General features: G+C 67.1%; 744 protein-coding genes, 12 tRNA genes and 2 pseudogenes. 330 read left to right on the top strand and 428 right to left on the bottom strand.

Annotated features, from left to right (window positions below; genetic code table 11):
• Nucleotides 1-155 precede the first annotated feature (155 nt).
• The 68 genes from DX03_RS10485 to DX03_RS10150 form a co-directional block, all read right to left on the bottom strand.
• Nucleotides 156-1226 carry a protein-glutamate methylesterase/protein-glutamine glutaminase gene (locus DX03_RS10485; protein WP_038688537.1) on the bottom strand — a complete coding sequence of 357 codons (1071 nt, stop codon included), beginning with the start codon at nucleotides 1224-1226 and terminating at the stop codon, nucleotides 156-158.
• Nucleotides 1223-1819, bottom strand: coding sequence for a chemoreceptor glutamine deamidase CheD (gene cheD / locus DX03_RS10480; protein WP_038688535.1), 597 nt, complete (start codon nucleotides 1817-1819; stop codon nucleotides 1223-1225). The genes DX03_RS10485 and cheD overlap by 4 nt, the downstream gene beginning before the upstream one ends.
• Nucleotides 1816-2679 carry a CheR family methyltransferase gene (locus DX03_RS10475; RefSeq protein WP_038688533.1) on the bottom strand — a complete coding sequence of 288 codons (864 nt, stop codon included), beginning with the start codon at nucleotides 2677-2679 and terminating at the stop codon, nucleotides 1816-1818. The genes cheD and DX03_RS10475 overlap by 4 nt, the downstream gene beginning before the upstream one ends.
• A gap of 54 nt (nucleotides 2680-2733) precedes the next feature.
• A complete protein-coding gene (locus DX03_RS10470; protein ID WP_038688531.1) occupies nucleotides 2734-5004 on the bottom strand; it encodes a methyl-accepting chemotaxis protein in 2271 nt (756 codons plus the stop codon).
• A gap of 366 nt (nucleotides 5005-5370) precedes the next feature.
• Complete coding sequence (locus DX03_RS10465) at nucleotides 5371-7740, bottom strand: methyl-accepting chemotaxis protein (RefSeq protein ID WP_038692235.1); 2370 nt, start codon at nucleotides 7738-7740, stop codon at nucleotides 5371-5373.
• Nucleotides 7741-7836: 96 nt separating this feature from the next.
• Nucleotides 7837-8220 carry a hypothetical protein gene (locus tag DX03_RS10460; RefSeq protein WP_038688529.1) on the bottom strand — a complete coding sequence of 128 codons (384 nt, stop codon included), beginning with the start codon at nucleotides 8218-8220 and terminating at the stop codon, nucleotides 7837-7839.
• Between the two features lie 152 nt (nucleotides 8221-8372).
• Nucleotides 8373-8864 carry a chemotaxis protein CheW gene (locus tag DX03_RS10455; protein ID WP_038688527.1) on the bottom strand — a complete coding sequence of 164 codons (492 nt, stop codon included), beginning with the start codon at nucleotides 8862-8864 and terminating at the stop codon, nucleotides 8373-8375.
• A 624-nt stretch (nucleotides 8865-9488) separates the two neighbouring features.
• Complete coding sequence (locus DX03_RS10450) at nucleotides 9489-10268, bottom strand: flagellar brake protein (protein ID WP_038688526.1); 780 nt, start codon at nucleotides 10266-10268, stop codon at nucleotides 9489-9491.
• Between the two features lie 176 nt (nucleotides 10269-10444).
• Entirely contained in the window at nucleotides 10445-12685 is a 2241-nt protein-coding gene (locus DX03_RS10445; RefSeq protein WP_038688525.1) for a methyl-accepting chemotaxis protein, read from the bottom strand.
• Between the two features lie 735 nt (nucleotides 12686-13420).
• Nucleotides 13421-15397 carry a chemotaxis protein CheA gene (locus DX03_RS10440; RefSeq protein ID WP_038688523.1) on the bottom strand — a complete coding sequence of 659 codons (1977 nt, stop codon included), beginning with the start codon at nucleotides 15395-15397 and terminating at the stop codon, nucleotides 13421-13423.
• Nucleotides 15398-15454: 57 nt separating this feature from the next.
• Complete coding sequence (locus tag DX03_RS10435) at nucleotides 15455-15820, bottom strand: response regulator (protein WP_038688521.1); 366 nt, start codon at nucleotides 15818-15820, stop codon at nucleotides 15455-15457.
• Nucleotides 15817-16125, bottom strand: coding sequence for an STAS domain-containing protein (locus DX03_RS10430; protein WP_038688519.1), 309 nt, complete (start codon nucleotides 16123-16125; stop codon nucleotides 15817-15819). Before DX03_RS10430 ends, DX03_RS10435 begins: the two co-directional genes overlap by 4 nt.
• Before the next feature lie 212 nt (nucleotides 16126-16337).
• Nucleotides 16338-17705 carry a chemotaxis protein CheW gene (locus tag DX03_RS10425; RefSeq protein WP_038688517.1) on the bottom strand — a complete coding sequence of 456 codons (1368 nt, stop codon included), beginning with the start codon at nucleotides 17703-17705 and terminating at the stop codon, nucleotides 16338-16340.
• Nucleotides 17702-18484 carry a ParA family protein gene (locus DX03_RS10420; RefSeq protein ID WP_038688515.1) on the bottom strand — a complete coding sequence of 261 codons (783 nt, stop codon included), beginning with the start codon at nucleotides 18482-18484 and terminating at the stop codon, nucleotides 17702-17704. Before DX03_RS10420 ends, DX03_RS10425 begins: the two co-directional genes overlap by 4 nt.
• A gap of 5 nt (nucleotides 18485-18489) precedes the next feature.
• Complete coding sequence (motD, locus tag DX03_RS10415) at nucleotides 18490-19479, bottom strand: flagellar motor protein MotD (protein ID WP_038688513.1); 990 nt, start codon at nucleotides 19477-19479, stop codon at nucleotides 18490-18492.
• Nucleotide 19480: 1 nt separating this feature from the next.
• Nucleotides 19481-20221 (bottom strand): flagellar motor protein, encoded by a 741-nt coding sequence (locus DX03_RS10410; protein ID WP_038688511.1) that lies wholly within the window; start codon nucleotides 20219-20221, stop codon nucleotides 19481-19483.
• Between the two features lie 114 nt (nucleotides 20222-20335).
• Nucleotides 20336-22135, bottom strand: coding sequence for a chemotaxis protein CheA (locus DX03_RS10405; protein ID WP_038688509.1), 1800 nt, complete (start codon nucleotides 22133-22135; stop codon nucleotides 20336-20338).
• A gap of 4 nt (nucleotides 22136-22139) precedes the next feature.
• Nucleotides 22140-22754 carry a protein phosphatase CheZ gene (locus DX03_RS10400; RefSeq protein ID WP_038688507.1) on the bottom strand — a complete coding sequence of 205 codons (615 nt, stop codon included), beginning with the start codon at nucleotides 22752-22754 and terminating at the stop codon, nucleotides 22140-22142.
• A complete protein-coding gene (gene cheY, locus DX03_RS10395; RefSeq protein ID WP_038688505.1) occupies nucleotides 22754-23146 on the bottom strand; it encodes a chemotaxis response regulator CheY in 393 nt (130 codons plus the stop codon). Before cheY ends, DX03_RS10400 begins: the two co-directional genes overlap by 1 nt.
• A gap of 16 nt (nucleotides 23147-23162) precedes the next feature.
• On the bottom strand, nucleotides 23163-23909 hold the full coding sequence (locus DX03_RS10390) for an RNA polymerase sigma factor FliA (protein WP_038688503.1): 747 nt from the start codon (nucleotides 23907-23909) through the stop codon (nucleotides 23163-23165).
• Complete coding sequence (locus tag DX03_RS10385; protein ID WP_038688502.1) at nucleotides 23906-24793, bottom strand: MinD/ParA family ATP-binding protein; 888 nt, start codon at nucleotides 24791-24793, stop codon at nucleotides 23906-23908. Before DX03_RS10385 ends, DX03_RS10390 begins: the two co-directional genes overlap by 4 nt.
• Entirely contained in the window at nucleotides 24780-26522 is a 1743-nt protein-coding gene (gene flhF, locus DX03_RS10380) for a flagellar biosynthesis GTPase FlhF (protein ID WP_038692233.1), read from the bottom strand. Before flhF ends, DX03_RS10385 begins: the two co-directional genes overlap by 14 nt.
• Nucleotides 26523-26676: 154 nt before the next feature.
• Nucleotides 26677-28785 (bottom strand): flagellar biosynthesis protein FlhA, encoded by a 2109-nt coding sequence (gene flhA, locus DX03_RS10375; protein ID WP_038688501.1) that lies wholly within the window; start codon nucleotides 28783-28785, stop codon nucleotides 26677-26679.
• Entirely contained in the window at nucleotides 28782-29912 is a 1131-nt protein-coding gene (gene flhB, locus DX03_RS10370) for a flagellar biosynthesis protein FlhB (protein WP_038688499.1), read from the bottom strand. The genes flhA and flhB overlap by 4 nt, the downstream gene beginning before the upstream one ends.
• Nucleotides 29913-29967: 55 nt before the next feature.
• Nucleotides 29968-31329: a hypothetical protein gene (locus DX03_RS10365; protein WP_038688497.1), complete on the bottom strand. Its 1362-nt coding sequence runs from the start codon at nucleotides 31327-31329 to the stop codon at nucleotides 29968-29970.
• Nucleotides 31326-37628, bottom strand: coding sequence for an AAA domain-containing protein (locus DX03_RS10360; protein ID WP_038688495.1), 6303 nt, complete (start codon nucleotides 37626-37628; stop codon nucleotides 31326-31328). Before DX03_RS10360 ends, DX03_RS10365 begins: the two co-directional genes overlap by 4 nt.
• Nucleotides 37629-37632: 4 nt before the next feature.
• Complete coding sequence (locus tag DX03_RS10355) at nucleotides 37633-38292, bottom strand: 4Fe-4S cluster-binding domain-containing protein (RefSeq protein WP_038688493.1); 660 nt, start codon at nucleotides 38290-38292, stop codon at nucleotides 37633-37635.
• A complete protein-coding gene (locus tag DX03_RS10350; protein WP_051598827.1) occupies nucleotides 38289-40121 on the bottom strand; it encodes an AAA family ATPase in 1833 nt (610 codons plus the stop codon). The genes DX03_RS10355 and DX03_RS10350 overlap by 4 nt, the downstream gene beginning before the upstream one ends.
• Nucleotides 40122-40190: 69 nt before the next feature.
• Complete coding sequence (locus DX03_RS10345; RefSeq protein WP_038688489.1) at nucleotides 40191-42335, bottom strand: putative bifunctional diguanylate cyclase/phosphodiesterase; 2145 nt, start codon at nucleotides 42333-42335, stop codon at nucleotides 40191-40193.
• Nucleotides 42336-42511: 176 nt separating this feature from the next.
• Nucleotides 42512-43303 carry a flagellar biosynthetic protein FliR gene (fliR, locus tag DX03_RS10340; RefSeq protein ID WP_038688488.1) on the bottom strand — a complete coding sequence of 264 codons (792 nt, stop codon included), beginning with the start codon at nucleotides 43301-43303 and terminating at the stop codon, nucleotides 42512-42514.
• Between the two features lie 6 nt (nucleotides 43304-43309).
• On the bottom strand, nucleotides 43310-43579 hold the full coding sequence (locus tag DX03_RS10335; protein WP_038688486.1) for a flagellar biosynthetic protein FliQ: 270 nt from the start codon (nucleotides 43577-43579) through the stop codon (nucleotides 43310-43312).
• 1 nt (nucleotide 43580) lies between these two features.
• Nucleotides 43581-44366 (bottom strand): flagellar type III secretion system pore protein FliP, encoded by a 786-nt coding sequence (fliP, locus tag DX03_RS10330; RefSeq protein WP_038688484.1) that lies wholly within the window; start codon nucleotides 44364-44366, stop codon nucleotides 43581-43583.
• A 2-nt stretch (nucleotides 44367-44368) separates the two neighbouring features.
• Nucleotides 44369-44785: a flagellar biosynthetic protein FliO gene (gene fliO / locus DX03_RS10325; RefSeq protein WP_038692232.1), complete on the bottom strand. Its 417-nt coding sequence runs from the start codon at nucleotides 44783-44785 to the stop codon at nucleotides 44369-44371.
• Entirely contained in the window at nucleotides 44785-45120 is a 336-nt protein-coding gene (gene fliN / locus DX03_RS10320; RefSeq protein ID WP_038688482.1) for a flagellar motor switch protein FliN, read from the bottom strand. The genes fliO and fliN overlap by 1 nt, the downstream gene beginning before the upstream one ends.
• Nucleotides 45117-46124 carry a flagellar motor switch protein FliM gene (gene fliM / locus DX03_RS10315; protein ID WP_038688480.1) on the bottom strand — a complete coding sequence of 336 codons (1008 nt, stop codon included), beginning with the start codon at nucleotides 46122-46124 and terminating at the stop codon, nucleotides 45117-45119. The genes fliN and fliM overlap by 4 nt, the downstream gene beginning before the upstream one ends.
• A 9-nt stretch (nucleotides 46125-46133) precedes the next feature.
• Nucleotides 46134-46667 (bottom strand): flagellar basal body-associated FliL family protein, encoded by a 534-nt coding sequence (locus tag DX03_RS10310; RefSeq protein ID WP_181393996.1) that lies wholly within the window; start codon nucleotides 46665-46667, stop codon nucleotides 46134-46136.
• Between the two features lie 497 nt (nucleotides 46668-47164).
• Entirely contained in the window at nucleotides 47165-48316 is a 1152-nt protein-coding gene (locus DX03_RS10305; RefSeq protein ID WP_038688478.1) for a flagellar hook-length control protein FliK, read from the bottom strand.
• Nucleotides 48316-48774: a flagellar export protein FliJ gene (gene fliJ, locus DX03_RS10300; RefSeq protein WP_038688476.1), complete on the bottom strand. Its 459-nt coding sequence runs from the start codon at nucleotides 48772-48774 to the stop codon at nucleotides 48316-48318. Before fliJ ends, DX03_RS10305 begins: the two co-directional genes overlap by 1 nt.
• Before the next feature lie 3 nt (nucleotides 48775-48777).
• On the bottom strand, nucleotides 48778-50160 hold the full coding sequence (locus DX03_RS10295) for a FliI/YscN family ATPase (RefSeq protein WP_038688474.1): 1383 nt from the start codon (nucleotides 50158-50160) through the stop codon (nucleotides 48778-48780).
• Complete coding sequence (locus tag DX03_RS10290) at nucleotides 50157-50795, bottom strand: FliH/SctL family protein (RefSeq protein WP_038688472.1); 639 nt, start codon at nucleotides 50793-50795, stop codon at nucleotides 50157-50159. Before DX03_RS10290 ends, DX03_RS10295 begins: the two co-directional genes overlap by 4 nt.
• A complete protein-coding gene (fliG, locus tag DX03_RS10285) occupies nucleotides 50792-51778 on the bottom strand; it encodes a flagellar motor switch protein FliG (protein WP_038692227.1) in 987 nt (328 codons plus the stop codon). The genes DX03_RS10290 and fliG overlap by 4 nt, the downstream gene beginning before the upstream one ends.
• Nucleotides 51779-51794: 16 nt before the next feature.
• A complete protein-coding gene (gene fliF, locus DX03_RS10280; RefSeq protein WP_038688470.1) occupies nucleotides 51795-53438 on the bottom strand; it encodes a flagellar basal-body MS-ring/collar protein FliF in 1644 nt (547 codons plus the stop codon).
• 12 nt (nucleotides 53439-53450) lie between these two features.
• Complete coding sequence (gene fliE, locus DX03_RS10275; RefSeq protein ID WP_038688468.1) at nucleotides 53451-53813, bottom strand: flagellar hook-basal body complex protein FliE; 363 nt, start codon at nucleotides 53811-53813, stop codon at nucleotides 53451-53453.
• 382 nt (nucleotides 53814-54195) lie between these two features.
• Nucleotides 54196-54618: a hypothetical protein gene (locus DX03_RS10270; protein ID WP_038688466.1), complete on the bottom strand. Its 423-nt coding sequence runs from the start codon at nucleotides 54616-54618 to the stop codon at nucleotides 54196-54198.
• 159 nt (nucleotides 54619-54777) lie between these two features.
• The gene (locus DX03_RS10265) at nucleotides 54778-56268 is read right to left on the bottom strand and encodes a sigma-54 dependent transcriptional regulator (RefSeq protein ID WP_038688464.1); all 1491 of its coding nucleotides are present in this window, start codon (nucleotides 56266-56268) and stop codon (nucleotides 54778-54780) included.
• A complete protein-coding gene (locus DX03_RS10260; protein ID WP_038692225.1) occupies nucleotides 56265-56642 on the bottom strand; it encodes a response regulator in 378 nt (125 codons plus the stop codon). The genes DX03_RS10265 and DX03_RS10260 overlap by 4 nt, the downstream gene beginning before the upstream one ends.
• 14 nt (nucleotides 56643-56656) lie before the next feature.
• Nucleotides 56657-58066, bottom strand: coding sequence for an RNA polymerase factor sigma-54 (gene rpoN, locus DX03_RS10255; protein ID WP_038688462.1), 1410 nt, complete (start codon nucleotides 58064-58066; stop codon nucleotides 56657-56659).
• Between the two features lie 262 nt (nucleotides 58067-58328).
• Nucleotides 58329-58961: a response regulator gene (locus DX03_RS10250; RefSeq protein WP_038688461.1), complete on the bottom strand. Its 633-nt coding sequence runs from the start codon at nucleotides 58959-58961 to the stop codon at nucleotides 58329-58331.
• 118 nt (nucleotides 58962-59079) lie between these two features.
• Nucleotides 59080-59670 (bottom strand): PilZ domain-containing protein, encoded by a 591-nt coding sequence (locus DX03_RS10245; RefSeq protein ID WP_038688459.1) that lies wholly within the window; start codon nucleotides 59668-59670, stop codon nucleotides 59080-59082.
• Nucleotides 59667-59975 (bottom strand): hypothetical protein, encoded by a 309-nt coding sequence (locus DX03_RS10240; RefSeq protein WP_038688457.1) that lies wholly within the window; start codon nucleotides 59973-59975, stop codon nucleotides 59667-59669. The genes DX03_RS10245 and DX03_RS10240 overlap by 4 nt, the downstream gene beginning before the upstream one ends.
• A complete protein-coding gene (fliS, locus tag DX03_RS10235) occupies nucleotides 59975-60391 on the bottom strand; it encodes a flagellar export chaperone FliS (protein ID WP_038688455.1) in 417 nt (138 codons plus the stop codon). The genes DX03_RS10240 and fliS overlap by 1 nt, the downstream gene beginning before the upstream one ends.
• Nucleotides 60392-60524: 133 nt before the next feature.
• Nucleotides 60525-61907 (bottom strand): flagellar filament capping protein FliD, encoded by a 1383-nt coding sequence (fliD, locus tag DX03_RS10230; RefSeq protein ID WP_038688453.1) that lies wholly within the window; start codon nucleotides 61905-61907, stop codon nucleotides 60525-60527.
• A 450-nt stretch (nucleotides 61908-62357) separates the two neighbouring features.
• On the bottom strand, nucleotides 62358-63530 hold the full coding sequence (locus DX03_RS10225; RefSeq protein WP_038688452.1) for a flagellin: 1173 nt from the start codon (nucleotides 63528-63530) through the stop codon (nucleotides 62358-62360).
• A 79-nt stretch (nucleotides 63531-63609) separates the two neighbouring features.
• On the bottom strand, nucleotides 63610-64788 hold the full coding sequence (locus tag DX03_RS10220) for a flagellin (protein ID WP_038688449.1): 1179 nt from the start codon (nucleotides 64786-64788) through the stop codon (nucleotides 63610-63612).
• A gap of 87 nt (nucleotides 64789-64875) precedes the next feature.
• Nucleotides 64876-66066, bottom strand: coding sequence for a flagellin (locus DX03_RS10215; RefSeq protein WP_038688447.1), 1191 nt, complete (start codon nucleotides 66064-66066; stop codon nucleotides 64876-64878).
• Between the two features lie 72 nt (nucleotides 66067-66138).
• Nucleotides 66139-67305: a flagellin gene (locus DX03_RS10210; protein ID WP_038688445.1), complete on the bottom strand. Its 1167-nt coding sequence runs from the start codon at nucleotides 67303-67305 to the stop codon at nucleotides 66139-66141.
• An 829-nt stretch (nucleotides 67306-68134) separates the two neighbouring features.
• Nucleotides 68135-69337, bottom strand: coding sequence for a flagellar hook-associated protein FlgL (gene flgL / locus DX03_RS10205; protein ID WP_038688443.1), 1203 nt, complete (start codon nucleotides 69335-69337; stop codon nucleotides 68135-68137).
• Nucleotides 69334-71214, bottom strand: a complete 1881-nt coding sequence (flgK, locus tag DX03_RS10200) for a flagellar hook-associated protein FlgK (RefSeq protein ID WP_038688441.1) — start codon at nucleotides 71212-71214, stop codon at nucleotides 69334-69336. The genes flgL and flgK overlap by 4 nt, the downstream gene beginning before the upstream one ends.
• 8 nt (nucleotides 71215-71222) lie before the next feature.
• Entirely contained in the window at nucleotides 71223-72446 is a 1224-nt protein-coding gene (flgJ, locus tag DX03_RS10195) for a flagellar assembly peptidoglycan hydrolase FlgJ (protein WP_038688439.1), read from the bottom strand.
• Between the two features lies 1 nt (nucleotide 72447).
• Complete coding sequence (locus tag DX03_RS10190) at nucleotides 72448-73545, bottom strand: flagellar basal body P-ring protein FlgI (protein WP_051598989.1); 1098 nt, start codon at nucleotides 73543-73545, stop codon at nucleotides 72448-72450.
• Between the two features lie 94 nt (nucleotides 73546-73639).
• Nucleotides 73640-74332 (bottom strand): flagellar basal body L-ring protein FlgH, encoded by a 693-nt coding sequence (gene flgH, locus DX03_RS10185; protein ID WP_038688437.1) that lies wholly within the window; start codon nucleotides 74330-74332, stop codon nucleotides 73640-73642.
• A gap of 23 nt (nucleotides 74333-74355) precedes the next feature.
• A complete protein-coding gene (flgG, locus tag DX03_RS10180; RefSeq protein ID WP_038688435.1) occupies nucleotides 74356-75141 on the bottom strand; it encodes a flagellar basal-body rod protein FlgG in 786 nt (261 codons plus the stop codon).
• Between the two features lie 105 nt (nucleotides 75142-75246).
• Nucleotides 75247-75999, bottom strand: coding sequence for a flagellar basal body rod protein FlgF (locus DX03_RS10175; RefSeq protein WP_038688434.1), 753 nt, complete (start codon nucleotides 75997-75999; stop codon nucleotides 75247-75249).
• A 32-nt stretch (nucleotides 76000-76031) separates the two neighbouring features.
• Nucleotides 76032-77255, bottom strand: a complete 1224-nt coding sequence (flgE, locus tag DX03_RS10170; RefSeq protein WP_038688432.1) for a flagellar hook protein FlgE — start codon at nucleotides 77253-77255, stop codon at nucleotides 76032-76034.
• Nucleotides 77256-77287: 32 nt separating this feature from the next.
• Nucleotides 77288-77971 carry a flagellar hook assembly protein FlgD gene (locus tag DX03_RS10165; RefSeq protein ID WP_038688431.1) on the bottom strand — a complete coding sequence of 228 codons (684 nt, stop codon included), beginning with the start codon at nucleotides 77969-77971 and terminating at the stop codon, nucleotides 77288-77290.
• Between the two features lie 26 nt (nucleotides 77972-77997).
• Entirely contained in the window at nucleotides 77998-78405 is a 408-nt protein-coding gene (flgC, locus tag DX03_RS10160) for a flagellar basal body rod protein FlgC (RefSeq protein WP_038688429.1), read from the bottom strand.
• Between the two features lie 3 nt (nucleotides 78406-78408).
• Nucleotides 78409-78804 carry a flagellar basal body rod protein FlgB gene (gene flgB, locus DX03_RS10155; RefSeq protein ID WP_038688427.1) on the bottom strand — a complete coding sequence of 132 codons (396 nt, stop codon included), beginning with the start codon at nucleotides 78802-78804 and terminating at the stop codon, nucleotides 78409-78411.
• A 720-nt stretch (nucleotides 78805-79524) separates the two neighbouring features.
• Nucleotides 79525-80475, bottom strand: coding sequence for a chemotaxis protein (locus tag DX03_RS10150; protein WP_038688425.1), 951 nt, complete (start codon nucleotides 80473-80475; stop codon nucleotides 79525-79527).
• A 105-nt stretch (nucleotides 80476-80580) separates the two neighbouring features.
• Here DX03_RS10150 and flgA point away from each other — a divergent pair, with 105 nt between their 5' ends.
• The 4 genes from flgA (at nucleotide 80581) to DX03_RS10130 (ending at nucleotide 83295) form a co-directional block, all read left to right on the top strand.
• Nucleotides 80581-81231 (top strand): flagellar basal body P-ring formation chaperone FlgA, encoded by a 651-nt coding sequence (gene flgA, locus DX03_RS10145; protein WP_038688424.1) that lies wholly within the window; start codon nucleotides 80581-80583, stop codon nucleotides 81229-81231.
• A gap of 109 nt (nucleotides 81232-81340) precedes the next feature.
• Nucleotides 81341-81643 carry a flagellar biosynthesis anti-sigma factor FlgM gene (gene flgM / locus DX03_RS10140; RefSeq protein WP_038688422.1) on the top strand — a complete coding sequence of 101 codons (303 nt, stop codon included), beginning with the start codon at nucleotides 81341-81343 and terminating at the stop codon, nucleotides 81641-81643.
• A gap of 2 nt (nucleotides 81644-81645) precedes the next feature.
• Nucleotides 81646-81978: a flagellar protein FlgN gene (locus DX03_RS10135; RefSeq protein ID WP_463272645.1), complete on the top strand. Its 333-nt coding sequence runs from the start codon at nucleotides 81646-81648 to the stop codon at nucleotides 81976-81978.
• Nucleotides 81979-82155: 177 nt separating this feature from the next.
• Entirely contained in the window at nucleotides 82156-83295 is a 1140-nt protein-coding gene (locus DX03_RS10130; protein ID WP_392732944.1) for an ATP-binding protein, read from the top strand.
• Between the two features lie 246 nt (nucleotides 83296-83541).
• Here the strand turns inward: DX03_RS10130 and DX03_RS10125 are convergent, their stop codons facing one another.
• Nucleotides 83542-85299 carry an EAL domain-containing protein gene (locus DX03_RS10125; RefSeq protein ID WP_038688418.1) on the bottom strand — a complete coding sequence of 586 codons (1758 nt, stop codon included), beginning with the start codon at nucleotides 85297-85299 and terminating at the stop codon, nucleotides 83542-83544.
• 2 nt (nucleotides 85300-85301) lie between these two features.
• Entirely contained in the window at nucleotides 85302-87407 is a 2106-nt protein-coding gene (locus DX03_RS10120) for a sensor histidine kinase (protein ID WP_038688416.1), read from the bottom strand.
• A 153-nt stretch (nucleotides 87408-87560) separates the two neighbouring features.
• Between DX03_RS10120 and DX03_RS10115 the strand changes: the two genes are divergently transcribed.
• Nucleotides 87561-90353 (top strand): bifunctional diguanylate cyclase/phosphodiesterase, encoded by a 2793-nt coding sequence (locus DX03_RS10115; RefSeq protein WP_038688414.1) that lies wholly within the window; start codon nucleotides 87561-87563, stop codon nucleotides 90351-90353.
• A 281-nt stretch (nucleotides 90354-90634) separates the two neighbouring features.
• On the opposite strand, the gene DX03_RS10110 is transcribed toward DX03_RS10115, so the two are convergent.
• The 9 genes from DX03_RS10110 to DX03_RS10070 all read right to left on the bottom strand — a co-directional run bounded on the left by DX03_RS10110 (nucleotide 90635) and on the right by DX03_RS10070 (nucleotide 97754).
• Entirely contained in the window at nucleotides 90635-91084 is a 450-nt protein-coding gene (locus tag DX03_RS10110) for a hypothetical protein (protein WP_038688412.1), read from the bottom strand.
• Nucleotides 91085-91416: 332 nt separating this feature from the next.
• The gene (locus DX03_RS10105; protein WP_038688410.1) at nucleotides 91417-91872 is read right to left on the bottom strand and encodes a hypothetical protein; all 456 of its coding nucleotides are present in this window, start codon (nucleotides 91870-91872) and stop codon (nucleotides 91417-91419) included.
• Between the two features lie 184 nt (nucleotides 91873-92056).
• Entirely contained in the window at nucleotides 92057-93190 is a 1134-nt protein-coding gene (locus DX03_RS10100) for a winged helix-turn-helix domain-containing protein (protein WP_219335229.1), read from the bottom strand.
• 17 nt (nucleotides 93191-93207) lie between these two features.
• A complete protein-coding gene (locus DX03_RS10095; RefSeq protein WP_038688406.1) occupies nucleotides 93208-93531 on the bottom strand; it encodes a hypothetical protein in 324 nt (107 codons plus the stop codon).
• A 98-nt stretch (nucleotides 93532-93629) separates the two neighbouring features.
• Complete coding sequence (locus DX03_RS10090; RefSeq protein WP_038688404.1) at nucleotides 93630-94820, bottom strand: methyl-accepting chemotaxis protein; 1191 nt, start codon at nucleotides 94818-94820, stop codon at nucleotides 93630-93632.
• A gap of 259 nt (nucleotides 94821-95079) precedes the next feature.
• On the bottom strand, nucleotides 95080-95694 hold the full coding sequence (hflD, locus tag DX03_RS10085; protein WP_038688402.1) for a high frequency lysogenization protein HflD: 615 nt from the start codon (nucleotides 95692-95694) through the stop codon (nucleotides 95080-95082).
• On the bottom strand, nucleotides 95691-96830 hold the full coding sequence (gene mnmA / locus DX03_RS10080) for a tRNA 2-thiouridine(34) synthase MnmA (RefSeq protein ID WP_038688400.1): 1140 nt from the start codon (nucleotides 96828-96830) through the stop codon (nucleotides 95691-95693). The genes hflD and mnmA overlap by 4 nt, the downstream gene beginning before the upstream one ends.
• On the bottom strand, nucleotides 96827-97288 hold the full coding sequence (locus DX03_RS10075) for an NUDIX hydrolase (RefSeq protein WP_038688398.1): 462 nt from the start codon (nucleotides 97286-97288) through the stop codon (nucleotides 96827-96829). Before DX03_RS10075 ends, mnmA begins: the two co-directional genes overlap by 4 nt.
• A 1-nt stretch (nucleotide 97289) precedes the next feature.
• Nucleotides 97290-97754, bottom strand: coding sequence for a hypothetical protein (locus tag DX03_RS10070; RefSeq protein WP_038688395.1), 465 nt, complete (start codon nucleotides 97752-97754; stop codon nucleotides 97290-97292).
• A gap of 82 nt (nucleotides 97755-97836) precedes the next feature.
• Between DX03_RS10070 and clpS the strand changes: the two genes are divergently transcribed.
• The gene (clpS, locus tag DX03_RS10065; protein ID WP_038688394.1) at nucleotides 97837-98169 is read left to right on the top strand and encodes an ATP-dependent Clp protease adapter ClpS; all 333 of its coding nucleotides are present in this window, start codon (nucleotides 97837-97839) and stop codon (nucleotides 98167-98169) included.
• On the opposite strand, the gene DX03_RS10060 is transcribed toward clpS, so the two are convergent.
• Nucleotides 98166-98987 carry an APH(6)-I family aminoglycoside O-phosphotransferase gene (locus tag DX03_RS10060; RefSeq protein WP_038692219.1) on the bottom strand — a complete coding sequence of 274 codons (822 nt, stop codon included), beginning with the start codon at nucleotides 98985-98987 and terminating at the stop codon, nucleotides 98166-98168. The two genes, clpS and DX03_RS10060, sit on opposite strands and share 4 nt — an antisense overlap.
• A gap of 139 nt (nucleotides 98988-99126) precedes the next feature.
• On the opposite strand from DX03_RS10060, the gene clpA reads away from it, so the two are divergent.
• Nucleotides 99127-101406 (top strand): ATP-dependent Clp protease ATP-binding subunit ClpA, encoded by a 2280-nt coding sequence (gene clpA, locus DX03_RS10055; RefSeq protein WP_038688391.1) that lies wholly within the window; start codon nucleotides 99127-99129, stop codon nucleotides 101404-101406.
• Nucleotides 101407-101487: 81 nt separating this feature from the next.
• Here clpA and DX03_RS10050 read toward each other — a convergent pair whose 3' ends face one another.
• From DX03_RS10050 to aat, 3 genes are all read right to left on the bottom strand, one after another.
• Nucleotides 101488-101859, bottom strand: coding sequence for a hypothetical protein (locus DX03_RS10050; RefSeq protein ID WP_051598826.1), 372 nt, complete (start codon nucleotides 101857-101859; stop codon nucleotides 101488-101490).
• Nucleotides 101860-102080: 221 nt separating this feature from the next.
• On the bottom strand, nucleotides 102081-102299 hold the full coding sequence (gene infA / locus DX03_RS10045; protein ID WP_005409596.1) for a translation initiation factor IF-1: 219 nt from the start codon (nucleotides 102297-102299) through the stop codon (nucleotides 102081-102083).
• 292 nt (nucleotides 102300-102591) lie between these two features.
• Entirely contained in the window at nucleotides 102592-103338 is a 747-nt protein-coding gene (gene aat, locus DX03_RS10040; protein WP_038688389.1) for a leucyl/phenylalanyl-tRNA--protein transferase, read from the bottom strand.
• 143 nt (nucleotides 103339-103481) lie between these two features.
• Between aat and DX03_RS20915 the strand changes: the two genes are divergently transcribed.
• A complete protein-coding gene (locus tag DX03_RS20915) occupies nucleotides 103482-104747 on the top strand; it encodes a hypothetical protein (protein ID WP_038688387.1) in 1266 nt (421 codons plus the stop codon).
• A 31-nt stretch (nucleotides 104748-104778) separates the two neighbouring features.
• On the opposite strand, the gene DX03_RS10030 is transcribed toward DX03_RS20915, so the two are convergent.
• Complete coding sequence (locus DX03_RS10030; RefSeq protein ID WP_038688385.1) at nucleotides 104779-105903, bottom strand: GNAT family N-acetyltransferase; 1125 nt, start codon at nucleotides 105901-105903, stop codon at nucleotides 104779-104781.
• Between the two features lie 108 nt (nucleotides 105904-106011).
• Entirely contained in the window at nucleotides 106012-106983 is a 972-nt protein-coding gene (gene trxB, locus DX03_RS10025; RefSeq protein WP_038688383.1) for a thioredoxin-disulfide reductase, read from the bottom strand.
• Nucleotides 106984-107250: 267 nt separating this feature from the next.
• On the opposite strand from trxB, the gene DX03_RS10020 reads away from it, so the two are divergent.
• The 6 genes from DX03_RS10020 (at nucleotide 107251) to DX03_RS09995 (ending at nucleotide 114751) form a co-directional block, all read left to right on the top strand.
• The gene (locus DX03_RS10020) at nucleotides 107251-109617 is read left to right on the top strand and encodes a DNA translocase FtsK (RefSeq protein ID WP_038688381.1); all 2367 of its coding nucleotides are present in this window, start codon (nucleotides 107251-107253) and stop codon (nucleotides 109615-109617) included.
• Between the two features lie 120 nt (nucleotides 109618-109737).
• On the top strand, nucleotides 109738-111693 hold the full coding sequence (locus DX03_RS10015; RefSeq protein WP_425598269.1) for a DUF3857 domain-containing protein: 1956 nt from the start codon (nucleotides 109738-109740) through the stop codon (nucleotides 111691-111693).
• A gap of 115 nt (nucleotides 111694-111808) precedes the next feature.
• Nucleotides 111809-112447 carry an outer membrane lipoprotein periplasmic chaperone LolA gene (lolA, locus tag DX03_RS10010; protein WP_038688379.1) on the top strand — a complete coding sequence of 213 codons (639 nt, stop codon included), beginning with the start codon at nucleotides 111809-111811 and terminating at the stop codon, nucleotides 112445-112447.
• Nucleotides 112448-112690: 243 nt separating this feature from the next.
• Nucleotides 112691-113992 (top strand): replication-associated recombination protein A, encoded by a 1302-nt coding sequence (locus tag DX03_RS10005; RefSeq protein ID WP_244880110.1) that lies wholly within the window; start codon nucleotides 112691-112693, stop codon nucleotides 113990-113992.
• Nucleotides 113992-114390, top strand: coding sequence for a fluoride efflux transporter CrcB (gene crcB, locus DX03_RS10000; protein ID WP_038688376.1), 399 nt, complete (start codon nucleotides 113992-113994; stop codon nucleotides 114388-114390). Before DX03_RS10005 ends, crcB begins: the two co-directional genes overlap by 1 nt.
• 88 nt (nucleotides 114391-114478) lie before the next feature.
• The gene (locus tag DX03_RS09995) at nucleotides 114479-114751 is read left to right on the top strand and encodes a hypothetical protein (protein ID WP_038688374.1); all 273 of its coding nucleotides are present in this window, start codon (nucleotides 114479-114481) and stop codon (nucleotides 114749-114751) included.
• On the opposite strand, the gene DX03_RS09990 is transcribed toward DX03_RS09995, so the two are convergent.
• From DX03_RS09990 to DX03_RS09975, 4 genes are all read right to left on the bottom strand, one after another.
• Complete coding sequence (locus DX03_RS09990) at nucleotides 114744-117032, bottom strand: ATP-binding protein (protein WP_051598825.1); 2289 nt, start codon at nucleotides 117030-117032, stop codon at nucleotides 114744-114746. The genes DX03_RS09995 and DX03_RS09990 overlap by 8 nt on opposite strands.
• Nucleotides 117029-117655, bottom strand: coding sequence for a response regulator (locus tag DX03_RS09985; protein WP_038688372.1), 627 nt, complete (start codon nucleotides 117653-117655; stop codon nucleotides 117029-117031). The genes DX03_RS09990 and DX03_RS09985 overlap by 4 nt, the downstream gene beginning before the upstream one ends.
• Nucleotides 117656-117849: 194 nt before the next feature.
• Nucleotides 117850-118770 (bottom strand): LysR substrate-binding domain-containing protein, encoded by a 921-nt coding sequence (locus tag DX03_RS09980; RefSeq protein WP_081797216.1) that lies wholly within the window; start codon nucleotides 118768-118770, stop codon nucleotides 117850-117852.
• A gap of 31 nt (nucleotides 118771-118801) precedes the next feature.
• The gene (locus tag DX03_RS09975; protein WP_038688370.1) at nucleotides 118802-119770 is read right to left on the bottom strand and encodes a helix-turn-helix transcriptional regulator; all 969 of its coding nucleotides are present in this window, start codon (nucleotides 119768-119770) and stop codon (nucleotides 118802-118804) included.
• 121 nt (nucleotides 119771-119891) lie between these two features.
• On the opposite strand from DX03_RS09975, the gene DX03_RS09970 reads away from it, so the two are divergent.
• The 3 genes from DX03_RS09970 (at nucleotide 119892) to DX03_RS09960 (ending at nucleotide 122566) form a co-directional block, all read left to right on the top strand.
• Nucleotides 119892-120497 carry a glutathione S-transferase family protein gene (locus DX03_RS09970; RefSeq protein WP_038688368.1) on the top strand — a complete coding sequence of 202 codons (606 nt, stop codon included), beginning with the start codon at nucleotides 119892-119894 and terminating at the stop codon, nucleotides 120495-120497.
• A 138-nt stretch (nucleotides 120498-120635) separates the two neighbouring features.
• Nucleotides 120636-122084 (top strand): amidohydrolase family protein, encoded by a 1449-nt coding sequence (locus DX03_RS09965; protein ID WP_038688366.1) that lies wholly within the window; start codon nucleotides 120636-120638, stop codon nucleotides 122082-122084.
• A gap of 119 nt (nucleotides 122085-122203) precedes the next feature.
• Entirely contained in the window at nucleotides 122204-122566 is a 363-nt protein-coding gene (locus DX03_RS09960) for a DUF805 domain-containing protein (protein ID WP_244880239.1), read from the top strand.
• A gap of 117 nt (nucleotides 122567-122683) precedes the next feature.
• Here the strand turns inward: DX03_RS09960 and DX03_RS09955 are convergent, their stop codons facing one another.
• Entirely contained in the window at nucleotides 122684-123301 is a 618-nt protein-coding gene (locus tag DX03_RS09955; RefSeq protein WP_038688361.1) for an NAD(P)H-dependent oxidoreductase, read from the bottom strand.
• 76 nt (nucleotides 123302-123377) lie between these two features.
• On the opposite strand from DX03_RS09955, the gene DX03_RS09950 reads away from it, so the two are divergent.
• From DX03_RS09950 to DX03_RS09920, 7 genes are all read left to right on the top strand, one after another.
• Nucleotides 123378-123986: a TetR/AcrR family transcriptional regulator gene (locus DX03_RS09950; protein ID WP_038688359.1), complete on the top strand. Its 609-nt coding sequence runs from the start codon at nucleotides 123378-123380 to the stop codon at nucleotides 123984-123986.
• Nucleotides 123987-124260: 274 nt separating this feature from the next.
• Entirely contained in the window at nucleotides 124261-124449 is a 189-nt protein-coding gene (locus DX03_RS09945; RefSeq protein WP_038692209.1) for a hypothetical protein, read from the top strand.
• Nucleotides 124450-124636: 187 nt separating this feature from the next.
• Complete coding sequence (locus DX03_RS09940; protein WP_038688357.1) at nucleotides 124637-125644, top strand: alpha/beta hydrolase; 1008 nt, start codon at nucleotides 124637-124639, stop codon at nucleotides 125642-125644.
• 127 nt (nucleotides 125645-125771) lie between these two features.
• Nucleotides 125772-127148, top strand: a complete 1377-nt coding sequence (locus DX03_RS09935) for a YncE family protein (RefSeq protein ID WP_038692208.1) — start codon at nucleotides 125772-125774, stop codon at nucleotides 127146-127148.
• Between the two features lie 46 nt (nucleotides 127149-127194).
• The gene (locus DX03_RS09930; protein WP_038688355.1) at nucleotides 127195-128241 is read left to right on the top strand and encodes a heme/hemin ABC transporter substrate-binding protein; all 1047 of its coding nucleotides are present in this window, start codon (nucleotides 127195-127197) and stop codon (nucleotides 128239-128241) included.
• A complete protein-coding gene (locus DX03_RS09925) occupies nucleotides 128238-129281 on the top strand; it encodes a FecCD family ABC transporter permease (protein WP_038688353.1) in 1044 nt (347 codons plus the stop codon). The genes DX03_RS09930 and DX03_RS09925 overlap by 4 nt, the downstream gene beginning before the upstream one ends.
• A complete protein-coding gene (locus tag DX03_RS09920) occupies nucleotides 129278-130048 on the top strand; it encodes a heme ABC transporter ATP-binding protein (RefSeq protein ID WP_038688351.1) in 771 nt (256 codons plus the stop codon). The genes DX03_RS09925 and DX03_RS09920 overlap by 4 nt, the downstream gene beginning before the upstream one ends.
• Before the next feature lie 457 nt (nucleotides 130049-130505).
• Here the strand turns inward: DX03_RS09920 and DX03_RS09915 are convergent, their stop codons facing one another.
• A complete protein-coding gene (locus DX03_RS09915; RefSeq protein ID WP_081797215.1) occupies nucleotides 130506-132707 on the bottom strand; it encodes a TonB-dependent siderophore receptor in 2202 nt (733 codons plus the stop codon).
• A gap of 259 nt (nucleotides 132708-132966) precedes the next feature.
• Here DX03_RS09915 and DX03_RS09910 point away from each other — a divergent pair, with 259 nt between their 5' ends.
• Complete coding sequence (locus tag DX03_RS09910) at nucleotides 132967-133719, top strand: hypothetical protein (RefSeq protein ID WP_038688349.1); 753 nt, start codon at nucleotides 132967-132969, stop codon at nucleotides 133717-133719.
• Nucleotides 133720-134150: 431 nt separating this feature from the next.
• Nucleotides 134151-136193, top strand: coding sequence for an elongation factor G (gene fusA / locus DX03_RS09905; RefSeq protein ID WP_038688347.1), 2043 nt, complete (start codon nucleotides 134151-134153; stop codon nucleotides 136191-136193).
• Nucleotides 136194-136603: 410 nt separating this feature from the next.
• Here the strand turns inward: fusA and DX03_RS09900 are convergent, their stop codons facing one another.
• A complete protein-coding gene (locus tag DX03_RS09900) occupies nucleotides 136604-137032 on the bottom strand; it encodes a GNAT family N-acetyltransferase (protein ID WP_219335254.1) in 429 nt (142 codons plus the stop codon).
• Between the two features lie 158 nt (nucleotides 137033-137190).
• Between DX03_RS09900 and DX03_RS09895 the strand changes: the two genes are divergently transcribed.
• A complete protein-coding gene (locus DX03_RS09895; RefSeq protein WP_038688345.1) occupies nucleotides 137191-138111 on the top strand; it encodes a M14 family metallopeptidase in 921 nt (306 codons plus the stop codon).
• 11 nt (nucleotides 138112-138122) lie between these two features.
• The gene (locus DX03_RS09890) at nucleotides 138123-138875 is read left to right on the top strand and encodes a helix-turn-helix domain-containing protein (protein WP_102100627.1); all 753 of its coding nucleotides are present in this window, start codon (nucleotides 138123-138125) and stop codon (nucleotides 138873-138875) included.
• A 48-nt stretch (nucleotides 138876-138923) separates the two neighbouring features.
• On the opposite strand, the gene DX03_RS09885 is transcribed toward DX03_RS09890, so the two are convergent.
• The 3 genes from DX03_RS09885 to DX03_RS09875 form a co-directional block, all read right to left on the bottom strand.
• The gene (locus DX03_RS09885; protein ID WP_038688344.1) at nucleotides 138924-140465 is read right to left on the bottom strand and encodes a diflavin oxidoreductase; all 1542 of its coding nucleotides are present in this window, start codon (nucleotides 140463-140465) and stop codon (nucleotides 138924-138926) included.
• Nucleotides 140465-140893: a PAS domain-containing protein gene (locus DX03_RS09880; RefSeq protein WP_038688342.1), complete on the bottom strand. Its 429-nt coding sequence runs from the start codon at nucleotides 140891-140893 to the stop codon at nucleotides 140465-140467. The genes DX03_RS09885 and DX03_RS09880 overlap by 1 nt, the downstream gene beginning before the upstream one ends.
• A 210-nt stretch (nucleotides 140894-141103) precedes the next feature.
• Nucleotides 141104-141631, bottom strand: coding sequence for a hypothetical protein (locus DX03_RS09875; protein WP_038688340.1), 528 nt, complete (start codon nucleotides 141629-141631; stop codon nucleotides 141104-141106).
• A 372-nt stretch (nucleotides 141632-142003) separates the two neighbouring features.
• Here DX03_RS09875 and proP point away from each other — a divergent pair, with 372 nt between their 5' ends.
• On the top strand, nucleotides 142004-143491 hold the full coding sequence (gene proP / locus DX03_RS09870; protein WP_038688338.1) for a glycine betaine/L-proline transporter ProP: 1488 nt from the start codon (nucleotides 142004-142006) through the stop codon (nucleotides 143489-143491).
• A gap of 258 nt (nucleotides 143492-143749) precedes the next feature.
• Here proP and DX03_RS09865 read toward each other — a convergent pair whose 3' ends face one another.
• Nucleotides 143750-145582, bottom strand: a complete 1833-nt coding sequence (locus DX03_RS09865; protein WP_244880220.1) for an autotransporter family protein — start codon at nucleotides 145580-145582, stop codon at nucleotides 143750-143752.
• A 924-nt stretch (nucleotides 145583-146506) separates the two neighbouring features.
• Here DX03_RS09865 and DX03_RS09860 point away from each other — a divergent pair.
• From DX03_RS09860 to DX03_RS09840, 5 genes are all read left to right on the top strand, one after another.
• A complete protein-coding gene (locus DX03_RS09860) occupies nucleotides 146507-148858 on the top strand; it encodes a GH92 family glycosyl hydrolase (RefSeq protein WP_038688335.1) in 2352 nt (783 codons plus the stop codon).
• Nucleotides 148859-148997: 139 nt separating this feature from the next.
• Complete coding sequence (locus DX03_RS09855; RefSeq protein WP_038688332.1) at nucleotides 148998-149336, top strand: type II toxin-antitoxin system prevent-host-death family antitoxin; 339 nt, start codon at nucleotides 148998-149000, stop codon at nucleotides 149334-149336.
• A 3-nt stretch (nucleotides 149337-149339) separates the two neighbouring features.
• The gene (locus DX03_RS09850; protein WP_038688330.1) at nucleotides 149340-149969 is read left to right on the top strand and encodes an ATPase; all 630 of its coding nucleotides are present in this window, start codon (nucleotides 149340-149342) and stop codon (nucleotides 149967-149969) included.
• 119 nt (nucleotides 149970-150088) lie between these two features.
• Entirely contained in the window at nucleotides 150089-150511 is a 423-nt protein-coding gene (locus DX03_RS09845) for a baeRF12 domain-containing protein (protein WP_038692204.1), read from the top strand.
• Entirely contained in the window at nucleotides 150508-150837 is a 330-nt protein-coding gene (locus DX03_RS09840; RefSeq protein ID WP_038688328.1) for a thioredoxin family protein, read from the top strand. The genes DX03_RS09845 and DX03_RS09840 overlap by 4 nt, the downstream gene beginning before the upstream one ends.
• 34 nt (nucleotides 150838-150871) lie before the next feature.
• Here DX03_RS09840 and DX03_RS09835 read toward each other — a convergent pair whose 3' ends face one another.
• Together DX03_RS09835 and DX03_RS09830 are read right to left on the bottom strand one after the other, a co-directional pair.
• Entirely contained in the window at nucleotides 150872-151525 is a 654-nt protein-coding gene (locus tag DX03_RS09835) for a YcxB family protein (protein ID WP_038688326.1), read from the bottom strand.
• A complete protein-coding gene (locus DX03_RS09830; RefSeq protein ID WP_051598824.1) occupies nucleotides 151522-152745 on the bottom strand; it encodes an MFS transporter in 1224 nt (407 codons plus the stop codon). Before DX03_RS09830 ends, DX03_RS09835 begins: the two co-directional genes overlap by 4 nt.
• A 212-nt stretch (nucleotides 152746-152957) precedes the next feature.
• Between DX03_RS09830 and DX03_RS09825 the strand changes: the two genes are divergently transcribed.
• On the top strand, nucleotides 152958-154316 hold the full coding sequence (locus tag DX03_RS09825) for an XAC2610-related protein (protein WP_038688324.1): 1359 nt from the start codon (nucleotides 152958-152960) through the stop codon (nucleotides 154314-154316).
• 7 nt (nucleotides 154317-154323) lie between these two features.
• Here DX03_RS09825 and DX03_RS09820 read toward each other — a convergent pair whose 3' ends face one another.
• The 5 genes from DX03_RS09820 to DX03_RS09800 all read right to left on the bottom strand — a co-directional run bounded on the left by DX03_RS09820 (nucleotide 154324) and on the right by DX03_RS09800 (nucleotide 163475).
• Nucleotides 154324-157113: a type 2 lanthipeptide synthetase LanM family protein gene (locus DX03_RS09820; protein WP_244880219.1), complete on the bottom strand. Its 2790-nt coding sequence runs from the start codon at nucleotides 157111-157113 to the stop codon at nucleotides 154324-154326.
• Between the two features lie 188 nt (nucleotides 157114-157301).
• Entirely contained in the window at nucleotides 157302-157508 is a 207-nt protein-coding gene (locus tag DX03_RS09815; protein ID WP_038688320.1) for a DUF6229 family protein, read from the bottom strand.
• Nucleotides 157509-157943: 435 nt separating this feature from the next.
• Nucleotides 157944-159530 (bottom strand): SDR family NAD(P)-dependent oxidoreductase, encoded by a 1587-nt coding sequence (locus DX03_RS09810; RefSeq protein ID WP_038688318.1) that lies wholly within the window; start codon nucleotides 159528-159530, stop codon nucleotides 157944-157946.
• A 411-nt stretch (nucleotides 159531-159941) separates the two neighbouring features.
• Nucleotides 159942-161606, bottom strand: a complete 1665-nt coding sequence (locus DX03_RS09805; protein ID WP_038688316.1) for a fatty acid--CoA ligase — start codon at nucleotides 161604-161606, stop codon at nucleotides 159942-159944.
• A gap of 24 nt (nucleotides 161607-161630) precedes the next feature.
• Nucleotides 161631-163475, bottom strand: a complete 1845-nt coding sequence (locus DX03_RS09800; RefSeq protein WP_081797214.1) for a 3-hydroxybutyrate oligomer hydrolase family protein — start codon at nucleotides 163473-163475, stop codon at nucleotides 161631-161633.
• 88 nt (nucleotides 163476-163563) lie between these two features.
• Here DX03_RS09800 and DX03_RS09795 point away from each other — a divergent pair, with 88 nt between their 5' ends.
• Nucleotides 163564-164238 (top strand): response regulator transcription factor, encoded by a 675-nt coding sequence (locus tag DX03_RS09795; RefSeq protein ID WP_038688314.1) that lies wholly within the window; start codon nucleotides 163564-163566, stop codon nucleotides 164236-164238.
• A gap of 7 nt (nucleotides 164239-164245) precedes the next feature.
• Here the strand turns inward: DX03_RS09795 and DX03_RS09790 are convergent, their stop codons facing one another.
• The 4 genes from DX03_RS09790 to DX03_RS09775 all read right to left on the bottom strand — a co-directional run bounded on the left by DX03_RS09790 (nucleotide 164246) and on the right by DX03_RS09775 (nucleotide 171225).
• The gene (locus DX03_RS09790) at nucleotides 164246-167590 is read right to left on the bottom strand and encodes a hybrid sensor histidine kinase/response regulator (protein WP_038688312.1); all 3345 of its coding nucleotides are present in this window, start codon (nucleotides 167588-167590) and stop codon (nucleotides 164246-164248) included.
• 64 nt (nucleotides 167591-167654) lie between these two features.
• On the bottom strand, nucleotides 167655-168140 hold the full coding sequence (locus DX03_RS09785) for a MaoC family dehydratase (RefSeq protein ID WP_038688310.1): 486 nt from the start codon (nucleotides 168138-168140) through the stop codon (nucleotides 167655-167657).
• Nucleotides 168137-169015, bottom strand: coding sequence for an alpha/beta fold hydrolase (locus tag DX03_RS09780; protein WP_038688308.1), 879 nt, complete (start codon nucleotides 169013-169015; stop codon nucleotides 168137-168139). The genes DX03_RS09785 and DX03_RS09780 overlap by 4 nt, the downstream gene beginning before the upstream one ends.
• 11 nt (nucleotides 169016-169026) lie before the next feature.
• Nucleotides 169027-171225, bottom strand: a complete 2199-nt coding sequence (locus tag DX03_RS09775) for a TonB-dependent receptor (RefSeq protein WP_244880218.1) — start codon at nucleotides 171223-171225, stop codon at nucleotides 169027-169029.
• 157 nt (nucleotides 171226-171382) lie between these two features.
• On the opposite strand from DX03_RS09775, the gene DX03_RS09770 reads away from it, so the two are divergent.
• The 3 genes from DX03_RS09770 to DX03_RS09760 all read left to right on the top strand — a co-directional run bounded on the left by DX03_RS09770 (nucleotide 171383) and on the right by DX03_RS09760 (nucleotide 175265).
• The gene (locus DX03_RS09770) at nucleotides 171383-172789 is read left to right on the top strand and encodes a GntP family permease (RefSeq protein ID WP_038688306.1); all 1407 of its coding nucleotides are present in this window, start codon (nucleotides 171383-171385) and stop codon (nucleotides 172787-172789) included.
• Between the two features lie 87 nt (nucleotides 172790-172876).
• Nucleotides 172877-173881, top strand: a complete 1005-nt coding sequence (locus tag DX03_RS09765) for an extracellular catalytic domain type 1 short-chain-length polyhydroxyalkanoate depolymerase (protein ID WP_038688305.1) — start codon at nucleotides 172877-172879, stop codon at nucleotides 173879-173881.
• Nucleotides 173882-174140: 259 nt separating this feature from the next.
• Complete coding sequence (locus DX03_RS09760) at nucleotides 174141-175265, top strand: serine hydrolase domain-containing protein (protein WP_244880217.1); 1125 nt, start codon at nucleotides 174141-174143, stop codon at nucleotides 175263-175265.
• Between the two features lie 30 nt (nucleotides 175266-175295).
• Here the strand turns inward: DX03_RS09760 and DX03_RS09755 are convergent, their stop codons facing one another.
• Nucleotides 175296-175574 (bottom strand): hypothetical protein, encoded by a 279-nt coding sequence (locus tag DX03_RS09755; protein ID WP_038688301.1) that lies wholly within the window; start codon nucleotides 175572-175574, stop codon nucleotides 175296-175298.
• A gap of 478 nt (nucleotides 175575-176052) precedes the next feature.
• On the opposite strand from DX03_RS09755, the gene DX03_RS09750 reads away from it, so the two are divergent.
• On the top strand, nucleotides 176053-176400 hold the full coding sequence (locus DX03_RS09750) for an RcnB family protein (RefSeq protein WP_038688300.1): 348 nt from the start codon (nucleotides 176053-176055) through the stop codon (nucleotides 176398-176400).
• Nucleotides 176401-176449: 49 nt separating this feature from the next.
• Here the strand turns inward: DX03_RS09750 and DX03_RS09745 are convergent, their stop codons facing one another.
• Nucleotides 176450-177598 carry a LacI family DNA-binding transcriptional regulator gene (locus DX03_RS09745; protein ID WP_081797213.1) on the bottom strand — a complete coding sequence of 383 codons (1149 nt, stop codon included), beginning with the start codon at nucleotides 177596-177598 and terminating at the stop codon, nucleotides 176450-176452.
• A gap of 295 nt (nucleotides 177599-177893) precedes the next feature.
• On the opposite strand from DX03_RS09745, the gene DX03_RS09740 reads away from it, so the two are divergent.
• From DX03_RS09740 to DX03_RS09705, 8 genes are all read left to right on the top strand, one after another.
• Complete coding sequence (locus DX03_RS09740) at nucleotides 177894-181025, top strand: TonB-dependent receptor (protein ID WP_038688298.1); 3132 nt, start codon at nucleotides 177894-177896, stop codon at nucleotides 181023-181025.
• A 65-nt stretch (nucleotides 181026-181090) separates the two neighbouring features.
• On the top strand, nucleotides 181091-181849 hold the full coding sequence (locus tag DX03_RS09735) for a SapC family protein (RefSeq protein WP_038688296.1): 759 nt from the start codon (nucleotides 181091-181093) through the stop codon (nucleotides 181847-181849).
• A 21-nt stretch (nucleotides 181850-181870) separates the two neighbouring features.
• Nucleotides 181871-182872: a cupin-like domain-containing protein gene (locus DX03_RS09730; RefSeq protein ID WP_038692199.1), complete on the top strand. Its 1002-nt coding sequence runs from the start codon at nucleotides 181871-181873 to the stop codon at nucleotides 182870-182872.
• A 13-nt stretch (nucleotides 182873-182885) separates the two neighbouring features.
• Nucleotides 182886-184415, top strand: coding sequence for a tryptophan halogenase family protein (locus DX03_RS09725; RefSeq protein ID WP_051598823.1), 1530 nt, complete (start codon nucleotides 182886-182888; stop codon nucleotides 184413-184415).
• Between the two features lie 65 nt (nucleotides 184416-184480).
• Complete coding sequence (gene xylB, locus DX03_RS09720) at nucleotides 184481-185974, top strand: xylulokinase (RefSeq protein WP_038688294.1); 1494 nt, start codon at nucleotides 184481-184483, stop codon at nucleotides 185972-185974.
• A 46-nt stretch (nucleotides 185975-186020) separates the two neighbouring features.
• Nucleotides 186021-187355, top strand: coding sequence for a xylose isomerase (gene xylA, locus DX03_RS09715; protein WP_038688292.1), 1335 nt, complete (start codon nucleotides 186021-186023; stop codon nucleotides 187353-187355).
• Between the two features lie 47 nt (nucleotides 187356-187402).
• Nucleotides 187403-188812 (top strand): sugar porter family MFS transporter, encoded by a 1410-nt coding sequence (locus DX03_RS09710; protein ID WP_038688290.1) that lies wholly within the window; start codon nucleotides 187403-187405, stop codon nucleotides 188810-188812.
• Nucleotides 188809-191373, top strand: coding sequence for a glycoside hydrolase family 3 protein (locus DX03_RS09705; protein ID WP_038688289.1), 2565 nt, complete (start codon nucleotides 188809-188811; stop codon nucleotides 191371-191373). Before DX03_RS09710 ends, DX03_RS09705 begins: the two co-directional genes overlap by 4 nt.
• 17 nt (nucleotides 191374-191390) lie before the next feature.
• Here DX03_RS09705 and DX03_RS09700 read toward each other — a convergent pair whose 3' ends face one another.
• Complete coding sequence (locus tag DX03_RS09700; RefSeq protein ID WP_038692195.1) at nucleotides 191391-192446, bottom strand: LacI family DNA-binding transcriptional regulator; 1056 nt, start codon at nucleotides 192444-192446, stop codon at nucleotides 191391-191393.
• A 126-nt stretch (nucleotides 192447-192572) separates the two neighbouring features.
• Between DX03_RS09700 and DX03_RS09695 the strand changes: the two genes are divergently transcribed.
• From DX03_RS09695 to DX03_RS09670, 7 genes and pseudogenes are all read left to right on the top strand, one after another.
• Nucleotides 192573-194666 carry an alpha-glucuronidase family glycosyl hydrolase gene (locus DX03_RS09695; RefSeq protein ID WP_038692193.1) on the top strand — a complete coding sequence of 698 codons (2094 nt, stop codon included), beginning with the start codon at nucleotides 192573-192575 and terminating at the stop codon, nucleotides 194664-194666.
• A complete protein-coding gene (locus DX03_RS09690; protein WP_038688287.1) occupies nucleotides 194663-196675 on the top strand; it encodes a sialate O-acetylesterase in 2013 nt (670 codons plus the stop codon). The genes DX03_RS09695 and DX03_RS09690 overlap by 4 nt, the downstream gene beginning before the upstream one ends.
• A complete protein-coding gene (locus DX03_RS09685) occupies nucleotides 196675-198372 on the top strand; it encodes a glycoside hydrolase family 43 protein (protein WP_038688285.1) in 1698 nt (565 codons plus the stop codon). The genes DX03_RS09690 and DX03_RS09685 overlap by 1 nt, the downstream gene beginning before the upstream one ends.
• 8 nt (nucleotides 198373-198380) lie before the next feature.
• Nucleotides 198381-201041, top strand: a complete 2661-nt coding sequence (locus DX03_RS09680) for a glycoside hydrolase family 3 protein (protein WP_244880238.1) — start codon at nucleotides 198381-198383, stop codon at nucleotides 201039-201041.
• A gap of 10 nt (nucleotides 201042-201051) precedes the next feature.
• Nucleotides 201052-202518, top strand: a pseudogene (locus DX03_RS21535) (MFS transporter); the annotation flags it as partial.
• Entirely contained in the window at nucleotides 202498-203514 is a 1017-nt protein-coding gene (locus DX03_RS21530) for a glycoside hydrolase family 43 protein (protein WP_425598314.1), read from the top strand. The pseudogene DX03_RS21535 and the gene DX03_RS21530, both read left to right, overlap by 21 nt.
• Entirely contained in the window at nucleotides 203504-204352 is an 849-nt protein-coding gene (locus DX03_RS09670) for an aldose epimerase family protein (protein WP_038688281.1), read from the top strand. Before DX03_RS21530 ends, DX03_RS09670 begins: the two co-directional genes overlap by 11 nt.
• A 25-nt stretch (nucleotides 204353-204377) precedes the next feature.
• Here the strand turns inward: DX03_RS09670 and gcvA are convergent, their stop codons facing one another.
• Entirely contained in the window at nucleotides 204378-205319 is a 942-nt protein-coding gene (gcvA, locus tag DX03_RS09665) for a transcriptional regulator GcvA (protein WP_038688279.1), read from the bottom strand.
• 101 nt (nucleotides 205320-205420) lie between these two features.
• Here gcvA and DX03_RS09660 point away from each other — a divergent pair, with 101 nt between their 5' ends.
• The 4 genes from DX03_RS09660 (at nucleotide 205421) to DX03_RS09645 (ending at nucleotide 208322) form a co-directional block, all read left to right on the top strand.
• Nucleotides 205421-206275 carry an MBL fold metallo-hydrolase gene (locus DX03_RS09660; RefSeq protein WP_081797212.1) on the top strand — a complete coding sequence of 285 codons (855 nt, stop codon included), beginning with the start codon at nucleotides 205421-205423 and terminating at the stop codon, nucleotides 206273-206275.
• The gene (locus DX03_RS09655) at nucleotides 206272-207132 is read left to right on the top strand and encodes an MBL fold metallo-hydrolase (RefSeq protein ID WP_038688275.1); all 861 of its coding nucleotides are present in this window, start codon (nucleotides 206272-206274) and stop codon (nucleotides 207130-207132) included. The genes DX03_RS09660 and DX03_RS09655 overlap by 4 nt, the downstream gene beginning before the upstream one ends.
• A gap of 412 nt (nucleotides 207133-207544) precedes the next feature.
• A complete protein-coding gene (locus DX03_RS21415) occupies nucleotides 207545-207889 on the top strand; it encodes a hypothetical protein (RefSeq protein WP_244880215.1) in 345 nt (114 codons plus the stop codon).
• Nucleotides 207890-207962: 73 nt separating this feature from the next.
• A complete protein-coding gene (locus DX03_RS09645) occupies nucleotides 207963-208322 on the top strand; it encodes a nuclear transport factor 2 family protein (RefSeq protein WP_038688273.1) in 360 nt (119 codons plus the stop codon).
• 7 nt (nucleotides 208323-208329) lie between these two features.
• Here the strand turns inward: DX03_RS09645 and DX03_RS09640 are convergent, their stop codons facing one another.
• From DX03_RS09640 to DX03_RS09625, 4 genes are all read right to left on the bottom strand, one after another.
• Nucleotides 208330-208590: a hypothetical protein gene (locus DX03_RS09640; protein ID WP_038688271.1), complete on the bottom strand. Its 261-nt coding sequence runs from the start codon at nucleotides 208588-208590 to the stop codon at nucleotides 208330-208332.
• A complete protein-coding gene (locus DX03_RS09635) occupies nucleotides 208587-217298 on the bottom strand; it encodes a glycoside hydrolase family 94 protein (protein WP_051598820.1) in 8712 nt (2903 codons plus the stop codon). Before DX03_RS09635 ends, DX03_RS09640 begins: the two co-directional genes overlap by 4 nt.
• 105 nt (nucleotides 217299-217403) lie before the next feature.
• Nucleotides 217404-218186, bottom strand: coding sequence for an SDR family oxidoreductase (locus DX03_RS09630; protein ID WP_038688270.1), 783 nt, complete (start codon nucleotides 218184-218186; stop codon nucleotides 217404-217406).
• Nucleotides 218183-218512 (bottom strand): hypothetical protein, encoded by a 330-nt coding sequence (locus tag DX03_RS09625; protein WP_038688268.1) that lies wholly within the window; start codon nucleotides 218510-218512, stop codon nucleotides 218183-218185. Before DX03_RS09625 ends, DX03_RS09630 begins: the two co-directional genes overlap by 4 nt.
• Before the next feature lie 99 nt (nucleotides 218513-218611).
• Here DX03_RS09625 and DX03_RS09620 point away from each other — a divergent pair, with 99 nt between their 5' ends.
• The 5 genes from DX03_RS09620 to DX03_RS21175 all read left to right on the top strand — a co-directional run bounded on the left by DX03_RS09620 (nucleotide 218612) and on the right by DX03_RS21175 (nucleotide 224545).
• Nucleotides 218612-219526 (top strand): LysR family transcriptional regulator, encoded by a 915-nt coding sequence (locus tag DX03_RS09620; RefSeq protein WP_038688266.1) that lies wholly within the window; start codon nucleotides 218612-218614, stop codon nucleotides 219524-219526.
• Between the two features lie 221 nt (nucleotides 219527-219747).
• Nucleotides 219748-220686 (top strand): hypothetical protein, encoded by a 939-nt coding sequence (locus DX03_RS09615; RefSeq protein ID WP_038688264.1) that lies wholly within the window; start codon nucleotides 219748-219750, stop codon nucleotides 220684-220686.
• 221 nt (nucleotides 220687-220907) lie between these two features.
• Nucleotides 220908-221117, top strand: coding sequence for a hypothetical protein (locus DX03_RS09610; protein WP_038688262.1), 210 nt, complete (start codon nucleotides 220908-220910; stop codon nucleotides 221115-221117).
• A 48-nt stretch (nucleotides 221118-221165) separates the two neighbouring features.
• Nucleotides 221166-224084 (top strand): class I SAM-dependent DNA methyltransferase, encoded by a 2919-nt coding sequence (locus DX03_RS09605; protein WP_038688259.1) that lies wholly within the window; start codon nucleotides 221166-221168, stop codon nucleotides 224082-224084.
• A gap of 206 nt (nucleotides 224085-224290) precedes the next feature.
• On the top strand, nucleotides 224291-224545 hold the full coding sequence (locus DX03_RS21175) for a hypothetical protein (RefSeq protein WP_185753521.1): 255 nt from the start codon (nucleotides 224291-224293) through the stop codon (nucleotides 224543-224545).
• A 2038-nt stretch (nucleotides 224546-226583) separates the two neighbouring features.
• Here DX03_RS21175 and DX03_RS09590 read toward each other — a convergent pair.
• Both DX03_RS09590 and DX03_RS09585 read right to left on the bottom strand, forming a co-directional pair.
• Nucleotides 226584-228158 (bottom strand): AAA family ATPase, encoded by a 1575-nt coding sequence (locus DX03_RS09590; RefSeq protein ID WP_038688253.1) that lies wholly within the window; start codon nucleotides 228156-228158, stop codon nucleotides 226584-226586.
• Nucleotides 228159-228381: 223 nt separating this feature from the next.
• Nucleotides 228382-229461 (bottom strand): site-specific integrase, encoded by a 1080-nt coding sequence (locus tag DX03_RS09585; RefSeq protein ID WP_051598819.1) that lies wholly within the window; start codon nucleotides 229459-229461, stop codon nucleotides 228382-228384.
• 104 nt (nucleotides 229462-229565) lie between these two features.
• Here DX03_RS09585 and DX03_RS20690 point away from each other — a divergent pair, with 104 nt between their 5' ends.
• Nucleotides 229566-230501 (top strand): DNA-binding protein, encoded by a 936-nt coding sequence (locus DX03_RS20690; RefSeq protein WP_081797211.1) that lies wholly within the window; start codon nucleotides 229566-229568, stop codon nucleotides 230499-230501.
• Between the two features lie 573 nt (nucleotides 230502-231074).
• Here DX03_RS20690 and DX03_RS21170 read toward each other — a convergent pair.
• From DX03_RS21170 to DX03_RS09545, 8 genes are all read right to left on the bottom strand, one after another.
• Complete coding sequence (locus DX03_RS21170; RefSeq protein ID WP_185753520.1) at nucleotides 231075-231518, bottom strand: hypothetical protein; 444 nt, start codon at nucleotides 231516-231518, stop codon at nucleotides 231075-231077.
• A 293-nt stretch (nucleotides 231519-231811) separates the two neighbouring features.
• On the bottom strand, nucleotides 231812-233194 hold the full coding sequence (locus tag DX03_RS09575) for an aldehyde dehydrogenase family protein (RefSeq protein WP_038688249.1): 1383 nt from the start codon (nucleotides 233192-233194) through the stop codon (nucleotides 231812-231814).
• Nucleotides 233195-233229: 35 nt separating this feature from the next.
• On the bottom strand, nucleotides 233230-234885 hold the full coding sequence (locus DX03_RS09570; protein WP_038688248.1) for an acetolactate synthase large subunit: 1656 nt from the start codon (nucleotides 234883-234885) through the stop codon (nucleotides 233230-233232).
• Between the two features lie 288 nt (nucleotides 234886-235173).
• A complete protein-coding gene (locus DX03_RS09565) occupies nucleotides 235174-235455 on the bottom strand; it encodes a hypothetical protein (RefSeq protein WP_038688246.1) in 282 nt (93 codons plus the stop codon).
• 87 nt (nucleotides 235456-235542) lie between these two features.
• Nucleotides 235543-235836 (bottom strand): hypothetical protein, encoded by a 294-nt coding sequence (locus tag DX03_RS09560; RefSeq protein ID WP_038688243.1) that lies wholly within the window; start codon nucleotides 235834-235836, stop codon nucleotides 235543-235545.
• 65 nt (nucleotides 235837-235901) lie between these two features.
• Complete coding sequence (locus DX03_RS09555; protein WP_185753519.1) at nucleotides 235902-239657, bottom strand: hypothetical protein; 3756 nt, start codon at nucleotides 239655-239657, stop codon at nucleotides 235902-235904.
• A gap of 30 nt (nucleotides 239658-239687) precedes the next feature.
• Nucleotides 239688-240500 carry a hypothetical protein gene (locus tag DX03_RS09550; protein WP_219335253.1) on the bottom strand — a complete coding sequence of 271 codons (813 nt, stop codon included), beginning with the start codon at nucleotides 240498-240500 and terminating at the stop codon, nucleotides 239688-239690.
• 110 nt (nucleotides 240501-240610) lie between these two features.
• Complete coding sequence (locus DX03_RS09545; protein ID WP_185753518.1) at nucleotides 240611-241021, bottom strand: hypothetical protein; 411 nt, start codon at nucleotides 241019-241021, stop codon at nucleotides 240611-240613.
• 393 nt (nucleotides 241022-241414) lie between these two features.
• Here DX03_RS09545 and DX03_RS09540 point away from each other — a divergent pair, with 393 nt between their 5' ends.
• On the top strand, nucleotides 241415-246076 hold the full coding sequence (locus DX03_RS09540) for an autotransporter outer membrane beta-barrel domain-containing protein (protein WP_102100625.1): 4662 nt from the start codon (nucleotides 241415-241417) through the stop codon (nucleotides 246074-246076).
• Between the two features lie 6 nt (nucleotides 246077-246082).
• Here DX03_RS09540 and DX03_RS20440 read toward each other — a convergent pair whose 3' ends face one another.
• Nucleotides 246083-246673, bottom strand: a complete 591-nt coding sequence (locus DX03_RS20440) for a hypothetical protein (protein ID WP_051598818.1) — start codon at nucleotides 246671-246673, stop codon at nucleotides 246083-246085.
• A 270-nt stretch (nucleotides 246674-246943) separates the two neighbouring features.
• Here DX03_RS20440 and DX03_RS09530 point away from each other — a divergent pair, with 270 nt between their 5' ends.
• From DX03_RS09530 to DX03_RS09515, 4 genes are all read left to right on the top strand, one after another.
• On the top strand, nucleotides 246944-248092 hold the full coding sequence (locus DX03_RS09530) for an SPFH domain-containing protein (protein WP_038688232.1): 1149 nt from the start codon (nucleotides 246944-246946) through the stop codon (nucleotides 248090-248092).
• A 21-nt stretch (nucleotides 248093-248113) separates the two neighbouring features.
• Nucleotides 248114-249451, top strand: a complete 1338-nt coding sequence (locus DX03_RS09525; RefSeq protein WP_038688231.1) for a hypothetical protein — start codon at nucleotides 248114-248116, stop codon at nucleotides 249449-249451.
• On the top strand, nucleotides 249448-249699 hold the full coding sequence (locus DX03_RS09520; RefSeq protein ID WP_038688229.1) for a hypothetical protein: 252 nt from the start codon (nucleotides 249448-249450) through the stop codon (nucleotides 249697-249699). The genes DX03_RS09525 and DX03_RS09520 overlap by 4 nt, the downstream gene beginning before the upstream one ends.
• A gap of 276 nt (nucleotides 249700-249975) precedes the next feature.
• Nucleotides 249976-251628, top strand: a complete 1653-nt coding sequence (locus tag DX03_RS09515) for a tyrosinase family protein (RefSeq protein ID WP_038688227.1) — start codon at nucleotides 249976-249978, stop codon at nucleotides 251626-251628.
• 78 nt (nucleotides 251629-251706) lie between these two features.
• On the opposite strand, the gene DX03_RS09510 is transcribed toward DX03_RS09515, so the two are convergent.
• Nucleotides 251707-252135: a GFA family protein gene (locus DX03_RS09510; protein ID WP_038688226.1), complete on the bottom strand. Its 429-nt coding sequence runs from the start codon at nucleotides 252133-252135 to the stop codon at nucleotides 251707-251709.
• A 140-nt stretch (nucleotides 252136-252275) separates the two neighbouring features.
• On the opposite strand from DX03_RS09510, the gene pip reads away from it, so the two are divergent.
• From pip to DX03_RS09440, 14 genes are all read left to right on the top strand, one after another.
• Nucleotides 252276-253241 carry a prolyl aminopeptidase gene (gene pip / locus DX03_RS09505; RefSeq protein WP_038688224.1) on the top strand — a complete coding sequence of 322 codons (966 nt, stop codon included), beginning with the start codon at nucleotides 252276-252278 and terminating at the stop codon, nucleotides 253239-253241.
• Nucleotides 253242-253371: 130 nt separating this feature from the next.
• Nucleotides 253372-254055, top strand: a complete 684-nt coding sequence (locus tag DX03_RS09500) for a hypothetical protein (protein ID WP_038688222.1) — start codon at nucleotides 253372-253374, stop codon at nucleotides 254053-254055.
• A gap of 88 nt (nucleotides 254056-254143) precedes the next feature.
• Complete coding sequence (locus DX03_RS09495; protein WP_038688220.1) at nucleotides 254144-254743, top strand: DNA-3-methyladenine glycosylase; 600 nt, start codon at nucleotides 254144-254146, stop codon at nucleotides 254741-254743.
• A 109-nt stretch (nucleotides 254744-254852) separates the two neighbouring features.
• On the top strand, nucleotides 254853-256520 hold the full coding sequence (locus DX03_RS09490; RefSeq protein ID WP_038688218.1) for a hypothetical protein: 1668 nt from the start codon (nucleotides 254853-254855) through the stop codon (nucleotides 256518-256520).
• A 67-nt stretch (nucleotides 256521-256587) separates the two neighbouring features.
• Nucleotides 256588-257286: a DUF3348 domain-containing protein gene (locus DX03_RS09485; RefSeq protein WP_038688216.1), complete on the top strand. Its 699-nt coding sequence runs from the start codon at nucleotides 256588-256590 to the stop codon at nucleotides 257284-257286.
• A 10-nt stretch (nucleotides 257287-257296) separates the two neighbouring features.
• Complete coding sequence (locus DX03_RS09480; protein WP_038688214.1) at nucleotides 257297-259858, top strand: DUF802 domain-containing protein; 2562 nt, start codon at nucleotides 257297-257299, stop codon at nucleotides 259856-259858.
• Nucleotides 259855-260499, top strand: a complete 645-nt coding sequence (locus tag DX03_RS09475; RefSeq protein ID WP_038688212.1) for an OmpA family protein — start codon at nucleotides 259855-259857, stop codon at nucleotides 260497-260499. Before DX03_RS09480 ends, DX03_RS09475 begins: the two co-directional genes overlap by 4 nt.
• A gap of 22 nt (nucleotides 260500-260521) precedes the next feature.
• Entirely contained in the window at nucleotides 260522-261160 is a 639-nt protein-coding gene (locus DX03_RS09470) for a DUF2894 domain-containing protein (RefSeq protein ID WP_185753516.1), read from the top strand.
• 308 nt (nucleotides 261161-261468) lie between these two features.
• Nucleotides 261469-261768 (top strand): hypothetical protein, encoded by a 300-nt coding sequence (locus DX03_RS09465; RefSeq protein WP_038688208.1) that lies wholly within the window; start codon nucleotides 261469-261471, stop codon nucleotides 261766-261768.
• 95 nt (nucleotides 261769-261863) lie between these two features.
• Nucleotides 261864-264614: a magnesium-translocating P-type ATPase gene (mgtA, locus tag DX03_RS09460; RefSeq protein WP_038692186.1), complete on the top strand. Its 2751-nt coding sequence runs from the start codon at nucleotides 261864-261866 to the stop codon at nucleotides 264612-264614.
• The gene (locus tag DX03_RS09455; protein ID WP_038688206.1) at nucleotides 264614-265351 is read left to right on the top strand and encodes an MgtC/SapB family protein; all 738 of its coding nucleotides are present in this window, start codon (nucleotides 264614-264616) and stop codon (nucleotides 265349-265351) included. The genes mgtA and DX03_RS09455 overlap by 1 nt, the downstream gene beginning before the upstream one ends.
• Before the next feature lie 84 nt (nucleotides 265352-265435).
• The gene (locus DX03_RS09450) at nucleotides 265436-266494 is read left to right on the top strand and encodes a sensor histidine kinase (RefSeq protein ID WP_038688204.1); all 1059 of its coding nucleotides are present in this window, start codon (nucleotides 265436-265438) and stop codon (nucleotides 266492-266494) included.
• Complete coding sequence (locus DX03_RS09445) at nucleotides 266487-267122, top strand: response regulator transcription factor (RefSeq protein ID WP_038692184.1); 636 nt, start codon at nucleotides 266487-266489, stop codon at nucleotides 267120-267122. Before DX03_RS09450 ends, DX03_RS09445 begins: the two co-directional genes overlap by 8 nt.
• 143 nt (nucleotides 267123-267265) lie before the next feature.
• Nucleotides 267266-268834, top strand: coding sequence for a thioredoxin family protein (locus DX03_RS09440; protein ID WP_038688202.1), 1569 nt, complete (start codon nucleotides 267266-267268; stop codon nucleotides 268832-268834).
• A gap of 259 nt (nucleotides 268835-269093) precedes the next feature.
• On the opposite strand, the gene DX03_RS09435 is transcribed toward DX03_RS09440, so the two are convergent.
• From DX03_RS09435 to DX03_RS09405, 7 genes are read right to left on the bottom strand one after another with little or no spacing between them, the layout of a single operon-like run.
• On the bottom strand, nucleotides 269094-269855 hold the full coding sequence (locus DX03_RS09435; protein WP_038688200.1) for a 2,3-dihydro-2,3-dihydroxybenzoate dehydrogenase: 762 nt from the start codon (nucleotides 269853-269855) through the stop codon (nucleotides 269094-269096).
• Nucleotides 269852-273799, bottom strand: a complete 3948-nt coding sequence (locus DX03_RS09430; protein WP_051598817.1) for a non-ribosomal peptide synthetase — start codon at nucleotides 273797-273799, stop codon at nucleotides 269852-269854. Before DX03_RS09430 ends, DX03_RS09435 begins: the two co-directional genes overlap by 4 nt.
• Nucleotides 273796-274062: a phosphopantetheine-binding protein gene (locus tag DX03_RS09425; RefSeq protein ID WP_038688198.1), complete on the bottom strand. Its 267-nt coding sequence runs from the start codon at nucleotides 274060-274062 to the stop codon at nucleotides 273796-273798. Before DX03_RS09425 ends, DX03_RS09430 begins: the two co-directional genes overlap by 4 nt.
• The gene (locus tag DX03_RS09420; RefSeq protein WP_038688196.1) at nucleotides 274059-274694 is read right to left on the bottom strand and encodes an isochorismatase family protein; all 636 of its coding nucleotides are present in this window, start codon (nucleotides 274692-274694) and stop codon (nucleotides 274059-274061) included. Before DX03_RS09420 ends, DX03_RS09425 begins: the two co-directional genes overlap by 4 nt.
• Nucleotides 274694-276346: a (2,3-dihydroxybenzoyl)adenylate synthase gene (locus DX03_RS09415; RefSeq protein WP_038688194.1), complete on the bottom strand. Its 1653-nt coding sequence runs from the start codon at nucleotides 276344-276346 to the stop codon at nucleotides 274694-274696. Before DX03_RS09415 ends, DX03_RS09420 begins: the two co-directional genes overlap by 1 nt.
• Nucleotides 276346-277545: an isochorismate synthase gene (locus tag DX03_RS09410; protein WP_038688193.1), complete on the bottom strand. Its 1200-nt coding sequence runs from the start codon at nucleotides 277543-277545 to the stop codon at nucleotides 276346-276348. The genes DX03_RS09415 and DX03_RS09410 overlap by 1 nt, the downstream gene beginning before the upstream one ends.
• Nucleotides 277542-278741, bottom strand: a complete 1200-nt coding sequence (locus DX03_RS09405) for an MFS transporter (RefSeq protein WP_038688191.1) — start codon at nucleotides 278739-278741, stop codon at nucleotides 277542-277544. The genes DX03_RS09410 and DX03_RS09405 overlap by 4 nt, the downstream gene beginning before the upstream one ends.
• A 271-nt stretch (nucleotides 278742-279012) precedes the next feature.
• Here DX03_RS09405 and atpC point away from each other — a divergent pair, with 271 nt between their 5' ends.
• From atpC to DX03_RS09375, 6 genes are all read left to right on the top strand, one after another.
• Entirely contained in the window at nucleotides 279013-279474 is a 462-nt protein-coding gene (gene atpC / locus DX03_RS09400; RefSeq protein ID WP_051598816.1) for an ATP synthase F1 subunit epsilon, read from the top strand.
• Nucleotides 279475-279501: 27 nt separating this feature from the next.
• The gene (locus DX03_RS09395) at nucleotides 279502-281007 is read left to right on the top strand and encodes a DASS family sodium-coupled anion symporter (protein ID WP_038688189.1); all 1506 of its coding nucleotides are present in this window, start codon (nucleotides 279502-279504) and stop codon (nucleotides 281005-281007) included.
• A gap of 402 nt (nucleotides 281008-281409) precedes the next feature.
• Entirely contained in the window at nucleotides 281410-283785 is a 2376-nt protein-coding gene (locus DX03_RS09390) for a ribonucleoside-diphosphate reductase subunit alpha (RefSeq protein ID WP_081797209.1), read from the top strand.
• Between the two features lie 81 nt (nucleotides 283786-283866).
• Nucleotides 283867-284907 carry a ribonucleotide-diphosphate reductase subunit beta gene (locus tag DX03_RS09385; protein WP_038688187.1) on the top strand — a complete coding sequence of 347 codons (1041 nt, stop codon included), beginning with the start codon at nucleotides 283867-283869 and terminating at the stop codon, nucleotides 284905-284907.
• Nucleotides 284908-284914: 7 nt separating this feature from the next.
• Nucleotides 284915-285394, top strand: a complete 480-nt coding sequence (locus DX03_RS09380) for a flavodoxin (RefSeq protein ID WP_038688185.1) — start codon at nucleotides 284915-284917, stop codon at nucleotides 285392-285394.
• The gene (locus tag DX03_RS09375; protein WP_038688183.1) at nucleotides 285366-285698 is read left to right on the top strand and encodes a thioredoxin family protein; all 333 of its coding nucleotides are present in this window, start codon (nucleotides 285366-285368) and stop codon (nucleotides 285696-285698) included. Before DX03_RS09380 ends, DX03_RS09375 begins: the two co-directional genes overlap by 29 nt.
• Nucleotides 285699-286537: 839 nt before the next feature.
• On the opposite strand, the gene DX03_RS09370 is transcribed toward DX03_RS09375, so the two are convergent.
• Nucleotides 286538-286849 carry a DUF3817 domain-containing protein gene (locus DX03_RS09370; RefSeq protein ID WP_038688181.1) on the bottom strand — a complete coding sequence of 104 codons (312 nt, stop codon included), beginning with the start codon at nucleotides 286847-286849 and terminating at the stop codon, nucleotides 286538-286540.
• A gap of 135 nt (nucleotides 286850-286984) precedes the next feature.
• Nucleotides 286985-287746: an SDR family NAD(P)-dependent oxidoreductase gene (locus DX03_RS09365; RefSeq protein WP_038688179.1), complete on the bottom strand. Its 762-nt coding sequence runs from the start codon at nucleotides 287744-287746 to the stop codon at nucleotides 286985-286987.
• A 102-nt stretch (nucleotides 287747-287848) separates the two neighbouring features.
• Between DX03_RS09365 and DX03_RS09360 the strand changes: the two genes are divergently transcribed.
• The 4 genes from DX03_RS09360 (at nucleotide 287849) to DX03_RS09345 (ending at nucleotide 291747) form a co-directional block, all read left to right on the top strand.
• Nucleotides 287849-288760 carry a LysR family transcriptional regulator gene (locus tag DX03_RS09360; RefSeq protein WP_038688177.1) on the top strand — a complete coding sequence of 304 codons (912 nt, stop codon included), beginning with the start codon at nucleotides 287849-287851 and terminating at the stop codon, nucleotides 288758-288760.
• A gap of 157 nt (nucleotides 288761-288917) precedes the next feature.
• Complete coding sequence (locus tag DX03_RS09355; RefSeq protein WP_038688174.1) at nucleotides 288918-289694, top strand: DeoR/GlpR family DNA-binding transcription regulator; 777 nt, start codon at nucleotides 288918-288920, stop codon at nucleotides 289692-289694.
• A gap of 7 nt (nucleotides 289695-289701) precedes the next feature.
• The gene (locus tag DX03_RS09350) at nucleotides 289702-290850 is read left to right on the top strand and encodes an MFS transporter (protein WP_038688172.1); all 1149 of its coding nucleotides are present in this window, start codon (nucleotides 289702-289704) and stop codon (nucleotides 290848-290850) included.
• A 69-nt stretch (nucleotides 290851-290919) separates the two neighbouring features.
• Complete coding sequence (locus tag DX03_RS09345; RefSeq protein WP_038688170.1) at nucleotides 290920-291747, top strand: isocitrate lyase/PEP mutase family protein; 828 nt, start codon at nucleotides 290920-290922, stop codon at nucleotides 291745-291747.
• 6 nt (nucleotides 291748-291753) lie between these two features.
• On the opposite strand, the gene DX03_RS09340 is transcribed toward DX03_RS09345, so the two are convergent.
• Together DX03_RS09340 and DX03_RS09335 are read right to left on the bottom strand one after the other, a co-directional pair.
• Complete coding sequence (locus DX03_RS09340; protein ID WP_038688168.1) at nucleotides 291754-292074, bottom strand: SMR family transporter; 321 nt, start codon at nucleotides 292072-292074, stop codon at nucleotides 291754-291756.
• On the bottom strand, nucleotides 292071-292442 hold the full coding sequence (locus DX03_RS09335) for a DMT family transporter (RefSeq protein ID WP_038688167.1): 372 nt from the start codon (nucleotides 292440-292442) through the stop codon (nucleotides 292071-292073). The genes DX03_RS09340 and DX03_RS09335 overlap by 4 nt, the downstream gene beginning before the upstream one ends.
• 152 nt (nucleotides 292443-292594) lie before the next feature.
• Between DX03_RS09335 and DX03_RS09330 the strand changes: the two genes are divergently transcribed.
• A complete protein-coding gene (locus DX03_RS09330) occupies nucleotides 292595-293458 on the top strand; it encodes a LysR family transcriptional regulator (protein ID WP_038692178.1) in 864 nt (287 codons plus the stop codon).
• 273 nt (nucleotides 293459-293731) lie between these two features.
• Here DX03_RS09330 and DX03_RS09325 read toward each other — a convergent pair whose 3' ends face one another.
• The 4 genes from DX03_RS09325 to DX03_RS09310 form a co-directional block, all read right to left on the bottom strand.
• On the bottom strand, nucleotides 293732-294649 hold the full coding sequence (locus tag DX03_RS09325; protein ID WP_038688165.1) for a M14 family metallopeptidase: 918 nt from the start codon (nucleotides 294647-294649) through the stop codon (nucleotides 293732-293734).
• 69 nt (nucleotides 294650-294718) lie between these two features.
• Nucleotides 294719-295372, bottom strand: coding sequence for an SDR family oxidoreductase (locus DX03_RS09320; protein WP_038688163.1), 654 nt, complete (start codon nucleotides 295370-295372; stop codon nucleotides 294719-294721).
• A gap of 63 nt (nucleotides 295373-295435) precedes the next feature.
• Nucleotides 295436-296107: a class I SAM-dependent methyltransferase gene (locus DX03_RS09315; RefSeq protein ID WP_038688161.1), complete on the bottom strand. Its 672-nt coding sequence runs from the start codon at nucleotides 296105-296107 to the stop codon at nucleotides 295436-295438.
• A 59-nt stretch (nucleotides 296108-296166) separates the two neighbouring features.
• Nucleotides 296167-296631 carry a (R)-mandelonitrile lyase gene (locus tag DX03_RS09310; RefSeq protein ID WP_038688160.1) on the bottom strand — a complete coding sequence of 155 codons (465 nt, stop codon included), beginning with the start codon at nucleotides 296629-296631 and terminating at the stop codon, nucleotides 296167-296169.
• A gap of 188 nt (nucleotides 296632-296819) precedes the next feature.
• On the opposite strand from DX03_RS09310, the gene DX03_RS09305 reads away from it, so the two are divergent.
• Entirely contained in the window at nucleotides 296820-297713 is an 894-nt protein-coding gene (locus DX03_RS09305) for a LysR family transcriptional regulator (RefSeq protein WP_038688158.1), read from the top strand.
• Between the two features lie 75 nt (nucleotides 297714-297788).
• Here DX03_RS09305 and DX03_RS09300 read toward each other — a convergent pair whose 3' ends face one another.
• On the bottom strand, nucleotides 297789-298766 hold the full coding sequence (locus tag DX03_RS09300) for a zinc-binding dehydrogenase (RefSeq protein ID WP_038688156.1): 978 nt from the start codon (nucleotides 298764-298766) through the stop codon (nucleotides 297789-297791).
• 88 nt (nucleotides 298767-298854) lie between these two features.
• On the bottom strand, nucleotides 298855-299628 hold the full coding sequence (locus DX03_RS09295) for a hypothetical protein (protein WP_038688154.1): 774 nt from the start codon (nucleotides 299626-299628) through the stop codon (nucleotides 298855-298857).
• Nucleotides 299629-299957: 329 nt separating this feature from the next.
• Between DX03_RS09295 and DX03_RS09290 the strand changes: the two genes are divergently transcribed.
• Nucleotides 299958-300782 (top strand): alpha/beta fold hydrolase, encoded by an 825-nt coding sequence (locus tag DX03_RS09290; RefSeq protein ID WP_038688152.1) that lies wholly within the window; start codon nucleotides 299958-299960, stop codon nucleotides 300780-300782.
• Between the two features lie 114 nt (nucleotides 300783-300896).
• Nucleotides 300897-302131 (top strand): IS3 family transposase gene (locus tag DX03_RS09280; RefSeq protein ID WP_244880181.1). Its coding sequence is split into 2 segments (ribosomal slippage): nucleotides 300897-301248 and nucleotides 301248-302131, totalling 1236 coding nucleotides; the frame shifts between segments, so codons are not numbered across the junction.
• 512 nt (nucleotides 302132-302643) lie between these two features.
• Here the strand turns inward: DX03_RS09280 and DX03_RS09275 are convergent.
• The 7 genes from DX03_RS09275 to DX03_RS09245 all read right to left on the bottom strand — a co-directional run bounded on the left by DX03_RS09275 (nucleotide 302644) and on the right by DX03_RS09245 (nucleotide 309429).
• Nucleotides 302644-304275, bottom strand: coding sequence for an MFS transporter (locus tag DX03_RS09275; RefSeq protein ID WP_038688151.1), 1632 nt, complete (start codon nucleotides 304273-304275; stop codon nucleotides 302644-302646).
• Complete coding sequence (locus DX03_RS09270) at nucleotides 304269-305564, bottom strand: alginate export family protein (protein WP_038688148.1); 1296 nt, start codon at nucleotides 305562-305564, stop codon at nucleotides 304269-304271. The genes DX03_RS09275 and DX03_RS09270 overlap by 7 nt, the downstream gene beginning before the upstream one ends.
• Nucleotides 305543-307387, bottom strand: coding sequence for an amidohydrolase (locus DX03_RS09265; RefSeq protein WP_185753515.1), 1845 nt, complete (start codon nucleotides 307385-307387; stop codon nucleotides 305543-305545). The genes DX03_RS09270 and DX03_RS09265 overlap by 22 nt, the downstream gene beginning before the upstream one ends.
• A gap of 107 nt (nucleotides 307388-307494) precedes the next feature.
• Nucleotides 307495-307920: a DoxX family protein gene (locus tag DX03_RS09260; protein WP_038688145.1), complete on the bottom strand. Its 426-nt coding sequence runs from the start codon at nucleotides 307918-307920 to the stop codon at nucleotides 307495-307497.
• A 2-nt stretch (nucleotides 307921-307922) separates the two neighbouring features.
• Nucleotides 307923-308579, bottom strand: a complete 657-nt coding sequence (locus DX03_RS09255; RefSeq protein WP_038688143.1) for a hydrolase — start codon at nucleotides 308577-308579, stop codon at nucleotides 307923-307925.
• A gap of 25 nt (nucleotides 308580-308604) precedes the next feature.
• Nucleotides 308605-308991 carry a helix-turn-helix domain-containing protein gene (locus DX03_RS09250; RefSeq protein WP_081797208.1) on the bottom strand — a complete coding sequence of 129 codons (387 nt, stop codon included), beginning with the start codon at nucleotides 308989-308991 and terminating at the stop codon, nucleotides 308605-308607.
• Nucleotides 308992-309069: 78 nt separating this feature from the next.
• Nucleotides 309070-309429, bottom strand: coding sequence for a hypothetical protein (locus tag DX03_RS09245; RefSeq protein ID WP_051598815.1), 360 nt, complete (start codon nucleotides 309427-309429; stop codon nucleotides 309070-309072).
• Between the two features lie 104 nt (nucleotides 309430-309533).
• On the opposite strand from DX03_RS09245, the gene DX03_RS09240 reads away from it, so the two are divergent.
• Entirely contained in the window at nucleotides 309534-312554 is a 3021-nt protein-coding gene (locus DX03_RS09240) for a sensor histidine kinase (protein ID WP_081797207.1), read from the top strand.
• Complete coding sequence (locus DX03_RS09235) at nucleotides 312551-313213, top strand: response regulator (RefSeq protein ID WP_038688138.1); 663 nt, start codon at nucleotides 312551-312553, stop codon at nucleotides 313211-313213. Before DX03_RS09240 ends, DX03_RS09235 begins: the two co-directional genes overlap by 4 nt.
• 12 nt (nucleotides 313214-313225) lie before the next feature.
• On the opposite strand, the gene DX03_RS09230 is transcribed toward DX03_RS09235, so the two are convergent.
• Nucleotides 313226-314350 carry an MFS transporter gene (locus DX03_RS09230; protein ID WP_038692172.1) on the bottom strand — a complete coding sequence of 375 codons (1125 nt, stop codon included), beginning with the start codon at nucleotides 314348-314350 and terminating at the stop codon, nucleotides 313226-313228.
• A gap of 166 nt (nucleotides 314351-314516) precedes the next feature.
• Here DX03_RS09230 and DX03_RS09225 point away from each other — a divergent pair, with 166 nt between their 5' ends.
• The gene (locus tag DX03_RS09225; RefSeq protein ID WP_038688136.1) at nucleotides 314517-315464 is read left to right on the top strand and encodes a LysR family transcriptional regulator; all 948 of its coding nucleotides are present in this window, start codon (nucleotides 314517-314519) and stop codon (nucleotides 315462-315464) included.
• 151 nt (nucleotides 315465-315615) lie between these two features.
• A complete protein-coding gene (locus DX03_RS09220) occupies nucleotides 315616-316887 on the top strand; it encodes an Nramp family divalent metal transporter (RefSeq protein ID WP_244880214.1) in 1272 nt (423 codons plus the stop codon).
• On the opposite strand, the gene DX03_RS09215 is transcribed toward DX03_RS09220, so the two are convergent.
• Nucleotides 316850-317263, bottom strand: coding sequence for a helix-turn-helix domain-containing protein (locus tag DX03_RS09215; protein ID WP_038688133.1), 414 nt, complete (start codon nucleotides 317261-317263; stop codon nucleotides 316850-316852). The two genes, DX03_RS09220 and DX03_RS09215, sit on opposite strands and share 38 nt — an antisense overlap.
• Before the next feature lie 76 nt (nucleotides 317264-317339).
• On the opposite strand from DX03_RS09215, the gene DX03_RS09210 reads away from it, so the two are divergent.
• The gene (locus DX03_RS09210; protein WP_038688131.1) at nucleotides 317340-318173 is read left to right on the top strand and encodes a class I SAM-dependent methyltransferase; all 834 of its coding nucleotides are present in this window, start codon (nucleotides 317340-317342) and stop codon (nucleotides 318171-318173) included.
• 36 nt (nucleotides 318174-318209) lie between these two features.
• Here the strand turns inward: DX03_RS09210 and DX03_RS09205 are convergent, their stop codons facing one another.
• Genes DX03_RS09205 through cyoA form a run of 7 tightly spaced genes read right to left on the bottom strand, consistent with a single transcriptional unit; the run spans nucleotide 318210 to nucleotide 324703 of the window.
• Nucleotides 318210-319700, bottom strand: a complete 1491-nt coding sequence (locus tag DX03_RS09205; RefSeq protein WP_038688129.1) for an MFS transporter — start codon at nucleotides 319698-319700, stop codon at nucleotides 318210-318212.
• A 10-nt stretch (nucleotides 319701-319710) separates the two neighbouring features.
• On the bottom strand, nucleotides 319711-320277 hold the full coding sequence (locus tag DX03_RS09200) for an SCO family protein (RefSeq protein ID WP_051598814.1): 567 nt from the start codon (nucleotides 320275-320277) through the stop codon (nucleotides 319711-319713).
• Complete coding sequence (locus tag DX03_RS09195) at nucleotides 320277-320765, bottom strand: copper chaperone PCu(A)C (protein WP_051598813.1); 489 nt, start codon at nucleotides 320763-320765, stop codon at nucleotides 320277-320279. Before DX03_RS09195 ends, DX03_RS09200 begins: the two co-directional genes overlap by 1 nt.
• A gap of 8 nt (nucleotides 320766-320773) precedes the next feature.
• Complete coding sequence (gene cyoD / locus DX03_RS09190) at nucleotides 320774-321115, bottom strand: cytochrome o ubiquinol oxidase subunit IV (protein ID WP_038688127.1); 342 nt, start codon at nucleotides 321113-321115, stop codon at nucleotides 320774-320776.
• On the bottom strand, nucleotides 321112-321750 hold the full coding sequence (gene cyoC, locus DX03_RS09185; protein WP_038688126.1) for a cytochrome o ubiquinol oxidase subunit III: 639 nt from the start codon (nucleotides 321748-321750) through the stop codon (nucleotides 321112-321114). Before cyoC ends, cyoD begins: the two co-directional genes overlap by 4 nt.
• Complete coding sequence (gene cyoB, locus DX03_RS09180; protein WP_038688124.1) at nucleotides 321747-323726, bottom strand: cytochrome o ubiquinol oxidase subunit I; 1980 nt, start codon at nucleotides 323724-323726, stop codon at nucleotides 321747-321749. Before cyoB ends, cyoC begins: the two co-directional genes overlap by 4 nt.
• A gap of 2 nt (nucleotides 323727-323728) precedes the next feature.
• Nucleotides 323729-324703, bottom strand: a complete 975-nt coding sequence (gene cyoA / locus DX03_RS09175) for a ubiquinol oxidase subunit II (protein WP_244880213.1) — start codon at nucleotides 324701-324703, stop codon at nucleotides 323729-323731.
• A gap of 190 nt (nucleotides 324704-324893) precedes the next feature.
• On the opposite strand from cyoA, the gene DX03_RS09170 reads away from it, so the two are divergent.
• Nucleotides 324894-326261, top strand: a complete 1368-nt coding sequence (locus DX03_RS09170) for an aminotransferase-like domain-containing protein (RefSeq protein WP_038688123.1) — start codon at nucleotides 324894-324896, stop codon at nucleotides 326259-326261.
• A gap of 25 nt (nucleotides 326262-326286) precedes the next feature.
• Here the strand turns inward: DX03_RS09170 and DX03_RS09165 are convergent, their stop codons facing one another.
• Nucleotides 326287-326556 carry a hypothetical protein gene (locus tag DX03_RS09165; RefSeq protein WP_038688121.1) on the bottom strand — a complete coding sequence of 90 codons (270 nt, stop codon included), beginning with the start codon at nucleotides 326554-326556 and terminating at the stop codon, nucleotides 326287-326289.
• A gap of 97 nt (nucleotides 326557-326653) precedes the next feature.
• Complete coding sequence (locus DX03_RS09160; RefSeq protein ID WP_038688119.1) at nucleotides 326654-327034, bottom strand: winged helix-turn-helix transcriptional regulator; 381 nt, start codon at nucleotides 327032-327034, stop codon at nucleotides 326654-326656.
• Between the two features lie 86 nt (nucleotides 327035-327120).
• Between DX03_RS09160 and DX03_RS09155 the strand changes: the two genes are divergently transcribed.
• Nucleotides 327121-328185, top strand: a complete 1065-nt coding sequence (locus tag DX03_RS09155) for an SDR family oxidoreductase (protein ID WP_038688117.1) — start codon at nucleotides 327121-327123, stop codon at nucleotides 328183-328185.
• 168 nt (nucleotides 328186-328353) lie between these two features.
• Here the strand turns inward: DX03_RS09155 and DX03_RS21345 are convergent, their stop codons facing one another.
• Complete coding sequence (locus DX03_RS21345; RefSeq protein WP_219335252.1) at nucleotides 328354-328635, bottom strand: hypothetical protein; 282 nt, start codon at nucleotides 328633-328635, stop codon at nucleotides 328354-328356.
• A gap of 50 nt (nucleotides 328636-328685) precedes the next feature.
• Between DX03_RS21345 and DX03_RS09150 the strand changes: the two genes are divergently transcribed.
• The 3 genes from DX03_RS09150 to DX03_RS09140 all read left to right on the top strand — a co-directional run bounded on the left by DX03_RS09150 (nucleotide 328686) and on the right by DX03_RS09140 (nucleotide 331115).
• A complete protein-coding gene (locus DX03_RS09150) occupies nucleotides 328686-329609 on the top strand; it encodes an acetamidase/formamidase family protein (protein ID WP_219335251.1) in 924 nt (307 codons plus the stop codon).
• A gap of 33 nt (nucleotides 329610-329642) precedes the next feature.
• Nucleotides 329643-330317, top strand: coding sequence for a TetR/AcrR family transcriptional regulator (locus DX03_RS09145; protein WP_244880212.1), 675 nt, complete (start codon nucleotides 329643-329645; stop codon nucleotides 330315-330317).
• 105 nt (nucleotides 330318-330422) lie between these two features.
• On the top strand, nucleotides 330423-331115 hold the full coding sequence (locus DX03_RS09140; protein ID WP_038688113.1) for a type 1 glutamine amidotransferase domain-containing protein: 693 nt from the start codon (nucleotides 330423-330425) through the stop codon (nucleotides 331113-331115).
• Nucleotides 331116-331233: 118 nt separating this feature from the next.
• Here the strand turns inward: DX03_RS09140 and DX03_RS09135 are convergent, their stop codons facing one another.
• The 8 genes from DX03_RS09135 to DX03_RS09100 form a co-directional block, all read right to left on the bottom strand.
• Nucleotides 331234-331788, bottom strand: coding sequence for a hypothetical protein (locus DX03_RS09135; RefSeq protein WP_185753514.1), 555 nt, complete (start codon nucleotides 331786-331788; stop codon nucleotides 331234-331236).
• Nucleotides 331789-331969: 181 nt separating this feature from the next.
• Nucleotides 331970-333283, bottom strand: a complete 1314-nt coding sequence (locus DX03_RS09130; RefSeq protein ID WP_038688109.1) for a PQQ-dependent sugar dehydrogenase — start codon at nucleotides 333281-333283, stop codon at nucleotides 331970-331972.
• Entirely contained in the window at nucleotides 333280-333696 is a 417-nt protein-coding gene (locus DX03_RS09125) for a DUF2231 domain-containing protein (protein WP_038688107.1), read from the bottom strand. Before DX03_RS09125 ends, DX03_RS09130 begins: the two co-directional genes overlap by 4 nt.
• Nucleotides 333697-333810: 114 nt before the next feature.
• Nucleotides 333811-334284, bottom strand: coding sequence for a hypothetical protein (locus DX03_RS09120; protein ID WP_038688105.1), 474 nt, complete (start codon nucleotides 334282-334284; stop codon nucleotides 333811-333813).
• A gap of 87 nt (nucleotides 334285-334371) precedes the next feature.
• Complete coding sequence (locus DX03_RS09115; protein WP_038688103.1) at nucleotides 334372-334566, bottom strand: heavy-metal-associated domain-containing protein; 195 nt, start codon at nucleotides 334564-334566, stop codon at nucleotides 334372-334374.
• Nucleotides 334567-334657: 91 nt separating this feature from the next.
• The gene (gene cueR, locus DX03_RS09110) at nucleotides 334658-335143 is read right to left on the bottom strand and encodes a Cu(I)-responsive transcriptional regulator (protein ID WP_038692163.1); all 486 of its coding nucleotides are present in this window, start codon (nucleotides 335141-335143) and stop codon (nucleotides 334658-334660) included.
• A 223-nt stretch (nucleotides 335144-335366) separates the two neighbouring features.
• Nucleotides 335367-337895: a heavy metal translocating P-type ATPase gene (locus DX03_RS09105; RefSeq protein WP_038688101.1), complete on the bottom strand. Its 2529-nt coding sequence runs from the start codon at nucleotides 337893-337895 to the stop codon at nucleotides 335367-335369.
• Between the two features lie 60 nt (nucleotides 337896-337955).
• Entirely contained in the window at nucleotides 337956-338498 is a 543-nt protein-coding gene (locus DX03_RS09100) for a hypothetical protein (RefSeq protein ID WP_038688099.1), read from the bottom strand.
• A 350-nt stretch (nucleotides 338499-338848) separates the two neighbouring features.
• Here DX03_RS09100 and DX03_RS09095 point away from each other — a divergent pair, with 350 nt between their 5' ends.
• The 4 genes from DX03_RS09095 to DX03_RS09080 all read left to right on the top strand — a co-directional run bounded on the left by DX03_RS09095 (nucleotide 338849) and on the right by DX03_RS09080 (nucleotide 343846).
• Entirely contained in the window at nucleotides 338849-340636 is a 1788-nt protein-coding gene (locus DX03_RS09095; RefSeq protein WP_038688097.1) for an FAD-binding oxidoreductase, read from the top strand.
• Between the two features lie 139 nt (nucleotides 340637-340775).
• The gene (locus DX03_RS09090; RefSeq protein WP_051598811.1) at nucleotides 340776-342689 is read left to right on the top strand and encodes a DUF885 domain-containing protein; all 1914 of its coding nucleotides are present in this window, start codon (nucleotides 340776-340778) and stop codon (nucleotides 342687-342689) included.
• A 59-nt stretch (nucleotides 342690-342748) separates the two neighbouring features.
• Nucleotides 342749-343144: an OsmC family protein gene (locus tag DX03_RS09085; RefSeq protein WP_038688095.1), complete on the top strand. Its 396-nt coding sequence runs from the start codon at nucleotides 342749-342751 to the stop codon at nucleotides 343142-343144.
• Between the two features lie 114 nt (nucleotides 343145-343258).
• On the top strand, nucleotides 343259-343846 hold the full coding sequence (locus DX03_RS09080) for a fasciclin domain-containing protein (protein ID WP_038688093.1): 588 nt from the start codon (nucleotides 343259-343261) through the stop codon (nucleotides 343844-343846).
• Between the two features lie 219 nt (nucleotides 343847-344065).
• On the opposite strand, the gene DX03_RS09075 is transcribed toward DX03_RS09080, so the two are convergent.
• The 3 genes from DX03_RS09075 to DX03_RS09065 all read right to left on the bottom strand — a co-directional run bounded on the left by DX03_RS09075 (nucleotide 344066) and on the right by DX03_RS09065 (nucleotide 350678).
• Nucleotides 344066-344932 (bottom strand): OmpA family protein, encoded by an 867-nt coding sequence (locus tag DX03_RS09075; protein ID WP_051598810.1) that lies wholly within the window; start codon nucleotides 344930-344932, stop codon nucleotides 344066-344068.
• Nucleotides 344933-345029: 97 nt separating this feature from the next.
• Nucleotides 345030-349457: a YadA-like family protein gene (locus tag DX03_RS09070; protein WP_038688091.1), complete on the bottom strand. Its 4428-nt coding sequence runs from the start codon at nucleotides 349455-349457 to the stop codon at nucleotides 345030-345032.
• Nucleotides 349458-349682: 225 nt separating this feature from the next.
• Nucleotides 349683-350678: an AraC family transcriptional regulator gene (locus DX03_RS09065; RefSeq protein WP_038692157.1), complete on the bottom strand. Its 996-nt coding sequence runs from the start codon at nucleotides 350676-350678 to the stop codon at nucleotides 349683-349685.
• Here DX03_RS09065 and DX03_RS21165 point away from each other — a divergent pair.
• The 15 genes from DX03_RS21165 (at nucleotide 350640) to DX03_RS08995 (ending at nucleotide 365638) form a co-directional block, all read left to right on the top strand.
• A complete protein-coding gene (locus tag DX03_RS21165; protein ID WP_185753329.1) occupies nucleotides 350640-351032 on the top strand; it encodes a hypothetical protein in 393 nt (130 codons plus the stop codon). The two genes, DX03_RS09065 and DX03_RS21165, sit on opposite strands and share 39 nt — an antisense overlap.
• Before the next feature lie 432 nt (nucleotides 351033-351464).
• The gene (locus DX03_RS09060; RefSeq protein ID WP_038688089.1) at nucleotides 351465-351671 is read left to right on the top strand and encodes a Flp family type IVb pilin; all 207 of its coding nucleotides are present in this window, start codon (nucleotides 351465-351467) and stop codon (nucleotides 351669-351671) included.
• 104 nt (nucleotides 351672-351775) lie between these two features.
• Nucleotides 351776-352321, top strand: a complete 546-nt coding sequence (locus tag DX03_RS09055; RefSeq protein ID WP_038688087.1) for an A24 family peptidase — start codon at nucleotides 351776-351778, stop codon at nucleotides 352319-352321.
• The gene (locus DX03_RS09050) at nucleotides 352318-352806 is read left to right on the top strand and encodes a TadE/TadG family type IV pilus assembly protein (protein ID WP_038688085.1); all 489 of its coding nucleotides are present in this window, start codon (nucleotides 352318-352320) and stop codon (nucleotides 352804-352806) included. The genes DX03_RS09055 and DX03_RS09050 overlap by 4 nt, the downstream gene beginning before the upstream one ends.
• A 31-nt stretch (nucleotides 352807-352837) precedes the next feature.
• Entirely contained in the window at nucleotides 352838-353857 is a 1020-nt protein-coding gene (gene cpaB, locus DX03_RS09045) for a Flp pilus assembly protein CpaB (RefSeq protein ID WP_038688084.1), read from the top strand.
• An 18-nt stretch (nucleotides 353858-353875) separates the two neighbouring features.
• Nucleotides 353876-355246, top strand: a complete 1371-nt coding sequence (locus DX03_RS09040; protein WP_081797205.1) for a type II and III secretion system protein family protein — start codon at nucleotides 353876-353878, stop codon at nucleotides 355244-355246.
• A 24-nt stretch (nucleotides 355247-355270) separates the two neighbouring features.
• Nucleotides 355271-356557: a fimbrial protein gene (locus DX03_RS09035; protein ID WP_038688080.1), complete on the top strand. Its 1287-nt coding sequence runs from the start codon at nucleotides 355271-355273 to the stop codon at nucleotides 356555-356557.
• Nucleotides 356542-357894: a TadA family conjugal transfer-associated ATPase gene (locus tag DX03_RS09030; protein ID WP_038688078.1), complete on the top strand. Its 1353-nt coding sequence runs from the start codon at nucleotides 356542-356544 to the stop codon at nucleotides 357892-357894. The genes DX03_RS09035 and DX03_RS09030 overlap by 16 nt, the downstream gene beginning before the upstream one ends.
• Nucleotides 357895-357896: 2 nt before the next feature.
• Nucleotides 357897-358847 (top strand): type II secretion system F family protein, encoded by a 951-nt coding sequence (locus tag DX03_RS09025; RefSeq protein ID WP_038688076.1) that lies wholly within the window; start codon nucleotides 357897-357899, stop codon nucleotides 358845-358847.
• Nucleotides 358844-359794: a type II secretion system F family protein gene (locus DX03_RS09020; protein ID WP_038688074.1), complete on the top strand. Its 951-nt coding sequence runs from the start codon at nucleotides 358844-358846 to the stop codon at nucleotides 359792-359794. Before DX03_RS09025 ends, DX03_RS09020 begins: the two co-directional genes overlap by 4 nt.
• A gap of 5 nt (nucleotides 359795-359799) precedes the next feature.
• A complete protein-coding gene (locus DX03_RS09015) occupies nucleotides 359800-360657 on the top strand; it encodes a tetratricopeptide repeat protein (RefSeq protein WP_038692155.1) in 858 nt (285 codons plus the stop codon).
• On the top strand, nucleotides 360654-361088 hold the full coding sequence (locus DX03_RS09010; protein WP_038688072.1) for a DUF3613 domain-containing protein: 435 nt from the start codon (nucleotides 360654-360656) through the stop codon (nucleotides 361086-361088). Before DX03_RS09015 ends, DX03_RS09010 begins: the two co-directional genes overlap by 4 nt.
• Nucleotides 361089-361152: 64 nt before the next feature.
• Nucleotides 361153-363270 carry a TadG family pilus assembly protein gene (locus DX03_RS09005; protein WP_244880210.1) on the top strand — a complete coding sequence of 706 codons (2118 nt, stop codon included), beginning with the start codon at nucleotides 361153-361155 and terminating at the stop codon, nucleotides 363268-363270.
• A gap of 118 nt (nucleotides 363271-363388) precedes the next feature.
• A complete protein-coding gene (locus DX03_RS09000) occupies nucleotides 363389-364105 on the top strand; it encodes a DUF2968 domain-containing protein (RefSeq protein ID WP_051598985.1) in 717 nt (238 codons plus the stop codon).
• Nucleotides 364106-364276: 171 nt separating this feature from the next.
• On the top strand, nucleotides 364277-365638 hold the full coding sequence (locus DX03_RS08995; protein ID WP_081797204.1) for a serine hydrolase domain-containing protein: 1362 nt from the start codon (nucleotides 364277-364279) through the stop codon (nucleotides 365636-365638).
• Between the two features lie 13 nt (nucleotides 365639-365651).
• On the opposite strand, the gene DX03_RS08990 is transcribed toward DX03_RS08995, so the two are convergent.
• On the bottom strand, nucleotides 365652-366167 hold the full coding sequence (locus DX03_RS08990) for a hypothetical protein (protein ID WP_185753513.1): 516 nt from the start codon (nucleotides 366165-366167) through the stop codon (nucleotides 365652-365654).
• A 137-nt stretch (nucleotides 366168-366304) separates the two neighbouring features.
• Nucleotides 366305-366760 (bottom strand): GNAT family N-acetyltransferase, encoded by a 456-nt coding sequence (locus tag DX03_RS08985; protein ID WP_038692147.1) that lies wholly within the window; start codon nucleotides 366758-366760, stop codon nucleotides 366305-366307.
• A 185-nt stretch (nucleotides 366761-366945) separates the two neighbouring features.
• On the opposite strand from DX03_RS08985, the gene DX03_RS08980 reads away from it, so the two are divergent.
• Nucleotides 366946-367725, top strand: a complete 780-nt coding sequence (locus DX03_RS08980; protein ID WP_244880209.1) for a helix-turn-helix transcriptional regulator — start codon at nucleotides 366946-366948, stop codon at nucleotides 367723-367725.
• 75 nt (nucleotides 367726-367800) lie between these two features.
• Nucleotides 367801-368445 carry a LysE family translocator gene (locus tag DX03_RS08975; protein WP_038688066.1) on the top strand — a complete coding sequence of 215 codons (645 nt, stop codon included), beginning with the start codon at nucleotides 367801-367803 and terminating at the stop codon, nucleotides 368443-368445.
• A gap of 48 nt (nucleotides 368446-368493) precedes the next feature.
• On the opposite strand, the gene DX03_RS08970 is transcribed toward DX03_RS08975, so the two are convergent.
• The 17 genes from DX03_RS08970 to DX03_RS08900 form a co-directional block, all read right to left on the bottom strand.
• Complete coding sequence (locus DX03_RS08970; RefSeq protein ID WP_038688064.1) at nucleotides 368494-371223, bottom strand: TonB-dependent receptor; 2730 nt, start codon at nucleotides 371221-371223, stop codon at nucleotides 368494-368496.
• Nucleotides 371224-371905: 682 nt separating this feature from the next.
• Entirely contained in the window at nucleotides 371906-372670 is a 765-nt protein-coding gene (locus tag DX03_RS08965) for a SapC family protein (protein ID WP_038688062.1), read from the bottom strand.
• Between the two features lie 138 nt (nucleotides 372671-372808).
• Nucleotides 372809-373696, bottom strand: coding sequence for a hypothetical protein (locus DX03_RS08960; RefSeq protein ID WP_038688060.1), 888 nt, complete (start codon nucleotides 373694-373696; stop codon nucleotides 372809-372811).
• Nucleotides 373697-373736: 40 nt separating this feature from the next.
• Nucleotides 373737-374519, bottom strand: coding sequence for a CDP-diacylglycerol diphosphatase (locus DX03_RS08955; RefSeq protein WP_038692145.1), 783 nt, complete (start codon nucleotides 374517-374519; stop codon nucleotides 373737-373739).
• A gap of 129 nt (nucleotides 374520-374648) precedes the next feature.
• Nucleotides 374649-376346, bottom strand: a complete 1698-nt coding sequence (locus DX03_RS08950) for a T6SS phospholipase effector Tle1-like catalytic domain-containing protein (RefSeq protein WP_038688058.1) — start codon at nucleotides 376344-376346, stop codon at nucleotides 374649-374651.
• 69 nt (nucleotides 376347-376415) lie between these two features.
• Nucleotides 376416-376922, bottom strand: coding sequence for a DUF3304 domain-containing protein (locus tag DX03_RS08945; RefSeq protein ID WP_038688056.1), 507 nt, complete (start codon nucleotides 376920-376922; stop codon nucleotides 376416-376418).
• Between the two features lie 46 nt (nucleotides 376923-376968).
• The gene (locus DX03_RS08940; RefSeq protein ID WP_038688054.1) at nucleotides 376969-377826 is read right to left on the bottom strand and encodes a DUF4123 domain-containing protein; all 858 of its coding nucleotides are present in this window, start codon (nucleotides 377824-377826) and stop codon (nucleotides 376969-376971) included.
• A 3-nt stretch (nucleotides 377827-377829) separates the two neighbouring features.
• On the bottom strand, nucleotides 377830-380619 hold the full coding sequence (locus DX03_RS08935) for a type VI secretion system Vgr family protein (RefSeq protein ID WP_051598806.1): 2790 nt from the start codon (nucleotides 380617-380619) through the stop codon (nucleotides 377830-377832).
• Nucleotides 380620-380760: 141 nt separating this feature from the next.
• On the bottom strand, nucleotides 380761-381393 hold the full coding sequence (locus DX03_RS08930) for a hypothetical protein (RefSeq protein WP_038688052.1): 633 nt from the start codon (nucleotides 381391-381393) through the stop codon (nucleotides 380761-380763).
• Between the two features lie 55 nt (nucleotides 381394-381448).
• Entirely contained in the window at nucleotides 381449-382051 is a 603-nt protein-coding gene (locus DX03_RS08925) for a hypothetical protein (protein ID WP_185753510.1), read from the bottom strand.
• An 8-nt stretch (nucleotides 382052-382059) separates the two neighbouring features.
• Nucleotides 382060-384243, bottom strand: a complete 2184-nt coding sequence (locus DX03_RS08920) for an SH3 domain-containing protein (protein ID WP_038688047.1) — start codon at nucleotides 384241-384243, stop codon at nucleotides 382060-382062.
• A complete protein-coding gene (locus DX03_RS08915) occupies nucleotides 384236-385645 on the bottom strand; it encodes a hypothetical protein (protein ID WP_038688046.1) in 1410 nt (469 codons plus the stop codon). Before DX03_RS08915 ends, DX03_RS08920 begins: the two co-directional genes overlap by 8 nt.
• A 2-nt stretch (nucleotides 385646-385647) precedes the next feature.
• A complete protein-coding gene (locus tag DX03_RS20435) occupies nucleotides 385648-386247 on the bottom strand; it encodes a hypothetical protein (RefSeq protein ID WP_051598805.1) in 600 nt (199 codons plus the stop codon).
• Between the two features lie 2 nt (nucleotides 386248-386249).
• A complete protein-coding gene (locus DX03_RS08905; RefSeq protein ID WP_081797202.1) occupies nucleotides 386250-389033 on the bottom strand; it encodes a type VI secretion system Vgr family protein in 2784 nt (927 codons plus the stop codon).
• Between the two features lie 351 nt (nucleotides 389034-389384).
• Complete coding sequence (locus DX03_RS20685; RefSeq protein ID WP_081797201.1) at nucleotides 389385-389954, bottom strand: DUF3304 domain-containing protein; 570 nt, start codon at nucleotides 389952-389954, stop codon at nucleotides 389385-389387.
• 281 nt (nucleotides 389955-390235) lie between these two features.
• The gene (locus DX03_RS20680) at nucleotides 390236-390724 is read right to left on the bottom strand and encodes a DUF3304 domain-containing protein (protein ID WP_244880208.1); all 489 of its coding nucleotides are present in this window, start codon (nucleotides 390722-390724) and stop codon (nucleotides 390236-390238) included.
• A gap of 105 nt (nucleotides 390725-390829) precedes the next feature.
• Entirely contained in the window at nucleotides 390830-391258 is a 429-nt protein-coding gene (locus tag DX03_RS08900) for a DUF3304 domain-containing protein (RefSeq protein ID WP_244880207.1), read from the bottom strand.
• Nucleotides 391259-391649: 391 nt separating this feature from the next.
• Here DX03_RS08900 and tssA point away from each other — a divergent pair, with 391 nt between their 5' ends.
• Nucleotides 391650-392714, top strand: coding sequence for a type VI secretion system protein TssA (tssA, locus tag DX03_RS08895; RefSeq protein ID WP_038688043.1), 1065 nt, complete (start codon nucleotides 391650-391652; stop codon nucleotides 392712-392714).
• Between the two features lie 20 nt (nucleotides 392715-392734).
• On the opposite strand, the gene DX03_RS08890 is transcribed toward tssA, so the two are convergent.
• The 6 genes from DX03_RS08890 to DX03_RS08865 form a co-directional block, all read right to left on the bottom strand.
• A complete protein-coding gene (locus DX03_RS08890) occupies nucleotides 392735-393511 on the bottom strand; it encodes an OmpA family protein (protein WP_081797200.1) in 777 nt (258 codons plus the stop codon).
• A 2-nt stretch (nucleotides 393512-393513) separates the two neighbouring features.
• The gene (gene tagF / locus DX03_RS08885) at nucleotides 393514-394497 is read right to left on the bottom strand and encodes a type VI secretion system-associated protein TagF (protein ID WP_038688038.1); all 984 of its coding nucleotides are present in this window, start codon (nucleotides 394495-394497) and stop codon (nucleotides 393514-393516) included.
• A complete protein-coding gene (gene tssM, locus DX03_RS08880) occupies nucleotides 394494-398240 on the bottom strand; it encodes a type VI secretion system membrane subunit TssM (protein ID WP_244880206.1) in 3747 nt (1248 codons plus the stop codon). Before tssM ends, tagF begins: the two co-directional genes overlap by 4 nt.
• A gap of 14 nt (nucleotides 398241-398254) precedes the next feature.
• Complete coding sequence (locus DX03_RS08875) at nucleotides 398255-399679, bottom strand: hypothetical protein (protein WP_185753509.1); 1425 nt, start codon at nucleotides 399677-399679, stop codon at nucleotides 398255-398257.
• 59 nt (nucleotides 399680-399738) lie between these two features.
• Nucleotides 399739-399999, bottom strand: coding sequence for a PAAR domain-containing protein (locus DX03_RS08870; RefSeq protein WP_038688037.1), 261 nt, complete (start codon nucleotides 399997-399999; stop codon nucleotides 399739-399741).
• Between the two features lie 105 nt (nucleotides 400000-400104).
• The gene (locus tag DX03_RS08865; protein WP_038688035.1) at nucleotides 400105-400983 is read right to left on the bottom strand and encodes a M15 family metallopeptidase; all 879 of its coding nucleotides are present in this window, start codon (nucleotides 400981-400983) and stop codon (nucleotides 400105-400107) included.
• Between the two features lie 95 nt (nucleotides 400984-401078).
• Here DX03_RS08865 and DX03_RS08860 point away from each other — a divergent pair, with 95 nt between their 5' ends.
• The 3 genes from DX03_RS08860 (at nucleotide 401079) to DX03_RS08850 (ending at nucleotide 403380) form a co-directional block, all read left to right on the top strand.
• Entirely contained in the window at nucleotides 401079-401939 is an 861-nt protein-coding gene (locus DX03_RS08860; RefSeq protein ID WP_185753508.1) for a hypothetical protein, read from the top strand.
• A gap of 85 nt (nucleotides 401940-402024) precedes the next feature.
• Nucleotides 402025-403080: a hypothetical protein gene (locus tag DX03_RS08855; RefSeq protein WP_185753507.1), complete on the top strand. Its 1056-nt coding sequence runs from the start codon at nucleotides 402025-402027 to the stop codon at nucleotides 403078-403080.
• A 102-nt stretch (nucleotides 403081-403182) separates the two neighbouring features.
• Nucleotides 403183-403380: a hypothetical protein gene (locus tag DX03_RS08850; RefSeq protein WP_038688029.1), complete on the top strand. Its 198-nt coding sequence runs from the start codon at nucleotides 403183-403185 to the stop codon at nucleotides 403378-403380.
• Between the two features lie 573 nt (nucleotides 403381-403953).
• Here the strand turns inward: DX03_RS08850 and DX03_RS08840 are convergent.
• Genes DX03_RS08840 through DX03_RS20430 form a run of 5 tightly spaced genes read right to left on the bottom strand, consistent with a single transcriptional unit; the run spans nucleotide 403954 to nucleotide 409197 of the window.
• Entirely contained in the window at nucleotides 403954-405030 is a 1077-nt protein-coding gene (locus DX03_RS08840) for a DUF6708 domain-containing protein (protein WP_185753506.1), read from the bottom strand.
• A gap of 8 nt (nucleotides 405031-405038) precedes the next feature.
• Nucleotides 405039-405998 (bottom strand): DUF6708 domain-containing protein, encoded by a 960-nt coding sequence (locus DX03_RS08835; RefSeq protein ID WP_038688023.1) that lies wholly within the window; start codon nucleotides 405996-405998, stop codon nucleotides 405039-405041.
• A 17-nt stretch (nucleotides 405999-406015) separates the two neighbouring features.
• Nucleotides 406016-407050 carry a DUF6708 domain-containing protein gene (locus DX03_RS08830; RefSeq protein WP_185753505.1) on the bottom strand — a complete coding sequence of 345 codons (1035 nt, stop codon included), beginning with the start codon at nucleotides 407048-407050 and terminating at the stop codon, nucleotides 406016-406018.
• A gap of 56 nt (nucleotides 407051-407106) precedes the next feature.
• Nucleotides 407107-408210, bottom strand: a complete 1104-nt coding sequence (locus DX03_RS08825; RefSeq protein WP_185753504.1) for a hypothetical protein — start codon at nucleotides 408208-408210, stop codon at nucleotides 407107-407109.
• Nucleotides 408211-408225: 15 nt separating this feature from the next.
• Nucleotides 408226-409197 carry a DUF6708 domain-containing protein gene (locus DX03_RS20430; RefSeq protein ID WP_185753503.1) on the bottom strand — a complete coding sequence of 324 codons (972 nt, stop codon included), beginning with the start codon at nucleotides 409195-409197 and terminating at the stop codon, nucleotides 408226-408228.
• A gap of 31 nt (nucleotides 409198-409228) precedes the next feature.
• Between DX03_RS20430 and DX03_RS08815 the strand changes: the two genes are divergently transcribed.
• Nucleotides 409229-409660, top strand: a complete 432-nt coding sequence (locus DX03_RS08815) for a formylglycine-generating enzyme family protein (protein ID WP_081797199.1) — start codon at nucleotides 409229-409231, stop codon at nucleotides 409658-409660.
• A 38-nt stretch (nucleotides 409661-409698) separates the two neighbouring features.
• Here the strand turns inward: DX03_RS08815 and DX03_RS08810 are convergent, their stop codons facing one another.
• The 19 genes from DX03_RS08810 to DX03_RS08720 all read right to left on the bottom strand — a co-directional run bounded on the left by DX03_RS08810 (nucleotide 409699) and on the right by DX03_RS08720 (nucleotide 437946).
• The gene (locus DX03_RS08810) at nucleotides 409699-410676 is read right to left on the bottom strand and encodes a hypothetical protein (RefSeq protein WP_185753502.1); all 978 of its coding nucleotides are present in this window, start codon (nucleotides 410674-410676) and stop codon (nucleotides 409699-409701) included.
• A gap of 85 nt (nucleotides 410677-410761) precedes the next feature.
• The gene (locus DX03_RS08805; protein ID WP_185753501.1) at nucleotides 410762-414016 is read right to left on the bottom strand and encodes a toxin VasX; all 3255 of its coding nucleotides are present in this window, start codon (nucleotides 414014-414016) and stop codon (nucleotides 410762-410764) included.
• On the bottom strand, nucleotides 414009-414923 hold the full coding sequence (locus tag DX03_RS08800; protein ID WP_185753500.1) for a DUF4123 domain-containing protein: 915 nt from the start codon (nucleotides 414921-414923) through the stop codon (nucleotides 414009-414011). The genes DX03_RS08805 and DX03_RS08800 overlap by 8 nt, the downstream gene beginning before the upstream one ends.
• Nucleotides 414910-417642: a type VI secretion system Vgr family protein gene (locus DX03_RS08795; RefSeq protein ID WP_038688010.1), complete on the bottom strand. Its 2733-nt coding sequence runs from the start codon at nucleotides 417640-417642 to the stop codon at nucleotides 414910-414912. The genes DX03_RS08800 and DX03_RS08795 overlap by 14 nt, the downstream gene beginning before the upstream one ends.
• A 437-nt stretch (nucleotides 417643-418079) precedes the next feature.
• Entirely contained in the window at nucleotides 418080-418925 is an 846-nt protein-coding gene (locus DX03_RS08790; RefSeq protein WP_185753499.1) for a DUF6708 domain-containing protein, read from the bottom strand.
• Between the two features lie 216 nt (nucleotides 418926-419141).
• The gene (locus tag DX03_RS08785; protein WP_038688008.1) at nucleotides 419142-420188 is read right to left on the bottom strand and encodes a DUF6708 domain-containing protein; all 1047 of its coding nucleotides are present in this window, start codon (nucleotides 420186-420188) and stop codon (nucleotides 419142-419144) included.
• A gap of 177 nt (nucleotides 420189-420365) precedes the next feature.
• A complete protein-coding gene (locus DX03_RS08780) occupies nucleotides 420366-421385 on the bottom strand; it encodes a DUF6708 domain-containing protein (RefSeq protein ID WP_038688006.1) in 1020 nt (339 codons plus the stop codon).
• Between the two features lie 9 nt (nucleotides 421386-421394).
• The gene (locus DX03_RS08775; RefSeq protein WP_185753498.1) at nucleotides 421395-424121 is read right to left on the bottom strand and encodes a T6SS effector BTH_I2691 family protein; all 2727 of its coding nucleotides are present in this window, start codon (nucleotides 424119-424121) and stop codon (nucleotides 421395-421397) included.
• The gene (locus tag DX03_RS20425; protein WP_051598799.1) at nucleotides 424108-424953 is read right to left on the bottom strand and encodes a DUF4123 domain-containing protein; all 846 of its coding nucleotides are present in this window, start codon (nucleotides 424951-424953) and stop codon (nucleotides 424108-424110) included. Before DX03_RS20425 ends, DX03_RS08775 begins: the two co-directional genes overlap by 14 nt.
• Before the next feature lie 3 nt (nucleotides 424954-424956).
• The gene (locus DX03_RS08765; protein WP_038688002.1) at nucleotides 424957-427698 is read right to left on the bottom strand and encodes a type VI secretion system Vgr family protein; all 2742 of its coding nucleotides are present in this window, start codon (nucleotides 427696-427698) and stop codon (nucleotides 424957-424959) included.
• 230 nt (nucleotides 427699-427928) lie between these two features.
• Nucleotides 427929-428282 (bottom strand): hypothetical protein, encoded by a 354-nt coding sequence (locus tag DX03_RS08760; RefSeq protein ID WP_038688001.1) that lies wholly within the window; start codon nucleotides 428280-428282, stop codon nucleotides 427929-427931.
• A gap of 26 nt (nucleotides 428283-428308) precedes the next feature.
• Nucleotides 428309-431056 (bottom strand): type VI secretion system ATPase TssH, encoded by a 2748-nt coding sequence (gene tssH, locus DX03_RS08755; protein WP_038687999.1) that lies wholly within the window; start codon nucleotides 431054-431056, stop codon nucleotides 428309-428311.
• A 71-nt stretch (nucleotides 431057-431127) separates the two neighbouring features.
• Nucleotides 431128-432219 carry a type VI secretion system baseplate subunit TssG gene (gene tssG, locus DX03_RS08750; RefSeq protein WP_038687998.1) on the bottom strand — a complete coding sequence of 364 codons (1092 nt, stop codon included), beginning with the start codon at nucleotides 432217-432219 and terminating at the stop codon, nucleotides 431128-431130.
• Nucleotides 432183-434018 (bottom strand): type VI secretion system baseplate subunit TssF, encoded by a 1836-nt coding sequence (gene tssF, locus DX03_RS08745; RefSeq protein ID WP_038687996.1) that lies wholly within the window; start codon nucleotides 434016-434018, stop codon nucleotides 432183-432185. The genes tssG and tssF overlap by 37 nt, the downstream gene beginning before the upstream one ends.
• A 1-nt stretch (nucleotide 434019) precedes the next feature.
• Nucleotides 434020-434511 (bottom strand): type VI secretion system baseplate subunit TssE, encoded by a 492-nt coding sequence (gene tssE, locus DX03_RS08740; protein WP_038687993.1) that lies wholly within the window; start codon nucleotides 434509-434511, stop codon nucleotides 434020-434022.
• Nucleotides 434512-434650: 139 nt separating this feature from the next.
• Complete coding sequence (locus DX03_RS08735) at nucleotides 434651-435148, bottom strand: Hcp family type VI secretion system effector (protein ID WP_038687991.1); 498 nt, start codon at nucleotides 435146-435148, stop codon at nucleotides 434651-434653.
• 140 nt (nucleotides 435149-435288) lie between these two features.
• Nucleotides 435289-436782, bottom strand: coding sequence for a type VI secretion system contractile sheath large subunit (gene tssC, locus DX03_RS08730; protein ID WP_038687990.1), 1494 nt, complete (start codon nucleotides 436780-436782; stop codon nucleotides 435289-435291).
• 3 nt (nucleotides 436783-436785) lie between these two features.
• Nucleotides 436786-437286, bottom strand: coding sequence for a type VI secretion system contractile sheath small subunit (tssB, locus tag DX03_RS08725; RefSeq protein WP_038687988.1), 501 nt, complete (start codon nucleotides 437284-437286; stop codon nucleotides 436786-436788).
• A 36-nt stretch (nucleotides 437287-437322) separates the two neighbouring features.
• Complete coding sequence (locus DX03_RS08720; RefSeq protein ID WP_185753497.1) at nucleotides 437323-437946, bottom strand: tetratricopeptide repeat protein; 624 nt, start codon at nucleotides 437944-437946, stop codon at nucleotides 437323-437325.
• 303 nt (nucleotides 437947-438249) lie between these two features.
• Between DX03_RS08720 and tssJ the strand changes: the two genes are divergently transcribed.
• The 12 genes from tssJ (at nucleotide 438250) to DX03_RS08665 (ending at nucleotide 454516) form a co-directional block, all read left to right on the top strand.
• The gene (tssJ, locus tag DX03_RS08715) at nucleotides 438250-438810 is read left to right on the top strand and encodes a type VI secretion system lipoprotein TssJ (RefSeq protein WP_241658901.1); all 561 of its coding nucleotides are present in this window, start codon (nucleotides 438250-438252) and stop codon (nucleotides 438808-438810) included.
• Nucleotides 438811-438996: 186 nt separating this feature from the next.
• Nucleotides 438997-440331 (top strand): type VI secretion system baseplate subunit TssK, encoded by a 1335-nt coding sequence (tssK, locus tag DX03_RS08710; RefSeq protein ID WP_038687986.1) that lies wholly within the window; start codon nucleotides 438997-438999, stop codon nucleotides 440329-440331.
• Nucleotides 440331-441122: a type IVB secretion system protein IcmH/DotU gene (gene icmH, locus DX03_RS08705; RefSeq protein WP_038687984.1), complete on the top strand. Its 792-nt coding sequence runs from the start codon at nucleotides 440331-440333 to the stop codon at nucleotides 441120-441122. Before tssK ends, icmH begins: the two co-directional genes overlap by 1 nt.
• Before the next feature lie 156 nt (nucleotides 441123-441278).
• Entirely contained in the window at nucleotides 441279-444026 is a 2748-nt protein-coding gene (locus DX03_RS08700; RefSeq protein ID WP_081797198.1) for a type VI secretion system Vgr family protein, read from the top strand.
• Entirely contained in the window at nucleotides 444019-445644 is a 1626-nt protein-coding gene (locus tag DX03_RS08695) for a hypothetical protein (RefSeq protein WP_038687982.1), read from the top strand. Before DX03_RS08700 ends, DX03_RS08695 begins: the two co-directional genes overlap by 8 nt.
• Before the next feature lie 2 nt (nucleotides 445645-445646).
• Nucleotides 445647-446771 carry a hypothetical protein gene (locus DX03_RS08690; RefSeq protein WP_244880203.1) on the top strand — a complete coding sequence of 375 codons (1125 nt, stop codon included), beginning with the start codon at nucleotides 445647-445649 and terminating at the stop codon, nucleotides 446769-446771.
• 108 nt (nucleotides 446772-446879) lie between these two features.
• A complete protein-coding gene (locus tag DX03_RS21160) occupies nucleotides 446880-447209 on the top strand; it encodes a hypothetical protein (protein WP_185753496.1) in 330 nt (109 codons plus the stop codon).
• Between the two features lie 752 nt (nucleotides 447210-447961).
• Nucleotides 447962-450826 (top strand): type VI secretion system Vgr family protein, encoded by a 2865-nt coding sequence (locus tag DX03_RS08685; RefSeq protein WP_081797197.1) that lies wholly within the window; start codon nucleotides 447962-447964, stop codon nucleotides 450824-450826.
• Nucleotides 450823-451332, top strand: coding sequence for a hypothetical protein (locus DX03_RS08680; protein ID WP_038687980.1), 510 nt, complete (start codon nucleotides 450823-450825; stop codon nucleotides 451330-451332). The genes DX03_RS08685 and DX03_RS08680 overlap by 4 nt, the downstream gene beginning before the upstream one ends.
• A gap of 11 nt (nucleotides 451333-451343) precedes the next feature.
• Nucleotides 451344-453248: a TIGR02594 family protein gene (locus DX03_RS08675; RefSeq protein ID WP_038687979.1), complete on the top strand. Its 1905-nt coding sequence runs from the start codon at nucleotides 451344-451346 to the stop codon at nucleotides 453246-453248.
• Nucleotides 453238-453987: a M949_RS01915 family surface polysaccharide biosynthesis protein gene (locus tag DX03_RS08670; RefSeq protein WP_038687977.1), complete on the top strand. Its 750-nt coding sequence runs from the start codon at nucleotides 453238-453240 to the stop codon at nucleotides 453985-453987. The genes DX03_RS08675 and DX03_RS08670 overlap by 11 nt, the downstream gene beginning before the upstream one ends.
• On the top strand, nucleotides 453971-454516 hold the full coding sequence (locus DX03_RS08665; protein WP_185753495.1) for a hypothetical protein: 546 nt from the start codon (nucleotides 453971-453973) through the stop codon (nucleotides 454514-454516). The genes DX03_RS08670 and DX03_RS08665 overlap by 17 nt, the downstream gene beginning before the upstream one ends.
• 13 nt (nucleotides 454517-454529) lie before the next feature.
• On the opposite strand, the gene DX03_RS08660 is transcribed toward DX03_RS08665, so the two are convergent.
• Nucleotides 454530-455024 (bottom strand): DUF1543 domain-containing protein, encoded by a 495-nt coding sequence (locus DX03_RS08660; RefSeq protein ID WP_038687973.1) that lies wholly within the window; start codon nucleotides 455022-455024, stop codon nucleotides 454530-454532.
• 106 nt (nucleotides 455025-455130) lie between these two features.
• On the opposite strand from DX03_RS08660, the gene DX03_RS08655 reads away from it, so the two are divergent.
• Nucleotides 455131-455451, top strand: a complete 321-nt coding sequence (locus tag DX03_RS08655; protein WP_038687971.1) for a hypothetical protein — start codon at nucleotides 455131-455133, stop codon at nucleotides 455449-455451.
• 96 nt (nucleotides 455452-455547) lie between these two features.
• Here DX03_RS08655 and dld read toward each other — a convergent pair whose 3' ends face one another.
• The 7 genes from dld to DX03_RS08620 all read right to left on the bottom strand — a co-directional run bounded on the left by dld (nucleotide 455548) and on the right by DX03_RS08620 (nucleotide 462836).
• Nucleotides 455548-457248 carry a D-lactate dehydrogenase gene (gene dld, locus DX03_RS08650; protein ID WP_038687969.1) on the bottom strand — a complete coding sequence of 567 codons (1701 nt, stop codon included), beginning with the start codon at nucleotides 457246-457248 and terminating at the stop codon, nucleotides 455548-455550.
• Nucleotides 457245-458405 (bottom strand): FMN-dependent L-lactate dehydrogenase LldD, encoded by a 1161-nt coding sequence (gene lldD, locus DX03_RS08645; RefSeq protein ID WP_038687967.1) that lies wholly within the window; start codon nucleotides 458403-458405, stop codon nucleotides 457245-457247. The genes dld and lldD overlap by 4 nt, the downstream gene beginning before the upstream one ends.
• A 5-nt stretch (nucleotides 458406-458410) precedes the next feature.
• A complete protein-coding gene (lldR, locus tag DX03_RS08640) occupies nucleotides 458411-459175 on the bottom strand; it encodes a transcriptional regulator LldR (RefSeq protein WP_038692117.1) in 765 nt (254 codons plus the stop codon).
• Between the two features lie 39 nt (nucleotides 459176-459214).
• Complete coding sequence (gene lldP, locus DX03_RS08635) at nucleotides 459215-460873, bottom strand: L-lactate permease (protein WP_038687964.1); 1659 nt, start codon at nucleotides 460871-460873, stop codon at nucleotides 459215-459217.
• A gap of 187 nt (nucleotides 460874-461060) precedes the next feature.
• Nucleotides 461061-461498 carry a VOC family protein gene (locus DX03_RS08630; RefSeq protein WP_038687962.1) on the bottom strand — a complete coding sequence of 146 codons (438 nt, stop codon included), beginning with the start codon at nucleotides 461496-461498 and terminating at the stop codon, nucleotides 461061-461063.
• Nucleotides 461495-461953 (bottom strand): MgtC/SapB family protein, encoded by a 459-nt coding sequence (locus DX03_RS08625; protein WP_038687960.1) that lies wholly within the window; start codon nucleotides 461951-461953, stop codon nucleotides 461495-461497. Before DX03_RS08625 ends, DX03_RS08630 begins: the two co-directional genes overlap by 4 nt.
• Before the next feature lie 124 nt (nucleotides 461954-462077).
• Nucleotides 462078-462836 carry an SDR family NAD(P)-dependent oxidoreductase gene (locus DX03_RS08620; protein ID WP_038687958.1) on the bottom strand — a complete coding sequence of 253 codons (759 nt, stop codon included), beginning with the start codon at nucleotides 462834-462836 and terminating at the stop codon, nucleotides 462078-462080.
• Nucleotides 462837-463046: 210 nt separating this feature from the next.
• On the opposite strand from DX03_RS08620, the gene DX03_RS08615 reads away from it, so the two are divergent.
• On the top strand, nucleotides 463047-464144 hold the full coding sequence (locus tag DX03_RS08615; protein WP_038687956.1) for an alkene reductase: 1098 nt from the start codon (nucleotides 463047-463049) through the stop codon (nucleotides 464142-464144).
• 56 nt (nucleotides 464145-464200) lie between these two features.
• On the opposite strand, the gene DX03_RS08610 is transcribed toward DX03_RS08615, so the two are convergent.
• Together DX03_RS08610 and DX03_RS08605 are read right to left on the bottom strand one after the other, a co-directional pair.
• Nucleotides 464201-466075, bottom strand: a complete 1875-nt coding sequence (locus tag DX03_RS08610; protein ID WP_185753494.1) for a hypothetical protein — start codon at nucleotides 466073-466075, stop codon at nucleotides 464201-464203.
• A gap of 161 nt (nucleotides 466076-466236) precedes the next feature.
• Nucleotides 466237-468132, bottom strand: a complete 1896-nt coding sequence (locus DX03_RS08605) for a CocE/NonD family hydrolase (protein WP_038687951.1) — start codon at nucleotides 468130-468132, stop codon at nucleotides 466237-466239.
• 197 nt (nucleotides 468133-468329) lie between these two features.
• Between DX03_RS08605 and DX03_RS08600 the strand changes: the two genes are divergently transcribed.
• Nucleotides 468330-468713, top strand: a complete 384-nt coding sequence (locus DX03_RS08600) for a hypothetical protein (protein WP_185753493.1) — start codon at nucleotides 468330-468332, stop codon at nucleotides 468711-468713.
• A gap of 1 nt (nucleotide 468714) precedes the next feature.
• Here DX03_RS08600 and DX03_RS08595 read toward each other — a convergent pair whose 3' ends face one another.
• Together DX03_RS08595 and DX03_RS08590 are read right to left on the bottom strand one after the other, a co-directional pair.
• Nucleotides 468715-469104, bottom strand: a complete 390-nt coding sequence (locus tag DX03_RS08595; RefSeq protein ID WP_038687948.1) for a DUF4440 domain-containing protein — start codon at nucleotides 469102-469104, stop codon at nucleotides 468715-468717.
• Entirely contained in the window at nucleotides 469101-470456 is a 1356-nt protein-coding gene (locus tag DX03_RS08590) for an MFS transporter (RefSeq protein ID WP_038687946.1), read from the bottom strand. The genes DX03_RS08595 and DX03_RS08590 overlap by 4 nt, the downstream gene beginning before the upstream one ends.
• A 107-nt stretch (nucleotides 470457-470563) precedes the next feature.
• Between DX03_RS08590 and DX03_RS08585 the strand changes: the two genes are divergently transcribed.
• Nucleotides 470564-471460 carry a LysR family transcriptional regulator gene (locus tag DX03_RS08585; protein WP_038687945.1) on the top strand — a complete coding sequence of 299 codons (897 nt, stop codon included), beginning with the start codon at nucleotides 470564-470566 and terminating at the stop codon, nucleotides 471458-471460.
• A 114-nt stretch (nucleotides 471461-471574) separates the two neighbouring features.
• Here the strand turns inward: DX03_RS08585 and DX03_RS08580 are convergent, their stop codons facing one another.
• On the bottom strand, nucleotides 471575-474394 hold the full coding sequence (locus DX03_RS08580; RefSeq protein WP_081797196.1) for a beta-glucosidase: 2820 nt from the start codon (nucleotides 474392-474394) through the stop codon (nucleotides 471575-471577).
• Nucleotides 474395-474663: 269 nt separating this feature from the next.
• Nucleotides 474664-475107, bottom strand: coding sequence for a winged helix-turn-helix transcriptional regulator (locus DX03_RS08575; protein WP_038687943.1), 444 nt, complete (start codon nucleotides 475105-475107; stop codon nucleotides 474664-474666).
• Nucleotides 475108-475182: 75 nt separating this feature from the next.
• On the opposite strand from DX03_RS08575, the gene DX03_RS08570 reads away from it, so the two are divergent.
• Together DX03_RS08570 and DX03_RS08565 are read left to right on the top strand one after the other, a co-directional pair.
• Nucleotides 475183-476370, top strand: a complete 1188-nt coding sequence (locus DX03_RS08570) for an MFS transporter (RefSeq protein ID WP_038687941.1) — start codon at nucleotides 475183-475185, stop codon at nucleotides 476368-476370.
• A complete protein-coding gene (locus DX03_RS08565) occupies nucleotides 476367-477086 on the top strand; it encodes a helix-turn-helix transcriptional regulator (protein WP_244880202.1) in 720 nt (239 codons plus the stop codon). The genes DX03_RS08570 and DX03_RS08565 overlap by 4 nt, the downstream gene beginning before the upstream one ends.
• On the opposite strand, the gene DX03_RS08560 is transcribed toward DX03_RS08565, so the two are convergent.
• Nucleotides 477071-477961: a sterol desaturase family protein gene (locus tag DX03_RS08560; protein WP_038687939.1), complete on the bottom strand. Its 891-nt coding sequence runs from the start codon at nucleotides 477959-477961 to the stop codon at nucleotides 477071-477073. The genes DX03_RS08565 and DX03_RS08560 overlap by 16 nt on opposite strands.
• 338 nt (nucleotides 477962-478299) lie before the next feature.
• Here DX03_RS08560 and imuA point away from each other — a divergent pair, with 338 nt between their 5' ends.
• The 4 genes from imuA to DX03_RS08540 all read left to right on the top strand — a co-directional run bounded on the left by imuA (nucleotide 478300) and on the right by DX03_RS08540 (nucleotide 484064).
• Complete coding sequence (gene imuA, locus DX03_RS08555) at nucleotides 478300-478917, top strand: translesion DNA synthesis-associated protein ImuA (protein ID WP_038687937.1); 618 nt, start codon at nucleotides 478300-478302, stop codon at nucleotides 478915-478917.
• Between the two features lie 9 nt (nucleotides 478918-478926).
• Nucleotides 478927-480342, top strand: coding sequence for a Y-family DNA polymerase (locus tag DX03_RS08550; RefSeq protein ID WP_038687935.1), 1416 nt, complete (start codon nucleotides 478927-478929; stop codon nucleotides 480340-480342).
• A complete protein-coding gene (locus tag DX03_RS08545; RefSeq protein ID WP_038687933.1) occupies nucleotides 480339-483440 on the top strand; it encodes an error-prone DNA polymerase in 3102 nt (1033 codons plus the stop codon). The genes DX03_RS08550 and DX03_RS08545 overlap by 4 nt, the downstream gene beginning before the upstream one ends.
• Nucleotides 483441-483557: 117 nt before the next feature.
• Nucleotides 483558-484064: a hypothetical protein gene (locus DX03_RS08540; protein ID WP_038687931.1), complete on the top strand. Its 507-nt coding sequence runs from the start codon at nucleotides 483558-483560 to the stop codon at nucleotides 484062-484064.
• Here DX03_RS08540 and ptsJ read toward each other — a convergent pair.
• Nucleotides 484031-485353 carry a MocR-like B6 salvage transcription factor PtsJ gene (gene ptsJ / locus DX03_RS08535; protein ID WP_038687929.1) on the bottom strand — a complete coding sequence of 441 codons (1323 nt, stop codon included), beginning with the start codon at nucleotides 485351-485353 and terminating at the stop codon, nucleotides 484031-484033. The genes DX03_RS08540 and ptsJ overlap by 34 nt on opposite strands.
• An 89-nt stretch (nucleotides 485354-485442) precedes the next feature.
• On the opposite strand from ptsJ, the gene DX03_RS08530 reads away from it, so the two are divergent.
• From DX03_RS08530 to DX03_RS08515, 4 genes are all read left to right on the top strand, one after another.
• Nucleotides 485443-486222 carry a YggS family pyridoxal phosphate-dependent enzyme gene (locus DX03_RS08530; RefSeq protein WP_038687927.1) on the top strand — a complete coding sequence of 260 codons (780 nt, stop codon included), beginning with the start codon at nucleotides 485443-485445 and terminating at the stop codon, nucleotides 486220-486222.
• Complete coding sequence (locus DX03_RS08525; RefSeq protein ID WP_051598797.1) at nucleotides 486219-486953, top strand: glutamine amidotransferase; 735 nt, start codon at nucleotides 486219-486221, stop codon at nucleotides 486951-486953. The genes DX03_RS08530 and DX03_RS08525 overlap by 4 nt, the downstream gene beginning before the upstream one ends.
• Nucleotides 486950-487192 (top strand): hypothetical protein, encoded by a 243-nt coding sequence (locus DX03_RS08520; RefSeq protein WP_038687926.1) that lies wholly within the window; start codon nucleotides 486950-486952, stop codon nucleotides 487190-487192. Before DX03_RS08525 ends, DX03_RS08520 begins: the two co-directional genes overlap by 4 nt.
• A 96-nt stretch (nucleotides 487193-487288) precedes the next feature.
• A complete protein-coding gene (locus DX03_RS08515) occupies nucleotides 487289-487711 on the top strand; it encodes a hypothetical protein (RefSeq protein ID WP_038687924.1) in 423 nt (140 codons plus the stop codon).
• A gap of 11 nt (nucleotides 487712-487722) precedes the next feature.
• On the opposite strand, the gene DX03_RS08510 is transcribed toward DX03_RS08515, so the two are convergent.
• Nucleotides 487723-488634, bottom strand: a complete 912-nt coding sequence (locus tag DX03_RS08510) for a LysR substrate-binding domain-containing protein (protein WP_038687923.1) — start codon at nucleotides 488632-488634, stop codon at nucleotides 487723-487725.
• Nucleotides 488635-488733: 99 nt separating this feature from the next.
• Here DX03_RS08510 and DX03_RS20905 point away from each other — a divergent pair, with 99 nt between their 5' ends.
• A complete protein-coding gene (locus DX03_RS20905) occupies nucleotides 488734-488934 on the top strand; it encodes a hypothetical protein (protein WP_102100622.1) in 201 nt (66 codons plus the stop codon).
• Nucleotides 488935-488995: 61 nt separating this feature from the next.
• Here DX03_RS20905 and DX03_RS20675 read toward each other — a convergent pair.
• Nucleotides 488996-490341, bottom strand: a protein-coding gene (locus tag DX03_RS20675; RefSeq protein WP_425598280.1) for an IS3 family transposase whose coding sequence is annotated in 2 segments (ribosomal slippage) — nucleotides 488996-489888 and nucleotides 489888-490341 — 1347 coding nt in all. Because the reading frame shifts where the segments join, the coding sequence is not laid out codon by codon here.
• Between the two features lie 59 nt (nucleotides 490342-490400).
• Nucleotides 490401-492575: a hypothetical protein gene (locus DX03_RS08495; RefSeq protein WP_038687921.1), complete on the bottom strand. Its 2175-nt coding sequence runs from the start codon at nucleotides 492573-492575 to the stop codon at nucleotides 490401-490403.
• A 23-nt stretch (nucleotides 492576-492598) separates the two neighbouring features.
• Here DX03_RS08495 and DX03_RS08490 point away from each other — a divergent pair, with 23 nt between their 5' ends.
• Together DX03_RS08490 and DX03_RS08485 are read left to right on the top strand one after the other, a co-directional pair.
• Nucleotides 492599-493192 (top strand): hypothetical protein, encoded by a 594-nt coding sequence (locus DX03_RS08490; protein ID WP_185753492.1) that lies wholly within the window; start codon nucleotides 492599-492601, stop codon nucleotides 493190-493192.
• Nucleotides 493189-493620: a hypothetical protein gene (locus tag DX03_RS08485; RefSeq protein WP_038687918.1), complete on the top strand. Its 432-nt coding sequence runs from the start codon at nucleotides 493189-493191 to the stop codon at nucleotides 493618-493620. Before DX03_RS08490 ends, DX03_RS08485 begins: the two co-directional genes overlap by 4 nt.
• A 14-nt stretch (nucleotides 493621-493634) precedes the next feature.
• On the opposite strand, the gene DX03_RS08480 is transcribed toward DX03_RS08485, so the two are convergent.
• Nucleotides 493635-494039, bottom strand: a complete 405-nt coding sequence (locus tag DX03_RS08480; protein WP_038687916.1) for a RidA family protein — start codon at nucleotides 494037-494039, stop codon at nucleotides 493635-493637.
• A gap of 132 nt (nucleotides 494040-494171) precedes the next feature.
• On the opposite strand from DX03_RS08480, the gene DX03_RS08475 reads away from it, so the two are divergent.
• A complete protein-coding gene (locus DX03_RS08475) occupies nucleotides 494172-495098 on the top strand; it encodes a LysR family transcriptional regulator (protein ID WP_038687914.1) in 927 nt (308 codons plus the stop codon).
• A gap of 35 nt (nucleotides 495099-495133) precedes the next feature.
• Nucleotides 495134-495508 carry a hypothetical protein gene (locus DX03_RS21155; protein WP_185753491.1) on the top strand — a complete coding sequence of 125 codons (375 nt, stop codon included), beginning with the start codon at nucleotides 495134-495136 and terminating at the stop codon, nucleotides 495506-495508.
• Here DX03_RS21155 and DX03_RS08470 read toward each other — a convergent pair.
• Nucleotides 495413-495826, bottom strand: coding sequence for a winged helix-turn-helix transcriptional regulator (locus tag DX03_RS08470; protein ID WP_051598796.1), 414 nt, complete (start codon nucleotides 495824-495826; stop codon nucleotides 495413-495415). The genes DX03_RS21155 and DX03_RS08470 overlap by 96 nt on opposite strands.
• A gap of 141 nt (nucleotides 495827-495967) precedes the next feature.
• On the opposite strand from DX03_RS08470, the gene gstA reads away from it, so the two are divergent.
• Nucleotides 495968-496597 (top strand): glutathione transferase GstA, encoded by a 630-nt coding sequence (gene gstA, locus DX03_RS08465; RefSeq protein ID WP_038687912.1) that lies wholly within the window; start codon nucleotides 495968-495970, stop codon nucleotides 496595-496597.
• A gap of 37 nt (nucleotides 496598-496634) precedes the next feature.
• On the opposite strand, the gene DX03_RS08460 is transcribed toward gstA, so the two are convergent.
• Both DX03_RS08460 and DX03_RS08455 read right to left on the bottom strand, forming a co-directional pair.
• Nucleotides 496635-496955 (bottom strand): hypothetical protein, encoded by a 321-nt coding sequence (locus DX03_RS08460; RefSeq protein WP_038687910.1) that lies wholly within the window; start codon nucleotides 496953-496955, stop codon nucleotides 496635-496637.
• Nucleotides 496956-497041: 86 nt separating this feature from the next.
• Complete coding sequence (locus DX03_RS08455) at nucleotides 497042-497410, bottom strand: hypothetical protein (RefSeq protein WP_038687908.1); 369 nt, start codon at nucleotides 497408-497410, stop codon at nucleotides 497042-497044.
• Between the two features lie 183 nt (nucleotides 497411-497593).
• On the opposite strand from DX03_RS08455, the gene DX03_RS08450 reads away from it, so the two are divergent.
• Complete coding sequence (locus DX03_RS08450) at nucleotides 497594-498718, top strand: sensor histidine kinase (protein ID WP_038692107.1); 1125 nt, start codon at nucleotides 497594-497596, stop codon at nucleotides 498716-498718.
• Nucleotides 498715-499491, top strand: coding sequence for a LytR/AlgR family response regulator transcription factor (locus DX03_RS08445; protein WP_038687906.1), 777 nt, complete (start codon nucleotides 498715-498717; stop codon nucleotides 499489-499491). Before DX03_RS08450 ends, DX03_RS08445 begins: the two co-directional genes overlap by 4 nt.
• A 99-nt stretch (nucleotides 499492-499590) precedes the next feature.
• Here the strand turns inward: DX03_RS08445 and map are convergent, their stop codons facing one another.
• Nucleotides 499591-500361 (bottom strand): type I methionyl aminopeptidase, encoded by a 771-nt coding sequence (map, locus tag DX03_RS08440; RefSeq protein ID WP_038687905.1) that lies wholly within the window; start codon nucleotides 500359-500361, stop codon nucleotides 499591-499593.
• Nucleotides 500358-500570: a ParD-like family protein gene (locus DX03_RS08435; protein ID WP_038687903.1), complete on the bottom strand. Its 213-nt coding sequence runs from the start codon at nucleotides 500568-500570 to the stop codon at nucleotides 500358-500360. The genes map and DX03_RS08435 overlap by 4 nt, the downstream gene beginning before the upstream one ends.
• Before the next feature lie 137 nt (nucleotides 500571-500707).
• Here DX03_RS08435 and DX03_RS08430 point away from each other — a divergent pair, with 137 nt between their 5' ends.
• Nucleotides 500708-501094, top strand: a complete 387-nt coding sequence (locus tag DX03_RS08430; protein ID WP_038687901.1) for a hypothetical protein — start codon at nucleotides 500708-500710, stop codon at nucleotides 501092-501094.
• On the opposite strand, the gene DX03_RS08425 is transcribed toward DX03_RS08430, so the two are convergent.
• From DX03_RS08425 to DX03_RS08390, 8 genes are all read right to left on the bottom strand, one after another.
• The gene (locus tag DX03_RS08425) at nucleotides 501095-501523 is read right to left on the bottom strand and encodes a RidA family protein (RefSeq protein ID WP_038687899.1); all 429 of its coding nucleotides are present in this window, start codon (nucleotides 501521-501523) and stop codon (nucleotides 501095-501097) included.
• A 111-nt stretch (nucleotides 501524-501634) separates the two neighbouring features.
• Nucleotides 501635-502537 carry a cation diffusion facilitator family transporter gene (locus tag DX03_RS08420; protein ID WP_038687898.1) on the bottom strand — a complete coding sequence of 301 codons (903 nt, stop codon included), beginning with the start codon at nucleotides 502535-502537 and terminating at the stop codon, nucleotides 501635-501637.
• 24 nt (nucleotides 502538-502561) lie between these two features.
• A complete protein-coding gene (locus DX03_RS08415; RefSeq protein WP_038687897.1) occupies nucleotides 502562-504850 on the bottom strand; it encodes an Orn/Lys/Arg family decarboxylase in 2289 nt (762 codons plus the stop codon).
• 21 nt (nucleotides 504851-504871) lie between these two features.
• On the bottom strand, nucleotides 504872-506221 hold the full coding sequence (gene adiC / locus DX03_RS08410) for an arginine/agmatine antiporter (RefSeq protein ID WP_038687895.1): 1350 nt from the start codon (nucleotides 506219-506221) through the stop codon (nucleotides 504872-504874).
• Between the two features lie 51 nt (nucleotides 506222-506272).
• Nucleotides 506273-507844, bottom strand: coding sequence for a DcaP family trimeric outer membrane transporter (locus tag DX03_RS08405; protein WP_244880201.1), 1572 nt, complete (start codon nucleotides 507842-507844; stop codon nucleotides 506273-506275).
• A gap of 350 nt (nucleotides 507845-508194) precedes the next feature.
• Complete coding sequence (gene dsbG, locus DX03_RS08400) at nucleotides 508195-509034, bottom strand: thiol:disulfide interchange protein DsbG (protein WP_038687893.1); 840 nt, start codon at nucleotides 509032-509034, stop codon at nucleotides 508195-508197.
• A 40-nt stretch (nucleotides 509035-509074) separates the two neighbouring features.
• Nucleotides 509075-509875, bottom strand: a complete 801-nt coding sequence (locus tag DX03_RS08395; RefSeq protein ID WP_038687891.1) for a TlpA disulfide reductase family protein — start codon at nucleotides 509873-509875, stop codon at nucleotides 509075-509077.
• Between the two features lie 179 nt (nucleotides 509876-510054).
• A complete protein-coding gene (locus DX03_RS08390) occupies nucleotides 510055-511119 on the bottom strand; it encodes a GlxA family transcriptional regulator (protein WP_081797195.1) in 1065 nt (354 codons plus the stop codon).
• Between the two features lie 220 nt (nucleotides 511120-511339).
• Here DX03_RS08390 and DX03_RS08385 point away from each other — a divergent pair, with 220 nt between their 5' ends.
• The 9 genes from DX03_RS08385 to DX03_RS08345 all read left to right on the top strand — a co-directional run bounded on the left by DX03_RS08385 (nucleotide 511340) and on the right by DX03_RS08345 (nucleotide 513298).
• On the top strand, nucleotides 511340-511738 hold the full coding sequence (locus DX03_RS08385; RefSeq protein WP_038687889.1) for a heavy metal-responsive transcriptional regulator: 399 nt from the start codon (nucleotides 511340-511342) through the stop codon (nucleotides 511736-511738).
• 248 nt (nucleotides 511739-511986) lie between these two features.
• Nucleotides 511987-512062, top strand: a tRNA-Ala gene (locus tag DX03_RS08380).
• 53 nt (nucleotides 512063-512115) lie between these two features.
• Nucleotides 512116-512191: transfer RNA gene (locus tag DX03_RS08375), tRNA-Glu, on the top strand.
• Nucleotides 512192-512346: 155 nt separating this feature from the next.
• Nucleotides 512347-512422 (top strand) — tRNA-Ala (locus DX03_RS08370).
• Between the two features lie 51 nt (nucleotides 512423-512473).
• A tRNA-Glu gene (locus DX03_RS08365) sits at nucleotides 512474-512549 on the top strand.
• A 121-nt stretch (nucleotides 512550-512670) separates the two neighbouring features.
• Nucleotides 512671-512746: transfer RNA gene (locus DX03_RS08360), tRNA-Ala, on the top strand.
• 47 nt (nucleotides 512747-512793) lie between these two features.
• Nucleotides 512794-512869: transfer RNA gene (locus DX03_RS08355), tRNA-Glu, on the top strand.
• A gap of 230 nt (nucleotides 512870-513099) precedes the next feature.
• Nucleotides 513100-513175: transfer RNA gene (locus DX03_RS08350), tRNA-Ala, on the top strand.
• A 47-nt stretch (nucleotides 513176-513222) separates the two neighbouring features.
• A tRNA-Glu gene (locus DX03_RS08345) sits at nucleotides 513223-513298 on the top strand.
• A gap of 80 nt (nucleotides 513299-513378) precedes the next feature.
• On the opposite strand, the gene DX03_RS08340 is transcribed toward DX03_RS08345, so the two are convergent.
• Complete coding sequence (locus DX03_RS08340) at nucleotides 513379-513795, bottom strand: GNAT family N-acetyltransferase (RefSeq protein WP_051598794.1); 417 nt, start codon at nucleotides 513793-513795, stop codon at nucleotides 513379-513381.
• A gap of 109 nt (nucleotides 513796-513904) precedes the next feature.
• Here DX03_RS08340 and DX03_RS08335 point away from each other — a divergent pair, with 109 nt between their 5' ends.
• Nucleotides 513905-514861, top strand: a complete 957-nt coding sequence (locus tag DX03_RS08335) for an SOS response-associated peptidase family protein (RefSeq protein WP_038687886.1) — start codon at nucleotides 513905-513907, stop codon at nucleotides 514859-514861.
• 9 nt (nucleotides 514862-514870) lie between these two features.
• Here the strand turns inward: DX03_RS08335 and DX03_RS08330 are convergent, their stop codons facing one another.
• On the bottom strand, nucleotides 514871-515251 hold the full coding sequence (locus tag DX03_RS08330) for a response regulator (protein WP_038687884.1): 381 nt from the start codon (nucleotides 515249-515251) through the stop codon (nucleotides 514871-514873).
• Nucleotides 515252-515375: 124 nt separating this feature from the next.
• Here DX03_RS08330 and DX03_RS08325 point away from each other — a divergent pair.
• Nucleotides 515376-515462, top strand: a tRNA-Leu gene (locus tag DX03_RS08325).
• 77 nt (nucleotides 515463-515539) lie between these two features.
• Here the strand turns inward: DX03_RS08325 and DX03_RS08320 are convergent.
• From DX03_RS08320 to DX03_RS08270, 11 genes are all read right to left on the bottom strand, one after another.
• On the bottom strand, nucleotides 515540-516046 hold the full coding sequence (locus tag DX03_RS08320) for a DUF4189 domain-containing protein (protein ID WP_244880200.1): 507 nt from the start codon (nucleotides 516044-516046) through the stop codon (nucleotides 515540-515542).
• Nucleotides 516047-516147: 101 nt separating this feature from the next.
• Nucleotides 516148-518007 carry a methyl-accepting chemotaxis protein gene (locus DX03_RS08315; RefSeq protein ID WP_051598982.1) on the bottom strand — a complete coding sequence of 620 codons (1860 nt, stop codon included), beginning with the start codon at nucleotides 518005-518007 and terminating at the stop codon, nucleotides 516148-516150.
• A gap of 305 nt (nucleotides 518008-518312) precedes the next feature.
• A complete protein-coding gene (locus tag DX03_RS08310) occupies nucleotides 518313-520514 on the bottom strand; it encodes a PAS domain S-box protein (protein ID WP_081797193.1) in 2202 nt (733 codons plus the stop codon).
• 226 nt (nucleotides 520515-520740) lie between these two features.
• Nucleotides 520741-523116 carry a Tex family protein gene (locus DX03_RS08305; RefSeq protein WP_038687878.1) on the bottom strand — a complete coding sequence of 792 codons (2376 nt, stop codon included), beginning with the start codon at nucleotides 523114-523116 and terminating at the stop codon, nucleotides 520741-520743.
• A 368-nt stretch (nucleotides 523117-523484) separates the two neighbouring features.
• Nucleotides 523485-523700 carry a hypothetical protein gene (locus DX03_RS08300; RefSeq protein WP_038687875.1) on the bottom strand — a complete coding sequence of 72 codons (216 nt, stop codon included), beginning with the start codon at nucleotides 523698-523700 and terminating at the stop codon, nucleotides 523485-523487.
• 176 nt (nucleotides 523701-523876) lie between these two features.
• Nucleotides 523877-524326, bottom strand: a complete 450-nt coding sequence (locus DX03_RS08295; RefSeq protein WP_051598793.1) for a hypothetical protein — start codon at nucleotides 524324-524326, stop codon at nucleotides 523877-523879.
• Nucleotides 524323-524526, bottom strand: coding sequence for a PspC domain-containing protein (locus DX03_RS08290; RefSeq protein ID WP_038687873.1), 204 nt, complete (start codon nucleotides 524524-524526; stop codon nucleotides 524323-524325). The genes DX03_RS08295 and DX03_RS08290 overlap by 4 nt, the downstream gene beginning before the upstream one ends.
• A 47-nt stretch (nucleotides 524527-524573) precedes the next feature.
• Nucleotides 524574-524945 carry a YfeK family protein gene (locus tag DX03_RS08285; RefSeq protein ID WP_038687871.1) on the bottom strand — a complete coding sequence of 124 codons (372 nt, stop codon included), beginning with the start codon at nucleotides 524943-524945 and terminating at the stop codon, nucleotides 524574-524576.
• Nucleotides 524942-526009, bottom strand: a complete 1068-nt coding sequence (gene phaC, locus DX03_RS08280; protein ID WP_038687869.1) for a class III poly(R)-hydroxyalkanoic acid synthase subunit PhaC — start codon at nucleotides 526007-526009, stop codon at nucleotides 524942-524944. Before phaC ends, DX03_RS08285 begins: the two co-directional genes overlap by 4 nt.
• Complete coding sequence (gene phaE / locus DX03_RS08275) at nucleotides 526006-527100, bottom strand: class III poly(R)-hydroxyalkanoic acid synthase subunit PhaE (RefSeq protein WP_038687867.1); 1095 nt, start codon at nucleotides 527098-527100, stop codon at nucleotides 526006-526008. The genes phaC and phaE overlap by 4 nt, the downstream gene beginning before the upstream one ends.
• A gap of 55 nt (nucleotides 527101-527155) precedes the next feature.
• The gene (locus DX03_RS08270; protein ID WP_038687864.1) at nucleotides 527156-527770 is read right to left on the bottom strand and encodes a CDP-alcohol phosphatidyltransferase family protein; all 615 of its coding nucleotides are present in this window, start codon (nucleotides 527768-527770) and stop codon (nucleotides 527156-527158) included.
• A gap of 323 nt (nucleotides 527771-528093) precedes the next feature.
• Here DX03_RS08270 and DX03_RS08265 point away from each other — a divergent pair, with 323 nt between their 5' ends.
• On the top strand, nucleotides 528094-528801 hold the full coding sequence (locus tag DX03_RS08265) for a methyltransferase domain-containing protein (protein WP_081797192.1): 708 nt from the start codon (nucleotides 528094-528096) through the stop codon (nucleotides 528799-528801).
• A 56-nt stretch (nucleotides 528802-528857) separates the two neighbouring features.
• On the opposite strand, the gene DX03_RS08260 is transcribed toward DX03_RS08265, so the two are convergent.
• The 3 genes from DX03_RS08260 to ppsR are packed head-to-tail and all read right to left on the bottom strand — an operon-like array spanning nucleotide 528858 to nucleotide 530801.
• The gene (locus tag DX03_RS08260) at nucleotides 528858-529346 is read right to left on the bottom strand and encodes an NUDIX hydrolase (RefSeq protein ID WP_038687861.1); all 489 of its coding nucleotides are present in this window, start codon (nucleotides 529344-529346) and stop codon (nucleotides 528858-528860) included.
• A 60-nt stretch (nucleotides 529347-529406) separates the two neighbouring features.
• Nucleotides 529407-529919 carry a DUF1249 domain-containing protein gene (locus DX03_RS08255; RefSeq protein WP_038687859.1) on the bottom strand — a complete coding sequence of 171 codons (513 nt, stop codon included), beginning with the start codon at nucleotides 529917-529919 and terminating at the stop codon, nucleotides 529407-529409.
• A 60-nt stretch (nucleotides 529920-529979) separates the two neighbouring features.
• Nucleotides 529980-530801, bottom strand: coding sequence for a posphoenolpyruvate synthetase regulatory kinase/phosphorylase PpsR (gene ppsR / locus DX03_RS08250; protein ID WP_038687857.1), 822 nt, complete (start codon nucleotides 530799-530801; stop codon nucleotides 529980-529982).
• Between the two features lie 144 nt (nucleotides 530802-530945).
• Here ppsR and ppsA point away from each other — a divergent pair, with 144 nt between their 5' ends.
• Nucleotides 530946-533324 (top strand): phosphoenolpyruvate synthase, encoded by a 2379-nt coding sequence (gene ppsA / locus DX03_RS08245; RefSeq protein ID WP_038687855.1) that lies wholly within the window; start codon nucleotides 530946-530948, stop codon nucleotides 533322-533324.
• Between the two features lie 489 nt (nucleotides 533325-533813).
• On the opposite strand, the gene DX03_RS08240 is transcribed toward ppsA, so the two are convergent.
• The 5 genes from DX03_RS08240 to mntR form a co-directional block, all read right to left on the bottom strand.
• On the bottom strand, nucleotides 533814-534926 hold the full coding sequence (locus tag DX03_RS08240; RefSeq protein WP_038687853.1) for an alkene reductase: 1113 nt from the start codon (nucleotides 534924-534926) through the stop codon (nucleotides 533814-533816).
• A gap of 127 nt (nucleotides 534927-535053) precedes the next feature.
• A complete protein-coding gene (locus tag DX03_RS08235) occupies nucleotides 535054-535920 on the bottom strand; it encodes an EcsC family protein (RefSeq protein WP_244880198.1) in 867 nt (288 codons plus the stop codon).
• Between the two features lie 61 nt (nucleotides 535921-535981).
• Nucleotides 535982-536551: an oligoribonuclease gene (gene orn, locus DX03_RS08230; protein ID WP_038687851.1), complete on the bottom strand. Its 570-nt coding sequence runs from the start codon at nucleotides 536549-536551 to the stop codon at nucleotides 535982-535984.
• A 102-nt stretch (nucleotides 536552-536653) separates the two neighbouring features.
• A complete protein-coding gene (gene tadA, locus DX03_RS08225) occupies nucleotides 536654-537178 on the bottom strand; it encodes a tRNA adenosine(34) deaminase TadA (RefSeq protein ID WP_038692092.1) in 525 nt (174 codons plus the stop codon).
• On the bottom strand, nucleotides 537171-537629 hold the full coding sequence (gene mntR / locus DX03_RS08220) for a manganese-binding transcriptional regulator MntR (protein WP_038687850.1): 459 nt from the start codon (nucleotides 537627-537629) through the stop codon (nucleotides 537171-537173). The genes tadA and mntR overlap by 8 nt, the downstream gene beginning before the upstream one ends.
• A 156-nt stretch (nucleotides 537630-537785) precedes the next feature.
• Here mntR and DX03_RS08215 point away from each other — a divergent pair, with 156 nt between their 5' ends.
• A complete protein-coding gene (locus DX03_RS08215; RefSeq protein WP_038687848.1) occupies nucleotides 537786-538025 on the top strand; it encodes a DUF1653 domain-containing protein in 240 nt (79 codons plus the stop codon).
• Nucleotides 538026-538283: 258 nt separating this feature from the next.
• Nucleotides 538284-539144, top strand: a complete 861-nt coding sequence (locus DX03_RS08210; RefSeq protein ID WP_185753490.1) for a hypothetical protein — start codon at nucleotides 538284-538286, stop codon at nucleotides 539142-539144.
• Between the two features lie 50 nt (nucleotides 539145-539194).
• Here the strand turns inward: DX03_RS08210 and DX03_RS20420 are convergent, their stop codons facing one another.
• Entirely contained in the window at nucleotides 539195-540184 is a 990-nt protein-coding gene (locus DX03_RS20420) for a GAF domain-containing protein (protein WP_051598792.1), read from the bottom strand.
• 250 nt (nucleotides 540185-540434) lie between these two features.
• Between DX03_RS20420 and DX03_RS08200 the strand changes: the two genes are divergently transcribed.
• The 3 genes from DX03_RS08200 (at nucleotide 540435) to DX03_RS08190 (ending at nucleotide 544697) form a co-directional block, all read left to right on the top strand.
• On the top strand, nucleotides 540435-541649 hold the full coding sequence (locus tag DX03_RS08200) for an MFS transporter (protein ID WP_038687844.1): 1215 nt from the start codon (nucleotides 540435-540437) through the stop codon (nucleotides 541647-541649).
• Between the two features lie 66 nt (nucleotides 541650-541715).
• Nucleotides 541716-541982 (top strand): CD225/dispanin family protein, encoded by a 267-nt coding sequence (locus tag DX03_RS08195; protein WP_038687842.1) that lies wholly within the window; start codon nucleotides 541716-541718, stop codon nucleotides 541980-541982.
• A gap of 12 nt (nucleotides 541983-541994) precedes the next feature.
• Nucleotides 541995-544697 carry a UvrD-helicase domain-containing protein gene (locus DX03_RS08190; protein ID WP_038687840.1) on the top strand — a complete coding sequence of 901 codons (2703 nt, stop codon included), beginning with the start codon at nucleotides 541995-541997 and terminating at the stop codon, nucleotides 544695-544697.
• Nucleotides 544698-544735: 38 nt separating this feature from the next.
• Here the strand turns inward: DX03_RS08190 and DX03_RS08185 are convergent, their stop codons facing one another.
• Complete coding sequence (locus DX03_RS08185; protein ID WP_051598791.1) at nucleotides 544736-545296, bottom strand: DUF4124 domain-containing protein; 561 nt, start codon at nucleotides 545294-545296, stop codon at nucleotides 544736-544738.
• 372 nt (nucleotides 545297-545668) lie between these two features.
• On the opposite strand from DX03_RS08185, the gene DX03_RS08180 reads away from it, so the two are divergent.
• Nucleotides 545669-546577, top strand: a complete 909-nt coding sequence (locus DX03_RS08180; protein WP_038687839.1) for a hypothetical protein — start codon at nucleotides 545669-545671, stop codon at nucleotides 546575-546577.
• A gap of 12 nt (nucleotides 546578-546589) precedes the next feature.
• Here DX03_RS08180 and DX03_RS08175 read toward each other — a convergent pair whose 3' ends face one another.
• Both DX03_RS08175 and xth read right to left on the bottom strand, forming a co-directional pair.
• Nucleotides 546590-551359 carry an ATP-dependent helicase gene (locus DX03_RS08175; protein ID WP_038687836.1) on the bottom strand — a complete coding sequence of 1590 codons (4770 nt, stop codon included), beginning with the start codon at nucleotides 551357-551359 and terminating at the stop codon, nucleotides 546590-546592.
• Nucleotides 551360-551379: 20 nt separating this feature from the next.
• Nucleotides 551380-552174, bottom strand: coding sequence for an exodeoxyribonuclease III (gene xth / locus DX03_RS08170; protein WP_038687834.1), 795 nt, complete (start codon nucleotides 552172-552174; stop codon nucleotides 551380-551382).
• Nucleotides 552175-552342: 168 nt separating this feature from the next.
• Between xth and DX03_RS20415 the strand changes: the two genes are divergently transcribed.
• The 3 genes from DX03_RS20415 to DX03_RS08155 all read left to right on the top strand — a co-directional run bounded on the left by DX03_RS20415 (nucleotide 552343) and on the right by DX03_RS08155 (nucleotide 554572).
• Complete coding sequence (locus tag DX03_RS20415) at nucleotides 552343-553086, top strand: SOS response-associated peptidase (protein ID WP_051598790.1); 744 nt, start codon at nucleotides 552343-552345, stop codon at nucleotides 553084-553086.
• A gap of 152 nt (nucleotides 553087-553238) precedes the next feature.
• Nucleotides 553239-553601, top strand: coding sequence for a response regulator (locus DX03_RS08160; RefSeq protein ID WP_342342003.1), 363 nt, complete (start codon nucleotides 553239-553241; stop codon nucleotides 553599-553601).
• Between the two features lie 11 nt (nucleotides 553602-553612).
• A complete protein-coding gene (locus tag DX03_RS08155; RefSeq protein ID WP_038687832.1) occupies nucleotides 553613-554572 on the top strand; it encodes a cation diffusion facilitator family transporter in 960 nt (319 codons plus the stop codon).
• A 12-nt stretch (nucleotides 554573-554584) separates the two neighbouring features.
• Here the strand turns inward: DX03_RS08155 and DX03_RS08150 are convergent, their stop codons facing one another.
• From DX03_RS08150 to DX03_RS08125, 6 genes are read right to left on the bottom strand one after another with little or no spacing between them, the layout of a single operon-like run.
• Complete coding sequence (locus tag DX03_RS08150) at nucleotides 554585-556525, bottom strand: response regulator (protein ID WP_038687830.1); 1941 nt, start codon at nucleotides 556523-556525, stop codon at nucleotides 554585-554587.
• A complete protein-coding gene (locus DX03_RS08145; RefSeq protein WP_038687828.1) occupies nucleotides 556512-557369 on the bottom strand; it encodes a sensor histidine kinase in 858 nt (285 codons plus the stop codon). Before DX03_RS08145 ends, DX03_RS08150 begins: the two co-directional genes overlap by 14 nt.
• Nucleotides 557369-558385, bottom strand: coding sequence for an ATP-binding protein (locus DX03_RS08140; RefSeq protein WP_038687826.1), 1017 nt, complete (start codon nucleotides 558383-558385; stop codon nucleotides 557369-557371). The genes DX03_RS08145 and DX03_RS08140 overlap by 1 nt, the downstream gene beginning before the upstream one ends.
• Complete coding sequence (locus DX03_RS08135; protein ID WP_038687824.1) at nucleotides 558376-558777, bottom strand: ATP-binding protein; 402 nt, start codon at nucleotides 558775-558777, stop codon at nucleotides 558376-558378. Before DX03_RS08135 ends, DX03_RS08140 begins: the two co-directional genes overlap by 10 nt.
• Nucleotides 558774-559139: an STAS domain-containing protein gene (locus DX03_RS08130; RefSeq protein ID WP_038687823.1), complete on the bottom strand. Its 366-nt coding sequence runs from the start codon at nucleotides 559137-559139 to the stop codon at nucleotides 558774-558776. Before DX03_RS08130 ends, DX03_RS08135 begins: the two co-directional genes overlap by 4 nt.
• A gap of 1 nt (nucleotide 559140) precedes the next feature.
• The gene (locus DX03_RS08125) at nucleotides 559141-560001 is read right to left on the bottom strand and encodes an STAS domain-containing protein (RefSeq protein WP_038692082.1); all 861 of its coding nucleotides are present in this window, start codon (nucleotides 559999-560001) and stop codon (nucleotides 559141-559143) included.
• Nucleotides 560002-560334: 333 nt separating this feature from the next.
• Here DX03_RS08125 and DX03_RS08120 point away from each other — a divergent pair, with 333 nt between their 5' ends.
• Nucleotides 560335-560694 carry a bleomycin resistance protein gene (locus DX03_RS08120; protein WP_280512942.1) on the top strand — a complete coding sequence of 120 codons (360 nt, stop codon included), beginning with the start codon at nucleotides 560335-560337 and terminating at the stop codon, nucleotides 560692-560694.
• A 960-nt stretch (nucleotides 560695-561654) separates the two neighbouring features.
• Here DX03_RS08120 and DX03_RS08115 read toward each other — a convergent pair.
• Nucleotides 561655-561945: a hypothetical protein gene (locus DX03_RS08115; RefSeq protein WP_038687819.1), complete on the bottom strand. Its 291-nt coding sequence runs from the start codon at nucleotides 561943-561945 to the stop codon at nucleotides 561655-561657.
• A gap of 220 nt (nucleotides 561946-562165) precedes the next feature.
• Here DX03_RS08115 and DX03_RS20670 point away from each other — a divergent pair, with 220 nt between their 5' ends.
• The 4 genes from DX03_RS20670 to DX03_RS08100 all read left to right on the top strand — a co-directional run bounded on the left by DX03_RS20670 (nucleotide 562166) and on the right by DX03_RS08100 (nucleotide 566646).
• On the top strand, nucleotides 562166-562336 hold the full coding sequence (locus tag DX03_RS20670) for a CsbD family protein (RefSeq protein ID WP_081797188.1): 171 nt from the start codon (nucleotides 562166-562168) through the stop codon (nucleotides 562334-562336).
• Nucleotides 562337-562557: 221 nt separating this feature from the next.
• A complete protein-coding gene (locus tag DX03_RS08110; RefSeq protein WP_038687817.1) occupies nucleotides 562558-562989 on the top strand; it encodes a hypothetical protein in 432 nt (143 codons plus the stop codon).
• 185 nt (nucleotides 562990-563174) lie between these two features.
• Nucleotides 563175-565214, top strand: a complete 2040-nt coding sequence (locus tag DX03_RS08105) for a TonB-dependent receptor (RefSeq protein WP_081797187.1) — start codon at nucleotides 563175-563177, stop codon at nucleotides 565212-565214.
• Between the two features lies 1 nt (nucleotide 565215).
• Entirely contained in the window at nucleotides 565216-566646 is a 1431-nt protein-coding gene (locus DX03_RS08100; protein WP_051598788.1) for a PepSY-associated TM helix domain-containing protein, read from the top strand.
• Nucleotides 566647-566880: 234 nt separating this feature from the next.
• Here the strand turns inward: DX03_RS08100 and DX03_RS08095 are convergent, their stop codons facing one another.
• Nucleotides 566881-567654: a hypothetical protein gene (locus DX03_RS08095; protein WP_185753488.1), complete on the bottom strand. Its 774-nt coding sequence runs from the start codon at nucleotides 567652-567654 to the stop codon at nucleotides 566881-566883.
• 238 nt (nucleotides 567655-567892) lie between these two features.
• On the opposite strand from DX03_RS08095, the gene DX03_RS08090 reads away from it, so the two are divergent.
• The 8 genes from DX03_RS08090 (at nucleotide 567893) to DX03_RS08055 (ending at nucleotide 577411) form a co-directional block, all read left to right on the top strand.
• Nucleotides 567893-568588, top strand: coding sequence for a response regulator transcription factor (locus DX03_RS08090; protein WP_038687813.1), 696 nt, complete (start codon nucleotides 567893-567895; stop codon nucleotides 568586-568588).
• Nucleotides 568589-568609: 21 nt separating this feature from the next.
• Nucleotides 568610-569839: a sensor histidine kinase gene (locus DX03_RS08085; protein ID WP_038687811.1), complete on the top strand. Its 1230-nt coding sequence runs from the start codon at nucleotides 568610-568612 to the stop codon at nucleotides 569837-569839.
• Between the two features lie 101 nt (nucleotides 569840-569940).
• Entirely contained in the window at nucleotides 569941-570333 is a 393-nt protein-coding gene (locus DX03_RS08080; RefSeq protein ID WP_038687809.1) for a diacylglycerol kinase, read from the top strand.
• Nucleotides 570334-570520: 187 nt separating this feature from the next.
• Nucleotides 570521-572116, top strand: a complete 1596-nt coding sequence (locus tag DX03_RS08075; protein WP_244880196.1) for a phosphoethanolamine transferase — start codon at nucleotides 570521-570523, stop codon at nucleotides 572114-572116.
• A 183-nt stretch (nucleotides 572117-572299) separates the two neighbouring features.
• A complete protein-coding gene (locus tag DX03_RS08070) occupies nucleotides 572300-573514 on the top strand; it encodes an acyltransferase family protein (RefSeq protein ID WP_038687805.1) in 1215 nt (404 codons plus the stop codon).
• Between the two features lie 56 nt (nucleotides 573515-573570).
• A complete protein-coding gene (locus DX03_RS08065; protein WP_219335249.1) occupies nucleotides 573571-574836 on the top strand; it encodes an MFS transporter in 1266 nt (421 codons plus the stop codon).
• Nucleotides 574837-574853: 17 nt separating this feature from the next.
• Nucleotides 574854-576101, top strand: a complete 1248-nt coding sequence (locus tag DX03_RS08060) for an arsenic transporter (RefSeq protein WP_038687803.1) — start codon at nucleotides 574854-574856, stop codon at nucleotides 576099-576101.
• Nucleotides 576102-576208: 107 nt separating this feature from the next.
• Nucleotides 576209-577411: a hypothetical protein gene (locus DX03_RS08055; protein WP_038692075.1), complete on the top strand. Its 1203-nt coding sequence runs from the start codon at nucleotides 576209-576211 to the stop codon at nucleotides 577409-577411.
• A 103-nt stretch (nucleotides 577412-577514) separates the two neighbouring features.
• On the opposite strand, the gene DX03_RS08050 is transcribed toward DX03_RS08055, so the two are convergent.
• The 8 genes from DX03_RS08050 to DX03_RS08020 form a co-directional block, all read right to left on the bottom strand.
• A complete protein-coding gene (locus DX03_RS08050; protein ID WP_038687801.1) occupies nucleotides 577515-577871 on the bottom strand; it encodes a YkgJ family cysteine cluster protein in 357 nt (118 codons plus the stop codon).
• Nucleotides 577872-577963: 92 nt separating this feature from the next.
• On the bottom strand, nucleotides 577964-578140 hold the full coding sequence (locus DX03_RS21150; protein WP_185753487.1) for a hypothetical protein: 177 nt from the start codon (nucleotides 578138-578140) through the stop codon (nucleotides 577964-577966).
• Nucleotides 578141-578174: 34 nt separating this feature from the next.
• A complete protein-coding gene (locus tag DX03_RS08045) occupies nucleotides 578175-579356 on the bottom strand; it encodes an MFS transporter (RefSeq protein ID WP_038687800.1) in 1182 nt (393 codons plus the stop codon).
• Nucleotides 579357-579457: 101 nt separating this feature from the next.
• Nucleotides 579458-580363: a LysR substrate-binding domain-containing protein gene (locus DX03_RS08040; protein ID WP_038687798.1), complete on the bottom strand. Its 906-nt coding sequence runs from the start codon at nucleotides 580361-580363 to the stop codon at nucleotides 579458-579460.
• Between the two features lie 272 nt (nucleotides 580364-580635).
• Nucleotides 580636-581106: a nuclear transport factor 2 family protein gene (locus tag DX03_RS08035; protein WP_038687796.1), complete on the bottom strand. Its 471-nt coding sequence runs from the start codon at nucleotides 581104-581106 to the stop codon at nucleotides 580636-580638.
• Between the two features lie 12 nt (nucleotides 581107-581118).
• A complete protein-coding gene (locus DX03_RS08030; RefSeq protein ID WP_219335248.1) occupies nucleotides 581119-582498 on the bottom strand; it encodes a saccharopine dehydrogenase family protein in 1380 nt (459 codons plus the stop codon).
• Complete coding sequence (locus tag DX03_RS08025) at nucleotides 582491-582895, bottom strand: VOC family protein (RefSeq protein WP_038687794.1); 405 nt, start codon at nucleotides 582893-582895, stop codon at nucleotides 582491-582493. The genes DX03_RS08030 and DX03_RS08025 overlap by 8 nt, the downstream gene beginning before the upstream one ends.
• Nucleotides 582896-582914: 19 nt before the next feature.
• Nucleotides 582915-583658, bottom strand: coding sequence for an SDR family NAD(P)-dependent oxidoreductase (locus DX03_RS08020; RefSeq protein WP_038687792.1), 744 nt, complete (start codon nucleotides 583656-583658; stop codon nucleotides 582915-582917).
• Between the two features lie 223 nt (nucleotides 583659-583881).
• Between DX03_RS08020 and DX03_RS08015 the strand changes: the two genes are divergently transcribed.
• Nucleotides 583882-584694, top strand: a complete 813-nt coding sequence (locus tag DX03_RS08015; RefSeq protein WP_219335260.1) for an AraC family transcriptional regulator — start codon at nucleotides 583882-583884, stop codon at nucleotides 584692-584694.
• A gap of 164 nt (nucleotides 584695-584858) precedes the next feature.
• Here the strand turns inward: DX03_RS08015 and DX03_RS21145 are convergent, their stop codons facing one another.
• Nucleotides 584859-585032, bottom strand: a complete 174-nt coding sequence (locus tag DX03_RS21145; RefSeq protein WP_185753486.1) for a hypothetical protein — start codon at nucleotides 585030-585032, stop codon at nucleotides 584859-584861.
• Nucleotides 585033-585778: 746 nt separating this feature from the next.
• Nucleotides 585779-586591 (bottom strand): OBAP family protein, encoded by an 813-nt coding sequence (locus tag DX03_RS08005; RefSeq protein WP_081797186.1) that lies wholly within the window; start codon nucleotides 586589-586591, stop codon nucleotides 585779-585781.
• A gap of 442 nt (nucleotides 586592-587033) precedes the next feature.
• On the opposite strand from DX03_RS08005, the gene DX03_RS08000 reads away from it, so the two are divergent.
• Nucleotides 587034-587531: a YciE/YciF ferroxidase family protein gene (locus DX03_RS08000; protein WP_038687788.1), complete on the top strand. Its 498-nt coding sequence runs from the start codon at nucleotides 587034-587036 to the stop codon at nucleotides 587529-587531.
• Between the two features lie 105 nt (nucleotides 587532-587636).
• On the opposite strand, the gene DX03_RS20410 is transcribed toward DX03_RS08000, so the two are convergent.
• The 7 genes from DX03_RS20410 to DX03_RS07965 all read right to left on the bottom strand — a co-directional run bounded on the left by DX03_RS20410 (nucleotide 587637) and on the right by DX03_RS07965 (nucleotide 595626).
• A complete protein-coding gene (locus tag DX03_RS20410; RefSeq protein ID WP_051598786.1) occupies nucleotides 587637-588026 on the bottom strand; it encodes a hypothetical protein in 390 nt (129 codons plus the stop codon).
• 58 nt (nucleotides 588027-588084) lie between these two features.
• The gene (locus tag DX03_RS20405; RefSeq protein WP_051598785.1) at nucleotides 588085-588711 is read right to left on the bottom strand and encodes a TetR/AcrR family transcriptional regulator; all 627 of its coding nucleotides are present in this window, start codon (nucleotides 588709-588711) and stop codon (nucleotides 588085-588087) included.
• Nucleotides 588708-589985, bottom strand: a complete 1278-nt coding sequence (gene fabF, locus DX03_RS07985) for a beta-ketoacyl-ACP synthase II (protein WP_038687786.1) — start codon at nucleotides 589983-589985, stop codon at nucleotides 588708-588710. The genes DX03_RS20405 and fabF overlap by 4 nt, the downstream gene beginning before the upstream one ends.
• Before the next feature lie 36 nt (nucleotides 589986-590021).
• Nucleotides 590022-593087, bottom strand: coding sequence for an efflux RND transporter permease subunit (locus tag DX03_RS07980; RefSeq protein ID WP_038687784.1), 3066 nt, complete (start codon nucleotides 593085-593087; stop codon nucleotides 590022-590024).
• Nucleotides 593084-594196, bottom strand: coding sequence for an efflux RND transporter periplasmic adaptor subunit (locus DX03_RS07975; RefSeq protein WP_038687781.1), 1113 nt, complete (start codon nucleotides 594194-594196; stop codon nucleotides 593084-593086). The genes DX03_RS07980 and DX03_RS07975 overlap by 4 nt, the downstream gene beginning before the upstream one ends.
• Before the next feature lie 62 nt (nucleotides 594197-594258).
• The gene (locus tag DX03_RS07970; RefSeq protein ID WP_038687780.1) at nucleotides 594259-594888 is read right to left on the bottom strand and encodes a TetR/AcrR family transcriptional regulator; all 630 of its coding nucleotides are present in this window, start codon (nucleotides 594886-594888) and stop codon (nucleotides 594259-594261) included.
• A 156-nt stretch (nucleotides 594889-595044) separates the two neighbouring features.
• Nucleotides 595045-595626 (bottom strand): TetR/AcrR family transcriptional regulator, encoded by a 582-nt coding sequence (locus DX03_RS07965; RefSeq protein WP_038687778.1) that lies wholly within the window; start codon nucleotides 595624-595626, stop codon nucleotides 595045-595047.
• A 175-nt stretch (nucleotides 595627-595801) separates the two neighbouring features.
• Between DX03_RS07965 and DX03_RS07960 the strand changes: the two genes are divergently transcribed.
• The 4 genes from DX03_RS07960 (at nucleotide 595802) to DX03_RS20400 (ending at nucleotide 600146) form a co-directional block, all read left to right on the top strand.
• On the top strand, nucleotides 595802-596899 hold the full coding sequence (locus DX03_RS07960; RefSeq protein ID WP_038687776.1) for an alkene reductase: 1098 nt from the start codon (nucleotides 595802-595804) through the stop codon (nucleotides 596897-596899).
• Between the two features lie 61 nt (nucleotides 596900-596960).
• Entirely contained in the window at nucleotides 596961-597743 is a 783-nt protein-coding gene (locus tag DX03_RS07955) for an SDR family NAD(P)-dependent oxidoreductase (protein WP_038687774.1), read from the top strand.
• Nucleotides 597740-598741, top strand: a complete 1002-nt coding sequence (locus DX03_RS07950) for an NADP-dependent oxidoreductase (protein ID WP_038687773.1) — start codon at nucleotides 597740-597742, stop codon at nucleotides 598739-598741. The genes DX03_RS07955 and DX03_RS07950 overlap by 4 nt, the downstream gene beginning before the upstream one ends.
• A gap of 757 nt (nucleotides 598742-599498) precedes the next feature.
• Nucleotides 599499-600146 carry a hypothetical protein gene (locus DX03_RS20400; protein ID WP_185753485.1) on the top strand — a complete coding sequence of 216 codons (648 nt, stop codon included), beginning with the start codon at nucleotides 599499-599501 and terminating at the stop codon, nucleotides 600144-600146.
• Nucleotides 600147-600243: 97 nt separating this feature from the next.
• On the opposite strand, the gene DX03_RS07940 is transcribed toward DX03_RS20400, so the two are convergent.
• The 4 genes from DX03_RS07940 to DX03_RS07925 form a co-directional block, all read right to left on the bottom strand.
• Nucleotides 600244-600483: a hypothetical protein gene (locus tag DX03_RS07940; protein WP_038687772.1), complete on the bottom strand. Its 240-nt coding sequence runs from the start codon at nucleotides 600481-600483 to the stop codon at nucleotides 600244-600246.
• Nucleotides 600484-600570: 87 nt separating this feature from the next.
• A complete protein-coding gene (locus DX03_RS07935; RefSeq protein ID WP_081797185.1) occupies nucleotides 600571-600870 on the bottom strand; it encodes a SymE family type I addiction module toxin in 300 nt (99 codons plus the stop codon).
• Between the two features lie 374 nt (nucleotides 600871-601244).
• Complete coding sequence (locus DX03_RS07930; protein ID WP_038687770.1) at nucleotides 601245-601604, bottom strand: helix-turn-helix domain-containing protein; 360 nt, start codon at nucleotides 601602-601604, stop codon at nucleotides 601245-601247.
• A gap of 1 nt (nucleotide 601605) precedes the next feature.
• The gene (locus DX03_RS07925) at nucleotides 601606-601908 is read right to left on the bottom strand and encodes a type II toxin-antitoxin system HigB family toxin (RefSeq protein WP_038687768.1); all 303 of its coding nucleotides are present in this window, start codon (nucleotides 601906-601908) and stop codon (nucleotides 601606-601608) included.
• A gap of 191 nt (nucleotides 601909-602099) precedes the next feature.
• Between DX03_RS07925 and DX03_RS07920 the strand changes: the two genes are divergently transcribed.
• From DX03_RS07920 to DX03_RS21485, 3 genes are read left to right on the top strand one after another with little or no spacing between them, the layout of a single operon-like run.
• Nucleotides 602100-604238: a TonB-dependent siderophore receptor gene (locus DX03_RS07920; protein WP_038687766.1), complete on the top strand. Its 2139-nt coding sequence runs from the start codon at nucleotides 602100-602102 to the stop codon at nucleotides 604236-604238.
• An 8-nt stretch (nucleotides 604239-604246) separates the two neighbouring features.
• The gene (locus DX03_RS07915; protein ID WP_051598782.1) at nucleotides 604247-605377 is read left to right on the top strand and encodes a PepSY-associated TM helix domain-containing protein; all 1131 of its coding nucleotides are present in this window, start codon (nucleotides 604247-604249) and stop codon (nucleotides 605375-605377) included.
• Nucleotides 605374-605499, top strand: coding sequence for a hypothetical protein (locus DX03_RS21485; RefSeq protein WP_280512940.1), 126 nt, complete (start codon nucleotides 605374-605376; stop codon nucleotides 605497-605499). Before DX03_RS07915 ends, DX03_RS21485 begins: the two co-directional genes overlap by 4 nt.
• A gap of 210 nt (nucleotides 605500-605709) precedes the next feature.
• On the opposite strand, the gene DX03_RS21140 is transcribed toward DX03_RS21485, so the two are convergent.
• Nucleotides 605710-606114, bottom strand: a complete 405-nt coding sequence (locus DX03_RS21140) for a hypothetical protein (RefSeq protein ID WP_185753484.1) — start codon at nucleotides 606112-606114, stop codon at nucleotides 605710-605712.
• A gap of 76 nt (nucleotides 606115-606190) precedes the next feature.
• On the opposite strand from DX03_RS21140, the gene DX03_RS07910 reads away from it, so the two are divergent.
• Both DX03_RS07910 and DX03_RS07905 read left to right on the top strand, forming a co-directional pair.
• Nucleotides 606191-608029, top strand: coding sequence for an EAL domain-containing protein (locus DX03_RS07910; RefSeq protein ID WP_081797184.1), 1839 nt, complete (start codon nucleotides 606191-606193; stop codon nucleotides 608027-608029).
• A gap of 86 nt (nucleotides 608030-608115) precedes the next feature.
• The gene (locus DX03_RS07905; RefSeq protein WP_051598781.1) at nucleotides 608116-610269 is read left to right on the top strand and encodes a methyl-accepting chemotaxis protein; all 2154 of its coding nucleotides are present in this window, start codon (nucleotides 608116-608118) and stop codon (nucleotides 610267-610269) included.
• 138 nt (nucleotides 610270-610407) lie between these two features.
• Here the strand turns inward: DX03_RS07905 and DX03_RS07900 are convergent, their stop codons facing one another.
• The 8 genes from DX03_RS07900 to DX03_RS07865 form a co-directional block, all read right to left on the bottom strand.
• Complete coding sequence (locus tag DX03_RS07900; protein ID WP_038687764.1) at nucleotides 610408-611085, bottom strand: ChrR family anti-sigma-E factor; 678 nt, start codon at nucleotides 611083-611085, stop codon at nucleotides 610408-610410.
• Nucleotides 611082-611657, bottom strand: a complete 576-nt coding sequence (locus tag DX03_RS07895; RefSeq protein ID WP_038687762.1) for a sigma-70 family RNA polymerase sigma factor — start codon at nucleotides 611655-611657, stop codon at nucleotides 611082-611084. The genes DX03_RS07900 and DX03_RS07895 overlap by 4 nt, the downstream gene beginning before the upstream one ends.
• Nucleotides 611658-612071: 414 nt before the next feature.
• Complete coding sequence (locus DX03_RS07890) at nucleotides 612072-612623, bottom strand: CPBP family intramembrane glutamic endopeptidase (protein ID WP_038687760.1); 552 nt, start codon at nucleotides 612621-612623, stop codon at nucleotides 612072-612074.
• A gap of 191 nt (nucleotides 612624-612814) precedes the next feature.
• Nucleotides 612815-613612, bottom strand: coding sequence for a bifunctional hydroxymethylpyrimidine kinase/phosphomethylpyrimidine kinase (gene thiD / locus DX03_RS07885; RefSeq protein WP_038692057.1), 798 nt, complete (start codon nucleotides 613610-613612; stop codon nucleotides 612815-612817).
• A gap of 79 nt (nucleotides 613613-613691) precedes the next feature.
• On the bottom strand, nucleotides 613692-615041 hold the full coding sequence (locus tag DX03_RS07880) for an acyl-CoA thioesterase/BAAT N-terminal domain-containing protein (RefSeq protein ID WP_051598780.1): 1350 nt from the start codon (nucleotides 615039-615041) through the stop codon (nucleotides 613692-613694).
• 105 nt (nucleotides 615042-615146) lie between these two features.
• Nucleotides 615147-615851 (bottom strand): LytR/AlgR family response regulator transcription factor, encoded by a 705-nt coding sequence (locus DX03_RS07875; protein ID WP_038687758.1) that lies wholly within the window; start codon nucleotides 615849-615851, stop codon nucleotides 615147-615149.
• Nucleotides 615848-616852: a sensor histidine kinase gene (locus DX03_RS07870; protein ID WP_038687756.1), complete on the bottom strand. Its 1005-nt coding sequence runs from the start codon at nucleotides 616850-616852 to the stop codon at nucleotides 615848-615850. Before DX03_RS07870 ends, DX03_RS07875 begins: the two co-directional genes overlap by 4 nt.
• Before the next feature lie 497 nt (nucleotides 616853-617349).
• Nucleotides 617350-618594 carry an MFS transporter gene (locus DX03_RS07865; RefSeq protein WP_038687754.1) on the bottom strand — a complete coding sequence of 415 codons (1245 nt, stop codon included), beginning with the start codon at nucleotides 618592-618594 and terminating at the stop codon, nucleotides 617350-617352.
• A gap of 104 nt (nucleotides 618595-618698) precedes the next feature.
• Between DX03_RS07865 and DX03_RS07860 the strand changes: the two genes are divergently transcribed.
• Entirely contained in the window at nucleotides 618699-619664 is a 966-nt protein-coding gene (locus tag DX03_RS07860) for an AraC family transcriptional regulator (protein WP_038687751.1), read from the top strand.
• A gap of 19 nt (nucleotides 619665-619683) precedes the next feature.
• On the opposite strand, the gene DX03_RS07855 is transcribed toward DX03_RS07860, so the two are convergent.
• Complete coding sequence (locus tag DX03_RS07855; protein ID WP_038687749.1) at nucleotides 619684-619896, bottom strand: hypothetical protein; 213 nt, start codon at nucleotides 619894-619896, stop codon at nucleotides 619684-619686.
• A gap of 191 nt (nucleotides 619897-620087) precedes the next feature.
• Here DX03_RS07855 and DX03_RS07850 point away from each other — a divergent pair, with 191 nt between their 5' ends.
• The 5 genes from DX03_RS07850 to DX03_RS07835 all read left to right on the top strand — a co-directional run bounded on the left by DX03_RS07850 (nucleotide 620088) and on the right by DX03_RS07835 (nucleotide 622254).
• Complete coding sequence (locus DX03_RS07850; protein ID WP_081797321.1) at nucleotides 620088-620519, top strand: H-NS family nucleoid-associated regulatory protein; 432 nt, start codon at nucleotides 620088-620090, stop codon at nucleotides 620517-620519.
• A gap of 78 nt (nucleotides 620520-620597) precedes the next feature.
• Nucleotides 620598-620792: a hypothetical protein gene (locus tag DX03_RS07845; RefSeq protein WP_038692051.1), complete on the top strand. Its 195-nt coding sequence runs from the start codon at nucleotides 620598-620600 to the stop codon at nucleotides 620790-620792.
• A gap of 18 nt (nucleotides 620793-620810) precedes the next feature.
• Complete coding sequence (locus DX03_RS07840; RefSeq protein WP_219335247.1) at nucleotides 620811-621149, top strand: hypothetical protein; 339 nt, start codon at nucleotides 620811-620813, stop codon at nucleotides 621147-621149.
• Nucleotides 621150-621245: 96 nt separating this feature from the next.
• Nucleotides 621246-621746 carry a DUF4189 domain-containing protein gene (locus DX03_RS20660; protein WP_081797182.1) on the top strand — a complete coding sequence of 167 codons (501 nt, stop codon included), beginning with the start codon at nucleotides 621246-621248 and terminating at the stop codon, nucleotides 621744-621746.
• Nucleotides 621747-621807: 61 nt separating this feature from the next.
• The gene (locus DX03_RS07835) at nucleotides 621808-622254 is read left to right on the top strand and encodes a lysozyme inhibitor LprI family protein (protein WP_038687747.1); all 447 of its coding nucleotides are present in this window, start codon (nucleotides 621808-621810) and stop codon (nucleotides 622252-622254) included.
• An 81-nt stretch (nucleotides 622255-622335) separates the two neighbouring features.
• Here the strand turns inward: DX03_RS07835 and DX03_RS07830 are convergent.
• Nucleotides 622336-622425: transfer RNA gene (locus DX03_RS07830), tRNA-Ser, on the bottom strand.
• Between the two features lie 155 nt (nucleotides 622426-622580).
• Nucleotides 622581-623573 carry a LysR family transcriptional regulator gene (locus DX03_RS07825; protein ID WP_038692047.1) on the bottom strand — a complete coding sequence of 331 codons (993 nt, stop codon included), beginning with the start codon at nucleotides 623571-623573 and terminating at the stop codon, nucleotides 622581-622583.
• Nucleotides 623574-623698: 125 nt separating this feature from the next.
• Between DX03_RS07825 and DX03_RS07820 the strand changes: the two genes are divergently transcribed.
• The gene (locus tag DX03_RS07820) at nucleotides 623699-624280 is read left to right on the top strand and encodes an FMN-dependent NADH-azoreductase (protein WP_038687745.1); all 582 of its coding nucleotides are present in this window, start codon (nucleotides 623699-623701) and stop codon (nucleotides 624278-624280) included.
• Between the two features lie 196 nt (nucleotides 624281-624476).
• A complete protein-coding gene (locus DX03_RS07815) occupies nucleotides 624477-624827 on the top strand; it encodes an SH3 domain-containing protein (protein ID WP_038687743.1) in 351 nt (116 codons plus the stop codon).
• Nucleotides 624828-624943: 116 nt separating this feature from the next.
• Here DX03_RS07815 and serS read toward each other — a convergent pair whose 3' ends face one another.
• Nucleotides 624944-626224, bottom strand: a complete 1281-nt coding sequence (serS, locus tag DX03_RS07810) for a serine--tRNA ligase (protein WP_038687741.1) — start codon at nucleotides 626222-626224, stop codon at nucleotides 624944-624946.
• 133 nt (nucleotides 626225-626357) lie between these two features.
• On the opposite strand from serS, the gene DX03_RS07805 reads away from it, so the two are divergent.
• Nucleotides 626358-626987: an energy transducer TonB gene (locus DX03_RS07805; RefSeq protein WP_038687740.1), complete on the top strand. Its 630-nt coding sequence runs from the start codon at nucleotides 626358-626360 to the stop codon at nucleotides 626985-626987.
• Nucleotides 626988-627144: 157 nt separating this feature from the next.
• Entirely contained in the window at nucleotides 627145-627723 is a 579-nt protein-coding gene (locus DX03_RS07800) for an energy transducer TonB (RefSeq protein WP_038687738.1), read from the top strand.
• Between the two features lie 192 nt (nucleotides 627724-627915).
• Here DX03_RS07800 and aroA read toward each other — a convergent pair whose 3' ends face one another.
• The 4 genes from aroA to DX03_RS07780 all read right to left on the bottom strand — a co-directional run bounded on the left by aroA (nucleotide 627916) and on the right by DX03_RS07780 (nucleotide 632748).
• Complete coding sequence (aroA, locus tag DX03_RS07795) at nucleotides 627916-629229, bottom strand: 3-phosphoshikimate 1-carboxyvinyltransferase (RefSeq protein ID WP_038687736.1); 1314 nt, start codon at nucleotides 629227-629229, stop codon at nucleotides 627916-627918.
• 113 nt (nucleotides 629230-629342) lie between these two features.
• Entirely contained in the window at nucleotides 629343-630536 is a 1194-nt protein-coding gene (pheA, locus tag DX03_RS07790; RefSeq protein ID WP_038687734.1) for a prephenate dehydratase, read from the bottom strand.
• A 51-nt stretch (nucleotides 630537-630587) separates the two neighbouring features.
• Nucleotides 630588-631673 (bottom strand): 3-phosphoserine/phosphohydroxythreonine transaminase, encoded by a 1086-nt coding sequence (serC, locus tag DX03_RS07785; RefSeq protein ID WP_038687731.1) that lies wholly within the window; start codon nucleotides 631671-631673, stop codon nucleotides 630588-630590.
• Between the two features lie 274 nt (nucleotides 631674-631947).
• On the bottom strand, nucleotides 631948-632748 hold the full coding sequence (locus DX03_RS07780) for an FHA domain-containing protein (RefSeq protein ID WP_038687729.1): 801 nt from the start codon (nucleotides 632746-632748) through the stop codon (nucleotides 631948-631950).
• A 119-nt stretch (nucleotides 632749-632867) separates the two neighbouring features.
• On the opposite strand from DX03_RS07780, the gene DX03_RS07775 reads away from it, so the two are divergent.
• The 3 genes from DX03_RS07775 (at nucleotide 632868) to DX03_RS07765 (ending at nucleotide 635026) form a co-directional block, all read left to right on the top strand.
• Complete coding sequence (locus tag DX03_RS07775) at nucleotides 632868-633143, top strand: polyhydroxyalkanoic acid system family protein (protein WP_038687727.1); 276 nt, start codon at nucleotides 632868-632870, stop codon at nucleotides 633141-633143.
• 87 nt (nucleotides 633144-633230) lie between these two features.
• On the top strand, nucleotides 633231-633731 hold the full coding sequence (locus tag DX03_RS07770) for a phasin family protein (RefSeq protein ID WP_038687726.1): 501 nt from the start codon (nucleotides 633231-633233) through the stop codon (nucleotides 633729-633731).
• Between the two features lie 269 nt (nucleotides 633732-634000).
• Nucleotides 634001-635026 carry a restriction endonuclease gene (locus DX03_RS07765; RefSeq protein WP_038687724.1) on the top strand — a complete coding sequence of 342 codons (1026 nt, stop codon included), beginning with the start codon at nucleotides 634001-634003 and terminating at the stop codon, nucleotides 635024-635026.
• A gap of 123 nt (nucleotides 635027-635149) precedes the next feature.
• Here the strand turns inward: DX03_RS07765 and hutC are convergent, their stop codons facing one another.
• Nucleotides 635150-635878 (bottom strand): histidine utilization transcriptional repressor HutC, encoded by a 729-nt coding sequence (hutC, locus tag DX03_RS07760; protein WP_038687723.1) that lies wholly within the window; start codon nucleotides 635876-635878, stop codon nucleotides 635150-635152.
• 30 nt (nucleotides 635879-635908) lie between these two features.
• Nucleotides 635909-637288 carry a formimidoylglutamate deiminase gene (locus DX03_RS07755; protein ID WP_038687721.1) on the bottom strand — a complete coding sequence of 460 codons (1380 nt, stop codon included), beginning with the start codon at nucleotides 637286-637288 and terminating at the stop codon, nucleotides 635909-635911.
• 63 nt (nucleotides 637289-637351) lie between these two features.
• Here DX03_RS07755 and hutI point away from each other — a divergent pair, with 63 nt between their 5' ends.
• The 4 genes from hutI to hutU are packed head-to-tail and all read left to right on the top strand — an operon-like array spanning nucleotide 637352 to nucleotide 642631.
• Nucleotides 637352-638551, top strand: coding sequence for an imidazolonepropionase (gene hutI, locus DX03_RS07750; protein ID WP_038687719.1), 1200 nt, complete (start codon nucleotides 637352-637354; stop codon nucleotides 638549-638551).
• Nucleotides 638552-638574: 23 nt separating this feature from the next.
• The gene (gene hutH / locus DX03_RS07745) at nucleotides 638575-640116 is read left to right on the top strand and encodes a histidine ammonia-lyase (protein WP_038687717.1); all 1542 of its coding nucleotides are present in this window, start codon (nucleotides 638575-638577) and stop codon (nucleotides 640114-640116) included.
• A complete protein-coding gene (gene hutG / locus DX03_RS07740; protein ID WP_038687715.1) occupies nucleotides 640113-640967 on the top strand; it encodes an N-formylglutamate deformylase in 855 nt (284 codons plus the stop codon). The genes hutH and hutG overlap by 4 nt, the downstream gene beginning before the upstream one ends.
• Nucleotides 640964-642631, top strand: coding sequence for a urocanate hydratase (hutU, locus tag DX03_RS07735; RefSeq protein WP_038687714.1), 1668 nt, complete (start codon nucleotides 640964-640966; stop codon nucleotides 642629-642631). The genes hutG and hutU overlap by 4 nt, the downstream gene beginning before the upstream one ends.
• Nucleotides 642632-642819: 188 nt before the next feature.
• On the opposite strand, the gene DX03_RS07730 is transcribed toward hutU, so the two are convergent.
• On the bottom strand, nucleotides 642820-643233 hold the full coding sequence (locus DX03_RS07730; protein ID WP_219335246.1) for a hypothetical protein: 414 nt from the start codon (nucleotides 643231-643233) through the stop codon (nucleotides 642820-642822).
• Between the two features lie 185 nt (nucleotides 643234-643418).
• Here DX03_RS07730 and DX03_RS07725 point away from each other — a divergent pair, with 185 nt between their 5' ends.
• The 3 genes from DX03_RS07725 (at nucleotide 643419) to DX03_RS07715 (ending at nucleotide 647081) form a co-directional block, all read left to right on the top strand.
• The gene (locus DX03_RS07725; protein ID WP_038687713.1) at nucleotides 643419-643844 is read left to right on the top strand and encodes a hypothetical protein; all 426 of its coding nucleotides are present in this window, start codon (nucleotides 643419-643421) and stop codon (nucleotides 643842-643844) included.
• Nucleotides 643845-643987: 143 nt separating this feature from the next.
• Entirely contained in the window at nucleotides 643988-644788 is an 801-nt protein-coding gene (locus DX03_RS07720) for a restriction endonuclease (protein WP_038687711.1), read from the top strand.
• Between the two features lie 184 nt (nucleotides 644789-644972).
• Nucleotides 644973-647081, top strand: a complete 2109-nt coding sequence (locus DX03_RS07715; protein WP_038687709.1) for a TonB-dependent receptor family protein — start codon at nucleotides 644973-644975, stop codon at nucleotides 647079-647081.
• Nucleotides 647082-647130: 49 nt separating this feature from the next.
• Here DX03_RS07715 and DX03_RS07710 read toward each other — a convergent pair whose 3' ends face one another.
• From DX03_RS07710 to DX03_RS07695, 4 genes are all read right to left on the bottom strand, one after another.
• The gene (locus DX03_RS07710) at nucleotides 647131-647502 is read right to left on the bottom strand and encodes a hypothetical protein (protein WP_038687707.1); all 372 of its coding nucleotides are present in this window, start codon (nucleotides 647500-647502) and stop codon (nucleotides 647131-647133) included.
• A complete protein-coding gene (locus DX03_RS07705) occupies nucleotides 647499-648284 on the bottom strand; it encodes a hypothetical protein (RefSeq protein ID WP_038687705.1) in 786 nt (261 codons plus the stop codon). The genes DX03_RS07710 and DX03_RS07705 overlap by 4 nt, the downstream gene beginning before the upstream one ends.
• On the bottom strand, nucleotides 648281-648661 hold the full coding sequence (locus DX03_RS07700) for a VOC family protein (RefSeq protein ID WP_038687703.1): 381 nt from the start codon (nucleotides 648659-648661) through the stop codon (nucleotides 648281-648283). Before DX03_RS07700 ends, DX03_RS07705 begins: the two co-directional genes overlap by 4 nt.
• 79 nt (nucleotides 648662-648740) lie before the next feature.
• Entirely contained in the window at nucleotides 648741-649325 is a 585-nt protein-coding gene (locus DX03_RS07695) for a TetR/AcrR family transcriptional regulator (RefSeq protein WP_038687701.1), read from the bottom strand.
• Between the two features lie 70 nt (nucleotides 649326-649395).
• On the opposite strand from DX03_RS07695, the gene DX03_RS07690 reads away from it, so the two are divergent.
• The gene (locus DX03_RS07690) at nucleotides 649396-649938 is read left to right on the top strand and encodes a thioesterase family protein (protein ID WP_038687699.1); all 543 of its coding nucleotides are present in this window, start codon (nucleotides 649396-649398) and stop codon (nucleotides 649936-649938) included.
• A gap of 9 nt (nucleotides 649939-649947) precedes the next feature.
• Here DX03_RS07690 and DX03_RS07685 read toward each other — a convergent pair whose 3' ends face one another.
• Together DX03_RS07685 and DX03_RS07680 are read right to left on the bottom strand one after the other, a co-directional pair.
• On the bottom strand, nucleotides 649948-650727 hold the full coding sequence (locus DX03_RS07685) for an SGNH/GDSL hydrolase family protein (RefSeq protein ID WP_038687698.1): 780 nt from the start codon (nucleotides 650725-650727) through the stop codon (nucleotides 649948-649950).
• Nucleotides 650728-650817: 90 nt separating this feature from the next.
• Nucleotides 650818-651495 carry an HAD family hydrolase gene (locus DX03_RS07680; protein ID WP_038687696.1) on the bottom strand — a complete coding sequence of 226 codons (678 nt, stop codon included), beginning with the start codon at nucleotides 651493-651495 and terminating at the stop codon, nucleotides 650818-650820.
• Between the two features lie 132 nt (nucleotides 651496-651627).
• Here DX03_RS07680 and DX03_RS21410 point away from each other — a divergent pair, with 132 nt between their 5' ends.
• The 3 genes from DX03_RS21410 (at nucleotide 651628) to DX03_RS21405 (ending at nucleotide 652591) form a co-directional block, all read left to right on the top strand.
• Nucleotides 651628-651825 (top strand): hypothetical protein, encoded by a 198-nt coding sequence (locus tag DX03_RS21410; RefSeq protein ID WP_244880194.1) that lies wholly within the window; start codon nucleotides 651628-651630, stop codon nucleotides 651823-651825.
• Between the two features lie 173 nt (nucleotides 651826-651998).
• Nucleotides 651999-652133, top strand: a complete 135-nt coding sequence (locus tag DX03_RS21480) for a hypothetical protein (RefSeq protein WP_280512939.1) — start codon at nucleotides 651999-652001, stop codon at nucleotides 652131-652133.
• Between the two features lie 236 nt (nucleotides 652134-652369).
• Complete coding sequence (locus DX03_RS21405) at nucleotides 652370-652591, top strand: hypothetical protein (protein WP_244880193.1); 222 nt, start codon at nucleotides 652370-652372, stop codon at nucleotides 652589-652591.
• A 125-nt stretch (nucleotides 652592-652716) separates the two neighbouring features.
• Here the strand turns inward: DX03_RS21405 and DX03_RS20655 are convergent, their stop codons facing one another.
• The 5 genes from DX03_RS20655 to DX03_RS07650 all read right to left on the bottom strand — a co-directional run bounded on the left by DX03_RS20655 (nucleotide 652717) and on the right by DX03_RS07650 (nucleotide 660922).
• Nucleotides 652717-655002, bottom strand: coding sequence for a GGDEF domain-containing protein (locus DX03_RS20655; protein WP_185753482.1), 2286 nt, complete (start codon nucleotides 655000-655002; stop codon nucleotides 652717-652719).
• 151 nt (nucleotides 655003-655153) lie between these two features.
• On the bottom strand, nucleotides 655154-657436 hold the full coding sequence (locus DX03_RS07665) for a patatin-like phospholipase family protein (RefSeq protein WP_038687693.1): 2283 nt from the start codon (nucleotides 657434-657436) through the stop codon (nucleotides 655154-655156).
• 110 nt (nucleotides 657437-657546) lie between these two features.
• The gene (locus DX03_RS07660) at nucleotides 657547-657870 is read right to left on the bottom strand and encodes a hypothetical protein (protein WP_038687692.1); all 324 of its coding nucleotides are present in this window, start codon (nucleotides 657868-657870) and stop codon (nucleotides 657547-657549) included.
• Nucleotides 657871-657956: 86 nt separating this feature from the next.
• Entirely contained in the window at nucleotides 657957-660419 is a 2463-nt protein-coding gene (locus DX03_RS07655) for a S9 family peptidase (RefSeq protein WP_038687690.1), read from the bottom strand.
• 134 nt (nucleotides 660420-660553) lie between these two features.
• Nucleotides 660554-660922, bottom strand: a complete 369-nt coding sequence (locus DX03_RS07650) for a hypothetical protein (RefSeq protein WP_185753481.1) — start codon at nucleotides 660920-660922, stop codon at nucleotides 660554-660556.
• A gap of 91 nt (nucleotides 660923-661013) precedes the next feature.
• Here DX03_RS07650 and DX03_RS07645 point away from each other — a divergent pair, with 91 nt between their 5' ends.
• Entirely contained in the window at nucleotides 661014-661790 is a 777-nt protein-coding gene (locus DX03_RS07645) for a HipA family kinase (protein WP_038687686.1), read from the top strand.
• The gene (locus tag DX03_RS07640) at nucleotides 661768-662157 is read left to right on the top strand and encodes a DUF3037 domain-containing protein (RefSeq protein WP_038687684.1); all 390 of its coding nucleotides are present in this window, start codon (nucleotides 661768-661770) and stop codon (nucleotides 662155-662157) included. The genes DX03_RS07645 and DX03_RS07640 overlap by 23 nt, the downstream gene beginning before the upstream one ends.
• A 189-nt stretch (nucleotides 662158-662346) precedes the next feature.
• On the opposite strand, the gene DX03_RS07635 is transcribed toward DX03_RS07640, so the two are convergent.
• From DX03_RS07635 to ligA, 11 genes are all read right to left on the bottom strand, one after another.
• Nucleotides 662347-662616, bottom strand: coding sequence for a hypothetical protein (locus DX03_RS07635; RefSeq protein ID WP_038687682.1), 270 nt, complete (start codon nucleotides 662614-662616; stop codon nucleotides 662347-662349).
• A 471-nt stretch (nucleotides 662617-663087) separates the two neighbouring features.
• A complete protein-coding gene (locus DX03_RS07630) occupies nucleotides 663088-663540 on the bottom strand; it encodes an REP-associated tyrosine transposase (protein ID WP_038687679.1) in 453 nt (150 codons plus the stop codon).
• A gap of 217 nt (nucleotides 663541-663757) precedes the next feature.
• Nucleotides 663758-664264: a DUF4952 domain-containing protein gene (locus tag DX03_RS07625; RefSeq protein ID WP_038687677.1), complete on the bottom strand. Its 507-nt coding sequence runs from the start codon at nucleotides 664262-664264 to the stop codon at nucleotides 663758-663760.
• Nucleotides 664265-664284: 20 nt separating this feature from the next.
• Entirely contained in the window at nucleotides 664285-664668 is a 384-nt protein-coding gene (locus DX03_RS07620) for an energy transducer TonB (RefSeq protein WP_185753480.1), read from the bottom strand.
• A 99-nt stretch (nucleotides 664669-664767) separates the two neighbouring features.
• Nucleotides 664768-667287 carry a membrane-bound PQQ-dependent dehydrogenase, glucose/quinate/shikimate family gene (locus tag DX03_RS07615; RefSeq protein WP_038687674.1) on the bottom strand — a complete coding sequence of 840 codons (2520 nt, stop codon included), beginning with the start codon at nucleotides 667285-667287 and terminating at the stop codon, nucleotides 664768-664770.
• Nucleotides 667288-667512: 225 nt separating this feature from the next.
• Nucleotides 667513-670227 carry a DNA gyrase subunit A gene (gene gyrA / locus DX03_RS07610; RefSeq protein WP_038687672.1) on the bottom strand — a complete coding sequence of 905 codons (2715 nt, stop codon included), beginning with the start codon at nucleotides 670225-670227 and terminating at the stop codon, nucleotides 667513-667515.
• A 395-nt stretch (nucleotides 670228-670622) separates the two neighbouring features.
• Nucleotides 670623-671684 carry an S-methyl-5-thioribose-1-phosphate isomerase gene (mtnA, locus tag DX03_RS07605; RefSeq protein WP_038687670.1) on the bottom strand — a complete coding sequence of 354 codons (1062 nt, stop codon included), beginning with the start codon at nucleotides 671682-671684 and terminating at the stop codon, nucleotides 670623-670625.
• Nucleotides 671685-671727: 43 nt separating this feature from the next.
• The gene (locus DX03_RS07600) at nucleotides 671728-672372 is read right to left on the bottom strand and encodes a DUF3011 domain-containing protein (RefSeq protein ID WP_244880236.1); all 645 of its coding nucleotides are present in this window, start codon (nucleotides 672370-672372) and stop codon (nucleotides 671728-671730) included.
• A 225-nt stretch (nucleotides 672373-672597) separates the two neighbouring features.
• Complete coding sequence (gene epmA / locus DX03_RS07595) at nucleotides 672598-673542, bottom strand: EF-P lysine aminoacylase EpmA (protein WP_038687668.1); 945 nt, start codon at nucleotides 673540-673542, stop codon at nucleotides 672598-672600.
• Nucleotides 673539-674024, bottom strand: coding sequence for a GNAT family N-acetyltransferase (locus DX03_RS07590; protein WP_038687666.1), 486 nt, complete (start codon nucleotides 674022-674024; stop codon nucleotides 673539-673541). Before DX03_RS07590 ends, epmA begins: the two co-directional genes overlap by 4 nt.
• A gap of 51 nt (nucleotides 674025-674075) precedes the next feature.
• Nucleotides 674076-676538, bottom strand: coding sequence for an NAD-dependent DNA ligase LigA (ligA, locus tag DX03_RS07585; RefSeq protein WP_038687665.1), 2463 nt, complete (start codon nucleotides 676536-676538; stop codon nucleotides 674076-674078).
• A 137-nt stretch (nucleotides 676539-676675) separates the two neighbouring features.
• Between ligA and DX03_RS07580 the strand changes: the two genes are divergently transcribed.
• Entirely contained in the window at nucleotides 676676-677782 is a 1107-nt protein-coding gene (locus DX03_RS07580) for a pyridoxal phosphate-dependent aminotransferase (protein ID WP_038687663.1), read from the top strand.
• 299 nt (nucleotides 677783-678081) lie between these two features.
• On the opposite strand, the gene zipA is transcribed toward DX03_RS07580, so the two are convergent.
• Both zipA and smc read right to left on the bottom strand, forming a co-directional pair.
• Nucleotides 678082-678813, bottom strand: a complete 732-nt coding sequence (gene zipA, locus DX03_RS07575; protein WP_038687661.1) for a cell division protein ZipA — start codon at nucleotides 678811-678813, stop codon at nucleotides 678082-678084.
• A 48-nt stretch (nucleotides 678814-678861) separates the two neighbouring features.
• Nucleotides 678862-682365: a chromosome segregation protein SMC gene (gene smc, locus DX03_RS07570; RefSeq protein ID WP_038687660.1), complete on the bottom strand. Its 3504-nt coding sequence runs from the start codon at nucleotides 682363-682365 to the stop codon at nucleotides 678862-678864.
• A gap of 597 nt (nucleotides 682366-682962) precedes the next feature.
• Here smc and DX03_RS20650 point away from each other — a divergent pair.
• Nucleotides 682963-684307, top strand: a protein-coding gene (locus DX03_RS20650; RefSeq protein ID WP_102100618.1) for an IS3 family transposase whose coding sequence is annotated in 2 segments (ribosomal slippage) — nucleotides 682963-683411 and nucleotides 683410-684307 — 1347 coding nt in all. Because the reading frame shifts where the segments join, the coding sequence is not laid out codon by codon here.
• A gap of 468 nt (nucleotides 684308-684775) precedes the next feature.
• Here the strand turns inward: DX03_RS20650 and rplI are convergent.
• From rplI to DX03_RS07540, 4 genes are all read right to left on the bottom strand, one after another.
• Entirely contained in the window at nucleotides 684776-685228 is a 453-nt protein-coding gene (rplI, locus tag DX03_RS07555; RefSeq protein WP_038687658.1) for a 50S ribosomal protein L9, read from the bottom strand.
• A gap of 151 nt (nucleotides 685229-685379) precedes the next feature.
• Complete coding sequence (gene rpsR, locus DX03_RS07550) at nucleotides 685380-685610, bottom strand: 30S ribosomal protein S18 (protein ID WP_002804494.1); 231 nt, start codon at nucleotides 685608-685610, stop codon at nucleotides 685380-685382.
• An 11-nt stretch (nucleotides 685611-685621) separates the two neighbouring features.
• Nucleotides 685622-686059, bottom strand: coding sequence for a 30S ribosomal protein S6 (gene rpsF / locus DX03_RS07545; protein WP_038687655.1), 438 nt, complete (start codon nucleotides 686057-686059; stop codon nucleotides 685622-685624).
• Nucleotides 686060-686225: 166 nt separating this feature from the next.
• On the bottom strand, nucleotides 686226-686564 hold the full coding sequence (locus DX03_RS07540) for a HesB/IscA family protein (protein WP_038687654.1): 339 nt from the start codon (nucleotides 686562-686564) through the stop codon (nucleotides 686226-686228).
• 129 nt (nucleotides 686565-686693) lie between these two features.
• Here DX03_RS07540 and asnS point away from each other — a divergent pair, with 129 nt between their 5' ends.
• The 12 genes from asnS to DX03_RS07480 all read left to right on the top strand — a co-directional run bounded on the left by asnS (nucleotide 686694) and on the right by DX03_RS07480 (nucleotide 697783).
• The gene (gene asnS / locus DX03_RS07535; RefSeq protein ID WP_038687652.1) at nucleotides 686694-688088 is read left to right on the top strand and encodes an asparagine--tRNA ligase; all 1395 of its coding nucleotides are present in this window, start codon (nucleotides 686694-686696) and stop codon (nucleotides 688086-688088) included.
• A 23-nt stretch (nucleotides 688089-688111) separates the two neighbouring features.
• Nucleotides 688112-688417: a hypothetical protein gene (locus DX03_RS07530; RefSeq protein WP_038687651.1), complete on the top strand. Its 306-nt coding sequence runs from the start codon at nucleotides 688112-688114 to the stop codon at nucleotides 688415-688417.
• Nucleotides 688414-688728, top strand: coding sequence for a hypothetical protein (locus DX03_RS07525; protein ID WP_038687649.1), 315 nt, complete (start codon nucleotides 688414-688416; stop codon nucleotides 688726-688728). Before DX03_RS07530 ends, DX03_RS07525 begins: the two co-directional genes overlap by 4 nt.
• Before the next feature lie 6 nt (nucleotides 688729-688734).
• Nucleotides 688735-689370 (top strand): FMN-binding negative transcriptional regulator, encoded by a 636-nt coding sequence (locus DX03_RS07520; protein ID WP_038687647.1) that lies wholly within the window; start codon nucleotides 688735-688737, stop codon nucleotides 689368-689370.
• 76 nt (nucleotides 689371-689446) lie between these two features.
• The gene (gene can / locus DX03_RS07515; protein WP_038687645.1) at nucleotides 689447-690109 is read left to right on the top strand and encodes a carbonate dehydratase; all 663 of its coding nucleotides are present in this window, start codon (nucleotides 689447-689449) and stop codon (nucleotides 690107-690109) included.
• Between the two features lie 26 nt (nucleotides 690110-690135).
• Nucleotides 690136-690663: a 3-hydroxyanthranilate 3,4-dioxygenase gene (locus tag DX03_RS07510; RefSeq protein WP_038687644.1), complete on the top strand. Its 528-nt coding sequence runs from the start codon at nucleotides 690136-690138 to the stop codon at nucleotides 690661-690663.
• A gap of 689 nt (nucleotides 690664-691352) precedes the next feature.
• Nucleotides 691353-692630: a kynureninase gene (gene kynU / locus DX03_RS07505; protein WP_038687641.1), complete on the top strand. Its 1278-nt coding sequence runs from the start codon at nucleotides 691353-691355 to the stop codon at nucleotides 692628-692630.
• Nucleotides 692631-692668: 38 nt separating this feature from the next.
• The gene (locus DX03_RS07500) at nucleotides 692669-694033 is read left to right on the top strand and encodes an FAD-dependent oxidoreductase (protein WP_185753533.1); all 1365 of its coding nucleotides are present in this window, start codon (nucleotides 692669-692671) and stop codon (nucleotides 694031-694033) included.
• Nucleotides 694033-695472, top strand: a complete 1440-nt coding sequence (gene sbcB, locus DX03_RS07495; protein WP_038687638.1) for an exodeoxyribonuclease I — start codon at nucleotides 694033-694035, stop codon at nucleotides 695470-695472. The genes DX03_RS07500 and sbcB overlap by 1 nt, the downstream gene beginning before the upstream one ends.
• A complete protein-coding gene (locus tag DX03_RS07490) occupies nucleotides 695469-696155 on the top strand; it encodes a DUF2461 domain-containing protein (RefSeq protein WP_038687637.1) in 687 nt (228 codons plus the stop codon). Before sbcB ends, DX03_RS07490 begins: the two co-directional genes overlap by 4 nt.
• A 5-nt stretch (nucleotides 696156-696160) precedes the next feature.
• A complete protein-coding gene (locus tag DX03_RS07485; RefSeq protein WP_038687635.1) occupies nucleotides 696161-697147 on the top strand; it encodes an aldo/keto reductase in 987 nt (328 codons plus the stop codon).
• Between the two features lie 63 nt (nucleotides 697148-697210).
• Nucleotides 697211-697783, top strand: a complete 573-nt coding sequence (locus DX03_RS07480) for a DUF2939 domain-containing protein (RefSeq protein ID WP_038687633.1) — start codon at nucleotides 697211-697213, stop codon at nucleotides 697781-697783.
• 128 nt (nucleotides 697784-697911) lie between these two features.
• On the opposite strand, the gene DX03_RS07475 is transcribed toward DX03_RS07480, so the two are convergent.
• From DX03_RS07475 to DX03_RS07465, 3 genes and pseudogenes are all read right to left on the bottom strand, one after another.
• Nucleotides 697912-698859, bottom strand: a complete 948-nt coding sequence (locus tag DX03_RS07475; RefSeq protein ID WP_038687632.1) for a 5'-nucleotidase — start codon at nucleotides 698857-698859, stop codon at nucleotides 697912-697914.
• Between the two features lie 79 nt (nucleotides 698860-698938).
• Complete coding sequence (locus DX03_RS07470; RefSeq protein WP_038687630.1) at nucleotides 698939-699709, bottom strand: NAD kinase; 771 nt, start codon at nucleotides 699707-699709, stop codon at nucleotides 698939-698941.
• A 436-nt stretch (nucleotides 699710-700145) separates the two neighbouring features.
• Nucleotides 700146-705041, bottom strand: a pseudogene (locus tag DX03_RS07465) (NAD-glutamate dehydrogenase); the annotation flags it as partial.
• 344 nt (nucleotides 705042-705385) lie between these two features.
• Between DX03_RS07465 and DX03_RS07460 the strand changes: the two are divergent.
• From DX03_RS07460 to DX03_RS07450, 3 genes are read left to right on the top strand one after another with little or no spacing between them, the layout of a single operon-like run.
• A complete protein-coding gene (locus DX03_RS07460; protein WP_038687626.1) occupies nucleotides 705386-706045 on the top strand; it encodes a TetR/AcrR family transcriptional regulator in 660 nt (219 codons plus the stop codon).
• Nucleotides 706045-707316, top strand: coding sequence for an efflux RND transporter periplasmic adaptor subunit (locus DX03_RS07455; protein WP_038687624.1), 1272 nt, complete (start codon nucleotides 706045-706047; stop codon nucleotides 707314-707316). The genes DX03_RS07460 and DX03_RS07455 overlap by 1 nt, the downstream gene beginning before the upstream one ends.
• Before the next feature lie 15 nt (nucleotides 707317-707331).
• The gene (locus DX03_RS07450; RefSeq protein ID WP_038687622.1) at nucleotides 707332-710505 is read left to right on the top strand and encodes a multidrug efflux RND transporter permease subunit; all 3174 of its coding nucleotides are present in this window, start codon (nucleotides 707332-707334) and stop codon (nucleotides 710503-710505) included.
• Between the two features lie 490 nt (nucleotides 710506-710995).
• Here DX03_RS07450 and DX03_RS07445 read toward each other — a convergent pair whose 3' ends face one another.
• On the bottom strand, nucleotides 710996-711289 hold the full coding sequence (locus DX03_RS07445; protein WP_038687620.1) for a hypothetical protein: 294 nt from the start codon (nucleotides 711287-711289) through the stop codon (nucleotides 710996-710998).
• A 106-nt stretch (nucleotides 711290-711395) separates the two neighbouring features.
• Entirely contained in the window at nucleotides 711396-712544 is a 1149-nt protein-coding gene (locus DX03_RS07440) for an acyl-CoA dehydrogenase family protein (protein WP_038687618.1), read from the bottom strand.
• Between the two features lie 148 nt (nucleotides 712545-712692).
• On the opposite strand from DX03_RS07440, the gene DX03_RS07435 reads away from it, so the two are divergent.
• The 5 genes from DX03_RS07435 to DX03_RS07415 all read left to right on the top strand — a co-directional run bounded on the left by DX03_RS07435 (nucleotide 712693) and on the right by DX03_RS07415 (nucleotide 720382).
• Nucleotides 712693-713622: an ArsR/SmtB family transcription factor gene (locus DX03_RS07435; protein WP_038687616.1), complete on the top strand. Its 930-nt coding sequence runs from the start codon at nucleotides 712693-712695 to the stop codon at nucleotides 713620-713622.
• Between the two features lie 8 nt (nucleotides 713623-713630).
• Nucleotides 713631-714740 carry a homocysteine S-methyltransferase family protein gene (locus DX03_RS21130; protein WP_051598779.1) on the top strand — a complete coding sequence of 370 codons (1110 nt, stop codon included), beginning with the start codon at nucleotides 713631-713633 and terminating at the stop codon, nucleotides 714738-714740.
• A gap of 57 nt (nucleotides 714741-714797) precedes the next feature.
• Nucleotides 714798-717482 (top strand): methionine synthase, encoded by a 2685-nt coding sequence (metH, locus tag DX03_RS07425; RefSeq protein WP_038687614.1) that lies wholly within the window; start codon nucleotides 714798-714800, stop codon nucleotides 717480-717482.
• A 142-nt stretch (nucleotides 717483-717624) separates the two neighbouring features.
• The gene (locus DX03_RS07420; protein ID WP_038687612.1) at nucleotides 717625-718818 is read left to right on the top strand and encodes an MFS transporter; all 1194 of its coding nucleotides are present in this window, start codon (nucleotides 717625-717627) and stop codon (nucleotides 718816-718818) included.
• 229 nt (nucleotides 718819-719047) lie between these two features.
• A complete protein-coding gene (locus DX03_RS07415; protein ID WP_038687611.1) occupies nucleotides 719048-720382 on the top strand; it encodes an amidohydrolase family protein in 1335 nt (444 codons plus the stop codon).
• 555 nt (nucleotides 720383-720937) lie between these two features.
• On the opposite strand, the gene DX03_RS07410 is transcribed toward DX03_RS07415, so the two are convergent.
• The 5 genes from DX03_RS07410 to DX03_RS07390 form a co-directional block, all read right to left on the bottom strand.
• Nucleotides 720938-721651, bottom strand: coding sequence for a DUF2058 domain-containing protein (locus DX03_RS07410; protein ID WP_038687609.1), 714 nt, complete (start codon nucleotides 721649-721651; stop codon nucleotides 720938-720940).
• 13 nt (nucleotides 721652-721664) lie between these two features.
• Nucleotides 721665-721904 carry a SlyX family protein gene (locus DX03_RS07405; RefSeq protein ID WP_038687608.1) on the bottom strand — a complete coding sequence of 80 codons (240 nt, stop codon included), beginning with the start codon at nucleotides 721902-721904 and terminating at the stop codon, nucleotides 721665-721667.
• Nucleotides 721897-723246: a UDP-glucose dehydrogenase family protein gene (locus DX03_RS07400; RefSeq protein ID WP_038687605.1), complete on the bottom strand. Its 1350-nt coding sequence runs from the start codon at nucleotides 723244-723246 to the stop codon at nucleotides 721897-721899. Before DX03_RS07400 ends, DX03_RS07405 begins: the two co-directional genes overlap by 8 nt.
• Before the next feature lie 23 nt (nucleotides 723247-723269).
• A complete protein-coding gene (locus DX03_RS07395; protein WP_038687603.1) occupies nucleotides 723270-724250 on the bottom strand; it encodes an FKBP-type peptidyl-prolyl cis-trans isomerase in 981 nt (326 codons plus the stop codon).
• A gap of 84 nt (nucleotides 724251-724334) precedes the next feature.
• On the bottom strand, nucleotides 724335-724871 hold the full coding sequence (locus DX03_RS07390; RefSeq protein WP_425598312.1) for a glutathione peroxidase: 537 nt from the start codon (nucleotides 724869-724871) through the stop codon (nucleotides 724335-724337).
• A 483-nt stretch (nucleotides 724872-725354) separates the two neighbouring features.
• Here DX03_RS07390 and DX03_RS07385 point away from each other — a divergent pair, with 483 nt between their 5' ends.
• From DX03_RS07385 to DX03_RS07355, 7 genes are all read left to right on the top strand, one after another.
• Nucleotides 725355-725609 carry a hypothetical protein gene (locus DX03_RS07385; protein WP_038687600.1) on the top strand — a complete coding sequence of 85 codons (255 nt, stop codon included), beginning with the start codon at nucleotides 725355-725357 and terminating at the stop codon, nucleotides 725607-725609.
• 2 nt (nucleotides 725610-725611) lie between these two features.
• Complete coding sequence (locus DX03_RS07380; RefSeq protein ID WP_019185943.1) at nucleotides 725612-725974, top strand: GntR family transcriptional regulator; 363 nt, start codon at nucleotides 725612-725614, stop codon at nucleotides 725972-725974.
• Nucleotides 725971-726846, top strand: a complete 876-nt coding sequence (locus DX03_RS07375) for an ABC transporter ATP-binding protein (protein WP_038687597.1) — start codon at nucleotides 725971-725973, stop codon at nucleotides 726844-726846. Before DX03_RS07380 ends, DX03_RS07375 begins: the two co-directional genes overlap by 4 nt.
• Nucleotides 726843-727874 carry an ABC-2 transporter permease gene (locus DX03_RS07370; RefSeq protein ID WP_038687595.1) on the top strand — a complete coding sequence of 344 codons (1032 nt, stop codon included), beginning with the start codon at nucleotides 726843-726845 and terminating at the stop codon, nucleotides 727872-727874. The genes DX03_RS07375 and DX03_RS07370 overlap by 4 nt, the downstream gene beginning before the upstream one ends.
• Before the next feature lie 23 nt (nucleotides 727875-727897).
• Nucleotides 727898-728785: a DUF4097 family beta strand repeat-containing protein gene (locus tag DX03_RS07365; RefSeq protein ID WP_038687594.1), complete on the top strand. Its 888-nt coding sequence runs from the start codon at nucleotides 727898-727900 to the stop codon at nucleotides 728783-728785.
• A 26-nt stretch (nucleotides 728786-728811) separates the two neighbouring features.
• Nucleotides 728812-729408: a DUF2884 family protein gene (locus DX03_RS07360; protein ID WP_038687592.1), complete on the top strand. Its 597-nt coding sequence runs from the start codon at nucleotides 728812-728814 to the stop codon at nucleotides 729406-729408.
• 92 nt (nucleotides 729409-729500) lie between these two features.
• Nucleotides 729501-729926 (top strand): hypothetical protein, encoded by a 426-nt coding sequence (locus tag DX03_RS07355; RefSeq protein WP_038687590.1) that lies wholly within the window; start codon nucleotides 729501-729503, stop codon nucleotides 729924-729926.
• A gap of 320 nt (nucleotides 729927-730246) precedes the next feature.
• Here the strand turns inward: DX03_RS07355 and DX03_RS07350 are convergent, their stop codons facing one another.
• On the bottom strand, nucleotides 730247-731662 hold the full coding sequence (locus DX03_RS07350; protein ID WP_038687588.1) for a class II fumarate hydratase: 1416 nt from the start codon (nucleotides 731660-731662) through the stop codon (nucleotides 730247-730249).
• 285 nt (nucleotides 731663-731947) lie between these two features.
• On the opposite strand from DX03_RS07350, the gene DX03_RS07345 reads away from it, so the two are divergent.
• The 7 genes from DX03_RS07345 (at nucleotide 731948) to lpdA (ending at nucleotide 743993) form a co-directional block, all read left to right on the top strand.
• On the top strand, nucleotides 731948-733270 hold the full coding sequence (locus tag DX03_RS07345; protein ID WP_038687587.1) for a hemolysin family protein: 1323 nt from the start codon (nucleotides 731948-731950) through the stop codon (nucleotides 733268-733270).
• A gap of 36 nt (nucleotides 733271-733306) precedes the next feature.
• Nucleotides 733307-734674, top strand: coding sequence for an adenylosuccinate lyase (purB, locus tag DX03_RS07340; protein ID WP_038687585.1), 1368 nt, complete (start codon nucleotides 733307-733309; stop codon nucleotides 734672-734674).
• A 1156-nt stretch (nucleotides 734675-735830) separates the two neighbouring features.
• Entirely contained in the window at nucleotides 735831-737252 is a 1422-nt protein-coding gene (locus DX03_RS07335) for a ribosomal protein uL16 3-hydroxylase (RefSeq protein WP_038687583.1), read from the top strand.
• Between the two features lie 2 nt (nucleotides 737253-737254).
• A complete protein-coding gene (locus DX03_RS07330) occupies nucleotides 737255-738160 on the top strand; it encodes a GNAT family N-acetyltransferase (protein WP_051598778.1) in 906 nt (301 codons plus the stop codon).
• Nucleotides 738161-738345: 185 nt separating this feature from the next.
• On the top strand, nucleotides 738346-741177 hold the full coding sequence (locus tag DX03_RS07325) for a 2-oxoglutarate dehydrogenase E1 component (protein ID WP_038687582.1): 2832 nt from the start codon (nucleotides 738346-738348) through the stop codon (nucleotides 741175-741177).
• A gap of 44 nt (nucleotides 741178-741221) precedes the next feature.
• Nucleotides 741222-742421, top strand: coding sequence for a dihydrolipoyllysine-residue succinyltransferase (sucB, locus tag DX03_RS07320; protein WP_038687581.1), 1200 nt, complete (start codon nucleotides 741222-741224; stop codon nucleotides 742419-742421).
• Nucleotides 742422-742556: 135 nt separating this feature from the next.
• Entirely contained in the window at nucleotides 742557-743993 is a 1437-nt protein-coding gene (gene lpdA / locus DX03_RS07315; RefSeq protein ID WP_038687579.1) for a dihydrolipoyl dehydrogenase, read from the top strand.
• A 462-nt stretch (nucleotides 743994-744455) separates the two neighbouring features.
• On the opposite strand, the gene DX03_RS07310 is transcribed toward lpdA, so the two are convergent.
• The 8 genes from DX03_RS07310 to DX03_RS07275 form a co-directional block, all read right to left on the bottom strand.
• Entirely contained in the window at nucleotides 744456-745331 is an 876-nt protein-coding gene (locus DX03_RS07310) for a YwqG family protein (RefSeq protein WP_051598777.1), read from the bottom strand.
• Nucleotides 745332-745602: 271 nt separating this feature from the next.
• Nucleotides 745603-745821 (bottom strand): hypothetical protein, encoded by a 219-nt coding sequence (locus DX03_RS07305; protein ID WP_038687576.1) that lies wholly within the window; start codon nucleotides 745819-745821, stop codon nucleotides 745603-745605.
• A 554-nt stretch (nucleotides 745822-746375) separates the two neighbouring features.
• Nucleotides 746376-747800 (bottom strand): replicative DNA helicase, encoded by a 1425-nt coding sequence (locus DX03_RS07300; RefSeq protein ID WP_038687575.1) that lies wholly within the window; start codon nucleotides 747798-747800, stop codon nucleotides 746376-746378.
• A 194-nt stretch (nucleotides 747801-747994) separates the two neighbouring features.
• The gene (locus tag DX03_RS07295) at nucleotides 747995-748555 is read right to left on the bottom strand and encodes an NADPH-dependent FMN reductase (RefSeq protein ID WP_038687573.1); all 561 of its coding nucleotides are present in this window, start codon (nucleotides 748553-748555) and stop codon (nucleotides 747995-747997) included.
• Nucleotides 748556-748748: 193 nt separating this feature from the next.
• Complete coding sequence (asnB, locus tag DX03_RS07290) at nucleotides 748749-750692, bottom strand: asparagine synthase (glutamine-hydrolyzing) (RefSeq protein WP_038687571.1); 1944 nt, start codon at nucleotides 750690-750692, stop codon at nucleotides 748749-748751.
• Between the two features lie 3 nt (nucleotides 750693-750695).
• On the bottom strand, nucleotides 750696-752975 hold the full coding sequence (locus DX03_RS07285; RefSeq protein WP_038687569.1) for a transketolase C-terminal domain-containing protein: 2280 nt from the start codon (nucleotides 752973-752975) through the stop codon (nucleotides 750696-750698).
• Nucleotides 752976-753068: 93 nt separating this feature from the next.
• Nucleotides 753069-753614, bottom strand: a complete 546-nt coding sequence (locus tag DX03_RS07280; RefSeq protein ID WP_038687566.1) for a GNAT family N-acetyltransferase — start codon at nucleotides 753612-753614, stop codon at nucleotides 753069-753071.
• A 128-nt stretch (nucleotides 753615-753742) separates the two neighbouring features.
• Nucleotides 753743-754573 carry a glycine zipper 2TM domain-containing protein gene (locus tag DX03_RS07275; protein WP_038687564.1) on the bottom strand — a complete coding sequence of 277 codons (831 nt, stop codon included), beginning with the start codon at nucleotides 754571-754573 and terminating at the stop codon, nucleotides 753743-753745.
• Nucleotides 754574-754734: 161 nt separating this feature from the next.
• Between DX03_RS07275 and DX03_RS07270 the strand changes: the two genes are divergently transcribed.
• Entirely contained in the window at nucleotides 754735-754959 is a 225-nt protein-coding gene (locus DX03_RS07270; protein ID WP_038687562.1) for a DUF6116 family protein, read from the top strand.
• On the top strand, nucleotides 754956-755720 hold the full coding sequence (locus DX03_RS07265; RefSeq protein WP_038687561.1) for a TatD family hydrolase: 765 nt from the start codon (nucleotides 754956-754958) through the stop codon (nucleotides 755718-755720). Before DX03_RS07270 ends, DX03_RS07265 begins: the two co-directional genes overlap by 4 nt.
• A gap of 387 nt (nucleotides 755721-756107) precedes the next feature.
• On the opposite strand, the gene DX03_RS07260 is transcribed toward DX03_RS07265, so the two are convergent.
• Nucleotides 756108-756914: a tRNA threonylcarbamoyladenosine dehydratase gene (locus DX03_RS07260; RefSeq protein WP_038687559.1), complete on the bottom strand. Its 807-nt coding sequence runs from the start codon at nucleotides 756912-756914 to the stop codon at nucleotides 756108-756110.
• Between the two features lie 94 nt (nucleotides 756915-757008).
• On the opposite strand from DX03_RS07260, the gene DX03_RS07255 reads away from it, so the two are divergent.
• Complete coding sequence (locus tag DX03_RS07255; RefSeq protein WP_038687557.1) at nucleotides 757009-757446, top strand: cytochrome c; 438 nt, start codon at nucleotides 757009-757011, stop codon at nucleotides 757444-757446.
• Nucleotides 757447-757563: 117 nt separating this feature from the next.
• Nucleotides 757564-758055 (top strand): glycine zipper 2TM domain-containing protein, encoded by a 492-nt coding sequence (locus DX03_RS07250; RefSeq protein ID WP_038687556.1) that lies wholly within the window; start codon nucleotides 757564-757566, stop codon nucleotides 758053-758055.
• Between the two features lie 86 nt (nucleotides 758056-758141).
• Here DX03_RS07250 and DX03_RS07245 read toward each other — a convergent pair whose 3' ends face one another.
• A complete protein-coding gene (locus DX03_RS07245) occupies nucleotides 758142-758345 on the bottom strand; it encodes a cold-shock protein (RefSeq protein WP_019185917.1) in 204 nt (67 codons plus the stop codon).
• A gap of 235 nt (nucleotides 758346-758580) precedes the next feature.
• Between DX03_RS07245 and DX03_RS07240 the strand changes: the two genes are divergently transcribed.
• The 3 genes from DX03_RS07240 (at nucleotide 758581) to arsC (ending at nucleotide 760728) form a co-directional block, all read left to right on the top strand.
• Nucleotides 758581-759066: a DUF456 domain-containing protein gene (locus tag DX03_RS07240; protein ID WP_038687553.1), complete on the top strand. Its 486-nt coding sequence runs from the start codon at nucleotides 758581-758583 to the stop codon at nucleotides 759064-759066.
• Nucleotides 759067-759208: 142 nt separating this feature from the next.
• Nucleotides 759209-760375 (top strand): phospholipase A, encoded by a 1167-nt coding sequence (locus DX03_RS07235; RefSeq protein ID WP_051598776.1) that lies wholly within the window; start codon nucleotides 759209-759211, stop codon nucleotides 760373-760375.
• On the top strand, nucleotides 760375-760728 hold the full coding sequence (arsC, locus tag DX03_RS07230) for an arsenate reductase (glutaredoxin) (RefSeq protein ID WP_038687550.1): 354 nt from the start codon (nucleotides 760375-760377) through the stop codon (nucleotides 760726-760728). Before DX03_RS07235 ends, arsC begins: the two co-directional genes overlap by 1 nt.
• Nucleotides 760729-760745: 17 nt before the next feature.
• On the opposite strand, the gene DX03_RS07225 is transcribed toward arsC, so the two are convergent.
• Nucleotides 760746-761093 carry a hypothetical protein gene (locus DX03_RS07225; protein ID WP_185753479.1) on the bottom strand — a complete coding sequence of 116 codons (348 nt, stop codon included), beginning with the start codon at nucleotides 761091-761093 and terminating at the stop codon, nucleotides 760746-760748.
• A 69-nt stretch (nucleotides 761094-761162) separates the two neighbouring features.
• A complete protein-coding gene (locus tag DX03_RS07220; protein ID WP_038687548.1) occupies nucleotides 761163-761798 on the bottom strand; it encodes a glutathione S-transferase family protein in 636 nt (211 codons plus the stop codon).
• Nucleotides 761799-761949: 151 nt separating this feature from the next.
• Here DX03_RS07220 and DX03_RS07215 point away from each other — a divergent pair, with 151 nt between their 5' ends.
• Nucleotides 761950-762585, top strand: coding sequence for a LysE family translocator (locus tag DX03_RS07215; protein WP_038687546.1), 636 nt, complete (start codon nucleotides 761950-761952; stop codon nucleotides 762583-762585).
• Nucleotides 762586-762698: 113 nt separating this feature from the next.
• On the opposite strand, the gene DX03_RS07210 is transcribed toward DX03_RS07215, so the two are convergent.
• A complete protein-coding gene (locus tag DX03_RS07210) occupies nucleotides 762699-764216 on the bottom strand; it encodes a fumarate hydratase (protein WP_038687545.1) in 1518 nt (505 codons plus the stop codon).
• Nucleotides 764217-764387: 171 nt separating this feature from the next.
• Here DX03_RS07210 and DX03_RS07205 point away from each other — a divergent pair, with 171 nt between their 5' ends.
• The 5 genes from DX03_RS07205 to DX03_RS07185 all read left to right on the top strand — a co-directional run bounded on the left by DX03_RS07205 (nucleotide 764388) and on the right by DX03_RS07185 (nucleotide 769782).
• On the top strand, nucleotides 764388-765284 hold the full coding sequence (locus DX03_RS07205; RefSeq protein WP_038687543.1) for an RNA polymerase sigma-70 factor: 897 nt from the start codon (nucleotides 764388-764390) through the stop codon (nucleotides 765282-765284).
• A gap of 35 nt (nucleotides 765285-765319) precedes the next feature.
• Nucleotides 765320-765763, top strand: coding sequence for a carboxymuconolactone decarboxylase family protein (locus DX03_RS07200; protein ID WP_038692031.1), 444 nt, complete (start codon nucleotides 765320-765322; stop codon nucleotides 765761-765763).
• A 289-nt stretch (nucleotides 765764-766052) separates the two neighbouring features.
• A complete protein-coding gene (locus tag DX03_RS07195; protein WP_038687541.1) occupies nucleotides 766053-767924 on the top strand; it encodes an ABC transporter ATP-binding protein in 1872 nt (623 codons plus the stop codon).
• 94 nt (nucleotides 767925-768018) lie between these two features.
• A complete protein-coding gene (locus tag DX03_RS07190) occupies nucleotides 768019-768798 on the top strand; it encodes a ferredoxin--NADP reductase (protein WP_038687539.1) in 780 nt (259 codons plus the stop codon).
• Nucleotides 768799-769236: 438 nt separating this feature from the next.
• A complete protein-coding gene (locus DX03_RS07185) occupies nucleotides 769237-769782 on the top strand; it encodes a TlpA disulfide reductase family protein (RefSeq protein ID WP_051598774.1) in 546 nt (181 codons plus the stop codon).
• Between the two features lie 147 nt (nucleotides 769783-769929).
• Here the strand turns inward: DX03_RS07185 and DX03_RS07180 are convergent, their stop codons facing one another.
• Nucleotides 769930-770412, bottom strand: coding sequence for a glutathione peroxidase (locus tag DX03_RS07180; RefSeq protein WP_038687537.1), 483 nt, complete (start codon nucleotides 770410-770412; stop codon nucleotides 769930-769932).
• Between the two features lie 280 nt (nucleotides 770413-770692).
• Here DX03_RS07180 and DX03_RS07175 point away from each other — a divergent pair, with 280 nt between their 5' ends.
• The gene (locus DX03_RS07175; protein ID WP_038687534.1) at nucleotides 770693-772864 is read left to right on the top strand and encodes a M3 family metallopeptidase; all 2172 of its coding nucleotides are present in this window, start codon (nucleotides 770693-770695) and stop codon (nucleotides 772862-772864) included.
• 123 nt (nucleotides 772865-772987) lie between these two features.
• On the opposite strand, the gene DX03_RS07170 is transcribed toward DX03_RS07175, so the two are convergent.
• The 5 genes from DX03_RS07170 to DX03_RS07150 all read right to left on the bottom strand — a co-directional run bounded on the left by DX03_RS07170 (nucleotide 772988) and on the right by DX03_RS07150 (nucleotide 776614).
• Nucleotides 772988-773383 (bottom strand): hypothetical protein, encoded by a 396-nt coding sequence (locus tag DX03_RS07170; RefSeq protein ID WP_038687532.1) that lies wholly within the window; start codon nucleotides 773381-773383, stop codon nucleotides 772988-772990.
• Nucleotides 773384-773476: 93 nt separating this feature from the next.
• Nucleotides 773477-773944, bottom strand: coding sequence for a hypothetical protein (locus tag DX03_RS07165; RefSeq protein ID WP_038687531.1), 468 nt, complete (start codon nucleotides 773942-773944; stop codon nucleotides 773477-773479).
• Nucleotides 773945-774239: 295 nt separating this feature from the next.
• The gene (gene cfa, locus DX03_RS07160) at nucleotides 774240-775358 is read right to left on the bottom strand and encodes a cyclopropane fatty acyl phospholipid synthase (protein ID WP_038687529.1); all 1119 of its coding nucleotides are present in this window, start codon (nucleotides 775356-775358) and stop codon (nucleotides 774240-774242) included.
• A 14-nt stretch (nucleotides 775359-775372) separates the two neighbouring features.
• Entirely contained in the window at nucleotides 775373-776263 is an 891-nt protein-coding gene (locus DX03_RS07155) for a DUF3298 and DUF4163 domain-containing protein (RefSeq protein ID WP_038687528.1), read from the bottom strand.
• Nucleotides 776264-776299: 36 nt separating this feature from the next.
• Complete coding sequence (locus DX03_RS07150) at nucleotides 776300-776614, bottom strand: GNAT family N-acetyltransferase (protein ID WP_038687526.1); 315 nt, start codon at nucleotides 776612-776614, stop codon at nucleotides 776300-776302.
• A gap of 213 nt (nucleotides 776615-776827) precedes the next feature.
• Here DX03_RS07150 and DX03_RS21125 point away from each other — a divergent pair, with 213 nt between their 5' ends.
• Nucleotides 776828-777004, top strand: a complete 177-nt coding sequence (locus tag DX03_RS21125; protein ID WP_181394068.1) for a hypothetical protein — start codon at nucleotides 776828-776830, stop codon at nucleotides 777002-777004.
• Between the two features lie 201 nt (nucleotides 777005-777205).
• Here DX03_RS21125 and DX03_RS07145 read toward each other — a convergent pair whose 3' ends face one another.
• A complete protein-coding gene (locus DX03_RS07145; protein WP_038687525.1) occupies nucleotides 777206-777829 on the bottom strand; it encodes a rhomboid family intramembrane serine protease in 624 nt (207 codons plus the stop codon).
• Nucleotides 777830-777837: 8 nt separating this feature from the next.
• Nucleotides 777838-779400, bottom strand: a complete 1563-nt coding sequence (locus DX03_RS07140; protein ID WP_038687523.1) for a POT-type proton-dependent oligopeptide transporter — start codon at nucleotides 779398-779400, stop codon at nucleotides 777838-777840.
• A 173-nt stretch (nucleotides 779401-779573) separates the two neighbouring features.
• Here DX03_RS07140 and DX03_RS07135 point away from each other — a divergent pair, with 173 nt between their 5' ends.
• Nucleotides 779574-780425, top strand: a complete 852-nt coding sequence (locus DX03_RS07135) for an endonuclease/exonuclease/phosphatase family protein (RefSeq protein WP_425598305.1) — start codon at nucleotides 779574-779576, stop codon at nucleotides 780423-780425.
• Nucleotides 780426-780504: 79 nt separating this feature from the next.
• On the opposite strand, the gene DX03_RS07130 is transcribed toward DX03_RS07135, so the two are convergent.
• On the bottom strand, nucleotides 780505-781116 hold the full coding sequence (locus DX03_RS07130; protein WP_038692027.1) for a superoxide dismutase: 612 nt from the start codon (nucleotides 781114-781116) through the stop codon (nucleotides 780505-780507).
• A gap of 247 nt (nucleotides 781117-781363) precedes the next feature.
• On the opposite strand from DX03_RS07130, the gene DX03_RS07125 reads away from it, so the two are divergent.
• Both DX03_RS07125 and DX03_RS07120 read left to right on the top strand, forming a co-directional pair.
• Nucleotides 781364-781825, top strand: a complete 462-nt coding sequence (locus tag DX03_RS07125) for a guanyl-specific ribonuclease (protein WP_038687518.1) — start codon at nucleotides 781364-781366, stop codon at nucleotides 781823-781825.
• A complete protein-coding gene (locus DX03_RS07120; protein ID WP_038687516.1) occupies nucleotides 781822-782268 on the top strand; it encodes a barstar family protein in 447 nt (148 codons plus the stop codon). The genes DX03_RS07125 and DX03_RS07120 overlap by 4 nt, the downstream gene beginning before the upstream one ends.
• A gap of 58 nt (nucleotides 782269-782326) precedes the next feature.
• Here DX03_RS07120 and DX03_RS20645 read toward each other — a convergent pair.
• The 3 genes from DX03_RS20645 to DX03_RS07100 form a co-directional block, all read right to left on the bottom strand.
• A protein-coding gene (locus DX03_RS20645; RefSeq protein ID WP_102100618.1) for an IS3 family transposase occupies nucleotides 782327-783671 on the bottom strand; the annotation gives its coding sequence in 2 pieces (ribosomal slippage) (nucleotides 782327-783224 and nucleotides 783223-783671; 1347 coding nt in all).
• Nucleotides 783672-783935: 264 nt separating this feature from the next.
• A complete protein-coding gene (locus DX03_RS07105; RefSeq protein ID WP_038687515.1) occupies nucleotides 783936-785687 on the bottom strand; it encodes a hypothetical protein in 1752 nt (583 codons plus the stop codon).
• 9 nt (nucleotides 785688-785696) lie between these two features.
• Complete coding sequence (locus tag DX03_RS07100; protein ID WP_038687513.1) at nucleotides 785697-786296, bottom strand: NfuA family Fe-S biogenesis protein; 600 nt, start codon at nucleotides 786294-786296, stop codon at nucleotides 785697-785699.
• A gap of 102 nt (nucleotides 786297-786398) precedes the next feature.
• On the opposite strand from DX03_RS07100, the gene DX03_RS07095 reads away from it, so the two are divergent.
• From DX03_RS07095 to zupT, 3 genes are all read left to right on the top strand, one after another.
• On the top strand, nucleotides 786399-786740 hold the full coding sequence (locus DX03_RS07095) for a 4a-hydroxytetrahydrobiopterin dehydratase (RefSeq protein ID WP_038687511.1): 342 nt from the start codon (nucleotides 786399-786401) through the stop codon (nucleotides 786738-786740).
• Nucleotides 786741-786744: 4 nt separating this feature from the next.
• Nucleotides 786745-787161 carry an energy transducer TonB gene (locus tag DX03_RS07090; RefSeq protein ID WP_038687508.1) on the top strand — a complete coding sequence of 139 codons (417 nt, stop codon included), beginning with the start codon at nucleotides 786745-786747 and terminating at the stop codon, nucleotides 787159-787161.
• Nucleotides 787162-787261: 100 nt separating this feature from the next.
• On the top strand, nucleotides 787262-788071 hold the full coding sequence (zupT, locus tag DX03_RS07085) for a zinc transporter ZupT (RefSeq protein WP_038687506.1): 810 nt from the start codon (nucleotides 787262-787264) through the stop codon (nucleotides 788069-788071).
• Between the two features lie 287 nt (nucleotides 788072-788358).
• Here zupT and DX03_RS07080 read toward each other — a convergent pair whose 3' ends face one another.
• Nucleotides 788359-789336, bottom strand: coding sequence for an RluA family pseudouridine synthase (locus DX03_RS07080; RefSeq protein ID WP_038687505.1), 978 nt, complete (start codon nucleotides 789334-789336; stop codon nucleotides 788359-788361).
• Between the two features lie 405 nt (nucleotides 789337-789741).
• Here DX03_RS07080 and rne point away from each other — a divergent pair, with 405 nt between their 5' ends.
• Nucleotides 789742-793320, top strand: coding sequence for a ribonuclease E (rne, locus tag DX03_RS07075; protein ID WP_038687503.1), 3579 nt, complete (start codon nucleotides 789742-789744; stop codon nucleotides 793318-793320).
• 91 nt (nucleotides 793321-793411) lie between these two features.
• A complete protein-coding gene (locus DX03_RS07070; RefSeq protein WP_038687501.1) occupies nucleotides 793412-793831 on the top strand; it encodes a hypothetical protein in 420 nt (139 codons plus the stop codon).
• 81 nt (nucleotides 793832-793912) lie between these two features.
• Here DX03_RS07070 and DX03_RS07065 read toward each other — a convergent pair whose 3' ends face one another.
• The 10 genes from DX03_RS07065 to DX03_RS07020 form a co-directional block, all read right to left on the bottom strand.
• Complete coding sequence (locus DX03_RS07065) at nucleotides 793913-794827, bottom strand: endonuclease/exonuclease/phosphatase family protein (protein WP_038692025.1); 915 nt, start codon at nucleotides 794825-794827, stop codon at nucleotides 793913-793915.
• A 5-nt stretch (nucleotides 794828-794832) separates the two neighbouring features.
• On the bottom strand, nucleotides 794833-797967 hold the full coding sequence (locus DX03_RS07060; protein WP_051598975.1) for a discoidin domain-containing protein: 3135 nt from the start codon (nucleotides 797965-797967) through the stop codon (nucleotides 794833-794835).
• A gap of 47 nt (nucleotides 797968-798014) precedes the next feature.
• On the bottom strand, nucleotides 798015-798851 hold the full coding sequence (locus DX03_RS07055) for a carbohydrate ABC transporter permease (RefSeq protein WP_038687499.1): 837 nt from the start codon (nucleotides 798849-798851) through the stop codon (nucleotides 798015-798017).
• Nucleotides 798848-799729, bottom strand: coding sequence for a carbohydrate ABC transporter permease (locus DX03_RS07050; protein WP_038687498.1), 882 nt, complete (start codon nucleotides 799727-799729; stop codon nucleotides 798848-798850). Before DX03_RS07050 ends, DX03_RS07055 begins: the two co-directional genes overlap by 4 nt.
• Nucleotides 799726-801039 (bottom strand): sugar ABC transporter substrate-binding protein, encoded by a 1314-nt coding sequence (locus DX03_RS07045; RefSeq protein WP_038687496.1) that lies wholly within the window; start codon nucleotides 801037-801039, stop codon nucleotides 799726-799728. The genes DX03_RS07050 and DX03_RS07045 overlap by 4 nt, the downstream gene beginning before the upstream one ends.
• Nucleotides 801040-801073: 34 nt before the next feature.
• Nucleotides 801074-802687, bottom strand: a complete 1614-nt coding sequence (locus DX03_RS07040) for a glucoamylase family protein (RefSeq protein WP_051598772.1) — start codon at nucleotides 802685-802687, stop codon at nucleotides 801074-801076.
• Nucleotides 802688-802939: 252 nt separating this feature from the next.
• Nucleotides 802940-805999, bottom strand: coding sequence for a TonB-dependent receptor domain-containing protein (locus tag DX03_RS07035; protein WP_038687494.1), 3060 nt, complete (start codon nucleotides 805997-805999; stop codon nucleotides 802940-802942).
• Between the two features lie 90 nt (nucleotides 806000-806089).
• Nucleotides 806090-807142 carry a LacI family DNA-binding transcriptional regulator gene (locus DX03_RS07030; protein WP_038687492.1) on the bottom strand — a complete coding sequence of 351 codons (1053 nt, stop codon included), beginning with the start codon at nucleotides 807140-807142 and terminating at the stop codon, nucleotides 806090-806092.
• 149 nt (nucleotides 807143-807291) lie between these two features.
• A complete protein-coding gene (locus tag DX03_RS07025) occupies nucleotides 807292-807561 on the bottom strand; it encodes a BolA family protein (RefSeq protein ID WP_038687490.1) in 270 nt (89 codons plus the stop codon).
• The gene (locus tag DX03_RS07020; protein ID WP_038687488.1) at nucleotides 807558-807857 is read right to left on the bottom strand and encodes a YciI family protein; all 300 of its coding nucleotides are present in this window, start codon (nucleotides 807855-807857) and stop codon (nucleotides 807558-807560) included. Before DX03_RS07020 ends, DX03_RS07025 begins: the two co-directional genes overlap by 4 nt.
• A gap of 345 nt (nucleotides 807858-808202) precedes the next feature.
• Between DX03_RS07020 and DX03_RS07015 the strand changes: the two genes are divergently transcribed.
• Genes DX03_RS07015 through DX03_RS07005 form a run of 3 tightly spaced genes read left to right on the top strand, consistent with a single transcriptional unit; the run spans nucleotide 808203 to nucleotide 811881 of the window.
• Complete coding sequence (locus DX03_RS07015; protein WP_038687485.1) at nucleotides 808203-809108, top strand: segregation and condensation protein A; 906 nt, start codon at nucleotides 808203-808205, stop codon at nucleotides 809106-809108.
• A gap of 15 nt (nucleotides 809109-809123) precedes the next feature.
• Nucleotides 809124-810059, top strand: coding sequence for an SMC-Scp complex subunit ScpB (gene scpB, locus DX03_RS07010; protein WP_038687483.1), 936 nt, complete (start codon nucleotides 809124-809126; stop codon nucleotides 810057-810059).
• Nucleotides 810052-811881, top strand: coding sequence for a pseudouridine synthase (locus DX03_RS07005; RefSeq protein ID WP_038687481.1), 1830 nt, complete (start codon nucleotides 810052-810054; stop codon nucleotides 811879-811881). Before scpB ends, DX03_RS07005 begins: the two co-directional genes overlap by 8 nt.
• 204 nt (nucleotides 811882-812085) lie before the next feature.
• On the opposite strand, the gene DX03_RS07000 is transcribed toward DX03_RS07005, so the two are convergent.
• The 3 genes from DX03_RS07000 to DX03_RS06990 all read right to left on the bottom strand — a co-directional run bounded on the left by DX03_RS07000 (nucleotide 812086) and on the right by DX03_RS06990 (nucleotide 814594).
• Nucleotides 812086-812520 (bottom strand): hypothetical protein, encoded by a 435-nt coding sequence (locus DX03_RS07000; protein ID WP_038687479.1) that lies wholly within the window; start codon nucleotides 812518-812520, stop codon nucleotides 812086-812088.
• A gap of 92 nt (nucleotides 812521-812612) precedes the next feature.
• Nucleotides 812613-813446 carry an amidohydrolase gene (locus DX03_RS06995; protein ID WP_038687477.1) on the bottom strand — a complete coding sequence of 278 codons (834 nt, stop codon included), beginning with the start codon at nucleotides 813444-813446 and terminating at the stop codon, nucleotides 812613-812615.
• A complete protein-coding gene (locus DX03_RS06990) occupies nucleotides 813446-814594 on the bottom strand; it encodes a pyridoxal phosphate-dependent aminotransferase (RefSeq protein WP_038687475.1) in 1149 nt (382 codons plus the stop codon). The genes DX03_RS06995 and DX03_RS06990 overlap by 1 nt, the downstream gene beginning before the upstream one ends.
• 86 nt (nucleotides 814595-814680) lie before the next feature.
• On the opposite strand from DX03_RS06990, the gene ccmA reads away from it, so the two are divergent.
• The 11 genes from ccmA to DX03_RS06935 all read left to right on the top strand — a co-directional run bounded on the left by ccmA (nucleotide 814681) and on the right by DX03_RS06935 (nucleotide 823384).
• On the top strand, nucleotides 814681-815382 hold the full coding sequence (gene ccmA / locus DX03_RS06985) for a heme ABC exporter ATP-binding protein CcmA (protein WP_081797177.1): 702 nt from the start codon (nucleotides 814681-814683) through the stop codon (nucleotides 815380-815382).
• On the top strand, nucleotides 815379-816074 hold the full coding sequence (gene ccmB / locus DX03_RS06980; protein WP_038687473.1) for a heme exporter protein CcmB: 696 nt from the start codon (nucleotides 815379-815381) through the stop codon (nucleotides 816072-816074). The genes ccmA and ccmB overlap by 4 nt, the downstream gene beginning before the upstream one ends.
• 96 nt (nucleotides 816075-816170) lie before the next feature.
• Nucleotides 816171-816947 (top strand): heme ABC transporter permease CcmC, encoded by a 777-nt coding sequence (gene ccmC / locus DX03_RS06975; protein ID WP_038687471.1) that lies wholly within the window; start codon nucleotides 816171-816173, stop codon nucleotides 816945-816947.
• The gene (locus tag DX03_RS06970; protein WP_038687470.1) at nucleotides 816944-817129 is read left to right on the top strand and encodes a heme exporter protein CcmD; all 186 of its coding nucleotides are present in this window, start codon (nucleotides 816944-816946) and stop codon (nucleotides 817127-817129) included. Before ccmC ends, DX03_RS06970 begins: the two co-directional genes overlap by 4 nt.
• Complete coding sequence (gene ccmE / locus DX03_RS06965; protein WP_038687467.1) at nucleotides 817126-817587, top strand: cytochrome c maturation protein CcmE; 462 nt, start codon at nucleotides 817126-817128, stop codon at nucleotides 817585-817587. The genes DX03_RS06970 and ccmE overlap by 4 nt, the downstream gene beginning before the upstream one ends.
• Nucleotides 817588-819501: a heme lyase CcmF/NrfE family subunit gene (locus DX03_RS06960; protein WP_038687465.1), complete on the top strand. Its 1914-nt coding sequence runs from the start codon at nucleotides 817588-817590 to the stop codon at nucleotides 819499-819501. It abuts the gene before it with no gap.
• A gap of 16 nt (nucleotides 819502-819517) precedes the next feature.
• Nucleotides 819518-820129 (top strand): DsbE family thiol:disulfide interchange protein, encoded by a 612-nt coding sequence (locus tag DX03_RS06955; RefSeq protein ID WP_038687463.1) that lies wholly within the window; start codon nucleotides 819518-819520, stop codon nucleotides 820127-820129.
• Nucleotides 820098-820577, top strand: a complete 480-nt coding sequence (locus tag DX03_RS06950; protein ID WP_425598311.1) for a cytochrome c-type biogenesis protein — start codon at nucleotides 820098-820100, stop codon at nucleotides 820575-820577. The genes DX03_RS06955 and DX03_RS06950 overlap by 32 nt, the downstream gene beginning before the upstream one ends.
• A 29-nt stretch (nucleotides 820578-820606) precedes the next feature.
• The gene (locus tag DX03_RS06945) at nucleotides 820607-821590 is read left to right on the top strand and encodes a tetratricopeptide repeat protein (protein ID WP_038687462.1); all 984 of its coding nucleotides are present in this window, start codon (nucleotides 820607-820609) and stop codon (nucleotides 821588-821590) included.
• A gap of 70 nt (nucleotides 821591-821660) precedes the next feature.
• Complete coding sequence (gene metX, locus DX03_RS06940) at nucleotides 821661-822773, top strand: homoserine O-acetyltransferase MetX (protein WP_038687460.1); 1113 nt, start codon at nucleotides 821661-821663, stop codon at nucleotides 822771-822773.
• A gap of 8 nt (nucleotides 822774-822781) precedes the next feature.
• Nucleotides 822782-823384, top strand: coding sequence for a DUF1294 domain-containing protein (locus DX03_RS06935; protein ID WP_038687459.1), 603 nt, complete (start codon nucleotides 822782-822784; stop codon nucleotides 823382-823384).
• Between the two features lie 81 nt (nucleotides 823385-823465).
• On the opposite strand, the gene DX03_RS06930 is transcribed toward DX03_RS06935, so the two are convergent.
• The 8 genes from DX03_RS06930 to cydD all read right to left on the bottom strand — a co-directional run bounded on the left by DX03_RS06930 (nucleotide 823466) and on the right by cydD (nucleotide 831086).
• Nucleotides 823466-823678 (bottom strand): hypothetical protein, encoded by a 213-nt coding sequence (locus tag DX03_RS06930; protein ID WP_185753476.1) that lies wholly within the window; start codon nucleotides 823676-823678, stop codon nucleotides 823466-823468.
• An 8-nt stretch (nucleotides 823679-823686) separates the two neighbouring features.
• Nucleotides 823687-824028, bottom strand: a complete 342-nt coding sequence (locus tag DX03_RS06925) for a SymE family type I addiction module toxin (RefSeq protein ID WP_081797175.1) — start codon at nucleotides 824026-824028, stop codon at nucleotides 823687-823689.
• 309 nt (nucleotides 824029-824337) lie between these two features.
• Complete coding sequence (locus DX03_RS06920; protein ID WP_051598771.1) at nucleotides 824338-825081, bottom strand: GNAT family N-acetyltransferase; 744 nt, start codon at nucleotides 825079-825081, stop codon at nucleotides 824338-824340.
• An 82-nt stretch (nucleotides 825082-825163) separates the two neighbouring features.
• On the bottom strand, nucleotides 825164-825688 hold the full coding sequence (locus tag DX03_RS06915) for a hypothetical protein (protein ID WP_051598770.1): 525 nt from the start codon (nucleotides 825686-825688) through the stop codon (nucleotides 825164-825166).
• Between the two features lie 237 nt (nucleotides 825689-825925).
• Entirely contained in the window at nucleotides 825926-826303 is a 378-nt protein-coding gene (locus tag DX03_RS06910; RefSeq protein ID WP_038692013.1) for a hypothetical protein, read from the bottom strand.
• Nucleotides 826304-826436: 133 nt separating this feature from the next.
• Nucleotides 826437-827081, bottom strand: a complete 645-nt coding sequence (locus DX03_RS21120; protein ID WP_185753475.1) for a hypothetical protein — start codon at nucleotides 827079-827081, stop codon at nucleotides 826437-826439.
• Between the two features lie 607 nt (nucleotides 827082-827688).
• Complete coding sequence (gene cydC, locus DX03_RS06900; protein ID WP_038687453.1) at nucleotides 827689-829359, bottom strand: thiol reductant ABC exporter subunit CydC; 1671 nt, start codon at nucleotides 829357-829359, stop codon at nucleotides 827689-827691.
• A complete protein-coding gene (gene cydD, locus DX03_RS06895) occupies nucleotides 829356-831086 on the bottom strand; it encodes a thiol reductant ABC exporter subunit CydD (RefSeq protein ID WP_051598767.1) in 1731 nt (576 codons plus the stop codon). The genes cydC and cydD overlap by 4 nt, the downstream gene beginning before the upstream one ends.
• A gap of 229 nt (nucleotides 831087-831315) precedes the next feature.
• Between cydD and DX03_RS06890 the strand changes: the two genes are divergently transcribed.
• The 10 genes from DX03_RS06890 to pgaD all read left to right on the top strand — a co-directional run bounded on the left by DX03_RS06890 (nucleotide 831316) and on the right by pgaD (nucleotide 842432).
• Entirely contained in the window at nucleotides 831316-832899 is a 1584-nt protein-coding gene (locus tag DX03_RS06890) for a cytochrome ubiquinol oxidase subunit I (protein WP_038687452.1), read from the top strand.
• A 15-nt stretch (nucleotides 832900-832914) separates the two neighbouring features.
• Nucleotides 832915-834069: a cytochrome d ubiquinol oxidase subunit II gene (gene cydB / locus DX03_RS06885; protein WP_038687450.1), complete on the top strand. Its 1155-nt coding sequence runs from the start codon at nucleotides 832915-832917 to the stop codon at nucleotides 834067-834069.
• Between the two features lie 58 nt (nucleotides 834070-834127).
• Nucleotides 834128-834241: a cytochrome bd-I oxidase subunit CydX gene (gene cydX, locus DX03_RS06880; protein WP_038687448.1), complete on the top strand. Its 114-nt coding sequence runs from the start codon at nucleotides 834128-834130 to the stop codon at nucleotides 834239-834241.
• Between the two features lie 56 nt (nucleotides 834242-834297).
• A tRNA-Pro gene (locus DX03_RS06875) sits at nucleotides 834298-834374 on the top strand.
• 138 nt (nucleotides 834375-834512) lie between these two features.
• Nucleotides 834513-834589: transfer RNA gene (locus DX03_RS06870), tRNA-Pro, on the top strand.
• A gap of 633 nt (nucleotides 834590-835222) precedes the next feature.
• On the top strand, nucleotides 835223-836434 hold the full coding sequence (locus DX03_RS06865) for a CynX/NimT family MFS transporter (RefSeq protein WP_038687446.1): 1212 nt from the start codon (nucleotides 835223-835225) through the stop codon (nucleotides 836432-836434).
• Nucleotides 836435-836767: 333 nt separating this feature from the next.
• Entirely contained in the window at nucleotides 836768-838801 is a 2034-nt protein-coding gene (gene pgaA / locus DX03_RS06860) for a poly-beta-1,6 N-acetyl-D-glucosamine export porin PgaA (protein ID WP_038687444.1), read from the top strand.
• A gap of 10 nt (nucleotides 838802-838811) precedes the next feature.
• Entirely contained in the window at nucleotides 838812-840710 is a 1899-nt protein-coding gene (pgaB, locus tag DX03_RS06855; protein WP_038692007.1) for a poly-beta-1,6-N-acetyl-D-glucosamine N-deacetylase PgaB, read from the top strand.
• A gap of 7 nt (nucleotides 840711-840717) precedes the next feature.
• Nucleotides 840718-841965 (top strand): poly-beta-1,6-N-acetyl-D-glucosamine synthase, encoded by a 1248-nt coding sequence (gene pgaC, locus DX03_RS06850; protein WP_038687442.1) that lies wholly within the window; start codon nucleotides 840718-840720, stop codon nucleotides 841963-841965.
• Nucleotides 841962-842432 (top strand): poly-beta-1,6-N-acetyl-D-glucosamine biosynthesis protein PgaD, encoded by a 471-nt coding sequence (gene pgaD / locus DX03_RS06845; RefSeq protein WP_038687440.1) that lies wholly within the window; start codon nucleotides 841962-841964, stop codon nucleotides 842430-842432. Before pgaC ends, pgaD begins: the two co-directional genes overlap by 4 nt.
• Nucleotides 842433-843002: 570 nt before the next feature.
• Here the strand turns inward: pgaD and DX03_RS06840 are convergent.
• The 11 genes from DX03_RS06840 to DX03_RS06790 form a co-directional block, all read right to left on the bottom strand.
• Nucleotides 843003-844301 (bottom strand): glutamate-5-semialdehyde dehydrogenase, encoded by a 1299-nt coding sequence (locus tag DX03_RS06840; RefSeq protein WP_081797319.1) that lies wholly within the window; start codon nucleotides 844299-844301, stop codon nucleotides 843003-843005.
• A 78-nt stretch (nucleotides 844302-844379) separates the two neighbouring features.
• Nucleotides 844380-845528 carry a glutamate 5-kinase gene (proB, locus tag DX03_RS06835; protein WP_038687436.1) on the bottom strand — a complete coding sequence of 383 codons (1149 nt, stop codon included), beginning with the start codon at nucleotides 845526-845528 and terminating at the stop codon, nucleotides 844380-844382.
• A gap of 14 nt (nucleotides 845529-845542) precedes the next feature.
• On the bottom strand, nucleotides 845543-845803 hold the full coding sequence (locus DX03_RS06830; protein WP_038687434.1) for a YciI family protein: 261 nt from the start codon (nucleotides 845801-845803) through the stop codon (nucleotides 845543-845545).
• A 77-nt stretch (nucleotides 845804-845880) separates the two neighbouring features.
• The gene (gene argH, locus DX03_RS06825; protein ID WP_038687431.1) at nucleotides 845881-847176 is read right to left on the bottom strand and encodes an argininosuccinate lyase; all 1296 of its coding nucleotides are present in this window, start codon (nucleotides 847174-847176) and stop codon (nucleotides 845881-845883) included.
• Between the two features lie 70 nt (nucleotides 847177-847246).
• Nucleotides 847247-848209, bottom strand: a complete 963-nt coding sequence (gene argC, locus DX03_RS06820) for an N-acetyl-gamma-glutamyl-phosphate reductase (protein ID WP_038687429.1) — start codon at nucleotides 848207-848209, stop codon at nucleotides 847247-847249.
• Nucleotides 848206-848805, bottom strand: coding sequence for a GNAT family N-acetyltransferase (locus DX03_RS06815; protein ID WP_038687428.1), 600 nt, complete (start codon nucleotides 848803-848805; stop codon nucleotides 848206-848208). Before DX03_RS06815 ends, argC begins: the two co-directional genes overlap by 4 nt.
• Before the next feature lie 5 nt (nucleotides 848806-848810).
• On the bottom strand, nucleotides 848811-850136 hold the full coding sequence (locus tag DX03_RS06810; protein ID WP_038687426.1) for an acetylglutamate kinase: 1326 nt from the start codon (nucleotides 850134-850136) through the stop codon (nucleotides 848811-848813).
• A 73-nt stretch (nucleotides 850137-850209) separates the two neighbouring features.
• Nucleotides 850210-851298 carry an acetylornithine deacetylase gene (locus DX03_RS06805; protein WP_038687424.1) on the bottom strand — a complete coding sequence of 363 codons (1089 nt, stop codon included), beginning with the start codon at nucleotides 851296-851298 and terminating at the stop codon, nucleotides 850210-850212.
• Between the two features lie 155 nt (nucleotides 851299-851453).
• Nucleotides 851454-852647 (bottom strand): argininosuccinate synthase, encoded by a 1194-nt coding sequence (locus DX03_RS06800; RefSeq protein ID WP_038687422.1) that lies wholly within the window; start codon nucleotides 852645-852647, stop codon nucleotides 851454-851456.
• 163 nt (nucleotides 852648-852810) lie between these two features.
• On the bottom strand, nucleotides 852811-853821 hold the full coding sequence (locus DX03_RS06795) for an N-acetylornithine carbamoyltransferase (RefSeq protein ID WP_038687420.1): 1011 nt from the start codon (nucleotides 853819-853821) through the stop codon (nucleotides 852811-852813).
• A 393-nt stretch (nucleotides 853822-854214) separates the two neighbouring features.
• Nucleotides 854215-854778, bottom strand: a complete 564-nt coding sequence (locus DX03_RS06790) for a hypothetical protein (RefSeq protein WP_038687418.1) — start codon at nucleotides 854776-854778, stop codon at nucleotides 854215-854217.
• A 190-nt stretch (nucleotides 854779-854968) separates the two neighbouring features.
• Between DX03_RS06790 and cysS the strand changes: the two genes are divergently transcribed.
• The 3 genes from cysS (at nucleotide 854969) to DX03_RS06775 (ending at nucleotide 858160) form a co-directional block, all read left to right on the top strand.
• Nucleotides 854969-856339 carry a cysteine--tRNA ligase gene (cysS, locus tag DX03_RS06785; RefSeq protein WP_038687416.1) on the top strand — a complete coding sequence of 457 codons (1371 nt, stop codon included), beginning with the start codon at nucleotides 854969-854971 and terminating at the stop codon, nucleotides 856337-856339.
• A gap of 121 nt (nucleotides 856340-856460) precedes the next feature.
• Nucleotides 856461-856910, top strand: a complete 450-nt coding sequence (locus DX03_RS06780; RefSeq protein WP_038687415.1) for a SufE family protein — start codon at nucleotides 856461-856463, stop codon at nucleotides 856908-856910.
• Nucleotides 856907-858160 (top strand): MFS transporter, encoded by a 1254-nt coding sequence (locus tag DX03_RS06775; RefSeq protein ID WP_038687413.1) that lies wholly within the window; start codon nucleotides 856907-856909, stop codon nucleotides 858158-858160. Before DX03_RS06780 ends, DX03_RS06775 begins: the two co-directional genes overlap by 4 nt.
• Before the next feature lie 326 nt (nucleotides 858161-858486).
• Here DX03_RS06775 and dksA read toward each other — a convergent pair whose 3' ends face one another.
• Nucleotides 858487-859725, bottom strand: coding sequence for an RNA polymerase-binding protein DksA (gene dksA, locus DX03_RS20640; protein WP_081797174.1), 1239 nt, complete (start codon nucleotides 859723-859725; stop codon nucleotides 858487-858489).
• Nucleotides 859726-859997: 272 nt separating this feature from the next.
• On the opposite strand from dksA, the gene yidD reads away from it, so the two are divergent.
• Genes yidD through DX03_RS06750 form a run of 3 tightly spaced genes read left to right on the top strand, consistent with a single transcriptional unit; the run spans nucleotide 859998 to nucleotide 862448 of the window.
• Nucleotides 859998-860255 (top strand): membrane protein insertion efficiency factor YidD, encoded by a 258-nt coding sequence (yidD, locus tag DX03_RS06760; protein WP_019182827.1) that lies wholly within the window; start codon nucleotides 859998-860000, stop codon nucleotides 860253-860255.
• A 1-nt stretch (nucleotide 860256) separates the two neighbouring features.
• Nucleotides 860257-861603: a dihydroorotase gene (locus tag DX03_RS06755; protein ID WP_038687411.1), complete on the top strand. Its 1347-nt coding sequence runs from the start codon at nucleotides 860257-860259 to the stop codon at nucleotides 861601-861603.
• Complete coding sequence (locus tag DX03_RS06750; RefSeq protein ID WP_038687408.1) at nucleotides 861603-862448, top strand: M23 family metallopeptidase; 846 nt, start codon at nucleotides 861603-861605, stop codon at nucleotides 862446-862448. Before DX03_RS06755 ends, DX03_RS06750 begins: the two co-directional genes overlap by 1 nt.
• Nucleotides 862449-862498 lie beyond the last annotated feature (50 nt).

The following is an 862498-nucleotide window of genomic DNA, read 5'->3' as shown; positions in this document are numbered from 1 at the left end:
TTTTTTGTTGTGATGCGTAGATTCCGTAGCGCCGGGCTCTGCCCGGCTGCCGTTCGCGCGGACCGCCCCAGCCGGGCAGAGCCCGGCGCTACGTGATTCGGACGGCCGGGCAGAGCCCGGCGCTACGTGGCTGGTGGTGTGCCGCCGGGCATGCGTTATGCGCGGGCCATGGCCATCAGTCGTTCGGCGATGCGTTCCAGCGGCACCATTTCTTCAGTGGCACCGAGCTTGTAGGCCGCGCCGGGCATGCCCCAGACCACGCTGGTGGCTTCGTCCTGCACGAGGGTGGGGGCGCCGGCGTTGCGCAGTTCCAGCAGGCCGCGTGCGCCGTCGTCGCCCATGCCGGTGAGGATCGCGCCGATCGCGTTGGCGCCGGCGCTTTCGGCCACCGAACGGAACAGCACGTCCACCGCCGGCTTGTGCCGGTTCACGGCCGGGCCGTCGTCGACGCGGCAGCGCCAGCGCGCACCGTCGCGGATGATCCGCAAGTGCTTGCCGCCGGGCGGGAGGTAGGCGTGGCCAGGCAGTACCGCTTCACCGTCGCTGGCTTCGCGCACGGACATCGCCGAATGGCGGTCCAGGCGTTCGGCGAACGGGGTGCTGAAGGTGGCGGGCAAGTGCTGGGTCATCACCACTGCCGGCGCGTCGGCCGGCATGCCTTCCAGCACCACGCGCAGGGCTTCGGTGCCACCGGCCGAGGCGCCGATGGCGATCAGGCGGTCGGTGGTGCGGAACTGGATCGCGCGCGGCGTGGCGGCCGGGGCCACCGCGTCCAGGGTGATGCGCGGAGCGCTGGGGCGGGCGAGGGTACGCACGCGGGAGCGCGCGGCCATCTTGACCTTGCCGATGATCTCTTCGGCATAGGCCTGCAGCCCGCGGGCGACGTCAAATTTCGGCTTGGACACGAAATCCACCGCGCCCAGCGCCAGCGCCTGCAGGGTGGTGTCGGCGCCACGCTCGGTCAGCGAGGAGATCATCACCACCGGCAACGGGTGCAGCCGCATCAGGTTTTCCAGGAACGCCAGGCCGTCCATGCGCGGCATTTCGACGTCCAGGGTAATCACGTCCGGGGCCAGGCGCTTGATCTTCTCGCGGGCCAGCAACGGGTCGGCGGCGGTGCCGACCACCTCGATATCGCGGTCGCTGGCGAGGATTTCGCTGAGCATCTGCCGTACCACGGCGGAGTCGTCGACGATCAGCACGCGACAGGGGCCGGTCTGGGTCATTCGAATAGCTCCACGCCACCGGTGACCGGGGCCTTGGACAGGCGGGCGCGCACGGCCGATTCGGTGGCGGCCACTTCGGCTTCATGGGCATGCGGCAGGCGCTGCACGACCACCCGGCCGGTATCGGCGAAGAACCACACCTTGCGCGGATGGATGCCGCACAGGTCCTCGGCCAGCACCGGGATGTGCTCGGCCTGCAGGTACTGGCGCACGAACTCGGCGTTACGCGTGCCCACCGGGTTGCTGGTGAAGCCCTTCAACACGTTGGCGCCGCCGAAGACCTTGGCTTCCAGGCGCTTGCGGTGTGCGCCGCGCTTGAGCAGGTCGTTGATCAGCAGTTCCATGGCATAGCTGCCATAGCGGGCGGGCGCGCCGTCGCCGACGTTTCCCTCGGGCAGCAGGAAGTGGTTCATCCCGCCGATCTTCAGCACCGGGTCGCGCAGGCAGGCGGCCACGCACGAACCTAGCGTGGTGGTCAGTGCGGTGTCGTCGTCCACCACCAGGTACTGGGTGGGCAACAACTTGGCGGCCGTTACCTTGAAGCGGCTGTCGAAGTAGCGCATCACATCGTCATTGCGGATCACGGCGTTCATACCGGGGCTCCGGGGGCGCGTTTGTACAACGTGCGCCCGCACGGCTGGATCAGGTCGGCGGCGTGCAGGTAGTTCTCCGAGTGGCCGGTGTAGAGCAAGCCGTCATCGCCCATGTGCTGGATCAGCCGCGACAGGATGCCGCGCTGGGTGGGCTTGTCGAAATAGATCATCACGTTGCGGCAGAACAACGCATCGAACGGGCCGCCGACGTCGTAGCGGCTGCTGAGCAGGTTGAGCGGGCGGAAGTCGATCAGGTCGCGCAGGGCCGGGTTGACCCGGCAGCTGCCTTCGTTGGGACCGCTGCCGCGCTGGAAATAGCGCTTCTTGATCGCCGGGTCGAGTCCGGACACCCGGTCGATGGCGTACACACCGCGGCTGGCGGTGGCCAGGACCTGGGTGTCCACGTCGGTGGCGAGGATCCGTACCGGCGGCTTGAGCGTGCCGAAGGCTTCGCAGGCGGTGATGGCCATGGAGTAAGGCTCCTCGCCGGTGGAGGCCGCGCACGACCACAGCTGCAGGGTGCCGTGGCCGGACCGCGCGCGCAGTTCGGTGTCGAGCTTTTCGAAGTGGTGCGGTTCGCGGAAGAACGCGGTGAGGTTGGTGGTCAGTGCGTTGGTGAACGCCTGCCATTCGTCGCCACCGTCGCGTTCGAGCTGATCCAGGTAGTCGTGGAAGTTGCGCAGGCCCAGCGCCCGCAGGCGCCGCGACAGGCGGCCGTAGACCATGTCGCGCTTGGCCGGTGCCAGCGAGATGCCGACACGCTGGTAGATCAGGTCGCAGACGCGGCGGAAATCACGATCGGCGAACTCGAATTCGCGGCCGTTCTGGGCGGTGGTGGCAGGGGCAGAAGGCGTGGACACGGGCGGACTCGAAGGAGGGTGGGGAGGCGGCGGCCGGGTGGCCGCCGCGAAGGCTCAGAACTCTTGCCAGTTGCCGTCGTCCGGCGTGGTGCGCGGCGCACGCGGGGCGGGTGCGGCACGTACCGGGCTGGGCGCGGCCGGACGGGCGGCAGGCCGTGCCGGGGCGGGCACCACCACGCGCGCGGTGACCGCGCTGACGGCGGCGGCCACGTGGTTGTCCAGGCGGAAGATGGCCACGGCGTCGGACAGCTGGCCGGCCTGTTCTTCCATCGCACGCGCTGCGGCGGTGGCTTCCTCGACCAGTGCGGCGTTCTGCTGGGTGGTCTCGTCCATCTGCACCACGGTCTGGTTGACCTGGTCGATGCCGGCCGACTGTTCCTGCGAGGCAGCGGAGATCTCGGCCATGATGTCGGTCACGCGCTGCACCGAGGCGACGATCTCGCCCATGGTGGTGCCGGCCTTGCGCACCAGCGCCGAGCCGTCGGCCACGCTGGCCACCGAGTCGTCGATCAGGCCCTTGATCTCCTTGGCCGCACCGGCCGAGCGCTGGGCCAGGGTGCGCACTTCGGAGGCGACCACGGCGAAGCCGCGGCCCTGTTCGCCGGCACGCGCGGCTTCCACGGCCGCGTTCAGTGCCAGGATGTTGGTCTGGAAGGCGATGCCGTCGATGACCGAGATGATCTCGGCGATGCGCTTGGAGCTGGCTTCGATCGCGCTCATCGTGGTGACCACCTGGCCGACCACCTCGCCACCCTGGCTGGCCACGCCGTGCGCGCCGATGGCCAGCTGGTTGGCCTGGCGGGCGTGTTCGGCGTTCTGGCGCACGGTGGAGGTCAGCTCCTCCATCGAGGCCGCGGTTTCTTCCAGGTTGGCGGCCTGCTGTTCGGTACGGCGCGACAGGTCGCTGTTGCCGCTGGCGATCTCGCCAGCGGCTTGGTTGATGCTGCCCGCCGCGGTCTGGATCTGGCCGACGATCTGGGTCAGCTGGGAGACGGTGGCGTTGGCATCGTCGCGCATGCTGGCGAACACGCCCTGGAAGTCGCCGTGCATGCGCACGGTGAGGTCGCCTTCGGCGATGCCCGAGAGCAGCTGCGAGAGCTTGCCCAGGTTGTCGTCGCTGACCTGCATCATCGCGTTGAGGTTGGCGATCATTAGGCGGAAGTCGTGGTCGAAGCGGGCGGTGTCGCCGCGCTGGCTGAAGTCACCGGCCGCCGCCGCCGCGCCCAGTCGCTTGATCTCGGCATTGATGCTGGCCAGGTTCTGCTTGACCGAATCGACGGTGTCGGTGATGGCTGCCTTCTCGCCGGGGTAGCGCGCGATCTCGGCGGACAGGTCGCCCACCGCGTAGCGCTGCACCACCTGCAGGACGTTCTGCATGGTCTGCACGTGCGCGCCGACCAGGGTGTTGGTTTCATGCACCATCAGCCCGTACTCGCCGGGGAAGGCGCTTTCGTCCATGCGGAAGCTGGTCTGGCCGGCGTCGTGGCGGCTGGCCATGTCGCGCTGGCCGCTGATCACCGCGTGCAGCTGCTGCTGCATGCGCGCCATGCTTTCCAGCAGGCGGCCCGGTTCGTCGTGGGCCTGGGCACCGATGCGGCTGTCGAGCTTGCCGGCGGCGATGCTCTCGGCCACCTGGGTGGCCTGGCGCAGCGGCAGGGTGATGCGGTTGCCGATCAGCCAGCTCAGGGCCAGCACGATCAGCACCATGGCGCCGCCGCTGGCGGTCATGATGGCGGTGAACACCAGCGCCTGGCGCTGTACGTCTTCCATGTACACGCCGCTGCTGATGACCCACTGCCAGGGCTTGTACAGGCCAGCGTAGGACGACTTGTCGTACAGGCCTTCGGCACCGGCCTTGGCCCACTTGTAGGAGACCACGCCGCCACCCTGGCGGGCGACCTGCACCAGGTCGTGGAACAGCTGCACGCCGTCCTCGGAGCGGAACGCCTGCATGTCCTTGCCGATCAGGTCCTTGCGGAACGGATGCATGAGCACACGGTACTGGGTGTCGTAGACGCTGTAGTAGTAGGCGTCGCTGTCGGCGCGCATGCGCGCGAGCGCTTCCAGTGCGGCAGCCTTGGCGGCCGGTTCGGTCAGCTCGCCGGTTTCGGCCAGGCGATGGTAGTGGTCCAGGATGCCGTAGGTGAGTTCGACCTGGATCTTCAGGCTGTCCTTGCGGGTATCGGTGAGGTCCAGGTACTGCATGCGCGCGGCGATCACGGCCAGGGCGATGACGCCGACGGCGATCAACGCGGTGAGCAGGTTGAGCTTGCGCCTGACGGACAGGTTGGAGAAGTACTGGTTCCAGCGGCTGATCAGATTCATGGGCAGGGCATCATCTTTGGTCGACGAACGTGTCGCGGCAATGCTGTTATCGGCCAAAGTCAGCGGCTATTGAGGGTGGGTGGCTGAGCGTATTCAGGTTGGGGTGGCTCTACCGTCCGGGGCCTTGTGCAGCCGACCAACGGTCGGCTCTACCCTTCGGGACCGTGTGCAGCCACCCATGGGGTGGCTCTACCGTCCGGGGCCGTGTGCAGCCGACCAACGGTCGGCTCTACCCTTCGGGGCCGCGTGCAGCCACCCATGGGGTGGCTCTACCGTGGTGGGCGCGGTCATGCGCCCTTGCCAACAAAAAGGCCCCGATGGGTATCGGGGCCTTTTGTGATGCGGGATTACAGGCTGCTGGTGCGCTTAGAACTCCTGCCAGTCGCCGTCGGCCAGTTCGGTGGCGACCGGGCGGGCTGCTGCGCGGCGGGCCGGGGCCGGGGCGGCGGCAACCGGGCGTGCGGCACGCGGGGCCGGGGTGGCCACGGCTACCGGCGGCAGCGCCACGTCATGCGCGTCGAGCTTGAAGATCGACACCGCGTCGCTGAGGTGGCCGGCCTGTTCTTCCATCGAGCGGGCGGCGGCGGTGGCTTCTTCCACCAGCGCGGCATTCTGCTGGGTGGTTTCGTCCATCTGCACCACGGTCTGGTTGACCTGCTCGATGCCGGCCGACTGTTCCTGCGAGGCTGCGGAAATCTCGGCCATGATGTCGGTCACGCGCTGCACCGAGGCGACGATCTCGCCCATGGTCGCGCCGGCCTTGTGCACCAGCGCCGAGCCGTCGTTGACCTTGCCGACCGAGTCGTCGATGAGGCCCTTGATTTCCTTGGCCGCACCGGCCGAACGCTGGGCCAGGGTGCGCACTTCGGAGGCGACCACGGCGAAGCCGCGGCCCTGTTCGCCGGCACGCGCCGCTTCCACGGCTGCGTTCAGCGCCAGGATGTTGGTCTGGAAGGCGATGCCGTCGATGACCGAGATGATCTCGGCGATCTTCTTGGACGAGGTCTGGATCGCGCTCATGGTGGTCACCACCTGGCCGACCACATCACCGCCCTGGCTGGCCACGCTGTGCGCGCCGATGGCCAGCTGGTTGGCCTGGCGGGCATGCTCGGCGTTCTGGCGCACGGTGGAGGTCAGTTCCTCCATCGAGGCCGCGGTTTCTTCCAGGTTGGCCGCCTGCTGCTCGGTGCGGCGCGACAGGTCGCTGTTGCCCGTGGCGATCTCGCTGGCCGCGGAGCTGATGGCCTGGCTGGAGTGCTTGATCTTGGTGACGATGCCGCTGAGCTGTTCGGCGGTGGCATTGGCGTCGTCGCGCATGGTGGCGAACACGCCCTGGAAATCACCGTGCATGCGCACCGTGAGATCACCCTGCGACAGCGCGGTGAGCAGGCCGGAGATCTGCTCGATGCTGGCCGCGTTGGCGTCCAGCAGGCCGTTGATCTGCTGGGCCAGCTGCAGGAAGAAGCCTTCCTTGCCGTCGGCGCGGATGCGGCCGGACAGGTCGCCGGCGGCGGCCTGAGCAATCACGCGGGCCACTTCGGCTTCGACCAGCGCTTCCGGCGTACGGTCGCGCCACTCGACCACGTGGCCGACGCTCTCGCCTTCTTCGTTGCGGATGGTGGAGACCACCTGGGCGAACTGCGCATCGCCGAACTGCATGGCGCGACGGGCCACGCCGTTGGCCTTGAGGTTGTTCAGCAGGGTGGCATCCATCTCGCCGCGGTGCTCGAGCACGGTCAGCGGACGGCCCACCAGCGAGGTATTGGCATCGAAATCGGGCAGGTGCTTGCGCAGCTCCTCCTGGTACTGGGACAGGCTCTGCTCGAGTGCGCGGTTGGCGTACACGATGTTGAGCTGGTTGTCGGTCAGGTACACGCCGGTGGAGCTGTAATCCAGCGCGGTGCGGATGCGCAGGTTCTCGCGGGCGATGGCCTGGTCGGTTTCGGTGCGCTCGCGCAGGTCGCGCTGCATGCGCTGCATGGCCTGCATCAGGTCGCCGACTTCATCCTTGCGGGTGACGTCGATATGGCCGTCAAGCTTGCCGCCGGCCACGTCATTGGCGACCGACACGGCGCCGCGCATGCTGCCAACCAGCGAGCGGGCAAACAGGTACACCAGCACCAGACCGAGTGCGGCACCGCCGAGCAGGGCGATGATGGTCAGGGTGGCCGAGGCGGCATAGGTCGATTCGGCCTCATCGCGCGAGGCGCGGGCCAGGCGGTTGTCTTCGGCGATCAGTGCTTCCAGCGCCGAGGAGGCTTTCAGGTGCTTGGTGCGGGTTTCGCCGACGAAGGTGTCCACGGCGTCATCGGGGAGATCCAGTTCCAGCATCTCGGTGACGGCATCGTAGGAGGCCAGCGAGTCTTTCCAATCCTTGGCGAAGGTGTCAAACAGCTTCTTCTGCTGGGGATTGTCGATCAATTCGGGGTATTTCTTGATGGACAGGTCGATCTTGCCGCGCAGTTCGGCGGCGCGCTTCTTGGCGTCGGCCTTGACGTCGTCGCTGGCGCGGATCAGGCCCTGGTAGGCCGAGTTGCGGTATTCGCCGACCATGCCGCGGATTTCACCGGCGGTGCGGATGCTCTCCATCCGGTGGCCAGCCAGTTCGGTGGTGACGTTGTTGAGCGAGTAAAGCCCGCGATACGCCACGATGCCCTGCAGCAGCATCACCAGCAGGAGGACACCGAAAGTCAGCATCAACTTCGGCATCAGTTTGAGGTTGTTGATCCAGGGCATGGGCGGTGCGATCTCCAGTGGCAAACGCGTCCGGGCGTCGTGCCCGGTTGCAGCGACCACGCCGGCCAGTGCCGGCGTGGCATGGCGTACGGCGGATTACTTGATGTTGGCGAGCTTGAGGCCGGCCGGCGAGCTGACTTCGATTTCAGCACGCGATGCGTCACGGGCGATCTTGCCGATCACGCACACGGTCTTGCCTTCCAGGCTTTCCAGCGGGAAGCTGAACTTGCCGCGGTTGGCGCCGGCGATGCGGGCCGAGAAGGTGTGGCGCGGGAACGCGCCGCCCATGTACAGGAAGGTCGGCTGGCCTTCGGAGCCTTCGGCGTAGCGGGCCTTTTCGACCTTGCCGCAGACCATGCCGTCCTTGCCGACCGAGCGCGGCGCCATTTCCGGCGGGATCATCTCGGCCGACTGGGCGAAGGCGGACGAGGCAGAGGAGGCGAGGACGGCAACCGAGAACAGCGCAAGCAGGGACTTCATCGGGAAGAATCTCCGGGGGAAATTGGACGAGTTGGCCCGGCCTTGGGCAGCCCTACACAGCCGGGTCCTGAAGCAGCTATCGGCCGTCGCGCAGGGAACTGAAGAACTTTTTTCACAACCCGGTCGAATCGACCGGGATGGGTGGGGCACGATCAGGCGGCGGCGTCTTCGACCTGGGCCGGCTGGCCCATGTCGGCGCTGTCCAGCAGGGTTTCGATATCCAGCAGGATCAGCATGCGATCGTCCTGGGTGCCGATGCCGGAGATGAAGCGGGTATCGACGGCGGCGCCAAACTCGGGGGTGGGGCGGATCTGGTCGGCGTTGAGCGGAATGACGTCGGAGACGCTGTCGACGACGATGCCGACGACGCGGTCTTCGACGTTGAGCACGATCATGACGGTGAAGGCGTCATACGTGGCCTTTTCCAGGCGCAGCTTGAGGCGCAGGTCGATGACCGGGACGATGGTGCCGCGCAGGTTGATGACACCCTTGATGTAATCGGGGGCATCGGGCACGCGGGTGACCGAGTCGTAGCCACGGATTTCCTGGACCTTGAGGATGTCCACGCCGTAGTGCTCGGCGCCGAGGGTGAAGCTGAGATACTCGCCACCGCTGCTGGCGGCGTTGGGGTTGCTGTCGTTCATGGAAGGAATCCTGGGTCGGGCGTGGCGGTAAGGAAAAACCGGGCGTCACGCTCAATATCGGCCTGGAGTCGGGCGACTTTAGACGGGGTGTGGTTGGCTGTTTTCAGCGATTCGCTGCTGATGGACGGCGGGCGGTGCCAGGCCCTGCCGGGACACGCCGTAAATCCCGCTCCGCGGTCCGGCCCAGCCGCTGGCGGCTGTGCGTTCAGTCGCATGCGAGGCAGTGCCTCGCAAGCAATGCGCCTTCACCCCTGGAGGCTCGTGGGCGCCATCCATGGCGCCCAACGGTCCCGGCAGGGCCTGGCACCGCCCGCCCCACAGGTTCCGTGATCGGTTGGATAAAGCCGCCAGTGGTGTGGAGGGGTAGTGCCGAGCGTTGCTCGGCACCTACACCCACCACTCAAGCGCTGCGTGCTTTTGATCTCAACGCGGCGAAAGGCATCTGTCTTGGGTTGGTACGGGTGGGTTGGCGGGACCGTTGGGCGCCATGGATGGCGCCCACGAGCCTCCAAGGATGGATTCACGGCGTGTCCCGCCAACCCACCCGTACCGACCCACTCCAACAGACCGAACCGCCGCAGTTGCAGTTGAAGATGACGTTGCTCCAACAAAAAAGCAGCCCGCCTAAATTTCCCCATTTTTGCGGGCGCTGCGCTGGCGGTCGATGCGGAAGATGTAGCGCTGGATCGCACTGTCGCCTCCACGCGGCAGCGAATCGAAACGCATCCCCACGCGCTTCATCTCCACCCCGTTGGGCAGCTTCACCGCCAACTGATTGCACACGATCAACGCGATCTGCAGCGGCCCGCCCTCCGGCATGTCCAGCCGTGCGTCATACCGCTTCTGCAGCGCGAACACATTGCAGTCTACCGGCACCGTCACCGCCAGCCCGCCGCCACTGATGTCCACCACCCGCAGACTCAACGCCTCGCTGCGATCCTCGTTGATCGGGAACAGCAACTGCGGAGAATCGGTGATCGGCGTCTCCAGACGGTACAGCTCGCGACGCTGCAGATGCACCAGCTCGCTCGGGAACGCCACCCGGAACGCCACATGGTGCGTACTCCCCACGCGCTCCAGATGGTCCAGCCGGAAACGTACCATCACCTTGTCCAGCTGCGCGAAGCACAACAGGTGCCCGGCCTCTTCCGCCGCCCGGTTCGCCGGCTCGGACGGACTGCCGTCCAGCAGCAGCATGTCCTCGTCTTCGTCCAGCTCCAGGATCGCCGTCGGGAACGACTGGTCCCGCCCGCCCAGATGCGCATTGATCAACGAGCGCTGGTCGATCAATGCCTGCAGCAATTGACGGATCTGCCGGGGATTGCGGACCAGGTAACGATCGTCCGCGCCGTCGTCGTGCGCGGCGTGGTCGTCGTCGTGTGCCTCAAAGCTGCCTTCGGACATGGATGCGTGCTGAATAGAGTGGGCGCCGCCGGCGGTTTTACCGGGGCTCTGTCCGTTTATCGGCAGCGGTTCACATTAATGTAGGGCCAATCCGTGTAGTTCAGCTCGGCCGCCCCAAACGCACGACACCCCGCCGAAGCGGGGTGCCGTGGACACGCATCACAGGGCAGGGCGGATCAGAACTCCTGCCAGTCGCCTTCGTTGGCCAGCACCGGCTCGCGCACCGCGGCACGGCGCACCGGCGCTGCCGCTGCACGCGCACGCGGGGCCGCAATGGCCGGGGCACGGCTGCTGGCCGCCGGCGCGCTCGCCATCGGGGCCGCCTGGCCGTCCAGCTTGAACAGTGCCACGGCGTCGGTCAGGTGGCCGGCCTGCTCTTCCATCGAACGGGCGGCGGCGGTGGCTTCTTCCACCAGCGCGGCGTTCTGCTGGGTCGTTTCGTCCATCTGGGTGATGGTCTGGTTGACCTGCTCGATGCCCGCCGACTGTTCCTGCGAAGCGGCGGAAATCTCGGCCATGATGTCGGTCACGCGCTGCACCGACGCCACGATCTCGCCCATGGTCTCGCCGGCCTGGTTGACCAGCGCCGAGCCTTCGGCAACCTTGCCCACCGACTCGTCGATCAGGCCCTTGATCTCCTTGGCCGCACTGGCCGAGCGCTGGGCCAGGGTGCGTACTTCGGAGGCCACCACGGCGAAGCCGCGGCCCTGTTCGCCCGCACGCGCCGCTTCCACCGCCGCATTCAGCGCCAGGATGTTGGTCTGGAAGGCGATGCCGTCGATCACGGTGATGATGTCGGCGATGCGGCGCGAGGAGGCGTCGATCTCGTGCATGGTGCTGACCACGCGGCCGACCACGTCGCCGCCCTGGCTGGCCACGCCGTGCGCGCCGATCGCCAGCTGGTTGGCCTGGCGGGCGTGTTCGGCGTTCTGACGCACGGTGGAGGTCAGTTCCTCCATCGAGGCGGCGGTTTCTTCCAGGTTGGCGGCCTGCTGCTCGGTACGGCGCGACAGGTCGTTGTTGCCCGAGGCGATTTCGCCGGCGGCGGTGCTGATGCTGGACGACGCGTGCTGGATGCGGCCCACGATCTGGGTCAGCTGGGCGACGGTGGTGTTGGCGTCGTCGCGCATGCTGGCGAACACGCCGTGGAACTGGCCCTGCATGCGTGCGGTGAGGTCGCCGTTGGCGATCGACTGCAGCAGGTGCGACAGCTGCGACAGGTTGCCGTCTGCCACTTCCATCATGGTGTTGAGGTGCTCGATCATCACCCGGAAATCGTGATCGAAGCGCAGCGCATCGCCACGCTGGGTGAAATCACCGGCCGCGGCGGCCTGGGCCAGCGACTGGATCTGGGTGTTGATGGCCAGCAGGCTGGCCTTGGCCGCGTCCATCGATTCGTGCAGGATCGCGCGGCTGCCGGGCAAGCGGCGGGCATTGGGCGACAGGTCACCGGCGGCGTACTGGTTCAGCACGGCGATGGCGTCCTTGATCGCATCCAGGTGGTCGAACACCACCGTGTTGGTGCCCACGGCCAGCTCACCGTACACGCCCGGGAAGTCGGTGGGCATGCGGTGCGAGATATCCGGGCCGGCATGCATCGCGGCCATCTGCCGGGTTTCTTCGGAATAGCGGCGCAGCATGCTGGTCATTTCGCCGGTGGCGGCCAGCATCTGCCCGGCCTCGTCGGCACTCGTGGCGCGGATGGTGACGCTCAGGTCGCCACGGGCCACCGACTTGATGGCATGCACGGCCTGGCCCAGCGGGCGGGTGATGATGCGCGAGATCATGAAGGCCAGGGCGGCGGCGACCAGCGACAGCAGCACCATGCAGCTGATGATGGCGATCACGCTGGTGCGGTGGGTGGCGTTGGCCGCGGCGATCTTGCTTGCCATCAGGCCGTTGCTGAACGCACCGAGCGCCTTGAGGTCGTCGAACAGCTGGCGACGGGCCGGGCGCGACTTCTCGTCGGACACCTGGCGGGCCAGCGCCCCATCACCGGCGGCGACGGCGGCGCGCAGTTCGACGTTGGCGGCGAAGTAGGCATCGGTGTCGGCGGACACCTTGGCGAACAGGGCACGCTCGCGCTCACCGGCCGGCAGTGCCGCGTAGGCAGCCAGTTCGTCGCGGACCACCTTGGCGGTTGTCTCCATGCGCTTGTTGTAGTCGGCCACCTTTTCGGGCTGGTCGAACATGCTCACCTGCGCCATTTCGTAGGTGCGGAATTCACCCAGTTGCGAGCGCACTTCGCCCAGATGCTGCACCGACGGAATATCGTTGCTGGCCATCGCGCCCAGTTCGGCGTTGGCGCCATTGAGGCGAACCAGCGCGAAGGCACCGAGGATGACGGTCATCAGGGTGGTGAGGGTGAAGCCCACGGCCAGTTTGCGGGCGATGGGCAGATCGTGGAACCACTTCATGGCAGGAACTCCGGGCAGGGCAGTGGCGCGCAGCCGTGGGGGCGCTGGGCGTGAGGTCGTGGCGAATGCGGGATGGGGCGAGGGGCGCGTGACGAAGAAGTCAACGCTCTCCCGAAATAGCGGCGACGCAACGCCGCAACTTGAGTGTTCGATGTCACATTTTTTCGCGGCATGCAGCCGCGCCTCACAAACCCGCATTGGTTGCATAAGCAAGCAACCGCAAGGCTTTCGATTCGCGGCTCAAGGAGGCGGCTCAGTACGCCAACGTATCGCCGCCGATCAAGATCACAGTTTCAAAAAGGGGCGCGTAACAGACAGGCCCGGCGGCAGCCGGACCACACACAGCACCCGGTAGTGCCGGCCGCTGGCCGGCAACCAGGAAACCCGCAGCAATCGGTAGTGCCGGCCGCTGGCCGGCAACCCCATGGACCCCAGCCGACAACGCGAGGAGCCGGCCAGCGGCCGGCACTACCGGGGGGGCGGGCGGAATGAGGAGCCGGCCAGCGGCCGGCACTACCGGGGATGGCAGGCGGAATGAGGGGCCGGCCAGCGGCCGGCACTACCGGGGGTGGCAGGCGGAATGATCGGGGATGCAGACGGAGGTCGCGGGCCCCCAAACGAGGAGCCCCCGCTAGTAGCGGGGGCGCGCCGACAGGCGGGGGGTGTTGGGTGCTGATGAGGCGGCGCCCAAGGTTTGCAACGCAAACCTTGGGGATCCTTCGCGATCGCGAATGATCAAGCCGCCTGTGGCATCCGCAACGACCGCACCAGGCCACCGATATCCACGATCAGCGACACCCGGCCATCGCCCAGGATGGTGGCACCGGACACGCCACTGATGCGGCGGTAGTTGTTCTCGATGTTCTTGACCACCACCTGCTGCTGGCCGACCAGTTCGTCCACTTCCAGCGCGATCTTCTGGCCATCGCCTTCGACCACCACCACCAGTGAGTCGTCCTTGGTGCGCCCGCCGAACCCGTAGTACTCGCTGAGCGAGAGGATCGGCAGGTACTCGCCACGGACGCGCAGCACGCGGCCTTCGCCGGCCATGGTGCGTACGTCTTCGGGCTGCGGCTGCAGGGCTTCAAGCACGTAGGCCAGCGGCAGGATCACCGTTTCACCGGCCACCGCCACGGTCATGCCGTCGAGGATGGCCAGGGTCAGCGGCAGCCGGATCAGCACGCGGGTGCCATTGCCGGCCTTGCTTTCCAGCTGCACTTCGCCACCCAGCGCCTGGATGTTGCGGCGGACCACGTCCATGCCCACGCCACGGCCCGAGAGATCGGTGACGGCATCGGCGGTGGAGAAGCCCGGCTGGAAGATGAGGTCCCAGACCTGCGCGTCGGTGGGGTTGTCGGGCACGCTCAAGCCGCGCTCGAGGGCCTTGGACAGGATCTTGTCGCGGTTCAGGCCGCGGCCGTCGTCGCTGACTTCGATCACGATGTGGCCGCCCTGGTGCGAGGCCGCCAGGGTGATCGTGCCGGTCTCGTCCTTGCCGGCGTCGCGGCGGACGTCGGGCATTTCCAGGCCGTGGTCGATCGAGTTGCGGACCAGATGCACGAGCGGATCGGCGATCTTCTCGATCAGGCCCTTGTCCAGTTCGGTGCCTTCGCCGATGGTGCGCAGGCGCACGTGCTTGCCCAACCGCGAGGACAGGTCGCGGACCAGGCGCGGGAAGCGGCGGAACACCGCATCCACGGGCAGCATGCGCACGCCGATGACCGCTTCCTGCAGGTCGCGGGTGTTGCGTTCCAGCAGGTCCAGACCAGCGAACAGCTGTTCGGCATGCACCGGGTCCAGTGCGTGCGAGACCTGCTTGAGCATGGCCTGGGTGATGACCAGTTCGCCGACCAGGTTGATCAGGGCATCGACCTTTTCCACGGCGACGCGGATCGAGGTTTCTGCTTCATGTGCGGCAGCCGCAGGCGCGGCGGCGGCCGGCGTGGCTGCAGCCGGTGCCGGGGCAGTCGCCGGGGCCGCGGGTGCGCTGGTGGCCAGGCTGGGCGGTGCGGCCGGACGGATGTCCAGTTCGCAGTCGTCCACCACCCAGGCGAAGGTGTCTTCGATCTTGCTGCGCGGCACCTTGCCGACCAGGCCCAGGTCCCACGCCAGGTGAGCTTCAAGCGGGTCGAGCTGGTCGAAGCCGGGCAGGCGGTCCAGCCGCGCGGCCACCTGCAGCGAGCCCAGGTGTTCCAGTTCGCGGATGATGCGCAGCGGGTCGTTGCCACTCATGAACAGCGACGGCGAGGGCACGAAGCCGATCTGCCACGCTTCGGGGGTGTCATCCACCTTGGCCGCCGCGACCGGTGCGGCGGCAGCCGCCTGGCCGGACAGTACCGCTTCCAGGCGTGCCTTGATCGCCGCCACAGCCTGCGGGTCCGCCGGCTGGCCGTGCTCGGCTTCGCGCAGCAGGGCGCGCAGCACGTCCACCGAGGACAACATGGCGTCCACCGCGGTGGCTTCCAGGGCGCGCTTGCCGGCGCGCAGTTCGTCCAGCAGGGTTTCCAGCACGTGGGTCAACGCGGCGATCGCGTCGAAGCCGAAGGTGCCGGCGCCGCCCTTGATGGAATGCGCGGCGCGGAACACCGAATTGATGATTTCCGGGTCCTGCTGGCCCGATTCAAGCGCCAGCAGGCCAGCCTCCATTGCATCCAGCCCCTCGCGGCTTTCTTCAAAGAACGTGGCGTGGAAACGTTGCAGATCCATGCTCATGGTGCGTGGGGTCCGGTTGCGAAGTGAGGGAGGGTGGTGCGGTGGGGCGCGCTGGGATCAGCCCAGCACTTTCTGCACGGTGGCGACCAGCTGTTCGGGATTGAACGGCTTGACCAGCCAGCCGGTTGCGCCGGCGGCCTTGCCTTCGGACTTCTTGTCGGCGGCCGATTCGGTGGTCAGCATCAACATCGGGGTGAACTTGTAGTCGGGCAGCTGGCGCAGCTCGCGGATCAGCGAGATGCCGTCCATGTTGGGCATGTTGACGTCGGTCACCACCGCGTTGAAGCGCTGGCCCTTGGCCCGGCCCAGTGCGACGGCACCATCTTCGGCCTCTTCGACCGAGAAGCCGGCCGAGGTGAGGGCGAAAGAGACCATCTGGCGCATCGACGCCGAGTCGTCCACCACCAAGATTCGTGCGCTCATGCAGCGTTCTCCACAGATTTCAGGTTGTCATGGGTTGCGTCCAGGCCGAGGGCCTGGGTGAGGCCGAGCAGTCGCGCGGCATCACGGAAGGTGGCAGTGCAACCGTCGAATCCGGTCGGGTGGCCTGCCTGGCGGCGGGCGTCGACGAATGCGCACAGGACCTGCATTGCTGCGGTGTGGATACGGCTTACCTGGCTGGCATCCAGCGTCAGGTCGCCGGCCTGGTCCACCAACGGGGCCAGGCGGGTTTTCAGCTCGGTGCTGGTCTCGATTCCGAGATCACCACCCAGGGCAACAGTGCTCATGTTTGCTCCGGACAAACGGTTCCGAGAGAGATAACGGCCCAAACCCACAAAGCTTTAGGGGCGCGCCGGGGGATCTTCATCGTTCTGTCGGGTGGCGTGGCGGGTAGCGCCACCCCATGGGTGGCTGCCAGGCAACGGCATGGCAAAAAGCGTTTGCCAGGCCGTCACGGCGTCGGGCCGGACGGCAGCCACCCAGGGGGTGGCTCTACCGCTCAGTTCAGCAGTTGCGTGGCGTCCAGCAGGATCATCGGCTGGGCGCTGATGCGGGCCACGCCGCGGAACAGGTCGTTGGAAATCTGGCAGATGCGGGCGGTATCGGGCGGCTCGATCTGCGAGTCGGTGAGATTGGCCACGTCTTCCACGGCCGACACGCGCAGGCCCATGGTTTCACCATCTTCCTCGAGCACCACGATGCGGGTGTTGGCGTCTTCCTGGGCCGGGCCGGCGCCCAGGTGGATGCCCAGGTCCATCACCGGTACCACCTGGCCGCGCAGGTTCATGATGCCGAGCATGGCGTCGGCGGTACCGCGCAACGGCAGCAGCGGCACCGGCAGCACCACTTCCTGCACCTTGAGCAGTTCCAGTGCGTAGGCCTGGGCGCCGCAACGCAGGCGCAGCCAGCGCGAGGTGCGCTCGCTGGCCCGACGGTTCTCGCGCGGGCTGGAGGCCGGATTGCGCGCCTGAGCCTGCAGTTCCTGCCAGCTGCCTGGGCGAGTGTGAGCCGGCGCGGGCGCGGCGCTGCGGGCGCTCGGGGCACTCATCGGCATCGGTGGGGGCATGGCGCGGGCGGCGGGTGTCGGGGTGGGGGCGGGAACAGGGCGAGCAGGGGCGACCGGGGCTGCCACCGCTGCGACGGCCGGCGCATTGTCGTGCAGCACATCGTCGGGAAGGTCGTCCCAACTGGGCCTGGCCGCGTCCGCGCCTGTCGCTGAAGTGGAGAGAGCGGCGACCGGCGGACCGAGCGCGGGATCGTTCATCAGTTCGTCAAGCAGCGCCAGGTTTGCGGGCGCGCCGGGGGAGGTTGGGGTGTCGTGGACGGTCGCGAGGGTGTCGACCGGGGGGCCGAGCGCGGGATCGTTCATCAGCTCGTCGAGCAGCGCCAGGTTGGCGGGCGCGCCGGGCGAGGTCGGGGTGTCGTGGACGGTCGCGAGGGTCTCGACCGGCGGGCCGAGCGCGGGGTCGTTCATCAGCTCGTCGAGCAGCGCCAGATTGGCCGGCGCACCGGGCGAGGTCGGGGTGTCGTGGACGGTCGCGAGGATGTCGACCGGAGGGCCGAGCGCGGGATCGTTCATCAGCTCGTCGAGCAGGGCCAGGTTGGCCGGCGCGCCCGGGGCGGTGGGGGTGTCGAACTGCGCTGCGGGTGCGGGTGCGTCGCTGTCCGGATCGGCGCCGGCATCGGCCAGCGCGTGGCGGGCGAACTCGGCGCTGATCGCACGGGCCACGCCATCGGCTTCGGCGTCGTCCTGCGCGGCCACCGCGGCGGTCGGCGGGGTCGATACGTCGGCCTGCACCGGTGCCGCCGGCACGGCATCACCCAGCAGTTGTTCCAGGTAGTCGTCGAGCACGCCGGCGGTGTTCATGCCGCGCGCTCCATCTGCAGCGCGTCGTCGGCCATGATCCATTCCAGGGCACGGCGGTACGCCGCCAGGCCACGGCCGGGGTAGTCGTCGGACTGCGCCGGAATGGTCAGGCTGGCGGCATTGCAGATGCGGGTGTCGACCGGAATCGCGTCTTCCCAGACGCGGTGGCCGTGCGTGTCCTGCATCAGCTTGACGGTTTCGTTGCCGGCGCGGGTGCGGCGGTCGAACAGGGTCGGCAGGATCGACATCGGCAGCGGGCGGCGGCGCGAGCGTTCGACCATCTCGCCGGTCCGCACCATGCCGTCCAGGCCGTGCAGGGCCAGCGGTTCGGCCTGGGTCGGAATGATCAGGCGGTCGGCGGCGGCCAGCGCATTGATCATCAGCAGGCCCAGCGTGGGCGCGCAGTCCAGCAGGATGTAGTCGTGCTGGCCCTGGTGGCGGGCAAAGGCGTTCTGCAGGGCCAGGCCGAGCCCGGGCTGGTTGGCGCTGCGCCGTTCCAGGGTGGCCAGCGCGGCCTGCGCGCACACGTAATCCAGGCCGGGAATATCGCTGTGGCGGCTGAGCGAGGACAGCTCGGCCGGCGGCGCGCCGAACAGCTCCAGCACGCCCTGCGGCGGCGGGTCCAGCGGCACGCCGAAGGCGCGGGTCAGCGACGAATGCGGATCAAGATCGATCAGCAGCACACGGTGGCCCAGGGTGGCCAGGCCACGGCCCAGGGCCAGGCTCGTGGTGGTCTTGCCCACGCCGCCCTTCTGATTGGCGATTGCCCAGATGCGCATTCGGTTCACTCCTTCATTGCAGGGGAGACGGCGGCGCCCACACGGCTGCCGGCCGGCACCGGTGGCAACTGCACCGGTGCGATGGGGGTTACGGAGGGGGTCTTGCCGGGCGTGGCCGGGTCCGATTCGGCGGTCAACTGCGGCCCGATCGGATCCACGCCCTGGGCGGTGTCGGCCAGGATTATCACCATCACGCGCCGGTTGCGGTTGCGCCCTTCGGCGCTGGCATTGTCTTCGCGCGGGCGGAACTGACCGTAGCCGACCATCGCCAGCCGCGACGGCTGCAGGCCCTGGTCGGCGAACAGGTGGACCACGCTGGCCGCGCGCCCGGCCGAGAGTTCCCAGTTGGAGGGGAACAACGGGGTGGCGATCGGAATGTTGTCGGTGTGGCCTTCCACGCGGACGCCGTTGGGCGCCTCGCGCAGCACCTGGGCCAGCTTGGACAGGGTGTCGCGTGCGTGCACGTCCAGCGTGGCCGAGCCGGTGGGGAACAGGATGTCGCTGTTGATCTCCACCTCGATCCACAGCTCGGTGCGGCGCACGGTGATCATGCCGCGCTCGATCAGCGGTGCCAGCGTGGCGGTGAGCTTGTCGGCGATGGTGTTGAGCTGGCGCTCGGCGCGCTGCAGCTGTTCCTGGTTGCGCACCGAGACCGGCATGCGCATCTGCGAGGCCATCGCCGGCAGCAGGGTGGGGTCGTTGGACGGGGCCGGTGCGGCCGGGCCGACGCGGTTGCCGGCCTTGATCACCGACGGGCTGTCCCAGCCGCCGCCCTGCACCTGCTGGTTGCCCACCTGCACCGGGTTGATGGTGCGCGGCGCGCCGCCGAAGGCGGTGGTCAGCGCATCGGCCATGACCCGGTACTTGCCTTCATTGAGCGAGGAGATGGCGTACATCACCACGAAGAAGGCGAGCAGCAGCGTCATGAGGTCGGCATAGGGAATGGCCCAGGCCTCATGGTTGGCATGCTCTTCGTGATGCTTGCGACGGGCCATGTCAGTGCAGGAACCCGGAGAGGTTGGTTTCGATGTTGCGCGGGTTTTCGCCCTGCGCGATCGAGATCAGGCCTTCGATGATCATTTCGCGGTCGCGGCTGTTGTGGTGGATCACGCTCTTCAGCTTGGCCGACACCGGCAGGAACAGCAGGTTGGCCGAGGCGATGCCGTAGATGGTGGCGGTGAATGCCGCGGCGATGCCGTGGCCGAGCTTGCTCGGGTCGGCCAGGTTCTTCATCACCGCGATCAGGCCCAGCACCGCGCCGATGATGCCCAGGGTGGGGGCGTAGATGCCCATGCCCTCGAACACCTTGGACGCGGCAAGGTCCTGGTGCTCCTGGCTGCTCAGTTCGATTTCCATCATGTGGCGGATGGTTTCCGGCTCCACGCCGTCCACCAGAAGCTGCAGGCCCTTGCGCAGGAACGGGTCATTCTGTGCGTCCACCTGGGCTTCCAGGCCGAGCAGGCCCTGGCGGCGGGCGATGTTGCTCCATTCCACGATCTGCTTGATCAGCTCGTGGCGGTCGCTGCTCGGCGGCAGGATGACCCAGCGCACAATCTTGAAGGCGTGCTTGAACACCGCCGGCGAGGTGTGCAGCAGGATGGAGGCGATGGTGCCGACGATCACGATCACGAAGGCGGCCGGCGACCACAGTGATGCCAGGCCGGCTCCCTTGAGGATGCTGCCGCCGACCAGTGAGGCCAGGGCGAGGAAAAGTCCGATGAGGCTGAGTCTGTCCATGGGTCCGTTATCGGCGTATGTGAATGGGACTTGAGATGCCGAAGGAATCCGGTGGGGCGGCGGTCACAGTTTTGGCGGGTTAAAGCAGCCGACCAACGGTCGGCTCTACCGGCGTCAGCGGAGGCCGTCCACGTCCAGGATCAGCGACATGCGGCCGTCGCCGATCAGGGTGGCACCGGCGTAGCCGCGCAGGCCGCGCAGTGCCTTGGGCAGCGGTTTGATCACCACTTCCTCGCGGCCCCGCACCTGGTCCACCACCAGCCCGAAGCGGGCTTCGCCGGCCTGCAGCACCACGATGGTGAGCAGCGACGAGGCGGCCGGTGCGACGGCCAGCCAATGGCGCAGGTCCACCAGCGGCAGCGTGTGCGACTTGCGGTCGAGCACGGCGCGGCCGTCGAACCAGCCCAGCGAGGTATTCGGTGCGTGCAGCACTTCCATCACGCGGGCCAGGGGCAGGGCATAGACGTCTTCGCCGGCCTGCACCAGCAGGGTGGGCAGGATCGCCAAGGTGAGCGGGACGCGGATCATGAAGCGGCTGCCACGGCCCAGCTCGGACTGGATCTGGATCTGGCCGCTGAGCTCGCGGATGCGCGACTGCACCACGTCCATGCCGACGCCACGGCCGGAAATGTCGGTGACTTCCTGCTTGGTCGAGAAGCCCGGCAGGAACACCAGGTGCAGGCATTCCTCGCTGGTCAGGCGGGCCGCCGCTTCCGGATCGATCAGGCCCTTTTCGCGCGCCTTCTGGCGCAGCCGTTCGGGATCGATGCCGGCGCCGTCGTCCTGCACTTCAATGCTGACGTAGTCGCCTTCCTGCTGCGCCGACAGCCGCACGTGGCCGCTGCGCGGCTTGCCCTGGGCTTCACGCAGGTCGGGGGTTTCCACGCCGTGGTCGATGGCGTTGCGCACCAGGTGCACCAGCGGGTCGGCCAGGGCCTCGACCAGGTTGCGGTCGAGCTCGGTTTCAGCGCCGACCAGCTCCAGTTCCACTTCCTTCTTCAGGTTGCGCGCCACGTCGCGCGCCACCTTGGGGAAGCGCGAGAACACCTTGCCCACCGGCTGCATGCGGGTGCGCATCACCGCCGACTGCAGGCGCGCGGTGGCGATGTCCAGGGTGGAGACGGCGCGATCGAGTTCTTCGTCGTGCAGGCGCGCACGCAGGGTCTTGAGGCGGTTGCGTGACAGCACCAGTTCGCCGATCAGGTTGACGATGGCGTCCAGGCGCTTGGTGTCCACGCGCACGGTGTGCTCGGCCTCGGCCACCGGCTTGTTGGCGGCCGGCTTGGCCGGCGGTGCGGCTGGTGCGCGCGGCGGCGGGGCGGCCGCGACTGCGGGCTTGGCGCCGGGCACGGCGCCGCCGTGCAGCTGGTCGAGCAGGGCTTCAAATTCGTCTTCGCCGATCAGGCCGTCGTCGGCCTTCCTGGCCACCGCTGCCGGGGCAGCGCCGCCGTGCAGGGTGTCGAGCAGTGCTTCGAACTCGTCTTCGCTGATCAGTTCGCCGGTGGCCGGCGCTGCGGCAGCGGCCGGGGTGGCCGGGCCGTTGACGTCGAACTGTGCGATCAGCTCCGGCGGCGCGTAGCCCGGCTCGGTACCGGCCGAGACCGAATCCAGCATCGACTGCAGGTAATCCAGCGATTGCTGGGCGGCGTCGAAGTGGTGGGCCTGCAGGGTGGCCTTGCCGGAGCGGGCCATGCCCAGGGTTTCCTCGGCGGCATGGCACAACTCGACCATGGCCTGGATGCCGAGGAAGCCGGCACCGCCCTTGAGCGTGTGGAAGCCACGGAACACCGCATTGAGCTGGTCACTGTCCTGGGGCGACTGCTCCAGCGACACCAGCTGTTCGCCAAGGCGGTCCAGGATTTCCTGGGCCTCGAGGATGAAATCGGCGGCAATATCGTCTGGAACAGCGCTCATGGTGTTACAGCCCCAAATCCGAAAGCAGGTCGTCAGCATCCACCTGTGAAACCTGGTGACGGTCCAGGCCACTCACGGCCGGGCCGGCCAGGCCGTTGTCACGCTTGTGCGCGGTGTCGTCCTGCGGCGGCAGGCCGAGTGCGCCAAACCCTTCATGCACGCGACGCACGATCCCCACCACGCGGCGGATGATCTGCCCGGTGAGGTCCTGGTAGCTCTGGGTAAGGGCGATCTCGGTGAGGTTGTGGCGGATCCGGTCCAGCTGCTGGTCCTGGTCGGCGGTGAGGCCGTTGGCACGCAGCTGTTCGGTCAGCGCCCGGCATTCCTCGGCCAGGTCCAGGGTGCGGTGGGTGGCCTGTTCGGTCATCGTCACCACGTGGTCCAGGCGCGCGCAGGCATCGTCCAGCTCGCCGGCTTCGCTGGGCAGGCTGGGCAGTTCGCCCAGGGCCTGGCCAAGTTCGCGGGCGAGCCGGTTCAGGCCGGCCATCATCGGCTGGGTACGCAAGGCAGCCAGCGCGTCGATTTCCCGGCGCCAGCCGGCTTCATCGCCGCTTTCCAGCGCAGCCAGGGCGTCCTGCAGGCGCTGGACCAGCGCGGATTTGTCGCGAAGGGTTTCCATCAGGCGCTCGCTGCCAGGCGTTCGAAGATCTTGCCGAGCTTTTCTTCCAGGGTCTGCGCGGTGAACGGCTTGATGATGTAGCCGTTGACGCCGCACTGGGCCGCTTCGATGATCTGTTCGCGCTTGGCTTCGGCGGTCACCATCAGCACCGGCAGGGTCTTCAGCTTGGCGTCGGCGCGGATCGCCTTGAGCAGGTCGATGCCGGTCATCACCGGCATGTTCCAGTCGGTGACCACGAAATCGAACGGCTGGCTCTGCAGCAGCGACAGCGCGGCATGCCCGTCCTCGGCTTCGGCCGTATTGGTGAAGCCCAGATCGCCCAGCAGGTTCTTGACGATACGACGCATGGTCGAGAAATCGTCGACGATCAGGATACGCATGTTCTTGTTCAAAGCACTTTCCTCGGTATCAAGTGTTCGCGAGGCCGGCGTCGGCCGCCTCGAAGATCTTCAATCGGCCCCGCAGGCGCAGCACGGCCTGGCCGTGGATCTGGCACACGCGTGACTCGCTGACGCCCAGCACGGCGCCGATCTCTTTCAGGTTCAGTTCCTGCTCGTAATACAGCGACAGCACCAGCTGTTCGCGTTCGGGCAGCAGGCCGATCGCATTGCCCAGTTCGCGGCCGAATTCGCCACGCTCCAGCACCTGCTGCGGGGTCGGGCCACCCTGGGCGACGGTGTCCAGCTCGCCCTGGTCCTCGATCCGCGATTCCAGGCTCAGCACCTGGCCGCGTGCGGCGTCTTCCATCAGGCGCAGGTAGTCCGGCAGCGGCATGTCCATGGCGGCGGCCACTTCGGTGGCGCTGGCGGCACGGCCGGTGCTCTGCTCCAGGCGGCGGATGGTGGACGCGGCGTCGCGGGCGCGGCGGTGCACCGAACGCGGTACCCAGTCGCCCCGGCGGATCTCGTCGATCATCGAGCCGCGGATGCGGATCGAGGCATAGGTTTCGAACGAGGCGCCCTGGTCGGCGTCGTAGCTGCGCGAGGCTTCGATCAGGCCCATCATGCCGGCCTGGATCAGGTCATCCACTTCCACGCTGGCCGGCAGGCGCGCGGCCAGGTGGTGGGCGATGCGGCGCACCAGGTCCGAATGCTGGGCAATGCATTCGTTGGCGGCGGTGCGTTGCACCTCTTTGTATTGTGCGGCGCCTTTCATGCGGTCACCCCGCGTTGCTTGAGGATGCGTTCCAGGAAGAATTCGACCCCACCACGCGGCTCGGTCGGGGCCTGCCAGCGGGCGGTGCGGCGGGCGATCTCGGTGATCGCCTGGGCGGCCGGGCTGGACGGGTAGGCCTTGACCACCGGCTGCTGGCGCTGCACCGACAGGCGCAGCCAGTCATCCTGCGGCACGCAGCCGAGGTAGTTCAGCGACACATCGGCCAGGAACTTCTCGCAGACCCGGGTCAGCTTTTCGTACAGCACGCGGCCTTCGTTGGGGTCGCGCACCATGTTGGCCACCACCTGGATGCGGTCCACGCCGCGTTCCCGTGAGAGCACCTTGATCAGGGCGTAGGCGTCGGTGATCGAGGCCGGCTCGTCGCAGACCACCACCACGGTGTCCTGGGCGGCCTGGCAGAAGGTCAGCACGCCGTCGGTGATGCCGGCAGCGGTGTCCACCACCATGAAGTCCAGCTCGCGCTCCAGTTCGGAGAACACGTTGACCAGGCCCACGTGCTCGGCCGGCTGCAGTTCGGCCATGTGCCGGCGACCCGATGCGGCCGGGACCACCAGCACGCCACCGGGGCCTTCCATGATCACTTCATCCAGGGTGCAGCGCCCGGCGACCAGGTCGGCCAGGGTCAGCTTGGGCTGCAGGCCCAGGATCACATCGATGTTGGCCAGGCCCAGGTCGGCGTCCAGCAGCAGCGTGCGCTTGCCCATGTCGGCGAGCGCCACGGCCAGGTTGGCCGACACGTTGGTTTTGCCCACGCCGCCCTTGCCGCCGGTGACGGCGATGGTGCGCACAGGGCCCAGCGGCTGGCTGCGGGTGGCAGACAACGGGAAGGTCTTGGTCAGCTTGGCGTACTCACGCGACGGCATGGTTCAACTCCGGGTTGCAGGGCATATCGGCCGCGCGGCGCAAATCTTCAAGGCGAAGTACAAGATTGGCGGCACTGGCCCGGTGCAGGTCTTCGGGAACGTCCTGGCCATCGGTGACCCAGGTGATCGGCAGGCGGTGGTCCACGGCCACCGACAGGGCGGTGCCGAAGCGGCCGGTTTCGTCCAGCTTGCTCAGCACCACGCCCTGCGGGTTGGCGGCACTGAAGCGGCGGACCACCTCGTCCATGTCGCCGAAACTGGTGTTGGCCGGCAGCACCAGCAGGGTGCGGATCTGCTCGGCGGCGCGCAGCCACTGCAGCTGGGCGGCAAGGGCACGGTCGCGCGGGCCCAGCCCGGCGGTGTCGATCAGCACCAGCTTGTAGTCCTGCAGGCGCTCAAGGAGCTGGTTCAGGTCGCTGCCGCTGTTGGCTTCGTGCACCGCGATGCCGAGCTGGCGGCCGAAGCCGTACAGCTGCTCGCGGGCGCCGATGCGGCCGGTATCGGTGGTGACCAGGGCCACGTCGCGGGCGGCATGCTTCTCGGCGAAGCGCGAGGCCAGCTTGGCGATGGTGGTGGTCTTGCCGGCACCGGTCGGGCCGACCAGGGCGATCACGCCGCCGGACTCCAGCGGGTCAACCGGGGCGATCGGCAGCTTGCGCGACAGCAGGCCCAGCATCAGCCCGCGGCCACGGTGGGCTTCGGTGTCCAGCGGGATCTGCATGGCCACGTCGCGGCTGATGCCGGCGTCGAAGCCGTATTCGTCCATCAGGTCCAGCGCGGCGGCGCGTACCGGCGATCCGCGCAGGCGCTCGTCGGTGAAGCGGTGCATTTCGCGCTCGATGACGTGGCGCATGCCGGCCACTTCATGGCGCAGCTGGCGGATCTCTTCGTCATCGCGCTGCACGACCACCAGTTCGGCGGCGGGCTGCGGCTGGGCCTGCGCCGGTTCCGTGACGGCCACCGGTGCCGGGTTTTCGACGCGGGCTTCGGCGACGGCGACCAGCGCCTGCGGCACGGCGGCGGCGACGGCCTCGGCGACCGGCAGGGCCGGCGGCACGGTGACGCTGACCGGCAGCGGCGGCATCGCCACTGCGGCAGCCGGCATATGCATCTGGAAGTGCGGTTCGTCGTCCAGCGGCGGGTCGATGATGAAGCGGGCGCGGTTGATCGGCGGGGCGACGGTGGCGACGGCCGGTTCGGCGGCAGCCGGCTCGGCCTGGGCCGGTGCCGGCGACGCGGCGGCGGCCTGCTCGACGTTGAACGGGGCGAAGATCTGTTCCGGCAGCGCGCTCATGCCGGCCGCCGGGGCGGTGGCGGCGCGGGCCAGGGTGGCTGCGAAACCGCTGCTGCCCGGCGGCGGCACGATCTCGTTGGCGGTGTCCAGGGTACGGCCGGTGGCACCCACCGCGGCACGGGCCAGCGCGGCCACCGCAGAGGTGGTGGCGGCCACCGGTTCGGCGGCAACCACGGTCGGCTTGCGACGGGTCACCGCGGCGATCACCGCATCGGCGGCATTGCGCGGTCGCGGCGCCGGGGCCGGGGCCACGTCCTTGCGCGCTGCTTCAAGCGCACGCTGCACCGCACCTTCGTCGTAATTCGCCGCGGCCACGATCTCGACGCCTTCCTCGATCCGCCGGTTCGACAGGATCACCGCATCAGGACCATGTTCCTTGCGCACCAGGTTCATGGCCGAGCGCATATCGGGAGCGACGAAGCGTTTGATTTTCATGCTGTGGTACCGGGACTGGGGCGGCGGGGTGGTGGAAGGGAAGCGCTGGTTGTCGGTGGTCTGCACGGTCCGGGTTTCCCTTTATGTCCTGCTGCGTTGATATCGAAATGGGGGTGTGTCTGTTTTCTGGCACATGTCCGTCGGGGTTCCGACGTCAGCTGATCGTGCCGACCAGCTTCAGTCGTTTGTCCTCGGGTACCTCGCTGTAGGCCAGCACCGACAGCGAGGGGACGCTGTGGCGCACCAGCCGTGCCAGCGCGGCACGCACCGGGCCGGGTACCAGCACGACCGCCGGCTCATTCTTCGCTTCCTGCTTGCTGACACATTCGGCCAGGCTTTGGTGCAGTCGCTCAGCGAGTCCGGGTTCCAGTGCGGCGCCGTTGCCCTGTGTGGACTCCTGCAAGACACGTTCCAATTGCGGGTTGAGGGTGAACACCGGCAGCTCGGCCGACATGCCGGCGATCTCCTGCACGATGAAACGGCCCAGTGCGTTGCGCACCGCAGCGGTCAGCGTGGCCGGGTCCTGGCTGATGGGCGCGTTCTCCACCAGCGACTCGACGATCTTGCGCAGCTGGCGGATCGGAATGCGTTCGATCAGCAGGTTCTGCAGCACCCGCACCACCGCCGACAACGGCAGCGACTTCGGGGTGAGGTCTTCGACCAGCTTGGGCGCGCTCTTGGCCAGGTTGGCCAGCAGCTGCTGCACTTCCTCGTGGCCGAGCAGTTCGGGCGCGTGTTCGCGGATCAGGTGCGACAGGTGGGTGGCTACCACGGTGGCCGGGTCGACCACGGTGTAGCCCATGGTTTCGGCGTGGGCACGCTGGTGCGGCTGGATCCAGGTGGCATCCAGGCCGAACGCGGGGTCCTTGCCGGCGATGCCCTCCAGCGCACCGAGCGCGCTGCCCGGGTCCAGGGCCAGTTCGCGGTCGGGGTGGATTTCGGCGGTGGCCACCGGCACGCCGTGGATCAGCAGGCGGTAGGCGGTGGCCGGCAGTTCCAGGTTGTCACGGATGTGCACCGACGGAATCAGGAAGCCGATGTCGTGGGTGAGCTTGCGCCGCACCCCCTTGATCCGCGCCATCAGTTCGCCGCCCTGGTTCTTGTCCACCAGCGGGATCAGCCGGTAGCCGACTTCCAGGCCCAACGGGTCGACCGGGCGCAGTTCGTCCCAGGTCAGTTCGGCGGTGGGCGAGGGCGTGGCACCGGGCAGGCCGAGCGTCTCGCCGCGGCTGGCGGCCGGCGTCTCGGCGGCACGCGCGGCGGCCGTGCTCTTCTTCCAGGCCTTCCAGGCCACGAAGCCGAGGATGGCGGCCAGCGTCAAGAAGGCGACGTTGGGCATGCCCGGCACCAGCCCGACCACGCCCATGATGGCCGCGGCGATGGTGAGCGCGCGGTACTGGCCGAACACCTGGCCCATCATGGCCTGGGCCATGTCCTGCGAGCGCGAGGCGCGGGTGACCAGCATGGCCACCGCCGAGGACACCAGCAGTGCCGGCAGCTGGGCCACCAGGCCGTCACCGATGGACAGCAGGGTGTAGGTGGCGGCGGCGTCGCCGAACGGCATGCCGTGCTGGAGCACGCCGACGGCCAGGCCGCCGAGCAGGTTGATGAACAGGATCAGGATGCCGGCGATCGCGTCGCCGCGGATGAACTTGCTGGCACCGTCCATCGCGCCGTAGAAGTCGGCTTCCTCACGCACTTCCTCGCGGCGGGCCTTGGCCTCCTCGCGCGTCAGCAAACCGGCGTTGAGGTCGGCATCGATGGCCATCTGCTTGCCGGGCATCGCGTCCAGGATGAAGCGGGCGGTCACTTCGGACACGCGCCCGGCACCCTTGGTGATCACCACGAAGTTGATGATGGTCAGGATGGCGAAGACCACGATGCCGACCGCGTAGTTGCCGCCGATCACGAACTCACCGAACGCGGCGATCACCTTGCCCGCCGCCTCGTGGCCGTTCTGGCCGTTGAGCAGGATCACGCGGGTGGAGGCCACGTTCAGCGCCAACCGCAGCATGGTGGTGATCAGCAGCACGATCGGGAAGATGGTGAAGTCCAGCGGACGCTTCACGTACACCACCGCCAGCAGCACCATCAGCGAGATGGCGATGTTGAAGGTGAACAGGGCATCCAGCACCGGCGCGGCCAGGGGCATCACCACCATGGCCAGCAGTGCCAGCACGATCAACGGCGCGCCCAGGCCGTTCCGGATCATGTCCAGGACCTTGCGGGCGTTCATGCCGGCACCGACGGGCTGGGCGCTCATGCGCGGCCTCCCGTGCCGAATTCATCCACGTTGATGCTCGGGGCGGCCGGCATCGGACCGCCGCGCCAGGTGCGCAGCTGGTAAACGTAGGACAGGACCTGGGCTACGGCCGAATACAGTCTCACGGGAATTTCCTTTCCAAGTTGACCTTCCCGATACAAGGCGCGTGCCAAAGGCGGGGCAGAGACGATGGCGACCTTGTTGCCGTCGGCCACTTCACGGATGCGCAGGGCGGTTTCATCCACGCCCAGGGCCACCACGGTGGGGGCGCCCATCTTGCCGCCCTCGTATTTCAGGGCCACCGCGTAGTGGGTGGGGTTGACCACCACCACGTCGGCGGTGGGCACCGCTTCCATCATCCGGCGGTTGGACAGCTGCTGCTGCAGCTGGCGGATGCGGCCCTTCACTTCCGGGCTGCCTTCGCTTTCCTTCATTTCCCGGCGCAGCTCTTCGCGGGTCATCTTCAGCTTGCGCATCCAGTTCCAGCGCTGGTAGGGCGCATCGAAGGCGGCCAGCAGCATCATCGCCCCGCCGGTGGCCAGCATCAGCTTCAGGGTGAAGCCCAGGCCGTGCACCATGGCCGTTTCCAGCGGCTGGTTGAGCAGGTCGCGCAGCGGCCGCACGCCGTGCCAGACCACCAGCCCGGCGGCGGTGCCGACGAAGGCGATGCGCAACAGCGACTTGGTGAACTCGGCGATTGCCTCCGGGCCGTACAGGCGCTTCATGCCGGCCATCGGGCTGAGCCGCTTGAAATCGGGCATCAGCGACTTGTTCGACCAGCGCAGCCCGCCCATCACCACCGGGCCGAGGAAGCTGGCCAGCAGGCAGATCAGCACCAACGGCCACATCGCCCACAGCAGCTGCAGCAGCAGCTCGCCGAAGTGGCCGAACAGGGCCTGCGGGTGCATGCGCAGGCCCGGTTCCGGGCTCAGCGCCGTCTTCATCCAAGCCTTGGCACTGCTGCTGATGCTGCCCGAATAGGCCATCAGCGCCAGCACGCCGGCACCGAATACCGCGGCGGTGGCCAACTCCCGCGAGCGCGGGATGTTGCCCTGCTCGCGGGCATCGCGCAGGCGTTTTTCGGTAGGTTGCTCGGTCTTTTCGCCGGCTTGTTCGTTCTCGGACATGGGCTGCACGACACGGGGGGATTACCCGGGGTCGTGCAAGAACCGTTCCGTGACGTCAGGCCGGGCCGCTGCGTGCGCGCGAGACCTGCACCTGGTCGGACTGCGTCGCGGTGGCGATGGTCTCCTTCAAGGGCACCTCACCCACGCCCAGGGCCCGTTCGATCACCAGCGCGGTACCTTGCCCGTGCAGCAGCGCCTGCAGCCGGCCGAACTCACCGCACCACAGGGTTTCGATGTCGCGGTCGCGAGCGCGGTCGCGGTCGGTCGCCAGGGCCACGGCCCGGACCTGCAGGCGCCCGCCGTCTGCACGGCCGCCCACCTCAACGCCATAGCCAGGGGTGGCAGCTTTCTTTAGAACGACCGCGCCAGTGTCCTGCCATGCGGTGGCCATGCCTTCGCGCACCTCGTAGCCGAGGCTGGCCAGCCCGTCGAGCACGGCCTGGCGCCGGGAAACTGCCGCCAGCGCCTGCTGGTGGCTGGCAAGGGCGGTGTCGCACTGCAGGGTGAGCTCGGTCAGCAGCGGCAGCGCGGTGTCGGTACTGCAGGCGGCCACCCGGGTCAGCAACGGCGCATGCTCGGTAGGGTCCACGGCAGCCAGCCTGCTGGCCACATCCTGCAGCTGTTCCAGCTGCGTGCGGCGCTGGGCGAACGCGGCCGAGGCGGCGGCCAGGTCCAGTACCAGGCTGTCCAGCAGAAGGTTGCGCCGTTGCGGGGCGGTTTCCTGCTCGGCCTTGTGCAGCGCCTCCAGGTAGGGTGCAGCGACTGCCGCGCCCTGCAGCAACTGCAGTTCGGCGATATGGCGGTCCACGCGCAGCAGGCGCGCCTCGCGCTCGGGGTCGGCGGGCTGCCGGGCGGCCCAGTCGGCCAGCGTGGGGGTGGGCGTGGCGGTCTGCAATGCGGCGGCCAACGCGCGCTGGTCATCACTCAGCGTTGCCTGCGCGTCCGGCGGCGACAGGAGCGCGAAGGCACGGGCCAGCACCGCCTCCGCGTCAGTACCGGGGTGACCGTCGGCCAGTGCCTGCAGCGACTGCAGCAGGCCGGCGTCTGCATCAACGGATCGGTCCTGCAGGGTGTTGAGCACGGCGGCGGCGTTGTCGCGCAGCCGCCGCTGCTGCTGGCGGCCTGCGGCAGCGCGGTCGATGGCGCGCGCCTCGCGGTCGCGGGTGTCGGCCTGCAGGAAGGCCGTTTCGGCCTCGATCAGCAGCGCATACCGCGTGTTGTCGCTGTCCGCCAACAGCGCCTGCAGCGCCTGGCGGCGTGCCATTACCGCGGCCACCGCCGATGCGTCGCTCTCGCCCACGCGCTCACACTGGGCCTGCCAGCGCGCCACCGCCTGGTCCAGCCGGTGCAGCATCGCTTCACGCAGGGCCAGCAGTTCTTCGGCAGTCACGATGCGGACGACTTTGGGACCACTCATGGCAGGGTTTCCGGTTGTGCGGGGACAGGCGGGGGCGGCACCGGGGCGGGGGCCATGGCCGCGTCGATGGCCAGCCGCAGCCGTGCCCGTTCGGCCTCGCCGTCGTGGTACCAGGCATGCGAGGACACCCGGTGGATGCCGCCGATGGCGCGGCGCAGGACCGAGGGCCGCCAGATTTCACGGGCGCGGGCATGCGCCAGCAGCGGGTGGCTGGGCGCGTCGCACTCGATGCCGATGGCGAAGTTGCCGGTGTCGGGATGTTCGATGGCGAAGTCCAGCCCGAATGCGTCACCTTCACTGGCGGCCGCGGCGTCCCATCCCAGCGACTGCAGGTAGGCGCCAACGATCTGCGTGAAGCCGTCGGCGGGCGCCGCGTGGGTGCGGTTGGCCACGCTGCGATCGGTCTGCAGGCGATCCAGCAGCCGCGCGCTGCCGTCGAACTCGCCGGCACACAGGGCGCGGGCGTACTCCAGGTACCCCTGCAGGTAGTCACGCGGGCTGGCCGGGGCGCGCTGGGTGTTGAACAGGTCGGAGATGTCGGCGATCGGCATCGAGGTGATCATCACCACCCGTTGCCGGGCGCGGGTGACGGCCACGTTGAGGCGGCGCTCGCCGCCGGTCTGGCCGAGTACGCCGAAGTTGCGCCGGAAGGTGCCCTGCGCGTTGCGGCCGAAGGTGGAGGAGAACACGATGATGTCGCGCTCGTCACCCTGCACGTTTTCCACGTTCTTGACGAAGACCGCCATGTCCTCGCCGTCTTCGCTGCGCTCGCGTTCCTCGGCGAACGCGGCACGGAAGGCGGCATCCTGCCCGGCGCGCTGCTCCAGGTGCTCTTCGATCAGCTCGGCCTGCTTGCGGTTGAAGGTGACCACGCCCACCGAGGGGCGGGCGGCATAGGGGTGCTGCCACAACTGGGCGAGGTACTCCACCACCCGTGCCGCTTCGGCAGGGTTGCTCTGGTGCTGGTACACACCGTCGACCTGGATCAGTTCCAGTGGCTTGATCCGCGCGATGCTGCTGCGCGGATGGCGCACCGGCACGTTGAGCCGGTTGCCGTAGAAGGCTGCGTTGGAGAAGCCGATCAGTTCGCGGTATGCCGAGCGGTAGTGGATCTGCAGCGTGGTGCTGGGCAGGGCATTGCGGGCCAGCTGCAGCAGGTCCGGGCAATCCTTGATCTCGCGCCGGTTCCAGGTTTCCTCGAAGGCGTCGCGCTGCTCGGCATCGACCTCGGCATCGGGCTCGTCGCCATCGAAGACCTCGGCTTCATCGCTTTCCACCCGGCTGGAGAAGAAGGCAGTGGGCGGCATCTGCTTCTCATCCCCGCTGACGACCGTGACCCGGCCACGGAACAGCGTGGGCAGGGCGAACTCGACCGGCATCTGCGAGGCTTCGTCGTAGATCACCGTGTCGAACAGCCCTGCCTGCAGTGGCAGCACGCGGCTGGCCACGTCCGGGTTCATCAGCCAGATCGGGCGCAGGTGCATCAGGCCCAGTTCGCTGCCCAGCTCGATGAACTCGCGCAGGCGGCGCGAACGGCGCCCGGTCAGCCGGGTTACGTCTTCCCACTGCTTGCGGTTGCCCAACTGCTGCAGGTCGATGTGGGTGCCCAGCATCTGACGGTTGAGCCGGCGCATCTGCTGGTCGGCAGCGGCCAGGCTGGCGACCTTGGCCTGGGTTTCATCCTGGCCGAACTGCAGCGCCGGGATCGCCTGCTCCATGCGGTGCTTCCAGCCCAGCCGTGCTTCGCGATGCAGCAGGCGGCGCACGGCCGGCTCCAGCGCGTCGCTGGGAAGGGCATCCAGCTGCGGTTGCAGCTGGCGCAGCAGTGCCAGCAGGTCCAGGTCTGCGGCCGACAGCTGCCCGGCGCGCCCGCGGAAGGCCTGGTAGGCGGCCAGATGGGGCAGGGCATCCTGCAGGTGCTGCAGCACCTGGGCATTGCTCTGGTTGTGGGCGATGGCCGCGGCCAATGCGTCGGTCAGCGTCTGCTCCAGCCAGTCGGCCAGCAAGCCGAGCTGCTGCGCGCTGGCATGGCGGGCGGCATGCCGCGCCAGCGAGGCATCCAGGTCCTGCAGCAGTGCCTCCAGGTGCGCGCGGTCGCCCGCCAGGGCAGCGTCATCGGCCTGCTGGGGACGTGGCGACTGTGCCAGCGCCTGGGCCAGTGCCTGTACGTCCAGCAGTTGGCGCCCGCTGGCGCGTGCCATCGGGCCCAGCGCCATGCCGGTCTGTTGGCCAACCGGGTCCAGCGCCAGCTGCTGGTGCAGGCCGGCCAGTTCGCTGCGCAGCGGGCGCAAGCGTGCTTCCAGCGTCGCGGCGGCCAGCAGTGCTGCGGCGCCGGCTTCGCCCGTCGCGTGGGACTGCTCCTGCAGGACACGGTTCACCCGTCGCCGGCGCAGCAGGTGCAGCGGGTTGAGGCGGGCCAGCAGGCCGCGTGCGCCCAGGACGCGCGCGGCGTCGCGCTGCAGCTGCGCCAGCGTGCGCTCGTCGACGCCGGTGAGGGCCGGCGACAGCGTGCTGGAGAAGGCGTCGAGGTCGAGCGCCGCCACGGCGTGCTCGATCTGGTGCAGCCGGTCCAGCGCGATGTCGCCCTGGCTTGGCTGGCCCGCGCGTGCGGTGCGGAACAGCGGCAGCCAGCGCGCCAGCCGGATCCGTTGTGCGTCGTCCAGGCCGAGCAGGGTCGCCACGTGCGCCGACTTCCACGCCTGGTGCGGAGCGGGATCGTCCAGCTCGAAGCTGGCCGGGTGTGCCAGCAGGATCGCCTGCCGGTGCTGTTCGGCCGCAGTGAAGGCCTGCAGGGCGGCAACGAACGCGGCGAGGGTGTCCGCGTCGGCCGCGAAGGGACGCAACTGCACCAGCGGGCTGCCTTCGTAACGCGCCGGCAGCCACAACCGGATCAACGGCGCACACGCTTCCTCGCGCTGCACCAGGGTGGGCAGGTCCAGTGCCAGCAGCCGTTGGCGCAGGGCCGGCAGAACCAGCGGGGGCGTGCCGGTGTCCAGCGCGATCAGTTCGCCGAGCAGGCGCCGGTAGCTCAGCCCGGTGGCGTCGTCGATCTGGTGCAGGCTGTGCTGGTGGCGGTCCAGTTCGCCTTCCAGCGCCTCGATCCGCGCGGCCACCTGCTGGCGCTGCTGCTGCCAGGCCGATTGCGTGGCGCCGGCGGTGAACAGGGCGTCGAGCTGCTCGCGGATGCTGCGGATGACCGGTTCGCGGTCGCGGTTGACGTCGTTGAGCATCACCACGCGCTGGCCCAGCCCTTCGGCGACCAGGCGCTTGTGCACCACTTCCAATGCAGCGTGCTTCTGGCAGACGATCAGCAGGCTGCGTTGCCGGCCGATCGCGTCGGCCACCATGTTCACGATGGTCTGGCTCTTGCCAGTGCCGGGTGGGCCTTCGATCAACAGGCCCGGCCCCTGCCGTGCCTGCAGCACCGCCGCTTCCTGCGAGGGATCGCTGGCCACGGTGAAGTAGCGCTGCAGCTCTGGCGCGGCAGGCGGCGGGGGGCTGTCGGCGTCGGTCGGCGGCGCCAGCCGCAACGCGGTTTCAAGACCGGTGCCGGACGGTGACAGAACCTTGAGCTGGCGCAGGTCTTCGCCGATGGCCTGGCCCATGAACGTGACATGGAAAAGCACCGCGGCGCAGTCCAGTTCGTCTTGGTAAGGGGCCACCTCCACGCTGCTGGGGGGCAGGCCCACCAGGCTGCGCGAGCGGATCGTGGCCAGCATCCCGAAGGCATCCATCACATCGGCGGCCCGGATCGCCGAGCGCCCCAGCAGTTCGTCGGCGGTGCTGCGCCAGCGCTTGCAGGTTTCGGTGCCCAGCACGCTTTCAAGGGCAGGGTTGAGCCGCACTTCCTCGCGTTCGCCATCGAAGGCCAGCCCGACCTGGCCGCGCGTGCCCGGTTCCAGCAGCAGCGTGACCGGCCACAGCAGCAGCGGAATGATCCGGGTGCGCGACGTGCCGCGCGGATCGCGGCTGAGCAGGAACGGAAAGCCCAGATACAGCCCGTCGATGCCGGTGTCGCGCTTGTACAGCGCGCTCTGCCGTGCCAGCGCCATCAGGCGGGGCTCCAGCTGCGGGGTGCGCTGGAACGATTCGGGGTCCAGCTGGACGGCGCGCGCGTTGCGCTGCAACAGGTGATCGAGCAGTGCGGCGGCGGGGCGCCGGGTGCTGTCTACTTCGTGCATGTCCACGCGTGCGGTGGTCTTGCCGATGCTCATGCGCACCAGCGGCCCGCGCATCACCGCGGTGACGACCTTCTTTTCGAAGAAGTCCAGGATCTGCGAGACGTACTGCTGCTTCTGGGGCTGCAGCCAGCGGCTGGCGGGCACGGCCAGCACCACCAGGGCGCGCGCCAGCGGCATGCGCCGCTCCAGCCGGAACTGTTCGGCCCAGCCATCCACCACGGGCAGGCCGGAACGGGCGAAGCCCAGGATGCGCGCGTCCACGCTGCGATACAGCTCGGTACGCGGGTGCAGCAGCAGGGCCGCGGCTGCGTCGTTGTCGAAGGCCTCGAGACCGGCGCTGGCGGCCAGCGTGGCGGCCTCGGCGAGGATGGCCTCGGCGCTGCGGAACTGGCCGATCTCCGCGCTCAGCAACACGATCAGGTCTTCTTCGGCCACCACCCTGCGCTCGGCCAGCGACAGCAGCCCGGGATGCGCGGTGTCAGGTAGCAGGCGCTGGCGTTCCTGCCATTGCGAGGCCAGCTTGGCCCGCGAGGTGGACAGCAGGTAGACGCGCAGGGATTCTTCGACCAGGGCGATGTGCTGGTGAAGCGCGCGCTGGCGCACGCTTTCCTCGCGCCGCTTGAGCCTGCACAGCCAGTTGTCGGTCTGCAGGTGTTCCAGCAGGTCCGGCACCGACCCGCTGACCAGCCGGTAGCCCTCCAGCGGGTGCTCAAGCAACCAGCCTGGCGTGACGATGTCGCCACGATGGATCAACGGCATTTCCGGGTTGAGCACCTTCAACGCCAGCATCAGCCGGAAATCGTCCTCGATGCCTTCGTGGCGCGCGATCTGGCGCAGCCCGGCGATGCGGGTGGCGGGCAGGCCGACCTGCTCGGCCCAGGTGACGATCCCCCCGCGCAGCAGATGGTCCAGGGCCTGGTCCCAGCCGTCGGCCTGGGCGGCGGCCAGCGCGAACACCGCGGGGCGATGGTAGCGGCGCGTGCCCAGCGGCAGGCTTGCGCCGTCGCCCTCATCCTGCGCGTGTTGCGCCGCCGGCGGCGCTGGTACGGCAATGCCGGCCAGCCAGTCGGCCACCTGCGGCCATTGCCAGCGCTGGTGGCGGTCGCGGGCCAGCAGCCCACGCAGCAGCAGCGCCAGCTCCGGGTCCAGCGTATCCGGGATCGGAACACCATTGGCCAGCACGTGGATCAGGAACGCGTTGGGATGGATGCCGTCGAAGCAGGCGCCGTCGGTGAGCTGTTCGAGGAGGATCATGCCCAGGCTCCACCAGTCCGACGCCGCCGCCACGCCACCGGCGATCGCCTCGGGCGCCATGTAGCGGCTGATCTCCAGGGGCGAGACGATGTCCAGGTCGAACTCGGACAACCGCGCCGAACCGAACCCGCTGATCACCAGATCCAGCGGCGTGCGGGCCCGTACCAGCAGGCTGGCCGGGCGCAGGTCGCGGTGGCGCAGCCCGGCTTCGTTGAACGCATGCAGCGCCTGCCCCAGTTCGCTGACGATATGGCGGACCGCATCGCGGTCGCCGATCACGCTGCCCAGCTCGGCCAGGGTGCCACCGGTGAGCATTTCCACGACTTCAAAGGCCCGGTCATCCCAGCGCCCGGTGGCGATGATCTCCGGCACGTGCGCGCGGGGCAGGCGGCGGATCACATCGTAGATGGCCGGGTCGGGTTCGGCACCGGGGCGGTACAGGGTGAGCACGGCCTGCACCGCCGTGGCGGTGTGTTCGGCCTGGTAGCGGTCACGCACGCCGTCGGTGCTGCTGATCTGGCGCAGCAGGCGCCAGCCATCGATGACCGTTTCGCTGCTGTCGGCGGCCGGGGGCGGCAGCTCTGCCGCCGCCGTCGCGTCCGCTGCGCTGGCGCCACAGTGCAGGCACATCAGGTCGCCGGGCGTCATCGGGTGGCCGTTGTCGCAGACCACGTCCGCTGCGGCGGCGCCGACCGTCGAGGCCTGCACCGCTGCCTGGGTGACCACACTCTGCGGCCGCCAGCCAGCGGGGTGGATCGGCTCGCCGGCCAGATCCCAGCCGCACGCGTGCGCGTCAACAAGGCCTTCGCAGAACATCTCGGCCAACGCGCGTTCGGTGTGGCAATTGGGGCAAAAACGAATCATGGACTTACTCGGCTGGACGACGCGATGAAGTGTGTGCGCTGGTCTGCACCTGGTGGCCCTGCGCGCGCAGCAGCTCGCGCAGGCGCAGCAGGTCGCCGCGGCGGGGGATGCCGGCCATCCAGACGGTGCCGGTGGCGTCGAACATCAGGTCAAGTGCCTTGTCGGCCGGCGTGCTGGTGCGCGCCAGGCCGGCCAGGCGCGACCGACCGAGCGCGGTGAGCAGGGTGAGGCGTTGGTTGTCGCTGCCACGCAGCGCCAGCGACTGGGCTGCATGTTCAAGGTAGGGGTCGCTGATCACCGCGTCGATCAGGTCGCGCGCCTGGTCGAGCATGGGCTGCAGCGTTTCCAGCGGGTGCCCGCTGTACACCAGGATGTCCGCGGCGGTGCGTTGGCGCAGCCCCACCAGCATCTGCAGCAGCGCATCGAACTGGTCGAACGGCTCGCCGCCGGAAATCGTGATGCCGTCGGCTTGGTGCAGCCACGGCGCCACCTGCTCGAGCAGCGTGGCCACGTCGACGACCGTGCGCCCCGGCCCCCAGGTGTCGGCCGAAATGCAGCCGCTGCAGCGGATGCTGCAGCCCTGGAACCAGATGCCCAGGCGCTGCCCCGGCCCCAGCGTGGTCACCGGGAAATGCACGCGTGACAACTGCAGTGGACGGTTCAACCGCGCGCCAGGTCGAGGACGTTGGCGTCCACCGCAACGATGGTGAACTGCTGGCCGGGCTGCGCGTCCTGGTCGAACAGGGCACGCGCCAGCGGGTTGAGCAGGTGCGCCTCGAGCTGGTTGCGGATGCCGCGCCCGCCGTTGGACAGGTCCTTCAGGCAGAGCGACCGCAACGCATCGCGGGCCGACGCGGCCAGGGTCACGTGCAACTGCTGGGCCTGCAGGTCGGCCAGGGTTGCGTCGACCATCTGGTCGAAGATCTGCACGGCGACCTCCTCGCGGATGAAATCGAACACGATGATGTTCTCGCCGATCCGGTTGAGGATCTCCGGCCGGTTCAGGACCAGCTTGAAGTGCCGGTCGATTTCGTCGTGCACCTTGCTCTGCACCTGCTCGAAGGGCTCGCCGGGCAACACGTTCGCTACGCGCTCGCCATGCTCGCCCTGGCGGTAGATGCCCAGGTTGGAGGTGAACACGATCAGCGCTTCGGAGAAATACACGCGGTCGCCACGCCCGGACGTGAGCACGCCGTCGTCGAGGATCTGCAGGAACTTGTCGAGGATGCGCGGATGGGCCTTCTCGATCTCATCGAACAGGACCACGCTGAACGGTTTCTCGCGGATGGCGTTGGTCAGTTCGCCGCCCACGTCGTAGCCGACGTAGCCGGGCGGGGCGCCGATCAGCCGCTGGTCGGCATGCTCGGCGCTGAACTCGGACATGTCGAACCGGATGTAGGCGCTTTCGTCGCCGAACAGCAGGCTGGTGACGGTTTTGGCCAGCTCGGTCTTGCCCACGCCGGTCGGGCCGGCCAGGAATGCCACGCCGCGCGGCCGGTTGCCCTTGCGGCTTGCACCCACGCCGGTCATGGCGCGCTTGACGATGTCCAGCATGTGGGTCACCGCATGGTGCTGGCCCTTGACCCGCTGGTGGACGAACGCATCGCCCAGGCGGATGCGCTGCCGGTCGATGCGCAGCCACGGGTCTTCGGTGACGCCGACCTTGTAGCGGCGCACGGCGTCGCCGATCTGGTCCACCGCCACGCCTTCGACCCGGGCCAGCTGGGCGATGGCACTGAGGTCCAGCAACAGCAGCCCCTCGGTGCTCTGCACGAAGGCGTCCACCGCCTGCGCGGTAGCCTCGGCGCTGGCGTCCTGGGCACCGGCCAGTCCCTTGAGCAGGGCCGGGGCCAGTGCGCGCCGGGTGAGCTGGTCCGGCTTGGCCACCGGAACGTGGCGGATGCGCGGGTTGCCGACCAGCAGCCAGTCGGGCAGGTCACCTTCCTTCTCCACCACCCAGAGCACCGTGTTGAAGAACGGCTTGCGCTGCACGCCGCCCGGTCGGCTGCGTGCCTGGTGGGAGAGCACCAGGGCCTGGGTGAACAGCTGGTGTTCGGCCGCGCTGAGGGCATCGCTGCGCACTGCCAGGCGCGAGGCGAAATCGATGATCAATGCCACCGGCTCGCCCTGGCGGACGACCAACCGTTGGAGCGTGGCACTGAGCAGGTCGATACCGGCAGGCGCGGCCCCGTCCACTGGGGTCAGTCCCAGCGATTGCAGCAGGGCGATGCCGCTGGCGGGATCGGTGCCGGGGCGTTCCAGGGCGCGGAAACCGGCCAACGGGTCCCAGCCCAGCACCTGCGCGTAGCCTTGATCGAGCAGGGTGTTGCACAGGGTCTGGTTGAAGCTCTGCGCGGTTACCGTGCCCGGCGCCACTTCGGCTGCCTGCAGGTCGCGGATGTTCCCGGAGAGCACGAACTGGCTCTTCAAGGGAAGGAAACGAACAAGATCGCGCTGCCAGCGCGGACCTTCAAACACATTCTTCCCTGACATCCTGCTGCCTGTTGTTCCCATGATATGGGCAGGGTATTGCGCGCAGCCGTCAATTTCCAGCGCGTGCCGCTAGCCCGCCGCCGCGCCCGGCCGTGCCTGCGCCTTCCATCCGGCGGCCATCTCCACCCGTGGGCGCGGGTGGTCGTGCAGCTGCATGAAGCGTTCCGGGTCCACCGGGCGCCCCAGCAGGTAGCCCTGCAGGTAGTCGCAGCCCAGCCGCTCCAGGTACGCACGCTGGCCGGTGGTTTCCACGCCTTCGGCCACGATGTCCATGTCCAGCGCGTGGCCCAGCGCGACGATCGCCGACACAATCACCACGTCTTCCGAGCTGGTCTCCAGGTCGCGCACGAAGGCGTGGTCGATCTTGATCTCGGTGGCGGGCAGGCGCTTGAGATACAACAGGCTCGAATAGCCGGTGCCGAAGTCGTCGATGGAAATGCCCACGCCCAGGCTGGCCATGCCCTGCAACAGGGTGAGGCTGGCCTCGGTGTCGCGCATGACGGTGCTTTCGGTGATCTCCAGCACCAGCCGCCGCGGCTCCAGCCGATGGGTACGAAGCGCGTCGCGCACCTCCTGCAGCAGGTGCGGCGAGCTGAACTGGATCGGCGACAGGTTCACCGACACCGTCCAGCTTTCGTGACCGGCGTCCTGCCACTGGCGCAGCTGGCGGCAGGCCTCGCCCAGCGCCCAGCGCCCGATCTCGTTGATGACGCCGCTGCGCTCGGCCAGCCGGATGAACCGGTCCGGTGGAATCAGGCCCTGCTGCGGGTGGCGCCAGCGGATCAAGGCCTCGGCGCCACTGACCCCCTGGCCGGCCACCCGGATCTTGGGCTGGTAGTGCAGGAACAGCTGGTCGGTGCCGATCGCCCGGCGCAGGTCGGCCAGCAGCTGGAATTGTTGCTCGGCGCTGTCGTTCATCCAGTCGGAGAACACCGCGTAGGCGTTGCGGCCGGCTTCCTTGGCCTGGTACATCGCCGCGTCGGCAAAGCCCATCAACTGGCGCTCGCTGGCGGCGTGGTCCGGGCAGATCGCGATGCCGATGCTGGCGGTGACCTGCAGTTCGTGGTCGGGCAGCAGCGGGCCGCCGCCGACCGCCTGCAGGATGCGGCTGGCCAGCGTGGCGATGTCTTCGTCGTTGTCGATCCGCACCACCAGCACGAATTCGTCGCCGCCCAGCCGTGCCAGCACGTCCGAAGGGCGCAGTAGCTGGCGGGTGCGCTCGGCCACGGCCACCAGCAGCGCGTCGCCGGTCTGGTGGCCGTAGGCGTCGTTGACCTGCTTGAACCCGTCCAGGTCCATGAACATCACCGCGAAGCGGCTGCCGCGCTGCTCGGCCTCGGCCAGGGCCTGCTCGATGCGTTGTTGCAGCAGCAGCCGGTTCGGCAGGCGGGTCAGGGGATCATGCAGGGCGGCCTGGGTGAGTTCGGCCTGGGCGACGTCCAGCGAACTGCGCAGCGTGTCGTTGCGCAGCCGCAGCAGCTGCGCCTGCATGCGCTGGTCCAGCCAGGACACGATCAGCACCACGGCCAGGATCGCCGTGGTGAGCACCAGCACCAGTGCGGCCAGCCACTGCGCCTGCAGGCCATCGCCGGCGGCCGCGCCGCAGATGCTGTCGGCCGGGAAGCGTGCGGCGGCCATGCCGGTGTAGTGCATGCCGACGATGGCGCTGCCCAGCAGCACGGCCGGCATCAGCCGGTGGCGCATGCGGCGCTGGCTGTGGCGCAGCCGGAAGGCAACGAACAGCGCGGTCCACGAGGCCGCCAGTGCGATCAGCAGCGACGCGGTGACCCAGCCGGGGTGGTAATCGATGCCGGGCTGCATGCGCATCGCCGCCATGCCCAGGTAGTGCATCGAGGCGATGCCGCTGCCCATCAGCAGGGCGCCCAGCGCCAGTCGCGAGTGCGGCAGGGTGGGGCGCGACACCAGCCACAAAGCGAAGATCGAGGAGGCCATCGCGGCCAGCAGCGACACCGCGGTCCAGCCCAGGTCGTAGCCCAGTGGAATGGGCAGGCGGAAGGCGAGCATGCCGATGAAGTGCATCGACCAGATGCCCAGCCCCATCGCGCAGCCACCGCCGAACAGCCACAAGGTGCTCAACCGCGCGCTGGGCGCGGTGGTGATCCGATTTGCCATGTCCAGCGCGGTGAACGACGCGAGCATGGCGACCAGCAGCGAAACCACGACCAACCACGGTGTGTAGCTGCCGTCGAGCATCGATGACTCTCCTTGGTCCGCGCATCTGCAATGGCGTTGGGCATGCAGGCCGCACGTGCCTTTCCCCGGCGTGTGCGGCTCCCGGCCCCGGACTGCGGGCGGTGACTACAGCCTACCGCCAACGATGGGGGGGATAGCAAGTGTCCGCGCACACTTTTTCGTGAGGACGGAGTGAATCAGCGGGTCACGCCATCGGCGGCCTGGAAGGCAGCATCGAACAGGCGTTGCACGGGCGGCCCCATTTCGCCGGCCAGGACGGTCAGCAGGAACAGGCCCAGCAGCAGGGCCACCGGCAGGCCCAGCTGGATGGGATTCAACGCGGGCGCGGCGCGGGCCAGCACGCCGAAGGCCAGGTTGATCGCCAGCATCGCCACGGTGAGCGGCAGCGCCAGACCAAGCGCACCGCGGAACACCTGCAGGGCAAAGGTCGGTGCGGCGCTGAGGAAGGTGTCGATGTTGGGCAGCGCGGCGCCGATCGGGACCGCCTTGTAACTGTCCATCAGCAGCGAGATCAAGGCCAGGTGGCCGTTGGTGCTGAAGAACAGCAGGCCGAACAGCAGGTAGAACCACTGGCCGATGACGCCGGAACTGCCGCCGCGCAGCGGGTCGCTCATCTGTGCGAAGGCCAGGCCCGTGCCTTGGGCGACCAGCTCGCCAGCCATGGCGCCGGCTTCGAACACCAGCCGCAGCAGGAAGCCGATCGAGACGCCGATAGCCAGCTCGCGGGCGATGCTCAACACAGTGGCGGCGTCGAACCCGGTCCACTGGGGCACCGGCGGCAGCAGCGGCGACAGCGCCACGGCCAGCGCACCGGCCAGCACCACGCGCACCCGCGACGGCACCGCGCGGGTGCCGATCAAGGGCATCGCCATCAGCATGGCGCCGATGCGCAGCATGGTCCACAGGATGGTGCCGATCATGCCGAAGGCCTGCAGGCCGTCGGCAGCCATCTGGGTGGCGGAATCCATGGCCTGCTACCCGATGAGGTGCGGGATGCGCTGGAACAGCAGCGTGGTGTACTCCACCAGCTGGCCGATCAGCAGGCTGCCCAGCGCGAACAGCACCGCGGTGAGCGCCGCGGCCTTGGCCACGAAGGCGATGGTGGGCTCGTTGAGCTGGGTGGCGGCCTGCACCACGCCCACCACCACGCCGACGATCAACACGGTGAGCAGCAGCGGGCCGGCCACCCACAGCACCACGATCAGGCCGCCACGCAGTTCGGTCAACGCAAGTTCGGGCGTCATGTCACTGCACCGCGTTGAAGCTGGCGGCCAGGGTGCCGACCACCAGGACCCAGCCGTCGACCAGCACGAACAGCAGGATCTTGAACGGTGCCGACACCAGCATCGGCGACAGCATCATCATGCCCATCGACATCAGCACGCTGGCCACGACCAGGTCGATGATCACGAACGGGATGAAGATCAGGAAGCCGATTTCGAAGGCGGTCTTCAGTTCGCTGGTGACGAACGAGGCCACCAGCACCGGGAACGGAATCGCATCCGGACCGGAATAGGTGCCGTGCCCGGCCATGCCGGCGAAGGTCATCAGGTCGGTTTCGCGGATCTGCGCCAGCATGAAGGCGCGCAGCGGCTGGGTGGTGAGCGTCCAGGCGGTCTGGAAGTCGATCTCGCCGTTGAGGTAGGGCGCCATGCCGCTGCCCCAGGCCTTCTGCCACACCGGCAGCATCACCATCGCGGTGAGGAACAGGGCCAGGCCCAGCAGCACCTGGTTGGACGGGGTCTGGCCGGTGCCCAGCGCCTGGCGCAGCAGGCCCAGCACGATGATGATGCGGGTGAAGGCGGTCAGTACCAGCAGCATCGACGGGATCAGGGTGATCGCGGTCATCAGCAGCAGGGTCTGCAGCGGCAGGCTGACCGGCTGGCCGCCGATCTTGCCGACATTCACGTCCGGCAGCGCCGGGGTGCCAGGCAGGCCGGGGGCGGCCATCGCCAGCGCCGGCAGCGCACACAACAGCAGGAGCAGCAGCAACGGCAGGTAACGGGTCCAGGAGGCGTTCGGGCCACGCATGATCAGGGTTCCTTGCGCAGCCGCTGTTGCAGCAGCTGGGCGAAATTCGGGAGGTTCTTGAGCGTCGGGAGGTTCTTCAGGTCCGGCAGGCGCGCCGGGGCCGGCGTCGGCAGCGGTTCGGGCAGGTGGTGCAGGGTGTTGATGCCGCCGGCGGTGACGCCCAGCAGCAACTGCTCACCGTTGACCTCCACCACCACCACGCGCTCCTTGGCGCCCACGTTGAGGCTGGCCACCACGCGCATGCCTTCGGCCGGGCGGAAGCCGCTGCCGGGCATGCGCTTGAGCAGCCAGCCCAGGCCGATGATCAGCGCCAGCACCGCCAGCAGCGCCAGCACCGCACCGAACATGCTCGGTGCGGCGGCCGCGTGCTGGCCGACCTTGGCCGCCGGGGTACCGGCGGCGATGAGCAGCGATGCGATCAACGCAGTCTCCGGATCCGTTCGCTGGGGCTGACCACGTCGGTCAGGCGCACGCCGAAACGATCGTTGATGACCACCACTTCGCCATGCGCGATCAGCGTGCCGTTGACGAACACGTCCAGCGATTCGCCGGCACCGCGTTCCAGTTCCACCACCGAGCCCTGGTTGAGCTGCAGCAGGTTCCGGATCGGCAGGCGCGCGCGGCCCACTTCCAGCGACAGCGTCACCGGCACATCGAGGATGACATCCAGGTTCAGTTCGGGCCCCAGGCTGTCATCGGACTGCAGCGTGGTGAACTGTGCCGGTGCCGGTTCGTTGGTTTCGATATCGTTCATTGCGGGTCTTCCTGGATAACGGGAACGCGTGGGCGGGTGCCCGGGGGATGGGTGGCGATGATCTTCACTGCGTTGCTGCCATTGGCGACGCCGAACTCGCCGGTGAACACCGGAATGTTCTCCACGCACACCGGCACCTGCGGCTGCAGGTCGATCGGCAGGATGTCGCCGACCTTCAGCCCGGTCAGTTCGCGCAGCGTCATGCGCTTGCTGGCCAGTACGCTGGACAGGGTGACCTCGGCGATGTTGAGCTGTTCGCGCAGCATCACGCCCCAGCTGGCATCGCGGTCGTTGCGGTCGCTCTGGATGCCGGCATCGAGCAGTTCGCGGATCGGTTCGAGCATCGAGTAGGGCAGGGTGACGTGGATGTCACCGCCACCGCCATCGAGCTCGACGTGCAGGCGGCAGACCACCACGTACTCGCGCGGGGTCACGATGTTGGCGAAGTGCGGGTTGATCTCGGAGTTGATGTACTCCAGCTCCACGTCCATCACCGGGGCCCACGCTTCCTGCAGGTCGGCGAAGGTCTGCTTGAGCAGCAGGTGGATCACGCGCATTTCGGTGGCGGTGAACTCGCGGCCTTCGATGCGGGTGGGGTAGCGCCCGTCACCGCCGAAGAAGTTGTCCACGATCGCGAACACCAGCGTCGGCTCGAACACGATCAGCCCGGTGCCGCGCAGCGGCTTGAAGCGGATCAGGTTGAGGTTGGTGGGCACGTACAGCGAGTGCATGTAGTCGTTGAACTTGATCAGCTCGATGCCGCGCACCGACAGCTCGGCCGAGCGACGGATCAGGTTGAACAAGCCGATCCGCCACAGGCGCGCGAAGCGTTCGTTGACCATCTCCAGGGTCGGCATGCGCCCACGGATGATGCGGTCCTGGCTGGCAAAGTCGTAGCTGCGGGCTTCGCCGGGCGTTGCCGCGTCCACATCGGTTTCGACCGCACCCGAATCCACGCCGTGCAACAGCGCATCGATCTCGTCCTGGGAAAGCAGGTCATTCATGGTGTGCCCTTACTGGGTGACGAAGCTGGTGAACAGCAGTTCGTCGGCGCCCTTGGAGCCGGTTTCGGCCTTGAGCAGCTTCTGCACTTCGGCCAGCGAGTCGGCCTGCAGGCGTTCCTTGCCGGCGCGGTCGGCGATCTGGGTGGGCTCGACCTGCGAGAACAGCATCAGCAGCTTGGCGCGGATGGCCGGGGCGTGCAGCTTGATCGCCTCCAGCGCGGCCGGGTCGCGGGTCATCAGCTGGACTTCCACCTGCAGGTAGCGCGGGCCGTCGAAGCTGCTGTTGAGGTTGACCACGAACGGCGGCTCCAGCCCGAAGTACTGCGCCGGTGCGGGCATGGCCTTGCTGGCGGCCGGCTTGGCGGCCTTGCTGTCGTGCTGGGACGACGTGGCGAAGTACCACGCACCGCCACCGGCGGCGCCAGCGGCGAGCACGGCCACCAGGGCGGTGATCAACAACGGACTACGCGGCTTGGCAGCCTTGTCCTTGTCGGCGGATTTCTTGGTTTTGTCGGCGGCTGCGGCCACGAGGGGAAGCTCCATTGGATTGCTTCCTGGCTACATGCAAAGGCCGTGCCTGAATGCCGGGGCAGGCCGGCGTCGGGTTTCTGGCGGGGGGCGGACGGCAACGCGCTGGCGAGCGGTGACGGTAGTGCCGGCCGCTGGCCGGCTCCACGCACACCCGTCGCCCCCAGGTAGTGCCGGCCGCTGGCCGGCTCCACGCATACCCGTGATCCCCCGGTAGTGCCGGCCGCTGGCCGGCTTCACGCACACCCGGGATCCCCAAGTAGTGCCGGCCGCTGGCCGGCTCCACGCACACCCGTGATCCCCAGGTAGTGCCGGCCGCTGGCCGGCTCCACGCACACCCGTGATTTCCAGGTAGTGCCGGCCGCTGGCCGGCTCCACGCATACCCGTGATTTCCTGAGGAGCCGGCCAGCGGCCGGCACTACCGTGTGCGTGCAGGAGCCGGCCAGCGGCCGGCACTACCGGGTGCGTGCAGTGCGTAAACCGGCCCGTGGCCGGCATTTACAGGGGCTGCCTACGCGTACGCGTCAACCAACCCGCGCTGGCGCATCAACTGCGCCGGCGAGACGGTGATGTCGGCCAGCGTCGGTTCGCCGTCGCCGCCGGTCGCGCCGGGCTGCCCGTTACCGTCCTGGCCGCCCTGCGCGGTGTGCTGCTGGCCCACATCGGCGTTGCCGAGCTGGAAGCCCTGCTCGCCGAGCATCTCGCGCAGGCGGGGCAGGCTGGTTTCGAGCGCGTGGCGGACCTCGGCATGGGCGCTGCTGAAGCTGGCGTGCACCTTGTCACCGTCAATCTGCAGGCGCACTTCGATCTGGCCCAGGTCATGCGGGGTCACCCGGATCACCGCATGGCCGATCTTCTGGTCGGCCAACCAGCCGATGCGGGCGCTCATGGCATCGCCGAAGTCATCGGCGCCCACGTCCGGGGTGGCGGTCGGGCTGCCGGTGAATGCCGCCGTGACGGCACTGGTCTTCAGCTCGGCCGCGGCGTGCAGCGCGTGCAGCAGCGGGGTGGCCGGGGCATCACCGCTGTCGGCGCCGGCCAGGGCGTCGGTGACGGCCTTGAGCAGTGCCGGGTCGTCGGCCACCGTGGCATCGGCGGGCAACACCAGCGCGGCGGCCGGTTCGCTGGCGGTAGCGGCACCTGCCGCGGCGGCAGTCAACGGCAGCGCCGGGGCGGGCAGCGGGGCGGCAGTGGCCAGCAGCGGGTCGGCATCGGTCGCCGCAGGGGCGGCCGGTTGCAGCGCGGGCGGCAGGTGCGGCGGGGTGCCGGCCAGGGCCAGCCCGGCCAGGCCGAGCGGTGGCCACGGCGCGGGCTCGGTGTCGTCCGCGCTGTCCTGGGCCGCCGGTTTGGCGGCGGCGGTGCTTTCGGTAGTGCCCGCGTCGGCCGCGGCCTCGCTGGATGCGTCGCTGCCCGGGCGCTTGGGCGCATCGGCAGTGGCGGGGGTGTTCGGTTCGTTCCCGGGTTTGGCCGACCCGTCGGCAGTGCCCGCGTTGCCGGCCTTGCCGGCGAGGCGTGCGGGCGCCTTGGCGGTGCTGGCGCCGTCGCCGTTGAGCAGGGCGTCAAAGTCCCGGCGGGTATCGCCGGACGACGCGTCGCTGCGCGGGGATGTACCGGTGGCCTTGGCAGCGCCCGTGGACGCAGTGCCCTGAAGTGCGGGAGGCATCACGGCGTGCCTCCGGTGTCGGTGTCTTCGCGCTGCGCCTGGCGGCTGCGGCGCGCGCCGAGGTCGTCCATCTCGCGCTGGTCGCGACGGTCGGTGACCACCTTCTCCTGTGCGCGGTAGCTGGCGGCCAGCTGTTCAAGCACCGCCTTGTCGCGGCTGGCCAAGATCAGGCGGGCGCGTTCGGCCTCGACCTTTTCCCGGTTGTGGTCCACGGTCTGGCGCTGCTGCGCCACCGCACTGTCCAGGCGGTCCAGGAATGCGCGCCGGTTGAGCAGCTGGGCCGGGCTGGTGGCCGCCATCTGCGCGTTGGCGTACTCGTCGGCGTAACGGCGCAGCTCGTCCAGGCGCGACAGGTGGGTGTCGAGCGTGCGCTGGCGTTCGGCCAGGTCACGGGCAACCTCGTCTTCGTGGTCCTGGGCCCGCTTGAGCAGGGGATCGAAACGCTTGGACTGGATCATGGCTTAGCTCTCAGGTTCCACCAGGCGCTTGAGTGCGGCCTGGCTGTGCGGCAGGTCGGCGGCCTTGCCGACGTCCTGGCCGAGGAATTCGGCGATGTCCGACCAGCGCTCCAGCGCTTCGTCGGTGGCCGGATCGTTACCGCGCTGGTAGGCGCCGATCGCGATCAGGTCGCGGTTGGACGAGTACGCCGAGACCAGGCGCTTGAGCTTGCGGATGCGCAGGCGCCAGGGTTCGTCGGCAATTTCGGTGACCACGCGGCTGACCGACGATTCCACGTCGATGGCCGGGTACAGGCCGCTGTCGGCCACCCGGCGCGACAGCAGGATATGGCCGTCGAGAATGGCGCGGGCGGCGTCGGCGATCGGATCCTGCGGATCGTCGCCTTCGGTCAGCACGGTGTAGAAGGCGGTGATCGACCCCCGGCCCTTGGCGCCGTTGCCGGCGCGTTCCACCAGGGCCGGCAGCTTGGCAAACACCGATGGCGGGTAGCCGCGGGTGGTGGGCGGCTCGCCCACCGACAGGCCGATCTCACGCTGGGCCTGCGCGAAGCGGGTCAGCGAGTCCATCAGCAGCAGTACGTTCAGGCCCTGGTCGCGGAACCATTCGGCAATGGCGGTGGCGCGGTAGGCGCCGTGCAGGCGGGCCAGCGGCGGGCGGTCGGCCGGGCTGGCCACTACCACGGCGCGGCGCAGGCCTTCTTCGCCGAGGGTGCTTTCAACGAAATCGCGCACTTCGCGGCCACGTTCACCGATCAGGCCCACCACGATCACGTCGGCGGCGGTGTAGCGGGTCATCATGCCGAGCAGGGTGGATTTACCCACGCCCGAACCGGCAAACAGGCCGACACGCTGGCCACGGCCGATCGGCAGCAGCGCGTTGATCGCGCGCACGCCCACGTCCAGCGGCTGGGTGATCGGCTCGCGGGCAAGCGGGTTGATCGACACCCCGGCCATGCTCACGGTGCCTTCGGCGCGGATCGGGCCTTTGCCGTCCAGCGGCACGCCATCGCTGTCGATGACCCGGCCGAGCAGGCCTTCGCCCACTTCCACGCCGCCGCGGCCCAGGACCGGCACCACCCGCGCGTTGGGCAGCAGGCCATGCAGTTCGGCGCTGGGCATCAGGTAGGTGCGCTCGCCGGCAAAGCCGACCACTTCGGCATCCACCCAGCCGCCGTCGGCGACTTCCACCTTGCAGCTGGCGCCCATCGGCGATTCGCAGCCGACCGCTTCCAATGTAAGCCCGACCGCACGGCGCAGCACGCCTTCGCGGATCAGGCCGCGGCCGTGGTTGCCGTCGGGCTGGATGCTGTCCAGGCGCGCGGCCAGGCGCAGGTTGCGCGCGGGCGCCCACTCGGCGGCCGGGACGGGCAGGGGTTCGGTGTTCATGCACTGGCTCCGGATTTGCGCAGCACCGCATCCAGCGCGCCACGCAGGCGGGCTTCCAGGGTGCCGTCGATGCGCACCGCTTCGGCGTGCACGCGCAGGTCGCCGCGGCTCAGGCTGACGTCGGGGGTGAGGCGCTGGGTGGGCGACAGCTGCAGCAGCGGGGTGAGCGCGGCGATGTCGTCAGGGTGCAGGCGCACCTCAACCTCGCGGTTGGCGCCGCCGACCGCGTCGACGGCCTCGCCCACCAGCTGCGCGAGCAGCGCCGGGTCGGCCTGGTACGCACGGCCGACCAGAGTGCCGGCGATGCGGACGGCCAGTTCGCCCAGCGCGGCCACCACTTCATTCTCCAGACGCACCAGCGGCCGGCTGAAGTTGTCCAGGATGCCTTCGATCTGCGCGACCAGGCGGCGCACCTCGGCCTGGCCCTGGGCCTGGCCGTCGGCATGGCCGCGGTCGAAGCCGTCTTTTTCGGCGGCGTCCTGGATCTGCTGGATTTCCTCCAGCGTGGGCAGCTGCAGCAGCGGTTCCGGTTCGTGCTCCGGATCCGGTTCGGTGAGCTCGAAACTCTCCTCCACCGGTGCCGGTTCGGGCACCGCCAGCAGGTCCGGGGCAAGCCAGCGCACGGCGTTGTTCACAGCATCGCCTCCGCGTTGCCGCCAATGGTGACGGTGCCTTCATCGGCCATGCGCTTGACGATGGCCAGGATCTCGCGCTGCGCCACTTCCACGTCGGACAGGCGCACCGGACCGCGTGCTTCCATGTCTTCGAGCAGGATCTCGGCGGCGCGCTGGGACATGTTGCGGGTGATCTTGTCGCGCACCTTGATGTCGGCGCCGCGCAGGGCCAGGCCCAGGCGCTCGCCGCTGACTTCGCGCAGCACCAGCTGCAGTTCGCGGTCGTCCAGGTCCACCAGGTCGTCGAACACGAACATCAGGTCCTGGATGCGCCCGCTCAGCGGGGCATCGATGCGGGCGATCTCGCCCAGGATCGCCTGGTCCTGGCCGCTGTCCATGAAGTTCAGGATGTTGGCCGCGCACTGCACGCCGCCGATGTTGGACGACTTCAGGTTCTGGTTGCCGGCGAACTGGCGCTCCATGATTTCGTTGAGCTCGTTCAGCGCGTTCGGCGGAATGCCGTCCAGGGTGGCGATGCGCAGCAGCACGTCCACCCGGGTACGTTCGGGCAGCAGCTTGAGCGCGTCGGCGGCCTGGTCGGTTTCCAGGTGGGCCATCACGATGGCGATGATCTGCGGATGCTCGTTGCGGACCAGGTCGGCCACCGCACGCGGGTCCATCCACTTCAGCGCGTCCAGGCCGGTGGTGTTGCGACCGAGCAGGATGCGGTCGATCAGGTTGCCGGCCTTCTCGCTGCCCAGCGCCTGCACCAGCATGTTGCGGATGTAGTCGTCCGAGCCCACGCCCAGCGAGGTCTTGGAGCCCAGTTCGGAACTGAACTGGTCCATCACCCCTTCCACCTGGGCACGGGTGATGTCGGTCATGGTGGCCATGGCGATGCCGATCTTCTGCACCTCCTTGGGTTCCATGTGGCGCAGCACTTCGGCCGCGTCCAGTTCACCCAGCGACAGCAGCAGGACGGCGGCGCGTTGTACGCCGCTCAGCGGCGCAGTGGTGGCGTCAGTCATTGGCCACCCAGCCCTTGACCACCTGGGCCACGCGCTTGGAATCGGTCTTTACAGCTTCACGCGCCATGCGCAGTCGTTCCTCGTAGGAGTCCACCGGCAATGCCAGGGTTTCATGTCCGGCCGCGTTCAGGCGTTCGCTGCCCAGCGCGGGCAGGCCTTCGCCATCGTCGACCAGCTGTACGTCGGCACTGTGCGGTTCCAGTGCCTCGTCGCTGTCTTTCTTGTTCTGGCCGGTGATCGAGCGCAGCGCCGGGCGCAGCACGCCGAACACCAGCGCCAGCACCACGATCGCGCCGAGCAGCAGACGCAATGCGTCCTGCACCTGCGGCAGCTCCCACCACTTGGGCCCTTCGACCGGGGTGACTTCACGCACGAACGGGGCATTCATCACCGACACCGTGTCGCCTCGTTCGGCATCGAAGCCGACCGCCTGCTTGACCAGGGCTTCGACGCGGGTCAGTTCGGCCGCCGACAGTGCCTGCTCGGTGGTCTTGCCGTTGGCGCCGGCACGCGGCACGTTGTCCACCAGCACCGCCACCGACACGCGCTTGATGCGGCCCGCCGGCTGGCGGGTGTGCTGCAGGGTACGGTCCAGCTCGTAGTTGCGGGTGGCGTTCTTCGAGGTTTCGGTCGGGGCGGCGGCGGTGGCCGGCGCGGCGGCCGGGCCGGGCGGGGTGTTGCTGGCTGCACCGGGCACGCCCTGCGGGCCGGGCACGTTGCTGCTGTTCTCGCTCATCTGCTCGCTGCGCAGCTTCTGCGGCTCGCCGTTGTACAGCTCACGGGCTTCCTCGATGACCGAGAAGTCCATGTCCACGCTGGTTTCCGGATTGACCCGGCCCGGGCCGGTCATCGGTTCCAGCAGTTCGCGGATGCGCTGGTTGAACGAAGTTTCCTGGCGGCGCACCTGTTCGAACTGCGCGGCGTTCATCGCCGCATCGCTGTTGGGATCGGACACGCTCAGCATGCGCCCGCTCTGGTCGACCACGGTCACGCGCTCGGGGGCCAGGTCGGGAATGCTGGCGGCCACCATGTGCACGATGGCATCGATCTGGCCGCGTTCCAGCTGCTGGCCACCGCGCAGTTCCAGCACCACCGAGGCACTGGCCACGTCACGCTGGCGGGTGAAGGCGCTGGGCTTGGGAATGGCCAGGTGCACGCGCGAATCGCGCACCGGGCGCAGCGTGTTGATGGTGCGCGACAGCTCGGTTTCCAGCGAATGCTGGTAGCGGGCGTTTTCCATGAACTGGCTGACGCCGAAGCCCGGATCACGCTCCATCAGCTCGAAGCCGAGCCTGCCGCTGTCGGTCAGGCCCGAGCCGGCCAGCTTCAGGCGGGCGTCGTGCAGGTTCTTTTCCGGCACGGTGATGCCACCGGTGGCCGGGTCCAGTTCGAACGGAATCTGCGCGGTGCGCAGCAGGTCGGTGGCTTCGGCGGTGGCCTTCTGGTCCAGGCCGGTGTACAGCGGCACCATGCCCGGCTTCTGCGACCAGAAGAACACGAACAGACCTGCCGCCACGGCCACGGCGATCATCGCCATCAGTCCGAGCCGACGGGTGATCTGCAGGCTTTGCAGCCGGTCGAACCACTGCCCAGCCTTTTCGGTGTTCAGCGATTCTTTGGAGAGCGACAGGGCCATGCGTTTCTATCCTTACAGCGGCATGTTCATCACGTCCTGGTAAGCCTGGACGAGACGGTTACGGACTTCCACGGTGGCGCGGAAGGCGATCTGGGACTGCTGCGAGGCGACCATTACCTTGGCAAGGTCGGCACCGGGTTCACCCAGTTCGAAGGCCTTGGCCAATGCGCCGGACTTCTGCTGGGCATCGTTGACGCCGGCAATGGCGCCGCGCAGGGTTTCGGTGAAGCTCGGACCCTGCACTTCCTGGGGGGAGACAAGGCCCTGGATGGCATTGTTCTTCGGCGCCTCCGTCAGCGGGCTGACGGCGGACTGCCCCATCTGGGTCTGGAAGGAGCGGATCTGGGAAAGGACGGAGGTGACGGAGTGCGACATCTGGAACGTTCCGAAGCTGGGATGGGGTTTCGGGTGAATACGTTGCAAGTGGCGTGCCGAAACCGTTTACCGGTTCAGTTTTGTTGGTGGCACAAGGGCTTGCGCCTTCACGCGGCGAGGGCGGGTGGGGCGGCCGGTCGCGTTGCGCGACGGAATGTTGCTGCGGCGGTTTGACGCGGCGCGCGTGTCGGGGCGCCGGCGTCGGAAAACCGGCGGGGTGTTGTGCAGCCACCCATGGGGTGGCTCTACCGGGTGGGGTATGGGTTGTGCAGCCACCCATGGGGTGGCTCTACCGGGCGGTGTGCCTGCTGTGCGGCCACCCATTGGGCGGTATCGGGGGTAGAGCCACCCCATGGGTGGCTGCTCTTCTGTGGCTGCTCTTCTAGGGCGTCAGCGTCCAGCGGCCGCTGTTCTGGCGGCGGGCCGGGGCGATCGGGCCGGTGTGCTGGGTAAAGACGAACATGCCCTCGCTGTCGGTCAGGCAGGTGAGCAGCAGGGTGTAGGCGGCGGTGCCGCCCGGGAAGGCTTCGCGCATCCGGATTTCACCGAGGTGCGGGGCATGGCGCTGGTATCGGTAGCTACCCTGCACGCGCACCGGGGTGCCAAGGATGTCGAGCACGTACTGGTTGGCCGCGAAGTTCACCTGCACCATTCGCCCAGCGTTGGGGTTGTCGGGGCGATAGAGCGGATCGCTGATATTGATGAACTGGCGCGCGTCGAGCGTGGTCGGCAGGGTGCAGGCCGGGGTGGCCAGGGAGGTGGTGGGCAGCAGGGCCAGGAAGAGCAGCACGGGGAACAGGCGCATCGGAAGACCTCCACGGGGATGTGCCTTTGATGCTAGTCAGTGCATGGCGCGTGTCTGTAGGAAACGTTGCAATCTGTCTGCCGGCCGTTGCCGCGAACGCCACAACGACAAAGCCCGGGACAGGCCCGGGCTTCTGCGTCACTCCAACGTGCGGTCGGCTCAACCGGCCAGTTCAGCCTGGTCGCGCTCGATGCCGTACTTGCGCAGCTTTTCCACCAGCGTGGTGCGGCGCAGGCCAAGCAGCTGGGCGGCGTGGGCGACTACGCCCTGGGTGCGTTCCAGTGCTTCGTTGATCAGGTTCAACTCGATGTTGGCCATGTGGTTGCGCAGGTCCAGGCCGGCGTCGGGCAGGGCCGGGGCGCGGGCGGCCGGACCGGCGTCCGCGGCGGCACCGGTGCCCGGCGTCGGCACGTGGAAGGAAAAGCTGCGCAGGTCCAGACGCTCGTCGGCCACCGGCGCCGGGGCCACCACGGGTGCCGGTACGCTGGCGCTGAAATCACCGCGATAGCGCGCCGGCAGGTCCTGCACGCGCACGGTGCCGCCGGGGTGCAGCACGGCAAGGCGTTCGACCAGGTTGGTCAGTTCGCGCACGTTGCCGGGCCACTCGTAGCTGGCCAGCGCCTGCAGGGCTTCGGCGCTGAAGCGCACTTCGCCGCGACCGGTGCGCGCCAGCTGCGCGGCAATGGTGGTCACCAGCGCCGGCAGGTCTTCGCTGCGCTCGCGCAGCGCCGGCACGTCGATCGGGAACACGTTGAGGCGGTAGAACAGATCCTCGCGGAACTTGCCGTCGGCAATGCGCGATTCCAGGTCGCGGTGGGTAGCGGCAATCACGCGCACGTTGCAGCGGATCGTCTGGTTGCCACCCACGCGCTCGAAGCTGCGCTCCTGCAGCACGCGCAGCAGCTTGACCTGCATCGGCAGGCTCATGTCGCCGATTTCATCCAGCAGCAAGGTGCCGCCTTCGGCCATTTCGAAGCGACCCTTGCGGGCGCTCAGTGCACCGGTGAAGGCACCCTTTTCGTGACCGAACAGCTCGCTCTCCAGCAGCTCGGCCGGGATCGCACCGCAGTTGATCGCCACGAACGGGCCATCACGGCGCGGCGAGCGCTGGTGGATCGAGCGCGATACCACTTCCTTGCCGGTGCCCGATTCGCCCAGCACCAGTACGGTGGTGTCGAACGCGGCCACCTGTTCGATCATCAGGCGCAGGGCGCTTACCGCCGCACCTTCGCCGGTGGGACCCTGTTCCTGCACGGCACCGGCCTGGTGCTCGGCATCCAGCCGCTTCAGGCTGGCGCGGCGCAGCAGGGCTTCCATCTGGGCGTGGCGCAGCGGCGCTTCCAGCGGCCACACGTTGGCTTCATGCAGGCCATGCTGCTGGGCGAAGCGCGGGGCGTCGCCGTCGATCAGCATCACCGGCGGCGGCAGGGCGCCCTGGCCGGCCCAGGCAAACAGCGCATCGCTGCGCGCGCCGGCTTCCAGGCCGCCGATGATCACGGCCATCCAGTCGGTGGAGCGCTGGCGGGTGATGTCGAAATCGGCCGCGTCGGCCACCCAGCGCGGGTTGAAGTCCATGAATTCGAGCAGGGCGACGGTGCGCTCGGCACGCACCGCGTCGCTGTCCAGTACCAGGATGCGCGACTCACTCATGATCCATTCCCCTTCAGACCTTCCAGGATCGGCATGACCTCCTGGATGTAGGACAGCTTGCTGACGAAGTTGTCGGCGCCAGCGCGCAGGGCGTGCTCGCGGTGCTCGACGTCGTCGAAGTGGCTGGCGATGACGATGTACGGGGCGTCGTCCTGCGACTTGATCAGGCGGGTGGCCTGCAGGCCGCCCATTTCGGGCATCGCCAGATCCATCAGCACCACTTGCGGGCGCAGCGTTTCCGAGCGTTCGATGGCTTCCAGGCCGTTGGCGGCGCTGCCGATCACGTCCAGCCAGTCGACCTTGCGGAAGTGGCGCATGGCGGCGTTGATGAAGCCCTCGTGGTCGTCGACCAGCAGGACGGTGAGCTTGTTCATGTCTTCCATTTCCTTCAGCCCACCCGGGCCAGTTGCGGGGTCCTGGCATTGATCCGGCGGCGTTCACGCGCCGGGGCGATGTCCAGTTGTTCGCGGTATTTTGCAACGGTACGGCGGGCGATGTTCACCCCCTGGCGCGACAGCAGGCCGGCGATGGCCTCATCGGCCAGCGGCCGGCCGGCCGGTTCGGCGTCGATCAGGCGGCGCACCATGGCCTTGACGGCCTGGCCGGAGACGCTGGCGCCTTCCAGCCGCACGGCGAAGAAGTGCTTCAGCTCCAGGGTGCCGCGCGGCGTCTGCAGGTACTTGCCGGTGGTGATGCGCGACACGGTCGATTCGTGCATGCCGATCGCATCGGCCACTTCTTTCAGGGTCAGCGGCGCCATGGCCTCTTCACCGCGGGTAAGGAAGCCGGCCTGGCGCTCGATGATCACCCGGGTGGTGCGCAGCAGGGTGTCATAGCGCATCGACAGGCCGCGGGTGAGCCAGCGCGCTTCCTGCAGCATGTCGCGCAGCGGCTGGGCCGCCTCGCCGGCATCGGCCAGCGCATGCTCGTAGCTGGGGTTGATGCTCAGGCGACGGCTGGTGGCCGGGTTCAACGCCACGCGCCACTGGTTGTCGGCGTGCCAGGCGATGACGTCGGGGATGACCACGCCGTTGTCGTCCGGGCGCAGGCTGTCGCCCGGGCGCGGCTGCAGCGACAGGATCAGCCGAACGGCTTCATGGATGTCGGCCACTTCGGCATCAAGCTGGCGGGCCAGGGCGATGTAGTCGTGCGCGGCCAGGCTTTCCAGCCCCTCGTCGAGCACGCGCTGGGCCAGGTGGCGGGCCGGGACGCGGCCGGGCAGGGCGCGCAGCTGCACGCTCAGGCATTCATGCAGGTCGCAGGCGGCCAGGCCGGCCGGGTCGCCGTGCAGGATCTGCTGGCGGACCGCTTCGACGCCGGCGGCGTCCACGTCGTGATGGGCGCTGGCCAGCAGCTGCAGCTGGGCCAGCGGCGCGTCCAGGTAACCGGCGTCGTCGCAGTGCTCCAGCCAGAAGCTGGCGACGGCCAGTTCGCGTGCGTCCAGCTCCAGGGTCAGGCGCTGCAGGGCGCGCAGGTGCGGGTCGCTGGATTCGTCGGCGGCAATCCGCTGCATGCGGTCATCGTCGCCGTCCTGCCAGCTGGCGCCGGGCACATCCCACATCGCACTTTCGGGCAGCTCGTCGAACGCGGCCACTTCCTGCACGGTGGTGGTGTCGCTGGTGTCGGCCGCGGGCGCTTCGGGCGCCTCTTCGATCTCCAGCAGCGGATTGGTCTCCAGGGCGCGGCGGATTTCCAGCTCCAGCTGCATGCCGTCCAGCTGCAGCAGTCGGATCGACTGCAGCAGTTGCGGCGTGAGGTGGAGCTGCTGACCCAGCTGGGTCGACATCGTCGGCTTCATGTGTGTTCCCCATCGCGCCGACTCCCCGGCGCGTTATGGAACACATCTTGCTTGTGTTATCCCGACACCGTAATCAGGGGGTTCCCTAGTGCTGTCGTCAGGTTCCTGACAGTGAGTCAGGAAAATCCCTACACAAGTGCGGAAAATTGACGCCGCCTGCGGCTGGAACCCCTGTATCTGGTGACCCGGGCGGCCCGGTGCCGTTCAAAATTCCGTCGCCACCCCGCCTGAAGGCTTCAGGCTGCCGGAGAACCGGCGCGGCTCATTCCAGTTCGTGCTGGTGGCGCGCGGCGAGCAGCAGCAGATCATTGGCGCGGCGGCAGCCCAGCGACTCCATCATGCGCGCGCGGTGGGTTTCCACGGTCTTGACGCTGATGCCGAGGTCGGCCGCGATTTCCTTGTTGCTCTCGCCGCGGCCGATCTGGCGCAGGATCTCGCGCTGGCGGGGCGACAGCGCGGCCACGCCCACCGGCTTTTCCTTGCCCAGCATGGGCGCCAGCATCTTGGCCGAGATCTGTGGGCTCAGGAACACCTGGCCGGCATGGGCGGCCAGCAGCGCCAGCTCCAGCTCCTGCGGGGCGGCATCCTTGACCACGAAGCCGACCGCGCCACGGTCCAGCGCATCGCGCACGTGCACCGCGTCGTCGTGCATGGTCATCATCACCACCCGGGTGCCGGGGGCGCGCAGCAGAATGTCGCTCAGTGCTTCAAGGCCGGTACGGCCCGGCAGCGACAGGTCCATCAGGATGACATCGGGGCTGTGCTGGATGGCCATCTGCAGCGCCTGTTCGGCATTGCTGGCATCGGCGACCACCTCGACATTGGCAAAGCCCTGGAGCAGGCGGCTGAGGCCGGCGCGGACCAGGGTGTGATCGTCGACGATGAGAACGCGCACAGGCAGGCTTGGGGGGATGTGAAGAAGACGGCCACCTTAACGGAGTGGCGGCCTACCGCCAAGCCGAACCCGTCACGGTGTGGGCTGCCGGCCGCCGGCCGGCACCCGTCAATCCCGGTCAGGGGCGTCGATCGGCCAACCGCGCCTGGGCGATCTGGCGCCGGTGCAGGCGGAACAAATGCCGTTCCAGCGCCATTTCCAGCGCATCGCTCATCGGCTCGAAGCGCAGCCAGAGGAAGTGCGCGCCGGCGCCGGTAGCCGCTTCGGCCAGCACCGCGACCGGCAGGTCGATATGGTCGGGCAGCCAGTCGCAGGGCTGCAGCCGGATCACGCCCAGGCTGCCGGCGGCCGCACCGCTGCGCGCGCCCTGTTCCAGGCGGATGCCCCGGCGCGACCAGCGCAGCGGGCGCAGGTCCAGGTCCTGGGCGCTCTGCCGCACCAGTCGGCCCAGCAGCACCATGGTCAGGTCCAGCTTGGCCTCCAGCCGCTGCATCTGCGCCGTGGATTCGCCGCGGTCGTCGTGGCCGTCGTCGCTGCGTGCATCTTCCACCAGTGCCACGCTGCGCAGCAGGGTTTCGGCACTGCCGGGGCGTATCACCGCACTGCCCAGGCGGAACTCGGCGGGCAGTGCCACCTCGCAGCTCAACGTTTCATCGAACAGCTCGCTTTCGGCCGGATGATGGATGGCCGCGGGGCGCGCGTCGTTCATGCCAGCGACTCCGCAGTGAGGTAGGCGTGCGCCGCCCGGTTGGCGTTGGCGCCGTTGCGCAGGTGGCGGCCGGCCTCGTCGCGCTGGCTCATCATCATCACCATGATGCGCTGCTGGCGGCCTTCCAGGGCACTCAGGCCGGCCACATCGTCAAGCGCACCCGGCTGGGCCAGGAACCGCCCCTGGTTGACGTGCAGCGTGTCCAGGCAGTCGCTGGCGCGCTCGTGGTCGTCGGCCAGCAGCGCGGTTTCCAGCGTGTCCAGCTCGGCGTTGAGGTCGGCCAGGGTGAGCAGGGTGGTGGCCATTACAGCGCGGCCTGTGCGGGCACGCGCTGGTCGCGCGGGATCGCGTTCCAGGCGGCGTCGATCTCGCCCAGCAGCTCCAGCGATTCGCGCAGGGCTTCGGGGTCGTTGTGCAGGTTGGCTTCGGTCAGCCGCTGCATCACATAGTCATACAGCGCCGACAGATTGCCGGCGATCTCGCCGCCGGCCTCGTGGTCGAGCGAGCCGTTGAGGTGGCCCACGATCGCGCAGACTTCGCCGATCGCCTTGCCCTTGCGGGCCTGGTCGCCGCCTTCCAGGCAGGCCTGGGCCAGGCGGACGCGTTCCAGCGCGCCGGCCAGGAGCAGGGCGACCAGCTTGTGCGGATCGGCATCGGTGATCGCGCTCTGTACGCCGACCTGCCGGTACTGCTCGGTGAATTGACGGTTCGAACCGTACATCAATCATGTCTCCTTCGTGCGGGGCCGCGTGCCTCGCGAGGTCTGCGGCACCGGGGGTGGAGCCTGCGTTGGTACTGCGTCGGTACCTGTATCGGCAGCGTGCGCGATTAACTTGAGCACGCTGCCGTATGGATCAACCGGCCAGCTGGCTGAGCTGCGCGCTCAGCGAGGAGGTGGTCTGGCTGAGCTTGCCCATCAACGTATCCAGGGCCAGGAACTGCTTCTTGTAGCGCTCTTCGACACCGGCCATGCGCACGTCCAGGGCCTTGCGGCGCTTGTCGATGTCGGTGAGGGTGGCATTGATGCTCTTGGTGCGCGAAACGAACGCGCCTTCCTTGCCCACGGTGGTGCTGGTGTAGCCGTCCACCATGGCGAACAGTTTGGCGGCCGCGCCGTCGTCACCGGTCAGGGCTTCGCGCACGGCGCCGGCCTTGTTGACCAGGGCCGCTTCGAACTTGGTGCCATCCAGCACCAGGCTGCCATCGGCATTGGGGTAGGCGCGGGTCTGCAGCCCCAGCGTCTTGGGGTCCAGGCCGGCTGCGGCCAGGTCCTTGAGCACGCCGCCCATCATTGCGCGCAGCTGGCTGGACGCGCCACGCATCTGCGCATCGCCGGTCAGCGACGACGGCTCCTTGTTCTCGATGTCGTACTTGGTGGCGGTGTTGATCGCGCTGATCGCGCCGTTGTAGGCGGTCACGAAGTCCTGCATGACCTTGCGTGCGGCGGCCACGTCGGTGCTGACGGTGACGGTGCTCTTGCCCTTGGCCTTCAGGTTCAGGGTCAGGCCGGGCACCACGTCGGTGACGGTGTTCTCGCTGGCCACCACTTCCACGCCATCGATGGTCAGCTTGGCATCGGCCGCCGGGGTGCGCTCGGACATGCTGGCCGCCAGGGCGGTCAGGTCGGCGTTGCCGGCGCCCGCGCTGAGCTTGATGGCGTTGGCGGTGCCGGCCTTTTCCTGCGAGATCGACAGGAACTGGTTGTCGCCCGAGGCGATCAGGGTGGACTGCACGCCCAGGCTGCGGCCGGCCTTCTCGATCTTGGTGCGGATCGAGGAGAGGGTGTCATCGGCCTCGACCTGGATTTCCAACGTCTTTTTCTTGTCGCCCACGCCAACGTCCAGCGTCAGGGTTCCGGCGCCGAAGGTCTTGGTCTTGGGCACCGAGGTGTCGGCGATCCACTTGTTGGCCGTGGCCAGCTGGGTGACGTCGATCTCGTGGCTGCCGGTTGCCGCGGCGTTGGTGCTGCTGACGGTCAGGATCTCCTCGGTGCCGGCCTTGGTCGCACTGACCAGGCGGGCATCGAACGCGGTGGAGGCCTTGAGCGCCTTGAGCGAGGTGGTCAGCAGGTCGAACGCGGACTTGACCGTGCCCACCGCCGACAGCTGCATCTTGGCCTTGGACTGCTGCAGGTTGAGTGCGTTGTCCGCCGGCTTGCGGTCGGCCGCGACCAGGCTGGCCACCATGCCGGAAATATCCAGTCCGGAACCGATGCCACCATAACCAAAGTCAGCCACGTTGTTTCTCCTGTCTGTGAGCCGCCGCGGGGGTGCCGCGTGGCCGTGCTGTCAACGAATGTAGCGGCCGTAGCCGCCGGGTCTTTAGAACCACGTTGATGCAGGAGTTGTGCCACTGGCTCGGCGCGGAAGAATGGCACGCGCTTTGCAGGGGTATCCGGGCGGGACGCAGTACGGTCCGGCCGGGGGTCTGTAAAAAACCCTCCTCCAATGTAGAGGAGGGCTCAGGCTACTGAAAAAGCGGGGGGAGACGAAGCCACCCGGGATGTTCAGTCAAACTAACAGCGCTGATAACGGTTCTGCCGCAGGGGCGGGCCATGGCCACGGGGATGTGGCTGCCGGGAGAGAGAGTCCGGCCCATGGCCATGGCCCGTTCCTGCGTGACGTTTGAACGGATGTTTCGGGGTTTGCCCGCGCCGCCGGCGGTTGCCGGCGGCGTGGACGCGTGGATCAGCGCAGCAGGCTGAGCACGTTCTGCGGCACCTGGTTGGCCTGGGCCAGCATGGCCGTACCGGCCTGCTGCAGGATCTGGGTGCGGGTCAGCTCTGCGGTTTCCTTGGCGAAGTCGGTATCGCGGATGCGGCTACGCGAGGCCGACAGGTTCTCCGTGGAGGTCTGCAGGTTGGCAACGACCGAGGTGAAGCGGTTCTGGATGGCACCGAGGTCGGCGCGGGTGTTGTTGATCGCACCCAGGGCCTTGTCGACGATTTCCAGGGCCTGCTGTGCACCCTTTACGGTGGACACGTCGATCGCATCGGCGAACTGCTTGGTGCCCAGGGTCACGGTGCCAGCGCCAGCGACGTCGGTGGTGAAGACCTTGGCCACGCCGTCCTTGTCGACGCTGTCCTTGACCGAGGTCAGGGTCACGGCGCCGGCCGCATCGGCTTCGGCGTAGATGCCGGTTTCGCCGATCTTGGCATTGATGTGGGTTGCCAGCGCCTTGCCGGCGGCCACTTCGTTCTCCGGGCCGGTGCCGACGCTCTTCACATCCAGCTTGTCGAACTTGACTTCAGTGCCCTTGCTGTCGGTGATGCTGAAGGCAGCGATCGCCACATCGGTGTCGGCCACGCCGGTCACCTTGGCAACCGTGGCGGTGGCGAACTGCGCGCCGCCCAGGGCGTTGGTCTTGGCGTCCACCACCTTGTCGATGGCAATGGCCTGGCCGGCGTTGGCGCCGACCTGGAACAGCTGGCTGGAGAACGAACCGTCCAGCAGCTTGGTGCCGTTGAAGTCGGACTGCTTGGCGACGCGGTCGATTTCGCTGACCAGCTGGGTCACTTCGGCCTGCAGCGCCTTGCGGTCGCTGGCGGAGTTGGTGGCGTTGGAGGCCTGCACCGACAGTTCGCGGACGCGCTGCAGGTTGTTGCCGATTTCGGTCAGCGAGCCTTCGGCGACCTGGGCCAGCGAGATGCCGTCGTTGGCATTGCGGATGGCCACGTCGGTGCCGCGGATCTGGGTGCCAAAGCGCTCGGAGATGGCCAGGCCAGCCGCATCGTCCTTGGCGCTGTTGATGCGCGAACCCGACGACAGGCGCTGGATGGTGGTGGCCAGGGAGCTGCCGCTGGTGCTCAGGTTGCGCTGAGCGTTGAGCGACATCGTATTGGTGTTGATGACTTGTGCCATGGGGTTTCCTTCAGGCGTGCATGGAGCGTGGTGCGGTGGAAGCGGCGCCGGTGGGCCGGCGCCTTCGGATCAAACGGGATCAGCGCAGCAGGCTGAGCACGTTCTGCGGCACCTGGTTGGCCTGGGCCAGCATGGCCGTACCGGCCTGCTGCAGGATCTGGGTGCGGGTCAGCTCTGCGGTTTCCTTGGCGAAGTCGGTATCGCGGATGCGGCTACGCGAGGCCGACAGGTTCTCCGTGGAGGTCTGCAGGTTGGCAACGACCGAGGTGAAGCGGTTCTGGATGGCACCGAGGTCAGCGCGGGTGTTGTTGATCGAACCCAGCGCCTTATCGACGATTTCCAGCGCCTGCTGTGCGCCCAGCACCGAGCTGACATCCAGCTTCTGTGCGTTGGCATCGGTGGCGGTGTCGGCGGTGTACGCGCTGGTGGCCGCCGCGGCGCTCCAATCGGAGGTGGCCGACTGGTAGTTGCTGCGGGTCAGGGCGACGTCAGCGGCAACCACGTCCTTGCCTTCCTTGACCGAGGACAGCTTCAGGGTGCCGTCGTCATTGGCTTCGGCGTAGATGCCGGCTTCGCCGATCTTGCTGTTGATCGCGGTGGCCAGGGCCTTGGCAGCATCGCCGAGGGTGGCACCGTTCTTGACTTCAACCGTGCCGATGTCCACGCCCATCACCTTGCCGCCGAAGCGCACGTCGGTGGCGACTGCGGCAACCGCAGCGGTGTCACCGGTGGCGAAGGTGCTGGTGCCCAGCGAGCCGACGCGGGCGTCGACCACCTTGTCGATGGCAATGGCCTGACCAGCGTTGGCGCCGACCTGGAACAGCTGGCTGGAGAACGAACCGTCCAGCAGCTTGGTGCCGTTGAAATCGGATTGCTTGGCGACGCGGTCGATTTCGCTGACCAGCTGGGTCACTTCGGCCTGCAGCGCCTTGCGGTCGCTGGCGGAGTTGGTGGCGTTGGAGGCCTGCACGGCCAGTTCACGGACGCGCTGCAGGTTGTTGCCGATTTCGGTCAGCGAGCCTTCGGCGACCTGGGCCAGCGAAATGCCGTCGTTGGCATTGCGGATGGCCACGTCGGTGCCGCGGATCTGGGTGCCGAAACGCTCGGAGATGGCCAGGCCAGCCGCATCGTCCTTGGCGCTGTTGATGCGCGAACCCGACGACAAGCGCTGGATGGTGGTGGCCAACGAGCTGCCGGAGGTGCTCAGGTTACGCTGAGCATTCAACGACATCGTGTTGGTGTTGATGACTTGTGCCATGGAAGTTCCTTCAGGCGTGGGTGGAGCGTTGAACGTCGGTGTCGGTGCCGGCGCCGGTCACGCCGGCGCCGACACTGCAGGCGGGGATCAGCGCAGCAGGCTGAGCACGTTCTGCGGCACCTGGTTGGCCTGGGCCAGCATGGCCGTACCGGCCTGCTGCAGGATCTGGGTGCGGGTCAGCTCTGCGGTTTCCTTGGCGAAGTCGGTATCGCGGATGCGGCTACGCGAGGCCGACAGGTTCTCCGTGGAGGTCTGCAGGTTGGCAACGACCGAGGTGAAGCGGTTCTGGATGGCACCGAGGTCAGCGCGGGTGTTGTTGATCGAACCCAGCGCCTTGTCGACGATTTCCAGCGCCTGCTGGGCACCCTTGACGGTGCTGACATCCAGTTCGCTGGCGAACTTGTTGGCCGGGGCGGCGGCGGCCAGCGTGGCGGTGAAGGTCGGTGCGGTGGCGCCGGTCCAGGTACCCGGGGTGGCGGTGATCGCCTTGAAGGTGCCGTCGGTGTTGGTGCTGTCCTTGACCGAGGTCAGGGTGACGCCGGTGGTGCCGTTGACTTCGGCGTAGACGCCGGTTTCACCGATCTTGGCGTTGATCGCGCTGACCAGTGCTTCACGCGAGGCCCTGCCGGTGTCGGCAGCGGTGGCACCCTGCTTGACTTCGACATCGGCGATGTCGACGCCGTTGATCTTCATGCCGGTGGTCTTGAAGTCGGCATTGGTGCCCGGATCGGCCAGCGCCAGTGCATTGGCGTCGAACTTGGCGCCGCCCAGTGCGTTGGCCTTGGCGTCCACCACCTTGTCGATGGCGATGGCCTGGCCGGCGTTGGCGCCGACCTGGAACAGCTGGCTGGAGAACGAGCCGTCCAGCAGCTTGGTGCCGTTGAAGTCGGACTGCTTGGCGACGCGGTCGATTTCGCTGACCAGCTGGGTCACTTCGGCCTGCAGCGCCTTGCGGTCGCTGGCGGAGTTGGTGGCGTTGGAGGCCTGCACAGCCAGTTCACGGACGCGCTGCAGGTTGTTGCCGATTTCGGTCAGCGAACCTTCGGCGACCTGGGCCAGCGAGATGCCGTCGTTGGCATTGCGGATGGCCACGTCGGTGCCGCGGATCTGGGTGCCGAAGCGCTCGGAGATCGCCAGGCCAGCTGCGTCGTCCTTGGCGCTGTTGATGCGCGAACCGGACGACAGGCGCTGGATGGTGGTGGCCAGGGAGCTGCCGCTGGTGCTCAGGTTACGCTGAGCATTCAACGACATCGTGTTGGTATTGATGACTTGTGCCATGGGAAGAGGTCCTTGAGCGGTTGCACGTGATTTGGGTTAGACGCTCATGACGTGCTTCAGGAGCGGCTCATGTCAGCGCTGCAACAGGCTGAGCACGTTCTGCGGCACCTGGTTGGCCTGGGCCAGCATGGCCGTACCGGCCTGCTGCAGGATCTGGGTGCGGGTCAGCTCTGCGGTTTCCTTGGCGAAGTCGGTATCGCGGATGCGGCTGCGCGAGGCGGACAGGTTTTCCGAGGAGGTCTGCAGGTTTGCGACGACGGAAGTGAAGCGGTTCTGGATGGCGCCGAGGTCGGCGCGGACGCTGTTGACCGATTCCAGGGCCTTGTCGACAATTTCCAGGGCCTTCTGTGCGCCGACGTAGGACGAGACGTCCAGGTCCTGCACGAAGCTGGAGGTGGCGGTGGCGGCAACCGAGCTGGGCGCGGCGGCGGTGGAGTCGGCCAGGCCGAGCTGGGCGGCGCCGTCGATGACCAGGTCGCGGTCGGCCTGGACCGAGGTCAGCTTCAGGCGGTGGGTGTCGGGGGTGCCGGCGGTGGTGACCACTTCGGCATAGACACCGGCTTCGCCGATCTTGCTGTTGATCTGGGCAGCGGCGGAGGCGGCAAACTCGGCGGTGGTCTTGCCGGTGATGGTGCCGATGGCGGCGCCGTTGATGGTGACGCCGGCCAGGTCGGTGATGGTGGCGACGTCGGCGGTGCTGTCCACGGGGGCGGCGAACTTGGCGTTGCCCAGCGAGCTGGCCTTGGCGTCGACGACTTTGTTGATGGCAATGGCCTGGCCGGCGTTGGCGCCGACCTGGAACAGCTGGCTGGTGAAGCTGCCGTCGAGGAGCTTGGTGCCGTTGAAGTCGGACTGTTTGGCGACGCGGTCGATTTCGCTGACGAGCTGGGTGACTTCGGCCTGGAGGGCCTTGCGGTCGCTGGCGGAGTTGGTGGCGTTGGAGGCCTGGACGGCCAGTTCGCGGACGCGCTGCAGGTTGTTGCCGATTTCGCTCAGGGAGCCTTCGGCGACCTGGGCCAGCGAGATGCCGTCGTTGGCATTGCGGATGGCGACGTCGGTGCCGCGGATCTGGGTGCCGAAGCGCTCGCTGATGGCCAGGCCGGCGGCGTCGTCTTTCGCGCTGTTGATGCGCAGACCAGACGAGAGGCGCTGGATGGTGGTAGCGAGCGAGCTGCCGCTGGTGCTCAGGTTGCGCTGAGCGTTGAGCGACATCGTATTGGTGTTGATTACCTGTGCCATGGGTCGTCTCCCTTATTGGAATCCCGGTGGTGAATGGAACGAAGCGCCGCCGTTTTTTTTTGTTTGGCTGTGTGCTTCGCTGTTGCCAAATCAATAACGGCGCTTTGTCAACAACCTTTAGGCGGAAATCTCGCTGGGGTTGCTGCTGGTGCCGTCCGGGGCCTTGGCTGTGCTCCCCGATAGAAGGGTTAACGGCGCGGGAGGCGGAAATTGAAGGGGTTTTCACGCGTAACGCCGGGCGCGGCCGGGCTCGCGCCGTAGAGCCGGGCTCTGCCCGGCTTGTACCCACAGCCCCACGTAGAGCCGGGCTCTGCCCGGCTTGCATCCACAGCCACAGCCACAGCCAAGCGCCGCATCGGCCACGTTCTGGGAGGCCCGGCCCGGGTGGGTTGGCGGGACACGCCGTAAACCCATCCATGGGGGCTCGTGGGCGCCATCCATGGCGCCCAACGGTCCCGCCAACCCACCCGGGCCGGCCCTTCCTGAGTAGGTCGGCGCGCAAGGAGAGCAGAAGCGGGCAGAAGCGGGCAGGATCGGCAGGGCAGGGATCCGGCCCCGGCTGGAGCACCGGTCAAGGCGCCCACGCATCGCCACACACACCGGCGCCGCATGACGCCGGTAGGGTCGGTTCCCAAACGACTGCCGATACCCTGCATCGGCGCGACGAACGCATGCTGCGCGTCGAAGAACGCTCGCGTGCTATTACGCGCGCGGAATGCTGCCAGGCGTTCGCTGCGCCGCGGGCGCATTTGACGACGCACAACAAAAAAGGCCGCGATGCTGTTCGCATCGCGGCCTTCAGGCCTTCCCGCTGTTTCGTAACGCGCTGTCAGCGCAGCGTGTTGAACAACGACATCTGCTGCATCTGCGAGAACAGGGTCTGCGCGGCCTGCAGGGCGGTGCTTTCCAGCTGGTACTGGCTGATGGCGTCGGCGTAGTCCAGGTCGCGCATCTGCGACAACGTGCCCTTGAGGGTGACGGTGTTGGATTCGCGCATGTCCGCGGCGTTGTCCAGCGCCTTGAGCTGGGCACCGCCGGCGGCGCGGGAGTCGATCATGCGTTCGGAGGCGCGGGCGACGTCGCGCAGGCCGCTTTGCAGGAGGTTCTGCTGGGCGGCGGACTGGCTGGCGCTGCCGGTGTCCATTTTCAACGAGCCGATCAGGCTGTCCAGGGTGCTGAAGATGTCGCGGCTGGTGGCGGGGCTTACGTTGAAGGTGTCGCCGGCGGCCGGCTTGCCATCCACGTGCAGGCGCACGCCATTGAGGATCAGGTCGTCGCCGGCCTTCATGGTGCCGGTGGACACCACCGTGCCGGTGTCGTCGAGCAGCTCGTACTGGTCGGCGGCCGTGAAGCGGACACTGAAGGCCTTGCCGTCCCAGCTGTTGCTGCCATCGCGGGTGACGTTGGTGAGCACGCCGGTGCCGGTGTTGCCGGTGGCCGCCGCACCATCCACGTGGCCGTCGCCGGTGCCGATGCGCAGGAAGATCTCGCTGCCGGGCAGGGCGTCGAGCACGTAGGTGTCCGGGCCCACTTCCACCTGGCGCTGGTTCTGGTCGCCGTTGTAGACCACCTTGCCGTCAACCTGGCTGAAGGGCGGGCTGCCATCGGCGGTGCCGCCGAACAGGTAGCGGCCGGTGCCGTCGGTGCTGTTGGCCAGCGCCAGCAGGTTGCTGCGGATCGCCTCGATCTCGGTGACCATCGACTGCTTGTCGGACGAGGCCAACGCCGGATTATTGGCGTAGATGGTCAGTTCGGTGATGCGGCCCATCATGTCACCGACCTGGGCCAGGGCGTTTTCCTGCAGGCCCAGCCGGTTCTGCACGTTGCCGGCGTTGAGCTGCATGCGGTCCAGCGAGGCCAGCGTGCGGTCCAGGCCCACGGCGGCGCCGGAGGCGACCGGGTCGTCCTTGGCGGTCACCAGCCGGCGGCCCGTGGCGATCTGCTGTTCCAGGTGGCTCATCTTGGCCTGCTTGGCCATCATCAACGAGACCGACTGGCTGAACATCATGCCGGTGGAGATACGGTTGTTCATCGGCCTACGGCTCCGAGGATGGTCTGGAACATGGTGTCGGCGGTGGAGATCAGCTGCGAGGCGGCCTGGTAGGCCTGTTGCAGCCGCAGCATGTCGGCGGCCTCCTCATCGAGGTTGACCCCGGAAATCGAATCGCGCGCGGACTGCGCCTGGTCGGTGATGACCTGCTGGGCCTGCAGTGAGTAGTCGGCCGAGCGTGCGGCCGCACCCACCTGCGTGGTCAGCCCGCCGAGGGCGCCGCTCAGGGTAACGGTGCCATCGTTGAACGCCTTGGCCTGTTCCACCTTCGCCAGCAGCAACGCGTTGCTGTTGTCCGACGAGCCGGCCGGGGTCGGCCCGATGTTGAAGGTGTCGCCGGTCTTGGGCGCGCCATCGAGCACGAAGCTCCAGCCGTTGGCGCTGATGGTCTGGCCAGCCGTGTAGGTGAACGGGCCGGCGCCATCCAGCGTGTACTGGGTGCCACTGGTGAACACGATCGCGGCCGGGTTGCGCAGCGCAGCGTTGCCGTGGTCGGTCACCTTGACCCCGGTCAGCTTGCCGGTGCCGCTGTTGGACAAGGCCGCGGTGCCCTTGATCGGAGCGGCAGCGGCAATGCGCGAGGTGTCGGTGATGGCCACCGACATCGTGCCGGCCACGCCGGCGGTGGGCTGCAGCAGCATGCGGTCGTTCACCGCCGGGGTGCCGGTCATCACCAGCTCCACGCCATTGAGCACCAGTGGGTCGGTGGCGGTGCCGGTACCGGTCATGGCGATCGCCACGCCGGTGTCGGCGCGGCTGGCCTGCCACTGGGTGCCGTCGAACTTCAGCACCACGTTCTGCCCGTCCAGCTTGGACAGGTCGCCGAAGCTGGCGGTCATGCTGGCGGTACCGGCATTGCCGGCATGGCCGGTGATGCGCGGCGCGCCGATGTTGAAGAAGTCGCCGCCCAGGTTGCCGTACAGGTCCGCGCCCTGGCGGTGCACGTCGTTGAAGCTGCTGGCCATGCCGATCGCCAGCTTGCCCAGTTCGGCCTGGGTGGGGGTCAGCACGGTGTCGCGGAATTCCAGCAGGCCGCCGATCTGGCCGCCGAGCGTCTTCGATTCCAGGGTGATTTTCTGGCCGGCACTTTCCAGCGCCAGCTGCAGGCGCTCGGGCATGTACGGGTCGGATACGGTGGTGACCTTGGACGCGGTGGTGCCCACCACCAGCGCCTGGCCGCCGGCCGTGTAGACGTTCATGATGCCGCCGTCCTGCATCACCGCATTGCCGCCGGTGTAGCCGACCAGATTGGCGATCAGCTGATCGCGACGATCCAGCAGGTCCGGCGCGGCATTGGCCGCGTTGCCGCCGATGGCGCCATTGAGCTGCGCGATTTCCTTGGCCAGCCGGTTGATCTCGCTGGCGCCGGCGATCAGGCCGTTGTTGACCTCGCCGTTGAGCGTATTGAGCTGGCCGTTGAGCTGCTGGAAGCGGCTGGCCAGGGTCTTGCCCCCGTCCAGCATGTTCTGGCGGTCGGCGGTGCCGGAGGCGTTGGAGGACAGGCCGCTGACGGTGTCGAAGAAGCTGGACCAGACCCCGGACACGTTGGTGGCGGTATCGGAGAACATCGCATCGACGCGGTCGGCCATGCTGGACAGCTGCTTCAGCCGCGCCAGTTCGCCGCTGCCATCGAGCAGCCGCGAGATTGCCAGCTGGTCGGCCACGCGGCGGATGTCGCTGATGCGCGTGCCATTGCCCACGTCGCCATAACCGAAGTTCTGCGGGTTGGCGGTGGCGAAGTCGACCTTCTGCCGGCTGTAGCCGGGCGTGTTGATGTTGGCGACGTTATGGCTGGTGGTCGCCAACGCCCGCTGGAAAGCGAGCAGGGCGCTGGTGCCGGTGGAAAGTACGCTGGACATGGGTTACCTCAACGACGGATGACACCCAGCCCGGTCGGGCTGGCGGTGCTGGCAAAGGTGCGGCCCAGCTGCTGGCTGGCGTCGCCCACGGCGGCGATGGCGCGCTCGATGGTCGGGCCGCCGGCAATCGCGGCGATCTTGGCCGCGTAGCTGGGATCGGTGGCGTAGCCGGCCTTCTGCAGGCCCTGGGCAAAGCCGCGGACGTCGCCGCCGGCCTGCAGCGCGTTCTGGTAGCGCGGGCTGTTCTTGAGTAGTTTCACGTAGTCGGCAAAGCTGTCGCCGACCGAGGTGTAGGCACGGAAGCTGGCGGTTTCGTTGCGGCGCACGCCGTCCACATATTCATGCGTGCCGCTGCTGGCGCGTTCGCCGCTCCAACCGGTGGCCTTGATTCCGAACAGGTTGTGCGAGCTGCCGCCGCCGTTGCGCTGCACCAGCTTGCGACCCCAGCCGGTTTCCAGCGCGGCCTGGGCGACCAGCGCCTTGGCGTCCACGCCCAGTTCGCGCGCGGCCTGCTGCGCGTGGCCCCAGATGCTGGCCACGAAGCCTTCCGGCGTGTGCGGCCCAAGCTTCGCGGCGGCGGTGTTGGCCGCCAAGGTATCGACCGCGCCCGGCCCGCGCGCGGTGTCGTTGACCCCGCTCCAGCGGTCGTTGGCCAGCGCCGCCCAGTTTTCCTGGGTGGGCTCGCTCACGCCCGGCGGCGTGGCATACGGATCGCTGCGCCCGATCGCCTCGTGCATCTGGCTGCTTTCGCGGCCGGCGATCAGGTCCAGGGCGCGCTCCATCGGCTGCAGCACCGCCGACGGATCGGCGCCACGCAGCTGCTGCAGCAGGTCCACTTCGCTCGGCGCGCTGGCCGGGGCGGTGCCGGTCGGCAGCGCCATCGGCGTGGCGGCAGGCGCATTGAGCCGGTAGGCACGCAGCGCCGCCGCCGGGTTCAATGCGGTGTCGGTCGGCTTGGCCGCGTCGGCCTCCGCGCCGCCAAGCTGGCGGGTGATCATCGCCGACAGTCCCAGGCCGCGGCCACGGGTCATCGCCTCGGCGATCTTCTTGTCGTACATCTCGCGGAACATGGTGTTTTCGGCGGGGAACAGCGAATCGCCGAAGCTGGCATCGCGCATGCTCTTGACCAGCATCTGCGCGAACTGGCCTTCCAGCTGGCGCGCCACCTTGTCGACCTTGGCCGGGCTGTTGGCCTGGGCCGGATTGAGTTCCAGTGCGGGATTGATGCGCATGTCAGATCACCTCGAGTTCGGCGCTCAACGCGCCGGCCTGCTTGAGGGCTTCCAGGATGGCGATCAGGTCGCCGGGGGCCGCGCCCACCGCGTTGACCGCGTGCACGATCTCGTCCAGCGTGGTGCCGCCGGTGAACTTGAACATGCGGCTGCCATCGTTGGTGGCGGTGATGGTGGACTGCGGCGTGGCCACGGTCTGGCCATTGCCGAACGCGTTGGGCTGGCTGACGTTGGTGTTCTCGTTGATGGTCACGGTCAGCGACCCGTGCGAAATGGCCGCCGCGCCCACCCGCACCTGCGAGCCGATCACCACCGTGCCGGTCCGCGCGTTGACCACCACCTTGGCCGGCGCACTGCCGGGGGTGAGTTCCAGGTTCTCGATGCGGGCCAGCAGACCGATGCGCGCGCCCGGGTCGCTGGGCGACTGCACCGACACCGTCACGCCGTCGATCGCGCGCGCCGCGCCATCGCCAAAGGCGTTGTTGAGCGCGGCGACCATGCGCGACACCGTGGTGAAGTCATTCTTGTGCAGGTTCAGGGTGATGTCGCCGCCGCCGTTGAACACGTCCGGCAGGGCGCGCTCGACGGTGGCACCGTTGGGAATGCGGCCAACGCTGGGCACGTTCACCGACACCCGCGACCCGTCCTTGCCCTGCGCACCGAACCCGCCAACCACCAGGTTGCCCTGGGCGATCGCATAGACCTGGCCGTCGGCACCGCGCAGCGGCGCCATCAGCAGCGAGCCGCCGCGCAGCGACACCGCGTTGCCGATCGACGACACGGTGATGTCGATCGGCTGGCCCGGCTTGGCGAACGGCGGCAGCTCGGCATGGATGGCCACGGCCGCCACATTCTTCAGCTGCGGGTTGACGTTGGCCGGCACATTGACGCCCAACTCGCCCAGCAGGTTCTTCAGGCTCTGCACGGTGAAGGGTGCCTGGCTGGTGCGGTCGCCGCTGCCGTCCAGGCCGACCACCAGGCCATAGCCCACCAGCGCATTGGTACGCACACCGCCCACCTGGGCCAGGTCCTTGATGCGCTCGGCAGACGCCGGGGCAACCACCGCGAACACGGCCAGCAGCGCCAGCACCGCGCGCATCGGGTAGAGCGACGCCGCGCGCCGCTGCTTTGCCGCGTAGAGCGACGCCATGCGTCGCTGCCCGAACAGGGAGAAGAAGGAGGTCATGTCAGGCTCAGAACGGCGTCAACGCCGAGTTGAAGAAGCGGCTCAGCCAGCCCATTGCATTGGACTGGGCAACCGGGCCGCGGCCGCCGTAGACGATGCGGGCATCGGCAACGCGGCTGGACGGAATGGTGTTGTCGGGGAAGATGTCCGCGGCGCGCACGATGCCCTGTACCTGCACCAGCTCGTCACCCTGGTTCAAGCGCAGGTTCTTGGCGCCCTGGACCACCAGGTTGCCGTTGGGCAGGCGCTGCACCACCGTGACGGTCACGCTGCCCTGCAGGCGGTTGCTCTGCGCGCTGGTGCCCTTGCCGGTGAAGTCGCGCGAACCGGCCGCACTGGCGGCCAGGATGTCCTTGCCGCCCAGCGTCACCGGTGCGCCGAACAGGGTCGGGGTGCCGATGCTCAGCTCCGATTCCTTGGCTGTGGTGGTGTTGGCGGTGGTCTGCGCGGTGGTGCTTTCGGTCAGGGTGATAGTCAGCAGGTCACCGACATCACGCGCGCGGCGGTCCGAGTACAGCTGCAGGCCGGGGCCGGCGGCGTAGATCGCACCGGCGGTAGCCTGCGCGTTGGGCGCCACGATCGGGGTGATCGGCGCCATCGCCGGGTAGGGCCGGACATCGCCGGCGATGACGCAGCCGCCGAGCAGGGCGACCACGGAGCTGGCAAGCAACAGGCGAAGGGTAGGGCGCAGGGGCAACATGGCAGTTCTTCCGGTTCGGCCGATCAGACGTTCTGGTTGAGGTAACCGAGCATCGCGTCGGTGGTGGAGATCGCCTTGGCGTTCATTTCGTAGGCGCGCTGGGTTTCGATCATCGACACCAGCTCTTCGACCACGTTGACGTTGCTGCCTTCCAGCGCACCCTGCACCACGCCGCCCAGACCGTTCAGGCCGGGGTTGCCGTTCTGTGCGGGGCCCGAGGCGGTGGTTTCCAGGAACAGGTTTTCACCGCGTGCCTGCAGACCCGCCGGGTTGACGAAGTCGGTCAGGGTCAGCGCGCCGATCTCCACCGAGGCGGCGTCGTCGGCCATCTTCACGCTGATGGTGCCGTCGGTGCCGATGGTGAGCGACTGCGCGCCTTCGGGAATCTGGATGCCCGGCTGCACCGGGTAGCCGCTGTTGGTGACCAGTTCGCCCTGCTGGTTGCGCTGGAACGAGCCGTCACGGGTGTAGGCCGAGGAACCGTCGGGCATCTGCACTTCGAAGAAGCCGCGGCCGTTGACCATCACGTCCAGTGCGCGACCGGTCTGCTGCTGGCTGCCCTGCTCGAAGTTCTTCGAGGTGGCCACCACGCGCACGCCGGTGCCGAGCTGCAGGCCGGTGGGCAGCTGGGTCTGCGCCGAGGACGCGCCACCGGGCTGACGCACCTGCTGGTACAGCAGGTCTTCGAAACTGGCACGGTCCTGCTTGAAACCGGTGGTGTTGGTGTTGGCGAGGTTGTTGGAAACCACCGACATGCGCGTCTGCTGCGCATCCAGTCCGGTCTTGGCGATCCACAATGCCTGGTTCATGGCGATGTTCCTTTGTCTGTTGCGGGTGGCCGCATGGGGCGGCCGTTACAGGAGCGAATGCATGGCGCGTGCCAGAACCGCGCCGGAAAGCCGTCACCGGGGCGATCAGCCACCCAGGCGCAGCAGGCTGTTGGCGCTGCGGGCGTTGTCGTCGCCGTGCTTGATCACCTTCACCTGCATTTCGTACTGGCGCTGCAGCTGGATCATCTGCACCAGCGCACCGGCGGCATCGACGTTGCTGCCTTCCAGCTGGCCGCTTTCCAGCGACTTGCCCTGGGCCTGCACGAACGGCTGCTGCGGGTCGGTGTTGCGCATCAGCCCGTCCAGGCCACGCTCCAGCCGTTCGTCGGCAGCGGCGACCACGCGGACCCGGCCGATGTTGGCCATGGTCTGCGGGCCTTCGCCGAGCGGAATGATCGAGATCGTGCCGTCGTTGCCGATGTCCATTGCCTGGTGCGGCGGAATGGCGATCGGCGCACCGTTCTCGTCCAGCACCGGATGGCCGCCGGCGGTCACCAGCTGGCCATTGGGCGTGATCGAGAGCGCCGCACCGCGGGTGTAGGCTTCACCGCCACCGGCCGGGGCCTGCACCGCCAGCCAGTTGCCTGACTGCAGCGACAGGTCCAGCGGGTTGCCGGTGATCTGCTGCGCGCCCATGCGCCGGTTGAAGCCGGCGTCGACGTGCAGGGCGTCCACGCGCGAGGCATAGCCGGTGCCCTTGATCGGGAAGGCCTCGGTGTTGGCGAGGGCTTCCTTGAAGCCAGGGGTATCGGTGTTGGCCAGGTTGTGCGAGAGCGTGCCCTGTGCCTGCAGCGACGCGCGTGCACCGGTCATCGCTACGTAGAGCGCCTTGTCCATCGTCTTGTTCCCGTGATGCGGTCAGTGGCTCATCAACGGATGTTGATGATGGTCTGGGTGATCTGGTCCATGGTCGAGACCATCTGCGAATTGGCCTGGAAGTTGCGCTGGGCCGTGATCATGTTGACCAGCTGCTCGGTCAGGTCGACCGTGGAGGCTTCCAGCGAACCGGCCTGGACCTTGCCCAGGTTGGAGCTGTCCGGCGAGCCGGTGCGCGGGGTGCCCGAGCTGAAGGTTTCCACCCACAGGTTGTTGCCCTTGGCTTCCAGCCCCTGGGTGTTGTTGAAGGTGGTCAGTGCCACCTGGCCCAGTGCCTTGTCATCGCCGTTGGAGTAACGCGCGTAGACCACGCCGTCTTCGGACACGGTGATCTCGTTGAGCTTGCCGGCCGCGTAGCCATCCTGCTGGGTGTTGCGCAGCGCGAACTTCTCGCCGTACTGGGTGGAGCCGGAGATGTCCAGGGTCAGCGCCAGCTGGCCGGCACCGGTGCTCGGGGTGAACGGGGTCAGGGTGATCTGGCCGTTGGCCGGGGAGGTCAGCGCGCCGGCGTTGTTGAAGGTCAGCGCAGTGGGGGCGCCCGCAGCCTGCCCGTCCACATAGTTGTAGACCTGCCATTCGTTGGGGTTGGCGGTCTTGACGAAGTACGAGGTCTGGGTGTGGCTCACGCCCAGCGAGTCGTACACGGTGATGCCGCCGGTGGACTGGCTGTAGCTGTTGGAGTCGGTCGGGCTGAACGGGTTGACCGTCGGCACCTTGGCGTCGGCCGGCAGGGTGAAGCTGACGTTGACCTTGCTGGTCTGCTTGGGCGGGCTGTCGGTGGTGAGCAGCTGCAAATCGACCAGGCGGCCGGCATCGAAGCTGGTGCCGTCGGCGTTCGGGGCGAACACCTGCAGGCGCGCGCCCTGCGGGTTGGTCACGTAGCCGGCCTGGTCGGTCTGGAAGTTGCCGGCGCGCGAGTACACGCGGGCGCCGTTCATGGACATGGTGAAGAAGCCCTCACCGGAAATGGCCATGTCCAGGCTGCGCCCGGTCTGTTCGTTGTTGCCCTGCGAGAACTGCTGGGCCACGTTGGTCAGGCGCACGCCCTGGCCGATGGCATTCTTGGACAGGCCGTAGCTGGTGGCCGAGAACAGGTCGGCGAATTCGGCGCGCGACTGCTTGAAGCCGGTGGTGTTGACGTTGGCGATGTTGTTCGCGGTGACGTTCAGATCGGCATTGGCAGCGTTGATGCCGGACAACGAGACATTGAAGCCCATGGGATTGCTCCTGGTATGCGGGGTGGGGCGGCTCAGCTGATGCGGAGCACGTAGTCGATCGGGGCCGTGCCCAGGCCCTTGAGGTTGAGGTACAGCCCATCGGAGCCGACGGTGACGCTTTCCACCGGGGCTTCGACGTAGGTGTTGGCCTTGGTCTTGGCGCCGGCGCTGTCGGTGAAGGTGGCCGCGAGGGTGTAGCTGCCGGCCGGCATGCGGTTGCCGTTGGCGTCCTTGCCGTCCCATTCGAAGGTGACTTCGCCGGCGGCCTTGGCTTCCACGCTGAGCGTGTTGACCTTGACCCCGTTGGCATCGGTGATGTCCACGTTGACGAAGCCGGCGCCCGGCGCAGCGACCATGCCGTTGGTGGCCCCTTCGGTTTCCAGCGACCACTTGGTCGAGGGAATCAGCACGTCGTGGCCGACGAGGGCGGCACCGCGCAGGATCTGGTCGCCGGACATCTGGTCCTGGAAGCCCTTCACGGTGGTGTTGAGGTCGGTGATGCCCTGCACCTGCGACAGCTGCGCCATCTGCGCCACCATCTGGGTGTTGTCCATCGGCTTGAGCGGGTCCTGGTGTTGCAGCTGCTCGGTCATCAGGCGCAGGAAGTCGGCCTGGTCCAGGGTGCTTTTCTTCTTGCTGGTGTCGCTGTTGGGTGCGTTGAGGCCGAGCGCGGAATAGATATCGCTGCCCTGGCCGACGCCGCTGGTGCTGCTCATGACGGTATGTCCTGTGGAATGAAGGGTCAGCGACCCATGGTCAAGGTGGCCAGCGCCAGTTCCTTGGCGGTGGTCAGCATTTCCACGCCCGCCTGGTAGTTGCGCGAGGTGGAGATGAGGTTGACCATCTGCGCGACCGGATCGACGTCGGGCTGGTAGATGTAGCCATCGCCGTCGGCGAGGGGGTGGCCAGGCTCGTAGCGCTTGATGGGCGCGGCGTCGCTCTGGCTGATTTCCTTGACCTGGACGGTGGTGATGTTGGGGTCGGTGCGGCTGGTGACCGACTGGAAGATGGGTTCGAGCGGCTTGTAGACGGTCTCGGCCGAGCCGGTCACGGTGTCGGCGTTGGAGAGGTTGGAGGCGATGGTGCTCATGCGCACGGACTGGGCCTGGAGGGCCGAGCCGGCGATGTCGAAAATGGGGAGGTTGCTCATGGCTTATTGGCCTGTGATGGCGGTGAGCATGGAGCGCACCTTGGATTCGACGAAGCTGAGCGAGGCGCGGTATTCCAGCGCGGCGCGGCCATAGGCGGCCCGTTCGGCATCGGGGTCGACGGTGTTGCCGTCGATGCTGGGCTGGACGCCTTCCTTGGCAATCTGGAAGGGGTTGAGGCCGCCGCCGATGGCGTAGTGCTGTTCGTTGGTGGTTTTCATGAGGCCGTTGCTGTCCAGGCCCTGGGCATTGCGCAGGGCGGCATCGAAGTCGAGGTCCTGGGCCTTGTACCCGGGGGTGTCGGCATTGCTCAGGTTGCTGGCGATGAGCTTCATCCGCTGCTCGCGCAACGGCATGGCCTGGGCATGGACCCCCAGATAGTCGGAAATCAGATTGGGCATGGCGCGCTCCCACGGGACGATGGGGGGAGTGGTGCAAGGGCTGTGCCAGTGGGTGGGCGGTGACGGATGTGGCGCTAGTCATTCCCGCGCGCGGCGAGAGGCGGTAGACCCTGCCGGGACACGCCGTAAATCCGTCCCTGGAGGCTCGTGGGCGCCTTGCTCGTTTGTGCAATCCTGCACAAACGGCAAGACCGGGGCTGGGCGTCCTGCCCAACCCGTCCGGCGCATGCGCCGGACCCATGGCGCCCAACGGTCCCGGCGGGCTCTGCCGACCCGCGCCCGGACGTGTCTGCGTCGCCGGAAGGAAGGGCACAGCCGGCTTCGGGGGGAGGTAGTGCCGGCCGCTGGCCGGCAACGCCTGCTGCGCAGGCGCGTAGAGCCGGGCTCTGCCCGGCTGCGGCACCCTGACGCCCACAAAAAAGCCCAGCAGGGGCTGGGCGTGATGATGAAACGATGCCGCGTTGTACCGGGGAACGGAATGCAGGGGCGCCAAGGTAGAGCCGAGCGTTGCTCGGCTGCTCTCTACCTATACCCGCGTTCGCCAAACAGGCGCCGACCCACTGTAAGCAGGCCGGGGCGGATGGGGTTGCGGGACCGTTGGGCGCCATGGATGGCGCTCACGAGCCCCCATGGATGGGTTCACGGCGTGTCCCGCAACCCCATCCGCCCCGGCCTGCCCACGCAAACGTGGCCGCCGCTTTTCGCGTGCGACCGCCGCAATCAAGCCGCCATCGCCACCTTCCGCAAACGATCCAGCACGAAATCGGCCAGTTCGTGCGGCGAGTACTTGGCCACGAACGCGTTGGCGCCCACCCGCTCGACCATCGCGTTGTTGAAGACGCCCGACAGCGAGGTGTGCAGCAGCACATACAACCCGGCCAGGCCGGGGTGGCGACGGATTTCCGTCGTCAGCGTGTAGCCGTCCATCGCCGGCATCTCGATGTCCGAGATCACCATGGCATAGCGCTCGGCCGGGTTCTCGCCCGAGGCGTGGATCTGGATCAGGTGGTCCAGCGCCTGCTTGCCGTCGGACAGCAGCGTCGCGCCCACCCCCAGCTGGTCCAGCACGCTGCGGATCTGCTGGCGCGCCACCCGCGAATCGTCCACCACCAGCACCTGCAGCTGCGGGCCGTCGGAGGGCAGCGACTGGGCCAGCGACGGGTCCAGCACCGCCTCGCCGCGCACCTGGGCGATGTCGGCGAGCACGCTTTCCACGTCGATCACCTGGATCAGCTCGCCCTGGAACCGCGTGACCGCGGTCAGATAGCTCGACTCGGCCCCCAACTCCGGCGGCGGGTGGATGTCTTCCACCGCGATGTTGACGATCCGTTCCACCCCGCTGACCAGGAAGCCCTGGATCGACCGGTTGAACTCGGTCACCACCAGGTAGCCCGGGGCCTTGTCCGCGTCCGGTTCCCGTTCGGGGTGGCCGATGGCCAGGCCCAGGTCCAGCACCGGTACCGAGCGGCCGCGTACATCGGCCACGCCGGCGAACTGGCTGGGCAGCCCGGGCACCTGGAACAGGTCCGGACGGCGCAGGACTTCCTGCACCTTGAACACATTCACGCCAAAAAGCTGGCGTCCGCCGAGCCGGAACAGCAGCAGGGCCAGACGATTGTGGCCGGCCAGGCGCGTACGCTGGTCGATGCGGTTGAGCAGGTCATGTGACATGGAAGGGGTATCGGCGCCAGCGCGGTCGACTTGAGGGTCCGGCATGCCCGCGTCCGGCACGCCGCTTGCAGGACGCTGCCCATGTGCCTTGCCCCTGGAGTCGCCATGCGTTGGATCATCCTTGCCCTGCTTGCCCTTGCCGGCGCGCCTGCGTCTGCCGCCGGTGCCTGGCAGCCGGTGGACAGCATCCGGGCCGCCGCGCTGTCGACCCTGCCGGCCGGCAGCGAAGGCGACACCACCCTCGATTCGGCGTTGCGCCTGCCTATCTGCGGGCAGGGCCTGCGCGCCCAGCCCACCGGCACTACTACAGTAGAAGTGAGCTGCCCCGATGCCGGCGGCTGGCGGCTGTTTGTACCGGTCAAGATCCGCCGCAACCAGACCGTGCTCATTCTCAACCGTGGCATCGCCGCTGGAGAAACCATCGCCCTGGCCGATATCACGACTGCCCAGCGTGACGTAGCCCGGATTGCCGGGGCGGCGCTGGCCGATCCGGCCGCCGCAGTCGGGCGGGTTGCCCGGCGCACCTTGAGTGCCGGCAGCCTGCTCGCCGCCAACGACCTGGTTGCCCAGCGCCTGGTGCGTCGGGGCGACAGCGTGGCGCTGGTCTCGCGCTTTGGCGGGGTGGAAGTCCGCGTGGCCGGCAAGGCCTTGGCCGATGCCGGTGAAAATGAACGTGTTTCAGTGGAGAATCTGTCCTCACGCAAGGTCGTGCAGGGTACGGTGGCCACCAACGGCGACGTTTTTGTGACGCGCTGAGCACATTGCTGAACCTGCGGCGGAAATCGTCAAAAAAACCGCAGAACCCCCTAAAGATGGCGGTCCCCATGCCGTTATCCCTTGTGAACCGCATTCCCAGGACAACTTCATGAGCCAGAAAATCGACGGCAACCTGCAGGCCACCGCCCATCTGCGCAGCGTCGCGCTTGGCAGCAAGCCGGCAGCCAGCACCGATGGCCCGACCCGTCCGGTCGAGGCTGCCGACAGCCTGCGCCTGACCGGCGAGGCCACCAGCCTGCAGGCCATGCAGCGCGAGCTGAGCACCGCCCCGGCCATCGATGCCGGCCGCGTGCAGGCCGTGCGCGAGTCGCTGCAGAACGGCACCTACAAGATCAACCCCGATGCCATTGCCTCGCGCATGCTCGAGCTGGACCAGCAGCTGCAGGGATGAACCTGGCGATGAGCGAGCCATTGCAGCGCCTCAGCGATGCCTTGGACGTCGAACGCCAGGCATTGGTGGAGCATGACGTGCAGGCGTTGATCCGCGCCACCGGGGCCAAGCTCGACGCGCTGCGTGCGCTCGAGGCCACGCTGCCGGTCGGGCAGGGCGAACGCCTGCAGGAGCTGGCCGAGCGCAACCGCGCCAACGGCGTATTGCTCTCGCGCCGTCGCCGCGAGGTCAACTGGGCGTTGCGCCAGTTGGGCCGCAGCGAAGCGTCCTCGGCGTATGACGCCAAGGGCCAGGCCAACATTCTGCATACGCGGCGGCCGCTGGCCGTCGCCTGATCCGGCCCCTCGCGGGCCGCTGCGCGTGCACGGGCTGCCGTCACGCGGGTCAACGCGTATATTGGGCGCCTGTTTAGACTGCCCGATGTGACCGTGACCGCTTCTTCCAACCTTGTCACCGCACCGCTGCCGCCGCAGCCGGTCCTGCTTGCCCTGTTCGAGCGGGTCAACGAAGGCATGCTGTTGTTCCGCGAGGATGGCAGCGTGGCCCTGGCCAATGCCGCGGTCAGCGAAATGCTCGGCCACGCCGAAGACGCCGCCGGCCTGGGCGCGGCGCAATGGCTGCGCCAGCTGCTGCCGCCGGACGCGCTGGAGCACGCCCGCCAGCACGGCCACTGGAACGGCAGCCTGCCGGTCGGCGAGCGCATGGTCATCGCCCACGTCTACCACCACGAAGACGCGGGCCAGCGCCACTACCTGGCGCTGTTCCGCCGCATCGAAGGCCAGGAAGACTACGAGCGCGAACTGCAGCAGCGCCATGCCGAGCTGCGCCAGGCATACCTGCGCCTCAACGGCACCCAGGAAAAGCTGCTGCAGTCGGAGAAGATGGCCTCCATCGGCCAGCTGGCCGCCGGCGTGGCGCACGAGATCAACAACCCGATCGGTTACGTGCACTCCAACCTGGGCAGCCTGCAGGAGTACCTGCGTAGCCTGTTCACCGTGATCGAAGCGTACGAGCGCGCCCTGCGCGCGCCGGACCCGAAGGCGCTAATCCCGGAAATCGACGACATCCGCACCCGCTTCGACATCGACTTCATCAGCCGCGACCTGCCGCAGCTGATGGCCGAGTCGCGCGAGGGCATCGAGCGGGTCACCCGGATCGTGCGCGACCTGAAGGACTTCTCGTATTCCGGCCGCGACGAATCGTGGAAGCTGGTCGACCTGCATGCCGGGCTTGAGTCCACCATCAACATCATCTGGAACGAGCTCAAGTACAAGGTGACCCTGCAGCGCGAATTCGGCCAGTTGCCGCTGGTGGAATGCCTGCCGTCCGAGCTCAACCAGGTGTACATGAACCTGCTGCTCAACGCCGGCCATGCGATCGCCGATCGCGGCACGATTACGGTGCGCACCGGCGTGGACGGCGACCACGTGTGGGTGGAGTTCGAAGACACCGGCGGCGGCATCTCGCCGGACCTGCGCCAGCGCATCTTCGACCCGTTCTTCACCACCAAGCCGGTGGGCAGCGGCACCGGCCTGGGCCTGTCGATCTCCTACAGCATCGTCAACAAGCACCACGGCCGCATCGACCTGGACAGCACCCCGGGCGTAGGCTCCAGGTTCCGCCTGGTCCTGCCGATCAAACAGCCGCGCTGACGCATCCCGCCACGTAGAGCCGGGCTCTGCCCGGCTACCGACGCACGAGCCGACCGTTGATCGGCCACCGACGCACCCCGCCGGGTAGAGCCGACCGTTGGTCGGCTGCCGTCGCACCCACAGGGGGTAGAGCCGACCGTTGGTCGGCTGCATCGCGCGGGGGCGTCCTAAAGCAGCCGACCAACGGTCGGCTCTACCTCGATGAGGGGCGTCCTCGGTCGTCGTCCGGCGCGATGATTGGCGCCCTCAGTCCTCGTCCACCGCCGGCAGTGCCACCGGCGGCGCCGTATTGGCCCGGCGCTGTTCCTCGTGCGTGCGGAACGCCTGGTGGATGTGCTTGCGCAGCTCGTCGTCGTTCCACGGCTTGGTCAGGAACCGGTAGATCGCGCCGCGGTTGATCGCGTCGGTGACCGTATTCAAGTCGGTGTAGCCCGACAGCACCAGCCGGATCGTGTCCGGGTACAGCATTTTCACCCGGCCCAGGAACTCGGTGCCGCTCATGTCGCTCATGCGCTGATCGGACAGGATCACCTGCACGTCGTTGATCGCCAGCAGGTCGAACGCATCGCGTACGTTGCCAGCCGCCAGGATCCGATAGCCATCGCGACGGAACAGCCGCACCAGTGAGCGCAGCACGTTCTCCTCGTCGTCCAGCAACAGCAGCGTGCGATCGGGACGGGTCTCGGCGAAGGCTTCCGGGCGCAGGTAGCGGCGGCGCAGGGTCATGCCGGCCGCATCGGCCGACATCGGCTCGCCGAACAGGTAGCCCTGGAACACGTCGCAGTCGTTGCGCCGCAGGAAGCCCAGTTGCGCCTGCGATTCCACGCCGTTGGCGATCACCGTCATGCCCAGCTGGTGGCCCATGGCAATGATGGCGCGCGCGATCGCCGCCTCGCGGTTGCCGGCCGGTGCGCTCTTGATGAAGCTGCGGTCGATCTTCAGCTTGTCCACCGGGTAGCGCACCAGGGCGCTCAGGCTGGAATCGCCGGTGCCGAAGTTGTCCAGGCTCAGGCTGATCCCTTCGTTGCGCAGGTTGACCAGGGTTTCATGCACGAAATTGACGTTGTTGGTCAGCGCGCTTTCGTTGATCTCCAGGGTCAGCATCTGCGCCGGTACGCCAGCGGCCTGCAGCACCGACATCACTTCGGCGAAGAAGTTCGGGCGCAGCAGCTGCAGCGTGGACACGTTGACGGCGATGGTGAAATCGTCGAAGCCCTGGTCGCGCCATAGCTTGGCCTGCTTCAGCGCGCCTTCCAGCACCCACGTGCCGATCTGCACGATGATGCCCAGCCGTTCGGCGGTGCGCATGAAGCGCTCCGGCACCAGCATGCCCAGCGTGGGCGACTGCCAGCGCAGCAACGCCTCCATGCCCACCACGTGGCCATCGCGCGCGCTTACCAGTGGCTGGTAGCGCAGCTTCAACTCGCCATTGGGAATGGCGTCCACGATCTGGCGCGCAATGATGCTCTCGCTGTGCGCACTGGACGGCGTGTCCACGGCATGGATGCGGACCGCATTGCCGCCTTCGCGGGCGGCTTGGTGCAGGGCGTCCTCGGCGTGGTCAAGCAGGCGCGAGGTGCCGGTGGCATGCTCCGGGCACAGGCTCACGCCCAGCTTGCCGGTCATGAACAGCGTATACGGCAGCACCGACAACGGCAGTTCCAGTTGCTGGCGGATTTCCTCGGCCAGGTCTTCCGGCAACGGAACGCCGGCACTGCGCGGCACCGCGATCAGGAACTCGTCGCTGCCATGCCGCCACAGCTTGCCGCGGCCGCGCAGGTGGTGCTGCAGGCGTTGGGCCACCAGCACCAGCGCCTGGTCACCGACTTCGGCACTCATGTTCTCGTTGACCGACGCGAAATGGTCGATGTCCACGTGCATCAGCATCAGCGGGGTGCCACCGGAGGCGGCCTCGGTGACCATCGCCTGCAGCTCGGGATTGCCCGCACCCAGGCGCGGTGGTGCGTCCTCGATGCTGACCAGGGGCAGGGAAGGGTTCCACATGTTCAGTGTTCCAGAGTATCGGGAGTGGCCGCAGCGCTGCTGCGATACGGCAGGTACAGGTCGATCAGGGTGCCGGCGCCATGCGCCGACTCGATGCGCAGGGTGCCGCCCACGCTCTGCGCGCGTTCGCGCATCACGATCAGCCCCAGCCCGCGCGGGCCTTCCGGGTCGAAGCCTTCGCCATCGTCGCGCACCTGCAGGTGCAGGCCGCTGTCGCCCACGTCATGCAGTTGCAGGCTTACCTGGCTGGCGCGCGCGTGGCGCAGCACGTTGGTCAGGCTCTCCTGGGCGATGCGGAAACAGGCCTGCTCGATATCGCCCTGCGGGCGTCGCGGCAGCGCCTGGATGTCGGCCAGCAGTTCGATGGCCGCCGAGCGGAACAACATGCCGGCCTGCCAGCGCAGCGCGGCTTCCAGCCCCAGCGCGTCCAGCTGTGGCGGGCGCAGCAGCGTGGAAATGTCGCGCAGCTTGCCCACGGTGGCATCGGCCAGCTGGATGATCTGCTCCAGGTCTTCGCCGCGACGCGTGTCATCGGCCTCGTCCTGCGCGGCGTACGCCGACAGCTTCATCGCGGTGATCGCCTGGCCGATGTCGTCATGCAGGTCGCGCGAAATCGCGCGGCGCTCATCTTCCTGCAGCGAGAACAACCGCCCGGCCATCGCCTGCAACTCGCGGTTGCTGGTTTCCAGGGCTTCGCGGATCCGTTCGGGTTCGCTCAGGTCCCGCACGATCAACAGCTTGCAGTTGCGTCCGCCATAGCGCACGTCACCCACGGCCAGCCCGGCCTGGAAGCGCTGCCGGTCCAGCCGGCGCATGCCGATCACTTCACCGGCGCCGGTGCTCGGCAGCGGGATCGGCGCGAACAGCTGCGCCCGCACCCGCGCCAGATCACCGGCGTCCACCAGCGCCGACAGTGGCTCGCCCAGCAGCGTGTGCTGGCCATAGCCGAACTGCGCCGCCGCGCAGGCGTTGGCATACAGCACGTATTCGTCGGACAGGATCACCACGCCATCGGGCAGCACCCGCACCAGCTCGCGGAACTGCTCTTCACGCTCACGCAGCAGGCGGCGCGACTGCTCGCGCTCGGTGACGTCCTGCAAGGTGCCCAGCACGCGGGGCCGGCCGGCATCGTCGTGCCCGCTTTCGGCGCGCAGGTGCACCATCAGCGCACGTCCGTCCATCGCCAGCAGCGGCAGCAGCACGTCGATCTGCACCTGCTCGCCGGTCATGTCCTGCAGCAGCTGCTCACTCAGTGCAGCCGTGGCCGGGTCGGCCGGCACCAGCAGTTCCTCGAAGCGATGCCAGCGGCGCGCTTCCGGCGGACGGCGGCCCAGCAGGTGATAGACCTGGTTGGAATAGCGGCCCAGCCCGGTGGCCGGGTCCACTTCCCATGCGCCGATGCGGGCCATTTCGTGCGCTTCCTCGACCCGCGCCAGGGCCATGTCGCGGCGGCGCAGGGCCTGGGTTTCGCTGGTGCGGTCGATGGCGATCAGCAGCCGGGCAGGGCGTCCGCCGTAATTGATGGCGTTGCTGCGCATTTCCATGCGCCGGCGGCTGCCGTCACGCAACTGCAGGTCGGCGGTCAACACACACAGTTCGCCGGGCTCGGCGCGGAGCTCCGCCAGCTTGGCGGCCAGCTGGGGCTCGTCGCCGGGAGGCCACAGCGCGCTGATCGGCATGGCCATGAATCCCTCGCGGTCCCAGCCGAACAGGCTGCTCGCGGCGGGATTCACATCCAGGATCGCCAGGGATTCCAGGTCGTACACCAGGATCGGCCCGGGGTTGTCCTGGAACATCTGCCGGTGGCGGGCTTCGGAGCTCTCCAGCCGCGAATGGGCGTGCAGCACGTGCTGGGCCAGCGGACGCAGCAGCAGGTAGATCAGCCCGGCGCTGGCCACCACGAAGAAGGTGCCTTTGGCGGTCTGCCACCGCGCCGCAGTGGCCATGTCGCCGGCCATCACCTGCACCGCGGCATCGCTGCACAGGATCCACACCAGGGCCAGCACCAGGTAACCGGCCACCACCCGCCAGCGGTCGCGGCGCAGGGCCTGGGCGAGCGGGCGTTCGGGGGCGGTGGGGTGGGGCAGGCCGGAGGGGGCGACAGGCATGGACGGGTCGGGGACCTTCGGGGCGGGCGAACTGCATCTTAGTGGGTGTCATGCCATTTGGGGGTGCACGCCGCGCACCGCTCAATAATTGGCGAAATCCGCCGCTAACGATTGCGTTCCCGGTCGTCGGGTGCGTTATCGGAGTCTTACCGCGTGGACCAAGGGATTATCGCGAGTCTGCTGCAGCACCCATTGGCGTCGGCCTTGGTCATCCTCGACCGGGCCGGGCGGCCGCTGGCGGCCAACCCGGTCGCGCGCGAGCTTGGGCTGCCGGCAACCGTGGCGGCCTATGGCGAGCTGCTTGAAGACCTGCGCCTGCTGGCGGCTGATGGAGGCCTGGTGCCCTGCCAGCTGCCCGGCGGGCCGCGCGGTCGCCTGGACGGCTGGATGCGGGCCGTGCACGACCCGGACGGCAACCTGCTGGCCTTCACGCTGAGCGTGCCCGAGCCGGTGGCCAGCTATGCCGGCAGCCGCTGGGAGCTGGCCCTGGACCACGCCGGCCATGGCCTGTGGGACTGGGACCTGCCCAGCGACGCGGTGATCCGGTCACGGCGCTGGGACGACCAGCCGGTACCGGCCGAAGAAGTCACCCGGGGCGATGTCACCGCGGCATTGCTCGCTCCGGTCCATCCGGACGATCAGGCGGCCGTGCGCGCCGCCCTGGACGCCCACCTGCGCGGCGACGGCGAGGTGTACACCGCCCAGTACCGGTTGCGTCATCCCGACGGTGACTGGCGCTGGGTGCTCGACCGTGGCCGGGTGGTGGCGCGTACCGCCGACGGCCAACCCCTGCGCATGGTGGGCACGCACACCGAAATCCAGGCCCAGAAGCAGTTGGAGGCGCAGCTGCTGGAGCAGCAGGTGCACCTGCGCGAAGCCCAGCGCATCGCCAGCATGGGCAGCTGGTCGTGGGACCCGGCCGAGCGCCAGTTCTGGTGGTCGCCGGAGTTCCGCGCCCTGCTCGGCGTGGGCGAAGATCCGCTGAGCGGGCGTCGGCGCTGGTTGCGCCAGCTTGAACCGCGCTCGCGCAGCCTGCTGCGCCACGCCTGGCGGCGCATGCTGCGCGATGGCAAGCCGACCACGCTGGAGCTGGAACTGCCGCGCGAGCGCGAAGGTGCGTTGCACCTGCGGCTGTGGATGCAGCCGCTGCTCGGCGCAGACGGGCGCATCCAGCGCCTGCTGGGCCAGGTCCAGAACATCACCGAACAGCACCAGACCGACGCGCTGATCCGGTGGCGCACCGAACTGCTCAACCGCGTGTCGGCGCTGGGCCGCATCGGTGGCTGCGAAATCGAAGTAACCACCCGCCACATACAGTGGACCGAGGAGTGCTACCGCATCCACGGCCTGCGCAAGGAGCCGATCAGCCTGGACCAGGCGCTGGCCCTGTACACCCAGGATTCGCGCGATGCCTTCGAGGCCGCCTTGGAGCGTATCGCCGACGGCGGCCTGCCCGAGCAGCTGGATCTGTGCTTCTACCGCCAGTCCGGGCTGCGTATCTGGGTGCAGGTGCTGATCGAACTGGACCGTCGCGATGGCCTGCCAACCCGCTTCGTGGTGCTGTTCCGTGACATCACCCGCGAACGCGAAGCCAACGAGCGCATCGAACTGCTGGCCCACTACGACCTGCTGACGGGCCTGCCCAACCGCATGCTGCTGCGCGAACAGACCGCCGATGCCATCGAAGAGGCGCGCGACCGTGGCGCGCCGCTGGCCATGCTGTTCATCGACCTGGATGGCTTCAAGACCATCAACGACACTTTCGGCCACGCCACCGGCGATGCGCTGCTGAAGGCGGCGGCCAGCCGCCTGCACCAGAACCTGCGCAACGCCGACCTGTTCGGCCGTTTCAGCGGCGACGAGTTCATCGTGGTGCTGCGTGACCTGGCCGACCCCGAGGACGCCGGCCACGTGGCCCGCAAGCTGATCGCCTCGCTGGCTGAGCCGCTGCAGCGCGGCGAGACCACGCTGAAGGTGGGCGCCAGCGTGGGCATCGCCATGCTTGATCAGAGCCACCACGACTTTGAATCGCTGCTGCGCGCGGCCGACGCGGCGATGTACGCCGCCAAGGAAGCGGGGCGCAACACCTACCAGTATTACAGCCAGGACGCGCTGGCCAAGATCCAGCGCAAGCTGGAGATCGAGCATGCGCTGCTGGGCGCGATCGAGCGCGAAGAGTTCACCCTGGCCTACCAGCCTCTGCTGCACGCCGAGAACGATCAGCCGCCGGCGATCGAAGCCCTGCTGCGCTGGCATCGGCCCGGTATCGGCTACTGCAGCCCGGCCGAGTTCATTCCGATCGCCGAAAAATGCGGTGAGATCGTCCGCATCGGCGACTGGGTCCTGGCCGAGGCGTGCCGCCAGGCGGCCGCCTGGGATGCCGCCGGCCTGGCGTTCGACCGCGTGGCGGTCAACGTCTCGGCGGTGCAGCTGCGCGACCGCGGTTTCGCCGAGCGCGTGATCGACATCTGCCATGCCCATGGCTGGCCGCCGCAGCGGCTGGAGCTGGAGTTGACCGAATCTGCGTTGATCCGGGATACCGACGTCCTGCGCCACTGCTTCGACGTGCTCGAACGCCACGGCGTGCCGTTGGCGGTCGATGACTTCGGCACCGGTTTCTCCAACCTGCATTACCTCAACCGCTTCCCGGTGGGCCGCCTGAAGATCGACCGCAGTTTCGTGCAGGGCATGCTGCACGACACCGGCACGGCCGAAGTCACCCAGGCCATCGTCCACCTGGGCCATGCGCTGGGCATGAAGGTCGTCGCCGAGGGGGTGGAAACCGAGCAGGAAGAAGCCATGCTGCGCCGCCAGGGCTGCGACGAGATCCAGGGTTATCTGTATTCGCGCCCGCTCACCCCGCGTGACCTGGCGCAATGGCTGAAGACCGGCGGCACCCGCATCGCGCCGCGCGAGGCGGTGGTCGCGCTGAGCCACGCGATCTGATCGCGCGCGATCCCCCAACGTTCGCGGGGTTCCGTTGGTCACGCACATTTGGCGGGTAGAGCCGACCGTTGGTCGGCTGCTCCCGGTGCAGCCGACCAACGGTCGGCTCTACGTTCGTAGATGGCCTTACCCCAGCAGCCCCGGCATCTCCGCCACCGCGTCACCGACCCGCGCAATTTGATCGCACGCGACCCCCGGTAGAGCCGACCGTTGGTCGGCTGCTTCCGGTGCAGCCGACCAACGGTCGGCTCTACCAGAGAGGGTGGCTTGACGCGGTCTCATCACGCGCCGGCTTCCGGCCCCGAAACGATCATCAGCAGGTCCAGGAACACCAACATCGTCAGTGCGCGCGTCCGGCCGGGGTCCGTGTCGTCAACGGTCAGCGCGCGTGCACTCTGCCCGGACCTGTGCAGCAACGTGCCAGCGGGTAGTCCACGCCATGGGGCCTCCAGCACGAGATAGTCCTGCACATCCTCGGCCCCGTCATCTTCGATGAGGATCGCAGGGGGGCCGTCATCGAGCTGCACCGAGGAAACCTCAACGTTCGCATCGACACTGCCGGCGTCCGCGTCATCAAGGTCCTCCAGTGCGGCATACGGCTGCTGGAAGTCGCCCGTTTCATCCAGGGTGCGCCGGAGAATGTTCAGTTCCATGGGCTCAAGAAGCCACGGCTCGGCACCGGCGGGTAGTGGCTTCAGGTCAATCGAGAGGTGTGGCGTGAATTCAGCCATGGGGAAGCAACTCGTCTCAGGGGGAGCCGATGGTGGAAAAGTCCCGGGGCTGTGTCGATGCAACTTGTTGTAAAGCGTGTGTTTGCCTGGGGGATTGCCTGCCGGTGCAGCCGACCAACGGTCGGCTCTACGCTTGCGGGGTTCCGTGTGGGTGGTGTCGCCGTGGGCCGCGGCCCATGCCCTCGACCCACGCGATCTGGCCGCGCGCCATCGCTCAACGTTCGCGAGAGTCCGTTGACCGCACACCCCTGGCGGGTAGAGCCGACCGTTGGTCGGCTGCTCCCGGTGCAGCCGACCAACGGTCGGCTCTACCGCGGATCGCGTGGGTGCGCTTACCCCTGCGGGCCCGGAATCTCACCCACCGTGTCGCCTTCGTAGGTCTGCACGGACATGCGGTAGATGTCGGTCCAGCCAGCGTCGGGGCCAGGGCCCAACCGGTGTCGCCCTCCGAACATGTAGAGCGTTTCGCCCAATGACATGTGGCCGATCAGGTGTTGCGCGGCAATGCTGACTTGGAACTGGTGCAGGAACACCATCGGTTGCCCCTGGTGGTACAACCAGGCCGGCTCACCCACCCACTTCGGCTTGGCATCCATGCAGGGAAAGGCGTTTGCCAGCCGGGTGGCCAGCCATTTCTTGCGCGCCTTGGGTGCGCCCTGTTCCAGGTACTCGCGATAGAGCTGCCGGGCGAAATCTTCGGCGCCATCGGCTTCCATCGAGGCGGCATGCCGCTCCGCCGCCGCCATCGCTTCGCCCCAGAAGAGATGGAAATCTGTCACTTCGGACATACTGTTCCTTGTGGATGCCGGCACCCTTGCAGGCCGGCGCAGCAAAACAGGATACCCCCCGTGGCAACTCCGGATCGACGGCGGATGGACCGCGGTGGCTCAGACAATGATGGGGCGGGGCGCACAAACGTCGTCGGCCAACACCCGATGGCACAACTATCGGCCGTCGGCAGGCAGGCAACCACTACCGCAGCGCCATCCCATCCACGGCGCGTGCGTCCAGCTCTGGACATCGATTGAACACCGCGAACCGGTGCAGCGCCTTGCGCAGTTCAGGCAGGAAGTGATCGCGATCCAGATCGTCGCGCTCCACGTGCAGACTTATCACCTCCAGCCGCTGCTCGCTGCGGTGCGCCTTGCAGTCCACCCGGCCCACCACCTGGTCCCCGTACAACACGGGCAGGCAGAAGTAGCCATGCACGCGCTTGCTCGCCGGCACATAGCACTCGACCCGGTAGTCGAAGGCGAACAGGGCGCTCAGGCGGTCCCGGTGGATGACGAGGTTGTCGAACGGCGACAGGATTTTCACCTCGCGACGCAGTCGCATCGGGCGGTCCAGCGCGGCCACATCGACGTAGGCGGTCACCCCATCGTCGCCCTTGCACACGCTCACCTGACCCGCATCGACCCGTTCGTCGACCACCGCGCGCATCGCATCGCGCAGATCCTTTCCGGCCTGCAGGTGCAGCAGCTGTTTCAGGGTGAACACACCGTGTGACCGTCGCGTGGTCTCGAACAGATAGGTCGCGTACTCACCCAGCGTGGGAACGCGCAGGTCGATGTCGTCGGGCAGGCAGCGCTCGGCAAGGTCGTAGGATTTCTCCATGCCATTGCGCTCGCACACCATCAGGTCGCCGCGCATGAACAGCGTCTCGAAGGCGCGCCGGCCGGGCCCCTGGTTCCACCAGCTGCCGGCTTCCTTGGTGCCCGGGTCCAGGTGGCGCATCCGCATCGGGCCATCGGCGCGGATCCGCGCCAGGATCTGCTTCATCAGCTGCGGGTCGCCGCCACGGAAATAGCGGCTTTCGCCCGTCCGTATCGCGTGCATCCGGCGCAGCGCATAGCGGTAATCGCACATCGGAAGATAGGCCGCCGCGTGATACCAGTACTCGAAAATCTGCCGCTCGCCGACCAGGCGGTTCAAGTGCGCCGGGTCGTAATCGGGCACCCGATTCCACAGCACGTGGTGATGCGCGCGCTCCACCACCGACAGCGTATCGATCTGCACATAGCCCAGGTGGGCGATGGCGCGGTGGGTGCCCGCCGGGCCTTCGCCGAACGGCGCCCGTGACGCCAGCCCCTGCGCATGCAGTGCCACGCGCCTCAAGCCGGATGTCATGGACGGTGCGGGGGATGCATCGGGTCCGGGGAAGCGGTCACTACGGCATCGCCACTCAGCCCCAGGTCCCAGGCCAGGCCGATCAATGCCGGGTCCACGGCAGCGGCGCCTGACGATCCGGCAAGCCCGCCCTGTGCCGCCAGCTGCGCCAGTTCCCGCTGCGCCACCTGCTCTAGCTCGGCCAGCAATGCCCGTCCGCGAAGCGGCTCGGGCGTGCGAACAGGCGAGGGCGGGGGGATGCGTTCCTCAGGTGCCGCCACTGCCTCGCGCAGGGGGGCGGAAGAGGTGAGCGCGGCATGGGGGGTGTTCGTCAACAGCATGGGTCGATCATCTGCAGCCAGGACGGATCTTGCAAGCACAACGGCCCCGGGGAAACCGGGGCCGTTGTGGGCGCCGTTGCCGACGCGGAACATCTGGGTCAGAACAGCTCGACCGCGCCAGCGGCCATGCTCTGCTGAGCAACGGCCTTGTGCGGCGGGCGTTCCCACTCGCTGCGCATTTCACGCAGGCGGCTGCCGGTGCGCTGCAGGGCGCTGACGACTTCTTCGTCGAACACGCCGCCATTGCGATGCAGCAGTTCCTGCAGGGCCACCGCTTCGCGGTTGATGGCGGTCAGGCGGTCCAGGTGGGTATGCACGCCGCCCAGCGCCTGGGTGGCGATGTCTTCGAACTGCAGGGCGCGGACCGCTTCGGCCACGCTGCTGTCGATGGCACGGCCACACTCGGAGATCTCGCGCATGCCGTCGCCGAGCGAGGCATTGATCTGGGCCACGTTGTCCAGCATCTGCGCTGCTTCGTGACGCGCTTCGCGGGAGCGGTCCATGTCGCGCGAGGCCATGTGCGAGACCGTCTCGCGGACCTTGGCGATGGCGTCCTTGGAGCTGTGCGCCAACTTGCGGATCTGCTCGTTGAACGTGGTGGAGCGCTCGGAGAGGTTGCGCACCTCGTCGGCGACCACCGCGAAGCCGCGACCGGCCTCACCGGCACGGGCCGCTTCGATGGCCGCGTTCAGCGCCAGCAGGTTGGTCTGGTCGGCAATCGACTTGACGTCTTCCAGCAGGGCGAAGATGCCATCCAGGTGCTGCGCCATCTGGTCGATGTGCTGCACGGTGTTGCTGCTCTGGCCGCTGACCTGCTCCAGGGCTTCCACCAGCTGTTCCATGCGGTGGCTGGCATGCTGGGCGAAGCGGGCCACGTCGACACCGGCGCCGCCGTCTTCACCGGCACGGTCGACGATGCGGGCCAATGCCTGGCTTTGCTGGCGCGACTTGCGGTTCATGGCGTCGAAGCTGCCACCCAGGCCGCTGACCGCATGGCGGATCAGATCACGGGCGCGTTCGACTTCGCCGCGGGAGCCGTCCACTTCGTTGGCAACGAAGCTGCGCAGCTCGGTGAGCAGCTGGTCCTGCTCACGCAGGATGCGGGCATGCTCGGGGGATCGCTGGGTCTGGGCCCGGGCGGTCCACCAGGCAAAGCCCAGCCAGCTGAGCGTCATCGTGGTCAGGATGGCCCAGCGCAGCGCGGCGGGCCATTCGAAACCGATGGCGAAAGGAAGAAGCAGGGTCAGGACCAGGGGGGCGGCCAGACGGATGAAGATGCGTGAGTACATGGACGTTCTCGGGAAGTGCACGGTTGAGGTATCGGCCGTACCCCCATTTGCTTTAGTGCTGCACTGCACATTCCATCGAAAAACCTCCCCGCGGTAGAGCCACCCCATGGGTGGCTGCGGGATCCCCGACCGCCCAACCCAGCCACCCATGGGGTGGCTCTACCCGCATCCATCAACGGTAGAGCCACCCCATGGGTGGCTGCACGCAACCCCTCATCCCGAAGCCACACATGGTGTGGCTCTACCCGCCCGCCGTGACTCAGCGCAGCTGGCGGTCCACCGCTTCGATCATCGCCTTGCGCGAGAACAGGAAGTCCCAGTATTGGCCGCCGGTCTGGCGCCACAGCACCGCCGAACGCACCGCCGCCAGCAGCAGGGCGCGGATCTCGGCCACCACCCCGGCCTGGCCCAGGTAGTGCGGGTTGCCCTGGACCATCACCCGCGGCTTCAGATTGCTGATGGTGTCCGCGTACAGCCCGCCCAGGGCGGCCAGCACGTCCGGGTGGGCGCTGTCGCCGAGCTCGGTGGCCTGGCGCTGGGCGCGCTCGATGCCCTGGCTCACCTTGTCCACCACCGCATGCTCACGCACGAACCGGCGCTCCAGCTGCAGCACGGCCAGCGCCAGCCGGGGCAGGGCATCGTCCTGGCCCTGGTTGCGGAAATAGTTGTGCAGCAGGCGCAGCCCCGAGGCCACGTTGGCCGGGCTGCCGTAGATGGCCTGTGGGGTCTCGGCATCGATGCGGAACACGCTGTCTACGGCGGTGCGCACCACGGCCGCTTCGGAGTGGCCGGTTTCGGCGATGCGGCGCACCTGCTGCAGGGCCTGGGCGATGCCGGCCAGTGCAAGAACGCGGTCGTCGACGGAAAAACTCATGCAGCAGATACCTCGAAGGGGGAAGGGGCAGTCCGCAGCCGCTGTTCCAGCGGCGCGTCGGTGGCGGCGATCACCGCGCCACCCAGGCAGACCTCATCGTCATACAACACCAGCGATTGACCGGGGGTGACGGCGCGTTGCGGGCGCGCAAACAGCACCTCCAGGGTGCCATCGTCGCGCACGGTCACCGTGCAGGGTTCATCGGGCTGGCGGTAGCGGGTCTGCGCGGTGCAGTCGAAACGGCGGGCGGGTGGGGCGCCGGCGATCCAGTGGGCGGCCTCGGAATGCAGCCGGGTCGAGAGCAGCCAGGGGCTGTCACGGTCCTGGTCCACGTAGAGCACGTTGCTGGCCACGTCCTTGCCCACCACATACCAGGGCGCGGCCGGGCGGCCACGTACGCCGCCGATGTTCAGGCCCTCGCGCTGGCCCAGGGTGAAATAGAACACGCCGGGGTGTTCGGCGATCAGGGCGCCGGCCGGGTCGCGGATCTCGCCGGTCCTGGCCGGCAGGTAGCGGCCCAGGAACTCGCGGAAGTCGCGCTCGCCGATGAAGCAGATCCCGGTGGAATCCTTCTTGGCGTGGGTGGGCAGTCGCGCGTCGCGGGCGATCCGGCGCAGGTCGTTCTTCTGCAGGTCGCCGATCGGGAACAGGGTGGCCGCCAGTTGTTCCTGGCCCAGCTGGTGCAGGAAGTAACTCTGGTCCTTGCTGCGGTCGGCGCCGCGCAGCAGCGCCCAGCGCCCACCCACCTGCGCCACGCGGGCGTAGTGGCCGGTGGCGATGCGTTCGGCACCCAGTTCGCGGGCCGCGTCCAGGAAATGCTTGAACTTCACTTCCCGGTTGCACAGCACGTCCGGATTGGGGGTGCGGCCGGCGGCGTATTCGGCCAGGAAGTGCGCGAAGACGCCCTGCCAGTATTCGGAGGAGAAATCGCGGAAGTGGAACGGGATGCCCAGCAGGCCGCACACGGCCACCGCGTCGCGGCGGTCGTCCTCGGCCCGGCAGTCGCCGCTGCCGTCGTCTGCCCAGTTCTGCATGAACAGCCCGGCCACCGGCTCGCCCTGCTGGACCAGCCGCCAGGCCGCCACCGAGGAGTCCACGCCGCCGGACACGCCGACCATCACCCGGGGCGTGCTCATGCGGTTTCCTTCAGGAGCGACAGGGGATGGCGATGGCCGCCCAGGTAGTCGGCCACGACCTCCCAGACCAACGGGCTGCGCAGGCGTGCCGCACTGGCCTGCAGCTCGGCCGGGGTCAGCCACAGCGCGCGCAGGATGCCCGTGTCCAGCGGCCGGGCCGGATCGTGCTCGACCGGCGCGGCAGCGAAGGCGAAGCGCAGGAAGGCGGTGCCGTCGGGCGCGGTCCACTGGTAGACGCCGATGAAGGCGCTCAGGCGCACCGTCCAGCCGGTTTCTTCCAGGGTCTCGCGCACCGCCGCGGCGGCCAGGCTTTCGCCCGCCTCCAGGTGCCCGGCCGGCTGGTTGAGCACGTCACGGCCGTCGATACGCTCTTCCACCAGCAACAGGCGCCCGTCACGCACCACAACGGTGGCGACGGTGACATGGGGCGTCCAGCGCGGGTCCTGCACGGCATTCACCTCAGTATTCGTCCGTCTCGGTCAGCTCGTTTTCCATGGCATCGGCGGTGCGCATGGCCGCATCGATGGCATCGCTCAGCGCGGCCGAACTGGCATTGGCGTCCACCTTGACCACGAACATGGCCAGCTGGTCCTGCTTCACCCAGGCGCCCATCTTGGCGTCCTGCGAGTCTTCCAGCAGGCGGTTGGCCACCGCGGCCGGGAACTGCTTGCCGGGGGAGTTGTAGCCGGGCGACCAGATCTCGCGGATCTTGTGGCTGCCAAACTCTTCCACCGACGAACGTACGAACACCAGCTGGGTACGGTCCTCGCCGGCATCGAAGACCAGCTTGTAGTCGCCGTCCTCGTCGATCTCGTAGGGGTAGTCCAGCTGCTTGAGCACACGGCCGACGGCCTTGTCGGGTTCGGCTGCGTGGGCGCCGAACATCGTGGCGGTCAGCAACAGCGCGGTGACGATCCTTTTCATGAAATCCCTGTGAAAGTGTGGGGTGGGTATGCAGATTGTGAAGGGCGACAGAGGCGGCGTCCAATCCCGCTATAATGTGCGGATGCCCCGCGAGCCCAACCAAGAACCCCACCACGATCACGGCGTCATGCTGGAACCGGCCCGGCCGGAGGTGGCACCGCCGCCGTTCTACCAGGTGATGCTGCTGAACGATGACTACACCCCGATGGATTTCGTGGTGACCGTCCTGCAGAGTTTCTTTGCCATGGACCTGGACAAGGCCACCCAGGTGATGCTCCACGTCCACACCCGCGGTCGCGGCGTGTGCGGGGTGTTCACCCGTGAGGTTGCCGAGTCCAAGGTGGCCCAGGTCAACGAATTCTCGCGCATGAACCAGCACCCGCTGCTGTGCACAATGGAAAAGACCAGCGGCTAGCCGCCGGTGCGTGCCAACTGACGCAGGGCCATGGCCGCCACCGCCAGATCGACGTCGGCGGCGCTGCCATCCTCGAGGAACCACACCGCCGACAGCCCGGCGCTGGCCGCGATCCAGCGCAGCAGGCGCGTGCGCTCCAGTCCGGCCAGCGCGCTGACCTGGTCCACGCGGCGGTCAAAGATGTCCGGGTGGATGGCCACATGGATGCCCGGCCCGCACAGATCCGGGTTGCGGAACAGCACGGTGTAGTCGAAGGCGCGGTCGCCAAGCAGGCGCTTGGGGTCGATGGCCAGCCAGCCGCGCGCACCGCCGTCGAGCACGTTGTCATGGTGCAGGTCGCCATGCAGCGGGCGCACCTCGATCTGCGTGGCCAGCACTGCCGTTGCCAGTGATCTGCACTGTTCCAGCAATGGCGACAGCGCCACGCCGGGCTGTAGCAGCGCCTGGAACCAGCCCCGCAGTGGCACCAGCCCCTCCGGCACCGCGCCGCGCGGGCGGTGCAGGCGTTGGGCGGCCGTGCACAGCAGCGCGGTGGCCTGCGCATCCTGGCCGGCGATGGACATCGGCCGCAGCGATTCGCCCGGTTGGGCGCGCTCCAGCAGCACCGCCTCGTGGTCATGGGCCAGCAGCCGCACCGCGCCGTCGCCGTCCCACCAGCGCAGCAGCCGGTGGCCGTTGCGCTCCTCGGTCTCCGTGCTCACCTTCAACATGGCCGCGGAACCGTCGGGGAGGCGGACCGGCCACAGGCGGGCGTGCGGGGTGGTGATGACGTCGCCATCACGGACAAGCTGCCATTTCGTGAGCTGGAGTTCAGGCATCATGGAGTTGCTGGGAAGCACCTTGGGGAAACCGGGTGGGGTTGGACCGCTAACGCTGTCTGAACGCACCAATCCGCTAGGGTGATGGAAATTGCGCAGCTAGGCCGCATATTGTTCCCACCTGCCGCCGGAGTAGAACATGTTCAGTAAAGACCTCGAACACACCATCGGTCAGTGCTACAAGCGCGCCCGTGAGGCCCGGCATGAATTCATGACGGTGGAACACCTGCTGCTGGCACTGCTCGACAACCCGTCCGCCCAAGCCGTGCTGAAGGCATGCGGGGCCGACGCCGAGCGCCTGCGCCAGGAGCTGGAGCAGGCCATCGAGGCCTCGGTCTCGCGCCTGGCCGAAGATGATGGCCGCGATACCCAGCCCACGCTTGGCTTCCAGCGTGTGCTGCAGCGGGCCGTGTACCACGTGCAGTCCTCGGGCAAGAAGGAAGTGACCGGCGCCAACGTGCTGGTAGCCATCTTCGGCGAGAAGGACTCCCACGCGGTCTATTACCTCAACCAGCAGGATGTGACCCGGCTGGATATCGTCAATTACCTGTCCCACGGCATCGCCAAGCCGGGCGAAGACGGCGAAGTGCCGCCGGCCGCCGATGGTGAAGGCCGCGCCGAGGGCGGTGAGGGCGAAGGCAAGGGCGATGCGCTGGCCGAGTTTGCCAGCAACCTCAACGAGGCCGCCCGCAATGGCCGGATCGACCCGCTGGTGGGCCGTCGCGATGAAATCGAGCGGACCATCCAGGTGCTGTGCCGCCGCCGCAAGAACAACCCGCTCTACGTGGGCGAGGCCGGCGTGGGCAAGACCGCCATCGCCGAAGGCCTGGCCAAGCGCATCGTCGAAGGTTCGGTGCCCGACGTGCTGGCCGATGCGATCATCTACTCGCTCGACCTGGGCGCACTGGTGGCCGGCACCAAGTACCGGGGCGACTTCGAAAAGCGCCTCAAGGGTGTGCTGACCGCGCTGAAGAAGATGCCCAATGCGGTGCTGTTCATCGATGAGATCCACACCATCATCGGTGCCGGGTCGGCGTCGGGCGGCACCATGGATGCCTCCAACCTGATCAAGCCGGCCCTGGCGTCGGGCGAGCTGCGCTGCATCGGCTCGACCACGTTCCAGGAGTATCGCGGCATCTTCGAGAAGGACCGCGCGCTGGCGCGGCGCTTCCAGAAGATCGACATCGTCGAGCCGACCGTGGGCGAAACCTACGAGATCCTGCAGGGCCTCAAGCCGCGTTACGAAGCGCACCACGGCGTGACCTACGCCGACGATGCGCTGCAGGCCGCGGTGGACCTGTCGGTCAAGCACATCGGTGACCGTTTGCTGCCGGACAAGGCGATCGACGTGATCGACGAAGCCGGCGCCCGCCAGCGCCTGCTGCCCGAGGGCGAGCGCAAGGAGCTGATCGACATCGAGGAGATCGAAACGATCGTGGCCAAGATGGCGCGCATCCCGGCAAAGCAGGTCAGTGCCACCGACAAGGACGTGCTGCAGCACCTGGAGCGCAACCTGAAGATGGTGATCTTTGGCCAGGATCCGGCCATCGAGACGCTGTCGTCGGCGATCAAGCTGGCCCGTTCGGGCCTGGCCAACCCGGAGAAGCCGATCGGCAACTTCCTGTTCGCCGGCCCCACCGGTGTGGGCAAGACCGAGGTGACCAAGCAGCTGGCGCTGCAGCTGGGCATCGAGCTGGTCCGCTTCGACATGAGCGAGTACATGGAGCCGCATTCGATCAGTCGCCTGATCGGTGCGCCCCCGGGCTATGTCGGCTTCGACCAGGGCGGCCTGCTCACCGAGAAGATCGTCAAGACCCCGCATTGCGTGCTGCTGCTGGACGAGGTGGAAAAAGCCCACCCGGACATCTTCAACATCCTGCTGCAGGTCATGGACCGTGGCGTGCTCACCGACACCAACGGGCGCGAAGCCAACTTCAAGAACGTGGTGCTGGTGATGACCACCAACGCCGGCGCGGCCCAGGCCTCGCGGCGTTCGATCGGCTTCACCCGCCAGGATCACGCCACCGACGCGATGGAAATCCTGCGCAAGAGCTTCACGCCGGAATTCCGCAACCGCCTCGATGCGGTGGTGCAGTTCCAGCCGCTGGGCTTCGAGCACATCCTGCGCGTGGTCGACAAGTTCCTGATCGAGCTGGAGATGCTGCTGCAGGAGAAGCACGTCAGCCTGTCGGCCACGCCCACCGCGCGCGACTGGCTGGCCCGCCATGGTTTCGACCCGCTGATGGGCGCCCGCCCGATGGCGCGCGTGATCCAGGACAAGGTGAAGCGTCCGCTGGCCGACGAACTGTTGTTCGGCAAGCTGGTCAACGGTGGCCGGGTCAGCATCGACGTGCGCGACGACGAGCTGTTCGTGGAAACGCAGGCCGAACCGGAGCGCCTGCTGCCGGCAACGGTGTAAAACACGACCGTTGGTCGTGACGTGCAGCCGGTACATGAAAAGGCCCCGCAAGGGGCTTTTTCATGTCCGCCGATCCAGTGCTCAGCGCCGCGCGCGCGCCCGCGCACCGAACTGCTGCGGCGTGATCGGCTCCACCTCACTCACGGTGCACTTCTGCGTTTTGGTGCGCAGGCTGCTGACGCCGCCGCCGCACAGCTGCCCATCACGCTCGGGGGTGACAAAGCGCAGGTCCGAGGTCTGTGCGGCGCTGGTGCAGCTGTCCTTGAAGCGCACGACGTAGTGCTGGTCGGCGTTGCGCAGCAGGATGTCGCGGTCGGCGCCGGCGCGCACGATCTGCTGGTCGGCCGACAGCGTGATGCATGCGGTGTCGGCGGCGGGCGCCGGTTCGGCGGCCTGGGCCGCAGTGGCAAGACAGGTGCAGGCCAGCAGGCTGAGCAGGGACAGGGTCTTCATGGCAGGGGCCGGGGGATGGCGATCCGGATTGGATCGGCAACCAGAGTGCGGGGTGCCGCGCCAGTGCGAATCTGCGTCAAGGCAGCCTTACCGATGTCAGGGTGCACAGGGTCAGGGTGTCGCTTGGCAGGGGGGTGGCCGCTTTATCGCGGCCACGCAAAAAGGCCAGCTCCTGGCTGGCCTTCTGGCGGGGCTTCTGTTGGGAAGCCGCCCCGAACCGCTTACTTCATGCGGTACGTGATACGACCCTTGGTCAGGTCGTAGGGCGTCATTTCGACCTTGACACGGTCGCCCGTCAGGATGCGGATGTAGTTCTTGCGCATGCGGCCGGAGATGTGGGCGATGATTTCATGCCCATTTTCCAGTCGTACGCGGAAAGTGGTGTTCGGCAGCGTCTCGCTGACGGTGCCTTCGAACTCGATGGAGTCGTCTTTCGACATGTAGTCCTGTGCAGTTCTGTAAACGGCCGAGCTGGCCTTAAGAGCGGGCATTTTACGCGGGTTCGCCCGTTCATGCAAAGTTTGCGTTAAGCGGCCCGATTTACCAGCGATTCACCCGCCGCGCACCCGCACTTCCGGCCGCAGGCCTTCCCCCCGCAATCCCGACCGATCACCGGTAGTGCCGGCCGCTGGCCGGCTCCTCCTGATCTCGACCGCGCCAGGTACTGCCGGCCGCTGGCCGGCTCCTCCTGATCTCGACCGCGCCGGGTAGTGCCGGCCGCTGGCCGGCTCCTCAGGATTCCTGGCTTGCCAGCACCGCCGCCGCCATCTCACCAAACCCCGTCGTCCAGCTCCCCACCGCCGCATCCATCCGCACCTGCTCCCGCACCAGCGCCAGAAAGCGCTCACGCGGCCAGTGTTCGGCGCCCATGCTCAGCAGATGATCGTTCTCCACCTGGGCATCGATCAGTGGCCAGCCCCACTGTGCCAGGCGGCGGGCCAATGCGGCCAACGCCACTTTGGAGCCACCACTGGCGGCGCTGAACATGCTCTCCCCGAAGAACATCTGCCCGATCGCCACGCCGTAGATGCCGCCCACCAACCGCTCGCCATCGAACACTTCCACCGAATGCGCGTGCCCCATTCGGTGCAGGGCCACATACGCGTCGCGCATCCCATCGGTGATCCACGTCCCGTCCTGGCCCGGGCGGAAACTGCCCGCGCAGGCGGCGATCACCTCGGCAAAGCACGTGTCGGCACGTACCACCCACGGGCTGGCACGCAGGCTGCGGCGGAACCGCGACGACAGGTGCACGCCGTCGGTGCGGAACACCATGCGCGGGTCCGGCGACCACCACAGTAGTGGCTGCCCGTCGGAAAACCACGGGAACACGCCGCCGGCATAGGCATTGAGCAGCCGCACCGGCGTCAGGTCGCCACCGATGGCCAACAAACCATCCGGTTCGCGCAACGCGGTCTCGGCAGGAGGGAAGGGAGCGTTGTGCGCGTCGGCCAGGCGCCAGGGATGCGAGCGGGTCATGTGGGAAGTGTAAGCGCTGGCCACGCGGCCCCGGGCGTCATGCTCACGCCGCTGGCGTCCAGGCTGGCGTGAGCGGCGCTGCATTTCCCAAACGCGCGCGACCGGCTCAGACTTTGCGCCCCGTCCAGCGTGTTGCCCACTGCATGAATCCCCTGATTGACAGCATCCTGTCCCGGCATGCGCGCGATGGTCATCGCGTCGACAGCGTCAGCCCGATGCTGGACCTGGCCGAGCAGGATCCCGCCGCCCTCGAGACGCTGTTGATGCAGTCCATGCGGCGCGATTGCACGCCGGCAACATTCCTGGACCGTGCGCTGGGCCTGTTGACGGACGATCGGTTGATCGCGGTGGCCGACGCCGCATGGCGAACACTCCTGGGCGACCCGGCCCACCGACAGGCGCGCCAGATCGTGGGCTACGCGCTGTACCAGGCCTGCGATGTGCTGATCGACGACTGGGAGGCTCTGCTTGCGGTGGCCGGGCAGCAGGGATGTGCGGCGACCTACCCATGGCGCGGGCTGCCGGCGGACGTGGCTGCGCGTTGGGCGGTTGCGCTGGAGGTGGCGGAAGGGCGGGACGACGTCGACCGGGCCCTGGCGCTGGTCAAAAGCAGGCGCGCAACCGTGCAGGGCCAGGCGCGGGCCTATCTGGAGCGGGCGACGGGGCAGGCGGCGGACACGTGGGCGCACGAGGCGGGAATCGATCGGACCACCGGCACGCCACTGCACACCGACCAACCGCTGCACCTGCGTTTCGCGCCCGCACAGCGGGCGGCCCAGAACGCGGATGCAGCGCCGTGGCGTCGGCGGCTCTGGCGGCTGCATGCCACCTGGAACCAGGGCGAATCACGCGGCCACGCCCACATGGGCGGGCATATGCAGCCTCGCTGCGGCGTGTGTCACGCGCCGTTGCAGCGGTTGCTGTCGCTGGACGCGCGGCACGTGGGCGCAACGGCGGAGGGCGTGCTGACGCTGGGCCTGTGCCTGGACTGCTGCGGCTGGAGTGGCATCGGGCCGCTCTTCTACCGGCATGCCGCCGAGGGGCTTCCGCAGGCGCACCCGAGCCAGTGCCGCGATGTGCCTGCTGCGGATGTCGAGGGGTGCGGGGTGCTGATGGAGGCGGACGTTGAGCTGGTGTCGCTGCCCGGGCAACGCTGGCGGGAACAGGATTGGGGGGTGTCCAACGGTGACGAAAATCTTTCGCGTGTGGGCGGTGCGCCGAGCTGGGTGCAGTCCGCGCAGTACCCCTTGTGCCCCGACTGTGGTGCGGCCATGCCAGTGGTGATGCAGCTCGACTCCGTTCTGCCCGCCGTCGACGGCGGCATCCTGCTGTGGGGCAGCGGGGGCATGCTCTACACATACTGGTGCGATGGGTGCGCGGTCAGTGCGCACCTGTGGCAATGCACCTGAGGCACAACTCCCGGCGTCCGCCCGGCGGGTCTCAGGGGTCCTGCCGGAACGGACTGTGCCCGGCGAGCGTATGCGCATAGCGCGCCACCTCGTCGCGCTCGTGTTCGCACCAGTCGGCCAGCGCTTCGGCAAAGGCGGGCTCGGCCACCCAATGACGGCTGCGTACCGTCTGGGGCAGGAAGCCGCGCGCCAGCTTGTGCTCGCCCTGCGCACCGGGCTCGAAATGCGTCAGGCCTTCGCGCAGGCAGTACTCGATGCCCTGGTAGTAGCAGGTTTCAAAATGCAGGCCGGGCAGGGTGGCCCCGCCCCAGTAACGTCCGTACAGCGTCGTGGTGCCGCGCAGGCAGAGCGCGCCGGCCACGGGCGCGTCGTCGATCAGGGCCAGGAAGATCACCAGCTGGCGCGGCATCCGGGCAGCCAGGTGGCGCAGGAACGGCAAGGTGAGCGCCGGTGCGTTCCCGTACTCGGCAAAGGTCTGCAGGTAGAACCCGTGCATCGCCAGCAGGTCCTCTTCGCTGGCCTCATCGCCATGCACGATCCGGTAGCTCACGCCGGTGCGGGCCAGCTTGGCGCGCTCCTGGCGGATGTTCTTGCGGTGCTTGTGGTTCATCGCCGCAAGGAATGCGCCGAACTCACGCCACTGGCCGGTGTTGTGCCATTGGAACTGGATGTCCTCGCGCAGCATCCAGCCCGGTCCGAACGCGGCGTCCTCTTCGGCCGGATGGAAATTGATGTGTGCCGACGACCAGCCCATGCGCGCCACTTCAGTGCGTAGCCGCTCGGCGAGCACGGCGCGGTCGGCATCGCCACGCGCGAGCAGGCGCGGCCCGGTCACCGGCGAGTACGGCACCGCCCCCAGCCACTTCGGGAAGTAGTCCAGGCCATGGCGCGCATACGCGTTGGCCCAGGCGTGGTCGAACACGAACTCGCCATGCGAGTTGTCCTTCAGGTAGCCCGGGATGGCGGCGACCAGCGTGTCGCCCTCCCACAGCGTGAAGTGGCGGGGTCGCCAGCCCCATTCCGGGCGCAGGCAGCCATGGTCTTCCAGGCCGGCCAGGAACGCGTGGCTGACAAACGGATTGCTGCCGTCATGGAGGGCATCCCAGGCGGTGGCGGGGACATCGGACAGGCGATGCAGGAAGCGTGTGTCGGGCATGTGGGAAGGATAGGGCAGAGCGACGGGATGCGGGTGCGCGACGGCGCGCCACGAAAAAGGCCGACGCTTTCGCGCCGGCCTTTTCCTTTCAAGCGGTTGGGGCCGGAATCAGCTGGCCATGCCCTTTGCATCCAGATACCGCTCGGCGTCCAGCGCGGCCATGCAGCCGAAACCGGCCGAGGTGATCGCCTGGCGGTAGTGCTGGTCGGCCACGTCGCCGGCGGCGAACACGCCCTCCACCGAGGTCTGGGTGGCGTTGCCGCCCAGGCCCGAACGGATGTCCAGGTAGCCGTTGTTCATGGTCAGCTGGCCGTCGAACAAGCTGGTGTTGGGGTGGTGACCGATGGCCACGAAGAAGCCGTGCGCCTCGATGTCGCGGGTGGTGCCGTCCAGGGTCGACTTGACGCGCACGCCGGTGACGCCGGCCTCGTTGCCCAGCACTTCGTCCACCTGGTGGTGCCACACGGTCTCGATCTTGCCGGCGGCCACCTTGGCAAACAGCTTGTCCTGCATGATCTTCTCCGCCTTGAGGGTGTCGCGGCGGTGGACCAGGTAGACCTTGCGGGCGATGTTGGACAGGTACAGGGCCTCTTCCACGGCGGTGTTGCCGCCGCCCACCACGACCACGTCCTGGTCACGGTAGAAGAAGCCGTCGCAGGTGGCGCAGGCGGAGACGCCGCGGCCCTTGAATTCCTCTTCGGTCGGAATGCCCAGGTACTTGGCGGTGGCGCCGGTGGCAATGATCAGCGCGTCGCAGGTGTATTCGGCGCTGTCGCCAATCAGCCTGAACGGACGCTGGGCCAGGTCGGCGGTGTGGATGTGGTCGAAGATCACCTCGGTCTCGAAGCGCTCGGCATGGGCCTGCATGCGCGCCATCAGGTCCGGACCCATCAGGCCATGTGCATCGCCCGGCCAGTTGTCCACTTCGGTGGTGGTCATCAGCTGGCCACCCTGCTGCAGGCCGGTGATGACCACTGGCTTGAGGTTGGCGCGGGCGGCGTAGACGGCGGCGGTCCAGCCGGCCGGGCCGGAGCCGAGGATGACGAGCTTCTGGTGGCGGGAGGGCGTGGAATTGCTCATGTAGACTCGCGTAAAGGTGACGGGATGGGGCGCCGGCGGTGCATTGCGGGACGTCCGTGACAGGTCATAGAGTGGCGGCAGGGGCAGGGCGATTCAAGGTGAACGGTGGAACGGTGGAACCTGCAGGGCGTGTGGCGGGCCCCGTGCCGGAGTTTTGACACGGGCCGGGCCGGGCGGGCATGCCCACCGGCGGTCCAGACCTACCGGGGTGCCTGCCAGTCGTTTATTATCAAGCACTAACAGTGCATTCCCAAGGTGTGGTCTAAGGTGGCGAAGCAGCTCCCGGAACGATCCAAGTCTCCTGACAGCAAACCGTCGCGCAAAGCGGCAGCCGCGCCTGCGCCTGCCGACAATCCGCGTCGCCAACGGCTGTGGCGCGACCTCGGGCTGATCGCGATCGCCCCGGCGCTGCTGTACCTGGTGGCCAGTCTGTTCACCTATTCGGCCGCCGATCCGGGCTGGTCGCATACCGGCAGCGTGGTGGCCCCGGTGCACAACATGGGCGGCCGCGTGGGCGCCTGGATCGCCGATGTGCTGCTGCAGTTGTTCGGCTACATCGCCTTCGTGCTGCCGATCGTGCTCGGCGCGCTGGCCTGGATCGCGATGTTCGGCCTCAAGCGCGAGAGCAAGGGCGAGCATGACCTGGACCCGGCGCTGCGCCTGGTCGGCCTGGTCGGTTTCCTGATTGCCGGCACCGGTTTCCTGCATGTGCGCCTGTTCACCGGCGACGTCGCCCATGCCGGCGGCATTCTCGGGCGGCTGGTCGGCAACTCGCTCAGCGCCGGTTTTGGTGCGCTGGGCGCGAACCTGTTCGTGCTGGTGCTGCTGCTGGCGTCGATCACCCTGGCCACCGGCATCTCCTGGTTCGTGGTGATGGAGAAGATCGGTCGCTGGGTGCTGGCGCTGCCGCCGCTGTTCAACAAGAAGAAAGAGCAGGCCACCGAGTGGCAGCAGACCCGCGCCATGCGCGAAGAGCGCCAGGAAGTGCGCAAGGTCGATGCCGAGGTGCGGGCCAAGCGCGAGCCGGTCAAGATCGAGCCGCGCCCTGAGCCGGTGCTGGAAAAGAGTGATCGTGCCAAGCGCGAGACCCAGATTCCGATGTTCCGCGGCGTCAACGGTGATGGCTCGGACCTGCCGCCGCTGGCGCTGCTGGATGATCCCAAGCCGCAGCCCAAGGGCTACGACGAGGACACCCTGGAGACCCTGTCGCGGCAGATCGAGTTCAAGCTCAAGGACTTCCGCATCGAAGCGCAGGTGGTGGGCGCATACCCCGGCCCGGTGATCACCCGCTTCGAGATCGAGCCGGCACCGGGGATCAAGGTCAGCCAGATCAGCTCGCTGGACAAGGACATCGCCCGCGGCCTGTCGGTCAAATCCGTGCGCGTGGTCGATGTGATCCCCGGCAAGTCGGTGGTCGGCCTGGAGATCCCCAACGTCACCCGCGAAATGATCTACCTGTCCGAACTGCTGCGCTCCAAGGAGTACGACAAGTCGGCCAGCCCGCTGACCCTGGCGCTGGGCAAGGACATCGCCGGGCGCCCGACCGTGGCCGACCTGGCGCGCATGCCGCACCTGCTGGTGGCCGGTACCACCGGTTCGGGCAAGTCGGTGGCGGTCAACGCCATGGTGCTGAGCCTGCTGTACAAGGCCTCGCCGAAAGACCTGCGGATGCTGATGATCGACCCGAAGATGCTCGAGCTGAGCGTCTACCAGGGCATCCCGCACCTGTTGGCGCCGGTGGTGACCGACATGAAGGAAGCCGCCAACGGCCTGCGCTGGTGCGTGGCCGAAATGGAGCGGCGCTACAAGTTGATGAGCGCGGTGGGCGTGCGCAACCTGGCCGGCTTCAACAAGAAGGTCAAGGACGCCGAGGACGCCGGGCAGCCGATGATGGACCCGCTGTTCAAGCCGAACCCGGAGCTGGGCGAAGCCCCGCGCCCGCTGGAGACGCTGCCGTTCATCGTGATCTTCATCGACGAATTCGCCGACATGATGATGATCGTCGGCAAGAAGGTCGAAGAACTGATCGCACGTCTGGCGCAGAAGGCCCGTGCAGCCGGCATCCACCTGATCCTGGCCACCCAGCGCCCGTCGGTGGACGTGATCACCGGCCTGATCAAGGCCAACATTCCCACCCGCATCGGCTTCCAGGTCAGTTCCAAGATCGATTCGCGCACCATCCTGGACCAGTCCGGCGCCGAAACGCTGCTGGGCCACGGCGACATGCTGTACCTGCCGCCCGGCACCGCGCTGCCGGATCGTGTGCACGGCGCGTTCGTGTCCGACGAGGAAGTGCACCGCGTGGTCGAGCACCTCAAGGCCAGCGGCCCGGCCGACTACATCAGCGGCGTGCTGGACGAGGTGCAGATGATGGGCGACGGCGTGGTGGTGGGGGCCGGTGGCCTGCCCGAAGCCAGCAGCAGTGCCGGCGATGAGTCCGACCCGCTGTACGACGAAGCGCTGCGCATCGTCACCGAAACCCGTCGCGCCTCGATCTCCGGCGTGCAGCGCCGGCTCAAGATTGGCTACAACCGCGCCGCGCGCCTCATCGAAGCGATGGAAATGGCCGGCGTGGTCAGCCCGCCCGAACACAACGGCGACCGCAGCGTGCTCGCGCCGCCACCCCCCAAGTAGAGCCGGGCGCTGCCCGGCTGCTCCATCCGCGGGTTCTGTCCGGCTGTTCCATCCCCGCGCTCTGCCCAGTTGCGTCACCGCCGGGCTCCGTCACCGGCACCCTCGTCCCAAGGAAGCGCAATGAAGCCGATGGTCTGGTGGGTGGTGGGCGGGCTGGCGCTGATGGCGACCGCCGCGCATGCCGGTGTGACGCCGGCAGTCCCGGCCGCGTCCCCGGCTGCAGCGGCGCCAGCGGAGCAGGGCGCCGACGCGCAGGCCAGCAACAACTTCAGTTTCGTGCGCTATCGCGCCGACTATGCCGTGCGCCCCGATGCGGGCAACGTGCAGACCGAAGAGTACGAGATCCTGCTCAAGACCAAGGCGGCCGTCGAGCAGTTCAGCCAGGTGCGCCTGAGCTACAGCGAAAAGATGGAGACGCTGGACGTGCTGGCGGCCTATACGCTGACCGCCGACGGCCAGCGCCGCGACGTGCCGGCCGATCGCATCTATACCCAGGAAAGCTACTCCAGCGCGGCGGCGGCCATGTATGCCGACCGCAAGGTGCGGGTGGTGGTGTTTCCGAACCTGGCCCCCGGCACGCGGGTGGTGTACCAGACCCGGCGGACGCAGAACACGCCGTACTTCCCGGGCTATTTCGGTCTGTGGGAAACCTTCAGCGTGTTCACCCAGTACGACGACGCACGGGTCACGCTGTCGGCGCCTGCCGCCATGCCGATGTTCGTGCAGCAACGCGGCGTGCAGGGCAGTGACACCCCCATCATCCGTGACGGGCGGGCGCACTGGGAGTGGCAGTACCAGCGGCCCACGCCGATGCAGGCGCAGAACTGGTCGGCGGCCGCCTGGGAGTTCAGCCCGACCATCATGGCCAGCACCTACCGCGACTGGGCCCAGGTGGCCCGTGCCTACCAGCTCAAGGGCGGCGAGGCGGCGAAGGTGACGCCCGGCATCCAGGCGCTGGCCGACCAGCTCACCGCCGGCATCGCCGACCGTCGGGAGCAGGCCGCCGCGCTGTATCGCTGGGTGTCGCAGAACATCCGCTACGTGGCGGTGTACCTGGGCAACGGCGGGCTGGAGCCGAACCCGGCGCAGAGCATCCTCGACAACCACTACGGCGACTGCAAGGACCACGTGGTGATCCTGGAAGCCCTGCTGGCGGCGCGCGGCATCCAGAGCACGCCGGTGCTGATCGGCGCCGGCGGCGGACCGACCCTGCCGGCGATCCCGCTGCTGGGGCGTTTCAATCACGCCATCACCTACATCCCCGAATTCGACCTGTACCTGGACTCCACCAGCGCCTACGCCCGCTTTGGCCAGTTGCCCGACGGCGACCTTGGCGCTCCGGTACTGCTGACCCGCCAGGCCACCGTGGCGCGCACGCCGGAAAACGATGCGTCGCGCAACGGCAACGGGCTGGAGGTGGGCTTCCGCTTCGATGCGGCGGGCAACCTGAGCGGGCAGACCGTGCAGCAGCCCAGCGAAATCAGCGAGATCGGCATGCGCGGTTCCTTTGCCCGCCTCAACGCACAGAACCGCGCCCGGGTGGAGGAGTCGATCATGGCCTCGTCCGGGTTCGACGGCAGCGGCGCGTTGACCCTGCTGGGGGATCCGCAGGACCTGACCCGACCGTTCAACTACCGCTATGACTTCCATGCCAGTGACTACGTGGATTTCGGTGCGGTCGGTGGCATGCCGCTGCCGGATGCGCCCGGGGGCGAATCGTTCCGCGACATCTACACCACCACCTCGGCACCGACCAACGACACCCCGTTCTACTGCACCGACAGCCTGCGCGAGGAAACCTACCGGCTGCAGTTCCCGGCCGGCGTGCCGATCGTGGCCATCCCGCGCAGCCAGCAGTTCCGCAATGCCGCCGGTGAGTACCGGCTGGACTGGACCCGCGACGGCCAGGTCATCACCGCTCACCATCGTCTGCACCAGCGGGCAGTACGCGGGCCGCAGGCGCTGTGCGAAGCGCAGGATTACCCGGCCTTCCGGGCGCTCTACCAGCAGGTCCGGCGCGGTTTCCGCGGCCAGGTGGTGTATGGCGACCTGAAGACGGTCCAGGTCAGTCCGTAACCCTGCGCCGCCGGTAGGCGGGCGAAGCCGCGCGGCGCATACTATGCCTGATCGCCCATTCAGGTTTGGCTGGGCACACTGCACTCCATCCTTCCCATCTGTTCGGATACCTCGCATGCACACCACTTTCCGTCGCTACCTGGTTGCCGCCACCCTGGTCATGGCCAGTGTGGGCTCAGCGTCTGCCTGGGCCGGTGCCCGTGATGAGCTCAACCGCTTCACCCAGGGCCTGAAGGGCCTGGACGGGCAGTTCAGCCAGCAGGTGTTCGACAGCAAGGGCAAGGTCAAGGAAAACACCAGCGGCCGGGTCGCGCTGTCGGCGCCGCGCCTGTTCCGCTGGGAGTACATCAAGCCGCACGAACAGCTGATCGTGGCCGACGGCAAAAAGGTGTGGGTGTACGAGCCGGACCTGGAGCAGGCCACCGTGCGTGCACAGGGCGCCGAAGAGCAGAACAGCCCGCTGACCGCGCTGATCAACCCGGCGTTGCTGGACAAGCAGTACGACGTCAGTGAAGAGGCGGCGTCCCGCGACGGCCTGCAGTGGCTGGCGCTGAGCCCCAAGCGTGAAACCGACACCGCCTTCCAGTACGCCGCACTGGGCTTCAACGCGCAGGGCCTGGCCCGCATGGAAGTGGTGGACGCCGTTGGCCAGCGCACCGTGATCACCTTCACCGGCTGGAAGCGCAACCCGGGCTTCGCCGCGGGCACCTTCAGCTTCGCGCCGCCCAAGGGCACCGACGTCATCGGCCAGTAGAGCCGGGCTCTGCCCGGCTTGGTGGGCGCGCGCGAAAGGCAGCGACGTAGAGCCGGGCTCTGCCCGGCTGGGCATCCGCACGATCAACGGCAGCCGGGCAGAGCCCGGCTCTACGGGGCTGCGGTCACGGGCATATGCCGATGCGTTGGATCGGCGCACGCCCGGCCACGGTAGAATAGGCGCGTGGCCAGAAATCGAACGACATTCAATGGGCCCGATCTGCTGACCGTGGATCGGGACAACATGCGTCCGCTCGCCGAGCGGATGCGCCCGCAGACGCTGGACGAGATGGTGGGGCAGAAGCGCCTGCTCGCGCCCGGTAGTGCATTGCGCCGCGCGGTCGAGTCCGGGCATGTGCACTCGATGATCCTGTGGGGGCCGCCGGGCTGCGGCAAAACCACCCTGGCGCTGCTGCTGGCGCATTACGCCGATGCCGAATTCCGCGCCATCTCGGCCGTGCTGTCCGGGCTGCCCGACGTGCGTCAGGTGCTGGCCGAAGCGGCGCAGCGGTTCGCCGAGGGGCGTCGCACGGTGCTGTTCGTGGACGAGGTGCACCGCTTCAACAAGGCCCAGCAGGATGCGTTCCTGCCGCATATCGAGCGCGGCACCATCGTGTTCGTCGGCGCCACCACCGAAAACCCGTCGTTCGAACTGAACTCGGCGCTGCTGTCGCGTTGCCGTGTGCATGTGCTTGAAGCGGTGTCGCCGGCCGATATCGTGGAGGCGCTGGAGCGCGCGCTGGACGATGCCGAGCGCGGGCTGGCGGCCGAGCCGGTGCAGGTGGCGGCCGAGTCGCTGCTGGAAATCGCCACCGCCGCCGATGGCGACGTGCGCCGCGCACTGACCCTGCTCGAAATTGCCGCCGAACTGGCCGGCGGTGACGGCGGCAGGATCAGTCCGGAGATGCTGCAGCAGGTGCTGGCCGACCGCACGCGGCGGTTCGACAAGGGCGGCGAGCAGTTCTACGACCAGATCTCGGCGCTGCACAAATCCGTGCGCAGCTCCAACCCCGACGCCGCGCTGTACTGGCTGACGCGGATGCTGGATGGTGGCTGCGACCCGTCCTACCTGGCCAGGCGCCTGACCCGCATGGCGATCGAGGATATCGGCCTGGCCGACCCGCGCGCGCAGTCGATGGCACTGGAAGCTTGGGACATCTACGAACGACTGGGCAGCCCCGAAGGTGAACTGGCCTTCGCCCAGCTGGTCCTGTACCTGGCCAGCACCGCCAAGTCCAACGCCGGCTATGCCGCCTTCAACCAGGCCAAGGCCGACGTCCGCGACAGCGGCACCGAAGAGGTGCCCCTGCACCTGCGCAACGCGCCGACCAAGCTGATGAAGAACCTCGGCTACGGCGCGGCGTACCAGTACGACCACGACGTGGAAGGCGGCATCGCGCTGGACCAGACCGGGTTCCCGGATGCACTGGGTGAGCGCGTGTACTACCAGCCCGTCGCGCGGGGACTGGAAATCAAGCTGAAGGAAAAGCTGGACCGGCTGCGTGCCGCGCGCGAGCAGGCGCGCGCCGACAAGGGCGGGCAGTGATGGACGGCCTTACCCTCTGGTGGCAGCAACTGGGGCTGGTGATGGCCGGGGGAGCGCTGGGCGCTGCGCTGCGCTTCATGATCGGCGACGCCATGCTGCGCCAGTTCGGGCACGGGTTTCCGTGGGGAACATTGACCGCCAACCTGGTCGGCGCGTTCGCCGCCGGCTACCTGATGATGTGGCTGCAGACGCGCGGCAGCCAGGCAGCCTATTGGCGCGCGTTCCTGATCGTGGGGCTGCTGGGCGGGCTCACCACGTTCTCGGCCTTGATGATGGAAACCCTGGTGTTTGCGCGCGGCGGGCGCGGCGCGATGGTGCCGCTGTATCTGGGGGTCACCCTGGTGGGCGGGATGGTGCTGGTGTGGCTGGGTGCGCGCCTTGCCGAAGCGGCGCGCTGAAGGCAAAACGCAGAAAGCCGCGCAAAAGGCTGGATTAAAGTGATGTCTCACGATATCGTGCGCGCCCCCGTTTGCATCTTCGTCCGTCATGCGCGATGAACAAGACCCCGGCACCCTGGAGCTGATGCTGCCGCGCAAGCGCGGCCGTCCGCCCACGTTCGGCTATGCGATGACCGATGCACAGCGCGCGGCACGCTACCGTGCGCGTCGCGCCGGTCAGGCCGATCACGCCGATGTGCGCAGCTGCAGCGACATGGTGCTGCTGGACAAGATCCGCGCGGCGATCAGCAGCAAGGACCCGGAGTTGACCGGGTTTCTGGTGCACGTGCTGTGGCAGCGGTATCCGCTGCAGCTCAAGTAACGCGCGAACGCGGCAGCGCACCGGCGTGTGCACGCAGATGGGCAAGCAGCCGATCAGCGTCGAGCCAGTCGGTGGGCGTTTCCAGTGGCGCCTCGTGCAGGTCCGCAGCGGTATCGGCCAGCGCCTCACGTCCCAGCATGCGCAGCACCCCGGTCAGCCGATGCGCATGCCGGCGCAGGGCGGCGACCTGTCGCTGGTCGCGGGCCTGCTGCAGCGCCAACAATTCCTCCTGCAGTGCGTGCACGTACGGCGCCCACATCGGGTCATTGTTGTCCACGGCCTGGCTGCCGTTTGACCCCGGCGTCACCTCCACATCCAGCACTGCCAGCAGCTGCGCCGGGTCCAGCGGTTTGTACAGCACCGCGTCCATGCCGCTGGCACGGCATCGCTGGACATGCGCGGGTGAGCTGGACCCTGAGAATGCCAGCAGGCGCGCCGGCGGGCCGGGCTGCAGCGCCTCGGCGTCGCGCAGCAGGGTCGCCAGCTGGTAGCCGCTCATGTCCTTCAGGTCGCAGTCGATCAATACCACCATGCTCGGTGCGGCACGCTGCGCGCGCAGGGCGCTTGCAGCATCGGCGCATGTCTGGACGGTGGCACCCAGCGCGCTGAGCTGTCGTGCAACGAACGTCCGGGTCAGCGGGTGGTCTTCGACCAGCAGCAGGGTGCAGCCTGCCAACGGGGCGGCAGGCGCAGCCGGCACCGGAGGCGGGGCCGAGGTGGGAAGACAGACGTCGAATCGACTGCCCTGGCCGGGTGCGCTGTGCAGTGCGATCCGGCCCTGCAGTGCGTTCACCAGGTCCCGACAGATCGACAGCCCCAGCCCTGCGCCGCCGGCGTCGGGCGCGTGGTCCGCATGAGCCTGCGCAAATGGCTTGAACACGCTGGCCTGGCGTTCGGCGGGAATGCCGATGCCGGTGTCGCTGATGGTCAGCTGCAGCTCGGTGCCGCCGGCGCGCCGCTGCACCGACAGGGCGACGTCAATGCGGCCCTGTGCGGTGAACTTCAACGCATTGCCCAGCAGGTTGTTGAGGATCTGGCGGAGTGCGGCGGCATCGATCCACAGCAGAGGCAGCGGATCCGGGTTCAGCGCCAGGTCCAGCTGCAGCCCCTTGGCGTGGACGCTGGGGCGTACGGCGGCGACGCAGTCGTTGGCCAGTTGTTGGACGTCATGCCAGTCCGGCGCCGGCCGGAACTGCCCGGCGGCCATCCGCGAGTAGTCCAGCGCATGGCCCAGCAGGTGGCGCAGGCCGGTACCGGCGGTGCGCGCCGCGTTGACCAGTTGGCGCTGGCCCGGATCCAGGCCGGACTGGCTCAGCAGGTCCACCGACGCCACCAGCGCCTGTGCAGCGTTGCGCACCTCGTGGCTCATCACCCCGATGAAGCGCGCCTGCCGGCGCTCGTTGCGCTGCGCGGACTGCTGGGTGCGCAGCAGCCAGAAGGCGGCCACCAACAGCAGCGACATCAGCGCGCCGGCCGCCAGCACCTGCCACTGGTAGTGCCGGATCAAAATGCCCAGCGGCGGAATGCTGAGGTAGGTGGTGCGGGCCAGGCGCTGCAGCACCTGGGCATGCTGCTGCGGGGTGATCGCCTGCATCGCCGCATCGATCTCGGCGATCATCCCGTCATCGGCGCTGCGCGCCACCAGGTGGATGGTGGCGGGCAGGTCATCCGGGGCGCGATGCAGCAGCAGGGTGTCGAACTCCCGGCGCACCAGCGGCCGCATCAGCACGTCCAGCCCGAGCGCGGCATCGGTCACGCCGGTTTCCACCGCCGACAGGGCATCGGGCAGGTCCGCCACCGCGATCACCTGCAGTTGCGGATAGTGCCGGCTCAGCCAGGTGACATAGCGGCTGCCCCGGACCACCGCGATGCGATGGGGCGCGCCGTCGCCCAGTACCACCTGCGCCCGCTGTGCGTGTCGGCTGGCCAGCAGCGCCTCGCCGCGGTAGTAGGCGGGCGAGGTGGCCAGCGCACACGGCGGGTGCTCGGGCGGCCCGACCATCAGCATCAGGTCGGCGCGGTCTTCGCACAATGCCTGCACGGCTGCCCAGCTGGAGGGCTCCATGTGTTCGTCGAAGCGCAGCCCGGTGTGCGCGGTGACCAGCGCGGCATAGCCGTGCGCCAGACTGGCGTGGCGGGCGGGAATGGCCTCGCGTGAGAGGGTGCGGTACTGCCCCGGGTCAAGCGCCACCCGCACCGTGCGTGGTGCGGCCGCGGCGCTGGCGGGCGCGGGCGCGGCCAACAGCGCGATCACCAGCAGGCAGTGCCAGCGGCCGTTCACAGCGGACCCAGTTGCGGGCGCAGGGTGAACAGGTCGCGATCGCTGCGCAGGCCGAGTTTGCGGAACGCCGCGTGCTTCTGGGTGCTGATGGTCTTGATGCTGCGGTGGCGGTGCAGGGCGATCTCGCTCACGGTCAGGCCGGACAGGCACAGCCGCAACACGTCGCGCTCGCTGCGGGACAGGGTGGCGTCGGGAAGTACCTGGCCGAACTCCGCCGGCACCCTGCGCTGGCCGTTGGCGACCTGGGTGACGGCGTCGGACAGGGCATCCAGGCGCTCGGTCTTGGTCACCATGCCAGCCGCGCCGGCGCGCAGCACCGCCGACAGCAGCACGCGGCTGGCATGTGCGGTGAACAGCAGCAGGCGGACGGCGGGGAAGCGTTCCAGGAGCAATGCCACCAGGTCCTTGCCGGCCAGGTCATCGCTGGCCAGCGTGTAGTCGACTACCGCCACGTCCACCGGCATGCGCCCCAGGGTGGCGATCAGGTCGTTGCTATGTGCGTGGCTGCCGACGACGTCGAAGCGGGGGTCGGAGGAAAGGTGGACGAAGCTGCCGTGCCGGACAACATCGTGGTCGTCGAGCAGGGCGATCTTCAAGGTGCAGGGGGTGGCCTGTCCGCTCATGGGATCTGTTTGCTGTTGGACAAAGGAAAGCACGCGACGGAGAGTGTTTAGGAATTCTCCTCGCTTGGCTGTGCGGCAATACCGCTTCATTGCGCATTTGCGACGATTCCTATGTCCAGTTCGCGAGCGCCGTCACTATCCAGGCGGATCGCCGTCGCCCTGCGGGTGTTCGCCCCGCGCTTCCTGCGGTGTGCTCAGCGACGCTCGCGGTCGAGCAGCCGTGCGAAGCGGGTGGCCAGTTCGGCCACCAGTGGATCGGCGTTGGGCCGATGCAGCAGCGCGATCTCCATGCTTTCAACCGGCGGCAGACCCTGGCGCCGGGTGAGCACGCGATGGTCGGCGGTGGTGGCGCGCGCGGGCAGCAGGCTGATGCCCATGCCATCGGCCACCGCGCCCTGGATGCCGCTGAGGCTGGAGCTGGTGAAGCTGATGCGCCAGCGTCGGCCCATGGCCTCGACGGCGGCGATCAGGTCGTCGCGGTACAGCCCGAGCGGCGGAAAGGTCACCAGCGGGATCGGGTCCAGGCCGATGCAGGGCGCGCGGGCGCTGTCGATCCAGCGCATCGGCTCGGGCCAGCACGCCACCGCCTGCCGGCTGTTGCGGCGTTGTTTGACCAGCACCAGATCCAGTTCGCCATGGTCGTAGCCACTGGCCAGGTCGCGGCTCAGGCCGCTGGTGACCTCCAGCTTCACCTGCGGGTGGCGGCGGTTGAAGCTGGCCAGCAGGCGCGTGGTACGTGCATTGACGAAGTCCTCCGGCACGCCAAGGCGCACGGTGATCGCCACGGTGGCCCCGGCCAGCGCCTCCCGCATCTGCTCATTGAGGGCCAGCATCTGCCGCGCGATACCGAGCAGGGTCTGCCCGGCATCGGTGGGGTGTACTTCGCGGTTGCCGCGGACCAGCAGCGGATGCCCGGCCATGTCTTCCAGGCGGCGGATCTTCTGGCTGATCGTGGACTGGGTGGAATGCAGGCGCGCGGCGGCCGTGGTGAAGCTGCCGCAGTCGGCGACGGTGACAATGGCGCGCAGCAGGTCCAGGTCGAACAGGCTGCGGTGGGGTCTTGCGGGGGAAGCCACGGTGCCATCCACATCTGGCAGGGGGTGGAGTTCTAGCATGCCGTCGTGGGGGCGGCAAACCCGGCGCGGCTCAGCTGCCCGTGCGTGCCAGGCTGCGTGCTACCCGTTGCCCGGCGTCGCGCAGCTTGTCCTGCAGTTCCGGCGGACCCAGCACCTCGAATTCCAGGTCCAGGGCCATCAACCAGTACACGATGGCGCCCGCCGGGTTGGCACTACAGCGCAGCAGGCAGCGGTGCGCGTCGACGTGTTCCAGTTGCCCGGCCGTGTCGGGGATCTGGCGCCGCATGGCCGCCAAGGGCGCGTGCAGGATGATCCGCGCCGGCTCATTGGATTGGGCAAGTGACAGCGACTGGGCCACCCAGGTGCGCAGGTCGCCATCGCCCGGGCCCGCACGCGGGCTGAAGTGCGCGCCGACCACCGGTGCAGCGGTGATGCGGTCGATGCGGAAGGTGCGCCAGTCTTGCCGGGTGGTGCACCAAGCCACCAGATACCAGCGCCGATCGGTATGCACCACGCCGTGCGGTTCCACGCGGCGCTGGCTGGCCTGGTCGTTGCGGTCGGCGTAGGCCAAGTGCAGCTGCAGCTGGTCGCGGCAGGCGCCCGCCAGCACGGCCAGCAGCCCGGCATCCACCACCGGGCCGGACGGCCCCAGCGGCAGGATCGCCGAGCCCAGCGCGTCCAGCCGCCGGCGCAGGCGGGGTGGCATGACCTGTTCCAGTTTGACCAGGGCGGTGATCGCGGTCTGCTCGATGCCGCTGACGGTGCCGGTCACGGCGGTGCGCAGGGCCACGGCCGTGGCCAGGGCTTCGTCGTCGTCCAGCAGGAGTGGGGGCAGGGCGCGCCCGGCCCGGAACGCGTACCCGCCGGCCACGCCGCTGCTGGCCTGGATCGGGTAGCCCAGCTGGCGCAGGCGGTCGATATCGCGGCGCAGCGTGCGCGGATGCACGCCGGTGCGCTCGGCCAAGGCGGTGCCGGCCCAGTGTGGCCGCGATTGCAGCAGGGACAGCAGGCTGAGCAGGCGGGTCGAGGCGGTGAGCATGGCGGCAGTGTGCGCGACGATCGCGGACAGAAGGTGTCCGCAATGGTGGCTAGCCTGTGGGTGTGGTGCAAGGCCCCTGCGGCGGCACCCTCCCTCCCAGTCAAACTACACGGAGTTCCGCATGTCCCTCGTCTTCTATTGGCACCCCATGTCCAGTGCCACCCCGGTTGCCTGCGCCTTGGCCGAACTGGCGGTGCCGCACGAGCGCGTCAAGATCGATATCCGCACCGGCGAGCAGCGCACGGCGGCGTATCTGGCGATCAATCCCAATGGCAAGGTGCCATGCCTGGTTGTCGATGGCACGCCGCTGTTCGAAGGCCTGGCCATCCTGCAATGGCTCGGTGCGCAGCATGGCGTGGCGCAGGGGCTGTGGCCGCAGGACGGCACGCCCGAACGCCTGCAGGCGCTGTCGTGGACCACCTGGGCCTACGTGACCTATGCCGCGTTGTTGAACCGGCTGTGGCTGGCCACCCGCGACGAGGCGTTGCGCAGCCACGAGCAGGCCGCTGCCGCTCTGGCGGGCGTCAACGAGCTGCTGGACCTGTTGGAGGCGCGGCTGGCGGAGCGTCCCTGGATGCTGGGCGAGGCGTACTCGCTGGTCGATCTGGTGGTGGGGTCGGTGGTGGGCTATGGCGTCTACTTCGGGGCCGACGTCGAGGCGCATCCGCAGGTGAAGCAGTGGCTGGGGCGGCTGCAGGCGCGCCCGGCGATGCAGGGCGAGGTCTAAGGGTGCCGGCACTGCCCGGCGCGCATGCTGCCGGGCAGTGCATTTGATTGCTGCATGTTGGCCATGCCGAGATTTAACTGGTGCATGCCGACGCCAGCGCCGTATGGTGGCCCGGTCTTCCCTGATCGTGCCCCGTCCATGAAACCTTCGCTGTGTGCCGTGCTTCCGACCCTGTTGATGCTGGCTGCGCCGGCGTTCTCCGCCGAGCAGGCCGATCTGATCATCCGCCAGGCCACGGTGGTCGACGTGGAGCATGCCAGTACGCAGGCCAATCAGAGCGTGGTGGTGCGCGGCGCTGACATCGTCGCCGTCGGTGCGGACAAGGCGATTGCACGGCAGTGGCGCGCGCCGCGCCAGGTGGATGCCAAGGGCCGGTACCTGATTCCCGGGCTGTGGGACATGCACGTGCATTTCGGCGGCGGCCCGGAGCTGATCGAAGAAAACAAGGCGCTGTTGCCGCTGTATATCGCCCATGGCATCACCACCATCCGGGACGCCTCCGGCGACCTGCCCACGCAGGTACTGCAGTGGCGCGGGCAGATCCATGACGGCAGCCTGATGGGGCCGCAACTGTTCACCTCCGGCGCCAAGATCGAAGGGGTGAAGCCGGTCTGGAAGGGTACGATCGAGGTCGGCAACCAGGCCGATCTGGATGCGGCCTTCGTGCGGTTGAAGGAAGACAAGGTCGACTTCGTCAAGATCACCGACAGCACGTTGACCCCGGACCTGTTCTTGGCAGCGGTGCGCGGTGCGCGTGCCAACGGGCTGCGTGCCTCCGGCCATATTCCGATGGCGCTGACCGTGCAGCAGGCGGTGGACGCCGGTATCAGTTCCATCGAACACCTGGACTATGCCTACAAGGCCGGGGTCAAGAACGAAGCGGCGATCGCGGCGGCCTTCGCGGACAAGCGCATCGATCGCGCCGAAGCCAACCGGCAGCTGGACGCCGGCTTCGACCGGGACACGGCGATGGCGGCCTACCGTGGGTTCGCGGCCAAGGGCGTGTACGTCACGCCCACGCTCAACGGCGGGCGCATCCTGGATTTCCTCGACCAGGATGACCATGCCAACGATCCGTACCTGGCCTATATCGGCCCCAAGCTGCAGGCGACCTATGCCTGGCGCGTCGAGCGTGCCGCCAAGGCGACGCCGGTGCAGATCGAGGCGCGCCATCGCGAGTACCACCAGGTGGCCGCGGTGCTGCCGATGCTGCAGCAGGCCGGGGTCACGATCATGGCCGGCACCGATGCCGGCTTCCTCAACTCGTTCAACTATCCCGGCATCGGCCTGCACGACGAACTGAGCCTGTTCGTCAAGGAAGGTCTGACCCCTGCGCAGGCGCTGTCGGCGGCAACGCGGGCAGGGCCGTCGTGGTTCGGGATGCTGGATCGCTATGGCGGCATCGCGGTGGGCAAGGCCGCCGACATGGTGCTGCTGGACGCGAACCCGCTGCAGGACATCAACGCCACCCGTCGCATCGACACCGTACTGCTGCGTGGCCAGGTGTACGACCGCAAGGCACTGGATGGGTTGCTGGAACAGACCCGGGCCAAGGTGGCGGCGTGGCAGGCTGAAGGCGAGGGTTGAGCGCGGCGTGCTGCTGAGTGCGGCATTGCAAGTTATTGCATGGAGGTGCGCCGGCGTTGGCTTCAAGATGTCGCCGTCCCCTGTGTTCACCCCGAGGATCCATGCTCCCCGTGCGCCACATGCTGCTGGCCTTCCATCGCTACGCCGAATTTGCCGGGCGCTCCAGTCGCCGAGAGTACTGGATGTTCCAGTTGCTGCTCGCGCTGTGCTTTCTGGTTCTGCACGGTATGGTGATGCTGGCGCGTGCGATGGCGAACGCGACGGTGGTGGCGGTGGTCGAGCTTCTGGTGGGGCTGTTGATCATCGGGACGCTGGTGCCGTATCTCTCGGTGACGGTGCGGCGACTGCACGATTTCGATCGTTCGGGCTGGTACGTGATGGTGACGTTGATCCCGATCCTGGGGCCGTTGATGTTGTTTTTGTCCGTGCTGGCGCGAGGCGATGCACAACCGAATCGTTTTGGGGACGTGCCAAAGGAGTGAGCGCCGCCGGGACGCATTGGCAGGGCGACGTCACCATCATCTTCGGTAGTAGTTAGCCCTGAGCGCGGGCGACGCTACTGACGGGCAGGCCAGTGCGCTCGCCGCGTTAACGAGGGCTTACGGCGCGGGTGAGGCGGCCGTGCGTGCCCGGTTCACGGCGATAGACCTGCCCAGCGTGGGAGCGGCCGTCAGCGCGCCATCGGCGCCGGTGGTGTCCACTTCCAGCAGCAACGTGGACGACACCACCGGTGCGCCGCAGTAGTCGAAGATGCCGGTGTCGATCTGGGTCTTCATGGCGGTCTCGTAGCCGCGCTTGGTCCAGGTGCGCTGGTCCGCACCGCCCAGGCCGACCAGATGCACCTGCAGGCGTGACAGCTTCTTCTCCACGCGGCCGCTGCTGTCGTCGTAGGCCCAGCCGTTGGAAAAGACCCGATCGATCCAGCCCTTGAGCTGGGCGGGCATGGCCCACCAGTACACCGGAAACACCAGCACCAGCGTGTCGGCACGGTCCAGCCGGGCCTGCTCGGCCAGCACGTCGTCCGGGAACGGCTGCCGCCGCTGGTGGCCATCCAGGTCGGCCTGGGTGAAGCGCGGGTCGAAGCCTTCGCTGGCCAGGTCGGCCATTTCGACGGTCGCGGTGGGGTGGGCGCTGGTGATCCCGTTGCGGATGCGAGCGGCCACGGCGTGGGTGAGGGAATCCGGGTTGGGGTGCGACGTGACGATCAGGGTGTGCATGGGGGAATCCAGGTGACGGGGGAGGGTGTATACTTTTGGTAAGTTACGTCCAGTAAGTTACGATTGGTATATAGCCATGCCAAGCCGCCTGCCTGAACCTCCGGATGCCGCGCCCCGTCGCCGGCTGAGCCGCGCCGACCGCCAGCAGCAACTGCTGACCGAGGCGTGGCGATTGGTGCGCGAGGAGGGCACCGATGCCCTGACACTGGGGCGGCTGGCCGAGCGGTCCGGCGTGACCAAGCCGGTGGTGTACGACCATTTCGGCACCCGCGCCGGATTGCTGGCCGCCCTGTACCGCGATTTCGACCAGCGCCAGGACGTGGTGCTGCAGACGGCACTGGCCGCCGCCGGCCCCACCCTGCAGGAAAAAGCCGACGTGATTGCGCAGGCCTACGTGGCGTGCGTGCAGACCCAGGGGCGCGAAATTCCCGGTGTGGTGGCGGCGCTGGCCGGCTCGCCGGAGCTGGCGCGCGTCAAACGCGAGTACGAGACGGTGTTCATCGAGCAGTGCCGCGCGCTGCTGGCGCCGTTCGCGCGTAACCAGTCGCTGCCGTCGGTAGGGCTGTGGGGAATGCTGGGTGCGGCGGAAGGGTTGTCGTATGCCGCGGTGAACGGTGACATCACTGCGGCGCAGGCGCAGCGTGAGTTGGCCGAGACGATTGTGTCGATGGTGACGCGCGCCTGAGCGCAGGTCGCGACACGGCGTGGCAGCGTCCGTTGCTTATGAAGAATGCAAGTCTGCATATGCTACGAGGCGCAGTCGCGACCCCGAAAACGCGCGCGTAGTTCCCTGTCTGCTGTGTCACTGCGATGTCAGTCGCAGGCGGCGTCATGAATTGTTTAGTGATATGCGGGCGGCGTCTACGCGCGGCGGTCAACTTCGCACGCGCTGCTAACCCGTGCACGCCTACGGTGCAGTCACCGGCATCATTTCGTTGCCGAACACCGGAGATGCACAGATGGGTACCAATCAGAACCCGCAGCAGAACCAACAGAATCAGCAGGACAAGAACCAGCCGGGCCAGCAGGGCCAGCAACAGCAGCAGCGCGATCCGCAGCGCCAGGGCCAGCAGCAACAGCAGGACCAGGATCAGGACCAGAAGCGCGAGCGCGCCGGTCAGCAGGGCGGGCAGGACGAAGAAGAATAAGTCGGCTGCCGGTTGAACACTGTGCAGGGGCCCGGCCGGTTGGTCGGGCCTTTGCTTGTGTGGCATCCGGCGCGCGGATACACGCTGTTACAGTGATCTATGTGATAAGCATTCGCATTTAGGATACACTGCGTTGTCTCCATGTGAAGAGGGCGGCGTGGCTCCGTGCTGCCGCCCACCAGTGCCCATGACGTTGTCCTTTGCAGCCCGCCGCCGTGTATATGCCTTGCTGCCTGTAGCCGGTCTGATGCTGAGCCTGGCCTGCACCCTGCCCAGCGCATCGGCACAGCAGCGCAATCCACAGCAGCGCGTGAGCAACACCATCTTCGAACAGAAGGCCGAGAGTTATCGCTTCGAGCGCTTCCGTCTGGACAGTCCGGACGGACAGCGCCGCTGGCAGGTCAACGTGGGTATTCCGTTGCGCGGCGGCAAGGCGCCCGCGCCGGTGCTGTACATGCTCGACGGCAACGCCGCCGCCATGGTGATGGACCAGCCGCTGCTTGCCGAGCTGGCCGCGCGCAAGGCCGCGCCGGTGCTGGTGTTCATCGGTTACGACAACGACCTGCGCATCGATTCGCCCGCGCGCACCACCGACTACACCGCCTGGATCGACCGCGCCGACGATGAAGGTGGGCAGCCGACCGTGTTAGGCGGCGGTGCGTTTGCATTCCAGGACCTGATCGAACGGCGGATCAAACCGGAAGTGGAGAAGCGCGCCACCATCGACCGCCAGCAGCAGGCGCTGTGGGGCCACTCGCTGGGCGGCCTGTTCGTGCTGAGTACGCTCTACACCCGGCCGGCGGCGTTCCAGTACTACCTGGCCGCCAGCCCCTCGTTGTGGTGGAGCCAGGGTGCGCCGCTGGGTGACATGGAGCGCCAGTTCCTGGAAAACCAGCATGGCCAGCCCGCCACGGTGTGGGTGATGCTCGGGGGCGCCGAGCGCGTCGGTGATCGCGGCAAGCGCGACATGAGCAACCCGCGCGTGGTAGCGCATCTGCGCCGCATCGGCGGCGCTACGCCGGACGCGGCCATGCAGTTGTCCCAACGCCTGTCCAAGGTGCCGGGGCTGGACGTGCATTACCGCGAATTCGATGGACTGGGCCACGGCCCGATGTTGTCGGCGTCGTTGCAGGCTGCCTTGAGCGCGCTGTATGGCGTGGGCGACCGCAGCCGGGAAGCGCCCGAGCAGCCCTGAGACCCCCATTCTCTGCACGGCCTGGCCGTGCACCCCCGCTACCCAGGCTTTCCGTGCGCCTCTGCACCGGCCCAGGCAACCAATGAACCGCCGCGCGCTGCGCGGTACCCCGTGCAAGGAGCCTGTCATGTCATTCCGTTCTTCCCTCCGTCTCACCACCCTGGCCGCCGGCCTGCTGCTGGCTGTCGTCGGCAACGCGCAGCCCGTGTTCGACCAGCCCGCCAGCGTGTTCAAGGGCGAAGTTGTCTCCCGCGGTGAGAACGTCGTGCCGGGCAGCACGGCTGACGTGATCGGTCGCGGCTTCGTGCCGGGCCAGCAGGTCAGCCTGCTGCGTGGCGATACCGTGCTCAACGGGCAGCCGCTGACCGTGGATGCCGAAGGCAACTTCAAGACCCAGCTGCAGATTCCCGCCGATGCGGTGCCGGGTACCCACCCGGTGGTGGTGCGCGCGAGCAAGCCGGCCGCCGCGGCCGTGCTCAAGCTGCGTGTGTCGCCGCAGCTGCCGCTGTCCGGGCAGGACCAGTTCACCACCCAGTCCAACAAGCTGGTGCAGGGCTTGTATCAGTCGGCCTACAGCGCGGCCAGCAACGCGGTCTTCGTGACTTCGGCGGTGGGCCGCCCGCCGGTGACCCAGTCGCAGCTGCTGAAGGTGGACCCGAAGACGCTCAAGGTGGTCAAGGCGATCACCCCGGCCCAGGTGCCCGACGCCAAGGGCGGCAGCGTGTTTGCCGTGTACGGCGTGGGCGTGGACGATGCCAACGGCACCGTGTGGGTGACCAACACCCGCCAGGACAGCATTGCGGTCTACCGCCAGTCCAATCTGTCGCTGGTGCACCAGTTCCCGGTCGGCACGGTGCCGCATGCGCGCGACGTGGTGGTGGATGCCAAGCACGGCAAGGTGTTCGCGTCGGCAACCGGTGAGGACCATCTGTCGGTGTTCGATGCCAAGACCTTCAAGGCGCTGGAGCCGATCACCCTGGCGTCGGGCGTGGACGATGAGAAGTTCGTTCCGATGAGCCTGGTGCTGGACGAAGCCAGCGGCAAGCTGTTCACCGTCAGCATCGGCACGCCCGAAGCGGCGGTGATCGACGTGGCCAGCGGCAAGGTCGACAAGGTGATCGACCTGGGCAACTCGATCAGCGCCTCCGGCGTGGCTTATGACGCGCAGCAGAACCGGCTGTACGTGGCCTCCCAGGGCACCGACAACCTGCTGATCGTGGATGTCGCCAGCGGCAAGGTGCTGCACGACGTCGCGGTGGGTGCCGGCGCGCTGAACGTTGCCTTCGATCCGAAGGCCGGCCTGGCCTACGTGACCAACCGCGGTGCCGGCACCGTGACCGTGGTGGACCGCAGTGGCAAGGTGGTCGGCAACCTGGACGGCGGTACCTTCCCCAACCACGTGCGTGCCGACGGCAAGGGCAACGTGTTCGCGGTGAACAAGTCGCGCGGCACCGACGATGCCAAGGGCGACCGCATCACCCGCATCGCGCTGCGCCAGCGTTGAGTCAACGGGCAGGGCGGTCATCGGCCGCCCTGTCGAAGGAGTCATGATGAAATCCAGTACGTCCCTGCGGCTGTTGCCGCTCGCCATGGCCGTGGCACTGGCCGCCTGCAGTGGCCCGGCCACCCCGCCTGCCGCCGATGCGCCCGCGGCAACCACCGCGTCGGCCACTGACACGCCAGCCGACGGCGCATTGCCCGCCGGCTGGACGCGGCTTGATGGCGGCGCGCTGCCGAGCCTGGTGGGCCAGGCTGCCGTGCTGCCGGCCAAGGTGCGGTCCGATGACGGGGCCGAGGTGGAGGTGGACGACACCAGCCGGATCATCGTCGGCGGCGACGACGTAATTGCGGTGATCGATGCGCTGGGCCTGGGCAAGCAGGTGTTTGCCGCGCCGAAGAACACCACCACCGCGTCCGGTCGCGCCGCGCCGCACCAGTTCCTGTTCAACCGCACCACCGGTGTGGAGGGCGTGCTCAGCCTGCAGGGTTCGCTGTTCCTGGGCAACAGCCTGCGCCGCCATACCGATCTGGCGCAGAAGCTGCGCGCGGTGGGCGAGCCGGCGGTGGTGGTGGACGACCTGCAGCCGGCACCGGACAAGGTCCGCAAGATCGCTGCCGCGCTGGGCCTGGCCGATGCCGGTCAGACGCTGGCCACCCAGGTGCAGCAGCAGCTGGACGAAGCGGCGGCGATCGGCACCGCCAGTGGGCGCAAACCGCGCGTGATCCACGTGTCGGCCACCGGTGCCGGTGGCGCGCCGACCGTGGCCGGTACCGACAGTGCATCGGCCAAGCTGATCGCGCTGGCCGGTGGGCTCAACATCGGCACCGAAGCAGGCGTAGCCAACTACTCGGCGCTGAGCAATGAAGGCGTGGTGGCCGCGGCACCGGAGGTGATCCTGGTCACCGAGCACGACCTGGCCCTGTTCGGCGGCGCCGACGGCCTGTGGAAGGCCTACCCGACCCTGAAGCAGACCCCGGCCGGACAGGCCAACCGGGTCTGGGTGATGCCCGACGTACAGCTCAAGTACGCCAGCGTCGGTTCGGGCGTGGGCGCACTGGCGTTGGCCAAGGCGCTGGCGGCGCTGCCCAAGGCATGAGTCCGGCCGATCGGCGCCGCCGACGCGGGCGCGGCATGTTGGTGTTGGCCGCCGTGGTGCTGGTGCTGGCGGTGCTGGCCTCGTTCGCGGTGGGGCCCTTGCGGCTGCCACCGCTGGAGGTGCTGCAGGCACTCGGGGTGAAGCTGGGGCTGGTGGACCCGCAGGCCGTGAGCAGCCGTGACCTGGCCGTGGTCTGGCAGCTGCGCATCCCGCGCGCGCTGCTGGGGGCGATGGTCGGCGCTGCGCTGGCGATGGCCGGTGCCAGTCTGCAGGGATTGTTCGGCAATCCGCTGGCCGACCCGGGCATCGTGGGCGTCAGCCAGGGGGCGGCGCTGGGTGCGGTGGCGGCCATCGTGCTGGGCGCGGCCGGTGCGGCCGGCTGGATCGTGCCGGTGGCCGCGTTTGTCGGCGGCGCCGTGGCGATCAGCCTGACCTACCTGCTGGCGCGGCCAGGCAAGGGCAGCGGCAACGCGACGCTGTTGCTGGTGGGCATCGCGATGGCGGCGTTCTGCTCGGCGCTGATCGGTTTCCTGACCTACATCGCCAGCGAAAGCGAGTTGCAGTCGCTGGTGTTCTGGCAGATGGGCTCGCTGGCGCGGGCCAGCTGGAGCGACGTGGTGGCGGTGGTGCCGTTGTTCGCCATCGGCGTGATCGCGCTGCAGCGTCTGTCCACGCCGCTGGACATGCTGGCGCTGGGCGAGCGCCAGGCCCAGCACCTGGGCCTGGACGTGGCCCGTACGCGGCGTCGCCTGGTGGCCTTCAGTGCGCTGCTGGTGGGGGCCGCTGTGGCGTTTGCCGGTTCGGTGGCGTTCGTGGGTCTGGTGGTGCCGCACGTGGCGCGCATGCTGGTTGGCCCGGGCCACCGCTGGTTGCTGCCGGTGTCGGGCGTGCTGGGCGCGCTGTTGATCGTGGTGGCCGATACGGCCGCACGCACACTGGACCCGCCGGCGGAGATTCCGCTGGGCCTGTTCTCGGCCGCGCTGGGCGCGCCGTTCTTCCTGTGGCTGGTGCTGCAACAGCGTCGCAAGGACACCCCATGAGCGCACTGTTGCGCCTGCGCGGGGTGATCGTGCGCCGCCAGCAGCGCGAGATCCTGCATGGGATCGCGCTGGATTTCGTGCCCGGCACGGTGACGGCGCTGGTCGGGCCGAACGGTGCGGGCAAGTCGACCCTGCTGGCGGTGGCCGCAGGCGACCTGCAGGCCGATGCGGGCGAGGTGCTGCTGCAGGGCAGGCCGCTGGCCGACTACAAGGCCGGGCCGCTGGCGCGCGAGCGCGCGGTGATGCCGCAGGAACATGGGGTGCGGTTCGCCTTCAGCGTGGAGGAAGTAGTGGCGATGGGGCGGTTGCCGCATCCGCCGGATCCGGTGGTGGATGATGCGCAGGTGGAAGCCGCCATCGACGCCGCCGAGCTGCAGGCGCTGCGCCTGCGCGAGGTACAGCAGCTGTCCGGCGGCGAATCGGCCCGCACCACGTTTGCCCGGGTGCTGGCCCAGCAGACCGCCTTGCTGCTGCTGGATGAGCCGACCGCGGCGCTGGATCTGCGCCACCAGGAGCGCACCCTGCGCAGCGTGCGCGCGCTGGCCGACGCCGGCGCCTGCGTGATCGTGGTGCTGCACGACCTGAATCTTGCGGCGGGCTACGCCGACCGCATCGTGCTGCTGGAACAGGGCAGGGTGGCGGCCGACGGCACGCCCGCGGAAGTGCTTACCGAAGCCCATCTGGGCCGCGTGTACCAGCAACCGGTGATCGTCTTGCAGCACCCGCAACGCGGCGTGCCGCTGGTGGTGGTGGCCGACGCGGACTGACGCGCGGCGATCTGTGGCGGCGCCCTCCGATCGGAGGGTGCCGACGTTCACCTGTCCGGGGTGTGCCGACCGTGCGTCTGATCGGTAGGTGCCGACCGTTGGTCGGTACGAAAGACCGCGCACCGGTAGTGCCGGCCGCTGGCCGGCTCCAGGCAATCTTGGATCACGAGCAGCCGACCAACGGTCGGCTCTACCGTGTGTTACGAGCCCATCGTCGCAGTGTCCGTCGCCGTGCGGCCATTGCCGAAGGTGCCGAACGTTGGTCGGCACGAAAGACCGCGCACCGGTAGTGCCGGCCGCTGGCCGGCTCCAGGCAATCCCGGATCACGAGCAGCCGACCAACGGTCGGCTCTACCGACGGCGCGATTCCCTGCAGCCGACCAACGGTCGGCTCTACCGGGGGCGCGATTCCTGCAGCCGACCAACGGTCGGCTCTACCGTGCGTTACCGGGCCCCGTTACCACCCCAACGTCGCAGTCGCCGTCACCGTGCGGCCGCTGCCGTAGTAGCACGACGACACGCCGGTGCAGGTGGACACGAAGCGCTTGTCGGCGAGGTTGCTGGCATTGAGCGCGAGCCGCACCGTGGTGCTGCCGATCTGGCCCACGTCGTAGCGGATCGCCGCGTCGAACAACGTGTATGACGGAATGCGGTACAGGTTGGCGCTGTCGCCGTAACTCACCCCGTTGTAGCGCGCCCCCGCTGCGAGGCTCAGACCCTGCAGTGCGCCGCCCTGGAAGGTGTAGTCGGCCCAGAACGAGGCGCTGTAGTCGGGCACCATCGCCAGCTCCTTGCCCTTGTACGGTGCCGAACGGGTCATCTCCGAATCCATCCGCGACGCCGCGCCGATCAGGCTGAAGCCCTCGAACGGGGTGATCCGGCCTTCCAGTTCGATGCCGCGCACGCGGCCTTCGTCGCCCTGGATCGAGCAGGTGGCGGTGCCGGTGGCGCCGCAGGTGCGGTGGCTGGCGATCGGATCGTCGACGATCATGTTCTGCTGGCGCAGGTCATACACTGCCAGCGTTACCAGTCCATCCACGCTGGCCGGCTGGTACTTCAGGCCGGCCTCCCACTGCGAACCGGTGATCGGCTCGAAGGTGGCCTGGGTGAAGCTGTCCAGCGGCGACTTGGTCGAGGGCTGGAACGACTCGGCATAGCTCACATACGGGGTCAGGCCGTTCTCGAACACATACAGCACGCCGGCGCGACCGGTGAACGCTTCGCTCTTGATCACGTTGCGCCCGCCGGGCGTGGAAATGCCGGTGCTGATGTTGCGGTTGGCGCTGCTGCTGTCGTCCTTGGTCCAGTCGTAGCGGCCGCCCAGGGTCAGGCGCCAGTTGCCCAGCGCCAACTGGTCCTGCAGGTACACGCCGCTCTGCCGGTTGACGCCGGCGGTGGGCGTTTCGGTGCTCACCGTGGGCATGTAGTTGGAATACACCGGGCTGAAGATGTCGATCGGGCGCGGGCTGCTCATCGCGCTGCGCACGCCTTCCCAGTCGGCACGCTGCCAGTCCCAGCCCAGCAGCACCGTGTGGTCGACCGCACCGGTGGTGAAGCGGGCCTGCAGGCGGGTGTCGAAGGTGTCGCCATCCGAGTTGCCGGTACCCATCACGCCGCGACGGTTCTGGGTGCGGCCATCGGCGTTGAGCGCGCCGAAGGTCACCACGCCGCGGTACAGCGAATCCACGTGGGTGCGGCGCGCGCTCTGGGTGAGCGTGAGGTGGTCGTTGAACTGGTGCTCGAACAGCCAGCCGGCGGTCCACACGGTGCGGTTGAAGGTGTTCCAGCCGGGTTCGCCGATGAAGGTGCTGTTCTTCATGTGGCCGTAGGCGGTGGGGTTGAGCGTGCCGGCGGCGGGCAGGAACTGGTAGGTGGAGCCGCCGTCGTCCTTCTGGTACATGCCCAGCAGGGTCAGACGGGTGCGTTCGGCGATCTGCCAGGTGTAGCTGGGCGCCAGGAACCAGTGCTTCTGTTCGGTGTGCTGGATCTGGGTGTCGCCATCGCGGTACAGCCCGACCAGTCGCACCAGATGGGCGTTGTCCGGGCTGCCGGTGCCCACGTCGAAGGCGGTGTTGTACTGGCCGTTGGCGTCCACGCCCAGGCGCAGTTGCTGCTGCTGGTCGGGGGTAGGGGTCTTGCTGACCTGGTTGACCATGCCGCCGGGCGCCACCTGGCCGTACATCACGGCCGACGGTCCCTTGAGCACTTCCACGCGGTCCAGGTTCCAGCTGTCGAACATGCTGCGGTTCCACTGGCTGCCCTGCGGTGCGCGCATGCCGTCCAGGGTGACGTTGTTGGCCCAGCTGCCGGCATCGAAGCCGCGGATGCGGAAGTCGTCCACGCGGTTGTCGATGCCGCTGCTTTCCAGACTGACGCCGGCCACGTAGCGCATCGCATCGTTGAGCGACTGCACGCCGCGTGCGTCCAGCTCCGCACGCTCGATCACCGACACCGACTGCGGCGTTTCAGCGATGCTGGTGCTTGTCTTGGTGGCGCCGCTGGTGCTGTTGGCGGTGCGGTAGGCGTTGACCTGGACCGCATCCAGCGCGGTGGCCTGCTGCGCGGTTGCGTCGTAGGCCAGTGTGGTGGCGGCCAGCGTGCAGGCCAGGGACAACAGGGTGCGGCGCAGCCTGAAGGGGAGGGGAGAAGAAGAATGCATGGCGCGGCTCGGGACGGATGGGGGCGACTGCCTGGCCGGCGGCGATCCGCAACGCTGTGGACGTCGATTCCATGCCAGGCAACGGGAATCTGCACGCCATTTTAACTGGTTGGCGTATTGATGCAATTGAAACCCATTCGCATATCGGCCGTTGCGACATCCGGTCGCAGCGGGCCACCGGGCCGACCCGCCCACGTATCATGCGCGACCCTGTTCGACGTCGATGTCCATCGGCGCGCTTCCGCAAAGGACTGATCGCATGACCCACACCCCCACACGCATCGCACTCGCCGCTGCGCTCCTTGCGCTCTCCGGCGCCGCCACGGCCGCCACATTGAGCACCGTGTCGGTGAACAAGGCCGCCTCGGACGCGGCCAGCATCGATGTGCAGCACCTGCCAGGCAAGGGCGCGGAGATCTCGCGCATGCAGACGCAGCATTTCGCCGACGGCGACCAGCTGACCACCTGGGCTGACGGTGGGGTGATGATGCTGTGCCGCAAGGTGGGCTACATCAAGGTGCCCGCCGACAAGCCGGAGGTGGCCACGCTGCCGCCGGAACAGCGGCAGATGCTGGTGTACGCGGCCATGATGGGCAGCGTGGGCGGGGTGGTGCAGGTGATGCAATGGACCGGTGAGAGCGTGGAGGTGGCCGACGACGGCAGCGAAACCACGCGCAGCGCCGAATCCAAATGGGCCTATGGCGTGGAGCGCGCCGAGGTGACCACCCAGCGCATGCCCGACGGTGCGTTGCGGGTGCGGGCGCGCAAGACTGCCACGGAAGAATCCACGCCGCGTTCCGGACCTGACGCCAGTTTCAGCACCGATGCCGACCGTGACGCGCGGATGGCCGAGCTGCCGGCCGTGGGCAGCTGGATGGAGGTGCTGATCGGTACGCAGCCGAAGGCGGCCCGCATCGATCCGGCGTTCTCCCTCACCGGTTGGGTGTCCTCGGGCGAAGGGCACGCCGCAACGGTGGGCGAGGCCCGGGCGGCGGCGGGCTGCAAGGACTGAGGCCCCCGGCGTCATTGTTCTGTTGATGGTCGATCCATCGCTGGATGGATGGCAGTGTTCTGCCGGTGTGGCGTAAAAGCCCTTGCCGCCCGCCTGCACAGGTCTACAATGGCGCCATTCCTTCCGGGACACCCCGATGCGTTCGCAACCGCTCCTGACGTTTTTTACCCAGACCCGCGCAAGCGTGGAACGGGCGCGTCTGCCCTGCGGCTCATCCGGCGGCTGATCGATACCCGATCCCCCTGAACGACCCAGACAGAGCGCCCCACCGGGCGCTCTTTTCGTTTCCGCGTTTCACTTCCTTCCCCGCTCCAGAACACCGCAAAGGAGAACGTGCCATGCACCAGATCGCCGAGCCCCAAACCTGGCCGCACGCCCGTTAGCCAACGGCGGCGTGCGGCTCCCCGATGTTGGCGACACGAGCATTGACCATGAACACTCATACCCACCTTCTTTCCCACTGGCGCAACCTGGGCATCATTGCCCACATCGACGCCGGCAAGACCACGCTCACCGAACGGCTGCTGTGGAAAACCGGCGAGATCCGTCGCGTCGGCGAAGTGCATGACGGCGCGGCCACCACCGACTTCTCGGCGATCGAGCGCGAACGTGGCATCACCATCGGTGCAGCGGCCGTGCAGGCGCACTGGGCGCCCCGCGGTGGCGACGACCATCGCCTGACCCTGATCGACACCCCCGGGCACATCGATTTCGCGATCGAAGTGGAGCGTTCGCTGCGCGTGCTGGACGGCGCGGTGGCGGTGTTCTCCGCGGTCGATGGCGTGCAGCCGCAATCCGAAACGGTCTGGCACCAGGCGCGCCGGCACGGCGTGCCGCTGATCGCCTATGTCAACAAGATGGACCGCGTGGGCGCCTCGTTCGAGCGCGTGCTGGGCCAGTTGCAGGACAAGCTGCAGGCACGGCCCTGGGCGCTCGGCTGGCCGTTGGGCGAAGAAAGCCAGTTCCACGGCTGGGTCGATTTCGTCGGCCGCCAGATCGTGGAGTGGGACGACGCTGGCAACCCGACCCGCCAGGACTGGAACGCGGACCAGCAGGCGCACTGGCAGCCCCATCGCCTGCGCCTGATCGAAGCCGTGGCCGACCATGACGAGGTGCTGGCCGATGCGTGGCTGGCCGGTACAGCGGTCGACGACGCACAGCTGCGCGCTGCGCTGCGCCGGGCCACCCTGGCCGGTGCGGGCGTGCCGGTGCTGGCCGGTGCTGCGTTCAAGAGCAAGGGCATCGACACGTTGCTGGATGCGATCGTGGATTTCCTGCCCTCGCCGCTGGACCGCCCTGCGGTCGTGGCCACCCGTGGCGACGACGAGGTGCTGTTGCCGCCGGACCCGAAGGGACCGCTGGCGGGCCTGCTGTTCAAGATCACCCACCAGAGCCATGCCGCGTTGAGCTTCGTGCGGCTGTACTCGGGCACGTTGAAGGTGGGCGACCAGGTGGCCAGTTCGCAGCACGCACAGGGCCGGCGCATCAGCCGGCTGGTGCGGGTGCAGGCCGACCACACCCACGACATCACCGAGGCGGTCGCCGGTGAGATCGTGGCGGTGATCGGCTGGAAGGATGCGGTGAGCGGTGAAACGCTCAGTGCGCCGTCCGCGCCCCTGCTGCTGGACACCATCCATGCCCAGCACGCGGTGCTGGCCTGGCGGTTGAACGCCGACAAGGCGTCCGACCTGATCCGGATGAGCCAGGCGCTGTCGAGCCTGGCCCAGGAAGATCCCTCGTTCCGCGTCGCGACCGATGCGGTGACCGGGGAGACCCTGATCTGGGGCATGGGCGAGCTGCACCTGGAGGTGATGGTCGAACGCCTGCGCAGCGAGTGGAATGTGCCGGTGCGGGTGGGTGAGCCACGCGTGGCGTACCAGGAAACGCCGGCGCGCGCGGTGCAGGGCGTGGAAGGCAAGGTGGCCAAGCAGACCGGCGGCCAGGGCCAGTTCGCCCGGGTGCTGATCGAGGTGGCGCCCACCGGCGACGATGCGGTGCGCTTTGTCGACCGTACCGTGGGCGGGGTGATCCCGAAGGCGTTCGTGGCGGCGGTGGAGAAGGGCGTGCGTGCGGCGCTGGAAGAGGGGCCGCGGGGGCATCCGGTGGTCGGGATCGAGGTGACCCTGACCGACGGCCAGACCCATGCCAAGGACTCGTCGGAAATGGCGTTCCACCGCGCCGGCAGCGAGGCGGTCAAGGCGGCGCTGGCTACGACAGGTACGCGCCTGCTGGAGCCGGTGATGGAGGTGGCGATTCATGCACCGTCGGGCAACGTGGGCGATGTGGTGGGCGACCTGAATCGCCGGCAAGGGCGGGTGGCGTCGATCGAAGACCAGGGTGCGCAGGTGGAAGTGCTGGGCTATGCGCCGCTGGCGCGGCTGGCCGGTTACACCACGGCGTTGCGCTCGCTCACCCAGGGGCGTGCGTCCAGCGACATGCGCTTCAACGGCTACGAGGAAGTGCAGGCCGCATGACACGCCGGTAGGCACTGACACACGCCGGTAGGCACCGACACACGTCGGTAGGCACCGACCGTTGGTCGGTGCATGCGGGGGCCGGGCAACCGCCCCCCTTTTTTTGGTTCTTCGCCGATCTGCGGGGCGAGCAGAAGCATGCCTTGACGCTTTCGAAGCGCGGTCGTCGACGGGTCGGGCGCTGGGCCCCCATGCCCTTTCCGGCGAATGTCCCCCGGCGTCGGCCTGCGGCCGCCACCTCCTCCTTTATTTCGCCTCCAAGGGCATGGGGGCCCAGCGCCCGACCCGCCGACCACCGTCAAAAAAGCGCGGCGTCATTGCCTACCCTGCAGCCAGGCCGTGGTGGGCGGCGGCCACGGAAAAAGCCAGACGCATCAACACAACGTTGCCGTGGCACTTGAGGGCCAACATCAGCCGCCGCTCACCCGGCAGAAGAACACCCATTCGGGATCCCCTTCATCCAGGTTGTCGATGTACCCGCTGCGCTGGAACCCGGCCTGCAGCAGCAGCGCGTGCATTGCGGTGTTGGAGCGGTTGGCCGAGGTGAACAGTTTGGGGCGCGCGCACTGCGCGCGGAGGTGCTCGACCAGCTGGAGGGCCAGGCCCTGGCGCCGATACCCGGGCCCGACCATCAGCATCTCGATGAATCCGCAGTTGAAGAACTGGTGGTGCAGGACGCCGTAGGCCGCTGCGCGCCCGTCCACGAGAAGCACGTGGCAGGTGCCGGCCTGCACCCATGCCTGGATCTGGGCGGCACGCTCGGGCGCGTGTTGGGCCACGCTGTCGAGGCCTACCAGGGCCTCGATGTGGTGGGGTGCCGCAGGGCAGATCTCGATCACGCGTTACCGTCCTTCCTGATTGCCGGGTGCAAAAGGGTACCTTGCCCATTCTGGCCTGCGCGGACCCCGCCGGGACCGGCCAGGCCTTCTGCATTTACACTACCCGGCTGGGCCACGCGTTTTCGCGCGGGCCTGTTTCCCGACTTCTGGAGCCTCCGATGACCCTTGCGCACTTTTACCCGATCGGCACCCCCGGACAGCCCTGGGGCGACGCCGAGCGCGCGCAATGGCGGGCCCGCCAGCAGCGCCAGCGCAGTTATCACGAAGACGTGGTGGCCGCGCTCAAGCGCCTGGGCGAGCGGTTCGAGGTGGTCCAGTATGGCCAGCTCGACTATGCCCCGGACCACTACCCGCTGTTTGCGGTGGTGAACCAGGCGTGGGACCCGGCGCTGCCGAGCGCGCTGGTGACCGGTGGCGTGCACGGCTATGAAACCAGTGGCGTGCACGGCGCGCTGCAGTTCCTGGACCAGCACGCCGACGCCTACGCCGGGCGCATCAACCTGATCGTGGCCCCGTGCGTCAGCCCGTGGGGCTATGAGCGCATCCAGCGCTGGAACCCCGATGCGATCGATCCCAACCGCAGCTTCCGTGACGGCGGCCAGATCGAAGAGGCGGCCGCGCTGATGCGCTGGGTGGGCACCCGTGCAGACGGCCTGCTGGTGCATCTGGACCTGCATGAAACCACCAACAGCGACCTGGAAGAGTTTGATCCGGCCCGCTGCGCGCGTGACGGCAAGGACCTGGTGCCGGACATCATTCCCGATGGCTTCTACGTGATCGGCAACAGCGAGGACCCGCAGCCGGCGTTCCAGCAGGCGCTGGTGGCCGCGGTGGAGAAGGTCACGCATATCGCACCGGCCGATGCCAAGGGCGAGCTGATCGGCATGCCGTTGCAGTCCAACGGGGTGGTGTGGGGCGAATCCCGTTCGATCGGTGCCTGCGCCGGCTTCACCAACGCACGCTATGCCACCACCACCGAGGTGTATCCGGACAGCCCGCGCACCAATCCGCAGGAATGCAACGATGCGCAGGTGGCGGCCGTGTGCGCCGGCCTGGACTTCGCGCTGGCCCAGCGCTGATCACCGCCGTCATGTCGTCACCGGGCACCCCCAACCCCGCTGCCGCCGATGACGGCGATGCGCTGCATTTCTGCAGCACCTGCGCGTTCTCCGATGCGTGCATGTCGCAGGGCTACGACAAGACCGCGCTGGCCGAGCTGCATGTGCTGGTGGACCACGTGGGGCCGTTCCGCGCGGGCGAGCACATCTTCCGCGCGGGCGATGCGTTCGATTCGATCGCCGCGGTGCGTGGCGGCATGGTCAAGACCTACTTCAACGACAGCCAGGGCAACGAGCAGGTGCTGGGCTTCAGCCTGCCCGGCGAGGTGATCGGGCTCAACGCGATCCACGGTGCGCGTTACCCCTGCAACGCCGTTGCGCTGGATACGGTGTACCTGTGCCGGTTTTCGTTCCCGCGCATGAGCCTGCTGGCCACGCGCATGCCTGGCCTGCAGGCCAAGCTGTTCAGCCTGCTCAGCGCCGAGATCGGCAAGGTGGCGTTGATGGCGGCCAACCATCGCACCGAGGAGCGTATGGCCGCGTTCCTGCTGGATCTGTCCGAGCGCTACGCACGGCGTGGCTTCTCGCCGCTGCGCTTCAACCTGAGCATGAGCCGGGTGGAGATCGCCAATTACCTGCGCATGGCGCCGGAAACCGCCAGCCGCGTGCTGCGCCGTCTCAGCGATGACGGCGTGATTGCGGTCAACCAGCGCGAAATGCAGGTGCTGCAGCCGGACCGGCTGGCTGCGCTGGCCGCGGCAAGTGGGACCGGCGCGACTGGCTGACGAAACGGTTTCGGCCCGGTGGCGCGCAGCACCGCCCTGGCAGAGAATTCAGTACAGTTCCCGGTGCAGCCGGCCCTCGGTCTGCAACGTATCCCATGTACTACCGCCGCCTTCGTGGGCCGGCATGATCGTGTTGATCGCGTCCTGCACGGCAGCGCCCAGATGCTGCTTGTTGCCGCACAGGTACACATGCGCGCCACGCTGCAGCAGGTCGCCAACCGTTTCGGACTGCTCAGCCAGCGCGTGCTGCACGTAATACTTGGCCGTGCCGTCGCGCGAGAATGCCGTGTGCAGCCCCTGCAGGCGTCCGTCGGCGCGCCACGCCTCCAGTTGCTGCCGGTAGAGGAAGTCGTGGTCGCGGTGCTTCTCGCCGAACACCAGGTGCACCTCGCGCTGCTGGCCAGCGGCGTCAAGCTCGCGCAACAGCCCCATCAACGGCGCGATACCGGTGCCGGTGCCGACCATCAGCAGCGGGGCATCCGGGTCGCGGGGCAGGTGGAAGCCCGGGTTGGAGCGGCAGTACACGCGGGCGCTGCCGTCGCCGTCCAGCAGCCAGCCGGTGGCGGTGCCGCGGCGCTCGCGCCCGGTGCGGGTGTAGCGCACCTCGCGCGCACACAGCGCCACCGCCGTGCTGTTGGCAGCCGATGCAATCGAGTAGGCGCGCGGCAGGCACGGCGACAGCAGTGCCACCAGCCGCTCCAGTGGCACACGGTCCGGGCTGGCGTGGTCGTTCAGTACATCCAGCAGGTCGGCCCCATGCAGGTAGGCCTCCAGCGCCTGGCGCTGGCTGCTGCGGAGCAGGTCCTTGAGTGCGTCGCTGCCGGTCAGTCGCGCCAGCTCGCGCAGCAGGGACTTGCCCAGCAGTCGCAGCTCTTTGTGACGGAGCAGCTCGACCGCGTCGCCCTGGCCATACCAGCGCGCCAGTGCCTGCAACAGCGCCGGGTCGTTCGGAGCCACCACGTGCAGGGTGTCGCCCGCGCGGTAGGCGATGCCGCTGCCGCGCAGGTCCAGCTCCAGGTGCCATGCCGCCGGATCGCGTGCGTTGAGGCGGCGCCGCGCGATGATCGGCGCCGCGAACGCATTGTCCTCGGCATACGCGGTCACCTGCAGGCGAAGGTCGCGGCCGGCGGACGGGTTGCCGTCCAGTACGTCGCCGAGTACCGGGGCCCATTGCTCGAAAAAGTGCTCGTAGCCGCCATCGGCGTCGACGCGCTGCATGATCGGCCGCGCCTGACGCGCCCCGAGCAGGCGGTCCAGGGTCTTGCTGAAACCGCAGAACTGCGGGTAGCCCGTGTCGCCCAGCCCGAACACGGCGTAGCGCAGCCCGGGCAGGGCAGGGCACTGGCGCAGCGCCTCGGCGAAGCGCTCGCCGTTGGCGGGCGGCTCGCCATCACCGAATGAGCTGGACAGCGCCAGCAGCACGTCGCCTGCGCCGAGCGAGGCAACGTCGATGTCGTTGAAGGGCAGCACCTGCGGCGCGTGCCGCTGCAGGGCCGGGAACGCGCCCAGGCGGTGGGCCAGGGCGCGTGCGTTGCCGGATTCGGAGCCGTATCCGACCAGGACGCGTTGGATCGGGGCGGCGACGTCCATCAGGCGGCAGCGTAGAAGTCGTCGAACTTTTCCTTGCTGAACTCCACCGCGTCGAAGTTGCCCATCAGGTCATTCACCACGCGGCGGATGCTGATGTAGGCGGTGATCGCACCGTCAGCGTCGAACAGCGGCTGCACGGTGGTGTCCACCACGTACAGCACGCCACCCTTGCCCAGGTTCGGCACGATGCCGGTCCAGCTCTTGCCGGCCTTGATCGTGTCCCACATGTCCTTGTAGACGGCCTTGGGCACGTCCGGGTGGCGCACGATGCTGTGCGGCTGGCCAATCAGCTCATCGCGGGTGAAGCCGGTGAGCGTGCAGAACAGGTCATTGGCATAGGTGATGTTGCCCTGCAGGTCGGTGGTGGAGATCACCATGACGTTCTGCAGTGCGTTCAACAGCTGGGCATTGTCGGGGGCGTAAGACATGGCGGGTTCCTTGGAGCGGTGTGGTGGGTGCGATGCCGGCGTACCGGCAACGCGTTGACGTCGTGTCGCGTACAGGATCGACGTAGCCCCCAGGCACCACCATGACAAAGGTCAAGGTCGCCGTTGCCGCCGCTGCGACATTGCGTCGCATGCGCGCACGCACGCGGCGCGGCATCGGCGCCCGCACCGCCGTGCATGCGCAGCGGGTACTTACAGGATGTCGCTGTACGCGCAGCCCACCGTCACCCAGCCCGGCGAGTAGCTCAGGTCCACCAGCACGCGGGCGGTGCGGTTGCCGCCCAGCGGCTTGCGGTAGTCCATGCCTTTCCAGCCGTAGGTCTCTTCCATGGCCGCCTGGTCCGGGCGCGGCGACATCCCGCCGATGCGGTCCACGATGGTCTTGCCGCGGCTCAGTTCCTGGCCGGGGGCTACCTTGAAGGCCAGCAGCATTTCGGTGGTGCTGGACAGGTGCACCAGGTCGGACGTTTCGCCCCAGGCGGTGATGGGCGCGTCGCTCTTCCAGAGGCTGAGCGCGGCGTCGCCGGACGCTGCCGAACCGGCATGGGCGAAGTCGGTGACTTCTTCGGCGTTGATGCTGTCGGTGAAGGCGGCCACCTGGTCAGCGGTCAGTTTGCATTCCAGCAGGCGGGACAGCGTAGCGGCGCTGTCCTGGGCCATGGCGGCGGTGGGTGCGAGCAGGCCGAGCAGGGCGCACAGGGTGGTGGTCTTGATGGACATCGGGGTGGTATCTCTTCGTGCTGGTGATGGGATGCCGCGCGCACGTTCCGTGTGAGCACGCCGCAGCGGCGCACGGATTCTGCACGATTCCTCATGTCCATCGATAGCGTTGCGTAGTACTCACGTGAAGATGAGGTAAGGATCACATTTTCGATGTGTAGTACCATGTGTCGCTTGATCATTGTCTCGGGCCGTTGCCCGTCTCTCGGTCACCCTTCCTGCAGCGCCGTGGAATTCCACGCGGCCGTCCGGGAACGCCTGTTGCCACCCCTTCTTCGCGCCTCGTGCTGCGTTCTTTCGAAGGCGGTTCTTTCCTGTGCCGTGCGCGGGACCTCGGGCGTGGTGGTGGCCATGCTTCCAGGAGAAAGCAGAATGCAGGACCTGCATGCCGCACACGCCCATTTCGGGTGGTTCAAACGCCGTCGCCACGTCCAGGTGGATGAAGTGACCGTTGTTGATCGCCCGATGCTCAAGAAGGCCGTGGGTGCCGCCGCCCTCGGCAATGCGATGGAGTGGTTCGATTTCGGTGTGTACGGCTACATCGCGGTCACCCTGGGGCAGGTGTTCTTTCCCGCCAGCAATCCGACCGCACAGCTGATCGCCACCTTCGCCACGTTCACCGTGGCCTTCCTGGTGCGTCCATTGGGCGGCCTGGTGTTCGGGCCGCTGGGCGACAAGTACGGCCGCCAGAAAGTGCTGGCCTTCACCATGATTCTGATGGCGCTGGGCACCTTCAGCATCGGTTTGATTCCGTCCTATGAGCGCATCGGGTTGTGGGCCCCGGCGTTGCTGCTGCTGGCGCGGCTGGTGCAGGGCTTCTCCACCGGTGGCGAGTATGGCGGCGCGGCCACCTTCATCGCCGAGTATTCCACCGACCGCAACCGCGGCCTGATGGGCAGCTGGCTGGAGTTCGGCACGCTGGGCGGCTACATCGCCGGCGCGGGCACCGTGACGGCGCTGCATATGGCGTTGAGCAGCGCGCAGATGCTGGACTGGGGCTGGCGCATCCCGTTCCTGGTGGCCGGTCCGCTGGGCCTGCTGGGCCTGTACATGCGCATGAAGCTCGAAGAGACCCCGGCGTTCCGGGCCTATGCCGAAGAGGCCGACAAGCGCGACAACGAGCGCCCCGGCCTGGGTGCGCTGTTCCGCGTGCATTGGCCGCAGCTGCTCAAGTGCGTGGGCCTGGTGCTGGTGTTCAACGTCACCGACTACATGCTGCTCACCTACATGCCCAGCTACCTCAGCGTCACCATGGGCTACGCCGAAAGCAAGGGCCTGCTGCTGATCATCATCGTGATGCTGGTGATGATGCCGCTCAACGTGGTCGGCGGCCTGTTCAGTGACAAGCTTGGCCGCCGCCCGATGATCATCGGCGCGTGCATCGCGTTGTTCGCGCTGGCCATTCCGTGCCTGAAACTGATCGGTACCGGCAACGACTGGTTGATCTTCCTGGGCCTGATGCTGCTGGGCCTGGCCCTGGTGTGCTTCACCAGTTCGATGCCCTCCACGCTGCCGGCGTTGTTCTACACCCCGGTGCGTTACAGCGCGCTGTCGATTGCCTTCAATGTCTCGGTATCGCTGTTCGGTGGCACCACGCCGCTGGTCACCGCGTGGCTGGTCGAGCGCACCGGCGACCCACTGGTGCCGGCGTACTACCTGATGGGTGCAGCGGTCATTGGCATCATCACCATGCTGTTCGTCACCGAAACCGCGCGCCTGCCGCTGCGCGGCTCGCCGCCGGCGGTGGCCAGCGAAGCCGAAGCCCGCGCCTTGCTGCGCAGCGACGCCCTGATGACCGTCGACAACGCCCAGCCAACGCTGCCCGAGGCGGCCATCCCCGACGACGCGCGCCCCGCCTGACCCGGCGCTCCCGTGCGACCCCGGTATTGCCGGCCGCTGGCCGGCTCCGGCACGATGTCGGTAATGCTTGCCGCCGGCCGGCTCCGGCACGATCTCGGTAATGCTGGCCGCTGGCCGGCTCCGGCACGATGTCGGTAATGCTTGCCGCCGGCCGGCTCCGGCACGATCTCGGTAGTGCCGGCCGCTGGCCGGCTCCCCGCACACCAGGATCACCGCGACGCCCAAAAAATGGAGCCGCCCAAGGGCGGCTCCATGCCATCACCAGCTGTAACTCATCCCCAGCTGCGCACTGGTCTGGTGATACCCACTGGCCTGCTGCCGGGCCAACCCGGCCCACGCTCCGAACCCGTTGGCAAACTTCAACGACGCACCGGCGCTCACCTCCGCACGGCTGCGCGGAATGCGCGCATCCACGCGCTCATCGTCCATCCACACCTGGGACTCGGCGCGGGTATGCAGCCAGTTGGCGGCGATATACGGCTGCACATCGGCGGCACCATCGCCCCAGCGGGTCACGCCGGACAAGCGCAGGCCCACGCGGCCATACAGCCCATCGGCATCCTGCGTGGTCACTACCGTGCCATTGGCCTCGGTGTGGCGCAGGTCGTCCCAACGGTTGTAGCCCACCTGCAGCTGCGGCTCCAGGAAGATCCCGCCGGCCTGTGCACCGCCCACACGGAACGCATAGCCGGTTTCAATCGCGCCCTGCCAGCCGCGGCTGTCGTAGCGCTCCGCGTCCAGGCCTACGCCTTCCACGCGGTTGCGGAACTGGGCACGTTGCACCGAACCATCCACGTAGAAGCCGGCATACGGATCAACGGCATTACCCGCCCGCCACGTGCCATACACGCCCAGTGCTTCGCCCTTGACCTTGCCACGCGCGTAGTAGCCGGTAAGTGCATTGGTGGACGTGCTGGTGGCATTGCCACTGGACAGCATCACGCCCACGCCGCTGCCTGCATCGTTGCGCCACACATCGGCACCGACGCTGAGCGACTGGCTGTTGCCCTGCACATCCAGCTGCTGGCTTACCGCATCAAAGCCGGTACGCGAACCATCCACCCGCGCCCAGGCGCGGCCGCCGTTCTGGCCGGCATGGCGGTCGTGATAGCCCAGGCGGAACATGGTCTGCGCCGCCTGCAGGTTGGCCAGGTAGGCACCGCCCTCCGGGCGCAGCACAGGCTCCGGATTCACCGGATTGCACTCGGGCAGGGTGGGGTCGGTATCGCAGGGGTCCGGTGCGGTCGGCAGCTGCGAGCGCAGGTACCAGTTGCCATCGGCGCCAGTGCCCTTGAACAGGAAGTACTCGTACTGGCCACCCACGGCACGGCCGGCCAGGTTGAACTGGCCATTGGAGGCTCCGCCCACCCGGATCAGCTCGATGCCCTTGTCGGTCTGTGCGCCGGCACCGCCCACGTTGTTGACGCGCACGTTGGCGCTGCCGCTGGTGTCGCCGCCGATGATCAGTTTGTCGGTGGCCGCGGTGTCGCCAGCCAGTGCGGTGTTGAAGGCGAGGGTGCCGCCGTTGCCGCTGAAGTTGCCCGCGACGTTGAGGGTGTTGAAGGTTGTGCCGTTGCCCAGCGACACCGTGCCGCTGCCGAGATCGAGCCGGCCAACGGTGGAATTGCCGGTCATGTTCCAGGTGGCCGCGTCCAGCGCCACGCTGGTGACGTTGGTCATGGCGCCGGTGATGCTGGCGTTGTTGGAAAGCGCGGCGTTCAGCTGTGACGTGCCGTCGGCGCGAAGATCGCCGTGCAATGATGACGCAGCAACGTTGAAATTCAGGACGCCTCCATCGACAGCCTCGGCAACAACGCCGTTGCCGCCGGTCACCGTACTACCGTTGGCTACGGTTACCGTGGTGCTGTCGATCAGGCTGGTGCCGTGCACAACAATGCCGCTGCCGCTAAGCCCAGTGACATGAGATCCATTCAGAGAAATGGTGTTGTCGGCGATCGTGCCACCGGGGGCGCCGCCGGCATCTGTGACGACGATACCGTTCTGATCGCCAATGATGGTGGATCCGTTGGTGGCACGGATTGTGGAATTGGCGAACACCGCCAGCCCGGTGGCGAGATCGTTCGGCAGCATGCCCGTTCCCGTACCAGTCGATTCAATGCGGGTATTGGAGACGTCGAGGACACCGCCTTGGGTGTAGGCGCCCACACCGCGACCGCTGAGGATGGAATCAGTGACTACGGCCGTACCGGCTGGACCCCCAGAGGTGTTGCCGTTGGTCACGGCCAGAGCTGCCGCCCCGTCGTTGCTGATCGTGGATCCGGTAACTTTCGCGGAGGCCGAGGTAACAAAGGCGCTGGCGAATGGTTCGCTACCACTGACTACGGCACCTGTCATGTCCAGTGCCGCACCTTCGCGTGTGTTGACGGATGTTGCCGCACTGCTGGGAGTAAACGTAAGTACTGCACCAGCGCCACGCACGGTCCAACTTTCGATGGGATCGCCCGGATTGACCGTGGCGCTCTCGCCGGGATTGAGGGTGGCGGCGTAGATTGGGCCGGCAACGGCAAGGCCGCTGGCAATGGCCAGCGCAAGGGAACAGGGAACAAGGATCTTCATGGCTATCTCCAGTGCTTCACCGTTCAAGCAAGGCACAAATATGTAGGTGTGGAAGCGCGGGGGGCTGGCGGCTCCTACCAATAAGGGTCACCAGCTATCATTACTCCTGTGGGAAAAAAACTCCGAAAAGGACCGCATTCACTTCGCTGGCATGGATCAAAGATATGGCGATGTGACAACGACGTGATTTTTCCGGAAGTTCTCAAGTAGCGAGAGCAGAGTGCAGACCAGCTCTCGCTTGAGGTGGATCGACAGGCTCTTCTCTTGTGCACTGCAGTAAGGAGGGGACAGTCTGTTGAACGGCCATAGATCGATCCATGCAATTTGTTGCATTCGATAGCGCCGGCGATTGACGCTTCGGAGGCCATTCAGCCGCAGCGCAGCATGCGGTGCCGTAAGGGGGGTGCTAGGATCTGACTACCATCTGAATCGATCCAAATGCCGATGCCCACGTTGGACCGTCGTCTCCTGATCGCTGTCGCCGCCACGGCGATGTTCGCCTCCGGCCTGGCTGCGGCCGCCCCGGCCAAGACCGCCGCTGACAAAGCCTATGCCTCGGTCGACCCCTTCATCGGCACCGGCGGGGAAGGGCATACCTATCCCGGCGCCACGGTGCCGTTCGGCATGGTCCAGCTCAGTCCGGACACCCGCATCCAGCCGCGCGAAAAGGCCTACGGCTGGGCTGCCGGGTACCGCTATGACGACAGCAGCATCGTCGGCTTCTCGCATACCCATTTCTCCGGCAGCGGCCATTCGGACCTGGGCGACGTGCTGGTGATGCCGTTCACCGGCGATCCCGGGCTGGAGCGCGGCGACCCGGACAAGCCCAAAAGTGGCTATGCCTCGCGCTTCCATCACGACAACGAGAAGGCCGAGCCGGGTTACTACGCGGTAACGCTGGACGACTACAAGGTGCGTGCCGAGCTCACCGCCAGTGCCCGCACCGGCGTGCACCGCTACACGTATCCACGTGGCCAGCAGGCGCGGGTGCTGCTCGACCTGCGCACCAGCCTGTATGACTATCCGGGCAAGATCCTGTGGTCGCGGCTGCGCCTGCAGCCCGATGGCACGGTCACCGGCTTCCGCGAAACCCGCGGTTGGGCGCCGGGCCGGCAGCTGTATTTCGCGATGCGTTTCTCGCGCCCGCTGACCGGCCACGCATTGCACAACACCGAAACCGACATTGCCTACAAGGGCTTCCCACCGCCGGGCCAGAACGATCCCACCCAGCGGCCGCAGATCGAAGGGCGGCAACTGGTGGGTACGTTCGATTTTGGTGCGCTGGATGCGCCGCTGGTGGTCACCGTGGCCATCTCGTCGGTGAGCGAGCAGGGCGCGATCGCCAACCTGGACGCCGAGGCGAAAGATCAGAACTTCGACCGCGTGCGCGCCGAGGCGAAGCAGCAGTGGACCCAGGCGTTGTCCGCCGTGGACATCGAGGCCCCCGAGCATGATCGCCGCAGCGCCTACACCGCGCTGTACCACAGCATGCTGGGCCCAACCCTCTTCATGGATGCCGATGGCCAGTACCGCGGTTCGGACAATGCCGTGCACCGCGCCGAGGGCTACACCAACTACTCCACGTTCTCGCTGTGGGACACCTACCGTGCGCTGCATCCGTTGCTGACCCTGGTGCAGCCGGAAAAGCGCAACAGCGACTTCATCAATTCGCTGATCGCCCACCAGCAGCACAGTGCGTACGGCATGCTGCCGGTGTGGGCGTTCCACGGCCAGGAAACCTGGTGCATGATCGGCTACCACGCCGTGCCGGTGATCGCCGATGCCTACCTCAAGGGCATCCGCGGTTTCGATGCCGACAAGGCGCTGGATGCGATGGTGGCCACCGCCAACTACGGCCCGTATGACGGCATCGCGCAGTACCGCGAACTGGGCTGGGTGCCGATCGACGAAGAGGGCGAGGCGGCCAGCAAGACGCTGGAGTACGCCTTCGACGACTGGACCATCGCACGCATGGCCGAGGCCATAGGCCGCAAGGACGTGCAGGCCACCTTCGACGGCCGTGCCGGCAACTGGCGCCACGCGTTCGACGCAGAGACCGGCTTCATGCGCGCGCGCAAGCGTGACGGCAGCTTCCGCACCCCGTTCGATCCGTCGGCCAGCGGGTATGGCACCGACTACACCGAAGGCAATGCCTGGCAGTATTCCTGGTACGTGCCGCAGGACGTGGCCGGGCTGGCCGCCGCACACGGGGGCAGCGACAAACTGCTGGCCCGCCTGGACCAGGTGTTCGAGGCCAAGGTCGACCCGTCGATCTTCGAGCATATGGAAGACATCACCGGCCTGATCGGCTGGTATGCGCACGGCAACGAACCCAGCCACCACGTGGCCTACCTGTACGCTCATGCCGGCCAGCCGTGGCGCACCCAGGCGCGCCTGAAGCAGATCATGGACACCCAGTACGCCGACCGTCCCGATGGTCTGGCCGGAAATGACGACCTGGGCCAGATGTCGGCCTGGTACGTGTTCACCGCGCTGGGCTTCTACCCGGTGGCACCGGGCAGTGGCGAGTACATCATCGGCCGCCCGTTCCTGCCCAAGGCAACGTTGAACCTGCCTAACGGCAAGCGCTTCAGCATCGTCACCGAGGGGATGGCCAAGGGCCACCAGTACGTGGGCTCGGTTACCCTCAACGGGCAGCCCCTGCAGCGCACCTTCCTGCGCCATGCCGAGATCCTGGCCGGCGGCGAGCTGCGCTTCACCCTGCAGGCCGAGCCGAACAAGGCCTGGCCGGGGGAGGGCGCCCAGGCGCCGTACTCGATGTCGCGCTGAGCCTTGGGGACGCCCGTGCAGCCCTTGCATGGCAAGGGCTTTCGCGGTTTTGGGGCGTCCGGGGCAGGCCAAAATGGGATTTATGTCCAATTTGGCCAAAAGGCGTATGATGGCCCCATATCCCGCGCTGGAGCCTGCCATGACCCTGCCCCTGGACCTGCCCGGCCTTGAAAAGGCCACGGCATCGTCGGTAAAAACCCGTGGCTGGCCAAGCCTGATGCGCACCGTGCGCGAAAAGCAGGCCCTGGTGATCACCAACCACAACCACCCCGAAGCGGTGATCGTGGACATCAAGGCCTACCAGGAGCTGCTGGCCAAGGCCGCCGAGGCCGACACCGACGAGCGCGGCGGCGAGCTGGAACGGCTGCGCGCGCAGTTCGACGTGCAGCTGGCCAGCCTCAACCGCGACGGCGGGCTGGGCAAGGTGCTGGGCCAGCCGATCCGGCGCGGCAGGATCACCCCCGGCAAGTCGCTCTGACCGATGGGGCGGATACTGGTGCTTGCCGGCGTCAATGGCGCCGGCAAGAGTTCGCTGCTGGGAACCTGGCTGGAGGCCGATGGCCTGACCTGGTTCAACCCGGATTCCTTCACCCGCGCCCTGGTCCAGGCGGGCTGGGCGGCCGAAGAGGCCAACTCCGCCGCCTGGCACGAAGGCGCACGGCGGTTGCGCAGCGCCATGGCCGAGGGCAGCGATTTCGCCTTTGAGACCACCCTGGGCGGCAACACCATCGCGCGGCTGCTGCGCGAGGCGTGCGAAACCCACGACGTGGCGATCTGGTTCTGCGGCCTGGACAGCGTGCAGCTGCATATCGATCGGGTGGCCGCGCGCGTCGCCAAGGGGGGGCACGATATTCCCCAGGACAAGATTCACGCCCGCTACGACGCATCGCGTGAAAACCTGTTGGCGCTGCTGCCCTATCTGGCCGAATTGCAGGTCTACGACAACAGCGCTCCGCTGGATGCACAGGGCTGCGCCAACCCGCTGCCGCTGCTGCATTGGGACCGCCGCGGGCTGCACTACCCGGTGTCGGTGGCCGAGCTGCTGCACACCCCGGACTGGGCCAAGCCGATCGTCATGCGGGCGATGGAGCTGCACGCCAGCGCGCCCTGACCACTGCGCAGAGCGTGCGCTGCACACATGGCGAACACATTCGTATGCGCGGTCCTTACACCTGCCCGCCTACGGTGGAGCTGGGTGCACTGGCACCCGTTTTTCCACAGGAGTTCACCATGCAGCAGCAGATCCCGGAAGGCACCTTGATTGTCGTCGCAGACGGCGGCTCGGCCCGCGTGTTCACCAACATCGGCAGTGGCCATACGCTGCAGCTCAAGCAGCAGGACGCGCTGAAGCTGCAGGACATCAGTGCGCAGGGCGTCTCGGGGCAGGGTCCGTCCGGTTCAATGCCGCAGGACACCAGCATCGCGCAGATGAACGAAGCCACCTTCGCCAAGCAGCTTGCCGGACAGTTGAACGAGGACGCCCTCAACAACCGCTATGCGCACCTGGTGCTGATCGCCGACCCGCAGACCCTGGGGCGCATCCGCCCGCAGTTGCACAAGGAAGTGCAGGCCCGCCTGCTGACCGATATTGCCAAGGACCTCACCAACGCGCCGCTTGAAGACATCCAGCGGGCGCTTGAGTCACCGCGATGAGCTACGCGCGCGCCTATGCCGCGCAGGAACCCGGCCGCGCCGCTGTCGATGCGGCGCCCGGCTGGCAACTGCTGGAATTCGGCGCGCCGTGGTGCCCGCACTGCAGTGCCGCGCAGGCGCCCTTGAAGGACTGGCTGGAGGCGAGGGACAACATCTCCCACCTCAAGATCGAAGACGGCAAAGGGCGACCGCTGGGCCGCTCTTTCCAGGTGCGGCTGTGGCCGACGCTGGTGCTGCTGCATGACGGACAGGAAGTGGCGCGGGTTGTACGCCCGCGTGCGGATGCGGACCTGGCGGCATTGGCGGCGGCCACGCCGACGACCTGACGCGCAGGGCGCGGTGGCTTGGCCCTTCGGTGGGTCAGGCCATCGCCGCGGCTGCTCTGCAATGACCCAGCAAGCCCTGCATGCCCTCGCGGTAGACCTCCGGGTCCATCGCATCGCTGTGCTTCGGGATCCAGTACGCCTGCCCGCGGCGATGAAGTGAGGCGCAGGCCACGACCAGGAACGCATCGGTCTCCTGGACATGCACAACGTCGCTCCAGCGCAGCAACGCAGGTCGCTGTCCTGCCCGCGCCACCTGCATGCCCTGGGCATCGAACTGCACGCGGTAGTCGCCCTGCAGCCGCTTGAAGCGAGTTTCCAGGGTGAGCCGGGCGAGGGCGCGGCTGAGCGGGCGCCCGCCTGCCGTACTGGCCGTCTGCTGTTGCGCCATCGTGCTGCGCAGACGCGCGGCGAACGGGCGAGCAAATCGCCAGGCGGGCACCAGCAGCAGCGCCGCCAGTGCCAGCGTCATCCACGTTTGCGGCGTGGCGCCGCGATGGAACAGCAACCATGCAGCGCCGCACACCGGCAGCAGCACCAGCAACGGTGTGACCGCACGCTGCTGGGCTGCGCCGAGCCGCTCGGCCAGCGCGTCGTCCCGCTGCATCTCGCGCTCCAGTGCCGCATCCACCCAGTGGCGGGTGTGCGCGGCGGTAATCGTGTAGCGCAGCTCGCCGCACGCCTCGCTCACCGGGCGCGGGTCCTGGGCAGGAATGCCGTGGCCAGGCCCAGCAACGGCAGGTACGAGGTGAAGTGGTAGATCCACACGATGCCATGCACGTCGGCCAGTTTGCCCAGCCCGGCGGCGCCGAGGCCGCCGATGCCGAACATCAGGCCAAACATCAGGCCCGACACCATGCCCACGCGGCCCGGCACGGCTTCCTGCGCGTAGACCACCAGCGCGGCGAATGCCGAGGACATCACCAGGCCGATGGCCACGGCCAGCACCGCGGTACCCATCAGGTTGGCGTAGGGCAGGGCAAGCGCGAACGGGGCCACGCCCAGGAAGGAAATCCAGATCACCGCCTTGCGCCCGATCCGGTCGCCCACCGGGCCACCGATGAAAGTGCCCAGCGCGATCGAGGCCAGGAAGATGAAGAGGTACATCTGGCTCTGCTGCACGCTCAGATGGAAGCGCTCGATCAGGTAGAAGGTGAAGTAGTTGGTGAAGGACGCGATGTAGACGAACTTGGCGAACATCAACACCGCGATCACCGCGATGGCCTGGACCACCTTGCCACGTGCCAGGCCGACCCCGGTGTTGCGCGCCAGGCTGCTCATCTTTGCCTGCCCGTGGCGGATGGTCCACCCGGTGAGCAGGAACAGCACGCCAACGGCCAGCGCGGCGGCCAGCATGAACCAGGCAATCGAACGCTGCCCATACGGAATCACCACCGCGGCGGCCAGCAGCGGCCCGATCGCCGAGCCGGTGTTGCCGCCCACCTGGAAGGTGGACTGTGCGGTGCCGAAACGCCCGCCGGAGGCCATCCGCGCCACGCGCGAGGCTTCCGGGTGGAAGGTGGCCGAGCCAACGCCGACCACTGCGGCGGCCACCAGCAGCATCGGGTAACTGCCGGCCAGGGCCATCATCGCGATGCCGATGCACGTGGCGATCATGCCGCACGGCAACAGGTAGGGCAGCGGACGCTTATCGGTGTACATCCCGATCCACGGCTGCAGCAGCGAGGCGGTGATCTGGTAGACCAGCGCGATCACGCCGATCTGCCCGAAGCTGAGCTGGAACTCGCTCTTGAACATCGGGTACACCGCCGGCAGCACCGCCTGGATCATGTCGTTGAGCAGGTGCGCAAAGGCGGCCGCGCCGACGATATGGACCGCAAAGCCCTGGTTGGGCGCGGTGGCGCTGGCGGCGGCGGGAATCGCAGGTTGCGTGGGGGAAGGCGAAGTCATGGACGGTATCGGACGCGAAGTACGGTCAGCGGCACCACGCGCGCGCACCCGGGCGCCGCCTGGTCCCTGGCCCGTAGGGGAGGGGTACCCAAGGATAGGCCGGTTGCAGGGCGCCGTCCTGTGCCGGACCGGGCGAATGGCCGTGATATGGGCAGCACGTGCGCCGGCGCGGTAGCATGCGCCGGCCTTCTGTACTGCCAACGAGATTCCCCATGGCGTTCCTTTTGCCTGCACTGGCCCTGGCCGTGGCGGGCAGCACCCTCGCCGCGCCCGACCTGCTGCAGCCCGGGCTGTACGCGCTGCAGCCCGACGCGCACCTGCTGGCCACCCCGGCGACCCCTGCGGCGGGAGAATCCTACCAGCAGCGCTACGAACATGCCGTTCCCGCGGCAGCCCGGGTGCGCTATGCGTTCGTCTCGCGCGATCCGCAGACGCAGCTCAACAAACTGGTGTTCGTCACCGACGCGGCCTACCGGTACGACATCAACAGCGCCAACCTGCTGTGCCCGGCGTACGCCTTTCCGGATTGGAATGCGCATTCCGACGCGCAGCCCTATTGCCGCACCAACATCGGCGCCAATGACAGGGAAGCGGCACTGGACTGGACCGCCACCGCGTTCTCGGTGCGCTGGGCCGACCGCAAGCAGCTGCAGGGCACGGTGCAGGTGCCGCCGCAGCGCGCACCCACCGCCGAAGAGGCCGGCGCCTGCGCCATCGCCGATGTCTGTGCGGCGGACGCCTACGGGCGCCACATCAACCAGTACGAGGTGGTGCACTACAGCGACCGGTTCACGCTGCAGCAGCCGCGGGAGTATGTGGATGTACTGCACGTGGACCGGGCGCTGCCGTTGCACGCGCAGGCCAGCGACGCGGGCAGCGTTGCGACGATTGCCGCCGGCAGCTACCTGGCCGTGCTGCAGCGTACCCCGGCGTGGTACCGGGTCGAGCAGATCGACCCGGACGGCAATGCGGTGCGTGGCTGGATCGACCGCGATGCCGTGTCCACCGTTACCTGGGTGGCACAGGCGGCCGTCACCCCGGAGGCCACGTTCCGCGTGGGCGTTGAGCGTGACGAAGACGGCGTGAGGCTGACGGCGATCGAAGTGCTGGATGCCCGCACCGGCCAGCGGCGCCAGGTCCTGCGCGATTTCGAGGCCGATCCCGTTGGCGACGCCGATGCGCTGCTGCAGGTGGTGGACGTGAACTTCGATGGCCACCCGGATCTGCTCGCGCCGGGCCTGTCTGGCGGTGCCGGCCCGAACAACACCACCAACGTGTTCCTGTTCGACCCGGCCAGCGGTACGTTCGTGCACGACGCCACGCTGTCGGACCTGCCGCAGTTGTCGATCAATGCGCAGGATCGCAGCATCACCTCCGCATCGCGGGGCGGCTGCTGTTCGCATGCGTCGGAAACCTATCGTTACCGCGACGGCACGCTGCAGATGGTTGGCAGTTGGGAAGAGTCACTGTCTGCCGACGGCGAGCATGTTGAAACCACCCGCGGCACCTGGCGCAACGGGCGGATGCAGTACCGCACCACGCGGGCCCGCGCGACGCCCGACGGGCCGTGACGCCGGCCTAGCCGGCGTATTCGGGAACGCCCTCGCGGGTTGATGGCGCGGCCTGCTGGTTGCGCTGCACCACCCCGGGTGCACGCTCCAGCAACAAGGGCGACGGCATCACGCACGCCGGATGCATCCGGCAGAAACCGTAGATCGCGCCGGCCAGGCCGATCATCAGGCCCGGCGTGAACGCGGCGCGGGTCAAGCCGCCCACCATGCCGTGGTGCTCCTCGATGGAGGAGATGACCTCGATGGCGGCCGCGTCGACATCGTACGGGCAGGCCGGGTCCAGTTCCGCCGCGCGCAGCAGCAGTTCGCGGGTGGACAGGTCGCCATGGCAGAGCGTGTGGCTGAAACCCCATTTTCCGGATGCATCCGCGACCGCCCGGCGCAGTCCGCGCAGGTGCTGCTCGCTGCCGGTGCGCGCATACAGGTCGGCATGGGCCAAGCCGATGCCGACGCTGCCGTGGCACCAGGTCGGGAAGTTCTTCTGGCCGTCCTTCAGGTGGATGTCGCGCCAGCGTCCGGTTGCGGGCTCGAACAGCGCCTCCTGGAAGGCGAATGCCGCCGCGGCCAGCTGCCGCCACCCGTCGCGCTCGGCGGCGGTACCGGCGTCGGTTGCGGCCAGGCGCGCCAGCGACCAGCCGATGCCCATCGCCCCATGGGCGAAGCCGCCGATGGGTTCGTCGAACTGCGGGCTGGGCCATCGCGCCCCGTCATGGTCGACGATGGCGGCCGCCTGTACGACGCGCGCCACACGGGCGGCCAGCGCCAGCCAGCGCGCTTCGCCGGTGGCATCGGCCAGGCCGATCAGGGGCAGGATGGCGCCGCTGACGCCATCCAGTATTTCGAACTTCGGTGACGCATCGAAACTGTGCCGCTCCAGCGACGCCGCGCAGTGCCGTGCGTCGTCGAGCAGCGCAGGGCGGTCCAGCATGTCTGCCAGCGCAAGCAACGCCCAGATCCGCGAGCCGGCACCGACGAAGCCGCCGTCCATTTCCGAGTGGTCCAGCCGCGACATGCTGGCCAGTACCTGGATCGCTCCCTCCAGAGCCGCCTCCAGGCCGGCAACCGCATCGGCACGGCCCGCCTGTACTTCCAGCCGGTAACCGGCCAGCGCGAAGGCAATGCCGCCCAGCCCGAAGTAGGTGTCCGGACGCACGGGCTGTACCGTCCAGCCGTTGGGCGTGATCTCCGGGGTGATCCAGGTCATCGACCCATCGTCGCCACGCACCGACAACCGCAGCAGGCTTTCCACCGCGGCGGCGGCCAGTGCACGCCGGCGCGCGTCCAGGTTGTCCGGACGGGGATCGCGGGCGGCGTAGGAGTAGCCTTCGCGCGCCTCTGCCCGGGCCAGGGCATGTTGGTTCAGATCGGTCGCCACCAGCGTGCTGCGGATCGTGACGTCTTCCAGGTCGATGCGCATGTCGCGCCAGTTGGCGATCACGGTGTTGATCCGCTCCAACGCAACCGGTGCGGCGAAGATCGGGATGTCGCCATGCCGCAGGTCGTCGATCTCGCCCATGATGGCGGCCGGATCCGATGGCGCCGCGCGCACCACCTGCGCATTGCGCACCAGCAGGTCCATCGCGCGTGCGACGGCCTTGGGCTCGTCATGCAGGGACGCCGGGTGCCACAGCATCCGCCCGATTTCGGCATAGGCCATGGTGGGGCGGCGCACGTCACGGACCTGGCAGCCTTCAAAGGGCGCCAGCAACGGCATTAGTGCCCCCGACGCGTCCAGTTCGCGCAGCCGCTGGCTGGCCTGCATGAAGCCTTCGCTGATCTGGTCCCAGTAGCGCGACACGTCCGGATGCGGGGATGGATGATTCTGTGACGCGGCGAAGTCTGCGTCGATCATGCCCAGGCGCGGCCCGTCTGCGGGGTCCTCGACAATCACCGGCACGCGCACGCGCGGCTGCTCGCCCGGCAGGGCGCCCGCGGCGGAGAGGTCCACGCCGGCCATGCCCAGGCCCGCGGTGCGGAACGGCACGATGCCCGTGCGCAGGACCGAATTCATCATCAGCTTTACGGCGATGTCGTACGCCTGCCCGTAGCCGGATGTTTCGATCTCGATCACCGGGGCGAACACGCTCTCGGCATCGACCACCACCGGTACCGGCCCGACCGCGATGAGGTTTTCCAGATGGATGTCGGTACCGCCGATCAGGCGCAGCACTGCCAGCCAGTGGCCCAACCCGCGGTAGTAGGTCTGCAGCTCCTGGTCGCCGTCACAGTAGCGGTGCGCGGCAAATGCCGCCCAGCCGTGGCTGCCCCGATCGATCACGCGTGGCACCCGCACCCGGTCCGGCACGTCACCGAACACGGCGCCAAGGAAGGCGTCCAGCGTGGCGTCGATGCGCAGCGAGCGCGGCTTGTACATCAGGTTGCCGCCTTCGAATGCAAGGCGGGCAACGGTATGCCCCTGCGAGTGCAGGTCGCCCTTGCCCAGCGACACCGACAGCAGCTGGCCGGCCGGGCGGCCGAGCAGGGCAGGGAAGGCGTCGCGGTCGGCGACGATGCGCGTGGCCAGTTCTTCGACGGCAGTGCACTGCGCGGCCAGCATCTGCTGGAACCTTGGGCGCAAGGCGGGGTAGCGCTGGTCCAGGTGGGCGCTGAAATCGGGGTGGGTGGCAAGCTGCACGAACTGCGCGAACTGCCCCGCGTTATCGGTCGCGGTGATGGCGCCGCTGCGGACGGCGGCGTGCAGCTCCAGCAGCAACAGCCGGTTGAGTTTCAGGTGGGCGTTTTCAAGCAGTGCGGCCTGGGCCTGGGCGCTGATCAGCGCGATTTCCGCGGTACTCAAACCGGGCGCCAGGCTGTTCAGCCGCCTGGACAGCGCGTCGCGCTGGTCTGCCGTGATGTGGTTGAGAACAAGAGCAAACGAATCGACTAAGGTTGTGCCCGCCATTGCCTTCCCTGCGATAGTGTCCGGATGCGGCATTGCTGGAGACGGCGCGCAGCACGTTCGGCTGCGCGCCGGTACAGGCTAGATCAGCAACACATGCAGTGGTTGATCACTGACATGGTGGTGGTGCAGTTGCCGGTGCCGCCGGTCACCATGGTGGGCGCCATTGCGGTCAGCGCGGCATCGGTTGCGTCCTGGCCGTAGATGAAGAGCGAACCCGCCGGATTCTCGCAGCCGTCGACGCTGTCTGCGCCATTGAGCCAACCTGCAACGACGTTGTCATTCAATTCCATTCCGCTTTCTCCTGTTGATCAACAATGAAGCGATCAAGGCGCCAGGACGAAGCTGGCGCCTCTGGGATACGGCCATTCCATGGCAAGGCGAGGACGCCTGGCGATACGGAGTGACGATGGTCAGGCCGCATTTCTAGGGTGCACATAATTGTTTGTCAGGTCAAACTGAGAAATGGTGCTCAGAACCATTCCGTATTTGCGCTCATTACCGTGTAGGAAAACACCTACGACCGTTCAGCGATGCGGTGCTGCAGCATCGAGGTGTTAACGGAGGGGCGAGGCGAATATCACCCTGCGGGATTGAATCGACGGCGGAAGATACACGCCTGGGCGGTCTGGTTGCGGTGACGCAGACTGCTGAAACGAGAAACCCGGAACGGGTGCGCATGCCCCCGCAACCCGGTATGCCGGGCTGCGGGGAGTTTCAACGCGTCATTACCAATCGGTAGGCGCGTAGTCTTTCAGGAACTGGCCCCAGACGTGCTCGCCGGTGTTGATGCCATGGATGATCGGGTCCACGATGCGCGCGGCCCCGTCCACGATGTCCAGCGGCGGATGGAAGCGCTCTTCCTGCACTTTCTTGGCCGCAATGTCGGCCGGATCCTCGTCGGTTACCCAGCCGGTATCCACGCTGTTCATGTGGATGCCGTCGTTCTGGTAATCGGCCGCCGAGGTGCGCGTCATCATGTTCAACGCGGCCTTGGCCATGTTGGTATGCGGATGCCGGGTGGTCTTGAAGTTGCGGTAGAACTGCCCCTCCATCGCCGACACGTTGACGATGTGCTTGTCGCGGCCCGGCGTACGCAGCATCAGCGGCTTCAACCGCGCGTTGATGATGAACGGCGCGATGGCATTCACCAGCTGGGTTTCCAGCAGTTCCACCGAGGGCACTTCGGCCATCAGCATGCGCCAGGAATTGCGCCCGCGCAGGTCCACCTGCTGCAGGTCCTGGTCGAGGCGGCCATCGGGGAACAGGTGCTGCTGGGCCACCAGCTCATCCTCCAGCAGCGGCACCTGCGACAGCTCGGCGGCGCGGGTGAGGCCGTTGGCACCGTTGAAGCCCTGGTCCTGCACCACCGGCAGCGCGGCGGTCGACGTTGCGCCCAGCAGCTCGGCGCTGCGCAGGCCTTCGTAGTCGCCGATCAGCTTGCGCAGCGTCTCCGGAACCTCGTGCAGCGCCGCGGTTTCGCCGGCCATCATGTGCGCATAGAACTGCGGCGGGCGACGGACGGTCTGGCAGGCGTTGTTGATGATGAAGTCCAGGCGCGTGCGCGTGGCCAGCAGTTCGTTGCAGAACGCTTCCACGCTCGGCGTGTGGCGCAGGTCCAGACCATAGACCTGCAGGCGGTGGCCCCACTCGGCGAAGTCCGGCTCTTCGGCGTAACGGGCGGCCGAATCGCGCGGGAAGCGCGTGGTGACAATCAACTCGGCACCGGCACGCAGCAGTTTCAGGCCGGCCTGGTAGCCGATCTTGACCCGGCCACCGGTCAGCAGCGCAACGCGGCCGTGCAGGTCGGCAGTTTCGGTCCGTTTGATGAAGTTGAGCTCGGCGCAGGCCGGGCACATCTGGTCGTAGAAGTGATGCAGCTGGGTGAACTTCTGCTTGCACACATAGCAATGGCGCAGCTCCGGCGAGTGCACCGGGTCCGGCGTCTCGGCGGCGTTCTCGCCGTTGTGGGCGTCATGCAGCCCGGCGGCGTGCGGCGGGAAGTAGTTGGGCGTGCTGAACACCGGCTTGCGGCGCAGGGCGCGGATACCGGTCTGCTCCAGCAGCGCCTCGGCCTTGGCCACTTTTTCCTGGTGGCGCTGCTTGGCCTGCTGCTTGAGCTTCTGCCGGCGCGCCTTGGGTTCGGGGTGGTAGACCCTGGCCACCACCTGGTGCAGGCGCACGCGGTCGGCTTCGGGCAGCGTGTCGAGCACGGTGCGGTCGGCCTCGATCGCCTCCAGCAGGTCCAGCGCGGCGCGCAGGCGGTCGGTCAGGGGCAGGTCGTCGGCGTCGACGGGTGGGGCGATGGTGTTCAAATCGGGTCCGGATAGCGCGGTGGATGGCATGGGGCGGGGAGCAGGGCGGGCGCGCAGGGCGCGCAGCTGGGGCGCTATTGTCCCTGATCCTGGGTCTGGTTGCCCAAACGAGGGGTTCAGAAGGGGCGCTCGGGGGCCGCTGCCGGGGTCGATCGGGCCGGGGCGCCGGGCCTGGGGCGTGCTGGTGCGGCCTCGGCAAGGAACGCCCCGGGGGGGCGCTGTGGAGACCGTGTCGCGTCATGGTGGCTGTGTGAAGACGGCGGCGAGGAGGCTGAGCCTACCGTTTCGGGGCTGCACGCCAAGGTGGCCGGATACAGTGCCCACCGCCTGTCTCCACGGCGCTGAGCAGGCGCATGCGGCGCGTCGTTGCTTCCAGCATGCCGAGCTGACGCCCGCCCTGCATGCGCCGCATCATCCCGCGTCGGCGGCGGCGCCCAGGTCATGCAGGCTGCGCAGTTTCTTCTTGTTGATCTTGCCCACGCTGGTGCGTTCGATCGCATCCACGAAGCTCACGCGGTCCGGGATCGCGAAGCGGGAGATATCGCCTGAGCGGCTGCGCGCGGCGACCAGTTCTATGATCTCGGCTTCGGTGACATCGCTGCCGGCATGCCTGACCACCAAGGGCAGCGGTCGCTCGCCCCATTTCGTGTCGGTGATACCGATGACGGCCACTTCGTTGACCGCCGGATGCAGGGCGATGATGTCCTCCAGGGCGAGCGAGGAGATCCACTCGCCGCCGGTCTTGATCACGTCCTTGATGCGATCGGCGACGCGCAGGTAGCCGGCGGCATCGATGTTGCCGATGTCCCCGGTATGCAGGTAACCGCCGGCCCACAAGGCCGCCGACGCGTCCGGGTTGTGCAGGTAGCCCTGGGTAAGCCAGGGCGCGCGCACCACCACTTCGCCGGTAGCCACGCCATCGTGGGCGACATCGTGCATGTCTTCGTCCACGATGCGCAGGTCGACCAGGGGCACCGGAATGCCGGCCTTGGTGCGCAGCGAGAGCGCCTCGTCCGACCCGCCCAGGGCGGTGGCATCGATCTGGGCGAGGGTAAGCAGGGGGCAGGTCTCGGACATGCCGTAGCCGCCGAAGATGTCGATGCCACGGGCCAGCGCCTGCTGCGCCAGTGCGCGGGGCAGGGCCGCGCCGCCGATGACCACTTTCCAGCCGCTCAGATCGGTGTCGGCCGCGCTGGGGTGGCCCAGCAGCATGTGCAGGATGGTGGGCACGCAGTGCGAGAAGGTCACCTTCTCGCGGGCGATCAACGCCAGCAGCTGCCCCGGCAGGTAGCGACCGGGGTAGACCTGCTTGATGCCCATCAGCGTGGCCACGTACGGCAGGCCCCAGGCGTGGACATGGAACATCGGCGTGATCGGCATGTACACATCGTCGCGGTGCAGGCGGCCCTGGCTGGCCGCACTGCCCAGCGCGGCCATCCCCGCCAGCGAGTGCAGCACCAGCTGCCGATGGCTGAAGTACACCCCTTTGGGCAGGCCGGTGGTGCCGGTGGTGTAGAACATCGTGGCGCGGGTGTTCTCGTCGAAGTCCGGGAAGTGGCTGACCGGCGTGGCGGCACGCAGCCCGGCCTCATACTCGGTCACGAAACCCGCCGGCAGCGGCTGATCGGCCTCGTCCTCCAGCAGAATCCGTGTGCGCACATCCGGCAGCTGGTCGTCGATGCCGTCCAGCACCGGCAGGAACGCGCGGTTGGCCAGGATCACGCGCGCACCGCTGTGGTTGAGGGTGTAGGCAATCTGCTCGGGCGCCAGGCGGATGTTCACCATCATCAGCACCGCACCGAGCATCGGCACGGCGAAATAGCTCTCCAGATAGCGGTTGCTGTCCCAGTCCATCACCGCCACGGTATCGCCGTGTTTGACCCCAAGGGACGTCAACAGTCCGGCCAGCTGGCCGATGCGCGCCTGCAGTGTGCGGTAGTCGAAGCGCACGTTGTCGCCGTAGACGATCTCCTGCTCGGGACGCACCGCCAGCGGCGTGAGCAGCAGCTGCTTGATCAGCAGCGGGTAGGCATGGGCGTCGGGGGCGGGCGTGTCTGCGGCGGTGGCAAATGACATGGGGAGTTCCTGGTGGGGCGCGTGTCAGCGGCCGGGCGCGGCGGGAATGGACAGCTGCTCACGCCGCAACGGCGCTTCCGCGCGGGGCGTGGGCTGGATGCGGGCGTCCTGCGGCAGGGCGCGGGCAGAGTCCTCAAGGTGATCCCACACCTGGTCCATCGCCGCGAACATATAGGGCAGCAGTGGCACATAGCGCTTGCGGTAGTCGGGGAAGGCCAGCACCGCGTCGAAGTGCTGTGCGTTGTCCACGCGCCAGTACGCAATCTGCGCCCCCGCCTTGCGTGCGAGGGGCACGTAGCGATCGCTGGTCATGCTGATCGGCACCAGCCCGTCGTCCATGCCGTGAATGACCACGATCGGCAGACCGCGACGCGGCGCCTTGGCGGTAGCCTCGGCGATACCGGCGCGTACCCGTCGGGCATTGGCGCTGTCGCCTCGGCCAAGCGCGCGCAGGCAGTTCAGGCCCTGCAGCGGGTCCTCTGGCGAGCGTGCCGCATTGCCATCCACCAGCACCACGCCGCTGCCCGGCGGGATGCCGCTGCCCTCACTCCACCAGCTGGCACGCAGCGCCGCTGCGGCCGGGCCGGGTGTGCCGTCAGCGGCCGCGGCCGAGAAGCGGTATGCACAGGGATGCTCGTCCGCCCCGTAGCGCCCATAGGCCGACGCATAGGTCACCGCGATGGCACGCCACAGATCGAACCCGGTCGAGAACGCCCCCGCACGAAGCGCACCGTCGCTCAGGCCGGCGTCGGCCAGCTGCTGCCGCGCGGAGCGTGCCTGTGTTGCGGTGTCATCGCCTTGCACCTGCCCGGCGGTTTTCAGCAGGGCGCACCGCTGGCTCCCGGCCGCCGCGGCCTGTGCCTGCAGCGGCGGTTGTGGCAGATCCTCCAGCGCCAGCAGCGCGCAGGGCATCAGCAACGCGGCCTGGGTGACGAAGTCGTACAGCGGCGGTGCGCCGGCCACTGAGACATTGGGTTCGCCGGCCACCATCGCATCGAACCAGTCGCCGTCGATCTCCGCGGCACGCAGCACTGCGCCTCCGCCGTTGGAGACACCCACACCCAGCGTGCGCGTAGTGGACGGTGTGAATGGGGCGGATTCGGGGTAGGCGCGATCCAGTGCCTGCAGGCCGAACTGCAGCGCCTGCAGCAGATGTTGGCCCCAGTCTGCTTCCGGGTTGTCGCCCGAATGGGCGTGCTTGAAGGCGATGCCGTGCGCGGCGGTTGGCGTGACGGGCGCGAATGCCAGCGCGCCCTGCGAGGCGGGCGTGCCGTCAGCCTGGAAGCCAACCTTGGCGTCCAGGTCGTAGTAGTCGCTGCCGGTCCCCTTGTCGGTGTACGCCACGGCACAGCCGTGGGTCAGCCCCCAGCTGCCGGCCACCGAGATGGCACCATAGATGCCGCGCGAGCCGGACGAGGCGGCGACCACCAGGCAGCGTCGCGCGGCATCGAAGGTGTCGGGCACCTGCACCAGTACGCGGTGCGGGTGGCGCGCGCCGGGGACGCGTGCATAGGCGGAGAATTCGCGGCCGGGTACCGCCTGCAGGCGGCCGTAGACATCGCCGAAACCGCCACCGGGGGTCAGGTCGGCGATGCCGCGCCAGCTGCTCCAGATCGCGCGGCGCCGGGCCTCGTCTGCTGTTGGTTGGGCCGGGTTGGCGAACGCTGGCGCGGTGGTCGCGCGCAGGGCGTCCAGTCCCAGCCCGGCGGTCAGCAGTTCATCGTGGCCGCGGTGCGGGGTTTCCCGCCACTGCTCGAACACGGGGGCTGCGGCGGTGGAGCGGGGCGCGGCGGCATCGGCGATGGAGATGCCGCCCGGCAACAGGGCCAGCGCGGCGCACAGCGGAGCAAGGGAGCGATGAATGTTCATTGCGCCACCCTAGCAAGCCCGGCAGCCCGCGCCAGCGTACCTAGGTACCCGTGCCGAGCAGTGGGCGATTTGCTAACCTCGGCTGGACATGCCGACCCTGCTCATCGCCGACGATCACCCCTTGTTCCGCGCGGCGCTGCATCGCGCGGCCGAAGAGGCCGTCGCCGATCTGCAGATCAGCGAGGCCGATTCGCTGCACAGCGTGCTCGAGGCGATCGAGAGCCAGCAGATCGACCTGATGCTGCTGGACCTGCACATGCCCGGCAATCACGGGCTTGCCGGGCTGGCGACCATCCGCGCGTTGCAGCCCGGGCTGGCGATCATCATCGTGTCGGCCAACGAAGAGCCGCACGTGATCCGCCGTGCCATCGACCTGGGTGCTGCCGGCTATCTCCCCAAGAGTTCGGGGCTGACCGACCTGCAGTCGGCGCTGCTGAGCGTGCTGGAGGGCGAGCGCTGGATTCCGGCGCTGCTGCGCGAGCCGGTGGCGCGGGTGGCGCCTTTCAGCAAGGACGCCGACCTTGCCGCACGCCTGTCCAGTTTGTCGGCGCACCAGTACCGCGTACTGAGCCTGGTGGCCGAAGGGCTGCTCAACAAGCAGATCGCCGACCGCCTGGGCGTACAACTGCGCACGGTCAAAGCGCACATGACCCGCATCATGGGCCGGCTGGGCGTACGCAATCGCGCGCAGGCCATCCGCGTGCTGCACGAGATGGGGTTGACCGATCCCGCGCGGCAGATCGAAGAGGCGCAGGACGCCTGATCCTGCGTCAGGCGGTGGCCGGGCGCGGGGTGGCCAGCAGGTGATTGATCGCCCAGCGCAGCGCCAACGGCTTGAACGGCTTGTTCAACAGGGATAGCCCCACCTCGCGCACCGCTTCGCGGGTGTCGCTGCCGGTATCGGCACTGAGAATCACCGTTGGCCGCGCCCCATGCACGGCGGCGAGGCGCGTCCACAGCGAAACCCCGGTATCGCCTTCGTCAAGGTGGTAGTCGAAGAGCCACAGCGCGGCCTCGTGCGCGGCTGCACCCACGTCACGGGCATCCCGCACCGCGACGACCTCGCAGCCCCACGCAAGCAGCATCTGCCGCATGGCCTCCAGTGCGTCCGGATCGTTGTCGACCACCAGCACACGGATGCCCTTTATGGTGCTGTTGCCGGCCGTGGCTTCAATCCGCGGCGCCGCGGGCGCAGTGGCTTGTGCCACGGAGATGGAGAAGGCCGAGCCGCGATCGAGCACGCTGTGCAGTTCCAGCGGTGCGTGCAGCAGGTCGGCAATGCGGTGGGCGATGGTCAGGCCAAGGCCCAGGCCCTGGCCATTGCTGCGGTCGCCGCGATGGAACTCCTCGAACACCACCGCCTGCTGTTCCGCGGCGATGCCGGGACCACTGTCATGCACCCCGATCGACAGCGTATTGCCCCGGCGACGCACGCCCAGCAGCACGCCGCCGTTACGCGTATAGCGGATGGCATTGGCCAGGAAGTTCTGCAGCACGCGGCGCAGCAGCAGCGGGTCGCTGTGCACCCAGGCGCGGGTGCGGACATGGCGGAACTGCAGGCCGCGCGCCGCGGCCAGCACGGCGAACTCCTGCGCCAGCGGGTCCAGCACGGTGGACAGCGCGAACGGGCGCGGATCGGCCACCAGTCCACCGGCCTCCAGCCGCGAAATATCGAGCAGGCCCGACAGCAGGTCGTCGGTGGATTCCAAGGCGCCGCGGATCTGGCGCAGGAAGCTGTCCAGGAACTCGGACTCAATGTGCTGCGACATGGCGTCGGTGAGCAGCTGCGCCGCGTGCAGGGGCTGGATCAGGTCGTGGCCGACGGCGGTGAGGAAGCGGGTCTTGGCCACGTTGGCCCGCTCGGCCTCGTGCACGGCCTGCTCCAGCCTTGCGGTGCGGTCCTGCACGCGGCGTTCCAGGGTTTCGTTACTGCGCTTGAGTGCATCCTCGGCGCGGCGGAAGGCGGTGACGTCGGTGAAGGTGGCCACGTAGCCGCCCCCCGGCATCGGGTTGCCGCGGATTTCCACGATGGTGTTGTCCGGGAATATCCGCTCGGACAGGTGCGGGGTAGCGCGGCGCATGTGGGCAACACGGCGCTGCAACGCCTTGTCGCGCGTGTCGCCGGGGCTGTCGCCGGGGCTGTCGCCGATTTTCAGCTGTCCCAACGCCCACGCCGTGAGGTTGACCACCGGCTGCCCCACCTGCAGCAGTTCCGGGGGGAACTTGAACAGCGCGGCATAGCGGCTGTTCCAGGCCACCAGCTGCAGCTGGGCATCGACCACGCTGATGCCCTGGCTCATGTTCTCCAAGGCCGCTTCCAGCAGGCGCTGGTTGAAGCGCAGTACTTGGGTGGCCTCACCGACGGCGCGGGTGACCGCGTCCAGCGGCGCGGCGCCGCCATCGCGTGCGGCCTCCACCAGCAGCCGCGCCATGCCGGCGCCCACCACGGCGGTGAGCTCGCGCTCGATGGCGGTGACCCGGTCGTCATCCAGCATCTGCCCGGCGTGGCCGTCCATCAGCTGCCGTGCCCGTTCCGGGCCGAGGAAGCGACCGGCGGTCTTGCGCATCGACGCGGCGGCCACCGCGTCCCGCTGCCGTGGCAGCGAGGGGCGCACGGCGCGCGACACCAGCACAACCGTGGCCAGGTTGACCGCCAGGCTGGCACCCATGCTGATCGCGATATGCCCCGGCTGCATGCGCAGCGAGAACATCGCCAGCCAGTGCAGTCCCTCGGGGCTGGCAGACGGCGGCGCAGCCGGGATCACCATCGGCAGCAACACCAGCCACAGCCAGACCAGTGAGCCCAGCACGATGCCGGCAATGATGGCCGGGGAGGGCGTGCGCGGGCGATACACCGCCAACAGGACGGCCGGTGCCAGTTGCGAGAGCGCGGTGAACGACATCAGGCCGAAATCGCTGAGCGCTTCGGTGCCGCTCATCGCGCGGCTGTACAGCCATGACATCAGGAACACCGCAACGATACCGGCGCGCCGGAACGCCAGCACACGCGGACGCAGGTCGGCGCCGGTGTTGAAGGCCGTGACGCCGCTCAGCAGGCGCGACCCCACGCCGTGGTTGCCGAGCATGATCGACAGGGTCAGCCCGGACAGGATCATCATGCCGGTGGCCGCGCTCAGGCTGCCCAGGTACGCCAGCAGCGCCAGTACGTGGTGGCCGCGTGCCTGCGGCAGGGCCAGCACGTACAGGTCGGGCGACATCGACGCCGGCAGCTGCGCGGCACCGGACAGCGCCATCGGCACCGACGGCAGGCCGATCAGCAGCAGATACAGCGGGAACAGCCAGCGCGCCGTTTTCAGGTCGGAGGGTTGGCGCAGTTCGACCACGCCCACATGAAACTGATGGGGCAGGGTGAACGCGGCCATCGCGCCGAGCGCGACCATGGTCAGGAAATCCGGGATGACGGCCGGCGGCGGCAGATGTGCCATCTTCTCCAGCAGGGGCGTGCCGGCCTGGTGCACCGACAGCCCGGCATACAGGCCGATGGCCAGCAGCGCCGTCAGCTTCAACAGCGATTCCAGGCCCAGCGCGACCACGATGCCGCGGTTGTGCTCGGTGGCCGATGCCTTGCGTGCACCAAACAGCAGGGTAAACGCAGCCATGGTCAGCGCGAACCAGAACGAGATGTCCAGCTGCCACCCAACCGGCGCGAACTGATCGCCCAGCAACGCGCCGAGGCCCTGGCTGACCGCTTTGAGCTGCAGCGCGATGTAGGGAATGATGCCGAACAAGGCGACCAGGGTGATGGTGACGCCCAGGCCTTGATCGGTACGCAGCCGCGCGACCACCAGGTCGGCGATGGTGGCGCTGTTGTGCTGTTTGGCCAGGCGCCCGAGGCGCGCCAGGAACGGCAGGCCGAAGGCGAAAATCAGCGCCATGCCGATCAGTGTCGGTGGGATCGGGAAGCCCCATTGCACGCCCTGCGAGGCGGCGCCGTAGTACGTCCATGCGGTGCAGTGCACGCCGAGCGACAGCGCGTAGATGGCCGGCCAGAGCCTGGACAGGCGGTGCCCCTGACGCTCCCCCCACAGGGCAACGCCAAACAGCAGCACGGTCCATGCGATGCAGGCGAACAGGACGATGGTGGGCGTCAACATCGCTCCAGTGTAGAGAGAACCGCCGCCGCCGGGCAGTAGGCCGGCACGGTGCGGTAGGGCAGTGCTAGGCGGTGAGCACGATCAGCGACAGCTGCTCGGCCACCAGCGCCACTTCGCCACCGGGGACAACCTCCACGGCCTTGTGCTGGGTCAGCAGCCATTGCCCCGGGTTGCGTGCTTCCAGTGCCAGCAGGCGCGAGCGCACCCGGACCTCGGAGCCGCTTGGCACCGGCGCCAGAAAGCGGACCTTGTTCAAACCGTAGTTGAGTACGTGGGCGATGCCGGGGAAGCCGGTCAGCGCCGCCACATCGTCTTCGACGGTGAGGGAGAGCAGGAGAAATCCATGGGCGATGGTCTGCCCGCCGGGCAACCCCGCCTGTGCGCGGGTCGGGTCGACGTGAATCCAGTTGTGGTCACCGGTGGCGTCGGCGAACGCGTCGATCCGTGATTGCGTGAGGCGCGTGCTGCCACCCAAACGCTCGGTTGCGGCCCATTTCCCCAGCGGCTGCAGCGTGGCCGGCAGTTCATCAATCCAGGATGCGGCGTTCATCGCACGCGTTCCAGCAAGGCCAGGATCGCCTCACGCGCTTCGGGCTCGGACAAGGTCGGCGCATGCCCCACCTCCGGCACCTCGACCAGACAGGCGGTGGGGGAGGTCGCGGCCATCCTGCGTGCGACATCGGCCGGCAGGATGTCCGACAACGCCCCGCGCACCACCAGCACCGGCACGCGCGCCGTCAGCCCACGCACCGCGCGCCACAGCACCGGGCGCAGCAGCCACAGCACCCACGGCCGCGTGGTGCGGATCACCGCCGGGTCGTAGTCCAGTTCCAGCAGCCCATCGTCGCGCTGGCGGAAGGTGTTGGCGGCCATCACCCGCCAGTCCTCGGCAGTGAAGCGCGGGAACGAGGCCTTGCCGATGGATTCCACATAGGCCGTGGCCTGCGCCAGGTCCATGGGGGGTACGGGCTTGCCGGCGTATTTGCCGATCCGCGCCAGGGCTTCGCGCGGCACCTTGGGGCCGGCATCGTTGAGCACCGCGGCGGCAATGCGCTCGGGCGCGCGGGAGGCGAGGGTAATGGTCACCAGCACGCCCAGCGACGTGCCGATGAACACCGCCTTGTCGATGTTCTGCGACTGCAGCAGCGCCACCATGTCGTCGGCATACGCGCGCGGGTTGTAGCCGGCCGGGTCCGGCGCCCGCGCCGAGCGTGCCCGCCCGCGCAGGTCAACGGCAAGTACGCGCCAGCCGGCGGCGGTCAGCGTGTGTGCAAGGGCATCGAAGTCGGCCGCATTGCGGGTCAACCCCGGAATGCAGACCACCGTGCCGCGAGGCGGTTGCCCCGCGGCCGGTGCATGGTCGCGCGCATGCAGGCGCAACCCGTCGTTGCCGTTCCAGTACAGATCATCGTAAGACGGCGTCATGCACAAGCTTCCTAGAAATCGTAACGAACGCTGAGGCTATATTGGCGCGGCGGGCCATAGAAGCCTATCAGCGTGCCGACCGCCGGAATGTTGTAACCGGTGGTGCGGTATTCCTTGTCGGCCAGGTTGGTGCCCTGCAGCGAGAAGGTCCAGGCATCGTCCAGCTTCCAGATCACACCGGCATTGACCAGCCCGTAGCCGTCCTGGCGGATCACCGGGCTCAGGTCGGTGGTCGGCCACACTTCGCTCTGGTAGCTGTAGCTCACCCGTGCCGAGAGGTTGCCGCCGCTGGCCAGATCGGTGCGGTACTCCACGTTCAACGCGCCGGAGAAATCCGGTGCGTTGGTGAACTTCATCTGGTCGGCCACGTTGACGCCACGGTCCATGTATTCATCGTACTTGGCGTCCAGCCAGGCCAGGTTGCCGGAGATCAACCAGTGCTGGCTGGGCAGGTACTGGTACTCGATTTCCAGCCCGTTGATGGTGCCGGCGCCGGCATTGGTGAAGTCGCCGAAGAAGGCATCATTGGTGCCGTCGCCATTGGTATCAATGCCGGTGAACACCGACAGCTGGATATCCTTGTACTTGTTGTGGAAGGCCGACAGGTTCAGGAATACGCGCTGGTCGAGGAAAGCCATCTTGCTGCCGATCTCAATGCTGTCGACGGTCTCGTCGTCGAACGGCTCGGCCGAGCGCGGCACGGCCACGGCGTTGGCGCGGATGTTGTAGCCGCCCGACTTGAAGCCGCGCGTCGCCAATCCGTAGACCATGATGTCCGGGGTGATCTGGTAGTCCAGCGACACCTTCGGCGAGACGTTCGTGAAGTTGGTCTTCTTGTCGAAATCCGCCGCCACCGCAATCGGCCTGCTGAAGGTCGCATCGGCGTAGAAGCGGTTCAACACGATCGCGCGCTTGTCCTCGTCGGTGTAGCGGGCGCCGACGTCCAGCTTCAGCTTGCTGGTCAGGTCGAAGGTCCAATCGGCATACAGCGCGATGCTGTCGGTCAGCACCTTGCCGCGGGTATCGCCGAACTGAAGGTTGAAGAAGTTGTTGCGGATCTGGCCACCGGCTTCACCGCTGAACTGGTACAAGCCCACCACGCCGCGCACCTTGCCACCGGCATCATAGTTGAGCTGGACCTCGTTGCTGACCTGGTTGTCGGTGTAGGCCCCGCCCACATCGGCCAGCTTGACCGGCGTGCTGTCGAAGTCGATGTTGGCATCGCTGTCCGACTCGCGCTTGGCCACCACGTACTTCAGTGCGAGGTCGTCGTTGGGCCGCCAGTTCACCGTTGCCGACGCGCCCTTGGTCTCGACGCTGTTGAGGTTGCGCATGCCCGACCGGATGTCGTAGCGGTCATCCATCGGCGGGTAGGCCGGGGTGAACGGGTTGGGTGCCAGCATCTTCGACCCGCGCATGCCGGATTGGTCGTCGATCCAGTCCAGGGCGAACTGCACGTCGAAATCGTCGCCCGCGTAGGCACCCACGTTGAGGCGGGCGGCGTTGATCTGCTTGTCACTGACCGGCTGGCCATTGAACGTGTTCTCGCCGAAGCCGTCGCGGTTCATGCTGGCCACCGCCACGCGCGCCCGCAGGCCGCTGTCGGCGCCGCCCACCGGACCGCCGATGGCGGCCTTGGCGTCCAGCTGGCCGTAGTTGCCCACGGTGATCTGGGCGAAGCCTTCGTTCTGGGTGGGCAGGCCGCGCGAGATGTACTTGATCGCCCCGCCGATGGTGTTCTTGCCATACAGCGTGCCCTGCGGACCGCGCAGCACCTCGATGCGCGATACGTCGAACACGTCCAGCAGCGCACCCTGTGGGCGCGCGATGTACACGTCGTCGAGGTAGATGCCCACGCCCGGGTCCGCGCCCCAGGTGGGATCGGACTGGCCAATGCCGCGGATGTAGGCGGTGACCGTACTGCTGGCGCCGCGCGCGGCGTAGATGGTCAGGTTGGGCACCTGGCCATCCAGGTCGCTGATGTCCTGGACATTCATCTTGTCCAGCGCCTCGGAGGTAAAGGCGGTGACGGCCACCGGCACCTCCTGCAGGGTTTCCTCACGCTTGCGCGCGGTTACCGTGATGCTGTCCAGATTGGTGGCCGAAGCGGTCTTGCCTGCCGCCGGTGCGGCGCGTGGCGCCTCCTGTGCCAGTACCGGCCCGGAGGCCAACAGCGCGCCGATCATCAGGCTCAAGCAATTCCGTTTCATGCGGTCCTCCCCCAAGGCATCTACGTGGCGGATGGCCCATTGCCACCCATGGAGCCTAGGCTAGCGGCGCCGCGGTGCACCGGCGAGTGGACCTAGGTCCAGTCGGCAGCGACCGCCAGATCCGGATACTGGGCGCGTCCTCACCTGGAAGCGCCGTATGTCGTTACTGATCGTACTTGCAGCGCTGGGGTTCCTGATCCTGGTGGCCTACCGCGGTTACAGCGTGATCCTGTTCGCGCCCATCGCCGCCCTTGGCGCCGTGCTGTTGACCGACCCCTCGCTGGTGGCCCCGATGTTCACCGGCTTGTTCATGGACAAGATGGTGGGCTTCCTGAAGCTCTACTTCCCGGTGTTCCTGCTGGGCGCCGTGTTCGGCAAGCTGATCGAACTGTCCGGCTTTTCCCGCTCCATCGTAGGCGCCGCGATCCGGCTGTTCGGCCCACAGCGGGCGATGCTGTCGATCGTGCTGGTGTCGGGCCTGCTGACCTATGGTGGCGTGTCGCTGTTCGTGGTGGTGTTTGCGGTCTATCCGTTCGCGGCCGAAATGTTCCGCCAGAGCAACATTCCCAAGCGCTTGATCCCGGCGACGCTGGGGGTGGGCGGTTTCAGCTTCACCATGGATGCGTTGCCCGGCACGCCGCAGATCCAGAACATCATCCCGACCACGTTCTTCGGTACCGATACCTGGGCGGCGCCCGTGCTGGGCACGCTGGGCAGCATCTTCGTGCTTGCAGTGGGGATGGCGTACCTGGAGTGGCGCCGGCGCGTCGCGCAGCGCAACGGCGAGGGCTACGGCGACCCGGCCACCCTGGTGAACGAGCCGACGCCCTTCACCGGCACGCATCTGGCGCACGCGGGCATTGCCGTGCTGCCGCTGGTACTGGTGTTCGTCTCCAACAAGCTGTTTACCCTGGGCATGCCGCACTGGTACGGCGGCGGCGAGCACAGCTTCATGCCTTCGATCATGGGCAACGCCGCGCCGGTCGTGCAGGACGTGGCGAAGATCGGGGCAATCTGGGCGGTGGTGGGGGCGCTGCTGGTGGGCATCCTGTCGGTGCTGGCGCTGGCCTGGCGCCCGGTGGTCGCCCAGTTTGCCGAAGGCACCCGGGCGGCCATCAGCGGTGCGGTGCTGGCGGCCATGAACACCGCATCGGAGTACGGCTTCGGTGCAGTGATCGCTGCATTGCCGGGTTTCATGGTGGTGGCCAACGCGCTGGGCTCCATCAAGGATCCGTTGCTGCATGAGGCGGTCACGGTAACCGGCCTGGCCGGCGTCACCGGTTCGGCATCCGGTGGCATGAGCATCGCCCTGGCCGCGATGTCGGAGACCTTCATCGCCAACGCGCAGGCGGCCGGCATCCCGATGGAGGTACTGCATCGGGTCGCCTCGATGGCGTCCGGTGGCATGGACAGCCTGCCGCACAACGGGGCGGTCATCACCCTGCTGATGGTGACCGGGCTGACCCATCGCCAGGCCTACAAGGACATTTTCGCGGTGACCGTCATCAAGACCCTCGCGGTGTTCGTGGTGATCGGCATCTATTACGCCACCGGCTGGGTTTGACAGCGGCGTCGCAGCACCCTCTGGAAGGCTGGTCCACGAGGATTCCCGGAACCACTTCATCCACGACTCACGCATGAGGATCTGGCAATGAACTCTGGAATCAATTCGATCAAGGCGGCCGCGCTGGTGCTGTGCACCTGGCTGGCAACGGCGGCAAGCGCCTTCGCGGCAGGGCCCGCCGGGCATTGGGATGTGGGCCTGTTCGGCAACATCTTCGGCGCCCGCGAGTACCAGGTGTGGGTGCCCGCGGGCTACGACGCCACGCAGCCGCTGCCCGTGCTGCTGGTGCTGCACGGCTGCGTGACCGGGCCGAACCTGATGGGCGAGGCCTCCGGCTTCAACGACGTGGCCGATACGGAAGGCTTCCTGGTGGTCTATCCCCGGCAGAACGTCACCGCCAACCCCGCACGCTGCTGGAACTGGCAGCTGCCGATCAACCAGGCGCGCGGCAGCGGCGAGGCGTCGATCCTGGCCGGGATCGTGGACCAGGTGAAGGGCAGCTACAGCGTCGATCCGCGCCGGGTCTACGTCACCGGCATTTCGGCCGGTGGTGCGATGACCTCGATCATGCTGGCCTGCTATTCGGATGTATTCGCCGCCGGTGCGATCCATTCTGGCGGCATGTACAAGGGGGCCACCACCGTGTCCGGCAGCGCCTACGCGCTCTTGGCGGGCAGCATCTATTCGCCGGACAGCAACGGTCGGCTGGCCTGGCAGTGCTCGGGCTCGCCGACACCGCGACCGATCCCGGTGCTGGTGTTCCATGGCACCGCCGACAGCACGGTGAACCCGGTGAACGGCCAGCAGGCCGTGCGCCAGTTCCTGCAGACCAATGACCTGGCCGACGATGGCCTGGACAACGACTCGGTGAAGTACGTGCCGACCAGTACCTACAACGGGCAGGTGCCGGGTGGGCGCGCATATCGGGTTGACACCTACACCTACGGCGGCAGGACGCTGGCCCAGCATTACGTGGTGCAGGGGATGGGGCATGCGTGGAGTGGCAGCCAGACGGGATTGCCGTTTACCGATCCCGACGGGCCCGATGCCACGTTGATTACGTGGGTGTTCCTGAAGGATCAGCTGCGCTGAACCGAAGGAATGAAAGGTCGGGGACACGGTAGAGCGGACCGTTGGTCCGCTGCGGCCAGGGCTGGACGATCCATCGTAGAGCGGACCGTTGGTCCGCTACCGCCCGCGGCATGGCCGGTAGCCGCCCAACCTCCAGCGACAGGCGTGCGCGCCGTTCATCCGCTATCTTAAGGTCCCTTTCCGCCTACCCACCAAGCGCCGACGCATGCGAGCTACTTCGATGGTTGTTCGACACAGGCACTGGTTGAGTTGCCTCGTAGTGGTCGCTGCGCTTCTGGCCGCCGGATGCGCCGGCGAAAAAGCCCCGGCGACGGATCTGGCCACGGACATCGATGAGGTCGCCGCAACCCTCATCGAGCAACCCTTGCTGCACTCGACCTCGATCGGCGTGGTGTACCGGGGCCAGGCGTTCATCCGGCACCGCGGCGACATGGAAGCGGGGAAGCCAGGCCCTCCGACCGACGCGACCCTCTACGAAATCGGCTCGTTGAGCAAGACCCTGGCCGGCACCCTGATGGCCAACGCCGTCCTGGAGCACAAGGTGGGTCTGGACGACGACATCCGGATGTACCTGCAGGGGGACTACCCGAACCTGCAGTACAAGGGCGAGCCCCTGCGCGTTCGCAACCTGCTCTCACATACCAGTGGTCTGCCGAACATGTTGCCGGCGCGTGCGAACACGGTGCTGGCCGACTTCACCGATCACCGTACGCCCGGCCAACTCAATGCCGTGTACGCGCGCTACGGCCAGGCGGATTTCTTCAGGGATCTGCACACGGTCGAGATTGCCGGCATGCCCGGAGAGGAATACGCCTATTCAAGTGCGGGAACGGAGCTGGTGGCGCACATCCTGGAAGTGGTCTACAAGCGCGACTACGAAACGCTGTTGCGCGACTTCCTGGGGGACTCTGCAGGCATGACCGGCGTCAGGCTCCGGCTGAGCGATGCCGAGGCGCCCCGTCTTGCGGTTGGGTACCACAGTGACAACCCGATACCGACCACGCCGATGCCGCAGTTGCCCTGGGGCGCTTCCGGAAACGTGAAGGCGACCGTTCCCGAGATGGTGAAGTACCTCAAGTTCCAGCTGGCCGCTGGGCCGGTCGTGGCGGAATCGCATCGCGCCCTGGTGAGATTCGATCCCGAATTCAGCGTCGGCTACTTCTGGAACATCGTCAGCAGCGACGCCTTGAAGGGCGTCTACTTTGCGCATCATGGGGGCGTGCCACGGTCGCAGTGCTACATCTACATCGTGCCCAAGTACGACCTCGGCATATTCGTGATCACCAACCAGAGCGGCGACGATACGGCGCATGCCATGGAGGCGGCGATCGACACGCTGGTCGAGAGAATCGCCGCGCGCGAGAAGGCTGCGGGTTCGGCCTGAAGCACCGGGCTGAGCCCTGACCGGCTGACCTCAGCCCGGCAGCTCGCACTTCATTTTGCCGTCCACGTAGTAAGGCTTGGGCACATTCGGGTTGTCGCTGGTCTTTTCGAAGACCACTTCGAACGAATCGGCGTCGGGCGAGCCCTTGCGTTCGGTGCAGGCCTCTTGCAGCTTCTTCTTCACCGCCGTGATACCGGCATCGCGGTTGGCGCCGTCTGCGCTGTTGGTCAGGTTGACTGTTTCAGCGGATGCCACGGCACTGAAACCCATCAGGCAGCCGGCAATCATCAGCGTGTGCAGTTTGGTCATGGCGCTTTACCTTATGGACGCGAAGGGGGTTCCAGCATAGGGCGATGCGGTGAAGGTGCCGTGGTCGGAAGGCTGGCAGACCAGAAGGGCGGCCGCCGCGCACCTCCGCAGATGCGCGCTACTTCCGGCAGTGGGTTATCGATCTACAATGAACAGCGCCAGACTCCAGCGCTCACAGAAAAGTAGCCCCCACGCATGGCCCCCTCGATGAAAAAACTGGCGTTTGTCGCATTCGCTGTCTCCATCTGCATCCCCCTCGCCGGATGCATTGCCCCCTTCCGAGTGAAGGCGCGCGCCTACGCAACGGCCGACACGGCCTCGCCAGCGAAGCCGGATTCTCCGTCGCCGTCAGCACCCCCGAAGTGATGGGTGGCGGGGCGCCCAACTGGCACCGGCCGGGCGCATCGATTCGTTCACAGACCCTGCTCTATATTCCGGACATGACGCCGCGCACTGCGGCTGGACCAGGAGGTTCTCCATGAAAGCCGGTCGTTTGTTTGGCGTCGCCCTGGGCGTGGTAGTGGCGATGGTTGCGGCCCCGGTCTGGGCCGATCCTCCGCATCATGCACGGGGCAACGGCCCGCCGCCCCATGCAGGCGGCCCCCACAATCGTGACGCACCACCGCCGGGTTGGCAGAAGAAGGCTTGGCATCGTGGTGACCGCTTGCCTTGGGCGGAGGTTGATCGCCGCTACTGGGTGGACGACTACGCGCAGTACCGTCTGCGGGATCCCGGTCGCGGGCAGCGGTGGGTTCGGCAGTCGGATACGGACTACCTGCTGGTAGAGATCGCGACAGGCGTGATCATCGACGCCCTGCGCCGCTAGCGGTCCTTGCACAGAATCGCAGGGATTCGGGCTGTAGGTTCAAGCGGCGTCAGCCACCTTGCTCATCGATGTCCCAGAAGCGGCTTGCCGCTTCTGGCGATGGCAGCCGTCCTGAGGCCAGCCCAGGCCTCGATACCGAATCGCGCATGATCAGCTGGTGCGCAAGCACATGGTTGACCGTGACGCGTCCCGAGGACGGCGTGCGGCGAATCTCCCGCAACAGGATGTCGACCGCACTGTCTGCCATCTCTGCCACCGGCTGATGGACGGTGGTCAGTTCCGGCCACACCATGATCGAGGCGGAGGTGTCATCGAAGCCCACCACCGACAGATCATCCGGCACCTCCAGGCCGCGCCGATGCGCGACGGAAACAACGGCCGATGCCATGTCATCGTTGCTGGCGAAGATTGCGCTGGGAGGCGGCTGCAGGGTCAGCAGCCGTTCGGCCGCGTCCAGTCCGGAGCGGTAGGTGAAGTAGCCGGGTTGGACCAGCGCGGGGTCATAGCCGATGCCCGCGTCAGCCAGCGCATCCCGGTAGCCCTGCGAGCGGTGCGCACTCGCGGTCTGGTTCGGATCGCCCTTGATGTACCCGATGCGGGTATGACCGTGGGCGATCAGATGCGACACCATGTCGTGGCTTGCCTGGCGATCATCGATGCGCACGCAGGAAATCCTGTCGTTGAGATGGCTGGACGCAATGGAGACCACCGGGATGCCGGCGCCGACAAACTGGTCGACGATCGCTTTCGATTCACACAGGGGCGGCGGAAGAATCACGCCCGCTACGCTGCTGGACAGCTGCCGTGCTGCTTCGCAGCGTGCCTCGGTATCCAGTTCATCCCAAGTGGCGATGACCAACTGCGCCGCCGCCCGGGTGGACCCGCGCAGCGCACCGACCAGCAGCTCGCGCAGGTAGCTGGAGCTGGGATTGGTGTAGATCAGCGCGATGCAGGTGTGCTGTGCCGCCGCCAGCGCGCTTGCCGCAAGGTTGGGCCGGTAGTCCAGTTCGCGCACGCTGCGCATGACCCGTTCCCGGTTGGCGTCGCGCACGCTGGCATGGCCGTGGATGACGCGCGACACGGTCATGGCCGACACCCCGGCATGCGCCGCAACGTCGTCGATGGTGATGCCGCTCGCTTTCCGACGGGCCGCTTTGGGGCTGTTCTTCAAGGGCTCGGCTCCTTTGCTGCGCTGCATGATGACAAGCGTTATCCCGGGTGATTAGTCTGCGCCCGTGACGTGATGGTAGCGCTACCACTGTGCCGGGGTAAGGCCAGCGGGTACCCCCCCTTTACCACGCGGCTGTTCTGGCAAGTCTGAAAGCGAGTTGAGTCGCAGCGAGCGCACAGCGCGCTGCGATGTTCGGTGTGGAAGACGGGCATCGCCCGTACGTGCCCCCTGGAGGGGCGGTACATCCATTCGATCGTATGTCAGAGGGGAGAGTCATGAGCGCGTTTTCGATCCGTCGTACCGCAGGCCGGAGGGCTCGTTCATGAGCCGTACGCTGGCGAAGTTCACATCCAGGGCCATGTTCACCTTCGTAGGTGGCGTCCTGGTCATCAATCCCGCATTCGCACAGGACGCGTCGACGCCTGCGCCGGTTACCCAGCCACAGGCCCAGCCCAGCCCGACACAGCTGGACACCGTACAGGTCACCGGCATCCGCAACAGCCTCAGCCAGGCGATGGATATCAAGCGTGACTCGGCCGGTGTGGTGGATGCGATCAGTGCCGAGGACATCGGCAAGTTCCCCGACACCAACCTGGCCGAGTCCCTGCAGCGCATCACCGGCATCTCCATCGAACGCCGTGATGGTGAGGGCGCGCAGGTAACAGCGCGTGGCTTTGGTCCCCAGTTCAACATGGTGACCCTCAACGGCCGCCAGATGCCGGGCGCCGATGCGTTCGGCGCGTCGGGCCAGGTGGCCATCGGCGGCGTGGACGGCGGTACCCGCGCCTTCAACTTCGCCCAGCTGGCCGCTGAAGCCATCAATGGCATCGAGGTCTACAAGACCAGCCAGGCCAACGTGCCCAGCGGGGGTATTGGCGCCACCATCAACATCCTGACCGCGCGGCCGTTCGACCATGAGGGCACCGTCGCCAGTGTCGGCGCCAAAGCCGTCTACGACGAGAGCCAACCGTTCGCTGACGATCTGACACCGGAACTGTCCGGCATTTTCAGCTACAGCAATCCGGACAAGACCTTCGGCGTCGGACTGAGTGCCAGCTACCAGAAGCGCAAGGGTGGTTCGGTGCAGGCCACCAACAACTACTGGAACATCCAGCCGTGGACCGGCACGATGCCGGGCAACCCGACCGTGGTCAATGCACCGGCGGTGGGCGCGCTGTACGGTCGCCCGAACGACCTCCGCTATGCGTTCTCCGAGTTCGAGCGTGAGCGCATCAATGGCCAGGCGGTGCTGCAGTTCGCGCCGACCGACGCGGTGACCTTGACCCTGGACTACACCTATTCGACCAACGAGATCACCGAGAATCGTGGCGAGCAGGGCATGTGGCTGCAGAACAGCAACTACACCGATGTAACCTTCGACACCAGCGGTGCGGTCGCTACGCCGATCTATATCCGCGAAATCGCGGGAACCAAGGATTTCGGGCTTGAACAGCAGCGCAGCATGCAGAAGTACAAGCTGGGATCGCTCGGCTTCAATGCACTGTGGAACGTCACCGACCGGTTCAAGCTGACCTTCGACGCGCACAATTCGAAGAACGAAAGTCGGCCGAACGATCCGCTCACCGGGGGCGGCTCCATCTTCAGCAGCATCGCCGGCACCAACAACTGCACCACCGGGCCGCATTGCGGTGGGTCATGGGTGCAGGAAATGAACTTCAACAACGGCCTGCCGGTGGGCACCCAGGTCTGGTACCCGAGCACGGCAGACGCCATCGCCAAGACCAACGGCGTGGTCAACCCGGGCTTCGTGCCGGGCGAGATTGGTTCGCAGGTGCTGCGCATCAATTCGCAGAGCCAGATCAGCGAGATCAAGCAGGGCCGCGTCGACGGTGAATGGAGCTTCGACAAGGGGCGCTTCCAGTTTGGCGTGGACTCGAGCAAGCAGACCACCCACCGCATCCAGGCCGCGGAGAATTACAACACCCTGGGCGACTGGGGCGTGGCCAACGTTGACGGGGATGTTGCCAACGGGCTGATGGACCTGCTGCAGCCGGTCAACATCGTCGGGTTGTTCAACGACTACAACGCCAACAGCTTCACGGCCTGGCGCGGCGATGCTGGCCGCCTGGCGCAGTGGGCGGCGGACAACTATGGCGCCAATCTGGGCGTTAGCCCGCAGCGCGCCGCCGACAACCTGGTGGAGGAGAAGACCAAATCGGCCTATTTCCAGGTCGAGCTGGACGGCGAACTGGGCGGCCGACGCACCAATACCCGTCTGGGCGTGCGCTATGAAACCACCGATGTGGTCTCCACCTCGGTCATCGCCATCCCGGAAGCCATCGAATGGCAGTCCAACAATGACTTCCGCGTGATCCTGTCCGACGAACAGCAGCCCTTCACCGAGAAAAACACCTACAGCTACATTCTGCCCAACCTCGACTTCAGCATCGACCTCATGGACGACCTGAAGGGGCGTGTCTCGTTCGGAAAGAGCATCGCGCGTGCGCCGATCGGCAACCTCTACGCAGGCCCGACCGCACAGCAACCGTTTGGCTCGGTGCTGATCGATCCGTCCTCGCGGGCCAGTGGCACCGCCCAGAACCCGCAGCTGAAGCCGCTGGAGTCGGACAACCTCGACCTGGCACTGGAGTGGTACTTCGCGGACGCCAGTTACGTGTCGGTGACGTACTGGAACAAGTCGGTCGACAATTTCATCGGCAACACCATCGTGCAGGAGAACCTGTACGGCCTGCGGGATCCCACCGCTGGTCCGGATGCGCAGGCCGCCCTGGCATTCCTCAACAGCGGCGCCTGCATCACCCAGGTGGGCGCAGCCAATGCGGCGGCGTGCTCGGCCAATGACACCGCGCTGTTCACCGCGCTGGCCCTGCTGCGCAACAACCCGGCCGGGTTGGGCGCCTACACCGGTACCGACGCGCAGGTGCTGGCCACCGAAGCGGCCTACGATCTGTATGGCACGGGCGCTGACCCGTTGTACCAGTTCAACGTCAACCGCCCCATCAACCAGAACAAGGCCAAGCTGCACGGCTGGGAGCTGGGCGGGCAGTACTTCTTCGGCGACACCGGCTTTGGCGTCCTGGCCAACTACACCATCGTGGACGGGGATGTCGGCTACAACAATGCGGGTGACCCGGGCATCGACCAGTTCTCGCTCACGGGCCTGAGCGACACGGCCAATGCGATGCTAATGTACGAAAAGTACGGTTGGTCGGTTCGCTTGGCATGGAACTGGCGCGACCAGTACCTGATTCTGGCCAACCAGGGGGCCAGCCGGAATCCGTACTACGTGGAAGCGTACGAACAGTGGGATCTCAGCGTGAACTACACCCTGGATGATCACTGGTCGTTCGGCCTGGAAGCGATCAATCTGACCGGTGAAGACGTCCGCTGGCGTTCCCGCACCTCGGAGATGATCGTGAAGCTCGCAGATCAGAGTCCGCGTTACATGCTCGGCGTTCGTTACAGGTTCTGAACGGTGGGTGCCGCTGCACGCGCAGCGGCACCTGTTCACGGCTCCTGAGGGGATTGGACAGCACCATGCCGCGTTACGAAATGCTCAACAACATCGCCCATCGCGACCTGCGGGTGGCGACCGGCTTCGGGCCCGAATTTGGCGACGCGGTGGGCATGGTCCCGGCCTACCCGAGTGAGTTTGCCGAGCTGCAGCGCGAGTACCCCATCTTCCTTCGCAAGGACGCCGCAACAGGCCAGTGGCAGTCGGTGGTTCTGCTGGGGTTTGAGCAGCACGAGAATCTGTATCTGCAGGACGGTCGCTGGAATGCGTCCTATCTGCCCGGGGCGGCGGCCAAGGGGCCGTTCCTCATCGGATTCCAGGAGCACCAGGTCGACGGTGCGTTCACCCAGGACGCGGTGCTGCACGTGGACCTGGATCATCCGCGCGTCAATGCGATGCAGGGCGAGCCGGTGTTCCTGCCGCAGGGCGGCAATACCCCCTACCTGGACCATATCGCAGGCGTGCTGCGTGGCATACATGATGGTCATGCTTTTGGCGCGGAGATGTATGCCATGTTCGATGCGAAAGGCCTGATTCAGCCCCTTGCCCTGGACGTGCAGATCGATCCGCAGCATCGGATCGGCGTCAATGGCCTGCACGCGATCGACCGTGACCGCCTGGCCCTGCTGGACGGTCCTGCGCTGGCTGAACTCAATCGCGCCGGGTATCTGGAGGGCGCGTATCTGATGCTGGCGTCCCTGCACAACATGCGCCGCCTGATCGCTGAGAAGCAGCGACGCCTGCGCACGCACGATGCCGCCGTTGCGGCCGGGGGACACTGACCCGTGCCGGACGGCGCCGCCATGCAGACCCTGGAAGGCCTGGACCCGGCCGCACTGCCGATGGAGGCGTTGGTGGCCGCGGGGGTGCCGGTGGTACTGCGAGGCATCGCGCGCAACTGGGGGGTGGTGCAGGCCGGGCTGCGCTCCACGCACGAGGCGATGGCCTACCTGCGCGGCTTTGATGCCGGCGTGCCCGTTCCGTATTCCTTTGGCGGCCCCGAGATTGAAGGACGTCCGTTCTACAACGCCGATTTCACCCGGTTGAACGTGGAGGTCCGGCGTGGATTGCTGACGCAGGTGCTCGACGAGATTGCCGACACCTTCGACGACCCGAAGCCACCCACCTATTACGTGGCGTCGCTGCTGATTGATCGGGCGCTTCCCGGGTTTGCGCAGTCCAACGACGCCGGTTTGGCGGGGCAGGGCATCGAGGCGTCGGCCAGCATCTGGATCGGCAACCGCGTGACTGCTTCCTGCCATTTCGACACCCCCGAGAACCTGGCGTGCTGCGTAGTGGGCCGACGCCGGTTCACCCTGTTTCCGCCGGAGCAGATCGACAATCTGTACCCGGGGCCGCTGGAGCCCACGCCGGGTGGCCAGGTGGTCAGCGTGGTGGATATGGACCGCCCGGACTTCGCGCGCCATCCCCGGTTCCGTGACGCGCTCGCAAGCGCGCAGACGGCCGTGCTGGAGCCCGGCGATGCGATCTTCATTCCGAGCATGTGGTGGCACCACGTGCGCAGCCTGATGCCGTTCAACGTGCTGGTGAACTACTGGTGGCGCAGTTCGCCGCACTTTCTTTCCTCGCCGCTGCCGGCGCTCCAGCATGCAATGTGGGCGCTGCGCGATCTGCCGCCCCGCCAGAAACAGGCATGGTCTGAGATCTTCGCGTACTACGTTTTCGGTCCCGGCGAACGCGCAGGTCAGCACCTGCCGGACGTGGCCCGGGGTGAGCTGGCGCCGTTCGACGAGACACAGGCACGGCGCACGCGCGCCCAACTGCTGGCTCGACTCAACCGCTGATGGGAGCATTGCATTGAACGTGGCGGACACAACACAGGCGCGGATCCGCAAGGTGGTCATCGCCGGCGGCGGTACGGCTGGCTGGCTGGCCGGCTGTGCGCTGTCCCATCAGTTCCGCGACCAGCTGGACATCACCCTGGTGGAGTCCGAGCAGATCGGCACCGTGGGTGTCGGCGAGTCGACGGTGCCGCCCATCCGTACCTTCCACCGCTTTCTGCAGATCGACGAGCAGGAGTTCCTGCGCGCCGTCGCCGGCACGTTCAAGCTTTCGATCTCGTTCGAGAACTGGCGTCGCCCCGGGGACCGATTCATCCACCCGTTCGGCACCATCGGGCAGGGCACCTGGGCCACGCCGTTCCACCATTTCTGGCTGGACAGCCTGCGCCGCGGCATGCCGTCGGACCTGGGCGACTTCTGCCTGGAGAGCGTCGCCTCACGCGGCGACCAGTTCTCGCTGGAGACCCAACCCGCGCTCAACTACGCGTATCACTTCGACGCCGGGCTGTATGCCAGGTTCCTGCGACGCAAGGCCGAAGGGCATGGCCTGCGACGGGTGGAGGGAAAGATCCGGGAGGTCCGGCAGCACGCGCATGACGGCTCCGTGGCGGCCTTGGTGCTGGAAGACGGGCAGGTCATCGAGGGCGACCTGTTCATCGACTGCACCGGGTTCCGCGGGTTGTTGACCGAGCAGACCCTGCATACCGGCTATGAGGACTGGCACGAATGGTTGCCCAGTGATCGCGCCGTTGCGGTGCAGACCGAGGCGGTCGCGCCGCCCGTTCCGTACACCCGCGCCATTGCACACGAGGCCGGCTGGCGGTGGCATATCGCGCTTCAGCACCGGGTTGGATGCGGGCTGGTGTTCTCCAGCCGGCACATGTCCGATGACGAGGCGCAGGCCAAGCTGCTGCGTGATGTTGACGGTCCGCCTCTGCGCGATCCCTGGTTGGTGCCGTTCCGCAGCGGGCGCCGGCTGAAGGCGTGGAACAAGAATGTGGTGGCGCTCGGGCTTGCCAGTGGCTTCATCGAGCCGCTGGAATCGACCAGCATCCACCTGACCATCAGTGCCGTGGTCCGCCTGATCCAGCTGTTCCCGATCGACGGCATCAGCCCGGCGCTGGTGGCGCTATACAACGATGTCAGCCGCCAGGAAATGGAGCACGTGCGCGACTTCATCATCCTGCATTACCACGCTACCCAGCGCGACGAACCCATGTGGAAGGCCTGCCGCGAGATGGCCCTGCCGGAGTCGCTCGCGGTCCGGCTGCGCGCGTGGCGCGAACGTGCCCATGCCTGGCAGGACCCCGGTGAGTTGTTCCGCGTGGATTCCTGGACCAGCGTGTTGATGGGGCAGGGGATCCAGCCCGGTCCGCCGCACCCGCTGGCAGCGGCCATCAACGACGCAGACCTGCGGACGCTGTTGGCGCGGATCCGGCAGCCGGTGCAGCAGGCGGTCGCGACGATGCCGTCGCAGGCCGCCTTCATTGAACGCTACTGCAAGGCAGCGGCAGACGTATGGCCACGGCGCTCCGCCGTGGCGTAACAGAGCCGCATGGTGCGGCATGAAAATGGTAGCGCTACCTTCAACTACAGGTGAGGCGGAAGACGATGGATCTGGTGGCTGGAATCGACGCGGGTACGCAAAGTCTGAAGGTCGTGGTCTACGACCCTGCCGGGCGCCGTCTCATTGCCAACACCAGCGCGCCCCTGGACCTGGCGTCGGACGCCGATGGCAGCCGCGAACAGCGCCCGGCCGACTGGATCGCCGCACTGCATGCCTGCTTCCGTGCGGTTGATCCCAAGATACGGTCCCGCATCGCTGCACTGGCGGTATCCGGCCAACAGCACGGGTTCGTTCCCGTCGACGCGGCAGGGGAGGTGCTGGCACCGGCCAAGCTGTGGTGCGACACCAGCACCTCGGCGGAGTGCGTGCAGATCATGGACGCGGTGGGCGGAACAGCGCGCACCATCGCACTGGCGGGCAACCCTGTCCTGACCGGTTACACCGCGTCCAAACTGCCGTGGACGAAGGCCCACCGACCCGAGGCCTACGCGCGTCTTGCCACCATCCTGCTGCCGCACGACTACCTCAATTTCGTGTTGACCGGCCAGCGCTTCTGCGAATACGGGGATGCCTCGGGGACGGGCTGGCTGGACGTGCGGACCCGTACCTGGTCGGCCGAGCTGCTGCGCGCAACCGATCCGGACCGCGACCTGGCCGCGTGCCTGCCGCGCATCGCCGCGCCCGAGGAAGTGTTCGACATCGACCCGTCCACCGCGGCGGCGCTGGGCCTGCCCGCGACAGTGAAGGTGGCCGTTGGCGGTGGCGACAACATGATGGCCGCCATCGGGACCGGCTGCGTCGCACCGGGTCGCCTGACGGTGAGCCTGGGCACCTCGGGCACCCTGTTCGCCTACTCCGACGCCCCGGTGGTCGACCCGGACGGGGCGTGGGCCGCATTCTGTTCGTCCACCGGCGGCTGGCTGCCGCTGATCTGCACGATGAACTGCACCGTGGTGACCGAACAGGTTGCCGACGCCTTCAGCTTCAGCACGCGGTACGGCGACGGACACCTGCGCGCCACATCGCCCGGGGCCGACGGCCTGGTGATGCTGCCGTTCCTCAATGGCGAGCGCACGCCGGACCTGCCGCGTGGCAAAGGGGTATTGGCGGGTCTGGACACGACCAACATGACCCCGGCGCACTTCTACCGCGCGGCCATGGAAGGGGCGACGTACACCCTGAAATATGGCTACGACGCCTTTGTCCGCGCGGGCATGCGGTTCGACCGCATCGTGCTGACCGGTGGCGGCAGCAACAGTGCGCAGTGGCGGCAGATGGTGGCCGATGTGTTCGGCCTGCCGGTGGACGTACCGACCCAGCCCGAGGGCGCGGCGTTCGGTGCGGCATTGCAGGCGCTGTGGGCCTTGGGCCAGGCGCGTGGTGACGCTGCCTCCATCGCCGACATAGCGGACCGGCACGTGGCGGTGGACCCGCTGCAGTCCGCACAGCCCGATCCGGCGCGTACAGCCGCCTACGCCGCGGCGTATGCCCGTTTTCTGCGCCATCTCGATGCCATCACGCCGTTGTATCGCGGCTGATATCCCCTTTTTCGCGACACCTCGCACAACGACAGGAAGACGCACCATGAGCAACCAGCCCTTCATCGGCGGCAAGGAATACTTCCCCGGCATCGGCCGCATCCCCTTCGAAGGCCGGGGCTCGGACAATCCCCTTGCCTTCAAGGTCTATGACGCGAACAAGGTCATCGGGGGCAAAACCATGCAGGACCACCTGCGTTTTGCGGCCTGCTACTGGCACACGTTCTGCAACGCCGGCCATGATCCGTTTGGCCCGGGCACGCGCCACTTCCCGTGGGAGACCGGCACGCCGATGGGCACCGCCGAGGCGAAGGTGGACGCGGCGTTCGAATTCTTCACCAAGCTCGGCGTGCCGTACTGGTGCTTCCACGATATCGACTTGGCGCCGGACGCCGAGGATGTCGGCGCGTACGAAAAGAACCTGAAGCACATGGTGGGATTGGCCAAAGAGCGCCAGGACGCGACCGGCATGAAGCTGCTGTGGGGCACGGCCAACCTGTTCTCGCACCCCCGCTACATGAACGGTGCCTCCACGAATCCGGATTTCGCGGTGGTCGCGCGTGCCGCCGTACAGGTGAAGGCGGCGCTGGACGCCACGGTTGAATTGGGTGGCGAGCACTACGTGTTCTGGGGCGGCCGCGAAGGCTACGGTTCCCTGGCCAACACGCTGATGAAGCGTGAGGTCGACCACTTCGCGCGGTTCCTCACCATGGCGCGCGACTATGGCCGCAGCATCGGGCTGAAGGGCAATTTCCTGATCGAGCCCAAGCCGATGGAACCGATGAAGCACCAGTACGACTTCGACAGCGCCACCGTGGTCGGCTTCCTGAAGGAGCATGGCCTGGACAAGGACTTCAAGCTCAATATCGAGGCCAACCACGCCACGCTGTCCGGTCACACCTTCGAGCACGACCTGCAGGTCGCTTCGGATCATGGCCTGCTGGGCAGTATCGACGCCAACCGCGGCAATGCCCAGAACGGCTGGGATACCGACCAGTTCCCGACCGACCTGTACGACACCGTGGGCGCGATGCTGGTGGTGCTGCGCCAGGGGGGGCTGGAAGGCGGCTTGAACTTTGATGCCAAGGTGCGGCGCGAATCCACCGATCTGGAGGACCTGTTCATTGCCCACATCGGTGGCATGGATGCGTTCGCCCGCGGGCTGGAAGTGGCTCATGCGCTGCTGAACGACTCGCCCCTGGAGCAGTGGCGCAAGGCGCGTTACGCCAGCTTCGACAGTGGGTCCGGCGAGCAGTTCGCGCGCGGCGCGCTCAGCCTTGCCGACTTGGCCGCACTGGGTGCCAAGGGCGGTGAACCCACGCAGATCAGCGGCAAGCAGGAACGTTACGAGAACCTGATCAACCAGTACCTGCTGCGCTGAGCGTTGCAGTTTGCATTGATGACACCGGACCGGAGAAGGGCAGGGTAATGGACCAGGCAATGAAGGGCGGCGAGAACACCCGCCTGATTGTAGTGATCAGCGTGGTGGCGACGATTGGCGGATTCCTGTTCGGGTTCGACAGCGGGGTGATCAACGGCACCCAGGACGGGCTGCACCAGACCTTCAAATCCGGCGAGTGGATGCAGGGGTTCGAGATCGCATCGATGCTGTTGGGCTGCGCGGTCGGTGCCTTCAGCGCCGGCCGTCTGGCCGACCGCCTGGGGCGCCGCAACGTGCTGATCGTCTCGGCAGTGCTGTTCCTGCTGTCGGCGATCGGCGCAGGTGCGGCGTCGTCCTCGGCCATGTTCATCGTCGCGCGGGTGATGGGCGGCTTTGCGGTGGGAGCGGCGAGTGTGATCTCGCCGGCCTACATCGCCGAAGTGGCGCCAGCGCGGTACCGCGGCCGCCTGGCCACGGTGCAGCAGATCGCCATCATCAGCGGGCTCACCGTCGCGTTCCTGTCCAACTATCTGTTGGCAGCCACGGCGGGTGCGTCCACCGAAGCGCTGTGGGGCGGGTACGCAGCGTGGCGCTGGATGTTCTGGATGCAGGCGGTGCCGTCGCTGCTGTTCCTGGCGCTGTTGCTGACCATTCCGGAAAGCCCGCGCTATCTGGCGGTGAAGCGCCGCAAGGACGAGGCGCTGCAGGTGCTGACGCGGCTGTTCGGCGCTGCCGAGGCGCAGGCAAAGCTGGCCGAGATCGACGCCTCGCTGTCGACCGACCATCACCGCCCGCGGCTGTCGGATCTCCTCAGCAAGGCGACCGGCCGGGTCCGCCCGATTGTCTGGGTCGGCATCGGCCTGGCCACCTTCCAGCAGCTGGTCGGTATCAACGTGGTGTTCTACTACGGTGCCGTGCTCTGGCAAGCGGTCGGCTTCTCCGAGAACGACGCGCTGATGATCAACGTGTTGTCCGGCGCACTCAGCATCGGCGCCTGCATCGTCACCGTGCTGCTGATCGATCGCATCGGGCGCAAGCCGTTGCTCTGGGCTGGCTCGGCCGGCATGGCGGTGTCGTTGGCGCTGTTGGTGGTGGCCTTCGCCAGCGGCTCCCTGGTCGATACACACCTGCAGCTGCCGCCGGGCATGGGCACGCTGGCGCTGGTGGCGGCCAATGCCTACGTGGTGTTCTTCAACATCTCCTGGGGGCCGGTGATGTGGGTGATGCTGGGCGAAATGTTCCCCAACCAGATCCGTGGCTCCGGGCTGGCCGTGGCGGGGGCGGCGCAGTGGACCGCGAATTTCGCCGTCACGGTGACCTTCCCCATTCTGCTGGCGGGGACCGGGCTGGCCACGACGTACAGCATTTACCTGGTGGCGGCCGTCATCTCGATCTTCTTCGTGCTCAGGTACGTGCACGAAACCAAGGGCAAGGAACTGGAGCAGATGGAAGGATGAACGCGATGACCCATCAAGGCGCTGCACGCGCCCCGAAGACCGTGCTGCTGACCGCGCTGCTGCTGGTACTGGCCGCCTGCGGGAAGGATGACAAGGCGCCCGCGTCTGCGACGGCGGCCCCCGATCCATGGCCGGAGGTCACCTGGCCGCTGGCCGAGGACGCCGCGCTGGAAAAGCGCATCACCGACCTGATGGCGACCATGACGGTAGAGGAAAAGGTCGGCCAGCTGGTGCAGGGGGATATTGCCAGCATCACGCCGGATGATCTCCGCAAGTACCGGCTTGGCTCGATCCTGGCCGGCGGCAACTCCGACCCGGGCGGCCGTTACGATGCGTCGCCGGCCGAGTGGCTGGCGCTCGCCGACGCCTTCTATGCGGCATCGATGGATACCTCGCAGGGGGGTAAGGCGATTCCGGTGCTGTTCGGCATCGATGCCGTGCACGGGCAGAGCAACATCATCGGTGCGACCCTGTTCCCGCACAACATCGGCCTGGGTGCGACCCGCAATCCGGAACTGCTGCGGCGCATCGGTGAGATCACCGCGCTGGAGACCCGTGCCACCGGCATGGAGTGGGCGTTCGCACCGACCGTGGCCGTCCCGCAGGATGACCGCTGGGGGCGCACCTATGAGGGCTACTCCGAATCACCCGACGTGGTGGCCAGCTATGCCGGTGCGATGGTCGAGGGCCTGCAGGGCAAGGTGGGCACGCCTGCCTTCCTGGACGGTCGCCATGTGATCGCGTCGGTAAAGCACTTCCTCGGCGACGGTGGCACGGCCGATGGCAAGGACCAGGGCGATACCCAGGTCAGCGAGGCCGAGCTGGTACGTATCCACGCGGCCGGGTATCCACCGGCGATTGCCGCGGGCGCACAGACCGTCATGGCGTCCTTCAACAGCGTCAACGGTGAAAAGATGCACGGTCACAAGCCGTACCTGACCGATGCGTTGAAGGGCCGCATGCATTTCGGTGGGTTCGTGGTGGGCGACTGGAACGGCCACGGGCAGGTCAAGGGCTGCACCACCACCGATTGCCCGGCCACCCTCAATGCCGGCCTGGACATGGCCATGGCGTCGGACAGCTGGAAGGGCTTCTATGAGACCACGCTGGCCGCAGTGAAGGCGGGCACCATCGCCCCGCAACGCCTGGACGATGCGGTGCGTCGGATCCTGCGGGTCAAGATGCGGCTGGGTCTGTTCGAGGCGGGCACGCCATCCTCGCGCGCGGTCGGTGGCCAGTTCGCGCTCATCGGCGCCCCGGCGCATCGTGAGGTCGCACGGCAGGCAGTGCGTGAATCGCTGGTGTTGCTGAAGAACCAGGGCGGCGTGCTGCCGTTGTCGCCGAAGCAACGCATCCTCGTCGCCGGTGACGGTGCCAACGACGTCGGCAAGCAGGCGGGCGGATGGACGCTGAACTGGCAGGGCACCGGCACCACCCGCAAGGATTTCCCGAATGCAGACACCATCTTCGAGGGCATTGCGCAGCAGGCCAAGGCCGCTGGCGGTCAGGCGGAGCTGGCGGTGGACGGCAAGTATGCGACCAAGCCGGACGTCGCCGTGGTGGTGTTCGGGGAGAACCCCTATGCAGAGTTCCAGGGAGATCTGCCGACACTGGCCTACAAGCCGGGGGACGACGCCGATCTTGCGTTGATCAAGCGACTGAAGGCCGAGGGCATTCCGGTGGTCGCGGTGTTCCTGAGCGGGCGCCCGCTGTGGGTGAACCGGGAAATCAATGCCGCCGACGCGTTCGTGGCGGCGTGGCTGCCCGGCTCGGAAGGCGCCGGCATTGCCGATGTGCTGATGCGTGGGCCGGGAGGCGATGTGCAGCACGACTTCAAGGGCAAGTTGAGCTTCAGCTGGCCGCGCACGGCAACGCAGTACGTCAACAATGTGGGGCAGAAGGACTACGCCCCGCAGTTCGCCTTCGGTTTCGGCCTGACTTACGCCGATAACGGCGATCTGGCCGCGTTGCCGGAAGTGTCCGGCGTTACCGGCAATGAAGGCGCGGGCGGCGTGTTCTTCGCGCGCGGTGATGCCGGCGCCGGCATGGCGCTGCGGCTGGAAGGCAGCACGGGGCAGGGCGTGACCGTCACCAAGGTGCCGGAGTTCCTCGATGGGGACCTGCTGCAGGTCACCGGCGTGGATCACCTGGCGCAGGAAGACGGTCGTCGGCTTGCGTGGACGGGCAAGGGCGAGGCGATTGCCGCGTTGCAGTCGCACACGGCGCTGGACCTGCAGCGCGAGAGCAACGGCGACCTGATGCTGTTGACCACGTTGCGCGTTGACGCCGCACCCCAGGGCGAGGCGTGGTTGTCGGTAGGCTGCGGTGCGGGCTGCTCGGCACGTGTTGCGCTTGGACCGACGCTGGCCAAGCTGCCCAAGGGTCAATGGACGCGCGTGGGCGTGCCCTTGAAGTGCCTGGCGGCGGCAGGCGCGGATGTCGGCAAGCTGGATCGCCCCTGGTCCATCGGGACGGCGGGCGCGATGACGCTCTCGGTGTCACGCGTCGCCCTGGGTGCCTTGAACGAGGCGGAGGCCACCATCGCATGCCCGGGCGCGTGACGATGCGTCGTGCGGCATCAGCGTTTCGGTGGGCGCGCGACCGAGTCGCGCACCACCAGCCGGTGCGGCATGACGTGGTCGGTCAACACGCGCGTGTCCTCGCCCTTGCGGCGGATGGTGCGCAACAGGATATCGATGGCAGCGTCGGCCATTGCGGCGATGGGTTGGTGGATGGTGGTCAGCTCGGGCCAGACGGTGGTGGCGGCCGAGGTGTCATCGAAGCCCACCACCGACAGGTCGCGGGGCACGTCCAGGCCGCGCCGGTGCGCGACGGAGATCACCGCCGCACCCATATCGTCGTTGCTGGCGAAGATCGCGGTGGGCGGCTGGCGCTGGGCCAGCAGCTTCTCGGCGGCGGCGAGCCCCGAGCGGTAGGTGTAGTCGCCCTGCTGCACCAGGCTGGGATCAACCTCCAGCCCGGCCGCGTGCAAGGCCGTCACAAAGCCGTCGTAGCGCCGTGCACTGGCACTGAGGTCCTTGCGCCCGCAGATGAAACCGATGCGGCTGTGGCCGTGCTGGATCAGGTGTTCGGCCAGTTCCCTGCCGGCCTGGAAGTCGTCGATGCGCACGCAGGAGATGCCGTTGCCCAGGTGGCCCGGTGCGATCGCGACCACCTGGATGCCGGCCTTGATGAGCTCGGTCACCGCCGGCTGCGACTCGCACAGCGGGGGCGGCAGGATGACGCCATCCACACGGCCGGCCAAGGCACGCGCGGCCTTGCGCTCGGCGGCGGGCTCGAAATCCTCCCAGTAGTCGACCACCAGCTGGATGGCAGCGTTGGACGCCACACGCAGCAGGCCGACCAGCAGTTCGCGCAGGTAAGCGCCACTGGGATTGGTGTAGATCAGCGCAATGCGCGTGTGCTGTGCGGCGGCCAGCGTGCTGGCGGCCAGGTTGGGCGTATAGCCCAGTTCGCGCACCGCGCGCATCACGCGTTCGCGGGTGTCATCGCGCACTTTGCCCTGGTTGATCGCCCGCGAGACCGTCATCGGCGACACCCCGGCCAGGGCTGCCACCTCGTCGATCGTCACGCCACTGGTTTTGCGACGGACGGATTTCTTCGGCTTGTCCAATACGCGCTCCCGTTTTTCGTTGCGACGCTGGCGCATCGAAGGCACGTCCGGAGCTTACAAGGTTTGCTGTCCCCACTGCGGTTCCGCTGGGATGTCGAGCGGTGTCATTGCATGGTGGGTGCGGTGATGGCGTTGTTGGCGTGCACCGGCACCGTGCACGCGGAGGATGGCTACGCGCTCTGGATGCGTTACGCGCCCCTCGAACCCGCGCTGGCGGCCGACTACCACACGCGCTTGGCGGAGGTGGTAGCCCCGGACCAGACACCCATCCAGCGTGCCGCGCGCGAGGAGCTGGAACGTGGTCTCACGGGTCTGACAGGCAGCGCGCCGCGGATGCATGTCGCCCCTGCCATCAAGCCGTCACTGGTCATCGGCACACCGCAGTCGTCGACCTTGATCGCGCCGTTACGCCAGGAGCTTGGTGCGCTGGGCGACGAAGGCTATCTGCTCCGGCAGACCCGCATCGACGGGCGCGAGGTAATGCTGGTCGCCGCACGCCGGGACATCGGCGTGCTGTACGGCGTGTTCCATCTGCTGCGACTGCTGCAGACCGGCGCATCACTGGATGCGCTGGAGGTACGCGAATCGCCGCGGATGCGGCTGCGGGTGCTCAACCACTGGGACAACCTGGACGGCCATGTCGAACGCGGCTATGCCGGTCACTCGCTGTGGGACTGGCAGACGCTGCCGGAGTGGCACGACCCGCGCTACACCGACTACGCACGCGCCAACGCCGCGGTGGGTATCAACGGCACCGTGCTCAACAACGTGAACGCCAATGCGCAGAGCCTGGCGCCGGACTACCTCGCCAAAGCGGCGACGCTGGCGGACATGTTCCGGCCCTACGGCATCCGCGTGTACCTCAGCGTGCGTTTCAGCGCGCCCATCGAACTGGGCGGCCTGAAAACCGCCGATCCGCGCGATCCGGACGTACAGCGCTGGTGGCAGCACAAGGCCGACGAGATTTACGCGCGCATTCCGGATTTCGGCGGCTTCCTGGTGAAGGCCAATTCCGAAGGGCAGCCCGGTCCGCAGGACTACGGCCGCTCGCACGCCGACGGCGCCAACCTGTTGGCCGATGCGCTGGCTCCGCATGGCGGCGTGGTGATGTGGCGGGCGTTCGTCTACGCGCACGATGTTCCTGCCGACCGTGCCACACAGGCGTACACCGAATTCGCGGGGCTGGACGGCACCTTCCGCCCGAAGGTGATCCTGCAGGTGAAGAACGGGCCCATCGACTTCCAGCCCCGCGAGCCGTTCCACCCGCTGTTCGGGGCCATGCCGCGTACGCCGCTGATGATGGAAGTGCAGATCACCAAGGAATACCTCGGCTTCGCCACGCATCTGGTGTACCTGGGGCCGCTGTACGAAGAGGTGCTGCAGTCCCACACCCGTGGACCGGGCGCCACGGTGGCGCAGGCGCTGACCGGCATGGCCGGCGTCGCCAACATCGGCGCGGATCGCACCTGGAGTGGCTCGCACTTCGACCCCGCCAACTGGTATGCCTTCGGCAGGCTGGCATGGAATCCGCAGCAGTCGGCCCGCGCCATCGCGACAGACTGGGCGGCGATGACCTTCTCGCCAGACCCCGCGGTCGTGCAGCCCATTGTCGGGATGATGATGGCCTCGCGGGAGGCCGCCGTGAACTACATGACCCCGCTGGGCCTGCACCACCTGATGGCACGCGGACACCACTACGGGCCCGGCCCGTGGGTCGACGGCGGCCCGCGCGCGGACTGGACGTCGGTGTACTACCACCGCGCCGACCGCGATGGCATCGGCTTCGACCGGACCGCCCGTGGCAGCAACGCGGTGGGCCAGTACGCTCCTGACGTGGCCGCGCGGTACGGCGACCTGGCGCGGGTGCCGGAGCCGCTGCTGCTGTGGTTCCATCACGTGCCGTGGGAGCACCGCATGGCGTCGGGCAAGACGTTGTGGGACGAGTTGGTCGGGCGCTATTCGCAGGGCGTGCGCCAGGTCCAGGACATGCAGGCGACCTGGGCGAGCCTGGGGGGCAGGGTGGACCCGCAACGGCATGCACAGGTCACCGCGTTCCTGCGTATCCAGCTGCGCGAAGCACAGTGGTGGCGGGATGCGAGCGTGGCGTATTTCCAGTCGGTGAGCGGCAGGCGCCTGCCTGCCGGCGAGAGCGCCCCGCCACACCCGCTGGGCTGGTACCAGCGCCTGCAGTTTCCTTCCGCGCCGGGAGATGGGAAATGAGCCATAGGACGTGGATTGGTTGGCTGCTGGCAATCGCGTTGGCGTGCTGCGTCTTGCCGTCAACGGCGCAGGAACCGGTGACGACGCTGTTGCATCCGCTGTTCCAGGACCACGCCGTACTGCAGCGTGACCAGCCGATTCCGGTCTGGGGCAGCGCTGCACCGGGCACCACGGTGTCTGTCACATTGGCAGGACGAACCGTCACCACGCGCGCGGAGGCCAGCGGTCGCTGGCAGGCACGGCTCACACCGCTCGCCGCTGGCGGTCCGTATGTACTGTCGGTGCGGGCAGGGAAGGGCAGCCAAGTGGTGCAGGATGTGCAGATGGGCGATGTCTGGTTGTGTTCCGGACAGTCGAACATGGAACTGCCGGTGTGGCGCGCGCTCGACGCGGGCAGCGAGATCGCCTCGGCCACACACCCGATGATTCGCCTGTTCACCGTGCCCAAGGCGGTGGCCACCGTGCCGCAACAGCAGTTCGGCGCGCCGGTTGCGTGGCACCCCGCGTCACCGGAGACGGTGCGCGACTTTTCTGCTGCCTGCTTCTACTTTGCGCGCGAGCTGCAGAAAACCGTCACCGTTCCGATGGGGTTGATCCAGGCAGCGTGGGGCGGTTCGCGGATCGAGGCCTGGACCAGCGCCGATGCGCTGCGCGCACAGGGCGGCATGGACCCGGCACTCGATGTGCTCGCGCTGTATGCCCGCGATCCGGCGGCGGCAAACGCACGCTGGGGCACGCAGTGGCAGCACTGGTGGGCAACGCGCGAGGGGGCGGTCGCGGACGACAGGCCCTGGCAGCCAAGTAAAGACGGCAGGGGATGGCAAACGGCGCCGGCCATGCTTGGGGCATGGGAGCGCTGGGGTGTGCCGGCGCTGTCCACCTACAACGGCATGGTCTGGTACCGCACCCAGGTAACCCTGACCGCCGCGCAGGCGGCGCAGGGCGCACGACTTGCGCTGGGCCCCATCGATGAGACGGACATGACCTGGGTGAATGGCGTGGCCGTGGGCAGCCAGTACGGTCCGGGCGAAGCGCGGTCGTATGTGCTGCCCACCGGTGTGCTGACCGCCGGTGCGAACACGGTGGTGATCAATGTGCTGGACACGTACGGCGACGGTGGCCTGGCAGGCCCTTCGGACGCCCACGCCGTGGCGCTCGACGATGGCACGCGGATCGTCCTGGATGCGCCGTGGCAGTACCGGGTCGCGCCGGGCGCGCAGGCACCGCCGTCCGCGCCGTGGCACGCCGCCACCGGCCTGTCGACGTTGTACAACGCCATGATTGCGCCGCTCGGGCGCTATGGTCTGCGCGGGATGCTGTGGTACCAAGGAGAATCCAACACCGGGGATGGCCTTGCCTACGCCGCACGGCTGCGCGGCCTGCGCGCGGACTGGCGCAGGCAGTTCGGTGCGCAGATGCCGCTGCTGGTGGTGCAGCTGGCCGGCTACGGTCAGCCGCCCGTGGCGCCGGTGGACAGTGGCTGGGCGCAGGTACGCGAGGCGCAGCGGCGGGTCGCGGCCGAAGACCCGCGCACCGGGCTTGCGCTGGCCATCGACATCGGCGATGCCTACGACATCCATCCGCCCAACAAACAGGAACTGGGCCGTCGCCTGGCCCGGGTGGCGCGCCACGTGGTGTACGGCGACCGCACGCTGGCACCCGCCGGCCCGACGGCCCGCACGGCGTCGCTCGCAGAGGGCAAGGTGCGGGTGGTGTTCGACGGTGTCACCGGCAGCCTGGCCACGACCGGTGCGAACGGCCCCATAGGATTCGAGCTCTGCGACGCCGACGCACGGCACTGTGGCTATGCCGACGCGGTGCTGGAGGGGCGTGAGGTTGTGCTGGATTGCAAGGATTGCGTGGAGCCGGCCAGCGGCCGGCACCACCGGGGCGCTGCGTTGCGTGTGCGCTATTGCTGGGCCGACGGTCCGGTCTGCACGCTGCGCGACAGCAGCGGTGCGCCGGCTGGGCCCTTCGAGCTTTCCCTTACCGCTGCTGAGGTTCGCTGATGCGTCTGCTGATGGCCACGGTCGTTCTGCTGTTGTCGGCGACGGTGTCGCCACTGGGCGCTGCGCCTGCGCCTGTGCCGCCGGTGTACTTCGATTGGTTCGAGTATTCGGGTCACGACGCGGCCTTTGAAACGCCCCTGCCAGCCGGTCACTACCGCAACCCGATCCTGGCCGGCTTCCACGCAGACCCGAGCATCGTCAGCGCGAACGGGCGCTTCTACCTGGTCAACTCCAGCTTCACCTACTTCCCGGGCATTCCGGTGTTCGAGAGCGTCGACCTGGTGCACTGGAAGCAGATCGGCAACGTGATCGACCGTCCGGGCCAGCTGGATTTCGATGGCCTGAGCGTGTCGCGCGGCATCTTCGCGCCGGCGATCGCGTACCACGACAGCATGTTCTATGTGGTCACCACCGCGGTGGACAGCGGTGGCAATTTCATCGCCACCGCGCGGGACCCTGCCGGCCCGTGGTCCGACCCGCACTGGCTGCCTGGCGTCGGCGGCATCGATCCGTCGCTGTTTTTCGACGAGGACGGCACCGTTTACCTGCTGAACAATGATGAGCCGCCCGGTCCGCAGCGCTACGAAGGCCACCGCGCCATCTGGATGCAGCAGATCGACCTGGCCACCTTCCAGCCGGTGGGGCCGCGCAAGGTGCTGATCGACGGCGGCGTGGAGCCGGCGAAGAACCCGATCTGGATCGAAGGGCCGCACCTGTACAAGCGCGACGGCTGGTACTACCTCTCCGACGCCGAGGGCGGCACCGGGCCACAGCATTCCCAGGTGGTGCTGCGCAGCCGCGACGTCTGGGGACCCTACGTGCCGTACGCGGACAATCCGATTCTCACCCAGCGCGACCTGCCCAATGACCGGCCGCTGCCAATCACCAATGCCGGGCATGCCGATCTGGTGGAAGGGCCGGACGGCTCCTGGTGGGCGGTGTTCCTTGCCAGTCGCAACTACGACACACGCCACTACAACACGGGAAGGGAGACGTATCTGCTTCCGGTGCAGTGGCGGAACGGCTGGCCGGTGATCCTGCCGGCTGGCCAGGCCATCCCGTATGCGGTCAAGGCGCCGTCGTGGATGCAGGGTGAGGCGTCGCAGGCGCCTTCCACCGGCAACTTCGTCGACCGCGACGCGTTCGATGCCCCGGTGCTGGGCACGGGATGGCTGCGCGTGCGCGTTCCGAAACAAGCCTGGGCAGACCTGCGCGGGCGGCCGGGCAGCTTGGCGGTGCATCCGCTGCCGGAGGATCTGGACACGCTGCGCAACCCAGCCTTCCTTGGGCGCCGCCAGCAGCACCTGCGCTTCGAGGCCAGCACCGCGATGACGCGCCCGGCGGCAGGGGTGGCGGCCGGCCTGGCCGCATTCCAGAGCGAGGCGTACTGGTATTTCCTTGGCGTCCGCAGCCTGGGCGGTGACCGTGTTGCGGTCTTCCTCGAAGCACGCGACGGCGGCGGCGCGACCAGGACGCTGGCCAGCCGGGAGCTGGACGCAACCCCGTCACTGCGCCTGCGGATTGCAGGTGACGAAGGCCACTATGCGTTCGCGTTCGATACCGGCGACGGCCGTGGCTGGCAGACGCTCGCCGACAACGTGGACGGCACTGTATTGAGTACTGATCGTGCCGGCGGTTTTGTCGGCGCCCTGCTGGGACCATTCGCGCGCGATGAGCGCGCCTTGAGGAGCAAATGATGACGCGCATGCCCATCGTCCGCACGCTGGCGCTATGCGCCGCCGCTGCCCTGGCGAACGCCGGTTACGCCGCCGCCTCCCAGCCCTGGCTCGACACCTCGGCCAGCTTCGAAACCCGGGCGGCCGCGCTGGTGGCGCAGATGAGCCTGGAAGAGAAGGCGGCGCAGATGCAGAATGCCGCGCCTGCCATCGAGCGTCTCGGCGTGCCGGCCTACGATTGGTGGAACGAAGGCCTGCACGGCGTCGCGCGGGCAGGGCAGGCCACGGTGTTTCCGCAGGCCATCGGGCTGGCGGCCACGTTCGATGTGCCGTTGATGGGGCAGGTGGCGACCACCATCAGCGACGAAGCGCGCGCCAAGCATCACCAGTTCGTCCGTGAAGGATCGCATGGCCGCTATCAGGGGCTGACCTACTGGTCGCCGAACATCAACATCTTCCGTGACCCACGCTGGGGGCGGGGCCAGGAGACCTACGGTGAGGACCCGTACCTCACCGCGCGGATGGGCGTCGCCTTCGTGCAAGGCCTGCAGGGCGACGACCCGGTGTACCGCAAGCTCGACGCCACGGCCAAGCACCTGGCCGTGCACAGTGGCCCCGAGGCCGACCGTCACCACTTCGACGCCCGCCCGAGCAGACGCGACCTGTATGACACCTACCTGCCGGCCTTCGAGGCGCTGGTGAAAGAGGGGCAGGTAGATGCGGTGATGGGCGCCTACAACCGGGTGTACGGCGAGTCCGCCAGCGCCAGCCAGTTCCTGCTGCGCGACGTACTGCGCCGCGACTGGGGCTTCAAGGGCTATGTGGTGTCTGACTGCTGGGCCATTGTCGATATCTGGAAGCATCACAAGATCGTGCCCACCCGCGAGGCTGCGGCGGCGCTGGCGGTCAAGAACGGCACCGAGCTGGAGTGCGGCCAGGAATACGCGACGCTGCCGGCGGCCGTGCGGCAGGGCCTGATCAGCGAGGCGGAGATCGACGACGCGGTGACGCGCCTGTTCACCGCGCGGATGCGGCTGGGCATGTTCGATCCACCCGAGCGCGTGCGCTGGGCGCGGATTCCCGCGTCGGTGAACCAGGCCCCGGCACACGATGCGCTGGCCTTGAAGGCCGCCCAGGAATCGCTGGTGCTGCTGAAGAACGATGGCGTCCTGCCACTGTCACGCAGCCTCAAGCGCATTGCCGTGGTCGGTCCCACTGCCGATGACACCATGGCACTGCTCGGCAACTACTTCGGCACGCCGGCAGCACCGGTGACGATCCTGCAGGGCATCCGCGATGCGGCCCAGGGCGTGGAGGTGAAGTACGCGCGCGGCGTGGACCTGGTCGAAGGGCGCGACGATCCCGGTGCAACGCCGTTGATTGAAGCGGCCTACCTGCGCCCCTCGGCCGATTCCCCCGAACGCGGCCTGCGCGGTGAGTACTTCCGCACGGCCGATCTTTCCGGGACGCCGGCGCTGGTCCGCACCGATGCACAGATCGGCTTCCGCTGGGACCGGGGTTCACCGACCGACAATCTGTTGGCCCGCGGCGAGGCGGCGCCGGGGCAGGGCATTCCCAGCGACGGGTTCAGCATCCGCTGGCGTGGCCAGCTGCTGCCGCCAGTGTCGGGCCGCTACCGGATCGAGGCCGCTGCCGACGACGGCTTCCGCCTCTACGTGGACGGCAAGCGGGTACTGGACCATTGGGCCAACAGCGACCGCCTGCGCAGCGACGGCGTGGCGCTGGATCTGCAGGCGGGCCGTGCGTACGACCTGAAGCTGGAGTACTACGATGCCGAGCGCGACGCCGGCGTACGCCTGGGCTGGCGCATGCCGGGCGCCAAGCCGCCGTTCGAAGAGGCCGTCGATGCCGCCCGCAGCGCGGATGTGGTGGTGTTCGTCGGCGGCCTGACCGGCGACGTGGAGGGCGAAGAGATGACGGTCAACTACCCCGGCTTTGCCGGTGGCGACCGCACCGACCTGCGCCTGCCCGCGACGCAGCGCGCCCTGCTCGAAGCGCTGCATGCCACCGGCAAACCGGTGGTGATGGTGCTGACGGGGGGTTCGGCGCTGGCGGTGGAATGGGCCCAGGCGAATCTGTCCGCCATCCTGATGAGCTGGTATCCCGGGCAACGCGGCGGCACCGCCGTGGGCAACGCGCTGTTCGGCGACGTCAACCCGGGTGGTCGGCTGCCGGTGACGTTCTACACCGCAGACCAGGCGATGCCGGCGTTCGACGATTACACGATGGAAGGCCGCACCTACCGCTACTTCCGCGGCACGCCGCTGTATCCCTTCGGTTACGGGCTGTCCTATACCCGGTTCGACTACGGCAGGCTCCGCATTGATGCGCCCCGCATTGTCGACAACGGCGCGCTCAAGGTGCAGGTGGACGTGACCAACACCGGCAAGCGCGCGGGCGATGAAGTGGTGCAGCTGTATGTGCGACGCCTGGCCGCCGGAGCAGGGGACGCGCAGCAGACACTGCGTGGCTTCCAGCGCGTTCACCTGGCCCCGGGCGCGCGGCGCACCGTGGCGTTCAACCTGGACGCGCACCAGGCGCTGCGCGAGTACGACGAAGCGCGCGGCGCCTATGGCGTGCCGTCCGGGGCGTACGAGGTGCGGATAGGCGGCTCAAGCGCCGATGCCCGCGTGCAGGCCCGATTCAACGTGGAGGCGAATCGTGACTGATTCGCGCCCCATGGAGACACCCGAGCACACGCTGTCGATCCGGGAGAAGCTGGGCTACAGCCTGGGCGACCTTGCGGCCAACCTGATCTTCCAGACGCTGATCACCTACCTGGCCTTCTTCTATACCGATGTGTACCGGTTGCCGCCCGCCACGGCGGCCACGATCATTTTCGTGATCGGTCTGCTGGGTGCGTTTGTCTTCACGCCGCTGATCGGCATCGCGGCCGACCGCACCGCCACCCGCTGGGGAAAGTTCCGTCCCTGGATCCTGTGGACGGCGATCCCGTTCGGCGTGCTGTCGCTGCTGGCATTCAGTACGCCGGACCTCGGTGAGCACGGCAAGGTCGTCTACGCCCTGACCACCTATGGCCTGCTGATGCTGGTGTATGCGGCCAACAACCTGCCGTATTCCGCGCTCAGCGGCGTGCTGACCGGCAGCATGGCCCAGCGCAACAGCCTGTCGGCCTACCGCTTCGTGGCGGTGATGATCGCGCAGTTCATCATCCAGGTGCTGCTGTTGCCGCTGGTATTGATCCTGGGCGACGGCGATCGCGTGCAGGGCTTCGAGCGGGTGATGACAGTCTTCGCGGTAGTGGGAACGCTGTTCTTCCTGATCACCTTCGCCACCACGCGCGAGCGCATCGTGCCTGCCCAGGAACAGACGGGCGGGGTGCTGCAGGATCTGACCGACCTGCTGCACAACCGGCCGTGGAAAGTGATGCTGGCCCTCACCGTGCTGGTCTTCATCAACCTGGCCCTCAAGGGCGGCACGTACATCTACTACTTCCAGTACTACATGAGCGAAGCCGCATTGGCGGGCTTCCTCGACACCTCCGGCTTCAACCACTTCATCGGGGGATTGAACGCGACGCTCAATGGATGGGGTCTGTCCGGCTTCACCTGGCCGGAGGATCCGGCGACCTCTGCGTTCAGCCTGTTCAACGCCTGCGGCATCCTCTGCATGATCCTGGGCATTGGCGTGTCCCGCCATCTCGCCGATCGCTTCGGCAAGCGCAGCGTCTTTGGCGGCGCGCTGCTGGTATCCACCGTGTTTCTGCTTGCGTTCTACTTCCTTCCGCCCACGGCGGTTGCGGTGGGCTTCGCGGCCTTCATGCTGCACGGGTTCTTCTACGGCATCACCATCCCGTTGCTGTGGGCGATGATCGCCGACGTCGCCGATTACTCCGAATGGAAGAACCACCGACGCGCCACCGCGATCATCTTTTCGGCGATGTTGTGTGGCCTGAAGATCGGCCTGAGCATCGGCGGCGCTCTGGTCGCCGGCATTCTGGCGCACCACGGCTACCTGGCGGGCGCGGAACAGCAACCCCAGACCGTGGTGGACGGCATCCGCCTGACCGTGAGCGTGTACTGCTCCCTTCCGTTCCTGCTGGCGGTCGTGCTGCTCCTGCTCTATGAGATCGACAAGAAGATGGAAGCCCGCATCGAGCAGGACCTGCATGCGCGCCGGCAGGCGGGCAACGTGGATCACCTCACGGCACGCGCCATCTCCCAGCCGCTGGTGACCCACATCTACACGGCCGATCCGTCGGCCCATGTGTTCGAGGGGCGCCTGTACATCTACCCGTCGCACGACATCGACAGCGGCGCGCCCTTCGACGATGAGGGCGGTCACTTTGGCATGGAGGACTACCACGTATTGCGGATGGACACGCCCGACGGCGAGACCACCGACTGCGGCGTGGCGCTGCATGTCCGCGACGTGCCGTGGGCCGCACAGCAGATGTGGGCGCCCGACGCGGCCAGCCGGGACGGACGCTATTACCTGTATTTTCCGGCCAAGGACAGGCAGGGTATGTTCCGCGTCGGCGTAGCCGCGTCACATCGCCCGGAGGGTCCGTTCACCCCCGAACCCGAGCCGATGGAGGGGACGTACTCGATCGATCCTGCGGTGTACGAGGACGACGACGGCACGCATTACCTTTATTTCGGCGGCATCTGGGGCGGTCAGCTGCAGAAGTACCGGGACAACCGTTACGACGCGGCGCACGAAGAGCCGACCGGAGATGCGCCTGCACTCGGCCCGCGGGTCGGCCGACTCGATGTCGGTATGACACGCCTTGCCGAACCCACGCGCGAGATCATCATCCTGGACGAGCACGGGCAGCCGCTGCGCGCCGACGACCACGCGCGCCGGTTCTTCGAGGGACCGTGGCTGCACAAATACCAAGGGCGCTATTACCTGTCGTACTCCACGGGCGACACCCATCTGCTCTGCTATGCCGTGGGCGACAGCCCGTACGGACCGTTCACCTATGGCGGCGTGATCCTCACGCCGGTGGTGGGCTGGACCACGCACCACTCCATCTGCGCCTTCGAAGGGCAGTGGTACCTGTTCTACCATGACGCTGTGTTGTCCGGCGGGGTGACCCACCTGCGCTCGGTCAAGTGCACACCGCTGCACATGAACGCGGACGGCAGCATCCGGACGATCGACCCCTATGGCGCCTGAAACAGCAGTGCCCAAGGACGATGCGCAGGCCCCGATGCCTACCGGCCGCCTGCACTGGTTGCGGTCGGGCAAGTTGGAGATCGCGCTCGCCCCGGAAGCCGGTGGACGTATTGCCCAGCTCCGCTACGACGGCGTGGATTGGCTGGTGGGTCCGGACGAGGTGGGGCAGGCAACCATCGCGTGGGGGTGCTACCCGATGGTGCCCTGGGCCGGACGGATCCGGCAGGGGCGCTTCCGCTTCGATGGTCGGCGTTTCGGGCTGCCGGTGAACTTCGGTGGGCACGCCATCCATGGGGTAGGGTTCTCCCGGCCCTGGCGCATCGACAGCGTTGGTGCGGACAGCGCCACGCTGACGCTCGCGCTTCCAGAGGATGGCTACTGGCCCTTCGGCGGCGTTGCGACGCAGGCCATCCACGTACGCTCCAACCGGCTGGAGTTACAGCTCGCTGTGCAGGCCGGTGACCAGGCCATGCCCGCCGTACTCGGCTGGCACCCATGGTTCCGGAAGCCGGAGCAGCTGCTGTTCGCCCCCAGTGCGATGTATCCGCGGGATGCTGAGGGCATTGCCACGTTACCCTGCGGCAGCCCCGCGTCCGGGCCTTGGGATGACTGCTTCATCAACCAGGGCGACGTGACCCTGGTGTCGGCGGGCCAGCGGCTGCGGCTGCGGGCGGACACCGATCACTGGGTGGTCTACGACGGTGCGCCGCACGCAACGTGTGTCGAGCCGCAGACCGGACCGCCGGATGGTTTTACGCTGGCGCCGAATCGGCTGGAGCCGGGGCAGCGGCTGCAGCTGAGGTTCGAGCTTGAGTGGGAAGGCGACGACCTGGGGTAGCACCGGAACCGTCGCCCCCGATGTCTCAGGGGGGATCGCCGGCATCCAGACCCAGGGCAGGGAAGGTTGAGGCCTCGGCGTGTATCCAGCTGCAGAACGCGTCCGTCGCTGCCTGGCGGTGGCCCTTGGACGGCCGGATGATCCAGAACGCATAGGCATTGGGAAGATGGTTCTCAACGGGCCTCACAAGGCGTCCCCGGTGCAGATCGTCCTCTACCAGGGGCGCCAACCCCAACGCAACGCCGTGCCCGTGGATCGCGGCCTCCTGGGCCAGATAGATGCTGGGAAACACGGGGCCGGCGTCAGCGGATACGCCCTGCAGGGCAGCCGCCTGCAGCCACGCCGCCCAATCGGGAACGCCCGGACGTCCTTCAGCGCTTTGATCGTGGATGAACGCGACATTGGCGAGATCGGCGGGCGATGCAATCGGCTTGCGATCCTTCCGTGACGTGCCCGGGGCGCACACCGGAAACACCGGGGCGTCCATCAACTTCTCGACCTGCACGCCCGGGTATGTCCCCAGGCCGTACCGGATCGCGACATCGACCTGCTCCTGGCCAACGTCGACCAGCTGATCGGTGGTCAGCACCCGCACGTGGATGTCCGGGTGCGCCTCGTGGAACCGGTGAAGCCGGGGCGCCAGCCACTTCGCGGCGAATGACTCCATGGTGCTGACACGCAGATGGCCGGGTTCGGCCGGTGCGGCTCGGTCCAGTGCGAGATCGAGCATTCCGAAAATCTCGGCGAGGGACGCCGCAAGGGTGGCGCCCTGCGCGGTGAGCGTCACGGCCCGGTGGCCGCGCTCGAAGAGCTCGGTGCCCAGGTAGGCTTCGAGTCGTTTGACCTGGTGACTCACCGCCGCCGGTGTGACGAACAGCTGGGTAGCGGCCTTCTGGAAGCTGAGGGAGCGTGCTGCGGCCTCAAACGCTCTCAACGCATTCAAGGGAGGGGCGTGGCGCGGCTTCATCAGGCGTTCCTACCAGCACGGGTGACCGATCTTATCAGCTTAGTTTTAGTAACCTGAAGGTCAAATCTTCTCGTTTGTCGGCGTCTGCGCACCCGTCAATCATGGCGGCCTCCATTCAACGGGAAGCCGCCGTGCATCTGAAACCGCTGGGTCCGGACGTGTTCTTGTGCGTCGGCGAGGACCACCAATCCGTTGCGACCGTGTTCCTCGATGGCAACAACGCGCTGCTGGTGGATGCACTGGGAAGCGCAGCGGACGCGGCTGCGTTGCGCGTGCTGATCTGCGACGAGCTGGGGAAAACGGTGCGCGTCATCGTCGCCACCCATTTCATGAGCGACCACATCGCGGGGCTCTCGGCCTTCCCCGATGCCATGGTCATCGCGCACCGCAATTACCGCCACACCTTCCTGTCACAGAACCACCGCGTCGACGCGTTTTACCGCGAGCCGCAGGTGGTGTTCGACAGCGCGATGCGTATCCGCTGGGGCCGCCATGAGCTTCGCCTGCTGCACAATCCCGGCAAGACGATGGATCACATCAGCGTGGATGTTCCCACCGCCGACCTGGTCTGCGTCGGCGACAACATCGTGGGCAACATCGTCTACCTCTCAAAGGCCGACCCGGTCCAGATTCGAACGGCCATTGGTCGGGTGAAGCAGTTCGGGCGCGGCACTGTCGTCGGCGGACACATGGGGCGCTTTGACGCCGCCGTGCTCGACAACGCAGTGCACTACCTGGACCGGATCCGCCAGAACGTGTTGGCGATACGCGCGCAAGGCGAGGGTGAATCGCTGGCGTCCCGGTTGGCCACCCTTCGGATCGGGGACTGCCTGGCGCCCGGCGTCGAGGCAAGCGCGTTCGAAACGGCGTGGCATCTGCGCAATCTGGAGGCCATTGAAGTCCAGCGCATCTTTGAGCTGGACACCTACCTGGCCCGTTCGGCGGATGTCGCATGAGCGGCGACGTGCCAGAGGGCGCACGCATGGGCCGCCGCGTCTTTCTCTCCGGCCTCGCCGCTGGCGCCACGGCCGCGCTGTTGCCGGTCTCCCGCGCCGTCGCACGGCCAGCGTCGGACGACCTGCGGATTCAGCGGCTTGCGTGGGCGGGCATTCGCCTGCAGCTGCCAGGCGCAACCTTGTTCATCGATCCCCTGACCAACGCCGCGGAGTGGGGCAGGGCACTGCCCGATGTCCTGGTTCCCGTTGAGGGCGGGGTGGGCGACACGACGGTATTGCTGACGCACGTCCACTCGGACCACTTCGACGCCGGGGCGGTGGCCCAGGCGCTGCGGAACGGCGGTAGCTTGATCTACCCCGAGGGGACCCATCCGCTTCCCGTCCCTGCGGGCGCCCGGGCACGGCCCGCAACGCTTTGGGAGCCGCAGTTGCTGGGTGACTTCACCGCCACGGCGGTACCCGCCTCGGACGGATACGGCGACACTCAAGTCTCCTGGGTGGTGTCGGCGGCCGGCCGCCGGATATTCCATGGGGGAGACACAATGTGGCATGGCCACTGGTGGAAGATCGGCCGCCAGCTCGGACCCTTCGACGTGGCGTTCCTGCCGATCAACGGTGCCAGGTTCGGATGGCGCACGCCCGTCAGCGGGCAGCCGGGCGTCCTGACGCCCGAGCAGGCCATCGCCGCCGCCACCGTGCTGGGCGCGCGCACTGTGGTGCCAATTCACTACGGCATCTCGGGCGTTGATGCGTACCAGGAAGTGGACGATCCTTTGGGCGCCCTGATCCGGGTGGCGCGGGGAACGGCCATCGCGGTCCAATCAGTGCAGCCGGGGGCGTCGGTGGCGTGGCGTTGAAGTCCTGCTGCAACGTCGACGCGCCCAGCCAGAAGCCCCTCACCGCCACGGGAACCTGCATGAAGAACCTTGCCCTCGCTGCTTTCATTGCCTCGATCGTTGTCAGTCCCCTGTCCCATGCGACGGAGGATTCAGGGCCGTCGCGACCCTCGTTGGGTGCGCTGCAGCGCATCATCGAGTCCCGCAGTCCGGAGACGACGGTCGCCACGCCTGACCATGATCGGATCACCGCCCAACGCATCGATATCGTCGACGAGAACGGGGTGATCCGCATGACCCTTTCAGGCCGCACCCCGGCCCCGATCATCGACGGTATCCAATACCGCCGGGCGTTCAACGTCGCCGGGCTGGTGCTTTACGATGACAAGGGCAGCGAGCGCGGCGGCTTTGGCACCGCCGATGTGGCCGGGGGATGGCCGTTCTGGCCCTGGATCACCCGGCGATGGATGCCATCGGCTGGCGCGTCTCACCGGACGGCGAGGTGGCGTTCTCGATCAACCAGGCGCCGCCACTGCTGCGCGAACCGGCCCTCGGCAATCGCTTGGTTCCCGGGGTCAAGACGTCCACGCGCATCCGCATGCTGGTGGATGCAGACGGAACCCCTGCGATCGCGTTGAACGACAAGGCCGACAGGACACGCGTGCGGCTGACGGTAACCGAAGAAGGCTACGGCGCCATCGAGTTCCTCAACGCACAAGGGGAGGTGATTCACACCCTGGCGCCAGAGGCGGATGCGAAGCTGGCTAAGGCGCAGTAGATCCAGCGCTGAAGCAGGGTAACGGTGTTACACGGCACTTGGGGTTGAAGCGCTATCTGGAGAACTGACGCACATGCAGATTGAAGAATACGAAGAGCGGCTTCGCGTTGCCATGCTGCACAGCAATGTGGCGGAGCTGGAGGTCCTGATTGATGACGACCTGGTGTTCGTCGGGCCAGGGGGCGGCATTTATACGAAGGCGGATGACCTGCAGCTGCATCGCTCGGGGGCGCAACGCATGTCTCAAGCGGACTGGCATGCGGTGGAAGTGCGTTCGTACGGTACGACATGCGTCACCGTGGTAACTGCTGCGCTGTCTGGCACGCTCATGGGAGAGCCATTCTCTGGCCGGTTCCGTTATCTGCGCACCTGGATGCAGAAAGAGGGTGTGTGGCGCGTGGTTGCCGGTAGCGTGTCGGCGATCAGCGAATAACGGGCCATCACGCTCCCGGCCTCCCCGTCGGCACGCTGTTGTCACGTTCGTGCCAGGGCGGGAGCGCCAGCGCATGGGCTTTGAGCATGGCTTGGATGCGCGCATGCACCGCATCCCTCTCCGTATGCGCGCATTGATCCAGAATCTCTCCAGCCAGCGCCTCAAACTGCGGCCAGAACTGCGCCGGGTGGCGCACCTCTGCCAACCAGTGGACCAGCATTTCGGCCAGCCCATCAAGCTGCGCCTGTATGTCGGGGCGCTTGTTCATCCCGGAGCGGCACCCAGATCCAGCGCGACACGGTAGTAATGGCCGTCGTCGCGGAGCAGGACGGTGAGGTCCGGCTGCAGGATGCCATCCACATGCAGCGTAGGCTGACCTTCCGCGGTGCGGGTCACCACGAACTCATACAGGCTGCGCCCGAAGCGGTAGCTCAGTTCGAACGACGGCCAGTGATCGGGCAGGCAAGGTTCAAGCGAAAGACGATCGCCGTCGCGACGGATGCCGAGCAGGGATTCCACCAGCAGGCGATACATCCACCCGGCCGACCCGGTGTACCACGTCCAGCCGCCTCGCCCGACGTGCGGCGACACGGCGTAGACATCGGCAGCCAACACATAGGGTTCGACGCGGTAGGTCTGGACTGCCTCGGCGTCCAGCGTGTGGTTCAGGGGATTGATCATGCCGGCCAGCTCCCAGGCACGCACCGCATCGCCCTGCTGTGCGAATGCCATCGCCGCCCACACCGCCGCGTGGGTGTACTGGCCGCCATTCTCGCGCACGCCCGGTACGTAACCCCGAATGTAGCCGGGGTCCTCCGTGGTCTGGTCGAAGGGCGGGTCGAGGAGCTGGATCAGCTTGGCGTCCTTTCGCACCAGATGCGTGTACAGCGAATCCAGTGCTTGGCTGGCACGCTCAGGCGCGGCCACGCCTGACAGCACCGACCAGCTCTGGGAGATCGAATCGATGCGGCACTCCTGATTCTGTGACGAGCCCAACATGGCGCCGTTGTCGAACCAGGCGCGGCGATACCACGCGCCGTCCCAGGCATGCTGTTCCAGGTTCTGACGCAGGCGTTCGGCCTGTTCTTCGCACCATTGCGCACGGGAGGCATCGCCACGCGCGTTGGCCAGCGCGATGAAGCGGCGAAGCGTGTCATGCAGGAAGAACCCGAGCCACACACTTTCACCGCGCTGCTGGTCGCCGACGCGGTTCATGCCATCGTTCCAATCGCCGCTGCCCATCAACGGAAGCCCGCGTTCGCCGAGCAACCGGCACCCGCGTTCCAGCGCGACGACGCAGTGCGCATACAACGTGCCGCGCTGTGCCGAAAGGGTAGGCATGTCGTAGTAGCCTTCCTCTTCCGGGGTCACCGCGCGACCCTCGATGTAGCCGACCACTTCGTCCAGCACGCTGGCGTCGCCGGTGACCTCCAGGTAGCGGCATGCGCCCTGGGGCAGCCACAGATAATCGTCCGAGCAGCGGGTGCGCACGCCGCGACCTTGCGGCGGGTGCCACCAGTGCATCACATCGCCTTCGGTGAACTGGTGTGCCGCGCAGAGCAGCAGGTGCTCGCGGGTCAGGTCCGGGCGCGCGTGTACAAGGGCGAGCGCGTCCTGCAGTTGGTCGCGGAAGCCGAACGCGCCGCCGGACTGATAGTAGCCACTGCGTGCCAGGTAGCGGCAGCCCAGGGTCTGGTAGACCAGCCAGCCATTGGCCAGTGCGTCGAACGCCGGGTCCGGCGTGCGGACCTGCACCGTGGCCAGCACATTGCGCCAGTGGATGCGCACGGCGTCCAGCGCATCGATGGCCTCCTGATTGCCCTGGCGGCTTCGTGCCAACGCCAGCGTTTCCTCGCGGTCGCGCCCCGCGCCAAGGCGGAACGTGGTTTCACTGCGGTCGCCCGGCGCCAGCTCCAGCGGCACCTGGATCGCCGCGCAGGGATCCATGCCCGCACCGGCCCGTGCATCCAGACGCTCGCGACGCAACGCGGCCGGTGCGTGCAGGCCGCCGTTGCGGCCGATGAACTCCAGGCGGTCACAGGTCCAGCCGCAGCCCTCGGCATCGGTGTCGAAGAAGGCCATCCGGCCGCCGAACTCGGTGCTGTAGCTGTTGCGCGCCAGCAGCGACCCGGTCTGCGGGTCGCGTTCGGTAACCACGTGCATGCGCGACTTCGGGCGCAGGTCACCCATGACCCACTCCACATAGCCGATGGCCGACAGCCGCCGTGGCCGGCCCGAGAGGTTGTGCAACCGCAGGACCGAGAACTTCAGTGGGGCGGTGACATCGACGAAGACCCACAGCTCGCTGGCGATGCCGTCTTCGATGTGCTCGTAGACCGTGTAGCCAAAGCCGTGGCGGGTACGGTACGCCCCGGTGCCCCGGCATGGCAGCGGCATCGGCGACCAGACACGGCCGGTGTCCTCATCGCGCACGTAGAAGGCTTCGCCGCCGGTATCGGACACCGGATCGTTGAGCCAGGGCGTCAAGCGGAATTCGTGTGCGTTTTCAAACCAGGTATAGCCCGGTGCACTCTCGCTGACGACCGTACCCAGGCGGGCGTTCGCGATCACGTTGGCCCACGGCGCCGGGGTCGGGGCGCCTTCGCGCACGACCACAACGTACTCGCGGCCGTCCTCGCTGAAACTGCCGGTGCCGTTGTCGAATCGGCCGGCGCCGCGGTACGGAAGGAACGGCCACGGGTCGTCCACCTCTTCGTCGTGCTCAACGCCCGGGGGCAGTCCGGGTTCGGGTCCCGGGTCGGCGACGACGGGCAGCCCGGGCGTCGCGTCCATCGCCAGTGCCAGCTCCTGCTGCTCCGCCTGCGGCACCAGGGCCGGAATGCGTCGTACAGGCAGCGGCTGGCGCCCCACCTGGGCGGCCAGCGTGCCGTCCTCGTCGCTGAGCACCACCCGTGCCACGGCCTGCAGCAGAACGCGGTCCTCGTGGCTCATGTTCTGCACCGGCCGCACGAAAATGCCGCCGGGGCGATCCAGCAGGCCCGTCTCCGAACTGGCGGCCACCATCCCAAGGATCTGGTCCTGCAGTTCCTGCCGATAGCCGGCCTTGCTGTCGTTCCAGATCACCAGGTCGGTGTTGAGTCCCTTCTGGCGCCAATACGCGTGCGCCTGCACCAGCTGCCTGACCAGTTCCACGTTCTCCGCGTCGGTGACCTTGAGCAGGACGATGGGCAAGTCGCCCGAGATGGCATGGCCCCACAGCCCGGATTGCCCCCGCTGGTTCTGCTGCAGGACGGCGTCGCCCGCGCGCAGCAGCGGATTGGCATACAGCACGTGGCTGGCCAGGCGCTCGTACAGCGAGGCTTCGGCCTGGCTGGCATTGATCTGCCGGCGTACAACCTGGCTGTGTGTCCAGGACAGGTCGAAGACGCGGTCTGCCAGGCGGCGATCACGGTACTTGTCGACCATCGCCTCGCAACCGGTGCGGTCGGCGCCGATGCCAAACACCATGTCCAGCTGCACGGTCTGCTCGGGCTCCAGCACCACCCGCACGCGGATGGCGACGATCGGGTCGAGCACCGAGCCGTCCGTGCCGGATAGGTCGATATCGGTGGTCAACGCCTGCGGGGTCCGCGGCGTGTTGCCACGGCCCAGGAAGCGCGCACGGTCGGTTTCGTAGGAGATCGACACGACCTCGGCGTCATGCACCGCGACCAGATGGAACATCCACGGTGGCACTTCGTCGTGCGAACGGGGCCGGCGCGTGCAGAGCACGGCCTGCTTGGCGGCCAGGATCTCACTCTGCACGAAGAGGTTGCTGAAGGCCGGATGCGCATCGTCGGACGCTGCGGGTGCCAGCACCACTTCGGCATAGGTGGTGATCTCCACCGTGCGCTGGCGACGGCCGCGGTTGGTCAGGCGCAGGCGCCTGAGCTCGATGTCGTCCTCGGCCGAGATGGCGACCTGCAGATGACTCTCGCAGCCGCGGCGGGCACCCCGGAACTCCGCTTTGGCGTCGGAGAAGATCGCCTCGTAATGGTCCAGCGCCACGCAGGTGGGCTGGTAGGCGGCAGACCAGAACTCGCCGCTGTCCACGTCACGCAGGTAGCAGAACGACCCCCAGGCATCGGTGGTGCCGTCCTCGCGCCAGCGGGTGAGCGACAGATCGCCGTGGCGGCTGTAGCCGCCGCCGGCATGGGTCAGCATGCCGTGGTAGCGCCCGTTGGAGAGCAGCTGCACTTCCGGGCGCGGGCCCGCCGGGTCGCGCAGGACGCGCAGGGAGGTTTCGTGCTCGGCCATGGCCGAGTGCTCGCCCAGGGCTTCGACCTCATGCGGATGGAACACGCCGATGCGCGGGATGCGTTCCTGCAGCAGCAGCAGGGTGGCCTGGAACTCGGTATCGGCAACGAAACGGCGCTGCATTGGCTGGTCGCGCAACAGGTAATCCAGCGACAGCAGGCCCATGCCTTGGTGGTGGGCCATGAACGAACGCAACAGCACGTGATCCTGCCCCGGCGGCACCCGGGCGGGGGTGTAGTCGATTGCTTCGTACATACCGAAGCGCCCGGAGAACCCGAGACCTTCGAGTGCCTGGAGGTTCTGGCACGCCGCCTCCGGCGCCACCATCAGCGCCATCATGCTGGCGTAGGGCGCGATCACCCGATCCTGGCCCAGGCCACGCTTCAGACCCAACCCCGGCACGCCGAACGCACGGTACTGGTAGTTCAGACGGGCATCGACGGCGTTATAGCCGGACTCGGACACGCCCCATGGCAGGTTCAAGCTGCGGCCGTAGACGATCTGCGCCTCGACCGCATGCCGCGCGGTCTGGTCGAGCAGCGTATCCGGATAGCTGGGCATCACCAGCTGCGGCATGAGGTACTCGAACATCGAGCCACTCCATGACAACAGCGTCGGCGTGCCGTTGACCTCGGTGAGCATCCGGCCGAGTGCGAACCAGCTCTCCTGCGCCAACTGCCCCTGGGCGATGGCGACGAAGGCGCACAGCCGCGCTTCGGAAGCGAGCAGGTCGTAGAAGCTGTTGTCGAGACGGTGGTCGTCGACGTTGTAGCCGATCGAGAGCAGGTTGCGGGTACGGTAGAACAGGAACCCGTATTCCATCAGCGAGAACTGCCCGGCGCGGTGCGCCAGCGCCTGCAGCTGCTCGATGCGCACGCGCGCGTCCGCACCGGCGGAACCGGGCAGGGCGGCCAGCTGGCGCAGGCTGGGCACCGGCGCCTCGACGTCCGCGCCGGCATCGGCCGGGAGATCGGCGAGTGTCGCGTGGGCGGCACGGCATTCGGCAGCGAACAGGGCCGGCCAGTGCAGCGCACCTTCCTCGGGCGACTCCGGTGCCGGCCACTGCGCCAGCACGGCGTCGGCCAGACCGGCGAGCTCCTGCAACCGGGCGAGCAGCTGCGCGGTCCCACGGGGGCGGTCAGTACGCGCTGATGCCAGGCGCTGGCGAAGATGGTTGAGCGCATCGCCCAATGGCGCGTCAGCGGGGCGATGGCGTTGCCGTTCCTCTTCCAGCACGCCGAGCGTATCGGCCAGGCCGTCGAACGTGTGCGGCGCCAGCACCGGCGCGTCCACCAGCGCGAGCAGGCCTTGGCGCAGCGTCAGCAGGTGGCCGGCCAGGTTGCCGCTGTCCACGGTGGAGACGTAGCGCGGCTGCAGCGGCGCCAGGGTTTCGGTGTCGTACCAGTTCAGGAAGTGGCCGCGGTGGCGCGGCAGCTGGTCCAGCGTATCGAAGGTGAGGGCGGTACGTTCCGCGACCGCGCCCAGCTGGAGCCAGCCGAAATCCCACGCGGACAGATTGGCCAGCAGGGACAGGCCGATGTTGGTCGGCGAGGTGCGCCGCGCCACCACCAGCGTCGGGTGCTCCTGGATATTGTCCGGCGGCAGCCAATGATCCTGCTCGCGCACCCAGGCCTGGAAGAACGACCAGGTGCGCCGCGCCAGCCGGCCCAGGAACGCCCGCTGGGTCACGGACAGTTCGGCCACGCTCGCGGCCGGCGGCCGGCCCAGCCACGCCATCAACGCGGGCGCGAAGGTCCACGCCAACAGCAGGGGCAGGGCGACAGGCAGGGCGTGCGGAGCCACGCTGGCCACGACCGCCGCCAGCGCAACCGCCAGCACCGACGCCGGCGCCATCACCCGCCATTCCGCGCCGCGGTCGCTACCGAGGCGGCGCTCTACTTCGCTGGAGGGGTTCCATTGCAGCAGATGGCGGCGGGTGACGGTCATGCGCCAGAGCGTGCGCAGCACTGCGCCACCGGCCAGCAACGCTTCGTAGGGCAGACACGCGACCTGGGTGGCGGCGCGCAGCAACGACTGCAGCGTACCGCGCCCGACCATGATGTAGTGCGCTTCCAGCGGGGTGTCGTCCGGAACGCTCAGCGCATCGCGCAGCATGCCGATCAGCGGCGGGGCGAACCACAACGCCAGCACCCACGCCGTCCACGCAACCGGGCTTTCGGCATGCAGCCAGCCCGCCACGAGCAAGGCCAAGGCAGCAATCGGCACCACGCTCCGGCGCAGGTTGTCCAGCAACTTGCCACGCGACAGCAGACTGAGCCGGTTGCGTTCCCATCCCGATCCCGGGCGCGGTGTCCACGGCATCAACCAGGGCAGCAGCTGCCAGTCGCCGCGGATCCAGCGCGCACGGCGCTTTGCATCGGCGACGTAGCGCTCGGGATAGTCCTCGTACAGGCGCACATCGCTGACCAGGCCGGCGCGTGCATAGCAGCCTTCCAGCAGGTCGTGGCTGAGGATGCGGTTCTCGGGCAGGCGGCCTTCCAGCGCATGCTCGAAGGCCTCGACGTCATAGATGCCCTTGCCCACGAAGGAGCCTTCGTCGAACAGGTCCTGGTAGACATCCGAGACCATGCGCGAGTACGGATCGATGCCGGGCTCGCTGCCGAACATCCGGGCAAACCGCGAGGTGCGGCGCGTGCCCAGGCTGGTGCCGACGCTGGGCTGCAGGATGCCGTAGCCCTCCACCACGCGTTTCAGCGCCGGATCGAAGCGCGGGCGGTTGAGCGGGTGTGCCAAGGTGGCGACGAAGGCGCGTGCGGCATCCCGCGGAAGCTGCGTGTCCGAATCCAGGGTGATGACGTAGCGGACGCCGACCAGGGCCGCCGTGTCACCGACGGTGCGCATGAACGCGGCCGCATCGCCTTGGCGGAGCAGGGCATTGAGCGCTGCCAGCTTGCCGCGCTTGCGCTCGTGTCCCATCCACACCCCTTCGCCCGGGTTCCATTGCCTGGGGCGGTGCAGCAGGTAGAAGCGATCGCCGCGCTCGGCCGCGTAGCGGCTGTTCAGTTCTTCGATGCGCTCCACGGCGTGCGCGAGCAGGGTGTCGTCCGTCGGCGTCTCGGCGGACGCGGCGTCGAGGAAGTCCGTCAGCAGCACGAAGCGCAGCTGAGGATCGCGGTTGGCCAGGAAGCGGACCTCCAGCGCTTCGGTCAGCACATCGATGCCGTCGATGCTGGACAGCATCGAGGGGACTGCGACCACGGTGGAGCAGGCGGCCGGGATACCTTCGCTGAAATCGAGCTTGGGAAGCGGCCTGGGGGTGACCAGTACCGTCGCGGTCCAGTTCACCAGGACGATGCCCAGCTCGCTGAACACCAGCAGCGCGAACAACGCGGCCAGCCACACGGGCACCGCGCCACTGCCCGAGGCCAGCAGGCCAGCGGTGGCCACCACCGCCAGCAGGGCGATCGGCAGCAGGTACAGGGCAAGTGGCACGCGATGCGCGCGTAGCCGGGCCTTGCGGTGGCGCGGTGCTGCCTCGGCCACTGCGTCCACGGTGGCGTCCACGCCTTCGCCGACGAGCCAGTAGCCTACGTGCGCACGTGGCCCATCGAGCGGCTCAGCGGCCCGTGCCAGGTCCAGCGCGATGGTCGCAACGCGCTCTTCGGCGACGCGGCTACCGCGCGCAATCTTCTCTACGACATGGCGATAGGCGTCGCGGGTGCCGAAATCCATCTGCGGATAGACGCCCATGGGGTCCTCCTGCAGCCGCTGCTCGACCACGCTCATATCTTCGACAAAGGTACGCCAATCCATGGTGGACAGAAAACGCAGGCTGCCGATGCTGTTGCCGATGGAGACCTGATCGGCCGCTTGCTGCTGCCCCTCGGCGGCGACCAGCTCGTCGATGCGCTGCCCAGCCGCGGCCGCCCACTGTTCCAACCAGGCGACGGGCATGGCCCACGCGCCGCCGCGCCCTTGCAGCGAGCGGGTAAGCTCGGCGATGAACGCGCCGGTCAAGGGCGGCTCGGAGCGTGCCATGTCGGCTACCACCAGGACCACATCGGTCGGGGTGTCGGAGGCGGCGCGATTGAGGTTGTCCGCCCATTGGGCCGCCAGGCCGCGGTCCGTCCCGTCGCGCATCACCCGCGCCGCCATGCGCCGCAGATTCTCCAGCAGCGCCAGCCGCAGCATGATGGGAACGGCCCACAGTTCGCCCAGGCTCAGCGGCGCGAGCGACTGGTACGAGGCGATGAAACGGCCCAGCGTATCGCCGTCAATGCGGCCATCGCCGTGCGCGATGGCCTGCATCGACAGTTCATACACGCGCGGCAACCCGGCCGAGGGGCCGGCGGCAAGGGACGGCAACTGCCGGCTGTAGCCGCGTGGCAGGTGGCGGCGCGCGGTCTGGATCTGTTCCTGGATCAGGTAGTAGTTGTCGAGCAGCCATTCCCCGGCCGGGGTCACCGGCCGCTGTTCGCGAACTACGTTGCTGAGCAGCGTGTTGGCATCTTCCAGGACACGTTCGTTGGCTTGCAGGCGATCGAGCAGGCGCTCTGCGCCGGGTCGCATCCGCACGCGATGCTGGCGCGCAAGCGCGCGGCCGTACACCTCCATCTGTTCAACGCTGTACAGCGCGGCCCGCAGCGGGACCTCGGTGGCTTCAATGGCCGGGACCGAGGCCTGGCGCTCACGCCAGCGCCAACGGACAAGACGACGCAGGCGGAGCCAACGACCAAAAAGACGGCGAAAGTGGGGCATGGTTTACCGAGGGGGGAGGTCGCGTCCTTGCATAGTTGCATTCGGGGTGGCGTGGTTGCTGTGAAGGGCGCGAGCGCGAGCGGCCCGAATGGTCGCGGCGCAACCTCAGGCGGTCGGCACCGTGCCGCCGTCGATCGTGTACTCCGCGCCGGAGATGGACGCCGCCCGCGGCGAGACCAGGAATGCAATCAGATCGGCTACCTCGGCCGGCCGGGCAGGGCGCCCCAGCGGAATGCCTCCCAGCGACTGCATGACCTGCTGTTTGGCACCCTCATAATCTGTGCCTGCATTGGACGCGATCCGCTCGACGAATGCGATCGCAGCGTCTGTCTCGATCCAGCCCGGCGACACGCGGACCACGCGCACCCCCTTTGGGGTGACTTCCTTGGAGAGTGCCTTGCTGTAGGTGGACAATGCTGCCTTCGCCGCAGCATAGGCAATCGTGGCGTCATGCAGCGGCAGTAGCCGTTGGATCGACGTCACATGCAGGATCACCCCTGTGCCCTGGGCGATCATGGCGGGCAAGCAGGTGCGATCCATCCGCACCGCCGACATCAAGTTCAGATCGAGCGCTTTGGTCCACTCCATATCGTCCAGCCGAGCGAACCCGCCGGCCGGCGCCGATGACCCGCCCACCACGTTGATCAGGATGTCGAGGGTGCCGAGATGGCCTAGGGCTGCCTCCGATGTCTGGCGTACGCCTTCGGCGGTAGCGAGATCCGCCGCTACATAATGCACGCCATCGACAGGGCGCTTCGGCGCCGACAGCGCGACCGCCACGACTCGAGCCCCCAGCCTGGACAACAGATCGACGACGGCAGCGCCCACACCGCGGGCACCGCCTGTCACCAGGACACGCTTGCCTGTCAGTTGAAGATCGAAGGTCATGGGGCAATCTCCAGCGAGGCGATCTTGCCGCGTTCCAGAATGAAGATGTAGCGCAGGTCAACCGGGCTGCCCTGGAAGTTGCCCGACACTTCGCTGGTCACGATATAGCTGCCATCCAGCGTCTCCACCGCTCGGGGGAGGGCGACATAGGTGTATTTCGCCGAGGAGGCGTTTTTCCATGCTTCGATCGCAGCTGTACCTGAATGGGTCGTCCTTTCATCCAACACGCGCCCGTTCGGCGTGAAGCAGCGGGCAACCGCCCGGCCGTCGTGCTGGTCGGCGACAAAATAGGCCGCGATCGGTTCGGGAAGATCGAGTCTTTGCATGTCAGGTCTCCGTTGTGGTGGACGGCGCCAGATTGACTCGTTCTTTGTGGTAACAGAATCACCTACTATCTGAGCAGGCTATGTAGAAACGAGTGCACAATGCGCGGCGCTGAATTCGCAGAACTGAAGGCCTTCGTCGCCATCGTGGACAGGTCAAGCTTCGCCAAGGCGGCCGATCACCTGGCACTCTCCCGGTCCGCCCTCAGTCAGACCATCCGCCAGCTGGAGGCGCGACTGGGTGTGCGCCTGTTGAACCGGACCACGCGCAGCGTTTCTCCCACCGAGCCGGGCAGGCGGCTGCACGAACGCATGGCGCCGATGCTGCGGGAAATGGACGCGGCCGTAGCGGAGGCGGTAGACACACGGACACGTGCCTCGGGAACGCTGCGCATCAACACGCTCAGCATGGCTGCCAAGCGACTGATCGCGCCTCGGCTTGGGCGTTTCGCAGGTGCCCATCCCGATGTGGTCTTGGACATCGTGATCAATGACGCCCTGAGCGACATCGCCGGCGAAGGCTTTGATGCCGGCATCCGCGTGGGCAATCGCGTGCAGAAGGACATGGTTGCGGTCCGAATGACGCCGGATGTCGAACTGCTTGCCGTCGCATCGCCGGACTACCTTGCCCGCCACGGTGAACCCAGAACGCCTGAGGACCTGAGCCGACACGCCTGCATCCTTTGGCGCTTCCCCGGCAGCGGCAGGATTGCAGGCTGGGAATTCAGTAAAGCGGGGGAAACGATAGAGTTCTTTGGGGAAGGAAACGTGATCTCCAACCACCAGGACATCATCGTGCCCGCAGCGTTGCAGGGACTTGGAATCCTGTACGCCTATAACGATGATGACATCGCCGAGGCACTGCGCGATGGCCGACTGCGGCGCGTGCTGGCGGACTGGTCGCCCAAGGTCCCTGGCCTTTACCTGTACTACTCGAGCCGACGGCATATGCTGCCGGCGTTGCGGGCCTTCATCGACTGCATGCTGGATCGAGACCTGGGCGGTGAAGCGGGGTGATCGACGCTAGGTGGACGATCAGCGGCGAGCTGGGAGGCTGCCTTCCCCAAATGACCCGCTTTTCATCCGAGTGCGGCCACGGGATAGGGCGGGCGATTAGGGGTCGTTATCGCGGGTAAGGGGCAGGGCGCTCACGACTGAGGGGACATCTGCCCAAGCCAGCTTTGGCACCGGTGGCCCGTGAAGCCATAATTGATTCTTTCCACCCGAGACCAGCACGGATGCAACTGCACGAAATGTGGCGACAGGCCTACGGCGAGAACCGGTTCCTTAGGCACCTGTCTGAGGATGAGCTGCAGCAACGGGTGCGTGATGTAGTGTTGAACATGATCACCCTGACGCCACAGGCGAAGATTGGGTTGGGATCTCCCAAAGATCCTGAGGCTCAACGGTTCATGCTCAAGTGGACCCAAGTTCTTGAGGAGATGAAGCTCCGATACGGCCCATATCCCAATGGGTTTACTAACGGGTTCATCCGCGAGCAGCCGCTGTCGGATTTCGTCGGAGAGCTGGGTCGCAAGGCCGCCAGCGTGTTTGCAGCCTTGGATTTGGACCCAAGAAACAGCTTGGTCAAGTACGGCAAGAGTGAGCATATGGCCGCCTTACTTAGCCAAGGAAATGCACGGATTCAGCCTGCCAGCTTCTTCAAAGCTAGTCACCTCAACGGAGCGGTACGTGACGACGAGCTGAGCCTGGCCTTGTCTATTGTGGTATCTCGCGCTGATCTCGTAGCGCTAGTCAAGAATCCACATGATGTACCGAACAATTCAGGCGACCAAGTCCTGCGCGCCAATCATACGGCAGAGGGTGATTACTGGCTCTACTGTGTGACGCAATCAGTCGAGCCCCGTTTGTTTTGCGACTTCGAAGCCCAAGCATGTCTGATCATTAGAAACAAGAAGGCTTTCGCCGAGCGGCTCCGCCAAGCCGCCGACTATCAGATTCCATCGAGCGAGTACTCGTGCGGGGACGCGATGTACGTCGATCCACACCAGCCCGAGACTGCACGCATCAGCGTTCCCTTTGCCAAGCATTTCCGGTATACGTACCAGCGTGAGTACCGATTCGCGTGGATCCCAAGAGTGCCGGCTCAGGCATTGAGCCCAGTTGATCTCACGATGGGGGCGCTCGACGACATCGCTACGTTGGTTGAGCTATAACAATCTGCCCGGCGCGCCATCGACGTCCCCCCAACACTATTAGCGCACCCCGCCAGGGCGCCAATATATGTGCGCGCCCATGTGAGGCGCGGCCCGTCATCCATTCATCCACAGGACACTCCAACTTCGGTGCAGGCGGCGCTCTTGCCTCGACGCCTACGACTGACCGTTACAGGTCTGCGCAGGGTGAGGATTAGGGATGTTTATCGGGAGTAGGGGGCATGACAGCTTACGACCCAAAGCGGCCCTTCGGGTGGGTGTTGGCACGCGACGCCGACAACCTGCTTCGGCCGGTGGCCCACTTCGAGGCCCACCACAACGTTCGTGATTACGGGATGGGATTGACCCTCAAAAAGCAGGAAGCGCTGGTGGCCAAGATGGCCGCTGACCTAGCGGAAAGGAAGGCAACGCGGGGTCGCAAACGAGCATGACAATATGTGAAGATACGAGTGATACTGGGCGGGGAGGCCCACAGATGGATGACGCCTAACGAGTTCATTGAAAAGTGGCGTGGAGGCGGCGACGAGCGCCGCGACGCCCAGTCGTTCTTTGACGACCTGTGCCGGCTGGCTGGACACCGCACGCCGCGGGAAGCCGACCCGGACCACACCTGGTTCACCTACGAGTACGGCGTGGGCAAGGCGGCCGGCGGGCGAGGGTTCGCCGACGCCTGGAAGAAGGGCTACTTCGGTTGGGAAGCCAAGGGCACGGGGCGTAACCTCCAGGACGCGTACGCCCAGTTGAAGATGTACTCCGATGACCTGCAGAACCCCCCCCTTCTGGTGGTGTCGGATCTGCGAACCATCGAGATCCACACCAACTTCACGAACACCGTCAAGGAGGTCCACCGGTTCACGGTGGAGGACCTGGCGGAGCTTGCGGTGTTGCGCAAGGTCCGGGCCATGTTCAACAACCCCGACGAGTTGAAGCCCGACACCAAGCGCTCCGATATCACCGCCGCGGCGGCCAGGAAGTTCGCTGAACTGGCCTGGGCGCTGCGCCAGCGGGGACATGAAGCCCGCGAGGTGGCCCACTTCCTCAACAGGCTGGTGTTCTGCATGTTTGCCGAGGACATCGGCCTGCTGCCGGATAACCTGTTCACCCGTCTGGTGGAAGGGTCGCAGGACGACCCGGACGCGTTCGTGGACAACGCCCGCCAACTGTTCGCGGCCATGCACGCCAAGGGCGGGCGGGTAGCCTTCGTTCCCATTGCCTGGTTCAACGGCGGGCTGTTCGACAACGACACCGCCCTGCGCCTGGACCGCGACGAGTTGCGGATCCTGCTGGCGGCGTGCCGCCTGAGTTGGGACCAGATCGACCCATCCATTTTCGGCACCTTGTTCGAGCGTGGCCTGGACCCGGCCAAGCGCAAGCAACTGGGCGCCAACTACACCGACCCGGCCACGATCACCAAACTGATCCGGCCCGTGATCATCGAGCCGTGGCTGTCGGACTGGGACGCCGAAAAGGCCATCTTGGGTCCCTTGCTGGAAAAGGCCGACCTCAAGGGCTCCCGCCAGGGCCTGTCGTCAGCCCAGAAGGCAGCCCAGACGCGCGCGTTCGGAGAAGCCCAGGAACGCTATACCCAGTTCCTGGGGCGGCTCCATTCGTTCACCGTCCTGGATCCGGCGTGCGGTTCGGGCAACTTCCTTTTCATGGCCTTGCGCGCCCTGAAAGACATCGAGCGACGGGTCATGCTGGAAGCCGAGGAACTGGGGCTACCACGCCAGATCCTGGGCGTGTCCCCGCGCCAGGTGTTCGGGATCGAAGTCAACGCCTATGCCGCTGAACTGGCCCGGATCACCGTGTGGATCGGCGAGCTGCAGTGGATGATCCAGAACGGGTATGGCGCTCGGATGGATCCCATCCTGCTGCCGCTGGACCAGATCCAGTGCCGGGACGCACTGCTGGAAGGCGAGGTGCCGGCCGCCTGGCCCGTGTGCGACGTGATCGTGGGCAACCCGCCCTTCATCGGCAACAAGAAACTGCGGCGCGAACTGGGAGACGAGTACGTCGAGCGATTGCGTGCTGCATACGACGGCCATGTATCCGAAGGCGCTGATTTCGTCTGCTACTGGTTCGAGCGGTCCATGGACTGCCTGCCGGCGGGAACCGCCCGGGTTGGGCTGGTGTCCACCAACAGCATTCGAGGCGGCGCAAACCGCCGCAGCCTGGAGCGGGTGAGTGACCAGTCCCGGATATTCGAGGCCTGGAGCGACCAGGAATGGTGGGACCGCGGCACGGCCGTGCGCGTGTCCATGGTGGCGTTTGGCCAATCACAGGCCCAGCCGCACCTGGACGGCCGGCCGGTAGAAGTGATCTACCCCGACCTCACCGGGCCCGCCGTGGGCGTGGAGGGGGTCAACCTCACCCTGGCCAAGCGTCTGGACACCAACCGGGGCCGCAGTTTCCAGGGCTCGGTCAAAGTGGGCAAGTTCGACATCCCCGAAGCCACCGCGCTTGCATGGATGGGCCAGCCCAATGCCGTGGGTGGGGAGAACAACGAGGTCTTGCGCCCCCTGTTCAACACCCGCGACCTCACCGCGCGTCCCAGGGGCAAGTGGATTGTCGATTTCAACGCTCGCTCGGAGCGTGAGGCAGCAGGTTATGCCCTGCCGTTTGCGCACGTCGTTGAAAATGTCCGCCCCAAGCGCCTCAAGAACAAGGACGAAGGGCGGCGCACGAAGTGGTGGCTCCACGGGCGGGTGGGTACCGAAATCCGGGCCGCGGTGGCGCCCCTGGAGCGCGTGATCATCACCCCGCGCGTGTCCAAGCACCGGGTGTTCGTATGGGGCCATCCCAGAGCCTACTACGACGATGCGACCGTCTCCATCTCGCGCGAAGACGACACGAGCATGGGCATTCTGCACTCGCGTTTCCACGAGGTGTGGGCGCTGCGCATGGGCACCTGGATGGGGGTGGGCAACGACCCTCGCTACACCCCCGGCACGACGTTCGAGACGTTCCCGTTTCCCGAGGGCCTGACCCCTGATATCCCAGCGCCCGACTACGCCGAAGATCCCAGCGCGCAAAGAATTGCCACCGCCAGTGCGGCATTGCTCAACGCTCGCGAACGCTGGCTCAACCCGCCTGAGTGGATCGAGTACCAGCAGACCGACAAGGAAGCCCAAGCGGGTCTGCCCCGAAGGATCGTCCCGCGTCCGCCGTTTGCCGCCCAGTGGCGCCAGCGGACCCTGACGAAGTTGTACAACGACAACGAGCAGTGGTTGGTCGACCTGCATGCCGACCTGGATCGGGCGGTGGCCGCCGCCTACGGCTGGGCGTGGCCCCTGGAGGAAGACGAGATCCTGCGCCGGCTGTACGCGCTCAATGTGGAGCGGCGGGGTGGGGCGGTGGTGGCAGAGCCTGAGGAAGAAGAGGCGGAAGACGACGATTGATGGCCGGTACCAGGTCGGCTACGCATGTCGGGGATATTATGAGTACCACAGGGGGATGGGTGTTCTACAGGATTTTCGCGGCACTGGCGGCCGCTTGTTTGACTGGGCCTGCCTGGGCTGACGATAGCAGTGCGATAGATCGCGAGTGGCAGTTCGCCACTTTGGTCTTGAAGGACTGCTACTGCATGGGCGAGGTCTGCCTAGGCATGACCCTGGCCGAGGTGGAGCAGATCCACGGCACGTCCGTCCAGGACTGGGAGTCAAACAAGTGGGAGCGCAACTGTTTGGGCTCGTTTGCGAACTCCGCAACTGTAGGGTTTACGGGTAAGGATGGCATCGAGTTCATCCTGAGGCTTCTCGATTTCCCAGGGGGCGAGGACTACAAGCAGCGCTTCCGCGTGCGCAGTGTATCGCCGTACGTCCAGGCCACCCGAACCGAATACGACGCGATGGTGGATTAACTTGTTCAGCGTTGGAACATGGGACTGAAAGGCGACAGCCCCAGTCCGCCCTTTGTGGTGTACCACCACCCCACGGAGTACTTCTCCACGGAACTATTCACCAAATTCGCCTACTTGCCACAGCGCTCCATGATCCCCTTGAGCGCGAAGATGGATCGCTACCCGGACTGGGTGCGTGGACAGCCCGCGTGCGCCGGAACGAACCCTGCGCTGCCGAAGCTGTGAAATCGATTTGGGTATCGGTCAAATCCCATGATCGTCAAATCATTGCCTGGCTTGAACGAACGGAGGGTATAGACGAATGAGCGGTGATCGGGACGAAAAGCACTACATGCGCGTAGGTCAGGACGCGCGCCAACACACCAGCGCCTGCATTCGTCGCTGGGCTATCGATCACCCGTGCAGTTCGAGCAGTGTTGTTGAGCGGGTGTCCACTTTTTCGTAGGAACTGCCCGCCGCTAGATCGATCTATCGAGGGTGGGGAGTAGGCCACTCGAGACCAAGAGCGGGCAATGTATTGATAAGGCGCAATTAAGAGCCGCGCACTCTTCCAATCCAGACGAGGTGCTCTGACGTACCGGACAGTACGTCCGCCGCAATGAGCCCTCTAAGCAATCCGATCCTAGTATGTCCTTCGACAAGATGTAGCCCTGAGGCAGAGGGAGCAAAAGCTCCACTCAGAAGGATAGGAGGCCGAATCCAAGTGCGCTCGCACTCCCAACTAAGGCGAACGTCAGACCGGACATCGATACAGTTCCAGCCCTTGGTGGCAAAGCCATTGACTCGCTCAGCCACACTATCGCACCAGTTCTGAAATTCTCGCCACACTGTACAGGAAATAATCTGCTCGGCAGGCACACGTTTTAGCTGCCACTCGATGCGATTAATGTCGAGGTGTCCGTACTGATTCTGGAAGGCGCAGTTGCGTCCGTGGTCTGCATAAAATTGATTGAGGACGTCCTCAGGAGTGGACGGAAGCGCCTGACGTAGCGCATCGAGCTCAATGATGCCGGACTCTGCATAGCTCAGACTCATGAGTAAGGAGAAGAGCATGTCAAATATATTCCCGAAAATTGGCTTACAAAAGGCGACTACGCCAGCGCTAACTGCGCAGAGCGAGCCGCTTAAAGCTTGAGCCACCTTGCCCTGATTACAGGCAAGGTGGCCAGAGGCTTAAACAACCCGGGCACGCTTCAGGCGCGGAACGTGGTGTATCCCGCCAGCAATACCTTCCTTCCTAGGCGCCCCCCAACGGACAATGTTCGCTGGCGAGATTCCAATCGGGCTCTCCGATGCAACCGCAAAGTGAACATCCCAGTGATACGAAGTCCCTGGAGTGTTCGGATCGGACCAACCGCTACCGGCTGAGTCCGTCCACGCAAACTTTGATTGATGAACGCGAAAGGGCTTTACATACCCTCGGTGCCAGTTAAATGGAGGCTGGAATGCAGCTCCCTCCGACGGGGCTGTGTCCGGCAACGTGTCGTCGAAGCGAGTAGTCCACGAAACATCAGCATTCCGCAATGACGCAACGCATGGCACGGAAACAATTCCATTTAGACTAGGCGCACCAACGTGCATGCGCCAGCGTGTCTTCTCCACGAGTATCGAATGCGCAGCCTTGTGAGTCGTAACGTTCCGACCTTCTAGGTAGCGAGTGAAGAGCACCACTGACTCGTTGGCAGCCTGCAGTTCGGCCGCTACTGATGCATACCCACTTGGCCAATCCTGCCCGTCATTGCGACTAAGCATCTGCTCGAAGCCCCATGCAAGTAGAGGCCGATTCACGTCAGGGACGACCACCCTTAGCCGCCCTCGCAACAGTTGCAACGGAGTTCGCACTGTGGGCTCATTGAAAGCATCAACTACGGGAGCGATGTACAGCTCCTGGAGCATGCGCCATAGATGCTTCGTCGACACAACTTTCGCATCATAGTTGGTGGTGAACCTGGTGAGCTGCTCCAGAGACTCTTTGAGCGCGGCCACATCGGCCTCAGTGCAGTGGCGGGCATTCCGAAAAGGAGCGAGCAGCTCGGGATCAATCAGGACGTTCATAGGGCTCATCCTCTGAAGAATGAGCCACTTCTGGAAGCTGGCCCTCCGCGTCATCGTCCTTCCCGAGGCCAGCGACATATATGACCTCCTCCATCAACTGAGCTTGACCCATAAAATCCTTAGGCCAGGTCTCGAGGTCACCATTCTTCTGCAAGTGAGACACGGCAACCTTGCTAATTCCACCAACCTGCTCCACCTCCACGATCGACACGTGACACCGAAGCCACGATTCCATCGGGGAATCGGGACTGGCTTGAGCGATGAGGGACCGAAGCCTCCTCACCAAGTGATCGCTATGTGTTTCGACTATTACTTGCCTTTTCCCGTTGGCTAATGCTACAAACCAATCCGCTAACATTGCTTGCAGTTTTGGGTGAAGATGCGCCTCGGGTTCCTCAAACGCACATACTGAGAAGTTGGCTCGCTTGAAAGTTAACTGCCGGTCTTTAGCTGAGAAAAGCGTGGGATCTCCAATAAGTCCCATCTCAACGATCGGCAACAGGTATGTAAGGCCACGCCCAACGTGCTGCAGGGTGGCGTTGCCGAACAACAGCCTGAAGCCGAGGTCGCCAATCTTCTGAATGGATAGCGGGGCACTTATGCCCAGCTCGCGCAAGACATTTCCCACAGCCACCTGAAGTGTGGAGATAACGGGCGTCGGAATTTCATGCAACGCGGCAGAGCTCGGAGGGTTGTATAAGACACTCTTATCTTGACTCGCGTGAAGGAGCTGCGCAGCCAGCTCCCCAGACACGCCAACACCTTCCGGTGCGATAGATGCAGACCGGTAAATTGCTGGCTGAATGTCGCGTGTCGAGGAAAGATAGTTGAGGTTTCGCAGAATGCCCTGCAGATCATCGAGCGGTTGCAAGAAGACTGCCTTGAAAGCGTTCACCCACGCACGCTGCCTATCCCTTGGCCCAATGTTCCTCGTATTAATCGAGATGTACGGAATGAAGTGATCGAGATTAACCTTGATACTCTTTCCAGCCTCACCGTTACAGGAGACCTCGTAAGCCCCATCATCTAGGAGCTTGAACTCGAATATCAATCGTGGCGCGACCGCCTGGTTCGCATATGCCGCCAACTCAATGTGAGTAAGCGAGAGCTTTCCAGAAATTTGAGAGAATTGTAGGCTGATACTGGTAGCTGTCGAAAAGATTGACTCAGCAGAAAACTGGCGGAGCCAGTCGCCACCAATCCGTTCAGCAGCAACTGAGAATGGCCCGTCCCCTATCTCCTCTAGAACTGATTCCGTCTCGACGTCTGAAGCCCAATGGATCTGGAATCGCGGCCCTATGAAGTCTTCACCGGTCGGCCAGTCATAAGTCAGCTCTCGCAATGAGTTGGCATCGACCGCCCCCGCGAGATGAAGTGGCACCTCAACGCGCGGGAAGTGCAGGGTCTGCTGCAACAGGAGCAGGGCCTGAACAATAGTGCTCTTGCCGCCATTGTTGGGACCCACAAGAACCGTGAGCGGACTAAGTCCAACTCTCGTTTCTGCTCCATGACTCTTGAACCTTTCGACGGCGATCTCCGTCAGACGCGCATTTGACATTTATTCCTCGTTGGCATCGGCCATTCGACGGGCGGTTCAACCAATTTTTGCAGCTCTAGCAAGGCAATCACCCATTTGCGGACCGGGTCCAGCCATGCTCGCCCGGCTCTCCGCCTGTCGCGCCCCGATTCAGCAGCGTCTGCCCTGACACAACGTGGCGCAGCTAGGTTATCTGACCACAAGAAGGCCGGCGACCGGGGTTGCGCCCGCACTGCATGTGAGTCTACTTAAGGAGCCTTGCGGCAGGGTTGTCCTCGGCCGCACCTGCTTGGAAGTACCCGACCACGCTCGCTACCGACCGGTATTCCGTCATCGCCATCACCGCAGGCAATGGAACGCCTTGCTTCCCCGCCTCGGTGACGAACCCCGACCGCAAGCTGTGCGCTCCAAAGTCTCCCTCCAGCCCTGCCAGCTGCGCGCGGCGCTTCACTATTGTAGCGACCGAACCAGGGAGTAGGGCAGGCCCCACCCGATCCTTCCAGATTCGACGGAAGATCGCTCCCTCCTGGATCGCGGCCGCCTCCAACCAAGCCGCCAATGCCTCAGCGCTTCGCCCTAGAATTGGCTTATCCGGCGTCGAATCCGCCTTCACTCCGGCCTGCTGGGTCTTCGAGTACTCCAGTCGATAAATGTAGCCATCGTCGCCCACCTTGCGCAGGTCGCGCAGATCGGCGGCTGCGATTTCGCTGCGCCGGCGGCCACCGCTGGCGAAACCAAAGCAGAGCAGGGCACGGTCACGCAGGCCTTCTAGAGAGTCATCGCAGGTGGCCAGCATGGCCTCAAGCTCTGGTCGCGTGATGGCGGTCTTCTTGGTTGGCCGCTCACCGCGCTTGACGGAGGCGCGGCGGGCGCGGCTGAGCAAGGTACGCACGCTCGGCGACTCGCAGGGGTTGGCCAGACGCTTGAGCTTGTGCGCGGTGGACAGCACTGCCATGCGCTGAACCACAGTCGACAGCTTCAGCGCCCCGATCCTTGCCTTGAGTCCAGCGGCGACTAAGGCCTGATCCAGCGCTGGCGGCAGTTCGCTGATCAGGCCGTCTTTGCTCTTGCGCTGGATATGGTCGACCAGAAACTGGATCACAACGGCCTCGCCGACCGGCAGCGCCAGCTCGACACCATAACGCCCTTGATGCCATCCGGCCCAATAGCGCAGGGCAGTGGCATAGCTACGGGTGGTGTTCGCCGCGGCTGCCTCTGCTAGCAGTTCGCGCACCGCATCGACGGCTTTCTGGGCTAATTGCTGCGGCAACACCAGCGAACTGGCAGCCGTCGGCAAGGTCGAAGTGGTGGAAGTTCGCTTCATAGTATGTAATGTACATTACACTATTATGCATGTACTAGCGATAATCATCACTTATCGCCAGTACGGAATCAACGGGGCAGGGCGCCCGCACAGGAGATAGTTCAATGGCTCGCGGCATCACGGAACTGGACGTGCACGGCGCCGCTGACGCGCTTGTCGCAAAGGGCGAGCGCCCGACGGTGGAGCGCGTCCGGGCGCACCTAGGCACGGGGTCCCCGAACACCGTTACCCGCTGCCTAGAGACTTGGTGGCAAAGCCTTGGAAGTCGGCTGCAGCCAGAGAGCCCAAAGGTCACAGATGCTCCGGCTGCCTTGGGAAAGCTTGCAGGGCAATGGTGGGCACTAGCGCTAGAGCATGCGCGTGATGCGGTCCTTGAAGAGTTTTCCGAGGCGAGCAAAGACCTTGCGTCCAAACAAGAGAAGTTTCTTGCCCGGTCCCAAGCACTTGCAGATGAGACGCGCGCCGCCCATGCGAGGTCGGAGGCGGCGATGGCCGCAGAGCGCCTCGCCCGCGCCCAAGCCACGGAGCTGAAGCGCCTTGTCGATCAGCTTCAACTGCAGGTTGCGGAACTGACCGGGCAACGAACCGCCGCTACTCAGCGACTTGAGCAAGTTGAGGCCTCACGCCAGGCGCTCTACGACAGGCTCCAAGAAACTGACGCATCGGCGAGATCTGAGCGCGAGAGCCTGGCTGAGCACGTCAGATCTGTCGAAAATCGCGCATTGGCGGATATTGATCGCGCTAGACAAGAGAGCAAGGCATTGCAGACCCAGCTGGCCAGCGCAGTGAAAAGACATGCGTCGTCTGAAGCAGAGATGCGGCGTAGCCTTGAAAAGGCACACTCAGCCACCGCGGTGGCAGTGCAGGCGGCGGATAATCAGCGTGGCCGATGTGCAGCTCTAGAAGAGCAGCTGGCCAAGCTCCAGAACTTGCCGGCGGATCTAGAGGCTGCGTTTAGGCGAAGCCAAGTGACAGCTGGTCCACGGAATATAAGCTCCAAGCAGCGGGCTAAGAAGATCTCATCCAAGGACAAGAACTAGGAACACTAGCTTGGCTAGAGCCCATCCAGGGACATCAATTAGGACCACTATTGACGGCAGTTTGCTCCTAATTGATGTCCCACGGAACGATTTGGCGAGCAAAAAAGCCTTTGCATTCAATAGGGGGCACTATCTAGGAACAAAAGGACGTCAATTAGGAACACCGACACCAGCTTGAGCAGGCCCAAGTAGTACCGGCCAGCATTTAACATAATATACATTATGCGAAATGCAGTATCAGCCACGGTTACGGTTGGGTTCGGATGTATTGGACGCCTGTCGGAAGCTTCTCCTTCGACTTCGAAGCCTCCACGACCTTCCAAGCATCACCACGCCAACAACAAGCGCCAGCACCATCCAGATCGAAGCCGGGCAAGTTCTGGATCTCCTGGATGTAGCGCTCGTCGCACATCGCCGCTAGGCGTGCGGACAGTTCACGCCCTGATGCGTCATCAACTCCAGCGCCGATGTGTCGGCGTTAATCAGGCTGGGGGCGTCTTGACGCTACTTAGGCGCCGACCCAGCTTTGTTGCCCATTCAGAGCTGCAGTTGAGAACACTGGGTGTCTTTAGGTCAGGCGCCTACTACCTTGCTTAGGAGATTAACCATAACGCCCTCGCCCATGCGCTTTCCTGCCCGAACCGTGGGGTGGGCAGGCTTTTTCAGTTGCGGAAGGTAGACATGACAGCCGGTCTTGAAGGTGAAGTGCTGGGCCATGAAGTACAGCTCAGCGGCAATGGCTTCCTCGTCAGCACCGGTGCAGTGCAGCCGAACATAACGTTCTAATGCAAGCGTCGTGATGTCTGCTCCCAGAACCTCGGTCCGTCGCTGGGGATCACCTTGCCAACAGACTCGAATCCAGCCTTCGTCTTCCGTGTCCTCATCCGTACTAAAGGGCGAGATGAGCGTGCCATCGTGCAGGCTGCGGGCGCACCAGAAGTCGCCATGGCGTTCGCCAGAGTAAAGTGGTGCCAGATTGGCGATAAATCCGACGATTGCAGTGCTTCTGTTGCACAAGGGTTCTTCTCCGCTGACTGACGGCCGTCAACTCAAGTGTGTCGCATTAGGCGCGATCCACGAGCGAGTTCGCAAGTGGTTCTGCTGGGCGAGGCATTTTGAACTAGTTGCTGTCATCCTTTGCGTAGCAGTACAGCCCAGGCGACGCCCCTGCCTCACCCACTCTGCCCAGCTCGCGCTCAAGGAAGGGGGCCGTCCTGTTACGGCGTTCCCGCTATACCGTCCCCCCCATCGCATCATCCCACGCCCGCCCACATGCACAGGACCCGCACCTGCCCTCCCCCACACCCCGCTCAACTCCTCCGCATCAGAATCATCTTCTCCTGCGACATATCCCGCATCGTGTAAGGAATACCCCCAGTGCCATAACCGGACTCCCTGCGCCCTGCAAACGGCATCCAGTCAGTGCGGAACGCAGTAGGGTCGTTGATCATCACGGCTGAGGCATCCAGCCGGTTGGCCGCGCGCATCGCGATATCGATATCCTGCGCGAAGACGCTTGCCTGGAATGCGGTAGGCAAAGAGTTCGCCCGCGCAATAGCCTCATCAAGCTCGCCATAACGGTACACCGCCACCACCGGGCCGAAGACTTCCTGCGTGGTCACCCGGGCGTCGCTGGCGGGATCGAGCAGCACGGTGGGCTGCAGCGTCGTCTCGGAAAGGCGTTTGCCGCCGGTTGCACACTGCGCCCCGCCCTTCACTGCCTCCTCGATCCACTCAGCCACCCGGTCGGCCTCGCGGGGCTGGATCAGCGGGCCCACCTCGGTGTCTTTCAACGTAGGGTCGCCGGTACGCAGCGTCTCGACGCGCGCGATGAGCGCCTGGGTGAAGTCGTCGGCGATGGCGTTGTGTACGAAGATGCGCTGGGTGGATACGCAGACCTGGCCGGCGTGGTAATAGCCGCCCTTGACGATGGGTTCGATGATCTTGGCCAGGTCCGCGCTTCGATCCACGATGGCCGGTGCGACGCCGCCATGCTCCAGCGCCGAGCGCGCCCCGTGTGCCAGCTTGGCATGAAGCGACCAACCGACCCGGGCCGAGCCAATGAAACTGAGGAACGCAACGCGCGGGTCGGTGACAAGCGCCTCGGCCAGTTCGTTGCCATCTGGCAGGAAGCTCTGGCACCACGGCTCCGGCAGGCCCGCTTCGTGGACCATAGCCACGAATTCCAGGCAGGACAACGGCGTGGTGGAGGCCGGTTTGATGATGACCGGGCAGCCCACCGCGATGGCCGGTGCCACCTGGTGGACGATCAGATTCAGCGGGTGATTGAACGCCGAGATCGCCGCGACGACGCCGATCGGCTCGCGGGTAGTGAACGCCCAACGATTCTCCGCCGCGGCTGAAAGGCCCATCGGTATTTCGCGACCCGCAAAATTGCGCAGTTCATCGGCGGCGTTGTGGACGCCATCGATCGCACGCGTGGTCTCGACGATGGCGTCGGGCAGCGGCTTGCCGCCCTCGCGCGCGATCTGCAGGGCCAGATGGTCACGTTTGGCCTCCATCAGCGCGGCCAGCTTGCGCAGGATCGCGATGCGCTGGTGCGGCTGCAGCCAGCCGTCGCGGTTCTTGAACGCCCGCTGCGCGGCGCTGAGTTTGCGTTCCAGTGCTGCCGCGTCGTCGAACGGGATGTCGGCGATGGGCGCGCGGTCGAAGGCTTGTACGACGGTCAACATCGGGGATTCCTTGTGTTTGGCGTCAACGCGACCGCTTACGCACAGCCCACGTCGGGCGTGCGGTTGCGCAGTTCGTCGACCAGGACGCGGGTGTTCTCGGAGTAGTCGATGGGCACATCCAGCAGGTGGACGCCACCGCCAGCAAAGGCGGCCTCGATCGTGGGCACCAGCTGCTCCACCGCCGTGATCCGGCTGCCTTTGGCGCCGTAGGCTTCGGCATAGCGCACGAAATCGGGGTTGCCGAAGCGCATGCCGAAATCCTCGAAGCCGTCCACCGCCTGCTTCCAGCGGATCATGCCGTAGGCGCTGTCATTGAGGACGATGACCACCAGGTTCAGGCCCAGCCTGACGGCGGTCTCCATCTCCTGTGAGTTCATCATGAAGCCACCGTCGCCGCACACGGCCAGCACGCGGCGCTTCGGAAACAGCATCGACGCCATCATGGCCGACGGCAGGCCGGCGCCCATCGTGGCCAGCGCGTTGTCGAGCAGCAGCGTGTTGGCCACATGCGTGCGGTAGTTGCGGGCAAACCAGATCTTGTACATGCCGTTGTCGAGGCAGACGATGCCGTCTTCGGGCATCGCCTGCCGCACGTCATGGACCAGGCGCTGGGGCGTCACCGGGAAGCGGTCTTCCTCGGCGCGGTCGTTGAGGCGGGACAGGATCTTCTGGCGCAGCTCGCTGGTGCCCGCGTCTTCGACCACCCTGCCCTCCAGGCGTTCGGCAAGCGCGGTGGCGCTGGCGCCGATGTCGCCGATCACTTCGATATCGGGGTGGTAGACCTGTTCAACCGTGGCGGACTGGAAGCCGACATGGATGACCTTGGGCCCGCCGTTGTCTTTCATCAGGAATGGCGGCTTTTCGATCGTGTCATGGCCGATGGCAATGATCAGGTCGGCACGTGCGACGGCTTCGTGCACGTAGTCGCCTTCGGAGAGCGCGGCCGTGCCCATGTACAGGTTGGAGCCGCCGGTAACGGCCCCTTTGCCCATCTGGGTATTGAAGAATGGCAGGCGCGTGCGGGCCACGAATGAGGAGAGCGCCTCGGTCAACGAGGGCCGGCTGCAGGCCGCACCGATCATCACCAGGGGGCGTTTGGCGGCCAGGATCGCAGCGGCGGCCCGGTCGAGCGCGGCGACCGGGGCAACGGGCCGGTCCAGGGGATGCACCGGAATCACCGGCACCGCGTCCACCTCTTCCCCGGCGATATCCTCCGGAAGCTCCAGATGTACCGGGCCTGGACGCTCCTCCATGGCCACGCGGAAGGCATCGCGCACCATGGCCGGTATGGCCGCGGGGCTGACGATCTGGCGCGTCATTTTCGTGAGCGGCTTCATCGAGGCCACGATGTCCACGATCTGGAAGCGCGCCTGCCTAGCGCTCATCACGGCCTTCTGGCCGGTGATCAGGATCATCGGCCATGCCCCGAGATGGGCATAGGCCGCGCCGGTGGAGAAGTTCAGCGCCCCCGGCCCGAGGGTGGCCAGGCAAACCCCGGGTTTGCCGGTGAGACGGCCGTGGGTGGCAGCCATGAAGGCGGCGGCCTGTTCGTGACGGGTGAGGACCAGTTCGATGCTGGAATTTCGCAGGGATTCCAGGAAATCGAGGTTTTCCTCGCCTGGAACCCCGAAGATGCGGTCAACGCCCTCGTTTTCGAGTGCGGCGACCAGGAGGTCTGAGCCCTTGGGCATTGCTTCGATCCTTGCGGTGATGAACTACAGAGAGTTCTGTGCCATGGGGAAGAGCGTCGTGTGGGACGACTATACCCCCGGTGCTGTGCACACCCGTCGAAGAGACGGCATCCCGCGGCAGGACGGTGAGGTCCATGGGTGCATCGGAGCCTGCTGGTGTTTGTCACGGTCGAAGCTGCCTGCCGCCTCCTTTGGCTGGCTTGCACATACAGGGCGTACTTCCGGGTGGTTTGACGCAGATGGCGGTGCGATGCCGCCCGTTCTGGCTGCGCGCCCTCTCCAAGGCGGCTACTGCCTCCGACAGGAGTTGATGGTGTCGCCGATCCCATCGAAGACCTGTCCGGATGTCACAATCCAGGGCTTGGACAGGATGCAGTACTGGATCGTGCTGGACCCGGGATCGAAGTTGAAGCTGACCACCACCGTGCCAACAACGGGCACCTTTGTGGTGGCCTTGCCCTGGCGTGCCCCCGGCGGGTCGTAGACCGTGCCGTGCTCTTCAAGGCTCTTCTTCTTGACGCAGGTGAAGATCGCCTCGGTGACACCGTTGAACGTCCTGCAGTCCGTCATCACGCTCTCCTTATCTTTCGTGGATGGATGAGGAGCGCCTTCGAGGGAAGGCGCTCCATGCAACGCGCCGAACCAGCCCGCCCCGCGTCAGTTGCACGCCGGAAGTTCGATCTTGGTACACGGGTCGTTGGTCTGCACATAGGCCCGGCACGACTGCTGCAGGCGTGGCCTGAGTTTGTTGGCGGCTTGCGCCTTGGCGGCCGTGCAGCCCGGGTGCGTTTGCGGACCTTTCCCCGTGTTCGCGTAGCCCTTTTCCGCCTGCGTGCACATGGCCGCCGGCGCAGACTGTTTCACTGTTGCCTTGCCCTGGTAACACTGCGCGGCGTGCGCCGCCGGGATTGCGCCCACCAGGAGGGCCGCGACCAGAAGGGTCGTTTTCATGGATACACCTCGCTATGCGTTGATGTCGAGTGTCCGGTGACGCCGCTGCGTGCGGCAACCGGCCTTCATGGACTGCCGGGGGCGACGTCTGCGCCCCGCCCTGCCTCTTTCCCCTGTGTTGGAGTGGAGTTGCTTGCACTGGCGCCGGTGGCGCCGGTAGCGCCGATGCGCCCCGTGGTGATGCCGCCGCGGGGCTCGCCGCGCAATGCACCCGATGCGATCCATGCCTGCACCGATGTCAGCCCCGCCAGGGCATCGGGCGTACCCAGCCGGATGTCCAGCCGATGCTGGCCCGGCCCCAGCCCATACAGCGAACGCGATGCCAGCGCGACGCGCTTGCCGTCGGCATCGACACCGCTGATGATCAATCGGCGTAACGAGCGGTCTGCTGCCGGCATGTCGATCGTGACCGTGACAACACCAGGGGGCTGTGTCGTCGCCTTGCCCACGGGAAGGCGCAACGACAATCCCACCGCCTGCGCAGCGCCCTGCCCGTCGTTACCGGCATTGGCCACGGTGGATCTGCGCGTGTTGAACACCCAGAAACCCCCGCTCCACGGCCAGCGTCCGATGGTCTGTGCCCCGGCTGCCGGGTCCGATCCGTGCAGCTTGTCTGGAATCGCATCGTCCGGATCCACCGTGACCTTGAGGTCGTAGGCAGTGCCCGCGTCACTGCCGCCCAGGTTCGCGGTGTCCCAGAGCACATCGACATCGGCCTGGCCGCGCGGCGCGATGGTGATGGGTTTGGAACGCGCGAACTCGATGAAGGTGTCCTCGCGCGGCCGCGCCCCATCACCGCGAGCCACGCTATCGGCCTCCGGGCCACGTGCGTGATAGGCGAAGGCGACCACGACATTCCGGGCGGCGGTGTCGATCGAGTAGTTGTGCACCGGCACCACCACCCTGACCTTGGTGCCCTCCTCCACCCCGCCCAACAACGGCGCGTATTCGCCCGTCACCTCGTTGGGCACTGCCTCGGTGAGCTTCAGGCCGCGCAGACGGAAGTACGTGTCCTCCGGGGCCAGTGTCCAGGTGCCCTGCATCGCATCGAAGACAATGCGCCACGGCAGGTTGAGCGCCGGGTCGGGCCGACCGCCATACATCTTCTTCCACCACGTGGCGCCGCCGGTGGAGCGCAGGAAGTCGGTGCCGTGCGCGACCTTGATGCCGCCGTTCCCAGTGACATAGACCAGCGTTTCGTAGTGGTAGGCCTTGGATGCGATGCCAGACACATCCGGCTGATCGAGGGTGATGCCGCGCGAGTTGCGCATGGTGCGCTGCGCGACCACGCTGCTTTCCCAGTTGGACGCATCGGACAGGTTGACGGCACCTTCGTAGTTCGCGCTGCCGTTGAACATGCGCACGTCCGCCGAGGCCCGAAAGCCGGCGGTGATGTCCACGCTGTTGCTGAGCGTGTAGGAATAGGACTTCTCGCTGCTGGATCCCGACTCCTTGGTGTATTCCAGGCTGAAGGTCTGGGCGTTGCCATCGAAGGCACGCTCGATCGGGCTGTTGAGCGGTTTGCCCGCCACCTCAACGGTCTTGCCGGCCTCATTCTGATAGCTGAAGGAGCCGATATCCTTGGCAAACACGCCCTGCGCCGGGATCTCGGGATAACTGGTGGCGTTGTAGTTCTGGTGCGAGGGGTTGTACCAGTCGTAGTTCAGCCCGCCGCCGCTGTACTCCATCAGCTGCCCGGGAATGACGATGTCGTAGAACGGAAACCGGCTGGACCGCTCCCGGTTCACCCCGTAGACCGGATAGCGCCAGATATCCACCAGGCGCATGTTGAACACCAGGTGGTCGTCCTGGGTGGTGGTCGCGGCCTTCTGCGTGGTGACCGATTGGTAGGCGTTGTTGAGGCTGCGTTCCATGCTGTTGGTCTCGAACGAGACCGCCGTTCTGACCGAGAGCGATGTCTCGAAGGTGGCGATGTTCATGAAGCCGCCACCGACCGTGCTGCCCACGGTCTGCGTCAAGCCGCCGCCGAAACGGGCGGAGCTGGCATTGGTCGAGGTCTCGGTGAGCGTGCTGTCGGTACTGTCGCGCAGGGTGACGTTGAAGGCGGACGGCCCGGAGACGCCGAGTAGATTGACGATCTCGTAAGGCGGGTCCTGCCCGGGCGTAGGCAGTGCGTCGACGTGGCGCGGCGGCATGCCCACCACGTACTGCGGGTCGATCATGTCCTGGATGGTGATGTGCGCAGGATTGCCCAGATACAAGGACTCGCCGCCGCGATCATAGGCCACGATCGGCACCCCGAACACCAGCCCACCGGCCTCATAGTTGGGCATACGGTGGCGGTACACCGGGTCAAGCGCCAGGGTGTCGCCATTGACGCGGGCAACCACGATCTCCGGCACGGTGCGGCCGGCCTGCTCGCCGCGTCCGGGCAGCGCCACGGCCACCTGGTGACGCGGATCAACGCCGTCATTCTTGAAACCGATGAAGTTCCCCGCGGCCACCGAGGGGCCCAGCGCCGTGGTGACAACCGGCGATCGGTCCGACGAAAGCTGTGCCGCCGGGCCTGCCTGGATGACCGGTGGATCGCCATCGCGCACCTGCAGGACGCGGCCCATCACCCGCGCATCTGGCGAGGTATGAACGATCGCCAGTTGCCGCCGGAAGAACGGATCACTTGGCACGGGGGTTGCCTTCGGATCGAACTTGAACAGGCCGGTGGCCATATCGACGTAGGTGTTTTTCGCCACCGGCCCGATCGTGGTCTTCGCCCTGGGTGGGCCGATCTGCTCCAGTGTTGCCGGGTCGAAGTACGCCAGCGCCATCTGGTCGGCGCCGGCATCCTGCGGCACCAGGTAGCTCATGATGAACTGCTCGTGGCCACGGCCCACGAAATCGGCCGAGGCCAGCGCCAGTGACGTCGACCGGCCATTGGCAACGTCAAGCGCGTAGGACGTGCCCACGCGCTTCAGCGTGTGCGTGGTGCCGTCACTGGCATAGCGATAGGCCGCCAGGCGGATGCGCCCGGCGCCGGTGCCGGCCGCGGCATCGGCGGCACTGATGATCTGCAGCGTGCCATCGCCCATGAAGTCGCCGAGGGTGACGGCGACGTCGCCCGTAGGCGCTTCATCGGCCGGGCCGATATAGGAGGCGGCGACCTTCAGCTCCCCCGCCGCGCCCTCCTTCGACGTGCCCATACCTTCGTTGGGCACCCAGATGATCACGTCGATCTGCAGCCGATGCTGCAGGTTGGCGTAGGCCGCGACGATGGCCTGGTGCGGCTGTTCGTCCTGGCTGGGCCGGCGCAGCAATTCCCCGACGGCAAGATCAAAGTTGCGGCCGACCGTGCTGGTGGACGGGTTGGGGAAGGCCAGCGTTGCACGGCTCCCGTTGTTGATGTTCAGCGGGCTGGTGTACACGGTGATGCCGAAGTTGGTCATGCACACCGCCTGCTCGAAATCCGGCGTCGACACGCGGCCATGGCCAAGACGTCGGCGCTGCGACTGCTGGCAGGAATCCCCGGATTGGAGCTTCTGCGCCGACACCGTCCATTGTGTGAGCTGCGCGTCGGCGGCGGCGTAGTCGAACAGATCGCTGTAGAACGAGGAGTTCTGGCTGGCCAGCAGCCCCAGCGTAGCCACCGGGAACAGCGTCAGCTTCTTCGGGTTGTCGATCGGATCCACTTCACCGGGGCGCACCTCGGCGCTGGCGGTGGCAGCCAGGCAGATCGCGGTGACGGCGCAGACCATGCCATGACAGACGCGGCCGCGCATGCGGCGCCAGAGTGCGCAGCCTGCGGCACGAAGCGCCGGGTCGGGCAGCGCCTCTTCACCGCCTGTGCCTTGGTATCCCCTGGTCATGCTGCTCTCCCTGCGCCTGGTGGATGGGCATCACTGCTTTTTGCACATCAGCGCCGTGTAGTACGGCGCCTGGACGGCGCTGTCGGACGGCTGTGTGGCCACGGGAACGGTCTTGCCGTCCACGATGCTGAAGTCGCCCTTGGACGCATAGCCGCTGGCGCAGCATCCGCTGGCGCCTGTAATGTCGTGACCGCTGAACGCGATTTTTCCCTGCACGCCGTGCACGTGGTTGCGGACTTCGCTGGGCTCCAGCGGCTTGCCGCCGAACTGGTAGTACGGCGTGCCGTTGTCGGGAAGGGCCACGATGTAACGCCCGGCCACCGAGTTCTCCGCTTCCCATGTTGCCGGGCACAGGGTCTGCGCCATGAAGGTCATCACGCCCGAGGGCACCGTTGACCCGTCCGGGTTCGAGGTTTTGATGCAGAGCCCGTACTGCGCGTAGGGCAGATCGCCGCTGGCCGCCTCCGATGCCCCGCTGACCGGGTACTCACCGGAGTCGCCCAGGTTGCCGTTGCAGCAGCCGCCGATCAGCACGAAATTCTTCGATGGCAGCGACACCTTGCCGCTGATGCGCTCGTGCAGGTGCTTGGGCGCGTTCTTGCCGTCCAGCGCATCGCCTGCGAAGCCGCCAACGCCGGCCCCCAGCGGCGCGGGCACCACGAAGCGGCCCTTGGCCCCGTCGACCGATGTCCAGCCTTCCGGACAGGCGCCGGCGAAGTACGCCTCGGTGAAGAATGGCATGGCGTCAGCCGCCGCGGCGATCTGCGGAGCCAGCGCGGACAGGAGAAGCGCGATGGAAAACGGGGCCAGGAGAGGCCGATGGAACCGACGCGTGATAGCCATGTCGCACCTGTGAAGTGAGAGCGAGCCGAATGCAGCCGGAGCCACGCGCATGCCGGGCATGACGCACCCGGGCAACACGTGGATGGTGAAGCGGACGATGACGTTGCCGGTCAGTCGACCTTGCAGGCCAGCAGCTGGACGAAGGGAAGCGCCGAGGCGGATTCATCGGTTTCCACATCCGCCGAATGCGCGCCCTTGCCTGTCGATTGACTGTTGCAGCAACTGCTGGCGGCCGAGATCGAGTGCTCGTTCAGCGTGGCCGACACCTTCGCCTTGTGTTTGTGTTTGCGATCTTCGCGGTCTGCGAGGGCCTTGCCCGAGGTCGAGCCGATCGCACCGGGATCGTTCGCCACCAGCAGCATGCGGCCATTTGCATTGACCAGCCGGCTGCTGCCCGCCGGGCAGGCAGTGCCCGACATGAAGAAGATCATGTTTTTCGGCAACTCCGCCACGGCCGTGCCTGCAGCACCCAGCAAGGCAACCATGCCGATGAGAAGCAACCCAACGGTTCGCGTACGCATCCCCTGCCCCCTTGCATGTGGACGATCGTATGAGCCTGAAAATCACACCCCGTTTCAATCACATTTCCCACATCTGCAGCGTGCCTGATAATCGAATCCGGGCCAGTAGGCGGACGTTGCATCCGCTCCTGCAGTTGGATCGGAGTATGGACGTAACTCTTTGGAATTACGTGCTCAACGTCGCAAAAGTAGAAAGTGCGCATTATCCATCGCAGGGGATGTTTATGCGGCGGCGTGAAGGCCCGCACCGTGCGGTGCCTGGACTTCCGCCACCTGCGCCGTCGCCCAGGCAACTGGTAGAAATACTGGTGCCGTTGCCCAACTAGTACGGTGGCGCGCCCGCGTTGCCGGTGGGTAAATGCCACGGTCGGTCCAGTTGAGCGGGGAAAGACCATGGGCAGGAAAGAACAGACGCCCACGCAACGGGCGGCGCACTTTCCCCGCGTGAAAACCCGCCACCTCCACGGCACGTCACCGTCAGGATTGATCCTGCTCGGCGTGCTGGCGACCGCCCCGGTGACGGCCCTGGCGCAGAGCGTGGACGCGGCCACCTGCATCACGGTGCCGGCCACCGTGCCGCCCCAGCAGGTGCGCGCAGACGGCGGCACCGTGGCCGTCGCCGGTGGCACCTATGCCCCCACGGTGGCGGGCGCACCGGCGTTCTATGCAGCCAACGGCGGCGTGATCAACGCCAGCGGTGCGGTGGCCCTGATCACCAGTGCCGCCAACACCGCCACGGTCTGCTCGACCAATGGCGGCGCGATCAACTTCCTGGCGGCCGGTTCAACGGTCAGCCGGCTCGGGCCCGGCGGCCCGGCGGCGCGCGTTGAAGCGGGCACCACGCTGACCTCCAACGGTACGCGCCTGTATACGTCGCTGGCCAACAGCGAGGGTATCCAAGTGGCCGGCGGCAGTTTCATCGGCACGGGCGATGTCATTGCCACCGGCATCGTGCTTGGCACGCAATCCGGCAATCCCGCCACCTACGGGCTGCCGGTCGACGCGGGTGGCGCGCTGGTCACCGATCCCAGCGCCTACGTCGGCAAGGCCGCCACGGCGGCGCACGGCATCAGCGCCAGCGATGGCACGGTCCGGTTGAACGTGGACGGCGCAGGAAACCCCACCGCCGGCACTACCTCGATCTACATCCTCGGTACCGGCGCGGGCGCGGCCAGCGGCAGCCACGGGTTGAATGGCACCAGCGGGGCCCGCTTCACCGTGCACGGGGTGAATGTCATTACCCGCGGCAATTACAACAGCGGCGGGCGCTTTGCCAGCGGCGCGCAGCTGCAGGCCTCGCAGCTGTCCATCGACACCAGCGGTACCGGTGCGGTCGGGTTGGCCTTTGCGGATGCGCAGGGCACGGTGAGTGGCTTGACCATCAACGCGACCGGTATCGCCGCGCACGGGGTGTCGGCCACAGCCGCGTCACAGCTGCAGATCGATGGGCTGGATGTGCGCGTGGCCGGCCAGAACGCGCATGGCGTGATGGCCAGTGGCGGCAGCACGGTGGTGCTGGGCGGCACGCCCGGCGTGGTCATCGCCGCCGGACAGACCGGCCATGCATTGCGCGCCGAGGGCGCCGGCAGCACGCTCACCGCGGACGGCCTGCGCATCTCCACCCTGCTCAATGGCGCAATCGGGGCGCATGCGCTGGACACGGGCACGCTGAGGCTCCGCGGCAGCCAGGTATTCACGTCCGGCATCGCAGGGGGCAATGCGGCGGTCGGCCTGCAGGTGGCCAGCGGCGGCAGCCTGATCAGCCAAGGCAACGCCATCCTGACCGGCGTCCAGCTCGGCACCGACCCTGCGTCGGCCAGTTATGGTCTGCCGGTGGATGCCGGTGGCAACGTGACCACCGATCCCGCTGCCTACGTCGCCACTGGCACCACCGGCGCGAACGGTGCGCAGGTGTCCGCCAGTGGCGGCACGCTGTGGCTGGACGTGGCGGCCGACGGCACGCCCCTGGCCACGGCAACGCGGATCGAGACGTTTGGCAACAACAGTACCGGCGTGCTGGTGGCGCAGTCGGCGGCGGCCACTTCGCGGCTGCAGGCGGCCAACACCCAGATCGTCACGCACGGCATCAACGCCAATGGCGTGCTGGTGCAGGGCGTAGCCGGTGTCGCCGGGCCGCAGGCCACGCTCACGCAACTGGACGTGCGCACCACCGCCCTTAATTCGAACGGCGTATACGGCCAGGCGGGCGCGCAGGTGAGCATCCGCGACAGTGCGCTCACCACGTCGGGAAGTGGAGGTGGCGTCCGTGCCGATGGCGCAGCCACCCGGATCACCGCGCGCAACCTGTACATCGGCGGCGGCGGGTCGGGCGGCATCGGCTTGAACGCCACGGGCGGCACCATCGACAGTGCCGGCCTGATCATCATCAACGCCGGGCGCCCGGCAATGACACTCAATGCCGGCGGCGGCACCGCCGGCACCCTGATATCCAGCGGCGACACGATCTACACCGGCGTGCTGCTCGGCACCGATCTGGCCCTGCCCACCTTCGGCCGACCGTTGGACACCAGCGGCACCGCCATCACCGATCCCACCGCGTTCGTCGCCTCGGGCATCGCCGGTCACGGCGTGTACGTCGGCACGGCCGGTGGCCGGGTCTGGATGAATGTCGATCCGGCAACCGGCCAGGCCAATGGCGCGCGCAACAGCATCACCACCCTGGGCGACACCAGCGAGGGATTCAACATACAGGGCGTTGGTGCGGTGGCAACGGTTGCCAACGTCACTGTTGCCACACGCGGCTTCGATTCCATCGGTGCGCGTGCCGCCGGGGCCGGTGAAATCCGTGGCACCGGCCTCACCGTCACCACCAGTGGCCTGCATGGCTATGGGCTGGCGGCCTATGCCGACAGCCTGCTGACGGCGCAGGCCAGCGCCATCACCACCAGCGGCGTGCAGGCGCACGGCCTGATCGCCTGGGCCGACAACGGGCGGCTGCTGCTGGGCGGTGGCAGCCGGGTGAGTACCGGCGGCGCGCTGGCGCATGCCGCCGTGGCCTGGAACGGTGGCCGCGTGGAGGTCGACGATTCCGTGCTGGCCACAACCGGCGTCGGCGCGGCGGCGTTGCTGGTGCGGGGCGATCCGGCGGCGGCGTCTGCACTGATCAGCCGATCGTCGCTGGTCAGTGCAGACGGCCCCGGCGTGGGCGCAATCGGCGCAGCGCAGGTCGACCTGCTCGGCAGCACGGTACAAGGCCGCGATCTGTGGTTGAAGGTCGGCGCCATCGCCGATTTCGACGGCCTCGACGCGGTTGTACCCGTGGTGCCGCCCGACCTGCCCCCCGACGACCCGCCGGTACCGCTGCCACAGGCTCTGGCAGCGCCATTGCCCGCCGCAGAAACGCCGACGGTCGCGGCTATCACCGCCACCGGCAGCACACTGACCGGTGCGGCCGTCACCCTGCCCGGCAGCGTGTCCACCGTGGTCCTGCAGGACACCCTCTGGAACCTGACCGGCACCTCGACCCTCACCACGCTGGTCAACGGTGCGAGCCGGATCGTGTTCTCGCCACCGGGCGGCGACCCTGCGCTGGCGGCGAGCTACAAGACGCTCACGGTGTCGCGCTATGGCGGCGACGGCACGCTGGCGATTAACACCTGGCTTGCCGACGATGCGTCTCCGTCGGACCAGCTGGTGGTGGTGGATGGCAGCAGCAGCGGCCCCGGCCTGCTGGACATCCACCGCAGTGGCGGCCTCGGTGACCTCACCGTGTCCGACGGCATCCGCGTGGTACAGACCCTCAACGCCACCAGCACGGCAGACAACTTCAGGCTGGCCGCACCCGTCGTGGCCGGACCCTACGAGTACTTCCTGTATCGCGGCGGTGCCGCCAGCGCTTCCGGCGCTGACGTGGAGAACAGCTGGTACCTGCGCTCGGTGATCGACTGCGCCGCGCCCGGTGCGCCCACGCCGCGCTGCCCTGCACCGCCGCCGGCACCGCCCCCGCCTGATCCCCCGCCACCGGATCCACCGATGCCAGCGCCACCGCCCACCCCGGCCTACCGCCAGGAGGTGTCGCTGGTGGTCGCCCTGCCCGCGATGGCGCAGGCCTACGGTCGCAGCCTGCTCGACACCCTGCACGAGCGCGTCGGCGACGAGCAGCTGCTACGCCAGCGCGACGACCTGGATTCCGCGCGCAGCGGCTTCAATGGCGCCTGGATGCGCTACGTAGGCCACGATGGCGAGCACGATGGCGGCCGCCGTGGCATCTATGGCGATCGCGGCCCGGACTTCGACTACCGTTTCGATGCGCTGCAGATCGGCGCCGATCTCCACCGCCGCATCGACGCCGACGATCTCAGCCGGCGTCACGGCGGTTTCTACCTCGCCTACGGCAAGGGCAAGGGCGAGGTGCGGCACAACTTCCTGGACTACCGGTTCCATGCCGGCACCGATCGCTTCAAGGCCGGGTCGGTGGGCGCCTACTGGACGGCGTTCTCCGCCAAGGGTGCCTACCTGGATGCGGTGGCGCAGTACACCTGGTATGACATGCGCCTGCAGTCGCCGCGCATGCCCGACAGCTTCCTCGACGCCGACGGTCTGGCGCTGTCGTTGGAAGGCGGATGGCCGTTCATCCTCAACGAGGGCGATGGCGCCCGCAGTGAGGACGGGCGTTGGCGGCTGGAACCGCAGGCACAGGTGATCTGGCAGCAGGTCGACGTGGACAGCCTGCATGACGCCACGGCGCAGGTGCGCTTCAGCGACGGCGATTGGCTGGTGGGCCGCGTCGGAGCACGCTTGAGCCGCAACGACCTGCGCGTCACGGAACAAGGCGAAGCGCGGAGCAGTACGGGGTGGCTGCGTGGCAACGTGTGGCACGAATTCCGCGGCACGCCCCGGGCCACCTTCGCCAGCAACAGCGGCACCGTGCCGTTCGCCGTCGACATGGGCGGCTCCTGGGCAGAGATCGGCATCGGCGGGACATGGCAACTGACCCAGACCGGGTACCTGTACGCCGACGTCGACTACAGCTGGAGCTTCGATGGCGATGAAACCGCGTGGAACGGCAAGGTGGGCATGCGCTGGAACTGGTAGCTGCGCTCAGCAGCGCTGGCTGACGGTATGGAACCGCTGCTGCTGCGCGTCGAAGAACAGATAGGCCTGGCCGATATCGTGGCCCAGCCCGCGGATGTCCAGTTGCCCGACGAACACCATCGGCACGTCGTCGGCCAGCGGCCATTCCGGCCCCTGCAGCCACTTGGGCGGCGCTTTCAGGTAGCGGAAGTCACGCGTGATCGCCGCTTTCAACGCCGTCTGCAGGGCCTTCGGATCCAGCCCATCGTGATCGGCCATGAAGCGGGCGATGTACGCCGGGGGCAGTGACAGCCATTTCGGCTGGGCATTGAGGGCCAGCGTGAAGCGGCGCTCGTGGGTGTCGTCCACGGCATGCGCAATGCCCTGGCTGTCGAGCCGTTCGGACAGCAGGGTCTGGACGTTGTAGATGCACGCCAGGCTCTGGTAGTCCTGGCTGATCAGGTACAGGTACAGATCGGGCTCTGCCACGTAGGCCGGCAGGTCCCGTTCACCCTCAAGCAGCGTCTGCAGCGCCGCGTCGGTGTGGAGGCACTGCTCGAATGCGCGCGGTGCGAGCCGGCCTTCGACGAACTGCTTGATGATGTCCACGCCACTCATTCGGTGCTGCCTCCGTGCCGCAGATGCGCCGCGCCGTGCGCCGCCCCTGCCCTGCTGATGGCCGGCCATCGTGGCATCAGCGGCGTCGGCTTCGCAATGCCGTGCATGCCGGGTGCGCCTGTCGCGCCCGAACCGATCGGCGCCGGCCGATGCCGAAGCCTCCCCCCTGGCCTGCCCTTGCCCGCTCCTGTGGCCCTCTTCCCGGTGCCTGATATAGTCCTGCAGGTACGGCGGGCACCCTGCCCGTCCACGAACGACACGGAGTTGGCCATGGGTCTGGTACAGGCGGTGAAGGGTGCAGTTGGCGGCGTTCTGGCGGACCAGTGGAAGGATTTCTTCACCGTGCCCGCCGGCCTGCCGTCCACGGCGGCGCTGTTCGCGGCGGTCCCGCGCGGCACCAATGCCGGGCGCGGGTCCAACACCAGCGCCTCGTCCAACATCATCAGCAACGGGTCGAAGATCGTCGTCCCCGAAGGCTACGGCCTGCTGCTGTTCCAGGACGGGGCCATCACCGGCTTCGTTGCCGAGCCGGGTGGCTACGAATGGCGCTCCGATGACCTGAATTCGCAGTCGATCTTCGCCGGCGATGGCGTGGTTACCCCGCTGATCAAGCAGAGCTGGGAGCGCTTCAAGTTCGGCGGCCAGCCCGGCGCGCAGCAGGCGGCGTACTTCGTCTCGCTCAAGGAGCTGCCCGACAACCGCTTCGGCACCCAGTCCGAGATCTACTGGGACGACGGTTTCCTGGGCACGCAGGTGGGCGCGGTCACGCGCGGCTCGTACACGCTGAAGATCGTCGATCCCATCCTGTTCGTGAAGAACTTCGTGCCGGCCAGCTACCTGCAGCCGGGCCAGGTGTTCGACTTCACCGACCTGGACAACGCCGCGGCCAGCCAGCTGTTCAACGAAGTGGTGGGCTCCCTGGCGCCGGCCTTCAGCCTGTATACCAACGATCCGGGCAAGGGCAACCGCATCACCAAGCTGCAGCAGGACTCGCTGGGCTTCGCCAAGAGCCTGTCCGACGCCGTCGAGCAGGCCTACCAGTGGAAGTCCGACCGCGGCCTGGCCATCGTCAAGACCGCCATTGTCTCCATCGAGTACGACGCCAACACCCGCGAACTGCTCAAGACCGTGCAGCGCGCTGACGCGCTGGCCGGTGCGCGGGGCAATTCCAACCTGCAGGCCAGCGTTGCCCAGGGCATCCAGTCGGCCGGTGAGAACGGCGGCGCGGCCGGCCTGGTGGGCGTGGGCATGGCCTCGGGCATGTTCGGTGCCGGCAGCCTGCAGCAACCGGTCGCCCCGGCAGCGCCGGCCGCCGATGACCCGGTGGCCAAGCTGAAGAAGGCCAAGGAAATGCTCGATCTGGGGCTGATCACCCAGGACGACTATGACGCCCTGAAGGCCAAGGCGCTGGGCCTGTAACAGGCAAGGCGCCCAACCACCATGTCCGACTCCCGCACTCCCCCGCCCCTGCCGTCGGGACCGCCACCGCTGCCCGCGCAGCCGGTGACCGGCCCCGGTTCGCCGCAGGACGTCCCGCCCCTGCCCGGTAGCTTTCCGGTCGATCCAGCCACCCTGCCCCAGCCCATCCGCGACGAGATCGAGGCACCGGATCCGGTGGCCCTGGACACCCGCGCCGCCGAGCTGAAGGACGGCCTCAACCGCTGCCCCAAATGCGGCAGCACCGACGTCCGGCTCAAGCTCGGCACCGACGTCCTGGTCTGCCAGTTCTGCCGCAACGAATGGCACGGCACCCGCGCCGAGGAGGCCTTCGGGCTGGGTGACGGCCTGGACCAGTTGCGCGGCACCGTCGTCGCCTCCGGCGCACAGGACATCCAGGCCGACACCGCCAGCCTGATGAGTTTCAAATGCACCGGCTGCGGTGCCGAGGTCACGATCAATACCGAAAGCACGATGACGGCCCGCTGCCACTGGTGCCGTCACGTATTCGGGGTCAATGAGCAGGTGGCCAACGGCGCCGTGCCCGATGCGGTGCTGCCGTTCCGCATTACCAAGGACGATGCGGTCGCGCGTATCCGCCAGTTCGTGGACAAGCGCCGGCTGTTTGCGTTGAAGGCGTTCAAGGACCAGTTCACGCCCGAGAACGTCGTCGGCGTGTACCTGCCCTACATGATCGTGGACAGCAATGTCAGCGCGAGCGTCGCCGGCAGGGGTGAAATCAAGACGCGCGAGTACACCCGCGGCACCGGCGACAAGAAGCAGACCTACTATGATGCCGACGTCTACCAGGTGGAGCGGCATGTCGACTTCACCGTGGATGACCTGACGCTCGAATCCTCGGCCGAGCGTGGCAACCTGGATGCTCGGGCCAACACCAACAACATCATCAATACCATCCTGCCGTTCGACACCAAGAATGCGCTGAAGTGGAACGCCTCGTTCCTGACCGGCTTTACCTCGGAAAAGCGCAACCTCGACGTCGAGAAGCTGCGCCCACGGCTTGAAGACCAGCTGTTGTCGATCGCCCGCGCCGAGGTCGAAGACTCCGTGCGCCGTTACACCCGCGGCGTCCGCTGGGAGCAGGAGCGCCTGGACGTGCATGGCACGCGCTGGGTATCGATGTACCTGCCGGTGTGGCTGTATTCGTACCACCAGCCCGGAAAGAACGGCGGCATGCTGCATTACATCGCGGTCAATGGCCGCACCGGCGAAACCATGGGCAGCGTGCCGGTGCAGCAGTGGAAAATGCTGCTGGCGGCGCTGACCACCGGCACTATTATCGAAGCCCTCGTGCTTCTCTTCCTGGTAGCGTCCTCATGAGCGATGACAGTGGACTGTGGTTGCTGGCCGCCGGCCCCGCCGGTGCGTCGGCGTTGTACTGGGCGTTGTACCGGTACTACCGGAATACCGACAAGTCGCATGCGTTCGAGCGTGAAACCACCATCGAGGCCAAGCCGGTGACCGGCTCGGACCGCAAGATCGACACAATCACCGGCACCCAGACCACCAGCATCGCCGGCAACAACGTCGGGGCGTACCGGTCACGGGTGCAGCGCGACACGGGCTGAGCGAGTCGCGCCGAAGCGCCGCCGTTCCCCATGGATATGTGCGGCGCTTCTCATAACCGAAGATTGATCCCTGCACCGGGCGGCCATTTCCCAGCGCCCGGTGCGCGCGGCGTGCTACTACTGCCCCGCCACCCCGCGCCGGGGGCGGGGATTTCGACCGTAGACGCGTGTTGGCACGGGGCCTGGAGGCCCCGTCGGGCATGGCTTTGTGTAGTGGCATGTCCGCGCAGTGATTCGTAACCCATGCGGTTCCATCGATCACCAGGGAGTACCACCATGCGCTACACACGCCGTGATTTCCTTGCCACCGCCGCCAGTGCCTCGGTCGCCTCGTGGGCAGCGAGTACTGCATTCGCCGGGGGCGCTACCGGCACCGACGCGGCCGCCGCGGCCACCTTCCATCGCTACAACGTCAACACGCCGCAGGGCCAGCGCATGCTGGCCAGCTACGCGCGCGGCATCCAGAAGATGTTGGCGCTGCCGGCGGATCACCCGCACAACTGGTTCCGCAACGCCTTCGTGCACCTGATGGACTGCCCGCACGGCAACTGGTGGTTCTACGTCTGGCATCGCGGCTATGTGGGCTACTTCGAGCAGACCATCCGGATGCTCAGTGGCGATCCGCAGTTCGCCATGCCGTACTGGGACTGGACATCGCAGCCGGAGATTCCGGCCACCATGTTCGACGGCGTGCTCTCACCCACCGACCCGGCGTACGCGCCGTTCACTGGCAACCTCGCACGGTTCACGAGTTTCATCCAGCCTGCGTTGGAAGAGTACTGGGACAGCCTGGACACCCAACAACGCCAGCAACTGGCCGCGCGCGGCTATGCGGACTTCGGTGCCTTGTGGAACGATGTCACCGGCTACAACGCCGACGCGAAAACCGGCATTTCCGGCAACGCGGGCTATGCCATCACCTGCGGGGCGCGCTACCTGTGGCGCCAGAATGCGCGCCTCGATGCCAAGACCGCCGCTGCGGTATCACCCGACACCATCCACGCCGGCTTGTCGCCGGTGGAGTTCTACAACAGCGACGTCAGCCGCAGCTTCACCAGTTCGCGTACGGCTTCGCACGTGGACTCACCGGACAAGAACACCCAGTTCTCGGTACTGGAGGGCTTCCCGCACAACAAGGTGCACAACTGCATCGGAGGCGTCGGTGCGATCGATCCGGGCCCCTACGGCAACATGACCAACTTCCTGTCGCCGCTGGACCCGATCTTCTACCTGCACCACGCCAACATGGACCGGCTGTGGGACGTATGGACACGCAAGCAGTTGAATCAGGGGCTGCAGATCATGCCGCCGCCGGGGGAAGCCCGTGACGCGTTCATGACCGAGCCGTTCCGGTTCTTCGTCCAGGCCGACGGGGAGTTCGCCGGGACCAAGCGCGCCGCGGACTTCTTCAACACCCAGGCCTTCGACTATGACTACGTGGGCGAAGGGGCTGGCGCGCTGCAGAGTGCGGCGCTGGCGGTGAAGGCTGCCGGACCGGCCACACTGGTGCGCGGCAAGCGCCGCGGTGCCGCCGTGTCCGTGTCGCTACCGGGCACGGTCCGGGGTCAGCTGGGCGCCACTGTGCCACCCGCGCTGATCGCCGAAGTTACCGTGGAGCGTCCGCGCGGCCTGCACAACACGCGCGAGTTCGACGTGCTGGTGAACGCGCCGGCAGGGGTTGAGACGGTGGATGCGAACAGCCCCTACTACGTGGGCACGGTGTCGTTCTTCGGTCCGCCGATGACCGGGATGGACCATACGCACCCCACCACGTTCGCCGTACCGCTGCCGCAACGGCTCAACCTGCTCAAGGCTGGCGCGGCCGACGCCAGCGGCAGCACGGCGCTGGAGTTCAGGCTCGTGGCCTCCACCGGACAGGCCGCCGAAGCGTTCCCGGTCTTGGACGCGGCGGCATTGGTGGTGCCCTGAGGGAGGCGCCAGGCGCCGTAGTAGGTAACGCAGACAGGGCCGCCACGCGGTCCTGTCTGTGTTGGCCGGTGGCGTGCGTCAGGCCGATGCGGCGTCGTAGGTAGGGCCGTCCCACCCGTCCAGGAACTTGGGCAGGGCGTCGGTGACGTCGACAATGCGGTCACGGTAGAACAGGTGCATGGTGGGCGCGAAGGACTCGCTCAGCATGCCGCCCAAGGCGCGGGCCACCAGCGCATTGGGCACCACGCGCATGCCCAGCCGATTGGTGCCGAACAGCACGTCTCCACAGCCGCTGCAGAACGTTTTTGACAGCTGCTTGTGCGGATGCTGGAACACCGTTGTCGTGGTCTGTTCCACCTCGACCGCGTCTGCGTTCCAGGCCGTGGCCGAGAGCATGGCCGTGGCGTAGAAATCCCGGCAGGTACTGCAGTGGCAGATGGCGCGCGCAACCGGCGCGCCCTTCAGGGTGAGGGTGGTGCATCCACACAGGCAGTTGGCGCGAAGCATCGTGCGTGTCTCGGCGTTCAGTAGGCCGGCATGTTACCGGCAATGGCGGCCCGCCAGCACAGCACTGCCTTGCACGCGGCAATACTGCGGATTCAGACCAAGCTGGCTATGCTTGTGTTCTCCGTCCACGAGCAGCCGCCATGCGCACGTTGTATCCCACCATCGAACCTTACCGCGAGCATCGTCTGGCGGTGGATGCCGTGCACACGCTGCATGTCGAGGAATGTGGCGCAGCGGACGGCATTCCCGTGGTATTCCTGCACGGCGGGCCTGGCGCGGGCGTGTCACCCACGCACCGTCGTTTCTTCGATCCCGCACGCTACCGCATCGTTTTGATCGACCAGCGCGGCAGCGGTCGCTCTACCCCGTTCGGCGAGTTGCGTGACAACACCACCGCGCACCTGGTGGCCGACATCGAGGCCGTGCGCGAGCACCTGGGTATCGAGCGCTGGCTGGTCTTCGGCGGTTCGTGGGGCTCCACGCTGGCGCTGGCCTACGCGCAGGCACACCCGGAGCGCGCCACCGGCGTGATCGTGCGCGGCGTCTACCTGGGCCGTGCCGAAGAGAACCGCTGGTTCAACGAGGCCGACGGCGGCGGCCGCTGGATTTTCCCCGAGCGGTGGGCGCGCTACGAAGCGCACATTCCCGAGGCCGAACGCGGCGAACTGATCGCCGCTTACTGGCAGCGCCTCGACAGTCCCGACCAGGGCGTGGCCATCGCCGCGGCGCAGGCATGGCTGGGCTGGGAAGATCATGCGGCCACGCTGGTGCATGACGTGGAGGCGCGTTCGCACGCCGATCCCCTGGCTACGCTGGCCAAGGCGCGCATCGAAGCCCATTACTTCCGCCATCACGCGTTCCTCGAGCACAGCCAGCTGCTGCAGGGCGTCGATCGCATCCGCCACCTGCCGGCGGTGATCGTGCAGGGCCGCTACGACATCATCTGCCCCGCGCGCAGCGCCTGGGATCTCGCGTCTGCCTGGCCGGAGGCGCAGCTGGAGATGGTGTTGTCGGGCCATGGCGCAACCGAACCGGCCACCGCTGACGCACTGGTACGGGCCACCGACACCTTCGCCGACCGCATCGCCGGCCCTGCCCGCGCCTGACGCGGTCGGATGCAGCGGCAACGCCCAGGCACCGCGCGACGCGGCGCTGCGCTGCATCGCCGGTCCATGGCACGGCGTTAACGGGGTGCGGTGCACGCTCGCAACCACGTTGAGCGAAGCAGGACCACCAATGCACCCCACCCTTCGAACCGTTCTGGCCGGCGCTGCCCTGGTGGCGTTGGCCACGGCCTGCACCGCGTCCGATACCGATCCGGCACGCCAGGCGCCAGCAGCCTCGGTGCCGGCCACGGCACCGGACACGGTCGCACCGGCGGCGGCCCCCGCCGCACCGCCCGCGCAGGCAGCGGATGCCTTCGCCGAATCTGCGCCCGGCATCGCGGTCCGGCCGGTGGCAGGCACCACCGTGCACCGGGACTTCAAGCGCAGCTACCTGGCGATGGATGCGTGGACGCTGTACCCCGCCGAGGGCAGCACCGGCCGGCCGCTCGTGGCGCTGGTGCTGGATGACTCCAACGCAGTGACGTCGGCGGAAATGCGGATCGGACGCAGCGACAGCGCCGCAGACGTGAAGGCGTGCACCACGCCCCCGGCCGACGCGGCAGGCAAGGCCGATACGGTGGATGTTGGCGGCGTACGTACCACCCACTTCAGCAGCAGCGACGCGGCGATGAGTCACTATCTTTCGGCCGACAGCTATCGCGTCGTCCAGGGCGGCGCCTGTTATGCCATCGACCTGATCATCGCCGGCACCCGCCCGGAGGTGTACGACCCGCCGCGCACGCCACCGTTCACCGCACAGCAGGCCAAGGCGGCGCTGGCGTCCATGCTCGCTGCGGTGCACTGGACGCACTAGCGGCGCGTTGATGTCGCCACCACGCATCAAGGCTCACCATCCAAGGCGACGGCGTGCGCCACGGGCGCCCCTTTGATGAGGTCTCTGCATGCACGACTGGGCAACACTGCCGCGATCGTTCTACCAACGCCACCCCACCGAGGTGGCACCGGCGCTGCTCAACAAGCTGCTGGTGCGCGACGATGGCCGTGCGGGCCGCATCGTCGAGGTGGAAGCCTATGCGGGCAGCGAAGATCCGGCGGCGCATTCGTTCCGCGGCCAGACGCCGCGTACCGCCACCATGTTCGGTGAAGCCGGCCACCTGTATGTGTACTTCAGTTACGGCATGCATTGGGGATCGAACGCGGTCTGCGGCGAAGTAGGTCAAGGCTGGGGTGTCTTGCTGCGGGCGCTGGAGCCGGTGCAGGGCCTGGAGCTGATACGCGAGGCGCGTCCGGCCATCCGCCACGACCGCGATCTGGCCAGTGGACCGGGCCGGCTGTCGCAGGCGATGGGCATCACCAAGGCGCTGGACGGCGCGGACCTGGTGCGCAACGACCGCGGCGTGCGGATCGTGTCCGACGGGATGGCGCCGCCCACCGAACCGGCAGTGGGCCCACGTATCGGCATCAGCAAGGCGGTGGATTTCCCGTGGCGCTGGCACGTGCCTGGGCATGCGCACGTGTCAGGCCGGTCCGCGCGGCGCTGATCCTGCCGCAGCCTGCACTGGTATCCTGTTCGGCTGCCTGGCACCGGTTGACGCGCGCGTCGTGATCGCGCGCCGTCACCCGGTGTAGCACCACGAAAAGGATGTCCCGATGAAACCCCTCCCCACCCTGCTGCTGGGCGCTGCCTTGCTGTGCGGCGCCGCGCCGCTGCTGGCAGCCGAGAACGTGTACTACGTCGGCCTGGATATCCGCCTGGCCGGTCAGGACCGCGGCACCTTCCGGCAGCGCAGCCTCAGCAGCCTGGCGATCGACACCGCAGGCGATGGCAGCACTCGGCTGCGCACGCGCATCCTGTGGTCCGAGCAGCAGGCCCCCGGCGACAGACAGACGGTGCTGGATCTGGATCCGGAGGTGGGCGACGAGCGCGCGATGCTGGCACTGCTGGACGGCGGCTTCGAGCTCACCGTGGCCGCTGACGGCACCAGCACGGGCATGCGCGCCGTCGACCAGGAGGCTTGGCACGACACCGTGACCCTGCAGCCGCAGGCCGCGCGCCTGATCAACGCCGAGCAGCAGCTGGGCGGCCTGCAGCCATTGGCCCTGCCTGCCCAGCTGGACGTTGGCCAGCGCATCACGCGTCGCGCCCAGACTCGTGACTTCGGCGAACTGACCTCGCAGATGCAGGTGCAGTCGCTGACCCCGGCCGAAGTAGTGGTCAGCGTGGAGCTGGCCGGTACCGGCGTGCAGGGCCACGGCCGGCAGGTGCTGCAGCGTGCCGACGGCATGCCGATCGAAGCGCGGATGCACCTGACGCTGGCACCCCGAGACGACCTGCCTGCCACCGAGCAGCGGATGTACCTGGCGCGGATGGACCTGGACCCGCTGCAGCGCCTGGAAACCGAGAGCATCGTGGAGACGTACCCGACGATGATCCAGGCGCACCTCGACGCACCGCCGTTCTCGGCGCTGTCGTCCAATGCCGACGACTACCCGGCGGCGCCGCCGGAGGAGCGCGTGCCCGGGCTGTTGGACATGGCGGCACTGAAGCAGACCGAAGCCAGCCTGATGTTCGCGGTGAACCGCGACTACCGCGACGGCCGCCCCTTGATCCGCATCGCCGGTCGCGTCGGCACCAGTGTCCCCACCCGCGACGCCCCGGCCGCGCCCGCCATCGCCGCGGCCACCCCGCGTGCCGTGCACTTCTTCGATGCCAAGGGCAAACGCCTGTCGAACCTCGCCGCGCAACCGGTGCAGGATCCCTGGGTGTTGGTGGGCGACTTCCATGCGGACGAAAAGGACATCGCGTTCCCGTTCCGCCTGCCGCTGAACACGCGCGGCAGCCAGGTGGACGCCATCCGCCGGATCCGCCTGGATGTCGATGTGGACACTTACCTGGGCACCGAGGTGGAAACACTGGCCCCGGGCACCCTCTCGCGGCGCAACCCGAACGCGCAGGTGCAGTGGACCTCGCCCACCCGGGTGACCGTGCAGCAGCCGCTGCCCTGGCGCGAAGGTACCGGGGGCTACTGGACCACCGCGGTACCGCTGGATGCGCAGGGCCGTGAGATGCCGGCGGCGATGGTCGATGTGCAAGGCGCGCTGGCACTGGCCGATGCCCACCCGGGCGACCCGGCGCAGTCGCCGCTGCACTGGGAACGCATGCGCCAGCCCCACCGCCTGGAGATCGCCACGGCGGCGCCGATCGCCGCCCTGCGGCTGCGCCACCAGCGCTGGCAGCGCCAGCCGCGGCAATGGACCTTCCGCTACCTTGCGCCGGACGACGCCGACGCAGGCAAGGCGGAGGGTGGCGCCGACTAACCCGGCGGCCTCGTTCAGACAGCCGCGTTGTCTTTCCGGTGTAAAATTCAGCGTTTTAACCGGAACAATGGCGAAAACGCAGCACCGCCCGCCCCTGCCCGGCCCCGCGTTCATCCGTCTGTTGGCCGGATTGGCCGACGGCCAGGCAACGCCGACCAGCCCGGACCTGTCCGACCGCCTGAGCCAGTGGGTCGACTGGAACCGTGCGGTGGCGCTGTCGCGGGCGCTGGACGGCCGGGTGCCGCCCCCGCCTGCCGAGGCGGTCGCGTTCGATGCCGCCGAGGCGGCCGAATGCGCGCGGGTACGTGCGGTACTGGAAGCGGCCATTGTTCAGCAACCTGACCCGCCGAAGCCGGGCGCCAGCGACGATGTGGCGGCGATCCGCCAGCGCGTCGTTGCCCTGCAGCGCTCGATGCAGGCCAACACCGGGCGGCTGCGTGGGCGCCTGCGCGACATGCTCAGCCTGGCCGGCCCCGAACTGGGGCGGCTGGCCGAGGTGGATGCGGTGATGGAGCACACCTTGAGCCCGCGCGAGCAGGCCTTGCTGGCCACGGTGCCGACGCTGCTTGCCCAGCACTTCGAGCGGCTGCGCAACGCGGCGCTGCCACCCCCGGTCGAAGGCGAGCCTACCGACGCCGACGCGGTGCCGGCCGACGACGGCTGGCGGCAGCGGTTCAACCACGCGATGCAGAGCGTGTTGCTGGCCGAACTGGATGTTCGTTTTCACCCCATCGAAGGCCTGCTTGCAGCGCTTCGCCCCCGATAACTGGGACGTCATGTTCAGAACTAGTCTTTATCTCGTTGTTTTCCTTGCAGGTCTGTTTGCCGCGTGCTGGATCGGCGTGGGGTACCTGGGGTCGAACCCGGTAGGTTTCGCAGTCGCCCTCGTGATCGCGGCCTGCTACACCGCCGGTGGCCTCGAGCTGTTCCGCTACCGCCAGGCCACCGCGGGGCTGGGCCAGGCCCTGGCCGATGTGTCGGCGGCCGAGCAGGATCTGGGCGCCTGGTTGCAGCGCGTGCCGGCGAGCCTGCGCAATGCGGTGCGCCTGCGCGTGGACGGCGAGCGCGTTGCCCTGCCCGCCCCGGTGCTGACGCCCTACCTGGTGGGGCTGCTGGTGCTGCTGGGCATGCTTGGCACCCTGCTGGGCATGATGGCCACGCTGCGCGGCACCGGGCTGGCGCTGGAGAGCGCCACCGACCTGCAGGCCATCCGCGGCTCGCTCGGGGCGCCGGTGGAAGGCCTGGCCGTGGCCTTTGGCACCTCCATCGCCGGCGTGGCGACCTCGGCGATGCTCGGGCTGCTGTCGGCGCTGTGCCGCCGCGAGCGCCTGCAGACCGTGCAGGTACTTGATGCACGCGTGGCCACCGACCTGCACCCGCATTCCCAGGCGTGGCAGCGCAGCGAGGCGTTCCGCCTTGCACAGGCGCAGGCCGCGCTGATGCCGGCGCTGGTCGACCGCCTGCAGGCGATGACCGCTGCCATCGAGCAGCAGAGCCTGCAGGCCAACCAGCAGCTGCTGTCCAGCCAGGAGAGCTTCCATGCCAAGGCCGACGCCGAACACGCCCGGCTGGCGAGTGCGGTCGAGCTGGCGCTGAAAGACAGCATCGCCGCCAGCGCTCGCGCCGTGGGCGAGGCGCTGCAGCCGATCATGGACAGCACCCTGCGCGGCATCGCCACCGAAACGATCGCCCTGCAGCGCGATGTGGGGCAGGCCGTGCAGCGCCAGCTGGACGGTCTCAACGCCGGCTTCGAGGCCAGTCGCGCGGCCAGCGCGGACAGCTGGAACAGCGCGATCGCCGCCCACCAGCAGACCAACCTGGCGCTCACCACGGATTTGCGTGCAGCGCTGGAGCATCTCACCGCGCAGCACGACCAACGCGCGCTCGGCCTGCTGGATGCGCTGTCGTCGCGCCTGGCGGCCAACGTGGACCACTGGGCCACCGCGCAGGAGGCGCAGCAGCAGACCCATCAGGCGCTCACCGCCGACCTGCGCCAGACCCTGCAGCAGTTCAGCGACAGCCATGACCAGCACGCCCTGCGCCTGCTGGACGGGGTCGCGCAGCGCCTGGACACCAGTGCCGGCAACTGGACCACCGCGCAGGCTGCACAGCAGCGCAGCAATGAAACACTGGTGGTGGAACTGCGCGACGCACTGGCGCGCTTCACCGACCAGCACCAGCAGCAGGCCGGCAGCCTGGCCGACGCCCTGGCCAGCCGCCTGGACGCCACCGCCGAGCGGTGGAACAGCAGCCAGCAGAGCCAGCAGCAGGCCCATGCCGCGCTGATCGGCGGGCTGGACAGCACGCTGCAGGGCTTCACCCAGACCCACGACGCACGGGCCGGTGCCCTGCTGGAGGCGTTGTCCGATCGTCTGGATGCCAGCACCCGCAACCACGCCGACGCATGGCGCGATGCCTTGGCGCAGCAGGCCGCCACCCACGCCAGCAGCGCCGCGCGCAACGAGCAGGCACTGACCGCCGTCGCCGGTAGTTTCGATACGCACGCCCGCACGCTCGCCGACACGATGCAGCAGGCACACGCCACCTTGCAGGACGCTTTGGAAGCGCGCGATGGGCAGCGCTTGGCCGCGTGGAGCGATGCGTTCGGCACACTGTCCACCTCGCTGGCCCAGCAATGGGCGCAGACCGGCGAACAGGTCGCGCGCCGCCAGCAGGACATCTGCGAGACGCTGTCGCGGACCGCGCAGGAGATCACCACCCAGACCCAGGCCCACGCCAGCGACACCATCGCCGAGATCTCGCGGCTGGTGCAGGTCGCCTCCGAAGCGCCGAAGGCCGCCGCCGACGTGGTGGCCCAGCTGCGCCAGAAGCTGTCTGACAGCATGGTCCGCGACACCGCCATGCTGGAAGAACGCAGCCGCCTGCTGGCCACGCTGGAAACGCTGCTGGATGCGGTCAACCATGCCTCCACTGAACAACGCACCGCCGTTGACGCACTGGTGACCACCTCGGCCGACCTGCTCGACCGGGTGGGGACGCGCTTCACCGACCACCTCGCTACCGAAACCGGCAAGCTGGGCGACGTTGCCGCGCAGGTCACCGGCAGCGCGGTGGAAGTGGCCGCACTGGCCGACGCGTTCGGCGGTGCCATGCAGGTGTTCGGCAGCGCCAGCAGCGGGCTGGGCGAGCGCCTCGAGCAGATCAGTGGCGCGCTGGACGCGTCGCTGGCGCGCAGCGATGAACAGCTGGCCTATTACGTGGCCCAGGCGCGCGAGGTCATCGACCTGAGCGTGCTGTCGCAGAAGCAGATCATCGAAGAACTGCAGCAGCTGGGCGCGCGCCGCAGCGCCGACCCGGCCGGGGCCGCCACCGCATGAGCGACGAGATCGAGGTCGACGGCGAATCCGGCGCACCGATCTGGGCTGCCTTCGGTGACCTGATGTCGGTGCTGCTGGGCGCCTTCGTGTTGATCCTGGTCGGCGTGGTGGCGCTGCAGCTGGAACTGTCCAACCGGCTGGACCACGAGGTCAAGCAGCGCCAGGCCGAAGCCCAGCGCCGCAAGACCTTGGAGCAGGCGCTGGCCGTGCCGCTGGCGGCCGGGCGGGTGACGATCGTGGATGGCCGCATCGGCATCCGCGGCAGCGTGCTGTTCGCCTTGAATTCCGACCAGTTGCAGCCGGAAGGCCGCGAGCTGCTCAAGAGCCTGGCCGGCCCGTTGGCCGAGTACCTGTCCTCGCGCGAAGAGATCCTGATGGTCAGCGGCTTCACCGATGATCGCCAGGTGCGTGAAGGCAACCGCCAGTTCGCCGACAACTGGGCGCTGTCGGCCGAGCGCGCGCTCACCGTCACCCGCGCCCTGATTGCCGAAGGCGTGCCCGCCTCGGCGGTGTTTGCCGCCGCTTTTGGTGCCGAGCAACCGGTGGACTCCAACGCCGAAGAGGCCGGGCGCGCACGCAATCGCCGCGTTGAAATGGCGCCCATTCCGCGGCCGAAAGCCACGGCCGCCGATGCCCCCTAAGGCCAAATCGACGCCGATGCCGGTGAGTGCGCAGCTCGATGCGTGGCGCCAGCAGCAGCTGGACCGCCACGACCCGCTGGGCTTTGCGGTGATCGAGGCGTTGCAGACCCGTGCGCAGGCACAGCAGGGCGCGGTGCGAAAGCTGCTGGATGCGCGGCTGGTCATGATGGTGGCAGCGTATGCGGCGCGCATTGCCGAACAGACCGCGCGCGCGCCGCGTCGAGGGCGGGGCGCGCCAGCCCCGGGTGCCGAACGCGCCAGTCCGCTGTCGGGCCTGCTGGCAACGCTGGCCGCGCATGCACAGACGCAGGCACCGCCGGTGCCGCGTGATGCCCCCCTCGACACCGCCCCGGCCCCGGCATTCCCCGCGCTGCCGGCCATCAGCGAATTCCGTGATCTGTGGGCCACGGTGCGCAATGAAAGCCAGAAGCGCATCTCGCTGGCGCAGGGCCCCGGCGATGGCGGCCCGTTGAACTCGGCGGTGCTGGTGCACCGCTCGCTCACCTTGATGAGCGAGCTGTCGCCGGGCTACCTGCAGCACTTCCTGATGTACCTGGACAACCTGGCCTGGCTGGAACAGCTGCAACCGCGCACAGCCACGCCTGCGCGTGACGTGGGCCGTATCCCCAAGCCGCGCCGCGCCCGCACCCCCAAGGCCTGATCGCGCCACCGGCACGGCGCACACTGTGCCGGACTGGATATACCAAGGTATATCGTCGCTAACCCACGGGCATCTAGGCGGGCGCGCAACCGGCGCGGACAATACGCGCACCGGCCAGGCGCACTGCGTCACGCCGCCAACACCCCTTCCACTACCGGACATTCCCATGGATCCCGACCCCGATCCTGCCGGGTGCCGCGCGCCCCTGCTTTCGCCCCTGCCCTGTTCCACCCCGGCGTCCGGCCGGCGGCGTCCGCACCTCTGAGTGCCGGGTGGCCGGCGGGCGCTGCCTGCCCGGAGGCCTTCCGATGCACTACAAGATTCTCTACATCACCCTGCGTCGCCTGATCCTTGATCGCGACGTGGCCGGCCTGCGCAGCCAGCTGCTGCAGCACGGCGCCCCGCTGTTCGCGCGCGCCCTGGCCCTGGGCTCCGAGCGCGTCATCGCCGACGCCCTGAGCCTGCTGCCGATCTCCGAACGCCTGCACGTGCTGCGCCACCTGCCCGCCGCCCTGCGCACCGCGCTGCTGCCGCTGTGTTCGCGCGGCAGCCCGCACCCGGCGCGCCCGCGCTGGTCGTTCCCCATCGCCAGCGTCCAGCACGCCTGATCCCCGCGCGGCCACGTCCTGACGGGCCGCGCGCAGCCCTGCATCCCGACCCGTGCCGTGCTGCCCGGTGTCGCATGACTTTCAAGGAGTTCCCCATGACCCTGCTCAATGCATGGTTCGATGCCTTCCTGCGCAGCCGCCGTGCCGCCAGCCTGTTCCGTCGCCGCGTCCTGCCCGACGCCGGCATGGGGCGCGGTGCGGCCGGCGCGGTACCGACCGATTTCAGCGATGCGTTGCGGCGGCTGGCACAGGTGCCGGTGGCGGCCGCGTTGGCGGCGGTAGCGTCGCACCCCGATGGCCTGGCCAGCGATGAGGCCGATGCCCGGTTGGCCCGCGTAGGCCCCAATGAGATCGATCACGAAAAGCCGCTGCCGTGGTGGCGTCACCTGTGGCAGTGCTACCGCAATCCGTTCAACCTGCTGCTCACCCTGTTGGCGGTGGTGTCCTGGCTGACCGAAGACGTCAAGGCCACGGTGGTGATCGGCACCATGGTGGTGTTGTCCACGCTGATCCGGTTCATCCAGGAAGGGCGTTCGAACCGTGCGGCGGAACGGCTCAAGGCGCTGGTGGGCAACAACGCCCGCGTGCTGCGCCGTCCAGACGGCGATGCTGCACCCTTGCAGGACACCGGCGCTGAACCCTGCACGCCGCGGTACGCGCAGCAGCGCTCGCTGCCGATTCGGGCCCTGGTACCTGGCGACCACATCGTGCTGTCGGCCGGCGACATGATCCCCGCCGACTGCCGCGTGCTGAACGCCAAGGACCTGTTCGTGGCGCAGGCGGCGATGACCGGCGAATCGCTGCCGGTGGAGAAGTTCGCCGCCCCCGACCCGGCCCAGCCCAACCTGCTCGAGCAGCCCAACCTGCTGTTCATGGGCACCAACGTGGTGTCCGGCTCGGCCACGGCCGTGGTGCTGGCCACCGGCAACCGCACCTGCTTCGGCACCATTGCCCAGCGCAGCACCGCCACCGAACGCGCGCCCACCGCGTTCCAGGCCGGGGTCAACAGTGTCAGCTGGCTGTTGATCCGGTTCGCCCTGGTGATGGTGCCGTTCGTGCTGCTGGTCAACGGCGTGACCAAGGGCGACTGGACCGAAGCCTTCCTGTTCGCGTTGTCGGTGGCGGTCGGGCTTACCCCGGAAATGCTGCCGATGATCGTCACCTCCACCCTGGCCAAGGGCGCGGTGCTGCTGTCGCGGCGCAAAGTGATCGTCAAGCGCCTGGATGCAATCCAGAACTTCGGCGCGATGGACGTGCTGTGCACCGACAAGACCGGCACGCTCACCCAGGACCGCATCGCGCTGGAGCGGCACACCGATGTGTACGGCAACGACTCGCAGGATGTGCTGGCATTTGCCTACCTCAACAGCCATTTCCAGACCGGGCTGACCAACCTGCTCGACCGCGCCGTGCTGGAGCACGTGGAACTGCAGACCGAGCTTCGCCTGGCCCAGGACTACCGCAAGGTGGACGAGATTCCGTTCGACTTCGAACGCCGCCGCATGTCGGTGGTGGTGTCCGAGCGCGACGACCACCATGAGCTGGTGTGCAAGGGCGCGGTGGAAGAGATGCTGGCCGTGTGCAGCCGCGTGCGCGAAAACGGCCAAGACCTGCCGCTGGATACACAGCGGCTGGCACGGGTGCGCCAAACCACCGAGGAGCTCAACGAACAGGGCCTGCGCGTGGTCGCGGTGGCCATGAAGGAAGTCCCCGCCACGCGCGAAGTGTACTCGCAGGCCGATGAGCAGGACCTCACCCTGCTCGGCTACGTGGCGTTCCTCGATCCGCCGAAGGAATCGACCGCGCAGGCGCTGCAGGCGCTGGCCGGGCTGGGCGTGGAGGTGAAGGTGTTCACCGGCGACAACGAACTGGTCACCGCGCGGGTGTGTGCCCAGGTGGGGCTGCACGCCGACGGCATCGTGACCGGTCCGCAGATCGACCGCATGGACGAAGCCGCGGTGGCCGACGCGCTGGGCCGGCATCGCGTGTTTGCCCGGCTCACGCCCCTGCACAAGGAACGCCTGGTACGTGCCCTGCGTGCACAGGGCAAGGTGGTGGGGTTCCTGGGTGACGGCATCAACGATGCCCCGGCACTGCGGGCGGCCGACATCGGCATCAGCGTGGACAGCGCGGTGGATATCGCCAAGGAAGCGGCCGACATCATCCTGCTCGAGAAGAACCTGATGGTGCTCGAGGAAGGCGTGGTGCAGGGCCGGCGCACCTTCAGCAACATGCTCAAGTACATCCGCATGACCGCCAGCTCCAACTTCGGCAACGTGTTCTCGGTGCTGGTGGCCTCGGCGTTCCTGCCGTTCCTGCCGATGCTGCCGCTGCAGCTGCTGGTGCAGAACCTGCTGTATGACATCTCGCAGATCGCCATTCCGTTCGACAACGTCGACGAGGAACTGGTGCGCAAGCCGTTGAAGTGGAACCCGGCCGACATCGGGCGCTTCATGGTGTTCTTCGGCCCGATCAGTTCGATCTTCGACCTGAGCTGCTTTGCGCTGATGTGGTACGTGTTCGATGCGCGCACGGCGGCCGACCAGAGCCTGTTCCAGTCCGGCTGGTTCGTGGTGGGCCTGCTCACCCAGACCCTGATCGTGCACATGATCCGCACGCCCAAGGTGCCGTTCGTGCAGAGCATCGCTGCCCCGCCGCTGCTGCTGATGACCGGGTTGATCATGGCCATCGGCGTGCTGCTGCCGATGAGCCCGTTGGCCGGTTACTTCAAGCTGCAGGCGCTGCCGCCCGGCTACTGGCCGTTCCTGGTGGCGATCCTGTTCGGCTATGCGGTGCTGACCACGCTGCTCAAGAAGGTCTACATCCGCCGTTACGGGTGGCAGTGATGGACTTCAACCCGCACCTGCCGGCGTTCAACGCCGGGGCCACGATCAGCACCCTGATCAGCCTGGGCACGGCCTTCGTGCTCGGCGCGGCGATCGGCCTGGAGCGTCAGCTGCGCCAGCGCACCGCCGGCCTGCGGACCAACACACTGGTGGCGGTGGGCGCGGCGGTGTTCGTGGACCTGGCCGTGCGCTTCCACGACCTGTACGGCGGTCCGCCCTCGCCGCTGCATGTGGTGGCGTACGTCATCTCCGGGGTGGGCTTCCTGGGCGCCGGCGCGATCATGAAGGACGGTGCGCAGGTGTCCGGGCTGAACACCGCGGCGACGCTGTGGGGCTCGGCGGCGGTCGGCGCCTGCGCCGGCGTCAAGCTGCTGCCCGAAGCGCTGCTGGCCGCGCTGTTCGTGCTGGCCGCCAATACGCTGCTGCGGCCGGTGGTCAACCGCATCCAGCGCCAGCCGGTGGAGGCGTCCTTCAGCGAGGCCACGTACGCGGTCACGGTGGTCTGCCAACGCGAGCACCAGGCCGACGTCCTGGACCGGCTGCTGGTGCTGCTGGAACAGGCGCACTACCCGGTGCGCGCGGTCGATCCGCGCCCGTTCGGCGACCGCGACGTGGAGATCGAAGCGGTGCTGTACGCGACAGCCGTGGACGCCGCCGAACTGGATGCGGTGCTGGCCACGCTGATGGCCCTGCCGGGGGTGCTGCAGGCGTTCTGGAATGCCACGCTGGAGGACTGACACCGGCCGGCCACGGCGCCGATGCTATGCTCGGCCGCGTCGAACCACGCGGCGTTTGTCCACGTTTTCCACGGAGCCGTCCCGATGCTGTCTTCCTCGTCGCGCCGTACCGTTGCCCTGCTCGTGCTGGGCGTGGTGATGGCCGCGATCTTCGCCGCCGACACGCTCACCGACTATGCGGTGGCGGCCGCCTGCTTCTACGCGGCGGTGATCCTGGCCGCCTCGCGCGTGCTGTCGGGTCGGGGGCTGGTGCGGTTGGCCGCCCTGTGCATCGGCCTGACCGGGCTCAGTTTCTTCCTGACCCGCTTCGGCACCTACCGCATCGGCCTGGTGAATTCGGCGATTGGCATGCTGGTGATCGGCATCACGACTTGGCTTGCGCTGAAGATGGAAGCCGCCAAGGCCGCCGTGCAGGACGCGCAGGCCCGCCTGCTGCGGGTGGCCCGCGCCTCCACCGTGGGCGAGCTCACCACCTCCATCGCGCATGAAGTGAACCAGCCGCTGGCGGCGATCGCCAGCAGCGCCGAAGCCAGCCAGCGCTGGCTGGCCCAGGACCCGCCCAACGTGGACAAGGCGCGGCAGACACTGGCGCGGATCCTGGCCGATGCGCACCGCGCCAGCGACGTGATTGCCCGCGTGCGCGGGTTGACCCGTGGCGCGGTGCCGGAACGCCAGGGATTCGACCTCAACCAGGCGCTGCTGGAAATGCTGGCGCTCTCGCACAGCGAACTGGAACAGCATGCGGTCACGCTCAGTACCCAGCTGGACGACGCACTGCCACCGGTGTTCGGCGACCGCGTGCAGGTGCAGCAGGTGATCGGCAACCTGATTCTCAACGCGGTCGATGCGATGGCCGAGGTGCCCGCAGGCAGCCGGCGGCTGGTGCTGCGCAGCTGGCGCGCAAGCCCGACGCGGGTGGCCATGAGCGTGCGCGACCACGGCAGCGGGCTGCCGCTGGACGCGCCGGAGCGGGTGTTCGACGCCTTCTGGACCACCAAATCCGGTGGGCTCGGCCTGGGTTTGAGCCTGAGCCGCAGCATCCTGGAGGCCCACGATGGCCAGATCCGCGCCGAGCCGGTGGCCGACGGGGGCGCCTGCTTCGTGTTCGAAATGCCCATCGATGGCGGCGGTCCGCATGGTTAGGTCGACGCCGCCTGAAGGTGCGCCCGGGCCCATCGTGTACGTGGTGGACGACGATCATTCGGTACGGGCCGCACTCGAAGATCTGTTGGCCTCGATGGGCATGCAGGTGCGTGCCTTCGACTCGGTGGCGGCGTTCCTGCAGCATCCGCGCGCGGACGCGCCGGCCTGCCTGGTGCTGGACGTGCGCATGCCGGGCCAGAGTGGGCTGGAGTTCCACCGGCAGATGGCCAGCCACGGCCTGTACCTGCCGGTGGTGTTCATCACCGGCCACGGCGACATCGCCATGGGCGTGGCGGCCATGAAGGAAGGCGCCATCGAGTTCCTGACCAAGCCGTTCCGTGACCAGGAGCTGTTGGACGCGATTCACCTGGGCATCGAGCGCGACCGCGAGCGGCGCCGCGATGACGCCGCCGTGGACGTGCTGCGGCAACGTTGGGCCTCGCTCAACGATGGCGAGCGCGACGTGGTCGGCGGCGTGGTGCGCGGCCGGCTCAACAAGCAGATCGCCGCCGAGCTGGGGGTCAGCGAAATCACGGTGAAGGTGCGCCGCGCCAACGTGATGCGCAAGATGCAGGCGCGCACGCTGGTGGACCTGGTGCGTTTGTACGACCGCCTGGGCATCGGCTGAGGCCCGCCCGGCCCCGCGCGGCGGCCGTCATCACCCGCGCGACTGGACAGATGAGTAATCGGCATCAGGGCCGATGCGATGCGGGCACCGTCCCTTCCTAGAATGCGCCATGGCCGCTGCTGCGGCACCTCTCCCTGCCGTGGATGCTGACCATGCGTGCTGCCCTGCCCTTCACCCTGCTTGCCCTGTGCACCGCGCTTGCCGCCTGCCAGCAGGCTCCGTCCGCCAGCCCGGTGGCCAGTGCGCAGGCCGCGCCGGTTGCCGAGGAGATCGCGTGGCGGCACGGCGATGTCGAAGACGCCTTCGCCGATGCGCAGCAGAGCGGCAAGCCGGTGCTGCTGTACTGGGGCGCGGTGTGGTGCCCGCCGTGCAACAAGCTCAAGGCCACCCTGTTCCGTGACCCGGCGTTCATCGCGCTCACCCGGCAGTACGTGCCGGTGTACCTGGATGGCGACTCGGAAGGTGCGCAGGCACTGGGCGAGCAGTTCGGCGTGCGCGGCTATCCGACGCTCATCGTGCTGGACCCGCAGCGCCACGAAATCACCCGGCTGGCCGGCGGCAACGACAGCGCCGAGCTGACCCGGGCGCTGCGCCTGGCGGTGAACCGGCGCACCGCCGTGGCCGACGTGCTGCGGGTGGCGGTGGTGTCGCCGCAGCGCGTGTCCGAGGACGACTGGCGGGTACTGGGCGATTACGGCTGGGAGGTGGACGCCAGCCGCCTGGCGGGCCAGCGCGATCCGGTGGCGCTGTTGCGGCAGCTGGCCGCGTCCGCGCCGGACCCGGCCCTGCAGCGTCGTTTCGGGTTGCTCGCGCTGGGCGCCGGCAGTACCGGCAAGGACGCACCTGCACCCGACGCTGCGGAACGTGAGGCCACCCGCACCCTGCTGACCACGGTCCTGGCCGCGCCGGCAGAGGTGCGTGCCAACCGCGATCTGCTGGGCTACCAGGGCCCCGCGCTGGTGGCGCGGGCCGCCGCCACGCCGGTGGAGGCGCAGCAGCTGGGCACCCAGTTGCTGGCGGCGCTGGAGCGCGCCGATGCCAGCCAGGACAACGCCGCCGATGCGCGCCTGTCCAGCGTGATCACCGAATTGACGTTGTTCAAGCAGCAGCATCCGGACACCCCGGTGCCGCCGGCGCTGCGGGAGAAGTCGCATGAGCGCGTGGCTGCGGCCGATGCCGCGGCAAAGACGCCGCACGAACGCCAGGCCACCATCAGCAGCGCGGTGTATGTGCTGCGCGAGGCCGGCGATGATGCCGCGGCCGAGACGCTGTTGCGGGCAGAACTGGACCGCAGCCAGACGCCGTACTACTACATGCCCGAGCTGGCCGAACTGGCCGAGGCGCGCGGCGACAAGACGGCTGCGGTGGACTGGCTGCGCAAGGCCTACGAAGGTGCGCAGGGACCGGCCACGCGGGTGCAATGGGGCGTGTTGTACGTGGAAGGCCTGGTGCGGCTGACGCCGGACGATGGCCAGGCCATCGAGCAGGCCACGGCTCAGGTGATTGCCGAACTGGACGCGCAACCGGCGGGCTACCACCAGCGCACCCGGCAGCGCTTCGAGCGCCTGGCGACCACGCTGCAGGCGTGGGGGCGTGCGCACCACGGCGCGCAAACGCTGGTCCGCCTGCAGGCGCGCATGGGCGAATCCTGCGCCAAGGCCGCACCGGGCGCCGATGCCGGCGCGGCGTGCAGCCGGTGGTTGAAGAGCTGACGGGTAGAGCCGACCGTTGGTCGGCTGCAGATCATCCGAAGCCGTGCGCGAAGAGCAGCCGGGCAGAGCCCGGCTCTACGTGGTGTCGTGCCACCGCGGTGTCGTGCGACCGTCGGGACGTCGCACGACACCGGGCATATCGGACATATCGGGCCACCCCGGCATATCGCTCGACCCGGGCCCGGTAGAGCCGACCGTTGGTCGGCTGCAGATCATCCGGAGCCGCGCGTGACCAACAGCCGGGCATAACCCGGCGCCTTCAACCACGCAACGTGGCACCACCGTCCACATACAGATCGCTCATCGCGATATGGCCGGCCTGGTCGGACAACAGGAACATCACCGCCTGGGCGATGTCGTCGGGGCGGGCCAGCTTGCGCAGCGGAATGCCGGCCTTGTAGGTTGCCGGGTTGCCCTCGATCACCCGCTGCGCGCCGTCGGCGTCCTCCCACATGCCGGTCTGCATCGGGGTCAGGGTCGAGCCCGGGGCGACGATGTTGCAGCGGATGCCGTGGGGAGCCAGTTCCAGCCCGAGGCACCGCGTGAACATGGTGGCGGCCGCTTTCGATGCGGCATAGGCGGCCATGCCATGCCGCGGAACACCGGCAGCATTGGAACTGACGGTAACGATGGCCCCCTTGCCGCGCGGGGTCATCACCCGCGCCAGGGCGCGCGACAGGTGGAACACGCCGTCGGCGTTGACCGCGAATACCCGGCGCCATTGCGCGTCGTCGATCTGGTCGACCGTACCCACCTGCAGCACGCCGGCCACGTTGATGCCGAAGCCCACCGGCCCCAGCGTGGTCTCGGCCCAGCCGACCAGCGCATCCACTGCACCGGCATCGCTGACGTCCAGCGCCCTGGCATGCAGGTTCGGGTGCGCCGGCAGCGCGGGCGCAGCCAGGTCGGTGGCGACCACCACGCATCCGCTGTCCAGCAGGTGCTGCACCAGCGCCGCGCCGATGCCGCCGGCAGCGCCAGTGACCACGGCCAGCGTGCCGTCAAATCCAGTGAGTTTCATGAAGGCTGTTCCTGTGGGGAGGTACGGATATCGAGGGCGTCACTGCGCTGCAGCCGCGCCGACAGCCAAGGGGCGATCTGTGCGACAGCATCACGGCCGGTCAGCTCGGCATGCACGAACGGGAGCTCGATTGCCTCGATCGTTGCCGCGTACGGCGCCCAGAGGGATGCCTGCAGATACGGGCGCGCGGCGTGGTCGCGACCGGCACGCACGTGGCTGAGCACGCCGCGGTACGGTGCGTGGTGGTGCGCGCGGATCAACCGGTTGGTGCCGGTGACCGCGCGGACCACGCCGTCCAGCACCGGTTCGGGCAGGTTGCCCAGCGCGCTGTCGCCACGGCGCAGGAACGCCATGATGCGCGCGCGGCTGTCCAGTTCGGGGTGGGCGTCGGGGTCATGCCCGGCGATGGCCAGCAGCGCACGCAGCGCCGCGATCGGGTCCGGCTCGGGTTCGGCCCGCCAGCATTCGCTGGGATAGGCATCCAGCAGCACCAGCTCGCCGACGCTGCGACACAGCGCCTGCAGGCGCACGGCCATGGCCTGGGCGATGATGCCGCCCACCGACCAGCCCAGCAGGTGCACCGGCCCGTTCGGCTGCAGTGCCAGCACGCGCGCCACATAGTCCGCGGCCAGGGCATCGATGCTGTCGGGCAGCGGCTGCGCGGCATCCAGTGCGGGCGACTGCAGACCATGAACGTCGCGTGCCGGCTGCAGCGCACGGGCCAGGTCGCGGTAGTTCCAGGCGATGCCGCCAGCGGGATGGACCACGAACAGCGGTGCCCTGCCCGGCTCACCGCGCGCCAGCCCGATCAGCGGCGACAGGCCGTGGTCGGTGCCGTGTTCCGGCGCGTCCAGCACGCGGGCCAGTGCCGCCACGGTGGGGTGGGCGAACACCGCGCCCAGGCCCGGATCACGCTGCCAGTGTTGCTGGATCGCCAGCAGCAGGTGCACCGCCGACAGCGAATCACCGCCCAGGCTGAAGAAGTCCGCATCGGCGGCGGGCGCGTCATCCAAGCCCAACGCCTGCGCAAACAACGCGGCCAGCTGGCGCTCGCTGTCCGTGCTGGGCGCGCGGCCCGGCACCGCGGCCAGCGTTGGCACGGGCAACGCGGCGCGGTCCAGCTTGCCGTTTGCCGTCACCGGCCACTGCGCCACCACCACCAGCGCGGCGGGCACCATGTAGTCCGGCACGCGCGCGGCCAGGCCGGCGCGCAGCGCCACCGGGTCCAGCGCCACGCCAGAGACATAGGAAACCAACCGCCGCTCGCCGGGCCGGTCTTCGCGCAGCAGCGTTTCAGCGCGTTCCACGCCGGGCTGCAGGCGCAGTGCGGCATCAATCTCGCCGAGCTCGATGCGCAGTCCGCGCAGCTTCACCTGGTGGTCGCTGCGCCCGAGATACTCCACGGCACCGTCGACGCGCCAGCGCGCCACGTCACCGCTGCGATAGATCCGCTCACCGGGCAGGTGCGGGTCGGCGAGGAAGCGCTCGGCGGTCAGGTCGTCGCGGCCCAGGTAGCCCCGGGCCAGCTGCACGCCGCCCAGGTACAGGTCACCGGGCACGCCCGGCGGCACCGCCCGCATGCGCGCGTCCAGCACGTACAGGCGGGTGTTCCAGACCGGATAGCCGATCGGCACCGGCCTGCTGCGGTCGTCGCGGTCCGCCGGCCACCAACTCACATCGACGGCCGCTTCGGTGGGACCATAAAGATTGTGCAGTTCGGCATCGACGGTGGCATGGAAGCGATCGCGCAATGCCGGTTCCAGTGCTTCGCCGCTGGTGAATACCTGGCGTAGCGGCAGGCCGCGCGCCGCTGGCACGGCCAGGAACGCATCCAGCATCGACGGAACGAAATGCACGATGCTGATCCGGGCGCGGCGGATGAGGTCGGCCAGCGCCACCGGGTCACGGTGCAGGTCGGGCGCCGCGATCACCAGCGTGGCCCCGCACAGCAGCGGCAGGAAGAATTCCCAGACCGAGACATCGAAGGTGGCCGGCGTCTTCTGCAGGATCCGCGCATCGGCGTCGATGCCGTAATGGCTGCGCATCCACTGCAACCGGTTGACGATGGCGCGATGCTCCACGAGCACGCCCTTGGGCTCGCCGGTGGAGCCGGAGGTGTAGATGACGTAGGCGGCGTCCTGCGGCTGCACGGTGTCGGGCAGTTCGCGGGCATCGTCTGCGCTCCACTGCGCCGGTGCCAGCACGCGATAGCCGGCAAACCGCGCCGCCGCCGTGTCGTCGGCCAGCACGCAGCTGGGCTGGGCCGAGGCCAGGATGCGGGCGAGTCGCTGGTCCGGATGGGTCAGGTCCACCGGCAGGTAGGCCGCACCGGCGCGCAGGATGGCCACCAGCCCCACCACCAGTTCCAGCGAGCGCGGCAATGCCACCACCACGCGGGATTCGCGGCCCACGCCCATCGCCTGCAACTGCAGCGCCACTGCCCGGCTGCGCTGCTCCAGCTGGGCATGGGTGAGGCGCTGCCCGTCGAACTCCAGCGCGGTGGCGTCGGGGTTGGCATGCATGCCGTCCAACAGCAGCGCCACCAGTGACACGTCGGGCAGCGGCATGGCCGTGGCATTGACCTCGAACAGGTAGCGCTGCGCTTCGGCCGGCGTGGCCAGCGCGATGTCGTCCATGCGCAAGCCACGGTCATGCGCGTCCAGTGCGGCGTCGATGAAGTGCAGCAGCCGCGCGGCATGCGCCTGCACCTGTGCGGGCGCGTACACGGCAGGATTCGCTTCGATCTCCAGGTCGAGGTGGTGCGTGCCATCGCCACGGAAACCGAAGGTGATGTCGTCCACCGGGCCGGTGCCCAGCACGTCCAGCCGCACCTGCACGCCCGCCAGCGGCAGCGCCCGGTAGAACGGCTGCACGTTGATCATCGGACCGTGCAGACGGTGCTGGCTGCCAACCAGGCCCAGGTCGCGGCGCAGCTGTTCGCCGCGGTAGCGGCCGTGGCGGCGGGCACGCAGCAGGTCGCGCGCGGTGGCCTGCACGGTCTCGGCCAGACTGGCGTCGCGGGCGGCCACGCGCAGGGGCAACACGTTCATCACCATCGCCGGAACACGCGCGGACGCATTGCCGAGCCGGCCCATGAACGGGATGCCCAGCACCACTTCATCGAGTGCACTGAAGCGACGGCAGTACGCGGCGCCCAGCGTGGTCAGCAGGTCCGGCCAGGGCTGGGCGATCTGCGTGGCCACCGCCAGCAGCCGGCTACGCAGCGCCGCAGGCAGGTCGCAGACGTGGCGCAGGGCATCGGCGGCCGCCGGGGCACTGGCGCCCGCGAGGCCTTCCGCCGCCGGGGCGCCGGCCATGTACTGCTGCCAGTAGGCCGCATCGGCGGCGCGGCGTTCGCCGTGGCGGTAGTCCCGATCATCGGCCAGCACCGGGGCCAACGGGGCAAGCGCTGCCGCCTCGGCATCCGCGTCCGCATACAACGCGCAGACCCGCTCGGTGAACAGCGCCATGCCGTAGCCGTCGGTGGCCAGGTGATGCACGCGCAGGTACCAGAGATGCCGCGCGCCACCCAGCACGAACAGACGCTGCTGCGCGAGCCGGTCGCGCGCCGGATCCACCGCGCGCAGGCGGTCCTGGTCCATGGCGCTGCGTGCAGCGGCCACCGGGTCCGGCAGCGCGGACAGGTCCACCACCTCCAGCAGTGGCACATGCGCGGGCACGTGCCATTGCTGCGGTACACCGTCGGCACCGTCGGCAATACGCAGCGCCAGCGCCTCGGCTTCATGCGCGGCGGCGTTGGCGGCGGCCGCAAAGCGCGGCACGTCCAGTGCGCCGTCGATCCACAGCGCATGCGCGGTGTTGAACGCCGCCGGTGCCGCCGCCAGTCGCTGCGCATACCACAGCCCGGTCTGCGCTTCGCTCAAGCCTTGGGGGCGCGGCTGTGCCTGCGCTCCGGTTGCGTCCGCGCCCTGCCCTGCCTTCATGCGCGCGCAGCGCTGCCCTGCAGCCGCTGCACCACGCCCCACCAGCCGGCCAGCGTGGCGTGCTCGGCCAGGTGGCTGAACTCCAGTGCGATCCCGGTATTGCCCCAGGCCAGTACCAGGCCCAGCACCCGCATCGAGTCCAGGCCCAGGTCGATCAGGTTGTCGTCGTCGCCGATGGTCTCGGGCGCTTCGCCCAGCATGCCAGCCACGTCGGCACGCATGCGCGCCAGGTCAAGCGGGAGGTCGTGTGCGGGGGTGTTCATGCCAGGGCCTTCAACAGCTGGTCGGTGGTCAGGGGCACGCCACAGGTGCGCGCGATCAGGTGCAGGGCCAGGTCATGGTCGGCGCGCGAGAAGTCGGCCACTGCATCGGCGGCGATGAACGCCTCGATGTCGCGCTGGAAGGCCTCGGTCGCGGTCGCCGCGCAGCCGATGTGCGCATACACGCCGGTCACCAGCAGCTGATCGCGGCCACGGGCGCGCAGCATCGTGTCCAGGTTGCTGCGCTGGAACGCGCTGTAGCGGTGCTTGACCAGCACATGATCGCCGGGGGCCGGTGCCAGTGCGGCAAGGATGGTTTCGTGCTCGGCGGTGGCGCTCATGCCCGGACCCCACAGGTCGGCCTGCAGGCCGCGGTCACGGCGGTCCTGGTTGCCACGCTGGGCGGTGTAGAACACCGGGATGTCGCGCGCACGGCAGTGCGCCAGCAGGCGGGCGATATTGGCCACCGCCGGCGCAAGCGGCGCGGCGTCGGCGGCAAACGCGGCCAGGAAATACTGCTGCATGTCATGCACCAGCAGCGCCATGCGCTCGGTGCGCGGCACCCAGGGGCCGCGCGGCGGCGGCAGTTCACCGGCCAGCGGCAACGGATACGGGGCAATCTTGGGCAGCGCCATCAGCGCGGTTCTCCTGTCTGTTCAAGGTAACGTTCGCGCAGCTGCGCGCGCAGTTCACGGCGGCTGATCTTGCCCACCGCCGTGGTGCCGAAGGCCTCCACGAACACCACCTGGTCGGGCACCTTGAACGCGGCCAGGCCACGCCCGCGTACCCAGGCCTTGAGGCTGGCGGCGGTGGGCGGGGTGCCGTGCGCAATGACGAACGCACAGCTGCGTTCCCCCAGGAAGGCATCGGGCATCGAGACCACCGCGGCATCGAACACCTCGGCATGGGCCAGCAGATGGTCTTCGATCTCCTCGGCGGAGATCTTCTCGCCGGCCCGGTTGATATGGTCGCCGGCCCTGCCCTGCACCACCAGGTAGCCACCGGGCAACTGCTGCACCATGTCGCCGGTGCGGTAGTAGCCATCCTCGGTGAACGAACGCGCGTTGGCGGCCGGGTCGTTGTGGTACGCGCGAATGGTGTACGGGCCCCGCGTGAGCAGGTGGCCGATGCCGCCTTCCGCGACCGGGTGGCCGTGGTCGTCCACCACCAGCACCTCGTCGTCGGGCGAGATCGGCCGACCCTGGGTGCCCACCACCACGTCCAGCGGATCGTGCAGGCGGGTGTAGTTGACCAGGCCTTCGGCCATGCCGAACACCTGCTGCAGACGGCAGCCCAGGCTGTCGATCACCCGGTGCGCCGCTTCCGGCACCAGCTTGGCGCCTCCCACCTGCAGCACCTGCAGGCTGCCCAGGTCGTGCGCAGTGGTGGCCGCGGCCTGCGCCCACAGCAAGGCCAGCGGCGGCACCAGCCCCACGCAGGTCACGCGCTCGCGCGCGATCAGCGGGAAGGCCGCGTCAGGCCCGGGGCCCGGGCTCATCACCACGCGCGCGCCGGCATACAACGCACCCAGGAAACCGGGCGAGCTCATCGGGAAGTTGTGCGCCGCGGGCAGCGCGACCATGTACACGCTGTCGCGCGTGATGCCGCAGATGTCGTTGCTGGCGCGGAACGAATAGATGTAGTCGTCATGGGTGCGCGGTATCAGCTTGGACAAGCCGGTGCTGCCGCCCGACAACTGCAGGAATGCCACCGACTGCGGGTCCGGGTCGGGCGGCAACAGCGCTGCGTCGCCCTGCAGGCTGTCCACCGCGCCGAACTCGGCCGCGTCGCCGACGATCAGCACGTGCTGCAGCGCTGGCAGCAACGCCTGCAGTTCGCGCGCCAGCACGCGGTAATCGAAGCCGTCCTGCCTGTCCGCCGCGATGTACCCGCGTGCCTGCGCCTTGTCCAGCACATGGCGCACCTCGGTGAATCGGTGCGCCGGCAATGCGTACACCGGAATCAATCCGGCCCGGAACAGCCCGCAGACCACCGTCACGAATGCTGGCGTATTGCCCAGCTGCACCACCACCCGGTCGCCCGGCACCAGACCGCGCGCCAGCAAGCCCGCACCGATCCGGCCAGCCTCCTGCCAGAGCGCCGCGTAGCTCAGCCGCACCTCGCGGCCGACCACGGCAATGTCATCGGCAAACAGGGTGGCCCGCTCGCGCAGCACGCCCGGCAGGGTTTCGCCACGCCAGTGGCCGGCGGCGCGATAGCGCGCCACCAGGGCCGGCGGCCAGCTCTGGCGCAACGGCACCAGCGCGGGGGAAGCACTTTCGTTCATCAGGAACCAACTCCGTTAACGCGTATGGAAGGCAGCGCATCGACGCCCAGAGCGTTCAACACGGCGCCGAATTTGGCGTCTGTTTCGGCCACTTCCAGCGCGGGCAGTGAGCCGGCAACAATGCCTGCGCCGGCGTACACACGCACCTGCGGGCCCTGCACACGGGCGCAGCGGATCGCCACGTACCAGTCGCCATCGCCGTCGGCATCGGTCCAGCCAACCGCGCCGGCATAGAAGCCGCGCGGCACCGGTTCCAGCTGGCGAATGGTGCGCAGCGCAAGCGCGCGCGGCGTACCGCACACGGCCGGGGTGGGATGCAGCGCGGCCACCAGCGCGGCAACCGGCGTGCGCGCGTCGGCCAGCGTGGCCTCGATCCGCGTGCCCAGGTGCCACATGGTGGCGGTGGCATGCAGCGAGGGCCGCGGCTCGGCCTCGATGTGGCTGCACCACGGCGCCAGTGCCGCCACGATGGCCTCCACTACATGGCGGTGTTCGTCGTGGTCCTTGGCCGAGGCCAGCAGTGCCTGCGCCACCCGTGCATCTTCGGCCGGGTCGGGATGGCGCCGGGCCGAACCGGCCAGTGGATGCGACAGCACCCGCGCGCCGCGACGCGACACCAGCAGTTCGGGGGTTGCGCCCACCAGCCACGCCGGGGGTTCCTGCGTTCCGCCGGGCAGCGTCACCAGATAGGTGGCCACGCTGGGGTCGTGGCCCAGGCGCGCGGCCAGGGCGTGCGGATCGACGTCCTGCGCGCCGTCCAGCAGCAGGCTGCGGGCCAGCACCACCTTGTGCAGCGCCGGTGCCGGCTGCTGCAGGTCATGCAACGCCGCGCCCACCGCGTCTGCGTACTGCGCGGCACTGGGTTCTGCGGCGATACGACCGTTGAAGGTCGCTGCCGGCGGCGCGGATGGCAGCGCCGCGGTCGAGAGTGCCTGCGGCTGGTGCAGCGCGTCGTCACCGTCAGGATCGAACGGCAGCGCGCCAACCAGCAGCGGCAGGCCGGCGCGCGGCGTAGCGAAAAAGGCAGCTACGCGCGCGGCCAGGGTGGCGGTGCCACCGGCCGGCAGCCGCGCTCGGCACCCCTGCGTGTGCAGCGAGCGCAACGGCGCACGCAGCAGAAACGGCGTGGTGACGGCGGCATCGCCCACCACGGCATTGTCGTCGTCGCGCACCGTGCGTGCCTGCGTGCTGTCGTTCATGCCGGCACTCCGGCGCGGTGGCGTGCCGCGGCCACCGACAACACCAGCAGTAGCGCGCCCACCAACAGATAGGGCGCGCTGGGCCGCCACTGGTACAGCAGTGTGCCGAGCATCGGCCCGATCACCATGCCCAGGCCCTGCACCGAGGCCACGGTGCCTGCGGCAGCGCCCTGCTCATGCGCCTGCACCGAATCGGCCGCCAGCGCCTGGAACGACGGAAACACGAAGCCCATCCCGAACGCCGCCACCGCGTAGGCCAGCAGCAGTTCCCAGCGTGCGTCCACCAGCGCCACCGAGGCGAACCCAATGCCCGACACCAGGGCGCCCAGGGCGATCCAGCGCCGCGGCGGCACGCCGACCAGTTTCATCACCAGTACCTGCGCCAGAATCAGCCCGACACCCACCGCGGTGAGCGCCAGGCCGGCCGCACGCGCGCCGTCGGCGGGCGACAGGTGCAGGCGGTCGATCGCGAAGAAGCCAACGGTGACCTGCGCGATGGTCACCGACACCATGGCGGCAAACACCGCCAGGATCGGCAGGCGCAGCCGTGCATCGGTCCAGCCCAGCCGCGCGCGCGGCCCCGGGGTGGCCGTGCGCAGCGGCGCGTCCGGTGGCAGGCGCCAGGCAATGGCGGCCAGCGACAGCAACGGCAGGAACGCCGCGATGTAGAGGGTGAGCGACAACTGGTGGAAGGCGATCCACCCGGCGGCGGCCGGCCCGACCACCATGCCCAGGGCGTTGGCGGTGCCGAGCTTGGCCATGGCCGAGGCGCGTTGCCCCGGCGCGGCACCGTCGGCTACCAGCGCGGCAGCGGTGGGCGGCACGGCGGCATAGAACAGCCCCACCAACGCCCGCGTGCCGACCAGCACCAGCACCGACACCCACAGCGCCGGCGGGCGCGCCAACGCAGCATCGACGAAGATTGCCATCGCCACGTAGATCAGCACGTAGGCCGCCAGTGCGATCAGCAGCACGCGCTTGCGCCCGATGCGGTCGCTGAGGCTGCCCCAGCGGCGCGCGGACAGCATCCACAGCACCCCGGCAGCGGTGACCGACAGGCCGGCATGCCACTCGGCCAGGCCCAGCAGGCGCACCACCGGCCCCACCACCGCCACGAAGGCCATCATCGCCATGGTGCCGGTCAAGGCCGCGAACACCAGGGCCGGCAAGCCGGGTACTACCGAACGCTCATGCATGGAACACCACTGCCAATCAGGGAATAGGGCGCGCAACGCTGCAAGGCGGCGCGTCGGATCGATCGGCTTCGACGATTGCGAGGATCGCCGTGGCTATCCCGTCAAATGATAACAGGTCGCATTCGCAGATTCCCGGTCGCGGTGGCGTGGCATTCATCCGCGCGCGATGGACATGGCGCACGGCTCAACTGCACGCGGGTCATTGATGTCGATCAACCCGTGCACACACCGACCCGACTAAGCTGGGTCCACTCCCACCGCGGCCTTTGCAATGGCGTCACTTCCTCCCGCAGCAGCCCTTCCCGGCATCGTCGCCGACATCGCGCACGGCCTGCCGGTGCAGATCATCAGCCTGACCGGCGAGATCTGGAGCGGCGACGTGCGCGAGATCAGCCTGCCGGGCAGCGAAGGGCGTTTCGGCGTGTTGGCGCAGCATGCGCCGCTGCTGGCGACCTTGCGCGAGGGCATGGTGTCGGTATTTCCGGTCGGGGCGGAGCCGCCGCTGCATGTGTATGTATCGGGCGGGCATGTGGAAGTGCAGCCGGGCAAGGTGATCGTGCTGGCCGACCTGGGCCTGCGCAGCGAGAACCTGGACGACGCCCGCGCCCGTGCCGCGCGTGAGGCGGCTGCATCGCCGATGGCCACCGAACTGACCAACCCCGACAACGCCAAGGTGCACGCCGAACTGGCGCTGCAGCGCCTGCAGCAGCTGCGCTCGCTGCCCTTCAAGTAATCCCGCACCCGCCGCAAGGACCCCGCGATGCTCAAGCGACTGCAGGACCTGTTCCGCTACTTCAACGGGGCGGTACCGTTCCGGCTGGTGCCGGCTTTGATCGCCACGGCGGTGCTGGTCACCCTGTTGCTGCTGCCCTGCCCGGCCGGGCTCACGCCCAAGGCCTGGGGGCTGGTGGCGATCTTCCTGACCACCATCGTGGCGATCATCCTCAAGGTGATGCCGATCGGGGTGATGGCGATGATGGCGATCGTCATCGTGTCGCTGTCGCAGGTCACCTCGACCTCGTCCAAGGGCGCCATCACCGACGCCCTCAGCAGTTTTGCCAGCCCGCTGATCTGGCTGATCGTGGTGGCGATCCTGATCTCGCGCGGCCTGAAGAAGACCGGGTTGGGCAGCCGCATCGGGCTGATGTTCATCGCCCTGCTCGGCAAACGCACGCTGGGCGTTGGCTATGGCCTGGCGGTGTGCGAGCTGGTGCTGGCGCCTTTCACGCCCAGCAACACCGCCCGCGGCGGCGGCATCGTGCACCCGGTGATGCGCTCGATCGCCAACGCGTTCGATTCGGACCCGGCCAAGGGCACCGAAGGCAAGGTGGGCACCTACCTGGCCCTGGTGAACTACCACGCCAACCCGATCACCTCGGCGATGTTCCTCACCGCCACCGCGCCCAACCCGCTGGTGGTGGACTACGTGGCCAAGGCGACCGGCCAGCAGTTCCACCTGACCTGGACCACCTGGGCGCTGTGCATGCTGGTGCCGGGGCTGGTCTGCCTGCTGCTGATGCCGCTGGTGATCTACCTGTTGTCGCCACCGCAACTGAAGGCCACGCCGAACGCGGTGGACTACGCGCGCGCCGAACTGGCACGGATGGGCCCACTGGCGCCGAAGGAGAAGGTGATGATGGGCACCTTCGGCCTGCTGCTGGTGCTGTGGGCGAACGTGCCGGCCATGCTGTTCGGGCCGGCGTGGACGCTGGATCCCACCGTGGTCGCCTTCCTGGGCCTGTTCGTGCTGATCATCACCGGCACCATCGACTGGGACGATGTGCTCTCGGAAAAGAGTGCGTGGGACACGCTGGTGTGGTTTGGCGCACTGGTGATGATGGCCGAGCAGCTCAACAAACTCGGCGTGATCGGCTGGTTCTCCGAGGGCATGAAGGGCGCCATCGTGGCCAGCGGCATGGGCTGGGAAGCCATCGCCGCGGTGCTGGTGCTGGCGTTCGTGTTCTCGCACTACCTGTTCGCCAGCACCACCGCGCACATCAGCGCGATGCTGCTGGCCTTCCTCGGCGTGGGCGCCCTGCTGATTCCGGCCGAGTACGTGGTGCCCTTCATGCTGATGATGACCGCCGGCTCGGCCATCATGATGACGCTCACCCATTACGCCACCGGCACCTCGCCGATCATCTTCGGCAGCGGCTACGTCAGCCTGGGGACGTGGTGGCGCGTCGGGTTCGTGATGTGCGTGTTCGAGCTGGTGGTGTTTGCCGTGGTCGGCGGTGCGTGGTGGAAGGTGCTGGGATACTGGTAGAGCCGACCGTTGGTCGGCTGCCGTCGGTGTGCGGCGTGTTGCCGCCGTGTGTCTATCAACGATCAGGCGAACTGCAGCCGACCAACGGTCGGCTCTACCGGGGAGCGATCGGCTGCGGCGTTTGGTCACGCTGGTGACCGCCTCAACCCAACATATGATGTTGACGATGAGGCAGACCCACACTATGTTGTGTTCATCGGCTCCCCGCTTCCGCCAGGCCCGGTTCCCCGTCATGCCCCTGCAGGCCACCCCGGCCGCCCGGCATGACCGCCCGAACAGCGCCTGGAAGCGAGCGTATTACCCGGACCCTTCCGGGGATGATCCCCCTGCCTCCATGACGCCCGCCCGTTCGTCGCGATGCCCGCATCGCGACGCGACTCCTGCGTACCGCATGGACTGACAATGATCACCGAAGACAGCACCCTTACCCACGCCGCCGCCGCACTGGAATCCACCGTTGCCAGCAGTGGCGATGGCCTGTGGATCAGCAAGGAAGGCGGCAACCGGCGCATGCCGTTCGAGCAGGCCCGCCTGCTGCGCTCGATCCAGGCCGTGCACGCCGAGTTTCCGCAGCTGGACCTGGCCGATTACCAACGCGCCGTGTTGGCGCTGGTGCATCGGCGCGAACAGCTGAGCGCCGACGAACTGGTGGACCTGCTGATCCGCGAAGCCGAATCGCGTATCGACCTGGTGGCGCCGGACTGGGAGCACTTCGCCGCGCGGCTGTACCTGCGCCGCCTGTACAAGCGCGCCAGCAAGAACCGCTTCTACGACGCCAGCCTCAAGTACGGCTCGTACGTGGGGCTGCAGGAAAGCCTGGCCGATCGCAACGTCTACTCGATCGACATCCTGAAGGCGTATTCCAAGGAAGAACTGGAGGAGGCCGGGGCGATGATCGACCCCGAGCGCGACCTGCTGTTCGCCTACAACGGCCTGTACCTGCTGGCCACCCGCTACCTGGCCACCGACCCGTCGCGGGCGGTGTACGAACTGCCGCAGGAGCGCTGGCTCACCATCGCGCTGTACCTGATGCAGAACGAACACCTCAGTGGCGACCGCACCCGCGCGCGGCGCATGCGGCTGGTGCGCGAGGCCTACTGGGCCCTGTCCAACCTGTACATGACCGTGGCCACGCCCACCCTGGCCAATGCCGGCAAGACCGGCGGGCAGCTGTCGTCCTGCTTCATCGACACCGTGGACGACAGCCTGCAGGGCATCTACGACTCCAACACCGACGTGGCCCGCGTGTCCAAGCACGGGGGCGGTGTGGGCGCATACCTGGGCTACGTGCGCTCGGCCGGGGCGGCGATCCGCGGCGTGGCCAATTCGTCCGGCGGCGTGGTGCCGTGGATCAAGCAGCTCAACAACACCGCCGTCAGCGTGGACCAGCTTGGCCAGCGCAAGGGCGCCATCGCGGTATACCTGGATGTATGGCACCGCGACATCGAGAGCTTCCTGGACCTGCGCCTGAACAATGGCGACCAGCGCCTGCGCGCGCACGATGTGTTCACCTCGGTGTGCCTGCCCGACCTGTTCATGGAGGCGGTGGAGCGGCGCGGTGACTGGTACCTGTTCGATCCGTACGAAGTGAAGCGGATCAAGGGCTGGTACCTGCAGGAATTCCATGACGAACAACGCGGCCAGGGCAGCTTCCGCGACCGCTACGCCGAGGTGGTGGCCGACGAACGCATCAGCCGCCGCACGATCAAGGCCATCGACCTGTTCAAGCGGATCATGGTCAGCCAGCTGGAGACCGGCAATCCCTTCATGTTCTACCGGGACGAAGTGAACCGGATGAACCCGAACAAGCACGCCGGCAAGGTGTACTCCAGCAACCTGTGCACCGAGATCCTGCAGAACATGAGCCCCACCCGGCTGATGCAGGAGATGATCAGTGGCGACCAGATCGTCACCACCCGCCAGGCCGGCGATTTCGTGGTGTGCAACCTGTCCTCGATCAACCTGGGGCGTGCGGTCACTGCGGCGCCGGACCTGCTGTCCAGCGATGTTCTGGAGCGGCTGGTGCCGATCCAGGTGCGAATGCTCGACAACGTGATCGACCTCAACCAGCTGCCGGTGCCGCAGGCCACCATCACCAACCGCAAGTACCGCGCGATCGGGCTGGGCACCTTCGGCTGGCACCACCTGCTGGCGCTGAAACAGATCGACTGGAACGACACCCAGGCCGAAGACTATGCCGACAGCCTGTACGAGCGCATCAACTACCTGGCCATCCAGGCCAGCATGCGCCTGGCCGAGGAAAAGGGCCGCTACAGCACCTTCGTGGGCAGCGACTGGCAGACCGGCGAGTACTTCCGCGCGCGCCACTACGACAGCCCGGCCTGGCAGGAACTGGCCGCGCAGGTCAGCGTGCACGGGCTGCGCAACGGCTGGCTGCTGGCGGTAGCGCCGAACATGAGCACCGCGCAGATCGCCGGCTCCAGCGCCTCCATCGACCCGGTGTACGGGGCGTTCTACTACGAGGAAAAGAAGGACTTCCGCCGCCCCGTGGCCGCGCCCGGGCTGTCGCTGGACACTTACCCGTACTACGAAAAAGGCGCCTACCGGCTGGACCAGTTCGCCAGCATCCGCCAGAACGCGCGCCGCCAGCGCCACGTGGACCAGTCGATCAGCTTCAACCTGTACGTGCCCAGCACCATCCGCGCCAGCACCCTGCTCGCCCTGCACATGAGCGCGTGGCGCGAAGGCCTGAAAACCACCTACTACGTGCGCTCCAACGACATCGACATCGACGAATGCGAATGGTGCGGTAGTTGACGACCGCAGGTCGTCAGCGGTAGTGCCGGCCGCTGGCCGGCAACCAGGCAAACGCACGTAACCGACAACCAGGACACCCGCATGGCAACACCGCTGGAACGCATCAAGATCCTCGAACCGCGCCACCCCAACCGCTCCACCGGCATCATCAACGGCCGCACCAGCGGCATCCTGAACTGGAATGACATCCCCTACCCGTCCTTCTACCGGGCCTACAAGGAGCTGTCGACCAACTTCTGGATCCCCGACGAAGTGGACATGAAGGGCGACGCGCGCGGCTACGGCGAGCTCAATGCGCGCGAAAAGAACGCCTACGATTCGATCATCGGCCTGCTGGCCACGCTCGATTCCCCGCAGACCCGCTTCATCTACAACGTGGCCGAGTACATCACCGACCCGGCCGCGCACGCCAACGCCGCGATCATCGGCCAGCAGGAGGTGATCCACAACGAGAGCTACAGCTACGTACTGGCCTCCATCGCCGGGCTGGCCGACCAGAACCGCGTGTTCGAAATCGCCCGCACGCATCCCACCATTCTGGCGCGCAACCAGCCGATCATGCAGTCCTACGACGACTTCATGCGCGAGAAGACCGCCGAGACCCTGATCCGGTCGCTGATCCAGTCCTCGATCCTGGAAGGCATCAACTTCTATTCCGGCTTCGCGTTTTTCTACAACCTGGTCCGCCAGAACCGCATGACCGGCACCGGCAAGATCATCAGCTTCATCAACCGCGACGAACTGGCCCACACCAAGTTCATCAGCGAACTGATCCGCGCCATCATCGGCGAGAACCAGCAGCTTCAGGGCGACCAGCTCACCGCTTACGTGCACGATGCATTCGAGCATGCCATCGCGCTGGAAACGCGCTGGACCGGCGAGGTGCTGGACGGTATCGATGGCATCGACGTGGACGAGATGATCCGTTACGTGAAGTACCGCGCCAACAAGATGGCCGGCATGCTCGGCATCGAGAAGCTGTACAGCGACACCAACGTCAACGTGATGCCGTGGATCAAGGCCTACGCCGACAATTTCACCGAGACCAAGACCGACTTCTTCGAGATGCGCAACGCCAGTTACAAGAAGACCAATTCGGACAACGGCTTCGACGACCTGTGAACCGCCCATGCGCATCCTGCTTGCCTATGCATCGCTGAGCGGCAACACGCGCGAGGTGGCGCGGCTGGTCGCGGCACGCTGCCAGGCCCTGGGCCACCCGCTGCAGCTGCTGGACGTGGACGGCGATACCGCTGCCGCGCTGGCACAGCCACGCGATGCGCTGCTGCTGGGCTGCTGGACCGACAACGCCGGCCGGACCCCGGCGGAGATGAAAGCCTTCGTGGCCACGCTGCGCGACACCGCCGGGCTGCCGCCCGGCCTTGGCGTGGCCGTGTTCGGCACCGGCGAAACGCAATGGGGCCCGGAGTACTACTGCGGCGCCGCGCATCGCCTGGCACGCTTCTTCGGCTCGCCGCACCCGGTGCTGGAAATCGAGCAGATGCCGCACGGGCAGGCCGATACCCACGCCATCCACCAGTGGACCGACACCGTGTTGGCCCGCATCGAGACCGCTACCCATGCAGATCCTGCACGCCGCCACGCCTGACGCCTACCACACCGCCCTTCGCGACCATCCCACCGTGCTGGTGGATTTCCACAAGGACAACTGCCCTGGCTGCCGCATGCTGGACATGTCGCTGACCAGCATCGCCGATTCACCGCGCGCCGCCGGCATCGTGCTGCTCAAGGTCCACCTGGAAACCATCGGCGAAGTGTTCTTCCGCAGTTTGGGCCTGCGCCAGACACCCACCCTGCTGCTGGTCCGTGACGGACACGAAGTAGCGCGGCTGGCCGGTTACCAGTCGCCGAAGCAGATCGGCGACGCCCTCGCGGCCGCCATGGCAACGTAACCCCTGGTCATGCCGAAAAACCAGCCTGCGTTCGATGGTCATGTCTCCACCGAACGGTGAGCCGTTACGTGCAGTCGACCAAGGTTCGACCCTACCAGCCACCGGGTTCAAGCATCTCTCCGGTAGGGTCGGTTCCCAAACGACCGCCGATAACCGCGCCGCGCGCGTTGCACGCATGACCCGGAAACGATGCCGCGCCTGCAATCATGCAACCGAACCGCATGCCGAAAAACCAGCCTGCGTTCGATGGTCATGTCGCCACCGAACGGTGAGCCGTTACGTGCAGTCGACCAAGGTTCGACCCTACCAGCCACCGGGTTCAAGCATCTCTCCGGTAGGGTCGGTTCCCAAACGACCGCCGATAACCGTGCCACTCGCGTTGCACGCATGACCCCGGAACGAAGCCGCGCCTGCAATCACGCAACCGAACCGCACAACAAAAACCGGTCTGCGTTCGAACGTCATGTCGCCACCGAATGGTGAAGCACCACGGGCAGTCGACCAAGGTTCGACCCTACCAGCCACCGGGTTCAAGCATCTCTCCGGTAGGGTCGGTTCCCAAACGACCGCCGATAACCGTGCCACGCGCGTTGCACGCATGACCCCGGAACGAAGCCGCGCCTGCAATCACGCAACCGAACCGCACAACAAAACCGGTCTGCGTTCGAACGTCATGTCGCCACCGAATGGTGAAGCACCACGGGCAGTCGACCAAGGTTCGACCCTACCAGCCACCGGGTTCAAGCATCTCTCCGGTAGGGTCGGTTCCCAAACGACCGCCGATAGCCGTGGCACGCACATTGCGCGCATGACCCAAAAACGGAGCCAGCGCCCGCAAATCACCCCACCCGACGGCCCAGCAACCCCCGCCGCTTGAACCACCACTCCAACGGCAACGTCACCAGCGGCGGAACCGCAGCCAGCAGCGCCAGCCCTGCCGCCCACCACGGCCAGCGCAGCCGCACCGCGGCCAGCACCGTCACCACCACGTAGGCCATGAAGGCGAACCCGTGCAGCGGCCCGAACACGCGTACGCCGATCGGGGTGGGATCGGCGGCGTGGTACTTGAAGTACATGCCGACCAGCAGGCCGGCCCAGGTGAGCGCTTCAATGAAGGCAACGGTGGCGAAGACTCGACCCATGGGGGTCATCGGTGGAGTGGCGTTCAAATCTGGCTCGGCACGCAGGCATCAGGAACGCCATGATAGCCGCGAACTGCGAATGCGACCCGTTTGCAGCCGTTGACCCTGCAAAAGGCGTGCGCACGTTCGCGCACGCCCCGTCACTCAGACGAACATGCCGCCCGACGCCTCCACCCGCTGCGCATTGATCCAGGCCGTCGACGGCGACAACAGTGCCGCCGCCACCGGTCCGATGTCGTCGGGCTGGCCGGCGCGCCCCAGTGCGGTGATCGAGGCCACCATGCCGTTGACGTGCTCGTCGTCGCGCACGCGGCCGCCGCCGAAATCGGTGGCGATCGCGCCCGGTGCCAGCGTGTTGGCGCTGATCCCGCGCGCGCCCAGCTCCTTGGCCAGGTACCGGGTGAACACTTCGATGCCGCCCTTCATCATCGCGTAGGCCGAACTGCCCGGCAGCGAGAAGCGCGCCAGCCCGCTGGACACGTTGAGGATGCGCCCGCCATCGGCGATCAGCGGCAGCAGCGCCTGGGTGAGGAAGTACGGCCCCTTCAGATGTACAGCCACGGCGTGGTCGAACTGTTCGTGCGTGGTCTCGGCGATGCTCGCGTACAAGCCTTCGCCGGCGTTGTTGAGCAGGCCCTGCAACTGCGTGGCGCCCCACCCCTGCAGGGTGTCACGCAGCTGGTCGGCGAACGCGGCGAAGCTGCCGCTGTCGGCGACATCCAGCGGCAAGGCCGTGGCACGGCGGCCGAGCGCTTCGATCTGGGCGACCACCTGCCGGGCGGCGTCGGCCTGGCTGCGGTAGGTGATCACGATATCGGCGCCATCGGCGGCCAGCGCGAGCGCGGCGTTGCGGCCCAGCCCGCGGCTGCCGCCAGTGACCAGAACGATACGGGGGGAGCTGCTCATGTCGTTTCTCCAGCGGTAGGGTGTGGGTACAGACTATTGATCTTGCGAGAGCGCATAAACCGCGCGATCCTGATTTGACTGTTCACCAATGACGAACAATCCATGGATCGCCTGGACCAACTACGCAGCTTCCTGCGCGTCGCCGAACTGGGCTCGTTCACCGGCGCTGCCGACAGCCTGGGCCTGCCCAAGGCCAGCGTCTCGCTGGCCGTGCAGCGGTTGGAGGCGGAGGTGGGCGTGCAGCTGCTGCACCGGACCACCCGCCGGGTGCGACTGAGTGCCGACGGCCTGCAGTTCCAGCAGCGCGCCCGCGACCTGCTGGATGACATGGAAGAGCTGCAGGGCATGTTCCGCCGCGACACCAGCCAGCTCAAGGGCCGGCTGCGGGTGGACATGTCCAGCGGCCTGGCCCGGCAGCTGGTGATCCCGCACCTGCCCGGCTTTCTTGCGCGGCACCCGGGGCTGGAGATGGAGCTGAGCGGCACCGATCGCCGCGTGGATCTGGTGCGCGAAGGCTTCGACTGCGTGCTGCGGGTGGGCAGCCTGGACGACAACACGCTGGTGGCACGCCCACTGGGCGCCATGCAGATCGTCAACTGCGCCAGCCCGGCCTACCTGGCCACGCGCGGCACGCCGCGTACGCTGGCCGACCTGCACGCGCATGCCTTGATCCACTACGTGGGCACGCTCGGCCAGCGTTCGCCGGGCTTCGAGTACCCCGATGACGAGGGCGGCTATCGCAGCCTGCCGATGCGCGGCGCGATCACCGTCAACAGTGGCGAGGGGTACAACGCGGCCGCCCTGGCCGGGCTGGGCATCATCCAGGTGCCGCGGCTGGGGGTGCGCCAGGCACTGGCCGCCGGCACCCTGGTGGAAGTGCTGCCCCAGCTGGCCGCCGAACCGATGCCGGTGACGCTGCTGTACGCGCAACGCCGCCACCTGCCCCATCGGGTCACCGCGTTCATGGACTGGGTGGCCGGGGTGATCCAGCCGGAGCTGCTGCGGGCGGACTGAAGCCACCGCCAACACCGTGCACAATCACGCCGCCAGATGTGCATGCTTCTGCACCCTATGTGCACGGTAGTGTATATTCACCCCTCTTATTGGGGTGATCCTCTGCGTGTTCATGCATGGTTGCTCCGATTTTTTCCGAACGCCAGAGCATCCCGCCATGCATCCCGAAGCCCTTCCCGGCGAACGCCAACAGACCATCCTGCACCTGCTGCGCGAACAGGGGCGCGTGTTCTCGGCCCAGCTTGCGCTGCAGATGGGCGTCTCCGAAGACTCGATCCGCCGCGACCTGCGCGATCTGGCCAGCCAGGGCTTGTGCCGCAAGGTGTATGGCGGCGCGCTGCCGGCGGCCCCGGAATTTCCGCCACTGGCCGACCGTCATGCCCTGCAGCGCGATCAGAAGCAGGCGCTCGCACGCGCAGCGGCCCTGCATGTGCGCCCGGGTGAGCAGGTGCTGCTGGATGCCGGCTCCACCAACAGTGCCATCGCCGCCTGCCTGCCCGACACCCAGGGCCTGCGGGTGATCACCAATGCTCCGGACATCGCGCTGCTGCTGATGGCGCGCAGCGGGTTCGAGGTCACGCTGATCGGTGGCCGCCTGGATCCGAGGATCGGCGCGGCAGTTGGCGCGCAGGCGCTGGAAGCCATCGCCGCGTTGCGCGTGGACGTCTGCTTCATCGGCACCTGCGCGGTGGATGCCGAGGCCGGGCTGTGGGCCGTGGATGGCGAGGAAGCCGCGCTGAAGCGGGCGATGCTCGCCGCCAGCAGCCGCTGCGTGGTCGTGGCCAGCAACGAAAAGCTGGGCGCGCAGGCATCGCACCGGATCGGCACGGTCGAACGGATCGACGTGCTGGTGCTGGAGGCCGATGCCCCGCCGGCGCAGGCCGAGGCGTTCGCGCGCCGCGGCGTCGACATTCACCACGCCGATGCGGAGTGAGCCCGATATGTCCACGCTGACCCACGCATCCCTGGCCGGTACCCGCGTCGAACAACACGCCACCCGCGCCGCCTTCTTCCTGCCCGGCTTCGCCACCGCCGCCTGGGCGCCGCTGGTGCCCTTCGCCAAGACCCGCACCGGGCTGGATGAGGGCTCGCTGGGCCTGGTGCTGCTGTGCCTGGGTGCCGGTTCCCTGCTGGCGATGCCGCTGGCCGGCATCTTCGCCGCCCGCCACGGGTGCCGAGCGGTGATGATCGGCACGCTGTTGATGGTGATCGCCAGCCTGCCCCTGCTGGCCATCGCGCCATCGCCGTGGACGCTGGGCCTGGCGCTGTTCGTGTTCGGCGCCGGGGTGGGCGCATGCGACTGCACGATGAACATCCAGGCGGTCATGGTCGAGCGTGACAGCGGGCGGCCGATGATGTCCGGCTTCCACGCCTTCTACAGCATCGGTGGCGCCGTTGGCGCCGCGGCGATGACCGGGCTGCTCGCGCTGCACCTCCCGCCGTGGCTGGTGTGCCTGCTGGCTGTCGCGGTGATGGCCGCGCTGCTGGCCCTCTCGCTGCCGTACTGGCGGCGCGACAAGGCGCCCACCGGCGCGCCGGTATTTGCGGTGCCACATGGGGTGGTGCTGGGCATCGGCGTGCTGTGTTTCGTGGCCTTCCTGGCCGAGGGCGCCATGCTGGACTGGAGCGCGGTATTCCTGCACGAGGTTCAACAGGTGCCGCCGTCGCACGCCGGGCTGGGTTTCATGACGTTTGCCATCGCCATGACGGTGACCCGCCTGGTCGGCGACGGCGTGGTGGCCGCGTTGGGGCGGCACCGCGCCATCCTGCTCGGCAGCCTGGTGGCGGCCGGTGGTTTCGCGCTGGTCACCTTCGCCACGGTGCTGCCCCTGGCCTTGCTGGGCTACGCGCTGATCGGGCTGGGCTGCGCAAACATCGTGCCGGCGTTGTTCTCGATGGCCGGCAACCAGAAGGCGATGCCGGAGAGCCTGGCAATTCCGGCGATCACCACGCTGGGCTACGCCGGCGTGCTGGCCGGCCCGGCGTTCATCGGGCTCGTGGCACAGGCCAGCAGCCTGGTGTTCGCCTTCTGCCTGGTGGCCGTTGCACTGGCCGGCATTGGCGTGGCGGCACGCTGGGTGCGGGCCTGAGTCGCGCCTGCAGCACGACCGGCGCAACGTGGGCGGTACCATCGTGGTACTGCCTACCGGGTCCGCGCCATGACCACCCTGCCCTTCGATCCCCGCCCACGCCGCGCCGCCTTCCGCGCCCTGCATGCGGACGGCTGTTTCGTGTTGCCCAACCCGTGGGACGTGGGCAGTGCGCGCTACCTGCATGGGCTGGGGTTTGCCGCGCTGGCCAGCACCAGTTCCGGCGTGGCCTGGAGCCAGGGCAAGCCGGACGGCCAGCTCTCACTGGATGAGACGCTGGCCCACCTGCGTGACCTGGCCGCTGCCACGCCGCTGCCGGTGAATGCCGATTTCGGCGATGGCTTCGGCGCGGATCCCACCGCGGTGGAGCACGCCGTGGAACAGGCCATCGCCACCGGCGTGGCCGGCCTGTCCATTGAAGACGCCCGTGGCGACGCCGACGCGCCACTGCGACCGCTCGACGAGGCAGTGGCGCGGGTGCGCGCCGCACGGGCCGCCATCGACCGCAGTGGCGAGGACGTGCTGCTGATTGGCCGGGCCGAGAACTTCTTTGTCGGCCGCCCGGACCTGGACGATGCCATTGCCCGGCTGCGCGCCTACGCCGCAGCCGGCGCCGACTGCCTGTACGCGCCGGGCATCAGCACCCGCGCGCAGATCGAGGCGGTGGTTGCCGCCGTGGCCCCCAAACCGGTGAACCTGCTGGTGGGCAGCGCCGTGCCGTTCACCCTGCAGGACATCGCCGCCATGGGCGTGCGCCGGGTCAGCGTGGGCGGCGCGATGGCGCGTACCGCCTGGGGTGGGATGATGCGCGCCTCGCAGCTGCTCAGGGACGAAGGCCGCTTCGACGGCTTCGCCGATGCGGCCTCCGGGGCGGTATTGAATCACCTGTTCCGCTGACCGGGGTCAGTGGCTGGACAGCACCACCACCGCACCGGTGACCAGCGCGATGCCGACCCAGCCGATGGGACGCAGGCGGTTGCCGAACAGCACCCGCCCGCAGACGGCAGTGCCGATCACTCCGATCGCGCCCCACATCGCATAGGCGGTGGCCAGATCCAGGGTCTTGACCGCTTGGCCGAGAAGCGCGAAGGCGAGCCAGACCAGCACGATCGCGGCAACCCCCCAGGCCGGCTTACGGAACCCATCGGATTTGGCGACCATCATGTTGGCCGCGATGTCGATCAGGGCCGAGCAGACCACGAACAGGAAGGCGGTGAGACTCATGCCGTGTGCTCCTCGCCGAGCGTGACGCAGACGATGCCGACCGCCGCCATCACCAGGCCGATCATCTGCTGCACGGACAGGCTGTCCTTGAACACGAAAATGCCGACCAGCGTGAGCAGGGTCAGGCCGAGGCCTTCCCACACCGCGTAGGCGACCCCGACCGCGATGGCGCGCACCGACAGCGCCAGGAAGTAGTACGAAATGGCCAGGGCCACGGCCATCACGACATAGCCCAGATAGCCGCCATGACGGGCGGCATCGGCCATGAACGAGGTGCCGACCACTTCGGCGACGATCGCCACAGTCAGGCAGGCCCAGGCGATCAGGCCGCCACGGGCACGGGGTTGGGAATGCACGTGTGTGTGCATGGGAAACTCCTTGAGGGTGATCCGGCGGGGCGTAGGTACCGACCGTTGGTCGGTACGGGCACTCGCGACACTCGCACTCCGCCGATGCCTTCATTATCATCGACGTTTCCATCACACCAAAGATGGAATCCATCGACAAAGGCGATACATCCATGCGCTACGGCCCGGAATCCTTGCACGCCTTCGTTGAAGCGGCCGCGCTCGGCTCCTTCTCCGCCGCGGCTCGCCGACTGAAGAAGACCCAATCGACCATCAGCACGGCGGTTGCCACGCTGGAGGCCGATCTGGGCCTCACCCTGTTCGATCGCCGCGGCCGCTACCCGGTGCTCACCGACGACGGGCGCAAGGTGCTCGGCCACGTGCAGGAGATTCTTGCCGCCGCTGAACGCCTGGAACAGCTGAGCATCCGCCTGGGCGACGCGGTGGAGCCGCGGTTGACCGTGGTGTTTTCCGACATCTACCAACTCAACCCCGACCACCCTCTGTTGCAGCGCTTCGAACAGCGTTTTCCGGACATTGAACTGGAATGGCTGGATGCCGAAGGCAGCGACGTGCTCGATGTGGTGCAGCGGGGGCGCGCGCATCTGGGACTGGTGCCGCAGCAGGCGCAGTACCCGTCCGACCTGACGGTGCGTGCGCTGCCGTTGCGCGCGGAAATGGCGGTGTTCGTGGCGCGGCAGCACCCGTTGGCGCAGATCGATGCCGCGGACGAATCCCACCTGGCGGGCCATCGCCGGATCTGCCTGAGCGGTGACGATCAGCGCAGCGGCCCGGCGCGTGGGCGCAGCTGGTCGGCGTCGGATTACCTGATGGTGCTGGAGATGGCCGAAGACGGCTTCGGTTGGGCCGAACTGCCGCGCACCCTGGTAGCGCGATACGGGCGCGGGCAGCTGGTGGAACTGGCCCTGCCCGGCTGGCCGAAGCTGGTGGCGTGCGACGCGGTGTGGCGCAAGGGCGAGACACTGGGCCCGGCCGCGCTGTGGCTGCTCGACGAATTCCTGCACCGCACCCCGTAGAGCGGGGCTCTGCCCCGCTGCGCTTTGCGCTGAAAGACAGCCGGGCAGAGCCCGGCGCTACGTGGCCATTCTTCAACGCATCCCGCGTAGAGCGGGGCTCTGCCCCGCTGCACTTCGCGCTGAAAGGCAGCCGGGCAGAGCCCGGCGCTACGTTGCGCTGGTTGGGATCGCCTGGAGCCGGCCAGCGGCCGGCACTACAAGGCAGCCGGGCAGAGCCCGGCGCTGCGTTGCGCTGGTTGGGATCGCCTGGAGCCGGCCAGCGGCCGGCACTACCTAGTGGGCTAGTGCGTAGTCGATGGCGGCGCAGATCGCGGCTACCTGCGCATCGTTGCACTGCTGCGGGGTGGCGCGGGGGCTGTCCGGGTAGACCTCGGTGGTGGTGGTGTAGGTCGCGCCGGTGATGCTGGCGCACAAGCCCAGCTTCTTCAGCGGGTACTCGATCACGCCCGGGGCCACCACCGGCGAGCCGATGATCTCGCCCTTGTCATCGGCCGGGGCGATGTGGGTCACCTGCTCCACCGCTGCGTTCACCGCCGTCTGGAACGCGGGCTGCGGATTCTCGCTGTCGTCCACCAGGTAGAAGCCATCGGGAATCAGGCCCGGTTCGAACGGCTTGCCATCGCGCGCGGCAAGCGCGGGACGGAACTCGGTTTCGTCGCTGTCGGTGGTTTCATGCAGGTCAATGTGCATCACCATGCCGGCGCGCAGCGGTTCCACCAGCGCCATCAGCGCCGCCGATTCCTGCGCCGGGCTGTTGGCCACGAACGAGCGGTTCGGGTCGATCGCATCGGCGTTCCAGCGCTGCACGCGCTCGTAGCCCCAGGGGCTCACACACGGCGCCACCAGCACGTTCGCGCGACCGGCATAGTCCTTGGCACGCGTGGCCAGGAACTGCAGCGCGCCCTGCACGCCACTGGTTTCGTAGCCGTGCACGCCGCCGGTCACCAGCACGCTGGGAAGCGCCGGGTTCCAGTTGCGGCTGCGTACGGCAAACAACGGGTACGCGTCCGGGGCGTAGTCCAGCGTGCCGTACTGCTCCACGTCGAAGTCCGCGCGCAAGGCGTCCACCGCCGGCACCACGTCGTTGGCATAGCGACGCTGCGGCTGCTGCAGGGCACGCCACTGCGCCTTTTCCGCCGCGCCCCAGGGCTGGCCAGGGGTGCCGATGGGATGGAAGCGGGCGTCGGTCATGGCGTACTCGTCTGTGCAGTGGATCGGGACGCCGATTTTACCATTGCCGCCCGGGCCGCCTGTGCCACATCAAGCGGGCAGCTGCTGCAGCGCCGCGTCGATCGGTTGGTCGCCTTCGGTGAGTTCGATGATGCGGTGCGTAAGCTGCGGGCGTTCGACCAACGCCACCAGCGTCGCGGCGACATCCGCACGCGGCACCTCGCCGTAGGCAATGGCCAGCCCGGCCTGCACGCATCCACGGCCGGCCGCATCGGTGAGCGTACCGGGGCGCAGGATCACCCAATCCAGGTCGCTGGCGGCCAGGTACACATCGGCGCGCTTCTTGACCGCCATGTAGTTCTCGAAGCCATCGCCCATCGCCTTGCCTCGCCCGGCCTCGGGAAATGCCGAGACCAGCAGGAAGCGTTTGATGCCGGCGTGCCGGGCGGCCTGCACGGCCAGCTCCAGCCCGGCACCGTCGATGGCGTTGGTCAGTTCGATGCCTGCCCCGCCCGCCCCGGCACTGAACACCACCACCTCGCTGCCGGCCATCTGTGCCGCCAGCGCCTGCGCATCGGTGTGGGTCAGATCGCCCTGCATCGGTGTGCCGCCCAGTGCGGCCAACGCGTCCGCCTGCTCCGGGCGACGATGCAGCGCCACCGCGCGGTGGCCGCGCGTGGCCAGTTGTTCGACCAGGTGGCGGCCGACCTTGCCGGCGGCGCCGATGATGAAAACCTGGGCCATGCTGTTCTCCTGATACGTACCAGCACCCAGCGTAGCCACCGCGGCGTGACCATGCCGTGGCGCTTACGCCAGCGCGAGCCAGCCGCGGAATCCCAGGCCCTGGTAGAAGCTCTCGACGCGGCTGAAACCGGCCTCGCGCAGCAGCGCCTCGTCCTGCGCCGGCGACAGGATATGCACGTGCTCGGCGACGGCGGCGCGACCGTGCTCGGCCTGCTCCGGCGTGATCCCGGAGGACATCGCAAAGTCGGCGTAGCGTTGCAGCCAGAGCGCACGCGCGCCGTCGTGCTGGTCGAAGCTCATGTGCGCCACCACCAGCGGCGCGCCCGCGCGCAACCGCCGATGCAGCGCCGCCAGGGTCGGCACGCGTTCGTGCAGCGGCACGAAATGCAGGGTGAGCAGGCAGGCCGCCGCGTCGAACGGCCCGTCAGGCGCTATGTCGATGTACCCGTGATGCAGCTGGGCACGGTGGGCGTGTGCGCCCAGAGTGCGGGTTGCCAGCGCCAACATCGCGTCCGACGGATCCACACCGTCGAAACGCCAGTGCGGCTGCGCCTGCGCGAAGGTGCGCAGCTCCAGGCCGCCGCCGGCGCCCAACACCAGCACGCGGGCATCGGTCGGCGCGGATTCGGCCAGCAGCTGCGTGCACATCCGCTGCAGATCGGCGAACCCCGGCACCAGCCGGGGTGGGCGTTCTGCGTAGCGGGCCACGGCATCGGGGTCGGCGTAGGCATCCATCGGGCGCACCTTATTTCATGTAACTGGTATAGTTACATTAACGCCCGTGGCGCGCGATGTCACCCGCCGTTGTACTGGGCCTCGCTGACCTGCTCCAGCCAGGTCACCGGTGAGCCATCGACCGCTTCGGCGATGGCGATATGGGTCATGGCCACCGTCGCCTTGGCGCCGTGCCAGTGCTTCACCCCCGGCGCGATCCAGACAATGTCGCCGGGGCGCATCTCCTGCACCGGCTTGCCCCACTCCTGCACGCTGCCCACCCCGGCGGTCACGATCAGGGTCTGGCCGAGCGGATGGGTGTGCCAAGCCGTGCGCGCGCCGGGCTCGAAGGTCACAGTGGCACCGCCCACCCGGGCCGGTGCGGCGCGCTGGAACGGCGCATCGATGCGCACCGTGCCGGTGAAATAGTCGGCTGGGCCTGCCGCCGATGGGGTGCTGCCGGCGCGGGCGATCTGGATCGGGGCCGGGTCGGCCGGTGCGGTGGCGGCCACCATCGACAGCAGCGTGCTGCTCAACAGGTTCATGCGGAACTCCTCGACGTGGAAAACGGACCGTCCCACTGTAGTCCCTGCCAACCTCGCCACTGCCTGCCGCAGCGCGCATGCAGAGATGAACATCACTCATCAATCATCAGCGCTTGGCGCCTTGTGCTCACCAGTGACCCGGACTCATCATGGCCAGGCATGAATCACATGCGTGCCGGACGCCGCCGATGGCCCGCGAGAATTTCAACGACCTGCAGGTCTTCGTCGCCGTGGCCCGCGAGCGCAGCTTCACCCGCGCCGCCGCGCAGCTCGGCGTCTCGCAGTCCGCGCTGAGCCACACCGTGCGAGGCCTGGAAGAGCGTCTCGGGGTGCGCCTGCTCACCCGCACCACCCGCAGCGTGTCGATGACCGAGGCCGGCGAACGCCTGTACGACACCGTGGCCCCGCGCATGCAGGAGATCGAGGCCGAGCTGGTGGCCATCAGCGACTACCGCGACCATCCTGCCGGCACCATCCGCATCACCACCGCCGAACACGCGGCCAACAGCATTGTCTGGCCACGCCTGAGCGCGATACTGCCGGCCTACCCCGACCTGCGCGTGGAGCTTACCGTCGACTACGGCCTGGCCGACATCGTGGCGCAGCGGTACGACATCGGCATCCGCCTAGGCGGACGCGTGGCCAACGACATGATCGCCGTGCCGATCAGCGGCCCGCAGCGCATGGCGATCGTGGCCAGCCCGGCCTATTTCGTCCATCACGTCGCGCCCCAAGCACCGGCGGATCTGGCCGCGCACAACTGCATCGGGCTGCGCCTGCCTACCCACGGCGGACTGATGGTGTGGGACCTGCAGAAAGACGGCCAGGAGGCCAACGTGCGCGTGGACGGGCAATGGACGTTCAACGGCAGCAGCGCCATGTTGCGCGCGACCCTGGCCGGCGCCGGCCTGGCCTACCTGCCCGAAGACATGGTGCTGGAACACGTCCAGGCGGGTCGCCTGCGCCGCGTCATGGACGACTGGTGCGACGTGTTCGACGGTTATTACGCCTACTACCCCAGCCGCCGCCAATCCTCCAGCGCGATGCGCGTAGTAATAGAAGCGTTACGCGCAGCCCGGTAGAGCCGACCGTTGGTCGGCTGTCGCGGTGCCCGACCCGGAACAGCCGACCAACGGTCGGCTCTACCCAGCCGGCCCTCACGGGCGCAGCAGCACCTTGCCGTTGCGGCCCGGTTCCAGACTCGCAGCGGCAGCAGCCGCCACCTCGTCCAGTCCGAACACACCATCCACCGGCAGGCTCAGCCCACCGCGTGCAGCCAGCTGCAGCAGCTCACCCACCAGCCGGCGCTTGTCGTCCGGGGCCATCGCCTGGCTCACCTTGCTGCCCCAGAACCCCTTCACCGTGGCCTGCTTGAAGATCACGTCGCCCGAGTTGAGCTGCATCGGTTCGCCGGTCATCGAGCCGAACGACACCAGCGTGCCGCCATCCCCCAGCAACGTCATCAGCTCGCTGCTGGCACGCCCGCCCACCGAGTCGACCGCCGCAGCGATCGAGCCGCCGGCCAGCCGCGTCTGCACCTGCGCCATCCAATCCGACTGGGCGGTGGAAATCGTGTTGTCGATGCCCAGCGCCTCCATTTCCGCCACGCCGGCATCGCGCCGCACCAGGTTCACGCAGTGCACGCCGCGCGCCTTGGACAGCATCGCCAGCGCCTTGCCGACCGCGCCATTGGCGGCGTTCTGCAGGATCCACTGACCCTCGTGGACCTGCAGGAACTCCAGCAGCATCAGCGCGCTCAGCGGCATCGCGATCAGCTGCGCCGCGGTTTCATCGTCGATCGCATCCGGCATCGGAATGACCATCTTCGCCGGTGCGATGAAGTGCTCGGCCCAGGTGCCATGCACCGACGCGGCGCTCACCCGCTGACCCACCGCCAGGCCTTCAACGCCCTCGCCCAGCGCGTCGATCACGCCGGTTGCTTCACTGCCACCAACCGCCGGCAGCGTGGGCTTGTAGCCGTACTTGCCGCGTACGGTCCACAGGTCATGGTTGTGGATGGGGGCCAGCACGGTGCGGATACGCACCTCGCCCGCGCCCGGCTGCGGGGTGGGTACGTCACCCCCGTGCAGCACGATGGTGGGATCGCCAAAGGTGTCATGCAATGCAGCGCGCATGGAAGTCTCCTGTTGCCAGTTCAATGGGGGATTGCCGGGCAGCGCCCGGCCTTGCACGGGCACACACGGTGCCCGGAGACGCGTGACCTCAACGTCGGTGGCGGTGCGCGGCCACGACCGGCACGGTCGGATGGCGCCACGCCCGCGTGCGCAGCAGCAACGTCTGCAGCACCAGCAGCGCGGCAACCGCCAGCGCCAGCACCGACACGGTATCGGCACCGGGCAGGCGCCAGCCCGACTGCTTCACGTACACACCGACCAGCGCCCAGACCACGGCCGCCGGGTACGCGAAATGCCCGCGCAGGCGCTGGTTCATCGCCCAGGCCAGCACCGTGGCAAGGGCCAGCAGCACCACGCTCCAGCCGAACATGTCGGCGGTGGGCAGCCACTGGTAGGCCACGATCACCTGGGCCGTGTTGAGGAAGGCGGCCATCGTCAGCCAGCCGGCATGCAGCGCCAGCGGATATGCCGCCCAGGCGCGCTGGCCGCCGGTGGCGTCGGTGGGGGCGGCGCGCACGGCGGCCATCAACAGGCACACCAGCGCAGCCCAGATGATCGCCAGCGCGGGCAGGAACCACTGGTTGGAAAACACCGGCATCCACGCGGCCGTCAGCGCGAAGCCCGCCGCCGCCCAGCCACGCACGCCGGGCAGGTCCGGGCGGCGCCGGCGCAGCTGCCACAGCCCGAAGACCACGTCCCACAGGAAGATCACGCCCCAGATCGCGAACGCGTAGCCCGCAGCGACCAACAGGGTCGGATAGCGGTCGGAAATCGCGCCATTGGTCGGGCCGAATGCGCCGGATTGCGAGAACCACGACACCACCGGCATGGCCAATGCGGCCAACAACACGATCCAACGCATGCATCCACTCCAACTCAAAGAGCGATGACGATACGCGGTTACCGGTTAAGGCGGTGGCATGGCCCCGATGATCGGGCACACCGGTGCAATCGCGAGGGGGTGCGCCAGCGCTTTACTGGCGCCGCCCGGCCTTTCGCCGCGGCCCCCACTGGACCGATCCGATGTCGTCATTTCTTCCCGATCGCCCTGGCGATCCCACCCGGCGGCAGTTCCTGGCCACCGGCATGGCCGTGTCGGCAGCGTTGATGCTGCCTGCGTTGCCAGGCCAGGCGTTTGCCTCGGGGCCTGCTGTTTCCCACCCCTACCCCCACCCCACCGGAGATACCCAGATGAGCAGCTACCACACCGTCAAAGACGGCACCCGCATCTTCTACAAGGACTGGGGCCACGGCCAGCCGGTCGTGTTCGCCCATGGCTGGCCGCTCAGCAGCGACGCCTGGGACCCGCAGATGCTGTTCATGGGCCAGCACGGTTACCGCGTGATCGCGCATGACCGCCGCAGCCATGGTCGTTCCACGCAGACCTGGGACGGCAACACCATGGACACCTACGCCGACGACCTGGCCTCGCTGATCGAAGCGCTGGACCTGAAGGACGCCATCCTGGTGGGCCACTCCACCGGCGGCGGCGAGATCGCCCATTACATCGGCCGCCACGGCAGCAAGCGCGTGGCGAAGGCCGTGCTGGTGGGTGCCGTGCCGCCGCAGATGGTGGTGAGCGCCACCAATCCGGGCGGCCTGCCGATGAGCGTGTTCGACGGCATCCGCGCCGGGGTGGCGGCCGACCGCTCGCAGTTCTACCAGGACCTGACCACGCCGTTCTTCGGTGCCAACCGTGACGGTCACAAGGTCAGCCAGGGCATGCGCGACGCATTCTGGCTGCAGGGCATGCAGGGCGGTCACAAGGGGCAGTACGACTGCATCCGCGAGTTCTCCGAGGTGGACTACACGCAGGATCTGAAGAAGATCGACGTGCCGACGTTGGTGGTGCATGGCGATGACGACCAGATCGTGCCGATCGATGCGTCGGGCCGGCTGTCGGCGAAGATCGTGGCCAATGCCACGTTGAAGGTGTACCCGGGCGCGCCGCATGGCCTGACCGTGACCCACGCCGATCAGTTCAACCAGGACCTGCTGGCCTTCGCCAAGGCCTGACCCAACGCCGCGATCGCCACGCGGGGCGCCGGGTTCTGCCCGGCGCCTTTTTTTGTTTTCCTGACCCGTCCTGAATTGAGTTGACACCTTTTCCCACAGGAAGAGGAATGTTCAATGGATTCAACACTCAGGCGCAGCCAGCGGGATTACTCGCTGGCCTTCAAATTGGCGGTGGTCGACCAGATCGAGCGTGGGGAGCTGACCTATCGTCAGGCCCAGGATCGATACGGCATCCAAGGCAGCAGTACCGTGCTGAAGTGGCTTCGCCGACATGGTCGGCAGGACTGGTCGGGTGGTGCATCATCTGCCCCCATGACCACTTCACCCAAAAGCGGGGCGGGCAAGCCGCTGACGCCGGAACAACAGATCAAGGCCTTGCAGGTGCAACTGCGGGAAGCCAACGAGAAAGCGCAGCTTTTCGAAGCCATCGTCGATGTCCTCAAAGAGGACTACGGGGTACGCATCGTAAAAAAGCCTTCCGGCAAGTCCTCACGCAAGGGCGCCTCCAAGGCCTAAGCGTGGCAAGGGCTTGCCGACATTTCGGCATTAGTCGGCAGGCGTACTACAAAGCCGGCCATCGCCAACAACAGCAGCTGGTCGAGGGCGCGCGGGCGATCGCCTTGGTGGGTGGCTATCGGGCCCGTCAGCCACGCATCGGCACCCGCAAGCTCCACGGTCTGATCAGGCCGGCACTGCAGGCATCGGGGATAGCGATGGGGCGGGACCGCCTGTTTGGTGTCCTTCGTGATGCCCGGCTCCTGGTGCCCATGCGGCGCGCATATCACAAGACAACCAACAGCCATCACCGCTTCCGGCGGCACCCCAACCTGCTCAAAGCTGGCGAGGGGCGCGTGGTACCCACCGGCTGCGAGCAGGTGTGGGTCGCCGACATCACCTACCTGCCAACGCAAGGGAAATTCGTCTATCTGAGCCTGATTACGGATGCTTGGTCACGCAAGATCGTTGGCTGGAGTGTGCACGACACGCTGCAGACCGAGCAGGTTGCCCAGGCGTTGCAGATGGCGCTGAAAGGACGAAAAACGCGTCAACAACTGGTCCACCACTCCGATCGAGGTATCCAATACTGCTCGGATTACTACCAGAAGATCCACGCCGCGCACGGCGTAACCTGCTCGATGACCGACGGCTACGACTGCTACCAGAATGCGTTGGCAGAACGGGTAAATGGGATCTTGAAAGGCGAATTCCTGCTGCATCGCCCTCGGGACCTGGCGCAGGCACGGCAGATGGTGGCCGAGTCGGTGGCGATCTATAACGCCGAGCGGCCGCACCTGTCCCTTAAAATGCAGACGCCCGATGCAGTGCATCGGGCGTCCTTGGCCGCCTGACGGCGGCCGATTCATCCGCCACAGGTGTCAACCTATGGCAGGACGGGTCATCCTCCCAAGCAGAAACGTGCCACGACGCTTTCCAGGCGCAGCCGGCGGCGGGTCGAGCGCTGGGTCCCCATGCCCTTTCCGGCGAATGTCCCCCGGCGTCGGCCTGCGGCCGCCACCTCCTCCTTTATTTCGCCTCCAAGGGCATGGGGACCCAGCGCCCGACCCACCGACAGCGCCAGAAAAGCCTGGCTTCCCCTGCTTACCGCAAGCTGAGCCCCGTAGCGGCCGGTAGGCTCCTGGGCAAAATAAAGGAGGAGGCCGCCACGCGGCCGGGGGACATTTGCACCAGGGGCCTACCGGGTGCTACGGGGCCCTCACGCTCGCGACCGGCCCGATCGGAGACGCCAGCCGCGGCGCCCGCACACCCGAGCACCCGCGTACCGTCGTGCGCACTCTGTGACGGCCCTTGCAACAAGGCTCTCCCCTCAGAGGTGGGAAGAACCTTTTTTTGTATCCGCCCGTCAGCCCAGTTCGTGCGAGTGCTTCAACGGCGGCAGCGCGCCATGACCACCCACAAAATGCCTGACGATCGGCGCGTGCTCGCCGCGGTGCAGCGCCCGCACCTTCTGCTGGTGATCGCGGTCTTCAGCGGTCACGCGCTCATGCTGGCGCAGATGTTCCACCCAGGAGCTGGTCACGAAATACTCCAGGTGAATGCCCGGCGTAGCCACGTCCTCGGCCACGCCCCACAGCACCGCGCCGTCGCGGCGCCGGGTGCGACCCAGCTCCCCCATCAACACGTGGAACGCCGCGCGGTCGGCATCGGCGATGCGGTACTCCACCGTGACCAGCACCGGACCGCGATCATGCGACACCGGCACCGCCAGCTCGGGCGCTGGCCAGTAGCCGGCGGGACGCAGGTCCAGCTCCTCGCTGCCCGCGATGCGCACCCGCCACACCAGCAGCCCGGCGATTACCGCGCCAACCGAGGCGATCGTCAACGCCAGCGGGATCGACGTGCGCTGGGCAATGCTGCCCCAGCTCAGGCCGCCGGCCGCCATGCCCAACGAGAACACCATGATGTACAGCGACAACGCACGCGCCCGCACCCACGGCGGCACCGCGGTCTGCGCGGCGATCTGCAGCGAGGACAGCACCGTGATCCAGGCAAAGCCATTGATCAGCATCGCCACCGGCAACAGCGCCATGTGCCGCAGCCAGGCCAGCCCGAACAGGCTCAGCGCGCAGGCCAGCGTGGCCAGCAGTACCAACAGGTCGCGGTCCATGCGCGCACGCAGCGTCGGCAGCACCAGCGCGCCGGTCACCGCACCGATGCCGATACAGCCCAGCAGGATCCCGTAGAGGCCCGCGCCGCCGTGCATCTCCCCACGCACCACCAGCGGCAGCAGCGCGGTCACCGCACTGGCGAAGAAGAAGAACCCGGCCGACTTCACCAGCACCGCCTGCAGGCGGCCGGCGCGCAGTGCATAACGCAGGCCCGCGCGCAGTCCCGCACCGAAGCCTTCCGGCGGCAGCGTGGAGGCCGCTGCGTCCGGCGTCCAGCGGGTCAATACGATCAGCATTGCGGCAAAGCTCAGCGCATTCAGACCAAACGCCCAGCTTGGCCCCAACTGCGCCACGATCAACCCGCCAATGGCCGGGCCCAGCGAGCGCGCAATGTTGATCCCGATCGAATTCAACGCCACCGCCGAAGCCAGCATCGGCCGTGGCACCAGCTCGGACACGATCGCCGCCTGCGCCGGCATCGCCATCGCCGCGCCGCAGCCCATCGCGAAGGTCAGCGCCACCAGCAACCCGGGGGTCAGCATCGACAGCCCCGTCAACGTGGCCAGCGTGGCCGCCACCAGCAGCATCCAGCCCTGGGTGAACAGCAGGTAGCGGCGTCGGTCGACGATGTCGGCCAGGGTGCCGGCCACCAGCGCCAGCAGCACCACCGGCACCGTGGTCGCCGACTGCACCAGCGCCACCATCAACGGCGACCCGGTGCGCTCGGCCATCACCCAGGCGGCAGCCACGTCATTGATCCAGGTGCCCACGTTGCTGCCCAGGATGGCCAGCCACATCGCGCGGAACAGGCCGATCTTCAGCGGCGACCATGCGCCGGGTGCGGCGCCCTCGTTGTTGCTTACCATTGCCACGCTCCTACCATCGATGCAAACAAAGTGTCGCGGCCACCGGCCGCGCGCAGGCCGGGACCGGCCTCGAACCAGGCCAACTGCGCCTGCCATTGCCACTGCGGGCTTGCCCGCCACGTGGTTTCCCACTTGAACTGCTGCCCAATCCGGCGCGGTGTGCCGGCACTGCCCGGCAGCGCGGCCAGTGGCGCGGGGGTGGTGTAGATCGCATCGGCGCGGCGATGCTTCCACGCCAGCTGCCAGCCGAATTCGGTGGTGATCGCCGGATGCGGGGTCAGGGTCAGGGTCGGCTGCACGTCCATCAGGTTGGCCGGTGCCAACAGGCTGGCCTCGCTGAAGTACGCCGCCTTGGGATACAGCGCATTGAACGTCTGCAGGCGGCCATCACCGGGCGTGCGGTCGCCACTGGCGATGTCCACTTTCACGCCCAGGCGCGGTTGCCAGGTCCGTTGCGACCAGCGCACGCCGGTATCGCTGGCCAGCGTCCACGCGCGGATGGACAGGTCACCCTGCGCCCCGGACAGGGTGCCGCGTTGCCCCACCAGTTCGACGTTGGCATCCCAGCGTGGCTGCCGGGCGAACCAGCGTGCCCCAAGGGTCGTGCGCCGCTCGTCGCCCTGGGCACCGGCAAAGCGGGCATCGTCGCGACCATAGCCCAGCAGGTACAGGTCCAGACCGTTGCCCGCGCTGCGTCCCTGCAGCGTTGCATACCCGCCCAGCAGGTACTGGCCGTGGTCGCTGCGGTCATCGAATGCACCGGGCCGGTTGTCGACCGGGCGCAGCGCCATCAGGTCCAGCTGCCAGCGCGGCGCGCGCCAGCGGCCGCGCACGCCGTCGAACGCCAGCCGGATGTTCGGCCCGTCGCGCACCGACAGCAGCCGCGAGCTGCCGTAGCCGGCCTCCTGGCGGCCCAGCTGCCAGCCAACGTGTTCGCCCTGCCAGTGCACGTAGCCCTGCTGCACATCCAGCGCACCCCGGTCGGTGCCACCGGCACCCCCGCGGCGTCCCTGCTCGGCATGCACGCCCAGTTGCGCCACGGCCTGCCAGCCGTCGCGTTGGGCGCGGATCGACGCCAGCGCCCGCAGCAGCCCGTAACCGTCCTCCTGCCCGCCCTGCACGCCGAAGCGGGTCGGGTCGTAATACATGCTGCGCAGACGCAGCGAGGCATCCATCTGCAGCTCACCACCGCCGTCCAGCGCCATGCACTGGCCGCGGCCGTCCGCCTCGCAGGCCAGCGCCGGCGACGCAGCGGCCAGGCCCAGGGTCAGAAGGCGAAGCACGAACATCCCAATGCACCCCAGAACGCATTCGGCGCATCGGTGGGCACGGCGTGTGCGGCGGCATGGCCGTGCGCGCCATGGGTGCGGCAGCCGCCTGCCGCGTGGGCATGCGCGTGCGCGGTCAGCCCGGTCGCCGCGCCGCCTACGTGGTAGCCGCCAAAGCGGTTGACCGGCGACCAATCGGGCATGGCCGGCGGCAGCACCGGGGCCAGCGGCGCGAAGTCGCCGTCGCCGTACACCACCCGCCCGCCCACCACGGTCAGCAGGCTGGTGATATCGGCAATGGCGGCATCGTCCACCGCGAAGAAGTCCGAGGACAACACGCAGAAGTCGGCCAGCTGTCCGACTCCCAGCGTGCCCTTGTGGGCTTCGTCGCCCGAGAACCACGCGCTGCCCTGCGTCCACAGCCGCAGCGCTTCCTCGCGCTCCAGCAGATTCTCCTCGCCATACAGCGCCAACCCGCCCACGGTGCGCCCGGTGACCAGCCACGACAGCGCCACCCACGGGTTGTAGCTCGCCACGCGGGTGGCGTCGGTACCTGCGCCCACCGGCACGCCGGCCTGCAGCATGCGCCGCACCGGCGGGGTGTGGCGTGCCGCTTCGCTGCCATAACGCTGCACGAACGCCTCGCCCTGGTAGGCCATGCGGTGCTGGATGGCCAGCCCGCCACCGAGCGCGCGGATGCGGTCGATGTTGCGCGGGGTGATGGTCTCGGCGTGGTCGATGAACCAGTGCAGGCCGTCGAACGGAATCTCGCGGTTGACCTGCTCGTACACATCCAGGATGCGGTCGATGCTTTCGTCGTAGGTGGCATGGATGCGGAACGGCCACCGCTTCTCGACCAGCAGCCGCACCACCTCTTCCAGCTCCGGCTCCATGCCGGGCGGCAGTTCCGGGCGCGGCTCGTTGAACAGTTCGAAGTCGGCTGCGGAGAACACCAGCATCTCGCCGGCACCGTTGTGACGCAGCAGGTCATCGCCCTGGCGCGGGGCGACGATCTCGCTCCAGTGCTGGAAGTCCTGCTTTTCCTTGCCCTTGTTCTGGGTGAACAGGTTGTAGGCGATGCGCACGGTGAGCTCGCCGTCGCGGTGCAGCTGCTCGATGACCTGGTAGTCCTCCGGATAGTTCTGGAAGCCACCCCCGGCGTCGATCACCGAGGTGATGCCCAACCGGTTCAGTTCGTGCATGAAATGCCGGGTGGAATTGGCCTGGTACTCCATCGGCAGGCGCGGTCCCTTGGCCAGCGTGGCGTACAGGATCAGCGCGTTGGGCTTGGCCAGCAGCAGGCCGGTGGGAGTGCCCAGGCTGTCGCGCGCGATCTGACCGCCCGGCGGGTCCGGCGTGTTGCGGTCATAGCCACAGGCCCGCAGCGCGGCGCCGTTGAGCAGCGCCCGGTCGTACAGGTGCAGCAGGAAGACCGGCGTGTCCGGCGCGATGGCGTTGAGCTCGGCCAGGGTGGGCAACCGCTTTTCCACGAACTGCTCGGCGGTGAACCCGCCCACCACACGCACCCATTGCGGGGCCGGCGTGTTGTCCACCTGCGCCTTCAGCATGGCCATCGCATCGCTGAGCGAGCGCAGCCCGTCCCAGCGCAGTTCCAGGTTGTAGTTGAGGCCACCGCGGATCAGATGGGTATGGCTGTCGTTCAAGCCCGGTACTACGCGACGGCCGCCAGCATCGATGACGGTGCCCACGTCCAGCCCGGCACGCACCTGCGCTTCGGTGCCGACGGCGGCGATGCGCCCGTCCACCACCGCGAGCGCGTCGGCCTGCGGGCAGCGTGGGTCAAGGGTGGTGATGCGGGCATTGCGGATGAGCAGCGAAGACATGCGTTTCTCCGGGGATGAGGCAAAGGTGCCGGCGCCTGCGGCGAGTGCCAGGCCTGCGCCGACGCCCAGCAGCAGGTCGCGGCGACCGGGATGGTGCGGATAGGCGGTCATGGCCACCCTGCCCCGGCCAGTGACGGCTGCAGTGCAAACGCGCCAGGACCGGCCAGGGCGATGGCCAGCAGCGTCAGCGTCCAGAACAGGGAATACTCGGCACCGCCGCGCATCCAGAACCAGCCATGGGGCAGCGCCAGCAGCGCGGTGGACAGCAGGAACACCGCCGCGATCACCGCGCCGGGCCGGGTCTGCCAGCCCAGTAGCACCGCCAGCCCGCACAGCACCTGCACCGCCGCCAGCAGCAGCGGCATCGGCCGCGGCGCCGGCAGGCCGAAGCCGCGCAGCTCGTCGGCGAACCCGGCCAGGCCGGGCCCACCGAACCAGCCGAACAGCTTGCCCAGCGCATGCGGCAGCAGGAACCCGCCCGCCGCCATGCGCAGCAGCAACAGCGCCAGGTCCAGGCCGGTGGCGCCGGCCATGCTCAGTGGCCGCCTTCCTGCGCGCCGAACATCATCTTGGCGTACTGGATGCCGATGCCGTAGCCGCCGGCATGGTCACGGGCGATGCCGGTGGTGAGGTCGTAGGTTGCGCTGCGTGCCCAGTCGCGCTGCAGTTCCAGCAGGTACTGCACCGCCGTGATCGGCACTGCACCGGCCTGCACCATGCGGGTCACGGCGCGCTCGTGTGCTTCCACGCTGACGTCGCCGCACGCATCGGTCACCACGTAGACCTCGAAGCCCTGGTCGATCGCCGACAACGCCGGGCCGACGATGCACACGCTGGTCCACAGGCCGGCGAGCACCAGGCGACGCTTGCCGATGCGGTTGATCTCGTCGATCACCGGCTGGTCTTCCCAGGTGTTCATCGAGGTACGGTCGAACACGGTCTGGCCCGGGAAGATCGCGGGCAGCTCGGGGAACATCGGACCGGAGAACGACTTCTCGGCAACCGTGGTGAGCACCACCGGCACGTTGAAGCCGGCCGCGCCCTTGGCGATCAGCGCGGCATTGTTGCGCAACGCGGAGATGTCGATGGTGTGGGTAGCAAATGCCATCTGCGACTGGAAGTCGATCAGCACCAGGGCGTGATCGGTGGGCGACAGCAGCGAGGTGCCGGCGACGGCGGTGGCCTTGTTCATGGGCATTCCTTGGGATCGAGGGGATTCAGGCACCCGGGCGCAGGCTGCGCCGGGCGAAATGACGGGGGGTGCAGCCGGTCACGGCGCGGAAGCTGCGCACGAAATGGCTCTGGTCGAAGAAGCACAGGCTGCTGGCGATCTGGCTGACCTTCAGCCCGCCGGCGTGCAGCAGATGCTGGGCGTGTTCGATGCGGCGCTGGCGCAGGTACGCGGTCGGGCTCATCCCGGTACCGGCACGAAACAGGCGTGCCAGGTGGAAACGGCTGACGCAGGCCGCGGCGGCCATCTGTTCGACCAGCACCGGTTGCTGCAGGTTGGCATCGATGTAGGCCAAGGCACGCCGCAGCGCCGCCACCTGGGTGGGCGGCAAGGCGACAGGCGTGGGCGGCGTCGGGGGGGACGAAGCGGCCATCAGCGGGCTCCACGACGGGGTGTGCCATGGTCGCCGCGACATGCGTATGGCCCTACCCTCCATCGGAGGGAGCGGCGATTACTCTTTCGGGTGATCACGCCCGTTGCCGCCGCCGGGCGACTGCCGCAGCACGCGTCGACCGAAACGACGTGCATCCAGCGAATAGGCGCCGGGGCCCAGCAGCAGCAACGCGACCGGCAGCGGCAGCCAGGCCCAGTGCGATGCCGCGTGTAGGCCCATCATCAGCAGCAGCGCAACCGCTGCCAGCGGGGTCCACACGCCCACCAGCAGCAGGCACGCCGCCGCCAGCGACGCCAGCTGCAGCCAGCCTGTCGGCGCCATCGGCAGCGTAAGCACGGCCGCGCACAGGCCGAGCCGCAGCAGCACCAGACCGACGCCGGGCGCACGGTCGGGGAACATCACGAACAGTCGTTGCATGGGGGCGGTCCAGAACGGGCCCGGCAGGGGTACCGCACTGCCGGGCGCGGCGCCTGCCCCGAAAGAGTAAGCAGCTGCTGCCCCCATCCCTGAGAGAATGTGGCATGCCCGTTGCCGTTTCCGCCCCCGTCCCCGCCCGCACGCGCCGCCGCGTGGCCGGCGGCTGGCTGCTGCTGTGCCTCCTGCTGGCTGCATGGCCGGCGCTGGCGGCACCGCTGTCGGCGTACGAACACACCGCCTGGGTGGTGGGCCAGGGCGCGCCCGGGGATGTCTGGGATATCGTCCAGCCCGCCGACGGCAGCCTGCTGCTGGCCACCGGCACCGGGTTGTACCGGTTCGATGGGCGCCAGTTCGAACGCCCGGCGCCGCCCAACGGGAGCACGTTCCCGTCCTCGAACATGACCACGCTGGCGCTGGATCCAGACGGCACGCTCTGGATTGCCTACTACAACGCGGGGATCAGCCGGCTCGACCGCCACGGTCTCACCCACTACGCGCAGGCACAGGGCCTGCCGCCCGGGCTGGTGCCGCGGATCGAGCGCGATGGCAGCGGCCGGTTGTGGGCCGCCGCCGATGGTGGGCTGCGCTGGTTCGACGGTGAACGCTGGCAGGTACCCACCGCCGCAATGGGCATCGGCGATGTACCGGCCCAGTGGCTGCTGCGCGATCGGGCCGGGACGCTGTGGGTGATTGCTGCGCAGCGGTTGTGGCGACTGCCGGCGAACGGCGCGCGCTTCGAACCGCTGGCGCTGCCGGTTGCGCCGTTCTCATCGCTGGCCCTGCGCGACAACGGCCAGGTGTGGCTGGCCGATCGCCAGCGCGGGCTCATGCCGGTGGCCGATGCCCGCGGCCTGCTGCCCGCCGCCGAACGCGAGGCGCTGCGTCGGCCCGCGTTGCTGGCCAAACGCATCCGGTTCGCCGCCGATGGCAGCCTGTGGGGCAGCCTGGTGGACAGCGGCGGCATCTTCCGCCTGGATGTCACCGCGTCGGCCGCCGCCCCGGTCGAGTACTTCGATGCTGCCCAGGGGCTGGCGTCGACCACGGCGGTGCCGGTGCTGGCTGATCGTGAAGGCACCTTGTGGGTCGGCACCAACCTGGGCCTCAACCGGTTCCGCGCCCATCAGGTCCGCAGCCTGACACTGCCGGGCCCGGCCGATCCACTGCGCACGCTGTACCACGCACCCGACGGACAGGTGTTCGCCTACGGCGCCGACCTGCGCCCGATGGCATTGCGCCGCACGCTGCTGCAGGTGCCGTCGGCCGACCTGCACCGCGCCGCGCTCGCCAGCGACCAACCCCTGTGGGTAGTCGATTGGGAGGCGCTGCGGCTGATGCGCGATGGCCAGTCGCACGAACTGCACCCGCCCGGGCTGCCCGCGCCACGCGAACTGCGCGCAGTGCTGCCACTGGGTCGCGACGAAGCCTGGTTCTGCTTCGGCGACCAGCGCGTGATGCACTATCTTCGCGGCCGTTGGGACAGCGACCCGGCGCTGCCCGGGCACGCCTGCACCACCCTGGCGGCCGGCCCGGCCGGTGCCGTGTTGATGGGCTATCCCGACGGCGAGCTGCGCGTACGCCGCCAGCACGCGTGGCGGCATTACACCCGTGCCGATGGCCTGCAGGTGGGGCCGATCACCGCCACCGCCATGATCGGCACGCGGATCTGGGTAGCCGGCGAGAACGGGCTGGCCCTGCTCGGCGACGACGACCGCTTCCATGCGGCACAGACCGACACCCCCGGCCTGCTGGAAGGCATCACCGGCATCGTCCGCGACCACACCGCCTACTACTGGTTCAACGGCAGCCGCGGCCTGCTGCGGATCGACGCATCGACCCTGGAGCAGTCGGTGCTGCACGGCAGGCCGGTGGAACCGCGGCTGTTCGACCGTGGCGACGGCATGCCCGGCATCGCCGTGCAGACCACCCCGATGCCCAGCGCGATGCTGGCGGCCGATGGCCTGCTCTGGTTGTCCACCAACCAGGGCCTGGCGTGGATCGACACCGGCGTGGCACAACGCGCCGGCCCCGCACTGCAGCCGCGTATCGGCGACGTCTCCCATGGGCAGACGCAGCAGCCACTGCGCGACGGCATGGTATTGCCCGCGGGCACCGCCCAGCTGCAGATCGACTACCTGGCACTGGCGTTGAGCCGACCCGAACGCACCCGCTACCGTTACCGGCTGATCGGGCTGGACGCGCATTGGCAGGATGCCGGCACACTGACCCGTGCGTTCTATACCAACCTGCCGCCGGGTCGCTATCAGTTCGAGGTGGTGGCGGCCAACCAGGACATGGTGTGGAGCCCGGTAGCGGCGACCCGCAGTTTCCGCATCGCGCCGATGTGGTACCAGACGCTGTGGTTCAACGCCGCCTGCGTGCTGCTGCTGCTGGCCCTGATCCTGCTGGCCATGCGCCTGCGCAGTCGCCGCCTGACCCAGCTGGTTCGTGCGCGGCTGCAGGAGCGTCACGCCGAACGCGAGCGTATCGCACGTGAACTGCACGACACGTTGTTGCAGGGCACCCAGGGCTTGATCCTGCGCCTGCATGCGGTCAGCCAGGCCAGCCACACCCCGCCGCCGGTCAGGGCCGCATTGGAAGCGGCCATGCAGCAGGCAGAAACCGCACTGGCCGAAGGCCGCGACCGGGTCAGCGCGCTGCGCGACGACAGTGACGGCTACCAGGACCTCGGTGCGGCGCTGGTGCAGGTGTACGGCGAGCGCGCCAGCGATGCCAGCAGCCCGGCGCTGCGCCTCAACGTGGAAGGCACGCCACTGCCGTTGCGCCGCGCAGCGGCCGAAGAGGTGTATCTGATCGGCCGCGAAGCGCTGTTGAACGCCCTGCAGCATGCACACGCCGGCGCCATCGAGATCGAACTGGGCTACGGCCTGCGTGGGTTGCGCCTGCATGTACGCGACGATGGACGCGGCCTGCCCGAATCGATGGCCGAAGGCCATTGGGGACTGGTGGGCATGCGCGAACGTGCCGAACGCCTGGGCGCGCGCCTGCGCCTGTGGTCACGCCCGGGGCTGGGTACCGAAGTGGAGCTGTTCCTGCCGCGCCACCGCATCTACCGCCGTTCGCCGCGCCGCTGGCGTTGGCCGCGTTTCACTGGAGAGTCTGCATGACCCTGTCGCCCGCCCCCATCGGCGTGCTCGTTGTTGATGACCATCCCCTGCTGCGCGATGGCCTGGCGGCACTGCTTGGCATGCAGGCCGACATGCGGCTGGTGGGCGAAGCAGCCGATGGCGAAGAAGCGGTTGCCCAGTACCTGGCCCTGCGCCCGGACGTGGTGCTGATGGACCTGCAGCTGCCACGCGTGGACGGCGTGGAGGCCATCACCCGGATCCGCCACCACGACCCGCGCGCACGCATCATCGTGCTCACCACCTACCGTGGCGACGTGCGGGCAGTGCGCGCCCTGCAGGCGGGCGCCAGCGGGTACCTGCTCAAGGACATGCTGCGCCACGAGCTGATCGACACCATCCGCACCGTGCATGGCGGTCGCCGTGCCGGCATTCCCGCCACGCTGGCGGCCAGCATCGCCGCGCACGTGGTCGAAGACAGCCTGTCCCCGCGCGAAACCGAAGTACTGGGACACGTGGCCGCCGGGCGCTCGAACAAGGCGATCGGCGAGCAGATGCGCATCTCCGAGCAGACGGTGAAGGCGCACATGAAGAACATCATGGAGAAGCTGGGCGCACGCGACCGTACCCACGCGGTGACCCAGGCACTCAAGCGCGGCATCATCAGCCTGGACGATGCCCAGGCCGATGGCGACGGCTGACCGCCGCGTCACTCAGCGGCGGCGCACCACCAGGCTCAGTGCCGCCGCACCGGTGGCCAGCAACGCCACGCCGGTCCAGCCCCAGTGCGCGAGTGCCAGGCTGCCGAGCGCACCGCCGCTGGCCATGCCCAGGAACACCCCGGTGAACAGCAGCGCGTTGAGCCGGCTGCGCGCCTCCGGCACCAGGCCGTAGACCAGCGTCTGGTGCGACACCAGCGCCGACTGGAAACCGAAATCGAACACCACCGCGCTGACCGCCAGCAGCGGCAGGATCGCCGCACGTGGCAGCCATGCCTCCAGCAACAGCATCGCAAAGCCCGCCAGCGCCACCAGGATCGCAATACGTGCCACCGCATGGCTGCCGAGACGGTCAGCCCAGCGCCCGGCCAGCGGCGCGGCCAGCGCACCGGCGGCGCCGGCGATGCCGAATGCGCCGGCCACGGCGCTGCCCACCTGGTAGCGGCTGTGCAGCATCAGCGCCAGGGTCGACCAGAACGCGCTGAACCCCACCGCCAGCAGCCCCTGCGCGAACACCGCCCGACGCAGCGCCGGTTGCCCGCGCCACAAGGCCACCAGCGAGCCCAGCAGTGCCGGGTAGCCCAACGTGGTGGTGGGCGCGAACCGCGGCAACGCGCGCGCCAGTGCCAGGGCGATGAGCACCACCGAGACCGCCGCCAGGGCGAACATGCTGCGCCACCCCAGCCACTGCGCGACCAGACCGCTGGCCACACGTGAGAGCAGGATGCCCAGCAGCAACCCGGTCATTACCTTGCCGACCACGCTGCCGCGCTCGGCCGCCGGTGCGAGGCTGGCCGCAGCGGGCACCACGTCCTGGGCCATGGTCGCGGTCACGCCGATCAGCAGGCTGGCCAGCAGCAGGGTTGGCAGGCTGCCGGCGAGCGCGGCCCCGGCCAGCATCAGCGCCAGCAACACGGCCTTGGCCAGGATCAGCTGGCGCCGGTCGAAGCGGTCGCCCAGCGGGGCCAGCAGCAGGATCCCCAGCGCGTAGCCGAGCTGGGTCAGCGTGGGCACCATGCCGGTGGCCGCGGGCGCGGCGCCGAGGTCTGGGCCGATCACCCCGAGCATCGGCTGGCTGTAGTAGATCGAGGCGACCGAGAAGCCGGCCCCGGCCGCCATGGCCAGGATCAGGCGTGGCGCAACGGCGTGCGTGGCGGGTGCCACGGCAGGGCTATGCGTACTGGACATGAGCAGTTCCAAGCGGGGAAGACGATGGCGCCAGCATCGGCCCTGAAGATCCGCCCGTGTAGTAGGCTGGCGCACATATCGCCTATACGCACCCCGCATGACCATCCCAACCAGCGCCGCCGGTGCCGATCGGATCGACCTGCTGCGCACCTTCGTGCGCATCGTTGAAAGTGGCAGCCTGTCGGCGGCTGCCGTGCAGCTGGGCACCACCCAGCCCACCGTGAGCCGCCGCCTGCAGGCGCTGGAGCGGCTGTTCGGCCTGCAGCTGCTCAAACGGTCCACTCACCGCATGACGCTCACCGACGACGGCGAACGCTGCTTTGTGCATGCGCAGTCGCTGGTAGCTGACTGGGAGGCGATCCAGGCCGACCTGCGCGGCGAAGTGGACGTGCCGCGCGGGCGCCTGCGCGTGGTGGTGCCGCATGCCTTCGGGCAGGCCCAGCTGCTGGAGCCGATGCTGCAGTTCCTGGCGCGCTACCCGCAGGTCACCCTGGAGTGGATGCTGGAAGACCGCCATCCCGACTTCATCGCCGAGGGCATCGACTGCGCGATCCGGGTGGGGGCGGTGGACGCCCCGCACCTGGTCGCGGTGCCGCTGGCCGAAGTGCCGCGTATCGCGGTGGCCGCGCCGGCCCTGGTCGGCACGGCCGATGTGCGCGACCCGGCGTTGCCGGGCACGCTGCCATGGATCGCGCTGACCACGTACTACCGCGAGCGCGTCACCCTGCTGGCGGCCGATGGGGGTCCGGCGCTGCAGGTCGACATCCAGCCGCGGCTGCTCACCGACAACCTGTTCGTGGTGCGCCAGGCGGCGCTGGCCGGGTTGGGCGCGGCGGTGGTGTCGGCGTGGCTGGTCAGCGATGAGCTGCGCGCGGGCCGGTTGCTGCGCCTGCTGCCCGAGCGCGAAGCACCGCCGCTGCCCGTGCACCTGGTGTACCCGTCTGCCCGGCAGATTCCGAGCCGGCTGCGGGCCTTCATCGATGCGATGAAAGCCTGCCTGCCACACACCCACGGCATGCGCGTCCCGCCCCCTCCCCCGCGTTGAAGCGTGGCCGGCGGCCGCCATGGCATGACCGGAAATTGCAAAGCCTTACTAACATAGCCTCTGCTATATTGCGGCCGTGGACATCCAACGCCGCCCCGACACCGCGTCTGCCTGGCCGTCTTCAGACGGCCACAGCCCCAGCCTTGGCGACATGAACGCCAGCGTCGCCGTCCCCCACGGCGGGCACTGGTGGTTCCGGCTGTTGGCGTTCCTGGGCCCGGGTTACATGGTGTCGGTGGGCTACATGGACCCGGGCAACTGGGCCACCGACATCGCCGGCGGCGCCCAGTTCGGCTACCTGCTGCTGTCGGTGATCCTGCTGTCCAACCTGATGGCCATCGTGCTGCAGGGGCTGTCGGCCCGGCTCGGCATCGCCACCGGGCGCGACCTGGCCCAGGCCTGCCGCGACCACTACTCGCGCCCAGTCACCCTGGGCCTGTGGCTGCTCTGCGAAATCGCGATCATCGCCTGCGATCTGGCCGAGGTGATCGGCACGGCCATCGCACTCAAGCTGCTGTTCGGCATTCCGCTGCTGGCCGGGGCGATCATCACCGCCATCGACGTGGTGCTGGTGCTGTGGCTGATGAACCGCGGGTTCCGTGCGCTGGAAGCGTTCGTGATCGCGCTGCTGCTGGTGATCTTTGCCTGCTTCGCGATCCAGATCGCCTTCGCCGCGCCGCCGCTGCAGGCCGTGCTCGGCGGCTTCATTCCCCGCGCCGAGGTGGTCACCAACCCGCATGCGCTGTACCTGGCCATCGGGATCATCGGCGCCACGGTGATGCCGCACAACCTGTATCTGCATTCGTCCATCGTGCAGACCCGCGCCTACCCGCGCACCGACCCCGGCCGTCGCAGCGCGCTGCGCTGGGCAGTGACCGACAGCACCATCGCCTTGATGCTGGCGTTGTTCATCAATGCTTCGATTCTGATCCTGGCCGCAGCGGTCTTCCACGCGCACGGTCGCACCGATGTGCAGGAGATCGAGCAGGCCTACGAACTGCTGGCGCCCATGCTCGGCGTGGGACTGGCCTCGACCTTGTTCGCGGTCGCCCTGCTCGCCTCGGGCATCAACTCCACCGTGACCGCCACGCTGGCCGGGCAGATCGTGATGGAGGGCTTCCTGCGCCTGCGCATCGCCCCGTGGGCACGCCGCCTGATCACCCGCGGCATCGCGATCGTGCCGGTGGTGATCGTCACCGCGATCTATGGCGAACAGGGCACCGCGCGGCTGCTGGTGCTCAGCCAGGTGCTGCTGTCGATGCAGTTGCCCTTCGCGGTGATTCCGCTGGTGCGGTTCGTGTCGGACAAGGCGAAGATGGGCGCGTTGGTCGCGCCACGCTGGCTGATCGCGCTGGCGTGGGTGATCGCCGCGATCATCCTGGTGCTCAACGTGAAGCTGCTGGTGGATACGGTGGCCGGTTGAGCCGCATCAGTGCGCGAAAGCGCGGGCACTCCAGATGACTGGGGGCACGGCACGCCGCCGCGTGCCTCAAACCGTCACGCATCACGGTCATGCGCGCGATACGCAGGTCCAGCGCATCGGCCTTGGCCGCCAGCCGCGTGCGATCTATACCGGTGCCGTCTCCGACCGCCAGCATCGTCCCGATCTCCTGCAGCGACAGTCCCGCTGCGCGCCCCAGCGTGATCAACGCCAACTGCTCCAGCACCGCATCGGCATACACGCGGCGCAGGCCATGCCGACCCATCGGCCGGATCAGGCCCTTCGCTTCGTAGTAGCGCAGTGCCGATGCGGCCAGGCCTGAGCGGCGGGCCACCTCGGCGATATCCAGCTCGCGCATCGCTTGACCTCAAGTGCACTTGAAGTGCCAGAGTGCGGGCTCCCTTCCCTGCTGGCAAGCCCAGATCGAGACCGTCATGACCGATACCCCTCAACACGCCCTCTGGAACGGCCCCTCCGGCGAGGTATGGGTGGAGGCACAAGCGCTGCTGGACGGCATGTTCGCGCCGCTGGCCGAACAGCTTGCGGGGGCTGTTCCGGCAGGCCAGCCCGCACATGTACTGGACGTGGGCTGCGGCACCGGTGCGGTGTGCCTGGCCATCGCCGCCCGGCTCGGCGAAGGCGGCCACTGCAGTGGCGTGGACATCTCCGCGCCGATGATCGCCCGTGCGGTGGAACGCGCCGCCGCGGCGGGTCTGCAGATCGACTTCGCGGTGGGCGATGCGCAGCGGCACCGCTTTGCGCCGGCCCGCCTGGATCGCATCGTCTCGCGCTTCGGGGTGATGTTCTTCGACGACCCGGTGCAGGCTTTCGCCAACCTGCTTCAGGCCACGCGCAGCGGCGGCACGTTGCATGCGCTGGCCTGGCGCAGTGCCGCCGAGAACCCGTTCCTGACCACCGCCGAACGCGCCGCCGCGCCCTTGCTGGCGCTGCCCCCGCGCACGGCCGACGGCCCGGGGCAGTTCGCCTTCGCCGATCGTCAGCATGTGCTCGACATCCTGGCCGACGGTGGCTGGCGCGATATCGAGGTGACGGCGGTGGACCAGGTCTGCAGCATCCGCACCGCCGACCTGCACCGGTACGTGTCGTTGCTGGGGCCGGTGGGTGGGATGCTGCGCGATCCGCAGATCGACGCGGCGCTGCGTACGCGGGTGCTGCAGGTGGTGGAGCAGGCCTTTGCCCCGTTCGTGCAGGGCGACCGCGTTGAATTCGTCGCCGCCTGCTGGGCGCTGCGCGCGGTGGCACCCTGATCGCAGGGGCAGTGGTTGCCGTCCTGTGGGCGACACTCAGCGGGGCGGCAGGCGCATCAACCACCGCGTCACCAGCATCGCCAGCAGGGCCATCAGTGCGGCGGCGACGAACGCGTAGCCGGCGCCCTGCGCATAGGCCGCGCGTGCCAGCACACCCAGCGCATCCGTCGACGTCGACAACTCGCCCACCACCACCCGTTCCAGCAACGCCGGCGAGACCGGGTGGCCGGCCGCGGCCAAGCGGGCTTCGGCGGCGGCCCGCACATGGCTGGACAGCACCGCCCCCAACGTCGCAAACCCGATCAGGATGCCGGAGAAGCGCGCGGTGGTGCTGATGCCCGAGGCCATGCCGGCGCGGTCCGGGGGAATCACGCTCATGATCGCCTTCTGCGTTTCACCGTTGAGCAGGCCGCCGCCACTGCCCAGCACCGCCATGGCCACCAACAGCCCCGGCCCGCTGTGCTGCCACAACGACAGCGCGATGCCCAGGTTGCCGAGCACGGCCACGCCCAACCCCAGCGCGAGGATCTTTCCCGTATCCCAGTGCGCGCCCAGACGCCGGCCAAGGAACGGCAGCAGCAGCATCGCCAGCGCGAACGGCAGCATGTGCAGGCCGGCCAGCAGCACGCTGTCGCCGCGCACGTTCTGCAGCAGCAACGGCAGCAGCGACGCCATCACCTGCACCGCGGCGGCGTAGGCGAACATCGCGATCACCGCGCCCACCAGCGCCGGTATCCGGAACAGGCGCAGGTCCAGCATCGGCTGGGCGCGGCGCTGCTCAACGCGGATGAAGGCGGCTCCCAGCACCACGCCGGACACCAGCCACGGCAGTACGGCGATGCTGGTCCAGCCTTGCACCGGGCCGCGGATCAGTGCCCACGTCCACGACAGCATGCTGCCGGCGAACAGCACCACGCCGGCCACATCGATGCGACGGCGCACGGGGTCGCGCGATTCGGGCACGAAACGCCCGCTCATCGCCGCCAGCAGCAGGCACAACGGCAGATTGATGTGGAAGGCCCACCGCCAGCCCAACCAGGTGGCAATCGCCCCACCGATCAACGGGGCCAGCACCATGGTCAGGCCCATGATCGCGCCCCATATCGCCCAGGCCCGTGCGCGTCGCGCAGGGTCCTGGTGGGCATGGCCGATCAGCGACAGCGCCGGGGCCAGCATGAACGCCGCCGCCGCACCCTGCCCGGCCCGCGCCAGGTACAGCGCACCCGCCTGCGCTGCCAACCCGCAGGCCACCGAGGTGAGCGCGAACAGCACCAGGCCGATCAGATACAGGCGCCGCCGACCGATGCGGTCGGCCAGGGTGCCGGCGGGCAGCAGCAGCGAGGCAAAGCACAGCACGTAGGCGCTGACCACCCACTCGATGTCCGCGAACGACGCCGACAGGTCGCGTGCGATGGTGGGCAGCACCACCCCGACCACATTGGTGTCCAGCACCGTCAGCGCGCAGCCGGCCGATGCCAGCAGCAGCACGGCATCGCTGCGTGGCGCTGTAGCTCCGGCAGTGCTCATTCCCGGCGGCTCACGCGCCGGGCACCGTCAGTTTCGCGCGCAGCCGGGCGTCCATCTCCGCATCGGTGAGCGCATAGCCCAGCACGTCCTGCAACGTGCCATCGGCGCCCAGCAGGAACCACGACGCGGTATGTTCGAAGGTCGCCGCATCGCCCTCGCCGACCTGCCGGTAGCTGACCCGCAGGCTTTCGGCGATGGCACGGGTGCCTGCCTCATCGCCGCTCAACCCGATGAACGTCGGATCGAAGGCGGCCAGGTACTCGCGCAGGTGGGCAGGCGTATCGCGCCGTGGATCGATGGTCACGAATACCACCTGCAGCGACTCCCCCAGCGGCCCGAGACGGCGCTTGAGCTGCACCGCCTTTAGCAGGCTCAACGGACACACTTCCGGGCAGTGGGTGAAGCCGAAGAACAGCAACGTCGGCTTGCCACGCAGGTCCCGGATTGAAAGGGTGCGCCCATCACTGGCCTGCAATGCCACCGCATCCAAGGCGGCCTGGCCCATGATCGGCGCGTCCGCGCTGCCGCAGCCGGCCAGCAGCAGGCCGCCCAGCAACGCCGCCAGCGCGCCGCGCATCACCGGTTGGCTCCGTGTTGGCTGGCGGGCCCACCCATGCCATCGCGCACCACGAACTCCACGGGCAGCGCGTCGCCATGGGCGAACTGCAGGCGCACCCGCACGTGCTGGCCCTCCTGCAGCGGGCGCTTGGGCATCATCAGCATCAGGTGGTAGCCGCCGGGCCGCAGCGAAGTGATCTTCCCTGCCGGCAGCGGCAGGCCTTCGGGCAGTGCCTGCATGCGCATGACCTCGCCGTCCATGCGCATCGCATGGATCTGCACCTGGCCGAAGCCCGCCGCGCTGGCCGCCACCAGGCGGTTGGCGGCGCCGCCATTGTCCAGCTCCACGTAGCCGGCTGCCACGGCCGCGGCGGGCGGCGGCAATCGCACCCAGGTTTCACTGGCCACCACCGACGCGCTGTCGCGCCCGGCGGCGGCGGTAGCCGGCGGCGACGCCGCCAGCCCCATCACGGCGGCCAGGCCAAGGCAGCACGCGCGTTGGATCATGACCCTGCTCATACCTGCATCGGCATCATGTTCTGGGTGGCGTTGTGCATGACCCACAACGAACCGGCGACGACAATGGCGATCAGGAACGCCGTGCACAGGAAGATGCCGGTGTTCTCGCGCTGGCTGCGGCCAGCGCCGATGTGCAGGAACAGCACCAGCTGCGCCACCAGCTGCACCACGCACAGCACCACGATGGCGGTCAGCCGCAACGGCTGTGGCACCCACCCGCCCATCACCACGCCGAACGAGGCGCCGGTGAGCACCAGGCACAGCAGCAGGCCGATGATGTAGCCCTTGAGGGTGGCGTGGCTGCCACCGCGATCGGTTTCAGAAGCGCTCGGGCTCATACGAACTCCCGCAGGTAGACGAAGGTGAAGACACAGATCCAGATCAGGTCCAGGAAGTGCCAGAACAGGCTCAGGCAGGCCAGGCGGCGGCGGACGATGCCGTCCAGGCCGAACTTCAGCACCTGGTGGATCATGATCGCCAGCCACAGCAGGCCGAAGGTGACGTGCAGGCCGTGGGTGGCCACCAGGGTGAAGTACGCCGAGAGGTAGGCGCTCACGTCGGGGGTGGCGCCTTCATGGATCAGCTCGGCGAACTCATACAGTTCCATGCCGATGAACACCGCACCGAGCAGCCCGGTGGTGGCCAGCCAGCCCACCACCTGGTTGCGCTTGTTGGCCTGCAGACCCAGCATCGCCAGGCCGAAGGTGAAGCTGCTCAACAGCAGCACCACCGTTTCAGACAGCACGAAGCCCAGCTTGAACAGTTCCTTGCCCGACGGACCGTCGGCGGTGCCGTTGAGCAGCACCCCGAAGGTGGCAAACAGCACCGCGAAGATCAGGCAGTCGCCCATCAGGTACATCCAGAACCCGACGACGGTCTTGCTGCCGTCGTCGTGGTGCTCATGGGCGTGGTCGTGATGACCGCCCGCGAGCTGCCCGTGCTGCGTGGCAGCGGTCAGGGTATCGCCACTCATGCCTTGGCTCCTTGCATCTGCGCGAAATGCGCCTCTTCAATGCGCTTCACCTCGGCGGCGGGCACGTAATAGTCCACGTCACGGTCGTAGGAGCGCATCACGAAGGTGGCGATCACACCGACCAGGCCAATCGCCGCCAGCACCCACATGTGCCAGACCAGGGCGAAGCACAGCACCAGGCTGAACACCGAGATCACCACACCGGCGCCGGTGTTGCGCGGCATGTGGATGTCCTCGTAGTGGTCCAGCCGCTGCCAGGCACTGCCGGCCTGCTTGTCGTCCCAATGCTGCTCCAGCGAGGTGATGACCGGCACCTTGGCGAAGTTGTAGAACGGCGGCGGCGAGGACGTGGCCCATTCCAGGCTGCGTGCATTCCACGGGTCGCCGGTCAGGTCCAGGTTGGCCTTGCGGTCGCGCACGCTTACGTAGAACTGGATGAACATGGCCGCGATGCCGGCGGCAATGACCAGCGCGCCGATGGCGGCCACGATCAACCACGGCTGCCAGCCTTCCACCGCGTAGTGGTTCATCCGCCGGGTCATGCCCTTGAAGCCGAGCACGTACAGCGGCATGAAGGCCAGATAGAAGCCCACCAGCCAGCACCAGAACGAAATCTTGCCCCAGCGCTCGTTGAGGGTGAAGCCGAACGCCTTCGGGAACCAGAAGGTGATGCCGGCCAGGCAGCCGAACACCACGCCGCCGATGATCACGTTATGGAAGTGCGCGATCAGGAACAGGCTGTTGTGCAGCACGAAGTCCGCGCCCGGGATGGCCAGCATCACGCCGGTCATGCCACCCAGCGCGAAGGTGACCATGAAGCCGATCGTCCACATCGTCGAGGAGTGGTAGCGGATGCGGCCGCGGTACATGGTGAACAGCCAGTTGAACAGCTTCACCCCGGTGGGAATGGAGATGATCGAGGTCATGATGCCGAAGAAGGCATTCACGTTGGCGCCCGAGCCCATGGTGAAGAAGTGGTGCAGCCAGACGAAGAACGACAGCACGCCGATCGAACAGGTCGCGTACACCATCGAGCGGTAGCCGAAGAGCGGCTTGCCCGAGAACGTGGCGATGATCTCGGAGAACGCGCCGAAGCACGGCAGGATCAGCACGTAGACTTCCGGGTGGCCCCAGATCCAGATCAGGTTGACGTACATCATGGCGTTGCCGCCGGCGTCATTGGTGAAGAAGTGCATGCCGAAGTAGCGGTCCATGGTCAGCAGCGCCAGGGTCGCGGTCAGCACCGGGAAGATCGCCACGATCAGGATGTTGGTGATCAGCGCGGTCCAGGTGAATACCGGCATCTTCATCAGGTCCATGCCCGGCGCACGCAACTTGAGGATGGTGACGATGAAGTTCAGGCCGGTCAGCGTGGTGCCGATGCCGGAGACCTGCAGCGACCAGATGTAGTAGTCCACGCCAACCGTGGGGCTGTACTCGATCCCCGACAACGGCGGATAGGCCACCCAGCCGGTGGCGGCGAAGTCGCCCACGAACATCGACAGCATCACCAGCACCGCGCCCACCGCCGACAGCCAGAAGCTGAGCGAGTTGACGAACGGGAAGGCGACGTCGCGCGCCCCGATCTGCAGCGGCACCACCAGGTTCATCAGGCCCACGATGAGCGGGGTTGCCACGAAGAAGATCATGATCACGCCATGCGCGGTGAAGATCTGGTCGTAGTGTTCCGGCGGCAGGTAGCCGGCCGCGTCATTGGCCGCGATCGCCTGCTGGGCGCGCATCATCAGGGCATCGGCAAAGCCGCGCACCAGCATGACCAGAGCCAGCAGGATGTACATAACGCCGATCTTCTTGTGGTCCACCGAGGTGATCCACTCGGTCCAGATGTAGCCCCATTTCTTGTAGTAGGTGATCGCCGCGACGATCGCCGCGCCGAGCAGCAGCGAGCCTGCCAGCGCCGACATGATGATCGGGTCGTGGTAGGGAATTGCTTCGAGGTTCAACTTTCCAAGCACAATCAGTTCTCCGCGGTACGGCTGGCAGGCGCGGCCAGGCTCAACGTCTGGGGTGTTGCCCCGGGCTCTTCGCCCGGCAGGCAGATCTCGTCATCGGCCATGCCGTGGTAACGGGCAACGATGCTGTCGAACAGGCCGGTATCCACGCCACTGAAGCGCTGCAACGGCGCACCATGGGTAGGCACTTCCAGCGCGGCCAGGCGCGCGGCGCCGAGGTGGTCGTTGCTGCTGCGCGCCTGGTCCAGCCAGACCTGGAAGTCGGCATCGGTGACCACGCGGGCCGGGAACTTCATGTCCGAGAAGCCCGAACCGCTGTAGGCCGACGACATCCCGGCGTAGGTGCCCGGGGTATGCCCGATCAGGTGCAGGCGCGTCTGCATGGCCGGCATGGTGTAGACCATGCTGCCCAGCTGCGGCACGAAGAAGGCGTTCATCATCGACTCGGAGGTGAGCTTGAAGGCCACCGGCGTATCCACCGGCATCACCAGCTCGTTGATCGTGGCCACGTTGTGGTCGGGGTAGATGAACAACCACTTCCAGTTCAACGACACCACTTCCACGCGCAGGGGGGCCTTGTCCGATGCGATCGGCTTGTAGGGATCCAGCGCGTGCGTGCTCTTCCAGATCAACACGGCCAGCACCACGATGATCAGGCACGGAATGGTCCAGATCACCACCTCGATGGCGGTGGAATGCGACCAGTCCGGCGCGTAGGTGGCCTTGGTGTTGGAGGCACGGTAGCGCCAGGCAAAGTACAGGGTGAGGATGATCACCGGGATCACCACCAGCAGCATCAGGCCGGTGCACACCAGGATCAGCTGCATCTCCTGTTCGGCGATGCTGCCCATGGGATTGAACAGTTCCAGGTTCTTGCACCCGGTGAGCAATGGCAGCAACGCTGCCAGTCCGAACCAGCGTCCGGCGCGGGCTGCACCGGCCATGGCGGCGCGGCGAGCGGGGTGTGTAGCGGGGTTCATGCGGGACGGCCCTTCCAACGCAGTGCCGGGCCGGGCGGCCCGGATCATGAAAAGTGGCGAACACCCCCCTGCATGACCGATATGCATGGGGGGTGCCCGCCGCAGCCGCGTACGTTAGGCAACGACATGATCCATACATGGTGCGACACACTGTCGCAGGGCAGCGCACACCCGAGCGTAAGATGCGCCGATGCAGTGGAACACTCTCATCGCCGACGGCCACGGGCCGGTCTATCTGCGCATCGTGCAGGCCCTTGAACGCGCGGTCTGGTCCGGCGCGCTGCGGCCCGGCCAGCGCCTGCCGGCACAGCGCGTGCTGGCCAGCGAGCTGGGCGTGGACCTCACCACCGTCACCCGTGCCTTCACCGAGGCGCGCAAGCGCGGCCTGATCGATGCACGCGGACCCCAGGGAACGTTCGTCGCCCCGCCCCAGGTGGAGCTGGCGCAGCTGGTGGACCTGAGCATGAACCTGCCGCCCAGCCCCGGCGGCGGACAGGTGGCCGACATGCTGCAGCGTGGCCTGGCCACCGTGCTCAGCCGCAGCGACGCCAGCAACCTGATGACCTACCACGTCGGCGGTGGCAGCCGCGCCGACCACCTGGCCGCACAGCAATGGCTCAAGCCGATCCTGGGCAGGCTGGACAGCGACCGGCTGGTAGTCACCGAAGGCGCGCAGGCCGCGCTGTCGGCGCTGCTGCTGGCGCTCACCGATGCCGGCGACGTCATTCTGTGCGAACCGCTGGTGTATCCCGGCCTGCTGCACGCGGCGCGGGTGCTGCAGCGCACGTTGCGGGTGGTGGAGTGCGACGAGCACGGCATGCTGCCCAGCGCGTTGCGCCGCCACGCACGTGCGAGCGGTGCACGCGTGGTCTACCTCAATCCCACCGCGCAGAACCCGACCGCGCGCACCATGCCCGAAGCACGCCGGATGGCGCTGGCCGAGGTGTTGCGCAGCCTGGACCTGCGGCTGATCGAAGACGACCCGTACTGGCTGCTGGTCGGTGATGCCCCGGCCCCGCTCGCCCTGCTGGCGCCGCAGCACACCTGCTACATCTCGACCTTGTCCAAGTGCCTCAGCCCGGGCCTGCACACCGGCTTCGTGCACCTGCCCGATGGCGTGGCACGGCAGCGCGTGCTCGATGCGCTGCGCGCGGTCAACCTGATGGCGCCGCCCCTGATGAACGCGCTGGTGACCCAACTGATCCTGGACGGGTCGGCGGCCACCCTGCTGAAGCTGGTGCAGGAAGAAGCCGCCGAGCGTCGCTATCTGGCGCAGTCCACGTTGTCGCCGCGGTTCCTGCAGCACTGTGCCGGCGTGCATGCGTGGTGCCGCCTGCCCGCACAGTGGACCGACGCCAGCCTGACCCATGCGGCGCGGCTGCAGGGGCTGGGTATCGCCCCGTCGTCGGCGTTCACCCCGCAGGGCGTGGCGATCAATGACGCCGTGCGGATCTCACTGGGCGCGGCGTCGAGCCGGCAGGAACTGCACCGCGCGCTGCGGCAGCTGGACCAGTTGATGCACGTGGCCAGCAGCGGCAGCACGGAATGGACCATTTGAGGTCCACGCGCAGTGGGCGCGGACCTCAGCCAGAAACGGCCTTGGCGCGCTTCCAGACAGTTTCAAATTCGCTGGCCGTGATGCTGTCATCCGAATCCAGGTCCAGCCAGGACAGGGGTTGATCGGAGAGCGGGAAGCGCTCATCGGCCTGTCCGCCCTTGTCGGCCCAGACCAGCACGCTCCGGTAGCTCTCGACCTGGCGGACGATCACGTCGCCCTGTACCTCGAGGTAAATCGTCCCGTGGCCGATGTCCGATTCGGCGGGGTGCTTATAGTGTTTCCGGGTCGTGCTCATGACGAACGCTCAGGGCGGGCGGTGGGGAGGGCGCGAAATATACCGCGATCAGGGCGCAACTGGCAGGTTGCCTCGCGCTGCCACGCACGGTGTGGCACTACCGGCGGCGTGATGTGGCGCGGGGTTGCAGGGCATCCAGTGCGCCAGCGTTGCGCCGTGCCCAGTCGTAGATCAGCTCGATCGGCTCCACCAGCTGCACGCCCAGCGGGGTCAGCGCGTAGTCCACCGACGGCGGCACGGTGGGATATTCGGTACGCAGCACAAGCCCGGCGGCCTCCATCTGGCGCAGGGTCTGGCTGAACATTTTTTTGGAGATGTCCGGCAGGCTGCGGTGCAGCGCATTGCTGCGCGCGGTGCCGTCGTGGCGCACCGCCAGGGTATGCAGCACCATCGAGGTCCACTTGGTGCTGAACAGCTCCAGCACCCGCCGCGGGGCGCAGTCTTCACGCCATTGATCTTCCTCGCTGCCGGTTTTCATTGCCTGGTTACCCTTTGGTGCCTTCTTTCGAGGCGTGCGCACCTATCCTACTGTGTGCGCCTGATAGTGGATGGAAAGGCGGCAGCATGAACAACACGGCACTTGTGGTGGGCGCAACCGGCATCGTCGGCAGCGCATTGATCCGGGAACTGCAGGGAGCGGACTGGGCAGTACACGGTCTGGCGCGCTCGCCCGCCGCCCTGCCCGCCGGGGTCGGCGCGGTGGCGGCGGATCTGCGCGACGCGCAGGCCACGCGCGACGCACTGGCGGGCCTGGCGCCTACCCACGTATTCATCACCACCTGGTCGCGGCAGGCCAATGAGGCGGAGAACATCCGGGTCAATGCACCGATGGTGCGGCACCTGCTAGAAGCACTCCGCCCGGCCGGTTCGGTCCGGCACGTGGCGCTGGTGACGGGCCTGAAGCACTACCTGGGGCCGTTCGAGGCCTACGCGCAGGGCGCGCTGCCACAGACCCCGTTCCGCGAGGAGCAGCCGCGCCTGGACGTGGACAATTTCTACTACGCGCAGGAAGACGAGGTGTTCGCCGCCGCCGCGCGCGATGGCTTCAGCTGGAGCGTGCACCGCCCACATACGGTGATCGGTGCGGCAGTGGGCAATGCCATGAACATGGGCACCACGCTGGCGGTCTACGCCACGCTGTGCCGACACCTGGGGCGTCCGTTCTACTTCCCGGGGTCGCCGGCGCAGTGGAACGGGCTGACCGACATGACCGACGCCGGGCTGCTGGCAAGGCACCTGCTCTGGGCCACGCAGACCCCGGCGGCCTTCAACCAGGCTTTCAACGTGGTCAACGGCGATGTGTTCCGCTGGCGCTGGATGTGGGAGCGGATCGCGGCGTGGTTCGATCTTGAGCCTGCCCCGTTCACTGGCGAGGTGCGGCCGCTGGAGCAGCAGATGGCTGACGATGCGGCTGCATGGTCGGCGCTGGCCGCTGAGCATGGCCTGCGAGAGCCCGACATCCACCGGCTGATATCGCCCTGGCACACCGACGCCGACCTGGGGCGCCCGCTGGAGGTGATCACCGACATGTCCAAGAGTCGCCGGTTGGGCTTCCTGGACTACCAGCCCAGCGACGATGCGTTCTTCGCCCTGTTCGCGCAGCTGCGCGCACAGCGGCTGATTCCCTGAGCTGGCGCGGCACGCACGCGCAACGCGGCGTGCCGCACCCGGGTTACCTTCGACACTGTGGGCGTGCGGCGGCGACCGGCTAGGCTGCGGCATCCGCCCGCCGGGCCCTTCGTGACGCCGCATACCGTGACCATGTCCTGGAAAGTGTCTTCGTTGCTGCTCGCCGCGCTACCGTTCAATGCACTTGCGGCCGACCAATGGATCGTGGCGACCGATCTGTGGGGCAACACGAATTACCAGACGCTGCAGCTGGACGTGCAGGGAACCCAGCTCACCGGCACCCTCGACGGCGACCGCGTCAGCGGCACGCTGCGCGACCGCGACGTGCGCTTCACCGCCACCGGCAACGACGGCCAGGTCTACCACTTCAACGGCCGCATCGACGAGGCACGCATGCAGGGCCAGAGTGACCAGCCGGACACCAACAACCGCGCCGTGCGTGCCCGGCATGCCTTCAGCGCCTGGCGGGTGCCCGCGCGCAACGGCATGTGTTCACGCCGGTGGATTACTCCAACACCTTCAGCGCCGACCGTGCCCCGGTGCTGGTCATCCATCCCGGCGATTCGGTGCGGACCAAGACCCTCGATTCCGGCGGGGTGGACGAGCACGGCGTCACCCGTGCGCTGTTCGGCAACCCGCAGGTGGGGCCGTTCTTCGTGGTCGGCGCCGAGCCCGGCGACACCCTGGCCATCACCCTCACCTCGCTCAAGCTCAACCGCGACTATGCCGACAGCCTGGACGGTGTGGTCGGCCGGCTGAAGACCCCGCGGGTCGCTGCCGAAGCCACCGGGCTGGGCAAGCCGGTGCGCTGGGAACTGGACCGGGTGCGCGGCATGGCGCGGCCGAAGGACGCCAGCGGCGCCATGAAACAGTTCGAAGTGCCGGTGAAGCCGATGCTGGGCGGGCTGGCGGTGGCACCGGGCTTCGGCTACCCGCCATTCTCCACCGGCGACACCGCCGACTTCGGCGGCAACATGGATTTCAACGCGGTCGTGGAAGGCAACACCGTCTACCTGCCGGTGCAGCAACCCGGCGCGCTGCTGTATCTCGGCGATGGCCACGCCCTGCAGGGCGATGGTGAAACCACCCAGTGGGCCCTGGAAACCTCGCTCGATGTCGAGGTGCGGGTGGCGCTGGTGAAGCGGCAGTCGATCGCCACGCCCCGGGTTGAGTCGCCCACCCAGATCATGACCCTTGGGCAGGCCGGCTCCAGCGACGACGCGCTGCGCGTGGCCACCTCCGGAATGCTGCAGTGGCTGCGCCAGGGCTATGGGCTGACCCTGTCCGAAGCCACCCAGGTGCTGGGCGTGGCGGTGCAGTACCACGTCGCCAACCTGGCCGGCCGCAGCGTGGGCGTCGCCGCGAAGCTGGACAAGTCCGTCCTGCGCACCCTGCCCGCGCCGCCGCCGGCAACACAGGACTAGACGACCGGTCTAATCGGGCGTAGAGTGCACCCCATGAGCACAGCGACCGCCCCTGAACCCCACGACGTCCGCGACAGGATCCTGGCCACCGGCCAGCGGATCATGGGCGGCAAGGGCTTTCCTGAACCCCACGACGTCCGCGACAGGATCCTGGCCACCGGCCAGCGGATCATGGGCGGCAAGGGCTTTTCGGCGGTCGGCCTGAATGAGGTGCTCACTGCCGCCGGCGTGCCCAAGGGGTCGTTCTATCACTACTTCGGCTCCAAGGAAGCGTTCGGCGAGGCCCTGCTGGAAGACTACTTCGCGGACTACCTGGCCGAGATGGACGCCACCTTCCGCCAGCCCGGCCTGAGCAAGGCGCAGCAGCTGGAGGCGTATTTCCGCGCCTGGCGGGACGCCCAGTCGTTCGAGGATTGCCAGGGCAAGTGCCTGGCGGTGAAGCTCGGTGCCGAAGTGGCGGACCTGTCGGCCAGCATGCGCGCGGCGTTGCAACGGGGCACGGCCGGCATCGTCGAGCGCCTGGCGCGGGCGATCGAGGCCGGCGTCGCCGACGGCTCACTCCGCATCCACGGCGATCCCACTACGGTGGCCCAGAGCCTGTACCAGCTGTGGCTGGGCGCCAGCATCATGGTCAAGATCGTCCGTACCCTGCAGCCCTTCGATACGGCGCTGCGCGCCACCCAGCAAGCCCTTCACCCCTCGGCCTGACCGGCCAGGAAACACCGCAGGCACGTCCTGGCGACGTGCCTTTTCATTCGCCCACATCGTAGACGACTGGTCTACTCCCATCACCCGCCCATCCGGAGCTACCCCATGAAGATCCTCATCGTCCTCACCTCCCACGACCAGCTTGGCGACACCGGCCGCAAGACCGGCTTCTGGCTGGAAGAGCTTGCCGCGCCCTACTACGCCTTCACCGATGCCGGCGCGCAGATCGTGTTGGCCTCGCCCAAGGGCGGCCAGCCGCCGCTGGACCCCAAGAGCAACGAGCCCGACTTCCAGACCGACCTCACCCGTCGCTTCGAGGCCGATCCGGCCGCGACCGCGCAACTGGCCAGCACCGTGCGCCTGGACAGCGTCCGCCAGCAGGACTTCGACGCCGTGTTCTATCCCGGCGGCCACGGCCCGCTGTGGGACCTGGCCAATGACCGCCACTCCATCGCCCTGATCGAATCGTTCATTGCCGCCAACAAGCCGGTCGCGCTGGTCTGCCATGCCCCGGGCGTGCTGCGCGACGTCAAGGCCGCGGACGGTTCGCCGCTTGTGGCGGGCAAGAAGGTCACCGGCTTCACCAACAGTGAGGAAGCCGGCGTCGGCCTGACCGAGGTGGTGCCGTTCCTGGTCGAAGACATGCTCCAGGCGGCCGGCGGCCACTACTCCAAGGGGCCCGACTGGGGCGCGTACGTGGTCAGCGATGGCCTGTTGATCACCGGGCAGAACCCGGGCTCGTCGGCGGAGACCGCGGCCGTGTTGGTGAAGCACCTGGGTACGTCGGGCAACGCCTGAGGCCTGACCGCAGCAAGGCCGGCGCGCAATGACGCGCCGGCCTTGCTGCATTCCGCCGGTCATGCGCTCGGGGCGCTGTGGCGCTCCCGCGCGGGGATGACGCGGAACATGCGCTACATCATCCGCGGCGCACGGCAACCGCGCCAGTCGAGCGACGCAGCGCGTACTGCGCAAGACGCCACACCACCTGCCGACTCACTGCCGAGATCAGCATCGGCACGCACGCCACCAACGCAGGCAGGATCGCACCGAACACGGCGGTCATGCCGATGACGAATCCGAACAGGTACTCCGCGCGGTAGGTGGGAAACAGCACACTGGCCATCAACACCCCCAGCATTACCTGCGTTGCAGCAGGTTCGCCCTGGGTCACAAACGCAACCGAGAGTGCGACGCCCGCGGCGAGCGCGCCGAGGAAGCCGGCGACAGCAGGCCACCACGCGCGTGCGTGCGCACAGGTGCGCCGGCTCACTTCCCAGCCCGCCAGGACGCCAAGCAATGGCAGCACCAGCAGTCCCCACGCGTTGGAGATGGCCGGCAGGCTTGCATCATTGAGCAGGTGATGGCGCTGGATGCCACCATGGCTGTACTCCCAGCCCAGGTGCATCAGGGCCACGGTCATCCCGACGATGACGGCGCCGGGCAGTATCCAGCGCGATGGGGGACTCGCCATCCTCACATCCTTTGATCGTGACCCAGGGTCCAGTGCCGCCAGCTTAGGGAGCGTGCGCTTTCCCGGCCATGTGCCGGGCGGCATCGTGACCAACGGCGACTCGACGGGTACCTACCCGTCGAGTCGCCCATGCAAGGCCGCCACGATTGACGCGATGTGCGGCCGTGCCCTTCCATCCGCATCAACCGCCCGCGGGCGCCGCCACCGGTGTGATGCGCCAGATCGTATTGGCCAGGTCATCGGCCACGATCACCGCCCCGCGCGGATCCAGCGTGACTCCGACCGGACGGCCACGGGTCCGGCCGTCATCGCCGCGGAAACCACTGGCGAAATCGATCGGCTCGCCCGCCGGGCGCCCGTCACGGAACGGCACGAACACCACCTTGTAGCCCACCGGCGGGTTGCGGTTCCAGCTGCCGTGCTCACCTACGAACACCCCGTCGGCGAACGCGGGACCCATCGCCGCTGACGAGAAGGTCACGCCCAGCGCGGCCACATGCGACCCCAGTGCGTAATCCGGGGCGATGGCCGTGGCCACCTTCTGCGGGTTCTGCGGCATCACCCGCACGTCCACGTTCTTGCCCCAGTAGCTGTAAGGCCACCCGTAGAATGCGCCCTCGCGTACCGAGGTGAGGTAGTCCGGTACCAGGTTGGGGCCGATCTCATCGCGTTCGTTGACCACCGCCCACAGCACGCCCGTGCCGGGCTGCACGGTCAGCGCGGTGGGATTGCGCAGGCCCGTGGCATACACCTTGTGCGCGCCGGTCTGTGCATCCACCTGCCATACCTGCGCGCGATCGATTTCCACCGCCATGCCACGCTCGGTGATGTTGCTGTTGGAGCCGATGCCCACGTACAGGTAGCGCCCGTCGGCACTGGCGGCCAGCGACTTGGTCCAGTGATGGTTGATCGCCGCCGGCAGGTCGGTGACCTTGCTCGGCGCCCCGCTGGCCTTGGTCTGGCCCGGCTGGTAGGCAAAGCGCACCAGCGCGTCCTGGTTGGCCACATACAGCGCGTCGCCGATCAACGCCAGGCCGTACGGCGCATTGAGATGGTCGGCAAACACGGTCTTGAGTTCGTACACGCCGTCGCCATCGGCATCACGCAACAGGGTGAGGCGGTTGCCGCTTTTCACGGCGGTGTTGCCCTTGGACTTGATGCGGCCGGCAATGACGTCCTTGGGTTTCAGGTTCGGGGCGCTGCCGCCGCGTCCTTCCGCCACCAGGATGTCGCCGTTGGGCAGCACCAGCGTCTGCCGCGGAATGGCCAGGCCGGTGGCAATCGCCGAAATGCGGTAGCCCGTCGGCACGGTGGGCGTGCGATCGCCCCAGCTGGCCGGCTTGGCGATGGTCATGTCCGGCATCAAGGTACGGTTGGGCGCGGGCAGTTCGGGGGTGGCGCCGTACTGGTCAAGCTCGGGTGCCTTGTTGCTGCACGCCGAGAGCGCGATGGCCAGCACCGATACGGTGAACATGGCGGTCTGTGGGCGCTTCATCGTGCACCTCCCACGCGCAGGCGGGCGAATCCGACCCAGGTGGCCAACAGGGCCAGCACCGTGACAATCGCCGACAGCACCAGCGCCCCGGGCATGATGGCCCAGGCATCACGGGCGTGATGCAGCGAATTGAAGAAGCCCACCGCCCAGGTAAGCACCAGCAGCGCGGTGTAGGCGCGCGCGCGGCTGCCGCGCGCCAGGCCCACCAGGGCGCACAGCAGCGCCAGGGTAGTGAACACCATGGCGCCCACCAGCAGCCAGGCCGCGAAGTTGCTCCATTGGATCTCGTAGCTGCTCCAGTAGGCGTAGTCGGCCAGCAGCGCGCCCAGGAACAACGGCAGTACGCCGCCCAGCACCGCTGCATGGAAAGGATGGAGGGCCCATGGGCGGGCCAGCAAGGCAGTCGAGTTCACGGCGGTCTCCAGATGGACGGATGTCCGGACCCCACCGATGCTGCCAGCCGACGGTGATACGCCATGTGATGCACGGCGACGGCGCGGCGCGGATGCCGCGCGCCGTCGCAGGAATCAGGTGCCCGCGCCGGTCAGCGGCTGGTAGGAATCCTCGAAATCCAGGTAGTCCTCGTGCAGCCCCTGCACCAGCCGCCCTGTCGGGCCGTCGGGCCCGGTTTCCATCAGTTGCCACCCCGGCATCCGCGCGTCGTCGCTCATGCCACCCTCATCAAGCACCATCACGAACGCGTTGCCCAGTGCCTTGGCATAGGCCCGCAGCAGCGCGTGCAGCGCAGCCGGGTCCACCGCGGCGCGCAGCGTCTGCAGGGTGTCCTGCAGATCCGGCTGATCGTAGAGGGCGTCGGACAGCACGTGCTCCACGTCGTCGGCCAGTACGTGGACGTCGTGCAGCACGCGGAACCAGGCGAACTGCGCGATGTTCTCGGACAGCTCGCTGCTCACCCAGTCGCGCGGGGCGGTGCACCCCGCTGCCTGCATGGCGGCGGTGAGCTGGGCACGGCGTTCGGTCTTGTCGTCGGTAGTACGCATGGAGGTGGCGTCCTTGGCATGCAGCGTGGGAGTGGACCGCCCATGCTACCCAAGCGCGGCCCTACGCGTCTGCCTCGCATGGTCGCCTCAGCGCGCGTGCGGGAAGCCTGCCTCGGCCAGCGCCGCCACGAACACCGCTTCGCTCAGGGTGCTCTCCACCCGCACCTCGCGCGCCGCCGGGTCGGTCTCGATGCGCGCGTTGGGGTCTACGTCCATCAGTGCCTTGGTCACGGAACGGGCACAGCCGCCGCAGGTCATGGTGGGAATGTTGAAACGGAACATGCAGGACGCCTTGTGGGAAAAGTGTCCGCTTACTTTCCGGCCTGACAGCATGGCAAGGTCAAGCGGTGTCGTGCACGTGGCAAGGCAGGGTTCACTTTGCCGCACGACGGCGCGATGCCACCGGCCCATCGGTGCCGAAACGCGGTGCGCGATGGGGCGCCACGGTGCCCGGTGTGGCAGCGGCGTCGGCCTGCTCGGCGAGGTCGGCAATGATCGGACAGTCCGGCCGATCGTTGCCGTGGCAGTGCGCGGCGAGGTGTTCCAGGGTCATCGCCATCGCCTCCAGTTCGGCAATGCGCGTGCGCAGGCCCGCCACGTGCGCCAGCGCCACCGCCTTGACGTCCGCGCTGGCACGGTCGCGGTCGTTCCACAACGTCAGCAGTTCGGCGATCTGTTCAACCGGGAACCCCAGGTCACGCGCGCGCCGGATGAAGCGCAGGCTGTGCGCGTCCTGCGTGCTGTAGGTGCGGTAGCCCGCTGTGCTGCGCGCGGCCTGCGGAATCAGGCCGATCTGTTCGTAGTACCGGATCATCTTCGCCGACACGCCGGAGAAGGCGGCCGCCTGGCCAATGTTCAACATGGTGTACTCCTGGGAAACCTGCCGCCCTGCGGGGGTGCGTTCGGTGTGGTCCATGCATGCCTGGCGCCAGCGGGGCGCCAGCCGGGCAGAGCCCGGCTCTACGGGGCCAGCCACGGGGCTATCATCGCGCCGATGCCGCCGTGGATGTGAATCCTCACCGACCGCCCTGCCCCGGCAGGACCGGGGCAGGCGTTGCGGCGCCTCGCACGGGTGCCCGTGCTCAGGCCGTTGCGCCACGCGCGTCGGTGGCCATCGGCGCATGGAAGCGCTTGAGGCGCAGCGCGTTGCCGAGCACGAAGATGCTCGACAAGGCCATCGCCGCGGCGGCGAAGATCGGCGACATCAGGGTGCCGTTCAGTGGATACAGCACGCCGGCCGCCACCGGAATCAACACGGCGTTGTAGGCAAACGCCCAGAACAGGTTCTGCTTGATGTTGCCGATGGTGGCGTGGCTCAGCGCGATGGCGTTGATCACGCCGCGCAGGTCGCCGGACATCAGCACCACGTCGGCCGCTTCGATCGCCACGTCGGTGCCGGTACCGATCGCCAGACCGACATCCGCTTCGGCCAGTGCCGGCGCATCGTTGATGCCGTCGCCGACAAAGGCCACCCGCGCACCGTTGGCGCGGAAGGTCTTGAGCGCGGCCACCTTGCCGTCCGGCAGCACTTCGGCCGCCACCTCGTCGATGCCCAGCTGGCGGGCGATCGCCGCGGCCGTGGCGGCGTTGTCGCCGGTGATCATGGCCACCCGCAGCCCGAGTGCATGCAACGCGTTGATCGCCTCGGCGGTGGTCTCGCGGATCGGATCGGCCACCGCGATGATGGCCGCCAGGCGCCCGTCAATGGACGCATACAGCGGACTCTTGCCTTCGGCGCCCAGCCGCTGCGCCGCCGTCTGGAACGCACCCACGTCCAGGCCAAGCCGGGTCATGAAGCGGTCGGCTCCCACCGCCACCCGACGCCCGCCCACCGTGGCGGCCACGCCGAACCCGGGCGTCGCCTCGAAGTTCTCCAGCGCCGCCACGTCGAGGCCGCGCTGCGTGGCCGCCACGACGATCGCCTCGGCGATCGGGTGTTCAGAGCGGCTTTCCACGGCGGCCACCAGCGCCAGCACTTCGTCATGGCTGAAGCCGTCAGCCGGCACCAGGTCGGTCAGCTCGGGGCGCCCCTTGGTCAGCGTGCCGGTCTTGTCCAACGCCACCACGCTGACATCGCGCAGCGCCTGCAGCGCTTCGCCCTTGCGGAACAGCACGCCCAGCTCGGCGGCACGACCGGTGCCCACCATGATCGAGGTGGGCGTGGCCAGCCCCATCGCACACGGGCAGGCGATGATCAGCACCGCCACCGCGTTGACCAGCGCGAAGGTCAGCGCCGGGGCCGGGCCGAACACCAGCCAGGCCAGGAAGGTCAGCGCCGCGCCCGCCATCACGGCCGGCACGAACCACATGGTCACCTTGTCCACCAGCGCCTGGATCGGCAGCTTGGAGCCCTGCGCTTCTTCCACCAGGCGGATGATCTGCGCCAGGACCGTGTTGGCACCCACCTGGGTGACACGGAAGCGGAAGGCACCGGTCGTGTTGAGGGTGCCCCCGACGACGGCCGCGCCTGCCTCCTTGGAGACCGGCACCGGTTCACCGGTAATCATGCTTTCGTCGACATACGACGCGCCGTCGACCACCTCGCCATCCACCGGCACCTTCTCGCCCGGCCGCACCAGCACCACATCACCGGTTACCACCTGCTCCAGCGGGACCTCCACCGTAGCGCCGTTGCGCTCCACACGCGCGGTCTTGGCCTGCAGGCCCACCAGCCGTTTGATCGCCTGCGAGGTGCGGCCCTTGGCGCGCGCTTCCAGCGTGCGGCCGAGCAGGATCAGGGTGACGATCACCACGGCGGCTTCGAAGTAGACGTTGGCGGTGCCGGGCGGCAACACCCCCGGCAGGAACGTGGCCACCACCGAATAGCCGTAGGCCGCCGCCGTGCCCACCGACACCAGCGAGTTCATGTCCGGCGCACCGCGCAGCAGCGCCGGCACCCCCTTGCGGAAGAAACGGATGCCCGGCCCGAACAGGACCAGGGTGGCCAGCGCGAACTGGATGTACCAGCTGGTCTGCGTGCCCAGTACGTGCATCACCCACTGGTGCATGGCCGGCACCAGGTGCGAGCCCATCTCCAGGATGAAGACCGGCAGCGTGAGGGCCGCGGCGATCCACAAGGCGCGCCGCAACTCGCGCGCTTCCTGCTCGCGCCGCTCGGTGTCCTGGTCTGCTGCGCTGGCGGTCGCGGCACCGGCGCGGCGCGCGGTATAGCCGGCCTTCGCGACGGCCGCATCGAGGCTGGCGAGGGTCACCACCCCGGAAAGATGGCGCACCCGTGCGCGCTCGGTGGCCAGGTTGACGCTGGCCTCCAGCACCCCGGGCACCTGCGCCAACGCCTTCTCCACCCGGCCCACGCACGAGGCGCAGGTCATGCCCTCGATCGACAGCTCGGTAACCTCCTCGCGCACGCTGTAACCGGCGCCCTGGATGGCACGCACCACCGCCTGTGCGTCAGCCGGGCCGGCAAAGCCCACGTCGGCGCGCTCGGTGGCCAGGTTGACCGCTGCGCTATGCACGCCCGGCACCGCCTGAAGGGCACGCTCGACGCGCCCGACGCACGAAGCGCAGGTCATGCCTTCTACCGGCAGGCTGAGGCGCTCAGCGCCCGTGGCGGAGGCAGGCGTGCCGTCTCTGGGGGCAGTGGATGACATGGCAGGATCCGTTGGCTGAAGAAGGTACCCGCCACCCTAAGGATTCCCACCATGGGAAGGTCAAGCCTGGGGCATCCGGCGGGCCTGCAACCGTTCACGCAGGATCGCGTCGGCCGATGGCACACCGCGCAGCTGTTGCTCGATCACGGTGGCCACGGCGCCGAACATCTTCTTCTGGACCAGATAGCAGACCAGGAAGAACGGCAGCATCAACAGCATCGCGGCCGCCGCCGGCCGCACCACCATCAGCGGAAAGATCATCAGCGAGATGCACAGCGCCCACCAGCTGCAGCGGCCCTCCACCCTCACCTCACGCCGTCCGGGGTCGACCACCACCCGGCCGCGCATGAGCGAGTAAAAGCGCTGGGCGAAGCTCTCGCGGAACGCATAACTGCCATCGGGCAGCGGGCGGAACACCAGGTGCAGGTACGTTCCGCGCGGCACATCGTATTCCAGGCTGCCCAGCGACAGCCGCTCGCGCCAGTCGGCCGGCGCCGCGATCCGCCGGTTGAAGATGCGGATGCCCCAGCTGAAGTAGCGCCGGTTCCAGGTGAACTGCAGCACCAGTTCGATCAACAACAGGGCACTCAGGGCAAAGACCATCGACTCTCCATGGGCGAGCGGCCGCCAGCACCTCGCGCGGGTGCGGCGGGGCGGGCGTGCATTGATGCGGCGCAGCGCATCCCCGCGCTGCGGCTGTCAGCATACGCCAGATGCCCAACGGCCGATCAGCCGGCCGGTACCCCGGGCCGGCGCGGTACGCCGCACCCCCGCGCAAGGAGATGCGTCGCTCCCACCACCGGAACATCACCAGCAGCACCGGCCCCGCCGGTCCCGAGCCGGCCGCCGTTGGTCCCTTGCCCCCTCCCTTCGTCCCGCACCCCATGACGGCCGGGTGTGGCGGGCACACACTCGCTGCCATCGCTACCGGCTCAGCGCCAGGGAACACTCCGATGAAACGACGTGACTGCCTCAAGGCCAGCCTGGCCCTGCCCCTGCTGCCGCTGGTCCTGAAGGCGGCGGCCGCCGCGCCCCTGTCTGGCCGCCGGGTACGGCCGGGCACTGCCGGGTGGCCGGGCCGGGCCGACTGGACCCAGCTGTCGCAGGCGGTCGGGGGGCGGCTGTCGGTGCCGCAGTCGCCGTTCGCGGGCGATGCAGCCACGCGTGCCGAAGCGCTGGCGCAGATCCACAATCCCTTCTACATCGGGGACCAACCGGGCCTGACCCAGACCAGCGGCTACTTCGGCGCATGGCGTTCGGTGCCGAGCGCACAGATGGTGGCCGCCACCAGCAGCGCCGACGTGGCCGCGGCCGTGAACTTTGCCCGCACCCATCGGCTGCGGCTGGTGGTCAAGGGCGGCGGCCACAGCTACCACGGTACCTCGTGTGCGCCCGACTCGCTGCTGGTCTGGACCCGGGCGATGAACCAGATCCAGCTGCACGACGCCTTCGTGCCACAAGGCACGCGCGCCGGCACGGTGGCGCAGCCGGCGGTGAGCGTGGGTGCCGGGGCGATGTGGATCGACGCCTACAACGCCGTGACCACCCATGGCGGGCGTTACGTGCAGGGCGGTGGGTGCACGTCGGTGGGCGTGACCGGGCTGGTCACCGGCGGTGGCTTCGGCAGTTTCTCCAAGGCATTCGGCAGCGCGGCAGCCAGCCTGCTGGAGGCCGAGGTGGTGACCGCTGACGGCCGAGTGCGGGTGGTCAATGCGGACAACGACCCGGACCTGTTCTGGGCATTGAAGGGGGGCTGTGCGGCCAGCTTCGGCATCGTCACCCGGATGACCCTGAAGACCCATGCCCTGCCCGATACATTTGGCGGACTCTCCTTCAAGGTGCAGGCCAGCACCGAAGAACAGTGGCGTGCGCTGGCGGCGCAGGTACTGCGCTTCTACCGGGACCGCCTGTGCAACGCCCACTGGGGCGAGCAGATCACCTTCGCCGGTGACCGCACCCTGTCCATCTCGATGGTGTTCCAGGGCCTCAGCCGCGAGGCGGCGGCAGCCACGTGGCAGCCGCTGCTGGGCTGGATCACCGCAAACCCGGGGTACACCGTGCGCGAACCGCTGCAGGCGCTGGCGATGCCGGCGCGCGACTTCTGGGACGCGGACTTCTTCCGCCAGCACGCGCCGGCGATCATCGCCGAGGACACCCGTGCCGATGCGCCCGCCCACCACATGCTGTGGAAGGGCGACCAGGGCCAGGTCGGCTGGTTCCTGCACGGGTATGCCTCGGCGTGGATGCCGTCGGCGCTGCTTGGCGAAGACCAGGTGGTGGCCGCCGCGACGGCGCTGTGTGCCGCCGCGGTGCACATGGACGTGGGCCTGCATTGCAACAAGGGCCTGTTCGGCGCACCCGCCGACGCGATCGCGGCCAGTGCCGACACCGCCACCCACCCGGCACTGCTGGACGCCTTCGCGCTGGCGTTGATCGGCACTGCCGGCGGCCCGGTCTATCCCGGCTGTGGCGGCAGCGTGGACGAACCCGGCGCGCGCCGGGGCGCGCTACGGGTGCGGCGTGCCTACGACGCCCTGTCGGTGCTGGTGCCCAAGGCGCCTACGTACGTGTCCGAGTGCGACTACTTCCAGGCCGATTGGCAGCAGGCCTTCTGGGGCCCGCACTACCCGCGCCTGCTGGCGACCAAGCAGCGCTACGACCCGGACGGGCTGTTCGTGATCCATCACGGCGTGGGCAGCGAGGCCTGGAGCGCGGACGGCTTCGCGCCGCGCACCGGCTGACGCTTCGCTCAGGTGCGCGCGGGCGTTCTCGGCAGCCGCGCAGACGCCGCCTACGGCAGGGTGCGCGTAACCCCTGCACGTGCAGCCCCTGCTGGTCTGGCGTAGCCTGCGCGCAGCCCGCCACCGGAGATGTCCCGTGATGCCGTTCCCGACCGCTTCCGCCCTCCCCGCCCTGTTGTCGCTCGCCATCGGCGCGGCGTTGGCGCTCAGCGCGCCGCCCACGCACGCGCAGGCGGCCACTGCGGCGCCGATGCCACCGGCGACGGTAGCCGGCGCCCCCATGCCGGTGTCCTTCAATGCCCTGCTTGACGCACAGACCATGGACGCGATCAACGCCGACCCGGAGCTGCGCACGATGCTCGGCATCAGCGGCGACGGCCAGGCCGACAGTTCCGACCAGCTCACCGACGTGTCGCTGGCACGGCGTGAGGTCAACCGCCGGTTCCTGGCCGACAACCTGGCGGCGATCACGCAGTGGCAGGGCGCCCCGCTGGATGCGCAGCAGCAGCTGAGCAGCGGCCTGGCGCGCTGGTTCTACCAGACCCAGATCGACCTGATGGCGGTGCCGTGGTCGGCGGCGTGGTTGCCGGTGGGCGGCAGCACCTATGCGGTGGACCAGTTGTTCAGCCTGCCGGTGAACCTGCCGCAGTTCATGGACAACCAGCATGCGGTCACCGATGAGACCAGCGCGGCGCACTACATCGCCCGCCTGCAGGCGATGGGACCCAAGCTGGACCAGGTGCGCGCCAACGTGGACATGCAGGCCGCGCAGGGCGTGGTGCCGCCCGAAGTGGCGCTGCAGGGCGCCGCCGACCAGTTCCGCACGCTGCTCGAACCCGCGCCGAAGGACAGCCTGTGGGTGCAGTCGCTGCAGCGAAAGCTGGAGAAGCTGCCGGCGATTTCCGCCGCACGCCGCGACGCGTTGGTCGCGCAGGCCACGCGCGCGGTGCAGCAGTCGGTCAACCCGGGCTACCAGCGCCTGCTGGCCGATGTGCAGGGCCTGCAGGCGCGCCACCTGGGCAACAAGGGCGTGTGGGCGCTGCCGCAGGGCAAGGCCTACTACGACGCCGCGTTGCGCTGGTACACCAGCACCGATCTGGACGCCGATGCGATCCATGCGGTCGGGCTGGACGAGGTGGCGCGGGTGGAGACGCTGATGGACGCGCGGCTTGACCAGCTGGGCCTGCGCGACGGCAGCGTGGCCGCGCGCGTGCAGCAGTTGCGCCAGGACCCGCGCTACCTGTATGCCGATACCGATGCCGGGCGCAAGGAACTGCTGGGCGACATCGAACAGCGCCTGCGCGACCTCGACCCGATTCTGCCCACCTGGTTCGGCCACCTGCCGCCGCAGAAGCTGGTGGTGCAGCCGGTGCCGGCGCACATGCAGAAGACCTCACCGGGCGGCTACTACTACCCACCGGCGATGGACGGCTCGCGACCGGGCACGTTCTTCATCAACCTGGGCGACATCGAGTCCAACACGCGCTGGAGCATCCCCACCCTCACCTACCATGAGGGCTCGCCGGGCCACCACTTCCAGATCTCGATCGGGCAGACCCTGACCGACCTGCCGTTGCTGCGTCGCAGCCTCAATCCCAGCGCCTTCAGCGAAGGCTGGGCGCTGTATGCCGAGCAGCTGATGGCCGAGGCCGGCGTGTACAAGGACGACCCGGCCGGCGACCTGGGTCGGCTGCAGGCCGAGATGTTCCGCTCGGTGCGGCTGGTGGTGGACACCGGCCTGCACCGCAAGCGCTGGACGCCCGAGCAGGCCGCCACCTACATGCAGGAAAAGACCGGCATGAAGGCCAGCGACGTGCGCGTGGAGATCAACCGCTACCTGGTCCAGCCGGGCCAGGCTTCGTCGTACAAGATGGGCCAACTGCAGTTGCTGGCCCTGCGCGAACGCGCACGCCAGGAACTGGGCACGCGGTTCGACATCCGCGCCTTCCACGACCTGGTGCTGGGCAACGGCGCGATGCCGATGACCGTGGTCGCACAGGCGGTGGACGGCTGGATTGCCGCCGGCGGTGGCGACCCGCGTCGCACGCCCTGAGCACGGCGCGCGGCAGCGTGCGATGCTGCGCGCCTCCCCACCACCGCACGGCGCCCCCCATGGCACAGGTCCAGATCGTTTCCGACGGCCCCAACTACCGCCACCACATCCGCAGCGGCGTGCACGAGGTGATCGCCGACGAACCGGCCACACTCGGTGGCCAGGGCGCAGGCCTGGCCCCGTTCGACCTGTACCTGGCATCGCTGTCGGCCTGTACCGCGATCACCCTGCGCATGTATGCGGAGAAGAAAGGGTGGGATCTGGGCACCTTCCGCGCCGAGCTGAGCTCCTCGCGCGATGCCGCCGGCAAGTTGGTGGTGCACCGCGTCCTGCATGCCAGTGGGGCGCTGAGCGATGCGCAGTGGCAGCGCCTGCTGGACGTCGTCGAAAAGACCCCGGTGACCCTGGTAATGCGCGAGGGCGCCACCATCACCAGCGAACGCGGCTCGGCCTGATCGCCCTCACATGCCGATAACAAACGTAGAAAGCCGGCCGCCGCTGCATCCGCCACGCTGCTTCACGCGTAGATCCTGCTGCGTCACTTGGACGCTCCTGCTGGGACCCTGCACATGAAAAGCTCGCTGACCGGTCTGCTTCTGCTTGCCTGCCTGTCCACCGCCGCCGCGCCGCTGGCGTTCGCGCAGGCGCCGATGGCAGGCCACGACCACGCCATGGCCGCCAACCCCATGGTGGGTGGTGCGCCGATGTACGCCACCAAGGACATCATCGACAACGCCGTCGCCTCCAAGGACCACACCACCCTGGTTGCCGCGGTCAAGGCCGCCGGCCTGGTCGAGACGCTCAAGGGCCCGGGTCCGTTCACCGTGTTCGCACCGACCAACGCCGCCTTCGCCGCACTGCCCAAGGGCACGGTCGACGGGTTGCTGAAGCCGGAGAAGAAAGCCGACCTGACCAAGGTGCTCACCTACCACGTGGTGGCCGGCAACCTCGACAGCACCGCACTGATGGCCCGGATCAAGCAGGGCGGCGGCAAGGCCGCACTGACCACCGTGCAGGGTGAAACGCTCACTGCCCGCCAGGTTGGCAAGGGCATTACGTTGACCGACAGCAAGGGCGGCACCGCCCGCGTCACCATTGCCGACGTGCGCCAGAGCAATGGCGTGATCCACGTGGTGGACAAGGTGCTGATGCCCTGACCCACCCGCCGCGCAACGGCGGGCGGCGACGCTGCAGGAACGGGCGTCGCCGCGGGACAGGTAAAGGATGACCTGGCCCGCCGCCCCGGTGCGATGACGGGGGAGACATCCTGCGGGGGCGACGAGCCAGGTCAAAGAACACCCCGGTCGACGCGGGAGAGATGCATCGACGCGGGGTACCAACGGGGGAAGACGCGTGGCCGTGCGCCACGCAAGGGCTCAGCGCGTCTGCGCGAGGCCCGAGATTTCGACGCGACGGTTCGGCGCCAGGCAGGCAATCACCGCCTGGCGGTTGCCTTGTGCGCATTGCACCAGCGGGTCGGCCTTGCCGCGCCCTTCGGCCACGATCGCCGCAGCCGGCACCCCGCCCTGCACCAGCGCATCGCGGACGGCCTGCGCGCGCCGTTGCGACAACACCTGGTTGTAGCCATCGCTGCCGATCCGGTCGGTGTAGCCCAGCACCTGGATGGTCTGCACCTGGCTGGCGCTGCGCACCTGCTGCAACAGCGCATCCACGCTGCGGCGACCGGCCTCGGTCAGGGTGGCGCTGTCAAAGGCGAACAATGCATCGGCCGACAGGCGCACCGGCTCACTGGACATCGGTGCGGGCGGCGGCGGGGGCGGCGGAGGTGGTGCCGGCGGCTGCAGCAGCGCGGCGCAGGCCTGCGGCTTCCAGTAGCCGGCCTGGGCCACGCCCTTGGCATCGAAATGCACCTGGAACTGGCAGGTAAAGTAATCACCGCCGGGATTGCTGCGGAAGTTGAACAGGTAGTTCCACTCGTGCACGCCCCACATGCCCTCGCCGAAGTGCGGCGTGCCCAGCAGGGTGTACAACTGGCGCTTGGTCATGCCGCGCGCGAACAGGCGCAGGCTGTCCAGGTCGACGAACAGGCCTTCCTTCAGCGTGGCCCGCTTCGGATCGGGGAACGTCACCTCCCCCGCCTCCGGCGTGACCGCGGCGCCTTCCGGCATGTCGCCCTTGTGCTTGCCGCCGCTGGCGCAGGCGCTGAACAGCAGCACCGCCAATCCCAGCGACAGTGAGCGCAGCAACGGCGTGTGGTCGTGTGCAATCGATGATGCGGACATGGTTTCCCCCTGGTGCGCGACGCCGCGCTGGAATCCCCGGTGCGGCAGGCTGCCGGCACCGGGAACGAATCACTGCGAACGGTTCAGTACGGCGTGCTCACCACTGGATGCCCGCACCCACCGACACCCCGCCTTCGCCACGGCTGTTGGTGGTCCCGGCGACCTTGTAGATCCACCGGCCGCCCTCGGATACCCCGGAGATGCCCACTGCCACGCCGGACTCACCGTTGTAGCTGCCGGCAGCCACCGCGGCCATGCTGCGCCCGGCCTCGTACGGCTGCGGCAGCCCGGCCACCGCCATCGCCGCGGCTACGCCGGCCGAGGCACGGTCGTCGGTACGGCGCAGGTTGCGGTCGAACGAATCGAACCGCTCGTCGGTATAGGCCTTGGACCAGTCCAGGGTCTGGTTCATGCCGGCACGCAGCTGGTCCACGTTGACCGCGTCGGTACCGGCGGTGCCGGCCGCGACGTTGCGCACGGTGGTCGGCCCGGTGCTGGTGCTGCCCAGGGTGACGCTGTTGAGGTTGGTGGTGCCGTTGACGTTGCTGTCGTAGCGGATGGTGCCCTGCTGCGATGCCTGCAGCTGCCGCACATTCACCGCATCGGTGGCGGCCGAGCCGTCGCCGACGTTGGTGATCTGGCGCTCCGCGCCGGCGCTGCCCACCGACACCGTGTTGTCGCGCGTGGCCACCGACCCGGCGCCCAGGGCCACCGTGTTGCTACCCTGTGCACTGGCCCCGTTGCCCAGTGCGGTGCTGTTGGCACCGGCGGCGCTGGAGCCGGCACCCCCGGCGGCCGCATTGGCCCCGGTCGCTGCGGGGGCCGCCAGGTTGTTGCTGTTGTTGACCTGGAACATGCCCGACGTGCCGTTGTTGATGTTGTTGATCTGGGTGTCGGTGTAGGCCTTGGACTGGTCAATGGCGTAGTTCACGCCGTTCTGCAGCTGGCCCACGTTGACCGCGTCGTAGCGCTCGGAGCCGTCGGCCACATGGGTGACCTTGCGTTCGCCGCCGGTGCTGCCCACCGACACTTCGCCGGCCGAACTGCTGCCGCCGGCCGCGCCGAACGCGCCGGTGTAGCCGCTCTGCGCGCCGACGCTGGCCACCGACCCACTGCCCAGCGCCACGCTGTTGTCGGCACTGGCGGTCGCCCCATCGCCGATCGCGGTGCTGCCGCTGCCGCTGGCTGAGGCCAGCGGACCGATCGCGATGCTGTCGGCGCCGGTGGCACTGGCAGCGGCCTTGGTCGAATTGACCTGCACGAACGGGCTGCCCGCACCCGGCTGGATCTGGTCGATGCGGGTGTTGAGGTTGAGCAGCGAATTGTCCACCGCGGCGAAGGCCACGGTGACGTTGCTGTAGTCATTGCTGAGCACGCTGCCGTCGGTGGCGATCGAGGAAATGCTGAAGGTCGGCGCGGTCCAGATGTTGGTGGTCGGGTCGAAGCTGGTGGTGCCGCCGAAGTAGCCGACCAGGGCATTGTTGGTCTGGAACAGCTGGTTGCCGGTCACCGCGTCGCGGCTGCCGGCCAGCACACTGCCGTCGGCCAGGTTGGTCAGCGCCACCGCCGCGCCGACGCCGCTGCCGGTCAGGGTGATGCTGTCGGTGGCGTTGCCCGCGCCGTCCACGTCGTACTTCACCGCCAGCTTGTCCACCGCGTCGGTCTGGTCGGCCACGTTGGCCAGCGACTGGCTGACCGCATCGAAGGCACTGCCCACGTCGTTGTAGTCGCCCGGGGTCACCTGGCCGGTGCTGGACACCGCGTTGATGGTGTAGGTCGGCGCCGTGATCACCCCGTTGGCGTCGACCGCTGCACCGCCACCCAGGTGCGTGGCCAGCGCCTGGCTGGCGTCGAACAGCTGGGCGCCGTTGATGGCCTCCGTGCTGATGGCACTGACTGCACCGGCCCGCAGGTTGCGCAGGCTGGTGGTGCCGGTGCCGTTGCCAAGCGTGGCACTGGCGTAATTGACGCTGCCGTCGGGATTTTCGTCATAGCGCAGCGCGCCTGCTTCGGAGGCCAGCATCTGGCCCATGTTGACCGCGTCGGTAGCCTGCGTACCGGCGGCCACGTTCACCACCTGGCGCTCGCTGCCCACCGCTCCGACCGACACCGTGCCATCGCGATCGGCCATGGCGCCAGCACCCACGGCAATGGCATTGGCCGCCATCGCCGTGGCACCGGTGCCCACTGCGATGCTGTCGGCACCAGTGGCCGTGGCGTCCAGCCCGGTCGAGTTGATCTTCAGGAACCGGCTGCCCACCCCGTTGCGGATGTCGGTGATCTGCGTGTTGAGGTTGACCAGCGAACCGTCCACGGCCGAGAAGGCATCGGTGGCGTTGTCGTACACGCCCGGGGCGATGGCGCCGCTGTTGGAGACCGTGGTGATGGCAAAGCTCGGCGCGGTCCAGGCGCCGGTGGCCGGGTCGAAGGCAGTCAGCCCGCCGAAGTAGTCGACGATGGCCTGGTTGCTGGCGAACAGCTGCGCGCCGTTGACCGCTTCGGTGCTGGCTGCGCCGATCGCGCCCGGGGCCAGGTTGGCCAGCGTGGTGGTGCCGGTGCCGCCGCCCAGGGTGATGCGACGGTAATTGGCGCCGCCGGCACCGTCATCGTCGTAGGTCACCGCGAACACGTCCAGCGCGTCGATCTGGTTGATCGCGCCCTGCAGCTGACGCACGTTGACCGCATCGGTGGCCGCGCTGCCGGCCGCGACGTTGGTGATCTGCCGCTCGCCGCCGGCAAAGCCGACCGATACTTCACCGGCCGACACCTGCGGCGCAGTCAGCCCGTAGGCGCTGTAGCTCGCCTGTGCACCGCGGTTGGCCACCGTGCGATAGCCCAGCGCCACGCTGTTGGCCTGGCTGGAGGTGGCTTCGGCACCGAGCAGCACCTGGCCGTTGGCCGTGCCCATGGCACTGTCGCCGACCACCACCGAATGGCCCATGCGCGCGGCATAGTCGGCGGTGGGCACGCCGGTCGGATCGTTCGGGTCGTTCTGGCCTGCGCCGGGGAACGCCACGTTGGCATCCACCTTGGCCAGCTCGTGGCGGGCGTTGGCACCGATCACCACTTCGCGCGAACCGTTGGCATACGCACCGTCACCGACCAGCACCTGGTAGTCCTGCGCGGCGTTGACGGCCCAGCAATCCACACTGGCCACCAGCAGGTCCACGCACGTGTTGGACCAACCCGGCGCCTGGTCCGGCAGCAGCAGGCCCAGCAACCCGTTCGGGTTGCCGTTGTTGATGTTGTAGATGTAGCTGTCCGAGGTGACCCCGCCGATCAGCGTCAGGTGCGAGCTCCCCCCCGTGGTGGCGCCGCCCAGCCCGTTGAGCAGGGTGCCCACCGGGGTCAGGTTGACCAGCGGCACGCCCAGCACGTTGGTGACCGAGTAGGTCTGCATCACGTTGGCACTGCTGACGGCCAGCTTGCCGTTGCGCACGTACCCGTCCCCACCCAGCAGACCCTGCGCGGTCGGGCCGACCAGGGTCGACAGCGAACCGACCAGGCCGCCGGTGCCGATGATCAGCCCGGCATCGGGGTCCGGCGCCGCTGGGGCCTTGGGATGGCCCGGCGGCAGCGACGTCGGTGCCGGGAACACCCCGCCCACCACACCGCCCACGACATTGCCGACCGTGCTGCCCACGCCGCCCACCACGTTGCCGAGCGTGTCGCTGACCCCGCCGACCACGTTGCCCACGGTGTTGCTCACGCCGCCGACCACATTGCCCAGCGTATTGCCGACGCCGCCGAGCAGATCGCCCACGCCGCCCAGCAACCCGCCGGACGCCGCGGTCGGTGACAACGCCAAGGAACTGGTCTGCGACACCGCGGCATTGGCATCCACCAGCTTCTGGTTGCGGTCGGCCACCACCACGGCATGGGCCAGTGCATCCACCTTGACCCCGCCGGCGACGCCGGTGGCCAACGTGGAGGTGATGGCATCGTCGATGCCCTCGCTGACCGTTTCATTGCTGCCCAGCGCCACCGTGGCATCGGCCACGACGGTGGCGGCCAGTTTCGGGGCGGCGACGACCACGGCCGCGCCAACGTCGGCGTGCACGGCCGCATGCGCCGCCACCGGCGTTGCGCGCTCCGGCGCCGCCAGCTGCCGCGGCAGCGCCGCCTTGACCTTGACCCCCACGTCCACGGCCGCCTGCGCCGAGGTGGCGGCGGCGGGCTTGCCGAGTCCCAGGTTGAGGTTGACGTTGGCTGCCGCGCTCAACGCCGGCGTGCTGTCGCCAGTGCGCACCATCGCGGCCAGCGCGGCCTCGGCGTCCACCTTGACCGGCAGGGGCGCGTACTTGTTGGTCAGCGCATCCAGATCGCTGCGGGTCTGGCTCTCACCTGCCCACGCCGTTCCGCTGCACAGGGCCAGCGCCAGGCCCATCGACAGCATCGACAGCGGCACCTTCAGGTGCACCACCACCGGGCCGGCCACCAGGCTGCCACGCGAGGTGGCCACTTCCGAGACGACCACCAGGGCATTCAGCCGGTGGCTCCATACGAGTCGAAAGATACGGTTCATCAGGTATTCCCCCGTGTACGAACGATGTGGACTGCATCCATGCCTGTTGGCACTTGGATGTCATTACAGTCGCCACGTCGTCGCTGGGGCACTTCATTCCGGCAGCACCTGCGTGCGTTCCGGCAAGACAAGAACGAAAACCGGCAGTGGCATGCGCAATTCCGGCAGATTGCCGGAAACGTGCATTGCGGGGGGAGCTGCAGGCGGCGGCGATGGCCGCCGTGGTCAGGCCGGGCTGCCGATCTGCGCCGGCGCACGCATCAGGGTGTCGCGCGGCAGCTCACCGAATACCCGACGATAATTGTCGGCAAAACGGGAGAGATCCCACAGGCCGCAGCTCAACGCCACCGCCTTGACCGACTTGCGGCTGGAATCGGCCATGGACAGCCCACGGCATGCCGCGCACAGCCGTAGCATCGACAGGTACCGGTTCGGCGAGGTGCCAAACAGGTCTTCAAACGCATAGCGCAGTGCGCGCTCGCTGACCCCGGCCGCGTCGCAGATTTCATGCATGTAGATATAGCGACGCAGATTGAGCCGCATGAAATTCTCCGCACGCTGCGCGATCAGGTAGTGCGCGCGCCGTGCCCGGCTGTTGGACGGGCGATCTTCATTACCCGCCCCCAGCAAGGCCTGTATGTGGTCGTGCAGCAGCGATTCGACCGCGTCTGCGGCCAGTGCCGCGCCGGGGTCGGCAAGCGTGGCGTGCAGCCCCGTGTAGCGTTCGACCAGGCTGGAGCCGGCGCGCGAGACGTCGGGATTGAACAGCGACAACGCCTGGCCGGACGGCAGCGTGCTGCGCAGGCTCAGTGCGGTCAGCTTGCGCTGCACGCGCTGCATCGGCGCCAGCAGCAGGCTCAGCCGCGTGCCTGCGCTCAAGGTGAATTCGCTGATGCCTTCCGGCAGCACGGTCACCACCATGCCGGCACTGAGTGGAATGCCGTGGCACCAGCTCTGCGCCTCGTCGGTGGCGTGGATGAACCCAAGCAGGCACCAGTCCTGCGGCAGCATGAAGCGGCCGCGGAAGTGGAAGCCGCAGTGCGCGGCAAGGAACAACGCTTCGTCGTGCACGCGCGAGTGCAGTGCCGCCCGTGGGCCATTGCCATCCAGCAGCACGGTCTCCAGGTCACAGACGCGCAGCACCGCGCTCAGCGTGGCCAGGTCATGCGACCGAAGCGCGCCGTGCTCGCCTGCATTGCCGTCCACTGCACCATCAACCATGACAGTGATGCCCCCGTTGGCCTGGATGCGGGCAGCCATCGCCGCTGCCCGTGCTTCTTCCTGTTGCCGCCAATAAACGCCACATGGCGTCTGAACTTTCCGGCCCGCGCAATTGCGCAGACACAACGACTACATGAACAGTGTATCTGCGCGACCGGATCGGATTACCGCCGTATTATCGATGCGCATTTTCGGCAAGTATGCATGAACTGGGCGCGCGGTAAACCCGCCGCCGGCAATTGCATCGGCATGCGCGCGCTACGCCCGCAAACGCCTGCAATTGAGCGCGGAATGCGTCAAAAAACCGTCATCACCTTCGCTTCACCCTATAAACACATCCCTTTCACTTTATAAACATTAAATGGTTGTCAAACACCCGGCTTGAATAACGGGTGAAAGTGCAGGCACTCAAGTTCGAACCACGCCTGCCGTTTATGTGTATTGAAGGACTTTGTTGGCGCCGATCATTGCGGCAGGCATCACCCGGCAGCTCCGTGGCGGAAACCGGGAATGTACGACAGGGGGATCTCTATGCAGACGCTCGTTGCTACGTGGCTGTTCTCTTCCCCGCATGCGCAGGCGATCACGCCGCGCCTGTCGTTGCCGCCTGCTCCCCGCCATCCGAACCCGGCCGCCCTGGACGCATCCAGGTAGGCCGGCGGCTGCTTCGGCAGCCGCCCCCTGCGCAGGGATCGCGCAGATTACGGGATGGACCCGGCGGAGCCGGGACGCACCATCCACATGCAGGCAGTCCAATCGATTGAACGGAACAGGGAGTAGACCGTCATGAAAGCCTCAATCCGCACGTTTCTCGCTGAAGAAGATGGTGTCACCGCGCTCGAGTACGGCATTCTCGCCGCCGTGATCGCCGGCGTCCTCGTGGTTGCCGCGCGCACCGGCCTCAACGAGATGTTCACTACGCTGTTCACCAAGCTCAAGACGCTGGTGGACAGCGCCGGCGGCAGCGCCCCGACCACCCCCGGCACCGGCTGACCTTCGCTTCACCCGGTCAATGGACGACCGCAGGCCCGCGCCTGCGGCGACGCCAACGGTGTGCCCCGCACCCCGTGTTCGATGCGCCATGGAGGAGCCCTCGGATGTCACTGCTGCCCGTACTGGCTGTGTTGTTGAGTGCACAGGTCGCCATCAGCGACCTGTACGCCCGGCGCGTGTCCAATCGCTGGTTGCTGTGCGTGGGCGTGGCTGGCCTGGGCGGGTTGCTGTGGATGTGGGCGGTGCGCGGGGCACCGTTTCCCGGCATGCATCTGGCCGGCGCGGTGGTGGGACTGGCAGCCCTGCTGCCGTTCTATGCGTTGGGCTGGATGGGTGCCGGGGACGTGAAGTACTTCGCGGTGCTGGGCCTGCTGCTGGGGATGCCGGCCCTGCTGCCGATCTGGGTGGTGAGCAGCCTGCTGGCCGGCGCGCACGCGGGCTGCGTACTGCTGGCGCCCGGCCTGCGCACAACGTTGCCGCTGCGCATGCAATGGCTGCATGCACGTGCACAGGCGCAGTGGCAGGCACGGCCGTTCGTGCGCCAGATCCACGCATCGCGCCAGGGGCGCGCCGGCATTCCCTATGCCGCGTACCTGGCCTTTGCCACCGTGGGTTTCATTGCCTACGGCACCTATGGAGCATCGTCATGACCGCGTACGCACGGTTGCATCGCCAACGCTCACCGCAACGTGGCGTGGTGACGCTCGAATTTGCGTTCATGCTGATCCTCGGCGTGGTCCCGCTGCTGCTGTTGACCTACACCGGGGTGATGATCATGGCCGCCCAGCAGACCCTTTCCCTGGCATCGGCCGAAGGCGCGCGCGCCTCGCTGCGCTATGCCAGCCCCAATGAACGCCGTGTGGCCGCCTGCCAGGCGGCGCAACGCTCGATGCAATGGCTGTTGAACTTTGCCGGGCAACAGGCCAGCTGCAGCACCGCTGGCGCGCCGCCGATCGTGGTCAGTGCGCCTGCGCCGTGCGCGGGCCTGGCCAGCGCGCAATGCATGCAGGTGTCGGTCAGCTACGACTACCGCAGCAAGCCATTCCTGCCCGGGACCGGCCGGGTGTATGGCTGGCTGATCACCGAACCCATCCGCAGCACCGCCGTGGCCCAGCTCGACCTGGGTACACCGTGATGCGCCGCACCGACGCCGTGGAGGCTGTTGCATGCTCAAGCTGACCCGCATTGCCGCCGTGGCACTGATCGCGCTGGCCCTGCTGCTGGCGGTGGTGGCCTTCCTTGTCAGTCGGCGTGCCGCCCCCACCGTGGTGGCCGCGCCGCAGGTGGCTGGCCAGCCGCAACAGTGGCCGGTGGTGGAAGCGGCGGGCGAGCTGCCCGCGGGCCGACCCATCAGCGCCGCCGACCTGCGCATCGGCAGCGCGCCGCAGGCACCGCAGGGCGGCTACGCCAGCATCGCCGAGGCCACCGGCGCCGTGCCCGTGCACGCCATTGCCGCAGGTACCGCACTCAACAGTGCGCTGATGGCACGCGGCTACGCGCTGCGGCTCAATCCGGGCGAGCGCGCCCTTGCAGTGCCGGTGGATGAGCTGGTGGCCGCGGGCAACCGGATCCTGCCGGGCGATTACGTCGACGTGTTCCTCAACCTGCGCGCGCCGCAGGGCATGGGCACCGAGGGCCAGGCGCAGGCACGCCTGTTGTTGTCGCGGATGCGGGTGCTCAGCTACGGCGCCGCAGACACCGCACCGGGCCAGGCCGCGCCCACCGACACCGCCAGCGAGGCCAGCACCGACGCCCGCGCGCAGGACATCCAGGGCAGCGCATCGTCCACCAGCAGCACCAGCACCAGCGCACCGGTGCGCAGCGCGGTTCTGGCGGTGCCGGTCGCCGAGGCCAACCGCCTGTTGTTGGGCGCACAGCAGGGTCGCCTGTTCCTGGCGCTGCGCAACCCGGCCGATGTGGGCCAACCCGACCAGGAATTGTTCGCCCAGCCCGGCGGCGTGCTGGATGCACGGCGCGAGCTGAGCCCTGAACAGCGGCTCGCGCTGCAGTCTCCCGAAAACGACGCCTACGCCGGCATCGACAGCGACGCACTGGCCGGCCGCAGCACACGCCCGGCCCGGGCGCCCGCACCGGTACGCGCCAGTGCGCCGCGCCAGGCACCGCGTCTGGACCGCGGTGTCGAAATCATCCGCGGCGATGTTTCCTCCCACAGCGGCTCGCGTTGAGCCATGCCGAGACTTTCCATGACCCAACGCCCTGCCCGCCTGCACCGTTCCCGCCACTGGCCGACCCGCCTGCTGCTGTTGCTGGTGTTGGGCATCTGCCCGGTGGTGGGCATGGCCAACGCCGATGTGGTGCTGCAGACGCGCGAACAGCGCCCGTGGACGTTGCCGGCCGACCTGGACCGGGTCGCCATCGCCGATCCGGGGGTCGCCGATGTGGTGATGCTGCGGGGACCGCGCCAGGCGCTGCTGGTGGGCAAGGCGCCAGGGACCACCACGTTGTTGCTGTGGCGGCGCCAGCAGAGCGAGCCGCAGCGGATGCAGATCGAAGTGCGCAGCGCAATCCAGGGGGCGCTGCCACCGTCGGGGGACCTGCAGCTCACGCTGCAGGATGGCCAGGGCCTGCTGCAAGGGAGTGCGGCAGGCCTGTTGGACCATGAGCAGAGCCGCAAGGCGGCGACCATGGCCCTGGGCAAAGAGGGTCAACTCGCGGATGTGTCCACCATCGCCAGCGGCGGTGTGGTGCAGGTGGACGTGAAGGTGGTGGAGTTCAACAAGTCGGTGCTGCGCCAGATCGGCATGAGCTTTGCCAACAAGAATTTCAGCGGCAGCAACGGCTTCTTCTACGGCATCACCCGCCCGGGTGGCACGCTGCCGGGCGTACCGCCGGCCACCGACCCGGGCACCAGCCCGGACAATGTGGTGATCACCAATCCGTTGTCGTCCGCGTTCGGCCTGGTGTTCAAATCGCTCACCCACGGCTGGGACGCCAACATCGACCTGCTGCAGAACAACGGCATGGCCCGCGTGCTGGCCGAGCCCACCCTGGTGGCCCTGTCCGGGCAGAGCGCCAGCTTCCTGGCCGGCGGCGAACTGCCGATCCTGGAGCCGCAGGGCCTGGGCACCACCACGGTCACCTTCAAGCCGTTCGGCATCGGCCTGACGGTTACCCCGACCGTGCTCGGCCCCGACCGCATCGCGCTCAAGGTGGCCCCCGAAGCCAGCGATCTGAACTACGCCGCGGGCATCTCCTACAACGGCGTGCAGATCCCGTCGATCACTACCCGTCGCGCCGATACCACGGTGGAGCTGGGCGACGGCGAAACCTTCATCATCGGCGGGCTGGTCAGCAACACGGTCAGCTCCAGCGTCGACAAGATTCCGCTGCTGGGCGACCTGCCGATCATCGGCGCGTTCTTCCGGAGCCTGAACTACAAGCGCGAGGAAAAGGAGCTGGTGATCATCGTCACCCCACGGCTGGTGCAGCCGCTGGCCCGCAACACGGTGGTGCCGCTGCCGGGCGACCGCGAGGTCAAGCCCAACCTGCCGGTCTGGGGCGCGTGGCTGCTCAGCCCGGCCTCGTCGGACCAGCTGCCCGGCTTCTCGCGCTGACCCGATGCCAGGAGCCCAGCCCGCATGTCTACCGCCACCCTCCACCTGCTGCAACCGATGGCGCCGCCGGTGAGCCTGGTACTGGTCGCGCCTGACCGCAGCCTGCTGGACGTGCTCGGCGCCAAGCTGCCGCCCGGCACCCGCGTGCACTGGGAGGACAGCCGCGAGTCGATCACATCGCTGGACGTGCACCGCCGCACCGGTGCCTGCGTGGTGCTGCTCGACTTCCGGCACGAGCAGGCCAGCGCCACGACCGACCTGACCCGCCACCTGCAACGCACCCTGCCCGACCTGCCGCTGGTAGCGGTCGGCTCCACCGCCAACGATCAACTCGACGGCGTCGTGGCGGCGCTGCGCGCCGGCATTCGCGACATCCTCGACCTGGACGCATCCACCGCCGACATCGACGCAGTGCTGCGCCGCGCCGGCAGCACCCCCGGCGTGCGCAGCGTGGCGCCCGAGACAGCCCGCAAGGCGCGCCTGGTGCTGGTGCTGGGCGTCCGCGCCGGTGTGGGCAGCAGCACCCTGGCCGCGCACGTGGGCGTGCTGGCCCAGCAGCTGGGCCATCCGGTGGCCCCGCCCACCGCGAACGCGGACCCGGCCCCGCCCGACAACAGCCTGCTGCTGCTCGACCTCGGCCTGCCGGCCGGCGACGCCGCGCTGTATCTCAACCTGGACAGCCAGTTCCACTACAACGATGCGCTGCGCAACGCCACCCGCATCGATGCCACTTTCGTCCGCACCGCCATGACCCGCCACCCCGGTGGCCTGGCCCTGCTCGGCCAGCCGGCGGGCAGCGAAGCCGGCCCCATCGCCGACCCGGCCGTGCTGGTGCAGCGCCTGCGCGGCGTGTTCGAAAGCGTGTTGTGCGACGTCGGTGGTGCGCCCGTGCGGCAGATCCCGCGCTCGCTGCTCAACAGCGCCGATGAAATCTGGCTGGTGGCCGATCAGGCCATCGGCACGCTGGTGTCGCTGGACCTGGCCTTGAAACAGCTGGAGGCACTGGGCGTGCGCGACGGCCGCCTGCAGCTGGTGATCAACCGGCACGACGAAGGCGGTGGCCTGGCGCCCCAGCAGATCGCCGAGCGCTTCAGCCTGCCGCTGCTGGCCACCCTGCCCGACTGCAATCGCCTGCGCGCCAGTGCCAACCACGGCCACCTGTTGCTGCAGGATGCCCCGCGCGACCCGTACCTGCGTGCCCTCACCCCGCTGCTGGCGCGACTGGACCCGGCACTCGCCGGCGTCCTGCCGCGTGGCTGGCGGGAAAAACTCGTCCTCCGCCTGAGTGGTCTCCCATGGAAGACAAAGTGATGCCGTTCGCGCCGCCGCATGCCCGTGCCGACGCCGGCACCATGGCCGATGCCGTGGTCACCCCGTTTGCCCAGTCCGACGAGTACCAGAAGGTACTGGTCGCCGCCCATGAGCACCTGCTCAACAGCATCGAAGACGAACGCATCGACATCGATGCCTGGGCGCCGGACACGGTGGCGCGCTACGTGCACACCCAGACCGCCATCTTCGTGCAGGAGTGGCGCATCCCGGTCAACGAATCGGAAATGGAGGTGGTGGCCGCGGCGCTGGTCAAGGAGCTGACCGGGTTCGGCCCGCTCGACGACCTGCTGCACGATCCCAGCATCGAAGACATCCTGATCAACGGCTACAAGGACATCCACGTGTCCCAGGGTGGCCGCCTGCTGCGCGCGCCACAGCGCTTCAGCGACGACAGCCACCTGCTGCGGATCCTGCGGCGGATACTGGCGCCGCTGGGGCGCCGGCTGGACGAGTCCAACCCGATGGTGGATGCGCGCCTGCCCAACGGCGGGCGCCTCAACGCGATCATCTCCCCGCTGGCGGTGGATGGTCCCATGGTGTCCATCCGCAAGTTCCGCAAGGACCCGTTCACCCCCGACGAACTGCTGCGCATGGGCACCTTCGACCGCCCCATGCAGGCGCTGCTGCATGCCCTGGTACTGGGCCGCTGCAACATCCTGGTCTCCGGCGGCACCAGTTCGGGCAAGACCTCGCTGCTCAATGCGCTGGCCAGCTACATTCCGGCCGACGAACGCGTCATCACCGTGGAAGACACCGCCGAGCTTTCGCTCAACCACCCGCACGTGGTGCGTCTGGAAAGCCGCATCGGCGGCGCGGACGGTCAAGGCGCGGTGAGCATCCGCGACCTGGTGCGCAACAGCCTGCGCATGCGCCCGGACCGCATCGTGGTGGGCGAGGTGCGCGGCGCCGAAGTGCTGGAAATGCTGCAGGCCATGAACACCGGCCACGACGGCTCGATGGCCACCATCCATGCCAACTCGCCGCGTGACTGCCTGTACCGGATCGAGATGCTGGCCGGCTTCGCCGGTTTCCAGGGCAGCGAAGACAGCCTGCGCCGGCAGATCGCCAGCGCGATCGACTTCATCGTGCAGATCTCGCGCCTTGGCAGTGGCCGCCGCGTGCTGGTGTCCATCACGGAAATCACCGGGGTCAGCGACAACCTGATCAGCACCCAGGAAATGTTCCGCCACGAAATCCAGATCGATGCCGACGGCAAGGAGATCGACCGCTGGATCGGGCTCGGCTTCCACCCGCATTCGCACAAGCTCGAACCGTTCCGGCGGCAGCTGCGCGAGGCACTGGACGGAGGCTACTGAGCATGACCACGGTGCTGCTGCTGTGCAGTGCGATCCTGGTGCTGGTGGCCGTGGCCATCGAGCTGTGGATGGGCGCGGCCCGGCGCGAACGCCTGCGCGCCTCGCTGCAGCACACCGAACAACGGCTGGCCGCCACGCCGGCCACGCCACAACTGGCCGGCATGCCGGCGCGTCCCGCGGCACCGACCGCACTACCCACCGGCACCCGCCGCGCCGGTGGCCTGCCGTGGGATGCGCTGCTGCAACGCGCCGCGCTGCGCACCGGCTGGCGTCTGCCGATCCTGTGGCTGCTGGGAGCGACGCTGCTGGGCTGGGCTGCGGCGGCGCGCATCGGCACCGCGTGGATGTGGCCGATCACCCTGGGGCTGTGCGCATTGCTGCTGGGGCTGTGGATCTCGCGGCGCATCCTGGGCCTGCAGCGCCGCCTGCTGCGCCAACTTCCCGACTTCCTGGACAACCTGGTGCGCTTGACCGCGCTCGGCAACAGCCTGCAGATGTCCTTCCAGACCGCCAGCCAGCAGGTGCCGATGCCGCTGCGCGGGCTGCTCGATGACACGCTGTCGGGCACCCGCAGCGGGCTCGACCTGGACCGCGCCCTGAGCCAGGCCGCGCAGCCCTACCGGCTTGACGTGCTGGACGTCCTGGCCGTGGTGCTGGGGGTCAGCATCCGCATCGGCGGACGCTCGGACCAGATCCTGCAGCGCATGAGCGACTTCATGCGCGATGTCGACCAGGCCCGCCAGGAACTGATGGCCACCACCTCCGAAACACGCATGTCGGCGTGGGTGCTCGGCCTGCTGCCGCCGCTGTCGGCGCTGCTGATGGCCATTGCCAGCCCGGACTTTTTCGCACCGGTGCTGGAGGTGCCGCTGGGCCACCGCATCCTCGGCGCGGCGCTGGTGATGGAACTGATCGGCGGCTTCCTGCTGTATCGCCTGGCGCGCTCGCTATGAGCGCCAGCACGCTGCTCATCGTGGCCTTGCTGCTGCTCGCATTGGGCGTGGGCCTGCTCGGCATTGCCGGGCTGTGGCTCAGCGGCCAGCAGCAGCGCACCGCCGCCACCCTGCAGGGCGCGCTGCGCAGCCGCGAGCCACGCGCGCCGGCCGAATCGGGCACGCCACCACCAGTGGCCGCCGCGCCGCGCGGCTGGGCCTGGCTGGCCACGCTGGGCGAGCGCTTCAACGGCGGCCGCATCGAAGCGGCGCTGTTGGCCGCGGAAGACCGCCTGCTGCTCGACCAGGCCGGGTGGCACACGCGGGTCGGCACCGCCACGTTCCTGGCCCTGCGCCTGCTGATCGCGCTGGCCGGCCTGCTGCTGGCCGCGATGTTCTACGACGGCGACGGGCTGAGCCGGGTGGTGGTGATGGGGGCCGCGCTCGGCGCCGGCGTGCTGCTGCCCAAGTTCGCGCTGCGCGCCTGGGCCACGCGGTTGCGCCGGCGGGTATCGGCCGAACTGCCGCTGCTCATCGACCTGCTGCGCCTGCTGCAGGGCGTGGGCTTCAGCATGGACCAGAGCCTGCAGACGCTGGGCGACAAGCTGCGCAGCGCGATCCCGGTGCTGGGACGTGAAATCCAGCAGGCCAACATCGCCTACATGCACGGCCGCAGCCGCCAGCAGTCGCTGCGCCGCCTGGCCGAGTCCTTCGGCGACGAAGACCTGCGCAGCCTGGTGCAGCTGATGCTGCAGGTACACGAGCACGGCGGCGCGGTGCAGGAGCCGCTGCGACAGTTCAGCGTGCGCCTGCGCGAACAGCGCCGTTCCGCGCTCAAGGAAAAGGTGGGCAAGCTCTCGGTGAAGATGACCATCGTGATGATGCTGACGTTGTTGCCAGCGCTGATGCTGGTGTTGTCGGGCCCGGCGATCATCGCCCTGGCCAATGCCGTGAACCGTCTGGGGTGACCACCATGCCGATCCAATTCCGCCACTGCGCCGTACTGCTCATCACCGTGGCGGTGTGCACCGCCTGCGGGTCCGCTCGCAACGCCTACAAGCCCGACCCGCTCAGCCTGGCGCCGCTGGACACGCCGCCCCAGGACGACAAGCGCATGTACCTGGACCTGATCGGGCAGATGCAGCGCCAAGGCGCGTACTACGCCTCGCTGGCGCATGTGGAGGCCTACCGCCTGCGCTACGGCGACAGCCCTGCGCTGCGCCTGCTGCAGGCCGATGCGCTGCGCGAAACCCAGCAGACCGACGCCGCGCGTGCGCTCTACACCAGCCTGGCCAGCGGCCCGCAGGGCGCGGCCGCCTGGCACGGTCTGGGCCTGATCGCCGCACGCGCCGGCGACGCCGCGCAGGCCGAGGCCAGCCTGGCCCGCGCCGTACAGCTGCAACCGCTGAACACCGACTACCTGGGCGATCTCGGTTTCGCCCGGCTGCGCGCTGGCGCGCTTGAACCGGCACGCGAGCCCTTGGCCAAGGCGGCCGAACTGGCGCCGGGCAGCGTCAAGGCCAATGCCAACCTGGCGGTCTGGGCGCTGTTGCGCAACGACCCGGCCATGGCCGAGCAGATCATGCGCAGCGCCGCGCTGCCCGACACCGCGCGCCAGGAAGTACAACGGCTGGCGCAGCAGCTGCGGCAGCCGCCCGTCGCGCGCGCCACCCCGCTGCCGCCGGCGGCCCTGCTTGCCGCTGAAACCCCGGCCAGCCGCACACCGGCGAACACAGGCATACCCCGGGCGACGCGCGCCGATGCGCGCCTGGCCCCGTCGATGCTGGAACGCTTCGGCGCCACCCACCACGCCAACGAGAGCACGCCATGACGCCCCTTCCCTGCGCGGTGCGCACCACGCTGCTCGCCGCCGCCCTGCTCGCCTGCGCCGGGGCGATGGCCCAGCAGCGGCCCCTGACCGGGCAGATGCTCGGCGACGCCCCGCCCATCGTCGCGCCTGCAGCGCCGATGCCCGGCCCCACCGCGCCGCCGCCACCGGCATCGCGGCAGGTGCTGCCGCCGTTGCCCGCCAGCGCGCCGTTGGCCCCGCTGCTTCCCTCGCGCCCGCAGATCGGCGACACCACCCGCGCCCTGCTGCAGCTGCAGGCCAGTGGCGCCAGCGCCGGTCCACGCCTGCCCATCCTGGGCGACCAGGCCTCGCTCAGCTACGCGCGCTACCTGGAAAGCTTCACCCACCCGATCCCCGAATTCCTCGACACCAGCGTACGCAAGCAAGTCACTGGTCCCGGCAACGGAGAGTGATCCCATGAACCGGTCGCGACCGCCCTGCCCTGTCCTGCCACCGGCGTGCCGCCAACGCGGCGGCATGTCGGTGACGATGATGCTGGTGATGCTGGGCCTGGTCACGATGCTCGGCCTGGTGGAGATCGGCTACCTGTACTGGGCCAAGCGCGATGTGCAGAAGATCGCCGACCTGTCCGCGCTGGCCGGTGCACAGCGGCTGGATCTGTGCACGGCCAACCGGGCCGACAACGCCGCCGCGCGCAGCAACGCACTGACCGCCAACCGTTTCCCCGGCACGCTGCAGGTCAGCTGTGGCGTGTGGAACCCCACCCACGCCAGCACCGACCATTTCATCGGCACCGCCCCGGCGCCGGTCAACGCGGTCAAGGTCATCGCCGAACGCCCGGTCCTGCCGTTCTTCGGCCAGACCCACGGGTTGCCACAGGTACGCGCACAGGCCGTGGCCACACGCGCGCCGCCCTTGGCGGTGTTCAGCGTGGGCTCGCAGCTGCTGCGGGTGAACGGCAACACGCCGCTCGGCGGTGTGCTGAAACTGGTCGGGGTGGACCTCGACCAGACCACCCTGCTCGGCTACGACGGCCTGGCCCAGGCCAAGATCACCCCGGGCGGCCTGCTCAGGGCGCTGGGCATTCCGGTGGACGCCAACATCAGCGTCGGCGATTTCAACGCCCTGCTGGCCGCGCACAAGGTGTCGCTGGGGCAGTTGCTGGATGCCACCGCCAGCGTGCTCAGCCAGAGCGGTGTGGCCCATGTGGATATGCGCGCACTCAAGGACGCACTGGCCGCCAAGCTCGATATCAACCAGCTCAACCTGCAGCTGGGCAGCAACGCGGCCGGCAGCGGCCTGTTCGGCAGCATCGTCGCCCCCGACGACCCCGCCTCGGCGGCGCTGCAGGCCGAGGTCAACGCGCTGGACCTGATCACCACCAGTATCAGCATCGCCAACGGGGGCCGCGGCGTGGCGGTCAACAACCTCAGCATTCTCGGCCTGGTCCAGGCGCAGACGGCCATCATCGAGCCCCCGTCGATTGCCATCGGCGGCGTCGGCGCGCGCGCCTACAACGCGCAGGTGCGGGTCAAGCTGGACATCGACAGCAACAAGCTGTCGCTGGGCCTGGGCAAGGTACTGGCCGCGCTTGGCATCCGCCTGCACCTGCCGGTGTATGCCGATGTGACCAATGCCATGGGCACCCTGACCGGGCTGCAATGCGCCGCGCAACCGGCCACCGCCACCATCCGCGTGGAGTCGTCGGTGCTGCGCGCGTGCGTGGGCAAGGTGGATGCCGCCACGCAGTTCTCCACGCGCAACGTGTGCGACGCCAGCCTGCAGAACGAACAGCTGCTGACCCTGCTCGGCGCGCCGTTGATCAATGACCAGATCAAGCTCAACGCGCTCACCCATGATGAAACGCTGACCCTGTCACCGGGCGAGACCGGCTCGACGTGGATCAACGGCGCGCAGATCGGCACGGCGGTCAACGACCTGGTCCGGGAGCTGCTGCGCGTGCTCAGCGGCATGCTCAACCCCGCATCGAAGGGCATGGGGAACGCCGATACCGCCAACCAGCTGGCCGACCAGTTCCTCAAGGCGGCCAACCCAGGCAATGGCCTGTACGACGTCGACAAAACCATTGCGCTGCTGCGCAACGGTTCGTCGGCGCAGGGCATCGAGGCCTTCGGTGACTGGGAGGTCAAGGATGGCGTGCCATACGCCTGCGGCCTGCTTCTTCTGAAGACCTGCTACAAGGACGGCTCGGCCTGGGAGGGCTATCGCGCCGTGGTCACCGGCCAGGGCCTCGGGGTATTGGATGGTCTGCTCGGCACTGTCCTGGGCGGGCTGGTGATCAACCGTTGCAGCGGGCTGGTCAGCACGCTGCTGGCCTACAACAGCTGCGTCAAGGGCAACCTGGCTACGTACCTGCAGACCGCTCCGTCCGGCATGCTCGACAACCACCAGGGCAGCGGCAGCGTCACCGACCCCGGCACCAACAGCGTGGCCTGCAGCGGCTTGTTGTGCACCCTGCTGCGGCCGGTGCTGGAGGGGTTGCTCAAGCCCCTGCTCAACGGCGTGGGCACGCTGCTGACCCAGACCCTTGCGATGGTGCTGGGGCTGGAACTGGGCCGCACCGACGTGCACCTGCAGGCGGTGCAGTGCAACCCTGCCCAGCTGGTGTATTGAGTGCCGTGCAGCCTGCGCCCGCTGGATGCAGGGCGCAGCGGGACACGCTAGACTGCGGCGGGGACTGGATTTTCACAGACGAAATTTCACCGATGCGCCACTCGTGGACGGCCTGATGATGCAAGAGAGAAAAACCCTGGGTTCCACCCGCCAGCGCCTGCTCGTGGGCAGCCTGGTGCTGCTGTCGCTGGGCCTGGTTCCGCAGGCACTGGCCGCGCGCGCGCCCAAGGGCGAGGCCACCGAGCCGGCGCGCAGCGCCCCGGTGGTCCGCAACACCGTGGATGAGCTGCGCCAGTTGGTCGATTCCAAGCAGTTGACCGAACTGCGCACCACCTACAACGGCAGCTACGGCGCCAGCCTGCTGTTCAACACCAGCACGCTGCAGTATTACGCCGCCTTGTTCCACGACAAGGATTTCTGGCGCGTGATCAAGACCGATTCGGTCGACAACGCCGAAAAGGTGTACCGCACCTTCGTGCAGCAGACCGAAGAACTGGCCCAGGTGTACATCGACACCACGCGCCTGGAAGCCGGCAAGCGCTACACCGAAAACCTCGTGGCCTTCAACGAACAGCGCCTGCGCAGCCTGCAGCAGGAAGCCGAGCTGCAGCGGCAGCAGTCGCTGCAGGTCAGCAGTTCGATCCAGCAGGCCAAGCAGCAGGCGGTAACGCTGAGCACCGACCTGCGCAGCACGCACAGCCAGCTCGACGCGCTGAACCAGCGCATCCAGGCGCTGCAGGCCCAGCAGGGCAATCCGGCGTTGTCGTTGCCCACGCCGGAAAGCAGCGCACCGGCCATCGCACCGGCGCCCACGGGCGAATCCAGCAACCCGTAACGCCATGCGGCTCCCTGCCCCGCAGGGAGCCTGCCGCCGCTACGCGCGGCATCACCGCGTCTTTCCACCACACCCCATGCTGTTGCTGCTGCCGTTGCGCCCTGGCCTGCGCCTGAGCGCGGTGCAGTACCCTGTGCCTCTACGAACGACGTAGCGCACAAGGACACGGCCATGGCGATCCCCACCCGGTTGCACTTCCCGCGCGCGCCGCGGCGGCTGGCCGCCGCATGCACGCTGGTGGGTGCCCTGGCCTTGCTGCCTGCCGCCCACGGCGCCACCGCCGGCGCACCACCGCTGGACGCCGCGGCATCCGACCCGGGCGCGTTGGGCTGGATGCAGGGCTTCCCGCCGCCGGAGGCCAAGCGCATCCGCTACACCGACAGCGACTATTTCGCGTTCCCCAAGCTGCGTTGGACCGCCTGCCACTTTCGCCAGCTGATGCCCACCGTGGGCGTCAGCCGCGGGCCCGGGGCGGCGGCGCCGCTGCCACAGCGCCTGGATGCAACCATCGACGCGCTGCCGTTCACGCCCTTGAACACGCGTACCCGCATGACCTGGGCGCAATCGCTGCAGGCCAATTACACCGACGGCATCATCGTGCTGCACGACGGCGTGGTGGTGTACGAACGCTACGCCGGCTGCCTGCAGCCCGATGGCCAGCACGGCGCGATGTCCGTCACCAAATCGATCACCGGCCTGCTCGGCGAAATGCTGGTCGCCGAAGGCGTGCTGGATGAGAACGACACCGTCGGTGCGATCATTCCGGAACTCGCGCACAGCGCGTTCGGCGATGCCACGGTCAAGCAGGTGCTGGAGATGACCACCGCCCTGCGCTACAGCGAAGACTACGCCGACCCCAACGCCGAAGTCTGGCAGTACGCCGCCGCCGGCAGCACGCTGCCGCCTGCCCCGGGCTACACCGGTCCACGCAGCTACTACGATTACCTGCAGACCGTGCAGAAACAGGGGCGCCACGGCGAGGCGTTCGGCTACAAGACGATCAACACCGACACCCTGGGCTGGATCATCGCGCGGCGTACCGGCAAACCCGTATCCACGCTGCTGTCCGAGCGTATCTGGACCCGTCTGGGTGCCGAGCAGGACGCCTACTACACCGTCGATTCCAGCGGCACGCCGTTCGCCGGTGGCGGCTTCAATGCCGGGCTGCGTGACATGGCCCGGCTGGGCCAGATGCTGTTGCAGGACGGGCGCAGCAATGGCGAACAGGTCGTACCCGCGGCCGCCATCGCGCGCATCCGGGCCGGCGGTGACAGGCGCGCCTTCGCCAAGGCCGGCTATCCCCTGCTGCCGGGCTGGAGCTATCGCGGCATGTGGTGGGTGAGCCACAACGCACACGGCGCCTACATGGCGCGCGGCGTGCACGGCCAGGCCCTGTATATCGATCCTGCGGCCAAGGTGGTGATCGCCCGCTTCGGGTCGCATCCGGTGGCCGGCAACAGCGCCAACGACCCCACCACCCTGCCCGCCTTCGATGCGCTGGCGCGCTACCTGATGGCGCAGCCCACCCGGTAGGGTCTGGGCGGGCTCAGCGGCACGCATCGAACACCGCGTCGTCCATGCGTCGGCTGAGGGCGAGACTGCGCGCCATGCCGGCCTTCCGGTACGCAGCTTCGCGCTGGCGCTTCGCCTTGGCGCAGGCACGCGGCTGATGATGCAGCGCGATAAGGGCGTCGCGCGGCGCGCGCGTCCGCCGCCGTGGCGGGCTGCTGCCGCGCCGCGGACGCGGATCGACCAGCGGCCTGCGTTGCAGTTCCAGCGCGCGCTTGCGTGCCTCCAGTTCTCGCCGGATCGCCTCGATCCGGGCCGCATGCTGGCGCTGTGCCGGCACCACGTCCACTTCCCACGCCTGCTCGGCCTGCCCGTCGGCGCAGGCGTGGCGCTGGAACGTGGCCACCCCGGCGACCCGGCATTTATGGATCTGCTGGACCTGCGGCGCGGGTGCCGGCGGGGGTGATGGCGCCGCCATCGCGGGCACCGGCAACAGGACAAGCACCCACCACCAGCGGGGGCGCAACGTGGATCGACAACGGACCTTTCGCATCGGCATCCTCCCGGAACGGCCGCCAGCGTCGCGCGACCGTTGCGGGCAAACCGGGATGCACGTTGCGCGCCCTCACCAACGCGTGGTGTCCCTACACGCGCATGCGGGGAAGCGGTTGTCCCCGGGCGGCGTCGCGGTCACCCGCGCAGATGCAGTTCCAGCACTTCATCGCCCAGATCGTCGATCTCGCCGGTCGGCCGCCACCCCAGGTGCCGGTAAAAGCCATGCGAACGCACGCCAGGGTCGGCAGCGCAACCCAGGAACAGGCGTTCGAAACCCCAGCCCTGGAAGTCGTCCACCGTCCGCGCCAGCAGCGCCTTGCCGATGCCCTTGCCTTCCCATGCCGGCAGCAGCGCCAGCACGATGATCTCGCCACTGTCGCGATCGCCGAAGCAGTAGCCCACCATGCCGCCGTCGGCCTCGGCCACGTGCCCCGGAAAGCCGCCTTGGGCGATGCCTGCGGCCCAGCTGTCCACGGTGATGCCAAGCGCGGCCAGCTGCGCGGCGGAAAACGCGTTCTCGCGCGTGCGTCCGCGCAGGTCGATGCAGGCCGCGGCATCGGCCGGTACGGCAGGACGGTATGCAACGTTCATCATCAGGCTCCTTGTCCATGCCACACAGGCAATGGCAGCGTCGCAGCATACCCGCCCGCTTCCCGCAGCTGCCAGACCGCATCGGCAGCGTCCGGCAGGCGCACGCGCCGCATGGCATGCTTCCCGTCCCCCCGCCGCCCCCCCATCCCGTGCCTGCCACCACCGAATTCTGGCGAGATCCGCGCATGCCCCACGTCGAAAGCCGACGTGCCTGCGCGAGCCGTGCCTGTTACCGCGCGCACAGCCATGCCACGTTCTCGGTCGGTGCCGTGGATGCAGGCGGCAGTGTCTTCAGCGGTGCAGCCGACGGTCCACGCGTGCTGCAGCCGGGCTGCGTGGTGGTGGTGCCTGCCGGGCGCGTGCACGCCTGCAATCCCCTGCCCGGCCAGGGCTGGAACTACCAGATGCTGCATCTGGATGCCCACTGGGTGCACGCGGTCCGTAACGAAATGCCCGCGCCCGCCGGCAACGAGGTCGGTATGGAAGCGGTCCGCGTCTGCGATGACCCGGCGCGCTATCGCCAGTTCTGCGACCTCAACGCGCTGCTGTTCTCCAGCGCTGCCATGGAAGCCAAGGATGCCGCGTTGGTTGCGTTCATCGGTGATCTTGACCCTGCACAAGGGGATGCCCTCGAGGACACGATTGATCAAGCAGCGTTGCAACGCCGCCTTGCGCCGGTAACCACGCAACTGCGCCAGGACCTGGCACACACCCCGCCGCTGGACGACCTGGCGCGGCGGGTGGGAATGAGCCGCTATCAGCTGATCCGCGCCTTCCGCCGCGCCACCGGGCTGACCCCGCATGCCTGGCAGATGGACCAGCGCATCCAGCGCGCACGCCTGCAGCTGCGCGACGGTGACGCGCTCGCCGCCATCGCGCACGGGCTGGGCTTTTCCGACCAGAGCCATTTCCAGCGCATGTTCAAGGCGCATACGGCCGCCACGCCGGGCCAATACCGGCGCTGAGCGCGCAATTTCGTTCAATACCGCGCGCGCCGGCCCGGACACACTTGCTGCCCGTGCCCGACCCCGCTGGTGTGAATGGAACAGTTTCTTGTCGTTGCCACCGTGCACCTGTTGGCCCTGCTGTCACCGGGGCCGGACTTCTTCCTGGTAGCACGTACTGCCGTGACGCAGGGCTGGCGCACCGCCACCGGCGCTTGCGTCGGCATTGCGCTGGGCAACGGCGTGTTCATCGCGGCCGCGTTCGCTGGCGTGGCGGCGTTGCGCCCGGGCAGCGGCGGCTTCATCGCGGTGCAGGTGGCCGGCGGCTGCTTCCTGGTGTACATGGGCGTGATGTTTCTTCGGCACGCCGGCAGCAGCAACGCGTCGTCCCTGGGCAGTGAGGCACCGCCTGCGACCGTATCCACCCGCCGCAGCTGGTGGAACGCCGCCGCGATGGGGCTGCTGTCGGCACTGCTGAACCCGAAGAACGCGCTGTTCTACGCCGCCCTGGCGGCGATGCTGCAGGGGCCTGCCACCCCTACCGCCAACAAGCTCTTCTACGCCGGCTGGATGTTCAGCGTGGTGCTGTGCTGGGACCTGTTGGTAGCGGCGTTGATCGGGCACCCGGCGGTGCTGCGCCGCTTCTCGCGCGCCCTGCCGTGGCTGGAGCGCGGCACCGGCGTAGTGCTGCTCGGGCTGGGCGTGTCGATCCTGCTGTCGCTGGCATGGCCGCACATGTAGAAAGGGCCCGGCGATGCCGGGCCCTGCTGCGCTGCTCACGCGGTTCGGTTACAGGAACCGGTAGTCGAACTCCAGCCACAGCTGGCGCCCGTACGGGTCGTAGTTGCCGACCGGGTAGAACGGCCAGCCACCGCCGTTCTTGTCCGCCGGCGGACGGCTGTCGCGCAGGTTGTTGACGATCAGGCCCACGCTCGCATTCTCGGTCAGCGTGCGGTACAGGCTGGCGTTGTAGGTGATGTACGGCGCGATGCGACCACTGCCATCGGTCTTGGGCAGCGAACCATACCGCATGCCGTACAACGTGGCGGTCCAGTCGTTGATGGCCCAGGTCACGCTGCCGTTGACCTTGCTGCGCCACTGGTAGGAATCGAGCGAGTTGCGCTGGTCCACCACGTCATCCTCGGCGAACTGACGGTACTCATGGTCGATCACCAGCGAGTACGCCAGCCGCGTGGAGAACCGGCCGTAGCGGCCCGCATCCCAGCGCGCGGTGGCCTTCAGGTCGATGCCACGCACCGACTCGGACGCTGCGTTGATCGGGTTGATCAGCACGCGGGTCACTTGGTTGGGCTGCACCGCCGCGTCGGCCGGGTTGCGGATCACCCGCGCCAGCGCGTCCTGGCACTGCGCGGAGTTGATGTCGCGCGCATCGCCGCCCACCGTCTGGCCCAGCCGGCAATCGGCCTCGTCGCGCAGGATCCGCGACGAATCCAGGTTGGTTACTTCCTCGTCGATGCGGATGTCGTAGTAGTCGGCGGTGAAATCCACGTTCGCCGTCGGCGACCACACCAGGCCCACCCCGTAGGACTTGGCCGTCTCCGGCTGCAGCTGCGGGTTGGCGCCGCTGGTGTAGTCGATCGACAGCCCGCTGTAATCGCAGTCGTCATACGCCTGGCCGGCGGTGCGGCAGCGCCAGTAGTCGGTCATGCCGGGGTTGTAGCCGCGGGTTTCGCTGGCGAACACGTAATTCATGTCCGGCGCACGGAAGCTGGTGGCGGCACTGGCGCGCAGCAGCAGGCTGTCGAACGGACGGAACTCCAGGCCGGTGCTCCAGGTGGCCTTGCCGAGATGGTCACCGGCGGCGCGGTACTGGTCGTAGCGGCCGGCCACGGTTGCGGTGAGGCGTTCCAGCAGTGGCAGCTGCAGCTCGACACCGGCGGCATAGCGGTCGCGCTCACCGCCGGACGGAATGCCGGCACTGGTGTTCCAGAACTCGCCGGTGGCCAAGGCCGGATCGGGGCGGTTGCGGTAGCCCTGGCTGCCCGCTTCGAGCACGGCGGCCAGTGCCGCACGCCCGCCCGGCAGGTCGAACAGCTGCCCGTTCACGCTGAAGGTGGCCGCCTGCAGCCAGGCCGCGTTGCGGCTCTCCTGGGTGGCCGACAGGTTCTCGTACTCGTTCGGGGTCAGCGGCTGGTACAGCCGCGCAGGATCGGGCGCATACACGTCCACGCCGTTGCGCGTGCCCAGCCTCGGTCCCAGCAGGTAGTCGTTGATGCCGGCCAGCAGCACCGGACGGCGCGTGCGGTTCTCATAGCGCGAGCGGCTGTAGGCCGCTTCGTAGTCCCAGTCGCTGCTGCCCAGGCTGCCGCGGGCGCCTACGTTGAACGACCACGACGATTCCAGGAAGCGGTTGGCATTGCGCTGCACGCCGCCGATCTCTTCGGGGGCGAAGCGGCGGTACCAGCTTTCCAGCTGGCCGCTGTTCTGGTTGTAGAAGTAGTTGCGCGACGAGGTCCAGCTGGGCGCACGGGTGTTGTTGTAGATTCGCGCCGTGCCGATAGCCACGTCGGCGAACAGTTCCTGGCGTTCGTTGAGGTGCCAGGTCAGCGCGCTGTAGGCATCGATGTTGCGCTTCTCGGTCTGCACGGTCCAGAACGTGGCCGCTGCTTCGTTGCTGCCGCAGTACCAGCCCTGGCGCGGATTCTGCGCACGGAACACGCTGCCGCCGTACAGGCCGCTGCTGGCATCGCAGCCGTCGGCGCCGGGGTCGATGTAGCCGTTGGTGCTGGCGTTGCGCCGGTAAGCCACGCCGGTTGCGAGCGGGGTGACGCCGCGCGGGTCGTCGGTGAGCGAATCCATGAAGTCGCGCTGCGAGCCGTAGATCGCCTTGCGGTTGGCGATTTCCAGCCCGAAGATCGCCTCCCACTGGTCACCGGTACTGCCGCCCACCACCTGCAGGCGCTGGTTGTCGCCGCCGCCCTGCTCGGTGGTGCCGGCCTTGACGTTGATGCCCACGCCCTCGTAGGACTTCTTCAGGATGATGTTGACCACCCCGGCGATGGCGTCCGAGCCGTACACCGCCGACGCGCCACCGGTGAGCACCTCGATGCGGTCGATCAGCGCGCTGGGAATGTTGGCCAGGTTCACCACGTTGACCGAGCCTTCGTAGGCCAGCGGGTAATCGGACTGGCGGCGGCCGTTGACCAGCACGAGGGTGCGGTTGGGACCCAAGCCGCGCAGGTTGATGGTGTTGGCAGCCGGGGTGAAGGTATTGCCGAAGTCTTCGCCCTGCACGCTGCCGGTGTTCTCGGTGAGGGCACTGAGCGCTTCAAAGGCGCTGCGGTAGCCCTGCGCCTCGATCTGCTGCTGGGTGATCACGGTGACCGGCGAGGGTCCTTCCACGCTGGCGCGCGGGATGCGCGAGCCGGTGATCCGCACGGCCTCCAGTTCGGTGGGCGCCGGGCCGTCGGCGGCATGCGCCAAGGGGCTGGTGGCAAGCAGGGGCAACAGGGACACGACCAAAGGCCGCAGGCGCAGCGGACGACGAAGCAGAGACATGCAGGTTCCTGGGTGGGGGACAACGCTCCGGTGCGGCAAGCCATTGCCGCAGGGGGGCCGGAAGGCGCGCCAGTCTGCTGAATGCGCCCCTGCCCGGGAAATGACCGGCCGGGATATGCATATCGATTTTCTGCCTAAGGCACGGCAGCACTGGGCCGGCAGCAAGACACGTTTCTTCTCCCATCTGAGGGAAGCGTCTTGTTGCAAGGGCCGTCGGAGAGTGAGCACGACGCTACGCGGATGGCCGGGTGTGCAGGCGCAGGGGCTCGCGTCTCCGATCGGGGCGGTCGCGAGCGTGAGGGCCCCGTAGCAGCCGGTAGGCCCCTGGTGCAAATGTCCCCCGGCCGCGTGGCGGCCTCCTCCTTTATTTTGCCCAGGAGCCTACCGGCTGCTACGGGGCTCGGCTTGCGGAAGAACCAAGCAGAATTCTCTGGCGCCGTCGGTGGGTCGGGCGCTGGGTCCCCATGCCCTTGGAGGCGAAATAAAGGGGGAGGTGGCGGCCGCAGGCCGACGCCGGAGGACATTCGCCGGAAAGGGCATGGGGGCCCAGCGCCCGAACCACCGACGGCCGCGTCTGGACAGCGCCAAGGCACGTTTCTGCCTACCTCGCAGATGGGCGAAGAACCAAACAAAAACGGCGACCCTGCGGTCGCCGTTGTGGTGCATTGCGTGGCTGCGGCGATCAGGCCTTGGCAGCGGCCTTCAGGCTCTGCCGCTGGACCAGCGCGTTGAAGCGCGACAGCGAGCTCAGGTGGTGGTGCACCAGGGCCAGGTAGCCGTTGCGGTGCCAGGCCAGCACGATGTCGTCGGGCAGCTTGGACAGCTTTTCCACGTCGACCACGTGGAACCCGTTCACCGACATCTGCTCGCCGTTGTTCAGGGTGACATCGATGCTGCGCTCCACCAGCAGGTCCTGGGCCAGGATCGCCGCGGTGAACTGACGGGTCGCCTCGTGCTCGCGGGTGAAATCGCCGCAGAAGCGCATGGCGTTGTCGATCAGTTCGCTGGCCTTGCCATCCACGAACAGCGGCTCGCCTTCTTCACTGGTGCCCTTGTTGACGTGCTCGGCTTCGGCGTCGATGGCCAGCAGGTAGTCACCGTCGGTGTCGGCCTGCATGAACACGAACGGATACCGGCGCACGTAGGCCGGCGCGTAGGTGTCTTCGGCCCACTTGTCGCCGTCGATGAACAGGTTGTTGCGGGCCAGGCCCACGGCCAGGATCGGCGCTGCATCCTTGCCGGTGAACAGGATCGGGAAATGCTGCGCGGCCAGGCCGAACTCGCCCACCACGGCCGGAATGGCGTTGGTTTCGGCCGCAAAGGCCACGGTGCCCTGCATCAGACGCCAATTGGCGTGCTTGTCCGATTGCAGCGGCAGCGGCTGGCGGTAGAACAGCGGGCCGGACGCCTGGGCCGGTGCCGGAGGGGTAGTGGTTTCAGCAGTCATGGAATAGGTCAGGTACGACGCGCCAGACAGCCCGGGCGCGAAAGCGGGCACCGCATTGATCGGCCACTATAGCGTGGCTCCATGACGATGTGCGCCGTGCCGGAAGGCATGGATGGCCGCAGGCATGGCGCTCCCCCTCTACAGCTCGGTGAACTCCCCGCACTCGGGCAGCGGGGTATCGGGCTGGTAACGGCCGCCGTCGAAACGCAGCACCCGCTGGTAGGAGCAGGTCCGGTCGGTCTGGGTGCGCAGGTCCTGCCGGCGCAGCGGCCCCCGCGCCTGGGAATCCTGCAGCCGCGACGCCCCCGCCGGGAAACGGGTGGCCGTAGTGGCATAACGCAGCACCGGCATGCCCTGCCCGGCCGGGTCCAGGGTCAGGACACCGTGGAAGCTGTACTCGTCATGGCAGGCACCCGCGCGACGCGCGCTGTCCTGTTCGCCGAAGCAGGCCCGGATCATGGCGTGGCCGTCGGCGGGCAGCGTCAGTACATCCGGGTCGATCTGGATGCCATCGTCCATGTGGCGGATACGGCTCAGCACCAGCGTGGACGCACCGGCATCCCCGCCGGAATACATCGTGGTCACACTGCGCCGCACCCCCATCAGCACGTTCTCCAGCGCGGCCTGCTGCGGGTCGCTCGGTACCTGACCCGCGTCGGCCCCGGGCGCCAGCCGCACGATGAATGGCCACGGCTGATCGGTGCCGGTAGCGTCGGCATCGCCGCTATCGAGGGGGATGAACCAGGTGTGCGGCTCGGCTGTACCGGGCAGGTGATGCTCGATCTCCAGCTGCGACGCCTGATCGTCGCCTTCGCGGGCGGTGCGCACACACCACTGCCGGTCGGCCGTGCAGAAGCGTGCCGACGCCTGCTCGGCGCCCGCCTGCGCGTCGGGCTGCTCGATCAACGTCTCCAGCCGGTTGCCGGCACGGTCGTGCACCGGCGCGGCCACGGCAGCGCTGCTGATGCTTGCCAACAGCACGCCCACGGCGGCAAGAAAGGGTCTGCGCTGCAACGTCCTTGGCATGGGCCACATCCTGTCGGAAACGAACAGGATAGCGCAGCGCTCAGCGCACCCCGTCGAGCGCGTCCTGCGCGCCGGTCACCGCTGCACAGGCATGGTCCTGCAGTTCTTCGCCGCTGGCATCGTTGCCCTGCGCCGCATCCAGCTGCGTGGCCAGCAGCAGGAAGCCCGGGCTGCCGTCGGCGGCGTGGGCACCCACCACCACCAGCGACCACTGGCCCAGGTTCTGCACGCCGGCCAGTTCGCTGGCCAGAAGCCGCACCGGATCGACCGTCAACGCCTCCCCCGCCACCCGACGCGCCTGGTAGCGGTGGCCACGCAATGGCTCCGGCAGCGGTTGCCAGCGCGTCTGGATGCCCGGGCCAAGGCGCTGCAGCTGCCCGAGCACATCAGCGCGCAGGCAGTCCACGTGGATGTGCAGCTGGTGCTGCGAGCGCCCGTGGGGCGAGTTCAGCGCCAGGCTGGTGACCTCCCGTGGCAGCGGGCGCCCGAGTGCCTGCGCGGTGCGCCAGCGCTCCTGCCAGGCAGCCGCGAAATAGTTGGGTGCATCGGCGCGCAGCAGCAACGGGCTTTCGATACCGGTCACCCGGTCCAGCGGCAGCAGCAGATACTGATACTGGCCGTGCGAATCCTTCAGCACCACATCGCGGCGCTCGGCCTGCGGGTTGACCGCCACGCAGCTGCCTTGGGGCGGCCCCTGCAAACGGCAGTCGCGCTGCACGATCCCCCACAGCGCATCGGGATTGACCGGCGGCTTGGCCGGGGGCGGCGCGCTGGCACAGGCGGCCAACAGCACCAGTGCGCTGGACAATAACAGGCGGTGGATCACAGGCAGGACTCGGCTACGGCTACTGTCCGGCCCGCTCCGGGCCGGCTCGGCGCGTAGTGTACCCGCTCACCCTTGACCGTCCGGCGACACAGCACGGCGCTGCTGCCCTTTCCCCCATGGGCAGGCCTACGCGGGTTCGGTCTCTGCCTGGGGCGCCGCAGCGCCCTCCTCGATGTCGCCCGGCTTGTACTTGGTATCGCCGAAGTACAGCACCCGCCACATCGCCAGGTTGCCGATGAACCAGTGCGAGATCGAGTCGTGGCCGTAGCCGTCGAAGAAGGTCTCCACCGCTTCGGGCAGCAGCTGCTTGTTGTCCCAGGCATCGAGCATGGTGCGCTCGGCCAGGGTGAGCCGCTTGCCGCGCTCGCGCTTGCGACGCAGGCTGACCATCTTGCCGACCAGCGTGTCGGTCTCGCTGGCCAGGCCCTTGCGCTGCTTCTTGACCTCCGACAGCGCATCGCTGCGTGCGCTCAATTCATCGGACACCCGGTTCCATTCGGCCAGTTGTTCGCTGCTCATGTCGCTGGGGCCGCCATCGCGGGCATACGGGTCGCCCAGCTGCGCGCGGCGCCGGCGCAGGGTCTTCACCTCCGCATCCAGCGCATCCTGGCGCTCCTGCAGGCGCTGCATCGACGGCAGCTTGTCGCCGCGCGCCACCCGCACCTTCAACCAGCGGTGCAGCAGCTCCATGTGCGCGGCCTGCACGTCTTCCATGCGCCCCCGCTTGACCCGGATCGCCTGCAGGTAGGCGTTGTACACCGCCTGCAGCTCGGGATCGGACTTGTCGAACTCCGCCCGGACCGAGGGGTCCAGCCGGGTCATCGGGTGCAGCAGCACGCCGCCGGCCAGGGCAATGTCGTACATCTCGTTCAGGGCGAACCGCGCGATGCTGTTCTGGCGCCCCTGGTGCTGCGGATCGTAGCCGCCGCCCACGTCGGAGTGCACGCCCGGGTACCAGATTTCCTGGGTGTTGTCGGGATAGCGTGCATCGTCGCGTGTCGAGTCGAGCGGGAACTGGCCGCGCAGCTCGTGCGCGGCGGTCATGTGCACCGATTGCACCACCATCGGCGGGATGCGCATGCCCTCGCCCCAGCCGTTATGGCCGTTGCCCGCATTCACCGCGGCGTGCGCCAGCGTCGGCCACACCGACACCACCGTGTCGTACAGGCCGGCGAACCCGATCCGCATCGGCACGGTTTTGTTGTACATCCAGGTGCCGTCGGGCTGGCGCTTGCACAGCGCCACGAGGTCGCGGATGAAACCACGGGCCTGCGCCGCGCCGCGGGAGAAGCCGAACACCGACACGTTCACCACCACGATACGCATCTGCGCCGCCTGCTGGGTGATGAAGGTATCCAGTTGCTCCAGCGCATGGTCGATGCGCTCGCGACCGCCCTTGCCGATCGCCAGGCCCAGCGTGCCACCGCTGTCGCCCACCTCCGGGCACGGGGTACCTACCCCGGCCAGGTAGGTGGACATCACGTTGCGATGGCCATCGATGCGGGCGTTGTACAGGCGGGCGATGTTGGACAGGGCCCGTTCGTTTTCCTGCTTGCCCATTTCGGCATCGCGGTTGTTGCCGGTGCCATCGAAGTAAATGGTGACCTGCAGTGACTGGCTGCAGCCGGTCGTGGCCTCTTCCTTCTCGGGCAACGTGCAGCTCTGCGCGGCCTGGCGCTGCTGGCGCTCGGCATCGGTCATCGGCCGGGTGCCCCGGGCCAGCCGCGCGGTGCGCGCCGTGGGATCAGCGTCGGCCACCGGCTCGGGCGAGCCGGGTTCCAGGTCTACCTGGCCGGGGATGGCGGTGGGATCGGTAGCGGTCATCGGCAATGCACTCCTTCATCTACCGGTGCGGGCACCGGATGGCTTCCTTGGAGAACGGGCAACGCGTACTTACAGGCCCTGGTTCGCGATATGGCCCTTGGGGATCTTCTCGCGGCGCAGGTCCCAGGGATCCTTGCCGCGCTCGAGCAGTTCGGCCTCGACGTGACCGTCCTGGTAGAAGTGCAGCAGCAGCGTGTGCGGGTCGGCCGGATACGGTTGGCGCACCGTCACCTGCGCCGATTTCGGCTCACGCGGGCCGACGTCCACGTAGGTGTTGGTTTTCAGGTCGTATCGGCCGGACAGTTCCCAGGTGATGTTGAGGGTGAGCGGCGTGTCGGTGCGCGGCGCCAGCGGGCCCATCACCGAACCACTGTCGGTGTAGGCGGACACGCCCCCCATCCACTTGCCATCCACCCGCGTGTCGTACAGATAGCGGTCGCTGTAATTGAACGCGAACAGCGTCAGGTACGGCGACTTCGGCTTGCTCTTGGCCATCGCACGCGAGCAGCCCGCGCCGATCAGCACGATGGCGAGCGCCGCGAGCGCGATCCAGGTAAACGACTTCAGACTCAACATGCACGCTCCACGAGAAACAGACCAACGGTGTACGAACGGGAATGCATCACCAGGTTTCCTCCATCGGCCAGACCGCATCGCCGATCTGCTTTGCGGTGCTGCGGCCATCGGCGAAGTCCTGCAAACGCTGCTGCCAGGCCGGGTCGTCGGCCAGGTCATCGCCGACCAGCAACGCCCAGGTGCACACCATCAGCACCCGCCGACTGTCTTCGATGCCGAACCGGGCGGCCAGCGCCACCACGCCGCGCAGGAACCCGTACCAGTTGGCCGATGGCAGGCGATCGAGCAGTTCCGGATCGGTGAGCTGGTAGTGCTCGATCAGCGTGTAGGGGTAGGCGGAATCAATCAGCACACGACGCTGCTCGGCTTCCAGCGTCCACGGCAGCAGGTGCGGGTCGATGGCCGGACAGGTCAGCGCCAGGGTGTCCCAATGGTGATCGTGGGTCACGTAATGCCAGCGCTCCCCCACCGCGAGAAACGCGTCGCGCTGCTCGGGGTCCAGCGCCTGCACCCACCAGGGCAGCACGCGCCCGTCGTAGAAGCGGGCCAGGAATTCCTTGCCGTTGGGGTACCGTGCGTCCAGCCGGCGCGACAGGCGCTGCAGCAGCACGTCCTGGGTCAACGCGGACTCGATCACGGTGGCGGCACCGAGCGCCTTGGCATGCCCGTCCAGGCGCAGCAGCACGGCCTCCGCCGGGAGGTCGGGGGGCAGCCGGGACAGGTACACCGAGGTGTCGGCGCTGCCATCGGCCAGCAGCCCATCGAACAGGCGCGACGCCGCATGCGGCAGGAACTGCAGTACCGCCTGCGGTGCGTCGCACTGGGCGCCGTCCAGCAGCAGATAGCGATGCTGCCCCGTCGCCAAGGGCTGCCACTGCGTGCGCGGAAAGGTCGTCGGCACCATGGATCAGCCCTTCGGGGTCAACGGCGCGGCGCGCTGCGCGGCCAACAGCAGGCATTCCTTGCATACCGACTGCGGGAACACCGGCAACGGATAGTTGCCGCTGCCGCCGGGCTGGAACGACTTGCGCGCCGCATGCACGGTGATGGTGCCGGGCGCGGTGAAGGTGATGTTGCCCTGTTCGATGGTGAGGCTGGCACCGCCGGCCGTGGCCACGTGAAGCGTGCGCCCGGCGGCCAGCTCAACCGCCGCCTGGCCGCTGGCACCGCGCAGCGTCGCCTGCGACTGCACCCGGATCTCGTCGTTCTGCGCCAGCAGCTCCAGCGTGCCGGTGCCGCTGACCACGCTCAACGTGGTGGCCTGCGCGCCTTGGCCGGTGCGCGCTGCGGCAAGCACGCCCAAGGCCTGGCGGCTGTGCCAGCGCGCCTGGCCCATCACCACGCTTTCACTGGCCAGACCGCTGCCGAGGGTGAGCGTTTCGCCCAGCGCCCACTGCAGTGACTGCCCGGCCACATGACCGATGCCACCCGGCGCGGCGATGCCCAGCAACGGGTCACCGGTATGCGGCACGCTGTCTGCGCCGGCCGCGGCATCGCGATCCGGCGCCGCCCCGCGCGCATCGGGGTAGGCCCCGCCCGTCACCGCGGTGCGGGTACTGCGCAGCAGCGCCTGCAGCGGGGCCGCATCGGGCACCAGCCGGGACTGCGCCGGGCGCGCCACGCCTTCGCTGTCGGCAAGGCGCACGGTTTGATGGGTGCCGGCCGCCGCCGCAAACGTGCTGCCCAGCGTGTCCAGCTGGGTCAGCAGGGCGACCGGTGCCGATGCGGTGCCTGCGGGATTGGCGGCGCCCGCATAGGCACTGAGCCACAGCCCCGCGCGGCCACGCACGCTGCCCCAGGCATCGCTGCGCAGTTCGAACCCTTCGCCGCGCAGGCTGCCGCGGAAGTTGTCGGCCTGGTGGACCAGGTGGCCCAGGCTCAGGCCGCTGGACGCCTGCGTGGTCGCCAACTGCAAGCGCAGCTGGGCATCGCTGTCGTCGAACAGCAGGCGGCTGTAGCCCTGCCCGCCCCACTCGCGGGACTGCACGCCCCACATGGCCCCGGCGTGCCGGTGCGCATCCTCGCCGCCGCCGGCGGCGTGCCACGCCGGTGCATGGCCGCCACTGCGGTTGCCCTGCGCGCTGGCCACGGCATCGCCGGCCTGCGCATAGGCGCTGGTGTCGGCTTCGGCGCTGCGGCCGCCCGGGGTCGGCACGGTGCCGGCCTCACCCTGGCCGTTGTACAGGCTGCCCAGTACCACCGGGCGATCAATGTCGCCCTCCAGGAAGCCCACCAGGACTTCCTGCCCCACGCGCGGCACGAACTGGCTGCCCACGCCCGGCCCCGCGTAGCGCTGGGCCACGCGCAGCCAGGTGCTGTCGGCACTCGCGCCGGCCGCGCTCTGGAAATGGAAACGAACCCGGATCCGCCCGAGGCTGTCGGCGTGCACGTCACGCGCACCCTCCGTGCTGACCCCGGGCGCGGCCACCACCACGGCCGTCTGGTAGCCCGGTGCCAACGGCCGCGGGTTCAGGCGCGCACCGCTGTCGTCGAACAACACCGGCCGCCAGGCCAGGTCGCGTGCCTGGGCGTCGAAGGTATTGGTGTAGCCGTGCGTCTGTGCGGCCCCGGAACGGTCTGCGGACGCCTCGGCGGCGTCCACCGGTTGAAGCCCCGCAAGTGCCTCGCGCAGGTCCACCGGCAGATTGTTGATTCCCACATGCCGCACCCGGGTCAGCACGAGTTCGGCCGGCGCGTTCCCGGGCAACCCGGTCACCGTCAACCACTGGCCGGCCGTGGCGCTGCGCAGCGTGCTGCGCCCCTGCCACTGCTGAGCCTGCGCCTCGCCTGCCTGGGCCATCAGCCCGGCGTAACGATCCGCTTCCACACTGTCGGCAAAGCTGTAAGCACCCGATGGGTCATACACCTCGCGTGCGTCACCCTGCCCGCCGCCTTCCAACGGCACGCCGGCGGCGAGCGAACGGCTGGCCTTGTAATCATCACTGTGCAGCGTCAGGCGCTGGGCGCCCAGGCGACGCCGGCGGCCTACGGCCTGCACGGTGTCGTCGGCTTCGGTGGCATCGGCACGGTGGAAACGCACACCGCCGCCCGCCTGCGACACCAGGTCCTGCGTCTGCGCGGCCGCATCGGCAAACAGCACCAGCACGTGGCCACCTGGATCCTGCCCGCTGTCTTCCACCCGCCAGCCCAGACCTTCTTCGGCCAGCAGGCGCTGGATGAAGGCCAGGTCGGTCTCGCGGTACTGCACGCAGTAGCTGCGCGGTCGCGCGCCCTTGAGAAAATCCGCCGCTTCCCCGCTCCAGCGCCACTGCAGCTGGCCGGCGTGGTCGCCCAATACGGTGTCGACGATCTGCTGCACGTCCATGTTCTGGAATACGCGGCTGTGATGACCGTGTTCCAACCGGCAACTGGCATCACGCAGCACCACGCGGTAGCGCGCCAGGCCGCCGTCGTCCGCCAGCAGGTACGCTTCGGTGATCAGGCCATGCCGGGGCAACCAGCGACCATCGGCCAGGCGGGTCTGCAGGCAGGCAGCGCTGCCCAGCCACTGTTCCAGGGGCAGGTCGGCGTCGAGCGCCAACAGCAGCACCTCGTACCGGAACCCGTGCGAGAGCTGTTCTTCCCCCTGCCAGCGATCCACCAGCACCATCGGCGCATCCGGCAACTGCATCCGGTACAGACGTTCCCCATCCAACAACCGGGCCGCCTGTGTCATCAGGTTCCGCATTGCTTCCATGGCTCACCTTGGCTCGCGCGCCACCGGCAGTGCCGGTGCCGCTTCCATCCCCTGTGGTCCGACGGTAGCAGATGCAAAACCAACACGCACGCTACGCAAGGCAGCGTCCGTTAAAACCACGTCAACGTGCCGCCAACGGAGTCAGTAGGTGGCGTAAGGAACTTCAACCACCACGGGGGCGCCGGGCGATCCCACCGGGCGCAGCGTGAAGCGGTCCAGCGTGCCATCCTCATCGGCGAAGGTGGTCGACTGGAACTGCAGCGTGTAGCTGCGGGTGCCGGTCTTGACCGTGCCGGCGGCATCGATGCTGGCGCCCGGGGGCAGCAGCAGCCCGCCCAGGTCGCTATAGGCCTCGATCGCGTCATGGAAAACGTACGTGGCCAGCGCACCGTCGCGTTTCATTTCGTACACGCGCGGTTCGTAGGGCGGCGGGGTGTCGTTGCCCTCGTTGAGCAGGTCCGACACCCAGACGCCGGGCAGGCGGTACTGCGTTTCCAGTACACCCGCGTCCAGCCGGTCGCTGCTCACCACCATGCAGCACACCACGCGCTTGGCTTCCCGGTCCAGGATGGCAAAGCGCGTACCCTTGGCCGCGGTGGTCGGCAGCATCGCGAACGCGAGGTCGTCCTGTGCCGGCTCGACCCCATTGGCCGAGTGCAGGTTGCGCCAGCCGCCAAAGACCGGGGCCGTGGTTGCGCCCTGTGCCGCGGCGTCCAGGGCAACGGAAAGCCCCAGCGCCAACAGCAGCGCCTGCGTGATGTTTCTGCCCTGCATGGGTGTGGGTCCAGTGTTGAAAGCGCCGCCACTATGCGTCAGCGGCGCGGGAGGATCAATTGGTGCCGAAGCGTACGTCGACCGTCTGTGCGGCGCCACCGTTTTCGGGCGTGAGGCGGTAGGTTTCCAGCCCGCCGTCATCGTCGGGCAGCGTATCCACGGTGCGGACCACCGTGTAGGTAGCACCGCCGAAGCTCACCTTGCCCGCGCCGGCGGCCTGTGCATCGGCTGGCAGCAACAGGCCGCCCCATTCGCCACTCTCGGTGAAATGCCCCTCGAACCGGTAGCCCAGCAGGCGACCCACCGGGCGCGCCGCGAACACGTGCGACGCCCCGCCGGCGCCATTGTCCAGCCCACTGGTCAGATCCGATGCCCACACCCCGGGCACCTGGTAGGAATGTTCCAGGGTGGCCTGCTGCAGCCGCGGGCTGGACACCTCCAGGCAGCAGACGGGCTGCCACCGGGTCAGGTCCATCACGGTGAAGCGGGTGCCTTTGCCCGCGTCGGCAGGCAGCATCACGAACGCGCTGCGCTGTTCGGACACCGAATACGCCGGCCCGATCGTCAGGCTGCGCCAGCCGCCGGCGGACGGCCCTGCCGCCTGGGCGCTGCCAGCGGCGGCAAGCAGGGAAAACACAACAGCGGTGACGCCTTTCATGGACATGCTCAATTACCTGTTTTGGACCAATGCGGTTCGTCGACCTTGTTCTTGGGACCGAAGTAGGTCCAGTGATAGACCTTGTACGTGGCGCCTACTTCCTGCAGGTCGCGCTTGCTGGTGATCGCCACCGACACGCCACTGGCGTTCTTGACCGTCTTGCCGATGCCCCAGGCGGGATCGAACTTCATGTCGATCGCCTCGCCCCCGTTGTGGTTGGAACTGTAGGGCTTGCCGATCGCGCCGGCGGCCGCATACGCCTGGTCCATCGCACGCGCGCCCTTTTTGGCCGCGTCCAGGTCCGGCTTGCCGTTCGCGTCCAGGTGCTCCCAGTCGATGTTGACCGGTTCGTCGCCATTCTGCGGCACGAACTTGGGCACCTTGCCGGGCGCCAGCCCCTGCACCACTTCGCGGGCGTAGTACATCAGGTAGGAGCGCTGCGGCGGGCGCAGGGTGGTATTGATGATCACGTCGATGCCACCGGCCTTCATCGCCGCGATGAAGCTGCTGGCGCCCTCGCGGAACGGCGACTTGAGGTCGGCCACCTTGGCGCTCTGCAGGAACCGGCCATGCCAGTGCTTGCCGCTCTTGCTGGTCGCACCGCCATCGGTGGCCGCGGCATTGGCCTCGCCCAGCGGCGAATAGAAATTGTTGAGCAGCGCGATCGGGTGGATGTGGTACACCTCCGGCGACACCGGGAAACCGGGCACCTTCGGCTGCACCTTGTCCCACCAGCGCAGGTGCTTGATGCGCAGCTTCTCGGCGCTCCACTCGGGCTGGCCGCCCAGCATCAGCGGGTCCAGCGCATCCCACTTGGCATCGCTGCCGCCCCACTCGCTTTCGTACCTGGCGATCATCCGGCTCATGGCCTGGGCCATCAGCGGCTGTTCCATCGCCGTGCGCAGCTCGGCCTTGGACAGGTAGCCGCTCTTGTCGGTGTCCAGCTGCTCATAGAGCTTCTTGACCAGCGCGCTCTTGTCCACCTTGTCGGCGCGCATCTTGTAGTCGGTAACCTCATCGGCGCGCAGCGCGCCCATGTTCACCAGCGAGGCCGACAGCATGTCCACCGGCTGGATCTGCCCTTCTTCCACCCAGTCGAAGCCCGGCCACGCCCACGGCGACTGCCAGCCCACCTTCGGCATGCCGCTTTCGCAGACCCAGCCGACGTGGATCTTGCCGGCATTCTGGCTGCGCACCGACACGCGCCACCACGGCTTGCCATCGGCGTCGACAACGCGATCGGCCGGCGGGTTCTTCTCCAGCTCGGCGCGGGTCATCACCCGTGCAAACGCGGCTTCGCCACCGGCATCGGGGCCATCCAGCCGCAACGGGAACTTCTTCCACACCTTCATGCCGTCGGCACCGCACGACACCAGCGACGCACGCTCCACCCACACCGCGTCGCCCTGCGGCATGCGCATCTCGCGACGTTTGTAGTTCAGTTTCTTGGCCAGCTTCTCGTCCAGGGTGCGGTCGGTGTCGGCCGGGCCGACGAACCAGCCGGTCCATTCGGCATCCGGCGCCTTGGCGTAGCGCTTGCTTTTGGACGAGTACGCGCCCAACGCCTCGCGGTCCATCACCACCAGCCCCGCCTTCTGGATCTTCGCCCACGGACCGATCGCACCGTCCTTGCCCTGCACCAGCCGCGTGTCGGCCGGCCAGGTGGTGTCGTGCGCCACCGGCAGCTTGAGCTTGGCCCCCTTGTCGATCAGGAACATCGATCCGGTGTTGGGGGGCAGCAGCGACGCATACTTGCGCGCCGTCTTGATGAACACCGGCAGGTCATTGCCGGCAAACGTTTCGATGTGCACCATCTGCCGCCAGCCGCGCTTGGCGCGCGGCTGGGCATCCACGTACTGCTGGTACTCGCCTACGTGGCCGAGCAGCGCACCGGCACTGACCGGAATGGGCTTTTCCGGAATCACCACCTGGTCCAGGGTGAGTGGCGCCTTGGGGCCGGGGTCCAGCTCGGACAGGAACACCCAGCCCTGCGCGGCCGCCGGATCCACTGCCTCGCCCGGACGCACCGGCGCGATCTGGCCTTCGAGGATACGGTCGATCTGCGCCCACTTTTCGCCACGGTTCTTCACCGTGATACGGGCACCGCGCGGCAGCAGCCCGATGCGGGGGCTCTTGCCGTTGGCTTCCTTGCGGATGTTCAAGCCGATGATCGGCGCGGCGGCGTCACTCATGGACCAGCTCCTCGGACGTCACGTTGTCCCATTCCTTGGTCTCGGGCGGGAAGAACCCGAGCAGTTCGTTGGCTTCGCTGGAGATTCCGTGACCGCAATCGCAGCCGACCTCTTCCACCTCGGCCGGGGCCTCCGCAGCGGCTTGCACCGGGGGCGGCGGCATCTCCTGTTTGTCCTTGGCGCGCTCACCCACGACGAACTCGTTGCTGGCATCCCAGTACGCCGGCCGGGCGCGCTTGGGATTCTCTTCGTAGCCCTGGAAGTCCAGCAGGTGCATGTACAGGCTGTAGAACACCATCTGCATGCCCGGATCACGCGGTTTGGGGGCATCCGCCTTGGGCGCGTCCTTCTTTGCCGTCCCCTGCGTCGCAGCTGCGGCAGCACCCGTGGTGGCCCCTGCCGCGCCGGCGGCGGCAACGCCGCCGGACGGATTGTCGGGCGTGCAGGTCTTGGGCGCGTTCTTCTCGGCCTCGGCCTTGAACAGCGCCTCGGCATTCGGCGGCAGCTCGATGCGGTGCCGCACCAGCGTGAAGCCGGACGAATACGCTGCGCTGCGCTGCACCTTCGGGAAGGTGATTTCGGGGTACTTGCGGTTCACCATGTAGGCGACGATCTCGCCGTCCTTGATGCAGCGCACGCCATCGGTCTGGTTCAGTACGGTGCCGGTGCCGGCATCGAAGTGGATGCCGCCATGCCACAGGCCGCTCGCGCCGATCGGGAAGAACCCGTCGTCGGCCTTGCTCAACGCGCCCTGCAGTGCCGGCAGGCCGATATACGCGGCACCGTCGAGCGCTGTGGTCTTGCCCTGCGGCGGGAACGGATACGACCAGGGTTGCTGCACCTCCACCGGCTCGCAGCAGCCAAGCGCATAGCCGGCGAACTTGGCCATGTACTTGCCCACCGAAGTGCCGAAGGCGTCGGTGGCATTGATCGCCCCGCCGGTCTTCAGGAAGGCCATCACCGCCGGGGTCTTGTACTTGCCTTCCTTGGGCGTGACCGTCCCGTAGCCCTTCAGGTGGGCCGCGGCGATGATCCCCGACTCGGTGACCAGCACCCCGCCAATGGTCTGCCCGATGTACGCGTGCGCGCCATACTTCCGGCCCATGCTGCACAGCCGCCGCACCCAGGCCTGGCCCGCCTTGTCCTGGATGGCCTCGCTGTTGCGGAACACCTGCAGGCTGGTGGCGCCGTCCTTGCCGGTCCACGTGCCGTCCCAGTCCTGGAAGAACTTGCCGTCCTTTTCGTGCTTCTGTCCGTCGTGGTTGAAGTAGCCCAGGTCCATCAGCGCGTCTTCGCCGAACTGGTACTTACCCACGTAGCCGAACTTGTTGATGATCGACAGGTTGCCGCCGCCTTCGGAGGCGAACAACGCATTGAGGAAGCCCTGCAGGTCCTTTGCCATGATCAGTTCCCGGTGCAGAACGCGGTGTAGTCTTCGTCGCTGATCTGCACCGGTGCCAGCTCGCTGATGCGATCCATGGCCTCGGCAGGCAGCGTGCCCAGCCAATGCACCTGGCACTTGTCGACCAGGCGCCCGGCCATGCGACCGGTGGCGGGGTCGTACAGCGCCACCAAGGTGGTCAGGTTGCACTGGTGCGCCTGGCAGGCGCGGTACAGCCAGCGTTCGCCGGCCGCGGTCTGGATGCGTTCGCCCTGCGGCTGCGGGCCGCTGCCGATCCGCTCGCGCAGACGCGCATCGCCGAGCGACGCCGCGTCGGCCAGCATGTCGCTGAAGGCCTTGTCCACACGCGCGTCGTACTGCGGGCAGGTTTTGCCGCAGACGGCATCGCCCACCAGGTTGAACAGTTCGGTGGCCAGCGGATCGGTCGCGTCGGAGGCGGTTGCCGCAGCGGGCTCGGCTGCCGGTGCATCCACGGCCACCGCGGCGGTGGCCGCATCCCCCTGGGCGGCGGCATCGGCCACCTGGTCTGCCGGCGGCTGTGCCTGGCAGGCGGCCAGCAGCATCGCGCCGGACAGCAGCGATGCGAGAAAAATCCTGTTCATGCTCATCCCGAGAATCCAATGATGCGTTGTTTCTTGAGGTCCCCATGCACCCAGCTCTTGAGCTCGGCCTGGTAATTGCTGGGACCGGTGAACGACTTCTTGCCGGCATGCACCACGATGTTGCCCGGTGCGGTGAAGGTGATGTTGCCGCCTTCGATGGTCACGCTGGCGCCGCCGGCGGTGGCCACGTGCAGGGTCTTGCCGGCGGCCAGGTCGAACTGCGACTGGGCGCTGGCCATCTTCAGCGCGGCCTGCGCCTGGATGCGCAGTTCGTCCTGCTGTGCCTGCACGTCCAGCTCACCCTGCCCGGCCACCACGCTCAGCGCAGCAACCGTTGCCGCCTTGCCCTGCACCGCCGTCGCCAGCACGCCCACGCTCTGGGCAGCATGCAGCCGCATTTGCCCCATCACAGCCGTTTCGCTGGCCTGCCCGCTGCCCAGCGTCAGGGTCTCGCCGATCGCCCAGCCCAGCGCCTGCCCGGCCACGTGCACTACGCCGTCCGGCGCGGCCAGGCCCAGCAGTGCATCGCCGACGTGCGGCACCTTGTTCTCGCCGGCACCAGCATCGCGCTCGGCCGCCTGTCCACGGGCCGACGCGTACTCGACGCCCTCCACGGTGGTGCGCGCACTGGCCAGCAGCGCGGCCAGCGGCGCCTTGTCCTGCACCAGCCGCGAGCGGTTGGGTTGCTGCGCACCTTCGTGCGCGGCCAGCTTGCTGGTCAGGTGGGTACTGGCCGCCGTTGCGAAGGAGGTGCCCAGCGTCTGCAACTGAGTCAGCAGCGCGACCGGCTGCGCCGCATCACCGGCCTTGCCCTGCGCGCCGCGCGCATAGCCACTCAGCCACAGCCCCGAGCGCGCACGCAGCGCACCCCAGGCATCACTGCGCAACTCAAAGCCCTCACCGCGCAGGCTGCCGCGGAAATTGTCGGCCTGGTGGATCAGGTGGCCAAGGTTGAGGCTGGTCACCGCCTGGGTGGTCAGCAGCTGTGCGCGCAACTGGGCGTCACTGTCGTCGAACAGCAGCGCGTTGTAGCCACTGCCGCCCCACTCCTTGGAGCGCAGGCCCCACAGTGCACCGGGATGGCGGTGCGCATCGTCGCCGCCGGCGGCCGCATGCCAGGCCGGCGCGTGTCCACCGGTCACATTGGCCTGCGCGCTGGCGCGTGCATCGGCGGCCTGCGCATAGGCGCTGGTGTCAGCGCTGGCGGCCTGGCCGGCCGGGGTCGGTGCAACCCCGGCTTCGCCGCGTCCGTTGTAGAGCGCGCCCAGTACCACCGGGCGATCAATATCACCGTCGAGGAAGCCGACCAGCACCTCCTGACCGATCCGCGGCAGGAACTGGCTGCCCACGCCCGGACCGGCATAGCGCTGGGCCACGCGCAGCCACGCACTATCGCGCGCGCCATCGCCCTGACCGGACTGGAAATGGAACTTGACCCGGATACGCCCAGCCAGATCGGCGTGGACTTCGTGGCTGCCGGCGCCGGCAGCGCTGCCCTGCGCGCCCACCACGATCGCGGTCTGATAGCCCGGCGCCAGCGGCCGCGGGTTCAGGCGCACGCCGGTGTCATCATGCAGCACCGGCCGCCACGGCGTCGTGCGCTGGATCGCGGTGAAGGCATTGGCATAGCCCACCGCTTCGGCGCGCTCGTGCACGGCTGGATCGACCGGATGCGCGGAAGGTGCAGCGCCCAATGCCTGCGCAAGCGACGCCCGCAGGTCCACGGGAAGATTGTTGACGCCGAGATGCCAGACGCCTGTCAGCAGCACCTCCGACGGCGCCGACGCGGGCACCTGGCCGATCCGCAGCCACTGGCCCGCACACAGCGAGCGCACGCTGCTGCGTCCGCGCCACGCCTGGTTGCGCGCTTCGTGCGCTTCGGCCTGCAGGCCCGCCAAGCGGTCACCGTCGCTGCTGTCGGCAAACGCATAGGCGCCGGCCGGATCATAGGCCTCGCGCGCGGACTGGCTGCCGCCGCCATTGACCGGCACCTGCGCGCCCTGCCCGCTGCTGCGCTTGTAGTCACCGCTGAAGACCGTGAGCCGATTGCTGCCCAGCCGACGCGACTGACCCAACGCCTGCACCGTGTCCTCGCTTTCCGTGGCGGCACTGCGATGGAAACGCACGCCGCTGCTCGACGACGTCGCGTCTTCCGGCTGCGTCGCGCTGTCGGAGAAGATCACCATGCAGTGGCCTGCCGGCGCCTCGGCGTCGTTCTGCACGCGCCAGCCCAGCCCTTCTTCCGCCAGCAAGCGCTGCACGAACGCCGCATCGCTTTCGCGGTACTGCACGCAATAGCTGCGCTTGCGCTCGGCGCCGAGGAAACCGGCCACTTCGTCACTCCACTGCCAGCGGGCAATATCTTTGTAACCGTCGAACACCGACGACAGGATGTCCTGCACGCTGCGCTCCTGGAACACGCGGCTGTGCCGACCGTGCTCCAGCCACCACGTCCACGGCCGCACGCCGATCCGGTAGCGCGCCACACCGCCATCGCTGCCGAGCAGGGTCGCGTCGCTGACCAGGCCCACGCGCTCGATATCGGCGCCGCTGGCGGCCCGCGTAGTCAAGGTCGCGCGCTGGCCCAGCCATGCCTCCAGGTCGAGGCCGGCATCGAGCGAGAGGAAATCGATCACGTAATCGAAATGCGTGGACAGCGATTCCTCGCCGCTCCACCGCTCGACCACCAGGTCGCCCGCCCCCGGCAGGGCCAGACGATGCAAACGCGGGGCACCCGATAGGCCCGCCACCTGTGCGAATAAAGAGTTCAACGCGTCCAATGCCATCTCTGCCAGCTGTCATCCCGCGGCGCGGGACGTCCTTTCCCAACCGCGAAATGTACCAGATGCGTCAGAAACCCAACACCGTCTCGCTGGATCGGGGTCCGAATGAGACTCTAATCACACTTTCGCGCAGCGCAGATGACCGAAATACGTCACTGCCTGCAGCTTGGCCCTGCGGACATCCCGCTTCGCGCGGAACGTTCCACCCTCGCTCAGCCCCCCATCGCCATACCCAACTGCTGGAATGCACCTCCAATGGACGGGACACTGCCGGGCGGCAACGTAGAGAGGCCACGGCACTCCTCGTGCATCCGCACCTAATCACACCACCCAAAAACGTCCCACGCTAGACCATTAACGCCACTCTTCTCGAACAGTATCCTCGCCGGCACTCAGCCCAGCCTCCTCACCGGTAAGTGGGTAGCGCGGATGCCCCAGATAGAACGGCGTCACGAAGGACCGCACCTCACCGCTTCGAAGAAAATGTACTGCCAGATGACCGACCTCGACGCCGTAGTCCGGAATCGGCACCGCACGACGGTGGTAGGTTTTTAGATCGCCTGTCCATTTGACTTGAATCTGCAATCCCTGATGCCACTTGGCAGGAACGCGGGCACAGCAAACAGTGGAGCTACCACCGTCATGCGCGCGAACAAAGCTACCACCGCCCCCGATGTCGACGGAGAACTCGGCTACTCTCGTGTCGGTATGGTTATACCCAACCACACCTACCGGAACCGACTGCGCCCCGGCCTGACAGGCACCCAAGCCCAGTATGAAGAGCAGCGATACCGCGTTTCGCACAAGCGCTACCGAGGACACCTCACATTCTCCGACTATAAGGTTGGTTGAACACTCGCGAGCCACCTTGGTACGCGCACATGCTCGATGATACTGCTTGCTCCCTTGAAATCGCCGACCCATGCCACGGCAAGCGAGACGAGACGAGACGAGACGATCGCATTTTCAGCCAGACCTTGCCCAAGAAAGCATACAGCGAGCAGTAGCCTATTCGACACCGTCCGCGTACATAGAACACGAGCGGATCACAGTTTGGCGCCCCGCCACCTCAACCTGGCCTTGGCACTCCGAGCCCTTCTTCCTCATACATGCGATTGCGCTGGCCCTGCGCTGGGCTTCAGCACCGGATAGCAAACGACGGCCATCCGATGGCATCGGCTGTGCGCCGGTCGGTTCGCGATGGCTCATCCCTCTTCCTCTTTCCCTTTCCATTCATTGCCGATAGCACTGCCGTCTCTCATTAAACTGGACTCGGGACCTTTTAGCGGGTAGTTCGGATGCCCTGGAAACAGCGATGTCACAAAGATCTTCATATCGCCATTTCGCAGGAAATGCACGACCATCTGCCCGTCGGAGGGCTCGTATTCTGGAATGACGACCGATCGTCGCTTGTAACTCTTTAGGTCCGTCGTCCATTCGACCTCTACCGTCAATCCAGACCGCCAGTTCTTCGGAATCGAGACGCAACAGGAAGTGCCACCTTCGTGGTGTGCTTCGACAAAACTGCCGCCGGCTGCCCCATTTACTAGGAACTGCGAGATGTCAGTGTCAGTGTGGTTGTAGCCCAGCACACCAACCGGTCCCATGTCATCCGCTAGCCTGCACGCAGCAAGCAAAAAACCGATAAAAAGCACTGAACATCCCAGCCACGCCGATTTACGCTGCATCGTCATCTTTCCGCCTCAATGTCATCTTCTATAACACCGCTGATCCTGAGCAAGCATGGGTACCTTACATTCACTCGCGCTGTCTACAATTCGCGTCTTCAGACGCTTCGCTTAAAGCAAACTCTTCCACACTGGATCGTTCCCCTCACGCAGACCAGCCTCCGATCCACTCAAGGGGTATTCCGGATGGCCAAGGACCATGGACGTGACAAATACTTTTACCTCGCCATTGCGGAGAAAGTGCACCGCCAGATTACCTATGCTCTCGTAGCGGGGCACGGGAACGGTTGCCTGATGGTAGGTGGTCAGGTCATTAGTCCACCGCACCTGTACGTCCATGCCTGGCTTCCATTGGTCCGGCATCAAGGTGCAGCAGACAGTGCCGCCTTCGGCGTGACGCCGGGCAGATCCACCGTTGCCACCATTGATGGTGAACTGCGGTATGTCCCCGTCGGTGTGGTTGTAGCCAAGAATGCCGACTTCGGTAGCGGCCTCACGTCCACGACACGCTGCCAACAGCGGCAGCAGCAGAACGAGCAAGCCCAGCAGCCAGATTGTCCTACCACGCATGTCGTTCTTCTTTTGACTTCAGCCATGCAACCAGTGAGAACGTCAGGAGAAGAGGCGCACCTGTCCTCAGCCCGAGGGGCGCCCTGCTCGGGGTCGGCACCCGAGGTTGACCGCGCAGTGAGGGTCTCCCACGACGGCACAATCGCCGCCCCGACTCACCGGGACTTCCGTGTCCACGCCAGGAACCGTAACAAATCGACGGTGGCCCCGGTACCGGGGAATTCCTACACGCAAGCGTGCTTAACATCACAATTTCACACAGTCGTGATCTTCCCTGTCGCAGCCAACTGTCACGGCCGTGATTTCCGCAGCCCACGATCACCACGCTAGAATCACCGCAGTTCCCATCTCGAGATTTGCCATGCTGGATCAGGATGCCCTGCTGGCCCCGATTGCCGACCACGCCCCCACCGGCGACGACCTTTCCTTCTCGCCGGAGTTCGACCGGATCCAGGAGAGCCGGCGTGCCGATGACCCGACCCTGGACCAGGGCGAGTGGCAGACCGACATCAAGTACGCCGACTGGAGCAGCGTCGCCCGTGAATGCGCCGACCTGCTGCAGACCCGCACCAAGGACCTGCGCCTGGCCGGCTGGTTGACCGAAGCGGCGACCCAGGTGGAGGGCTTCCGTGGCCTCACCACCGGCTACCGCGTGGTGGCCGGGCTGTGCGATCAGTACTGGGACGACGTGCATCCTGTGGCCGTCGATGATGACCAGGAAGAACGCATCGGCAACCTCAGCTGGCTGCTCAGCAATTCGCTGCAGTGGCTGCGCAACGTGCCGATCGTGTCCGCGCCGCAGGGCCGCTTCAGCCTGTCCGATTTCGAAGTGGCGCATTCGCGGGCCAGCAATGGCGGCGACTACCACGACGATCGCCCTGGCCTGGAACAGCTGGAAGCGGCTCGCCGCGATACCCAGCACGAGTTCTATCGCCAGCTGGTCGAGGTTCTGCCGGAATGCGCCGACGCGCTGGCCGCGTTGCAGGCCGCGGTCGACAACCGCCTGGGCCTGGATGGCCCCAGCTTCAGCGCGGTGCGCGAGCAGATCGAACACCTGCAGCGCACGGTGATGCGCTTCGCGCGCGACGCGGGCGTGCTGCTGGACGGCGACATGGCCGCAGAAATCGCCGCCGATGACAGCTTCGCGGTAGAGGTGAGCAGCACCGATAACGCGACCGCCGCTGCGCCCCGTGGCCCGGCCGGCGCGCCCACCAGCCGCAAGGAAGCACTGCAGCAACTGCGCCAGGTGGCCGAGTTCTTCCGCCGCACCGAACCGCACAGCCCGGTGGCCTACCTGGCCGAAAAGGCCGCGCGTTGGGGCGAGATGCCGCTGCACGTGTGGCTCAAGCGGGTCATCAAGGATTCCAGCGTGCTCGACCAGATGGAAGAGATGCTGGACATCAACCAGAACCTCGACGGGCAGTAAGCCCGTCGAGCGTTACCGGTTTACTGGATCTTGAACTCGATACGGCGGTTGCGTGCGCGACCGTCGTTGGTGGTGTTGTCGGCCACCGGCTCGTCCGGGCCCTTGCCCAGCACGTCCAGGTGGTTGCCGGCGATCCCCTTCTGCACCATGTAGGCCTTCACCGCCTGCGCGCGTGCATGGCTGAGCGCCAGGTTGCTTTCGCGCTGACCGACGTTGTCGGTATGGCCGATGATAACGAAGCTGGTGTCGCCCATCAGGGCCATCTTGGCCACCATTTCGTCCAGGATGCTCATGCCCAGCGGGGTCAGCTTGGCGCTGCCGCTCTGGAACTCGATGATGCGGTTGGCCAGGGTCTGGTCGAGCAGCTTCTGCTGCGAGCCCACCTTCAGCGCGTTGGTCACCGTGTAGGAGGTATTGCTGGCCAGGCTGAGGTCGCTGGCCACCTGCTGGCGCAGCGCTTCGTTGCCCACTTCGCCGGTCACGCGCACGGACTGGCCGTTCACTTCCAGCTTGCCGGGCGACACCCGCTTCAGCCCCGGGGTGATCATGCCGGCCACGTACTCGCCCCAGTTCGGCGGCGTGGCGATCGATTCCACCTGGATGCGGTCGACCACGCGATCAGCGCCGTAGACCTCCCGCAGGTTCTTCAGCAACCGCGCCTTGGTCGCCTGGTCGGGCACCACGCCTTCGATCACGACCGGGCGCTCGGTGGCCGCCGCCGCCGGGGCCTGCGCGAAGGCAATGCCGGTGACTGACAACGCGGCCAGGGCAACAATGAGAGTAGAGCGGAGGCGCATGGTCAGGTTCCCAGGAAAGTCTCGCCGAACAGGCTGCGCGCCGTGCTCAATGCCAGATCGTCACGATCGAGGTAGCTGGCAAGGCGGTTGAGGTTGTAGTCGCTGTGCAGGTATTCCTCGACCCACTGGGCCTCCTGCAGGCGGATCAGGAAGTCGCCGGCTTCGGCCGGGTCGAGCACCGCGCGCAGCGCGTGGCGGTCGGCACCATTGAAGCCCACCAGCATCGACGGCGCGGCGTCGTTGCGGATCAGCACCGCCAGTTCGAAGTCGCCGCGGGCCACGAAGCAGGCCACGATATCCAGCCAGAACGCCGCCACCAGCGGCCGGTACAGCGGATCGCGGACAAGCGGGAACACCAGGGCGCGGTCGACGTTGACATCGCCGCCGCCCAGCACCGGCTGCAGCAGCAGCCCCAGCGCCAGCAGCGCGTTCTTCAGCGAGATGTCCGGATGACCGGCATCGCGGAGCAGGCGCTCCATCGACCCGATGGTCTGCCCTTCCAGGAAATCACGGAAGGTGGCGTTGTAGGCACTGGGGTCGGTACTGATGCTGAAGCGCGCATCGGCCAGTTCGTTCAGTGCATTGCCTGCGTCTTCATCGTTGAACGCCTGCCGCGCCATCCGCGACAGCCCCGACCAGGCGTTGGACATCGCCAGCGGGCTGCGGCCGATGAACGGCAGCGGTTCGGTGGCTTCCAGGCGCACCGCCGACAACAGCGGGAACCGCCGCTGCGAGGCATCGCGACTGGGCAGGAAATGCCCGCACAACACCAGCTTGCTGCGCGAACCCAGGAACGCGTAGTGGATTTCCGGGGAGTCGTCGTAGACGCGCTTCCAGTCCGGGTTCTGGCTCAGCAGTTCCACGCTCTCGCCGGCCCAGCGGTCCAGCCAGCCGAGCAGTTGGTGGTTGTCGGCGGCGCGGACGAAATCGCCGCGCGAGGGCACCTTGCCGAAGTACGACACGCCCGCACTGACCACACGACTCATCGCGAACCTCCGCTCTGTTGGGCCGGGGCCGGCGCTGCCGCCGGCGCAGGTGCCGCGGCAGGAGCCGTGCCCGGGGCCGCCGGTGCGGCGGTGGCCGGGGCTGCGCCACCGGCCACGCGGGCCGGCAACTGCGCGCCGCGCTGCCAATCGCCGCCGCCGGAGGACTCACCCGCGCGGCGTACGACGCGCATCTCTACGGTGACTTCCACGTTGTCGGCCTTCCAGGTCACGCGGCTGCTGCCGCCTTCCAGGCGCTCGAACGAGCCTTCCCGCATGAGGCGGGTGAAGCCGTTGCTGCCCGGTGCGTTGAACACTTCCACCGTACGACCATCCGACGCCACGGCCGTGATCTTCACGCCCGGCACCTGACCCACGTTGGGGTACTGCATGGTGGTCCACTGCGGCGGGGTGTTGCGGTAGCGCAGCGTCTGCCCATCGATCTCGATCGTGTACTCCAGCGCGCCGGTCGCCGGCGCCGGCAGGATCTCGAAGATGGTGGTGTCCTGCGCGGCCGCACCGGCTGCACTGCCACTGACCCAGTTGCCGTAGTTGGCGACCAGATCGGCCGACAGATTGATGCCCATGCCCGCCCAGCGACGCGCTTCCAGCAGGTTGCCCCGCTGCAGCACCAGCGTACCCAGCTGGTCCTTGTTGAACGCGGCGATGCTGCCGCTGGCGCCGAAGATCGCGGCGATGTCGCTCGGCGCAGCGTCCACGTCAGAATTGAGGTTGAACGGGAACTGCTTGCCGATGCGGTCGGCGAACGGCGTGTACACCTGCGCCGTCCAGCTCTTGTTGACCTCTTCTTCGGTCGGCTCCACCAGCGCCATGAAGGTCTGGGTAAGCGGACGCAGCAGCAGCGGACGCAGCGCTTCGCGCTGGCCGGCGTCCAGCCCGGTCAGCACCTGCTCGTCCACCAGCGCCACCGCCGTGCTCAGCTCGGAGCCTTCATTGCTGAAGGTGTCCTGCATCAGCTTGCGGGTGCCCACGCCCAGGTCACCCTGGCCCTTGATCGCGTTCAGACGCGCACGCAGCTTGGCCAGGGTCTCGAAGTAGGCGTCGATCACCGCCGGCTGGTCGCCCCGCTTGGTGGTCAGCTTGGCGATGCCTTCGAAGGCCTTGCCGATCGGCCCCACCGGCTGCTGCTGGGCCACCGCTTCGGGGTCCTTGCGCAGGATGGTCTTCTGGAACCAGGCCACGAACCCGCCCTTGGCCTTCTTCGAGCGCGCTTCGGCGGCCGGGTTGTCCCAGATGGTCTGCTCGTTGATCTTCTCCAGCAGCGTGCGCAGCGGCGAGTTGTTGGCATCGCCAAGGGCATTCATGCGCGCGGCGGCTTCATCGAAGCTGTCGAACTGGGCCACGCTCAGGCCCTGCAGGAACTTGGTCCACTCGGCGGCGTACTCCTGCTTGTACAGGGTCACCAGCTCACGCGCGATGTGCTCGGGGCTGCCGGCCAGCGACAGGTCGCTCTGCTCGGTGGTACCCAGCACCCAGTCGGTGGTGCTCAGCTGGGTGCTGGCGGCTTCCTTCACCGCATCCTTGACGTAGTCTTCCCACGCCTTGCGCGAGAACGCGCCGGAAATGGCGTAGCTGCCGGTGATCAGGCTGCCGTTGCGCTCGTTGCCGATCAACGCATCCACCGTGACCGTCGGGAAGCGTGCCGCGGCACGTGCCTTGATCTGCGCGAACACGCGCTGCATGGCCGGCTGGCCCTTCATCACGCGGGTCAGTGCCTGGCGGCTGTCGCTGACCAGGGTCACCTTGTTCTGCACCTGCGGCCACGCCGGGTCGGCGGACTGGGCCACGTAGAAGTTCATCAGCTTCTCGGCCGCACGCACCATCTCCTCGCGCGTCATCTGGCCGCGGTTGGCGTCCAGCCAGTTGCGCCAGAACAGGGTGAGCTGCTGCGACAGGTGCGCGCCCTCCACCTGCTTGCGGTTGCCCAGCATCAGGTAGGTCTTGAGCGCGTTGTAGGCATCATTGGTGTTGGTGGGCGAGGCGTTCTGGTACAGCACGTCGCTTTCGGCGGCCACCGGGCCACCCTGCCCCAGCTTCTCGCGCTCGTTCACCACCTGGCCCAGGTAGCCTTCCAGGCTGGCCACGGTCGGATCCAGCATCACCTGCTGCATGCCGTGGTAGTACTCCTTCATCAGCTTGGCGCGGATATTGTCGCCCTGGTACAGGCCCAGACTGGTGGTGATGCCACCCTCCTTCTTGTACCGGTCCAGCTGCTCCATGCGGTCCTGCAGCAGCAGCAACGCATCGATGCGCGACTTCAGGTCCACCCGATCCTTCTGCACGCGGACGGCCTGCTCCAGGTCCTTGGTCGCGTTGTTCACCAGCTGCACGTTGGTGGTGTAGGACCAGGTCCACAGGCCCAGCGCCAGTGCCAGCACGCCCACCGCGCCCAGGAACACGCCGTAGCGCAGGCGGTTCTGATGAGGGCTGGAGTACTGCCGGACCAGCTCGCGGTCGGAGAAGATGACCTTGCGGAACAGGTCCTTCAGGAAGAACGCGGTCTGCCCGGTCGGCGCTTCATCGCTGTTGTGCCCCCGCGAGGACAGCGAGAACTGGCGACCCACGCGATCGGACGCGTGGTGCACCGAGTGGCCTTCCTGCAGCGCACTGCTGAAGTAGAAGCCACGGAACACCGGCTTGAACTGGAACGGGTTGTCTTCGAACAGCGTGGCGATGAAGGTACGCAGCGCCGGCTTTATGCCCACGAATTCCAGCGGCAGGGTCAGCAGGCCCGGCGAGACGTCCCGCCCGCGCTGCATGGCCATGTGCGACAGGCTCATTTCCTTGATGCCTTCGGCCAGCTGGTCGAAGTGCGCATCAAAGGCCGTCAGGGCATCGCCCTGCGCGTGGACGTCGAAGGGCAGCGTCGCGCCCCACACATTCTCGCGCTCGGACGGATCCAGGCTGCGGAAGAACTCGCTGAACCCGGCGATCAGATCGGCCTTGGTGAACAGCACGTAGACCGGCGCGAACACTTCCAGCCGCTCGGTGATTTCCTGCACGCGCTGGCGCAGGTTCTTGGCCAGTTCGATGGCGAACTCGGGCTTGCTGCCGGACAGCTCGGCAATGCTCACCGCGATGATCACGCCATTGATGGGCGCACGCGGTCGGTTCTTCTTGAGCAGGCCCAGGAAGGTGAGCCACTCCATGCGGTCTTCCACGCTGACCGAATAGCGGCCGGCAGTATCGAGCACGATACCGGTGGTGGTGAAGTACCAGTCGCAGTTTCGGGTACCGCCGATGCCCTGGATGACATTGCTGCGATTGTCCTCGAACGGGAACTGCAGCCCGGAGTTCAGGATCGCGGTGCTCTTGCCGGCCGCCGGGTTGCCGATGATCACGTACCACGGCAGCTCGTACAGGGCCGCCTTGCCCTTGAGCACGCCCAGGCGCGAGGTCTTGATCTGCTTGACCGCCTCCATCATGCGCGAGCGCAGCGCTTCGGTATCGGCACGCTGGGCCGAGGGCGCGGCGGCGACGGCCTGGTCCGCCTGCGTCTGCACCATCGACTCCACGCGCTTGGCCGCACGCCGGGCCAGGATGCGCTTGATCACCCACACCACCAGCGCCAGCAACAGCAGCGCTGCCAATGCGATGGCCACCCAGATGCCGATCTGGCGGGCTTCGGCCGCGCCGAAGTACGCCAACGAACCGGCACCGATCAAGCCAATCACCATCCACAGGCGGTAATCGCCGAGGAAGTACCTGAAATTACTCAACATCATCTAGGCGTCCAGGGTTATGCCGCCGACACAGTGTCGGTCGACGGGTCGTTCAAAACGGGAATATCGATGATCGCGGCCACGCGCTGGGCCGGCGCGCCCACCGACAGCACCAGTGCGGCGCTCTGGCCGCGTGCGGCATGCGCATGGGCCAGGGTCAGCAGCGCCAGCGGCAGCACCGGGCCCAACTCGCCGGCACATACCGGCACGGCCAGCGTCTGCTGGTCGAGTTCAAGATCGGGATTGGCGGCCACCGCCGCGGCGCAGGCCTCCACGGCCACCTGGCTGCGCTGATCCGCATCGTGCAGGGCAAAGCACACGCGCTCTGGCGCCAGTGCGGCATCGGCCAGCATCGCGCGGCCCAATGCCTCGGCCTGGCGACGCGACTCGGCATTGCTCAGGCCTTCGGCCAGTTCCATGCGGTGCGGGCGCCACAGGTGCGGGGTGGGCGCGACGGACAGGCTCGACGAGGCCAGCAGCAACCCGGCGGCGCCTTCGCCTGGAATCTGCCCGTCCTTGTTGCGCCGGTGCAGGATGCGGTTGCTGTCCAGCCACGCGGCAATCGTGCCGGGGTCCACCGCCGAACTGCACGACAGCAGCAGGTACCAGCGCGGCTCGCCCTGGGCCAGCGCATCGGTGACACGCTGCAGCCGCGACCAGACATCCAGCGCCTGGCTGGCGACGGCCACGTTGATGGAGAAGCGGCGCGGGTCCAGGCCGTTGTACACCGCCCGCGCGTACAGCCAGTCGGCGCAGTAGGTGCGCAGTGAGGCCGACCAGTCGGCCGGCACCAGCAATTCGATGGTCAGCACCTGCCCCACCACCTGCTCGTCACGGCGGCGCAGGCCGGCAATCACCCGCTCCTCGGCCACTTCCAGTTCGGGCAGCGCCAGCAGCGCCTGGCCCATCAAGGTATCGGCCACCGGTTCCAGCAGGGTCATCGCGCGGCGTTCGCCATCGCGGGTGGTGAAGCCCGGCATCTGCACCTGCAGCACCGCAGTGTCGTCCAGGTCCTTGTCCGCACTGATCAGCAACGGCAGCCCGTCGCGATCATGGAAGCGCGCATCCAGCGACGGGCGCGGCGGCGCGGCGGCCATGTCCAGCAACGCATCGGCCTCGAGCATCACGCCCAGGCGCATGTCTGCGCCCAGCACCGCCACCGACGGCACCGCCCGCGTCGTGATTGCCTCGGCCTGCGCGCTGGTCGCACTCGCGTCGCCGCTGCTGCTGGCCGCATCCACGGCCTTGTCCAGCATGCTGCGCCCGGCGTTGCGCAGCATGAAGCCGGCACCGCTCACGCCAACGGGCACCAGGCCCAGGTAGGCGAGCATTTCCATGCCCGACGGAACCGTGCCAGTGCTGCGCCAATAGAAGATTGCGCCACCCCATGCCACCGCGAAGATCGCGATTACCGAGAACGCCTTCCCAAGTATCCCGGACATCTAGCGTCCTGCTCCCTGAGTCATCAAGCCATCCTGCTGATTCAAACCTGCGCTGCCCGTCAACCGATGCCGGTCGTGCCCTGTGATGCGATCAAGGTGGCGCCGCATGCGGTGCGGTCCCCATCACGCGCCACCGGGTTGCCGTCGACCACCACGGTGGCATCGCCACTGACGATCGTGGTCGGCCCATGTGCCACGCACACGGCGTTGTCGCCGATGCGGGCCACCGGCTTGCCACCGATATCGGTCTGTCCCGATCCAGTGACCACGCTACCGCCGTGACTCAATTTATCCCCGACAACTACGAATGGTCGTGACATCAATCATGCTCCTTGATTGCTTCCGCATCCGGCGACTCCATCGCCCCCGCTACCCGGGGCTGATCCGGATCGTCTGCCAACGATATCAGCTGACTGATGAAAGTATCACCCTTTCGCCAATTCAGCTTTCTTCGCCGCACGCGCCGCACGGCACTGCTGCGACATCTCCACGTGCACGTAGTCCTTGATGCTGCGCCAGTTGCCGCCCCACTCCAGCCCCGCCTGCTCGGCCAGTTCGCCGTACAGGAAGTAGCCGCGCCGGGTCCATGGGTCGCCCATGTCCCATTGCAGCTTGCCGTCACGGATCGGCGCACTGTCCACGCCCAGCCCGTACTGATGGCAGCTCTGCCAGGCACCGGCGCGCGTGGCCTTGCCGCCGCTCATCAGCTCTGCCTGGCGTTCCGGGCTGCGATAGCCTTCCACCAGCACCATCTCATAGCCGTATTGTCGGCGCATTACTTCATAGATGGCTAGCACACGCTGCTGCAGATCCGGGTCAATCTGACCCCATTTTCTGTCGGCCGTCACAATTTCGGGTCGCGTCCTGCGGATTTCTTCGGTCGTGAAGACTTCCGGCGGCGGCGGTGCGGGCGGGGTCAGGCGTTCACCGCGGAGCAGCTGGGCGACCATCGAGCCGGATTCGGACAGGTCATCGCCCCGAAACTCATCAAGCACCACGTTCTGCCGCGTCAGCAGAATGACCGCCGGCGGCACCAGCAACAGGAAGCCGGCCGCGGCGAGCACCATCCAATGCCGGCGCAGCGCGCCCTGCGCCGCGCCCAGCTCTTCACGCACGCCACCCTGCAGGCGGTCGGTGCGCTGCGAGACCCGCCGCCCGGCACGACCGGCGGCATTCCCTACCCGCCCGAACACGCGCCCCAGCGCGGCCTGGATGCGTTCGAACGACTCCGGAAACATCAGCACCCAACCGACTGCGGCCATGACCAGCACCAGCAGCACCGCTCCCCCGATAATGACGACCACCGATCCTCCATGTATTGTTCGTTGTTGACGGTCCTGCCCCAGTCACTAGAATGGGGCGGTTCGCTTTCGGCAGATGCCGACCCAACAAGGGCTGGATGCACTTGAATAATGGCGGAATAAATCGACCAAGTCTGCTCTCAGGGGGAGCGCAGACGAAGAACGCGGCACCGGCAACGGGCCGCATCCTGGCAGACATGGAAGGACGCCCGGTCGCCGGCGCTGCACGCGCCGCCGCATCGCCAGGCACCCGATCACGTCGATGGCTGTGGCTGGCACTGCTGGCAACGGCAGTCGTGGTGCTGGGTGCGTTCGCGGCATGGCGCCTGTCTGCCGGCAGCAGCGAAGAACCCATGGGGTACTCGTTGCCACCCGAAGCGAGCGCACCTGCGGCACCCGCGCCAGAGGCAGCGTCCACGCCTGGCGGCGCCACCATTGTCGACGCTCCGGTGGATGCCAACGGCACGGCGCCCGCGGCAGATCCGCTGGAAGGTATCGGCGCTGCGGCAGAGCCCGCACCGGGCGCTCACCCTGCGGCCGCCGCCGCGGCGGTGGCGGCTGCGCCTGCCGCTGCAGCGGCCGCGCGCAAACCGGCCGCTGGCACCGCGGCTGCACGCACCGCGCGCGACAAGCCCAAGGGGGACGAGAACCTGCTGGGGACGCTGATGGGCATCATCAAGGAAGACGAAAAGGCCAAGCCCAAGCCGAAGGCCAAGGCCGCTCCGGATTCCATGGACGCGCTGATCGCGCAGATCCAGGCCGACGAACGCAAGCAGGCCGCTGATGCCGACAATGTGTTCGACAACATCAGCGGCCGCAACGCCACCGCGTCCACCAAGTCCAACATCCAGGCCAAGCTACGCAGCTGCGGCAGCGCCACGTCGGCCGCCGGCCTGAACTGTCGCAAGAAGATCTGCGCCGCGGCTGCGGGCAAAGACCCGGCCTGCCCGGCGATGTGAGGTCGCGCTGCGGCAGTCGCCGCAGCGCTTGATCCAGTTACTGACGCCGCGCGCTCAGGACGGTGCGTGCAATGAGGCCCGACCCGTGAGTACACCGCCGCCACCGGAGATCCATGAAGGAGAGCTGCCGCTGCGCAGCAACGCCGAGCCCGGCAGCATGCGGGACATCATCCGCCTGGACGAGGAAATGATGGTGTGGTCCGACGATGGCGCAGCAGCGGTCATCGAATCGATCATGCCCTTCTTCGCCATTGCGGGCGTGATCATCTCGCTTGGGGGCATCGGCGCAGGTGTTTCGGTGCTGAGCGACTCGATGGACAGTTTCGGCATGCGCGCACTGAGTGTATCGCTGGCTGCACTGTTGGCCGTCGGTGGCGCTACGGGCGCCTACTTCGCCTGGCGCATCAGCTTTGGAAGCAAGCATAGCGACGTCTACTTCCTCAGGAAGCAGCGCAAGATCTTCCACTACACCAACAAGACGGCGTTCGTTCTTGATTGGGACAACGTCCGTCCGAACGTGCGAATTGGCTTCGGCCCGCCTCAACTGGGTTCACGCCCCTTTGTGGCGCTGGAACTGGTGGAGTACCTCAAGAACGACCCGCAGACCTGGCGCGCGCGCTTCGTTGTGGAGGCCCCCATGCCGGGGCGTGAGGCATGCCAGCAGAGCTGGGAGCTGATCCGCCGCTACATGGATGAGGCGCCCACAGCGCTCCCCATGCAGACGGTGGTGAATCCGCGATCATGGACGTCAGCGCTGCTGGAATTTGGCCCCTTGTCCGGGGGTGGCGACGCACATGGGTTCATCCAAGGGTTGCGGGATCACAACTGGCAGCCCTTCTGGAGTGGAGAGCATCTCCTGGCGGTACTGGTCTGGGTCGCGTTCTGGCCAGACCAGGTATTCCGAATGGTGTACGCACGCTTCAGGCCCCGGGTGCCGCTGCCGGCATCGCTTGCGGGGGTGTCCACTGGCCACGGCAGCGGGGCGTCGCCCTACGCCATCACGCCAGCGTTGGCGGGCGAGCTGCGCGGCAGGCGAAAAGCCGCCCTCACCGTCGCCATTGTCTGTGGGGCGTGCACGCTGATCAGCGTTGCCGCCTGGTCAGTGGTGGCACGGCAAATGCTGCGGGCGGTGTTTGGCTGAGGCGACCACGCGGCTGGAACACCCGCATTTGGCCTGCATGTCCACTCGACGCTCGCACCGGTCCGGCTTACTCTAGCCGCCCTCTGAAGCTGGATGCATCGAGTGAACTGGACCTGGACTTACATCGTGTACTTCGTGCTGGTCATGGCGATCTGCTGTGGCTTTGTGCGAGCGGTTTACCGCTATCTGGGCCGATTCGCCGGCTGGCAATCACCGCTGAAGCGACTGCTGGCCATCAGCCCCGTCCTGCTCGCCATGCTCTTCGCGCTGTCTGGTTTCCTGTTGGTCGGGCTCCGCTGATTCCCTGGAGACGGCGACGCTGGAGCCGCCAGCCCGAGGCCTGGCGGCTGACGACGTTGCCGTACGAAGGCATTACCCGCGCAGTGCGAGCGCCTCCATGACAGACAGCCAGACATTGAATCCCTTGACCGGATACCAACGGTCCACGAGCTCAATGCAGGTCGAGTTGAGTTTGACAATGGACAACCCGATCCGAGGTGCGACACCCGTAGATCGGGTCGGATCCAACTGCGCCATCCTCTCTGCATCGGTCAAGGGGCGATTGACCGGGAACCTGAGATTTCGTGCATCGATACCCGCGTAATCCATTTCAATCCCTCAAGTCCCCTTGCCGCCCCTCTCTCTGCGCAGCGCTATGCACAGCGGTTCTCTGGCCGCACACTCGGGAGGAGAGTCAGCGACCGCCACCCACAATTACCCCGGAACTTTCGTGAGTGCCCGCTATCCTCACACTGGATTGCGCGTTGCCCGTCAAGACCGGCATCAACCGGGCGCCATCGGGGCTGGCTGCGTAAAGCCCAGTCTACGCGCTCGCGCGAGCCATGCTGCCCTCGAGCAGACATCGTCAGAACCCTAGAACCACGGCGGGATACCTAAAACTGCAAACATCGTTAGGACAAATATCGTGGAGATGCCACCGAGCACCATCCAACGCCGTCGCATGTGCGGCAGCGCGTTCTCGTTGGCCAGGCGTTGTGCGGGTGTTGGTGCACGAACCTTGTAGGCGCTGGAATCAACCGGCAGCGCCATTTCTTCCGCAATCTCTTCGGGCCACTGAGGCCGAGGCGCCGTCCGGGATATCCATAAACCGGCGCGCTCGAACCAGTACATGGTGCCCCCGACAAAGCCAACATAGAGCTTCGAGAATACTCCGGGGACCACACGATGGTTCTCATCAACCAAACTGCCAAAGAGAAAGCGGTCCATGCGCGCCAGATCAGCCCTGGGATCGTCGATCGCAGGTTGCGCCTCCACGGGCGGAAGGTACTCCGGCGCACCGTCCATATAGCAGCGAATGAACGCCCAGATGCGTTCCGGCGTCTCGATGCTCCGGTGCGGGACCGCGAGAGGCAGGTACCAGCGGATACGGCGGCTACCCGGCACGAGGTCGACCATCGCCAACACGTATGCCGTCGATCCACCTGCCGTGCTGTACATCCTGGCCACCATATTGACGGGTTGGACATCGTCATAGGGCAGGGAAATCCAGCCATCCTTGCTGTTCATCCAGTAGTAAAAACGGCGCAGCCTCTTACTAAGCACAACAGGCGGTGACACCTTAGTGCGAAGCGACACATACGCCCAGCCAAAGAAGCCAGCCCCTAGAATGGCGAGTATGAGCAAAACAATCAGCCTATCAACGACAAAACCAGCATCATTGTATAGCCCATATATTGTCAGCACAGAAACAAACATGCTAAGAAAAGCAAGCCCAATGACAGATCCAAAGACGAACCCGAAACCCCTGTTCGACGCCTGAAGACTTGGAGCAAACAAAATGTATCTATCATTCACAGACTGAATCGCGCTCGCCGAAGCTGGCTCCAGATCTGCGGGCACCCCCTTCTTACTGAGTAGAAGCCCCCAATACCCTCCCTTCTCAGGTAAATCTTTCATCCCAAGGACGAGATCACGCACTGCCTTCTTCATATCGCCCCTTACCTCTCTCGGCGTGCACAGCCACCAGATGCCGTGAACTCATAGAACTGTCCGACATACGCCGGCTCTGGCAACTGGTGCGGATCTGCCACGTCGACGCTGGATTCTGCCACCACGTACGCCGGCCATTGCGGCGCTTTGCTGCTCTTCAAAACCAACCAGCGGCAAGCTGCCAACGGCACCAACAACGGCATCAGCACCGCGCGATAGGGAAGCAACCCCTCACCCAGGCTGATGATCACCGTGAGGTAGCAGTTCTTCCAGGTATCCGCCACGGACAGGTGCAACTGCGCCGACGCAGGCACGTCAACCACGTGCTCCAGGCCTTCATCCATGTAGCGCCGGATGAACTCCCATATCTCGCGGATCGTGGCGGGATCGTCGAAATAGTGGCCGACGGCGAACGTTTTCCGGACCATCTCCCCGTCCATGACGTGGCAGCGAATATCCCGCAGGAACGTCTCGCCCTCACCGTGTCCCAGATGGAAGTACGCCTGCTCCCACGGAACGCTGATGACACCGGATGGGCCGGCGTCGGTGTAGGCGTGCACCATCCGGGTGCGCCGATTGAAACGAATCGGATAGTGCTTATAGGTGAAGAAATCACGCCCAAACGTGTAACGCCACATGACGGGAAACTGGCCAATGAACAGCGTCAGTATGATCGCGACCAGCCACCCGTCGATCCGCCCGTCCGGTCGAGCGTTCGGAACCCACGTCGCCAGCAGCCATATGCCGAACAACGCCATCATGGTGCACACCAGTGTCCCCACCGTTGTTGCCACCATGCCGCGCAGGCGGTATCGACGATCAACGACGTCCATGTAGGTGGAATTCAGGCGGATCACACAGTGGTGTTCGTTGCTACGCCCACTGCGATTCCGCGGCAGTGCCTCATAGCGCTCTTGCGGCGCGAGCAGCCTGTCTACCTTGAACTTCCTCAACCAGCCGGTGTACATCGCTCACGCTCCAGCACTCAATGGCTTTTTTGGCGGCGCCGCCGATGCTTGGATCCCTTGCTCGGCTTCACCTTCGCATCTGTCAGGGCCAAAGCGCTCAACTGTTCATGGGTCAGCGCAGGGCCACCGAGACTGGCAAGAATGTCCCTGCTCCACGCGGGCTCCCGTTTCAGGCGGTAGCTGAGATAGCGTACCAGCCCCATGTAGGCGGTGAACGGCAGGAAGAACAACATGCCTACGCCAGCCATCCAGGCCAGGATCCCTTTTCGCCGCCACGCGACTGCGCGATCGTCGAACAGGGGTTGAAGCAACCAGAACGAGGGCCAGAACGCGACGCCCCAGTCCTCGTAAAGGCTGTCCATCAGCGTCCAGGCAGCCCCCTCATAACGCATGAAGCGTCGAATATGCTCCCAGCGCTGAACCGGGAATTCAAGATCGCCGTAGCCGAAGCTGGGACCCACCCCAAAGCGCTGCACCACGTCACGCCCACCCGGTACGTCGGTAATCGCAAACACCAGGCCAGACTCCCGTCGTGAAATCTGACCGGTGAAAATGGTGAACTCCACGACCTCCGCGCGGACGCATGACCAGTCGTACGTGTCTATCTCGTATCGGCTATTACCCCACAACTTCCATCCCCACTGCCACCATGGCAGACCCATGGCCTTGAACACATGCACCTTTCCCAAGGCACGGTTGAGCAGCACCGGCTCGTAGCGGAACCCCACCCAGTCCACCTGGATGAACAGCAACGCCAGCCATAGCAAGATCACGACCATGATCAAGGGCAGCCACCAGCCGTTGCTGATCCCCATGATGAGCATCGCGATCGCCAGCGGAAGGGCCAATAGGCCGAAAGAGCTCAGGTAGCCCCGCATGGCGCCCAGCTGATCCACGAACGCCAGGCCGTCCGGGTAAACACGCACTACCCCGCCCCCCGTATTAGCGTGATGACTGCTCTGCCCGCTAGCCGCGGGCAGCAGGCCCACGGCCTGTCCGTTTGGCGGGTTCAAATCATCCGGAAATGCTCCGGCTTGCTCGTCCGATTCCAAGATCACTCATTCCATTGTGCGATATCAGTTCATTATCCCCGCTTTCCGGCAAGCATTCAGCCAAGCGCGGCATCCGCCAGCAACCACAACACGCCCACCCAGAACACCGTCCCGATGGCCAACGCAACCGGGATGCATCTGCGCGCCGGCGCAACGACAGCCGCATGGCTACGCGCCAAGCGCCGTAGCGTGGTGCCGGCTGGCAGCGCGTTGAAGCGCTTCAACCACGGCGCCAAAGCGCCCTCGCCGTACGGCCCCAGTGAAATCCGGGCCGCAAGCAGTTCCGGCATCTGCAGCGGCATTGCCAAGGCAGTGTTAAGCACACTGCCGAGGCCAACCAGCGACGACCACGGTCGCTCGCCAAGCCATCGCTGTGCGAGACCTGGAAAGGTCCAGATGCTCAGTGCAAGGCGCTGCATCCAATCGGGGCTGGCCGATACGAGGCCGAAGCTCGGCAAGCGCTCAAGGGGCTGGTCCATATACGTCTTGAAGAATCCATAGCGGAGCACCCCGGCGCCGATCAGGTCCCCTTTACCCGCGACGAACTCGGCGTCAACCCGGCCAGTGATCGGATCCACATCGGCCAACACGAGCTGGTAGGCCTGGCCGCCGCCCACCGTATTCACTACGCGGACGATCCGGACAAAGGGCCGAAGCCGCTCCCAAGGGTAGGTGCGAACACCTTGGCTACCGAAATGTGTAACCGTGCAGGCTACCCGGTTGAACAGCACGGGCTCCACCCGGTTCCCCCGCCTGACCGAACGGACCATGCCCACGCAGAAGGCTGCGCTCAGCACCAGAAACAGCAGGGTAACAATGGTGGAGGCCACCATGTCCTTCCAGTCGGCGAGCATGCCAGGAAGGCCGGCCAGGATCACGATATCCACCAGCATGATCATCCCGACCAGCCACAGCAGCCCGCCCTTGGCACCGGACAGGAGGGTCACGTCAGGCGCCACCACAAGCTCGGATTCGTCGACATCAAGCACGAATTCGATATCCACATCTTCTGCGCGGTGATGGGTAAGGGGGTACATCACCCCACCCGGCCCCTGCACTGGAGAGGCCATGTCCATGATGTCAGAGCCGGCCGGGGTCGCTACATCGTTTACCCGCATTGCGTTTTCAACTCCCCGGGGTGATTCATTGTACTCGGTCACGGTGCAGACCAGCCGCTACAACGACGGCCGCGATACGTGATCCGATATCTCTCCAACCCAACGCGGTTGCGGCCAGGGATGCACCGGAGCGTTACTCATCAGCACCGATGACGGCCAGGCGGGCGCCTTGCAGGAACTCAACACCATCCAACGCCACGACGTCATGACCAGCATGATCGGGTAGTAAATCATGAAAAGCAGGTAGCGCATACGCGCGAAACGCTCGCCCAGTCGGAGCATCTCCCACCGCCATGCGTTGCGCCAAGTGGGTCGAACGGAGAGATCGATCAGCGGCGGCACACCGGCAGCCGCCAACGCAGCGGGGCCACCGGCCATGTATGTGCGAATGAACTCCCACAATGCCTGGACGCTTTCCTGCGCGCCGTCATCAAAATAGTGACCTACCGAGAACATGTCCTGAATCAGGCCGCGGTCGAGCAGCGCACCACGGACATCAAGAAGATACTCCTGACGCTCACCATGGCCAACGAACCAATGGACGTCCTTCCAGGGAACACTCAACACGCCGTCCGGCCCGTTATGCCGAAACACATGGACAAAACCGCGCTCACGGTCGAACCGAACCGGATAGTGCGTATAGGTGAAGAGCTCGCGGCGAAGCGTTCGCCGCCCGATCATCGTACTGGCAGCGCTGGCAACCAGGACCACCGGCAGGATGGCGAGCAGCAGCTCTCCTGCGCCGAACTTTTCCTGCGCGTAGCTCGGCCATGCCAGCCCCAGGACCACGTAGAGCAACGTGGCGACAATCACCAGAAAACAGACCAATGCAAACAGTGTGATCGAGGAGCCGCGCATGCGGAAGCTTCTATCCACGAACTCCGCCGAATACTCATCCAGGCCGATCAGGCTGAGCCTCGCGTCTGGCCGCACATGCCCCTGATGCGCGTCAGGATTGAGCCGCGCCTGCGCCTCCTCTTTCGTCAAAGGTCGTTGCGTGGGAAACGGCTTGAGCCACCCGGTAATCATCTTGCGTTCCTAGATGTCCTAAAAGGCGTCAGTGCCTTGGCAAACCGACAATGGCGAGCTGGACAACGGCCGCAACGTATCCAGCATTGCGCAGTACGACGCATTTGCCAGTAAGCATCGTCAGCGCACGGATGTTAGCTCTCTGGGCGCCTTTCCGCCCAACGCACTGGGGCTATACGACATGATCGACCATGGCAGGGAATGGGTGAGCGACTGGTACGCAACCGAGTACGATGTTAAACAAATCCGCAACCCGACCGGACCAGCATCGGGTACCGAGCGCGTCCAGCGCAGCAGCACCGACCGGGACGCCGATCAACTTTCGGTCACGTCGATGACGTTCACCCGCAGCCATCAGGTGCCCGAGCCTGGCCCGGTCACCTTTGCTGATGGGGAGGTGGTCGAAGAGAATCCCAACCCCAACCTTGGCAACGGCTTCCGCTGCGTCGCGAAGGCGCGCTGAATCTCCAAGGGGCCGACCACATTGGGAGCCGGGCGGCGTCATGACGTCAAAACCACTGCAAAGAAAATAAGTGCGGCCAACCAGAATACACAGCCAATCGCAATTGAAGCTAGCAAGCAGCGCTTGGCTTCCACGACTACATCCCCATGATGGCGTGCACGTTCACGAAGCAGAGAATCCGGCGCAAGCGCATCGAATCGTTTGTGCCAAGGCCCCAAGGAAGACTCGCCGCGGGGTCCGAGGGTGATTCGCGATGCAATCAACTCCGCCATCAATAGGGGGAACGCCGCAAGCGTGTTGCAAAAGCTTGCCAGCCCTACCCATGGGGACCAACGTCTCTCACCCAACCAGCGCCAACGCAAAGCAGGAACCGTCCAGAGACTGATCGCCATGCGTTGCATCCAATCCAGATTTACCGATATCAGGCGGAATCGGGGCAGTTCCTCTAGCGTACCGTCCATGAATGTCTTGAAGAATCCATATCTCAAAGCGCCTGCTGTGATCACCCCTCCCCGGCCAGCAACGATCTCCGCCTTGACCCTACCAGAAACTTCATCCACGTCCGCCAGAACGAGGAGCTGCACCTGTGCCCCACCGGCTGCACCGACTGCGCGAACGATACGAATGAATGGCTTGACGCGATTCCAGTCGATGGTCCGAACGCGATCCTCTCCGTAATGACTAACGGTTCTATGCACGCTATTAAATACTATTGGCTCAATACGACCCCTGTACCTGACAGACTTATACATCCAAATGCACAGGGGGATACTGGAAAGACCGACCGCAGCGACGAAAAACTCTACAAACCCAAAACCACCAAAACTAATCATCTCAATAAGAAGATGAATGAAAAAAAAATCCATGAGCAAGACGACGCACATCATCCAAAGAACTCCGCCCTTCCCACCTGAAAGCAGAGTAACGTCAGAGGCCACGACGAGTTCCTCATCGTTAATGTCCATCACAAAATCAGCATCGACATCTTCAACACGCCAATGCAGCAGCGGATACATGACACCACCTACGCCCTGGACAGGGGACGAAAAATCCACAACATCTACATCCCCACGAGAACCCGAGCACTCCTCGACCATAATATCAATTCCCTGCCGTCAACATATGCGATATACCATTCCCATTGGGCAAGACAAGACCAGCATTATCAACCTTGTCAGGCCAGAAGCGCGCGACAACCTCTACACTGCGTAATGCGTCAGTCACATAGCATATTCGCCACATCACCCCTCCTGATGGAGACACCCGTAGATTCGCCCCCCCGGACGTCGGTGCAGACAATCCTCTATTATGATGCTCAAGGCCTTCGGACAGGCGATTCGGATCGGTGAGGCCGGTCCTAATACCAGATTCAACGAGGCGAGCGGAGCGCGCTGCCAGCTTACGACCATCCTTCATTTCCAATGAAATACTGTGCTCAAGCCACCCCTTGCCAGTCCTCACGTCAGGCGCATCGATAATAATATCGACAGTCCCGCCGAAGCTGAATCCGGCTATAGAACGCCCACTTCTCCAGACCGCGGTAACCGCGAACGGAACAACATACAACGCCTCCAGGGCACGCCGCTCTTCTTCCTCGCTCAAATACTTCGGCATCTTTCCGAAGATGCAGGATCGAAGCCAGACCTGAACCGCGTTGTCGCGCTTTTCCTCAGCTGATACCAATACGTAGAGCCCCAAAATAGCCGCTCCAACAGCTATTATCGTCCAGACAACGGGACCACCGCCGATCGCGCCCAGAATTGACAGGCCACCCAAACCGGTTGCAACTCCACTAACGGTCAAGAGCACCCCGGCGACCACCATTAATCCGCCAGCATCTTCGTCGCCTTCTTTACTCAGAGCTCGCCCTTCCATCATGGTAAGTGCACCCATGATTATCCCGGCGAAGCCACCAATAACGCCCCCGGCCGCTGCAACAGCTTCACCGGACAGGGAGAATATAGTTACCGCTCTTTTGGAAAAATAGGAGCGCAACGTCATTGCCGCGCCAGTGGCCTCAAATCCGGCGCCGAGAAATCCAAGTATTGAAGCCGTGATCTTGGCCAAAGCGGCTCCTGACGGCTTGTCGAGAGCTTCTTTGCAGGATGCCGCGATCGCGACCCCCTGAAAGGCCATAGCCCAGACCGCCAGCGTTCCAGATGCCCCCCCCTGCTTGAGGGCTGCCATCGTTCTGCTGCTCCAGCCACCCGTTGTCGCCCGAGGAACGCCTGCCAGCGCAGGGCTTGCCGCTAGCGGTCCTGAGGCCGTCTGTACGCGGGCACGATTGATCCTTGCGGCGTCTGCGGCAACCTCCTGCCTGACCTTCGTTGAAACCTGCTCAATCAGTGCCTGCCGGCGCAACTGCTCATAGACTTTTTCCATCGCAGCACTCAGCGGCGCCTTTGCGGATTTACCAGGCGCCCTTCCTGCATCTGAACCTCTGCCGGACTTAGCTGCTGCGCGACGCTGCCTACGATTCAACTCCTGCCCGACCCTGCGAGCCTGCTCACCACTCAACGAGTCAATCTCAATCATCTCTCCCCAATGGATTCTCAGCAGAGGGATCTTCTTGCGCCCAGCTTCACCCAGCTCATCCGTAACGTCTGCTACGTTGATCGCCGAACGCTTGGCACCTTCACCATCGACCGTATGCTGCAACCGAGATTCAAGGGAATGACCCCAAGCGCTCTGCTTGTTGTCGCGTATAAAGTCTGCATGCGTCACCTCTTCAACCAAGGGCTGCACTGCGGTGCGGAACCAAAGTGCGCCAGCCATTGCAAACACTCGGACATGCTTGAATGCAGCGAGGTTAATGTCGCTTAGCAGACCTTGACCAAAGGTCATGAGGTTCCGCAGGGCCGCTTCAATGCCCAAGCACGCTCGAAAAACCGTCCTTCGCATTGCGCCGGAGGAAATCGCCTTTGGCGGATCGCCAGCCCCCGCCAAATGCGCCTGAAGTTGCGAAAGATAGTTGCCCTTCTCCACATTCCAAGCGTCAAGAACACTATATGCGGACTTGACTATTCCTTGAGCATCCGCCTGCTTGTCCTCAACGATACTGCTCAGGAGGCTCTTCTGACCAGCGGTGATCGCCCAATACCATAGGTTATCCTCAACGGGCCGTTCAAACTCCTGCAGCGCATGCTGTCGATCAATTTCACCATGAGGACCACCGCCCATGATAGTCGCCATCTGGCAGACCATCTCAATGGTTGAATCTGCATCTGCAATATCAAAGTCGTGTTTACAAGCGTGTCTCAGCGCCCAGCTTTTTTGAAACTCACCAATATCATCGCAGAACCCATTTAGTATCATGGGGCGCTGCCCCATGTCCGCGGCGAATTCGCGCTCGAAGGCACCCAGCTTAGTCGCATCGATCTTGTTGATGTACTCCTCTAGCCACTCGCGTTCTTTCTCGGCACCGTGGGCTTTCCAAGACTTGCCGATCTGCTCGATGAGCTGCTTGACGGCGATCTGCCTCCGATACTTTTGATTGATCTCCTCAATTTGCAAACGCTTGAGATTGGAAAGGTGTCGGATCTCCATGGCGATCCCGATCGGATCATGGAGATACAGCGCGACTCCCCCGGCCTCGTGCATGCCCGCCATGCGCTGCGCCACCGAGGCCGCTAGTCCTGACCGATCAACACCAGGCGTGACACTCTCGGCATACAGGGCGTGGCGACCACCGAACTCCGGGGCATAGTCCTTCACCCTTGCCAGACTCAACCCAAACGCATCTGCCTGTTGATGCTGCACTTCACCGGCCTTGGCGCCGGCCACCAGGTCAGGGACGGAGAACTCTTGGAATCGTGCTTTCAGGTCCTTGAGTTCAACATCAGGGTCGTCCTCCAAACGCGCGGGCATCGCCTTACCAAGCAGCGCGGCTTCGAACATCTGCAGTTGGTGCTCGGTTTGCCAGACTGAGAAGTAGGCCACCCAAATGCGCTTAGCGCTCTTGGGTTCGGGGACCGAGAACGTAGCGGAACGAACGGCATGGTCGGAGCGCCCGCATTGAGGCTCCGCGGTCTCAGGCTTGCTAGCTACCGGGAATTCAGACAGCGACCCTTCGATGGATGCCTGGAAGGCACGCCACGTACCACCGCCTCGCTCGTCCAGTACATAGAGGAAGCCTTGGCTCAACAGCCGCATACCCAATACGCCAGCTCGGAAGCTGTAGTCCTGATTGCTCAGGCTTGCAGATCCGACTTCGGACGCGGCTGATCGCGGTGTGTATGCAAAGCGCATCGGCAGTATCGGGAAGCCCGCCTTGTCACAGCGTTTGCAGTCACCGAACGGCGCTGGGTTTTGCACTGATCGCTTCACACCACTCGCAATACTCGCACCATCAGCCATGTCCAACCTCCAATTTGATTCCCTTCACATCGTTGATCCAAGCGCCTTTTTCGACTCCGCACCACCACTCAGAATCGGCTTGGGAGCAAAGATCGGCGTAAGAGGCCCTCCTCCCTGCGACCTCCCGCAGCCAGCCAGCAATCACCGGATGTTTCTCGATCTGCGGATGAACTAACACCTTGTGAAGCAGGAAGGTAGTCGCATCCGCTACTTCGCTGGCTGGGAGACCAAGCGACATGCCCGTGCGAACTGCGCGCTGCAGCTCCTCCTCGTGATGAACGGAAGCGACACCCATTCGCTGCAATTGCGAGATAGCGGCGTTGATAGGTATGCACCATTCTGCATGCGGATCCTGCGAGTGCAGCATGTACGTCGGCTGACACGCAACGCGAACATTGCAGGGCAGTTCTTGTAGTTCCCCATCCCAGCCAAGCTGGTACCACGCCAAGGCACCTGGAAAATCCTCGGACACGGTTAGTGCGAAAGTTGCATGCCGAGCTACTCGCGGGTCGTAGAACCTATTGAGATGCCTGGTCCGGTCTGCAGCAGTGGTTACAGCCTGCACAAGTATCGCCGACGCCAATGCCGACGCAGAAAGTGGGCTGGAAATCCAACCACAAACCGGCTGTGGCTTTTGCCAATCCTCGCGATGCTCCCAAGCGACGTTGACGCTCTCCTTCAACACGTCATCGTTCATGCTCTCAACCTCTAGGACGTATGGGCACAGTTCGCTGCGCATTCCGAATCGCTCTAGGTCGACGGTGTATCTCTTCCTCTTGAAGCCGTTCAGCATGCTGAGATCACAGCGCGACATTGGGTCCATAAGGATGTACACGGCGCCCGACGAGCTCTGTATCCGCTCTTTCAGTCCAACGAAGACGTCATATCGGGCGTCATAGCGCAACATGTGCTGCTCCTGCGCTGGCCGCATCTACACTTGCCTCGTTGCATCGATCGTTCTTTCCCGCCTGCGCTGTGACGTCGGAGGTCATCGACTTCGCCCCCGTCCACTCCCGCTGCGTGCCCTTGAACTCCACCTTGCCGGGCGCGCCCAGCTCGATGTTGTCGCCCTCGATCCGGATGTAAGCACCGGCCGCAGTCGCCAGCAAATGCTTGCTTGGCGCCGACAACTGCACGTCGGCCTGGGTACTGGTGATCTTCACGTTGGTCTTGGCCGCCAGGATCGCCTGGTTCTTGTGCGCGCGCGCACTGACCTTGCCCTGCGCGGCGTGCAGCGCAATCCCGCGTTCCTGGTTCGGACTTTCGGGTTTCGGCTCAGCACCGGCGGTGTACAGCACCAGCCCGCCGGCCACTGCCATCGTGATCGAGCCCTGGCTCAGCCAGTTCAGCGCCACGCCCGAGGCCAGCGTGGTGTGCGTGCCGCTGACCCAGACCTGATCAGCCGGGGTCAGGCTCATCACACCGGCCACGCCGCTGCCCATCAAGACCGGCTTGTCCCAACCAGGGGCATCCCCGTCTCCGCCACTGATGCTGCCCGCCGCGCTGCCGCTTTGGGTGGCGCGCAGGCTTTCCTGCAGGTGTTCCAGCGCGTCGTGGGCCTGCAGCGTGGATGGCTCATCGGGCAGTTGTGCTTGCTGGTTCACTGCCGATTCGTTGAGCGAATGCAGCAGTTCGGCGCTTTCCTGCAGCTGGGTCAGTGCCTGGTTGGCGGCCAGCTGCGGTTCGCCAGACTCGGTGCTCAGCAGCAACCCCTGCCCGGCACGCAGGGACCCGAAGGCCTGCGTAGACAGCTCCGCGCCGAAGCCGCGCTCGGTTTCGCGCACGTTGTCTTCGCCACCCTTCAGGTGGCCCAGGGTCAGCGTGGTGGCGTGTTGCGTGGTGGACAGCTGCGCACGTCCTTGGCCCGGCGTGTCATCCAGGCGCATCTGCTGATAGCCGCCCTGCCCGCCTTGGCTGTCGGCCAGCGCTTGGCTCTTGAAGCCGGTGTAGACAGCAGCGTGCTCATTGCCGTCGAACCACGCCGGCGCATTGCCGGTGGCGTTGGCGCCGCCGCTGGCGACCTGGTTATGGGCGGCATCGGTCTGGCCGCGGCCGTTGTAGACCGCGCCGACCACGACCGGCCGGTCGATGTCGCCCTCGAGGAACGCCACCAGCACTTCCTGACCACGACGGGGCAGCACCACGCCGCCCCAGTTGTCGCCGGCCCACGGGGTCATCACTCGCACCCAGGTCCACGCTCCACCGTTGGCCGGGGCGTTGTCGTCACCGCCGGGATGGACCAAACCGGTGCTGGAACTGCCACCGCGCTGCCACGGGAACTGCACCTTGATGCGGTGGTCACGATCGGACTGCAAGGGCTCGCCGTCGCTGACCACGATGGCGCTGAGCGTGCCGGTAATCGACGGGCGCGGATGCAAACGCGTGCCGTGGCCGTCCTCGGTCTGCGGGCGGTACACCACCTCGGCCGGGATGGCGACGAAGCGGTTGTCGTAGAAGGTCGTAGTGAGGTCCGGCGATGCATTCGCAACGGACAAGCCACTCAAGGCACCCGGGAGGCTGAGCGGCGCCTGCGCGGCCGGCCCTAGCTGCTGCTCCAGCACATCGAACACATCGGCCTCGAAGTTGTTGCGCGCCTGGTGCTGTACCGACAGGCACAGGAAGGCGGTACCCGCGTCCACGCCCGGATGCTGCCCCAGCTGGAACTGCGCCCCGGGCGTGAGCTGGCGCCATTTGCCCTGCCCTTCAATCGTATGCGCGCGCACGCGCAGCGCATCCAGGTGCTGCTGCGCGCGACGCTGGCCACGCGCGTTGTCCTTCCAGCCGTACGGGCCGCAGGTGTCGGCGTCCTCACCCATGGAATTCTGTGTCATCTGCGCTTCGGCGCTGGCCTGCCGCAGCTCCAACGTGCGGTGGTCCCAAGTGTGCCGGGACACCTTGGTGGTACGCCAGCGGCGCGCGGTCGACCACTGCTGCACGCTGTCATCGCGCTCGGTCACATCGCCCCGGTGGAAACGCACCGTGCCCAGGTCCCTGGCACCGTGGTGGTTGTCGGCCAGCACCAGGGTATGGGCCCCAAACGACTCGCTGCCCGGGTCGTCCGCATGCTCGAACCAGTAATAGATGCCCTCTTCGGCCAGCAGGCGCTGCACGAAGGCCAGGTCGGTTTCCTGGTACTGCGTGGTCAGGCTGCGCTTGGCGTAGAGGCTGCGATCGGTCAGGTCCCAGCGCCATGCCGGAACAAGGCCGCTGTAGTCGGCGAAGACGTTTTCGACGATGTCGACCACGCTGGCGTCATGGAACACGTAGCTGTCCACGCGCTGGCCCAGGAAGGCCAGCCAGGGCTGCAGGCGCAGGCGATACCGCGCCAGGCCGCCGTTGCTGCCAATCCGTTCGGCGGCGGTGATCCGGCCGTGGAACGGGCGCTCGTTGCCGATGGCCTGCATCTGCAGCAATGCCGGCTGCCCAAGCAGACTGTCCAGCGACAGGTTGGCATCGGACGACAGTGCGATGACGTCGAATACGAAACCCACGCCATCGATCTGCTCGACGCCATTGAGCGACTCGGCCACCAGCACGTCGCTCCCCAGCGAGGTGCGCAGCTGCAGCAGGCGCTGTGCCTGCCCCGGTGCCGCAAGCGCGGCCAGTATCGTGCTTGTGGATTTCATAATGCTTCCATTCATTAGCCCCGCAGATTCAACTGGGGCGACCCATCATCAGCAGAACATCAGTCGAGACGCCGCACGATTCATTCGCGACGGAAAATCAACCAACCATCGGAACCTATACAGTGCACAGTGTGACCCAGGTCACAATGTGCACCGATCAAGAGCGCCGAGCGACGCCGCGCTCTTGTTCCAGGCTAACCCGGAAACTCGGACATGCCACCTAGAATAGGGAACACAGGCAAGTCAGTCGAGTAGCACGCTGGGAAAATGCCCTATTCGGTGCATCTTCACATCGACAGCCCCTCAATCGGGCGCGCGTGTGCAGCCTGCCGCATGTCACCGGATGCAGACGAGCACACAGGCACAGCATGCGCGTCGCCAAGTCACGATGAAGTGGCACCGCCGCACTGGCATTCTCCTCTGAGAGCGCTAAGCAGTCAGACACCGCGTCCCGCATAGAACTGCCCGACATACTCCGGCTCCGGCCACTGATGCGGATCGGCCACGTCGACGACGGATTCCGTCACCACATGGGCCGGCCACTCCGGCGCTCTGCTGCTCTTCAACACCAGCCATCGGCATACGACCAATGGCCCCAGCAACGGCATCAGCACCGTGCGATACGGTAGCAACGCCTCACCGAGGCTGATGATCACCGTCAGGTAGCAATTCTTCCAGGTGTCCGCCACAGACAGGTGCACACGCCGCGACGACGGCGCGTCAACCACGTGCTCCGGTCCTTCGTCCATGTAGCGTCGGATGAACTCCCAGATCTCGCGAATTTTGTCCGCATCGTCGAAATAGTGACCGACGGCAAAGGTATGCCTGACCGTATCCCCCTCCATGACGTGGCAACGAATATCGCGCAGGAACGTCTCACCCTGACCGTGCCCAAGATGGAAGTACGCTTGCTCCCACGGCACGCTGATGACGCCGGAAGGGCCCGCATCCGTATAGGCGTGCACCATCCGCGTGCGACGGTTGAACCGGATCGGGTAGTACTTGTAGGTGAAGAAATCGCGGCCAATGACCAATCGATACATCAGCGCGAACTGACCGACGAAGCCGATCACCAGAACGCCCGCCATGAACCAATCAACCGCTCGCCCCGCGTACACGGTGGGAAGCCAGGTCACCAGCATCCATACCCCGAACAGCGCCAAGGCGGTACTGACCAGCGTTACCACGGTCGTCGTCACCATCCCCCGAAGACGGTAGCGCCGATCAATCACATCCATGTACGTCGAGTTCAGGCGGATGACGCAGTGCCGTTCGTTGCTCACGCCAGTGCGCTCCCGCTTCAATGGCTCACACTGCTCGGTAGGGTCGATCGTTCGATCCACCTTGAACCTTCTCAACCAACCTGTGTACATCCTCGTCTCACTCCCGTGTTCGCTCGCATGCGGGAACAACGCACTCAGCGGGCCTATCCAAGCCAATGTGACGTGCAGCAGCAAGGATGCGGCAAGTGACACTGCGCAGGCGCTTGTTCGAGGCGATCAATGCCCGCCGTTTCCCTTCATCCGTGTGCGCAACGTCTCGTTGAGCGCCATTGCATCACGGGTGGCTTGCGTCCAGTACGCCAGCATGGTTTCGCTGCCACGGCCGTCGCCTACCCGACCGTACACGACCGGCTCCTTCAGGCTCCCAGCCTCCGCACCGCCGGCGCAATCATCCTCGACTGCGCGCGGCCAGCTGGGGCGTCTGCACAGCTTCATCGACAGATACCTGAACATGGCCCACGGCAGCGTAATGGGCAAAGCAAGCAGACCCAGGCCCGTGCCGGCAGACGACACATGGATGATGATGGCATTCCGAAGGCTGGGCGTGGTCGATGTGTAGAGTTGCAGCGGCGGAAATGGAAGCGCCTCCATGCCCCCGTCCATGTAGCGGCGAATCATCTCCCAGTGCGCCAACGTTGGCCCGGGATTGGCCCCACTGTCGCTGCCAACGGCGAAGGTGTGAATCACCTGATCGCCCTGCATCAGGTGGCCGCGAAGATCGTAGGTTGCGTCCCTGTCGCCCGCGCCCACCGGCGCGCCGCTTCCGATGATGAAACGCACCTCATCCCACGGTGCCGAGAGCGCGCCACGGCGGCCACCGGTAAAGACATGCACCCTGCGCGACTTGCGGTTGAACCGAACGGGATAGTACTGATACCGAAAGACATCCCGGCCCAACAGCATCCAGTAGCTGAAGGCTGCCAACCCGGACGACAGTGTGACGATCCAGCCCACCACGAAACGCTCGCCCGTTGTCAGCGGCCGTGGAAAGCCCTGGGGCGTCACCGTTGGTGCCATTGCCATCGCAACGGCGAATGCAACGGCAAGCGCAATGACCAGCAGCCCCCACATCGCCCCCCAGCCGCGATAGTGGAAATGCCGGTCTACATATTCGATGAACGTGGGATTGAGCGCGATGATGCCCTGGTCGATTGGATCCTTGACCATGCCATCGAAATTGCGCACATCTGCGTTGCGCTCGGCGTCCGACAAGGGTCTGTTGACCCGATAGCGCTGGGCCAACCAGCCTGCAAATGCACTCATGCTCACATCCTTGAAGTCGGCCGTTGCGCCAGGCGCTGCCGGGTTGGACGTCGTCCAGCCCGCGTTGCGTACGACTGCGCTGCGTGACACCAGCAGAAACCGGAGCCACCCAGCGCCGCGCACCGGGTTCAATCGGGCCTGGACCGCGCTGACAGGCAGCGTCCAGTCACCCACGCCTCACCTGAAGAGCGACGCCAGGCCCTGGTCCTCCGCCCTTGCCTGCGTCTCAGCTTCGTTCCAGTACTGCATGAACGCCGCCTCCCCACTCCTGCCGCCCGGAAGGTCGCCGTAAACCTGCGGTTCGCGCAGAACCCGGCTGCCACGCGCTGGCGCGCATTCTGCTTCCACCGAGCTTGGCCACACCGGGCGCTTACTGCTTGCCAGCGCCATGTAGCGGGCGACACCAATCGGAAACAGGAAAGGCGCGAGTATCCAGCGCAATGCGCCGTTGAACACTGCAAACGGAATGATGAACGCGTTCTTCAACGAAACACGCGAGGACGCAAAGATGCCAAGCGGAGGGAACGGCAGATCGTCCATCCCTTCATCCATGAAGCGGCGAATCATTTCCCAATGCGCAAGGACGACCCCCGGGCTACTGCCACCATCGGATCCGATCGACACCGTATGAACAATCTTGCCACTTTCGATGACATGCATCCGCAGGTCGTAAATGCGGACGTTGTTGGCACCGGTACCGCCATCTTCGTTGATGAAGAAGAATGCATCGTCGAACGGCACCTCAAGGTACTTCCGCGCCCCGCCGGTGAACACATAGACCTTACGGTTGGCTCGATTGAAGCGGACAGGATAGTGGGTGTACCGAAACGCATCCTTGAGCACGAGCACCTTCAGCGCCACAAGCGCGGGCACACCAAACATCACGGCCATGATGACCAGCGCCCAGAACACAGGCGCAACCTGTCCCTGTGAGCTTTGCAGGAATCCGTAAATGCCTGCGCCGCCAAGGACCACGCAGAAGACAACAAGAAACCCACCCCCAAGCACCCCCCAGCCGCGCATCAGGAAGTACCGGTCCAGATACTCCAGGCAGGTGGAATCGAGATGGATGGCGCCTTTGTTCAGTGGCTTCGGACGCGGTATCCCGGGAGATCGCAGGTTGGCGCGCGCTTCCTTCTCGGAAACTTCACGGCCCAGCTTGAAAGGGCTGACCAGCCAGCCAGTAAAACTGCTCATCGGGAGGTCCTACTTGGCTTGCAATGCGACATACGCTGCTTCCTGGTCTTCAAGTGACTCGAAACGTCCATGATCATGCGCACCAAAGGGTGTCTTGTTGATCCAGATTTCGATCTTATCATCGCGAATAAGGTTGATCAGCCACTCGCCAACAAACCCGATGATGGCCAGGACAATCATGATGATGAAGCCTATGCCAGCGGTCATCCAGCCGAACAGCACGCACACGGCAACCACAGCGCCGCCCACAGCCGTTGCGCCGAACAGGATGGCCATCGGTATGTCGCCACTCTTGGCGGCTTCATAGAACTTCCAACCATCGACGACGGCGCCAAGGAACGCCCCCACGGTTCCTACAAGCTTGCCCATCCATCCGATGACGGCCGATGTCGTCCTCAGTTCGACGGCCGCGATCCGCACCGATCGCGCCACCTGCCCATACGCAGTTCGTTCCAATCCGATAGCGGTCAACTCAATGCTCGTCCCCGCAAGCCCGAACAGGGCCGATCCCAGGCTGATGCGGCGGCGATTCTCTGGACCTTGCTTCTCGTCATCAAGCTTGGTGAAGGCATCCGCGGCGTTCCAACCATCCAGCAGCAGACCCACCACACCGAAGCCAACGTCTGCCCGGATGTTGACGGATGCAAAGGAGGCTGCGCGGCTTCTGACCACGGCCCGCAACTGGTCCTCGCTCAACAGCGCCCGGTCCAGGGTCGTGATATTCGTCCCGCGCAGGGCACGCATGGTTTCATCGTCCCAGTAGACCGCCCATTGGAAGACCTTGCGACCCCGCGCATTCCGCTCACCGGTGGCGGTCCGCGCACCGGATCGTTCTGTCAGCTGCTGACGAAGATGCGTATCCACCTGCTGGCGGGCACGTGCCTTCTCGGCGGGAGACTGCCCAGCCGTCAGCGCCTCCACGATGAAGTGGGCAAGCTCGGCTTCGGACGCCCTCACAGGGAGCCGGGTGATCTGCCGGCCCGATACGGCGCCCATCAAGGCCATCATCCGGTGCTTCATGGCAATGCTGAGCGCAATATTCGCCGCACCAACTTTGATGGTCTGCCCTGCCTTTGAAAGCCCGGTGATGAATGACCCGGCGATCTCATGCATGAAGTTGGCCACAATACCGGTGCGGGTCTGCATGTCCGCCGGATTGTTCTTCTTCCTGTCGTCCACGTGTGCGAACGCCTTCAGCACGTTGCTCCAGGCGCCCGGGTTGTTGGCCAGTTCGAGGCTCGGCCCGGCCGCAAGCTCCAGGTACTTGGCGATCGTGGTGTCGTTCAGGACCAGCGCACGCAGGGTGATATTGCGCTTTTCATCGAAACGCCCGTTGAGATCCTTCAACAACGCAGCAGCAACCTGGTCGTGACCGGTGATGCCTTCCACGCAGCGCTGGACAATGACGGTGAATGCCCCGCCACCGCCTTCGAGGCCTTCATGATGGTTGGACGACAACCAGTCACGAAGTGCATCGGACTGATACCAGCGAACGAACGACATCGCCAACGGCGTCAGCTGGCTGCTGGTGAATTCCTTGGTTTCCCGCTCCAGCTCTGCTTCGAACTTGGACACGGCCGACTCGTCGTAGTCATCCTTGTAGCGGTTCCACGCTGACACGCGCGCCTTGCGGTCCTGTTCGGCGGTCAACGACTCGGGCATCTTGATGAGTCCGGCAGCGTAGAGCTCTGCCGATGCCTTGCCCGTGATCGCCGTTGCGCGCCGCTCGCTCAGCTCGGTAGCGGCCGCCTGATCTTCGATCGCCTTCCGGATGCCCTTGATGCCCGTCGCCGCGGCCAACTTCCAATTGCGATCCTTGCCGGTTTCGAAGTCCCTCACCAACTCCCGCATCAAGGCCGACACGTCCTGGGTAAGACCGGCGGGATCGTTCAGGGCCAGCATCATCGCCGGTACCTCCGGAGACGCCTTCTTGACCCATTCCTCCATGCCCGCGACCTGCTGCTTGCAGCGGCGGAAGGCGAAGGTGGTGAAGTCATACGCCGGGTTATTGGAGACCGTCACGCCTTCAAGATTGACCTGCTTGATCATCTTTCCGGTTTTTGGATCCAGCACCATCTGCGACGTCGGCTGACTCGGGTCTCGAGGCTTTGCAACCTGCTCTTCGAACGCAAACTCACTCACCAGACGCTTGGCGTCACCCACTTCACCGGTGTGATCGGGGCGCGCCCCGCCAACCCACGCTTTCACATCGACCGCGCGCATGTGCTTCTTTCGCTCGGAGGAGAGCCGGTTGCGCTTCAGCACCTCGGGCGCCCACGGTGCCTCGCTGAAGCCAAACCAAACCTTGCCGGCCCTCGAAGGGTCGGGGATGGTGACGAAGCGCGCCAGCTGCGAGGTCGCCATGCGCGCACAGGTGGGCGCGAACTCCTCCATCGGCGGCGCATCGGCGTGCACATCAAACTCAAGCAGGTAGGCATCTTCCGTGACGAAGTACCCCTTCCATTCGCCCCGCGCCTCGTTGAATACGTAAAGATAGCCTTGGCGTGCCAGTCGCAAGGTGTACTGGGCACGCGCAGCCGGCAGGACGATGTCCTTGACGCCCGCTCCGAACTTCCCTTCCAGCGGCGGCATGGTGAATCCTGCCCGCACATCGGTACGCGCAAGTGAGTAGCGCAAGGGAAGAATGGGCAGACCGCGTTGGTCGCACATCTGGCATTTCTTGCTCGGATCGCAGGCCCCAAGGCCACCCGGCTGTTTGGTGTCAGTTGTTGCCACGTTCGTCCAGCTCCTCTGCATTCACTTCCATTGATTGGCTGTACTCGTCCATCCATGCCGACAAGTACCCGCACTCCCCCGCGACAGCCAGATCGATCATCCTTCGCTCCACAGGCTGGTCATGCACCTGGGGAGACCTGACAAGCGAGAGGAAGGCGAAGAACTCCACATCTTCATCGGTGCTCAAGCCAAGTGCCTGGGCCCTCATCATCTCGTTGAACGCAGTCCTCCTTGATGCGTCGGTGTCCAGCACCGGGGCGCCGTCGCGCGCCAGCCTGGCGAAGACGCGATTGACCGACCCCGTCATGGACAGCGCCCGCATCTGCTCGATATCCAGGTCAAGCCGTTGCGCGGCCGCCCGCTCACTTGTACTGGCCGTCCAGCGCTCACTGCCAGGCACCGGCCAGGACCAGTGACTGATTGGGCCCAGCAGGGCGTCGACCTGGAGGGGTCGCAGGATCCAGCGAAGGTTGAGCCACACCCGCGGATCGTGCAGACGCAGCCACATCGCTTCGCCGCCGATCTTCTGCACCATCGCGCTCGCCACATGCCTGGCTACCCGACTGGGCGAGGCCTGGCTCCGCAGCAAGCCGCAGAAGGGGGCTTTGTTGCGCGCGTTGCCATAGTTCATGGTCTGATCCAACCGATACAGACGATCATCCTCGTCCAGCTCGGCCAACGCGATCAGACGCGGCATGTGCTTTTCTTGTCCCTTCAGTGCATCCGGAACAATCGGCTCACTTGGCCAAAGCGCCACGATGTCGGCATCGATCTGCATCGGATTGATCAGCGCGAAGTCCTGGGACATGAAGAAGCGGTGGCTGAACTCCATGCATCAGCTCCCCAGCGGCACAACAGCCGCACCACTCTGCTCGGCTGCTCTCACGCGGAACTGGCACGGCCCGTGGCTTCCGGAAGGCAAGGTGGGCGCCGCAAGCTTCAACGCCTTTGCCCCCGTCCACTCCCGCTGCGTGCCCTTGAACTCCACCTTCCCGGGCGCGCCCAGCTCGATGTTGTCGCCCTCGATCCGGATGTAAGCGCCGGCCGCCGTCGCCAGCAAATGCTTGCTCGGCGCCGACAACTGCACATCGGCCTGGGTACTGGTGATCTTCACGTTGGTCTTGGCCGCCAGGATTGCCTGGTTCTTGTGTGCGCGCGCACTAACCTTGCCCTGCGCAGCGTGCAACGCGATCCCACGTTCCTGGTTCGGACTCTCCGGTTTCGGCTCAGCACCGGCGGTGTACAGCACCAGCCCGCCGGCCACTGCCATCGTGATCGAGCCCTGGCTCAGCCAGTTCAGCGCCACGCCCGAGGCCAGCGTGGTGTGCGTGCCACTCACCCAGACCTGGTCGGCCGGGGTCAGGCTCATCACGCCAGCCACGCCGCTGCCCATCAAGACCGGCTTGTCCCAGCCCGGGGCATCGCCATCGCCGCCGCTGATGCTGCCCGCCGCGCTGCCGCTCTGCGTGGCACGCAGGCTTTCCTGCAGTTGTTCCAGCGCGTCGTGGGCCTGCAGCGTGGTCGGTTCTTCGGGCAGTTGCGCCTGCTGGTTCACTGCCGATTCGTTCAGGCTCTGCAGCAGTTCGGCACTTTCCTGCAGCTGGGTCAGCGCCTGGTTGGCGGCCAGCTGCGGCTCGCCCGGTTCGGTGCTGAGCAGCAACCCTTGCCCTGCGCGAAGCGAGCCGAAGGCCTGCGTGGAAAGCTCCGCGCCGAAGCCGCGCTCGGTCTCGCGCACATTGTCTTCGCCACCCTTCAGGTGCCCCAGGGTGAGCGTAGTTGAATGCTGGGTGGTGGACAGCTGCGCGCGGCCCTGGCCGGGCGTGTCATCCAGGCGCATCTGCTGGTAACCGCCCTGCCCGCCCTGGCTGTCGGCCAGCGCCTGACTCTTGAAACCCGTGTAAACCGCAGGGTGTTCATTGCCGTCGAACCACGCCGGTGCATTGCCGGTGGCGTTGGCACCGCCGCTGGCGACCTGATTGTGGGCCGCGTCGGCCTGGCCGCGGCCGTTGTAGACCGCGCCGACCACGACCGGTCGATCGATGTCACCTTCGAGGAAGGCCACCAGTACTTCCTGTCCACGACGGGGCAGCACCACGCCGCCCCAGTTGTCACCGGCCCAGGGGGTCATCACCCGCACCCAGGTCCAGGCACCGCCGTTGGCCGGGGCGTTGTCGTCGCCGCCAGGATGGGCCAAGCCGGTGCTCGATGAACCACCGCGCTGCCACGGGAACTGCACCTTGATGCGGTGGTCGCGATCGGACTGCAGCGGCTCGCCGTCGCTGACCACGATGGCGCTGAGCGTGCCGGTGATCGACGGGCGCGGATGCAAACGCGTGCCGTGGCCGTCTTCGGTCTGCGGGCGGTACACCACGTCGGCCGGAATGGCGACGAAGCGGTTGTCGTAGAAGGTGGTGGTGAGGTCCGGCGCGGTGTTGCCCACGGACAATCCCGTCAAAGCGCCCGGCAGGCTGAGCGGCGCCTGCGCGGCCGGCCCCAACTGCTGCTCCAGCGCATCAAACACATCGGCCTCGAAGTTGTTGCGCGCCTGGTGCTGCACCGACAGGCATAGGAAGGCGGTGCCGGCATCCACGCCCGGATGCTGGCCCAACTGGAACTGGGCGCCTGGCGTCAGCTGCCGCCACTTGCCCTGCCCTTCAATCGTGTGCGCGCGCACGCGCAGCGCATCCAGGTGTTGCTGCGCGCGGCGCTCACCACGCGCGTTGTCCTGCCAGCCGTACGGGCCGCAGGTGTCGGCATCTTCGCCGGTCGCCTCGTGTGCGGTCTGTGCTTCAGCGCTGGCCTGGCGCAGCTCCAGCGTGCGGTGATCCCAGGTATGGCGCGACACCTTGGTGGTGCACCAGCGGCGTGCGGTGGACCACTGCTGCACGCTGTCATCGCGCTCGGTCACATCGCCGCGGTGGAAGCGCACCGTGCCCAGGTCCCTGGCACCGTGGTGGTTGTCGGCCAGCACCAGGGTATGGGCGCCAAACGACTCGCTGCCCGGGTCGTCCGCATGCTCGAACCAGTAATAGATGCCCTCTTCGGCCAACAGGCGCTGCACGAAGGCCAGATCGGTTTCCTGGTACTGCGTGGTCAGGCTGCGCTTCGCGTAGAGGCTGCGGTCGGTGAGGTCCCAGCGCCATGCCGGAACCAGGCCACTGTAGTCGGCGAACACGTTCTCGACGATGTCGACCACGCTGGCGTCATGAAATACGTAGCTGTCCACGCGCTGGCCCAGGAAGGCCAGCCAGGGCTGCAGGCGCAGGCGATACCGCGCCAGGCCGCCGTTGCTGCCAATCCGTTCGGCGGCGGTGATCCGGCCGTGGAACGGGCGTGCGCTGCCGATGGCCTGCATCTGCAGCAATGCCGGCTGCCCAAGCAGATTGTCCAGCGACAGGTTGGCATCGGTCGACAATGCGATCACATCGAACACAAAGCCGATGCCGTCGATCTGCTCGACGCCATTGAGCGACTCGGCCACCAGCACGTCGCTCCCCAGCGAGGTGCGCAGCTGCAGCAGGCGCTGTGCCTGCCCCGGTGCCGCAAGCGCGGCGAGTATCTTGGTTACGGAATCCATGATGCATCCCCGCATTCATTAGCCCAGTGAATTCGACTGGAGCGATCCATCGTCAGCATAGATCAGCGCAAGCACCGTATATTTCACCCGGGCTGTACCCCGGGTGGGCATTGCGTCGCACACGTCACATGTCACACGTTTCCAGCGGGAGGACAGGCCCCGACGCATCGCGTCGGCGAGCTGTCCGATGCATCCGCCGCGGGTGCGGCGGCTGCACCTGAAGGCCTCTATCAGGCCGACTGCGTAATACGTTCCAGCTGCAGCTTGGCGCCTTCGTTCAGCAGCAGGCGGTAGTCGCGGCCGCCAGCGGTGACCGAGACTTCACGGGCATTGCTGACCAGCTGGTTGGCCTTGCCCTGCGCGGGTGCGTGGGTCTGGATGCGCCAGGCGCCACGGCTGATCTGTGCAGCCAGGTTGCGGGCATCCTGGCGGGCATCGGCGGCGGCACCGTGCAGCAGCTCGACGATGTGCTCCGGGCGCAGGCGGTTCCAGGCGCGCACGTTGTTGGTGTCGCGGGCCAGGCCCAGTTCGAGGCTGCCACAGTTGGCAATGGCCTTGGCGCGGTTGAATCCGTAGAAATCCATATTCGTATCTCCTTTCCAGTCGACAATCAGGACAGCTTGTATTTGAAGGCGCCGTTCTTCCCTGCGGTCACCTTGATGGTGTTGATCCGGTTCCCCTCGGCCATCGCCGCCAGGACGCTTTCCGCGACCTCCGGCAGCAGCGTACCGTTGAGGATGTGATCAACATTGCGTGCACCGGAATCCACCTCGGTGCAACGCGACAGCACGGCCTCGACCAGGCTGTCGTCCCACAAGAACGTGGCCTTGTGGTTACCCGCCACACGGTCGCGGATGCGGCCGAGCTTGAGCGCGATGATCTGGGCCAGCACGTCGTCGTTGATCGGGAAGTACGGCACGACTTTCATGCGACCCAGGAACGCGGGCTTGAAACTCTTCATCAACACCGGGCGCAGGGCTTCACCCAGTGCGTCGGCAGTGGGGATCTCCTCGGCCGGCTTGTTCAGGCAGGCCTGCATGATCTGCGACGAGCCGATGTTGGAGGTCAGGATGATCAGCGTATTGCGGAAGTCGATCTCGCGGCCTTCGGCATCGTCCATCTGGCCCTTGTCGAACACCTGGAAGAACATCTCCAGCACGTCCGGGTGGGCCTTTTCCACTTCATCCAGCAGGACCACGCTGTACGGGTTGCGGCGGACCGCTTCGGTCAGCACGCCACCTTCGCCGTAGCCCACGTAACCCGGGGGCGAGCCCTTGAGGCCGGAAACGCTGTGCGCTTCCTGGTACTCGCTCATGTTGATGGTGATCAGCTTGCGCTCGCCGCCGTACAGGATGTCGGCCAGCGCCAGCGCGGTCTCGGTCTTGCCCACGCCGGACGGGCCGACGAACATGAACACACCGCGCGGCTTGTTCGGGTCTTCCAGCTTGGCCGTGGCGGTACGCACGCGCTGGGCGATGGCCTCCAGCGCGTGGTCCTGGCCGATCACACGGTCGACCAGCAGGGTGCCCAAGGTGCGCACCGTGCGGATCTCGTCCTTGACCATCCGGCCCAGCGGGACGCCGGTCCAGGCCGAGACGATTTCGGCCACCACGCCGCCATCCACCTGCAGCGGCACCATCGGGGTGTCGCCCTGCAGCTGGCGCAGTTCGGCCAGCAGGCGGTCCAGCTCGGCCTGCTGCGGCGACACTGCGGCGGCGGCCTTCTTGCCACGCGCCACAGGTTTCTCGGCGGCGACGGCCTCAGCCGGTGCCGCCTCGTTGCCAGCCGCTTCGGCACCGCCGTTTTCCATCTGCTGGCGCAGCTGGCGGATCTGGTCGGCCAGGGCACGCTCCAGCGAGAGGCGCTCTTCATTGGTGGCCAGCACGGCCCGGGCATCGGCCTGCAGCTGCTGCAGTTCGCCCAGGCGCTCGGCATGGTGGTTGGCGCCGCCGGCGGTTTCGCGCTGCAGCGCGGCCAGCTCGGCGTCCAGGCGATCCAGGTGCTTGCGGGTGTCTTCGATGATCGCCGGGGTGGCGCTCTGGCCGAGTGCCACCTTCGCGCAGGCGGTGTCGAGCACGCTGACCGCCTTGTCAGGCAGCTGGCGGCCGCTGATGTAGCGGTGCGACAGGCGCACCGCTTCGGTAACGGCCTCGTCCATCACGCGAATGTTGAAGTGCGCTTCCATCAGGCCGACCATGCCGCGCAGCATCGCGGCGGCCAGGGCTTCAGTGGGTTCTTCCACCTTGACCACCTGGAAGCGACGCGCCAACGCGGCGTCCTTCTCAAAGTACTTCTTGTATTCGCTCCAGGTGGTGGCCGCGATGGTGCGCAGCTCGCCACGGGCCAGGGCCGGCTTGAGCAGGTTGGCGGCGTCATTCTGGCCTGCCGTGCCACCGGCACCGATCATGGTGTGGGCTTCGTCGATGAACAGGATGATCGGGTGCGGGCTCTTCTTGACCTCGTCGATCACGTTCTTCAGGCGGTTCTCGAACTCGCCCTTGACGCTGGCACCGGCCTGCAGCAGGCCCATGTCCAGGGTATGCAGTTCCACGCCCAGCAGCACGTCGGGCACGTCCTTGTCGGCGATGCGGCGGGCCAGCCCTTCCACCACGGCGGTCTTGCCGACGCCGGCCTCACCGGTGAGGATCGGGTTGTTCTGACGGCGACGCATCAGGATGTCGATCACCTGGCGGATCTCACCATCGCGACCGATCACCGGGTCGATGCGACCTTCGCGGGCACGCTCGGTCAGGTTGGTGGTGAACTGGTCCAGCGCCGGCGTCTTGGACAGCCCGCCCTTGCCGCCGTCCACGGCCGCGGCGGTCTCGCCACCGAGGTCACCCTCGCCTGCGCCGGCATCGGCGTTGCGCACGGTCTGGGTGGCTTCCTGCGAGCCCTCGGTGAGCTTGGCGAAGTCGTGCTTGAGCTCGTCCAGCTTGAAGCGCACGAACAGCTTGGAGCCCCGGTAGGCCAGCTGCGACAGCTCCGGTTCGGTCATCAGCGCCAGCAGCAGGTGGCCGCTGCGGATGCGGCTGGTTTCCGAATCCAGCGAGGCAATCAGCCAGGCGTGTTCGAACAGCTTGGGAATGTGCTGGGAAAACACCGGGGTGCGGCCGTTGCCGGTCTTGAACTGGCTGATCTCGTCGGACAGGTCGCGTTCCAGCGCATCGGGCGAGATGCCGCAGCGGCGGGCAATCAACACGAAATCGCTGTGCGGCTGCTCCAGCAGCGCCAGGAACAGGTGCTCCAGATCAACCTCGTAGTTGCCGCGCGACATGCACAGGTTGGCGGCACGCTCGGCGGCCAGACGGCAGGTATCGTCCAGCTTGCTGATCAGGGTCTTGAGATTGATGCTCATGCGGGAAAACGCGCTCCTTGCTGAAACCTGTTGATGAAGGGCAGCGGCCGGTCAGCCCTGCCCCGACCTGTTCATTGCAGTGTATGGATGCCGTAGGTGGTGTCCGACCGCGGGCCGTCGGCGGCACGCGAGCACATGTAACTGTCCCAGCCCAGCCGCGCGCCGACGCCGGCACCCAGCCCGGCGCCGCGCACGTCTTCCTGACGCAGCACCAACCGCACTTCGTATTCCAGCGTGCCGCCAGTCAGCAGCGACAGCCACTTGGCCAGCGCCTGCTCGGCGCTGCCGCCGGGCAGGAAATCATCGAACTGCTCCCGTCGCAGCGGGCCGATGCTCAGGCGCATGCGCAGGTCGCGCTGCCAGACCCGGTCGCCGGCCAGCGCACTGGCGCCGAGCGTGGCGTTGGCCTGGCCCAGGCGCGTGGATTGCCCGGCCGGCACCCGGTACCAGGCGCCCACGAACTGCTCCAGCGCCAGCGGCACCTGGAAGTAGTCGGCCAGCACCCGCTGCATCAGCGCCGCCGACACCGGGCGTTGCCGCACCGCGCCGGCGTAGTAGGCAAAGGCCTGGTCGAACACGTCGCCGTGCCCGTCCACCAGCCGGTCGCGCAGTTCGTTCATGCCCATGCCGAACAGCGACATGATCAACGGCAGGAAGCGCTCGCGACGATCGATCTCGTACTGCAGGGCCAACCGGTGCTTCTTCCACGCCGCGTAATGCAGCGACACCGCGCGCGTGGAGAAGATGTCCAGGAACGCGCGTGCGGTGCGGTCGCGGTCGTACAGCTCGCGGATCTGCAGGGTTTCGGTGTAATGCAGCGGCAAGGCACCAGAGGTGCCCAGCAAGCCCATGAAGTGCGGGGTCAGGTGCACCTCGGCCAGGGTCTCGTGCTCAAGCGCATGGTCGATCGCCGCGGCGTCTTCCAGCTTGTCACCCTTGAGGCTGTACGCCACGCATTCCGAGCTCAACTCGGTGGCCGGGAAACCCAGCGACAACGGGTTGCGGAACCGCACCCGCATGGGCACGGCCTGGCCTGCCTTCACGCCCTGGCGCTGGAACACCTGCTCCAACAACCGCGCCGCCTGGAAGAACTCGAAGCGGTGCGGTTCGGCGAGCAGTTGCTGGGCTACGCCAGGATCGATTCGCCGCTTCGCGCCGGGCATCGGACGATCTCCTCACCACTGTCGCTGGAAACCAGCACCAGCCGGGTGAAACTGTTGGCATGCACGTACAGTGCAAAGAAGTGATCCATCACCTGGGCAAACGCGGCAATGCCGGCGCCCACGAAATGGTTCTCGTTGATGGTCAGGCGGATCTCCAGCCCGCGTACGACCGAGGCAAACTGCTTGCCGGACATCCAGCTGGTCACCGGGTGCTGCTCCAACGCCAGGATGCCGTCGATCTGCCGGGCCGAGACGTTGTTGCCGGACAGGTCGTACAGCCGCAGCATCTCCTTCAGCGCGGTCAGCCCGCTGCCGGTCAGCGACAGCTGGTTCAACGACAGATGCGAAATCAGTCGCCACTGGGCGTTCTTGCCCTGGCGGAAGCGCAACGGCCGGGTCGGCTTGCGCAGCAGGCTGATGGCCCGCGCGGGCGTGCCGCCTTCCAGGGTGAGATCGCCGCCGGCCACGCCATGGGCCAGGTGGCTGGGCAGGTCACGGTTGCTGCAGGTCAGCTCCAGGCTGACGGTGTCGGTCTGCGGCAGGGTCGGGTTGAAGGCCAGGTCGACGAAGCTGATCTCGGTTTCAAAGCCCGGGCTTTGCCGCGCGATGTCCTCGTCGCGACGCGACACCCAGTACTGCCCGGTGCGGTCCGGGTCTTCGCCATGGTGCAGCGAATAGAACGGACGGAACGCCTGGATCACTTCGCCCTGTGGCGTCTGCCGGATGCGGTGCACCGAGTCGATCGAGTACACCTCGTAGGCAAACGCACGCCGCGCATCGGCCAGCACCGCGTAGCTGACCGTGCGATGGGTCACGCGGATCGGCTCGCCCGGCTGGGTGAACAGGTTGACGATCGGCGTGCAGCCCAGGCGCACGTTGCTGGCGCTCAGGTCCTCCAGCACCAGCTGGTTGCCACGCTCGGGGGCGCTGGCCTGCAGGATCAGGTGCAGGGTGAAGCTGCGGCTGGCGCCGGCGGTGACCGGCTTGAGCAGCAGGTCGACGAAGCCGAATTTTTCCGGGTAGGCAAACAGCTCGGTGAGCAGACGATAGGCCGGGTGCGAGCGCGCCGGGAAGTCGACCAGCGATTCGTCCTCGCTGAAGCCGACCTGGCGCAGCGGCACCTCGTCCAGGCGGCGCCAGCGGCCGCTGTTGTCGGCCTCTACATAGGCCACCTTGACCCCGAGCGCCAGAGCATCGCGCAGCGACGCACGCAGCGAGGGCTCGCCGTCCAGGAACAGGCGCAGGGCGTCGGTGCCCAGCGTATCGAAGCTGGCCTGGTCGGACATCAGGCGGAAACTGAGCGACACCTGCGCGCCGCTGCCGGCCGGCAGGCTGGTGGCCATCGGCGCTTCGGCCACACCGCGGTATACCGCCGACTGCACCGCGATCGGTGCCAGGACCACGTCGAAGGCGGTACGGAAACGGCAGGACACGCCGCGCACCGGGCGCGACTGCAGGGCCGTGCCGCGCGCCACGGTGATCGGCGCGCTCAACTTGGACGACACCCCGTCCATGTCGAAATGGGCGATCGAGCACGACGGGAACGGCCGCAGGTAGTGCGGATACAGGACGTCCAGCAGGGCGTCGGTGAATTCGGGGTAATCGTCTTCGATGCGCTTGGAAACGCGTGCGCTGAGCAGCGCGAAGGCTTCGATCAGGCGCTCGACATGCGGATCCTGGCTGCCTTCGGCATTGAGCTGAAGGCGACCGGCAATCTTGGGGTAGCGATCGGCGAACTCGCGGCCGTAGCGGCGCAGGTAAGCCAGTTCGCGTTCGTAATAGGGCAGCAGATCCTGCATGTCAGCTGGTCGCCTGCTGGCGACGCGTACGGCTGACCTGGTACTGCAGGGTCGACGGCTGCAGCATCGCATCGAAGCTGACCGGCTCGCGGGCCGGCTCCAGATCGAGCAATGCGTTGATGGTGAAGTGCAGGCCGCCACCGAACTGCGAGCCAACCTCCAGGCTGACCCCCACGTTCTTCAAACGGCGCTCGTGCCGGGCCACGGCCTGCTCCAGCGAGCGGCAGATGGCGGCACGGTCATAGGCGTTGGCCAGGCTCATCGCGGAAAAATCCGCCAGGCCGTAGGTCAGCAGCGACTGCTTGCAGTTCGGGAACTCGGCCATGTCGTCTTCCTGGAACGCTGCACGGGAATTGAGCAGGCCTTCCAGGTCGCGGGCGATCGATTCCTTGTACTGGTCCAGCGATATGGACTTGAACACATGCCCTCCCCCATTGGACTTGGGGGCATCGTCAAACAGTTTCTCGAGCAAGCTGGGTTCGAGTCCCTTCATTGGTCATTCCGGTCTGTCTGCGTCCCTGCATCATGCAGAGGGGCAACACGCGCTGCGGCCGTTCCTGGCCACTCCCGATGTACTGCCAGGTGATTTCAGACTGCGATGGCGCACAAGGCGCCATCGCAGCGACACTACATCAAACGGCGTAGTTCGGAATGTTCTTGGTTGCACTCCACTGCGCCACGGCCTTGCCACCAACGCCGCCTTCCGGCTTCTGCTGCTGGTAGGTCCACTTGATCGCACCAAAGCTCAACTGAATCACTTCCTGCGGCATCCCCTCGGAATCAACCGTGGTGGTGACGCGGTGAACCAGGACGTTCAGCAGCTCGACCGTGTAGTAATTGATCGCGTTGCCGTCCTTGTCAGCACGCATGAATTCAATGCGAGCCTTCGGGAAGGTGGTGCCATTGCTGGCCGCCTGGTTCAGGGCAGTGGTGGCGAGATCGATCGTCTTGGTGATTTCGATCGGCGACAGATTCACACGAGCTGCGGTGGTGCCACCCGAGGTCGACGCGGTGGCCGAACGCGGCTGCAGCAGATCCTGCGAGAAGGACTGGATTTCAATCCAATCCTTGTGCTTGTCGTCGTGGGACTCGCCCTTGATGGTGTCGATAGAGAGGAAAGCGTGCTGCATATCTGGTCTCCTAAGTTCCGGTCTTCCGTGAGATTGGGTGCCGGGATCGCTCCCGGCGGTTCAGGGGGGTTTAACCCTCTTGGAAAAACGTCGCTGCAATCAGGGCATCCGCCCCTTGGCGCTACAGCAACATCAATGCGTTACGACTTTTTTGCAGTTGCCGGCAATTCGGCAACCAATCGCAACGAAACAGACAGCTCATCGAGCTGGAAATGCGGCCTGATGAAGGCCACAGCGCGGTAGACACCGGGTTTCCCCGGTACTTCCGAAACGTTCACAGCGGCTTCGCGCAGCGGGTACTGGGCCTTGGCTTCCTGCGAGGCGTTGTCGTCCAGCAGTACGTACTGCGAGATCCAACGGTTCAGGAACTCCTCGACGTTGCCCGCCGACGCGAAGCTGCCAATCTTCTCGCGCATCATCGCCTTCAGGTAATGGGCGATACGCGAGACGGCGAACATGTACTGCAACTGGGCAGACAGGATCGCATTGGCATTGGCCGAATCGGTGTTGTACTTCTTCGGCTTCTGTGCCGACTGGGCGCCGAAGAACGCGGCGTAGTCGGTATTCTTGCAGTGGACCAGCGGAATGAAACCGAGGTCACTGAGTTCTTTTTCGCGGCGATCGGTGATCGCCACTTCGGTCGGGCACTTCAGTGCCACTTCACCGTCGTCGGTGCGGAAGGTATGGGTGGGCAGGTCTTCGACCAGGCCACCGCCTTCGACGCCGCGGATGGCCGCACACCAACCGTAATCCTCGAACGCGTGGGTAAGACGCGCGGCCATGGCATAGGCGGTGTTGCACCACAGGAACTTGCTGTGGTCGGCGGCGTCCACTTCCTCGACGAAGTTGAAGCCTTCGACCGTGGTGCCATCCTTCGGGTTGTACGGCAGGCGACCCAGGAAGCGCGGCAGGGTCAGGCCGACGTAGCGGCTGTCCTCGCTTTCACGGAACGACTTCCACTTGGCGTATTCGACCGTGTCGAAGATCTTCGCCATGTCGCGCGGCTTGCCCAGATCGGTGAAGGTCTCCAGGCCGAACATGCCCTCGGACGCAGCCGAAATGAACGGCGCATGGGCCGCAGCGGCCACGTGCGACATCTGCTCGACGAAGTACATGTCTTCCGGCTGGCGGCCGATGAAATAGTCACCGACCAGCGCACCGAACGGCGCACCGCCGAAGGTGCCGAATTCTTCTTCGTAGACCTTCTTGAACAGCGCGCTCTGATCGAAGTCGATCGCCGACTTGAAGTCCTTGACCAGGTCCTTCTTCGGCGCGTTGAAGACCTTGATCTTCATGTTCGGGCCGGTGGAGGTCTGCTGGCACAGGTAATGCAGGCCGCGCCAGGTGCTTTCCAGCTGCTGGAACTGCGGGGCATGCATGACCGCGCTGAGCTGCTCGGAGATGATCCGGTCAATCTCGGCGATGCGCGCATCCAGGGTCAGGTTGAGGTTGTCGGACACCACCACGGTGCCCTCCAACACTTCCTTGGCCAGCTCGGAAATGATGTCCTTGGCACGCTGGTGCTCGGTCTCGGACTTGGCGACCTTGCTCTTCTCGACGATCTGGTCGAGCAGGCCGATTTCCTCGACGGCTGCGGCCGACTGTTCGGCTACACCGGTAGCTTCTGCTGCCATGGCTTATTGCTCCTTGCCCGTGCCCAGCTTCTTGAGCTGTTCGGTGTTGTTCAGGACATCGGTCAGCAGGTCTTCGAGCTTCTCGTTGCCGGCCAGCTTGTTGCGCAGGTCGGCCAGCTTGGTGCGCGATTCCAGCAGCTTGCGCAGCGGTTCGATCTGGTCGACCACCGATTCGGGGCGGAAATCGTCGATCGAGTTGAACTTCAACTCGACGCCGAACTCGCCGCCGCCATCACTGATCTTGTTGGCGACGCGATAGACCGCGCGCGGGGCGACGCCTTCCATCACTTCGTCGAAATTGTCCAGGTCGACGTTGACGAACTTGCGGTCCTTGACCTTGGGCAACGGCTGTTCCGGGTTGCCGCTCAGGTCACCGAGCACGCCCACCACGAACGGCAGCTCCTTCTGTTCGATCGCATCACCCTTTTCCACGTCGTAGGTCAACTGCACGCGCGGGGGGCGGATCTTCTGGAGCCGCTTCTGAATACTGTCCTTCTTCGCCATCGGTGTCTCCTGACTGGGGGCGTTACTGCGTGCGGATCAGTTGCCGCCGAGGTTCTGGAAGGGATCGCCGCCGTTGGACGACGCCGGACGTGCAGCAGGCGCGGCAGCAGGTGCCGCAGCCGGTGCGGTGGTGCGACGGGTACCCGTGCGACGGGCCGGCGTGCGCGGCTTCGGCTTGGGATCTTCAAGCACGGCATCGCCCATGGTCTTGCGCAGGGTGTCGGCCAGGGTCTTGGCTTCCTTGCGCGCAGTTTCCGATGCCAGTGCGCCGCGGCCCTGCAGGCGCGTCAGCGAGGTGTTGGCGATGCGGAAGCCGGCCACGGTGATGACGCCATCGGCCACCAGGTCATCCGGGTCGCGCTGCAGCACCTCTTCGGCGGCAACGATGGCACGTGCGTACTGGCCCTGGTCGAACTGCAGCTGCGCGATGCGCACCCACGGTTCCTTGCGGGTCGGATCGGCGCGCGCGGCGTCTTCAAAGCTCTTGATGGCGGCTTCCGAACCTACCGTGGTGACCTGCGTCTCCGCCGTGGTCATCGTTGCATCGTACGGAGGCACCGCGCCCTTCTTCGGCGCCGACGAACAGGCCGCCAGACCAGACAGCAGTGCCATTGCCAACAACGGCCGATAGACAGCCTTCCCCATTACCTTCACTTTCATGCCAATCCCTCATGGAAACTTCTAAAGGTGAGTCCGGTCCCCGCCGATACAACACACGGGATTCCCTTCCCTTACCGCCGCAAGTGTACAACTGCAAATACGCAGGGGTATAGTGAAGCGCATAGAGTGTTTCAATGCAACGTTGCCGTTTTTCACACTGTCTTCCGCGATCTTGACGTACATGCGGCTTCGCAACGCCCCGCTGATCACCATCCCCAACCCTCCGTCCGAGAATGCATGAAACCCCTCATGAGCCGAAATTTCTGCTTAGGGCGTCACACTCTTATATGTCTTGTCACGGCGATGTCATTGTCATTGACCGGCTGCGCGAGCGGCGGGCTGGGCAAGGCCATGGACAAGACACTGCAGGCGGTCGGGATCCGTGATGCGCAACCGGAGGCACCGCCGGTGGTTCCCCTGCGGCTGCTGGCCGGCATCAACCTCAACGCCGGCAACGACAAGCGCGCCACCGCCGCGGTGGTGAAGGTCTACCACCTGCGCAGTGCACAGCGCTTCGAGCAGGCGCCCTTCAATGCGTTCCTCGACCAGAGTGGCGAACAGGCCGCGCTGGGTGCAGACCTGTTGTCGGTCAACGAGATCGTGCTGACCCCGGGCAATCGCCAGGAGCTCAAGGAACAGTTGAGTGAAGGGACCGCGGTGCTCGGTGTGGTCGCCCTGTTCCGCGCACCGGCCGAAGGCCGCTGGCGGTTCGCGTTCGACGGCAAGCACAAGAACCTGGCCAACGAAGGTATTACGGTGGGAATCCATGCCTGCGCACTGACGACTGACAGCCAGGCCCTGGTCACACGTGTGTCAGGGGACCCGGGCAGTCTCGCTTCCGTGCGCTGCGTCTCTCCTCGTTGAAGATGCCTGCATTCTGACGTCAGAATCCCGGCATGCGGTAGTATTGTTGAGTAGCCGGGCATCGAAAACGTGATGCATCTCGCACTTTCACATTCCTGTCTTGGGAGTGTGTGTGGAAACCTAGTGTGTATCGGGCGGGGTTGGCCCGAGATTTCCAAGGATTGAAATGTGGCATATGTAAGCAGGATGTCCAAAGTTCTCTGGGGTGAAGGCCTGTTCCTGAGGCCCCAGCATTTCCAGCGCCAGGATGCTTATCACGAGGCGCGTCTGCAGGACCTGTCACTCACGCTGCACCCCTATGCCTGGGGCTGCCGTCGCGTGCGTTTCGATCCGCAGGCACTCGGCAGCGGCACGCTGCGTCCGCTGGACATTTCGGCCGTGTTTCCCGATGGCGAGAGCTACGACGCGCCAGTGCACGACGCACTGCCCGATGCGCTCTCGCTGAAGGACCTGCCGCCCGGCGTGCAGTCCACGGTGATCCACCTCGCACTGCCGTTGCTGCGCGATGACGGCGACAACTGCGCCGATGCCGAGTCGAGCCAGCTGGCCCGCTATCGCCAGATCAATCGCGGCGCCAACGACCTCTACACCGACGCGGTGGAGGCCGAACTTGGCTTCCTCGGCAAGGCGGTGAAGCTGCTGACCGACGAGAACCCGCGCGATCCGTATTCCACCGTGGCACTGGCGCGCATCCGCCGCACGTCCACCGGCGGGTTCGAGCTCGACGACGAGTTCATCCCGCCGTGCGCACACCTGGAAGCCTCGCCGACCCTGCATCGGGAACTGCGCGGCATCCTCGATTCGCTGCAGGCCAAGGTGGACGCGCTGTACGGCCTGCACCGCGAACCATCGAAGAACATCATCGAGTTCCGCTCGGGCGACATCGCCTCGTTCTGGCTGCTGCACACGATCAACTCGTCGTTCAGTTCGCTGGCGCACCTGTACCACCATCCGCAGCTGCACCCCGAACGCCTGCACCAGGAACTGCTGCGCATGGCCGGGGCGATGCTGACGTTCTCCAATGCGTATGCGCTCAACGATCTGCCGCGCTACCTGCACGCGCAGCCCGAAGCCGGCTTCCGGCAGCTGTTCGAGATCATCCGCACGCTGCTGGACACGGTGATTTCGGCGCGTTACTTCAAGATCGCGCTCAACGAGGTCAAGCCGTCCTACCATCTGGGCCGGCTGGACTCGCAGCGCATCGATGGCGATGCCTCGTTCTACCTGGCGGTGTCGGCCGACGTGCCGGCGCAGGAGCTGGTGCAGACGGTGCCGGTGCGCTTCAAGATCGGCGCCCCCGACGACGTGGAAAAGTGCGTGCTGTCGGCGCTGCCCGGCGTCAAGCTCACCCACGCCAACCAGGTGCCGGCCGCCATCCCGGTGCGCCCGGGCAGTCACTACTTCGAACTGGATACGCGCGGCGCACTCTATGAGCGCATGCTCAAGTCGCAGTCGCTGATGGTGTACGTGCCGTCCGGTATTGCCGACCTCAAAATGGAACTTGTCGCGGTGACCTCATGATGAATTCGCCCCTGCCCCCTACCCCGGGCCCGATGCCCTCGCTGAGCTCGCATGGCGGCCTGGCCGCGCCTGCCCCGCAGGCGGCCAACCCGCAGAGCCTGCAGGACCTGATGGCCGATGGCTTCTACCTGCTGCTGTTGCTCAAGCGTGGGCAGCTGCCCTCCGACGGCGAAGCGTTCGTGTCGACCGTGCAGAAGTTCCTGGACGGTGTGGAGCGCAACGCCAACCGCATGGGCATCGCCTCCGAAGACGTCTACGCAGCCAAGTACGCGTTCTGCGCCGCGGTGGACGAAGCGATCCTGTCGCAGCCGTCGTCGCTGCATGAGTCCTGGGAGCGCAACCCGCTGCAGCTGCGCCTGTTCGGCGAACACCTGGCCGGTGAGCACTTCTTCGACCGGCTTGAAGAGCTGCGCCGCCAGGGCGCCCCGCGCCTGCCGTCGCTGGAGGTGTACCACTTCTGCCTGCTGATGGGCTTCGAGGGCAAGTACCGCCTGGAAGGCACCGAGAAGCTCGGCTACCTCACCGCCCGCCTGGGCGATGAGATCGTGTACCTCAAGGGCAAGCGCCACGGCTTCGCGCCGCATGCACTGCCACCGGACAACGTGCGCCACAGCCTGCGCCGCGTGGTGCCGCTGTGGATGCCTGCGGCCCTGGTGGCCGGGTTCGGCCTGCTCGGCTTCTTCGGCCTGCGCTTCTATCTGGGTCACGAAACCCAGCAGCGGATGGCGGCGTACAACGATGTGGTGCAGATGCCACAGCGTACGGCGCACATCACCATCACGCTGCCCTGAACCAGACAGGGTCGTCGGCCCTTGGCCCGGCGACCTTGCGCTGCTCCACCGGGGCAGCAAGCAGTTTTCAGCGCATGACGGTCCGTGTCGACCTCATGCGGATGCGCACAGGAACGTGCGCATCTTCGCCCATCTTCCAAGAAGCCTGACGACGATATGGATATCTCCCGCTCAGCGGCGCTTGCCGCCCTCGCCTCTCCTTCGCAGCAGGCACGTCTGATCCAGCTGCAGGGCCCTGCCCCAGGCCTGGTCGTGGAGCGTTTCGAGGGCCAGGAATCGGTCTGCGGCAGCACCCGCTTCGAGATCGACTGCCTGTCCACCGATGCGTTCCTGGACATGGACCCGTGGCTGGAACAGCCGCTCACCCTGCAGCTGCGGCAAGCCGACGGCGGCCTGCGTCAGTGGCATGGGCTGTGTACCGAGGTGGCCCAGCTGGGCAGCGACGGTGGCCTGGCCCGCTACCGGCTCACCCTGGAGCCGTGGACGGCGCTGCTGGAACTGCGCCGCAACGCGGTGATCTTCCAGGAACTGGACACCCGCACCATCTGCGAGCAGATCTTCGGCGACTACCCGCAGGCGGTGTTCCGCTTCGACGTGCAGTCCGCCCTGCCCGCCCGCGCCATCACCACCCAGTACCGCGAGAGCGACTGGGGCTTTGTCACCCGGCTGCTGGCCGAGGCCGGCCTGGCCTGGCGGATCGAGCAGACCCAGGGCGATACCGCCGCACATACGCTCGTGGTCTTCGAGCCGGGCGCCGAACTGACCGACCTGGGCGCACAGCGCTTCCATCGCGCCGACATGGCCGAGGCACTCGATGGCATCACCGCGTTTGCCGAGCAGCGCCAGCTGGTCCCCAACGCCAGCAGCGTGGCCAGCTGGCACAGCGAGCAGCTCCAGGCGGTGAGCGGCCAGAGCCAGGCCGAGGCCGGCGAGCTGCCGGCGCTGGAAGTCTATGTGCAGCCACGTGCCGGCCGCTTCGGCAAGGGCGCCTCGGCCGACGATGAGGCCCAGGCCCGTCTGAATGCGCTGCGCGTACCGATGACCCTGTTCCAGGGCAGCGGCAGCGTGCGCGTGCTGGCCGCCGGCAACCGCTTCACCCTCACCCAGCACCCGCAGCACCAGGGCCAGACCTTCCAGCTGTTGGCGGTAGCGCATGTGGCCGTCAATAACCTGGGCCACGGCATCGTTGAACTGCTTGGCGAATCCGCCCTGGAGAACGGCAGCTATCGCAACCGCTTCCTGGCCGCCCCTAGCGACGCCCCGATCCGGGCGTTGCCGCAGGACCGGCCGACTCTGCACGGCCCGCAGACCGCCCGCGTGGTCGGCGTGTCCGACAGCGTGGTCACGCCCAATCGCGAGCACCAGGTACGCATCCAGTTCGGCTGGCAGCGCGGCACCGCGCCCAACCCGGGCGGGCTGACCGACACCGGCAGCAAGCTCACCGGGCATGCCCCGGGCGACCAGACCAGCGGCAGCTGGGTGCCGGTGGCCGAGTGGGTGGCCGGGCCGAACTGGGGCACGCATTTCCTGCCGCGCATCGGCAGCGAGGTGCTGGTGGAGTTCCTGCATGGGGACATCGACCAGCCGCGCATCACCGGCCAGCTCTACAACGGCGAGGTCGCCCCACCCTTTGGCGGCGGCATCGACGAGAAGGCCCAGCATCCGGGCGTGCTCAGCGGCCTGCATACGCAGTCCCATGACGGTGGCGGCACCCAGCAGTGGGTGATCGATGACACCCCCGGGCAGCTGCGCACGCGCCTGCAGACCTCGCTGGCCGACAGCCGGCTGGAGCTGGGCTACCTGATCGAACATGGCGACACCCGCCGCGGCGCACTGCGCGGCCAGGGCTTCGAGCTGGCCACCCAGGGCTGGGGCAACGTGCACGCGGCCAAGGGCCTGCTGATCTCCACCACCGCGCGCAGCAATGGCGCCTCCACGGTGCTGGACAGCAACGAGGCCGTGGCCCAGCTCAAGGGCGCCGAACGCAGCCTGGAAGGCATGCACGACACCCTGCAGCAGCAGAACGTACCGGCCCTATCGGCGCTGAAAAGCACCACCCAGCTGCGCGAGAAGATCGATCCGCAGGTGGACGGCAAGTACGACGGCGAGGTCAACGGCCAGTCTGCAATGAAGCCCGATGATGGCCGCACCCCGGGCAGCAACCCGGTGGAGCGCTTTGCCGCGGCCCTGCTGCTGGCCGAGTCGCCCGAGCAGATCATCTGGACCACCCCGGCCAGTGCGGTGGCCTACGCCGGGCAGAACCTGCAGATGACCGTGCAGCAGGACCTGCACATCAGCGCCGGCGAAACCGTCTCCACCGTGTCCGGCGAGCACACCGCGCTGTTTACGCAGGACGGCCCGATCAAGGTGATCGCGGCCAACGGGCCGGTCAGCCTGCAGGCGCACACCGGCGAGCTCGAACTGCTGGCCGACCAGGCCATCACCATCACCGCCACCGACGACCGCATCGACGTGCTGGCCCAGCAGAAAGTGGTGCTGCAGGCCGGCAACAGCGCGATCACGCTGGAGGGTGGGGACATCACCTTCAGCTGTCCCGGCACGTTTACCGTCAAGGCCGGGCAGCATCCGTTCCTGGGCGGTGCCAAGGATGAAGCATTCCTCCCCCCGCTTCCCAGCGGCGCGCAGGAAGCCACGCACTGGATAGCACTCAATTACATGGACGTTGACACGATGCAGGCACTGGCAGGGACGCCATACGAGATCCACTTCGAAGACGGATCTACGATTCAGGGCAAGCTGGACGCAGAGGGCAAGGCGCATCACGGCCCCATACCCGAAAAGAAGGTCGCGAAAGTCATCTACGAGCCACGCGATCCGACACGGGACACTGCCTGGCCCGACCTGGAGCTGATTGCCAACCTGCAGGGCAATACGCATGGCTGATTCAGGTCACGATCGCCCGAACGAAGCAGCCCCGGTTACCCTTCAGCAGTTGCGGGAAGCGCTGGCCTTCGTCACCGAGCAGTACAAGAACGTCACTGACGGCTCCAAGAACGTAGTCGAATGGCTGTGGGAAGCCATCCAGGGCGACTTCAACCAGGAGCGCACTACAGGTCAGATCGCCTTCGACACCGCGATCTCCATGATTCCGGGCGTTGATCAGGTCTGTGACGTCCGTGATGTCGTTGCCAACTGCAAACAGATCAATGACGACACCAGCAACACCTGGGCGTGGGTCGGACTGGTACTGACCCTTGTTGGTCTGATCCCCACTGTGGGTTCGCTCCTCAAGGGCGTTCTCAAGATCTTCTTCATCTACGTGCGCCGCGCCGGTCTGAATCACGTGGCACGTGCAGTCGACGAGGCGATGGATTGGGTAATTACCTTCCTGCGCCGACGCGAGGTGATGAAATACTGGAAGGCGCTGAAATGGGATCGCCTGTTCCATGAACTGGCCAACCAGACCCGCGTGGTACGCGCCCTGGTCAGCCCAAAGATCCTGCTCGATGCATTCGACCGCGCCATCAAGCTGATGGACAACCTCCTGGGCTATGCCAAGCACATCCCTGTGGTTGGTCCCGCCGCACAGGAGACGCTCAAGCTGGTGAACAACGTTCGCAGCTTGGCAAGAAGAAAGATCACCGAGTTCACCGCTCCCGCGCTGAGGACTCTGGATGAGATCATTCGGCGATTGGAGATTGAAGATCTCGTCCAGCGCCGCGGCGTTCTGGACGCAGGAAACGTACATTTTTCTGGAACACTGCCGGAGGCGCATGCGGTGACGCTGATGCGTCGCTCAAGTCCGCCCCCAGCTTGGTTGGGTACGGGCAAGCCAACCAAGAACTTACCGCTGGACCCCATAAGTCAGCGCAAGAAGGTTGATGCAAAGACGGCAGAAGGCTATCCAGCGCTTACAGATGCGCAAATTGAAAGCTTCACGAAGCTCGTTGAAGCTACCCTTGAGGGCCCAATGAAGCTGTACCGCGTCGTCTCGCCCAGCAATTTTGCAGCTGGCGCAGACTGGATGAGCGAAGAGGTCTTCAACAGAATCATGCGCTCCAAGGACCCGAAAGCAGAGTGGCGCAAGTTCTTGGCAGTCTGGCCTGACTGGAATCCAAATGGCCAGTTCGTCGTCTACGAAATCAAGGCCGGCGAGAAGGTAAAAGTATGGCGTGGCGAGGCATCGGCACAGATCAAGGACGACCTGCCAGACCATCATCTTGAAGGGGGATACGAACAGATCAAGTTCAACGGAACCCTGACCTATGACGCAGACGGAAATCCATTTCTTGCACCAGGCGGTGCTGCTGGCGATAGCGCCACCTATTTCAAGGTTGACCAGGCGACTGGCCAACTGACCCCAAGCACAATGACCTACGCGACGTGGAGGAATCTTCCACCACATGAGCAGATCAAGTATCCCAGCCTACGCACCAAGATCAATCACCCAAGCATTCTAGGCCCGTTCGATACACGCTGGGGAAGCACGGACTTCGGCACTCAATTGAACGACGTCAGATTGGGCTTGCCCAATCTTCCCGGACAGGTAACCAAAAGCTAAGCATGATGCAGACAGTCAACCAAGAGCTAAATCCGTGGCACCGCCGTCAAGCTGCGCTGCTCTACCACTTCGCTTCCATGCCCTACCTCAGAGGCCTGTTGGAACAGATCAATCAGCTGATCGGCTTCACCGACGAAATTTTGGAGGATCGTGGTGGTCTGGACGCTGCGGGTCGCTCACTCGCCAATTGGCAGCCAGCCGATACGGCTGGGCACTTCTCAACCCATGCGTTTCCCGCACTGGTAGACTTCAAAGAGAAAGTGATCAGAGCCATTGCAGCTCGCAGTTACGAACGCTACAGCGAGGCCGGCGAACGTCAGTGCTCCAGAATGTTGCAAGAGTACGCCTTCCAGATGATCTGGGCGACCGGCGAACAGGAGGCATCGTTCCAAAGTCGCGCAGAAGCTGTCTTCAAGTACGCTGGCAACATCAGCCGTATGATGCGGCGCCCCACCACCTGGAATGACTTCGTTTTCTCATTGTTGTGGGAAAAGAACAGGCAGGACTTTCCACGTATTCCCTGCTTTCGCGTAAGGACCGATATTGAATGCGTGAGCGGCCAAACTCCGCCACGCACAGGCGTTTACGTTCCGCAGGATGATCCCATGGGGGCACTTCAGTTCGGCTGGACCGGCGGCTATGGAGAACTGGGCGATACGTATACGTTGAACGACTTCGGAAAGATCGCCTTGGAGCGGGTCGGCAGAGCCGGACTCTGGTCCGACGAATCAGGCCTTCATGCGTTGATCAATGAACCTCAGCATCGACACTTACCAAAGATCGATGACAGTGATCGAGCGCGCGTGGATTTTGCACCGGCGGCCGTCGCCCTGCAGGGATTCGAAGGCCGTCCGTGCAAGTGGTACTTCGTCGAACTGCTGGACGGTGAGTACGAGGATCATGATGGCAGCTATACGGGGCTCTCGTCTTTCCCGAGCTCAACAAGACCACACCGAGTCGCAGGGGGCGAGCTGGTTCCCCAAAGCGGCTGGTGGTATACACCGGCAAAGATGGGCTCAACGCGATACTTCAAGAAGGAGGACCGCTTTCCCCATTTGGACGGAAACGAGTTCGGAACCACCTTCTGGATCTGGTCACCGGATCAGTCTGCGCCGAAGCTTGGCTGAAGAGTCACCAGCGCTATGAGGAGCAACGAGATCGCGTTACGACGGGTAGTGCGCCACAGATGACACCCACGTTCACCACGTGCATATCAGCATGGGCACCGATCAACCATGAGTACGCTACTGACAGTCCTGCTGACGGCCGCCTCGCTGTCGCAACCGCCCTTTGAAACGCTTCCGGAGGCAATCGGGTCCGTCAACTGCCCAGCGCCGCCACGCACCATCAGCACCGTGGAAGGCCGGATCTACGGATGTCGCCCCGGGGAAGGCGCGGATCCGTATCACGATGTGACGCCGCCCGACGAAAAGGCACATTGGCTGCTTCCGTTCGGAAACGCGAACCTTCCGCCCAATAGCACGGCCAGTTATCACGCCGCGAAGGACTGGCCGTTCCGTGCCGTCCTCTTGTCGGGCAACCCGGTGGCACCCGGGCTGGAGTAAGTCTAGGTCTTTGATCGCAATGGCGTGGTCGTTGATTCCAACGAGCCGGGGGCAATCGGCGACCAGATGATGGAGGCGCGCATCTCCGGAATCCGGATGTGGCCCACCGCAAATGTCTACTACCGGCTGCCGCCTGCGGGAAAAAAGCCGACGAGCAATACTGCGGTTGCACGTATCGGCCAGACCGGGCGCTATACCTTCGTGGTGGCGGACGGCACGCTGTGCCCGGTGCTGGACGAAAGCCATGTGAGCTCCTGGTCGGGGGCGGAGGCATCTCCAACAGCAACAGGAACGTACATCAACGGGCACTGTGCCGAGGTTTACAGGATCCAGCCCTCGAAGGAGGCGGACTTCGCCATGTACCCGCATCAGGCGGACCCGGCAGCGCCAGTGGCAAGATGGCTTCTGCGAGCCGGGAGCGCCCACCGCCATACCGAGGGTCACGAGACTGGGCGCCACGATGGAATCCGGACGCGACGACGCCCCATATGGTGCTGTTCGTCACACTTTGACGCCTACTCTTTGACACGATTGCCGCGTATCTCGTCGGATGCGCCAGAATTACCCCCATTCCTTGCCCAGCCGTTGCCGGGCGCGCGTCTGGGGACGTGACCGGAACCGTAGGTGAAATGGCCCGGGGACGGGGTTTGTTATGGTCCCGGGTAAGTGGCGTGGGGACTGGCGGTGTTGGGCGCTGATGCGACCGCCGCCGGGCACATGCTTGGTTGCACTCCTGACATGGGATTGTCGATATGGATGTCTCCCCCGCACAGTTGCTGGCTTCGCTGGGCGCCCCCTCGCAGCAGGCACGTCTGATCCAGTTGCAGGGCCCTGCCCCAGGCCTGGTCGTGGAGCGCTTCGAGGGCCAGGAATCGGTCTGTGGCAGTACCCGCTTCGAGATCGACTGCCTGTCCACCGATGCGTTCCTGGACATGGACCCGTGGCTGGAACAGCCGCTCACCCTGCAGCTGCGGCAAGCCGACGGCGGCCTGCGCCAATGGCATGGGCTGTGCACCGAGGTGGCCCAGCTGGGCAGCGACGGTGGCCTGGCCCGCTATCGGCTTACCCTGGAGCCGTGGACGGCGCTGCTGGAGCTGCGCCGCAACGCGGTGATCTTCCAGGAACTGGACACCCGCACCATCTGCGAGCAGATCTTCGGCGACTACCCGCAGGCGGTGTTCCGCTTCGACGTGCAGTCCACCCTGCCCGCCCGCGCCATCACCACCCAGTACCGCGAGAGCGACTGGGGCTTTGTGACCCGGCTGCTGGCCGAGGCCGGCCTGGCCTGGCGGATCGAGCAGACCCAGGGCGATACCGCCGCGCACACGCTGGTGGTGTTCGAGCCCGGCGCCGAACTGACCGATCTGGGCGCACAGCGCTTTCACCGCGCCGACATGGCCGAAGCACTCGATGGCATCACCGCGTTTGCCGAGCAGCGCCAACTGGTGCCCAACGCCAGCAGCGTGGCCAGCTGGCACAGCGAACAGCTGCAGGCGGTGAGCGGCCAGAGCCAGGCCGAGGCCGGCGAGCTGCCGACGCTGGAAGTCTATGTGCAGCCGCGTGCCGGCCGCTTCGGCAAGGGCGGCTCGGCCGACGATGAGGCCCAGGCCCGGCTGGATGCGCTGCGCGTACCGATGACCCTGTTCCAGGGCAGCGGCAGCGTGCGCGTGCTGGCCGCCGGCAACCGCTTCACCCTCACCCAGCATCCGCAGCACCAGGGCCAGACCTTCCAGCTGTTGGCGGTAGCGCATGTGGCCGTCAATAACCTGGGCCACGGCATCGTTGAACTGCTTGGCGAATCCGCCCTGGAGAACGGCAGCTACCGCAACCGCTTCCTGGCCGCCCCTAGCGACGCCCCGATCCGCGCCTTGCCGCAGGACCGCCCGACCCTGCACGGCCCGCAGACCGCCCGCGTGGTCGGCGTGTCCGACAGCGTGGTCACGCCCAATCGCGAGCACCAGGTACGCATCCAGTTCGGCTGGCAGCGCGGCACCGCGCCCAACCCGGGCGGGCTGACCGACACCGGCAGCAAGCTCACCGGGCATGCGCCGGGCGACCAGACCAGCGGCAGCTGGGTGCCGGTGGCCGAGTGGGTGGCCGGCCCGAACTGGGGCACGCATTTCCTGCCGCGTATCGGCAGCGAGGTGCTGGTGGAGTTCCTGCACGGGGACATCGACCAGCCGCGCATCACCGGCCAGCTCTACAACGGCGAGGTCGCCCCACCCTTTGGCGGCGGCATCGACGAGAAGGCCCAGCATCCGGGCGTGCTCAGCGGCCTGCATACGCAGTCCCATGACGGTGGCGGCACCCAGCAGTGGGTGATCGACGACACCCCGGGGCAGCTGCGCACGCGTCTGCAGACCTCGCTGGCCGACAGCCGGCTGGAACTGGGCTACCTGATCGAACACGGCGACACCCGTCGCGGCGCACTGCGCGGCCAGGGCTTCGAGCTGGCCACCCAGGGCTGGGGCAATGTGCACGCGGCCAAGGGCCTGCTGATCTCCACCACCGCGCGCAGCAATGGCGCCTCCACGGTGCTGGACAGCAACGAGGCCGTGGCCCAGCTCAAGGGCGCCGAACGCAGCCTGGAAGGCATGCACGACACCCTGCAGCAGCAGAACGTACCGGCCCTATCGGCGCTGAAAAGCACCACCCAGCTGCGCGAGAAGATCGATCCGCAGGTGGACGGCAAGTACGACGGCGAGGTCAACGGCCAGTCGGCAATGAAGCCCGACGATGGCCGCACCCCGGGCAGCAACCCGGTGGAGCGCTTTGCCGCGGCCCTGCTGCTGGCCGAGTCGCCCGAGCAGATCATCTGGACCACCCCGGCCAGTGCGGTGGCCTACGCCGGGCAGAACCTGCAGATGACCGTGCAGCAGGACCTGCACATCAGCGCCGGCGAAACCGTCTCCACCGTGTCCGGCGAGCACACCGCGCTGTTTACGCAGGACGGCCCGATCAAGGTGATCGCGGCCAACGGCCCGGTCAGCCTGCAGGCGCACACCGGCGAGCTGGAACTGCTGGCCGACCAGGCCATCACCATCACCGCCACCGACGACCGCATCGACGTGCTGGCCCAGCAGAAAGTCGTGCTGCAGGCCGGCAACAGCGCGATCACGCTGGAAGGTGGGGACATCACCTTCAGCTGCCCCGGCACGTTTACCGTCAAGGCCGGGCAGCATCCGTTCCTGGGTGGGGCCAGCGACGCCGCTGCCGTTCCCGCGCTGCCCGACCAGACCTTCGCCTTTACCGACAGCCTGCGCTTCGCGGTGGAAGGCGCGGACGTGCTGGCCGGCGACTTGGGCTGGACCAACCTGCCCTTCAAGATCGTCGACCAGGACAACAAGGAAGTGGCCGCCGGCACCGTTGGCGAGGATGGCCGCCTGCCGCGCGTGATGTCCGAGGGGCTGGGCAGGACGCTCACCCTGCAGGTCGGTGAGGACAAGTGGGAAAAGATCACCGCCGCCACCGCCGCGCCGCCGGAAGAAGACGGCGACAACGATGACGACCCCGATGGCGACCGCTACCGCGGCGAGCTCGATGCCGCCGCGCAGACGGGCGCCCTGACCCCGGAGCAGATCCTCGAACTGCTCGGCAACGAGAACGATCACGCATGAAAACCCTGTCGTATCTGCTGCTGGCCGCCGCGATCGCCGCCGCCCCGGCGCAGGCCCAGCAGTACAAGCCCGGTACCGCCACCATCGCCAGCGCGCAAGGCACGCTGCGGGTGAACTCGGGCCTGGTCAACCATTTCAACGCGCACAGCTTCTACGTCTACAGCTTCCAGTGGCAGCCGCAGGGCAAGGACGCGGTGTGGAACCAGGTGCCGCTGCTGGCCAAGCCGGATGCGGCCCCCAGCGAATTCGTGTTCAAGACCACCGCGACCGCGGACTTCCCGTTGAGCGACGCCCGCGTGGTGCAGGCCGGCGGCAAGACCTGGCTGTCCACGGCCCAACTCAAGTATGAGGACACGCCGTACGACGACAACGCCAGCGTGGAAGTGAAGCGGTATGAGCTGGTGCGCCAGCCTGACGAAGACCGCTGGGTGTTCGTGCTGCGCAGCACCCGCAACGTTGGCAAGAAAACCGTCACCCAGGCGCTGGCAGCGCCGCCATCCCCCTGAGCGTCGAGCCCATGACCACGTACATCAGCGCGGTATTTCACAAGGACATCCGCACGGTGGAATTCACCGCTGCGAACGGCGACAAGATGTTGCGCACCGGCGGTACGTTGGCGTGGCTGCTCAACAACCCGGGCAACCTGCGCCCTGGCGGCAAGTACGTCAGCATGATCGGCCAGGCCGACACGGCCAGCGGCAAGTTCGCCATCTTTTCCAGCGCCGAGGAAGGCCGCAAGGAGAAGCGCGCCCTGCTGCGGCGCAAGTACAACGACATGACGTTGTACAACGCGATGCACACCTATGCCCCGGAAGGCGAGAACGACACGGCCAAGTACCTGGCGTTCGTGCGCAAGAAGTCCGGCGCGACCGACCAGACGGTCATCAAGGACATGACCGACGAGCAGTTCAACGGCATGGTCGCGGCGATGGAACAGTACGAAGGCTTCAACGCCAATTCGGACACGCGCAAGGAAAAGATCGTGCACGCCACCCAGGTGTCGCTGTCCGATGGCGCCAAGCCGCTGCCGTCCTTCCCCGTGGTGGCCAAGACCAGCACCGGCAAGGAGAAGAAGCTCACTACCAACGCCTATGGCGTGCTGCCGGCGTTCATCACCAGCAAGCCGGGTGAGATGGTGCAGCTGTTCGCCGAGGAGGCCGGCAAGGTGGGCACCAAGATCGGCGAGTTCGTGCTGGACCAGGCGTCGACGTCGTTGCTGTTCGCGCGGCCGCTGGTCACCGCGCTGGCCGGCTCGCAGCCGCACAACCCCGACAGCAGTCCGCGCGACGCCAAGCGCGCGCCGATCCGCTATGTGATCCAGCCAAAGGACACGCTCGGCACGGTGGCCAGCAAGTTCAAGACCAGCGTGGACGAACTGGTCAGCAACAACCGGATCCGGGACCGCAACAAGGTCTTTCCGGGCGAGGTGATCTGGATCTACGGGCCGGCACCGCAGGGCAGCACGTCCGGCGCGGCCGCCAACGATGCCGCACCCGCCGCCGCCCGGAACAGCTATGCGATCAAGCGCGGCGACACGCTGTCGGGCATCGCCGACCGCCACGGCGTTTCGGTCGACCAGCTCATGGCCGCCAACCCGGCGATCAAGGACCGCAACAAGATCAGCCCGGGGCAGTCGATCAACCTGCCGGCCGGTGCGAAGAAGGCAGAACCGGCCTCCACCGCAGTCACCAAGCCCAAGACCACCCAGCCGCCTGCCTCCAGCAAGCCGAGCGGGCCGGCGCCCAGCCTGGTCAAGCCGCCGCCGGTTGCCCCGCCCAAGCAGCCGGCGGTAAAGCCGCCCGCGGCCGTGGACACCCGGCCGGTGCGCAGTGCCGAGAACCAGGCCCACCCGATCGCGTTGGTACCGTACTCGCAGCAACGTGCGCCGTGGATCGAGCATGCCTACGCGCAGGCCAAGAAGTGGTCGGGCAAGAAGGAAGCAGTGATCACCAAGACGATCAACTTCCACGACGAAATCGGCTACGGCAAGCAGTTCAAGACCATGGCCGGCGGAGACAACGCCTGGTGTGCCTCGTTCGTGAACTACTGCATGCGCAAGGCCGGGTACCCCATCTCCAACCCGCATCCCTACCGCGCCCGCTCGTTCGCCGCCGACACCACCAACTACGTGCAGATCGATGCACCGGTATTTGGCGCGATCGCGCTGGTCAAGACCAGCCACGTGGGCTTTGTCTACGCGCTCGATGGCAGCAGCCCGATCCTGCTGGGCGGCAACCAGAGCGACCAGATCAACTTCGTCAAATACAATCCAGCGTCGCTGCGCTATTACGTGCCCAAGGCCTACCTGGCCTTCGCCAACAAAGAACTGAAGGATCCGAAACTCGATGCGACCCACGCCAAAACCCTCAATGACGCCCTCGGCATCGTCGTCGTCACCAAGGCCAGCGGCAATGAGCGTTGACCGCAGCAGCTGGCTCGCCGTGGCCTGCGCGCTGGCGTTGGCCGCATGCGGCGGGCCTGGCAAGGCGGCAACGGACACCGATGTCGCCACCGATGCCGCCCCTGAAGGCCCCGCTTCTGCCGCAGCGCCCGCGCAGCCGGCGACCGGTGGGTTTGCGGTCCTGCCCGCCCTGCCCGGCAGCGAAACCGATGGCCTGGGCATCCGTGACCCGCTGAAGCTGGTGCACTACCGCGACACCGCCGGTGAAGGCCTGCTGGTACTGGCGCGCACCGATACGCGCACGCACGACGCCGACAGCGACCAGGACATGGACGTGGCCACCTTGACCGCCACCCTGTATGGCCGCGCCGCCGCCGACGCTCCCTTCGTGCAGCGTTGGCAGAGCGAAAGCCCGACCGAGTGCGAAGGCCTGGACCTGGACGCGGGCTACTTTCTCGACCAGAGCGGCGCCAGCGACCTGGACGGCGATGGCGTGGCCGAGCTCACCCTGGCCAGCCACAGCTTCTGCGGCGGCGGCGTGGACCCGCAGCAGATCGTGATCGAACTTCGGCGCGACAACGATGTCTACCGCATCGACGGCGAATCGCTTGTCACCATCGAAGGCGACGCACCGTTCGGCGGCGAGCGCCAGGACAGCGCGTCCTACAAGGATGCCCCGCCGCTGTTCCAGAAGCATCTGGATGCCGTCTGGAAGGCCGTCTACACGCGGCGTGGCGGACAGGATGAAGCGACGCCGTAATCACGCGGGCACACGCCGCTTCGTGCTCCGGGGTGGCCGGCTCGCCGGTGGCTGCCTGCTGTTGCTGGCCTGCAGTGGCGTAGCGGCAGCCAACACAGAACGGCCGCTCCCGTCCCACCGCCCTCCGGCCGCGGTCACCGACGTCGCGGTCCGCGGCCATGACGTGGTGTTCAAGCGGGGCACCCGTGCGATCCGGATACGGCTGGGATCGGCGGTGGATGGGTGGCAGGTGAACTGCGCCCGCACCCGCGCGCTCGCCTGGGGCGTCCCGTGGGACCAGATGGCCCCCGGCACCAGTCGCTACGCCAACGTGTTCCTGCTGGACCTGGAGGCGGCGCAGGTGCTGGCCCGTTTCTCGCTCGTGCATGGGCCCTACGAGACCGCTTTCAGCGCGGACGGCCAGTGGGCGCGGGTGGATGACATCGTCCTGCGCCAGCGTGATGGCGAACGCGCCACGGTCACGGTGGCCGCAGCGGAGCAGGCCGAAAGCTGTCCCTCGATGGACCGGCAGCCGTCGCCCACGGGCTGAGGTACGGGCGCGCTCAGCCGATCACGATGTAATCGCTGACCAGCGTGACCTCCGCATGCGCGCCCGGTTGCAGCTGCACGTAGCGGCCGCCCACCTGGTCGATGGCGATGCAGTCGTCCACGTCCAGCACCGCGTCGGTATGCGGCATGATCCAACTGGCGTCGCGCAGGCCCTTGGCCTTCTGCCTGGCGTCGGCCACGTCAGCGGCGACCAGCAGCAGGTAGTCGTGCGCCTCGCCCAGCGCGCGTGGCACGTAGCCGCCCAGGTTGATGAAGAACAGGCGCGGCGCAGCCGGGCCCGGGGCAACGTCGCCGAAACGGACCTGATGGCCGTCCACCCCGTCCACTGCCAGCCAGCCGTCCACGTGCAGGCCCTTGGCGTCTCCGAACCACTCCCGGCGCAACTGCGGGTAGGCATCTTCGGGGCGGTCGACATTGGCGAAGGCCACGTCATGGACCTCGATGCGCGCACGCGCATGGCGCCCGCCCAGCATGAACACGTGCAGCACTGCCCTCTCCCACTCTTTTGCGACGGCGTGCAGTGTAGCGTTGCCACCACGCGAAGATCGCGGCGGCAGTGGTATCGTCAGCGCCTGAATCCGCAGGAGCGACCCCATGACTTTCCATTCGCGCAGCGTTACTTCCGGCCGCCTGGCCGCCACGCTGGCCCTTGTCGCCAGCCTGGCGCTCAGCGCCTGCGTCAGCACCCCCGGTCCGCAGGTCAAGGGTCCGGGCCTGTGCAAGGCCGATGGCCTGGAGTGGGCCGTGGGACAGCCGGCCGATGAAGCCACCATGCGCAAGCTGTCGGCGCAGAGCGGTGCCGGCCTGGTCAACCCGATTGGCCCGGAAACCATCACCACCCGTGACCTTCGCCAGGATCGCCTGCGCGTGTTCATCGACAAGCAGAACGTGATCACCGCCGTCCGCTGCGAGTGATTCCCCACCGGGTAGAGCCACCCCATGGGTGGCTGTGCCATCAGATCGCGGGTTTTGCGTGCAGCCACCCATGGGGTGGCTCTACCCGGTCCTGGTTCAGGTGCAGTCGCAGCCGTTCCAGTGGCGGGTTTTGGGCGTCTGGCCGATGCCCGGGTTGAACGTGTTGCTGGGATCGAGCTGCTGATAGAACGCCGCGAGGGCCGGCTTGGCCGGGTACAGGTGGCCCACGTTGTGTTCGGCCGGGTACTCGGCGCCACGCGCGTCCAGCAACGCCCACATGGCATGCTCGATCGCCAGCGGATCTTCGCCCTTGCGCACGATGTAGTCCTGGTGGAACACGTGGCAGAAGAAGTGCCCGTAATACAGCTTGCCGGCCAGCTTGGCGTCGATGTCCGCCGGCAGCTGTTCCACCCACTGGCGGTCATCGCGGCGCAAGGCCACGTCCAGCGCGACGATGTCCTGCACCGCCTCACGGTGGACTTCGCGATACCGCACGGCCGCGCCTGCCACCGCAAAACGGTGCAGGAACGCCTTGCGGCCTTCATCGGCGGTGCATGCGAAGAAGTCACCCTCACCATCGGCGAAGTGCGTGCGCAGGAAGGTCTCGGTGGCGGCCGCATCCACCGCCGATACCTTCAACAGCAGGTGGTGCTCGTAACGGTCACGGAACTGCTTCATGCGGGGCGGCAGGTGCCCCGGCAGCAGGCCCATCATGGCCTGGATGACCCGGTCGGTGACCCCACGCAGCCCGACCATTTCGAACCAGCCGTCGATGCGGCTCTTCAGCGCGAATGCAGCCGGTACACGCGCAGTGCCCAGGCGATCGATGAGCAGGAAGGTGTCCTTGCCGTAGCGCTCGCCGATATCAAAGGCGTCGCGATGCAGGTACTCGCCGGAAATCGGCAGGCGTTCGAACGCCGTCAACAGGTGGCGGCGGATCGCGGTGAGGTCGTCCATCGTGTTGCTGCCGATGTAGAACACCTCGGCCCGCTCGCGCGCGAAGGTATCCAGGCGCACCGCAAACACCGCCAGCTTGCCGGCCGACCCGGCCGCTTCGTAGTGCCGCGCGGGGTCGGCGTTGAAGCGCGCCGGGGTGGGCGCGTCCACCTGCCGCACCTGCTCGGCGTAGCGCGGATCGGTCGCCGCGCGGCCGCTGTCGTTGTCGATGTCGGCAGCGCGGTAGTCCCCCCGCTGCAGGCGGTCCAGGATCTCTTCGGGTGCGCCGCCCAGCGCGATGCCCAGGTGATTGACCAGCTGCAGGTGCCCGTGCGCGTCGACCTGGGCGTACAGGGCCAGCTCGGTATACGCCGGGCCGCGCCGCACCAGGGCGCCGCCGGAGTTGTTGCATACGCCGCCCAGCACCGACGCACCGATGCAGGACGAGCCGATCACCGAATGCGGCTCGCGATCCAACGGGGCCAGCAACTGCTCCAGCCGGTCCAGCGTGGCGCCGGGCAGGCACACCACCTGGCGGCCGTCGTTCACCAGCTGGATGCCGGTGAGGCGCAGCGTGTTGATGATCACCACCGGCCGGTCGTAGTCCGCGCCATCGGGGGTGGACCCGCCGGTCAGGCCGGTGTTGGCGGCCTGCATGATGACCACGGCATCGGCCGCTACCACTGCCTGCAGCACGCGCCACTGCTCCACCAGCGTGCCCGGGCGCACCACGGCCAGCACCGGGCCGTCACCGAAGCGGTAGCCCTTGCGGAAGCGCCGAGTCGGTTTGTCGCCACTGAGCACATGCGCGGTGCCCACGATGGCGCGCAGCGCGGCCAGCAGCGCGGCAGGGTCGCTCACGGTCGCACCTGCGCGTGCCGGGCCACCTCGGCCAGCGCGTCGCCGCTGATGTCGGCGATGGTCTTCGCCCCGGTCAGGGTCATTGCCACGCGCATCTCTTTGGCCATCAGGTCGAGCAGGTTGGCTACGCCCTCGCCGCCCTGCGCGGCCAGCGCATAGACGAAGGCACGGCCCAGCAGCACGCTGTCGGCGCCCAGCGCGAGCATGCGCACCACGTCCAGGCCGCTGCGGATGCCCGAATCGGCCAGGATCTTCAGCTCGCCCTTCACCGCGTCGGCAATGGCCGGCAACGCACGCGCGGTGGACAGAACGCCATCCAGCTGGCGGCCGCCGTGGTTGGAGACCACGATGCCGTCGGCGCCAAACCGCACCGCATCACGTGCATCGTCCGGGTCGAGGATGCCCTTGATCACCATGGGCCCGGTCCAGAATTCGCGGATCCACTCCAGGTCTTTCCAGGAGATGGAGGGATCGAAGTTGGCACCCAGCCAGCCGATGTAGTCCGCCAGCCCGGTCGGGCTGCCGCGGTAAGTGGAGATGTTGCCCAGATCGTGCGGGCGACCGCGCAGGCCCACGTCCCACGCCCAGCGCGGATGGGTGGCGGCCTGCAGCATGCGCCGCAGCGGCGCATTGGGGCCGCTCATGCCCGAGTGGGCGTCGCGGTAGCGTGCGCCGGGGGTGGGCATGTCCACGGTGAACACCAGCGTGGTCACCCCGGCGGCCTTGGCCCGCTCCAGCGCATTGCGCATGAAGCCGCGGTCCTTCAGCACGTACAGCTGGAACCACATCGGGCGGTCGATGGCCGGCGCCACTTCTTCGATCGGGCACACCGACACCGTCGACAGGGTGAAGGGAATGCCGCGACTGGCCGCCGCCCGCGCCGCCTGCACCTCACCGCGTCGCGCATACATCCCGGTCAGCCCGACCGGCGCCAGCGCCACCGGCATCGCCAGGCGCTCGCCGAACAGGGTTGTCTCCAGACTCAGCTCGGCCATGTTGCGCAGCACGCGCTGGCGCAGCGCGATGTCGGCCAGGTCGGACACGTTGCGCTTGAGGGTGTGTTCGGCATACGCGCCGCCATCGATGTAGTGGAACAGGAACGGCGGCAGCCGGCGCTGGGCGGCCGCGCGGTAATCGGTGGAGGCGGAGATGATCATGGGAATCAACCGTGGGCAGAAGGAAGCCGCGAGGCGCGCGCGCGCCGGGCCTCGTTGTCGTCAAGCGTGCGCAGCGAGGTGTGCACGAATTCCAGGTGGGCGTGTGCGGCGGCACGCGCGCGTTCGGGATCGCCGGACAGCACCCCGTCCATCATTTCCCGGTGCTGCACCGACAACGGCTCAAAGGTGCGCGGCGAGGTGTACAGCTTTTCGCGGCTCTGCGAGATGTTGGTCTGCAGCAGCTCGAACAGGCCACGCATCACCTGCAGCAGCACCAGGTTGTGCGACGCCTCGGCGATGGCCAGGTGGAAGGCCGCATCGGCGCGCGCCTCACCGGCCGGGTCGTCCTTGCCGTGGGCGGCCATCATGGTGTCGAAGGCATCGCGGATCTTCGCCCGGTCCGCATCGGTGGCGCGCAACGCGGCGTGCCAGGCAGTGGCGCCTTCCAGCGCGTGGCGGATCTCCAGCACGTCGAAGCGGTATTCCGGGTCGCCCTGGAACAGCGGCAGGTACGGCATCAGCGGTTCGTCGATGGCCTGCCGGGCACGCGCGGCGGGTTCGGCCACGTAGGTGCCACCGCCCACCCGCGCGGTCAGCAGGCCCTGACTGGCCAGCTGCGCGATCGCCTCACGCAGGGCAGTGCGTGACACCCCCAGCTGCACGGCCAGCGCCCGTTCGGCCGGCAGCCGATCCCCCGGCTGCAGGTTCTGCGTGCTCACCAGGCCACGCAGCTGCGCGGCCACCTTGTCGGACAGGCGTTCGTTCTTCATGCCGTCATTGTCGCCCGCATGGCTGGATCCGCGCATGGCTCAGGGAATCATCCAGGTCAGCCAGTAGGCCTGCAGCGTGGTGATGATGCCCACCATCACGGTGAAGATCAGGCTGTGCTTGACCGTGAAGCGGAACAGGTCGGACTCCTTGCCGGCCAGCCCCACCGCCGCGCAGGCGATGGCGATGGACTGCGGCGAGATCATCTTGCCGGTCACCCCGCCGGTGGTGTTGGCCGCCACCAGCAGCACCTCGGACACGCCGATCTGCTGGGCGGTGGTGGCCTGCAGCGCCGAGAACAGCGCGTTGGAGGAGGTGTCCGAGCCGGTCAGGAACACGCCCAGCCAGCCCAGGAACGGCGAGAAGAAGGTGAACGCCTTGCCGGTGTGTGCCAGGGCCAGCGCCAGTGTGGCCGACAGACCCGAGTAGTTGGCGATGAAGGCAAACGCCAGCACCATGCCGATCGAGTAGATGGGCACCTTCAGCTCGTTGGCGGTCTCACCGAACGTGCGCAGCGCTGCGGCCGGACGCATCTTCAGCAGCACGATGGCCAGCACCGCGCCGAGCATGATGGCGGTGCCGGTGGCCGATACGGCATCGAACTTGTACACCGCCTCGTAGGCGCTGGGCGATGGCACGATGGGCGGCATCTTCTGCACCAGCTGGTCCAGCGCCGGCACCGGCAGTTTGAGCACCCAGTGTTCCAGCGGCCCGCCAGCGGCGAACAACGCCTTGAACGGCTTGATGCTCCATACCGTGACCATCGCGGTCAGGATCAGGAACGGCGACCACGCCTTGATGATCTGCCCGGTGCGGTAACGCGGGGCCTCCAGCGCCTGCGCTGCGGCCTCCGCACTGGTTTCGGTATCGAAGCGGAAGATCCGCACCGGCTTCCAGCGGCGCAGGAACAGGGTCAGGCACACCAGCGAGGCCAGCGAGGCGGTGATGTCGGGCAGTTCCGGGCCGATGAAATTGGAGGTCAGGTACTGCGCGATGGCGAACGAGCCGCCAGCCACCAGCACCGCCGGCCAGGTTTCCTTGACGCCGCGCCAGCCGTCCATGATCGCCATGATCCAGAACAGCACGATGATGGTCAGGAACGGCAGCTGGCGGCCGGCCATCTGCCCGATCTCGAACGGATCCAGGCCGGTGACCTGCCCCGCCACGATGATCGGAATGCCCATCGCGCCAAAGGCGACCGGTGCGGTGTTGACGATCAGGCACAGCCCGGCCGCATACAGCGGCTTGAAGCCCAGCCCCACCAGCAGCGCGGCGGTGATCGCCACCGGCGCACCGAAACCGGCCGCGCCTTCCAGAAACGCGCCGAACGCGAAGCCGACCATCAGCATCTGCAGGCGCTGGTCTTCGGTGACCGACAGGATCGAGGCCCGGATGATGTCGAACTGCCCGGTCTTGACCGAGACCTTGTACAGGAACACCGCGCCCAGGATGATCCAGGCGATCGGCCACAGCCCGTAGATGAACCCGTACGCCCCGGCCGCGAACGCCTGCTGCACCGGCATGCGGTAGAACAGCAGCGCCACCGCCAGGGCGATGGCCACGGTGAGCGTTCCGGCCAGCCAGCCCTTCATGCGCAGCACGGCCAGGGCGACGAAGAAGAAGGCGATCGGCAACAGCGCGATCAGGCTGGACAGCCACAGGTTGCCAGCGGGGTCATACAGTTGTTGCCAGGGCTGCATCGGCGGATCTCAACGGGACGGACGGAAGGCCGCGCACGGGAGGTGCGGGCCGGCATGCATTCCCACCCCTGCCGTTATTGGTACGACCAATAAGCAGCGAAGGGTCAGGAAGTGTCCGCATTGAAACGCCAATTGCGCGACAGGCCTATTAGACCATAGGTCTATGCCCCGTATTTTGGTATGACCATTAGCTGCAGCCGCAGTCGCTGGCCGGGCCCTTCAGCTCCACCCCGTTGCCGTCCGGGTCGTGCAGGTACACCGACAGGCCATCGCCTTCGGCGCCGAAATTGTTCTGTGGCTTGCCGCGCAGTTCCACCGCGTGCATCTGCAGGTGCGCCCGCAGCTGTTCAACATCGAACGGCTCCACCCGCAGGCACAGGTGCTCCAGGTTGTGCCCCTGCGCTCCCGCCGCCGCGCCGCCGGGCGTGCCCAGCTTTCCGTCCACGGCCACCAGGTCGATCATCGAGGTCCCGGCGTGCAGGTGCACCATGCCCAGCGATGGCCGTTCGCGCGCCACCGTGCAGCCGAGCACATCCCGGTAGAACGCCACGGCGCGCGGCAGGTCCTGCACGCGCAGCACGATGTGGTCGATATGTTGGATCTGGAAGGGACGGTCGCTGCTCATGACGCCTCCAGTTTTTTGGCAATCCGACTGAACACGGCCAGCACGATCAGACACAGAATGCTGACCCCGATGGCGATGACGTACTCGCCGATGCCCACCGCGATGCCGATCGACGCCGACATGATCAGCGAGCTGGCCGTGGTCAGGCCGCTGACCTGGTCATCGCGCGACCCGCGCAGGATGGTGCCGGCGGCAACGAAGCCAACGCAGGCCACCACCGCTTCGATCAGGCGCACCGGATCCACCTGCAGCAGGTCGCGATAGCGCTCCTGCTGGAAGTGTTCGGCGATGCTGTCGCCCAGGCCCACGATCAAGGCAGCCGCGCCGGCAATCAGCATGTGCGTGCGCAGCCCGGCTGCGTGCTTGCCCATCTCGCGCTCGATGCCGATCAAGCCACCAAACACCATGGCTGCGGCAATCCGCAGCAGTATCGATAGATCCTGTTCCAGTCCCATCCGTACGTCCTCGCCTGTTCGGCCCAGCCTTGCGTGGCGGCCGTGGCAGCACCGTGAAGGGGTGCGTGAGGCGGATGTGCACAGTCATGCGGCAGTGGGGTACCGCATGACCGGCGGGCGCTCGTTACTGCGCCAGGTAGCCGCCGTCGATGGCGTAATAGGTGCCGGTGGCGAACGAGGCATCGTCGCTGGCCAGCCACGCCACCAGCGCGGCGACCTCATCGGGCTGGCCGAGACGGCCCAGTGCGTGCTTGCTTTCCAGCGCCTGCTTGACCGTCGGATCCATCTTGTCCAGCAGCGGCGTGGCAATGAAACCGGGGCCCACGGCATTGACCCGGATTCTGTCGCCGGCATGCTCCCACGCCGCGGTCTGGGTCAACCCGACCACCCCGTGCTTGGCCGCCACGTAGGCAGCGGAATTGTTGAACCCCACCTGCCCCAGGATGGACGCCATGTTGATGATGCTGCCGCCCTTGCCGCCGTTGCGCATGGCCTGGATCTGCGCACGCTGGCACAGGAACACGCTGGTGAGATTGACGTCGATCACGCGCTTCCAGCCGTCCACCGGGTAGTCGCCACTGGTCGCCGACGGCCCGCCGATGCCGGCGTTGTTGACGGCGATGTGCAGCCCGCCCAGTTCCTGCACGGTGCGCTGTACCGCCGCTTCCACGGCCTTCTCGTCGGTCACGTCCAGCGCGATGCCGATCGCCTTGACGCCCTTGGCGCGCAGCGCTTCGGCCGTCTTCTGCACCGCCTCGTCCTTCAGATCCCACACCGCCACCGCTGCGCCGGATGCCGCAAGCAGTTCGGCGGCGGCCAGGCCGATGCCGGACACGCCACCGGTCACGATCGCCACCTTGCCCTTGAGCTGATAATCAATCATCGCGTTGTACCTCTGGTTGGAACATGTCGCAGGCAGCGCCTGCATCTGCCCTCACGGTACGCCTGCAACGCGTTACAGAACGTGCACAGGGGCGACCGCAACAATGCTTCCCATCGGTGCAACGCACGCCCCCCTATGCTGGCGGTCGTACGTCCACATCTGGTCATTAACACGCTGCGTGATGCGGCCCCCTCCTTCCTAGGTATGCACATGACTTCTTCCAGTGACGGCCCCCTGTTCACCCCCACCCGGCTCGGTGCGATTGCGGTCGCCAACCGCATCGCGATGGCCCCGCTTACCCGCAACCGTGCCATCGAAGGGCGCGTGCCCAATCCCCTGGCGATCCAGTACTACGAACAGCGCGCCAGCGCGGGCCTGATCATTGCCGAGGCCACCCAGATCAGCCCGCTGGGCCAGGGCTATCTGGACACGCCCGGCATCTACAGCCAGGGCCAGATCGACGCCTGGAAGAAGGTCACCGACGCCGTGCATGCACGCGGCGGCAAGATCGTGCTGCAGTTGTGGCACGTGGGCCGCATCTCGCACACCAGCCTGCTGCCCGACGGCGAGGTCCCGGTAGCCCCGAGTGCGTTGCCGGCCAAGGCCAAGACCTTCACCAGCAAGGGCTTCGAGGATGTCTCGGCGCCGCGCGCACTGGAGCTGTCCGAAATCCCCGCGTTGGTCCAGGACTACCGCCAGGCCGCCCGCAACGCGATCACCGCCGGCTTCGACGGCGTCGAAGTGCACGCCGCCAACGGCTACCTGATCGACCAGTTTCTGCGCGACGGCAGCAACCAGCGCACCGACGAATACGGTGGCAGCATCGAAAACCGCACCCGTCTGCTCGACGAGGTGGTCCGTGCGATCGCCTCGGAGATCGGTCCCGAGCGCACCGGCGTGCGCCTGTCCCCGGTGACCCCGGCCAACGACGCCCACGATTCGCAGCCGCAGCCGTTGTTCGAACGCGCCGTGGAGCGCCTGGATGCGATTGGCCCGCTGGCCTTCATCCACGTCATCGAAGGCGCCACCGGCGGCCCGCGCGACAATATCGCGTTCGATTACCAGGCACTGCGGGCGAAGTTCAAGGGCGCGTGGATCGCCAACAACGGCTACACCAAGGACACCGCCGAGGCCGCCATCGCGTCCGGCTACGCCGACGTGATCGCCTTCGGCCGTCCGTTCATCGCCAACCCCGACCTGGTTGAACGCCTGCGCCTGGGCGTTGCGCTGTCCGACCTGGACCCGGACACGCTGTACGGCGGCGGCTCGCGCGGTTACACCGATTACCCGAGCGTCTCCGGCGCATGACCCGGTAGAGCCGACCGTTGGTCGGCTGCCTTGGCAATGCCGGCCGCTGGCCGGCATTACCGCATCGCGGGCGTTGTGTCGCCGCCCTGCAACACCGGCATCAACGCATCCGGCAACCGACAGGGCTTCTGCGGCGTGCTGTCCTGCCGCCATCCCATGCCCAGCATCACGCCTGCTCCCCGTGCGAGCACATCATCGCCGGGTGCCGGGCAGCTGACGTCACTGACCAGCACCTGCCCGTTGCGATCCAGCCACTGCTGGACGAAGTACGGGCCATCGGGCAGCTGCATCGTGCCCAGGTTGAGCCGGGCCACCGCGTGACCCTGCACGTCTCCTTCCCAGGTCGTTTCCAGTGCCACGCCGGTGAAGGCCAAGCGTCGTCGCATCAATACGGTGTAATCGGCATCCAGCAGGGTCAGCTCCTCATCGCCGTCCTCCAGGTAACGCCGCGTCAACGTGCGGTCTTCGCCCCACGGCAGGATCTCCAGGTACCGGGGCGGCAGCGGCTCGCTGCCATCGGCCAGCATCAGGCCCTGCCGCCCCTCGCGGCGGAACACCACGCGCCGTGCGTCCATGTGCTCAACCCCATCGACGCTGCGCCCGATCACCTTGCCCAGCGCGATGTTGTACAGCTGGTTCTGGCCCGTGGCCTGGTTCCACAGCAACAGCAGCGGTGGCACCACATGATCGTCGTCGATCGCCAGGCCTTGGGGCACCGTGTGTGCGGTGGCGCCCTCCCACCACAACCGGGGCGAGGACTCGCCCACAAACGTGCCCAGCAGGCCCGCGCCCACCGCGTCCAGCCGGTCGACGCTGGGCGGGGCGAACATCAGCTGGCCGTTGCAGTCGCGTACCGCGGCGGGGTGGTCGTCGGTGGCAGGGTGAACGCGCCACGGCGGTGCCTGCCGCTGCTCGGCATCGGGCTCGCCCAGCACGGCAGCCAGCGCGGCCGGCACCTCGGTGGGTGGCGAAGCATCGTCGTCATGCACCACCTGCCAACGACCATCGCAGTAGTCCATCCGAACCCGGCCGCGCGTAGTGGGCTGCGCGGTAAAGCGTCCGTCGGCCATCAGCCAACCGGGCTCGGGGGTGTCTTTCTCGCGGCCGGTGGCATGGCGGCTGACCTGCTCGGGCCAGTCGCGCCGGCCTGCGCTGCCGCCGTACTGGCGATAGCGTGGGTACAGGCCTTGTTGGCGGTAGCGCGCCGCATCTGTCGCCCTGCCCTGCGCATCCACCCGCCGCCACAGCTCGCCCTGGCGCAACCACCAGCCGCCGTCGCTGACCGGCAGCAGCGCGTCAATGTCGTCGGCGAACAGCGTCTTGCCGGCTTCGTTCTGCACGTTGCACTGCGCGGGCACCTCGACACTGCAGGACACATACACGTGACGGCCGGCGAAGGGCCCGGCCACCCACTGCGCCTTGCGTTCGTCCAGCTCCATCACCGGTTGCCCATGCAGGTCGTGGAAACGCAGCGCGCCACTGTTGGCATGCCACAACACGCGATCGGGCACGGCCAGGGGCAGCCACTCGCCATCGTTCAACGCCGGCAGGCGCACCTGCCCCAGTGCATCCACCACGCCCCAACCGCCCGTCGGCTCGCCGTCGGCGCGGATGAACGCCTTCCATAAGGGGTCGCCGGGTGCGGCCTGCGGCAGCACGAAGGGCGTGTGGTACTCGGTGTAGCCGCGGTCTTCGCGCAGCAGTCGTCCTGCATCGTCGTACCACTGCTGGGGCGTGGCGTCGCCCTGTGCGCGCATCCAGCGATCGGCAGCCAGCCGCACCATGCGCTCGCCGTTGGGTGCCACCAGCAGGCGGCCATCGGCGGCTACCAGCGCATCGGCGCCGAAGCGGTGGCCAAGCACGGTGAACGACTGCGCCTGCACCGGCGTGGCAAGCGCGGCCAGCGCCGTCAGCACGAACATCCTTTTCATCGGTCACATCAGGGAAAACGGAGTTGCACGCTAGCGCCTGTGCACGGGCGACGCAATGCGGGTAGAGCCGACCGTTGGTCGGCTGCACCCGGATCCGCGCAAGGGGAGCCGACCAACGGTCGGCTCTACCCGGGCGTTGAAGGTTATCCGTGCGTCCGCGGTCAATACACCGGCAGCGAGATAAAGCTTGCCTGCTGCGGCGCGTGCCACACCTGCTGCGTCGCCTTCTGGTAATCGCCCGGCTTGGCCAGGTAGATGTTCGGCACGAAGGTCTGCGGGTTGCGGTCGTAGAGCGGGAACAGGCTGGACTGCACCTGCACCATCACCCGGTGGCCCGGCTGGAACACGTGGTTGGCCGTGGGCAGGCCGAATGTGTAATCGAGCACCTGGTTGGCCGCGATCGCCTTGGGCGCACTGAAACTCTCGCGGTAGCGCCCGCGGAAGATCGCCATCGACACCGCCAGCTCATAGCCGCCCATCTCCGGCGTGGACGGGGTCTGGTCGGGGTACACGTCGATCAGCTTCACCACCCAGTCGGCATCGCTGCCGGTGGTGGCCGCGGCAAGGTTCACCTGCGGCGCGCCGCCGATGCGCAGCGGTTCGGTCAGCGGTTCGCTGACGAAGGTCAGCACGTCGGGCCGCCCGTCCACGAAACGCTGGTCCTTCACCAACCAGCTGGTCCACATGTCGCGGTCGGCGAAGCGCACCGGGCGCGGCACGAACGGCACCGGCTTGGCCGGGTCCGCCACGTAGGCCTCGTAGGTGGCTTCGCCCGGCTGCGGCGCCTCGAACGACAGCTTGCCGCCCGCACGCAGATACAGCGGCTTGCTCTGTGCCACCGTCCGCGGCCACTGCTGCAGCTTGTCCCAGTGGTTCTCGCCGGTGTTGTAGATCAGCACCGGCGGCGTATCGGCCTTGGCCGCGCCGTCCACCAGGTACTGGTCGAAGAACGGCTTGAGCACGTCGCGGCGGAACTGCAGTGCGGTATCGCCGTCGAACTTCAGCGCGCCCAGGCTGCTGCCGTCGTAGTTCACCTGGCTGTGCCGCCACGGGCCCATCACCAGGTAGTTGAGCGTGTTGCTGCTGTCACGCGGCTCCATCGCCGCATAGCTGTGCACCGCGCCCCACATGTCCTCCTGGTCCCACAGGCCCTGCAGCCACATGGTGGGCACCTTCAGCGGGGTCTTGGCCATCTGCGCATCCAGCGCCTGTTCCTGCCAGAAGGCGTCGTAGGCCGGATGCTCGATCAGCTTGTGCCACCACGGCAGCTGGTCCAGCCCGTTGGCGCGTGCGTAGTCGCCCGCCGAGCCGGCACGCAGGAAGGTGGTGTAGTCGTCGTAGCCGACGCTGGGAATCGACGGCCCCTTGCCGCGCTTGGCCAGCTGGCCGGTGAAGTAGCCGAAGTTGACCTGGCGGAAGGCGCCGTAGTTGAGCCAGTCATCGCCCATCCAGCCGTCGATCATCGGACTCTGCGGCGCGGCCACCTTCAGCGCCGGGTGCGGGTTGGTCAGCGCCATCACCACGGTGAAGCCTTCATACGAAGAGCCCAGCATGCCGACCTTGCCGTTGCTTTCGGGCACGTGCTTGACCAGCCAGTCGATCGTGTCCCAGGCGTCGGTGGCATGGTCCACCTTGGTGCTGTTGAGCGGCCCGCGCAGCGGTCGGGTCATCACGTAGTCGCCTTCGGAGCCGTACTTGCCGCGGATGTCCTGGAACACCCGGATGTAGCCGCCGTCGACGAACACCTCATCGCCCTGGGGCAGGATGTCGCGCATGTGCGGCGAGTCGATGCGCTTGGCGCGGTTGGCCGCGTCATACGGCGTGCGGGTCAGCAGGATCGGGGCGTGCTTCGCGCCCTTGGGCACCACGATCACCGTGTAGAGCTTTGTGCCGTCGCGCATCGGCACCATCACCACGCGCTTGTCGTAGTCATTGCTGGCCGTGGGCGTGACGAACCCCTTGGCCGGAACATCCGGGGTCATCGGCGAGGTCTGCGCCGACACACTGGCGGCAACCATGAGGCTCAACAGCACGACAGGCACGACACGGACACGCATGGGCTATCTCCCGGCAGGGTGGCAATCACCGCAGCCTAGCGCCGCCCGCGCCGCGCCGGTAGATGCCGATGGTCCCGACGGAACGCCCTCTCCCGCATTCAGCCATCAACCACCGTATCGTGCAAAGCCATGCGCGCCACCGCAGAATGGGCCCCGGAGTCCACGGCGGTACTCTCCACCGGACCAGGCGGCTGATGATGAAGAACCACTACACACTGCAGGCACTGGTGCGCGCCGAGCTGGCGTCACGGGAGGAAGAGCAGCGCGTCTATTTCCAGATGCGCGATGCCGTTGCCGCGGGCGCGCCATTCCAGCCCATCGCCGACCTGGAAGCGCTGGCTGACGTCCTGCAGGATGCCAGCTGCTACGTGGCGCATAACGTGGTGACCTGGAAGGGGCGCACCGCCCTGTTCGGCGGGCGCACCTTCCGTGCCACGGCGGCCGATGTGGTCGCCTTCCTGCGTGGCGCAATGCAGGCCGGCGATGTGCGGCCGCTGCTCATCGCGCCCTGCTTCAGCGCGCGACCCGACCGCGTGGTGTTGGTCGACGAGGACCAGCTCGGCGTTTACCGCGTGCGCTGATTCACGCGCTGGCTGTTTCATGCAGCGCCAACCAGCGCCATTGCCCGTGCTCCTGGCGAAGCACGGCCAGCGATTCCCGCCAGCGCATCGCGCCCTCCTCCACGCCCTGGCCTTCGCGATAGCGCAGCATGGCCAGCGGCGACGGCAGGGCCGTGGCCTGCACCGATTCGATGGCGATCACCAGCCCGGCGCGTGCGCCATGGCTGCCGGCGAACAACGCCTGCACGGCGTCTCGATCCAGGCGCTGGCCGGCCACCCCGACCATGCAGAAGTCATCGGTGAAACGCGCCATCAGCGTGTCCAGCGCGGATGCCGGGATACGTGCGTTGAACCAGTCTTCGATCAGCACATGCAGCGCATGGATTTCGTGCAGGGCGGAGGTGTCAGTCATGCGGAGGTCCTCAAGGTCAGGGTGGACGCCGGCAGGCGCCAGAGCAGAAGCAGCGGCAGCAGGCTCATGCCAGCCGCCAGCAACAGGGTGAGCGCGAAAGCGCGGTCGGGCATCCGCGACGACAGCACCGCCAGCACGCAGGCCAGCAGCGCGGCGGCCAGGCAGAAACTGAGTTGGCGGTTGAGATTCCAGAGCGCGCTGGCCGGCAGCATGTCCTGGTCCTGCATGCCCTGGAACGCGAGCGTCTGCGCGCTGCTGCTGCACAGGCTGCCGCCGAGCCCCATCAGCGCGAATGCCAGCACCGGCACCCCCGGCTGGCCGGGCTGGATGCCGATCAACAGCACGATGCCCACGGCCTGGCACAGCATGCCCGCGCTCAACAGCGGCCGCGCACCGATGCGCGGCAGCCAGTGCCGCGTAGTGGCGATCGCGCAGGCCGAGGCCATCGCCCAAGGCAGCATGAAGCCGCCGATGGCCGCCGCGGTGTAGCCCTGCCGATGCAGCAGCAGCGTCGCCACCAGCTGGGTGCCGATGAAGGTACCCGGCACCAGCAGGTACACCACCATGGCCAGGCGCAGCGTGGGGTGTCGCAGCAACGCCCAGTGCAGTACCGGCTGCGCGGTGCGGGCAGCGGTGCGCGCATAGACCGCCAGCACAGCGGCGGCGACCACCAGCAGCGTGATCCCCAGCGTGCGCTGCTGAGCCTCGGCGATCTGGCTCAGGGCCACCAGCAGCAGGCTCAGGCCCAGCGAGCCCAGCACCAGGCCGCGCCGGTCCAGCCGCGGCAGCGCCCGCGGCGCCTCGGTGCGGATCCACGCGGCAGCCAGCAGCAGCGTGAGCGCGGCCAATGGCACGCTGGCCAGCAGTACCCAGCGCCATGATCCCAGCCCGACCAGCCAGCCGCCCAGGGTCGGCGACAGCGCCGGCACCAGCAGGGCCACGGCCATGATGCGCGCGGTGAGGCGGCCACGTTCGGCCGGTGGGCAATGCCGGTAGGCCATCGCCTGCCCGACCGGAATCAGCAACCCGCCGCCCAGTCCCTGCAGCAGCCGCCAGCCGATCAGCGCTTCGATGCTGGGCGCAGTGCCGGCCAGGATCGCGCCCAGCGCGAACACCGCCAGCGACAGGCACAGCAGCCGGCGCTCGCCCAGCCGCGCGGCCAGCCAGCTGCCCAGCGGGATCACCAGGGTCAGGCCCAGCATGTAGGCGTTGCCGATCCACGCCAGCTGCGGCACCGAGGCGTGCAGGTCGGCCGCCACGGCCGGATAGGCCACCGTGCCGATGAACATGTTGACCAGGTCCAGCGAGAACCCGAGCAGGTACAGCAGCTCCACTTTGGCGCGATAGGTCATGCGGCACTCCAGTTGCGAGGCGGCAGCATGCGCGCTGGGCGACGCTGGATAAACCGAACATCCAATGCAAGACTGTCAAACCATTTTTGACACAAGAGGCGTGCGCGATGGTCAGCCTGGACCGCTTCGAGACCTTCAAGGCCGTGGTCGATGCCGGCAGCCTCACCGCGGCCGCGCAGCGCCTGGGCCAGAGCAAGGCGGTGGTGAGCTTCAATCTGAAGCGGCTGGAGCAGGAACTGGGCGTGACCCTGCTGGTGCGCAACACCCGCAGCCTGGCGCTGACCGAGGCCGGCGAGCGCTTTCACCAGCACTGCGTGGCGATGCTGGCCACCGCCGAACGGGCCATCGAAGAGGCCCGCAGCGAGCAGCTGCAGCTGCGTGGCACGCTGCGCCTGACCACCACGCCCGAATATGCCGCCGCCAAGGTGGTGCCGCTGCTGGAGGGGTTCCGCGCCCTGCACCCGCAGCTGCGGCTGCACCTGTCGACCACACCGGCGCATGCCGACCTGATTCCCGAGCGGTTCGACCTGGCCATCCGGTTGGGGCGCATGGCCGATTCCGAGCTGCGCGCCACCCTGCTCGATGAGCACGCGTTGTGCGCGGTGGCCGCGCCGTCGGTGTTGTCGGGCTTGCCCGATGATGCCGCGCGTGACGACCCGGACTGGGTGCGTACGCTGCCACGGCTGGGCTATCCGCGTTTGGCGGACCTGCCGTTGATCGCCCCCGATGGCAGCGACCAGATGTTTGCCAGCAACCCCGCCGATGCGGTGGTCACGGTGGACAATGCGTCCACGTTGCGTGCCTTCGCGCTGGCCGGGGCCGGCGCCACGGTGCTGCCGCAGTGGTTGATTGCCGAGGACCTGGCGGCAGGTCGGCTGCTGCCGATCCTGCGCGGGCACCGCTTTCCGCGCCAGGGGGTGTATGCGGTGTTTCCCAACACCGCACATCCTTCGCGTCGGGTGCAGCTGTTGCTGGCGCACCTGCGCCAGCATCTGCCCGGTTGAGCCGCGGCAGGCACGACCAACGGTCGTGCCCCACCGGGTTGCGTGCAGGGGTTGGCCATCATGATGGCCAACCCGGCGGGTAGGTACCGACCGTCGGTCGGTACCCGCCGTCGCTTAACGCACTACTTCATCACCGAGCACGAACGCGATGGTTTCCACCGGCTCGTTGGCCGAGCGCGACAGCTGCAGTTCGTAGCGGCCCTCGGCGATCTTCCACTGCTTGTCGGCGGTGTCGAAGCTGGCCAGCGTCTTCGGTTCGGCCTCGATGCGGATCCGGCGCGATTCGCCCGGCTGCAGCGTGACCTTCTGGAAGCCGATCAGGCGGATCGGGGTGGCGCTGCCTTCGGGCATCTTCAGGTACAGCTGGGCCACGTCCGCGCCGGCCACCTTGCCGGTGTTGCGGATGTCCACGGTGGCGACCAGACGCTGGCCCATCGAGATGGCACTCAGGTTTTCATAGGTGAAGCTGGTGTAGGACAGGCCATGGCCGAACGCGAACTGCGGGGTCAGGCCCTTGGCGGCGAACCACTTGTAGCCGACGTTGGCGCCTTCGATGTCGTAATCGATGGTGTCGTCCGGCTTGTGCTTCGGGTTGAAGCCCAGCCCGTTCACTTCCGGACGCGGCAGCTGGCTGGCATCCACCGGCCAGGTCACCGGCAGGCGGCCGGATGGATTGACCTTGCCGGTCAGCAGCGCGGCAATGCCTTCGCCGCCACGGATGCCCGGGTACCACGCCTGCAGCACCGCCGGCACCTGCTGCAGCCACGGCAGCTCGACCGGGCCGTTGGTTTCCAGCACCACCACGGTCTTCGGGTTGGCCTTGGCCACCCCGGCGATCAGCGCGTCCTGGTTGTCGGGCAGCTTCATGTGCGGCAGGTCGACCGATTCGGCTGACCACTGCGTGGCAAACACGATCGCTACGTCGGCCGCGGCGGCAGCGCGCGCGGCGGCGGCCACGTTGCGGCCATCCACGTACTCGATGCTGGCGTCCGGGCGCTCGGCGCGCAGGGCCTCCAGCGGCGAGGACGGATGGAAGATCACCGGACCCGGCCAGGTGGTCGGCAGCACGCCCGGCACCGCGTTGGTGCCCTTGGCGGTCCAGCCCACCATCGACGAACCACCGCCGCCGATCACGCCCTTGTCGGCGTGGCCACCGATGATCACGATGCGCTTGACCTCCGGGCCCAGCGGCAGCACGTTGTTGGCATTGCGCAGCAGCACGCTGCCTTCTTCCACGGTGCGCTGCGCGGCGGCGAAACCGGCGGCGTCATCGATCGGCTGGTGCTGCGGCGGCAGGTCGAAATTGCCGTTGGCGAACATCGCGCGCAGGATCCGCGACACCATGTCGTCCAGACGCGCACGCGGCACCACGCCGCCATTGACGGCCAGGCGCAGCGGTTCATCGAAATACACGGCCTTGTCGAACACTTCACCGGCCGACTGCTGGTCCAGACCGGCCAGCGCCGCCTTCGAGCCGCTGTGCACGCCACCCCAGTCGGACATCACGAAACCGGGGAACTTCCACTCCTGCTTGAGCACCTGGTTCATCAGGTAATCGTGCTCGCAACCGTAGATACCGTTGATGCGGTTGTAGGAGCACATCACCGAACCGGGCTTGCCGATGTCCAGGGCGATCTCGAACGCCAGCAGGTCCGATTCGCGCATGGCCTGCTCGCCGATCTCGGCGCTGTGGAAATTGCGCGAGGTTTCCATGTCGTTGAGCGCGAAGTGCTTCATCGTCGACACCACGTGCTGGCTCTGCACGCCGCGGATCGACTCGCCAACCAGGCGACCGGCCAGCAACGGGTCTTCACCGGCGTATTCGAAGTTGCGGCCGTTGCGCGGATCGCGCTGCAGGTTGACGCTGCCAGCCAGCAGGATGTTGAAGCGCTGCTGCCAGGCCTCGCGGCCCATGGTGGCGCCACCGGCAAAGGCGATTTCCGGGTTCCAGCTGGACGCGGTGGACGGGCCGGACGGCATCGCCGTGGCGTGGTCACCCTTGCGGATGCCGCCCGGGTTGGTCACGCCCACGCCGGCGTCGGCCGACTGCTGCGACGGAATGCCCAGCCGCGCCACGCCCGGCACGAAACCGGCCGAACCGACCGCGCCTTCCGGCAGCGGGCCGCCATCCTTGCCCAGCCCGAAGTAGCTGTGCAGCATCTGGAACTTCTCGTCGTCGGTCATCTTCGCCACGATCAGCCGGGCGCGTGCATCGGCGTTGAGCGAGGTGTCCATCCACGGCGTGTCGCCGCCGACCGGCGCGGCGTAGCCCAGGGTCAGCAACTTGCCGGCGATGGCCGGGCTGTCGGCATCGATGCGCAGCTTGACCGCGGTGCTGGTGGCCGACTGGAACCCGTTGGAACGGGCCACGTCGCCGTTGGCGTCGAAGCCGGTCACGGCGGCATCGTTGACACCCAGCAGCACGGACGGCGCGCCCACGCGCGAGGCCTCGATGAGCTGCTTGAAGCGTGCGCCATCGGCAGCGGCGGTCTGCGTGTACAGCGCCACCACGTGGCGGCCGTCATTCAAGCGCAGGTAGTTCATGCCCGGCGCTTCGATGCCCGACTCGGCTTCCACCGGCAGGCGCGAGATCACGATGCTGCCACGGCGCTCGGCCGAGGCCGGGTCGGCACTGACGAAGCGGTAGGTGTAACCCAGCTGGTCGGCCAGCGCTTCCAGCGGATCCGGCGCGTGGCTGGTGCCGCTGGTGTCTGCTTCGCGGTGCACGTTGCCGATGGTCAGCGCATCCACGTTCATGGCCTGCAGCTGGGCCGCAACGTCGGCCGCATTGAGCCATTTCGGCGCCTGTTCCAGGCTGAGCACGGTGAAGGCGTCGGCTCCGCCGGTGGTGGCGGTGGGCGCGGCCCAGGCCGAGGCGGCCAGCGAGAGCGTGATGGCGGCCGTCAGGGCCAGTGGCTTTGTAATCGTTTTCATAAGCGGGCGAAACACCTTTGCTTGCGCAAAAAATCCAGGGAGTCGTGCCGCAGAAGGGTGCAGCGCCAAGATGGCGGATGCCGGCGCCTTGCAGGCCGGTATCGGGTACTACCAGGTAATGCAGCTACGACCAGGCCCCTCCGCCCGTCGATACAGCCGCCCTGCCCGGTGGGCGCCGCAGGCGGCACCCATCCGGTGAAGAGTCGTTCACCCTGTTCATCCCTGTCAACAGCGTGTTCAGTTTCGGCGGCGTAGGGCCGCCCCGTCGATCACGGCGTGGCGGGCTTGACCACGTGCGTTGCCGCGGACGCCAGCACGCGCCCTTCCCTGTCCTGCGGCAGCAGCGGCGCCAGCGGCTGGCCATCGGCCAGGGTGAGCAGCTGCGAGCGTGGTTCATGTTCGGCGAACAGGAACGCTTCGCCCCACTGTCGCAGCGCCACCACCAGCGTGAACAGCGCCTGCCCTTTTGGTGTCAGGACGTAGTCGTGGTACCGGCTGCCATCGGCCGCCGGCTGCTGGGCGAGCACCCCGGAATCCTGCAGCGCCTGCAGGCGCTGGCTGAGCATGCTGCGCGACATGCCCAGGCTGCGTTGGAAATCGCTGAACCGATGCACGCCATCGAAGGCGTCGCGCACGATCAGCAGCGACCAGCGGTCGCCGATCAGGTCCAGCGCACGGGCCACCGGGCAGGTAGCGTTGGGATCGTCGTGCATGGGGCACCTCCATAGGTGGTTTTATTTTAGAACCAGATCATCCAGAATCAACTGGTTCTATTTTGAGACCATCAGATGTCCATTGCCGCACCACTGCCCCGTACCGCCACGCCCCTGCTGTTGTTGTTCGCCTGCGCCGCCGGGCTCAGCGTGGCCAACGTCTACTACGCCCAACCGCTGCTGGATGCGCTGGCCGCCGACCTGCACATCGGCACCGCCCGGATCGGCGCGGTCATTGCCGCTACTCAGCTGGGCTCGGTGATCGCGCTGCTGTGGCTGGTGCCGCTGGGCGACCGGTTGGAACGCAGGCGCCTGATGGCGGCGCAGAGCGTGGCGCTGGTCGTGGCCCTGTTGGGCGTTGCCCTGGCCGGCAACGCCACCGCGCTGCTGCTGGGCATGCTGGCGGTGGGCCTGCTCGGCACCGCGATGACCCAGGGGCTGATTGCCTATGCCGCCGCTGCGGCGGGCCCGCATGAGCGTGGCCGCGTGGTCGGTGCCGCCCAGGCCGGCGTGGTGATCGGCCTGCTGCTGGCCCGGGTGGTGGCTGGTGGCGTGGCCGACCTGGGGGGCTGGCGTGCGGTGTATGTGCTGTCGGCGGTGCTGATGGTGGTCAGCGGCGCGGTGCTCTGGCTGCGCCTGCCACGGCTGCCGGTGGCCGATGCCGCGCCCCGGATCGGGTTGATCACTCTGCTGCGTCAGCAACCTGTGCTGCGCCAACGCGGCGTGCTCGGACTGCTGCTGTTCACCGCGTTCGGGCTGTTCTGGAGCAGCATGGCGCTGCCATTGAGCACACCGCCGCATGCGCTCAGCCATACCGCCATCGGTGCGTTCGCACTGGTCGGCCTGCTCGGCGCGTTGGCCGCCGCGCGCAGCGGGCACTGGAGCGATCGCGGCCATGCCGACCGTGTTTCCTTTGCTGCGCTGCTGCTGTTGCTGTTGAGCTGGGCCCCGCTGGCTGCGCTGCCGCTGCACATGGGCTGGCTGGTACTGGGCGTGCTGTTGCTGGATCTGGCGGTACAGGCACTGCACGTGACCAACCAGAGCCTGATCCTGGCCGCCGCGCCCAACGCGCAGGCGCAGGTGATCGCCGCCTACATGCTGTTCTATGCGGCCGGCAGCGGGATCGGCGCGCTGCTGGGCAGCAGCCTGTATGCCGCGTATGGCTGGAGCGGCGTCTGCACTGCCGGCGCCCTGGTTTCATTGCTTGCGCTGGGCGCGTGGTGGACGGTTTCCGCTACCCTGCGCAGCAGGTGCAAGGGGTGAACGATGCGGAGCGTGCGGTGAAGGCGTCCACGGCAGTGAACGGGCAGTGGTCTGGCGCACTGCTGCTGGGCCCGCATTTCGCCGTGCTGCAGGGCCATGCCGGTGCCACCGGTGCGCATGCCCACTACGCCCACCAGGTGCTGCTGGCCGATGCCGGCCACTGGACCGTGCAGAACGACGACGGGCTGCAGTGCGGCACGCGCCTGCTGCTCCCCTCGTTCCAGTCGCATGCGGTGCGCGGCGTGCCGCTGCGCGGCTGCACGGTATGGATTGAACCCAGCCATGTCGACCTGCAGACGCTGCAGGCACAGCTGCCCTTGCTTCCGTGCGATCCGCAGGCGGTGTTGCCCTGCCTGTCGGCCCTGGTCGCGCGGGCGCCGCTGGACCGCCGGCTGCAGGCCGCACTGTCCGCACTGGACGCGCGGTTGCCCGAGCGCATTGCGGCCACGGCCATCGCAGCGGCCGCGCACCTGTCCGAAAGCCAGTTGCACCGCCGCTTCCAGCAGGACCTGGCCGTGTCACTGCGTGGCCTGGTGCTGTGGCGCCGGTTGCGCCAGGCACTGGTCCAGGTGATCGAGGGACACAGCCTGACCACCAGCGCACATGCCGCCGGCTTCGCCGACCTGGCGCACTTCTCGCGCAACCTGCGGCGCATGTTCGGCGTGCAGGCCGGGCACTTGGCCGGCCTGCACCTGCAGCATTATCGCGGCGACTGATCCAGCCCCGGGGGCGGCGGCGGTTCCGGCACGTGCGGCAGCGCGCGGAACGGCGCCAGCAGTTGCCCCAGGTAGTCCCGTGGATAGGCCGGCTGGCTGCCAATCCCCAGGTCGTCCACGCGCATCCGGTAGTCGGCATCGAAGGCCGTCCCCAGCAGATGGTCCCAGACGGTCAGGAACAATCCGAAGTTGACGTCGCCGGCCTTGCCATAGCGCATGTGGTGGAACCGATGCAGCGGGGCCCATGCCATCACCTTGCCCAGCCAGCCCGGCCGCATGTCCACGTTGGAGTGCTGCAGCAGCAACTGGATGGCAATGGCGAAAGCCAGCACCGCCGCCACCGGGTACGGCATGCCCAGCAACAGCAGCGGCAGCACCCCGCCCAAGGCTTCGGCCGTCTGGTGCAGCGGGTGCTTCATCAATCCGTTGAACCCATACATGCGGGTCACGCTGTGGTGGACTGCGTGCAACCGCCACAGCCAGGCCCAGCGATGGCTGGCGTAATGCACCAGGGTGATGCCCATGTCCGCGGCGACGATTGCCAGCACCACCTGCGCCACCACACTCCAGTGCGTCGGCCACAGCTGCCACGGCACCCACGCGGCCACCAGCGGAATCGCACCGATCGCCAGCAGGTTCAATCCTTCATTCACCAGCGCATGGACCGCATCGCGGCCCGCATCGCCCTGGGGGGCGTTGAAGGCCGGGTCATAGGGCCAGCAGCGCTCGGCCAGCCACGACAGCGCGATGGCCAGCACCAACCCCGGCAGCAGCCACAGGGCCGACCCCGCTGCATACCCCACCCACCACGTGGCCATCCCCACGCATCCAAGCAGCATTCCCGGCGCATACAACGCCAACCACCATCGCTTCATCGACCTGCTCCATACAAAGGAGCGGCCATGCTCGCGACAACGGCGCGGCCGGGCTTGAACAAACCGCGCATCCCGCCGCGACCGCCGATGCAGCCCTTCATGCCATCCATATCGACCCGCCCCCCCCACGGCCGCTGCAGCGGTGGGCAGGCCACTGGCTGAAGCATTCATCACCCCGGCTGCGTTCAAACTGCCGGCGCGCGAACCGTTAGCATTTTTACTAATTGCCGGTAGGATTGTCGGTCTCAGCCCCTGACACCGCCCCTGCCGATACTGCCCGCCATGCCCCGCCTTGCCGCCCCTGCCTGCCTGCGCCAGCCCCTTCGGGAGGCGCGCTGATGGGCGCGGTTCTGGCCCTGGACCAGTTGCTGGAAAGCCGGCAGGTCTGGCGCGGCAGGCCGCAGGTCACGCCGCCGGCCACGGCCCCGCACCCTACCGGCCACCCGGCGCTGGACGCCCGCCTGCCCGGCGGCGGCTGGCCGCCGGCGGCGCTGTCGGAGGTGCTGCTGGCCGCACCGGGGCACGGCGAGCTGGCGCTGGTCTGGCCCACCCTGGCGCGGCTGAGCCAGCAGCAGCAGACCATCGTGCTGATTGCCCCGCCCTACCTGCCGCATGCGCCCGGCTGGGCCGGTGCCGGGCTGGCCTTGAACCAGGTGCAGGTGGTGCGGGCAGCCCCGCGCGATGCCCTGTGGGCCGCCGAACAGTGCCTGCGTTCTGCGGCCTGTGCCGCCGTGCTGTGCTGGCCGCAGCAGGCCGACGACCGGGCCCTGCGCCGGCTGCAGGTGGCCGCCGAAACCGGCCAGTGCCTGGGGTTTGCCTTCCGCGACCTGCGCCAGGCGCGCAATGCTTCGCCGGCACCGCTGCGGTTGCAGCTTGAGCACGGCCAGGTGCGCGTCCTCAAGTGCCGCGGCGGCATGGCCCCGGCGCAGCCGTTGCCGCTGGCCCTGGCGCATTGAGCGGCCGCCGTGCACTGGGCCTGCCTGTTGCTGCCACAGCTGGCGCTGGATGCCGCCCTGCGCCAGCAACCCGATCCGTCGGTGCCGCTGGTGCTGCTCAGCGGCCCCGCGCAGCGCCGCGTGCTGCATGCGGTGAGCCCGGCGGCGCGCCAACGGGGGCTGCGCCGCGGCATGCTGCTGTCGGCCGCCCAGGTGCTTACCCGCGACATGCTCACCGTCGAACATGACCCGCGCGCCGAACAGGCCACCCGGCAGCTGCTGGCCAGTTGGCTGTATGGCATCAGCTCGCAGGTCAGCCTGGCCTTCCCGCATGCGCTGGCGCTGGAAATCGGCGCCAGCCGCGCGCTGTTCGGTGACTGGCCCACGATTGAAAAACGCCTGTGCGACGGCCTCAAGGAGCTCGGCTTCCGCCATCGCCTGGTGGCCGCGCCCAATCCGCATGCGGCCTGGGTGCTGACACGCGTGCATGCGCGGTTGGGGGTGGAGGCCCAGCAGCTGGACGCCACCCTGGCCCAGGTGCCAATCGAACACAGCGGGCTGCCGGCCGAGGCGGCCACGGTGCTGGCGCGCTCGGGTCTGCGCACGCTGGGCGCGGCCTTCCAGCTACCGCGCGACAGCCTGGCGCGACGCTTCGCGCCGGCCGTGCTGGCCCACCTGGATGCGCTGCGCGGGATCAGCACGCCGCCGCTGCGCTACTACCAACCGCCGGACCGCTTCGACGCACGCATCGAGTTCGAGTACGAAATCGAATCCACCCAGGCCCTGCTGTTCCCGCTGCGCCGGCTCACCGGTGACCTGGCGGCCTTCCTGTGTTCGCGCGATGGCGGCGTGCAGCGCTTCACGTTGTGGTTCGAACACGACCAGCACCCGGACACCGGCCTGGACATCGGCCTGCTCGCGCCCGAACGCGATGCGGCCATGTTGTTCGAACTGGCGCGCAACCGCGTCGACCACCTGCGCCTGCCTGCCGGCAGCCGTGGCCTGCGCCTGCAGGCCGAGCACCTGCCACCGTTCGTACCGGCCGCACGCGACCTGTTCGATCCCCGCCCGCAACAGGCGATGCCCTGGGAACAGGTGCGCGAGCGGCTGCGTGCCCGGCTCGGCGATGACGCCGTGCAGGGCCTGGGGCTGCGTGCCGAACACCGCCCCGAACGTGCCAGCGGCGATGCCCACGGTGCGCCCAAAGGCCCACCGCCCGTCCTGCCCGTGCGACCGGGCTGGTTGCTGCCACGCCCGCAGCCGCTGCTCGACCCGCACCTGCGCATCGTGTCCGGGCCGGAGCGGATCGAATCGGGCTGGTGGGATGAAGGCGATATCCGCCGCGACTACTACGTCATCGAAACCGGCCAGGGCCAGCGCGGCTGGGCCTATACCAGCGCCGATGGGCGCGGCGGGCCGTGGATGCTGCACGGCTGGTTTTCATGAGCGCCACCCTGCCCGACTACGCCGAACTGCATTGCCTGTCGGCCTTCAGCTTCCAGCGCGGCGCGTCGATCGCCGAGGAACTGTTCGCACGCGCCAAGGGCCAGGGCTACCGCGCGCTGGCGATCACCGACGAATGCTCGCTGGCCGGCATCGTGCGGGCCTGGCAGGCAGCGAAAAAGCATGACCTGGCGCTGATCACCGGCGCGGAGTTCCAGTTGGAAGACGGCCCCAGGCTGGTGCTGCTGTGCACCGACCTGGCCGCCTATGCCGGCCTGTGCCAGCTGATCACCACCTGCCGCCGGCGCGCGCCCAAGGGCGAGTACCGCTGCCTGCGCGAGGATCTGGATACGCTGCCCGACAGCCTGCTGTGCCTGTGGCTGGACCGCGTGCCCAACGCCGATGACGCCGCCTGGCTGCAGGCCCGCTTCGCGCAGCGGCTGTGGCTGGCGGTGGAACTGCATCGGGAGGCTGATGACAGGCAGCGCCTGGCCGCGCTGCACCACTTCGGTCGCGAACATGCCATCCCGCTGGTGGCCAGCGGCGATGTGCACATGCACGTGCGCCGCCGCCGCGCCCTGCAGGACACCCTCACCGCGATCCGCCACCACTGCACCATCGCCGACGCCGGCTGGCGGCTGTTTGCCAACGGCGAGCGGCATATCCGCACCCGCCAGGCGCTGGCCGCGCTGTACCCGCCCGCGCTGCTGGCCGAAACCGTGCGCATCGCCGAGCGCTGCCACTTCGACCTCAAGCAACTGCAGTACACCTACCCGCGCGAACTGATCCCGGCCGGACACGACCCGGCCAGCTGGCTGCGCACGCTGGTGGAGGACGGCATGCGATGGCGCTGGAAGACAGGCGCCACGGCCAAACAACGCACGCAGATCGAACACGAACTCGACCTGATCCATACGAAGCAGTACGAGTCCTACTTCCTGACCGTGCACGACATCGTGCGCTTCGCGCGCAGCCAGAAGATCCTGTGCCAGGGCCGCGGCTCAGCCGCCAATTCCTCGGTGTGCTACGTCCTGGGTGTGACGGAGATCGACCCCAGCGAGATGGAACTGCTGTTCGAGCGCTTCATCTCCGCCGAACGCGACGAGCCGCCGGACATCGACATCGACTTCGAACACGAGCGCCGCGAGGAAGTACTGCAATACGTGTTCAACCGCTATGGCCGCGAACGCGCCGCGCTCACCGCCGTGGCGATCAGCTACCGCGGCCGCAGTGCGGTGCGCGACGTGGCCCGCGTGCTCGGCCTGCCGCCGGACCAGGTCAACGAACTGGCCGCCTGCCTGGACCGCTGGAGCAGCCACGAACCGCTGCCCGAGGCGCTGCGCGAGCGCGGTTTCGACCCGGACACGCCGCTGATGCGGCGGGTAGTGGCGCTCACCAGCGAACTGGTCGACTTCCCGCGCCACCTGTCCCAGCACCCGGGCGGTTTCGTGATTTCCGAACACCCGCTGTCCACCCTGGTGCCGGTGGAGAACGCGGCCATGGCCGACCGCACCGTCATTCAGTGGGACAAGGACGACCTGGACGCCACCGGGCTGATGAAGGTGGACTGCCTGGCGCTGGGCATGCTCACCGCCGTGCGCAAATGCCTGGCCATGCTGCACGCGCACGGCGCGCCCTTGATGGGCATGGCCGATATTCCCCCCGGCGACACGAAAACCTACGACATGATCTGCCGCGCCGACACCCTGGGCGTGTTCCAGATCGAATCGCGTGCGCAGATGGCCATGCTGCCGCGCATGCAGCCGCGCTGTTTCTACGACCTGGTGATCGAAGTGGCGATCGTGCGCCCCGGCCCGATCCAGGGCGACATGGTTCATCCGTATCTGAACCGGCGCAAGAAGCTCAAGGAAGAAGGCATCGAGGAAATCGACTACCCGCCGGCGCTGGAGAAGGTCTTCAAGCGCACCCTCGGCGTGCCGCTGTTCCAGGAACAGGTGATGCAGCTGGCCGTCGCCGCCGCCGGCTTCAGTCCCGGCCAGGCCGATGCGCTGCGCCGTTCGATGGCCGCATGGAAGCGCCATGGCGGGCTGGAGCCGCACCGCGACCGCCTGCTCGCCGGCATGGCGGCCAACAACTACAGCCGCGAATACGGCGAACGCCTGTTCGAGCAGATCAAGGGCTTCGGCAGTTATGGCTTCCCGGAAAGCCACGCGGCCAGCTTCGCGCTGATCACCTATGTCAGTTGCTGGCTCAAGTGCCACCACCCGTCGGCGTTCGCTGCCAGCCTGATCAACAGCCAGCCGCTGGGGTTCTACACCTCCGACCAGATCCTGCAGGACGCGCGCCGCCATGGCGTGCCGGTACTGCCGGTGGATGTGCGCCACAGCGACTGGGACTGCACGCTGCTGCCGCCCACCGCGCCCGACCGCCCGTTCGGCATCCGCCTGGGCCTGCGCCTGATCGACGGCTTCAGCGAAGATGTCGCCACCGCGCTGGTACAGGCACGCGCCCGGCAGCCGTTCGACAGCGTGGCCGACCTCAGCCAGCGCGCGCGGCTGGATCGCCGCCACCAGGGCCTGCTCGCCGATGCGGGGGCGTTGAAGGGATTGAGCGGCCATCGCCATCGTGCGCGCTGGGAAGTGTCGGGCGTGGAAAAGCCGTTGCCGCTGTTCGACACCGCGCGGGCCACCGTGGAAGCCAGCGTGCCGTTGCCGCCGCCCAGTGCGTTGGAGGACATGCAGGCCGACTACAACAGCACCGGCACCACCCTGGGCCGGCACATGGTGGCCTTCATCCGCGCGCAGCTGCGCCAGCGCCGCTGCCAGCGCTCGGACGAACTGGCGGCCCTGCCGCATGGGCGCACCGTGCGGTTTGCCGGGCTGGTGCGGATGCGCCAACGCCCGCAGACCGCCAGCGGCGTCACCTTCCTGACCCTGGAAGACGAATGCGGCATGGTCAACGCCGTGGTCTGGCGCAAGACCGCCGACCGCCAGCACCGGGTGCTGGTGGAAGCACGGATGATGCAGATCGACGGCCGCCTGGAGCGCGTGGACGGCGTGCAGCACCTGATCGTGAGGCAGATGTACAACATCGATTCGCTGATCGAAGGGGTGCGCACGCACAGTCGGGATTTCCATTGATGCCGCGCAGCAACACGTGACCAACTTCACGATCACTGCAAATACAGACTTTCCCGACTGGTGTCGCAATCAACCAGTGCGGTATGGTCGCGAGCTTCCAAGGATCTGGAGCCGCCAATGTCACGCGCACTCACCGTCACCACGCTGGTTGTCTCCAGCCTTGCGCTTGTCGTTTCCGCCTGGACCGGCCTGCGCCTACACCAGAGCCAATCGCACGACCGGGTGATCACCGCACGCGGGCTGGTCATCCAGGACAGCACCGGCCAGGCCCGGGTGATCCTGGGCGCACCGGTGCCGGACCCGCTCAGCAAGGGCATCTCGCAGGGGCCGCGTGCATCGCCGCTGTCCGGGCTGATCCTGCTCGGCGCCGACGGTTCCGAACGGGGCGGCTACGGCACGGCCGATGTCGGTGATGAAGCCATGCTCACCCTGGACGATGCCAGTGGCACCACCGAAGTGTTCAAGGTCACCGCCAACCCGGATCGCGGCGCCACCCTGGTGATCAAGCACCAGAACAGCACCGGTGCCATGCTCACGTCCTGGCAGGGCAAGCCGGAATTGATCTTCGTCGGCGACAACGGCCAGTCGCACTACGTGCGCCCGAGTACCCCCAGCGCGCCCTGATCCTCCAGCGCCTGGCGCAGGTCAAGCGCAACGCGCCGCGCATCGCCGGCCGTCAGCATGGCCGTGGTGATGCGCAGGCCGTGCACGCCGGGCTGCACGGCAAACACTTCGCCGCCGCGCAGTTGCCACCCGCGCTGGGCCATGGCCAGCACCAGCGGCTGGCTGTCGGCGGCCAGCGGCACCCACAGGTTCAACCCATCCATTACCGCCGGGGTGTGGATGCCCTGCTCGCCCAGCGCCTGCTGCAACACCTGGCAACGCTGCGCATAATCGCGCCCGGCCTTGGCCACGCGCGCCATCACCCGCGCCGAGCCCAGCGCCGCGGCTGCCGCATCCTGCAGCAGGTGGCTGACCCAGCCGGTGCCGGGGGCCATGCGCAGGCGCAGGCGTGCGGCGGTGTCGGCGTCGCAGCCCAGCACCGCCAGGCGCAGGTCCGGCCCGAGCGCCTTGGACAGCGAACGCACCAGCACCCAGCGCCGCGTGCGCGGGGCGATCACCGAGTGGTACGGCTGCTGCGACAACACTGCGAAATGATCGTCCACCAGCACCAGCACCTGCGGATGCCGGTCCAGCACCTGGCGCAGTTCGCGCGCGCGGCGCTGGCTGAGGCTGGCGCCGGTCGGGTTGTGCGCACGCGGGGTCAGCAGCACCGCACGTGCGCCTGCCTCCAGCGCCGCCGCCAGCGCCGCCGGCACCATGCCGTGTTCATCGATGGCCACCGCCAGCGTGGCGTGCCCGCCCGCGCGCAGGGTGTTGAGGCTGCCGAGAAAACACGGATTCTCCACCGCCACGCGGTCGCCGGGCACCAGCCAGCTGCCCAGCACCCGCTCGATCGCATCGACCGCGCCGTGGCTGAGTTCCAGCGCGTACCCAGGCGGGCAATCCGGGTCCAGCTGCGCGCGCGCCAGGCGCTCCAGCTGCGGGTCGATGGTGGGGGTGCCGTACAGGCGCGGAGCCCGTTCCGGCAACAACCCCCGCAGGTCCGGCAGCCACTGCGGGTCGGGGTTGCCACTGGACAGGTCGTGCAGCGCCGAGCCCGCCGCACTGCCCTCCTGCGCGCCCGCGGTCGGGGGCGCGGTCACCACCGTGCCGCGCCGGCCCTGGGTGTGCGCCAGCCCAGCCGCGTCCAGCCGCTTGTAGGCGGCCGCCACGGTATTGCGGTTGATCTGCAGCTGCAGGGCCAGGTCGCGGACCGGTGGCAGCAGCTGCCCCGGCTCCAATGCGCCACTGAGGATCTGCTGGCGGATGCTGTCGAACACCGCGCTGGCGGTCTGGCCGGTGATTTTCATTTTGTCCTATGCCAATATACGGATCGTCCCGGGACAGTGTTGCACGCGCCGGACCGCCCGTGCAGCCGCCCTCGCTTCAGGAGCTCCCCATGCCCATCGCACGCCCCGACTGGCCGCAGGCCACCACCGTCGACGCCATCGCCCACAACCTGGAGGCCGTGCGCCACCGCATCGCGCGCGCCTGCGAACGTGCCGGCCGCGATCCGGCCGGCGTGCGCCTGCTGCCGGTCAGCAAGACTGTCGACCAGGCACGGCTGCGCCTGGCCTGGGAAGCCGGCTGCCGCGAACTGGGCGAGAACAAGGTGCAGGAGGCGCAGGCCAAGGCTGATGGCATGGCCGACCTGCCCATCCGCTGGTCGGTGATCGGCCACCTGCAGACCAACAAGGCCCGCGACGTGGCGCGCTTCGCCAGTGAGTTCCAGGCACTGGACAGCCTCCGCGTGGCCGAAGCGCTGGACCGACGCCTGGCGCTGGAGCAGCGCACGTTGGACGTGTTCGTGCAGGTCAACACCTCCGGTGAGGCCAGCAAGTACGGCCTGGACCCGATCGCGGTTGCCGACTTCGTACAGCAGTTGCCGGCGTTTCCCCAGCTGCGCGTGCGCGGGCTGATGACGCTGGCGGTGTTCTCGCCGGACCCGGACCAGGTGCGCCCGTGCTTCGTGCGTCTGCGCGAATTGCGCGACCGCCTGCGGCCCGGCCTGCCGACGGGCATCGTCCTGGACGACCTGTCGATGGGCATGTCCGGCGACTTCGACCTGGCCATCGAAGAAGGCGCCACCGTGGTGCGGGTCGGCCAGGCCATCTTCGGCGCACGCGCCACCCCGGACAGTTTCTACTGGCCCAGCTCCGCCGCCGAGGGCACCCCATGAAGGCGGTGGCAATCCAGCACGTCGCGTTCGAAGACACCGGGATACTCGCCCCGTTGCTGGCCGCACGCGGTTGGCACCTGCAGGTGCTGCAGGCCGGCATCGACCGCCTGGACGACGCCGAGACCGCCGACCTGCTGATCGTGCTGGGCGGCCCGATCAGCGCCAACGATGTCCACGCCTACCCGCATCTGCGCGTGCTGCATGCCCTGCTGCGCTCCCGCTTGGCCGCGCACCGCCCGACGCTGGGCATCTGCCTGGGCGCGCAGCTGGTGGCACGCGCACTCGGCGGCAGCGTGACGCCGATGGGCGCGAAGGAAATCGGCTTCGCGCCATTGTCGCTGACCGATGCCGGCCTCGCCTCGCCCCTGCGCGCCCTGGTGGGCATCCCGGTGCTGCACTGGCATGGCGAAACCTTCACCCTGCCCGACGGTGCACAGCGCCTGGCGGCCACGCCCGCCTGCGCGCAGCAGGCGTTCGCCATCGGCCACCACCTGCTGGCCCTGCAGTGCCATCCCGAGGTCGACGCCACCCGCATCGACACCTGGCTGATCGGCCATGCCGACGAACTGCAGCGCGCGGGTATTGATCCCCGCACCCTGCGCGAACAGGCCGCCCGTTACGCCGCGCCCCTGGCGGCCGCGGCACGCGACCTCTTCGCCGCCTGGCTGGATGCGCTGCCGCCGCCAACGTCGGTTGCCGCCGCGCCCATCGCCACGGCGGTGCCCGCATGAGCAGCCATCGCCTGATCGTGCACCAGCACGGCGTGCTGCTTGGCCACTTCGACAGCCAAGGTCCACAGGCCCGGCGTCACCTGCATACCCTGGCCGCGCAGTTGCCGGCCGCCGCCGGCTTCCAGCTGCAATGGCAGCAGGCCATCGGCGAACAGCGGCTGTTGAGCAGCGGCCCGGCGGGCCTGAAGGTACTGGGCAGCGAAGTGGTCTATCAGGACATCGCCACGCCCGCAGCATAAGGACACGCTGCCGGCTTGTTCCGCCCACGCCACCGCGCCTACCATCCCGCCAGAGGCCTGCCGCGGTGGTGGGCCCACCGCCGGGCGGAGCACCCCATGGACAGCTATGACGCAATGGAACGCTACATGACCATCGCGCGCTATCTCAGCCTCTTCGCACTGCTGGCCCAACTGGTCCTGCTTGGCCTGCAAGTGGCGGCCTACCGTCGGCACCGTCATGCAAGCTTTCTGGTGCTCAGCCTGGCCAGCATCATCGGACTGGCCTATGGGGCGGTGATCGGCCTGCCGTATTTCACCGCCAGTGCCATGCCGCATGTCCTGTCCCTGATCACGGTGGGGGGCGTGATCGGCATAGCGGCCACGCTGCTGGGGATCACCGGCACGATGCTGCTGTTCCGTGCCTATCGCGGGCTGGTCGAGGACAACGCGCGCGTAAAGGCCCGGCTGGCCGTGCTCGAAGCACAGCAGGCCGGCCCGCCACTGCCGGCCACGGTACCCGGTTCGTCACTGCACCCGTAATAACAGCGGCGTCAGAGGTCCACGGGGCGTGCCAGTGTCTGCATGTGCCGGGCATGCTCGCCCGCCTGCGCATGCAACCACGACCGGAAGGACAGGAACCCCTGGTGCGTTGATGAGCGCGGCGGATACACCAGCCAATGCGACCAGCGCGTCTTCAAACGGTGCGGCGACAAGGCAACCAACTGGCCCGAGTCGAGCAGCAGCCGCGCCCGTGTCACCCGCCCCAGCGCCACCCCGAAGCCGTCCAGGGCGGCGCGATGGTGTGACTCCGACTCGTTGAGCATGGCCACGTAGCGGCGCGGCGGGTCTTGGCCGATTTGTGTAAACCAGCGCTGCCATTCGCCATCGGGATCCCCCAACAGCGGCCATTCCGAGAGCGGGCGCGCATCCACGCCGCCCATGCGATCCACCAGCGCGGGGCTGGCCATCGGCATCAACCACTCATCGAACAACGGCTCGGCGTGCACTCCCGCCCACTGCCCGGCACCCACGCGCAGCGCGGCATCGCACTGCACGTTGCGGTCGAAATCGGTCAGGCGTTCGCTGGACTCCAGGTTGAACTCGATCTCCGGGTGCGCGGCCACGAACGAGCCCAGCCGCGGCACCAGCCAGTTGGAGGCCATCGAAGGCAGCGCGCTGACCGTGAGCACGCGGTCGTGGCGTGCACCGAACGGTTGGAAGACCTGCTGGATCGCATCCAGGTGCGGGCCGACCTGCTCTAGCAGGCGCTGGCCCTCCGGCGTCACCCCCACCCCGCGCGGCTGCCGCAGCAGCAGCGGGTAGCCCAGCCGCTGCTCGAGCTGGCGCATCTGGTGACTGAGCGCGCTGACCGTCAGGTTCAACGACTCCGCCGCCCGGGTGAGGTTGCCCAGGCGCGCGGCGGTGACGAAATTCTGCAGGGACTGCAGGGGCATGCGGGACATGTCGACTTGAATCCTGTTCAAGACCAGGTTGCGGAAATGTCGCTTTTTCGCCCCGCATCCTGCATCTATCGTCAACGCTCCTCAAGTGGAGCGTCGACCATGAACATCTACAGCGGCCTGTTGTTCCTGCAGGGGCACATCACCCACGTCGATCTGGCGCGCCAGCTGGCGGGCGTGGAAGCGGCGCCCGCGGCGCCCTCCCCAACGGGTAAGCGGGAGGCGGCATGCGGCGCAGCCAGAACTGGCGATGAGGCGCGTCCGGGTGCGCCACGGCAACGGGACGCGTGCGCCGATGCCTGAGTGTGCGGACGCGTGTGCAGCCACGCATGTGAACTGACCCCACAAAGTTGGACAGTGGGATCTAGGTACCGAAGGCTTGGATCCGGAATTGAACCGGGCTCTGGCCATTCAGTTTGAGCTTGATGCGCTGGTGATTGTAGTACCGGATGTAGTGGTCCAGTCCGCGTTTGAGCTGGTCAATGCTGGTGAAGCGCTTGAGATGGAAGAATTCCGATTTCAGGGTGCCAAAGAAGCTCTCCATGGCGGCATTGTCCAGGCAATTGCCCTTGCGCGACATGCTCTGCGTGACGGCCTGTTTTTTCAGCAGGTGCTGGTATGTCCGGTGCTGGTACTGCCAACCCTGATCTGAGTGAAGAAGTGGCTTTTCACCGGACTTCAGTCGCAAGAAGGCCTTGCCGAGCATGGCTGTGACCATATCCAGCAATGGGCGTGTGTTTGTCTGGTAGGCCACGATTTCGCCGTTGTACAAGTCCATGATCGGCGACAGATAGAGCTTTTTCCCGCCCACCCTGAACTCCGTGACGTCGGTAACCCACTTTTGATTAGGACGTGAAGCATGAAATTCGCGTTGAAGGGTGTTCGGGGCAACCGCGCCCACCGCGCCGCGGTATGAGGTGTACTTTTTCACCCGCACCACCGATTTGAGGCCCATCAACCCCATCAGACGTTGGACGACCTTGCGATTGATCAGCTCGCCGGCCTGGCGCAGTTCATCGGCAATGCGTCGGTAGCCATATAGGCCTTCATGGCGACGGTAGATTGCCTTGATGCGGCGCTTCAACCCGGCCTGATGGTCAGGCCGGGAGATGGCCTGAGTCTGGTAATAGAACGTGCTGCGAGATAGCGCTGCCGCTTTGAGCAAAAGCGACAGTCGGTGATGCTGCCTCAATCCTTGGACGGCTTGCGCTGTAATGCGCGCTTGGCCGCCTGCTCTTCCTGGATCAAGGCATCGAGTTTTTTTAGGAAGGCATTCTCCGCGCGCAGATACTCCACCTCCTTGAGCAGCTGATCGTGCGTGAGATCCTTGGCAGGCTGGGAGGTCGCGGGCTTTTTTCTCATTCGGAATCGATCACGAGTGGGCGTCAGTGCGCCGATACCACCCGAATCATACTGCCGCTGCCAACGGGGGATGACGCCGGGTCCAGCAATCCCGAAGATTGCCATGGCCTGACGTACCGAAAGGCCATCACGGCTCATCCGCGCCAGAACCGACACCTTGAACTGGTCGGTGTAGCGCCCAGCATCGATCAGGAAGCTGTCCTGTCCATGGTGGCGGTAAGCAGCGATCCACCGATGGACCATTGATGGATCCAGCCCATGCCGCGCGGCTACAGCCCTCACCGGGAGGGTGCCTGCGGCACCCTCCCGGGCGACCTTGAGTTTGAAACACCTGTCGTACTTCGTCATGAACACCCCGGCTATTGAATGGGTGTCCAACTTCCGGGGGTCAGTTCAATGGCGTGGCTCTACCGGGGGGCCGGCAGCACGCGTGGCTGCTGGTCGTACCACTCGCGTGCGCCGGCCAGGTGCCACTTGCGCTCCTGGCCGTCCAGTTCGATGCCCGCGCCCAGAACGCCCCAGCGCAGGTACAGGTTGCCGCGGCGCCGCGCCTCGGCCAGGTCCAGCCGCGCGCGTAGCGACAGCCGCTCGTTTTCGGCCTGCAGGTCATCCACCCACATTTCGCCACTGCGCCAGCGCAACTGCCCGCTGGCCTGCACCTCGCCGGAATCGAGCATGCCCAGCACCCAGCGCGGGTACGCGCTGCGCTCGGCGAACACGCCCAGCAGCGGTCCCGCATCGCGCAGGCGCAGATCGGCCTGGGCGGTGACCTCAAACGGCGCAGCCGCATCGATATGGCCCTGGCGCAGTGCCACCGTGCCCCACCAGTTGGCCTGTCCGCCGCTGTCGCCGACCTGGATGTTGCGCAACGCTACCGTGGTGCCGCCCAGATCGAACTGCTTGGCATCGAAGTCGGCACGCTTTACCCGTGCCTGCAGCTGCGCGTCGCCGCGCAGCGCGATACCGGCCACCTGCAGTTGTGCGCCGCGCCCGCGCAGGTCGGCCCGGCCGGTGCCCACGCGACCGGCCGAATCCAGTTCCACATCGCCACTGAGCAGGCCGGTACCGCCCAGCAGGCGCACATTGCCAGTGCCGCCGCCCAGGTAGCGGTTGTACGCGGTGAGGTCGGGCACGCGCGCGTCGTTGAAGCGCAGGTGCGCACGCATGCCGTCACGCAACTGCTGCAGGCGGGCGTCGCCGCGCAGGGTCAGCGCCATGGCGTGGCCGTCGAACAGCAGCGCCTTGGGCGCGCCGGTCGGTGCCGCGCGGAACGCCGGGATCTTTACGTCCAGCTGCGCCTGCGCCGGTTCGCCGGCCACGATGCTGCCGTGCGCATTGGCCTGCCCGAGCAGCCGCACCCCGGCCACCTCGGCCACGGCCGCCACCTGCGGGATGTCCAGCGTACTGCCCGCCGCCAGCTGGCCATCGGCAATCTTCAGGTCGCCTTCCAGCAGGCCGCCGCCATCGAGGTGGAACCACGGCTTGCGCACGAACAGATCGGCGATCCAGTTCAGCGACTCGAACTTCCATGCGCCCTGCACCTGCCCGGTCAGCCGCGGCAGCAGTTCGGCCGGGGCGCGGAACGGGATTTTACGGCCGGTGATGCGCAGGTCGGCATGCAGTTCGCTGCCGGTTTCCGGGTCACGGGGCAACCGTGCCTGCACGCGCATGTCCTGTGCCACATCCAGCTGCAGCGCCAGCAGCCCGCGATCATCGGCGTTCACCCCGGCATGCACCGGCACCCGCCACACCACCCGGCTGCCGGGTTGCAGCGCCCCCCGGTCCAGCACCACATCGCCGGTAAGACGGGCGTTCGACGGCGCGCTGCCGACGCTGACGTGCGGTCCGCCGGTGTCGATTTCCACGGCGCGGCTGCGCGCATCCACCTGCAGTTGTGCCCAGGTGATGTCCAGCTTGCGCAGGCCCGGCGCTTCGTCGCGGTAGTGGCGCGGGAAATGGAACCGCGCCGCAAGGTGGGCCTCATCGAGCACCCGCACCCCGCCCACGGTCACCTCGGCCTGCTCGAACCCGGCCGTGGAGTCGAACAATTCAGACGGCCCGCCCTTCAACTGCTTGAGGAAGCCGACCGTGCCGTGCCCCTGCCCTGCGATGAAGAGCGTGCCGAAACGGCCGCTGCGGATGCTGTCGCTGTGGATCGCGTCGAAGCGCAGCGTCCAGCCGCGGTCGCTGCGCGGCGGCGGCGGAATGCCCTTGTCCACGCGCTCGACCTCGGCCTCCACGCCCGTGGCCTCGATACGCGGTATGCGCACCTCACGGCGGAACAGCGCCGGCAGGTCGATCCAGGCGCCCGCGCGGTCGGCGCGGAAAATGTAGACCGTGTGCCCGGCCTGCCCGCGCATGCGCACGTTCCAGACCACGGCATGGCCAGGCAGCAGGGTCAGCGCCGGCCCGGTCTGCATGCTGAACTTTTCAGGTTTGCGGTTGGTGACCGCGTCGAACAACGGCGTATTGAGGAACACGTTGCCGGCGATCAGGTACAGCGCATACAGCGCCAGCAGCGAGAGCAACGCCACGCGCCACGGCCGGGGCCAGCGCCGGACGCGCTCGGGAATCAGGGGCATGTAGATACGCGCGCGGAAGCAGAATGACCCTCACACTATCGGCAGACCGCTGGCGCAGCCGCGTGAAGACGACGCACGACAGCGTGCGGCAGGTCACTCCGCGCGGGGTGCGGGCACCGTTGCGCCAACGCGCTGCATGCCTTTACTGTGCCATCGCGCCGGCAGTGATCGCGGCCGGACCGAAGACAGCAAAGGAGCGTGACGGCATGATGCAGGTCGTGGAGACCTTCGGCCTTGAACTGGTCGCCTGGATGGGAGGCGTGGCAGCGGGGTATCTGGCGTGGGCGTCCGCGCCGTTCTGGTGGCCCGCGATGCGGGCGTTCGGCGGCCGTCGCCGGCTTCCGCGCCCGCTGCTGTTCAGTACCTGCGCCGGGTGCATGGCCTATGCGGCGTACCTGGCGTTCCTGGTCGCACTGCGCCTTCTGATCCTCGCGGCACCGCCCGTGTCCGCCGCGCTGGATCAGCTGGCATCACACCCCGGCATGGCCGCGACGCTGCTTGCCGCACTCGTGTACGGCCTGCCCCTGCTGGTGTTTACCGGATGGGCTGCGCGCTTTCTCGGCGCACGCTGGGCGCGGCTCCTGCCGCCGCCCCTTGATGCGCGGCCCGCAACATGATCCGTGAAGACGCGATCCTCCATGGTCTGGTGCTGCTCTGGGTGTCAGTACCGTTGTGGGCGCCGGCCCTGCGCGCCTGCCTGCCCTGGCGTCGCCTTCCCTGTGCCGGCAGGTTCACCCTGACGGTTGCGGCGCTGGTCTACGGCGCCTTCGCCGCCTGCGTGGCGCTGGTGATGCTGCCGGCAGAGGTGCTGGCCATATTCATCGGCCCGCAACTGCTCGAGATGGGCTCACCCGCCGGCCGCTGGGTGAGCGCGCTGCATGCCGATGTCGTGTTGCCGGTGTTTTCGGCCTTCATCCCGGCGCTGCCCGGCGTGACCTGGGTGGTCATGCTGTTGCTGGCCAGGCGCTGGCCGGTCATCTGCGCCCGACTGGGCCTGCACGTCCTGCCTGTCCCCCAGCCATCCCCAGACAGCACAGGCGCCTAGCGGGCGAATGCCGTTCAGTGCGCCGCCGCGTCCGGCAGCGTGGCGATCACCTTGATTTCCACGTCGAACCCATACAACCAGGTCACCCCGATGCCGGTCAGGGTTGGATACGGCGCCTGGCCCCAGTACTCGGGCACGATCGCCCAGACGCGTTCGAAGATCGCTTCGGGATCGACCAGGAACACGGTAACGTCGACCACGTCGTCGAACGTGCAGCCAGCCGCGCCCAGCACGGCGTTGAGGTTCTCGAACGCGCGTCGCACCTGGTCCTCGAGCACCGGTTCGGGCGAACCGTCCTCGCGGCTGCCGACCTGCCCGGACACGAACAGGAGGCCATTGGCGCGTACCGCCGGCGAATAGCGGTTACGTTCGTACAGGGCCTGCCGGCCCGGCGGGAAGACCACGTCACGGGTTGCCATCGTTTTCTCCAAGGGCCATCAGGCCGATCCAGTGCACTGCCGCCACGGTAGGCCGACGCGGCCCCGTGATAAACGCCCCACACCGACCATCACTGTTTGTAGAATCCAAACAATTCCTCCCGGATGCCCCGCATGGACCGGTTCGACGCAATGCAGGCCTTCGCCCGGGTGGTGGAAACCGGCAGCTTCACCAAGGCCGCGCAGAGCCTGCACCTGAGCAGGACCACGGTTACCCAGCTGGTGCAACAGCTGGAGGCGCGGTTGCGCGTGCGCCTGCTCAATCGCACGACGCGGCAGGTCAACCTCAGCGCCGACGGCGCGGCCTACTACGAGCGCGTGTTGCGCCTGCTGGCCGACATTGACGATGCCGAAACCAGCCTGTCCGGCGCAGCCGCCGCGCCGCGCGGGCGCCTGCGCGTGGATGCGCCCGCGCCCCTGGCGCGCCTGATCCTGGCGCCGGCACTGCCCGGCTTCCATGCGCGTTACCCGGAGATCCAGCTGCACCTGGGTGTCAGCGACCGCAATGTCGACCTGATCGACGAGCGCGTGGACGCGGTAATCCGCGGCGGCGAGATCACCACGCCGTCACTGGTGGCCCGTCGCATCGGCGACCTGCAGGCCGGCCTGTACGCCGCGCCCGCCTACCTGGCGCAGGCCGGCACACCGGTGGACCCGCACGACCTGGAAAGCAGCCCCCACCACATCGTCGGCTACCTGCGCGCGCGCACCGACACGGTATTGCCCTTTGCCCTGCGCCGCGACGACCAGCAGCGCGACGTGCACGGGCGGTATCTGCTGGCGGTGGATGATGGCAACGCCTATCTGGCCGCGGGCGTGGCCGGGCTCGGCGTGCTGTGGCTGCCCGACTACATGGCCGCCGCGCACGTCACCAGCGGCGCGCTGGTGCGCGTGCTGTCGGACTGGCAGGTGGCGCCCATGCCGCTGTATGTTGCGTTTCCGCCGAACCGCCACGTCAGTGCCAAGCTGCGCGTGTTCATCGACTGGGTGGCGGCGCTGCTGGAAACGGTCGCCCCGGTCCAGACGCTGCGCCCGCGCTGACCCTGCTGTCACTGACCCGCTTGACCGAGACCGCCATGCCCCGTCGCTTCCGTGCCGCCCTGCTTGTCGCCCTGGCCTTCGGTGGACCGGCGGTGGCGCAGACCCCTGCGCCCCCGACCACACAGGACCCGGCGCTGACCGCCTTGTTCGACTGCCACTTCGGCTATGCGCAGCAGCACTTCCGCAGCACCGCCAGCGCCACCGAAATCGCCACGGCGGCCGCCTCGTACTGCGAACCGGCCTTGCAGGCGGCCGGGCTTGGCACCTACCTGCGCGCGCTGGATGCCGGGTTGCCGGCAGACAGCGCGGAGGCATCACGCATCGGCATGCTCGACGAACTGCGCGCCATGCTGCCCGGCTTCACCATCGACAAAGTCCTCCAGTTCCGCGCCGCCAGCGACGCGCCCTGAGCTGGCGCGCGCCTTCACCCACAACCCGAAGTCCTTCATCACCTCCACCACCGGCTGCAGCCGTCGGCCGTCGTCGGTGAGGGCGTACTCCACCTTCACCGGCACGGTGGGATACACGGTGCGGCTGATCAGCCCGGCCTCTTCCAACGCGCGCAGGTCCAAGGTGAGCATGCGCTGCGAAATCGCCGGCATATCGCGGCGCAGGTCGTTGAAGCGCTTGGTACCGTCGAGCAGATACGAGGCGATCAACAACCGCCAGCGTCCGCCCAGCAGACGCATCGCCTCTTCCACCGAGCAGCCCGATACGTTGTCTTTCATGGTGGGGCCTCGCGTGTGCCAACAGGTATACATTATGTACCTACACCACGAAATAGTGCCTTCTTCCGTTTTTATACCGCGCCCCTAGAATGCGCCGGGACGCCTCCCATCGAGGCCCCCGCCCTGCACCTGGATACCGCGATGAAGCTCTACTACCTGCCTGCCGCCTGCTCGCTCGCCCCGCACATCGTGCTCAACGAACTCGGCCTGGATGCCACCCTGGTCAAGGTCGACCACCGCAGCCATCGCACCGAACACGGCCAGGACTACCTGCAGGTCAACCCGCTGGGCTATGTACCGGCGCTGGCCCTGGATGACGGCAGCGTGCTGCGCGAAGGCGCTGCGATCCTGCAGTACCTGGCCGACCAGAAACCCGAACGCGGTCTGGCCCCGGCCGTCGGCAGCCCTGATCGCTACCGGCTGCAGGAATGGCTCAGCTTCCTTGGCACCGAGATCCACAAGGGCTTCATTCCACTGCTGTACGCGGTGGCCGCCGGAAAGTACGTGGACACGGCACGCCCGAAACTCGAACAGCGCTTCGCCTGGATCGACCAGCAGCTGGCCGACCGCGACTACCTCATGGGGGATCATTTCAGCGTGGCCGATGCCTACCTGTTCGCCTTGCTCGGCTGGGGACAGGCGGCGTGGCTCACCTCGTACTACAAGGCAGATATCCACTTCGACGGCCTGCAGCATCTGCAGGCGTGGTATGCCCGCGTGCGTGCGCGGCCATCGGTGCAGCAGGCACTGGCCGCCGAAGGACTGCAGTAACGGCCTGTATGGCCGCATGCCGGGTCGACGCGTGGCGCTACGGGCGCCACATCAGAATCAACACCACCATCAGCAGCATGGCACCCGCGCCGATGGCCAACAGGCCAAGCTGGATATCGGCCATCCGCGAAATGCGTGCATCACCCAGCTGCCGGTGGCGGCGCAGGAACAGGAAACGTGCATAGTCCGCATTGCCGTGATGGTGCCGGCCCAGTCCGAAGGTGTGCGGTTGCCCGAGCGCGGTGAACACGGCGGGGTGATCCCGGCGCAGCCACAGCAGCATCACCACATTGAATGGCAGGCTGGCGATGATCAGCAGAAACGCGATCAGCAGCAGCCGCCCCAGGATTTCTTCCATACCTGCTCCCCCGAGCGTATTACGCGCGGCCATCCCCGATGGCGCTAGCGCGATGATAGCCCAGGGCTGCGCTTGCCGGAGGGATGTCAGCGCCCGGCCACTGCGGTCTGCGCGCGCGACCGCGGCAACGGGTGGATGGCCAGCGTATCGCCACGGCAGACATCCACCGCGTGATACACCGCGCGGCGGCCGTTGCCGAAGGTCATGCGCAGGTCGAAGCGGCAGCCCTGCTCGCCCAGCCGCACCATGCTGCTGCCACCGCCACCGGCCAGCACCTCGATCGGGCGCGCGACGAACGCATCGCTGCCGGCCGGTGCCACCTCCAGCGCCACCACGCTGTCATGCGCGCGGTTGAGCAGGCCCAGGTAACGGGCCTCGCCAGCGTGGGCGTGGGCGGCGGCGCAGAGTGAAACAGCCAGCAGCGGGCAGATCAGGACGGTGCGGATCAGGTTCATGGCGGCATCTCCGTGGCGGTGAAGGACACCCGCATCAGGCGCTTCCCACCCGCCGCCGCCAACCGATCCGGGACCAATCGTCGCCACGCGCGGGCCAATCGTAATGGGCCGCCATGGCGCTTCCCGCCCCCTGCCCCCACGCCTAAGATGAGCCTGCCGCACACGCGCGGCGCAGGACCGACGATGCTCATCCGCCTTGGCAGTACCCAGATCCGCCTGTCCCGCTACATCGCCCTGTGGACGATGGTGGCCCTGGTGTTCGCCGTGCAGAACGCCATCAACGTGGGCATGCCCCGTACCGACTGGCCCTTCTGGGACCTGGCCCGCTGGTCGCTGATCCAGTGGTACACGTGGGCGGCGCTGGCACCAACGGTGTTCCGTCTCGCCGAACGTTTCCCGATGCGCGGCACCGGGCGCTTCCATGGGCTGGGCGCGCAGGTGCTGGCCAGTCTGTGCGTCACGTTCGCCGCGATGATTCTGGGCGCGCTGGTCTCCACCCTGTTCGAACCCAGCGGGTTTGCCGAGCAGCTGGGGTACTTCCTGGAGCAGCACTTCGCCATTGGCCTGCTGACCTACTGGACGCTGTTTGCGATCCAGCAGGCCCTGCATTTCCACGCTGAAAAGGCCCGGCGCGAACTGGAAGCCAGCCAGCTGGCCACCGAGCTGGCGCAGTCGCGCCTGCTGTCGCTGAAGGCGCAACTGCAGCCGCACTTCCTGTTCAACACGCTGCACGCGATCATCACCCTGCTCGACGAAGACACGCTGTCGGCCGAAGACATGCTGCTGCGCCTGAGCGAGCTGCTGCGTGCGTTCCTGGAAGACTATGACGGCCAAGAGATCAGCCTGCGCCAGGAACTGGACCTGATCGAGCTGTACCTGGGCATCCAGCGCATCCGCTTCAAGGACCGCCTGACCACCCGCACCTATATCGCCCCGGATACGCTGGACTGCGCCGTGCCCAGCCTGATCCTGCAGCCGCTGGTGGAGAACGCGCTGCGCCACGGCATCGGCCAGCGCGTGGGCAGTGACACCATCGAAATCGACGCGCGGCGCGACGGCGACGCGCTGTGCATCGAGGTGCGCAACCGCAACAGCACGTTGTCGACCGAGCCGCCGGTGTCGGCCGGGCATGGCATCGGCATGTCCAACACCCGGCTGCGCCTGAAGGAGCTGTATGGCGATGCCGGCGAGGTGCGGCTGGACATGCTCTGGCCCGAAGGCGTGGCGTGCCGCATCCGGGTGCCGTTCCGGGTGCTGGAGAGCGCTGACGACGCGCCCGAGTTCACCCCCGGGGTGGCGCCGGCATGACCCTGACCGTACTGGTGGTCGACGACGAACCGATCGCCCGCCATGCCATCGTGCGCCTGCTGCGCGACGATGCCGACATCGAGATCGTCGGCGAGTGCGGCGACGGCGTGTCTGCGGTGGCGGCCATCCGCAACCAGTCGCCGGACCTGGTGTTCCTGGACATCCAGATGCCCGCCATCAACGGCATGGACGTGGTGGCCACCATCGGTGCCGAACGCATGCCGGCCACGGTCTTCGTGACCGCCTACGAGCAGTACGCAGTGAAGGCGTTCGAAGCCAACGCGGTGGACTACCTGGTTAAACCGTTCAGCCGCGAGCGCTTCGCCGCCACGCTGCAGCGGGCCAAGGCCCGGCTGTCGGCCGCGGCCGGGGTGGGCGCGCAGGCGTCGGCGCAGATCCTGCAGGCGCTGGATTCGCTGCGCCAGCGCGACGACTACCTGCAGCGGCTCCCGGTGCGCGTGGATGAGCACGTGGTGCTGGTGGCGGTGGATGACATTGTCTGGATCAAGGCGGCCGGCAACAACGTGGAAATCCACCTGGCCGACCGCATGCACGCGCTGCGCGACACCATGGCCAGCCTCGCCGCGCGCCTGGATCCGCGCCACTTCGCCCGCGTGCACCGCTCGGCCATCGTCAACGTGCGCCGGGTCAAGGCGATCCATCCGTGGTTCAACGGCCACCACGTGGTGACCCTGGATACCGGCCAGCAACTGCGCATGAGCCGCTACCAGAACGAGGCGTTCCTCAAGCTGGTCTCCACGCGAACCCCGTAGCGCCGGGCTCTGCCCGGCTGCGAGACAGCCGAGCCCCGTAGAGCCGGGCTCTGCCCGGCTGCGGAACCACCGCGCCCGTCCGGCCACGCACAGCATCCATCACGCAACCAACCCGCGCTCCTCGGCGCGCAGGGTCAGCACCTCCACCCCGTCGGCGGTCACCAGCACCGTGTGCTCGGCCTGCGCCGACAGCTTCCCGTCGCGCGTGGTCACCGTCCAGCCATCGTCGCTCATGTCGATCGCCGCGCGGCCCTGGTTGATCATCGGCTCGATGGTGAAGGTCATGCCCTCCTCCAGCACCAGCCCGTCACCGCGCCGGCCGTAATGCAGCACCTGCGGCTCTTCGTGCATTTCCTGGCCGATACCGTGGCCGCAGAATTCCTTGACCACGCTGTAGCCGTGCGCCTTGGCATGCTGCTGGATCGCAAAGCCGATGTCGCCCAGCGTGGCGCCCGGCCGCACCACGCCAATGCCCTTCCACATCGCCTCGCGGGTCACCCGTACCAGCCGCTTGGCCGCGTAGTCGACTTCGCCGATCAGGTAGGTCTTGCTGGAATCGGCGATGTAGCCGCCCTTTTCCAGGGTGATGTCCAGGTTGACGATGCTGCCGCTGCGCAGCACCGCATCGGCCGAGGGCACGCCATGGCAGACCACGGTGTCGATCGAGCTGTTGAGCACGTAGGCAAAGCCGTACTGGCCCTTGCTGGCCGGCCGCGCCTGCAGGTGATCGACGATGAAGCGCTCCACCCAGTCGTTGACCTGCAGCGTGCTCATGCCCTCCAGCGGCAGCTGGTCCAGCGCCTCGAACACCTGCGCCAGCAGACGACCGGAGGCACGCATCAAGGCCTGTTCTTCCAGCGTCTTGATCATGCCTCGGCCACCCGCAACGCGCCCGGCGCGACCCCGGCCGCGCGCAGTTCGCGGCTGACGATCTCCTGGTAGCTCATGCCGGGGTTCATCTCGCACAGCATGCCGATCTTGATCCAGAAGCCGGCCTGGGCGTTGATCGAGCGGCCGGAGACGCCGCTGGCGCGGCGCAGGTTGTCGTGCAGTTCGTCGTCGATGTTGACGATGCCCATGGGCTGGCGTCCGAATGATTGATATACACAGCATATATGTTTCGTATATCCCCGCCAACCGCGTCCTGCGCCATCGACCGCTGCAGGCGTGAGAAGATCCGCGTGCTTGACCCACCATGCCAACAAGGAAGCAGCAGATGGGAAAGATCGCCCTAGGCACCACGGGTGCGATTGCCGTGATCACCGGCGTGGCATTGCTGGGCTTCTCTCCTGCGGGCTGCAGCTGTATCAGCCCGGTCAACCTGCTGTCCTTCGCGGCCGGCTACAGTGCGCCCGGTACCCTGCTGAGTCCGGCGGCGCTGGAAGCCGGTCTGAACAAGACGCTGCACGGCATGCCGCTCGCGCCGCAGCGGCGCGCCCTTGGAGACGACTACTGCCAACAGACCACCCCCGAGCGGATGGTCTGCCGCATCCCGGTGCACACCTCGCTTTTGTTGGCGCATGGGCTGGATGTCACCTTCCAGGCCAGTGGGGGGCGCATCACCCGCGTGTCGGTCGCGCGCGCCGTCTGGCTGGGCGACTGATCAGCAATACGCGGTCGCCTCGATCTCGAACAGCATCCCGTCCAACGCCAACCGCGGCACGGGAATCAAGGTGCAGGTCGGTGCCCGGCCCAGCGGCCAGCGTTGGCCGATCTGCGCGGACAGCATGCCCAGCCGGTCCTGGTCATGGTCCACCACCAGCACCGTGAGTTTGGCCACGTCGGCCAGGCCGGCACCGGCGGAGGCCAACGCCAGCGCCAGGTTGTCCAGGGCCTGCGCCACCTGCACCTCGAAGCGCGGCGAGAGCGTGCCGTCTGCGGTTTCCCCGCCCTGCCCGGCCACGTGGATCACCCGCGCCGGCAAGCGCACGACCGCCACGTGCGAGTAGCCGTTGGCACTGGGGTCATACAGACCCGCGGGATTGATGAAGCCGAACAGGCCGACGGGCGCAGCGGGGGTGTCACTGAACATGGGGCATGCATCCAGGGAGGGAGCACGCAGTGTCCGACCTCAACTGAAGTTGAGGTCAACGACAATCGTTGGAATGCTGCGGTCCACGCCGAGCGGGTAGTTCGATGCCGCCTAGGTCCAGGCAGGATCGGCGGTGAAATCGATGGTCAGCCAGAACTCGCTGCCGCGCGCGTCCAACCGTTCGGCGATCTCGTCACGCAATGCATCCACGTTGCCGATGGTGCCGATCACGGTGTCCGGGTGGGTCAGGATGTGGATCTCGACGAACCGCATGCGCCCCATCTTGGCCACATGGCTGGTGAAGTCCAGATAGCCGTGTTCGGTCACGAATGCCTGCATGACCGCCTGCACACGTGCGTCCAGCGTATCCGGTGCCACCTGCAGCACCTCGCGCATGGCCTTCCAGGCACTGCGCAACGGGACCGGCAGCACTGCAACGCTGATGGCCGCCAGCACCAACGGGTCCAGATAGGGAATCCAGTGCGCGTGCGCACCATCGCGCAGCACCAGCGCGATGCCGAAGGCCAGCACCACCGCCAGGCTCATCAGGCCGCTCAACAGCCAGGCCCGCACGTCCAGCCACAGCAACGCCGACTGCAGCCGCAGCGCACGGGTCCGCACGAACGCGGCCATCGCCAGGTTGCTCACACACAGCACGGTCGCCCACACCAGCGCGGGCCCGGCCTTGACCTCATGGCCGCCGGTGGTGAGCCCGATGATCGAATTGGCCAGCGCGTAGATGCAGGCCAGCGACAGGATCGCCCCGCCCAGTGCCTCCACCATCGGCTCCAGGTGCCAGTAGCCGTACTGGAAGCGCGGGCTTTCTTCCCGCGCCACCAGCCGCAGCACCGACAACGCCACCAGGGTCAGGGCCACGTCGACCAGGCTGTACACGCCATCGAACAGTATGGCCTGCGATCCCACCAGCAGGCCACCGGCAAAGCCGGTGGCACTGACGGCCAGGGTCACCGCGATCGAGAATGTCAGGACCCGCTGCTCGCGTGCTGTATCCATCGCTTGCCGAGGGCCTGACCGGACTCAGACCTTCAGCACCTCCACCTTGTAGGTTGGCGTCGCGCCGTCGCGGTCGATGATAAGCCCATGCACGTCCGACTCGAAGCCCGGGAAGCGGGCGTTCTGCTCGCGGGCAATGCGCAGCGACTGGATGATCGGCTCGTCGCTGGCCCCGAAGCGCTCGCCCGGCATGATGGTCGGGATGCCCGGCGGGTACGGCACCAGCATGGTGCCGGCGATGCGGCCGCTGATCGCCTCGATGTCGACCCGTTCGATCTGCCCGCGCACCAGGTGGTCGTATGCCTCGGCCGGGGTCATCACCGGCTCGGGCAGGTCCACGTACATCTCGCGCATCACCTTGGGCACGGCGAACTCACGGTTGAATTCATGCAGCGCCTGGCACAGGTCGCGCAGGCCCCAGCCGGCATAGGCCACCGGGTAGTCGGCGGCCAACCCCGGCAGCGCCCGGCTCAGCGGCGCATTGGCGTCGTAGAGCTCCTTGAACGCCATCAGCTCGGTCACCAGCGTGCTCCACTTGCCCTTGGTGATGCCCATTGAGAACAGGAACAGCACCGAGTACAGGTTGGTCTTTTCCACGGTGATGCCGCGCGTCCACAGGAACTTGCTCAGCACCGCGGCGGGAATGCCGCGCTGGCCGATCTCACCGTCGATCGACAGCCCCGGGGTCAGCAGGGTCACCTTGATCGGGTCGATCAGCACGTAGTCTTCGACCAGCCCGTCAAAGCCATGCCAGTGCGCATCGGGCTGCAGGTACCACTCGCTGCGCTTGGCCACCATCGGCGCCGGTGCATCGCCCTTGGCCAGCGAACGCTCCAGCTTGTCCGGCTGCCAGACGCTGAACCACCAGTCGTCGCGGCCCAGGTCCTCGCGTACATGCAGCATCGCGCGGCGGAACGCGATTGCCTCGTCGTGCATTTCCTGCACCAGCGATTCGCCGGCCGCGCCCTCCATCATCTTCGAGGCCACATCGCAGGCCGCGATCACCCCGTAATGCGGGCTGGTGGTGGTGTGCATCATGAACGCTTCGTTGAAGCGCTCGGCATCCAGCTCGCGCGAGGCCGCATTGCGCACGTGGATCATCGAGGCCTGCGAGAAGGCGGCCAGCAGCTTGTGCGTGGAGTGGGTGGTGAAGATGATCGCGTCCTGCTCACGCGGCTTGCCCTTGGCCATGCCGTAGTGATTCTCGTAGAACGGATGGAACGCCGCATAGGCGTACCAGGCCTCGTCGAAGTGCAGGAAATCGACCGCGCTGCCGATCTCCTCGGCGATCTTTTCCGCGTTGTAGCACAGGCCGTCATAGGTGGAATTGGTGACCACCGCGATGCGCGGCTTGGAGCCGGCCTTGAACGCCTTGCTGGCCAGTGGATTGGCGGCGATGGCCTGGTGCAGCGACTCGGGCGTGAACTGGTCCAGGCTGATCGGGCCGATGATCCCATGCGCGTTGCGGCTGGGGGTGAAGTACACCGGGATGCCGCCGGTCATGATCAGCGAGTGCAGCAGCGACTTGTGGCAGTTGCGATCAACGAACACCACATCGCCGCGGCCCACCGTGCCGTGCCAGACGATCTTGTTGGCCGTGGAGGTGCCGTTGGTGACGAAGAAGGTGTGGTCCGCGCCGAAGTTGCGCGCCGCTTCATCTTCGGCTGCCTTGATCGGGCCGGTATGGTCCAGCAGCGACCCCAGCTCCGGCACCGAAATAGACAGGTCGCTGCGCAGGGTGTTCTCACCGTAGAACTGGTGGAACGCACGCCCCACCGGGGATTTTGTGAACGCCACCCCGCCGGCATGCCCGGGCGTATGCCAGGAGTAGTTGGACTCGGCCGTGTGGTGGATCAGCGCCTTGAAGAACGGCGGCAGCAGGTTGGCCATGTAGTCTTCGGCCGCCCGCATCACCTGGCGCGAGATGAAGCTCTTGGTGTCCTCGAACAGGAAGATGTAGCCGTGCACGTACTTGAGCAGCTTGCTGGGTACCTTCTCGATGGTGCGTCGCTCGCCATACAGGAACACCGGCAGGTTGCCGCGGCGCGCGCTCTGTTCACGCAGGAAGCCGAGCAGGCGCTGGAACTGCTCGGGCTTGTCCTCGGTGCCGTCGATGGAGATCAGCACCGCCGAGGCCGCCACATAGGTCCGTGCGCCGGCCTGGGCGTCAGCCAGGGTCAGGCCGCACAGCACGCGCTGGTCGTTCTTGCGCAGCTCCTCGACCAGCGCCCGGATCAGGATGCCCCCGATGCGCGGGGACTCGTAATCGTCGTCGATGACGATGATGGGGTAATCAAGCGACTTGAAATACACAGGCATTCTCCTGGGGGAAGATCACGAAAGCGTCGTGCGGACGGCGGCGTCCAGCGCGGGCAGCTGGCCACGCTGGCGGCGGCGCTCCTCGCTGAAGAACGGGTAGAACACCGTAATGAACAGCACGAACAGGAAGGCGTACTGGACGATGCTGCCCGACGACCCGAAGATCGCCCACAGGCAGTACACCACCGTGACGCTGGTGAGCAGCCAGAACGCACCGGTGTGCACCAGCGTGTGCGAGCGCTCGACCACGAAATAGCAGGCCACGCACGAATAGATGTAGGGCAGCAGGGTCAGCACCACGGCGGCGGAGGTAATCACGTCGAACTGCGCCGACGCGGTTGCCGAAGTCGAGGTGACCAGCACCGCCAGGGTCATCAGCACCGCCACGATCAGCACGCCCTTGACCGGCACGTCGTCCTTGTTGGTCTTGCTGAAGATGCTGGGGAACAAGCCGTCGTCGGAGGCGGCCTTGGCGCTTTGCGCGGTCAGCAGGATCCAGCCGCCCAGCGAACCGGCCGCGCCGACGAAAGCGCACAGGCTGACCAGCGCCCCACCCCAACCGCCCACCGCATTGGCGGCGGCCAGCGCGAACGGCGCATCGGACACCTGCAGGTCGCCGTTGGGCACCATGCCCATGATCACCGAGGAGCTGGCGATGTAGGCAATGGCGGCCAGGAACACGCCGGCCAGCGTGGCGCGGGCCACGTTCTTTTCCGGGTTTTCCACCACGCCAGCGGTGACCGATGCCGACTCCACGCCGATGAAGGCCCACAAGGTGAGCGCGGCGGCGCTGGAGATCGCGCCGAAGTTGGATTCACCGGACACGTTGTAGGCGCCCTTGAAGATCGTCGGGTCGAAGAAGAACCAGCCGAAGATGGCGATGCCCAGAATCGGCACCAGCGCGAAGCTGGTGGTCACCGTCTGCAGCTTGCTCACGAATGAGGGGCCGATCACGTTGGCGAAACTCAGCGCCCAGACCAGTGCCAGCACGGCCAGGCAGCGCGGCAGCGGCTCGGACAGGATCGGGAAGAAGTAGCTGAAGTAGCCCACCGCCGCGATCGGAATGGCCACGTTGCCGATCCAGTTGGCGAACCAGTAAATGGTGTTGGTCTGGAAGCCCATGTACGGACCGAACCAGTCGCGTGCATAGGCGTAAGGACCACCGGCCTTGGGCGCCAGCTTGCCCAGTTTGGCGAACACGAACGCCAGCAGCAGCGCGCCGGCGGTGGTGATCAGCCAGCCCCAGATGGACGCCGTGCCGATCTTGGCCAGGCTGGAGGGCAACAGGAATACCCCCGAACCCATCATGTTGCCGGCCACCAGGAAGGTGGCACCGACCACCCCGATTTTCTTTGCTTCTGCCATGACGGTTTCTCCTTTGCCAGGCATGGGCCCGGTCACGCCGGGCGGTAGGGTCTACTTGATGAAGTTGTATTGCAGGCTGCCCTGCAGCCGCACCGTGTCGCTGCGCTGCCCGCGCTGTTGCTCCAGTTGCCCGTACAGCAGTTCCATGCCCATGGTCCAGGACGGCGCCGGGCTCCACAGCAGGTTGAACACGCCGTAGCGGCTGCGGCGGAAGGCGTCGTCGGCGAGCGCGGCGTTGCGCTCGCCACTGAGCTGGCCGTAGATCAGGTTGGAGCGCCACATCGGCGTCCAGTAGTGGGTGTAGCCGACGAAACCACCGTGCAGCCGCAGCAATGCCAGGCGCCCATCGTCGCCCACCACCGCATCCATGCCCGAGCCGGTCAGGTCGGCGGTATAGCGGGCAATGCCCTTGCCGCCCAGCGCGCCAAACAGCAGCAGGTCCTGCTCGCCGACCGCGGCCGAGCCGCTGAGCTGCAGGCCACCGCCGATGCGGCGATCATCACCGGCGTCGCCGTCGTAGGCCAGGCTGCGCGCCACCATGCCGATCTGCAGGTGCCCCCAGTCGCGCTCCATGCGCGCGGTGAGGGACACATCCGGGGCCTGATCCACCGCGCGGACGCCGTCGGTCGGCGCGCTCAGCTGCGTGTCCGGGTCTTCGGCGGCCAGGGTCAGGGTGTTGCCCTTGCCGAGCGAAAAACTGTGGTGGATACCGGCCACCAACAGGTAGCCGGCCGCGCCGGGGCCGGCGAAGTCCAGCGTATCAGGCAGGCTGTCGGCGTCCATGAAACTGGAATAGCCGTAACCGGCGTAGGTATTGCCCAGCTGCCCGTAGGCGTGGCGCAGGCGGAACTGATAACCGTCGCTGCTGCCGAAGAAATCGTTCTCCAGGTAGAAGCGCAGGTTGCCGTGGGTGGTGGGGCGGCGCGCTTCGAAGCTGAAACGGGTCTGCTTGGCGTGCATGTTGAAGTTGGACACATCGCGGTGCGCGCTGCCCACCGGGATCGACGACGGAATGAACTGGTCCTCGTCGCCGGCCGCGCGTGCATCGGCGATGGCATCCAGCTTGGCGTACCCGCCGATGCGGATCAGCGTATCGGTGCCGGGAATGGCGAAGAACCCTTTGAGTTCGGGATCGGTCGGACCGGCGGCACTGTCCGGGCGCGACGCCGCCGAAGACGGGTCGGAGACCGAATCGCGCGGCGGCAGGATGGCCTGTCCGCCACCTGGCACCTGGACCGCTGCGGGCGGTGGCAAGGCGGCTGGGCTGGCCTGCGCGATGGCTGCAGGCGCGGGTGTTGCCTTAGCCGTGGCTGGGACGGACTCCAACGCATCCAGGCGCTCTTCCATCGCCTCCAGGGTCTGCCGCAGGGTACGGATCTCCTGACGCAACGCGTCGGCCGAATCCTGTGCACGGGCAGGCGCAGCCACCACCACCGCAGCACACGCAAATGTCAGTACAGCCAGGCGCATCACGTTCTCCATGAACCGCGAACAGCCTTGCCAACCAGCTCCGCTGCGCCTGCGCGCGCGGCCCTGGTCGGCAACCCGGTACTGCAATGCAGGCGCAGCACACGCGTGGCATGCGCCGGCGAACCGATCGCATGCACAGCGTGGTGGACACACCCGCGTGGGATTCCCTCCTCATCCCGGGAGGCATGACGGAAACAACCCGCCTGCCAGCGCCCTGAGTAACAATGGCTGGGTGAGCACGTTGTGAAGTCTGCCGGTCGTTGCGATGACAACGGCGCATGCACACGCGAGCCATGGCGAGGGGTTGAGACGAAGGAAGTCATGCGCACAGGCTAATGTGCGTGTCGTTTCCGGCCTTGATTCAGATCAAGTGCACCGCGTCGCGCATGTGCAGGTCCCGGCGAAGCACGCCTCGGGCGCCTACATCCTCCCTACATCGGCAGGTCTGCAGGCGCGCGCGCCGGCGTTGCACCGGCGCGCGTTTCATTCGATCACACAGCGGCTCAGCGCTTGCCCATCACCAGGTCCATGTCCTGGCCCTGCGGCATGCCGGAACGGCGCTGCAGCATGCCCTTGTCATCCTTGAACAGGATGCCCGGGGTGCCCTGGAAGCCCATTTCGATCATCAGCCCCTGGTTGGCATCGAGCTTGTTGGCCACGTCCGGGCTCAGCTTCGCCGCCGGCTTGATCCCGCCCTTGTCGAAGTTGTGCTCGTTCTCGAGCAGTGCCGCGCTCGGGTTCGGTGCGGTCAGGATGGCAGCGGCCTTGGCCGGGCTGTCTTCGCGGATCACGCCCACCATGATGTGCCGCAACTGCACCTTGCCGCTGTCCACCCACGGCCGCGCGGCTTCCCAGAAGCGGTGGCAGTACGGGCAGTTGGCATCGCTGAAGGTGTACACCACGCGCGGCGCATCGGCGCGGCCGTCGCGCACCCAGGCGCTGGCATCGAGCTTGTTCCACATTTTTTCCGACATCGGCTTGGCCGCCAACTTGTCCAGCGGTGCCGCGCTGACATCCTCGCCATTGGCGTCGAACAGGCTGCCCACCAGAACGTGCTTGCCATCGGGGGTCACATAGGCCGCAGCCGGCTGTTGGCCGCCCACCACGCCGGCGAAGCCACGCAGGCCGCCCGGCGCATCAAACTCGCCCACCACCTCGAAGCCGTGCTTCTGGATGCCCTTGAGCACTGCCGGGTATTCACCGGCCTTGGCGGCGGCAACCGGCTTGGCGGCCTTGGCCGCGTCGGGGGCCTTGGGCGACTGGGCCTGGCTGCAACCGGCAAGGCCCATCAACAGCGCAGCGGCAAGCAGCGAGCCCAGTGCGGGCGGTGATTTTAACAGCATGGCAACTCCTGGAAGCAACAAAATGTAAGGTGCCGCGCGTTCAGCGCAGCGCATCGAGCCGGGCCTGCAGGCCGGCTGCACTGAGTTCCCCCATGTGCAGGCCCTGCAACCGGCCACGTGAATCAAAGAACAGGGTAGTCGGATATGCGTGCACCTGCAGCCGTTCGGCGGTGAGGCTGTCCGGGTCTAGCAGCACATGCTGCAGCACCAGCTTCTGGCTGGACAGGAACTGCTGCACGTCTTCCGCGCTTTCGCCCTGGTTGACGAACACGAAGCGCACGTTGGGTTCGCGCTGCTGTGCCGCAGAGAAGATCGGCATCTCGCGCCGGCAAGGGGCGCACCAGGTGGCCCACAGGTTGACCACCACCGGCTTGCCTTCGGTGTCGGCCAGTTCGACCGGCTGCCCCTGCAGCGATTGCAGGGTCACGGCCGGCAAGGCGATGCGCGACTGCTGCAGGTGGGCCATGCCCAGCGACAACCCCGCCCAGCACAGGATGCCCGCCACTGCCCCGGCCCATACCGGCCTGCGCAGCGCCGGCCAGCGGCGCAGCCGCCATGCCGCCCAGCCCATGCCGACCAGCACCGCCACCACCGGCAGGAAACCGCCATCGCCCAGGCGCAGCAGCGCCCACGGGTCGGCGGCGTAGGCGCGCCAATGCAGCACCACGAACCCCACCCGCCCGCCAAGCAGACCCAGGAACACCATGTCCAGCAGCATCGCTGCAGGCTTGGGCTGCCCCTCCTTCGGCGGCGGCTGCCACCACCGCGCCACACCGATGGCCAGCAGCCATCCCAGCAACACCCACACGACGCCCAGCGGTACCGGGCCAACACTGCTCATCATCCATCCATCTCCACCGCGGCTGCGTGCAACGCATCCGCGATTGTGCTGCTACAACCCCGCCGGCATGGTCACAGCCCATCGCGCATCCGGCAAGCCGCAACCGCACATGCGCCAACGGCAGGCCGCGTGTGCATGCCTGCCGTTGCTCATCCCAGAGGTAGCGGCGGCCGGTTCGGTTACGCGGCCGAGCGCATCGGCTCTGCTGCCACGTCCACAGCCGGATGGCGCGCGCGTTCGCGGCGCTGTGCGACCAGTTGCCGCCGATAGCGCGACGGCGTGAGGCCGACGATGCGCAGGAACAGACGACGGAACGCGCTCTGGTCCGAGTAGCCCACCGCCCAGGACACTTCATCGATTTCACCACCGGCCTGCAGCATCAGCTGCGCCTTGGCGATGCGCAGGCGCTGGCAGTATTCGATCGGACGCAGCCCGGTTGCCTTGAGGAAGCGTCGTTGCAAGGTACGCGGCTCCAGCCCGGCAGAGTCGCAGATGTCCTGCAGGGTCACCCCGCGTGCGGCAATGGTATGCAGCCAGCGCTGCGCCTTGAGGATGCCGCGATCGCCGTGGGCGAAGTTGGGGCTGAACCGCTCCAGGTCGTCCTGCACCGCGCGCGGGATCGTCAACTGCAACTGCTGGATGGCGGCGGTCATCACGGTCTGGCCGTACACGCGGGCCAGCAGGCGCAGGCTCAGATACTTCCAGGCATCGGGGCCGGACGCCGTGAGCAGGTCGCCGTCGTCCACCAGCGCACGCTCGCCCAGGTTCCAGCTGGGCACCACGGTAGCCAGCGACGGGCAGCGCGCCAGGTCGGGCAAGCTCACCGTGCGCCCGGCCAGCACGCCACTGCCGGCCAGCATCAGGCCGCCTTCGTCACAGCCGGCCAGCACGCTGCCACCTTCGTGGCTGTCACGCAGCCAGGCAAGCAGACGCTCGTCGGGCGGCGGCAGCGGCCAGCTGGGTTCATTGCCCGGCACCACGATGAGGGCCGGCAGCGCGTCGCCGAACAACTCCGCACCCGCCACCCGCTGCACGCCGCGCGGGGACAAGGTCCAGCGCGTTACCAGCATCCGCGCGCCCTGGCGCTTTCCCGCCGCCGCAGTGCGGTTGCAGCGCTGTGCCAATTCGGACAGCACCGGCGCTGCGGCCCGAAGGCTGCCCGGGTATTCCAGCACGGCAACTTCCATCAGCGCCGACGATGCCGGCCGCGGCAAGGGGGACAAGGGGGTGAACGGTGCATCCATGGGACAGCTCCTCAAGCGACGTCTGGGGCCAGCAAACCCATGCAGCGCAAGGGCTTGCAGCGAACCCATCCGAGCCTACGGAGGCAAAAGCGCAGTAGCTATGAAACTAGTTGTATCTTTTGGCCCGGTAACGACATCGGTCGACCGGCCTTCAGCAACCCTTGACCCTCGACCAGACTCCAGGGTTTACCCTCGCGGCCAGGTCTTCATCGAGGTGGGCATGAACATCGGACAGCTCGCACGCCAGGCGGGCGTGCCAGTCGACACCGTGCGGTATTACGAACGCCAGCAGCTGCTGCCCACCGCACGACGCAGTGCCGGCGGCTACCGCGTGTTCGGCGATACCGACCTGACCCGGCTGCAGTTCATCCGCCGCGCCAAGGCACTCGGCTTCACCCTGGACGAGATTGCCGCGCTGCTCAGCCTCAGCGACCAGCGCGGCCCTGACATGGCACGGGTACGTGACACGGCCGTAGAAAAACTGACCGACATCGAACGCCGCATTACCGAACTGCAATCCATGCATGGCGCGCTCAAGACATTGGTGGATGCCTGCCCCGGTCACGGCGAGCTGGTGCACTGCCCGATCCTGAGCGCGCTGACCGGGTCGCGGCAATAAGCGCGCCGGCAAACGGCCGTGCGCCATGCGACCACGCGTGGTGCCGTTGCATCGCCGTGGCAGGTGCAACGTAGTGACCATCATCGCGCGCATGGCCGGTGTGCGAATGCCGGTTTGGCGGCATCCACAACCCACGTGCGGTGCAGCGCGCCTGCGTCATCAACGCGCGGCCAACAAATGACGCATTTCGTGCAGTTTTTGCTTGCCAATCGAAAACGTCGTCGCTATGATTTCGCTCCTCACGACGTGGGGCCATAGCTCAGCTGGGAGAGCGCCTGCATGGCATGCAGGAGGTCGGCGGTTCGATCCCGCCTGGCTCCACCACTTCAATCATTAGGCCGATTGAAAGTGCAGTGACAAAATTTGAAGTTTCGTGCGTCCCCATCGTCTAGAGGCCTAGGACATCACCCTTTCACGGTGGCGACCGGGGTTCGAATCCCCGTGGGGACGCCAATCAAGAAGCAGAAAGCCCTGACCCCGGTCGGGGCTTTTTGTTTTTGCCGTGTCGCGTGCGGCCATCGATCGCGGCCGAAGAAATTCATCGCGATGTCACACAAAAGACTTGGCGAACGCTTCACACCCGCGTAGAATTCGGCCTCCAGCATCGTGGGGCCATAGCTCAGCTGGGAGAGCGCCTGCATGGCATGCAGGAGGTCGGCGGTTCGATCCCGCCTGGCTCCACCACTCCGGACCTTAGGCCGTTCGGAGGTGCTGAAAACATTGATGAGTTTATGCGTCCCCATCGTCTAGAGGCCTAGGACATCACCCTTTCACGGTGGCGACCGGGGTTCGAATCCCCGTGGGGACGCCACTCATCAACGACATCAGGCCCGGTTCGCCGGGTCTTTTTGTCACCGCCTTCTGCAGTTTTTCGTCGTGGTCTTCCACAAACGTGAACAGGCAGGTATACTAGGCGGCTCGCGGTACAACGTGGGGCCATAGCTCAGCTGGGAGAGCGCCTGCATGGCATGCAGGAGGTCGGCGGTTCGATCCCGCCTGGCTCCACCACTTCTCCGGACACAGGCCGTCCGATAGAAGACTTGTCGGTTTAACGCGTCCCCATCGTCTAGAGGCCTAGGACATCACCCTTTCACGGTGGCGACCGGGGTTCGAATCCCCGTGGGGACGCCAGCTACAAACAACAGCCCCCGGCATTGCCGGGGGTTTTTGTTTGTGTGCCCCGGTAAATGTCGGCCATTGGCCGAAACGGCACATACCGGTAGATGCCGACCGTTGGTCGGCATGGCGCATGCAGGACACCCCCGGCGCGCCGACCCACAATCGGCATGCACCGGAACGAAATAAAAAGCTTCCCATCCAGCAAAACCATCGCTATGATAGGCGGCTCGCAGCATCAACGTGGGGCCATAGCTCAGCTGGGAGAGCGCCTGCATGGCATGCAGGAGGTCGGCGGTTCGATCCCGCCTGGCTCCACCACTTCTCCGGACACAGGCCGTCCGATAGAAGACTTGTCGGTTTAACGCGTCCCCATCGTCTAGAGGCCTAGGACATCACCCTTTCACGGTGGCGACCGGGGTTCGAATCCCCGTGGGGACGCCAGCTACAAACAACAGCCCCCGGCATTGCCGGGGGTTTTTGTTTGTGCGCCCTCAACATGCGTACCGGCCAACGGTCGGTATCTACCGCACCACCTTGGCCATGCCCACCGATCGCGGCGCGGTCAACGCAAAGCCGAACTGCGCATACAGGCGGTGCGCGTCGCCATCGGCGATAAGGCTCACGTACGCACCTACCGCATGGGCCTGCAGCCACGCGTCCAGTTCACGCATCACCGCCTTGCCCAACCCTTGGCCCTGCCGCTCGGGCACCACCGCGATGTCCACCACCTGCAGGAAGCAGCCGCGGTCGCCCACCAGGCGGCCCATCGCCAGCAGCTGATCGCCCTCGCGGATGCTGACCCCGAACACCGTATGGGGCAGGCCCAGCGTGGCCGCCTCCAATGTTTTCGGGCTCAGCCCCGCGCGCACCCGCAGATCGCGGTACTCGGCCACGCTGGGCGGATGGGGAATGCACTTCAGACCAGCAGCTAGGGTCATGGGACGGCTCGCACACGTGAACAGGTTGCCAGCATGCCGCATCGGTTTCTCATCCGGTGATACCAACCGGCCTATGCTGTCCCCTGCCCTTTTCGCCCGTCCCTGCCCCATGTGTTACTCCGCCCAGATCCGCGCCGATTACACCAAGCTGGTGCGGGAATACGGCGCCATGATGTCGCTGGACGAATTCGCCCAGCTCTATGCCCACGATGCCGGCAAGCAACGTCCGAAAACACCCAAGGCGATGGACGACGGCTTTGCCGGCGCGCGCACCGCGCAGGGCCAGGACATCGTGGCGAAGATCCAGCAGTGGCATGCCGAGGAAATGCAGGCGCTGGACGCGGAGATCCGCGTGCAGGGCGAGCGCCGCGATGCCGCTCACGCCAGCCTGGCGGCGCGCCCCACGCAGAAGGCACGCAATGAGGCGCGTATCGCTGGCAACCGGGTCGAACGCGCGCAGGCGCGGCTGGATGACCTGCGGCGCACCGGGCTGCTGCCGCGCGACAGTCGCATCTTTCCTGGCGTGTATGCACCGGTGATCGTGTCCGAGCGCGGCCAACGCGTGATCAAGCCGATGCGCTATCAGTGCCGTCTGCCGGACACGCCGGCCCGCCACGACACGCTGTACCCCGGCACCTACAACGCGCGCCGCGACAGCCTGGGCGGATACTGGAAGCCCGCGTTCGGGCATTGCCATGGCGTGGTGGTGGTGCAGTCGTTCTACGAACACGTGCCGCGGCATGCGCTGGAGCAACGCGCCCTCTCGCCCGGCGAGAAGGCCAGCAACGTGGTGCTGGAATTCCGTCCGCAGCCACCGCGCGACCTGCTCATCGCCTGCCTGTGGTCGGAGTGGGAAGGACCGGAGGGGCGGCTGCTGTCCTTTGCGGCCATCACCGACGAGCCGCCGCGCGATATCGCCGCGGCCGGCCATGACCGCTGCATCATCCCGATCCGGCCGGACAACCTGGATGCCTGGCTGAACCCGGACCCCAACGATCTTGATGCGCTGTATCGCATCCTGGATGACCGTGAGCCGGTCAGTTACGCCCACACCGAAGCGGCGTGAGCGCAGGGATCAGCTGGCGACCGATGCGGCCTGCAGCGCGCGTTCCAACGCCGCGTTCAGTTCCGCGGTGAGGTACGGCTTGGTCAGCATGACGCCGGTGCGGAACACCGCCGGCAGGTGATCCGGCGCCATGCCGGTAGCCAGCACGAACGGAATGCCCCGGGCGCTCAAGGCGGCCGCGACCGGCTCACTGGTTTCATTATTGGCCAGCCGGTAATCCAGCAGCGCCACCTGGGGCTCGCTCTGGCCGAGCAGGCGCAGCGAATCGGCAACCGACGCCGCCGGGCCGACGACGACCGCGCCGGCCTGGGCCAGCTGCATCTGCAGCAGGGCCGCACTCATTTCGTCGTTCTCGACCACGAGTACCCGAAGATCCTGCAATGCGCTCATCCCGGCTCTCTGTATGGTTCAGCCCGGTGAGTATAGCGTCCTGCCCCAATGAAGATCGAACATCACATGAAGCGTTCAGGGCTGCACAGATCTCCGCAATTTGTATACACTACGCGGCCAGCCAGCCGAAGTGGCGGAATCGGTAGACGCAGCGGACTCAAAATCCGCCGCCCTTAAAAGCGTGTGGGTTCGAGTCCCACCTTCGGCACCATGGAATTGCACAGGCCAGATCTCCGGATCTGGCCTTTTGCATTTCAGGGGTGCCGAACGGCAGCCCCTTCCGTGGACTCATTCAGTGGATCTCGATGCAGCCGCCGCTTTGGCAGCGGTTTCGGCAGCGGCAGCGGCATTGGCCGCAGCCACCGCCGCAGCGGTAGACGCAGCCCGTTGTTGCAGCACGGCGGCCTGCGCCGACGCGTCCGGCGTCAGCGGCGGGGTCTCGCGCCACACCAGCGCCAGAACGCAATCCCGGGCCTGGCGACGGCACATCGCTTCGGCCTTGCGCTGGGCAGCGCCATCCTCTTTTTCAGACAGCGCAAAACCCACGGCGCGGGTGCCGGTGTACACCGCGGAGAATCCCGGGGCGGTGGTACTTGCCTGGCTCGCACAGTTCGGTGAACGCTGCACGCAGTAGCCCAACGCCTGCTGCACTGCCGCGCTGACGGTGCGCTGGTTCATCGAATAGCCGTAAACACCGGTAGTGGTGTCGTAAAACACGGCCGACGCCGCGTTGGCGGCGCCCGCCGCGGCCAGTGCGACCAGAAGTACTGCGCTGCGTCCTGCTGTCATTGACATGGTGGTGGTCTCGACCTTCCGTTGGAAGGCCGAGTATCCCAAAGCGCAACACGATTGGCACGCAGGTAGCGCCCCGATACGTTGTCAGGCACAGCAGACGCTTACACCAGCCGCAGCGCCGGTTGGCCATGTCCCGCTGCCGCGATGGCCTGCCGCGCGATTCCCGCACCGGCCTCCACCCGGAACGCGGCCACCGTCTGCAGCAATTGGGTAGCCTGCTCTTCCATGCTGCGCGCGGCGGCGGATGCCTCCTCCACAAGCGCGGCATTCTGCTGGGTGCCTTCGTCGATGTGGTCGACCGCCTGGTGGATCTGCCCGATGCTTTCGCTCTGCTGCTGGGCCACCGCACTGATCTCGCTGATCAACGCACTGACCCGCTTCACGTTGACCACGATCTCATCCATGGTGCGGCCGGCACTCTCGACCTGGCCGGTGCCAGCGCTGACTTTCTCCACCGAATCGGCGATCAACTGCTTGATCTCCTTGGCCGCGCCCGCCGAGCGCTGCGACAGCGACCGGATCTCCGAGGCGACCACCGCAAAGCCGCGGCCATGCTCGCCGGCGCGCGCGGCTTCGACCGCCGCGTTGAGCGCCAGGATGTTGGTCTGGAAGGCGATGCCGTCGATGACACCGATGATGTCGACGATCCGACGCGACGATTCGTTGATCAGCGCCATCGTGCACACCACTTCATGCACGACATGGCCGCCCTGCGCGGCCACGTCCACCGCGCCGCTGGCCAGCTCGCTGGCCTGGCGGGCGTTGGTGGCGGTCTGCTGCACGGTGGCCGTAAGGCCCTTCATCGAGACCGCGGTTTCTTCCAGCGATGCGGCCTGCTGCTCGGTACGCACCGACAGGTCGCTGTTGCCTTCGGCGATCTCGCTGGCGCCCACCGCGATGGTGTCGGCGGCGAACTTGATCTGCGCGATGATCGAGGCCATCGCCTCCACCAGCGCATTGATGCCTTCGCACAGCTCGGCGATCGGGCCGTTCTTGTCCTCGGTGGCGATATGCCCGGTGAGGTCACCGCCCTTGGCCGCGGCCACCACCTCGCGGGTCTGCGCCACGGCGTGCTGCATGGCCAGGCTGTCACGCACCTGGGCGGTGATGTCGGTGGCGTACTTGACCACCTTGAACGGGCGGCCGTTCATGTCCAGGATCGGGTTGTACGACGCCTGGATCCACACCTCGCGGCCGCCCTTGCCGAAGCGCCGGTACTGGCCGGCGTCGTACTCGCCGCGGCCCAGCTTTTCCCAGAACCGGGCGTAGTCCGGGCTCTGGCGGTGCTCGGGTTCCACAAACATGGCGTGGTGCTGGCCACGTACTTCGTCCAGTGTGTAGCCGGTGGTCGCCAGGAAGTTGTCGTTGGCCGACAGGATGCGGCCGTCCAGGCTGAATTCGATGACCGCCTGCGATTTGTTGATCGCCGCCAGCTGGCCGGACACGTCGGCGGCCTGCTGCATCTGCGCGGTGATGTCGGTGGCGAATTTCACCACCTTGTAGGGACGCCCGTTGCCGTCCAGCACCGGGTTGTAGGAGGCCTGGATCCAGATCTCGCGGCCGCCCTTGCCCAGCCGCCGGTATTGGCCGGCGTCGAATTCACCGCGCCCGAGCCGCGCCCAGAAGTCGCGGTACTCCTGGCCTTGGGCAAGCGCCGGTTCGACGAACATGGCATGGTGCCGGCCCTGGATTTCATCGAGCCGGTAGCCCACGGCCTGCAGGAAGTTGTCGTTGGCCTGCAGGATGGTGCCGTCCAGATCGAATTCGATCACCGCCTGCACCCGGTGCAATGCAGCCACCTGGGCTTCCAGCTCGCACTGGCGGCGCTGGCTGGCGGCACTGGCGGACTGTCGTGCCTGGCCGGGCGCGATCACGCTGGCTTTCAGGGCCTGCCACAGTGAAGGGCGGGAAGCGGCGTCGGTACGTCCTTGCACATGCGCGTGCATACCTGAAGTAAGCATCATCTGATCCTCGGTCCCTGGCGTGCTGGAATCCGATGGGCACCATGCCCGTCGGCACTTCGTCTGGCGTGGGAGGTGCGGCGACGTCATGGCTCACGTCGCTTCTGCGGCTTTGTACAACTGCAGTACTGCATCCGGCAGACAGCCTGTTGCAAAGTCACGCGAGCCCGGGCCGACGAGAGGTGGCGGGGCACCAGCGCGGAGCGACGGAGGCTCCAGAATCAATATCGACAGCCGTGCAGGAAGCTTTAGGGCGGGTTCATAAAAAAGTTCACCCGGTGTCAGCAGAGCTGCGGGGCCACCCGTCAGCCTTCCCCGCCCTCGGTGGTCTCGACGTCCAGCGGGTCCAGCCCTTCCATGGTCGGCGTCTCCACCTGCACATTGTTCTTGCCTGCCGCCTTGGCCAGGTAGCACTGCGCATCGGCCGCGGCCACCGCGTCGTCCACGCTCATGCTGCCGCCGATCGCGGCGATGCCGATGCTGGCGCCGACGCTGAGCCGCTGCAGGTCCCAGGGAATGGTCAGCGTCCGTACGCCGTCCAGCAGGTCGCTGGCGATGCGACGGGCACGCTTGAGCGAGCAACCGGCCAGGATCACCGCGAACTCGTCGCCGCCCAGCCGCGCCACGATGTCCGAATCGCGCACGCCGTGGCGCAGCACGTTGGCCACCGCCCATAGCATGGCATCGCCGGCGAGGTGGCCATGGCTGTCGTTGACCGGCTTGAAGTTGTCCAGGTCGATGAACATCAGCGAGGCCGACTGCCCGGTCCGGGCGACCCGGGTGATGGCCTGCTGCAGGTGGGCTTCGAACCCGCGGCGGTTGCTCAGTTCGGTGAGCGGGTCGACCTCGGCCAGGTGGCGCGCTTCGCGCTGGCGGGCGCGTTGCTGGGTCACATCGCGGATCACCCAGACCGCGCCACTGACCTGGCCGTCCTCGGCACGCAGCCAGGCACGGGTGAGATCCACCGGCAGCAGCTGCGCGCCCACCGACAGCAGCAGGTCCGAATGCAGGTCCACCGCGTTGCTCTCCGGGTCGAGCAGCACGGCAATGTCCAGCGGCGAGCGGGGCGCGTATTCGGTGGTCAGCTCCATTACGTCCTGGATCTGGCCGCCGGTAAGGGGCGCGGCGCCCTCCCCGGCCAGCGCGCGGGTAGCCGCGGCGTTGGCGTACTGGATCAGCCCGTGCAGATCCAGGGTGAGCACCATGTCGGCCACCGCATCCAAGGTGACGCGGGTGCGCTGCTCGGATTCGCGCAGTTGCAGGCTGCTCTGGCGCTGGGCGGTGACGTCCTGGATCTGCGACACGAAGTGCAGCGGCTCGCCGTGTTCGGAGCGCACCAGCGACACCGACAGCCGGCCCCACACGATGTTGCCGCGCTTGCCCAGGTAGCGTTTGTCCATGTGGTAGTGGTCGCGCCGCCCGTTGAGCAGGTCGGCGACCAGGGCCAGGTCGGTATTGAGATCGTCTGCATGGGTGAGCGTCTGGAAGTCCACTGCCAGCAGCTCGGCGCGCGTGTAGCCGAGGATGCCGCACAGCGCGTCGTTGACATCCAGCCAGCGCCCTTCCAGCGACACCAGCGCCATGCCGAGCGCGGCCGAAGAGAACGCACCGGCGAATTTTTCGGCCGCCAGGTACGCCTGCTCGCGGACTTCCAGCAGCGGGGTGATGTCCACCGCCATGCCGACGTAGCCGATCCGGTGACCACCGCTGGCATCCAGCGGGCTGATCGACAGCCGCACCTGGCGGCGCTCGCCGTCCTTGCGCACGTACGTCCACTGGTGCGACCAGGTGCCCTGCGTGGCGTGCGCGGTGAGCGCTTCAAAGACGGTGGGCACGCGGCCATCGGCATCGGCCTGCGGGCGCAGGTACTCCATCATTTCATCCGGGTCATGGAACAGGCCCGGGTTGACCCGCCCGATCACCTCGGCGGGCGTGTAGCCCAGCAGTTTCTGCGCCCCGGTGTTGAACAGGTTGACCACGCCATCGATGTCGGTGGCGATCACCGCCACTTCGTCGGAGGCATCCACCACCGCCTGCAGGCGCTGGCGCATGTTGGCCGCGTCCTGCCGCGCAGTCTGCAGGTCGGTGACGTCGGCGTGCGCCCCGGCCATCCACTGCGGCTGGCCGTGCGCGTCCCATTCGTAGACGCGGCCGCGATCCTGCACCCAGATCCAGTGGCCGTCCTTGTGGCGCATGCGGCACAGGCTGTCGTAGTGCGGCGAGCGCCCTTCCAGGTGTTCGCGCAGCCGCGCGTTGGACTGGGCCAGGTCGTCGGGGTGGACCAGCCGGAAAAACGTGTCGGGGGTGATTGGTGCCAGTTCGTCGCGGGTGTAGCCCACGATCTGCGCCCAGCGTTCATTGACCCACATCCGGCCGTCCTGGACATTCCATTCCCAGGTGCCGGCACCGGTGCCGTCGATGATCATCTGCAGGCGCCGGTGGCGCTCGGTGATGTCACGCAACGCCGCGTCGGTGCCGTGCGCGGTGCCGGCCGGATCGTGGCTCATGCGTCCGGCCACGCACGCGGGCGGACGCCGCGCCGTACGGCATCTGGCCCCGCCCGACCTTCCGGCCCTGCCTGGTGCGTTGTCATATGGCCTCCCCGGCGCCTGCCCAGCCTACGGGCATTTGACGGGAAGTGTGACCAACACGGAGTGAAACCAGAAGTGCCGTGCCCGCCAGAGACGCCAAGGGCCGCACACGGCGGCCCCTGGCGGGTGGATCCAGGCCGGTTCAGCCGCCGCGTTTGGCGCGGGCGAAGGCGTCGGCCAGGGCGTTGTTGGCCGGCGGCGCGGCACTGCCCGGGCGCGGGCCCGGGGCGGCGCCACGGCCGCCATTGCGCTGCCCGCCCCCGCCACCGCCATCACGGCGACCGCCACCGGCAGGCCGGGCATCGCGCTCGCCCGGGGCCTTGGCAGGCGCCGGGGTGTCGTCCAGGCGCCGGGTCAGGGCGATGCGCTTGCGCGCCACGTCCACCTCCAGCACCTTCACCTTGACGATGTCACCGGCCTTGACCACATCACGCGGGTCCTTGACGTAGGTGTCCGACAGCGCCGAGATGTGGATCAGGCCGTCCTGGTGCACGCCGATGTCGACGAACGCACCGAACGCGGCCACGTTGCTGACCACGCCCTCCAGGATCATGCCCGGCTGCAGGTGCTTGAGTTCTTCCACGCCCTCGGCGAAACGCGCCGCCTTGAACTCCGGGCGCGGGTCGCGGCCGGGCTTTTCCAGTTCCTTCAGGATGTCGCGGACGGTCGGCACGCCGAAGGTGGCGTCGGTGAACTGTTCGGCCTTCAGCCCACGCAGGAAGCTGCCATCGCCGATCAACGCCTTGATCGGGCGTGCGGTGGCGGCCACGATGCGCTCCACCACCGGGTAGGCTTCCGGGTGCACCGAGGACGCGTCCAGCGGCTGGTCGCCATCGGCGATGCGCAGGAAGCCGGCGCACTGTTCGAAGGTCTTGTCGCCCAGGCGCGGCACCTTGAGCAGGTCCTTGCGGCGCTTGAACGGGCCGTTGTCGTCGCGATGACGCACGATGTTCTCGGCCACCGTGGCCGACAACCCGGACACGCGCGACAGCAGCGCGGCCGAGGCGGTGTTGACCTCCACGCCGACCGCGTTGACGCAGTCTTCGACCCGCGCATCCAGCGCGCGCGCCAGGCGGTACTGGTCCACGTCGTGCTGGTACTGGCCCACGCCGATCGCCTTGGGTTCGATCTTGACCAGCTCGGCCAGCGGATCCTGCAGGCGACGGGCAATGGAAACCGCGCCGCGGATCGACACGTCCAGGTCCGGGAACTCCTTGGCGGCGAATTCGGAGGCCGAGTACACCGACGCGCCGGCCTCGCTGACCACGATCTTCTGCAGTCTGCTGTCGCCGAGTGCCTTGATGGCCTCCCCGGCCAACTTGTCGGTTTCGCGGCTGGCGGTGCCGTTGCCGATCGCGATCAGTTCCACGTTGTGCTTCATGCACAGCTGCTTGATCGTCTGCAGCGACTGGTCCCACTGCCGGCGCGGTTCGTGCGGGTAGATGGTGTCGGTGGCCACCAGCTTGCCGGTGGCATCGACCACGGCGATCTTGCAGCCGGTGCGGATGCCCGGGTCCAGCCCGAGCACGCTCTTGGGGCCAGCCGGGGCGGCCAGCAGCAGGTCCTTGAGGTTGTCGCCGAACACCGCGATCGCCTCGGCTTCGGCCTTCTCGCGGGCCTGGTTGAACAGGTCCAGCAATAGGTGCATGTGCAGCTTGGCGCGCCAGGTCAGGCGGCAGGCGTCGAGCAGCCAGCGGTCGCCGGGGCGGCCGGCGTCGGCGATGCCGGCCTTGTAGGCCACCCGCCCTTCGGCATACACATGGCCAGCCTCGGCCTCGGTGCCCGGGTCCAGTTCCAGGAACAGGATTTCCTCGCGGCGCGCACGGAACAGCGCCAGCAGCCGGTGCGAGGGAATCTTCGCCAGCGATTCGGCGTGTTCGAAGTAGTCGCGGTACTTGGCGCCCTGCTCTTCCTTGCCTTCGGCGACACGGGCACGGATGACCCCGTTTTCGCCAAGCCAGCTGCGCAGCTCGCCGACCAGCGCGGCGTCTTCACCCCAACGCTCCATCAGGATTGCGCGCGCGCCTTCCAGCGCGGCCTTGGTGTCGGCCACGCCCTTGTCGGCATCGACGAAGGTGGCACCGAACACCTGCGGGTCCAGGTTTGGATCGGCGAGCAGGCCATCAGCGAGCGGTTCCAGCCCGGCTTCGCGCGCGATCTGGGCGCGGGTGCGGCGCTTGGGCTTGTACGGCAGGTACAGATCTTCCAGGCGCGACTTGGTATCGGCGCCAAGGATCTCGTTGCGGAGGTCGTCGGTGAGCTTGCCCTGTTCGTCGATGCTGGACAGCACGGCGGCGCGGCGGTCTTCCAGCTCGCGCAGGTAGGTCAGGCGGGTTTCCAGGTTGCGCAGCTGGGTGTCGTCCAGGCCGCCGGTGACTTCCTTGCGGTAGCGGGCAATGAACGGGACGCTGGCGCCTTCGTCCAACAGGGCGATGGCGGCACGCGCCTGGGCAGGCTGGGCACCGATTTCATCGGCGATGGTCTGGGCGATCTGCTGGGCGAGCTTGATGTCAGGCATTGCTTCCGGCCGGAGCCGCAGTACGGAAAGTCCCGATTGTGGCAACGCACGGCGGCGGGGGGAAGGCGTTGACAGCGGGGGGCGAACCTGTCGCCCGCGGGTGCCGGGCGTAGAGCCGGGCTCCGCCCGGCTTCTCATGACAGTCGCATCGCCCACGGTAGTGCCGGCCGCTGGCCGGCTCGTCGTTACGGTCGGGGTAGACGGACAGCCGGCAGAGCCCGGCTCTACGGGGTTCGGGTGTGCGTGGAGCCGGCCACGTGGTCGGGAGCCGGGCAGAGCCCGGCGCTACGGGTTCGGGTGTGCGTGGAGCCGGCCAGCGGCCGGCACTACCGGTCGGGAGCCGGGCAGAGCCCGGCGCTACGGCCGCTTCAGCGGTAGTGCTGGGCGGTGCGCTGGTGGACGATCTCGTCGCGCAGGGATTCCAGCGCCATTACCCGGATCTTGCCGATGCCCGGCAGTTCCATGAACCGCTCGGTGTAGATCTCCGGCCCGGTGTCGGTATCGGCCCGGGACTTGCTGAAACCGTGGGGTACCAATCCTTTGTCGCCATCCTTGCTACCACCGACATAAAGAACGATTGCCATGTGATGTGTTCCTCCTGTGACGCATCGTGCAATTACAACAGGCGCCAGTTTAGCGTGCCGAACCTGACTGATCCGTCATGCAGCCTAATAACCTTTGTTTGCATGCAGATGACGTCGCGTTGCGCGACGTTTTATTTACACCGATTTAACGCCGCACTAACGTCGGCTACCGCGCCTTACGGCACACCCGGCCACCAGCCACGGCCGGTCATGGCGTACACATCGGCGGCGCGTTCAAACGGGTTACGCGCGCTTACCCCGCCACACACCAGGTACACCGGCAGATACAGCGGGCCCAGCACCAGGTACTGGTAGACATGCGCGCGCTCGTGGTCGTGCAGGCCGATCACCGGTTCGGTGCAGTGCCCGGCCTGGTGGGCGTAGGTGCGGCAGGCCACGTCCAGCACCGGGCCGGTGTGCAGGATGACGTTGCCCAGCGTGATCGCCCCGCCCGGCCCCCACGGCCAGTCACGGAACACGATGGCCAGGTCGCGGCGGTTCCAGGACGGGCGCGCGCCGGCCACCATCCCGGCCAGGCCGCCGATCAGACCAATCAGGGTGTTGGGCGCGGTCCACACCGCGCCCAGCCCCTGCAGGACGCGCAGCGCCAGCGGTGGCAGGCTCAATCGGCCTCGTTGGGGATCAGCAGCCACAGGATCAGGTAGACCAGGATGCCCGGGAAGGCCGCCGACAGCACCGAGACCAGCACGAACACCACCCGCACCACGGTGGCACTCCAGCCGAAGCGGTGCGCGATGCCGCCCATCACCCCGGCGATCATGCGGTCGTTGAGCGAGCGCGACAGCGTGCGCGGCGTGGCGTTCATGGCAGCGGTCTCCGGGACTGGAGGGCGGACTGTACCGCGGGCGATGTCTACAAGGTGCGTTGGCGCAGGGCCTTCAGACGCGCGCCAAACCACACCGCGGCGGTCTGCTCGGGCTGGCCCGGGCAGGCAATGCGGTAGGGCTTGCCGCTCATGCTGCTCTGGCTGGCGGCCCGCTCGATGAACTGCTCGGCGGTGTCCACCTTGTCCTTCTTGAGCAGGTAGTCGTACTTGCGCTGCAGGTGTGCGCGCGCCTCGGCGGCGTCATGCCAGCTGCCATTGCGCTGGAAGCGGCAGCTGGAACCATCCAGCGCGCCGATCAGGCCGGCGATCTCGCGGCGGGCGGTGTCGCTCGGGGCGGCCAGCGCCACGCCGGGGGCGATGAGGGCCAGTGCAAGCACTGCGCGAAGGCGATGGGTCATGCGGAACGTTCCTTCAACCAATCCGTGATCGTACCGGGCACCTCGCGCTGGGCGCGGCCGGACACGTAGATGCCGATGTGGCCGCCGCGGAAACTGCTTTCGGTGTAGTCGGTGCTGCCGATCCGGCCGCGCAGCGCGCGTGACGCATCCGGCGGTACCAGGTGGTCCTGCTCGGCATAGATGTTCAGCACCGGCAGGGTGACCTGCGACAGCTGGACGGTGTCTTCGCCGATCTTGATGCCGTCGTGCATCAGGCCGTTGCCCTGGTAGAACTGCTTGATGAAATCACGGAAGGTCTCGCCGGCGAGGTCGGGCGAATCGAAGATCCACTTTTCCATGCGCAGGAAGTCCTGCAGCGCGGCCTTGTCGTCCAGGATGTCGAGCAGGCCGACATACTTCTGCACGTTGAGCCGGAACGGCTTGAGCATCAGGTAGCTGGCATTCATCAGGTCGGCCGGGATGTTGCCCAGCGTGTCCACCAGCAGGTCCACGTCCACCTGCCGGGCCCAATGCGACAGCATGTTGTCGGGGGTCTGGAAGTCGACCGGGGTGACCATCGTGATCAGGTTGGCCAGCTTGTGCTGGCGCAGCGCGGCGTAGCACAGCGCGAACACCCCGCCCTGGCAGATGCCGAGCATGTTGATCGGGGCGCCCGACTGCGCCTGCAGGTGGTCCACCGCGCCGTCCACGAAGCGCAGCAGGTAGTCCTCGAGCGTCTGGTAGCGCTCGGAGCGGTCCGGGTAGCCCCAGTCCAGCACGTACACGTCGTGGCCGAGGGCGAGCAGACGCTGCACCAGCGAGCGGTCGGCCTGCAGGTCCACCATGTACGGGCGGTTGACCAGCGCGTAGACGATCAGCAGCGGCGTGCGCTGGACCGGGGCATCGTCGCCGACGAAGCGGTACAGGACGACCTTGCCGTCGCGCCACACTTCCTCGCGCGCAGTGGCGCCGTAGTCCACGTCCTCCACCGACGGCAGCAAGGTCAACCCGTCCAGCAGCTTGCGCTGCATGGCCAGGGTCTCCTGCAGCAGGTCCTCGGCGTTGTAGCCCAACGGCCCTTTCATGGCGTGCGCTTCCGCGGCTTGCCGGCGGCCGGTTTCGCCGACGCCTTGGGGGCGCTGTTTTTCATGGGGGCCGACGACGCCTTTTTCGCAGCAGGTTTGGCCGCTTTGGCCGGCTTCTTGACCGGGCCGGGCGTGGGCGCTGCATCGCCGCGGGCCGCGCGCGGGCGCGACGCCGCTTTCGGTGCCTCAGCCGCTGCCGGCCGGGGCCCGACGCCAGCCGCCATGCGCCGTACCAGCCGCTCCAGGTCGGTGATGCGGCGGTGCGCGGCATCCATTTCGGTGCGGGTGGGCATGCCGATCGCCTCACACACCCGTTCGATCTCGTGCTGGGTCGCCGCGCGCAGGCGCATCTGCGCGTTGCCCAGTTCGGCATACACCTGCTGGAACGGCTCGGACATCGCCACCTTGGCGTACGCCTCTTCGGCGGCCTCGATCCACAGGTCGAACATCGCCCGCGCGCTGGTCAGCTGGTTGCCCGGCTGCTCGTGCTCGGCCAGGCGCTGTTCGAACAGTTTGAACGCATCGTCCAGCGCCTGCTTGATCTGGTCCACGTAGTCGCGCGAGTGCGCCTGATAGTCCTGCTGGGCGCGCAGCAGCGCCTGCCAGCGGGCCTGGTGCTCACGACCGGGGCCGAACGCCGGGCTCTGCAGCCACGGGCCCAGGTCGCGCTGTAGGGTTTCCAGCAGCTTCAACAGGTCCGGGCCGCCGCCCTGGGTGTGACCCCGCGCGCCCTGCAGCATCCACTGCAACAGCCCGTCGCCCTGGCCTTCCACGGCCTGCTTCCAGGCCTGGGCCACATCGGCGCTGCTGGCATCGCGGCCGGCGAACTGCGCGGCCACCTGCTGCATCGTGCCGTACCAGCCACCGGCCTGTTCGCGGAAGCGGTGCACCGCGTCGTCGGCCGGGCTGCTGTTGGCATTGGGCATCATCTGCGCCCACCAGTCGATGGCCTGCTGCCAACTGCCCTGCCCCGCGCCTTGCGCGCCGGGTGGCACGGCGGCGTGGCGCAGGGCATCGCCCCAGGCGCTGAAATACTGGCGCGCCAGGGCTTCGATGTCGCCCGCGTTGCCGCCGCTGCCGGCCGTGCTCATCGGCGGGCTCCAGGCTGCAGGCCGGTCAGGATCAGGGGCAATGACAGGGGCAGGTTCATGGCTTGGGAATACGCAGGGTCTTGCTGATCATCAGCGAGCCGGACAGGGCGAACAACAGCACCATCGGGTGCAGCTGCCACGGACCCAGTTGCCACTGGCCCAGCCACAGGTTGTGGCCGATGGCGCCCATGCTGGCGGCCACCGCCAGCACCACCACCAGCGCCAGGCTGGTGGGAATGGGCGTGCCTTCGAAGTACGGCACCTTGTCGCCCTCGCCCGCCAATGCCTCGGCGGTCACGTTGTAGCGCGCCAGGCGGCTGACCCCGCAGCACACGAAATAGCTCAGCACCAGCCAGTCCCAGCCGCCCTGCATGCCGCAGGCGTAGGCCAGCGCGGCCGGGGCCACGCCGAAGGAAATGATGTCCGACAGCGAATCCAGCTCCCGGCCCAGCGTCGAGCTGGACTTGCGCCAGCGCGCGATGCGCCCGTCGAGCGCGTCGAAGATGAAGGCCAGCGGGATCAACGCCATGCCGAACAACAGGTAGCTGCGCTGCCCGTCCTGCAGGAAGCGCATGGCGGCGAACACCGCGCCGGTGCCGCAGAACGCGTTGGCCAGGGTGAACCAGTCCGCCAGGTGGAACTCGCGCAGCATCGAGAAGTGACGTTTCATGGGTGATCTGTAGACGGCAATCGCAAGAGAGTACCGCGAGCAGCCCAAACCGTGACAGAGCGGCACGGTCAACGCCTTGGCGACGCCTTCACGGGACAACGACATGCGGTGAATTTTTGGCCACCCATCTTGACAGCGAGAACTGGCGGGGGCTGCCATGGCTTATCCACAAACTTGCGCACCAGTCATCCACACCCCCTGTGGACAACTCCGTCTCAGCCGCCGCGACGTTGGTTATTTATTGATCACCGATGGCCGGTTGACAGCTGCCGCCGGTGTCATCGCCGGCACCGGGCAGTGTCCGAAGCGCTCCGTCCACGGGTATGCTGGTGGGTGGACACGCCGCCGCTACGTCCTGCCCGCCCCTTGCGACAGGAGTTGCCTGCGTGCTTTCACCCGAACATCTTGCCGCCCAGTTGCGCCACCCGCATGGGGACCATGCACTGGCTGTAGCCGAGTCCATGAACCGCAGCAACGGCGCGCTGAACCAGGCGGCCATCGCCCTGCTGGCCGTCGCCGCGCGCGAACAGGTGCTGGAGATCGGCCCAGGCAACGCGGCCTTCGCTGCTGACCTGCTGCGCGCGCCCGGCAGCCGCTACCTGGGTGTTGAGGTGTCGGCGGACATGGTGGATGCCGCGCAGGACCGCCTGACCGCCGCCGACCTGCACGACCGCGCCGCCGTCCGCCTGGGCGATGTGCATGCGCTGGACCTGGAGGACGCCTGCATCGATGCGGCGCTGGCGGTGAACACCGTGTACTTCTGGGAACAGCCCGCGCTGGCCCTGGCCGAACTGGCCCGGGTGCTGCGCCCCGGCGGCCGGCTGTGCCTGGCCTTCGGCGATGCGGCCTTCATGCGCACCCTGCCCTTCACCGCGCATGGGTTCCACCTGCATGAGCTGGCCGACGTGGAGCTGGCCATGCGCAGCAGTGGGCTGCGGGTCTGCGGCTGGCGGGCGCACCGGGAAACCGGCACCAGCAATGACGGGCGCCAGGTGGAGAAGCACTTCCATCTGTTGCTGGCGCGGCGGTGATGGCGCGGCGGTGCTGGGTTGGTTGGGTTGCCGGCCAGCGGCCGGCACTACCGCCGTTATAGGCGGGTGTAGGTCCAGGACTGCATGGCGCCGTCGCGGTACGGCATCACCCCGTGGAAGGCGCGCGGGTCGTCGCCGAACACCAGCGGCAGGAAGCTGCGGTCGCCTTCCCACAGTGGCAGGGTGTCCAGCTTGTCCAGGTCCACCCACTCCAGGGTGCCCTCGGGGTTGGAGGTCAGCGGCGTACCGGTGAAATCGTCGATCACGAACACGAACCCGAACCAGTCTTCGCCGTGCTTGCCGAAACCCGGCCAACTGATGGTGCCGCGCAGGCGCATGGTGCCGCATTCGATCCCGGCTTCCTCGCGGATCTCGCGGCGCATGCAGGCCGCAGCGTCTTCGTCGCGTTCCATCTTGCCGCCCAGGCCGTTGTACTTGCCCAGGTGCAGATCGCCCGGGCGGGCGTTGCGGTGGATCATCAGGGCTTGCTTGCCGTCGGGCGAAATCACGTAGCCGAGGGTGGCCATGATCGGGGTATAGGGCATGAGGCAGAGGCTCAACAGGCACAAACCCCGATTATGCGCGATCGGCGCGGCGCGGTTGGCTCAGCCGGCCACGCGGGTGCGCTGGGTGTCGGCCGGGGCCGGCAGGGCATCGCCGTCGCGGCGCAGGGTGGCCACGCCGTGACCGCGCTCGGCCAGGTATTCCAGCCATTTGCCCAGGAAGGTGTTCATGCGCATGCGGTGGCTGATCAACTCGGCCGGCGGCGGGTACATGCCCACCACGTCCTGCCAGCGCCGCCCCACGTAGCAGTGGGTGGTCTCGGCCTGGCGCGCGTCACGGTACAGCCGCACGTAGGCCGACGGATCCGGCTGCCCGGTGACCGGGTCGGCGAAATCGTAGGTCAGGCGCAGCTCGACCGTGTAGCGGTGGCACTCGATGACGTCCAGACGGACGTCCAGCCCATCGCCCACCGACGACACATAGCTGCCGGCCACCAGTTCGGCCGGTGCGAACAGCCGCACCAGGTGCTGGTAGTTTTCCGCGTACAGGCCCATCAGCCAGCTCAGACGGCTGAGCCTGGGGATGCGTTCGATGCGGGGCGTTGCCTGGGCCATGGGGTCGATCCTACACGTTGATCCTTCAACGTGGGGGCGGCCAGGCCCCGGCCAAAGGGGTCAATACAACTCGCGCTGCAGCCCCAGGGTGGTCAGCACCTTGCTGGAAATCTCCTCGATCGAGGTGTGCGTGGTGCTCAGGGTCGGGATGCGCTCCATGCGGAACATGGTCTCGGCCGCGGCCACCTCGCGCTTGCAGGTCTCCAGGTTGGCGTAGCGCGAGTTCGGGCGGCGCTCCTGGCGGATCTGCTGCAGGCGGTCCGGATCGATGGTCAGGCCGAACAGCTTCTTGCGGTACGGGCGCAGCCGGGGCGGCAGGCGGTCCTGCTCCAGGTCTTCGTCGGTGAGCGGGTAATTGGCCGCGCGCACCCCGTAATGCAGGGCCAGGTAGATGCAGGTGGGGGTCTTGCCGGCCCGCGACACCGCCACCAGGATCACGTCGGCGTCGTCGTAGTTGATGGCAATGCCGTCATCGTGGGTCAGCGCGAAGTTCATCGCATTGATGCGCCGGTGGTAGGTCTCGAAGTCCACCATGCCGTGCGCCTGGCCCACCCGGGAGTGGCGGTTGACCGCCAGTTCGCGCTCCAGGGGCTCGATGAAGGGGGCGAACACGTCCAGCATCAACCCGCCGCTTTCGGCCAGGATGATGCTCAGCCCGCTGTCCACGCAGGAACTGACCACGATCGGCCGGACCTGGTAGCGCTCCCCGGCTGCACGGATCCTTTCACACGCTTCGCGGGCCTTTTCCGGATCATCGATGAACGACATCCGGTCGGTAATGAAGCTGAACCCGGAGAACTGGGTCAACAGGCTATGCCCAATGGTTTCAGCGGTGATACCGGTTCCATCGGACACGTAGAACACCGGACGGATCGTCGACATACGGCTTTTACCCCCTACGAAGCTTAAAAAGGCTGTCGATACAAGCTTGTGCCGACAGCGGTCTGCCCGGCATCATATCGGCTTCTTCCTACGGACGTGGCCATCCAAGCCCGCCTCGGGCGATGGCCAAACGGAGCATCGCGCTTGAACGAGAATATCCTGTGGTTGCACGAACTGCGCTTGGCCGATCTGGCCCGCGTAGGCGGCAAGAATTCGTCGCTGGGCGAAATGATCGGCAATCTTGCCGGCCTGGGGGTTTCTGTCCCCGGCGGTTATGCAACCACCGCTGAAGCCTTCAAGGACTTCATCGCGCACAACGATCTGTCCAAGCGCATCTTCGACAAGCTGGCCACGCTGGACGTGGAAGATGTCGCCGCGCTCACCGTAGCGGGCAAGGAAATCCGCGGCTGGGTCATCGACGCCCCGCTGCAGCCGCAGCTGGACCAGGACATCCGCAGCGCCTACAAGAAGCTGTGCGACGAGAACGGCGGCGGTGACGTAGCCGTGGCAGTGCGCTCCTCGGCCACCGCCGAAGATCTGCCCGATGCGTCGTTTGCCGGCCAGCAGGAGACCTTCCTCAACGTCACCGGTGCCGACGATGTCGTGCTCAAGGTCAAGGAAGTGTTCGCCTCGCTGTACAACGACCGCGCCATCGCCTACCGCGTCCACCACGGTTTCAAGCACGAAGACGTGTTCCTGTCCTCGGGCGTGCAGCTGATGGTGCGTTCGGGCGTGGGTTCGTCCGGCGTGCTGTTCACCCTGGACACCGAGTCCGGCTTCCGCGACGTGGTGTTTGTCACCTCCTCGTTCGGCCTGGGCGAAATGGTCGTGCAGGGTGCGGTCAACCCCGACGAGTTCTACGTCTACAAGCCCACCCTGAGCGCCGGCAAGCCGGCGATCCTGCGCCGTTCGCTGGGCAGCAAGGCCATCCGCATGGTGTATTCGGATGTCCCCGGTGAGCGCGTGCGCATCGAAGACACCCCCGCCGAGCAGCGCAACGTCTTCTCGATCAGCGACGAGGACGTGCAGGAACTGTCCAAGCAGGCGCTGGTCATCGAAAAGCACTACGGCCGCCCGATGGATATCGAGTGGGCCAAGGACGGCGTGAGCGGCAAGCTGTTCATCGTGCAGGCGCGCCCGGAAACGGTGAAGTCGCGTGGCCATGCCACCCAGATCGAGCGTTTCGCGCTGAGCCAGAAGGACGGCAAGGTGCTGGCCGAAGGCCGCGCCGTGGGCGCCAAGATCGGTGCCGGTACCGCCCGCGTGGTGAAGTCGCTCGAAGACATGGCCCGCGTGCAGCCCGGCGACGTGCTGATTGCGGACATGACCGACCCCGATTGGGAGCCGGTGATGAAGCGTGCCTCGGCCATCGTGACCAACCGCGGTGGCCGTACCTGCCACGCGGCGATCATCGCTCGTGAGCTGGGCGTGCCGGCCGTGGTCGGCTCGGGCAACGCCACCCAGCTGATCCAGGATGGCCAGCAGGTCACCGTCAGCTGCGCCGAGGGCGACACCGGCTTCATCTACGACGGCATCCTCGCGTTCGAGCGCACGACCACGGACCTGGGCAACATGCCGCCGGCGCCGCTGAAGATCATGATGAACGTGGCCAACCCGGAACGTGCCTTCGACTTCGGCCAGCTGCCGAACGCCGGCATCGGCCTGGCCCGCCTGGAGATGATCATTGCCAGCCACATCGGCATCCATCCCAACGCGCTGCTGGAATACGACCGCCAGGACGCGGCGACCAAGAAGAAGATCGACGAGAAGATCGCCGGTTACGCCGATCCGGTGAGCTTCTATGTGGGCCGTCTGGCCGAGGGCATCGCCACGCTGACCGCGTCGGTTGCGCCGAACCCGGTGATCGTGCGCCTGTCGGACTTCAAGTCCAACGAGTACGCCAACCTGATCGGCGGCAGCAACTACGAGCCGCACGAAGAGAACCCGATGATCGGCTTCCGCGGCGCCAGCCGTTACGTCGATCCGAGTTTCTCGGCCGCCTTCGCGCTCGAATGCCAGGCCGTGCTGCGCGTGCGCAACGAGATGGGCCTGGACAACCTGTGGGTCATGATTCCGTTCGTGCGCACCCTGGAAGAAGGCCGCAAGGTCGTCGAGGTGCTCGAACAGAATGGCCTCAAGCAGGGCGAGAACGGCCTGAAGATCATCATGATGTGCGAAGTGCCGTCCAACGCACTGCTCGCCGATGAGTTCCTGGAGATCTTCGACGGCTTCTCGATCGGCTCCAACGACCTGACCCAGCTGACCCTGGGTCTGGACCGCGATTCGTCGATCGTGGCGCACCTGTTCGACGAGCGGAACCCGGCGGTGAAGAAGCTGCTGTCGATGGCGATCAAGTCGGCGCGCGCCAAGGGCAAGTACGTGGGCATCTGCGGGCAGGGCCCGTCCGATCACCCGGACCTGGCCGAATGGCTGATGCAGGAAGGCATCGAGTCGGTGTCGCTGAACCCGGACACCGTGGTCGACACCTGGCTGCGCCTGGCCAAGCTGAAAGCCAAGGGCTGATCCAGCCAGACCGGTAGCAAACAGAACCCCGCGCAAGCGGGGTTTTGTTTTGTGTGGCCCCGGTAGAGCCGACCGTTGGTCGGCTACCGCGCACGGCGCGGCGGATCCTTCCGAATGGTCGCCCCCGGTAGAGCCGACCGTTGGTCGGCTGCCGCGCACGGCGCGGCGGATCCTTCCGAATGGTCGCCCCCCGGTAGAGCCGACCGTTGGTCGGCTGCCGCGCACGGCGCGGCGGAGCCTGCCGGCATGCGTGGCGTCGGATCGGAGGGCAGCTGACCAACGGTCAGCTCTACCCCCATGGACGGCGGGTGATTGGTCCATCCGAGTGGATCGTGGGCGGTGTCCATCCACGCTCATGGACACATCCCGGGTAGAGCCGACCGTTGGTCGGCTGCCGCGCATCGCGCGGCGGAGCCTGCCGATTTGCATGGCGGCGGATCGGAGGGCAGCTGACCAACGGTCAGCTCTACCCCCGCTGGGTGCGCGCCTTCAGGCCTCGGCGGTTTCTGCCACCGGGTAATCGGTGAAGCCTTCGGCGCCGCCGCCGAAGAACGTGGCCTTGTCCGGGGCGTTCAACGGCAGGCCCTGGCGCAGGCGCTCGGGCAGGTCGGGGTTGGCGATGAACGGTCGGCCGAAGGCGATCAGGTCGGCCCAGCCCTTGGTCAGCGCCTCTTCGGCGCGTTCAACGGTGTACTTGCCGGCATAGATCAAGGTGCCGCGGTAGAGCATGCGCAGCGCTTCCTTGAAGGCCACCGGCATCACCGGTGCGTCTTCCCAGTCGGCCTCGGCGATGTGCAGGTAGCCCACGCCGATACTGTCCAGCAGGTGTGCAGCGGCCAGGTAGGTCGCCTGCGGGGTGTCGTCCACCGCGCCCTGCAGCGTGGTCAACGGGGCCAGGCGCACGCCGACGCGCTCGGCGCCGATCGCGTCGGCCACGGCCTCGACCACCTCGCGCAGGAAGCGCAGCCGGTTCTGCAGCGGGCCACCGTAGGCGTCGGTACGCTGGTTGGCCTGCGAGTCGATGAACTGGTTGATCAGGTAGCCGTTGGCGCCATGCAGTTCGATGCCGTCGAACCCGGCGGCGATCGCGTTGCGTGCTGCCTGCGCGTAGTCGCGCACGATGCCGGGGATTTCCTCGATCGCCAGCGCGCGCGGCATCGCGTGCTGCACCATCTCGCCCACGCCGCCCTGCGGGCCCCTGCCCTGCGGATCGACGAACACCTTGACGCCCTCGGCCTGCAACGCCGAGGAGGACACCGGCGCGCCGCCGTCGGGCTGCAGCGCGGTATGCGACACGCGGCCGACGTGCCAGAGCTGGGCCACGATGCGGCCGCCGGCGGCGTGCACCGCATCGGTCACGCCGCGCCAGCCGGCGATCTGCGCGTCATCGTGGATGCCCGGGGTCCAGGCGTAGCCCTGGCCCTGCTGGCTGATCTGGGTGCCTTCGCTGACGATCAGGCCAGCCGACGCACGCTGCGCGTAGTAGTCGGCCATCAACGGGGTGGCGACATTGCCGTCGGCCGCGCGCGAGCGGGTCATCGGCGGCATCACGATACGGTTGGGCAGCGTCAGCGCGCCCAGGCGGTAGGGGGTGAACAACATGGACAATCATCCTTCGGAACAGGTCTGCCCGAAGGATGGGGGCTGGCAGGCGGCTGCAACAGCGCGACCACGGCAAAACAGTTGTGCCCCCAGCGCAACGATCCGCCCGTGGCCCGGCGTGGCGGCCTCAGCCGCGCTGGCCGGCCAGCATCGAATAGGCCGCACGCACCGTTTCATACCCGTAGGTGCGCTCCAGCCGGCGCACGATGAAGTGGCCGCGCGCCATGTCCTGGTAGTAGTCGGTGAACATGGTGTTGAGCGTGGCGCCGGTGACCGCGCCGATGATCGGCACGGCCTGCGCGGCGAACTTCTCGGTGACCACCACGCCAAAGCGCGCGGCCACCTTCTCCACGATCTTGGCCAACCACTTCCCGGCCTCCTTTGGGGTCAGGCCGATCATCACCCCGCCCCCGCTGGCGGCGCGCCCGGCCAGTTCGGCCGACAGGTGCCGCATCACTTCGGCGGTGAAGCCACGGGTGATGTAGTAGCCGGTCTCGCTGGCATCGTCGCCAGTGGCATTGCCGCCCAGCGCGAACACCTCCAGGCAGGCGTGCCGGGTGCTGAGGTCGCGCAGGTCGAAGCCTTCGCTGCGTGCCACGTCGGCCACCGACCGCATCATGATGGTGGTGGAGACCGGCAGTTCGATGAACAACGAGGTGAAGCCGAACGCCCCGCCGACCGCGCCGCTGGTGGCGGCCGCGAGCTTGTGCCAACGCGTGGACGCCGCCTTGCCGGGGGCGTTGTCCATGCTCCACAACGCCGCCTGGGCGGATTTGAACAGGGCGGCCTCGACCGCGCCGTGGATCCGTTTGGACACCACGTTCGGCAGCTTCTTCACCGCGAACTCCAGCGGTGAGCCGATCAGGTTGGCCATCTTGGCGGTGATCGTGGGCGACTCCAGCAGCGTGACGGCACGCTGCAGGTCGGCCCAATCCTGCGAGGTGGGCAGGATCTGCGTGTCCAGCGGGGGTGGCATGCGGGAGATGGCGTTCATGGCCCGGATCATAGCGCCGGGCGGTTGAACGGAATGTGCGCCCCGCGTCAGGCCGTTGCGGTCAGCCCGGCAGGCCCGACAGCGCGCCCATGAACTGGCGATAGTGGCGCAGTTCGGCGATCGAGTCGTGCACGTCGCTCAGCGCGGTATGGCTGGCGGTCTTGGTCAGCCCGGCCGCCACGCTCGGCGCCCAGCGCTTGGCCAGTTCCTTCACCGTGGACACGTCCAGGTTGCGGTAGTGGAAGTACTTCTCCAGCCGCGGCATCTCGCGGTGCAGGAAGCGGCGGTCCTGGCAGATCGAGTTGCCGCACATCGGCGAGGCACCGGCCTTGATCCACTGCGCCAGGAAATTCACCGTCTGCGCTTCGGCCTGGCCGAGGGTGACTTGGCTGTCGACCACGCGCTGCCACAGGCCGGAGCGGCGGTGCTGGGTGCGGTTCCATTCGTCCATCGCTTCCAGGCGCTCGACCGGATGGTGAATGGCGAACTCGGGGCCTTCGGCAAGGACGTTCAACTGCGCATCGGTGACCACGGTGGCGATCTCGATGATCGCGTCGTTGTCGGTATCCAGACCGGTCATTTCCAGGTCGATCCAGATCAATCGTTCGCCTTCTGCGCCGTTGTCAGCCATGTCTACGCCTTGTGCAGGGGACGGCGCCGCAGCGCCGGCCGGGATGAGAATGGCCGATATGATACCGCCCCCGCGTCATCACCCCGTCGCGGACAGTGCCGGTTATTCCAGCAGCAGCGGCGGCTTGCCGCGTTTGGCGCGGAAGTAGTTGGTCAACCGGGTGCTGGCGTCCTTGGCCAGCACGCCGCCATGAATCTCGACCCGGTGGTTGTGGCGCGCGTCGCCCAGCAGGTCGAACACGCTGCCGCAGGCGCCGGTCTTGGGATCGCTGGCGGCATACACCACGCGTGCCACGCGCGCATGCACGATCGCCATGGCGCACATCGCGCACGGCTCCAACGTCACATACAGCGTGCTGCCCACCAGCCGGTGGTTGCTGATCGCCCTGCCCGCCTTGCGCATTGCCACGATCTCGGCATGCGCGCTGGGGTCGTGGTCGGCGATGTTGAGGTTCCAGCCTTCGCCCAGCAGTTGGCCGTCGGCGCCGACCAGCAGCGCACCCACCGGAATCTCGTTGAACTCGCGTTCGGCACGCTCGGCCAGCGCCAGCGCGTGGCGCATCCAGTGTTCGTCCTGGTCGTGCACCGGCACGCCCAGCGGCGGCGGCGCGGGCAGGTACTCAACCATGGCCATTGGCCTTGCGCACGAACGCCTCGAACGCGGCCAGGGTCGCTTCGCTCACATGATGCTCGATGCCTTCGGCATCGCGTCGCGCCGAATCGGCGTCCACGCCCAGTGCCAGCAGAAACTTCTCCACGGTCTGGTGGCGCGCGCGCATCTCCACCGCCAGCGCCTCGCCGGCCGGGGTCAGGAACACGCCGCGATACGGCCGCTGCACCGCCCAGCCCTCCTTGACCAACCGCTTCAGCGCCTTGGCCACGGTTGGCTGCGCCACGCCCAGGCGGGTGGCGATATCCACCTGGCGGGCCTCGCGGCCGTCGGCGATCAGGTCGGCGATGAGCTCCACGTAGTCTTCCACCAGCTCCGAGCGGCGCGCTTCGCGCACTTGCACGAAGCCCTCCGCATGCGCTTCGGCGGCAAGCAACGGGGATTTCCTGGACAGGGAGGCTGGCGGCATGGGCGCGCGGATCCAAGGCGGCCGACAACGGCAATGGGGCCTATTCTACGCGCTGGGGGGTGATCGGGCAGCGGCGCCGGGCTGGCGGCGCGACACCGTCAGCGAACGTGCACGGTGCGATACTTCGCGGCCATCGGTTGACCTGCCCACGCCACCATGTCCGATCTTGCGCCCCTGCCCAGCCTGCCCCTTGGCCACTATCGCCATTTCAAGGGCGGCAACTACGACGTGCTGGGCGTGGTGCGCCACAGCGAAACGCTGGAGCCGCTGGTGCTGTACCGCCCGCGCGATGCGGACGTGGGCCTGTGGGTACGCCCGTTCGCCATATTCTGCGCGGAGGTGGAGGTGGACGGCGTGCGCCGCCCGCGCTTTGCCCGGGTCGACGCCGACAGCTGAGCCCAACGGCACGCGCATTTCAAAGAAGTTGTATTGCAACGGGCCGCGATGGATCCGAGCATGGCCGGCTTCGACCATCGGCGGTGACGCGATCACACCGGTGCCTTGAACGCCCCGCGGCGGGTTCGCCGACGCCGGGACTTCTGCAATGAGGCTTCGATGCTTGCGTTTCTTCGCCGTGCTCTGCGTGCCGCCGCGTGCTGCCTGCTCCCCTTGCTGGTGGGTTGCAAGGCGCCCCCTGCGCCACCGGTGCAACCCGTGCCTGGCTCGCTGGTCCGCATGGCGCCCCCGGCCGGCTTCCTGCCTGCCCCCAACTTCGCCGGGTTCGTCACCGCCGATGGCCAGGCCAGCATCCTGGTAGCCGAGCTACCGGCCCACAGCGCGCCGGCCGTTGCCACGCTGTTCAACGACCTGCCCAGTGCACGCCACCACTTTGCCACTCAAGGGGTGGAGATCGATCGCCTGCAGTCCATCGCCGCCGACGGCATTACGGTGCCGGTTGCGATCGGCCGCCAGGCCGCGCATGGACATGTGTTCGACAAATGGGTCGCGCTGTATCAGGGGCGCCGCACCGTGCTGGTGACCGTACAGGCGCCCACGGCGCACGCCCTGGCACAGCCTGCTGCGCTGGCCGCCCTGGCGTCGGTGACGCTGGGCAGCCCCGCCAGCCTGGATGAGGCATTGGCGGCCCTGCCCTTCCATGCCACCGCACGGCCGCCCTTCCGGGTGATCGATACGCTGGCCGGCGCCGGCATGCTGATGATGGCCGGCGAACGCGATGTGGACCCCGACGGAGGTCAGCCGCGGGTGATCATCGCTTCGCAGTTGTCCCTGCCCGCCGGCTCGGATGATCTGGGCAGACTGTCAGGGGTGTTGATCGGCGGCACCCGTGAGATCCAGCAGGGCACGCCCCTTGCGCGGCAAGCGGTGGCCTTTGGCGGTATCGACGGCGAGCGGGTAACCGGCAGCCTGCCTGACGGTGGTCGGTACGTGCACTATCTGGCGCTATGGCCGGGACGTCGCTATGTGCGCCTGGTGGCGATCTTTCCACCCGGCAGCGATGCCGATGCGTACGAAGCGGTCGAGGCGATCGCCCGCTCGGTGCGATTCAAGGACTGAACGCGGGGGCCGTCGACGCACGTGACCGAGCCCGGCGCCTGCCAGTGGCCTCAGCGCTCGACCCGACTCAACGCTTCGATGCGCTTGGCAGTGTCGTGCAGCGCTGACGTTGGCGCCGCGCTGGCGGCGATCCGTGCCGCCTGTTCGGCGACCGCCGCCAACGCGGCACGCACGGTCTGTGGCGCCTGACTGTCGATGGTGCCCTGCGCGTCCTCCAGCTCCAGCTGCGCGCCGATCCATGCGGCCAACACTTCGAAGCACCGCACGCTTACCGCATCCAGCTGCGAGGGGTTGGGGTCCAGCGCACACAGGGTGCCGAACAGGCTGCCGTCGCGCCGGAACATCGGCACCGACAGGTAACTTTCGAAGCCGTACATCGCCGGTGTGGGATGGGTGGAGAACACCGGGTCGGCACTGGCGTGGTCGAACTGCACCGTGTGGTGGTGCTGGCGGATCTCGTCGCAGATGGTGGTTTCCAGCACCAGGTCTTGCCCGGGTTGCAGCCCGAAGCCCAGCAGGTCGTGCACGGCGCACGCCGTCCAGCGCTCGGCGGTGACCCGCGCGACCGCGACAAAGCGCATGCCGGTCAGGCGGCTGGCCAGTTCCAGCAGGGCCGGCAGCGCCGGTAGTTCCAACAACGCGGCGACATCGGCGAGGCGCGGATCGTGCGACACCAGGATGGGCGCCAACGGCGGGGCCGTCAGTGCGAGGTCGTCCACCGGATTTTCGAGCGCGGCCATGCGCGCAGAGAGCACCTTGGCCGTGACCAGGTCGAACAGTTCGCGCACGGCGGCCGACAACCCACGTCCATCCCGGATATCCCCGACGAAGTGGATGCCCTGCCCCACCAGGCGCAGCTGTTCGACGCCGTGGTCCAGCCGCAATGCCGGCCAGGCCAGGCGATCCAGGACCCGCATCCAGTCATCGCCCGGGGTGGTGTCGAGCAAGGCACTGACAATCACCCGCGACGGGGCCGGCCCGTCCTGCAGGCCAGGCAGGTCAAAGCCGACCACACTGGGGAAGCCGGAGCCTGTGTGCATTGCGTTCCTCGATGGGGCGGCGTGGGCCCCGTGCAGGCGTACCCGCCACATCGGGGGTACAGGGAATGAATTGTCGCACGATCCCGCGAGACAGCCCGTGCGGCGCTTCACATTTGTGCTGCGGGCGCCTGTGTTGCCCGGCGGCGCATCACAGCATCCTACCCGGCAGCACGACAGAACCGGGGTATTGCTGCGCCGCAGCAGTACAATGCCCCGCTCCCCGTTGCAACGCATCCGCCACCGCACCCGCATGAGCCTTTCGATTGCCCCCCTGGCCGCGCGCCTGTCCCCGCGCGAGCGCACGTTCATCCTGCTGGCCCTGTCGCTGGGTGGCTTCGCCATCGGCACCAGTGAATTCGCCAGCATGGGCCTGATGCTGGAAATCAGCCGCGGCCTGTCGATCAGCGAAACCCAGGTGGGCCACCTGATCAGCGCCTACGCCATCGGCGTTGTGGTGGGTGCACCGGTGCTGGCTTTCGCCGGCGCCGGCTATGCCCGGCGCACGTTGCTGCTGGGGCTGATGGGCTTCTACGCGGTGGGCAACCTGGCCAGCGCGCTGGCCCCCAACTACAGCACCATGCTGGTGGCCCGGTTCGTGGCCGGCCTGCCGCACGGCGCCTACTTCGGCGTGGCGATGCTGGTGGCCGCGGCCATCAGCCCGCCCGCACAGCGCGGCGCAGCCATGTCCAAGGTGCTGCTGGGCCTGTCGGTGGCGATCCTGGTGGGCAACCCGCTCACCACCTGGCTGGGCCAGCAGTTCAGCTGGCGCACCGCCTTCGCGCTGGTCAGCGTGCTGGCCATCGCCACCGTGGTGATGATTGCGCGCTACCTGCTGCCCGATCCCGATGAAGTGCGCACCTCGCCGATGCGCGAACTGCGCGCGTTCAACCGCACCCAGGTGTGGCTGGCGCTGGCGATCGGTTCGGTGGGGTTTGCCGGCATGTTCTGCGTGTTCACCTACCTGGCGCCCACGCTGGTCCAGGTAACCGGCCTGGCCGAATCCTGGATGCCGCTGGCAGTGGGCATCTTCGGCATCGGCGCGATCATCGGCAACGTGGCCGGTGGCTGGCTGGTGGACCGCTTCCACTTCCGTGCCGCTGCGCTGGTGCTGGTGTGGTCGATCGTGGTGCTGCTGGCGTACCCGTTGGCGGCGCAGTCGGTGTGGAGCATTTTCCCGATGATCATCGCCGTGGGCACCATGGGCGCGCTGGCCGCGGTGCTGCAGACCCGCTTGATGGACGTGGCCGGCGAAGCACAGACGCTGGCCGCCGCATCCAACCATGCCGCGTTCAACACCGCCAATGCACTGGGGCCGTGGTTCGGTGGCATGGCCATCGGCGCCGGTTTCAGCCCGGCCACTACCGGGTACGTCGGTGCGGCAACGGCATTGGGCGGCCTGCTGTTGTGGGGCGTTGCGGTGCTGGTGGACCGGCGTTCGCGCAGCGCGGTGGCCTGCGAGGGGTGAGCGCCGGGCTGCGCAACCGCAAGGCGCCCGGGTAAACTCCCGGGCCCTTCGAACATGGATGGTGCAATGAACACGGCTACGCCACCGGCCAACGCGCCCAAGGACCACATGGCGCTCGCGGTGATCAGCATCATCTGCGGATTTCCGCCGTTCGGCATCGTCGCCACGATCCACGCCAACCGCGTGGCCTCGCATCGGTTGGCCGGCAACATGGCCTTGGCCACCACCGCCTCGCGCAAGGCACTGCGCTGGTCGATCGCCTCGCTGGTCGCCATTCCCCTGCTGGGCGTGGTGCTGATCGGGTATGGTCTGCTGCTTCGCGTAGTGGGTTGAGGCGTTGGCGGCATGACGCAGTACTGGGGTCCCTCGGCGCAGGGCCAACGCATCACACAGTCGCCCGCGTGGCGGCTGCAGCTGGGCGCAGCGCAGATCACGCTGGAGGTTGACGGGCATCTGCACCGGGCGCCGCTGCGTACCACGTCGATAGCATTCAAGCGCGGCCTGTTCTGGACCGGGCTGACCCTGTTTGCCGACGATGCAACGGTGCACGTGGACGGGCTGCCCAATGCGCAGCTGGGCCCGCTGCAGGCCGCGTTGGCGCAGCGCCTGGAACCCGATGCTGCCGACCACCCGGTGCAGGCCATGCGCGAGGCGCTGGTGGTGATTGGCGAGTGGCTCGACGAGGCCGACGCCGCGTTGGCGCAGGCCGACCGCCAGCATCGCTGGTTCACCACCGAGCACCAGCACGCGCTGCTGCAGCGACGCCCGGCGCTGGCGCTGGATGAGGAGGGGTTGTGGGCGGTGTTCGATGATCCGGACCTGCGCAGCCAGTTGCCCGGCGACGCATCGCAGATCGAAGACGACCTCAACCGCTGGTGCAGCGACTGGCCTGCCGCCTGGAAGGCCCGTAACGCGGCGCACGTACAACGCGAACGCGCGGCGGCGGCATCCCTGCTGGACCGGGTGGAGCAGCGCCCGCTGACCGACGAGCAGCTGCAGGCGGTGCTGTGCTTCGACAGCCGCGTGCTGGTGGTGGCCGCCGCAGGCTCGGGCAAGACCGCCACGATGGTGGCCAAGGCCGCCTATGCGGTGGACCGTGGGCTGGTGGCCGCCGAGCAGATCGTGATGCTGGCCTTCAACAAGGATGCCGCCAACGAGCTGCAGCAGCGCGCCGACCAGGCCTTCCAGCGGCTGGGGATGGACGCCGAGGGCGTGCAGGCGCGCACGTTCCACGCGTTGGGCCGGCAGATCATCGGCCAGGCCACCGGGCGTTTCCCGAACGTGCCGGACTGGGCGGTGGACGCCGGCCAGGGGCTGGAGCGGCTGGCCGACCTGGTGGACCAGCTCAAGGACCGCTCGCATGCGTTCCGGACCCAGTGGGACCTGTTCCGGCTGGTGTTCGGTCGCGACCTGGTCACGCAGGGCAGCGCGCCCATCGCCGATGGCTGGGAGGCCGATGGACGCGGCTATGTGCACACCCTCAACGGCGAACGCGTGCAGGACATCGAGGCCTGCCTGATTGCCGACTGGCTGTTCTACAACGGGGTGGGCTACCGCTACGAACGCGGCGACCACTTCGACCCCGGCACTGATCGCCACATGGCCGGCGCGGCGAGCTTCCACTACACCGGCACCCCGCTGCGGCACGAACACCGCAGCGGCGCGCCTGACACCGCCGGGCGCGACCGCGCCGACACGCTGCACACCGATTCGGCCGCATTGCGCAGTGGCGCGCTGTTCGACCTGCTCGGCCAGGCGCTGGCCAGGCAAGGGGTACTGCTTGACCCCAACCCCGACCGCGCACTGCCCGAGAGTGGCGCACGGCCCATGCCCGACGCCGAACTGATCGCGCTGGTGCGCACCTTCATCAGCCACGCCAAGAGCAACGGGCTGACGGTGGAGGACATGGCGCAGCGCCTGCGGGCCCTGCCCGAGGACCAGTTCAAGCACCGCCATCGCCTGTTCCTGGCGCTGGCCGCGCCGATCCTGCAGGGCTGGGACGACGCGCTGGCCGCCGAGCACGCGATCGACTTCGAGGACATGCTCAACCAGGCCGCCGAGCTGCTCGAGCAGGGCCGCTATGCTTCGCCCTACCAGCTGGTGATGGCCGACGAATTCCAGGACGCCTCGCGCGCCCGTGCGCGCCTGTGCCGCGCACTGGTGCAGGCGCCGGGCCGGCACCTGTTCGCGGTGGGCGACGACTGGCAATCGATCAACCGCTTCGCCGGCGCCGATGTGTCGGTGATGACCGGTTTCGTCGACTGGTTCGGGCACGGCCAGGTACTGAAGCTGGAGCAGACCTTCCGCTGCCCGCAGGCGCTGTGCGATGTGTCCAGCCGCTTCATCAGCCGGAACCCGGCGCAGATCAGCAAGCAGGTGCGGTCGCAGACCGCCGCGCAGGGGCCGGCGCTGCTGGCCTTCCAGGTGGCCAACCGCGACCAGCTGCGCGATGCCGTGGGCCAGTACCTGCATCAGCTGCAGCGCCAGCTGCTCAGTGGCGAGCGCGCGCCGGGCCGCAGCGGCAAGCTGTCGGTGTTCGTGCTGGGCCGGTACAACGCCGACCGCGCGTTCGTGCCACCCGATTGGCAGGCACGGTTCGGCCAGCAGCTGGAGGTGCGCTTCCTGACCGCGCACCGTGCCAAGGGTGCCGAGGCGGACGTGGTGATCCTGCCGGCCATGCTGGAGCGCAGCTTCCCCAACACCCGCGCCGACGACCCGGTGCTGGCGCTGGCCATGCCCCACGCCGACACCTGGCCGCTGGGCGAAGAGCGCCGGCTGTTCTACGTGGCGCTGACCCGTGCGCGGCGCACCGTGGCGATGTTCAGCGTGCGTGGCAGGCGCTCGGCGTTCCTCACCGAACTGGTGCAGGACGGCGCGGTGCAGGTGACGTCGCTCGACGGCAGGAGCATCCAGGAACAGCCCTGCCCGGCCTGCGATGGCGGGGTGATCGTGCAGCGGAGTGGTGCCTACGGCAGCTTCCAGTCGTGCTCGGGCTACCCGCGTTGCCAGTACAAGCCGCGCCAGCCAGCCGTGCACGCCACGCGCTGAGTAGCCACCGGCCGGCTACGCCGCGGCACCCTGCTCCCTCACAGGCTTTGGGCTGCGGTGTCGCCTGCCGCGCGCGCCGGTGCGTACTTGCGCTCGATGTTGGCTTCACGGTCACGGCGCTGCTCGGCACAACGTTGCTGCGCCGTGCCGAGGCTGCTGTCCGCGCTGCGGCGCTCGGCGCTGATCGACTGCTCCAGGCTGGCGATCTGCGCCCGCACGCCGGCATCGCGTGTGGCAGCGGCGAGCGCATCCTTGTCGTCGTCGCCCAGCTGCTGGTTCAGTGCGGCCACCTGGCGCTGATAGGTGTCGATGCGCCGGTCAACCGGCCCCTGGATGCTCGACCGCGCTGCGTTCACGCAGTTGCGCTCGGCAATGGACGCATCGGACAGATCGGTGGAACGTAACACGGCGGATTGCGTTGCCGCCTCGCCCGGGGTACGGGTTGCGGCCCGGTTTGCGCGTATGGTGACCTCCTTGGCGCCGGTGCCGCACGGCTGCTGCGCGTACACGGTTTCACCGTTGCCGCCGGTGCATTTATAAACCTGCGCCTGGGCCGAGTGCACGACGGCCAGCGCCCCTGCCGCGCACACCAGCGCCATGCCCCACCATTGCCTTCCGTCCATGAATGCACTCCGCCGTGTTCGTTGAAGGGCCATTCTTGACCGCTGGCACGCGAGCGCACCAGTACCGCCGTCCCGATTCCTGTTGTGCGGTCATACGCCAGCCAGACAGCCCTGCCGCGTAGTGCCGGCCGCTGGCCGGCTCCACGGACCTGCCGCGTAGTGCCGGCCGCTGGCCGGCTCCACGGATTATCGGGAGCCGGCCAGCGGCCGGCACTACCGGGTTATCGGGAGCGGGCCAGCGGCCGGCGTTTCCGGTGTGCCGCCACTGGTCGCCGGACTGGCGCGCACGCGGCCTGCGCCACCAATACCGCTACCATGTAGGCCCCCGGTCGGTGCAGTTGGTTCCAGATGAGTCGCGCAATCACGATGTACACCGCCGTCGGGTCGCATGGCACCGCGCATGGCATCGCCGGTCTTCAGCAGCGTGTGGACGCTGCGCAGACGCTGCCGGCGCTGTTCTGCGACGGCGAAGGCTGCACCGCGCAGGTCCGCTTCGTGCCCGAGCACACCCGTACCGGTGCTGATCGCGTGCCCGTCACGATTCCCGCAGGCATCCACCTCGAAAAGGGCGCCGAGCACGCGCCCACCTGCCGCTACAACGTGCCCGGTCGCCTGGATACGCTGCTGGCCAGCAGCCTCGATCCGGCGCTGGTGCATCGGCTGGAGGACGGCCGCCACGAGCTGCGCCTGCTGCCCCTGCACCAGGACCTGAAGCGTGGCGGCGGGCCGGCGCTGGACGCGCATCTGCGTACCGTGAACGCGCTGCTGGTGCTGCGCGCGATGTGCGACGACGACGCGCTGCTGGACGCCCGGGTGGTGATGCGGCTGGGCAAGAAGCGGGTGGCGTGGGATGCGTTCTTCTACGCACTGGACCGCTACGATGCGGCATGGGAGCGCGTGGACGCGGCCAGCAATGAGATTCCGCTGGCCCTGTCAGGCACCGTGCGCTCGCACCGGCCCGCGCAACCCGGTGCGGATTTCAGCACCACGTTCCTGAACTGCGCACCGAAGTACCAGCACACCGGCATCGTGGACGAGCGCGTGTTCGTCGAGGTCAGCGTGGGCCATGACGATGCAGCGTGGCTGCGGTCGTTCCCGGTGGGCGCGCAGGTGGTCATGCTGGGGCTGTGGCGGCTGGGCAGGACCAGCACCGCGACCCGCCCACACCCCACCGATCCGCGCCGCACCATCACCAATGTCACCTACAAACTCGCGCTGCGCCCGGTGTCGAAGCAGCAAGTGGTGGCGGTCAGCTGAACCGGGTTTGGGTCACCCTTCCCAGTCCAGCCCACGGGGCGCACTGCGGAATCCGGCGGCGCGCAGCGCGTCGGTGAGTGCATCGCGACCGACCGGCGCATCGTTGATCAGCTCCAGGGTGAAGCGCCCCCGCCGGCCACGCCGCAACGCCGCCGCCAATGCCTGGCACGCGGCCTGGGTGAGATCCGCGCTGGCCTGCGCCGCATCGAACCACGTGAGCAGCTGGCGCCCGCCTTGTGCCAGGTACATCAGCGGGCGCCCGGCGCCGATCACCAGCAGCGCGCCGGCGCGCCGCACCGGGCGCAGCGTGGCGGCATGCGCTGGCCACGGCAGCACGCTGCCGAAGGGGTTGGCCGGGTCCAGCGCGGACAGCCCCACCACCACCGGCGACGGCGCTGCCTGCAGGGTGTCGGCGATGGCGCGCAGCCGGTCCACCGTGGCGCGCTCGGCGAACTGCGCCCCGCCCAGCCCCGTCACGAAGCGGCCGCGCAGTACGCGACCGGCATCTTCCATGCCGCGATACACCTGCTGCAGCGCCGGGAACCCGCCCACGATGCCCTCGGCCACCGCCGCGCCACGGGTGACGATGGCATGCCGGTCGAGCAGACCGTCGGCGAGCGCCACCGCACGCACGGTGTCGCTGGTGGTCTCGCGCGGCAGCAATGACCAGCGCCCCGCCAGGCTGGGTGCGGCAAAACTCGCGGCCGCGGTCGGCGACGTGTCGGTGTGTTCGCGTGGCCCGGCCATGTCGATCCAGCGCGGATCGCGCTGCCGCCGGGTTGGCCGCACCACCCGCGGGCGCGGCGGGCGCGTGCCGGCCAGCCCGCGCAGCGGCGACCAGATGTCGGTGGTGACATGGCCGGCCCAGACAAGGTCCCACAGGGCTGCATGCAGCGTGTCCGGAGTGATCGCCGGCACCGTGTCCGGATCCGTCGCCGTGTTGGCCATCCGCCCCTGCACGGCCATCGCCAAGGCGCGCGCAAAATAGGCACCGCCCTCGCCCAGCACCGCCACGATGGCCTGCTGCAACGGCGAAAGGTCGGTCACGGTGGGTATCGGCAGGGTCTCGAACGCAACCTCCTGCAGGTGCAGTGACACCAGCCCATCGTCGTCGCCGACGCGCGCATGACCGGCCCATAGCACGCTGCCGGTGGCAAGCAGTTCATCCAGCATGCCCGGTGCGTAGTCGCCCACGCGGGCGGGCAGAATCTGGCTCTCCCAGACCGACGCGGGCGCGCTCACGCCGGCCAGCAGTTCCACCACCCTCGCCACGCCATCGATGCCGTGCAACGCGGCGGTGGACGCGTGGGCCACGCGCACTGCCGGCGCCGCGTCGGGCACCAGGCCCTGCCGCTCCAACAGCAACAGCGCGTAGGCATCCTGCGCGACAGGCCGGGTTGCCGCGCGCGCCGCCTGCAGCGAGCGCGTGCGCAGCCGCCGCAGCACGTCGTCGGCCACCCATTCGTGGTGGGCCAGCGCCAGCGGTGCGGGCATGCCATCGACTGCATCCTGTCCCTGGCGGACTACCCCGAAGCTGCCGCGCAGCACCTTGCCCTGCGCCTGCAGCTGTTCCAGCGCTGCGTCGGCCACCACCACACCCACGCCGAATGCCGTTGCCACCTGCGCGGTGGTAAAGGGCGCGTGGGTACGCGCGTACCGGGCCAGCAGTTCCCCAAGCGGATCGGTGGATGGCGGCAATACGGCATGCGGTGGCAACGCTGGCAACGCGATGCCCAGCGCATCGCGCAGCCGTGTGGCATCTTCCACCGCCGCCCAGTGTTCGCTGCCAGCCAAGGGGATGCGCAGGGCGCGGTGGTCGCGTTCGAGGGCGTGCAGGTGCTCGATGGCCGCCTCGTCCACCAGCCGCCGCGCCACCTCCGGCAGCGACAGCGGGCCCAGCTCGCGCAGCACGTCAGCCACGCCTTCCCTGCCCTTCGCGCGCCGCGCCGGCGCAAGACGCTGCAGCTCCGCACCGACCTGGTCGACCACGGCCGCATCCAGCAGCTCGCCCATGTCCACCTGCCCGAGCAGGTCGGCCAGCAGGCCGTCATCCAGCGACAGCACCGACGCGCGGCGCTCGGCCAACGGCACGTCGGTGCCATACATGAACTCGGCCACGTAGCCGAACAACAGGTTTGCCGCGAACGGCGACGGCACCTCGGTGGTGACCTCGGCAATGGCCACACTGCCCTCGGCCAGGCGCTGCATCAGCGCGCCCAGCGCCTGCAGATCGTACACGTCCTGCAGGCACTCGCGCGCGGCCTCGATCAGGATCGGGAAGTCGGGGTAGCGCTGTGCGATGGCCAGCAGTTCGGCCGCCCGCAGGCGTTGCTGCCACAGCGGCGAACGCCGCCCCGGGCTGCGTCGCGGCAGCAACAGGGCACGCGCCGCGCATTCGCGGAAACGGGCCGCGAACAGCGCCGATGTTCCCACCGCACGGGCCACCTCGCGCCGCACCTGTTCCGGGTCGAACAGGAACAGGTCCGCGCCGGGCAGGCGGCCGGCCGTATCGGGAATCCGCGCGATGATGCCGTCGTCGCTGGCCACCACCGCCGGGTCCACGCCCCAGCGTTCGCGGATGCGCGCGGCCATCGCCAGGGCCCACGGGTCGTGCACGCGCCGCCCGTAAGGCGAATGCAGCATCAGCCGCCAATCGCCGTTCTCGTCACGGCAACGCTCCACCACCAGCCTGCGGTCGGTAGGCAGCACGCCGGTGGCCTGGCGCTGCTCGTCCAGCAGCCCGTAAATGTTTTCGATGGCATTGCTGGCCAGCCCGCAGGCCTGCAGGCGTTCGGTCATCGCGGCGGGCCGCTCGCCTTCATCGGCAGCGCGTTCCAGCGCCGCTATGAAGGCCCCGACCGCTTCGCCCAGTTCCGCCGGCCGTCCTACGCCTTCGCCGCGCCAGAACGGCAACCGCGCCGAGCGCCCGGGCGCGGGCGTCACTACTACCTGGTCATGGGTAATCTGTTCGATGCGCCACGACGTGGCGCCCAGCGTGATCACATCGTTGACCCGCGACTCGTGCACCATTTCTTCGTCCAGCTCGCCCACGCGCCGCGACCCGGCGCGCTCCTCGCCTTCGGGCAGCACCACGCCGAACATGCCGCGGTCGGGGATGGTGCCGCCGCTGGTCACGGCCAGCTGTTTCGCACCCGGCCGCGCTTCCAGCGTGCCGGTCTGCCGGTTCCAGACCAGGCGCGGACGGAACCCGGCGAAGTCGTCGGACGGATAACGCCCCGTAAGCATGTCCAGGGTTGCATCGAACGCACTGCGTGGCAGCGTGCGATACGGCGCGGCGCGGCGCACGCGGGCATACCAGGCATCCAAATCCAGTGTGTCCATGGCGGCGGCCGCCACCGTCTGCTGGGCCAGGACGTCCAGCGGGTTTTGCGGCGGATCCACCGCTTCGATGCGTCCGGCCAGCATGCGCTCGATGGCCACGGTGGCATCGATGAGGTCGCGCCGCGTGCGCGGGTACACCAGCCCCGTGGATGTGCCGCCGACCTGATGGCTGGCCCGCCCCACCCGTTGCAGCGCGCTGGCCACCGACGGCGGCGCCGCGACCTGGATCACCAGATCGACGCGCCCCATGTCGATGCCCAGCTCCAGGCTCGAGGTAGCCACCACGCAGCGCAGTTCGCCGGATTTCAACGCCTGTTCGATCTCGCGGCGCTGTTCCTTGGACACCGACCCATGGTGCGAACGCGCAATCAGCGCCGCCGCCCCGCTCACCCGCCCGCTGGTGCCGCCGTTGAACGACGCGTAATGGCCGTCGGCAGGCACGGCGTCCTGCGCGGCGGCTGGCGGTGGGTGCAGGCCGGGATCGCGCGCCAGGCGGTCGGCATACAGCTCGTTGAGCCGCGCGGTGAGTTTTTCGGCCACGCCGCGTGAGTTGGCGAAGACGATGGTGGCGCGTCGCGCCAGCACCTGGTCCAGGATGCTGGCTTCCACATGCGGCCAGATCGACCCGACCCGGCCCGCCAGCGCAGTGCCGCCCTCGCCCAGCGGCGAGGGAATATCGGCCATGTCCTCCACCGGCACCACGATGCGCACGTCCAGCTGCCGGTCCGACGGCGGGTTAACCACGGTGACGGGCCGGTCGCCGCCCAGGAAGCCGGCCACCTGCTCCACCGGGCGCACCGTGGCCGACAGGCCGATCCGCTGCACCGGTTGCTGCGCCAGCGCGTCGAGGCGCTCCAGGCTCAACGCCAGGTGGGTGCCGCGTTTGCTGCCAGCCACCGCGTGGATCTCGTCGATGATCACCGTATGCACGTCGCGCAGGCTGTCGCGCGCCTTGGAGGTGAGCATCAGGAACAACGATTCGGGCGTGGTGATCAGGATGTCCGGCGGCCGCCGCAGCAGCCGGGCGCGTTCGGCGCTGGTGGTGTCGCCACTGCGGATCGCCACCGACAGCGCCAACGCCGGGTCCCCGCGCAGCGCGCGCTGCGCGTTCACGCCCTCCAACGGCACCTGCAGGTTGCGGTGCACGTCCGCGCCCAGCGCCTTGATCGGCGAGATGTACAGCACGCCGATGCCGTCACCGGGCACGCGCGGCCGCTGCGCACGCACCCGGAACAGCCGGTCGATGGCATGCAGGAACGCGGCCAGGGTCTTGCCCGATCCGGTCGGCGCGATCACCAGCGTGTGGTCGCCAGCACCAATGGCCGCCCACGCGGCGACCTGCACCGGCGTGGCAGCGTCGAACGCGGACGTGAACCAGGCGCGGGTGGCCGGCTCGAAGGCGGCCAGTGATTGCGTGGTGTGGGGCGTGGAAGTGGGCATGGGCGGAACAGATGATCGCCTCAAGGCGCGTTCACCACCACCCACGTGGGCGCATGGTCGCTGGCCTTGTCCTGCAGACGCACCCAGCGGTCCACGCCGGCGTCCTTGAGACGGTCGGCCAGCGCGGGATTGAGCAGCAGGTGGTCGATGCGCAGGCCACGGTCGCGCTCGGCATGCTGGCGGAAATAATCCCAGAACGTGTAGATCACCTCGTCGGGGTGGCGCGCACGCAGCGCATCGGTCCAGCCCTGCGCCAACAGACGCGCGTACGCATCGCGCACTTCCGGCTGCAACAGCGCATCCTTGCGCCAGGCCTTGGGGTCGTACACGTCCGCGTCGGTGGGAATGACGTTGAAGTCGCCCATGATCACCACCGGGTGCGGCAGCGCCACCAGGCTGCGGGCGTGTTTGATCAGGCGCTCCATCCAGCGCAGCTTGTAGTCGAACTTCGGGCCCGGTTGCGGGTTGCCGTTGGGCAGGTAGAGGCCCGCCACCACGATGCCGTGGACGGCCGCTTCCAGGTAGCGGCTCTGGGTGTCAGCCGGTTCGCCCGGCAAGCGCCGGCGGCTTTCAACCGGCGTCACACCGCGCCCCAGCAAGGCCACGCCGTTCCAGCGCGCCTCACCCAGCCATAGCGCGCCATAGCCGGCCTGTTCCAGTTCGGCCGCCGGAAACGCCGCGTCGGTTGCCTTCATCTCCTGCAGCGCCACCACGTCGGGCTTCTCGGCCGCCAGCCACGCCAGCAGGTGCGGCAACCGCGTGCCGATGCCGTTGACGTTGTAGGTAGCCAGCGTGAGGGTCTTGCGCCGCGTCATCGGCCTGGCCTCGCCAGCGAAGGGAAGGTGCAACGACAGCGCGCGGGTGCGCGTGCGTGCAGTGAGTTCGGCAAGGAAGCGTTGACCATGCGCCGATTAGACGCCGGTGCATGTCATCGGCGCGTCACCCTGACCGGCGGCTCACAACCGCCCCCGTACCCTGCGGGCATGCGCCGCTTCGCCCAAGCCATCGCCGACCCTTCCTCACTGCCCGTTGGACTGCCGGCCTCGCTGGCCGACGCACTGGCCACCGCCCCGGACCGCTACAACATCGGCAAGAACGGCAGCGCCACCGTGCTGGCCCGCGACGGCGATGGCAGCCTGGTAGCGGCGGACATGCGCTGGGGCCTGGTACCGCGCTGGTCCAAACAACCGTCCACGCCCTACACCACCGTAACCGCGCGGCTGGAGCGCGCCGCCAAAAGCCGCATCTTCGCCCAGGCCTGGCAGCAGCGGCCCTGCGTGGTTGCCCTGACCGGCTATTACAAATGGGATCGGCAGCGTCGCCCGCCGTGGCCGTTGTTCGTGCAACGCACCGACGGCTTGGCGCTGCTGGCGGCCGGCCTGTGGGAACACTGGGCCGGTGAGGACGGCCAGGAGATCGACAGCTTCACCGTGCTGACCGCGCCGAACCCCGGCATCCCTGCCCCGCTCACGTCCGATGGACCGGTGTTCATCGATGCATCGGTGGCCATGGCGTGGTTGTCCGGTGCCCTGCATACGCCCGCCGAACTGCAGGCGCAGGCCGCTACGCCACCGCTGGAGGCCTATCCGGTGAGTCGCGCCTTCCGTGATCCCGCGCGCGACGACTACACCCTGCTGGAACCGGTCGACCCGGCGCAGGAAGGCCCCGACAGCGGCCCCGCGGCGTGGGATGGCGATGGCCTGGACGACGAAGACGGTGCGGACTAGCGCACGCGTTGGCCGCGTGCCCCTGTCAACGGCGACGTAACACAACTTGGCGCTGCGTTGACATCGGCAGGCACAGGATCAAATACCCCCTCAGTAAAAACCCCATGAACGGTAGTGTGCGCATTCCCCCTTCGCGTGGCGTTGTTCTGGTCGTGGAAGACGAGATCGACGTGTCCCGGTTGTTCGTCGAAGTGCTCAGCCAGGCCGGTTATGACGTGGTGCCGGCGTACTCGGTCACTGACGCGCTCGGCACCTTGGTTTACCAGCGCTTTGACGCCGCCGTGCTGGACATCGAGCTGGGCGACGGGCCGGTGTTTCCGGTAGCCGACCGCCTCGCCCGCACCGGCACGCCTTTCCTGTTCGCTTCGGCGGTCTACATCCAGATGGTCCCGAAGCAGCATCAGGGCGTTCCCTTCATCGGCAAGCCCTTCAACATCAACGAACTGGTGGCACGCGTCGAGGACGCCGTCGAACGCGGCCGCAACGGTCCACCTTCCAACCGCGCCGCAGACTGAGTTCCCCCGTTATGGCCGCGCCGTCCGGTTCCCGCCTGGTCATCTACGCCGCACTGGTCGGCAATCTGTGCATCGCCATCGCCAAGTTCGTGGCCGCCGGCCTGTCGGGCAGTTCGGCGATGCTCAGCGAGGGCGTGCATTCGCTGGTGGACACCATCAACGAGGTGTTGTTGCTGTACGGCCTGCGCCGTTCGGAGAAGAAGCCCGACACCGTGCACCCGTTCGGCTATGGGCGCGAGCTGTACTTCTGGAGCTTCATCGTGGCGCTGCTGGTGTTCGCCGCCGGTGCGGGCGTATCGGCGTATGAAGGCATCCAGCACATCCGTCACCCCGAGCCGGCCACCAACCACCTGATCAGCTATTCGGTGCTGGGCATCTCCATCGCGTTTGAAGGCGCGTCGTGGTGGATCGCGCTGCGCGAGTTCCGTGCCACCAAGGGCACGATGGGCTACTTCGAGGCCTTCCGCCGCAGCAAGGACCCCACCACCTTCACCGTGCTGCTGGAAGACAGTGCGGCGCTGCTGGGTCTTGGATTCGCGCTGGTGGGCCTGTTGGCGGCACAACTGCTGGACATGCCGGTGCTCGATGGCGTGGCGTCGCTGTGCATTGCCGCGGTGCTGGCGGTCACTGCCTTCCTGCTCGCCCGCGAAACCAAGGGACTGCTGGTGGGCGAGCCGGCCCACCCCAGCGTGGCCAACCGGATTCTGGCGGTGGCCAACACCGACCCCGACCTGCGCAATGCCAACGGCGTCACCACCATGCAGATGGGGCCGGACCAGGTGGTGGCAATGCTGAGCGCCGAATTCGAGGACGACCGTACCACCCCGCAGATCGAGGCGTGCATCACCCGCATCGAGAAAGCGGTGAAAGCCGAGTACCCCGAGTTGGTGGCGTTGTTCGTGAAGCCGCAGACGCCGGAGGTGTTCCGCGCGCGACGGGCAGCGCTCGGCGAGCACCGCCCGTCACCGTAACAACCGGCCCGCTCAGGCCAGCGGAAGCATCTGGCGCACGCTGCGCAGCAGTTCGTTGACGCTGAACGGCTTGGGCAACAAGGCCATCCCGGTTCCGAGAAAGTCGTTACGTACCACCGCGCTCTCGGTATAGCCGGTGATGAACAGCACCGGCAGCTGCGGCCGTAACGCGCGGGCAGCGTCGCCCAGCTCGCGGCCGTTCATACCGGGCAGGCCCACGTCGGAGAGCAGCAGGTCGATGCCGCGCTCGGAATGCAGCTCCAGCAGCGCCTGCTGCGCGTTGATTGCCTCCACGACCTGGTAGCCCGACTCCATCAGCATCTCGCGCACCATCATGCGTACCGAGTCGGTGTCGTCCACCAGCAGGATCCGCTCGGAACGTCCACGCGGCACCTGGGTGGGCTGCGGCGCCTGCTCGGGGCTGAGCAGCTGGCCTTCGGGCAGTAGAAGTTCGATCTCGGTCCCTTCCCCGCGCTCGCTGGCGATGCGCGCACTGCCGCCGGACTGCCGGGCAAACCCGTAGGTCATCGACAAGCCCAGGCCGGTGCCCTCGCCCTGCGGCTTGGTGGTGAAGAACGGCTCGAAGACCTTGGTCAGCAGCTCAAGCGGAATGCCGCTGCCGTTGTCGAGCACCTTTACGCTGATGTAGTGCCCCGGCGCCAGCTCATGGTCGCGTTCCACATGGGTACGGCCGGCCCGGATCCGGATCAGCCCCTGGCCGGCCAGCGCGTCGCGCGCGTTGATCACCAGATTGAGGATCACGTTCTCGAACTGGTTCGGGTCGGCCACGGCCACCATGGGTTGCGCACCCAGCTCCAGTTCCAGCTCGATGTTCTCGCCAATGGACCGACGCAGCATGTCTTCCAGCGAGCGGATCCGGGCCACCACGTCGAAGGTCTGCGGATCGAGCGGCTGCTTGCGTGCGAAGGCCAGCATGCGCTGGGTCAGCGCGGCGGCGCGGTGGGCCGAGGCGGTGGCGATGTCGACATAGCGCGAGGCCTTGTCCCATGCGCCTCGGGCCACGGCGATCTCGATCATGTCCAGGCCGGAGATGATCGTGGTCAGCAGGTTGTTGAAGTCGTGCGCGATACCGCCGGTGAGCTGGCCCAGCGAATCCATCTTCTGCGCCTGCAGCAGCTCGACCTCGGTGCGCTGGCGCTCTGCGATCTGAAAGGCCAGTTCCGAGGTCGCGCTTTCCAGCTCCTGGCGCTGCTCGGTCTCGCGCGCGTGGCGTTCGGTGGTGTCCTGGACCAGCACCAGGCCCTGGCCGGGCGCACGGTACGGCGTGACGCGCCATTCGGTGATGCGCGTTGCCGCGCCCACGCGCAGGGTAAACGTGCCCTGCCAGCGCTCGCCCTCGGCCAGCGCAACCTTCAGCGCGCTCAGCGGGACCACCTGGTCCGCCAGCAGCGCCTCCAACCTGCCCGGCGCGCCGTCTTCACCGAGCAGCCGCACGAAGGCGTCGTTGGCATCGTGATAGCGCAGCTCGGCATCCAGTACCGCGATCGGCGCGTTGATCTGGCGGAAGATCTCGCCAAAACGTGCTTCGGCTTCACGCAGGGCTTCTTCCGAACGCCGCGCGCGCAACAGCGTGCGCAACGTGGCCAGCAGGACGTCCGGATCGACCGGGTGGATCAGGTAGGCGTCCGCACCGGCGTTCAAGCCGGTGATGAGGTCGCCGGTGGCGATCGAGGCCGCCGACACGTGCACCACCGGCAACAGCCGCATGCGCGGGTCGTCGCGCAACTGCCGCACCACGTCGAACCCGCTCATGTCCGGCAGGTTGACGTCCAGCACCAGCGCACCGAAATCCTGCCGGGCCAGCTGTGCCAGGCCCTCCCCACCGGTACCGGCCTCTTCGACCTTGTAGCCGTGATGTTCCAGCACGCGCCGCACCGCATAGCGGGTTGCGGCGTTGTCATCCACCACCAGGATACGATCAGAGTTCGGCACGGGGCGTCTCCTCGGCGAGCTTGTAGGGCAGCACCACGTAAAAATCCGAGCCTTCGCCGACCACGCTGTCCACGCCCACATGGCCGCCCAGCAGTTCGGCGAAGCGCTTGCACAGCGACAGCCCCAGGCCGGTGCCGCGCAGGCGCTTCTGCAGCGGCGTATCGACCTGGACGAAATCCTCGAACAGGGTGGACTGCAGGTCGGCCGGGATGCCGATGCCGGTGTCGCGCACGCTGAAGCGCACTGAATCATCGCCCTGCATGCGGGCCGAGACGACCACCTGCCCGTTGGGGGTGAACTTCAGTGCGTTGGAAATGAAATTGCGCAGGATCTGCGCCAGCTTCTTGTCATCGGTGTACAGCATGGGCAACGCCGGCGGGTCCTCGAACAGGAGGTCCAGCTGGTCGCCTTCGACCAGCGGGCGGAACATGCCACGCAGCGCCGAAAACAGATCCATCAGGTCGAACCAGGCCGGCGAGATGGTGATGCGGCCGGCCTCGATTTTGGCCAGGTCCAGCAGGTCGTCCACCATCTCGCGCAGCTCGCTGGTGGAGGCGCTGATGAAGCGCACCTGGCGGCGCTGTTCGTCGGTGAGCGGACCGTCCATGCCGTCCTCCAGCAGGCGCGTCATGCTCAGGATCGAGCCCAGCGGCGTGCGGAATTCGTGGCTCATGTAGGACAGGAACCGGCTTTTCAGCTCCGAGACCTCGCGCAGCTGCTCGGCCTGCTGGTCCAGCTCGGCATACAGCGCCAGCACGCCCTGGTTGGTTTCGTCCAGTTCGGCGCGCAGTGCGTCGGCTTCCATGCGCAGCTGCTGCACCTGCTGATCGTTGGCAGTGGACATCAATGTAACTCTCCAAGTCGCAGGGCAACGATGCCGACATCGTCCCGACCGCGGTCGAAATCACGCTGCAGCACCGCCACGATCAACGCCGGGTGGCGGTGGACCAGGCCGGGGTAGTCGCGCAGGCTCCAGCGCGCCTGCAGCCCGTCACTGTGCATGACCAGCAGCGTGCCTGCGTGAGTGTGAAAGTGGAAGGGTTGTGCCTTGCGGAACTGCACCCCGACGATGCCCGGGTGCGAGGCCATCCCGCGCGAGCCGGTGGGCTCGCACAGCGAGGCGGAAATGTTGCCGATGCCGGCGAACTGCACGTTCTGGCCGTCCTGCCCGACACAGGCCACGGCGGCGGCGCCCCCGCGGCTGCCGGACATGCCCGCATGCATCGTGCCGATCAGCGTGGCCGCATCGAAGGCCGAGGCGGTGGCCATGGCCGCCGTGCCGGCCTGGGCGGCATCGGCTGCGGGCAGGCCATGGCCCAGTCCATCGATCAGGCTCAGTGCGGTGGTGTGCCCGTCGGCGCGCAGGTGCCAGCCGTCGCCGCAGGCCACTTCATGGCGCATGGGAATGCGCAACGCGCCGTAGGCAAGGTCGATGTCCGGCGCGCATCGGCTCGGGTAGATGCGCGCCACGATCACCGCGCCGCGTGCATCGGACCAGGCATCCAGCACCGTTGCCTGGCGACGGATGGCGCCCAGCCCCAGCCCCTGGGTTCCGCCGGTGGAGACGCCATCGGGAAGGCACTCGGACAGCGAGAAACCGGGGCCGGCATCCAACGTGCACAGTTCCACGCCACGACCACTGCGGCCGCAGACCAGCGACAGGTACATGCGCCCGCCGCGACCGTGCTTGATCACGTTGGTGGCCAGTTCGGTGGCGGCCAGGGCCACGCGCCCGGCGTCCATCTCGTCAAAGCCGGCATGGTCGGCCAAGGCCAACGCTTCGCGCCGTGCCTGCCCGACCTGCGAGACTTCTTCGACCACCACCACCCGGGTCACCTGGCCGGTGAAGTTCAGGTCCATTTGGTGATGGCAATGCGCGTGCCCTCGCCCGGTGCGCTGTCCAGCTCGAAGTCATCCACCAGCCGGCGCGAACCGGACAGGCCCAGGCCCATGCCCGAGCCGGACGACCAGCCATCGGTAAGTGCCTGGGCCAGATCGGGAATGCCGGGGCCCTGGTCGGTGAACACCAGGCGCACGCCCTTGCGCAGGCCGCTTTCCAGTATTTCCCACGCCATGGTGCCGCCACCGCCGTAGATCACCGCGTTGCGGGCCAGCTCGCTGGCAGCGGTCACCAGTTTGGTCTGGTCGATCAGCCGCAGCTTGCACGCCACCGCCGCCTGGCGCGCGGCCTGGCGTGCCAGCACCACATCCTGTTCGACGCGGATCGGCAACACCCCGGTCGGCGCGGTCATGGCAGCTCTTCGTCGGTACGCTGCAGCAGCTTCATGCCGCGCTCGACGTTGAGCGCGGTGCGCACGCCGCTGAGGGTGAGCCCCAGCTCCACCAGCGTGATCGCTACTGCCGGCTGCATGCCCACCACCACGGTGGTGGCATCCATGATCCGGGCGATGGAGGAAATGGTGGAAATCATGCGCCCGATGAAGGAATCGACGATGTCCAGTGCGGAGATGTCGATCAGCACACCACGCGCGGAGGTGCGGCGGATCTTCTCGCTCAGGTCGTCCTGCAGGGTCAGCGCCAGCTGGTCATGCATGTCCACCTGGATGGTCACCAGCAGCAGATCGCCCATCTGCAGGATCGGAATGCGTTCCATGTCAGCGCTCTGCCCGAACCACCGTCTGCCCGGTGCGCTTGAGCGCCAACGCCAGCGCGTCGGCCAGGTTGGCCTTGGTCACGATGCCCTGCAGGTCCAGCCCGAGGTGCACGATGGTCTGGGCAATCTGCGGCCGCACGCCACTGATGATGGCGTCGGCGCCCATCAGGCGGATGGCGGTGACCGTCTTGAGCAGATGCTGGGCCACCAGGGTGTCCACGGTGGGCACGCCGGTGATGTCGATGATGGCGATTTCCGAGCCGGTATCGACGATCCGCTGCAGCAGCGACTCCATCACCACCTGGGTGCGCTGCGAATCCAGCGTGCCGATCATCGGCAGCGCCAGCACGCCTTCCCACAGCTTCACCACCGGGGTGGACAGCTCCAGCATTTCTTCCTGCTGGCGCTGGATCACGTCTTCGCGGGTCTTCTGGAACGCCTTGACGCTGTGCAGGCCGAGCAGGTCCAGCAGTTCGGAGATCGCCCACAACTGGTCACCCAGCAGCGCCGGGTCGTCGGCATAGCCCTGCTGGATCAGGTCGAACAGCGGACGCTTGAGCGAGAACAGGAAGCGCGCGGTTTCGGCCGAGTCGAAGCCCTTGAGCACGCGGTCGCGCGACAGGTCTTCCAGGAACCGGCGGATCTCCTGCCAGTCGGCGCCGGTCAGGCTGCCCACGTTGGCCACCGACAGCGCCTCCAGGAACAGGCGCCAGAATTCGCGCGCCTGGGCATCCAGTTCGCGGGCCGACAACCGCCCATCCTGGGTCTGGGTGCTGGATGTCAGGTTGTCCGTCCACTGGGCCAGCAGGGGCTCCTGATGGCTGCGGATGAGGTCGATCGTGCGCTGCTGCAAAGCCGCCATGCGGAATTCCTGCAAAGAAAGGTAGAGAACCAGACCGGCGCACCTGAATGGGCGCCGGGACGGGAGCTTAAATCAATTCAGGTAGCTGAGGAGCGTACGGTGAAGCGTCTGATGTGAAGGAATTGAGCACATAGCTGACTGGTTCAGATAACGCCCATTCAAGCTTCACCATCGTTGCGCAGCCATTCGATCGCGGTGTGCGCGATGCGGTGCTTGCGGTGGCAACGCGGCCACATCCCGGGACTCTAGAATGCAGGGGCGACGAGAAAGAACCGCGCGCAGTCCCCACACAAGCGGCCCGTCGTCCCCTGCAACGCGGCCATCGGAGAGAAACTGATGCAACAGACCGTCATCCCCCAGCTGCGCATGACCGATGCAACCGTCAGCGTGCCGTTCTACCAACAGCTGGGCTTCACCATCGACTGGGAGCACCGCTTCGCGCCCGACATGCCGCTGTTCGTGCAGATCCGCCGCGAAGGCCAGCTGCTGTTTCTGACCGAACATGCCGGTGACTGCGAACCCGGCGGTGCGGTGTACTTCCATGTGCCGGACGTGGATGCACTGCATGCCGCGTTTGTTGCCGCCGGAGCGGCCGTGTTCCGCGCGCCGGCCGATGTGCCGTGGGGCGGCCGCGAGATGATGGTGGTGGATCCGGACCACAACCGGCTGCGGTTTGCTACGCAGGGGGATTGAACCCCAGTCTCGCAACACCCTCCACGCTGCAGGATGCGCGCCAGCAGACGCGGGCATCGTCCTGGCGGCGGTGAAAAAGGCAGGCTGGACCGTCACGGGCAAGCCCGAACGCACGCCCAAGCACTTCGACGTCCTGCGGTTGCCCATACCGCAAACGGCCAGGTCCGCTTGCCCCGGTAGGGTCGGTTCCCAAACGACCGCCGATACACGGTCCACGCCATTGCACGCATAACCTTCAACGGAGGCGCGCCGTTGATCGCAACCAAGCTCGCCGTTCCAGCGTCATGTCGCCGCCGAACACTGGCCGTTCCACGGCAGTCGACCAAGGTTCGACCCTACCAGCCACGAGCGCAGCAGGAATGCCCCGCCCGCATGGCGTCCCAGTCACGGCCTCCGTTGCCGCAAACAGCCGGGCCGCCGCCCCGGTAGGGTCGGTTCCCAAACGACCGCCGATACACGGTCCACGCCATTGCACGCATGACCTTCAACGGAGGCGCGCCGTTGATCGCAACCAAGCTCGCCGTTCCAGCGTCATGTCGCCACCGAACGCTGGCCGTTCCACGGCAGTCGACCAAGGTTCGACCCTACCAGCCACGAGCGCAGCAGGAATGCCCCGCCCGCATGGCGTCCCAGTCACGGCCTCCGTTGCCGCAAACAGCCGGGCCGCCGCCCCGGTAGGGTCGGTTCCCAAACGACCGCCGATACACGGTCCACGCCATTGCACGCATGACCTTCAACGGAGGCGCGCCGTTGATCGCAACCAAGCTCGCCGTTCCAGCGTCATGTCGCCACCGAACGCTGGCCGTTCCACGGCAGTCGACCAAGGTTCGACCCTACCAGCCAGGTCCAGCGCAGCACGCAAGCAGAAAGCGGCCGACTACGAAAAGTGGAACGTGCCCGCCTGACCTGCCCGCACCACGCACCAACAGCGCCCCGGAGTCTTCCCGGGCGCTTCAGCTGCTAGGCCGATTGCAGCTGCCACTGACGCAGGGCCGCGCCTCTCAGCGCCTGCTCGCCGCACCCGGTGGGGCAACGCAGGACGCGCGCTGCTGACGTGCTGACGAAACCCTGCCCTTCCTGCGCCTTGAAGATCACCTCGCACGACAGGCAACGCGCCACCATCGAATACAGGTGGACGATGCGTCCACTGCTCGGGTCTTGCAACGCGTGCACATCCAGCAGATCGAACTGGCAGCTATCGGGCATCGCGCGCCGGGGAAGCGGATGGGAAACGAAGGTCTGCAGGTTCACGAGCGCGCGCCATGGAGGGGATGGGCAAAACTGTAAGCGTCCGGATGTGGAGCGCGAGTGCAGACGTCATGCAGCGACCGCGCTGTTTCATTGTCGTCATCGCGCGAGCGTTGCAACCCTGAACCGTTTGGTATCGCGCGCCAGGATTTCACTCACGCCACACCCCACACGCAAGCAGCATGGCCAAGCCCACTCCGGGCACTACAGCGAGGCATTGAACATGGACAAGAACCGTACCGAAGGTGCAAAGAACCAGGTCAAGGGCACCGTGAAGGAAGTAGCTGGCAAGGTCACCGGCGACAAGGCTCAGGAGCTTGAAGGCAAGGCCCAGAAAACCGTTGGCAAGGTGCAGAGTGAAGTGGGCAAGGCCAAAGACAACGCCCGTCACTGACGTGAGCGCGCTGCTCCTGAGCTGTGGCGAGGGAGCAGTAGCGACCCATCTGATGAATGGCCATCCGCCCCCGTCGGGGGCTGGCCGCAGGTGCGACAAACCGTCGCAATCACGCTGAAACCGGGCACCCTCGCCGCGGGGATTCCCCGATATGGCCTAGAATCCGGGCCGTGCGCTCCCCTGTTCTCCACCGCTGGCTTCACGCCTGGGCCTGCCTGGCCATGCTGCTTGTGGTGCTCGCACCTCTGGTAAGCCGGGCGCTGGCGCATCCGCCGGCCGCTGTCGTACAGCCCGCGAATGCGCATGCCGCACATTCGCAGCCGGTCGAAACCGCCGCACCGCACGCGCACCCCATGCATCACGATTCGGCCCATGGCATGGATCACGCCATGATGCATCCGCCGGGACACGCCGAATCCGCACCCGCTGCCGCACCCACGCCTGCCGATCCCCATGCACGGCACGACATGGGCGTGGACTGCGACTACTGCGTGATCGCCGCGCGGATGATCAGCCTGCTGGTCGCTCTGCTCCTGCTGATGACCGTCGGGCCGGTGCACTTCCGCGCCTTGGCTGGCCTCGTGGCTACGCGGCAATCTCCCTCACCGGGAACCCTCGGCGCACGCGGTCCACCGCACGCCCTCGCCTGCTGATCCAGCGTAGGCCTCAAGGCGCGCATCGCGCCACGCCGTCACTGCTTCGCCAGACACGCCCGGCCCTTGCCCGGGTGCGTGCGCGCCGCTGGATCCAGCCCGTCTCCTCCAACCACCGGCTTATACGCCGGCGCCTTTGCCTGTCTCGACCCCACGAGGGTTGCGGCATTTCGATGTTGTGCACAATGAACAGACCTCCCGCTCCACACCGGCTTTCCCACGCCCTCCTGGCCGCCCTCGCCTGCGCGGCCACCGTTCCATCTGTCGCCGCCGCACAGGACGGCACCGTGCTCACCCTGGGTACAGTGCAGGCCCGCGCCACCGCCGAACGCACGCTCCCGGCGCGCTCGGTCTTCAGCTCGGTGGACATCATCGGTGGCGACCTGCTGCAGCAGCAGAAGGTGGACCACAGCTGGGAGCTGCTGATGAACGCCCCCGGCGTGCAGGTCACCCAGTTCAAGATGGGCACCGATGCCGGCCGCTTCTCTTTCCGCGGCTTCAACGGCGAAGGCCGCATCAATGCGGTCAAGCTGCTGATCGACGGCATCCCCAGCAACGACAACGCCGGCGGCATGCCCTATCTCGACGCCGTGTTCCCGCTCGACATCAGCGCGATCGAGATCGTGCGCGGCACCAACGATGCGCGCTACGGCCTGCACGCCATCGCCGGCGATGTGAACGTGCTCACCCGTCAGGGCGGCAACGACGGCCAGCTCAGCGTCACCGTGGGCAGCTTCGGCACCCGGGACATCCAGTTGGCCAAGGGGTTCGAGAACGGCGCGTGGTCGCAGAACTATTTCATCGGCTGGCGCGGCGCCGATGGCGAGCGCGACCATGCCGATGGCACGCAGCGCAGCTTTGCCGGCAAATGGTTCTATACCGATCCCGATGGCCGCTGGCGGGCGGGCCTGACCAGCCGTTACTACAAGAACGCCGCACTGGAAGCTGGCTACCTGAGCTACGCCGAGGTGCAGGCCAACCCCAACCAGTCACCCGACTACGCCCGCGATGACCGCAGCGAGCGCGAAACCCTTCAGACCGCCCTGCACCTCGATGGCGCGCTGGGCACCGACTGGAGCTGGAACGCCAAGGCTTACCAGAATGACTACCGCAACCAGCGCTGGGTAACGTTCACCGCCGGCGGCGCGCAGCAGGAGCGCTTCAACGACGAAACCCACCGCGGGCTGATCTTCAACACCACGTGGCGCCCCACCACGGCGCTGACCGAGTTCGTGCTGGATGCCGGCGTGGACGGCCAATGGCAGGACAACACCGCGCGCCGCTTCCGCACCGTGGCGCGCGAGCGCCAGGCCACCCTGCGCGACTGGGATTTCGACCTGGACACCCGCGGCGCCTACGTGCAGGCCGTGATCCGCCCCACCCCGTCGCTGAAGATCGTGCCCGCCTACCGTGTGGACCACATCGGGGGTGACTTCCATAACGTGGCCGCCACCACCCGCGCGCCGATGTACGACTACGGCCTGATCAAGCAGCCCAAGCTCAGCGTGTCCTACGACCTGGCCAGCACCACGGTGGCCTACGCCAACTGGGGCCGCACCTTCCAGATCGGCAGCGGCAACGGTGCCTACCGCACCCAGGCCGGCAACCTCCTGCCCTCCATCAACGAGGGCTGGGAGACCGGCCTCAAGTGGGCGCCCACCCACGGCCTGCAGACCCGGGTGGCCTACTGGGAACAACGCGCGTCCGATGAAGTGGCCACCATCCTTGGCGTCAACGGCAGCGTGGGCAGCAACGAAGTGGGCAACGTGGGCAAGACCCTGCGCCGTGGCTGGGACGCGCAACTGACCTGGCAGGCCAACCCGCACTGGCGCGCGTGGGCCGCGTACTCGCGGCAGAAAGCCGTGATCCAGGTACCCGACCCCACTGCGCCGAGCACCCGTGGGCGGCAGATCGAGAACGTACCGAACTGGCTGGCCAGCGCCGGCGTCGATTACGCCCCCACCACGGACTGGACCTTCAGTGCCTGGGGCAATGGCCAGGGCGATTACTTCGTGGAGCGCACCAACACACTCGGCCGTTACGGTGGCTACGCGCTGCTGAACCTCAGCGCCAGCTACCGGCTGGATGCGCGCAACCAGCTGGCCCTGCAGCTGAAGAACGCAACGGACCGTTTTTACGTGTATGCCTGGTATGACACTGGGTCGTCGGGCTACTCGCCGGGCGATGGCCGCGCGCTCTACCTGAGCTGGACCCGGGAGCTCTGAGATGGACACCACCCCCACCCCGTGCACCCCAGGCCGCTTGCGCTTCTACCGCGCGGTGTGGCGGTGGCATTTCTACGCCGGCCTGTTCGTGCTGCCCTTCATCGCCTGGCTGGCGCTGACCGGTGCCGCCTACCTCTACCAGAAGCCGATCGACCGCTGGGTGCACCATGACCTGAAGGTGGTGGCAACCTCGCCGCAGGCGCCGACGCCGCCCAGCGCCCAGATCGCCGCAGTCACCGCCCTCTCGCCCGGCGACGTGTTCCGCTACACCACGCCCGAACGCGCCGATGGCAGCATGGAAATCGGCGTGCTGCAGCCCAACGGGCAGCGCGAGGTCTACTACGTTGACCCGACCACCGCGCAAGTGCGCGGGCACCTGCCCGACAAAGGCACGTTCTCCGGCGTCGTGCGCCGCCTGCACAGCCTGGACCTGCTGGGCGACTACGCCAGCGCACTGATCGAGATTGCCGCCGGCTGGGCGATCCTGCTGGTACTCACGGGCCTCTACCTGTGGTGGCCACGCGGGCAGAAAGGCGGCATCACGACCGTGCGCGGGCAGCCGCGCCAGCGCCTGTTCTGGCGCGACCTGCATGCTGTCACCGGCGTCTGGGTGGGGCTGGTGCTGCTGTTCCTGGCCGTCACCGGCATGCCGTGGTCAGTGGTGTGGGGCAAGCAGGTGAACGCGTGGGCCAACGGCCAGGACTACGGCTACCCCGCCGGTGTGCGTGTACAGGTGCCGATGTCGCAGCAACGGCTCGCCGATGCCACCTCGCCCACCTGGTCGATGGAACAGGCGCGGCTGCCGGCGTCGGCCCTGCCCCATGCGCACCACGCCGCTGCCGAAAAGCACGACGGGCACGAGGGCCACGGCGGTGGCACGCTGGGCGACCTGTCACCGCAGCCGGGCGCCATCGGAATCGACGCGGCCGTGCAGCGGTTCCACCGCCTTGGGCTGACGCCCGGCTACAGCGTGGCCCTGCCGCGTGGGCCGATGGGCGTGTACACCGCCTCGGTATACCCGGAAGACGTGGCAGGCCAACGCGTGGTGCACCTGGACCAGTACAGCGGCCGGGTGCTGCTGGACATGGGCTACGCCGATTACGGCGCGCTGGGGCGCGGGCTGGAATGGGGCATCAACGTGCACCTGGGCCAGGAATACGGCACGTTCAATCGGCTGTTCCTGCTGGTGGCCTGCGCTGCCATCGTGATGTTGTGCGTCAGCGGCGCAGTGATGTGGTGGAAGCGCCGGCCGCTGGGCGGCATCGGGGTGCCGCCACTGCCCAAGGAACGGCGCACGGTCGCCATCGTGTTCGCACTGCTGTGCGTGGGCGGGGTGCTGTTCCCGTTGGTGGGGGTGTCGCTGCTGGTGGTGGGCGTGTTGGATTTTGTTGCCAGTGGTGGATGGCGTACACCGGGCCCATCACGGAACTGAAGCACCGCTCAAACCACGACCGCAGTCCCCGCAGTGCTACAGGCGCTGCCCATTCCTTCACGCAGACTATCCCTGCGGGGCGCAGCGCACGCCTTCCACCTCGCCCATGACCTGCTTGTCCAGCGAATCGAACGCAACAGGAAAACCATCGCGCGTGCCAAGGGTGTCCTCCAGCAGGTAGTCACGCGCTCCCCTCTACACCGAAGTGCGCCCGGCAAGCAGCGTCGCTTCAGATCACTCGGGAATCTTCATTGCGCGATGGGCGGCAAGTACTGTCTCCTGGTTCATGTCTGGATGCCTTGCGCCATAGGCAGCCAGTAGCGCTTCCGCTCGGGGGTCGCCCGCGTCGCGCGCAGCCATCATGCCTGCAGCGGCGGATTCGGGCGATTGCGGGTACGCCAACGTCGAAAACACCGCGCCGAGGAGATAGCCTGTGAACGGGCTCCTGTGGGCAAACTGGACTTGGGTGGAATACGCATAGGCCTTCAGTACGTAACCTGCGCCGGGGCCTGCGTTGAAGGCGGCGTCATCGGCACCTCGTAGATGAAGATGGGGAGCAGCACGCTCCATCATTCTGTCCACGTAGAAGGCCATCGCCATTCCATCGCCGGTCTCCGCCCCCCGCTGCAGTTCGCTGTCGCTCATCATGCGGGTTTGCCGCCACTCTTCCATGCTGGGGAAACCGGCGTCCTCCAGGTAGCGCCGCTCCCGCTCATTCTCATAGGCAACGGCACCGAAGTAGCGTTCCTTGATGGCTTGCAAGTACGCCGCGTCCTCCTTGGGCATGCGGCGTACTTCCGCGTCCCATGAAGTAGTGGCAGCGATGTCCGTGTCGGCTCGACCGAGTGCGTGCTGCGCCGACGGAGGCAAGGTTGTTTGAGCAGGGCGCCCGGGATCCACTTCCTTAGCGGGCTCCTTGGCGTGCGGTGCCGGCACGTCACCCGGAGTACACCCACTGAGCAATACAACGATGCAGAAAAACGCGGGGGTACCGAGCTTCGTCTTCATTCAGCGTCCCTATAAGTGCTCAGCAGCAGGAATTGACGCGAACATTCTCTGCCAGAACGACACGCGACCGGTCCGAGGTCGCGCTATCGTAACCGGACGTCCTCAACTCCGTAAGGATGACGGCGCCAGCCAATGGTGCGTTGGGTCGTGCCAACGGCCCCGCCCCAGGACCAACGGCGCTTGGCAACGCGGCCAAGATCGCGCAGAGTTCCCGGCACGCACCACCTGCCCTTGAGTCATGACACGCCTGCTCATCATTGAAGACAACCCGGAGTTGGTCGCCAACCTGTACAGCTTCTTCGAGCCGCTCGGCTATGTGCTCGACGACGCGCGTGATGGTGCCACTGGGCTGCGCCTGGCCACGCAGAATGATTACGACGCGATCCTGCTGGACCTGATGCTGCCGCGGCTGGATGGCATGACGCTGTGCCAGAAGCTGCGTCAGGAATTCCAGAATCCTGTACCGATCATCATGCTGACCGCACGTGATCCGGTCGACGACCGGGTGCAGGGGTTGGCGCTGGGGGCCGACGACTACCTGATCAAGCCTTTCTCGCTCCGGGAACTGGATGCGCGCATCCAGGCGCTGGTGCGTCGCGCCCAGGGTCGGCAGGTGCAAGGCACCCTGGCATGGGAAGACCTGCAGGTGGACACGCGCGCTCCCCAGGCATGGCGGCAGGGCCAGGCCATCAGCCTGACCCCCAGTACCCACAAGCTGCTGCTGTGCCTGATGCGCGCCGCACCTGCCGTGGTCAGGAAGCAGGAGATGGAATACCTGCTCTGGGGCGACGATCCGCCCGACAGCGGCGCACTGCGCACGCACATCCATGAACTTCGCCAGCACGCCGACCGGAACTTCCCGTCCACGCTGATCGAGACGGTTCACGGCGTCGGCTGGCGCTTGAGCAAGCCGCAGAAGGTCAGCGCGCAATGACACGGGAGCAGCGCTGAGGCCATGAGGTCGATCTACCGCCAACTTACCCTGCGCACGCGCATCATCATTTCCTTCGTGCTGCTGATGGTGGCCGTGATGGGCTTCATCGTGGCCGCAGAGCAGCTCGACTATGACGAGCTGCGGGCCTACGTCATCTCAAAGAGCCTGCACAACGAGATGCATCGGCTGGAAGCGGAGATGGCCAACGGCACCCTCCCCACCCTGCCCGATGGGAGCCAGCTCTATGACGCCAACACCGTGCCCGCAGCGCTACGAAGCTATACGCCCGGCTACTACAGCGCCAAACATCCCGACGTCTGGCACATGCTGGTATTCGACCGCGACGGACAGCGCTACTACCTGCGCCAGGACGCCAAACGCTACCAGTACCTCGAGCACGTCATCGACGCGTACGCGTTGGTGGTCATCCTGTCGTGCATTCTGTGCGCGTTCTGGATAGGCCGGCTGACAGCGGCGCGCGTCATCGCGCCCATCACGCGCCTGGCCGATGCGGTGGAGCGCAAGGAAACGCCGTTTCCGTTCCAGGACGCCCGGGATGAAATAGGCGTGCTGGCACGCGCTTTCGCGCAGCACAGCGATGAGGCACAGCAGTTCCTGCAACGCGAACGGTGCTTCGTCGGCGATGCCAGCCATGAACTGCGCACGCCCCTGGCCATCATCGCCGGCGCGGCCGAAACCATCGTGCACCAGCTGCCCGACGACAGTCACCTGCACGCCAGCGCCGAGCGCATCATGCGCACCACCCAGGAGATGCAGCGCCAGCTGACCTGCCTGCTGTTGCTGTCGCGTGACCCGCAGCGGCTTGAGAAGGAAGACGTCGCGCTGCGCCCCTTGATCGAAGAATGCATTTCCCGTTGCCCGCCCTGGCTGGCCAACAAGCCGGTGGTGGTGGTGCTGGACGCGCCGCAGGATCCGCGCGTCCCCACCAACGCCGAACTGGCGCGCAGCGTGGTCTGGAACCTGCTGCGCAATGCATGCCAGTACACCGACGAAGGTCAGATACACATCAGCGTGCAGGACACCACCCTGGTCATCGCCGACACCGGCCCAGGGCTGCCCTCCAGCATCGATCCCCAGCAGTTTCAGCGCTTCACCCCCAGCGCGCGCCAGAGTGGCGAAGGACTTGGCCTGTCCATCGTGCAGCGGATCGTGGAACACCTGGGGTGGCACATGGCCGTCGAGAGTTCGGAGCATGGCTGCCGCTTCACCTTGGACATGTCGGCAGCGTAGTGACCGGGCGCGGTCACAACCTGCAACAGGGGCGAATCCTGACAGCTTTCTGACGCCGCCTTCCCAATGCTCTGCAGCGATCCATTCCCTGTGAGCTGCACATGCACCCCCAATATCCCACTGGAACCGGCAAATTTCGCCATGGCAAAACCGGGCTGAACCGGATCCTGCACACCCTGATTTACTCCCGCGATGGCTTCATGGCCACCGTCCGCGGCGAGGTCGCCTTCAGGCAACTGCTGGTCCTGCATGGCGTGCTGATGGCCGTGACCTTCGTACTGAACCTCAGCCCCGTAGAACGTGCCGTGATGCTGGCCGTGAGCTTCATCAGCCTGTTGGTGGAACTGCTCAATTCCGCCATCGAGGCGGTGGTCGACCGCATTTCGCTGGACCGCCACCCGCTCTCCAAGAACGCCAAGGACATGGGCAGTGCCGCCCAGACCGTGGCACTGCTCATGGTCGGCGCGGTATGGGCCGTGGTGCTGCTGGCGTAGGTCACCACGCCCGGACGCGCGCCTGGTTACAAAGAAACCTGACAACTTCCTGATACTCGCCTTCTGATACTTCGCGCACTTTTCGCTCCCCGGAAGTATGCGCGTGATTCAACGTCTTGTTTCTGTGCGGCTCAACCCGGTGCACCTCACCTGGATAGCCGCACTGTTCTTTGCCACTGTGGGCAACATGGCACTGTGGCAAACGCTCTGGACCCACGTGGAGATCAACAGCCTGCGCAGCGCGCTGTTCTTCATCAGCCTGCCCATGTTCCTGTTCTGCGCGTTCAACGTGCTGCTTACGCCGGTACTTGCGCTGCCTTATCTGCGAAAACCGCTGCTGGCGCTTCTGGTGCTGGTCAGCGCGGCCTGTACGTACTTCATGCTGCATTACGGCGTGCTGATCGATCGCAGCATGGTGCAGAACGCACTGGAGACCAACCAGGCAGAGCTTGCCTCCTACTTCTCCGCCCCCCTGCTGCTCACCGTGCTGGCGCTGGGCGTTCTGCCGGCTGCTGCCATGGTGTCCTTACCCACCCGGCGTTTCGGCGGCGCCCTGCAGACCGTGTCCTGGTGGATCATCAACCTGGTGGCGGCACTGGTGATCCTCACCGTCGTGTCCCTGGCGTTCTACAAGGACTACGCTTCCCTGCTTCGCAACAACCGCCAGCTCAAGGACCAGCTGCTGCCCGTCACCGTCGTGCGCAACGCCAATGGCTATCTCAAGCGCAAGTACATCGCCGTCTCGAGGCCCTTGCAGACCGTCGCCGAAGATGCCCGGCGGCCGACGCCGGTGGAAGGCCGGCGGCCCCGGCTCGTCATTGCCGTCGTGGGTGAAACCGCGCGGACCCAGAACATGCAGCTCAACGGCTACCCCCGCGCCACCAATCCGGTGCTGTCCAAGCGCGGGGACGTCATCGCCTTCAAGCATGTCGCCTCGTGCGGCACCGCCACCGCCATTTCCGTGCCCTGCCTGTTCTCCCGCATGGCACGAACGCAGTACGACGAGGTCCGCGCAGCCACCGAGGAGAACCTGCTGGACATCCTGCAGCGCACGGGCGTGGGCATCCTCTGGCGCAACAACAACAACGGCGGCTGCAAGGGGGTGTGCGCGCGCGTGCCTACCGAGCACATGCCGGCGCTCAAGGTGGCAGGGCAGTGCGTCAACAAGGACGGCACCTGCTACGACGAGGTCCTGCTGCACCAGCTCGGGGCCCGCATCGATGCCCTGCAGGGCGACGCGCTGATCGTGCTTCACCAGCTCGGCAGCCATGGCCCCACCTACTTCGAGCGCTACCCGCCAGACGGCAGGGTATTCAGCCCCACCTGTGACAGCAACCAGATCCAGACCTGTACCAACGAGGCGCTGACCAACACCTACGACAACACCCTGGTCTACACCGACCGGATGCTGGGCAAGGCCATCACCCTGCTGGAGGGCTACGCGGACCAGCGCGACGTGGCGATGATCTATGTGTCCGACCATGGCGAGTCGTTGGGCGAGCGCGGCATGTACCTGCACGGCACGCCGTACCTCATTGCGCCCCCGGAGCAGACGCACGTGCCCCTGCTCATGTGGTTCTCGCCGCACTTTGCGGAACAGGCCAACCTCAGCCTTGCATGCCTGCGCGACAGCGCCGAGCTCGGGCGCTACAGCCACGACAACCTCTACCACTCCCTGCTGGGGCTGTTCGATGTGCAGTCCCGCGTTTATCGGAAGGAGCTGGACCTGTTCGCGGGCTGTCGTCCCGCTGCGGCCGCTATGGGGCCGGGGATGACCCACTGACGCGGTCACCGGGCTTTCCATCCAACCCACCCGCACGGTGCCGGGTCCGGTGCACCTCCACGGCCCGTCCCACTCGCCCCTCAGGCCCCGCCACTGGTCCCTTCCCTTGTGCGGCGGTCCCTTCCGGCCTGTAACCGATCCGCCTGCCCCGCATGCTGCGGCTCCCTCATCCCGCCTCTTCGTATGACCCGACGACACGATATCGACGCCCTGCGCGTACTGGCCTTCGCGCTGCTCATCCTCTACCACCTGGGCATGGCCTACGTGGATGGCTGGGGCTTCCACCTCAAGAGCACCCACACCACGCCGGACCTGCAGTGGCCGATGCGCCTGGTCAACGGCTGGCGCATGTCCCTGCTGTTTCTGATTTCCGGGGTGGCCATTGCGCTGCTCGGGCCGCGCCTGGCGGCCGGGCGCTTTGCCCTGCTGCGCACGTGGCGACTGCTGCTGCCGCTGGTATTTGGCATGTTCGTGGTTGTCCCGATCCAGCCCTACTGCGAAGCCGTCAGCAACGGCCATGCGTCGCCCGGGTTCGGTGCGTTCCTCCTGCGCTACTGGCAGGTCCGCCCCTGGCCGGAGGGCAGTTTCGCGGGCGCCCCGTTCGGCATCACCTGGAACCACCTGTGGTATCTGGCCTACCTGTGGTGCTACAGCATGGTGCTGGTCCTGCTCAAGCCGCTGCTGGATTCGGCCCCGGTTCGTCGGCTTACTGGACGCATGGCACGGTCCCATGGCCTGTTCCTCCTTCTCGGGCCGGCCGCGGTGTTGCTGCTGTGGCTGGTCTGGCTCGCCCCGGCCCATCCGGCAACCAATACCCTGGTGAACGACACCTACCAGCACGCCAAGTACTCCACGGTGTTCCTGATCGGCTATGCACTCGGGCGGGAGGCCGCGTTCTGGCAGCGCGCTGTCGCCCTGCGTTGGGCCAGCCTTGTTGCCGTGTGCCTGGCGGTCTTCTGGTACTTCCTGCTGGAAGCGCTGGGCCAGTGGCTGCCGGCAGACTCGGTATTGCGCACCTGGCCCGAGGGGTTCTGGAGCCTGCAATCCCGGTTCTGCGAGATGCTCTACGTGTGGGGCGTGATGCTGACCCTGCTGGGTTGGGCCAAGCGCCATCTCGACCGGCCCTTCGCCTGGCTGCCGTACTGCACCGAGGCCGTGTACCCGTGGTACATCCTGCACCAGAGCGTTCTCATCGCCGCCCTGTTCTGGCTGAAGCCGCTGCACCTTGGCCCCGTGCTCGAACCGCTACTGGTATTGATCGCCACGGTGGCCGGCTGCCTGTTGCTGCACGAATACCTGATTCGTCGTGTGCGCTGGATCCGCCCCCTGTTCGGGCTGAAGGCGGCCAACGGCGACATTTCCCGGCGCCACACCGCCGTCACGAACGCACGCGCATAACGTGCCAACCCCCGCGAGCGTCGGGGTAGATCGTCCCGACCTTCGAGCCTGTGCACGTGAATCCATCGCCCCCCGTCCTGCAGCCGTCCCGCTCGCCCGATCGCGCGCTCGACGCGGTCAACTTCTTCCTGGCCGATGTGCGGGACGGACTGGGGCCCTACCTCGCCATCTACCTGCTGGCCGTCCACAAGTGGGAACCGGCCAGCATCGGCGCGGTGATGACCGTGGCCGGGCTCGCCGCGCTGGTCGCGCAGACGCCGGCGGGCGCCTTGATCGATCGGGTCAACGGCAAGCGGGCGACGATCGTGATCGCCGCGATTCTGGTCACCGTGAGCTGTCTGGTGCTGCCCTGGACCGCCTCGTTCACGCTCGTGGCGCTCACGCAGGCGCTGGGCGCCATCGCCGGTACGGTCTTCGCCCCGGCCATCGCGGCCATATCGCTCGGTATCGGCGGGCCGCGGGTGTTCGCGCGGCGCATGGGCCGTAACGAAACGTTCAATCATGCGGGCAATGCCGTCGCGGCGGTGCTGGCCGGCGGGCTGGCCTATGTGGGCGGGCCCGTGGTGGTGTTCTACCTGATGGCGGCCATGACCGTGGCCAGCATCGCCGCCGTGCTGATGATTCCCTCCGCGGCCATCGACCACGAGCGTGCACGCGGGTTGCCGTCGCCCGGGCAGGACGCGCCCGCGCCCGCCTCGGTCCGCCTGCTGCTACAGAACAGAACGTTGGTGATCCTGGCCGCCTGCTGCGCACTGTTCCACCTGGCCAACGCGGCGATGCTTCCACTGGTGGGCCAGAAGCTGTCCCAGACCAGCCCCGCCCTGGCCACCACGCTCACCGCTGCATGCATTGTCGCGGCCCAGCTGGTGATGGTGCCGGCCGCGCTGCTGGTGGGTTCCCGGGCCGACGCGTGGGGGCGCAGGCCGCTGCTGCTGGCGGCGTTTCTCATCCTGCCGATCCGTGGCGTGCTGTATCCGCTGTCCGACGCGCCCGGGTGGCTGCTCGGCGTACAGCTGCTCGATGGTATTGGGGCCGGCATCTTCGGCGCCCTGCTCCCGGTCATCGTCAGTGACCTCACCCAGGGAACCGGTCGCTTCAATGTCACGCTGGGCGCGGTGTCCACCGCATTCGGGCTGGGCGCCGCCTTCAGTCCGGGGCTGGCCGGGATGATCGTCCAGTTCGCTGGGTATGATGTCGCGTTCCTGACCCTGGCAGCGATTGCTGCCCTCGCCTTCGTGCTGGCCATGGCCATGCCGGAGACCCGGCCCCAGGCCAGCAATGCCACCGAATCCGCGACACCGCCGTCCGACACCCGCCTTTGAGTTTCCCCGAGCAATCGATGCAGATCCCCACCACGTCCCTGATCATCTGGACGGTAACCGCCGTCGCCACCTGCGGTGTCATCTTTCGCCCCTGGCGCATTCCCGAGTACGCCTGGGCACTGGGCGCGGCCGCGCTGCTGACCGTCACCGGGCTGCTGCCGTTGAACACGGCCATGGCCGCCGTGGCCGAAGGGGGCGATGTCTACCTGTTCCTGATCGGCATGATGGTGCTGGCCGAACTGGCACGGCAGGAAGGGCTGTTCGACTGGCTGGCCGCGTACGCGGTGCAGCACGCCAAGGGCTCGGGGAAACGCCTGTTTGACCTGGTGTTCCTGGTGGGCACGCTGGTCACGATCTTCCTGTCCAACGACGCCACGGCCGTCGTGCTCACGCCGGCGGTCTACGCGGCCTGCAAGGCCGCCCGGGCCAACCCGCTGCCGTATCTGTTCGTCTGTGCGTTCGTGGCCAACGCCGCCAGCTTCGTCCTGCCCATTTCCAATCCGGCCAACCTGGTGGTCTTCGGCGATCACATGCCCTCGCTGCCCGAATGGCTGCGGCAGTTCACCCTGCCTTCGCTGGCCGCCATCGGCATGACCTACCTGGTATTGCGACTGGCGCATCGCCGCCAGATCGCACAGCCGCTGGTGGCGCTGGCCGAACAGCAGCCACTGTCCGAGGGCGGCCGCTTGTGCGCGATCGGCGTCGGCGTCACCGGCAGCGTGCTGCTGGTCACCTCGGCCATGAACGGGCCGCTGGGTCTGACCACCTTCTGCGCCGGTGCAGTCACGCTTGCCGCCATCCGTCTACGCCAACGCCGCAGCCCGCTGCCGATCCTGCGGCATGTGTCCTGGGGCGTGCTGCCGTTGGTTGCCGGGCTGTTTGTACTGGTCGAGGCCGTGGCACACACCGGGGTGATTCGCATCGCCGCCGATGCACTGGAGGCCTTTGCACGCACATCGCCCGGCGAAGCCAGCTGGCTGGCCGGTGGCGCGGCTGCCGTGCTGAGCAACCTGGCCAACAACCTGCCGATCGGCCTGGTAGCCGGCTCGATGGGCCAGATGGCCGACCTGCCCACACAGACCCGCGCCGCGCTGCTCATCGGCGTGGATCTCGGCCCCAACCTGTCGGTAACCGGCTCGCTGGCGACCATGCTCTGGCTGGTGGCGCTGCGCCGCGAAGGCGAGCACGTCAGCGCGCTTGCCTTCCTGCGCCTGGGCATTCTGGTGATGCCGCCGGCCTTGCTTGCCGCGCTCTGGCTGCTGTAGTCGCCTGGTGCCCTGGCGCACTGGTTTGCGTGACTACAACCAATGGCACAGGAAACCCGGGTCTTGCGCGCGCTACGTTGGACCCAAATGGAATGGAAGGAGCGCAGGTGAAGCGTCTATTTTTCTCGGTGGCGTTGATGCTCATGTCTGGAATGGCCGGAGCAGCGTCGAAGGCAGTGGATGGGAAGACCACCGTCATCGTGCTGGGCGTGGATCACGCGGCGCAGCTGGTGGCCCGCAATGATCGACCTGCGCTGCTTGCCGCTTTCCTGGCGCATGCCAAGCCCGATGCCATCTGCATCGAGCGGTCGCCCGAGGCCTTCGCACGCAACAACTACTACGAATTCACCTACGAAGTTCAGGACGTCGTGGTTCCCTTCGCCCGGCGCAACGGCATCGACCTGTGCCCCATCGACTGGGAGCCGCCCGTGGAGGACGCCCGGCTCGGGTTCGGCCTGGACCTGGGCACGGCGCCGGAACTGCGTCCCGCCAGCGGATTCCAGCAGTTCCTTTCGTTCCCGTCGCCAAGCCACCTCACCCGCGATCTCTTCCACGCCGACGACGCAACGAACGTGGAGCGCATCGCGCAGTGGGCCGCCACCCCGGCCAAGCGCGCAAAGGACGATCTGCCGCGCAGGCTGTATCTCTATCGCACCTACCTGCAGGCCCAGCGGGTGGCCGCCGCGGCGAAAGCACATCCTGGCGGCACGCTGGTCGTGGTGGTCGGCGAGTTCCACAAGCGGGATATCGAAGCGATTCTGGGCGATGCCGCCGACCTTCGGATCGTTCAGCCGTCCAGTATCGGCAAGCCAACCGAGCAACAGGTGCGCCAACAGGAGCGCCGTGACTATCGCGTGGCTGCGGCCAGTTTCAACCTTCTGGGCGTCCAATCCACCACCGGCAACATCGATCGCGCATTCGTCCGCGAGACGGTGCAATCACTGAAGGCCGAACAGAACTCGCCCGAAGTCCGGCTGCTGGAAACACGCCTGGATCTGCTCGAAGAACGCATCACGCCCGCCGTTGCGCTGGACCGCTATCGCAGCATCGCCACAGACGCCGGCGATGCCCGGTTTACCTGGACCGGCGTCACCGACGGCGCGCGCCTGGATTCGTATTTCGATCCCTTCGGCAATCTCACCGTGCGGCAGCGCGCCTTGCTTGAAACGGCGCGTGAGCTGCACCGTGCCGGGCGCGGCGAGGAGGCGGCCGGACTGCAAAAGACCCTCGGCAGCGAACTCGGCCAGCGAAAGCAGGCCCAGCTTGCCGGTTACTGGGAACGCTACATCGTGCCAACCGAAGCGCCGTAAGCCGCCACGGTTCCTGCAGCATGCCCGCTCGGGTCACGGAGCAGGACACCGGTGTACTGAAGAAGGGCGTCCTGTGGGTGCCCTTGGTTGCACTCCTGTTGGGCTAGAGCAGCACCTGCCGCGTGCTCCCAAGATAGCGATGGATCTCCTCTTCCACTGCCTCATCGATCATATAGACCGGCCGCTGGCCATTCGGACAGCGCAGGCGCGGGGTGGTCCCGAACAACCGGCAGATCAGCGGGCGCTCCGCGTAGATCTCGCACCCCTGCTCCCCCAGGTAGGGGCAACTGAGCTCGGCCAGGGCAGCATCGTGCTCGGCCTCGCTTTTCACAGGCAGACGCGCCATCTCCTCGCTCGACACCGTGACCGGGCCACAGCAGTCGTGGCACCCGACGATGCACCGGAAGGAAGGGATCTGATCGCGCAGCCGCAGGAGTGTGTCGCTGTTGGTATAGGGCATTGCGATGAGCCTCGGCCACGCATCGGCGGAAGGGGCATTTTACTCCCCCGCGGTCTCGATATCGCCGATCACTGCGGAAGGCGTCAGATGACTCACTCCCCCAGCACGCGCGCGATCGCAGCCGTCAGCAGTCTCCCCAAGGTTTCCTTCGCCAGCCCGGGGTCGCGCACGGCGCGCATCGCCAGGCCCTCCACCAGCACCCGCAGCAGCAGGGTGCGGGCGTCGATGTCCCGTTCATCCGGGCGGCGCCCCCGCCGCGCGTCAGTCAATCAGAGCAGGTGCCATCCAGCGAGTCGCTACCGATCAGGAGAGCGACGATTCCAGCTCCTTCATGCGCCGCCTATGCAGGGACAACACCATCACCGCCAGCACCGCGGCCGACGCGCCCGTCAGCGGGATGGACGCCAATGACGCATAACTGATCGTGAGGCCGCCCAATGCACCGCCCAGCGCAGTCCCCAGATTGAAAGAGGCAATGTTCAACCCCGCCGCCACCGAACTGTAGGCGGGAATGAAGCGCTGGGCCTGCCTGAGCAGTCGCAGCGTCAGCAGGGTCACGATGGCGAAGAAGCAGATGCCCAGCGTGCCGATCAGGACCATCATCAGCACCGGCATGCTTGCCACGCCGTACAGACCGAGCAGATTCAGCGCCAGGGCGACCAACGCCAGCCGAATGCTGCGATCCACGTCCATCGCGTCGGCAAGGAAGCCTCCCAGGAGATTGCCGGCGATCGCACAGATGCCGAACAGCAGCATCCCCATACTCAGCCACTGCACGCCCACCGCAGTAACCTGCTGCAGGTAGGGCGAGACGAACGTAAAGAACGAGAACGTGGCAATGCTGACAAGCGCGCCGATACCGGCGGTGATCAGCAGCTGGGGGTGGGTGATGGCCTTGATGCCCTTCCATGCGCCAGCGCCGGTTGACGCCACCTCGGCCACGCCGCGCGGCATGCACAGCACCAGCCCAAGCATGCCCCCCACACTGAGCACGCCGATAGCCATGAACACCACGCGCCAGGACCACAGGCTTCCCAGATAGGTGCCGAGCGGAACGCCGATGGCCAGTGCGAGCGTCAGCCCGATCCACACCACCGACAGCGCCCGACCGGATCGCTGTGGATCCACCAGCCGGGTGGCCGCGTCGGAGGCCACCGCCATGAACACGCCGTGGCCCAGGCCGACCACGAAGCGGACAGCCAGCAGAACCACCAGATTGGGCGATGCACTCATCAGCAGGCTGCCCACCCCAAGCAAGGCCGTAGCCAGCAACAGGATATGCCTGTCCCGCCAGTGGGCGACCAGCGCGGTGATGAACGGCGCCCCGATGGCGGCACCCAGTGCGTAAGCGGCAATGGCCGTACCGACCAGGGAAATCGGCGCATCCAGATCGTCGGCAATGGCGGTCAACAGCCCCGCGACGACGAACTCGGAGAGACCGAACGCGAATGCGCACAGCGAAAATACATAGATGGCGGCGGGCATTGCGGATCCTCAACAGCGGGGCTGCCGAAGACTAGTGGCTCGCCTGATGCGGGTGAAGGACTGTCTGCATACCGCACCAAGACGCGGCGCGTCTCATCCGATCAGGGCGATGGCAATGTCTCCAGGACCGCCTGTATCAACCGGTCGCGGATCGCCGATGCCCGGGTCTCGTTCCACGCCATGAACAGGTCCAGGCGGGACAGCGCATCGGAAGCGTCCGCCTGGAGCGGGCGGAACACCACGTCCGTCCGCGCATTCGTCGCCAGGGACGCAGGCAGCAGCGCTACGCCGAACCCAGCGGCCACCAGGGCGATCAGCGTCTGCATCTGTCGGCCGTGCTGCACGATGTCGGGAACAAACCCCGCTGCGTGGCACAGGCTGAGGAGCTGGTCATGGAACCCCTTGCCGAGCGTCCGCGGTGAGGCGACGAACGCGTCGTCCTTGAGCAGCTCCAGCGCGATGGTCGGGGCCGCTTCCAGCCGATGGCCGGCAGGCAGCGCGACGACAATCGGTTCGCTGGATACGGTGGCCAGGCGCAGGTGCGGGACAGACGTTCCGGGTGTCCGCATGAACCCAATATCCGCCCTGCCCTCCTCCAGCGCGATCACCTGCTCCTGGGTAGTGGCTTCCACCATGGTGAACGAAATGCCGGGGGAAGCATGTCGGAAACCGCGAAGCGCGCGTAGCAGAGCGGCGTAGGGCGCGATGTTGATGAAGGTCAGCGTGAGGTGGCCCTCAATACCTTCCGCCACCCGCCGCGTCTGCGCCATGCCCTCCTCCAACGCGCGCAAGGTGCTGCGCGCAGTGACAAGGAATGCCACCCCGGCCGGGGTCAGCGCCACACTGCGGTTGGTGCGGACGAACAGCGGCGCACCGACGGCGCTCTCAAGCTTGCGGATCGCCTGGCTCAGCGGGGGCTGGGCCATGTGCAGCCGCTCAGCGGCACGATTGAAATGCAGCTCTTCGGCAACGGCAACGAACTGTTGGAGCAGGCGGGTCTCGATCACTGAAACGCCACACCTCTTGTTTTCCCTGGATTGGGCGAGGTCAACATAGCAAATCACTGCGCCTGGGGCGCCGACGCGATCTCGATCTCAACGCCCCCCCAACTCTGCCATGCACCCACCCAAGTCTAGCCAGGGCGCGTCAGCCAGGGGACTCGCGCTTCTGCTTTCCGGGGTCGCCATCGTCTTCAGGCATCTGCCTTGGCTTGAGCGCTGCCATGGCGGTCCCAAGGTCCGCTTCCGGCCACAAGCGGGCCATTGACCGCCCAATCTGCTCAGATTCCGGCGAGCACGCTCGGATCACCCGTCCTCCAGACGTTGTCCACTACCACGCGCTTGATCTCCCACCCCGCGTCACGGCGTGACAACACAACGTCATAGCGGTTCTTCATCAGATACTGGCGTGCACCGTCGACGCTCGATACGTGCTGCGCTTCGACCAGCACATCCACCCGCGCCGTATCACCGTCCACCACCACCCTCGGGTTGCTGAACGAGTGGGAGGTATCGAGCCCGCTGAGCGACGTGGACAGGACCTCGACGATGGCATCCCGCCCCTGCAGCACCGGGTACTCGAAGCCCGCTTTTGCACCGGCGGGACGGAAATCGGAGATGGCATCCTCTGTAAAGGCCGAAGAGAGTAGCGCGTGGTCGCGCAGGTCGATACCCGCGGCGAAGCGGTACAGCGTTTCGACCACGGCATGTGTGTCATGAAGGGTATCGGCGGAGTTGACGTGCAGTGACATGGGGTGGATTCCTTAGCGAGGCGTGGGAGTGGCTGGGTCAATGAAGGTGATACGGGTGTCGGCGATGGTCTCTGCGAAGTCGCTGCCGAATACACCTACAGGCGTGTGGAAGCCTGGACGCGCTTCCCCTGCCAGCACACGGCGCGCAGCCACGACCGCGGCCAGGGGCGTGAAGCTGTAGCCGTTCACGGTATCCAGCACCGCGCGGGTGATGGCACCGTCGGCGCCTACCACCTCTACCGCTGCCTGGTACCGATTGTCGGCGCGCTCCTGCGCGGTGGGTCCATCCGGCAGTGCATCGATGCCGCCTTCGGGGAACGCGCTGCCAGACACATGCACGTAGGTTTCGATATCGCCAACCCCGGTCTGCCTGGCGATGGTGATCAGGTCAGGCAGCGTCACCGGGAAACAACTCACCAGCCCATTGCCGAAATCGAGGTCCTGCAGCACGTCCGGCGCATGCGCCGTGAGCACATCATCCCTGCGCATCAGACACTGTACAGTTACGTGCTGGCTGGCACTGATCGCCGATCCGCGCGACATCGACCCCGCTACGTGCAACGCGATACGGATGGACACCGGTGACGGCACACGCTCCACGGCACGCGCGGCCAAGCTGCCAAGCATCGCCACGCTACCCCCGCTACCCGGCATCAACATCACCCCCGCCTCAGTGGCGCTCAGGTCATGGCGCTCGGCCAGCTGGTAGCTGTCCAGCTCGGCGGCAATATCCAGGTAGTGGACGCCGCCACGCAGGCAAGCCTCCATCAGCGCACCCGCGGTATGCGCGAACGGCCCAGCGCAGTTGAGCAGCACCGTGATGTCCTGCAGCCCGTAGTCCACATCGCCAGCGTTATCCAGCGCGAACACGCGGTACTCCACGCCAAGGCGCTTGGCCAGCGCCTGCAGCGGAGCTTCGTCGCGTCCCGCAAGTACCAGCTTCAGCCCAGCTTCTTCCGCGTGCGCTGCAGCCATGCGCCCGGTGTAGCCGGATGCACCGTAGATCATTAATGTCTTCATGATGTGTTCCTCGCCACCCCACTCGAGTGCGGCGTCAATGCGGGAAATAAGGCCTGCGGGATCCAAGGCCACTAGAAGCAATCCGATCTCGTGACCGAAATCGCCAGTGAAATCGACCCGGGCTCTTGCACGTACATCGCCAAGACCTTCCAGCGACAGCAGCCGGGTAACCGTGTGGTAACCCAGGAAGTACTTTTCCAGATAGTCACGCACACCGGCGTGCTCGTTGAAGGTGCATCCGGTGGACGGGTCATCGATCACTGCCGTCGTGCTGAACAAGGCCAAGGCCCGTTCGATATCGAAGGCGTTCGTGGCGTTGATGAAGTCAACCACCGTGGCCTGCACGGGGTGCGATGCGGCGGCGTCATTCATGGCCGTGCTGCCAGCTTTTGTAGACGAACTCCAGCCTGTAGCCATCCGGGTCGCGCACCTGCGCGGCGTAGTAGCGCGGGTCGTAGTGCAACTGAGGGCCAGGCGGGTGGATCTCGCTGGCGCCGGCGGCCAGCGCGGCGGCATGCGCTGCATCGACCATCGCGCTGGAATCTGCCACGAAGCCAACGTGTGCCGCCTGCGCCGCCGCCACGCCCTGCCGCAGCCAGAAGAAGACCCGGCCGCCTGCGCCGAAGCCTTTCAGGTCCGGGTGGCCGGGGGGCCCCTGCCGACCGTCGTAGTCGAGCCGGTTGACGATGCCCAGCGGGGCCAGCGCGGCCGTGTAGAACGCGACCGAGCGGGTAGTGTCGGTGACAGTGAGGAAAATGTGGTCGAGCATGTCGTACTCCCGTTGCGAACTAGATGTTGTAGCCGCCTGCAACTTCAATGGTCTGCGCATTGACCCACGCCTGCTCATCACCGAGCAGCCCGGCAATGACGCGGCCCACGTCGTCCGGCTCACCTACCCGACCCAGTGCCGTCTGCGCGGCCAGCAGGGCTTCGAATTCATCGTTGAGGCCGCCGCCCAGTTCGGTACGGATCGCCCCAGGTGCGACGGCATTGACGCGGATGCGGCGCTCGCCGAACTCCTTGGCCATGTAGCGGGTAAGCACCTCCAGCCCACCCTTGAAGGCAGCGTATGGCGCCACCCCGGCGGTGGCCACACGCGTGGTGGCACTGGTGATATTGACGATGCTTGCGCCAGTACCCAGCAGCGGCAGCAGTGCCTGTGTGAGGAAGAACGGCCCCTTCAGGTGCACGTTGAACAGACCGTCGAACTGTTCCTCGGTCACGGTCTCGATCGGATTGAACAGCCCGAAGCCGGCGTTGTTCACCAGCCCACCCAGCGCGGAGGCGCCCCAGGTACCCTGCAAGGTGTCCTTCACCTTCGCTGCAAATGCCGCAAAGCTGCCGGTGTTGCCCACATCCAGCTGCAGGGCCACTGCCGTGCCGCCTTCTGCCTGGATGCGCTCCACCACCAGCTGGGCAGCATGGGGCTGGGCGTTGTAGGTGAGGATGACGCCCATGCCGCGCTGCGCGCAGTGCAACGCGGCGCTGGCACCAATGCCGCGGCTGCCGCCGGTGATCATTACGTGTTTCATGCAGGTGGTCCTGTGCAGTTGGGGGGAGATGCACAGGCTAGGGTCGCCGACTGCGGCGCGCCGACCTGATCCTCGCCAATTCCTGCCTATTCCTGCTTTCCGCCTTGCCAGGCCCCTGCGGCGGGTGTCCAATGTTGTCATGGATAACGCACTGGAAGAACTGCGCCGCCTCGCGGCGCATGCCGAAAATCGCCGTACCGATACGGGCATTCCCCGCGTTGCCATGGTGCAAGGCGAGATCCCGGAGCATGCCCTGGCGGCCGTATACGAGCCGATGATCAACCTGATCCTGCAGGGAAGCAAATCCATGACGGTGGGTGAGAAGACCCTCGAATACGACCCGGCCACGTACTTCATCATGTCCGTGGACCTGCCGGCGGTAGGTGCGGTGCACCCGGCCAGCACCGGCGAGCCGTACCTGGCGGTGAGCCTCACGCTGGACCTTGGCATCATCGCAGCGCTTTTGTGCGACACCACCGATGCCGCCACCGGGCGCGGCGAGCCCTCCACCCAGACCGAGGCCTTCAACGTCGCTGCCGTCACCCCGGAGCTGATGGATGCGTGGGTGCGCATGTTGCGCCTGATGGAGCGCCCCGGCGAGATACCCGCGCTGGCGCCGGCGTACGAGCGCGAGATCCTATACCGCGTGCTGCAGGGACCACATGGGTGCATGCTGCGGCAGTTGGCCACACCGGATTCGGCGCTGGCGCGTATCAGCAGCGCGATCCAGCGCATCCGTAGCGACTACGCCAAACCGCTTCGAATCGCCGCCTTGGCCGAACAGGTGGCAATGAGCGAGTCGGCCTTCCACCGCCACTTCAAGTCCGCCACCGCACTGAGCCCGCTTCAGTACCAGAAGCAGCTGCGCCTGCTGCAGGCCCGCCAAATTCTGTCGACGCGGGGAACAAGCGTTACTGCGGCCGCGCTCGATGTCGGCTATGAGAGTCCCACCCAGTTCACCCGCGAATACGCGCGTGCCTTCGGTTTGCCACCCTCGCAGGATGCGGCGCGCATGATCGCAAGCCGACGTGGGTAAGCGGCACGGGCTTACTGCCTTCCACGAATCAGTGCCAGCAGAGTGTTCGTGGAAGCAGTGGCGTAGGAAGTGGTCCCCTTTGGCATCCAGATAACGCTGATCGAGCCGGGCCCGACGGCCACGGGCTTTGGCGGTGCGCTGGACCGGGGCGACGCCCTGCCCGCCTACGCCGATACCCCCAGCGGTGCCATCCGCAGCGCGTTGTTTGGCGAGAACACGGGCACGTTCTTGATCGATGGGGACGTGGAGAAGATGGTGGCCGCGATCATCGCGTGCGCCGACGCCGCAGTGGCGCCGCGGCGGCTGTTGCTCGAAGCAGTGCGTACACGCGGGTGCATGCGGCGTTGCGCGAATGGCTGGCAGAGCTGGAGGCGAACCGGGCGATCACCTGCGCCATGGACATGGACAGGTAGACGCCAGCTACACCGTGCGACCGGCATCGGGCGGTAGAGCCACCCCATGGGTGGCTGCCGTGCGACCGGGATCATTGGGGCGTCAGCCACCCATGGGGTGGCTCTACCCGGACGGTTGGGCGTTGATGTGGAAGCCACCCATGAGAGGACGACGCAACACGCGGCCTGGCCGATCCCCGCCGGCCACCTGCGTGGGTATCAATCTGCGCGGCAGTGATGACGGAACAACACTGCGGCCCATCACGACAATCCCGTCACGGGTTTCCGGAGATGCTCTGCTCATTCCCCCTGTTCAGGAGCAACGATGCCCACCTCAGCATCTTTTGTCATTCGCTCCTTTGAAGCGAGCTATGCCTCTTCCGGCGAAGTCGAGCGCATTCTGGCGCTCACTGTCGAATGCGGCCATTGCAGCACAACCACTGCCTCAACCCTTGGTTCCCTGATGGAGCTTCCAGGTGGAGCGCTTTTTCGCTGTGGGCAGTGCGGCTCGCATCACGCCGTCAGCAACGCGCGGCTCTCGGCTATTGGCGAGCCTTCCAGGCGTTCTGCAGAGTACGCGTTGGCACGGGAAATACAGCTCAACCCAATGCTGCCAGTGGCCCATCGGGCTCTGGCCATCGAAACGAGAGAGTAGCCGGCGGACGTCCTGGCCTTGGCCTCGACGTCCACGCTCAGCGTCCTGATGAGCTGCCCTTGGACGTCGCATTCTTGGCCCCGTCGGATGGCGCGTCGGCATCTTCCTTCCCGGCGTGAGCATGTCCACCCGTCGGGTCTTCGATCTGGATGACCTTCCCCTTCTGCCAGGCATCGGCGCCTGCATCGATTGAGGGCGCGGTGATGTCGGCACGGCGCTTTCGCTTGTCCTCACTACTGACGCCGAGTCGGGCGTCACGGGCAGCAACCATGGCCGGGTCCGCCTGGCCATCTGCGGTGAATCCCATCATCAGCTGCGGCATGCCTCGGGGCAGGTCCTTGTCCAGGTCTGTGTGCCAGGTGTGCCAGGTCTTGCCATACGTATGGATGAGCTTCTCCATCAGCGCATGCTCGGCCACCTCGGGAATCCCTGGCGCGATGAGCTGCCCGGATGTCACCTCTTGAACGTGGCTGTGCCATAGCGCCTTTTCCTGCTCGGGAAGGCCTGCAAAGAGCGTCTCACTGATGATGTATTCCACCCCCATCAACTTGGCGTCTTTCACGTTGCCGTCGTAGATCGTGCACTGGATGACATCCTCGTTGAGGATGGCGCAGTAGTGATGGGCTTCCATCTGGACCTTCATCTGACCGTTGTAGAAATGGAATCCGTCCAGATAGGCGTTGATGGCATCGACCGGCGGTCGGTCCTGCAGCACGGCTGCCCCGGTCTCGAGCGCTTTGGTCTTCGCGGTTTCTTCGGCCCCGGGCGCTTGGACGCTGGACGCTGTGTTGCCGCCTCCGCACCCGGACAAGGCGAAGATGACAGCGGCACATACGGCGGCTCGATGCATTGCGGCTTCTCCTGAACGTCCCAAGCGATCCGACGTGGCCTTCCAGACGCAGGGCGTGCGGCGGTGTTCAGTGCGGAACATTCCCACCGACCGTCACTTGCCCAGATGCTTGCGAACCGCTACCGAGGTCGGCCCTACGGCCTTGGTCCACTACTGGACCTCTTTCTAGCCCCCCAACGGTGGGGCGCCGGTGAACATGCATTGCATGCCCCTTCACACCTTCCATCCTGAATTGCGGCATCTGGGCCAAGCGCGGGAGCGGGTTCAACGACTCGTGCGAGCCGGTCACCAACGCCTGAACGACGCCAGGAAAGGGGTGCGCATGCCGTGCGCCACGGGCGACATGCCACGCGTGTAGCAGACCTTCACGGATCTGCGCACGCGCCTAACGAGAGTGCGCCTAGCTTCAGCGCTCCACCCACCACCAACCCGGAGAATCCTCATGGCGATCAAGACCGCTGAAGACCTGTTCATCCACGAACTGTCGGATATTTACAGCGCGGAGAAGCAGATGGCCAAGGCGCTGCCCCGCCTTGCGCGCGCCGCCACCGACCCGGACCTGGCCGCCGCCTTCGAAACCCACCTGGAAGAAACCCAAGGCCAGATCGAGCGCATCGACCAGGTGGTCGAACTGTTGGGCATTCGTCTCAAGCGCATCAAGTGCGCCGCCATGGAAGGGCTGGTTGAGGAGGGAAAAGAAGCCATCGACAGCATCGAGGAAGGTCCCGTGCGCGATGCCGCGCTTATCGGCGGTGCCCAGAAGGTTGAGCACTACGAGATCGCGTCCTACGGCACCATCGCTGCCCTCGCCAAGCAGCTGGGTTACAAGGACGCGCTTCCGCTCCTGCTGGAAACTCTGGAAGAAGAAAAGGCTACCGATGAGAAGCTGACGATCCTGGCCAAGTCCGGCGGCAACGCCAAGGCCGCGAAGGCCGCTTGAGGCCCATGGCGAACAACAGGTACGGAGACGTTCTGCCGGAGTCCCCTTTTTCGGCGAGCTGTAGAGGCTGAACCGTGGAGCGGCATGGACTGCCGCTCATCTCCATCAGCGCCTCATTTCGCCTCTCGCTGAGAGCGGCACTTGCCGGGAAGCAGCCGGATGCAGAGCATCGTCAGCGGCCGGGTCGCTGTCGGGAAAACCAGTGCCTTTCTGTTCAAAACCCTCCTGCACCGCTGCAAGCAGCCGGCTGGCACGGCGGACAGCGCTCCCCAGGGCCGGATCCAGCCCCACGAGGTAAACGAAGCAGCCGTCGAACTTCGCCGACGCGGTCTCCAAGCCCTCTGAATACGTCATCTCGCGTTTGAGCGCCTTGAACCAGCGCTTGGGCGGTTCGGCGTCCAGTTCGATCACGACGGCGGCTTCGCCGAAGTCCAGCGGCATCGCTTCGATCCTCAGCACCTTGGGGCTTGACGGGGTCTTTTGTCTGGCGGCCATTGCCCTTCTCCTCTGGAACAATGACGGAGAAGTATCCGCAGCACGCGCCAAGACCGCGTCAAAATGCGCGCGCGCCTGGCAGTGGCGCCGCGTAGGCCCGCAGGAAAAGCGCGACGGTTGCGTCGGGCCCGGACACCGGCCTGGCCCCTTGGGGTAAGCCGTGTTCTGTGAGGAGCAGCCTCAGGAACTTCTCGCTGTCTGCAGCGTGGGTCGGGCGGCTGGACGCCTTCGTGAATGCGTCTTCTGCAAGTCTGAAATACGGTGCAAGCATCGCGTTCCAGTGTTCCCTGTAGACATCGCTGGCCGGACCAGAGTGCGACAACGACCGGCAGAACGCCTGGCACGACCCATCTGCCGCCAATCGCCCGATGCCGTCAGTGATACGCATCAGCGCGTCGCCGAGATCGGCAACCCCGTGCATGTCCAGCGCGCCTGACGGCATCGATGCCAGGTGGCCGTCCATGACCGACCTGTAAAGCCGCTCCTTGTCACGATAGTGCGCGTAGAGGGTGACCTTCGTGACACCACAGACCGTCGCGATGCGCCTCATCGTTGCCCGCTCAAAGCCCTCCTCCGCAAATACCGTGGCGGCTCTTTCACGGATGCACCGCCTGGCGCTCTCCCTCGCCCTCTCCCAGCGCAGGCTGGTTTTGCTTGCGCAACGGGTGGAGGCCGCGGTGTTCACAGGCGCCGGAACAGCGCGCTGGCATTCACGCCGCCAAAACCGAACCCGTTGGTCAGGGCGAACGCCATGTCCGCCTTCCGCGGCACGCCGCCTACGATCGACAGTCCTTCGGCCAGCGGATCCGGACGTATCAGATTGAGCGTCGCCGGCGCGGTCTGATCACGCAGAGCAAGCACGGTGAAGATGGCCTCGATGCCGCCCGCCGCCCCGAGCAGATGCCCGGTGCTGGATTTGGTGGCAGAGATCAGAAGATCAGGTCGGGTACCAAACAGCGCGCGCATCGCCGCAAGCTCTGCCCGGTCGCCCACCTGGGTGGAGGTGGCATGCGCGTTGATGTGATCAACCTGCGCCGGCGCAATGCCGGCCTGCGCCAGCGCGATCTCCATCGCCCGCCGCGCCCCGCTGCCGTCCTCGGGCCCAGCCGTCAGGTGGTAGGCATCGGAGGTCGTGCCGTAGCCAACCAGCTCGGCCAGCGGCGTGGCGCCACGCGCCAACGCATGGTCCAGGCGCTCGATCACCAGCAACCCCGCCCCTTCGGACATGACAAACCCGTCCCGCTGCTCATCGAAGGGGCGAGAGGCTGCCTGCGGTGTGTCATTGAACGACGTGCTGAGCGCCTTGGCGGCTGCGAATCCACCCAGGCTGACCCGGTGCATCGCCGCCTCCGCCCCACCGCACAGCGCGATGTCCGCCTCACCGGACCGGATGAGACGCGCCGCATCACCAATGGCCTGGACGCCCGCCGCGCAGGCCGTGACGGGCGCGCCCTGCGGGCCCTTGAACCCGTAACGGATCGACGCCTGCCCCGCCGCCATGTTGGCCAGGAAGGTCGGTGCGGTGAAGGGCGACAGCCGGCCAGGCCCGCGGCTGTCGGTGGTGTGGACGGCATTGACGATGGATCCAAACCCGCCGATCCCGGTGGCAATCACGGTCGCCGTTCGCAGCAGCCCGCGGGCATCGGCGTCCTGCCACCCCGCCTGCTCAAGCGCTTCGTGGGCGGCGACCAACGCGAACTCCACGAACCGGTCCATCTTCTTGAGATCTTTCGGCGCGATGATGCCGGTCGAATCGAAGCCTCCGTCGGGATCTTGAATGCGATCAGGCACGCGGCCACCCACTTCACAGCCGGTGCCCGCCGCAAGCTCGGCGCCCAGCGACCCGATCCCGGAGCGCCCGGCCAGGAGGCGCGACCAGACGGTCTCAACCCCGCAGCCAAGTGGACTGACCACGCCCATTCCGGTCACTACGATGCGATCTTTGTCGGCACTGCTCATACATCACTTCCCATATAAAAGAGGTCCGGGCCAGAGTCAGGCTACGGGGGTCGTTTCCGCTCGGACCTTGAACCAGATGGCGTACATCGCCGGCAGGAACACCAGCGTCATCACGGTGCCGGCGATGGTGCCGCCGATCAGCGTGTAGGCCAGCGTTCCCCAGAACACCGAATGGGTCAGTGGAATGAAGGCCAGCACCGCCGCCAGCGAGGTCAGGATCACCGGCCGCGCACGGTGAACCGTGGCCTCGATGATGGCGTGGAAGGTCTCCATGCCTGCTTCTTCGTTCTCGTGGATCTGACCGATGAGGATGAGCGTGTTGCGCATCAGGATGCCCGACAACGCAATCAACCCCACCAGCGCGTTGATGCCGAACGGCTGCTGGAACAGCAGCAGGGTTGGCACTACGCCAATCAGCCCCAAGGGACTGGTCATGAAGACCATGATCATCGCGGAGATGGACCGCACCTGTAGGATGATGATCAGCAGGGTCACCGCCAGCATGATCGGGAACAGCGGCAACATCGCACTCATTGCCTTGCCCGATTCCTCGATGGACCCGGCCTGGGCAATGGCGTAGCCCTCGGGCAGCGAGGCAATGAGGGGCTCAAGCTGCTTGCTGATCGCAGCGGATACGTCCGGTGGCTGCAATGCGTCGTCAATATCACCGCGCACGGTGATGGTGGGTACCCGATCGCGACGTCGCAGCACCGGCTCTTCCATCCGCACCTCGACCGAGCCGATCTGGGACAGCGGCACGCGCTGGCCCGCAGCACCGACCAACGTGAAGTCCGCAATCCGCGCAGGGTCCAGGCGCGTGTCCCCGCCGGACCGAGCGACAACCTCGACGGTGCGGATGTCCTCGCGCACGGCAGTGACCGGCACCCCGCTCAGGAAGAACTGCAGTTGCTGCGAGACAGAGGCAGACGTCATTCCCATGGCTTGCAGGCGGTCCTGATCCAGCGTGAAATGCAGCGTCGGCGTGCGCACGCCCCAATCGGTGTTGACCGTACGCATCATCGGACTGGCGTGCAGGGTCTGCTCGACCTTGGCCGCAATGCCACGGATGACGTCCGGATCCGGACCACTGACCCGATACGCCACCGGGTAAGGCGAGTAAGGCCCGAACACCAGCTGGGTCACGCGCACACGCGCCTCGGGCGCCAAGCCCTCCGCCACCGCCTGACGCAGGCGTGCTTTCAAGGCATCGCGCTGTGCCTGGCTGTCGGTACGCACCACGATCTTGGCAAACGCCGGATCGGGCAGTTCCGGGGAAATGGCGAGATAGAACCGGGGCGCGCCCTGACCGATGTAGGCCGTGACGATCTTCGCTTCTTCCTGCACAGCGAGCCACTGCTCCACCTTCCTGGTGGCCAGGTTGGTCTGTTCGATGGCCGTGCCGTAGGGCATCTGCACTTCGACCAACACCTCCGGGCGATCGGAAATGGGGAAGAACTGCTTTTTCACCAGCCCCATGCCCACCACGGCAAGCACGAACAGGCCGATCACCGAACCTGCGGCAAGCCACTTGCGAGCAATCACGCGCGCCAGGATCGACCGGAAGCGGTTGTAGCGCGGGGTGTCGTAAAGACTGCTGTGACCGCCTTCCACAGTCTTGAGTTCAGGGAGAAGCTTCACCCCCAGGTACGGCGTAAAGAACACCGCGACCACCCACGACACGATCAGCGCGATGCCCACGATCCAGAACATGTTGCTGGTGTATTCGCCGGCGGTGGACCGGGCAAAGCCATTGGGCATGAAGCCCACCGCAGTCACCAGGGTGCCGGCCAGCATGGGCGCCGCCGTATGGCTCCACGCGTAGGCCGATGCCTTGACCCGGCTATAGCCCTCTTCCATCTTCACCACCATCATTTCGATGGCGATGATCGCATCGTCCACCAACAGGCCGAGCGCCAGGATCAGCGAGCCGAGTGTGATGCGGTCAAAGTTCTTGCCGGTTGCGGCCATCACCATGAACACAGCGGCCAGCGTCAGCGGCACGGCGGCCGCCACCACCACACCCACGCGCCAGCCCATGCTGACAAAGCACACCAGCATCACCACCAGCAGCGCGGCGAAGAACTTCATCATGAACTCGTCAACCGACGCGCTGATGTTCACCGCCTGATCGGTCACCTTGTCCAGTGCCATCCCGACCGGCAGCCCCTGATTGATCTTCTTGACCTCCGCGTCGAGTGAGGCGCCAAGATCCAGGCCGTTCCAGCCGTCCCGCATGACGATGCCCAGCAACATGGCAGGCTCGCCACCGTTGCGGATCATGAAGGTCGAGGGATCTTCATAGCCACGCTTCACGGTGGCGATGTCCTGCAGTTTCAGGGTCTTGCCCTGCGCGACGATGGGCGTATCGCGGATCTTTTCCAGCTGATCCAGCGCGCCATCCAGCCGAATGAAAATCTGCGGGCCCTTGGCCTCGACCGAGCCTGCAGGGGTCAGGGCGTTCTGTCCGTTCAGCGCCCCGAACACGTCCTGCGGTGTTATGCCCAAGTTCGACAGCCGTTCGTGTGACAGCTCCACGTAGATGCGCTCGGACTGCTCACCGATGATGTTGACCTTCTTTACCCCAGGCACGTGCAGCAGGCGCTGGCGCAGGGTTTCGGCATCGCGCGCCAATGCGCGGAAGGGTTCGCCCTTCGCTTTCAACGCAAACAGCGCAAACGTGACATCCGCGTACTCGTCGTTGACCATCGGGCCGATCACGCCTGCGGGCAGGTTTGCGGCCTCGTCCGCCATCTTCTTGCGCGCCTGGTAGAACTCTTCCTGCACCTGCGACGGTGGCGTGCCGTCCTGCAACGTCAGTGTGGTGAAGGACAAGCCAGGCCGGGTGTGGGTTTCGCTGCGGTCATACCAGCGCAGCTCCTGCAGGCGCTTTTCCAGCTTCTCGGCGACCTGGTCCTGCATTTCCGTTGGCGTAGCGCCCGGCCAGGCCGTCACGATGGTCATGACTTTGACGGTGAACGCGGGGTCCTCTGCCCGGCCAAGCTGGAAGAACGACACGATGCCGGCAACCGAGATCAGGAAGATCAGAAAGACGGTGATGGCGCGCTCGCGCACCGCAAGCGCCGACAGATTGAACCCACTCACCGCTGGGCTCCGGTTGCCACTGCGCGCTTGGCCGTGCCGGCCTGGCGAACCACCTGCCCTTCGCGGAGCAGGTGAGCGCCTAGAGCCGCCACGCGATCCGATGCCTTAAAAGCCCCCTCAACCAACGCCTTGTCATCGCCCAGTTGCTTGATGGCTACCGGCGTCCACTTGGCCTTGAGCGGTTCACCCCCGATCACCCAGACACCGGGTCCGGTGCCAGGATCGAACAGGGCGCCCAACGGAACCTCCACACCTGCCGACGCGCCGGCAGCTGCTGCACCGCCAAGTTCAACCGTCACCGTTGAACCCAGCGGCAGCGCCGTGCTGCCCTCTTCCAGGGTGTAGCGGGCTTCAAACGTACGGGTTGCGGGGTCGGCCGATTCAGAGAGCACGCGCAACCGCGCGGGGATCGTGCCGCTTCCGCCGAACGACGACGCGAGGGCCACCGAACCAATCTGCGGACGAAGTGTCTCGGGCAGCTGGACGACCGCCTCTCGGCTGCCCGCACGGGCAAGCCGGGCAACCACCTGCCCCGCCGCCACAACCTGACCGGGCTCAGCAGAGATGGTCATGACCACCCCGTCGGCATCGGCGACGAGCGCGGTGTAGTGGCTGGCATTGCGCGCAACCCGGGCCTGGGATTCGGCCGCTTTGAGTGTCGCAGCCGCCGCGTCGGCCGCCGCTTTGATCTGGTCGTAAGACGACCGTGACACCACGCCCTTGGCCGCCAGATCGCGATACCGCGCTTCATCCGCCGTGGCCTGCACGCTTTGCGCACGGGCGGCGATGACGGCCTGCTGCTGGGACGCCGCGGCCAGGTTCAGGTCGTTGGGATCGATCCGGTAGAGCACATCCCCGCGTTTGACCGTCTGCCCGGTTTCGACCAAGCGCTCAGTGACCTTGCCGCCCACCCGGAAGGCCAGATCGCTCTGCACCTTTGCGGCGATGGTGCCCGTAAACGTGCGCGCGTTTCCCGCGCCCGGTTGCACATGGGCAACGCGGACGATGGGCGGCGCGGTCCGGGGGTCGATGTCATCCGACGTTCCGCAGGCCGCAAGGAACAACGGAACGACACAGGGGATGGCTGTGAGTACAAAACGGCGCCGCATACGGTCTTCCGGAGTGGGGTATCCGGAGGCATTCTGTTCCTAGTGACCGTTTTCGTCAATAGTCACTTTCGTTGCGGGACAATACTCCTGAGCACCAGCTCCTGCAAGGCCGTAGGCGCTTCCGCGTGCAGAGCCGCCAGGTGTGGAAGCGTCACTGGATTCAGATAGGGAACCAGGACCTGGTAGACCGCATGGCTGGTCGCTTCGAGCGGCGTCGCGCGCTCAAAGACGCCGGACGCGCGTCCCTCTTTCAGGATCTCTTCCACAAGCTGCCGGATGCGGTCTTTGTAGGCCTGGGTCGAGGGCCATTGATCCGTCGCGGCCGCCACCGCGATTTCATAGAGGCGACGATCCTGGAGGAACAGGCGAAGACTGGCCTCCACGATCACGGTAAACAGCACCCGCAGCCTGTCAGGCGGCGCTTGAACCCCCTCCAGGGCCGCATGCACCTCGCCTTCGATCTGCGCCAGGCAATTGGTGCAGATGACCTCCCCGATGGCCTGCTTGGAGGCAAAAAACTTGTAGATGTAGGCCTTGGAGAAGCCGATGGCCTTGGCCAGGTCAGACACGGTGGTCTTGTCGTAGCCGTAGTGACTGAAGTGCGCGGTGGCGGCCTCGATGATCTGCGTGCGCACGTCGTGCTCAGCGGGGCCACGCCCGGCATCGAGCGCTGCGGAGGATGAAGTAGACATCGGTGAAGCGTAGCGCTGCGCGGTGACGCGGGCAAATAGTGACCAATCGGGTATGGGTTTACCCACGGCCGTTGTTGATTCCCGTGCGGCTTCTCAAGTCGCCATCCCCACAGGGGCCGCGCGCTTACCTGCGCAGCTCATCCCTGAAGCACGGCCTCAAGCCGCAGGTGCGTCCGGCAGCCGCGCCAGTATGTCGTTCCGACAGGCGTCCAGAATCTCGTCGGCCAGTGCCGCATCGTCCGGGCAGGACCGCGACAACACCACCGCGCCCACCGCCTGCGCAATCAGCGCGATCCGCCGCGCACGGCTGCGCTCGGCGGCGGCCGCATCAATCTGGCCATCGCGACCTGAGCCGTCTTCCAGCTGCGCGTCGATACCAGTTGCAAACGCAGCCTTGACCGACGCCGGCTGACGCGCGGCATCCGTGCACAGTGCCGCCATCGTGCAGCCTTGCCCCGGTGCATCCCGGTGTTCGCGGGACAGGTAGTAGGTCAGGAAGGCGCGCAGATCGGTCCCGGCCAATGCCTCGGCGGATGTCGCAAAGCCACAGGCGGCCGCTTCCGCCATCAGGTCGGCCTTCGACCCGAAGTGCTTATAGAAGCCACCGTGCGTAAAGCCCGCGGCCCCCATCAGGTCTGCCACGCCCACGCCGTCGTATCCCCGCTCCCGGAACAGGGTGGAGGCGGTTTCGACGATGTGCGCCCGGTTGGCCTGCGCCTGTGCCTTGGTGACCTTCATGAACGATGCCCTGCAACGCTGTGCTGCGGAAGTACGGCACTTTACCACACTTAGATTACGTACATCATCAAACCATTGACATCTAAGATTACGGTCATCATCATTGCGTCACCCCTACCCCGGAGCGGGCTTCGCCCTCCGCAACGCCCCCTCAACGATCACGACCCCACACCCCATGACGACCCCGACGCTCTTCCAGCCCTACCCCCTAGGCCCGATAACGCTGGCCAACCGCATCGTGATGGCCCCGCTGACGCGCAACCGCGCCGGCACCGGTCTGGTGCCCAGCCCGCTCGCCGCCACCTACTACGCCCAGCGCGCCTCGGCCGGCCTGATCATCACCGAGGCCACCCAGATCTCGGCCCAGGCCCAGGGCTACCAGGACACGCCGGGGCTCTACACCCAGGTCCAGATCGACGGCTGGCGCGCGGTCACCGATGCCGTGCATGCCCGCGGCGGGCGCATCTTCGTGCAGCTGTGGCACGTGGGCCGCATCTCGCACGTGGCTCTGCAGCCCGGCAATGCCGCACCCGTCTCCGCCTCGGCCATTCGTGCGCAGACCAAGACCTTCGTGCACAACGGCTTTGTTGATGTGTCCGAGCCGCGCGCATTGGCGATCGACGAGCTGCCGGCCATCGTCAACGACTTCCGCCAGGCCGCTGCCAATGCCATCGCCGCCGGTTTTGACGGCGTGGAAATCCACGGTGCCAACGGCTACCTGCTCGAACAGTTCATCAAGGACGGCGCCAACCAGCGCACCGACGCCTACGGCGGCTCCATCGAGAACCGCGCGCGCCTGCTGCTGGAGGTCACCGCCGCCGTCGCCGAAGAGATCGGCGCGGACCGCACCGGCGTGCGCATTTCCCCGGTCTCGCCGGCCAATGCCATCGCCACGGTCAGCGACCCGCAGCCGCAGTACGACTACATCGTCGACCAGCTCAGCGCGCTGGGCATCGTCTACCTGCACGTGGTTGAAGGCGCAACCGGCGGCCCGCGCGACGTTGCGCCCTTCGACTTCGATGGGCTGCGCGCCCGCTTCAAGGGCACCTATCTGGCCAACAACGGCTACGACCTGGACCTGGCCAGCGCACACCTCGCCGAAGGCAAGGCGGACCTGGTTGCGTTTGGCCGTGCCTTCATCAGCAATCCCGATCTGGTGGAACGCCTGAAGACCGGTGCGCCCTTGAACGCATTGAACCCCGCCACGTTGTACGGCGGCGGCGCGGAGGGCTACACCGACTACCCCGCATTGACCGATACGACGCCGCAGTAAGCCGTTCGACAGCGTCGCGCTGCCCCCCCTTCTCCGCCCACCCAATTTCAAGAGACACACCATGAGCCTGCTTCCCACCGTCCTCATCACCGGCGCCTCCAGCGGCATCGGCACCGTTTACGCCGAACGCTTCGCACGCCGCGGCCACGACCTGGTACTGGTCGCGCGCGACAAGACGCGCCTGGACACGCTGGCCGCCCGCCTGCGCCAGGACACCGGGGTCGCCGTAGACGTCCTGCCGGCCGACCTCACCCAGCCCACCGATCTGGCCAGCGTGGAAACCCGCCTGCGCGACGATGCGCGCATCGGCATCCTGATCAACAACGCGGGCATCGCCCAGTCCGGCGGCTTCACCGCGCAATCGGCCGACAGCATCGATCAGCTGGTGACGCTGAACACCCTCGCCCTGACGCGCCTGGCCGCGGCCGTTGCACCGCGCCTTGCCAACGCCGGCGAAGGCGCCATCGTCAACATCGGCTCGGTGGTGGGTCTGGCGCCCGAGCTCGGCATGTCCGTCTACGGTGCGACCAAAGCCTTCGTGCTGTTCCTGTCGCAGGGGCTCAGCTTGGAGCTGTCGCCCAAGGGCGTCTACGTGCAGGCCGTGCTGCCTGCCGCCACGCGCACCGAGATCTGGGAGCGCGCCGGCATCGACATCAACACGTTGCCGGAAGTGATGGATGTTGGCGAGCTGGTGGATGCCGCCCTGGTCGGCTTCGATCGTCGCGAAACCGTGACCATTCCGCCGCTGCATGTGGCCGCACGCTGGGACACGCTGGAGGCATCGCGCCAGGGCCTGCTCTCGGACGTCCGGCAGGCGCAGGCTGCGGAGCGGTATCGCGCATGAAAGCCTTCCTCATCGACCGGTATGGCAAGAACGAAACGGGGCACATCGATGACGTGCCAACGCCAGTGCTGCGCGATGGCGATGTGCTGATCCGCGTGCACGCGGCCAGCGTCAACGCGCTGGACCCCAAGATCCGGCGTGGCGAATTCAAGGTGATCCTGCCGTATCGCCTGCCGCTGATTCTGGGCAACGATCTGGCCGGTACGGTGGAGCGTGTCGGTGCTGCGGTTTCCCAGTTCAAGCCGGGCGATGAGGTATATGCACGTCCCGACGATGATCGCATCGGGACGTTCGCCGAGTTCATCGCGGTCAGCGCCACATCCGTGGCACTCAAACCCCACAACCTCACCATGGTGGAGGCCGCCTCGCTGCCGCTGGTCGCGCTGACCGCGTGGCAGGCGCTGGTCGAAACCGCCCAGCTGAAACCGGGTCAAAAAGTCTTCATCCAGGCGGGCTCTGGCGGCGTCGGCACCGTGGCGATCCAGCTGGCCAAACACCTTGGCGCGTTCGTTGCCACCACTACCAGCACGCCCAACGTGGCGTGGGTGAAGGCGCTGGGCGCGGACGTGGTCATCGATTACAGGCAGCAGGATTTCGCCACGGCACTACGCGACTACGATGTGGTGCTCAACAGCTTGGGCAAGGATGAACTGGAGCGCTCGCTGCAGATCCTCAAGCCGGGTGGCCATCTCATCTCCATCTCGGGCCCGCCCACGCCCACCTTTGCGACCGCGCGCGGGTTGGCCTGGCCGCTCAAGCAGGTCATGCGCCTGCTCAGCCGAGGCATCCGCAGCAAGGCCAAGAGGAAGGGGGTGACGTATTCCTTCGTCTTCATGCGGGCCGATGGGGCGCAGTTGGGCACCATCACATCGCTTGTTGAGTTTGGTGCGATCGCAGCGGTCATTGATCGGGTGTTCCCGTTCGAGGACACGCAGGGCGCGCTGGCGTATGTGGAGAGTGGGCGGGCGAAGGGGAAAGTGGTGGTGGAGCTGCCGTAGTTGGATCGCCCCCGCTGTACGTGCCATCCAGCCCGTAGATGCCGGTCAGGGGGACCGGCGATCGCGGCTCTCTTCTCACGCCCCTCCCTGCCCCTCCGGCCCCGGCAAAGCCAGGCGGGCACACGGGCGCTCTGGCTCCGGCCGTCGCGGCGGCCTATGATGAAATCCAGACCCAGGCCCGCGCCGTCACCCCATGGGCCCTCAATGCGAACGCGTGAGCATGCCAAATACAGGGCGGTTCTATCTGTTTGAAGTGAACGTGCAACCAGGTCGGCCGGACTCTGACGAGGAGCCCAGGGTGCTCAGTGTCCAGGCCGAATGTCTTTCCTGCCATCACGTCACCACTGCCGCTGCCCCGCCGAGCCTCGTGAACATACCGGGCGGAGGCGCGGTGCTGGAGTGCCCAGCGTGCGGAAGCCGTCAGGCGATCTCGGCTGCGCGTTTCGTGGAGTTTTCGCAACGGTCCGCTGGCGGCCCTGCGTCCCCGGATGCACCGCCGCAGTGATTCAGCCGCAGCGGCTGACACGTGTTCGGGACGTTGAATCAAGGCACCTCTCTCGCGGCTCCTTGACTGCCGCTTGGCCATTGGCCTGCCACTGTCCATAGGCCGCCTGCGTTGCGGACGATCTCCATCCTGGAGCCACGCGCTGTTCTCCTGCGCGATCGACGCTGGGCGTTTCACAGGATCCAAGCGTGTCAATGGCGATCATGCAGCTAGCGCGTGCCCCTGCGTCGGCCCTACGGAATCCAGCCCATCGTGCTTCAGAACCTGCTTCATTTCGCCCCGCTGATAACCGCCGCCATGACCTGCGTGACGGCGCTGATCTGGGTGGTTTACCTGAGTTTCTTCCTGCGCAGCTACCGACGTCAGCAGCGACCGTCCATTCTGATCACATCAGGCGCCGGCAAGGATCTGGACGCGCACTGCTTCGTGACCAATCTGGGATTGGAACCGGTGTATCTGCTTGACGTGGTCATCGACCTGATTGAGCCGGATGGCAGGGTCGTTCGCGCGGTCATACCCGAGCGCACTGAGCGCTGGAGCCAGGATGTTCCGGGCGACGACGACGATGTCCGCCGTGCGACCAACGTCGGCTCGCTCACCAGCGGCGGCGAACGAGACCTGGGCCGGTTCCGTACGCTTATCGAGCGCGCCAGCAAGGAGAATCCGGAGATAGCGTCTGAAGGAGTTTTCACCAGTCTGGAAGTGACCGTGGTGACGGTCACCGCGAGCCAGGCAGAGCTGTGCGGGGCGTCGCGCTGCTACCGGATCGACCACCGTACCGATGGCCGCCCTCGACTGCGGGCAACAACCATCAAGGCCAGGCAACTGCAAGGGTACTTCGCGCGCCGCAGCCTGACGCGCCTGCTGACCGCCCAGCTCCGATCAACGGCTATGGGCTGATCGGTTGCGTCCTGCGCCTTGCCGGACAGCTTGCCGAACGCATCAATGAGCTCGGCAAGCTGGTCCGTTTCCGGGCAAACACAGAGCGGTGCCGCGCTCACCCCGTGCCAAACGGACAGCAGTGCCACCCCTGCTGCCGGTGCGCCATCTCTTCCAGATCCCGGTCTGCGCCTGCAGCGTCCAGCGCCTCCCCTGCCCCCGCATGACGCGCCACATACTCCCGCATCAACGCTTGCAGCACCTGTGTCGCCGGGCGACGCTCGCGTGCGGCCGCTTGCTGGAAGCTGGCGCGTAAGCCGGCGTCCATCGTTACCTGCATGAAGACACTCTCGTTCATGAGTTCCTCCTACTGCTGGATAGTGAAATAGGATGCAATCCGCACGGCAGTGCCGTGCTGTGCCCGCCTGCTGGCAGCACGTCCCGATCAGCCGGCGGTGCGCTGCAGCTTCCTGGGGATCTTCTTGGGCACCACCACCGGGCGCTCCACCACCGTAAGGGTGATGCAGCCGGGGCGGGTTTCAATTTTCAGGCGTGCGCCTACGTCGAAGCCGAGCTTGTCCAGCCAGCGGCCGCGAAGGCGCACGTAGGGAATGACCTCCTCGCTGCCGTATTCCTCGCGGGCGGGATAGTGCTGCGCGCCCACTTTGCAGGTGGGGGCCGGGCGAGCGTACGGCTTGCGCTTGGGCGGGACGAATTCGGGCCGGGTCACCCAGGACCTGTGCATGTTGGACCTCCTGTAGGGATCGCCCTCGCCGGGATGGCGAGGGTGTCGGGAGGCTAGAAGCCGATCGAAGCTCGGTGGGCGTATTTCCGCAAGGGTGTTGTATTAGCCACCCTCCCGACTCAGGACGTCCAACTTACACTCTTCAAGGAGCTTCTAGACTCCGATGCACACCATGCGCGTTGATGCGGAGGATAGGAAATTGCTTGTTTCTTTTGAACCGCGAAATTTGGTTCATTGCCTCTACGCCGACTGGAGAATGAGCATGCACACGCTCCGGCGCAAAGGCAGTCCAGAAGGCACCGTTGGTCCAACAAGCCCCCATGCCAATCCGCGATGAACCTGAAGAAAACCCCGCCGAAGTGGGGTTTAGCGCATCAGGCACCAATCAAACTCTCTGCCGGGATCCCAAGGTTCTTGTGCAGGTTGCGAATCATCTCTATGGACAGGCCGCGCTTTCCGTTGAGCACTTCATACACGCGGTTTGGCTTGCCAATCGATGCTGCAAGATCTTTCGGCTCAAGCCCGGCTTGCTCCATCCTGAACTTGATGGCCTGGATCGGATCCGGCGCGTCTATAGGGAACTGCTTGGCTTCATACGCCTGGATGAGCGTGGCCATCACGTCCAGGTATTCCCCTTCCGGGCTATCAGGCGCGGGGTCAGCCTCCACAAGCTTGGAGATCGACTTCAGTGCAGCCTTGTAATCAGCAGGGGTGCGAATGGGGGAGATGTTCATCTCAGTCAACCTCTATGGTTGCGGCATCTATCTGATCGTATTCGGCGTGCGTGCCGATAAACTTCACGTAGACAATGCCTATTTGGTAAGCGACCGCCACGATCAGGCGGTGGTCGTTGCCCTTGATGTTGAACACCACTCGGTTATTGGCAACGAAGCTTGCATTCCGGTAGGCGTTCTTGATGTCCTGCGGCGACTTCCACGTGGCCGCCTTCGCCTCGTCATGCCACGCCTTCAAGGGCTGCTCGGCCGGCGGGTTCGCCTCCCAATAGTCCCTGAGCGTGGCAACGGCGATGACCCTCATGTCGCAATAATAGTCCCATTTTGGGACTTGTCAAGACGATCGACCACTGCGCAAGGCGGGTTATGCCGCCAGCTCAGCCAAGAGGCGGCAGGACGGTTGGTGCGAAGCAGGCCGGATCTCAGGCCCATCCGCCAACACCCCCCGCCCACATGTTAATCTTTCTCATTCGCACCTACCCCTCCCCGCCCCCGATGACCCGCCCGTCGCTTCGCCCCTCTGCCCTGGGCCTGTCCCTGACCCTCGCCTGCCTTTCGGCCCACGCCGCTCCCCCCTCCTCCCCCGATGTGCAGCAGCTCGACGCAGTGCAGGTGCTCGGACGCGCCCAAACCCTCTACCGGGTGGACGACGCCACGGTGGGCACGCGGACGGACACGCCGCTGGCGCTGGTGCCGCAGTCCATCCAGGTGGTACCGCGTGAGCTGATTGAAGACCAGGCGGCCCGCCAGATCACCGATTTGTACCGCAGCATCAGCGGCATCAGCTTCTTCAGCTATGCCGGCGTCACCCTGCGCGGCTTCCGCCAGGAAAACGTGCTGTATGACGGCTTGCGCGGCGACCCCTATGCCGGCTTTTCGGTGCCGCAGCTGTTCAACATCGAGCGCGTGGAAGTCCTGAAGGGACCGGCCGGCGCTCTGTACGGCGGCGGTGATGCCGGGGGCGTCATCAACTACGTGACGCGCAAGCCCAAGGCCACGTCCGAGCGCCGTATCGAACTGCAGGCCGGCAACAACGATTTCCGGGCGGCGTCGATCGAGGCCACCGGGCCGCTGAACACCGCGGGCAGCGTGCGTTACCGCGCCGGGCTGTATGGCGACACCGAACAGGGCGTGCGCTGGAACGCGGACAGCGAAAGCGTGATTGGCGATGCATCGCTGGCCTTCGACGTGGGCGACACCGGCGAGTTGACCCTGCAGTTCACCGACATCACCCAGAACCTGGGCGGCAACCGCCTGCGTGGCGTGCCGGTGGACGACAACGGCAGTTTTCTCACCGACCGTCGCTGGAACCACAACGAAGCCACCGACTTTCTCGACATGCGGGCCAAGGTTGCGCTGGCGCAGTACCGCTTCTCGCCGAGCACCAACCTGGACGTGGATGTGGGTGCACGCTGGTTCGAGAACAACGAACACCAGATCTACCACGAGCCGATGGGGCTGATCGACCGCAACCGCGACGGCGTGCCCGAGTGGATGACCCGCCAGCTGCGCAACCAGATCCGTGACAACGATGCATTCACCGCCAACGGCAACGCGGTGTGGCGCGTCAGCACCGGCAGCATCGAGCACAAGGTGCTGTTCGGCGCCGATGTGTTCCAGCAGGATGCCGACTTCACCGCGCAGACCGCCAACAGCGCGGATCTGGCGCGGGGTGCTGGCCCGGTGCCGGGCATCGACCTGTTCAACCCGGCGTATGGCGCAAGTTCGTGGCGCGACTACAACCTGGCCGCCCTGCCTTGGCGTAGCACGAGCACGCGCAGCAAGCGCTATGGCGGCTACCTGCAGGACGAACTGACGCTGACCCCGCGCTGGCATGTGCTGGCCGGACTGCGCTGGGACGGGTTCAAGGACGATGACCGCCTTGCCGGCACCAGCGTGGACGGCAACGACATCAGTTGGCGGCTGGGCAGCACATTTACCGTGCGGGAAGGCGTCAATGTCTACGCCAACATCGCCAGCGGCTTCATGCCCCAGAGCGCGGCCAACCAGAGCGCCGAGGCGGGCGGCCCGTTCGATGCCGAGCGCAGCAAACAATGGGAAGTCGGGTTGAAATCCCTGCTGGCCGAGCGTGTGACCCTGAACCTGGCCGCGTACCGGATCGACCGCAGCAATATCGTGCAGGCCACCGGCGAGATCGTGGACGGCGTCAACCAACTGGCCGCCCTGGGCCTGGTGCGCAGTACGGGCATGGAGCTGGATCTGCTGGCCGATGTCACCGACCGCTGGGTGCTCAACCTGACCTACGCCTACAACGATGCGCGGGTGAAGGATGCTGGCAGCAACGGCATCACCAATGCCTCCGGCGACCGCTTCGCCAATGCGCCGCAGAACAAGCTCGGCCTGTGGACACGCTACGACCTGCCGGCGATCAACTCCGCCATCGGCTTCGGCGCCGACTACGTGGATGAGCGCGTCAGCCTGGATGGCCAACGGGTCAAGCCGTACACCGTGTTCGACATGAGCTGGAAGACGCAGTGGCAGCAGTGGCAGTTCCAGGCCAACGTCAAAAACCTGTTCGACAAGGTCTATGCGGCCAGTGGCTTCACCGAGCGCACCGGCCACTTCCCGGGTGAGCCACGCCGCGTGTACGTGCAAGTGGCGTACGCCTTCTGAGCCCGCCCATGCGCCAGCCTACGCCAGCGCACCCCAACCGCCCTGCGCGCAGCGGGAGTGGGCGCCGGCTGTGGTTCGACCTGCACAGTTGGCTGGGTCTGAAGCTCTGCCTGTTCATGGGCTTTGTCTGCCTTACCGGCACGCTGGCGGTGTTCTCGCAGGAGATCGACTGGCTGCTGCACGCCCCCATGCGCGTGGCCGATGGTGGTGAGCACGCCGGCTGGGGGCCGGTCATCCATGCCGCGCAGGCGGCACATCCGGACTGGGAACTGGAAGGGATCTCCGCCGGCCACACGCGCCTGTTCGCGGCGCGTGCGCAGATGCGCCTGCCCGATGGCAAGCGGCGCTTTGTCTGGATCAACCCCTACACCGCGCAGGTGACCGGCGACACGGGCTGGTTCAATACGCAGCGTCTGCTGCGCAACACCCATCGCCACCTGATGCTGCCGGTGGCCTGGGGCGTGCCGCTGGTAGCGGCGCTGTCCATCCCGTTGCTGCTGTCGCTGTTGAGCAGCCTGTACATCTACAAGAAGTGGTGGCGCGGTTTCTTCAAACGGCCCGACCCCTCACGACCGCGCCGCTTGTGGGGCGATGTCCATCGCTTGGCCGGGGTGTGGTCACTCTGGTTTCTGCTGCTGATCGGGGTGACCGGGGCGTGGTACCTGATCGAATCGCTCGGCGGCGATGCCCCGGCCGCGCCGACCATGCGACTGGCCAAGGGCGATGACCGCGCTGCCGCCGTAGATCCGGCCGCCGTGGACGCTGCGGTGCAGAGCGTTCGCCAGCAATGGCCGCGCCTCGACATCCTCGGCGCCATCCCCGCACGCGATGGCGGCAGCATCCTCTTCCTGGGGGAGGCCGACGCCTGGCTGGTGCGGGAACGGGCGAACAATATCGCCGTAGACCTGCACACTGGGCAGGTGATCGGCATGCATGACGGCCGTGCGCTGGGGGTCCATCAGCGCATCGCCGAAATGGCCGATCCCCTGCACTTCGGCAGCTTCGGCGGTTGGCCCATCCGACTGCTCTGGTTGCTGGCCGGCACGCTGCTGACCGGGCTGTGCTTCACCGGCGTGTATCTCTACGGACTTCGCACAGTGGATTCGCTGCGATCAGCAGCCAAAAGGCGGCAGACATGAGTCATGAAAAGCTACCCGGCCCCTGGCGCACGGCGTGGCACGGCATGGGTCGCTGGCGCTGGCTGTGGCTGGCCCTGCTGCTGGTGTGGGCGTCGCTGGTGCCGCTTGAGGCCATGAAGTAGCGGTGCTCACACAGCGCCATTGCTCGACAGGATAAGCACGCGCATCGGCCGGCCCTCGGTCCACGTCGGTTGCCGGTGCGCTGACCCGCTGGCATAGGCCCTGCCACGGCCGTCAACCGAACGGGGCGGCAACGCATCGAATCAATCCCATCACGGCTAGCCAGAAATCCGACACGTTCGGCAGCAAGAACTGGCCAGGGAAGAATGACCTCAGGGTTGGTCCCTGGTCGCCTGGAGAATGACGGTGAACTCGCCTGGCTCCTTGAAGTCTGCCGCTACAAAACGCAGACGTAAGGACCGCAGCCGCCATTCGCGCAGTGGTGCGAAACACCACTGGCAAGCAACGAGCACCTTGCCGACGTGTCGCCGATGACCATTCCGGCCGACGCGCCGCGCGACATTCTGCGTCACCCCCCTGACCTGATGCGTCAATACCATGACCCGCAGCGTCACCCATACGTCGCGCGCGCCGCAATGGCTGCTGTAAAACCGACGCCCGTCCTGAACATCTGACAGCGCAGATGCAAGGCACTGAATCCAAACGCCCACTGCGTTCGTACAACGGTGGCTGTTGAGCGAAACACGGAATGAACCCCCGTGGGTGCCCTTGACCATCCCCCCTTCCTGCGACCGAGCTCCGATGTGCCCTCCAGTTACCCCAGAAGACGAACGACGGGCAGCCCTCAGCGCGATGCAGGTCGCTGACGTAGACACCGTACCGTCGCTGGACCGAATCACGCGCCTTGCGAGCTATGCCTTCAACGTACCTGTCGCGTTCGTCTCCATCCTGGGGGATGTGAAGCAGCACTTCGTCTCGCAGATTGGATTGCCGGTGCAGGAAACAAGCATCCGCGCCTCCATCTGCGCGCACGCGATGACGGCCAATGGCGTGCTTGTGGTCTCCGATCTGATGGCCGATCCGCGCTTCCAGAACAATCCGCTGGTCACCGACGCGCCGCATCTTCGCTTCTATGCAGGCGCCCCCTTGATCGCAAAGAACGGGGTGGTCATTGGCGCGCTCTGCATCATGGACAGGGAGCCCCGCGACTTCCCGTACATCGACCAGGAGCAATTGTCGGCGCTGGCGCACCTTGTGATGGCACAGCTGGAGCTGCGCAACATGTCCGGCCGCCTGGATCCTGTCAGCGGCCTGCCCAGCCGCCACCAGCTCCATGCCGACTATCCCGGGATCCTCGCGCGCACGCCATCCGGAACACGCTACGCAGTGGCGGTAGATGTCCTCGACCTTCCGCGTGCGACGGAGGTAGGGCAAGTACTCGGGCTGCAGCCCATGGAGGTCCTGATCCGGCGCGCCGGCGTACGGCTGCGCGCGGCCCTGGAGGGGATTGCCACGATCTACCACGTGGGCGTCACCCAGTTCGCGTTTGTGGTCAACGTGCCCTCAGCCCAGCACCTCGAATACCTGATTCTGGAGCTGAGGGACAAGATGCTGCGCCCGCTCATGGCGGCTGCAGTTCCCATGTCACCGAGCTTCCACGCCGGCATCTGCGCTGTTGTCGATGACGATCAAAGCAGCCACGACCTCCTGCGCAAGCTGCTTGTCAGCGTCCACGGCGCGTTCGATGCCCGCCAGTCATTTCTCTGGTACTCCGAAGGTCGCGACGCGCAGATTCACCGTGGCTACCAGCTTGCGTCGGACGCGAAGCAGGGACTTCTCGATGGCGACTTTCATCTCGAGTACCAGCCGCGGTTCGGCGCCCAGGGGCTCAAGCCGGTCTCGGTGGAAGTGCTGATTCGTTGGACCCACCCTACTCTCGGCGCCATCAGCCCCCGCGAGTTCATACCGATATTCGAGCGAACGGCATTGATGGACCTGGTGACGGACTGGGTGCTGGACAGTGCGCTGGATCAGCTTCAGGCATGGCTGGCGCAACGGCGGCAGATTCCCCTGTCCATCAATATCTCCAGCGGCTTTCTCTCCAGCGTTGGCGCGTGGGACACCATCGCCGAGAAGCTCTCCAGCAGGGCCATCCCGTTCTCGATGATCGAGTTCGAGATCACCGAGGGTGAGTGGCTCATCCCGAACTCCACTGCGGTTGGACAGATTGCCGCCATGGCAGGTGCTGGGGTCAGAATATCCATAGATGACTTCGGCAGTGGCTACAGCAACTTCAGCTACCTGTCCGACCTTCCGGTCCACACGATCAAGCTCGACAAATCGCTGATCGATTACGTTGCCACGGATCCGCGTTCGAGAGCCAAGGTCTCCGCCATCCACCACTTGGCCCATGAACTGGGCTACCTCACGGTTGCCGAAGGTGTCGAACGCCAGGAGCAGCTCGATGTCCTGAAGGGCCTGGGCTTTGATCAGATTCAGGGCTACCTGCTAGCCGCGCCTGCGCCCGCCCTGAAGGTAGCGGAGCTGTTCGAGCCCGTCGCCGAGCACGTCAGTCCGGCGGGCCACGCTCAGACGCAGAGCGAAAAGGTGACCCCCATCCAGCCGCACCGTTTGATCGCAAGTGAGTTCGCACCACGCCAGCAGCGCGTTGCACGTCGCACCTACACGTAACACCCTCCAGGCAATGCGTTGACATGCAGCACTGCAGAAACGAACACCCACCTCCCTGACTCGTACGTTCGCCTTAGGACTCCACCATGCAATTCGTAAGGAATCTGCGCATTGGCCAGCGCATGGCACTCGGCTTCGCTGCTGTCATTGGCCTGATGGTCATCATCGCCGTCATCGGAATCCATAGGGTCAACCTTATCGAACGGGACCTCCATTCGATCAACGAGGTCAACAGCGTCAAGCAGCGCATGGCCATCAATCTCAGGGGCAGCGTGCATGACCGCGCCATCGCCCTGCGTGACGTGGTGCTGTCCGATGACAGCCAGGGTAGGACGGAATCCATTCAGGGCATCGACGCGTTGGCGCGTGACTACGCAGCCTCTGCAGCACCCATGTCGGCGATGCTGGCCTCAAGCACAGATGCCAAAGAGACCGCGCTGTTGAAGCGGATCGAGACCAATGAAGCCAACGCGCTGCCGTTGCTCTCGCGTGTCATCGCGCTGCGCGATGCGGGCGATTTCGAAGCGGCAAAGTCGCTGATGCTCAGCCAGGCGAAGCCGGCATTCGTCGCGTGGCTGTCATCGATCAACGCATTCATCGACCTGCAGGAATCAAAGACCGCCGCCACGTCCTCGCAGCTGACGGCAACGACGCGTGGTTTTGCGATGCTCATGATCGGCGCGACGCTTCTGGCATTGGTGCTGGGCAGCCTTATTGCCGTCGCGTTGACGCGCAGCGTGGTCCGCCCGATGGGCATGGCCCTACGGGCCGCAAAGGATGTCAGCGAAGGCAGGTTGGATACCCCGCTGGTCTCCGATCGACGCGACGAAGCAGGCCAACTGCTGCTCGCCATGGAGCAGATGCGCCAGCGCGTCAGAAGCGTGATCTCTGACCTGGGGGAGATGACCCATCGGCACGCGCTTGGCGAGATCAGCCACCGGATGAATCCCGAGGCTTATCCGGGCGAGTTTGGTGTCATGGTCAGCGACACCAATGCCATCGTTGCCGCGCATATTTCCATCAAGATGCAGCTGGTGCGTTTGATTGGCCGCTACGCTGTGGGCGACCTCTCCGGCGACATGGAGCGACTTCCCGGCGAGAAGGCGATCATTACCGAGACCATGGACCAGGTGAAGGCCAACCTGTCCTCCATCAGTCGTGACATACGTGAGCTCACGCAGGCGGCGTCCGAGGGAGACTTCTCGGCACGTGGCACGCCCAGCGACTATCAGTATGACTTCAGGACCATGGTGGAGAACCTCAACGGCCTTATGGGCATTGCCGAGCAGAATCTCGCCGACCTCTCCGCATTCCTCAACACGGTGGCCTCCGGGAACCTGGGCGCGCGCATGGAGGGAGACTTCAGGGGCGTGTTCGCCACCATGGGCGCGGATGCAAACAAGACCGCGACCAATCTGGCCGATATCGTCCGCCGCATCCACAGCGCATCGGAGGCCATCACTGGCGCAGCAACCGAACTGTCCAACGGTAATCGGGACCTGTCACAGCGAACCGAGCAGCAAGCCGCAAGCCTGGAGGAAACCGCCGCGTCGATGGAGGAGCTGACCTCCACGGTCAAACAGAACGCATCCTCTGCCGACGAGGCCCATCGCCTGGCGATCGAGGCCGCGGCGGTCGCCGGCCGTGGTGGTCGGATCGTGGGTGAGGTCGTGAGCACGATGGCCGGCATCGAATCCTCTTCCCGGCGGATCGCGGAGATCACCTCGGTCATCGACAGCATCGCCTTCCAGACCAACATTCTTGCCCTGAACGCAGCCGTGGAGGCCGCACGTGCGGGCGATCAGGGCCGGGGCTTCGCGGTGGTGGCATCGGAAGTGCGCAGCCTGGCGCAACGGGCGGCCAGTTCGGCCAAAGAGATCAAGGACCTCATCGATGATGCCGGCGCAAGGATCGCCGAGGGCTCCACCCTTGTCACCACGGCAGGTTCCACAATGGACGAAGTGGTTTCAAGCGTTCAACGGGTCACGAGCATCATGCAGGAGATTTCGTCCGCGTCGCGGGAGCAATCGTCCAGCATCGAACAGGTCAACGGGACCATCGGCCGTATGGATGAGACCACGCAGCAGAATGCGGCTCTGGTGGAAGAAGCCGCCGCAGCGGCCACAGAGCTGGAGACTCAGGCGTCTGGGCTTCGCGAGGCGGTGTCGGTGTTCAAGATCTATAGGGCGATAGCGCCTCGAGCTACGGCACCTTACCTGCGTGCTGTCGCTGCCCAGTAGCGTGAAGAGCGAACACCTCGCCTACTGACCATGGCGACCTGCCATCGTTCACTATCAAGGGCCGCTCCGGAGCGGCCCTTGATGCTGTATTGGTCAAGGCGGTTCCCGGCTGGCAGCGCCTCGTGAACCTCGGCGCGACTACAGGTTCAGCACCTTCTGCAGCTTCCGGGCGATCCACCCCCTGAAGACCAGCGGGGCATCCAGCGCGCAGACACAGATGCAGGCGACACCCGGGGTCGTCACGGGCTGGTGCTCCACATCTTCGCCCAGGTCTGCCGCATCCCCGGGTGCGAAATGCCCAAGCGCGTCATCGTAGGCCCCTTGGAGAATCTGCGTCAGCTCACTGTTTCCGTGGCTGTGCATGGGCAGGGATTTGCCGGGGGCTATCTTCATCATGATGAGAGAAGGAAGGCCGGGTGCCCTGATGCAGTGCACGCCAGGTGCCATCCAGTTCCATTTCAGTGACCGGTAGGACGATCCAAAATGGGGCTGAAGCGCTGCAGGCAGACGGTCCACGTCATCGCGTGCGGGCCTCTCCCCCATGGGGGAGAGGCCTTGCTCGCCTCTCGAAGCGGGAATGCGGTCGAGCTTGTCCACCATCGCCTGGCGCAAGGCGGCTTGCGTGTCTTTCCCGGGCACGGGGCACGCCTGCTGATCCAGGAGCAGGCCACCGATCCTTTCAGCCAACCGCAACTGCTGACGGCAGTGGCCGCACGACTCCATATGGGCCGACGCAACAACGGACATCTCAGGGCCCAGTGAACCCGCCGCAAAACCCAGGACGGTGGCCGGATCCAGATGGTGACGGGGACTCATCGCTGCTCTCCCATTGATGACTGAAGCTGAAGAAAGGCACGGCGTATGTGCGACTTGACGGTGCCTAACGGCATGCCGAGTTCTTTGGCAATCTCAGTGTGGGTTTTTGCTTCGAAGTAGGACATGCGAATCAACCGCGCTTGTGCGGCAGACAGTTCGCCCAGGCACTGCCTGAGCCGCACCTGTTCAGCGTGCAGCTCCGCCAGAGAATCCTGTTGAACGTCGTGCTCCGCGGCCTGGTCCACGACATCCTGGGCATGCACCCATATGTGTTCACGCCGGACCCGATCAATGTGCAGGTTCCGGGCGACGCGATAGAGCCAGGTGCCCAACCCGCTTCTAGCAGGATCGTAACGCTCGGCGCCATTCCACAGCTTGAGCATCGCTTCCTGGGCCAGGTCTTCTGCGACGACCGGGGGGGCCCCCAACCCACTCAGGTATCGGCAAAGGCGCGGCATGAAATAGTCGTAGATCCTCATGAAGCAATCGCGATCCTGGCGTCTGGCCACGCCATCCATTTCGGCGACCCATTGCTTCAGCTCGTGGCTTTGTGAGGGAGGAACGGAGATCATTCGAGCAACCTGAAAAGGGCGATGTCCGTGGCGCGAGGGGCGCTGCCTGGATGGCAGTCAACGGCCGAAGGAGCAGCGCATTCGAATTCAACCCCTTTATACGATCAGGACGCCTTTCTGGATGCAGCTGAATGGGACGGAATGACGGTCAGAGCTGTCGTCTTGTTCACATCCATGAACTGCACCCCACCTCCCCCAATGGCAACCTGACTGCGCAATCAGTGTAATCCGTTGATCCATGGCTGGTGGCCTGGTGCCCGAGCGTTCGGCCGTCGACCAGCGGCCAGTCGCCGCGACCTCTGAGCGCGCACATTCGGTGCTGTCGCGCCCCACCGCGGACAACCAGTATCCGTTCGAGCAACTTACCGTGAGAGAGTCATCCGTCGATCAACCCCTGCCCCACAGCCACCTTGATCAATACCAACCAAGGTATAGCGTCATCACTCCCCACGTGTCGATCAAGCCGTGCGCCAACACGAGCGACCAGAGGTTGCGTCCAGATCGGAGGTAGGCAAACCCAAAGAGTGCACCGACCAGACCGGTCACGACGATCCCCGACAGCCCTTGATTTGCATGCATGAGACCGAAGACCAGTCCGCCAGTCAACGACGCGAAATATATGCGGCCGGGCAGCAAAGCGAAGAGCACGTGAAGCTGGTGCATGAGGAACGCGCGAAAGACAAGCTCCTCGCCGACTGCTGCACTAAGCCACGCGCCAGCAACAAGCGTCATTGCAGCAGGCAAATTGCCAAGCAAGGGCCCGTAGCCGCTGTAGTCGGCCTTCGTGTCCGTCAGCTGATCCACGAGAGGTTGAATGAGCGGGTCGACAAGGCCAACAACAATCCCGACCAGCAAGGCCATCCACACCAGCGTTTGGCCGAAAGATCGCAGGTGTAGCCCGCAAGAGGATGATGAGCGCGTCTCCATCCAAACCAACGTCACGCCTAGCAGACCGACCAGGGGCATGCGCCACGGGAATGGAAGCCACGGGAAATATGACAATGCAAGCACACATGCCACCAGGAGCAGCCTGATGGGCATCGCTATGCGGATGTGCGGGCTTGAGGGCACTGTCGAATCAGAGGTGTTCTGCATAGGGATTCTTCGTGTCTAAGGTCGGTCGTCACCTGGGGAGCCGTCTCAGTCCCGTGGAGCGACTAACGCCACAAGGCGTGGAAGTGGTGGACAGGGCCCTGCCCCTGGCCTACGTCGAGCTCCTGAGCTGAGCTTATAGCACCGCTTAGATAGGCCTTCGCCTCCCCGACTGCATCAGCTACAGGCATTTTGGGAATCAACGCGGCAAGTGCCGCAGATAGCGTACAGCCCGTTCCATGCGTGTTTCGCGTGGCGATCCTCGGGGCGTTGAAGGTCCACCTCCCTCCATTTCCGGCCAGCAGGTCAGTGCTCTCATCACCCTTCAGGTGTCCACCCTTCAACAGCACCCACTCGCTCCCAAGCTTCACCATTGCATCCAGGGTGTGATGCATCTGCTCAATGCTGGCGGCCTCGGGCACACCAAGCAAGTCGCTGGCCTCGGGCAAGTTGGGAGTGACGATCGTGCATAGCGGAAGCAGCTCATCCCTCAGCACCGCAACCGCGTCTTCCTCCAAGAGGCGGTCACCACTTTTGGCCACCATCACTGGATCCAGGACAATAGGGCACGTGGCACGCTCACGGAGCGTCTTCGCGATAGCTCGGGCAACGCCCGCGTTGGCAACCATGCCAATTTTGATTGCATCCACGCGCACGTCATCGAAGACAGCCTCAAGCTGCGCCCGCACGAAATCGGGGTCAAGTGCTACAAATCGCCGGACACCTTGGGTGTTTTGGGCGACAACGGCAGCAATGACGGTCATGCCATACGCACCCAGCGCTGAGAACGCTTTAAGGTCTGCTTGAATGCCGGCGCCGCCGGTGGGGTCTGTTCCTGCAATGCTCAAAACGTTGGGGATCACGTGTTTCTCCAAAAACCCGGTCAACCGCAGAGCCCGAGAGCTTAGCGCTCGGCCTGCGCAGGGTGAACTGCCTATTCGTTCACTTCGACGCGGGGAGCGAATCACGGTCACTTTTCAGTGCCGATCGCAGGAACCGGATGACAGCCGCACCCCCCTCGCGATCTGCGCGCGCATAGCCCGTGGGGGTGCCGCCCACTTGCAGGTAAGGACCCAGGTCGTGTCGATAGGAGGTTGGCTGCCAGAACGGGGAGATCAAGTGCCCGGCATCACTGAAATAGACGATCTCGTCCGACTTATCACGATGATGCTTCGCCAAATAGCGACTCGCCACCGCCGCCATCTCACCAGAGAAACCAAGCCGATCGTCTCCAGCCGCCACGAGCATGAGCGGGCCGTTGATATTCTCGATCGGCAACATGGCAGATTTCAACGCCGACTGCGCCGTAGCGTCTTCCTCATCAAGCCATCGCGAATCCTCCCTATACGGCAGGAAGGGCAGATCGTTCCCCTTCAACGTCAGACCGGGCTCATCGACCGCACGGAAGTCAGCCGGTGCGATATCGCGCCGTATGCCGCGGAAGGGCGCGGGACTTCCCACTATCGAGACCACGGCGCGCAGGCGCTGATCATGCGACGCGGCCGCCATGGCAATCGTGCCGCCCCAGGACCCTCCCAACACACCTATTCCAGACGCGTCGACGTAGCTTTGCTCTTCCAGCCAATCCACAGCCACCGACACAGGATCAATCGGAACCCGCACGAGGTCCTTAGGCAAGCCAGGCATGCGGTAGTAGGCCACTGACATGGCCAAGAACCCATGAGAGGCAAGCCAGGCGGCATACATGTTTGCGCTCTCAATGCCACCCTCGGAGCCACCGAGCGTAATGACGACGGGATGACGGCGGCCGTCTGTCAGCACTCCCCTGGGTGCATAGATGTTGGCGACCAGGCCAGGAGACTCCACAGTGAACGCGGAGACGTCTTCGCCGTCGATCCAGCGGCGGAGTTCGACGGTTTCCGCGACGTTTCCTTCAATAACCATTTCGAGCGTGAAAATCGCAGGCTCGAATCGCAGGTCTCCATCCCTCCTTTTGATGGGGAAAGGCGAAGGTCTTCCTGGACCGTCCGGCTTCATCGACCAGAACAGCCCGGTCTGATCGACTCCCGTATAGCTACCCGCCTCGGCGGCCGTCGTCGAGGGGTCAACCCTGCCTTCCAGATCCGCTCGATAAACCGCGTTGGAGCGCCAGCGGGTGCCCTTTGAGTCACGCATGGCCAGCCTGAGCTCAACGACATCCGTGGGCCGCACGCCTGAGACAGACACCCCCAGTGGCGCGTCAGCTCGACTGTCTGCCGAGATGATGTTAAGCGTCGCGGCGTAACTATTGGCGTAAGCCAAAAGAAGCGATAGGAGGGCGAATCGACGCATCGAGGTGGCGCTCTGAGGGAGACCTCAAAGCGTGCGGGCAGGACGCATCCCTGAGACGGACTTTGGCGTGAGCCGTGCTCCACGTGGCACCAATCGTGCAGACATCTACGGCAATCGCGGCAAACTGGCTTCGAGCTGTGTTCGGAACTGTCGACTGACCCGAAGGATCGTGCCGTCAGTGAGTTCCAAGAGAGCGTCCTGGTTTCGCGCGGAACGAAGTGCTGCGATGCGCCTTACATTCACCAATGAGGATCGGTGGATACGGAGAAACCCACTTGGTTCCAACGCCTCCGCAAGACTTGCCATGCTATCGCGGCGCAAATACGTATCCTTTCCCACATGGATGCACACGTAATGGCCAGCTACGTCGACATAGTCAATGTCTGCCGGCAACAGATAGACCGTCCGATCGCCCGATTGAACCGCTAGACGCACGGTGCGCTCGACCTTTCCATCGAGGCGCTCCCGGACACGGCGCATGGCCAACTGCAGGCGATCTGGGTCCACCGGCTTTAACAGGTAATCCAACGCCCCGGTCTCGAAGGCGCGAACGGCGTGTGCACTGTATGCGGTGATGAAGACGATGTGCGGCACCAGTTCCTCAAGATGCTGCACGAGATCCAAGCCGCTGCCATCCGGCAGCCCGATATCGAGAAGAATGAGATCGACATCTCCAAAGTTCGCGCGCTCAAGCGCAGCTTCCAACGTTGATGCCTCCCCTACGATCGTGACGTCAGGTTCGCTCGCCAGCAACCGAATGAGTCGCGCTCGCGCAAGAGAAATGTCGTCAACAATCAGCGTGCGAATCACGGTTGATAGTGTTCCATCAGCGGGAGACGGATTGAAGCAATGAACCGATTCTTCTCACATTGAGTCGTCAACGATGCCCCCGCCCCGTGCGCCAGTACCAATCGTTTCCTGAGGTGGTCCAAGCCAATGCCCAGACCGCCAGATGAGCGCCTGTTGACCGAGTTCACCACACTGATGACAAGGTCCCCGTCTTGAAGGTTGGCCCCAATATTGATCTCGACTGCCCCGTCAGTATCCGCGCCGTGTTGGATGGCATTCTCTAAAAGCGGCTGCAACACCATCGAAGGGACGGATGCGTCCCAAGCACCGGGCTCGATCTCCGCAACGAACGTAATGTTGCCGGATAGCACCTGATGCAATTCGATGAACTCAGCGCATGCCCCAATCTCGTCCCTCAAAGCCACCGCAGGAGCGCTTTCCAGCAACGCTCGAAGCAAGTTTGCGACATGACCCAAGGCCCGGTCAGCTTTGGGAGCATCATGATATCCAAGCTCGCCGATGGCATTGAGCGCGTTGAAGATGAAGTGCTGGTGTAGCCGTGATCTCAATGCTTCTTCGTTCAAACGCGCCAGAAGGCTCTCTCGCTCGCTTTTCAGGGCCGTATGGGCCAACAGCTGCCCTACCCCCATGACAGCCAGGTAAAGCGGTATGGCAAATAGAGCGGTGGCCACCAAAGCACGCTGACTGCTGCGCAGATCCAACTGCCCTTGCCCAGCAAGTCCGAACATATTCAAGACGCCATGCCCCAATCCCCAGCCCGCCCCTGTTAGAAGGGGAATCGCTAGAAGACCGAACAATGCAACCCAAATCAGGTGGTAAGCAGACCGGCCAGCTCCGATGATCCATCGCTCTGAGAGACCGAACAGCATGGGGGTGGCCAATGCCCATGGCGTGTAGCTGCCGACGAGAAACAAGAAGGCATGCAGGATATCCGAAGCGCTCCGCGCGCCATCTGATGGGCTCGTCAAGACGACGGCAGGTGTGTAGGCAAACGCGAGCACGAGCCAAGACAGCCCAACCCAACGCCATCGAACTCTCAAGATGGACTGATTGCCAGGCATTCAAGTGTTCAAAGACGTGGGAGTGGTGTTCGACTTGGTCAAAGGAGCCGCAGGGATCGAATCATCCAAGCCATTTTCTACTCCCCTAGACAGAATGCAAGAGTAAGCCATGGCACTCCAGGAAGTGGATATGCCCGGCTCTTCATGACGACTCATCGCCAAGCAACCAAGGACAATCAAGCCGAGCGCAGGGAGCATGCTCGTCACCGTCACTCTATCGCCGGGCTTGTCTTTGTCGCCGGCACCTACGCTCTGGACGATGCCGGATTGGCCGGCGCGCTTTTGGTCCACCTGCGGAGCCGCGTCGCACGTCACATGGCAACCTCTACACAGCCTCTGACCTGGTTGAGGGCCATCCATCCGGGATAGCCAGCGTACTGCCCCTTCTCCTTTTCGCCATTCGGGCTGATCCCCCTGCCACTCAGGGGGGAGGACGGCTAGATGTGAAAGGCCGGACCCGCCGAGACCGTCGCCGAGCTCACCCTGACCCGAAGCGCAATGAGCAGGCTGGCCAGCAGCATCACCACCGCAGCAACGGTGAGGACGGCAACGATGCCCCCAAGCCCGAACACCAGGCCACCCAAGGCGGCCCCCGCCGCGATGGAAGACTGCACAGCAGCGACCACCATCCCGCCGGCACTCTCGGCCTGATCGGGTACCGCACGGGCGACCCAGCTTGACCAGGCAACGGGCACGCCGCCGAAGGCCAGGCCCCAGAGCGCGACCAGGATCGCCAGCCCGCCCACGCCCACCGGCAACAGGAGCATGCCGAGCGCGGCTACGCCCACCAGGGCAGGCATGACCACCAACGTAACTTTCAAACTGCGCTCCATGAGCCAGCCGGCCAGTAGGGTGCCAACGAAGTTCGCCACACCGAATCCGAGCAGAATCAGGGCCAGGCCATCGGCGCTCATCTGCCCCAGGCTTTCCAGCGTCGGGCGGATATAAGTGAAGAGCGCGTACTGACCGGTGTGCGCCAGAACGCAGCCGAGCATGCCCACCGCAACGCCCGGCCGGCGCAAGAGACCCGCCACCGACTCCGGAAGCGCCGCCTTGCGCGGGGCCATTCGGGGCAGCGTGAACCACTGGAACGCAAACGTGAGTCCACCTACCGCCGTCGCCGCCCAGAAGGCGCTGCGCCAGCCCAGCAGCCCGCCGAGGTAGCTCCCCAACGGAACGGACACCACCGTGCCCACCGCAATGCCGCTGAAGATGATGGACAGCGCGCGAGGCACGCGCTGCGGCGGCACCAACCGCATGGCCACGGCCGCTGCCATGCTCCAGAAACCGCCCAGCGCGACGCCCAGAAGGACGCGCATCACCAGCAGGACGCCCATGCTGTACGACAACGCCACCAAGGCGTTGGAGAGGATCATCAGACCCGTGAAACTCAACAGTACTAGGCGCCTGTCGATCGACCGGGTCAGCCGAGGCACAAGCAGGCCAGCGAACAGGGCCACAACCGCAGTGACCGTCACCGCTTGACCGGCCAGCGCCTCCGACACCCCCAGGTCCGCCGCCATCGGCGTCAACAGGCTCGCAGGCAGATATTCGGCCGTGAGCAGCCCGAAGACACCCATGGCCAGCGAAAACACGGCCACCCATGCCGGTGAAGACGGCTCCCCGCTCTCCCGGGTCACAGAATCAGGCGCGCCTGCGACATCCACTACGTTATTGCTCATCAAAGATCCCAGTGCATTCGTGCAGCCGAGAGTCTAGGGAGCCATGTCAGGATGATCTATGATTGTTCAACCTGTCCTTTTGATCGAAACCCCGGACCGTCTACATGAGCCACGCTCCACCCCAGCCCTCCGACCTGATCAGCGAGCTGCTGACCGGCATGCGGCTGCATGGCGTTCAATACCGGCGCATTCAGACCGGGCCGACCTTTGGGCTTGGATTTCCCCCGAAGCCAGGGCATGCCTACTTCCATTACCTGGCCGTGGGCACCGCGATTCTTCGCGGCGCGGACGGCAGCCAACACCTTCTCTCTGCCGGGGATGTGGTCCTTCTTCCCCGCGGAGAAGGCCACGCGCTGCTGTCGGGCGAGGACCATCCCGTCCAGTGCCTGGAAACGATAGACGCCGCCCCATTGGGTGACACGGTGAGTGGCATAGACACATGCCCGAGCACCCATGCCGTGCCAAGCGCCGTGCTCTTCCACGGATGCATGGTGGTCGATCTGGGGGGCATGCAAGGGTTGAGCAAGGTGATGCCGGCGGTGATGTTGGCCGATGGCAACGCCGCTCAGTTTCCCGGGCTGTTGCCGATGGTCGACGCGATGAAGCGCGAGGTGTGTTCCGGACGTATTGGCTTTGCAGGCATACTCGCCCGGCTGGCGGATGCCGTTGCCGCCATGATCGTCCGTGACTGGGTCGAGCGCGGTTGCGACGGCGCATCCGGCTTGGTCATGGCCATGCGCGACCCCCGTCTATCGCTGTCGTTGCTTGCCCTGCACAGAGACCCTGGGCGTGACTGGACCGTCGAAGCGCTGGCGGCAGAATCCAACATCTCACGCTCTGTCTTTGCAGACCGGTTCCAGACCGTCATTGGAACCGCGCCCCTGCGGTATGTGACGGAGCTGCGCATGCAGTTGGCCAGCCAATGGCTGACCCACCAAAGCCTCTCCATCGAGGTCGTGGCAGAGCGTCTCGGCTACGCGTCGCAGGCAGCCTTCAGTCGCGCCTACAAACGCGTGATGGGGCACTCGCCTGGGGCGACTCGGCGCGGGCGCGCCTTGGCCTCGCCATAGGGGTGAGCTTGGCGGTCGCTCAAGCCGCCTGGGCGTCGTCCACGGGCTGCAGCCGGTTGGCGATCCCATCGAAGCGCGCCGCCTCTGTTCGAAGGCGATCGGCGGCAGCGCGTCGACTCGCCCTCGCCCGCCAGTCGCCACCCCGCTGCAGGTCCAGTGCGTCGGCCTGCAGCCACAGCGAAGCCGCCCGTGCGCGCGCCCAGCGCGCCTTTCCGATGTCTGCTTTCGTCATGGGTCCATGGTGAATACGGGGCGTCGCATGGCGCGATACGGAGGCAACGCTGGCTGACTGTCGTCCTGTCGCCTGACCAGGAACGGCCTGCCGGTGCCCAGCTGCCTGCGGTCCAATCGCTGAGGCCGCCTGACGTGATCGTCCAGCCATTTGGTATCTTGGGCGCCAGCTCTGCACAGATCCCGACCCCCATGCCCCGCAATACCTCGAACAATCCCTCCGCGTCGCTGCTGGACCTCCCTGCCGGCGCGATCTCGTCGGGAACAGCAACGGACAAGGCACTTCTCAGTGCAGCGACCAAGGAAGCCTACAAGCGCGTCAATCTGCTCCTGAGCGCTTACTTCGAGGATTTCAGCCCTGCGCAGCAGCGCAGGATCCGCGAGGCGATCGGCGCGAGCGCCCATCCGAAGCCACCCAAACAGGCCAAGGTTCCCAAGGTTCCGAAGGCACCCAAGGCTCCAAAAGAAGACCTGCCGCCGCGGTTCTGGCTGCCCTTCAGTGGTGAGACGTGGTCGGGACGAGGACGCCCGCCAGCAGCATTCCTCGCCTGGGAAGGCACCGTCGCCCATACCGAGTGGAAGAAGCGGCACCCCGGCGAGCGATTCCCGACCTACCCGGGCTGATTGCGGCTGCAAGGGCGCAGGCGTTCTGCAGCGCCAGCGTCTTCCTTCTCCGTCCAACCCTTTAAGCAGGAGCTGGAAATGACGCCTCTCGACAAAGCGATCCGTAGAGAACTGCAGGTCGGCGACGACACCTACACACTGACCATCGACCCGAGCGGGCTCAAGCTCGTGCTGAAAGGGCGGAGAAAGGGAGTGGAGCTGCAGTGGATGGAGCTGGTCAACGGTGACGCCGCGTTGGCTGCGGCGCTTCAGGCATCCCTTGCGGCCAAGTGAATCCAGGCTGGCGATCAGATGGCGCGATTCTCGATCTATAGCGGAATGACGTTGGTTGGCTACTCGTCGCTGGAGAGTGGAGATCCTCCCATGGGCGTTGCTTTCGGCCAGTTCGAGCCAACCGCTGGGTATCTCGCCATTCAAAACGAGTGCCGCACAAATCACGTCGACCAGTCCGGCTTGACCCTTTCAGTGAAAACCGAAGCAGGCTTGGTTGTTCCATCCATGGCAATCGCCATTCTTGACTGCACTGAAGATCTTTTGCCTGATTGCATCGAGATCAGCGTCCTGGGCATTCCCACCACTTTTTATGAAGCGTTGTTTCCTGACCATGTGATCAATTACACTCGCCAGTAACAGGGTCACGATACGTTGGCGGCAGAGGGGTCAACCGTCCAATCCATCGCCCGCTTGGGATGCCATCGGGCCATACCAAAGCGAAGGAGTTCGTACTTGAAGCGCATCAGTGTTTTAGGCGCACTACTTTTGTTTTCGTGCGTCAGCGCTGGCGCGCATGCCGAAGGAAACTGCCCGGCAGGTTTTTACCCGATTGGCGGACGCGCGGCTGCAGGATGTGCTCCCATCCCTGGTAACGGCAGAGGACAACAGCAAGTGCCAAGTGCTCCAGCGCCTGTGTGGGAGGACCGCTGGGGTGCGATTGCCGGCGACAAACCACAGGGCATTCTTGGTTTCTCGACCGGATTCCCAAGTGAACCTGCCGCACAGCAAGCAGCGTTGGCTGACTGCGCGTCGAAAGGCGGCGGCCGCTGCCAGATTGAGAACTCGTATAAGAACGGCTGCACAGCAATGATTGTTGGCGAACGGGTGTACAACATCGCGTCCAGAGCGACCGTGGATGAAGCGATTGCATCCGGCATCCAAAAGTGCGAAGAGGTCGACAGGAATTGCGTGGCTTCGTACAGCGCATGCAGCCCCCCAGTCCGTATCCGCTAACTGAAAGCTTCAAACAAAAATACTCTTTCTTGACGCGTCCTACGGACGGCAATCTCCCCGCATGAGAACACCAACCAGAACGTTTATCCTCAGCCTTGCACTCGTTATGTATGGATCGGGCGCGCAGGCGTATGAAAGCACCGCCCAGGTCATCAAACGTCAAGCGCCCGCAGGCATCAGCAATGTGTTCTATGGCTGCGTTGAAAAAGCGGAGTCAGACACCATCGCCCTTGCTGAATGTCAATCTGCGGAGAAGAAACGACAAGACGCGCGATTGAACACCGCTTACAGTTCGCTACTCAGCAAGCAGCGTGGTACGGACAAGGAAAAACTGATCCGCGCCGAACGCGACTGGCTGGATTTCCACAGCACCAGCAATGCCTTCGAGGCGTCACTCTATGGCAGCGAAACGGTGAGCAGCTTTCAAGTCATGCAGCGAGATATTTTCCGTCTCTGCGAGCGCGCCAATGTTCTGGAAGAATACCTATCGATCGCAAACGATCGGTAGCCGCAACTTGTTTCGTCTGCATGCCCCCTGCCTTCCCATCGAAATCAGGATGTTGATCTCAAATCAATGATTCAGGAGCAGTGGCGGAGAGAGTGGGATTCGAACCCACGGAAGGTTTGACCCTTCGCCGGTTTTCAAGACCGGTGCCTTAAACCGCTCGGCCATCTCTCCGTATCGGTAGCGCTTTCCGCGCCCCGCGTGCCCAGGTCATTGCAACCCGGGCGTCCGGTCGGGGCAGCGCCCCGTCCGGCATGGCTCCCCGGCACTGGCCGGGGGTCGCATTCTCGCATTTCAGGTGAGGTTTGCCCACCCGGCCGCTGTCGGGCTCAGCCCGCATCCACCGCCAACGCACCCAACGCACTGGCCTTGATCTTCTCCTTGGCCCGCTCACACGCGCCATCACAATGCAGGCGCGAGGCCTCCAGCTGCGGCGGCAGGTGTTCGGCCAGGAAGTCGATGAACACGCGCACCGCCGGCAGCAGGCCGCGACGCGAGGCGAACACGGCGTGGCAGATGCCCTGCGGCAGCGACCACTCGGGCAGCACCACTTCCAGCTCGCCGCTGCGGACGGCGTCGGCGCAGACGGTTTCGGGCAGCATGGTGATGCCGAACCCGTCCTTCACCATGCTCTGCAGCAGCGGGAAGTCGAACCCGGCCACGCGCGGCTGCAGGTCCACGCGGCGTACCGCGCCTTCCGGGCCGTGCAGTTCCCAGCGCTGGCGGGCTTCGTCTTCACTGATGCTCAGGGTGACGTGGTTGGCCAGTTCGTCCGGGTCCTTGGGGCGGCCGGCGCGGTCGAGGTATTTCGGGCTGGCTACCAGCAGTTCCTGCACCTGGCCGAAGCTGCGCATGACCAGGCTGCCGTCGTCGTCCAGCCGCGAGCGCACGCGCAGGGCGACGTCGTAGCCTTCATTGATGATGTCCACGCGGCGGTTGCTGATGTTCAGCTGCAGGCGCACCTTCGGGTACTGGGCCAGGAACTTGGGCAGCAGCTTGGGCAGCTGCATCTGCGCCAGTGAGACCGGCACACTGGCGCGAACCAGGCCGCGTGGCTCGGCGCTCAGCCTGTCCACCACCTCGCGTGCGGCCTGGGCCTCGGCCAGCATGGTCTGGGCATGGCGGTGCACGCTGGTGCCCACGTCGGTCACCGCGAAGCGACGCGTGGAGCGCTGCAGCAGGCGCACGCCCAGGTCGGTTTCCAGCTGGCTGATACGCCGGCTCAGGCGCGATTTGGGGATGCCCAGCGCGCGTTCGGCCGCGGCAAAACCGCCGTGGTCGACCACCATGGCGAAGTAATAGAGATCGTTTAGGTCGTGCATACCGAAGTTCCAGATATAGAACAATACGTGGTATTCAACCACCTTTATCCCAGCCAAGCAACAACCTAACCTGTTCTCCGTCGGCGGCGCCTTGCCCGCCCCTCCCCAGATAACAGGTGATTGCCATGAAGCTTCTTCACATCGATGCCAGCGTCCTTGGCGACAACTCGGTTTCCCGCCAGCTCTCGGCCGCCGTGGTCCAGCAGTGGCGCGACCAGGTGCCGGGCCTGGAAGTGACCTATCGCGACCTGGACGCCCAGCCCGTTGCGCACCTGCGCAGCAGCTCGCTGGCCCAGACCGACGCGGCCGAAGTCGCCGACGCGGCGCTGGTGCTGGAACAGTTCCTGGCCGCCGACGTGGTGGTTATCGGCTCCCCAATGTACAACTTCAGCGTGGCCTCCACCCTCAAGGCGTGGATCGACCGCTTGGCGGTGGCCGGCAAGACCTTCAAGTACACCGACACCGGCCCGGTGGGCCTGGCCGGCGGCAAGCACGTGATCGTGGCCAGCAGCCGCGGCGGCCTGCATACCGGCGCGCCGACCGACTTCCAGGACCCGTACCTGCGCCAGGTGTTCGCGTTCTTCGGGATCGACGATGTGGAATTCGTGCGCGCCGAGGGCATTGCCTATTCGCCGCAGCACCGCACCGATGCCATCGCCCAGGCGCTGGCCACCCTGCCGCAGCCGCGTGAGCTGGCCGCTGCCTAAGCTGTAACACCGCGCCGTTCCTCCTCGTCGTGGCGGCGTGGCGCGCAGCACCGGTTCTCCCTCCCCCGCCGGTGTTGCGCCTGATGGCCCCTTTTGGGGCCATCTTCTTTTTCAATGGCGCAACTGCGATGCAGGTGCTGGGCAAGGTCGGTGGGCGTCATTACGCTGACCGCTCACTTGTTCAGGACAGGCCCGCATGCGCTATCTGGTCGTTGCTCCGCACCGGAGCGAATTCCCCCACCCCATCACGCTGGCGCGTGGCCAGGCGCTGCAGGTGGGCGAGCGCTATGAAGGCGCGGAAGGCTGGGACGACTGGTACCTGTGCGAAGCCGCCGACCAGGCACCGGGCTGGGTGCCGGCGCAGGTGATCGGGCGGGATGCGCAGGGCGATGCCTTTGCGAAGGAAGACTACTGCGCGCGCGAGCTGGACGTGGACCCGGACCAGGTGCTGGTGGGTGGGCGCGTGCTGAACGGCTGGGCGTGGTGCGCACCGGTGGGCGGCGGTGTTGAAGGATGGGTGCCGTTGCGGGTGTTGCGGGCCATGTAACCCCGGTGAAGGGGTAGAGCCACCCCATGGGTGGCTGCACGCAATGCCCGAATCGCCCCGGCAGAGCCCCCGAGGTGCTGCACAAAAAACCCGCCGTTCGGCGGGTTTTTCGTGGATCAGGCGATGGTGTCCAGACCGCCCATGTAGGGCTTCAGCGCATCCGGCACGGTAATGCTGCCGTCGGCGTTCTGGTAGTTCTCCATCACCGCGATCATCGCGCGGCCCACGGCCACGCCGGAACCGTTGAGGGTGTGCAGCAGTTCGGGCTTGCCGGTTTCCGGGTTGCGCCAGCGGGCCTGCATGCGGCGGGCCTGGAAATCACCGCAGTTGGAGCACGAGGAGATCTCGCGGTAGGTGTCCTGCGAGGGCAGCCACACTTCCAGGTCGTAGGTCTTCACTGCGGCAAAGCCCATGTCGCCGGTGCACAGCAGCACCTTGCGATACGGCAGGCCCAGGGTTTCCAGCACCACTTCGGCGCAGCGCGTCATGCGCTGGTGTTCGTCTTCGCTCTGCGCGGCGGTGCACGCAGCCACCAGCTCCACCTTCTCGAACTGGTGCTGGCGGATCATGCCGCGCACGTCGCGGCCGCCGCTGCCGGCTTCGGCACGGAAGCACAGCGAGTGGGCGGTCATGCGCAGCGGCAGCTGGTCGGCGTCGATGATTTCGTCGCGCACGATGTTGGTGAGCGGCACTTCCGAGGTCGGGATCAGGTACCGGGTGGACTCGCCCACGGCGGTCTTGAACAGGTCGTCCTCGAACTTGGGCAGCTGGCTGGTGCCGCGCAGCGACTCGGCGTTGACCAGCGCCGGCACGTTGGTTTCCTGGTAGCCGTGGGTGTCGGTGTGCAGGTCCAGCATGAACTGGGCCAGCGCGCGGTGCAGGCGGGCCAGCGGGCCGCGCAGCACGGTGAAGCGCGAGCCGGACAGCTTGGCCGCGGTTTCCGCGTCCAGCCAACGGTTGCGGGCGCCCAGCTCCACGTGGTCCAGCACCGGGAAGTCGAAGCTGCGCGGGGTGCCCCAGCGCTTCTGCTCCACGTTCTCGGTTTCGTCCGCGCCGGCCGGCACGTCGTCGCCCGGCAGGTTGGGAATGCCCAGTGCAATGGCTTCGATCTTGTCGCGCAGTTCGTCCAGGGCCACTTCCGAGGCCTTCAGCTCGTCGGCGAACGCGGCCACTTCGGCCATGATCGCCGAGACGTCTTCGCCCTTGGCCTTGGCCTGGCCGATGGCCTTGGAGCGGCTGTTGCGCAGGCTCTGCAGTTCCTGTGTGCGCACCTGGATGCGCTTGCGGTCTGCTTCCAGCGACTCCAGCCCGGACACATCCAGCTCGAAACCGCGCGAGGAGCGCAGGCGTTCGGCAAGGTCGGCGGGGTGTTGGCGAAGCAGGGCTGGATCAAGCATGGCGTGTGCGATGGGGTTGGGACTGGAGGGGGATTATCGCCTGTTATGCGGATTTCTGCCGCCCGGGGGCCGCCATGTACCCCTCAGTCATTCCGGGCGTGGCAGAATCGGGGGGTTCACTACGGTATGGCTCATGTCCGCTTCCCGCTCCTCGTCTGGCAAGAACATCACCTTCCACCTGCCCCGGCGCAGCCTGATGATCGCCGGCATCGCCTTTGGCGTTGGCGTGCTGTTGTTCCTGGTGGTGTGGCTGAGCAGCCGCAACGACGACTTCTACAAGGCCGGCCCGGCGGCAACGCCGCAGCAGGTGGCCGATATCGAGCCGTTGCCCGAACCCCTGCCCGCCGCGGCCGGCTCCAGCGACATGCCCGACGCCAAGCCGCTGCCGCCCGGCGAAGAAGCCCCGCAGCTGGTGGAAACCGCGCCCCCGCCGCCGCCGGCCGCAGCCGCTGCGCCGACCACCGAGGCCCCGGTGGCCGCCGCTGCCGGTGACCGCCCGCAGCCGATCGCCGACCAGTCGCCGCCGCCCTCGTATCCGCCGGCCGCGCTGCGTCGTGGCGATGCCGGCACGGTGGTGGTACGCGTGGATGTGGATGCCACCGGCTACCCGTCGAACGTGACGATCATCGAGCGCAGTGGTTCACGCGATCTTGATCGCGCCGCATCGGATGCGGTGCGCCGTTGGCGCTTCCAGCCGGCGCAGAGCAATGGCCAGCCGGTGCCGGGCAGCATCGAGGTCCCGTTCGACTTCAAGCCGCAGTAATGCGCGGCCGCCGCATCATCACGCAGCGCTGATTCGGCAACGGCTCATCAAGCTGAACCTCGATGGCAATGCAGTCGCCGCGTTGACGGTGCGCTGACACATCCACAACCGGGTACGGGCAAGACTGCGGGTGTCAAAACGACATCAGGAGTTCGCCATGAGTGTTACCCATGCCCATGACATGCACGCGTCGCCGCAGCACCAGCGCGACGTGACCGATGAACCGGCCCGCCGCGGCACCTCGCCGTGGTTGTGGATGGCGCTGATCGTGGCGATGTTCGCCGCCGCGCTGGTCTGGCTGCGCTACGCCACCCCCAACGAAACCAGCACCGCACCGGTCGGCGAGCGCATGTTGCCGGCCACCGAAACGCCGGTGGCCACCACCGCACCGTCCCCGGCGACGCGCCAGGCTGCACCGGCCAACACCCAGCGCAAGCCGGCCGTAGCCGCGCGTAACCGCGAGGCGCGCCCGCTGGCCAGCAATGCCAAGCCGACCTACCCGGCCAGCGCGCTGCGCAGTGGCGTGCAGGGCAGCGTGGTGGCCAGCCTGAGCGTGGACCCGCGTGGCCACGTGACCGATGCCAATATCGTGCAGCGCACCGGTTCGCGTGACCGCGACCTGGACCGCGCGGTGCTGACCACCGTGCGCAACTGGCAGTTCGAGCCGGCCATGAACAATGGTCGCGCCGTGGCCAGCGTGGTGCGCGTGCCGGTGGATTTCCGTACCGAGCGCTAAGTTGAGGCGCTGAGGCGGGAACGAAAAAGGGAGGCCAATGGCCTCCCTTTTTTGTGCGGCGTAGTGCCGGGCTCTGCCCGGCAACCAGGCATATGCGACCGCAGCCACGTAGTGCCGGGCGCTGCCCGGCAACCAGGCATTTGCCAACGCAACGGCAGCCACGTAGTGCCGGGCTCTGCCCGGCAGCACGCCTCAGGCGCTGCGCAACCCGAAGCCCGCACCCGTGGACAGACCGTCGAAATCCGGGAACGAGGTGGCGACGTTGGCGATGTCGTTCACCCGCACTTCGCCGCTGCTGAGCTGGCCGGCAATGGCGAAGGCCATGGCGATGCGGTGGTCGCCGTGGCTTTCGATGGTGCCGCTGCCCAGCGTGCTGCCGCCGTGGATGGTGGCGCCGTCATCGGTTTCATCCACCTGCACGCCCAGCGTGCGCAGGCCGGTGGCCATGGCGGCCAGACGGTCGGATTCCTTGACCCGCAGTTCGGCGGCGCCGCGCACCACCGTGTTGCCCTGCGCGGCAGCGGCAGCCACGAACAACGCGGGGAACTCGTCGATCATGTCCGGCACCAGCGCTTCGGGAATTTCCGCACCGTGCAGCGGGGCGTAACGCACCACCAGGTCGGCCACGGCTTCCCCGCCCTGCTCGGCATGGTTTTCTTCGGTGATGTCCGCGCCCATCAGCCGCAGTGCGGCCAGCAGGCCGGTGCGGCGCGGATTGAGGCCCACCGCGAGCAGGCGCAGTTCGGAGCCGGGAATGATGCTGGCGGCCACCAGGAAGAACGCGGCAGAGGAGAAGTCGGCCGGCACCACGATGTCGGTGGCGCGCAGGCGCTGGCCGCCGCGCAGGCGGGCCTTGCCGGGCGAGAAGTCGATGTCCACGCCGAACGCGCGCAGCATGCGCTCGCTGTAGTCGCGGGTGGGGTGCGGTTCGCTCACCGTGGTCTCGCCGTCGGCGTACAGGCCGGCCAGCAGCACCGCGGATTTGACCTGCGCACTGGCCACCGGCGAGGCGAAGTCGATGCCCTTCAGCGTCTGGCCGCCATGCACGTGCAGCGGCGGGGTGCCGTCGCTTTCGGTGTCGATCTTGGCGCCCATCAGCGCCAGCGGGCCGGTGACACGGCGCATCGGGCGGCGCGACAGCGATTCGTCGCCCACCATCACGCTGTCGAACGATTGTGCGGCCAGCAGGCCGGCCAACAGGCGCATGCCGGTGCCGGCGTTGCCGCAGTCCAGCGGCGCGGCGGGGGCCTTCAGGCCGTCCACGCCCACGCCGTGCACCACGCGCTGCGACGGCGACGGGGTGTCGATGCGCACGCCCATCTGGGCAAAGATGGCGGCGGTGGCGCGGGTGTCTTCGCCTTCCAGGAAACCATCGATGTGCGACACGCCGTCGGCCAGCGCGGCGAACATCACCGAGCGGTGCGATACGGACTTGTCACCAGGAATGGTCAGGGTGCCCTGCAGGGGCTGGCCCTTGTGGGCAATCCAGTACGGCGTAGCGGTCATCGAAGGGTCCTGTCAGGCAGCCGCGCGGGCGGCGATTCAGCGGTATGCGGGAAAGGCGGCGCGCCGGCATGGCGTCGCCACCGAAGGCGCAGCGCAGGGCTGCGCCGAGACGGTCAGGGCACGGCCACCGGGTAGGACCCCAGCACCTTGATCTGTGCCGAGTGCGCTTCCAGTTCGGCCAGCGCAGCCTGCATCGCGGCATCCTCGATGTGGCCGGCCAGGTCGATGAAGAAGCCGTACTCCCACTTGGCGTTGTGCGACGGCCGCGACTCGATGCGGTTCATGCTGATGCCGTGGCGCGCGAACGGGCTGAGCACGTCGAACAGCGCGCCGGGCTTGTCGTGGATGAACACCAGCACCGAGGTGCGGTCGTGGCCGGAGGTGGGGAAGATGTTACGGCCCACCACCAGGAAGCGGGTGGTGTTGTCGGCATCGTTCTGGATGGGCTTGGTCACCACCTTCTTCAGGCCGTACACGTGCCCTGCACTCTCCCCGCCAATGGCGGCGGCGTCGTCGGCATTGCGGGCGCGGCGGGCGCCTTCGGCATTGCTCGACACCGGGATCTTCTCGGCCTTGGGCAGGTTGGCGCGCAGCCATGAGGAGGTCTGCATGAACGATTGCGGGTGGCCGTACACACGCTCCACGTCGTCCAGCCGACCACTGCGCGACATCAGGTACTGCTGCACGCGCAGTTCCACTTCGCCGCAGATTTTCAGGTTGGAGGTCAGGAACATGTCCAGGGTGATCTGGATGGTGCCCTGCCCCGAGTTCTCCACCGGCACCACGCCGAAATCGGCGTTGCCCGCTTCCACTTCCTGGAACACTTCTTCAATGCTGGCCAGCGGCAGGCCCAGCGCCGAGCGGCCGAAGTGCTTGAGCACGGCCTGCTGGCTGAAGGTACCTTCCGGACCCAGGTAGCCAATCTTCAGCGGCTCCTGCTGGGCCAGGCAGGCCGACATGATTTCGCGGAACACATGCACCAGCACTTCATCGCTGAGCGGGCCTTCGTTGCGGTCCACCACCATGCGCAGCACCTGCGCTTCGCGCTCGGGGCGGTAGTAGTCGACGGCGGCGGCGAGCTTGCCCTTGGCCTTGCCTACCTGGTGGGCGAAGTTGGCGCGCTCGGCGATGAGCGCCTGGATGCTGCGGTCGATGTGGTCGATCTTGGCGCGCACGTCCGACAGCACCGGTGCGGGCGTGCTGGCAACGGCAGCGGCCTTGCCGGGGGCGGCCTTCGCAGGTGCGGCGGCCTTGGGCTTGGACGGCGGCGCTTTGGCGGCCTTGGGCTTGGCGGGTTTGGTGGCCATCTGGGTTCCAGGTGCAGTGGGGCGTCACGCGCCCCGGGAAATACGAAAACGTCAGCCGTGGCGCTGCTGGAAGTCGGCCATGAAGGCGACCAGCGCCTGCGCGCCTTCCACCGGCATGGCGTTGTACAGCGAGGCACGGATACCGCCCACGGCGGCGTGGCCCTTCAGCGCGAGCAGGCCGGCGGCCTTGGACTCGCTGACAAAGCGCGCGTTGAGGGTGTCGTCGGGCAGGAAGAACGGGATGTTCATACGCGAACGGGCGGCCGGCACCACCTCGTTGCGGTAGAACCCACCGGAGGCATCGATGGCGCCATACACCAGCGCGGCCTTGGCGGCGTTGCGGCGGGCGAATTCCTCGACGCCGCCTTCGGCCAGCATCCACTCGAACACCAGCCCGGCCAGGTACCAGTTCCAGGTGGGCGGGGTGTTGAGCATGGAGTCGCGCGCCACGTGCGAGCGGTAGTTGAAGATGTCCGCGCGCGGCTGGCCGGCGCGTTCGAGCAGGTCGCGGCGTACGATCACCACCGACACGCCCACCGGGCCCAGGTTCTTCTGCGCGCCGGCGTAGATCAGGCCGTACTTGCTGACATCGAGCGGTTCGCTGGCGATGGACGAGCTGAAATCGGCGAACAGCGGCGCCTGGCCGACATCGGGGGTGTCACGGAACTCGACGCCGTGGATGGTCTCGTTGGCGGTGATGTGCACATAGGCCGCATCGGCCGAGAGCTGCCAGGTGTCGCGCGCGGGGATGTCATGGAAGCCGTTGGCTTCGCTGCTGGCGGCCACGTTGACGTTGACGTAGGGCGTGACCTGCTTGATCGCGGTCTTGCCCCAGTGCCCGGTGAGCACGTAGTCCACGGTCTGGCCGGGCTGGGCGAAGTTGAGCGCCAGCAGGGCCTGCTGGGTGGTGGCGCCACCGGCCAGGAACAGCACGGCGTAGTCGTCGGGGATGCCGATCAGGCGGCGCAGGTCGGCGTCGGCCTTGGCCGCGACGGCCATGAATTCCGGGCCGCGGTGGCTCATTTCGACAATGGAGGCGCCAGCGCCGTTCCATTCCAACATCTCTTCCTGCGCCTTGCGCAGGACCGATTCCGGCAGGGTTGCAGGGCCGGCACTGAAGTTGAACGCGCGCGTCATGTCACACCTATGGGGCAAGACCCCTAGTATGCCGCAGCGCACCAGGCTTTAGGCCTTGCAGGACCAGGCGAATTTGGTTGCAAACGAATCTATCGAAACGAGCACCAATTTGGGCCCGGCGCCCCCCGGGTAGTGCCGGCCGCTGGCCGGCAACCTCATGAACCCAGCCCGGTGTACGTGGAGCCGGCCAGCGGCCGGCACTACCGGTTGCGTGGACCTGGCTGGGTGTACGTGGAGAGCAAATCAAGGGGCGTCAGCGCGGATGCGATGACGTTTACCGCGCGCCGAACCACAGCAGGCCACTGATCACTGCCGCCAGCAGCAGCGCGCTGGCCAGCAGCCACGGCCAGCGGCTTACGCGCGGCGGCTTGGCTGGCGCTGCGTCGTGGGTGGGCAGGTCCAGCAGGTCGTCCTCGTCTTCGCTGACGATCCGGGTGCGGGCGTCGTGCGGCACTTCCAGCACGAACCGGTGCTGGGTGTCGAACACCAGCTGGTCGCCCGGCAGCAGCCAGCAATGCCGAACCGCCACGCCATTGACCCGGGTGGATTCGCCCGCGCCGAGGTCGCGCAGCAGCACGCGCTCGCCGTGCAGCTCCAGGCGGGCGTGCTGCTCGGCAAAGGCGGGGTCGTCGATGGCGATGTCGGCCTCGGCGCTGCGGCCGATCAGGCGCGGACGGTCCAGGGTGAAGCTGCGGCCGTGGTGTTGGCCGCCCAACCCGCGCAGCAGGCGCAGTTCGTCGCTGCCGGCGTCACTGCGCGGCGGCGCCTGGGCAAGCACCTCGCACTCGCCCTGGATCACCATCTCCACGCCATCCACATACACCGCATCGCCCGCGCGCAGCATGGCCATGCGCCGCACGGGGCGGCCGTTGACGTGGATGCCGCGCGTGCCGGTTGCGACCTGCAGCCAGAGGCCGCGGTCGTCCAGGCAGAATTGTGCAAGCAGCAAGGTGCCGGCGGCGTCACCGCCCAGGCGGACAGTGCCCGAAGCGTGGCGCACGATGCGCTGCACCCCGGGCCGCAGTGGCTGGTCGGGGTGTTGGCGCTGGGTGAAGTGAACTAGCAGGTTCTGCACGCGGCGAAAGCCTAGCAGGTTGCATGTCATCGAAGAAGAAGTGTGATGCAGTCCTTGGAGTTGGGCGCAAGGATGCGCACAATGCACGCCCTTCCCGCTGCCGCCCGCCAGGAGCTCCCATGTCCAGCATTGATATCCGCCACGCCCACTCCCTGCCCGTCGATGGCGCCCGCAAGGCGATCGAAGATGTGGCCGCCAAGCTGTCCGAGCGCTTCGGCCTGCAGAGCAACTGGGTGGGCGACGTGTTGAACTTCAACGGCTCCGGCGTGGACGGTGCGATCGAACTGCAGCCCGGCCAGGTGCACGTGACCGCCAAGCTGGGCTTCCTGCTGTCGGCGATGAAGGGCATGGTCGAGGGCGAGATCCAGCGCGTGCTGAAGGAAAAGCTGGGCTGAATCCTGGCCCGTCCGCAGGCGCCGGCCATCACATGGCGCAAAGCTGACGCTGATTAGCATCGGGGTGTCCATCCACAGGATCGCCCCATGACCGCACACGACGACTTCGACGACCGCGACACCCGCAGCCCCGACGACAAGCCCTCGCTGGGCGAACAGGCCGAGCGCTTTTCGCGCAAGCTCACCGGTTCGGCCCAGCAGGTATGGCTGGCCGGGCTGGGTGCCTTTGGCCGCGCCCAGGCCGAGGGCAGCCGCGTGTTCGACACCCTGGTGCGGGAAGGCGAAACCATCGAGGCCCGCAACCGTGAACAGAGCGGCGACACGCCGCGCTGGCGCGACAACGTGGAAGAACAGCTGGGCGAGGCCCGCGAAAAAGCCGCCGGCACGTGGGACAAGGTCGAAAAGGCCTTCGATGACCGGGTGCAGGGCGTGCTCAAGCGCCTGAACATCCCCACGGCCGAGGACGTGGCGGCCCTGAACGCGCGTATCGATGCGCTCAATGCCCGGGTCAACCGCGCCGAGGCCCGCAACGCCTCACCCAACGCCGACCCGTCCCCGGGAACGCATCAGGGACCGGGCGGCGCCTGAGCCCGGCCCGGGCCCATCTGTGCCGGATGTTGCAAAGCAGCACGGCATTGATGACAATCGAAACCGACCCGCCAATCGCTTCTTCGCCGTTTGTTCCCTCCCCTCACGGCTACGGATTGGCGGGTTTTCTGTGTCTGCTGCTCGAAAGTGAGACGCCGGTCACTGGCTGCGGCTCGGACTTCCGGGGGTTCGTATTGAAGAGCCCCCGCAGACGCCTGCGAGCGCATATAAACTGTCAATCGCACATCCGTGTTCATCTCTAGCGCCCCATGTTCTCCTGGATTCTGGCTTTACTGTTGGCCCTCATTGTCTGGACGCTTGCCGCCGCCTGGTTCTGGCTGGTGAAGCGCCGCCGCAAGGAGACCCGGCTTGGGCTCAATGCCTTGGCTGGCATGCATTGGCGTGACTTTTCCGAGATCGTCCGGCGCGCCATGCGCGAGCAGCGCGGCCTGCAGGACGTGCCCGGCGAGGTGGACGACAGCCGCGAGCCGCGCAGCGATTTCCTCATGCAGGACGCCCAGCACCGCTGGCTGCTGTCGTGCAAGCATGGACGCGCGTACCGCATTGGCACCGCGGCGGTGAACGAACTGGGCGCCGCCGCACGGCTGGCCGGGGCCCGGGGCGGCATCCTGATCACCGAGGGCATGGTCGAACGCGATGGCCGCGTGGCCGCCGAGAAGCAAGGCGTGGAGGTGCTCGACGGGCACCTGCTGTGGCCGCTGCTGCAGCCGTACCTGCCCGGCGACATGGAAGCCCAGGTCAAGAACGCGGCCCGCCGCGAGGCGATCCGGCGGATCTCGATAGCCGCGCTGGGATCGCTGACCCTGGGGCTGCTGGTGGGCATGGGCTACCTGACCTCGCGGCTGGACCAACAGGCCGCCCCAGTGGCGGTGACCACGCCGGCCGCGACACCGGTTCAAGCTGCCGCTGCGCCTGCGGATGCCCCGGTGGCCGACGACAAGCCGGCGGCCGACGCGCCAGCCGCTGCCAAGCCGACTGCGCCTGCTGCTGCGCCGGGGATCCTGGGCGATGTGGCCGACCCGGACCCGGCCACGCTGGCGCGCTACCAGAAAGAGCTGGCCCGCACCCTGGCTACCCAGCCGGGCGTGTTGAGTGCGTTCTGGCTTACCCGGCAGACGTTGGCGGTGAACCGGAGTGACGAGATCGACGTGATCTGGCCGTTGGTCTGTACCGAGGTGAAGCGGTACCCGGCGCTGCGGACCGTGCGTATCCAGTTGAATCCGCGTTTGGGCGTGGACGAGCCGGTGCGTTGGCGGCAGTGCGCTACGCTTTGATTTTGTTTGGTTTTTTAAGAGCAGCCGGGCAGAGCCCGGCTCTACGCATCGCGCGGGCGGTGACTATGGGGCGCATGGCGATGCGTTCGTCGTAACGGCGCCCGCCGGTCATGGGGCGCGGCTCTACCGGGCGCCGGGGGCGAATTTTGCGACGAGGTCCCAGGCGTCGCCCAGGAACATCTGGCGCACGCAGGTGATGGGCTGGTCGCCGCGCCAGGTGAGGCGGTCGATGACCAGGCAGGCAGTGCCGGGCTTGACCTCCAGCAACGCCGCGGCGGCGTCATCGGCGCCCCAGGCGCTGATGCGGTGCTGGGCGCGGGTCCAGGACACGTTCTGCAGCAGCCAGCTGCCCGGCGCGGTGGTGTCGAAATCCACGTCCAGCACTTCAGGCACGCCTACCGGGCTGATCAGGCGGTGTTCCAGCGCGAACGGACGGCCATCGGCGCGGTGCAGGCAGCGGATGGCCAGCAGCTTGTCGCTGCCCGACAGCGCCACCTCTTCGGCGGCCTGCGGGCGCGGCGGCCGATAGGCCCGCTCCAGCAACTGGTAGCCGTAAACGTGGCCGCGTGCGCCCACGGCCATGGCGATATCCGGAATTTCCAGCGCCACCTGCTCCAGGTGCGGCGGCTGCCGGGCCACGAACGAACCGGCGCGGCGGCGGCGCTCGATCATGCCGCTTTCGGCCAGCGCGGTCAGCACCTTGTTCACGGTCATCCGCGAGCAGCCGTACTGCTCCATCAGCTCGTGCTCATAGGGAATGCGGAACCCGGGCTCCCACTGCCCACTGAGGATGCGGCTTTCCAGATCGGCGCGGATGCGCTGGTTGAGGGTTTCTGCTTTCTTGCCCGTCACTCGGGAGTCCTGGATGGGTGCGACCGGCACTCAGCCGGCCGACAACAACGTCTGCAATGCGCGGGCGAAACGGGCGGCCACGGCATCACGCTGCAGGTGACGGCCCTGATGGACCAGCTGGCGACCCTGGCGCCACACCGAACGCACCGCACCATTACGTGCGGCGAACACCCAGCTGTCAAGCAAGGCGTCGCCGTCGCGGGCGATCAGGGCCGGGTGCGTCGGGTCCAGTTCGACCACGTCGGCCGGGGCGCCCACCTGCAGCCCGGTGGCCACGCCCAGCGCCTGCCCGGCGCCGTGCAGCGACTGCTCGAACAGCCAACGGCCGCTGGACTGGCCATCGCCCGGCGCCAGCACGTTGCGCCCGCGCAGCTGCAGGCGCTGCCCGTACTCGAGCAGGCGCAGTTCTTCGGCTGCGTCGATCAGCACGTTGGAATCCGAGCCGACGCCGAAGCGCCCACCCGCGCGCGCGAACGCCTGCATCGGGAACAGCCCGTCGCCCAGGTTGGCCTCGGTGATCGGGCACAGCCCCACCACCGCGCGGCTGGCCAGCATGCGCTGCACCTCGTCGCCGTCCACGTGGGTGGCGTGCACCAGGCACCAGCGTTCGTCCACGGCGGCGTGTTCGTACAGCCAGCGCACCGGGCGCAAGCCGCTCCATGCCACGCAGGCGTCCACCTCGCGGGTCTGCTCGGCGATATGGATGTGCACCGGGCCGGCGGTAAGCGGCAGCAGTGCGTTGAGTTCCTCGCCGGTCACCGCCCGCAGGCTGTGCGGGGCAATGCCCAGCACGGCGTCATCCAGGCCGTGCAGCGCCTGGGTACAGCCCTGCAGCAGCGCGGCGAAACCGTCCACGTCGTGGATCAAGCGGCGCTGCGCCGGGTTGGGCGCGGCACCGCCGAAATCGGCATGCGCGTAGAACACCGGCAGCAGGGTCAGGCCGATGCCACTGCCCTGCGCGGCGGCGGCGATGCGCTCGGCCATCTCGGCGCGGTTGGCGTACGGGGTGCCATCGGCGGCATGGTGCAGGTAGTGGAACTCGCCCACGCGGGTGAAGCCGGATTCGAGCATTTCCACGTAGGCCTGCTCGGCGATGGCCTGCACCGCTTCGGGCTGCAGGTGCGCCAGGAAGCGGTACATCAGCTCGCGCCAGCTCCAGAAGCTGTCACCGCTCTGCCCGCCGATCTCGGTCAGCCCGGCCATGCCCCGCTGGAAAGCGTGACTGTGCAGGTTGCCCAGCCCCGGCAGCGCGATGGCCAGCGTGGTGTCGCCCGGCTGGGCGGGCACGCCGGCACTCACCTCGGTCAGGCGGCCGCCGGCGCACACAATGCGCACATCGCGGGCCCAGCCCTGCGGCAGCAGTGCGTGGGTGGCATGGAAAACAAGGGTCGCGGCGGGGGTGGCTGGCATCACTGGACATCCCGGAAGTGGCGCCTATATTGTATAGACATATAAGCCGATGTGGTTGCTGCCATGCACTGTGACACCCTCTGGTACCACGCCCACCTGATCACCGTCGATGGCCCGGGCCTGGGCGTGATCGAAAACGGGGTGATCGCCGCCACCGACGGCCGCATCGTGCACGTGGGCGCGGCCGGTACCGAGGCGCACCTGCAGCCGGCGCAGCGTATCGATTGCGGCGGCCGCTGGATCAGCCCCGGGCTGGTCGACTGCCACACCCACCTGGTCTATGCCGGCAACCGCGCCGGCGAGTTCGAGCAGCGCCTGCAGGGCGTGAGCTATGCCGACATCGCCCGCGCCGGCGGCGGCATCGTCTCCACCGTGCGCGCCACCCGCGCGGCCAGCGAGGCCGAGCTGATCGCCGCCAGCCTGCCGCGCCTGGACGCGATGCTGGCCGAAGGCATCACCACGCTGGAAATCAAATCCGGCTACGGCCTGAGCCTGGACGATGAAACCAAGCAGCTGCGCGTGGCCCGCGAACTGGGCCGCCTGCGCGCAGTGGAGATCGTGCCGACCTTCCTGGGCGCGCATGCGATTCCGCCCGGTCGCGATGCGCAGGACTACATCGACGACGTGTGCAACGTGATGATTCCGGCAGTGGCCGTGCAGGAACTGGCCGAAGCGGTGGATGTGTTCTGCGAGAACATCGCCTTCAGCGCCGCGCAGGCCGAGCAGGTATTCGTGGCCGCCCGCCAGCACGGGCTGGCGATCAAGATCCACGCCGAACAGCTCAGCAACCAGCATGGCGCAGCGCTGGCTGCACGCCACGGCGCGTTGTCGGCCGACCATATCGAACACCTGGATGCCGAGGGCATCGCGGCGATGGCGGCGGCCGGCACCGTGGCGGTGCTGCTGCCGGGCGCGTTCTATTTCACCCGCGACACCACCCTGCCCCCGATCCCGGCGCTGCGTGCAGCCGGCGTGCCGCTGGCACTGGCAACCGATTCCAACCCCGGCACCTCGCCGCTGACCAGCCCGCTGCTGGCCATGAACATGGCCGCCACCCTGTTCCGTATGACCGTGGACGAGTGCATCGCCGGCTTCACCCGTGAAGCAGCGCGCGCGCTGGGCCGCGCTGATCGCGTGGGCCGGCTGGCGGTCGGCCTGGACTGCAACCTGGCCCTGTGGGACATCGAGGCACCTGCCGACCTGGTGTACCGCATGGGCTTCAACCCCCTGCACGCGCGCGTGATGCGCGGCGTATCCGTCTGATTCTTGTGATGTCTGGAGATTCCATGAGCACTACCCTGACCCTGCAGCCCGGCGCGGTGACGCTGGCGCAATGGCGCGCGATCTTCGATGGCGCGCGCGTGCGCCTGGACCCGGCCTCCGCCGCGGCGGTGCTGCGCAGCGCGCAGACCGTGGCCGATATCGTGGCCAAGGGCGCGCCGGTGTACGGCATCAATACTGGCTTCGGCAAGCTGGCCAGCGTGCGCATCGAGCGCGAAGACCTGGCCACCCTGCAGCGCAATATCGTGCTGTCGCACGCCGCCGGCGTGGGTGAGCCGATGCCGGCGCCGGTGGTGCGGCTGATGATGGCGCTGAAGCTGACCAGCCTGGCCCAGGGCGCGTCGGGCATCCGCCCGGAAACGCTGGCGCTGCTGGAAGCCTTCCTGCAGCACGACATCGTGCCGGTGATTCCGTGCCAAGGCTCGGTGGGCGCGTCGGGTGACCTGGCCCCGCTCTCGCACCTGGCGAGCGTGATGATCGGCGTGGGCGAAGCGTTCGTGGGTGGCGAGCGGCTGCCGGCCGCCGACGCGCTGGCCCGGCACGGCCTTGCGCCGCTGGTACTGGGTGCGAAGGAGGGCCTGGCCCTGCTCAACGGCACCCAGTACTCCACCGCCTACGCGCTGGCCGGCCTGTTTGCGATTACCACGGTGTTCCAGGCCGCGCTGGTCACTGGTGCGCTGTCGGTGGAAGCAGCCAAGGGCTCGGACACGCCGTTCGACCCGCGCATCCACAGCATCCGCGGCCAGCGCGGGCAGATCACTACCGCCGCCACGCTGCGCACGCTGATGCAGGGTTCGGCCATCCGCGAATCGCACCGCGACAACGACGTGCGCGTGCAGGACCCGTACTGCCTGCGCTGCCAGCCGCAGGTGATGGGCGCGGCGTTCGACGTCATGCGCCAGGCGGCCACCACGCTGGCGATCGAAGCCAATGGTGTGTCCGACAATCCGCTGGTGTTCACCGATACCAATGAAGCGCTGAGCGGTGGCAACTTCCACGCCGAGCCGGTGGCCTTCGCCGCCGACATGCTGGCCATGGCCATCTGCGAGATCGGCTCGATCAGTGAGCGCCGCACCGCGATGCTGGTGGACCCGGCGCTGTCCGGCCTGCCCGCCTTCCTCACCCCGAAGCCCGGCTTGAATTCGGGCTTCATGATTCCGCAGGTGACCGCGGCGGCGCTGGTCTCGGAGAACAAGCAGCGCGCCTACCCGGCCAGCGTCGATTCGATCCCGACCTCGGCCAACCAGGAAGACCATGTGTCGATGGCCGCGCACGGTGCGCGCCGGTTGCTGGCGATGGCCGAGAACGCGGCCAACGTGGTTGGCATCGAGTTGCTGGCCGCCGCGCAGGGCTGCGACTTCCATGCCCCGCTGCGCTCCAGCGACGCGCTGGAAGGCGTGCGTGCGCGTCTGCGCGCGCAGGTACCCACCCTGCAGGACGACCGCTACTTCCATCCGGACATGGTGGCCGCCACCGCGCTGGTGCGCAGCGGCGCACTGGCCGAGGGCCTGGCCGACGTGCTGCCGCAGGTGGAGCCGCTGGCATGACCACCCACCCGGACTGGCTGCAGGTCCACGAGGGCGATGCGCCGCTGATCGTCAGCTTCCCGCATACGGGCAGCGAACTGCCGCACGACCTGATCGATGGCTACCACTCGCCATGGCTGGCGCGCCGCGATGCCGACTGGTGGGTGCATGAGCTGTACGACTTCGCCCGCGGCATGGGGGCCACGACCGTGCGCTCGGCGATCTCGCGCTCGGTGATCGACCTCAACCGCGACCCCAGCGGCGTGTCGCTGTACCCGGGCCAGAACACCACCGGCCTGTGCCCGCTGACCACCTTCGACAACCAGCCGCTGTACCACCCCGGCAGCGAGCCGGACGAGGCCGAGATCGCGCGCCGCCGCGACACGTATTTCGCGCCGTACCACGACGCAGTCGACGCGCAGATCGCACGGCTGCGCCAGCACCACGGCACCGTGGTGGTGTATGACGCGCACTCGATCCGCTCGCATATTCCGCACCTGTTCGACGGCGAGCTGCCGCAGTTCAACCTGGGTACGGCGGGTCCCTCGGGCGCGGTCGATACGTCCTGCGACAACACGCTCAGCGACGTGGTGGAGAACCTGCTGAAGATCAGCGGCCTGTCCCACGTGCGCAACGGCCGCTTCAAGGGCGGCTGGATCACCCGCCACTACAGCAACATCCCCGGGGGCGTGCACACCCTGCAGATGGAACTGGCCTGCCGTGGCTACATGCACGAGCCGGCCCCGGACCAGGTGGACGAACACAGCTGGCCCACCCCGCTCGACCCCGACCACGCCGCACCGCTGCGCCACACCCTGGCGCAGGTGCTCAACGCCTGCCTTGCATTCGCTACGAACCGGAGCGCCGCATGACCCGCAACGACCCGTCCCGCACCATCATCGCGCCTACCGGCACCACGCTCACCGCCAAGAGCTGGCTGACCGAAGCGCCGCTGCGCATGCTGATGAACAACCTGCACCCCGATGTGGCCGAGCGGCCGCAGGAACTGGTGGTGTACGGCGGCATCGGCCGCGCCGCGCGCGATTGGGAGAGCTTTGATGCCATCGTCGAAACCCTCAAGCGCCTGGACGACGACCAGACCCTGCTGGTGCAGTCGGGCAAGCCGGTCGGCGTGTTCCGCACCCATGTGGATGCGCCGCGCGTGCTGATCGCCAACTCCAACCTGGTGCCGCGCTGGGCCAACTGGGACCACTTCAACGAGCTGGATAAGAAAGGCCTGGCGATGTACGGCCAGATGACGGCCGGCAGCTGGATCTACATCGGCGCGCAGGGCATCGTGCAGGGCACCTACGAAACCTTCGTGGAGATGGGCCGCCAGCACTACAACGGCAGCCTGGCCGGCAAGTGGCTGTTCACCGGTGGGCTGGGCGGCATGGGCGGCGCGCAGCCGCTGGCTGCGGTGATGGCCGGTGCGTCGTGCCTGGCGGTGGAGTGCCGCAAGAGCAGCATCGAGATGCGCCTGCGCACCGGCTACCTGGACACCTGGACCGACAACCTGGATGAGGCGCTGCGCCTGATCGAGGAATCGTGCACGGCCAAGAAGCCGCTGTCGGTGGGCCTGCTCGGCAACGTCGCCGACGTGCTGGACGAACTGCTGCTGCGCGGGGTCAAGCCGGACCTGCTGACCGACCAGACCTCCGCACACGACCCGGTCAACGGCTACCTGCCGCAGGGCTGGACGGTGGAAGAGTGGGACGAAAAGCGCGTGTCCGCGCCGAAGGTGGTGGAGAAAGCCGCACGTGCCTCGATGGCCACCCACATCCGCGCCATGCTCGCCTTCCACGCGCTCGGCGTGCCGACCGTGGACTACGGCAACAACCTGCGCCAGATGGCGCTGGAAGAAGGCGTGGAAGACGCGTTCGATTTCCCCGGTTTCGTGCCCGCCTACATCCGCCCGCTGTTCTGCCGCGGCATCGGCCCGTTCCGCTGGGCCGCGCTGAGCGGTGACCCGGAAGACATCGCCAAGACAGATGCCAAGGTAAAGGAGCTGATCCCGGACAACCCGCACCTGCACCGCTGGCTGGACATGGCCGCCGAGAAGATCAAGTTCCAGGGCCTGCCCGCGCGCATCTGCTGGGTGGGCCTGGGCGACCGTGATCGCCTGGGCCTGGCCTTCAACGAGATGGTCGCCAACGGCGAGCTGAAGGCCCCGGTGGTGATCGGCCGCGATCATCTGGACAGCGGCAGCGTGGCCTCGCCGAACCGCGAAACCGAGGCGATGGCCGACGGTTCCGATGCTGTGTCCGACTGGCCGCTGCTCAACGCCCTGCTCAACACCGCCAGCGGCGCAACGTGGGTGTCGCTGCACCATGGCGGCGGCGTCGGCATGGGCTTCTCGCAGCATGCCGGCATGGTGATCGTGTGCGACGGCACCGAAGCGGCCGCCAAGCGCATCGCACGCGTGCTGTGGAACGACCCGGCCACGGGCGTGATGCGGCATGCCGATGCGGGGTATGACATCGCGGTGGAGTGTGCGAAGGAGAAGGGGTTGGATCTGCCGGGGATTCTGGGCTGATCCAGATGCGTCCCGACCAACGGTCGGGATCTACCGCGCCTGATGCGTCCCGACCAACGGTCGGGACCTACCGCTCCGGATGCGTCGCGACCAACGGTCGGACCTACCGCTCCTGATGCGTCCCGACCAACGGTCGGGATCTACCGCGGGCCGCGTAGAGCCGGGCTCTGCCCGGCTGCCCCTGTTGCCTAATCGTCCAACGGCACGTCACCGTCCCAATTGAACGACGGCATCCACTTCGCCACATCCTCCACCGGCTGTGGCAATCGCCCCTCCAGCCAACCCAGCAGATCGTCCGGCGAGAACCCCGGGTCACTGGATTGAATCCGCCATGACAGGAACTCGCTGGCCGGGCCATTGAGGTACGGCGGCGGCGCGACGGGCATGAACGTCGTCGGCAGCGCTTCGGTCACCGACAACCCGTTAACCACATACGCAAGCTCCTGCACGGCACTCCAGGCCAGCGGATGCGCAAGATCCAGCGCGAACCCCACGTACCAGGTCCTATCCTCGCCCCTGCCCCAGTGCATCGGCGAGGCCGACATGGCCGGAATCTTCTGCAGGTACTCCAGCAGTTTCTTGAATTCGCCTTGCTTGGCCAACTGGTTCTCCTGTTCTGGTCATTTCGTTTTCAAGTATCGCGGAAACCTCCATTGATCGCCCGCCGGTTGACCCTATTCGGCAATGACGTGTCACCCGGAGTAATGTATGGCCGGATTCCACAGTCACGCTTCACATCAGCGTCAAGCAGGCCACCACGCTCACAGGGGGACAAATTGTGCGAACCATGATCACGAGCCGGACTACGTCAACCACGCTGATATTGGCGACCTTGCTGTTTTCTTCGCATGCGCAAGCTCAGGACAGAACCTTCCCGGATAAGTCGGTGTTGGTCATTTCCACGCCCGGCTATTCGTGGGCTGCCGCAGACATCGCAAAAGTCCTCGGTGTGCGCGCCACAGCGCTCGATATCGGTTTGGTAGACGCTACAGACCTCACCCGCAATGATCCACGGCTGGTGGGATTGGTCGAAGTGGAAATCAACGTCGCGCAGTATTTCGAAACCGTCTACGCCATCTGCCGGGACAAACAAGGACAAGAAGTGTGGCGCGAGAAGCGGGTACTGAACTTTGGTGGCGGTCCCGATCGTTTGGCCAGGGACATGGTGGCCGGGCTAATGAAGAAGGTGAAAGGCAGGAAGTGTCCAGCGTGAACACAGACCACCGATCGCTAACGAAAGGGTAGAAGAGCCTTAACCGAACTGCCCTACGTACAGTCGCATGCGACTGCCAAACGTGCGCGCCAAGCTCGTGCCGGCCCGGCCTACAATGTCCATGCACACAGGAGGAGGGACGCATGGGACGCAGGCGCACGCATCTTAGCGACGTCATGGCCACATGGCCGTGGTACGTCAATGTTGGCGCAGGCGCGCTCGGCTTCGCCGCATTGCGCATGCTCGCCCCGCAGTGGCACGAGCGCACCACTGGCACCCCGACCGCGTTGATTGCCGGCATAGCAGCACAAGCGGCGGTTGCATGGCTGTGGCTGGGGCTCTGCCTGGTGGCGGCGGTGGTGTCATGGGCTGGCGCGCGTCGACGGCGCCGGTTGCTGGACACGCGCACCGGGCTGGAGAGTCTTTCCAGCAACGGATGGCGTGACTTCGAACGGCTGGTCGGCGAAGCCTACCGGCGACAGGGCTATACCGTCGAGGAAACCGGCTTGGGCGGTGCCGACGGCGGCATTGACCTGGTCCTGCGCCGCGATGGCAAACGCACGCTGGTGCAATGCAAACAATGGCGGCGCCAGCAGGTGGGCGTGTCGGTGGTGCGCGAAATGTATGGCCTGCTGGCGCACCACCGCGCAGACGCCGTGCTGATTGTCAGCAGCGGGGGCTTCACCCGCGACGCGCAGACCTTCATTGTCGGAAAGCCCATCACGCTGGTTGCGGGTGAGGACCTCTTGGGAATGATTCAGAAGGTGCAGGCACGTGGGACGGCGATGCCTGCCGCAAGGATCGAGCCGGTGCTGACAGACTCGGCACCTGCCTCGGAGGTGTTGACCTGCAAACGCTGCAGCGCCCCGATGGTGGAACGTCGTAATCGCAGAACCGGTGACGTATTCATGGGCTGCAGTCGCTTTCCCGCTTGTCGCGGCTGAAAGCGGCAACCTCTAGTCGATCGCATGCGGGTTCACGGGCTTCGGAACGAAGAGCAGCCGACCAACGGTCGGCTCTACCGGTGTCGGAGCAGGCGCCTCTTGCGGCCGTACGGCACGGACGGGTGACGCGCTGCGCCATACCTGTTAACTTGCGCGCCATCTTTTTGGTTTACAGCCCTTACGCATGTCGCTTTCGCCGTACCGCCCCTGCCCGACCCTGCTGTTCCTGGCCGTCGCCCTCGGCCTTTCCGATGCCGCCCACGCCGCCCCCCAGGCCACCACCCTGGACGCGGTCAATGTCACCGCCGCCAGCGAGGCCGAGCATGCCCGTGCCACGCTCAAGCGCGTTCCCGGCGCCAGCAATGTGGTGGACCTGACCAAGGCCGACGGCCGGCTGTCCACCAGTGCCGATGTGCTGGCCTACCAGCCCGGTATCAGTGCGCAGTCGCCGGGCAACGAAGGCGCCAAGGTGTCCATCCGTGGCTCGGGCATCAACCGGGGCCCGGGCGCGCATGCGTCGGGCGTTGCGGTGTCGCTGGATGGGCTGCCGTTGAGCGGCCCCGGTGGCACGCCGTATGAGCTGCTTGAACCGCTGTGGTTGAGCCGGGCCGAGGTGCTGCGCGGTGCCAACGGGTTCGAGCGCGGTGCGTTGGCGCTGGGCGGTGCGATCAACTACGTGAGCCGCAGCGGACGCGATTCGGCCGGGCTGGAGCTGCAGTACGAAGCAGGCAGCCGCGGGTACCAGAAGCGCAGCGTCGGCTATGGCGGGGTGAGCGGCGATGTCGACTACTACCTGGCCTACACCGATACCGAATCGGACGGCTACCAGCGCCACGCCGCCAGTGACGGCAAGGGCGCGATGGCCAACCTGGGCTGGCAGATCACCCCGACCCTGGAAACGCGCTTCTTCGTGCGTTACCGCGAGACCAATCACGAAACGCCCGGGCGCCTGACCCGCGACCAGATCCGCAACGATCCGCGTGCAGCCAATCCGGCCAACCTGGCCATCGACGCACGCCGTCCGCAGCCGGGCAGCACCTGGATCGGCAACATGACCACCTGGCAGATCGACGAAGCGTCCTCGCTGCAGGCCGGGCTGGTGTATCACAAGTACCCGATGGACTTGAACGAAAGCCTGTACCGGCAGCAGCTGGACTACAGCAACCTCAACGCCACCGTGGACTACCGCCACCGCCACCTGCTGTTGGGCCGCACCAGCGTGACCACGCTGGGCCTGCGCGTCACCCACGATCTGGACGCGGACGTGCGCGAGACGCTGCGCTTTGCCAGCAACGGCTATGCCGCCGGCACGCATACGCGCGATTTCTCGCACCACGGCACCGACAGCACGCTGCACATCGGCAACGACCTGGCCCTCACCGACGCGCTGCACCTGCAGACCGGGCTGGCGCTGATCAACACCCGCCGCGATGTGCAGGTGACCTGGCCGGCCACGCCCGAACGCCTGCGCGAGCACCAGTGGGACTATGCGCCGCGGCTGGGCTTCACCTGGCAGCAGACCCCGCAGACACAGTGGTTCGGCAACCTGAGCCGGTCGGTGGAGCCGGCGCACCCGTGGTCGATGATCTGGGGCTCGAACCAGTATTTCGCGGCAGGCAACGGTGCATCCACCGGTCGCCAGCGCGCGCCGGTGCAGCTGGACAACCAGACCGCCACCACGCTGGAACTGGGTGCGCGCGGCGACAGCGTGCTCGGCCGGTGGGAGCTCACCGGCTACTACGCCCGCGTGCTGCATGAACTGCTCACCGTGGAAGTGGTGCCGGTACCGAACCTGTTCGTGGCCGAGAACAACGCCAGCCCCACCGTGCACCGTGGTCTGGAAGCCGGGCTGGACAGCACGCTGTGGCAAGGGCGCGATGGCCGCCTGTCGTTGCGCCAGGCCTACACCTTCAGCGACTTCCGCTACCGCGATGACGCGCTGTTCGGCAGCAACCGCCTGCCCGGCCTGCCCCGCCACTACTACCAGGCCGAGCTGCGCTACGACCACCCCACCGGTTTCTACGCCGCGCTCAACACCGAGTACGCCTCGGCGATGTTCGTGGACTACGCCAACAGCGTCCGCGCCGACAGCCACGCCATCGTCGGCAGCCGGGTCGGGTTTGATGCACCCAGCGGGCGCTGGCAGGCGTGGGCGGAGATGCGCAACATCGGCGACCGCCACTACGCGGCGACGGTGACGCCGGGCTACAACGATGCCGGCAAGGACGTGGCCCGCTCCACCCCGGGCGAAGGCCGCGGGGTGTACGCCGGCCTGCGCTGGCGCTTCGACTGATCGGGCCGGCCAGCAACGGCAGCGTTGCTGGCCCTTGGCGAGCGGTGGTTCAGATCGCAGCGGCCTGCGAGAACAGCGACAAATACATGGCCAGCACCGCAAAGCTGCCCCACAGCAGCATGCTGACCATCCCCACCACGCCGGCCAACCAGTAGCGCAGCCCGCCACCGAACACCGCCACCAGCACCACCAGCACCGGGCCTGTCCAGACCCACGGGTAGGTGCTGACGAAGGCAGCGGAAAGTGCCGACGGTGCCATGCCCGCCTCGAGCAACGGCGCCAACAGGCGCGGCAGCAGTGCAGCGCCCATCGCCGTGACCAGCACCGCGGTGATGCCGCTGCAGGCCAGCCCGATCACCAGTGCGCCCACCCCGGCGATGCCGCCGGTGGCACCGGCCAATGCGCGTTGCAGCAGGCTCATTTGCCGCGCACCGTCTGCAGTACATCGGCCAGGGTGTCTGCGTGGGGCGCGATTTCCTGCGCCACCCAGCCCAGCCCGGCGGAAAACACCAGCACGCCGATCAGCGGCCAGAAGGTATGGGCCAGGCACAGCCGCCACCAGCCCTGCGCGCGCATGCCCTGCATGCGCCGGTACAGGCCCCCGGCAATGGCGGTGTCGACCAGCAGCTCGGCCATCAGCACCGGCGCGGACCAGATCACCCAGCTGGCGGCCACCAGCGTTCCGGCAGCGATCGCCAGTACCGCGATGAGGGCCATGACCGGCACGCCCGCATCGCCGTCGGCGAGATCCAGCAGTGACCCGTCGCTGCTGGGGGTGTCCGCGCTGGTGCGGGTCGACGGCGCCCAGGACGCCGATGCGCCACCGCCACCGGACTGCCCACCCTGCCCGCCCCACTGCGGCCCCGTGTTGGGCGACGACGAGCCGCCACCACCGCCGGTGTTGATCACCGCCTCTGCAACGTCATTCCGGCGCAGGTGCAGCCATAGCCACATCAACAGCAGGAACGTGAGGTAGGCCATCAGCACGGCCAGCGGATACCGCAGCAGCATCGTATCCAGGCCACCCAGACGCAGCAGGTGTGCAGCCAGCAGGCCCGCCACGGCAGTGACCATCACGATCACCGCCATCTGCAGCCGGGGCCAGCCGCCACGCTGCAGCTGCTGGCGGGCACGGGCGATTTCGCTGCCGCGGGTGAGCGGCAGCAGCAGCGGCCTGGGCGGTCGCACCACCCGCCGGTTCATGGCTGCACCTGCTTGGTGACCGCCTCGATGCGATGGCCATCGGGGTCGATCACGAACGCCGCGTAGTAGCGGTCACCGTAATCCGGTCGCAGTCCGGCGGGGCCATTGTCATGCCCGCCGGCCTGCAGCGCGGCGCGATGGAAGTCCTGCACCGCGGTGCGCGTGGGGGCGCTGAAGGCCAGGTGGAAGCCGGGCCCGGGCGCGGCGGCATCGTCGCGCAGTTTCAGGCACAGCATGTCTTCGTCATCGACCAGTCCGTAGCCGATCGCGGTGTCATCGTCGAAGACGCGGCGGTACCCCAGCGCGCCCAGCGCAGCGTCGTAGAACGCGCCGGCCACGGCCAGGTCGCGGACCCCAAGGGACAAGTGATGCAGCATGCGGACGTCCTTGCCGTGGAATGCGGAATGCACGGCGACAGTGTAAAGGCGCGTCGCGCTCAACGGCGCTTGCGGGTGCTCATCCGCGCGCCGGCAACGCCACCAGCGTCTGCAGCTGCGCCGCCACCCGGTCGAACGGTGCGATGTCCTGCATCGCCCGGCACATCGCCACAGCACCTTCCACGCTGGCGATGATCAACGTGGCCTGCGCGGCGGCTTGTGCCGGCGCATGGCCGGCCGCCAGCAGCGCAGCGCCCAAGCGCTGTTCCCACTGCGCGAACACTGCCGCCGCGGCACCGCGTGCCTGGCTGGCCACCGCATCCACCGGTTCTTCCACAGCAGCCGCCAGCACCGGGCAGCCGGCAGCAAACTGCGTGCGCAGCAGGCGTGCGCGCCACATCTGCAGAAACTGCTGCAGGCCCGGCTCCGCGCCGTCCTGCAAAAGTTCGGCGAGCAGAGCATCCACCTTGTCGCCGGCCTGGGTGGTGGCGCGCGCCAACAACTCCTGCTTGCCGCCCGGGAAATGGTGATACGTGGAGCCCAATGGCGCATCGGCGGCCTTGGTCACCTCGCGGATGCTGGTGGCATTGAGGCCCACCCGCGCCAACATGTCTGCCGCCGCCGCGATCACGCGCTGGGGTGCATCGGTAGGGCGAGGCGACATGGCGCGATTCCTTGCTAAGACGGTCGTCATACATTAGCGTATCGGGACTATAACAGTCGTCATATTCCGCATGAATCTCTGGTTCCGCCTGCTGTACCTGCTGCTGTGCAGTTTCTTCCGGCCACGGCTGGCCGCCCCGTTCGGGGTGTCACGGCTGCCGTTCCGGGTGCTGCCCAATGACCTGGACAGCAACCTGCACATGACCAACGGGCGCTACTGGAACATCTTCGATCTGGGCCGCCTGGACCTGATCCTGCGGATGGGCCTGGGCCGGGTGGCACTGCGCGAGAAATGGGCGCCGATCGTTGGCGCCGGCACCATTCAGTTCCGTCGCGAACTGAAACCTTTCCAGTGCTTCACGCTGGAAACGCGGCTGGTGGGCTGGGTCGGCACGCGGGTGATCATGGAGCAGCGTGTGCTGCTGGGCGAGGAGAAGATCGCTACCCGTGCCCTGCTGGTCACTGGCATCTACGACCGCCGCCAGCGCCGGTTCGTGGACATGCCCCGGATGATGCAGTCCATCGGCGCCGACGACGTGCCCTCCCCGCCCCTGAGCAAGGCCGCCGACGCGCTGTTGGCGGCAGACGCGGCGCTCAAGCAGGACGACGCCTGACCGCGTCGTTCAGCGCGGTCGCGCCAGCGCCTGGGTGATCGCCGCCTCGGCCAGCGGCGCCATCCGCGCATAGCCGGCTGGCGTGGGGTGCACGCCGTCGGCAGCCAGCGCCTTGTCCAAGCCACCGTCGCGGTTGGCCAAGGGCGTGTGGTAATCCAGATACACCACGTTGTGCGTGCTGGCGTACCGCTTCAACGCTGCATTCAACGCGCGCACCTTCGGCGCCGGCTGCACGCCGCGCTGCCACGGGTAGTCGCTGACCGGCAGCACCGAACTGAGCACCACCGCGATGCCGTGTGCCTGCGCCAGTTCCACCATCGACTGCAGGTTGTCTTCGATCATCGCCTGGGTGGCCGCCCCGGTATTGCCGGCAATGTCGTTGGTGCCGGCCAGGATCACCACCACCGCCGGCTGCAACGCGATCACATCCTGGCGGAAGCGCACCAGCATCTGCGCGGTGGTCTGCCCGCTGATGCCGCGGTTGAGGTAGCCCTTGCCGGGGAAGAAGGTGTCGCTGCCGGTGCGACCCCAGCCTTCAGTAATGGAATCGCCGAACAACACCACGCGCGCCGTGCCGGGAGCCGGGGCCGCCAACGCGGCGTTCTCATCCCGGTAACGCTGCAATTGGGGCCAGTCGCGCAGGCGCTGCTGCAACTCGGCGACCTGGCGCTCCTGAAGCGTGCCGGCGGGCTGCAGCAGCAGCGGATTGACCGCGGGCGTATCGGTAGCGGCATGTGCGGCGGGTACGGAACACACCGCCAGTAACATCAGGGCCAGGAACGGTCGCATATCAGGCACTCCTTGGGTGCAGGTTGAACGCCACGCGGGCCTCAGACTACGTGGCTGCCCGCATCGGTGCCAGCGTGCGTACGCGCTGCATCAGCCCCGCCACGCCAGTACCTGGGCCCGCGTTGCCAGCGCGGTTTCAATGCGCTGCAGGCAATCGGGCGTGGGGCTGACCAGGTACCACTGCGCGCTCTGGCGCAGCAGCGGCAGGTCGGCATGATGGTCGGTATAGGCCATCGCCCACGGCGGTGCGAAGCCACGCGCGGCCAGCATCGGAATCTTGTTCTCACCCAGGCAGTGCTGTTCGCTGACCCAGCCGCCCCATAGCGGGCGCAGCGTGGAGGCCACCAGCGGTACCTCGCCCAGCCCGCCATGGACCAGCAGCGCGCGTGCCAGTGGTTCCCAGCAGCCGGTAGCAATGACCACCCGGTCCCCCTTCGCCAGGTGCTCGCGCAGGCGTGCAACGGCCGGTGCGATGAACAGCGCTTCGTCCCCCGCGAACACGGCATCGGCATGCGCCTGTGCCAGCGCCTGCATTGCCTCACGGCTGCGCCCGAAGGTGGCCAGCCATACCGCACACCGCATGAGCAGGCGGCGCGTGCGGGGGAGCAGCAGCAACGGCGCCAGCAGCGGCAGCGCCACGATCAGCACGGCCAGGCGCCACGGCTGGCGGCGGAACAGGCCCTTGAAGAAGCGACCCGCGGTTTCCCAGCGGGTCAAGGTCAGGTCGAAATCGAACACAACCACGTTGGCGTGATGTACGTCGGGCATCCGCGCAATCCCTTATGCGGTGAAAGGGCGATCATAACGGCACTTCATGCCCTGCGCGTCCCGGGTGCTGCCGTGCAGGTGCGCAACATGGCAGCCCCCCCTGCGCCCCCGATTCATCGCACAAGGATGTCCATGATCGGTCCCGCGTACTGGGCAGAAGCCCGACGCGAAGTCCGACACAACCGCAAGCAGCTGATCGTGCTCCGATTCGGCTGGTCCGATGACAGCGTGGCGGCCGCGCAGGCGCATGCCGACGCGCGTGCACAGGAAGCACTGCACGCCATCGCCGCCGGCCAATCACTGCCGCGCAGCGAACTTCGCACCAACTAAGGCGTGGGTTGCGCTCCAATCCGGGAGCAGATCGTCGAGCGCCACGGCGATATCGTGCTGATCCGCAACAGTTGCGGCACGCTGTGCCTGCATGTCCCTGACGTGCTGACCGCCGATATCGATCACCGTCCCCTGACGTCCAGCTACGTCATCTCTAGCTATTGGCCGCAGCAATGCGGGCACTCGCGGCCATTGCCGCGGGCAACCAGTGCAACTGGATGGCCCGCGTGGCGCTCGCCAATGTCGTTCTGGTCACCGTGAACGCGGTGATCCTGATGGTCAAATGCGCACGCCACCGCGACGAGTAGCTGGAAACCGGGGCGCTGACCGCGGTCGAGCAGTTCACACGCCAGCAACCGGGCTGGCACCTGCGGGCCTACCGCACCCCGCCCGGCATGCGACTGCTGGCGATGGACCTTCCCGGCGCATGAGCCCGAGGTGCACGCCCTGTTCCAGGCGCTGCAGAACAACACGCTGTACGTGCGAAAGCCGGGTCCAGAACCGCTTCCGCACCCAGCTCTCGCCCAAGCCATGGCGGGTCGACATGCGTCGGCGCATCCGGCCACCGGTGGCGGCGTGGTCGGCCGATCAGGCGTTCCTTCCCGGTCGCCGGCAATGGATTGCAGACTACGAGCGCAAGGCTCAGGGCCGTGCGGCGTGCCGGTTCCTGCGGACATTTGGCGACCAAGAAAGCGTGACTGCCAAAGCCGATGCCGTGCGCGCGCTGTACGACCGCATCGCCAAAGCATACGAGCCACTGCCGTAGAGTTGATGTCGGCAGCAATCACGACCCGCCCTCATGACTTTCTTAGTCAATCGAGGAATTTACAACATCGCCGTTGAATCTCGAAGCGTCAAACAGGGCTAGGCCGGGACTTGCCATTGCAACTTCTAGAGATGATTCAGCCCTTCATCCCCCACCCCGGCCTCCTCATCCAACTCCAGGCCCAGTTTATATCGCTCCCACTCACTGTGCTCGAATGTCAAATCAATTCCGCCAACAAACCTTAGCTGCGCTTGATCAAAGGCGATATCAAACAGATGGTCCACCTCGTCAGCGCTAATCTGACGCTCTGCCTTGAAGGCGCCCGCAGCGGACGCAGCGTAAATTCCAAGAAGATTATCATTCAACATAGCGCCCCCAATTCCGGCATAAGCTACCGAGAAATTCTGATACGCCTGAACAAACCTACCCGCATAGTACTGCGCGATCGCACAGTTACTCCTGACAACGACGTTATCCGAAAGATCCATGGATGCCTTAAAAGCGGATGCCGCCTCCACGAAAGATTGCTTCTTGAAAAGCGCAATCCCCAAACAGTTTTGAACACCATCTCCATTGATCCCTATCTTTCGGAATCGATGATAGTCAGCGATAACCTCATCAGCCAATCCCTCTTCGTTACCCCTATTCAATACATCGAACGCAGAGTGGATATTGAACTTTCCAACTTCATTTATCTGCGCAGCCGCAGCGGCGATCAGTGAATAGTCCAGTGCATAAGTAGAATTCAAACCTGGCACCACACCGGATTCGATCACCTCACCTTCAAAAACGCCAACCCTAAACTTCACGAGGTGGCCGACAGATTTTCTAACCGCCGCAACCAACTCAGCGACGGAGTCGTCTAGATCTGAGCCTTCGAAAGAAACGGCTAAAGAAAAGCAGCCTAGTTCGGCGTGTGCGACGTGACTTGATGACTGGAACGTTGACGCCATAACTGCACTGACAGACGCCAGAATTTCGTTGGCCTGAAGCTGACCATAGTCCTGCTCAACCTTCCTGATTCCCTCAAGCTTGAGACTGACAACAGCCGAATGCTGCAACGGGTTGGCCAAGAAAGCAGACGTGACAGTGGCTCTCTCGTCGTTATCGCCCCCTCCTGCCAAACCCTTGTGAGGTGCAAGCAGACCACCAAATATACCCAACGGAATGGACTCGATCAAACTACCAGCTGCAACCTCTATTCCGTCGCGAACTTCTGTGATCGAGCAAAACGAAATTTCAGCTTGCACGTCGAATGCCACAAGCTTGGCAACCTTCAATCTCGGAATCTTACCAAGAACTTTCCGAGAGCGACCGTCATCCACCACAAATTCAACATCTCCAGAGTATCTCTTGGGAATTACGAAAAATTCCCGACCAAGCTCAACACCCACATCCGAACCAATGTCAATGATTACAACCGCTGCAGATGAGTCATTCTCAATAACCCGTCCAAACCTCTTTAGAATGTCAGGAAAATATATCGCCCTATTCCTGCCAGCATTCTTTGCAGCGTAAAGGGCCTTGTCCGACTTGACCTTCAAATCGCCCGCAATAATCGATGAATCCTCTGATGAAAGCCCGGAGAATCGCGCGACGCCAATTGAAGATGTCAACCTCCTCTCGCCCTCTGGGGGGATACTCATGACAACAGCGCCGTCTCTCTTAAAGACCTCAAGATGCGCAACTGAAGGGATAACGGCCATTTCAATTTTCTGCCGCACACTTTCAAGCCACAACAGAACCTCGACCTCATCAAGCTTTCCTACGACAAGAACACTAAACTCTTCACCACCCAGTCTGTAGACGGAAAATTCTGAGCCGGGGTATCTAACACGGGCCTGCTTGCATTCATCCTCCAATAGCCAGGCGAAGGACTTGAGCACAAGATCACCGTAGTCATGCCCGCGACCATCATTAATTCTCTTAAAATGATCGATATCCATCGCAGCCAACGCGATAGCATTTCCTCCAGCCTCACCCAGAGAGCCAAGGTTCGATTTTTCTGGTGCAGCAACTCTCAATAGAACTGCCGCCATATCGATTTCGAAGGATTTTCTATTTTTACACCCCGTCAGGGAGTCATGCAGGGCATCAAATCTGTGCTGAGAATACTCGCGCCGCTCCGAAATTATGGTCGAGAACTGTTCTCTCGTTGACTTTTGAGGCGCCTTGATAAAATTAGCCTCTACCACCACGCGAATATCACAAAGTGGGAACAAGCACCGCTTCCCATTTCTCGCACACGCTGACGAATCCGTAACTTCCTCCAACTCCGTGGCAGTTGCCGCCGAGCCACCATCAATTAACCATGAATCACCTTGCTTCGAATGCAAGTAAATAGAACTGATCTGACCGCTTTTCAGCGCCCTCAGATCAGAGAAGAAGTCTTGCAGCCATGCCGCCTTCATCACCGCCCCCTATTTTTTACGTCTGCGAGAACTTACTCAATAAATCCGAGAGTAGCCGTTAGCAGACACAGTGGTAAATCCTATCAAAGGAGCGTAGCCACATGTGCGCGGCATAGGGATTGTCCTGATCCCTCTGAATCGCCAAGGATCCTCAGAATCCGTCCAGCGTGCGCAGCAACGAGCCGAAGGTGAGGTAGAACGAATCGTGGCCGCCCTCGGCGCGTCCATAGCCCAGGAACACCGGGCCAAGGAAAGTGTCCGCGCCGATGAAGAGGCTGCCGGCGGTCTGCATGCCGTCGATGTTCACCGCGTCCCGGGTCTGCCAGAAACCGCCCCATTCCACGCTGCCGCCGACATACAGCGGAATGGTCAGCAGCGAATCGGCGTGCGCGACGCGGCGGTAGTACATCACCCGCGCCAACGCGGTCTGTGGCGCGAAGATCGCCTCTTCCGGATACCCGGACAGGTTGCCCAGCCCGCCCAGGAAGCCATAGGTCGCCAGGACGTCATCGCCACCATGCGCCGACGACGCCCGCACGCCACCCAGCCAGCGGTTGCGGCCGTGCGACCACGCACCATCCCACTGCAGGCGCGTGACCGCGGCCGAATCGGCGGTGCCGAGCGTGTCGAGGTAGTGCTGGCGGGTCAGCGACAGGCGCTGGCCGCGGCTGGGGAAGGCCGAGCTGTCGATTGAATCGTGGCGCAGCTGCCAGCCCACGCTGCCCATGTCGGCGCGGTAGTTGCCCAGTTCGCTCGGGTTGCCCACGTCCAGTCGCAGCCGCTCGCGGCCACGCTCCAGGAAGCCGGCCAGCTCCCAATCCGGATGCGGCGAATACGCCCAGCGCACACCGCCCAGCCATTGGCTGTAACGGAACTCCGCCAGCGCGCCGCCGCGCATCAGGGCCAGGTCCAGGTCGGTCGCGCGGTACTTCGCGTAGGTCGATAGCGCATGCCGTCCGCTGCGGCCAAACGGGCGGTAGTACTCGGCAAACGCCTCCTCCACCTCGCCAAGGCCCACGCGCAGTTTCAGCTCGGCGCCCTGATCGCTCAACCCGGTACGGGTCAGCTCGCTGATCAGCTGGTAGTTGCTGCTGCCATCGAAATCATCGGACAGGCGCAGCGCGAAGTGCAGGAAATCCGGCCCCCAGCGCTTGTCCTGCGGCGCCAGCACCAGTCCCTGGCGGCCATCACGGTCTTCCAGCCGCCATTGCACCTGCTGGTAGCGCCCTTCGCCGTAGGCGGTGGCCACCTGCTGCTCCACCTCGTCCGGCGCCAACGGACTGCCCACCTGCGATTGCAGGCGTTGTTCGATGTAGCGCCCGGTGCGGGTGCCGTCGCGCAGCACATCGACGAAGGCGACGATCGGCGCCGCATAGGCGGGCGGTCGATGCTGGCGCTCGAACGCGGCGTAGCGTGCCGGGTCCACCTGGTAGCGGCGGATCGCGTCGACCTCGGCCTGCGCGGCCTGCTCGCCCACGCCCACGGCCTGCGGTGAGCGGTTGAAATCCTGGCTACCCATGTCACCCAGCGCCGGGGTCACCAACAGGTCCTGCGCGCCCAGCGTGGCCAGCTGCGCCTGGATCTCGCGCTGCATGAGCACGCTGGCCATCTGGTGGCTGATCGCCAGGGGCGAGTCCAGCTGTGCTTCGGTCATCAACGGCGTGCCCACCCGCGACACGATCAGCCGCTGCGCACCCAGCCGCCGCGCTTCATCGATGGGCAGGTTGTCCACCACGCCACCATCGACCAGCAGCCGGTCCTCGTAGCGAACCGGCGCAAACACGCCGGGCACCGACATGCTGGCGCGAATCGCCAGGGCCAGGTCGCCCTGGGCGAACACCACTTTCTCGCCACTCACGATATCGGTGGCGATGGCTCGGAAGGGAATTGGCAGCTGATCGAAATCGCGCACCTGCCAGGTGGGCAGCAACAGGCGACGCAGCAGCATTTCCAGCTTCTGCCCCTGGATCAGCCCCTGCGGAAAGGCAATCTTGCCGTTGCTCAGGCCGACCTCCACGCCGCCCAGCAGGCGCAGGTCGTCCTCCTTGCGGCGCATGCTGCGCTCGTTGCGCGGCGGCTTGTCGTGCAGCACCTCGGCCCAGTCGATGCGATCCAGCACCGCCTCGATCTCGTCGGCGGTGTAGCCGGAGGCATACAGGCCACCGACCACCGCGCCCATCGAGGTGCCGACGATGCAGTCGATCGGCACACGCTCGCGTTCCAGCACCTTGAGCACGCCGATGTGGGCTGCACCGCGCGCGCCGCCGCCGCCGAGGACCAGGCAGGTGCGGGGGCGCTCAGCGGCGTCTAGAAGAGTGGCGTCCGCAGTCGCAGGCGCCTGCGCGCCCGCCAGGGCAGGCAGGATCGCCAGCATGCACACCGCCAGCACCCCGCGCACGCGTTCACCGCGCCGTGCTGCGCGTCCGATCTGCATCAGGCTTCTCCCCGGGTGCGGCCATGCACCGCTTCACCCGCGCACTCTGCCTGCCGGTGACGGTCGCGTCCAGACGTACCGCACCTACAACGCGGGCCCGTGGCGGCCCTTCACTCACTCCCCAGCAGCAGCAAGTGACCGTCGTCCGTGGGATCCATGGCCAGGTAGACAACCTTGTCGCCCCGGCGGAAGCCCGCCGAGCACACCGCCTGCCAGCCCTGGCCGCAGTCGACCTCGGGGAACGCGGCGAACGGCGGCGCCCCTTCGTAGTCGTGTGGTTCAACGGTCCAGCCATCGCGCAGCAGCGCGCTGCGTACCGGCACGTAGTCCATGCCGCGGTGGAGGCCGAGCTGCTCCAATGTGGTGGTGGATTCGGTGGCGGCGTCGGTCGCTGGCGCGACGGCCAGCAGCAGGGAAATCAGCAATGTGTTCATTGCGGCGCAGGATAACGAAGATCGGCCGCCCGTTGCAGGGCGGCCGATCAGATGGGGCATCACGCGCTGTCGAGCAATGGTCGACGTTACCGCGCGTTCTTCACGTAGGTGTCGAACCAAGTGAGCATTTCGTACACCAGCTGCTCGTTGGACTCCAACGCGGTGTACCAGTGCGGCTCGTTGGGCAGCATCACCAGACGCGTGGTGCCGCCGTTGCCGCGGATGGCCTGGTAGAGCTTGCGCGACTGGAACGGTTCGGTGCCCGGGTTGGCATCGTCCTCACCGTGCACCAGCAGCAACGGCAGCTTGATCTTGTCGGCATAGAAGAACGGCGAGGCCTTCAGGTACACGTCCTGTGCCTGCCACACCGAGCGCCGCTCGTTCTGGAAGCCGAACGGGGTAAAGGTCTTGTTGTACGACCCACTGGTGGCCACGCCGGCCTTGAACAGGGTGGTGTGCGCGATCAGGTTGGCGGTCATCAGGCCACCGTGGCTGTGCCCGGTCACGCCGATCCGGTTACGGTCGACCACGCCCAGGTCCACGGCCTTGTCCACCGCGGCCTTGGCATCGGCTTCGAGCTGCTCCAGGTAGGTGTCGTAGGCGTTCTTCGGGTCGCCCACGATCGGGAAAGACGCGTTGTCGATGATCGCGTAGCCGGCCAGCAGCATCAGCCGGTACGGCGCCAGCCGGGTGAAGGTCTGCTGCGAACCGGACACCTGCCCGGCCTGCGCGGCGCTGGCGAAGTCGGCCGGGTAGGCATACAGGATGGCCGGCACGCGCTGGCCTTCCTTGTAGCCGGGCGGCGTGTACAGGGTGAACGACAGGTCCACGCCATCGGCGCGCTTGTAGGTCACCAGCCGCTTTTGGATCTGGCGCACTTCCGGGGTCGGGTCGGTGAGTCGGGTCAGCGCGGTGGCGGTGGAGGCGTACTGCGCTTCCCCTTCCTTCGCCGCGGCGTTGCGCTCGCCCTGCTGGCGCACGAACGCGTTCGGCGGGTCCATCACCGACTGGTGCCAGGTGAGGTAGCGGCCGGGCGTGGCGGTCAGGCCGAGGATCTGCTCATACGCATCGGCGTCGCTGCGGAACAGGCGCTCCGTCTTGAGCGAGCCCAGGTCCAGGCGATCCAGGAACGGGCGGTCGCCCTGCGGCGAAGCGCCCTGCCCGCGCAGGAACACGAATGCACCGTCCTGGCGCACCACCGATGCGCCGTTGGGCAGACGCGTGAACACCAGGTTGCCCGGGTCGGCGTACTGCTCGTCGCTGGACAGATCCCACAGCAGGCGGCCTTCCTTCGTCGGCTGGTCCACATCGACGATGCGGGTCTGGCGCCAGTGGCGGTTCTCGTCGTTCTCGAACAGGAACGACACCGCCGGATCGGCGCTCCATGCGATGCCTTCGAAGCGCTGCGCGGTGCGGGCGATTTCCTGCGGTTTGCCGTTGAACGGTGCCTTCAGCGCAAGCACCCGGTCGCGGTGTGGCACCGTCACCTTCCAGTCGCCCTTGTCCAATGCCTCGGCATAGACCAGCGTGGCCGGGTCGGTAGCGCGCCAATCAAAATCACGCGGACCTTCAGGCACGCCGTGCACCGGCACGCGGTCGGCCAGCGGCAGGCTGGCGATCGGGGCAGCGCGGCCCGTGGCCAGGTCGAGCACGGCCACGTCGTTGGCGAATCGCTGGTAGGTCACGGCGTGGGAGAACGGCGCCATCAAGGTCCCGGTCAGCACGTGCACGCCGTCCGGTGCCGCGTTGACCTCGTTGTACAGCGCCGGCGTGCCGACATTGCGCACCTGGCCGGCGGCAACATCGACCACCGCCAGCTGCGACGCACCGTAGTAGGCAAACAGCTTTTCATCGTGCGCGCTGGTCAGCGTATCGCGCGCTTCATAGGTGCTGCTTTCGCCGCTGCTGCCGAGCGATTCCTGTACGTCCGGGCCACCGGGACCGTTGCCGCTGGTCGGTGCCGGGCCCTGGTTGGCCGGCACCCGCTTGACCAGCAGCTGCTGCCCGCCGCCCAGCCACTGCAGGGTGTAGCCGAAGATCGGATTGAGCTGCACGTCCGGCACCTGCTTCACCTGGCCGGTCACCGCATCGCCCACCCACAGCTGCACCGAGGTATCCACGGCGTTCTGGAACGCAAACCGCTGGCCGTCGGCAGACCACTGCGCCGCACCCGCGCAGCCCTGCGGCAAGGCCACCTTGGTGTGCTTGGCGGTCCCCACGTCGACCAGGGTGAAATCGGCCACGCAGGCCGGGATGCCATAGCCGCCCTGGGTGTCATGGCGGCTGCGGTTCTTCGGCTCCAGGCGCACGCCGGCCAGCTTGAGGTACGGCTGGGCCACGCGCTCGATCGAGGGATAGGTCTGCGCGGTGGTCAGCAGCAGGCGCTGCCCGCTCGGGTCCAGACTGGGCGCCGGCGGCGGCGGGGCCTTGAGTACCTTGAGCAGGTGCTCCGGCGGCTTGGCGTAGTCGGCAAAGGCCGGCGCGGTGGCGAACAGACTGAGGGTGGCAACAGCAACGGCCGCGGCCAGGCTGGTACGACGAATCGGCATGTGGGTCCCCTTGCGATGGTGGGTACCCGGCGGCAGGGACGTCGCCGGGCAAACGTCGAATCTAGCACCGGGCGTCCGGGTCGGAATGGGCCGAAAGCACTGGCTTGCCGCCGCAGGCGCGAGCCGGCGCGCCGTTACTCCAGCGAGCGCGGGGTGCTGGTGAAGGTGTGCAGGCGGTCGCCGTAGAACATGAAGAACAGCTGCAGGGTCATCGGGTGGGTGGCGGTGCCGCCCCTGGCCTGCGGATCGTCGGCCAGGCACTCGGTAATGTCCGAGCCGGCGGGAACCGCGTCGCACTGCAGGGTCAGCTGATGGCGCGCGGCAAACCGCTCGACCGCTGCGCGGGAGCCGCCGTCCAGCGCGGCAGCCTGCACCTGTTCGCGCCAGAAGGTCTCGCGTGCCTGCAGGTTGCTGCCCGCACGGAATTCATCCAGCAGGCCGCTGTACCACAGCAGCAGCGCGCCCAGGACGACCAGCACCAGATATGCCATTCCCTTGCCCATGTTTCCTCCCTGTGCCGCAGCCTGCATCCGGTTCCGTACCGGGCTGCCGGCCACGGTAAGATGACGCTGCAGCCTCGTCAATGGACGCTCCGTGCGCACACTCCACGCCCTTCGTTACATCACGCCCCTTCGTGAGGGCGGCTCCCTGCCCGCTGTTGTCGAAACCGATGACGACGGCATGGTGGTGCTCAAGTTTCGCGGCGCCGGGCAAGGCCCCAAGGCGCTGATCGCCGAGCTGATCGCCGGTGAAATGGCGCGCAGCGTCGGCCTGCCGATCCCGGAAATCATGTTCGTCGAACTCGACCGCGAGTTCGCCCGCACCGAGCCCGACCCGGAGATCCAGGACCTGATCCGCGCCAGCGAGGGCGTCAACCTCGGCAGCGATTATCTGCCCGGCGCCATCAACTACGACCCGGCGGCCATGCCGGTGGATGCTGATCTGGCCTCGCGGATCGTGTGGTTCGACGCGCTTACCAGCAACGTCGACCGCACCGCGCGCAATCCGAACCTGATGGTGTGGCACCGCAAGCTGTATCTGATCGACCACGGTGCGGCGATGTACTTCCACCACGACTGGGCCAACGCCGGCGAGGCCTGCGAAAAGCCGTTCGTGCTGATCCGCGACCATGTGCTGCTGCCGTTCGCCACGCAGATCGCCGAGGTGGACGCGGCGTTGGCCGCGTTGCTGCCCGATGCCGAAATCGAGCGCATCGTCGGCCTGGTGCCGGACAGCTGGCTGGTCGACGAACCCACCTTCGACAGCCCGGCGCAGTATCGCCAAGCGTATATCGACTATCTCAAGCGCCGCCTGCAGGTGCGTGCCGTCTTCGTCCAGGAGGCCGTCCGTGCCCACGCTGCATACGTATGACTACGCGGTGATCCGCGTGGTGCCGCGGGTTGAACGCGAAGAGTTCATCAACGTCGGGGTGATCGTGTCTTGCCCGGGGGCCAAGCACCTGGAAGCGGCGATCGAGATCGATCCGGCGCGGATGCACGCATTCGCCCCGTCCCTGGACATGGACGCGCTGCAGCCGTGGCTGGATGCCATCGTGGCCATCTGCCGTGGCGACGCGGACGCCGGCCCGATCGCACAGCTCCCGGCCCGGGCGCGCTTCCACTTCCTCACCGCCAAGCGCAGCTCGGTGGTGCAGATGTCGAGCACGCACGTAGGCCGCACCGCCGACCCGGCCGGCGTGGTGGCGCACCTGCTGACCAAAATGGTGCGGGTACCGTAAGGCCGGATTCCAGACGCCGATGCGCATGGGCGTTGATCCTCGCGTAGCGCCGGGTTCTACCCGGCTGCCTCTGGGACGCGTAGAGCCGGGTTCTACCCGGCTGCCTCTGGGACACGTAGAGCCGGGTGCTACCCGGCCAGGACAATCGATGCGACTCACAGATCCCAGGTTGCACACGCGCGCAGGTGATCAGGCGTCATCGTATCCAGGACCCACGCACCGCGCCTGACCGCGTTGCACACGCCCCCGCCCGCCCAGCAGCGCACATGCAGCAGCCGCTGCCAGCATCAATGCCGCTGCAGCGGAATGCCCCGCCGCGTACCCGTACTGGAATGCGCTGCCGCCGCCATCGGTGCCCAGCGACTGTGCCGTCGTCAGCACCGCCTGCATGCCGCGCCACAGAAGCACTCCCCCGGCAGACAGGAAAACGAACGGCACCACACTGCGAAACAAGGTCATGGCGGATCCATCGCATTGATCAGGGCCTCCATCGTAGTGGATCTTTCCGTCGGTTCGGCTGTCACTTCGGCAGCGCGTATGCCACCACCCGGGTGGCGGTTACCCCGCTGGCGCAGGGGCTACTTCGGGGCGGGCCCAGCCCAGCGGCTGGTGACCAGGCTGCGGATACGCATGCGAAGCGTGTTGCTTCTGGTGGGTCCGAGATGTCGAGCACGCACGTAGGTCGCACATCTGACCCAGCGCGCGGGGGGCGCACCTGCTAACGAGGTCGGTGCGGGAACCGTAACGCCGGAATGCAGGCGCTGATGCACCCGTAGAGCCAGGTTCTACCTGGCTGCCCTTGCAGCTGCGAATAAGAGCAACAGCGGCCGGGCAGAGCCCGGCGCTACGGGGGTGCGCGTAGAGCCGGGTTTTACCCGGCTGCTCTTGATGCTGCAGCGAAGAACAACAGCGGCCGGGCAGAGCCCGGCGCTACCCGGTTGGCCAGCGGCACCAGGCGAAGGGGTATTCGCCAACCGCCGTCGTCAATCCGGCGCGCACCGGGTTGGCAAGAATGTAATTCGCCTCGGCCAGCCACTGGCGTTCGTCACGCTGAAGTTGATCGTAATAGCCTGGCTGCCAGATCGCGCCTTGCGTGCCGTTGCGCTGATTGATCGCCTTGGCGGCCCGCGATTTGGTGGTGCGCACGATGGTGGCCAACGTCGTACTGCGCAAGGTAAACATCCAGTGCACGTGGTCCGGCATGACCACCCAGGCCAAGGATCGCGTGCGGCCTTCATGATCCGACGCCTGCATCCAGCGGATCATTTCATCCGCGTTGGCAGCAACGGCGAAGAGACGTTGGCGACGTGCGGTGACCGTGGTCACGACGTAGCAGTGCCCTTGGCAGGAGAATCGTCCACGTTGCAATGCGGGGCTGGCCATGGCGGCATCGTGCGACAGTCCAGCGTCTTGTCGCAGCGGCAAGTACCGTGCCCGCATGTAGGATAAATGCGCCGCGCCCGTAGAGCCGGGTTCTACCCGGCTGCCTTTCGCGCCACAGCGAAGAGCAACAACGGCCGGGCAGAGCCCGGCGCTACGGGATCACAGGCGTTGATCCCCGCGTAGAGCCGGGTTCTACCCAGCTGTCCTTGCCTCAATATCAGGGGCTTTGCCGCGTCACGCCCACGGTGATGTCGAATGCGGGAATCCGCGCCCACTCCTCCCGGGGGTAATGCAACGACTCCACGCCCATGCCGATTTCGTAGCTGACGCTGTCCATGCCTGCGCGCCAGACGTACGGCGCACCGCTGCTCCAGCCGCAGCATGCATAGCGGAGCAGAGGCAGGCCGAACGTGTCGTGCAGGTAGGTCTCCACCTGCACCGCGGACGCGCCACTGACCCGATACCGGGCCGTCATCGGCTTGATGTAGGACGCGTCATCCTGCTCACAGCCCAGATACTCGAGGGTGTCCGGCTTGCGACCCAGGGCCTGCAGGAAATCCTGGCAGTGCGTGTCCGGTGCGGCGAGGCCCGCACGGCGGCCGTGCGCGTCCCAATCGGCCACTGCCTCGTCCCGTGTCTGCGTGCCGGCCATCGCCGGAGCGGAAACCGCCAACAGGCACCACAGGGATACCGGCAGCAACCGCCCGGCGCAGGTCATGCTCATTGTCGGTCAGTGCGCAGGGGCTATTTCGGGGCGGGCCCAGCCCAGCGGCTGGTGAGCTGGCTGCGGATCGGCGTGCGCAGGGTGTTGCTTTGGGTGGGATCGAAGCGCATGGCCTTGATTGCATCGACCGCCCAGCCGGCATGTGCGCCCGCCGGTTTGGCGTCGATGACCTGCACGTCGGCGGTACCGCCATCGGGGGTGATCGTGTAGGCGACGGTGACCTCTTCGGCGTAGGCCACCCGCTTGGGGTCGACGGTCAGGGGCGGGGTGAACGTGCCGGGCGCCGGGGTCCAGTATTTGAGCCCTTCGGCAGGGGTCAGCTCCAGCGGTGCCGAATCTGCGGCCAACGCTGCGGGCGACAGCCCCAACGCAAGCGCGAGTACGGTGGTGCGCAACAGGGTCACGTGCATGCTCGTCCTTGTCTACCCTTGGTCGGGAGTCCCCATCGTACCCGCTTGGGCGGGATGGGCGCATCGTCGCCGATGCGTCCACCCCGCCGCCGATCACTTCGGCAGCGCGTAGGCAATCACGTAATCGCCTGCGGGGGTTTCCATGAAGTGGTGGCCGCCGGCCATGATCACTACATACTGGCGCCCACCGAAGGCGTAGATCATCGGGTTGGCCTGGCCACCGGCCGGCAGCTTGGCATGCCACAGTTCCTTGCCGGTCTTCAGGTCGATGGCGCGTAGCAGGTCATCGGTGGCCGCGGCAATGAAGATCAGGCCGCTGGCGGTGACCACCGAGCCGCCGTTGTTGGGCGTGCCGATCTCAATCGGCAGACCCGAGCGGATGCCGAACGGGCCGTTGCCGCGGGCACTGCCGAACGGGCGGTCCCACAGGGTCTTGCCGGTGCGCATGTCCACCGCGCGGATGCCACCGTAAGGCGGCTGCTTGCACAGCAGCTTGGTGAACGGCAGGCGCCAGCCGGCGTTGACGTCGATCGCGTACGGTGTGCCGGTCTGCGGGTCCCCTGCCCCTTCGGCGCCGCCCTTGTCGGCCCGCACGTCTTCGCGCGGCACCCAGCCCAGCTTGTCGGCGGTGGCGCGCGGCACCAGCAGGTTGTAGTTGGGCATGTCGTTGTAGTTGGCCACGATCACGCCACGACGCGGATCCACGGCCACGCTGCCCCAGTCCGAGCCGCCGTTGTAGCCGGGGTACTCGATGGAATGCCGGTCGGCGGTGGGCGGCGTGTAGAAGCCCTCATAGCTCGCCTTGCGGAACTGGATGCGGCACACCAGCTGGTCGATCGGGGTGATGCCCCACATGTCGCGCTCGGTGAGGTCCGGCTTGCGCAGCGTGTGGTACAGCGAGAACAGCTGCGTGGGCGAACGCTGCTCGGGCTCCACGCCGCCGGTGGGTACCTTGCGTTCTTCGGCCGGGGTGAGCAACTGTCCGGTGCGGCGGTCGAGCACGTACATGTCGCCCTGCTTGGTCGGCAGCAGGATCGCCGGCACCTTGCCGGCGGCGGTCGGGTAATCGACCAGCGTGGCCTGCGAGCCCATGTCGTAGTCCCACACATCCTTGCGCACCGCCTGGAAATGCCAGACCGGCTTGCCGGTGTTGACGTCGATGGCAACCAGCGAGGTGGCGTACTTGTTCTGGTTCTCGGTACGCGACCCGCTCCAGTAGTCGCCCGCCGAATTGCCCATCGGCAGGTACACCAGGCCCAGCTGGTCATCGCCGGTGGCGGTGGTCCACATGTTGGGGGTACCGCGCGTGTAGGTCTTGCCCTGCGCCGGCAGGCCGGTCAGTTCGGGCTGGTCCATGTCCCAGGCCCAGCGCAGCTTGCCGGTGATGGCGTCGTAGGCCTGGATCACGCCGGACGGTGCGTCGCGACGCTGGCCGTCCAGCACCTGGTGGCCGGTCACGATCACGCCCTGCACGATCGCCGGCGGCGAGGTGATCGACACATACCCGGCCGGGCTGTCGCCCATGCCCAGGGTGATGTCGACCTGGCCGTTGTTGCCGAAGCCCGCGCACGGCTTGCCGGTCGCCGCGTCTACGGCGATCAGGCGGCCATCGAGCGTGCCTTCGATGATGCGGGCCGAACAGGCGCTGCGCGGCAGCTGGGTCAGCACCGGCACCTGCGACTGCCCCGAGGCGAGGTCGGCGGCCACATCGGCATCGGCGGCCTGCTGCGCGGTTGCCGGTACTTCGTAGTACGACACGCCACGGCAGGCGGCGGTGTAGGGAATCGATTTGTCCTTGATCTTGGGGTCGAAGCGCCAGCGCTCGGTGCCGTCGGCGGCGTTGAGCGCCACCAGCTGGTTGCGTGCGGTGCACAGGTACAGCGTGTCCCCCACCTTCAGCGGCGTGGTTTCAGCGCCCCAGCGCTTCTGCGGCAGATCGCCGGTGCGGAACAGCCACGCCTGTTCGAGCTTGGCCACGTTGTCCGGGGTGATCTGCTGCAGCGGCGAGAAGCGCGTGGCCGCGTTGTTGCGACCGTACGCGGCCCAGTCGTCGTCGCCCGGTTTGTCGGCGGGCTGCAGCGGTGCGTCGGCGGTAGGTGCCAGGCCGGTGCTGGTCATCGCCTCGGGGAAGCTGCCGCTGGCCGCGGTGACCCCATGCGGCACGAACGCCAGCGCGAAGGCGGCCACGAACACCAGCGCCAGCACGCCGGCAATGCTGCGCGAGAGCCGCCGCGAGAACGGTCGGTCCAGCGTCGGCAGCAGCAGCGACAGCACCAGGCCGATGCCGACGATCAGGCCCAGCCGCGGCACCCAGCGCCAGTAGTCGCTGCCCGACTCCCACCACGTCCACAGCAGGGTGCCCACGAACACCGCACCGAACCACAGCGCACCGGCGCGCCGGTTACCCCACAGCAGCACGCCGGCCACCAGCAGGCCAACACCGGCCAGCACGTAGTACCAGGAGCCGCCGAGGCTGGCCAGCCATGCACCCAGCCCGCCCAGCACCAGGCCGAGCACTATCAGCACGAGGGACAACACGGTCACCAGCGCATGGCGCGGGCGCCGGGCGGTGGACGAAGGATCGGGGCGTGCGGCGCGGGGGGCGGCGGACATCGTGGTCTCCATGCGGCGTGGCGCGAACGGGGTCCGGCCACTGGTGGACTGCCATCGCGGACGCGAATGTCCGCTGGTTCGGGAGCCGTTATCCCACCGTCGCCGTGAAGTACATGCGTTCTTTCAGCGGGCCGCCACGATAGGCAAGGTGCCGCCCCGGACAGGTGCAGAAACGACGACGCCGGCACAAGGCCGGCGTCGTCGTGGTACTGCCTGTCAGCGCGATCAGCCCTGCGGGGTCTGCTCGTCGGTGGCGGCAGGCGCCGTCGCAGCAGCCTCCCCGGCAACCGGCACCACGTCCACCAGTTCGTCGTCACCGATCGACGCATCCATGCGTTCAACCGCCTGCAGCTTCTCGTCCTTGGACAGACGGATCAGGGTGACGCCCTGGGTGTTGCGGCCGACGCGGCTGATTTCCGAACCACGGGTACGCACCAGGGTGCCGCCATCGGAGATCAGCAGCACTTCATCGGCTGCGCCCATCAGCACCGCGCTGACCAGCTTGCCGTTGCGCTCGGTGGTCTGGATGCCGATGACACCCTGGGTGCCGCGCCCCTTGCGCGGGTAATCCGGCAGCGGGGTGCGCTTGCCGTAGCCGTTCTCGGTGGCGGTCAGGATGTACATACCGTCGTCGTCGCCGACCTCGATCACGGCATCGCCGTTCTCGATCACGGTTTCTTCGACGGTGGCGTCGTCCTCGTTCTCGTCCTCGTTGCCGCCGGCACTCTCGGCCACGATCAGGCTCACGACCTCTTCGCCCTTGGGCATCTTGATGCCGCGCACGCCGGTGGCGGTACGGCCCATCGAGCGGACCTTGTCCTCACCGAAGCGCACGGTCTTGCCGTTGGACGCGAACAGCAGGATGTCGCGCTCACCGTCGGTCAGGCCAACGCCCACCAGCGCATCGCCTTCATCGAGGTTGATCGCGATCTTGCCGCGCGCCAGACGGAAGGCGAACTCGCTGAGCGGGGTCTTCTTGACCGTACCGTTGCGGGTGGCGAAGAACACGAACTGGCGTTCGGCGTACTCGCGCACCGGCAGCACAGCCTGCACCCGCTCACCGGGTTCCAGCGGAATCCAGTTGATGATCGGGCGGCCACGCGCATTGGAACCGGCTTCGGGCAACTGGTGCACCGGCAGCCAGAACACCTTGCCGGCGCTGGTGAAGGTCAACAGCGTGTCGTGCGTGTTGACCAGCCACAGCTGCTCGATGAAATCCTCTTCCTTGGTCGACGCCGCGCTGCGGCCACGGCCGCCACGACGCTGGGCGCGGTAGGCGCTGACCGGCTGGCGCTTGACGTAACCGGCATGCGACAGGGTGACCACCACGTCTTCCGGGGCGATCAGGTCGAGGATGTCCAGGTCTTCTTCGCTGTGGCGGATCTCGGTGCGGCGTTCGTCGCCGAACTCGGTACGCACGTTGATCAGCTCTTCGCGGATGACCTGCAGCAGGCGGTCCGGATCTTCCAGGATGTGGATCAGCCCGGCGATGGTTTCCAGCAGCAGCTTGTACTCTTCGGTCAGGCGGTCCTGCTCCAGCCCGGTCAGGCGGTGCAGGCGCATTTCCAGGATCTGGGTGGCCTGGATCTCGGTCAGCTGGTAGCCGCCGGTGATCAGGCCCACGCCCTTGGGCAGGTCTTCCGGACGCGAGGTTTCCGCACCGGCAGCGCCCAGCATCGACCCGACCAGGCCCGGCTCCCACAAGCGCGCCAGCATGCGCTCGCGTGCTTCACCGGGGTTGGGCGAGGTCTTGATCAGTTCGATCATCTCGTCGATGTTGGCCAGCGCAACGGTCAGGCCTTCCAGCACGTGGGCACGGGCGCGCGCCTTGCGCAGTTCGTACACGGTGCGGCGGGTGACCACTTCGCGGCGATGGCGCACGAACGCCTCGAGCATCTGCTTGAGGTTCATCAACTGCGGGCGGCCATCGACCAGCGCCACCATGTTGATGCCGAACACCGACTCCATCTGGGTCTGCTGGTAGAGGTTGTTCAACACAACTTCCGCCGACTCGCCACGCTTGATCTCGATGAAGATGCGCATGCCGTCCTTGTCGGACTCATCGCGCAGTTCGCTGATGCCTTCGAGCTTCTTTTCCTTGACCAGCTCGGCGATCTTTTCGATCAACCGGGCCTTGTTCACCTGGTACGGGATCTCGGTGACGATGATCGATTCGCGGCCGTTGTCGGCCACTTCGATGTCCGCCTTGGCGCGGATGCGCACCCGGCCACGCCCGGTCCGGTAACCGGCGACGATGCCGGCGGTACCGTTGATGATGCCCGCAGTCGGGAAGTCCGGACCCGGGATGTACTCCATCAGGCCGTCGACGTCGATCTCGGGGTTGTCGATCAGCGCGATGCAGGCGTTGATGGACTCGGTGAGGTTGTGCGGCGGAATGTTGGTCGCCATGCCCACCGCGATACCGGCCGAACCGTTGACCAGCAGGTTCGGGAACCGGGTCGGCATGACCGTCGGCTCCAGTTCCTTTTCGTCGTAGTTGGGCTGGAAATCGACGGTTTCCTTGTCCAGGTCAGCCATCAGCTCATGGGTGAGCTTGGACATGCGGGCTTCGGTGTAACGCATGGCGGCGGCGGAGTCGCCGTCGACCGAACCGAAGTTACCCTGGCCATCGACCAGCATGTAGCGCAGCGAGAACGGCTGTGCCAGACGCACCAGCGTGTCGTACACCGACTGATCGCCATGCGGGTGGTACTTACCGATGACGTCACCGACGATACGGGCCGACTTGAAGTAAGGCTTGTTGCTGTGCGCGTTCAACTCGCTCATCGCGAACAGCACGCGGCGATGCACCGGCTTGAGGCCATCGCGCGCATCCGGGAGGGCGCGGCCCACGATCACGCTCATCGCGTAATCGAGGTAACTCTTGCGCATCTCGTCTTCCAGGTTGACCTGGATGATTTCCTTGGCGGTTTCTGCCATTCGGGTTCCGTTGTCTGGGAGCGGTCCAGTCCGTCGCGCCCGCCCTTTCGGGGCGGTCGCGTCGGAATCTCGATTAACCGTTGAAGTCTAGCACAACGGGCCGTTTTCCGCCTGCTTTTACGGGCGTTTTACCGGCAAGAATCAGGAACTTACGGGGGCGTTGCGGGTGCGGGCGGGGTTCGACCGGGAAAGCCGTACCGACCAGCGGTCGGTACCTACCCGGGAGGGGCCAGGTCCCCACCCCGATCCGGTGCGCCACCCACCCCGATCCCGGTAGGCCACGACCGTTGGTCGTGGCATCAGGCGGCCCACCCCGATCCGGGTAGGCCACGACCGTTGGTCGTGGCATGGGGCGACCGTTCGTGGCGCGCGGCGACCGCACGCCGCGCCGGTAATCAGCCGAACGCGGCCTGCATGTTGGTCACGGTCGGATTCAGGATCACCCCGCGCTCGGTGACGATGGCATCGATCAGGCTGCCCGGGGTGACGTCGAACACCGGGTTCCAGGCGGCGATGCCTTCGGCCACGGTGCGCGTGCCCCCTACCCCGTACAGTTCGCCCGGATCGCGCTGCTCGATCTCGATCTGCTCGCCGTCGGCGGTGTCCATGTCCACCGTGGAGGACGGGGCCACCACCATGAACTTGACCCCGTGGTGGCGGGCGGCGATGGCCAGCTGGTAGGTGCCGATCTTGTTGGCGGTGTCACCGTTGGCGCAGATGCGGTCGGCACCGACGATCACCCACTGCACCGCCCCGGTCTTCATCAGGTGCGAGGCGGCCGAATCGGCGATCAGGGTGGCGTCGATGCCGTCCTGCTGCAGCTCCCACACGGTCAGGCGCGCGCCCTGCAGCCACGGCCGGGTTTCGCCAGCGAAGACCTTGGCGATGCGGTGCTGGGCCATGCCGGCGCGGATCACGCCCAGCGCGGTACCGAACCCGGCGGTGGCCAGCGAACCGGTATTGCAGTGGGTGAGCACGCCACTGCCGGCCTCGATCAGGCCCGCGCCGAGCGCGCCCATGTGGCGGTTGGCAGCCAGGTCTTCATCGGCGATGGCCTGGGCCTCGGTGGCCAGCACCTGCTGCCAGTCGGCACCGGCCGGGGCCAGCGCGCGGCGCATGCGAGCCAGCGCCCAGGCCAGGTTCACTGCGGTCGGGCGGGACGCGTTGAGCCGCTGCAGGGCCGGTTCCAGCTTGGCCAGCGCCTGCGCGCCATCGTCGGCCTGCACCCCGGCGGCGGCCAGCACCACGCCCCAGGCGGCGGCAATGCCGATCGCCGGCGCGCCGCGCACGGTGAGCGCATGGATGGCCTCGGCCACGGCGTCACTGTCGCGGCATTCCACGTGCTCCACCACGAACGGCAGCTTGCGCTGGTCGAGCAGTTGCAGGGTATCGCCGGTCCACAGGATCGGGCGGATATGGTCGTAACGGGCGTAGTCGATGTCGGTGGATGCGTTCATCGCATCATTGTAGCGGCGCAGGTCGAAGCCGCCAAAGCGCGGCTCAGTTGACCTGGAATTCGGCCCGGCAGCCGTCGTCCACCCACACCCCGCGCGCATCCCAGCCCCAGCCGCGGCCTTCCTCGCAGGGGCTGCCGGACAACTGCTTGGACAGGCGCGCGCCCTTGCCGATGGTGGCCCCGCAGAAACGACGCTGGCGCGACTTGGATTCGCACACCAGCGTGCGCGGCGCATCCAGGAAACCGGAGCCGTCGGCGGCCCCTACTTCGAAGTCGCCCTGGCAGCCGCGCGTCACCCACACTTCGTTGCGCCGCACGCCCCAACTGTGGTTCTCGCGGCACGGCATCGCCGACAGCTGGCGCAGCAGGCGGACCGGTGCGCCCTGCAGTGCCACCGGACAACTCTGCGGACGGCCATTGGATTCGCAGCGCAGCACCCGGCGCACCTGGCGCGCGGGGCCGGTGGATGCGCCGCCTGCCGGTCGGCTACGGAATTCGGCACGGCAGCCCAGGGTTACCCACACGCCGGACCGATCGGTGCCCCATTCGGTGCCGCGGATGCAGCTGCTGTCGGACAACTGGCGTATCAGGTCCACGCCGTTGGCCACGGGCATGTCGCAGTGCACCCATTCCATGTCACGCGATTGGCAGCGCACCACCTGCGCTTCGTACCCGGTCTGGTCGGCCATTGCCGTGGCCGGCAGCACGCTGCTGCACAGCACCAGCGTCCACCACGTCCACGTCCAGCGCGGCGCGCTCCATGATGGCAGTTCGGCAACTTCCCACAGCTTCATCAACCCTTTCCCCGCCGCAACTGAACGATCACGCGCCTACCTTCGGGCATGCGCTGTGATCAGAGCATCATCGTGCAGGTCGCGCAAGACGTACACGCGACAATCACGCACGTTGTGCGTTCAGGCGTGGGCGAAATCGATCGCCAGTACATCGGCAATCCGCGTGGTGCGGTTCATCGCCATCAACAGGCGATCCACCCCGACCGCAACGCCGGCGCAATCGGGCAGGCCCGGCAGTGCCTGCAGCAAGGGCTCGTCCAGCGGCGGCAGCACAGCGCCACGCGCCGCACGCACGGCGTGGTCGCGGGTGAAGCGCGCACGTTGTTCAGCGGCGTCGTTCAGCTCGTGATAGCCGTTGGCCAGTTCCACCGCGCCCAGGTACAGCTCGAAGCGCTCGGCCAGCGGCGGCGTGCCCGGGCGGATACGCGCCAGCGCGGCCTGGCTGGCCGGCCAGTCGTGTACGACGGTCATGCTGTCGTCATCGAACGCGGGCTGGATGCAATGGGTCATCAGCAGGTCCAGCCAGTCGTCGCGGGTGAGGCCCTCGGCATCGATGCGCACCGCCGCCAGCGGCGCCTGCAGCTGCTCCAGCGGCGCGTCGAACGGGTCAATGCCGAGGTGCTGCTGGTACAGGCTGCGGTAGTCGACCACGCGCAGATCCGCGGTGCGCTGCACCAGGCCGAGTGCGGCCCGAACCAGCGCAACGGTTTCCTCGATCAGTCGGTGGTGGTCCCAGCCCACCCGGTACCACTCCAGCATGGTGAACTCGGGATTGTGGCGGCCACCGGCTTCGCCATTGCGGAACACCCGCCCGAGTTCGTAGCAGTCGCCCACGCCGGCGGCGAGCAGGCGCTTGAGCGGGTATTCCGGCGAGGTGCGCAACCAGCGTTGCGGGCTGCCAGCGTCAACGTGGCCACTGAAGCGGGTGTGGAAGCTGTCGATGTTCGGCTCTGTGTTGCCGGCGGCCGACAGGATCGGCGTTTCCACTTCCAGCACATCGCGCGCCGCGAAGAACGCACGGATCAACGCGTTCAGCGCGGCACGCTGGCGCAGCGCGGCGATCATGCGCGCGCGTCCTTCAGCCGCTGCGCGAGTGGCAGGGTGAGCAGGTCGCGGGTGTCGTCAACGTAACCGGTGGCCAGGTACAGGCGCCGCGCCAGTTCGTTGTGGTGGTTCACTTCCAGCCGCATGCGCGCCACCCCACGCGCATTGGCGCGCTGTTCCAGGATCGCCAGCGCCTGCTTGCCGCGCCCACGCCCGCGCGCGGCATGGCGCAGGTACAGCTCGTCGAGCAGCGCGAAATGACCGCCCTGCTCCAGGCTGAAGCCCATCGCCAGCGCCGCATAGCCGACCACGCTGCCCGCCTCGTCCAGCCACAGCAGCACTTCGCCGTTGCGGGGGTCTTCCAGCAGGGCGGCCAGCGCGACGCGGACCCGCGCATCGTCGAAGTCCAGATGGTCTTCGGCGTAGAACTCGCGCATCAGCCCGATCAGCAGGTCGGTATCGGCCACGGTGGCCAGGCGGAAGTCGAGGACGGCAGTGTGCATGGGGCTCTCCGGTGATGCGGGACGGCGGGGCACAGCGGCCCCGCCGTGGGTTCAGTGCTGCGCCAGGAACGCAACCAGGCGGTCTTCGTCCCACACCTCGATGCCCAGTTCCCCGGCCTTGGTCAGTTTGGACCCGGCCTCGGTGCCGGCCACCACGAAGGCAGTCTTCTTGGACACGCTGCCCGACACCTTGGCGCCCAGCGCTTCCAGCCGCGCCTTGGCCTCGTCACGGGTCATCTGCGACAGCGTGCCGGTCAGCACCACGGTCTGACCGTCCAGCGGGCCGGCCACCTGCTCGGTCTGTTCCGGCGCGCGGGTCAGCAGCGTGTGGCGATACGCATCGGCCTTGAGCAGCATCTGCGCATGGCCGTCGCGGTCCAGCCAGTCGGCCAGGCCAAGCGCCACTTCGTTGGGCAGGCCGGCCGCCACGAAACGCACCGGCTCGGCGTCCACCAGCGCAGCCGCATCGGGCAGCGCGGCGGTGAGTTTTTCGGCGCGCAGGCGGGTGATGCCGGGAATTTCCGCCTCTACCAGCACCTGGGCAAAATCCAGGCCGTCGCGCAGCTTCGCCGACGGCGCGTGGGTATCGCCGATCCGCACCTGGCCCACCTGCAGCAGCGCGTCGATGGCGTCCTGGTTGCCGGACTGCTCGAAGAAGTGGCCGAGCGAGCGCGCTACTTCCCCGCCGATGTCCGGCACGCGCTTGAACAACGGCCACGGCAGGTGGCGGATCAGCTCCAGGTCACCGAACCAGGTGGACAGCCCCTTGGAGGTGTTCTCCCCGACGTTTTCGATCCCCAGCGCGAACAGCAGGCGTTCCAGCGTGGTGTCGCGGCTGGCGTCGATCGCCGCGATCAGGTTGTCGGCCCAGCGGGTGGCGATCTTCTTGGTGTTCCAGGCAAAAGCGGCCGGCATCGCCAGCGCCTTGGCACGCCAGCCGGCGTCGTTGCCATCGAGCTGCAGGATGGCGCGCAGGTAGTCGCCGCTGCCCTCCGGCGGCAGGTGCAGGCCGATCTGCGCCGCAAGGGCCTCGGGCGTTTCGGCGTCCAGCACCAGCTTCAGGTGCAGCAGCTGGTCGCGGGTGAGCCGGTACAGGTCGGCCACGCCGCGCACGATGCCGGCGTCGACCAGGGTTTCGATGTACTTGCCACCCAGGCCGTCGATGTCCATGGCGCGGCGCGAGGCGAAGTGTGCGATGGCTTCCTTGCGCTGCGCCGGGCAGCTCAGTTCGCCCGAGCAACGCCACACGGCTTCGCCCTCTTCGCGCACGATCTCCGACCCGCACACCGGGCACTGCGCCGGCATCTGCCAGGGCGTGGTGCCGGCCGGACGGCGCTCGGCGATGACGCTGACCACTTCGGGAATCACATCACCGGCGCGGCGCACGATCACCGTGTCGCCCACGCGCACGTCAAGGCGCTGGATCTGGTCGGCGTTGTGCAGGGTGGCGTTGGACACGATCACCCCCGCCACGGCCACCGGATTCAGGCGCGCCACCGGGGTGGCGGCGCCGGTGCGGCCGATCTGGATCTCGATCGCCTCCACCGTGGTGGTCTGTTCCTGCGCGGGGAATTTGTGCGCGATCGCCCAGCGCGGCGCGCGCGACACGAACCCCATGGTTTCCTGCCCGGCGCGGTCGTCCAGCTTGTAGACCACGCCGTCGATGTCGAAGGCCAGCCCGTCGCGGCGCTCGCCGATGTCACGGTAATAGGCCAACAGGCCTGCGCTGCCCTCCACCACCTGGCACAGGTCGCTGACCGGGAAGCCCCACGCGCGCAGCTGCGCCAGCGTGGCCGAATGGGTGGGGGGCAGTTCACCGCCCTCTACCTGACCGGTGCCGTAGGCGTAGAAGCTGAGCTTGCGCCGGGCGCTCATCTTCGGGTCCAGCTGGCGCAGCGAACCGGCCGCGGCGTTGCGCGGGTTGGCCAGCACCTTGCCGTCGTGCAGGCGCGCCTGCGCGTTGTAGGCCTCGAAATCGGCGCGTGCCATGTACACCTCGCCGCGCACTTCCAGCACGTCCGGCCAGCCGGCGCCCTGCAGCACCTGCGGAATCACCGCGATCTGGCGCAGGTTGGCGCTGACGTCCTCACCGGTGCTGCCATCGCCACGGGTGGCGCCCTGCACGAAGCGCCCGTCTTCGTAGCGCAGGCTGATGGCCAGGCCATCGAGCTTGGGTTCGGCGGAGAAGTACAGCGCATCGCGGCGCAGTCGCTCGCTGATGCGGCGCACGAAATCCTGCACTTCCTCGTCGCTGAAGGCATTGCCCAGCGACAGCATCGGCACGGCATGGCGCACTTCGGCAAACCGCGACGAGGCCTTGCCGCCCACGCGCTGGGTGGGGGAATCGGCAACGGCCAGTTCCGGGTGGGCCAGCTCCAGTGCTTCCAGCTCGCGCACCAGGCGGTCGTACTCCGCATCCGGAATCAGCTGCTCGTCGCGCTCGTGGTAGGCCGTGCCGGCATCGTCGATCTGGCGGCGCAGTGCCTCGGCACGTTCAGCGGGGCTGGGGCTCATCCGGGAGGGATCCTGAAAGGGCTGTTGATTTTATGGCCTGCCGTGCCCGGCAGCCACCCCGCAGCGGTGCCGCGTGGCTATTGCCGGCAACCCGGCACAGGGTTAGCGTGCGCCAAGTCCCTCTATGCAGGTGTTCCGTGACCGTTGCCGCCCCTTCCCGCCGTTCGTTCCTGCAGTTGGCCGGCACCGGCCTGGCCTTGTCCGGGCTGGGCGTGTCGACCGTGTCGGCCGCCTCGCCGCGTGCCAGCGCTGTCGGCGGCCCGGTGCTGCTGAACTTCAACGAATGCCCGTATGGCCCGGCGCCGGTGGCGCAGGCGGCCGCGCGCGAGATCGTGCCCGGCAGCGGGCGCTATCTGTTCGCGCTGGCCGGTGAGCTGCGCGACCTGTTCGCCAGCCAGGAAGGCATCGGCAAGGACCACGTGCGGCTGTACCCGGGCTCCAGCGAGCCGCTCAACCGCGCTGCGATCCTGTGGACCTCGGCAAGCGCCGGGCTGGTGGTGGCCGACCCCACCTTCGAAGCGCTGGGCGACCTGGCCGCCGCGCGCGGCGCCACCGTGGCCAAGGTTCCGCTGCGCGAGGACGGCGCGCATGACGTGCGCGCGATGGCTGCCGCGGCTGCGCGGATCAACGCCGGCCTGCTGTACCTGTGCAATCCGAACAATCCCACCGGGTCGATCACCCCGGCCGCCGACATCGCCTGGCTGCTGGCCAACAAGCCCCGGCAGACGCGGGTGCTGGTTGACGAGGCCTACCTGCAGTACAGCGAGCAGCGCTCGGTGATCGGCCAGGTGATGCAGCGCGACGATGTGATCGTGCTGCGGACGTTTTCCAAGCTGTACGGCATGGCCGGCTTGCGCCTGGGCGTTGCCGCCGCACACCCGGACCGGCTGCGCGAGCTGGCCAGCCTGGGCGACAACCCACTGCCGGTCACCGCGCTTGCGGCAGGCCTGGCCAGCCTGCGGGCGCCGGGCCTGGTGGCGCAGCGCAAAGCGGAGAACACGCAGGTGCGGCAGGCCACCGTGGCCTGGCTGGCCGCGCGCGGATTTTCCTGTGTGCCGACCGAAGCGAACTGCTTCGTGGTGGACGTCAAGCGCGATGGCAACGCCTTCACTGCGGCCATGGCCGAGCACGGCGTGGTGATCGGCCGCAGCTGGCCGATCTGGCCGCAGCGGGTGCGGGTAACCGTCGGCACGGCGGCAGAGATGGCGCGGTTCCGCGACGCGTTCGCGGCGATAACCGGGTAGAGCCGACCGTTGGTCGGCTGCTCTTGCTTCGGCCGACCGTGGGTCGGCTGCTCTTCGTTCCGGGTATCCGTGGTTGCCGGCCAGCGGCCGGCACTACCGCAAAGGGCATCGACCGACGGTCGATACCTACCGCCCCATCGCGCGTCGCGCCGCAAAGGGCATCGACCAACGGTCGATACCCACCGCCCTATCGCGCGTCGCGCCGCAAAGGGCATTGATCAACGGTCGATACCTACCGCCCCATCGTGCGTCGCGCCACAAAGCGCATCGACCGACGGTCGATGCGTACCGGGTGGGCGTTACCAGCGCGGGGCTTTCGTGAGCGGGGGGGCCTGGTGCTGGCGGTCGTAGGCGCGCAGTTCGTCGCGGATGTGCGCGATGCGCTGGCGGCCCAGGGCGTTGCGGCTGTCGTCCAGGACCACGCCGTCGAGCAGTTCGCCCATGCGCTGCACGGTCGGCAGCATCTTTTCCCACGCGTCCAGCGCGGTCAGCGGTGCCGGCAGGGTGAGGAAGAAGGCGATCGCCGGGGTTTCCATCTCGCGGATGTTGGCCATGTCGAAGCTGCCCGGCTTCATGATGCTGGCCATCGAAAAGATCGGACCGCGCTCGGGGTGGCCTTCGACCAGGCGGTGGAACACGTTCATGTGGCCAAACACCAGGCCGGTCTTTTCAGCGGCCACCACGATGTCTTCGCCCCGCAGCTGTTCACCGGCGCGGGCCGCCACAAACAACGACACGATCTTGTCGAAATCCTGGCTGGCGCGCTTGCCCAGGTCGCTGGCGGCAGCGTCGACGTCGGGCAGGCCCAGTTCGGGTTGGGTCACGCCGTCGTCGCCGGTACCGCCGGCGACGGCATCGCTGCCCTCGCCTTCGCCCAGGCTGGGCTCACGGCGCGCGCCCGTGCCGCTCTCGGCGGTGTCGACGCGGCGACCCTGCGATTTTTTCTTCGGACGGCCAAACAGGAAGATCGCGGCGATCAACAGCAGGCCGGCGGCCAGGATGCCGATGCGGAGCAGTGCCATGTCGGACATTCGGTGGGGGTCTCCGGCTAAATACGTTCAGGTACTAAGGATGGCACGTCAGGCGGCGCCCGCCAATCGTGCCGCCTCTTCCAGGTCCACGCTGACCAGGCGGCTAACGCCCGGTTCGCGCATGGTCACGCCCGACAACTGGTGCGCCGCTTCCATGGTGGCCTTGTTGTGGCTGACGAACAGGAACTGCACCTTTTCACTCATTTCCTTGACCATGTTGGCCAGGCGGCCGACGTTGGCTTCGTCCAGCGGCGCGTCCACCTCGTCCAGCAGGCAGAACGGCGCCGGGTTGAGCTGGAAGATCGCAAACACCAGCGCCACCGCGGTCATCGCCTTCTCGCCACCGGACAGCAGCGAGATGCTCGACACGCGCTTGCCCGGCGGCCGCGCCATGATGGCCACACCGGTGTCGAGAAGGTCTTCACCGGTCAGCTCCAGGTAGGCATGGCCACCGCCGAACAGACGCGGGTACAGCTGCTGCACGCCGGCGTTGACGCGGTCGAAGGTGTCCTTGAAGCGGCCACGGGTTTCGCGGTCGATCTTGCGGATGGCGTCTTCCAGGGTTTCCAGCGCAGTGGTCAGGTCGGTGTTCTGCGCGTCCAGGTATTCCGAACGCTGCGACGCTTCGCCGTACTCCTGGATGGCGGCCAGGTTGACCGGCTCAAGGCGGCGCATGCGCCCGTCGATCTGGTGCACCGACTGTTCCCAGTCGGTCACGCGCGCATCCTCAGGCAGGCTGTTGATCACGTCCTGCAGGACGAAGCCGGCCTTCTCCACCGAGGCCGACAGCTGGTCGGCACTCAGCACCAGCGCCTGCTGGTCCAGTTTGCGCTGGGAGATACGCTCGCGCTGGGCCAGCGCCTGCTCGTCGCGCTTGTGGCGGGTCTGTTCGAAGTTGCGCAGTTCGGCGTCGATGCCATCGAGCAGGGTGCGCGCTTCGCCCAGCACCCGGTCGGCGCGCACGCGTTCGCTGAGGGCATTCTGGTGTTCGGCCTGCAGGGTCTGCACGGGCGTATCGCCCTGGTCCAGCTGGGAATGCAGCTCGCCCAGGCGGGTGTCGAGCTGGCCACGCTGGGTGCTCATGCGCTCCAGCGCCTGGCTCAGCGAGGCAATCTGGGTGCGCTGCGATTCCAGCGTCAGCGCCAGCGAATGCGCGCTCTCGCGCACGTTGCGGGCGTGGTCGCGGGCCTGGTCACGGGCATCGGTGAGCTGGCGGCGTTCGCCTTCCAGCGACGCCCGCACCGATTCCAGGTCGCCCATGCTGGTGACCGCATCGTCGAGTCGCGCACGCGCCTCGCGCACCTGCTCGCGGCCGGTATCCAGGGTTTCCTGCAGCTGCAGCAGTTCGCCTTCGATGCGGTCGATGCGGGTCCGCGCCGCTTCTACCTTGCCCTGTTGGCTCTGCAGCTGGCCACCGAGTTCGGAGACGCTGCGATGGGCCTGGTACAGCTGCCGCTGCGCGTCTTCGCGGTGCTGTTCGCCGGTCAGCAGCTGCTCACGGAACGCGGACAGCTGCTGTTCCAGTTCGGCTTCGCGCTCCTGCAGCGTGTCGATCTGACCGCGCAGGGTGACGATCTCGCGTTCGCGCAGCAGCGCGCCCTGCTTGGCCGCACCGGAGCGCGAGACGCGCACCCAGCCGTCGCCCAGGCGCTCGCCGCCACGGGTGATGACCGAATCGCCCTCGGCCAGCGTGGACTGCAGCGTGCGTGCCGCGTCCAGGTCTTCGGCGGCATGCAGCCGGGCCAGCAGCCGGCGGATCGCGGTGGGGCCCTGCACTTTGGCGGCCAGCGAGGTTGGCGCGACGCTGAGCGGCGCCTGGCTGTCGGACACCAGCGCAATGCGGCCCTCACCGAGTTCGGCCAGTTCGGCCACCAGCTGTTCGGGGGCGTCTACCAGCACGCCTTCGATCAACTGGCCCAGCGCGCTTTCCACGGCGTTTTCCCAGCCGCTTTCCACGGTCAGGCGCTCGCCGACGCGCGCACCCGAATCCAGCCCGCGCGCCTTCAGCCACGCCACCGCCGCGCCCTGCTCCTGGCCCAACGCGGCCTGCTGCAGGGTTTCCAGCGACGACAGGCGGCCGCGCGCGGCCTGGGCCTGCTTGCGGATCTCGGCCAGTTCGGTCTGCCCGGTGCGCTGGCGGTCCTGCAGGCCGGCCACGGCCTGCTTGCGTTCTTCAACCTGCTCATTGAGGCCGTCCAGCGCCTCTTTCTGGGTCTGGTGCTGCAGGTGCAGTTCTTCGAACACCTCGGCCAGCGCGTCCAGGTCCAGGCTGGCGCGTTCGGCGCTCAGCGCTTCGCGGCGGCGGTCGGCTTCCAGTACCTGGCGGTCAAGGTAGTCGACGCGGGTGCGTTCGACTTCACCGGCGCGCGAGGCTTCGGAGGTGCTGCGGGTGTGGGCTTCCCAGCGCTGCTGCCAGTCGGCCAGGCGGGCCTCGGCGTCACGCAGGGCCTCCTGCTTGATTTCGTTTTCTTCCTGCAACTGTTCCAGGCGCGGCTCGGCGTCGTCCACGGCCTCGCGCAGGACCATCAGTTTGGCTTCGTCGCCGCTGATGTGCTGGCCCAGTTCGGCCAGGGCCTGCTGGGCTTCATCGCGCGCCTTGTTGAGGCGCTGCGACATTTCGCGCTGGTGCTGGATCTGCTGTTCGAGGCGGGCCAACGTGCTGCCCACCTGGTACACCTCGGCCTGGGCGGTGCTGAGCGCATCGGCGGCTTCTTCGCGGCGCACGCGGCTGGTTTCGATGCGGGCTTCGGCGTCGCGCTGTTCGGCGATGAACTGCTGCAGGCGGGTTTCTTCCTGCGAGAGTGCTTCGCGCAGGCCACCGAGGCGGCCGTCAAGGCCACGGTATTCCAGCGCCTTCCACTCGGCGTCCTTGACCCGGCGTTCTTCCTGCAGGGCCTGGTACTGCTCGGCCTGGCGCGCCTGGCGCTTGAGGTGTTCAAGCTGCTTGCCGATTTCCTCGCGCAGGTCGCCGAGGCGATCGAGGTTTTCGCGGGTGTGGCGGATGCGGGTTTCGGTTTCCTTGCGGCGTTCCTTGTACTTGGAGATGCCGGCGGCTTCTTCGAGGTACACGCGCAGGTCTTCGGGGCGGGCTTCGATGATCTGGCTGATCATGCCCTGTTCGATGATGGAATAGCTGCGCGGGCCGAGGCCGGTGCCGAGGAACAGGTCGGTGATGTCGCGGCGGCGGCACTTGGTACCGTTGAGGTAGTAGTTGCTGCTGCCGTCGCGGCTGACCTGGCGCTTGACCGAGATTTCGTTGAACGAGGCGTACTCGCCGGTGATGGTGTGGTCGGTGTTGTCGAAGATCAGTTCAACGGTGGCCTGGGAGACGGGCTTGCGTGCCGAGGAGCCGGAGAAGATGACGTCGGTGAGGGAGTCACCGCGGAGGCGGCTGGCGGAGCTTTCGCCCATGACCCAGCGGACGGCGTCGATGATGTTGGACTTGCCACAGCCATTGGGCCCCACCACGCCGGTCATGTTGGTCGGCAGGTGCAGGGTGGTCGGGTCGACGAAGGATTTGAAACCGGACAGCTTGATCGTGGACAGACGCATGGCGGGATTGGTTTCCGGGGCAAGGGCCTGAAGCGACCCCCGCCAGGGTGGATGTCGGAGCGATTCCCACCCTCAAGCCATTGATGTTGCTGGGTTTCAATGGCCCCAAGGGCGACGCGATAGCCTGAGTATAACGGGGCGGGTGTTCCACGGGCGGTGGGGGGGTTGGTTGGTTTTGGTTAGAGGCGTAGAGCTAAGGTCCGGAGCAGGAGCCGGAGCCAGCGCTAGAGCTGGAGCAAAGGCTCGGTGCGTCGGCCTCGGGCGAGCGGTCGGGGTGGGTGGGGTCGCGGGACACGCCGTGAATCCATCCTTGGAGGCTCGTGGGCGCCATCCATGGCGCCCAACGGTCCCGCGACCCCAACCACCCCGGCCGTCGACAGTTGGTCGGTGCGCAGGGGAAGTGCCGAAGCCGGCTTTGTGGCGTTGCGGTGCGCTGCGATTTGTTCCGGAGCGTCCAGGTGAGGAGCGTCAGGGTTAAGGGAGAGTTGAGGGGTAGAGCCACGCCATGCGTGGCTATAGAGGTGCAGGAACGAAGAGCAGCCACGCATGTGAACTGACCCCCGGAAGTTGGACACCCATTCAATAGCCGGGGTGTTCATGACGAAGTACGACAGGTGTTTCAAACTCAAAGTCGCCCGGGAGGGTGCCGCAGGCACCCTCCCGGTGAGGGCTGTAGCCGCGCGGCATGGGCTGGATCCATCAATGGTCCATCGGTGGATCGCTGCTTACCGCCACCATGGACAGGACAGCTTCCTGATCGATGCTGGGCGCTACACCGACCAGTTCAAGGTGTCGGTTCTGGCGCGGATGAGCCGTGATGGCCTTTCGGTACGTCAGGCCATGGCAATCTTCGGGATTGCTGGACCCGGCGTCATCCCCCGTTGGCAGCGGCAGTATGATTCGGGTGGTATCGGCGCACTGACGCCCACTCGTGATCGATTCCGAATGAGAAAAAAGCCCGCGACCTCCCAGCCTGCCAAGGATCTCACGCACGATCAGCTGCTCAAGGAGGTGGAGTATCTGCGCGCGGAGAATGCCTTCCTAAAAAACTCGATGCCTTGATCCAGGAAGAGCAGGCGGCCAAGCGCGCATTACAGCGCAAGCCGTCCAAGGATTGAGGCAGCATCACCGACTGTCGCTTTTGCTCAAAGCGGCAGCGCTATCTCGCAGCACGTTCTATTACCAGACTCAGGCCATCTCCCGGCCTGACCATCAGGCCGGGTTGAAGCGCCGCATCAAGGCAATCTACCGTCGCCATGAAGGCCTATATGGCTACCGACGCATTGCCGATGAACTGCGCCAGGCCGGCGAGCTGATCAATCGCAAGGTCGTCCAACGTCTGATGGGGTTGATGGGCCTCAAATCGGTGGTGCGGGTGAAAAAGTACACCTCATACCGCGGCGCGGTGGGCGCGGTTGCCCCGAACACCCTTCAACGCGAATTTCATGCTTCACGTCCTAATCAAAAGTGGGTTACCGACGTCACGGAGTTCAGGGTGGGCGGGAAAAAGCTCTATCTGTCGCCGATCATGGACTTGTACAACGGCGAAATCGTGGCCTACCAGACAAACACACGCCCATTGCTGGATATGGTCACAGCCATGCTCGGCAAGGCCTTCTTGCGACTGAAGTCCGGTGAAAAGCCACTTCTTCACTCAGATCAGGGTTGGCAGTACCAGCACCGGACATATCAGCACCTGCTGAAAAAACAGGCCGTCACGCAGAGCATGTCGCGCAAGGGCAATTGCCTGGACAATGCCGCCATGGAGAGCTTCTTTGGCACCCTGAAATCGGAATTCTTCCATCTCAAGCGCTTCACCAGCATTGACCAGCTCAAACGCGGACTGGACCACTACATCCGGTACTACAATCACCAGCGCATCAAGCTCAAACTGAATGGCCAGAGCCCGGTTCAATTCCGGATCCAAGCCTTCGGTACCTAGATCCCACTGTCCAACTTTGTGGGGTCAGTTCAATGGCGTGGCTGTACCGCCTACCCACGCATCACATAACCCTACTTCATTGCCCCGGCCACGCATGGCGTGGCTCTACCCGCCCGCATCGCAGATCCTGGCAGAGGGTGTCGGGTGGCCTTGGCCGGGACCGTTGGGCGCCATGGGTTCGGCGCATGCGCCGGACGGGTTGGGCAGGACGCCCAACCCCGGTCTTGCCGTTTGTGCAGGACTGCACAAACGAGCAAGGCGCCTACGAGCCTCCAGGGATGGATTTACGGCGTGTCCCGGCCAAGGCCACCCGGCACCCTCCCACCGGAAGAACCAAAGCGCCGGCACCCGCCGTTGATCTGGCTTCAGGCTTCAAGCTTCTAAGCTTTTAAAAAACAAAACCCCCACATACAAAAACGGGCACCCTTGCGGGCACCCGTTTCAGCGATTCCAGCCTTTCGGCAGGGATCAGGCCTTTTCGGCTTCCACAACCACCTTGACGGTGGTTTCGACGTCGGCGTGCAGGTGAACAGTCACCTCGTACTCGCCCACGTTGCGGAAGGCGCCTTCGCCCAGGATCACTTCGCTCTTTTCCAGCGGCAGGCCGGCCTTGGTGAAGGCTTCGGCGATGTCGCGCGGGCCAACCGAACCGTACAGCTTGCCTTCCGTCGACGCGTTGGCGGCGATGGTGACGCTCTTGCCTTCCAGCTGAGCCTTGCGGGCTTCGGCGTCAGCGTGGATCGACTGGGCCTTGGCTTCGTAATCGGCGCGCTTGGCTTCGAACTCGGCAACGTTGGTGGTGGTAGCCGGAACGGCCTTGCCGGTCGGGACGAGGAAGTTGCGGCCGTAGCCCGGCTTCACGTCGACCAGATCGCCCAGACCGCCGAGGTTGGTGACCTTCTGGAGAAGAATCAGCTTCATGGTGTAGCTCCAAATATGTATTCGTTAGCGAGGCGTGGCCCCGCAGCGATGGCTGTCCGAATATCCGAACGGTAGACCGTGAAACCGCCCGACGCTTTGCAGCGCGGGCGGCCAGGTCCACGAAAGCGGCGACCGAAGCCGCCGGCTTTCATCAGACGTCGTGGTTGTCGGTGTACGGAATCAGGGCCAGGAAACGGGCGCGCTTGACGGCCGTTGCCAGCTGGCGCTGGTACTTCGACTTGGTACCGGTGACGCGGCTCGGCACGATCTTGCCGTTCTCGGTCAGGTACTGGCGCAGGGTGTTGAGATCCTTGTAATCGATCTCCTTGACACCTTCGGCCGTGAACTTGCAGAACTTGCGGCGACGGAAGAACTTGGACATGTCAGTGCTCCTTAAGCGGCCGAAGCGGCGTCTTCGCCGGCATCGGTGTCAGCGGCGGGGGTGGTTTCACCTTCTTCGTCATCACGACGACGACGCTCGCCACGCTCGGGCTTGTCACCCTTCTCGTCCTTGCTCTTCATGATCAGCGACTGCTCGGTGTCAGCTTCGTCACGCTTGATGACGAGGTTGCGCAGCACGGCATCGTTGAAGCGGAAGCTTTCCACCAGCTCGCTCAGCACGGCCTGGTCGCACTCGATGTTGAGCATGACGTAGTGGGCCTTCACCAGGTTCTGGATCGGGTAGGCCAGCTGACGACGGCCCCAGTCTTCCAGACGGTGGATGGTGCCGTTGCCGTTCTCGACCAGCGCCTTGTAGCGCTCGATCATGGCCGGGACCTGTTCGCTCTGGTCCGGATGGACCAGGAACACGACTTCGTAATGACGACTCATGTGTTTTTACCTTTCGGATGTGGCCCGTGGGGGCCGGACAGCCCCCCGCAGATGAACGCGGTGGGGCAAGGGTCCTGCCCGGAATCAGGCAGGAAGCCGCAAAGTATGGCAGCACAAGCGCCCGCAGGCAAGCAGCCGCGGGGCTGGGCGCTTCTGCCGACCCGGATCAGGCCTTGTCGGCTTCGGTGGTGAAGCTCTCGCCGCAGCCGCATTCGGCGGTGGCGTTCGGGTTCCTGAACGTGAACGTCTCGCTCAGCCCGTGCTTGCCGAAGTCGATCTCGGTGCCGTCGACCAGGCCCAGGCTGTCGGCATCCACGTAGATGCGCACCCCGTCCTGCTCAAACACGGTGTCGCCCTGGCGCTCGTCGCGGGCCAGGTCGGTGATGTGGCCCCAGCCCGAGCAACCGGTACGGGTGACGCCGAAACGCAGGCCCAGCGCGCCCGGGGTCTGGGCGACGAACTTCTGCACACGGGCAAAGGCAACAGGGGTAAGGCTTACAGCCATGACAGGCAACTCCAGCGGATCGGGGTCATTATAGGAGCCCACGGCGGCTAAAAATGCCTCGCAAGCAGAACGCTGCACCCGTTAAACTCCTCGTTCAGAGATCGAGTCGATCAATAGAGGATTCAAGTCATGACGGTGGTCAGCGTTGAACATGCGCTTGCCGGGAAGATCCCGGAAGGCGGCGAGGCAACCGTACGCGGTTGGGTGCGTACGGTGCGTGGGTCGGCAGCACTGGCCTTCGTCAATGTCACCGATGGCTCCTGCTTTGCCCCCATCCAGGTGGTGGCCAATGACACCCTGGGCAACTTCGACGAGATCAAGGCGCTCACCCCCGGCTGCTCGGTGATCGCCCGCGGCACCCTGGTCAAGTCGCAGGGCAAGGGCCAGTCGTTCGAGATCCAGGCCAGCCACATCGAGATCGTCGGCCTGGTCGAAGACCCGCTGACCTACCCGATCCAGCCCAAGCCGATGAGCGCCGAGTTCCTGCGTGAAGTGGCGCACCTGCGCCCGCGCACCAACCTGTTCGGCGCGGTCACCCGCATCCGCAACTGCCTGTCCCAGGCCGTGCACCGGTTCTTCCACGAGAACGGGTTCAACTGGATCAGCACCCCGATCATCACCACCTCCGATGCCGAAGGCGCCGGCCAGATGTTCCGGGTGTCCACCCTGGACATGGCCAACCTGCCCCGCAACGACAAGGGCGAGGTCGATTTCAGCCGCGACTTCTTCGGCAAGGAAACCTTCCTGACCGTGTCCGGCCAGCTCAACGTCGAGGCGTACTGCCTGGCCCTGAGCAAGGTGTACACGTTCGGCCCGACCTTCCGCGCCGAGAACTCCAACACCACCCGCCACCTGGCGGAGTTCTGGATGATCGAGCCGGAAATCGCCTTCGCCGACCTGGCCGAAGACGCGCGCCTGGCCGAGCAGTTCCTGAAGTACCTGTTCCGTGCGGTGCTCGACGAACGCGGCGACGACCTGGCGTTCCTGGCCGAGCGCGTGGACAAGAACGCGATCACCAAGCTGGAAGCCTTCATCAACGCCCCGTTCGAGCAGATCGACTACACCGAGGCGGTGAAGCTGCTGCAGAACTCGGGCAAGAAGTTCGACTTCCCGGTCGAGTGGGGCCTGGACCTGCAGACCGAGCACGAGCGCTGGCTGACCGAGGAACACATCGGCCGCCCGGTGGTGGTGACCAACTATCCCGAGCACATCAAGGCGTTCTACATGCGCCTGAACGACGACGGCAAGACCGTTGCGGCGATGGACGTGCTGGCCCCGGGCATCGGCGAGATCATCGGCGGCAGCCAGCGCGAAGAGCGCCTGGACGTGCTGGACGCGCGCATGGCGCAGTTCGGCCTGGACCGCGAACACTACGGCTGGTACCGCGATTTCCGCCGCTACGGTTCGGTGCCGCACGCCGGCTTCGGGCTGGGCTTCGAGCGCCTGGTGGTCTACGTCTGCGGGTTGGGCAACATCCGCGATGCGATCGCCTACCCGCGCGCACCGGGCACCGCCGAGTTCTGATCCACCTACGGAGGCACTGACCCATGACCTTGTTCTTCGCGCTGTGCTTCGTCGGCGTGGCGATCGCCGGGTTCAGTGCCTTCGTGATCTTCTGGCCGCTCACCCTGGTCCACATCCGCGACCGCCACCCGCTGCTGGCGCAACGCTTCGGCAACGGCGCGTTCCTGCGCCCGGACGCGCTGCGCTGGCTGCTGGGCCGTGATTACCGGCACACCCCCGACCGGGCGCTGTCCGGGCTGGCAACGCCGGCCTGGGTATCGCTGCTGACCCTGCTGGCCGGGCTGGGCATGGCTGCCCTGCTCTGGCTGCTTTCGATGGTACTGATATGAACGACACGACCCCTGACCGCGACGAGTGGTTCCTGGCCAGCCTGGGCAACACGCTGATCTGGGCCCGCCTGCGGATCCGCCCGGCGGGCACCGCCGAAGTGCTCGACAGCGACGGCAACACGCTCAGCTACGACAGCGAAGACACCGCGCGTTCGCAGCTGTTCGACGCCGAATTCGTCTCCTATGACGGGCTGGACGAGGAAGACGCGCTGATCCGCGGCTTCTCGCTGCATGAAGTGCAGCCGCCGCAGGGCGCCAGCGATGCCGACCTGCATGGCCGCATGGTGCAGAGCCTGGGCGCCCGCGCGTAACCGACGATGTTCATTCCGTCCGCCTTCGCCGAGACCGACCTGATCTGGCTGGACCGGCTGCTGGCGCGCGATGCGTTCGTCACCCTGGTGACCAACGGCGCCGACGGCTACCCGCAGGCCACGCGCCTGCCGGTGGTGTACACGCGGGATGCCGACGGCATCCTGATCGAGGGCCACTGGGCCAAACCGAATCCGCAGGCCGGCCACGCCGGCCCGGCCACGCTGCTGGTGAACGGCCCGCACGCGTACGTGTCGCCGGGCTGGTATCCGGACAAAGATGCGCAGGCGCGTGTCCCCACCTGGAACTATGCCGCGGCCGAACTGCGCGGCGTGCTGGAGCCGGTCACCGACCCGGACGCACTGGTGGCGATGCTGGATGCACTGAGCACGCACTACGAAGGCACGGTGGGCGGCGACTGGGACCTGCTTCCGATCGAGCCGCGCCAGCAGCGCATGCTGGCCGGCATCGTCGGCTTCCGCTTCCGCCCCGCCCAGGTACAGATCAAGCTCAAACTGAGCCAGAACCACCCGGAGGCGAACCAGCGCAGCGTGATCGACGCGCTGTCGGCGCTGGACGCCCCGGCTTCCCGCGAGCTGGCGCAGTGGATGCGCTGGCGCCGCGACGGCGACACCGCCGGCTGACCCTCCCCGTTTCCCGCGACGCCGCGGCCAGGCTGGCCGCGCCTTGCCCCCACCTTACGTCAGGGACACCTGCCCCATGAAAGACATCCACAAGCTGCTGCAGAACAACCGCGAATGGGCGGACCGGATCGAGAAGGAAGATCCGGACTTCTTCCACCAGCTGGCCAAGCAGCAGCATCCGGAATACCTGTGGATCGGCTGCTCGGATTCGCGCGTGCCGGCCAACCAGATCATCGGCATGGCACCGGGCGAGGTGTTCGTGCACCGCAACGTGGCCAACGTGGTGGTGCACACCGACCTCAACTGCCTGAGCGTGATCCAGTACGCGGTGGACCAGTTGAAGGTGAAGCACATCCTGATCGTGGGCCATTACGGCTGCGGCGGCGTGCACGCCAGCCTGCACAACACGCGGGTGGGCCTGGCCGACAACTGGCTGCGGCACGTGGGCGATGTGGCGCAGAAGCATGCGTCGATCATGGATGCGATTGAAGACCCGGACCTGAAGCATGCACGGCTGTGCGAACTGAACGTGATCGAGCAGGTGGTCAACGCCTGCCGCTCGACGATCGTGCAGGACGCCTGGGCGCGCGGCCAGAAGCTGATGGTGCACGGCTGGGTCTACAGCCTGAAGGACGGCCGGGTGCGCGAGATGGGCATCGACGTGGGCGCGCCGGAAGACCTGCAGCCGGCCTACGAGCGGGCGCTGGCGCACGTGCCGCGTCGCGGCAAGCGCGACTGACCCTTCCCCACTACGGACATCGCACCATGCTTCCCATGCCGATCAACCTGCTGGGCTGGATCGAAGAAAACCGGCACCTGCTGAAGCCGCCGGTGGGCAACAAGATGATCGAGAATGGGGACTTCATCGTGATGGTGGTGGGCGGGCCGAACAGCCGCACGGACTACCATTACGACGAAGGCCCGGAGTGGTTCTACCAGCTCGAAGGCGAGATGGTGCTGAAGGTGCAGGAAGACGGCGCAGTGCGCGACATCCCGATCCGCGCGGGCGAAATCTTCCTGCTGCCGGGCAAGGTGCCCCATTCGCCCCGCCGCCCGCCCGGCGGCGTGGGCCTGGTGGTGGAGCGCAAGCGGCTGGCGCACGAACGCGACGGACTGCTGTGGTTCTGCGAGCGCTGCAACCACAAGCTGTACGAGGAGTACTTCGCCCTGGAAAACATCGAAACCGACCTGCCGAAGGTGTTTGCGCGGTACCAGGCATCGGTGGAGATGCGCACGTGCGAGGCGTGCGGGCATGTAGACCCGTTGCCGGGTGTTGTTGCGCTTGAAGGCTGAGGCTTGAAAAGCGCCGAGCTGCACGCACGCGGCTGAGCGAAAAGCAGCCGACCAACGGTCGGCTCTACCCTGGGTGACGTCGCGTGGCCTCGTGGGGCCCGCGTAGCCCTGCACGGCCCCGCGTCACCCCGACCACAGCGTTGCGCTGCGTTGCGTTGCATTGCGCTGCGGTGCGGCGCGACCGCGACCACAACGTGACCTGCGTGACCACGGCCCTGGTAGGGTCGATCCTCGATCGACTGCCGATACCCCTTCGTCGCTCGATGGCAGCATGACCTCTGAGCGGAGAGCAGCCGACCAACGGTCGGCTCTACCAGCGTGGCCCCGCGTGGCCCCGCATCACCCCGCATCACCACAATCCCCGCACTACCGGCACTACCCGCATTTCCCCTGCGCACCGGCCCTGTGTCAGGGCGTGGTGCGGGTGGGTGGCCGGGACCCTCCACCGCATGGATGCGGTGGCGGAGCCTCCATGGACGGATTTACGGCGTGTCCCGGCCACCCACCCGCACCGCGCCAGCCCACCCACCGCACAGACACCACGCTTCTGCCGTGGCCGTGGCCGTTGCCGTTGCACTTGCACTTGCCTCACGCCTCGAAAAAAACACACACCCCCCACCCACACCGGATTCAGCCCACACCCCCACCACCCGGATAAACTGTCCGTCACTGTCACCGCTGGTTGCACCATGTCCGAACTCCTCAGCCGCACCCATGCAGTTGCCCTGGACGCTGCCGACCCCCTGCGCACCCTCCGCAGCGAATTCGTCTTCCCCCAGCACAACCACCGCGACCAGACTTACTTCGTCGGCAACTCGCTGGGCCTGCAGCCGCGCGGCGCCCGTGCCGCCGTCCAGGACGTCATGGACAAATGGGCCAGCCTGGCCGTCGAAGGCCACTTCACCGGCGACACCCAGTGGCTGCGCTACCACCGCCTCGTCAGCGAACAGCTCGCCCGCGTCGTCGGCGCGCTGCCCAGCGAAGTGGTCGCCATGAACACCCTCAGCGTCAACCTGCACCTGATGATGGTCAGCTTCTACCGGCCCAGCCGCGAGCGCCCCGCCATCCTCATCGAAGCCGGCGCGTTCCCCACCGACCGCCACGCCGTCGAATCGCAGATCCGCTTCCACGGCTTCGACCCGGCCACCGACCTCATCGAAGTCCAGCCCGACGAACCCAACGGCACCATTTCGCTGCAGGCCATCGAACGCGCCATCAACGAACACGGCCCGCGCCTGGCGCTGGTGCTGTGGCCCGGCGTGCAGTACCGCAGCGGCCAGGTCTTCGACCTCGACGCCATCACCCGCATGGCCCGCCTGCAGGGCGCCCGGGTCGGCTTCGACCTGGCCCACTCGGTCGGCAACATCCCCCTGCAGTTGCACGACATCGCCCCCGACTTCGCCGTCTGGTGCCACTACAAGTACCTCAACGCCGGCCCCGGCGCCGTGGCCGGGTGCTTCGTGCACGAACGCCACCACCGCGACACCAGCTTGCCGCGCTTCGCCGGCTGGTGGGGTCACGAAGAAGCCACCCGCTTCAGAATGGCCCCGCAGTTCGTGCCCGCCGTCGGCGCCGAAGGCTGGCAGCTCAGCAACCCGCCCGTGCTCGGCCTGGCACCGCTGCGCGCCGCCCTCGACGTGGTCGACAAGGCCGGTGGCATCGCCGCCCTGCGCGAGAAGTCGCTGCGCCTGACCGGCCTGCTCGACGCGCTGGTGCGCGCCCGCCTGACCGGCGTGCTCGAGGTACTCACACCCAGCGAACCGGACCGCCGCGGCTGCCAGCTCTCGCTGCGCGTGGTCGGTGGTCGCGAACGGGGCCGCAGCCTGTTCGAGTACCTGCAGACCGTCGGCGTGCTCGGTGACTGGCGCGAACCGGACGTCATCCGCATCTCGCCGACCCCGCTCTACAACCGTTACCAGGACCTGCACCACTTCGTCGACGAAGTGGACGCCTGGGCAGGGCTGTAATCCGCCCCGCCCTCCCCGCCCCCACGGACATCGATGTGATCGCACCCCCTTCCCGCTCGCTGAGCATCATCGGCGCTGGCCTGGCCGGCTCGCTGCTCGCCATCCTGCTGTCCCGCCAGGGCTGGCGGATCACCCTGTACGAACGTCGCGGCGACCCGCGCATCAGCGACTACGAGTCAGGCCGCTCGATCAACCTGGCCCTGGCCGAACGCGGCCGCAATGCGCTGCGCCAGGCCGGGGTCGAAGACGCGGTCATGGCCAAGGCGGTGATGATGCGCGGGCGCATGGTGCACCCGCGCCAAGGCGAGCCGCAGCTGCAACGCTACGGCCGCGACGACAGCGAAGTGATCTGGTCGATCCATCGCAAGGACCTCAACACCACGCTGTTGCAGCTGGCCGAAGATGCCGGTGCGCAGGTGCATTTCCACCGCCGCCTGCACACGGTCGATTTCGATGCCGGCTATGCCCGCTTCATCGACGACCGCGACGACCAGCCGCACGACATCCGGTTCGACACCCTGATCGGCGCCGATGGTGCCGGCTCGGCGCTGCGCGCGGCGATGAACCGCAAGCAGCCGCTGGACGAGCGCACCGAGTTCCTCGACCACTCCTACAAGGAACTGGAGATCCCGCCCACCGCCGACGGCGGCTTCCGCATCGAAGCCAACGCGCTGCACATCTGGCCGCGCGGGCACTACATGTGCATTGCGCTGCCCAATGACGAAGGCACTTTCACCGTCACCCTGTTCCTGCCCAACGAAGGCGACCCGAGCTTTGCCACCACCACCACCGGTGCCGAGGCCGAAGCGCTGTTCGCGCGCGACTTCCCCGATGCGCTGGCGCTGATCCCCAACCTGCGCCGCGACTGGGAAGAGCACCCGCCCGGCCTGCTGGGCACGCTGCATCTCAACCACTGGCACCTGCAGGGCCGCGCCGTGCTGCTGGGCGACGCCGCGCATGCGATGGTGCCGTTCCACGGCCAGGGCATGAACTGCGCGTTTGAAGACTGCGTGGCGCTGGCCGGCCACCTGCTGGAACAGGACACGCTGGCCGCGGCCTTCGCCGCTTTCGAGGCCGACCGCAAGCCGAACGCCGAAGCGATCCAGCAGATGGCGCTGGAGAACTACCTTGAAATGCGCGATCGCGTTGCCGACCCGGCCTTCCTGCTGCAGCGCGAGCTGGAACAGGCCCTGCAGGCACGCTGGCCCACCCGCTTCGTGCCGCACTACACCATGGTCACCTTCCTGCACACGCCGTATGCGGTGGCGCACGCGCGCACCGAACTGCAGCGTCGCATCCTCGAAGACGCCACCGCCGGGCACGACAGCCTGGACCACATCGACTGGGCCGCGCTGGAGCACATCGTGCATGCGCAGCTGCCCGTGCTGGAGGGCGCGCACTGATGGCTGACAGCTTCCTGTTCTACGACCTGGAAACCTTCGGTCAGGACCCGCGCCGCACCCGCATCGCCCAGTTCGCCGCGATCCGCACCGATGCCGACCTGAACATCATCGACGAACCGGTCAGCTTCTACGTCAAGCCCGCCGATGACCTGCTGCCGTCGCCGGTGGCCACCCTGATCACCGGCATCACCCCGCAGCATGCGCTGTCGGCCGGGGTCAGCGAAGCCGAGGCGTTCGCGCGCATCAACGACCTGATGGCGCGTCCGGGCACCTGCTCGCTGGGCTACAACACGCTGCGCTTCGACGATGAGTTCGTGCGCCACGGGCTGTTCCGCAACTTCCATGACCCGTATGAGCGCGAGTGGCGCAACGGCAATTCGCGCTGGGACCTGCTGGACATGATGCGGCTGCTGCATGCGCTGCGCCCGGAGGGCGTGGTGTGGCCGCAGCGCGAAGATGGCGCCACCTCGTTCAAGCTCGAACACCTGGCCACCGCCAACAACGTGCGCCAGGGCGATGCCCACGAAGCGCTGTCGGACGTGCATGCCACCATCGGCCTGGCGCGCCTGTTCAAGCAGGCCCAACCGCGCCTGTGGGACTACGCGCTGAAGCTGCGCGACAAGCGCTTCGTAGCCAGCCTGCTCGACGTGGACGCCCTGCAGCCGGTGCTGCACATTTCCATGCGCTACCCGGCCCAGCGCATGTGCGCCGCCCCGGTGCTGCCGCTGGCGCGCCACCCGTACATCAACAACCGCATCATCGCGCTCGACCTGGACGGCGACATCGACGCGCTGTTGGCACTGCCGGCCGAGACCCTCGCCGCACGCCTGTACACCCGCGCGGCCGATCTGGCCGAAGGCGAGCAGCGCGTGCCGCTCAAGGAAGTGCACCTCAACAAGGTGCCAGCGCTGGTGGCCTGGAACCACCTGCGCCCGGCCGACCACGCTCGCCTGGGCATCAACCCGGCGGAGATCGAGGCCAAGGCCGCACGCCTGCGCGCGCTGGGCCCGACCCTGGCAGAGAAGGTGCGCCAGGTGTTCGGTGGTGAACGCGTGCTGCCCCCCAGCGACGTGGACGCCTCGCTGTACGACGGCTTCCTGGCCGACGGCGACAAAGCGCTGATGACCCGTATCCGTACCAGCCCGCCGGCCGAACTGGCCAGCTACGCCGAACGCCTGCGCGATCCGCGCATGCCCGAGCTGCTGTTCCGCTACCGCGCGCGCAACCACCCGCAGACCCTGGACGCGACCGAACGCTCACGCTGGAACGACTATCGTCGCCAGCGCCTGCTTGGCGACACCGCGCTGGGCGAGCAGACCCTGCCGCAGTTCCGCGCGCAGCTGGACGCACTGGCCACCGAGCATGCCGACGATCCGGCCAGGCTCGCCCTGCTGCAGCAGCTGCGCGACTGGGGCACCCACCTGGAGCAGAGCCTGTGAGCACGTATTTCAGCCCGAAAAGCTTCACCTTCCTGCGCGGCCTGGCCCGCAACAACGACAAGGCCTGGTTCAACGACCACAAGCCGCAGTACGAAGAGCATGTGCGCCAGCCGTTCCTGCGCCTGATCGCCGACCTGCAACCGGACCTGGCCGCGGTCAGCGAGCACTTCCGCGCGGACCCGCGCGGCGTTGGCGGCTCGCTGTTCCGCATCTACCGCGACGCGCGCTTCTCCAACGACAAGTCGCCGTACAAGAGCTGGCAGGGCGCGCGGTTGTTCCATGAGCGGCGCAAACAGGTCCCGGCCCCGTCGTTCTACATCCACCTGCAACCCGGCGAGAGCTTCGTCGGTGCCGGCTTGTGGCATCCCGAACCGGCCACCCAGCGCAAGGTGCGGCACTTCATTGTGGACAACCCCGGCAGCTGGAAGGCGGCCGCGCATTCGCCGGTGCTGCGCAAGAAGTTCGACTTCGAGGAAAGCGAGAAGCTGGTGCGCCCGCCGCGCGGGTTCGAGCCGGATTTCGAGTTCATCGACGACCTCAAGCACCGCAACTGGGTGTTCTGGCGCTCGCTGGACGATGCGGTAATGACCGGCCCGCGCCTGCGCCAGACCATCGCCGCCGACCTGGTCACGCTGGGCCCGTTCGTGGACTACCTGTGCGCGGCGCTGGACCTGGAATTCTGAGCACCATGCCCGCGCATACGGCCGTTCCAACGCGCCCGCTGGGGCGCAGCGGCCTGCAGGTATCGCAGGTGGCGCTGGGCTGCTCCGGGTTCTGGGGCAACCACCGGTTCGCCGAAGGCGAGGCCGAACGCATCGTGCGCCGCGCGTTGGAGCGCGGCGTGAACCTGTTCGACACCGGCCACAACTATTCGGCGTTCAACGCCGAGCCACGGCTGGGCCGCATCCTGCAGCGCGCCTATGCCAGCCACCCGCGCGACGGGCTGGTGATCTCCAGCAAGGCCGGCACGCTGACCGGCCAGGCCGGCATCAGCGGCGCCGAGCACCGCGACTTTTCGCCGGCGAGCATCGAGCGCAGCTGCGCCGCGTCGCTGCGCAACCTGCACTGCGACCACCTGGACATCTTCCAGCTGCACGGCATCGGCCTGCACGAACTGAGCGATGAACTGCTCACCGCGCTGGAGCGCATGCGCCGCAACGGGATGTTCCGCCTACTGGGCATCAACACCCACACCGGCGCGATCATGCAGCACATCGCCGACCACCCCACCCTGTTCGACGTGGCGTTGATCGATTACAACGTGCTGCAGCAGGACCGCGAACCGCTGATTGCCGCCATGCACGCGGCAGGCATCGGCGTGCTGGCCGGCACCGTGCTGGCCCAGGGCCACCTGCTGCCGGCGCGCGTGCGGCTGCCGCGGCTGGCCGACGCCTGGTACCTGGCGCGCGCGTGGCTGAAGCCCTCCAGCCGCCAGCTGATGCGCAGCGCGCGCACCCTGCAGAAGGCGGTGGCGGGCGTGCATTCGCAGTTGCCGGGGCAGACCGCGTTTGCCTACGTGCTGCAGAACCCGGGCATCGCCAGTGGCGTGCTGGGCACGACCCGGGTGGGCAACCTCGACCAGATCCTGGACACCCGCGTGGACGCGCTGCAGCCCGACGAACGGGCCCGGCTGGTGGCCGCGTTCCAGCGCGCCGGCAGTTCGCCCAGCCAGTAGCGTTCACACTTCTCCACCGGCGCTGCGGCAAGCTCGGGGCAGTCTCCTGCAGGTACCGGATCGATGAAGAAACTTCCGTGGTTGCTGCTGGCCCTGCTGCTGGTGTTGGCAGGCCTCTTTTTCAGCGGGCCCTATCTGACCGTGCGCGGGCTGGCCCAGGCCATCGAAACCCGCGACACCGCCAAGCTGGACCGCTACGTCGACTTCCCGCTGCTGCGCGCGAACCTGCGCGCCCAGCTCAACGACTACGTGGTGCGCCAGGCCGGCCCGGAGGTGCAGTCCAACCTATTGGGGGCGCTGTTGCTGTCGGCCAGTGAGAAGCTCACCGGGACCGCCGTGGACGCGATGGCCACGCCCACCGGCATTGGCGCGCTGCTGGAAGGCCACACGTTGTGGAAGCGCGCCAGCAACGACCTGGAAAGCAACGACGCCTACGCGGCGCCGCGCAAGCCCCGCCCGCTGAAGGGCGCCGAGCACCACTTCGAATCGCTGTCGCGCTTCACCGCCACCACGCACACCGCCAGCGGCGCGCCGATCGTGTTCGTCCTGCAACGGTTCGGCCTGCGCTGGAAGCTGGTGGACATCCGCCTGCCGCTCGCCGACGACACCGCGCCCACCGGCCTCCCGATCCGGTAGGTACCGCAAGGAACCGCGCACGCGGTTCCTAACGTCGCTTGCGACGGCCCGAAGGGTGCCCGGCCGCAGGCCCGGCATACCGTTGGTCGGTACGCCGATCTATCCGCGCCATGACCAACGGTCATGGCCTACCCGTCGTTGGCGACGCCGTGGGGGACGTGCCCGGCGGCCACGCTCTGGTGCTGGCGGGCGCTGTCGATGTTGTGCTGCGAATCGTCGAAGAAGATGTCCGCGCCGAACGCTTCCAGGAACGGGCCTTTGTGGCGTCCGCCCAGGAACAGCGCTTCATCCAGGCGCACGCCCCACTCGCGCAGCGTGCGGATGACCCGCTCGTGTGCCGGGGCCGAGCGCGCGGTCACCAGCGCGGTGCGGATCGGCGCGTCTTCGCCCGACGGGAACACCGCCTGCAGGGTGTGCAGGGCGGAAAGGAAGTTGCGGAACGGGCCACCGCTGAGCGGCTCGCGCGCATTTTCGCGCTCATGCCGGCCAAACGCTTCCACGCCCTGCTCGCGCGAGATGCGCTCGCTTTCGTCCCCGAAGATCACCGCGTCACCATCGAAGGCGATGCGCAGCTGGCCAAGCGGCCGGCCCAGGTCCACCTGCTCGGCGGCGGCGATGGTCTCGCCCGGCGGCTTGGGCAGGATGGTGGCCGCGGCAATGCCGTGCGACAGCGCGCGGCGCACCGAGTCGGGGTTGGCCGACAGGAACAGGTCGGTGCCGAACGGCTTCACGTACGGCCAGGTGGGCTCGCCAGCCGTGAAGGTGGCGCGGATGATGCCCAGGCCGTAATGCTGGATCGAATTGAAGATGCGCAGCCCCGTATCAGCCGAGTTGCGCGACAGCAGGATCACTTCCACCCGCGGCGACTCCGGCGACTGGCCCTGGTTGAGCGCCAGCAGCTTGCGTACCACCGGGAATGCCACGCCGGGGCGCAGCACGTCGTCCTCATGCTTGCGCTGGTACTCGGCGTAGGCGTCCACGCCCTCGGCCTCGAACAGCGCATGGCCTTCTTCGAGGTCGAACAGCGCGCGCGAGGTTACCGCGACGGTCAGCAGACGGGGGGTGTTGTCGCCCATGGCACTCAGCAATCCAATGCGGCCGCAGCGGCCGGCCAGCCATTGTCCCACAGTGAATGGCTGCTACGGCCCGCCCCGTTCAGAACATGAACTGTTCGCTGAGGATGCGGTCTTCCAGGTTGTGCTCCGGGTCGAACAGCAGGGTGACCCGGCGCTCGCGCGATTCGCGGATGGTCACTTCGACCACGTCGCGGGTTTCGTGCGAGTCGGCGGTCACACTCACCGGCCGCTTGTACGGGTCAAGCACGCGGAAGCGCACCTCGGTGTCGGCCTTGAGGATCGCCCCGCGCCAACGGCGCGGCCGGTACGGGGCCAACGGGGTCAGCGCGATGGTATGCGAGCCCAGCGGCAGGATCGGGCCATGCGCGGAATAGTTGTAGGCGGTGCTGCCGGCCGGGGTGGCCACCAGCACGCCGTCCCCGATCAGTTCGGCCACGCGCTCCTGGCCGTTGAGATCCACGCCGATATGCGCGGCCTGACGGGTCTGGCGCAGCAGCGAGACGTCGTTGTAGGCGAGCGAGCCGGTGGTGGTACCCGATTCGGTCAGCGCCAGCATCTCCAGCGGTCGCAGGTGGGCCGGCTCGGCCGCCGCGAGGCGGGCCGGCAGGTCGTCGTCACGGAACTGGTTCATCAGGAACCCGACCGTGCCCAGCTTCATGCCGAACACCGGCTTGCCGAGCGCGGCATGGCGATGCAGGGTCTGCAGCATGAAGCCATCGCCCCCCAGCGGGCACAGCACATCGGCCTGCTCGGGCGTGCAATCGCCATAGCGGGCCAGCATCTGCGCCAGCGCCTGCTGCGCAGCCTCGGTGTTGCTGGCCAGAAAGGCGATACGGGGGGAAGCGCTCATCGGTGGATCCGGTGCGGCAGTTTGTTGCACAGAGCATACCTGCCGCACCACGGCAAAGCAGCCGTCGCTCTCTGTTCCTGGGCTGGGCCGGGGGGTGTGGGTTCACGGGACACGCCGCAAGTACATCCTTGTAGGCTCCGCAGCGCCATCCATGGCGCCGAGTGTCCCGTGAACCCACACAGCCCCGCCCAGCCCAGGAGCAAACGGCACGCGCTGCCTTTCGCCTTTGCCGCACCAAGCCAAACAACCAAACAAAAACGGCCCCGCGTGAGCGGGGCCGTTGGTTACTCATGCAGCTGCAGATCCAGAGACACGCGGCTGGAGCAGAGCCCCCCTGAGTCAGGGGGGCGCGCCGAAGGCGCAGGGGTCTGGAAGCACGGTCCGCATGGGGCCCACGGTTTGCAGCGCAAACCGTGGGGCGTCAGCGCGAATGCGCTTACGCACCATGCGCGGCGAGCTGACCCAGGCGCTGCACCGCGACCGAGACGGTCGGGTAGTCCAAGGTCTTCTGCTCGGCCAGTTCGGCCAGCATCGACAGCGTGAAACGCAGGCTGCTGTCGTCACGGCCGATCCAGGCCGCCACCTTGGCTTCGGCGCTGCTGCCCTTCATCGACAGCACCTGGGCAGCCAGGTTGCGATGGTGGGCGGCCAGCTCGTCGCGCAGCACGCCACGCGCCACGGCATGCCAACGGCCGTTGACCTCCAGCGCGTCGATCTGCTCGAACAGCCACGGCAGCTGCAGGGCGTCGCCCAGGCGGAAGTGGATCTTGGACACGTCCACCGGCTTCAGCTTGCGGGTCCGGGCCAGTTCGATGATGTCGAACGCCGGCTCCAGGAACTGCAGCTCGGACAGCTGCTGTGCCAGTGCCGGCGGCAGGCCCTTTTCCTTCCACTCGGCCACGCTCGCCTCGTAGGCCGGGCGCTGCGAATCGGGCAGCACGCCCGATGCCACGCGGATATCGTTGAACGCAGCCTGGTAGCGGTTCACCGCTTCGGTGATGCCCGGCATCGTGCCCGGGCGCGACAGCAGCCAGCGCACGAACGAACGCTGCAGCTTCCAGATCACTTCCAGCGCATCGATCTGCACCGATTCCGGCAGCGTGCCGTCGAGCGCATCGATCTGCGCCCACAGCGCACGTGCGTCCAGCGTTTCACGGCTGATCGTGTAGGCCTTGGCGACCTCGGCCACGCTGCGGCCGGTGTCTTCCTGCATGCGCATCAGGAACGTGGCGCCCATCCGGTTGATGGTCTGGTTGGTCACGGCCGTGGCGATGATTTCGCGCTTCAGGCGGTGACGCTCCATCGCATCGGCATACTTCTTCTGCAGCGGCGTCGGGAAGTAACGCTGCAGCTCCTTGGACAGGTACGGATCTTCCGGGATGTCCGAATCCAGCAGCTGGGCAAACGCCACCAGCTTGGAATAGGACAGCAGCACCGACAGTTCCGGACGGGTCAGGCCCTGGCCGCGCGCCTTGCGTGCCGACAGCTCCGCATCAGAGGGCAGGTACTCGATCTGGCGATCCAGCAGACCCTGCTGCTCCAGCGTGCGGATGAAGTGCTGCTTGGAGCCCAGGCGCTTGACCGCCATCCGCTCCATCAGGCTCAGGGCCTGGTTCTGGCGGTAGTTGTCGTTGAGCACCAGCGCGGCCACTTCGTCGGTCATCGACGCCAGCAGCTTGTTGCGCTGTTCAACGGTCAGCTTCTTGGCCCGCACCACATCGTTGAGCAGGATCTTGATGTTGACTTCGTGGTCGGAGGTGTCCACACCGGCCGAGTTGTCGATGAAGTCGGTATTGAGCAGCACGCCGGCCTGGGCAGCCTCGATGCGGCCCAGCTGGGTCATGCCCAGGTTGCCGCCCTCGCCCACCACCTTGCAGCGCAGCTCGCCACCATTGACGCGCAGCGCGTTGTTGGCGCGGTCGCCCACGTCGCTGTGCTGCTCGGTGGCCGCCTTGACGTAGGTGCCGATGCCGCCGTTCCACAGCAGGTCCACCGGCGCCTTGAGGATGGCGCTCATCAGGTCGTTCGGCGACATCGCCTTGACGTTCTCGTCCAGGCCCAGCACCTCACGCACCTGCGGGGTGATCTCGATGGACTTCAACGAACGCGGGAAGATGCCACCGCCCTTGCTGATCAGCTTGGCGTCGTAGTCGGCCCAGCTGGAACGCGGCACGGTGAACAGGCGCTCACGTTCGACGAACGTGGTGGCCGCATCCGGGTTCGGGTCCAGGAAGATGTGGCGATGATCGAACGCGGCCACCAGGCGGATGTGGCGCGACAGCAGCATGCCGTTGCCGAACACGTCGCCGGACATGTCGCCGACGCCCACCGTGGTGAAGTCCTGGCTCTGGCTGTCACGGCCCAGGGCACGGAAGTGGCGCTTGACCGACTCCCACGCACCGCGCGCGGTGATGCCCATGCCCTTGTGGTCGTAGCCCACCGAACCACCGGAGGCGAACGCGTCGCCCATCCAGAAGCCGTGCGCGACGGCCAGGCCGTTGGCGATGTCGGAGAAGGTCGCGGTGCCCTTGTCGGCCGCCACCACCAGGTACGGGTCGTCCATGTCGTGACGGACCACGTCCACCGGCGGCACGATCTTGTTGTTGACGATGTTGTCGGTGATGTCCAGCAGGCCCTGGATGAACAGCTTGTAGCAGGCCACGCCGTTGGCGAACACCGCATCACGGTCGCCACTGGCCGGCGGCACCTTGGCGAAGAAGCCGCCCTTCGCGCCGACCGGCACGATGACCGTGTTCTTGACCATCTGCGCCTTGACCAGGCCCAGCACTTCGGTACGGAAGTCTTCGCGACGGTCCGACCAGCGCAGGCCACCACGGGCCACCGCGCCGAAGCGCAGGTGGGTGCCTTCCACGCGCGGGCCGTACACGAAGATTTCGCGGTACGGACGCGGCTTGGGCAGGTCCGGCACCAGCGCCGAATCGAACTTGAAGCTGATGACATGGCCGTGCTGGCCGTTGGCATCGGTCTGGTAGTAGCTGGTCCGCAGGGTGGCGTCGATCACGCCCATGAAGCTGCGCAGGATGCGGTCTTCATCCAGGCTGGAGACGCGGTCCATCAGCTTCAGCAGCGCGTCGCGCGCGGCATCCATCTGTGCCTTGCGGTCGCCCTTGCGGGCATCGACCACGGTCTTGAGCACCTTCAGGGTGGCCTCGTCGCCGCCGGCCAGCACCGTCAGGTGCTCGCGCAGCTGGGCCTGGCCCTCGGCGATGGCGTCCTTGCTCTCGTGGCCGGTTGCCGGGTCGAAGCGGGCTTCGAACAGTTCCACCAGCAGGCGGGCCAGCAGCGGGTAGCGGGTGAAGGTGCCTTCCACATAGGCCTGCGAGAACGGCACGCCGGTCTGCAGCAGGTACTTGCAGTAGCCACGCAGCATCGCCACCTGGCGCCAATGCAGGCCAGCGGCCAGCACCAGGCGGTTGAAGCCGTCGTTCTCGGCATCGCCGTGCCACACGCGGGCGAAGGTTTCACCGAAGGCGGCATCCACGCTCGGGGCGTCGATCGCACCGGCCACCGATTCCACTTCGAAGTCCTGCACGTACACCGGCGCGTTGTCCACCGTGAGGCGGTACGGACGCTCGGCGATCACGCGCAGGCCCATGTTTTCCATCATCGGCAGCGCGTCCGACAGCGGAATGTCGTCCAGCTGGCGGTACAGCTTCAGGCGCAGGCCATCACCACCTTCGCGCTGCACGGCCTGCAGGCTCAGGCGCAGGTCGTCCGGGCCGGTCAGCGCATCGAGCTGGCTGACGTCGTTGGCCGCGATCTCGGTGCTGGAGTCTTCGATGTAGCCGGCCGGCAGTGCCTTGCCGATACGGGCGGCAATGCGCAGGCCTTCGCTTTCACCGTGGCGGGCCACCAGCGCTTCGCGCAGGTCGTCCTGCCAGTTGCGCAGCACCTGGGCCAGCTTCTGTTCCAGCGCGCTGGTGTCCACTTCCAGGGTCTGGCCAGCCTTCGGGCGCACGATCAGGTGCACCTGGGCCAGCGGCGACTCGCCCAGTACCACCGAGCTGTCCACGTACTCGCCCTGCAGGGCGTCCTTGAGCATCGCTTCGATGCGCAGGCGCACATCGGTATTGAAGCGCTCGCGCGGCAGGTAGACCAGCGCGGAAATGAAACGGCTGTACTTGTCGCGGCGCAGGAACAGGCGGCTGCGCACGCGCTCCTGCAGGCCCAGCACGCCCATGGCGGTGCGGAACAGTTCGTCCTCGCTGGACTGGAACAGTTCTTCGCGCGGCAGGGTTTCCAGGATGTGGCGCAGGGCCTTGCCGCTGTGGCTGCTCGGCGCCAGGCCGGACTGGGTCATCACATATTCGTGGCGCTGACGCACCAGCGGAATTTCCCACGGGCGGCGGTTGTACGCGCTGGAGGTGAACAGGCCCAGGAAGCGCTGCTCACCGATGATCTTGCCCTTGGCGTCGAATTCCAGCACGCCGATGTAGTCCATGTAGCCGGCGCGGTGAACGCGCGAACGGGCATTGGTCTTGGTCAGGATCAGCGCGTCCTTCAACCCGGTGGTGGCGTTGAGGCCCTGCGCGGCCAGGGTCTTGACCGGACGGGCGGCGGACTTGTCCTTGCCGCGCATCAGGCCCAGGCCGGTCTCGTTGAGCGGGGCCAGCACGTCTTCCTTGCCCTGCTTCTCCACGCGGTATTCGCGGTAGCCGAAGAAGGTGAAGTGGTTGTCGGCGGCCCAGCGCAGGAATTCCTGCGCCTCGGCGCGCGACGCCGCATCGATCGGCAGCTGGCGGGTGCCGAGGTCGTCAGCCAGGCTCTTGGCCTTGCTGCGCATCGCATCCCAGTCGCCGACGATGGCACGCACCTCGTCCAGCGCCTTGACGATCGCCTGCTCGACGTCGGCCATGGCCTCGGCCGGCTGGCGGTCGATTTCCAGCAGCATCACCGATTCGGCGTTGCCGTCGCTGACACCGCTCAGCTTGCCGGCCTTGTCGCGTGCGAAGCGGATCACCGGGTGGCCCAGCACGTGCACGCCGATGCCGTGCTCGGCCAGCGACATGGTCACCGTGTCGACCAGGAACGGCATGTCGTCATTGACGATCTGCAGCACCGTATGCGGCGATTCCCACCCGTTGCCCTTCAGGGTCGGGTTGAACACACGCACATTGGCCTTGCCGGACTTGCGCACACGCGCGAATTCCAGCGTGTCGGCCGCCAGGGCGGCCCACTCCTCGGCGGTGTGGTGCGGGAACTCGTCCGCCTCCATGCGCTTGTAGAAGTCGGCGGCAAATGCCACGGCCTCGGCCTGCCCGGCCGCCGGGTAGCGCTTGCGCAAGGCCGTGTACACCGGCTCCAGCGAGAAGCCCACTGGCGAAACAGTCTGCGTATCGGCTGGTTTGGATTTGTTTTTCACGGTCTTGGCTGCTGGTTTCTGCGATTTCATGACGGAGCGGTGCGTGTTGCTCAGTTGGGAAAATGAAATTGTAGGCCTACCGCACAAAAATACCTTGCTGCAGGACGGAATAAGGTGATTCGGGTTGGGTGGCGTTTACGTCGCGATGGTCAATCCGCACGAGTACGGACGCTCGCGTAGGAGATCCACGCAGCCAAGCATCGGCCACTTCCGTGGCAACTTGACGATGGGTATCAAATCCGGCGCAAACACAAGGCTTCTCCAATTCTGAACTGGACGGTATAGTCCACCGCGTGAATCCCCCCCACCCCGCCGCCAGCACCCTGGATGCGCGCGACCAGCGCGTGTTCGATGCCGTGCGCGACCTGTTCGCCACCCAGGGCATGCAGATCAGCATGGATGCGGTGGCCCAGCAGGCCGGGTGTTCCAAGCAGACCCTCTACAGCCGCTACGGCAGCAAGCAGGAACTGCTGCGCCGGGTGATGCAGCGCCACGTCAGCCGCGCCACCGCCGGCTTGCACAGCCTGGACCAGGGCGACCTGCGCGGCAGCCTGCTGCGCTTTGCCACCGACTACCTGGAGCACTGCAACCAGCCCCACGTGATGCAGGCGCGCCGGCTGATCGCGACCGATACCGCCCAGTTCCCCCAGGAGGCGCGTGCGCTCTACCGGGACGGCGCCGGCGCGCTGGTTCTTCACGTGGCTGAATGGCTTGCCGTGCGCAGTGCGCAGGGCCAGCTCAGGCATGACGACCCGCACTTCATGGCCGAACTGCTATTGAGCATGATCGCCGGCGTGGATTTCGAGAAACAACGCTTCCATACCCCCCATCGCGCCGACGCCACCGAGCGCCGCCGCTGGGCCGAATTCTCCGTTGACAGCTTCCTGCGCGCGTTTGCCACGCCGGAAACCGCCGCGGCATTGCATTCAAACCAACACCGGAGTTTTTCCTGATGATCGCCCCACTCCGCAGCCTTGCCCTGACCTGCGCAGTTGCTGTTGCACTGACCGCTTGCAAGAAGCCAGAGCAGCAGACGCCCCCGCCGCCGGAAGTGGGCGTGATCGATGCCAAGCCGCAGACCCTGCCGTTGCAGCGTGAGCTGGTCGGCCGCCTGTCGCCGTACCGCAGCGCCGATGTGCGCGCCCGCGTGCCCGGCGTGCTGCTCAAGCGTGTCTACCAGGAAGGTGCCGACGTCAAGCAGGGCCAGGTCCTGTTCCTGATCGACCCGGCCCCGCTGCGCGCGTCCTTGAACGCCTCGCAGGCCGAACTGGCCTCGGCCCAGGCGACCTACGCCAATGCCAAGGCCGCGGCCAACCGCGCCCGTTCGCTGGCCCCGCAGAAGTATGTGTCCAAGTCCGACCTGGACGCGGCCGAAGCCACCGAGCGTACCGCCGCTGCCGCCGTGCAGCAGGCCCAGGCCGCCTTGACCAGCGCGAAGATCAACCTGGGCTATGCCGAGGTGACCGCGCCGATCAGTGGCCGCGCCGGCAAGCAGCAGGTCACCGAAGGTGCACTGGTGGGCCAGGGGGATGTGACCCTGCTGACCACCGTGGACCAGCTGGACCCGCTGTATGTGAACTTCTCGATGAGCGTGGACGAGCTGACCCAGATGCGCGCCGCGCAGGCCAAGGGCCAGCTGGCGCTGAGCGGGGACGGCAAGTCCACCGTGCAGGTCAAGCTGTCCGACGGCACGGTCTATGACCAGCCGGGCACGCTGGACTTCTCCTCGACCACCGTGGACCCCACCACCGGTGCGGTGTCGCTGCGCGCAGTGCTGCCCAACCCGCAGCAGATCCTGCTGCCGGGTGCCTTCGTGAGCTTCCAGGCCACCCTGGGTGAGCGCAACAACGCCTACCTGGTGCCGTTGCAGGCGCTGCAGCGCGATACCACCGGCGGCTACGTGCTGGTGGTCGGCAAGGACGGCAAGGTGGCGCGCAAGAACGTCAAGAGCGAAGGCCAGCAGGGCACCAACTGGCTGGTCAGCGGCGGTCTCGAAGCTGGCGACCAGGTGATCGTGGCCGGCGTGCAGAAGGTCAAGGAAGGCGCCCCGGCCAAGGCCACCCCGTGGAACCCGGACGCTGCTGCTGCCAATGGCAAGGCGCCTGCGGGTGCTGCGCCGGCCGGTGCCGCACCGGCCGCCGCCAAGCCCGATGCCGCTGCCCCGGCAGACGCCGCCGCCAAAACGTCCGACGCCGCTCCGGCTGCCGAACCGAACAAGCAATAACGGGAACCCTCCGTCATGCCTAAATTTTTCATTGAACACCCGGTATTCGCCTGGGTGGTCGCGATCCTGATCTCGCTTTCAGGCGTGATCTCGATCCTGGGTCTGGGCGTGGAGTCCTACCCGAGCATCGCACCTCCCCAGGTGACGGTGAGCGCCACCTACCCCGGCGCCAGCGCCGACACCACCGAAAAGTCGGTCACCCAGGTGATCGAGCAGCAGCTGACCGGTATCGATCACCTGCTGTATTTCAGTTCGTCGTCGGCCTCCAACGGCCGCGCCTCGATCACCCTGACCTTCGAGACCGGTACCGATCCGGACATCGCCCAGGTCCAGGTGCAGAACAAGGTGTCGCTGGCCACCCCGCGCCTGCCCACCGAAGTGACCCAGCAGGGCGTGGTGGTGGCCAAGGCCAACGCCGGCTTCCTGATGGTGGTGGCGCTGCAGTCCGACACCGCCTCGATCGACCGTGACGCCCTCAACGACATCGTCGGTTCGCGCGTGCTCGACCAGATCTCGCGCATCCCCGGCGTCGGCAGCACCCAGCAGTTCGGTTCCGAGTACGCCATGAACATCTGGCTCAACCCGGAAAAGATGCAGGGCTACGGCCTGTCGGCCAGCCAGGTGCTGGCGGCGATCAAGGCCCAGAACGTGCAGTTCGCCGCCGGTTCGCTGGGCTCGGATCCGTCCCCGCAGGGCCACTACTTCACCGCCACGGTCTCGGCCGAAGGCCGCTTCAGCTCGCCCGAGCAGTTCGAGCAGATCATCCTGCGCGCCAATGCAGATGGCTCGCGCGTGATGCTCAAGGACATCGCCCGGATTGCCTTCGGTGCCAACAACTACGGCTTTGATACCCAGTACAACGGCAAACCGACCGGTGCCTTCGCGATCCAGCTGCTGCCGGGCGCCAACGCCCTGAACGTGGCCAACGCGGTCACCGCCAAGATGGACGAACTGTCGCCGAGCTTCCCGGCCGGTGTCAGCTGGTTCTCGCCGTACGACAGCACCACCTTCGTCAAGATCTCGATCGAAGAAGTGGTCAAGACGCTGATCGAAGCGGTCGTGCTGGTGTTCCTGGTGATGCTGATCTTCCTGCAGAACTTCCGCGCCACCCTGATCCCCACGCTGGTCATCCCGGTGGCCCTGCTCGGTACCTTCCTGGGCATGAGCGTCATCGGCTTCACCATCAACCAGCTGACCCTGTTTGCGATGGTGCTGGCGATCGGCATCGTGGTCGATGACGCGATCGTGGTGATCGAGAACGTCGAACGCATCATGACCGAGGAGAAGCTGCCGCCCAAGGCCGCCACCCAGAAGGCCATGACCCAGATCACCGGCGCGGTGGTGGCCATCACCGTGGTGCTGGCGGCAGTGTTCATTCCGTCGGCGCTGCAGGGCGGTGCGGCCGGTGAAATCTACAAGCAGTTCGCGCTGACCATCGCCATCGCGATGGGCTTCTCCGCGTTCCTGGCGCTGGGCTTCACCCCGGCCCTGTGCGCGACCTTCCTCAAGCCGACCCACTCCGACAAGCCCAACGTCGTCTACCGCACCTTCAACAAGTACTACGACAAGATCAGTGGCACCTACGTGGGCCACATCACCTCGGCGGTGCGCCATGCGCCGCGCTGGATGATCCTGTTCGTGGTGCTCACCGTGCTGTGCGGCTTCCTGTTCACCCGCATGCCGGGCAGCTTCCTGCCCGAGGAAGACCAGGGCTATGCGCTGGCGATCGTGCAGCTGCCCCCGGGCTCGACCAAGTCGCAGACCAACCAGGCCTTCGCGCAGATGCGTGGCGTGCTCAAGGACCAGGAAGGCTTCGAAGGCATGCTGCAGGTGGCCGGCTTCAGCTTCGTCGGCTCTGGTGAAAACGTCGGTATGGGCTTCATCCGGCTCAAGCCGTGGGCCGACCGCAAGGTGACCGTGCCCGAGTTCATCCAGAACATGAACGGTGCTTTCTACGGCATCAAGGAAGCGCAGATCTTCGTGGTCAACCTACCCACCGTGCAGGGTCTGGGTCAGTTCGGCGGCTTCGACATGTGGCTGCAGGACCGTGGCGGCGCCGGCTATGAACAGCTGACACAGGCGCGCAACGTGCTGCTGGGCAAGGCCGCCGAGGAGAGCGACCTGCTCACCGGCGTGCGTCCCAACGGCCTGGAAAACGCGCCGCAGCTGCAGTTGCATGTGGACCGCGTGCAGGCCCAGACGATGGGGCTGTCGGTGTCGGACGTGTACAGCACCATCCAGCTGATGCTGGCCCCGGTGTACGTCAACGACTTCTTCTACGAAGGCCGCATCAAGCGCGTGACCATGCAGGCCGACGGCCCGTACCGTACCGGCGCCGAGTCGCTCAACAGCTTCTACACGCCCAGCAGCCTGCAGACCAACGCGGACGGCACCCCGGCGATGATTCCGCTGAGCACCGTGGTGAAGTCCGAGTGGGTGTCCGCACCGCCGTCGCTGAGCCGCTACAACGGCTACTCGGCGGTCAACATCGTCGGTTCGCAGGCACCGGGGCGCAGCTCGGGTGAGGCGATGCAGGCGATGGAGCGGATCGTCAGCGACGACCTGCCGGCCGGCTTCGGCTACGACTGGTCGGGCATGAGCTACCAGGAAATCCTGGCCGGCAACGCCGCCACGCTGCTGCTGGTGCTGTCCATCGTGGTGGTGTTCCTCTGCCTGGCCGCGCTGTATGAAAGCTGGTCGATCCCGGTTGCGGTGCTGCTGGTGGTGCCGTTGGGCGTGCTCGGCGCGCTGGCGTTCTCGCTGGCTCGCGGCCTGCCCAACGATCTGTACTTCAAGATCGGCCTGATCACCGTGATCGGCCTGGCGGCCAAGAACGCCATCCTGATCGTGGAGTTCGCGGTGGAGCAGCGTGCAGCCGGCAAGACCCTGCGCGAGGCCACCATCGAGGCGTCCCGCCTGCGTTTCCGTCCGATCCTGATGACCTCCTTCGCCTTCATCCTCGGCGTGGTGCCGATGGCCATTTCCACCGGTGCGGGCGCCAATGCCCGCCACGCCATCGGTACGGGCGTGATCGGCGGCATGGTGTTCGCCACCTTCCTGGGCCTGCTGATGATCCCGGTGTTCTTCATCGTGGTCCGCCGCATGCTGGGCGACAAGCTGGACGAGCCGTCCAAGGAGTTTGTCGAGCGCCAGAGCGAAGCCAACGCGACGCACCGCCCGGATCGTTGATCCGGCGGTGACGCCCTGAAACGAAAAAGCCCCGGCGCGAGCCGGGGCTTTTTTGTGGGCGGTGCATTGCCAGGTGGTACAGCCTTTCATCGGCGGGCGCATGTTCAGATGCATGCCTCGATCCGGTAGTGCCGGCCGCTGGCCGGCTCCTCCAGATACGTGCCATGCATCGACCGCCTGGTTGCCGGCCAGCGGCCGGCACTACCCTGTTCTGCATGCACCGCCTGGTTGCCGGCCAGCGGCCGGCACTACCCTGTTCTACATGCACCGCCTGGTTGCCGACCAGCGGCCGGCACTACGCTGTTCTACATGCACCGCTTGGTTGCCGGCCAGCGGCCGGCACTACCCTGTTCTACATGCACCGCCTGGTTGCCGGCCAGCGGCCGGCACTACCCTGTTCTGCATGCACCGCTTGGTTGCCGGCCAGCGGCCGGCACTACCCTGTTCTGCATGCACCGCCTGGTTGCCGGCCAGCGGCCGGCACTACCGCTCAGCGCAGCAGCGCCACCACCGCGCAGGCAACCACGATCACCAGCGACGGCCACTGCATCGGCACGAAAAAGAAATGATGGCGGGCACGCTCACCCGGCGCACGTGGGCCGCGGTTGAGCACCAGACCCAGCAGCACATTGATCGCTGCACCACTCCCGAATCCGACCAGCAACTGCGTCAGCGACGTATTGCCCTTGGCAACGGCAGGGTCGGGCCACAGCCACATCAGCAACAGCAAGGTGGCGAGGGGGGTGAGCAGGGTCAGAAAACCTGCGCCTCGGTAAATCAGCATGGGATATCCGGCAAAAAAACGAGCGCACATTCTGCCTCATCGGCGTGCCGACCAACGGGCGGCACCTACCGGGTGGGCCACGACCGATGGTCGTGGCCCCGCACTCTCAGCGCAGCCCGGTCTCGTTGCGCGCGATCACCAGCCGCTGGATCTCCGAGGTGCCCTCGTAGATCTCGGTGATCTTGGCATCACGGAAGTACCGCTCCAGCGGCATTTCCTTGGAATAACCCATGCCGCCGTGGATCTGCACGGCCTGATGGGTGATCCACATTGCCGCTTCGGATGCGGTCAGCTTGGCGATGGCCGCTTCATTGCTGAAACGCTTGCCTTGGCCCTTCACCCATGCCGCGCGCAGGGTCAGCAGCAGGGCTGCATCCAGCTTGCATTTCATGTCGGCGATCTTGGCCTGAGTCATCTGGAAGGTACCGATGGCCGCACCGAAGGCCTTGCGGTCCTTCACGTACTCCAAGGTCGCTTCATAGGCCGCGCGGGCAATACCGATGGCCTGCGAGGCGATGCCGATGCGGCCGGCGTCGAGCACGCCCATGGCGATCTTGAAGCCCTCGCCTTCCTTGCCCAGCACGTCGTCGGCGCTGGCCACGTAATCCTGGAACTCGATCTCGCAGGTGGCCGAGGCACGGATGCCGAGCTTCGGCTCGGTCTTGCCACGGTGGAAACCGGCGTTGTCGGTGTCGATCATGAAGGCGGTGATGCCGCGCGCGCCCTGGTCCGGGTCGGTCATCGCAAACAGCACGATGTACTTGGCGACCGGGCCGGAGGTGATCCAGCTCTTCTTGCCGTTGATCACGAACGTACCGTCGGCCTGCTTGACCGCGCGGCAGCGCATGGCCGTGGCGTCCGAACCGGACTGCGGCTCGGTCAGCGCGAACGCGCCGATGGCCTCACCCTCGGCGATGGCGCGCACGTACTTCTGCTTCTGCGCTTCGCTGCCGTGGGTCAGAATGCCGTTGCAGAACAGCGAGTTGTTGACCGACATGATGGTCGAATGCGCAGCGTCACCGGCGGCGACCTCCACCATCGCCAGCACGTAGGCAATCGGGTCCATGCCCGCGCCGCCGTATTCGGCCGGCACTTCGATGCCCATCAGGCCGTTTTCACCCAGCAGGCGGATGTTGTCCAGCGGGAATTCGCCGGTACGGTCGTGATGTTCGGCGCTCGGGGCGATCTTTTCCTGCGCGATCCGGCGCGCAACGTCCTGCAGCATCAGCTGCTCTTCGGTAAAACTGAAATCCACAACACCCTCCCGGGAACATGGTTGTTTTATGGCCGCGCAACGCGCGTCCAGGTGGCGCGATTGTACCGGGGGGCGGGCAATACCGGCTGACTTGACCCCACCCGGCCCAGGGACGAAAATATCTCTATATCGCGATAGGTAGATATTTATGGATCTTGAGGACTGGTCGATCCGGCTGAAAGTGTTCGCCGACGCCACCCGCGTACGCCTGCTGGCACTGCTGGAGCAGGAAGAACTGACCGTGGCCGAGCTCTCGGCCATCACCACGCTGGCCCAGCCACGCGTGTCCACCCACCTGGCCCGGCTCAAGGAAGCCGGCCTGGTGCGCGACCGCCGGGCCGGCGTGTCGGCCTACTACCGCTTCGACGACGCCGCGCTGGACCCCGCGCAGCGGGCATTGTGGCATGCGCTCAGCACCGGCAGCGACGACCCGCTGCTGCGCCAGGATGCTGAACGGGTCGCCTCGGTGCTGGCCAGCCGCGCCGCAGACCAGAACTGGGCCGACAGCGTGGCCGGCGACATGGAGCGCCATTACTCGCCCGGCCGCACCTGGGAGGCGCTGGCGCGCACCGCGCTGCCGCTGCTGGAAACCGGCGACGTGCTCGACATCGCCTCCGGCGACGGCGTGCTGGCCGAGCTGGTCGCCCCGCACGCCAAACGCTACGTGTGCATCGACACCAGTGCGCGCGTGGTCGCCGCCGCCAGCGAGCGCCTGCGCCGCCTGGCCAACGTGGAAGTGCGCGAAGGCGACATGCACGCCCTGCCGTTCAAGGACCGCAGCTTCGACCTGGTGGTGCTGATGCATGCCCTCACCTATGCCGCCAAGCCGGCCCAGGCCGTGGCCGAAGGCGCGCGCGTGCTGCGCTCGGGCGGGCGCCTGCTGCTGTGCAGCCTGGCCCGCCACGAGCACAAGGCCGCCGTGGATGCGTACGGCCACGTCAACCTGGGCTTCTCGGACAAGGAACTGCGCAAGTTCGCCGAGAAGGCCGGGCTGGTGGTCTCCAACCTGGAAACGGTGACCCGCGAGAAGCGCCCGCCGCATTTCGAAGTCATCTCGCTGATCGCCACCAAACCCTGAGGCCCGCCATGTCGTCCCTGCCCTGGTTGCACCCCGATCGCGTCCACGCCCTGCAGGAAGCGCTTGCCCGGCGCATCCTGATCATCGACGGCGCGATGGGCACGATGATCCAGCGCCACGGGCTGCAGGAAGACGACTACCGGGGCGCGCGCTTCGTCGACGGCTACGACAGCGCCCACGTGGCGCATATCCATGGCGCCGGCTGCGACCACGCCGCACCCGAAGGCCACGACCTGAAGGGCAACAACGACCTGCTGCTGCTCAGCAAGCCGGAGGTGATCGCCGGCATCCACACCGCCTACCTGGAAGCGGGCGCGGACCTGGTGGAGACCAACACCTTCAATGCCACCTCGGTCAGCCAGGCCGACTACCACCTGGAGCACCTGGTTTACGAGCTCAACAAGGCCGGCGCCGCCGTCGCCCGTGCGTGCTGCGACGCGGTCGCCGCGACCACCCCGGACAAGCCGCGCTTCGTGATCGGCGTGCTGGGTCCCACCAGCCGCACCGCTTCGATCAGCCCGGACGTGAATGATCCCGGGTTCCGCAACACCAGCTTCGACGCGCTGCGCGAGACCTACCGCGAAGCCATCGACGGGCTGATCGACGGCGGCGCCGACACGCTGATGGTGGAAACCATCTTCGACACGCTCAATGCCAAGGCCGCCCTGTACGCCATCGAAGAAGCGTTCGACGACCGGGGCGCGCGCCTGCCGATCATGATCTCCGGCACCATCACCGATGCATCCGGGCGCACCCTGTCCGGGCAGACCGCCGAGGCGTTCTATGCCTCGGTCGCGCACAGCCGACCGCTGTCGGTCGGGCTGAACTGCGCGCTGGGTGCCGACGACATGCGCCCGCACGTGGAAACCCTGTCGATCGTGGCCGACTGCCTGGTCAGCGCGCATCCCAACGCCGGCCTGCCCAACGCGTTCGGCGAGTACGACGAAACCCCCGAGGAAATGGCCGGCACCCTGCGCGAGTTCGCCAGCGCCGGCCTGCTCAACCTGGTGGGGGGCTGCTGCGGCACCACCCCCGCGCACATCCGGGCCATCGCCGAGGCGGTGGCCGACCTGCCGCCGCGCGCCCTGCCCGGCCCCGCCCTGGAGGATGCCGCGTGAGCGCATCCGCCTCCCGTTGTCGTTGACCCTCCCCCGCCAGCACGTGCCCGCCCGCCCATGACGACTCCCCGCCCCACCCGCCTGTCCGGCCTCGAGCCGCTGGTGATCACGCCGGACCTGCTGTTCGTCAACATCGGCGAACGCACCAACGTCACCGGCAGCGCGCAGTTCCGCAAGCTGGTCAAGGAGGAGCGCTACGAAGAGGCGGTGGACGTGGCGCGCCAGCAGGTGGCCAACGGCGCGCAGATCCTCGATGTGAACATGGACGAGGGCCTCATCGATTCCGAAAAGGCGATGACGCGCTACCTCAACCTGATCATGTCCGAGCCGGACATCGCGCGGATCCCGGTGATGGTCGATTCCTCCAAATGGAGCGTGATCGAGGCCGGACTGAAGTGCCTGCAGGGCAAGAGCGTGGTCAATTCGATCTCGCTCAAGGAAGGCGAGGCGCAGTTCATCGAGCACGCGCGCAAGGTACTGCGCTATGGCGCCGCCGCGGTGGTGATGGCCTTCGACGAGGACGGCCAGGCCGACACCTGCGCGCGCAAGGTGGAGATCTGCACCCGCGCCTACCGGATCCTGGTGGACGAGGTGGGCTTCCCGCCGCAGGACATCATCTTCGATCCGAACATCTTCGCCGTCGCCACCGGCATCGAGGAACACGACAACTACGCGGTCGACTTCATCGAAGCCACCCGCATCATCAAGCGCACCCTGCCGCACTGCCATGTCTCCGGCGGCGTCTCCAACGTGTCGTTCTCCTTCCGCGGCAACGAAAGCGTGCGCCAGGCGATCCATGCGGTATTCCTGTACCACGCCATCGCCGCCGGCATGGACATGGGCATCGTCAACGCCGGCGCCATGCCGATCTACGACGAGCTGGACCCGGAGCTGCGCGAACGCGTGGAGGACGTGATCCTCAACCGTCGCCGCGACGGCACCGAGCGCCTGCTGGAGATCGCCGAGCGTTACAAGGGCAAGAAGGGCGAGGTCAAGGGCGAAGACCTGGCCTGGCGCGAGAAGCCGATCGACGCGCGCCTGGCGCATGCGCTGGTGCACGGCCTGGACGCCTGGGTGGAGGCCGATACCGAAGAAGCCCGCGCCCGTTCCAGCCGCCCGCTGGACGTGATCGAAGGGCCGTTGATGGACGGCATGAACATCGTGGGCGACCTGTTCGGCGCCGGCAAGATGTTCCTGCCGCAGGTGGTCAAATCCGCACGCGTGATGAAGAAGGCGGTGGCCTACCTGCTGCCGTACATCGAAGCGGAGAAGGCACGCAGCGGCGACACCGCCAAGAGCAACGGCAAGATCATCATGGCCACGGTCAAGGGCGACGTGCACGACATCGGCAAGAACATCGTCGGCGTGGTCCTGGCCTGCAACAACTTCGAGGTGGTCGACCTGGGCGTGATGGTGCCGGCGCAGAAGATCCTCGACGCCGCGCGCGCCGAGAATGCCGACATCATCGGCCTGTCCGGCCTGATCACGCCGTCGCTGGAGGAAATGAGCCACGTCGCCCGCGAAATGGAGCGGCAGGGCTTCACGATGCCGCTGATGATCGGCGGCGCGACCACCTCGCGCGCGCACACCGCGCTGAAGATCGACCCGCACTACAAGGCGCCCACGGTCTGGGTGAAGGATGCCTCGCGTGCGGTCGGCGTGGCCCAGTCGCTGATTTCCAGCGAACTGCGCGAGGCCTTCGTGGCCGCCAACGAGGCCGACTACGCCGACATCCGCCAGCGCCACCGCAACCGCGGCGACGCCAAGCGCCTGGTAACGCTGGCCAAGGCGCGTGCGCAGCGCTTCAGCGGCGACTGGGCCGCCTACACCCCGCCCACGCCGCGCAAGCCGGGCCTGCACGTGCTGCACGACTACCCCCTGGCCGACCTGGTCGGGGTGATCGACTGGACGCCGTTCTTCCAGGCCTGGGAACTGGCCGGCAAGTACCCGGCCATCCTCACCGATGAGATCGTGGGCACGCAGGCCACCGAGCTGTACCGCGACGCGCGCGCGATGCTCGACCGCATCGTCAGCGAAAAATGGCTGACCGCCAAGGCGGTGTTCGGGCTGTGGCCGGCCAACAGCGTCGGCGACGACGTGCACCTGCGCACCGACGACGGCCCGGCGGTGCTGCACTTCCTGCGCCAGCAGGTCGACAAGCCGGTGGAGCGGCCGGATTTCTGTCTGGCCGATTTCATCGCCCCGGCCGACAGCGGCAAGCAGGACTGGATCGGCGCGTTCGCGGTGACCGCCGGGATCGGCATCGACGCGCACGTGGCCCGTTTCGAGGCCGACCACGACGACTACAACGCCATCCTGCTCAAGGCGCTGGCCGACCGCTTCGCCGAAGCGCTGGCTGAGCGCCTGCACCAGCACGTGCGCACCGACTACTGGGGCTACCAGCCCGACGAACATCTGGACAACGAAGCGTTGATCGCCGAGAAGTACAGCGGCATCCGCCCGGCCCCGGGCTACCCGGCCTGCCCCGAGCACAGCGAAAAGGCCACGCTGTTCCGGCTGCTGGACGCCGAGCGCAACGCCGACATGCAGCTCACCGAGAGCTTTGCGATGTTGCCGACGGCGGCCGTATCCGGCTATTACTTCAGCCATCCGCAGAGCCAGTATTTCGTGGTGGGGCGGGTGTCGCGCGAGCAGGTGAGCGACTACGCCAAGCGCAAGGGCGTGGACCGCGTGCAGGCCGAGCGCTGGCTGGCCTCGAACCTGGATTACGATCCGGAGTGAGGGTGTCACCCGACCAACGGTCGGGTGCTACCGCGTCGTGGCGGATCGGTGGGTCGTTCACCCGACCAACGGTCGGGTGACACCGGCATAATGCACCGGTTGGTACCCACCGTTGATGGGTGCGCGCCCATCGAGATCCCGCATGACCGCCCCCACCCGCGACGCCGTACCGGTCGTCCGCCTCTCTTCGTTCTACCTGGTCTACTACGCCGCGCTCGGCGCGTTCACCCCGTACTGGTCGTTGTTCCTGACCTCCCGCGGGATGAGCGTCACCGCGATCAGCGTGATGATGGGCATCTGGTACGCCACCCGCATCGTCGCGCCCACCACGTGGACCTCGCTCGCCGCCGCCTCGCCGCGCCCGATCTTCTGGCTGCGCTTGGGCTGCGTGCTGACCCTGCTCACGTTCTGCGCGTTCCTGCTGCCGCTGCCGCAACCGTGGCTGTACCCGGCGATGGTCGCGTTCTGCTTCTTCTACAACGCGGTGATGCCGCAATTCGAATCGATCACGTTGACCCACCTGGGCAGCGACAGCCATCGCTACGGGTTGATCCGGGTGTGGGGCTCGCTGGGTTTCATTGCGGTGGTGATGCTGTTTGGCTGGATCATCGAAGGCCACGGCGGCGCCGGCAACGCGCACCTGCTGCCGTGGCTGATGCTGCCGCTGTTCGGCCTGCTGACCGCCTCGGGGTTTGCCAACCACTACGCGCGCAACCTGCAGCGCAGCGACGGCGACGCGACCGGCTTCTGGCAGATCGTGCGCAAGCCGCAGGTGCTGGCCTTCTTCCTGGCCGCGTTCATGGAACAGCTGTCGTTTGGTCCGTACTACACGTTCTTCTCGGTCTACATGGACCACCACGGCTATGCCACCTCCACGCTGGGGCTGCTGTGGACCGTCGGGGTGGTATTCGAAGTGGGCGTGTTCTTCACCATCGGCCGCTTCTTCCGCCGCTATGACGCCAGCTGGATGCTGCTGATTGCCCTGCTCAGTTCCACCGTGCGCTGGGCGATCACCGCGCTGTTCCCGGAGAACCTGCCGGTGATGCTGATGGCACAGACCGCGCACGCCCTGGGGTTTGCCGCATTCTTCGCGGCCGCGATGCAGATGCTGGCCACCTATTTCCCCGGCCGCCTCAACGGCCACGGCCAGGGCCTGCTGTATGGCTTCTCCTCCGGCGTGGGCGGCGTGCTGGGCGCCCTGATCGCCGGCCAGCTGTGGGGCATCGACCAGGGCCGCACCGCCTTCCTGGCGGGCAGCGGCTTCGCGCTCGCCGGCGCCCTGCTGTGCTTCTTCGCCATCAGCCTGCCCCTGCTCCGCGCCCGCCCGCGCAGATGATCCCGACGCGGCGGTGGTGCCGCCCGCTGCGCGGCAACTACGTACCCAACCGGTAGTGCCGGCCGCTGGCCGGCAACCACGCACACCGACAACCCGTCGCGCCCCCGCTGCCCAGCAACCACGCACCCCAAACCCGGTAGTGCCGGCCGCTGGCCGGCAACCCCCGCGCCCGCCAACCCGACCACGCCGATAAGGTAGGCTCACCCCTCCCCCAAGACTGGAGCCGCCGATGCGACCGACCCGCCTGTGGGCACTGCTGCTCGCCGCCGTCGCCCTGCCTGCCGCCGCCGAGCCGATCCTGTTCGAGAACGCGCGCGTCTTCGATGGCCAGCGCGACCGCGGCATCACCCCCGTGCTGATCGACGGCGCCCGCATCGTGCACATCGGCACGCCCCTGCCCGCTGCCGCCACCGGTGCGCGCCGGGTCGATTACACCGGCAAGACGCTGCTGCCTGCATTGGTCAGCAACCACGCGCATGTGGGCAACACGCAGGGGTTGGAGCACGGCGACCGCTTCTACACGCGCGACAACGTGGTGCGCGACCTGCGCCAGTTCCAGCGCTATGGCATCACTACGGTCACCGCGCTGGGCATGAATGGCGCCGACTTCTTCGCCCTCCGCACCGAGGTGAACGCCGATCCCCGTCTGGGCGCGCAGCTGTACGGCGCCGGCGGCGGGATCGGCGCGCCCGATGGCGCACCGCCGGCTGACAGCATGGGTCTGCGCCACGATCCGGTGGCGCGCCCGCGCACCGCCGAACAGGCGCGCGCGGCGGTCGCCACCCAGCATGCCGACGGCGTGGACCTGATCAAGCTGTGGGTGGACGACCTCGGCGGCAAGCGCCCGATGATGACGCCGGAGGTGTACCGCGCCGCCATCGCCGAAGCGCACGCACGCGGGCTCACCGTGGCCGCACACATCCACGACCTTGACCAGGCCCGCGACCTGGTCGATGCCCGGGTCGACATCCTCGCCCACGGCATCCGTGACCGTGCGGTCGATCCGATGCTGGCCAGGAAAATGCGCGACCAGGGCACGTGGTACATCCCGACGGTGGCCATCGACGAAGCCAACTACTGGTATGCCGAACACCCGCAGGCGCTGCACCAGCCGTTCCTGCGCCAGGCCCTGCACCGCGACGTGCTGGCGCGCTGGTCGCAGCCGGAATGGCAGCGCGCGCAACTGGCCGGCAGCGGCATTCCGGCCGCGCGCGCGGCGGTGGCGACCAACCTGGACAACGTGCGCCGCCTGCATGCGGCCGGGGTCAAGCTGGGTTTCGGCACCGACGGCGGTGCGATGCCGCACCGGGTGATCGGCGTTGCCGAGCACCGCGAGTTGCAGCTGCTGGTGCAGGCCGGACTGAGCCCGGCACAGGCACTGCAGGTGGCCACGTCACAGGCGGCAGACCTGCTGGGCCTGGCCGACCGTGGCCGGATCGCCGCCGGCAAGCGCGCCGACCTGCTGGTGCTGGACGCCGACCCGCTCACCGACATCGCCAACACCCAGCGCATCGGCGCGGTCTGGCAGGCCGGGCAGGAAGTGGCCGGGCCGATCACGGAGTAACCCCCGCTCGGCACGATGGGCCTTGCGCCCTAAAAAAGAGAGTTCTTCTTCCAACCAAGGGGAGGGTCTTGCTGCGAGGGCCGTCGCAGAGTCAGCACGACGCTACGCGGGTGGCCGGGTGTGCAGGCGCGGTTTGGATCGGCTGGCGTCTCTGATCGGACCGGTCGCGAGCGTGAGGGCCCCGTAGCAACCGGTAGGCCCCTGGCGCAAATGTCCCCCGGCCGCGCATGGCGGCCTCCTCCTTTATTTTGCCCAGGAGCCTACCGGCCGCTACGGGGCTCGGCTTGCGGTAAGGAGGAGAAGCCAGGCTTTTCTGGCGCTGTCGGTGGGTCGGGCGCTGGGCCCCCATGCCCTTGGAGGCGAAATAAAGGAGGAGGGGGCGGCCGCAGGCCGACGCCGGGGGACATTCGCCGGAAAGGGCATGGGGGCCCAGCGCCCGATCCACCGACGGCTGCGCCTGGACAGCGTCAAAGCAGTCTCTGCTTGTCCCGCATCGTGGCGAAGAACCAAAGAAGGGCGCCTTTCGGCGCCCTTCTTCGTCGTGCGATCGATCGCTTACCAGACCAGGTCGTCGGGCACCTGATAGGCCGGGTCGGCGTATGGGTCAGCCTCGGCGGTGGCGTTGGGATCCACGCGCAGCGCAACTGACGGGGCGAAGATCGCTTCGGCCTCGTCGAGCACGGCCGCCGTCACCAGCAGGTAGCGGCCGTTCTGCTGCAGCACGCCCAGCTCGCCGGCGTTGAGCGCCTTGAGCTGGTCGGCGGTGACATACACGCGCTTGATTTTGCCACCGTAGTTGAAGTGGCGGGCAATCTCGGCGCCGGCGTCATTCAACGACTTGCCTTCCAGCAGCACGTCCAGCTTGGCCTTGGCTTCGCGGCGCAGGCGTGCCTCTTCCTGCTTCAGGCGCTCGGCTTCGATGCGGTCGTCTTTTTCCTTCTGCGCACGGATCGCGTAGGCCTTGGCCAGGTCGATGTCCTCGCGCGAACGGGGCTTGCCCTGGCCGGCGTTCTGGCCCTGGCCGGGACGATTGCCACCACCCGGGCGGCCCTTGCCGTGCGGCGCGCGGCGCGCGGCATCGCCCTCGCGCGGCGGACGCCCCGGGGCACCCTCACGCGGCGGGCGCGCTTCGCCGGGCTTGCCCGGGGGACGCGCACCGTGGGGTTTGTTGCCCGGCCGGCCGTCACGGCGGGCATCGGGTTTGCGTTCTGGCTTGGGCGCGGATTTGAAACCAAGGCCCAGCAGCTGGTCGCGGAGTGTATCGCTCATGACGTGGAATCGATCAGTAGTGCGGGGGCGGCGGTTCTTCGCCCGAATCGGAATACAGCGCGTTGCGGACCTTGCCCAGGTCCTCCAGCAGCAGGCGGGTCAGGTCGGCGTTGCGGCTGCCTTCGATGCGTGCATCGGCCAGTGCTTCACTGAGCTCGGCCAAGGCCTGTTCCTGGAAGGACACGCGCATTTCCAGCTCGATCAGGCGCGCTTCCAGCGCCTGCTCACGCGGTGTGGGGGTTGAATCATGCATGCAGCGAACGTCCCCGGCCAATGCCGTAGTAGGCCAGGCCCGCGGCTTCGATCTCCTGCGGGTCGTACAGGTTGCGGCCGTCGAACACGACCGCATCGTTGAGCATCTCGCGCAGGCGGACGAAATCCGGGCTGCGGAACTGCTTCCATTCGGTCACCACGACCAGCGCATCGGCGCCGTCCAGCGCGTCGTAGGCGTTGTCGCAGAACACCAGGTCATCGCGCTGCCCGAAAATGCGGCGCGCTTCGTCGGTGGCTTCGGGATCGTAGGCGCGCACGGTGGCGCCGCCTTCCCACAACTGGGCCAGCAGGCGCCGGCTGGACGCTTCGCGCATGTCGTCGGTGTTGGGCTTGAAGGCCAACCCCCACACCGCGAACGTCTTGCCACGCACGCCTTCGTCCTCGCCACGGTCGTAGTGGCGCTGGATCAGCTGGTAAAGATGCCCCTTCTGCGCTTCGTTGACCGCCTCCACCGCGTTCAACAGCTTCGGCTCATGGCCATACTGCTGCGCGGTGCGGGCCAACGCCTGCACGTCCTTGGGGAAACACGAGCCGCCGTAACCGGCGCCCGGGTAGATGAAGTGCCAGCCGATGCGCGGATCCGAGCCGATGCCCTGGCGGACCTGCTCGATATCGGCACCGACCTTCTCGGCGATGTTGGCAATTTCGTTCATGAACGAAATCTTGGTCGCCAGCATCGCGTTGGCGGCGTACTTGGTCAGCTCCGCCGAGCGCACGTCCATTTCCACCACGCGGTCGTGGTTGCGGTTGAACGGTGCGTACAGGCGGCGCATCAGCGCCACCGAATCGGGGTTGGAGGCGCCCACCACGATGCGGTCCGGCCGCATGCAGTCGGCAACCGCGTCGCCCTCCTTCAGGAATTCCGGGTTGGAGACCACGTCGAACGCGATCTCAACCCCACGCGCCGCCAGTACCTCGGCAATGGCGGCACGTACCTTGTCGGCCGTGCCTACCGGCACGGTCGACTTGTTCACCACCACGGTCGGCACGGCCATGTGCGTGCCGATCGTGCGGGCCACCGCCAGCACGTACTGCAGGTCGGCGCTGCCGTCCTCGTCCGGTGGCGTGCCCACGGCGATGAAAATCACCTGGCCATGCGTGATCGCGCTGGCAGCATCGGTGGTGAAGGCCAGCCGCGATGCCGCGTGATTGGCCTTGACCATCGGCTCCAGGCCCGGTTCGTAGATCGGGATGACGCCACGGTTCAGGCCATCGACCTTGGCCTGGTCGATATCGACGCAGACCACCTGGTGGCCGACATCGGCCAGGCAGGTACCCGTGACCAGACCGACGTAACCGGTACCGAAAATCGCTACACGCATGTCCGTGGGGACTCCAGATTCGCTTACGGCAGGACGTTGAGCAGTTCGACGTCGAAGGTCAGCGTCGCGTTCGGACCGATCGGACCGCCCGGCGTGCCCTGTTCGCCGTAGGCCAGCTCGCCCGGGATCCAGAAGCGGTACTTGGACCCGGTCGGCATCAGCGAGACGCCTTCGGACCAGCCCTTGATCACCTGGTCCAGGCCGAATTCGATCGGCTGGCCACGCTCGTAGCTGCTGTCGAACACGGTGCCGTCCAGCAGCTTGCCTTCATAGTTGACGCGGACCTTGCTGGTCGGCATCGGGCGCTCGCCCGAACCCGGACGCAGCACCTGGTACTGCAGGCCCGAGGCGGTGGTGACAACGCCCGGCACGGTCTTGTTCTTGGCCAGGAACGCGTTGCCTTCGGCGCGGTTGGTACCGCCCTTGGCAGCCGCTTGGGCCTGCATTTCAGCCTGCTTGCCGGCCATGAAGCCTTCCAGCGTGGCCTTGGCCTGCTCCGGGGTCATCTTGGCGGTGCCACCGTTGAAGGTGGTGGTGACGGCATCGAACAGCGCGTCCAGGTCCAGGTCCGCCTTCAGCGGTGCCAGCGACGGACCCACGGCGTAGGTGCCCAGCATCAGGCCCACCTTCTCGCGGTCCACCTTCGGCGGCGCGGTACCCGGGGCCACGCCCGGCACCGGCTGGCCACTCTTGGCCATCATCGCCTGGCGCAGGGCGGCGTCGGTCTTCTGCGCCTCGTCCTGCGAAATCAGCGGCGGCTTGCCTTCAAAGGCATTGGTCACGCCGCGGCGCAGGGCAGCCAGATCGATCTCGCTGGAGATCGGGGCAAACGAGTTGGCCACATCGATACCGATGGCGTAGCCGAGCTTTTCCCGTTGGGAGTTCAAAGCGGAAGTCTCCTTGACGGCCGCACGCGCGGCCGGTTGTTGCGACATCACGGTACCGGTGGCACCCATCGCCAGAATCAGAACCGACGCCGCGGCGCCGCGCATTCCCATCTTCATTCGCTGCTTTCCTGGAAGTGACTGGACGCCGACGACGGCGCGAAAGCGATCATTGTCGCACGCACATGCGAGATGTCGAGGTGGTCAGTGCTTTGCCGGTGTGACAGACAGCTCACGTTCGATCGCGGCCACCAGCGCCTTGTCGTCCGGCGTGACCTTGCTGGGGAACTGCGCCACCACCCGGCCGTCCCGGCCGATCAGGTACTTGTGGAAGTTCCAGCCCGGCGCCACCCCGGTGGCGGCGGTCAACCGCTGGTACAGCGGCGTGGCCTGCGGCCCGGTGACCTGCACCTTCTGGAACATCGGGAACTTGACCCCGTAGGTCAGCGTGCAGAATTCCTGGATCTGGGTCTCATCGCCCGGCTCCTGCCCCTTGAAGTCGTTGGACGGGAAGCCCAGCACCGAGAACCCGCGCGCGGCGTACTTCTTCTGCAGCGCCTCCAGGCCTTCGTACTGCGGGGTGAAGCCGCACTTGCTGGCGGTGTTGACCACCAGCAGCACCTTGCCGCCGTACTGCTTCTGCAGGTTGACTTCGGCCTTGCCGGCCAGCGGGCGATAGGCCACGTCCAGCAGCCCGGCCGCGTGGGCCCCGCTGGCGGCCAGCAAGCCGCCCAGCAGCAGCGTCACGCCCCAGCGGCGCACCCGCACGGTGGCCGCACGGCGCGGGGACGACTCAAGGGGGGTCAGGGGCATCGCAACACTCCACGAAAGGGATGAAAAGGGCTGTTTCGGACTATATCACCGGCCCTTTTGCCGCTGCGTGGCAGGGCCGGCAACGCCCTGCCCCGGCGCCGGCCGACGGACCTGGCGCCCCCGGCATCCACCGCCGCCGAGGGCCGGGTCGGCCCCGGCTTGCCGAATCTGGCGGTCTGGCGCCGCACCTGAATAGAGGCGTCTGCTCACCTACCATTGACCAGACTGAATGGACGATAGCCCACCCGGCTGTCAGGAATCCAAAACATCCTTTTACAAATCAACCACTTGAAATCACGGCGCGGTCGCTGCCATACCCCTGCCATCAGTTGGGGCTGGCAACCTGTTGCACTCCGGCGTGCCGGTGTTATAGTTGCATACAACACCAGTCACCTGATGCAGGGGAAGCCCATGAACCGCATGCGCCGCCGCCAGTCCGCCAAAGCTGTCACCGCCGCCTCCGCGCTGTTGCTGCTCGGCTGGCTTGGCACCCCCGCCGGTGACATCGGCAGCACCGCCGCCACCGGTGCGTTTGAAAGCCCGCAGGACGCAGGCGTACTCCAGGCAGGGAACGCCAACGGCGCCCCCACGCCCCCCCGCCGGCTGCACAGCTCCCTGTCCATGCCTTACTTCTCATTCGCACAGTCGCTGAACCCACGGAGCTGACCATGAGCGATATCCAATGGAGCGATGGTGCTCCGATCTACCGTCAGCTGAAAGAGCGCGTGATTGCCATGATGCTTGACGGCATCATCAAGCCTGGCGACGCCCTGCCTTCGGTCCGACAGGTCGCCGCCGAGTACCAGCTCAACCCCATCACCGTTTCACGCGCCTACCAGGAACTGGCTGACGAAGGCCTGGTCGAGAAGCGCCGCGGGCTGGGCATGTTCATGACCGAGGAAGCGGCCACGCAGCTGCGCAGCAGCGAGCGCGACCGGTTCCTCAATGAAGAATGGCCACTGGTGTTGGAACGCATCCAGCGCCTGGGCCTGAATCTCGACGAATTGCTGCCCCAGGGGAAATCCTCATGAATGCCGTTGCAAGTGATGTCGTCATTTCCGCCCGCGGCCTGCGCAAGGCCTACAAACAGACCGTGGCGCTGGACAACACCAGCTTCACCATCGCCCCGGGCCGGATCACCGGCCTGATCGGCCCCAACGGCGCCGGCAAGACCACCCTGCTCAAGGCGCTGCTGGGCCTGACCACGGTGGAAGGCGAGCTGCAGGTGCTGGGGCTGGACCCGGCCGTGCAGCGCAACGCGCTGATGAATGATGTGTGCTTCATCGCCGACGTGGCCGTGCTGCCGCGCTGGATGAAGGTGCGCGAAGCGATCGACTTCGTCGCCGGCACCCACCCGCGCTTCGACCGCGCCCGCTGCGAGCGTTTCCTGGCCTCGACCAAGCTGCAGCCCAAGCAGCGTGTGCGCGAGCTGTCCAAGGGCATGATCGTGCAGCTGCACCTGGCCCTGGTGATGGCCATCGATGCCAAGGTGCTGGTGCTGGACGAGCCGACCCTGGGCCTGGACATCCTGTACCGCAAAGAGTTCTACCAGCGCCTGCTGGAGGATTACTTCGACGAGCAGAAGACCATCATCGTCACCACCCACCAGGTGGAAGAGATCGAGCACATCCTCACCGACGTGATGTTCATCCGCGATGGCCGCATCGTGCTCACCACCGACATGGAAGACATCGGCGACCGCTACAGCGAAGTGCTGGTGTCGGCCGAATCGCTGGACGCCGCCCGCGCCCTGCAGCCCATCGATGAGCGTGCGCTGCCGTTCGGCAAGACGGTGCTGTTGTTCGACGGGGTGCCACGCGCCCAGCTCACGCCCCTGGGCGAGATCCGCAGCCCGGGGCTGGCGGACCTGTTCGTGGCCATCATGAAGGGAACCTACGCATGAACACCGTCCACTACCACCCCATCAGCAAGGCCAGCACCTTCAAGTGGATGCTCAAGCGCGAGTACTGGGAGAACCGCGGCGGGTTCCTGTATGCGCCGCTCATCGCCGGCGCGATTTCGCTGGTGATGAGCCTGATCGGCATCCTGTTCGGGCTGCTGGCCATGAACCGCGCGGCCAAGAGCGGCGGCCTGGTGATCGACAATGAAAGCGTCAACGTCAACGGGCTGGACCTGGCCCTGCTGACGAAGAAGCTGGACGCCGAGGCGCTGCACAACCTGGCCAACGGCCTGGACCTGACCCTGCTGCTGAGTTCGCTGTGGCCGTTCATCGTGCTGGCCTTCGTGGTGTTCTTCTACTGCCTGGGGGCGCTGTACGACGACCGCCGCGACCGCAGCATCCTGTTCTGGAAGTCGCTGCCGCTGTCGGACACCCAGACCGTGCTGTCCAAGGCAGTGAGCGCCCTGCTGGTGGCACCGGTGATCGCGGTGATCGCCTCGATCCTGACCATGTTCGGCTTCCTGCTGATCATCAGCGTGGTGGTGCTCAGCCACGGCGGCGACCCGATGACCCTGATCTGGGGCCCGGCCAGCCCGCTGGCCATCATGGCCGGCCACCTGTCCTGGCTGCCGGTGTACCTGCTCTGGGCACTGCCGAGCGTGGGCTGGCTGCTGATGTGCTCGGCCTGGGCCAAGACCAAGCCGTTCCTGTGGGCGGTGATGCTGCCGCTGTTTGCCGGCATCATCGTCAGCAGCACGCACCTGATGAACGCCTTCGACAGCACCAGCGGCTGGTTCTGGAAGCACATCGTCGGCCGCCTGTTGCTGGGCACCCTGCCGGGCAGCGACGTGTTCTACCGTACCGACCAGCTGCGCGCGGTGATCGGCGACCGTGACAACCTGGTGGCCGCACTGGCCCCGACCAACCAGCTGGCCGCGTTGAGCCTGCCCGATATCTGGATCGGTGCCGCAGTGGGCGTGGTGTTCATCATCGTCGCCATCCGCCTGCGCCGCCGCGCCGGCGAGATCTGATCGATTCATTCAAGGAGCCGCACATGATCCGCACGCTCGCTGTTGCTTCCCTGCTGTTGCTGCCGCTGTCGGCCCTGGCCGAACAGCCGCAGTGCACGTTCAATGAACCGCGCGACCTCAAGCTCGACCTGGCCGGTGCCAAGGCAGTGGTGTTCGAGGTCAACCAGCACGATCTGGTGCTCACCGCCGGTGGCGGTGCAGCCCAGCTCTCTGGGCGCGCCTGTGCCTCCAACGCCGACTGGCTGCGCCAGCTCACCGTGACCCAGCAGAAGGTGGGCGACAAGCTGGTGGTGCGCCTGCAACGCGAGAAGCAGAACCTCAGCATCAACATCGGGGGCAGCAACTACGCCTACCTGGACCTGCGCGGCAGCGTGCCGGACACCCTGCTGGTGCAGCTGAAGGTCGGCTCGGGCGATGTAAGCGTCACCGGCGCGCACTCGCTCAGTGCCGACGTCGGTTCGGGCGACATCACGTTGCGCGATATCAAGGGCCCGGTCACTGCGGCGATCGGCTCCGGCGATGTGACCCTGGACGGTGCCGGCGCGCTCAATCTGCTGTCGGTCGGCTCGGGCGACTTCAAGGCACGCAACCTGCGCGGCAACGCGAAGGTCGGCACGGTAGGGTCGGGCGATCTCGAACTGGACGGCGTGCAGGGCAACGTGACGCTGGAAACGCTGGGCTCCGGTGATGCCGACGTGCGCCAGGTCAAGGGCAACGTCAGCGTCGGCAACGTGGGATCGGGCGATGTCGAGCTGCGCGGCGTGGGCGGCAACGTCAGCGTCGAACGGCATGGTTCCGGTGACATCACCGCGCGCGATGTCGGCGGCGACCTGACCGTGGCTCACAGCGGCAGTGGCGATGTGCGCCACAGCGGTATCGGCGGTCGCGTGCAGCTGCCGCGCGGCAAGTAACTCCCCCCTTTTCGAGGAACGTGCGCATGATGACCCGACTGCTGCTGCCCACCCTGCTGCTGTGCCTGCCGCTGGCAGCCTGCGGCAACCACGATGCCGGCAAGACCGATCCGGCCACCGGCAAGGCCGCGTCACCGGCCGCTGAAGCGAGCACCGTTGGCAAGACCGTGCAGGACGCCACCGACAAGGCGCGCAGGGAACTTGCCCAAGGCAACATCAACATTTCCAACGACCAGTCCGACAAGGCCGAGATCACCCCGCAGGGCGAGCTGCTGATCAACGGCAAGACGGTCACCACCACCGCCAGCCAGCGCGCGCTGCTGCTGGATTACCGCAAGCAGGTCGAGGCGATTGCCGGCGCCGGCATGGACATCGGCGTGGCCGGTGCCAACCTGGGCGTGAAGGCGGCCGGCGAGGCGCTCAAGGGTATTTTCTCCGGGGATACCAACGGGATCGAGGAACGCGTGAACGCCGAGGCCAGCAAGATCGAAGCCCAGGCCAAGCAGCTGTGCACCCTGCTGCCGGGCATGATGGCCAAGCAGCAGGCACTGGCCGCCGCGGTGCCCGAGTTCAAGCCGTACGCCACCATGGACCAGAGCGACATCGACGACTGCGGCAAGTAACCGCCCTGCCTGCGACGTTCGGTCGCAGCCGGGCCCGCATGCACGGGGGGAGGACTAGAATGGTCCTCCCCCTTTTCATGCCTGCGCCCACCATGAAGAAGCTGTGCCTGCTGCTGTTCGCCCTGTTCTGCCTGGCCGCCACCGGCTGCGACCAGGAATACCGCAACCATCGTGCCGAGCGCGGCAAGCCGAAGATCACCGTCAGCGACGGCATGCTTACCGTGCGCCGCGCACCCGCGCCGAACATCATCGTGCTGCCCAACGGCCACATGAAGATCGACGAGATCGAAATTCCGCTCGACCCGAGCCAGCAGGCGCTGCTGCAGGGCATGTTCGGCCAGCTGCAGGTGCTGCGCCAGAACACGCTCACCGATGCCCCGCCGGACCCGGCCAAGCGCTCGGTCAAGATCCAGGTGCCCGATGGCATGCAGCCGATTCCGTCGGACCTGGTGCAGCGGATTCCGGAGTTCAAGGATTACACCGAGACGTTCGACAACCTGCAGGCGGATCGGCACTGACGCTTCGGTAGCGCGGGGGTCGGTGGGTCGGGCGCTGGGCGCCCATACCCTTTCCGGCGAATGTCCTCCGGCGTCGGCCTGCGGCCGCCCCCTCCTCCTTTATTTCGCCTCCAAGGGCAGGGGCGCCCAGCGCCCGACCCACCGACGGCCACGGAGCCAGCGCCCGTAGCGCCGGGCTCTGCCCGGCTGCCCCTGAATTTCCGGTCACCGAACGGCTTGCTCTCGGCGGGAACGAAGCGCCGGCCAGCGGCCGGCACTACCGGCGGAACAAAAAACGGGCCTTTCGGCCCGTTTTTCGTTGTTGCCGCTACCTGTATCGATCAACCACCGCCACCGCCGCCACCAGCATGGATACCACCGGCCGTCAGCGCCGCCGGATCCAGCAGCTTGCGCAGCTCGGCCTCGGACAGCCCGCTGTCTTCCAGCGCCACGTCCAGCACCGGGCGCTGCTCCTTGTAGGCGCGCTTGGCGATTCCCGCGGCCTTTTCATAGCCGATGATCGGGTTCAGCGCCGTCACCAGGATCGGGTTGCGATCCAGCGCCTCGCGCACCCGGTCTTCGCGCACCGTCAGGCCGGCAATCGCGGTATCGGCCAGCAGGCGCGAGATGTTGGCCAAGAGGCCGATCCCATCGAGCAGGTTGGCCGCGATCAGCGGCAGCGTCACGTTCAACTGGAAGTTGCCGGTCTGCCCGGCCACGGTGATCGCGGTGTGGTGGCCGATCACCTGCGCACACACCATCACCGTCGCTTCGGGAATCACCGGGTTGACCTTGCCCGGCATGATCGAGCTGCCCGGCTGCAGTGCCGGCAGTTCAATCTCGCCCAGGCCGGCCAGCGGACCGGCATTCATCCAGCGCAGGTCGTTGGCGATCTTGATCAGCGCCACTGCCAGCGCGTTGAGCTGGCCGGACAGTTCCACCGCATCGTCCTGCGCGGCCAGGCCTTCGAACTTGTTCTCGGCGCTGTCGAACTTGACCCCGGTCTGCTGCTTGAGCAGCTTGGCCACGCGTTCGCCAAAGCGCGGATCGGCATTGATGCCGGTGCCGATCGCCGTGCCACCCAGCGGCAGCCGGCGCAGCCGCTTGAGGCTGTCTTCGATACGCTCCTGCGCCGACGACAACTGCGCCGACCACGCCCCGAACTCCTGCTCGAAGGTGAGCGGCATGGCATCCATGAGGTGGGTGCGCCCGGTCTTGACCACCTTGCGCAGGCTGCGGCCCTTCTTGTCGATGGTCTTGCGCAGGTGCACCAGCGCCGGCAGCAGCTGTTCGTGCACGCCCAGCAGCGCCGACACGCGCAGCGCCGTGGGAATCACATCGTTGGAGCTCTGCCCCTGGTTGACGTGGTCGTTGGGATGCACCGCCAGCTTGCCCGCCTTGCCCGCGCGGTTGGCCAGGGTGGCAATCACCTCGTTGGCATTCATGTTCGACGACGTGCCCGAACCGGTCTGGTACACATCGATCGGGAAGTGCGCATCGTGCTGGCCGTCGGCCACTTCGGCCGCGGCTGCCTCGACGGCCTTGCCGATGTTCTTCGGCAGATGACCGAGCTCCACGTTCACCGCCGCCGCCGCGCCCTTGACCATGCCCAGCGCGCGGATGAAGCCGCGTGGCATGCGCTGACCGGAGACCGGGAAGTTGTTCACCGCCCGCTGCGTCTGCGCGCCCCACAACGCATCACTGGGCACCTGCAGTTCGCCCATGCTGTCGTGTTCGATCCTGAATCCCTTGCTCATTGCATTACTCCGCGATTCTTTCGGTAGGGAAAGGGAATCTGCGGCTGGCAATGGGCCTGATTCCCTGGCTGGCGGCTCTGCGCACAATACTCCCACCGTGCGCTGAAACCCAACAGCGCGGGTGATCGGCTAGACTCGGGATTCGTGTCCATTCAGAAAGATCTCCGCCCCCATGGGTGATGACCCTCACTGTAGTTCCTGGCGCGCCGCTGCGCGCGCAGCCCTGCACGCTCCCTGCGTCCATGCGGTTGCCTCTTTGCCTGCGGCCACGCCGCGAGGCGCGCGATGATCGGCAACCTGCTCCTGCTGCTGTTGGCCTTCGGCCTGGTGCTGCTCAACGGCTTCTTCGTGGCCGCCGAGTTCGCCCTGGTCAAGCTGCGCCATACCCAGGCCGTCGGCCTGGCCGAACGGCACGGCTGGCGCGGCCGCCTGCTGCTCAACGTGCACTCCCATCTGGATGCCTATCTGTCGGCGTGCCAGCTCGGCATCACCCTGTCGTCGCTGGGCCTGGGCTGGGTCGGCGAGCCGGCCTTCGCGCACCTGCTGCAACCGCTGTTCGATGCCTTCGGCATGAGCGCCGACGCCTCGCGCCTGACCGCTTTCATCATTGCCTTCAGCGTGATTTCCTTCCTGCACATCGTGCTGGGCGAACTGGCCCCCAAGTCGATGGCGATCCGCCGCCCGGACCGCATGTCGCTGTGGACCGCCGCGCCCCTGTACCTGTTCTACTGGGCCATGTACCCGGCCATCTGGCTGCTCAACAACAGCGCCAACGCGCTGCTGCGGTTGGCCGGCTGGGGCGATGTTGAACACACCTCGCACCGCTATTCGCGCGAGGAACTCAAGCTCATCGTCGGCCGCCAGCAGCCCACCGACAGTGCGCCCGACCACGGCCTGACCCTGATGAGCCACGCACTGGAACTGCCGGAGCTGGTCGCCGGCGACCTGATGCGCCCGCGCGACCACCTGCGCTCGTTCCGCGATGGCATGGATCTGGCCGAGGTGATGGCCGAATTCGCCGAAAGCCGCTACAGCCGCTACCCGTGGTTCGACCGCGATGGCGAGGACGTGCTCGGCATCCTGCACATGAAAGACCTGCTGGTGGAAATTGCCCGCGGCAACCCCACCGACGATCTGCGCGCGCTGCTGCGCCCGGCCAACCTGATCGCGCTGGAGACCCCGGTTCCCAGCGTGCTGGAACGCTTCCGCACCGGCACCACGCACCTGGCGCTGTGCGTGGAGGAACATGGCCGCATCCTGGGCTACTTCACCCTGGAAGACCTGCTGGAAGTGGTGGTGGGTGACATCGAGGACGAGCACCCGCATATCGTCAAGGACGCCCCCACCCGCGGCGCCGATGGCAGCCTGCTGGTGGCCGGCTCGACCTCGATCTTCCGGCTGGAGCGCCTGCTCGGGCATGACCTGGAGGCCCCGGACCACCTCAATTCGGTCGGCGGGCTGATCGTCCACCAGTTGCAACGCCTGCCTGAAGAGGGCGAGCAGCTGGTGATCGACGGCCACCAGTTCACCATCAAGCGCATGGTCGGCCACCGCATCCAGGCCGTCACCGTACGCATGGCACAGGCCGAGGCCCCCGGGGCAGCGTAGAATGACGGCCCCCGCCGTCATTGCCCTGCGCCCGCCATGTCCGAATTCGCCCTGCTCGCCCTGTCCCCGCTCGATGGCCGCTACGCCGGCAAGGTCGACGCACTGCGTCCGATCTTCTCCGAATACGGCCTGATCAAGGCCCGCGTGAAGGTCGAAGTGGAGTGGCTGCTGGCCCTGGCCAACGAGCCGGGCATCGTCGAACTGGCGCCGTTCTCGGCCGCCGCCAGCGCCCGCCTGCGCGCCCTGGCCGAGGATTTCGCCCCCGCCCACGCCGCGCGGGTGAAGGAAATCGAGCGCACCACCAACCACGACGTCAAGGCGGTGGAGTACTTCATCAAGGAACAGCTCAAGGCCGACGCCGAGCTGGGCCCGGCGCTGGAGTTCGTGCATTTCGCCTGCACCAGCGAAGACATCAACAACCTCAGCTACGGCCTGATTCTGGAACAGGCCCGCCGCGAGGTGCTGCTGCCCAGCCTGGACGGTGTGACTGCCAGCCTGCGCGCCCTCGCCCATGCCCAGGCCGAACAGCCCATGCTGTCCCGCACCCATGGCCAGACCGCCTCGCCCACCACCCTGGGCAAGGAAGTGGCCAACGTGGTGGCCCGTCTGGAGCGCCAGCGCAGGCAGATCGCCGCGGTGGAACTGACCGGCAAGATCAACGGCGCGGTCGGCAACTACAACGCCCACGTCATCGCCTACCCGGCGGTCGACTGGCCGGCCTTCGCCAAGCGCTTCGTGGAAAGCCTGGGCCTGGTGTTCAACCCGTACACCACCCAGATCGAGCCGCACGACAACGTCGCCGAAATCGGCGATGCCGCGCGCCGCGCCAACATCATCCTGATCGACCTGGCGCGCGACATCTGGGGCTACATCTCGCTGGGCTACTTCAAGCAGAAGCTCAAGGAAGGCGAAGTGGGCTCCTCGACCATGCCGCACAAGGTCAACCCGATCGACTTCGAAAACGCCGAAGGCAACTTCGGCATCGCCAACGCCCTGTTCGAGCATTTCAGCGCCAAGCTGCCGATCAGCCGCTGGCAGCGCGACCTCACCGACTCCACCGTGCTGCGCGCGGTCGGCACCGCCTTCGGCCACACCCAGGTCGGCCTGGATTCGCTGGCCAAGGGCCTGGGCAAGCTGACCGTGAACCCCGAGCGCCTGGACGCCGACCTCAACGCCGCGTGGGAAGTGCTGGCCGAAGCCGTGCAGACGGTCATGCGCCGCTACGGCCTGCCCAACCCCTACGAACAGCTCAAGGCCCTCACCCGCGGCCAGGGCATCACCGCCGAATCGATGCAGGCCTTCGTCGAATCGCTGGACCTGCCCGAAGACGCCAAGCAGAACCTGCGCGACCTGACCCCGGGCGGCTACATCGGCCTGGCGGCGGACCTGGCCAAGGCGATCTGAGGATCCCGCCACCCGCAGGACCCCAGAAGGGACGCCGGCACTGCCCGCGTCCCTTCTTCGTTGTGGGCTGGGGGGCAGCCCGGCAGAGCCCGGCTCTACGGCGTTTCGTTGCAATGTGCTACCGGGTCTGGACGAAGGCCGCGGCCATCCCCGCCGCCGACCCACCCGGTAGGGTCGGATCCCGATCGACCGCCGACCCTGCTGATCAACGCGACGAACGCATGACCCTGGCCGGAGAAGGACGGGCGCTGGCATCGTCTCTTTATCGCCGCGGGCCATAGAGCAGCCGGGCAGAGCCCGGCTCTACGGGCGTTTCATTGCAATGCGTTACCGGATCCGGACCCCGTATCGGCAGTCGGTTGGGACCCGACCCTACCGGGCCATGCATCGTCCGGCCTTGGTCGCCGCGAAGCCACGGACGGAACGGGCCGCGGGACATCGCCCGAGCCGACGTCGCCCGGTGCGGTACCCGCGCACATTCCCGCAAGACAAAGGCCGCGGACATGCCCGTCGCCGACCCACCCGGTAGGGTCGGATCCCGATCGACCGCCGATCCTGCCGATCAACGCGACGAACGCATGATCCTGGCCGGAGAAGGACGGGCGCTTGCATCGTCAGGGTCCATTTATCGCCACGGGCTACAGAGCAGCCGGGCAGAGCCCGGCTCTACCTGTGTTTCGTTGCAATGCGTTACCGGGTCTGGACCCCGTATCGGCAGTCGGTTGGGACCCGACCCTACCAGAGCCACACATCACCTCTGTCGTACTTCGTTACCGCGCACGTCACGTAACAACGCACGCCACTGACCCGCCTTACCCGCCGCCCACACCGGATACCGTCCAGAGGTGGCCGGGCGGCCTTGCCCAGGACCGTGTGTTGCCATGGATGGCAACACCGAGCCCCCATGGACGGGTTTACGGCGTGTCCTGGGCAAGGCTGCCCGGCCACCTCCCGCCGCAGTCAGTCAAGGCGCTGCTTTGGACGTGGCTTTGGACGTAGCTTTGGACGTGGCCTTACGCTTCGAAACTCCACCCCCACCACCCCGCGACACCCCACCGCAGGTGCACATCGGCCCCAACCAGCGGACAATGGCCCCGCTCGCGCCGGCCACCTGCCGCGCCCCCGCTTTCCGTCTACACGCTCCAAGGATTCCCCCATGGCTGCCCGCACCACCAAGACCCCCGTCATCGAAATCCAGGCCCGCCCCGGCCTGCCGCTCGGCATGCCCGCCGCCGTCTTCCTGCGCGACTACTGGCAGAAGCGCCCGCTGCTCATCCGCGGCGCCTTCCCCGATTTCGAAACCCCCGTCCAGCCCGAAGACCTCGCCGGCCTGGCCTGCGAAGAAACCGCCCTGTCGCGCCTCATCACCCATGACCCCGCCACCGACGGCTGGAGCGTGCGTACCGGCCCGTTCCAGGAAGACGAATTCCCCGGCATGCCCGACCACGACTGGACCCTGCTCGTCCAGGACGTGGACAAGTGGGACGCCGACGTCCGCGCCCTCGTCAACCACTTCGACTTCCTGCCGCGCTGGCGCATGGACGATGTGATGATCAGCTTCGCCGCCACCGGCGGCTCGGTCGGCGCCCACGTCGACCAGTACGACGTCTTCCTGCTGCAGGCCTACGGCCACCGCCGCTGGCAGATCGACGCCAGTGAATCCACCAAGGGCAAGCGCCCCCCGCTGGACTTCCGCGACGACGTCGAACTCAAGCTCCTGCGCCGCTTCAAGCCCACCCACGACTGGGTGCTGGAACCGGGCGACATGCTCTACCTGCCGCCCAATGTCCCGCACAACGGCGTCGCCGAAGACCCCTGCCTGACCTTCTCCTTCGGCATGCGCGCACCGGCCTCGGCCGAACTGATCAGCGACTACCTGGACACCCTCATCGAAGGCGCCGACGAGTCGATCCGCTACCAGGATCCGGATCTCAAGCTGCCCGAAGACCCCAACGAAATCGACGTACTGGCCATGAACCGCGTGGTCGAGGCGCTCAATGCCATCCGCATGAACGACCCCGACAAGCTCGGCGACTGGTTCGGCCGCTTCATCACCACCTACCGCGCCGCCGGCGACGTGGTGGCCGGTGCCGACCCGCTGCCGCGCGAAGAAATCGAGGACGCGCTGGCCGCCGGCCTGGACCTGCAGCGCCACCCGTGGGCACGCATGGCCTGGCGCCGCGCCAAGCGCGGGGCCAGCCTGTACTGCAGCGGCCTGGAGTTTGCCCTGCCGGTCAAGGATGCGCAGGTCCTGGCGGCCACCGAACAGCTCGGCGGTCCGCTCTACCTCAAGCTCTCGGCCAAGGGCCGCGACGCCGTGCAGGCCCTGGTGGCCGGTGGCTACTACCAGTTGTTCGACCCGAACGCCATCGACGAGGATGTCGATGACGAAGAGGACGACGTCGAAGACGGCCACTTCGCCGAGGACGCCGTCGTTGACGGCACCGACAGCATCGAGGTCATGCACGACGCCACCGTCGAGGCCGACGTGCATGAAGTGACCATCCACGAAGATGGCATCGAAGTCATCGTCGATTTCGACGACAGCGACGACCAGGACGACGGCAAGCCGGTCTGAGCATGGCGACCCGCTTCCAGGTCGACGTCGTGGACTACCCGACGCAGCGCGAGGCGCTGCATCGGGTCCGCCAGCGCGTGTTCGTCGAGGAGCAGCAGGTGCCGGCCGCGCTGGAAATCGACGCGCTGGACCCGCTCAGCGCCCACGTCTTGGCCCGTGGCAGCGACGGCGAACCGATCGGTGCCGGGCGGCTCACCCCGGACGGCCGGATCGGCCGCATGGCGGTGCTGGCCGACTGGCGGGGCCGCGGCGTCGGGGAGGCCCTGCTGCTGGCCCTGATCGGCGCCGCGCGCAGCCGCCACTGGCGGGAAGTGAGCCTGCACGCCCAGCTGCCGGCCCGGGTGTTCTATACCCGCCAGGGCTTCCTGCCCGAGGGCGAGGTCTTCACCGAGGCCGGCATCGCCCACCAGCACATGCGTCTGGTGCTGGACGGGGCGGTGGCCATCGATAGTGCCGACCAGGCCGTGGCGATCACCACCGCCCTGGTCCACCGTGCCCGCCGCCAGCTGTGGCTGCACAGCCGCCAGCTCGACCCCGGGGTGCTGGATGCCCCGCCGGTGCTGGAGGCGCTGCGCCGGTTCGCCACCGCCCGCCACGACAAGCAGGCCCTGTTGATCGTGCACGACGCCGCCGCCATCGCCCAGGCCGGCTCACCGCTGCTGGGGCTGCTGCAACGCCTGCCCAGCGTGTTCCGGATCCGCCAGGTCAGCGACCCGATCGACCGCGCGTCGGCCTCGGCCTGCCTGCTCAACGATGCCGGCGACTACTACTTTCGTCTGAGCGGGCACCGTTTCGACGGCGAAGCCGGGCTCGCGCTGCGAGCACGTTCGCGGCCGTTGCAGGACGGTTTGCAGCGCGTATGGGAACGTTCGCGTGAATGCAGCGAACTGCGGGCGATCGGCCTGTAGCTCACGCCACGGGCTCGAACCTGTCTGGGAATGACACCGCAGGTCCTGCCAAGGTCCCATCGGTGCCCCTTCCTGTCCCGATGGGGGTACAATTTGGGGAGTTAGATACCGCCCGCGCAGGGCTATTCACTTTTCCCTGCCGGATCATCGAAGCCTTACCCCACAAGCGAATCCGACCCTCCATCGTGGACAATCTACTGAAGCAGTTTGCGCAGTCTTCGCAGCTCGCCGGCGGCAACGCCTCCTATATCGAGGATCTGTACGAGCAGTACCTCGTTTCTCCGGACAGTGTCGATCCCAAATGGAAGACCTACTTCGACGGCTTCAAGGGCCGCGAAGCCGGTGACATTCCGCACTCGGCCGTCATCGCCCACATCACCGACGCTGCCAAAAACGCTGCCAACAGCGGTACGGCCACCGGTGCCGGCGACGAGCGCGAGCGCAATGTCGGCCGTCTGATCACCGCCTACCGTTCGCGTGGCCACCTCGGTGCGAGCCTGGACCCGCTGGGCCTGACCCCGCCGACCAACCCGCCGGACTTGGGGCTGCCGTTCCACAGCCTGTCCGAGAGCGACCTGGGCAGCGAGTTCAGCACCGGCGGCATCGCCGGCCAGCCGCGCATGAAGCTGCGCGACCTGCTGGAGCGCCTGAAGAAGACCTACACCGGCTCGATCGGTGCGGAATTCATGCACATCTCCGAGGTCGAGCAGCGCCAGTGGCTGTACCAGCGCCTGGAAACGGCCGGTGGCAACTACAACCTGGATGCCGACACCCAGCGCCGCACCCTGGAACGCCTCACGGCGGCCGAGGGTCTGGAGCGCTACCTGCATACCAAGTACGTGGGCCAGAAGCGCTTCTCGCTGGAAGGCGGCGATGCGCTGATCCCGATGATGGACACCATCATCCGTGACGCCGGCAAGGATGGCGTCAAGGACGTGGTGATCGGCATGGCCCACCGCGGCCGCCTGAACGTGCTAGTCAACACGCTGGGCAAGAGCCCGCGCAAGCTGTTCGACGAGTTCGAAGGCAAGTTCGAGCACGACGAGCACGCCTCGGCCGGCGACGTGAAGTACCACATGGGCTTCTCGGCTGACGTGTCCACCCCGGGCGGCGCCGTCCACCTGGCGCTGGCCTTCAACCCGTCGCACCTGGAAATCGCCGACCCGGTCGTGGCCGGTTCGGTGCGTTCGCGCCAGGAGCGCCGCGGCGACTCCGCGCGCAAGCAGGTGATGCCGATCCTGATCCACGGCGACGCGGCCTTCTCCGGCCAGGGCGTGGTCATGGAACTGTTCCAGATGTCCCAGGCCCGCGGCTTCGCCGTTGGTGGCACGGTGCACATCGTGGTCAACAACCAGGTCGGCTTCACCACCTCCAACCCGCTGGATACGCGCTCCACGCGCTATGCCACCGACGTGGCGAAGATGATCGCCGCCCCGGTGCTGCACGTGAATGGCGATGATCCCGAAGCGGTGGTGTTCGCTGCCCAGCTGGCCTTCGAGTTCCGCCAGAAGTTCGCCAAGGACGTGGTCATCGATCTGATGTGCTACCGCCGTTGGGGCCACAACGAGGCCGACGAACCGGCGATCACCCAGCCGCTGATGTACCAGGTGATCCGCAAGCACCAGACCACCCGCGAGCTGTACGCGGCCAAGCTGGAAGCAGCCGGCGTGATTCCGGCCGACGCCGGCAAGGCGCTGGTCGATGCTTACCGCAACAAGCTCGATGCCGGTGAAGTGACCACCGAGCTGGCGGCGGTCGAGAAGACCCCGGCCACGAGCAAGATGTACGTCGATTGGCCTGCGCTGCTGAACGGCAAGCTGTCCGATCCCATCTCCACCGCGGTGGGCATGGAGAAGGTCAAGCAGCTGGCGAAGCTGATCAACACCGTGCCTGAAGGCGTGGAGCTGCACTCGCGTGTGGCCAAGGTGTATGACGACCGTCGCAAGATGGCCGCCGGCGAGATCCCGGGCGACTGGGGCTTTGCCGAGAACCTGGCTTACGCCACCGTGCTGGACGAAGGCAACAGCCTGCGCCTGGTCGGCCAGGACGTCGGCCGCGGTACGTTTACCCACCGCCACGCGATCCTGCACGACCAGAAGACCGACAACTACTACCTGCCGCTGCGCCAGCTGGTCGAGTCGCCGGAACAGGCCACCATCATCGATTCGCTGCTCAGCGAAGAAGCGGTGATGGCCTATGAGTACGGCTTCTCCACCACCGATCCGAACACCCTGTGCATCTGGGAAGGCCAGTTCGGCGATTTCGCCAACGGCGCCCAGGTCGTGATCGATCAGTTCATCGCTGCCGGCGAAGCCAAGTGGGGCCGTATCACCGGCCTTACCCTGCTGCTGCCGCACGGTTACGAAGGCCAGGGTCCGGAGCACAGCTCCGCGCGCCTGGAGCGTTTCCTGCAGCTGTGCGCGCTGGAGAACATGCTGGTGTGCGTGCCGTCGACCCCGGCGCAGGCGTACCACATGCTGCGTCGCCAGATGCGCATGACCACGCGCAAGCCGCTGGTGGTGATGTCGCCCAAGTCGCTGCTGCGCCACAAGCTGGCCGTGTCGAGCCTGGAAGAGCTGGCCAATGGCGAGTTCCAGCACCTGATCGGCGATGCCAACGCAGACGCCAAGAAGGTCAAGCGCGTGGTGCTGTGTTCGGGCAAGGTCTATTACGACCTGCTGGAAGACCAGACCAAGCGTGGCCAGGACGATGTGGCCATCATCCGCGTCGAACAGCTGTATCCGTTCCCGCGCGCGCTGCTGGCTGCCGAACTGAAGAAGTACGGCAAGGCTGCCGATGTGGTGTGGACGCAGGAAGAACCGCAGAACCAGGGGGCGTGGTACCAGATCCGCCACCACCTGCAGTTCTGCCTGGCCGATGGCCAGAGCCTGCACTACGCCGGTCGCGCCCGTTCGGCATCGCCGGCCGCTGGACACATGGCTGACCACATCATCGAACAGCAGAAGCTGATCGCCGATGCCCTGGTCAACCCGTTCAACGACTCGGTTGCTGAATAACCTCTCCCCCTCATTCTAGAAAAGACAAACCAGGAAGCTCCCGCATGGCCACCGAAGTCAAAGCCCCGGTACTGCCCGAATCCGTCGCCGACGGCACCATCGCCACCTGGCACAAGAAAGTCGGCGATGCCGTCAAGCGCGATGAAAACCTGCTTGATCTGGAAACCGACAAGGTCGTCCTGGAAGTGCCGTCGCCGGTCGATGGCGTGCTGAAGGAGATCAAGTTCGAGGTGGGCGCCACCGTGACCTCCAGCCAGATCGTGGCCATCATCGAAGAAGGCGCCGTGGCCGCTGCCCCGGCTCCGGCTGCGGAAGAGAAGAAGGCTGACGCCGCACCGGCCGCTGCTGCGCCGGCCGCGGCTGCTGCCCCGGCACCGGCTGCCAAGTCGGCTGCCGACGGCCTGCCCCCGGGCGCCCGTTTCTCGGCGATCACCGAAGGCGTGAACCCGGCCGACGTGTCCGGCTCCGGCCGTCATGGCGCGGTGACCAAGGAAGACATCGTCAACTTCGCCCGCAGTGGCGGCGCTGGCAAGGCCGCCGGTGCGCGTCCGGAAGAACGCGTACCGATGACCCGCATCCGCAAGCGCATCGCCGAGCGCCTGATGCAGTCCAAGAACAGCACCGCCATGCTGACCACCTTCAACGAGGTCGACCTGTCCAAGGTCTCGGCCGCGCGCAAGGATCTGCAGGACGAGTTCGTCAAGGCCCACGGCATCAAGCTGGGCTTCATGAGCTTCTTCGTGAAGGCCGCCGCCAACGCGCTGCAGCGCTTCCCGCTGGTCAATGCCTCGATCGACGGCGACGACGTCATCTATCACGGCTACTCGGACATCTCCATCGCCGTGTCGACCGACAAGGGCCTGGTGACGCCGGTGCTGCGCAACGTCGAGCGCATGTCGTTTGCCGACATCGAAAAGACCATCGCCGACTACGCCAAGAAGGCCCGTGACGGCAAGCTGAGCCTGGAAGAACTGCAGGGCGGCACCTTCACCGTGACCAACGGCGGCACCTTCGGCTCGCTGCTGTCCACGCCGATCATCAACCCGCCGCAGAGCGCCATCCTGGGCATGCACGCCATCAAGGAGCGTCCGATCGCCCAGAACGGCCAGGTCGTGATCGCCCCGATGATGTACCTGGCGCTGTCCTACGACCATCGCATCATCGATGGCAAGGATTCGGTGCAGTTCCTGGTGGACATCAAGAACCAGCTGGAAAACCCGGGCCGCATGCTGTTCGGCCTGTAACACCTGCCACCCCTCCGCGCCTGCGCGGAGGGGTGTTGGTTCTACGGCACTGCACCGCACTGCCCTGCTCTCTCCCCGGCGCCTGCGCGCCACCGGCTTCGACCGAAGCTCGGGAATGCAACAAGGACTATTTCAATGGCTGAACAATTCGACGTCGTCGTCATCGGTGCCGGTCCGGCCGGCTACCACGCCGCCATCCGTGCCGCGCAGCTGGGTCTGAAGACCGCCTGCATCGACGCGGCCCTGGGCAAGGACGGCAAGCCGGCCCTCGGTGGCACCTGCCTGCGCGTGGGCTGCATCCCGTCCAAGGCGCTGCTGGATTCCTCGCGTCAGTTCTGGAACATGGGCCACATCTTTGGCGACCACGGCATCAGCTTCAAGGACGCCAAGATGGACGTCGAAGCGATGGTTGGCCGCAAGGACAAGATCGTCAAGCAGTTCACCGGCGGCATCGGCATGCTGTTCAAGGCCAACAAGGTCGCCGCCTACTACGGCTTCGGCGAACTGCAGCCGGGCAACGTGGTCAAGGTCACCCAGCATGACGGTTCCATCGTCGAGCTGAAGGGCACCAACGTCATCATCGCCGCCGGTTCGGACTCGATCGAACTGCCGTTCGCCAAGTTCGACGGCGACACCATCGTCGACAACGTCGGCGGCCTGGACTTCACCGAAGTGCCGGCCCGCCTGGCCGTGATCGGCGCCGGCGTGATCGGTCTGGAACTGGGCAGCGTGTGGAAGCGCCTGGGTTCGGAAGTGACCATCCTGGAAGCGCTGCCGGAGTTCCTGGCCGCGGCGGATACCGAAGTGGCCAAGGCGGCCGCCAAGGAATTCAAGAAGCAGGGCCTGGACATCCGCCTGGGCGCCAAGGTCTCCAAGGCCGACGTGACCGGCAAGGGCAAGAAGAAGGAAGTCGCCCTGACCTACGCCGACGCGGAAGGCGAAAAGAGCCTGATCGTGGACAAGCTGCTGGTGGCCGTTGGCCGTCGCGCCGCGACCAAGGGCCTGCTGGCCGAAGGCACCGGCGTCAAGGTCAACGAGCGTGGCCAGATCGAAGTGGACGACCATTGCCACACCGGCGTCGACGGCGTGTGGGCGGTCGGTGACTGCGTGCGCGGCCCGATGCTGGCGCACAAGGGCTTCGAGGAAGGCATCGCGGTTGCCGAGCTGATCGCCGGCCTGCCGGGCCACGTCAACTTCGACACCATTCCGTGGGTCATCTACACCGAGCCGGAGCTGGCCTGGGTTGGCAAGACCGAGCAGCAGCTGAAGGCCGAAGGCATTCCGTACAAGGCTGGCAGCTTCCCGTTCGCCGCCAACGGACGTGCCGTGGCCATGATCGAGCCGGCCGGCTTCGTCAAGGTGCTGGCGCACGCTGAAACCGACCGCGTGCTCGGCATGCACCTGGTGGGCGCCAACGTGTCCGAACTGGTGCACGAAGGCGTGCTGACCATGGAGTTCAACGGCTCGTCCGACGACCTGGCGCGCATCTGCCACGCCCACCCGTCGCTGTCCGAAGCGGTGCACGACGCGGCCATGGCCGTGACCAAGCGCGCGATCCACAAGGCGAACTGATCGCCCTGCGGTACGCGTAACGAAAAACCCCGCCAAGGCGGGGTTTTTTGTGCCTGCTCATCCGGTGGTGCCGGCCGCTGGCGTGTGCCTCGACCATCGCCCCGGTGGTGCGGCTCGCTGGCACTCGCCTCGACCATCGCTCTGGTGGCGTGGCTCGCTGGCACTCGCCTCGACCATCGCGCCGGTGGGGTGGCTCGCTGGCACTCGCCTCGACCATCGCGCCGGTGGGTGGCTCTCTGGCACTCGCCTCGACCATCGCTCCGGTGGCGTGGCTCGCTGGCACTCGCCTCGACCATCGCCCCGGTGGTGCGGCTCGCTGGCACTCGCCTCGACCATCGCCCCGGTGGGGCGGCTCGCTGGCACTCGCCTCGACAATAGCGCCGGTAGTGCCGGCCGCTGGCCGGCTCCACGTAGGGCTGATCGAGGAGCCGGCCAGCGGCCGGCACTACCGGCGCGATTCCGTCAGCAACACTGCAGCCCCAGCCAGGTCTGCGACAGGTCCCGCGCGGCCAGGTCCTGCCGGCGCACCCAGACGTACAGCATTCCCGAATCGCCCCACATCGCCTCGTCGTCCGAATCCAGTTGCAGCAGCAGCGTCCAGTCGCCCACGCCGGCCTCCAGCGCAGCCGCGCGGGGATCGCCATACCCGCTCGGGTCGCCGCAATACAGCCCATTGCTGACCAGCTGCGCTTCCAATGCCATGTCACCCTGCACGTTGTGCGACCAGCCACCCAGGCCGTGCCGTTCGCCCGGCGTCGGCGACCCCAGGTCGGCAACCTCCTCCACCAGCGCGTAGTAGCCCTCCTCCGCGTCGTCGTCCCAGCTCAACCCCGCGTCACGCAACGCCTGCGCCACCTGCTCGCCCTCGGACGAAAACGGATGCGGCAGGCTCCAGGCCGGGTGGAATGCCAGCGCGGACGGCGCCAGCGCGGCCTCCGCATCCGGCGCAGGCAGCCGCTGCAATTCGCCCGGGTCGAACAGGTAGATGCCATGCCCACTGCGATCGGCCGGGTCATAGCCCCACGGTTGTGTCTCGGTGTCGTAGAAGAACGACAGCACGCCCTGCGCAGGCAGGTCCAGCCCGCACTGCAGACCCTGCAGGTCGGCCAGGTTGATCTGCAGCAGGAAGTCCAGCGTCCTGCCCTTGTGGGTAGGCCACGCGAACCCTGCGGGCACATCCGGCCCGCCGCCGATCCGTGAGGCGCCGATCGGTGCATCCGTCTCCGCCCGACGGCTGAAACCCACGCGCGGCCGCAACCACGGCAGCAGCGCACTGGCATGCGGACCAAGCCCATGCGATGCGCACAGCGCGATGAAATCCTGTTCCGGCAACGTCATGACCACATCCCTGTCTGAAGGCAGCCAGCAGTCTAGGCGCAGCACCGACAAAACCGGTAGAGCCGACCGTTGGTCGGCTGCGCTTTCTGCCGGGCACATGAGGAGCCGGCCAGCGGCCGGCACTACCGATTTTCGAGGGGCCGGCCAGCGGCCGGCACTACCGATTTTCGAGGGGCCGGCCAGCGGCCGGCACTACCGATTTTCGAGGAGCCGGCCAGCGGCCGGCACTACCGATTTCCAGGGGCCGGCCAGCAAGCCGGCATCATCCGGGTCAGGCCGCCAGTGGGCGGCCGCCGCCGCCCAGCAGGCGCGCCGGCAGCATGAACAGCGCGCGCAGGAACGCGAACAGCGCCGAGAACGTGATGCCCACCAGGCGGAACGGCAGGCTCAGCAGCCACACCAAGGGCCAGGCGACCAGCGCCAGGATCGCCAGCGGCCAGCACAGCACGAACAACAGGCACCACACCCCCAGCGCAAGCAGTGTCTTCATCGTCGGTCTCCACCGGCATCGGGCGACAATGCCCGCAGCCTCACGTTGCCGCTGCGCCGTCCGCGCGGCAAGCGGGATGCGACGAACGCCGACCCCGGCCGACGAAAGCAGGAATACGCCGATGAGCGGGTAGAGCCGAGCGTTGCTCGGCTGAACGGCCAGCATCGCCGCTTCGGTAGAGCCGAGCGTTGCTCGGCTGAACGGCCAGCATCGCCGCTTCGGTAGAGCCGAGCGTTGCTCGGCTGAACGGCCAGCATCGACGCTTCGGTAGAGCCGAGCGTTGCTCGGCTGAACCGCCAGGATCGCCGCTTCGGTAGAGCCGAGCGTTGCTCGGCTGAACGGCCAGGATCGCCGGCCGCGAGAGCAGCCGACCAACGGTCGGCTCTACCCCGTTCCGGGGCCCAGGCGTACCGCCCCATCGCCAAGGCGTACCGACCCATCGCCCAGGCGTACCGACCCATCGCCGGGCGTACCGACCAACGGCCGGTACCCAATCCGTTACAGGACCCGGGCCAACCACCGGTAGCACACGACCGTTGGTCGTGTGCCGCAGGTCATTCGAACGAACCCACCGAATCGTGCGACAGGTTGTCGAAGCGGGTGTACTCACCGAAGAACTTGAGCTTGCACGAGCCGGTCGGGCCGCCTCGGTGCTTGCCGATGATGATCTCGGCCAGGCCCTTGTCGGGCGAGTTTTCCTTGTTGTAATAGTCGTCGCGGTAGATGAACACGATCATGTCCGCGTCCTGCTCGATAGCGCCGGATTCGCGAAGGTCGGCCATCACCGGGCGCTTGTCGGTACGCGTTTCCAGCGAGCGGTTGAGCTGGGACAGCGCGATCACCGGCACGTTGAGTTCCTTGGCCAGGCCCTTCAACGAACGCGAGATTTCCGAGATTTCGGTCGCGCGGTTTTCGCTGTTGCCCGGCACGCTCATCAGCTGCAGGTAGTCGATCACGATCAGGCCCAGGTCGTGCTCGCGCTTGAGACGGCGGCACTTGGAGCGCAGGATCTCCGGCGACACGCCCGGCGTGTCGTCGATGAAGATCTTGGTTTCCTTCAGCATCCGGATCGCACCGGTCACCCGGCTCCAGTCTTCGTCTTCCAGCTGGCCGGTACGCAGGCGCTGGGCGTTGATGCGGCCGTTGGAGGAAATCAGACGCATGGCCAGCTGCGAGGCTGACATTTCCATCGAGAACACCGCCACGCCCTTCTTGGACTTGATCGCCGCGTACTCGGCGATGTTCAGCGCGAAGGTGGTCTTGCCCATGGCCGGGCGCGCGGCCAGGATGATCAGGTCGGTCGGCTGCAGGCCGGAGGTCATCGCGTCGAAATCGGCGTAGCCGGTCGGCAGACCGGTGATGTTGCCGCCGTTCTCGAAGCGGTTGCGCAGTTCTTCGAACGCATCTTTCAACGCGCCGGGCATCGCCACGAAATCGGTGCGACCACGCGCGCCCTGCTCGGCAATGGCGAACACCGACTTTTCCGCCGCCGACAGCAGTTCGCTGCTCTCGCGGCCTTCGGGCTGGAAGCCGTCGTTGACGATGTCGGTGCCCACCTGGATCAACTGGCGCAGCACCGCCTTGTCACGCACGATTTCGGCGTAGGCGGCGATGTTGGCGGCCGACGGCGTGGTGCTGGCCAGTTCGATCAGGTAGGCGCCGTCAGCCACCAGTTCCATGCGGCCCTGCGACTCGAACCACTCGCCCAGGGTGACCGCATCGAACGGGCGGTCGCGCTCGGACAGCTCGCGGATCGCCCGGTAGATCATCTGGTGGTCGCGACGGTAGAAGTCGGTCTCGGTCAGCTGGTCGTTGATGCGGTCGTAGCTTTCCGGCGCCAGCATCAACCCGCCCAGCACCGCCTGTTCGGCCTCGATCGAATGCGGCGGCACGCGCAGCTGGTCGATCCGCGATTCATCGCGGTCGAAGCGGTCACCGCGGTCTTTGCGGTCGGAACGGAAGCCAGAGCGGGCGGACATGTGAAGGCGTACTTCCTGCGGTGCGGGGCGTGGGGCATGGTAGGCACGGCGCGCGCGCCGCAACCACGCACAACCCTGTGGATAAGCAGTGGATGAGCTGGGTATAACGGCACTTGCCGGCCGGTTGCGGCGGCAGCGCGTGGCGCACGACGCCGGGCCGTGCGCCGAACCGCATTATCGCAGAAGCACCCGGCTCAATGCTGACCGCCGTGGGTAGCGATCCAGGCGAGGAATTTGTCCACGAAGCCCTGCAGGAACGTGCGGGTACCTTCACTGGTGATGTGGCCCGCCTCGTCGATCAGGCCCTCCTTGAAATGCAGGAACACCTCCGGCTGGCCCAGCACCGGCATGTCCAGGTAGGCCAGCACGTTGCGCAGGTGCTGCTGGGCCAACGCGGTGCCGATCACGCCGATCGAAGCCCCGACCACCGCCGCTGGCTTGCCGGCGAAGGCGCTGTCGCCGTAGGGCCGCGAGCCCAGGTCGATGGCGTTCTTGAGCACGCCGGGAATGGAACGGTTGTACTCGGGGGTGACAAACAGCACCGCGTCGGCGTCACGGATCTGCTGCTTCAGGCGGACGCCCTGGGCCGGGTAGTCCTTGTCGAAATCCTGGTTGTAGAGCGGCAGGTCGCCGATCTCCACATGCTCGAAGCGCGCCTTGCCACCGGCCAGCTTCTCCAGCGCGTGGGCGAGCGCCTTGTTGTGCGAGCCCTTGCGCAGGCTGCCAACCAGTACCGCAATCTTCACGTCGGCCATGGGATGTCTCCGTTGGGGGAAAACCCCAGCCTAGGCGGGCGGCCCTTCGGTCATGGTGAAGGGGGGTAGAGCCACCCCATGGGTGGCTACCTTTCAACCCCGCATCATCGACACGTCAGCCACCCATGGGGTGGCTCTACCAGGGCGCCATGCGCACGTGGATGGCGCGCGCGTGCCGACCAACGGTCGGCAGCTACCCGCGCGGGACGGTGGCACGCACGTCGCGCCAATGCGCCTGCCAGGCCTGGAACATCAACACGTTCCACAGGTGCGTGTGCCACTTGCGCTCGCCCTGCTGGAACTGCTGCCACAGCGGCACCACCGCCTCGACGTTGAACACGCCCTCGGCAGCCAGCCGCGCCGGGTCCAGCAGTGCGTCGGCCCAGCCGCGCAGGTCGCCCTTGAGCCAGGCGCTGACCGGCGCGCCGAAGCCGCGCTTGGGCCGGTGCACCATGTCCTGCGGCACGTACCGACCCAGCACCCGCTTCAGCAGGTACTTGCTCACCCCGTCGCGCTGCTTCATGCCCAGCGGCAGCGACCAGGCGAACTCGGCCACGCGCCAGTCCAGCAGCGGGGCGCGCGCCTCCAGGCTCACCGCCATGCTGGTGCGGTCCACCTTGCACAGCAGGTCGTCGGGCAGGTAGGTGTTGAAGTCGGCCAGCATCATCGCGTCGGCCGGCGAGCCGGCGCCGTGCAGCGGGTCGGCCAGGTCGTAGAAGCTGCCGGCCCCGGTGGCCCCCTTCACCGCCGCGACCGGGTCGCGCCAGCGCGAGATGCGGTTGCGGTACACATCGCCGATGCCGCGCGCGCCCGTCTCGGCCAGCAGCGCGGCCAGCCCGCCGGTGCGCGAGGCCTCGCCCTGGGTCTGCGAACGGGCCGCCATCCAGCGCCGCAGCGGTGCCGGCACCTTGCCCAGCATCGCCCAGTTGCGCAGCGCGCGCTGGTACCGGCTGTAGCCGAAGAACAGTTCATCGCCGCCGTCGCCGGACAGCGCCACGGTGACCGACCCGCGCGCCAGCTTGGCCACCAGCGCGGTGGGCACCTGCGAGGCATCGGCAAACGGCTCGTCGAACATCGCCGGCAACTGCGGCACCACCGCCAGGGCATCCGCACCGCTGACATACAGTTCGGTGTGATCGGTGCCCAGGTGCTGCGCCAGCGCCTTGGCCAGCGGCGCTTCGTCGTGGTCCGAGCCCTGGAAACCAATGCTGAAACTGTGGATCGGCGATGCCGACTGCGCCTGCATCAGCGCGGCCACCACCGACGAATCGGTGCCGCCCGACAGGAACACCCCCACCGGCACGTCGGCCACCATGCGCAGCGCCACCGCGTCGCGCAGCACCGCGTCCAGCTGCGCTTCGGCCTCGTCATCGCTGCCCCGGAACGGCTGCGCCAGCGCCTGCTGCATGCGCTCGCGCGCATTCCAGAACGGCACCTGCTGCTGGTCCGGGCGGTGCGCCGCGGCACCAGCCGCTACAGCCGCCGCATCCAGCCGCAGCGCGCGACCGGGCATCAGCTTGAAGCAGCGTTCGTGGATGCAGTGCGGGGCGGGAATGTAATCCAGCCGCAGCAGCAGGGTCAGCGCGTCGCGGTCGATGTCGTTGTCAAAGTCCGGGTGCTGCCACAGCGCCTTCAGCTCCGAGCCGAACACCAGCGCATCGCCGGCCCAGCCGTAGTACAGCGGCTTCTTGCCGACCCGGTCGCGGGCCAGCCACAGGCACTGCTCGGCGTGGTCCCACAGCGCGATGGCGAACATGCCGTTGGCGCGCTGCAGGGTCTCATCCAGCCCCCAGGCCACGAACGCGGCCAGCAGCACTTCGGTATCCGAATGGCCGCGGAAGCGGTGGCCCAGCGCTTCCAGCTCCGCACGCAGGGCGACAAAGTTGTACACCTCGCCGTTGTAGGCCAGCACGTAACGGCCGTCGTTGGACGCCATCGGCTGGTGCCCCAGCGGCGACAGGTCCAGGATGCTCAGCCGCCGGTGCGCCAGCGCGATGCCACGGCCGGCATCGGCCCACACCCCGCTGTCATCCGGGCCACGATGGACCAGCGCATCGCCCATGCGGCGCGCCAAGCCTTCCAGTGCTGCCTGTTCCGTTACCGGACCCGGCAACAGCATTCCTGCCAATCCACACATGCGTCAGAGATCCTGCGCCAGTACCCGGGCGGCGCTTACCAATGCATTGTCGCTTGGAAGCACGCACATTGCTGCCCCCGCCAGCGGGGTGTAGGTGTCGGCGCCGCACACCCGCTGCAACGGCAGGTGGCCCAGCCCGGCCTCGACCAGCGCGGTGATGACGCCCTCGCCCACCCCGGCGCTGTGCCGGCCTTCGTCCACCACCAGCACCCGCTGGGCGTCGGCGGCCTGTTCGGCGATGAAACCGGCATTGAGCGGCACCAGCCAGCGCAGGTCCACCACCCGCACCTGCCAGCCCAGTTCGGCCTGGAGGGTGCGCGCCGCGCGCAGGCTCATCGGCACGCCGTTGCCGTAGCTGAAGATCACCAGGTCGTTGGCCTCCGGCGCGTACACCCGGCCCTCGCCCGGGCGCATGGTCTGGGTGGGCGGTGGGTACGGGAACAGCCACTGGCCATCGCCGGGCGCGTACAGGTCCTTGGTCATGTACAGCGCGATCGGCTCCAGGAACACCGACACCCGGCCGTCCACCTGCGCCAGCGCGGCCAACGTACGCAGCATCATCGCCGCATCGTCGCCCCGCGACGGGCACCCCACCACCAGCCCGGGGATGTCGCGCAGCGCGGTGATCGAGTTGTCGTTGTGGAAGTGACCGCCAAAGCCCTTCTGGTAGCCCAGCCCGGCAATGCGTACCAGCATCGGGTTGCGGTACTGGTCGTTGGAGAAGAACTGCAGCGAACAGGCCTCGCCGCGCAGCTGGTCGGCGGCGTTGTGCAGGTAGGCCAGGTACTGGATCTCCGGGATCGGCAGCATGCCCAGGTTGGCCAGGCCCTGTGCCATGCCCAAGATCATGGTTTCATCCAGCAGCGTGTTGAACACCCGGCGCGGCCCGAACGCCTTGAGCAGGCCCTTGCTGACCGTATACACCCCGCCCTTCTGCGCCACGTCCTCGCCGAACAGCAGCGTGGACGGGTATTTGGCCATCAGTTCGTGCAGGCCCTGGTTGATCTGGATGGCCAGGTGCCGCGGCGGCAGCTGCTCGGGCAGCTGCGCCTCGCTGCCGAAGGCGGCCACGCGCGCCTGCGGATCGGCCACGCGTGCGGCTTCGGCCTGCACCGCCGCCGGCGAGTAGGGGGCCAGCGGTGCCATGATCTGCGCCAGCCCGTCCAGCTTGGGCCGGCGGTCGGCTTCTTCGGCGGCGGCGAAACACCGTACACGCATCGCTTCGTAGCGCTGCAGCAGCTGCTCGGCCGTCATCCAGCCCGATTCAAGTGCGATCTGCGCCGAGCGCAGCAGCGGGTCGGCCGCCTCGGCCGCACACAGTTCCGGCAAGGGGCGCCACTCGATTTCGAAGTCGGTGCCGGCGTGGCCCATCAGCCGCGTGGTGCGCAGGTGCAGGAAGGTGGGCCGCCGGGTGCGCCGGCAGTGCGCCAGCGCGCGTTGCACCTGGCCGTGGCCGGTGGCCAGGTCCAGGCCGTCGGCGAAGAAATAGTCCAGCCCCGGGCGCTGGCTGAAGGCCTGTGCGATCCAGCCGTCGGGCGTCTTCACCGAAATGCCGATGCCGTTGTCTTCGCACACGAACAGCACCGGCGCCGGCAGCCGCTGGTAGGCCGCCCAGGCCGCCGTGTTGAACGCGGTCTGCGCGGTGGCGTGGTTGGACGAGGCATCGCCGAAGGAGCAGATCACCACGCTGTCGTCGGGAATCGGCAGCGCGTGGCCGATGCGGCGTGCGCTTTCGATGGCCATCGCCGTGCCCAGTGCCTTGGGCAGGTGCGAGGCGATGGTGGAGGTCTGCGGCAGCACCCACAGCGGCTTGCTGCCCCATACCTTGTGCCGGCCGCCGCTGGCCGGGTCGTCACAGCTGGCGGCGAACGACAGCGCCGCGTCGAGCACCGGGTCCATGCCTGGCAACTGGCGGAAGCGTTCGGCCATGAACGCCCCGGAGCGGTAGTGCAGGAACGCCGGATCGGTGTGCCGGGCCAGCCGCGCCACCAGCGCGTTGCCCTCGTGGCCGGACGAGCCGATGGTGTAGAAGACCTTGTTCTGGACGCGCAGCACGCGCGCCATCAGGTCAAGGTGGCGGCTGATCAGCTGCGACTCCAGCAGCGCGTCGAAGCCGGCGGCGTCGAGGGTGCTGCCGGGCAGGATCGGCGCGTCGGCGGCCGGACGCGGGGCGGGATCGCCCCGCCACTGCTGCACGAATTCAGTGAAGTTGGTATCGCAGATCTCAGCCCGGTTGAGGGCCTTCATGCGTGCGGGAATCGGATCGGGAACCACGGCAAACATCCATCAGCCTCCGTGACGCGCGGCCCAGGTGGCCACGCCGCGAGCATGGCCGCAACCTGCGCAGGTTGCCAAGCGCGGGTGCAGCATGCGCGGTCACGTGCGGCGGCGGTGCTGCCATTGGTCGCGAGACTGGCCCCAGATCTCGATCGGCTTGCCGTCATGCGGCGGCGGCAGCTCGCCCATGCGCAGCAGCGTGCTGCCCAGCTTGCGCGCCACGACCTTGGAGTTCTCGTTGGCCGCGTCGATGGTGTGGATCACCTCCTCCCAGCCCAGCGCGTTGAACGCCCAGTCGATGCTGGCCACCGCCGCTTCCGGGGCATAGCCCTTGCCCCAGCTTTCACGGCGGATGCTCCAGCCCACTTCGGTGCCGGGCCAGTCCAGCGGCTGCCACGGGCCCATGCGCCCGACCCAGTCGCCGCTGCTTTTCTCGATCACCGAAAACATCGAAAAGCCGTACAGGTGCCAGCTGCCGGCCAGGCAGCTGAAGCTGCGCCATGCCTGCGACGGGGCCTGCACGCCACCCAGGTGCTGCATGACCTCCGGGTCGGAGCAGAAGCGCAGGAAGGCGTCGAAATCCTCGGCGCGGGGTGGGCGCAGGATCAGGCGGTCGGTTTCCAGCTGCAGGTCGAAAATGCTCATCGCGATGGCCGTCGGAACACAGGCAGAAATCATCGCAGACGGCCGGGCGGCGCGCTGTGGCGGCCTCCGCAAAACGCAACAGGCCGGACGACGCCGGCCTGTTGCTCGCACGATCCATCCGCGCGGAGTTACTGCTTGTTCGAATCCAGCGCGGCGGTCTGGGTGACCAGCTGGCCGTCGATGACCGGCAGGCGGTCGCTGCTCGGCTTGTTGTCCATCTTCACGGTCTTTTCCACGCCATCGTAGCGGTAGGTCACGTTGTAGCCGGTGACCGCGTTGTTGGTGCCCATCGGAATGCGGTTGCCCGGCTTGCTGGCCATGCGCATGGTGCCGGTGGTGCCATCTTCATTGCGGTAAGTGACGTTGTAGCCGGTGACCTTGGTCGACTCGGAGGTCGCCGTTTCGGTGTGGCACTGGCGCTCGGTGCGGTTGACCACGCGGCCACCCACGTGGCGCTTGTCGACCTGGTTGCCGATCAGGCCGCCGGCCACGGCACCGGCCGCGGTGGCGGCCTTCTTGCCATTGCCGCCGCCCACCTGGTTGCCCAGCAGGCCGCCGATGACCGCACCGGCGACGGTGCCGCCGACGTTGCCATCGCGCTCAGGCAGGCGCTCCTGCACCACCACGTCCTGGCAGACTTCATGCGGGGTCTGGGTGGTGGAGGTCTGGCGCACCGGCTCGGTGCCGATCACGGTGGCGTAGGCCTTCTCTTTCTTGGTCAGCGGATCGACCTTGACGATGTCGGCGTATTCCAGCTTGCCGGCCTTGTCGTCCACGGCGAGCGCATCGGTGCGTGCACCGTCGTCGGCCAGGGGGGTGGTGTCCAGGGTCGGCCGGGTCTGCGTCGCGGCTACCGGATCGGCGGCGGACGAGCCACTCTTCATGAAAGCAGCGGTGGCGATGCCGCCGACAAGCAGCGCGCCAGCGGCGACCAAAGCAGTGGTAGTAGTACTTTTCATAACCGGCTCCCTGCGGACGATCCGCAACGTTCTTGAGCGGGATTCCAGCATGCGGTGCCTGAACGGAATCTCCACACGGCGTGCACGCTCCCCTTACCCATTCAGGTTCTGTGTCATTGCAGGCCGTGATAGCGTTTACAGCTTCTGTCGAGGAGCGCGTCATGGCCAATCCACTGTTGTTGCCGGTGCTGGAATGGGCACGCCGGCTGCGCTACCCCACCCTGTTCAAGCTCACCGCCGGCCTGTTCGCGCTGACGCTGTTCATTCCCGACCCGGTGCCGTTCGTGGACGAGATCCTGCTGGGCCTGGGCACGTTGCTGCTGGCCAACTGGAAAAACCGAAGCGCGGCGCTGCCGCCGGTACTGCCGGGCAAACGCCGCGCGTGACGCTGGTCGACAGCCACTGCCACCTGGACGCGTCCGAGTTCGATGCCGATCGTGCCGAGGTGATCGCCCGCGCCCGCGCCGCGGGCGTGCACACCCAGGTGGTGCCAGCGGTGACCGCGGCGAGCTGGCCAAAGCTCCGTGACACCTGCCGGCTGGCCGACGGCCTTTATCCGGCGTATGGCCTGCATCCGATGTTCCTGGAAGCGCACCGGCCCGAGCACCTGGACGACCTGCGCGGTTGGATCGAGCGCGAACGCCCGTGTGCGGTGGGCGAATGCGGGCTGGATTTCTTCGTCGAGGGGCTGGATGCGGACCTGCAGCAGCAGTACTTCGTGGGGCAGCTGCGGCTGGCCCGTGAGTTCGGCCTGCCGGTGATCGTGCATGCCCGACGTGCGGTGGATGCGGTGATTGCCGCGATCAAGCAGGTGGGCGGGCTGCGCGGGGTGGTGCACAGTTTCCCGGGCAGCCCCGAGCAGGCAGCGCAGCTGGACAAGCTCGGGTTCCTGCTGGGCCTGGGCGGCCCACTGACCTACGACCGCGCCCAGCGCCTGCAGCGGCTGGTGGCGCAGATGCCGCTGGAGCAGCTGCTGCTGGAGACCGACGCGCCGGACCAGCCCGACGCCGGCATCCGCGGCGAGCGCAACGAACCGGCCCGGCTGCCGGTGATCCTGGAGACTGTCGCGCGGCTGCGCGGCCAGCCCGCCGAGGATATCGCGACGCAGACTACGGCGAATGCGAAGCGGTTGTTCGGGCTAGCGTAACGGCTCGCGCCGCGCATGCGTGTTTGCACAGCGCTCCTGCTCACTTGGTCCGCAATGCGCTGGAACGGATCGGTTGACGGTGCCGGGTTTCCGGGCAGCTGACCAACGGTCAGCTCTACCGGTAGAGCCGACCGTTGGTCGGCTGCTCTTGACCGTACCGACCGATCGACCCAACGCAGGCCGCAATGCGCCGGGACGGATCGGTTGGCGGTGGCGTCGGGTTTCCGGGCAGCTGACCAACGGTCAGCTCTACCGGCGGTAGAGCCGACCGTTGGTCGGCTGCTCTTAACCGTACCGACCGATCGACCCGACGTTGGGCCGCAATGCGCCGGGACGGATCGGTTGGCGGTGGCGTCGGGTTTCCGGGCAGCCGACCAACGGTCAGCTCTACGCGGGGGTGGCGCTCTTTTTGGGCTTCATGAGCATTTCCAGCGCTTTGCCCACGGCGGCGAAGGCGAAGGCGCCGGTGATGTGGGTGGCCGCGCCCAGGCCGGCGCCGCAGTCCAGCTTCAGTGCCGCGTCCGCGCCCAGGTTCGGGCGGATGCCGCACACGGTGCCGTCGGCCTGCGGGTACTTCACGTTCTCCAGCGAATACACCGCCGGCACGCCGAAGTAACGCGACGCGTTCTTCGGGAAATTGAAATCGCTGCGCAGCTTCTTGCGGATCAACGCCATCATCGCGTCGTGCTCGGTGCGCGATACATCGCGGATCCGCACCAGCGTCGGATCGGTACGCCCGCCCGCCGCGCCCACGGTCAGGATCGGCAGCTTGCGCCGCCGGCACCACGCAATCGTCTCCACCTTGACCCGGAAACTGTCGCAGGCATCGATCACCAGGTCGAAATCGCGGTCCAGCAGCTCCACCATGTTCGACACGGTCAGGAACGAGGCAATCGCCTCCACCTGGATGTCCGGATTGATCGCCCGGCAGCGCTCGGCCATCGCCTCGGCCTTGTTGCGGCCGTACTGACCGGCCAGGGCCGGCAGCTGACGGTTGGTGTTGGACACGCAGATGTCGTCGGCATCGATCAGGGTCAGGTGGCCCACCGCCGTGCGTGCCAGCGCTTCCACCACCCACGAGCCCACCCCGCCCATGCCGACCACCGCCACCCGGCGGGTCGACAGCAGGTCCACGGTGCCCACCCCATACAACCGGTCGATGCCGGCAAATCGCTCGCGCAGTACGTCGTTCATCGGCACATTTTACCGGCGCGCGAGCCCGCGGGAACGCCACATGGACAGGACGCACCGTAAGATCGACCGCAGCCACCCCAAAGGACGCCACTGCATGAGCCAGCCCCCCACGCCCCACCGCCCCTCCGCCGCCTACCGCTATCTGTTCGTCGGCGTGCTCGGCCTGGTGGTCGGACTCATCGCCACCGTCATGGTCTCGCGTGCCATCCAGGCCCGCAAGGACCCGTTCCCCGATGCCCTCATGCACGTCATGAACCGCCAGGTGCAGTTGTTGCAGGACGCCCAGGCACAGAACCGCTGCACCCTGGCCGACAGCGTGCCGCGCCTGCAGACCCTGCGCTCGCTGTCCAACGACGTGGACCTGGCCTTCCCCGGCCTCAAGGACAGCCAGGGCTTCCAGCAGCACGCCAGCGCGCTGCGCGCCACGCTCAACCAGGCCCTGGCCGCCCCGCCCACCGACTGCGTCGGCATGGGCCAGCTGGTCGAAAAGATCCAGAACGACTGCAAGGCCTGCCACCAGGATTTCCGCTGATTCATCTGGCAGCCACCCTTGGGGGCGGGATTGGCGCGCTGTTCACGTATGACAGGACAGGATCTGCGGCATGCGCCCCAGACGCATTCGACCACCCCTCTGGCCAGGAGAACCACCATGAAGATCCAACTCATTGCTGCAGCCGCCGTCGCCACCGTCGCACTGGCCGGCTGTGCGACCACCTCGCCCGGCTATGGCAGCGGCGGTTACAACAACGGTTATGGCAACAACGGCGGCTACAACAACAACACCAACAACCGCTGCGCCGACTGCGGCATCGTGACCCGCATCAACCAGGTCGCCTCCGGGCGTACCGCGCCTTCGGCCACCGGCGCGATCCTGGGCGGCCTTGTCGGCGCGGTCGCTGGCCATGAGATCTCCGACCACACCGGCGGCAGCAAGGGCAACAAGAACATCGCCGCCGCCGCTGGCGCCGTGGGCGGCGCGCTGGCCGGCAACCAGATCCAGAAGAACGTCACCAGCGACACCTTCGACATCAGCGTGCGCATGGACGACGGGCGCACCGTGGTGGTCAACCAGCGCGACCTCGGCGGCATCCGCGAGAACACCTATGTCCGCGTCGTCAACGGCAAGGTGATCCTGCGCTGATTACGCCGGGCCCCGCCGCGACGTAAAAAAAGGGCCCGCGCAAGCGGGCCCTTTTCGTGTTTCATCCAGCTGACGTCGGTGTGCGCTTAGAGCGGCTTCACCTTGTCGGCCTGCAAGCCCTTCTGGCCGGTCACTACTTCGAACTCGACCGCTTGGCCTTCCTTGAGGCTCTTGAAGCCCTGGGACTCGATCGCGCGGAAATGCACGAACACGTCCTCGCCGCTTTCACGGCTGATGAAACCAAAACCCTTAGCGTCGTTGAACCACTTGACGGTGCCCTTCTCAGCCATCTCAGCTACTCCCTAACTGTCTGTCTTGTTGTTGGATACGCCCTGACAGGCGGCTGACAGCAAGGGGGAAGCGAGGTGCAACGATGCAGCGGATCAGAAGATCTACCATCATCAGGCCACGATCCACGGTGACCTTGCCAAGCTCAGCGAGTGCAACTTAACCCGAGCAAAACGAAAAATCAACTGTGAAAAGCTTTCACATGTCAACCCTATTTCCCAGACCATACCGGACAGCATGGACTATTCATTCATCTTCTACCTGGTAGCCGCCCTGCTGGTGCTGACCGGCATCGCAGGCATCATCCTGCCGGCCCTGCCCGGCATCCCGCTGGTATTCGCCGGCCTGCTGGTGGCCGCCTGGGCCGACGGCTTCGCCCATGTGGGCTGGGTGCCGCTGACCCTGCTCGGCATCCTGACCCTGCTCTCCTTCGCCGTGGACATCCTGGCCACCGTGGTCGGCGCGCAGCGGGTGGGGGCCAGCCGCAAGGCGCTGTGGGGCACCGTGCTGGGCAGCATCGCCGGCCTGTTCTTCATGCCGATCGGGCTGCTGGCCGGACCGCTGCTGGGCGCCCTGGCGGGCGAGTACTGGCATACCCGCGAACTGGGCCGCTCGACCAAGGTGGGCTTTGCCACCTGGCTGGGCATCCTGCTCGGGGTGGCACTGAAAATGGCGCTGGTGGTGGCGATGCTGGGCCTGTTCGCCTTTGCCTGGTTCTTCTGACGGCCGCGCTTTTCACGCCCCGCGCACGGGTCTGCCCGGCATAAACCCTGCTGCGGGACGACGGTCGGCGCTGGCAGGATCGGCGGGCAACGGCCACACTGTTCCGGAAACCCCATTCATCTTTGCCACCTGGCCTGCTTTCATGACCTCTTCGCGCCCACGCTCCGCCCTGTTCACCGCCCTGGCCCTGGCCTCTGCCAGCCTGCCGCTGGCCGCACAGGAAGCGGCCCCCACCCCGGCCTCGCCGGAGGCGTGTGCGCTGGTCGACACCGACGCCGCGCGGCTGACCTGCTACGACAAACTGTTCGGCCACACCCGCGGAGTGACCGAGGCCGCCGATGCCGCCGCCGTTGCCGCGCAGCAGGCCCGTCGCGACGAACGCCAGGCCGCGCGCACGGCCGAGGCCGATGCCCCGGCAACGCAGCGCGCCAAGCAGCGGCTGGGCGAGCTGTTCAAGAGCGATGGCCATGAAGATGCACTGGCCAACGCGGGCAAGGGCTCGCTGCTGGACAGCCGTTGGGAGCTGGCGCAGGACTCCAAGCTGGGCGCGTTCCAGCTGCGTGCCTACAAGCCGGTGTACCTGCTGCCGGCGTTCTGGACCAGCGACAAGAACCAGACCCCGCAGTCGCCCAACCCGGCCAACACGGTCACCACGCCGCAGCTGCTGGACAGCAACGAGCTGAAGTTCCAGCTGAGCTTCAAGACCAAGGTGGTGGAGAACCTGTTCGGCGACAACGGCGACATCTGGGCCGGTTATACCCAGAGCTCGCGCTGGCAGGCGTACAACGCCGAGAACTCGCGCCCGTTCCGCGAAACCAACTACGAACCCGAAATGATGCTGCTGTTCCGCAACGGCTATTCAATCGGCGGCTGGCGCGGGCGCATGAGCGGGATCAGCATCAACCACATGTCCAACGGCCGCCCCGACCCCTTGTCGCGCAGCTGGAACCGGGTGATCGCCACGATCGGCCTGGACCGCGAAAACTGGGCACTGGTGCTGCGCCCGTGGTACCGCCTGCCGGAAGACCGCAAGGACGACAACAACCCGGATATCGAGGATTACATGGGCCGCGGCGACGCCACCCTGACCTGGAACCGGAATGGCCACGAAGTCTCGCTGATGGCGCGCCATTCGCTGCGCGGCGGCGACCGTTCGCACGGGGCGGTGCAGCTCGACTACGGCTTCCCGATCAGCAACCTGCTGCGCGGCCACGTGCAGGTGTTCGACGGCTATGGCGAGAGCATGATCGACTACAACCACAAAGCCACCTACATCGGCTTGGGCGTGTCGCTGCTGGAGTGGTACTGATGGCGGTGACGATCTGGCACAACCCACGCTGCAGCAACTCGCGCGGGGCGTTGCGGATCCTGCATGAGCACGGCATCGAACCCACCGTCATCGCCTACCTGGACAGCCCGCCGGACGTGGCCACGCTGCAGTCGTTGGTCGCGGCGATGGGCACCGGCGCACGCGCCCTGCTGCGCACCAAGGAAGACGCGTATGCCGCGCTTGGCCTGGCCGATCCAACGCTGGACGACACGGCCCTGATCGCGGCGATGCACGGGCACCCGGCACTGATCAACCGGCCGATCGTGCGCACCCCGCGCGGCGTTCGGCTGTGCCGGCCGCCGGAAACGGTGCTGGAGATCCTGCCGGCCTGACGCCGGCCCGCGGTGGCTCAACCGCCGCAGCGGCTCACGCAGCGGTCGCGCTCTTCACCGCAGCGCAGCGCCGGGGAACGATTACGGCAGAAGTCGGCACTGGCCTGGCACGAGCGGCGCAGTTCCGGGTTGTCGATCTTGTCGCAGCGACCGTCGCGCTGGGTGGCCACCCCGGTGCCGCAGGTGTCGCTGCTGCCACTGCCCAGTGGGCTGGCCGAACAACTGTCGTACCGGCTCTGGCAGACCGCCATGCACTGGTTGGCGGCGGTCACCTCGCGCAGGCTGGGTGCCGAATAGGTATCACCGCCGCTGCTGCACGCGGTCATCAACAGGGCCAGCAGCCCGCCGAACAGCATCCTTTGCATGGTATTGCTCCTTGGTGGCATCACCAAGAAGCGTATCAATTCTTCGCGCCGGTTGCCGGCATCGCCGGGTCACCGCCAGTCGGTGATGCCTTCGCGGCGGTACACCTCGATGAAGGCCGGGCGCGCCTTGAGCCGATCGGCGTAGGCCTTGAGCACCGGCCAGGTGTCGCTTGGCACGGGCATGTTGCGCGACCAGCGCAGCAACATCACCAGCATCAGGTCGACCACGCTCAGCTGCGCGCCCAGCATGTACGGGCCACCGGCCTGCAGGTGGTCGGACAGCCGCTGCCACGCGGCCTGCAGCCTTTCGCGGGCCATCTCGCGGGTAGCACCGGCGCTGTCCGGCCCGGCCATTTCATGGGCGTAGAACCAGGCGCGGTACGCCGGTTGCACGGTGTTGGCGCACCAGAACATCCAGCGGTACGCTTCGCCGCGCTCGGCAGTGCCCGGCGCCGGCAACAGACCCGCCTGCGGATGCAGATCGGCCAGGTGCAGGGCAATCGCCGCCGCTTCGGTCAGCACCTGCCCATCCATCACCAGCGTGGGCACCACGCCTGCCGGATTCAGCGCCAGGTAGTCGTCGGACTTGTGCTGACGGGTCTCGAAATCGAGCAGGACCAGTTCGTGCTCAACACCCAGTTCGATCAGCAGCCAGTGCACCACCAGCGAGGCGGTGCTGGGGGAACCATACAAGGTGGTGGGCATGCGCGGCGCCTGTCAGGGGAAGCCTCCGATTATGCGCCGCCCGGCGGCCGGCGATGGATACAGATGCACGCCTGCGCATGGCGGCGCTGTGGCTGTTGCGCCGCGCCAGGCAGGCCTAGCATGCGCAGCACCTTTCCCCCGGAGTGCGGCGATGCCCGAGCTGTCCCACCTGCTGGCATTCGGCCTGATCTCGCTGGGCATGGTGCTCACCCCCGGGCCGAACATGATCTACCTGGTGTCGCGCTCGATCTGCCAGGGGCGCGCGGCCGGGCTGGTGTCGCTGGGCGGCATCGCGCTGGGGTTCCTGGTCTACCTGCTGTGCGCGGCGCTGGGCATCACCGCGTTGTTGATGGCCGTGCCGCACGCCTACGACGCCCTGCGCATCGCCGGGGCGCTGTACCTGCTGTACCTGGCGTGGCAGGCGCTGCGTCCGGGCGGGCCGTCGCCGTTCCAGCTGCGAGAACTGCCGCGCGACAGCCCGCGCCGGTTGTTTGCGATGGGTCTGTTTACCGCGCTGCTCAACCCGAAGATCGCGGTGATGTACCTGTCGCTGCTGCCGCAGTTCATCCAGCCCAGCGGCCACGGCAGCGTGATGGCGCAATCGGTGGTGCTGGGGCTGGTGCAGATTGCCACCAGCCTGGGCGTCAATGCGTTGATCGTGCTGGCCGCCGGCAGCATTGCGGCCTTCCTGGCGCGGCGGCCGCGCTGGCAGGCAATGCAGCGCGCGCTGATGGGCACGGTGCTGGGTGCGCTGGCGGTGCGGATGCTGGTGGACGTGCGCCGGTGAGGGGGCGCGCCGACCAACGGTCGGCGCCTACCGGGTTTGCCGCAACGAAAAACGGCGCCCTCGGGCGCCGTTTTTTCTGTCTGCGTGCCGACCAGGGCCGGCAGCCGCAGAGGTCAGGCCACCACCACCGGAATCTTGCCGATGCGGGCCTGCCATTCGCGCGGGCCGGTGATGTGCACCGATTCGCCGGTGGAATCCACCGCCACGGTCACCGGCATGTCCTGCACGGTGAACTCGTAGATCGCTTCCATGCCCAGGTCGGCGAAACCGACCACCTTGGCCGCCTTGATCGCCTTGGACACCAGGTAGGCCGAGCCGCCGACCGCCATCAGGTAGGCCGACTTGTTGTCGCGGATCGCTTCGATCGCCGCCGGGCCGCGCTCGGCCTTGCCGACCATGCCCAGCAGGCCGGTCTGTTCCAGCACCTGGCGGGTGAACTTGTCCATGCGGGTGGCGGTGGTCGGACCGGCCGGACCCACCACTTCGTCGCGCACCGGATCGACCGGGCCCACGTAGTAGATGAAACGGCCCTTGAGATCGACCGGCAGCGGCTCGCCCTTGTCCAGCATTTCCACGATGCGCTTGTGCGCAGCATCGCGGCCGGTGAGCAGCTTGCCGTTGAGCAGCAGGGTCTGGCCCGGCGTCCAGCTGGCCACGTCTTCGGGGGTGATCGTGTCGAGGTCGACACGGGTGCCCTTGGAGGCGTCGTAGGTGATCTGCGGCCAGTCTTCCAGCGACGGCGGATCCAGCATCACCGGGCCGCTGCCGTCCAGGGTGAAGTGCGCATGGCGGGTGGCCGCGCAGTTGGGGATCATCGCCACCGGCAGGTTGGCCGCGTGGGTCGGGAAGTCCTTGACCTTGATGTCCAGCACCGTGGTCAGGCCGCCCAGGCCCTGCGCACCGATACCCAGCGCATTGACCTTGTCGAACAGTTCCAGGCGCAGTTCTTCGGCGCGGTTGGAGGCGCCACGGGCCTTGAGCTCGTTGATGTCGATCGGCTCCATCAACGATTCCTTGGCCAGCAGCATCGCCTTCTCGGCGGTGCCGCCGATGCCGATGCCGAGCATGCCCGGCGGGCACCAGCCAGCGCCCATGGTCGGCACGGTCTTGAGCACCCAGTCCACGATCGAGTCGGACGGGTTGAGCATGGCGAACTTGCTCTTGGCTTCCGACCCACCGCCCTTGGCGGCGACGATCACCTCGACATGGTCACCCGGCACCACCTTGACGTTGACCACGCCGGGGGTGTTGTCCTTGGTGTTGGTGCGCTTGCCGGCCGGGTCGGCCAGCACCGAGGCGCGCAGCTTGTTGTCCGGGTGGTTGTAGGCGCGGCGCACGCCTTCATTGGCCATGTCTTCCACGCCCATGGTGGCATCGTCCCAGCGGACGTTCATGCCGATTTCCAGGAACACGGTGACGATGCCGGTGTCCTGGCAGATCGGGCGGTGGCCTTCGGCGCACATCCGTGAATTGATCAGGATCTGGGCCATCGCTTCCTTCGCGGCCGGCGATTCCTCGCGCTCGTAGGCGGCGGCGAGGCTCTTGATGTAATCGACCGGGTGGTAGTACGAAATGTACTGCAGCGCGTCGGCGATGGACTGGATGAGGTCTTCCTGCTTGATCGATGTCACGACTTGCTCGCTTGCTGGAGGCTGGCGGGGATTCAGCCCATCATTTTACCCCCCTGGCGCCGCCAAGGGGCATTGGCCGTGGTGCGACACCGGGCATCGCGCCGGCACGGCGTCTGCGGCACAGTGGCCCTACCCCTGTCACAACCACGCCCCTGGCGGCGTCCTCCCGGCATGACCCCGACCGATACCTTCCAGACCCACCGCCCCCGCCTGTTTGCCCTGGCCTACCGCCTGCTGGGCAGCCGCAGCGACGCCGAGGACGTGGTCCAGGACGCCTGGCTGCGCTGGCAAGGGGCCGACATCGCCAGCATCCGCGACCCGGAAGGCTGGCTGGTGACCGCCACCACGCGCCTGGGCCTGGACCGCCTGCGGGCGCGGCGCAACGCCCGCATCGACTACGTGGGGCCGTGGCTGCCCGAGCCGCTGGAGATCGCCCTGGACCCGGATCCGCTGCACGACCCGGCCCAGCGCCATGCGCGGGCCGACGAGGTGTCGATGGCCTTCCTGGCCCTGCTGGAGCAGCTGGGGCCGGACGAGCGCGCCGCCTTTCTGCTCAAGGACGTGTTCGACTACGACTACCCCGACATCGCCCCCCTGCTCGACCACAGCCCGGCCAACTGCCGCCAGCTGGTCCACCGCGCCCGCCAACGCCTGCAGGCGGGCAAACCGCGCTTCGCCGTCAGCGCCGGGCAGCACCGCGACCTGCTGACCCGCTTCATGGATGCCTCCCAGCGCGGCGACCAGGCCGCGATCCTGTCGTTGCTGCATGCCAATGCGGAGATGGTGTCCGACGGCGGCGGCCGGGTCACCGCAGCCATTCGCCCGTTGCTCGGCGCCGAACGTATCGCCCAGCTGTACTGGGCGATCGCGCGGCGCAACGGGGCGCACCCGGCCCGGATCGGCTACGTCAACGGCGAGCCGGCCATCCTGCGTTTCCAGGGCGACCAGCTGCACTCGGTCACCCTGGTCAGCATCGACGGCGACCGCATCGCGCGGGTGCTGAGCGTGCTCAATCCAGAAAAACTCACCGCACTTGTCACAGCGCGCGACGCGGGCGCGTCCTCCTGATGAAGACGGCCAACCGGGCCGTCATGGAGTCCACCATGTCCGCTTCTCCCCGCGTTCCCTATTTCCGCCTGGCCAACGAGGCCATCAAGGGCCTGCTGGCCACCAGCAAGGCCGTGCATGAGAGTTCGATCGACCCCACGTTGATGGAGCTGGTGTTCCTGCGCGTGTCGCAGATCAATGGCTGCGGCTACTGCATGGACATGCACGGCACGGCCCTGCGCAAGGGCGGCATCGAACCGCGCAAGCTGGACACGTTGCCGGCCTGGCACGAAAGCCGTTTCTTCGACGCCCGCGAACGCGCCGCGCTGGGCTGGGCCGAAGCACTGACCCGGCTGCCCGACGGCGCGCCCTCCGACGCGGCGTTCGAGGCACTGGCGCCGCACTTCGATGAAAAGGGCATCAGCGACCTGAGCGTCGGCGTGGCCGTGATCAACGCCTGGAACCGCCTGGGCGCGGGGCTGCTGCCGCCGCTGCCGTAACCCGGTAGTGCCGGCCGCTGGCCGGCTCCACGGACATCCATCCCGCCCGGTAGCGCCGGCCGCTGGCCGGCTCCACGGACATCCAACCCCCGCGCGGAGCCGGCCAGCGGCCGGCACTACCGTGCGATTGACGTGCTGCGGTGTGCCGACCAACGGTCGGCACCTACCGTGTGATTGCCGTGCCGACCAACGGTCGGCACCTACCGGTTGGGATGGGTGCGCGCTTTGGTGGCGTGGCGTGCAACGCATTCATCCCTCCGCCACGGCGCGGGCGCGCACAATAGCGGCCATGCCTGCTTCCCCCGCTGCCGGTGCGCCCGGCCAGAAGAATCCCAGCCTGCGCGAACGCTTCCAGGCGATGCGCAACCTGCCCCCGTTCCTGCGCCAGGTGTGGCAGACCAGCCCCGGCCTGGCCAGCGCCAGCCTGGGCCTGCGCCTGATCCGTGCGTTGCTGCCGGTGGCAATGTTGTACGTGGGCAAATTGATCATCGACGCGGCGCTGCACCTGAGCCAGCACGAGGCCGGGTTCCCGCCGTTCGGCGAGGCGCTGTCCAGCGGCCTGCTCAATCCACTGCTGGGCCTGCTGGCGTTGGAGTTCGGCCTGGCGATCGTGTCCGACCTGCTGGGCCGCGCGGTGAACTACGCCGACAGCCTGCTCTCGGAACTGTTCACCAACGTCACCAGCGTGCGGCTGATGGAGCACGCCGCCGAGCTGGACCTGGAGGACTTCGAAGACCCAGACCTGCAGGACAAGCTGGACCGCGCGCGGCGCCAGACCATGGGCCGGATGAACCTGATGAGCCAACTGTTCGGCCAGGTGCAGGACACCATCACCGTGGCCAGCCTGGCGGTGGGCCTGCTGGTGTACGCGCCGTGGCTGATCCTGCTGCTGGCGGTCGCGCTGGTGCCGGCTTTCATCGGCGAATCGCACTTCAATGCGGCCGGCTACTCGCTTAATTTCCAGTGGACGCCCGAGCGCCGCCAGCTGGACTACCTGCGCCAGATCGGGGCCAGCGTGGAAACCGCCAAGGAGGTGAAGATCTTCAACCTCCACCGGTTCCTGATCGAGCGCTACAAGTACCTGGCCGACAAGTTCTTCCACGCCAACCGCGCACTGGCGCGCAAGCGTGCGTTCTGGGGCACGCTGCTGGCCGCGCTGGGCACGCTGGGCTACTACACCGCCTATGCCTACATCGCGTGGCGCACCGTGCGCGGCGACTTCTCCATCGGCGACCTCACCTTCCTGGCCGGCAGCTTCCTGCGCCTGCGCCAGTTGCTGGAAGGCCTGCTGATCGGGTTCTCGCAGGTGGCCGGCCAGGCGCTGTACCTGGACGACCTGTTCTCGTTCTTCCAGATCCAGCCGGAAATCCATTCGCGCACCGATGCGGTGGCGATCCCGCAGCCGATCACCCAGGGCTTCGTGTTCGAGAACGTGGGCTTCCGCTACCCCGACGCTGAGTCGTGGGCGGTGCGCCACCTGGACTTCGAACTGCGTGCCGGCGAAGTGCTGGCCCTGGTGGGCGAGAACGGGGCCGGCAAGACCACGTTGGTGAAGCTGCTCGCGCGCCTGTACGACCCCGACGAGGGCCGCATCCTGCTCGACGGCCGTGACCTGCGCGACTACGACCTGGACGACCTGCGCGCCAACATGGGCGTGATCTTCCAGGACTTCGTGCGCTACAACCTGAGCGCGGGCGAGAACATCGGCGTGGGCCTGGTGGAAGCGATGACCGACGATGCACGGATCCGCGACGCGGCCCGCCGCGGCATGGCCGACGAGGTCATCATCGCCCTGCCCAACGGCTACGACCAGTTGATCGGCCGCCGCTTCAAACAGGGTGTGGACCTGTCCGGCGGCCAGTGGCAGAAGATCGCCATCGCGCGGGCCTACATGCGCGACGCCCAGGTGATGATCCTCGACGAACCCACCGCCGCACTGGATGCGCGCAGCGAGTTCGAGGTGTTCCAGCGTTTCAAGGAACTGTCCGACAACCGCACTGCGGTGCTGATCTCGCACCGCTTCTCCTCGGTGCGCATGGCCGACCGCATCCTGGTGCTGGCCGGCGGCCGGATCGAGGCCAGCGGCACCCACGCCGAACTGATGACCCAGGGCGGCCGCTATGCAGAATTGTTCGAACTGCAGGCGGCGGGATACCGCTGACAGCCCCGTTCCACAGGCCTTCCCGGCCAGTCAATGAGAATTTATCTCATTTGAGATAAACTGGCCGGGACAAAACAGATCAGACCCCACCCCCATGTCTTCCGCTTTCGGCGCCGAAACGGTGCTTGAGGTCCGTCACTGGACCGACGCCTACTTCAGCTTCACCACGACCCGCGACAGCGGTTTCCGCTTCGAGAACGGCCAGTTCGTGATGATCGGCCTGGAAACCGAGACGCGGCCGCTGCTGCGTGCCTACTCGATCGCCAGCGCCAACTGGGAAGAGAACCTGGAGTTCTTCAGCATCAAGGTGCAGGACGGCCCGCTGACCTCACGCCTGCAGCACATCCAGCCCGGCGACAAGGTACTGGTTGGCAAGAAGCCCACCGGCACCCTGCTGATCAGCGACCTGCACCCGGGCAAGCACCTGTACCTGCTGGGCACCGGCACCGGCCTGGCGCCGTGGCTGTCGGTGATCAAGGACCCGGAAACCTACGAACGCTTCGACAAGGTGATCCTCACCCACGGCGTGCGTTACGAAAAGGACCTGGCCTACCGCGACCTGTTCGAGAAGGAACTGCGCGAGCACGAATTCCTCGGCGAGATGATCGGCGACAAGCTGCTGTATTACCCGGCCGTCACCCGCGAGGCGTTCCCCAACCAGGGCCGCCTGACCTCGCTGATGGAAAGCGGCGAGATGCAGAAGACCCTCGGCCTGCCGCCGCTGGACCCGGCAAACGACCGCGCCATGATCTGCGGCAGCCCGCAGATGCTGGCCGACCTGCGCACCGTCCTGGACAGCCGTGGCTTCCAGACCTCCCCGCGCATCGGCACCCCGGGCCACTACGTCTTCGAGCGCGCGTTCGTCGAGAAGTAGTCGCGGCGCCGGCCTCCGCCCGGCTCACCAACCTGCGCCACCCCGTAGAGCCGGGCTCTGCCCGGCTGATCGACCGACATGCACGCCAGCCGGGCAAAGCCCGGCTCTACGGGGCTGATCGACCAACCTGCGCCACCTCGTAGCGCCGGGCTCTGCCCGGCTGATCGACCGACCTGCTCGCCAGCCGGGCAGAGCCCGGCTCTACGGGGCTGATTCGCCAACCTGCGCGCCAGCCGGGCAGAGCCCGGCGCTACGGGGCTGATTCGCCAACCTGCGCGCCAGCCGGGCAGAGCCCGGCGCTACGGGGCTGATTCGCCGACCGCGGCCCTGCCGGGTAGAGCCGACCGTTGGTCGGCTACCGCGCCAACGATCGCACGCACGTTGGGCTATATTCCGCGTCAGCCCGGCAACGGTCGGGCCGGACCTGGAGCCGTGCCGATGATCAGGAAGATCCGCCCCGCCCTCGCCTGCCTGCTGCTCGGCATGAGCCTGGCCGCCAGCGCCGCGGCACCCGCAACGCCCTCACCGAACGCCGGCGATACCCCGCCGCAGATCCTCGGCAAAGACCGCCAGGGCAACGTGGTCGACCTGGCCAGCCAGCGCGGCAAGGTCGTCATCGTCACGTTCTGGGCGTCGTGGTGCGGCCCATGCCGCAAAGAACTGCCGATCCTGGGCCAGCTGCAGAAGGTCATCGGACATGACGCGCTGCAGGTGTACGCGGTGAACCTGAAGGAACCCCGCGCCGATTTCGCCGCCATCGCCCGCAGCCGCAACGCCCCGCCGCTGGACTACATCCATGACGCGAAGGGCGTGGTCAGCGACCAGTACGGCATCCAGGCCATCCCGCACATGTTCATCATCGGCCACGACGGCAGCATCGCCCGCGTGCATCGCGGCTACTCCGAGCAGAGCCTGCCGAAAATCGTCGACGACATCCTCGCCCTGCTGCCCGAAGACGTGCGCAACCGGAAAGCAGGCGGCTGATTCCACCGCCGCGGTGTAGAGCCACGCCATGCGTGGCTGGAACGTGGGGCGAACCGGTAATGCGAGGAGCCGGCCAGCGGCCGGCGCTACCGGGATCACGGAGCCGGGCAGAGCCCGGCGCTACGCCGGTGCCGCCTCGCTCCGGTGTTACGCCAGCGCCGCTTCGATATCGTCGCGCAGCGACTCGGGCTTGTCGGTCGGCGCATAGCGCTGCAGCACCTGCCCGTCACGACCGACCAGAAACTTGCTGAAGTTCCACTTGATCCCGCGCGTCCCCAACACCCCGGATTTCTCCGCCTTCAGCCACTGCCACAGCGGGTGCGCACCCTCGCCGTTGACCTCGACCTTGTCCGACAACGGGAAATCCACCGCGTAGGTCAGCGAACAGAAACTGCGGATCTCCTCGGCGTTGCCCGGCTCCTGGTGCCCGAACTGGTCGCACGGGAACCCGATCACCACCAGCCCGCGCGCCGCGTACTCCCGCCAGAGCGCCTCCAAGCCTTCGTACTGCGGGGTGAACCCGCACTTGCTGGCCACGTTCACCAACAGCAGCACCTTGCCCCGGTACTGCTCCAGCGCCTGCGGCTGCCCGGTGAGGTCCACGAACGAGAAATCAAAGGCGGTGGTCATGACCGAGCTCCTGCGCAAAAAAGCATCTTAGCGCCGTGGTGGGGATGAACGGGGCGACGGGCTGTGGGGTGGCGCTGACGCGGTGGGGTTCATGGGGAGCCGGCCAGCGGCCGGCACTACCGTCTGATTTGCCACTCAGCGATGCGCCGGCCAAGTGTCCAGCGCGGGGCAGACCCACCGCCGCGCCTTGCGCCCCGCGCTTTCAACATGCCTTTCGACACAAGCCCCACCCCGCCCCCCCGGGTTACCCTCGGGCACTTGTCTGACCGGAGAATTCCCCTTGACCACCCGTCTTGCCCTTGCCGTCGCCGTGACCCTCGGCCTGGCCCTGCCTGCCTATTCCGCCGTCGCCGCTGCCCCCGCCGCCGCGAACGCCCAGCAGGCCAACCCGTTCTTCGCCGACAGCCCGCTGCCGCTGCATTACCCGCAGTTCGACAAGATCAAGGACAGCGACTTCGCCCCCGCCTTCGACGCCGGCATGGCCCAGCAGCTCAAGGAAGTGGAGGCCATCGCCAACAACAAGGCCAAGCCTACCTTCGACAACACCCTCATCGCCCTGGAAAAGAGCGGTGACACCCTGGATCGCGCCACGACCGTCTTCTTCAGCCTGGTCGGCGCCGACACCAACGACACCCGCAAGAAGCTCCAGGCCGACTACTCGGCCAAGTTTGCCGCCCACAGCGACGCCATCGCCCTCAACGGCAAGCTGTTCGCCCGCATCCAGACCCTGTACGACACCCGCGCCCAGCTCGGCCTCGACGCCGAAGGCGTGCGCCTGGTCGAAAAGTATTACGAAAGCTACGTCCGCGCCGGCGCCAAGCTCAACGATGCCGACAAGACCAAGCTCAAGGCCATGAACGCCGAACTGGCCAACCTCGGCACCACCTTCAGCCAGAACGTGCAGAACGAAGTGAACGCCTCGGCGGTCGTCGTCGACGACGTCAAGCAGCTCGATGGCCTGTCGCCCGAACAGATCGCCGCCGCCGCCGAAGCCGCCAAGGCCCGCAAGCTGGACGGCAAGTACGTCATCGCCCTGCTCAACACCACCGGCCAGCCGCCGCTGACCAACCTGCGCAACCGCGACCTGCGCCAGAAGATCTACGAAGCGTCCATCACCCGCGGCAGCCGCGGCGGCCAGTACGACAACACCGCCCTGGTCTCGCGCATCATGCAGCTGCGCGCCGACAAGGCCAAGCTGATGGGCTTTGCCAACTTCGCCGCCTACAACCTCACCAACCAGACCGCCAAGACCCCCGAAGCGGTCAACGCCATGCTCGGCCAGCTCGCCCCGGCCGCCGTGGCCAACGCCAAGCGCGAAGCGGCCGACCTGCAGGCCATGATCGACCAGGAACAGAAGGCCGCCGGCAAGCCCACCTTCAAGCTGGAAGCCTGGGATTGGGCGTTCTACAGCGAAAAGGTCCGCCAGGCCAAGTACAACTTCGACGAATCCCAGCTCAAGCCGTACTTCGAGCTGAAGAACGTGCTGGAAAACGGCGTGTTCTTCGCCGCCAACCAGGAATACGGCCTGACCTTCAAGCAGCGTACCGACCTGCCGGTCTACCACGACGACGTCACCGTCTATGACGTGTTCGATGCCGACGGCAGCCAGCTGGCGATCTTCATCTTCGACCCGTACGCACGCGCCTCCAAGCGCGGTGGCGCCTGGATGAACTCGTACGTGTCCCAGTCCGCGCTGACCGGCTTCAAGCCGGTGGTGGCCAACCACCTCAACATCCCCAAGCCGCCGGCCGGCCAGCAGACCCTGCTGACCTGGGATGAAGTGACCACCACCTTCCACGAGTTCGGCCACGCCCTGCACGGCATGTTCTCCAACGTGAAGTACCCCTACTTCTCCGGTACCGCCGTGCCGCGCGACTTCGTCGAGTTCCCCTCGCAGGTCAACGAAATGTGGTCGGACAACCCGGCCATCCTGAAGAACTACGCCAAGCACTACCAGAACGGCTCGGCCATGCCGCAGGCGCTGCTGGACAAGGTGATTGCCGCGGCCAAGTTCAACCAGGGCTTTGCCACCACCGAATACCTGGGCGCGGCCATGCTTGACCAGCGCTGGCACCAGATCGGCCCGGACCAAGTGCCGGCCGCCAAGGACGTGATGGCCTTCGAGCGCGCCGCGCTGGAGAAGGACGGCATCTACTACGCGCCGGTTCCGCCGCGCTACAAGACCCCGTACTTCAGCCACATCATGGGCGGCTACTCGGCCGGCTACTACGCCTACATCTGGTCCGAAGTGCTCGACGCCAACACCCAGAAGTGGTTCCGCGAGAACGGCGGCCTGAGCCGCAAGAATGGCGACCACTTCCGCAAGGCACTGCTGTCCAAGGGCGGCAGCGTGGACGCGATGCAGCTGTTCCAGGACTTCGCCGGGCACGCCCCGCAGATCGAGCCGCTGCTCGAAAAGCGTGGCCTGACCTCGGGTGACAGCAAGAAGTAAGCGTCCGCTCCATCGACGTGCACCAAGAAGAACGCCCGGTCATGCCGGGCGTTCTTTTTTGGTTTTTCTGCCCATGGCGATACGGACGTGGCGGTAGGTACCAACCGTGGGTTGGTACGGCCCTCAATGCGCCTGCGGGTCGAACCAGGCTTCCCAGGTAAACGGTGCGGCGGCCATCGTGCGCGCCTGTTCGAACGCCGCCCTCGCCTGCGCCATGCGCCCGGTATTGAGCAACGCCACGCCGAGGTTGAAGGCCGCATGCCGATCGTCGCTGCCCAACGCCAATGCCCGCTGCAACACCTCACGCGCGTGCGCGTACTGCGCGCGGTCACAGGCGACGGCGCCGAGCGCGGTCAGCAGCAGCGCATCCTCACCGTGGGCGGACAACGCCGCCTCCAGCGTGGCCGCGGCCGTTGCAAGTGCAGTGTCCGCATCGCGCGTGCCGGCGAACGCGGCCTCCACCTCGCTGCGGGCGCTCAGCAACGCGTGGACCACGGTGGGAGAAACGGCGTCATCCATGTGGCGCAATGCTAACGGGAAACACACCCGCCCGGCGATGCCCGGGCGGGAGCAACGCGGCCGCCAGCGCTATGCCGGCGGCCGCAACCGCGCTCAGTTCGAGGCGGTGGTATAGGCGTAACCGAGCGGCGACCCTGCCTGGTCAACCTTCGCCTTCACCTTGAAGTGGAACGCCGGCAGGTTGGAGCCGCTCATCCGGCAGTTCTCGGTTTCGGTCACCTTGCAGGTGTACGCCTGCTCGGTCGGCTCGAAGCCCATGCCGATGTACATCTCCAGGTCCGGGTTGGTACGCAGCATGGTGGTGGTGTAACGGTTCGCCTTCGGCTTGATTACACCGGAAATGGTCTCACCTTTCATCAGCGTCACATTCATGCCCGCCGTGCGCGAGCCGCCCGGGGCGGTCTGCAGGTTCCAGGACAGGCACACCATGTCGGACGGGTCGGTGCAGGCCACTTCTTCCACGTCGTAGGCCTTGCGCGCGGCCGACGCCTGGCTGGCCAGGGTGCAGGCGAGCAGCACCGCGATGGCGCTGGCGAAATGGGTTTTCTTGTTGCTCGTCATCTGTTGATCAACTTCACATTGGGGGATGGATGCCATCGCGAACCACCACCGAACGGGCATGACGCGCAACGACGGCGCCCAGTGGGCCATGCGGTGGCGACGAGAATCTGCGAATCGAATCACGTATTTCCCGGTCCCACCGCGTAGGGTGTCGGCAAGACGTTGAACGCCCCGACCGCGTCATATCGTGATTCTTTTGGCCTATCGCAACTGAACGAATACAGTCCGACATTGACGCATCGTTGGGCCATACGCGACATCCATGGCGATCCCGTCAGTGCAGGAGCCGTCTACGTCAGCGCGGCGCCACATACCCACCCGGCACCCCATGCGGCGACAGCACCAGCTGCCACAGCTGCGCATGCCGGCAGCGGAAGCTGGCCATCGAGGCGGCCAGGTAGAAACGCCACATGCGCTTGAAGCGTTCGTCATAGCGCAGCGGGTCCAGCTGCGGCCACGCGGTCTCCACGTTCAACCGCCAGGCCTGCAGCGTGCGGTCGTAGTCGGTGCCGAAGTTGTGCCAGTCCTCCAGCACGAACAGCCCTTCGAACGCGGCGGTGACCTGGGCGGCCGAGGGCAGCATCGAATTGGGGAAGATGTAGCGCGCAATCCACGGATCGGTGCGGTGGCGCGACAGGTTGCCGCCGATGGTGTGCAGCAGGAACAACCCGTGCGGATGCAGGCAGCGCCGCGCCATCTCGACATACCCGCGGTAGTTCTTGTCGCCCACGTGCTCGAACATGCCCACCGAGAAGATCGCGTCGAAGGTCTCCTCGACGTCGTGGTAGTCCTGCAGGCGGATCTCGATCGGCAGCCCGGCGCACAGCTGGTGCGCGTACTCGGCCTGCTCCTGCGAAATGGTGATGCCCACGCCGGACACGCCGTAGCGTTCGGCGGCGAACTTCAACGCTTCGCCCCAACCGCAGCCGATATCCAGAACGTGCTGGCCCGGGCGCAATCCGAGTTTGCGGCAGATCAGGTCGAGCTTGGCTTCCTGCGCCCCGTCCAGGTCCTGCGCGTCGCGCCAGTAGCCGCAGCTGTAGACCAGGCGCTCGCCGAGCATGGCCTCGTACAGGTCATTGCCGAGGTCATAGTGGCGCTTGCCGACTTCGAAGCTGCCACTGCCCGCCTGCAGGTTGAACAGGCGCGCCTTGAGTCCATCGGCCACTTCGCGCCAGCTGTGCACGCGCTCGTCCAGGTGGGCCTGCATCAGGTGATACAGGAAGCCGTCCAGCGAGGCGGCGTCCCACTGGCCGTCCATGTAACTCTCGCCCAGGCCGAGCGAGCCCTGGGCCATGACCCGCGTATAGAACTGCGGGTCATGCAAGTGGATGTCGTGCGGCTGGTCACCGCCAACGGTAACCCCCGCCTCGTGCAGCAACAGCGTCACTCGTCGTTGCAGTCCCGCGTCCACATTGCCTCCGTCGGTCAGCCTCGGGCAAACAACCCCGCGTAGGCGGTGCCGACGTGCGGCGCCAGCACGCTGGCCGGAACATCCACGGTCTGCGTGCCATCCGAGTACGGCCCCACCTGGTACGGCGGGAACACAAAGCGTACCGCGCTGATCTTGCCATCGGTACCGGTGAGCGGCTGGAACTGACTGAAGTTCTCCGCGCTCGGCTCGGTGCCGTCGGCGATCATCCGGCTGGCGCTGCGCAGCGATTCCTGCAGCTGGCCCGGGTCGATGTCTTCGCTGCTCAGGCGGGTGGCCACGCGCTCGCGCAGCTGGTCGCCGATGTAATCACTGACCGCCTTCCAGCCCTTGGCGTCGGCCACCAGCTTGTCGGCGGTGAGCATCTGCTGCTGCTCGGGCAACCACACAAAGCGCGCCACCAGCGGCTCGCCATGGGCACCGCCGGTGTAGCGGCTGCCATCGGCGCTGACCACCACAAGCTGCGGGGTTTCCAGCACTTTCTCGAAGCTCAGCGACAGCTCGTAGGGCATCGTCGGTTTGTCATTGCCGAGGCCATCCACGGCCTGCTGCAGCTCGCCGCGCGCCGCGCCGGCATAGTCGGACAGTGCCTTGGCCAGGCCCGGGTACCGCGCGATGTCGGTCGGGTAGCTGATACCCACCACGGCCTGCGGCGTGTTTTCGATCACGTCGCGCAGTTCCACCGGGGCCGCTGCGTCGGCCGGCGTCTCGATGTTGGCCGGCTGCGCCGCCGCGCTGCCATCGGCCGGTGGTGCGGCGGTATCGGCGGCGTCGCGCTTGCAGCCGGCCACCAGCACCAGGCCCACGGCCAGGGCCAACGCGCTGGCGCGCAGCGCGCGACGGTTTACTACGATGTTCATTGCAATCCCCTTGTTGAAACCCAGCATGATGATCGGTCGTCCCTGAGACACCCCCTGCTGCCGTCAGCCGGCCAGCAGGTCGTCGTATTCCTCATGGCGTTGCATGAAGGCTTCGGCGTAGGCACACGCCGGCACCACCTTGTATTTGTGTTCGCGCGCATAGCGGAGCGCCACCTTGGTCAACTCCCCTGCGATGCCACGCCCCTCGATAGGTTCGGGCACCTCGGTGTGGGTGATGACCATGCGCTTCTGTCGTTTCAGCGACTTGATCTGGTAATCCAGCAGTGCCAGATGCCCTTGAACCCGGGCCTGGAACCGGTGGTTGGCCAGATCGTGCTCCACCTCGTATGCCAATCCGGGCGGGGTGACCGAAGCCATGGGCGGTGTCTCCTGCGGCAACTGACGCGATAGTGCGCAGCGTAGCGCCATGATCGCGTGAAGTCTGAACAGGGGCAAGCAACGACGTAACGCGTCACATACCGCCCTAAAGGTCCGGCCATTCAAGCCGATATCGGTAACGGACAGGGCGTGAAAGCTGGCACGAGTTTTGCGACACCTGCCTACCCGATCGTGCTCCACAAGGAGGTCCACATGGACAACGCACCTACCTCCCCCGCCCCTGGCGATGCCGACAGCTCGCTGCTGGAAGGTCTGTTCCAGCTGGCCGTGAATGGCCAGACCCAGAGCTGGGAATTCGACCAGATCGACAACGAGGTCTATGCCCGCCTGCTCAGCGCCTATGGTGCGGAAGGCAAGAAGGCCGCGTAAGCGGCCTGGGTCACGACCAACGGTCGTGACCTACCGCGAAACGTACCCCGAATGCGTCACGACCAATGGTCGTGACATGACCCGGTGGCGGCATGCTGCCCCGGTACACGCGTCTCGATCAACGGCCGTGACCTGCCGTGGGCTGCCGGTGACCCCGGTCCCGGCAGGTACCGACCGCTGGTCGGTACCCCCGGCGCAGGCTCAGCCCAGCGGGCGGAAGCTGGGGTTGCTCAGCTCGCGCAGGAAATGCTCGAAGATCGCCGGGCGCATGGCCAGCAGGAAAATCACGCCGAACGCGGCACCGGCCAGGTGCGCGCTGTGGTTGATGCGGTCGCCGCCGCGCTTGTCCATCCAGATGCTGTAGCCCACGTAGAACACCGCGTAGATGATCGCCGGGGCCGGGATGAAGAACACGTAGATCACGCTCCACGGGCTGAGCAGGATGAAGGCGAACAGCACCGCCGACACCGCGCCCGACGCGCCCAGGCTGAGGTAGTTCGGGTTCTTCTGGTTCTTCAGGTAGCTGGGCAGGATCGACACCACCAGCGCCCCCAGGTAGAACGCCGGGTAGGTCAGGTAGCTGCCGGTCAGGGTGACCATCAACGACTCGATCTGGCCGCCGAAGAAGAACAGCGTGATCATGTTGAACGCCAGGTGCGCCAGGTCCGCATGGATGAACCCGTAGGTCACCAGGCGGTCGTACTGGCGATGGCGGTCCACCGCCGGCGGCCACAGGATCAGGCGGTCGCCGAGTTTTCGGTTCTTGAAAGCCATCCACGACACGATGACGGTGATGGCGATCAACAGCAGATTGACGGGGGTCATGTCAGGGCTCAGGCCGTGCGGTAGTTGTCGACCATACGATAGCGCCTGGCATACCAACCGAAGGCCAACGCCGCCACGAACGCGAAGCCGGCGAAGAAGAACATCAGGAACGCCGCCTGGCTCAGTCCGGTACTCGCGATCTGGTGGGTGACCGTGTCATTGCGCACCGCGGCGTTGGACAGCAGCACCCACAGGTTGCCGATGGTGGTGGTGAGGTTCCAGAAGCTCATCACCACGCCCTTCATCGCCTGCGGGGCCTGGCTGTAGGCAAACTCCAGGCCGGTGGCCGAGACCAGCACTTCGCCGAAGGTCAGCAGGGCGTAGGGCAGAATCTGCCAGAAGATGGACATGGCGTTGCCACCGTCCATCATCACCTGGATACCACCGATCGCTACCCAGGCAAGGCCACTGAAGGCGATACCAGCGGTCATCCGGCGCAGCGCGGTCGGCTCGAAGCCGAACCGGCGCAGGGTCGGGTACAGCACCAGATTGTTGAACGGGATGAGCAGCATCACCAGCGCAGGGTTCAACGCCTGCATCTGCGAGGCTGTGAACCAGCTCGGCATGACCATGTCCTTGCCCTGCAGGACCCAGGTCGAGGCCTTCTGGTCGAACAGCGAGAAGAACGGCGTGGTCAGCGCGAAGATCACCAGCACGCGCAGCACCGAGCGCACGCCCTCCACGGCCTCGGCCGGGTGCACCGCGCGGGCGCGGTCCAGCTGGAGCCAGGTACCGCCACCGATACCGGCCAGCAGCAGGACCAGCGCGATGCACAGGCAGATCACGATGCCCAGGCTGCCCACCAGACCCATCGAAGCCACGGCCAGCACCGCACCGAGAATGGCCAGGGTACGACCCGGACGGCCCTTGCCCGGCACCTGCGCGGTCAGCGCGGTACGCACCACGTTGCCGAACGAATGCGGATCCTTCGGCGGCAGGGGCACCAGCACATACCGCTTGCGGCCCATCCAGAACACGAGGGTGGCCACGAACATCAGGATGCCCGGGATGCCGAACGCCCAGGACGGACCGAGGTTCTTCAGCGCCAACGGGATCAGCAGCGAGGCGAACAGCGAGCCGAAGTTGATGATCCAGTAGAACGCTTCGAACACCACCTTGGCCAGATGCTTGTTGCTCTGGTCGAACTGGTCGCCCATGAACGACGCCACCAGCGGCTTGATGCCGCCGGCACCCAGCGCGATCAGGCCCAGACCGACGAAGAAGCCCTGGCGACTGTCCTCAAAGAAGGCCAGGCAGGCGTGACCGGCACAGTAGATCAGGCTGAACCACAGGATGGTGTGGTACTTGCCGAAGAACTTGTCGGCCAGCCAGCCACCGAGCAGCGGGAAGAAGTACACGCCGATCATGAAGCTGTGCATGATGTCCTTGGCCTCGGCCTCTCTCGCCGGGTCGAGCACTTCCTGCAGCAGCAGCGAAGTGATCAGGAACTGCACCAGGATGTTGCGCATCCCGTAGAAACTGAACCGTTCGCAGGCCTCGTTGCCAATGATGTACGGAATCTGGCGCGGCATTCTTCCCTTGCCTGCGCTGGCGGCTGCGATCGTGCTCATCCTATGGGGCTGTCCTGCGAATACGAAAGGGCGCGAGCTTACCGGAACCCCTACGCCCACGCACGCTGCGCTCCTACATGACAGCGCGCCACGGACATGGCAGGCAAACGCGTCAAATCGCGGCGGAAGTCACGAAGCGTCGACGGACAAAGCGTAAACTTATCGTTATGCGCATGATCTCCACTGCTGTCACGGGACGTTGGCCGGGCTGGTTGCTGCTCATGCTCTGGGCCGCCTCGGCGGCGCAGGTGCAGGCGCGCCAGGCCGACCCCGGTCCGCGCCTGCTCAAGGTGGCCACGCTGGAGCTGCCCACCTTGGACGAAGGGCAATGGGAGCAACGCCGCGACCAGGTGCTGCAGATGCTCGAGACACTGCAGCCGGACGTCATCGCGGTCCAGCGCGTCATGCAGGCGCAGGGCCGCAACCCGGCCTGCTGGCTGGCCACCCGGCTGCGCTACAGCTGCGATTTCGTCACCGCCGACCCGCCCAGCCAGGCGCTTCGCCATGGCAGCGCCATGCTGACCCGGCTGCCGGTCAGCGAAGACGGCGTCACCCTGCTGCACCCGCCGGGGCAGTTCAGCGCGGCCGGGATGTTGCGGGTGAAGCTGCAGGAAGAGCTGATCAACATCTATGTGGCACGGCTGCGCCCGGACCCGGACGAACCGGAGGTACGCCGCCACCAGAGCAGCGACCTGATGACCTGGATCGGCGCCACGGCCGAAGGGCTGCCCTCGCTGATCGCGGGCGACTTCTCGGCCGACACCGCCGAACTGGTGCGCAGCGCCCCCGGCTTCCAGCCCGCGCGGCGCAACCCCGGCGAGCGGGTCGATCCACCCTCGGTGGCCGGCAGCGCGCGCGGCCATGGGCTGGACGTGCTGTTCCAGGTCAAGCATTTCGAGGGCATCGGGCAACAGGCCCTGAAGCTGCCCGCCGCCGACGGCACGGTGCCCGACAAGGGCGCGCTGCGGCTGGGGGTGATGGCTACGTTGCGGCTGCAGTCGCCGGTACCCGCCAGCGCGCCCTGATCCACCTGGCGTGGCGCCCCAAACGAAAACGGCCAGGCATTGCTGCCTGGCCGTTTTATCATGCTAGCGACGGTATCGCTCAGGCGATCGCGGCCTGGTAACGACGCTCGACTTCGTTCCAGTCGACCACGTTGAAGAACGCGCCGATGTATTCCGGGCGACGGTTCTGGTACTTCAGGTAGTAGGCGTGTTCCCAGACGTCCAGCGCCAGGATCGGCGTGTTGCCGTCCATCAGCGGGCTGTCCTGGTTGGCGCTGCTTTCCACCACCACCTTCTTGTCGGGGGTGACGCTCAGCCATGCCCAGCCGCTGCCGAAGCGGGTCAGTGCGGCCTTGGTGAAGGCTTCCTTGAACTTCTCGAAGCCACCCAGCTGCGACTCGATGGCCTTGCCCACGTCGCCCACCGGTGCGCCGCCGCCGTTGGGCGACATCACGGTCCAGAACAGGCTGTGGTTGGCGTGGCCGCCACCGTTGTTGCGCACCGGACCCTGCAGGTTCTCCGGCAGCGACTTGGTCTTCTTCACCAGTTCTTCGATCGGCAGGTCGGCGAACTCGGTGCCTTCCAGCGCGGCGTTGACGTTGTTGATGTAGGTCTGGTGGTGCTTGGTGTGATGGATTTCCATCGTGGCCGCGTCGATATTCGGCTCAAGTGCGTCGTAGGCGTAGGACAGCTTGGGGAGGGTATAGGCCATGTGGTTCTCCTGGTAGCTCACTCACCCGGCGAAGACCGGGCGTTGCGCTGACGATGATGGGGATGGCCGACAAGCTTACCAAGGCCCATGTAAAGGAAACTTGGTCCTGTGCATGCCGCTTCTACACACGGTGTTACGCACCGGTGACGGCAACGCGCGGCGCGGCGGCGCTGTTCGGCTGCGCCTCATCGCCGGATACGCGCTTGGCGGTACAGTAGCGGCTGTCTTCCCTGGCCCGCCCTGCCCCATGCGCAAGCCCCTTCTGTTGCTGCTCGCCATTGTGCTGCTGATCGGCGGCCTGGCCGCGGTCAAGCTGATGCAGCGTCCGCCGCCGCCGCAGTTCGCCCCTTCGTTGTCGCAACCGATCGAGGCCGCACCGGCGGCTGCAGCAGCGGCGCGCACGCCCGCACACGACCCGCTGCCCCCGTTCCTGCCGGCCGAGGCGCGCGCCACCATCGCGCTGATCCAGCGCGGCGGCCCGTTCCCGCACCGCCAGGACGGCAGCGTGTTCGGCAACCGCGAGCAGCGCCTGCCGCCGCGTCCACGCGGCTACTACCACGAGTACACCGTCGACACCCCCGGTGCCGGCAATCGCGGTGCGCGTCGCATCGTCACCGGCGGCACCCCGCCCACCGGCTGGTTCTACACCGACGACCACTACGAAACATTCCGCAGTTTTGATGTACCACCGGCCGGGAGCTGGCAATGAACCACGACGCATTCGAATTGGGCCTGCACGACATCAACAACGCCGGCGTGTACGCCATCGGCAACGGCGACGTGGGCCCGCTGTCGGCGGCGATGCGCGATGCCGGCCTGCGCGTGGTCCAGATCGACCTGGACGGCTGCCAGGACAAGCGCACGCTGCTGATGCGGCTGGCCGCGCGCCTGGATTTCCCGACCGGCTTCGGCGGCAACTGGGATGCACTGACCGACAACCTGCGCGATCTGGCCTGGCTGCCGGCCAACGGCTATGCGCTGCTCTTCAATGATGCCGATGCACTGCGCGCGCAGGCTGGCGCCGACTTCGACACGCTGCTGGAGGTGCTCGACGAAGCCAGCCGCTTCTGGAGCGAAAGCAACGTGCCGTTCTGGGCCTTCGTGGCGCTGCAGGATGCAGACGTGGAACTGGACGCGGACCCCGCGCCGTAACCCGCACCCGGGTAGAGCCACGCCATTGAACTGACCCCACAAAGTTGGACAGTGGGATCTAGGTACCGAAGGCTTGGATCCGGAATTGAACCGGGCTCTGGCCATTCAGTTTGAGCTTGATGCGCTGGTGATTGTAGTACCGGATGTAGTGGTCCAGTCCGCGTTTGAGCTGGTCAATGCTGGTGAAGCGCTTGAGATGGAAGAATTCCGATTTCAGGGTGCCAAAGAAGCTCTCCATGGCGGCATTGTCCAGGCAATTGCCCTTGCGCGACATGCTCTGCGTGACGGCCTGTTTTTTCAGCAGGTGCTGGTATGTCCGGTGCTGGTACTGCCAACCCTGATCTGAGTGAAGAAGTGGCTTTTCACCGGACTTCAGTCGCAAGAAGGCCTTGCCGAGCATGGCTGTGACCATATCCAGCAATGGGCGTGTGTTTGTCTGGTAGGCCACGATTTCGCCGTTGTACAAGTCCATGATCGGCGACAGATAGAGCTTTTTCCCGCCCACCCTGAACTCCGTGACGTCGGTAACCCACTTTTGATTAGGACGTGAAGCATGAAATTCGCGTTGAAGGGTGTTCGGGGCAACCGCGCCCACCGCGCCGCGGTATGAGGTGTACTTTTTCACCCGCACCACCGATTTGAGGCCCATCAACCCCATCAGACGTTGGACGACCTTGCGATTGATCAGCTCGCCGGCCTGGCGCAGTTCATCGGCAATGCGTCGGTAGCCATATAGGCCTTCATGGCGACGGTAGATTGCCTTGATGCGGCGCTTCAACCCGGCCTGATGGTCAGGCCGGGAGATGGCCTGAGTCTGGTAATAGAACGTGCTGCGAGATAGCGCTGCCGCTTTGAGCAAAAGCGACAGTCGGTGATGCTGCCTCAATCCTTGGACGGCTTGCGCTGTAATGCGCGCTTGGCCGCCTGCTCTTCCTGGATCAAGGCATCGAGTTTTTTAGGAAGGCATTTTCCGCGCGCAGATACTCCACCTCCTTGAGCAGCTGATCGTGCGTGAGATCCTTGGCAGGCTGGGAGGTCGCGGGCTTTTTTCTCATTCGGAATCGATCACGAGTGGGCGTCAGTGCGCCGATACCACCCGAATCATACTGCCGCTGCCAACGGGGGATGACGCCGGGTCCAGCAATCCCGAAGATTGCCATGGCCTGACGTACCGAAAGGCCATCACGGCTCATCCGCGCCAGAACCGACACCTTGAACTGGTCGGTGTAGCGCCCAGCATCGATCAGGAAGCTGTCCTGTCCATGGTGGCGGTAAGCAGCGATCCACCGATGGACCATTGATGGATCCAGCCCATGCCGCGCGGCTACAGCCCTCACCGGGAGGGTGCCTGCGGCACCCTCCCGGGCGACCTTGAGTTTGAAACACCTGTCGTACTTCGTCATGAACACCCCGGCTATTGAATGGGTGTCCAACTTCCGGGGGTCAGTTCACATGCGTGGCTGTGACCCACCATCGCCCCATCCGGTAGAGCCACGCCATGCGTGGCTGCCAGACGCGGCCGCCCCATCCGGTAGAGCCACGCCATGCGTGGCTGTGATGCGCCGTGACGCCTGACCCGGGCGGCAGCCACCCATGGGGTGGCTCTACCCGCCGATGAGAGGGGCAGCCACCCATGGGGTGGCTCTACCCGCCGCTGAGGCTGCGCCTCAGCGGCTGCCGTTGTCGTCCTGCAGCTCTTTCTTGAACGGAATATCCGGCGGCGGGCGCGCCACGGCCGGCTGGTCCTGCATGTTCGGATCGCTCAGGCCACAGCCGCCGCCGAACTGGAGGATGGACACCACGCACGAGATCGACGAGCTGGTGCCCGGGATCGGGATCTCCACCGACTTGATGCCCTTGCGCACCCACTCGGCCAGCAACGATTCGTTGGGCGCCCAGTATTTCTCGAACGAGGTCGGGGTGTAGTCGTACGGCGGCCGCTTGAGCCACGTGCCGGACTGGGCGATGCGCTCCTTGGTCCAGCCGTCCTTGTCGCCACCGGGCGCGCCGCGCTCGGCCGCGCCCTTTCCGTCCTGGCCAGCCACGCGCACGCTGCCGTCGGCATTGAACAGGCTGCCACCACTGGCGCCGGTCGCGCTCACCGCGCGGCCATTGAGGTCACGGTCCTGCGGGTGGTTGGCGGCCGCCCAGTCGTCACCGCGACGCGACGCGGCCCAGTTGCCTGGATCCGCAGCCGGCTTGGCCGGCGACGGACTCGGCGTGGCCGGGGCGGTGCTCGTGGCGCTGTTGGTGCTGGGCGCAGGAGTGGAACGCGGCGCGGTCGCCGTGGATGCGCTGGCCGGGGCGGTGGTGGGGGTCGGCGGCGCCGGGCGCGGGGTGGCATTGGGTACCGCCCGTTCGCGCACGGCGACCTGCGCCGGCGATGGTGCCGGGACGCTCAGGTCGCGCTGCGGCACGCGCGCCACTGCCACCGGGGGCGTCAGCAACGGCTGCACCTGGCGCTCGCGCACCTGTACCTCACGCTGCGGCAGCGGCACATCCACGCGCGGGCCGGGCACCACCACAGGCGGGGCCGGCGCCTCGACCACGCTGACCTCGCGCTCGCGCACCGTCAGCTCGGGCGTGCGCAGCTGCGGCTCCGTGGGGCGCGGCATCGCCACGTTGGCACGCGGCGACGGGGCCTCCACGGTGGCAACCGTGCGCTCACGCACCGCGATGTCCTGCGGATCGCGCGGTACCACGCGCACCTCGGTGCGCACCGCGCTGGGCGGTGGCACCACGAAATCGGTGGTGGCCTGCGCCACGTCGGTGGCCTGCAGCGGCTGTTCCGGGGTGGGCGTGGCGGGGCTGGGCGGCGCCGGCTGCGGCTCGCTGGCCGGCGGCGGGTTGGCACGCGGCTGCGGCGCGGACGCCGTGGCCGCCGCCGTGGGTTCGGCCTGCGGCGTCGGAGGCTGTGGCTGCGCGGTGTCCGGCGTCGCCTCGACCGGTGTCGGCGCGGGGGCCTGGCCACCATCGTCCTGCTGCGGCGTGCCACGCCCCACCAGCGACACCTGCACGCGGCCACTTTCGCCACCCTGCTCCGGCACCACCGGCGGCCGAATCAGCGCCACCCACAGCAGCAGCGCGGCAAACAGCACGTGCAGCAGCAGGCTGATCGTGGCCGAGCTCCAGCGCATCCAGCGCTGGTCGCGCGGGGCCGGTTCCCAGCCTTGCCACAGCAGGCGCCGCAGCGATTGCACGAACCCCAGCTGCGGCAGCCGCCCGGTGGACACCGGCAACGGGCGCCCGATCAGTGCGGCAATGACCTCGCTGGAACGAAACGGGCGCGGCAACGGGCTCAACGCGCGCAGCCACAGGCCCCACCCGTAGGGAAGGCCCGTGGTTTTCTCAAGGATGCGGTTGTCCGGCTGGCGTGCCAGCAGCCAATCGAGGATGTCGTCGGCCCGGCGCAGTGGCACGCAGCGCGATCAGGCGGCCGTGCCGCGCGGGATATACGGCGCGTCGCCACTGTCGTGGTCGGTCGCGTCGCGTACCGCGGTGATTCCGGGCACCCGGCCCATCAGGGTTTTTTCGATGCCCTGCTTGAGGGTCACATCGGCCATGCCGCAGCCCTGGCAGCCGCCACCGAAGCGCAGCAGCACCACGCCATCGGCGGACACTTCCTGCACCGCCACCTTGCCGCCGTGGGAGGCCAGCTGCGGATTCACTTCGTTCTCCACCACCCAGCGCACGCGTTCGACCAGCGAATTGGCCTCGCCCGGGGCTTCGCCCTTGATCTTCGGCGCCTTGATGGTCAGCTGCTGGCTGCCGGTGGCGTTGCTGACGATGTCGATCTCCGCCCCGTCCAGCCAGCCCACGCTGGGCGCATCCACGAACAGGGTGAAGCCATCGCAGTCCACCGCCCATTCGTCGCCGAGCAGTTGGGCAGGCTCGGCAAACTCCAGCCGGGCATCGGCGCGGGGGGTGCCCGCATCGACGGCGCTCAGGCGAACGCCCATGCCGGGCACGGCCTCACGCTCGATCAGCTTGCGGAAATAGGTTTGGGCGGTGTCGGATATCTGGATCATCGGGCTATTCTAGCGGCTTACATGTTATGCGCTCATTCGGTTTATACATTGGCCGGCGCATCGTTCAGTCATCTTGCTAGAACACTGGGAGTGGAGGATTTCATGGCCGACCTGATTCCGCTGGCGCGGGCGCACTGCGTGCCGCGCAAGGGCAGCGACCACAAGCTGGGCGAGGCCCGGGTGGCCGAACTGCTGTCCCAGGTGCCCGGCTGGGAGCTGGCCGAACACGGCCTGGCGCTCACCCGCACCTTCCGCTTCGACAACTACCACGGAACCATGGCGTTCGTGAACGCCCTGGCCTGGGTAGCCCACCGCGAAGACCACCACCCCGACCTGGGCGTGCATTACGACCGGGCCGTGGTGCGCTTTTCCACCCACGACGTGGGTGGCCTGAGCGAAAACGACTTCATCTGCGCAGCGAAGGCTTCGGCCCTGACGGAGTGACCCCATGAAACTGCAGTCCCTCGTGTTGTCCAGCATCGCCCTTGCCGCCCTCGCCGGCTGCAACAAGCCGGCCGAGCCCGCCACCCCGGTGGCCGCGCCGACCGAAGTGGCCGCCGTGAAGACCCCGCCGCCGCAGTACCCGATCGAACTGGCCTGCCAGGGCATCGGCGGCACCAGCACCTTCAAGGTGGTGATCGCCGCCAACGGCAAGCCCGGCGAAGTGGCGCTGGTGAGCGGCAGCGGCAACGCCCAGCTCGACGCCCAGGCCAAGACGGCGGTGGAAGGCTGGGAGTTCAAGGCGGCCACCCGCGCCGGCCAGACGGTGTCCACCACCATCCAGGTACCGGTGAGCTTCAACCCGCCGCAGCCCAAGCCGGACGAGTGCTTCGCGGTGGAAGAGCGGCTTCGCCGCGGCGGTTGAGTCCGCCCTGATCCGAGGTCAGCCAGCGCCAGCCTCCCCTTACCGCGCCCCGGTGAACCCCACCGGGGCGCGTTGCACTTCTCCAAGGACGCTGTAGCGCATGCTCGAAATTTCCGCTGAAAATGTCTGGGTCGCGCTTGGCGTGACCCTGGCCGCCGGCCTGGCCACGGGCCTGGGCAGCCTGATGGTGCTGTTCTCGCGACGCCCCAACCCCCGGCTGCTGGCCTTCGGGCTGGCCTTTGCCGGCGGTGCGATGGTGTTCGTGTCGCTTACCGAGATCCTGAACAAGGCGATCGATTCGTTCACCCAGGCCTACGATGCCCGGCTGGGCTTCGCCTACGGCACGGCCGCGTTCCTGGCCGGCGTGCTGCTGATCGTGGTGATCGACCACCTGATCCCGAACCCGCACGAAAGCCTGGACAAGCAGGACCCGGTCTTCCGCGACAACAACAAGGCCTACATCAAGCGGGTGGGCCTGCTGACCGCGATCGCCATCACCGCGCACAACTTTCCCGAGGGCCTGGCCACGTTCTTTGCCACGCTGGAAAGCCCGTCGGTGGGCATGCCGCTGGCGTTCGCCATCGCCATCCACAACATTCCCGAAGGCATTGCCATCGCGGTGCCGGTGTATTTCGCCACCCAGAACAAGTGGTATGCCTTCGGCGCCAGCCTGCTGTCGGGCCTGGCCGAGCCGGTCGGCGCGGCCATCGGCTACTTCGCGCTGTCGGGCATGCTCAACCACGCCACGTTCGGCTGGGTGTTCGGCCTGATCTCGGGGGTGATGGTGTTCCTGGCCCTGGACGAACTGTTGCCGGCGGCCAAGCGCTACGCCAAGGGCCACGAAACCGTGTACGGCCTGGTGGCCGGCATGGGCAGCCTGGCGATCAGCCTGGTGTTGTTCAAGTGGTGAGGCCGGGGCCATAACCCGATAACGCGGCCCGGTAGTGCCGGCCGCTGGCCGGCTCCTCCACATGCCGATCGACACGGTGCAGAGCCGGCCAGCGGCCGGCACTACCGACACATGCCGATCGACACGGTGCAGAGCCGGCCAGCGGCCGGCACTACCGACACGTGTCGATCGACACGGTGCAGAGCCGGCCAGCGGCCGGCACTACCGATACGTGTCGATCGAGCGGAGCCGGCCAGCGGCCGGCACTACCGATGCGGGCGGGCGGGGGTAGCCGGGCAGATCCGGCTTTACTTCAACCGGTTCAGCACCTCGGTCAGCTCGTCGGCCAGCGGCGCGTTGAGCAGGTACGGGGTCTTGCCGGCGTCCAGGGCGAACTCCAGCGAGGCGGCGTGCAGGAACAGGCGCTTGAGCCCGATTTGGTCACGAAGCCGCTTGTTGACGTCCGGATCGCCGTACTTGTCGTCACCGGCCACCGGATGGCCCAGATGCTGGGCATGCACGCGGATCTGGTGGGTGCGGCCGGTTTCGATGCGGACCTCGCAGTACGAATGCCCGCCCTTGCGCTCCAGCACCTTGAAGTGGCTGATCGACTCCTTGCCGATCGGGTTGACCTGCACGTGGCGCTCCCCGCCCTGGCGCAGCCCCACATGCAACGGCGCATCCACCGTCATGGTGCCATCGGGCATGCGCCCGACCAGCAGGGTCAGGTAGTGCTTGCGGATGCCCGAACCGTGGTCTTCGCGCAGCAGCGCCTGCAGCTCGCTCAGCGCCGAACGCTTCTTGGCCACGATCAGCAGGCCCGACGTGTCGCGGTCCAACCGGTGTACCAGTTCCAGGGTCTTGCCGGGGCGCAGCGCACGCAGCGTCTCGATCGCACCGAAGCTGATCCCGCTGCCGCCGTGGCTGGCCACGCCGGACGGCTTGTTCAGCGCCAGCAGCCGATCGTCTTCGAACACGATGGCATCTTCCAGCCGTTTCATGAACGCGGCCGGCGGACCGGCCTTGTCGCCTTCCTCGGTGAGACGAACCGGCGGTACCCGGACCTCGTCGCCCGGCTCCAGCTTGCGCTCGGCCTTGGCACGGCCGCCGTTGACCCGGACCTGGCCACTGCGCACCAGCTTGTAGATCAGGCTGCGTGGCGCACCCTTGAGCTGGCCGAGCAGGAAGTTGTCCAGGCGCTGCCCGGCGCGGTCGGCCGGGACGGTGATGATACGTACGCTGGTCATGGCTTCAGCGGCTTTGGGGGTGGGCTCGGTAACGGTCATTGGCCTTTTATTCTGTTACACTCGGCATGCGAGATAAGGGATTGATTTCGTTGGAAGTTGCTCTGGGCCAGAAGCCCGACTTCCCGCGATTCCGGCACAGTGCGCAGCCACCGCCCCCGGGGCGGCCATGTTAGCGGCTCACCGGCGGTCCCGGCCATCGCCGGATGCCTGACAAGCGTCTGTGCTGAAAAACATGTCCCTGTGGCGCTCCAGCCTGGCTGACAGCTGCCTCCGGCCCGTAACACCCAAACCAAAACAAATGAAGCGCTCCCGCGGGCTGCCGTGGTGTTGTAGCGCTGGAAACCCAAGCCGCCCTCCCCGCGCCTGCGCGATGGGCGTCGAAGCGTGACCAGAAGCGAAACCCCATGGTGTTCCGCGCGGTAGCAGCGCGCGAGGAACCCAACAATGAAGCGAATGCTGATCAATGCCACGCAGGCTGAAGAGCTGCGGGTAGCCATCGTGGATGGCCAGACGCTGTACGACATCGACATCGAACAGCCGTCCAAGGAACAGAAGAAGTCGAACATCTACAAGGGTCGCATCACGCGCCTTGAACCGTCGCTGGAAGCGGCCTTCGTCGAATACGGCGGTGAACGCCACGGCTTCCTGCCGCTGAAGGAAATCTCGCGCGATTACTTCGCTGCGGGCGTGGACCACAACAAGGCCGGCATCCGCGAACTGCTGCGTGAAGGCCAGGAAGTGGTTGTCCAGGTCGACAAGGAAGAGCGTGGCAACAAGGGCGCCGCCCTGACCACGTTCATCTCCCTGGCCGGCCGCTACATGGTCCTGATGCCGAACTCGCCCACCGCCGGTGGCGTGTCGCGTCGCATCGAGGGTGAAGACCGCGCCGCGCTGAAGGAAGCGCTGGACAAGCTGGACATCCCCGACGACATGGGCGTGATCATCCGCACCGCCGGCGTCGGCCGCGATGCCGAAGAGCTGCAGTGGGATCTGGATTACCTGCTGCAGGTGTGGAAGTCGATCGCCGAAGCGGCGCTGACCAAGCCGGCCTCCTTCCTGATCTACCAGGAATCGCGCCTGATCGTGCGCGCCCTGCGTGACTACCTGCGTGCCGACGTCGGCGAGATCCTGGTAGACACCCAGGAACTGTACGAGACCGCCCGCGAGTTCATGCAGCAGGTGATGCCGCAGACCCTGCGCAAGCTCAAGCACTACACCGACGACATCCCGCTGTTCAACCGCTTCCAGATCGAATCGCAGATCGAAGGCGCGTATGAGCGCAACGTGCGCCTGCCGTCCGGCGGCTCGATCGTGGTCGACCAGACCGAAGCGCTGACCGCCATCGACGTCAACTCCTCGCGCGCCACCAAGGGCAGCGACATCGAGGACACCGCGTTCCAGACCAACCTGGAAGCGGCCGAAGAAGTGGCCCGCCAGCTGCGCCTGCGCGACCTGGGCGGCCTGGTGGTCATCGATTTCATCGACATGGCCTCCAACAAGCACCAGCGCGAAGTTGAAAACCGCCTGCAGAACGCGCTCAAGTACGACCGTGCGCGCGTGCAGCTGGGCCGCATCTCGCGCTTTGGCCTGATGGAAATGAGCCGCCAGCGCCTGCGCCCGAGCCTGGGTGAATCCAGCCAGATCGTGTGCCCGCGTTGCGACGGCCATGGCCGCATGCGCAGCGTCGAGTCGCTGTCGCTGTCGATCATCCGCGTGGCTGAAGAGCATGCGATGAAGGAGAACACCGGGCAGGTGCTGGTCCAGGCCCCGGTCGAGATCGCCAACTACCTGCTCAATGAAAAGCGCAGCGCCCTGCGCGAGATCGAACAGCGCCATGACGCGCCGATCGTGATCGTCGCCGACGAACAGCTGCACACCCCGCATTACGAAGTGACCCGCCTGCGCGACAACGAGCTGGGCGAAGAAAGCGGCAAGCCGAGCTACCAGCGCGGCACCCCGCGCAAGCTGCCGGTGCACGCCCTGACCAAGGCCCAGCTGAACATCCCGGTGGCCCCGGTGGTGACCCAGGTCAAGCACAGCCAGCCGGCGCCGATCCGCGAAGCCCCGGAACCGGAAGCCGCGCCCGCACCGGTCGCTGCCCCGGCCCCGGTGGCCGCACCTGCCGCCACCGGCGTGGTGGGCTGGCTCAAGCGCATCTTCGGTGGCGAACCGGCCCCGGCCGCTGCCCCGCCGGCGAACGCACGCCAGGCCCAGGACGGCAACCGCAACAACCGCAACAAGGATCGCAACAAGGACCGCACTGGCGGCCGCCGCGATGAACGTGGTGGCGAGCGCAACGGCAATGGCGGCGCACAGGCGCAGGGCCAGGGTCGTGGCAAGGACCGCGGTGAACGTGGCGAGCGTGGCGAACGCGGTGGCAAGAACGAGCGTCGCGACGAGCGCCGCCAGGACGTGGCCGCACCGGTGGCCGGCAATGCCGCGCAGGTGCAGGCACCGGGCCAGGCCAAGCCGCGTAACGAACAGCAGCCCAAGCAGCCGCGCAATGAGCAGCAGCCGAAGCTGAAGCAGAAGCAGAACCCGCAGCAGCCCAAGCAGCAGGGCGATGCCGACAAGGCCGTAGCCAGCGACAAGCCGGCACGCCAGCCGCAGGCCGATGCGCCGAAGCCGGGCAACACGACCGCGCCGGTTGCCGATGCTGCACTGGTGACCGCCGCTGCCGTGGGCGTGGCCGAGGCCGCCGCTCCGTACGCCGCCGCGCAGGACAGCGCGCAGACCGCGGCCGCCGTGGACGAGGCGCAGGTCGCCACCGGCGAGAACGGTGAACAGACCGATGCCCCGGGCACCGGCGATGATGCCAATGGCGAAGGCGGCTCGCGCCGTCGTCGCGGCCGTCGCGGTGGCCGTCGTCGTCGTCGTGGCAATGGCGAGCAGGCTGCCGGCAGCGATGGTCTGAACGATGACGCCGGTCTGGATGATGACGGCGACAGCGACGACCAGGATGGCGACCAGGACGGTGGCGACACCGCCCAGGCCCCGCGTCCGGCGGCCGGCAATGGCCAGCCGCAGCCGGAGTTCGAGTTCGACGACGAAACTGCTGCTGCGCCCGCCGCCGCACCGGTCCAGGCACCGCGCCCGGCACCCGCTGCTGCTCCGGTGGCCGCAGTTGCCGCCGCCGCACCGGTGGCCGTGGTCAGCAGCCCGGTCGTGACCGCCGGTCACAGCGAAGCCGCGCCGGTGGCCCCGCAGGCGCCGGCCGAGAAGCCCGCCCCGTCCTACACCGACCGCGTGCCGTTCGTGGAATCGCCGATGCCGGCACCGCCGATGGTCGACGCCGCCAAGCCGGTGCAGGCTGCGCCGGTGGTCGACACGCCGAAGGTTGCTGTCGCTGCCCCGGCTGTTGAAGCGCCGAAGGCGGTTGAGGCCGCTCCGGTGGTTGAAGCGCCGAAGGTTGCTGAGGCTGCCCCGGTTGCCGCCGCACCGAAGCCGGTTGAAGCCGCCCCGGTGGTTGAAGCGCCGAAGGCTGCTGAAGCCGCCCCGGTTGCTGCCGCGCCGAAGGCTGTCGAAGCCGCCCCGGTTGTTGAAGCACCCAAGGCTGTTGAAGCCGCCCCGGTCGTTGAAGCACCGAAGGCGGTTGAGGCTGCCCCGGTGGCCGCAGCACCGAAAGCTGTTGAAGCTGCACCGGTCGTCGAAGCACCGAAGGCCGTTGAAGCCGCCCCGGTTGTCGACGCGCCGAAGCCGGTGGAAACCGCCCCCGTCGCCGTGACCGCCGATGCGGGCCAGGCCGGTCGCCCCGTGCAGTCGAGCATGCTCGATGCCGTCGACCCGACCCAGCCGGCACCGGAGAAGGCCGCACCGGCACCGGCCGCCCGCACCGAGGCCGCCCCGGCTGCCCCGGTCGTGCATAACGGCCAGCTGTTCGGCAATGCAGGCAGCGACACCCCCGCCAGCACCGACGCTGCCGCACAGGCTGCCCAGGCCGAAGCCCGCGATGACATCCCCACCGATGTCGCGCAGGCCGAAGAAGCTGGCAAGCCGGATCAGGACAAGCACGACAAGGCCTGATCCCGCGCCAGTGGGAACGTAGCAAACAGACAGCGGCCTTCGGGCCGCTGTCTGCGTTTGGGCCGCCGGTAGGCTGTGGCATGCTCGGCGCATGAATCGACGCCTTCGCCTCACGCCATGCGCCGCGATGCTGATACTCCTGTCGGCCTGCCAGCCCGACCCTGCGCCCCTCAGTGATGCGGCCATCGCCGTGCGCGATGCCGCGCCGGAAGACCTGTTCGTGGGCCGGCTGCAGAACGTGGACGTCGAACTGCTGGTGAAGGACTGCAAGGTCTTCCAGGTGGCGCGCGGACCCGAACAGGCGGTCGCCCTCACCGAAGTGCTGGCACCCCCGCCCTACCCGTCTTTCACCGACTGCCAGCGGCAATCATTGCGCCACGAAGACGGCGCGGTGGTTGCGGTGCTGGGGCGCATGGCGTTCGGCGCCGGCGGGTGCTGCGCCACCGGCGGCACCTGGCGCACGCGCGACGGCCAGACGTGGGAGAAGATCAGCGAGCACACCCTCCCGTAGCGCAGCCGTAGGTACCCACCGTTGGTGGGTACCTATGTGCAGCGAAGGGGCAGCCACGCACGGCGTGGCTCTACCTCGCACTCAGGGCGTGGTGGCGGCCGGGCTGCCCGGGCTGGGCGCGAACTGCAGGCGCGTCCATACACCGTAGTGGTCCGACGCCCAGCGCCCTTCGGCGTAAGGCTGGTCGAACAGGATCCGCGCCTCGCGCGCGAGCAGGCGGTCCTGCTGGAAGAAAATGTGGTCGATGCGCGACGGGGCTTCGTAGTAGTGCCGGTTGAGCGTGCTCACCTGGGCCAGTTCATTGTTGACGTGCACGCTGCCGAAGCTGTCGCCGTAGTGGTTGCGCAGCGCGCTCAGATCGCCCGCATCCACCAGCGCGTTGAAGTCACCGGCGATCACCACCGGCGCCGTGCCCGAGGTGGTCGCAATGAATTTCAACAGGTCGGCCACCTGCTCGCCGCGGATGCGGCTGCCGCTGTCATCGGAACGCTCGTTCAGATGCGTGGCATAGACGTTGACCGGCTGGCCGTCGACATCGATGCGCAGGTGCGCCACCGTGCGGTAGTCGGCCAGCGGTGCCAGCAGGTGGTCATTGCGCGCCAGCACCGGGCGCCGGGTCAGCAGCGCATTGCCATACCGCTTGAAGCGGCCGGGCGGATCGGTGGAGACGAACTGGTAGTCGTAGCCGAGCTTGCGCGCCAACCACGCGGCCTGGTTGCGCACGTGCGGCTTCTGGATCACTTCCTGCAGGGCAATCGCATCGGGGCGCAGCGCCTGCAGTTCGCGCAGGATCACCTTGCGCCGCGCAGGCCAGTCTTCGCGGTCGTGGTGCAGGTTGAAGGTGACCATGCTCATGCCCGGCGCAGCACTGGCCGACGGCGCGGGTGCCGGGGTGACGGCGACGGGTTCGGCAGCCAGGGCGACACCGGCCAGCAAGGCCGCCGATGCCAGCAGCCCGGCCATGCCACGGCGAAGCCACGCGCGATAAGGATGCATGTCCATCACTGTGCCTTCCGCTCGGCGCGGCGCACCGACGACGGCACGTCGATCTCGACCCGCGCCGGCACCTGGGTGATGCGCAGCTCGCCGTTCACCCACTGCGCCGGTTCGCCGTTGACGGTGGTGTTACCGGGTTCGCCACTGTAGGGCCACGGCAGGACCACCCCGCCCTGCGGCGGCACGAGCCCGGCCGACAGGTCCAGCACCAGCTGCTTGTCGCTGCGGCTGAGCGCGTAGCTCAGCTGGCCGTTCGGGGTGCGCAGGCCCTTGATCGCCACGCCCTTCCCTTCCAGCCACCGCGTCGGCACGCCGGCGGCCAGCACCAGGCTGTCGTCGACGTCGCGGCTGTAGGCAAACATGTCCAGCGCCGAGCGCACGAAGTCCGAGGCAACCCAGGCATGCGGCAGGTCACCGACGAAGAACGGCTTGCGCGGCGTGTGCGAGACCACTTCGGCCCATTGGTTCCAGGCCTGCGGGGCACGGTCCTTGAAGAAGAACTCGGTGGCCTGCCAGGCGCGGTCGCGCCAGCCCAGGCGCACGAACGCGGCCACGTTGCGCCACTCGTACGGGGTGTAGTCCTTCCACTCGCGCTTGCCGTCGCGGCGTTCCTCGAACTGCTTCCAGTAACGCTCGAACGTGTTGTCCAGGTACGGCTGCGGCAGACGGCCCTGCTCGCCGCCCGGGGCCAGCGCGATGGTGGTGGAGGTGGCGTCGAAGTCGCCCAGCTCGGCCGCGCCGGGCAGGTAGTCGATCTTGTGCAGGGCCACGGCGGCCAGCAGCGAGGCCTGCAGGTCGTCACGGAACTGGTCGCGCGACGCGCTGATCTGCATGGCGTCCACCTTGCCCAGCGTGCTGGCGATGGTGGCCGCGTCCTTGTAGCCGCGCAGCGCCCAGAAGTTGTCCCAGTACGAATGCATCGGCTTGGCCGAATAACCTTCGTGGCTGATCGACACCGGCATCATCCCGTAGAAGGCCGGGTTGCGCGCGCGGTTCTCCTCGGTGCGCTCGCTCAGGCGCAGCTGCTCCATGTAGCTGTAGGCGCCCTGCACGTGCGGCCACATCACCTCCAGGAAGGTGCTGTCACCGGTGTAGCGCCAGTACTCGGCGATGTTGAAGATCAACTCGCCGTGGCTGTCGTTTTCCGGCACCGGGTCGCTGCCGCGCGGATCGACGCAGCACGGCACCTTGCCATTGTCGAACTGGTGCGGGGCATACCAGGTGACGTACTCGCGCACCGCGTCGCTGCGGCCCATGCGCAGCAGGCCTTCGGAAATCATCGCGCCGTCGCGGATCCAGCTGCGCGAGTACGAGCGCGTGCCCGGCTGGATGCTCGGCCCGATCCGCGAGATCAACATGTGTGCCAGCGCGGTACGCAGGGTGTCGGCAAGCGGCTTGCCGGCGGCGGGCACCTGCAAGGTCACCTGGTCCAGCTTGGTCCGCCACATCGAGGCCACGGCCTGCTGGGCCTTGGCCGCATCGAAGTCCTTGGGCATGGTCCAGCTGCCGGTCTGCGGCAGCACGATGGCCACCTCGCGGCTCTGGCCCGGCTCCAGCCGCCAGCGGTACAGCAGCGCACCGCTGGCCAGCCCGGTCGGGTCGCGCACTTCGGTGGTGCCCGGCAGCTTGCCGCTGGCCAGGTGGACCACGTCCAGCTTGCCGTCGAAGGTGGTGGCAAACGTGCTGTCCGGGGCCTGCGCCGGGTACAGGCGCGGGCTGCCGTTGACCTCCACGTCGGTGGCTTCCACCGACAGGTTGTCGATCCGGCTGACGCCGCCGACGGTGTTGAGGAACTGCGTGGGCGGGTTCACCTGCCACGGCCGCACGGCCAGCGCCAGGGTGTAGTCGTGGGCCACTTTGTCGGGGTTGCGCAGCGTGTAGCGCCCCACCAGCTGCGCCTTGTCCGGGGTGCCCTGCACGAACCCGGTGACCTTCAACGCGGCCTTGTCGTGGCGCCAGTCGACGCTGGCGATGGGCAGGTAATCGTCCTGCAGCGACTGGCTGCTGGCCACGTCGGCCCAGCTGAGCAGCTGCTTGCCGTCCACCTGCACGAACGGCTCCACGCTGAAGCTGGCCTTGGCCACTTCCAGCGCACCGTCCTCACCGATCAACGCCTGTTCGCGGCCGCCGTCCAGGCCCAGCAGGGTCCAGTACGGCTGCTCGCCACTGAACCCGCGCGGCACCGATCCACGCGGCAGGTCGGCGCCCACCGAACGCACGAAATCGTTGGGGGTGGCCGCAAAATCGAGCGGCTTCAGGCTGATGTCACGGATGCCGTAGCGCCAGCTCGGGCCGCCCTTGAGGTCGAAGCGCAGGTAGCGCGCTTCGGTATCGGGCAGTGCCAGCCAGTCGCGGTCGCCGCCGCCGCCCACCACTTCGCGCACTTCCTTCCAGCTGCGTCCGTCCTGCGAGGTACGCACCACGTAGCGCGTGGCCTCCAGGCCGGGCAGCCACTGGATCACCGCACCGCCGAACTCCCGCACCTTGTGCAGGTCCAGGCTGATGGTCTGGTCGGCCACGCCGCCGCTGATCCACACCGTGTCCGGCTTGCCATCGGCAATGCGGCTCTGCAGTGCGGTGGCGGTATCGGCAATCACCGACGGCGTCAGTGCCGAGGTATCCATCGGCGGCAGGCCCTGCAGGGTGAGGCGGTCAAAACAGACCGTGCCTTTGCCGCCGACCTTGCTGTAAATGGTGAACTCGACCGCGGCGCTGCGCGCCAGCGTGGGGTCCTTGCCCGGGCCCCAGGCCTTGTCGATCTGGCGCGCGCGGTACTGCACCGTGCTCCACGCCTTGGGGAAGGTGTAGCCGGGCCGGTTGACCCACCACACGTTGTCGCCGCTGGCGTCGATCAGCTTGAACTGCAGGTCGTTGGCCGGCGAGTCGCCGCGCAGCTGCAGGCCGAACTGGTAGTTGGCCGGGTACTCGATGCCCAGCTCGCGGCGGATGCCCACGTAACCGGACACATCGTGGAAGTCGTAGTCCACGCACAGCGCGCGCCCGCCGCCACTGCCGACCACGCTGCGCAGCGAGCCGCTGACCTGGTCGGACACGACCAGCTTCCAGGGCGTCATGTCGTCGAAACTGTCCAGCACCTTCGGTGCCGGCAACGGGGCCGGCGCGGCGGCCGGGGCCGCCAGCGACCACAACAGCCCAAGACCCAGACCCACCGCGACGACGGCATGTTTCACCCTTTGACACTCCCCAGCAGCAGACCTTGGATGTAGTAACGCTGCAATGCCAGGAACAGCAGCAGCACCGGAACCACCGTGACCACCGCGCCGGCCATCATCATTTCCACGTCCATGATGTGTTCGCGCGACAGGGTGGCCAGGGCGACCGGCAAAGTGTAGTGCTCCTGGTCGGTCAACACGATCAACGGCCACATGAAATCGTTCCACGCGCCCATGAAGGTGAAGATCGACAGGGTGACCAGAACCGGCTTGAGCATCGGCAGCACGATCTGGAAGAAGATCCGCATCTCCCCTGCCCCGTCGATGCGCGCCGCTTCCAGCAGCTCATCGGGAATCGAGCGCGCGTACTGGCGCACCAGGAAGATGCCGAACACGCTGGCCAGCGCCGGCACGATCACCCCGCCGAAGCTGTTGACCAGGCCCAGCTGCTTCATCAGCAGGAACAGCGGCAGCATGGCCACCTGCGCCGGGATCACCAGCGCGGCCAGCAGCACCTGGAAGATGCGCTCGCGGCCGGCGAAACGCAGCTTGGCGAACGCATAGCCGGCCATGGTGTTGAGCAGCAGCGACCCCAGCGTGATCGCCAGCGACACGCCCAGGCTGTTGACGAAGTTGTTGCCCATGCCGGTGCGCGCGAACAGCTCGTGGTAGTTCGCGGTGGTCACCGAGGACGGCAGCAGCGGCGGCGGGAAATGCGCCGCCTCGCCGGTGGGCATGAACGACACCGACAGCATCCACAGCAGCGGCGCCAGGCTGACCAGCGCCAGTACCGTCAAGCCACCGTTGACCCACCATGCATGCCAGCGCGACTGGCCGATTTCACGACTCATACCAACTGCCTCTTGCGGCCGAAACGCAGCATGACGCTGGTTACCGCCAGGATGATCAGGAACAGCAGGAACGCCACCGCGGAGGCGCGGCCCAGGTTCCACCACTTGAAGCCTTCTTCGAACATGAAGTACAGCACGCTGACGGTGCTCTGCAGTGGGTCGCCACGGGTCATCACGTAGGGTTCGGCGAACAGCTGGAAGTAGCCGGACACGGTAATCACGCCCACCACCAGCAGCACCGGGCCGAGCATCGGCAGGGTGATGTGCAGGAACTGCTTCCAGCGCGAGGCGCCGTCGATGCGCGCGGCCTCGTACAGGTCATGCGGGATCGCCTGCAGGCCGGCCAGGAAGATCACCATGTTGTAGCCGAAGTTCTTCCACACCGCGAACAGCATGATGGTCGGCATGGCCCAGTTGGGATCGCCCAGCCAGTCGATCGGGTTGATCCCGATGTGGCCCAGACCGTAGTTCACCAGGCCGTAGCTGGTGTGGAACAGGTAACGCCAGATCACCGCCACCGCCACCAGGGTGGTGACTACCGGGGCGAACAATGCGGTACGGAACAGCGCCTTGAAACGCGCCGCCGGGGCGTTGAGCAGGATCGCCGCACCCAGCGATACGCCGATCGACATCGGCACGCCGACGATCACGAAGTAGGTGGTGTTCCACAGCGACTTCCAGAACATCGGGGTCTGCAGCAGGTCGATGTAGTTGCCCAGCCCGACAAAGCGCAGGTTGCCGCCGTCGGCCAGGGCGTACAGATCGAAATCGGTGATGCTCAGGGCCAGCGCCGAGAACACCGGCAGGCCGAAGAACACACCGATCACCAGGATGGCCGGGCCGGCGAACAGCCAGCCGGCAAGCGAACGCTGCTTCATTGCGCCGCTCCCGTGGCCACCGCACTGGAATGCACGCCCGAACCGGCGGCCTTTTCCTGTGCATCGCGCTCATGCATCCAACGGCGCTTGGCGAGGACCTTGTCCACGCGCTTGTCCAGTTCCTTCACTGCCACATCCTGATCAAGGCCACCACGCACCACCTGTTCGGTGATGATCCGCATTTCCTGCACGATACGTTCCCACTCCAGCACCTTGGGCGTGGGCTTGACGCGTTCCAGCTGGTCGCGGAACGGCTGCGCCAGCGGGTCGTTGGCCAGCGAGGGATATTCCCAGGTGCTGCGCCGCGGCGGCAGGTCGCCGATGATGGAATGGAAGCGCTCCTGGATCGCCGGGCGCGACAGGAACTCGATCAGCTTCCACGACGCTTCCTTCTGCTGCGAGGAACGGAAGATCACCAGGCTGGTGCCACCGGCGATACCGGCGCCCGGACCGTCCGGGCCCGGCAGTGCGGCGGTGCCCCACTTGCCTTCCAGTTCCTTGGGCTGCAGCTTCTTGAACTCACGGATGTTCCACGGGCCGGACAGGTAGAACACGTTGAAGCCGCGGAAGAACTCATCCCACACGTTGGAGATCTGGGTTTCGGACATGCGCGGCGCCCAGTCCTGGGCGAACATGTTTTCGTAGAAGCCCAGGGTCTTGCGGAAGCCGGGGCTGCTGAAGTTGCCGCGGGTATCGGCATCGCGCAGCAGCGGGTCGGGCTGCTGCAACGCGAACGACAGCTGCTGCTCGAATTCGTTGATCGGCATCAGCACCGCGTAGCGCTTGGGGCCCTGCATCTTCTTGATGGCGGCCATCATCTCGTTCCACTCCGCCCAGGTGCGCGGGGGGTGGTCGTAGCCGGCCTGGGCCAGCAGGTCCTTGCGGTAGTACAGAAGGCGCGTGTCCACGTACCACGGCACGCCGACCAGCTCGTCATGCACCACGTTGGTGTCCCAGATGCCCTGGAAGTAGTCGGCCGGGTCCACCACCTTGGACTGCGCCACGTAAGGCTGCAGCGGCACCAGGGTGTTGAGTTCGGCGAACTCGGGGATCCAGGTGTTGCCCAGCTGGCACACATCGGGCAGACCGTCGGCGGCGAATGCAGTCAGCAGCTTTTCGTGCGCGGCCGTCCACGGAATGTTCTGCACATCGACGTGGATGCCGGGGTTTTCCGCCTCGAACTCCTTGATCAGGCCGGTGACCACTTCGGCCTCGCGGCCCATCGCCCAGAATCGTACCGTCACCCCTTCCGGCTCTTTCCGGCAGGCACTCAACAACAGGCTGCCAACCAGCAGCAACACCAGGCTCAACCCCCGCTTCGGGCGCGACATCGATTGCACTGCTCTACTTCCCCTGCTGCTGGTTGCGGTTGGTGGTGGCATTGTTCTTCTGTTCCTGGGCGGCCGCCGCGCGCGATTCGGCAATGCCGACCGAGCGCGCCGACGCGGCCTTCTCGTCTTTCTGCAGCTCCATCGGCTGCTGCTCCCCTTCCGGGGTGAGCCAGCCGCCACTGAAACCGGCGCGCTCCAGACCCTTGCGGATGTGCACGTTCTTCTTCATCACGTCCCAGACGAAATCGTTCCGGTAGTTGGCGATCATCGTCAGGATCGGACCCTGGTCGATGCCGATGTAATCGCTGGCCACCCAGCCGCGGTCGGGCACCAGCCGACCGGTCTTGATCGGGATGTCGTAGTTGAAGCTGGGGTTGAACGAATCCAGGAACCCGTAGCTGGAATAGATGTAGTCGCCGTAGCGCTTGTGCATCTCTTCGGTGGCCGGGATCACTTCTTCCGGGGCGAACACCACCGAGGCGATCGCTGCGGTCGGGGCGATGGTGCCGTCATCGAAGTTCTCGCGCAGGCCGGCGCCGCGCGAGGAGTAATGGCGGAACTGGCGCTGTTCGCCGCGGTATTCCTGGGTGGTGTTCTGCGGGCCATCGCTGGCGGTCAGGCCCCACACGTTCTCGCCGTAGTCCTTCCAGTTCATCGGGTTGGCGATGGCGTACTCGCGCTGGGCCAGCGCGGCCGAGCGGCTGTTGAGGAAGTAGGTGCTGCCACGCTCGCGCATGTAGGCATCCTGGATGTCGCGGAAGTCCACCCACACATGCGTGTACTGGTGCCCGAACAGCGGGCCGAAGGACAGGTATTCCTGGCCCTGGTACACGCCCCAGTCGTTGTCGTAGGTGCGCGTCCAGACCGTCCACGCGTCCGGGCTGACCGGGTGGGTCGGCGAGCCGAGCGCGAGGATGTAGACCATCATCGCCTCGTTGTAGCCCATCCAGTCGTGGTCGATGAAGCCGCTTTCGGGGAACCAGCCCATCGAGATCAGCGGCGCACGCTGCTGCAGCCACGGCCAGTCCACGCGCTTGTAGAGCGTGTCGGCAATCTCGCGGATCTCTTTCTCGCGGGCGTCGTCACCGCTGTAGTAGGACTGGGCAAACAGCACGCCCATCATCAGCAGCGCGGTATCCACGCTGGACAGTTCCACCCAGCTGTCATAACGACGGCCCTGCTGCATGTCCAGGAAGTGGTAGTAGAAGCCCTTGTAGCCCCCCTTGCCGGTGCGCTGCGGGCCCATCGGCAGGTCGCGGAAGAACTTCAGCGTGAGCAGGGTGCGGTCCACGGCCTGGGTACGGCTGACCCAGCCGTTCTCCACGCCGATCGGATAGGCGGTGAGCGCGTAGCCCACCGAGGCGATGCTGGCAAACGGGCGCGACGGGTAGCGGTCGGGGCTGAGGCCGTTGACCTCGTTGGTGGTATCCCAGAAGAACTGGAAGGTGCGGCGTTCGATGTCGTCGAACAGCGGCGGCAGCTCCGGCTTCATCGGGCGCGGCGGCACGTCGGCTTCAACCAGGATCACCGGCGGCTTCGGCTTTGCCGGTTTGTCCGGCGCCTGCTGCTGGCAACCGGCCATGGCCACGGACAGCAACGCCAGCGACACCACCCGAGATGCATTCATCGACCACCACCTTTTGCGCATGTTCGTGCTGGAGAGCATAGCCTCAACCAAGCTGAAATCGTTTACAGATCACGATCCAAAAAAATCCGCCGGGGCGGACCGTCTGCGTACCGACCAACGGTCGGTACCTACCGCACACGCGCTTGCCCATCCTTGGACGGCAAGCGCCTGTACAGTCCCGCCGGCGGACCCAAGCCGACCGGCGGTACTGCCCCGACACCGCCCAGAAGGCGGTGCCGGGTAACGCTGGCATCAGAAGCGGAAGCCGACTTCCGCCTTGACCTGGCGCGGCGTACCGATGATGTCACCGGTCTCGTTGTAGCTGGCCTGCAGCTTGCCGTTGGTCTTGACGTAGTTGTAGTTGGAGAAGTTGTCGAAGTTGAACACGTTGATGATGTCGATGCGCGCGTACAGCTCGGTCTCGCCCGGCATCTTGAACGTCTTCGTCGCCTGCAGATCGACCGAACGGTAGCCGAAGATCTTGCCACCCAGCAGGAACTTGCCATTGGCGTTGGGCACCGCGGCCTGCGGGGTCGGCAGGTCATAGCCACTGGCCTGCGGCACGCCGTACCAGTCATTGACGGCAGTCGGGGTGGCCAGGGTGACCTTGCCGCCGAAGGTGATGCCCCAGAAGCCCGCGTACGAACCGGTGACCACCAGGCGGTGGCGCGGCGCGCCGTTGGAACGGATGGTCGGGTAGTCGCCGATCAGGCCGCGGTCGAACGCGTACTTCTCGTTGATGTCGCGGTTGTGGCGCGCGGTGGTCCAGGTGTAGGCGATCGAGGAACCCCAGCCGCTTTCCTGGGTGAACGGCTTCTGCGCCGACAGCAGGACCTGGGTAGCGCGGGTCTTGATGCCCTGCTGACCGATGATCAGGCTGCCGAAGCCCGGCACGTTGCAGCTCCAGGCCTGGCTCAGGCCCGGGTCGGTGCCACCGCACAGGCGCGGGTCATCGAAGAACTGGCCGGTCGGGTAACGGTTGCCCAGGGTGAAGGCAAAGCCGTCGTAGCTCAGCGTGCGGGCGATGGTGGCGTCGGTCAGCCAGTCACCGACCTGGTTGCTCATGCCCAGGCTGAACTGGTCGGAGTACGGCACCTTCAGGTTGTTGTTGAGCAGATCCACTTCCAGGCCGGCATTGCTGGTCGAACCGACCAGGGACTGCAGGTTGCCGATACCGTTGAGCAGGTTCGGATTCCAGTCATAGCAGGCAGCCTGGCCGTTGAGGCAGCTGCCGGTGGCCGGGTTGCGGAAGTAGATGGTCGGCTGCGGCAGGGCCAGCTTGGTGGTTTCCAGCTGCAGGTTGTCGAACAGGTCGCGGTCATACGAACGACCGGCACCACCGTGGATCACGTGCTGCTCGTCGGCGTTGATGTCATACGAGAAGCCCAGGCGCGGCTGCCAGGCATCCTTGAACGCCTTGCGGTTGTGGCCGTTGCTGATGTAGTTGCTGATGTCCAGCCCGCCCAGCGCCAGCGTATCGGCGAAGGTCTGGCCAGCGGCAGCGCGCGGGTCCTGCGAGTAGATCGCATCGACCACGGCCTGCGGGGTCACGAAGTCCAGGTAGGCCGGGGTCTTTTCGTAGTCCCAGCGCAGGCCGATGTTCAGCTGCAGGTGGTCGTTGACCTGCCAGTCGTCCTGGATGAACAGGCCGATCTGCTTGGACTTCGAACGCACTTCGCCGGACACGCCCGTTACGCCGTTCACCGGCTTGACGAACTGCGCCTTGTACGGGATGTCGGACGGGAAGTCCGCATCGCCCAGCGAGTAGGTGAACTGCGGATTGATCTGCGCCGCATCGGAGGCGTACAGGTCGATCTGCTTGTACTTGGCGCCCATCTTGATGGTGTGGTCGCCCATCCACTGGATGCCATCCAGGGTCAGGTTGTCTTCAATCGCCCAGCCCTTCTGGCCCTTCACCTGCGAATCCAGTGCCGAGGCGCCACCGATCTTCACCAGGGTGCGGTCTTCGGTGCCGTCCGGCGCGGTGTAGGTGAAGCCGTTGCCCAGGGTCAGCGGGGTCGGGTTGTTGAACGAATCTTCGTGGGTGAGCATCAGCTCGTTGTAGTAACGCTCACCGCTGTGGTTCCAGCGCAGCGCGTAACGACGGTCGGTGTTGACCACTTCACGGCCGGCTTCCGGCGCGGTCTGGCCACTGAACTGCTGCTGGGTCTCGTCGCGATCCTGGAAGCTCAGTTCGATGCGATCGTTGTCGGTCGGCTCGAAGTCGATCTTGGCGAAGATCAGGTCCTGCTCGAACGGCTGGCTGGCCGGGCCGAGGCCGGCGGCGGCGTCTGCCGGCAGCAGGCCGACGCGGTTGGTGACCGAGCCTTCCGGCGCGATGGTGACCGGCAGGTCGAAGCGCTTGGCTTCGTAGGTCACGAAGAAGTGGGCCTTGTCCTGGATGATCGGGCCACCCAATGCAAACCCGTATTCCTTCTCGGCCGATGCTTCCTTGGTCTGGCCGTACTGACGCTCCGCCGGGGTCTTGGCGCGCATGTCTTCGTTGGTGTAACGGTAGAAGGTTTCACCCTTGAACTCGTTGGTACCGGACTTGGTCGCCGCGGTCACGGCCGCGCTCGACACTTGGCCGTACTCGGCCTTGTAGTTGCCGCTGATGACCTTGTATTCGCCGATGGCCAGCTGCGGGAACGGGTTGCCGGCGCTGCCGGACTGGCCGGCCACGCCGCCGCCCTTGACGTAGCTCTTCTGGCCCACGCCGTCGATGTAGACGTTGGTGCCGTCGGCATTGGTGGCACCGCCGCGCAGCGAGGTGTTGCCCTTGGCATCGCGGGTGAAGATCATGCCCGGCACCGCGTCGGCGAACTCCAGGAAGTTGCGCGACACCTGCGGGGTGGTCTGGATCTGCTGCAGGCTGACGGTCTTGCCCACTTCGGAGGTACGCACTTCCTGCAGCAGGGTCGGTGCAATGACGTTGACCGTGTCCAGGTTGGTGGCGTTGGCAGTGCCGCCGTTGGCCGGCGCGCCGCTGAAGTTCAGCGTCGCGGTCGAAGCCACGGTCACCGTCACCTTCTGCGTCTGGCCATTGGCCACCACGTCATAGGTGCCCGGGTCCAGGCCCATCAGCGAGTAGCTGCCGTCGGCACGGGTGGTGGCACGGCGAACGGTGCCGCTGGCCAGGTTGGTGGCGGTCACTTCGGTGCCGGCCTCGGCCTGGGCAACCTGGCCGCGCAGCGACGAGGTGGCCGACTGCGCCATCAGGGACGGCGCGGCGCCCAGCATCAGGCAGGTAACCAGTGCACTGGTCAGCAGACTGCGCGCCGGTGCTCGGTTGCGGTGATTGGAATACGTCATGTAAATCTCCGGGTGGTGGTGGCCGTCTTTGCGGCCCCTGTCGTTTTTTTTACAGCGTGGTTTGAATGCATCACGACCAACGGTCGTGATTTACAGCAAAGGCGTCACGACCAACGGTCGTGACCTACACGAATCACGCACGATCAGGCGCGGAACAAGCGTCTGCTTGTCGCCGGCCACTTCCGTGTTGTTGCCGTCCATCAACTGCAACAGACGCGTCATCGCCTTATCGCCGAGGTCGGCGATACTCACCTGCATCGTCGTCAACGAAGGGTGAACGAAACGCGCCAGCGGAATGTCATCGAAGCCCGCCAGGGCGATATCGGCTGGAACCCGCACGCCTGCCTGCGCGAACGCATACAGGCACCCCAGCGCCATCATGTCGTTGGCGGCGAACACCGCATCGGGCAGCGCGCCGGCTGCCAGCAACTCCTGTCCAGCGCGATGGCCGGAGGCTTCGTCAAAGTCACCGGGCAACTCGATGCCCACCGCATCGGTTCCGAACGCGGCCAGCGCGTCGCGGAAACCGCGCAGGCGCTCACGCGCATCGAAGTTGAGGTCCGGGCCGGAAATGAAGGCGATGCGGCGGTGACCGACATCGAGCAGATGGCGGGTCATGGCCATCGCGCCGGCATGGTCATCGATGCTGAGCACCGGATGATCCTGCTCGGGCAGGTAGGTATTGATCAGGACCGTGGGCAGCGCCTGCGGCAGGTTGTCGGTGAGGAAGCCGGGGCTTTCCGCATACGGCGACAACACCAGCAGACCGTCCACGCGACCGCGCATGGCGCGCAGGGCCGCGCCCTGCTGCTCCTGGTCACCGTGGTAGCTGGACACCAGCAGGTGCTGGCGGCGCTCACGGGCGACCCCGTCGATGCCGCGCATCAACTCGGAGAAGAATTCACCGTACAGGTCCGGCAGCACCACACCGATGGTGTTGGTGCGCCGGCTGCTCAGGCTCCGCGCGGCGGCATGCGGGGTGTAGCGCAGACGCGCAGCGACCTCCAGCACCAGCTTGCGGACCGGTTCGGCGACATTTTCATGTCCATTGAGCGCACGCGACACCGTGGCCACGGAGACCCGGGCTTCGCGGGCTACATCTTTGATTGTGATGGCTGCCTTGTTCACTTCGCCGCCCTCCACGGCTTAGAGATCTGGGGCTTGGCGCGGAATGTAAGCGTTTTCAATCCTGAATGTAAACACTACGTTAGGCAAATGTCGTCCGCCGGTAACATCAAAGTGTCTTCAGGGGCCCTGTCCTGGACTGGCCAGGACAAGGCAGGACAAGGCTTTCAGCCGTTTTTGGCCGGTGCTTCGGCGCGGATGGACAGCGCGTGGATATCGGTGTCCATCAGGGTGCCGAGGGCGGCATAGACGGCCCGGTGGCGCGCAAGGGGCAGCTTGCCTTCGAAGGCGGCGCTGACAATGTGCACATTGAAATGGCCGCGCCCATCGCGCGCGCCCTCGTGGCCGGCGTGGCGGTGGCTGTCGTCCTCCACCTCCAGCAACTGCGGGTCCAGGGCCTGCTGCAGGGCCGCCCGGATCTGCTCGACCCGGGTCACGGCAGGACCTTGCGGAACGGGCGCACCTGGACGCGGGTGTAGACGCCGGCCGCCACGTAGGGGTCGGCGTCGGCCCAGGCCTGGGCCTGCTCCAGCGCGTCGAACTGGGCGATCACCACGCTGCCACTGAACCCGGCCGGGCCCGGGTCTTCGCTGTCGATCGCCGGGCACGGCCCGGCCAGCAGCAGCCGGCCCTCATCGCGCAGGGCGGTCAAACGGGCCAGGTGCGCGCCGCGCACTGCCATCCGGGCCGCCAGTACATCGGCACCGTCATAGCCTTCAATCACATACCACACAGGCAACTCCCAAGGCTCAGCTAAACGAACGGGACGATTCTAGCCCGGCTCGCTGGACACTGCCGGGCTGAACCCGTACTCTTGGCTCCATTGCACGTGGCTGGACGCAGCAGCCCCGCCGGTAGACGGCTTCACCGCCGCCCGACGATCGACCCGCTGCCCCACACCAGTACACGTAGACGACCTCCCCGTAGTTCTGTCGCTGCCCGTCGCGGCGCGCCTTGCTGTTTGAAGTGTGGAACCGCGCCGACCCAGGCGTGTCATGGCTTGCCATCCTGCCGCCGGGCGTTCCGGAACGGCTGAGGGTGCGGCGACCGGTCCGTTGCAATACTGACATCACTCTTGATGACCTCCGAACTCGCGCTCGACGCGAACCCGCAAATCCGGCCGACCGCCCCACAGCAGCAGGAAATGCCGCTGGCCGTGGTGCATGGTCAACCGGTCCTGCAGATTCCGCAGGATCTGTACATTCCGCCGGACGCGCTGGAAGTCATCCTGGATGCCTTCGAAGGCCCGCTGGACCTGCTGCTGTACCTGATCCGTCGGCAGAACCTGGACATCCTGGACATCCCGGTGGCCGAGATCACCCGGCAGTACGTCGAGTACATCAACGTCATGCAGGAGCTGCGCTTCGAACTGGCGGCCGAGTACCTGGTGATGGCGGCGATCCTGGCCGAAGTGAAGTCGCGGATGCTGCTGCCGCGGCCGCCCAGCATCGAGGGCGAGGAAGCCGACCCGCGCGCCGAGCTGGTGCGCCGGCTGCAGGAGTACGAACGTTTCAAGCAGGCTGCCGAAGATATCGACGCCCTGCCCCGGCAGGACCGCGACACCACCCCGGTACATGCCTTCGTGCCCGACCGCGCCGCAGTGAAGCTGCCGCCGCCGGTGGACCTGAAGGAAATGCTGATGGCGCTGCACGACGTGCTCAAGCGCGCCGAGCTGTTCACCGGCCACGCGATCAAGCGCGAGGCCCTGAGCGTGCGCCAGCGCATGGGCGACGTGCTGGGGCGGCTGGAAGACGGCCGGTTCTACCGGTTTGAATCGCTGTTCACCGCCGAAGAAGGCAAGCTGGGCGTACTGGTGACGTTCCTGGCCCTGCTGGAACTGGCCAAGGAACAGCTGCTGGACATCGTCCAGGAAGCACCGCTGGCGCCGATCTATGTCAAATCCCTGGCTGCCGGCAACACCAACGAACCGCTGCAGTTCAACAGCGAATTCGACGACGCCGACGCCGCCAACGCATCCGACTGAGCACCCGACCCACGCATGGATCAATCGCTGATCAACCGTATTGTCGAAGGGGCGCTGCTGGCCTCCAGCCAGCCGCTGACCCTGGCGCAGCTGCAGGGCCTGTTCCCGGAAGAGGAACCGGCGCCGCCGGGCAGCATCGAGCGCGCACTGGAACTGCTGCGCGACGGCTGCGCCCAGCGCGGCGTGGAGCTGGTGGAGGTGGCCTCCGGCTTCCGCTTCCAGGTCACCAATGAAGTGCACGGCTACATCACCCGGCTGTGGACCGAACGCAAGACCCGCTACACCCGCGCCACCCTGGAAACCCTGGCGTTGATCGCCTACCGCCAGCCGATCACCCGCGGCGAAATTGAGCAGGTGCGCGGCGTGGCGGTCAGCAGCAACATCATCCAGGCGCTGGAAGAACGCGAGTGGATCCGCGTGATCGGCCACCGCGACGTACCCGGCAAGCCGGCCCTGTTCGGCACCACCAAGGGCTTCCTGGACTACTTCGGGCTCAAGCGCCTGGACGAACTGCCGCCGCTGTCCGAGCTGCGCGACCTGGGCGAACTGGAACCGCAGCTGCCGCTGGACCGCGATGGCCAGCCGGCCGGTCGCCTGGCCGCCGGCGCCGCCACCCCCGATGCCGAGCTGGACGGGGACGCGGCAAACGACGACACCCCGCCACTGGCAGGTGACGACGAATCGCAGGACAATTCACCCGATGGCGGGCACGCGCCCACCACCGATACCGTTGCAGACACCGAATCCAAAGCGCCGTTGCCGCCCCGCGACGACGACGCTGGAATGACCGCCCCTGATGGCGAACCCGATACCGCGCCGGGCGAGCGCGCGGCGCCCCAGAACGAAACCGAAAACAACGCCGTCGCGAAGACGACCGTGGCTGTTGACGAAGCCGATCCCGAACCAGAGGCCGACGCACCCGTTGCCGGCCGGAGCCAAGTAAATGAGTGACACCCCCCGCAAGCCGTCTTTGAACAAGCTTTCGCTCAAGCGCGAAACCGCCACCGACCAGCCCAAGCTGGAAGAACGCCTGCACAAGGTGCTGGCCCAGGCCGGCCTCGGTTCGCGCCGCGCGCTGGAACAGCGCATCGCCGATGGCCTGGTCAAGGTCAACGGTGAAGTCGCGCAGACCGGCCAGTCGATCAAGAGCGGCGACAAGGTCGAGCTGGACGGCCGCGGCTTCGTGGCCACGGCGCTGACCGAAACCTCGCGCGTACTGGCCTACAACAAGCCGGAAGGCGAAGTAACCACCCGCGAAGACCCCGAAGGTCGCCCGACCGTGTTCGAAGCGCTGCCTGCCCTCAAGGGCGCGCGCTGGATCGCGATCGGCCGCCTGGACATCAACACCACCGGCCTGCTGCTGGCGACCACCGACGGTGAGCTGGCCAACGCGATGATGCACCCCTCCTACGAGGTCGAGCGCGAGTACGTGGTGCGCGTGCGCGCCCCGGAAGGCGAAGAGAAGGTGCCCGACAACATCGTCGACCGCCTCGCCCGCGGCGTGGCGCTGGAAGACGGCCCGGCCAAGTTCGACGAGATCGAACGCATCGGCGGCACCGATTCGCACGACTGGTTCCGCGTGGTCGTCAAGGAAGGCCGCAACCGCGAAGTGCGCCGCCTGTGGGAATCGCAGGGCTGCCAGGTCAGCCGCCTGAAGCGTACCCGCTACGGCAAGGTCAGCCTGCCGCGCGAACTGCTGCGTGGCCAGTCGGTCGAACTGCCGGCCAAGCAGGTTGAAGCGCTGCGCGCCGAACTGAAGCTGGAAGAAGGCGCGCCGTCGGCGCTGACCCTGCAGCCGGTGATCGGCCAGCGTCGCGCCGCCAAGACCACCGTGCGCGTGTCGCGCGAGGGTGGCCGTGGCAATGCCTACGTCAACGGCCACAACTCGGCCGACGAAGGCCGCGAACTGCGTCGTTTCGACAACGTGCGCGAAGAGCGCGGCCGTGGTCGCGGCGGCAAGGGCGGCGGCTTCAAGGGTGGCCTGACGGTCAGCGGTGAAGCGGCGGCCAAGCAGTCGCAGCGTCCGTTCAAGGCGCGCCCGGACAAGGGCAACCGTGCGCTGCCCGAAGGCAACCCGGCCGCGTTCCGCAGCTGGTACGTGCCGGACGGTGTCAGCACCGGCCCGAGCAACCACCGCAATGCCGGTCCGGGCGCAGCCCGTGGCCCGGGTGCGCGTGGTCCGGGTGCCGGCGCAGGCGCCGGTGGCCAGGGCCGTCCGTACGGCAAGCCGAAGGGTCCGGGCGGCGCAGGCGGCCCGGGTCGCGGCAGCTACGGCGGCGGCGCTGAAGGCCGTGGCGGCTACGCCGGCGGTGGCGGTGGTTACGGCGGCGAGAACCGCGGTGGCGAAAGCCGTGGCGGCTACGGCGGCCAGGGCCGTCCGGCCGGCGCCGGTGCCGGTGGCAACCGCGGTGGCCAGAGCGGCCAGGGTCCGTCGCGTCATCCGTACGGCCATCCGGGCAATGCCCCGAGCTTCCCGTCCGACCACGCCAATCCGGGCAGCAGCCCGTACGGCAGCGCGCGTCCGGCGGGTAACCGCGGTCCGGGTGGTCCGGGTGGCAATCGTGGTCCGGGCGGTCCCGGTGCGCGTGGCCCGGGCGCCAATGCGCGCGGCCCCGGTGGTCCGGGCGGCAATCGCGGTCCGGGTGGCCCCGGTGGCAACCGTGGCCCGGGCGGCCCCGGTGGCCGTGGTCCCGGCGGCCCGGGCGGTCGGCCCGGCGGCAGCCGCGGTCCGGGCGGCGGCGGTCACCGTGGCGGCGGCCCGCGCGGCGGCTGATCACTGATACCCTGAGATCAAAAAACCCCGGCTTCGGCCGGGGTTTTTTTATGGGGGCTGACCGCGCGTTGTGCCGGCTGGGGCAGCCACCCATGGGGTGGCTCTACCCTGCTCTACGTGTGCACCCTTGCGCCATCAACCTCCGGCCAAATGCGGTAGAGCCACCCCATGGGTGGCTGCACGTAACGCCGGCCAGATGATGCCTCAACGGCGCTCGATGGTGAACTTGCCCAGCCCCACGCCCAGGTCCCAGCCCTTGCCGGTACCGGCCAGCGCCAGCGACACATCGCCCTTGGTCATGACCTGCGCATTGCTGGATTTGTCGGCGCCCGCATGGGCTTCCACCGAGGCATAGGAGCCGATCAGGTCGTTGACCGAATAGGCGCCGGAGAACTTGCCCTTGCCATCGACGATCTTGGATTTGCCCACGGTCAGCCCGCCCCCCTTGACGGTGATCTTCACCGGGATGCGCGCGCCGTTGTCGCAGCTGATGGTGCCGGTGCCCGATGCGGTCTTGTACAGCACCGACCAGCCGGCCAGGTTGTAGTGCAGCTCGCAGTCGATGTTGCCGGCTGCCTGGGCGGCCGAGGCCGTCGACAGGCCGGCCAGCGCGATCAAAACCAGGGAAAACTTCTTCATGCGATCCGCTCGTACTCAGTGGGTGACGAGGCGAATCTAGCAGTGGCCGCGTGTGACCCGGATGAGGCCACACGCCGCCGTCAGGCCATCGTTCAGCCAGCGTCGACCGGGCCGTCCAAAGTGAACGCATCGGCATCGAGCATCGCCGGAAAGCGCGCACGGTGCGCGGCCAGCGCCGCCGCCGAGATGGTGGTGGTGACCACCTGCTCGACCTCGCGCACTTCCACCTGCGGCTGGCCGAGGAAGTCGATCACCGCACTGTCGCCGGCATAGTGCAGGTCGTTGCCATCCACGCCCACCCGGTTGACCGCCGCCACGAAGCACAGGTTCTCGATCGCGCGTGCACGCAGCAAGGTGCGCCACGGATACGCGCGTGCCGACGGCCAGTTGGCCACGAAGATCTGCAGGTCGAAGTCCAGCTCGCCCGGGCGCTCCACATCGAAGCGGTTGCGGCAGAACACCGGGAAACGCAGGTCGTAGCAGACCTGCGGATTGATCCGCCAGCCCTTCCATTCCACGCTCAGGCGCTCGTTGCCGGCCGCGTAGCGCAGGTGCTCGTTGCCGTAACGGAACAGATGGCGCTTGTCGTAATGCTGCAGCTCGCCGTCGGGCGTGGCCCACAGCAAACGGTTGTACACGCCCTGCCCCACCCGCAGCTGCACACTGCCGGTGACCACCGCGCCCAGCCGCACGGCCTGCTCGCGGATCCAGGCCACGGTCGGGCCGTCCATGCCTTCGGCCTTGTCGATGGCCTCGTTGGAGAAGCCACTGGTGAAGGTTTCCGGCAGGATCACCAGGTCGGTCTGCCCGGCCAGCGGGGCCAGCAGCGCGCCGTAATACGCGCGGTTGCCAGCCGGGTCGTGCCAGCGGGTATCGCCCTGGACCAGGGAGACGCGCAGGTCACCACGTTCGACGGGGGCGCCCATCACAGCACCTGCAGGCGTTCGATCGCCGCATCCAGCGTGGCGTCGTTCTTGGCAAAGCACAGCCGCACCAGGCGCTGCCCGGCCGGTGCGGTTTCGTAGAACGGCGACAACGGGATCGCGGCCACGCCCTTTTCGATGGTCAGCCACTTCACGAATTCGTGGTCGGGCAGATCGCTGATGGCCGAGTAATCCACCAGCTGGAAGTAACCGCCCGGCACCGGCAGCGGGGTCAGGCGGGTGGTCAGCAGCTGGTCGCGGAAGCGGTCGCGCTTGGCCTGGTAGAACGCCCCCAGCTCGAGGTGGTGCTCGGGCTCATCACGGATCATCGCGGCAAAGCCGTACTGGGCCGGACCGAAGCTGGTGAAGGTGTTGTACTGGTGGACCTTGCGGAACTCGGCGCTCATCGCCGGCGGCGCGATCGCATAGCCGATCTTCCAGCCGGTGCAGTGGTAGGTCTTGCCGAAGCTGGAAATCACGAACGCGCGTTCGCGCAGTTCCGGGTAGCGCAGCGCCGATTCGTGGCGGCGGCCGTCGTAGATGATGTGCTCGTACACCTCATCGGAAATCAGGTAAATGCTGGTGCCGCGCAGCACATCGGCCAGCGCCTGCATGTCGTCGGCGCTCAGCATCGCACCGGACGGATTGTGCGGGGTGTTGACCATCAGCAGGCGGGTGTGCGGGGTGATCGCCGCACGCACGCGATCCCAATCCACCGCGAAGGTCTGCGGGTCCAGCGGCACATGCACCGCGCGCGCGCCGGCCAGGTCGATGGCCGGCTCGTAGCAGTCGTAGGCCGGATCCAGCACGATCACTTCCTCGCCCGGGCGCACCACGGCGTGGATGGCGTTGAAAATCGCCTCGGTGGCGCCGCTGGTCACGGTGATTTCCGTGTCCGGGTCCACCTGCGCGCCGTACAGATCCAGCGACTTCTGCGCGATGGCCTGGCGCAGCGGCGCCACCCCGGTCATCGGCGGGTACTGGTTCAAACCGCCCTGCATGGCCTTGATGGTTTCATCCACCAGGCGCTGCGGCGCGGAGAAATCCGGAAACCCCTGCCCCAGGTTCACGGCGCCATGCTCGGCAGCCAGCTGGGACATCACGGTGAAAATGGTGGTGCCCACCTTGGGCAGCTTGGTTTGCGGTTGCATCGGCCGGAAAGAAGAAAAGGGGGAAAGGCCAGTGTACGCAAAACCCCCGATACAATGACCGCCCCTTCCGCCGCAAAGACCGCCCCTTGAACGCTCCTCCGTTGCTGGCCGCCCAAGGCCTTGCCTTCAGTCGCAACGATGAGCCGGTGTTCGGCCCGCTCGATTTCCACATCGACGCCGGTGAAGCGCTGCTGGTGCAGGGCGACAACGGGTCCGGCAAGACCACCCTGCTGCGGGTGCTGGCCGGCCTGCTGCGCGCCGATGCCGGGCAGGTGCAGATCGACGGGCGGGCTGCCGGGCACAAGGAGCGCGCACGGTTCGTGGCCTACCTGAGCCACCTGCCGGCGCTGAAGGCCGATCTGGACACGCTGGAGAACCTGCATTTCCTGTGCGGCCTGCACGGGCGGCGCACGCGCCAGATGCCGGGCAACGCGCTGGCCATCGTCGGCCTGGCCGGCTATGAAGACACCTTGGTGCGCCAGCTCTCGGCCGGGCAGAAGCGGCGCCTGGCGCTGGCCCGGATCTGGCTGTCGCCTGCCCCGCTGTGGCTGCTAGACGAACCCTACGCCAACCTCGACCTGGACGGCATCAACCTGGTGAACCGGATGATTTCCGCGCACCTGCGCAGCGGTGGTGCCGCCCTGGTGACCACCCACGGCGCCTACGCCGCGCCGCCGGTACAGACACGGCTGCTGCGGCTGTCGCCTGCGGGGGAGATTTCAGCGCCCGCCGGGCAGAATTCAGCGACTGCCGGGCAGAGCCCGGCACTACGAGGGGGTGCCGCATGATCGCGCCGGGTACCGAACCGGGCCTGTGGCAGACCGCGCGGGCGCTGGCCCGGCGCGACCTGCGCCTGCTGTGGCGGCGCCGCGGCGATGCCCTGCAGCCGCTGATGTTCGCCGTGCTGGTGGTGGTGCTGTTTGCCCTGGCGCTGGGCCGCGAGCCGCAGCTGATGGCGCAGGTGGGCGCGGCGGTGCTGTGGCTGGCGGTACTGCTGGCCGGCCAGCTGGCGCTGGATTCCATGTTCCGCAGCGACGCCGAGGACGGCTCGCTGGAGCAGTGGCTGCTGGCGCCGGTGCCGCTGGCCTGGCTGGTGCTGGTGCGGGTGCTGCTGCATTGGGCCACCACCGCCCTGCCGCTGATCGTGGTCAGCCCGTTGCTGGCGGAAATGCTGCATCTGCCGCATGACCAACTGCCCATCCTGCTGGCATCGTTGCTGCTGGGAACACCGTTGCTCAGCCTGATCGGCGGCGTGGTTGCCGCGCTGACCGTGGGCATCCGGCGCTCTGGTATTCTCGTGGCGTTGCTGGCCTTGCCGCTGTACGTACCGGTGCTGGTGTTCGGTGCAGGCAGTGTCGGGGCCGCCGCACGCGGTCAGGATCCGGTGGGGGCGCTGCTGTTGCTGGGCGCCGGGCTGGTGGTGGCGCTGGTGCTTGCACCGCTGGCCACCGCCGCGGCCATCCGGATATCGTTGAATTGAGCAGTCGTCCACCGCCACACCGTTTACAGCGTCACCGTTCAACACGCCGCTCCACGTCCGTTGAATCGTCGCCCTAGGTTGGATAGCTACCGCTGCATGCACACTCTCGTCCGCTGGTTCCACCACGTCGCATCGCCGCCCATCTTCGACCGCTTCGCCGCGCGCTGGTCGCGCGTGTTCTACGTGGCCGCCCTGCCGGTGCTGCTGATCGGGCTGTGGCAGGGCCTGTTCGTCGTGCCGCCGGAGCAGAGCCAGGGCGACGCCTTCCGCATCATCTACATCCACGTGCCCAGCGCGTGGATGAGCCTGTTCGTATTCGCCTTGATGGCACTGTATTCGGCCATCGCGCTGGTCTGGCGGATCAAGGTCTGCGAGATCCTTGCCATGGCCTGCGCGCCGATGGGCGCCGGCTTCACCCTGATCACCCTGCTCACCGGCAGCATCTGGGGCAAGTCCACCTGGGGCACCTGGTGGGACTGGGACCCGCGCATGACCAGCGAACTGATCCTGCTGTTCCTGTACCTGGGCGTGATCGGGCTCTACTACGCCATCGAAGACCGCCGCAGCGCCGCGCGCGCGGCCGGGCTGCTGGCCATCGTCGGCGTGGCACTGCTGCCGGTGATCCGCTATTCGGTGGACTGGTGGGGCGGCCTGCACCAGCGCCAGTCGATCAACGTGTTCGGTGACAACGCCGTCCGCGCCGAGCTGATCGCGCCGCTGTGGTGGATGGTGGTGGGCACCAAGCTGTGGTTCGCCGGCTCGCTGCTGGCCAAGGCGCGTGCCGACAACCTGCTGCGCGAGGCCGGCAAGGCCTGGGTGGCCGAACGCATCGGCGGCGGTGCCGCCACCGCTGCCGGGGAGATGCCGCGATGACCCACCTGCCCTTCATCATTGCCGCCTTTGCGGTGTTCGCGCTGGTGCTGTGCTGCGATGCGTTCGGGTCCTGGCTGCGCCTGCGCCTGGCGCGCTGGCAGGCCCGGCACCGCCAGCAGCGGCTGCAGGCCCGCGCCAAACCGCAGGCCGACACCGCGCTGGCCACGGAGCTCAGCCGATGACCCCGGTGCAGCGCCGCCGCATGGTGTGGGTGTTGCTGCTGTTGCTGGCCTCCGGCCTGGCCACCACGCTGGTGGCCTTCGCCCTGCAGCGCAACATCGCCTACCTGTACACGCCGGCCGAAGTGCTGCGCGGTGACGTGGATCCGCAGTCGCGTTTCCGCCTGGGCGGGATGGTGGTGAAAGGTTCGTTCCAGCGCGCCAGCGGTTCGCTGGAAGCACACTTCGTGGTCACCGATGGCGACGCCACCTTGCCGGTGAGCACCTCGCGGATCCTGCCGGACATGTTCCGCGAAGGCACCGCGGTGGTGGCCAGCGGCCGCCTGCAGGACGGCCGCTTCATCGCCGATGAAGTGCTGGCCAAGCACGACGAAAACTACATTCCCAAGGAAGTGGCCGACAAGATGGGCCAGGCGCATACCAAGCACGATGTACCGGTGACCGCACCGGAGGTGCGCTGAGTGCTGCCCGAACTGGGGCAGATCCTGCTGGTGACGGCGCTGCTGGTGGCGGTGCTGCAGGCGGTGCTGCCGTTGTGGGGCGCCCAGCGTGGCTACGCGGCGTGGATGGCCGTGGCCCGCCCGGCCGCGTACGCGCAGCTGGTGCTGCTGCTGGGCGCGTTCGGCGTGCTCACCGCGGCCTTCGTCACCCAGGATTTCTCGGTGCGCTATGTGGCCGAAAACTCCAACTCGCTGCTGCCGCTGGCCTACCGCTACTCCGCGGTGTGGGGCGCCCATGAGGGCTCGCTGCTGCTGTGGGCGCTGGTGCTGGCGCTGTGGAATGCCGCCGTAGCGCGGTGGTCGCGGCAATTGCCGATGCAGGTGCTGGCCCGCGTGCTGGGCGTGCTGGGCATCATCAGCATCGGCTTCCTGGCCTTCCTGATCTTCACCTCCAACCCGTTCGCGCGGCTGCTGCCGGCGCCCCTGGAAGGACACGACCTCAACCCGCTGCTGCAGGACCCGGGGCTGATCATCCATCCGCCGATGTTGTACCTGGGGTACGTCGGTTTCGCGGTGCCCTTCGCCTTCGCCATCGCCGCGCTGCTGGAAGGGCGCGTGGATGCGCGCTGGCTGCGCTGGACCCGGCCGTGGACCAACGTGGCGTGGGGCTTCCTCACCCTGGGTATCGCGCTGGGCAGCTGGTGGGCGTACTACGAACTGGGCTGGGGCGGCTGGTGGTTCTGGGACCCGGTGGAGAACGCCAGCTTCCTGCCGTGGCTGGCCGGCGCGGCCTTGATCCACTCGCAGGCGGTCACGGAAAAGCGCGGCAGCTTCGCCAGCTGGACGCTGCTGCTGGCCATTGCCGCCTTCGCGCTGTCGTTGCTGGGCACCTTCCTGGTCCGCTCGGGCGTGCTCACCAGCGTGCATTCGTTTGCCGCCGATCCCTCGCGCGGGACCTTCATCCTGATTTTCCTGGCGCTGGTCATTGGCGGCGCACTGCTGCTGTACGCGCTGCGCGCCGGTGCGCTGGGCAACGACGACCCGCGCCGCGGCTTCATGGCCACCTCGCGCGAAACCCTGCTGCTGGCCAACAACCTGCTGCTGGCCGCAGCGTGCGCGATGGTGCTGCTGGGCACACTGTACCCGCTGCTGGCCGATGCGCTGGGGCTGGGCAAGGTGTCGGTCGGCCCGCCCTACTTCGGCACCCTGTTCCTGCTGCTGATGGCGCCGCTGGTGGCGCTGCTGCCGTTCGGCCCGCTGGTGAACTGGCAACGCGACCAGGCCTCGCGCGCGCTGGCGATGCTGGCGCCGTGGGCGGTGCTGGCGCTGCTGCTGGGCGCCATCGCCTACTTCATGGCCCCGCAGGGCGCGCTGAAGACCGCGGCCGGTGTGACCGCCGCTGCCTGGGTCGCCTTCGGTACCGCGCGCTTTGTGTGGAGCCGGCTGCGTGGCAATGGCCGCTTCACCGCCGAAATGGTCGGCATGCTGCTGGCCCATGGCGGCGTGGCGGTGTTCCTGGCCGGGGCCCTGCTGGTGGAAGCGCTGAACGTGCAGCGCGAGGTGGCGCTGTCGCCGGGCCAGTCGCTGCAGGTGTCCGGGTACGAAGTGCGCTTCGAGGGCGTTGACCACCAGCAGGGCCCCAACTACACCGCCGACCGCGGCCACATGCGCATTCTGCGCAACGACCGCGAACTGGCCCTGCTGCACCCGGAAAAGCGCGCCTACGCCAGTGGCGGCCAGATGATGACCGAGGCCGGCATCCATGCACGCATCAGCGGCGATGTGTACGTGGCGCTGGGCGAGCCGCTGGGCAACAATGCCTGGGCGGTGCGCGTGCACATCAAACCGTTCGTCCGCTGGATCTGGCTGGGCGCACTGCTGATGGCCCTGGGCGGTTTCGTCACCGCCGCCGACCGCCGTTTCCGCCGTCCCTGAGTCCTGGAGTTCCCCCGTGTCCGATCCGCGTCCCGTTTCCCGCCCCCTGCCGCCCGTGGCCATCGTCATCGGCGTGCTGTTCTTCTTCGGGCTGTTGGGGCTGATGATCTACGGGGTGATGAAATCCGGCGCGCCCGACCGCGACGTGTTGCCCTCGGCCTTGATCGGCAAGCCCGCCCCGGCCTTCACCCTGCCGGTGCTGCACGACCCCACCATCAAGGTCAGCAGCAATGAACTGCGCGGCGCGCCGTACGTGCTGAATGTGTGGGGCAGCTGGTGCGCGGCCTGCCGCGAAGAACACCCGGTGCTGACCCGCTTCGCCGAAACCAAGCGCGTGCGCGTGATCGGCTACAACTGGAAAGATGAGCCGGCCGACGCCCTGCGCTGGCTGGAACAGCTGGGCAACCCGTTCGTGCTGGTGCTGGCCGACATCGAAGGCCGCACCGCGATCGACTGGGGCGTCACCGCCGCGCCGGAAACCTTCCTGGTGGACGCCAGTGGCGTGGTGCGCTGGAAGTACAGCGGCGCGCTCACCCAACGGGTGGTGGACACCCAGCTGATTCCCGAACTGGACAAGGTGGAGCGCAGCCATGCCAATGCCCAGACCACGCTGCCCGCCGCGCCGTAAGCTGCCCGCGCTGCTGCTCGGCGGCCTGCTGGCCGCTGCGGCACTGCTGCCGGCGACGGCCAGCGCGCAGGCGGTGTCCGACCCGACGCCGCTGCGGTATCGCGACGCCGCCGAAGAGGCGCGCTTCCATGCACTGGCAGCCGAACTGCGCTGCGTGCAGTGCCAGAACCAGTCGCTGGCCGATTCCAACGCGCAGATCGCACACGACCTGCGCCGTGAAGTGCTCACCCTGATGCAGCAGGGCCACGACGACGCGCAGATCAAGCAGTTCCTGGTCGACCGCTACGGTGCGTTCGTGCTGTACCGCCCACCGATGGACGCCCGCAACAGCCTGCTGTGGTTCGGCCCGGCCGTACTGCTGCTGGGCGGCGCGGGCGTGCTGGTGTGGGTGGTGCGCCGACGCAGCCGCCAGCTGCAGCCGATGGACAAGAGCGAGGAGCGCTGGTGAGCGGATCGTGGTTACCAACACTTGCCGCCATGGCCGCCACTGCCGTCGGCCTCGTGGTGCTGTGGCCGCTGCGCGCCACGGGCCGGCGCGCGCCCTTCCTCGTGATGGTGGTCGCCGTGGGCGTGGCCGGTTCGGCGCTGTACTACCTGGTCGGTACGCCAGAGGCCGCCACGCCGACCGCGCGCACGGGCGAACCAGCCAGCCTGCGCGATGGCGTGGTGGAACTGCAGCGCGCGCTCGAGCGCGACCCGCAGCGCGCCGACGGCTGGGCCCTGCTCGGTCGCTCGCAACAGGCCTTGGGCAACCTGCCCGAGGCCAACCGCGCCTTCGCCCGTGCCGTGCAGCTGGCCCCCGATGAGCCCGAGCTGCTGGTGGAGGCCGCACAGACCCGCGCACAGGCCGACCCGGCCAAGCAGTTCGACGATACCGGGCTGCAGTGGCTGCGCCATGCCCAGCGGCTGGCGCCGGGCAGCGAGCGCGCCGGCTGGCTGATCGGCATCGCGCTGCGCCAGCGCGGCCAGGATGCCGAGGCGGCCGCCACCTGGGAGGCGCTGTTGCCGCGGCTGGACCCGGGCGCGGCCACCGCGCTGCGCGAACAGATCGCCATTGCCCGCGAGAAGGCCGGGCTGCCCGCCGCCGCGACGCCGCCCGCGGCGACCACCGCAGCAACCGCACTCACCGTCACGGTCGCGCTGGATCCCGAGTTCGCCGCCCGCGCACGCCTGCGTGACGATGCCAGTATCTTCGTGATTGCCCGCGTCCCCGGCGGCCCGCCCATGCCGGTGGCCGTGGAAAAACACCGGCTGGCCGACCTGCCGCTACGGGTCACGCTGGACGACGCCGACAGCCCGATGCCCACCCAGCCGTTGTCGGCGCTCAAGGAGGTGGAGGTGTTCGCGCGCCTGTCCGCCTCCGGCCAGGCCAACCGGCAGGAGGGCGACATCGATTCGCCGTCGGTCCGCGTGCCGCTGCCGCATACCGAGCCAGTGCCGCTGCTGATCGGCGGACCATGAGCCGGGCCGGCGCGATGCTGCGTGCCGCCCATGGCACGGCACGTTGACCTGACCCGGCTAAAATGCGCGCATGACTGAATTCATCCCGCCCGGTACGCGTTACCACGCCCTGCCCTCGCCCTTTCCGTTCAAGCGCGGTGGCCAGCTGCTGGACGCGCACGTGGCCTATGAAACATGGGGCACGCTCGATGCGCAGGCCAGCAACGCGGTGCTCATCGTCACTGGTCTGTCGCCCGATGCGCACGCTGCCGCCAACGCCAACAACCCGGCCGCCGGCTGGTGGGAAGGCATGCTCGGCCCGGGCAAGGCGATCGACACCGACCGCTGGTTCGTGATCTGCGTGAACTCGCTGGGCAGCTGCAAGGGCTCCACCGGCCCGGCCACGATCAACCCGGCCACCGGCGCACTGTACCGGCTGCAGTTCCCGGAGCTGTCGATCGAAGACGGTGCCCGCGCCGCTGTCGAGGTGGTGCGTGCGCTGGGCGTGGCGCAGCTGGCCTGCGTGATCGGCAACTCGATGGGCGGCATGACCGCACTGGCGCTGCTGTTGCTGCACCCGGGCATCGCGCGCAGCCACATCAATATTTCCGGCAGCGCGCAGGCGTTGCCGTTCTCCATCGCGATCCGCTCGCTGCAGCGCGAAGCGATCCGCCTGGATCCGAAGTGGGACGCCGGCCAATACACCGAAGACAGCTATCCCGAATCGGGCATGCGCATGGCGCGCAAGCTGGGCGTGATCACCTACCGCTCGGCGCTGGAATGGGACGGCCGGTTCGGCCGCGTGCGGCTGGATTCGGACCAGGCCGACGACGACCCGTTCGGCCTGGAGTTCCAGGTGGAAAGCTACCTGGAAGGCCACGCGCGCCGCTTCGTGCGCTTCTTCGACCCCAACTGCTACCTGTACCTGAGCCGCTCGATGGACTGGTTCGACCTGGCCGAATACGCCGACGGCGACGTGCTGGCCGGGCTGGCGAAGATCCAGGTGGACAAGGCGCTGGCGATCGGCGCCAACACCGACATCCTGTTCCCGGTGCAGCAGCAACAGCAGATCGCCGACGGCCTGCGGGCCGGTGGTGCCGACGCGCGCTTCATCGGGCTGGATTCGCCGCAGGGGCATGATGCGTTCCTGGTGGATTTCGCGCGGTTCGGGCCAGCCGTGGGCGAGTTCCTTTCCGCACTCTAAGGACAGACATGCGACTGCAGGGAAAGCTCAGCGAATGGGACGACGCGCGCGGCTTCGGCTTCGTGCAGCCCAATGGTGGGGGCGACCGTTGCTTCGTGCATATCCGTGCGTTTGCGGCGCGTGACCGGCGGCCGGCACTTGGCGACGTGATTACCTATGCGGTTGAACGCGATGCGCAGGGGCGCCGGAACGCCGTGCAGGTGCGCTTTGCGCTGCAGCGTGGCGGCGCGCGCAACACGCCTGCGGCCGAGCGGAAGGGCCGCGACGTTTTCCCTCGCAAGACCATCGCACTGCTGTTCCTCGCCGGACTAGCTGGGCTGACCGCGTGGATGCACTGGCCGATGTGGCTGCCAGCGGCGTATCTGGGCGCGAGCGCCATGACCTTCCTGTTCTACTGGTACGACAAGAGCGCTGCGCAGAACGACCGGCAACGCACGCCCGAAAAAACCCTGCAGCTGCTTGCGTTGTTCGGCGGTTGGCCCGGTGCCTTGTTCGCGCAATCGGTGCTGCGCCACAAGAATCGCAAAGCCTCGTTCCAGCAGGTGTTCTGGGTAGTGGTGGTGATCAACCTGGGTGCGCTCGCCTGGCTGCTGCACCAGATCCCCCGGTAGAGCCACGCCATGCGTGGCTGACGCAGCAATCGGGCGCCCCATCACCAAGGCGCCCGACCAGACCCACCGCCAGCGCGACCTTCAATCCCCACCAAACGGACTACACCGCCATCCGTGCTGGTGCCGCACCCACTCCTCCAGGTTCCTGTCGTCGACCGCCACCGGACCGCACTCGACCGCCACGTACTCCCGCATCAGCCGGCCCAGCACCTGGTCAGCGGCACGATGCTCGCGCGCCGCCGCATCCTGAAAACGGGCGCGCAACCCGGCGTCCACCTCGGCCTGCGTCAACACGCACCGGTTCATGCCTTCCCTCCATCAGTGGACGCCGACGCACGCGCTGCTTCCCGCGCAAGCCGCTGCAGCTTCCTGGGAATCTTCACCGGCGCCGGCACTGGTCGCTCAATCACCGTGAGCGTGATACGGCCATGCTCCGCGTCGATCTTGAGGCGTGAGCCTACGTCGAAGCCCAGCTTGTCCAGCCAGCGGCCGCGCAGACGTACGTACGGAATCACCTCTACGCTGCCGCGCTCCTCGCGGATGGGGTACAGCTGTGCACCCACTTTGCAGGTTGGGGCTGGGCGGGCGTAGGGTTTGCGCTTGGGCGGCTCGAAGAAGGGTGTGTCAGCCCATGGTGTTCGCATGATGCACCTCCTGATAGGAATCGCCCTCGCCGGGATGGCGAGGGTGTCGGGAGGTTAGAAACCGCAGAGAGGCCGGCGGGCGTATTCCCCGTGAGGGTGTTGTATTAGCCACCCTCCCGACGCAGGAGTACCAACGTTATCTCTCTGGGAGTTTCTACGCTCCGGTGAACACCATGCGCGCTCATGAAGAACATGGGAAATCGCTTGTTTCTGTTGATCTGCGGCGGTTGGTTCACCGTGTCTACGCAACTGTCGCAGAAGACCTATAGGGCATGTTCGAGAGGACGCAGGAATAAAGCGCGGCGCTTGTCAGCCACAACTAACGCACGGTTCTTCCAAGGCGCGAGCCACTTCCCACTTGCCGTACGGCGTCAGTGCGAGAGATTGTGCGAGCGCATTCGACGCCGCATTGTCATGCTGGCAGCGGTACTGCGCTTCATATCCGCACCTCCCAGCATAGGCAACCATGGCCCGCACCAACGAGTTTGCCAGGCCCATGCTTCGCGCACGCGGCATGGTCAGCACACCCATATCGACAATCGCCTCGCCGCCCCATGGGTAGAGACTCGATACGGCCAACAGTTCCGACTCGAGGAACGCACCGAATGTCGCCCAATGCCCCAGTTCTACGGACGCGTCATCCTGGTCGTGTCCCGAGATCTGTGCCATGAATCCATCGAACAGCGCTGCATCGCCAGCTGTCAGCTGGCGTACCTCAATCGCGGTGTCGTTCCGCGCGCCGGGCATCCCGGTAGCTGCAACGTGGTAGATGACATCTGGCGCATGCATCTCGATGCCGGCAATGTGTAGCGCCTCGCGGAACCATGGCAACGAGACCGGCCAACTGTCCGGTGTAACTCCCAATGTGGAAGCAATGCATCGAGACACTGCGGCACGCGTGCTGCCGTTGGCTGTCACCATGATCATTGCCCGCCGCTCGCTGGTGAGGTGCGGGTTTATCACCAGACTGAAGTTCTTCTCAGTCGGCACATAGATGCCGGACTCAAAAAGCCCACCCCAGTAGAGGGCGACGGTGGATGTCAGTTGATGCATCGTGACTCCTGATCCTGCTGCCGAATGCTGGAGATTAGACCTTCAGACGTCCGCTTTCGGAAAGAAGCGGACGCTGGCAACCTCACCTAGCGCGCTGCTGCCCGCACCAAGGTCCGGCGGTTTCTGGCAGATACGGCCAGTCCGAAGGGCGTGGGAGCGTGACTCGCGAGGTCACAGCTTGCTCCGGAGTGAGAAACAACCCCCCCAGGTCATTGCCTGCATTGATCGCGAAGAAGCGAACGTCTGTATGGACGAGTTGGTCGTTGACCACTTTGAAGAACACGTAAGCGGCGCACCGCCAGCTCGCATCTTCACTTCCCGCACTGTCAGAAGAGTAGATGACGTACTCCGCACCATTGACCAGGATAGCGTAGCGCGGTATGTCGGAGTCAATCAGTTCTTCGACGCTCGCGGGCCGGGAGACATACTTCTGCAGTTCTGGCAGCAGTTGCAGGTAGGCTTCGCCAATACCGGCCTCTGCCAGATCTTCGGCATCAAGCAGGATCAATCGGTCGTAATCAAGGTTCACATTTGCGGCTGATTGTGCATTACAGGCCGTGGCGACGATGGCCATGAAGAACGTGGATACGAACCTGACCGAACGCATGACGCAATCTCCTGGATCCGTACGAGTTAATCGAGGCGGTAGTCCGGCGAGCAGCTGAAGCTTCGCTGCTATCGAACAGCTGGCTAATGGTCACTTCGAGTAGGAAGCGGACGTTAGCACAGGCGGAACAGTCCCGTCCCCGGCGGCGCGTCCGCTGCGGTGTCCACGGCTGATCATCACTAGGCCTAACGCTTGAATTGAGCCACGTCGCGAAGGAACGCCGACTTGAATGATTCGTTAGCGGCCAGGTTCGGCGCCATTGCGACGCCGGCGTAAGAACACCCTTATAACAAGCAGCGCAGCGAACGCTATGACAGCAATCTGCACCAATAGCGTCGGAGCGACGCCAGGCTGCGGCCAGAAGACCAACCGAATGGCCAGGCTGGCCAGACATGCCAACGCCAGAAGAGTGAGCCACTTTGCTACACGAACCGAGAATGGAACAGCGAGAAATGCGGCTACAAGAAGCAAGAGCGCTGCGCCACTGAGCGCCAGACCCGCCTTGCCTTGGATGACATTGCCGGACGCAACAATCGCCAGCAGCAATACGCCTATTGCTACGCCGACGCCGCCGACAAGGATGGCCAAAAGATTCATCAGTCGCTGATTGCGCATCCTTGCCACCTGATTGGGCATGCCCTGAACAAATACGTCGGTAGTGCATGTGCTGCACGGGAGCCAACGAGGCAACGACGGCAGCAGCTCATTCAATCACTCAGCACCGAAGGACTCAAAATAATTCTTCCACTTAATAATTCCCGGCAATCAGCTCTTCGCGGGACTTGGTATCCTCCAGGAAAATTCCCATCCATGCATTCATGACTTCAAAAATATCAATGCCGAGTTCCGGGGACGCAGAATCTTCATGCCACCATATCAAGCCCTCCGCACCAGCATGCTTGTCCGCCTCCACTGCGACATAGTCTCCGCCGCCATTCGAGAATACCGTGATCCAATTTTCAGCATGGCAGCCTCCGTCCTCGTCAACCAAGTCGGAAATACGTGACTGGTCGCAAAGGCACTGCGGGCCCATCGAGCGAGCGGGAAAGAAGGTGTATCCGTCGTGCACTTCACGATAAAAATCCTGAAGCCTGCCGGGAAGTCGTTCGAGTTGAAAACCCTCGACTGCGCGCCCTTCGACAGGCGCCCCACCAACATAATAGTAGAAACTTTTTCCGTCATGAAATACATACGCCATTTCAACCGCGTCACCCAGCAACAGCACGGTACCCAGCAGACACTCACTGAATAGCGAAATTACCGTTGAAAATTCATTTGAAAATGAATTCCAGCCGTCGGGATATACTGGTCCGACCTCAAGACCAAGACCGAACTTTTCCCAACCCCTGGGCAATACGACATCTTGGGGGACATCCTTGACGTCAAGACACACCTTGCGATGAGGAAATGTATCAAGAATACCTTGGAAAATATCATCAAGCGTAATAATATCCTTTCTCCTACAAGAAGCCGCGGATCATTTCTCACAACATAATATCCGATTTTCTTCCTACTCTCTCACACCACCTCTAAAGCCTGGATCGACATCAATCCCACCCGCCTATAGCGCGCCTATTTCCAATAGCTTTAGCACCATGCAATGCGTCAGGAATACCCTGCATAACCAGCTTGGAGCTCTAATTATTCGGATCAGGCCCGATCCGCGAGCAACAGGCGCCCAGGATTTATAATGCCCTCCTATTTGGAGGGGTGCCTGCCCTCGGCGTCGCCGAACGGCAGCTGCATGGATAGCTCCTCAACATATGCCGCCGATGTCTCGCAGGTTGTTAGCCAGCGCCGACACTACCGGCGTATTTGTTCAGAGCATCCCTGGCTGGTACTAGCAGACGGACCCGAAGGACTGTTTGTGCAATTCGCGCACAGAGCATCAGCGGATGGCTCTGCCCTTGTTACTGGACGGCCCCTACATGTTGCGCTCTTTAGACACTGCGATCTCGCACAGAATCGGTGCCGCGCCACAGCCCCTTCCTACGGCACTTCTACTCCAACTGCCCATCCCGCAACCGATAACTCCGATGCACGATGCCCTCCGGCAACACATCATGCGTAATCATCACCAGACTCCGGCTGCCCAGCGCCCCCACCATGTCATGCAACAACGCATGCGCGGTATCCACGTCCAGCCCTTCGGTAGGCTCATCCAGCAACAGAATCGGTGAACCCCGCAGCAGCGCCCGCGCCAACGCCAGGCGCCGCGCCTGCCCGGCCGACATGGTGGCGCCGTTCTCGCCTACCCACGCCTGCAACCCGCCAATCTGTTCGGCCCACCCTTGCAACCGCACATCCGCCAGCACCTGCCACAGCTGCGCATCTGTCGCCTGCGGATCACCCAAGCGCAGATTGTCGGCCACGCTGCCCGCAAACACCGGCGCGTTCTGCGGCAGCCACGCCACCTGCCGGTGCCAATCGGCCTGGGCGAACTGGCGGATGTCGACGCCGCCGTAGCGCACGTAACCGGCATCCGGGTCCCACAGGCGCAGCAGCAGCGACGACAGCGTGGTTTTGCCACAGCCGCTGTCGCCCTGGATGGCGATGCGATCACCCGGGCGCAGCTGCAACTGCAGCCCGTCCAGCAATGCCCGCTCCTGCCCCGGCCAGCGGAACGCCACGTGCTCCACGCTGAGCGTGGCCGGTTCGGCGGGCACCGGCACCGGGTTCACCGGCTCGGCGACACCGGCGGGCTGGTCGACGATCTGCTCCAGCCGCACCGCCGCCACCCGTCCGGACAGCCACGACTGCCATGCCAGCCCGATGGCCGCCCACAGTTCCAGCAGCGCCACGGTGAGGAACACCAGTCCCGCGGCCAAAGCCGCATCGATGGCGCCGCGCTCGAAGCCGCGCAACGCCACCCACAGCATGGCCACCAGTCCAGCGGCCGCGCACACGCCATGCAGCGCATTGCCGCCGATCAACCGCACGCGGCGGCGACGGTCGCGCGATTTCAGCTGTTTGGCCGCCACCAGCACGCGCAGGTTCCAGTGCTCGCGCGCCTGCAGGGCGGTCAGGTCCGCCGCGCCTTCCAGGCCCTCGAAGGACTGCGCGCGCAGCTGTGCACGATGCAGCGCGCGGTCGCGCTCCTGGTCACCGGCACCGCGCACGGTCAGCCACGGTACGCCCACGCCGATCACCAGCGCCAGCATGCCCAGCAGCACCGCCGCAGGCGGATAGATGATGCCGGCGGCGATCACGCCCACCAGCGAGATGCCGCCCAGCGCCAGCAGCGGGCCGATGGCGCGCACCAGCAGGCCATCCACTTCGCCGATGTCCGACATCAGACGCGCCAGCAGCTCGCCAGTGCGCACGCCGGCCAGTCGCGCCGGCGCCAGCGGCAGCGCACGGCGGAAGAACCACACGCGCAGGTCGCGGGCGATGCGCAGGGTGACGTCGTGGCCCACCAGCTTTTCGAAATAGCGCGAGGCGATCCGCGCCATGGTCAGCCCGCGGATGCCCGCCGAGGGCGAGAAGAAGTTGAAGCCGCTGCCCAGCCCGGCCGCACCGGCCAGTGCGGCCGCTGTCAGGAAGCCACCGGACAGCCCAAGCAAGGCGGTGCCGGCCAGCATGGTGGTCCACAGCAGCAGCACGGTCAGCACCAGGCGGCCGCGGTGCCGGGTGAAGACCTGCTTCAACGAATCGATGCGTGGCGCACTCATGCCGGCACCTCCAACGTGTTGCGGGTACCGCTGGCGGTCAACGTGAGGCGCGTATCGGCCCAGGCCATGGCGACCTCGCTGTGGGTGGCGATGATGACGCTGCGGCCGCGCGCGAACGCGGCGAGCGTGCGCAGCAGGTCGGCCTCGGTGTCCGGGTCAAGGAAGGCGGTGGGCTCGTCGAGCAGCAGCAGCTGCGGGTCGCGCAGCAGCAACCGCGCCAGGCCGATGCGGCGCGCCTCGCCCCCGGACAGGCCGAAGCCGCGCTCGCCGATCACCGTATCCAGCCCATCCGGCAGGGCGGACGCGAAGCGCATCACCTGCGCCGCCTCGGCGACGGCACGCAGGTGCGCGTCGGTAGCGCCCGGGTCGGCCAGGCGCAGGTTGTCGGCAATGCTGCCGTGGAAGAGGTAGGGGCGTTGCCCGGCATAACCGATTTCCAGCCCGGGGCGCAGCACGATGCTGCCCGACTGCGGCGGCAGCCAGCCGACCAATGCTTCCAGCAGGGTGCTCTTGCCACTGCCGCTGGGGCCCACCAGTGCCAGGCGTTGCCCGGGCTCGATCTGGAAGGACAACCCTTGGATGACATCGTGCTGCGCCCCCAGCGGACGCAATACCAGGTCGCGCACCTGCACCGGCGGCGCGTGCTGTTCCAGCAGTTCGGGGGCACGTGCAACAGCAGCCTGCACATCGCTGCCCTCCTCCGCATCGGGCAGCTCGCCGAGCAGGCGCTCCACCTCGGCCGCGGCGGCCAGCGCGTTGGCGCGGTCGTGGTAGTGCGCGGCCAGGCGCCGCAGCGGTGCGTAGAACTCCGGCGCCAGCAACAGGCAGAACATGCCCACGCCCAGCGTGGGCACCTGCGCGTGCAACGACATCAGGCCCAGGTAGCTCAGCCCGAAATACAGCGCGACCATGGCCACGCTGACCGAGGCGAAGAATTCCAGCACGGTGGACGACAGGAAGGCAATGCGCAGCACCTTCATGGTGCGCTCGCGCACGCCTTCGGCGGCCGCGGCCACGCCCTCCAGTTCGGCCTCGCCCCGCCCGTACAGGCGCAGCAGGCCCAGGCCCTTGATGCGGTCGGCGAAATGGCCGCTCATGCGCGCCAGCTCGCCCAGCTGCGCGCGCCCGGCCGCTTCGGCGCCCCAGCCCACCAGCATCATGAAGAACGGCACCAGCGGCGCGGTGAACACCAGGATCAGCGCCACCACCCAATCGGTCCAGGCCACCGCCAGCGCGATCAGCAGCGGCACCACCACCACTTCGATGCGGACCGGCTGATAACCGGCGTAATAGTTCTCGATTGCATCTGCATGGGCCAACATCAGCTCGCCCAGCTCGCCGGTACGCTGCTGGCGCAGCCACAACGGCCCGCGCCCCAGCAGGCGCCGGTAGACCCGCTCACGCAGGGCCAGCCGCGCGGCATCGGCCACATCGCCGGCTGCGGCCTGGGTGGCGCTGCCCAGCAGCGCGCGCGCCACCAACACCACCAGCAGGCCCAGCAGCACCGGGGTGGCGTCGGCCAGCGGCCGGTGCTGCACCAGCACGGCCTGGATCAACCAGGCAATGGCCGCGGCCTGGCCGATCAACAGCGCCCCGGACACACAGATGCACAGCGCAGCCATGCGCTGGCGCCCCCGCGCGGCCACGCCCAGCCCGCCCAGCCAGTGCAGGCGGCGACGGCGCAGGGCCGTGGTTTCAACAACAGTGGCGTCGGGGGGTATGCTCAAGGCAGATCACGCAGGGACACAGGGAGGTTTCCGTCGATTGTAGTGGGTGCCGGCATGGCCCCCGTGCGGCAAGCGGTCGCAGGTTGCCAGGAACGCATACGATTCCTTGCACAGACCGCTCGTACATTGATCTGAATCAAGGCTATTTGAAGTTGCAGGTCACAGAATTCATCCCGTAGACCCCCCTTCCCGCCACCTGAAACGCTAAACCCAACGAGGTAGCCAGGCCATGATTGATCAGACAGTCGTAGAACTGTCGCGGCTGCAATTCGCCCTGACCGCGATGTACCACTTCCTATTTGTCCCCCTCACGCTCGGGCTGTCCTTCATGGTGGCCATCATGGAGAGCGTGTACGTCATGACCCGCAAACAGGTCTGGCGGCAGATGACCCTGTTCTGGGGCACCCTGTTCGGCATCAACTTCGCCATCGGCGTGGCCACCGGCCTGGTGATGGAATTCCAGTTCGGCATGAACTGGTCGTACTACAGCCACTACGTGGGCGACATCTTCGGCGCACCGCTGGCCATCGAAGGGTTGATGGCGTTCTTCCTGGAAGCCACCTTCATCGGCCTGTTCTTCTTTGGCTGGAAGCGGCTGAGCGCGGTCAAGCACCTCACCGTGACCTGGCTGATGGCGCTGGGCACCAACCTGTCGGCGGTGTGGATCCTGATCGCCAACGGCTGGATGCAGAACCCGACCGGTGCGGTGTTCAACCCCGAAACGATGCGCATGGAAGTGGTGGATTTCGCCGCGGTGCTGTTCAATCCGGTGGCGCAGGCCAAGTTCGTGCACACCGTCAGTGCCGGCTACGTGACCGGTGCGATCTTCGTGATGTCCATCAGCGCGCTGTACCTGCTGCGGGGCAAGTACAAGGACATGGCCCGCCGCTCGTTCGCGGTGGCTGCAGCCTTCGGCCTGCTGTCGTCGCTGTCGGTGGTGGTGCTGGGTGACGAAAGCGGGTACGCCGCCAGCGAACACCAGAAGATGAAGCTGGCTGCGATTGAAGCGATGTGGGAAACCGAGCGTGCCCCGGCCGACTTCACCGCCTTCGGCATTCCCAACCAGACCACCCACACCAACGACTACGCGATCAAGATTCCGTACCTGATGGGCCTGATCGCCACCCGTTCGCTGGACCAGCCGATCCCGGGCATCCTGGAACTGGTGGGCCGCGCCGAGAACCGCATCCGTGGCGGCCAGATTGCCTACGGTGCGCTGGAGCGCGTGCGCAAGGACAAGAACGACGTCGAAGCGCGCGAGATGTTCGACCGCCATTGGCAGGATCTGGGCCACGGCCTGCTGCTGAAGCGTTACCGCGAGGACATCCTCAACGCCACCCCGGAAGAAATCTCCAAGGCGGCGATGGACACGGTACCGCGCGTGGCGCCGCTGTTCTGGACCTTCCGCATCATGGCCGGCCTGGGCTTCTACCTGATCGCCTTCTTCGCCCTGGCGTTCTACTTCTCGTGCCGCAACAGCTTCCAGGACAAGCGCTGGTTCCTGCGCCTGGCCGTGTGGTCGCTGCCGGCCCCGTGGATCGCGATCGAGTGCGGTTGGTTCGTGGCCGAGTACGGTCGCCAGCCGTGGGCGGTGGATGGCGTGCTGCCCACTTTCTATGCCGCATCGGGCCTGGCCCTGCATGAAATCCTGACCACGCTGGCAGTGTTCACCGGGTTGTACACGGTGCTGCTGGTGATCGAGGTCAAGTTGATGCTGAAGGCGATCCGCAAGGGTCCGGAAGAAATCCTGCCCACGCTGCAGGCTGATATCCGCCCCGTTTCCCCCGTTGCCGCCGCCCCCGGCCAAGCCTGAGGCAGGAGAATCCAGATGGAATTCATTGCACTTGATTACACCACGCTCCGCGTGATCTGGTGGCTGCTGCTCGGCATCCTGCTGGTCGGCTGGGCCGTCATGGACGGGTTCGACCTCGGCGTTGGCACCCTGCTGCCGTTCGTGGCCCGCACCGATGACGAACGCCGGCTGGTGATCAACACCGTCGGCCCGGTCTGGGAAGGCAACCAGGTCTGGTTGGTACTGGGTGGCGGCGCGATCTTCGCGGCGTGGCCCCCGCTGTACGCGGTCAGCTTCTCCGGCTTCTACCTCGCTGTGTTCCTGATGCTGTTCGGGCTGATCCTGCGCCCGGTCGCCTTCAAGTACCGCAGCAAGATGCCCGGCAAGCGCTGGCGCCAGAACTGGGACCGGGCGCTGTTTGTCGGCGGCCTGTTGCCGGCCCTGATCGCCGGCGTGGCGGTGGGCAACGTGCTGGTGGGCGTGCCGTTCCACTTCGATGACAGCATGCGAATCTTCTACACCGGCACCCTGATCGGCCTGCTCAACCCGTTCGCCCTGGTGGCCGGCCTGGTCAGCGTGGCGATGGTGGTGTCGCACGGTGCGGCGATGCTGGTGCTCAAGACCGATGGTCCGGTGGCCGAACGTTCGGCGCGCTATGGCAGCGTGGCTGCACTGGCGAGCTTCGTGTTGTTTGCCGCCGCCGGCGCCTGGGTGGCCTTCGGCCTGCCGGGCTACCAGATCACCTCGCAGGTGGTCACCGATGGCCCGACCAACCCGCTGTTGAAGACCGTTGAACTGGGCAGCGTCGCCGGTGGCTGGCTGCGCAACTACAGCAGCATGCCCGCCACCGTGGTGTTCCCGCTGATCGGCCTGCTGGGTGCCCTGGCAAGCGCAGTGCTGCTGCGTGCCCGCCGTGGCGGCCTGGCCTTCCTCGCCTCGGGCGCGTCCATCGCCGGCATCATCCTCACCGTCGGCTTTGCGATCTTCCCGTTCCTGCTGCCGTCCTCCAGCCAGCCCATCTCCAGCCTGACCGTCTGGGACAGTTCGTCCAGCCATCTCACGCTGTGGATCATGCTGCTGGCCACGGCCATCTTCCTGCCGATCATCATCGCGTACACCAGCTGGGTATACCGCGTCATGAAGGGCAAGACGACCGCCGAGGAAATGGGCGACAACCCGAACGCGTATTGATTGTTCTCACGGGTGCCGACCCACGGTCGGCACCACCCCCGAATGAAGGAGAGTGAACATGTGGTATTTCGCCTGGATCCTCGGCGCCGGCCTTGCCTCGGTCGTGGCCATCCTCAACGGCATGTGGTTCGAAGCCCGCGAAACCAGCCGACTGGACAACGAGCAACGCTGAAAGTGTAAAAAAGAGTTGCCGATACGGCCTTCACACCGTATTCTTGGCGGCTCCTTCGGGGTGTAGCTCAGTCTGGTAGAGCGCTACGTTCGGGACGTAGAGGTCGCAGGTTCGAATCCTGTCTCCCCGACCACTCAGGTGGTCGCATTGAAGCCTGGAAACACGATTTCCAGGCTTTTGTGTCTAAGCCGTGGCAACACGGCACCGAAGGAAAGCAACACGGTCCCCCTTGCCGCCGAAGGGCGGGATCGATACAATAGGCGGCTCCTTACGGGGTGTAGCTCAGTCTGGTAGAGCGCTACGTTCGGGACGTAGAGGTCGCAGGTTCGAATCCTGTCTCCCCGACCATTTGATGGTCACATTGAAGCCTGGAAGACATATGTCCTCCGGGCTTTTTTGTGTCTGTTGTTCAGGGCACGCATCCACGGCGTGTGGCCATGCCGGACACGCCGGTAGAGCCGACCGTTGGTCGGCTGCACTTCCATGCGACGGAGGGATCCTCACACCCACACGCCGCGGCCCGGCCCGGCCTGACGACATCGGCATCCGGGGGATTTGGCGCTGGCGTCAAAGCGCAGCCGACCAACGGTCGGCTCTACCGGGGTGTTTCGCATACCCACATGCCCCGGTCCGGTGGTTTGCACATCCACACGCCCCGGTCCGGTGTTTTGCACAGCCACACGCCCGGTCGGGTGTTTTGCACACCCACATGCCCCCGATCCGGTGTTTTCGCATGGGTACACGCCCCGGCCCCGTGTTTCGCATAGCCACACGTCCGGCCCGGTGTTTGGTATGACCAGACGCCCCGGGCCGTCGGCACGACCCATTCATTTGGCGCAGGTACAATGCCCCGCTTCGGGACGCGCGCGGCGCGCGCCATTCCTCTTCTACCCCACGCAGCCTCCGGCCATGCGCCAGCGGCGGCGTTTCCGCACATCCGGCCCCCACCGTGATCGCGCCACCTGCATGAGATCCACGTCCATGACCCACACCGACCCACACGCCTCGTCCCTGCTGCGCGGACGCGTGCTCGCCTTTGCCGCCATCCTGCTGGCCGCGCTCAACCTGCGCACCGCCGTCACCTCGGTCACCCCGCTGCTGGACCTGCTCGGCCAGACCTTCGGCTTCGGCACCACCATGACCGGCGTGCTCGGCATGCTGCCCACCGCCTCGTTCGCCCTGTTCGGCGTCACCACCCCCATGGTGGCCCGCCGCATCGGCCTGGAGCGCACCGCCCTGCTCGCCATGGGCCTGGCCACCGTCGGCCTGCTCCTGCGCTCCATGGCCGGCGGCATCGGCAGCCTCCTGTTCGGCTCCATCGTCGCCCTCGCCGGCATGGGCATCGGCAACGTCGTCGTCCCGCCGCTGGTCAAGCGCTACTTCGCCAACCGCGTCGGCACCGTCAGCACCCTCTACATCACCGTCCTGCAGATCGGCACCATGATGCCCGCCCTGCTCGCCGTGCCCCTGGCACAGAGCGCCGGCTGGCGCGTCTCGCTCGGCATCTGGGCCATCCTCGCCCTGGCCGCCGCCCTGCCCTGGATGATGCTGGCCCGCCGCCGCCCGCACCCCGACCCGCTCGACACCGCCGCCGACCCGTCCGCCCAGCCGCACGGCAAGGTCTGGCGCACCCCGCTTGGCTGGGGCATGACCCTCATGTTCGGCATGACCTCGCTCATGACCTACTCCATGTTCACCTGGCTGCCGCGCATCGTCGTCGAAGCCGGTGCCACCCCGGCCTTCGGCGGCATCATGGTGGCCATCTTCGCCGCCTGCGGCCTGCTGCCCTCGCTCACCATGCCCGCCCTGGCGGTGCGCCTGCGCAACCCGTTCCCGCTGGTCCTGATCGGCTTCTCGGCCTTCCTCATCGCCTTCGCCGGCCTGCTCTTCGCCCCGATGAAGGCGCCGTGGCTGTGGGCCATCCTGCTGGGCATCGGCCCGTCCACCTTCCCGCTCGCGCTGACCCTGATCAACCTGCGCACCCGCACCCCCGCGGGCTCGGCCGCGCTGTCCGGCTTCATGCAGGGCGTCGGCTACGCCTTCAGCTGCCTGGGCCCGTTCCTGTTCGGCTGGCTGCACGAAATGAGCGGTGGCTGGCACCTGCCGTTCGGCTTCCTGGTGGTCTGCGCGGTGGTCCTGCTCACCGCCTCGTGGGTGGCCTGCAAGCCGCAGAAGCTGGAAGACCAGTGGTAAGCGTCGCTTCTACACACCGCTTGCGCGCCTGCTGACGTAGCGTGTCAGTCATTGACCTGCCGGCAACGGCAGGCGGTCGGGGCCTGGAGCATTCCAGCGCGTTTCACTGAACGGCTTCAGTACGCAACGACCCCCGGGACATCGCCGTGGCGGCGGCCTGCCGGTCTTTGCGATCAGTACGTTACATCCTGTTTCTCTTCCCGCTCCACAGCGGGATGCGGACGCGCGTGCTTTAACGATTTGTAAACAACTGCGCAGTCAGGCACGATTGGCATGTGATGTGCGTCACATTTTTGCACACCATATTCTCTGAAGGGATGCACTGGGGGTTCCATGTACAACCATCGGCCGCTGGCGCTTTGCGTCGGCCTGGCATGCGCCACACTCTGTTTGACCAGCACCGGCGCACACGCCGCCGCGACTGCGGATCAGCTCGGGCAGATCAGCCAATTCCGCGACCATGCCCAATGGCTGGATGCGCTGGCCGCCATCGAGCGGGCCCAGCTGCAGTCGCCCGACGACGCCCTGCTGTACAAGCTGCAGGTGCTGACGCTGTCCGACATCGGCAATGCACACCGCGCCTGGCAGCTGTATCAGGCCCGCCCGCAGCTGTTCGATGATGGCCAGAAGCAGCGCTTCGAGGCCAACTACCTGGCCAAGCTGGTGGGCTGGAGCCTGGCCTACGGGGCCAGCGAAGACACCCGCCTGGACGAAGCCGAAGGCGCCCTGGCGCAGATGCAGCAGTACCTCGACCGCGACGGCAGCAGCGTGCAGGCCGCGCCGCTGCGCATCCGCTACGACCGCCTGATCCTGCTCAACCGGCTGGGCCGGCACACGCAGGTCCGCGACGAGTACCGCAGCCTGTTGGCCGACGGCCATCCGGTGCCGAACTACCTGATGGCCCCGATCGGCGATTCGCTGATGGCCACCCAGCACCCGCAGGAAGCCATTCCCGTGCTCGAGGCGGCCATGAAGGCCGACCCCTCGCAGCCGCAGGTGCGCTCCGAGCTGGCCTACGCCTACCTGGAAAGCGAACAGGCCAACACCGCCATCGCGCTGCTCACCAAGTGGCAGGCCGACGAGCCCGCATGGCGCTGGACCAACGGCGCCAAGGCCCCGCACGCCAACTGGCCGCGTTACGAAGCCGACCTCAACCTGGCCATGGTGCGCGCCTACAGCGGCGACCTGCCCACCGCCCAGCGCGACCTGGAGAAGATGGTCGACATCGGCCCGGGCAACACCGGCACGCAATCCTCGCTGGGCAACGTCTACCTGATGCGCGGTTGGCCACGCCGGGCGCTGGAGCGCTACAGCATGGCCAACACGCTGGACCCGCGCGACGTACCGGCCCGCCTGGGCCAGTACGACGCCTACGTGGAGCTGCAGCGCGACGACCTCGCCCGCCCGATCCGCGACACCCTGCTGGAGCGCTACCCCGGCCAGCCGTCGGTGCAGCGCCTGGACCGCAGCTGGCGCGCCCACCGCGGCTGGCAGCTGCATGCGTACGCCGAGGGCGGGCGCAGTTCCGGCGGCGGCGGTGCGTCGCCGTTGGGCAACGATGACGGCCGTTACGGGGTGGAAGTGCAGTCCCCGATCCTCGACGACCGCTGGCGCGTGGTGGCCTTTGCCGACCGTCGCAACGTCGACTTCCAGGACCAGACCATCAACCCGCTGCGGGTGGGCCTGGGCACGCGCTACCGCTATGGCCGCGCCGACGCCGAAACCTTCGTCAACCGCGCCAACGACCACATCGGCGATACCGGCCTGAGCGCCGGCCTCGGTTGGCAGTTCAGCGACCAGTGGCATGTGGGCGTCACCGCCGCGCGCAACGATGCCGATGCGTCGATGCAGGCGCGCGTGGCGGGCATCACTGCCGACAGCGTGGCCATCGCCGCGGATTACCGCCGCAACGAACGCACCCACTGGAGCATCGGCGCCAGCCAGTTCCGCTACGACGACGGCAACCGCCGCGATACCGTCACCACCGCCATCGAGCAGCGCCTGCTGACCCGCCCCACGCTGATCCTGGACGGCCTGGGCAGCATCTACGCCAGCCAGGGCAGCCGCGACGACGTGCCCTACTTCAACCCGTCCGAGGACCATTCGGTGGAACTGGGCCTGCGCGTGGACCAGCAGCTGTGGCGCCACTACGAGCGCCACTTCCGGCACCGCCTGACGGTGTCGGTGGGCCAGTACTGGCAGCAGGGCTTTGGCAGCGCGCTCGTGCCGTCGGCCGAGTACCGCCACGAATGGCAGATCGGCGAAGGCCGGATTTTCGAGTACGGCGTGAGCTGGTCGCGACCGGTCTACGACGGACAACGCGAACGACACGTCGGCCTGGATGTCGGCCTGCGCTGGGGAGAATGAGATGGACCATATGGATCTGAAACGCTGGACCCTGGGCCTGCTGCTGGCGTTGCTGGCCGTGGTCGTTCCCGCGCACGCGCAGCCGCCGTCAGCGGCCGTGCTGGACGCGGCCGACAACGGCCTGCTGGTGCTCAGCTACCACGACATCCGCGATGACGTGGCCACCACCAGCGACCTGGACGCCTATGCGGTCAGCACCCAGAACTTCGCCGCGCACCTGGACTGGCTGTCCGCGCACGGCTACCACCCGGTGTCGCTGTCGCAGCTGATCACCGCCTCGAAGGGCGGCACCCCGCTGCCGCCCAAACCGGTCCTGCTGACCTTCGATGACGGCCTGCGCAGTGTGTACAGCAAGGTGTTCCCGCTGCTGCGCGCCTACAACTACCCGGCACTGGTGGCGGTGATCACCGACTACGTGGACATGCCCGCCGGCCGCCAGATCGACTACGGCTACCGGCCCTTCACCCGCGACGATTTCCTGACCTGGGAACAACTGCGCGAGATGCAGAAGAGCGGGCTGATCGAACTGGCCAGCCACACCGACAACCTGCACCACGGCGTGCAGTCCAACCCGCAGGGCAACTCCACCCCGGCGGTGATCACCCGCATCTACGACCCGACCGCCAAACGCTACGAAACCGCGGCCCAGTACGAAGCCCGCCTGCGTGCGGACCTGCAGCTGAGCGTGGACCGCATCCAGAAGAACGTGGGCGTGTCGCCCAAGGCGATCGTGTGGCCGTATGCCGCCTACAACGCACTGAGCAACGACATCGCCGAGCAGCTCGGCATGCCGGTGTCCTTCGACCTGGAAGGCCGCAGCACGCCGGTGACACGTGACCTGCACGGCCTGGCCCGCTTGCTGGTGACCAACAACCCGACCGTGATCCAGCTGGCCTACGAACTGCGCCGCGACGTCGAACGCGACGGCATGCGCGCCCTGCAGATCGACCTGGACGCGGTGTACGACGCCGACCCGGCACAGCTGGCCAAGAACCTGGATGCGCTGATCGAGCGGGTCAAGAAGATCGGCCCCACCCACGTGTTCCTGCAGGCCTTCGCCGACCCGGACGGCAACGGCTCGGCCGACGCGCTGTACTTCCCCAACCGGCACCTGCCGATGCGCGCGGACCTGTTCAACCGCGTGGCGTGGCAGCTCAAGACGCGTGCCGGGGTGAAGGTGTTCGCGTGGCTGCCGGTGCTGGGTTACGAGCTCAAGGACCCGGCCATCCGCACCGCGCTGGCGATCGAGAGCCCCGAGCGCGATGGCATCTTCCGGCTGGACTTCACCAACCCGAAGGTGCGCCGGATCATCGATGACATCTACGAAGACCTGGCGATCAACTCCTACTTCGAGGGGCTGCTGTTCCACGACGATGCCTACCTGCGCGATACCGAGCTGAGCCAGCTGCCGCCCGAAGGCGACGACGGCGCGCGGACCCAGGCACTGATCGACTTCACCCTGGAGCTGCGCACCGCCGCGCAGCGCTGGCGGCCCAAGCTGGCCACCGTGCGCAACCTGTACGCGCAGCCGGTGCTGCAGCCGCAGAGCGCCCGCTGGTTCGCCCAGCGCCTGGACCTGTTCAACAAGGCCTACGACCACACCGCGTTGATGGCGATGCCGTGGATGGAAGGCAGCCGCAACCCGGAAAAATGGCTGGACAAGCTGGTGGTGGCGGTGCGTGCACACGACCCGCAGCTGTCCCAGACCATGTTCGAACTGCAGACGGTGGACTGGCGTACCCAGAAACCGATTCCCGGTGAGCGCCTGCGTGCGCAGATCCGTCGCCTGCAGGCGCAGGGCGTGCGTCATTTCGCCTGGTACCCCGACGACTTCATCGCCGGCCGTCCGTCCACTTACGATGCGCGCGCGGCGATGTCCTCGCGCAGCTTCCCGTACGAGGAAAAGTGAGGCTGCCATGCATCCCTTCCTGTTCGCGCTGTTCCAGTTCGCCTTCTTCTATCCGATGGTGATGGCGTTCTTCTGGATGTCCGGCGGCCTGTACTACTTCTTCCGACGTGAGCGAAAGGCGCGCGATCGCAACGATCCGCCGCCGATGGAAAGCTACCCGTTCGCGTCGATCCTGATCCCGTGCCACAACGAAGCGGACAACCTGACCGACACGCTTGGCTCGGCGCTGCGCCAGAACTACCCGGACTTCGAAGTGATTGCCATCAACGATGGCAGCAGCGACGACACCGGCGCCCGCCTGGACGCGATGGCCGCGCTGCATCCGCGGCTGCGCGTGGTGCACCTGGACCGCAACCTGGGCAAGGCCAATGCGCTGCGCATGGGCGCACTGGCGGCACGCTCGGAGTACCTGGTGTGCATTGATGGCGATGCGATGCTGGAGGAGTACGCCACCCACTGGATGGTCTGGCACCTGACCAGTGGCCCGCGCGTGGGCGCGGTGACCGGCAACCCGCGCATCCGCAACCGGTCCACCCTGCTGGGCCGCCTGCAGGTGGCCGAGTTCTCTTCGATCATCGGCATGATCAAGCGAGCCCAGCGTGTGTATGGGCGCATCTTCACCATCTCCGGGGTGATCGCCGCGTTCCGCCGCACCGCGCTGCACCGTATCGGCTACTGGGCCGATGACATGGTGACCGAAGACATCGACATCAGCTGGCGCCTGCAGCTGGACCACTGGGACATCCGCTACGAACCCAACGCGCTGTGCTTCATCCTGATGCCGGAAACGCTGAAGGGCCTGTGGCGGCAGCGCCTGCGCTGGGCCCAGGGCGGCGTGGAAGTGATGCTGCGGCATGGCAGCTCGCTGTTCCACTGGCGCAAGCGCCGCATGTGGGGCGTACTGCTGGAATACCTGCTGAGCGTGCTGTGGGCCTACACGATGCTGGCCATCATCGTGCTCTGGGCATTGGGCAAGTTCATGCCCCTGCCGCAGGACCTGTACATCGCCACGCTGCTGCCGCAATGGCACGGGGTGATCCTGGCGCTGGTGTGCCTGCTGCAGTTCGCCAGCAGCCTGATCATCGACCGCCGTTACGAAACCCACATTGGACGCAACTACTTCTGGGTGATCTGGTACCCGATGGCGTACTGGCTCATCAGCCTGTTCACGACCCTGGTGGCCCTGCCGAAGACGCTGCTCAAGCGTCGTGGCAAGCGGGCGGTCTGGGTCAGTCCCGACCGGGGTATCCGATGAACACTGTCAAATCCACCCGCCGTTTCGACTCGCGCCTGATCCAGAAACCGCGCCAGCAGCCGCGTCTGCAGCGCACCGCCTGGGGGTTTGTGACCCTGGCCTTCTGGGGGTTCTACTTCTACCTGTGGGCGCCGTTGGTGACGTTGATTTCCTGGCTGCTCGGCGGCCGCATGGCCTGGCTGCAACTGTACGAGTACAAGCAGGCCATCGACCCGTTCATCATCTTCGCGCTGCCGGTGATGCTGGTCTGCACGGCGGTGCTGCTGATCGCCTGGGCCGAATACAACCGCATGCGGTTTGCCGGCAAGGAGCGCCGCGCTCCGCATGAGGACACCACCCGCGAGGAGATCGCCCGCGACCTGGGCGCCAGCCCGGAACTGGCCGCGCAACTGGCCAGCGGGAAGGCGGTTACGTTGCATATGGACGATCACGCGAGGCCGGTGGGCGTGACCCACCAGCTGCTGTAGGAGGGGTGGCGGCAGGGCTGCGCCCTGCACCTGCCGAAGCGAAGGCCAGAGCCGGAGCCGGAGCCAGAGCAACGTCAACGGCTGAAGCGGCTCTGGATTTCTGCTGGTTGGGCGGGGCGGTGTGGGTGGGCAGGACACGCCGTAAACCCGTCCATGGGGGCTCGGCGGCGCCATCCATGGCGCCAACGGTCCTGCCCACCCACACCGCCCCACCCCCGACAGTTTCCTGGTGACGGTTGGTGGAGCCATGGCATGCGGGAATCAGATCCGATCAATATCGATATCGATTAATTCGAATCGAATAATTCAAATTGAAATCGAAAATCGTCCACGCACGCCGTGGCTCTACTGTCAGCCACGGGAATCTGTCGAAGGCGGGGTGGGTCCGGTTGCGGGGGTGTCCGCGGCATGGATGCCGCGGCCAAGCCCCCAAGGACGGGTTTACGGCGTCCCCCGCAACCGGACCCACCCCGCCATCCCACGGATAGCCCGCTTCTGACGTTGCCGTTGCCGTTGCCGTGGCTTATAGCGGGTGCAGGGCGGCAGCCCTGCAAACAAACAAACAACCCTCTACCGCGTCTGCCCTTCCCCGCGCACCACGAACCGCTCCACCGTCAGCGCGTCCAACCCCATCGGGCCGTACGCATGCAGGCGCGTGGTCGAAATGCCGATCTCCGCGCCCAGGCCCAGTTCGCCGCCGTCGGAGAACCGCGACGACGCGTTCACCATCACCACCGCCGAACGCAAGGCGTGCACGAACTGCTCGGCCGCCTGCGCATCTTCGGTGGCGATCACCTCGGTGTGGTCCGAGCTGTACTGCTGGATATGCGCCAGCGCCTGATCGAGGTCATCGACCACGCGCACCGCAATGATCAGGTCCAGGTACTCGGCCGCGTAATCGGCGTCGGTGGCCGGCTGCGCATCGTCCAGCCACTGCCGCGCGCGGTCATCGGCCCGCACCACCACGCCACGTTCGCGCAGCGCCTGCCCCGCCAACGGCAGGAAGGTCGCGGCCACATCGGCATGCACCAGCAGCGTTTCCAGCGAATTGCACGCCGACGGCCGGCTGCACTTGCCGTCAACCAGCAACGCCAGCGCCCGCTCAAGATGGGCGGCGCGGTCCACGTACAGGTGGCACACGCCCTTGTAATGCTTGATCACCGGCACCCGCGCATGTTCGGCCACGAAGCGGATCAAACCTTCGCCGCCGCGCGGGATCGCCAGGTCGACCAGGTCGTTGAGCTGCAGCAGTTCCAGCATGGTCTCGCGGCGCAGGTCCTCGACCAGCGTCAATGCCGCCTCGGCCACGCCCGCCTCGCGCAGCGCACGCTTGAGCGCGGCGGCAATGGCGGTGTTGGAGTGGATCGCCTCCGAGCCACCGCGCAGGATCACCCCGTTGCCGGCCTTGATGCACAGTGCAGCGGCGTCGGCGGTCACGTTCGGGCGGGCTTCGTAGATCATCACGATCACGCCCAGCGGCACGCGCACCTTCTGCACGCGGATGCCGTTGGGGCGCACGTCGTCGCGGGTGACCACGCCCACCGGATCGGGCAGCGCGGCCACGTCGCGCAGGGCCGAGGCGATGCCGGCCAGGCGCGTGGCGTCCAGCGCCAGGCGGTCCAGCATGGCGCTGCCGGTGCCTTTGTCGCGCGCGGCGGCCAGGTCGCGCGCGTTGGCGTCCAGGATGAGCGCGGCATCGTCTTCCAGCGCGGCCGCCATGGCGTCCAGCAGCGCAGTCTTGGCGCTGGACGACAACTGCGCCACCTGCTGCGCCGCGGTGCGGCAGGCCAGCGCCTGGGCGCGGATGTCGGAGGGGGAGCTGGCAACCATCTCAATATCCTCTGAAGATGCAGGGTAGCGCCACGCCATGCGTGGCTGCGGGATGTCGAACGGGCCCAGGCTGCGCAGCCACGCAGGGCGTGGCGCCACCGTGGATGTTCTTACGCTTTACAGCACCACCAGGTCGTCGCGGTGGATGACGTTGCCGCCGTAGTTGTAGCCGAGCACGCTCTCGATGTCGCGCGAGTGGTGGCCGGCGATGCGGCGGATGTCGCTGGCCGAGTACTGGCTGACGCCGCGGGCCAGGCACATCTCGCCCTGCTCACCGCGCAGACGCACTTCAATCATGTCGCCGCGGCGGAAATCGCCGTCGGCACCGCGCACGCCACCGGGCAGCAGCGAGGCGCCCTTGTCGCGCAGCGCGGCGGCCGCACCGTCGTCGATGAGAATCGCGCCGGGCTCCAGCGGGGCATGCCGCAGCCAGTACTTGCGGGCGGCCACGCGGGTCTGCCCGGCGTGGATGCGGGTGCCGAACAACCGGCCCTGGGCCAGCGCACGCACCACGTCGCTGTCGCGACCGTTGAACAGGCAGGTGTCGATGCCGACCCGCCCGGCCTTGGCCGCCGCTTCCAGCTTGGTATGCATGCCGCCGGTACCGGCCCCGCTGCCGGCGCCGCCGGCCATGGCCAGCACCTCGCCGGTGAGCTCGGGCACGTCGTGAATCGGGCGGGCCAGCGGGTCACGGCGCGGGTCGGCGCTGTACAGGCCATCGATGTCGGTGGCGATGAACAGCACGTCGGCATCGATCAGTGCCGCGACCGTGGCGGCCAGGTTGTCGTTGTCGCCCAGCTTGAGCTCGTCCACCGACACGGTGTCGTTTTCATTCACCACCGGCAACGCGCCCAGGCGCAGCAGCTCGTTGAGGGTGGCGCGCGCGTTGAGGTAGCGGCGGCGGTTGCGCAGGTCGTCGTGGGTAAGCAGCACCTGCGCCACCGGGCGCTCGAAGAAACGCTGCCACAGGCCGATCAGCTGCGCCTGGCCCAGCGCGGCCAGCGCCTGGCGGGCGGCCATCGCCGCGCCGGCCTCCAGCGCGCGCGGCACGATCGCGCGGCCCGCGGCCACCGCCCCGGACGACACGATCACCACCTCGCGCCCGGCCAGCACGTTGGCCGAGACGAACTGGGCCAGGCCCAGCGCATGGCGCGGTGACAGCCCACCGCCGTCGGCGGCGAGCAGGCTGCTGCCGACCTTGAGCACGGCGCGCTTCCACGGCGGCAGGGTCTGTTCGGGAAACGGCGATTGCACGGTCGGGCTCATCGGGGGTGCTTGCCTCAGCGGGTGGCCCATTCGTGGATGCGGGCGGTGGCACTGCCGTGCACCAGCAGCGGATCGGTGTCCACCAGCGCCTGCGCGGCGGCCAGGTCGGCCACGTCCTGCAGCACGTAGGCGCCCCCGCTCTTGTCGGTGAAGCCGCCGGTCAGCAGCAGCTGGCCGCGTGCGCGCACCTCATCGAGGAAGCGTACGTGTTCGGCGCCCACCTCGTCGCGGAAGTCCGGGGTGCGGGTGACCAGTACCAGGTAGCAGATGTTCATGGGGTGTCCATTCGGGGGGTCGGGCAGCGCCGTTGTGGTGGTCTGCCGGGCAGAGCCCGGCACTACCGTCGTTGTGGTTACACCAGCGCGGCCCAGCGGGCGCGCAGTTCGTCCAGCCGCAGGTCGGCGGCCGCGCCGGGCGACACGCGCGCGGCCAGGCTGCCTTCGGGCGTGCGCCCCTGCCCGGCACTGTCGGCGCCGGCCGCGGCGGCCTTGTAGGCCTCGCGGAACGGAACGCCGGCCACCGCCGCTTCCACCGCGACGTCAGTGGCATACATGCCCGAGTCGATCGCCGCGCGCAGCTTGTCGTCGCGCCATTCCAGGTTGGCCAGCAACGCCGGCAGCAGTTCCAGCGCGGCCAGGCCACGGCCGAAGCCGTGGAAGATGGCGCCCTTGCTGCTCTGCAGGTCACGGTGATAGCCGGACGGCAGCGACAGCAGTTGCTCGATCTCGGTACGTGCGGCGGCCACGCTGGCGTGGGTGGCGCGCATCAGTTCGATCACGTCCGGGTTGCGCTTGTTGGGCATGATCGAGCTGCCGGTGGTGTACTGCGCCGGCAGCGCCACGAAGCCGAACTCGCCGCTGGTGAACAGCGACAGGTCCCAGGCGATGCGACGCAGGTCCAGGGTGGCACCGCCCAGCGCTTCCAGCGCGGCCAGTTCGAACTTGCCGCGCGACAGCTGCGCGTAGATCGGCGACACCTGCATCCGCGCAAAGCCGAGCGCGGCAGTGGTGTGGGCGCGGTCCAGCGGCAGGTTCACGCCGTACCCGGCAGCGGTGCCGAGCGGGTTGGCGTCGATCAGCGCGAAGGTGTCATGGGCGCGGATCGCGTTGTCGATGAAGGCCTCGGCCCAGCCGGCCCACCACATGCCCGCCGAGGACACCACGGCGCGCTGGATGTGGGTGTAGCCCGGCACCGGCAGGTCCTTCTCGGCCTCGGCGCGGTCCAGCGCCACCTTGGCGATCTCGCGGCTCAGGCCGGCCACGTGCAGCAGCTTGTCCTTCAACCACAGGCGGGTGGCCACCAGGATCTGGTCGTTGCGGCTGCGCCCGGTGTGGATCTTGCGACCGGCATCGCCCAGGCGTTCGGTCAGGCGGGCTTCGATCGCCGAATGGCAATCCTCGAAGCGCTCATCCAGCACGAATGCACCGCTGCGGAAATCGGCACCCAGCACGTCCAGCTCGCGCAGCAGGCCATCCAGCTCGTCGCTGGACAGGATGCCGATGTGCTGCAGGCCCTGCGCGTGCGCCTTGCTGGCGGCAACGTCATACAGGAAGAACTCACGATCCAGGATCACGTCATCGCCGGCCAGGAAGGTCTGGATCTTGGCGTCGACGGCGACGCCCTGCTTCTGCCACAGAAGGTCTGCCATGTCTTGCTCCGTTGGCGGAATCGCTCCGCCGGGTTGTGCGCGCACCGTTGCCGGTGCGCGCCGGTAGGGTTCAGTGCGGGATCGCGGCCAGTTCGTCCAGGCCCAGCGCCAGGTTGAGGTTCTGGATGGCCTGGGTAGCCGCGCCCTTGAGCAGGTTGTCCAGGGTCGCCACCACCACCACCCGCTTGCCACCCGGGGCCACGTCGAAGCCGCCGATCTGCACGCCATGGCGGCCGGCGATCTGGCTGACCCACGGGGCCTCGTCGATCACTTCCACCAGCGCTTCATTGGCGTAGTACTTCTGGTACAGCGCCATCACGTCCTCGCGCTTGACCACGGTGTTCAACCACAGGTTCACGGTCATGGTGATGCCGCGGAAATGCGGTGCCACGTGCGGCATGAACTCCACCGGCACGCGCAGGTGCGCGGTGACTTCGCGCTCGTGCATGTGGTTGGTGAGCGCGTACGGCATCAGGTTGTCGCGCAGCAGCTCCGGGTTGTTCTTGTCCGACGGGGTGGTGCCGGCGCCGGAATACCCGGACACGCCGAAGCACTGCGGCGGGCCGGCCAGCTGGGTCAGCAACGGGCTGATCGCCAGCTGCATCGCGGTGGCATAGCAGCCCGGGTTGCTGATGTGCTTCTGGCCCAGGTAATCGCCCCGGGTCAGTTCGGGCAGGCCGTAGTACCAGCTCGGCTCGAAGCGGTGATCAGCCGACAGGTCCACGATCACCGTGTCCGGCCGGGCCGCGTCCAGCGCGGTGACGAACGGCGCGGCCAGCCCGTTGGGCAGCGCCAGGATCACCGCGTCCATGCCCTTGGCAGCGACCGCGTCGGCGTCGAGGTTTTCGAACAGCAGGGCAGAGCCCTGCTCCACGTCGGGGTGATGGTCGGCCACACGCTGCCCGGCCAGTTCGCGCGAGGACACAAAGCCCAGCTGCAGGTTCGGGTGCGCGGCAATCAGCTTGATCAGCTCGGCGCCGGTGTGGCCACGGGCGCCGACGATGCCGACGGTGTACTGCGGGGAGCTGCTCATGCGTGTGCGTCCAGGCGGTGCTGCAGGTGGCGCTTCACGCCCTGCCATTCCGCATCGATGATGGAGAAGATGACGGTGTCGCGCGGGGTGCCGTCGGGGTGGCGCTTGTGGTTGCGCAGCACGCCGTCCTGCTTGGCACCCAACCGCGCGATCGCGGTACGCGAGGCGAAGTTGAACCAGCTGGTTTCGAACACCACGCTCAGGCACTCCAGCCGCTCGAACGCATGGGTGAGCAGCATCAGCTTGGTCTCGGTGTTGATGCCGGTACGCTGCGCGTCCTGCCCGTACCAGGTGTAGCCGATGCTCAGGCGCGGCACCTCTTCTTCCATCGCGTAGTAGCGGGTGGTGCCCACGACTTCATCGGCCGCGTTGAGCACCACGAACGGCAACACCTTGCCGTCGGCCTGGGCCTGCAGCGCGGCCTGCACGTAGCCGGTCATGGTCTTGGCGCTGGGCACCTGGGTGTACCAGAGGCTGGACAGCGTGCCGTCGCCCAGCGCGCCGCGCAGACCGTCGATGTGCGCCATCTGCAGCGGCTCCAGCCGGGCATGGGTGCCGGCCAGCGTGGGCACTTTGGTCCAATCGGCGTGATTCATCGGGTTCAGCCCTCCAGGCTCGGGGTGCGCAGGGCGCAGTGTTCAACGTAGGTGCGAATGCGCTCGAAGCCGTCGGCGCCAAACCAGAACACCTTCCAGGTGCCCTGTTTGTAGCAGCCGTCGGACTCGGCGTAGTAGAAGTGGTTGATCGGGTTGCCGTTGCGCGAGCGCCAGAACAGCTGCGGGGTTTCCTCCAGCATCACGTTCCACACCGCGCGGCCCAGGCCTTCACCCTGCGCGTCGTCGAGTACTGCGAACTTGTCCAGGTACACGCCTTCGGCCTCGTCGGTGAGGATCACCGCGGCGCGGTAGTTCTCGCTGACGTAGGCGCGCAGCAGCTTGGTCTTCTCGAAGTAGTCCGGCACCAGGGTGCGACCGAAGCTGGATTCGATCAGGCCCTTCAGGCGCGGCAGGTCCAGTTCGTCCCAGGCGGTGGCGCGCAGGACTTTTTCGCCCTTGCGCACCAGCGTGCCCGAGCCCTTGTGAGTGAACAGCTCCTTGGCCAGGTCCGCCGGCCGGGTGATCGACACCGACGACTCCAGCGGCAGCCGATCCAGCAGATCCTTGATCTGTTCGATCTTCACCCGCATGCCGCCGTGGATCCACGGCTGCTGCATCAGCTGGTCGTACTCGGTGGACAGGTTGATCGAGTCGATCACCTTGCCCTCTTCGTCGAGCAGGCCGCCGGTGCCGGTCAGGAAGATGATCTTGTACGGCTGCAGTTCCTGCACCAGCTCATTGGCGGCAAAATCGGCGTTGACGTTGAGGATCTGCCCGCAGCGGGTTTCGCCCAGGCTGGTGATCACCGGGATCGAGCCGGCGCGCAGGCTGGCTTCGATCGGGGCCAGGTTGACCTTCTTCACCTCACCCACCAGGCCATAGGTGGCCTGGTCCATGTACTCGGCTTCGAACACGCCGCCGGTGATCGAGGTGGCGCGGGCGCCGTTCTGCTGCAGCGCCTCCACCAGCTGCAGGTTGGACGCCTGGAACACCCGGCGCACGATCGCCAGGCCTTCCGGCGAGGTGACGCGCAGGCCGTTGACGGTTTCCTTGACGATGCCGGCCGCCGACAGTTCGGCGTCCAGCTGCGGGCCGGCGCCGTGCAGCACGATCGGGGTCAGCCCGACTTCCTGCAGGAACGACAGCGAGGAGGTCAGCGCATCCAGGTCATCGCGCAGCACCGCGCCGCCGACCTTGACCACGGCGAAGCGCTTGGCGTCCAGCTGCGAGAAACGCTTGAGGTACTGGCTGATCTCCTTCGCGCTGGCCATGCTCGAAAGCAGGCGCACGATGGTCTGGCGGGTCTGGCGGTGGGGCTGGGAAGAAGGCATTTCGGTATCGTCACAGGCGGCCGAAGCCGCGATGGGAGTTCCGTCAGTGGGGGACCACGACGGCGTCATTCGATCAGGCACCGTGCGCGATGATGCGGTGCACGGATGCGGTGTAACGCTGCAGCTGCTCCAGCGTCACGAACTCATCGGCGGTGTGGGCCTGGGCGATGTCGCCCGGACCGTACACCAGCGTGGTGTAGCCGCCGGCCGAGAACAGCGAGGCCTCGGTCCAGAAGTCCACCGCGTTGCCGATCGGAATATCCAGGGCATCGGCCACGTCGCGCGCGGCCAGGCGGCGGTTTTCCGCTTCGGCGATGTCGCCGGCCGGGAAACTGGGGCCACGGAAGGTTTCGGTGAACTGCGCCGCGGCCGGTTCGGCAAACCCGGCGAAGGTGGCCAGCAACGCGTCGATGTCCATCGACGGCAGCGGGCGGAAGCCGAACCGCACTTCGGCAGCAGGCGCAATCATGTTGGCCTTGATACCGCCTTCCACCCGGCCGATGTTGAAGCGCAGGCCGGTGAGCCCGCCGAAGCGTGCATGCGCCAGCGATTCCACGTGGTCCAGCGCGCGGTTGCCCCAGCGCATGGCCTGGTGCAGCGCGCTGGCCGCCGCATCCTGCTTGCCCGAGGCATGCCCGGCGCGGCCGGTGAACTGCATCAGCACCGAACTGATGCCACGGTGCGCGAGCACCGCTTCGCTCATGGTCGGCTCGGCCACCAGCACCGCTTCATACGGAATGCCACGGGCCAGGAAGGCAGCGATGCAACGCGGATCGTTGGCTTCCTCGTCGCTGGAGAACAGGAACGCGGCATCGCCATCGCTGGCGTTGGCAGCGGCCACCAGTGCCGCCGCAGCGCCCTTGATGTCACACACGCCCAGCCCGATCACGCGATCCTCGGCGCGCCGCATCACGTGCGGGTCGGCCGTCCAATGCGGCGAATCCGGCACGGTATCCAGGTGCACGTTGAACAGGTACTTCGGGGTGCCACGCACCGCATACAGGCTGACCGCACCGTCGCCATGGTCGATCACCTCCACGTTGAACCCGGGCAGGTTCGCACGCAGGTAATCGAAGATGCCGCCGGTGGTGATCGCCCGCGGCGGATTGCGCGTGTCGAAGGACACGAGCTGCTGCAGGTGATCGAGTGTCTGTTCCAACATGTGTCTGGATATCCGTAGGGTTCAAAATCGGTAGTGCCGGCCGCTGGCCGGCTCTGCAATGATCCGGCCGTTCCAGGAGCCGGCCAGCGGCCGGCACTACCCCTCCATCGGCTTTGCGAGGCGCCGGCCAGCGGCCGGCACCCCGGTGAATCGCCTTAGCGGTTGACCTGCGCGTACAGCGTGGAGCTCATACCAAACAGCTTGATGAAGCCTTCGGCCTCTTCCACGCCCCAGTCGGCCGACTGTGCATACGTAGCGCCCTTGGTGTTGAGCAGGTGCGGCGACTTCACCGCCACGGCATCCACACGGCCACCGCGGGTTTCCAGCACCACTTCGCCGTTGACCTTGGCCTGCGAGGACTTCAGGAAGGCTTCGATGTCGGTCTTCAGCGGGTCGTGGTAGAAGCCTTCGTACACCAGCTCCACCCACTTGCGCGCCACGTCCGGCTTGAAGCGGTTCTGCTGCTTGGTCAGCACGGCGTCTTCCAGCGCGCGGTGCGCGGCCAGCAGCGAGACCAGGCCCGGCGCTTCGAACACGATGCGGCCCTTCAGGCCGATCACGGTGTCACCGGTGTAGACGCCACGGCCCACGCCGTACGGGGCGAACAGCTTGTTGAGCTTGGCCAGGATCTGCTCACCCGGCAGCGCCGTGCCGTCCAGCTCGACGGCTTCGCCTTCGACGAACTTCAGGGTGACCGTCAGTGCCTGTTCCGGCCATTCGCTGCGCGGTGCGCACCAGCCGCGGGCACCTTCGCCCGGGGCTTCCCAACGGTCGATCTCGCCGCCGGACATGGTCAGGCCCAGCAGGTTCTCGTTGATGGTGTAGGCCTGCTGCTTGGCACGCACGCCGAAGCCACGCTCTTCCAGGTACTTCTGCTCGTAGGCGCGGGTCTGGGTGTGTTCCTTCTGGATTTCGCGGATCGGCGCGACGATCTGGTAGTCGCCCAGCGCCTTCACGGCCAGGTCGAAGCGGACCTGGTCATTGCCCATGCCGGTGCAGCCGTGGGCGATGATGTTGGTGCCCAGCTCGGCGGCGCGCTTGAGCGCGGCATCCACGATCAGGTAACGGTCGGACACCAGCAGCGGGTACTGGCCCTGATAGCCCTCGCCGGCCCAAACGAACGGCTTGACGAAGCCGCTCCAGATCGCCGGGCCACCGTCGACGGTGACGTGGCTGGTGACGCCCAGTTCGGCGGCACGCTTCTCGATGAAATCGCGCTCTTCGTCATCCACGCCGCCGGTGTCGGCGAACACGGTATGCACGTTGTAGCCGCGCTCCTGCAGGTACGGCACGCAGAAGCTGGTGTCGAGTCCACCGGAGAAAGCCAGGACGATGTCTTTGTTGCTCATGGGGGTCAGGTCCAATTGGGAGATAAAGAATTGGTAGAGCCGACCGTTGGTCGGCTGAATTGTTCGGTACGCCGGTCGGCTGAAATCCTGCGCCGGTCGGCTGAAATCTTCGGTGTGACGGTTGAGGTGCAGCCGACCAACGGTCGGCTCTACCCCGTTGGCACTAGCGGCCGATCAACGCCGACATGATCGCCTTCTGCACATGCAGGCGGTTTTCAGCCTCGTTGATCGCGATGCACTGCGCCGAGTCCATCACGCCGTCGGTGGCCTTCACGTTGCGGCGCAGCGGCAGGCAATGGCTGAACACGCCGTTGTTGGTCAGCGCCATCTTGGCTTCGTCCACGATGAAGTGCTGGTACTGGTCGCGGATCGGCTTTTCCGGTTCCCAGTTGCCGAAGAACGGCAGCGCGCCCCAGCTCTTGGCGTACACCACGTCGGCGCCGGCGTAGGCGCTGGCGATGTCGTGGCTGACCTGCAGCGACCCACCGCTCTCGGCCACGTTCTGCTCGGCCCAGCCCATGTAGCGCTCGTCCAGGATGTAATCCGGGGTCGGGCACAGCAGGGTCACGTCCATGCCCATGCGGGTGGCGATGGTCAGCGCCGAGTTGGCCACCGCGGTGTTCAGCGGCTTGGGGTGGTAGGTCCAGGTCAGCACGTACTTCTTGCCGCGCAGGTCCTGGGTACCGAAATGCTCCTGCAGCGCCATCACGTGGGCCAGTTCCTGGCACGGGTGGGTGATGGTTTCCATGTTGATCACCGGCACCGGCGAGTACTTGGCGAAGCTCTTGAGCACGATGTCTTCGCGGTCCTTGGCCCAGTCGATGAACTTCGGGAAGGCACGCACCGCGATCAGGTCGCAGTAGCGGCCCAGCACCTTGGCCACTTCGGCGATGTGCTCCTCGGTGTCCCCGTCCATCACCGTGCCCAGGTTGAACTCGATCGGCCATGCGTCCTTGCCCGGCTGCAGCACGATGGCGTGCCCGCCCAGCTGGAAGGCACCCAGCTCGAAGCTGGTGCGGGTGCGCATGGAGGGATTGAAGAACACCAGGGCAATCGACTTGCCCTTGAGCTCGTCGCCCAGCTTGTTGCGCTTGAACAGCGCGGCCTGGGTCAGCAGGGCATCCAGGTCGGTGCGGCTCCAATCCTGGGTGTTCAGGAAGTGCTTCAGGGACATCGATCGATCCTTTGCGGCTGGTTTTCCACCGTTGCCGGCGGAGGTTGGGGGCGCCGGGGCGCGTTCAGGGCTCAACAAAACGTATACAGATGAAACTTTTCAGATCGTAGAAACGAAAAAACCCAGCGCGGGGGCTGGGTTTTCCGAACAGACAGCACGAAGCTCCGGTTACCCAGCGAAAATGTGGGGTTCCGGTCGGCGGGCACGCGACGTCATGCCCGTAGCCATACGGGCGGCGCTGGTGTCGTGCTGGAAGTCGGTGAGTTTCATGGCCGCCCATCTTTGCATGCACCCCGGGTGGGTGCAAGGCCTGAATGTCAATTGTGGGCACCGGCCGTGGCCGGGTACGCCCCTCACGGGGTGGGACACCCTTCACAGGGCCGGTGAACGGCCTCAGGGATTGGCCGCGCTGCCCTGCTCGGCGCCGATCCACGGGGTGATCGAGACGCGGATCTTGAGCCGGTTGCCCGGATCTTCGGGCAGGCGCGAGCGGTACTTGGTGCCCTTGTAGACGTAATCCACGTCGTAGGCGATCGGCCGGCGGAACTCGCGGCCGACCGGGATGATCCGGCATTCACGGGTCAACAGCGGGCCGTTGTTGGCCGCCGGTGCGGGCGCTTCGGCCACCGGCATCTCTTCCTCGGTGCCGTCTTCGCGGCGGAAGATGGAGCGCACCGAATCCATGAAACGGCCGAACCGGCCCTTGTCTTCCTGCGGCTCTTCCCCGGTGACGTTGACCGGAGCCAGCGTGCGCGTGGAGACCGGCTCGCAGTGTTCTTCGGTGCGGGTCGCGCGCAGCGTCTGGAACACCGGTTCGACGTTGAGCACCTGGGCGTAGTCGAACTTCACGTTCTCCACGATCACCACCCGGTTCCGGACCTCGCCGTCCTGGGCGCAGGCCACGGAGGCAGCACCGCCAAGCAGGCAGGTCAGGGTCAACAACGAAGCGGATTTCATTGGCAACAGGGAAGTGGACAAGGTGGATAGTTTAGGCAGTGCCAGGCACAAGGGGCTGAACATTACCCTTCCGCGATGATTCTGCCCATAGCCCCCCTGCCCCGGGCCGGTTGCCGCGCGGCCCCGGCGCTGGGCGCCGATGTGATCTAAAATCGCGGGCTTGCCCCCTTTTGCCCCCACCACCGCCCCCATGACCCTGCGCCTGCACAACAACCTGACACGCCAGCTCGAACCGTTCACCCCGCTCGATCCGACCTGTCCGACCCTGTATGTGTGCGGCCCCACGGTCTACAACTATGTCCACATCGGCAACGCCCGCGGCCCGGTGGTCTTCGGGGTGCTGGCCGACCTGCTGCGGCGCCGCTTCGGCGGCCTGCGCTACGCCCGCAACATCACCGACGTGGACGACAAGATCAACACCGCCGCGCGTGAACAGGGCGTGCCGATCTCGGCGATCACCGACCGCTTCGCCGCGGCCTACCGGGAGGACATGGCCGCGCTGGGCGTGGTGCCGCCGGACATCGAGCCGGAAGCCACTGCGCACATTCCGCAGATCGTCACCATGATCGAGCAGCTGATCACGGCCGGCCACGCCTACGCCGCCGAAGGCCACGTGCTGTTTTCGGTCGGTTCCTATGCCGGGTATGGCAAGTTGTCGCGCCGCGACCCGGACGAAATGCTGGCCGGCGCACGCGTGGACGTGGCCCCGTACAAGCGCGACCCGGGCGATTTCGTCCTGTGGAAGCCCTCCAGCGACGACCTGCCCGGCTGGGAATCGCCGTGGGGTCGGGGTCGTCCGGGCTGGCACATCGAATGCTCGGCGATGGCGGCCGCGCACCTGGGCCCGACCATCGATATCCATGCCGGTGGCGTGGACCTGCAGTTCCCGCACCACGAGAACGAGATCGCGCAGAGCGAGTGCGCCCACGGCGGCCAGACCTTCGCCCGGTTCTGGCTGCACAACGGCATGCTCAACTTTGGCGGTGCCAAGATGAGCAAGTCGATCGGCAACATCGAGCGCGTGCACGACCTGGTGCGCAAGCATGCGCCCGAGGCGCTGCGCTATGCGCTGCTGTCGGCGCACTACCGGCAGCCGCTGGACTGGTCCGACGCGCTGATCGAACAGTCCGCGCGCACGCTGGACCGGCTGTACGGCACCCTGCGCGACCTGGCCGCCGTCGAGGCCACTGCGTCCATCCCCGCGGAGATGGACGCGGCCCTGGACGACGACCTCAACACGCCGCAGGCCTTGGCCGAACTGGCCCGCATCGCTGGCGAAGCCCGCAAGGCCGCGCCAGCCGACCAGGCCCGCTGGAAGACCGCGCTGCTCGGGGCCGGCCTGGCGCTGGGCCTGCTGCAGCAGGATCCGGCCGCCTGGTTTGGCAACGCACCGGGCGACACCGATGACGATGCGCGCATCCAGGGCTTGATCGATGCCCGCACCGCCGCCAAGCAGGGCCGCGACTTCGCCCGCGCCGACGCCATCCGCGACCAGCTGGCCGCCGAAGGCATCGCGCTGGAAGACACCGCCCAGGGTGTGCGCTGGGTACGCAAGCGTTGATGCCCCGCCCGGCCGACCGCCGGGCGCCACCGCGACACAGATCCGGCCACGGATGGCCGGGTGTTCCCCCCGAACCACCACGGCCTGACCACGGAAGGCAGCTACCGGCCCGGAGTCCCCCATGACCCTTGCTTCCCCGTTCCCGCTTGAACCCACCGCTGCAGAGGCACAGGCGGCCATCGCCGATGAATTCGCCTTCTTCAGCGACTGGTCCGAGCGCTACCAGTACCTGATCGATCTTGGCCGCAAGCTGCCGACCTTCCCCGACGCGTGGAAGACCGAAGAGCACCGCCTGCTGGGCTGCCAGTCGATGGTGTGGATCGTGCCCGAGGGCAACGCGCAGCAGCTGCGCTTCCACGCCATCAGCGACTCGGCGATCGTCTCCGGGCTGATCTACCTCGCCCTGCGGGTGTATTCGGGCCGTTCGGCCGCCGAGATCCTGGCCACCGAACCGACCTACATCCAGGACATCGGCCTGTCCCGCCATCTGTCGCCCACCCGCAGCAACGGCGTTGCGGCGATGCTGGCCTTCATCCGCGAGACCGCGCAGTCGCAGCACGCCCAGTCGTGAGTACCGACGCCCCTGCCGAGCCCGCCGAAAGCGCGCTGACCCTGCTGGCCCGTCCCGGCTTCTCGCTGCTGCTGGCCTACCGCATCTGCGCGATGCTGTCCTACCAGATCGTGGCGGTCACGGTGGGCTGGCACATCTACGAAGTGACCCGCAATCCGTTCTCGCTGGGCCTGGTGGGGCTGGCCGAGGTGCTGCCGTTCTTCTGCGTGGCCCCGTTCGCCGGCTATCTGGTCGACCACCTGCCCCGCCGCCGGCTGGGCATGGTTGCCGCCAGCGGCCTGGTGCTGACCGCCGTGGTGCTCACCGCCGTAGCCCAGGGCTGGCTGCCGTTCCACGGGGTGTGGCCGATCTATGCGGCCATCGCCATGACCGGCATGGTCCGGGCGTTCCTGTCGCCGATCTACAACGCCCTGTTCGCCCGCGTGCTCGAGCGCCAGCAGTACGCGCGTGGTGCGGGCCTGGGCGCGGTGGTGTTCCAGGCCGGCATGGTGGCCGGCCCGGCGCTGGGCGGCCTGCTGGTGGCCTGGGGCGGCAAGGGGGTGGCCTATGGCGTGGCGGTGGCGGTGGCGTTGATCGCGGTCGGCTGCCTGGCCGTGCTGCGCGTCTCCGAACCGGTGCACACCGGCCCGGCCGCGCCGATCTTCAAGAGCATCGCCGAGGGCGGTCGCTTCGTGCTCGGCAACCGGATCATGGTCGGGGCGATGGCACTGGACATGTTTTCGGTGCTGCTCGGCGGTGTGGTGGCGATGCTGCCGGCGTTCCTGCATGAAATCCTGCACCACGGCCCGGAAGGCCTGGGCATCCTGCGCGCGGCCCCCGCGCTCGGGTCGGTCTGCGTGGGCCTGTGGCTGGCCCGCCGGCCGCTGCAGCGCAATGCCGGCCGCGTACTGCTGTTCGCGGTGGCCGGCTTCGGCCTGTGCGTGATCGGCTTCGGGCTGTCGCACAGCTTCTGGCTGTCGGCGCTGATCCTGTTGTTCTACGGGGCATTCGACGGCGTGTCGGTGGTGGTCCGCTCGACCATCCTGCAGCTGGCCACGCCGGAGGAGATGCGCGGCCGCGTGTCGTCCATCAATGGCATCTTCATCAGTTCGTCCAACGAACTGGGCGCGTTCTATGCGGGCACCATGGCCAAGCTGTTGGGTCTGGCCCCGGCCGTGGTCCTGGGCGGTTTCGCCGTGCTCAGCGTGGCCGGCATCACCGCCTGGAAGAACCCGACGCTGCGCCGGTTGAACCTGCGGGATCTGCAGTAGGTACCGACCGTTGGTCGGTACGGCGTTGTCGCACCCCCGTGGCGACGGCAGCCGACCAACGGTCGGCTCTACCCCGGTGCGGCCCGTGATGGGTTCCGACCCGCACATGCGACGCACCGTCAAGGCGCTGGCGGGTCACCCTAGGCAGGACCGTTGGCGCCATGGATGGCGCCAGACGAGCACCATGGAGGGGATCTGGCGTGTCCTGCCGAGGGTGACCCGCCAGCGCCCGCGAGATGGCAATCAGGCGCCGCGCCCCTCGCCACCGAACCACAAAAAAGCCCGGCCGAAGCCGGGCTTTTCACTATCCATCAACCACCAGAAAATCAGTCGCCCTGCTGCTTCTGCAGGTGCTCCCAACGTTCCTGGGCGTCGATCGTGCGCTCAGCGGTGAGACGCGCTTCCAGACGATCCAGGCCGATCTCTTCGCCGGTGTCCACGCAGTAGCCGTAGTCACCGTCTTCCAGACGCTTCAGCGTGCTGTTGATCTTGCCGATCAGCTTGCGGTAACGATCGCGGGTACGCAGTTCCAGCGAGTTCTCGGTCTCGCGGGTGGCGCGTTCGGCTTCATCGCCGATGTCACGCACTTCTTCCTGCAGGTTGGCGATGGTCTGCTTGGATTCCTCCACCAGATCATTGCGCCAGTGCTGCAGACGCTGGCGGAAATACTCCAGCTGCAGCGGGCTCATGTATTCCTCTTCCGCACTCGGCTTGTAGCCGTCGGGCAGGATCGGACGACCGGTGGCTTCGTCAGTCTTGTATTCCACCACCTTGACCTTGGTGCGCGGTGCCGGGGCGGACGAGCGCGCTGCCACGGCAACGGCGACCTTGCCGACCGGACGCGACACGGGCTTGGGGGCGGACTCGGACTTGGCGGGGGTTTTTGCAGGCGATTTCGAAACGGGCACGGGATTCTTGTTTTGCGGGGCCTTGGAGGCGGGGGCGGCTGCTGCCGGCGCCGGCGCGGACGCCGGAGGGGTAGCAGGTTTGGCCGCGCTCTTGGCCGGGACAGACTTGGCCGGCGCCGGCGATGCCGGCTTCGGTGCGGACTTCACTACGGGTGCTGCAACCGGCTTGGCGGCCGGCTTGGTTGCCACGGGCTTGCTGGCGGTTTTACTTGCCTTCACCGGCTTGGCTGGCGGCTGTTTGACCGCCGCCTTCTTCACCGGTGCTGGCGTGGAGGCCGGCTTGACAGCTGCCGGCTTCACGGATTTTTTCGCGACGGTCTTGGCCGATGCAGTCTTTTTCACCGGCGCCTTGGCGACCGGCTTGGCCACCGCGGCCTTCTTGGCCACGACCTTCTTGGCAGGCGCGGCCTTCTTCACCGGCGCCTTGCTCACCACCGGCTTCTTGGCGACGGCTTTCTTCACCGCCTTGGCCGGGGTCTTGGCGACAGGTTTCTTTACGGGTGCCGTCCTGGCCGCCGGTTGTTTGGATGCAGGCTTGCCAGCCGGCTTGGCAGCCGGTTTCTTGGCAACGGACTTGGCCGCCAACTTCTTAACAACAGGCTTGGCGGTTTTCTTGGCGGCCTTGACGGCCTTCTTTGCAGTTTTTTTAGCAGCCACGAAACGCTCTTCCTTGGTTTCCCCGGGGCCCGGGAAAGCGGGCCTTTATAGCCTACCCGACCAGCAGCAGCAACCACACCGCCTACTCCGTTCAGCCCCGGAGTCGCAAGGCGTGGAGCCGGTCCGCCCGTCCAGCGGGGCCGGCTTGCGCAGTTCGGTACCTGACCCGGCCAACGGCCGGGGCGGCCCGCCACGCGCGTGGGCGCGGAGGGGACCAACGTCCCATCCTGCGACAAATGCGCCCTTCATGCCAACTGCCTTAAGATTGGCAGGTGATCTCACGCCTGCTCATTGCCCTGCTGCGCTTCTACAAGCGCTTCATCAGCCCGCTGCTGGGGCCGCGCTGCCGCTTCATGCCCAGCTGTTCTGAATACGCCATGCAAGCCATCGCCACGCATGGGCCCGCGCGCGGCAGCTGGCTCGCCGCGCGCCGCCTGGGCCGCTGCCATCCCTTCCATCCCGGTGGCATCGACGAGGTGCCCCCGCGCGCCGCGCACGACGCTGCCTGCCGCTGCACAGGAAAACACTGAAATGTCCTCCACGCTCATCGTCAACGCCCGCCTGGTCAACGAAGGCACCATCCGTCAGGGCGACCTGCGCATCGAAAACGGCCGCATCGCGCAGATCGGTACCGGCCTGGAGGCGCGCCCGGGTGAAACCGTGGTCGATGCCGCCGGCCGCTGGCTGCTGCCGGGCATGATCGACGACCAGGTCCATTTCCGCGAACCGGGCCTGACCCACAAGGGCGACATCGCCACCGAGTCGGCCGCGGCCGTGGCCGGCGGGCTGACCAGCTTCATGGACATGCCCAACACCAACCCGCCCACGCTCAACGCCGAGATCCTGCAGGCCAAATACGACGCCGCCGCCGGTCGCGCGCGCGCCAACTACGGCTTCTACATGGGCGCCAGCAACGACAACCTGGCCCACATCCAGTCGCTGGACCCCAAGACCGCACCGGGCATCAAGGTGTTCATGGGCGCCTCCACCGGCAACATGCTGGTAGACAACCCGGAAACCCTCGACGCCATCTTCCGCGACGCGCCGACGCCGATCATCACGCATTGCGAAGACACCCCGATGATCGATGCCAAGGCCAAGGAGTACGCCGAGAAGTACGGCGATGCGCTCAGCGCCGAGCAGCACCCGGACATCCGCTCGCGCGAGGCCTGCCTGAAGTCCTCCGAGCTGGCCGTGTCGCTGGCCAAAAAGCATGGCACCCGCCTGCACGTGCTGCACATCTCCACCGCCGACGAGCTCAAGCTGTTCGAACGCGGCCCGCTGATCCGCGCCGATGGCAGCCGCAAGCAGATCACCGCCGAAACCTGCATCCATTTCCTGCGCTTTGACCGCAGCGATTACGCGCGGCTGGGTAACCTGATCAAGTGCAACCCGGCGATCAAGGAAGCCAGCGACCGCGAAGCGCTGACCCGCGCCGTGGCCGAGGACGTGATCGACGTGCTGGCCACCGACCACGCCCCGCACACCTGGGAAGAAAAGCAGAAGCCCTACCCGCAGGCGCCGTCGGGCCTGCCACTGGTGCAGTACGCGCTGGTGGCCGCGCTGGAGCTGGTGCACGAAGGCAAGCTGGAGATCACCCAGGTGGTGCAGAAGTTCGCCCATGCGCCGGCGCAGCTGTTCGACGTGAGCCAGCGCGGCTACCTGCGCGAAGGCTATTTCGCCGACCTGGTGCTGGTGGAGGACGTGCCGTTCACCGTGAAGCGTGAGGACGTGCTGTCCAAGTGCGGCTGGTCGCCGTTCGAGGGCATGACCTTCCGTTCGCGCATCGCCTCGACCTGGGTCAACGGCGAGCAGGCGTGGGACGGCGAGAAGCTGGTGGGCGCGCCGAACGGCCAGCGCATGAGCTTCGACCGCTGATGCGGGCATCGATGCTGGGCCTGGCCCTGCTGGCGGCAGGTGGCGCGGGCGTGGCCGCCCTGCTGCCTGCGCCGGCTCAGGCGCAGGCCGACACGCGTGTGGTGTTTCCGGCCAGCGCCTCGCAGGGCGCGATGGTGATCGGCAAGGTGCCGGCTGGCAGCGTTGTGCAGTACGCCGGTCGCACGTTGCGGGTGAGCGGCTATGGCAGCGTGGTGTTCGGCATCGGCCGCGATGAGAAGGGACCGCTGCAGCTCCAGGTGCAGCGCCCCGACAGCGGCAGTGACACGGTGAGCATCGCGGTGACCCCGCGCGACTGGCCGACCGAACGCGTCAACGGCGTGCCGCCCAAGACGGTCAACCCGCCCCCGGCGATTGCCGAACGGATCAAGCGCGAGCAGGCCCAGGTGACGGCGGCGCGTGCGCGCGACGACGACCGTGCCGACTTCGCCAAGCCCTTCATCTGGCCGGTGCAGGGGCGCATCAGCGGACGCTTCGGCAATGCCCGGGTGTACAACGGCCAGCCCGGCGCAGGCCATTCGGGCATGGACATCGCCGTACCCACCGGCACGCCGGTCAAGGCCCCCGCGGCCGGCGTGGTGACCTTCGCCGGCCCGGACCTGTACCTCACCGGCGGCACCTTGCTGCTGGACCACGGCTTCGGCATCAGCTCGAACTTCCTGCACCTGTCGCGCATCGACGTGAAGGTGGGCGATCGCGTCGAGCAGGGCCAGGTGATTGCCGCGGTTGGGGCCACCGGCCGTGCCACCGGCCCGCACCTGCATTGGGGCATGAACTGGTTCGACACCCGCATCGACCCACTGCTGGTGCTCGACCGCAGCAAATAACCGGTAGGCATCGACCGTTGGTCGATGCACGGTAGTGCCGGCCGCTGGCC

Origin of the sequence: Stenotrophomonas rhizophila, assembly GCF_000661955.1 — a bacterium.
Taxonomy (GTDB): Bacteria; Pseudomonadota; Gammaproteobacteria; order Xanthomonadales; family Xanthomonadaceae; genus Stenotrophomonas; species Stenotrophomonas rhizophila.
The sequence above is the reverse complement of the archived record's forward strand: the minus strand, read 5'-3'. Positions and strand labels throughout refer to the sequence as shown.

Coding starts and splice junctions, on each gene's coding strand:
- DX03_RS10485 (WP_038688537.1), bottom strand. CDS start 1,226: ATGACCCAGACCGGCCCCTGTCGCGTGCTGATCGTCGACGACTCCGCC.
- cheD (WP_038688535.1), bottom strand. CDS start 1,819: ATGAACGCCGTGATCCGCAATGACGATGTGATGCGCTACTTCGACAGC.
- DX03_RS10470 (WP_038688531.1), bottom strand. CDS start 5,004: ATGAATCTGATCAGCCGCTGGAACCAGTACTTCTCCAACCTGTCCGTC.
- DX03_RS10465 (WP_038692235.1), bottom strand. CDS start 7,740: ATGCCCTGGATCAACAACCTCAAACTGATGCCGAAGTTGATGCTGACT.
- DX03_RS10460 (WP_038688529.1), bottom strand. CDS start 8,220: ATGAAGTCCCTGCTTGCGCTGTTCTCGGTTGCCGTCCTCGCCTCCTCT.
- DX03_RS10455 (WP_038688527.1), bottom strand. CDS start 8,864: ATGAACGACAGCAACCCCAACGCCGCCAGCAGCGGTGGCGAGTATCTC.
- DX03_RS10450 (WP_038688526.1), bottom strand. CDS start 10,268: ATGTCCGAAGGCAGCTTTGAGGCACACGACGACGACCACGCCGCGCAC.
- DX03_RS10445 (WP_038688525.1), bottom strand. CDS start 12,685: ATGAAGTGGTTCCACGATCTGCCCATCGCCCGCAAACTGGCCGTGGGC.
- DX03_RS10440 (WP_038688523.1), bottom strand. CDS start 15,397: ATGAGCATGGATCTGCAACGTTTCCACGCCACGTTCTTTGAAGAAAGC.
- DX03_RS10435 (WP_038688521.1), bottom strand. CDS start 15,820: ATGAGCGCACGAATCTTGGTGGTGGACGACTCGGCGTCGATGCGCCAG.
- DX03_RS10430 (WP_038688519.1), bottom strand. CDS start 16,125: ATGAGCACTGTTGCCCTGGGTGGTGATCTCGGAATCGAGACCAGCACC.
- DX03_RS10425 (WP_038688517.1), bottom strand. CDS start 17,705: ATGAACACCGCCGGCGTGCTCGACGACTACCTGGAACAACTGCTGGGT.
- DX03_RS10420 (WP_038688515.1), bottom strand. CDS start 18,484: ATGCGCATCTGGGCAATCGCCAATCAGAAGGGCGGCGTGGGCAAGACC.
- motD (WP_038688513.1), bottom strand. CDS start 19,479: ATGGCCCGTCGCAAGCATCACGAAGAGCATGCCAACCATGAGGCCTGG.
- DX03_RS10410 (WP_038688511.1), bottom strand. CDS start 20,221: ATGGACAGACTCAGCCTCATCGGACTTTTCCTCGCCCTGGCCTCACTG.
- DX03_RS10405 (WP_038688509.1), bottom strand. CDS start 22,135: ATGAGCGCTGTTCCAGACGATATTGCCGCCGATTTCATCCTCGAGGCC.
- DX03_RS10400 (WP_038688507.1), bottom strand. CDS start 22,754: ATGGAAACCCTTCGCGACAAATCCGCGCTGGTCCAGCGCCTGCAGGAC.
- DX03_RS10390 (WP_038688503.1), bottom strand. CDS start 23,909: ATGAAAGGCGCCGCACAATACAAAGAGGTGCAACGCACCGCCGCCAAC.
- DX03_RS10385 (WP_038688502.1), bottom strand. CDS start 24,793: ATGCCGTCGCGTGAGTACGCCAAGCTGACCAAGACCTTCCCGTTGTCT.
- flhF (WP_038692233.1), bottom strand. CDS start 26,522: ATGAAAATCAAACGCTTCGTCGCTCCCGATATGCGCTCGGCCATGAAC.
- flhA (WP_038688501.1), bottom strand. CDS start 28,785: ATGAGCGCCCAGCCCGTCGGTGCCGGCATGAACGCCCGCAAGGTCCTG.
- flhB (WP_038688499.1), bottom strand. CDS start 29,912: ATGTCCGAGAACGAACAAGCCGGCGAAAAGACCGAGCAACCTACCGAA.
- DX03_RS10365 (WP_038688497.1), bottom strand. CDS start 31,329: ATGAGTGGTCCCAAAGTCGTCCGCATCGTGACTGCCGAAGAACTGCTG.
- DX03_RS10360 (WP_038688495.1), bottom strand. CDS start 37,628: ATGATTCGTTTTTGCCCCAATTGCCACACCGAACGCGCGTTGGCCGAG.
- DX03_RS10350 (WP_051598827.1), bottom strand. CDS start 40,121: ATGTCAGGGAAGAATGTGTTTGAAGGTCCGCGCTGGCAGCGCGATCTT.
- DX03_RS10345 (WP_038688489.1), bottom strand. CDS start 42,335: ATGCTCGACGGCAGCTACACACCGTGGTTGGTCGTGGTTTCGCTGCTG.
- fliR (WP_038688488.1), bottom strand. CDS start 43,303: ATGGATTCCGCCACCCAGATGGCTGCCGACGGCCTGCAGGCCTTCGGC.
- DX03_RS10335 (WP_038688486.1), bottom strand. CDS start 43,579: ATGACGCCCGAACTTGCGTTGACCGAACTGCGTGGCGGCCTGATCGTG.
- fliP (WP_038688484.1), bottom strand. CDS start 44,366: ATGCGTGGCCCGAACGCCTCCTGGACCCGTTACCTGCCGTTGCTGCTG.
- fliN (WP_038688482.1), bottom strand. CDS start 45,120: ATGAACGATATCGAAACCAACGAACCGGCACCGGCACAGTTCACCACG.
- fliM (WP_038688480.1), bottom strand. CDS start 46,124: ATGAATGACCTGCTTTCCCAGGACGAGATCGATGCGCTGTTGCACGGC.
- DX03_RS10310 (WP_181393996.1), bottom strand. CDS start 46,667: ATGGAGCTTCCCCTCGTGGCCGCAGCCGCCGACAAAACCAAGAAATCC.
- DX03_RS10305 (WP_038688478.1), bottom strand. CDS start 48,316: ATGCCTCCCGCACTTCAGGGCACTGCGTCCACGGGCGCTGCCAAGGCC.
- fliJ (WP_038688476.1), bottom strand. CDS start 48,774: ATGATCCAGTCCAAGCGTTTCGATCCCCTGCTCAAGCGGGCCCAGGAC.
- DX03_RS10295 (WP_038688474.1), bottom strand. CDS start 50,160: ATGAACACCGAACCCCTGCCCGTCCCGGCCGCCGAGTGGGCGCCCGCG.
- fliF (WP_038688470.1), bottom strand. CDS start 53,438: ATGGCCCTGTCGCTCTCCAAAGAATCGCTGAACACCGAAAAGGCTGGG.
- fliE (WP_038688468.1), bottom strand. CDS start 53,813: ATGTCGCACTCCGTCACCTCCGTCCTTTCCCAGATCCGCTCCTTCCAG.
- DX03_RS10270 (WP_038688466.1), bottom strand. CDS start 54,618: ATGCGCCTGTTCCCCGTGCTGCTCTTCCTGGCCCTGCTGCCCACCACC.
- DX03_RS10265 (WP_038688464.1), bottom strand. CDS start 56,268: ATGAGTGAGTCGCGCATCCTGGTACTGGACAGCGACGCGGTGCGTGCC.
- DX03_RS10260 (WP_038692225.1), bottom strand. CDS start 56,642: ATGAACAAGCTCACCGTCCTGCTGGTCGACGACCACGAGGGCTTCATC.
- rpoN (WP_038688462.1), bottom strand. CDS start 58,066: ATGAAGCCGACGATGTCGACCCAGCTGGGTCAGCAGCTCCACCTCACG.
- DX03_RS10245 (WP_038688459.1), bottom strand. CDS start 59,670: ATGAACGACGCGCGCCCCGCGGCCATCCATCATCCGGCCGAAAGCGAG.
- DX03_RS10240 (WP_038688457.1), bottom strand. CDS start 59,975: ATGGCCACCACCCTGCTCACCCTGGCCGACCTCAACGCCGAGCTGGAC.
- fliS (WP_038688455.1), bottom strand. CDS start 60,391: ATGTACGGTTCGAACCGTCAATTCACCGAGCAGTACCGGCAGGTCGGC.
- DX03_RS10225 (WP_038688452.1), bottom strand. CDS start 63,530: ATGGCACAAGTCATCAACACCAATACGATGTCGCTCAACGCTCAGCGC.
- DX03_RS10220 (WP_038688449.1), bottom strand. CDS start 64,788: ATGGCACAAGTCATCAACACCAACACGATGTCGTTGAATGCTCAGCGT.
- DX03_RS10215 (WP_038688447.1), bottom strand. CDS start 66,066: ATGGCACAAGTCATCAATACCAACACGATGTCGTTGAATGCTCAGCGT.
- DX03_RS10210 (WP_038688445.1), bottom strand. CDS start 67,305: ATGGCACAGGTAATCAACACCAATACGATGTCGCTCAACGCTCAGCGC.
- flgL (WP_038688443.1), bottom strand. CDS start 69,337: ATGAACAACCGTATCTCCACCGGCATGATGTTCAGCCAGTCGGTCTCG.
- flgK (WP_038688441.1), bottom strand. CDS start 71,214: ATGTCCAGCGTACTTTCCACCGGCACCAGCGCCCTGCTCGCTTTCCAG.
- flgJ (WP_038688439.1), bottom strand. CDS start 72,446: ATGCGCATCAATCCCGCACTGGAACTCAATCCGGCCCAGGCCAACAGC.
- DX03_RS10190 (WP_051598989.1), bottom strand. CDS start 73,545: ATGCGCGCGGTGCTGGCGCTGCTGGCCGTGTTCGCGGTGGTTGCCCCG.
- flgH (WP_038688437.1), bottom strand. CDS start 74,332: ATGTTGCCCCTGCGCCCTACCCTTCGCCTGTTGCTTGCCAGCTCCGTG.
- flgG (WP_038688435.1), bottom strand. CDS start 75,141: ATGAACCAGGCATTGTGGATCGCCAAGACCGGACTGGATGCGCAGCAG.
- DX03_RS10175 (WP_038688434.1), bottom strand. CDS start 75,999: ATGGACAAGGCGCTCTACGTAGCGATGACCGGTGCACGCGCGTCGCTG.
- flgE (WP_038688432.1), bottom strand. CDS start 77,255: ATGGGCTTCAATGTCTCGTTGTCCGGCATCAACGCTGCCAATGCCGAT.
- DX03_RS10165 (WP_038688431.1), bottom strand. CDS start 77,971: ATGAGCAGCACCAGCGGCGTCGGCCAGGGCAGCGATATCTATTCCGCG.
- flgC (WP_038688429.1), bottom strand. CDS start 78,405: ATGAGCAACCTCCCCATTTTCGACATCGCCGGCTCGGCCCTCCAGGCC.
- flgB (WP_038688427.1), bottom strand. CDS start 78,804: ATGCCCAATCTGATTTCCGACTATCTGGGGGTCCATGCCCAGGCCATG.
- DX03_RS10150 (WP_038688425.1), bottom strand. CDS start 80,475: ATGTCACATGACCTGCTCAACCGCATCGACCAGCGTACGCGCCTGGCC.
- flgA (WP_038688424.1), top strand. CDS start 80,581: ATGCGTTGGATCATCCTTGCCCTGCTTGCCCTTGCCGGCGCGCCTGCG.
- flgM (WP_038688422.1), top strand. CDS start 81,341: ATGAGCCAGAAAATCGACGGCAACCTGCAGGCCACCGCCCATCTGCGC.
- DX03_RS10130 (WP_392732944.1), top strand. CDS start 82,156: ATGCTGTTGTTCCGCGAGGATGGCAGCGTGGCCCTGGCCAATGCCGCG.
- DX03_RS10125 (WP_038688418.1), bottom strand. CDS start 85,299: ATGTGGAACCCTTCCCTGCCCCTGGTCAGCATCGAGGACGCACCACCG.
- DX03_RS10120 (WP_038688416.1), bottom strand. CDS start 87,407: ATGCCTGTCGCCCCCTCCGGCCTGCCCCACCCCACCGCCCCCGAACGC.
- DX03_RS10110 (WP_038688412.1), bottom strand. CDS start 91,084: ATGGCTGAATTCACGCCACACCTCTCGATTGACCTGAAGCCACTACCC.
- DX03_RS10105 (WP_038688410.1), bottom strand. CDS start 91,872: ATGTCCGAAGTGACAGATTTCCATCTCTTCTGGGGCGAAGCGATGGCG.
- DX03_RS10095 (WP_038688406.1), bottom strand. CDS start 93,531: ATGCTGTTGACGAACACCCCCCATGCCGCGCTCACCTCTTCCGCCCCC.
- DX03_RS10090 (WP_038688404.1), bottom strand. CDS start 94,820: ATGTACTCACGCATCTTCATCCGTCTGGCCGCCCCCCTGGTCCTGACC.
- hflD (WP_038688402.1), bottom strand. CDS start 95,694: ATGAGTTTTTCCGTCGACGACCGCGTTCTTGCACTGGCCGGCATCGCC.
- mnmA (WP_038688400.1), bottom strand. CDS start 96,830: ATGAGCACGCCCCGGGTGATGGTCGGCGTGTCCGGCGGCGTGGACTCC.
- DX03_RS10070 (WP_038688395.1), bottom strand. CDS start 97,754: ATGAAAAGGATCGTCACCGCGCTGTTGCTGACCGCCACGATGTTCGGC.
- clpS (WP_038688394.1), top strand. CDS start 97,837: ATGCCCCGCGAGCCCAACCAAGAACCCCACCACGATCACGGCGTCATG.
- DX03_RS10060 (WP_038692219.1), bottom strand. CDS start 98,987: ATGCCTGAACTCCAGCTCACGAAATGGCAGCTTGTCCGTGATGGCGAC.
- clpA (WP_038688391.1), top strand. CDS start 99,127: ATGTTCAGTAAAGACCTCGAACACACCATCGGTCAGTGCTACAAGCGC.
- DX03_RS10050 (WP_051598826.1), bottom strand. CDS start 101,859: ATGAAGACCCTGTCCCTGCTCAGCCTGCTGGCCTGCACCTGTCTTGCC.
- infA (WP_005409596.1), bottom strand. CDS start 102,299: ATGTCGAAAGACGACTCCATCGAGTTCGAAGGCACCGTCAGCGAGACG.
- aat (WP_038688389.1), bottom strand. CDS start 103,338: ATGACCCGCTCGCATCCCTGGCGCCTGGCCGACGCGCACAACGCTCCC.
- DX03_RS20915 (WP_038688387.1), top strand. CDS start 103,482: ATGAATCCCCTGATTGACAGCATCCTGTCCCGGCATGCGCGCGATGGT.
- DX03_RS10030 (WP_038688385.1), bottom strand. CDS start 105,903: ATGCCCGACACACGCTTCCTGCATCGCCTGTCCGATGTCCCCGCCACC.
- trxB (WP_038688383.1), bottom strand. CDS start 106,983: ATGAGCAATTCCACGCCCTCCCGCCACCAGAAGCTCGTCATCCTCGGC.
- DX03_RS10015 (WP_425598269.1), top strand. CDS start 109,738: ATGAAGCCGATGGTCTGGTGGGTGGTGGGCGGGCTGGCGCTGATGGCG.
- lolA (WP_038688379.1), top strand. CDS start 111,809: ATGCACACCACTTTCCGTCGCTACCTGGTTGCCGCCACCCTGGTCATG.
- DX03_RS10005 (WP_244880110.1), top strand. CDS start 112,691: ATGCGTCCGCTCGCCGAGCGGATGCGCCCGCAGACGCTGGACGAGATG.
- crcB (WP_038688376.1), top strand. CDS start 113,992: ATGGACGGCCTTACCCTCTGGTGGCAGCAACTGGGGCTGGTGATGGCC.
- DX03_RS09995 (WP_038688374.1), top strand. CDS start 114,479: ATGCGCGATGAACAAGACCCCGGCACCCTGGAGCTGATGCTGCCGCGC.
- DX03_RS09985 (WP_038688372.1), bottom strand. CDS start 117,655: ATGAGCGGACAGGCCACCCCCTGCACCTTGAAGATCGCCCTGCTCGAC.
- DX03_RS09980 (WP_081797216.1), bottom strand. CDS start 118,770: ATGCTAGAACTCCACCCCCTGCCAGATGTGGATGGCACCGTGGCTTCC.
- DX03_RS09975 (WP_038688370.1), bottom strand. CDS start 119,770: ATGCTCACCGCCTCGACCCGCCTGCTCAGCCTGCTGTCCCTGCTGCAA.
- DX03_RS09970 (WP_038688368.1), top strand. CDS start 119,892: ATGTCCCTCGTCTTCTATTGGCACCCCATGTCCAGTGCCACCCCGGTT.
- DX03_RS09965 (WP_038688366.1), top strand. CDS start 120,636: ATGAAACCTTCGCTGTGTGCCGTGCTTCCGACCCTGTTGATGCTGGCT.
- DX03_RS09960 (WP_244880239.1), top strand. CDS start 122,204: ATGCTGCTGGCCTTCCATCGCTACGCCGAATTTGCCGGGCGCTCCAGT.
- DX03_RS09955 (WP_038688361.1), bottom strand. CDS start 123,301: ATGCACACCCTGATCGTCACGTCGCACCCCAACCCGGATTCCCTCACC.
- DX03_RS09950 (WP_038688359.1), top strand. CDS start 123,378: ATGCCAAGCCGCCTGCCTGAACCTCCGGATGCCGCGCCCCGTCGCCGG.
- DX03_RS09945 (WP_038692209.1), top strand. CDS start 124,261: ATGGGTACCAATCAGAACCCGCAGCAGAACCAACAGAATCAGCAGGAC.
- DX03_RS09940 (WP_038688357.1), top strand. CDS start 124,637: ATGACGTTGTCCTTTGCAGCCCGCCGCCGTGTATATGCCTTGCTGCCT.
- DX03_RS09935 (WP_038692208.1), top strand. CDS start 125,772: ATGTCATTCCGTTCTTCCCTCCGTCTCACCACCCTGGCCGCCGGCCTG.
- DX03_RS09930 (WP_038688355.1), top strand. CDS start 127,195: ATGAAATCCAGTACGTCCCTGCGGCTGTTGCCGCTCGCCATGGCCGTG.
- DX03_RS09925 (WP_038688353.1), top strand. CDS start 128,238: ATGAGTCCGGCCGATCGGCGCCGCCGACGCGGGCGCGGCATGTTGGTG.
- DX03_RS09920 (WP_038688351.1), top strand. CDS start 129,278: ATGAGCGCACTGTTGCGCCTGCGCGGGGTGATCGTGCGCCGCCAGCAG.
- DX03_RS09915 (WP_081797215.1), bottom strand. CDS start 132,707: ATGCATTCTTCTTCTCCCCTCCCCTTCAGGCTGCGCCGCACCCTGTTG.
- DX03_RS09910 (WP_038688349.1), top strand. CDS start 132,967: ATGACCCACACCCCCACACGCATCGCACTCGCCGCTGCGCTCCTTGCG.
- fusA (WP_038688347.1), top strand. CDS start 134,151: ATGAACACTCATACCCACCTTCTTTCCCACTGGCGCAACCTGGGCATC.
- DX03_RS09895 (WP_038688345.1), top strand. CDS start 137,191: ATGACCCTTGCGCACTTTTACCCGATCGGCACCCCCGGACAGCCCTGG.
- DX03_RS09890 (WP_102100627.1), top strand. CDS start 138,123: ATGTCGTCACCGGGCACCCCCAACCCCGCTGCCGCCGATGACGGCGAT.
- DX03_RS09885 (WP_038688344.1), bottom strand. CDS start 140,465: ATGGACGTCGCCGCCCCGATCCAACGCGTCCTGGTCGGATACGGCTCC.
- DX03_RS09880 (WP_038688342.1), bottom strand. CDS start 140,893: ATGTCTTACGCCCCCGACAATGCCCAGCTGTTGAACGCACTGCAGAAC.
- DX03_RS09875 (WP_038688340.1), bottom strand. CDS start 141,631: ATGTCCATCAAGACCACCACCCTGTGCGCCCTGCTCGGCCTGCTCGCA.
- proP (WP_038688338.1), top strand. CDS start 142,004: ATGCAGGACCTGCATGCCGCACACGCCCATTTCGGGTGGTTCAAACGC.
- DX03_RS09865 (WP_244880220.1), bottom strand. CDS start 145,582: ATGCTGCCGAACGATCTCGCCACCGGGCTGGCGGTGTTCGCCAATTCC.
- DX03_RS09860 (WP_038688335.1), top strand. CDS start 146,507: ATGCCGATGCCCACGTTGGACCGTCGTCTCCTGATCGCTGTCGCCGCC.
- DX03_RS09855 (WP_038688332.1), top strand. CDS start 148,998: ATGACCCTGCCCCTGGACCTGCCCGGCCTTGAAAAGGCCACGGCATCG.
- DX03_RS09850 (WP_038688330.1), top strand. CDS start 149,340: ATGGGGCGGATACTGGTGCTTGCCGGCGTCAATGGCGCCGGCAAGAGT.
- DX03_RS09845 (WP_038692204.1), top strand. CDS start 150,089: ATGCAGCAGCAGATCCCGGAAGGCACCTTGATTGTCGTCGCAGACGGC.
- DX03_RS09840 (WP_038688328.1), top strand. CDS start 150,508: ATGAGCTACGCGCGCGCCTATGCCGCGCAGGAACCCGGCCGCGCCGCT.
- DX03_RS09830 (WP_051598824.1), bottom strand. CDS start 152,745: ATGACTTCGCCTTCCCCCACGCAACCTGCGATTCCCGCCGCCGCCAGC.
- DX03_RS09825 (WP_038688324.1), top strand. CDS start 152,958: ATGGCGTTCCTTTTGCCTGCACTGGCCCTGGCCGTGGCGGGCAGCACC.
- DX03_RS09815 (WP_038688320.1), bottom strand. CDS start 157,508: ATGGAATTGAATGACAACGTCGTTGCAGGTTGGCTCAATGGCGCAGAC.
- DX03_RS09805 (WP_038688316.1), bottom strand. CDS start 161,606: ATGTCATTTGCCACCGCCGCAGACACGCCCGCCCCCGACGCCCATGCC.
- DX03_RS09800 (WP_081797214.1), bottom strand. CDS start 163,475: ATGAACATTCATCGCTCCCTTGCTCCGCTGTGCGCCGCGCTGGCCCTG.
- DX03_RS09795 (WP_038688314.1), top strand. CDS start 163,564: ATGCCGACCCTGCTCATCGCCGACGATCACCCCTTGTTCCGCGCGGCG.
- DX03_RS09790 (WP_038688312.1), bottom strand. CDS start 167,590: ATGTTGACGCCCACCATCGTCCTGTTCGCCTGCATCGCATGGACCGTG.
- DX03_RS09785 (WP_038688310.1), bottom strand. CDS start 168,140: ATGAACGCCGCATCCTGGATTGATGAACTGCCGGCCACGCTGCAGCCG.
- DX03_RS09780 (WP_038688308.1), bottom strand. CDS start 169,015: ATGACGCCGTCTTACGATGATCTGTACTGGAACGGCAACGACGGGTTG.
- DX03_RS09775 (WP_244880218.1), bottom strand. CDS start 171,225: ATGAAACGGAATTGCTTGAGCCTGATGATCGGCGCGCTGTTGGCCTCC.
- DX03_RS09770 (WP_038688306.1), top strand. CDS start 171,383: ATGTCGTTACTGATCGTACTTGCAGCGCTGGGGTTCCTGATCCTGGTG.
- DX03_RS09765 (WP_038688305.1), top strand. CDS start 172,877: ATGAACTCTGGAATCAATTCGATCAAGGCGGCCGCGCTGGTGCTGTGC.
- DX03_RS09755 (WP_038688301.1), bottom strand. CDS start 175,574: ATGACCAAACTGCACACGCTGATGATTGCCGGCTGCCTGATGGGTTTC.
- DX03_RS09750 (WP_038688300.1), top strand. CDS start 176,053: ATGAAAGCCGGTCGTTTGTTTGGCGTCGCCCTGGGCGTGGTAGTGGCG.
- DX03_RS09745 (WP_081797213.1), bottom strand. CDS start 177,598: ATGCAGCGCAGCAAAGGAGCCGAGCCCTTGAAGAACAGCCCCAAAGCG.
- DX03_RS09740 (WP_038688298.1), top strand. CDS start 177,894: ATGAGCCGTACGCTGGCGAAGTTCACATCCAGGGCCATGTTCACCTTC.
- DX03_RS09735 (WP_038688296.1), top strand. CDS start 181,091: ATGCCGCGTTACGAAATGCTCAACAACATCGCCCATCGCGACCTGCGG.
- DX03_RS09730 (WP_038692199.1), top strand. CDS start 181,871: ATGCAGACCCTGGAAGGCCTGGACCCGGCCGCACTGCCGATGGAGGCG.
- xylB (WP_038688294.1), top strand. CDS start 184,481: ATGGATCTGGTGGCTGGAATCGACGCGGGTACGCAAAGTCTGAAGGTC.
- xylA (WP_038688292.1), top strand. CDS start 186,021: ATGAGCAACCAGCCCTTCATCGGCGGCAAGGAATACTTCCCCGGCATC.
- DX03_RS09710 (WP_038688290.1), top strand. CDS start 187,403: ATGGACCAGGCAATGAAGGGCGGCGAGAACACCCGCCTGATTGTAGTG.
- DX03_RS09705 (WP_038688289.1), top strand. CDS start 188,809: ATGAACGCGATGACCCATCAAGGCGCTGCACGCGCCCCGAAGACCGTG.
- DX03_RS09695 (WP_038692193.1), top strand. CDS start 192,573: ATGGCGTTGTTGGCGTGCACCGGCACCGTGCACGCGGAGGATGGCTAC.
- DX03_RS09690 (WP_038688287.1), top strand. CDS start 194,663: ATGAGCCATAGGACGTGGATTGGTTGGCTGCTGGCAATCGCGTTGGCG.
- DX03_RS09685 (WP_038688285.1), top strand. CDS start 196,675: ATGCGTCTGCTGATGGCCACGGTCGTTCTGCTGTTGTCGGCGACGGTG.
- DX03_RS09680 (WP_244880238.1), top strand. CDS start 198,381: ATGCCCATCGTCCGCACGCTGGCGCTATGCGCCGCCGCTGCCCTGGCG.
- DX03_RS09670 (WP_038688281.1), top strand. CDS start 203,504: ATGGCGCCTGAAACAGCAGTGCCCAAGGACGATGCGCAGGCCCCGATG.
- gcvA (WP_038688279.1), bottom strand. CDS start 205,319: ATGAAGCCGCGCCACGCCCCTCCCTTGAATGCGTTGAGAGCGTTTGAG.
- DX03_RS09660 (WP_081797212.1), top strand. CDS start 205,421: ATGGCGGCCTCCATTCAACGGGAAGCCGCCGTGCATCTGAAACCGCTG.
- DX03_RS09655 (WP_038688275.1), top strand. CDS start 206,272: ATGAGCGGCGACGTGCCAGAGGGCGCACGCATGGGCCGCCGCGTCTTT.
- DX03_RS21415 (WP_244880215.1), top strand. CDS start 207,545: ATGGCCGTTCTGGCCCTGGATCACCCGGCGATGGATGCCATCGGCTGG.
- DX03_RS09645 (WP_038688273.1), top strand. CDS start 207,963: ATGCAGATTGAAGAATACGAAGAGCGGCTTCGCGTTGCCATGCTGCAC.
- DX03_RS09640 (WP_038688271.1), bottom strand. CDS start 208,590: ATGAACAAGCGCCCCGACATACAGGCGCAGCTTGATGGGCTGGCCGAA.
- DX03_RS09635 (WP_051598820.1), bottom strand. CDS start 217,298: ATGCCCCACTTTCGCCGTCTTTTTGGTCGTTGGCTCCGCCTGCGTCGT.
- DX03_RS09630 (WP_038688270.1), bottom strand. CDS start 218,186: ATGACCTTCGATCTTCAACTGACAGGCAAGCGTGTCCTGGTGACAGGC.
- DX03_RS09625 (WP_038688268.1), bottom strand. CDS start 218,512: ATGCAAAGACTCGATCTTCCCGAACCGATCGCGGCCTATTTTGTCGCC.
- DX03_RS09620 (WP_038688266.1), top strand. CDS start 218,612: ATGCGCGGCGCTGAATTCGCAGAACTGAAGGCCTTCGTCGCCATCGTG.
- DX03_RS09615 (WP_038688264.1), top strand. CDS start 219,748: ATGCAACTGCACGAAATGTGGCGACAGGCCTACGGCGAGAACCGGTTC.
- DX03_RS09610 (WP_038688262.1), top strand. CDS start 220,908: ATGACAGCTTACGACCCAAAGCGGCCCTTCGGGTGGGTGTTGGCACGC.
- DX03_RS09605 (WP_038688259.1), top strand. CDS start 221,166: ATGACGCCTAACGAGTTCATTGAAAAGTGGCGTGGAGGCGGCGACGAG.
- DX03_RS21175 (WP_185753521.1), top strand. CDS start 224,291: ATGACCCTGGCCGAGGTGGAGCAGATCCACGGCACGTCCGTCCAGGAC.
- DX03_RS09590 (WP_038688253.1), bottom strand. CDS start 228,158: ATGTCAAATGCGCGTCTGACGGAGATCGCCGTCGAAAGGTTCAAGAGT.
- DX03_RS09585 (WP_051598819.1), bottom strand. CDS start 229,461: ATGAAGCGAACTTCCACCACTTCGACCTTGCCGACGGCTGCCAGTTCG.
- DX03_RS20690 (WP_081797211.1), top strand. CDS start 229,566: ATGGCTCGCGGCATCACGGAACTGGACGTGCACGGCGCCGCTGACGCG.
- DX03_RS09575 (WP_038688249.1), bottom strand. CDS start 233,194: ATGTTGACCGTCGTACAAGCCTTCGACCGCGCGCCCATCGCCGACATC.
- DX03_RS09570 (WP_038688248.1), bottom strand. CDS start 234,885: ATGCCCAAGGGCTCAGACCTCCTGGTCGCCGCACTCGAAAACGAGGGC.
- DX03_RS09565 (WP_038688246.1), bottom strand. CDS start 235,455: ATGACGGACTGCAGGACGTTCAACGGTGTCACCGAGGCGATCTTCACC.
- DX03_RS09560 (WP_038688243.1), bottom strand. CDS start 235,836: ATGAAAACGACCCTTCTGGTCGCGGCCCTCCTGGTGGGCGCAATCCCG.
- DX03_RS09555 (WP_185753519.1), bottom strand. CDS start 239,657: ATGACCAGGGGATACCAAGGCACAGGCGGTGAAGAGGCGCTGCCCGAC.
- DX03_RS09550 (WP_219335253.1), bottom strand. CDS start 240,500: ATGGCTATCACGCGTCGGTTCCATCGGCCTCTCCTGGCCCCGTTTTCC.
- DX03_RS09545 (WP_185753518.1), bottom strand. CDS start 241,021: ATGCGTACGCGAACCGTTGGGTTGCTTCTCATCGGCATGGTTGCCTTG.
- DX03_RS09540 (WP_102100625.1), top strand. CDS start 241,415: ATGGGCAGGAAAGAACAGACGCCCACGCAACGGGCGGCGCACTTTCCC.
- DX03_RS20440 (WP_051598818.1), bottom strand. CDS start 246,673: ATGAGTGGCGTGGACATCATCAAGCAGTTCGTCGAAGGCCGGCTCGCA.
- DX03_RS09530 (WP_038688232.1), top strand. CDS start 246,944: ATGGGTCTGGTACAGGCGGTGAAGGGTGCAGTTGGCGGCGTTCTGGCG.
- DX03_RS09525 (WP_038688231.1), top strand. CDS start 248,114: ATGTCCGACTCCCGCACTCCCCCGCCCCTGCCGTCGGGACCGCCACCG.
- DX03_RS09520 (WP_038688229.1), top strand. CDS start 249,448: ATGAGCGATGACAGTGGACTGTGGTTGCTGGCCGCCGGCCCCGCCGGT.
- DX03_RS09515 (WP_038688227.1), top strand. CDS start 249,976: ATGCGCTACACACGCCGTGATTTCCTTGCCACCGCCGCCAGTGCCTCG.
- DX03_RS09510 (WP_038688226.1), bottom strand. CDS start 252,135: ATGCTTCGCGCCAACTGCCTGTGTGGATGCACCACCCTCACCCTGAAG.
- pip (WP_038688224.1), top strand. CDS start 252,276: ATGCGCACGTTGTATCCCACCATCGAACCTTACCGCGAGCATCGTCTG.
- DX03_RS09500 (WP_038688222.1), top strand. CDS start 253,372: ATGCACCCCACCCTTCGAACCGTTCTGGCCGGCGCTGCCCTGGTGGCG.
- DX03_RS09495 (WP_038688220.1), top strand. CDS start 254,144: ATGCACGACTGGGCAACACTGCCGCGATCGTTCTACCAACGCCACCCC.
- DX03_RS09490 (WP_038688218.1), top strand. CDS start 254,853: ATGAAACCCCTCCCCACCCTGCTGCTGGGCGCTGCCTTGCTGTGCGGC.
- DX03_RS09485 (WP_038688216.1), top strand. CDS start 256,588: ATGGCGAAAACGCAGCACCGCCCGCCCCTGCCCGGCCCCGCGTTCATC.
- DX03_RS09480 (WP_038688214.1), top strand. CDS start 257,297: ATGTTCAGAACTAGTCTTTATCTCGTTGTTTTCCTTGCAGGTCTGTTT.
- DX03_RS09475 (WP_038688212.1), top strand. CDS start 259,855: ATGAGCGACGAGATCGAGGTCGACGGCGAATCCGGCGCACCGATCTGG.
- DX03_RS09465 (WP_038688208.1), top strand. CDS start 261,469: ATGCACTACAAGATTCTCTACATCACCCTGCGTCGCCTGATCCTTGAT.
- mgtA (WP_038692186.1), top strand. CDS start 261,864: ATGACCCTGCTCAATGCATGGTTCGATGCCTTCCTGCGCAGCCGCCGT.
- DX03_RS09455 (WP_038688206.1), top strand. CDS start 264,614: ATGGACTTCAACCCGCACCTGCCGGCGTTCAACGCCGGGGCCACGATC.
- DX03_RS09450 (WP_038688204.1), top strand. CDS start 265,436: ATGCTGTCTTCCTCGTCGCGCCGTACCGTTGCCCTGCTCGTGCTGGGC.
- DX03_RS09445 (WP_038692184.1), top strand. CDS start 266,487: ATGGTTAGGTCGACGCCGCCTGAAGGTGCGCCCGGGCCCATCGTGTAC.
- DX03_RS09440 (WP_038688202.1), top strand. CDS start 267,266: ATGCTGACCATGCGTGCTGCCCTGCCCTTCACCCTGCTTGCCCTGTGC.
- DX03_RS09435 (WP_038688200.1), bottom strand. CDS start 269,855: ATGAAACTCACTGGATTTGACGGCACGCTGGCCGTGGTCACTGGCGCT.
- DX03_RS09430 (WP_051598817.1), bottom strand. CDS start 273,799: ATGAAGGCAGGGCAGGGCGCGGACGCAACCGGAGCGCAGGCACAGCCG.
- DX03_RS09425 (WP_038688198.1), bottom strand. CDS start 274,062: ATGAACACCCCCGCACACGACCTCCCGCTTGACCTGGCGCGCATGCGT.
- DX03_RS09420 (WP_038688196.1), bottom strand. CDS start 274,694: ATGGCGCTGCCCAAGATTGCCCCGTATCCGTTGCCGCTGGCCGGTGAA.
- DX03_RS09415 (WP_038688194.1), bottom strand. CDS start 276,346: ATGAACGAAAGTGCTTCCCCCGCGCTGGTGCCGTTGCGCCAGAGCTGG.
- DX03_RS09410 (WP_038688193.1), bottom strand. CDS start 277,545: ATGAACGACAGCACGCAGGCACGCACGGTGCGCGACGACGACAATGCC.
- DX03_RS09405 (WP_038688191.1), bottom strand. CDS start 278,741: ATGCATGAGCGTTCGGTAGTACCCGGCTTGCCGGCCCTGGTGTTCGCG.
- atpC (WP_051598816.1), top strand. CDS start 279,013: ATGGCGTCACTTCCTCCCGCAGCAGCCCTTCCCGGCATCGTCGCCGAC.
- DX03_RS09395 (WP_038688189.1), top strand. CDS start 279,502: ATGCTCAAGCGACTGCAGGACCTGTTCCGCTACTTCAACGGGGCGGTA.
- DX03_RS09390 (WP_081797209.1), top strand. CDS start 281,410: ATGATCACCGAAGACAGCACCCTTACCCACGCCGCCGCCGCACTGGAA.
- DX03_RS09385 (WP_038688187.1), top strand. CDS start 283,867: ATGGCAACACCGCTGGAACGCATCAAGATCCTCGAACCGCGCCACCCC.
- DX03_RS09380 (WP_038688185.1), top strand. CDS start 284,915: ATGCGCATCCTGCTTGCCTATGCATCGCTGAGCGGCAACACGCGCGAG.
- DX03_RS09375 (WP_038688183.1), top strand. CDS start 285,366: ATGCAGATCCTGCACGCCGCCACGCCTGACGCCTACCACACCGCCCTT.
- DX03_RS09370 (WP_038688181.1), bottom strand. CDS start 286,849: ATGACCCCCATGGGTCGAGTCTTCGCCACCGTTGCCTTCATTGAAGCG.
- DX03_RS09365 (WP_038688179.1), bottom strand. CDS start 287,746: ATGAGCAGCTCCCCCCGTATCGTTCTGGTCACTGGCGGCAGCCGCGGG.
- DX03_RS09360 (WP_038688177.1), top strand. CDS start 287,849: ATGGATCGCCTGGACCAACTACGCAGCTTCCTGCGCGTCGCCGAACTG.
- DX03_RS09355 (WP_038688174.1), top strand. CDS start 288,918: ATGCATCCCGAAGCCCTTCCCGGCGAACGCCAACAGACCATCCTGCAC.
- DX03_RS09350 (WP_038688172.1), top strand. CDS start 289,702: ATGTCCACGCTGACCCACGCATCCCTGGCCGGTACCCGCGTCGAACAA.
- DX03_RS09345 (WP_038688170.1), top strand. CDS start 290,920: ATGACCACCCTGCCCTTCGATCCCCGCCCACGCCGCGCCGCCTTCCGC.
- DX03_RS09340 (WP_038688168.1), bottom strand. CDS start 292,074: ATGAGTCTCACCGCCTTCCTGTTCGTGGTCTGCTCGGCCCTGATCGAC.
- DX03_RS09335 (WP_038688167.1), bottom strand. CDS start 292,442: ATGCACACACACGTGCATTCCCAACCCCGTGCCCGTGGCGGCCTGATC.
- DX03_RS09330 (WP_038692178.1), top strand. CDS start 292,595: ATGCGCTACGGCCCGGAATCCTTGCACGCCTTCGTTGAAGCGGCCGCG.
- DX03_RS09325 (WP_038688165.1), bottom strand. CDS start 294,649: ATGACCGACGCCCGCTTCCATCCCATCGGCACCCCTGGCCAGCCCTGG.
- DX03_RS09320 (WP_038688163.1), bottom strand. CDS start 295,372: ATGGCCCAGGTTTTCATCATCGGCGCCGCCGGCAAGGTCGGCCGCCAC.
- DX03_RS09315 (WP_038688161.1), bottom strand. CDS start 296,107: ATGGATGCCTACGCCGACCCCGATGCCGTGGCCCGCTACGCAGAACGC.
- DX03_RS09310 (WP_038688160.1), bottom strand. CDS start 296,631: ATGAACCTGTTGAGCAGCACGCTGCTGTCGATGGTGGCCGCCACCGCA.
- DX03_RS09305 (WP_038688158.1), top strand. CDS start 296,820: ATGGCCCGCGAGAATTTCAACGACCTGCAGGTCTTCGTCGCCGTGGCC.
- DX03_RS09300 (WP_038688156.1), bottom strand. CDS start 298,766: ATGCGCGCTGCATTGCATGACACCTTTGGCGATCCCACCATCGTGCTG.
- DX03_RS09295 (WP_038688154.1), bottom strand. CDS start 299,628: ATGCGTTGGATCGTGTTGTTGGCCGCATTGGCCATGCCGGTGGTGTCG.
- DX03_RS09290 (WP_038688152.1), top strand. CDS start 299,958: ATGAGCAGCTACCACACCGTCAAAGACGGCACCCGCATCTTCTACAAG.
- DX03_RS09275 (WP_038688151.1), bottom strand. CDS start 304,275: ATGGTAAGCAACAACGAGGGCGCCGCACCCGGCGCATGGTCGCCGCTG.
- DX03_RS09270 (WP_038688148.1), bottom strand. CDS start 305,564: ATGTTCGTGCTTCGCCTTCTGACCCTGGGCCTGGCCGCTGCGTCGCCG.
- DX03_RS09265 (WP_185753515.1), bottom strand. CDS start 307,387: ATGTCTTCGCTGCTCATCCGCAATGCCCGCATCACCACCCTTGACCCA.
- DX03_RS09260 (WP_038688145.1), bottom strand. CDS start 307,920: ATGGCCGGCGCCACCGGCCTGGACCTGGCGCTGTTGCTGCTGCGCATG.
- DX03_RS09255 (WP_038688143.1), bottom strand. CDS start 308,579: ATGAACAAGGCCACCGCCGTCGCCGGCACCTCGCTGCTGTCGCCCACC.
- DX03_RS09250 (WP_081797208.1), bottom strand. CDS start 308,991: ATGGCCGCTTCGTCCCCCCCGACGCCGCCCACGCCTGTCGCCTTGCCG.
- DX03_RS09245 (WP_051598815.1), bottom strand. CDS start 309,429: ATGCAACGACTGTTCGTGATGTTCCCCGACCGTGCGCCCGGCGTCGGT.
- DX03_RS09240 (WP_081797207.1), top strand. CDS start 309,534: ATGCCCGTTGCCGTTTCCGCCCCCGTCCCCGCCCGCACGCGCCGCCGC.
- DX03_RS09235 (WP_038688138.1), top strand. CDS start 312,551: ATGACCCTGTCGCCCGCCCCCATCGGCGTGCTCGTTGTTGATGACCAT.
- DX03_RS09230 (WP_038692172.1), bottom strand. CDS start 314,350: ATGGCGGCCGGGGCCGGCTTCTCGGTCGCCTCGATCTACTACAGCCAG.
- DX03_RS09225 (WP_038688136.1), top strand. CDS start 314,517: ATGACCATCCCAACCAGCGCCGCCGGTGCCGATCGGATCGACCTGCTG.
- DX03_RS09220 (WP_244880214.1), top strand. CDS start 315,616: ATGAACGCCAGCGTCGCCGTCCCCCACGGCGGGCACTGGTGGTTCCGG.
- DX03_RS09215 (WP_038688133.1), bottom strand. CDS start 317,263: ATGCGCGAGCTGGATATCGCCGAGGTGGCCCGCCGCTCAGGCCTGGCC.
- DX03_RS09210 (WP_038688131.1), top strand. CDS start 317,340: ATGACCGATACCCCTCAACACGCCCTCTGGAACGGCCCCTCCGGCGAG.
- DX03_RS09205 (WP_038688129.1), bottom strand. CDS start 319,700: ATGAGCACTGCCGGAGCTACAGCGCCACGCAGCGATGCCGTGCTGCTG.
- DX03_RS09200 (WP_051598814.1), bottom strand. CDS start 320,277: ATGCGCGGCGCGCTGGCGGCGTTGCTGGGCGGCCTGCTGCTGGCCGGC.
- DX03_RS09195 (WP_051598813.1), bottom strand. CDS start 320,765: ATGATCCAACGCGCGTGCTGCCTTGGCCTGGCCGCCGTGATGGGGCTG.
- cyoD (WP_038688127.1), bottom strand. CDS start 321,115: ATGAGCCCGAGCGCTTCTGAAACCGATCGCGGTGGCAGCCACGCCACC.
- cyoC (WP_038688126.1), bottom strand. CDS start 321,750: ATGAGTGGCGATACCCTGACCGCTGCCACGCAGCACGGGCAGCTCGCG.
- cyoA (WP_244880213.1), bottom strand. CDS start 324,703: ATGAACCCCGCTACACACCCCGCTCGCCGCGCCGCCATGGCCGGTGCA.
- DX03_RS09170 (WP_038688123.1), top strand. CDS start 324,894: ATGCAGTGGAACACTCTCATCGCCGACGGCCACGGGCCGGTCTATCTG.
- DX03_RS09165 (WP_038688121.1), bottom strand. CDS start 326,556: ATGAGCACGACCCGGAAACACTATAAGCACCCCGCCGAATCGGACATC.
- DX03_RS09160 (WP_038688119.1), bottom strand. CDS start 327,034: ATGAAAACCGGCAGCGAGGAAGATCAATGGCGTGAAGACTGCGCCCCG.
- DX03_RS09155 (WP_038688117.1), top strand. CDS start 327,121: ATGAACAACACGGCACTTGTGGTGGGCGCAACCGGCATCGTCGGCAGC.
- DX03_RS21345 (WP_219335252.1), bottom strand. CDS start 328,635: ATGCCGGGCACGCACGGCGCGGTTGTTGGTGTCCGGCTGGTCACTCTG.
- DX03_RS09145 (WP_244880212.1), top strand. CDS start 329,643: ATGAGCACAGCGACCGCCCCTGAACCCCACGACGTCCGCGACAGGATC.
- DX03_RS09140 (WP_038688113.1), top strand. CDS start 330,423: ATGAAGATCCTCATCGTCCTCACCTCCCACGACCAGCTTGGCGACACC.
- DX03_RS09135 (WP_185753514.1), bottom strand. CDS start 331,788: ATGGCGAGTCCCCCATCGCGCTGGATACTGCCCGGCGCCGTCATCGTC.
- DX03_RS09130 (WP_038688109.1), bottom strand. CDS start 333,283: ATGAAGCGCCCACAGACCGCCATGTTCACCGTATCGGTGCTGGCCATC.
- DX03_RS09120 (WP_038688105.1), bottom strand. CDS start 334,284: ATGCGTACTACCGACGACAAGACCGAACGCCGTGCCCAGCTCACCGCC.
- DX03_RS09115 (WP_038688103.1), bottom strand. CDS start 334,566: ATGTTCCGTTTCAACATTCCCACCATGACCTGCGGCGGCTGTGCCCGT.
- DX03_RS09105 (WP_038688101.1), bottom strand. CDS start 337,895: ATGTCATCCACTGCCCCCAGAGACGGCACGCCTGCCTCCGCCACGGGC.
- DX03_RS09100 (WP_038688099.1), bottom strand. CDS start 338,498: ATGGTCTTTGCCCTGAGTGCCCTGTTGTTGATCGAACTGGTGCTGCAG.
- DX03_RS09095 (WP_038688097.1), top strand. CDS start 338,849: ATGAAACGACGTGACTGCCTCAAGGCCAGCCTGGCCCTGCCCCTGCTG.
- DX03_RS09090 (WP_051598811.1), top strand. CDS start 340,776: ATGCCGTTCCCGACCGCTTCCGCCCTCCCCGCCCTGTTGTCGCTCGCC.
- DX03_RS09085 (WP_038688095.1), top strand. CDS start 342,749: ATGGCACAGGTCCAGATCGTTTCCGACGGCCCCAACTACCGCCACCAC.
- DX03_RS09080 (WP_038688093.1), top strand. CDS start 343,259: ATGAAAAGCTCGCTGACCGGTCTGCTTCTGCTTGCCTGCCTGTCCACC.
- DX03_RS09075 (WP_051598810.1), bottom strand. CDS start 344,932: ATGTCCGCATCATCGATTGCACACGACCACACGCCGTTGCTGCGCTCA.
- DX03_RS09070 (WP_038688091.1), bottom strand. CDS start 349,457: ATGAACCGTATCTTTCGACTCGTATGGAGCCACCGGCTGAATGCCCTG.
- DX03_RS09065 (WP_038692157.1), bottom strand. CDS start 350,678: ATGGTTGATGGTGCAGTGGACGGCAATGCAGGCGAGCACGGCGCGCTT.
- DX03_RS09060 (WP_038688089.1), top strand. CDS start 351,465: ATGAAAGCCTCAATCCGCACGTTTCTCGCTGAAGAAGATGGTGTCACC.
- DX03_RS09055 (WP_038688087.1), top strand. CDS start 351,776: ATGTCACTGCTGCCCGTACTGGCTGTGTTGTTGAGTGCACAGGTCGCC.
- DX03_RS09050 (WP_038688085.1), top strand. CDS start 352,318: ATGACCGCGTACGCACGGTTGCATCGCCAACGCTCACCGCAACGTGGC.
- cpaB (WP_038688084.1), top strand. CDS start 352,838: ATGCTCAAGCTGACCCGCATTGCCGCCGTGGCACTGATCGCGCTGGCC.
- DX03_RS09040 (WP_081797205.1), top strand. CDS start 353,876: ATGACCCAACGCCCTGCCCGCCTGCACCGTTCCCGCCACTGGCCGACC.
- DX03_RS09035 (WP_038688080.1), top strand. CDS start 355,271: ATGTCTACCGCCACCCTCCACCTGCTGCAACCGATGGCGCCGCCGGTG.
- DX03_RS09030 (WP_038688078.1), top strand. CDS start 356,542: ATGGAAGACAAAGTGATGCCGTTCGCGCCGCCGCATGCCCGTGCCGAC.
- DX03_RS09025 (WP_038688076.1), top strand. CDS start 357,897: ATGACCACGGTGCTGCTGCTGTGCAGTGCGATCCTGGTGCTGGTGGCC.
- DX03_RS09020 (WP_038688074.1), top strand. CDS start 358,844: ATGAGCGCCAGCACGCTGCTCATCGTGGCCTTGCTGCTGCTCGCATTG.
- DX03_RS09015 (WP_038692155.1), top strand. CDS start 359,800: ATGCCGATCCAATTCCGCCACTGCGCCGTACTGCTCATCACCGTGGCG.
- DX03_RS09010 (WP_038688072.1), top strand. CDS start 360,654: ATGACGCCCCTTCCCTGCGCGGTGCGCACCACGCTGCTCGCCGCCGCC.
- DX03_RS09005 (WP_244880210.1), top strand. CDS start 361,153: ATGTCGGTGACGATGATGCTGGTGATGCTGGGCCTGGTCACGATGCTC.
- DX03_RS09000 (WP_051598985.1), top strand. CDS start 363,389: ATGCAAGAGAGAAAAACCCTGGGTTCCACCCGCCAGCGCCTGCTCGTG.
- DX03_RS08995 (WP_081797204.1), top strand. CDS start 364,277: ATGGCGATCCCCACCCGGTTGCACTTCCCGCGCGCGCCGCGGCGGCTG.
- DX03_RS08990 (WP_185753513.1), bottom strand. CDS start 366,167: ATGCGAAAGGTCCGTTGTCGATCCACGTTGCGCCCCCGCTGGTGGTGG.
- DX03_RS08985 (WP_038692147.1), bottom strand. CDS start 366,760: ATGAACGTTGCATACCGTCCTGCCGTACCGGCCGATGCCGCGGCCTGC.
- DX03_RS08980 (WP_244880209.1), top strand. CDS start 366,946: ATGCCCCACGTCGAAAGCCGACGTGCCTGCGCGAGCCGTGCCTGTTAC.
- DX03_RS08975 (WP_038688066.1), top strand. CDS start 367,801: ATGGAACAGTTTCTTGTCGTTGCCACCGTGCACCTGTTGGCCCTGCTG.
- DX03_RS08970 (WP_038688064.1), bottom strand. CDS start 371,223: ATGTCTCTGCTTCGTCGTCCGCTGCGCCTGCGGCCTTTGGTCGTGTCC.
- DX03_RS08965 (WP_038688062.1), bottom strand. CDS start 372,670: ATGACTGCTGAAACCACTACCCCTCCGGCACCGGCCCAGGCGTCCGGC.
- DX03_RS08960 (WP_038688060.1), bottom strand. CDS start 373,696: ATGCCAAGGACGTTGCAGCGCAGACCCTTTCTTGCCGCCGTGGGCGTG.
- DX03_RS08950 (WP_038688058.1), bottom strand. CDS start 376,346: ATGACCGCTACCGATCCCACCGCCATCCCCGGCCAGGTAGACCTGGAA.
- DX03_RS08945 (WP_038688056.1), bottom strand. CDS start 376,922: ATGTTGAGTCTGAAGTCGTTTACCTGGATCGCGCTCGCGGCGCTCGCC.
- DX03_RS08940 (WP_038688054.1), bottom strand. CDS start 377,826: ATGGTGCCGACGACCTTTCCGCGCACGCAGTGGCAGCCCTTGGCGACG.
- DX03_RS08935 (WP_051598806.1), bottom strand. CDS start 380,619: ATGGAAGCAATGCGGAACCTGATGACACAGGCGGCCCGGTTGTTGGAT.
- DX03_RS08930 (WP_038688052.1), bottom strand. CDS start 381,393: ATGCAGGGCAGAAACATCACGCAGGCGCTGCTGTTGGCGCTGGGGCTT.
- DX03_RS08925 (WP_185753510.1), bottom strand. CDS start 382,051: ATGAAAGGCGTCACCGCTGTTGTGTTTTCCCTGCTTGCCGCCGCTGGC.
- DX03_RS08920 (WP_038688047.1), bottom strand. CDS start 384,243: ATGAGTGACGCCGCCGCGCCGATCATCGGCTTGAACATCCGCAAGGAA.
- DX03_RS08915 (WP_038688046.1), bottom strand. CDS start 385,645: ATGGCAAAGGACCTGCAGGGCTTCCTCAATGCGTTGTTCGCCTCCGAA.
- DX03_RS20435 (WP_051598805.1), bottom strand. CDS start 386,247: ATGAACAGGATTTTTCTCGCATCGCTGCTGTCCGGCGCGATGCTGCTG.
- DX03_RS08905 (WP_081797202.1), bottom strand. CDS start 389,033: ATGGCATTGGACGCGTTGAACTCTTTATTCGCACAGGTGGCGGGCCTA.
- DX03_RS20685 (WP_081797201.1), bottom strand. CDS start 389,954: ATGGGTCGGCGATTTCAAGGGAGCAAGCAGTATCATCGAGCATGTGCG.
- DX03_RS20680 (WP_244880208.1), bottom strand. CDS start 390,724: ATGACGATGCAGCGTAAATCGGCGTGGCTGGGATGTTCAGTGCTTTTT.
- tssA (WP_038688043.1), top strand. CDS start 391,650: ATGCTGGATCAGGATGCCCTGCTGGCCCCGATTGCCGACCACGCCCCC.
- DX03_RS08890 (WP_081797200.1), bottom strand. CDS start 393,511: ATGCGCCTCCGCTCTACTCTCATTGTTGCCCTGGCCGCGTTGTCAGTC.
- tagF (WP_038688038.1), bottom strand. CDS start 394,497: ATGAGTCGTGTGGTCAGTGCGGGCGTGTCGTACTTCGGCAAGGTGCCC.
- tssM (WP_244880206.1), bottom strand. CDS start 398,240: ATGATGTTGAGTAATTTCAGGTACTTCCTCGGCGATTACCGCCTGTGG.
- DX03_RS08875 (WP_185753509.1), bottom strand. CDS start 399,679: ATGTCCGGGATACTTGGGAAGGCGTTCTCGGTAATCGCGATCTTCGCG.
- DX03_RS08870 (WP_038688037.1), bottom strand. CDS start 399,999: ATGTCACGACCATTCGTAGTTGTCGGGGATAAATTGAGTCACGGCGGT.
- DX03_RS08860 (WP_185753508.1), top strand. CDS start 401,079: ATGCACTTGAATAATGGCGGAATAAATCGACCAAGTCTGCTCTCAGGG.
- DX03_RS08840 (WP_185753506.1), bottom strand. CDS start 405,030: ATGAAGAAGGCAGTGCGTGATCTCGTCCTTGGGATGAAAGATTTACCT.
- DX03_RS08835 (WP_038688023.1), bottom strand. CDS start 405,998: ATGTACACCGGCTGGTTGAGGAAGTTCAAGGTAGACAGGCTGCTCGCG.
- DX03_RS20430 (WP_185753503.1), bottom strand. CDS start 409,197: ATGATTACCGGGTGGCTCAAGCCGTTTCCCACGCAACGACCTTTGACG.
- DX03_RS08810 (WP_185753502.1), bottom strand. CDS start 410,676: ATGTATCCGCTGCTGCATTGGCGTGTTGAAGATGTCGATGCTGATTTT.
- DX03_RS08805 (WP_185753501.1), bottom strand. CDS start 414,016: ATGGCTGATGGTGCGAGTATTGCGAGTGGTGTGAAGCGATCAGTGCAA.
- DX03_RS08800 (WP_185753500.1), bottom strand. CDS start 414,923: ATGTTGCGCTATGACGCCCGATATGACGTCTTCGTTGGACTGAAAGAG.
- DX03_RS08795 (WP_038688010.1), bottom strand. CDS start 417,642: ATGAAATCCACAAGCACGATACTGGCCGCGCTTGCGGCACCGGGGCAG.
- DX03_RS08785 (WP_038688008.1), bottom strand. CDS start 420,188: ATGAGTGCATTTGCAGGCTGGTTGGCCCAGCGCTATCGGGTCAACAGA.
- DX03_RS08780 (WP_038688006.1), bottom strand. CDS start 421,385: ATGAGCAGTTTTACTGGCTGGCTGGTCAGCCCTTTCAAGCTGGGCCGT.
- DX03_RS20425 (WP_051598799.1), bottom strand. CDS start 424,953: ATGGAGTTCAGCCACCGCTTCTTCATGTCCCAGGACTTCGCGCTGATC.
- DX03_RS08765 (WP_038688002.1), bottom strand. CDS start 427,698: ATGGATTCCGTAACCAAGATACTCGCCGCGCTTGCGGCACCGGGGCAG.
- DX03_RS08760 (WP_038688001.1), bottom strand. CDS start 428,282: ATGGATTTCTACGGATTCAACCGCGCCAAGGCCATTGCCAACTGTGGC.
- tssH (WP_038687999.1), bottom strand. CDS start 431,056: ATGAGCATCAATCTCAAGACCCTGATCAGCAAGCTGGACGATACCTGC.
- tssG (WP_038687998.1), bottom strand. CDS start 432,219: ATGCCCGGCGCGAAGCGGCGAATCGATCCTGGCGTAGCCCAGCAACTG.
- tssF (WP_038687996.1), bottom strand. CDS start 434,018: ATGCAGGATCTGCTGCCCTATTACGAACGCGAACTGGCTTACCTGCGC.
- tssE (WP_038687993.1), bottom strand. CDS start 434,511: ATGAAGGGACTCGAACCCAGCTTGCTCGAGAAACTGTTTGACGATGCC.
- DX03_RS08735 (WP_038687991.1), bottom strand. CDS start 435,148: ATGCAGCACGCTTTCCTCTCTATCGACACCATCAAGGGCGAGTCCCAC.
- tssC (WP_038687990.1), bottom strand. CDS start 436,782: ATGGCAGCAGAAGCTACCGGTGTAGCCGAACAGTCGGCCGCAGCCGTC.
- tssB (WP_038687988.1), bottom strand. CDS start 437,286: ATGGCGAAGAAGGACAGTATTCAGAAGCGGCTCCAGAAGATCCGCCCC.
- DX03_RS08720 (WP_185753497.1), bottom strand. CDS start 437,946: ATGAAAGTGAAGGTAATGGGGAAGGCTGTCTATCGGCCGTTGTTGGCA.
- tssJ (WP_241658901.1), top strand. CDS start 438,250: ATGTCATTGTCATTGACCGGCTGCGCGAGCGGCGGGCTGGGCAAGGCC.
- tssK (WP_038687986.1), top strand. CDS start 438,997: ATGTCCAAAGTTCTCTGGGGTGAAGGCCTGTTCCTGAGGCCCCAGCAT.
- icmH (WP_038687984.1), top strand. CDS start 440,331: ATGAATTCGCCCCTGCCCCCTACCCCGGGCCCGATGCCCTCGCTGAGC.
- DX03_RS08700 (WP_081797198.1), top strand. CDS start 441,279: ATGGATATCTCCCGCTCAGCGGCGCTTGCCGCCCTCGCCTCTCCTTCG.
- DX03_RS08695 (WP_038687982.1), top strand. CDS start 444,019: ATGGCTGATTCAGGTCACGATCGCCCGAACGAAGCAGCCCCGGTTACC.
- DX03_RS08690 (WP_244880203.1), top strand. CDS start 445,647: ATGATGCAGACAGTCAACCAAGAGCTAAATCCGTGGCACCGCCGTCAA.
- DX03_RS21160 (WP_185753496.1), top strand. CDS start 446,880: ATGAGTACGCTACTGACAGTCCTGCTGACGGCCGCCTCGCTGTCGCAA.
- DX03_RS08685 (WP_081797197.1), top strand. CDS start 447,962: ATGGATGTCTCCCCCGCACAGTTGCTGGCTTCGCTGGGCGCCCCCTCG.
- DX03_RS08680 (WP_038687980.1), top strand. CDS start 450,823: ATGAAAACCCTGTCGTATCTGCTGCTGGCCGCCGCGATCGCCGCCGCC.
- DX03_RS08675 (WP_038687979.1), top strand. CDS start 451,344: ATGACCACGTACATCAGCGCGGTATTTCACAAGGACATCCGCACGGTG.
- DX03_RS08670 (WP_038687977.1), top strand. CDS start 453,238: ATGAGCGTTGACCGCAGCAGCTGGCTCGCCGTGGCCTGCGCGCTGGCG.
- DX03_RS08665 (WP_185753495.1), top strand. CDS start 453,971: ATGAAGCGACGCCGTAATCACGCGGGCACACGCCGCTTCGTGCTCCGG.
- DX03_RS08655 (WP_038687971.1), top strand. CDS start 455,131: ATGACTTTCCATTCGCGCAGCGTTACTTCCGGCCGCCTGGCCGCCACG.
- lldD (WP_038687967.1), bottom strand. CDS start 458,405: ATGATCATCTCCGCCTCCACCGATTACCGCGCGGCCGCCCAGCGCCGG.
- lldR (WP_038692117.1), bottom strand. CDS start 459,175: ATGAAGAACGAACGCCTGTCCGACAAGGTGGCCGCGCAGCTGCGTGGC.
- lldP (WP_038687964.1), bottom strand. CDS start 460,873: ATGCAGCCCTGGCAACAACTGTATGACCCCGCTGGCAACCTGTGGCTG.
- DX03_RS08630 (WP_038687962.1), bottom strand. CDS start 461,498: ATGAGCAGCGACCGTCCCTTCCAGATCCAACATATCGACCACATCGTG.
- DX03_RS08625 (WP_038687960.1), bottom strand. CDS start 461,953: ATGGGACTGGAACAGGATCTATCGATACTGCTGCGGATTGCCGCAGCC.
- DX03_RS08620 (WP_038687958.1), bottom strand. CDS start 462,836: ATGATTGATTATCAGCTCAAGGGCAAGGTGGCGATCGTGACCGGTGGC.
- DX03_RS08615 (WP_038687956.1), top strand. CDS start 463,047: ATGACTTCTTCCAGTGACGGCCCCCTGTTCACCCCCACCCGGCTCGGT.
- DX03_RS08610 (WP_185753494.1), bottom strand. CDS start 466,075: ATGAAAAGGATGTTCGTGCTGACGGCGCTGGCCGCGCTTGCCACGCCG.
- DX03_RS08605 (WP_038687951.1), bottom strand. CDS start 468,132: ATGCGTGTCCGTGTCGTGCCTGTCGTGCTGTTGAGCCTCATGGTTGCC.
- DX03_RS08600 (WP_185753493.1), top strand. CDS start 468,330: ATGAAGAACCACTACACACTGCAGGCACTGGTGCGCGCCGAGCTGGCG.
- DX03_RS08595 (WP_038687948.1), bottom strand. CDS start 469,104: ATGACTGACACCTCCGCCCTGCACGAAATCCATGCGCTGCATGTGCTG.
- DX03_RS08590 (WP_038687946.1), bottom strand. CDS start 470,456: ATGACCTATCGCGCCAAAGTGGAGCTGCTGTACCTGCTCGGGTTCTCG.
- DX03_RS08585 (WP_038687945.1), top strand. CDS start 470,564: ATGGTCAGCCTGGACCGCTTCGAGACCTTCAAGGCCGTGGTCGATGCC.
- DX03_RS08580 (WP_081797196.1), bottom strand. CDS start 474,394: ATGAAAACGATTACAAAGCCACTGGCCCTGACGGCCGCCATCACGCTC.
- DX03_RS08575 (WP_038687943.1), bottom strand. CDS start 475,107: ATGCACGACGATCCCAACGCTACCTGCCCGGTGGCCCGTGCGCTGGAC.
- DX03_RS08570 (WP_038687941.1), top strand. CDS start 475,183: ATGTCCATTGCCGCACCACTGCCCCGTACCGCCACGCCCCTGCTGTTG.
- DX03_RS08560 (WP_038687939.1), bottom strand. CDS start 477,961: ATGAAGCGATGGTGGTTGGCGTTGTATGCGCCGGGAATGCTGCTTGGA.
- imuA (WP_038687937.1), top strand. CDS start 478,300: ATGGGCGCGGTTCTGGCCCTGGACCAGTTGCTGGAAAGCCGGCAGGTC.
- DX03_RS08545 (WP_038687933.1), top strand. CDS start 480,339: ATGAGCGCCACCCTGCCCGACTACGCCGAACTGCATTGCCTGTCGGCC.
- DX03_RS08540 (WP_038687931.1), top strand. CDS start 483,558: ATGTCACGCGCACTCACCGTCACCACGCTGGTTGTCTCCAGCCTTGCG.
- ptsJ (WP_038687929.1), bottom strand. CDS start 485,353: ATGAAAATCACCGGCCAGACCGCCAGCGCGGTGTTCGACAGCATCCGC.
- DX03_RS08530 (WP_038687927.1), top strand. CDS start 485,443: ATGCCCATCGCACGCCCCGACTGGCCGCAGGCCACCACCGTCGACGCC.
- DX03_RS08525 (WP_051598797.1), top strand. CDS start 486,219: ATGAAGGCGGTGGCAATCCAGCACGTCGCGTTCGAAGACACCGGGATA.
- DX03_RS08520 (WP_038687926.1), top strand. CDS start 486,950: ATGAGCAGCCATCGCCTGATCGTGCACCAGCACGGCGTGCTGCTTGGC.
- DX03_RS08515 (WP_038687924.1), top strand. CDS start 487,289: ATGGACAGCTATGACGCAATGGAACGCTACATGACCATCGCGCGCTAT.
- DX03_RS08510 (WP_038687923.1), bottom strand. CDS start 488,634: ATGTCCCGCATGCCCCTGCAGTCCCTGCAGAATTTCGTCACCGCCGCG.
- DX03_RS20905 (WP_102100622.1), top strand. CDS start 488,734: ATGAACATCTACAGCGGCCTGTTGTTCCTGCAGGGGCACATCACCCAC.
- DX03_RS08495 (WP_038687921.1), bottom strand. CDS start 492,575: ATGCCCCTGATTCCCGAGCGCGTCCGGCGCTGGCCCCGGCCGTGGCGC.
- DX03_RS08490 (WP_185753492.1), top strand. CDS start 492,599: ATGACCCTCACACTATCGGCAGACCGCTGGCGCAGCCGCGTGAAGACG.
- DX03_RS08485 (WP_038687918.1), top strand. CDS start 493,189: ATGATCCGTGAAGACGCGATCCTCCATGGTCTGGTGCTGCTCTGGGTG.
- DX03_RS08480 (WP_038687916.1), bottom strand. CDS start 494,039: ATGGCAACCCGTGACGTGGTCTTCCCGCCGGGCCGGCAGGCCCTGTAC.
- DX03_RS08475 (WP_038687914.1), top strand. CDS start 494,172: ATGGACCGGTTCGACGCAATGCAGGCCTTCGCCCGGGTGGTGGAAACC.
- DX03_RS21155 (WP_185753491.1), top strand. CDS start 495,134: ATGCCCCGTCGCTTCCGTGCCGCCCTGCTTGTCGCCCTGGCCTTCGGT.
- DX03_RS08470 (WP_051598796.1), bottom strand. CDS start 495,826: ATGAAAGACAACGTATCGGGCTGCTCGGTGGAAGAGGCGATGCGTCTG.
- gstA (WP_038687912.1), top strand. CDS start 495,968: ATGAAGCTCTACTACCTGCCTGCCGCCTGCTCGCTCGCCCCGCACATC.
- DX03_RS08460 (WP_038687910.1), bottom strand. CDS start 496,955: ATGGAAGAAATCCTGGGGCGGCTGCTGCTGATCGCGTTTCTGCTGATC.
- DX03_RS08455 (WP_038687908.1), bottom strand. CDS start 497,410: ATGAACCTGATCCGCACCGTCCTGATCTGCCCGCTGCTGGCTGTTTCA.
- DX03_RS08450 (WP_038692107.1), top strand. CDS start 497,594: ATGCTCATCCGCCTTGGCAGTACCCAGATCCGCCTGTCCCGCTACATC.
- DX03_RS08445 (WP_038687906.1), top strand. CDS start 498,715: ATGACCCTGACCGTACTGGTGGTCGACGACGAACCGATCGCCCGCCAT.
- map (WP_038687905.1), bottom strand. CDS start 500,361: ATGATCAAGACGCTGGAAGAACAGGCCTTGATGCGTGCCTCCGGTCGT.
- DX03_RS08435 (WP_038687903.1), bottom strand. CDS start 500,570: ATGGGCATCGTCAACATCGACGACGAACTGCACGACAACCTGCGCCGC.
- DX03_RS08430 (WP_038687901.1), top strand. CDS start 500,708: ATGGGAAAGATCGCCCTAGGCACCACGGGTGCGATTGCCGTGATCACC.
- DX03_RS08425 (WP_038687899.1), bottom strand. CDS start 501,523: ATGTTCAGTGACACCCCCGCTGCGCCCGTCGGCCTGTTCGGCTTCATC.
- DX03_RS08420 (WP_038687898.1), bottom strand. CDS start 502,537: ATGGATACAGCACGCGAGCAGCGGGTCCTGACATTCTCGATCGCGGTG.
- adiC (WP_038687895.1), bottom strand. CDS start 506,221: ATGGCAGAAGCAAAGAAAATCGGGGTGGTCGGTGCCACCTTCCTGGTG.
- dsbG (WP_038687893.1), bottom strand. CDS start 509,034: ATGCTGTTAAAATCACCGCCCGCACTGGGCTCGCTGCTTGCCGCTGCG.
- DX03_RS08395 (WP_038687891.1), bottom strand. CDS start 509,875: ATGAGCAGTGTTGGCCCGGTACCGCTGGGCGTCGTGTGGGTGTTGCTG.
- DX03_RS08390 (WP_081797195.1), bottom strand. CDS start 511,119: ATGGATGCACCGTTCACCCCCTTGTCCCCCTTGCCGCGGCCGGCATCG.
- DX03_RS08385 (WP_038687889.1), top strand. CDS start 511,340: ATGAACATCGGACAGCTCGCACGCCAGGCGGGCGTGCCAGTCGACACC.
- DX03_RS08340 (WP_051598794.1), bottom strand. CDS start 513,795: ATGACCCTAGCTGCTGGTCTGAAGTGCATTCCCCATCCGCCCAGCGTG.
- DX03_RS08335 (WP_038687886.1), top strand. CDS start 513,905: ATGTGTTACTCCGCCCAGATCCGCGCCGATTACACCAAGCTGGTGCGG.
- DX03_RS08330 (WP_038687884.1), bottom strand. CDS start 515,251: ATGAGCGCATTGCAGGATCTTCGGGTACTCGTGGTCGAGAACGACGAA.
- DX03_RS08320 (WP_244880200.1), bottom strand. CDS start 516,046: ATGTCAATGACAGCAGGACGCAGCGCAGTACTTCTGGTCGCACTGGCC.
- DX03_RS08315 (WP_051598982.1), bottom strand. CDS start 518,007: ATGCTTACTTCAGGTATGCACGCGCATGTGCAAGGACGTACCGACGCC.
- DX03_RS08310 (WP_081797193.1), bottom strand. CDS start 520,514: ATGAGCCACGATCCGGCCGGCACCGCGCACGGCACCGACGCGGCGTTG.
- DX03_RS08305 (WP_038687878.1), bottom strand. CDS start 523,116: ATGCCTGACATCAAGCTCGCCCAGCAGATCGCCCAGACCATCGCCGAT.
- DX03_RS08300 (WP_038687875.1), bottom strand. CDS start 523,700: ATGGCAATCGTTCTTTATGTCGGTGGTAGCAAGGATGGCGACAAAGGA.
- DX03_RS08290 (WP_038687873.1), bottom strand. CDS start 524,526: ATGAACGCCACGCCGCGCACGCTGTCGCGCTCGCTCAACGACCGCATG.
- DX03_RS08285 (WP_038687871.1), bottom strand. CDS start 524,945: ATGACCCATCGCCTTCGCGCAGTGCTTGCACTGGCCCTCATCGCCCCC.
- phaC (WP_038687869.1), bottom strand. CDS start 526,009: ATGAAAGGGCCGTTGGGCTACAACGCCGAGGACCTGCTGCAGGAGACC.
- phaE (WP_038687867.1), bottom strand. CDS start 527,100: ATGAGCACGGCCGGCAGCGGCGGCAACGCGGGCGACATCGAAGCCCTG.
- DX03_RS08270 (WP_038687864.1), bottom strand. CDS start 527,770: ATGAAACGTCACTTCTCGATGCTGCGCGAGTTCCACCTGGCGGACTGG.
- DX03_RS08265 (WP_081797192.1), top strand. CDS start 528,094: ATGCTGGTGGGTGGACACGCCGCCGCTACGTCCTGCCCGCCCCTTGCG.
- DX03_RS08260 (WP_038687861.1), bottom strand. CDS start 529,346: ATGCCCTATACCCCGATCATGGCCACCCTCGGCTACGTGATTTCGCCC.
- DX03_RS08255 (WP_038687859.1), bottom strand. CDS start 529,919: ATGGCCCAGGCAACGCCCCGCATCGAACGCATCCCCAGGCTCAGCCGT.
- ppsR (WP_038687857.1), bottom strand. CDS start 530,801: ATGTCGACGATCCGTCCGGTGTTCTACGTGTCCGATGGAACCGGTATC.
- DX03_RS08240 (WP_038687853.1), bottom strand. CDS start 534,926: ATGTTGTTCACCCCCTACCGCCTGGGCGCGCTGACGCTGCCCAACCGT.
- DX03_RS08235 (WP_244880198.1), bottom strand. CDS start 535,920: ATGAACGCCATCTCCCGCATGCCACCCCCGCTGGACACGCAGATCCTG.
- orn (WP_038687851.1), bottom strand. CDS start 536,551: ATGGCTGACAACGGCGCAGAAGGCGAACGATTGATCTGGATCGACCTG.
- tadA (WP_038692092.1), bottom strand. CDS start 537,178: ATGGTTGAGTACCTGCCCGCGCCGCCGCCGCTGGGCGTGCCGGTGCAC.
- mntR (WP_038687850.1), bottom strand. CDS start 537,629: ATGCCGCCAGCCTCCCTGTCCAGGAAATCCCCGTTGCTTGCCGCCGAA.
- DX03_RS08215 (WP_038687848.1), top strand. CDS start 537,786: ATGTCCGATCTTGCGCCCCTGCCCAGCCTGCCCCTTGGCCACTATCGC.
- DX03_RS20420 (WP_051598792.1), bottom strand. CDS start 540,184: ATGCACACAGGCTCCGGCTTCCCCAGTGTGGTCGGCTTTGACCTGCCT.
- DX03_RS08200 (WP_038687844.1), top strand. CDS start 540,435: ATGAGCCTTTCGATTGCCCCCCTGGCCGCGCGCCTGTCCCCGCGCGAG.
- DX03_RS08195 (WP_038687842.1), top strand. CDS start 541,716: ATGAACACGGCTACGCCACCGGCCAACGCGCCCAAGGACCACATGGCG.
- DX03_RS08190 (WP_038687840.1), top strand. CDS start 541,995: ATGACGCAGTACTGGGGTCCCTCGGCGCAGGGCCAACGCATCACACAG.
- DX03_RS08185 (WP_051598791.1), bottom strand. CDS start 545,296: ATGGCGCTGGTGTGCGCGGCAGGGGCGCTGGCCGTCGTGCACTCGGCC.
- DX03_RS08180 (WP_038687839.1), top strand. CDS start 545,669: ATGAGTCGCGCAATCACGATGTACACCGCCGTCGGGTCGCATGGCACC.
- DX03_RS08175 (WP_038687836.1), bottom strand. CDS start 551,359: ATGCCCACTTCCACGCCCCACACCACGCAATCACTGGCCGCCTTCGAG.
- xth (WP_038687834.1), bottom strand. CDS start 552,174: ATGACGCGGCGCAAGACCCTCACGCTGGCTACCTACAACGTCAACGGC.
- DX03_RS20415 (WP_051598790.1), top strand. CDS start 552,343: ATGCGCCGCTTCGCCCAAGCCATCGCCGACCCTTCCTCACTGCCCGTT.
- DX03_RS08155 (WP_038687832.1), top strand. CDS start 553,613: ATGGCCGCGCCGTCCGGTTCCCGCCTGGTCATCTACGCCGCACTGGTC.
- DX03_RS08145 (WP_038687828.1), bottom strand. CDS start 557,369: ATGTCCACTGCCAACGATCAGCAGGTGCAGCAGCTGCGCATGGAAGCC.
- DX03_RS08140 (WP_038687826.1), bottom strand. CDS start 558,385: ATGGACCTGAACTTCACCGGCCAGGTGACCCGGGTGGTGGTGGTCGAA.
- DX03_RS08135 (WP_038687824.1), bottom strand. CDS start 558,777: ATGACCGCGCCGACCGGGGTGTTGCCGATCCGCGTCGAACAGGATGTG.
- DX03_RS08130 (WP_038687823.1), bottom strand. CDS start 559,139: ATGGAACGCATTCCGATCCTGCAGATGGGCGATCTGCTGCTGGTGACC.
- DX03_RS08125 (WP_038692082.1), bottom strand. CDS start 560,001: ATGGCGGCTTTGCAGCAGCGCACGATCGACCTCATCCGCAGCCATCAG.
- DX03_RS20670 (WP_081797188.1), top strand. CDS start 562,166: ATGGACAAGAACCGTACCGAAGGTGCAAAGAACCAGGTCAAGGGCACC.
- DX03_RS08110 (WP_038687817.1), top strand. CDS start 562,558: ATGCTGCTTGTGGTGCTCGCACCTCTGGTAAGCCGGGCGCTGGCGCAT.
- DX03_RS08105 (WP_081797187.1), top strand. CDS start 563,175: ATGAACAGACCTCCCGCTCCACACCGGCTTTCCCACGCCCTCCTGGCC.
- DX03_RS08100 (WP_051598788.1), top strand. CDS start 565,216: ATGGACACCACCCCCACCCCGTGCACCCCAGGCCGCTTGCGCTTCTAC.
- DX03_RS08095 (WP_185753488.1), bottom strand. CDS start 567,654: ATGAAGACGAAGCTCGGTACCCCCGCGTTTTTCTGCATCGTTGTATTG.
- DX03_RS08090 (WP_038687813.1), top strand. CDS start 567,893: ATGACACGCCTGCTCATCATTGAAGACAACCCGGAGTTGGTCGCCAAC.
- DX03_RS08085 (WP_038687811.1), top strand. CDS start 568,610: ATGAGGTCGATCTACCGCCAACTTACCCTGCGCACGCGCATCATCATT.
- DX03_RS08080 (WP_038687809.1), top strand. CDS start 569,941: ATGCACCCCCAATATCCCACTGGAACCGGCAAATTTCGCCATGGCAAA.
- DX03_RS08075 (WP_244880196.1), top strand. CDS start 570,521: ATGGCACTGTGGCAAACGCTCTGGACCCACGTGGAGATCAACAGCCTG.
- DX03_RS08070 (WP_038687805.1), top strand. CDS start 572,300: ATGACCCGACGACACGATATCGACGCCCTGCGCGTACTGGCCTTCGCG.
- DX03_RS08060 (WP_038687803.1), top strand. CDS start 574,854: ATGCAGATCCCCACCACGTCCCTGATCATCTGGACGGTAACCGCCGTC.
- DX03_RS08050 (WP_038687801.1), bottom strand. CDS start 577,871: ATGCCCTATACCAACAGCGACACACTCCTGCGGCTGCGCGATCAGATC.
- DX03_RS08045 (WP_038687800.1), bottom strand. CDS start 579,356: ATGCCCGCCGCCATCTATGTATTTTCGCTGTGCGCATTCGCGTTCGGT.
- DX03_RS08035 (WP_038687796.1), bottom strand. CDS start 581,106: ATGTCACTGCACGTCAACTCCGCCGATACCCTTCATGACACACATGCC.
- DX03_RS08030 (WP_219335248.1), bottom strand. CDS start 582,498: ATGAATGACGCCGCCGCATCGCACCCCGTGCAGGCCACGGTGGTTGAC.
- DX03_RS08025 (WP_038687794.1), bottom strand. CDS start 582,895: ATGCTCGACCACATTTTCCTCACTGTCACCGACACTACCCGCTCGGTC.
- DX03_RS08020 (WP_038687792.1), bottom strand. CDS start 583,658: ATGAAACACGTAATGATCACCGGCGGCAGCCGCGGCATTGGTGCCAGC.
- DX03_RS08015 (WP_219335260.1), top strand. CDS start 583,882: ATGGTGCAAGGCGAGATCCCGGAGCATGCCCTGGCGGCCGTATACGAG.
- DX03_RS21145 (WP_185753486.1), bottom strand. CDS start 585,032: ATGCACCCGCGTGTACGCACTGCTTCGAGCAACAGCCGCCGCGGCGCC.
- DX03_RS08005 (WP_081797186.1), bottom strand. CDS start 586,591: ATGCATCGAGCCGCCGTATGTGCCGCTGTCATCTTCGCCTTGTCCGGG.
- DX03_RS08000 (WP_038687788.1), top strand. CDS start 587,034: ATGGCGATCAAGACCGCTGAAGACCTGTTCATCCACGAACTGTCGGAT.
- DX03_RS20410 (WP_051598786.1), bottom strand. CDS start 588,026: ATGGCCGCCAGACAAAAGACCCCGTCAAGCCCCAAGGTGCTGAGGATC.
- fabF (WP_038687786.1), bottom strand. CDS start 589,985: ATGAGCAGTGCCGACAAAGATCGCATCGTAGTGACCGGAATGGGCGTG.
- DX03_RS07975 (WP_038687781.1), bottom strand. CDS start 594,196: ATGCGGCGCCGTTTTGTACTCACAGCCATCCCCTGTGTCGTTCCGTTG.
- DX03_RS07970 (WP_038687780.1), bottom strand. CDS start 594,888: ATGTCTACTTCATCCTCCGCAGCGCTCGATGCCGGGCGTGGCCCCGCT.
- DX03_RS07965 (WP_038687778.1), bottom strand. CDS start 595,626: ATGAAGGTCACCAAGGCACAGGCGCAGGCCAACCGGGCGCACATCGTC.
- DX03_RS07960 (WP_038687776.1), top strand. CDS start 595,802: ATGACGACCCCGACGCTCTTCCAGCCCTACCCCCTAGGCCCGATAACG.
- DX03_RS07955 (WP_038687774.1), top strand. CDS start 596,961: ATGAGCCTGCTTCCCACCGTCCTCATCACCGGCGCCTCCAGCGGCATC.
- DX03_RS07950 (WP_038687773.1), top strand. CDS start 597,740: ATGAAAGCCTTCCTCATCGACCGGTATGGCAAGAACGAAACGGGGCAC.
- DX03_RS07940 (WP_038687772.1), bottom strand. CDS start 600,483: ATGAACGAGAGTGTCTTCATGCAGGTAACGATGGACGCCGGCTTACGC.
- DX03_RS07935 (WP_081797185.1), bottom strand. CDS start 600,870: ATGCACAGGTCCTGGGTGACCCGGCCCGAATTCGTCCCGCCCAAGCGC.
- DX03_RS07930 (WP_038687770.1), bottom strand. CDS start 601,604: ATGAACATCTCCCCCATTCGCACCCCTGCTGATTACAAGGCTGCACTG.
- DX03_RS07925 (WP_038687768.1), bottom strand. CDS start 601,908: ATGAGGGTCATCGCCGTTGCCACGCTCAGGGACTATTGGGAGGCGAAC.
- DX03_RS07920 (WP_038687766.1), top strand. CDS start 602,100: ATGACCCGCCCGTCGCTTCGCCCCTCTGCCCTGGGCCTGTCCCTGACC.
- DX03_RS07915 (WP_051598782.1), top strand. CDS start 604,247: ATGCGCCAGCCTACGCCAGCGCACCCCAACCGCCCTGCGCGCAGCGGG.
- DX03_RS21485 (WP_280512940.1), top strand. CDS start 605,374: ATGAGTCATGAAAAGCTACCCGGCCCCTGGCGCACGGCGTGGCACGGC.
- DX03_RS21140 (WP_185753484.1), bottom strand. CDS start 606,114: ATGGTCAAGGGCACCCACGGGGGTTCATTCCGTGTTTCGCTCAACAGC.
- DX03_RS07910 (WP_081797184.1), top strand. CDS start 606,191: ATGCAGGTCGCTGACGTAGACACCGTACCGTCGCTGGACCGAATCACG.
- DX03_RS07905 (WP_051598781.1), top strand. CDS start 608,116: ATGCAATTCGTAAGGAATCTGCGCATTGGCCAGCGCATGGCACTCGGC.
- DX03_RS07900 (WP_038687764.1), bottom strand. CDS start 611,085: ATGAGTCCCCGTCACCATCTGGATCCGGCCACCGTCCTGGGTTTTGCG.
- DX03_RS07895 (WP_038687762.1), bottom strand. CDS start 611,657: ATGATCTCCGTTCCTCCCTCACAAAGCCACGAGCTGAAGCAATGGGTC.
- DX03_RS07890 (WP_038687760.1), bottom strand. CDS start 612,623: ATGCCCCTGGTCGGTCTGCTAGGCGTGACGTTGGTTTGGATGGAGACG.
- DX03_RS07880 (WP_051598780.1), bottom strand. CDS start 615,041: ATGCGTCGATTCGCCCTCCTATCGCTTCTTTTGGCTTACGCCAATAGT.
- DX03_RS07865 (WP_038687754.1), bottom strand. CDS start 618,594: ATGAGCAATAACGTAGTGGATGTCGCAGGCGCGCCTGATTCTGTGACC.
- DX03_RS07860 (WP_038687751.1), top strand. CDS start 618,699: ATGAGCCACGCTCCACCCCAGCCCTCCGACCTGATCAGCGAGCTGCTG.
- DX03_RS07855 (WP_038687749.1), bottom strand. CDS start 619,896: ATGACGAAAGCAGACATCGGAAAGGCGCGCTGGGCGCGCGCACGGGCG.
- DX03_RS07850 (WP_081797321.1), top strand. CDS start 620,088: ATGCCCCGCAATACCTCGAACAATCCCTCCGCGTCGCTGCTGGACCTC.
- DX03_RS07845 (WP_038692051.1), top strand. CDS start 620,598: ATGACGCCTCTCGACAAAGCGATCCGTAGAGAACTGCAGGTCGGCGAC.
- DX03_RS07840 (WP_219335247.1), top strand. CDS start 620,811: ATGGCGCGATTCTCGATCTATAGCGGAATGACGTTGGTTGGCTACTCG.
- DX03_RS07835 (WP_038687747.1), top strand. CDS start 621,808: ATGAGAACACCAACCAGAACGTTTATCCTCAGCCTTGCACTCGTTATG.
- DX03_RS07825 (WP_038692047.1), bottom strand. CDS start 623,573: ATGCACGACCTAAACGATCTCTATTACTTCGCCATGGTGGTCGACCAC.
- DX03_RS07820 (WP_038687745.1), top strand. CDS start 623,699: ATGAAGCTTCTTCACATCGATGCCAGCGTCCTTGGCGACAACTCGGTT.
- DX03_RS07815 (WP_038687743.1), top strand. CDS start 624,477: ATGCGCTATCTGGTCGTTGCTCCGCACCGGAGCGAATTCCCCCACCCC.
- serS (WP_038687741.1), bottom strand. CDS start 626,224: ATGCTTGATCCAGCCCTGCTTCGCCAACACCCCGCCGACCTTGCCGAA.
- DX03_RS07805 (WP_038687740.1), top strand. CDS start 626,358: ATGTCCGCTTCCCGCTCCTCGTCTGGCAAGAACATCACCTTCCACCTG.
- DX03_RS07800 (WP_038687738.1), top strand. CDS start 627,145: ATGAGTGTTACCCATGCCCATGACATGCACGCGTCGCCGCAGCACCAG.
- aroA (WP_038687736.1), bottom strand. CDS start 629,229: ATGACCGCTACGCCGTACTGGATTGCCCACAAGGGCCAGCCCCTGCAG.
- pheA (WP_038687734.1), bottom strand. CDS start 630,536: ATGGCCACCAAACCCGCCAAGCCCAAGGCCGCCAAAGCGCCGCCGTCC.
- serC (WP_038687731.1), bottom strand. CDS start 631,673: ATGACGCGCGCGTTCAACTTCAGTGCCGGCCCTGCAACCCTGCCGGAA.
- DX03_RS07775 (WP_038687727.1), top strand. CDS start 632,868: ATGTCCAGCATTGATATCCGCCACGCCCACTCCCTGCCCGTCGATGGC.
- DX03_RS07770 (WP_038687726.1), top strand. CDS start 633,231: ATGACCGCACACGACGACTTCGACGACCGCGACACCCGCAGCCCCGAC.
- DX03_RS07765 (WP_038687724.1), top strand. CDS start 634,001: ATGTTCTCCTGGATTCTGGCTTTACTGTTGGCCCTCATTGTCTGGACG.
- DX03_RS07755 (WP_038687721.1), bottom strand. CDS start 637,288: ATGCCAGCCACCCCCGCCGCGACCCTTGTTTTCCATGCCACCCACGCA.
- hutI (WP_038687719.1), top strand. CDS start 637,352: ATGCACTGTGACACCCTCTGGTACCACGCCCACCTGATCACCGTCGAT.
- hutH (WP_038687717.1), top strand. CDS start 638,575: ATGAGCACTACCCTGACCCTGCAGCCCGGCGCGGTGACGCTGGCGCAA.
- hutG (WP_038687715.1), top strand. CDS start 640,113: ATGACCACCCACCCGGACTGGCTGCAGGTCCACGAGGGCGATGCGCCG.
- hutU (WP_038687714.1), top strand. CDS start 640,964: ATGACCCGCAACGACCCGTCCCGCACCATCATCGCGCCTACCGGCACC.
- DX03_RS07725 (WP_038687713.1), top strand. CDS start 643,419: ATGATCACGAGCCGGACTACGTCAACCACGCTGATATTGGCGACCTTG.
- DX03_RS07720 (WP_038687711.1), top strand. CDS start 643,988: ATGGGACGCAGGCGCACGCATCTTAGCGACGTCATGGCCACATGGCCG.
- DX03_RS07715 (WP_038687709.1), top strand. CDS start 644,973: ATGTCGCTTTCGCCGTACCGCCCCTGCCCGACCCTGCTGTTCCTGGCC.
- DX03_RS07710 (WP_038687707.1), bottom strand. CDS start 647,502: ATGAGCCTGCTGCAACGCGCATTGGCCGGTGCCACCGGCGGCATCGCC.
- DX03_RS07705 (WP_038687705.1), bottom strand. CDS start 648,284: ATGAACCGGCGGGTGGTGCGACCGCCCAGGCCGCTGCTGCTGCCGCTC.
- DX03_RS07700 (WP_038687703.1), bottom strand. CDS start 648,661: ATGCTGCATCACTTGTCCCTTGGGGTCCGCGACCTGGCCGTGGCCGGC.
- DX03_RS07695 (WP_038687701.1), bottom strand. CDS start 649,325: ATGTCGCCTCGCCCTACCGATGCACCCCAGCGCGTGATCGCGGCGGCG.
- DX03_RS07690 (WP_038687699.1), top strand. CDS start 649,396: ATGAATCTCTGGTTCCGCCTGCTGTACCTGCTGCTGTGCAGTTTCTTC.
- DX03_RS07685 (WP_038687698.1), bottom strand. CDS start 650,727: ATGCGACCGTTCCTGGCCCTGATGTTACTGGCGGTGTGTTCCGTACCC.
- DX03_RS07680 (WP_038687696.1), bottom strand. CDS start 651,495: ATGCCCGACGTACATCACGCCAACGTGGTTGTGTTCGATTTCGACCTG.
- DX03_RS21410 (WP_244880194.1), top strand. CDS start 651,628: ATGATCGGTCCCGCGTACTGGGCAGAAGCCCGACGCGAAGTCCGACAC.
- DX03_RS21480 (WP_280512939.1), top strand. CDS start 651,999: ATGCGGGCACTCGCGGCCATTGCCGCGGGCAACCAGTGCAACTGGATG.
- DX03_RS21405 (WP_244880193.1), top strand. CDS start 652,370: ATGCGTCGGCGCATCCGGCCACCGGTGGCGGCGTGGTCGGCCGATCAG.
- DX03_RS20655 (WP_185753482.1), bottom strand. CDS start 655,002: ATGAAGGCGGCATGGCTGCAAGACTTCTTCTCTGATCTGAGGGCGCTG.
- DX03_RS07665 (WP_038687693.1), bottom strand. CDS start 657,436: ATGCAGATCGGACGCGCAGCACGGCGCGGTGAACGCGTGCGCGGGGTG.
- DX03_RS07660 (WP_038687692.1), bottom strand. CDS start 657,870: ATGAACACATTGCTGATTTCCCTGCTGCTGGCCGTCGCGCCAGCGACC.
- DX03_RS07655 (WP_038687690.1), bottom strand. CDS start 660,419: ATGCCGATTCGTCGTACCAGCCTGGCCGCGGCCGTTGCTGTTGCCACC.
- DX03_RS07650 (WP_185753481.1), bottom strand. CDS start 660,922: ATGGGCAAGGGAATGGCATATCTGGTGCTGGTCGTCCTGGGCGCGCTG.
- DX03_RS07635 (WP_038687682.1), bottom strand. CDS start 662,616: ATGACCTTGTTTCGCAGTGTGGTGCCGTTCGTTTTCCTGTCTGCCGGG.
- DX03_RS07630 (WP_038687679.1), bottom strand. CDS start 663,540: ATGGCCAGCCCCGCATTGCAACGTGGACGATTCTCCTGCCAAGGGCAC.
- DX03_RS07625 (WP_038687677.1), bottom strand. CDS start 664,264: ATGAGCATGACCTGCGCCGGGCGGTTGCTGCCGGTATCCCTGTGGTGC.
- DX03_RS07615 (WP_038687674.1), bottom strand. CDS start 667,287: ATGTCCGCCGCCCCCCGCGCCGCACGCCCCGATCCTTCGTCCACCGCC.
- gyrA (WP_038687672.1), bottom strand. CDS start 670,227: ATGGCAGAAACCGCCAAGGAAATCATCCAGGTCAACCTGGAAGACGAG.
- mtnA (WP_038687670.1), bottom strand. CDS start 671,684: ATGAACGCATCCACCGACATCGACTACGCCCGTTACGACCATATCCGC.
- DX03_RS07600 (WP_244880236.1), bottom strand. CDS start 672,372: ATGGCCGACCAGACCGGGTACGAAGCGCAGGTGGTGCGCTGCCAATCG.
- epmA (WP_038687668.1), bottom strand. CDS start 673,542: ATGATCGCCGCGCTGCGCCAGCGTGCCGCGCTGAACGCGTTGATCCGT.
- DX03_RS07590 (WP_038687666.1), bottom strand. CDS start 674,024: ATGCACACTGCCGTCCTCGACTTCCGCCTGGCCACCGTGGCCGATACC.
- ligA (WP_038687665.1), bottom strand. CDS start 676,538: ATGAGCCCCAGCCCCGCTGAACGTGCCGAGGCACTGCGCCGCCAGATC.
- zipA (WP_038687661.1), bottom strand. CDS start 678,813: ATGTCCGACATGGCACTGCTCCGCATCGGCATCCTGGCCGCCGGCCTG.
- smc (WP_038687660.1), bottom strand. CDS start 682,365: ATGCGTCTGTCCACGATCAAGCTGTCCGGTTTCAAATCCTTCGTCGAC.
- rplI (WP_038687658.1), bottom strand. CDS start 685,228: ATGAAGCTGATTCTTCTCCAGAAGGTCACCAACCTCGGCGGTCTGGGC.
- rpsR (WP_002804494.1), bottom strand. CDS start 685,610: ATGTCCAAGTTCTTCCGTCGCCGCAAGTTCTGCAAGTTCACGGCCGAA.
- rpsF (WP_038687655.1), bottom strand. CDS start 686,059: ATGAGTCGTCATTACGAAGTCGTGTTCCTGGTCCATCCGGACCAGAGC.
- DX03_RS07540 (WP_038687654.1), bottom strand. CDS start 686,564: ATGGCTGTAAGCCTTACCCCTGTTGCCTTTGCCCGTGTGCAGAAGTTC.
- asnS (WP_038687652.1), top strand. CDS start 686,694: ATGACGGTGGTCAGCGTTGAACATGCGCTTGCCGGGAAGATCCCGGAA.
- DX03_RS07530 (WP_038687651.1), top strand. CDS start 688,112: ATGACCTTGTTCTTCGCGCTGTGCTTCGTCGGCGTGGCGATCGCCGGG.
- DX03_RS07525 (WP_038687649.1), top strand. CDS start 688,414: ATGAACGACACGACCCCTGACCGCGACGAGTGGTTCCTGGCCAGCCTG.
- DX03_RS07520 (WP_038687647.1), top strand. CDS start 688,735: ATGTTCATTCCGTCCGCCTTCGCCGAGACCGACCTGATCTGGCTGGAC.
- can (WP_038687645.1), top strand. CDS start 689,447: ATGAAAGACATCCACAAGCTGCTGCAGAACAACCGCGAATGGGCGGAC.
- DX03_RS07510 (WP_038687644.1), top strand. CDS start 690,136: ATGCTTCCCATGCCGATCAACCTGCTGGGCTGGATCGAAGAAAACCGG.
- kynU (WP_038687641.1), top strand. CDS start 691,353: ATGTCCGAACTCCTCAGCCGCACCCATGCAGTTGCCCTGGACGCTGCC.
- sbcB (WP_038687638.1), top strand. CDS start 694,033: ATGGCTGACAGCTTCCTGTTCTACGACCTGGAAACCTTCGGTCAGGAC.
- DX03_RS07485 (WP_038687635.1), top strand. CDS start 696,161: ATGCCCGCGCATACGGCCGTTCCAACGCGCCCGCTGGGGCGCAGCGGC.
- DX03_RS07480 (WP_038687633.1), top strand. CDS start 697,211: ATGAAGAAACTTCCGTGGTTGCTGCTGGCCCTGCTGCTGGTGTTGGCA.
- DX03_RS07475 (WP_038687632.1), bottom strand. CDS start 698,859: ATGGGCGACAACACCCCCCGTCTGCTGACCGTCGCGGTAACCTCGCGC.
- DX03_RS07470 (WP_038687630.1), bottom strand. CDS start 699,709: ATGAGCGCTTCCCCCCGTATCGCCTTTCTGGCCAGCAACACCGAGGCT.
- DX03_RS07455 (WP_038687624.1), top strand. CDS start 706,045: ATGATCGCCCCACTCCGCAGCCTTGCCCTGACCTGCGCAGTTGCTGTT.
- DX03_RS07450 (WP_038687622.1), top strand. CDS start 707,332: ATGCCTAAATTTTTCATTGAACACCCGGTATTCGCCTGGGTGGTCGCG.
- DX03_RS07445 (WP_038687620.1), bottom strand. CDS start 711,289: ATGCTGATTTACCGAGGCGCAGGTTTTCTGACCCTGCTCACCCCCCTC.
- DX03_RS07435 (WP_038687616.1), top strand. CDS start 712,693: ATGGATCTTGAGGACTGGTCGATCCGGCTGAAAGTGTTCGCCGACGCC.
- DX03_RS21130 (WP_051598779.1), top strand. CDS start 713,631: ATGTCGTCCCTGCCCTGGTTGCACCCCGATCGCGTCCACGCCCTGCAG.
- metH (WP_038687614.1), top strand. CDS start 714,798: ATGACGACTCCCCGCCCCACCCGCCTGTCCGGCCTCGAGCCGCTGGTG.
- DX03_RS07420 (WP_038687612.1), top strand. CDS start 717,625: ATGACCGCCCCCACCCGCGACGCCGTACCGGTCGTCCGCCTCTCTTCG.
- DX03_RS07415 (WP_038687611.1), top strand. CDS start 719,048: ATGCGACCGACCCGCCTGTGGGCACTGCTGCTCGCCGCCGTCGCCCTG.
- DX03_RS07410 (WP_038687609.1), bottom strand. CDS start 721,651: ATGAGCGATACACTCCGCGACCAGCTGCTGGGCCTTGGTTTCAAATCC.
- DX03_RS07405 (WP_038687608.1), bottom strand. CDS start 721,904: ATGCATGATTCAACCCCCACACCGCGTGAGCAGGCGCTGGAAGCGCGC.
- DX03_RS07400 (WP_038687605.1), bottom strand. CDS start 723,246: ATGCGTGTAGCGATTTTCGGTACCGGTTACGTCGGTCTGGTCACGGGT.
- DX03_RS07395 (WP_038687603.1), bottom strand. CDS start 724,250: ATGAAGATGGGAATGCGCGGCGCCGCGGCGTCGGTTCTGATTCTGGCG.
- DX03_RS07385 (WP_038687600.1), top strand. CDS start 725,355: ATGAACCGCATGCGCCGCCGCCAGTCCGCCAAAGCTGTCACCGCCGCC.
- DX03_RS07380 (WP_019185943.1), top strand. CDS start 725,612: ATGAGCGATATCCAATGGAGCGATGGTGCTCCGATCTACCGTCAGCTG.
- DX03_RS07375 (WP_038687597.1), top strand. CDS start 725,971: ATGAATGCCGTTGCAAGTGATGTCGTCATTTCCGCCCGCGGCCTGCGC.
- DX03_RS07370 (WP_038687595.1), top strand. CDS start 726,843: ATGAACACCGTCCACTACCACCCCATCAGCAAGGCCAGCACCTTCAAG.
- DX03_RS07365 (WP_038687594.1), top strand. CDS start 727,898: ATGATCCGCACGCTCGCTGTTGCTTCCCTGCTGTTGCTGCCGCTGTCG.
- DX03_RS07360 (WP_038687592.1), top strand. CDS start 728,812: ATGATGACCCGACTGCTGCTGCCCACCCTGCTGCTGTGCCTGCCGCTG.
- DX03_RS07355 (WP_038687590.1), top strand. CDS start 729,501: ATGAAGAAGCTGTGCCTGCTGCTGTTCGCCCTGTTCTGCCTGGCCGCC.
- DX03_RS07350 (WP_038687588.1), bottom strand. CDS start 731,662: ATGAGCAAGGGATTCAGGATCGAACACGACAGCATGGGCGAACTGCAG.
- DX03_RS07345 (WP_038687587.1), top strand. CDS start 731,948: ATGATCGGCAACCTGCTCCTGCTGCTGTTGGCCTTCGGCCTGGTGCTG.
- purB (WP_038687585.1), top strand. CDS start 733,307: ATGTCCGAATTCGCCCTGCTCGCCCTGTCCCCGCTCGATGGCCGCTAC.
- DX03_RS07335 (WP_038687583.1), top strand. CDS start 735,831: ATGGCTGCCCGCACCACCAAGACCCCCGTCATCGAAATCCAGGCCCGC.
- DX03_RS07330 (WP_051598778.1), top strand. CDS start 737,255: ATGGCGACCCGCTTCCAGGTCGACGTCGTGGACTACCCGACGCAGCGC.
- sucB (WP_038687581.1), top strand. CDS start 741,222: ATGGCCACCGAAGTCAAAGCCCCGGTACTGCCCGAATCCGTCGCCGAC.
- lpdA (WP_038687579.1), top strand. CDS start 742,557: ATGGCTGAACAATTCGACGTCGTCGTCATCGGTGCCGGTCCGGCCGGC.
- DX03_RS07310 (WP_051598777.1), bottom strand. CDS start 745,331: ATGACGTTGCCGGAACAGGATTTCATCGCGCTGTGCGCATCGCATGGG.
- DX03_RS07305 (WP_038687576.1), bottom strand. CDS start 745,821: ATGAAGACACTGCTTGCGCTGGGGGTGTGGTGCCTGTTGTTCGTGCTG.
- DX03_RS07300 (WP_038687575.1), bottom strand. CDS start 747,800: ATGTCCGCCCGCTCTGGCTTCCGTTCCGACCGCAAAGACCGCGGTGAC.
- DX03_RS07295 (WP_038687573.1), bottom strand. CDS start 748,555: ATGGCCGACGTGAAGATTGCGGTACTGGTTGGCAGCCTGCGCAAGGGC.
- asnB (WP_038687571.1), bottom strand. CDS start 750,692: ATGTGTGGATTGGCAGGAATGCTGTTGCCGGGTCCGGTAACGGAACAG.
- DX03_RS07285 (WP_038687569.1), bottom strand. CDS start 752,975: ATGTTTGCCGTGGTTCCCGATCCGATTCCCGCACGCATGAAGGCCCTC.
- DX03_RS07280 (WP_038687566.1), bottom strand. CDS start 753,614: ATGAGCATTTTCGACCTGCAGCTGGAAACCGACCGCCTGATCCTGCGC.
- DX03_RS07275 (WP_038687564.1), bottom strand. CDS start 754,573: ATGAAAAGTACTACTACCACTGCTTTGGTCGCCGCTGGCGCGCTGCTT.
- DX03_RS07270 (WP_038687562.1), top strand. CDS start 754,735: ATGGCCAATCCACTGTTGTTGCCGGTGCTGGAATGGGCACGCCGGCTG.
- DX03_RS07260 (WP_038687559.1), bottom strand. CDS start 756,914: ATGAACGACGTACTGCGCGAGCGATTTGCCGGCATCGACCGGTTGTAT.
- DX03_RS07255 (WP_038687557.1), top strand. CDS start 757,009: ATGAGCCAGCCCCCCACGCCCCACCGCCCCTCCGCCGCCTACCGCTAT.
- DX03_RS07250 (WP_038687556.1), top strand. CDS start 757,564: ATGAAGATCCAACTCATTGCTGCAGCCGCCGTCGCCACCGTCGCACTG.
- DX03_RS07245 (WP_019185917.1), bottom strand. CDS start 758,345: ATGGCTGAGAAGGGCACCGTCAAGTGGTTCAACGACGCTAAGGGTTTT.
- DX03_RS07240 (WP_038687553.1), top strand. CDS start 758,581: ATGGACTATTCATTCATCTTCTACCTGGTAGCCGCCCTGCTGGTGCTG.
- DX03_RS07235 (WP_051598776.1), top strand. CDS start 759,209: ATGACCTCTTCGCGCCCACGCTCCGCCCTGTTCACCGCCCTGGCCCTG.
- arsC (WP_038687550.1), top strand. CDS start 760,375: ATGGCGGTGACGATCTGGCACAACCCACGCTGCAGCAACTCGCGCGGG.
- DX03_RS07225 (WP_185753479.1), bottom strand. CDS start 761,093: ATGCAAAGGATGCTGTTCGGCGGGCTGCTGGCCCTGTTGATGACCGCG.
- DX03_RS07220 (WP_038687548.1), bottom strand. CDS start 761,798: ATGCCCACCACCTTGTATGGTTCCCCCAGCACCGCCTCGCTGGTGGTG.
- DX03_RS07215 (WP_038687546.1), top strand. CDS start 761,950: ATGCCCGAGCTGTCCCACCTGCTGGCATTCGGCCTGATCTCGCTGGGC.
- DX03_RS07205 (WP_038687543.1), top strand. CDS start 764,388: ATGACCCCGACCGATACCTTCCAGACCCACCGCCCCCGCCTGTTTGCC.
- DX03_RS07200 (WP_038692031.1), top strand. CDS start 765,320: ATGTCCGCTTCTCCCCGCGTTCCCTATTTCCGCCTGGCCAACGAGGCC.
- DX03_RS07195 (WP_038687541.1), top strand. CDS start 766,053: ATGCCTGCTTCCCCCGCTGCCGGTGCGCCCGGCCAGAAGAATCCCAGC.
- DX03_RS07190 (WP_038687539.1), top strand. CDS start 768,019: ATGTCTTCCGCTTTCGGCGCCGAAACGGTGCTTGAGGTCCGTCACTGG.
- DX03_RS07185 (WP_051598774.1), top strand. CDS start 769,237: ATGATCAGGAAGATCCGCCCCGCCCTCGCCTGCCTGCTGCTCGGCATG.
- DX03_RS07180 (WP_038687537.1), bottom strand. CDS start 770,412: ATGACCACCGCCTTTGATTTCTCGTTCGTGGACCTCACCGGGCAGCCG.
- DX03_RS07170 (WP_038687532.1), bottom strand. CDS start 773,383: ATGGATGACGCCGTTTCTCCCACCGTGGTCCACGCGTTGCTGAGCGCC.
- DX03_RS07165 (WP_038687531.1), bottom strand. CDS start 773,944: ATGACGAGCAACAAGAAAACCCATTTCGCCAGCGCCATCGCGGTGCTG.
- DX03_RS07155 (WP_038687528.1), bottom strand. CDS start 776,263: ATGCTGGGTTTCAACAAGGGGATTGCAATGAACATCGTAGTAAACCGT.
- DX03_RS07150 (WP_038687526.1), bottom strand. CDS start 776,614: ATGGCTTCGGTCACCCCGCCCGGATTGGCATACGAGGTGGAGCACGAT.
- DX03_RS21125 (WP_181394068.1), top strand. CDS start 776,828: ATGGACAACGCACCTACCTCCCCCGCCCCTGGCGATGCCGACAGCTCG.
- DX03_RS07145 (WP_038687525.1), bottom strand. CDS start 777,829: ATGACCCCCGTCAATCTGCTGTTGATCGCCATCACCGTCATCGTGTCG.
- DX03_RS07140 (WP_038687523.1), bottom strand. CDS start 779,400: ATGAGCACGATCGCAGCCGCCAGCGCAGGCAAGGGAAGAATGCCGCGC.
- DX03_RS07135 (WP_425598305.1), top strand. CDS start 779,574: ATGATCTCCACTGCTGTCACGGGACGTTGGCCGGGCTGGTTGCTGCTC.
- DX03_RS07130 (WP_038692027.1), bottom strand. CDS start 781,116: ATGGCCTATACCCTCCCCAAGCTGTCCTACGCCTACGACGCACTTGAG.
- DX03_RS07125 (WP_038687518.1), top strand. CDS start 781,364: ATGCGCAAGCCCCTTCTGTTGCTGCTCGCCATTGTGCTGCTGATCGGC.
- DX03_RS07120 (WP_038687516.1), top strand. CDS start 781,822: ATGAACCACGACGCATTCGAATTGGGCCTGCACGACATCAACAACGCC.
- DX03_RS07100 (WP_038687513.1), bottom strand. CDS start 786,296: ATGATCCAGATATCCGACACCGCCCAAACCTATTTCCGCAAGCTGATC.
- DX03_RS07095 (WP_038687511.1), top strand. CDS start 786,399: ATGGCCGACCTGATTCCGCTGGCGCGGGCGCACTGCGTGCCGCGCAAG.
- DX03_RS07090 (WP_038687508.1), top strand. CDS start 786,745: ATGAAACTGCAGTCCCTCGTGTTGTCCAGCATCGCCCTTGCCGCCCTC.
- zupT (WP_038687506.1), top strand. CDS start 787,262: ATGCTCGAAATTTCCGCTGAAAATGTCTGGGTCGCGCTTGGCGTGACC.
- DX03_RS07080 (WP_038687505.1), bottom strand. CDS start 789,336: ATGACCGTTACCGAGCCCACCCCCAAAGCCGCTGAAGCCATGACCAGC.
- rne (WP_038687503.1), top strand. CDS start 789,742: ATGAAGCGAATGCTGATCAATGCCACGCAGGCTGAAGAGCTGCGGGTA.
- DX03_RS07070 (WP_038687501.1), top strand. CDS start 793,412: ATGAATCGACGCCTTCGCCTCACGCCATGCGCCGCGATGCTGATACTC.
- DX03_RS07065 (WP_038692025.1), bottom strand. CDS start 794,827: ATGCATCCTTATCGCGCGTGGCTTCGCCGTGGCATGGCCGGGCTGCTG.
- DX03_RS07055 (WP_038687499.1), bottom strand. CDS start 798,851: ATGAGTCGTGAAATCGGCCAGTCGCGCTGGCATGCATGGTGGGTCAAC.
- DX03_RS07050 (WP_038687498.1), bottom strand. CDS start 799,729: ATGAAGCAGCGTTCGCTTGCCGGCTGGCTGTTCGCCGGCCCGGCCATC.
- DX03_RS07040 (WP_051598772.1), bottom strand. CDS start 802,687: ATGAATGCATCTCGGGTGGTGTCGCTGGCGTTGCTGTCCGTGGCCATG.
- DX03_RS07035 (WP_038687494.1), bottom strand. CDS start 805,999: ATGACGTATTCCAATCACCGCAACCGAGCACCGGCGCGCAGTCTGCTG.
- DX03_RS07015 (WP_038687485.1), top strand. CDS start 808,203: ATGACCTCCGAACTCGCGCTCGACGCGAACCCGCAAATCCGGCCGACC.
- scpB (WP_038687483.1), top strand. CDS start 809,124: ATGGATCAATCGCTGATCAACCGTATTGTCGAAGGGGCGCTGCTGGCC.
- DX03_RS07005 (WP_038687481.1), top strand. CDS start 810,052: ATGAGTGACACCCCCCGCAAGCCGTCTTTGAACAAGCTTTCGCTCAAG.
- DX03_RS07000 (WP_038687479.1), bottom strand. CDS start 812,520: ATGAAGAAGTTTTCCCTGGTTTTGATCGCGCTGGCCGGCCTGTCGACG.
- DX03_RS06995 (WP_038687477.1), bottom strand. CDS start 813,446: ATGGGCGCCCCCGTCGAACGTGGTGACCTGCGCGTCTCCCTGGTCCAG.
- DX03_RS06990 (WP_038687475.1), bottom strand. CDS start 814,594: ATGCAACCGCAAACCAAGCTGCCCAAGGTGGGCACCACCATTTTCACC.
- ccmB (WP_038687473.1), top strand. CDS start 815,379: ATGATCGCGCCGGGTACCGAACCGGGCCTGTGGCAGACCGCGCGGGCG.
- ccmC (WP_038687471.1), top strand. CDS start 816,171: ATGCACACTCTCGTCCGCTGGTTCCACCACGTCGCATCGCCGCCCATC.
- DX03_RS06970 (WP_038687470.1), top strand. CDS start 816,944: ATGACCCACCTGCCCTTCATCATTGCCGCCTTTGCGGTGTTCGCGCTG.
- ccmE (WP_038687467.1), top strand. CDS start 817,126: ATGACCCCGGTGCAGCGCCGCCGCATGGTGTGGGTGTTGCTGCTGTTG.
- DX03_RS06950 (WP_425598311.1), top strand. CDS start 820,098: ATGCCCAGACCACGCTGCCCGCCGCGCCGTAAGCTGCCCGCGCTGCTG.
- DX03_RS06945 (WP_038687462.1), top strand. CDS start 820,607: ATGGCCGCCACTGCCGTCGGCCTCGTGGTGCTGTGGCCGCTGCGCGCC.
- metX (WP_038687460.1), top strand. CDS start 821,661: ATGACTGAATTCATCCCGCCCGGTACGCGTTACCACGCCCTGCCCTCG.
- DX03_RS06935 (WP_038687459.1), top strand. CDS start 822,782: ATGCGACTGCAGGGAAAGCTCAGCGAATGGGACGACGCGCGCGGCTTC.
- DX03_RS06925 (WP_081797175.1), bottom strand. CDS start 824,028: ATGCGAACACCATGGGCTGACACACCCTTCTTCGAGCCGCCCAAGCGC.
- DX03_RS06920 (WP_051598771.1), bottom strand. CDS start 825,081: ATGCATCAACTGACATCCACCGTCGCCCTCTACTGGGGTGGGCTTTTT.
- DX03_RS06915 (WP_051598770.1), bottom strand. CDS start 825,688: ATGCGTTCGGTCAGGTTCGTATCCACGTTCTTCATGGCCATCGTCGCC.
- DX03_RS06910 (WP_038692013.1), bottom strand. CDS start 826,303: ATGCGCAATCAGCGACTGATGAATCTTTTGGCCATCCTTGTCGGCGGC.
- cydC (WP_038687453.1), bottom strand. CDS start 829,359: ATGAGTGCGCCACGCATCGATTCGTTGAAGCAGGTCTTCACCCGGCAC.
- DX03_RS06890 (WP_038687452.1), top strand. CDS start 831,316: ATGATTGATCAGACAGTCGTAGAACTGTCGCGGCTGCAATTCGCCCTG.
- cydB (WP_038687450.1), top strand. CDS start 832,915: ATGGAATTCATTGCACTTGATTACACCACGCTCCGCGTGATCTGGTGG.
- cydX (WP_038687448.1), top strand. CDS start 834,128: ATGTGGTATTTCGCCTGGATCCTCGGCGCCGGCCTTGCCTCGGTCGTG.
- DX03_RS06865 (WP_038687446.1), top strand. CDS start 835,223: ATGACCCACACCGACCCACACGCCTCGTCCCTGCTGCGCGGACGCGTG.
- pgaA (WP_038687444.1), top strand. CDS start 836,768: ATGTACAACCATCGGCCGCTGGCGCTTTGCGTCGGCCTGGCATGCGCC.
- pgaB (WP_038692007.1), top strand. CDS start 838,812: ATGGATCTGAAACGCTGGACCCTGGGCCTGCTGCTGGCGTTGCTGGCC.
- pgaC (WP_038687442.1), top strand. CDS start 840,718: ATGCATCCCTTCCTGTTCGCGCTGTTCCAGTTCGCCTTCTTCTATCCG.
- pgaD (WP_038687440.1), top strand. CDS start 841,962: ATGAACACTGTCAAATCCACCCGCCGTTTCGACTCGCGCCTGATCCAG.
- DX03_RS06840 (WP_081797319.1), bottom strand. CDS start 844,301: ATGGCGTGGCGCTACCCTGCATCTTCAGAGGATATTGAGATGGTTGCC.
- proB (WP_038687436.1), bottom strand. CDS start 845,528: ATGAGCCCGACCGTGCAATCGCCGTTTCCCGAACAGACCCTGCCGCCG.
- DX03_RS06830 (WP_038687434.1), bottom strand. CDS start 845,803: ATGAACATCTGCTACCTGGTACTGGTCACCCGCACCCCGGACTTCCGC.
- argH (WP_038687431.1), bottom strand. CDS start 847,176: ATGGCAGACCTTCTGTGGCAGAAGCAGGGCGTCGCCGTCGACGCCAAG.
- argC (WP_038687429.1), bottom strand. CDS start 848,209: ATGAGCAGCTCCCCGCAGTACACCGTCGGCATCGTCGGCGCCCGTGGC.
- DX03_RS06815 (WP_038687428.1), bottom strand. CDS start 848,805: ATGAATCACGCCGATTGGACCAAAGTGCCCACGCTGGCCGGCACCCAT.
- DX03_RS06810 (WP_038687426.1), bottom strand. CDS start 850,136: ATGCCTTCTTCCCAGCCCCACCGCCAGACCCGCCAGACCATCGTGCGC.
- DX03_RS06805 (WP_038687424.1), bottom strand. CDS start 851,298: ATGTTGGAACAGACACTCGATCACCTGCAGCAGCTCGTGTCCTTCGAC.
- DX03_RS06800 (WP_038687422.1), bottom strand. CDS start 852,647: ATGAGCAACAAAGACATCGTCCTGGCTTTCTCCGGTGGACTCGACACC.
- DX03_RS06795 (WP_038687420.1), bottom strand. CDS start 853,821: ATGTCCCTGAAGCACTTCCTGAACACCCAGGATTGGAGCCGCACCGAC.
- DX03_RS06790 (WP_038687418.1), bottom strand. CDS start 854,778: ATGAAATCCGCTTCGTTGTTGACCCTGACCTGCCTGCTTGGCGGTGCT.
- cysS (WP_038687416.1), top strand. CDS start 854,969: ATGACCCTGCGCCTGCACAACAACCTGACACGCCAGCTCGAACCGTTC.
- DX03_RS06780 (WP_038687415.1), top strand. CDS start 856,461: ATGACCCTTGCTTCCCCGTTCCCGCTTGAACCCACCGCTGCAGAGGCA.
- DX03_RS06755 (WP_038687411.1), top strand. CDS start 860,257: ATGTCCTCCACGCTCATCGTCAACGCCCGCCTGGTCAACGAAGGCACC.
- DX03_RS06750 (WP_038687408.1), top strand. CDS start 861,603: ATGCGGGCATCGATGCTGGGCCTGGCCCTGCTGGCGGCAGGTGGCGCG.